Origin of the sequence: Plantibacter auratus (assembly GCF_050587365.1) — a bacterium.
Classification (GTDB): domain Bacteria; phylum Actinomycetota; class Actinomycetes; order Actinomycetales; family Microbacteriaceae; genus Plantibacter; species Plantibacter auratus.
Window position 1 is genome coordinate 1 of sequence record NZ_JBOBFV010000001.1, and the last position, 915,528, is coordinate 915,528.

Below are 915,528 nucleotides of genomic sequence, written 5' to 3' on the forward strand. Positions count from 1 at the left end.
TTGCGCCGATGGTACTGCAGGGGGGACCCTGTGGGAGAGTAGGACACCGCCGGACTTCTTCGTTGAAATGGCCACCCAAGGTTCTTGGGTGGCCATTTTGCGTTAACACGCTTTGTGCGTGAAGTCGTCGTTTCACGGGTACCGTGGGACAAGAATTCAACAGTAGGTTGACGCCGGGTGACGGCGTCCGAGCACCGTGGAGATCATCGTGAGTGACCAGTCAGCAGACCAGCCCGACAAGGGTGAGCGACGTCCTCCGAGATCTTCCGGTGACAACCGTGGGAACGGTGGTGCTCCACGGCGCGATGATCGTGCTCGCGGCACCGACCGCCCGCAGCGATCCGATGCGCCCAGGAGCGATCGTCCACGCACGGATCGTCCGCAGCGATCCGACCGTCCATCACGCAGTGGTGACCGTCCGTCATCGGGGGATCGTCCGCAGCGTTCCGATCGTCCTGCCTGGCAGAAGGACCGCCCGGCGTCCGGCGACCGACCGCAGCGCTCGGACCGTCCCGCGCGCAGTGGTGACCGTCCGTCATCCGGAGATCGACCGCAGCGTTCGGACCGCCCGGCTTGGCAGAAGGATCGGCCAGCGTCCGGCGATCGTCCGCAACGCTCGGACCGTCCCGCCTGGCAGCAGGATCGTCCGTCGTCGGGGGATCGTCCGCAGCGGTCCGACCGTCCCGCACGCAGTGGTGACCGTCCGTCCTCCGGAGATCGTCAGGACCGTGGAAACCGGACCGACCGTGGTCACTCCTCTGAGCGTGGTGGCCGTCCCGACCGCGGGCGCGAGAGCGGTGGACGCGAGCTGTGGACGCGCGATGGCGCTCCGGCCCGCGGCGACCGCGACGCGTTCCGACGCGAGCGCGAGCTGACCGAGGAAGAGCGCATCGCGTTCGAGCTCAAGTCGATCCGTCCGCGTCACGACGACCCGGAGATCCCCGACGACGTCACGCCGCAGGACCTCGACAAGGGTGCGCGGAACGAGCTGAAGACCCTGAGTAAGGAGAACGCCGACGGCGTCGCCCAGCACCTCGCGATGGCGGCGCGACTGATCGACAGCGATCCTGCGCTGGCGCACCTCCACGCGATGTCCGCCGCCCGTCGGGCCGGCCGGATCGCGATGGTCCGCGAGACCCTCGCCATCACCGCGTACGAGACCGGAGACTACGCCCTCGCGCTTCGCGAGCTGCGGACCTATCGCCGTATCTCCGGCAAGGACGACCAGCTGCCACTCATGGTGGACAGCGAACGCGGCGTCGGCCGGCCGGAGCGTGCCTTGGAACTCGGACGGTCCGTCGACCGCTCGACGCTCGACGTACCGGTCCGCGTCGCCCTCGCGATCGCGATGTCGGGTGCCCGGCTCGACCTCGGGCAGACCGAGGACGCGCTGCTCGAGCTCCAGATCCCGCAGCTCGACCCGAAGCGTGCGTTCTCCTACAGCCCGGCGCTGTTCAACGCATACGCCGAGACCCTCGAGGTCCTCGGCCGTGAGGAGGAGGCGGCCGTCTGGCACGACCGGGCGATGATCGCTTCCGAAGCGCTCGAGCAGTCCGCTGCGGACGACGAGGGCGAGACGATGGTGGTCGTGGAGGAGTTCCTCGAGTTCGACGACGAACCCGAGTCGCCCACCGCTGTCGCCCCCGAGTCCGACGATCAGCCTGGGGAGGAGCCGTCCGGTGAGTCCGCTGCTGATGAGAAGGCCTAAGCCCGTGACCCCGCTCGACGGCGTCGACGTGGTCCTCGCGGATCTGGACGGCGTGGTCTACGCCGGCCCGAATCCGATCCCGCACGCAGTTGAGTCGCTGAACCTGGCGGCGGAACACGTTCGCGTCGGATACATCACGAACAACGCCTCCCGGACGGACGCCTCCGTCGCGCAGCACCTCACCGACCTCGGCCTCAGCGTCGCGCCGGCAGAGGTCGTCACGAGCCCTCAGGCCGCGGTCCGGCTCCTGGCCGGCCTGGTGCCCGCCGGGTCCACGATCCTGGTGGTCGGTGGCGCCGGGCTCGTCGACGAGGTCGAGAAGGGTGGTTTCGTCGTCACCCGCTCCGCTGAGGACTCGCCGGCTGCGGTGATCCAGGGCTTCGCTCCCGAGGTCGGCTGGTCGCAGCTGGCCGAAGCGGCGTTCGCGCTGCAGACGCCGACCGCCGACGGTTCCGAGCTGCCGTGGGTCGCGACGAACACGGACTGGACCATCCCGCAGGCTCGTGGGATCGCACCGGGAAACGGCACGCTGGTGTCGGCCGTCCACACGGCGGTCGGCCGTCTGGCGACCGTCGCCGGGAAGCCGGAGGTACCGATCTTCGACGAGGCGAAGGTGCGTTTCGGCGCATCGAAGCCGCTCTTCATCGGCGACCGACTCGACACCGACATCCTCGGCGCGAACCGCGCCGGGATCGCGTCAGCCCTCGTCCTGACCGGCATCGATCGAGCCAAGCATGTCCTCGCAGCCGACCAGCACTCCCGGCCGACCTTCATCCTCGAGGACCTGCGGCAGCTGCACGAGCCGTATCCGGCCACCACCATGTCGCGCGACGGCAAGGCGGCGACGGTCGGTGCGGCCACGGTGCGGATCCGTGGGAACGACGTCGTGGTGGAGTCCGACGGCCCGTCCCGGATCGACCTGTTGCGTGCCGCGTGCGCCGCGATCTGGGCGTCCGGCCGTGCCATCTACGGGCTCAACGTCCCGGAGCGCCTGTACGCGGAGTGATGCCCCCCTCGGGAGGCGCGGTTCACCACGGGTGTTCGCCCACAGCGGTTCCCGGGGGCGGCGACGGCGGCGGCCGGTAGGGTTGCCCTGTGACGAACGAACCGGAGCACCCGACCGACGGCCTCGTGTCCCGCGTCCACCTCATCGACGAGCAGCCGCTCGAGGAGCGGGCCGCCGCATACAGCCAGCTCGTCGACGAACTGCGGGCGACGCTCGAGGGGAGCGACTCGCCGAAGACCTCGGCGTAGCGCATGGAGAACACACCCGAACCGTCGGCCACAGCCGATTCGCCGAACGGCGCCGCGCAGCCCGCCCGCCTCGACGCCGCCCTCGCCGCGCGAGGACTCGCCCGCTCCAGGACCCATGCGGCCCAGCTCATCGCCGACGGCCTCGTGAGTGTCGACGACCGCACGATCGTCAAAGCCTCCCACCGGGTCCACCCGGATGCTCGGGTCGTCGTCGCCGGCGCCGACCACTACGTGAGTCGCGCCGCCCACAAGTTGCTCGCCGCCCTGGACGCCTTCCCGGTCGTCGTCAACGACGCACTCGTCCTCGACGCAGGCGCCTCCACCGGCGGATTCACCCAGGTCCTGCTCGAGCGTGGAGCGCGTCGGGTGATCGCCCTCGACGTCGGGCACGACCAGCTCGTGCCGCAGCTCCGAGCAGACGAGCGGGTGCAGGTCGTGGAGGGGTGCAACGTCCGCTTCCTGACGCCGGAGCAGCTCAGCGAGCTCACCGGCCTGGACGAGCGTCCGTCGCTCGTGGTCGGCGATCTCTCGTTCATCTCCCTCACGCAGGTGCTCCCGGCACTCGTGTCGGTCGTCGCGTCACCGGCGGAACTCGTCCTGCTCGTCAAACCGCAGTTCGAGGTCGGTCGTGGTGGCGTCCGTGAGGGCGTCGTCACCGATCCCGCGCTCCGTGCCGACGCCGTCGCAGGCGTCCTCTGGGCGGCCTGGGACCTCGGGCTCGGGACGGCCGGGCTCATCCCATCGCCGATCGTCGGCACTCACGGCAACCGCGAGTATGTCGTGTGGATATCGGCGGAGCACGGAACCAATCCGACAGAATGGATGCAGCAGATCACCTCGATGGCTGGAGCGTAACCCGATGGCACATTCCACCGATCCTGCGGTCGCGGCGCGGAACATCCTGGTCGTCGCGCACACCGGTCGCGACGACTCACGCGATGCCGCCGTGCTCGTGTCCAGGCTGCTCCTGGAGGCGGGCGTCCGCCCGGTCCTCAGCGCGCTGGAGCGGGCCGACCTCATCGCCGTCGACCCGGATCTCGACGTCGTCTCCATCCTCGACGAGGAGGTCTCCCTCGGCGACATCGAACTGGCGATCGTCCTCGGCGGCGACGGCACGATCCTGCGAGCGGCCGAGGTCACGCGAGGATCGGCGGCGCCGCTGCTCGGGGTGAACCTCGGTCACATCGGCTTCCTCGCCGAGAGCGAGCGCGACGACCTCGCCGAGACGGTCGAACGCGTCGTACGTCGCGACTACTTCGTCGAGGAGCGCATGACGCTCTCCGTCCGGGTCAAGGTCGGCGCGGAGGTCGTCTACGAGACGTGGGCGCTCAACGAGGCCACGGTCGAGAAGGCGAGCCGGGAGCGCATGCTCGAGGTCGTGATCGAGGTCGATCAGCGTCCGCTCTCCTCGTTCGGGTGCGACGGGGTGGTCATCTCGACGCCGACCGGTTCCACCGCCTACAACTTCTCCGCGGGCGGGCCGGTCGTGTGGCCGTCGGTGGAGGCCATCACCCTCGTCCCGCTCAGCGCGCACGCCCTGTTCGCGAAGCCGCTCGTGGTCGGTCCGGAGTCGTCCCTCGCCGTCGAGGTGCTGGAACGCACGGACGGCCTCGGCGTGCTCTGGTGTGACGGCCGCCGGGCCAAGGACCTCCAGCCGGGCGCACGGGTGGTCGTCAGACGCTCCTCGGTGCCGGTCCGCCTCGCACGCCTCCACGAGAGCACCTTCACCGATCGTCTCGTCAACAAGTTCCGGCTGCCGGTCACCGGTTGGCGCGGCCCCGTCGGACGTGAGGAGCCGATGACCGGCACGATCCACCTCCCGGCCTCCACGGCCACCCGACACCACAGCGATCAGGAGGCCACCGCATGATCGAGGAGATCGAGATCCGCGACCTCGGCGTCATCGCGTCGGGGACGCTCCCGCTCGGTCCCGGCTTCACCGCCGTGACGGGTGAGACCGGCGCGGGCAAGACGATGGTGGTCACCGCCCTCGGGCTGCTCCTCGGTCAGCGGTCGGACAGCGGCGTCGTGCGAGCGGGCCAGAAGCAGACGAGTGTCCAGGGACGCTGGTTGGTGCCGGGCGACGGCTCGGTCGCCGAGCGCGTCCGCGAGGCCGGGGGAGACCTCGACCCCGCGGGTGATGCGGCAGAGCTGCTGCTCGGCCGGATCGTGACCGCCGAGGGCCGCGGCCGCGCGATCGTCGGTGGCCGGACGGCGCCCATCGGTATCCTCTCCGAACTCGGCGAGCAGCTCGTCGTCGTGCACGGGCAGTCCGATCAGATCCGTCTGCGGGCCGCGCCGGCCCAGCGGGACGCCCTCGACCGCTTCGCCGGTGAACCGCTCCAACTGGCCCTCGGTGACTACCAGCGGCGCTACACGGAGCTCCTGGAGCTGCGGACGGAACTCGAGACCCTGACGAACGAGCGCGACACGCGACTCCTCGAGGCCGAGCAGCTGCGCGTCGCGCTCGCCGAGATCGAGCAGGCCGACCCACAGCCCGGCGAGGACGCCGAGCTCGCCGAGCGCGCCGATCGACTGACCAACCTCGAGGAGCTCCGCCTCTCGGCGGCCGGCGCCCGAGAGCTCGTCTCGGCCGAGGCCGGCGAGGAGAGCGACGTCGTCGGACTGCTCGAAGGCGCGCGGCGGCAGCTCGACCGGGCCTCGGTGCACGATCCCGCCCTCGGCGCGATCGCCGCGAGTGTCGCCAACGCGAGCTACCTGGCTGCTGAGATCGCCGCCGAGCTCTCGAGCTACCTCGCCGGACTCGACGAGGACGGCGCTCGCGAACTCGAGGTCGTCCAGGAGCGCCGCGCGACCCTCGCGACGCTCGCCAGGAAGTACGGTCCGTCGCCCGAGGACGTCCTGCACCTGCTCGAGACGGGCAGCACCCGCCTGATGGAACTCGACGGCGACTCCGACCGCATCACCCAGCTCGAGGGCGACGTCGAACGACTCTCCGGGGAGGTCGACGCCGCCGCCGCGACGTTGAGCGCCGTCCGGGCCGAAGCCGCCGATCGACTCGGCGCAGCCGCGAGCGCCGAACTGCGCTCGCTCGCGATGGCCGAGGCGGAGCTGGTCGTCGAGGTGTCCGATCGCGACGACCTCACGCTGCACGGTAAGGACGTGATCGCCTTCCTCCTCCGGCCACACGCCGGTGCCGAGCCCCGACCACTCGGCAAGGGCGCCTCGGGCGGAGAGCTGTCCCGCGTGATGCTCGCCCTCGAGGTCGTCATCGCCGGTGCGGACCCCGTGCCCACCTTCGTGTTCGACGAGGTCGACGCCGGTGTCGGCGGAGCCGCGGCGATCGAGATCGGGCGTCGCCTCGCGGCCCTCGCCGAGCGCTCGCAGGTGATCGTCGTCACCCACCTCGCGCAGGTCGCGGCCTTCGCCAACAACCACCTGAGCGTGGTCAAGGGCGGCGACGGTTCGGTGACGGCCTCGAGCGTGCGCCAGCTCGTCGGCGCCGAGCGGGAGGCGGAGATGGCGCGGCTGCTCTCCGGGCTCGCGGAGTCCGACAGCGGCCTCGCCCACGCCCGCGAACTGCTCGCCCTCGCGGCCTCCTGACGACGCGACCGCGAAGGAAGCGACACATGAACCCGAACTGGATGGTAGGATAAAAGCCCGTGGTGAATACTTCTGAAGCGGGCAACCTGAACTCTCCGACCGACGGCATCGTCTCGGGCTCCAACGGCACGACCAAGCACATCTTCGTGACTGGTGGTGTCGTTTCTTCGTTGGGCAAGGGGCTCACCGCAGCCAGCCTCGGCAACCTGCTGACGGCGCGCGGGCTCCGAGTGGTCATGCAGAAGCTCGACCCCTACCTCAACGTCGACCCGGGCACGATGAACCCGTTCCAGCACGGCGAGGTCTTCGTGACCGACGACGGCGCCGAGACCGACCTCGACATCGGCCACTACGAGCGGTTCCTCGACATCGAGCTGAGCCAGGCCGCGAACGTGACGACCGGTCAGATCTACTCGACCGTCATCGCCAAGGAGCGTCGCGGCGAGTACCTCGGCGACACCGTGCAGGTGATCCCGCACATCACGGACGAGATCAAGCGCCGCATGCGCCTCCAGGCGTCCGAGACGCCCCAGCCCGACGTGATCATCACCGAGATCGGTGGCACGGTCGGCGACATCGAGTCGCAGCCGTTCATCGAGTCGGCTCGCCAGATCCGCCACGAGCTCGGCCGGAACAACGTGTTCTTCGTCCATGTGTCCCTCGTGCCGTACATGGGCGCCTCCGGTGAGCAGAAGACGAAGCCGACGCAGCACTCGGTCGCGGCCCTCCGGTCCATCGGCATCCAGCCCGACGCACTCGTGCTCCGCAGCGACCGCCCGGTGACCGAGAGCAACAAGCGCAAGATCGCGCTCATGTGCGACGTCGACGAGGACGCGGTCGTCAACGCGGTCGACGTCCCGAGCATCTACGACATCCCCACCATGCTGAACGACCAGGGCCTCGACGCGTACATCGCCGACCGCCTGGGTCTCGTCACCAACGAGGTCGACTGGAGCGGCTGGGCCGACCTCCTCGAGGCCGTCCACCACCCGAAGCACGCCGTCACCATCGGCCTCGTCGGCAAGTACATCGACCTGCCCGACGCCTACCTGTCGGTGACCGAGGCGCTCAAGGCCGGCGGCTTCGCCCACGACACCAAGGTCAGCATCCGGTGGATCCCGTCCGACGACTGCGAGACCGTCGAGGGAGCGATCAAGGCACTCGCCGATGTCGACGGCATCTGCGTCCCCGGTGGCTTCGGCATCCGCGGCATCGAGGGCAAGCTCGGCGCCCTGAAGTTCGCCCGCGAGAACGGCATCCCGGTGCTCGGCCTGTGCCTCGGACTGCAGTGCATGGTCATCGAGTACGCCAGGAACGTCGTCGGGCTCGAGGGCGCCAGCTCCTCCGAGTTCGACCCCGACACGCAGTTCCCCGTCATCGCGACGATGGCCGAGCAGGTCGAGATCATCGCGGGCGGCGACCTCGGCGGCACGATGCGCCTCGGTCTGTACGCGGCGAAGCTCGACGAGGGCTCGATCGTCGCCGAGCTGTACGGTGCGGACGAGGTGTCCGAGCGTCACCGTCACCGCTACGAGGTGAACAACGGCTACCGCCAGCAGATCGCGGACGCCGGCCTCCAGTTCTCCGGTCTGTCGCCCGACGGCACGCTGGTCGAGTACGTCGAGCTGCCGCGCGAGGTGCACCCGTTCTACGTCGCGACGCAGGCGCACCCCGAGCTGCGGTCGCGCCCGAACCACGCGCACCCGCTGTTCGCCGGCCTCGTCGGTGCTTCGCTCGAGCGCCAGCAGGCGAGCCGCCTGTTCGACGTCGCCAATGGTTGAGTCGATCGCCGACGCCGCGTCGTTGCGCGACGAGTCGCACCCCGTCGAGGTGGTGTCCTCCGAGCGCGCGTTCGCGGGCAAGGTGTGGGACATCCGTCGGGAGACGTTCCGCTACGGCGACGGCGAGGTCGTGCGCGAGTTCGTCGACCACACCGGTGCGGTCGCGGTGTTGGCGCTCGACGCCGACGAGCGCGTCCTGCTCATCCAGCAGTATCGCCACCCGATCGGCGAGCGCGACTGGGAGCTGCCGGCCGGCCTGCTCGACATCGCGGGGGAGGACCCGGCTGTTGCCGCGGGTCGCGAGCTGGAGGAGGAGGCCGACCTCGTCGCTGGTTCGCTCCAGCTGCTGACGGAGTTCTACACGACGCCCGGCGGCAGCAACGAGTCGATCCGCATCTACCTCGCGCGAGACCTCACGGCGACCGCCGAGGCCTTCGCCCGTGCTGAGGAGGAGGCGGACATCCTCGTGGAGTGGGTGCCCCTCGACGATGCCGTGGCCGCGGTGCTCGACGGTCGGCTCCACAACTCGATCCTGATGCTCGGCGTCCTCACGGCCGCCGCGGCTCGCGATCGCGGGTGGTCGACGCTGCGCGACAGCGGCGACTCCACGATCGGGCCGGGCGGAGCCTGAGGCGTGGCGCTCGATCGCGCGGTCGCCGACTACCTGCGACACATCGCGATCGAGCGCGGCCTGTCGGCCAACACCCAGGCCGCCTACCGACGGGATCTCGAAGGGTACCTCGCCTGGCTCGGCGCGCACGGCGTCGTCGAGGCGCCGGCCGTCACCGCCGCGCACGTGTCGGAGTACACGGCGTCGCTCCGGACACCCGAGGGGCAGCCGGTACGCGCGTCCTCGCTCGCCAGGGTGCTGTCGTCCATCCGCGGTCTCCACCGGTTCCTGCTCGACGAACAGCTCGTCGAGGTCGACGTCGCGCGCGAGGTCCGCCCGCCGAAGCTCCCGGGGCGACTCCCGAAGGCGATCACGATCGACCAGGTCCGCGCTCTGCTCGAGACGACCGACGGCGACGACCTGTTGGCCGTCCGCGACAAGGCGCTCCTCGAACTGCTCTACGCGACGGGGGCCCGCGTCTCCGAGGCCGTCGGCCTGAACGTCGACGACGTCATCGACACCGACATCGTCCGGCTCCTCGGCAAGGGCGGCAAGCAGCGGATCGTGCCGCTCGGCAGCTTCGCCCGTGACGCCGTCGACCGTTACCTCGTGCGCGTCCGGCCGGTCTTCTCCGGCCTCGGCCGGTCCACGCCGGCGCTCTTCCTCGGGCAGCGCGGTGCGCGGCTGTCCCGCCAGAGCGCGTGGCTCGTCCTCCAACGCGCCGCCGAGCGTGCAGGACTCGAGTCGCACGTCTCGCCGCACACCCTCCGACACTCCTTCGCGACGCACCTGCTGCAGGGCGGAGCCGACGTCCGCGTCGTGCAGGAACTCCTCGGTCACTCCTCGGTGGCGACGACCCAGCTGTACACGCTGGTGACGGTCGACAACCTCCGCGACGTGTACACGCAGTCCCATCCCCGGGCCAGATGGACCGCGGGCGGAGCGGTACCGCAGGCCTGACCCGTGGCCCGGTAGACTCGTCACTCGAACGACAGCAAGCGGGAGCGAGGCAACACCGGTGGCCGGTACGAAGCACACGAGCGCAGTGCAGGATTCTGCGCGCAAGACCGCCGCCGAACTGAACCCGAACGGCCCGACCGGCCGCCCGCGTCGTGAGTTCGCGGTGCCGCCCACGCTGGCGCAGCACGGTCCGGCACGCATCATCTCGCTCTGCAACCAGAAGGGTGGCGTCGGCAAGACGACGACCACCATCAGTCTGTCCGCCGCGCTGGCCGAATACGGCCGCCGGGTGCTCGTCGTCGACTTCGACCCTCAGGGTGCGCTGTCCGCCGGTCTCGGCATCTCCACCCACGACTCCAACACCGTGTACGACCTGCTGCTCGGCACCGTGAAGGACCCGGCCGAGGTCATCCAGCACACCGCCATCGAGGGTCTCGACGTGCTCCCGGCCAACATCGACCTCTCGGCCGCCGAGGTCCACCTCGTCAACGAGGTCGCGCGCGAGACGATCCTGGCCCGAGTGCTCCGCAAGGTGTCCGACGACTACGACGTCATCCTGATCGACTGCCAGCCCTCGCTCGGCCTGCTCACGGTCAACGCCCTCACCGCCAGCCACGGGGTCCTCATCCCGCTCGAGTGCGAGTTCTTCGCGCTCCGCGGTGTCGCGCTGCTCATCGAGACGATCGACAAGGTGCGCGACCGCCTCAACCCTGCGATCGAGCTCGACGGCATCCTCGCCACCATGTACGACTCCCGGACCCTGCACTCGCGTGAGGTCCTCGAGCGCGTCGTCGACGCGTTCGGCGAGAAGGTCCTCGAGACGGTCATCGGCCGGACCGTGAAGTTCCCCGACGCGAGCGTCGCCGGAACCCCGATCACCGAGTTCGCACCGGAGCACGCCGCCGCGAAGGCCTACCGTCAGCTCGCGAGAGAGCTCATCTCCCGTGGCGCGATCGCCTGATCCCGCGCGGACGCCCGTGGCCGTCCTCCCTCCGGCCGGCGACACCGGCTCGCGCTCCGCTGAGGCGACGCCCGTCGACCCCGCACCGGCACCGTCGTTCCGGGTGTCGTTCGAGGGTTTCGAAGGGCCCTTCGACCTCCTGCTGACCCTCATCGGCAAGCACGAACTCGACATCACCGAGGTCTCGCTCAGCCGCGTGACCGACGAGTTCATCGCCTACCTGCGCACGCTCGAGGCCGATGACGAACTCGACCAGGCGAGCGAGTTCCTCGTCGTCGCGGCCACCCTGCTCGACCTCAAGATCGCGGGGCTGCTGCCGCAGGGTGAGCTCGTCGACGCGGAGGACGTCGCCCTGCTGGAGGCGCGTGACCTGCTGTTCGCGCGCCTGCTGCAGTACCGCGCGTTCAAGCAGGCGTCGGCGTGGTTCGCGGAGCGCCTCGACCTGGAGGCGGCGCGCCACTTCCGGGCGGTCCGGCTGGAGGAGCAGTACCGTCAGCAGACCCCGGAACTCGTCTGGACGCTGACCGCGCAGGACTTCGGCGCACTCGCGACCCTCGCCTTCACGCCGCGCGAGGTGCCGACCGTGGGCCTCGACCACCTGCACGCACCGCTCGTGAGCATCCGGGAACAGGCGGCGCACGTCGTCGCCATCCTGCGCCGCGGCGGGTCCCACACCTTCCGCGAGCTCGTGGCCGGTGCGGAGCTGAAGGGCGTGGTCATCGCGCGCTTCATCGCCGTGCTCGAACTGTACCGACACGCCGCACTGTCCTTCGAGCAGATCGAACCGCTCGGCGAGCTCACGCTCCGCTGGACCGCCGAGACCTGGAACGACGACAGCCTCGCCAACCTGGGAGCCGATTACGATGCCTGACGCGACACCCGAGTCGATCGAGCGGCCGACGGACGCCGCCCAGGGCCTGCCGGCCGAGCCCGTGCCGGTGCCCGCACCGGACGTCCCGAGGGCGCTCGAGGCGATCCTCATGGTCGCCGACGAACCGCAGAGCCTCGTGAACCTGGCCGCCGCCGTGCACGTCCCGGTCGGCGCCGTCCGACGGGCCATCGCCGAACTCGTCGCCGACTACGACGGCGAACGCGGTGGCGTCCGACGCGGGTTCGAACTCCGCGAGGTCGGCGGCGGCTGGCGGATCTACGTCCGAGCCGACTACGACGCGCTCGTCACCGACTACGTCGTGACGCAGAACCCGACGAAGCTGTCGCAGGCGGCGCTCGAGACCCTGGCTGTGATCGCCTACAAGCAGCCGATCAGCCGCGGCGCGATCGCCTCGATCCGCGCCGTCAACGTCGACTCCGTCGTCCGCACCCTCCTCGGGCGCGGACTCATCACGGAGATGTTCACCGACAGCGAGACGGGTGCCATCAACTACGGCACCACCGATCTCCTGCTCACCCAACTTGGTATCAACGCCATCGAGGAGCTGCCGCGGATCTCGCCGTTGCTCGACGATGGCCGGGAAGGATTCGACAGTGACCAGCACTGAATCAGAGGGCATCCGCTTGCAGAAGGTGCTGGCGAACGCCGGCGTCGCCTCCAGGCGTGTGTCGGAGCAGCTCATCGAGGACGGCCGTGTGGAGGTGAACGGCGTCGTCGTCACCGAGCTCGGCTCGCGGATCGATCCGGAGCACGACCTCGTGTCCGTCGACGGCAGCGCCATCCAGCTCGACGCCTCGAAGCGCTACCTCATGCTCAACAAGCCGGTGGGCATCTACAGCTCGCTGAAGGACGACCGCGGTCGCCCCGACCTGCGCCGCTTCACCGAGCAGTACGAGGAACGGCTCTTCAACGTGGGCCGCCTCGACGCCGAGACGAGCGGCCTGCTCATCCTCACCAACGACGGCGACCTCGCGCACGTGCTCGCGCACCCGTCGTTCGGTGTGCAGAAGACGTACATCGCGAAGGTCACCGGCAAGGTCACCGCGCAGGTCCTCGCGAAGCTGACCGCGGGCATCGAGCTCGAGGACGGACCGATCTCCGCCGACAAGGCCCGCCTGCTCGGCACCGAGGACGGCTTCAGCCTCGTGGAGCTCACGCTGCACTCCGGGCGGAACCGCATCGTCCGTCGCATGCTCGACGCGGTCGGCCACCCGGTCGTCGACCTCGTGCGCCGTCAGTTCGGCCCCCTGCACCTTGGGACCCTCGGATCCGGCCAGCTGCGCGAGCTGAGCAAGGACGAACTCGGCGCCATCCTGACCATCGCCCGCGCACACGGTCCTGAAGCCCGCGCGGCCGACGGCACGGCAGCGGAGGCGTCGGAGCCGACGGCATGAGCGACCTGAGTTCCGCGCCCGCGCGCGTGCAGGGGTCGGTCCGCATCGTCGGAGCCGGCCTCCTCGGCGCGAGCATCGGACTCGCGCTGCGCGCCAAGGGCGTCGACATCATCCTCGACGACGCGTCGCCCAGCCAGTTGCGCCTCGCCATCGACTACGGCGCGGGTCGAGCTGCGGAACCCACCGACGACCCGTCCGTCGTCGTCATCTGCGTTCCACCGGACGTCACCGCTCGCGTCATCGAGGCCGAACTCGCCGCGTTCCCGCGCGCCGTCGTGACCGACGTCGCGAGCGTGAAGCTCGAACCGTACCGGGCACTGGTCGAGCGCGGCGTCGACCTCACCCGGTACATCGGTTCCCACCCGCTCGCCGGCCGTGAGCGCGGGGGAGCGATCTCCGCCAGGGCCGACCTCTTCCTCGGTCGCCCCTGGGTGATCTGCCGCGACGCCGAGACGCCCGCCTGGGCGCTGTCGCAGGTGGAGGGCCTCGCGCTCGACCTCGGCACCATCCCGATGGAGATGACGCCCGACGAGCACGACCGCTTCGTCGCGCTCGTCTCGCACACGCCGCAACTCGTCGCGAGCCTCCTGGCCGCCCAGCTGCAGGACGCCGAGGAGGGTGCGATCCAGCTCGCCGGACAGGGCCTGCGCGACACCGTCCGCATCGCCTCGAGCGCTCCGGAGCTCTGGGTCCAGATCCTCAGCGCCAACCACGCCGAGGTCCTCCCGGTGCTGGAGCAGCTGTCCACCGACCTCGCGTCGGTCATCTCGGCACTCCGGGACCCGGAGGTGCCGGGCGCTCGCCGCACGATCGCGGACACGATCGCCGCCGGCAACACCGGCGTCGCACGGCTCCCCGGCAAGCACGGCCAGAACCGCCGGTTCGCGAGCATCGTCGTCCTCCTCGACGACCGCCCCGGCCAGCTGGGCGCCCTGTTCACCGAGCTGGGTGAGATCGGCGTCAACATCGAAGACCTGCGTCTGGAGCACTCGCCCGGCGCGAACATCGGTCTCGCGGAGGTCCAGGTCCTCCCCGAGGTGAAGCAGCGCACCGTCGACGACCTCGAGTCGCGCGGCTGGCGCATCGCGGAAGTATAGGAAGAGACATGACCGAACAGCACCCCACCAGCACCGACTCATCGACGACGCCGGACGCACCCGTCGTGGTCGCGATCGACGGACCGGCCGGCAGCGGCAAGTCCAGCGTGAGCAAGGCCGTCGCCCGCCGGCTCGGCTACCGCTACCTGGACACGGGCGCCTGGTACCGCGCGCTCGCGCTCCACACGCTCGATGCGGACGTTGACCCCGAGGACTCGGCGGCGGTGATCGGCTCGCTCGACGCGTTCGGTGGCGCCTTCACCGTCTCCCTCGACCCGGACGTGACCGCGTTCACGCTCGGGGATCGCGACGTCACGGACGAGATCCGCGGCCCTCGTGTGACGGCTGTCGTGTCCGCCGTCGCCCGTGTCCCGGAGGTGCGTGCGTGGATCAACGAGACCTTCCGATCGCTCATCGCCGACGTCGACCGACCGGGCATCGTCGTCGAGGGACGCGACATCACCACGGTGGTCGCACCGGATGCTCAGGCTCGGATCCTGCTCACGGCATCCGAAGCGGCTAGAATGGCCAGGCGTTCAGCGGAATTCGAGAGCCACCCTGCCGGCGACGTCGCGGAACAACTGCAGCGGCGTGATCGGGCGGACTCCAGGGTCGTCGACTTCATGAACGCGGCGGACGGAGTGACCACGGTCGACTCCACGCACATCGACTTCGACGAGACGGTCGACGCGGTCGTCCGCGTCACCGAATCCCTCACAGCAAGGAACTCCCATGGCTCACGATGACGAGCAGTTCGACGGAGGCCCCGACGACCTCGCGGACCGCCTCCAGGACATGGACGAGGAGCTCGCGACCCAGCGGGCCGCGTCCCTCCGCTCCGGCCTGGCCGACTACGACCTCGAGGGCGACGACCTCGACATCCTCGACGGCGCGACGGAGGACCCGGACGAGATCCGCTTCCTGCCGGCGCTGCCCGTCGTGGCGATCGTCGGTCGCCCGAACGTGGGCAAGTCCGCACTGGTGAACCGCATCCTCGGCCGTCGTGAGGCCGTCGTGGAGGACACCCCCGGTGTCACCCGCGACCGCGTCAACTACAAGGCCGAGTGGAACGACCGTCGCTTCACGGTCGTCGACACCGGTGGGTGGGAGCCCGACGCCAAGGGGATCGACGCGTCCGTCGCGGCCCAGGCCGAGATCGCCATCGACCTCTCCGACGTCGTGATCTTCGTGGTCGACGCCATGGTCGGCGCCACGGCGACCGACGAGCAGGTCGTCAAGCTGCTCCGCAAGACCGGACGCCCCGTCTTCCTCGTCGCCAACAAGGTCGACGACGCCCGTCAGGAGCCGGAGGCCGCAGCGCTCTGGAACCTCGGCCTCGGCGAGCCCCACCCGGTCTCCGCGATCCACGGCCGTGGCGTCGCCGACCTCCTCGACAAGATCCTCAAGGTCCTCCCGCAGGTCTCGGCCGTCGCGAAGGACGAGTTCGGCGGCCCCCGCCGCGTCGCGATCCTCGGACGCCCGAACGTCGGCAAGTCCAGCCTGCTCAACAAGACCGCAGGCGAGGAGCGCGTCGTCGTCAACGACCTCGCCGGGACCACCCGCGACCCGGTCGACGAGCAGATCGAGCTCGGCGGCAAGATCTGGCGCTTCGTCGACACCGCGGGTATCCGTCGTCGCGTGCACCTGTCACAGGGTGCCGACTTCTACGCGTCGCTCCGCACGAGCACGGCGCTCGAGAAGGCCGAGGTGGCCGTCGTCCTCATCGACGTCACCGAGGTGATCAGCGAGCAGGACGTGCGCATCATCGACCTCGTCCTCGAGAGCGGTCGCGCCCTCGTGCTCGCCTTCAACAAGTGGGACCAGCTCGACGACGAACGCCGGAAGTACCTGGAGCGCGAGATCGAACAGGACCTCTCGCACGTGTCGTGGGCACCGCGCGTCAACATCTCCGCGCGGACGGGACGCCACCTCGAGCGTCTCGTCCCGGCCCTCGAGGTCGCACTCGAGTCGTGGGACATGCGTATCCCCACGGGCAAGTTCAACGCCTTCCTCGCCGAGCTCACGGCGGCTCACCCGCACCCGCTGCGCGGTGGCAAGCAGCCCCGCATCCTGTTCGGCACGCAGGCCGCGAGCCGCCCGCCGACCTTCGTGCTCTTCACGACCGGCTTCCTCGACCCCGGTTACCGTCGCTACGTGATCCGTCGCCTGCGCGAGATCTGGGGCTTCGAGGGCACGCCGATCAACGTCAACATGCGCGTCCGCGAGAAGCGCCAGCGCTGATCCACCGCGCCCGTCCCTCGGACGGCGACGACGAAGGCCCGGGACCACTCCATGGAGTGGTCCCGGGCCTTCGTCGTACTGGTCGAGGCGTGTTCAGGAGCGCGCGAGGGCGGATTCGTCCGCGGGCGCCAGGGCGGGACCGTGTTCGGTCTCGAACGGCCACCAGCTCGGGAGCAGTTCGCCGATGACCTCGAGGAACGACTCGACGTCGCGTGGTGCTGGGGTGTCGAGCCAGACCCGGAAGGTCGCGACGGAGCCCGCGGCGACGAAGTGCGCCGCTGATCGCATGAACAGCTCGCCCTGCTCCTCGCTCAGGCATTCGGCGTGGGGGAGGGTGATCGCCCCGCGCTCGAAGATGTCGAGCACCGTCGAGGTGAAGACCCGGTTGAGCATGGGCTGCAGACTCGCGCCGATGAGGTCGTCGCCGAGACCGACGCGGTAGATGTCGGCGCGCTCGTCGATGTGGCGGAGCGCGGCGACCGTGGCCCGGGTGATCGCCGCCGGGGCGTCGTCCGCGGAGACGGTCGCCAGGTGCGTCATGCTCAGCTCGGTGAGCTCCTCGGCGAGGACCGATTCGAGCAGCTCGCACGGCGCCGCCGCGTGCTGGTAGAAGGTCGATCGGTTGATGCCGGCGCGTGCGGCGATCTCCGAGACGGAGATCTCGGAGCTGGGGCGTTCTGCGGCGAGTTGCAGGATCGTGCGCGCGAGCCGTGCCCGCGTCCGGCGTTGACGTGCATCCATGAGGGTCCTTCACGTGGGTTCGGTGCGGCGGGCGCGAGCGCGGCCGATGCAATACTGGAGTTCAATATATAACATATTCCGCACGTGCGGTGGAGATGACCCTGACCAAGGGGGTGGCGCACAGCGTTTCGTGCCAGGCTGGTCCAATGACTGATGCGCATCCTCCCGGCGGCCCCGTCCGGGACGCCGGGGATGCCTGGGTCGAATCCGGAGACGGCCGGAAGTACTGGGGGCGGTTCGGTGCAGCCGGACTCCTGGTGCACGATCGGGCCCGCGGTGTGCTGTTGCAGCACCGGGCCGGCTGGAGCCACTTCGGCGGCACCTGGGGCATCCCGGGCGGTGCGCGTCATCAGTTCGAAAGCGCTGTCGACGGCGCGGTCCGTGAGTCGCACGAGGAGGCGGGTGTCCCCGCCGAGTCGATCGAGTTGCGGTTCGACTCCGTGCTCGATCTCGGATTCTGGTCGTACACGACGGTGATCGTCGAGGCGGTCGAGCCGTTCGAACCCGTGGTCTCCGACCCGGAGAGCATCGCGCTCGCCTGGGTGCCGCTCGCCGAGGTCGAGACGTTGCCCCTGCACCCCGGCTTCGCCGATTCGTGGCCCGGCCTGCGGTCGCAGCTCGAGCGCCGCGTCACGGTCGTCGTCGACGTCGCGAACGTCATCGGGTCGCGACCGGACGGGTGGTGGAAGGACCGTGCGGGTGCCGCACAGCGGTTCGTCGCGCGACTCGGCCGCCTCGCGCACGAGGGACTCGACGCCCAGGCGCTCGACCTCGACTTCAACCGCTGGTGGCCGGCCTACGTCGCCGTCGTCGAAGGACAGGCCCGCGGCGTCCACACCGATGACGACGTGCAGGAGCCCGGGCATGAGCTGCGGGCGGGCGTCTCGGTCGTCGATGCGGCCGGGAGTGGCGACGACGCCATCGTGGACGTCGTCCGGGAGCTCGACGGGGCGGTCGTCGTGATCACCTCGGACCGCGAGCTGCGGGAACGCGTCGAGGGTCTGGGCGCGACGACGCGGGGTGCCGGCTGGCTGACGGACCTGCTCGACGCAACGGTCTGAGGAGAGCGACAGCCGCTCCACAGGAGCCCGCAGATCGGCGGTGCCGTCGCGGGAGACCGCTTTCCTGCACGCCGCCTGGGCGTTCAGTAGGGTTGGAGCCATGACCCTGTTCATCATCGTCGGCGCCGTCGGTCTCGTGATCGTCCTCATCTCCCTGGTCTTCGGTGAGATCTTCGACTTCCTGGACGGGGCGGTCTCGGCCACCGCGCTCGGGAGCGCGTTCACCGTCTTCGGTGCGGTCGGCGCGATCGTGCTCGCGAACGGGCTGCCCGTCTGGTCCGCGTATGTAATCTCCGCCGTCATCGGTGTCCTCGTGCTCGTGGGCGTCCAGCTGATGATCCGGAGCTTCAAGCGCTCGGAGGACGGCACGCCGAGTTCACCGCTCGGTCTCTACGGCGTCGCCCGGTCGACCATCTCGGCTTCCTTCGGCGAGGTCAGCCTCGACGGTCCGCACGAGATCGAGACGCGCCTCGCCTTCTCCGACACCCGGATCGAGACAGGCAGTCGGATCCGCGTGGTCGAGCTCCAGGGTTCCCGCGTGAAGGTCGAACCCGCGTCGAGCGGAGCAGCTGCCGGCACGCAGCCCTGATTCCATCCATCCACCAGCACGCCCTCGAGGGGAAGGCACCTGCCCTATGGACTTCATCACCACCAACATCACGGTGATCGCCGTGATCGCACTCGTCGTGGTGGCGCTCGCGATCGTCGCGTTCGTCGCCGGACGGATCAAGCGCGTACCGCCGAACCAGGCGCTCGTCATCGTCGGTCGGGGGGCCGGCGCCAAGACGGGTGAGCCAGATGGCGGTCAGCGCGTCGTCATCGGTGGGCGGGTGTTCATCTGGCCGATCCTGCAGCAGGGCTTCCCGATCTCGCTCGAGCAGCGCCAGATCGGCATCGTCGTGGAGGGCGTCGACACCAACTTCATCAAGGTCGCCATCCAGGCGAGCGTGAACTTCAAGGTCTCCGGCACGCCGGAGGGTGTGCGCCGTGCCGCGCAGCGCTTCCTCTCGCAGCAGGGGTCGCTGACGCAGATCATCCAGCAGTCCCTCGAAGGCTCGCTGCGTTCCATCATCGGGAACATGCCGATCAAGGAGATCATCTCCAACCGCAACGCCCTGTCCGAAGCGGTGGTCGAGGCGACCAAGACGGATCTCGCCGAGCAGGGCCTCCAGGTCGACCTGCTGAACATCTCCGACATCTCGACGCCGGGCACCAACTACCTCGCCGACCTCGGTCGAGCGGAGAACGCGCTCGCCCGGCAGAACGCGGAGATCAAGGAGGCCGAGACCGCTCGTGCGTCCGAGTTCGCGCGGATCGAAGCGGCGGAGCAGGTCGCGGAGCGGCAGAAGGCCCTGAGCCTCAAGCAGGCGACGATCAAGGCGGAGACCGACCGCGCGAACGCCGAGGCCGAGGCCTCCGGTCAGCTCGCCACGGCGCAGCAGGACCGCCTGGTCGCGGAGCAGGAGCGCGAAGCCCTCGCCGAGAAGGCGAAGGTGGAGCAGGAGCGGCTCGACATCGAGGTGCGCAAGCCGGCCGAGGCCGACGCGTACGCGACGGTCCAGCGCGCGCAGGCGGCCCGAGATGCGGCCAATGCCGCAACGGAAGCCGACGCGTTCAAACGCAAGACCATCGCCGAGGCGAACAAGGTCGCGGCGGTGCAGGACGCCCAGGCGGCTGCGGAGTCCGTGCGTCTCGCCGGAACCGCTGAGCGCGACAAGCAGATCGCGCTGGCCGAGGGTATCCGCGCCCAGGGTGACGCGAAGGCGTCGGCCGTGGCCGCGGAGGGTCTGGCGGAGGCAGAGGCGATCGACGCGAAGGCCGAGGCGCTGAAGAAGTACGGTGAGGCCGGACTCGCGTCCGAGATCATCGCCCGTCTGCCCGAGATCACTCGTGCCGTGTCCGAGCCGCTCGGCAACATCTCGAATCTCACGGTCATCTCGACCGAGGGTGCGTCGGCCGTCACGAAGACGGTCGGCCAGGTGGTCAGCGAGGTTCCGAAGGTCGTCAAGGACATCACCGGGCTCGACCTGTCCGCCCTCCTGGGCGGGGTCGCCGGTGGCGCGCTGGGGGAGAACCTCCAGCAGGCGATGTCCGACAACGCGGCTGCGGCCGCGAAGCGCCAGCCGAAGGCGCCCGCGTCACCCGACGCCGTCTGAGTCGCTGGACCATCGGGAGCCGGTCGCCTTCGGGTGGCCGGCTTCTGGCGTTGTTCCACGACTCCTCGGGCGATTCGCCGGTGTCGCTTTGGAGCTTGTCAAGCGGTCCCGTCGCATCCCCGGTCGGGCATACGCGCCCGCCTAGTGTGGAGGCATGCGTGCGGTGCGCACGGGTGTCATCTGGAGGATCGTCGTGGACCATCGAGGAAACACAGCCGAGCAGCGTGAGGGCGGGCAGTCGTCGGAGCCGACCGAGGCCGGCGAGGCCCAGCGTCAGCGTCTGGCCGAGCGGCCGTGGCTGTCGTCCTACGCCAGTGGCGTGCCCGCCGACATCGACGAGGTCACCGAGACGCTCGTCGACCTGCTCGACACCTCGGTGAAGCGCTTCGGCGATCGCATCGCCCTGGAGTTCTTCGGTGCCGAGACGAGCTACAGCGAGCTCGGCGAACAGGTCGCGCGAGCGGCTGAAGGGCTCCGCAAGCTCGGCGTGAAGCCGGGCGACCGCGTGGCGCTCGTGCTGCCGAACTGCCCGCAGCACGTCGTCGCGTTCTACGCGGCGCTCCGGCTCGGTGCGACGGTCATCGAGCACAACCCGCTCTACACGGCTCGTGAGCTGCGGCATCAGTTCGAGGACCACGGCGCGCACGTCGCGATCGTGTGGGACAAGGTCTACGACCTCGTCGCCGACCTCCCGGCCGACGTGATGCGCGGCCGGATCGTGTCCGTCGACATCACCCAGGCTCTGCCGTTGTCGAAGCGTCTGGCGCTCCGGCTGCCGGTGAAGCGTGCGCGCGAGTCGCGTGCGGCGATGACCGCGACCCCGTCGGCGAAGCACGTGCTTCCGTGGGAACGTCTGATCGGCGGACGGAAGCTGTCGAAGCGGGTCGTGCGTCCGACGCTCGACGACACCGCGCTCCTGCAGTACACGAGCGGGACGACCGGGGCGCCGAAGGGTGCCATCCTGACGCACCGCAACCTGCGGGCGAACGCCGAGCAAGGACGCGCCTGGGTACCGGGACTGAGCGAAGGTGGCGAGGTCTTCTACGGAGTCCTGCCGCTGTTCCACGCGTACGGCATGACGCTGTGCCTCACGTTCGCCATGAGCATCGGGGCGAGGCTCGTGCTGTTCCCGAAGTTCGACCTGGAGCTGGTGCTCACAGCCGCGAAGAAGTCCCCGCCGACGTTCCTCCCGGCGGTGCCGCCCATCTACGACGCGCTGTCGCGTGCGTCGAGCCGCAAGGGCGTCGACCTGACGAGTGTCCGCTTCGCGATCTCCGGGGCGATGAGCCTCCCGGTGTCGACGGTCACGCGGTGGGAGGAGGCGACCGGCGGTCTGCTCGTCGAGGGCTACGGGATGACGGAATCGTCGCCGGTGGCACTCGGCAACCCGATCGGTCCGTCGCGTCGGCCGGGCACCGTGGGGGTGCCGTTCCCGAGCACCGAGATCCGCGTCGTCGATCCCGAGAACCCGACGGTGGATCGTGCGGCGGGGGAGTCGGGCGAGCTGCTGCTTCGTGGCCCGCAGGTCTTCCAGGGGTACTGGGGTCGTCCGGACGAGTCGCGCGAGGCGTTGCTCGAGGGTGGCTGGTTGCGGACCGGCGACATCGTGACGGTGTCGGCGGACGGCTTCGTGACGGTCATCGACCGGGTGAAGGAGCTCATCATCACCGGCGGGTTCAACGTGAGCCCGTCCGAGGTGGAGGAGACGCTCCTGTCGCACCCGGACGTCGAGTCGGCCGCCGTGGTCGGCCTGCCGCGCGATTCCGGTGGCGAGGATGTGACGGCCGCGGTGGTCATGCGTGCCGGAACGGTGTTCGACGCCGGCTCGTTGCGCGACTACTGCCGGACCCGCCTCACGGCGTACAAGGTGCCGAAGCGGGTCGTGCAGCTCGACGAGCTGCCGACGTCGCTCATCGGCAAGGTGCTGCGACGCAAGGTGCGCGACCAGCTCGTCGCGGATCGCAAGGCTGAGTAGCGCCTGTCCGGGCACCTGCCCGGACCTCTCGGCACATCGTGGGACGCGTCCTGGAGGCGTCTGATTGTTTCGCGGTGGTCAGCCGCGGGACTCGGGGTGCAGCCAGTGGCGCACCACGGGGATGAGCAGTGACAGCGCGACGAAGGTGATGGCGCCGCCGATGATGGCATCGTCGATCGGCGTGTTCCGGCTGACCTGCACGATGCCGGAGACGATCGCGACCGGCAGGGCGGTGAGTGCCGCGACGCGGACCTCTTTCCAGTAACGGCTGTAGCGCATGGTGGTCCTTCGTCGGGTGACCGGATCGGTCGGTTCGTCCTGTCGCGCGGGTGCGGACGAGTCACGGTAGCGTGCCCCGTGCGGGGGCGGGCAGGGGAGACCTCCCACCCGACGAGTGCGGCTTGTCTGGGCAGGGCTGCGGCCGTCGGAGCCGTGTCACGGAGCGCTCTCGGAATCCGCTAGACTGTTCGAGTTGTCTTCTCCGCCCGCGGAGATGGCATCGGGCTGTGGCGCAGCTTGGTAGCGCACTTGACTGGGGGTCAAGGGGTCGCAGGTTCAAATCCTGTCAGCCCGACAGAAAAGCCCTGGTGTGGATGGACTTCCCACCAGGGCTTCGTCGTTTCTGGATGTCGTTACATGGTGACCCACTTGCTCGACCTGCTCGAGCCTTCCGCTTACTGCGTGGACCGATCCTTCTCGAGCTCGTCTTGTCGCCGAACCCTTGAAAAGGACTGTTCGTGTTCCGTCTCATTTGGGTTCTCAGCGTCCGCGCGCGGCATTACCTGCGCCGTCACAAGCCCACCAATATCCTGGTCGACGCCATCCGCACCAGGCGCGGCCTCAAATGGGGCACATCCGCGATGCTCCTCGCCCTCCCCTACCTCCTCACCGCCGCCGTCTTCAGGGACCTGATCAAAGCAGGTGGACCGGGCTGGTTGAATCTATTGATCCTGGTGCGCATCTGGAACGCCATGGAAATGATCATCATGGGACTGGTCAGCGTGATCCTCCAGGTCCGAGCCAAGACGCGCGAGCACGTTTAGCGGCGTCGCAACCGGCGTGAGCAGGGGTCGGCTCTCATCGAGGAGGGGCAGCGGGATCTGCCGTCAGGACAAGATGCGCCGTCGCCGTCGCCGTCGCCGTCGCCGTCGCCGTCGCCACGACGATCGCGGCATCGATGAGGGGATGACTTCTCAGCCGGTCGCGGCAACCGAGCAGCGCGCCGCAGCGGCGATGGCCACACCTTGCCGTAACTTGTGAGCATGCCGAGACATGACGTGGTCCGTTTCGTAAACGGACTAAGCGAGAAGTTAGCTTCTCGATCCCGGCATGTCTGCCTGTTCATCGGGGCCGGTGCGTCGCGAGCCGCCGGACTCCCAGACGTGACGGGTCTCGCCGAGCACGTTAGCAAGAACCTCTCAGGAGACCAGAAGGCCGCGTTCGATCAACTATCCAAGAATCGGAACCTGGAGCAGGTATTAAGTCGAACGAGGCGTATAGCCGCCCTCCTTGAAGGTACGAATGATCGAGTTGACGGGCTCGCATCAACGGAGGCCCAGGAACTCGATCTGGAAATCTGTCGCCTGATTATCGACCAACTGCAAGTCGACAAGGCCGATCTTAATCCGGTGCTGCACCTCGCCGCCTGGGCAGCACGATCCGACTACCACCAGGCGCTGGAGATTTTTACAGTCAACTACGACCTGCTCATTGAAACCGGCCTTGAGTCCTTGGGCGTTGGGTATTTCGACGGATTCGTCGGCACACTACGAGCACGCTTCCGTGGCGACCTCGTTGAAGCATCGAATGACCGCGACCCGCTTCCTGCCTCGTTCGTTCGACTGTGGAAGCTGCACGGCTCCGTCCACTGGACATGGGACACAGATAGACCGCGCGAGGTGGTTCGCCTCGGATCGGCGACACCAGTCGGACTCCCGGCAGCCATCTATCCCTCCGACGCCAAGTACGATGAGTCACGACGAGTACCTTTCGTTGTTCTCCAAGACCGCTTTAGGCACGCACTCCACCGCCCTGAAAGCCTCGTCATGATCGCTGGATACTCATTCGGAGACCAACACCTGAACGAGGTCCTGTTCGAGGCCGCACGGCGGCGTCCTCGTTCTGAGTTCGTCGCCTATTGCTTTGACGCGATCCCGGATGAACTCGCCGAGCTCGCACTCACCGCGCCCAACTTCCAAGTTGTTTCACCAAGAGAAGCAATCCTCGGAGGCTTGCGGTACGACTGGAATACGCCACAGGATGCACCAGATGACACCTGGGACGATGGCGCCTTCCAACTCGGTAACTTTGCGCAGCTGGCACGGTTCCTCGCACGCAGCTCGCCTCCACATGACGAGCTTGAGACACGTCTCGGCGAGTTGCTGACCGCCGCTGCCAAGTCCAATGTCTGAACGCGAACCAACTTGCATCGGCAGGGTCCGGCACGTACTCGGAGCGCAAGTGACGGTGGCCCTTGATTCGGATTTGGCTGGTGCCGCCCCGATATACCGTGGTCAGCTCCAACGGATCGGACAGATCGGGTCCATAGTTAGGATCCCTCAGGGGATGGTCGACCTCATAGGGCAGGTCAGTCTCCTTGGCATCGCGGAACTCAGCGGAGTGTCCCGGCCAACCGAGACAGTTCAAGTCGGTGAGCGATGGCTCCAAGTAGAACTGCTCGGAGAGATAAACAGAGCTACGAGCGCTTTCCAACGAGGGGTGGGAAGCTACCCAGGTCTCGATGATCCGGTACATTTCGCGACGCCAGGTGATCTTCGGGCACTTTTCCCCGCTGAGACCGAAGCGACGGTCAGGGTCGGAAGGCTGGCAGCCGCCGACGAGATCCCAGTATGCGTCGACGCCAGCAGCTTCGTCACTCGACACGTCGCCGTAGTGGGGTCGACTGGATCAGGCAAGACCAGTTGCGTCGCATCGCTACTCCAAGGCTTCGCTCGCGGCGGCTGGGACGCAGCAAATATCGTCGTCATTGATCCCCACGGTGAGTACGCAGAAGCCCTGGGCGATCTGGCCTCGGTGAGGTCAGTCCTGTCCAGCGGAGACAACGGAATCCGTGTCCCGTTCTGGGCGCTGCCCGCAAGCGACATCTTGGCCGCGTTCGCGGGTTCTCAAGGAGGCGTCACCACCCAAAGCAGATTTGCTGAACTGGTCACGAAAGCCCGGCGTGAATTCTCAAGCGCTGCAAAGTGGCTCGAAATCGACGAGTCTGCGGTCACCGCTGACACTCCAGTTCCATTTGATCTGCGCGCCGTTTGGTATCAACTTGACGCCGAAAATAATGAGACGCACCGTGTGCTGAAAGACCCGAGCACAGCAGCTATTGAAACTGACGGCGATGCGAAACGGCTGGAGCCTCGAAGGTTCGAACCCTACGGGGCAGGCAACATTGCCCCCTTCAAAGGCCCCTATCACGGCATGCACGGAGCCCTGCCGGAACTCCTCCGGCTTGGTCTGCTCGACCCGAGGCTCTCCTTCCTTCAACAACCAGGAGGAGACGAAGAAGGAAGCGACCCACTCACCGATGAAGTCGCGAACTGGCTAGGCCGCGAGAAGCCCGTTTCAATCCTCGACTTCAGCGGTGTGCCAGAGGCAGCTAGTGAAATGGCCATCGGAGTGATCCTGACGCTGATCTTTGAGGCCGCGATACGAAGCCCAAGTATCGGAGACGGTATCGGCAGGAGCCGGCCTGTCCTCGTTGTCCTAGAGGAAGCGCACAGATATCTAGGCGACAGCGCCGTCGCGATGGCACGTAAAGCAGCGAATCGCATAGCCCGCGAAGGCCGAAAGTACGGAGTCGGTCTGATGCTCGTTACTCAGCGCCCGTCCGAACTCCCCGATACGGCTCTCGCGCAATCCGGCACCCTGGTTGCGTTGAGACTGAGCAACTCTGCCGACCAAGCAAAGATTCGGGCAGCTCTTCCGGATAGTGTTTCTGGCCTCGCCGCGGTGCTCCCCTCGCTACGGACAGGGGAAGCATTGATTGCCGGAGAGTCGGTGTCGCTTCCGGTGCGGACTCTAATCGATGCCCCAACGCCGTTCCCGAACGCCCATGATCCCTCGCTCGACTCTTGGCGATCGCAGAGCAGCGTCCCTAATGTCGCTGCTGCCATTGCATCTTGGCGAGGCACCTACAGCCCGGAGGAATAATGATCGAATGGCAACCCGTCGAAGGTTCATCACGCATCGTCGCCGAGGCGTTCGTACCAGAGCTTGAAACCATTCTCGTTCGGTTCCCCAGCGGCAAGGAATGGGCCTACTCCGCATGCAGCGAAGCCGTCTGGGGTGAGTTCACAGCACCAGGACAGTCGCGCGGCGAGTACATCGCACAAGTTCTGAACGGAAAGCCTCACGGCCCGTGGGCTGGCTAGCTTCGTCGCCAACGTGCGTCATCCCTTTCGCGCAGCCGCCTGCGACCTGCTGTATGGCGATGTGAGAGAAAGCGGACCAACCAGCAGCCTGCAAACGCTGCAAGACCTGACACGCAGGGCATGCTCCTGAAACACAAAACCCTGATCGTGCAGGCATCGGTTGCGGCGCCCGAGGAGAACGCAAGCCATCGGACCATTGGCGCGTGTCGCCCGAGAGGGACGGAGAGGATGCGAGAGAATTGGTGCGTGTCGGACGAGCAGTAGGTGACCTGGTCACCGGTAGGGGGTTTCCACCAGGTGATGTCATCAGATCTTGTCGTGACTCGTCGTCACAACGGCAGAGGTTGGCGCTGCCGGTTCGGTGCGGCGCGCTGAGGTATGGCTAGGGCGAAGAGCGCTTCCACTCGAAGCGGTTCCACTGGGACAGAACGAGTACGCGCGTCACGTGACGGTGACCGATTCCACTACACCTGGGCTGCAGCCCGCCTGCTAAAGCTCCTGAGCCCCGCGACCGATCTCCAGCGGGTATCAATCGAGGGACTCGGCTCTGCTCCTTCGGAAGCCGAGCCAGACGGTGCTGAGGTCATAGACCTTGTTGAGTTCTATGGACCTCCAGACGAGGACTTCACTTCCTTGGAAGTGCGTCAGTTCAAACACTCGACCCTGCACCCAAACGAGAATGTCACCCTTGGCGAGGTTCGCAAGATCCTCCGCAAGTTTGCTCAGCTCGACAACACTTTGCGAATGCAGTACCCGCAGGCCACGATTCGCTTCTCAATAGTCACGAACAAGCCGATTTCCTCTGACGCTGTCGATGCTGTGCGCGATTTGGCGAGTGGTCAGCCGGCTGCGGTGGGGTCGTCAGCCGCCAAGCTGACGGACGCCGCGAATCTCAGGGCCGATGATGCGGCGTCTCTATGCTCACGGCTCGACCTCCGAGGGCGTGAGCCCGGGGTTACCGTTCTCCGACGCGGGCTTGACCGAGAAGTCGGCGGACTCACCGCTGACACCGACCTCCGCGTGTCCGCGTCTCTTGTTGACCTTGTCGCCTCAAGAGCGAGCACTGAGTCCAGTGGCCCAATCCGGAAGGCAGATGTCCTCACTGCTTTCGGTTGTCGGGAGGACGAGCTTGCCCCGGCGCCGTGCCAGCTTGAGACTGTACCGTTCTTTGTGCGAGACGCATATGTTGAACTCGCGGATCGGATTCTTGGATCTTCCGGTTCGATAGTCGTAACGGCGGAGGGCGGAGCGGGGAAGAGCACGTTCGCTCGGGCGCTACCGGATCTTTTGCGAGGTCGAGCCGACGTCATCATCTACGATTGCTTCGGCAATGGGTCCTACCGCAGACCAGACCGTCCGCGGCATCGTCACCGCGACGGACTAGTTCAGCTTGCTACTGAAATCGCGGGAATAGGGCTTGGTCTCCCGATAGTTCACACCGGCAACCTTGCCCCCGAGGAGTACATCAAGGCTTTCGTTCGTCGCCTCGACGCTGCGAGCGAGAGTCTCGTTCAGAGTGGAACTCGCCAACTAGTGATAGTGGTAGACGCCGCCGATAACGCCGTGATGGCCGCGGAGGACAACGCGGAATCTAGAGCATTCGTGCGGGACTTGCTGAGGCTAGACGACGCTATTCCAACGAACGTTCACATCGTGTTGACTTGTCGACCAGAGCGTGCTCATCTTCTTGAAGCTCCTGCGGGTACGGTGACGTTCGAACTACCGGCCTTCGCACTAGAAGAGACTGCGAAGGCCGTTTCAACTTCACATCCATCGGCGACGAATCTGGACAATGCAGAGATTCACGATCGAACCGCGGGTAATCCGCGAGTCGTGTCAACGGTGCTCTCTGAAACCGAAACGATTCAAGAGGCTCTCGGCCGACTCGCGGGGTTTACGGACAGCACTTCTCCGCTTGACGCTCTCATGCAAGAGCAAGTCACCAAGGCCTTCAACAACGCTGGTAGATCGCGATCAGAACTCGAACGTGCTGCCCAGCTCCTCACGTTATTGCGTCCGAGTGTTCCGTTGGGCGTGCTTGCGCAACTTGCCGGTACGCAGGTTGCTAACGTCCGCAGTTTCATATCCGACCTAGGTCGAGGCTTGATCCTGAACGGGCAAAGCGTCCAGTTTCTCGACGAACCGACGGAAACGTACTTCCGCACCCGGCACCGTGCCACACCTGAGGTCGCGGCCCAAGTCGCGTCTCAGCTGCGCACGCTGAGCGGCTCCTCTGCTTACGCCGCGTCTTCTCTGCCGGAGGTTCTCTGGAGCGCAAATCTCCACGACGAACTGCTCGCCCTCGTTGCCACGGATGATGCCCTGCCCTCAACGAGCGACGTCGAGCGTACCCAGGTCGAGCACTTACGCGTGGAGTTCGGCCTTCGTGCAGCTGTCCAGTTACGACGTCCGGATTCGATTGTGCAGTTGGCCATGCGCGCTGGAGCGGGTCGCGCAGGGAAGGGGCGGCAGTTCACGATCATTAGAGACAACCCTGACCTGGCGGGTTCGCGGATGGACGCCCGGGTGCTTGGTGAGCTGATCGCGTCGCGAGAGCTCCCACAAAGTTGGCCGGGCTCTACGCTCGGTGCCGAGGCGGCGATGCTTGCTCATTCCACCGGAGGTACGAGCACAGCAAGGAGCAGGTCTCGGCAAGCAGCTTCCGCCACCGCTGCCTGGGTACGCTCGCCGAGAGAGCGGTACTCGCGCGACGAGAATGTCACCCCAGAACAAGTGGCACACATCGCACTTGCGATCCTTCGAACGGATGGACCTCCTGCGGCTGTCCGATACTTGTCGGGTTGGCGCCCAGCTCGATTTGTCCTCGAATCGAGCGCAGCGCTTACGCGGATGCTCATCTCGTGTGCCCCAGATGAGGACGTTTCTGGCCTGATCGTGAGTTCCACCCATCCTGCATTACTTCTTGGCGTCTTCGGCGAGATGCAGCGCGTTGGAATGACCGTAGACGCCAGTGTCGTCGGCGGCGCGTGGACGGCACTGAAACGATTCCGTGCTCGTCTCACTGCCGAAGAATACGATCACCGGAATGCTGAAGATGCCGCGCTCAGGGGCGCTTCATGGCTTTGCGCACTTGCGGTGCGTCACTCGATTGCCGACGCAACAGTAGCCGCAGAACGACTTCGCGAATGCCTGCCGCCATCGCTACCTATTGGACTTGGCGACAGACACGGCTCAGGCCGATCGGGTCTTCTCCTGGCGGTCGCGTTGCGTGCCGAACTAATGGGTGAGGTACTCGATGTCGGGCACTACCGGCCCCTTCAAGTTCCAGCGAAGCGTGGAAAGTACGATCCCGCGAAGTCCAATGAGGACGATCTCAATCGCTATCTGCGCCCCGCCATCAGCTGGCTCAGCTCTTGGGCAAAATACGCTCGCGGTGACCTCGATCCGCAAGCCGCGGGAGCAGTGATCGCGAATTACCCCAAACGCCAGTCACAAGATGACATCTGGTCAATGGCCCTCCGAATCGCCCGGCAGATCTTGCCCTTGCTCGGCTCTTCCTTCGAGGAAAGAGAGGTGACAGTCGCTTGCATTCAAGCGATTCAGACGATCTCTGCCAATGCTCCGATTGCCGGGGCGCTCGACCTGATCTCAGGGCTGCGAGGCGACGCCCGTTTCGCGTCGGCGGTCCTCGAACTCTCCAACGCGGCACGGCATGCCCTGACGAGTGCCGCTGAAACGGCCGACAGCAAGGCCGAAACGCTAGTGCGCATAGCTCGGGGAATGCACCGCTTTAGTGAGGCCGAAGCTGGAAGCTACTTCGACCACGCTGTGAAAGCTGCTAGCGGAGTGGGTGATGATGCGATTTATCGATGGGATGCAGTAGTTGCCCTCACGCGGGCAGCTGCTGGCATCGATCCCCTCGACGCATTCACCCTCGCTGAGCGCGTCGCTCGCCTCGGCGAGGCCGTGGAACCGATCGTGTATGACGGATTCAACCAACACCAGCTCGTCGCTGCACTCGCGTGGGTCTCGGGCACCAACGTTCTCCGAATTCTCGGGCAGTGGAGGGATCGCCGGTTCGGGGCGCTCGACTGGCAATTCAGGGGACTAGTTGAAGGGGATGGTGCCCTGCTTGCGAGACGGCCAGATCTCAGAATAGTTTTGGCGCCCTTCTCGACCAACTTTGACCTGGACGCCGCGCTTCGTGAACTTGACGTATCCGGCGCCCTTAACGCAAAGGCCCTGGCTGCCGCAGATAATCTCGCAAACCGACTTGGACGCTCCCTCGATCCCGAGTTCACGCAATCCCCACTTCCTGACCCCCTTCGTACCAAGGACCCTGACGAGTTCCGGAGCACCACCTTTGATCTCACGCCAGACGAACAAACAGAACGATCCGCTCAGATAGACGAATGCAAAGCGCAGATCGCGGCACTTGACCTCACTCGGACAAGCGAGGTGAACGCGGCGGTTCGACTTCAGCAAGAGGCTCGTACGTACAATGACAGTCTCTTCATTTCAGAAACTTTTTCGCGTCCAGAGCTTCAGTGGGGCCCGATCCTGGACGCCGCATTGTATTCTGATGCCCTCAGCGACTACGAGCTAGCCAAGCTCTTGAACGCGGCCCTAGTGCGTCCTCGAACGGCTCAATCGTTCGTCGATTCGCTGAAGAATGCGGTCGGCACCTACGTTGATCGACACGGTGCCCGGTTGCTTCACCACAACTGGATGAGTTTTGACCTGCCTGCGGCGGCCGACCTCTTGGAGGTGCGCACGACCGATCTCCTCCAACGTGCCCTCGACCACCTGAATCTTGAGGAAGCGTTGACCGATGCCGACCATTGCTACATGCTCGCAGCGGGAGCTTCAGCAGTCCTCGACCCTTCCACGGCTGCGCGCGTGCTCGACGAAGCACTCTCCGCCTTCGAGGAAGAAGTCGGAATTAGTCCCAGGACAGCTTCCGGGCAGACGCCAGCAGACCCAATCGATACCGCAATAGCAAACTTCCTCTGGGCTGCACTTGGTGACCCGCGCTCAGCAGTTCGTTGGCAGGCTGCACACGCAGTGCGTACAGCCATCGAACTCGGCGTCAGCGACGTGATCATTGCGCTCGGCTCGGCAGTCACGCGGGGCGATGCAGCTGGGTACGCCGATGAACGATTCCTCTACTACCAGATGAGCGCAGCAGAGTGGTTCCTGGTCGCTGTCGAGCGAGTAGCACGCGACGACCCCTCTGCCGTCGACGCACTCATGTCCACAGTGATCGAACTAGGCGACCGCTATCCGGACCACGCCGCGATTCAACGGCACTGCTCATCAGTTGCACTACTGACCACCACACCCATTGGCCGTTCTGTTGGGACAGACTGGAAGGCCAAGCTTGCAGAGCCGGTGACTCTCGAAAGCTGGCACCGCCCCACCCAGCCCGGTCCAATGATGAAAGGCGCACCACACGCTGAGCACCGATTCCATTCAGACTTCGACGAGTATGTCCTCGGAAAACTAACGAAGGCACTCGCCATCACACACCAAGAAGTGCTCGATGCGGCTAGCACGCTCATCCTCGACGAATGGGGATGGCGAGGCAAGGGCAAACGTCTAGAGGACCCGAGGCGGACCGCAGGTGTTTACGAGGACGGTGAAACCTACGGATACAAATGGGAGATTCCTAAAGCTGAGGATCTCGACTACTACCTGGAACGCCACGCGGCACTTATCACCGCCGGAAGGCTCATGAGGACCGTTGCTCCGTACCGTGACCCCGATGCAGAACAGCCCGACGTCCTAGAATGGCTCGCCGACTTCGACATCGCACGCCACGACGGGCGATGGATTACAGATCAGCGAAGCTCGATCCCTGGTTCATTGGCTACTGCCGGACCGCGAGGAAGTAGCCGGGTTCACGAATCCGAGTTTCTGACCGCCCTCCAACCTGCTGACGGATGGGTGACAGTCTGGCAATCGGCCGCTGCCACTGAGCACGACCGATCCCTGAGCATCGACATCGCATCGGCTCTGGTCACTCGCGAAGCCGCGGGCGCGCTTGTGCGTGCGCTGCAAACTGCTGACGGTTACTGGAGCTTCCGAATCCCATCAGCTGACCTCGATGACGAAGACTTCCAGTTCTCCTCGCCTCCGTTCCAGCTTCAAGGTTGGGTGTCAACGCCGAATTCTGAAGGCGGCATCGACCGGCTGGACCCCCTCGCCACCGAACTCACGCCCGAGCCCCCACGCCCTTCCGAGAACATTGCGAAAATACTCAGCATCACCTCCCGAGACGGCGGCCTCCGCTGGCAGAGCGAGGAGGCGGACGTCGTCATGGCGTCTGAGACCTGGGCAGAGATTAGCGCCGGCCGTGAACCACACGGCCCATCAGGCCACCGGCTGCGGATCACGACCGAAGCGCTCGACCAGTTGCTGGGACGCCTCGATGCCGCGCTCATTGTGGAGGTACGCGTGAGGCGAGAAGATCGTAGCGCTCGCTATGCCGACGTCTCAGACAACGACAATGAAGGAGGTGACGCCGATCATGGCAACGACTTCCGAGTCTTCTCCTACCAGCCAGGAACAGGATGGAACGACTTCAACGGCTGTGTTGGAACTAGGTAAGCTGCTGGCGGCTGAGCTGGAACAGACCGACACTCTCGGACGCTGGATAGCTCACTATCTTGCGGAGCGCCTGACCAGCCTTGAACAGAAGGCTGGACCTGAGAGATCTACCGCCGAGGCTGAGGTTGCCGACCTCATCCTCCGACTCTGGTCGCTTCGCCGTCGGCTTCCCGGCAGTCGGTTGCCCCTCGCTGAAGTGGACGAGGTGGAGGCGGCAATCGCGAGGCTGACACCCGGACGAAGACCGTGGGCATATTTCGGCGCATTTGCCGCTGATGCCGAGCCAAGCACAGAGGAGACCGAGACAAGCACCACTCTGAAAGCCGCACTGCTCATCGATCGACTCGCCGGCGATCTCGTCCATGGACTGGTTGGCCACGCGGCCGCACTTGCCGAGGAAGACGGCGCGGCTTGGACGAAGCAAGCGGAGAAGATCGGAGACGGGGCGCTGCGGACACTCCGTCGCATTCGCTTCGCCGACAACGGCAGCGAAGACGATGTCGAGAGTCCGGACTGGAACAGAGAGGTCACGAGGAGAGCAACAGCGCTGTCATCGGTGGTGTCGACCCTGGTCACCGCATTCGAAGCTGAGGGTTCGGAGCTTCCGGGTGAGAGCGGTGGCTGACCTTTCCGGCACCGGTACTGCCAGCATCTGGTGGTTGCACACTGGAGGTCGGTTCTCGTCGACGAAGTGGACCAAGCAAGTGACCAACAGCCTGCAAACCCTGCAATATGGGACGCGCGGAGCGCATCGCTGAATCAGGAATAGCCAGGTCAAAAAGGCTAAAAACCTGATCCTGGCACCTGGGGGTCAAGGGGTCGCAGGTTCAAATCCTGTCAGCCCGACCACGAAGTCCCGGAAACCATCTGGTTTCCGGGACTTTTTTCGTTGGCCCGCAGCGCGGGCAGCTCATCAGGACCGCTCGTCGTATGCCGTTCGGCTCGCTTCGATCACTGGGACGTGCTCGCCGGCCCACTCGGCGAGCGCCACCGCGTGGGGGATGAGCGACTGCGCGAGGTCTGTCAGCTCGTACTCGACCCGTGGTGGCACTTCGGCGAAGGTGGTGCGGGTGACGAGCCCGTCGCGCTCCAGGTTCCTGAGGGTGAGGGTGAGCATGCGTCGGGAGATGCCCGGGATGCGCTGCTCGAGCTCGGTGAACCGGAACGGGCCGTCATGGAGCGTCGCGATGAGGAGGAGCGCCCACTTGTCGGCGATGCGGTCGAGCAGTGAGCGGATGGCCTTGCCCTGGTCGCCCCGGACGGAACACAGCCTCTGGTAGCGGAACATGGCACCCCTCGCGGCTCGGTCACACGCGTGTGCCTTTTGTACGCCGGTCCGATCCGGTCCACACTTGCGTTGGTTACCCATCGTAACCATCAACGCACACACGCACTCGGAGGTTGCACATGGTCATCGCCTATTGGATCGTCGCAGGGCTGCTCGCGGTCCTGTACCTGTACTCGGGCGGCGTGAAGCTCGTCCGCTCTGCAGAGCAGCTCCGCCCGATGATGGCGTGGGTCGACGGCATGCCGCTCTCAGTGGTTCGAGTGATCGGGCTGCTCGAGGTGCTGGGCGTGATCGGCCTGATCCTGCCACCACTCGTGGACGTCCTCACCTGGCTGACCGTCGCGGCCGCGGTCGGCCTCGTCCTCGTGCAGATCGGTGGTATCACCCTGCACGTGCGTCGCGGCGAGATCCGGGTCCTCGGGTTGAACGTCGCCCTGCTGGTGCTCGCCGCCGTCGAGGTCTGGCTGGCGACGATCTGGCTGTAGCGGTGGCGGATCGGTGCCTGCCTCGTCTGCCGACTCAGGGGACGAGCACGATGCGCCCGAACACGTCCCCGGCGTCCATGAGACGGTGCGCCTCGGCTGCGTCGCTCAGCGGCAGGGTGTCGTGGACCACAGGCGACAGCGCTCCTCGGACGGCGTCATCGAACACTTCGGCTCGCACCCGCGCGAGTTCCTCGCGCGGCACGGTGTCGAGGCTCAGGGTTCCGAAGGTGATCGATCGGCGGAAGCCGGCCAGCAGCGCCTGGCCGAAGTCGGCGGGCGGGAACCCGCCCACCACGCCCACGGCGATCAGGCGGCCGTTCGGCGAGAGCCGCTCGATGAACCGGGGGAGATCGGGACCGCCGACGATGTCGAGGATGACGTCGAACTCCGCCGGGGCGTCCGTATCGCCTGTGCCGGAGCGGTCGAGCACGTGGGTTGCACCGAACGCCCGCAGACGTTCCCCGCGTTCGGAGGACGAGGTGGTGACGGCGATGACGCCGGCGCCGGCACGAGCGGCCAGCTCGACGCCGGCCAGGCCGATACTCCCGGCGGCCCCGCGCACGAGGACGGATTCGCCCTCGGCCAGGCGAGCGCGTTCGAGCGCGAAGTGCGCGACCGGGAACGCGCTGCCCAGCGTCACCGCCTGGACGGAAGTCAGGTCGGAGGGTAGCTCGACGATCTCTTCTGCTCGCGCGGTCACGTACTCGGCGTACGCACCCGAGGTCCCCGTGAACGCCCAGACCCGTCGACCGACCCACGCGGGATCGACGTCCGGCCCGGTCGCGGTGATGACGCCAGCGGCTTCACTCCCCGGGATCATCCCCGAGTCGCGAGCGGCTTGGGCGATCCCTCCCCGGCGGATCACGACGTCGACCCCGCCGACGCCGGCGGCCTCTGTTCGAACGAGGACCTCACCGACCCCGGGCGTGGGGACGGGAAGGTCCGTCACCTCCATTCCACTCGGGTCGCCGAAGGTCCGGATGATCACTGCGCGCATGGGTGCACTCCGTTTCGCGGCGGGGGATCTGACCCGCCTCCCGAAACGTAACGGACGCACCCGTCCACTTGAGTAATGTGAGACACATGTCCGTGACACTGCCTCAGAACCTGCGTTCCGACGCGCAGGAGAACCGCGACCGCGTCCTCGCGGCAGCCCGCGAACTGTTCGGGACGGACGGCCTCCACGTGACGATGCGAGAGATCGCTCGCCGAGCCGGTGTCGGGCCGGCCACCCTCTACCGACGGTTCCCGACCAAAGCCGATCTCGTCAGAGCCGCCTTCGTGGACGAGCTCGGCGCCTGCCGCTCGATCGTGGTCGACGCCCTCGCGGACGTCGACCCCTGGCGTGCCTTCCGCAGCATCATCGAGGAGGTCCTGGTCCTCAACGCCCGCAACCAGGGGTTCACGGACGCGTTCCTCGCCGCCTACCCCGACGCCGTCGACTTCCGGACCCAGCGCGAACAGGCCGTGCGCGCGATCACCGCCGTCGCTCGTCGTGCCATCGACGCCGGCGCGCTGCGCGCGGACTTCGTCCTCGACGACTTCCTCGTGGTCCTGCTCGCTGCTCGCGGACTCTCGAGTACGACGGAGACGGAGCGCGTCCGAGCCGCGCGACGCTACGCCGCACTCGTGATCGACGGACTGCGGGCGTCCGACCGGCACGGACCGCTGCCTCCAGCGCCGCGACTCATCCCGAGCGTCATCCCGGCGTAGGCCGTGTCCCCGTGTCCGCGGTGACCCGGATGACGACTTCCCGGCACCGAGTCGTGGGCGTGTCCGGCGGTAGGTCAGCGCTGCTGCGACGCGACCAGAGCCTCCAGGGCGGCCAACCGGTCTGACGGATCGCCGGTGATCTCGGCGACCGTGACGTGGTCGCCGATGAAATCGGGGTCGTCGACGAGATCGAGCAGGACGGCGTTCATGGCCGTCCGCAGCTCCAGATCTTCGTCCGCGCCGACGTGGATCCCGTCGTTCGGCGTCAACGGCAGGACCACCAGCACATCCACCGTCTGGAGCGCCGCGGCGGTGCGCGTGTTCGCCTGCTCGAGGAAGGCGACGTCGAGGTCGGCGTCGGCGAGTTCCGCTCTCGCGACGAGATAGGCGAGGAAGTCGAGTGGCCCGCGTTCCGCGATGACGTGTCCGTCATCCGACTCGTCCAGCAGTCGGTCCGCCGAGAGGCGTAGCTGGGCGGCGAACAAGGCGCTGCTCGGGACGTCCCCGGCGTCCTCCACGAGGTCGAACAGCTCCCCGAGGACCGTGAACTCCGGGTGGCGGAGCGCGAAGCCCGCGATGAGCGTGCTCTTCCCGCTGGCGTGGGTGCCCGACACGACGATCTTCACGGGACCGAGGATAGACCGTGTTCCGCTCGCCGGCTCCGGCCGCGTCAGCTGATGAGCTGCTCGGACTCCTCCCACAGCCGGCGAGCGTGTCATCCCGGCGTAGGCCGTGGGCGCACGTCACGAGTCGGCGCGTTCACCCTGCGTCAACGGTGATCGGGGTGAAGACGTTGACGAGGTTGCCGTCGGGGTCGCGGAACAGCAGCGACCGGTTGCCCCACGGCATGTCCGTCGGCTCGTTCACGAACGTCTTCACGACGCCCTGCAGCGTCGTGTAGACCGCGTCGACGTCTTCGACGAGCAGATCGAGGATGACGGATCGGTTGGCACGCGGTGCGGCGGCGTCCTCGCCCAACAGTGGGATGGTCGCTGAACTGGCGATGGCGAGCGTGCCGGTGTCGGTGCGCACCTCGGCGAACAGTGGGTGCAATCGTGTCGCGGTCGCACCGGTGACCCGCTCGTAGAACTCGACCAGGGTGTCGACGTCGTCAGTGATGATCCGGGTGGCTGCGAGTTGCATGCGTGTCTCCTTGGCTGGTGGTGTTTCCCGCGGGTGCGGTGGCGGTGACGACGATAGAGCCAATGCCGGACAGATTTCGCCCGGTATTCTCAGGAGATGGGAAACGCCGGCTCGCCGACTGCTCGAGCGCTGCAGCTGCTCGAGTTGCTGCAGTCGGCGGAGATCCGCAGCGTGCCAGAGCTCGCCGAACGGTTGGGCGTGGATGAACGGACCGTGCGCCGCTCCGTGCAGCGTCTCGTGGACATGGATGTCCCGATCGAATCGGTGCGCGGCCGCTACGGCGGGTACCGCCTCGCCGTCGGCCGACGGGTGTCGCCGATCATGCTCACTGACGAGGAAGCGGTCGCCGTCTTCCTCGGCTTGAGTGAAGCTCAATCGTCCTCGGATTCCCCGGACCTCGCAGCGCAGATCGCCCTCGCGAAGATCCGACGCTCCCTCCCGGCCGCATCCGTGGAACGCCTCGAGGCGGTCCTGCAGGCCACAGCACGGAGACCGTCGCGTCACGACGTGCCCGACGCGGGAGTCCTGCTCACCGTGTCGGATGCGCTCCGAGCGAGACGCCCCGTGGAGCTGCGCTACCGCGACGCGGAGGACACGCCATCGCGTCGCACGGTGCATCCGTTCGACCTGCTCGTCCATGCCGGTCGTTGGTACCTGGACGCGTTCGACGTCGAGCGAGCGGAGGAGCGCACCTTCCGGGTCGACCGCATCCGATCGGCGCGGACACTGCCCGGCGTCTTCCCAGACCCGGTTGCTCGAGCCGAGCGCCCTCGACTCGTCGATCGCTTCGCAGGGGCGGACTACCGATGGCGCGTCCGGTTGCGCATCCAGGCGAGCGTCCCGCAGATCCGGGCCCGCTTCCCGGAGAGCGTGGCCGTCGTGGAGTCGATCGAGGACGCACCTGGCTGGCATCGGGTGTCGATCCGAGCCAAACGCCTCGACTGGCTTCCAGCGGCGATCGCCGGGCTGGGGGATCACGCGGTGATCGTCGACGAGCCTGAAGACCTCAGAGCACTCCTCCACGCGACAGCGACGCGGATGCTCCGCATCGCGCGCGGCGCGGACGGGGCGCCGTCCATCCCTGAGTAGGGCGCGAGCCTCCGGATCACCTCGGTGCCGGCCGCCGGTGGGCGGTGGTGGCGGCCATCGTCACGAGTTCCGGCAGGCATCCTCGGACCATCGACCGGTCGACGGTCGTGCGCGTCACCGTCCGATGAGCCGCTCGGATTCGTCCCAGAGCCGACGGGCGTCGTCCAGGTTCCGCATCGGCGGCCACAGGGTCGGGAGGAGCGCGGGTCGGCCACCGATGGTCCTGACCGGGCCGTAGAACTCGTCGCCTCGCGCGGTCGAAGCCGTTGCGGCCATGAGCGCGGGCTGAGCGGCGCTCGACACCGTGCCTGCGACGCCGAGGCGTGAGAGCAAGCGGACCACGCGACGGGCTCCGGTGTCCCGCTGCCGACCCATGCCCGGTTGGGCGGCCAACAGGTTGGTGGGGGAGACGCCGGGGTGCGAAAGGTTGCTGGAGACACCCCAGCCGCCGGCTCGGCTCCGAGCATCGAGTTCGCGGGCGAACAATGCCACGGCGATCTTGGACTGCTGATAGGCCCGCATCCCGTCGTAGCTGCTCTTCCAGTCGAGGTCGTCCCAGTTGATCGAGCCGCTCCGGGCGGCGATGCTCGTCTGGTGCGTGACGCGCGCGCCACCGGCCTTGAGCAGCGGCAGCAGACCGAGGGTCAGCGCGAAGTGGCCGAGGTGGTTGACGCCGAACTGCAGCTCGAAGCCGTCCCGCGTCTCCTGCCGCTCCGGTGGCGTCATGACGCCCGCGTTGTTGACGAGCAGGTCGATCGGGCGACCCTCCGCCGAGAGCTGGTCGACGAGTGCGGCGACAGACTCCAAGGAGGCGAGGTTCAGACTGCGGACCGACACCCTCGCGCCCGGAACCGCGGCACGGATGCCGTCGGCGACGTGCCCGCCCTTCGTGGTCGAGCGCACGGGCAGGACGACCTCGGCACCCGCCCGGGCGAGGTCGGTTGCGATGACCCGACCGATGCCGTCGCTCGCGCCGGTGACGACGGCGAACGACCCGGTCAGGTCGGGGATGGTGAACGTGGGTGTCCGAGGCATGGGTGGTCCTTCGTCGTGGGTGTCGCCGTGGTCCGGCGTGTGGGAACCACTCTCGACGGCCGGCCTCGGCCGGTCCAGGACCGGCTCATCCACTGATCGGCGATCCGTGGCTGGCGCCGCTCCCGCACGATAGAAAGGAGGTCCACGGACCGCCGCACGGCGAGGAGAGACGACATGATCGATCGACCGGGTCTGGCGACCTTCCTCAGTCATCGTCGCCACCTCCTCCAGCCTGAGGACGTCGGGCTGCCGCGCGGTCCGCGGCGACGGACGGACGGCCTCCGGCGGGAGGAGGTCGCGGCGCTCTGCAACATGTCGACCGACTACTACGCCCGTCTGGAGCGCGGGGTGGGGCCGCAACCGTCCGAACAGATGATCGCCGCGATCGCGCAGGGCCTGCACCTCTCCCTGGACGAACGGGACCACGTCTTCCGACTGGCCGGCCGCACTCCTCCCGCGCGGGGAGCGCACGGCGACCATGTCGGCCCCGGTCTGTTGCGGATCCTCGACCGCTTGCAGGACACCCCCGCCGAGATCATCAACGAACTCGGCGAGACGCTTCGCCAGACCCCGATGGCCGTCGCACTCAACGGCGACGCTTCCCGATTCACCGGCGACGACCGGAGCCTGGGCTACCGGTGGTTCACCGACCCGACCGCGAGCGCGGCCTATCCGCCCGCCGATCGCCTGTTGCTCTCGCGCGTGTACGCCGCCGGGCTGCGGGAGGTCGTCACGATGCGCGGTCCCGGATCGCGAGCGGAACGACTCGCGAACGCACTGCTTGAACGGAGCGAGGAGTTCCGCGAGTTGTGGGCCGCGCAGGAGGTCGGTCTCCGGCCGACGGAGGTCAAGCGGTTCCTCCACCCCGAGGTCGGCGAACTGGAGCTGCACTGCCAGACGCTGCTGGACCCCGATCAGTCCCACCGCCTGCTCGTCTACACCGCTGAGCCCGGGAGCGAGAGCTCCGAGAAACTGCGACTCCTCGCCGTCATCGGTGCCCAGCCCCTGCCAGGGCGGCCGGCGGGCTCCTGAACCACAGGCGGACAGGGAGTGATGCTGCTCGGTCCGAGCACGCCTTCCGGACTGAAGGCAACCCCTGTCCCGTCGAGGACATCGGCGGCCGTGCCGGGCTACAGTGCGAGCCAGGCACCACTACGTCCCGTGGCTCGCGGGATGGGCACGCACATCGAAGGAGAACACCCCATGTCAGACCTCCGAATCGCCATCATCCTCGGCAGCACCCGCCCCGGCCGCAACGGCAAGGCCGTCGCCGACTGGGTCGTCGAGCAGGCCGCCGGTCGGAGCGCGAGCTACGAGCTCATCGACCTGCTCGACCACCCGCTGCCGCTCCTCGACGAGCCGACGCCGCCGTCGTTCGGGGCTTACGAGAACGAGCACACGAAGGCCTGGGCGGCGACGATCGCGCCCTACGACGGGTTCGTCTTCGTCACGCCCGAGTACAACCACTCCACGTCCGCTGTCTTGAAGAACGCCATCGACTACCTCTACGCCGAGTGGAACAACAAGGCCGCCGGATTCGTGGCATGGGGCAGCCTCGGCGGTGCCCGCGCGATCGAACACCTTCGCGGTATCAGCGCCGAACTGCAGATCGCGGATGTGCGGCAGCAGCTGAGTTTCTCGCTCTTCACCGACTTCGAGGACTTCAGCACCTTCACGCCCGGACCGCAGCACACCGAAGCCGCCGGGGTGCTGTTCGACCAACTCGAAGCGTGGGCAGGCGCACTGAAGCCGCTCCGCGCCTGATCGAAGGACCGAACGCTCGGCGCTTCCGCCTCCCTCATCGGCCCGAGGTCGATGGGTCAGCGCTGGCGGGCTCCTGAGACTGGTGGTCGGTGCGCGGGTATCCGCTCAGCCCATCGGCTTTCTACGCGCTCGGGAACGGGCGCAGCTCCAGGCGACCGTTGCGGGCCATCGGGTGGCGGGCCGCGATGTCGATCGCCTCGTCGAGGTCGGCGCACTCGAGGATGTCGAAGCCCCAGAGCGTGTCGGTCGCGCCCGGGATCGGGCCGTTGGTGACGAGGCGCTCGCCGGCGCGGACGCGGACGCCGCGCGCCTCGCTCGGATCGAGCACGTCACCGAGGAGTCGCCGCCCGGTCGTGTCCAGCTCCTGGACCCAGTGGTCGACGTCGGAGTCGTCTGTGGGCTCGTCGGGCACGGGGTCCGTGAGGACGAACATCATGAATCGCATACGTTTCCTCTCCTTCGACGCTCGCGAGAGCGCACTCGTGGTCGTTATCGGACCGGGTTGACGACCGGTACTGCGCTCTCGTCGCGCCAGAGGGTCTCGATCGGGATCGACTGACCGAGGACGCGCTCCGCCGCGCGATGGCCGGAGTGGAATGCCGCCGTCACCGTCGCGGGGTCGTCGGTCCAGGTGGCCTCGCCTGCGAGGTGCACGACGCCGCCGACCGGGGTCGCGAGGGCGTCGTGGTCGCCCGTTGTCGAGCCGACGGTCATGTAGGCGTAGGACCCGCGGGAGAACGGGTCGTCCTGCCAGCGCGTGACGTGCACCTCCGTCGGCTCCTCGACGCGGTCGCCGTACAGGCGACGCAGTTGCTCCAGGTTCGACTCGACGACGCGCGACTCGTCCCAGTCCCGGATCTCCACGGCCGTCGGGCCGGCGGCGAACGTGAGCAGCGTCGGTGATCCGTGCGCCGTCGTGAGGTCGTACCAGGAGTGCCATCGTCGACTCTCCGGTCCCTGCTGCCGGATGGCGTAGACGTCGTCGTCCCAGAATCGCCGCTCGAACCGGAGGAAGACCTTCTCGAACGCGTTCATCCGCAACCGCGAGAGCGCGCCGGCGACCGGCTCCGGCAGCGGGGGATCGATCGTGAACTCCTCCGACTGCAGCACCCCGACCGGCACCGTCACCACCACCGAGCCCGCGTGCAGCACCACTTCGCCCATCGGTCCCTGCGCGGTGACCTCGACGCCGTCCGCTGACCACCGCACATTCGTCACCACGTGCTCCAGGCGCACATCGAGCCCCTCGGCCAATCGCCGGGGGAGCACGTCGTACCCGTCGGGGAACACGACCTCGTCACCGTCGATCGCATCGTCGTCGAGCCCGTGGGCCGCGAGATCCTCGATCCACGCGCCGTACTGCTCCTCCGAACGATGCTCCAGGTACTCGCGGACCCGCTGCACCCGCTCGGCGTCCCAGCCCTGCAGCGCGAGCGCCGCTTCGGTCACGTCGCGGTAGGACGCGTCCGGCGCGGACTCGGCGACGACACTGAGCAGCGTCGCGTCGAGGGCATGGACTTCCTCGGCGAAGCCGCGAGCCTCGGCGTCCGACAGGCGCTCGCCGTCGGGACCGTAGTACGCGATCGGCCGGCTGTCCGGCTGGTAGCCGCCGACGGTGAACTCGACCGTCCGCATCCCGAACGCGTCGGCCGCCGCGGCGACCGCACTGTCGTTCACCCCGTGCACCCACGATGCGCCGAGATCGGTCACCTGACCGTCGCGACGCTCGGTCGACACCCGCCCGCCGACCCGGTCACGGGCCTCGACGACGACCACTGTTCGTCCGGCGGCCGCGAGGAGTCGTGCGGCGACGAGCCCGGCGACGCCGGCACCGACGACGACCGTGTCGAGGCGGGTGTCGGCTTCGGGCGTCTGCGCCGACGCCTCGTCCGACGCGCTCATCGCGGGTCGCCCATGTCGCCGGTGGCCGGTGTGCCGTCGACCCGTTCGTAGCGAAGGTGGACGGTCCCTGCGGGGGAGGTGGTCGCCGGGCCGAGCAGGCGCAGCGAGGACGGCACGGTGCCGGTGGCGAAGACGCGCTTCCCGGTGCCGAGCGTGATCGGGTACACCCAGAGGTTCAGCTGATCGAAGAGTGCGTCGGCGAGCAGGGTCTGCACGAGGTCGAGGCTGCCGATGACGTGGATCTGCGAGTGACGCTCGCGCAGTGATCGAACGGCCTCCGGGAGGTCCGATCCGAGTTGCGTCGAGTTCGCCCACCCCAGCTCCCTCGGCTCGCGTGACGCGACGTACTTCGGCAGTCGGTTGAAGAGCCTGGCGATGCCGTCGTCCTGGCCACCCTCCTGGTGCGGCCAGTATCCGGCGAAGATGTCGTAGGTCCGGCGCCCGAGCAGGAGGGCGTCCATGCCCACCATGCCGGCATCGATCTGCTCACCGTCGACCTCGTCGATGAGCGGCGCCTGCCAGCCACCGAACGCGAACCCGTCACTGGGGTCCTCCTCCGGCCCACCGGGCGCCTGAGCGACGCCGTCGAGGGTCATGAAGAGGTCGATGTGGATGCGTCCCATGTCCTGCTCCGATCTGCTGCACTCACGATCCACCGGCGGGCAGGCGGTGTCAACGGCTGTCGGCTGGGAACGCCCTGCCGAAAGGGCGCCGGCCGTGTCCAGGGCGAGTAGCGTTCGGAGTGGATCCGCTTGCGCACAACGGTGCTCGAGCAGGACGTCGTTCGACAGATGAGAGGCATCACACCATGACCGATCTGGACACCATCCCCGTCACCACCCTCGACGGCCGGGACACCACCCTCGCGGAGTGGGACGGGAAGGCCAAACTCGTGGTCAACGTCGCGAGCCGCTGCGGCCTCGCGCCGCAGTACGAGAAGCTCGAGGCGCTCCAGAAGGAGTACGCCGACCGCGGCTTCACGGTGATCGGGTTCCCGAGCAACCAGTTCCTGCAGGAGCTCGGCGACAACGAGAAGATCGCCGAGTACTGCTCAGCCACCTGGGGCGTCACGTTCCCGATGATGGACAAGGTGAAGGTCAACGGCCGCAACCGGCACCCGCTCTACCAGGAGCTCGTGAAGACCGCCGACGCGAACGGCAAGGCCGGCAACGTCAAGTGGAACTTCGAGAAGTTCCTCATCGCGCCCGACGGCACCGTGCACCGCTTCCGTCCGACGACCGAGCCGGACGCCCCCGAGGTCATCGCCGCGATCGAGGAGAGCCTTCCCGCGTGACGCCGGGACGGTCGAGCGCGCTCACCGGTAGGTGACTCCGGTGAGCGCTTCGGCCGTCGTCCAGAGCTCGGCGGCGACGTGCTCGTCGCGGGCCGCCGAGGTTCGGCCGACGGGCTTCGGGCCGCCGCGCATCTCGCCGAAGCCGCTCGGACCGTAGTAGCCGCCGGGCTCGACATCGGGCGACGTCGCCGCGTAGAGCGTCGGAAGCGCACCCATCTCCGCGCTCTGGCCGAGAAGCCGGGTTCCCCAGGCGAGGAGCGGACCCTGCGCGGACTCGGTGTGGGACTGGAGTTCGGTCGACGCGAAGCCGGGGTGTGCGGCCACGGACAGCACCGAGGAACCCTCCGCCGTGAGGCGTCGCTGCAGTTCGGCCGAGAACATGAGGTCGGCGAGCTTCGACTGGCCGTAGGCGGACCAGCGCCGATACGTGCGGTTGCGCCAGTTGAGATCGACCAGGTCGATCTTGCCGGCGCGGTGCGCAGCACTCGACAGCGTCACGACCCGCGTGGTGATGCGGTCGATCAGGAGGCCGGTGAGGGCGAAGGGCCCGAGGAAGTTCGTGCCGATCTGCATCTCGAAGCCGTCGGCCGTCCGTCGTTCGGGAACCGCCATGACGCCGGCGTTGTTCACCAGCACGTCGACCCGCTCGACGCCGTCGGCGAATCGACGGACGGACGCCAGGTCGGCGAGATCCAGCTGCCGCACCTCGACGTCGCCGGTCATCGCCGCCGCAGCCCGCGCGCCCTTCTCCGTGTCGCGGCAGGCGAGGATCACGGCGGCACCGTGGGCGGCGAGCTCGCGGGCCGTGACCGCGCCGATCCCGCTGTTCGCGCCGGTCACGATCGCGACGCGGCCGTGCTGATCGGGGATGTCTGCTGCGGTCCAGGGGCTCATGAGGGCGACGTTACGCCATCACGATCCTCCGATTACACATATCGTTCACAGCTTCACCGATATATCGTTGAGCATCGTTCACGGACTACGAAGGAGAGCAATCATGGGTGGATTCCCAAGCGGTGGCGCAGGATTCGGTGGCGCAGGGTTCGGTAACGGCGGAGGCTTCGGCAACGGAGCCGGCTTCGGGACCGACGGCATGTGGCAGATGATGGAGCAGCTGCGTTCGAAGTTCGAGAAGAGCGCCGGCTCGCGCGTCGGCCGCGGCGACGTCCGCTCAGCCGTGCTGGCCCTCCTGGCCGAGCAGCCGATGCACGGCTACCAGATCATCCGCGAGATCGAAGAGCGCAGCGGCGGCTCCTGGAAGCCCAGCGCAGGCTCGGTCTACCCGACGCTGCAGCTCCTGTCCGACGAGGGCATCATCACGGCCGAGGAGTCGGGCGGACGCAAGACCTACGCACTGACCGAGGCCGGTCGCGACGAGGTCGCCGAGTCCGGCGCATCTGCTCCGTGGCAGAACGCCGAGTCGTCCGAGCACCCCGGCTTCACCGCCCTGCCGAAGGCCGGCGTCGAGCTGGCCCAGGCCGCAGCCCAGGTCGGCCGCACCGGAACGCCCGAGCAGGTCCAGCAGGCCGTCACCATCCTCGACGACGCTCGCAAGCGCCTCTACGCGATCCTCGCCCAGGACTGACCGAGTGTCGTCGACCGGCGGGACGCCCAGCGACTCGGCGTCCCGTTTCGGCGAGCTCCCCATGAGCGGGCGGGCCGGCGTTCCTGCCGGTCCGCCCGCTCACGGGCGTGCCCGGTACCGTCGCATCCTCCGCTTCGCGAGCTGGCACCTGGCCGCCGCCTGGTGGTTCGAGATCGTCCTGCCGCGATTCGGGCTCATCAAGCTGACGGAGCGGACCCGCACGCGCCGCATGCAGAAGTTCGCACGACGGTTCCACGTGCTCGCCGTCGACCTCGGCGGCCTCATGATCAAGGTCGGCCAGTTCATGTCGTCGCGCCTCGACGTGCTCCCGCCGGAGATCACGAAGGAGCTCGAAGGCCTGCAGGACGAAGTCCCGCCCGTCGCCTTCCCTCGCATCCGCGCGCTCGCCGAGTCGGAACTCCGTGTCCCGCTCTCGCAGGTCTTCGCCGGCATCGACGAACGCCCCGTCGCAGCGGCCTCCCTGGGCCAGGCGCACCGCGCCCTGCTCGCTCCGGCGCTCGCCGCCGACACCGGGCTCGACGCCGTCGTGCTCAAGGTCCAGCGGCCGGGTATCGACGAGATCGTCACCGTCGACCTCGCCGCCCTGCGCAAGGTGGGCGGCTGGTTGCGCCGCGTCCGGCTCGTCTCCGACCGCGTCGACATGCCCGCACTCGTCGAGGAGTTCGCCGCGACGAGCCTCGAGGAGATCGACTACCTCCATGAGGCCGCGAGTTCCGAGCGGTTCGCCGCCGACTTCGCCGGCGACGACCGCGTCTCCGTGCCCGCGGTGGTCTGGGAGCGCACGACCCAGCGCGTCCTGACACTCGAAGACGTCACCGCCATCAAGATCACCGACGCGGACGCCCTGAGCGCCGCAGGCATCGATCCCGTCGACGTGGCACCCGTGTTCGCGGCCGTCATGTTCGACCAGCTCTTCACCAACGGGTTCTTCCACGCCGACCCGCACCCCGGCAACATCTTCGTGACTCCCGTCGAGGCTGCCCCGGGCGAGCGGCCCTGGAAACTGACCTTCATCGACTTCGGGATGATGGGTGAGGTCCCGCCGACCACGAGGCGCGGCCTCCGGAAGCTGCTCATCGCCGCCGCATCGCGCGACGGCAAGGGCCTCGTCGACGCGATCCGCGACCTCGGCGTCCTCCTGCCCTCGGCCGACACGACCGAGCTCGAGCGGGCCATGACCGCGCTGTTCGGACGCTTCGGCGGCATGGGGTTCGCGGAACTGCGCGACGTCGACCCGAAGGAGTTCCGCGACTTCGGCAACCAGTTCAGCGAGGTCATCCGCACGCTGCCGTTCCAGCTCCCCGAGAACTTCCTGCTCATCATCCGCGCGATCTCGCTCACCTCCGGTGTCTGCAGCGCCCTCGACCCCGAGTTCAACCTCTGGGACTCCGTCGAGCCCTACGCCGCGCAGCTGCTCCGTGACGAACGCGGCAACGTCGTCCAGGACCTCGGTCGCGAGGCACTCGACATCGCCACAGTCGCCGTCCGCCTGCCGAAGCGTCTCGACGCGGTCATCACGCGGGTGGAAGCCGGCACCGTCGCGACCACCAACCCGAGACTGGAACAGCGGATCGCGCGGCTCGACCGCACGACGGGCCGGGTCGTCTCGGCCGTGCTGTTCGCCGCGCTGCTCGTCGCGGGTGCCGTCCTCCGTGCCGACGACGCGGTGCTCGGCACCGTCTTCATGGTGGTCTCCGTCGTGCCACTCCTCCATGCACTGTTCTCGGGGCGCCGCGGGCGCTGACCCCGGCGAGGGGCCGTCGCCACGGCACACTCCTGACGCGAAAACCTGGATCAACGGTCCATAGGCCGGTCCCCGGCGCTCCAGCACACTTGCCTGAATCGATCGGGCAAGCACGAGGGAGCACCACCGGATGGAATCGTTCGACGTCGCGGTTGTCGGCATGGGGGCCCTCGGCAGTGCCGCCGCCTACCACCTCGCCCGTCGGGGCGCGAAGGTCGTCGCCTTCGAGCAGTTCGAACTCGGGCACGTCCGTGGTGCCTCACACGACACGTCGCGGATCGTCCGGACGTCGTACGGCGCACCGCAGTACGTGCGTCTCGCGCAGTCGGCGTACCGCGACTGGGCTGACCTCGAGCAGGAGTCGGGCGAACGGTTGCTCACCATCACCGGCGGTGTCATCTTCCTGCCGGTCGACGGACCCTACTCGGCCACCGACTTCACCGCAGCGCTCGAGGAGTGCGGCGTGCCGCACGAACTGCTGACGCCGGCCGAGGTGCAGGCGCGGTGGCCGCTGTTCCGGATCCCCGAGAACGTCGAGACCGTCTACACCGCCGACACCGGCATCGCCCACGCGGCGCGCACCGTCGCGACGCTGCAGCTCCGTGCTCGAGCACTCGGGGCGGACATCCGCGACCGCACCCGGGTCGACGCGCTGACCCCCGACGGCGCCGGCGTCGTGGTGCAGACCTCCAGCGGCCCGGTGCGTGCCGGCAAGGTCGTCCTGGCCGCCGATGCCTGGGCCAACGAGCTGCTCGAACCCCTCGGCGCGGCGATCCCACTCGACGTCATGCAGGAGCAGGTCACCTACTTCCGCCCGGCCGACGCCGAGCAGCTCGATCGCGAGCGGTTCCCGGTGTGGATCTGGGAGGACGAGGAGTGCTACTACGGCTTCCCGACCTTCGGGGAACCGACGGTGAAGGCCGCACGCGACGTCTCGGAGAACCGCATGTCGCCGGCGGAGCGCACCTTCGTCCCGTCGCCGGACCTCACCGGGCAGCTGGCCGGCTTCATGGCGGACCTCGTGCCGGCGTCGGGCCCGGAGCTCCGCACGGTGACCTGTCAGTACGCGCTCACCCCGGACCGGAGCTTCGTCCTCGGCCCGCTCGAGGAGCACCCGGACGTCATCGTCGCCCTCGCCGCCGGTCACGGCTTCAAGTTCACGCCGGCCTTCGGACGCATCCTCGCGGAACTCGCGCTCGACGGGGAGACGAGCGACGACATCGCGAGCTTCGCCCCGTCCCACGCCCGCAGCGCCGACCGCGTTTCACCGATGCCGACCTCCGCGAGCTGATCCGGAGCTCGGCGTGGAGCGGGCCGGTCCGAGTGCTGCAGGTTACCGTCCGGCCTGCAACTGCTCGCGGAGCTCGTCGAGGCGGACGGCGATGCCGAGCCGGAACATGCGCTCGTCCTCGCGCCAGGAGGCTCCGAGGACCTGGTCGAGCCGGTCGAGCCGCTGCAGGATCGTGTTCGTGTGGAAGTTCAGGGCGCGCGCCGTGCGGGTGGGGCTCGCGTTGTTCCGCACGAACGCGCGCAGCGTCCCGAGCAGGTCGGCGTTCCGCTCGGCGTCGTAGCGCCGGACGAGTCCGATGGTGTCGCGCAGGAAGTCGGCGAGCGCCCGCGCATCGGTGTCGAAGATCGCGGAATAGGGCAGGAAGTCGTCGGTCGATGCGGTGAGGTCCGAGAGTTCCAGTGCGGCGATGAGTCTGGCGGTGCGCATCGCGCTGGTGAACGCGGAGGTGAGGGCGTCGGCTGCGGTGCGGGGCACGACGGCGACGACGGGTTGCTGGATGCTGCCGGCGACGTGTCGGCGGACGGCGTCGGCGTCGAGCGGCTGACGGCCGGAGGCGTGTGCGGCGACGACGTACCCGCGGTACTCGCCGACGAGCGCATGGTCGTCGAGTCGGCGGCTGAGCGCTCGGGCGGCGGTGGTCTGCTGGTCTCCGGGGACGGCGAGGAGGAGTAGGGAGTCGAGTTCGTGCAGGTCGATGCCGAGGCGCCTGGCGCGTCGTTCGACGTCGGATCGGCGTTCGGGCACGTCGTCGAGGAGGTCGGCGATGAGTTCGCTGCGGACTCGGTGGTCGGCGCCCGAGGCCGCCTCCTGCTGCAGTTCGAGGAGTGCCGCGACCTGCGCCGCGCGTTCGACGGTGCGGAGGTCCACGGCGCCGAGCTCGAAGTCGCCGTCACCGAGGATGAGGGCACCGAAGTGCTGGCTGCCGGCGGACAGGGCGGCGACCGCTCCGACACCGCCGCTCGCGACCAGGACGCAGTGGCCCGAGCGACGGCTGTCGGTGATGGCCGCGCGTGTGACGTCGTCGAGGTCGAGCATGCCGGGGGAGAGCGGGAGCCCGGCTGCCGCGATCACCCGGTCCTGCGCGTCGGTCACGGCGACCGCACGGCCGAGTGCCGTCGCGAGCGTGTCCGCGACGGGTGCGAATCCGCCCCCGGCGAGGACCGCCTGGACGAGTTCCTGGTGGACGGTGCTCGCCCGATCGCGTTCGACGAGGTGGGCGGTGAGGTCCGCGAGGTTCCGTCGGCTGGCGTCCTCGGAGTCCTGCAGGTCGCGGAGGGTCTGCGTGGTCTGGAGGATCACCGAGGCGTGGTCCGCGAGCGCCGCCAGGAGCGCGACCTCGTCGGGGGAGAAGTCCTTCCGGTCGCGGTTGCCGACGAAGAGGACGCCGAGGACGTCGTCGCTCGTGAGCATCGGCACGCCGAGCAGGGAGACGAGCCCCTCCGCTGCGACCGCGTCGTCGATGCCGCGCTCGTGTCGATCGGTCGAGTAGTCGGAGTAGTCCGCGACCCACTGGGCCGTGCGCGATTCGACGACGACGCTCGCGAGCCCGCGCCCGGGAGGGACGCGGAGCGTCTGGAACGACGGACTGACCGAGCCACTCGTCTCGCGGACCCGCAACTCGTGGGTGACCGGGTCGAACTCGGACAGGTAAGCCAGATCGACGCCCATCATCTGGTGGGCGCGCTGGACGAGTCTGGCGAGCACGGCGTCGCTGTCGCGGAGCTCGGCCAGTTCGCGGGCGCTCGAGAACAGGGCTGAGAGCTCGTGCTCGCGGCGTCGCAGCCGGATCAGCTCCCGCTCGGTGTCGTGGACGGGTTCGGCGTCGACGAGGTCGGTGGCCGTTCGCACGTCGGCAGGCTCTCGCATCGGGTCTCCTGACTGGTCCCTCAGGAGTCTAAAGCGACGGCCGGTCCAGCGGGGTGTGGGATCCACCCACACGATCGCCGATCCGCTGAGTCATCCACCCATCGTCGTCGACGATCACCGCTCCTAGGGTCGTCTTGACCGCAGCACCGAGGATCCGGTGTCTGCCTGTACCGAAGGGCGACCCATGCCGAGAAACAGCCGAATCCAGGGGCTGCGCGACCACACGCCGGACGAGCGGCTCGACCTCGTCGCCGAGGGGGCCGGGATCGCGGCGGAGGCGCTCGACGCACTGCGACCCGACACCGGCCTGTCGATCGCCCAGGCGGACCACCTCGTGGAGAACGTCGTCGGCGTCATCGCCGTCCCGGTGGGCGTCGCGACGAACTTCACCATCGACGGCGAGGACCGACTCGTCCCCATGGCGACCGAGGAGCCGAGCGTCGTCGCCGCGGCTTCCAACGCCGCCCGCATCGCGCGCGTGCACGGCGGGTTCCGGACGTCTTCGTCGGGCGACGTCATGATCGCGCAGATCCAGATCCTCGACGCCGTCGACCCGCACGCCGCGCGGCTCCGCGTCCTCGAGGCCCGCGACGAACTGCTCGCCCTCGCGAACGAGCTCGACCCGATCCTCGTCTCCTTCGGCGGCGGCGCCCGCGACATCGACGTGCGGATCCTGCCGACGCGGGTGGGGACACAGGTCATCGTCCACCTCCACGTCGACGTCCGCGACGCCATGGGCGCGAACGCCGTGAACACGATGGCCGAGGCGATCGCACCCCGCATCGCCGAGATCGCCGGATCGCGGACCCTCCTGCGGATCCTCACGAACAAAGCCGACCAGCGCATCACCCGTGCCAGGGCGGTGTTCGACGCCGACCTCCTCGGCGGTGCGCAGGTCGTCGCCGACATCGTCGCCGCGAGCGCGTTCGCCGAGGCCGACCCGTACCGGGCGGCCACGCACAACAAGGGCATCATGAACGGCATCACGGCCGTCGTCCTCGCCACGGGCAACGACACCCGGGCGGTCGAGGCCGGCTGCCACTCCCACGCGGCGCGGTCTGGTCGCTATGCGGCGCTGTCGCAGTTCGAGCAGGACGCCGACGGGAACCTCGTCGGCACGATCGAGGTCCCACTGGCCGTCGGACTCGTCGGTGGAGCGACGAAGGCGCATCCGACGGCGCAGGCGGGCGTGACCCTCCTCGGCGTCGAGACGGCTCGGGAACTTGCGGCGGTCATCGCCTCCGTGGGCCTCGCCCAGAACCTGGCCGCGTGTCGGGCGCTCGCCGCCGAGGGCATCCAGCGCGGCCACATGACTCTGCACGCCCGGACGATCGCGGCGAGCGCCGGTGCGACCGTGGACGAGATCGGGGCGGTCGCGGCGAGGATCGTCGCTGACCGTCGGATCCGGGTCGAGTACGCACGCGAGGTGCTCGACGAGCTCCGGGCGACCTCGGCATGAGCGGCCTGCCGCAGCCCCGGATGGAACCGGTCGACGGTCTCCCGACGCGGGTGCGCGTCTACGAGGTGGCGCCGCGCGACGGGCTGCAGGCCGAGACGGACATCCTGCCCACGGCGGTGAAGGCGGAGCTCTGTCGGCGTCTGTACGAGGCGGGGTCGCGGGACCTCGAGGTGACGAGTTTCGTGCCGGCCACCTGGATCCCGCAGTTCGCGGATGCGGAACGGCTCGTCGCGGGCCTCGACGTGCCGACGGGTGCGCGGGCGGTCGGCCTCGTGCCGAACCTGCGCGGCCTGCATCGGGCGATCGACGCGGGTGTCCGGGAGGTCTCCGTCGTCGTGAGCGCATCGGAGTCGTTCGCCAGGGCCAATCTCAACACCTCGCGCGAGGGTGCCGTCGAACGGGCCGAGGAGGTCGCCGCCGCCGCGACCGCGGAGGGCGTGCCGGTGCGCGGCTACGTGTCGATGGCGTTCGGGGACCCCTGGGAGGGGGCGGTCGATCCGGCGACGGTCGTCGAGGCCGCCGTGCGGCTGTACCGCGCCGGGTGTTCGACCGTCGCCGTCAGCGACACGATCGGGGTCGGGACGCCCGGGCTCACGACCCGGGTCGTCCGGGACGTGCTCGCCGCCGGGATCCCGGTCGAGGCGGTCGCGCTGCATCTGCACGACACCTACGGGCAGGGACTCGCCAACGTGTACGCGGCGCTCTCGCTGGGCGTCGCCGAGTTCGACTCCTCCGTGGGTGGCCTGGGTCGCTGCCCGTACGCGAAGGGCGCCACCGGTAACCTCGCAACCGAGGACCTCGTGTGGATGCTCCACGGGCTCGGGATCGAGACCGGGCTCGACCTCGGGGCCCTCGCCGCGACGACCGCCTGGTTGGCGCGCGTCCGGGGCGTCGCAGCCCCCTCGAACGTGGCGACGGCCCTGGCGGCCGCAGCGTCCGCGGTCGACACCCCGAGCACCGCAGGAGGCGGCAGATGAGGCACACCACCGAGTACGTCCAGGGCGACGTCGAAGCGGTCCGCGCGCTGGTGCGCGAACACCCCTGGGCGACGGTCGTCAGTCACGTCCCAGGTCGTGGGCTCGTCTCGTCTCACTATCCGGTCCTGCTCGAGGAGGACGAGGACGGGATCGTGCTCCTCAGCCACGTCGGGCGGCCCGATGAGCGACTGCACGAGCTCGGTCAGCACGAGGCCATGGTGATCGTCTACGGCCCCCAGGGGTACGTGTCGCCGAGTTGGTACGACACGTCGCCGGCCGTCCCCACCTGGAACTTCGCGGTCGCGCACCTGTACGGGGTGCCCGAACTGCTCTCGGACGAGGAGAACCTGCAGGTGCTCGACCGCCTCGTCGCCCACTTCGAGCGCGTGCTGCCCGAGCCGTACCTCATGAACGGGACGATCGCGAACAGCGAGTACGCGGCACGCATCGTCCATGGGACGGTCGGATTCCGCCTGCGCGTGACCCGGTTCGAGGCCAAGGAGAAGATGAGCCAGGACAAACCGGCCGAGGTCGTCGAACGGGTCGTCACGGCGCTCGGGGAGCCGGGTCCGTACCAGAACGTGACCCTCGCCGCCCGCATGGCGGCCCTCCACGGGCTCGACGCAGGGACAGCTGCGCCGACCACCCACGACGGGACACCGGCACGGTGACCGCGACCGACCTCACGCTCCGGAACGCACGGCCCTCCGGCGGCGAGCCCGTCGACATCCTCGTCCGCGACGGTCGGATCGCCGGGATCGGACCGGCCGGGACGGCCCCGGCGTCCGGCGAGGTCGTGGACGTCGCCGGACGCACGATCGGACCGGGGCTCTGGGACGCGCACGTCCACATGACCCAGTGGGTGATCCAGCGGCGACGGATCGATCTGACCGACACCGCCAGCGCGGCCGACGTCCTCGTGGCCGTCCGTCGCGCGGTCGACACCGGTGCACCCCTCACCGACGGGTTCCTCATGGGGTACGGGTTCCGCGACGGACTGTGGACGCAGCCGGCGACGCTCGCCGCGCTGGAGGCCACCGAATCGGACGTACCCGTCGTCCTCGTTAGCGGCGACCTGCACTGCGCCTGGATGAACACGCGCGCCGCCCAACGACTCGGCCTGGACCTCGACGCGAGCGGTGTCGTCGCCGAAGCGCCGTGGATCGAGGCGCTGCAGCGGATCGACCAGCACTCGGGGCTCGCCGCACACGCCTACCGGGACGCCGCCGACGCGGCAGCCCGACGCGGTGTCGTCGGGGTCGTCGAGTTCGAGAACACCGACAACCTCGGCGAGTGGTCCGAGCGCATCGCGAGCGGCGCGACGAGCCTGCGGATCGAAGCCGCGGCGTGGCCCGACCGACTGGAGTCCGTCATCGCGGCGGGACTCCGCACCGGCGACGCGATCGACCCGGCCGGACTCCTCACCATGGGGCGACTCAAGGTCGTCGTCGACGGTTCCCTCAACACGAGGACCGCCTGGTGCTGGGACCCGTATCCGGGCGTCGACCCGTCGAGTGCGCACGCCTGCGGGGTCGAGAGCGTCTCGGTCGACGAGCTCCGCCGACTGCTGGAACGTGCGAGGGGCGCCGGGATCGAGGCTGCCGTCCACGCGATCGGCGACCGAGCCAACACCGAGGTCCTCGACACCTTCGAAGCGCTCGGGATGCGCGGCGTCATCGAGCACGCCCAGCTCGTGCGCGAGCAGGACTTCGCCCGGTTCGCCAGCCTCGGGCTCATCGCGAGCGTGCAGCCAGAACACGCGATGGACGACCGGGACGTCGCCGACCGCCACTGGAGAGGCCGCACGGGTCGCGCCTTCGCGTTCGGATCCCTGCACCGCGCAGGCGTCGGCCTCCGGCTCGGCTCGGACGCTCCGGTCTCGCCCCTCGACCCGTGGCAGGCGATCGCCTCCGCGACGAGCCGGAGTCGCGACGGACGCGACGCCTGGCACCCCGAGCAACGGCTCCCGCTGGACGTGGCGATGGAAGCGAGCGTCCGGACGTCGATCACGGTCGGGCAACCCGCCGACCTCGTCATCACGGACCTCGACCCGTTCGACGCCGACACCGAACGGCTGCGGTCGATGCCGGTCGCCGCGACCCTGCTCGGCGGACGCTTCACCTGGCGCGCGATCTGATGGCAGCTGATACCGAGACGGATACCCCCACCATGACGCAGACCGACACCGCGACGCCGACCCACTCGCAGCTCTTCACGAACGCCCGGGTGTTCACCGGGACCGACGAGACGGACGTCGCCTCCGCGTTCCGCATCGTCGACGGCCGCTTCGACTGGGTGGGGGAGGCGTCCGCGGTCGCGGGGGAACCCGCGGTCGACCTCGGCGGACGCACCGTGCTCCCCGGCCTCATCGACAGCCACACCCACCCGGCGCTCATGGCCGCCACCGCCGTGGCCGCCGAGTGCTTCCCGCCGTCAGTGGTCTCCATCGACGGACTCGTGGAGCGGCTACGAGAGCACCAGGCGACGCTGACCGCGCCGAGCGCCTGGGTGCTCGGACGCGGGTTCGACGACACGAAGTTCCCCGAGGGGCGGATGCCGACCACGGCCGACCTCGACGCGGTGTCCGCAGAACGCCCCGTCCTCGTCTGGCGCTGCGACGCCCACTCCGCCGTCTGCAACACCGCGGCGCTCCGCCTCGCGGGCATCACGGCCGCCACACCCGACCCGGCCGGTGCGCGTTTCGAACGCGGACCGGACGGCGAGCCGAACGGCATCCTCACCGAGATCGCCGCGGTCGACGCGGTCGCCAGGTTCATCCCGGTGCCCGAACGCGACGAGCAGGTCGCCTCGCTCGTCGCGATCGGCGAGGAACTGGCCTCGCGAGGGATCGTCGCCGTGTGCGACCTGCTGTCCAACCGACTGCACGACCCCCTCGACGCCTTCCGCGCCGCTGCCGCCAAGGGGCTCCGCACCCGCGTCGCCCTCTACCCGGGCTGGGACCCCTCCGCGCCACTCGCCGAGCTGACCCCGGACGATCGCGAAGGGCGGATCCGTATCGGCGGGGTGAAGGTCGTCCTCGACGGGGCCTACTCGAACCGCACCGCCTGGGTGGCCGAACCGTATCCCGAATCCTGCGACCACGGACTCCGACTCGTCGAGGACGACGACGTCCTCGCAGCCGGCGCCTGGGCTCGCCGCAACGGCGTCCAGCTCGCGGTGCACGCCATGGGTGACCGCGCGCTCGACCGCGTCGCGAGCCTCTTCGAAGACCAGGAGCCCTGGCTCGACGGCATCCCCTCCGTCCGCATCGAGCACGCGACCATCATCAGCGAGGAGTACGCCGAACGGCTCCGCTCCGCGCGCATGACGTTCGGGATCGCCACCCACACCGTGTTCTTCTTCGCCGAATACGACGGCTACGAGCTCGCCCTCCGCGCCGAACAGGTCCCCGACGCCTACCCGATCGCCCGTTTGTTCCGCACCATCGGGCCGCTCGCGCTCTCCTCCGACCGCCCGGCCACCGCCTGGAGCGGCGCCGACGACGTCATGCTCTCCGTCGAGGCCGCCGTCCGACGCCAGGCCTACAACGGCGCCGACTTCGTCCCCGAGGAAGCCATCAGCGTCGCCCAGGCGCTCCTGCTGTACACGGGACGAGCCGGCCTGCTCTCGCCGCTCGAGAGCGTCGGTCGGATCGCCACGGGATACGACGGCAGTTTCGCCGTCCTCGACCGCGACGTCTTCTCCGTCCCCGCGGACGAGATCGCCACCGTCCGGGTCGCCGAGACCTGGATCCGCGGCGAGCAGGTGTACCGGCGCTCGCCGCAGGACGACGGGGTGCGCTCGTGACCGGCTTCCAGGAGGACGCGACCGCGTTGCGCGACGAACTGATCGCCGTCCGACGCGAACTGCACCAGGCTGTCGAGGTCGGCCTCGACCTGCCCGGAACCCAGCGGATCATCCTGCGCGAACTCGAGGGCCTCGGCCTGGAGGTCACGACGGGCATCGGACTCTCCTCGGTCGTCGCCGTCCTCCGGGGCGGCGCGCCGGGCCCCACCGTGCTGCTCCGTGCCGACATGGACGGTCTGCCGGTCACCGAGGCGACCGGGCTGCCGTTCGCATCGACCTCCGGGGCCATGCACGCCTGCGGCCACGACCTCCACATGGCGGGTCTCCTCGGTGCCGTCCGGCTGCTCGTCGCCCGTCGCGACGACCTCGCCGGCACGGTCGTGTTCATGTTCCAGCCCGGGGAGGAGGGCCAGGCCGGCGCGCGGATCATGCTCGAGGAAGATCTGCTCGACATCGCCGGAGAGCGACCCATCGCGGCGTACGCGCTGCACGTCGACTGCAGCACCCCACGCGGGCAGCTCGTCACGCGGGAGGGCGCGATGATGGCGAGTGCCAACGCGTTGCAGCTCACCGTCCGCGGGACGGGCGGTCACGCGGCGTTCCCGCACCTCGCCGTCGATCCGGTGCCGGTCGCCGCACACCTCATCCTCGCCGTGCAGACCTTCGCGGCCCGTCGGCTTCCGGCCACCGACCAGGCCGTCATCTCCATCACCCGGCTGAGCAGCGACTCCGAGGCCAGCAACGTGCTCGCCTCGGCCGTCAGCCTGGAGGCGAACATCCGCACGCTGTCGAAGGCGACGCTCGAGACGGTGCGCGAGCAGCTGCCTGAGTTGCTGACCGCGATCGCCGAGGCGCACGGCTGCACCGTCGAGTCGACGTTCATCGCGTCCTACCCCGTCACCGTCAACGACCCGGAGGAGACGCGGTTCGTCCTCAGCACGCTCGACTCACTCGTCGGGCCCGAGCGGGTCATCCGCCAGGAGGTGCCGTCGATGGCGTCGGAGGACTTCGCCTACATCCTCGACGAGGTCCCCGGCACGCTCGTCTTCGTCGGCGCCGCCCCCGACGAGGGATCCGCCGCCCTGCACTCCGAGCGCGCGGTGTTCGATGACGGCGTAATGGACCTGCAGGCCGCGGTGCTCGCCGAACTCGCCTGGAGGCGCCTCCAGCTCGCGTGAGCGGCGGTCGACCGTCCGGGTGGCGAGTGGCACATCTCGGACGTATCCGACAGCCGGGGCAGTGCACGTGCCCTGGATGGGTAGCATGGACACGTTCCGGATTCCGACGACGAAAGGGCGCGCGTGATCACCGCAGAGGACATCACGAGGCGCTCCGCGATCGCCGAATACCAGGTCGTCGGTCGTCCGCCCGAGACGGACCTCGAGAGCCTCGTCCACCTCGCCGCGACCATGTGCGACGTGCCGACCGCCGTGATCAACATCATCGACGACCGGTTCCAGCACCAGATCGCTGCGGTCGGGTTGGAACCGGCGAGCTGCTCGCGCGAGGACTCGATGTGCGCGGTCGTGTTCCAACAGCAGGTGCGGACGATCGTTCCAGACGCTCGTGAGGACCCGCGCTTCGCGGCGAACCCCTTCGTCACCGGTGAGCTCGCCAGCGTCCGCTTCTACGCGTCGAGCCCGCTCATCACCCCCGACGGCGTCCCGATCGGCACCCTGTGTATCTTCGACGACCGTGTGCGTGAGCTGTCCCCGGAACAGGGCAAAGCCCTGGACCTCCTCGCGAGGCAGGTCGTCGACGTCCTCGAGCTGCTCCGCCTGACGCACGAGCTCGGCCAGTCCAACGAACAGCTCGCCCAGTTCGCCGGCCAGGTGAGCCACGACCTGCGCAACCCGCTCATGGCGGTCTCCGGGTTCCTCGAGCTCGCGACCGACAGCCCGGAGATGGCGAACGCGCCGCACGCGGCGAAGGCGCTCGCGCGAGCCGAGTCCGCCGCCGACCGGATGGCGGCGATGATCACCGACCTGCTCGACTTCGCCCGGATCGGTGGCGCCCGTCCGCGACGCGCCCCGATCGACCTCGGGCCGCTCGTGTCCTCGGTGGTCGAGGACCTCGATGCGACCATCACCTCGACCGGCGCGACCGTCGACGTCGACACGCCTTTCCAGGTGCACGGCGACGAGACGTTGCTGGGCGCGCTGCTGCAGAACCTGATCGCGAACGCGGTGAAGTTCAGTGCGGCCGCCGGAGTCGTCCCGCACGTGCTGGTGCAGGCCGAGCGGGTCTCCGCCGGGGTGCTGGTCGCGGTCGAGGACAACGGTCCTGGTGTCGCTCCGGAGCAGCGTGAGCGCGTCTTCGACCTCATGGAACGCGCGGCGGGGAACGAGGTCGCCGGCCTCGGCATCGGCCTCTCGACCTGTCGACGCATCGTCGAGGCGCACGGTGGCCGGATCGAGATCGACGAGTCGGGGCTCGGGGGAGCGAGCGTCTGGTTCCTGTTGCCCGACGCCCGATCAGCGGCCTGAGCCGCCCGCACGTGCGCGGTGCCTCCGGACGCCCGACCGGTTGGCGCACCGCACCGAGCAGTAGCGCTGACGGCCGTTGCGGGTGACGTCGACGACGACCCGCCGGCAGGTGTCGCCGGGTTCGGTCCCCGCCGCACACCGACCGAGACGCTGCATCCCCCTCGTCGTCAGGTGGAGGGCGGTCCCGACGCTGATCACCGCGCCGAGGACCTCGGGGAGCGCCTGGTGCTCGTCGCGGTAGTGCAGGTGCCACCCCTCGCCGTCGTGGTCCGTCAGCCGCGGGAACGCGGCCGCAGCGGCCATCTGGCGGTTGAGCGCGGCCGCCCTGGCCTGATCGTCGGCCGCGTCGACGACGGTCAGCCACTCATCGACGACCCGGCGGACGCGGGCGTGGTCACGGGCCACCTCGGTGAAGGGCATCGTCATCCCGTGCTCCCGGGTGCGGGCGACGATGGCGTCCCGGTCGTCGGGCCAGTCGTTCGCCAGCGAAGCGGCCAGGAGGACGGCGTACGAGCCGTAAGGGTTGAGATGCATAACGCCATTACATCATGGTGGAGTCATGACCCTCCTCGACGCACCCCCGCAGTCCTCCGAACCCTCGCCGAACGCCCTCGACGCCTGCCCCCACACCTGGGCGACGGAGTCGGCGCACGCCACCTCGGAGGGGTCGCTGCGCTACCTCCGGTGCGCCGCCTGCGGCAGTCGTCGGGTGGAACTGCGACCCCACGACGACGCACCAGCGGTCCCGGTCACGCGCCAGGACATCCCGCCGCGGTGACGCATCACGGAGACCGACCACGGCCACGTCCTCCCGCCGCGCGCGTTAGCGTTGGAGGAGTGGTCTGCGGGACCGCACCCGCCCAGTGACGAGAGGAACCCCATGAGCGCCGACGTCTGGCTCGACAAGGAATCACCCGAGGTCTATCAGGCGCTCGTCGAGACCGGTCGTGCCGCGGGTCGCGCGGCACTCGACGCAGGCATCGACAAGCGGCTCATCGAGCTGATCCGCATCCGGGCCTCGCAGATCAACGGTTGCGCGTACTGCCTGCGTCTCCATGTCGCCGACGCAATCGCGCTCGGCGAGACCACGGAACGTCTCGCCATCCTGTCCGCCTGGCGCGACAGCGAGTACTTCAGCCCGGTGGAGCAGGCCGCACTCGCGATCACCGAGGACGTCACCCTCATCGCGGACGTCCAACACCGGCGGCGCCTGCCGGACGACGACCTGTCGACGCTCACGAACGGTCAGATCGCCGCGGTCCGGTGGCTGGCGATCGTGATCAACGCCTTCAACCGCGTCTCGATCACGAGCCACTACCCGGTGCACCCGGAGCAGGCGGACTGACGGCGGTCAGTCCTTCCGGCGCTTCGCGCCACGGAACCACGCTGCGACGCGGGTGCGCAGTCCGTCGGAGTACTCGTTCGAGAGGTCGAGGGTCTCCTTGCCGAGATCGCCGCCGTTCCTGATGGACTCGAGCGCACGCAGCGCCCGGGCCTCCTGCTCGGCGGCTCGCTTCCTGCGGTCCTCATCACCCATGCGCCCAGCCTAGACGCGGTCGACGGTGACGCCCCCGTTCAGACCGTCACGTGGTGACGGCCGATCGGCAGCATGAGCGGCTTGCCCGAGGTCGGGTCGGTGATGACCTGGTTCTGCAGTCCGAACACCGCGCGCACCGTCGACTCCGTCAGCACCTCGTGGGGTGTCCCCGCCGCATGGAGGCGCCCACCGGCAAGGGCGACGAGGTGGTCGGCGTAACGTGCGGCGAGGTTCAGGTCGTGCAGCACCATGACGATGGTCGTCCCGCGGGAACGGTTGAGGTCGGTGAGGAGGTCGAGCACCTCCACCTGATGGCTCACGTCGAGGAAGGTGGTCGGTTCGTCGAGGAGGAGCAGGTCGGTCTGCTGCGCGAGCGCCATCGCGATCCACACGCGCTGACGTTGTCCGCCGGACAGCTCGTCGACGTGCCGGTCCGCGAGCTCGCTCGTCTCGGTGGCGTCGAGCGCCGCAGCGACCGCGACGTCGTCCTCGGTGCTCCAACGAGAGAGGAAGCCCTGGTGCGGGTGTCTGCCTCGCCCGACGAGGTCGGCGACCGTGATCCCCTCCGGTGCGATGGGCGACTGGGGGAGCAGGCCGAGCGTGCGTGCCAGCTGCTTCGCCGGCAAACGGTGCACGTCCTTACCGTCGAGGACGACGCGGCCGCTCCGAGGCGTCAGTAGGCGGGACATCGAACGCAGCAGCGTCGACTTGCCACAGGCGTTCGCGCCGACGATCGCCGTCACCCGGCCGGGCGGAACGAGGAGGTCGAGTCCGTCGATGACGGTCCGGTCGCCGTAGCCGAGTGCGAGTCGCTCGACGAGGAGCTGGTGTTCCGTGGTCACAGGGTGCCTCCGGGATGGTGGGGTGGCGTGCCGGTCACAGCGAGCCACCGGCGCGGTTGGTGCGGATGATGAGCCAGATCAGGAACGGTGCCCCGAGCACCCCGGTCACGACGCCGACGGGGTAGCGCGCGCCGAGGAGGTACTGCCCGGTGAGATCGGCAACGAGGACGAGGAGGGCGCCCACGAGCGCGGCGGGCATGAGCATCGACCCGCCGCGTCCGACGATCCGCGAGGCGATGGGGCCGGAGAGGAACGCGACGAACGCGATGGGGCCCGACGCCGCTGTCGCGAACGCGATGAGGCCGACTGCCGCGACGATCACGATCAGGCGGGTCCGGTCGACGCGGACGCCGAGTGCGGCGGCGGTGTCGTCGCCGAGTCGGGTCGCGGCGAGGTTCCTGGACTGGGCGAGGAGGACGGGGCCGAGCACGAGCAGCGCGACGACGACCGGACCGACCTGCGACCAGCTCGTCCCGTTGAGACTGCCGGTCAGCCACCGGGTCGCCTCCTGCAGGTCCCACTGGGCTGCCCGCGACAGGATGTACGTCGTCACACTGTCGAGCATGGCGGCGACACCGATGCCGATCAGGATGAGTCGGGTTCCGGCGACGCCGCCGCGGTAGGCGAGGACGTACACGAGGACCGCGACGGCGAGGCCGACGACGATGGCGAAGACCGACACCTCGGTCGCGCCGAGGGAGAGGGTGACGATCGCGAATGCGGCGGCCGCGCTCGACCCGGCGCTGATGCCGATGATGTCCGGACTCGCGAGGGGGTTCCGCAGCATCGTCTGGAAGGTGACGCCGGCCAGACCGAACGAAGCCCCGGCGATGACCGCGAGGACCGCCCGGGGGAGCCGCAACCGTCCGACGGTGAAGGAGGCGCCCGGCACGTCCTGACCGAGGACGACACGCACGACGTCGCTCGGCGGATAGAAGGTGTTGCCCACCATCAGGGAGATCAGGAAGACCGCGACGATGAGTGCGGCGAGGGTGGTCATGACGGCGACCCGGCGACGGCGGCGCCCCCGGCGTCCACCGACAACGCGGTCGAGGGTCGAGGGCGTCCGTCCACCGAGGCCGGGCGCCGCGACGGGTTGGCGCTCGGTCACAAGGCGCTCACCTTCTGCCGACGGACGATCGCGATGAAGATCGGAGCGCCGATCAACGCGGTGATGATGCCCACGTCGATCTCCGCGGGGCGGGCGACGATGCGGCCGAGGACGTCGGCGACGGTGAGGAGGATCGCCCCGACGACGGCTGAGAAGGGGAGGAGCCACCGGTGGTCGATGCCGACGATGAGCCGACAGGCATGCGGCACGACGAGCCCGACGAAGCCGATGGGACCGGTGACCGCGGTCGCCGCCCCGCAGAGCACCACCGAACCGAGGGCCGCCGCACCGCGTGCGATGGCGACGCGTTCACCGAGGCCGGCGGCGAGCTCGTCGCCGAGCGCGAGGGAGTTGAGACCGCGTGCGGACAGCAGGCAGACGAGGAACCCGACGACCAGGAACGGCAGCACCTGCTCGAGTTGGACGACGGTGGCACCACCGACGCCACCGATCTGCCAGGACCGCACACTGCTCGCGATGTCGCCGCGGGGCAGCACGACGGCAGTGATGACGGAGGCGAGCGCGGCGGACGTCGCGGCGCCCGCGAGGGCGAGCTTGAGCGGTGTCGCGCCACCTCGGCCGAGCGAGCCGACCGTGTACACGAAGACCGCCGTGGCTCCGGCCCCGATGATGGCGACCCAGATGGTGGTGCTCGCTGCGGCGAGTCCGAAGTAGGCGAGCCCGGTCACGACGGCGAGGGAAGCGCCGAGGTTGATGCCGAGGATGCCGGGGTCGGCCAACGGGTTCCGGGTGACGCCCTGCATGACGGCTCCCGAGACGCCGAGGGCGGCACCGGCGAGGACGGCGAGGAGCGTCCTCGGGATGCGCTTGGCCACCGCGGCCTGATCGAACCCGTCCACGCCGCCCGAGAAGGCGCCGAGCACGGCGGACCACTCCACGTCACGCGATCCGACGGTGACGGAGAGGACCATCGCGGCGAGGAGGACGAGGGCCGCGACGAGGAGCCAGAGCCCACGAACCCGCCTCGGGCGTCGCACGACGGCGACACCCGAGGCGGGTGGGGTGGCGGTACCGGTGATCACGCCGCCTGGTCAGCCGCCTGCGCGAGCAGCTTCAGGTAGTCGTCGAGGATCCAGGAGATCGAGAGCGGCGTCGGGTTGGCGGCGGTTCCGAGGGGGCTGGTGCCGGGGAGGGCGACGATGGCGCCGTTCGCGACGGCGGGCATCTGCGACAGCAGCGGGTCGGCCTCGAGCGCCGCGATGAGCTCGTCGCCGCCGTACGTCACGATGATGTCGACATCGCTGAACGCGTCGGCCTGTTCGGCGCTCTGCGTCAGGGAGAACAACTCGGTCTCGGCGGAGGCCGTCGCGACGCTCTCGGGGAACGCGAGGCCCAGGTCCTCGAAGAACGCGGTGCGGGTGTCGTGGGTCGTGTAGTAGCTGACCTCGCTGAGATCACTGGTGTCGACGTGGGTGAGGAACATCGCGGTCTTGCCCTCGAGCTGCGGGTACGCCGCCGCCGCGTCGCTGATCTCGTCCTCGAGCTGCGTCACGAGTGCTTCGCCCTCGTCGGCCATGCCCATCGCCTCGCTGTTGAAGAGGATGGTGTCGCGCCAGGACGTGCCCCAGGCGGTCTCCGGGTAGGCCACGACGGGGGCGATCTCGGTGAGGGTGTCGTAGTCCTCCTGCGTGAGCCCCGAGTAGGCGGCGAGGATGACGTCGGGGTTCGTGTCGGCGACGGCCTCGAAGTCGATCCCGTCGGTCTCGTCGAAGAGCACCGGGGTCTCGGCGTCGAGCGCTTCGAGTTTCTCCTCGACCCAGGGGAGCATGCCATCGCCGTCGTCGTCACCGAAGTTCGCAGCGGCCATTCCGACGGGCACGATGCCGAGGGCCAGTGGAACCTCGTGGTTCGCCCAGTTCACGGTGGCGACGCGCTCCGGCTTGGCGTCGATCGTCGTGGTGCCGAGGGCGTGCTCGATCGTGATCGGCGTGAAGCCGTCGCCACTGCCGGTGCCTCCTTCGGCCGATGACGACGAGCAGGCCGCGAGGCCGATGGTGAGGAACGCCGCCGCGGAGAGGGCGACGAGACGTGATGCGCGCTGCATGGGGTCCTTTCGGGTGCTGCTGGCTGACACCTGCGTGCGGGCACGACGAACGACGGCGTCGGAGGACGTCGTCGAGGGGTCGGGCATGGCGGCCGTGAACGGCCGGCGTCACACGCGAGGAGGGGATGATGAAGGATTGCCTAACCAAAGTTAGCTGGCATCCCACCCTGACGCAATCGAGCGGATCCGACGTGTTCCTTCGCGAATCGGACAACCGATCGCGGGTGCATCGATCCGTCCTCAGCGGTTCCGGAATCGCCCGGGGCTCATGCCGGTGACGCGGCGGAACGCGGTCCCGAACGCCGTCGACGAGCGGTACCCGACGGCGGTCGAGACCTCGTCGATGCTGTCACCCGCCGTCAGTCGGGTGATCGCGTGCTGAGCTCGCGCGGCGGCGACCCACCGGGTGAACCCCAACCCGGTCTCGGATTCGAAGGCGCGCGTCACCGTCCGCGTGCTCACGCCCAGCCGGGTGGCCCATTCGGCGAGCGAGGTCGTGTCGGACGGGTTCGTGCGCATCCGCTCGGCGATGGGTGTCAGGAGCGCCGACCGGGGGAGTCGGAGGAGCAGTTCGTGCTCGGCCGGCTCCAGCACGTCCACGATGGCCGCCTCGGTGGTGGCACGCGCGCGGTCCTCGAGCTCGGCGTCGCCGAGCCGGTCGAGCAGGAGGCGCAGCAAGGGCGTCACTTCCACCGCGGTCGGCTGCTCGGAGATCGTGGGGACGCGGTCGACGCTGAACATCGCGGCCCGCTGCCAAGTGCCGGCCGGGGTCCATCCGGTGTGGCGGACACCGGCCGGGATCCAGAGACCGTGGTGCGGGGTTACGGTCCAGACGCGCTCGCCGACGGTCGCGGTGGATGCGCCGCGATCGTTCCACAGGAGCTCGTGCGTGGGGTGGGAGTGCTCGTCCCAGTGTGTGTCCCGCGCGATCCGCTCGGTGTTGCCGCGGATGACGAACGGCACGGGGATCGCGCCGGCCTCGTAGAGGGGGAGTCTGCGACGCGCCGGTGCCGTGTCCGTCGCGTCGAGGGACTGCTCCCACGGGTCGGCGGCGGCGGGGACTGGCACCGCTCCAGCGTACGGGGGTCCACGCCGGACCGTCCCGCTTCAGCGCTGCTTCAGCTTGTCCGCGCCAGACTGGGACGCGCCGCTCGACCGTCGACCGGCACGGAGCCTGGAGGTCGCACCGGATGCGGATACTCGTCGTGGACGATGAGGTGCGACTCGCCGACGGCGTTCGGAGGGGACTCGAGGCGGAGGGCTTCGCCGTGGACGTCGCGGCGAACGGCGTCGACGGACTCTGGATGGCCGGAGAACACCGCTACGACGCGATCATCCTCGACATCATGATGCCGGGCCTCAGCGGCTACCGCGTCTGTCAGCAGCTCCGCGACGCGGGCGACTGGACCCCGATCCTCATGCTCACGGCGAAGGACGGCGACTGGGACCAGGTCGAAGCCCTCGACACCGGTGCCGACGACTTCCTGAGCAAACCCTTCTCCTTCGCGGTGCTCGTCGCGCGGATCCGCTCACTCGTCCGACGTGGATCGCGGGAGCGGCCGGCGGTGCTCGAGGTCGGCGAACTGCGGCTCGACCCGGCGTCGAAGCAGGTCCACCGGGGCGACGTCCCGATCGACTTGACCTCGCGCGAGTTCGCGGTCCTCGAGTTCCTCATGCGACGCGGCGGCGAGGTGGTGTCGAAGCGCGAGGTGCTGCAGAACGTGTGGGACGACGACTTCGAGGGCGATCCCAACATCGTCGAGGTCTACGTCGGGCATCTCCGCAACAAGGTGGACCGCCCCTTCGAGCGGGCTTCGATCGAGACGGTGCGTGGGTTCGGATACCGGTTGGCGGGCGGACGTGGCTGACGGCGGGCCGCACGGAACGGTCGCGCCCCGACAGCGGCTGTGGCGTTCGGTCCGAGCCCGCGCGGCACTGGGATCGGTGCTCGCGGTCGGACTGTTCCTCGGGGTCGGCTCCGTGGCGTTCGTCAGCCTCTTCTCCGCGGCGCTCCGTTCCGGCGTCGAACAGAGCGCCTCGGCCGAGGCGGAGAGCGTCTCGGCGCAGCTGGTCGCGGCGGACGCGACGACGCTGCCCGAGGACGACGGTCGACTCCTGGTCCTGGTCGAGGACGGCCGTGTCGTGGACCGGACGGACGACGAGATCGAGCTCCCGACGCCGATCCCGGACAGTGACGTGTTCGTCTCGGTCGTCGACGACGAGCCGGTCTTGTTCGCCAGCGAGGACGTCGACGTCGACGGCCGTGACCTGGTCGTCCTCGCGGGCCGCTCCCTCGAGGAGACCGACGACGCCGTCGGACTCGTGTCGATGCTCCTGCTGATCGCTGTCCCCGTGCTCGTCGCCCTCGTCGGCGGCCTGACCTGGCTGCTCGTCGGGCGTGCGCTGGCGCCGGTGGAGCGGATCCGCCGCGAGGTCTCGGAACTGGGGGCCGGTGAACTGGATCGACGGATCGCGGTCCCCGCCACGGGCGACGAGATCGGTCGCCTGGCCGGGACGATGAACGGCATGCTCGAGCGGCTCGAGGACGCCCAGACGGCGCAGCGGCGGTTCGTGTCGGACGCCTCGCACGAGCTCCGCTCACCGCTCGCGGTGATCAGGCAGTACGCCGAGGTGGCGGCGCTCCACCCGGACCGGGTCGACCCGGCCGAGCTGTCCTCGACGGTCCTCGAGGAGGGCGCCAGGATGCAGGGGCTCGTCGAGTCGCTCCTGCTGCTCGCGAAGCTCGACGAAGGGGCGACGGGCAACGCGCGGCGCACGGTCGACGTCGACGACCTCCTGTTGACGGAGGCTGCACGTCTCCGATCCGCCGGTGGACTGCGCGTCGAGTCCGCGGCCGTCGCGGCGGCGAGGGTCGACGGCGACGAGGTGCTCCTCGCCCGCGTGGCGCGGAACCTCGTCGACAACGCCGTCCGGCACGCACGCTCCGTGGTCCGAGTGGGATCCGCCACCGACGGTCGGATCGTCAGGATCTCCGTGGAGGACGACGGCCCCGGTGTGCCGGTCGAGTCCCGCGCACACGTGTTCGAACGGTTCGTCCGCCTCGACGAGAGTCGTTCGCGCGACGCCGGGGGTTCGGGCCTGGGCCTGGCGATCGTGGCCGACGTCCTGCGGCTGCATGGTGGGTCGATCGAACTCGTCGACAGCCCGCTCGGCGGGGCGGCGTTCATCGTCACGCTCCCGGCGTCGTCCGCTTCCTGAACGCGGCTTCAGCTCGCTTCAGGTCCGCTTCAGCGCTCCTCGGACAGTCTGGAGCACATGAACGAGAACACCGCCTCCCAGCCCATTGATCCCACACAGCCCACCGCAGCCACCGAGCGCATCGAACCCGTCGAGCGCGTCGAGGCGACCGACCACACCGCCGTCCCTGCGACCCCGGCGACCACCGGCAAGCCGGCCTTCTGGCGCCGGAAGCCCGTGTGGATCACCGCGATCGTCGTCGGGGCCCTCGCCCTCGGCGGAGCCGGCGCCGCCTACGCGGTGGACGAGTTCGGAGACACCGACGACGACCGCGCCACTGCGGCGTCGAACACCGACCGCGACGGCGGCACCGCCATCGATGACGGTGACACCACGGCTGCCACCGATGACCGTGATGTCCGTGACGCCGACGACGTGCCGCTCACCGACACCGAGTTCGACGCGGCCTCGAAGGCAGCGCTCGCCGAAGCGAAGGGCGGCACCGTGACCGATGTGGACCGCAGCGACGACCCGGGCGAGGCGTTCGAGGTCGACGTCCTCCTCGAGAACGGCGACGAGCTCGAGGTCGCGCTCGACGCGGACTACGCCGTGGTCACGAGTGTGCTCGACCCGCGCGACTGACGGACGCACCCCGCCGGGTGCGGAACGACGAGGGCCGGACGGAATCCTGGGATTCCGTCCGGCCCTCGTCGTGTGCGTGCGAGCTAGGAACGCGGCTTGCGGTCGTACGAGCCGCCACTCGTGCCACCCTCGTCGTCGCGTCGGCGGGCGGGGCCGCCACGGTCGGGACGGAGCTCGATGAGCTTGCCGCTGATGCGGGTGTTCTCGAGACGGTCGAAGACGTCGTTGCCGAGGCTCGCGGGGAGTTCGACGATCGAGAAGTCTGGCTTGATCTGGATCGCGCCGAAGTCCTCGCGCTTCAGACCGCCCTCGTTCGCGAGCGCGCCCACGATCTGACGCGGGTCGACCTTCTGGCGACGGCCCACCGCGATGCGGTACGGAGCCATCGGTCCGCTGGACGGACGGCTGCGACGCTCGGGACGGTCGCCCTGATCGCCGCGGTCGCCGCGGTCGAAGCGTGAGCCGCGGTCGCCGGAGTCACGACGGTCGCGACCGGCGCGGTCGTTGCCACGGTTGGTGTTGTCGAACTCCTCGCGGCGGCGGCGCTCGTCCTCGGCCGAGAGGAGCAGCGGCGTCTCGCCCTGGGAGACGACGGCCAGGGCCGCGGCGACGTCGGCCTCCGGGACGTCGTGGTGGGAGACGTAGTGGCCGATGATCTCGCGGAAGCGCTCGATGCGGTCGGTCTGGCCGAGTGCTTCGGTGATCGCGTCGTCGAAGCGGGTGAGGCGCGTGGCGTTGACGTCGTCGACGCTCGGCAGCTGCATCTGCGTGAGCGGCTGGCGGGTGGCCCGCTCGATGGCCTTCAGGAGGTGGCGCTCGCGCGGCGTGACGAAGCTGATCGCGTCACCAGTGCGTCCGGCGCGGCCAGTGCGGCCGATGCGGTGCACGTAGGACTCGGTGTCGACGGGGATGTCGTAGTTGACGACGTGGCTGATGCGCTCGACGTCGAGACCGCGCGCGGCGACATCGGTCGCGACGAGGATGTCGAGCTTGCCGGCCTTCAGCTGGTTGACGGTCCGCTCGCGCTGCACCTGGGCGACGTCGCCGTTGATGGCGGCCGCCGAGTAGCCGCGCGCCCGGAGCTTCTCCGCGAGCGTCTCGGTCTCGTTCTTCGTGCGCGTGAAGATGATCATCGCGCTGAAGTTCTCGGTCTCGAGGATGCGGGTCAGCGCGTCCACCTTCTGCGGGTAGGAGACCGTCAGGTAGCGCTGCGTGATGCTGGCCGAGGTCGTGGTCTTCGTCTTGACCGTGATCTCTTCCGGGTTGTTCAGGTACTTCGCGGAGATGCGACGGATGGACGACGGCATCGTCGCGGAGAACAGCGCGACCTGCTTGTCCTTCGGGGTGTCGGCCAGGATCGTCTCGACGTCCTCGGCGAAGCCCATCTTCAGCATCTCGTCGGCCTCGTCGAGCACGAGGTACTTGAGCTCCGTGAGGTCGAGGGTGCCCTTCTCGAGGTGGTCCATGATGCGACCCGGCGTGCCGACGACGATGTGGACGCCGCGACGGAGGGCCGACAGCTGGACGCCGTAGCCCTGGCCGCCGTAGACGGGCAGGACGTGGACGCCGCGCAGGTGCGTGGCGTACTTCTCGAACGCCTCGCAGACCTGGAGGGCGAGCTCACGGGTTGGTGCGAGGACGAGCGCCTGCGGCGTCTTCTGCGTGATGTCGAGGCGGGACAGGATCGGCAGGGCGAACGCCGCGGTCTTGCCGGTGCCCGTCTGTGCGAGGCCGACGACGTCGCGTCCCTCGAGCAGCAGCGGGATGGTGGCCGCCTGGATGGCGGACGGGGTCTCGTAGCCGACGTCCTTGAGCACCTTGAGCACCGCGTCGTCGAGGCCGAGGTCGGAGAAGGTCTGCGTAGCGCCGGCGGGTTCCGCCTCGGGCTGCGTCGTGGAATCAGAAGACGTCATACTCCTAACGGTAGTCGCAACGCAAGCGTTTGCAGGACATGGTCTGGAGCCGACCCGTCCGCGTCGTCGCCCGAGGCGCCCACCTCACCGTCCTAGAGGCTGCCCCAGCGCGCCCGGGCACCGCAGAAGAGTCCGTAGGCGATGAGCCCGACGCCGACCACGAGCAGGATGACGACGCCGAACGGGAGCGCGGCCAATGCCGAGATGGCGCCGTCCATGCCGGAGGCCTTCTCGGGGTCCTGGGTCGCAGCGGCGACGATGAACAGGATCCCGACCGTGACGAGCGCGACGCCCTTCGCGATCCACCCGACGACGCCGAGGACGACGACGGCGCGCTTCGTCGTGCCGGTGGGCGGGTGGACGTCCTCGAGGAACTTGCGGGTCGCGCCCTTGAAGACGAAGAAGCCGCCGATGCCGATGACCACGAGGCCGACGACGATGACGACGAACACCCCACCGGGGGAGGATAGGAGGGTCGCCGTGAGGCCTTGGCTGGACTGCGAGGAGTCCTGGCTGCCGCCGAGGGCGAAGGTCAGCGCGGTCGATCCGACGGCGAGGTAGGCGATCGCGCGTCCGGCGGTCGAGATCCGCTTGCTCCACCGCTTGCGGGTGTCGGATTCGCGCACGAGGAAGGCGGAGATCGCCGTCCAGAGACCGAGGGCGAACAATCCGACGGCGACGACCCAGATGATCACGATCCCGCCGGGCGTGCCTGCAAGCGTCTTGAGCGCACCCGATTGGTCCGCGTCACCGCCGCCGCCGGATCCACCGCCCGCGCCGGACAGGGCGATGGAGATCGCGATCCCGCCGATGAGGACGTGGAGCAATCCGTTGACGGCGTGGCCGGTGCGGGCGAGGGTGCGGAGGGTCGTGCTGTTCTGTGCGGTTCCAGCGGCTTGGTCTGCGGCGGCGCGTGCGTTCTCAGGCATCAGACCACGGTAGCGGCCGGGTTCCGGACCGGAAGGGGGGTTGCGCGCCGCACCGGGGGACCGGCGTCGTCGATCGAGCACCGATCCGAGCGGTACCTCGTTTCCGAATGACACGCATGCCCGTGAACTCCTCGCGTCCTGCCCCGCCGGACGACCCCTCTGTGATCACCGCCGACGCGACCGCGCTCGGCCTGCGACGCGTCACGGTGGACACCGACATCGGACCGGTCACCGTCCGGGCGGGTCGCGAAGCGGGCGGACCGGCCACGATCCTGCTGCACGGCGCCGCCGGTTCCTGGACCACCTGGTCACCACTCCTCCGAGCCGACGACGAGCGGGGCGCGGTCGTCGACGACGTCATCGCCGTGGACCTCCCGGGGTGGGGTGATTCGGCTCTTCCCACCGCCGACGCGGTGACGGTCGGAGACCTCTCCGCAGCCGTCGCGACCGTCGCCCGCTCGCTCGGCTACCGGTCCTGGCGCGTCGTCGGGCACTCGCTCGGCGGGTTCGTCGCGCTCGACCTCGCCGTCCGCGAGCCCGAGGCGACGATCCGGGTCGACCTCGTCTCGCCGACGGGGATCGGAGTCGTCGAGGCGATCCGCCAGCCGGTCGGTGGCGGCGCCCGGCTCCCGTGGTTCGCGGGCATGCTCCTCGCGATGCGCATGCTGCAGGCGCTCGGCGAACACGGACCCGGGCTCGTCCGCGCGCTGAACCGGATCGGCCTGCTCGCACCGCTCATGTCGCCCCTGTTCGGACGACGCCGGGACCTCGACCGGTCGGTCGTCGATGCGCTCGCAGCCGACGTCCGGCCGGCGTCGTTCCTCCTGGCGGCCCGAGCGGCCGCCGCCTACGACCTGCACGTCTGGCGCGGCGTGCGGTGTCCTGTCCGCGGCATGATGGGCGACCGCGACGTCTTCATCGGGCCCGACGACACAGCCGTCCTCACCGCCCTCGTCCCGGACCTCCGGCTGCGCACACTGCCGGCGACCGGGCACTTCGCGGCGGTGGAACACCCGGAGGCCGTCCTGGAGCTCATCACCTCGGAGTGATCCGCGTGGCCTCACGGGTGCAGCGACGTCGGCATCCGCTATCCTGGTCCTCTGCCCGACTTCGTGGTTGGGGTGGTTGATCGTCCGCACCGTGCTGCACTCGCGCCGTGTGCCGAGCATCGATCTGGGGCTGGAAACCCCCAGCACCCCCACCCCTCGCACGGAGGTCCTCCTTGTCTGCATCCGCAGCCACCGCATCGCATCCCACCGAAGCAAAGTCCGGTTCCCCGGCCCGCCGCTGGTGGGTCCTCGTCGTCCTCGCGATGACGCAGCTCATCGTCGTCCTCGACGGCACGATCGTGAACATCGCCCTTCCAGCAGCCCAGCAGGAGCTCGAGCTGTCCGACACGCAGCGTCAGTGGGTCGTCACGGCCTACGCGCTCGCGTTCGGCGCCCTGCTGCTGCTCGGTGGCCGCATCGCCGACTACTGGGGTCGGAAGCGCACCTACCTGGTCGGCATGGTCGGCTTCGGCGCCGCGTCGGCCTTCGGCGGGTTCGCCCAGAGCGGGACCGAGCTCATCGTCGCTCGCGGTCTGCAGGGCGTCTTCGCAGCGCTCATGGCACCTGCCGCACTCGCGCTCCTCACCGTCACCTTCTCCCACGGACGCGACCGCAACACGGCCTTCGCCGTCTTCGGCACCGTCGCCGGTGCGGGAGCGGCCGTCGGCCTCATCCTCGGCGGCGTGCTCACCGAGTTCGTCGACTGGCGCTGGTGCCTCCTCGTCAACGTGCCGTTCGTGATCGTCGGGCTCATCGCCGGCCTCATCCTCGTGACCGAGAGCAAGGCCGAGGGCGACAACCGCTACGACTGGCTCGGCGCGATCACCGTCATCCTGGGCCTCGGTTCCCTCGTCTACGGCTTCACGCTGGCCGAGGGCGGCTGGGGGAGCGCCGACACCATCGGCTTCCTCGCGCTCGGTGCGGGACTCCTCTCCCTCTTCGTCTTCATCGAGATGCGTGTCGCGCAGCCCCTGCTCCCGCTGCGCATCGTGGCGGACCGGGTCCGCGGCGGTGCCTTCCTCATGCAGATGATCGTTGGCAGCGTCATGATCGGGGCCCTGCTCTACCTGACGTTCCACCTGCAGATCGTGCTCGGCTTCCCGCCGCTCGAGGCCGGCGTCGCGACCCTCCCGATGACCGTCGCGATCATGATCGTCGCCCCGATCGCCACGAAGCTCCTGCCGGCCATCGGCCCGCGCCCGCTGCTCATCATCGGTCCGCTCATCGCGGCGGCCGCTCTCGTGTACCTCAGCCGCATCACGGCCGACGGCGACTACTTCGTCCAGGTGCTGCCGGCGCTCCTCGTGCTGGGGATCGGCATGGCGATGATCTTCGTCCCGATGCAGAACCTCGCGCTGACGGGCGTCGCACCGCACGACGCCGGTGCGGCCTCCGCCACGGCGAACGCCTCCATGCAGATCGGTGGGTCGATCGGCCTGTCGGTCTTCACCACGGTCTACGCGAGTGTCACCGACCAGGCGACGGTCACCGATCAGGCGTCACAGCTCGTGGCGTTCACCCAGGGCTACTCGGCGGCGTTCATCGCGGCTGCGGTCGGCCTCGTGATCGCGAGCGTCATCGCCATCGTCTGCATCCGCGGTCGCAAGGAGGACCTCCTGCCCTCGGGCGACCAGCAGGCCGTCCACCTGGGCTGAGTCGGCCGTGCGGCGACCCGCCTAGGCGCGGGGAGCGTACGTCGAGAGCACGTTGCCGGAGCTCGTCCGCACCGAGTGGACGAGCTCCAGGCGTGTCACCGGGTCGCTCGGTTCGAACAGATGACGCCCGGCACCGGCGACGACGGGGTGGATCATGAGGGTGAGCCGGTCGAGCAGACCGGCGAAGAGGAGCTGCCGCACGACGGAGATGCTCGCCTGCACCGCGATGCGCCCGCCGTCCTGCCGCTTGAGCTCCTCGACGAAGGACTCGAGCGTGCCGGGGATGAGCGTCGCGTTCTCCCAGGACAACGGGCCCGCCAGGGTGCGTGATGCGACGTGCTTCCGCACGGGGTTGATGAAGGAGCCGAACGGGTCGTCGTCGCCGACCGTCGGCCAGAACCCGCTCCACTGCTCGTAGCTCACGCGTCCGAGCAGGACGTCGTCGATCGGCGCGATCGCCTCGGTCATCATGGCGCCCATGTCGGCGTCGAAGTGGTCGAACTGCCACTGATCGGGCGACTCGACGACGCCGTCGACGGATTGGAAGAGGGAGGCGTGGACCTCGCGCATGGTGGCTCCTCGGCAGGGTGGTGACGGCGAGTTCGATGGACAGCTCCCGTTCTACTCCGCTGCGGCGACGAGCACCACCCTCGTGACCACGCCGGGCGGGGCGCGTACGGTGTCCGACATGGCCAGCACCGCGATCGTCCTCACCGTCCCCGGACCGCACGGCGACCGCGAGGTGCGTCTCTCCAGTCCCGACCGCGTGCTCTGGGAGGAGTCCGGTGTCACGAAGCGGGAGCTCGCGGAATACCTCATCGAGGTCGCGCCGGCCTTCCTCGCCGCCAACGGCGACCGCCCGGTGTCCCTCCAGCGGTTCCCGGGCGGTGTGGACGGTGAATGGTTCTTCTCGAAGAACCCGCCGAAAGGAGCACCCGAGTACGTTCGGGCGGTCGACGTCGTGTATCCGAGTGGCCGGCGGCATCCGCAACTCGTCCTCGACGAGGCCGCTGCGGTCGTCTGGGCCGCGCAGATGAACACGGTCGTGTTCCATCCGTGGCCGTCACGGGCATCGGACACCGACCATCCCGACGAACTGCGGATCGACCTCGACCCGCAGCCGGGGACCGACTTCGCCGACGCCGTGCGCGTTGCGGGCTCGCTGCGGGAGCTGCTGACGGAGGTCGGACTGACCGGGTTCGTGAAGACCTCCGGCAACCGAGGTGTCCACGTGTTCGCGCCCATCGTGCCGGAGCACGAGTTCCTCGACGTCAGGCACGCCGTGATCGCGGCGGCTCGGGAACTGGAGCGACGGGATCCCGACCGCGTCACGACCTCGTGGTGGAAGGAGGAGCGCGGTGAACGCATCTTCGTCGACTACAACCAGGCGAACCGCGACCGGACGATGGCCGGCGCCTACAGCCCCCGTGCGCTGGCCTCGGCGACCGTCTCATGTCCGGTGACCTGGGACGAACTCCCCGAGATCGACCCGGGCGCCTTCACCGTGCGGACCGTCCCGGAGCGACTCCGGACGACCGGAGACCCGTGGGCCGGCATGCACGACACCGCCGGGCGCATCGACGTCCTCCTGCAGTGGTGGGAGCGGGACCTCGAGCAAGGACTGGGGGAGCTCCCGTTCCCTCCCGACTTCCCGAAGATGCCGGGCGAGCCGCCGCGGGTACAGCCGAGTCGCGCCAGACACTCCGAGGACTGAGCCCACCCGGACACACGAACGCCCGGTGATCGTGGATCACCGGGCGTTCTGCTGAATCAGGGCGCTATTCGGCCTTGCCGAGGGCGAAGCGGACGCCGCCCTGCTCGTCGATCTGCGCGTCGAGGACCGCGTCGCTCAGGGCGACGGCTGCGGACTCCTCGAGGAAGACGGTCGCTCCGGCGCTCTCGATGACCTGGTCGGCCTCGTGCGGTGTCGCCGTCATGGTGACTTCGAAGTTGTTGTCCTCGGAGCTGCTGCTGATGCGCAGTCCGGCGCCGTGCGTGAGCGACGACGCGTCGTCCGGGACGACCAGTCCCGGGGTGAGTGGTGCGTTCTCGGCGAGGGTCTTGACGACTCGGCCGGCGTTCTCGGTCAGGGTAAGCATGTGTGTTCTCCGTTCCGTTCGCGAATACGAGTTCCCCACCTTGCTCGGGTTCGCGGCAGGATGCCACCCTGAGGCCGATCCTCTGCGGGAACTGCCAAGCAACTCTGCAGGGATTCACACCTCCGCGCCGCTCGTAGCACAGCTCGGGTGATCGTCCCTTGGGGGTTCGTCCGGTGGAGTGGGCTGCTAGCGTCGAACGTGCTGTCCGGCGCGTGCATCCCGCCCCACGGCACCCCCAACACCCCCAGCCCGAGGAGTCCTATGACCACCGTCGCCGCCATCATCAAGCCCACCGCCGACGCGCCTTTCGAGGTCGGCACCATCGAGCGCCGTGCGCCGCGCGCCAACGACGTCGTCATCGACGTCCACTACGCCGGCATCTGCCACAGCGACATCCACCAGGCCCGCGAGGAATGGGGCAAGGCCATCTTCCCGATGGTCCCCGGCCATGAGATCGCCGGCATCGTCACCGAGGTCGGCGACGCGGTCACCAAGCACCAGGTCGGCGACCGCGTCGGCATCGGCTGCTTCGTCGACTCCTGCCGCGAGTGCGAGAACTGCCTCGCCGGCGAGGAGCAGTTCTGCCTGAAGGGCAACGTCGCCACCTACAACGGCCGTGAGTACGACGGCGAGCCCACGTACGGCGGCTACAGCAAGCAGATCGTCGCCGACGAGAACTATGTGCTGAGCATCCCCGAGGGCATCGAGCTCGACGTCGCGGCACCCCTGCTGTGCGCCGGCATCACCACCTACTCGCCGTTGAAGCACTGGGGCGCCGGTCCCGGCAAGCAGGTCGCCATCGTCGGGATGGGTGGCCTCGGTCACATGGGCGTCAAGATCGCCCACGCCCTCGGCGCAGAGGTGACCGTGCTCAGCCAGACGACCTCGAAGGAGGAGGACGGCAAGCGCTTCGGGGCCGACCACTACTACGCGACCGGTGAAGAGGGCACCCTGAAGTCGCTCCGCGGACGCTTCGACCTCATCATCAACACGGTCTCCGCCGACCTCGACATCGACGCCTACCTGTCGACGCTCAAGCTCAACGGCTCGATGGTCTTCGTCGGACTGCCCGAGAACACGCAGCAGTTCCGGGTGTTCTCGCTCGTCGGTGGCCGCCGCTCGCTCGCCGGCTCGAACATCGGCGGCATCCGCGAGACGCAGGAGATGCTCGACTTCTGCGCCGAGCACGGCATCGGCTCGCAGATCGAGCTCATCGGTGCCGACGAGGTCGAGGGTGCCTACGACCGCGTGGTCCGCAGCGACGTCCGCTACCGCTTCGTCATCGACACGGCGACGATCGGCTGATCGCACCGATACCCTGAGAGCATGATCCGGCTCCCGTTCCGTCGTCCAGGCGGAGCGGGAGCCGTTCCTCGTGAGCCCCTCGGCCGCGAGGTCCTCGTCCTCGGCGGTGTCGCGTTCTTCGTGATGCTCGGGTTCGGTGTCGTGATCCCGGTCCTGCCCGTGTACGTGCGGAGTTTCGGCGTCGGCTACCTCGAGGTCGGGGCGGTCGTTTCGGTCTTCGCGCTCATGCGGCTCATCGCGAACCCGTTCGTGGGTGCGCTCGTCGATCGGATCGGCGAGCGGGTGGTGCTGGCCACCGGCATCGGGATCGTCGCGGTGTCGAGCGCGCTCGTCGGGCTCGCGGCGGACTATCCGCAGCTACTCCTGCTCCGCGGGGTCGGAGGTATCGGGTCGGCGATGTTCTCCGTCGCCGCGATGACACTGCTGCTGCGCACCACCCCACCGCACCGTCGTGGACGGGCGGTCGGGTTCTACCAGGGCGGGTTCCTCGTCGGCGGCATGGCCGGACCGGCCGTCGGTGGCCTGCTCGCGACCATCTCGCTCACGGCACCCTTCTTCTTCTACGCCGGGACCCTCGCGGTCGCCGGCGTCCTCGGACTCGTGATGCTGCGCGGCAGTCGGATCGCCGCGCCGGTCGAGACCGCCACGCAGGCCGAGCCGTTCCGCACCGTCCTCGCCGATCGCCGGTACCAGGCGGCGCTCCTCGCGAACTTCGCGAACGGATGGGCGTCGATGGGCGTCCGTGGCGCACTCGTGCCGGTCCTCGTGGTGGAGGCGCTCCACGAGGAGGCCGCCTGGACCGGGATCGCCTTCGCGATCGCCGCTGTCGCCCAGACGCTCGCGCTCGGTCCCGCCGGCCGCTTCGTCGACACCGTCGGGCGACGACCCGCGATGCTCGTCGCATTCCCGGTCGCGGCAGGGGCGCTGCTCGCCATGCCGTTCGTCGGTGAGCTCTGGCTGCTCGTCGTCGCCCTGTGCGTCTACGGCGTCGCGGCGGCCTTCCTCGGGACTGCTCCGGCGGCTGCCGTCGGAGACGCCGCGGGTGGTCGGGGAGGCCGGGCCGTCGCGGTCTTCCAGGCGACGTCCGATCTCGGCGCCATCGTCGGCCCGCTGGTCGCCGGCGCACTGCTCGACGCCTTCTCGTTCCCCGCGGCCTTCGGTTCCGCGGTCGTGCTCATGCTGCTCGTCCCCGTGCTCGCGGCCCGCATGCCGCGGGAGCACCGGAACCAGCCGGCGACCACCTAGCGGGACCGGAGTCGCAGACCCACCGAGGTGGTGATGCCCTCGCGCTGACCGCCGGAGTGCACGAGCTGCTCGCCGTCGACCGTCAGCTGGCTGGCGTGTTCCGCGAGTGCCGCGGCGACGATCGGGAGGCGGTGATCGAGTGGGAACCACACGGCGTCGTCGCCCAACGGTTCCAGGTCGGTGCGGTGGTGCACGAGTTCCGCGAACGGCACCCCGCTCCTCCGCGCCGCGACGATCGCGGCCTCGTGCATGCGGAGGTGGTCCGGGTGCCCGTACCCGCCACCGTGGTCGTAGCTGATCACCAGGTCCGGCGAGACGTGTCCGATGAGCGCGACGAGGTCGTCGGCGACGAAGTCGAGCGGAGCGAGTGAGAACGCGCCGGGGGAGACGTCGTCAGCGGGGCCGGCGAGTCCCTCGCGCACCCACCGCATGCCAGAGTCCACGTACCGCGTCGACGTCCCCGGCCGGGCCGCCGGACCCGTCCCCAACCAGAACTGCTCGGCCACGCCGAGCGTCCGGCAGGCGGCGGCGAGCTCCGACTCGCGGTGGGACGCGAGTGCAGCGGAGCCGGCGAGGGACCGGAGCGGGCCGTCGACGACCTCGCCGCGCTCGCCTCGCGTGGCCGTCACGAGGGCGACGCGAGCCCCCTTGTCGACGAGCTCGGCGATGAGCGCACCCGAGGCGAGCGTCTCGTCATCGGGGTGCGCGTGTGCGAACAGGACGGTGCGCCCGCTGTCGACGAGCGGGAGGAGTCCGCGGTTCACGAGACGGAGGTCGCCGGAGCGGAGGCGGCGGCCGGAGTGGTGTCGAGCAGGGTCCGGTAGACGTCGACGAGGGCGTCGCCCGAGCGCTGCCAGTCGAACCGTTCTGCCCGACGTCGCGCTGCCGAACCGAGCTGCGCGAGGCGCTCCGGGTCGCCGAGGATGGACGAGACGGCCGCACCCCAGACCTGCGGGTCACGGGAGTCGATGACGATGCCCGTCTCACCGTCGACGACGGCCTCCCGCAAGCCGCCCGAGGCCGCCACGACGGTGGGCACGCCGCTCGCCGCGGCTTCCAGTGCGACGAGACCGTACGTCTCCGAATGGGAGGGGACGAGCACGAGCGAGCTCTCGCGGAACAGCGTGGCGAGCCCGACGCGCGACTGCGGCCCGACGAATCGGACGTCGTCGGCGACGCCGAGGTCGCGGGCGAGGGCGGCGAGTTCCTCGGCGTAGCGGTCGTAGTCGACCGAGACGTCCCCGGCGATGACGAGTTCGGGGCGGAGCTCGGGCGCGACCGCGGCGATGGTCTCGATGGCGAGGTCGAAGCCCTTCAGCGGGTGCAGGCGACCGGCGACCACCGCGGTCGGACGACCTGCACGAGGACCGTCGAGCGGGTGGAACAGCGTCCCGTCGACACCGGGTGGCACGATCGACACCCGATCGGGGCGGGCTCCGAGCCGGGTGATCGCGGTGTCGGCCTCGGCCGCGCTGATCGCGACGACTGCGTCCGACTCCGCGGCGAGCCGTGCCTCGCCGGCCAGGCGCCCGGGGGACTCGGCGCGCTCGCCGTGCGAGAGCGGCGTGGTGGACTCGGCGGCGATGCTGTGGAAGCTCTGCACGTGCGGGATCCCCAGTTCCCGCGCGAGGGGGAGTGCGGCCATGCCGGAGAACCAGTGGTGGGCGTGTAGGACGTCGTATCGCGGCAGTCGGGCGAGTTCCGAGCGGAAGTCCTCGACGAACTCCTCGTGCCGACCCTTCGCGACCGGCTCGACGGGACCGGCGTCGAGGAAGCGCAGGGTCACGCCGGGGGCGAGGGAGGCGGCGGACGGCTGGTCGGCCGAAGACCGCCGGGTGATGACGTCGACCTCGTGGCCCGCTGCGCCCATCGCGACGGCCTGATGACGGACCACGACGTTCATCCCGCCGGCATCACCGGAACCCGGCTCGTCACCGGGACTGGTGTGGAGCGAGATCATCGCGATGCGGAGGGGCTGGGGTTGCGAGGGCACCAGACGAGCCTAGTAGCCGTGGGCGTCCCGGCCCCTCGTGACGGAGACACCGGAACGTGCTCGCGCATCCGACGCCGGAGCGTGAGAATGATCGCGAGACGAGCGCGACGATGCGCCCGCCCAGGCGAAAGGGACGATCATGACGACGCTCAACCCGTACCTCGGCTTCCGCGGGACAGCCCGCGAGGCGATGGAGTTCTATCAGGGGGTCTTCGGCGGCGAGCTGCTGCTCTCGACCTTCCGTGACTTCGGTGCCGAGGTCGAACCGGACGAGCTGGATCTGGTCATGCACGCCCAGCTCACGGGTGATGCTGGTGTGGTCTTCATGGCGTCGGACACCCCGAAGCACATGGACTATCGCGAGGGCAGCAACTTCTCGATGTCGCTGAGCGGGCCGGACACCGACGAGGCCCGACTCCGCGAGTACTTCGAGCGGCTCTCGGATGGCGGCACCGTCCAGCAGCCGCTGAGCGTGGCCCCCTGGGGCGACTCCTTCGGCATGGTGCAGGACCGCTTCGGGGTCGCTTGGATGGTGAACATCGCCGCGCCGGCAGCCGCGTAGCCGGGGAACCCTTCCACCTGGACAAGCCCGGCGAGGGGGAGCGGTCTGCCCGAAAGGCGCTCGGTCCCTGAGCTTGTCGAAGGGCCCACGTAGGCACTTCGACAGGCTCAGTGACCGGGAGAGGTGCACTCGCATTCACTCCGTTCGCCGAGCAACCCTCTCCGGTCCCTGAGCCTGTCGAAGGGCGCGCCAGAGACCCCGCGAAGCCGGTATCTCTCTTCCGGTCCCTGACCCTGTCGAAGGGCTCACGAGCAACCTCCTGCTCCGGTGATCCTCTCCCGGTCCCTGAGTAACCTCTTCCGGTCCCTGAGTAACCTCTTCCGGTCCCTGAGCCTGTCGAAGGGCACACGAGCAACCTCCTGCTCCGGTGATCCTCTCCCGGTCCCTGAGTAACCTCTTCCGGTCCCTGAGCCTGTCGAAGGGCACACGAGGGACTTCCACAACCGGGACCACTTACCATCTGGAATGTCAGTGGTCCATGGTGGACTTGTTCCATGACCGAGACCACGCCAGCCGCGATCCGCGCTGGCGACGAGTACGCCGCGCAGCTGGCTGAATTCTCGGACGAGTGGGCGGAGCTCCACCGGCAGCAGGCCGTCCTGGACGCGCGGAAGGCGCGCCTCCTCGCCCGCTCCGCCGCCTACGCCGACGCGTTCGCGGACGCCACGGTCCCGGCGATCTTCCCGCCGGCTGAACGTCAGGCGCTCTCACGCCGGTCAACGTGTGCGGCCCTCGCGATGGCGACCCGGATGCCGGAGCGGACGGTCCAGCTTGCGACGAACGACGCCGAACGTCTGGTGAATGACGCACCGGCTGTGCTGGCGTCCCTGGAGGCCGGCCGGATCTCGGCGCGGCATGCGCAGGTGATCACCGACCAGCTCTGTGACGTCCCGACCGCCGGACGGGCAGCGTTTCTCGACCAGGTCCTGCCAGAGGCGGAGCGCATGACCGCCGCAGGCCTCAAGAACCGAGCCCGCGTCCTGCGGGAGCGTCTCCTCCCCGAATCCATCACCGCCCGCGCCGTCCGCTCCGAGGCTGACCGCCGGGTCGAGTTCGAACCCGCAGCCGACGGCATGGCATGGGTGCACCTCTTCACCACCGCACCCATCGCGCAAGGCATCATCGAGCGGATCGAGGCGGCTGCCGCGGAATCGCGCAAGGCCGGTGACACCCGCACGTGCGCTCAGCTGCAGGCAGATGCCCTCGCGGCGCTCGCGCTCACCGGAGTGACCCCGGACGACGTCATGTCGAGCCCAGTGCTCCCGCACCCGATCGAAGTGCAGGAACACATCAAGCCCACGGTGCAGATCGCCGTCCCGGCGCTGAGCATGGCCGGTGTCAGCGACGCCCCGGCCACCCTCGACGGCTACGGCCCGATCGACCCGGAGACCGCAGCACGTATCGCGGTCAACGCGCCCAGCTTCACCCGGATCCTCATCCAACCCGAAACCGGCGCGATCCTCTCCGTCAGCCGCAACCAGTACCGGGTTCCGGCCGACCTGCAACGCGCGGTGCGCCTCCGGGACGGCACCTGTCGCGCACCCGGCGGCGGCAGGCGAGCCAGGGCCTGCGATCTCGACCATTCGGTCGCCTGGCAGGACGGCGGCGCAACAGATGTCGGCAATCTCGCCTGCCTGTGTCGACATCACCACCGGATGAAGCATCTCCCCGGATGGGACCTCGAGCATCGGCCGGGCGGGGTCCTCGACTGGACGACACCCGACGGGAAGCGGTATCGGACCGAACCGGATCCCGCACCGTTCTGACCGTTTCCGGCCCCTGGGCTGCGCCGCACTGAGCTTGTCGAAGTGTCGAAGGGTTCCTCGTGGGCACTTCGAGAAGCTCAGTGACCGGAAGAAGTTCACCGTGAACGTTTCGGTCCCTGAGCCTGTCGAAGGGTTCTTCGTGGGCACTTCGACAAGCTCAGTGACCGGGAAACGTCTGTCCGCACTGCTTCGGTCCCCGAGCCGACACCTGTCTCGGACAGCTGTCCGAGAAGTCGTGGTACACTGGTGGGAATGCCTCGCACATCAGGAGTTCCCGCCCTCGGTGTCGAGCAGTCCACCACTGAACGTCCCGCTCCGCCGTCGCGCGTCGAGCGCTTCGCTCCCGTCCTCCGGGTGACGGGCGACCCACGTGCCGAGCGCACCAGGCAGACGATCTTCGACGCCGTCGCCACCATCCTCGCCGGTCGGCCGGAACGCGTGTCCGTCGGCGACATCGTCCGGGTCGCCGGCATCAGCCGCAGCTCGTTCTACGCACACTTCTCCAGCCTCGACGACCTCACCGCGGCCTACCTGCGGGTGCAGTTCGCCGGCCTTGCCGCGTCCGGTGTCTCGGTGCGTCCCGCCGGGGAGTCGCTGGGCAGCGCTGAGCGCGCCCGCGAAGCCTACCGACGCCTCGTCGCCCAGCTCCTCGAAGACGCACCGCTCTACTCGAGCGTGCTCGAGCTCCCCGTCGCCCGCAGTGCGTTCGACGACCTCGTCGGCGAGCACGCCGACCACCTCATCGGCTCGCTGCTCGAGCGCACCGAGGTCCCGGTCGGCATCCCGGTGGGCCTGGTCTCAGCCTATGTCGCCGGTGGCACGCTCTCCCTCGTCGACGGCTGGCGCCGCGGACGCATCGACGTCTCGGACGACGAACTGGTCGAAGCCCTGGTCGCCCTGCTGCCCGCCTGGCTGCTCGACGAACGTCCCGTCGGCGCGTCACCGCCACCACCGACCCCCGAACCATCCGGCCGCTGAACCGCCGGAGCACGACGACGCCGGTGCGCGAGTACCGGTGACGACCTGAGAAGAGAAGAGGAACCATGCAGTTCATCGTTGGAGAGACCCTGGTCTACCCGCACCACGGAGCGGTCACCATCACCGAGTTGTCGAAGGTGACGATCAAGGGTGTCGAGCAGGACGTCATGACGCTTCGCGTGCACACGTCCGAGCTCACCATCAAGCTGCCGATCGCGAACGCCGACCTCGTCGGTGTGCGCGACGTCATCGACCACGACGGCGTCCAGGCCGTCTACGGCGTGCTCCGCGAGCCGTTCGTCGAGGAGCCCGGCAACTGGTCGCGTCGGTACAAGGCCAACCAGGAGAAGATGGCCAGTGGTAACGTCCACCGCGTCGGCGAGGTCGTCCGCGACCTGTGGCGTCGCGACCAGGACAGCGGCGTGTCGGCCGGCGAGAAGCGCATGCTCCAGAAGGCGCGCCAGGTGCTCGTCTCCGAACTCGCGCTCGCGCAGTCGATGACGGACGAAGAGGCGTCCGCGGGCCTCGACGAGGTGCTCGCCTCGTCGATCGCGACCCCCGAGGCCGTCGCCGCCAAGTAGGACCCATGTACACGAGGAGCGCCCCGCCGGTTCGGCGGGGCGCTCCTCGTCGTCGTGGAGGGCGCCTCAGTTCCCGGTGTTGCCACTCACGATCGCCAGCACGCCGACGACCGCGATGGCGATGATCGGACCGAACGACAGGGCGGCCTTGGTGACCGTCCAGGCACGGCTCTCGCGTTCCGGTGCCGGCAGTTCTGCGGGCGACACGTAGACCGGCGCCTGCCCACCGTCACCGGAAGCGCCGCCGCTGAGCTGCAACACCCGCGTGTCCGTCCACGCTCGTCCGTCGAAGTGGACCTGGCGTTCCTCGTCGGTCGGGTGCGGGTACCAGCCGGCGGCTTCGGCCTGCGACGGCTTGTCCCGCTGGAACCGCAGCACCCTCGAGTCGCCCCAGGTCTCGCCGTCGAAGTGGAGTTCCTTCGTCGGGTCGTCGGGGTGCGGATACCAGCCTGCGGTCGTAGCCATCCCTCAAGTATGACAGCGGGATCGGGGATGCCGAGACCGTCCGATGGGCGGCAGAATGGAGACAATCATGACGACGACACCGCGACCTCGAGCCCCACGTCCACAGATCATCCTCGAGGTGGTCCGCAGTTCCTGGGTCACACCGCACCTCGTGCGCCTCACCCTCGGCGGTCCCGGCTTCGCCGACTTCCAGCCCAAGGACGCCACCGACAGCTACGTGAAGATCTCCTTCGCCAAGCCCGAACTCGGCCTTGAGCCGCCGTACGACCTCGCGGCGCTCCGTGAGACGCTGGCGCCCGCCGACCTCCCGGTCACCCGCACCTACACGGTGCGACGCGTGGACCAGGCGGCGGGCACCATGGACATCGACTTCGTGGTGCACGGCGATGAGGGGATCGCCGGCCCGTGGGCCGCTGCCGCTCAGCCGGGAGACCGCGTCGTGCTCGCCGGCCCCGGCGGTGCCTACCGGCCCGACCCGACCGCCGACTGGCACCTCTTCGCGGGCGACGAGTCGGCGATCCCCGCGATCGCCGCCGCCCTCGAGGCACTCCCGGCGGATGCGACGGGGCTCGCGTTCCTCGAGATCGGTGGGCGGGACGACCTCGTCGACCTCGACCACCCGGCCGGGGTGCAGCTCATCTGGGTCGGCCGTGCGGCCCGCGACGAATCGACGGCTGCGCTCCTCGCGACCGCCATCAGCGGACACCCGTGGCCCGACGGACGCGTGCAGGTCTTCGCCCACGGCGAGCGGGAGTCGATGAAGGCGTTGCGCGAGGTGTTCCTCACCCAACGAGGGCTCGACCGCTCCCAGCTGTCACTGTCCGGGTACTGGGCCTACGGACGCACGGAGGACCGCTTCCAGGCGGAGAAGCGCGAACCGATCGGGGTCGTCCTGCCGACGTCGTGACGCCCGCCCCGCCCCGGCGCCGCGCTGCGGGCGGGCGCGGGACTCAGTGCGAGGGGTCGGCCGGCTTGCTCCGCGTCCGGCGGACCCGCGACGGACGCTCGACGCGCGCGCGGATGTCCGGTGGAACGAGGTCGAGCAGCTGATCGCGCCGCAACGGGAGGTCGAGCAGGCTGAGTTTCATCCGGCCCTTGCGCGAGTGCCGGCTCGGGTCGAGACGGACGACGTTGGCTGCGTCGCGCACGAGCCGGACGGTCACGACCGCGCCACTTGCAACATCGGCGAGGACCTGGCCGTCGATCTCGACGGCGGCCTGCTTGGTCGCCGTCCCGATCGAGAACTGCAGGCGCTCCGCCGGCCCGAGGATGAAGGAGCGGTCGATGCCCGACATCGGGGCGACCGGCGTCACGACGGTGGCGGCGACGGCGGGGGAGAGCACCGGTCCGCCGGCCGCGTAGTTGTAGGCGGTCGATCCGGTCGGGGTGGCGATCACGATCGCATCGGCTTTGAAGTACCCGTAGGCGGTGCCGTCCACGGCGAGGTCGGCCATGACCACGCCGGTTCCCGGGCGCCGGGCGATGGAGACGTCGTTGAAGGCGAGGAGATGGGCGACCTGCTCGCCGGTGGTGATCGTCACCTCGAGGCCGTGGTGCGGTTCGAGGGAGAACTCGTTGTCGCTGACCCGTTGGAGCGCCTCCGCGAGTGCGGCCGGTTCGACCTCCACGAGGAAGCCGACGTTGCCGTAGTTGACGCCGAGCACCGGTGCGGACCGGCCGGCGAGCAGCCGCATCGCCCCGAGCATCGTGCCGTCGCCGCCCATCGCCACGGCGACGTCGACCGACGACGCGAAGGCGTCCTCGTCGAGCAGTTCGACGTCGTCGCCGAGCCGGTTGGCCTCGGCGCGGAGTCCGACGAGGCGCGCGCCGTGTTCGAGCTGCCATGAGCGGAGGATGCGGACGGAGTCGTCGATGTTCTTCGTCGGGTGCGTGATGAGGCCGATCGTCATCGACGGCCCGGTGGGGTGCTTCGTGCGAGTGGTGGTCACCCGTCGAGCATAGGCCGATCGCCTGACAGCGCGACCGGGACTCGAGCGCCCAGCGGGCAGCAGCGTGGCTCGCGACCGACGCGCGCCCGACCGGGTTTGGGATACTGGAGGGAGCCGGTCCGCCGTGATCCTCGCGGCGCGCCGAGCGTGGAGGAACGACATGAGCGATGTGACCGAGCACCCTGGCCGACCACGGCGGGCGGGGCGGCTGAAGCCGATCCTCATCGGAATCCTCTGTGCGGTGCTCGTCGTCGTCCTCGGGTTCGTCGTCTGGACCCAGATCGTCATGCAGGGCACCCGTCCCGCCGCACTCGCGGTGTGGGAGAACCCGGCGGTCTCCGTCACCGACGTCGGCGACGCGGTGGTCCTCGCCCCGACCGCGGACGCCGAGCGTCCGGCCTCCGGTACCGGTCTCGTCTTCATCCCCGGCGCGAAGGTCGACCCCTACGCCTACCTGTTCAAGCTGTCCGGCGTCGTCGAGGAGGCCGGCGTGACCGTGGTCATCACGAAGCCGACGCTGAACCTGGCGTTCTTCGACCAACGGCCGCTGGAGACGTTCACCGCCGCCGCCCCGGACGTCGACACCTGGTTCGTCGGTGGCCACTCACTCGGTGGGGTGCGCGCCTGCCAGCTCGCGGAGGATCCCGCGGTGACGGGTCTCGTCCTGTTCGGGAGTTACTGCGCGAACGATCTCTCCGGCTCGGCCCTCGAGGTGCTGAGCCTCGCGGGGAGCGACGACGGACTGAGTACCCCGGAGAAGGTCGCCGACGCGCGCGTCCGGTTGCCCGCTGACGCGACGATGATCGAGATCGAGGGGGCGAACCACGCGAGCTTCGGTGACTACGGGGTGCAGCCCGGCGACGGTACGGCGACGATCTCCACCGATGAGGCCCGCTCCGAGATCACGCGGGATCTGGTCGAGCTGCTCGGCTGAGCGTAGGGGTTGGCCCCGGCGGTCCGCAGGGACCCTGACGATCAGCCCTTCGGGACCGGCGGCCCGACGACGAGCAGGGCCGTGAAGACGGCGACGACCACGAGGCCGCCGACGACCACGAGCAGGATCGGGTGTCGGACGAGCCAGCGCGTCAGGCGGTCGAGCACGCGCTGGTCGCGCGGGTCGGCGCCCGCCTCGCGGCGCCACGCCCCGTCGAGTCGGCCGGTGCGGTCCGCCCAGAGGTCGAAGGGGATGGTCGCGTACGGGACGACGGCGCTCACGAGGCCCGCGAGGATCGTGCCGATGGGCCAGCGCTGGTTGATCCCGATGAGCAGGACCGTCGCGCCGTACACGAGGAACACGAAGCCGTGCAGCGCGCCACCGATGCTCACGCCGAGGTCGGTCGTCTTCGTGACGTACTTGAGGATCATCCCGATGATGAGCAGGGTCCAGGTGATCGCCTCGGCGATCGCGATCAGGCGGAAGAGGCGGCGCGGCGACACAGGGGCTCCAAGGCTCGGGGTGCAGGTCTTCCAGCTTGCCAGGGACGGCTGAGAAGGCGCTCCCAGCCGGCGTCCGGTTCTGCCACCCTGGGTGGATCGGGAATACCCGTCGCAGTGACGGGGTTCACCGATATGTATGCAAACACATACAATCGCCGTGACAGCTCGCGGCGAGCCACACGACGTTGGAGAACCCCATGACCACACCCCTCGAGTTCGGCATCGACACCTTCGGTGACGTCACGGTCGACGCCGACGGCGCGCCACTGTCCCAGGCGCAGGTCCTGCGCAACGTCGTGGAGCAGGGCGTCCACGCTGAGGCGGTCGGCCTCGACTTCATCGGCGTGGGGGAGCACCACCGCGAGGACTTCGCGGTCTCGTCACCCGAGGTCGTGCTGGCGGCGATCGCGGCCCGCACCGAGCGCATCCATCTCGGATCCGCTGTCACGGTGCTGAGCTCCGACGACCCGGTGCGCGTCTACCAGCGGTTCGCGACGCTCGACGGCATCTCCGGAGGGCGGGCCGAGGCCATCCTGGGCCGCGGATCCTTCACCGAGTCGTTCCCGCTCTTCGGGTACGAGCTGTCGCAGTACGAGGAGCTCTTCGAGGAGAAGCTCGAGCTGTTCGTCGCCCTCCTCGAGCAGGAACCGGTCACCTGGTCGGGCAAGACGCGCGCGCCGCTCCGGGAGCAGTCGGTCTACCCCCGGGTGGAGCACGGGAAGCTGAAGACGTGGGTCGGTGTCGGCGGAAGCCCCGAGTCGGTCGTGCGGACCGCTCGATACGGCCTGCCGATGATGCTGGCCGTGATCGGCGGTGGGCCGCTGCGGTTCGCCCCCTTCGTCGACCTCTACCACCGCGCACTCGCGCAGTTCCAGCTGCCGACCCAGCCCGTCGGCATGCACTCGCCTGCCCACATCGCCGAGACCGATGAGCTCGCGCAGGAGCAGCTCTGGCCGCACTACCGGGCGATGATGGACCGGATCGGCCGCGAGCGGGGCTGGAGCCCGATGACGCGCGGGCACTTCGAGCAGGAGGCCGGCCCGGAGGGTGCGCTGTTCGTCGGTTCGCCCGAGACGGTCGCACGGAAGGTCGCGACCGCGGTCGACGGCTTGGGGCTGTCCCGCGTGGATCTGAAGATCAGCAACGGTTCGCTGTCGCACGAGCACCTCATGGACAGCATCGGTCTGTACGGGTCCGCGGTCGTCCCTCGCGTCCGCGAACTGCTCGCCGAGACCTCGGCCGCCTGATCCGGCTCAGCGGATGGCCGGCGCGCGGTAGGGCATCGTCAGGGTCAGGACGGTGCCGCCGGTCTCGTCGTCGGTTGCCGGGCCGACCCTGAGGGAGCCGCCGAAGGCGCCGGCCCGTCGATCCAGCTGCAGCAGGCCGCCGGACGGTTCGGCGTCGTCGCGGAGACCGGAGCCGTTGTCGACGACGCGCAGCTCGACGGCGCCCGCCATCGTCCCTCGCCGCTCGGTGGCGGGCGACGAGACCCGGAGGTCCACGACGAGTCGGTCGGCCGCCCCGTGGGTCAGTGCGTTCGTCACGGCCTCCTCGAGCGTGCGGACGACGACCGCGCGCTCCGCGGTCGTGAAGACGTTGTCGATCGGGTCGTCGAGCAGCCGGAATTCCGGAGAGACGTCGAGACTGGTGGTGATCGACGGGGGGAGCCGTTGCAGGATCGCGCGGATGCTCGGTGCGATCCCGACCTCGAGCAGCGGCGGTGACAGGAGCCGGCTGAGTTCGCGCACGTCGCGCTCGCGCACGGTGCGGAGTTCCTCGCCGAGCGACCGCAGGGTCCTGGCCGCATCCGACCCGACGTCCGGGCCGCCCTGCTCGAGGGCCGTGGTGACGGATGCGAGCTGGGCGCTGATGAGGACGAGGTGCTGCTGCAGGGTGCCGTGCAGGCCTTCTGCGACCTCCCGCTTCACCCGCAGCTCCTCACCCTGCAGGGACTGGAGGGCGAGGTCGGCCCGGTGTCGCTGATCGGCGTGCGCGCGCTCCTCCTCGCGGGCGCGTCGCCGGGCGGCACTGAGGCTGAACCCGAACGTCGCGCAGACCGCCAGGGCGAGCGTCGTCGTTCCGGCTTCGACGAGGACCGTCTGCAGGCTCGGGTCGCGGTACACGCCCAGCAGGAGCTGGAGTCCGCTTCGCAGCAGCCCCGTCAGCATCGCCACAAGGAGGACGCCCGCGAGCACCTTGGGGCGCCACCATTCGTGGAGCGACGGGCCCCACCTCGACCACAGCAGGAGTGCGAGCACGAGGATCGCCGCGCTCAACGAGACGAGGTTCGCGGTGACCCGTTCGGCGAGCATGCCACGCGTCCCGCCCGGGGCGACCCAGGTGTAGATGTAGACGCTCTGGAACGACACGGCGAGTCCGAAGACCGCGGCCATGGCGCCGCTGGCCGTGATGAACGCCCGGCTGTCGCTCCAGCGCTCAGCGCGAGGGGTCCGGGCCTCCTGGGTCATGGCTCCATTCTGACCTGCCGTGCGCGCCACCGCCGACATCGACGTGCGGTCGGTCGGGAGCTTCCCCCTCGGTCGTTCCCCGGTCGATCCGGGATACTCGGAACATGCACCACCAGTCGCACTCCGACCCTTCGCCCGCCGAGCTGTCCACGGTCGGTGACGCGACGACGGACGCCGCGACCACCAGGCCGCTGCGTGTCGGGGTGATCGAGGATCAGCCGCTGCTCGGCGGCATGCTCGCCGAGCTGCTCGACGGGGCGCCAGGCGTGGAGTTCGTCGGGCGTGCCGGTACGGTCGCCGAGGCCCGCAGGCTGTTCCTCCCGGGAACGGTGGACGTGCTGACCATGGACATCGAGCTGCCCGACGGCAACGGGGTGAGCCTCGGCGTCTCCCTCCGCCGGGCGCAACCCGGCCTCGGTGTCGTCCTGCTGTCCGCCTACGACCTCATGGACATGCTGCTCGAGATGCCGGCGGACGTCCGCGACGGGTGGAGCTACCTGTCGAAGACCTCGTCGCTCACGCGCGAGATCCTCCTCGAGGCCATCCGGGTCTCCGCACGTGGCGAGACGATGCTCGATCCCGAACTCATCGACCGGACCCGGCCCAGGGCGGGATCGAGTCTCGAGTCGCTCACCGACCGGCAGTACGCCGTGCTGCAGCTGCTCGCGACCGGTCGTTCGAACACGGGGATCGCGACCAGGCTCGGGATCGCGGAGAAGTCCGTCCAGAACCACCTCACGGCGATCTACGCCGCACTCGGGATCGAGCACGACACCTCGAGCAACCCACGGGTCTCGGCCGTCCTCGCCCTCCTCGCCGAATCCGGCCGCTTGTCCTGACGGGACGTCCGCGGTCGATGCGCGGGCTCAGCGTCCGCGGTCCGGCGCTTCGAGGTCGTCCACCGTCCGATCGGGGCGCCACCCACGCCAGACCGGATGCCTGAACCGTCCGTCCGGTGTCCACTCGCTGAAGCGGACCTCCCCGATGAGGACGGGTTCCACCCAGTTGGCGTCGGCCGCATCGGCCGGCGGGACACCCACGAGGGCCGTCGATGCCCGGCCCAGCCGTTCGAAGCGGAGCGCGGTCGCCGCCAACTCCCGATCGCTGAAGCCGCTTCCGACCCGTCCCGCGTAGTGCAGCAACCCGTCCGAGCCCGGCACCCCGAGTAGGAGCGACCCGATCCCACCCGAGCGCCCGCCCCGACCGGGACGCCAGCCGGCCACGACGACCTCCTCCATGCGTTCGTGCTTGAACTTGACCCAGGTGCTGCTGCGCCGACCCGGGCGGTAGCGTCCGTCGAGCTCCTTCGCCATCACCCCCTCCAACCGCAACCCCCGACTCACCTCGAGCGCATCGTCGAGCGAGCCGTCGATCGTCGGTGGCACCTGGACGACGGTCCCGGATCCGATCGTCCGCTCGAGCAGTTCGCGACGCTCCCGGTAGGGCAGCTCCGTCCGATCCGTGTCGTCCAGCGCGAGCAGGTCGAACAGCAGCAGCCGGACCGGCGTCCGACGGCGCTCCCGTTCGACGTCCCGCTCCGCGGTGAGCTGCATCCGACGCTGCAGCAGCGAGAAGTCGGGACGGCCGTCAGGACCCGACGCCACGATCTCGCCGTCGAGGACGACCGCACGGCCGGCGAGCGACGCCGCGAGTTCCTCGACCACCTCCGGGTACGCCGTCGTGAGGTCCTTGCCGTTCCGGCTCGACAACCGCACCCGCCCCGTCGAGCCGTCGACGCTCGCGATCGCACGGATGCCGTCCCACTTCATCTCGAACGCCCAGGATCCGTCGTCGACCAGCTCGCCCGGTGCCGCGACACTCGCGAGCATGGGGGTGGGGATCCCCCGAGGCCGTGCGACCGGCGGAGCCGGCGGGTCACCCGGGGCGCGCATCCGGTGGATGAGCCACGACGGCGCCTCCCGTCCCGTCCCGCCCGCGGTCCGGATGAGCGCGAACCGCATCGGCCCGCCGAGCGCACCTCCCGCCCGGCCGTGCAGGGTCCCGATGACCTCGTCGTCGCGCCACTTCTCCAGCTCGTAGGTGCCCGCGTCCCAGATGGTCACCTCACCGGCCCCGTACTCGCCAGCGGGGATCGTGCCCTCGAAACTGCCGTACTCGATGGGGTGGTCCTCCGTGCGCACCGCCAGATGATTGCTCCTCGGATCCGTCGGCACCCCCTTCGGCAGGGCCCAGGACACCAGCACGCCGTCGTGCTCGAGTCGGAAGTCATGGTGGAGTTTCCTGGCCTCGTGCCGCTGGATCACGAACGAGGGCGGCGTCCCGGCAGCGGGAGGCGCCGGCGGTCCTTCCGGGACGGGCTCGGGCGTCCGCTCCGCGTCCCGCTTCCGCCGGTACTCCACGAGCCGGTCCTCGTGTTCCGACGGGCGGATCGTGATCGACGGACGCGGGTCGCCGAGCACCCGCAACGGGTCCTCACCGTCCGCCAGACGCTCGAGCACCGCAGGGAACTCCAGCTGCGCCAGCCCCGGATCGTCGAGCTCCTCCCACCGGCGGGGAGCCGCCACCGTCGGCCGCGACCGACCCCGCAGCGAGAACGGCGCGATCGTCGTCTTCGACCCGTTGTTCTGACTCCAGTCGACGAAGACCTTCCCCGTGCGTCGCTGTTTCGACATCTCGCTCACCACGAGGCCCGGCTCGTCCGCGGCCAGCGCCCGCGCGAGCTCATGCGCCACGAGCGACACCTCCGCGGAACTCTGCCGACCGTCCAACGCCGCGTACAGGTGGATCCCCTTGCTCCCACTCGTGAGCGGAACCGGATCCAACCCCATGTCCACCAACACCGCCCGCGCCAGGCCCGCGACCCCCGCGCACTCGGCGAGGGACACCCCCTCACCCGGATCGAGGTCGAGGACGAGACGGTCGGGCGGTCGGCGCTCGCCGGATCGGTCGAACCGCCACTGCGGCACGTGCAGCTCGAGCGCACCCAGCTGCGCCAGCCACGTGAGTGTCGCGAGATCGTCGACGATCGGGTACTCGTTCGTGTGATCGCTGTGCTCGATGGGGAGCCGTTGGACCCAGTCGGGAGCCGAGGCACCCAGGTCCTTCTGGAAGAACCCCGACTCCGGCGACGCAGCCGTCCCGACGCCGTGCACCCAGCGTTTCCGAGTCACCGGCCGATCGGCGAGGTGCGGGAGCAGGTGTTCGGCGACCGCGGCGTAGTAGGCGAGGACCTCGGCCTTCGTCGTGCCGGTCTCGGGGTACAGCACCTTGTCGAGATGGGTGAGTTGGATCCGGCGTCCGTCGACGTCGACCCACTGCGTCTGCCCGCCGCCACCGCTCGTCCTCGCCATGGCGATCAGCCTGCCGCCCACGGGCGTCAAGGGCTAGCCCTTGACGATGTTCCGGGTGTCTACTGGTCACCACGACAGCGCGGGCGGATCCGCCCGCGGACGGGAGCGGTCATGCGCGCGATCTGGAAGGGTGCGGTCACCTTCGGTCTGGTGAACGTCCCGGTGAAGGTGTACAGCGCCACGGAGGACCACGACCTGTCGTTGCACCAGGTCCACGACGCCGACGGCGGGCGCATCCGGTACCAGCGCAAGTGCGAGGTCTGCGGGAAGGTCGTCAGCTACGACCACATCGACAAGGCCTACCAGGACGGCGAGCAGACGGTGGTCCTCACCGCCGACGACCTGGCGTCGCTCCCCGAGGAACGCAGCCGCGAGATCGAGGTCGTCGAGTTCGTGCCGAGCGACGACCTCGACCCGATCATGTTCGACCGCAGCTACTTCCTCGAACCGGACTCGTCCTCGTCGAAGGCCTACGTCCTCCTCCGGCGGACGCTCGAGGAGACCGACCGCACGGCCATCGTGCGGTTCGCCCTCCGCCAGAAGACGCGTCTCGGTGCCCTCCGGGTGCGCGAGGACGTCATCCTCCTGCAGACGCTGCTCTGGGAGGACGAGGTCCGCGAGGTGCGGTTCCCGGCCCTCGAGGAACGCGTCCGCATCTCCGCCAAGGAACTCGAGATGTCGGAGGCGCTCGTCGAGTCCTTCTCCTCCCGCTTCCGCCCGGACGCGTTCGTCGACGAATACCAGGCACAGCTCCGGAAGCTCATCGACGCGAAACTCGAGCAGGGCGACGCACTCGACACCGCCGCCACCTTCGGCGAGCAGCCCGAACCCGACGACGACACGGGCGCCGAGCCGATCGACCTCATGGAGGTGCTGCAACGCAGCATCGAACGGCAACGTGGCACGACCAGCGCGAGGACGGCGAGTGGAGCCAAGCGATCCGGCGCCGCCAAGCCCGCCGCGACGAGCAGCTCGGCGAAGACCGGTACCGCGAAGACGGGTACCGCCAAGACGAGTGGCGCGAAGACCGCTACCGCCAAGACCGCGGCGTCGAAACCGTCGACCGCGACGAAACGCAAGAAGAGCGCCTGAGCGACGACGCCCGGGCTGAGAGGGAGCACGACATGATGGAGCACCGCGTCACCCCGTTCCTCTGGTACGACTCGCAAGCCGAGGAGGCGGCGACCTTCTACGTGTCACTGTTCCCCGACTCCCGGATCACCTCGGTGAGCCGCTACCCGGAGGGCGGACCCATGCCGGCCGGCCAGGCGATGGTCGTCGAGTTCGAGCTCGAGGGACTCCCCGTCAGCGCGATGAACGCCGGGCCCATCTTCTCGTTCACCGAGGCGTTCTCCTTCTCCGTCAGAGCCGACACCCAGGACGAGATCGACCGGCTCTGGGACGCCCTCATCGCCGACGGCGGCGCCCCGAGCCAATGCGGCTGGCTCAAGGACCGCTGGGGACTGTCCTGGCAGATCGTGCCAGGCATCCTCGCCGAACTGCAGAACGACCCCGACCGGGAACGCGCGGCACGGGCCATGCAATGCATGATGGGGCAGACCAAGTTCGTCATCGCCGAACTCGTCGCCGCAGCGGACGGTCGATAGCGGCTCCTCCACAACCGACCAACCGACGGACACCGCCCCTCCGAGACGCCGACGCAGTCCACCGTCAGCAGCTCCTGACAGACTTGCCGCATGTCCCACCCCAGCGCGCCCACCCCCGCCCACCCCGAACCGACCCCCACCGGATCGGTCGCCGAGGCGACGGCGGCGCTCGCCGCACTCACGGGCGTTCCGGGGGCCACGTTCCACGACGGTCAACTCGAAGCGATCCTCGCGCTCGTCGACGAACATCGTCGTGCGCTCGTCGTCCAGCGCACCGGTTGGGGCAAGTCCGCCGTCTACTTCATCGCGACCGCCCTCCTGCGCCGACGGGGCGGCGGGCCGACGCTGCTGGTCTCGCCGTTGCTCGCGCTCATGCGCGACCAGGTGGCGGCCGCCGAGCGCGCCGGCGTGCGCGCTGTGGCGATCAACTCGGCGAACGCACACGAATGGGACGACGTCCGGGCGCGCCTGGAGGCCGACGAGGTCGACGTCCTGCTCGTGTCACCCGAGCGGCTCAACAATCCACGCTTCCGCGATGAACAGCTCCCGACCCTCGTGGCCCGCACGGGCATGCTGGTGGTGGACGAGGCGCACTGCATCTCCGACTGGGGACACGACTTCCGACCCGATTACCGGCGGCTCGCCGAACTGATCGGACGCCTCCCGGCCGAGGTCCCGGTCCTGGCGACCACCGCGACGGCCAACGCGCGCGTCGTCCGCGACATCGCCGAGCAGCTCACCGCACCCGGCGCCGCAGGATCCCACGGAGCCGAGGTGCTCACCATCCGCGGCTCGCTCGCGAGGGCGTCCCTCCGGCTCGGCGTGCTCCGGCTGCCGGAGTCCCGGGACCGCCTCACCTGGCTGCTCAGCCACCTCGGCGGGCTCACCGGGTCCGGCATCATCTACACGCTCACGGTGTCCGCCGCGGAGGACACCGCGCGGCTGCTGCGCGAGGCCGGTCACGAGGTCCGGGCCTACACGGGCCGGACCGATCCCGATGAACGCGAGGAGTCGGAGCGGCTCCTCAAGGAGAACCGCTTGAAGGCGCTGGTCGCGACGAGCGCGCTCGGCATGGGGTTCGACAAACCGGACCTCGGGTTCGTCGTGCATCTCGGCGCTCCGTCCTCGCCGGTCGCGTACTACCAGCAGGTCGGTCGCGCCGGTCGCGCCACCGAGCATGCCGACGTCCTGCTCCTGCCCGGGGCGGAGGACGAGGAGATCTGGCAGTACTTCGCGACCGCGTCGATGCCGGACGAAGCGCGGGCCACCGCGGTGCTCGACGCACTCGACAGTCAGCCGCGGTCCACGCCCGCGCTCGAGGCGCTCGTCAACCTGCGTCGCACACCCCTCGAGCTCCTCCTCAAGGTGCTCGACGTCGACGGCGCGGTGCAGCGGGTGGCCGGGGGATGGGTGTCGACCGGGCAGCCGTGGGTCTACGACCGGGAGCGGTACCGGCGGATCGCCGAGGCCAGGGTGGCGGAGCAACAGGCGATGCTGGCTTACGAGCGGGGCGACGAGTGCAGGATGCTCGTGCTGCAACGTGAGCTCGACGACGCGAGCGCGGTGCCCTGTGGCCGGTGCGACCGCTGCGCCGGGCCGTGGTTCCCCACCGAACTCGACAGTGCGGCGGCCGCCTCCGCGTCGGAAGCGCTCGGTCGGGTCGGCGTGGAGCTCGAACCGCGGGCGCAGTGGCCCACGGGAGCCGACCGCCTCGGCGTCACCGCCGACGGCGCAGCGGTGAAGGGACGCATCGCGCTCGACGACCGCCTCGAGGCCGGGCGTGCGCTCGCTCGGCTCACCGACCTCGGCTGGGGTGGTGTGCTGCGTGAACTCTTCGCCGCGGGTGCACCCGACGCTCCCGCCTCCCGCGCGGTCATCGACGCGAGTGTCCGCGTCCTGGCGGATTGGCCGTGGACGCAACGGCCGGCCGCCGTGGTCAGTGTGCCGTCACGGTCGCGTCCGCAGCTCGTCGACTCGGTGGCGAGGGGCATCGCGTCGCTCGGGCGACTGCCGTACCTCGGGGAGCTCGACCTCGTCGGCGACGGCCCGCGCGGTGGTCCCGGCGGCAACAGCGCCTACCGTCTGGCGGGCGTCTGGGACGCCTTCACCGTCGGATCCGAACTCCGGGCGCAGCTCGCAGCGCTCGAGGGCGCGCCGGTGCTGCTCGTCGACGACCGGGCCGACAGTCGGTGGACCCTCACCGTCGCCGGTCGCGCGCTCCGCCGCGCCGGATCCGGCCCGGTCCTCCCGTTCGCGCTCGGGATCGTGGGCTGATCGCCCGTCAGCCCTCGTGGAGGCTGGAGCGGGTGTCCTTGGCCAGGTGCCGCGGCAGCAGGATCGTGCAGACGAGTCCGACGACGGCTGCTGCAGCGCAGATCGCGAAGCTCAGGCGGAAGGCGTCCGCACTGGGTGTCGTGACAACTCCGTCGGTGACGACCTGGGAGGCCAGGATGGCGCCGATCACCGCACTCGCGATCGTGGAACCGAGCGTCCGCATCACGGAGTTGAGTCCGTTGGACGCTGCCGTCTCGCTGGGCGGGACGGCACCCATGATGAGCGTCGGCATGGCGGCGTAGGCGAACCCCACCCCGAAGCCGACCGCGGTGGCTGTGAGCACGGTGTGCCAGACCTCGGTCATGAGTCCGATCGCGATCGCGTAGCCGACCGCGATGATCGTGATGCCGATCAGCAGGCTCAACCGGGCGCCCTTGGCCGCGGTCAGTCGAGCGGCGACGGGCGACATCGCCCACATGATGAGACCGCTGGGCATGAGGCAGAGGCTCGCGATGAGCATGTTCTGCCCGAGACCGACCCCGGTGCCGACCGGCGCCTCGAGGATGCCCGGGAGGACGACCGTGCTGCCGAAGAAGGCGAAGCCGACCGTGATGGATGCGAGGTTCGTGAAGAGCACCGTCCGCCTGGCGGCGATGCGCAGGTCGACGAGCGGGCTGGAGGACCGCACCTCGAACCACCCCCAGAGCAGGAGCACGACGACGCCGCCGATCAAGCAGCTGAGGGTCCCGACGCTCGTCCAACCCCACTCGTTGCCTTTCGAGACGGCGAGGAGGATCGGGACGAGGCCGGCGGCGAGACCGATCGCGCCGATCCAGTCGAAACCGCCTTCGCTCCGGAGGGTGCTCACCGGGACGAAGCGCGCGACGAGGACGAAGCCGATGAGCCCGAGTGCACCCGCGACCCAGAACAGCACATGCCAGTCCAGGTACTGCGAGATCACGGCGGAGATCGGGAGACCGACGGCACCACCGATGCCGAGGGTGGCACTCACGAGCGCGACCGCGGGGCCGAGCCGCTTCGCGTGGAGCACGTCGCGCAGGATGCTGATGCCGAGCGGGATCACGCCCATCGCCATCCCCTGGAGGGCACGGGCGACGATGAGCGGGACGATCGTGGACGAGAAGGCGGCGAGCACCGATCCGGCCATCATGATCCCGAGCAGGATGAGCACCATCCGTCGTTTGCCGTAGAGGTCGCCGAGCCGACCGGCGATCGGGGTCGCGACCGCGGCCGACAGGAGCGTGGCCGTCACGACCCACATGCTGTCGGAGGCGTGCACGCCGAGGATCGTGGGAAGCGTCGGCACGAGTGGGGTGACGAGCGTCATCATGAACGCCGCGACGAGACCGGTGAACGCGAGGCTCGTGACGACCGCCCGCTCCGGAAGCGGCTTGCGGAGTGCCGCCCGCTCCTCGTCGCTGAGCCAGGGGCGCTCGGCCCCAGGCTGGTCCTCGTCGTGGTCGTCGGGTTGCGCTGAATCCTGCGTCACGGGTCCTGTTCCTGTGGAGAGTCGATGCGGCCGAGGCCACTCGGAGTCGAACACCGTCCGCCGGCGCCGTATTCCCGGCTCGGCCGGGCCGATGGCGTCGGCCTCGTCGTCGACTCAGCGCGGGAGGCGGGGGATCGCCGCGATGAGCTGCTTCGTGTAGGCCTCGGCGGGATCGTGGAGGACCTGCGCGGTGGCGCCGGCCTCGACGACCTGCCCGTGTCGGAGGACCATCGTGCGTTCACACAGCGCGGCCACCGTGCCGAGGTCGTGCGAGACCATCACGAGCGCCAGACCGTTCGAGGCCCGCAGCTCGGCGAGGAGCTCGATGATCTGGATCCGGGTGCTCATGTCGAGGGCACTGACGGGCTCGTCGGCGAGGAGGAGCCGGGGGTTCGGGACGATCGCGCGGGCGATGGCGATCCGCTGCCGCTGGCCGCCCGAGAACTCGTGCGGGAACCGCGACGCCGCGTCGGCGGGCAGTCCCACCGCCTCGAGTGCCTCGGTCGCGCGGACGGTCGCCTGCTCGGTGGTCGCCAGACGGAGGGATCGCAGCGGTTCGGCCACGATGCGCCCGATGCGCTGCCGAGGATCGAGCGAGGAGTACGGATCCTGGAAGACGGCCTGCACCGATGCGCGGAACCGACGGACCCGTGTCCGATCGCGGGGGTCCAGTGCGCCACCGTCGAACCGGACCGAGCCCGTGGTCGGCCGGTCGAGGCCGAGCAGCAGCCGGAGGAGGGTGCTCTTACCGGCGCCGGACTGACCGACGATCCCGACGGCCTCTCCTGCGCCGACGGCCAGCGACACGTCGGCCAGGGCCTCCTGACCGCCGCGGTACCGGAAACCGACCGCATCCAGCTCGAGGATCGGCGTCGTCGTGATCGGTGCATCGGTCATCGTGGGTCCTCCAGCGCGTCGTCGAGCGCGCGTGCGCTGGTGACCAGACGACGGGTGTCCTCGTGCTGCGGTGCCGTCAGCACCTGCGCCACCGCGCCGCGTTCCACGGCCCGACCCTCGCTCAGCACGACGACCTCGTCGACCATGGTCGACACGACGGCGAGGTCGTGACTGATGAACAGGAGCGCCATGCCGCGTTCCCGGACGAGCCGGTCGATGAGCGCGAGCACCTCCGCCTGGACGGTCACGTCGAGCGCCGTCGTCGGCTCGTCCGCGATGAGGAGCTGCGGGCGACCGGCGAGCGCGATGGCGATCGCGATGCGCTGCCGCTGCCCGCCGGACAGCTCGTGGGGGTACGAGGCGGCGATGCGCGCAGTGTCGGTGAGGGACACCTCGACGAGGGCTGCTTCGACGGCCTCCTTGAGCCGTTCGCCCCGGAGTCCCAGATGGCGACGCAGGGGCTCGGCGAGCTGGGCGCCGACCCGCATGAGCGGGTCGAGTGCGGTCAGCGGCTCCTGGAAGACGAGTCCGGCAACCCGACCGCGGAGTGGCCGCAGCGCGCGGTCCGGGGCACCGATCACCTGGGTGCCGGCCAGTTCGACGCTGCCGCTCGCGCTCAGCTGTTCGCCGAGCAGCCCGATCACCGCGAGGGAGGTCAAGGACTTCCCGGACCCGGAACCGCCGATGAGCCCGAGGCGACCCCCGGCGGCGATGGTCAGGTCCAGCCCGTCGAGGAGCGGCTGCTCAGCGCCGTCGGGAGCACCGCGCCGGACGCCTCGGGTGATGGTCAGTCCGGAGATGTCGAGGAGATCGCTCATGCGCCGCGCCTCCTCGTCGGATCGCCGAGGTCCCGCAGGCCGTCCGCGATGAAGTTCACGCCCACCACGAGCATCACCACGGCGACACCCGGAGCGATCGCGCCGACCGGTGCCGTCGTGACGGTGGCCTGGGCCTCCTGCAGCAGGCGTCCCCAGGAGGCGTTCGGCGGTGGCGCGCCGAGGCCGAGGTACGACAGGCTCGCTTCGGCGAGGACGGCGATGCCGAACTGCAGCGCGAGGTTGACGCTCAGGGTGGGCCAGATGTTCGGGAGCACATGCTGGCCGATGACACCGGCCCAGCTCGTCCCGGCAGTCCTGGCCGCGACCACGTACTGCTCGCTGAGGACCCGCTTCGTGAGGATCCGGGTCAGGCGGGCCACGATGGCCGACATGGCGAGTCCGATCGCGATGATGGCGGTGCCGAGTGACGCGCCCTGGGCTGCCACGATGAGCATGGCGAGCAGGAGCACCGGGAAGGCGATCACGACGTCGAGCGCGGCGGAGATCGTGTCGTCCAGCCAGGCCGACGCGAAGGCCGCAGCGAGTCCCACGGCGATACCGATGACCGCGCCGACCGCGACGGCCCCCGCCCCGGTCGCGAGCGCGATGCGCGCACCGATCATGAGCTGGGTCATCAAATCGCGACCGAGCTTGTCCGTACCGAGCCAGTGGGTGCCGCTCGGGCCTTCGAGACGACCGCCGGAGGTGTCCGTGGGGGCGAAGGGCAACCACACGAGCGAGACGGCCGCCAGGACGGCGATGACGCCGACGAGGACGAGTCCGACGGTCAGCGTCGCGGACCGGGCGCGGCGCCGCACCGGGCGTCGGTCGGCGAGCGCGGTCTGGGCGTCGACGGCGCTCATCGGAGCCCGTTCCCCGAGATCGAAGTGCGCAGACGCGGATCGATGACCCGCTGCGCGATGTCGGCGACGAAACCCGTCAGGAGGACGACGAGGGTCGAGACGAGGAGGATGCCCTGGATGTTCGGGTAGTCGTGCTGCTGGATCGCCGTCAGGAGCATCGACCCGAGGCCGGGCAGGCTGAAGACGCTCTCGACCACGACGGCGCCGAGGAAGGTGGTGGCGAGCTCGATGCCGAGGATCGCCACGACGGGCACCGCGGCGTTCCGGGCGCCGTGTCGGAGCAGGGCCTCACCGAAGCCGGCTCCCTGCGCCCGTGCCGAGCGCAGATAGTCGCTCCCGACCACGTCGAGCGTGGCGGAGCGGACGTATCGGGTGATCGACGCACTCATGACGATGGCGATGGTGATGACCGGGAGGGCGAGGCTCGTGAGTGCCGCGGCAGGATCTGCCCAGTCGTCGCGCGGGAAGCCGCCGGACGGGAACAGTCGGAGCGTCACCGCGAACACGCTGACGAGCAGGATGCCGACCCAGAACACCGGCACGGCGATCCCGAGCTGCGAGAGGCCGGACAACGCGATCCCGTACCAGCGGTCGGCCCGGAGTGCGGACACGACACCGGCCACGAGGGCGAGCACCACGGCGAGGAGGAACGCGAGGAGCGTCAGCGGCACGGTGACCTGGAGGCGCGACGCGATCTCGGGTCCGACCGGGAGTGAGCTCACGAACGAGGAACCGAGGTCGAAGGTGAGGACGCCGCCGAACCAGGCGGCGAACTGCTCGCCGAGCGGCCGGTCGGCTCCCACCTGCTCGCGCGCCGCGTCGATCTGCTCCTGCGTGGCGTTCACCGAGAGCAGGGCGTTCGACGGGTCGCCCGGCAGCAGCCGGAGCAGCACGAACAGCACGGTCATGGCGACGAGGAACGACACCACGAGGAACGCGGATCGGCGTAGCAGGTAAGCGAGCATGGTGGACCTCAGCGTAGCGAGGCCCGGGCCGAGCGGGTGGTGCCGGTCGGCCCGGGCGTCGACTACTTGCGGACGATGTCCGCCACGAAGAACTGCGAGTTCAGGCCGTTGACCCCGTACCCCGAGACGTCGCTCGCGGCGACGACGATCTGCGGGTAGAGGTAGAGCCACACGCTCGCCGCGTCCTCGGCGATCTGCTCGTTCACGAGCTTCAGCTTCGCCGTCTGTTCCTCGGTGGTCGTCGCCTGCTCGGCCTCCGACACCCACTGGGTCACCTCGGGGTTGTCGTAGCCCCAGTAGAAGTCCGGGTTGCCGTACCAGACGACGTCGCGGTCGTTCACGTGCTCCTGGAGGGTCGCCTGGAAGTCGCGTTCCTTGAACACCTTCGAGTACCACTCGTCCGCGCTGATCGTGTTGATCTCGACCGTGATGCCGACCTTCGCGAGTTCACTCTGGAGGAACTCGGCGACGGCCGGGTGCGGGTCGTAGCTCGGGGTGTCGAGGGTGAAGGTGAAGCCGTCGGCGAAGCCCGCTTCGGCGAGCTGCTGCTTGGCGAGCTCGGGGTCGTACGGGTTCACCTGCGTGAGGTCCTCGTACCAGGGGTCCGTCGGCGGGACCATCGACCCGATGAGCGTGCCGTAGTCGCCCCAGATCGACGAGAGCAGCTTCTTGGTGTCGATCGCGGAGTACACGGCCTTGCGGACGAGCGCCTGGTCGAACGGGGCGACCCGGTCGTTGAAGGCGAGCAGCTCCTTCGTCGTGGAGTCGCCGTCGGAGACGACGTAGTCCGCGTTGTCGGTGAACTGGCTCAGCTGGTCGGGGCTCTGCACGCTCGTGATGATGTCGATCTGCTTCGTGACGAGCGCATTGCTGAGCGCGGTCGCGTCGGTGAAGTAGGTGAAGACCACCTCTGCGTTCTTGGCGGGCTCACCCCAGTAGTCGTCCCAGCGCTCGAGGCTCAGGGTGCTGCCGCGCTTCCAGTCGCCGAGCGTGTACGGACCCGTGCCGTCCTCGGTGGTCTTGAGGTCCTTCGCCGCGTCGTTGACGATCCAGACGTAGCTCAGGTTGTAGATGAAGGAGATGGAGCGCTCGGAGAGGGTGATGACGACGGTCTTGTCGTCGGGGGTCGCGATGCCGGAGATCACCGCGAAGCTGCTCTTCCGTGCCGACTGCGAGTCCTCGGCGGTCACGGCTTCGATGCTCGACTTCACGTCCGCCGAGGTGAGCGGGTCGCCGGAGTGGAAGGTGACGCCGTCCTTGAGGGTGAAGGTGTACGTCAGGCCGTCGTCGCTCACCGTGCTGTCGGCGGCGAGCACCGGTTCGACCTCGCCGTCGTCCGTGAGGCGGTACAGGCCCTCGTACACGTTGCCGGTGAAGGCCTCCGTGACGCCCTGGCCGCCGCCGCCGGTGTTGCTGAGGTTCTGCGGCTCGTAGAGCGAGCCGACGGCGATGGTCGCGTCGTCGCCCGTCGCCGAGCTGCCACCACCACCGGCGCAGCCGGCGAGGGCGACGGCGGCGGCGACGGACAGGGCGACGAGCCCGATGGTTCTCTTCACGGATACTCCTGTGGTGTGGGGGTGATGATGCTGGTGCAGGCTGTGGGGTGCTGGGGGTCAGACGGCGTAGAGGTCGAAGCCTTCGCGGAACCGGACGATCCGTTCTCCGGCGAGGACGTCTCCGGCGAACCGGTTCTGCGGCGGCGGCATCGGACAGTTGTACTGCACGGAGAAGCCGCAGGGCGGCACGAACGCGCGGTTGAAGTCGAGGACGACCTCGCCCGCCGTGCCGAAGCCGCCGTCGTCGGTCCGCTGCACGAACAGGAACCGGCCGGCGCCGTAGGTGCCCGACTCGTCATCGCGCCCGTTCGTCGCGTCGCCGAACACGAGGAGGAGCGTGCCGCCGTCGTCGAAGGCGCTCATCGTGTACTCGACGCCGTCCCGCGTGAACACGATGTCGCCGGGGACGACGAGCTCCCGTGATCCGCCGTTGTCTCGGATGTGCTCGAACGGGACGGTCCGCGAGCCGTCGACGGGCGTGAACCGCGCCGTCTGGACCCAGGCGGGGTCGTACGGGAAGACCTCGATGCCGTCGAACGCGCGGATGGCGGGTGCGTTCGCGTCCCATCGGCGGATGCCGACCTCGTCCTGGCCCGTGTCGAGGTGGGTGCGGCGGAGCGTCGTCACCGTGACGCCGCTCGGCTGCTCGGCGGCGATGGCGGCTGCGGCTGCATCGACGGTGGCTGGCGTCTCCTCCGCGAGCCACCGCGTCTCGACGAGGGCGAGGTTGCCGAGCGGCGCGGTCACGGCGGCTCGACGCTCCTCGCGCCAGGCGTCGTGCTCGGCGATCGCGTTCGGCTGCGGGGCGGTGTGGATCGGCATGTCTCGATTCTCCGGATGACGGCGGGCGGGTCCCAATCGTGTGTCCTTCGGAGTCCAGCTCGTTTCGGGCGGGAACTATTCCCGAGCCCGGCGACGACCCTGCGCGGGACGGCGAGCGACCGGGTCGCGACGGTCTGGGAGGATGTCCTCATGAACGCCACGCTCGTCCGCATGCCCGCCGATCGACTGCGGGGGTGGATGCTCGCCGCGAACGCGCAGTACCGCCTCGAACGCATCGAGGCGGGGGAGACCGAGGCAGAGGCGACGGCGAAGGCTGCACAGTCCCTCGCCGAGACGTTCCCGGCCGGCCGACTCCAGGTCGGACACCTCGTCTTCGAGGTGGTCCTCGACGAAGCCGCGGTCGGCGTGCTCTGGATCGGACCGCGGAGCACGAGCCACCCGGACGAGTGGTGGGTCTGGGACGTGGAGATCGACGAGTCGTTCCGCGGGCGTGGGCTCGGCCGGCAGGCCATGCAGCTCGCCGAGACGGCGGCCAAGGAGCAGGGCGCGAAGACGCTCGGGCTGAACGTCTTCGGATTCAACCGGATCGCGCGCGGCCTGTACGAGTCGCTCGGCTACGAGACGATGGCCGTGCAGATGCGCAAGGCGCTCTAACGCGGGTCCAGCCCGTCGATCAGCTCGGTCATGACCCGGTCGGCGAGTGACGGAGGCTTCGGGTGCCCGTCGGCGGTGGTCCGCGAGGTCGTCGCCCGGTCGAGCGCGAGGACCTCACCGTGGAGGTGCTCCATCTTCGCGTCGAGCCTGGAGGCAGCCTCGGCGGCGTGCTTGAGCTCGGCGAGCAGGCTGTCCGGCACGGCCTTGTCGTACTTGTAGTAGATCTTGTGTTCGAGGCTCGCCCAGAAGTCCATGGCGATCGTCCGGAACTGGATCTCGACGGGCACCTGCACGACGCCGTCGGACATGAACACCGGAACCTCGACGATCACGTGGAGGCTCTGGTACCCGTTCGGCTTCGGGTTCGCGATGTAGTCCTTGACCTTCACCACGGTGATGTCCTGCTGGCTCGTCAGGAGTTCGAACACCTTGTACGTGTCGGAGATGAAGCTGCAGGTGACGCGGATGCCCGCGATGTCCGTGATGTGTTCGCGGATGTCGTCGATGTCCTGCCCGTACTGCTTGCGCTCGATCTTGCCGATGATGCTCTCCGGCGACTTCAACCGCGAGCTGATGTGCTCGATCGGGTTGTAGTCGTGGATCTGCGTGAACTCCTCCTTGAGGATGTTGAGCTTCGTGGTGATCTCGTCGATGCCGAACTTGTACAGCATCATGAACCGCGTGAACTCGTCCTTGAGGCGCTTCAGCTCCTCGAGGTTGTCCGACGACGTTGGTCCGGTCATGGGCGTGCGCTCCAGCTCTGTCTCCGACGGGCCGACGGCCCGCTCGCACTCTACTGAAGCGGCCTTGGAACGCCTCTCAGCCTCCTGTGAATCAGGACCGTCGCGAGCAGTTCAGTGCTGCAGGGCCGCGCGGCGACGTGACGAGGCCTGGAGCCGGCGGGCGCGCCCGGCGGTCAGCATCAGGCCGAGGACGACCCCGGCGACGGCCCCGGACGTGTTCGCGAGGAGGTCGCGGGGATCGCTCACGCGTCCGGGGATCGCGAGTTGCGCGGCCTCGATGCCGACCGTCAGCGCGGCTGCGACGAGGATGGCGAGCCACCAGCGCCGCCGTCCGAGCAGGAGCAGGAAGAAGACGCCGATCGGGACGAACATGGCGATGTTCGCTCCGAATTCGAGGCGCTCGTAAGTGACCCACGCCGTCGACTCCCACCGGGCGAGGAGGTCGACGAGTCGGTACACGAGGGACTCGGTCCGGCCGTCGAAGGGCCGTGGGCCGAGGGTGATGGCCGCCACGAGCGCGAGGTACACCACGGTGAGGGTGCTGAGCACGGGATGGCGGCGGAACATCGGCCCAGCATGCCCGAGCCACCTTGGCGGCGCTTGAGTGTTCCCTGGACGGGGACGATGCGTCGCCGATGAGGCCGGTCGGGTCGTCAGCAGCGCGTCAGCGCCCTCGCAACCGCTCGATGTCGCGTCGTTCACGCTTCGTCGGTCGACCGGCGCCCCGGTCTCGGACGGCCACGACCTGCCGTTCCGCCGGCGTCGGCAGCGGGGGAGAGCGGTCGATGAGACATTCCGCCGCGACGTCCGCCCCGACCCGTTTCGCGATGAGGCGTCGGACCTCCACGACCCGGTCGAAGCCCGCCACGCGGAGTCGGACCTCGTCGCCGATCCTGACGGCCTGTGCCGGCTTCGCCCGCTCGCCGTTGACCCGGACGTGGCCGGCTCGGCAGGCGGTCGCGCCGGCCGAGCGGGTCTTCGTCAGCCGCACCGCCCAGATCCATGCGTCGACGCGCACGCTCGACGGGCTGTCCATCCTCCGATGGTAGAGCAGCCCATCGGTAGACTCGACCCGTGACTGACGGGGTGGGGCGCGGGGTTCGACGGACCGGTGAAGACCGCGTCGTCACCCTCCCCAACGCGCTCAGCGTCTTCCGGATCCTCCTCGTCCCGGTCTTCCTGATCCTCCTCGTGCAGGGGCAGGACCTGTTGGCTCTCGCGACGCTCGCGTTCTCGGGCGTCACCGACCTCCTCGACGGGTGGATCGCGCGACGGTTCGACCAGATGACGAAGCTCGGTCGACAACTCGATCCGGCCGCCGATCGCCTCTACATCCTCGCAGCGTTGATCGGTCTCGCGGCCCGCGGACTCATCCCGTGGTGGTTGCTCATCGTTGTCTTCGCCCGCGACCTGCTGCTCGTCGGGCTCGCCGTCGTCCTGCACCGGTCCGGTACGGGCGTGCTCCCGGTCATCCGCGTGGGGAAGTGGGGCACGGCACTCCTGTTCATCGGGCTCCCGGTCCTCATGCTCGGTCAGGCGTTCCCAGCCGTCGCGATGATCGCGACGCCGCTCGGTTGGGTGTCGGTGATCGCCGGAGCGACGCTCTACTGGTGGGCCGGCATCCTCTACCTGCTGCAGACCGTGCGCATCTCGGGGGATGCCCGTTCGAAGCAGCGGGAACGGGCCCGATCCGACGGATCACCCTCGACCGGGCGGCTCGACAGTGACGCCACATCGGATACGCTTGACGGAGAGGAGGTCGACGGTGGCTGAGCACGATGAGAAGTATCCCGCGACCGGGGCGTACACGCCGGGAGCTGTCGATGACGGTGCCCCGACGAGCGGCTCGGGCGATCGGGAAGTCGACACGACACTCACCTTCGGTGAAGACCTCGGAGCGGCCCTCGCGGCGATCGACTCCGACGTCACCGCTGAGGAGCACGAGGCGATCGCGGCCCTGCCGTCCGGTTCAGCGCTGCTGATCGTCCGTCGTGGTCCGAACGCCGGTGCGCGGTTCCTCCTCGACGCCGACGTCACCACCGTCGGACGTCACCCCGAGGCCGACATCTTCCTCGACGACGTCACGGTGTCGCGTCGGCACACCGAGTTCCACCGTCACGGGACCGCGTTCGAGATCCGCGATCTCAACTCCCTGAACGGCACGTACTTCGACGGTGTCCGCATCGACAAGGCGATCCTGCGCGACGCCGCCGAGGTGCAGATCGGCAAGTTCCGCCTCACCTTCTACGCGTCGCGGATCGACCTCGCCTCCCAGCTGGGAAGCTAGTGGCGGCAGCCAGCGCGAACGCGCGAAGCGACGGTGCTCCGCTGCTGAGCATCGGGCAGGTCCTCGCACGCCTCACTCCGGAGTTCCCCGAGCTGAGCAATTCGAAGCTCCGGTTCCTCGAGGAGCAGGGGCTGGTGTCCCCGGCACGGACGAAGTCGGGGTACCGGAAGTTCTCGAGCGATGACCTCGAACGCCTGCGGCTGATCCTGTCGATGCAGCGAGACCACTACTTCCCCCTCAAGGTCATCCGCACCTACCTCGTCGAGGTCGACGCGGGACGGTCGCCGCTGTTCCCTGGCAGTGGGCAAGCCGTCGGCGCGCCGTCGATCCACCCCGGGGTCCGCAGATTCTCGCGGAACGAGCTGATCCGCGAAGCCGGCGCCACCCCGATGCTCTTCAACGACGCCGTGAGCGCGTCGCTGATCCTGCCTGCCGAGAACTACGGCGAGGACGTCGCGTGCCTCCTGCGGATCCTCGTGGAGCTGCAGCGCTCCGGCATCGAACCACGGCACCTCCGCGGGTTCCGCGCCTCGATCGAGCGCGAGGTCGGGCTCATCGAGAGCGCGTTGAGCGCCGTCGCCAAGCGGAACGACGCCGCCGGCCGGGCACGTACCGCCGACCGGGCACTGGAGATCGCCGCACAGCTCGAGGGTGTGCGGTCGAACCTCGTCCGCTCGGCACTCGAGCGACACCAATCCTCCTGATCGACCTCCCAGGGCGTAGACTGCCCTCATCCATCACGGCCAGGTCACAGTTCGATCACTCGTCACGACACGCCGTCCGTTTCGAACGGATGTCGCAGCGTTGACCGGGGCGGATCGGTAGCGTGGTGGGAGTGGTCAAGCCGGCTCGACGCCCCCGTCGAGACCGTACCGACCGTGCAGCGAACATCGAGGAGAAGCAGACATGAGTGAACTCAGTCGCGACGGGGCGTCACGGTACGGTGACCTCGGGCTGCTGTTCACCGACGGGCTTCCAGAACTCGAGGAGGGCCAGGGCTACCGCGGAGCGGTCGCCGCCCGTGCAGCCGGCATCAGCTACCGCCAGCTCGACTACTGGGCCCGGACGGGTCTGGTCGAGCCCACCGTCCGCGGTGCATCCGGATCCGGAACGCAGCGTCTCTACGGCTTCCGCGACATCCTCGTCCTCAAGCTCGTCAAGCGCCTGCTTGACACGGGCATCTCCCTGCAGCAGATCCGCACGGCAGTCGACCAGCTCCGCGAAGCGGGCATCGTCGACCTCGCCCAGACCACGCTCATGAGCGACGGCGCCAGTGTCTACCTCTGCACCTCGAACGACGAGGTCATCGACCTCGTCAGCCGCGGACAGGGCGTCTTCGGCATCGCCGTCGGCAAGGTGCTGCGCGAGGTGGAGTCCACGCTCATCGAGTTCGACGCACAGTCGGCCGACCCCATGGACGAGCTCGCAGCACGTCGCTCCGCTCGCAGCGCCTGACCCGAGCCGAAGGCGCCGGTCCCTGAGTCTGTCGAAGGGCTCACCGACGCGCGCCACACGTTCCCTGAGCGCGCATCCCGGGGTACTGGGTGCTCCTGCCGGTCCTGGAGCTCCGGCCGGTCCATGAGCGCGCCTGCCGGTCCCTGAGCCTGTCGAAGGGCGACCCGAGCGAGCGCCTGGTCCGTGAGCCGACCGAACGGTCTCGCCGCGACCTCAGCTGTCGGTGGAGGGTGCCTCGACGGCAGCGGGACTCGTGACGGCAGCCGGCTCCGGGGGAGCGCCGTCGGCGTACTCGCCGACGCGGCCCGTGCGCAACACGCGGTCGAGGAGCGAGTCGAAGTTCTTCGCCATCTCCTGCGCCGTGTCACCCGGCCACACGTGGACGGGCTTGGCGGCACCCTGAGCCTGCTGGAGTGACGTGCGCTCCAGCAGCTGCGGGTTGAGGATGAGGGGACCGAACATGTCGCGCAGTTCCTTGATGCGGAACTGGTGCTCCATCGACTGCGGACGCACCCGGTTGACGATGATGCCGAGCGGCTGCAGCCGGGGGCTCAGCCCACGACGGATCTCCTCGACGGCGCGGAGGGCGCGGTCGGCTGCGGAGACCGAGAACAGGCCCGGCTCCGTGACGACGGCGACGCGATCGCTCGCCGCCCAGGCGGTGCGGGTGAGCGCGTTGAGCGAGGGGGCGCTGTCGATGAGGACGAGGTCGTACTCCTCCTCGACGTGCGCGAGTGCCTCTTCCAGGCGCCAGATGTCGCGGATGCTGGGGTGCGGGCCGTCGAAGTTGATCGCAGACGGGCTGCCGATCATGACGTCCATCTTGCCCGGGTGGATCTTCGTCCAGCCGCTCGCCACGATCGCCTGCTCGACGATCTTCTTCTTCGGCGAGGTCAGCACATCCGTCACCGTGAGGTGCCCTGCGACGTCGACGGCCATGCCAGTCGAGACGTCGGATTGGGGGTCGAGATCCACGACCAGCGTGCGGATGTCCTTCGAGAACGCGGCGGAAGCCAGGCCAAGGGTGACGGTGGTCTTGCCGACGCCCCCCTTCAGGGAGCTAACGCTGAGTACATGCACAAGGCTCAACGTTACCGTGACTAGGCTAGGGAATCTCAACGTTTGCTGAGTTGGCTGTTGTGGGAAGGGTTCCATGTTCAGGAAGATTCTTGTCGCCAATCGCGGAGAGATCGCCATCCGGGCGTTCCGTGCCGCGTACGAGCTGGGGGCGAAGACGGTTGCGGTGTTCCCCTATGAGGACCGCAACTCGATGCATCGGCTGAAGGCCGATGAGGCTTACCAGATCGGCACGGAGGGTCATCCGGTGCGCGCCTACCTCGACGTCTCGGAGATCATCCGCGTCGCGAAGGAGTCGGGCGCCGACGCGATCTACCCCGGGTACGGCTTCCTCTCCGAGAATCCGGAACTGGCCGAGGCCGCTCGAGCCGCCGGCATCACCTTCATCGGTCCGCCGTCCTCCGTCCTGGAGATGGCCGGCAACAAGGTGACCGCGAAGGAGCACGCCATCGCGGCCGGGGTCCCGGTCCTGAAGTCCACGCCGGCCAGCCGCGACATCGAAGAGTTGCTCGCCGGTGCCGCCGACATCGGGTTCCCGATCTTCGCGAAGGCGGTCGCCGGTGGTGGTGGACGAGGCATGCGCCGCGTCGACAACGCCGAGGACCTCCGCGGCGCCCTCGAGGCCGCCATGCGTGAGGCGGACAGCGCCTTCGGCGACCCGACGATGTTCCTCGAGCAGGCCGTCGTCCGCCCCCGGCACATCGAGGTCCAGATCCTGGCGAGCGCCGACGGCGAGACCATCCACCTCTTCGAGCGCGACTGCTCGGTGCAGCGCCGGCACCAGAAGGTCGTCGAGATCGCGCCGGCCCCGAACCTCGACGAGGACACTCGTCAGGCCATGTACCGCGATGCCATCGCGTTCGCCAAGTCGATCGGCTACGTCAACGCCGGGACGGTCGAGTTCCTCCTCGACACCGCGGGGGAGCGGGCCGGACAGCACGTGTTCATCGAGATGAACCCGCGTATCCAGGTCGAGCACACCGTGACCGAGGAGGTCACCGACGTCGACCTCGTCCAGTCGCAGATGCGCATCGCCGCCGGCGAGTCGCTCGGCGACCTCGGCCTCACGCAGGAGTCCCTGCACCTCCGCGGCTTCGCGCTCCAGTGCCGCATCACCACCGAGGACCCCACGGCTGGCTTCCGTCCAGACACCGGGAAGATCACGACCTACCGCTCTCCGGGCGGCGGCGGCATCCGACTCGACGGCGGCACGGTCGCCTCCGGTGCACAGATCAGTCCCCACTTCGACTCGATGCTCGCGAAGCTCACCTGCCGTGGGCGCACCTTCGAGGCGGCCGTCACGCGAGCCAAGCGCGCCCTCGCCGAGTTCCGCATCCGCGGCGTCTCCACGAACATCCCCTTCCTGCAGGCGGTCCTCGAGGACGCCTCGTTCGTGGCCGGCGACCTCAGCACCTCCTTCATCGACGAGCGTCCGCAGCTCCTGCGCGGGCACGTCTCGAAGGACCGCGGGACGAAGATCGTCAACTGGCTCGCCGACGTCACGGTCAACCAGCCCAACGGGTCGCGTCCGTCCGGCGCGGACCCGGTCGACAAGCTGCCCGCGATCGACATCACCACCGACGCCCCGGCCGGCTCGCGTCAGCGACTGCTCGAGCTCGGCCCGAAGGGCTTCGCTGACGCCCTCCGCGCTCAGACCGCCCTCGCCGTGACCGAGACCACCTTCCGCGACGCCCACCAGTCGCTCTTGGCCACGCGCGTCCGGACGAAGGACCTCCTGGCGGTCGCACCGTTCGTCTCCCGGCTCACCCCCGAACTGCTGTCCGTCGAGGCCTGGGGTGGCGCGACGTACGACGTGGCCCTCCGCTTCCTCGGTGAGGAGCCGTGGGAGCGACTGGCCTCGCTGCGGCAGGCGATGCCGAACATCGCGATCCAGATGCTGCTGCGCGGCCGGAACACCGTCGGCTACACGCCGTATCCCACGGAGGTGACGAACGCCTTCGTGCGGGAGGCCGCCGACACCGGGATCGACATCTTCCGGATCTTCGACGCCCTCAACGACGTGTCGCAGATGCGCCCCGCCATCGATGCGGTCCTGGAGACGGGGACGACCGTCGCGGAGGTCGCCGTCTGCTACACCGGTGACCTGCTGAACCCGGCCGAGGACCTCTACACCCTCGACTACTACCTCCGTCTCGCCGAGAAGATCGTCGAGTCCGGTGCCCACGTGCTCGCCATCAAGGACATGGCGGGGCTCCTCCGTCCGTCCGCGGCGGCCAAGCTCGTCGCGGCGTTCCGCGAGCGGTTCGACCTGCCGGTCCACGTGCACACGCACGACACCCCCGGTGGACAGTTGGCGACCCTCCTCGCGGCGAGCAACGCGGGCGCCGACGCCGTCGATGTCGCGAGCGCGCCGATGGCCGGCACGACGAGTCAGCCGTCCGCGTCCTCGCTGGTCGCCGCGCTGGCCCACACGGAGCGCGACACCGGCATCTCCCTGCAGGGGATCGCCGACCTCGAGCCCTACTGGGAGGCCGTCCGCGCGATGTACCGGCCGTTCGAGTCAGGACTCGCGGGCCCGACCGGTCGCGTGTACACGCACGAGATCCCGGGCGGTCAGCTGTCGAACCTCCGCCAGCAGGCGATCGCCCTGGGACTCGCAGACCACTTCGAGCTCATCGAGGACATGTACGCGGCCTCCAACAAGATCCTCGGTCGGGTGCCCAAGGTGACCCCGTCGAGCAAGGTCGTCGGCGACCTCGCGCTCCACCTCGCCGCCGTCAAGGCGGACCCGGCCGACTTCGAGGCCAACCCCGACAAGTACGACGTCCCGGACTCCGTCGTGGGGTTCATGGCGGGCGAACTCGGGGAACTCCCGGGCGGATGGCCAGAGCCGTTCCGCTCGAAGGTCCTCGCCGGTCGTTCGGTCGACATCGGGATCACGCCGATCTCCGCTGAAGATCAGGCCTCGCTCGACGGCGAGTCCGCCGAGCGCCGCTCGACCCTCAACCGGTTGTTGTTCCCGGCGCCGACCAAGCAGTTCGAGCAGCAGCGCGACCTGTACGGCGACCTCTCCGTCGTCGACACCGCCGACTACCTGTACGGCCTCGAGCCGGGCATGGAGCACGTCGTCGAGATCGACAAGGGCGTCCGGCTGTTCGTCGGGCTCGAAGCGATCGGTGCGGCCGACGAGAAGGGCATGCGCACCGTCATGGCGACCCTCAACGGTCAGTTGCGACCGGTGTTCGTCCGCGACCGCAGCATCGAGGTCGACTCCCGCGCGGCCGAGAAGGCCGACACCTCCGTCCCCGGCCAGGTGGCCGCGCCGTTCTCCGGCGTCGTGACCGTCAAGGTCGCCGTCGGCGACCGCGTCGAGGCGGGCCAGCCGGTCGCCTCGATCGAGGCCATGAAGATGGAGGCGGCGATCACGACCGCCGTCGCCGGCATCGTCGAGCGCCTCGCCATCCCGGCGACCCAGCAGGTCGAGGCGGGCGACCTGCTCGTCGTCGTGAAGCCGAGCGCCTGACCCTCCCGAGACCGGCCGCGCCCCTCCTCGAGGCGACGCGGCCGGTCTCCGCGTCCACCACACCTGTCCCGCCCGGAAGGATCCGACCCGTGACGACACGACCCATCAGACACTTCGGTGACCCGGTCCTGAAGGCTCCGACGGCCGAGGTCGTCACGATCGACGACGACATCCGCAGCCTCGTCCGCGATCTCGTGGACAGCGTGGAGCTCCCCGGTCGTGCCGGCGTCGCCGCCACGCAGATCGGCGTCGGACTCCGCGTGTTCAGCTACAACGTCGACGGCGTCATCGGGTACCTCATCAACCCGAAGCTCGTCGAGGTGCGCGGTGAACTCGAGGAGATCGGCGAGGGCTGCCTGTCGGTGCCCGGGCTCTGGTTCCCGACGCCGCGCCATCCCTACGCGCGTGCCGTCGGCATCGACCTCGACGGGCAGGAGCTCGTCGTCGAGGGTGAAGGACTCCTCGCCCAGGCGCTGCAGCACGAGACCGACCACCTCGACGGCATGCTCTACCTCGACCGACTGTCGAAGGAGCACCGCCGCGAGGCGATGAAGCAGGTCCGCGAGAGCGACTGGTTCTAGACGCCGGTCGACGGGCCCGGCGGTCGTCGACCGACCGCGAAGCCCGTCGAGGCGCTACTTCAGGGACATCCCCTGGGTCTCGGGCGAACCCGCTCCGAGGTACATGCCCTCGATCGTCTCCGCGAAGTCCTTGAGGATCACGTTCCGCTTGATGCTGAGCTTCGGCGTGAGGTGACCGCTCGCCTCCGTGAGCTCGTCGTCGAGGATGACGAACTTGCGGATCGACTCCGCGCGGGACACCTTGGTGTTGGCCTCGTCGATGGCGCGCTGGACGGCGGCGAGCACTGCGGGGTTCCGAGCAGCCTCGGCGGCGCTCATCGACGCGTCCTGGCCGTTGTTGGCGAGCCATGACGGCAGCATCTCGGTGTCGAGCGTGATGAGGGCGCTGATGAACGGCTTCTGATCGCCGACGACGACGACCTGTCCGACGACCGGGGTCGCACGGATCGGGTCCTCGAGCGCCGCCGGGGCGACGTTCTTCCCGCCGGCGGTGACGATGATCTCCTTCTTCCGCCCGGTGATCGTGAGGAAGCCGTCGGCGTCGAAGGACCCGATGTCGCCGGTGCGGAACCAGCCGTCGTCGAAGGCCTCCGCCGTGGCCTCGGGGTTCTGCCAGTACTCCTTGAAGACGTTGATCCCGCGCACCTCGACCTCGCCGTCGTCGGCGATGCGGAGCGAAACGCCGGGGAGTGCCGGTCCGACCGTCCCGATCTTCGACTTCTGGGCGAGGTTGACCGTTGCAGGCGCGGTGGTCTCGGTGAGGCCGTAGCCCTCGAGGATCACGATGCCGAGCGCGTGGAAGAAGTGACCGAGTCGCGGACCGAGTGGGGCGCTCCCGGAGACCGCGTACCGCACCCGGCCGCCCATGGCCGTGCGGATCTTCGACAGCACGAGGCGGTCGAGGACCCGGAACTTCACCTTCAGGCCGAACGGGACGGAACCGCTCTCCAGGGCCTTCGAGTAGGCGATCCCGGTCTCGGCGGCCGCACGGAAGATCTTGCCCTTGCCGCCGGCCTCGGCCTTCTGTTCGGAGGAGTTGTAGACCTTCTCGAAGACCCGGGGGACCGCGAGGAGGAACGTCGGCTTGAAGGTGCCGAGCGAGGGGAGCAGCTGCTTCGTGTCCGGCTGGTGGCCTGTCTTCACGCCGGAGTGCACGCACAGCACGGCGATGAAGCGCGCGAAGATGTGCGCCGTCGTGATGAAGAGGAGGGTGGAGGCGCCGGGAGCGGACACGACGTCCTTGAGTGCGACGGCCGAGTTCCGCGACAATTCGACGAAGTTCGAGTGGGTGAGGACGCAGCCCTTCGGCCGGCCGGTCGAGCCGGAGGTGTAGATGAGGGTCGCCATGTCGGAACCCACCGCGAGGTTGCGGCGGCGTTCGATCTCCTCGTCGGGGACGTCGACGCCGCCGGCCGCGATCTTGTCGAGGTCTCCGAGGTCGATCTGCCAGACCCGTTCCACATCGGGGAGGTCGCCGTGCACCTCGTCGAAGCGGGCGAACTGGTCGGGCGTCTCGACCAGCACGCTCGTCGCTCCCGAGTCGCTGAGGATCCACTGCACCTGGCTCGGCGAGCTGGTCTCGTAGATCGGGACGAGGAGTGCTCCGGCGAACCACACGGCGAAGTCGATGAGGGTCCACTCGTACCGGGTCTTGCACATGAGCCCGATCTTGTCGCCGGGTTCGATCCCCGCGGCGACGAGCCCCTTCGCCAGGGCGACGACCTGGGCGTGGAACTCGGCGGTGGTCACGTCCACCCACTCCGACCCGCGGGGAACGGCGAACAGTGCGGCGTCGGGCGCAGCAGCCAGGCGCTTCACGAGCAGATCGGTCGCATTGGCGGATGGGTCTGCTGCGACGACTGCAGGGACGTCGAACTGTTCCACGGCAACTCCTTCGGTACCAGGTCGGCAAGATGTGGCTCCATCCTAGAGCACGGGTGTTTGCGCGGTTTCTGTGGCACGCAGACGCTCAGTAGACTCGACTGCGGCGCGCGGGCGACCGACTCGACTGACGGTCGGTCACACGCCGCTGCCGGTATCGGCGACATCAGGACAGGGAGACGGCACCGTTATGGCAAACGCGATCGGCATCGACATCGGCGGGACGAAGATCGCGGGCGGGGTCGTCGACGACGACGGCCGGATCCTCGCGGCCGGGCGCACGCCGACGCAGGCCTCCGATCCCGACGCCATCATCGACGACGTCGTCGCCATGGTCCGGTCCTTGGACGACGGCAGCATCTCGAGCGTCGGCGTCGCAGCCCCAGGGTTCTTCGACGCCACGCGCTCGACCGTCTACTACTCGCCGAACATCGCCTGGCGGAACGAGCCCCTGCAGGCCCGGCTGGCCGCGCGGTTGCCCGACAAGGTCGTGACGATCGAGAACGACGCGAACGCCGCGGGTTGGGCCGAGTTCCGGTTCGGCGCGGGGCGCGAGGAACGCAGCATGGTCATGGTGACGATCGGCACGGGTGTCGGCGGAGCGATCGTCCTCGACGACCGGCTCCTCACCGGTGGCTTCGGCAGCGGTGCGGAACTGGGACACATGCGCCTCATCCCGGACGGTCTGCCCTGCGGCTGCGGCGCGCGTGGCTGCGTCGAGCAGTACTGCTCGGGGAACGCGTTGCTCCGACTCGCGAACGAGGCAGCGGACGCCGGTGGCGACGGTGCCGCCCTCGCCCGAGCCCGGGTGGCGGCCGGCGGGCTGCTGAACGGACACCACGTCTCCGCCCTGCTCGAGTCCGGTGATCCCGGCGCCCTCCGGTGCCTCAACGAGCTCGCCGATCTGCTGGGGCAGGCCCTCGCGAGCATGTCGGCCATCCTCGACCCCAACATCTTCGTGATCGGCGGCGGCGTCGCCCAGGCCGGCGACCTCCTCCTGGACCCCGTTCGTGAGGCGTTCCTGACGCACCTCCCGGCGCGCGGGTTCCACCCGGAGCCGTCCTTCAGCATCGCGCAGCTCGTGAACGACGCCGGGGTCATCGGCGCCGGCGATCTCGCCAGGAGCGCCCTCGTCCTCGGCTGACGACGACGGCAAGACGGAGGAGCACGATGTTCTACTGGTTCATGAAGTACCTGGTCGCCGGCCCGATCCTGAAGTCGATCTTCCGGCCGTGGGTGATCGGCGCCGAGAACATCCCGGAGCACGGCGGCGCGATCATCGCCAGCAACCACCTGTCCTTCATCGACTCGGTGATCCTCCCGCTGTGCGTCGATCGGCGGATCTCCTTCCTGGCCAAGAGCGAGTACTTCCGCGGCAAGGGCTTCGGCGGCTGGGCCACGAAGACCTTCATGCTCGGCACGGGGCAACTCCCGATCGACCGGTCGGGAGGCAAGGCCTCCGAAGCCTCGCTCAACACCGGACTCGCGGTCCTCGGCGGCGGTCATCTGCTCGGGATCTACCCGGAAGGCACGCGCAGTCCCGACGGGACGATGTACCGAGGCCGCACGGGGTCGCGCGGATGGTGCTCGAGGCCGGGGTCCCCATCGTCCCCGTCGCGATGATCGACACCGAGAAGGTCATGCCCATCGGCACGAAGCTGCCCCGGATCCGTCGGATCGGGATCGTCATCGGCAAGCCGCTCGACTTCTCGCGGTTCGAGGGCATGGAGGGGGACCGCTTCATCCTCCGCAGCGTCACGGACGAGTTGATGGTCGAGCTCCGCAAGCTCTCGGGCCAGGACTATCGCGACGTCTACGCCACGAGCGTCAAGGAGCGCGCCGCGTCGGCGTGACGCTAAGCTGAAAAACCGGGCCGCGATCGCGGTCCGTTCCCCCTTCCGGGCGGGCTCCGGAGCGCGTCCGGTCGAAGAGAAACAGGAAATCCGTGTCCCACGCTACAGAACCAGTCGTCATGGCCGAACCCTCGGTGATCGCCGGACTGGACTATTGGCGTGAGCTGCCGATCAAGCAGCAGCCGTCATGGCCGGACCAGGCCGCGGTGGCGCGTGCCTCCGCCGAACTCGCGACGCTCCCTCCGCTCGTCTTCGCCGGCGAGGTCGACATCCTGCGCGACCGGTTGGCTCGGGCGGCGAGCGGCAATGCGTTCCTGCTCCAGGGCGGCGACTGCGCGGAGACCTTCGCCGGTGCGACGGCGGAGCAGATCCGCAACCGTGTGAAGACGGTCCTGCAGATGGCCGTCGTGCTCACGTACGGTGCGTCGATGCCGGTCGTCAAGATGGGCCGGATGGCCGGGCAGTTCGCCAAGCCGCGCTCCAACGACTCCGAGACGCGGGGCGACGTCACCCTGCCCGCCTACCGCGGCGACATCGTCAACGGCTACGACTTCACCCCGGAGTCGCGCACGGCCGACCCCGCTCGGCTCGTCAAGGGTTACCACACCTCCGCATCGACGCTGAACCTCATCCGGGCGTTCACCCAGGGCGGGTTCGCCGACCTCCGCGAGGTCCACAGCTGGAACAAGGGGTTCGCCGCCAACCCGGTGAACCACCGGTACGAGGGACTGGCGCGCGACATCGATCGTGCGATCAAGTTCATGGAGGCGGCCGGAGCCGACTTCGACCAGCTGCGCGGTGTGGAGTTCTACTCGAGCCACGAGGCGCTGCTCATGGACTACGAGCGACCGATGACGCGGATCGACTCGCGGACCGGGACGCCGTACAACACCTCGGCCCACTTCGTGTGGATCGGTGAGCGGACCCGTGAGCTCGACGGCGCGCACGTGGACTTCCTGTCGCGCGTGCGCAACCCGATCGGCGTGAAGCTCGGCCCCACCACCTCGGCCGACGACATGCTGCGTCTCATCGACAAGCTCGACCCCGAGCGCGAGCCCGGGCGCCTGACGTTCATCACCCGGATGGGTGCGGGCAAGATCAGGGACGCCCTGCCGCCGCTGCTCGAGGCGATCAAGGGCGCCGACGCGACGCCGCTCTGGGTCACCGATCCGATGCACGGCAACGGGCTCACGACGCCCACCGGCTACAAGACGCGTCGCTTCGACGACGTCGTGGACGAGGTCAAGGGGTTCTTCGAAGCCCACCGCGCCGTGGGGACGCACCCGGGCGGCATCCACGTCGAGCTCACCGGCGACGACGTCACCGAGTGCCTCGGTGGCTCCGAGCAGATCGACGAAGCGACCCTGGCGACGCGGTACGAGTCGCTGTGCGATCCGCGCCTCAACCACATGCAGTCGCTCGAGCTCGCCTTCCTCGTGGCGGAGGAGCTCGCCGCCGCGAAGTAGGTCTCACACGACGAAGCGCCCATGCCGGGTCCGGCATGGGCGCTTCGTCGTCTGGCGGCTGCGTGGGTGGATCGCGCTTCGCCGTGGCTACAGACCGAAGTCGGTGATGTTGACGGTTGAGCCCTTCTTGACGGACTTGCCCGCCGGGGGATCGGTCTTCTTCACCTTGAAGATGTCGCGGAAGGCCTCGGCTACGGCGATGTCACCCACGGTGAAACCCGCGTCCTGCAGCGTCGTGATGGCCTGGTTGATCGTCTGGCCGGTGGTGTCCGGGACGGCGACCAACTCGACGCCCTTCGACACGATCAGCGTGACGTCGTCGCCCGGGATGAACGCCGTCTCGTTCCCGTCGGCATCGGTCTTGGCCTGGATGCCGATGACCTGCCCCGCGGGGATCGTGTCGTCGAACGCCTCGTCCGAGGCACCCACGCCGAGCCCGACGGATTCGAGGGCGTCGCGCGCCTGGTCCGGCGTCATCCCCGAGACCGAGGGCACCTGTCCGGCCGAGACGAGCAACGTCACCGTGGAGCCCTGGAAGGACGGTCCGCCCTGGCTGTAGTCGGCGCCCGAGGTCGCGTCGGTCGCCGCGAGCACGATGTCCTTCGCAATGCTCGGGTCGAATTGCTGGTTCACGGTGCCGACGGCGACGCCGAGCGCGGCCAACTGCTGTTCGGCGTCGGATTGTGCGAGCCCGGCGAGGACCGGGATGTCCACCGGCTGCGGTCCCTGCGAGACGAGGACCGTGACGGAGCTTCCCTTGTCGATCTTCGAGCCGGACGGCGGATCGCTGCCGGCGACCGTGCCGGCCGGGACGGTGAGGCTGAACGTCGCGCCTTCGACGGGCACGAAGCCCAGCTCCACGAGTTTGGCGGACGCCTGGTCGAAACTCCCGTCGGCGACGTTCGGGACCTCGACGAGCGAGCCGGGGCCCTGGCCGAAGTACCATCCGGTTCCACCGGCGAGCGCGGCGAGCATGAGGACGATCGTGAACAGCGCGACGCCCACGCGGCTGCGCTTGCGGGCCTTCGTGGCGAGCTTGCCCGGACCGTCCGTCGCGTCGGCGCGCACCGGGACCTGCTGCGGTTTGGTGTTGCGGCCGATGACCTGGGTGACGTCGTCGGCGTGCTCGCTCGAGTAGGAGGCCGGCATGACGATCGTGGGCTGCGCCCCGGTGGCGACCGAGGTGAACCCGAGACTGGACTCGATGGAGCGCAGGCGCTCGAGCATCTCGCCGGCGTTCGACGGACGATCGTCCGGTTCGCGCTCAGTCGCCCAGAAGACGAGGTCGTCGAGTTCCTTCGGGACGGCGGGGTTCTTGGCGCTCGGCGCCGGGACCGACTCGTTGGCGTGCTGGTAGGCGATCTGCATCGGCTGCTCGCCCTTGTAGGGCTGTTCGCCGGTGAGCATCTCGTAGAGCATGATCCCGAGCGCGTAGATGTCGCTCCGCGCGTCGGCCTGTCCACGGGTGACGAGTTCGGGGGAGAGGTAGGCGATCGTCCCGAGGAGTGCCTGGCCGGTGGCCGTGTTCGCGCTCGCGGCTCTCGCGAGGCCGAAGTCGCCGATCTTGATGCGTCCGTCGTCGGCGAGGAGGACGTTCTCCGGCTTGACGTCGCGGTGGACGATGCCGGCGCGGTGCGCGGCGGCGAGGCCGGACAGCACGGCGTCGAGGATGTCGGCGGCCTGCCGCGGGGTCAGTGTGCCGTTGTCGCGGATGAGGTCGCGGAGGGTGATGCCCGGCAGGTGCTCCATGACGAGGTACGCCATGTCGGAGTCCTGGCCCTGGTCGAACACGCTGACGACATGCGGGTTCGCGAGCCGGGCGGCGGAGCGCGCCTCCTGGATGAATCGGTTCTTGAACGTCGTGTCGTCCGAGAGGTGGCCGTGCATGACCTTGATCGCGACGCGCCGTTCCAGCCGGAGGTCCGTGGCGAGGTAGACCGTCGCCATGCCGCCACGGGCGATGCGTGAGCGCACCTGATATCTCCCGTCGAGGAGACGGCCGATCATCGGATCGGTCTGCTGGTTGCTACTCACCAGTCGAGTGTATGGAACGTCGAGCGCGAAGAGCTGTCAACACCCCGGGAGGGCGGCGAGGTGCCTGGATCGTTACCCGAACGCGATCCGACGGCGCCGAGCGGAGCGCGGTCGTGGCAGACTGCTGTGCGTGACTGAGCAGAATTCCGAACTCGTGTGGTTCACCCTTCCCGATCTGGCGACCGAACTCGGGCTGCCGATCCGCCGCATCCGCCAGTACCTCGAGGAGCGCGACCTCCTCGCCGTCCGACGTGACGGCGTGCTGCAGGTGCCGTCGTCGTTCATCGCGGACGGCGGGCCGGTGCACAACCTGCGCGGCACGCTCACGCTGCTGTCCGACAACGGCTTCGACGATGAGGCCGCAATGGTCTGGATGCTCGAGGACGACGACGCGATCGGGACCTCGCCGATCCAAGCCCTCCGCGAGGGACGTCGTTCCGAGGTGCGCCGGGTGGCTCAGGCGCTCGCCTGATCCCGCGCCATCCGAGCCGGACGGCTCAGGTCTCGCGGCGTGCGACCGCGACCGCGAGGCCGCGCAGGTGGGCCCGGGCGTCGTCGTTGATCGGAGCCTCGCCCAATGCGGAGAGCGCCCGTGCGACGTGGTCCTGGATGAGCTTCTCCACCTGGTCGACGGCCCCGCTGTCGCGGATGGTCGCCTGGAGCAGGCCGATCTGGTCGTCGTCGAGTTCAGGATCCCCGAGCAGCTCGTCGAGGATGGCGCGCGCGCCCGGCTGGAGGGCCTCCCTCGTGAGCGCGATGAGGATGGTTCGCTTCCCTTCGCGGAGGTCGTCGCCACTCGGCTTACCGGTCACGGCGGGATCGCCGTAGACGCCGAGGAGGTCGTCGCGCAGCTGGAAGGCGATGCCGAGGGGGAGGCCGTACCCGCGGAGCGACGCGAGCTGCTGCTCGTTCCCGCCGCCGAGGAGCGCCCCGAGCGCGAGCGGGGACTCGATGCTGTACTTGGCCGATTTGAAGATCAGGACGCGCTCGGCCCGGCGGCGCTGTTCGTCGTCGGCGGCGTCGCGCCAGGCGCGCTCCTCGAGGATGTCGAGGTACTGGCCGGCCGTGACCTCGGTCCGCATCCGGTTGAACTCGGCCCGCGCTGCGCGAGCGGCGGTGCGGTCGTCCAGCTGGTCGAGTCCGTCGTCGAGGAGTTCGTCGCTCCAGCCGAGGAGCAGGTCGCCGAGGAGTGTGGCGGCTCCGGTGCCGAAGGTGTTCGGGTCGCCGTCCCATCGGCTGCGACGGTGCAACTCCGCGAAGGAGACGTGAGCCGACGGTGCACCCCGGCGGGTGTCGGAGTTGTCGATGATGTCGTCGTGGACGAGCGCCGCGGCGTGGAACAGCTCGAGTGCTCCACAAGTCGCGATGACGGTCTCGAGGCCGCCCTGGCCGCTGGCGTGCCTCCCGGTCGAGACGGCCTGCCAGCCCCGGAAGCAGAACTGTGCTCGGAACCGCTTCCCACCGCTGAGAAATTCCCGGGAGAAGTCGAGGAACGGGGAGAGCTCCGGGCCGATCTGCGCGACAATGGAGCTTCGCGAGGAGAGAAAGTCGGAGAGCCCGCGGCCCACCAGGGTGGCGAGTTCATTGCTTTCGATCACGCACCTAGCCTAGTCATGCTTCGGTGGCTAGACTCGATCAACAACGTCGCGTCGTGTGACCTTGAGGGGAATCAGATGCCACTTTCAGAGCAGGAGCAACGGCTCCTCGATGAGATGGAACGCCACCTCTACCGCAGCGATGCCGATTTCGTCTCCAAGGTCAGCGCTGGCGCGGGCAAACCGAGTTACCGCGGAATCGCGCTCGGCTCCCTCATCGCGGTGGTCGGGGCGATCGGCCTCGTGCTCGGAGTCGTGATCCAGCAGCCCATCGTCGGTCTGCTCGGGTTCGCGATCATGCTCACGGGCGTGCTCGTGGCGACGAAGCCGACCCGGGCTCCACTCGAACAGCCGCGACCTCGTCAGGCTGCGCCGGCAGGACAGAAGTCCTCGCGTCTGATGGACCGCTTCAACGACCGCTGGGACAAGCGCCAGTCGGGCGACGAGCGGTAGCGAGGCCCGGTCTCCTGGTCGCTCCTCGGTCGGCCACCTGACTCCACTTCCCTCCCTCGCGGCGCCGCCGCACCATGACTCCAAACGGGGCCGATCTTCGGATCGGCCCCGTTTCGTCGTTTCGGGCCCTCCCTGATCGTCCCGAGTATGGCAAAACCCCTCCATTTCCCTCCACCCCGCAGAGTCCCGACTTTGCGGGGTTTTTTCATGAGCATATGGTTCAATATGGGGGAATGTGCTGCACTGGTGGTGCAAAGTGGAGTAAAGTGGAGCCCAACCAAGATGTTGGCCAGAACGATTGGGGGCGGGGGCGTATGTTCCTCGGTAGTCACGCCCCCAAACTCGACGAAAAAGGCCGCATCATCCTGCCGGCGAAGTTCCGCGATGAGCTCTCCGGCGGGGTCGTCATGACTCGAGGCCAGGAGCACTGCATCTACGTCTTCAGCACGCGGGAGTTCGAGGCGCTCCACGAGAAGATCCGCCAGGCTCCGGTCACCAGCAAGCAGGCCCGCGACTACCTGCGCGTGTTCCTCTCCGGAGCGAGCGCCGAGACCCCCGACAAGCAGCACCGCGTGACCATTCCGTCCAACCTCCGCCAGTACGCCGGGCTCAGCCGCGATCTCGTGGTCATCGGCGCCGGCAGCCGCGCGGAGATCTGGGACGCCGAGGCATGGGAGTCCTACCTCGCCGAACAGGAGAGCGTCTTCTCCGAGACCGCCGAGGAGGTGATCCCCGGACTCTTCTAGTGCCCTGCCCCCTGACTCCCAGCCGTCCCGCCCTGACACACTTCCCCGGTGCCAGGTCGGAGCCCGCCCTGACACACTTCCCCGGTGCCAGGTCGGAACGGATGGGGATCAGGGGTCAGGGACCGTCCGGATTACGCATATGGCCATCAACGACATCCACACCCCGGTCCTCCTCGAGCGATGCATCGAGTTGCTCGCCCCTGCCGTGTCCCACGAGGGCGCGGTCCTCATCGACGCCACGCTCGGCATGGCGGGCCACGCCGAAGCGATGCTCGAGCGGTTCCCGCAGTTGACCCTCGTCGGGCTCGACCGCGACCTCGATGCACTCGACATCGCTCAGGAGCGGCTCGAGCGCTTCGGGTCGCGAGCCCGGTTCGTCAAAGCCGTCTACGACGACATCGACGAGGCGGCCGAGGAGCTCGGGTTCCCACAGGTGGACGGGATCCTGTTCGACCTCGGTGTCTCCTCACTGCAACTCGATCGGACCGAACGCGGCTTCTCGTACTCGCAGGACGCGCCACTCGACATGCGGATGGACGCCTCGAGCGAGCTGACGGCGGAGACGATCCTCGCCACCTACGACGAGGTCGCACTTCGGAAGATCTTCTGGGAGTACGGCGACGAGAAGTTGGCGCAGCGCTACGCGCGCCGCATCGTCGAGGAACGCCAGCAGCGACCCCTGACGAGTTCCGGTCAGCTCGTCGAGCTCATCGATCGGGCCACGCCGGCGGCCGCACGTCGCACCGGCCACCCGGCCAAGCGGGTCTTCCAGGCGCTGCGCATCGAGGTCAACGCGGAGCTGTCGGTCCTCGAGGCCGCCGTGCCCCGCGCCCTCGACCTGCTGCGGGTCGGAGGCCGGATCGTGTTCCTGTCCTACCAGTCGCTGGAGGACCGGATCGTCAAGCGCGAGCTCCAGGCGCGGGCGAAGTCGACCACGCCGGCGGGCCTGCCCGTCGAACTCCCGGAGCACAGTGCGGAGCTGAAACTCCTCGTCAAGGGCGCCGAACTCGCCACCGAGGCGGAGATCGATGAGAACCCCAGAGCGAAACCCGTGCGACTCCGCGCGGCTGAACGGCTGAGGAGGCCAGCATGAGCGGAGCGACCGCAGCACTCGATCTCGCACCCGAACGGCTCGGACGCGCTCGGCCGCAGCCGACCCGGACCGCCCCCGAACGGCAGCACATCCGTGCGGTCACGACCGGGGCGCGCTCGAAGCTCCGACCACGGCCCATGTACGCGGTCATCGTCGTCGGTGCGGTCGTCGCCATCGTCGTGGGCCAGTTGCTCCTCAGCGTCGGGCTGAGCCAGGGCGCCTACCAGATCCAGCAGCTCGAGGGGAAGCAGGTCGAACTCGGCCGCACCTCGGCCGCGCTGGCCGAGGACCTCGACCGCCTCGCCTCGCCGCAGTACCTCGCCGTCAACGCGCAGGCACTCGGCATGGTGGGCAACTCGCTCCCGACCTACCTCCGGCTCTCCGACGGCGCTGTGCTGGGGACGCCCACGCCGGCGTCGGCGAGCACGAGTCCGATCTTCAACGCCGCCCTCGTGCCGAACGCACAGGCAGCGACGCTCCCGCTCGTCGGCGGACAGAACGCCGCCGCCGCAGACGGCGCGTCGAGCCAGGAAGCTGTCACCCCGCCCGTACCGTTGCAGGACGGGCTGCCGTCGCCGACCACACGATGACCGGACGGATGACGGTGGAGGACGACGCCCTGCTCGGAGGTGCGACGTCAGGAGAGGACGCGGTGCGGGCATCATGGTGAGACACACGAAGACCACGCGCCGACGCCTCGCGTTCACCATCGTCGCGGTCTCCATCGTGATGACGCTGTTCGTCCTGCGTCTGGTCGACATCCAGGTGGTCCGCGCGAGTGCTTTGAGCGCCGAATCCCTCGAGAAGACCGAGACGGGCGACACGATCCTCGCCACCCGCGGCAGCATCCTCGCCTCCGACGGTTCGGTGCTTGCCGAAGCGGTGATGCGCTACAGCATGGCGGCGTCTCCGAAGGACGCCGGACCGTTCGAACGCGACGTCGACGGCACCGAGCAGACGATCACCCTCGAGCAGGCGACGAACGAGATCGGCGCGATCATCGGGAAGCCCGGCCCGGAGGTCCTCGCGCTCATCACGGACGCCCTCGCCGCGGACAAGGACTCGCTCTACGCCCTCCTCGCGAAGAAGCTCACCCTCGACCAGCTCCGCGCGCTCAAGGCGTTGGAGATCCCGTGGACGACCTTCAAGGAAGAGCCGTACCGGGTGTACCCGAACGGTGCCGTGGCCGGTAACATCGTCGGCTTCGTCGGCGAGGAGGGCGAGGCACAGGCCGGCGTCGAACTCATGGAGAACTCCTGCCTCGCGGGGGAGGACGGTCGCACGACCTATGAGAAGGGCAGCGGCGGTCTCCCGCTCCCCGGCACCACGGTGACGAAGCCGGCGAAGGACGGCGGCGACGTGGTACTCACGCTCGACAAGGACATCCAGTGGTTCTCGCAGCAGTCGCTCGCCGCGCAGGCCGAAGCGGTCGGTGCGAGCTGGGGCGTCGTCACGGTGATGGAGGTCAAGACCGGCAAGCTCCTCGCGGTCGCCGAGTACCCGGCCGTCGACCCCGGCAACGTCAGCGCGACGCCTGCCGAGGACCGAGGCTCACGTGCCTTCGCGGCACCGTTCGAACCGGGATCGACGTACAAGTCCCTCACCGCCGCCGCACTGATCGACCAGGGTGTCGCGAACCCGAACTCCCAGGTGGTCGCTCCGTTCCGGTACAAGCCGTCGAACGGTGCCGACATCAACGACAGCGAGTTCCACGAGGACATGAACCTCACGCTGGCGGGTGTCATGGTCGAGTCGTCCAACACGGGGATCTCACAGTTCGGCGAGAAGATGAGTGCCGACACCCGTTACGCGTATTTCCAGAAGTTCGGTCAGCTCCAGAAGACCGAGGTCGGCTTCCCGAGCGAGTCCGGAGGCCTGATGTCCGACCCGGCGGACTGGGACAACCAGACGGACTACGCGACCATGTTCGGTCAGGGCTTCTCGACGACCGCCATCCAGGGTGCCAGTCTCTACCAGACGATCGCGAACGGTGGCGTCAGGATGCCGGTGCAGCTCGTCGAGGGGTGTCGCAACGCGGACGGCACGGTGACGGACGTCCCCGACGCGACCGGAACGCAGGTCGTCTCGCCCGATGCCGCGAAGCAGGTCAGCGACATGCTCGAGATGGTCGACCAGGAGAGCTGGGTCGCTGCGAACGTCGACGTTCCCGGCTACCGCGTCGCGATGAAGACCGGAACGGCCCAGCAGCCGGACGGCGATGGCGGATACAGCTCGAGTTACCTCGTCTCGATGGCCGGCTTCGCACCCGCCGAGGCCCCGCAGTTCGTCGTTTCGGTGAACCTGGCGGACCCGGTTAAGATGAACACATCGGCTGCGGTCGCTCCCATCTTCCGGGATGTGACCACCCAGGTGCTGAAGAGCAGGGGAGTGCAGCCGTCCACGGAGCCGGCACCGAACCTGCCGCTCAGATTTTGAACGACCTCATGAAGGATGGGCTCAGCGTGAACAATCAGGGCCCGATCAGCCTCAGACCGGAACATCCGCAACGGCGGGCGCTCTCGCAGCTGGTGACCGAATTCGACCTCGACCTGCACGGATCAGCCGACGGCGTGGAGATCAGCGGTGTCAGTCTGAGCTCCGGTGCCGTCGAGCCTGGTGACCTCTACATCGGCATGCCGGGTGTCCGTGCCCACGGTGCCGCGTACGCGGAGCAGGCGAAGGAACGTGGCGCTGTCGCGGTGCTCACGGACGACGCCGGACGAGACCTGGCCGCAGCGGCCGGTCTGCCGATCATCGTCGTGCCGGAGCCGCGTGCCGCCCTCGGCCACCTCGCCGCCTGGGTGTACCGCACCGCTGAGGAGCCACCGACGTTGTTCGGCGTGACCGGTACCAACGGCAAGACGAGCGTGGTCTACCTCCTGAGCGGCATGCTCGCGCAACTCGGGATCGTCTCCGGTCTGAGCTCGACCGCGGAGCGGCGCATCGGCGACCTCGCGGTGACGAGCTCCCTCACCACGCCGGAGGCCAGCGAGCTGCACGCGTTGCTCGCGCGCATGCGCGAGTCCGAGGTGCGCGCGGTCGCCATCGAGGTCTCCGCCCAGGCGCTGACCAGGCACCGCGTCGACGGCATCGTCTTCGACGTCGTCGGCTTCACCAACCTCAGTCACGACCACTTCGACGACTACGGCGACTTCGACGAGTACTTCGCGGCCAAGCGGGAGCTGTTCGAACCCGACCGGGCCCGACGAGGCGTGGTCACGATCGATTCCGACTGGGGCGGCCGGCTCGTCGAGCAGAGCCGGATCCCGGTGACGACCCTGACGACCCGCCCGGAGGTCGACGCCGACTGGCGCATGACGATCCTCGAGGAGACCGCCGGTTCCACGACGTTCCGCCTCGACGGCCCCGGCGACCAGGTGCTCGTGACGAGCGTGCCGCTGCTCGGCTGGTTCATGGCGGCGAACGCCGCGCTCGCGATCGTGATGCTCGTCGAGTCCGGTGTTGAGTTCGACATGATCGCTCAGGCCCTCGAGCGGGACGGTGGCATCGACGCCTACATCCCCGGGCGTGCCGAGCGGATCAGCGGCGACCGCGGCCCGGTCGTGTACATCGACTACGGGCACAGCCCAGACGCGTTCCTCAACACCCTCGCGGCCATCCGGGCCGTCACGCCGGGCCGGGTCATCATGGTGTTCGGCGCCGACGGAGACCGCGACACGACGAAGCGTCGCGACATGGGCGCGATCGCGGCCCGGGGTGCCGACGTCGTGGTGGTCACCGACTTCCATCCACGGAGCGAGGACCCGGCGTCGATCCGACGCGTGCTCCTCGAAGCCGCCCGCGAAGCCGCACCGGACGGCGAGTTGCACGAGGTCGCCGACCCGGCGACCGCGTTCCGCACCGCCCTCGCGCTGGCCGGTCAGGGCGACACCATCCTCTACGCCGGACCTGGGCACGAGGACTACCACGAGGTGGCCGGTGTGAAGCTCCCGTACTCGGCGCGCGACGACTCGCGCGACGCGCTGCGTGAGGCAGGGTGGCTCTGATGATCGACCTGACCCTCACCGAGATCGCTGCGGCGACCGACGGCCGACTGATCCCCGGTTCGGCTGACCCCGGCCTCGTCGTGTCCGGCGTCGCCGACACCGACTCCCGACTCATCACGCCCGGCGACATCTTCGTCGCGAAGCCCGGCGAGGAGACCGACGGACATCTGTTCGCCGATGCGGCGGTCGCGAACGGCGCCGCCCTGCTCCTCGTCGAACGAGAACTGGCCGTCGCCGTGCCGCAGATCGTCGTCGAGAACTCCGTGACCGCGCTCGGTGCCCTCGCCACCGAGGTCATCACGAGGGTGCGCGCGCTCGGACGACTCCGGATCGTCGGTATCACCGGCTCCAACGGCAAGACCACGACCAAGAACCTCCTCGCCGCGGTCCTCGAGCGCGTCGGGGAGACGGTCAGCCCCAAGGCCTCCTTCAACAACGAGGTCGGAGCGCCGATCACCATGCTGCGCGTGACGAACGACACGCGGTTCCTCGTCGCGGAGATGGGTGCCAGCGGCATCGGCGAGATCGCCCGACTCATCCGCATGGCGAAGCCCGACATCGGCGTGGTCCTGAAGGTCGGACTCGCCCACGCGGGGGAGTTCGGCGGGATCGAAGCGACCGTCACGGCGAAGACCGAGATGGTGTCCGAGCTGCTCCCGGAGGATGTCGCCGTCCTCAACCTCGACGATCCACGGGTGGCCGGTATGGCCGATGCCACCCGGGCACGCTTGCTCTGGTTCGGCCTCGACGACCGCGCCGCCGTTCGAGCGACCGACATCGTCGCGACGGCGTCCGGGACCGCGTTCACGCTGCACCTGCCCGACGGTTCCTCCGCGCCCGTCCGGTTCAAGGTGCTCGGCGAGCACCACGTCATGAACGCCCTCGCCGCGGCCGCAGCCGCCCACGAACTCGGTGTGGAGATCGACCTCATCGTCGACGCCCTCGAGAGCGTGAGCCGGGCGGAGCGCTGGCGGATGGAGCCCCTCGGCGGACGCGACGACGTGTCCATCATCAACGACGCCTACAACGCGAGCCCCGACTCGATGTCGGCCGCCATCCGGACCCTCGCCCAGATCGGTGCTGAACGCGGCCGGACCATCGCGGTACTCGGTGCCATGAGCGAACTCGGCGACTGGGCGGGCGAGGAACACGACCGCATCGGACTCCAGGTCGTCCGGCTCGGCATCGGCCGCCTCGTCGTGGTCGGCCCCGAGGCCCGCCGCATGCACATCACCGCGATCAACGAAGGGTCGTGGGACGGCGAGTCGGTGTACTTCGCGACCGCGGACGAGGCGTTCGCGTACTTGAGCGCGGAGATCGCCCCGGGCGACACCGTGCTCGTGAAATCGTCGAACGCGGCCGGGCTCCGGTTGCTGGGCGATCGACTGGGGGAGTTGTACGCATGAGAGTCCTGTTGGCCGCGGGAGCGATCTCGCTGGCGTTCTCCCTCTTCCTGACCCCGCTCTTCATCAGAGCGTTCCGCAAACTCGCCTGGGGTCAGTTCATCCGCGACGACGGACCGCAGAGCCACCACACCAAGCGCGGAACCGCGACGATGGGCGGCGTCATCATCATCGTCGGTACCCTCGTCGGCTTCTTCGCGAGCTATCTGATCTTCCAAGAGCAGGTCGGCGTCTCGGCGCTCCTGGTCCTGTTGATGATGGTCGGACTCGGCATCGTCGGGTTCATCGACGACTTCCTGAAGGTCCGCAAGAAGCAGAGCCTCGGACTCGGTGGATGGGCGAAGGTCTCCGGGCAGCTCATCGTCGCGACGGTGTTCGCCGTCCTGGCGATCAACTTCCCGAACACCGAGGGGTTCACCCCGGCATCGACGAACATCTCGATCATCCGCGACATCCCGATCAACTTCATGGCGATCGGCATCCCGGTGATCGGCATCCTGCTGTACATCCTCTGGACCTCGGTGATCGTGGCGGCGACGTCGAACGGCGTGAACGTCACCGACGGGCTCGACGGGCTCGCCACCGGTGCCTCGATCCTCGCGATCGGCTCGTACATCATCATCGGGTTCTGGCAGTTCAACCAGTCGTGCTTCAGCTCCTCGCTCGCCTCCGACGTGGCCTACAAGTGCTACGACGTCCGGGATCCGCTCGACCTCGCCGTGGTCGCGGCGGCGATCGTGGGCGCGCTCATCGGGTTCCTCTGGTGGAACACCTCGCCGGCACAGATCTTCATGGGCGACAGCGGTTCGTTGGCGCTCGGTGGAGCACTCGCGGCGCTGGCGATCCTCAGCAAGACCGAGCTCCTCCTGGTGCTCGTCGGTGGGCTGTTCGTGATCGAGGCCGGCTCCGTGATCGTGCAACGCGCCTACTTCAAGGTGACCCACGGCAAGCGCATCTTCCTCATGAGCCCCATCCATCACCACTTCGAACTCAAGGGTTGGGCCGAGGTCACCGTCGTCGTCCGCTTCTGGATCATCGGTGGTCTGCTCGTCGCCGCGGGTGTGGGTTCCTTCTACCTCGAGTGGCTGAGCCGTTGAGCGCCGAGCGCCTCGACGGACTCCGGAGCTGGCACGCCGACTGGCGCGGACTCCGGGTCGCCGTCCTGGGGCTCGGCATGACCGGGTTCTCCGTCGCTGACACGCTCACCGAGCTCGGCTCGGAGGTACTCGTCCTGGCCGGCGAGGCCGCGGACGAACGTGCCGAACTCGTCGGCGTCATCGGTGCGCGTCTCATCCAGCGGGACCTGTCGACCGTGCCGTCCGAGCTCGTGGAGTTCGCTCCGGAACTCGTCGTCGTGTCACCCGGCTTCCACCCCGACCACCCCGTCGTCGCGTGGGCGCAGGCGGCCGGGGTCGCCGTGTGGGGCGACATCGAGCTCGCCTGGCGGGTCCGCGACAAGGTCGGCACCCCGGCTGAGTGGATCTGCGTCACCGGCACGAACGGCAAGACCACGACCGTTCAACTGACGGCGTCGATGCTCGTCGAGGCGGGCTTCCGGGCGGCGCCCTGCGGCAACATCGGCGTCCCGGTCCTGGACGCCGTCCGTGATCCGCAGGGCTTCGACTTCTTCGTCGTCGAGCTCTCGAGTTACCAGTTGCACACCCTCGGCCTGCAGGGCGGTCGGAGCATCGTCTCGCCGCTCGCCAGCGTCTGCCTGAACCTCGCCGACGACCACCTCGACTGGCACGGCTCCGCCGCGGCGTACCGGGCGGCGAAGGCCGTGGTGTACGAGAACACGAAAATCGCGTGCGTCTACAACCGCGCTGACGCGGCGACGATGTCGATGGTCGAGGAGGCCGAGGTCGTCGACGGCGCCCGAGCCGTCGGGTTCGGCCTCGACGTCCCCGGACCGAGCGACTTCGGTGTCGTGGACGGCATCCTGGTCGACCGCGCGTTCCTCGACGACCGTCGGACGAGCGCCCTCGAGATCACGACGGTCGAAGCGCTCGCCCAGCGCGGGCTCGCCGCCCCGCACATCGTCGCCAACATCCTGGCGGCAGCGGCACTCGCCCGGGCCGCCGGCATCACGGTCGAGGCCGTGCGCGACACCCTGCTGTCGTTCGGCCTGGACGCGCACCGGATCCAGCTCATCGCGCGGAGGCTCGAGGTGGACTGGATCGACGACTCGAAGGCCACCAATCCGCACGCCGCCGACGCCTCGCTCGCCGCCTACCGCTCGGTGGTGTGGATCGTCGGAGGCCTGTTGAAGGGCGTCTCGATCGATCATCTGGTGGAGCGGCACGCCGACCACCTGCGCGCGGCCGTCGTGATCGGCGCCGACCGCTCGGAGGTCCTCGCGGCATTCGCGCGACACGCGCCGACCCTGACCGTCATCGAGGTCGACGCAGCGGAGACTGAACACGTCATGCCGGAGGCCGTTCGCCGGGCCGCCGAGGTCGCGCAGGCAGGGGACACCGTGCTCCTCGCTCCTGCAGCCGCCTCGATGGACCAGTTCACGGACTACGGACACCGTGGTCGCCTGTTCCAGGCCGCCGTCGAAGCAGAGCTGGGAGGTGAGGCGGATGATCGATCCGCCTCGCGCTGACCCGCGCCGCGTGCGGTCGTCGTCGTCCCGGATGACGACGGTCGCCTCAGGCAGTGGGACACCCGACGCACCGACGTCGCCGAGAGGCATGTCGAGTGCGCGGATCTCGCTGGGCAAGGTGCTGCGTCCGGAGTCGAAGAACTACTTCCTCCTGCTGGGTGTCACCCTGTTCCTCGTCGGGCTCGGGCTCGTCATGGTGCTGTCCTCATCCTCCGTCGAGTCTTACGAGGCCGGCGACGGGTACTTCGGGCTGTTCTGGCGCCAGGCGACGTTCGCGATGATCGGTGTTCCGCTCATGCTCATCGTGAGCCGCTTCCCGGCACGGTTCTGGAAGAAGTGGGCGTGGGTGTTCCTCCTGGTCGCCATGGGCCTGCAACTGCTCGTCTTCACACCGCTCGGCTACGAGATCGGTGGCAACCGCAACTGGATCGAGATCGGCGGCTTCACCGCGCAGCCATCGGAAGCGGTCAAGCTCGCACTGGTCGTGTGGCTCGGGCTCGTGTTGACGATCAAGCAACCGCGTCTCCTCGAGTGGAAGCACGCCCTGATCCCGGTCATCCCCTTCGCCGGTCTCTCCATCGGCCTCGTCCTGCTCGGTGGCGACCTCGGTACCGTCGTGATCATGGCCCTCATCGTGTTCTCGGCGCTGTACTTCGCCGGAGTGCGACTGCGCTACATCGCGATCCCCGTGGTCGCGGGGGCCGTGCTGTTCCTCATCATGGCCGTCACGAGTGCCAACCGCATGCAGCGCATCATGGCGTTCTTCGGCGACGGCAAGGGCGACTACGAGAACGCCGACTGGCAGTCGACCCACGGCACGTGGGCGCTGGCGAACGGCGGCCTCTGGGGCGTCGGCCTCGGCAACTCGCGCGCGAAGTACGGGTGGTTACCGGCGATCTCGAACGACTTCATCTTCGCGGCGATCGGCGAGGAGCTGGGCCTCATCGGCGCCGTCCTCGTCCTCGGGCTGTTCGTCTTCCTCGCGGTCATGTTCATCCGGGTGATCCGCACCAGCGACGACTCCTTCGTGAGGATCACCACCGGCGCCGTCATGGCCTGGATCATCGGCCAGGCGCTCGTGAACATCGGCGTCGTCCTCGGAGTCCTGCCGGTGCTCGGTGTGCCGTTACCGCTGCTGTCCTCGGGCGGCACGGCGCTGCTCACCACCCTCGTCGCGATCGGGATCGTCCTGTCCTTCGCCCGGGAGCGGGGGCGCCCCGCGTCCCAGCAGTCCCGTCGGACACCCGCTCGACGTCCCCAATCCTCCGGAGCCACCCGATGACCACCTACCTCCTCGCTGGCGGCGGCACCGCCGGCCATGTCAATCCGCTGTTGGCGGTGGCCGACGGACTCCGCGCCAGAGACCCCGAAGCGACGATCCTCGTCGTCGGTACGGCGGAGGGCCTCGAGGCGCGACTCGTCCCGGAACGCGGCTACGAATTGCTCACGATCCCCAAACTGCCCTTCCCCCGCCGGCCGAACGTCGATGCGCTCCGCTTCCCCGGTCGCCTCCGTCGGACGGTCGCAGCCGTGGTCGCGATGATCCGGGAGCATCGGGTGGACGTCGTGATCGGTTTCGGCGGCTACGCGGCCGCACCGGCGTACACTGCTGCCAGGCGCGCCGGTGTCCCGCTGGTCATCCACGAGGCGAACGCTCGTCCGGGCCTCGCGAACCGGCTCGGCGCGAGGTACACGCCCTACGTCGGTGTCGCCTTCCACCACACGCCCATCCGCAACGCACGCTTCGTCGGCATGCCGCTGCGTCGCGAGATCGAGGAGTTGGACCGCGAGGCGCTCCGGCCGGCGGCCCTCGCCGAGTTCGGCCTCGCGTCGGACCGACCACTGCTGCTCGTCACCGGCGGTTCGCTCGGCGCGAGACGGATCAACGCGACGATGAGCCAGAGCGCCGAAGACATCGTCGCGGCAGGCTGGCAGGTGCTCCACATCACGGGTGCGAAGAGCGAGATCTCGGATCCCGGTGTCGCCCACTACCACCTCCTCGAGTACTGCTCCCGGATGGAGCTCGCCATCGCCGCAGCCGACTTCGCGGTGTCGCGTGCTGGCAGCGCCACCGTCAGTGAGCTGTGCGCGGTCGGGCTCCCCGCCGTCTACGTGCCCTACCCGGTCGGCAACGGTGAGCAGCGCTTCAACGCCGCCGACGTCGTGCGTGCCGGGGGAGCGGTTATGGTAGATGACGCGCAGTTCGTGCCGGCCTGGGTGCGTGAGCACCTCGTCCCGTTGCTGAGCGATCGGCACCGGGTCGACGACCTGGCCGCCCAATCCAAGAGCGTCGGTGTCTCCGACGGCACGGCTCGCGTCATCGCCCTCATCGATGAGGCGCTCCAACCATCGGTGCAGCGCGTGCGCGGCCGGTGATCCAGTCTTCCCAGAAAGCGTGACACCGTGATCAAGCCAGACCCCACCGTCGAGATCCCCGCCGACCTCGGCGTCGTGCACTTCGTCGGAATCGGCGGCAGCGGGATGAGCGGCATCGCACGGTTGTTCGTGAGCGCCGGATCGCGCGTGACCGGCTCGGACGTGCGCGAGTCGAAGAACATCGACGCCCTGCGCGAGCTCGGCGTCCCCGTCGCCATCGGCCACGATGCACAGAACGTCGGTGACGCGGACACCCTCGTCGTGACCGGAGCGCTGTGGGCGGACAATCCCGAGTACCTGCTGGCGAAGGAACGGGGTCTGACGATCCTGCACCGGTCGCAGGCTCTCGCGTGGCTGACCTCCGGGACACGGCTCGTCTCCGTCGCGGGGGCCCACGGGAAGACGACGTCGACCGGCATGATCATCACGGCGCTCCTGGAGCTCGGTGCCGATCCCAGCTTCGTCAACGGTGGCGTGATCGAGTCCCTCGGGCTGAGCTCGGCCCGCGGCGCCGGAGAACTGTTCGTCGTCGAGGCGGACGAGTCCGACGGTTCGTTCCTGCTCTACGACACGGCCGTCGCGCTCATCACGAACATCGACCCCGACCACTTGGACCACTACGGCTCGCTCGAAGCGTTCGAGCAGGCGTTCGTGACCTTCGCTCAGCAGGCTCGCGAACTCGTCGTCATCTCCTCGGACGACGCCGGCGCGGTCCGGATCACCCCGGCACTTCGCGATGCCGCCGACGGCAAGCGGGTGCTGACCTTCGGAGAGGCCCCCGACGCGGACGTCCGACTGCACGACGTCGGCTCCACCGGTCCGGTCTCGTTCCAGCTCAGCTATGAGGGCACCAGCTACGCGGCGACCCTCCGCGTGCCCGGGCGCCACAACGCCATCAACGCCGCCGGCGCCTTCGCCGTCCTCGTCGGTGTCGGGTTCGACCCGGCGGACGCGCTCCGAGGCATCAGCGCCTTCGGCGGGACGCAGCGTCGATTCGAGCTGCACGGGGTCGTCGACGGTGTCAGTGTCTACGACGACTACGCGCACCACCCCACCGAGGTCGCCGCCGCTCTCGCCGCCGCGCGCACGGTGGTCGGCGACGGACGCATCATCGCGGTCCACCAGCCGCACCTGTACAGCCGGACCCGCCTCTTCGCCCAGGAGTTCGCCGACGCCCTCGAACGGTACGCCGATCACACGGTCGTCCTCGAGGTCTACGGCGCGCGCGAGGACCCCGAGCCCGGTGTGACCGGTGCGACCGTGTCGACCCGGTTCTCCGACGCGGACCGTGTCGCGTACATCGACGACTGGCAGCGCGCCGCGGACTACACGGCGACGGTCGCGCGACCCGGCGACTTCGTCATCACGCTCGGATGCGGCGACGTCTACCGGATCGTGCCGCAGCTCCTCGAGGCCATCGCCGGTCGCGAGTCCGTCTGATGGGCGTCCGGTGAAGCGCCCGGACGGCTTCGACCCCGCGGCCGGTCCGCGTCCCGAGCGTCAGACGCGACCGTCGGCGTCCGCGCCGGTCGACCGTGCCGGCGTGCGCGCCGAGCCCGTCGCCGAGCAGGAGACGGACGTCATCGAGCTCGACGCCGCCCGGGTCCGGCCGAAGCGGCCGGGTGCCGGCGCACCGTCCCAGTCGTCGGGGCTGAAGCCGGCGTCGGCGGGCACCTCGCCGAAGGTGGCACCATCGTCGAAGCGCGGCGCGAAGCCGACGACGACGACCTCCCCCTCGGCGACGGCGACCCTGGAGCGTCCCGACGAGCCGGAGGACGAGGCCTTCCTCACCCCGCGTGAGGCCGCGAAACTGCGACGTCGCCACGAGCGCCAGGAGATCCGTCGGTTCACGGCCCGCAAGCGGGGTCGCCACCGTACCTGGGTGGTCGCGGCAGCGATCCTCGGGGTCCTGATCGTCGTCTCGCTCGCCGGAGCCTATTCGCCCCTGCTGGCCGTCCGGACCATCGAGGTCGTCGGCGCGAGCCGGGTCAACCAGGCCGAGATCACCGAGGCGCTCGGCGACCAGCTGGGTCGCCCGCTCGCGCTGGTCGACGCTGGCGCCGTGAAGGCGGTACTCGTCGGGTACCCGCTCATCGCGAGCTACTCCCTCGAAGCACAGCCCCCGAGCACGCTCGTCGTGCGGATCGTCGAACGCGAGCCGGTGGGCGTGCTGCAATCAGGGTCGGTGTACACCCTCGTCGACGCCGCCGGGGTCACGATCGAGCGCAGCGACCAGCCGATCACCGGGTATCCCACGCTCATGGTCACCGGCGGCCCGACCTCCAAGGGCTTCGTCGCAGCGGCCGCGGTGATCCGGGCGCTGCCGACGGATCTGCGCGCCCGCGTGGCGTCGGTCTCGGCGTCGACCGCGGACGACGTCACCCTCACACTCGTGGACTCGCCCGCCGAGGTCGTGTGGGGGAGTGCGGAGGACTCAGCCGAGAAGGCTCTGATCCTCGCCAAGACGATGGCGGCCACCGACCCGTCCCAGGTGAACCAGTACGACGTGTCATCGCCCTCCGCCGCGATCGTCCGCTGAGGAAGCGCACCGGGATATTCCCGTCGATGTGCCGACACGCCCGGAAGCGTCCCGGCACGGTCGGGGCTGGGCCCTAACGTCGTGCTCAGGACAGAAAATGCATACGCAGCATAACTTTAAACCTTAACTAGAGGTTGAGAGTTCTCACGGAGGCCTGAAGTGACTACAAACCAGAACTACCTCGCCGTCATCAAGGTCGTCGGTATCGGCGGCGGCGGCGTGAACGCGGTCAACCGCATGATCGAGCTCGGCCTCCGAGGCGTGGAATTCATCGCCATCAACACGGACGCGCAGGCGCTGCTGATGAGCGATGCCGACGTCAAGCTCGACGTCGGCCGCGAGATCACCCGTGGCCTCGGCGCCGGCGCCGACCCCGAGGTCGGACGCCGTGCGGCGGAGGATCACGCCGAGGAGATCGAAGAGGCCATCGCCGGCGCCGACATGGTGTTCGTCACCGCCGGTGAGGGTGGCGGTACCGGAACCGGTGGCGCACCCGTCGTGGCACGGATCGCGAAGTCGATCGGTGCGCTGACCATCGGTGTCGTCACGAAGCCCTTCGGCTTCGAGGGTCGTCGCCGTCAGGCCCAGGCCGAGCTCGGCGTCGCCCGCCTGAAGGAGGAGGTCGACACGCTCATCGTCGTGCCGAACGACCGCCTGCTGGAGATCAGCGACCGCGGCATCAGCATGCTCGAGGCCTTCGCGACCGCCGACCAGGTGCTCCTCGCCGGCGTCCAGGGCATCACCGACCTCATCACCACCCCCGGCCTCATCAACCTCGACTTCGCCGACGTCAAGTCGGTCATGCAGGGAGCCGGCTCCGCCCTGATGGGTATCGGCTCCTCGCGTGGCGCGGATCGTGCCATCAAGGCGGCCGAACTCGCCGTCGCCTCCCCGCTCCTCGAAGCGAGCATCGAGGGCGCCCACGGTGTCCTGCTGTCCATCCAGGGTGGCTCGAACCTCGGCATCTTCGAGATCAACGACGCCGCCAAGCTCGTCCAGGAGGCCGTGCACCCCGAGGCGAACATCATCTTCGGTGCGGTCGTCGACGACACCCTCGGCGACGAGGTGCGCGTGACGGTCATCGCCGCCGGATTCGACGGTGGTGAGCCCCTCACCAGGACGGCGGCCTCGCCGGCCGACGCGGTCATCTCGGGTGGCGTCATGAGCACCTCGGACGAGGCACCCAGTGCTCCCATCAGCACCTCGGCCAACACGGCCTCCGAGTCGTCCGAGCACCGCTCGGCGCCTGCTGCGGCGCCGGTCGCCTCCGGCGGCGACTGGGGCTCCAGGCAGAACGCGTCCTCGCCCTTCTCCGGTGCGACGCACCGCCAGCCTGAAGCGGTCGTCGAGACCGCCGTCGTCGACCCCTCGTTCGACGACGAGGGCGAGCTGGACATCCCCGACTTCCTGAAGTAGTGGGCGGCGACACGATCACCCCGGCCGGGTCGGGCTCTTCGGAGCCCGATTCGGCGTTGGTCGATCGCCTCGCCGCGATCCGCGGCCGCGTCGCAGACGCCGCCCGTGCGGCGGGTCGCACCCACGAGCCGACGCTCATCGTCGTGACGAAGTTCCACCCGGTCGCACTCGTGCAGCAGCTCGCGGCCGCGGGGGTCACCGACGTGGGGGAGAACCGACACCCGGAGGCCCGCGACAAGGCCGAGGCGGCCGCCGGACTCGGGTTGCGGTGGCACTTCATCGGCCAGTTGCAGACGAACAAGGCCAAGCAGGTGCGCCGATACGTCGACGCCGTGCACTCGGTGGACCGGCCCGAACTCCTGCGCGCGCTGTCATCACCAGACCGCCTCATCGAGGTGTTCCTCCAGGTGAACCTGACCGACGACCCGGGTCGAGGCGGTGTGGTCGGCGACGAGGCGCTGGAAGCGCTCGCCACGGAGACGCTCGAAGCCGAAGGCGTCCTCCTGCGAGGCGTGATGGCCGTCGCGCCGCTCGACGAGCCACCGGCCGTCGCGTTCGCGCGGGTCGTCGCGACGTCCGCGCGGGTGCGATCCCTCGCTCCGCAGGCCGACGGCCTGTCGATCGGGATGAGCCACGACTACGTCGAGGCGATCGAAGCGGGCGCGACACACCTACGCATCGGCACGGCAATCACCGGGAATCGTCCGGTGTGACGTTAATCTCGAAGGTGCAAGGACCGCAGATCACGGAGGAAACGATGTCGAACCCACTGAAGAAGACCATGGTGTACCTCGGGCTCGCCGACGATGATCTCGAGTACGAGCAGCAGCACGCTGCCCAGGCCGAGCCCACGCAGCAGTCCGAGCCTCGCCGGGCAGAACGTCCCGAGCGCGCAGAGCGTGTCGAGCGCGTCGAGAAGGCCGCTCCCGTGACCCCGCTGCGCAAGCCGGTCCCGGTCCGCCAGCCGGTCGCCCCGAGCTCCGACCTCAACGAGATCCTCACGGTGCACCCCAAGCAGTACCGCGACGCTCAGATCATCGCCGAGAGCTTCCGCGACGGTGTCCCGGTCATCATCAACCTCTCCCAGATGAGCGACGGCGACGCCCGACGCCTCATCGACTTCGCCAGTGGCCTCTCGCAGGGCCTCTACGGGAAGATCGAGCGAGTGACGAGCAAGGTCTTCCTGCTCTCGCCCGAGCACGTCGCCGTTTCCGGCGACAACGGGCAGGGCGCACCGGAAGCGACCGAGGCGACCTTCTTCGCTCAGTCATAATCGAGGGGTGGCTTCTCTCATCTCCGTGATCGGCACGATCCTCTATCTCGCGCTGCTCCTGTACTTCTTCGTCCTCTGGGCGCGGTTCATCCTCGACCTGGCTCGGGTACTCCGCCCGCAGTGGCGACCGTCGGGCGTCGGCCTGGTTCTCGCCGAGCTCAGTTTCACGGTCACCGACCCGCCGATCCGGTTCTTCCGCCGTGTCCTGCCGCGCGTCGCGGTCGGTCCCGTCGCGCTCGACTTCGGTTGGACGCTCACGATGCTGTGTTGCATCATCGCGATGACGCTCGTCCAGCTCCTGTAGCCGCCGACGCCGGTGCCCGCGCAGGGTTCACCCCGATTGTGAGGCTACGATAGAACGCCCGTCACCTGACGGGAAGCTCCGACGCTGACAACATGTCTCACCCACTGGGTCAGACTTTGCTAGCGTGGGGGCGTTGTACACAGATTTTCGATTCGACAGTGAAGGTGGTTCGCTATGGCGCTCACTCCCGAAGACGTGGTCCAGAAGCGGTTTCAGCAGACCAAGTTCCGCGAAGGCTACGACCAGGACGAGGTGGACGACTTCCTCGACGAGGTCGTCGTCGAACTGCGTCGCCTCATCCAGGAGAAGGACGAGGTCCAGCAGAAGCTGACCGCGGCCGAGGCCAAGGTCGCCGAGCTGCAGAAGGGCGGCTCCTCCGCTCCCGCCGCGCTCGCCAAGGCTGAGCCCGCTCCCGCACCGGCTCCGGTCGTCGCACCCGCAGCGGCTCCTGCCGCCGAGTCGACCGACAACACGGCTGAGAGCTCCAACAACCTCCTGCAGCTGGCCCGCCGCCTGCACGACGAGCACGTCGCAGAGGGCGCTCAGCGTCGCGACGCACTCATCGCCGAAGGTCACGCGACCGCGGCACGTGTCGTCGCCGAGGCCGAGGCCAAGCAGCGTGCGCAGATGCAGATCCTCGAGCAGGAGCGCTCCGTGCTGGAGCACAAGATCGACGAGCTGCGCAACTTCGAGCGTGAGTACCGCTCGCAGCTCCGCGGCTACATCGAGGGTCAGCTGAAGGACCTCGACGCCTCGTCGTCGAGCTCCGCACCCGATGCGAAGTCCGGCGTCACCGCCGACAGCGCAGCGGTCTAGCGCAGACACCCGGTTGTCTCCCGCATCACCGTCGAAGGCCAGCGCCAGGACTCTTGCAGTCCTGGCGCTGGTTGCCGTCGTGGCCTATTCGGCCGATCAGTTCACGAAGTTCCTCGTCACCACCAACCTGACGGTCGGTGAGTCCGTCCCCGTCTTCGGACAGGCACTGGTCCTGTACTTCGTCAAGAATTCGGGTGCCGCCTTCTCGCTGGGGGCCGGCTACACCTGGATCTTCTCGATCCTCGCCGCGGTGGTCGTCGTCGTCATCGTCTGGTTCGCGCGCCGCATCCGTTCGCGCGCCTGGGCGATCGTCTTCGGCCTGCTCCTCGGAGGCGTGCTCGGCAACCTGACCGACCGCCTCTTCCGCGAACCGTCCTTCGGACTCGGCCACGTGGTCGACTTCATCTCGACCCCTTGGATGCTCCCCGCGATCTACAACGTGGCCGACATCTGCATCGTGGTCAGCATGGCGCTGTTCATCCTCCTGACGCTCTTCGGTGTCAACCTCGACGGCACGCGCACGACGCGAGCGAGTGAACGGGCCGCCCAGGAAGCGGAGGACCGCGAGGCTGAAGCCGACGCGGCCGTCCTCGATCCTGCGGAGCCTGGCGACGCGAGCCCGGACGCAGGTCGTCCGTGAACGAGTCCCGCAGCCTGTACGTCCCCGACGGACTCGACGGCGAGCGCGTCGACGCCGGACTCGCCAAGCTCCTGGGCTTCTCGCGCAGCTACGCAGCCGAGGTGGCCTTGGCCGGCGGCGTCACCATGAACGGGAAGTCGGTCGACAAGTCCGATCGCCTGCTCGGCGGCGCTTGGCTCGAGATCGAATGGACGCCTCGACGGGAGGCCGTGATCGTCCCGATCGCCGTCCCCGACCTCGGCATCGTCCACGACGACGACGAGATCGTCGTCGTCGACAAGCCTGCGGGCGTCGCGGCGCATCCCTCGGTCGGTTGGGAGGGACCGACGGTGCTCGGCGCCCTCGCGGCGGCGGGCTTCCGCATCTCGACCTCGGGAGCCGCCGAGCGCGCGGGCATCGTCCATCGGCTGGACGCCGGGACGAGCGGCCTCATGGTCGTCGCGAAGACCGAACGGGCCTACACCTGGCTCAAGCGGGCCTTCCACGACCGCGAGGTCGAGAAGATCTACCGTGCGGTGGTGCAGGGGCATCCCGATCCTCTCGCCGGCACCATCGACGGCCCGATCGGACGCCACCCCCGGCACGACTGGCGGTTCGCCGTGACCGCCGACGGCAAGCCGTCGATCACGCACTACGAGACGCTCGAGGCGTTCCCCTACGCCTCGCTGCTCGAGGTGCACTTGGAGACCGGCCGCACGCATCAGATCCGCGTGCACATGGCGGCCCAGCGGCACCCGTGCGTCGGCGACACGATGTACGGGGCCGACGCGGCACTGTCAGCGCGGTTGGGACTCACCCGGCAGTGGCTCCACGCCACGAAGCTCGGGTTCGCCCACCCGGCCACGGGGGAGTTCGTGCGGTTCGAGGCGGCCTACCCGGCCGACCTCCAGCACGCGCTGTCCGTGCTCGAGCTCGACTGAGCCGACGCCCGCCCATCCCGTCGGTGTCCGCGACGGCATCGCTGGAGCCGACCGTCGGCGGTGACGGTTAGGCTGGATCACAGACCACCTCGGCGTCCGCGCCGAACCCCACAGCACGATCCCCGGAGGCGCCGTCCGTGCCCACGTCCACCGATTCGTTCGTCCATCTGCACGTCCACAGCGAGTACTCGATGCTCGACGGAGCAGCCCGCGTGAAGCCGCTCATCCAGGCTGCGGTCGAGCAGGGGATGCCAGCCGTCGCCGTGACCGACCACGGCAACATGTTCGGCGCCTTCGACTTCTGGCGCACGGCGACCGATGCCGGTATCAAGCCGATCATCGGCACCGAGGCGTACATCACCCCGGGGACCGCGCGCGGCGACCGGACGCGGATCAAGTGGGGCGACGGTGGGGGAGACGACGTCTCCGGCGCCGGCGCATACACCCACATGACCTTGCTCTCGGAGACCACCGAGGGGATGCACAACCTCTTCCGGCTCTCGTCGAAGGCGTCGATCGAGGGGTACTACTTCAAGCCGCGTATGGACCGCGAGATCCTGAGCCAGTACAGCGCCGGCCTCATCGCGACGACCGGCTGCCCGAGCGGCGAGGTGCAGACGCGACTCCGTCTCGGCCAGTACGACGAAGCGGTCAAGGCCGCGGCGGACTTCCGCGACATCTTCGGCGCGGAGAACTACTTCTGCGAGATCATGGACCACGGGCTCGGGATCGAGCGCCGGATCATGGCCGACCTCATCAGGCTGTCCAAAGACCTCGGTCTCCCGCTCCTCGCGACGAACGACCTCCACTACACGCACGCCGCGGACGCCAAAGCCCACGCCGCCCTCCTCTGCGTGCAGTCCGGCTCCACCCTCAACGACCCGAACCGGTTCAAGTTCGACGCCGACGAGTTCTACCTGAAGTCCGCGGACGAGATGCGCCGACTGTTCCGTGAGTATCCCGAGGCGTGCGACAACACCCTCGCGATCGCCGAGCGGTGCGACGTCGCCTTCGACACCTCGGCCAACTACATGCCGCGGTTCCCCGTGCCGGAGGGCGAGAACGAGGAGAGCTGGTTCATCAAGGAGGTCGAGACCGGGCTGAACCTGCGCTACCCGAACGGGATCCCCGCCGACGTCCGGGAACGGGCGAACTACGAGACGCGCGTCATCGTGCAGATGGGTTTCCCCGGGTACTTCCTCGTCGTCGCCGACTTCATCCAGTGGTCGAAGCGCAACGGCATCCGCGTCGGTCCCGGTCGTGGTTCCGGTGCGGGCTCCATGGCCGCGTACGCGATGCAGATCACCGACCTCGACCCGCTCCGCCACGGGCTCATCTTCGAGCGGTTCCTCAACCCCGACCGCGTGTCGATGCCCGACTTCGACGTCGACTTCGACGACCGCCGCCGCGGCGAGGTCATCAAGTACGTCACCGAGAAGTACGGCGACGAGCGCGTCGCGCAGATCGTCACGTACGGCACCATCAAGGCCAAGCAGGCGCTCAAGGACTCGTCGCGCGTCCTCGGCTTCCCGTTCGGCATGGGCGACAAGTTGACGAAGGCCATGCCGCCGGCGGTCATGGGCAAGGACATCCCGCTCGAGGGCATCCTCGACACCAAGCACCCGCGGTACAAGGAGGCGGTCGACCTCCGTGGCATCCTCGACACCGACCCGGAGGCGCGGACCGTCTTCGAGACCGCGCTCGGCATCGAGAACCTGAAGCGCCAGTGGGGCGTGCACGCGGCCGGCGTGATCATGTCGAGCGACCCGCTCATCGACATCATCCCGATCATGAAGCGCGAGCAGGACGGCCAGATCGTCACGCAGTTCGACTACCCGGCGTGCGAGTCCCTCGGATTGATCAAGATGGACTTCCTCGGGTTGCGCAACCTGACGATCATCAACGACGCCCTCGACAACATCAAGAGCAACCGCGACATCGAACTCGTCCTCGAAGACCTCGAACTCGACGACCGCGGTGCGTACGAACTCCTGTCCCGAGGCGACACCCTCGGGGTGTTCCAGCTCGACGGCGGACCGATGCGTGCGCTGCTGCGCCTCATGAAGCCCGACAACTTCGAGGACATCTCGGCGCTGATCGCCCTGTACCGGCCAGGGCCGATGGGCGCGAACTCGCACACGAACTACGCGCTGCGGAAGAACGGCCTGCAGGAGATCACCCCGATCCACCCGCAGCTCGAGGAACCGCTCTCCGAGATCCTGTCGACGAGCTACGGCCTCATCATCTACCAGGAGCAGGTGATGGCGATCGCGCAGAAGGTCGCCGGCTTCTCCCTCGGGCAGGCCGACATCCTCCGTCGCGCGATGGGCAAGAAGAAGAAGTCCGAACTGGACAAGCAGTTCGAGGGCTTCTCCGGCGGCATGGTCGCGAACGGTTTCTCGATGGAGGCCGTCAACAAGCTGTGGGAGATCCTCCTCCCGTTCTCGGACTACGCGTTCAACAAAGCGCACTCCGCCGCCTACGGGGTCATCTCCTACTGGACGGCGTACCTCAAGGCGCACTACCCGGCCGAGTACATGGCCGGTCTGCTGACGAGTGTCGGCGACTCCAAGGACAAGATGGCGCTCTACCTCAACGAGTGCCGCCGCATGGGGATCCAGGTCCTGCCGCCCGACGTCAACGAGTCCATCGGGTTCTTCGCCGCAGTCGGGGAGGACATCCGGTTCGGTCTGGGTGCCGTCCGCAACGTCGGTTCGAACGTCGTGGAACTCATCCGGCAGGCACGCGAGCGCGAGGGCAGGTTCACCTCCTTCCACGACTTCCTCCGCAAGGTGCCGCTGCCGGTGGCGAACAAGCGGACCATCGAGTCGCTCATCAAGGCCGGCGCGTTCGACTCCATGGGCGACAGCAGACGTGCGCTCTACGAGATCCACGAGGACGCCGTCGACTCGGTCGTGAAGGACAAGCGTGCCGAGGCGTCAGGGAGCATCGGCTTCGACTTCGACAGCCTGTTCGCCGAGGTCGGCGAGGTGCCGCTCGCGAGCGTCCCCGCGCGTCCTGACTGGAGCAAGCGCGACAAACTCAACTTCGAACGGGAGATGCTGGGGCTGTACGTCTCGGACCACCCGCTGGCCGGACTCGAGATCGAGTTGGCGAAGCACGCCACGACGACCATCACCGACCTCATGACCTCCGAGGGCATGGACGGCGAGACCGTCGTGATCTCGGGGCTCGTCACGAGTGTCCAGCACCGGATCGCCAAGGCCTCCGGCAACCAGTACGGCATGATCCAGGTCGAGGACTTCGGCGGCGAGATGACCGCCATGTTCATGGGCAAGGCGTACCAGGAGTTCGCATCCGAACTCGTCGGCGACTCGATCGTGGTGGTCCGCGGACGGGTCAGTGTCCGAGACGACGGGATGAACCTCCACGCGTACAGCATCTTCTCGCCCGAACTGCCCGAGGCCGGTGCCGACCGCATGCTCCAGCTGTCGATGGCGGACGCCCGGGCGACGACCGAGACGGTGACCACGCTCAGCGATGTGCTGACGCGGCACGCTGGGTCGACCGAGGTCCGATTGAAGCTCATCCGAGGCGAGATCGCGCGGGTGTTCGAGCTGCCCCATCGCGTCAGTCTCTCGTCCGGACTCTTCGGCGAGCTGAAGTCCCTGCTCGGCCCGAACTGTCTCGGCTGACCCCGCTCGGGCGCGGGCGGCAGCCGGGACGGACCGCTGCGGACGATAGGCTGTGACGGCCATGATCACCACCATTGACCTCAGGGGAGTGCGGCCGAGTCGCACCGAGCTCCTGGACATGCTGCCCCGTCCCGTCGTCGACATCACCGCGGCAGCGCACGCCGCTCAGGCGTTGATCGACGACGTCCGAGCGGACGGTTCCGAGGCGCTCTCGGCGCAGGCAGACCGGTTCGACGGGGGACGCCCTGAGCGGATCCGCGTCCCACAGGCCGAGATCGACGCCGCCGTCACGGCACTCGAGCCGGCGGTGCGCGCCGCGCTCGTGGAGGCCATCGACCGGGTCCGGACCGCCACGAGAGCGCAGGTCCCGCCGGAGCGCACGACCGAGCTCGCCGACGGCGCGACCGTCGTGCAGCGCTGGGCCCCGGTCGGTCGCGTCGGCCTCTACGTCCCGGGCGGGAAGGCCGTCTACCCCTCGAGTGTCGTCATGAACGTCGTGCCGGCCCAGGAGGCCGGCGTCGGCTCCGTGGCGCTCGCTTCGCCCCCGCAGCGCGAGTTCGGCGGCCGGGTCCACCCGACGATCCTCGGCGCCGCCGGGCTGCTCGGGGTGACCGAGGTCTACGCCATGGGCGGCGCCGGAGCGATCGGTGCGTTCGCCTACGGAGTACCAGACCTCGCCCTCGACCCGGTCGACGTCGTGACCGGCCCGGGCAACATCTTCGTGGCGGCCGCCAAGCGCCTCGTGAAGGGGCAGGTGGGGATCGACGCCGAGGCCGGGACCACCGAGATCCTGGTCATCGCGGACGCCGGGGCCGATGCCCGGCTCGTCGCAGCCGACCTCGTGAGCCAGGCGGAACACGACGAGGCGGCGGCATCGCTGCTCGTCACCGACAGTGCGGCGCTCGCCACCGCGGTGGAGGAGTGGCTGCAGCGGTACGCCGCAGGCACACGTCACGGAGCGCGCGTCGTCGAGGCCCTGGGCGGGCCGCAGTCGGCGATCGTGCTCGTCGACGACCTCGAGGCGGCCGTGGCGTTCAGCAACGCGTACGGGCCGGAGCACCTCGAGGTGCAGACCCGCGACCCGGAGTCGCTCCTCGGCGCCATCACCAACGCCGGCGCGATCTTCCTCGGCGACCACACCCCGGTGAGCCTCGGAGACTACCTGGCCGGGTCGAACCACGTCCTCCCGACGGGCGGTCAGGCACGGTTCTCCTCGGGCCTCGGAGCGTTCACCTTCCTCCGGCCGCAGCAGGTCGTCCGGTACGACGAACCGGCGCTCCGTCAGGTCTCGGCCCACATCGTCGCTCTCTCAGGCTCGGAGGACCTGCCGGCGCACGGCGAGGCGGTGTCGGCCCGCTTCGGGCTCGTCGATGCCGAGATTCGTGCGGCGGACGACACCACCGCCCCCACCGCCCCCGAGGGAGCCCGCTGATGTACTGCCCGTTCTGCCGCCACCCGGATTCCCGTGTGATCGACTCGCGCACCAGCGACGACGGACTCGCCATCCGCCGACGCCGGCAGTGCCCCGAGTGCGGGAGGCGCTTCAGCACCATGGAGACCTCGAGTCTCGGCGTGATCAAACGTTCCGGCGTGGTGGAGCCCTTCAGCCGGGAGAAGGTTGTGAGCGGTGTCCGCAAGGCCTGCCAGGGCCGCCCGGTGACGGACTCCGACCTCGCCGTCCTGGCTCAGCGGGTGGAGGAGTCCATCCGCGCCACCGGCGCGTCGCAGATCGACGCGAACGACATCGGTCTGGCGATCCTCGCGCCGTTGCGTGAGTTGGACGAGGTCGCGTACCTCCGCTTCGCCAGTGTCTACCAGGCCTTCGAATCGCTCGACGACTTCGAGTCCGCGATCGCGCTGCTCCGCGTCGAGCACGCTTCCGGTGCCGCCCCCGTGCCGTCCGAGGAGCTCTGAGCCGTGTACCGCTTCCTCTTCGCCCAGGTGCTGTCCAAGCTCGATCCCGAACGCGCACACCACCTGGCCTTCGACGTCATCCGTTCGCTTCCCGCCACCGGCCTCGGCCCCGTCATCAGACGCTGGACGGCCCCGCGACTCGACCAGTCGGTGGAGACGCTGGGGCTGCGGTTCGAGACCCCGTTCGGTGTCGCCGCCGGCTTCGACAAGGACGGCAAGGGCGTCCTCGGCCTCGGACTCCTCGGGTTCGGCCATGTCGAGGTGGGCACGATCACGGCGATTCCGCAGCCGGGCAATCCCAAGCCCCGATTGTTCCGACTCATCGCCGATCGGGCGGTCGTCAACCGCATGGGCTTCAACAACGGGGGAGCCGACCAGGCCAGGCGTCGGCTCGAACGGACCGCGCGGGTGAGCCACCGACCCGTCCTCGGCGTGAACATCGGCAAGAGCCGTGTCGTGGACGTCGCCGACGCCACGGCCGACTACGTCCGGAGCGCGACGCTCCTCGCGCCCGTGGCCGACTACCTCGTCGTCAACGTCAGCTCGCCGAACACCCCGGGGCTCCGCGGCCTCCAGGAGCTCGACCAGCTCGCGCCGCTGCTCGAAGCCGTCCGTGCGGCCGCCGGATCCACGCCGTTGCTCGTCAAGATCGCGCCCGACCTCAGCGATGCGGAGGTCGACCGCATCGCAGAGCTGGTCGTGGAACTCGGCCTGGACGGTGTCATCGCGACGAACACGACCATCTCTCGCGACGGCCTGGCCACCGATCCCGCCATCGTCGAGGCGGCCGGAGCCGGTGGGCTGTCCGGTGCGCCGCTTGCGGCTCGCTCGCTCGACGTCCTGCGGCGCATCCGGGCGATCGTGCCCCCGGAGCTGTGCGTCATCTCGGTCGGAGGCGTCGACACTGCCGAAGACGTGCAGGAACGCTTGGACGCAGGAGCCACGCTGGTGCAGGGCTACACGGCGTTCCTCTACCGTGGGCCGCTCTGGGCGCGGCACATCAACCGCGGGCTCGACCGATTGGCCCGAACGGGCCGCTGATCGGCACAACGTGCCATCGACGACGAACGCCCGCCGGTCTGGGACCGGCGGGCGTTCGTGGTCCGAGGACTACTTGTTGGGGAACTGGCCTCGTTTGACCTGCGGCTTCGGCAGACGGAGCGGGCGCAGCTGCAGCGCGCGCATGGCGGCATACCAGCGCACGCCACGCTCGTCCTGCCCGAACTTCGCCCGCAGCGCCTTCCGGACGCGGAAGCCGAGGAAGAAGCAGTCGGCGATCGCGATGATGAAGAACACCCAGAGGGTGAGCATGCCGTAGACCTGGATCTCGGGCACCGGCATGAAGGTGAGGATGATCACGAGGAACATCACCGGGATCATGAACTCACCGATGTTGAACCGGGCGTCGACGTAGTCGCGGACGAACTTCTTCTGCGGGCCGCGCTCGCGTGCCGGGAGGAACTTGTCGTCGCCGGCGGCCATGCCGGCCTGCGCCCGCCGCCGTGCCTCGGCCTGCTGCGCCTTCGCCGCCTTCGAGGCCTCCTTGCGGTCGGAGGGGACGAGTGGACGCTTGTTCTGCGCCTCGCGTTCCGCCCGGGACGGGGTCGGTCGACCCTTCGCCTCTTTGGCGCCGCGGGCGAGGCGCTCAGCCGTCTGCGCTGCGGTCTCGACGATCGGCTCTGATGCCGGGGTGCTCTGCTGTTTGGCCACGATGGAACGTCCTTGATTCGGGGATTCCCTTAAGATTACTCGCATGACGACAGGTACCACGACGGAATCGACCCAAGACCCACGCAACGACCAGGAAGTCCTCGATCGGCTGCGCGAATCCGTCGCCGGTGCGTTGCCGTCGTCGATCGCCGATCTGTCGGCACTCGTCCGCATCCCCTCGGTGTCGTGGTCGGCGTTCGACGCGGCCGAGGTGGCGCGGAGTGCCGAAGCGGTCGCGGAGCTCGCCCGCGGTCTCGGCGTCTTCGACGAGGTCTCGGTGCGCCGGTCCGCCATCGACGGCGGAGCTGAGCTCGGACAGCCCGCCGTGCTGGCCCGCCGCGAACCACGGAACGGCCGACCGACCGTGCTCCTCTACGCGCACCACGACGTCCAGCCCCCCGGAAGCGACGACAAGTGGGACTCGCCGCCGTTCGAACCGACCGTCCGAGACGGCCGCATCTACGGACGGGGCGCGGCTGACGACAAGGCCGGCGTCATGTCCCACATCGCCGCGATCCGGGCCGTCACCGAGGTCCTCGGCTCCGATCTCGACCTCGGGATCGTGCTGTTCATCGAGGGGGAGGAGGAGTTCGGCTCGCGGTCCTTCGGCTCCTTCCTGGAGGAGCACCGCGACACCCTCGCGGCGGACGTGATCGTCGTCGCCGACAGCGACAACTGGGACGAGCGGACGCCGGCGCTGACGATCGGTCTGCGCGGCAACGTCACCTTCCGGCTGCGTGTGAAGACCCTCGACCACGCCTCCCACTCCGGGATGCTCGGTGGAGCGGTGCCGGACGCGATGCTGGCCACGGTCACCCTGCTCGCCACCCTGTGGGACGCCGACGGTTCGGTGGCGGTCGACGGACTCACTTCGCACGACGCCGTCACCCCGGAGTTCGACGAGGCGCAGCTCCGCGCCGAGTCCGGACTGTCCGAGGGGGTCTCGCCCATCGGACGCGGCTCCATCCTCAGCCGGATCTGGTCGCAGCCCGCGATCACCGTCACGGGCATCGACGCACCGTCGGTGGCCAACGCCTCGAACACGCTCATCCCGGAGGTGTCGGTGCGCATCAGTGCGCGGATCGCCCCCGGGCAGGATCCGGCCGAGGCCTACCGTGCACTCGAGGCCCACCTCCTCGCCAACAGCCCGTTCGGCGCGCAGCTGACGATCGACGAGGTCGACCAGGGGAGCCCGTTCCTCGTGGACACGAGTGGTTGGGCCGTCGCCGAGGCGAAGCGCGCCATGGCCGACGCCTGGGAGGTCGAGCCGGTGGAGACGGGTGTCGGCGGATCGATCCCGTTCATCGCCGACCTCGTCCGGGTCTTCCCGGACGCCCAGATCCTCGTCACCGGTGTCGAAGACCCGCACTCGCGCGCCCACAGCCCGAACGAGTCGCTGCACCTCGGCGTCTTCCAGAAGGCGATCCTCACGGAGGCGGTGCTGCTCGCCCGCCTGGCGGCCGCACCCCGTCCGTCCTCCGACGCGTAGACACGACGGACGCACCGCCGGAACCACGGGCTGCGTCCGGCGCGTCAGGCGGTAGAATCTCACACAGGCGTCGACCCGGCGCCGCCAGACCTCGCGAGGAGCATCATGAGCGACACCATCCTGACCGAGACCAAGATCGACGCGGCTCACGGCGTCGGCCTGTCCGACACGGCGGCGCAGAAGGTCAAGAGCCTCCTCGAGCAGGAGGGTCGCGACGACCTCCGTCTCCGCGTGGCTGTCCAGCCGGGTGGATGCTCGGGCCTCATCTACCAGCTGTACTTCGACGAGCGCATGCTCGACGGCGACGCCACGGTCGACTTCGACGGCGTCGAGGTCATCGTCGACAAGATGAGCGTCCCCTACCTCGACGGTGCCAAGATCGACTTCGAGGACACCATCCAGAAGCAGGGGTTCACCATCGACAACCCCAACGCCGAGGGCAGCTGCGCCTGCGGCGACAGCTTCCACTGAGCCAGATTCTTCCTGAAGGGGAAATTACCCGGTCCCGGGTGGTTTCCCCTTCGTCATTCCGGTCACGATCCCGCACCGCGGACGCGAATGGTCCGGCGTTCACCGCCCATCCCCACTAGACTGGGGGGCGATCCACAGGTGTGTATTCGAAAGGTTTCAGAGGTGCGCTCGACTCGTCGTCTCAGATGGGCTGCCATTCCGGTCGCAGCCACACTCGCCATAGTCCTGGCGGGTTGTACGCAGGCGGAACTGCATGGTTACCTGCCGGGATTCGTCGAGGGCGAATCTCCCGTCACGAACCACACGGACCGCATCGCGGGCCTGTGGGTGACGGCATGGCTGGTGCTGCTCGCAGTCGGTGTCATCACGTGGGGGCTCATCATCTGGGCCGTCATCGTGTACCGACGCCGCAAGGGGCAAACCGGTCTCCCGGTCCAGCTGCGGTACAACATGCCGATCGAGATCTTCTACACGATCGTCCCGCTCATCCTGGTCCTCGGCTTCTTCGCCTTCACGGCACGCGACCAGAACGCGATCGAGACCCAGTACGAGGATCCCGACGTGGCCATCGAGGTCTTCGCCAAGCAGTGGGCGTGGGACTTCGTGTACGACGAGGCCGTCAACGGTCAGGATGTCTGGACCGCGGGGGTGCAGGCCGATGAGAAGCCCGGTGGCGTCATCGACCAGGACGCACTCCCCACGCTCTACCTGCCCGTCGGCAAGACGGTGAAGATCGCGCTGCAGTCGCGCGACGTCATCCACTCCTTCTGGGTCATCGACTTCCTCTACAAGAAGGACATGATCCCGGGCAAGACGAACTACATGTCCTTCACCCCTGAGCGCGAGGGCACGTACGCCGGCAAGTGCGCCGAGCTCTGTGGCGAGTACCACTCGCTCATGCTCTTCAACGTGAAGGTCGTCTCGCAGGCCGAGTACGACAAGCACCTCGAAGACCTGGCCGAGTCGGGCAACATCGGCGACTACGGCACGGAATACGATCGCAACAGCAACCTCCCCGGCACCAAGGCGCCGGCAGGTCTCGAAGAGCACGGAGACGGGGAATGACCTCCACCACGCTTCCCGCAGGCCAGGCGAGCGTCGTCGGACGCACCTCGGTCGAGCGCAAGGGCAACATCCTGGTCAAGTGGATCACCTCCACCGACCACAAGACCATCGGGTACATGTACCTGATCGCCTCGTTCATCTTCTTCTGCCTCGGCGGCGTGATGGCGCTCATCATCCGAGCCCAGCTCTTCGAGCCCGGCGGCACGATCGTGGAGACGAAGGAGCAGTACAACCAGCTCTTCACGATGCACGGCACGATCATGCTCCTCATGTTCGCGACGCCGCTCTTCGCCGGGTTCGCGAACGCGCTCATGCCGCTGCAGATCGGCGCACCGGACGTCGCCTTCCCGCGTCTGAACGCCTTCGCGTTCTGGCTCTACGCCTTCGGTAGCCTCATCGCCGTCGGTGGCTTCCTCACCCCGCAGGGCGCCGCCGCCTTCGGCTGGTTCGCCTATGCGCCACTGTCGAGCACGACGTTCTCGCCAGGGCTCGGAGGCAATCTCTGGGTCCTCGGCCTGGCGCTCAGTGGCTTCGGCACCATCCTCGGTGGCGTCAACTTCATCACCACGATCATCACGATGCGCGCCCCCGGCATGACGATGTTCCGCATGCCGATCTTCACGTGGAACGTCCTCGTGACGTCCATCCTCGTCCTGATGGCGTTCCCGGTGCTCGCGGCGGCCCTCTTCGGTCTCGCAGCTGACCGCGTGTTCGACGCCCACATCTACGACGCGGCCAACGGCGGTGTCATCCTCTGGCAGCACCTGTTCTGGTTCTTCGGGCACCCCGAGGTCTACATCATCGCGCTGCCGTTCTTCGGCATCGTGTCCGAGATCTTCCCGGTGTTCAGCCGCAAGCCGATCTTCGGGTACAAGACCCTGATCTACGCGACGATCGCGATCGCGGCCCTCTCCGTGACGGTGTGGGCACACCACATGTACGTCACCGGATCGGTGCTCCTGCCGTTCTTCGCCCTCATGACGATGCTCATCGCGGTTCCGACCGGCGTGAAGATCTTCAACTGGCTGGGCACGATGTGGCGCGGCTCGGTCACCTTCGAGACCCCGATGCTCTGGTCCATCGGCTTCCTGATCACCTTCGTCTTCGGTGGACTCACCGGTGTCATCCTCGCTTCGCCGCCGCTCGACTTCCACGTCTCCGACTCCTACTTCGTCGTGGCGCACTTCCACTACGTCGTGTTCGGCACGGTCGTGTTCGCCATGTTCGCCGGCTTCTACTTCTGGTGGCCGAAGTGGACGGGCAAGATGCTCAACGAGAAGCTCGGCTACTGGCACTTCTGGCTGCTTTTCATCGGCTTCCACACGACGTTCCTCATCCAGCACTGGTTGGGCGTCATCGGGTTCCCGCGCCGCTACGCGACGTACTCGCCCGAGGACGGCTTCACCTGGATGAACCAGCTGTCGACCGTGGGCTCGTTCATCCTCGCCATCTCGCTGCTGCCCTTCTTCCTGAACGTGTACATCACGATCCGGAAGGCTCCTCGCGTCACCGAGGACGACCCGTGGGGTTACGGGGGATCGCTCGAGTGGGCGACCAGCTCGCCCCCGCCGCGTCACAACTTCGTCTCCATCCCGCGCATCCGCTCGGAGCGACCGGCCTTCGACCTCCACCACCCCGAGGTCGGTATCCCGGTCGGCGTCGGTCCCGCGAAGGACGCACCTGACGCACCCACGCTCGACATCGACGCCGGAAAGGTGAAGTAGCCGCCATGCGCGCCAATATCATCCTCTTCACGATCCTGACGGTGTTCTGCGCCCTCCTCTGCGCGGTCTACACGGTGTGGTCGCTCGTCGATCCGCTGCACGGTCGGGTCGAGTGGGTCGGCACGGTCACCCTGGCTCTCGCCGCGATCCTGAGCGCCTTCCTCGGCTTCTACCTCAGCCGGGTGCACAAGAGCCAGGGCGCCGAGCTCCCCGAGGACACGCTGACGGCGAACATCGACGACGGTGACCCGGAGATCGGGCACTTCAGCCCGTGGAGCTGGTGGCCCATCATCCTCGCCGGTGCGTGCGGTCTGCTCGTGCTCGGTCTGGCGGTCGGGTTCTGGATCGCGATCATCGGCATCCCGCTGGTCGTCATCGCGGTCGTCGGTTGGAACTACGAGTACTACCGCGGATACTTCGCACGCTGATGGTCGCCTCGTTCAGCATCCGTCGTGGTCAGCCCGACGACCGTTCAGCCGTCTTCGCGCTGGCCGGCCAGCTGATCACGGGGTCCATCCCGCCTGCCGCGGACGACTTCATGGCCGCATACAACAACGTCATGCGCCCTCGTGAAGACGAGACCAACGTGCTGTACGTCGCGGTCGACGAAGCGAACCGCGTCGTCGGTTACACCCTGATGACGGTGTCCCGGCTACTGCACGCTGCCGGCCTCACCGCCCACCTGCAGGAGCTCGTCGTCGACGAGACGGCCCGCGGCGCCGGCATCGGTTCGGCCCTGGTCGAGGCGAACGAGCACTATGCCGTCGAACGCGGTGCGCGCCAGCTGACGATGTCAACCTCTCGAGCCGGCGACTTCTACCGTCGTCTCGGCTACAACGTGACGGCGGAGTTCTACAAGAAGATCCTCCCGCTGGGCTGATCCCCGAAGAGTCATCGAAGAGCCCCCGAGCCAAGCTCGGGGGCTCTTTCGTGTTCTGGTGCTCGCCTGGACGTGGAGAACGAGCAGCCGGCATTGGTGCGCGCACCCGCCCCGAAGGTCGTGATCGTCACCCATCCGTCCGGCGAGGCTGCTCCCGGTGGGCAGCCGTACTGGTGACGCCTCCTCATGCCTGATAGACCGGGGGAGCGCCCGCCGATCCCTGAGGCTGTCGAGGGGCAGACGCCGCCCGCAGAGGATTCAGGGTGCGTATCACAGAGACCTGGCGCAGAGGGGGAACCTGGCCCCGAGCCTGTCCGGGGCACACGCCCCTGCAAAGGACTCAGGGCGCGTACGAGGAGACCTGGCGCAGGCATTCCGGTCCCTGAGCCCGTCGGAGGGCAGCAGCGGGCCGGTGTCTCCTCGGTGCGGCCCGAACACCCTGGGTCGGGAAACGTCTGAGCCCGGGGCCGGCCGATCGGCTCGCATTGTCTGCTGTCGCAGGAATGCCGGTGAACCGCGGTGAGCGAACGTGGATCCCTGAGGGTGTCGAAGAAGGGCTCACCTCATCCGCAGCGGCCTTCGGCGCCAGGAGAACGGGGGAGCGGGACTGTACGGACGTCCCCGCTGTCGCACGCGTCTTGCCGCGGCGCAGATCGGCGAGCCATGTGCCCTCAACGTCGAAAGCCCCGCAGTCCGTGAGGACTGCGGGGCCTTCCAAGAGGATCCGCCTAGTGGTGGTCGCCGTGGGAACGTTCGATCTCCGTGTTCGTGACCGGAGCGATCCGATCCTCGAAGAACCAGCGGGACATCGCGGCGCGAGCCTTCTGGACACCGGTGATCTTGCCCTTGGCGTTCGGACGGATCATCAACGGCTTGTGGTCGTCGTAGCTCGCGAGGCGCCAGCGCTCGTACTCGTCGACGGGCTCGTGGACCTCGATGAACTCGCCACCGGGGAGGCGGACGATGCGCCCGGTCTCGTAGCCGTGGAGGAGGATCTCGCGGTCCTTCTTCTGCAGCGCCAGGCAGGTGCGCTTGGCGATGAAGTAGGCGATGAACGGTCCGAGGATGAGGATCGCCTGCAGCGTGTGGATCACGCCCTCCATCGTCACCTTGAAGTGGGTGGCGATGATGTCCGAACTCGCAGCAGCCCAGAGGGCGGCGTAGAAGGTGACACCGGCAGCACCGATGGCGGTGCGGGTCGGCGCGTTGCGCGGACGGTCGAGGATGTGGTGCTCGCGCTTGTCACCCGTGATCCACGCCTCGACGAACGGGTAGATGAACACCGTGACGATGAACAGACCCAGGACGAGGACGGGAAGGATGATGTTGAACGAGAACGTGTGATCCCAGAGGACGAACTCGAGGTGCGGCGGAACCAGTCGGAGCGCGCCGTCGGCGAACCCGATGTACCAGTCAGGCTGCGTACCCGCCGAGACCGGGGAGGGGTCGTACGGTCCGTAGTTCCAGATCGGGTTGATCGTGAACAGCGAGGCGATGAGCATCACGACACCGAAGACGATGAAGAAGAAGCCACCGGCCTTCGCCGCGTAGACGGGGAGGACGGGGAATCCGACCACGTTCTGCTCGGTGCGACCGGCGCCCGGGAACTGCGTGTGCTTGTGCACGACGACGAACACCAGGTGCAGGGCGATGAAGAGCAGCACCAGCGCCGGCAGGAGCAGGATGTGGAGCGTGTAGAGGCGGCCGACGATGTCGGTGCCCGGGAACTCCCCGCCGAAGAGCAGGAAGGTCGTCCACGTGCCGATGATGGGCAGACCCTTGACCATGCCGTCGATGATCCGCAGACCGTTACCGGAGAGCAGGTCGTCGGGCAGCGAGTACCCGGTGAAGCCCTCGGCCATGGCCAGGATGAACAGGACGAAACCGATCACCCAGTTCAGCTCACGCGGCTTGCGGAACGCACCGGTGAAGAAGATGCGCAGCATGTGGAGGCCGATGGACGCCACGAACAGGAGGGCCGCCCAGTGGTGCACCTGACGCATCAGGAGGCCGCCGCGGATGTCGAAGGAGATGTCGAGCGTCGACGCCATGGCGACGGACATCTCGATGTTCTTCAGCGGGACGAAGGACCCGTCGTAGTGGACCTCCGCCATCGATGCCTGGAAGAAGAAGGTGAGGAAGGAGCCCGACAGCAGGATGATGACGAAGCTGTAGAGCGCCACCTCGCCGAGGAGGAACGACCAGTGGTCGGGGAAGATCTTGCGGCCGAACTCCTTGACGGCGACCGAGATGGACGTCCGCTCTTCGAGGTAGTTCGCTGCGGCGCCGGTGAATCCACCGGAGCTCTTCGCCGGAGCGGCCTTGGCCTGCTCAGGGGCGCGTGTTGCGGTCGAGGTGCTCAATGACGCTCCCAGAAGCTCGGGCCGACAGGTTCGTGGAAGTCGCTCCGCGCGACGAGGTAGCCCTCGTCGTCGACGGTGATCGGCAGCTGCGGAAGCGGCCGGGCGGCCGGTCCGAAGATGACCGCGCAGTGGTTCGTGACATCGAACTGCGACTGGTGGCAGGGGCAGAGGAGGTGGTGCGTCTGCTGCTCGTAGAGCGCGACCGGGCAACCGACGTGCGTGCACACCTTGGAGTAGGCGACGATGCCGTCGTAGGACCAGTCCTTCTTGGACTCCTCCTCGACGAGGTCTTCGGGCTTCAGTCGCATGAGCAGCACGATCGCCTTCGCCTTCTCGTTGAGGACGTGATCGGCCTCGTGGAGGTTCTCGGGGATCACGTGGAACGCACTGCCGAGGGTCACGTCGGACGCCTTGATTGGCGTACCGGAAGGGTCACGGGCGAGGCGCGTGCCTTCCTTCCACATCGTGTGCTGCATGAGCTCGACGGGGTCTTCGTCGTACGGCGCGAGACCGCGGAACAGCGCGATGCCCGGGAGCGGGAAGACGATGAGGGAGCCGATGAGGCTGTTGCGGATGAGCGCGCGTCGTCCGATGCCGGACTCGACGTTCGCCTGGTGCATGATCTCCACCGCGCGATCGCGGCTGGCCTGGTTGCCGCCGACCTTGTGACGGTAGTCGATGCCCTCTTCGTCGTGCATGAGGGCCTTGCCCCAGTGCACGGCGCCGATACCGATCGCGAGCAGGGCCAACGCCATGCCGAGACCGATGAACAGGTTGTTCAGGCGGACCGAGGCGATGTCCTCGGGCTCGATCGGGAACGCCATGTAGGCGGCGACCGCCCAGACGCTGCCGGCGATCGACAGGTAGAAGAGGGTGTAGACGGCGCGCTCGGCCCGCTTGTCCTTCTTGGGGTCGAGGTCCGTGACGCGCTTCCGGTGCGGAGGCAGGCCGGGGTCGACGACGGCGTCGCGGGAGATGACCCCGGTACCGGTCGCGACCTGCAGCTCCTGCCCGTGGGCGGACGGATCGGCAGACGAGTCGGCGGCTGGGTGACCCGAGCCGCTCGAGTTGTCGTGAGCCATGGTGCTCCTTCTTACGTGTTGTCGATCCGCGTCGGTCAGTTCGACTTCGCGGTGATCCAGACGGTGAGGGCCACGATCGAGCCGAGGCCGAAGATCCAGAGGAACAGGCCCTCGGAGACGGGGCCGAGCGAGCCGAGGTCGTTGCCGCCCGGTGACGGGTTCTTCTCCATGAACTTGAGCGCGGTGATGATGTCGCGCTTGTCCTCGGGGGAGAGGTTCATGTCGTTGAAGACGGGCATGTTCTGCGGGCCGGTGATCATGGCCTCGTAGATGTGGGCGGCGCTGACGCCGACGAGCGAGGGAGCGTACTTGCCCTCGGTCAGGGCGCCACCGGCGGCTGCGACGTTGTGGCACATCGCGCAGTTGATGCGGAAGAGCTGTGCGCCGTTGGAGGCGTCGCCCTCACCGTCGAGGTACTGCTCCTCGGGGATCTCCGGGCCGGGTGCGACCGAGGCGACGTAGGCCGCGAGGGAGGAGATCTGCTCCTCGGTGAACTGCACGGGCTTCTCCGGGGCCTGCGGGCCCTGGTTCTGCAGCGGCATCCGGCCGGTGCCGACCTGGAAGTCGACGGCGGCGGCACCGACGCCGAGGAGGCTCGGTCCGGCGGTCGTGCCCTGCATGTCGAGGCCGTGGCAGGTGGCGCAGTTCGCGGAGAAGAGCTTCTCGCCCTCGTCGACGGAGGCCTGCGACTTGGCGGCGGCTACGGGCTCTGCGCTGGCCGTGCTGACGCTGACGGCTGCGTAGGCGCCACCGGTCACGAGGAGGCCGATCGCGAGCAGCGCCGCCGAGGCGAACGGGCTGCGGCGGCCGCTCTTGCGCGTGGCGCGGGCGGCCTTCTTGGACGCCTTGGTGGTCGTCGTCTGGGTGGGGTCAGTCTTCATGGAGTCAGTCATTCCGGGTCAGCGCAGGATGTAGATGACGAAGTAGAGGCCGATCCACACGACGTCGACGAAGTGCCAGTAGTACGAGACGACGATGGCGCTCGTCGCCTCCTTGTGGCCGAATCGTTTGACGGCATAGGCACGGCCGATCACGAGGAGGAAGGCGATGAGGCCGCCGGTCACGTGCAGGCCGTGGAAGCCGGTCGTGAGGTAGAACGCCGAGCCGTACGCGTTCGAGCTGAGGGAGATACCCTCGCTGACGAGCGTCGCGTACTCGAGGATCTGGCCGGAGACGAACACGGCGCCCAGGGCGTAGGTGAGGAAGAACCACTCGACCATGCCCCACTTGCGCGGGCTCCAGCCCGTCATGCGGGGCTGCATGCGCTCCGCTGCGAAGACGCCGAACTGGCACGTGAACGACGAGGACACGAGGATGATCGTGTTGATCGTCGAGTACGGGACGTTCAGGCGACCGGCCTCGGCCGCCCACAGCTCGGGAGCCATCGATCGCAGCGTGAAGTAGATCGCGAAGAGGCCGGCGAAGAACATGACCTCGCTGCCCAGCCAGACGATCGTTCCAACCGCGACCGTGTTCGGTCGGTTGATCCGGGGCGCGCTCGGCGCAAGGTTGATTGAGGTGCTCGTCACCCCTCCATTATGGCCGAAAGCCGGAGCGGTTTTTCGCATTTCGGGGGCGGCGAGCACGCTCGGTTCAGTAAGGCTAGCCTTATTTCCTGACCGGAATCTTCGGTTCTGCTGCGGGATTCATGTGATCTTCGGCTCCACAGGCCGCTCGAGGCGTCGGCGAGTCGCGCTTGTAAGATCGTCGACATGCCTCTCACGACCTGGCCGACGCTCATCGGCGACCTGCTCGCCGGAACCGATCTCAGTGTGTCGGAGTCGACGTGGGCCATGGAGCGGATCATGACCGGCCAGGTGACGGACGCCCAGCTCGCCGGCTTCCTCATCGCGTTGCGCCGTAAGGGGGAGACGGTCGACGAGATCGTCGGGTTCCGCGACGCGATCCTCGACCACGCGAAGCCGCTCGTCGCCCCGTCCCGGGCCCTCGACATCGTCGGCACCGGCGGCGACCGCTTCGGCACGGTCAACATCTCGACGACCGCCTCCATCGTCGCCGCGGCGACGGGCATCCCCGTCATCAAGCACGGCAACCGTGCGGCGAGTTCCGCCTCGGGATCGAGCGACGTGCTCTCGGCGCTGGGCGTCGACCTCGCCCTGCCGACGGACCTGGTGGGGGAGGTGCTGGCGTCGACGGGCATCACCTTCGCGTACGCGGCGGCGTTCCACCCCGGTTTCGGCCACGCTGGACCGGTCCGTGCGGAACTCGGCGTGCCGACGGTCTTCAACTTCCTGGGCCCGCTCGTCAACCCGGCCCGGCCGGAGGCTTCGGCGGTCGGCGTCGCGCACGCCGACCGCATCCCGCTGTTCGTGGGCGTCTTCCAGACGCGCGGAGCGACCGCCCTCGTCTTCCGGGGCGACGACGGACTCGACGAACTGACGACGACAGGGCACAGCCACCTCTGGGAGGTCACCCGCGGAGCCGTCACCGAGCACGACCTGGATCCCCGGGAGCTCGGCATCCGCCGTGCGTCGATCGACGATCTCATCGGCGGTGACGCCCAGCACAATGCCGGTGTCGTGCGCGCCACGCTCGCCGGCGAGGAGGGTCCGGTCCGCGACATCGTCCTGCTGAACGCCGCGGCCGGGATCGTGGCGTTCGAACTGTCGGAGGATCCGACGCAGGCCCAGCGGCCGATCCTCGAGCGGTTCGCCGCCGCACTCGTGTCCGCCGCGGCCGTCATCGACTCGGGTGCGGCGACCGCGACCCTCGACGCCTGGGTGGACGCCACCCGCACGCTCGGCTCGCGCTGATCCGCGCCGTGGCCGGGTCTTCCGGCCCTACCGGCGGTGGGCCGCAGCGCGTAGGTTGAGACCCGATGCCGGCATACCCGGTCGGCGGACCCGAACCGATCTTGCAGGAGGATTCAATGAAGAAGCTCATCAATGATCCCAAAGACGTCGTCGTCGAGGCGGTGGCCGGATTCGGCGCCGCGCACTCCGACCTCGTCACCGTGTCGCTCGACCCGGTGTTCATCGCCCGAGCCGATGCCCCGGTCGCCGGGAAGGTGGGGATCGTGAGCGGCGGCGGCAGCGGGCACGAGCCCCTCCACGGCGGGTTCGTCGGATTCGGGATGCTCGACGCCGCCGTACCCGGCCCGGTGTTCACCTCGCCCACTCCGGACCCCATCCTCGCCGCCACGAAGGCGGTGGACGGTGGTGCCGGCGTCCTGCACATCGTCAAGAACTACACGGGTGACGTCCTCAACTTCGAGACCGCGGCCGACCTCGCGCTGGCCGATGGCATCGAGGTGCGCTCGGTCATCGTCGACGACGACGTCGCGGTGAAGGACTCGCTCTACACGGCGGGGCGACGGGGTGTCGCCGGCACCGTCCTCGTGGAGAAGTTCGCCGGGGCACGTGCCGAGGCCGGGGGAGGACTCGACGAGGTCGCCGACCTCGCGACGAAGGTCAACGAGCGCACCCGAACGATGGGCGTGGCACTCACACCGTGCGTCGTCCCGCACGCGGGCGAGCCGAGTTTCACCCTGGCCGACGACGAGATCGAGATCGGCATCGGGATCCACGGTGAGCCCGGCCGTGAACGCATCCCGCTGGAGCCCGCCGACCGGATCGTCGACCGGCTGCTCGCCGCCATCCTCGAGGACCTTCCGTACGCGCCGGGCGAGCGGGCCCTCGTCCTCGTGAACGGGATGGGCGGGACGCCGCAGGTGGAGCTCTTCATCGTCTTCCGCCGCGTGGCCGAGGCGCTCGCGGAGCGCGGGATCGAGGTGGCACGGTCGCTCGTGGGGAACTACACGACCAGCCTCGAGATGCAGGGTGTGTCGATCACCCTCCTGAAACTCGACGACGAACTGATCGAATTGTGGGACGCCCCGGTGCAGACCGCGGCGCTCCGGTGGGGACGGTAGACGGATGGGATTGAACGGAGCCTGGGCGATCGCCTGGATGCGGGGGAGTGCGGCGGTCGTCGCAGAGCATCGGGTGGAGCTGATCACGCTCGACCGCGACATCGGGGACGGCGACCATGGCGAGAACCTCGACCGCGGGTTCTCCGCGATCCTGCCGAAGCTCGACGAGCAGCCTGCTGATGCGACGCCCGCCGACATCCTCAAGCTCGCCGCGACGACGCTCATCTCGACCGTCGGAGGCGCGAGCGGCCCGCTGTACGGCACTGCGCTGCTCAAGGCGTCGATCGCCGTGGCCGGCAAGGAGGACCTCGACGCCGATGCCGTCGTCGCCCTGCTGACGGCGGCACGCGACGGGATCGTGCTCCGTGGCAAGGCCGAGGTCGGCGACAAGACCATGATCGACGCGTGGACACCCGCCGTGGACGCTGCCTCAGCGGCGGCGGCAGCGGGGGATTCGCCCGCACGGGTGCTGGCCGCAGCCGCGGACGCCGCGTGGGGTGGCGCCGCCGCGACCGAACCGCTCGTCGCCCGCAAGGGGCGCGCCAGCTACCTCGGAGAACGGGCCATCGGGCACCGCGACCCTGGGGCGCAGTCCACCTCCTATCTCCTGCAAGCGGCGGCTGCCGCCGCTGGGGAGGGTGCTGCATGAGCAAGGGAGCCGTCGGCCTCGTCTTCGTCTCGCACAGCGCGCTGATCGCGGAGGGGCTCATCGCCTTGGCGCGGCAGATGGCGCCCGACGCGGCCCTCGCCGCAGCCGGCGGTACCGATGAGGGAGGGATCGGCACGAGCTTCGAGCTGGTGTCCGCCGGGATCGCCTCCGTGGACTCCGGGGCCGGGGTGGTGGTGCTGTGCGATCTGGGATCGGCGATCCTCACCGCTGAGACGGCACTCGACTTCCTCGACGACGACGTCCGGGGCCGGATACGCATCGTCGACGCCCCGCTCGTCGAAGGCGGGGTCGCCGCAGCCGTGGCCGCGCAGACCGGCGCGTCGCTCGACGAGGTCGTGGCCGCCGCGCGGTCCGCAGCCGGTGGTGGCCCTGCCCAGCACGGCGCCGACGAGGCGACTCAGGCGGGTGGGTCCGACGACCCGACAGCGCCCCACGCCGCAGCCTCCGTGACCCTGCGGAACAAGGACGGGCTCCACGCTCGACCCGCTGCGGAGTTCGTGAGGCTGGCGAGCACGTTCGCGGCCAAGGTGGTCGTGAACGGGAAGGACGCCAAGAGCCTGCTCGGGATCATGTCACTGGGCCTCGTCAAGGGGGCGGTCGTGGAGCTGCAGGCGGACGGTCCAGACGCGGAGGATGCCATCGGGGCACTGGCGTCGCTCATCGAATCCGGCTTCGGAGAGGTCTGACGGGTCGAGCTCGGGGCGGAAGCAGGTCGGCGCCCCGTGCGCAACGGGGTGGTCGACGCTGCCGGTCGGCGTAGCATGACCCGCATGAACGAGCAGACGAAGACGTCGGACACCGAAGACCGCCAGTGCACGGTCTGTGGCCATCCGCTCGCCGAGCACACCTTCGACCGTTCCTCCGGGCACGATCACTTCATGACCTGCCCGACGGGGGAGCGGCTTCCGGACCCGGCGCAGTCCGCCGTCCCGGTCAACGAGTTCGGGATGCCGCTCTGGGACCAGGACCCCGATCGACCTGCTCCGTCGGCCTGACGACCCCGGTGGCCTACGCCGTCATCCGAGGAGGAGCAACGACCGGACGGCGACGCTGACACCCGTCGTGCTCGATGCCGGCGTCTCGTGCAGTGCGCTGCCGTCGACGAGCCAGCGCACCCATCGGACGAGCTGCTCCGGCGTGGCGTCGGAGCGGGCAGCGCTGGTGCGAACCGCCTCGGTGATGTGGTCGAGGAGGAACCGGTCCACCATGTCCCGCTCGACCTCGAGGACGGCCGCTACGGCGTGGAGATGCGCCATCCCTTGGACCGCGCGAGCGAAACCGACCGTCTGGTCGGCGGCCCGTTGGCGGTCGAGTGCGCCGAGATAGGTGGTCAACGCAGGGCGCCCAGGCCCGGCTCGCGTGGCGAGGTGCAGTTGCTCCTCGGTCCAGGCGGCGCTCACCCGCAGCAGCGTGACCAGAATGTCGAGCTTGGTGGGGAAGTAGTGGAACAGGGTCCCCGAGGAGATGTCCGCCGCCCGGCAGATGTCCGCCGTCGAGGTGGTCTCATACCCCTCGGTGGCGAAGCAGCGGTAGGCCGCACCGAGGATCGCGGTCTGGCGCGCGGTGAACCGCTGTGGGTCGACGACTCTCGGCATGACTGCTCCCGCATTCCTAGAGCACTCACTCTAGAGCACGCACTCTGTCAATTCGGTGCAGGTCGGAGCTGACTTCCTCGCCGAGCGAGCATGTCGCGCAGCTCCAGCGCAAGGCGGTGCTCGCCTCGCGGTCGGACGCTCGACAGTGAGGTCGCCGCTGCGCCCGCCGATGATGATCAACCCCTGGTTGGCAGTCGCCGACGCACACGCGTCCGTACCGTCGATGGCACGAGGCAACCGCTACGAGCAGGAGGAAGACACCATGACGATCGACGTGGAGGGGCTGACCAAGACCTACCGAGGCACGTACGCGGTGCGCGATGTGAGTTTCAGTGTCCAATCGGGCAAGGTCACCGGGTTCCTGGGGCCGAACGGCGCCGGCAAGTCCACGACGATGCGTTCGATCGTCGGGCTCGACCGTCCCACCGCTGGTCGTGCACGTATCGATGGCTCTGAGTACCCGGCGTCGGCCGCGCCGCTGCGCGAGGTCGGTGCACTGCTGGACGCGAGGTCGGACGGTCGTGTCCGCGTTCGCACGCTCCACGCTCCTGCGCTCACTCGCTAGATCACCTCACCGGGGGCGACCGTCGCGTCGAGCGAGCCGGGCGTGCTGGAGGTGGAGGGCCTCTCCGCCTCGAACGGCCGCCTCGGGGTTCGGACGGCGCTCAGCGGAGTCGCAGGAGGGGGCAGCTAACCCGAACGAGACCGCATCGCCCGTCACCAGCCATTCTCATCACTGCAGGACTTCCGCGATGGCGTCTGGTAAGGAGTGAGCGCAGTTCGTCTACAACTACGCGAAGCATGAGGTCTCCGGTAGCGACGCTGACACCGACGATCGAGCATTACTACGGCGCGGCGACACCATCGGCATCACTTGAGGAATGGCGCTCACCGCGACGGAGCGTCTTCGATGATGCCCAGACTGCTGGCGTCAGCTGGCCGTAGTGAAGAAAATGGCCGCAGGGATCCATGCCACAGCGAGTGCCCACCCGGCAAGCTGCAATGTCGAAACATCCAGAGCTCTACCGATCGCACGAAGAAGTGCTGCGCTCCCAACGAGCACAGCGAACGCGAGAACTCCCGCGACGAGAGCTGATACCCAGATGAACTCGTCGTCTGTTGAGCTGTGCCACCATCCCCACTGGGAGCCGAGCCAGTCGAAGAACAGCCCGAAACCTAGCGCGACCGGTATCAGCGGTAAGCCAGCAGCGAGTCCAACGAGTACTCCGAACATGGCGACGGTGCGTCTCGGCTTCCGAAGATGATGGATGAATCTGCCAGATTCGCGGTCGTATTCAGTTCTCCCGTGCAGTCGCATTGGCGCCCTCCAGGATCGCGTAGAGGTTGAAGTTTCGCGTCCCGTACTCGACAGCGTCGTCGCCGAACCCGTTGTAGCGGGTGAGAATCGCCCGTACCTCACTGTCAGAGTAGGTCAGGAAGTCACCTGTCGTGATGCCTATGTCTGAGGCCCCCCACACCAGCACAAGGGCTGCCATCGTGATGTTGAACGCTTCGTCGGTTTTCAGGCGGTTCCACATGTACCAGCGATGTTTCCAGTTGGCTGCGTCGAGATGGGGTTCGTTCGTCCAGCCGCGGGGGCGTCCCCAAGCGACGGCATCGATGGCTGTTCTCGCGAAGATTTGGCTGATCCCGGTTGAGCAGTCGTCGACCATCTTCGGTGGCGCACTGGGCTCCGGCGTCTGGGATTGTTCGGATGGTGGTAGCGCCTCCCAGTTTTCTCGATCCTGGTAATACGTATAGGTGATGACGACTGCTACGTCGGCCGGCACGTCGACGAGGTTCTCGAGTGCGCTCTCCCACAGGGTTGCGGTCTGGATAAGCGCCTTTCTCATCCTGTACCCGACAGCCAGCGTGGTGAAGAGGTCGTCATGCTTGTACATGAGTTCAACGGCGGCTTGCCGGGACCGAATTGCCGCTCCTTGTTGGAACGGGTTCATTGCGGAAGTGAGCCACGTTATACCCGCAGCCATCAGTTCGGGCCGCAGAGTCGGGGGTAGCGGCACGTCGAGGCGTGCTGGAGGGTTGATGAGTTCGACCGAGTCTTGGCCGTGGTCGCGATCCGAGACGATGTCCTTGTCGACGGCGATGTAGCCATCGCCTGTGCCGACGTCGTATTCGAGAATCTGGTCGAATGCCCAGTTGGTCGGGAGCGGGTAGCCGAGGTTGCCGCTGTAGCCGGTAGACATGCCGCTCACGAAGCTCAGGGTGGCGAGGTTCGCGTTGGAGACGATCGAGCAGGTGTTGCGGGAGCCGTAGATCCCAATCTGATAGAGGCTGCCGCGCGATGCAACGCCGTCGCGAATGCCCTCAAAGTACGGGACAACGTCGCTGTGGACCTCGTCCTCGATGGCGTCATAGTCCACGGCATAGTAAATGACGGTGCCGCGTTTGAATCCGTAGTAGGTTGCCGCGTCGACGGCTGTTGCGCCGTTTTAGACCCCTTTCTCATAGGTGAAGTATTCGAGTTCATCGCCGCCCTGCTGGAAGATCGGGAACACCCGAAGGCCGTTGTTGAAGATTGTGGCGAGTTCGCCGGGTTTGAGTTTCTTGTCGAGTGGGTCCGGTCCCGGGAAGTTGGTCAGGTAGCGGCCGACGATTTCGTAGCCGTTGGCGGTGAGAGTTTGTGCTCGTGCTGTCGTGATGGTGGTCACGCAATCGACTGCACGGCCGGGGCGGTCGATGTCGCCGGTACTGACGAGTAGCGACGCCCAGGTGGCGAAGTCGGCAACACCTGTGACAGGCAGTGCGGCGAATGCTTGAAACTGAGCCACGCGAGCTCTCGTGTCAGCGGTGAACGTGCCGGTGAATGGTGTGTCGTACTGATTGCACGTCATCGCTGCCTGGAAAAGATGCACGAAGTATTTGGATCCGTCAGTCGATCCTTCGGAGACAGCGGCTGCGGGTGCGCGAAGGCCGGCTTGTGTGCCGGGGCCGAAGTTGCCGTTCGCGGTTCCGTCGGCCATCCCGATCTCGTACTGAATCGCGTAGAGGAGTCCTGACTGAACGTCTCTGGAGAAGTGTCCGTCGCAGGGCAGGACAGCGAAGTCGGCGCGGGAGAGGTATCGGGCGTTGAGCGATCGCTGGATCGAGCGAATGACGGGCGAACCGTTCTCGATGAGCACGTAGGCGTTCATCGTGAGCAGGCTCTTGAAAACCTTCGGAGCGATGGATGCACTGGCAGACAGGCCCAGATCAGTGCGGAGGGTTGCGACTGCCGTCGTTGTGGACGAGTCCCAGGTGCCGAAGGTGTCGCCGCCACTGTAGCCCTTGCACCAGAGCGCACACTGCACGATCGCCCGGACGTTCGCGTTCTTGGTTGTCGACGATACGTTGCCGAGTTGCTCGGCGAGTTTCGCCATGGTCGTCGGACCGAAGTTGTCGGAGAGCTCTTCGATGCCGAGTTCGGATTGCAATGCGCGGGTGAACGCGAACATGGTCTTCCAGCCGGTCCTCCCATCGGTTGGGGCGGGGATGAAGCCCGCCACGTTCTTGTAGGTGTCATTGACCCACTTCTGTGAGTTCTGTACCCAGATGTCCACGTTGTGCAGCTCCTAGCTTGTTCCCTGAGCAGTCCGGGCTACCAATGCGTTACCAGAGGCAGTGAGGTCCGTGGTGTCGTAGGCGCCTGTCTTGCGCTGCCAGCCCGATCCATCCGTTGGGCCCGTCAAATGTGCTGCGGCTTGGACCAGGGACGTTACTTCCAAGGATCCGGGTTGCTCCGTGATCGTGAGACCGATCTCGAGCGTGGTTCCCGCCGGCACTCCTTCGAGTAGCGTGATGACCGTAATGAGGGCGCCCTCGATCGTGGTGCTGTCATCGGTGTATTTGCCGTTCCAGTCGCCCGGGGCCACGTCTGAAACCGTGCAATTCGAGATGACTGCCTGATCGAGATCGATGACGAGCTGAGAACCTGCTGGGATATCAGATGGTCCGACACTGGTGCAGAGCAGGGCCTGTGGGTAGCGGTACCGTTTCGCCTTGGTTGAACCTCGATTGACGACGTTGGCGGATGCCCAGCGGGCCGTAAGTGATGCTCCCCAGATGTCGGTGCCGGAGGCCGCCACGGTAGGAGCCCAGACGACTTCAGTGAGCACCTCGCCCTGGTGGTCGAGGGCGAGGAGGCGCAGCGCAAGTGGGTCCGCGACGCCGTCGTTCGGATACAGCTCGCGCGCGCTCAGCGGAAGTGACATGAGCACTTCGGCGTCGGTAGCTCCGTCGAAGACATCAGGAACCTCAAACGCAAGTACAGACGGTGAAGGCGCCTCGGCAAGAGCCACTGCAACTGGTACTGCCTCGAACTGCCCGTCGCATGAGACGACTGTCATGTCCGACCCGCTAAAGAGCCTGCTGTCGAACTCGATGGATACACGAAATGGCGCCGGATCGCTTACTTGGAGCCCTTGAAAATATGGATACGGTATCGACATGACAGATGAGAAGTCGGCGGTGGGGAGCTCGAGCAGTCTGGTACCCGCGGCAACCGTAGCGATTGTCATGCCCGACCGTGCCTGGCCGGAAGGCATCCCTGGCAGCGTCGACGAGACCGCGTTCGCCCAAGGTGCAGATGTGAGGGCGGCCCCAACGATGAACTGTCTTCGGGTGACCATAGATTGGCTCCTTCATGGCGTGGAACGCATAAGTCCCTGGTGTGGCGATTACTGTGCGGAACGGGAGTAGATGGTGGCAATGGGACTGGGAGGACCAGTTGTCCAGCACAGCCTCGAACCAGGGGTGAAGCGTTGTACAACTTGCCGGAAGATGGTTCGTCACAGTGCGCAGCACCGGCGCCTCCCTGTCTGGAGAGGACACCGTGCAGGGAGGCTCGGAGGGTGACTCGAGGCCACTAGCGGCAGATGTCTCGCTCACTCATCGCGGAGAGTGAGGCAGGAGCAGCTTCAGTCCGGGGGAGCGAGGCTGCGCGAAGCGATGGCTCTGAATGATGACCCTTTCTGCTGCCCTAAGTGCGGATCGCCCAAGTTGGTCTCGCCGCGTCCATCGAAACCCAGCTACCAGCCGATTGGCTGTGGGCAGACCTTCTCGAGGTTGTCGAGCTCATCAGCTGAAACATCGAGATCCGCGAAAGGGGTCCAAGCGGCCTGATCTTCCTCATACTTCTGAAATGACGGGTCCGCGGGGATGTCGTATCCCTGGTCGCGAAGGCATTGTGCGTTCTCTGCGACCAACTGGTAATTGCCGCGCCGTTGAGCTCCGCTCAGATCATCCCAGGTTGGCAGCCCGGACGAGAGTTCGCATGTCTGAACGGAATCTGCGTACTTCTCGTACTGGCTGGATGGGAGTCCACCTTCTGCGAAGTTGAGGGAACCGTCATCAATTGCGACGACCTCCCATCCTTCCTTCTGCAGACAGGCCACCATGTGCGTCTGCCACGTCGCCGCCCGATCGTAATCCGCTGGTGGAACTTCAACGGGAGCGGACGACGCACACCCAGACAACGACAGCGCGGTAAGGAGTCCGACGGCGACCCCCACGAAGGGCCTATGCGCGAGTTCTCGGCGTGGCACCATCATTCGCAGAGCCACGTCTTCCTGTTGCCGAAGTAACCGGTCGAGAGGATCTTCGCTAGCTGAGATTGGGTGTACTGAACGCGAAAGTCCCGCAGAGGCGAGGCGGTTCCGTTGGACCACAAGGGGCTCGAATCCCACCAGCCCTGGCTGCCCCGCTGACTCTGGAAGTGCTGAACGTTCATCGTCGCGTGACTCGAAACGGTCGGGCGAAGACTTCCCCCGCAGTCCACGTACGAGCTCGAGGGCCACTGGTAGTTCTCGGCATGGGCGGCGCCGCCCCCCGCTACGACAACGGCGACTGTGATGGCGACGGTTGCGACGGATGCTGCAACACGGTTCTTGGCCTTCTGGCCGAAGCTGAGGTGCATCGAGATCTCCTGTTCGTTCTGGCGTAGGTCGCCACGTTGATGTCAGCGTATGATCACTTTCAGATGTTAAGCAACGTTTTGCCTAAAATTTCTCGTTGTCGTATATCATCGGGGACATGATCGGTGAAGAACCAGCGTTGCCCCGGCGAGCCCGCCGGCGGGTCGGAGCGACGGCAGTGGTGGCGCTGAGCCTGGCCGCTGGTCTCGGTTGGGGCGGAGCGACGATCCTGAGTCCGACCAGCCCGGTTCCATCGGCAGCCCCGTTCTCGACGGTGGACGTTCGAGTCGGAGTCGTGACCTCGGCGATCGAACTGAATGTGGAGTCTCAATGGGCCTCCACGAAGGTTGGAGTCAACCGTCGTTCGGGGATCGTGACGTCTGTTGACTTCGCGTCAGGTGATGTGGTGACGCAGGGTTCGAAGATCTACACGGTCGATCTCCAACCGGTTTTCGTCGCACAGGGTGATGTGCCGTCGTTTCGCGCCATCCAGAATGGCATCAAGGGTACTGACGTCCAACAGGTGCAGCAATTACTGCAGGATCTGGGGTTTTACCATGGCGATGTCGATGGAGCCGCGGGAACTGCGACTGCGCGGGCCATCGCCAGCTGGCAGAGCTCAAACGACCTCGAGCCGACCGGCGTCCTCAGTAGCGGGGATATCGTCTTTGTGCCGAAGCTGCCGGCGCGGTTGGCACTCGACCAGGAACTGATCCTGCGCGGCGCGGAGCTCTCGGGTGGTGAAGCGGCTCTACTCGCGTTCGGCGACGAACCGGTATTTACGTTGTCCGTGTCGCTTGCTCAAGCGGACCTGATTGTCGAAGGAACGGCGGTGGAAATATCTGCGCCGGACGGTTCAGTGTGGGCAGCGGTCGCCGACGAAGTGACGCCCGGAGAGCACGGCGCGAGCGTTCGGCTTCGAGCCTCAGCTGGAAGTTCGATCTGCTCCGCTGCTTGTGGACTGCTCGACGCCGAGGTCACATCGCTACTCTCGGCGAAGGTGGTCATTCTCGCCCCAATCGAAGGATTGATAGTGCCACTCGCAGCTCTTCGCACCCGTTCTGATGGAGCGACTACTGTCGTCATCGACAAAGCGGGAGAAGAGCACCCTGTCGAGGTCGTCGCTACAGCTCGCGGGCTCAGTGTCATCACGGGGATCCAAGAGGGTACCTCCGTTCGATTGCCGGCCCTGGAAAAATGACAAGGCCTACCCTTGAAGTCATTGATGTGACGGTCGGCTATGCGGGAAAGCAAGCATTACTGACCGACTGGAGCGCTCAGTTTTGGCCCGGCGAGGTTGTCGCCATTACCGGCCCCAGCGGACGAGGCAAGTCGACGTTGCTCTACGTGCTGGGACTCATGCTGAGAATGCGCTCCGGCTCTGTAAAGGTCGAGGGTCTCGACACATCGCCGTTGGGGGAGGGGGCGCGTGCCTCTCTCCGAGCTCACCGGTACGGTTTCGTATTTCAGGACGCCGTCCTGGACGCGTCCCGAACGATCATGGAAAATGTCCTCGAATCCAGCTTGTATCGAAATGGAGATCACGCAGCGGATCTGGTCAGATCCCGCGTGCTTCTGGAACGGTTCGGGGTGAATGTACCCGCTGAGTATCGGCCAGGTCAGGTCTCTGGCGGTCAAGCGCAACGCATTGCGCTCTGTCGTGCGCTGCTCGGAGATCCGCCCATCTTGCTTGCCGACGAGCCGACTGGAAACCTCGACCATCAGTCTGCGAGAACGGTATTAGACGCATTCCGCGAGCATGCCGCATCCGGTGCCACAGTGATTGTGGTCACCCACGATGAGGCGGTTGTTCGGACCGCATCGCGACGGATCGCATTATGAGGAGAGTTCGGTCCATCGTCCGGGAGTCGTGGCGCGTTGCCGTGGCGCACCGGGTCACGTCAATCGCGACCATTGTCCTTGTCGCGGGGATGACTACTGCAGTATTGGCGACCGCCGGGCGCACCGCCGGCGCCCAGCTCGAAGTTCTTTCCTCGATTGATTCAGTGGGTTCAAGGTCCATTACCGTCCAGGCAGATTCCTCGGCTGGGCTGGAATCCTCAGTCCTCGATGTTGTCGCCCACATCTCTGGCGTCGAAGTGGTCGCGGGTTTCGGTCCCGCACATGATGTGGAGAATGCATCGTTTCCCGGGCAGCGGGTCCCAATGCGCTTCGCCTATGGGGGAGCGTTGGCGGTTCTCGGTGCATCAGACGCTGCAGCGGATGGGGCCCACTCCTACATCACTCATGCGGCGCGTCATCGACTGGGCCTCTTAGGAGTGGCAGGCGGCCTCATCCGTCCTGATTCCGGAGAGAGCTTTTCGGTGGCGGGACAGATCCAGCTGCCTCCGTACATGCAGCAATATGAACCGCTCGTCGTTGCGGTCGACCCCGAAAGTGCTACGACCGCGCCCCTGGGGCTTATGGTCGTCGTTGCGGAGGCGCCCTCCGACGTTGCGGCGGTGGCAGAGGCGGTGCAGTCTGTCCTGGTTGTCGAAGATCCCTCGAAGGTTCGCGTGTCGACGAATGCGCGCGTTGCTGAACTCAGGTCAGAGATCGAAGGGCGGCTTGGTACATCCAACCGCGAGCTCGTGCTTGGTATCTACTTCCTAACTGCAATGTTGGTTTGCGCAGTGCTTTCGGGCGTGGTGATGCTGCGGCGGAAGGACTTCGGCCGTCGACGCGCGCTCGGAGCTTCGCAAGGCTTGATCGTCGCGCTGGTTCTCTTGCAGACTGCGTGGCCAAGTTTGATCGGAGTGTTGCTTGGCTCGGGGGGAACGACCTTGTTTCTCGTTCTGGTCAGCCTTCCCACTGCGCCACCGCTCTATACGGGCGCCGTTGCGATCACTTCTGTAGGAATCGCGGTCACGGCAGCTCTTCTGCCTGCATGGCTCGCAAGTCGGCGGGATCCACTCCTTGAACTCAGAATCCCCTAGTTGCTGATTGAACGCTTGCACTGTGCGGAGGACATTGCCCTATCCATCACTACTGACCGTGCCGGGGGCTACGCTCAGCGAGCATACCTGAAGCGAGTTGACATAATGTGCATTATCAGCTCTTTCCAGCCCGCCGCGAGCGGGGTCCGATCGGGTCACGTCCGCCTGCATCACCGACCTGAGGATCGCGGCGACGACCGGGGCGCGTCAGGAGCCGATGTACCGAGCGAGATGTTCTCCGGTCAGCGTCGAGCGATCGGCGACGAGCGCTGCGGGCGTCCCGGTGAAGACCAGACGTCCGCCGTCGTGACCTGCGCCGGGTCCGAGGTCGACGATCCAGTCCGCATGCGCCATGACCGCCTGATGATGCTCGATGACGATGACCGACTTGCCGGAGTCCACCAACCGGTCCAGGAGCCCGAGCAGGTTCTCCACGTCGGCGAGGTGCAGGCCCGTCGTCGGCTCGTCCAGGATGTAGACCTCGCCCGAATCGGCCATCTGCGTCGCCAGTTTGAGTCGTTGTCGTTCGCCTCCTGACAGGGTCGTCAACGGCTGTCCGAGGCTGACGTAGCCGAGCCCGACGTCGACGAGTCTCGCCAGGATGAGGTGCGCGGCGGGCGTCCGGGCCGGCCCGTCGGCGAAGAAGGCCTCGGCCTCCGTCACCGACATCGCGAGCACCTCGCTGATATCCCGCTCCCCCAACTGATATTCCAGAACGGAAGCATCGAACCGGCGACCCTCGCACACCTCGCAGACGGTCGAGACGCTCGCCATGACGCCGAGATCGGTGAAGACGACCCCGGCGCCGTTGCAGTTCGGGCAGGCTCCCGCCGAGTTCGAGCTGAACAGCGCAGGCTTGACCCCGTTGGCCTTTGCGAACGCCTTGCGGATGGGCTCGAGCAGACCCGTGTACGTCGCCGGGTTGCTGCGACGCGAGCCGCGGATCGGGCTCTGGTCGACCGTCACCACACCGGCACGCCCGGCGACCGAGCCGTGGATGAGGGAGCTCTTGCCCGAGCCGGCGACACCCGTGACGACCACGAGGACGCCGAGCGGCACGTCGACGTCGACGCCCTGCAGGTTGTGCCGGTCGGCGCCGCGGATCTCGATGACACCGGTCGGTCGACGCAACGCCGACTTGAGCGCGGCGCGGTCGTCGAAGTGGCGTCCGGTGAGGGTGTCGCTCGCCCGGAGGCCGTCCACACTCCCCTGGAACGTCACCTGTCCCCCGCCGGTCCCGGCTCCGGGGCCGAGGTCGACGACGTGGTCGGCGATCGTGATCGTCTCCGGCTTGTGCTCCACCACGAGGACGGTGTTCCCCTTGTCGCGGAGCCGGAGGAGCAGTTCGTTCATCCGCTGGATGTCATGCGGGTGCAGTCCGACGGTCGGCTCGTCGAACACGTAGGTCACGTCGGTGAGCGAGGACCCCAGATGGCGGATCATCTTCGTCCGCTGCGCCTCCCCACCAGAGAGGGTGCCCGTCGTGCGGTCGAGTGACAGGTATCCCAGCCCGATGGCGACGAAGGAGTCCAGCGTCTCCTGGAGGACCGTCAGGAGCGGGCGCACCGACGGCTCGTCGAGCGCCCGGGTCCACGCCGCGAGGTCGCTGATCTGCATCGCGCACAGTTCGGCGATGTTCCGACCGGCGATGCGCGAACTCCGTGCGCCCTCGCTCAGCCGGGTCCCGTCGCACGCCGGACACGTGGTGAAGGTGACGGCGCGGTCGACGAATGCGCGGATGTGCGGCTGCATCGCCTCACGGTCCTTCGAGAGAAACGACTTCTGCACCTTCGGGATCAGGCCCTCGTAGGTCATGTTGATGTCGCCGACCTTGACCTTCACCGGCTCCTTGTGGAGGAAGTCGTGGAGCTCCCGCTCCGTGTAGTCCTGGATGGGCTTGTCCGCGTCGAGGAATCCGGATCCGGTGAAGATCCGCACGCCCCAGCCGTCGGGTGTGTAGCCGGGGATCGTGAGTGCACCCTGGTTGAGCGACTTCGTGGCGTCGTAGAGCTGGGAACGGTCGATGTCGTTCACGGTCCCCATCCCCTCGCACCGAGGGCACATGCCGCCGGTGATCGAGAAGCTCCGCCGTTCCTTCGTACTCTGTCCCCCGCGCTCGATGGTCACCGCTCCGGCGCCGCTGATCGAGGCGACGTTGAAGGAGAAGGCCTGCGGAGACCCGATGGACGGGTCTCCGATCCGACTGAAGAGGATGCGCAGCATGGTGTTCGCGTCCGTCGCCGTGCCCACCGTCGAACGTGAGTTCGCGCCCATCCGCTCCTGGTCGACGATGATCGCCGTGGTGAGTCCCTCGAGCACGTCGACGTCGGGCCGCGCCTGCGACGGCATGAAGCCCTGGACGAACGCGCTGTAGGTCTCGTTGATCATCCGCTGCGACTCGGCGGCGATCGTCCCGAAGACGAGTGAGCTCTTCCCCGAGCCGGACACACCGGTGAACACGGTGAGGCGGCGCTTCGGGAGGTCGACGTCGACGTCGCGCAGATTGTGCTCGCGGGCACCCCTGACCCGGATGACGTCGTGGCTGTCGGCGGCCCTGGTGTGCATCGGCGTCTCGCTCATGGCGATCAGCGTATCCGTCGTCATCGTCGGCGTCTCGCCTCGATCGGCACTGGACCCGCGCGACATGAAAGGTCATGCTGTGAAACACCTGTGTGAATGCGTCACACTGGTGGAACGCACCCGGTCTGCTCGGGAGCGCCGCACTGTCCACCGTCAGGAGCCGACCATGTCCGAATCATCCACCACTACCTACACGCTGAACTCCGCCAAGCTGACCGCGAGCCAGATCTCCGGTGTCCGATGGGCCTTCGCCGTCGGTGGGATCCTCACGATCCTCTTGGGTGTCTTCCTGCTGGTCGCGCCGAAGGCCTCGCTGGTCGCCGTCGCGTGGATCTTCGCCGTCTACTTCCTGGTCGCCGGGATCGCCCGCATCACGCGTGGCGTCGTCGCTCGGGAGCACGGCGGACTCTGGCGGGTCCTCACGATCGTGTTCGGTGTGCTGCTGCTGGCCGCCGGCTTCTACATCTTCATCGATCCGCTGCTGGGCATCGGCGCACTCGTCTTCGTGATCGGTGTCTCCTGGATCGTCGAGGGCGTGGCCTCGCTGTTCGACTCGGCACCCGACGTGTCGCGGTGGATCACGATCCTCTACGGCGTCATCAGCGTCGTCGCCGGCGTGTTCGTCCTCGCGAACCCGCTGCTCGCCGCCGTGACCCTCCTGCTCGTCACCGCGTTCTTCCTCATCGCGGCCGGCGTCGTCGAGATCATCCAGGCGATCACCTTCGGCAAGCAGGTGAAGCGGGCCGGTCTCGCCGGCTGACATCTGGTGGCAGGACGACGAACGCCCGGTCCCTCGAAGGACCGGGCGTTCGTCGTCGTGTCAGGATCGTCGATTACTCGGCGATGAAGTCGCTCGTGTCCCCCACGTAGCGGGTGTGGTCCTCGGGGATCGGGTCCACGGCGGCCGAGGCGACCTCGGCCGCGAACTCACCCACGTTGTAGAGACGACCGGCCGACTCCTTGCGCGAGCTGATCGCACCGGGGTTGGCGCGTTCGAGGAGGGTCGCGGTGATGGTCCCCTCGATCATGTCGCCTGAGACGACCACGAACTCGACACCGGCCGCGTCGAACTGGTCCTGCTTGGCGCGGAGCGCGTCCTCGCCCGCACGCTTGGACGTCGCGACCGGGACGTACTCGGGCATCGTCGGCGTGGTCCGGATGAAGTGCGCCTGGTGGCTCGTGACGAACACGATCCGCGAGCCGGGGCGGAGCAGCGGGAGGGCGTGTTCGACGACGCTCACCTGTGCGTCCCGGTTGAGCTGCATGGCGTAGTCCTCGGCCATGCCGCTCTCCATCCCTCCGGAGGCGTTCAGCACCAGGACGTCGAGGTCGCCGAGTTCGGCCTTCGTCGTCGCGAACATGGCGGCGACCGAGGTGGGGTCGGTGAGGTCGGCTCCGACCACCAGGGCCTGCACACCGAGGGCTCGCACTTCGTCGGCGAGCTTGACGGCGCGAGCCTCCTTGTTCCGGTAGTTGATCACGACGTTGGCGCCGGCACCGGCGAAGTACCGGATGGTGTCGGCACCGATGCCGCGGGACGAGCCCGTCACGAGGACGTTCTTCCCGGAGAGTGATCCGGCGGCCAGGGGGTTCGTCACGTGAGGGCTCCTTCAGATCTGGGGCCGCTCATCGGCGGCTGGTTCCAGCCAACGACCTTACCAACAACCGGCAGACGGATCCGGTTCGGCGGTCCACCCAGCTGATAGCGTTGAACCCGACCGGCGCACCGTCTCGCGCTCCCCCGGACCGCGAGGCGGCAGACGCGAGAGCCGATCCGGGAGGAATCCGCACCATGGACGTCATCACCGAGTACGCCTGGATCGCCTGGTTGGTCCTGATCCTCGTGTTCGTCATCATCGAGATCCTGTCGCTCGAGTTCACCTTCCTCATGCTCGCGCTCGGCGGCACCGTCGGGCTGCTCTCCGGCCTCCTCGGCGCTCCGTGGTGGCTCCAGCTGCTCATCGCAGCCGCTGCCGCCCTCCTGCTCCTGTTGGCCGTCAGGCCGCCGCTGCTCCGAGCGCTGCAACGCGGCGCGGACCCGGCGAAGAGCAACGTCGACGCGCTCCTCGGCATGCCGGGGCTCGTGCTCTCGACGGTGACCCCGCACGGTGGCCAGGTGAAGCTCGGCAACGGCGAGGTCTGGACCGCCAGGACCCCGCACGACTCCCCCGCGTCGTCCCTCGAGCCCGGCACGCGCATCGTCCTGTCCGTCGTCGACGGTGCCACCGCCGTCGTCGTCCCCGTCCCAACCCACCCGGCACCGCTGGGCGAGCAGAAGGAGTAGTCGTGAACGACATCTCATCAGGAGCGATCATCGGCTGGGTGATCGCGGCCATCGTCGTCATCTTCGTGCTGGTGGTGCTGTTCCGATCCATCCGCATCATCCCGCAGGCGAGCGCCGGTGTGGTCGAGCGGCTCGGCAAGTACCACAAGACCCTCTTGCCGGGTCTGAACCTGCTCATCCCGTTCATCGACCGGTTGCGGCCGCTCATCGATCTGCGCGAGACCGTCGTCTCCTTCCCGCCGCAGCCGGTGATCACCGAGGACAACCTGGTCGTCTCGATCGACACGGTCGTCTACTTCCAGGTGACCGACGCGCGAGCCGCGACGTACGAGATCGCGAACTACCTGGGAGCCGTCGAGCAGCTGACCACGACGACGCTCCGAAACGTCGTCGGTGGGCTGAACCTCGAGGAGGCGCTGACGAGCCGCGACGAGATCAACAGCAAGCTCCGCATCGTGCTCGACGAGGCGACCGGTAAATGGGGCATCCGCGTCGGACGCGTCGAGCTCAAGGCGATCGACCCGCCGCTCTCCATCCAGGACTCCATGGAGAAGCAGATGCGGGCCGAGCGCGACCGTCGTGCCCTCATCCTCACCGCTGAGGGAACCAAGCAGTCGGCGATCCTGACGGCCGAGGGTGCGCGGCAGGCCGAGATCCTCCGCGCCGAGGGTGATGCCCAGGCAGCCGTGCTCCGCGCTCAGGGTGAGGCGTCCGCCATCCAGACGGTGTTCAAGGCCATCCACGACGGCGACCCCGACGAGAAGCTCCTGGGCTACCAGTACCTGCAGATGCTCCCGAAGCTCGCGGAAGGCCAGGCGAACAAGCTCTGGGTCATCCCGAGCGAACTGACCGAGGCGCTCAAGGGCATCGGCTCCGCCTTCGGGCCGGGCAACACCCGCGACCCTGCGGCCACGGCACGGGCGGCGGCCGCAGCTGCGCAGACGCCCTCCTTCACCACAGCGCCGGCCGCGCCACCCCAGACGCCGCCGGCGCCGACGACCCCCGTCCAGCCCGAGGGCTGAGTACGCGGTGACGACAGCGGTCCTCCCCTACTTCCGTCCCGCCCGCCCTCGGGTCCTCGCCCATCGAGGGCTGGCCGGGCCGGGAGTCCCCGAGAACACGCTGTCGTCCTTCCGCCATGCACTGGCGGCCGGCGCCGAGTACGTCGAGACCGACGCGCACTGCACGCGCGACGGACATGCCGTCCTCTTCCATGACCCGTCCCTGCGCCGCATCACCGGCGATCCGAGACCGATCGCCGACCTCGAACTCGCGGAACTCCAGCGGATCGACCTCGGCGGCGATCGCATCCCGACGTTGTCGGAGGCGCTGGCCGAGTTCCCCGGGGCACGCTTCAACCTCGACATCAAGGCGGCGGCCGCGGCTGCGCCGGCGGCTGCGGCGATCGTCGGCGCCGGTGCCGCCGATCGGGTGCTCGTCACCTCCTTCGACGAGGGCAGACGTTCCTCGATCGTGCGGGCCGTGGGGCTGGAGGCCGGTGCCGACTCCGTAGCCTCATCCGCGTCGGCCCGGATCCTGCTCCGCGTCCTCCCCGCAGCCGCCCTCGGTCTCCCCGGAGCACTCCGCCGGTCGCTCGCGGGTGTCCAGGCGCTCCAAGTGCCCGAGCGGTTCCGCGGCGTGCCCGTCGTGACGAAGCGTCTCCTCGCACAGATGCACGCCCTCGGCGTCGAGGTGCACGTGTGGACGGTCAACGACCCCGCAGACATGCGACGCCTGCTGGATCTCGGCGTCGACGGCCTCGTCACCGACCGTTGCGATCTCGCGCTCGAGCTGGTCCGCTCGCGCTGACGGGTCGGCTCGCCACACCTGGCATCTCCGCAGCTGGGCAGGAGCTGAGAGCCGGATGGGTGAACGGAACAGTTTACCCAGCTTGTGGGTTTATAACTGTGGATGCCGAGCGAGAGGAGACCACACAATGGCAGATCGCAGTTTGCGCGGAATGCGCCTGGGCGCCCAGAGTCTACAAACGGAAGAGGGCGTCATATTCTCGGCGCGGAGCAACCACATCTACCGGTGTCAGAGTTGCGAGCGCGAGACCACCATGACCTTCGCCGCCGATGCGGAAGTCCCCGAACTGTGGGAGTGCCGCCATTGCGGTGCGGAGGCCGTCCTCCTCGTCGACTCGAAGCCCGTCGTCGTCGACCGCGGTGACGTGAAGACGCCCCGCAGCCACTGGGACATGCTGCTCGAGCGTCGCTCGCGTGACGAGCTCGAGGAGCTGCTCGAAGAGCGCCTCTCGTATCTCCGGGCCCGTCGCGGCCAGCAGAAGAGCGCGTGACACCGAGCCCCAGACAGGCCTCCCCTCGATCGGCTGATCCGGTATCGGATCAGCCGATCGTCATGTCCGGGGACGGTTCGAGATGCGCCGAGGCCTGGCGGCGAACCCGGCGAGGATCAGCGAGGCGAGTCCCATGCCACCGATGAACATCTCGAGCTGGTGACCGAAGGCCATCGATGGCGTGACCGTGTCCGCGAGCGGCACCTTGGAGACCATCGATCCGGGGCGGAAGGCCGGGATGCTGTCGATCGTCGAGCCGTCTGGGCCGATGATCTGGCTGGTCCCCACCGTGGAGATGTTCACCACGGACCGAGCCGATTCGATCGCCCGGAGCCGTGCGATCGCCAGCTGTTGCTGGTTCTCGTCCGTCTGCCCGAAGTCCGCGTTGTTGGTCTGGGCGAACACGATCCGCGCGCCGCCCGACACAGCGTCGCGGGTGAGCTGGTCGTCTGCGATGTCGAAGCAGATGCTGATCCCTGCGAGCACGCCGTCGATGTCGAAGACGTTGTCCTTCGTACCCGGGGTGTACTCGCGCTGGATGAGGCCGATGAGGTCGGGTGCGAACGGCTCCCAGAACTTCCGGTCCGGGACGTATTCACCGAACGGGACCGGGTGCTTCTTGTCGTAGACGTCGCGGACGCCGTCCGAGGCGTCCCAGAGGAGTGACGAGTTGTAGTAGCGGTCGCCGCGTTGGGAGATCGCACCGACGACGAACGGTGCGTCCATGCGGCGGCTCAACGCGTCGAGGGCTGCCGCCGATTGGGGAACCCGCTGCGGGTCGAGGTCTGCGCTGCCCTCGGGCCAGACCACGACGTCGACGTCCGCGTCGAGCACCTGCAGCGTCTCGTCGATCTGCGTCTGCATGACGGTGCCGGGTGCTGCGGCATCGAAGTAGCCGGCGGGGCCGTTGCCCTGGATGGCAGCCACCCGCATGCTCCCGGTCGTCGCCGTCGGCCATGCCGGCACGACGAGCACCGCGATGACCGCGAGGACCGCGGTCCCGACCCTGCTGACAGTCGGGAGCTCGGCGGTCGCCGCGAGCTGCAGGGCGAGTGCCACGAGCAGCACCATGAGGAACGACAGCCCCGAGAACCCGACCCAGGCGACGAGCGGTGCGAACGGGCTCTCGGACTGGCTGAGCGCCATCCTCGCCCACGGGAATCCGCCGTAGGGCCAGGTGCTCACGAGCGTCTCGCGGGCGGTCCACAGGGCGGCGACGACCGCGGCGGTCAACCAGACGCGTCCCCCGATTCCGGGGAAGGCGCGCGGCACCCAGCGGTACGACAGGGTGATGAGCACGGCTCCGAGCGCGAAGAAGATGGCCTCGAGCGTCGACAGTGCCGCCCACGGGACGGGACCCAGGTAGGCGGTCGCCCACTCGATGTGGATCAGGTAGAACGACTCCCCCGCCAGGAAGCCGACGAGGAGCGCACCGCCGATGCTGCGCCCCATGAGGGTGAGAAGGACGAGGGCGATGCCGACGAACGTCAGGGGCCAGACCCCGCGGTCCGGGAAGCCGGCGTCGAGGACCGGGCCGGCGGCGATGGCCACGACGGCCGCGAGCCAGAGCGGGAGCGGCGGACGACGGTCGACCAGCGCGTCGATCGGTCGGAGCCGGTCGCTCCGACGATGCAGGGACCTCACAGCGAGCTGTACGCGACGATGCCGCGTCGGATCGAGTCCAGCGCCTCACGCGAATGACGACCCACCGGTCCGTCGACGACGCGGAGCTGATCGAGCAGGTCGATGGTCTGCTTGCACCACCGTACGAAGTCGCCGGCGGCGAGTTCCGCCTCGATGAGCACGGTGTCGAGGTTCGCACCCTTGGCCCACTGATGCATCGCGAGGGAGAGGCCGGTCGAGATCGGGTTGCTCCCCGGGAGGCGGTGCTCCCGTTCGCTGTCGTCGAGCCGGCTCCAGAGGTCCTGCGTCCGTTCGAGCGCGGAGCGGAACGGGCCGCGGGGCAGGAAACGCTCCGGGGTGTTCTGCTCCTCACGCCGTGGTTCGTACACGATCGCGGCGGCCATCGCCGCGAGGGATGCGGCATCGAGGTCGTTCCAGGCACCGGTTCGCAGGCATTCCGCCACGAGGAGGTCCCGTTCTCCGTAGATGCGCTTCAAGGTGCGTCCGGGAGCCGCGACGACGACCGCGCCGTGCTCGTCGCGTGCCAGGTACTCGTACTCGAGCAGGACGTCGACGACCCGGTCGAACACGCGCGCGACCGCGCCCGTCCGCGTCTGGATCTGCTGCCGCAGCTGGTCGGTCTGCTTCTTGAGCTTGAACCATCGTTCCGCCCAGCGAGCGTGGTCCTCGCGGTGCGGGCAGACGTGGCAGGCATGAGCCCGCATCCGCTTGCGGAGTTCGGCGAGCTTGCGTTGGCGACGGTCCTTCGACGCGCGCGAGCCGTTCGGTTCGCCCTTGCGTTCGAGGTCCGTGAGCTCACGGCGAATGCCCGCGTACTCGACGAAGTTCCCGAGGTGGCAGGTCATGGACTTCTCGTAGCCGGCGAGCGACGACTCCTGCTCGCGCACCTTCCGGGCGATCCCGACGACGGCTCGGTCCGCCTGGAACTGTGCGAAGGACGACTCGAGGATCTGACGGGTGCGTTGACGGCCGAACTGGTCGATCAGGTTGACCGCCATGTTGTAGGTCGGGCGGAAGCTGGAGTTGAGCGGGTAGGTGCGTCGGGAGGCCAGCGAGGCGACGGATTGCGGGTGCAGCCCCTCGGTCCACTGGATCACGGCGTGGCCCTCGACGTCGATGCCGCGGCGTCCGGCACGCCCGGTGATCTGGGTGTACTCCCCCGGGGTGATCGGGACGCGTGCCTCACCGTTGAACTTCTCGAGCTTCTCGAGGACGACCGTCCTGGCCGGCATGTTGATGCCGAGCGCGAGGGTCTCGGTCGCGAAGACGACCTTCACGAGCTTCCGCCGGAAGAGCTCCTCGACGACCTCCTTGAACGCCGGCAGGAGACCGGCGTGGTGGGCGGCGACGCCCCGCTCCAGACCGTCGAGCCACTCCCAGTAGCCGAGGACGGCGAGGTCCTCGTCGAGCAGGGTCCGGCAGTGCTCGTCGACGATCTGGCGGATCTCGTCGCGTTCGTGCGCCTCGGTCAGCCTGATGCCGGAACGGAGGACCTGCTTGACGGCCTGGTCGCACCCGACACGGCTGAAGACGAAGAAGATCGCAGGGAGCAGGTGGTGGTCGTCGAGCATCTGGACGAAATGCCCACGGTCGAGCTTCTCGGCCCGATGCGGGGCTCGGCGCTGGTTGTAGCGGCTGACGTCCTTGTATTGACGGCTGTTCGGCGCACGGCCACCGAACTGCGCCATGCGGACGAGCTCCGGGTTGACCTGATGGGTGTCGGCGAGGCTCGGCGCGGCGAACAGGTCGATGAGTTTGTTGCGCATCAGCACGTGCTGGGTGAGGGGCACCGGTCGCTCCTCGGACACGATCACGGCTGTGTCGCCGCGGACGGCCTGCAGCCAGTCACCGAACTCCTCGGCGTTCGACACGGTCGCGCTCAGCGACACCATCCGGACGGCCTGCGGGAGGTGGATGATGACCTCCTCCCACACGGCTCCGCGGAACCGGTCCGCCAGGTAGTGGACCTCGTCCATGATGACGAAGGCGAGATCGGTCAGCGCGTCGGAGTCCGCGTACAGCATGTTGCGGAGGACCTCGGTCGTCATGACGACGATGCGGGCGTTGCCGTTCACATTCGTGTCGCCCGTGAGCAGGCCGACGTGCTCGGACCCGTACTCGGCGGTGAGCTCCTGGAACTTCTGGTTGCTGAGCGCCTTCATCGGTGTGGTGTAGAAGACCTTGCCGCGGTCGCCGTGCATGGCGAGGGCGATCGCGAACTCGGCGACGATGGTCTTGCCGGCCCCCGTCGGTGCGGCGACGAGGACACTGCTGCCGTTCTCGATCCGCTCGCACGCCTCGAGTTGGAACGCGTCGAGGTCGAAACGCTGCCTCGCACGGAACTCCTGGAGCCTCGGAGTCGCGTTCCGGACCGCTGCTGCCCGATACCGCTCGGCAGGGGAAGCGGTGTCGCTCATGCGAGCCCCGCGCTACCGAGTTCGGCGTCGATGCGTCGCTGCCGCTTGGCCGCACTGCGGTCGTGGAGGACGGCGACGCCGTAGGCCGCGAAGTACAACAGGACCATCGGGATCGCCAGGACGAACATCGACACGATGTCGGCGGCGGGCGTGGCGATGGCCGTGAAGAGCACGATGACGAGGATCGCGACCCGCCACGCCTTGATGATCGCCGCTGCGGAGAGCACGCCGACGAAGTTCAACAGGACGAGGAACACGGGCAGGACGAAGGCGACACCGACCGCGAGCACCAGCTTCAGGACGAAGTCGTAATAGGTGGTGGCGTCGAGGAAGTTGGCCGCCGCCGTCGGGGTGAAGCCGAGCATGAGCTCGACGATGTGCGGCAACACGAACCAGCCCGCGTAGCAGCCCGCCAGGAACAACGGCACGGCGGTCGCGAAGAACCCGATCGCGTACTTCAGCTCCTTGCGCGTCAGGCCGGGCACGAGGAACGCCCAGATCTGGTAGAGCCACACCGGGCTGGACAGGACGACGCCGGCGGTGAGGGCGATCTTCATCCGCAGGTCGAACGCGCTCGTGACGTTGGTGAAGTTCAGGAACGCCTGCCCGCGATCGTCGGCGATGACGAGGATGGGGGCACTCATCGCCTCGATGATCCACTCGGAGGCGATGAAACCCGCGACCATGCCGACGATGATGCCGATGGCGGAGTAGAACAGCCGCTTCCGCAACTCGACGAGGTGCTCGCCGAGCGACATCCGCCCTTCGCGGTTCTGTTTCTTGGGACGCTTGTCGGTCAGGGCCACGGCGACATCGTCCGTTCCTGAGCAGCGTGTTCGAGGCGCACTCGTCGGGGGCCAGGTGCTGGCGTCATCGGGCTCGGGTGGTCCTCAGGGTTACGGCTTGACCGGCGGGTCGGTCGGCTTCTGCGGGGCCGTCGCGGCCGGAGTCGGGTCGGCGGGCGTCGTACTCGCGGGCGGAACCGTGCCCGTCGCGTCGGGCGAGGCGGGCTCGTCGTCGCGCATGCTCTTGACCTCGCTCTTGAAGATCCGCATCGACTGGCCGACGCTGCGGGCGAGACCCGGGAGCTTCGGTGCTCCGAACAGCAGCAGGACGATGAGGAGGATGATGACGAGGTGCCACCCGGTGAATGCGTTGCCGAACATAGTCTTCGTTCCTGATCTTCGAGGTCGAGGTCCACTCACTCTACCCTGCATCTCCCGCTCTGCTGCCGGGAGTCTCGGGAGTCAGCTCGCGGATGTCGTGCGGTACTGCGCGAGACCGGCGGCCGCCCAATCGGCGACCGCGTCGCGCGCGTCCGCCGGGCCGAGCACGGTGATGAGCCCGGGATGTGCGGCGACCAGTCGTTTGAGGCCGTGATGGTGCGCGAGGCGTAGGGTCGCGGTCACCTCGGCGTCGCTGTCCTCGCGGGCTGCGGAGCTGCCTGGCGCGCTGTCGACGGCGACCACGTAGTCGTCGATGAGCGGCAGGACCGAGCGTCGGACGAGCACGGTGACGTTGCGGTCGGAGTCGCTCGGCTCGAACAACGCGGTCGGGACGACGACGTCCGCTTCGCGGAACACGACCTCGGCGTCGGTCTCCCGCAGCTCGGTCATCCGATCGAGACGGAAGCGACGCGTCGCCTCGCGCAGGTGGCACCACCCGTAGAGATACCAGTCCTGATCCTGGGACTCGAGACGCAGCGGGTCCACCAGTCTCGCCTCGGTCGCCCCACTCGCGTCGACGTAGTCGAACGCGACGCTGTGGCCGGCGGCCAGAGCCGACCGGATGATACCGACCGCGTGTGCTGAGTAGGACTCGGTGACCGCGAGCTGGCCCGGTGCGGACGACGCCCCGCGGGCGAGCTTCGCCATCACGCCGCCGATGACGTCGCTGTCGACGAACTCGGGAAGGCGCTGGAGCGACTGCAGGCCGGCGATGAGGGCGGAGGCCTCGCGGGCTGAGAAGCGAGGACTGTCGTCGAGGGCGACCCGGTGGGTGAGGACGATCTCGTCGTCCTCCTCGAAGCTGCCCCAGTCGATGTCGAAGAGGTCGCCGGCGAGGTACTGCCGGGTGTCGCCCGGCACGCCGGACACCGTCAAGAGCTCGACCGCTTCTCGGATCTGGCGCGGGGACAGACCGAAGTGCCGCGCGGCCTCGTCGACCGTGACCCGCTCGCGGTCGATGAGGTACGGCACGAGCGAGAGGAGGAAGATCAGCTTGTCCTGGGCGCGGGGCGCCGCCGGTCGCTTAGCCACGGGCGGTCTCCTCGGGGTGGGGTGCGTCGTCGGTCGCGCGGTGGCGGGCGACGACCAGCTCGAGTCTGGACGCCACGGCCTCGACGAGCGCCGGAGGGTCGAGGACGACGACCTCCGGGCCGAACCCGGCGAGCTCGTCGGCGAGGATGTGGTGGTCGAGGTACGGGATGGTGAGTTCCGTGCGCTCCGTGTCGCTGACGCCGTAGCGGTTGCCGAGGCGGGCCGCGGCGTCGGTCCCGGGCCGGACACGGACGAGGGCGCGTTGCGACGAGGACACGCGGCGCAGGCCGTCGATCGCGTCGGCGGCGTGGTCGCGGTCGTCGGCGGGGAACGACTCCCCCGTCGGCTTGACCGGACCGACGATCCGCGACAGGAGGAACGTCCGGGGCTCGTCCACCGTTCGGTCGGTCGCGTAGAGGTGCCAGCGACCCTCGTGCTGGACGAGCGCCAACGGTGCGACGGTGCGGACGCGTGGCCGCGCCTCGCCGGGCTTCAGGTAGGGGAAGGCGACCACGGACCGACGTTCGAGCGCCGCGTCGAGCGGTTCGAACGAGGCCTCCCGGGTGCGGAGTCGCGGCGCGTATCCGATGATCGGTTCGTCGGGCTCGATGCCGAGCGACCGCAACTTGGTCATCGCGCGCTGCGATTGGCCGGAGAGCGACCCCTCACGCCACACGGTGGCTGCGAGCGACAGCAGTGACAGCTCCGCCGGGGTGAACCGGACGTCGGTGGGGAGCTCGTAGGCGCCCTTCGGGATCCGATAGCGCATCGACTGGTTGTTGCCGGGTTCACCCGGCTGCTCGATCGTCTCGAGCGGGACGCCGAGTTCGCGGATGTTGTCCTTGTCGCGCTCGAACTGTCGCTCGAGGCTGGCGTTGCCACCGCCACTCGAATACTGCTGGCGGTACCCCTGGACGGTCGACAGGATCTCGTTCTTCGTCAGGCCGGTCTGCGTGGCGAGGAGCGCGAGCACGAGGCTGAAGAGTCGCTCCTCCACCGGGACCGGCTTCGGGGACTCGCGGGCTGAGGACACCGGTCCAGTCTACCGACGGACGGCCCGTCCCCCACCCGCGACGCGGGCGTGGGACGGGCCGTATCCGAGGCGTGTCGGTTACTGCGCCGCGCGCTGGGTGCCGAGCACGTCGATGACGAACACGAGCGTGGCGCCGGCCGGGACGCTGCCCGAACCCTGCTCGCCGTAGCCGTCCTTCGGCGCCACCACGAGGATGATCTGCGAGCCGACCTGCTGGCCGACGACCGCGTCGTTGAAGGCCTTGATCATCTGACCGCCGTCGGCCTGGAAGACGAGGGGCTGGCCCTTCTCCCAGCTGCTGTCGAAGACGCTCTTCTGATCCCACAGCACGCCGGTGTAGTTGACGATGACCTGGTCGCCGGCCTTGACCGTGGCACCGTCGCCGACGCGGGACAGGGTGTGCTTCGTCTCGGTCGGTGCTGGGGCCGCCGGGATGGTGATGCCGGGCTGACCACTCGGAGCGGTCACGACGGAGGGGAACCCTGACGGGATCGGGCGCTCGGCACCGTCGGCCTTGGGCAGCGCCGCACCCTGGATGTCGGCGACGAGGATGATCGCGTCGTCCTTCTTGATGCCGTTCGCCTCGCTGCCACCGCTCGGGCCGAACGCGTCCTCGGGCGAGATCGCCGCGACGACACGGGATCCGACCGTCGTGCAGGCGAACGCCTTCGCGAAGCCGGGGAGGCTTCCGGACAGGGCGATGAGGGTGCTCGCGGGCCCGTTGAAGTCCGTCTGCTGCAGGACGTCGCCCGTGCGTCCGTTGAGGAGCATCAGGTTGAGGTTGACGGTGCCGTCGGCCGAGACCTGCTGACCGTCGCCCTGGATCACGACCTGACGCTCCGTCGTCTTCGTGTACAGCGGCTTCGGGAGCTCCACCTTCGGGGTGGCGCCGAAGTCACCCGACACGCTGATGAGCTTCGTCGCGTCGCCGGCGGACGCCGCGGTGTCGCACGAGGCCGAGCCCGGCGCGGTGCACCCGGTGAGGGAGACGAGCAGGAGGCCTGCTGCGGCGATGAGAGCTGGTGCAGTGCGCACGGATCCTCGTTTCGGTGGTACGGGTGGGACGGCAGGTCGCCGTCGCACAGTTTAGTCGACGTGAACCGGGGTCAACGATCGTCGCCGAGCGGCGGCTCAGCGGCGGACGGTTCGATCGACTCCTCGGGCCCCGCACTCTCGCCGTCGAGGCCCCGCGCCCGGGAGAGCTCGGCGCTCGCCCCGGCGCTCCTGGCGCGCTTCCGCAGGATCTTCGCGCTCGCGGAGCGTTCCCCGAGGGCGCCCGGCGTCCACAGCTCGACGTCCTCAGCGCTGAAGTCGCTCTTCGAGGCGCGTCGCTTGAGCTCGGGCAGGACCGTACCGGGCGCGAGCTTCCGTGCGGTGATGAGGAAGCCCGTGTGTCCGATCATCCGGTGGTCCGGTCGCACGGCGAGCCCCTCGACGTGCCACCCGCGCATCATCGTCTCGTTCGACTGCGGGTTCGTGAAGCCGCCCGTCCCTCGGATCGCCTCGGCGACCCGGGACAGCTGGGTGACGGTGGCGACGTAACAGAGGATCACGCCGCCGGGCTTCAGCGCCTCCCACGCGACGTCGAGGCACTCCCACGGTGCGAGCATGTCGAGCACCACGCGATCGACGGATTCGGCGGGCATGGTGTCGGGCAGGGTCTCCTGGAGGTCGCCGACCGTGACCGACCAGTTCTGCGGGTCGTAGCCGAAGAAGGTCGCGACGTTGCCGCGGGCGACGTCGGCGAACTCGTCCCGACGCTCGAAGGAGGCCAACCTGCCCGACGGTCCGATGGCCCGGAGGAGCCAGAGGGAGAGCGCGCCGGAACCGACACCGGCCTCGACGACCGTCGCGCCGGGGAAGATGTCCGCCTGGCCGATGATCTCGGCCGCGTCCTTCGGGTAGATGATGGCGGCACCGCGAGGCATCGACATCACGAAGTCGACCAGCAGCGGCCGGAGTGCGAGGTGCTCGATGCCCTCGGTGTTGGCGACGACGCTGCCGTCCGGCAGGCCGATGATCGTGGTGTGCTCGATCATCCCGCGGTGCGTGTGGAAGACCTTGCCGGCCTCGAGCGTGATGGTGTTCTTCCGCCCCTTCGGTCCGGTCAGCTGCACGCGGTCACCCTCGCGGAAGGGGCCGCTGTTCGCCGGCTGGTGGTTCGCGCTCATCGCTGTGCTGCCTCTGTCTCGGGGTGGTGGGTGGTGCCGCTCGCGGTCGAGCGCAGCTCGGCGAGGTCGGCGACGGAGCGCCCGGCGAGGGTGTCCCAGGTGGTGTGGTGGGGGCCCTCCGGGATCGGCACGATGTGCGGGACGGACACGGCGATGGTCCCCGCCGCGAGCGCGGACGCGAGACCGGTGGCGGAGTCCTCGATCGCGATGCACTCGCGCGGGTCGACGCCGAGTGCCTCGGCGGCCCTGAGGTAGGGGTCCGGATGGGGCTTGGGGTGCTCGACCTCGTCGCCGGCGACGATGAGGTCGAACGCGTCGAACGGGATGCCGCCCGCGATGTCCTCGGCCATGGACCGGATCGACATGGTGACGAGCGCGGTCGGCACGCCGGCCTCCCGGAGCTCGTGGAGCAGTTCCTGGGCGCCGGGACGGAACGGGACGCCGCGTTCCTGGATGAGGCGCCGCACATGGTCCGTGAGGTGGGCGACGATCGTGTCCGCGTCCAGCGCGACGCCGCGGCCCTGGAGCACGGCGGCGGAGTCCCAGAGCCCGTTCCCGACGAGCAGGAGGCCGTCCTCATGGGTCCAGGTGCCACCGTGGGCCGCGACCAGCTCGGTCTCGGCCTCCATCCAGTAGGGCTCGGTGTCGACGACGGTGCCGTCCATGTCCCAGAGGACTGCGGCAGGGAGGAGAGTGGTCACGGGGTGCCATGCTACCGGGTGGTGAAGCGCCTATCCTGGATGGATGGTCGCGGAAGGTCCCCGTGCACCGAGGAGTGAGACGTGACGGAAGACACCAAGGAGCCGCTGGGCGGTCGCCTGCTCGTCGTGGCGTTCGAGGGTTGGAACGATGCCGGCGAGGCGGCGAGCGGCGCGGTGCGCGTGCTTCGCGATTCGCTCGCCCTCCGCCCGCTGCTCGAGATCGACCCGGAGCCCTACTACGACTACCAGTTCAACCGGCCGACGGTCGGCGTCGACGAGGACGGCAAACGGTCCCTGACCTGGCCCGGTACCACGATCTCGGGGCCCGACCCGGAAGCGGCGAAGCCTGCGACCCCCCTGGCGGAGGACGCTGCGCTCCGGGTCAGCGAGGGCGGCGGCGACAACGTCTACGTGTTGCTCGGTGCCGAGCCCTCGCGCGGCTGGAAGGCGTTCGTCGACGAGATCCTCGCCGTGATCACCGAGCAGCGCATCACCGGCATGGTGATGCTCGGTGCGATGCTCGCCGACGTCCCGCATACGCGACCCATCTCGGTCTTCGCGTCGAGCGAGAACGCGGAGCTGCGGCAGGCCCTGCAGCTCGAGCGCAGCACGTACGAAGGGCCGGTCGGCATCCTCAGTGTGCTGGCCGACGCCGCCGAGCGGCAGGGCGTCCAGAGTCTGTCGGTCTGGGCCTCGGTCCCCCACTACGTGCACAGCGCGCCCTCCCCGAAAGCCGTCCTGGCGTTGATCGACAAGCTCGAGGAGCTCATCGACGTCGTCATCCCCCGCGGAGCCCTCGTCGAGGAGTCCGGCGAGTGGCAGAGCGGGATCGACACGCTCGCCGCCGAAGACGAGGACATGGCCGCCTACATCCAGCAGTTGGAGCAGGCGCGCGACACCGTCGAGTCGCCCGAGGCGAGCGGCGAGGCCATCGCAAAGGAGTTCGAGCGGTACCTCCGTCGGGACGAGGGCAAGGGCGACGAGCCCTGGCGGAAGGACCGCGAGTAACCCGGTCCCATCGCGGTGGCGCGACTCCGGTGAGCCGCCGTCCTGCTCAGCGCACGCCGAGGAGCGCGTCGACGGCCGACCGCGCGAGGTCGGCGTCGTCGACGCCGGTCGTCGCTGCGGCGTCGACGAGTGCGATGGCACCCGGGGTGTCGAGGTCGTCCGCCAGTCGGACCCGCATCGCCCGCAGCAGCTCGACGGCGGACGCTCCACTCGCGGCGTCCGTCGCGAAGGCCGAACGCCAGGTCCCGAGCCGACGATCGGCCAGGACGAGGTGCTCGTCGTGCCACTCCCAGTCGCTGCGGTAGTGGTTCGCGAGGATCGCGAGTCGGATGGCCGAGGGGTCTGCTCCGTCGGCGGCCAAGCGTGAGACGAGGACGAGGTTGCCGAGGGACTTCGACATCTTCGTGCCCTCGTAGGCGACCATGCCGGCGTGGCTGAACACCTTGGCGAGCGGGCGACCGGACAGCGCTGCGGCGTGCCCGGCGCTCAGGTCGTGGTGCGGGAAGACGAGGTCGGAGCCGCCACCCTGGACCGTGAAGTCGGATCCGAGGTGCTGGAGGGCGATGACCGAGCACTCGATGTGCCAACCGGGGCGTCCTTGGCCGACGGGTGACTCCCAGCTCGGCTCGCCGTCGCGCGCCGCCCGCCAGAGCAGTGGATCGAAGGCATCGCGTTTCCCGGCGCGGTCGGGGTCTCCCCCGCGCTCGGCGAAGAACGCGGCCATCGTCGCCTCGTCGAGCCCGCTCTCCGCGCCGAGGTGCCAGACGTCGTCGGCCGCGGCGCGCACGTCGAAGTAGACGTCGTCTCCGGCGGCACTGTCCGGGGTGTCGACCGTGTAGGCGACACCGCGCTCAATGAGCAGCGCGACGGCGTCGGCGATCGGTCCGATGACCTCGGTGACCGCGACGTAGTCCTCGGGTGGCAGGATGCTGAGGCGTTCCATGTCGCTCCGGAAGAGTTCGACCTGGCTCGCTGCGAGTTCGATCCAGTCGACGCCGGTCGCGTTGGCCCGCTCGAGCAGCGGGTCGTCCACGTCGGTGACGTTCTGGGCGTAGTGCACCTCATAGCCGGCGTCCAGCCAGACGCGCTGCAGGGTGTCGTAGGCGAGGTAGCTCGACGCGTGGCCGAGGTGGGTCGCGTCGTACGGGGTGATGCCGCAGACGTACAGCCGCGCCGTACGTTCGGCGGAGGCCTCGATGAGACCGGCGCTCGGGGTGTCCCAGAGACACGGGGCCGTGCCGGAGCCGGGCAGCTTCGGGACGACCGGGGCGGACCAGGCCCTCACGCGTTGATCACGCCCGTGCCGAGCAGCACCAGCAGGACGACGCCGAGCACGATGCGGTAGACGACGAAGGGCAGGAAGCTGCGCTTCGAGATGTAGCTCATGAAGAAGGCGATGACCGCGAGGCCGACGACGAACGCGATGATGGTGGCCACGAGCGTCTCGACCGGTCCGTACGGGCTCGGCTCGCCGATGCTCTTGAAGACTTGGTAGAAGCCACTGCCGAACACCGCGGGGATCGCGAGCAGGAACGCGTACCGCGCCGCAGCACGGCGCTCGTAGCCCATGAACAGCCCCGCCGTGATCGTGCCGCCGGAGCGGGAGACACCGGGGATGAGGGCGAGCGCCTGGGCGCCTCCGAAGATCGCGCCGTCGCGGTAGGTCAGGCTCTTCAGGCGTCGCTTCTTCGCTCCGACGGCGTCGGCGACACCGAGCAGGATGCCGAACACGATGAGCATGATCGCGACGATCCACAGTGAGCGGAAGGTCGTCTCGATCTCGTCCTGGAACAACAGGCCGAGCACGACGATGGGGACGCTGCCGATGATGATCAGCCACCCCATGCGGGCGTCGGCGTCATCCCTCGGGATCTTGCCGACAAGGGCCTTGCACCAGGAGGAGATGATGCGGACGATGTCGCGCCAGAAGAACACCACGACGGCGGCCTCGGTACCGATCTGGGTGATCGCGGTGAACGCCGCGCCAGGGTCCTTCGCCCCCGGGAGGAACTCGCCGAGGATGCGCAGGTGCGCACTCGAGGAGATCGGGAGGAACTCGGTGAGCCCCTGGACGAGTCCGAGGATGATGGCGTTGATGAGGTCCACAGGGCACCTTTCTGCAGCCGGATGGCTGGTGTTCGGCCGGATCCGGCAGTCGTCGGCGGGGCGGCTCCTGGAGCGTCTCGCGGCGCGGAGGGCGCGGAGACGGACCGTGGGAAGTCAGTAGTCGAGGAGGAGGTCCGTGAGGACCTGCTTGCCAAACCCTAGCGCGTCGAGCGGCACGCGCTCGTCGACTCCGTGGAACATCGCGGGGAAGTCCAGGTGTTCCGGCAGGCGCAGCGGAGCGAAGCCGTACCCGGTGATGCCGAGGAGCGAGAGCGCCTTGTTGTCGGTACCGCCGGAGAGCATGTACGGGAGCACCGGGGCGCCGGGGTCATGGCGCCCGAGGGTCTCGACGACCGCGTCGACGAGCGGACCCGAGAACGGTGTCTCGAGGCCGATGTCGCGGTGCATGACGACGATCTCGATGTCCTCACCGACGATCTCCGCGACGCGCGCGAGCACGGCGTCCTCCTCGCCGGGCAGGGTGCGGATGTCGACGAGCGCCTCGGCGCGATCGGGGATCACGTTGTGCTTGTATCCGGCCTGCAGCAGGGTCGGGTTGCTCGTCGTGCGGAGCGAGGCCTGGATGAAGCCGGAGGCCGTGCCCGTCGCGAGGGCGAGCTCGTCCGGGCCGAGCCGTTCGGGCGTGGTGCCGAGGATGGTGGCGATCTCCCGGAGCAGCTGCTCGGTGGTGTCGGTGAGTCGGACGGGCCACTCGGTGCGTCCGATGGCCGCCACCGCTTCCGCGAGGCGGGTGACGGCGTTGTCCTGCACGTAGCGGGATCCGTGGGCCGCTCGTCCGGTCGCGACCAGTTTGATCCAGACGAGGGCCTTCTCCGAGGTCTGGAGAAGGTAGGAGCGGCGTCCGCCGAACGTGATCGAGTACCCGCCGACCTCGCTGATCGCCTCGGTCGCGCCGGCGAAGAGCTCCGGTCGTTCCGTCACGAGGTGGTGCGAGCCGAACACGCCGCCGTTCTCCTCGTCCGAGAACATCGCGATCACGAGGTCCCGTTCCGGCCGACGGCCGCTGCCGAGGATCTCGCGGAGCGACGCGAGGATCATCGCGTCCATGTTCTTCATGTCGACGGCCCCGCGTCCCCACAGCAGGCCGTCCTTGATCTCGCCGCCGAAGGGGTCCACCGACCAGTTCGCAGGATCGGCGGGCACCACGTCGAGGTGCCCGTGCACGACGAGCGCCGGCTTCTCGGGGTTCGCACCGGCGACCCGTGCGACCACGCTGGTCCGGCCCGGAGCGGCGTCGATCAGCTCCGGCTCCAGACCGAGGTCGCGGAGGTACGCCTCGACGTACTCGGCGGCCTCCGTCTCGCCGTTGGAGCGGCCCTCACCGTAGTTCGTCGTGTCCATGCGGATGAGGTCCCGCGCGATCCGCGTGGTCTCGTCGAGCGTGAGGTCGGATGCGTCTGAGCCGGAGGTCATGGTTCCACGCTACCCGTCGGCCCTGACCGCTGCACCTCTCCCCCGTTCTGCGCGGTCGGCGCACGGCCGGAAGCCGTCGAGAAGATCCTCTGGCGGTACGAGGTGGTGAACGGCTGTCGAAATCCGTGCTAGAGTTTCTTCTCGTGCCCAGCGAAAGCCGGACACGATCACAACACGCGCGGGTGGCGGAAATGGCAGACGCGCTAGCTTGAGGTGCTAGTGCCCTTACGGGCGTGGGGGTTCAAGTCCCCCTTCGCGCACACCGTGTTGAGACGGCGAACGGCCGGAGCGAAAGCTCCGGCCGTTCTTGTTTTCCCGCCGGACTCCACGAGACGCGGACACCCGAGATCGTCTTCGGCCAGAGCGAAAACCGGCGCACCTCCCCCGGTCCCTGAGCCTGCACCGCCGGTCCCTGAGCCTGTCGAAGGGCAGCTCCGGCGGACCGACCGCGAAGCAGGGGAACGCGCGCGCGAGAAGAAGTGCTGTCCTCAGTGCCCGTGGCCGAGGCGCCGACGGAGCAGGTCGATGCGCGACTGCAGCTGCGTCACGCTCGCCTGTGCCACGGCGGGGCCGCCGCAGACGCGTCGCAGTTCGGCGTGCACGAGTCCGTGCGGCTCCTTCGTGTGCTTGGCGTAGAGGCCGACCAGGGTGTTGAGCACCTGGCGCTGCTCCTTGAGGGTGCGGTAGAGCGGAGCGGGGATGTCCGCCTGCGGACTCGGCGAGGCGGCGTTCTTGTCGACGAACGCCCCGCGCTTGGCCTGGCGGCTCTGGCGCTGCACGAGCAGCTCGTGCACCTGTTCAGGCTCGAGGAGCCCGGGGAACCCGATGAAGTCGAACTCCTCCTCGGTGCCCGGCTGGGCGAGCTCGCCGAACTCGTCGCCGTCGAACACCACCCGGTCGAAGTGCGCGTCCGAGGAGACGGCCTGCCAGGTGAACTCCTCGAGGAGTGAGTCGGAAGCCTTGTCCTCGCGCTCCGCGGCCGCCATCATCGCGTCCTCCGGGTTGAAGAGGTCGCCCTCCGCGTCCGGGTCGCTCGGGCGGTCGAGTGCGTGGTCGCGTTCGAGCTCGAGTTTCTCAGCGAGGGCCATCAGGTTCGGCACGTTCGGGAGGAAGATGCTCGCGATCTCGCCGCGTCGACGTGCCCGGACGAATCGCCCGATCGCCTGCGCGAAGAACAGCGGCGTGGCGGACGACGTCGCGTAGACGCCGACGGCGAGTCGTGGGACGTCCACGCCTTCCGACACCATGCGGACCGCGACCATCCAGCGCTTGGTGTTCCCCGAGAAGTCGGCGATCCGGTCGCTGGCCTCCTTCTCGTCGGAGAGGACGATCGTGGGCTGCTCCCCCGTCAGCTCGTGCAGGATGGCGGCGTAGGCTCGCGCGGTCGTCTGGTCGGTGGCGATCACCAGTCCGCCGGCGTCGGGGACCGCCTGACGGACCTCGGACAGTCGGAGGTCGGCGGACTTCAGGACCGCCGGGATCCAGTCACCCTGGGGGTCGAGGGCGGTGCGCCAGGCCGCGGAGGTGATGTCCTTCGTGTTGCCCTCGCCGAGGCGGGCCTCCATCTCGTCGCCGGCCTTGGTCCGCCAGCGCATGTGGCCGGCGTAGACCATGAAGAGCACCGGACGGACGACCCCGTCCTGGAGTGCTCGACCGTACCCGTAGTTGTAGTCGGTGACGGAGGTCCGGATGCCCTGGTGATCCGGCTGGTAGACCACGAACGGGATCGGTGCCGTGTCTGACCGGAACGGGGTCCCGGTCAGGGACAGGCGACGGGTCGCCCGCGAGAAGGCCTCGTGGATGCCGTCGCCCCAGCTCAGGGCGTCGCCGCCGTGGTGGACCTCGTCGAGGATGACGAGGGTGCGACCCGAATCGGTCGTGCGCTGATGCACGGGCGGGTTCGCCGCGACCTGGGCGTAGGTGACCGCGACACCGTGGTAGTGGCGGCCGAAGACCTGATCGCGGTTCGCGAAGTTCGGGTCGAGGCGGATGCCGACCCGGCTCGCGGCCTCGGCCCACTGGCGCTTCAGATGATCGGTCGGGGCGACGACCGTGATGCGGTCGATCGTTCCGCGATGGAGGAGTTCGGAGGCGAGCCGAAGCGCGAACGTCGTCTTGCCTGCGCCCGGTGTCGCCGCCGCGAGGAAGTCACGGGGTTCGGTCGTGAAGTACTGCTCGAGCGCCTCGGCCTGCCAGGCTCGAAGTTTGCTCGCCGTGCCCCACGCTGCGCGTTCCGGGAAGGCCGGTGAGAGGTGTTCGGCTGCGGACCCGCCCAGGTGCTGGGTCGAAGAGATTTCCGCGTTCACTGGAGACCACTGTACCCGGCCGCACCGACACCGCCGACCATCGTGTGCGTCCCCGACACCCATCCGGATGTCCGACTCGCGACTGATCCGCCAGCCGAGGGGCGGGCGTACGCTGGAGGTTCCGGATGCACAGCAGGAGGAACCACCCATGACCGAACAGCACCATCCCTGGTCGCGGTACGTCGCCATCGGCGACTCGTTCACGGAGGGGATCGGCGATCCCGAGCCGGGGGCGCCGGGCGGGCACCGCGGATGGGCCGATCGCGTCGCCGAGGTGCTGGCCGCGCAGAACTCGGACTTCGCCTACGCCAACCTCGCGGTGCGCGGCAAGCTCGCTCAGCAGATCCTCGACGACCAGGTGGAGCCGGCCCTGGAGCTGCACCCGGACCTCATCACGATCTCGGCGGGCGGCAACGACGTGATCCGGCCCGGCACAGACCCCGACGACATCGCCAGACGACTCGAGCAGGCGATCATCCGACTCCGGAGCGACGGAGCGACGGTCGTGCTGTTCACCGGCGTGGACGTCGGCTTCTCCCCCGTCTTCCGGAGCATCCGCGGCAAGGTCGCGATCTACAACGAGAACCTGCGGGCCATCGCCGCCCGACACGACTGCATCATCGCCGACCAGTGGGCCCTCCAGGCGATCCAGGATCCGCGGATGTGGGCACCGGACCGCCTGCACCTGAACGCGCTCGGCCACCACGAGGTCGCCCGCCTCGTCCTGCACGCGCTGAACGTCGAGAACGACCTCAAGCCGCTGCAGCCGGAGCCGCTCCCCGTCAGGCGTTGGCGTCAGGCCCGGACCGAGGACTTCGCCTGGGCGCGTGAGTACCTCGTGCCGTGGGTGCTCCGTCGGGTGCGGCACCAGTCGTCCGGCGACCACATCACCGCCAAGCGACCGCTCGCCGGCCCGTTCCTCACGGTCGCAGCGCAGGACCAGGAACTCGACGTCTGACCGTCCGGCCGATCACCCGGGCTCCGGCGTCTGCTGCGGTCACGGGTTGGTCAGGCGCCACCAGGGCGTGACCGGCGTGACGTCCGCGTCGAGGGCCAGCGGGACGTCGATCGTCGCCGCGCCGCCCTCCGCGCCCGCCCCCACGGTGTAGCTGAGCTTCCCGACCGTCGAACCGGCGGCACCCGCGTCGATGGCTCTGGCGCGGCTCTCGACCGTGATCGGGGTGTCCTGCCAGACGAGCACGGAGGCGTCGGAGGCCACGACGACCTTCGCGGCCTGGTCCCACGCGGTCGAGTAGGAGCCGACCGACTGCCCGGCGGTGGCGAGCTGGACCTGGTGGAATCCGGCCGGCACGCTCTGCAACAGGGAGACCACGGCCTCGTTGAGCACGGTGTGGTCGTCGGCACCGAGGATGACGCCGACGACGGTCACCGTCCGCCCCGCCACCTGGAGGTCGGCGGAGAACAGCAGGCAGGCGCCCGAGGCGTCGTCGGTCCCCGTCTTCATGCCGGTCACCCCGTACTGGCCGAGGAGGGCGTTCGTGTTCTCGACCTCGCCGATGGCGGGCAGCACCGCCGTGGGCTCCTTGACGATCGACGAGAGCACCGGGTCGGCGAGCACGAGCTTGCCGATGGTCACGAGGTCGCTCGGGGTGCTGACGTTCGTCTCGCCCAGGCCGCTCGTGTTCGTGACGGTCGTGCCCGTCAGCCCACGTGCATCGAGCCAGGCGCGCGCCGCGTCGAGGTACGCGTCGACCGAACCGAAGGCCCAGACGGCGAGGGAGATGCTGTAGTTGTTCGCCGACGGGAGGAGCAGTGCTTCGAGCATCTGCCGCTGGGTGAACACCGACCCGGCGACGACGGGTGCCGCTGAACCGTTCTCCGCGATGGTGTCGTAGTAGAACCCGACGTCGGCGTCGGTCAGCGTGATGGACGGGCCCTGATCCCCCGCGGCGAGCGGCTTGGCCTCCAGCACGACGAGGGAGGTGATCGTCTTCGTGATGCTCGCGATGGGGAACGGCGTCTGCTCGCCACTCGAACTCAGGACGCCGTCGAACCCGACGGCACCGATGGCCCCTCGCCCGAATCCGGGCCAGGCGACCGGTGTCGTCTGCTGGACGAGCGAGGTCGTGAGGGCGTCGCTGGAATCGAGCGTCGCAGCCGCGGCCGGCACCGGTCGGAGCAGCGCGCCTGCGCTGTACCCGAACACCCCGATGAGGAGGGCGAGGACACCGAAGACGGCGAGACGGCGGCGGCGGTAGATCTGTCGTCTCGTGAGTGGCACCCGGTCATGCTACCCGGCGCTCCTGCGCGTACCCTGTCGCGACGTGCCGCCGACCGGGTGGTCCTCGGGCAGCGTGGGACCGTGGTCAGCGGACCCGGAGCTCCCAGAGGGCGACGGCACTGGCCGACGCGACGTTCAGCGAGTCGACGCCGTGGAGCATCGGGATGGTCACGATCGTGTCGGCGGCGGCGAGGGCCGAGGCGCTCAGACCGTCACCCTCGGCGCCGAGCACGATGGCGAGTCGTTCCGGCGCGGTCCGAGCATAGGTGTCGAGGTCCACGGCATCGTCGGCCAAGGCCAAGGCGGCCGTCTCGAAGCCGGCATCCCGCAGGACGCCGGAAGCGACGTCCCATTCCGGCAGGCGGGTCCACGGCACCTGCAGGACCGTGCCCATGCTGACGCGGACGCTTCGACGGTACAGCGGGTCGGCGCAACGCGGGGTGATCAGGACCGCGTCGGCACCGAGGCCGGCGACGGAACGGAAGATGGCGCCGACGTTGGTGTGGTCGACGATGTCCTCGAGGATGACCACCCGGCGGGCGTCGGCGAGGAGTTCGGCGGGGTCGGCGAGCGGAGGGCGGTGCATCGCCGCGAGCGCTCCCCGGTGCAGGTGGAAGCCCGTCAGCTGCTCGAGGAGCGCGGGCTCGCCGACGAAGACCGGGACGTCGTGGTCCTCGAGGAGCGGCGAGACGTCCTCGAGCCACTTCTCCTGCAGCAGGACCGATCGTGGTCGGTGCCCGGCGCGGAGCGCACGTTCCATGACCTTCGTCGACTCGGCGATGTACAGGCCACCCGCGGGTTCGGACACCCGACGGAGGGCGACGTCCGTCAGTCGCGCGTAGTCGTCGAGTCGTCCGTCGTCGAGATCGGTGATCCGGATGACCTGCATGGGAGACGTCCTCTCGACGCGATGTTCGACCTCCACCTTGCCAGAGTGGGAACACGATCGAAAACGAGGCCGTTTAGACTCAGGGGAAGCGATGGCCCGGAGCACTCCGATCATCGCGGACGGATGGACGGAGCAGGCATGAGCACGCTGATCGCAGCAGGGGATCCCGCTGACGAGACGGCCGAGGCCGGGCTCGAACGGGCGATCGAGCTGCTCGCGGACCGACGTGTCGCGTTCCTCACCGGGGCCGGCGTGAGCACGGACTCCGGCATCCCCGACTACCGGGGCCAGGGCGCTCCGGTCCGGACCCCCATGACGGTCGACCAGTTCCTGTCCAACGACGACGCCGCGCGCAAGCGCTACTGGGCCGGCAGCCACCTCGGGTGGAAGCGGTTCGACGGCGCTCGCCCGAACGCCGGCCACCGGGCGATCGCGCTCCTCGAGGAGGCAGGCATCGCCGACGGCGTCATCACGCAGAACGTCGACGGCCTCCACGTCAGGGCCGGCTCGCGCCGCGTCGTCGACCTGCACGGGTCGATGGACCGCGTCAGCTGTCTCTCCTGCGGGCAGAGTTACGCCAGGTCGAGCATCGCGGAGCGCATGACGGACCTGAACCCGTGGCTCGACACCGAGACGGACGTGACGATCAACCCGGACGGCGATGCCGAGGTCGGGCGCGTGGACGAGATCGTCGTCCCCGTGTGCACGGTCTGCGGTGGCATGTTGAAGCCGGACGTGGTCTTCTTCGGCGAGTTCATCCCAACGGAGAAGTACGCCGAGGCGGCAGCACTCGTGCGCGGCGCCGACGCACTCGTGATCGCCGGCTCCTCCCTCGTGGTCAACTCGGGGATCCGGCTCCTCGAACTCGCCCGCCGGAAGCGGTTGCCGATCGTCGTCATCAACCGCGGCGTCACGAAGGCGGACGGCCGCGCGGACGTGAAGCTCGACGCTGGTGCCAGTGAGACGCTCACCGGGATCGCCGCTCGCCTGGTCCCGTCCGCCTTCACGAGCGTCGTCTCGCAGGAGGCGACCGACGCCTGACGCCTCAGGCGTCGGTGCGGTCGTCCGCGAGGAACGCGGTGAGGCGCTGCGCCGCGTCGTGCGGCTCCTCGTAGTGGATGAGGTGTCCGACGCCCGGGATGACGTGCAGCTGCGCGTCGGCGAACCGCTTCGCGAGCGCGTACTGCGCGGCCACGGGCGTGATGTCGTCACGCTCGGCGGCGATGAGCAGCGTGCGGCTCGGGATCCGGTCGGCGTACTCGCTGACGTCGTGGCTGACCGAGGCGGTGAACGACTCGAGGACGACCTCCCGGTCGGCGAAGGCGCTGAAGTACTGGTCGTGCTGGGCGTGGATCCACCGACGGAGCGTCGGGTCCTTCGTCTTCGACATCGCGACGCTCATGATGCGCACGACACCCTTGTTCCGGAGGAAGGCGAATCCCAGGCGTTTCGGGAGCTTCGCGGACGACCAGTAGTAGAAGACCGCGAGCCTCGTCAGGACACCTCGAGGGCCCTGGAGCGCCGGGGCGGCGATCGGGTTCACGAGGATGAGGTCATCCGGTCGGAGTCCCCCGGCGACGGCGGCGCTCGACACGATCGAGCCGAACGAGTGCCCGAGCAGGACGACACGGCCGGTCAGGTGCAGTTCCTCGATGAACCGTCCCAGCCAGGCGGCGTACCCCTCGACGGAGTGGGTGGCCTCGGGGAAGGGAGCCGAGCTGCCGAAGCCGGGGAGGTCCGGAGCGATGATCCGGAACCCGGAGAGCTGCGCGACGACCGGTTCGAGGCCGTGGTGGTCGCCCCGGAACCCGTGCACCATGACGATCGTCGTCGACGCCTCGTGGTCGCCGTAGTCCCAGAACCGGGTCTCGGCTCCGTCCACGATGAGCGAGCGCTCCCGGACGGGGATGCGGTCGAGCTGGTCGGCGTACGGTGATTCGACGGGCATCCACTCAGTCTAGGCAGTCCGGCTCCGCGTTCACCCGACGACGCGGACCGTGCCGCCCCGGCGTGGCACAGGACCCTGTCGGAGGTGCGTCATAGGGTGAAGGCGTGAACACGGTCGATGCGAATCCCCACTGGACGGACCGCCTGGCGGTCTTCGATCTCGAGACGACGGGCATCGAGGTGGAGACGAGTCGCATCGTGACCGCCTTCGTCGGTGTCATCACCGCGGACGGTTCGGTCGAACGTTCGTGGTCGTGGATGGCCGATCCCGGGGTCGAGATCCCCGCTCGCGCCGCCGAGATCCACGGCGTCACGACGGAGCGGGCCCGGGCAGAGGGGCGTCCGGCGCCGGCCGTCGTCGGAGAGATCGTCGCCGTCCTCACCGAGCTGTTCGCCGCGCGGACCCCGGTGGTCGCCTACAACGCTCCTTACGATTTCTCCCTCCTGCACTTCGAGGCGGAGCGACACGGGGTGACGTCGATCACCGACCCGTCCCCCGTCGTCGACCCGCTGATCCTCGACCGGCGGCTCGACACCTTCCGGCGCGGCAAGCGGACGCTCGAGGTCGTCGCCGCCCTACACGGCGTTCCGCTCGAGGGTGCGCATGACGCGGGGGTGGACGCCGTCGCCGCCGGACGCGTCGCTCAAGCCATCGGTCGGCTTCATGCCGACGCCCTGCCGACGAGCGTCGACGAGTTGCACGAGGCCCAGCGGACCTGGTCGCTCGAGCAGGCGGAGAGCTTCCAGTCCTACATGCGCCGCGTGCGCGATCCCGAGTTCGTCGCCGACGGTGCTTGGCCCATCCGCACCGGACGCCCTGCCGCCCGACCCGAGGCGCCGATCATCGTCCCAGCGGACCAGCTGCCCATCGGCATCTGAGCTGTACGGCTCGGCACGACGACGAACGCCCCGATCCGAGGATCGGGGCGTTCGTGTATTCCAGCTGAAGGACTACTTGCCGAAGCCCTTGAAGCGCTGGTTGAACTTCTCGACGCGACCGGCGGAGTCCATGATGCGCTGCTTGCCCGTGTAGAACGGGTGCGACTCGGACGAGATCTCCACGTCGATCACCGGGTAGGTGACGCCGTCGAGGTCGATCGTCTTGCCCGACGAGACCGTCGAGCGCGTGAGGAACGTCGCGCCGGAGGCGAGGTCGCGGAAGACGACGGCTTCGTACGTGGGGTGGATGTCAGATTTCATCAGCAGTCCTTGTTGAGTGGATGGTGTGGGTAGTACCCGCGCTCGGAACTCCAGGCACGAGGCAGAAAGCTCTTGGCTCCGCGAGCCAAAGGTCGACTTTACCAGACTCGGCGCGCGTCTGCTCGCCAGCCGAGGACGACTCGCCGAGCATGGCGGTCAGGAGGGAGCGACGGCCGAGCGTCCGGCGCGGGCCGAGCGGGCGTGGAACCGGCCGTCCTCCTCGGTCAGTTCGATCGGGAGGTCGAAGGTCTCGCTGAGGTGCTCGGCCGTGAGTGTCTCGGCGATCGGGCCGGCGGCGACGATGCCACCGTCGCGAACGAGCAGGACGTGGGTGAAGCCGACGGGGATCTCCTCGACGTGGTGGGTCACCATGATGATCGCCGGTGAGTCGTCGGCGCTCGCGTAGCCGCCCAGCAGCTCGACGAGCTCCTCGCGCGTGCCGAGGTCGAGGCTCGCGGCCGGCTCGTCGAGCAGGAGGAGTTCGGGGTCGGTCATGATGGCCCGCGCGATCTGCACGCGCTTCTGCTCGCCGTCGCTCAGTGTGCCGAAGCGGCGGTCGGCGAGGTGGTCGAGCTTCCATTCCGCGAGGACCCGCGACGCGCGCTTCACGTCGATGTCCTCGTACTGCTCGACCCAGCGCCCGGTGACCGAGTAGGCCGCCGTGAGCACGACGTCCAGGACGGTCTCCTCCGGCGGCACCCGCTTCGCGAGGGCGGAGGACGCGAAGCCGATGCGCGGGCGCAGTTCGAAGACGTCGACCCGGCCGAGCGTCTCGTCGAGTACGGAGACCGTGCCCTTCGAAGGGTGGATGAGCGTGGCCGCGAGCTGCAGGAGCGTCGTCTTGCCGGCGCCGTTCGGGCCGAGGACGATCCATCGCTGGTCGCCCGTCACCGTCCAGTCGACGCCATCGAGGATGGGGTTGAGATTGCGGACGACGGACACATCGGAGAACTGCAACACGCTCGGCATGGTCCTAGCCTATCCGCCAAGACTCGTCGCGCGTCGCCGTCCTCCGAGGTGTCCGCAGGTGGTTCAGACCAGGCTGCGGTAGAGCTCCGCCGTCTGGGTGGCGATGCGCGACCAGCTGAAGTCGGACTCCGCGCGTCGGCGACCAGCGGCCCCGTAGACCCTCGCCTGGGCGGGATCCTGGACGACCTCGGTGAGGGTCGCGGCGAGGTCGGCGACGAAACGCTCCGGGTCGAGCGGGGTGCCGGTGCCGTCGGACGCCTGCGCGAGCGGGACGATCCTGCCGGTCACACCGTCCTGCACGACTTCCGGGATACCACCGGTCCCCGTCCCGACCACGGCGGCACCGCAGGCCATCGCCTCGAGGTTGACGATGCCGAGCGGCTCGTAGATCGACGGGCACACGAAGGTCGTGGCGGCGGTGAGGACGGTGCACAGCTCGTGACGCGGGAGCAGTCGTTCGATCCACACGACCCCGGTGCGCTCGCGCTGCAGCTCCTCGACGAGCCCCTTGACCTCGGCGAGGATCTCGGGGGTGTCGGGAGCGCCGGCGCACAGGATGAGCTGCACGTCGGGTGGCAGCAGTCGGGCCGCGCGGAGCAGGTACGGCAGCCCCTTCTGACGGGTGATCCGACCGACGAAGACGACGGAGGGACGGGACGGGTCGATGCTGAGGGACCGCAGCAGCTCGTCGTCCACGCGTGGCTGCCAGTCGGTCAGGTCGATGCCGTTGTAGATGACCTGCACCTTGGCCGGGTCGAGGCTCGGGTACGACCGCAGTATGTCGCGACGCATGCCGTCGCTGACCGCCACGACGGCCGCGGCGCCTTCGTAGGCGGACTGCTCGATCCAGCTGGACACGCGGTACCCACCGCCGAGCTGCTCGGCCTTCCACGGGCGGAGCGGCTCCAGACTGTGCGCGGTCACGACGTGCGGGATGCCGTGCAGCAGCGACGCGAGGTGACCGGCGCCGTTCGCGTACCAGGTGTGCGAGTGCACGAGGTCGGCCCCGGCGACGTCCTGGGCGATCAGGAGGTCCGTCCCGAGTGTCGTGAGGGCGCCGTTCGCCCCCTCGAGCTCGGCCGGGACGCCGTACGCGACGGTGTCGGCCTCGTCGCGTGGAGCGCCGAAGCAGCGCACGGTCACATCGATGTCGCTCCGGAGGGATTTCACCAGCTCGGACACGTGGACGCCTGCGCCGCCGTAGATCTCCGGCGGGTACTCCTTTGTCACAAGATCAACTCGCATGTCTAGACGCTAGTACAGGTCTCGTCCGGCATCTATTGTGAAGCCATGGCCGCCTCAAAGAAGATCTTCGGAATCGTCCTCGCTGGTGGGGAAGGGAAGCGGTTGATGCCGCTGACCGCAGACCGCGCGAAACCGGCCGTACCGTTCGGCGGGCAGTACCGCCTGATCGATTTCGCGCTGTCGAACCTCATCAACTCCGGACTCACCCAGATCGTCGTCCTCACCCAGTACAAGTCCCACAGCCTCGACCGCCACGTCTCGCAGACCTGGCGGTTGTCCGGCCTGCTCGACTCCTATGTCGCGTCCGTGCCGGCGCAGCAGCGTCTCGGGAAGCGCTGGTTCAGCGGATCCGCCGACGCGATCCTGCAGAGCCTGAACCTGATCCGCGACGAGAAGCCCGACATCGTCGTGGTCGTCGGCGCCGACCACGTCTACCGCATGGACTTCGCGCAGATGATCGAGGCGCACATCGCCTCGGGCAAGAAGGCGACGGTCGCCGCGATCCGTCAGCCCATCTCCCTCGCCGACCAGTTCGGCGTCATCGACGTCGACGCGGACGACCCGACGACCATCGCCCGCTTCCTCGAGAAGCCGCTCGACGCGCCGGGCCTGCCCGACTCCCCCGGCGAGGTGCTCGCCTCGATGGGCAACTACGTCTTCGACGCCGACGCACTCATGCAGGCGGTCATCGACGACGGTGAGGTGACGAGCTCGAACCACGACATGGGTGGCGACATCGTCCCGTACTTCGTCGACCGCGGTGAGGCCGGCGTGTACGACCTCCAGCGGAACGACGTGCCCGGCTCGACGGATCGCGATCGCTACTACTGGCGCGACGTGGGGACGATCGAGTCGTTCTACGAGGCCCACCAGGACCTCATCTCGACGCTCCCGATCTTCAACCTGTACAACCGCGACTGGCCGATCTTCAGTTCGCAGCTGAACTCGCCGCCGGCGAAGTTCGTGCGGGACGCGAAGGGCAACCTCGGCCAGACCATCGACTCGATCGTCTCCCTCGGTTCGCTGCTGTCCGGTGCCCACATCGAGCGCAGTGTCCTCGGGCCATGGGCGCTCGTGGAATCCGGCGCCCACGTCTCCGACTCGGTCGTGTTCGACAAGGTCCACATCGAACCGGACGCCGTCGTCAAGCGGGCTATCCTGGACAAGGATGTGGTGGTCACCTCCGGCGCGAGCGTCGGTGTCGACCACGACCGTGACCGCGCTCGCGGTTTCACCGTCACCGAATCCGGTCTCACCGTGGTTGGCAAGGGAGTACGCGTCGTTCCATGAGTACCGAGCGTTCGGCAGTGGCGGATCCCGAGGCAGCACTCCCCCCACAGGCCGGACGAGGCGTCCGGTTCCTCGCGGTCCTCGACGCCGACTCGACGCTCATCCAGAACGAGGTGATCGAGCTGCTCGCCGAGGAGGTCGGCAGCCTTCCTGAGGTCGCCGCCATCACCGAGCGCGCCATGCGCGGTGACCTCGACTTCGCCGACAGCCTCCGGGCCCGGGTCGCGACGCTCGCGGGCCTGCCCGTCGACCGGATCCCGGTGATCGCCGAACGGATCCGGACGACGGTCGGCCTGGAGACGCTGATCGGTCGGCTGCATGCGCACGGGTCACGGATCGGTGTCGTGTCCGGCGGGTTCCATGAACTGCTCGACCCGCTCGCCGAGGTACTCGGCCTCGACCATGTGCGGGCGAACCGTCTCGAGACCGCCGACGGTCGGTTGACGGGAGGCCTCAGCGGTCCCATCATCGACGCGGCGGCGAAGGCGGCCGCACTGCAGGAGTGGGCCGACGAGGACGGCGTGCCGTTGGGACGGACGATCGCGATCGGCGACGGAGCCAACGACCTCGAGATGATGGCCGTCGCCGGCCTCTCGGTCGCGTTCAACGCGAAGCCGATCGTCCGCCGCCATGCCGACGTCGTCGCCGGCCGGGTCGACCTCGCCGGCGTCCTCCCGCTCCTCGGGATCTGATCCGCGCGTCGGGGTCAGCGCCCGATGTCGGGTTCTCCTCGGTGCGGTGCTGCCCGGGTCAGTGACCCATGCCGAGGCCGCCGTCGACCGGGATCACGGCGCCGGAGATGTAGCCCGCGTCGTCACCGGCGATCCACGTGACGACCTTCGCGACCTCGTTCGCACTCGCGAAACGCGCTGCCGGGATGCTTTTCTTGTACTCGGCCTGGGTCTCTGCGGGCAGTTCGGCGGTCATGTCGGTCTCGATGAACCCCGGGGCGATCACGTTCGCCGTGATCCCACGTGCACCGAGCTCGCGGGTGATGGACCGCGCCATGCCGATGAGGCCGCTCTTCGAGGCCGCGTAGTTGACCTGTCCGGCGGACCCGTAGAGGCCCACGACGCTGGAGATGAGCACGATGCGCCCGAAGCGTGCCTTGAGCATGCCTTTGGACGCACGCTTGACGACGCGGAAGGACCCGCCGAGGTTCGTGTCGACCACCTGGTCGAAGTCGTCTTCGCTCATCCGCATGAGCAGGGTGTCCTTCGTGATGCCCGCGTTCGCGACGAGCACCTCGACCGGCCCGAGCTCCGACTCGATCTCGGTGAACGCCGCGTCGACGGAGGCTGCGTCGGTGACGTCCGCGCGGACCGTCAACGTGCCCGCGGGGCCCTCGCCGGATCGTGCGGTGACGGCGACGCGGTGACCCTGCGCGACGAACTCCTCGGCGATGGCGAAGCCGATCCCCCGGTTGCCTCCGGTGACGAGTACGGTGCGTGGTGCGGTCATGGTCGATTCCTCTCCTGCGGCGATACCGGCCGACTCGTGCGGCGGCCGTCGGGGCGCGCGGCGTTCCGGCCGCGGACCCGTACCAGCATATGGGGGTACTCCCTTTCTCCCGGTGATTTGGGGGCTTCGCCCACCCGCCGAGCGCGTAGGCTGGTCATGGCATGAAGCAGCAGAGCATCACCTCCCTCCCACCGGCTCCCGAACAAGAGCGCCGGCAGCGGCTCATCAAGTACTCGATCACCATGGGTGTCCGGTTGCTTTGCCTCGCTGCGCTCCCGTTCGTCCAGGGCGGCTGGATGTTCGCGGTCGCAGCCGGTGCCATCTTCCTGCCGTACGTCGCCGTGATCATCGCGAACGCCGGGTCGCTGCCGTCGCAGGGGGCCATCGAGCGCCCCACCGGTGTCGTCGTGTCCCAGCGGCCGATCATCGTCGACGACCCGGTTCCGCCTCGTCCGGCCGACCAGGCATGATCGGGTTCGGTGCCGAGCCCGACGGCGTGATCTGCTCCCGGGCCGGCTGCCGCGCGGCGGCGAGTTGGCGGATCGAGTGGCGCAATCCGAAGATCCACGCGGAGGACCGCGTGAAGGTCTGGACCGCCTGCGACGAGCACGTCGACTTCTTGGAGGCCTTCCTCGAAGCCCGCTCCTTCCCGCTCGAGCGGCGTCCGCTGGCGTCGGAGGTCGGCTCATGAGCGCGGGTTGGCGGTTCGCCTTCAGCCGCCGTTGGCTCGGCTACCTCGGCGTCGCGATCGTGTTCGCGATCGTGTGCGTCCTCCTCTCCAACTGGCAGCTCGCCCGGGCGAGCGAGAAGGAGGAGGAGGTCCAGCGCATCGAGACCAACTGGGACGCGACTCCGATCCCGCTCGACGAAGCGTTACCGTCGCTCGACTCCTTCAGCGTGGCCGACGAATGGCATCCGGTGTCGATGAGCGGTACCTACCTGCCTGACGAACAGCTGCTGGTCCGGAACCGTCCCCGGAACAACCAAGCGGGCTTCAACGTCCTCACGCCGCTCCGACTTGCCAACGGAGACGTGTTCATCGTCGACCGTGGCTGGGTCGCTGCGAACGATTCACTCGAAGCACCCGAGTCGGTCCCGGCCCCTCCGAGCGGTGAGGTCTCGGTCGTCGTCCGCATCCGACCCGGCGAACCGACGCTCCCGGGCCGCGGGGCCGCCGACGGCCAGGTGGCCACGATCAACCTCCCGCAGATCGCCGAACTCCGCGGCGAGACGCTCTACTCCGGTGCGTACGGCATGCTCCTCTCGGAGAGCCCGGCGCCTGCCGAAGCGGCACCGCTCGGTCCGATCAAGCCCGAGCCGAACGAGGGGATGCACCTCTCGTACGCGCTGCAATGGGTGGTCTTCGCGCTGATGGGCTTCATCTTCCTCGCCTATGCCATCCGTCAGGAGTACCGCATCCTGAACTCCGACGACCCAAAGGAGCAACGGCGTGCGGCTGCGCGCGCCGAACGGCTCGCCGCGAAGGCACGGTCCGACGCCGATATCGAGGATGAGATCCTCGAAGCGAGTCGCTGACCCGACTGCCCCGAGCCGTCGACGGACGGGGCGTACCCGGCCCGTGATGCTCACGGGCCGGGCGCACTGGCCCGCTGGCGCTAGGCCAGGCTGACGAGGTCCTGGTAGTCCTTGTTCCAGTGGTCCTCGACGCCGTCGGGCAGGATGAGCACCCGCTCGGGGTTGAGCGCCTCGACGGCGCCCTCATCGTGACTCACCAGCACGACGGCACCCTCGTAGTGGGCGAGCGCGTCGAGGATCTCCAGCCGGCTGGCCGGGTCGAGGTTGTTGGTCGGTTCGTCCAGAAGAAGCATGTTCGCGCCCGAGACGACGATCATCGCGAGAGCGAGTCTCGTCTTCTCGCCACCGGACAGCACGCCCGCGAGCTTGTTGGAGTCGTCGCCGGTAAACAGGAACGAGCCGAGGACCTTGCGCGCTTCCATCTCGGTGATGTTCGGCGACGAGGAGACCATGTTCTCGAGCACGCTGCGCTTCACGTCGATCGTCTCGTGCTCCTGCGCGTAGTAGCCGATCCGCAGGCCGTGCCCGGGCTCGAGCTGCCCGGTGTCGGGCTGGTCCACTCCGGCGAGGATCCGCAGCAGGGTCGTCTTGCCCGCACCGTTGAATCCGAGGATGACGACCTTCGAGCCACGGTCGATCGCGAGGTCGACGGCCGTGAAGATCTCGAGCGAGCCGTAGCTCTTCGACAGGTTGCTCGCCATGAGGGGCGTCCGGCCACAGGGCGCCGGGGTCGGGAATCGCAGCTTGGCCACGCGGTCTTGCGCGCGGACCTCCTCGAGCCCGGACAGCATCCGCTCGGCGCGAGCCACCATCTGGTGGGCTGCCGCCGCCTTGCTGGCCTTCGCACCGAACTTGGCCGCCTGGAGCTGGAGCGCCGTCGCCTTCTTCTCGACGTTGGTGCGCTCCTTCTTCCGGCGCTCCTCGTCGGCCTCGCGCTGACGCTGGTAGTTCTTCCAGTTCATGTTGTAGATGTCGATGACGGTGCGGTTCGCATCGAGGTAGAAGACGCGGTTGACGGTCTCGCCGACGAGCTCGATGTCGTGCGAGATCACGATGAACCCGCCTTTGTACTGCTTGAGGAACTCACGCAGCCAGACGACGGAGTCGGCATCGAGGTGGTTGGTCGGCTCGTCGAGGATGAGCGTTTCGGCGTCGGAGAAGAGGATGCGCGCGAGTTCGATGCGGCGACGCTGTCCACCCGAGAGCGTCTTCAGCTGCTGATCGAGGATGCGGTCGGGCAGGTTCAGGTTCGATGCGATCGAGGCCGCCTCGGCCTCTGCGGCGTACCCGCCGAGCGCGTTGAACCGGTCGGTGAGGTTGCCGTACTTCTTCATGGCGGCTTCCGCCACCTTCGGGTCGTCGCTCGCCATGGCCATGCTCGACTCGTGCATGCCGAGCGCGAGCTGGCCGAGACCACGCGCATCGAGGATGCGGGTGCGGGCGAGGTCCTCCGGGTTGCCGGAGCGCGGGTCCTGCGGCAGGTACCCGATCTCGCCACCGCGATCGATCTTGCCGTTCGTCGGGAGGGTCTCGCCCGCCAGCGTCTTGGTCAGGGTCGTCTTCCCGGCACCGTTACGGCCGACGAGGCCGATCTTGTCGCCGGCGGACACGCGGAAGTTCACGTGCTCCATGAGCACGCGTGCCCCCACGCGGATCTCGAGGTCGTGCACACTCAGCACAGGCATAGTCCATTTCTTCGGGTGCGTTTCGACAACGCGGAGGGTGGGGGTCAGCCTCCCAGTATAAATCGTGAATCCGATGCTCAGCACCGCGGCCGTTCCGGCAGGGTTCCGGCGCGGCCGGACGGGCGTCAACGCAGGGCGGAGATCCGTCCGACCGCCTCGGTGAGGAGCTCGGGTGAGCAGGCCAGGTTGAGTCGTGCGTGGCCGACGCCTCCGGGCCCGAACGGGGCGCCCTCCTGCAGGGCCACGCGCGCCTCGCGCAGGATGCGCCGCGCCGGGGGTTCGGTCCAACCGAGCGCGGTGCAGTCCAGCCAGGCGAGGTACCCGGCGGCAGGCGGTCGGTAGCCGACCTCGGGCAGCTCGGCGCCCAGCAGCTCACCGAGCAGCCGCCGGTTGCCGTCGAGCAACCCGAGGAGCCCGTCCAACCAGGGCTCTCCCGCCTCGAAGGCGGCGACCGAAGCCAGCACACCGAACTGGCCCGTCCGCCAGAACACCTCGACCGGCATCCCAGCGACCACGCTCCGCGGCCCGGGGCCGGCGGTGACCATCACCGCGCACTTCAGGCCGGCGAGGTTCCAGGCCTTGCTCGCCGACAGGACGGCGTACCCGTGTTCGGCGGCCTCGTCGGACACGCTGAGATAGGGGACGAACCGCTCGCCCGGCTGGGTGAGTGGAGCGTGGATCTCATCGCTCACGACGGCGACTCCGTACCGCGCGGCCAGTGCGGCGACCGAGCGGAGTTCGTCGACCGTGTGCGGCCGACCGATCGGGTTGTGCGGGTTGCAGAGCAGGAACGCCTTCGCGCCGTTGCGGAAGGCGGCTTCGAGACCGTCCAGGTCGAGCCGCCAGCCTCCGGCGGGATCGTCGGCGCGGCTGGACCCGAGCAAGGGGACGTCCACTACGACTCCCCCGGCCTCGGTGACGAGGTCGAAGAACGGCGGGTAGACCGGCGAGGTGATCACGACGCCCTCGCCGGGCGAGATGACGCGCCGCAGGATCTCGACGATGCCCATGCTGACGTCGGCGGTCGTGAACACGGAGCCGGGATCCACGTCCCATCCCCATCGTCGCGCTGCGAAGCCGGCGAACGCCTGTGGGAGCCGTGTGCGGCTCGCGACATACCCGGCGTCACCGCGGTCGATCGCCGCGTGCAGGGCATCGCGGATCACGGGTGCCAGCGGGACGTCCATCTCGGCCACGAACATGGGCAGGACGTCGTCGGGGTACTCGGACCACTTCTCGCTCGTCCGGCTGCGCAGGACGTCGAGGGGGTCAGCGGACACGATCTCGGTCATGTCTCGACCTTATCCGGGATCAGCCGGGCGACGCTGCCGGGAACAGGACGACGGACGGCTGCAACGCAGCCGTCCGTCGTCGTGGAGGTTCGATCAGATCGAGAAGCCGAGGGCACGCATCATGTCGCGCCCGTCGTCCGTGATGCGCTCCGGGCCCCACGGCGGCATCCACACCCAGTTGATGCGGAAGGCGTCGACGATGCCGTCGAGTGCTTGACCCGTCTGCTCCTCGAGGACGTCCGTGAGCGGACATCCGGCGGAGGTCAGGGTCATGTGGATGATGAGCGCGTCGTTCTCGTCATCCCAACCCAGGTCGTAGATGAGACCGAGGTCGACCACGTTCACCCCGAGCTCGGGGTCCATGACGTCCTTGAGCGCCTCTTCGACCTCGTCGAATCGTTGCGGACTGAGCGTTGTTACCATGTCGTTATCTTAGACCGCTCACGCGGCTTCAGGCACCTTCCGGGGCGACGACGGCGTCGACGAGGAAACGGTCGTAGCCTTCGTTCTCGAGTCGGTCGGCGAGCTCGGGACCGCCCTGCTCAGCGATCTTGCCGGCGACGAAGACGTGCACGAAGTCCGGCTTGATGTAGCGCAGGATGCGCGTGTAGTGCGTGATCAGCAGGACGCCGAGGCCCGTGTTCTCCTTGGCGCGGTTGACGCCCTCGGACACGATCTTGAGGGCGTCGACGTCGAGGCCGGAGTCGGTCTCGTCGAGGACTGCGAACTGCGGCTTCAGCAGCTCGAGCTGGAGGATCTCGTGACGCTTCTTCTCGCCACCGGAGAAGCCCTCGTTGACGTTGCGCTCGGCGAAGGCAGGCTCCATGCGCAGGTTCTTCATCGACTCGCGGACGTCCTTGATCCAGCCGCGGATCGCGGGCGCCTCGCCGTCGACGGCGGTCTTCGCCGTGCGGAGGAAGTTCGTGACCGTGACGCCGGGGATCTCGACCGGGTACTGCATCGCGAGGAAGAGTCCGGCACGGGCGCGCTCGTCGACGCTCATCGCGAGGACGTCCTCGCCGTCCAGCGTGATGGATCCGCTGTCGACGGTGTACTTCGGGTGGCCGGCGATCGTGTACGCGAGCGTGGACTTGCCCGAACCGTTCGGACCCATGATCGCGTGCGTTTCGCCCGTGCGGATGGTGAGGTCGACGCCACGCAGGATCGGCTTGGTGCCCTGCTCGGTTTCGACGCTGACGTGCAGGTCGCGGATTTCGAGGACTGACATGGTGCTAGATCTCTTTCGTTGCGGTCGGGTCGATGTAGATGTCACCGTCGATGAGCTCGACGGTGTAGACGGGGACCGGCTCGTAGGCCGGAAGGGTGAGCGGCTTGCCCGTCGTGAGCGAGAACTGCGAGCCGTGTGCCCAGCATTCGAGGTTGCCGTCCTCGACGAAGCCTTCGGACAGCGAGATGTCGCCGTGGGTGCAGACGTCGCCGATCGCGAACAGTTCGTCCGACGCGTCGCGCACGAGGGCGATCGGCACGCCGTCCACCACGACCCGCTTGGCCTGGTTGACGGCGAGCTCGTCGAACGAGCACACCTTCGTCGCCATCAGTGCTGCGCTCCGCCGGCGCCCTGTCCGTCGGCGCCGAGCAGTTCGGCCTCGATGGCCGCCGAGAGGCGCTCCTGCAGCTCGGTGTCACCGATCTGCTGGATGATCTCCACGAGGAAGCCGCGGACGACGAGTCGTCGTGCCTCGTCCTCAGGGATGCCTCGAGCCTGCAGGTAGAAGAGCTGCTCGTCGTCGAAGCGTCCGGTCGCGCTCGCGTGACCGGCACCGGCGATGTCGCCGGTCTCGATCTCGAGGTTCGGCACCGAGTCGGCACGGGTGCCGTCGGAGAGGACCAGGTTGCGGTTCTGCTCGTAGCTGTCGGTGCCGACGGCACGGTTGCTGATGAGGACGTCGCCGATCCACACGGACCGCGCACCCTCGCCCTGCAGTGCGCCCTTGTAGGTCACGCGCCCGCGGGTGTTCGGTGCGTCGTGGTGCATGTAGACCTGCTGCTCGAGGTGCTGACCCGCGTCGGAGAAGTACACGCCGAGCGAGTCGAGGTCCGAGCCCTGACCGGCGAGGTGCAGGGTCGGGTTCACCCGGACGACCTTGCCGCCGAGCGACACCACGACGTGCTTGAGGTGGGCGTCGCGACCGATGGACGCGAAGTGGCTGGCGAGGTGCACGGCGGCGTCGTCCCACCACTGCACGGTCACGACGGTCACGTCGGCCTGTTCGCCGACGACGATCTCGACGTTCTCGGTGAGGCGGGCGTCGCCCGCGTTCTCGATGATGATGAGGCCACGGCTGAACGGCGCGGCGGTGATGACGGTGTGCGCAGCGCGGGCGCCGTCGCCGAGCCCACTCCGCTCCAGGCGCAGGGTCTTGGGCTCCTCGCCCGTGACCGAGATCGCCAGTGCCTGGTCGAAGCTCGACCAGGCGTTCGCGGAGGCGCGCTCCTCCGGCACGCCGGCGGAGCCGACGCGGGCGTCGTCGCGACTGATCCACTCGACGCTGAAACCGCCGACGTCGTCGTGCGTGATCGGGGTGGGTGAGCCGTCGAGCTCCCCCGCGGTGAGGTCGGTGAACTGCGCGACCGGGCTGAGCTTCCAGACCGCCTCGCGTCCCGTCACCGCTGGGAAGTCGGCGACATCATAGGAGCTGAAGCGCTCCGATCGGGTCTGCACCGGGATGACGCGTCCTGCGCCGTCGCTGTGTGCCGTGATGCCGTGCTGTCCTTCGGTCTGAGTCGGTGCTGCAGTCGTCATTAACCGACGGATCCTTCCATGCCCATCTCGATGAGCTTGTTGAGTTCGAGTGCGTACTCCATGGGCAGTTCGCGGGCGATCGGCTCGATGAAGCCGCGGACGATCATCGCCATGGCCTCGTCTTCCGGCATGCCGCGGCTCATGAGGTAGAAGAGCTGCTCCTCGCTGACCTTGGACACGGTCGCCTCGTGTCCGAGCTGGACGTCGTCCACACGGATGTCGATCGCCGGGTACGTGTCGCTGCGGGAGATGGTGTCGACCAGGAGCGCGTCGCAGCGCACGGTGTTGGCCGAGTGATGGGCGTTGGCGTCCACCCGGACCTCGCCGCGGTATCCCGCGCGTCCGCCGCCTCGGGCGATCGACTTGGAGACGATGGACGACTGCGTGTACGGAGCCATGTGGATCATCTTCGCGCCGGCGTCCTGGTGCTGGCCGGGACCGGCGAACGCGACGGACAGGGTCTCGCCCTTGGCGTGCTCGCCCATGAGGTAGATGGACGGGTACTTCATCGTGACCTTGGATCCGATGTTGCCGTCGATCCACTCCATGGTCGCGCCTTCGGCGGCCGTAGCGCGCTTCGTGACCAGGTTGTAGACGTTGTTCGACCAGTTCTGGATCGTCGTGTAGCGGACGCGGGCGTTCTTCTTGACGATGATCTCGACGACCGCGGAGTGCAGCGAGTCCGACTTGTAGATCGGCGCGGTGCAACCCTCGATGTAGTGCACGTAGCTGCCCTCGTCGGCGATGATCAGCGTGCGCTCGAACTGACCCATGTTCTCGGTGTTGATCCGGAAGTAGGCCTGCAGCGGGATCTCGACGTGCACGCCGGGCGGCACGTAGACGAAGGAGCCACCCGACCACACGGCGGTGTTCAGCGCGGCGAACTTGTTGTCGCCGGACGGGATGACCGTGCCGAAGTACTCCTCGAAGAACTCGGGGTGCTCGCGCAACGCCGTGTCGGTGTCCATGAAGATGACACCCTGCGCCTCGAGCTCCTCGTTGATCTGGTGGTAGACCACCTCGGACTCGTACTGCGCGGCGACGCCGGAGACGAGGCGCTGGCGCTCCGCCTCGGGGATGCCGAGCTTCTCGTAGGTGTTCTTGATGTCGTCCGGCAGGTCCTCCCAGGTCTGAGCCTGCTTCTCGGTGGACCGGACGAAGTACTTGATGTTCTCGAAGTCGATCTCGGAGAGGTCGGCACCCCATGTCGGCATGGGCTTGCGCTCGAACAGCTGCAGGGCCTTGAGGCGGCGCTGCAGCATCCAGTCCGGTTCGTTCTTCAGTGCGGAGATGTCGGCCACGACCTCGGTGGAGATGCCGCGGCGCGCTGAAGCGCCGGCGACGTCGCCGTCGTGCCATCCGAACTCGTATTGGCCGAGACCGGCGAGCTCCGGGCGATCGATCAGGATGTCTGACATGTGTCCCTCTTTCCTCCCTGGAGACAACCACCGGCTGGAGGTCGTCATTCCCTCCCATGGCACGCGCCTGATCGGAGCGGATTGGGGAGGGGATGTGCGGGCGGCTTCTTCGCGAACCTACAATGTTCATGAACCATGGCGCTTCTCGCGCGCACCGTGAACCTCATAATCCTACAGCTTCCTGTGGGTTGTGGGTGAGGACGGTGGATACGGCAGCCGTGGCCACCGCGAACCGAAGGATCGACCCCGTGTCACACCACTCCAAGACCGCCGGTCGACCGACGCCGGCACCGTCCCTTCCCGACCGGGTGCGGGCCACCCGGTTCTGGCAGTGGTTGCCGACGACGATCGACAAGCGCGTGCGGGTCGTCGCCTGGCTCTCGTTCGCCTTCCAGCTCGTCCTCATCGGGACCGGGGGCGCCGTGCGTCTGACGGCCTCCGGGCTCGGGTGCCCGACGTGGCCACGCTGCACGGACGACTCCTTCGTCAACACGCCGGAGATGGGCATCCACGGGTTCATCGAGTTCGGCAACCGACTCCTGACCTTCGTCCTCGCGGCCATCGTCATCGCCGCGTTCCTCGCGGTGATCCGCATGCGTCGGCAGCGCCCCGACCTCTTCCGACTGACCCTGCTCCAGGGCCTGTCGATCCCCGCGCAGGCGGTCCTCGGCGGCATCACCGTCCTCACCGGGCTGAACCCGTACGTGGTCGGGCTGCACTTCGTCATCTCGATCGTCCTCGTCGCCCTCGCGACGATGCTCGTCCATCGGGTCTACCGCGGCCCCCGCGGTGCGGTGAAAGTCATGCCCGGCTGGTACCTCGGCGTCGTCCACCTGACGAGCCTCTTCGTCGCCGTCACCGTCGTGTTCGGCATCCTGACGACGGGCTCGGGCCCGCACGCCGGCGACAACTCGAAGGAGGTGCCGGCGCCGCGCAACGGGTTCGACCCCGAGTTCCTCCAGCACCTCCACAGCTGGCCCGCCTACGCGACGCTCGCCGGCACCATCGTGCTGCTCGTCGGTGCGATCGCGCTCGGCGCCCGCCGCGGGTCGCGCGGGGTGCGCACCGCGGTCTCCACACTGCTCGCGGTCGAAGTGGTGCAGATCATCGTGGGGCTCACCCAGGCCCGCCTCGGACTCCCCGAGGTGCTCGTCGGGCTGCACATGGTGCTCGCCGGACTGCTCGTCGCCGCGATGACCTGGGTCGTGCTGCAGCAGCGGATCCCGGTCCGGACCGCGTCACGCGTCGACGAGTCGGCATTCCTCAGCGTCTCCCGCTGACGACTCAGACGCTCTCCCGCTGACGGTTCAGCGGGCCTGCTGACGGCTCAGCGCGCCTGCTGACGGCTCACTGCGCCTGCTGACGGCTCAGAGCATCCCGACCGCGGTCACCCGGACGACCGCGGTGCCGGTCTCGTCGGAGGCGTCGAGATCGATGACCGCGCTGATCCCCCAGTCATGGTCGCCGGCTGGATCGGCGAACACCTGACGCACCCGCCAGACACCGCCCGTGTCGCCGACCGGGCGCTCGTCCTCGTCGTCGACGACCAGCAGCGCCGGGCTCCGTGCTGCAGCACCCGTCGGGAGTTCACCGTGCTCCTCGAAGTACGGATCCATGGCGTCCGCCCAGGTGTCTGCGTCGAATCCAGCCGACGCGTCGAGCTCGCCGAGCGCGTCGTAGTGCTCCAGCGACGCGAGCTGGACCCGGCGGAAGAGTTCGTTCCGGACGAGGACGGTGAACGCCCGGCGGTTGGCGAGGACGCTCCGTGGCGTGGGTGGGAGTGACCGACTCGTCTCCGCATGGCGTTCGGGGTCCGGGTGGGACAGTTCCTCCCACTCGTCGAGCAGACTCGAGTCGACCTGTCGGACGAGTTCTCCGAGCCACTCGATGAGGTCCTGGAGCTCCTCGTCCTTGAACTCGTCCGGCACGCTCTGCCGGATCGCCCGGAAGGCGTCGGAGAGGTACCTCAGAACGAGTCCCTCGGACCTCGAGAGACTGTAGAACGAGACGAACTCGCTGAAGTTCAGTGCGCGCTCGATGAAGTCGCGGACGACCGCCTTCGGGCGCAGCTCGAGGTCGAGTGCCCACGGCTGCGCGGCGGTGTAGCTCGTGAACGCCGCCTCGAGGAGTTCCGCCAGCGGTCTCGGATGGGTGACCGCCTCGAGGAGCTCCATGCGCTGGTCGTATTCGATCCCCTCGGCCTTCATCGCCTGCACGGCCTCACCCCTGGCGAGGTGCTGCTGGGCCATGACGATCTGGCGCGGATCGTCGAGCGTCGACTCGACGACCGAGATGACGTCGAGGGCGAAGCCGGGCTCCGCTGGGTCCAAGAGCTCGAACGCGGCGAGGGCGAAGGGCGACAGCGGAGCGTTGAGTGCGAAGTTCGGCTGCAGCTCGACCGTGAGGCCGATGACGACCTCACCCGTCTCGGGGTCGATCGTCTGGGTGATGACGCCTGCCGTGCGAAGGGTGCGGTAGATCTCGAGCGCGCGCCTGGCCAGGGCGAAGCGTCTCGCCCGAGGCTCGTGGTTGTCGAAGACGAGGGAGCGGATGGTGCCGAAACTGTCACCGCCGCGTGCGATGACGCTGAGCATCATCGCGTGGGTGAGCTGCATGTGGCTGGTCAGTGTCTCAGGCTCGGCCGCGACGAGACGCTGGAAGCTCGGCTCCCCCCAGGACACGAACCCCTCCGGCGCCTTCTTCCGGATGATCTTCCGGCGCTTCTTCGGGTCGTCGCCGGCCTTCTCGATGAGCTTGAGGTTCTCGGTCTCGTGCTCGGGGGCCTGGACGACGACGGTGCCCGCAGTGTCGTAGCCGGCCCGACCCGCACGACCGGCGATCTGGTGGAACTCCCGGGCGTTCACCTGACGCATCTTCGTGCCGTCGTACTTCGTGAGCGCCGTGAACAGGACGGTGCGGATCGGGACGTTGATCCCGACGCCGAGGGTGTCCGTCCCGCAGATGACGCGGAGAAGACCACGTTGGGCCAGCTGCTCCACGAGGCGTCGGTACTTCGGCAGCATGCCGGCGTGGTGCACGCCGATCCCGCTGCGGACGAGTCGGGACAGCGTCGTGCCGAACGCGGTGCTGAACCGGAAGTCGCCGATGGCGTCGGCGATCTCGTCGCGTTGCTCGCGGGTGACGACCTTGAGGCTGGTCAACGCCTGTGCCCGCTCGAGCGCCGCCGCCTGCGCGAAGTGGACGATGTAGATCGGAGCCTGTCCCGTGTGGAGGAGGTCTTCCACGGTCTCGTGGATCGGTGTGGTCGCGTAGGAGAAATGGAGCGGGACCGGTCGTTCGACACCGGTCACGATGGCGGTCTCGCGGCCGGTCCGGCGCTCGAGGTCGCGCGCGAGATCGCCGACGTCGCCGAGGGTCGCGGACATGAGGATGAACTGCGTGTCCGGGAGGGTGAGGAGCGGCACCTGCCACGCCCACCCGCGGTCGGGGTCGGCGTAGAAGTGGAACTCGTCCATCACGACCTGGTCGATGCCGGCGTCCTCGCGGTGCCGGAGCGCCAGGTTGGCGACGATCTCCGCGGTGCAGCAGACGATCGGCGCGTCGGCGTTCACCGAGGAGTCCCCGGTGACCATCCCGACGTTCTCCGCGCCGAACATCTCGACGAGTGCGAAGAACTTCTCGCTGACGAGCGCCTTGATCGGGGCCGTGTAGTAGCTGCGGCGACCGGAGCTCAGCGCCGCGAAGTGTGCGCCGGCGGCGACGAGGCTCTTGCCGGTCCCCGTCGGGGTGGAGAGGATGACGTTGGCGCCGTCGACGATGCCGATGAGCGCCTCCTCCTGCGCCGGGTACAGGCTCAGTCCTCCGGCCTCGGCCCAGGAGACGAACCGGTCGAAGACGATGTCGGGGCTCTCCCCCGCCGCAGCGATCAGCCGGCCGCGTTCCGCTGCGTCAGCCACCGGGTCAGAACGGGAGCAGCGGGTCGATGCCGACGGCGAGGAACAGGAGGGTCAGGTAGGTGATCGAACCGTGGAAGACGCGCATCGGCGAGACGTGCTCGTGGCGGATCGCGAGGTTGTACAGGCGGTGGGTCTCGTAGACGAACCAGCCGCCGGACAGGAGGGCGACGGCGCTGTACAGCAGCCCCATGTCGGCCACCGGGATGAGCAGGAGCGAGCAGACGACCGTCGCCCACGCGTACAGGATGACCTGAAGGCCGACCTGCGCGCGACCGCGGACGACGGCGAGCATCGGCACGCCGACGGCCTGGTAATCACTGCGGTACTTCATGGACAGCGGCCAGTAGTGGGGCGGCGTCCAGAGGAACACGACCGCGAAGAGGATGATCGGTGCCCACGAGAGCGAACCGGTGACGGCGGCCCAGCCGATGACGACGGGGAAGCAGCCCGCGATGCCACCCCAGATGATGTTCTGCTGGGTGCGTCGCTTCAGCCACAGCGTGTACACGAAGACGTAGAAGAGGATCGCGCCGACGGACAGTGCGGCCGCGAGCCAGTTGGTGGTGGCGAGGAGCCAGACCGTCGAGACGACGCCGAGCGTCCACGCGAACACGAGTGCCTCACGCGGCGTGAGCTCGCCGGTCACGAGGGGGCGCTTCTTCGTGCGGTCCATGACCGCGTCGATGTCGCGGTCGATGTAGCAGTTGAACGCCGCCGCGGAGCCGGCGCTCAACGACCCGCCGATGACGGTCGCGATGACGAGCCACCAGTCGGGCAGGCCGCCCTTCGCGAGGATCATGACGGGGATCGTCGTCACGAGCAGCAGTTCCATGACCCGCGGCTTGGTGAGGGCGATGTACGCCTTCGCCTTGCGTCGGAAACCGAGCTTGGGGCTCGACACACGTTCTGCTACAGCGACGTCCATTGCTCCTCTAACGTTCGGTTCACCACGCACTGCTCGCCCGGTGCGCGGTCCGCAGACGATTCTACGACACGCGCGGACGGCTCCCTACTCACGGTGCGCAGACGCGCGGTCCCTCACCGGGTGACGCCCGTCCTGCAAGCTCTGCGACGATCCGTGACGTCGCGTGTTCGCGCTCGTCGAACATCGACCCTCGGCTGCAGGGGTTCGCTATGCTGGGAAGTGCTCGCCAGCCACTGTGCACGCGTGCGCCCCCCTTCACCCAGTTCGAAGAGCGGTGTCGTGTGCTCGGACGCCGAAGACGACGTGGGCCGCGAACGCACAGAAGAAGGCTCGACCGCTCGTCGGCCTCCTGTTCCGATGAGAAGGGTCAGTATTCAGTGGCAGATCTGCAGTGGGAAAGCATTGACAGCAAAGCAGTCGACACGGCGCGCATCCTCGCCGCCGACGCGGTGGAGAAGGTCGGCAACGGCCACCCGGGAACGGCGATGAGTCTCGCCCCCGCCGCCTACCTGCTGTTCCAGAAGGTCATGCGACGCGATCCGAAGGACCAGGACTGGCTCGGACGCGACCGCTTCGTCCTGTCGGTCGGGCACAGCTCGCTGACCCAGTACGTCCAGCTCTACCTGGGTGGTTACGGTCTGGAACTCTCCGACCTCGAGGCGCTCCGCACCTGGGGCTCGCTCACGCCGGGTCACCCGGAGTACGGCCACACCGACGGCGTCGAGATCACCACCGGTCCCCTCGGCCAGGGGCTCGCCTCCGCCGTGGGCTTCGCGTACGCGTCCCGCTTCGAGCGTGGCCTGTTCGACCCCGAGGCCGAGGCCGGCACGAGCCCGTTCGACCACTTCGTCTACGTCATCGCCGGTGACGGCGACCTGCAGGAAGGCGTCACGAGCGAGGCCTCCTCGCTCGCCGGTCACCAGCAGCTCGGCAACCTCATCGCGATCTACGACTCCAACCAGATCTCGATCGAGGACGACACCAACATCGCCTTCACCGAGGACGTCAAGGCCCGCTACGAGGCCTACCACTGGCACGTCCAGGTCGTCGACTGGAAGAAGACGGGCGAGTACGTCGAGGACGTCCACGCGCTCAACGACGCGATCGAGGCCGCGAAGGCAGAGACCGACAAGCCGTCGCTCATCATCCTCAAGACCATCATCGGTTGGCCGGCTCCCAAGAAGCAGAACTCCGGCAAGATCCACGGTTCGGCGCTGGGCGCCGAGGAGCTCGCGGCCGTCAAGGAGGTGCTCGGGTTCGATCCCGAGCAGAACTTCTTCGTCGCCGACGAGGTCATCGAGCACACCCGCAAGGCGATCGACCGCGGTGCCGAGGCACGCGCCGAATGGCAGCAGACGTTCGACGCCTGGGCCGCGGCCAACCCGGAGCGCGCTGCGCTGCTCGAGCGTCTCGAGGCCGGCGAACTCCCCGAGGGTGTCGAGTCGGCGCTGCCCGTGTTCGAGGCCGGCAAGGACGTCTCGACCCGCGCCGCATCCGGCAAGGTGCTCAACGCCCTCGGCCCGGTCATCCCGGAGCTCTGGGGCGGTTCGGCCGACCTCGCCGAGTCGAACAACACGACGATCGAGGGTGGTGCGTCGTTCATCCCGAGCGAGCACTCCACCCACGAGTGGACCGGTAACCCCTACGGTCGCGTCCTGCACTTCGGCATCCGCGAGCACGCCATGGCCGCGATCCTCAACGGCATCGTCCTGCACGGCCCGACCCGCGCGTTCGGTGGCACCTTCCTCATCTTCAGCGACTACATGCGTCCGGCCGTCCGTCTCGCCGCGCTCATGAACGTGCCGTCCATCTTCGTGTGGACCCACGACTCCGTCGCCCTCGGTGAGGACGGCCCCACGCACCAGCCGATCGAGCAGCTCGCCTCGCTCCGTGCCATCCCGAACCTCGCCGTCGTGCGACCGGGTGACGCGAACGAGGTGGCCTACGCCTGGCTCGAGATCCTCAAGCGTCGCGGCGGCCCGACCGGCATCGCGCTGACCCGTCAGAACATCCCGGTGTTCGAGCGCGGCACGGGCGACGCCACCGGCGAGACCTTCGCTGCAGCGTCGAACGTCGCCAAGGGTGCGTACATCCTCGCCGAGGCGCCCGGCGGCACGCCGGACGTCATCCTCATCGCGACGGGCTCCGAGCTCCAGCTCGCCATCGAGGCCCGCGAGGTCCTGCGCGGCGAGGGCGTCAACGCCCGCGTCGTCTCGGTGCCCGCACTCGAGTGGTTCGAGGAGCAGTCCGCCGAGTACCGCGAGTCCGTCCTCCCGAAGGCCGTCACCGCACGCGTCTCCGTCGAGGCGGGTCTCGGCCTGACCTGGAAGAGCATCGTCGGCGACGCCGGCCGGACCGTGTCGATCGAGCACTTCGGTGCGTCCGCCGACTACAAGACGCTGTTCCGTGAGTTCGGCATCACCACGGAGGCAGTCGTCTCCGCAGCACACGAGACGCTCGGCAAGTAGCCCGGGCGAAGGAGACAGAAGAACATGACTGAAACCCCAACCGCCCAGCTGTCCGCCGCCGGCGTCAGCATCTGGCTCGACGACCTCTCCCGCGGACGCATCCAGTCCGGTGGGCTGGAGCAGCTCATCGCCGACCGCAACGTCGTCGGTGTCACGACGAACCCGACGATCTTCGCGTCCGCGCTCAGCAACGGCGACGTCTACGCCGAGCAGGTCGCCCAGCTCGCCGCCGAAGGCAAGGACGTCACCGAGGCGGTCTTCGAGATCACCACCGACGACGTGGCCGCGGCATCGAAGATCTTCCGTGGGGTCTACGACTCCTCCAACGGGTACGACGGCCGCGTGTCGATCGAGGTCGAGCCGGGCTTCGCGCACGACGCCGCCTCGACGATCGACCAGGCCAAGCAGCTCTGGGCCAAGGTCAACCAGCCCAACGCGATGATCAAGATCCCCGCGACGGTCGAAGGCCTCGAGGCCATCACCGCGGTCATCGGCGCCGGCATCAGCGTCAACGTCACGTTGATCTTCAGCCTCACCCGCTACCGCGAGGTCATCAACGCGTTCCTCACCGGTCTCGAGCAGGCCAAGGCCGCGGGCCACGACCTCTCGACGATCCATTCGGTCGCCTCGTTCTTCGTGTCGCGGGTCGACACCGAGATCGACAAGCGTCTCGACGCGATCGGCAGCCCCGAGGCGACCGCGCTGAAGAGCAAGGCCGGCGTCGCGAACGCCCAGCTCGCCTACCAGGTCTTCGAGCAGGAGTTCGCGAGCGAGCGTGCCACCGCGCTCCTCGAGGCCGGCGCCAACAAGCAGCGTCCGCTCTGGGCCTCGACGGGCGTCAAGTCCGCCGACCTCCCCGACACGCTCTACGTGACCGAGCTCGTCGCCGACGGCGTGGTCAACACCATGCCGGAGAAGACCCTCGAGGCGACCTTCGACCACGGCGTCATCACCGGCGACACCGTCACCGGCTCCTACGCGGCTGCGAACGAGGTCCTCGACGCCATCGCCGCACTCGGCGTGTCCTACGACGAGGTGACGGCGCTGCTCGAGCGTGAGGGCGTCGAGAAGTTCATCGTGTCCTGGGACGAGCTGCTCGAGACCGTGAAGACGGCTCTGGAGGCCTCCAAGTGAGCTTCAAGATCCGCGTGAGCGGCGCGGCGGAAGCCGCTGTCGCATCGGTGGTCCCCACGCTTGTGAGCGACCTCGTCGCGTCGCGCATCACGGACCAGGACCCCACGCTGTGGGGTCCTGCGGCCGAGGCCGAGGCGTCCAAGCGCCTCGGCTGGGTCCAGGCGGTCTCCATCTCCCGCCCGCTGGTCGAGCCGATCCTCGCGCTCCGTGAGCAGTTCAACGACGAGGGCATCGACCACATCGTGCTCGCGGGCATGGGCGGTTCCTCGCTCGCACCCGAGGTCATCACGAACACGCTGGGCGGCAACCTCACCGTCCTCGACTCGACCGCTCCCGGCCAGGTCCTCGCGGCCCTGGCGGACCGCCTCGAGACCTCGGTGCTCGTCGTCTCCTCGAAGTCCGGCTCCACGGTCGAGACCGACAGCCAGCGCCGCGCCTACGAGGCTGCGTTCACGGCTGCGGGGATCGACCCCGCCGGTCGCATCGTCATCGTCACCGACCCGGGCTCCCCGCTCGAGGCGGCGGCGAACGAGGCCGGCTACCGGGTCTTCAACGCCGACCCCAACGTCGGCGGTCGCTACAGTGCGCTCACCGCCTTCGGTCTCGTGCCGTCCGGTCTCGCCGGTGTCGACATCGGCGCGTTGCTCGACGAGGCCGACGCGGTGCTCGGGGAACTCGCGATCGACGACGCGTCGAACCCGGGACTCATCCTGGGTGCGGCGATCGGCGGCACCGTTCCGCTGCGCGACAAGGTCGGTCTCATCACCGACGGGACGCACATCGTCGGATTCCCGGACTGGGCCGAACAGCTCATCGCCGAATCGACCGGTAAGTCCGGTCGCGGCCTGCTGCCCGTCGTGCTCAACCCGCTCGCTCCCGAGCTCGAGTCGAAGCCGGCCGACCTCCAGATCGTCCGCATCGTCGACGACGCCCACGAGTTCCACCTGCTGCGCCACGACCGCCACGAGGGCGAGATCCTCGTCAGCGGCAGCCTCGGCGCGATGATGCTGGTGTGGGAGTACGCGACCGTCGTCGCCGGGCGCCTCATCGGCATCGACCCGTTCGACCAGCCGGACGTCGAGTCCGCGAAGGTCGCCACCCGTGGTCTGCTCGACAACCGTCCGGAGCCTGAGGCACCCGCCTTCGTCGCCGACGGTGTCGAGGTCCGCGGCTCGGCCGGTCTGCTCGACGGCGTGACCACCCTGTCCGGTGCCGTCGAGGCACTGCTCGCGCAGCTCCCCTCCGACGGCTACGTCGCGATCCAGGGCTACGTCGACCGCCTTGCCTCCCCGCAGCTCGAGAGCATCCGCGACCTCGTCGCGGCGAAGGCGGCACGACCCACGACCTTCGGGTGGGGTCCGCGCTTCCTGCACTCGACGGGTCAGTACCACAAGGGCGGCCCCGCGAACGGCGTGTTCCTGCAGATCACCGAGACGGCCCCCGTCGACCTGGAGATCCCCGAGCGCCCGTTCACCTTCGGCCAGCTCATCGAGGCCCAGGCAGGCGGCGACGCCCGCGTCCTCGCCGAGCACGGTCGTCCGGTCCTCACGCTGACCCTCACGTCGCCGGACCAGAACATCGTCACCCTCTTCGACGCCGTCAACGACTAGCGCGTCACTGCACAAGGAGCTTCATGTCCCCGGTGGAAATCACCCCGGAGTCCAACCCGCTGCGGGTGGACACCGACCGACGCCTCAATCGGATCGCCGGTCCGAGCGGCCTCATCATCTTCGGCGTGACAGGTGACCTGTCCCGCAAGAAGCTGATGCCGGCCGTGTACGACCTGGCGAACCGGGGCCTCCTGCCCCCTGGCTTCTCACTCGTCGGGTTCGCCCGACGGGACTGGGAGGACCAGGACTTCATGGAGGTCGTCCACGAATCCGTCAAGCAGTACGCCCGGACCGAGTTCCGCGAGGACGTCTGGAACCAGCTCGCCCAGGGCATCCGGTTCGTCCCCGGTGAATTCGGTGACGACGCGGCGTTCGAGAAGCTGAAAGAGACCATCGAGGAGCTCGATGCGGATCGCGGGACGATGGGCAACCACGCGTTCTACCTCTCGATCCCACCGAAGGCGTTCCCGCAGGTCACCGAGCAGCTCCGTCGCTCGGGACTCGCGGAACCCGCTGACGGTCAGTGGCGCCGGGTGGTCATCGAGAAGCCGTTCGGCAGCGACCTCAAGACGGCTCGTGAGCTGAACGACATCGTGCAGTCGGTCTTCCCGTCGGACTCGATCTTCCGGATCGACCACTACCTCGGCAAGGAGACCGTCCAGAACATCCTGGCGCTCCGGTTCGCGAACCAGCTGTACGAGCCCATCTGGAACGCCAATTACGTCGACCACGTGCAGATCACCATGGCCGAGGACATCGGCGTCGGCGGTCGCGCCGGGTACTACGACGGCATCGGAGCAGCGCGCGACGTCATCCAGAACCACTTGCTGCAGCTCCTCGCCCTCACGGCGATGGAGGAGCCGATCTCCTTCAACGCCGCAGACCTGCGCGCGGAGAAGGAGAAGGTCCTCGCGGCCGTCCGCCTCCCCGACGACCTCGGGGCCGCGACGGCCCGTGGGCAGTACGCCGGTGGTTGGCAGGGCGGCGAGCACGTGCTGGGCTTCCTCGACGAGGACGGGATGAACCCGGAGTCGACGACCGAGACCTACGCGGCCATGCGGCTCGACATCAACACGCGTCGGTGGGCCGGCGTGCCGTTCTACCTGCGTGCCGGGAAGCGCCTCGGACGCCGCGTCACCGAGATCGCGGTCGTCTTCAAGCGTGCTCCGCAGTACCTGTTCGCGGAGAGCCAGACCTCGGCGCTCGGCCAGAACGCCTTGGTCATCCGGGTCCAGCCCGACGAGGGTGTCACCATCCGCTTCGGTTCGAAGGTCCCGGGTGCCGGCACCCAGGTCCGCGACGTCACGATGGACTTCGGCTACGGCCACGCCTTCACCGAGGCGAGCCCCGAGGCGTACGAACGTCTCATCCTCGACGTCCTGCTGGGCGACCCGCCCCTCTTCCCCCGTCACGAGGAGGTCGAGCTCTCCTGGAAGATCCTCGACCCGATCGAGGAGTACTGGGCCGCTCAGGACACGCCGCTCGAGCAGTACGCTCCCGGCACCTGGGGCCCGTCCTCGGCCGACGACCTCATGAACCGCGACGGACGCACCTGGAGACGACCATGATCGTAGACCTGCCAGACACGACCACGAGCAAGCTCTCGAAGGCGCTCGTGACCATCCGCGAGGACGGCGGCGCCGTCGCCCTGGGACGCGTGCTCACCCTGGTGATCTCGACGCGGCTCGGAGCCGAGGAGGAGGCCATCGAGGCCGCCAACGAGGCTTCCCGCGAGCACCCCATGCGGGTCATCGTCCTCTCCACCGAGCACGACGACCAGCACTCCTCCATCGGAGATCGGCTCGATGCCCAGATCCGCGTCGGCGGCGACGCCGGAGCGAGCGAGGTGGTCATCCTCCGCGCCTACGGTGCGGTCGCCGAGAACGAGGAGAGCCTCGTGACCGGGCTGCTCCTGCCCGACGCACCCGTGGTCGCCTGGTGGCCCGGTGAGGCACCCGAACGCGTCTCGACGTCTCCGATCGGCCGCATCGCCCAGCGTCGCATCACCGACGCGTCCGCGGCGGCGGACACCCACGCCGCCCTCCGCGGTCGCGCGGCGAACTACGCCCCCGGAGACACGGACTTCGCGTGGACCAGGCTCACGCTCTGGCGTGCACAGCTCGCGGCGGTGCTCGACCAGCCGCCGTACGAGCCCGTCACGGCGATCGAGGTGTCCGGAGCATCGGACTCCCCGTCGACCGAGCTGCTCGCCGCCTGGCTCCAGCTGCAGTTGCAGGTCGACGTGACCCACGAGCTCAGCATGGCGCACGGGTCGAGCGGCATCCACGGTGTCCGCCTCACGCGGGCGTCCGGCAACGTCGTCCTCGAGCGTCCCGTTCCCGACATCGCGACGCTGATCCAGCCCGGACAGCCGACGCACGACCTCTCGCTCCCCCGTCGCAGTCTGCGCGACTGCCTCGCCGAGGAGCTGCGCACGCTCGACCCGGACGTCCTGTACGGACAGGTCATCACCGTGGGCCTCCCCGGCCTCGGCGAGCCGGTCACGCTCCGCGCTCGGACCAGCTGATGCCGACCGAGCGACGCGTCCTCGTCTACCAGGACCGCGACCAACTGACGACCTCGGTCGCCAAACGGTTCCTCTCCCGAACCCGCGAACTGCTCGAGTCACAGGAGACGGTCCACGTCGTCCTGACCGGCGGTACCGTCGGCACGGGGACGCTCGCCGCCGTGGCCGCGTCGAAGGACCGCGACCGGGTGGACTGGTCCCGGGTGCACCTCTGGTGGGGAGACGAGCGCTGGGTCGCTCGGGACGACGCCGATCGGAACGAGTTGCAGGCACGCGAGGCCTTGCTGGAGACCCTGCTGGCGCTTCCGGAGCGTGGCCTCGTCGCCGAACACGTGCACGGATACCCGGCGCCGGAGGACGGCATCGACCTCGACGCCGCCGCGGTGCGGTACGCGGACGAGCTCCGACGGTTCGCACGGCCCGGCGAGGACCACCCGCGGTTCGACATCACGTTCCTGGGTGTCGGTCCCGACGGTCACGTCGCGTCGCTCTTCCCGGAGCGGGCCGAGGTCTCGGTCACCGACACCTCGGTGGTCCCGGTGCGGAACTCCCCCAAGCCGCCGTCGGAACGACTCAGCCTGACGCGGCCGGCCATCAACTCCTCCGTGCGGGTCTGGCTCGTCCTCGCCGGCACCGACAAGGCGTCGGCACTCGGCCTCGCCCTCGCGGGTGCCAGCTACAACGAGGTCCCCGCCGCGGGGGCCAAGGGACGTAAACGGACGGTGTTCTTCGTCGACCAGGATGCTGCCGCCGAGGTCCCGGACTCGTTGATCATCCCGGAGTACTAGCGGGAGGCCGGCCGCCGAGCCGGTGCCGCTATGCAGAAAGGCCGTTCCCCGAGGGGAACGGCCTTTCCGCATGTGTGGTGCTGTCCGGCTACTTCGCTGCCGTACCGCGTCGTGCACGGAGCTGCTGGAGTGCCTCTTCGAGCAGCTGCTCCGCCTCTTCCTCCGTGCGTCGTTCCTTCACGTAGGCGAGGTGGGTCTTGTACGGCTCGAGCTTCGCGACCTCCGGCGGGTTCGCCTTGTCGCGACCGGCCGGCAGACCGGACGTCGGGCAGTCGATCGTCTCCGGGATCTCCTCGTCGGGGACGTTCGCCGCGAAGTGGCGGACCGTCTCGTTGCCGAGGGCGTCCCAGTAGGAGATGGCGATGCGGTCCGCGTGGTAGCCGTGGTCCTGCTCGCCCATGGGGCCGGCGCCGACGCGTGATCCCCTGATAGCGCTTCCGCCTGATGCCATGGTGTTTCCTCTTTCTCGTACTGTCGAGAGTGGTTCGGGTGTGGTGCGTCGAGTTGCGTCCCCGGGATCGGGGCTTCGCGGCCGGTCTAGGCGGCGGCGAACTTCGTCAGGAGCCCGATCACGACGATGCAGGCGCCCCAGGTCAGGCCGAGGATGACGGTGAAGCGGTTGAGGTTGCGCTCGGCGACCCCTGACGAACCGAGGTTGCTGGAGGAGCCGCCGCCGAACATGTCGGACAGACCGCCGCCGCGGCCCTTGTGCAGCAGGATCAGGAAGGTGAGCAGGAGGCTGGTGATGCCGAGCAGCACCTGCAGGATGACCTGGAGAATCTCCACGTGAGACCTTTCGCATTCGCGTTCAGAGGGGCTGAACCGCCGTCCAGTATACCTCGACGGTTCAGCGGACACGGCTCGGCCCGCGGCTGGTGCCGCGGGCCGAGCCGTGTCCGTGCTGCTGGTGCAGCAGGTCGGTCAGAGTCCGACGTGCTGCGAGAAGCGCGCGATCCCGGCGAACTCGTCGGCGAGCAGGCTCGCACCGCCGACGAGGGCACCGTCGACGTCTGGTTCGCGCATGAAGCCGGCGATGTTCGAGGCCTTCACCGAACCGCCGTAGAGGATCCGCGTGCGCTGCGCCGCCTCGTCGCCGAGGACCTCGGCGAGCGTGCTGCGGAGAGCGGCCGCGACCTGCTGCGCCTGATCGGGCGTCGCCGCCTGACCGGAACCGATGGCCCACACCGGCTCGTAGGCCACGACGATGTCCGCGTCCGGTGCGAGTCCGTCGATGGCCGCCTTGAGCTGCGCCACGGGGACGGCCGACGGGCCGTGTTCCTCGAGGTCTTCGGCGGTCTCACCGATGCAGATGACGGGGACGAGGCCGTGTCGCACGGCTGCGGCCGTCTTCGCCTGGACGACCTCGTCGGTCTCGTTGTGCAGGGTGCGGCGCTCGGAGTGTCCGACGAGCACGTAGCGGCAGTCGAGCTTCGCGAGGAACGCCCCGGAGATCTCACCGGTGTAGGCGCCCGAGTCGTGCTGCGACAGGTCCTGCGCGCCGTAGGCCAGCTTGAGCTTGTCGGCGGCGACGATCGTCTGGACCGAGCGGAGGTCCGTGAACGGCGGGAAGATGGCCACCTCGGCGTCCGCATAGTCGTGCTTGCCGTCCTTGAGCGTCCAATCGAGCTTCTGGACGAGGGCGATCGCCTGGAGGTGGTCCAGGTTGAGCTTCCAGTTGCCGGCGATCAGGGGCACACGCGTGCGCCCGGGGGTTACTGCTGCCATCCGAGGACCTCCAGTCCAGGCAGACGCTTGCCCTCGAGGAACTCGAGGCTGGCGCCGCCACCAGTTGAGATGTGACCGAACTGGTCATCATCGAAGCCGAGCGCACGAACCGCTGCGGCCGAGTCACCGCCACCGACGACGCTCAGGCCGTCCGTGCGGGTGAGTGCTTCAGCGACCGCGCGCGTACCGGCGGCGAAGGGCGCGAGTTCGAACACACCCATCGGGCCGTTCCAGAACACCGTCTTGGACGCGGCGACGATCTCGGCGAACGCTGCAGCCGTGTCCGGTCCGATGTCGAGTCCGAGTCCGGAGGCACCGAACGGGGTGTCCTCGATGGCGTCGGCCGGGCGCACGACGTGCTCGGCGTCGGCACCGAACGCCGAGGCGACGACGACGTCGGTCGGCAGGACGATCGTCACGCCGAGCTCGTCGGCCTTCGCGAGGTAGCCGCGGACGGTCTCGATCTGGTCCGCTTCGAGCAGGCTCGAACCGACGGCGTGCCCCTGGGCGGCGAGGAAGGTGAACAGCATGCCACCGCCGATGAGCAGCGAGTCGACGCGCGGCAGCAGGTGGCCGATGACGCCCAGCTTGTCGGAGACCTTCGAGCCGCCGAGGACGACCGTGTAGGGGCGCTCCGGGGTCTCGGTGAGACGGTCGAGGACCTCGAGCTCGGCGGCGATGAGCAGCCCGGCAGCGCTCGGGAGCAGCTTGGCGAGCTCGTACACGCTCGCCTGCTTCCGGTGGACGACACCGAAGCCGTCCGAGACGACGACGTCGCCGAAGGCGGCGAGCTTGGCGGCGAACGCCTCACGTTCGCCGGCGTCCTTGCTGGTCTCGGCGGAGTTGAAGCGCAGGTTCTCGAGCAGGACGACGTCGCCGTCGGTCTGCGCGGCGACGGCGTCGGTCGCGGCACTGCCGACGGTGTCGGCGGCGAAGGTCACGGGCTTGCCGAGGAGTTCGGACAGTCGCTGCGCGACGGGCGCAAGGCTGTACTTCGCGTCGGGTGTGCCGTCGGGGCGGCCGAGGTGCGAGACGATGACGACACGCGCACCCTGGTTGATGAGCGCGTTGAGGGTGGGGAGTGCCGCGCGGATGCGGCCGTCGTCGGTGATGACGCCGTCCTTGAGCGGAACGTTGAGGTCGAGGCGGACGACAGCTCTGCGACCGCTGAGGTCGCCCAGCGAGTCGAGGGTGCGGAGGGTCATGAGGAGGGTCTTTCTCTGCGCTGAGCCACGACCACCGACGAAACCGAACGGGCGCCCTGAAGATGATTCAGGACGCCCGTTCGGACCATGCGGTGTCTGGCTGCTCGGGTGAGGAGTGCGGCAGACAGCCGGTTGGTTAGAGGCGGTCCGCGACGTACTCGGTGAGGTCGACGAGGCGGTTCGAGTAGCCCCACTCGTTGTCGTACCACGAGGCGACCTTGACCTGCGAGCCGATGACCTTGGTGAGGCCGGCGTCGAAGATCGAGGAGTGCGGGTCGGTCACGATGTCGCTCGAGACGATCGGGTCCTCGGTGTACTTCAGGATGCCCTTGAGGGGGCCCTCGGCGGCAGCCTTGTACGCGGCGTTGATCTCCTCGACCGTGGCCGGGTTGGTCAGCTCGACCGTGAGGTCGGTGATCGAACCGGTCGGGACCGGGACGCGCAGGGCGTAGCCGTCGAGCTTGCCGACGAGCTCCGGGATGACCAGGCCGAGTGCCTTGGCTGCACCGGTGGAGGTCGGGATGATGTTGACGGCGGCGGCGCGTGCACGACGGAGGTCGCTGTGCGGGCCGTCCTGCAGGTTCTGGTCGGCGGTGTAGGCGTGCACCGTGGTCATGAGGCCACGCTCGATGCCGAAGTTGTCGAGCAGGACCTTGGCGAGCGGCGCGAGGCAGTTCGTCGTGCAGGACGCGTTCGAGATGATGTCGTGCGTCGCTGCGTCGTAGGTGCCCTCGTTGACGCCGAGGACGATCGTGGCGACGTCGCTGCCCGTGGCGGGAGCCGAGACGAGGACCTTCTTGGCGCCGGCGGTGATGTGCTTGCGGGCGTCGTCGGACTTCGTGAAGCGACCGGTCGACTCGATGACGATGTCGACGCCGAGCTCGCCCCAGGGGAGGTCGGCGGGGTCGCGCTCCGCGAGCACGATGATGGGCTTGCCGTTGACGATGATCTTGTCGCCGTCGAGCTCGACCGTCGCGTCCAGACGACCCGTGATGGAGTCGTACTTCAGGAGGTGGGCGAGCGCCTTGTTGTCGGTGAGGTCGTTGACAGCGACGATCTCGAGGTCGCTGCCCTTGGCGAGGGCGGCGCGGAAGAAGTTGCGGCCGATGCGGCCGAAGCCGTTGATGCCGATCTTGACGGACACAGATGACTCCTGATACTGAGGCGCCAGACGGCGCGATTGTACGGTCTGCTCGGAGTGAGCGCCCTCCCCGAGTGAGGAGGAAGGTGGTCCGTCCCGGCCCGTGGGACCGGGACGGACCGGTCAACTACGACAGTACCAGCAGGCCGTTGGTCTGCTTGCGCGCGACCTCGAAGCGTGCCTGGACGTCGGCCCAGTTGACGATGTTCCAGAACGCCTTGACGTAGTCGGCGCGGACGTTCTTGTAGTCGAGGTAGTAGGCGTGCTCCCAGACGTCGAGCAGCAGCAGCGGGACCGTGCCGGCCGGGAAGTTGCCCTGCTGGTCGAAGAACTGCTGGATGTTGATGCGCTGACCGAGGGTGTCCCAGGTGAGCGCGGCCCATCCGGAACCCTGCACGCCGAGCGCCGCGGCGGTGAAGTGCGCCTGGAACTTGTCGAAGCTGCCGAAGTACTCGTCGACGGCCGACTCGAGCTCGCCGGTCGGCTTGTCGCCGCCGTCCGGGGAGAGGTTGTTCCACCAGATGGTGTGGTTGACGTGACCGCCGAGGTTGAACGCGAGGTCCTTCTCGAGCTTGTTGACGTTCGTGAAGTCGTTGGCGTCGCGGGCCTCAGCGAGCTTCTCGAGGGCCGTGTTCGCGCCGGCCACGTAGGTGGCGTGGTGCTTGTCGTGGTGGAGCTCGGTGATGGTCGCACTGATGTGCGGCTCGAGCGCACTGTAGTCGTACGGCAATTCGGGCAGTGAGTAAACAGCCATTCTTCGTGATCTCCTCGTGTTGTCCCGTGCGCTGTCTGCACACGGCTCTGAGCGTCACCACCCAGTCTAGTGAGCGGCAACCGTCGGGAGTCGGGGCTTGTTCCCAGCATGACGAACCGCGACGATGGCGGGTCGGCGAGGATTCACGAGCTGTTTCAGTCCTCGTAATCCGCCGGGAGGTTGGCGTCGGTGCCCGGGATGCCGAGATCGCTCGCGTGCTTGTCCGCCATGGCGAGCAGGCGCCGGATGCGGCCGGCGATGGCGTCCTTCGTCATCGGAGGGTCGGCGAAGTGGCCGAGTTCGTCGAGGCTGGCCTCACGGTGGTCGAGGCGCAGGGCACCGGCGTACTGCAGGTGGTCGGGGACCTCGTCGCCCAGGATCTCGAGGGCGCGCTCGACGCGCGCGCAGGCCGCCACGGCCGCCTGGGCGGAGCGGCGCAAATTGGCGTCGTCGAAGTTGACGAGGCGGTTCGCGGTCGCCCGGACCTCCTTGCGCTGCCGCATCTCCTCCCAGGAGGTGACGGTGCCGGTGGCACCCATGAGCGACAGCATGCCGCTGATCGCGTCGCCCTCGCGGATGACGACACGGTGGATGCCGCGGACCTCCCGCGCCTTCGCGGAGACACCGATGCGGCCCGCGGCACCGACGAGCGCCATCGCGGACTCGTTGCCGGGGCACACGACGTCGAGTGACGCGGATCGGCCGGGGTCGGTCAGGGACCCGGTCGCGAGGAACGCGCCCCGCCAGACGGCGGCGAGTTCGTCGCGCGACCCGGTGGTCAGCCGGTTCGGCAGCCCGCGGACCGCACGCCGTCGGGCGTCGAGGAGTCCGGTCTGCCGGGCGAGGGTCTCGCCGCCCTCGATGACGCGCACCACGAACAGGCTCGGTTTGCCCGAGCTGCCGGGGTTCTGCACGAGGATCTCGCTGCGGATCCCGTAGAGCTCGCCGATGTCACGACGCACCCGCTGCGCGAGGGTCGGACTGTCGAGTTCGGCTTCGATCGCCACGCGCCCGGAGATCGTGTGAAGTCCGCCGGAGAAGCGGAGCAGGGACGCGAGTTCGGCCGCTCGGACCGAGTTGCGGGTCTCGCGGACGAGCGCCAGTTCGTTCTTGACGTCGGCGGTGAGGGCCACGGTGGTTCCTATCTGTCGTGATCGCGCCGTCGGAGTGCGGCGTCGATCCTGCATGTTCGCGATCCGGAGGCGTGGTGCCTCGGACCGTTCGGGCTCCGCCGCGGCTGCGTCGGGCCCGTGGGCGTCATTCGCGCCCGAGGTCTCGGTGCCGGACGTGCACGGCGACGCCGGACTGGTTCCGCAGCCGGTCGGCGAGTTCGAGGGCGACCGCGACCGAGCGGTGCTTGCCCCCCGTGCAGCCGACGGCGATGGTGACGTGACGCTTGTTCTCGCGCTGGTACCCGGCGAGGACGGGTTCGAGGGCGTGGGCGTAGCTCTCGAGGAACTCGGCGGCTCCGGTCTGCGAGAGCACGTACTCACTGACCTCGGGGTCCTGACCGCTCAACGCACGCAGCTCCGGAACCCAGAACGGGTTCGGGAGGAACCGCATGTCGGCGACGAGGTCCGCATCAGGCGGCAGGCCGTACTTGAACCCGAAGCTCAGCACGGTGACCTGGACACCCGGTGTCTCCGCGCCGGCGAAGAGCTCACGCGTGGTCGTGGCGAGCTGGTGGATGTTGAGGTCGCTCGTGTCGATGATGACGTCGCTCGACTCACGGATCTCGCTCAGTCGGTGACGCTCCGCCACGATGCCGTCGAGGATCGTTCCCTCGCCCTGGAGCGGGTGCGGCCGGCGGACGGCTTCGAACCGGCGGACGAGCGCCGCGTCGGTCGCCTCCAGGAAGATCATGCGGAGGTGCGTCCCGCCCCGGAGGGCCGGCACGATCTCCTGCAGCTCGCTGAAGAAGTCGCGGCCTCGGACGTCGACCACCGCGGCGATCCGCGGCAGACGTGATCCGGCGCGCTCGGCGAGGTCGACGAGGGGACGGAGCATCTGCGGGGGCAGGTTGTCGACGACGTACCAGCCGAGATCCTCGAGCGCGTTCGCGACGGTGGAGCGTCCGGCGCCGGACATCCCCGTGACGATGAGGACTTCCTGCTGGTGCTGCGGCTGGCCCGGGGTCATCGACACGCTTTCCTCGAAGGTCTGAAGTCCCAGCCTACCCATTCCGCGAGGCCTGCGAGGGCTGTGCGGAGCCGGAGGTCAACGCCTCGTGCACCGTGGCCGCCAGTTTGTCGCCGATGCCCTTGACCTCGGTGATCTCGGCCGGCGTCGCGGTCTTCAGGCGCGCGACGGATCCGAAGTGCTTGAGCAGCTCGCGGACCTTCGCCGGACCGAGCCCCGGGATCTCGCCGAGGACGGTCGAGATGTCGCGCTTCCGCTTCTGTCGCTGGAAACTGATGGCGAACCGGTGCGCCTCGTCGCGGACCCGCTGGAGGAGGAACAGGGCTTCGCTCCCCCGCGGCAGGATCACCGGATACGGGTCGTCGGGCAACCAGATCTCCTCCAGTCGCTTCGCCAGTCCGCACAGGGTGATCCCGGTCAGGCCGGACTCCTCCAGCGCACGTGCGGCGGCGGCGACCTGTGGTTGCCCGCCGTCGACGATGAGGAGCTGCGGCGGATAGGTGAACTTCCGGCGCTTGCGCTCCCCCGTGGTCTCGTCGACCGTCTCGACGGGCTCGGACGACGTCAGGTGCGCGAGTCGCCGGGAGACGACCTGGTAGATCGAGTCGGTGTCGTCGGTGGACTCGGCGACGCCGAAGCGGCGGTACTCGTCCTTGCGGGACAGCCCGTCCTCGAAGACCACCATCGACGCCACGATGTTGGTACCGCTCAGGTGCGACACGTCGAAGCACTCGATCCGCAGGGGCGCCTCGGGCATCCCGAGCGCATCGCGGATGTCCTCGAGTGCCTGTGTCCGGGCGACGAAGTCGGAGCTGCGCCGGGTCTTGTAGAGCATGAGGGCCTGCTTGGCGTTGACGACCGCGGTCTCCATGAGCGTCGCCTTCTCACCGCGTTGGGCGACGCGGAGGGCGACCTTCGAGCCGCGGCGTTCGGCCAGCCAGTCCTCGAGGCTCTCGGCGTCGTCCGGCAGTTCCGGGACGAGCACCTCTCGCGGGACCTCGGTCCCGCTCGCGGCGGCGTACACCCGTTGGACGACGCTGTCGACGAGCTCGGCGGTCGACATGTCGAGCTCCTTGTCGACGGTCCACGACCGCACACCGCGGATGCGGCCGCCACGGACGATGAACTGCTGCACCGACGCGGCGAGCTCGTCGTGGTCGATGCCGAACAGGTCGGCGTCCACGGCGTCGCGCAGGACGACCGCGCTCTTCGCGAGCACCTGGTCGAGCGCCTGGAGCTGATCCCGGTAGACGGCCGCGGACTCGTAGTCCTGGCGGGCCGCGGCGGCCTTCATGTCAGCGGTGATGCGCGTCGTGAACCGGCGGTCGTTGCCGACCATGAACGAGACGAAGTCGTCGACGATCGCGCGGTGTTCCTCGATGGTGACCTTGCCGGAGCACGGGCCGCCGCACCGCCCGATCTGTCCGGGGAAACAGGGCTTCCCCGAGGCCATGGCCCGCTTGTACGCCGAGTCGGAGCAGGTGCGGATCGGGAAGACCTTGATCATGAGGTCGACCGTGTCGTGGACAGCCCAGATCTTCGGGTACGGGCCGAAGTACTTGGCCCCCGGGATCCGGGTGTTCCGGGTGACCATGACGCGCGGCGCCTCGTCACCGAGGGTGACCGCGAGGTACGGGTACGACTTGTCGTCGCGGAACTTGACGTTGAACGGCGGGTCGTACTCCTTGATCCACGTGTACTCGAGCTGCAGCGCCTCGACGTCGCTGCCGACCGTCGTCCAGGTGACCCCGGTCGCGGTCGTCACCATGCGGCGCGTTCGCTCGTGCAGCGTATGCAGGGGCGCGAAATAGTTGCTGAGCCTCGCCCGGAGGTTCATCGCCTTGCCGACGTAGAGCACCCGGCCCGAGTCGTCGCTGAAGCGGTACACGCCGGGCATGGTGGGGATCTCCCCCGCCTTCGGCCGGTACGCCAGACCACTTCCGCCGCGGACGGCCGCCACGTCAGCCCGCCTTGCGGCTGCCGCCGGCCTCTGCCTCGAACAGTTCGTTCAGGAAGAAGCCCGTGTGGCTGCCGGGGACCGTCGCGAGGTGCTCGGGTGTTCCCGTGGCGAGGACCGTCCCGCCACCGGCTCCACCCTCGGGGCCCATGTCGATGAGCCAGTCGGCGGACTTGATGACGTCGAGGTTGTGCTCGATCACGATGACCGTGTTGCCCTTGTCGACGAGCCCGCCGAGGACGAGCAGCAGCTTCCGGACGTCTTCGAAGTGCAGACCCGTGGTCGGCTCGTCGAGGACGTAGACACTGCGCCCGTTGCTCCGCCGCTGCAACTCCGTCGCGAGCTTGACGCGCTGGGCCTCGCCGCCGGACAGCGTCGTGGCGCTCTGGCCGAGACGGACGTAGCCCAGGCCGACCTCGACGAGCGTCTTCAGGAACCGGTGGATCGAGGAGATCGGCTCGAAGAAGTCGGCAGCCTCGGCGATCGGCATGTCGAGGACCTCGGCGATGTTCTTGCCCTTGTAGTGGATGGTCAGGGTGTCGCGGTTGTACCGCGCTCCCCCGCACACCTCGCAGGCGACGTAGACGTCGGGCAGGAAGTTCATCTCGATCTTGATCGTGCCGTCGCCCGAGCAGGCCTCACAGCGGCCGCCCTTGACGTTGAAGCTGAACCGTCCGGCGAGGTAGCCGCGGACCTTGGCCTCCTGCGTCTCCGCGAAGAGGTTGCGGATCTTGTCGAAGACGCCGGTGTACGTGGCGGGGTTCGAGCGAGGGGTGCGGCCGATGGGCGCCTGGTCGACGTGGACCACCTTGTCGAGGTGCTCCAGACCCGTGACCCTGGTGTGCTTGCCGGGCAGCTTGCGCGCGCCGTTCAGCTTGTTCGCCAGGACCCGGTACAGGACGTCGTTGACGAGCGAGGACTTCCCGGAACCGCTCACGCCGGTGACGGCGGTGAGGACTCCGAGCGGGAAGTCCGCGCTGACCTTCTTCAGGTTGTTGGCCTGCGCTCCGATCACCTGGATCTGACGCTTCGTGTCGATCGGACGACGCTTCGCCGGGATCTCGATGGCCTTGCGGCCGGAGAGGTAGTCGCCGGTGAGGGACTCGGCGTTGGCCTCGAGCGCCTCGTACGACCCGGAGTGCACGACGCGGCCGCCGTTGACGCCCGCGCCGGGACCGATGTCGACGATCCAGTCGGCGGTGCGGATGGTGTCCTCGTCGTGTTCGACCACGATCAGCGTGTTGCCGAGGTCGCGCAGGGCCACGAGGGTCTCGATGAGGCGGCGGTTGTCGCGCTGGTGCAGGCCGATGCTCGGTTCGTCGAGGACGTAGAGCACGCCGGTGAGTCCCGAGCCGATCTGCGTCGCGAGGCGGATGCGCTGCGCCTCGCCGCCCGAGAGGGAGCCGGCGGTCCGGGCCAGATCGAGGTAGTTGAGTCCGACCTGGATGAGGAAGTCGAGTCGGACCTTGATCTCGCGCAGCACCTGCGCGGCGATGTGGGCCTCGCGGTCGCTCAGCTCGAGGCGGTCCATGAACGCGCGGGCGTCGGAGAGGCTCAGCTCGGCGACCTCGGCGATGTTGTGGTCGTGGATCAGGACGGAGAGGACCTCCGGCTTCAGGCGACGACCGCCGCAGACCTGGCACGGGACTTCGCGCAGGTACTCGGACCAGCGCACGCGCTGGCTGTCGGTGTCGGCCTGGAGGTACTGACGCTCGATGTACGGGATGACGCCCTCGAAGCCCGAGGAGTAGCTCATCTCGCGGCCGAAGCGGTTCTTCCACTTGACCTTGACCTTGAAATTGTCGCCGCGGAGCACCGCCTCCTGGACCTTGGAAGGCAGGTCGCGCCAGGGGGTGTCGAGCGAGAAGTCGAGGTCGCGGGCAAGCCCGTCGAGCAGCTTCTCGTAGTACTGATAGAGCCCCTTGCCCTGGGTGGTCCACGGGACGATGACGCCCTCGTTGATGCTGAGTTCCTCGTCGCCGAGGAGCAGCTCCGCGTCGACCGACATGCGCGTGCCGAGGCCCGAGCACTCCGGGCAGGCACCAAACGGTGCGTTGAACGAGAACGTCCGCGGCTCGATCTCGGTCAGCTGCAACGGGTGGTTGTTCGGGCAGGAGAGCTTCTCGGAGAAGGTGCGCCAGGCGTCGTCGCCCTCTTCGTCGACGAAGTTGATCGTCACGAGGCCGTCGGTGAGCTGCAGTGCCGTCTCGAGGGAGTCGGTCAGGCGACCGAGGATCTCGGGCCCGGCGACGAGGCGGTCGACGACGACCGCGATGTCGTGCTTGACCTGCTTCTTGAGGGTCGGCGGTTCCGCGAGCTGGATCGCCTCGCCGTCGACGATGGCGCGCGCGAAGCCCTTGGCCGAGAGCTCCTTGAAGAGGTCGACGAACTCGCCCTTCTTCTGGCTCACGACGGGGGCGACGATCTGGTAGCGGCGTCGCTCCTCGAGCTCCATCAGCTGGTCGGCGATCTGCTGCACCGTCTGGCGCTGGATGACCTCGCCGCAGACCGGGCAGTGCGGGACGCCGATGCGCGCCCAGAGCAGCCGCATGTAGTCGTAGACCTCGGTGATCGTCCCGACGGTCGACCGGGGGTTGCGGTTCGTGGACTTCTGGTCGATCGAGACCGCGGGGCTCAGGCCCTCGATGAAGTCGACGTCGGGGCGGTCGACCTGACCGAGGAACTGGCGGGCGTACGCCGAGAGCGACTCGACGTAGCGTCGCTGGCCCTCGGCGAAGATCGTGTCGAAGGCGAGTGAGGACTTCCCCGATCCCGAGAGACCCGTGAAGACGACGAGCGAGTCGCGAGGGATCTCGAGGTCGACGTTCTGAAGATTGTGGACGCGGGCTCCGCGGACGCTGAGCGTGGAGTGGTGATCTACCTTGGCAATTGACACCCTTCGAGTCTACGCAGCACCACCGACACCGGACTCCCGAGCGGTGTCTGTGGTACTGCGCTCTCAGCGAAGCGGCGAACTAGATGTGCCCGGCCTTGGCCATCTGTCGAAGTTCCTGCTTGAGTTCGGAGACCTCGTCGCGGAGACGGCCGGCGAGTTCGAACTTGAGCTCCGCCGCGGCGGCCAGCATCTGCGCGTTGAGGTCCGCGATGATCGACTCGAGGTCGTTCGCGCCCTCGGCGGCGATGCCCTCCCGACGCAGGTTCGGCGTCGGGCTCTTCTTCTTGCCGTTGTCGCGTCCGGCGAGCAGCGCCGCGGTGTCTGCGCCCTCACGGGCGAGCGCCTCGGTGATGTCGGCGATCCGCTTGCGCAGCGGCTGCGGATCGATCCCGCGCTCCTCGTTGTAGGCGACCTGCTTCTCGCGGCGACGGTCCGTCTCCTCGATCGCGCGCTTCATCGAGTCGGTCAGGACGTCGGCGTACATGTGGACCTCGCCGGACACGTTGCGGGCGGCACGACCGATGGTCTGGATGAGCGAGGTCGACGAGCGGAGGAAGCCCTCCTTGTCGGCGTCGAGGATCGCCACGAGCGAGACCTCCGGGAGGTCGAGCCCCTCGCGCAGCAGGTTGATGCCGATGAGGACGTCGTAGACGCCCTGCCGGAGTTCGCTCAACAGCTCGACCCGCCGGAGGGTGTCGACGTCGGAGTGCAGGTAGCGGACGCGCACGCCGGCCTCGGTCAGGAAGTCGGTGAGCTCCTCCGCCATCTTCTTGGTGAGGGTGGTGACGAGGACGCGTTCGTCGCGCTCGGCGCGGACCCGGATCTCCTCGAGGAGGTCGTCGATCTGGCCGTTGGAGGGCTTGACGATGATCGCCGGGTCGACGAGGCCGGTCGGCCGGATGATCTGCTCGACGATGCCGTCCGCGATGCCCATCTCGTACTTGCCCGGCGTCGCCGAGAGGTACACCGTCTGGCCGACGCGGTTCTTGAACTCGTCCCACCGGAGCGGGCGGTTGTCCATCGCGCTCGGGAGTCGGAACCCGTGCTCGACGAGGGTGCGCTTGCGGGAGGCGTCGCCCTCGAACATTGCGCCGATCTGCGGGACGGTGACATGCGACTCGTCGATGACGGTGAGGAAGTCGTCGGGGAAGTAGTCGAGGAGGCAGTTCGGTGCCTCACCGGCCGAGCGACCGTCGATGTGGCGCGAGTAGTTCTCGATGCCGGAGCAGAAGCCGATCTGCTGCATCATCTCGAGGTCGAAAGTGGTCCGCATGCGGAGCCGCTGCGCCTCGAGGAGCTTGCCCTCGCGTTCGAGCGACTGGAGCCGCTCCGCCAGCTCCTCCTGGATGGTGCCGATGGCGCGCTGGATCGTCTGCGGGCTGGCGGCGTAGTGGGAGGCCGGGAACACCGACACCGCGTCGAGCTTCTTCACGACGTCGCCGGTGAGCGGGTGCAGGGCGTAGAGGGCCTCGATCTCGTCGCCGAAGAATTCGATGCGGATCGCGAGCTCCTCGTAGACCGGGATGATCTCGATGGTGTCGCCGCGCACACGGAAGTTGCCGCGCGAGAAGTCGACGTCGTTGCGGTTGTACTGCATGCCGACGAACTTGCGGATGAGGCGGTCGCGCCCGATGTTCTGCCCGACCTGCAGCGCCGCCATCGCCTCCAGGTACTCCTCCGCCGCACCGAGACCGTAGATGCACGACACGGTCGACACGACGATGACGTCGCGACGGCTCAGCAGCGAGTTGGTGGTCGAGTGCCGCAGTCGCTCCACCTCGGCGTTGATCGACGAGTCCTTCTCGATGAAGGTGTCGGTCTGTGGGACGTACGCCTCGGGCTGGTAGTAGTCGTAGTAGGAGACGAAGTACTCGACCGCGTTGTTCGGCATGAGCTCGCGGAACTCGTTCGCCAGCTGGGCCGCGAGCGTCTTGTTGTGTGCCAGGACGAGCGTCGGGCGCTGGACGGCTTCGATGAGCCAGGCGGTCGTCGCGGACTTACCGGTACCCGTGGCGCCCAACAGGACGACGTCGGTCTCGCCGGCGTTGATGCGCCCGGACAGCTGCTCGATGGCGGCGGGCTGGTCGCCGCTCGGCTCGTACTCGCTGATCACCTCGAAGGGGCGGACGGCGCGTGTTGGTTCCATGCTCCGAGTCTACGGAGGACCACCGACACCACTGCCCCGCTTCGCCCACAGCGGAGCGGGTGAAGCGCTCAGACGCCGTCCTGACGGTCGGGCGCCGGTTCAGCGGCCGCGGCGGCGCGGTGCCAGACCGCGTCGACCTGGCTGAGGGTGTGCTCGAGCGAGCCGGCGGTGTCGATCACCACGTCGGCGACGGCGGCGCGCTGCTCCTCGGTCGCCTGGGCCGCGATCCGTCGTTCCGCCTCGCCCCGGTCGAGCCCGCGGAGGTCGACGAGCCGACGGGCGCGCTCCCCCTCCGGAGCTGCGGCGACGACCACGAGGTCGAACTCGTCTGCGCGGCCGGTCTCGACGAGCAGCGGGACGTCGTAGACGACGACGGCACCGGGGTCGCTCGAGGCTTCGGCGATCCGGGCCTGTGAACGCCGCTTGACCTCCGGGTGCACGATGGCGTTGAGGTCGGCCCGCGCCTGGTCGTCGGCGAAGACGATGGAGCCGAGCGCAGCGCGGTCGAGTGCTCCGTCGGGCCCGATCACGTCGGCACCGAAGCGCTTCGCGATGGCGGCCAGTCCCGGGGTCCCCGGCTCGACGGCCTCTCGTGAGAGGACGTCCGCGTCGATGACGACGGCGCCGTGTTCAGCGAGCCGGGCCGCGATGGTCGATTTGCCGGAGGCGATCCCGCCGGTGAGGCCGATGAGGTACATGTCAGCCAGCGTACCCGCGGAGCGTGCAGCGCCTTCGACCAGCGCCCCTCGCACAACGCAGCAGGGGGCCGCCCGAAGGCGACCCCCTGCTGGACACCGACGCTGGTCGGTGCTGGTGGGACTAGTTGCTCGAGAGCTTCTCGCGGAGAGCCGCGAGGGACTCGTCGTCAGCGAGCGTGCCGCCGCCGGCGGAGTCGCTCGAGAACGAGGAACCGGCCGACGAGGACGCGGTCGACGAGGAAGCCTGGTTGGCCTCTTCGACGGCTGCGGCAGCGACCTGCTTCTTGTGCGCTTCCCAACGAGCCTGGGCGGCAGCGTAGTCCTGCTCCCACTTCTCGCGCTCGGCGTCGAAGCCTTCCTTCCACTCCTGCGTCTCGGCGTCGAAGCCCTCGGGGTACTTGTAGTTCCCGAGCTCGTCGTACTCCGTGAGCATGCCGTAGAGGGCCGGGTCGAACTCGGTGCCCTCGGGGTCGACACCCTCGTTGGCCTGCTTGAGGCTCAGCGAGATGCGGCGACGCTCGAGGTCGATGTCGATGACCTTGACGAAGACCTCTTCGCCGACCGAAACGACCTGCTCGGCGAGCTCGACGTGCTTGCCGGAGAGCTCCGAGATGTGCACGAGGCCCTCGATGCCGTCTGCGACGCGGACGAACGCACCGAACGGGACGAGCTTGGTGACCTTACCCGGTGCAACCTGGCCGATGGCGTGGGTGCGGGCGAAGACCTGCCACGGGTCCTCCTGGGTCGCCTTGAGCGACAGCGAGACGCGCTCGCGGTCCAGGTCGACCTCGAGGATCTCGACGGTGACTTCCTGACCGACCTCGACGACCTCGCTGGCGTGCTCGATGTGCTTCCAGCTGAGCTCGGAGACGTGGACGAGACCGTCGACGCCGCCGAGGTCGACGAACGCGCCGAAGTTGACGATCGAGGAGACGACGCCCTTGCGGACCTGTCCCTTCTGGAGGTTGTTGAGGAAGGTGGTGCGGCTCTCGGACTGCGTCTGCTCGAGGAGCGCACGGCGCGACAGGACCACGTTGTTGCGGTTCTTGTCGAGCTCGAGGATCTTCGCCTCGATCTCCTGGCCGAGGTACGGCGTGAGGTCGCGGACGCGGCGCAGCTCGATGAGCGAGGCCGGGAGGAAGCCACGGAGGCCGATGTCGACGATGAGGCCGCCCTTGACGACCTCGATGACCGAACCGGTGACGACGCCGTCGGATTCCTTGATCTTCTCCACGTCGCCCCAAGCACGCTCGTACTGTGCGCGCTTCTTCGACAGGATCAGACGGCCTTCCTTGTCCTCCTTCTGGAGAACGAGAGCCTCGATCGTGTCGCCGACGTTGACGACCTCGGAGGGGTCGACGTCGTGCTTGATGGAGAGTTCACGCGAGGGGATGACACCCTCGGTCTTGTAGCCGACGTCGAGGAGGACCTCGTCGCGGTCGATCTTCACGACGGTGCCCTCGATGAGGTCGCCGTCGTTGAAGAACTTCAGAGTCTTTTCGACCGCTGCGAGGAAGTCCTCAGCAGATCCGATGTCGTTGATTGCGACCTGCTTGGGGGCGGTCGTTGCGCTTGTCATGTAGTAATTGCTCCAGGTGGACAATGATTCAGGCCGGCCTCGCGCACGGCTCCGGACCCGTGGATGACCACGGACGTTGATCGAAGCGATGCTGTTGTGTGAACCGATCCGGGGATCGGTGTCGCTCTGCGAGACGGGCAGGCGGATAGGACGTCACAATTGTGACAGTCCAGTCTAGCGATTTTCCGGGTGTGCAGGCAAGCCGCGGTCGGAGAGGATGTCCCGCAGCGCTGGATCGAGCGTCGGGTGCTCGAACCGGTAGCCCGCCTGCAGCAACCGCTCCGGCATCGCCCAGCGACTCTTCAGGACCAGCTCGCTCTCGGTCCGCAGGATGGACATCCCGATCTCCAGCAACCAGCGGGGCGCGGGGAGGCCGACCGGCATCCCGAGCGCGTACCGCAGAGTCCGCATGAATCCGCGGTTGTCGGTGGGGTTCGGGGACGTCACATTGACGACGCCGTCGAGTTCGGGACGGCCACGGAGGAACCGGACGATGCCGACGACGTCGTCAAGATGGATCCAGCTGAACCGCTGCCGTCCGCCCGGCGTCCCGAACCGGTGATCCGTGCCGGCGGCACGACGCGATCGGGAACTGGGCCAGTGACCGTCCAGTTGGGGTCCGCCGAGGCCGAGACGCGCCAACCAACGGAGCGGGGTGAGCGCTCCGCCGTCGCCCAGGACGATCGCGATGCGGAGGGCGACCCGTCGTGTCCCGGGCAGCTCGTCCGCGAAGAACGCCTGCTCCCAGGCGGTCGCGACGTCGACGGAGAACCCGGAACCGATCTCGCCGTCGTCCTCCGTCATCGGGCGGTCGTCGGCATGCCGGTAGATCGTGGCGGTCGACGAGTTGATCCACAGCGGCGGAGGCGAGGCGGCTGCACGCACCGCCCGCGCCAGCTCCGTCGTCGTGTCCACGCGGGACCGGAGGATCTCGGCGCGGTTCGACGGGGTGTAGCGACAGTTCACGCTCTTCCCGGCGAGGTTGACCAGGAGGTCCGCGCCGTCGACCAGCCGGGCGATGCCCGTGTGGTCATCCCAGCGCGCGTCGGCGGCACCGCGCCCGATGACGGAGACGGTGGCACCGTCGGCCCGGAACGACTCGACCAGACGACGCCCGATGAACCCGGACGCGCCGGCGACGACGATCCGTTCGGCCGTCATCCGAGCATCGCCGTCCGCAGCGTGTCGAGCCCGACGCCCCCGAGGTCGAGGGCCCGACGGTGGAAGTCCTTGATGTCGAAGGCGTCCCCGGCGCGGCGGGCCGCGTCGTCACGGAGCTGTTCCCAGATGCGCTGGCCGATCTTGTACGACGGCGCCTGGCCGGGCCAACCGAGGTACCGGTTGACCTCGAACCGGACGAACTCCGGCGACATGTTGACGTTGCGACCCATGAAATCGAAGGCGTACTCGGCGGTCCAGGTCCCGCTGCCGTCCGGGAGCGGCTTGCCGAGGTGCACCCCGATGTCGAGGACGACGCGGGCCGCGCGCATCCGCTGACCGTCGAGCATGCCCAGACGGTCCGCCGGGTCGTCGAGGTATCCGAGCTGCTCCATCAGGCGCTCGGCGTAGAGGGCCCAGCCCTCGGCATGGCCGGAGGTGCCGGCTAGCTGTCGACGCCAGAGGTTGAGCGTCTTCCGGTTGACGACGGCCTGCCCGATCTGCAGGTGATGTCCTGGCACACCCTCGTGGTACACGGTCGTGAGCTCGCGCCACGTGTCGAACTCGGTGACGCCGGCGGGGACGGACCACCACATGCGGCCAGGGCGTGAGAAGTCGTCTGTCGGGCCGGTGTAGTAGATCCCGCCCTCCTGCGTCGGCGCGATCATGCACTCGAGCGCGCGGATCTCCTGCGGGATGTCGAAGTGCGTGCGCCCCAGCTCTTCGACCGCACGGTCACTCGTCTCCTGCATCCACCGCTGGAGCGCGTCGGTGCCGTGCAGCTTGCGCGCCGGATCCTGTTCGAGGAAGGCGACCGCCTCCTCGACGGACGCGCCGGGGAGGATCTCGTTCGCGATCGCCTCCTGCTCCGACACCATGCGCGCCAGTTCCTCGATGCCCCATTCGTAGCTCTCGTCGAGGTCGACCGTCGCGCCGAGGAAGCGGCGGGACTGCAGCGCGTAGAGTTCGCGGCCGATGGCGTCCTCCTGGGTTGCAGCAGGCAGCAGTTCGTGCGCGAGGAAGTCCGCCAGACGGTTGTAGGCGACGGCTGCGGCGCCGGCACCCGTCGAGAGTTCGGCGGCGAGGGACGCCGGGAGCTGGCCGTCCGCCGGACCGGCGTTGGCGGCGAAGCCGATGAAGAACCCGTCGTCGGCGCCGGTGCGCAGGACCTGCTCGTACACCTCGGCCACCTGACGGCGTGCCGGGGTGATCCCCCGGGCGATGCCCTCGCGCAGGGTCTCGATGTAGCCGTCGACCGCGTCCGGCAACGCGACGAGGCGGGTCCGGATGGTGCTCCAGTCCTCGACGGTGGCCGTCGGCATCAGGTCGAAGACGTCGCGCAGCTCCTGCGACGGCGACGCGATCACGTTGAGGTCGCGGTACTGGAGACCGGCCTCCGACGAGGCGAGGTCGAGCTCCAGCTCCGCCGAGAGGTCGGTCTGGGTGACGCGATCGACGGCGTCGACCGGTGCTGCGGACCGCAGCTCGCGAAGCGTGCGCGACGCGGCTTCGATGTACGCTTCGTGGCCGGCCGGCGAGTAGTCGCCATACCGTCCGCCGACGTCCGTGCGGCCGATGTAGGTACCGACCTCCGGCTTCAGCTGGACGAGGGTCTCCACCCAGCTCTCGGCGATGGCGTCGATCGGTGTGCTCTGACGAGGTTCTTCGTGGGACATGACGTCGAGCCTAGTCCGCACCCGCCCGACGCCCGGGTGCGGACCCGCAGGGCGCTCAGTGGGCTGCGGCGTCCCAATCGTGCCCGCGGCCGATCTGGACCTCCAGGGGTACCGACAGCTCGGCGGCACCGGCCATCTGCGCTCGGACGATGCGCTCCAGGGCGTCCCACTCCCCCTCGGCGACCTCGAAGATCAGTTCGTCGTGCACCTGCAGCATCATCTGCGAGCTGAGGGATTCAGAGCGCAGCTCGGACTCGATGCCGATCATGGCGCGTTTCATGATGTCGGCGGCCGAACCCTGGATCGGGGCGTTCAGCGCCTGGCGTTCGGCGTTCTCCCTGACCAGTCGGTTGGGGCTCGAGAGCTCGGGGAAGAGCCTGCGACGACCGAAGATCGTCTCGGTGTAGCCGTCGAGTTTCGCCTGCTCGACGACGTTGCGCAGGTAGTCACGGACCGCACCGAAGCGCTCGAAGTAGTCGACCATGAGCTGCTTCGCCTCAGCGCTCGAGATCCGCAGCTGCTTTGAGAGCCCGAACGCGCTCAGACCGTAGGCGAGTCCGTACGACATCGCCTTGACCTTGTTGCGCATCGCGGGGGTCACGTCCTCGGCGGCGACGCCGAAGATGCGTGCGCCGACGAAGCGGTGAAGGTCCTCGCCGGACTTGAACGCCTCGATGAGGCCGGCATCGCCGGAGAGGTGCGCCATGATCCGCATCTCGATCTGCGAGTAGTCGGCGGTCAGCAGGGTCTCGTACCCGGAGCCGGCTTGGAAGGCGGCGCGGATGCGGCGTCCTTCCTCGGTGCGCACGGGGATGTTCTGCAGGTTCGGGTCGGTCGAGGAGATCCGACCGGTGCTGGTCCCGATCTGCACGTACGTCGTGTGGATACGGCCGTCGGGCGTGATCGCCTTGTCGAGCGTCTCCACGATCTGGCGGAGCTTCGTCGCATCGCGGTGCTCGAGGAGGAGCCCGAGGAACGGGTGCGGGCTCTTCTCCTGGAGATCGGCCAGGGCGCCGGCGTCGGTCGAGAAGCCCGTCTTGTTGGCGCGTGTCTTCGGCATCGCGAGCTGGTCGAAGAGGACCTCCTGCAGCTGCTTCGGTGATCCGAGGTTGACCTCGCGGCCGATCTCCGCATACGCGTTGCTCGCGAGCTCTGCTGCCCGGTTCCCGAGCTGCTCGGACAGGCCGCTCAGGATGTCGTGGTCGACCGTCACGCCGGTCAGCTCCATGTGGGCCAGCACCTGGAGGACCGGCAGTTCCATGTCGAGCAGTACGCCGAGCGACCCGGCGTCGAGCGCCGTGCGGGTCGCCTCGGCGACCCGGAGGGCGTACCAGGCGGTGCCGCCGGCACCCACGGGGTCGGTCTCGGGGACGAGCTGGTTCGGGTCGGCGACGGGCATCGTCTCGTCGAGATAGCGCGTGATGAGGTCGGCGATGGTCTTGTCGCCGCCGCTCGGACGCAGGAGCCAGCCGGCGACCGCGGTGTCGTAGCCGAGTCCGCCGACCGTCAGGCCGGCGCGCGTGACCGCCTGGAGCTGTGGCTTGGCGTCGTGCATGATCTTCGGGGCGTCGCTCGCCAACCACGCTTCGAGCGGGGCGTAGTCGGCTTCGCCGGGACGCCAGGCGAGCGAGACGATCTCCGTGGGCGTCGCGAGGCCGGCTGCGACCGGCAGGCCTCCGTCGAGGTCGAGGTGGAGACCGATCCCGGCGGGATGTGCGGCGACGGCACGGGTGATCCACGCCTCGAGCTCTTCGTCGAGCAGCTCCTTCTGCGGCGGCATGACCACGCCGCCCGCCTGCGGTGCGGACACATCCGTGTTGGCCTCGAGTCCGTCGAGTTTGAGGACCCGATCGAGCAGCGTGCGGAACTCGAGCCGCCCGAAGACGGCCGCCACCGCGTCCGCGTCGATCGGTCGGCGTTCGAGGTCCTTCGGTCCGACAGGCAGTTCGACGTCGGTGAGGAGCCGGTTGAGGCGGCGGTTGCGGACCGCGTTCTCCTTGTGCTCGCGGAGGCTCTCCCCCACCTTGCCGGTGATCTCGTCGGCGCGCTCGAGGATCTGCTCGAGGGAGCCGAACTGGTTGAGCCACTTCACGGCGGTCTTCTCGCCGACCTTCGGGATGCCCGGGAGGTTGTCGCTCGTCTCACCGACGAGCGCCGCGATCTCCGGGTACTGCTCCGGCCGGATGCCGTAGCGCTCGAAGACCTTGGCTCCGTCGTACCGGGTGAGCGCGGAGACGCCCTGGCTCGACGGGTACAGCAGGGTGACGTCGTCGGTGACGAGCTGGATGGTGTCGCGGTCGCCGGAGACGACGAGCACGCGGAAGCCGTCCTCAGCGCCCTGCTTGGCGAGGGTGGCGAGGATGTCGTCGGCCTCGTAGTCCTCTTTGCTGATCGTCGTGATGTTCATCGCCTTGAGCGCTTCTTCGAGCAGCGGCACCTGCCCCTTGAACTCCGGCGGGGTCTCGCCGCGCGTGCCCTTGTACTCGGGGTACTCGCGGGTGCGGAAGGAACGGCGCGAGATGTCGAACGCCACGGCGATGTGGCTCGGGTTCTCGTTCTTGAGCAGGCTGATCAGCATGGAGATGAAGCCGTGGATGGCGTTCGTGTGCTGACCGTCGCGGGTTTGGAAGCTGTCGACCGGCAGGGCGTAGAACGCCCGGAATGCGAGCGAGTGGCCGTCGACGACGAGGAGGGTAGGCTTTTCTGATTCCGACACGCGCCCAGCCTACAAGCCGGTGCCGACACGGCTCAGGCCCGATCCGAAGGTGGACATGACGAACGAGACCGACGACGCACTCGAGTTCCTGCGGACGAGGGGCAGCGGCGCACTCGCCGCCAAGATGGGCATCGAGTTCACCGAGTTCACGGTGCAGCGATCCGTCGCCACCATGCCCGTCGAGGGCAACACCCAACCCGCGATGCTGCTGCACGGTGGGGCGTACGTCGTGCTCGGCGAGTCCCTCGGCTCGATGGCCGCCAACCTCTTCGCGGGCCCGGGCAAACTCGCGGTCGGCATCGACATCAACGCGACGCACACCAGGTCCGCCACCGAGGGCCTCGTGACGGGTGTCTGCACCCCGATCCACCTCGGTCGCTCGCTCACCGTGCACGAGATCGCCGTCACCGACGAGCAGGGACGACGGTGCTCCACGATCCGCATCACGAACCTCATCAAGGACGCACCGATCGGCTGACGAGCCCGGCACCGGACACAGCAGAGCGGCCCGCACCCGAGGGGACGGGCCGCTCTTGCGACGAGGGAGGAGCGCTACTTCTTGGCGCTGAGCTGCTCGATGATGGCCTGCGCGACATCGTGCATGGTGAGGCGACGGTCCATGGAGGCCTTCTGGATCCAGCGGAACGCCTCGGGCTCGGTGAGGCCCATCTTCTCGTTGAGGAGGCCCTTCGCCCGGTCGACGAGCTTGCGGGTCTCGAAGCGCTCGACCATGTCGGCGACCTCGGCCTCGAGGGTGATGATCTGCTGGTAGCGCGAGAGGGCGATCTCGATCGCGGGAAGGAGGTCGTTCGGCGTGAACGGCTTCACGACGTAAGCGAGGGCGCCTGCCTCGCTCGCCCGCTCGACGAGCTCCTTCTGGCTGAAGGCCGTGAGGAGGACCACCGGGGCGATGTGCGCCTTGCCGATGCGCTCGGCCGCGGAGATGCCGTCGAGCTGAGGCATCTTGACGTCCATGATCACGAGATCCGGACGGAGTTCCGTCGCGAGGGCGACAGCGGTCTCGCCGTCGCCGGCCTCGCCGACGACCTCGAAACCGTTGTCGCGGAGGATCTCGACGATGTCGAGGCGGATGAGGGATTCGTCCTCAGCGACGACGACGCGCCGTGGGGCTGCGGGAGGGGTCTCTTGCTCGGTCACCCTCAAATCCTACGGTACTCTGATGCAGGTTGCTGTTCGCCGTGCGGCGGACGCGCCGGTGTGGCGGAATGGCAGACGCGGAGCACTCAAAATGCTTTGTCGAAAGACGTGTGGGTTCGAGTCCCACCACCGGTACCGCGATGAGTGGGAAAGCCCTCCGGGCGCACTCAACATGCTTTGTCGAAAGACGTGAGGGTTCGAGTCCCACCACCGGTACCGCGATGAGTGGGAAAGCCCTCCGGGCGCACTCAACATGCTTTGTCGAAAGACGTGTGGGTTCGAGTCCCACCACCGGTACCGCGAACGAGTGGAATCCCAGCTGGGTGCACTCAACATGCTCTGCCGACACAGCTTGTGCAAGCCCCTGCGGGAGGTGTCGGCGACGCCGTAGCGTACCGTCGAGAGCACGGCGTACCTCACGTCGTCCGACACGATGGGACCCGACACCATGACCGCAGAGCACACCGACCCGCGCCAGGACGTCCACGACGCCAGCACCGACGACCGGCTCCAGGGCATCCTCGTGCAGGTCGCAGCAGACCGGTCCCTCACTCCCGACCTCGACGTCCGGGCAGCGCTGGCGGACCGTCTCAGCGACCAGGGCATCGACGTCGACGCCGCCGAGCTCGACCGTCTCGTCGGCTCACTCCCGGGTCAGCCCGGCGAAGAGCCCGGACCGTTCCTCGCGGACGGCGCGACCTCGGCCGACGACGCGAACTGATCAGAAGCCGCGCTCGACGGCGGCGGCCGGACCGTCGGCCTCCGTCGTCAGCTCCGGTCCGCCGACGGCGTCGCCCGTCCACGTGTCGACCCGCCAACCGGTGGTCGTGTCCCCGTCGACGATGATGACGCCCGTGTTCGTGATGGGGTGCGTGCCGATGAAGTGTCCGTCGACGTTCGCCCCGCGCAGCCCGAGCCAGGACCGGAGCATCGCTCCGTGGCTCACGACCACCACGCTCTCCAGTCCGGAACCCTCGAGCTCCTCGATCACGGCGTCGAAGCGCGCGAACACCTCGTGGCCGTTCTCGCCGCCCGGCATCCGGGTGTCGAGGTCGCCCATCGCCCACGCCACGATGGTGTCGATGTAGACCTGGACGGCCTCGGGCGACCCGAGCATCTCGTTGTCGCCGGCGCTGATCTCCCGGAGTCCGTCACGGACGATCACGGGAAGCCCGCTGACTTCGGCGACGGGTGCGGCGGTCTGCTGCGCCCGCACCGCGGTGGAGGCGTAGACCGCGTCGATCCGCTCCCCCACGAGCGCTTTGGGGAGGGCGGCCGCCTGCGTCTCGCCGAGGTCGGTGAGGACGGCGCCGGGGATCGCGGTGTCGAGCAGGCCGGCGACGTTGGACGAGGTCTGACCGTGTCTGATGAGGATGAGGCGCATACCTCCAGGGTAGGCGAGCGACCGGACGGCGGTCATCTCCCGGTGCGGAGTGTGCCGGGATCAGCTGCGCGGGGTCCACTGCGGTTCGGCGCTCCCCAGGACCGCCGCCGGGGACGCGTGGTCGTCGAAGGCGCTGAGCCCGGGGCGGGCCGTCGTCACCGCACCGTGGGTCACCAGGCACCGCGCTCCCGGGAGGTCCGACGGCGGGCGTTCCTCGGATCGTGGCAGTCGCTGGAGCGCCGCACCGACGCGGGCGAGCGACACCGACGACCGGCCGGCATCACCGCCGCCGACGACCGCCGCCACGTCGTCGACGATGGCCGCCGCCAGCAGGTATCCCGCGCTGTGGTCGAGCGCCTGAGCCGGCAGGGCACCCGGGGCGCCGTCCTTCCCTTCGACCAGCGCGATGCCCGTGGCGGCCTGGACCAGGCTGTCGAAACCGCGTCGATCACCCCAGGGCCCCGTCGTACCCCAGGCGTCGACGGAGCCGGTGACCAGACCGTCGCGACCTCGCAGACCGAGGCGCTCGAGGGCGTGTGGTCGGTACCCCGTCACCAGGATGTCGGCCTCGTCGCTCAGCGTCTGCAGTGTCGCGAGGCCGCGCGGTGTCGACGCGTCGAGCGCCGCTGTCCGCTTCCCCTGGCCGCTGTCGGTGTGCTGCCACGGGATCTCGGGGACCTGCGGTGGATCCACGCGCAGGACGTCCGCGCCGAGGAGCGCGAGGGTCCTCGTGGACACCGGACCGGCGATCACCCGCGTCAGGTCGAGGACGCGGAGGCCGCGCAAGGGTTGCCGCCTCGTCGGCCGCACCCGCGAGGCGATCGTCGAGCCGACGGAGCCGCCATGACGCCTGACGAGCGGTCCATCACCGACGGCGGCCTGTGGTGTGGACGACCACTCGGCAGCGCTCCGGACGGCGACGAGGAGGGCGCCGACTCCCGCGGCCTCCGATTCCAGGTCGAGAGCCGAGCGGGAGGCGATCGCCGAGGCGAGCTCTGCGCGGGTGGCCTCGTCGCCGATCCCGAGCATGGCGCTCAGGCGGCGACGATGGTGGGGGTAGTTCGCGTGCGTGCGCACCCAGCCGTCGGCCGCGGCGAAGAAGCCGGACAGTGGCGCGAACGCGTCCACGGCTGCTCCGTCGATCCGCAACAGGCGGTCGCTCTGGTAGGCCGCGGCGATCCGCTCGAGGTCGAGAGCCGTGTGCATCGGCTCGTATCCGAGGGCGATGCGGAGTCGGTCGGCGGCATCCTCCACGGCGCCGACGGCGACCGCGGCGAGCTCCAGGACGGCGAATCGGGAGGCCAGGAGTCCCGCCGACCCGGTCGCCTCACGGTCGATTCCTCCCTGGTCCAGGCCCACGGCGCTGCGGAGGGTGTCGTCGACGAGGACGGAACGGTTCATGGGCATCAGGCTAGACCCACGGCCTCCGGAATCGCGGTGCCACCGCATACCCGGCGGACGACGAAGGCCGTGGTCCCCGTACGGGAGGACCACGGCCTTCGCTGCTGTCGACGACTAGAGGACGTCGCCCACCTTGTGGACGCGGATGTCGTTCGTCGTCCCGGGGATGCCGGGAGGGGAACCGGAGATGATGATGACCGGCTCACCGACGGCGGCCTTGCCCGTGGCGACGAGGACCTCGTCCACCTGGGCGACCATCTGGTCGGTGTGCGTGACGCGCTCGACGACGAAGGACTCGACGCCCCAGTTCAGCGCCATCCGACGACGGATGGCCGGGTCGGGCGTGAACGCCAGGATCGGGATCCGGTTGCGGAGACGGGCCATTCGGCGGACCGACTCGCCCGACTCCGTGAAGACGCAGAGGAACTTCGCCTCGACGAAGTCCGCCACCTCGACGGCCGCCAACGTGATCGCTCCGGCCTGGGTGCGCGGCTTCGTGCCGAGCGGCGGAACGCGGTCGAGACCGTGGATCTCGGTCGACTCGACGATCCGGGCCATGGTCTGCACCGTGATCACCGGGTAGGCGCCGACACTCGTCTCGCCACTGAGCATGACCGCGTCAGCACCGTCCAGCACCGCGTTCGCGACGTCGGAGGTCTCCGCGCGGGTCGGGATGGGGCTGGAGATCATCGACTCGAGCATCTGCGTCGCGACGATGACCGGCTTCGCCATGCGGCGGGCGAGCTCCACCGCGCGCTTCTGCACGATCGGGACGGCCTCGAGCGGGAGCTCGACGCCGAGGTCGCCACGGGCGACCATGATCGCGTCGAACGCCTCGACGATGCTCTCGAGGTTCTCGACGGCCTGCGGCTTCTCGATCTTGGCGATCACGGGGACCTTGCGGCCCTCCTCCGCCATGATCTCGTGGACGCGGTCGATGTCGGCCGCGTCGCGCACGAAGGACAGGGCGATGAGGTCGGCGCCGAGACGCAGTCCCCATCGGAGGTCCGCTTCGTCCTTCTCGCTGAGCGCGGGGACGTTGACGGCGACACCGGGGAGGTTGATGCCCTTGTTGTTCGACACGGGGCCGGCGACGATGACGCGAGTGGTCACGACGGTGTCGTCCGCTTCAACGACCTCGACCTTGACCTTGCCGTCGTCGATCAGGAGGAAGTCGCCCGGCTTGACGTCCTGGGGCAGGCCCTTGAACGTCGTCGAGGAGATCTCCTTGGTACCGAGGATGTCCTCGATGGTGATCTTGAAGATGTCGCCGACGGCGAGGTCGTACGGGCCGCCCTCGAACTTGCCGAGGCGGATCTTCGGGCCCTGCAGGTCGACCAGGACGGCGACGGCACGGCCGGAGTCCTCGGTGGCCTTGCGCACGTTGGCGTAGATGGCCTCGTGCACGTCGTAGCTGCCGTGGCTCAGGTTCATCCGGGTGACATCGACCCCCGCATCGATGATGGCCCGGATGTTCTCATAGCTGGAGACTGCAGGCCCCAGCGTTGCGACGATCTTGGCTCGTCTCATGTGTGTGTGTTCTCCATGGTTTCTGCGCACGAGGCGCTTCGGTACTCACTGCTCGGCATGATGCGTCCGACGCTTGTCGTCCGCCTGAAAGCCTAGAGGGAGATGGGCTGGTCCGTGGGACGGACCGGGAAGGGAAGCTGGGTCTCACCCTCGAGGTACTGGTCGACGGCCGACGCCGCAGCGCGGCCCTCGGCGATCGCCCAGACGATGAGGGACTGGCCACGACCGGCGTCACCCGCGACGAACACGCCGGGCTGGTTGGTCTGGTAGTCGTGCTCCCGTGCCACGTTGCCGCGCCCGGTGAAGGGGAGCTGGAACTGCGACTCGAGTGTCTCGCCCTCCGGTCCCGTGAACCCGAGTGCGAGCAGGACGAGGTCGGCGGGGATCTCCCGCTCGGTGCCGCTCTTCGGCACGCGACGGCCGTCGACGAACTCCGTCTCGGCGACGCGGATCGCCCGCACCTCGCCGGCCTCGTTGGCGAGGAACTCGACGGTCGACACCAGGTACTCGCGGTTGCCGCCCTCTTCGTGCGCACTCGCGACCTCGAAGAGCGTCGGCATCATCGGCCACGGCTGGTGCTCGGGCCGCTCCCCCGCCGGCTGCGTGCCGATGGCGAGGTTCGTGACGGAGGCGGCACCCTGACGGTGCGCCGTGCCGATGCAGTCGGCACCGGTGTCGCCGCCGCCGAGGACCACCACGTGCTTGTCCTCCGCCGTGATCTGGTCGGAGACCGTGTCTCCGGCGCCGACGCGGTTCGCCTGCACAAGGTACTCCATCGCGAAGTGGACCCCGGAGAAGTCACGACCGGGGATCGGGAGGTCGCGCGGCACCATGGCACCGGTGGCGATGACGACGGCGTCGTAGCGGGCGCGGAGCTCGTCCCAGCTGATGTCGACCCCGATGTTCACGCCGGCGCGGAACCGGGTGCCCTCGTCCTGCATCTGCTTCAGCCGGATGTCGAGGTGCTTCTTCTCCATCTTGAAGTCGGGGATGCCGTAGCGCAGCAGACCGCCGATGCGGTCGTCGCGCTCGTAGACCGCGACCGTGTGGCCGGCACGTGTCAGCTGCTGGGCTGCGGCGAGGCCGGCCGGCCCGGAGCCGACGACGGCGACCGTCTTGCCGGTCAGCCGCTCCGGCGGGTGGGACTCGACCCACCCGTTGGCGAACGCCTGATCGATGATCGAGACCTCGACCTGCTTGATGGTCACGGCGGGCTGGTTGATGCCCAGCACGCACGAACTCTCGCACGGCGCCGGGCAGAGACGACCCGTGAACTCCGGGAAGTTGTTCGTGGCGTGCAAGCGCTCGATGGCCGAGCGGCCCTCGCCTCGCCACATCAGGTCGTTCCACTCCGGGATGAGGTTGCCCAGCGGGCAGCCCTGGTGGCAGAACGGGATGCCGCAGTCCATGCAGCGACCAGCCTGCTTGCGGACGGTCGCGGGGTCGCTCTGCTCGTAGACCTCTTTCCAGTCCATGATGCGGACCGGCACGGGCCGGCGCTTCGGGAGCTCGCGCTCCGGTACCTTCAGGAATCCCTTGGGATCAGCCACCGGTCACCTCCAGGATTCGGTTCCATACGATGTCGCCGTCGGGGTCGAGCCCCTCGTCGAGTGCGGTCTGTCGGGTCGCCAGGACTGCCGCGTAATCACGCGGGAGGACCTTGACGAACCGGGCGAGTGAGTCTTCGATGTCGGCGAGCAGCCGGCCGGCCAGCGGAGAACCGGTCTCCACGACGTGCCGTTCGAGGAGGTCGCGGACGATCTCGGCGTCGGCACTGTCGAGTTCGGACAGGGTGAGCTCCCCCGAGGCGAGGGAGTCGCGGTTGACCTGGTCGCGTTCGAGGTCGAACACGTAGGCCGTGCCGCCGGACATGCCCGCGCCGAGGTTCCGGCCGGTCTGACCCAGGATGACGGCGAGACCACCCGTCATGTACTCGAGCGCGTGGTCACCGACGCCTTCGACGACCGCCGTGGCGCCGGAGTTGCGCACCAGGAACCGCTCGCCGACGATCCCGCTCAGGAACATGGTGCCCTGGGTCGCGCCGTACCCGATGACGTTGCCGGCGATGACGTTCTCCTCGGGCGCGAAGGCTGCGCGCTCGGATGGCCGGACGACGATCTGCCCACCGGACAGGCCCTTGCCGACGTAGTCGTTCGAGTCGCCGATGAGCCGCAGGGCGATGCCGCCGGGGAGGAACGCACCGAAGGACTGCCCGGCCGAGCCGCGCAGGGTGATGTCGATACTCCCTGCCGGGAGCCCGTTCTCGCCGTGCCGCCGGGTGACCTCGTGGCCGAGCATGGTGCCGACCGCCCGCTCCGTGTTGCGGATGGGCAGGTCGACCGAGAAGTGGCCGCCGTGTTCGAGCACGTCCGAGGCGGCCGTGATGAGCTGCTGGTCGAAGTGCTTCTCGAGCTCGTGCTCCTGCGGCCGGCGGTTGATCCGCGGCTCGTCGTCGGCGAAGACGGGACCCACGAGGACCGGGGCCAGGTCGAGCCCGGACGCCTTCCAATGGTCGATCGCTCGGTCGGCGTCGATCAGTTCGTTGTGGCCGATCGCCTCCTCGAGCGTCCGGAACCCGAGCTCGGCGAGGTACTCGCGCACCTCCTGGGCGATGAACTCGAAGAAGTTCACGACGAACTCCGGCTTGCCGGTGAACCGCTCGCGCAGCACCGGGTTCTGCGTCGCGACGCCGACCGGGCAGGTGTCGAGGTGGCACACGCGCATCATGACGCACCCGGAGACGACGAGCGGTGCCGTCGCGAAGCCGAACTCCTCCGCGCCGAGCAGTGCGCCGATGACGACGTCGCGTCCGGTCTTCATCTGACCGTCGACCTGCACCACGACGCGGTCGCGCATGTTGTTGAGCATGAGCGTCTGCTGCGTCTCAGCGAGACCCAGCTCCCACGGCGTCCCGGCGTGCTTCAGGGAGTTCAACGGGCTCGCACCGGTTCCGCCGTCGTGACCCGAGACCAGGATCACGTCCGAGAGCGCCTTCGCGACGCCCGCGGCCACCGCACCGATGCCGGACTGGCTCACCAGCTTGGTGTGGATCCGGGCCTTCGGGTTCGCACGCTTCAGGTCGAAGATGAGCTGCTTGAGGTCTTCGATGGAGTAGATGTCGTGGTGCGGCGGCGGCGAGATGAGGCCGACGCCCGCCGTGGCGTGCCGCGTCCGTGCCACCCACGGGTACACCTTCGTCGGCGGCAACTGCCCGCCCTCGCCGGGCTTCGCACCCTGGGCGAGCTTGATCTGGATGTCGTCGGCGTGCGTCAGGTACATGCTCGTCACGCCGAACCGGCCGGAGGCGACCTGCTTGATCGCGCTGCGGCGCGTCGGGTCGAGGAGCCGGTCGACGTCCTCGCCGCCCTCACCCGTGTTCGACTTGGCACCGATGCTGTTCATCGCGATCGCCAGCGTCTCGTGCGCCTCGCGCGAGATGGAACCGTAGCTCATCGCCCCGGTCGAGAACCGCTTCACGATCGACGCGACCGACTCGACCTCGTCGAGCGGGACGGGCGGGCGGGCACCGGCGCGGAGCGTGAACATCCCGCGGAGCGTCATGAGCTGCGCCGCCTGGGAGTCGACCATGTGGGTGTACTCGCGGAAGATGTCGTACCGGCGCGTCTTGGTCGCGTGCTGCAGCTTGAAGACCGTCTCCGGGTTGAAGAGGTGCGGCGAACCGTCGCGACGCCACTGGTACTCCCCGCCCGACTGCAGGCGCTCGTGGGCCGTCGATGCGGCGTCCTCGGGGTAGGCGTACCGGTGACGCTTCGCGTTCTCCTCGGCGATCACCTCGATGCCGACACCGCCGAGCTTCGTCTCCGTACCGGTGAAGTAGCTGTCGACGAGCTGCTGGCTCAGGCCGACGGCCTCGAAGGCCTGTGCTCCGGCGTAGGAGGACACCGTGGAGATGCCCATCTTCGACATGATCTTGAGTACGCCCTTGCCGAGCGCCTTGATGACGTTCTTGACGGCCTGCTCGCGGGTGACGCCCTGGATGAGGCCGCTGCGGACGAGGTCCTCGCAGCTCTCCATGGCCAGGTACGGGTTGATCGCGGAGGCGCCGTAGCCGATGAGCAGCGCGACGTGGTGGACCTCGCGCACGTCGCCGGCCTCGACGACGAGCCCGACCTTCATCCGGTTCTCGGCGCGGATCAGGTGGTGGTGCACGGCGGCGAGCGAGAGCAGCGACGGGATCGGCGCGAGGTCGGAGTTCGAGTCACGATCGCTCAGGACGATGAACTCCGAGCCGGCGAGGATCGCCTGGTCGACCTCGTCGCACATCTCGCGCAGGCGCGTCTCGAGTCCGGCCGAGCCGTCCTCGACGCGGTACAGCGCCTTGACGGTCGTCGTCAGCGGGCTCGCCGGGTTCGGGTCGATGTGCTGGATCTTGGCGAGCTCGTCGTTGTCGATGACCGGGAAGTCAAGGACGACCTGCTTGGCGTGCTCGGGGCCCCACGAGAGGAGGTTGCGCTCCGGGCCGAGCCCGAGCTTCAGCGAGGTGACGACCTCCTCGCGGATCGAGTCGAGCGGCGGGTTGGTGACCTGGGCGAACTGCTGCACGAAGTAGTCGAACAGGAGCCGAGGGCGGTCGGAGAGCACCGCGATCGGGGAGTCCGACCCCATCGCGCCGAGCGGCTCCGCACCGTTCTGGCCCATGGGCTGCAGGAGGATGCGCACCTCCTCCTCGGTGTACCCGAAGGTCCGCTGACGGCGGGTGACGGATGCCGGCGTGTGCACGATGTGCTCGCGCTCCGGCAGGTCGCTCAGGTTGATGCGTCCGGCGTCGAGCCAGTCGCCCCAGGGCGCCGAAGCCGAGAGCTCGTCCTTGATCTCGTCGTCCTCGATGATCCGCCCGGCCTCGGTGTCGACGAGGAACATCTTTCCGGGGCGCAGGCGGCCCTTGCGCTTGACCCGGCTCGGGTCGACGTCGAGGACGCCGATCTCGCTACCCAGGACGACGAGACCGTCGGTCGTCTCCAGCCAGCGACCGGGACGCAGGCCGTTCCGGTCCAGGGTCGCGCCGACGAGTGAGCCGTCCGTGAAGGTGAGGGCGGCCGGACCGTCCCATGGCTCCATCTGCATGGAGTTGAACTCGTAGAAGTCGCGTCGCTCCTGCGACAGCCCGGTCTGCTTCTCCCAGGCCTCGGGCACCATCATCATCATGGCGTGCGGGAGGGACCGTCCGGTCAGCGTCAGCAGCTCCAGGACCTCGTCGAACGAGGCGGAGTCGCTCGCTCCGGGCGTGATGATGGGGAGCAGCGGGCGGATGTCGCCGATGAGCTCGGACTCGAGCTGCGACTGCCGCGCGCGCATCCAGTTGCGGTTGCCCTCGACGGTGTTGATCTCGCCGTTGTGTGCCATCATGCGCAGCGGCTGGGCGAGCGGCCAGGACGGGAACGTGTTGGTGGAGTACCGCGAGTGGACGATGGCGAGCTTGGTCGCGAACCGCTCGTCGGACAGGTCGGGGTAGAACGGTTCGAGCTGGAGTGTCGTGACCATGCCCTTGTAGACGAGCGTGCGGCTCGACAGGGAGATGAAGTACGCCCCGAGCTCGCGCTCCGCCCGCTTCCGGAGCCGGAAGGCGAGTCGGTCGAGGGCGATCCCGGTCGGCGTCGAGGTGCTGGACCCGGTGACGAACAGTTGCTCGAACGCCGGCATGGCCGCACGGGCGAGCTTCCCCAACTCGTCGGGGTCGACCGGCACCTCGCGCCAGCCGAGGACGGTGAGTTCCTCCTCGGCGGCGATCGCGGCGATGCGCGTCTGGAGCTGTGCGCGCTCGGAGGCGTCGGTGGGCAGGAAGGCGATGCCCACGGCGTACGCACCGAGCGGCGGCAGGTCGAATCCGGCGACGCCGCGCAGGAAGGCGTCGGGCATCTGGGTGAGGATGCCCGCGCCGTCGCCGGTCCCGGCGTCGGATCCGATCGCGCCGCGGTGCTCCAGGTTGCGGAGCGAACCGAGCGCCGCGTCGATGATGCTGTGCGAGGCCTCGCCCGTCAGGGTCGCGACCATCGCCAGGCCACAGGCGTCCTTCTCGTTCGCCGGGTCGTACATGCCCTGCTTGGGCGGAACCGAGCTGAACGAAGCGTACGGTGCATGCGCCATGGAATTACCGTCCTCACGAAAGGGGATCAGAAGGGGGACGTCGCTGGCCCTGGGACGAAACGGGTGATGGATCCCCTGCTGAGCCGGAATCCACCGGGCCGACGAGGGTGCGTTCAGCCTAGGAGCGAGAGCCGGTCTTGCTTGTGGCGACCGTGGCTTCGGACGACGGAGTGGATGACGCAGTGCGGTCTGATCCGTCGGCATCGTCGTCGGCGGAGGCACTGCGCAGCCCCAGGTTCTCCGCGTCGGTGTCGTAGTAGTCTACCGCAGCCTTCGGATCGGCCCAGGAACGGCCGGGGACGTACGGCGACGGCTCGGCACCCGTGTGGCGACGCGACTGGATGACGATGATCGCGAGTCCGACGACGATCGCGAGGATCGCGGCCCAGACGTTGGCGCGGATGCCGAACAGGTACTCGCTCGGGTCGATCCGGATGGTCTCCCAGACCGTGCGACCGGCGCCGTACCAGATGAGGTAGACACCGAACAAGCGGCCCCACTGCGGGTTGAAGCGGTGTCCGATCCAGAGGATGACGGCCACCCCCAGCAGGTTCCAGATGATCTCGTACAGGAACGTCGGGTGGAACAGCGTGCCGGCGGGCAGACCGATCGGGAACGCGGGGTTGCTGGCCTCGATCTCGAGGCCCCAGGGCAGGTCCGTGGGGAGCCCGTAGAGCTCGTGGTTGAAGTAGTTGCCGAGGCGACCGAACGCCTGGGCGAGCAGCAGGCCGGGCGCGAGGGCGTCGGCGAAGGTCCAGAACCGGATCCCCGTCATGCGGCAGCCGATGTAGGCACCGACCGCTCCGCCGATGAGCGAACCGAAGATCGCGATGCCGCCCTCCCAGATGTAGAGCGTCCGCAGGAGGTCGGCACCCGGGTAGAAGTAGTCGCCGGGGTGGGTCAGGACGTGGAAGATCCGCGCACCGATGATCCCGAGCGGGATGGCCCACAGGATGATGTCGAGCACGATGCCCGGCTCGGCACCGCGCTTCGTCAGCCGCCGGGAGGTGAGGATGGTGGCGGCGATGATCCCGGCGATGATGCAGAGCGCGTACATGTGCACCGTGAACGGGCCCACGCTGAAGGTCGCGATGTCCGGGTTCGGGCTCGGGATGCTGAGGGGTGCAATCACTGCAGTGGTCGCCTTTCGTTACGAACTCTGATCGAGTGTAGGGCTTTCAGCATCGCGGGCGTGGTGAGGATACCCTCAGCGGGCGGTGCCGGCCGCGAGCGAACGGGCGACCTCGGTGATCGCCGGGACACCGCCGTCGGCGAGAGCCTTGACGAAGACGGAGCCGACGATGGCTCCGTCGGCGTACTCGAGGACCGAGCGGACCTGCTCCGCGGTCGAGATGCCGATGCCGACGCACGCGTGCTGTGCACCCGCCGTGCGGAGCCGACCGACGAGGGTCTTCGCGGCCGCGTCGAGGTCCTGCCGGGCACCGGTGATGCCCATCGTGGAGACGGTGTACACGAAGCCGCGGGAGCGCTCGGTCACGAGCGACAGGCGCTCGTCGCTCGAGGTCGGTGCTGCCAGGAAGACCCGGTCGAGACCGTGGCGTTCACTGGCGTCGAGCCAGTCCGCCGCGGCGTCGGGGGTGATGTCGGGGGTGATGAGCCCGGCTCCGCCGGCCGCGGCGAGGTCGGAGGCGAAGCGCTCGACGCCGTACTGCAGCACCGGGTTCCAGTACGTCATGACGAGGATCGGGACGTCCACGGCGGCGCGGATGGCGCTGATCGCCGTGAAGACGTCGCGCAACCGGAACCCCTCCGCGAGGGCGGTCATGGTCGCAGCCTGGATGACCGCTCCGTCCATCACGGGGTCGGAGTAGGGCACGCCGAGCTCGAGGACGTCGACGCCGTTCTGCGCGAGCGCGATGGCGGCGTCGATACTCGTCTGGAGGTCGGGGAACCCGACGGGGAGGTACCCGATGAGGGCGCCGCGGCGGTCGACGGCGGCGGCGTCGATCGCCGAGGCGACCGGTGAGACCGTCGTGTGGTCGGTGGCCGGGGCGGTCATGCGTTCCGCCCGGCTTCGTCGAGGAGTCCGAAGTAGGTGGCAGCCGTCTCGACGTCCTTGTCTCCGCGCCCGGAGAGGTTGATCAGGATGGTCGCCTCGGGGCCCAGCTCCTTGCCGAGGACGATGGCCCCGGCAAGTGCGTGGGCGGACTCGATCGCCGGGATGATCCCCTCGGTGCGGCTCAGGAGCCGGAAGGCCTCCATCGCCTCGGCGTCCGTCGCGGGGACGTACGTCGCCCGCCCGGTGTCGGCGAGCCAGGCGTGCTCCGGTCCGACGCCCGGGTAGTCGAGGCCGGCGGAGATGGAATGGGACTCGACGGTCTGGCCGTCGTCGTCCTGCAGGACGAAGGTGCGGGCACCGTGCAGGACACCCGGACGACCGCGGCCGATGGACGCGGCGTGCCGAGGGGTGTCGACGCCGTCGCCGGCAGCCTCCACTCCGTAGAGCGCGACGTCCGCGTCGTCGAGGAAGGCGTGGAAGATACCGATGGCGTTGGAGCCGCCACCGACGCAGGCGACGACCGCGTCGGGAAGTGAACCGTTCAGCTCGAGGAGCTGTGCGCGGGCCTCTTCTCCGATGATCTTCTGGAAGTCGCGGACCATGACCGGGAACGGGTGTGGGCCCGCCGCGGTGCCGAAGATGTAGTTCGTGGTCTCGACCGACGCGACCCAGTCGCGGTACGCCTCGTTGATGGCGTCCTTCAGGGTCCGCGACCCCGTCGTGACGGGGATCACGGTCGCGCCGAGGAGTCGCATGCGGGCGACGTTGAGCGCCTGGCGCTCGGTGTCGACCTCGCCCATGTAGATCGTGCAGTCGAGGCCGAAGAGTGCGGCCGCGGTGGCCGTGGCCACACCGTGCTGACCGGCCCCCGTCTCGGCGATGACGCGGGTCTTGCCGATGCGCTTCGTGAGGAGCGCCTGGCCCAGGACGTTGTTGATCTTGTGCGAGCCGGTGTGGTTGAGGTCCTCGCGCTTGAGGAAGATGCGCGCACCACCGGCCGATGCGGCGAAGCGTGGCACCTCGGTGATGATCGACGGGCGGCCGGCGTAGTCGCGGAGCAGCGTCGTCAGCTCGGCCTGGAAGCTCTCGTCGGCCTTGGCGGCCTCGTAGGCCGTCGCGAGTTCGTCGACCGCGGCGATGAGCGCCTCCGGCATGTAGCGTCCGCCGAAGTCGCCGAAGAACGGACCGGCCTCGTCTCGGAGGTGCGTCGGTTCCGCGTGGGCGGGGGTGGCTGGTGACATGGTCATGCGGTGGCTCCCAGGAACTGTTCGAGGGTGGCGACGGGGTCGCCGGTGACGAGCGCCTCGCCGACCAGGACGACGTCGGCGCCGTCACGTCGGTAGGCGGCGACGTCGGCGGCGCGGAGCACAGCGGACTCGGCCACCTTGACGGCGTCGGCGGGGAAACGGTCGGTCAACGATCCGAAGAGGTGTTGGTCGAGTTCGAAGGTGCTGAGGTTCCGCGCGTTGACGCCGATGAGCCGGGCGCCGATGTCGCTCGCTCTGGCCAGCTCCTCGGCGGAGTGGGTCTCGACCAGCGGGGTCATGCCGAGCTGCACGACGAGCTCGTGCAGCGACGACAGCGTGGCCTGGTCGAGTCCGGCGACGATCAGGAGGACCAGGTCGGCGCCGGATGCCCGGGCTTCGAACACCTGGTACGGCAAGGAGATGAAGTCCTTGCGGAGGACCGGGATGCGGATCGCGGCACGGACGGCCTCGAGGTCCTGCAGCGAACCGCCGAACTTCCGGCCCTCGGTCAGCACGCTGACCGCGCTGGCACCACCCTGCTCGTAGAGCGAGGCGAGGAGCGCCGGGTCGGGGATGTCGGCCAGCGCGCCGCGGGACGGACTGGACCGCTTGACCTCGGCGATGATCTTGACCTGGTCGGCCGGGGCGAGCGCAGCGAGGGCGTCGATGGCCGGAGGGGCGTCGACAGCAGCGGCTTCGACGACTGCAGCCGGACGGCCCGCGAGGCGCCCGAGAGCGTCCTCCTTCGCGCCGGCCATCAGGTCGGCGAGCATGTTCAGTGCTCTTTCGCCACGGTCTTGGACCCGCCGACGCCGTAACCCGCCTTGGCGAGGACACCGCCCGTGATCCACCCGAGGAGGAGGACGCCGGCGGAGGCCCAAACGAGGACGGGCATGTCGAGCCAGAAGAAGACCGTACCGGCGGCGAACGCGACCAACATGATGATCACGGCCGTCCAGGCGGCGGGCGAGTGTCCGTGGCCGGGGTCCGAGGGGTCGGTGCTCATGGTTCTCCTTCTGTGCGAGTGCGGGTTCCAGTGTACCGGCAACCGGTGCGCGGTTCCGTGCGTGGGCCACGAGTTCCCAGGTGGCCCGGGGTGCCGTCGGGGGTCGGCGGAGCGGTCAGCGCGTCGGGTCGTCGCCGCGGCTGAGGTCGTCCCAGGCGCCCACCGGGTCGGCGCTCGGGGCCGTCTCGACCTGCGTGAACCGGACGGTCTGGTACTTCTTCGACGGACCGGGCCACCGGCGGTGGGTGAGCACGGTCGCGAGCCCGGCGAGTGCGAGCACGACGCCGAGCACCAGGGTGATCGCCGGCCAGGCGGTGAGCGTGGTCGCCGCGACGAGGTCGATGGTCGACTGGCTCCCGGCGACGCCCGTGGCCTCGGTCACGGCCGCCGCGCCCGCGGTCGCCGGCGAGGCGAGCACGGCGATCGACGAGATCATGACGCAGGCGCCGATCACGGCCTCCAGCAGGCCGAGGATGATGCGGAACACCGGCCCGGCGATCGCCAGCGCGGCGACGAGGGCGAGACCGGCGAGGGCGAGTGCGGACAGGGCGGGAGCGGCGACGGAGCCGACCACGTCGAGCGCGCCGGAGTGTGGGCCGACGCCAACGAGGCTGATCGAGAGCCAGGGCTGGGTCCACGCCGCGAGGATGAGCGCGTCGGCGAGGACGGCGGTGACGAGGAGCAGGGTCTTCATGCGGCGCTGACGACTGCGCAGAGCTCGTGACTCGAGCTCGTCAGCCTCGGACGGTTCGTCGCGCCTCGGCGGCTCCACCGGCCCGGACTGGGGTGCTGCAGTGCTCTCGGTCATGCTCCAACTCGATTCATGGTGTCGGCGATGGCGCTGCGACGACGTCGAGGCTCCGGCCGTCGAAACAGCTGCGCGTGCCCGTGTGGCAGGCAGCGCCGTGCTGATCGACCTCCACCAACAGGGTATCCCCGTCGCAGTCGTAGGCGAGCGCCCGGACGAACTGCACGTGTCCGGAGGTGTCCCCCTTGCGCCAGTACTCCTGTCGTGAGCGGGACCAGTAGGTGACCCGACCCTCGGTCATCGTCCGGCGGACGGCCTCGGCGTCCATCCAGCCAAGCATGAGCACCTCGCGGGAGTCCCACTGCTGCACGATCGCGGGGAGCAGGCCCTGCGAGTCGAAGGTGAGCTGCCCGATCGCGGTCTCCGGGTCAGCGCCCACCGGGATGGTGATGTCCGCGCTCATGCCCGCACCGTCCAACCGGCGTCGGCGAGTTCCTGTTTGACCTGGCCGATCGTCAACTCGCCGTTGTGGAAGACGCTCGCGGCGAGGACGGCGTCGGCACCCGCGGCGATCGCGGGTGGGAAGTCGGCGAGGCGGCCTGCTCCCCCGGACGCGATGACCGGAACCCGGCTGATCTCGCGCATGGCGCTGATGAGCTCGGTGTCGAACCCGGCCTTGGTGCCGTCGGCGTCGATCGAGTTCACCAGCAGCTCGCCCGCACCGCGTTCGATCGCCTCGGTCGCCCAGGCGAGCGCGTCGAGCTCGGTCTCTCGTCGGCCGCCGTGTGTTGTGACGATCCATCCGGACGCGCTGCCGGCGTGTCGCTTCACGTCCAGGGAGAGGACCAGGACCTGAGCGCCGAAGCGGTCGGCGATCTCCCCCAGCAACTCCGGCCGGGCGATCGCGGCGCTGTTCACGCCGACCTTGTCCGCCCCGCTGGCCAGCAGCCGCGAGACGTCCTGGGTCGAGCGGACCCCGCCGCCGACCGTGAGCGGGATGAAGACCTGCTCGGCGGTGCGGCTGACGAGGTCGTAGGTGGTGTCGCGTTCGGCCACGGTGGCCGTGACGTCGAGGAAGGTCAGTTCATCGGCGCCCTGCTCGGCGTAGCGCTTCGCGAGCTCGACCGGATCGCCGGCATCGCGGAGGTCGAGGAAGTTGACGCCCTTCACGACGCGCCCGTCGGCGACGTCGAGACAGGGGATGACTCGGGTGGCGAGTGACACGGAGGCCTCCGCAGAGCGACTGGGACGGGTGGTGAGGGAAGAGCGACTCAGAGTCGGGCGGCGTGGATGGCCGTGACGAGGATGGCGCGTGCGCCGAGCTCGTAGAGGCGGTCCATGACGTCGTTCGCGTCGCCGCGAGGGATCATGACCCGGACCGCCACCCACTCGGGGTCGCGGAGCGGCGAGATCGTCGGCGACTCGATGCCACCGGCGACGGCGGTCGCCTGCTCGAGCAGCCGGACCGGGAGGTCGTAGTCGACGAGCACGTACTGCCGTGCGACGAGGACGCCCTGCAGTCGGCGGATGAGCGTCGCGGTGGTGGGCTTCGTCTCCGGCGACGCGATGAGCACGGCGGTGGAGTCGAGGATCACCGGGCCGAAGATGCCCAGGCCGGCCTTCCGGAGGGTCGTGCCGGTGGACACGACGTCGGCCACCGCGTCCGCGACCCCGAGCTGGACGGCCGACTCGACCGCACCGTCGAGGTGGACGAGCGTCGCATCCACTCCGGCGTCGCGGAGGAAGTTGCCGACGAGGCCGGGGTAGCTGGTGGCGACCGTCTTCCCCGCGAGATCGGAGAGCTCGGAGAACTCGTCGGCCGGACCGGCGAAGCGGAACGTCGAGCCGCCGAAGCCCAGCTCGGCGAGTTCGGTCGCGGCGGAGTGCGAGTCCAGAAGCAGATCGCGCCCCGTGATGCCGATGTCGAGGGCGCCGGAACCGACGTAGGTCGCGATGTCGCGCGGGCGGAGGTAGAAGAACTCGACGTCGTTCCGTGCGTCGACGACGTGGAGCTCCTTGGTGTCGCGACGGGTCGCGTAGCCGGCCTCCTGCAGCATCTCGACGGCGGTCTCGGACAGCGAGCCCTTGTTGGGCACGGCGACTCTCAGCATGGGGTGACTTTCGTGTTGTGCGATGGTGTCTCGACAGGGTGATCAGGAGGCGCGGCGGATGCGCCGCGACGTGCTCCTACAGATGTCGGTAGACGTCGGCGGGGGTGAGCCCCTTCGCCACCATCATCACCTGCACGTGGTAGAGCAGCTGCGAGATCTCCTCGGCCGTCTCGGTGTCGCTCTGGTACTCGGCCGCCATCCAGACCTCGGCGGCCTCCTCGACGATCTTCTTCCCGATGCCGTGCACACCCGTGTCCAGTTCGCGGACGGTGCCGGAACCCTCCGGCCGGGTCTCGGCCTTCAGGCGCAGCTCGTCGAACAGCTCGTCGAAGGTTTTCACGTGCTCCAGGGTACCGGTTCCGGGCGGCGGCGCGCACCGCGGGGGCGCTCGACCGGCCAGCCGAGTCAGTGGGTGTGCGTCGACGCCTCGGCTGCGGCCCGGAGGAGCGCGATGTTCGAGGCAGGATCGGAACCGCTGTAGACGGCCGACCCCGCGACGAAGGTGTCGGCACCGGCGGCGGCCGCGATCCCGATCGTGTCCGCGGAGATCCCGCCGTCGACCTGGAGCCAGACGTCGAGACCGGTGCGCGCGACCTCGGCTGACAGCGCCTGCAGCTTCGGCATGGTCTCCGGCATGAACGACTGTCCGCCGAACCCCGGCTCGACCGTCATGACGAGCACCTGGTCGAACTCCGGCAGGAGTTCCAGGTACGGCTCGATGGGCGTGCCGGGCTTCACGGCGATCCCGGCACGTGCCCCGATGGAACGCAGGCGTCTGGCGAGGGCGACGGGGTCGCTGGTGGCCTCGGCGTGGAACGTCACCGAGTACGCCCCGAGCTCGGCGTAGCCGGGAGCCCATCGATCGACGTCCGAGATCATGAGGTGGACGTCGAGCGGGACCGGAGACACGTCCTGGATGCGACCGACCATCTGCGGACCGAACGTGAGGTTCGGGACGAAATGGTTGTCCATGACGTCGACGTGGACGAGGTCGGCGCTCGCGATCCGCTCCAGGTCGGCCTGGAGGTTCACGAAATCGGCGGACAGGATGCTCGGGTTGATGCGCGCGGACATGTGCTCGAGCCTATCGATCGACAGCGGGTCCGGCCGACTCCGCGGGCTTGCGGAGCAGCGCGATGTACATGGCGTCGGTGCCCTGGCGGTGCGGCCAGAGCTGGACCGCGCCACCGGGCGCCGCGGCATCGAGCGGTTCGGTCGTGACCTGGTCGAGCACCGCGGAGGTGTCGAGCCGCTCCATCCCGGGATGGGCTCGCAGGGCGCTCTCCACGATCAGTGCCGTCTCACCGACGTGTGGTGAACACGTCACGTACGCCACGATCCCGCCGGGAGCGAGCGCGGTGATGGCTGCATCGAGCAGTGAGCCCTGCAGTCGGGTCAGTTCGGAGACGTCCTTCGGCGTCTTCCGCCACCGCGCCTCCGGTCGTCGTCGCAGCGCGCCGAGCCCGGTGCACGGGGCGTCGAGGAGGATGCGGTCGTAGGTCCCGGGATGCGCCGCCGCAAGCGTCGTGCCGTCGGCGGTCGAGACCGACACGTCGAGCGGGACACCTGCGAGGGCGCGCTCCACGAGACGGGCCCTGGCGGGGACCAGTTCGTTCGCGTCGAGGCGCGCCTCCCCGGCGAGGGCCTCGGCGGCCAGCAGCGCCGCCTTGCCACCCGGCCCCGCACAGAGGTCGAGCCATCGCTCGCCGGACCGGACCGGTACCGCGCGGGTCAGCGCGAGCGCGGCGAGCTGCGAGCCCTCGTCCTGGACGCGGAGGCGCCCGCCGCCGGTCCCGACGAGTTGCACCGGGTCGCCGCCGGCGCTGCGGAAGCCGTACGGCGAGAACCGGTTCGGTTCGGCGTCCTCGGGCCGGTCGGCGAGCCCCGGGAGCGCGATGAGGTTCACCTGCGGGGCGAGGTTGTCCGCGGCCAGCGCCTCCTCGAGTTCGTCGCCGCGGTCCTGCAGGTCGAGCGCCTGCCTGATGGCCCGAACGACCCACGACGGGTGGGCGGTGCTCACCGCCAGGCGATCGGTGTCGTTCGTGACCTCACCCAGCAGGATCCGCTCCCACTCGGCTGGTTCGGTCCGCGAGATGGTGCGGAGGACACCGTTGGTGAAGCCGGCCGCCGACCGCGAACCGGCGGACCGGGCGAGTTCGACGGACTCGTTCACGGCGGCGTGGCCTGCGACGCGCATGGAGAGCAGCTGATGGGCACCGAGCCGCAGGACGTCGAGGATCGCGTCGTCGATCTCGGTCACGGGACGCTTCGCCGCGTGCGCGATGACGCGGTCGTAGTACCCGCGTCGGCGAAGGGTGCCGTACGTCAGCTCGGTCGCGAGGCCGGCGTCCGCCGGACTCAACTTCGCCTCGGCCAGCCGGTGTGGCAGGAGGAGGTTCGCGTAGGCGTCCGAGGTGCTGACGGCGTGGATGACGTCGAAGGCCACTCGGCGTGCCGGCTGCACGGTCGCCGAGTCACGCGGACGCGTGGGACGCTGGCGTCCGCGTCGGGGTTCCTCGTTGCGGGGCCGTCGGTCGCGGCGTCGCTGGCCCTCGGGCTGCTGGCCGTTCACGCGGTGACCAGCCGATCGGTTCCAGCGGATGCGCCGCGCCACCAGTCGGCGGCGGGCATCGCCGTGCGCCCGGCCGGCTGCACCTGCAGCAGTTGCAACGGTGTGTCCGCCGTGCCGACCAGGACGAGGCCGTCGACGGACGCGATCGTCCCGGGCGCGGGTGGGTCCGTCGGCATGGTCGTCGCGGGGACGGCGCGGTGCACCTTCAGCCGTGACTCGTCGAGGAGGGTGAACGCGCCCGGTTCGGGGGTCACCCCGCGGATCTGCGACCACACGTCGGCGACGGGGCGGTCCCAGACGATCCGACCGTCCTGGCCGTCGAGCTTCGGCGCGAGCGACACCTCGCCCTGCTGCGGGGCCGCGACCGCGGTGCCGGCGGCGATGGCGGCGACGACCTCCGCGGTGAGCGGTGCGCCGAGCTCGGCGAGGCGGTCGAGGAGCTCCCCCGAGGTCTCGCCCTCGCCGATCGGCGTCTCCACCGACGCGAAGACGTCTCCGGCGTCGAGAGCCGGCACGAGCTGGAAGACCGATGCACCGGTGACCGCGTCTCCGGCCATCACGGACCGCTGGACGGGAGCCGCGCCGCGCCAGGCCGGCAGCAATGAGAAGTGCAGATTGATCCAACCGTGTGCCGGCGCGGACAGGAGGGGTTCACGGACGAGTCCGCCGTACGCGACGATCACGCCGAGTTCCGCACGGAGCGCGACGATCCGCGCGGTCGCGTCGTCGTCGAGACGTGCAGCGCGGATGACCGGGAGCCCGAGCCGTTCCGCGGCCGCTGCCACCGGCGACGGGGTCAGGACCCGCTTGCGGCCGAGCGGGGCGTCGGGTCGGGTCACGACGGCCGCGATCTCGTGCCCGGCCGAGACGAGGGCGTCGAGCGTCGGGACAGCGACGGCGGGGGTGCCGGCGAAGACCAGCCTCATGCGGTTCGGACTTCGTGGACGGGGTGGATCATGACAGCATCTCCGGATCGTCGAATCGTACTCTGAGTGTAGGCGGGGCTTTCGGTGCCCGCCTGCCGGGCGTCGGCCGTCGACGCTTCGCCGCCTGCGCGACGACGGTCGCCCGCAACTGCTCGGCGACCGCCCTGGCGTGGCCGTAGTCGACCCGCAGGATCGCGACGCTGTCCCCCGCTTCGTCGACGGTCGGGCCGAGCACGCGGCTCCGGTACTCGGCAGGCAGTGCGGCGAGAGCGGCATCGACGGCGTCGCGGGTGCCGGTGAGGGTCGCGCTCCGGACCGCGGGAGGGAACCCGAGCTCTCTGCGCTCGGCGAGTTCCTCACTCGCAAACCGCGGTTGCTGCCAGAGGGCGAAGGCGTTCGCCACGGGGGCCTCGACGCCGATCAGCAGCACCGGTGCACGCGCAGCGGCCAGGGCTGCGGCGTTCGACCACCACCGCAGGCAGTCCTCGGAGACGCGGAGCGACTCCCGCGCCAGCATGCGGTCGGCGTCGACCAGGAGGACGGCGGCATAGCCGCCCGCGGCGACGGGCTCCGCGCCTCGGGTCGCGATCACCAGCGCCGGCTCCGGGCCGACCTCGAACTTGGGGGCGTCTCCGTCCGACACCACGACCCGGTACCGGGGGAACGCCCGGCCCAGTTCCTCGGCGGTCCGGCCGGTGCCGGCGGCCGTGACGCGGAACGCGGTGTCGTGACAGGTCTCGCACGACCACCCTGCCGCGAGGTGACCGCACCACCGGCAGGAGGGCTGCGAACGGGCTGTGGCGAGTTGGAGTGGACCGTGGCACACCGAGCAGTGGGCCCTCGTCCCGCACCGTCGACAGGCGAGGTGCGGCGCGTACCCCGGCCGCGCGACCTGGACCAGCACGGGTCCGTGATGCAATGCCTCGTCGACCGCGCGCCACGCGCTCGACGGGATCCTCGCCTGGCTCGTCATGGCGTCGTCGCCGCTCGCCCGGGACACGACGACTCTCGGTCGTACCGGCGGGGTCGGTGCGACCTCGCGCAGCCAGCCGAGTTCGACGAGTCGCTGCGTCTCGGTACTGCGCGAGTGCGCGGCGAAGACGAGGGCGGATCCGCTCATCTCCTGCCGGGTCAACGCGACGTCGCGGGCGTGCACATAGGGGGCGAGCTGCTCCTGATGGAGGGGGTCGCCGTCGTCCCAGAGGGCGATGAGTCCGAGGTCGTGCGCCGGTGCGTAAACGGCCGACCGGTTGCCGACGACGATCCGGGGTACCGGATGCAGTCCGTCCAGGTAGGCGCGGTAGCGAGCAGCCGGGGTCTGCTTCGCGTCGGCCCTCGCGACCGCGTCACCGACACCGAGGTCGTCGAGCGCCGCCAGGAGGTGTTCGACGTCCCGGTAGTCGGGGACGCACAGGATCGCACTCCTCCCCTCGGACAGCTGGTTCACGGCGAGAGCCGCCAGCGTGAAGGACCAGTCGGGGAGCCAGACGCCCGCGCTCGTCGCGGTCAGGGTGGGGATCGCGCTGATCGCGTACCGCTCCCCCGGCGCGAGACGGTCGAGGGTGCCAGGGGCGAAGCCCGGGACGGTGCGCCGCTCGACCGACGGAGGCTCCGGCGGGGTCGCGGCGGTCCAGGTCTTCTCCACCCGGACCTGTCGCGGCGGAATGGCGAGACGCAGGACGTCCATCGCGCTCCCGGCGCTGCGATCCGCGATACGGCGTGCGAGCGTCCACAGGGTCGGGGTCAGGACCGGTACCGACGACACGACCGAGCTCAGCGGGCTGAGCGCTCCGCCGAACTCGCTCGAGTCGGCAAGGTCCACGATGAACCCGTTCGCCGACCGTCCGGCCGAGCGCAACGGCACCGAGACGCGCGCGCCGAGCACGGCGTCATCGGCCAGGTCGTCGGGGATGGCGTAGTCGAACAGGTGGTCGAGCTGTGGCAACGGGGAGTCGAGTACCACCCTGGCGACCCTCGCGCCGACCACGGCTACAGCCCGGCTGCTGACCGCAACGCCTCCACCCGGTCGAGACGCTCCCACGTGAAGTCGGGGAGCTCGCGGCCGAAGTGCCCGTACGCCGCCGTTGCGGCGTAGATGGGGCGGATGAGGTCGAGGTCGGCGATGATCGCGGCCGGACGGAGGTCGAAGACGTCGCGGATCGCGCGCGTGATGTCCGCCTCCGGCACATGGGCCGTCCCGAAGGTCTCGACGTAGAGCCCGACCGGCGCGGCCTTGCCGATGGCGTAGGCGACCTGCACCTCGAGACGTTCGGCGAATCCGGCGGCGACCGCGTTCTTCGCCACCCAGCGCATGGCGTATGCGGCCGAGCGGTCCACCTTCGACGGGTCCTTCCCGCTGAAGGCCCCACCGCCGTGTCGAGCCGCTCCACCGTAGGTGTCGATGATGATCTTGCGTCCGGTGAGCCCCGCGTCGCCCATCGGGCCACCGACGACGAAGATGCCGGTCGGGTTGATCAGGTGGGTCACGTTCGAGCTGTCGAGTTCGACCGTCGCGAGGACCGGTTCGATGACGTGACGCTGGACGTCGCGACGCAGCTGCTCCGTGGAGACACCCGGATTGTGTTGCGTGGAGACCACGACCGTCTCCACGGTCTTCGGGAGGAAGCCGTCGTATCCGATGGTGACCTGGGTCTTGCCGTCCGGGCGCAGATAGTCGAGCTGGCCGGACTTGCGGACCTCGGCGAGTCGCTCCGCGAGACGGTGTGCGATCCAGCTGGGCAGCGGCATGTACTGCGGTGTCTCGGTGGTCGCGAACCCGAACATGATCCCCTGGTCGCCGGCGCCCTGGAGGTCGTAGGCGTCGACACTGGACTGTTCGCGGGACTCGAAGGCATGGTCGACTCCGGCGGCGATGTCGGCGGACTGCGAGCCGATCGACACGCTCACGCCGCAGGAGTCGCCGTCGAATCCGATGTCGGACGAGGTGTAGCCGATGGACCGGATGCGCTCGCGGACGATCGTCGGGATGTCGACGTAGCCGCTCGTGGAGACCTCACCGGCGACATGGACGAGCCCGGTGGTGACGAGCGTCTCGACGGCGACTCGACTGCGCGGATCCACCTCGAGGAGCGCGTCGAGGATGCTGTCCGAGATCTGGTCGCAGATCTTGTCGGGATGCCCCTCGGTCACGGATTCGGAGGTGAACAGGCGCAGCTCGGTCATGCGGTCTCCCGTCGGAAGTGGTGGTGCGATGGTGGAGGGATCGGCCGTCGCGGTGTTCCGGGGCCCGACCGTTCATCACTCTAGTCGAGGCCTCGGACACGTCGTCCGTCCGTGACGCGGGGCGTCGGCGGCGGCGGGAACGGGCCCGACACGACGAATCCGCCGGTCGTCTGGCGCCCGGCGGATTCGTCGTGGTGAAGCGGTTATTCGGCGATCGGCTTGATCTGGAGCTTGTCCTCGTTGATCTCGTGCATCGCGATCGAGAGCGGCTTGTCCTCGACGGACGAGTCGACCAGCGGCCCGACGTTGTCGAACAGGCTGCCCTCGTGGAGGTCGGCGTAGTAGTCGTTGATCTGGCGCGCGCGCTTGGACGCGAAGATCACGAGTGCGTACTTGGACTCGACCTTGGTGAGCAGGGAGTCGATGGGCGGATCGATGATGCCCTTGAGCTTGTCAGCCATGCAGGTTCACACTCCTCGTGTGGTTGTGTTCGGGGAAGATCGGATCGATGCGGGGTGCGCGTCGGACGTCAATCCCCGTGAATCTTCATCAAGTCTACGACCTCTTGGGCCGCGCGGGCCACGTCGTCGTTGATGACACGGTGGTCGAACTCGTCCGCGGCGGCCAGTTCGACCTTCGCGGTGCGCAGTCGGCGCTCCCGTTCCTCCTCGTCCTCGGTGCCCCGTCCGACCAGTCGACGGACGAGTTCGTCCCAGTTCGGCGGCAGCAGGAACACCAGGGTCGCCTCCGGCATCGCCTCCCGGACCTGCCTGGCACCCTGGATGTCGATCTCGAGCAACGCGCTGTCGCCGGCCGCGAGCGCTCGCTCGATCGGCTCGCGTGGCGTGCCGTAGCGGTATGCGTTGTGGACCGTGGCGTGCTCCAGCAGGCGGTCGCCCTCGATGAGGCCGTCGAACTCGTCGTCGGTCACGAAGTAGTAGTTCACCTCGTGCTGCTCCCCCGGCCGGGGCTTGCGTGTCGTGGCCGAGACGGAGAGGTGGACCTCCGGGTAGTGGTCGCGGATGTAGGCGGCCACCGTCCCCTTGCCGACGGCCGTCGGGCCGGCGAGCACGACGAGTCGGCTGCGCGCGGTGCCCGGGTAGCGTTCGGCGATGAAGGCGCGGAGGCGATCCCGCTGCAGTCGGCCGAGACCGCCGAGGCGCTTGACCGAGGAGATGCCGAGCGATTCGAGGATCCGCCCCAGTTTGGTGACGCCGACACTCGGGATGCTGAGGAGGTACTCGGTGATGCGGATGCCGCCCTCGATGCCGTCCGGATCGGCGGTCGCGGCGTCGATCACCTCCAACGGGGTGCGAGCGCCGGAGGCGATGGACGCCTTGACGGTCGCGCGGGCGCGGCGCTTGCGAACGGCCTCACGTGAGGCGGCGGCCCGGTCGACCTCCGGCATGTTCCTGCCGGGCTGGTCCTGCTCCTGGTCAACCACGGGCGCTCCTCACGGCTGCGACGGAACGTTCGACGGCGTCCGCGATCCCCGAGGGTCCGGCGGCGAGGATGCTCCGGGACTCGGAGACGATGACACCCGGTGCGAGGTCGCCGTAGATGGATCCGAGGTCGGCGACCGCAGCTCCCTGGTGGCCGAAGCCGGGTGCCAGGATCGGGAGCGTGGTCGTCGGCGGTACCTCCGTCAGGCCGAACTCCTCGAGACGGAGCGTGGCTCCGATGACCGCACCGATCGAACCGGTCGCCCCGGGGTGGTGCCGTGCGTTCCAGTGGTCGATCTCGTCGAGCATCGACGCCGCGACGGTGAGGCCGGCCCTGTCCTCGGCGAGCTGGACGTCGCGACCCTCCGGGTTCGAGGTCGCCGTCAGCACGAACACGCCCTTGCCGTGCTGCTCGGCGAGCTCGAGTGCCGGCTGCAGTGAGCCGAAGCCGAGATAGGGGTTCACGGTGAGGGCGTCGACCTCCAGCGGTGAACCGGGGGTCAGCCACGCTTCGGCATAGCCCTCCATGCTCGTCCCGATCTCGCCGCGCTTGGCGTCGCCGATCACGAGGAGCCCGGCGTCGCGTGCCGCGGCGAGGACCCCTTCGAGGGCGATGTACCCGGCCGACCCGAACCGTTCGAAGAACGCCACCTGCGGCTTGACGATCCCGGCGCGACCGGCTGCGGCTTCGACGACGGCGAGGCCGAAGGCCCCCGCGCCGGCGGCGGTGTCGGGCAGTCCCCACGCCTCGAGCAGGAAGCGGTGCGGATCGATGCCGACGCAGAGTCGGCCCGACCGGACGAAGACCTCGTCCAGTCGGGTTCCGAACGAAGCCGTCACGAGCGCGCAGCCCGATCGAGTGCGTACTCCTGGAGCGAGCGGACCTCGAAGCCCCCGCCGAGCGCCTCGAAGGAGCCGACCGCGGCGGTGAGCTGCGCGATCGTCGTGAAGAGCGGCTTGTCGGCCGCGACGGCGGCCGCGCGGATCTCGTAGCCGTCCGCGCGAGCCGACCGGCCACTCGGGGTGTTGATGACCATGTCGACCTCGTCGCGGTTGATCAGGTCGACGATCGAGTCGTCCTCGCCCGCGGCCGTGGTCTCGCTGTACTTGCGCACCGTCCGGGCACTGATGCCGTTCCGGTTCAGCACCTCGGCCGTGCCGTCGGTCGCGAGGATGTCGAACCCGAGCTGCTGGAGGCGCAGCACCGGCAGGATGATCGAGCGCTTGTCGCGGTCGGAGACCGAGACGAACACCGTTCCGCTCGACGGCAGGCCGCCGTAGGCCGCCTCCTGGCTCTTCGCGAACGCGCGCGGGAAGTCCTTGTCGATGCCCATCACCTCGCCGGTGGAGCGCATCTCCGGGCCGAGCACGCTGTCGACGATCTGGCCGTCCTTCGTGCGGAAGCGCTTGAAGGGCAGCACGGCCTCCTTGACCGACACCGGGGAGTCGATCGGGACCCGGGATCCGTCGACCGGGGGCAGGAGCCCGGAGTCCTTGAGCTCGGCGACCGTCGCGCCGGTCATGATGAGTGATGCGGCCTTCGCCAGCGGGATGCCGAGCGCCTTCGACACGAACGGCACCGTGCGGGACGCACGCGGGTTCGCCTCGATGACGTAGAGGATGCCGGCGCCGATCGCGAACTGGACGTTCAGCAGACCACGCACGCCGATCCCCTGGGCGATCGCGAGCGTCGCGTTCCGCACCCGGTCGATCTCGGCGCGACCGAGCGAGACGGGCGGCAGGGTGCAGCTCGAGTCGCCCGAGTGGATACCGGCCTCCTCGATGTGCTCCATGACGCCACCGATGTAGAGCTCCTCGCCGTCGAACAGGGCGTCGACGTCGATCTCGATCGCGTCGTCGAGGAAGTGGTCGACGAGCAACGGCTGGGCCGGGCCCACGATGCCCTGGTCCTCGATGCGCACGAAGTAGTCCGTGAGCGAGGCGCTGTCGTAGATGATCTCCATGCCGCGTCCGCCGAGCACGAAGCTCGGGCGGACGAGGACCGGGTAGCCGATCTCCTCGGCGACGCGCAGCGCACCCTCGATCTCCACCGCGGTGCCGTTCTTCGGTGCGACGAGGCCGGCGGCGTCCAGGATCTCCTGGAACTGGCCGCGCTCCTCGGCGAGGTCGATGGCGGTCGGCGTGGTGCCGAGGATCGGGACGCCTGCGGCCTCCAGACCCTTCGCGAGCCCGAGCGCCGTCTGGCCGCCGAGCTGGACGACGACACCGACGAGTTCGCCCGACTCGCTCTCGGCGTGGATGACCTCGAGGACGTCCTCGAGCGTGAGCGGCTCGAAGTAGAGGCGGTCGCTCGTGTCGTAGTCCGTCGAGACGGTCTCCGGGTTGCAGTTGATCATGATGGTCTCGAAGCCGGCGGCCTGCAGCGCGAAGGAGGCGTGCACGCAGGAGTAGTCGAACTCGATGCCCTGGCCGATGCGGTTCGGGCCGGACCCGAGGATGACCACCTTGCGGCGGTCGCTGGCGACCACCTCGGTCTCCGCGTCGTAGCTCGAGTAGTGGTACGGGGTGAGCGCCGGGAATTCGCCGGCGCACGTGTCGACGGTCTTGTAGACCGGGCGGACACCCAGGATGTGGCGGACCTCGCGCACCTCCTGCTCGCCGAACCCGCGCAGCTGACCGATCTGCGCGTCCGAGAAGCCGTGGTTCTTCGCGGTCCGGAGCACTTCCGTGTCCAGGCGTTCCGCCCCGGCGATCCAATCGGCGACGTCGTTGATGAGGACGATCTGGTCGATGAACCACGGGTCGATCTTGGTGGCCTCGAAGACCTGCTCGGCGGTCGCGCCCTTGCGGAGCGCCTGCTGCACGACGACGATGCGGCCGTCGGTCGGGGTCTTCATGACCTCGAGCAGCTCCTCGACGCTGCGGGACTCGTCGCTCCAGTGGAAGCTGGAGCCGCGCTTCTCGAGCGACCGCAGCGCCTTCTGCAGGGCGGTGGCGTAGTTGCGTCCGATGGCCATCGCCTCGCCCACCGACTTCATGGTGGTCGTGAGCGTCGGGTCGGCAGCGGGGAACTTCTCGAACGCGAAGCGCGGGACCTTGACGACGACGTAGTCGAGCGTGGGCTCGAAGCTCGCGGGCGTGACCTTGGTGATGTCGTTCGGGATCTCGTCGAGGCGGTACCCGATGGCCAGCTTCGCCGCGATCTTCGCGATCGGGAAGCCGGTCGCCTTCGAGGCGAGGGCGCTCGAACGCGAGACCCGCGGGTTCATCTCGATGACGATGATGCGGCCGTCGGCCGGGTCGACCGCGAACTGGATGTTGCAGCCGCCGGTGTCGACGCCGACCGCGCGGATGATGTCGATACCGATGTCGCGGAGCTTCTGGTACTCGCGGTCGGTCAGCGTCAGGGCGGGGGCCACCGTGATGGAGTCCCCGGTGTGCACGCCGACCGGGTCGACGTTCTCGATCGAGCAGACGACGACGGTGTTGTCGGCCGTGTCGCGCATGAGCTCGAGCTCGTACTCCTTCCAGCCGAGGATCGACTCCTCGAGGAGCACCTCGGTGGTCGGGCTCTGGTGGAGGCCGTCGCCGACGATCCGGCGGAGCTCCGTCTCGGTGTACGCGAAGCCCGAGCCGAGGCCGCCCATCGTGAACGAGGGGCGGACGACCAGCGGGTAGCCGAGGTCCTCGGCGTAGCCGACGGCCTCCTCGACCGTGTGGGCGATGTAGGAGCGGGCCACGTCCGCGCCCGCGTCGAGCACGAGCTGCTTGAAGATCTGGCGGTCCTCGCCCTTGTTGATCGCCTCGAAGTTCGCGCCGATGAGCTCGACGTCGTACTTCTCGAGGATGCCGTGCTCGTGCAGCTGGATCGCGGCGTTCAAGGCCGTCTGGCCGCCGAGGGTCGGGAGGATCGCGTCGGGCTTCTCCTTCGCGATGATCGTCTCGATGACCTGCCAGGTGATCGGCTCGACGTAGGTCGCGTCGGCGAAGTCGGGGTCGGTCATGATGGTCGCCGGGTTCGAGTTGACGAGGATGACGCGGACGCCCTCCTCGCGGAGCACGCGGCACGCCTGGGTGCCCGAGTAGTCGAACTCGGCGGCCTGCCCGATGACGATCGGCCCGGAGCCGATGACGAGGACGCTGTTGATGTCGTCGCGCTTGGGCACTAGTTGTTCTCCTTGGTGCTGGAAGTGGTGGCGTGGCCGGTCACGAGGTCGCGGAACCGGTCGAACAGGTAGACCGCGTCGTGCGGACCCGAGGCGGACTCGGGGTGGTACTGGACCGAGAACGCGGGGATGTCGATGCAGTTGATGCCCTCGACGACCTCGTCGTTCAGGCTGTAGTGGCTGACCTCGGCGAGGCCGAACCCGGCGGGCGTCTCGTGACGGCCCTCGATCGGCAGGTCGACCGCGAAGCCGTGGTTCTGCGAGGTGATCTCCACCCGGCCGGTCGCCTTGTCGAGGACCGGCTGGTTGATCCCGCGGTGACCGAACGGCAGCTTGTAGGTCTCGAAGCCGAGCGCGCGGCCGAGCAGCTGGTTGCCGAAGCAGATGCCGAAGTACGGCACGCCCGCGCGGAGCACGTCCTGCAGGAGGGCGACGTGCGCGTCGCTCGCAGCCGGGTCACCGGGGCCGTTGGAGAAGAACAGGGCGGACGGTTCGAGCGCGAGGACCTCGGCCGAGGTCACCGACTGCGGCAGCACCACGACGTCGAAGCCGCGAGCGGCGAGGTGGTTGAGCGTCGACGTCTTGACGCCGAGGTCGAGGACGGCGACGGAACCGACGCGCTCGCCCACCGCCGGCACGGTGTACTGCTCGGTCGTGGAGACCTGGCTCGACAGGTTGAGACCGGCCATCTGCGTGCCTGCCCGGACGAGGCTGAGCTGCTCGGCGCCGGACAGCTCGAAGTCCTCGCCGGAGAACACGCCGCCGCGCATGGAACCGGCGGAACGGATGTGCCGGGTCACCGCGCGGGTGTCGATGCCGCTGATGCCCACGACGCCGTCCTGGACGAGTTCGTCGTCGAGCGAGCGGTCCGCTCGGAAGTTCGAGACGACGCGCGACGCGTCGCGCACCACGTATCCGGCGACCCAGACGCGGGCGGACTCCATGTCCTCGCGATTGACGCCGGTGTTGCCGATGTGTGGCGCGGTCATCAGGACGATCTGTCCGGCGTAGGACGGGTCGGTCAGCGTCTCCTGGTAGCCGGTCATGCCGGTGGCGAAGACGACCTCGCCGAGCGTGCGGCCGGTCGCGCCGTAGGCGTGCCCGACGTAGCGGTTGCCGTCCTCGAGGACGAGTACCGCTGGACTGGGTGGGGTGAAGGAGGTCATGGTCAAGCCCTCTCGTGAGGCGGTGGGGTGGAGTCGTCGGCCGAGGTGATGTCGGCGACGGTGTCTGGGGTGCCGGTCGGCCGGAGTCCGGCGTCCGCGGCGGGGATGAGGCTCGTGACGGTGTCGATGATGCGGGCGCGGTCCGCCTGCTCGAGGACGCGGAAGGTGCTGTCCGCGATCACCGTCGGGACTGGGCGCCAGCTCAGGCGGATGAGCCCGCCCGGCTCGACGACCCGGTCGATCGTGAGGTTGGTCTGGTCGACGCCGACGATGCTCGTCGCCGGGATGAACGTCGGCCGCTCTCCCGGGACGTCGACGACGACTCCGGCGGCTCCGAGTTCGAGCGTGACCCGGGATCGGTAGCGCAGTCCCTGCAATGCCAGCCGTTCGAGCGGCTGGTCGTGCTTCGACGTCGCGACGTAGAGGACCTCGACCGTCAGTGACGGGACCGGCCGCGGGTCGGGGAGCTCCGCGAGGGGACCGACCTGGGCGTCGCGCGCGACGCGGCGTCGCCAGGCGAAGGCCATGAGGGCGAGGATGCCGAGGAGGACGAGGGCGACGAGGACGGCCGCGAGGATCCGCCCGTCCATCAGTGCTCGACCTCCGCGGATCGCGCGGCACGGCGTGCTGCGGCCGCGACCTGCTCCGTCGGGAGCACGGCGCCGTCCAGGACGGTCGCGTAGCCCCGGTGGAAGGTGGCGACGACGCGGCCGGGCAGCTCCAGGCCGAGGTAGGGCGAGTTCACGCCCTTGCCGGCCAGGTCTGCCGTGCCGAACGGACGGGTGGCGGCGGTGTCGTAGAGCACGACCTCCGCCGGAGCGCCGGCCTCGATCGAAGCCCCCTGCCCGGTGATCCGTCCGATACTCGCCGGCGTCGCCGAGAGCACCCGGGCGACGTCGTTCCAGTCCAGGAGCCCGGTCGCGACCATCGACGCGTGCACGACGGAGAGGGCGGACTCGAGGCCCACCATGCCGTTCGCGGCGGCGTCCCACTCGCAGTCCTTGGCCTCGACCGGGTGCGGTGCGTGGTCCGTCGCGACGATGTCGATCGTGCCGTCCGCGAGGGCCTCGCGCAGCGCCTGGACGTCCTCCGCCCGTCGCAGCGGAGGGTTCACCTTGTACCGGGCGTCGTAGCTCGCCACCAGCTCCTCCGTGAGCAGCAGGTGGTGCGGCGTGACCTCGGCCGTGACGGGGATGCCCCGGGCCTTCGCCCAGCGGATGACGTCGACGGAACCGGCCGTCGAGACGTGGCAGATGTGGAGGCGGGAACCCACGTGCTCGGCGAGGAGCACGTCGCGGGCGATGATCGACTCCTCAGCTACAGCCGGCCATCCGGTGAGACCGAGCTCGCCGGAGAGGGCGCCCTCGTTCATCTGCGCACCGACGGTGAGTCGGGGCTCCTGCGCGTGCTGGGCGATCACGCCGTCGAAGGCCTTCACGTACTCCAGCGCGCGACGCATGAGCAGCGGGTCCGACACGCAGAGGCCGTCGTCCGAGAAGACCCGGACCTTGGCGCGTGAGGAGGCCATGGCGCCGAGTTCGGCGAGTCGTTCCCCGGCGAGTCCGACCGTCACGGCACCGATCGGCTGCACCGTGGCGTAGCCGGCGCGCTCACCGAGCGACTGCTCCTGCTCGACGACCCCGGCCGTGTCGGCCACCGGCGAGGTGTTGGCCATCGCGAACACCGCGGTGAAGCCGCCGGCGGCTGCGGCACGCGTGCCGGTGAGCACCGTCTCGCTCTGCTCGAACCCGGGTTCCCGGAGATGCGTGTGGAGGTCGACGAGCCCGGGCAGCGCGAGGAGGCCGTCCGCGTCGATGACGGTCGCGCCGACGGCGCTCAGCCCGGAGCCGCGTTCCGCGATCCGTCCGTCGCGCAGGAGGAGGTCGGTGCGTGTCCCGTCGGCGAGCGTCGCTCCGGTGATCAGGGTGACGTCGTGGTTCGAAGTGGGCTCAGACACGGGTGGATTCCTCTCGATCGCCGGACAGCAGCAGGTACAACGCGGCCATCCGGACCGACACCCCGTTGGCGACCTGTTCGAGGACGGTCGACCGGGGTGAGTCGGCTGCCCCGGACGAGATCTCCAGACCGCGGTTCATCGGCCCGGGGTGCATGACAATGCTAGCCGGATCGAGGCGGGCGAGCCGCTCGTCATCGAGCCCCCAGCGCCTGGAATACTCCCGGCTGTTCGGGAAAAAGGCGGCATGCATGCGTTCGGACTGGATCCGGAGCATCATCAGCACGTCGGGACGCTGGGCGATCGCATCATCCAGGTCGTAGCGGACGGTTGCCGGCCAGGGGCCGAGGTCCACCGGGAGCAGCGTCGGCGGGGCGACGAGGGTGACCTCGGCGCCGAGCGTGTCGAGCAGCCAGACGTTCGAGCGGGCGACCCGGGAATGCAGGATGTCGCCGACGATCGTCACCGCCACCCCGTCGAGCGCGCGACCGCGGGAACGCTCGCCGTGGAGGCGCTTGCGCATGGTGAACGCGTCCAGGAGGGCCTGGGTCGGGTGCTCGTGCGTCCCGTCCCCCGCATTCAGGATGCCGGCGTCGATCCACCCGCTGTCGGCGAGGGTCTGCGGCGCTCCGGACGCGGAGTGTCGGATCACGACGGCGTCGGCATGCATCGCGGCGAGGGTCTGCGCGGTGTCCTTCAGGCTTTCACCCTTCGAGACGCTCGACCCCTTCGCGCTGAAGGTGATGACGTCTGCGGACAGCCGTTTTGCGGCAGCCTCGAACGAGATGCGCGTGCGGGTCGAGTCCTCGAAGAAGAGGTTGACGACCGTCTTCCCGCGGAGGGTCGGGAGCTTGCGGACCTCACGGAACTGCGTCTCGGCCATGTCCTCCGCGACGTCGAGGATCTCGATCGCCTCGTCGCGGGTGAGGGTCTTCGTCGACAGCAGGTGCCTCATTCGCCGCTCCCCTCGATCGTCACCGAGTCGTCGCCGTCGAACTCCGTGAGCCGGACGAAGATGCGCTCCGCCTGCGAGGAGGGCAGGTTCTTCCCCACGAAGTCGGGTCGGATGGGGAGCTCGCGGTGCCCGCGGTCGACGAGAGCAGCGAGCCGCACGACGCGCGGGCGGCCCAGGTCGGTCAGGGCGTCGAGGGCAGCACGGATCGTGCGTCCCGAGTACAGGACGTCGTCGACGAGGACGACCGTGCGCCCGTCGATCCCCTGCGGCGGCAGCGTCGTGGGTTGCGGTGCACGGGTAGGGTGCTTCGCCAGGTCGTCGCGGTACATCGTGACGTCGAGTGCACCCGAGACGATCGTCGCGCCCGAGATCGAGGAGATCGTGGCGGCGATCCGCTTCGCGAGGATGACCCCGCGCGTCGGGATGCCCAGGATCACGAGGTCGTCTGCTCCGCGGTTGGACTCGAGGATCTCGTGGGAGATCCGAGTCAACGCCCGCGCGATGTCAGCTTCGTGCAGCACGGTACGTGCGCTCATCGCCGACTCCCTTCTCCGCCTCTCTGGACGGTCTTAAAGGTTGTCTTGGTCAACACCCGAGCCTAGCAGTCGGATCAGGCCTCGTAGAGCTCCAACGGGAGGCCGTCGGGATCGAAGAAGAACAGCATCTTGCGCGAGGTGTGCGGGTCGATCCGGACGTCTTCGACGCGGACACCCAGCTCCACCAGACGGGCGTGGCCGGCGTCGACGTCGTCGACGGCGAAGGCGAGGTGCCGCAGTCCGAGTGCTTCGGGTCCGGATGCGCGTGCCGGCGGGTCCGGGAAGGAGAACAACTCGATGAGGTACTCACCGTTCAGGGCGAGGTCGCCCATCCAGGAGTCGCGCTCGGCTCGGTACACCTCGGTGATCAGCTCGCAGCCGAGCACCGAGGTGTAGAAGCGCTTGGAGGCTTCGTAGTCGCTGGCGATGATCGCGATGTGGTGCACGCGCTTCAGCGGCAGGGCCGGACCGGTCTCGTCGCTCATCGTCACCGCGGGTTGATCTGCGAGATCTTGCCGAGCAGGCCGTTGATGAAGCCGGCGGAGTCGTCGGTCGACAGCGTCTTGGCCGCCTCGACCGCTTCGTCGATGGCGACGCCGTGCGGCACCTCGTCGTTGAACAGGATCTCCCAGATCGCGATCCGGAGGATGGCCCGGTCGACCGTGGGCATCCGCGCGAGCGTCCAGCCCTGCGCGTACGTCTCGATCTGTTCGTCGATCTCCTCGGCGTGGTCACCGACGCCGTCGACGATCTCTCGCGCGTACAACCACGAAGCCTGGCGGTCGGGCTCGCTGACAGCGCGAGACGCTTCTGCGGACAGGACTTCAGCGAGGGTCTGCTGACGGACGTCGGCCTGGTACAGCAGATCGAGGGCGCGCTTGCGCGCCTTGGTACGAGCGCTCACTCGTTGACGCGACCGAGGTAGTCACCGGTGCGGGTGTCGACCTTGACCTTGGTGCCGGTCTCGAGGAAGAGCGGGACCTGGATCTCGTAGCCGGTCTCGACGGTCGCCGGCTTCGTGCCACCGGTCGAGCGGTCGCCCTGGAGCCCTGGTTCCGTGTAGGTGACCTCGAGGATGACCGACGCGGGGAGCTCGACGTACAGCGGGTTGCCGTTGTTGAGCGCGACCGTGACGTCCTGGTTCTCGAGGAGGAAGTTCTTGGTGTCGCCGACGACGACGGCGGGGATGGTGATCTGGTCGTAGTCGCTCTTGTCCATGAAGACGAAGGAGTCGCCGTCCGCGTACAGGTAGGTGAAGTCGCGGCGGTCGACGTTCTCGACGTCGATCTTCGTGCCGGCGTTGTACGTCTTGTCGACGACCTTGCCGGTCATGATGTTCTTCATCTTGGTGCGGACGAACGCGCCACCCTTGCCCGGCTTGACGTGCTGGAACTCGATCACCGTCCAGAGCTGCCCGTCGATGTTCAGGACGATGCCGTTCTTGATGTCAGCGGTAGAAGCCATGCGCGAGAATGTCCGTTCGTGGAAAGTGTGCGGCCGGATACGACCCAACGAACGAGTGTAACCGCTGCGAGGACCCGTGACCAACGCGCCCGTGGTGGATCAGGGCGCCGCGCATGTCACTCGGCGCTGCGGCGCACCACGAGGTCGAGGGCGAGGCGGTACGAGTCGAAGCCGAAACCGGCGATCACGCCGGTCGCGACACCGGAGATCACGCTCGTGTGACGGAAGGCCTCGCGGGCGTGCGGATTCGAGAGGTGCACCTCGACGAGCAGGAGGCCAGCCTTCGTGACCATGGCCGCCGCGTCACGGAGCCCGTAGCTGTAGTGGGTGAACGCCGCGGGGTTCAGGATCACGGACGTCCCGGAGTCGACGGCCTCGTGGAGCCAGCCGATCAGCTCGCCCTCGTCGTCCGTCTGACGCAGGTCGATCCGCGTTCCGTCGCCCGCGTCGGCCTCGAGTACGGTGCGCAGCGCTTCGAGGTCGGCCGAGCCGTAGACGTCGGGTTCACGGCTGCCGAGGCGTCCGAGGTTCGGTCCGTTGAGGACGAGCACGGTGGTCATGAGTCGAGGGTATCCGTTCGGGACGAGCGCTCGCGGAGCGCACCGGCGTCGGTCAGGAGCCGATCTCCTGGTAGGCGGCGAAGAGCAGCGAGGTCTCGGGCCCCTGGAGGACCGTCGGCTTGGCGAGGTCGTCGAGCACGATGAACCGCAACATCGAACCACGCGTCTTCTTGTCGCGCTGCATCGTCGCGAGCAGGGTGTTCCAGCGGCCCACTGGATAGGCGATCGGCAGGCTGAGGAGCTCCAGGACACGACGGTGGCGGTCGACGACCTCGTCCGACAGCCGGCCGGCGAGGCGGGACAGCTCGGCGACGTACATCATGCCGATCGCCACCGCGGCACCGTGTCGCCACTGGTACCGCTCGGCGTGCTCGATGGCGTGCCCCAGCGTGTGCCCGTAGTTGAGGATCTCGCGGAGGCCCTGCTCGGTGAAGTCCTCGCTGACGACGTCGGCCTTCATCCGGATCGCGAGCTCGATGCAGCGGCGGAAGGCGGGCGTGTCGGGGTCGGTCGCGGCGTCGACATCGGCCTCGATGAGGTCGAGGATCTCCGGGTAGCGGATGAACCCGGCCTTGGCCACCTCCGCGAACCCGGCGAGGATCTCGTTCTTCGGGAGGGTGTCGAGCGTGTCGAGATCGCAGACGACGGCGGCCGGGGCGTAGAAGGCGCCGACGAGGTTCTTGCCTTCCGCGGTGTTGATGCCCGTCTTACCGCCCACAGCCGCGTCGACCATGCCGAGGACCGTCGTGGGGACCTGCACGAGCCGGACGCCGCGCAGCCAGGTGGCGGCGACGAAGCCGGCGAGGTCGGTGACCGAGCCACCGCCGAACCCGATGACCGCGTCGGAGCGCGTGAAGTCGGCCTGCCCGAGGACTCCCCAGCAGAACGCGGCGACCTCGACCCGTTTCCCGGCCTCGGCGTCCGGCACCTCGGCGAGCAGTACCTGGTACCGGTCGCTCAGGGTCTCGCGCAGCTTGGCCGCCTTCTCGCCCAGCGTCGCCGGGTGGACGATGAGGACCCGCTGCACGCCGGTCCCGAGGGCGTCGACGAGCACGTCCTCCAGCCCTCTCCCGATCGTGATGGGGTACGGGGAGGATCCCGTCACCTCGATGACGGTCCGCTCGGTCGGGGTGGTCGGTTCGGTGCTCATGCAGGCTCCTTCACCCAGGCGACGAGCTCGTCGACGATGCCTGAGATGGGTCGGTGCGAGGTGTCGAAGGTGACATCCGCGAGTCGTTCGTACACGGGACGCCGGGCGGCGGCGATGCGCGACCACGCGCCGGGGTCGTCGCGGAGCAGTGGACGCTTGTCGAGGTTGGCCCGTGCCAGCACGGCCTCCTCGGTGACCGTCAGCAGCACGACGCGTGCGTCGGCGAGCTCACGCTGCGTGTCCTCGTCGAGGACCGCGCCCCCGCCGAGCGACACGATCGCCGGCTGCTCGAGCGCGGCGGCGACCGCCGCCCGCTCCAGGGCGCGGAAGTGCGCCTCGCCGTGTTGCTCGAAGATGCGCGCGATCGCGCCGTGCTCGCCGGACACGACGCTGTCGGTGTCGACGAACGGCAGGCCCAGGCGCTTCGCCAACTGCTTGCCGACCCGGCTCTTCCCCGACCCCATCGGTCCGATGAGGACGACGGGGAGTCGGAGGTCGGCGGCCTGCTCAGGCATCGGCGCTGGAGGCGTGGTCGCCTCGCGTGCGCAGGTTCGACGGGATCGCTGCCAGGTATCCGTCGAGGTTGCGCTTCGTCTCGGGGACGGAGTCGCCACCGAACTTCTCGAGCACCGCTTCGGCGAGGACCAGGGCCACCATCGCCTCGGCCACGACACCGGAGGCCGGGACCGCGCAGACGTCGGATCGCTGGTGGTGCGCGGTGGCTGCCTCGCTCGTCGCGACGTCGACGGTGCGGAGCGAGTGCGGGACGGTCGCGATCGGCTTCATGCCGGCGCGGACGCGGAGGACGGTACCGGTGGTCATGCCACCCTCGGTGCCGCCGGCGCGATCGCTCTGTCGGGCGATGCCGTCGCTCTCCTGGACGAGCTCGTCGTGGGCCGCGGAACCGCGACGCGTCGTCGTGAGGAAGCCGTCGCCGACCTCCACACCCTTGATGGCCTGGATGCCCATGAGCGCTGCTGCGAGCCGTGCATCGAGTCGGCGGTCCCAGTGGACGTAGGAGCCGAGCCCCGGCGGGAGTCCGTAGGCCAGGACCTCGACGATGCCGCCGAGGGTGTCGCCGTCCTTCTTCGCCGCGTCGACCTCGGCGACCATGCGCTCCGAGGTCGCCTTGTCGAAGCAGCGCAGCGGATCGGCGTCGAGCGCGTCGACGTCGGCCGGGACCGGCAGTGGGCTGTCTTCGGGAACGCGCACCGGGCCGATCGACAGCGTGTGGCTGACGAGGGTGATGCCCAGCTCGCCGAGGAAGGAGCGCGCGACGGCACCGAGGGCGACGCGCGCTGCGGTCTCGCGTGCGCTGGCGCGTTCGAGCACGGGACGCGCCTCGTCGAAGCCGTACTTCTGCATGCCCGTCAGGTCGGCGTGACCGGGACGCGGACGGGTGAGCGCAGCGCTGCGGCCACGCGACTTGTCGGAGATCTCGGTCGGCTCGGGGCTCATGACCTCGGCCCACTTCGGCCACTCGGTGTTACCGATGCGGATCGCGATCGGGCTGCCCATGGAGAAGCCGTGGCGGACGCCGCCGGACAGGTTGAGCTCGTCCTCCTCGAACTTCATGCGGGATCCTCGGCCGTAGCCGAGCTTCCGTCGGGCGAGGTCGGCGCGGACGCCGTCCATGGAGATGGGGACGCCGGACGGGAGTCCCTCGAGGACGGCGATGAGTTCCGGGCCGTGAGACTCTCCGGCAGTGAGCCAACGAAGCATGGTCCTATCCTTCCATAGAGCCGGGACGCGACCGTGCGCCTTCGGTCGACGGCCCGGCGGGTGTGCAAGTGGGCGACGGATGCGTCCGGAGCGGTCAGTGCGAGGCGACCGGTGCCCCGGTGTGATCGAGGTGGACCGTGTCGAGCATCGCCCTGAGCACCGTCGTCTCGTCCTCGAGCGGCAGGAGCGGATCGCCGAGGACGAAGATCCGGACCTGGAGCAACGCCTGGTGCACGAGCATCGACAGTCCGCTGAGGACCGACCCGCCGGCCTGCGACCACGCCTCCGCGAGCACGCTCGGCCACGGGTCGTACGCGACGTCGAGGAGGAGCGCGCCTGGAGCATGGGACAGGACCGGACCCGGTTCGGTGAGGGCGCCGCCGGGAAGGGTGCTGATCACGAGTGGTGCGTCAGGCGTCTCACCGTCGAGCGGCCCTGAGGCGAACCGCAGCCCCAGCCGGCCGGCGAGGTCCTCGAGTGGTCGCGCCTGGGCCGGTCGTCGGAGCGCCACGTGGACGTGCTCGGCACCGAGGTCCGCCGCGGCCATGATCGCCGAGGACGCCGTCGCTCCCCCGCCCAGGACGACAGCGGAGGCGATCGCGTCGACGCCGGCCGCCCCGATCGCGCGGACGATGCCGCCGACGTCGGTGTTGAACCCCTCGATCCGACGGGATCCGTCCTCGGCTCGGCGGAGACGCAGCGTGTTGACCGCCCCGGTCTCGGTTGCGGCGCGGTCGGCCACGTCGGCCAGCTCGAGCGCGCGATGCTTCAGGGGCATGGTCAGCGAGAGCCCCCGCCAGTCAGAACCGAGGTCGTCGAGGAAGGCCGAGAGGCCGGCCGCCTCGAGTTCGTGGCGACCGTAGTCCCAGTCGAGCCCGAGCACCCGGTAGGCGGCCTCGTGCAGTGCCGGGGACTTGGAGTGGGCGATGGGTGCGCCGAGCACGGCGAGCCGCGGCTGCCCGTCCTCGCCGTGACCCGCCCCTGTTCCACTCATGTGCGCCACGCTCCCGCTACTGGTACTCGGGGTGCTCGTCCATCCAGGACAGCCACTTGTCGACCGCGGCCTCGTGCTCCTCCTGGGTGGTGGAGAAGATCGTCTCGCCGGAGTCGAGGTTCCAGGTGACGAAGTAGAGCCAGGGTCCGTCGGCCGGGTGCAGCGCGGCGTCGATCGCGAGGTCGCCCGGGTTCGAGATCGGTCGCACGACCATGCCCGGGTGGACGTAGGTGTTGTACGGGTTCGAGGCGTCGGCGCGCTCGGCGTCCGTGGTCGACACCCGGTGGGTGTTGCCCGTCCCGTACGCGACCGTGGCGTCGGACTGCAGCAGACCGCTCTCCCACTGGGCCGGGTCCAGCCGGTTGAGGAAGACCCGCGACACCTTGTAGTAGTCGTCGCGGAGGCCGGCCTCCTTCTGGATGAGCGAGGCCAGGACGATGGTCTTCCAACGGTCCTCGGGCTTCACCCCGGCGTCGTCGAGCGCCTGGAACGACCGGTTCACGAGGGTCTGGAGGACCGCGTGCGCATCGCCGCCGTCGGGGAGGCTGTAGGTCGCCGGGAAGAGGAACCCCTCGAGCGAGGTCGCCTCGGCGGGGAGGCCGAAGGACGCGACGTCGGCGGCCGCCGCCTGGAGTTCCTCCAGCGGGATGCCGGTGCCCTCCGCGATCGACGGCAGGGCGTCCTGCTCAGCGGTGCCCTCGGGGATGACGAAGGTGTCCTCCATGCGGTTCGCCTCATCGGTCAGGGCGGCAAGGGCGGATTCGGCGCTCATCTTGAGCTTCAGCTTGTAGGCGCCCGGGAAGAACTCCGGCTGGGTGGGCTGGGCGAGGAGGAGGTCGTAGAAGGCGTCGAACGACTTCGTGACCCCCGCGTCGTGCAGGCTCGTCGCGATGTCCTCGCCGATGTCGCCCTCGTTGACCATGACGACGGCCTCGCCGCTGCCGGCACCCTCGTAGTCGTTCGGTTCCTCCCAGCCGAGGACCTTGCGGATCTGCGGCTCGTAACTCGTCCACACGACCGCGGCGCACGCGACGAGACCCCCGACGACGACGATCGACACGATGAGTGCGATGAGTCCGCGTCGGCCACGTCGGCGCTTCGGCGGTTCCCCGCCGGCCAGCGCACGACGGCGCCCCCGATGGATCGGCTGCGGCCCACTGTCGTTCGCCGTGTCGTCCTCGGCGAGCAGGTCCTCGAACGCTGGGATGGTCGTGGTCCTGGCCCGGGACGCTGAGGAATCGGTGTCGTCCGACTCGGGCGCACGTGAGGTCGGCCCGCTCAGGGGTGTGTCGCTCGCGGCAGGCTCGCTGACACTGGAGTCGCCAGACGACGCCGTCGTGAAGTCGGCCGACGACGCAGCGGTCGGGGCCGGTTCGGCCGTGTCGCTCGCGGCGTCTTCCTCGACGGGCTCGGACGGCGTCGAGGCGGCTTCCGCGGCCTCACGCTGCTGACGTGCCTCGCGTCGGGACAGTGGCACCGGCTGCTCCCCCGCGGCGTTCCGTTCGGACGTGAAGAGGTCGGCGAGCGGATCGTCTGCTGGGTTGTTCTGAGGTGTCAGATTCGACACAGGCACGTCCTGTTCACGGGTCGACGGGGCTTCCGGGGGGTCGCCCCGAACCGCGTTCGGCGTCGAGGGCGTACTGCAAGAGTATGACGGCCGCCACCTGATCGACAATCGAGCGGGTCTGCTTCTGTCGTTTCCCAGCGGAGCGCAAGGCGCTGTGGGCGGTCACCGTCGTCAGGCGCTCGTCGACGAGACGGGCCGGGACACCGGTGATCGATCTGAGCCGGGCCGCGAACTCCCGGGCGTCCTGCGTGGACGCCGTGTCCTTCCCCGACAGGGCGATCGGGAGACCGACGACGAGCTCCACCGCGCCGAGTTCTTCGGCGATGACCGCGATCGCCCGGATGTCGGCATCGCCCCCGAGGTCCCTTGGGACCGTCTCCACCGGCGTGGCCAACAGGCCGTCGGGATCGCTTCTCGCGACCCCGACCCTGGCCTTCCCGACATCGATCCCGAGTCGGACTCCGCGGCGGAACTCGTCCGTCACGTCAGGCGATCTCGCGTGCGATCGCCGCGAGGGCGTCGCCGAGCGCGGTGGCGTCGACGCCGCCACCCTGTGCGAGATCGTCCTTCCCGCCACCGTTGCCGCCGAGGACACCGGCAGCGACCCGGACGAGGACGCCTGCCTTGAGTCCGGCGTCGCGGGCACCCTGGTTCGTCGCGACGACGATCGCGGGCTTCCCGCCGACGACCGCGCCCAGGGCGACGACCGCCGGGCTCGCGCCGAGCTGCTCGCGGAGCTGCGTGACGAGCGTCCTGACGTCGTTCGGTGACCCGAGCTCGCCCAGGTGCTCGGCGACGAGCGACACCGGGCCGACGTGGTGAGCGGTCTGCGCCAGTGCTGGGAGGCGTTCGCTCAGCCCGCGAGCTTCGAACGCGGCGATCTTCTTCTCAGCGGCCTTGAGGTTCGCGACGAGTTCGGCGATGCGGTCGGGCAGCTGCTCCTTCGGCGTCTTGAGGCTGCCGGAGAGCTGTGAGACGAGCGCCCGCTCGGCGGCGAGGTCGCGGAATGCCTCGAGTCCGACGAGCGACTCCACCCGACGGTTCGTCGAGCCGACGGACGACTCGCTGACGAGGTTGATCAACCCGATCTCGGCGCTGGAGCTGACGTGGGTGCCCGCACACAGCTCACGCGACCACGGTCCGCCGATGTCGACGACGCGGACGGTCTCGCCGTACTTCTCGCCGAACAGCGCCATGGCGCCGAGCGCCTTCGCGTCGTCGAGCGCCATCTCGCGGGTGCTCACCTGTAGGTTGTCGCGGATGGCGTTGTTGGAGATCTCTTCGATCTCCGACTTCGTCGCCGGTGACAGCGGCTGATTCCAGGTGAAGTCGAGCCGGAGATAGCCGGCCTTGTTCGACGAACCGGACTGGTGGGCGCTGTCGCCCAGGACCTGTCGCAGGGCGGCGTGGATGATGTGCGTACCGGAGTGCGCCTGCTGTGCGCCGCGGCGGTAGCTCGCGTCGACGACGGTCGTCGCCGGTGCATCAACGCCCACCTCGCCCTGGCTCACCTGCACCTTGTGCGCGATGAGTCCCTTGACCGGCTTCTGGACGTCGAGCACCTCGAGCTCGTATCCGGGACCGACGATGACGCCCTGGTCGGCCTCCTGCCCGCCGGACTCGGCGTACAGCGAGGTCTCCGCCAGGATCACCTCGGCGATGTCACCGGCGACCGCGCGCTGCACCGGGTGACCACCCACGATGATGCCGAGGATGCGGCTCTCGGTCTCGAGCTCGGTGTAGCCGGTGAACACGGTCTCGCCCTTGGCGCGGATGTCGCTGTAGACCGAGAGGTCGGCGAGGACGCTCTTCTTCGCCTTCGCGTCGGCCTTCGCCCGCTGGCGCTGCGCGGTCATGAGCGAGTCGAACGCGTCGCGGTCGACGGAGAGGCCGGCTTCCTCCGCGATCTCGAGGGTCAGGTCGATCGGGAACCCGTAGGTGTCGTGCAGGAGGAACGCGGAGTCGCCGGCGAGGGCCGTACGGCCCGTGCCCTTCGTCTGCTCGAGCGCGAGGTCGAGGATGGTCGTGCCGCTGGCCAGTGTCCGGAGGAAGGTCTCCTCCTCGGCGTAGGCGCTCTGCGAGATCCTGCCGAAGTCGGTCTCGACCTCGGGGTAGGCGGCCTTCATGGCGTCGCGCGACGCGGAGAACAGCTCGGGGAACGTCGCGGTGTCGACACCGAGGAGGCGCATCGCACGGACGGTGCGTCGCATCAGGCGGCGGAGGATGTACCCGCGTCCCTCGTTCGACGGGGTGATGCCGTCGCTCATGAGCATGAGCGAGGAACGCACGTGGTCGGCGATGACGCGCATCCGCACGTCGTCGTCGTGGTCGGCACCGTAGCGACGGCCGCTCAACTCGGCGGCGCGATCGAGGACCGGGCGCACCTGGTCGATCTCGTACATGTTCTCGACGCCCTGCTTGAGGAAGGCGACCCGCTCGAGCCCCATGCCGGTGTCGATGTTCTTCTTCGGGAGTTCGCCGACGATGTCGAAGTCGACCTTGCCGCGGACGTTCTCGATCAGGTACTGCATGAAGACGAGGTTCCAGATCTCGACGTACCGGTCGTCGTCGGTCGCCGGGCCGCCGTCGGCTCCGTACGCGGGACCGCGGTCGAAGAAGATCTCCGAGCACGGGCCGGCCGGGCCGGGCTGACCCGTCGACCAGTAGTTCGTGTCCTTGTCGAGCCGCTGGATGCGGTGCTCGGGGAGCCCTGCGACGCGCTTCCAGAGGTCGATCGCCTCGTCGTCGTCCTTGTACACGGTGACCCAGAGGTCCTTCTCGTCGAAGGCGAGGCCGCCGCTCGACTCACTGCCGGTCAGGAGCTCCCACGCGTAGGTGATCGCCCCCTCCTTGAAGTAGTCGCCGAAGGAGAAGTTGCCGTTCATCTGGAAGAAGGTGCCGTGCCGGGGCGTCTTGCCCACCTCTTCGATGTCGTTGGTGCGGATGCACTTCTGGACGCTCGTGGCGCGATCGAACGGCGCAGGGACGACGCCGGTGAGGTACGGCACGAACGGCACCATGCCGGCGACCGTGAAGAGGAGCGAGGGGTCGTCGCTGACGAGGGAGGCGGAGGGGACGACGGTGTGCCCCCGATCGCCGAAGAAGGTGAGCCAGCGGGAGCGGATGTCAGCGGTGTCCATGGTGTCCGTACGTCAGGGGTGTGCGTGTCGATGTTCGTGCGCTGCGGCGATGCCCGTCCGGGCGTGCCGCTACGGCTTGGTGAGGTCTTCTGCGGCGTCCTCGACGCGCGCGACGACGGACTCCGCCGTGTCGCGCAGCTGCGCCTCGCGCTCCTTGTAGGCGTCGCCGACGGTGTCGGTGAACTCCCTGACGCGTGAGTCCAGCTCGGAGAAGAACCGCTTGCCGGACTGTGTCTTGTTGATCTCGTGGGCGACGACGAAGCCGGCGCCGATGCCGACGATCAGCCAGAACACGTTCTTCATGGGGAACTCCTCATCTGCGGTGCGACCACCCGGGCGTCGCCGGGCGTACCAAGCATCCATCGTAGTCGAGCGCGGTGGACCGATGGCGTCGTACAACGACGAAGAGGCACCGGCCGGAGCCGATGCCTCTTCGTGTGGTGCCCTGAGCCGGGCCGCAGTCCTAGCGGGCTGCGTAGTACTCGACGACGAGCTGCACTTCACAGGTCACGGGGACCTCGGCGCGCTTCGGGCGACGCTCGAGACGTGCCTGGAGCTTGTCGAGCTCGACCGAGAGGTACGCGGGCACCTTCGGCAGGACGTCGACGTGACCGCCGGCAGCGGCGACCTGGAAGGGCTCGGTGCCCTCGGAGCGCGGCTTGACGTGGATGAGCTGACCCGGCTTCACGCGGAAGGACGGGCGGTCGACGAGCTGGCCGTCGACCATGATGTGGCGGTGCACGACCATCTGGCGAGCCTGAGCCGTGGTGCGGGCGAAGCCGGCACGGAGGACGAGCGCGTCGAGACGGGTCTCGAGGATCTCGACGAGGTTCTCACCCGTCAGGCCCTGGGTACGACGTGCCTCCTGGAAGGCGATCTTGAGCTGAGCCTCGCGGATGCCGTACTGGGCGCGCAGACGCTGCTTCTCGCGCAGACGGACGGCGTAGTCGCTGTCGGCCTTGCGCTTGGTGCGGCCGTGCTCACCGGGAGCGTAGGGACGCTTCTCGAGGTACTTGGCGGCCTTCGGGGTGAGGGCGATGCCGAGTGCCCGCGAGAGGCGGGTCTTGCTGCGGGTACGTGACTTGGTAGACACGGTTTCCTTTCGATGAAGTCTCAAACGATGAATGACCGGCGCGAAGACGCGTCGGTGATCCGGAATCACACCGGACAAAGTCAGAGGGGTCCGCCGGGGCTGTTCGGCTACAGAACACGCCCGTCGAACACGGTGATCGAGCAGCCGCGCAGTCACACCGGTTCTAGGCGGATCAATACTAGCACGACGTGCCCCGGTCGCCGGGCCGCCGCGACCCGACGTTCACTCGCCCCGGACGATCTTCCGGAGTTTGTCCAACCGTGCCGAGATGTCGCGTTCGTGGCCGTGGTCGGTGGGCTGGTAGTACCGGACGTCGCGGAGCTCGTCGGGCAGGTACTGCTGGGCGACGACGCCGATCGGGTGGTCGTGCGGGTAGCGGTAGCCCTTGCCGTGTCCGAGGCGCTTGGCGCCCGCGTAGTGGGCGTCGCGCATCGGCTTCGGCACACGTCCGAAGGCTCCAGCCCTGACGTCGGCGATGGCCTGGTCGATGGCGACGTAGGCCGCGTTCGATTTGGCGGCGGTGGCCAGGTACACCACGGCCTCGGCCAGCGGGATACGACCCTCGGGCATGCCGATGAACTGGACGGCGTCGGCGGCCGCCACGGCGATGGGCAGCGCCTGCGGGTCGGCGATGCCGATGTCCTCGGCCGCGGAGATGATGATGCGGCGGGCGATGAAGCGCGGGTCCTCCCCCGCCTCGATCATCCGAGCGAGGTAGTGCAGCGCGGCGTCGACGTCGGATCCGCGGATGCTCTTGATGAACGCGCTGATGACGTCGTAGTGCTCGTCGCCGTTGCGGTCGTATCGGAGCAGGGCGCGGTCGACCGCCTGCGAGACGAGCTCATCGGTGATGACGGGACCGCGGGGCGCCCGCGTCGCGGGGTCTGAGTCGGCGTCCGCCCCGTCATCTTCGTCGTCATCATCCTCTTCGCCGACGTCGAGGAGTCCCGCATCGTCGAGATCGAGCTCGTCGGGGTCGACCGGAGCGCCGAGATCGGAGTCGGCTGCGATCGCGGCCGCCTCCAACGCCGTCAGGGCTCGTCGGGCATCGCCGGATGACAACTGGATGATCGCGGCGCGGGCCTCCGGCGTCACGGTGAAGCGACCGGCCAGGCCGCGCGGGTCGGTCACGGCGCGGTCGATGAGGATGCCGAGGTCGTCGTCGCTCAGCTGTTCGAGTGTGAGGAGCAGCGAACGCGACAGCAGCGGGGAGATGACGGAGAACGACGGGTTCTCGGTCGTCGCGGCGACCAGGATGACCCAGCCGTTCTCCACGCCGGGGAGCAGCGCGTCCTGTTGGGCCTTCGTGAACCGGTGGATCTCGTCGAGGAAGAGGACGGTCGAGCTGCCGTAGAGGTCGCGGCTCGACATCGCCTCCTCCATGACCTGCCGGACGTCCTTGACGCCCGCCGTCACGGCCGAGAGCTCGACGAACCGGCGGCCGGAGCTGTGCGCGATGGCCTGCGCCAGCGTCGTCTTCCCGGTGCCCGGTGGGCCCCAGAGGATGACGGACACGGCCGCCTGCGTCCCCTCGTTGTCGCTCGCCAGGCGGACGAGCGGCGAGCCGGGGCGGAGCAGGTGCTGCTGGCCGGCGACCTCCTCGAGGCTGCGGGGCCGCATGCGCACGGCGAGCGGTACCGGTGCGCCGGCGATGCCGGGTCCTCGACTGAACATTCCACCAGGCTAGCCGCAGCCTGCGACACGCGGACCCGCTGCAGAACGGGGTCGCCGCCGTCGTGCGCCGTTTGGTCCGCGCGGAGCGCTCCCCGTAAGGTTCTCCTGGGCAGTCCGCCGCGGGCGTGGTGCCAGATGACAGCGCGATGCCGCCGCTCGGCCGACGGCACCTGGAGGGAACGACGTGGCAACGAGCAAGGGTCCGGACAAAGAGGCACGCGCAGCACGCGCACGACTGCGCGCCTACAACGCCCGGCGCACCGTGCACGAGCACCGCTCCAAGCGCCGCGTCCGCGACAACGTGATCGCCGCTGCGGCGCTCGTCGTCATCCTGGCCGGTGCCACGGCTGCGCAGGTGTTCTTCTTCGCCGGTGGTCCGGGCGCCCCGGTCGCGACGCCCACGGCTTCCGCCGAGGCAGGGGCCTGCGGTGTCACCGGGGCCACGGACGGCGCGAACACCGGCGAGGTCCCCGCGAGCACGATCGCCGAGGACCGCGACTGGAGTGGTGAGATGACGATCAACGACGTCGTCATGAACCTCACCCTCGACGGCGCCTGCGCGCCGCAGGGTGTCTCCTCCTTCATCTCCCTCGCCCAGTCCGGCTTCTACGACGGCGTCACCTGCCACCGCCTCACGACGAGCGGCATCTACGTCCTGCAGTGCGGCGACCCCGACGGCACCGGCACCGGCGGCCCCGGGTACAGCTACGGCCCGGTCGAGAACGCACCGACGGACGACGTCTACCCGGCCGGCACCATCGCCATGGCGCGCCAGGGCGGGAACGGCTACAGCAACGGTTCGCAGTTCTTCCTCGTGTACCAGGACTCGACCATCCCGTCCGACGCCGCCGGCGGCTACACCGTGCTCGGCCAGATCACGAGTGGTCTCGACCAGCTCGTCTCGGGCGTCGTGTCCGGCGGCGTCGCGGACGGCAGCGGTGACGGTGCTCCAACGGTCCCGGCCACCATCACCTCGGTGACGGTCCAGTAGCGCGTGCAGTAACCTGCACCAGACGGAACCGACCGGCGCAAGCGGTCGCCCCGAGCAGGACTCGGGGTAATAGGCTTGTGGATCGATCACGATCGCCACGAACGGCGGTCAACACACAGCAAGGGTGATGCGCGTGACCAGTCCAGAGATCGAACCGTGGGGTCGTGTCGACGACGACGGCACCGTCTACGTCCGTGAGGCCGACGGTGAACGAGCGGTCGGACAGTACCCCGACGGTTCCAAGGAGGAGGCGCTCGCGTACTTCGAGCGCAAGTTCACGGACCTCGCCGGACAGGTGACGCTCCTCGAGCAGCGCGCGAAGCGCGGTGCACCGGCGACGGACGTCGCGAAGGCTGTGAAGTCGATCACCAAGCAGGTCGAGTCCGCCAACGCGGTCGGCAACCTCCAGGCGCTCCTGACCCGCCTCGCGGCGCTCGACGGCACCGTGAGCGAGCTGACCGAGGCGCAGAGCCAGGAGACCAAGGCAGCCCTCGAGGAAGCGGCACGTGCACGTCTCGCGATCGTCGAGGAAGCCGAGCAGCTCGCGCAGCAGGATCCGGCACGGGTGCAGTGGAAGCAGACCTCGGCGCGACTCGACGAACTCTTCGCCGAGTGGCAGCGCCAGCAGCACGACGGTCCGCGTCTCGCGAAGAACGACGCCAACGACCTCTGGAAGCGGTTCCGGACGGCGCGCGCGACGATCGAGCAGCACCGCCGTGCGTTCTACACGGAGCTGGACTCGGTCCACAAGGAAGCACGCGCGATCAAGCAGAAGCTCGTCGAGCGCGCCGAGGCCCTCATCGCCAAGGGCGCCGAGGGCATCCCCGCCTACCGCAGCCTGCTCGACGAGTGGAAGGCCTCCCCGCGTGCCGGGAAGCGCCAGGATGACGCGCTCTGGGCGAAGTTCAAGGCCGCGGGCGACGCGATCTATGGCGCGAAGGCCGAGATCGACGCGCGCGACAACGAGGAGTTCCAGGGCAACCTAGATTTGAAGCTCGCGGTGTTGGCGGATGCCGAGCCGATCCTGGCCGACACGAACCGGGACTCGGCGCGCAAGGCGCTCACCGACATCCAGCGTCGGTGGGACGAGATCGGCAAGGTCCCGCGCGAGCAGGTCCGCGTCGTCGAAGACCGTCTGCGCAAGATCGAGACCCACGTCAAGCAGCTCGAGGACGAGCACTGGAAGCGCAACAACCCCGAGACGAAGGCGCGCACCGAGGGGCTCGCGAGTCAGCTCGCCGACGCCATCGCCAAGCTCGAGGACGAGGTCGAGGCGGCACGAGCATCCGGTGACGCCGACCGGCTCACCGCGGCCATCGAGGCGCTGGATGCACGCAAGGCGTGGCTCGGGGCGATCCGCTAGGCGGATCCGCTCCACCAACCGCGTGACGGTCGCGGTTCTCCACAGATCCGTCGACGATCCTCCTGCTGCCGGACGGCTGCAGGAGGATCGTCGTATGTCCACGGCACTCCAGACGTCCTCCCCCATCGAGCCAGGCTGCGCGACGGATCCCTCGGCCTCCACGACCCGCCTCCCCGCCTACCTCCAGCCACCTGAGCTCTCCGTCGCCGAGCTCGCCGCCGCGCGGCTCGACGGCGAGCTCTTCGCCTTCGAAGACGGCTACTGCAGTGTCGACGAACCCGACACCGTCAGGCTGCGCGCGGCGGTCCTCGAACAGCTGCCCGGGCTGGCCGGCGCGGTCATCGCTGAGACGAGTGCCGCGTGGCTGCACGGCGCGGCACTCGTCGCACCGAGGATCCACACGGGGTTCGTGTCGATGGAACGGCGCAGCGCGCGTTCGTCCCGGTTGCGTCTGCGTCAGGTGTCACTCCGCGCGGACGACAGCGAGCGGTGCGGCGCACTGCGGGTCACGACCCCCACGCGCACGGTCGCGGATCTGGCACGGCGCACCGGCGCCGAAGCTGAGGAGGCCATGACGACGATCCGCAACTACTTCCTGCTCGGGCTCACCAGCCCTGAGGAGGTCGTCGCCTGGGTCCGTTCCGTCCCGCGGGTCCTCGGCGGCACACGGATCGTCCGTGTCGTGTCGAGTGCCACCGAGGTGATGCTCCCCGGCCTCGAGCCGACTCGGAGCGAACTGGCGTCCTGGTCGCTCCCGCTCAGCCGCCGTTGACCCGGTAGACGTCGTACACGGTGTCGATCCGCCGGACCGCGTTCAGCACCCGGTCGAGGTGGGTGGTGTCGCCCATCTCGAACACGAAGCGGCTGATGGCCAGGCGGTCGCTCGAGGTGTTCACCGTCGCCGACAGGATGTTGACGTGGTACTCGGACAGCACCCGCGTCACATCCGACAACAGTCCAGCTCGATCGAGTGCCTCGACCTGGATCTGGACGAGGAACACGCTCTTCGACGACGGCGCCCACTCCACATCGATCATGCGCTCGGGTTCCTGCAGGAGTCCCTGGACGTTGTGGCAGTCCGAACGGTGGACGGAGACGCCGGAGCCCCGCGTGACGAACCCGACGATCTCATCACCCGGCACCGGGGTGCAGCACTTCGCGAGCTTGACCAGGATGTCGGGAGCACCGAGCACGAGGACCCCGGAGTCGCTGTTCTGCAGCCGCTCACGGCGGCTCCCGCGCACCGGGACGGTGTACTCGGCGTGCTCGCTGTCGGCGTCCTTCTGCAGGAGCGCGACCACCTTCTCGAGCACGGACTGCGTCGAGACGTGGCCCTCGCCGACGGCCGCGTAGAGCGCCGTGACGTCCTCGTAGCGCAGCTGCGCCGCGACCTCGGCGAACGAGTCCTGGTTCATGAGCTTCTGGAGCGGCAGGTTCTGCTTGCGCATCGCCCGCGCGATCGCGTCACGGCCCTGCTCGATGGCCTCGTCGCGTCGCTCCTTCGTGAACCACTGGCGGATCTTGTTCCGCGCCCGAGGGCTCTTAACGAAGTTCAACCAGTCCTGGCTCGGACCGGAGTCGGGGTTCTTCGAGGTGAAGACCTCCACCACGTCGCCGGTGTTGAGCGAGCTCTCCAGCGGCACGAGCCGCCCGTTCACCCGGGCGCCCATCGTCCGGTGGCCGACCTCCGTGTGGACGGCGTAGGCGAAGTCCACCGGCGTCGCGCCGGCGGGCAGGCCGACGACACGCCCCTTCGGGGTGAAGACGTAGACCTCCTTCGCACCGATCTCGAACCGCAACGAGTCGAGGAACTCCCCCGGGTCCGCCGTCTCCGCCTGCCAGTCGGAGATGTGGGCGAGCCAGGCCATCGAGCTGTCGGGCTCGGCGGAGGACGCGGTCTTCCCGCTGTTCATCCGCTCCTTGTACTTCCAGTGCGCGGCGACACCGAACTCGGCCCGCTGGTGCATCTCGTTCGTACGGATCTGGATCTCGACGGGCTTCCCGCCCGGTCCGACGACGGTGGTGTGCAGAGACTGGTACAGGTTGAACTTCGGCGTGGCGATGTAGTCCTTGAAGCGCCCTGGGACGGGGGTCCACCGCGCGTGGATCGACCCGAGGACCGCGTAGCAGTCGCGGAGCGAGTTGACGAGGACACGGATGCCGACAAGGTCGTAGATGTCGTCGAACTCGCGGCCGCGGACGACCATCTTCTGGTAGATCGAGTAGTACTGCTTCGGACGACCGGCGACCTTGCCGCGGATCTTCTGCGCCTTGAGATCCTCGTTCACCGCGTCGATGACGTGCTGCACGTACTCCTCGCGCTGCGGCGTCCGCTGTTTGACGAGCGATTCGATCTCGGCGTAGAGCTTCGGGTACAACACGGCGAAGGACAGGTCTTCGAGCTCCCACTTGATCGCCTGGATCCCGAGGCGGTGCGCGAGCGGTGCGTAGATCTCGAGGGTCTCCGTGGCCTTCTTCGCCGCCTTCTCGGCCGGGACGAATCCCCAGGTCCGGGCGTTGTGCAGCCGGTCGGCGAGTTTGATGATGAGGACGCGGATGTCCTTCGACATCGCGACGATCATCTTCCGGACCGTCTCGGCCTGGGCGCTGTCGCCGTACTTGACCTTGTCGAGCTTCGTGACGCCGTCGACGAGCATGGCGACCTCGTCGCCGAAGTCCGCGTGGAGTTGGTCGAGCGAGTAGTCGGTGTCCTCGACGGTGTCGTGGAGGAGGGCGGCGACGATCGTCTTCGGTCCGATGCCGAGGTCGGCCAGGATCTGGGAGACGGCGACCGGGTGCGTGATGTACGGCTCGCCGCTCTGGCGCTTCTGCCCGGAGTGGGCCCGCTCGGCGACCGTGTACGCACGTTCGATGAGCGCCAGGTCGGCCTTTGGATGGTGCTGCCGCACCGTCCGCATCAGGGTGTCGACGGCGCCGGCCGGCTGTGCCTTCGAGAAGATCCGTGGGACGAGACGGCGCAGGGAGGCCGTCGAGGATGTCGTGGTGTCCGCCATCTCAGGCCTCCCTGCGCTCGTGCACGCGGTTGTCGGTCGCTGTCAGGGTCAACGCGCCAGCGGCGCGTCTGCTTCCGTGCGTTCGCCCTCGGCGTCATCCGAGGTCTGAGCGCGCTCGCGCGCCTGCAGCACGCGCTTGTCGTGCTTGGCGATGCGGGGCTCGTTGTGCCGGAAGTTCGCGTAGAGCGGTGCGGCGACGAAGATCGTCGAGTACGTGCCGACGAGGATACCGACGAGCAGAGCGAGCGAGATGTCGCGCAGCGTGTCGGCACCGAGGACGAAGGCACCGAAGAACAGGATCGCCGCGACCGGGAGCGCCGCCACCACGCCGGTGTTGATCGAGCGCACCAGGGTCTGGTTGACCGCGAGGTTGACCGACTCCCCGAACGTCCGGGCCGCGCCGTCGGCGTCGAGCGTCGTGTTCTCGCGGATCTTGTCGAACACCACGACGGTGTCGTACAGCGAGAACCCGAGGATGGTGAGGAAACCGATCATGGCGGCCGGCGTGATCTCCCAGCCGGTCGCGGCGTAGACACCGGCCGTGATGATGAGGTCGTGCATGAGGGAGAGCAGCGCGGCCGCGGACATCTTCCAGGTGCGGAAGTACAGGGCCATGAGGATCGCCGCGAGCACGAGGAACACGATGAGGCCGACGATCGCCTGCTTGGAGACGTCCTGACCCCATGACGGGCCGATGAACGAACTCGTGATGTCGGACTGTTCGACGCCGTAGGCCTCGGCCAAGGCTGCCGACACCTGCTGGGTGACCTTGTCGTTCTTCAGCTGGTCGGTCTGCACGCGGACCGAGTTGCCGCCCACGACGGTCACGTGGGTGGTCGCGCCGCTGACGACGGACGCGACCGCGTCTTCGGCCAGCGTCTGATCGGTGCTCTTGACGTCGGCGATCTGGAACTGCGAACCACCGCGGAACTCGATGCCGAAGTTGAATCCGCCCTTGACGACCGGGATCAACACCGAGAGGACGACCGCGACGATGGCGATCGTGTACCAGATCTTGCGCTTGCCGACGAAGTCGTAGGAGCGCTTCCCGGTGTAGAGCTCGTTTCCGAACCGTGCGAACGCACCCATCAGGAGTCCTTCCCATCGGTCGGCAGATCGTCTGCTCTGGTGTCGGAGCCGCCTCCGACGAGGGCGGCCTGCTTGCGCTCGGCGATCGTCTGGCGCTTGGCCGCCTCACGGCTGCTGGACGCGGCCTTGGCGCCGGGCACCGAGACGGGCTTCCGGAACTCTGCACGACCGCGGTAGATGGCGCCGAGCGCCGACGGGTCGAGACCGGTGAACGGCTTGCCGCTGTTGAAGAGCTTCGTCTGGCCGAGGAGCTGCATCATCGGGTGGGTGAACAGCAGCACGACGATGACGTCGATGATCGTGGTCACGCCGAGGGTGAGGGCGAAGCCGCGGACGTTGCCGATCGCGAGGACGTACAGCACAACGGCGGACAGGAGGTTGACACCCTTCGCCGCGTAGATGGTGCGCTTCGCGCGCTTCCAGCCGGCTTCGACGGCGGACTCCAGACCGCGGCCGTCGCGGAGTTCGTCCTTGATGCGTTCGAAGTACACGATGAACGAGTCCGCGGTGAAACCGATCGCGACGATGAGACCTGCTATCCCGGCAAGGGAGAGCCGGAAGCCCTGACGCCAGGACATCAGCAGGATCACCACATACGTGAGCACCGCTGCCGCGACGAGCGAGGCGATGGTCACGGTGCCGAGGAGCCGGTACTGGAACAGCGTGTAGATGACGACCAGGATGAGCCCGATCAGACCGGCGATGAGGCCGCTCTCCAACTGCGTCGAACCGAGGGTCGCCGAGATGGTGTCCTGGCTCTGCACGACGAAGCTGATCGGCAGGGCGCCGAACTTGAGCTGGTCGGCGAGGGTCTTGGCGGACTCCTCGGTGAAGGAGCCGCTGATCTCCGGCTTGCCGTCCGAGATGACGGCGAGCGACTGCGGTGCGGAGATGACATTGCCGTCGAGCACGATCGCGAACTGGTTCTGCGGGCTCTGCAGCGAGGTCAGGCGGCCGGTGACGTCGGCGAAGAGCGCGGTGCCCTTCTCGTTGAAGACCGGGTACACCGCCCACTCGCCCGTGCTGGCACCTGACGACGTCGTCTTGATGCCGGCGCTCGCGTCGGACAGGTCTTCTCCGGACACCTCGACCGGGCCGAGGACGTACTTGAAGGTGCCGTCGACGTCGCACGTGATGAGCGGCTCGGCAGCGGGCGCTGCGGTGGCGTCGAGCGAGTCCGCGTTCGCGGCGCAGTCGTAGGCCTGGAAGGCGGCGTACAGCGCGGGCGTCACCTGCGACAGGTCGCTCGCGTTCGTCGGCGACGCGGTCGGCGTGCTCTCGAGGCCCGGATCCGGCGTCGGATACGGGGTCGAGGCGCCGTCCTCACCGATGAAGGTGTTGGACGGCTGACCGGGAGTCAGCTGCTGCGAGGTGAGGACCGGACGGAACTCGAGCTTCGCGGAGCTCTCGATGCGGTTCAGCGTCGCTTCGTCGGGGGTTCCCGGGATCGAGACGACGACGTTCTGACCCTGCGTCGTGATCTCCGCCTCCGACACGCCGGACGCGTCGACGCGCTGGCGGATGATCGCCACGGCCTGGTTCAGCTGCTCGTTGGAGACCGTCTGGCCGGACTCCAGCTTCGGCGCGAGGATGATCTGGGTGCCGCCCTCGAGGTCGAGGGCCAGCTTGGGCGCCCATGAGCTGTTCCCCCAGAGGACCCCGGCCGCGTTGATCGCGAACAAACCGATGAGGATTACGCCAAGCCAGGTGAGCGAACGCCACGCTTTCTTGACCGGAGTCGACTTTGCCAAACTCGGAACTCAGCTTTCTCTGCCGGCGGTGGCACGACGGCCACCACCCGGGAAGGGGTTGGGACTAGTCGTCGCTCTTCTGCGGCTTCGAGGTGTCCTCGACGCGCTGGCCGAATTCGGGCTTGGAGAGGTCGAGTGAGGAGGCGTCGTCGGGGATCGACTCGACGACGGGGGCCTCCTCGGCGGTCTCGGCGACCGTCGGTGCGACGACCGCACCCGCGTAGCGCGGGTCGATGGTGACGATGACGCCGGGGGCGATCTCGACATCGGCCTTGCGGGAGTCGCGGTCCATCGAGATGAGGGTGCCGTAGACACCGAAGCCGGTGAGCACCTCGGCGCCGGGGACGAGCTTCTGCTCGGTCTCCGCGGCTTGCTTCTTCCGCTTGTTGTTGCTCACCATCATGAACACGATCATGACGCCGGCGAGGCCGAACAGGACGAGGGTCATTGCATCCACGATGGGAACCTTCCAGAGGAGATTGAGGGCGGGAGACGTTGGGAACGCACCGCCAAAGGGAAATTATAGGCCATCGAGGGTCGAGCCATGCTGAGAAGGTGTTCTGCCGAAGTGCCGCCAGGCGGCCGGGGTCGCCACGCGGCCCCGTGGCGTGCGCGTGATGAGGCCGATCCGGACGAGGAACGGCTCGACGACGGACTCGATCGTCTCCGCTTCCTCGCCGACCGAGACCGCGAGCGTGCTGAGCCCGACCGGGCCTCCGGCGAAGCGGTCGAGCATGCCCTCCATGACCGACCGGTCGAGTCGGTCGAGACCGAGGGCGTCGACGTCGTAGAGCTCGAGCGCGGCCTGGACGGTCTCCAGGTCGGCGCGGCCACCGTGCACGAGTGCATAGTCCCTGACCCGGCGGAGGAGTCGGTTGGCGATGCGCGGCGTACCCCGACAGCGTCCGGCGATCTCGGCGACGGCCCGACCGTCGATGTCGAGCCCGAGCATGTCGGCGGTGCGGTGCAGCACCTGCTGCAGTTCCGGCTCGTCGTAGAACTCGAGGTGGGCGGTGAACCCGAAGCGGTCGCGGAGCGGGTTCGGCAGCAGACCGGACCGGGTGGTCGCCCCGACCAGGGTGAACGGCGCCAGCTCGAGGGGGATACTCGTCGCGCCGGCACCCTTGCCCACCATGATGTCGATGCGGAAGTCCTCCATGGCGAGGTACAACATCTCCTCGGCAGGGCGGGCCATGCGGTGGATCTCGTCGATGAAGAGGACCTCACCCGGGGTCAGCGACGACAAGACCGCGGCGAGGTCGCCGGCGTGCTGGATGGCCGGGCCGCTCGTGAGCCGGAGCGGTTTCCCCGTCTCGTGCGCGACGATGATCGCGAGGGTCGTCTTGCCGAGTCCAGGAGGGCCGGCCAGCAGGATGTGGTCGGGGGTGCGGTTCTGCATCCCGGCCGCCGTGATCAGGAGTTGCAACTGACCGCGCGCCTTGGACTGACCGACGAACTCGGAGAGCGACCGCGGACGGAGCGCCCCCTCGAACGCCAGTTCCGCATCGGACTCGGCGGCTGGATTGGTGAGGTCTTCTGGAGCGTCCGTCACGAGGTACGGCCTCCGGCGTGCGCCGGGCCGAGTCTGCCGAGGGCCAGGCGGATGAGCGACGGCACGGTCGAGAGGTCGTCCGCACTCGCGGAGGCGGAGGCCTCGACGACCGCCTGCGTCGCCGTCTTCTCCGGCCAACCGAGCCCGATGAGCGCCGTCACGACCTGATCGGCGATCGCTGCCGCGTTCACGGTGGTCGCCGGAGCTTCTGGCGTCGTCCTGGTGACGCGGAGCTTTCCGGCGAGCGAGACGGTGATGAGCTTCGCCGTCTTCGGCCCGATCCCGGAGACCTTCCGGAACGGGGCGTCGTCGTCCGCGGAGATGGCGGCGGCGACCTGCTCCGGCGTCAGCGCCTCCAGGACGCCGAGTGCCGACTTCGGGCCGACCCCGGTGACGCTCACCAGGAGTTCGAACACGGACAGCTCCTCGGCAGATCGGAACCCGAACAGGGAGAGCGAGTCCTCCCGCACGATCAGTGTCGTCGAGAGGAGTGCTTCGGTGCCGACCCGGAGTGAGAGGGCATGGGCCGGCGTGACCTGGACGGCGAATCCGACGCCGCCCACCTCGATCACGACGAGGTTGCCGACCGCGCTCAGGACGGTGCCGCGGAGGGAGGAGATCATGCTTCCAGCCTAGGGCTCCGCGCTGCCCGGGCCCGGACGGCCGCCTCGCGCGGAGCGCCGCCGCGTTCCGCAGCCGCCCACGCACGCTGGGCCGGGGTGAGTGCTCCACTCCCCTGCGGAGGTGCGCCGACGGGTGTCGCCGCAGTCGACACGACTGGTCGCCAGGCGTGGCAGATCGCGAGCGCGAGCGCATCTGCGGCGTCAGCGGGCTTCGGGAGTTCGTCGAGACCGAGGATCCGCGCGACCATGGTCTGCACCTGGAGCTTGTCCGCCCGGCCGTAGCCGGTCACCGCGGCCTTGACCTCGCTCGGGGTGTGCAGGCCGACGGGGATCCCGTTCGCGGCCGCAGCGTGCAGGGCGAGCCCACTCGCCTGAGCGGTGCCCATGACCGTCCGGACGTTGTGTTGCGCGAACACCCGCTCGACGGCCATCGCGGTCGGCGAGGTGCGCTCGATCGCCTCGGCGATGCCCTGCGCGATCATGAGGAGTCGCTGCTCGAGTGGGGCGTGCGCATCCGTCCGGATGACGCCGTACTCGACCATCGTGGCCTGCCGTCCCGGCAGGACGTCGACGACCCCCACCCCGCATCGGGTCAGGCCGGGATCGATGCCGAGGACGCGCAGAGTCATGCTCCGACCCTAAGCGCGGGCGACGCGCCGAGCACTCCGCGAGGACGGAGTGTCGTACATCCGTTCGAACGAGCTCCGCTCGGCACGGACGCCGGACTACTCGTCGTCGGCCTCCAACTCGGCCTGCACCTCGGGGGTGAGGTCGAAGTTGCTGTAGATGTTCTGGACGTCGTCGTTGTCCTCGAGGGCGTCGATGAGCTTGAAGACCTTGCGCGCCGTGTCGGCGTCGATCTCGACCTTGAGGTTCGGGACGAAGGCGACGTCGGCGGAGTCGTAGTCGATACCGGCCTCTTGCAGGGCGGTCCGGGTCGCGACCATGTCGCTCGGCTCGGTGACGACCTCGAAGGTCTCGCCCTCGGTGTTCACCTCTTCTGCGCCGGCATCGAGGACGGCGCCGAGGACGTCGTCCTCGGTGGTGCCCTCGGCCTGGACGACGATGAGGCCCTTGCGCTGGAAGTTGTAAGCGACGGAGCCAGGGTCGGCCATGGTGCCGCCGTTGCGGGACATCAGCGTCCGGACATCGGCTGCTGCACGGTTCTTGTTGTCGGTGAGGCACTCGACGAGCAGGGCGACGCCGTTCGGCCCGTAGCCCTCGTACATGATCGTGGTGTAGTCGACGACCTCACCGGTGAGGCCGGCACCGCGCTTGACGGCGCGGTCGATGTTGTCGTTCGGGACCGAGGTCTTCTTCGCCTTCTGGATGGCGTCCTGCAGCGTCGGGTTGCCCGCGAGGTCTGCGCCGCCCATCTTGGCCGCGACCTCGATGTTCTTGATGAGCTTGGCGAACGACTTCGCGCGACGGCCGTCGATGACCGCCTTCTTGTGCTTGGTCGTCGCCCACTTGGAGTGTCCGGACATGTGCTCCCTAACTGCGTGAAAAGAACCTGACCAGTCTAGGCCAGCGGCCCGGAACTCGCGATCACGCCGGGACGGGCCGCGGGATCGGGCGCCAGCGCTTCAGCGGGATCGCTCGACCTTGTCGAGGAAGTAGGCGTGGAAACGGGTGTCGCCGGTGACCTCGGGGTGGAAGGACGTGCCGAGCAGGTTCCCCTGCTCGACGGCGACCATCCGACCGTCGGGCAGCGAGGCGAGGGGTGTCACCGCCGGACCGGCGGCTTCGACCACCGGTGCGCGGATGAACACGGCGTGCACGGGCGGGTCGCCGAGGACCGGGATCGACAGGTCCGTCTCGAAGGAGTCGAGCTGCGACCCGAAGGCGTTGCGCCGGACCGAGACGTCGAGTCCGCCGAGACTCTGCTGGCCGGCGATCCCGCCGAGGATCCGGTCCGCCAAGAGGATGAGCCCGGCGCAGGTGCCGTACACGGGCAACCCGGCGGTGATCGCTTCGCGCAACGGTCCGGCGAGGTCGAAGGAGCGAGCGAGCTTGTCCATCACGCTCGACTCCCCGCCGGGCAGGACGAGTCCGTCGATGCCGGTCAGTTCCGAGGGGCGCCTGATGAGGCTGACGTCCGCCCCGAGGCCGGTGAGGACGGCCGCGTGCTCTCGGAAGTCCCCTTGCAGGGCGAGGACGCCGACGCGTGCCGCCCCGGTCACGACGTCACCTGGTTCAGGCCGGACGCGGGGCTACCAGCCACGCTCGGCGAGGCGGTGCGGTGCCGCGAGGTCGGCGACGTTGATGCCGACCATCGCCTCACCGAGACCGCGGGAGACCTCGGCGATGACCTGAGGGTCGTCGAAGAAGGTCGTCGCCTTGACGACGGCCGCCGCCCGCTGAGCCGGGTTGCCGGACTTGAAGATGCCGGATCCGACGAACACACCGTCGGCACCCAGCTGCATCATCATCGCGGCGTCCGCCGGCGTCGCCACACCCCCGGCGGTGAACAACACGACCGGGAGCTTGCCGGTCTCGGCGATCTCCACGACGAGGTCGTACGGGGCCTGGAGCTCCTTCGCCGCGACGTACAGCTCGTCCTTCGACATCGACGACAGGTGCGCGATCTCGGAGCGGATCTTGCGGATGTGCTTCGTCGCCTCGGACACGTCGCCGGTGCCGGCCTCACCCTTCGAGCGGATCATCGCGGCACCCTCGTTGATACGCCGCAGCGCCTCTCCCAGGTTGGTGGCGCCGCACACGAACGGCACGTCGAAGCCCCACTTGTCGATGTGGTTCACGTAGTCGGCCGGGCTCAGGACCTCGGACTCGTCGATGTAGTCGACGTCGAGTGCCTGGAGGACCTGGGCTTCGACGAAGTGTCCGATGCGAGCCTTCGCCATGACGGGGATGGACACCTCGGCGATGATCGATTCGATGAGGTCCGGATCGCTCATGCGAGCCACGCCGCCCTGGGACCGGATGTCCGCCGGGACGCGCTCGAGGGCCATCACGGCGACGGCCCCGGCGTCCTCCGCGATACGGGCCTGCTCGGCGGTGACGACGTCCATGATGACGCCGCCCTTGAGCATCTCCGCGAGTCCGCGCTTCACGCGGTTCGAGCCGTGCTGTCCAGTGGTCGTGCTGCTCTCGGTCATGATGGCGAGCGTACCGCCGGGTGGCCTGACGGTGCTCCGTCCACAGGCCGGAAATTGGACTTGGGTGGACCGGTCCAGATGGACCGGCCGACGACGGATCAGGCCGAGGTCGGCCAGGCGTCCGCGATCGCCTGTCGGACATCGCCGAGCAGCTGCGGGAGCGCCTTGGTCTGGGCGATGATCGGGAAGAAGTTGGCGTCCGTCGCCCAGCGCGGCACGATGTGCTGGTGCAGGTGCGCCGCGATCCCGGCGCCGGCCACGGCACCCTGGTTCATGCCGAGGTTGAAGCCGTCGTTCCTCGAGACGGACCGGACGACCCGCATCGCCGTCTGCGTCAGGGCACCGATCTCGGCGACCTCCTCCGTCGTCGCGTCGTCGTACATCGCGACGTGGCGGTACGGGCAGACGAGCAGGTGCCCGGAGTTGTACGGGAAGAGGTTCAGCAGCACGAAGGCGTGCTCGCCCCGATGCACGATGAGCGCTGACTCGTCGTCGAGCGTCGGCGCGATACAGAACGGACAACCGTCGTCGGATGGCTGGCCCTGCTTGATGTAGACCATCCGGTGGGGCGTCCAGAGACGCTGGAACGCGTCCGGGACGCCCACCAGGTGGGAGGTGTCGATCGACTCGAACGACTCCGGTTCGGTGCCCGGGGTCATGCCGGCAGATCCGCTGCGGTGTTCACCTGCAGTTTCGCGGCGATGGCGGCGCGGATTCGGCGCACAGCGTCGGCGACGGGGACACCGTTCTCCTGAGAGCCGTCGCGGAATCGGAAGCTCACCGCGCCGTTGGCCTGGTCCTCCTCGCCCACGATCAGCTGCAGCGGCGTCTTCGCCTTGGTGTGGTTGCGGATCTTCTTCTGCATCCGATCGTCGGAGGCGTCGAGTTCTGCACGGACCCCGGACGAGCGCAGCTCAGCGACGACTCCGCCGAGGAACTCCTCGTACTGCTCGGAGACGGGGATGCCGACGACCTGCACAGGGGCGAGCCACACCGGGAAGGCACCCGCGTAGTGCTCGAGCAGGATCGCGAAGAAGCGCTCGATCGAGCCGAGGAGGGCGCGGTGGATCATCGCCGGACGCTTGCGCGTGCCGTCCGCGGCCGTGTACTCCAGCTCGAACAACTCGGGCAGGTTGAAGTCGAGCTGCACGGTGGACAGCTGCCACGTCCGACCGATCGCGTCGCGCGCCTGCACCGAGATCTTCGGACCGTAGAAGGCTGCGCCAGCGGGGTCGAGGACGAGCTCGAGACCGGACTCGACCGCCACCTGCCGGAGGGTCTCGGTCGCTTCGTCCCAGACCTCGTCAGTGCCGACGTACTTGTCGGGGTCCTTCGTCGAGAGCTCCAGGTAGAAGTCGTCGAGACCGTAGCCGCGGAGGGTCTCCAGGACGAACTGCAGTTGGCGGCCGACCTCGTCCTTGACCTGGTCGTCGGTCACGTAGATGTGGGCGTCGTCCTGCGTGAGGCCACGGACGCGCGTGAGCCCGGAGAGGGTGCCGCTCTTCTCATACCGGTAGACCGTGCCGAACTCGGCGAGCCGCAGCGGCAGTTCGCGGTAGCTGCGCCCCCGAGCCCGGTAGATCAGGTTGTGCATCGGGCAGTTCATGGGCTTCAGGTAGTAGTCCTGCCCCTGGCGGGTGACGTGACCGTCGGCGTCGACCTCCTGATCGAGGTGCATCGCCGGGAACATGCCGTCCTTGTACCAGGCCAGGTGCTGGCTGACCTCGAACAGGTGCCCCTTCGTGATGTGCGGGGTGTTCACCAGCTCGTAGCCGGAAGCGAGCAGGCGCTCGCGCATGTAGTTCTCGATCTCGTTGCGGATGATGCCGCCCTTGGGGTGGAACACCGCGAGACCCGAGCCGATCTCCTCGGGGAAACTGAAGAGGTCGAGCTCGGCACCGAGCTTGCGGTGGTCACGCTTGGCCGCCTCCTCGATCCGCGTCTGGTAGGCGCGCAGCTCATCCTTGGTCGCCCAAGCGGTGCCGTAGATCCGCTGCAGCTGCGGGTTCTTCTCGCTCCCCCGCCAGTACGCCGCGGCGAGACGCGTCAGGGCCCAGCCGTTGCCGATCATGCGCGTGTTCGGCAGGTGTGGACCGCGGCAGAGGTCCTTCCAGACCGTCTCCCCCGTCTTCGGGTCGACGTTGTCGTAGATGGTCAGCTCCGCGCCGCCCACCTCGACGTTCTCGTCGTCGGCTGCCGATCCGCCCTTGAGGCCGATCAGCTCGAGCTTGTAGGGCTCCCCCGCGAGCTCCTCGCGAGCCTCGTCTTCGGTGACGACGCGTCGCACGAAGCGCTGGCCCTGGCGGATGATGCGGTCCATCGTCTTCTGCAGCACCTTGAGCGCCTCAGGCGTGAACGGTGCGGCGACGTCGAAGTCGTAGTAGAAGCCGTCGGTGACCGGCGGGCCGATGCCGAGGTTCGCGTGCGGGTCGACCTGCTGCACGGCCTGCGCGAGCACGTGGGCTGCGGAGTGGCGGAGGATATTGAGACCGTCGGGCGAGTCGAGGTGCACCGGCTCGACGGCGTCCGTCTCCGTCACCGTGGCGGCGAGGTCCTTCAGTTCGCCGTTGACGCGCATGGCGACCACGGATCGGTCGGTGAACAGTGCGAACCCGTCACTCACGGATGATCTCTCTTTCTCAGGTGAAACCTTGGCCGTGCAAGCCTATCGTCGTCCACGACGAGGAGACGCTGCCGTCGGTCGGCGGCCGTGGTTCGTGCTCGGCCGCATCGCTAGAGTGAAGGCCTACGACGTGACGGGGGTGGCGCTGATGACGGCTGTGCAGAGGAGCAGGGCTGCGACGGCGCTGTTCGCCGCGCTGCCCGTGGTCGCGCTCGTGCACATCATCGCCCTCGCCTCCGGTCAGGAGTGGCTGTCGCTCCTCACCAAGCCGTTCATCATGCTGGTCCTCGCGCTGGCGCTCGTGTGGTCGGTTCGACGACTGTCGGCCGCTGCGGTCACGGCGCTCGTCGCGATCCTCTGCAGCTGGCTGGGCGACGTCGCCCTCATGGTTCCGGGTGAACTCGCGTTCGGCGTGGGGATCCTGTTCTTCATGCTCGCTCAGGCCGGCTATGTCGTGCTCTTCGTGCGGCATCTGCGCATCAGGAACCGTCCGCCGGTCTGGGCGCTCGTGTACCTGGTGTGGCTCGTCGCCGGCATCGCGCTCCTCAGTCAGCAGGACATGGGGGCGCTGTATCCGGCGGTCGTCGTCTATGCCGTCGTGATCGGGGCCATGGCAGCGTCTTCCACGATGACGACGCCGACGATCGCCGTGGGCGGTGCGCTGTTCCTCGTCTCCGACTCATTGATCGGGCTCGACCGCTTCGTGCCTGCAGTGACGATCTGGGCGGCAGACGAGATCATCATGGCGACGTACGCCGCGGGCCAAGGCCTCATCGTGTGGGGCGTCGCGGAGGTCCTGCGTCGCCGAGAGCGGGCGGTCCTCGCCGTCTGAACGGACGTTCGGGCGTGCGACGGGTGATTTGCGCAAGAGGTGGTCTGTGCAACGACGAAGGGCCCGAGCTGTACGCTCGGGCCCTTCGTGTTCCTGTGGGCGATACTGGGATCGAACCAGTGACCTCTTCCGTGTCAGGGAAGCGCGCTACCGCTGCGCCAATCGCCCAGGTGAGTGGTGTTGCCAGCGAGGTGGCGACGGGATTCGAACCCGTGTGGACGGCTTTGCAGGCCGCTGCCTAGCCTCTCGGCCACGCCACCACGTGTGATGAAACACACTGTCGAGCGGAACGCTTGCACGTTCTCACTGACACTCGAGCGGATGACGAGATTCGAACTCGCGACCCTCACCTTGGCAAGGTGATGCGCTACCACTGCGCCACATCCGCATTGCATCCCGTTTCCGGGTGCTTGGAAACTCTAGCCGATGTTGAGGGCGCTCGTTGACACCTCGGCGCGGGCGAGTCGGCCCAACCCTTGATGTTCCGCGGAAAATCGGGCCGAAATTCCGTCTTCCTCGGCGCGTCGGCCAGGCGGGGGACGGTACCGTGGCTGGGCAGTGGGTGGAGCCACTCACCGGCGCGCCTGCTGGCTCCAGTCGTCGTTCGCATCGGCGAGGTGCGGGTAGATCTGGAGCATCCGAATCGGCTCCACCTCCCAGACATCGTCGTCCCAGGTGCGCCGGCCGTCGCCGTCAGGGTGGTACTCCGGGTGATCGCGGAGCCGTTCCTCGGCGTTCGATGCCGCGATGGCCCGCCGCGTGTGTTCCGAGAGTGGGCTGATCGCCCCGGCGTCCGCGAGCCACTGGACAACGGAGTCCATCACCGCCGGCATCGCCCCCATGCCCCTCGAGTCGTCCATCAGGGAGGAGTGCGTCCGACCGGGCATGACGAGCCAACCGTTGGTGTCGGGCGTGTCACCGCGGCTGGCGACCTGTCGTCCCCACGCTCTGGCCTCGACGATCTCACGGAGGAGGTACTGCTCGCACTGGGCGAAAGCCACCCGGCCCGACCGGCTGAGCGCCGGGTACGGGACGGCGGCGTGGCCCGGGTCCGTGGGATGCCGTCGCGGTTTCGCGTTGCTTGACCGCCACCAATCGCCGATGCGGCTCATGCCACACGTCCGTCGCGCCATGGCGACGAGCGCCGTTGCGGCCCGGTGGTCTCCGCCATGACTCGCTGAAGCATGGTCCCCCTGCGTTGCCTGCACGTGCTCGAACGACGAAAGCCCCCGGGGGTCCGGGGGCTTTCTGTGGTGGGCGATACTGGGATCGAACCAGTGACCTCTTCCGTGTCAGGGAAGCGCGCTACCGCTGCGCCAATCGCCCGGGTGGCGTGTGTGAACACGACGCCGGGATGTTGCTGGTGGAACTGTGTTGCTGAGGTGAGGTGGCGACGGGATTCGAACCCGTGTGGACGGCTTTGCAGGCCGCTGCCTAGCCTCTCGGCCACGCCACCATGTGTGACCGAACACACTGCCGAGTAGGATTCCTGCCGGAACAACACCACTGACACTCGAGCGGATGACGAGATTCGAACTCGCGACCCTCACCTTGGCAAGGTGATGCGCTACCACTGCGCCACATCCGCATTGCCCGCATCACTGCGTGCTCGAACGACTCTAGCCGAAACCGGGACCGATGTTCAAACCGGCGCGCATACTGGGTCGACAGCGGTGCGGATGTGCGTTCGTCCCCCGGCATCGGCTAGTATCGTGACTCGCGGCTGTTCGGCACCTCTCCGGTGCGGACGACCTGCGGGCGATTGGCGCAGTTGGTAGCGCGCTTCCTTCACACGGAAGAGGTCATCGGTTCGAGTCCGGTATCGCCCACATCATTCACCATCGCCCGGGTTGTTCCACCTCCACGGCTGCGACTCACTCCGCGAGATCAGGACGTTCCGCCCTGGCAGAACCGGTCCGGCGGGCATCACTCGGGAAGAAGTGTCGTTCGACGGGTGCACCGTCGGCGTGGGCCAGCGCTGCAGCGCGGATGTCGCGGTCGCGGCCGGTCAGACGCTGCGTCTCCTGTCGTCGGAACTCGCCCCACGACGGCACCATGAAGGTCTCCAACTGCACGTCGGACTCCTCGCCGCTCCGGTACAGGGCCCATCTCGAGGCACCGGTCCGGCGACGAGAGGACTCGACATGGCCCATGGCCTTCTGGAACGCGGCGAGCGAGTCGGGACGGACCGTGTAGGAGATCTGCACGAGGACCGGCCCGTCGGTCGGCTGTGGCTCGAACACGAGCGTGGGTGTGGGCCAGGACATCGAGATGCTGCGGTCGACGGCCCCTGTTCCGGGGAGCAGGGGCAGCACCCGCACACTGGCCGCCACCAGCAGGAGCAGGACGGCCGAAGCGCTGTAGGCGAGCGACGTCCCGAGCCACTGCGCCACGATGCCCCAGCCGGTCGAGCCGATGGCCATCGCCCCCATGAAGACGAGGATGTAGATCGACGCGCCACGCGATCGCACCCACTGCGGCAGGGTGAGCTGCAGGGCGGCGTTCAGCACGGTCAGCGTGCCGATCCAGGCCAGCCCCGCGAGGACCAGGAGCACCAGCGTCGGGACGACGGGCAGGACAGCCGCTGCGAGCGACCCCATCGCGAAGAGGACCGCGCTCACCGCGATGACGAGGTTGTCTGAGAACCGACGGCGAGCGAGCGGCAGGGCGAAGATGCCCAGCACCGCGCCGACGCCGAGCGCGCCGAGCAGGACGCCGTAGCCGCTCGAGTCGAGTTGGAGTCGCTTCGCGGTGAGGGGCAGCAGCGCCCAGAGCGCGCTGGCCGGCAGGGCGAAGAGCGCGGAACGCAGCAGGATCCGGCGGACGAGGTGCGCGGACACGACGTACCGGACCCCCGCTCGCAACGCCGCCCCGAACGGCTCGCGGTCGTCGAGACCGGTCTGCGCCGGCCGCTTCCACCAGATGAGGGCGATCACGGCCCCGACGAAGCTCAGCGCGTTGACACCGAACACGACGGGGGCTCCGAAGGCCGACAGGACGACGCCGGCCAGGGCGGGACCGACCGCGCGGGCTCCGTTCACGGTGACACCACCGAGCGCCGACGAAGCTGCGATCAGGTTGCGCGGCACGAGCTCCGGCTGGATCGCCTGCCATGCGGGTGAGGTCAGGGTGGAGGTGATGCCGAGCAGGAAGGTGAAGGCCAGGATCGTCCACGGCGACAGCGCGCCGATCCACGCCACGACGGTGAGTCCGGCCGCGAGGACCGCACTCGCCGACGACCCCCAGATGAGCAGCCGTCGCCGGTCGAGCGAGTCGGCGAGGACCCCTGCCGGCAGGGCGACCAGGATGGCGGGCGCGAGGCTCGCGGTCTGCACGAGCGCGATGACCGCTGCGCCGGCTGCGGCCTCGACCAGGACCCACTGGGCCCCCACGGTCTGCATCCAGGTGCCGATGTTGCTCCCGAGCTGGGCGAACCACAGCACCCTGAAGGCGGTGATCGCCATGGGAGCCCATGCTGACGGTTGCGACGATGGAACTGCGGAGGGTGACGACATGGTCGAACGATAGGACGCCGTCGCGACCGGGGCATCGTCGGTTTGTCGCAATCATCGAACTGTGCATCACCGTCGCGTGGACGGCCGCCGGCGTCGCTCCATGGAGGATCATCGTCGAATCGTCAAGGTCTGCGGCCGCCGAATCGTGCTGGCTACCGTGGATCCATGGCCATCACGGAACTGATCCTCGTCCGCCACGGTGAGAGCGCCGGGAACGTCGCCGCACTCGAAGCCGATCGCTCGGAATCCCACCGCATCGCCGTTCCGAGCCGTGACGCCGACGTCCCGCTCTCGGCACTCGGGCTCGAGCAGGCGGCTGCGGTGGGGAGACGTCTCGCGGCCCTCACACCCGCCGACCGGCCGGACATCGTGTTCAGCTCGCCCTATCGGCGAGCGCACGAGACGGCCGTGGTCGCCCTTCGGGCCGCAGCGCTCGACGCCGATGAGCTTCGTCCTGTCGTCGACGAGCGGCTGCGTGATCGTGAACTCGGTATCCTCGACACCTTCACCTCGATCGGCGTCGACGCCGAGTTCCCTGAAGAGGCCGCTCGACGACGGTTCCTCGGCAAGTTCTACTATCGACCGCCAGGAGGTGAGGCCTGGACGGACGTGGCCCTCCGCCTCCGCTCGTTCATCGGCGACCTGGACCGGCACACCGACTGCACGCGGGCCCTGGTGGTCTGTCACGACGCCGTCATCTCGCTCTTCCGCTACATCTGCGAGGGGTGGGACGAGCGTCGCGTCCTGGAGGAGGCCGCTCTCCGTCCGACGCCGAACGCGTCCTTCACCCACCTCGTCCACGACGGACGCGCGTGGAAGGCGCGGGCGGCGAATGCGACTGCGCACCTCCAGCAGGCGCAGGTTCCGGTCACCGAGCACTCGGGGGCGAACGATGTCCGAAGCTGACCCCACCACGCTCACGCCCGAGGTCCTCGCCGACTGGCCACTTCCCGATCCCGGATCGTCGAAGGACGATCGTGGGTCGGTGCTCGTCGTCGGCGGCGCGCGGATGACGCCCGGGGCGGTCGCCTTGGCGGGCCTCGCCGTTCTCAGGGTCGGCGCGGGTCGGATCACGCTCGCGGTCGGTGCGTCGGCAGCGTCCCCACTCGCGATCGCCTTCCCGGAGGCAGGCGTGATCGGGTTGGCGGAGACCAGCGGCGGAGCCGTCCGGGGTGACGAGGTCGGCCGCCTCGAGGACGTCTTGGACGTCGACTGTCTGCTGCTCGGTCCTGGCCTCGACGACGCGGACGAAGCCGTGGCACTCCTCGACGGTGTGCGCCCGCTCCTTGGCGCCGACACCGTCGTGGTCCTCGACGCCTTCGCGCTCGGTGCCCTGTCACACGCCCCCGACTTCTCGAAGGGGCTGGAGGGCCGCCTTGCATTCACTCCGAACGTGGCCGAGGCCGCGATCCTCCTCGACGTGGACGAGGCCGACCCGGACACGGCGGCGCTCGAGCTGGCGCGACGGTTCGGAGCCGTCGTCAGCTGTCAGGGCAGGGTCTCCGACGGTGAGCGGGACTTCATCGCGCCCGGCGGGAGTCCGGCCCTCGGGACGGCGGGGAGCGGTGACGTCCTGGCCGGTGCGATCGCCGGGCTCGCGGCACGCGGACTCTCCCCGCTCGCGGCGAGCTGCTGGGGTACCGTGCTGCACGCCGCGTCCGGTGATCGGCTCGCCGATCGGATCGGCCCACTCGGAGCCCTCGCCCGTGAAATCCCAGACGAGTTCCCGACGCTGCTCCGCGAGCTCGAAGACGCCGCCGGCGAGGCTCGCTGACCGCCCTCCGGCCGCTCGGCAACCCCTCATCTGTCTGTCGCGGTGCCACGCGGGCCCGAACCGCACGGCGACCGTCAGTGTCCGGACCACCAGTCGAGATAGGCACGCGCAGTGTCCGGCAGCGCCGGGCGGAGGCTACGACCGGCGGGCAGGCGCGTCCGGGAGGGATCCAGCCAGGCCGCGGCCAACTCGGCGTGAAGCGTCGACGGGTCGTAGCGGACCATCGTCTGCGGGCGCAGCTGCTCCATCTCCGCTGCATAGCGCGAGTCGACGACGAGCGGTCGGCGGCCTGCCTCGACCCAGTCGAGCATCGAGCGTGACGCGGAGACATGGCCGTGCGCGGCGAGCGGGATGCCAGGGCGGGAGATCTGCGCGGCGAACGCCGCATCGTCGAGATACCCGGTCACCTCGAACGAGACACCGACGGCGCGCGCTTCCGTTTCGAGGGCGAGCACGTCCGCTTCATGCCCGGCCGAGGGGCCGCCGATGGCACGGACGACGACGTCGGCGACCTGGTGACCGGTGGCACGGAGATCCTCCGCCGCTCTCGATGCCGCCTGGATCGCCGCTGCGTGGCCCTTCCCCGGGTAGATGAACCCGGCGATGAGGACGGTGAGCGGACGGACCGCTCCGGGCTGCGACGCATCGTCCACGGTGGCCGGAGCGGATGCGATCCGGGAGCCGAGCGGGATGGCGTACGGAACGACCGAGGCACTGACCCCGAGGAACTCCTCGGCGAGCGCCTGCTCGTGCCGGCTGTTGACGGCCGTCGCGTGGGCGGCGGCGATGAACCGGGCGTAGGCGGCGATGCGGCGGTCCAGCATCCTGCCGTCCGAGGTCTGCGGGATGTCGTGGAGGGTGACGGTCAATTCGGTGACGTCCGCGAGGCGCTCGACGGCGTCCGCCGCCTCCTCGGGTGATCGACCGAACAGGCGGTCGGTGACGTGGACGTGTGCTCGGTCCACGCCGTCGAGCAGGTGCACGGCGTCGGACGGGGTCGGGGCGTCCAAGCGTTCCGCGCGAGGGTCCGTGGCGACCACGGCGTCGGCGACGTCGATCGCGTACTGGACGACGCCGTGGTGCTGTGGGCCGACCATGAGGAGACGGGGTGGGGCTGCGATCACCTGCGTCATGGTGGTGCAGTGGGGGGCCTGCGTCAAGGGTCGCGGGCACTCTCGTCATCGGACCTATGTTCGGAGGACGGCGCGCGCATCGCGCCGACCCGTCCGCGCGTCTCGCGCCCGCATCCGTACAGGGGATCCCGCCATGCAGTCGACCGCGACGCCGCACGCCACCGCTCGAGCCGCCGACCCGACGTCTCGCCCGATCCGTGTCGTCTCGATCCCGGCCGCGCACCCCTACGTCGGCCGGGTCTCCGCCTCACCCGAGATCGACGTCCTGGACGATCCGCCGGTCGAGGGAGCGCCATCGGGCGTCTGGTGGCCCCCCGTGGCCCTCGATCCGAGCTGGATCCGCGACCACGCCGCCGATGCCGATCTCCTGCACATCCACTTCGGCACGGAGTCGTTCCCACCCGGACACGTGACCGCGTGCCTCGAGGCCGCGCACGAGGTCGGCTGGTCGGTCGTCTACACGGTGCACGACCTCGAGCACCCGCAGCTGGAGTACCAGGGGGCATACGAGGCGCAGCTCGACGAGCTCGTCCGTGGAGCGGACGCCCTGATCACCCTGACTCCTGGCGCCGCCGCCGGCATCCGGGAACATTGGGGCCGCGACGCCGTCGTGATCCCGCACCCGTCGCTCCTGTCGGATGACGTCACGGTTCCGCTCGTGTTGCCGTCGGCGGAGACGCGGGTCGGCGTCCACCTGAAGGACCTGCGCCCCAATGTCGATGCGGTCGGTGCCGTCACCACCCTCATCGACGCGGTCGAACGCCTGCGCCGCCGTGGAGCGGACGTCGTCGCAGAGGTCCGGATGCACCATGCGGTCCGGGATCCGGAGGCACGCGAGGCCGTCCGACGGCTTGTCGGCAGATCGGAAGCCGCGCTGCTCATCGAGCACGAGCGTCTCGACGACCTCGGACTCGCCATCACACTCAGCCGCCTGGACGTCTGTCTCCTTCCGTACCGGCACGGCACGCACTCGGGTTGGCTCGAACTCTGCTGGGATCTCGGCGTGTCCGTCGCCGTCCCGTCCGGGATCGGAGCGTACCTCGAGCAGCATCCCGACGACACGGTCTCCGCGTACGACCTCGGGGACGGAGCGTCGCTCGAGCGTGCCGTCGGCGAGCTCCTCGAAGCGGATGGCGCGTCCCGAGCCGGTTCGGCCGGTCGGGGCGCGGCCGTCGCCGAGCGCCGCGCCCGGCGCGACGTCGACGACGCCGTCCGCGCAGCAGCACACGCCGAGCTGTACCGCCGCGTCATCGCCGAGCGCGCCTCGTGACGGCCGGTCCACGACTGCGCGTCGTCGTCATCGCCCCGCTGCGCTTCCCCATCCGTCGCCCGCACGCCGGCGGGCTCGAGTCCGCCGTGTGGTCGGAGGTCACCGCACTGCGCGCACGAGGTCACGAGGTGACGTTCATCGGCGTCCGCGGGTCCGACTTCGTCGAGCGCGGCAGCGTCTTCGAACTGCCGGAGTTGCGGTGGCCGCGCTGGTCCTCCCCCGACGACGAGCGGTATCCCCCAGGTCACCTGACCCGATCCGTCCCGGCGTTGCGCCGCGCGCTCGAGGCGATCGCCGCTCGGCCAGGGCGATACGACGTCGTGTCCAACCACTGCCTGGACGCGCTCCCGGTGGAACTGGCACCTGAGTTGGGCGTCCCCATGATCACCACCCTGCACACGCCGGTCGACGAGGCCGTCGCCGCTGCCGCGAACCGGGCCGGTTCCGACGGCAGCCGGTTCCTGGCGGTGAGCGAGTTCACGAAGCGCACCTGGGCGACGGCCGGTGTCGAGTCCGACGTGCTCCTGAACGGCATCGATCCCGATGCCTGGCGAGCCGGCCGAGGCGGTGACGACCTCGTGTGGTTCGGACGGGTCGTCGCGGAGAAGGCTCCGCACCTCGCGGTCGACGTCGCCCGTCGACTGGGGCGACGGCTCGTCATCGCCGGTCGCGTGGGCGATCCGGTGTACGCCGAGCGCGTGCTGTCGCCGCTGCTGGGACGTGACGTCCGACATGTCGGGCCGCTCGACCCGACGCGACTCGCCACGCTCGTGGGGCGGAGCGCGGCAGCGGTCTCGACGCCGGCATGGGCCGAGCCGTTCGGTCTGGTCGCACCGGAGGCGCTGATGACCGGGACCCCGGTGGTCAGCTTCGCCGTCGGCGGCGTGCCCGAGATCGCCCAGGCGAGCGTCGGTATGCAGGTCGTCGCACCAGGAGACCTGGCGGCCATGGCGGACCGCGTGGACGGGTTGATCCGGCAGTCGGAGCTCGACCGAGGGTTCCGCGCCTCGATCCGGGCATCCGCCCTCGCGCGGTTCTCGCTCGACGCCAGGGTGGGCCGGCTCGAGGAGCACTTCGCCGCGCTCCTCGGCGACTCGCCCGAGCTCGGTTCCGGTCGCGTCGACGAGTTCAGCTCGTGAGGCCCCGCATCGGTTGGTACGTGCATCACCACGGACGGGGGCACGTGACACGTCTGCTCGCCGTCGCACCCCACCTCGACGCCGACATCGTCTGCTTCAGCTCGTTCCCGGCGCCGATGGGACTCCCCTCGAACTGTTCCTGGGTGGTGCTCGACCGGGACGACGACGTGCCGGACGGTGCGTCTCCCCCGGACGACTGCGATCCGACCGCGGAGGGGCTGCTGCACTGGGCGCCGCTCGGTCACGCCGGTCACCGTGCTCGTCTTGCGACCATCGCCGCCGCCCTCGCGCAGCAGCAGATGGACGCGATGGTGGTGGACGTCTCCGTCGAGGTGGTGCTCCTCGCACGCCTGCTCGGCGTCCCCACCGTCGTCATGGCACAGCCGGGCCACCGCGACGACGAACCGCACGCGCTCGCCTTCCGCGCGGCGTCGACGATCATCGCCCCATGGCCTCACGGTGTGCTGCAGCTGGAGCACCTCCATCCCGTACGGGACAAGGTGGTGTACACCGGCGGCATCAGTCGCTTCGAGGGTCGCGAGCGGACTGCCGCGGAAGCCGGGCGCAGCGGGGTCCTCCTCCTCGCCGGGGCCGGCGGCTCCTCGGTGTCGCAGGAAGCCGTGGAGGAGGCTTCCCACGCCAGCGGTCGCGTCTGGACCTCGCTCGGCACCGGTGCCGGGTCCGTCTGGACCGACGACCCGTGGGACGCGCTCTGCCGGGCGGAGGTGGTGGTGTCGTGGGCCGGTCAGAACGCGATCGCCGATCTCGCCGTGGCCGGCGTCACGGCGGTCGTGGTCCCACAGGAGCGCCCGTTCGACGAGCAGGTGTCCACCGCCCGCGCACTCGAAGCCGCCGAGCTGGCGGTCGTGCGGTCGACCTGGCCCGACGCCCCAGACTGGAAGGGCACCCTCGACCGCGCCTCGAAGCTCCAGCCCGACTGGTCTCGTTGGCAGGTTGCGGGTGCCGCCCGACGAGCAGCGGAGGCGATCGAGGCGGTCGCGGTCGGCGATCCCGCAGGGGGTGGACGATGAGGACGTCTGTCGTGACCCTGTGCTCTCGCCCCCGACTCGGACACCTCGAACGGCAGCTCGAGGCCGTCGGGGCGTCCATACCGACCTCGGGCGACGCGGTGGAGCGACTCGTCGTGTGGATCGGCGACGACGCACCCCCGACCCTCGACGCGGAGCTGACGGTCCACCTTCCACCGGGGTCCGACGGACTCCGTCTCGCGGCAGGCCGGAACGCCGGTGCAGCGCTCGCCATCGACCGTGGTGCAGACCTCATCGTGTTCCTCGACGCGGACTGCGTCCCCGGGCCGGCCCTGCTCGACCGATACCGTGAGGCGTCCGATCGCCACCCGGGCGCCGTCCTCTGCGGCCCGGTGACCTACCTGCAGCCAGGCGTGGACGTCACCGACCGCCGCGCATTGGCGGCGGCGACGGCACCGCATGCGGCGAGACCGAACCCGGACGACGGCGCGGAGCGCGTCGCCTCCGAGGACGAGTACCCGCTGTTCTGGTCGTTGTCCTTCGCGACGAGTGCGTCGACCTGGTCCCGGAGCGGAGGCTTCGACGAGGGGTACGAAGGGTACGGCGGAGAGGACACCGACTTCGCGTTCACCCTGAGCGCGTCGCGGACACCCCTCGTGTGGGTCGGAGGCGCGCACGCCTACCACCAGCACCACGAGACGCAGCGCCCGCCCTGGCAGCACTTCGACGACATCCTCCGGAACGGCGCGCGGTTCGCCGACCGGTGGGGAACCTGGCCGATGACCGGTTGGCTGGAGGCGTTCGCTCAGGCTGGTGCAGTCCGACGGATCGGCGACGACTGGGTCCGGGTTCAGCCGACCGGCCCGAGCAGTCCGTCGACTGCGGCCACCAGCGCCGCGGCGACAGGCTCCGGCGCGTAACGATCGACGGACGCACGTGCGGTCGCGGCCCGCGTCAGGGCGTCCGACGGCGCGTCCAGCACCCTTCGAAGCGCTCGCGCAAGGGCTCCGTGGTCTCCTGGTGGCACCATGAGACAGTCGACGCCGTCCGTACAGAAGTCGTCGTACCCGCTCCCGGTGGTCACGACCAGCGGGGTCCCGATCGCCTTCGCCTCGAGTGCGACGTTGCCGAACCCCTCCCAGCGCGAGGGGCACATGACCACCGTCGCAGCTCCGACGGCCCGATAGAGCTCCGCTCCCGCCACATGCCCGAGCCACACGACCCGGTCCCGTACCGACTCGGGCAGGATGGACAGCAGCGCCGTCAGGTCCGGTTCGAACCGCCGGTCACCGCTGGAACCGGCGAGGACGAGTCGGGCATCGGGCTTCTGCCGGACGAGCAACGCGAACGCCTGAAACGCCTCCACGACACCCTTCCGCCGCTCGAGCCGGCCGAGGAAGAGCACGACCGGTTCCGCCCCGGTCGGCCACTGAGCCGGCAGCCCGGCGGTCGACGCGGCAACGCGGACGGCGTCGACGTCGATGCAGTTGCGCACGACGGCGGCCGGCGGCAGGGCGCCGAGCAGGTCCTTCGTGCGCGCGAGCATCGCGGTCGAGATCGCGACGAGCGCAGCAGACCGTCGGATCTGTCGGGTCTCGAGCGCGTCCTGGACGATCACCGCGATGCGCCCTGCGACCGGCATGTCACTGAGGCGGAGTCCCGAGACGAGGTTGGAGAGACGAATGCTCGTGGCGAGGTTCGTCACGAGGGGCGCTGAACGCGGCAGCGCCGATCCGAGGGCGCTCCACTCGGGCAGGAAGATCCGATCGTACGAACCGCGTCGGAACACCCGGCGGACGGTTCGGGCGCCGAGGAGCATCCTGAGGACGCGTGGTGATCGACTGCCGTGCCGTACGGCGTCGATGAGACGGACGCCGTCGATGTCCGCGCCGACGGGCAGCTCGTCGTCCGAGCACACGACGAGGTCGATCTCGACTCCCGAGCGGACGAGGGCGGGAAGGAGCGCGGCGTAGTGCCGTCCGATCCCGCCCGTGTAGCTCGTGAGCCCCGCATACTCGGTCGCGGCCACGAGCCAGCGCTGCCGTCGTGGACCACGCGGGACGTCACTCACCGGTATCGCCTCGGCACCGTCCACCAGGAACCGAACTCCGTGTTGTACCGCTCCGGGTCGAACGGACTCTCGCCACCGGCGGGGTAGCTCGTCAGCTCACCGAACACGATGCGGTCGCCGAGGTCGTACAGGTCCACGCGGACGAAGTCGGTGTCGGCGGCCAGGCGCTCGGCCAGGTCGATCATCTCGTCGAGCCGTTCGGGCGCCGACGGTTCCGGGTCGGCCCACGCGGGTCCACCACTGAGTGGCAGGTGCCGCCAATCCGGCAGGAAGAAGTCCTGGGTCCGGCGTCCGAACCTGCCGGAGTCGAGCTGGATGTACCGGCAGCGCCCGTGGAAGACGAAGAACTTGAGGTCGTCGGGGATCCCGGCATCCGGTCCCTCCAGCAGCTCCTCGACGATGATCCTGCGCGGCACCCGTCCGTACACCCACTCGCGGTTCGGTCCCTGACCGTACAACTGGGACACCCAGCCGTTCGCGAGTTCGACGATTCGATCGCGATCCACCTTCTCCGGTCGGACGTGCCGGTACTCCCAGCTCCCCGCCTCGGTCGGCAGACGGGCATCGGGTCGGGCGGACGACGAGACGACGATGGCCGCCCCGCTGCCGTGCGTTGGCTTGACGACGTAGGACTCCGGGAGCTCCAGGTCCCGCAGCTCATGCGGGTCGTCGAGGATCCCGTACACGCGCGGGAGCAGGTGCGGACCGATCCGCGAAGCCACGAGATCCCGCACGGCGGCCTTGTCCGCGAAGGTGACGATGAGCGGACGACGGTCGCGGAGCATCTTGTACCGGACCTTCTCCCGGAAGGTGACCGGCCGGCGCGTCCGCCAGAGCCGGACGGCGCGCACCAGCCGGCTCCGCTCCCGCCACGGCACCGTCCGCGGCGCGCTCGTCGCATCGGGGAGGGCGGCGCGCAGGCGGCAGCTGCGATGGAACCACCGGACGGCGGGCAGGTCCTCCGGCCAGTGCACACGCAGGGTGGTCCAGCCCCGACGCATCCGGAGAGCGAGCGAACCGGCATCGGTGAACGGGCGCATCGAGATCCCCATCCCGAGCGACCGGTCGTAGCGCACGCGTCGGTGGAGACCCAGATGGGCCGAGACGTCCAGATCGTCGTGCAGTTCCGCATCCTCGCGGTGCACCGCCTCGGCGATCTGGCCCCACGTCGCGCGCCGGATCGCACAGTTGGACCCGAAGATCGGGACCTGGGCGAGGGCGGCCCCGACGAAGAGCCGGTACGCCCCGAGGTAGAGGCCGGCGAGCGGTGCACGGAGCAGGCGCGGACCGTCGATGAAGACGGCGGGGCCCGTGAGCGCTTCCAACTCCGGATCCATCGCGAACGCGTCGGTGATCCGGGTCACCCAGTCCGGTGGCGGCACGCAGTCCGCGTCGAGTCTCGCCACGACCGTCGCGGTCGCATGGTCGAAGCCGGCTGCGTTCGCCGCGGGGATGCCGGGCATCGGCTCATCGATGAGGACCGCGTCGTACCGCTCGGCGATGGCCGCGACCTCGGCGCGATCGCGGCTGCCGTTGTCGACGACGATGATCGATGCGGGTCCGGTGTGCTGCGCGCGCAGCGAGCGCAGGCAGCGTCGGAGGAGTGCGGCGTCGTCCTTGACCGGAACGACCACGTCCACGGTCACGAGCGGGTGGGCCGCGGTCTCGAGCGTCTCGACCGTCATGCGTCTCGCCCATCCGCCAGCAGCTGTGCCTCCGCGAACACCCGCGGGTGGGCGAGGATGCGGAAGTGGCCGCCGGTGTCGAGTTCCACGTTCTTGGCGCCGTCGAGTCGGCTGCCGCCCGGGATGTGCGGATCGAAGCGCCCGTAGACGGAGACGATCCTCGGATTGACGGTCGCCTCTCGGGAGAGCGCGAGGATCGTCGGGTCGTCGGGGGTGAAGATGCGCAGGCTCGGGAGGAGCATGAGCCTCGCGTACCGCGATCCGGCGAACGGCGCCGCGACGGCGAGCATCCCGGCGATCCGGGCTCCACCGCCGCCGAGCGACATGACGTACTTGCCGACGAGCCCGCCCTTGCTGTGCGCGAGGAGGACGACGTCGCCGAGCCCGTTCGCCTCGAGGTAGTCGGCGACGAGTCGTGCCGCCACGGGGACCGTGCGGTCGTTGCGTCCGAGCGGGTCGATCACGTGTATCGGGTGCCCGTCGTCGTGGAGTCGGCGGATGAGCGGCTCGAGGAACCGCCAGGTCTCGTAGACGCCCGGAAGGACGACGATCGGTGACCGGTCGCCGGACAGGAAGTCGTGCGGGTCTGTGCGGCTGACGAAGGCCCGGACCTGCCAGACGAGTGCGTAGGTGTAGTCGCGCGCCCACCACCCGAGGGTCCGCAGCGCCGAACGGATCACCGACGATCCCCGTTCGCGCGGCTCAACCGTCTCCTCGCAGGACCTCGGGGCATCGCTCTGTTCCCATGTCCTCACCGTAACCGGACCACCCGGCGTGACCCTGGACCTTGACAGCGGCCGGACCGGGCCCGGGCGGATCGGGACCGTCGATGCCCGGCGTGGCTCACCACGGGTCCGGTGCGCTGATAATCTGGCAGCTGCGGTGGCCTCGGGGTGTTCGTGTGCCCGGACGATCGAGGAGTGCAGTGGGAGAGATCGACGGAGAGTTCGGCCGCGTCCGGGACGCGCTGGAGCGTCCTGCGATCCGGCTGCTGAGCCGGCCGACGGCACCCGCTGTCGTGGCGATCTTCCGCACCACGTTCGGCCGCGACGTCCAGTTCGTCGCAGCGGACCGCTTCCATCTGCAGGTCGAGGAGTACCTCGGCGAACTCGCGGCTCGCGGTGCGCGGATCCCGGCGGGCGGCGACGAACGCGGTGGCGGACGGACCCTTTGCCGGGAGTGGGTGCACGACCAGTGGCTCGTCCGGACGAGCACCGACGACGGCGAGGAGCAGTACTCGCTCACCTCGCACGCGCTCGAAGCGGTCTCGCTCGTCGACGGCCTCGCACACGACCGCGCCCTCATCAGTGAGTCGCGCCTGACCATGATCCTCGACTCCGTGCGCCGATGGGCGCTGCAGGCCGACCCGGACCGTGACGAGCATCTGCGTCGCATCGACGCGCAGCTCGCCGAGCTCCAGGCGGAACGCGAACGGGTGGCGGCCGGCGGCACCGTCGTCGCGGCGAGCGACGACCGGATGCAGGACGGCTACGCGAACATCGCCGACCTCATCCGTCAGCTCCCGAGTGACTTCCGCCGGGTCGAGGAGTCGGTCATCGCGATGCACCGGCGGATCGTCGAGGACTTCCGGAACGACACCCGTCCGATCGGCGAGATCCTCGACGACTACCTCAGGCGCACCGACGAGCTGATGACGGCGACGGCCGAGGGTCGGGCCTTCGAGGGCGCTTTCGAGCTCCTCCGCAACGACGATCTGCTGCAGGACCTCAAGCGCGACCTCTCCACGATCCTCGACCACCCCTTCTCGTCCAGGCTCGGGCCCGCGGAGCTCCGTGGCTTCCGGGGTGCCGTCGGGATCATCCGACAGGGGATCGACGACGTGCTCGCGCAGCGTCGGCGGCTCACCGCGACGCTCCGCGACCACATCGTGCATCACGACGTCGTGCAGGACCGCGAACTCGACACGACCCTGCGTGCACTGAACCAGCGCCTCGGCATCTGGATGCGGACCGCGGGACCACGCGCCACCGTCGACCTGCCGCTCCTCCCGGAGACCATCGACATCGAGCACCTGCGCGAGCGGTTCTACGATCCGGACGTCGAGGTCGCTCCGCCGCCGATCGCGACGTCCGTCGAACGGACCGACGGCGCGGCGATGTCGCTCGACACCCTCCGGTCGCAGGGCGGTCCGCTCCTCGACGAGCTCCGGGCCGGACTCCTCGACGCGGTGACCTCCGGTGCCGAGGATGCCCATGCGGCGTTCTCCGGGCTCGATCCGGAACTCCGACGACCGGTGGAGCTGTTCGGCCTCGTCCACCTCATGACCCAGCTGGGCACGTACGACGAGCAGGCACCACGCCGCCGCTACGAGACGGTCCGTCCGGACGGGACGACCACCGCGTTCGAACTTCCGGCCTTCCCGCTCGGTGAGGCCGGTGTCGCAGCGCTGACGCGAGCGACGACGACCACGACCACTGCTCCGGCCGACCAGGCCCGGCGCGGAACGGAATGACATGACCTCCGAGACGGATCCCACCGCGACGGCGACGACCGACCCGACGTCGGACGACCTGACGACGGACGGACTCGACGCCGTCGCACCCGCCGAGGCGCCGGTCGCCGGCCCGGATGACGACTCCTTCGCCCTCTTCGAAGGGGACGAGGGACGTCTCGACGCCGCTCAACGTCGTGCGCTGGTCGCTCTGCTGAAGCATCGCTACGTCAGCCCCGCGCTCCAGCCCGCCGAGTGGCGGACGGTCCTCGAGTCCGAGTCGCTGCTGCGGTCCCGCCTCAACGAGCTGTTCCTGGAGCTCGAGGTGGACCGCTCGGCCGAGGTCGCCTTCAAGCGTCAGGCGGGCTCGGAGAGCGGGCGGCGTCCCTTCCCGACCCTGCTGCACGACACCAGCTACAGCCGCGAGGAGACGATCCTGCTCGTCTACCTGCGGACGCGTCTTCGGACCGAACTGGCCAATGGCGCACGAGCCGCGATCGTCGAACACGACGAGCTGCTCGGCTTCGTCGCGAGCTTCCGGCCCGAGCACGCCACCGACCGCGCCCGTGACGACGGACGCGTCGAACGCGCGATCGACAAGCTGCTGACCGCGCGGGTCCTGCTGCGGACCAAGGACGCCCGCCGCCACCGGATCGCGTCGGTGGTGGAGACGCTCCTCCCCCTCGAGCGCCTCCAGGAGCTCCTGGAGTGGCTCGAAACGCAGACTGCAGCAGTCGATCCGGCCTCGGAGCAGCCGCGACCCGATGCCCACGCGGACTCGGACTCGGACGACGAGCCCGACGGCACCGCAGCCGAGTCGCAGGACGCCCCCGACGACCAGATCCAGCCACCAGCAGCAGAGGACGACCGATGAGCCGCTCCACGGACACCGACACCCTGCTGGACCTCGTCGAGCAGTGGCGTATCGAACGGATGCAGGTCATCAACTGGGGTGGGTTCGACGGGTACCGATCGGTCGACTTCGCCTCCCGCGCGACGCTCATCTCCGGCGCCTCCGGAACCGGGAAGAGCTCGCTCATGGACGCGTACCTCGCGGTCATGATGCCGTCGGACGTGCCGTTCAACGGAGCCTCCAACGACGCGGCGGTCGGACGGGCGCGGAATCCAGACCAGCGCAACCTGCTCACGTATCTCCGCGGCAAGGTCGACTCGGCACGGGACCCGCAGACCGGGGCGATGCGCGACATCAACCTGCGCGGCACGGATCAGCTCACCTGGGGTGCCGTGGCGGTGACGTTCCTCAACGACGACGAGCGTCGCTTCACCGTCGTGCGCGCCTACCTCGTACCCCGACGTGCGCTGCGCACCGGTGACCTGTCGATGACGATGGCGACCGTCGACGGGCCGTTCGAGCTCACGGACCTCGAGGCATTCGTGCCGAAGCGGTTCGACGCCGGTGAGCTCCAGGGTCGCATCCCCGGATTCGTCGTCCGTGACACCTACGCGGAGCTGTCCTACACCCTGCACACCCGTCTCGGCATCGGTGCCGGAGGCGACGGTGGTCGGGCGATGCGTCTGCTGGCCCGGATCCAGGCGGGACAGCACCTGCCGACGGTCGACGGCCTGTACAAGTCGATGGTGCTGGAGCGTCCGAGCACGTACGACGCGGCCGACCGGGCGCTGTCGCACTTCGAGGCGCTCGACGAGGCGTACCTCGCGATGGAGACCGAGAGCCGCAAGGCTCGGGTGCTCGAGCGGCTCGGCGAACTGCGTCGTGACTACGAGGACGGGCACCGGGCGGCTGCCGACCTCGAGCGCCTCGGCTTCACCGAGGACGGCACGACACCGTTCACCGTCTGGCGCAGTCGCGCACACGAGGCACTGCTCGATGAAGCGGTCTCCCGGAACCGGCGGGAGAAGCTCGAGGCCGGAGCCACGTTGGAGGCGGCGCGGGCACGAGCCGCTGCGGCGGGTGTCCGTGTCCGTGAACTCGAGCGTCAGGTGTCGGAGCAGGGCGGGAGCGCGCTGCGGCGTGCCGAGGAACGCCGTGAGGCCGCGGAGGCGACGCACGCCGAGGTGGCGCGAGCCAGGTCGCTGTTCGACGAGCGCACCGAGGTCCTCGACGATCCGATCGAGGATGAAGTCTCGTTCCGGCGTGCGCTCGGCCGCAGCGAGGACTTCCTCGCCGACGACGACACCGCGCTCGACGCCATCGAGACCGATCGCGCCCAGCTGCATCGCGAAGCGTTCCCCCTCGAGGAGCGCAACACCGAACTCCGGCGTGAACTGCAATCGCTTCGCGGCCGTGACGGCGCGGTCCCCGATCGACTCCACCGGGCGAGACTCGCCCTCGCTGAGGCTGCCGGACTCGACCCGGAACAGCTGCCGTTCGTGGCCGAGCTCATCGACGTCGCTCCCGCCTATGCCGCCTGGCGTCCCGCGATCGAGGTCACCCTGCACGGTCTCGCGAGGACGGTCCTCGTCGACGAGGAACACCTCGATGCGTTCGGCCGCGCGATCGACGCGGTCCGGATCCCGGTCCGCCTGCAGTTCGAGGGTGTCCCGCTGCATGAGGCGTCCTCCCCAGACGCGGGTGACCCCGCGTTCATCTCCGGCCGTGTCACGTACCGCACCTCGCCGTTCAGCAGGTGGATCGAGCAGCGCGTGACCTCGGACCGGATCGACGCGCGGTGCGTCGAGTCTCCGTCGGAGCTCTCGGGCGGCGGTCGCCGCGTGACCATGAACGGCCAGCTGCGTGACGGCCGCCGCGGCTCCCACGGCGACACGGGCGGTGCACCGATCCTCGGCTTCACCAATGAGGCGCGGATCGCGTCGATTGAGGCGGAGACGGCCGAGATCCGTGGGCGCCTCGAAGTCATCGCCGGTCGACAGGCCGGCATCCAGCAGCGGTTGTCGCGTCGTGAGGCCGAGCGGGCCGCCCACCGGTATCGTCTCGACACCGAGTGGGCCAGGATCGACGTCGCCGGTGCTGCTGCGCATCGCGACGCAGCCGCGGCCGAGCTGGAGCGTCTGCTCGACGCCAATGACGTCCTGCAGGAGCTCCAGGGCTCGGTGGCGGCCGCCCAACGTGAACTCGACGCCGCCAACGCCGAGCGGTTCCCGGCCGAGGACCGTGTCAGACGCCTCGACGAGGAGCACGGGGTCCTCGTCGATCAGCAGGACGCGGCGACGACCGTCATCGACCGTTTCGAGCGCTCCGAGGTCGAGGAGGTCTCCCCCGCCGACATCGATCGGATCGAAGCCGCCCTCGCGGCGGTGGGCGGTGTGCCGTCACTCGGCGGGTTCGGCGATGCGATGAAGCGGCTCCGCACACGGCTCGGTGACGAGTTGTCCTCGGCCGTCCGCCAAGCGGAGCAGGCCGCGCTCGCACAGGTGCACGTGTTCGAGCAGTACCAGTCGATCTGGCACGACCCCAACCTCGGCACGACGCTCGAGTCCTACGGCGACTACCGGGCGATCCTCGACGGCATCCTCGGCACCGGTCTCCCCGAGCGCCGCCAGGAGTGGCGCCGTCGGTTGTCCCAGTGGAGCGGCGAGGACCTGGTCCCGCTCAGCAGCGCGTTCGACAGCGCCGTCGAGGAGATCGAGGACCGCCTGGTCCCGGTCAACGACATCCTGCGCGACCTGCCGTTCGGACCGGCGCACGATCGTCTGAAGATCGTCCTCCGCCGGGTGCATCGCGAGGAGGCCTCAGCCTTCCGACGTGAGCTGCGCGCCCTGTCGAGCGAGGTCACCGCGAACCTCGGCGACGACGAGTTGGAGGCCCGGTTCCAGCGGCTCCGCCGGTTCATGGAGTCGATGCGCGACACGGGTGCCGGGTCCCAGCCGACCCGCGACCAGGTGCTCGACGTGCGCCGTCACGTCGAGATCACCGCCGTGCGGTACGACACGTCTGGTCAGGACGTCAGCGTCTACTCCTCGCTCGGCGACAAGAGCGGTGGCGAGACCCAGGAGCTCGTCGCGTTCATCGTCGGCGCTGCCCTGCGCTACCAGCTCGGTGACGAGGACCGCCCGCGTCCGAGGTTCGCGCCGGTGCTGCTCGACGAGGGCTTCATCAAGGCGGACTCGGAGTTCGCCGGCCGCGCGGTGGTCGCCTGGTTGCGGCTCGGCTTCCAGCTCGTGATCGGGGCGCCGCTCGACAAGGTGACGGCACTCGAGCCCTACATGGACCGGCTCCTGTCGATCCGGAAGGATCCGGAGACCCGACACGCCTGGGTTGCCGAGATCGAACGGTCGGCTCCGGTCGAGCCGCTCGAACGCGTCGGATAGCGCCTGATCCGTCGATCACACCCGGCCACGGTGTGACTTGACACAACACTCGTTCGAACATATGTTCGAATCATGTCCGACCGGCCCGCTGCCCCGCCGATCCGCATCGGTGAGGCCGAGTGGATCGTGATGCGGGAGGTGCCCGACCGGCCGGCCGGTCTGGTGAAGTACTTCGCGCCGAGCGGCGCACCGGCCTACTTCCGCTGCGTCACCTGGGCACCGCGGTCGGAGGACCGTCGGTTGATCGGTCGGTTCGCGACGCTCGCCGAGGCGGAGCGTGCCGTGCCGGGTGGACGACGGTCCGCCGCACCGGCCACTCCCCGGTCCGCGGACGCCTGGGAGCGCGGGCAGGCGCCGTGGGACGCAGCGCCGCGACGGAGCGACCGGTACGCCTGAGCGACCGGTCGCAGGTCGGTCAGCGCCACCCGTACCGCGAACGGAGCCCGGCGGCGACGCGGTCGAAGCGATCACGCGGGACCTGAGTCGCCTCCCGTCGCATCCCGTCGGGGTGCACGCGGAAGACGCGGTCGAGGTTCGCCCAACTCGAACGGCCGGCACTGTCCCATCCTCCGGTGCCGAGCGGCACGAACTCACCGTCCTGCGAATGATCCTTGCTCGTCAGCTGCACCGCCAGAACCCAGCCTCCGGTCGAGCGCGCCACGACGAGCACCGGACGGTCCTTGCCACGTCCGTCGCGCTCCTCGTACGGCACCCAGGTCCAGACGATCTCGCCGGGGTCGGGGTCGCCGTCGACGGCCGGGGCGTAGTCGATGGACACGGCGCCGACCGCCCGCGGATCGACCTCGACCGTCGCCGTCCGGCCTGAGCGTCCGGGTGAAGCGGCGGTGGTGGTCGGTGGCGTCGCGAGGCCCGCGGTGCGCACCGCACTGGAGGCGGCGCGGGTGGAGGGGCCCAGGAGTGCGTTCGCGACGCGGCGGATGATCGAGGTGAAGGTTGACACGCCGTCACCCTACCGTCCGCGGCTGCCACCCCAGGAAACGACGGACGGGCGCCGCCCTGGTGGACGACGCCCGTTCGGCGAAGCGGAGGCGGTCGAGGTCAGTCGACGAGGGCGTACCCCTCTTCGCCGTGCACAGAGGTGTCGACGCCGGCGATCTCGTCCTCGTTCTTGACACGGAAGCCGATCGTCTTCTCGATCGCGAAGCCGATGACGAAGGCCACGATGAAGGAGTAGACGAGGACGGCGAAGGCGGCGATGGCCTGGACCGCAAGCTGCTCGATGCCGCCCCCGACGAAGAGGCCGGTCTCGGTCGCGAAGAAGCCGAGGTACAGGGTGCCGATGAGGCCACCGACGAGGTGGATGCCCACGACGTCGAGCGAGTCGTCGAAGCCGAGCTTGAACTTCAGCTCGACGGCGATGGCGCAGACGGCGCCGGCCACGATGCCGAGGAGCAGTGCCCAACCCGGAGTCAGGTTCGCGCACGCCGGGGTGATGGCGACGAGACCAGCGACGGCACCGGAGGCGGCGCCCACCGAGGTCGCCTTGCCGTCCTTGAACTTCTCGACGACGATCCAGCCGATGATGGCGGCAGCGGTGGCCCCGACGGTGTTGACGACGATGAGTCCGACGTTCGCGAGCTCGTTCAGCCACTCGGCGCCGGCGTTGAAGCCGAACCAGCCGAACCACAGGATGGCGGCTCCGAGGAGGGTGAGCGGCACGTTGTGCGGCTTCGTGATGCCCTTCTGGAAGCCGATGCGCTTGCCGAGCACCAGGGCGAGGGCGAGCGCGGCGGCTCCGGCGTTGATGTGCACCGCGGTTCCACCCGCGTAGTCGATGACGCCGATGCCTGCATCCTCACCGAACAGCGTGGTGCCGAGGTTCATGATCCAGCCGCCGCCCCAGACCCACGCGGCGATCGGGAAGTACGCGATGGTCGCGAAGAGGCCGGCGAAGATCATCCAGGAGCCGAACTTCGCGCGGTCGGCGATGGCGCCGGAGATCAGCGCGATCGTGATGATCGCGAAGGTGGCGCCATAGGTCGCCCCCACCAGGTCGGTGTTCGCGGTTTCGCCGCTCGCGAGGGCGGTCATCCCGAAGTCGGAGAACGGGTTGCCTGCGAACTCCAGCGGGCTGCCGACGGCCGACATGTTGAAGCCGTAGAGGATCCACAGCACGCTGATCAGGCCCAGTGCGCCGAAGCTCATCATCATCATGCTGACGACGCTCTTCGCCTTCACGAGGCCGCCGTAGAAGAATGCGACGCCGGGGGTCATGAACAGCACCAGAGCGGTTGCCGTGACTCCCCAAGCGATACTGCCTGTATCCATTGGATCTTCCTCACACATCGTGGTCTTGCAACGGGTGCCCGAGATGGTGAGGACTGGCTGAGCTCGGTCTCGCCGTCCGACTCGGTGCAGCGACCAGTCTGCGGAACGGAGGTTTCCGCACGACTGTCAGCGTGTTTCCGATGTGTTACGCGAGTGCCGCCCAGGTAAACAGCGTGTTTCGTGACCCGGTGCGACGGGTCAGTCCATCGAGGTGAGGGCGATCATGCGCGACATCGCGCGCAGGTACTTCTTGCGGTATCCACCGTTGAGCATGTCTCCGCCGAACACCTCGTCGAGGGCCGTGCCGGTCGTGACCACGGGGATCTGTGCGTCGTACACCCGGTCGATGAACGCGACGAGCCGGAGCGCCTGGCCCTGGTCGGTCAACTCGTGGACGTCGCGGAGCGCGATCAGGTCGACGCCGTCGAGGAGTCCGATGAACCGTGAAGGGTGGACGGCGGCGAGGTGGGTGATGAGACCGTCGAAGGTGTCGACCGTGACGTCACGGTCGGCGGCCGCCGCCTCCGCGGTGCGGGCGTCGAACCGCTCCTCGGAGCTCACCACGGCGTGTCCCTCGATGCTGCGGCGGCGGTAGTCGGTGCCGTCGATGCGGAGGGTCTCGAAGTTGGCGCTCATGGCCTGGATCTCGCGGAGGAAGTCGGCTGCGGCGAAGCGGCCCTCCCCCAGGGCGTTCGGCGGCGTGTTGGAGGTCGCGGCGATCCTCGTCCCGGTCGCGACGAGTTCCCCGAGCAGTCGGGTCATGACCATCGTGTCCCCCGGGTCGTCGAGCTCGAACTCGTCGATGCAGATGAGCGTCGCGCCCGTCAGCTGCGCGACCGCCGCCGCGTAGCCGAGCGCACCGACGAGGGCCGTGTACTCGATGAAGGTGCCGAAGTACTTCTTCCGACCGGGTGCATCGTGCCAGAGCGCCGCGAGGAGGTGCGTCTTGCCGACGCCGAAGCCACCGTCCAGGTAGATGCCCGGCTTGGCCGCCGGTGCCTTGGGCTTCCGCCGTCCGAAGAAGCCGCCACCGCCACCGGCCTGGGGCGCGAAGAAGCCGCGGAGCTTCTCGACCGCGGCCGCCTGGCCCGGGAAGTCGGGATCCGGACGGTACGAGTCGAAGCTCGCCTGCTCGAACTGCCGGGGTGGCGTCAGGCTCGCGACGATCTCGGCACCACTGACCGTGGGGACACGGTCGGTGAGGCTGCGGAATCCGGTCGGGACGGAAGGCGTGGTCACGGCAAACCTCTGGCTCTGCATGGGTGCTGGGGTTACGGCGTCTGACGCATCGGTGCGGTTCGGTGGTGCGGACGGCGTACTGTCGAAGGGACAGGCTTCCAGCCTAGATGCACGACACCCGAGCCCCACCGCAGCCAGCTGCACGACCGGAGGTACCCATGACCGTCGACGCCGATTCGACCTCGACCAAGTTCACCGCCTACGCCCACCCCGAGCGCCTCGTCACGGCGGAGTGGCTCGAAGCGCACCTGGGTGAACCCGGTCTCGTCGTCGTCGAGTCCGATGAGGACGTCCTCCTCTACGAGACCGGCCACATCCCCGGCTCGGTGAAAGTCGACTGGCACACCGACCTCAACGACCCGGTCGAGCGCGACTACATCGACGGAGCCGCCTTCGCCGCACTGCTCGGATCCAAGGGGATCTCGCGAGAGGACACCGTCGTCATCTACGGCGACAAGAACAACTGGTGGGCCGCCTACGCCCTGTGGGTCTTCAGCCTCTTCGGACACGAGGACGTCCGGCTACTCGACGGTGGACGCGACAAGTGGATCGCGGACGGCCGGGCGATCACCCGCGATGCCACAGAGCGCGAAGCCGTCGAGTACCCCGTGGTGGAGCGCGACGACTCGGCCCTCCGCGCCTACAAGGACGACGTGCTCGCCCACCTCGGCAAGCCGCTCATCGACGTCCGCTCCCCCGAGGAGTACAGCGGTGAACGCACCACGGCGCCCGCCTACCCCGAAGAGGGTGCGCTCCGCGCCGGTCACATCCCGAGTGCGCAGAGCGTCCCGTGGGGCAAGGCGGTTGCCGACGACGGCACCTTCCGGCCGGCCGAGGAGCTGGACGCGATCTACCGCGACGGCGCAGGCCTCGCCGAGGGCGACGAGGTGATCGCCTACTGCCGCATCGGCGAGCGGTCGAGCCACACGTGGTTCGTCCTGCAGCACCTGCTCGGGTTCGACAACGTCCGCAACTACGACGGGTCCTGGACGGAATGGGGTAGCGCCGTGCGCGTGCCGATCGTCCAGGGTGCCGAGCCGGGCGACGCACCGACGCGCTGAACTCGTCCACCCACCGCCCTTCCGCACGGCTGCACTGTGCGGGAGGGCGGTCCGCTGTTCCCGGCTGCGATACTGGAGTGACCATGACCGATTCCCTCCTCGCCCCGAACCTCGCCGAGATCCGAGATGAGTTCCTCGCCGTCGAGGAACGCTCACGGCTGCAGCTGCTCCTCGAATTCAGCGACGAGCTGCCGGACCTCCCGGAGCGCTACCGCGACCACCCCGATCTGATGGAGCGGGTGCTCGAGTGCCAGGCGCCCGTGTTCTTCTTCGTCGAGGTCGACGAGGACGGCATCGTGCACCTGTTCGCGACGGCCCCCGAGGAAGCGCCGACCACTCGTGGGTTCGCGAGCATCCTCGTCCAGGGGCTCGCCGGACTCACCGTCGACGAGGTGCTCGCCGTCCCCGACGACTTCCCGCAGATGATCGGACTCTCCCGAGCGGTGTCGCCACTGCGACTGCGTGGGATGTCGGCGCTGCTCGGCCGGACGAAGCGCCGCCTCCGCGAACTCGCCTGAGTCGTCGGCCCGTCGGTCAGTGCCCGGGCGGTAGCGGCACGAGCTCGTCGAGCCAGTCCGAGACCGCGGCGGTCCAACGCTCCGGGTCGTAGTTCCAGAGCTTCGTGTGACGGGCGACGGTGAACGGCACGAACGTCACGATGTCCGGTCGTGCGAGGGCGAGCGCCCGCGACGGCCCTGCCGGGACGTAACCGTCGTCGTCACTGTGCATCAGCAGGATCGGCAAGGCGAGGTCGGCGGCGTTGGCGACGTAGTCGAGCCGACCGAGATCGATGCTCGTCGCCTGCCCGGTCAGGAGGCGTCCCCACCGGCGGCTGATGGCGAGCAGGGCGACCCGACCCACGACGCTCGGGATCCGGTTCTCGCGGGCCTGGTGCTGCAGGACGTCCACCCAGTCGATGACCGGCGAATCGAGCGCGACGGCGCGGAGGAGTTCGGGGTGCGTCGTCCGCCGTGAGGCCTGGAGCACGATCGCTCCGCCCATGGACCAGCCCATGAGCACGACGTCGGCGGCGCCCTGTTCACGCACCCAGCCGATCGCGGCGTCCACGTCGCGCCACTCCTCGTCGCCGAGCGCGTAGCGGAAGTCCAGCGCGGGCGGAGCGTCGCCGTCGTTGCGGTAGGAGACGAGCAGGCACGAGTACCCGGCGTTGCGGAAGCTCGGCACCGCTCGGAGCGCTTCGGATCGCGTGGTCCCCCGGCCGTGCACCAGGACGGCCCAGCGGGTGGACGGTCCGTCCTCCGGGTGGATCGCCCACGCCGGCGCCGGGCCGAGCGGGGTCGGGACGAGCACGTCCTCGTGGGCGAGGCCCAGTTCCTCCGGGCGGCGGAAGAACCAGCCGCTGAACTCGGCCTCCTGGCCGACGCGGAGTGCGTCGACGTCGCCGCCGAGGAGGGTCCGGACCACGGTGTGCTGCCGTACCTCGAGGATGTCGCCCAGCTGCACGTACGCGGCACGTCTCGTCACCCAGCTGCCGTAGCGGCCGGGGACGATCGTGTCCGGGGACGCGACGAGTTCGACCGTCCCGCCGGCACGGTCCAACCCGACGATGCGAGCCTCACTCGGGCGGTCCCGAGCCGGGACCACCACCTTGCGGGCGATGGTCGCGACGACGGCGAGCCCGAGGGCGCCCACGGCGGCAGCGGCTCCACCGGCGATGACGATCGCATCCGTCGCCGAACCCCGCCGTCGGATGCCGGTGCTCGCCGCTCCTCGACCGCCTGCCTGCGACCCGGGTCCGCGTCTCCGCCCGGCGTGCCTCTGCCCATTCATCGGGATGTAACTCTAGTCTTCACTCGTGGTAGAGAGTCCGACGACGGCAAAGGTTCCCGAAGAGTTCGCCCGAGCGGTGGACGCTGTTCGCGCTGCAGCCGTCCGGCCCGATCTGAGAGTCACGGAGATCCCCGCGCCGAGCAATCTCGCGCCGTTCGCCATCGCCCTCGCGGCCGACGTCTCACCGAGTCGCCACGATGCCGACTCGGACCTCGGTACGGGGCGGTTCGTCCTCCTCTACGACCCGGACGGCTCTGACGCCTGGGGTGGACGCTTCCGCGTCGTCTGCTTCGCCCAGGCCCCCCTGGAGACCGAGATCGGACTCGACCCGTTCCTTGCCGAGGTCGCCTGGTCCTGGCTCGTGGACGCCCTCGACACCCGCGGCGCCTCCTACCAGGCGGCGTCCGGCACCGCGACGAAGATCATCTCGAGTGGTTTCGGGGAGCTCGCCCGGCAGGGCGACGGCGCACAGATCGAGCTTCGAGCGTCGTGGACACCGCTGGAGAGCGACGTCGCGGCGCACGTGGAAGGATGGGGAGAGCTGCTGTGCATGCTCGCCGGCTTGCCTCCGACCACCGAAGGGGTCTCCCTGTTGTCCGTCAAACGAGCTCACCGTGAGTGACGCGGCGCCCGAATCAGCACCGCTCCTCCCCCCGCCCGCGCCCACCGCACCACGGGTCGTCACCGACACCCGCGAGGCCTACCTCGCCTCACTCGAGGTGCTCGCCGCGGGTCACGGACCGTTCGCGCTCGACGCCGAACGCGCGTCGGGTTACCGGTACTCCCAGCGCGCCTACCTCATCCAGGTCTACCGTCGCGGTGCCGGGGTCTTCCTCTACGACCCGCCCGCCATCGGCTCCATGGCCGAACTCGGCGCCCTGATCCAGGGTGAACGCTCGATCCTGCACGCGGCCAGCCAGGACCTCGCCTGTCTGCGCGAAGTGGGCATCGACCCGAGCGAGCTCTTCGACACCGAGCTGGGGGCCCGTCTGCTCGGGCTGCCGCGTGTCGGGCTCGGCGCAGTGGTCGAGGAACTGTTGGGCATCCATCTGGCGAAAGAGCACTCCGCCGCCGACTGGTCGACCCGCCCGCTCCCCGCCTCCTGGCTCGAATACGCGGCGCTCGACGTCGAGTTGCTCGTCGACGCCGCGGAGGAACTGGCCGCCCGCATCGAGGACGCCGGGAAGAGCGACATCGCGCGCCAGGAGTTCCAGGCGACGCTCGCCCGGGAGGCGAAGGCACCCCGCGCCGAGCCCTGGCGCCGCCTCTCCGGACTCCACGCCGTGCGCGGACAACGCAACCTCGCCGTCGCTCGCGAACTCTGGGTCGCGCGTGACGAACTCGCGCAGCGCCGCGACACCGCCCCCGGGCGGCTCATCCCCGACGCCTCGATCACCGCGGCCGCGAAGGCCAACCCCGGCTCGAAGCGCGACCTCGCAGCGCTCTCGGACTTCCGTGGGCGCGCGAGCCGCACCGAACTCGACCTCTGGTGGAACGCGATCCACACCGGCCAGACCACCGAGGACCTCCCCGGTGCCCGACCGGCGAGCGACACGCTGCCGCCCCCGCGCAGCTGGTCCGACAAGAACCCGGACGCGCACGCCAGGTACACCGCGGCACGGACGAAGATCCTCGCGACGGCGGAGTTCTTGACGATGCCGGTCGAGAACCTGCTCACGCCGGAGACGCTGCGCCGACTGGCCTGGACGCCGCCCGAACCGCTCACCGTCGAGACGGTCGCCGCGGCACTCGCCGAGCACGAGGCACGCCCCTGGCAGATCGACGCGACCGCCCGGGCGATCACCGACGCCTTTGTCGAGTCGGCCCAATCCCCGGTGGAGCCTGACCCGGACGCTTCGTAGGAAGCGCTGCACCCGGGTGTCCACCCGTGTCTGCCGCCTAGGATCGGGGCGTACCCCGAGAATGAGGAGGCAACGTGGCCGAACAAGCCGACGTCGTATTCGTTGATGGAGTCCGGACACCGTTCGGACGAGCCGGCGAAAAGGGCATGTACTGGAACACCCGGGCTGACGACCTGATCGTCAAGGCGATCATCGGACTGCTCGAACGTCATCCCGGGCTGCCGCTCGACCGCATCGACGAGGTCGCCATCGCGGCGACGACCCAGCAGGGCGACCAGGGGCTCACGCTCGGCCGCACCGCCGCGCTACTCGCCGGCCTCCCGAAGTCCGTCCCCGGATTCGCGATCGACCGCATGTGCGCCGGAGCGATGACCTCGGTCACGACGCTCGGCAGCGGCATCGCATTCGGTGCCTACGACCTCGTCCTCGCCGGTGGCGTCGAGCACATGGGGCGTCACCCCATGGGGCTGGACGCCGACCCGAACCCACGGTTCCTCGCCGAGCGCCTCGTCAGTGAGGACGCGCTGAACATGGGCAAGACGGCCGAGCGCATCCACGACCGGTTCCCGCAGCTCACGAAGGAACGCTCCGACCGCTTCGGCATGCGCAGCCAGCAGAAGGTCGCGGCCGCCTACGAGGCGGGACGGATCCAGCCCGACCTCGTCCCGGTCGCGCTCCGGAGCGACAGCGGATGGGGACTCGCCACCGGCGACGAAGGGCTCCGGCCCGAGACCACGATGGAGGGGCTCGCCGGACTGAAGACGCCGTTCCGGCCCCACGGCCGTGTCACCGCAGGCAACGCCTCGCCGCTGACCGACGGCGCCACGGTGAGTCTGCTCGCCAGCGCCTCGACGGCGAAGGAGCTCGGTCTCACGCCGAAGATGCGCCTCGTCAGCTTCGCGTTCGCGGGCGTCGAGCCCGAGATCATGGGCATCGGTCCCGTCCCCTCCACGGAGAAGGCGCTGCGGAAGGCCGGTCTGTCGATCGAGGACATCGGTCTGTTCGAACTGAACGAGGCCTTCGCCGTGCAGGTGCTCTCCTTCCTCGACCACTTCGGCATCGACGACGAGGACCCGCGGGTGAACCCGTGGGGTGGCGCGATCGCGGTCGGGCACCCGCTCGCAGCCTCCGGCGTCCGACTCATGATCCAGCTCGCGGCGCAGTTCGCCGAGCACCCCGAGGTGCGCTACGGCCTCACGGCGATGTGCGTCGGCCTCGGCCAGGGCGGCACCGTGATCTGGGAGAACCCGTACTTCACCGGCAAGAAGGGACGCAAGTAGATGACCGACTACACGACCATCGACTTCTCGGAGCTCGTCGCGATCAGCGGCGACGACGAGGTCGTGACGCGCTCCTTCGTCAATGACGTCACCACGGCGAGCGGGCGCACGATCGCGCTCATCACCCTCGACAACGGACGCGACCACACGAGGCCGAACACCCTCGGCCCGGTCACGCTGCTCGAGCTCGACGGCGTCCTCGAGGCGCAACGGACCCGTGCCGCGTCCGGCGAGATCGACGGTGTCGCCATCACGGGCAAGCCGTTCATCCTGGCGGCCGGCGCCGACCTGAGCAAGGTCGGCGACATCCCCTCCCGTGAGGTCGCGACCAAGCTCGCGCAGCTCGGCCACCATGTCTTCGGCAAGCTCGAGGACCTCGGCGTTCCGACCTTCGTCTTCATCAACGGACTCGCGCTCGGTGGCGGACTCGAGATCGGTCTCAACGCGAACTACCGGACCGTCGACGCCTCGGCGCCCGCGATCGCGCTCCCCGAGGTGTTCCTCGGACTCATCCCGGGCTGGGGCGGCGCCTACCTGCTCCCGAACCTGATCGGCATCGAGAACGCGCTCAACGTCGTCATCTCCAACCCGCTCAAGAACAACCGGATGCTCAAGGCGCAGGACGCGCTCGCCTACGGCATCGCGGACGTCATGTTCCCGTCCGCCAACTTCCTCGAGGACTCCTTGCGTTGGGCCGACGGGGTGCTCGGTGGCACGGTGACCGTGCAGCGCAAGAACGTGCCGGGCAAGGTGGAGCGGACGATCAAATGGCCGCTCGCCATCAGCACCGCCCGCAAGATGCTCGAGAGCAAGATCGGCACGGTCGCCAAGTCGCCCTACGCAGCCCTCGACCTGCTCGAGGCCGCCCGCAGCGGCACGAAGGCACAGGGGTTCGAGCGAGAGGACCGGGCGCTGTCCGAGCTCATCGTCGGCGACCAGTTCCAGGCGAGCATGTACGCGTTCGACCTCGTGCAGAAGCGCGCCAAACGCCCTGCAGGAGCGCCCGACAAGCAGCTCGCCCGACGGGTCACGAAGGTCGGCATCATCGGTGCCGGGCTCATGGCGAGCCAGTTCGCGCTGCTCTTCCTCCGGAGACTCCAGGTGCCGGTGGTCATCACCGACCTCGACCAGGGCCACGTCGACGCCGGCGTCGCCCGGATCCACGGCGAGATCGACACCCTCCGCGGGAAGGGCCGCATCTCCCCCGACGAGTCGAACCGCCTGAAGGCGCTCCTGTCCGGCACCACGGACAAGGCCGATTTCGCGGACTGCGACTGGGTCATCGAGGCCGTCTTCGAAGAGGTCGGCGTCAAGCAGAGCGTCTTCGCCGAGGTGGAGCAGTACGTCTCGGAGCAGGCGGTCCTCGCGACGAACACCTCCTCGCTCTCCGTCGAGGAGATCGGCGCGAAGCTCGCGCACCCCGAGCGGCTCGTCGGCTTCCACTTCTTCAACCCGGTCGCCGTCATGCCGTTGCTCGAGGTCGTCCGTACACCCCAGACGGACGACGAGACGCTCGCGACGGCCTTCGCCACCGCGGCGAAGCTGAAGAAGAGCGCCATCCTCACCGCCGACGCTCCCGGCTTCATCGTCAACCGGCTCCTGGCGAAGGTCATGGGTGAGGCGGCGCACGCCCTGGATGCCGGCACGCCGCTGCTGACGGTCGAACGTGCCTTCGCGCCCATCGGCCTGCCGATGACGCCCTTCCAGCTCATCGACCTCGTCGGTTGGAAGGTCGCCGCGCACGTGCAGGACACGATGGTCGGGAAGTTCCCCGACCGGTTCTTCGCGTCGGAGAACCTCCACCGGCTCGCCGGCCTGGACTCGGTGGTCGAAAAGGACAAGGGCGGCAAGGTGACCGGCTTCACGAAGCAGGCCCAGAAGGTGCTCGTCACGGGCGACAGCCCGCTCACCGAAGACGAGATCCTGCGACGGGTCGAGGACGGCCTCGCCTCGGAGATCAAGCTCATGTTGGACGAGGGCGTCGTCTCAGCCGCCCAGGACATCGACCTCGGGCTCATCCTCGGTGCGGGTTGGCCGTTCCAGGACGGCGGAGCGACGCCGTACCTGGACCGCGTCGGTGCGAGCGAGCGTGCGTTCGGCGACACCTTCCACCACCCGCCCATCCGGGGCGTCCAGGCGTAGTCCGCGCGGTGTCGCGAGAGCGGGGTGTCCTCCACCATCGGTGGACGGCACCCCGCTCTCGTGGTTGAGCCTCGAGCGACGCCGGCCCTCAGCGCATGCCGGAGCTCAGCGGTTGACGGTGCTCATGTCCGGATACCGGTCACCGGCAGGGAGACGGAGTGCGTCGAGTCGAGCGAGCGCGTCGGTCGACAGGGAGAGCTCATCGGCGCCGAGGTTCTCCTCGAGGTACGGGATCCGCTTCGTGCCGGGGATCGGTGCGATGTCGTCACCCTGGGCCAGCAACCAGGCGAGCGCCACCTGAGCCGGTGTCGCATCGAGCGACGCGGCGATCCGGTCGACCTCCTCGACGATCGCGATGTTCGCAGCGAGGTTGTCCCCCGTGAAGCGCGGGTTGGCGCGACGGAAGTCGGTCTCGTCGAGCTCGTCGAGCGATCGGATCGTGCCGGTGAGGAACCCACGACCGAGCGGCGAGTACGGGACGAAACCGATGCCCAACTCACGGACGGTCGGCAGGATCTCCGCCTCGGGGTCGCGGCTCCAGAGCGAGTACTCCGTCTGCAGAGCCGTGATCGGGTGCACGGCGTGCGCACGCCGGATCGTGTCCGGAGCCGCCTCCGACAGACCGATGTACCGGATCTTGCCCTCGGTGACGAGCTCCGAGAGGGCACCCACCGTCTCCTCGATGGGCACGCCCGGATCCACGCGGTGGAGGTAGTAGAGGTCCACGACGTCGGTCCCGAGCCGGCGCAGCGATCCCTCGATCGACAGGCGCACGTTCGCGGCGCTGCCATCGGCGCCGAACTGTCCGTCACTGGAATTGCGGATCGTCCCGAACTTGGTCGCGAGGGTCACCTCGTCCCGGCGTGACCCGAGTGCAGCTCCGAGCAGTTCCTCGTTGAGGTAGGGTCCGTACATCTCCGCGGTGTCGAAGAAGGTGACGCCGAGGTCCAGGGCACGGTGGATCGTCGCGGTCGACGCCGCATCGTCGAGGGCGGCACCGGTGTAGAACGCCGACATCCCCATGCAGCCGAGGCCGATCCGGGCGATGTCTGGTCCGGCTGTGCCGAGTGTGATGTGCTTCATCGTGTTGCCACCTGTTCTGTGTAGAGTTCGATCTTGCGATCGATGACCTCCAGCGACTGCTGCATCTCCTCGAGGCGGGCCAGGAACGAGATCCGATGCCGCAGCAGCAGCTCGAGCCTCGCCTCGGCGGTGTCGTCACCGCGCTGAGCCAACACCGTGTACTCGCGGAGCGTCGCGATCGGCATGCCCGTCGATCGGAGCCTCGTCAGGAACACGACCCAGGACACGTCGCCCTCGCTGTAGCGGCGGTGCGTCGATGAGCTGCGGCCGATCGGACGTGGCATGAGCCCTGCGCGCTCGTAGTACCGGAGCGTGTGGACGCTCAGTCCGGTCTGTTCGGCGACGTCGGAGATGGCGTAGCCCTCGTGGAGAGTGGTCATGTCCACACGATACGACTTCGAGTGCACTCGAAGTCAAGCGCGCCACAGCCCGCGGTCAGGCGCCGTGCGGCCTCGTCGTGCTCCGCTCCGAAGACGTGTCCTGCTCGACGCGGTCGTCAGGCAGTGGGCGGGCCACGGGGATCCGGCTGCCGAGGACCTGTGCCACGACGTCGCGGGCGATCTGCTGCGCCGTGAGGCCCGCATCCTCGAGGATCTGCTCGCGGGACGCGTGGTCGATGAACTCGTCCGGCACGCCGAGCTCGTCGACGGCCGTGTCGACGCCGGCCTCGCGGAGGGTCTGCCTGATGCGGGTGCCGATACCTCCGACGCGGATGCCGTCCTCGATGGTGATCACGAGCCGATGCGCCGCGGCGAGCTCGACAAGCGATTCGGCGACGGGGACCACCCAGCGGGGGTCGACGACGGTCGCGCCGATGCCCTGCTGGGCGAGTCGGTCCGCCACGTCGATCGCGATGGGCGCCATCGGGCCGACGGCGACGATGAGGACGTCCGGCTGCTCGGTCGTCCGGAGGACGTCGACACCGTCGTGGAGACGCTCGACGGCCGGGAGCTCGGCGGGGGCGCTGCCCTTCGGGAACCGGATGACGGTCGGGGCGTCGTCGATCGACACGGCTTCGCGCAGTTCCTCGCGCAGCCGCTCGCCATCACGCGGTGCCGCAATCCGGATACCCGGGACGACCTGCAGGATCGCGAGGTCCCAGATGCCGTGGTGGCTCGGTCCGTCGGGGCCGGTCACCCCGGCGCGGTCGAGGACGACCGTGACCCCCGCACGGTGCAGCGCGACGTCCATGAGCAGTTGGTCGAAGGCACGGTTCACGAACGTCGCGTACACGGCCACCACCGGGTGCAGTCCACCGAAGGCGAGCCCGGCCGCCGAGGTGAAGGCGTGCTGCTCGGCGATACCGACGTCGTGCACGCGCTCGGGGAAGCGTTCGGCGAAGGCGTGGAGCCCGACCGGTCGCAGCATGGCGGCCGTGATGGCCACGACGCGGTCGTCGGCCTCGGCCACCGCGAGCATCTCCTCGCTGAACACGGCCGTCCAGGACGGGCGGGCGGCAGCCCCGACGGGCTCCCCGGTCTCGGGGTCGATCACCCCGACGGCATGGAACTGATCGGCGTCGTCGTCCCGTGCGGGCTGGAACCCACGGCCCTTCTCGGTGATCGCGTGGACGATCACCGGTGCGCCGTAGTGCTTCGCCTGGGTCAGGGCCTCCTCCATCGCGTGGATGTCGTGTCCGTCGACCGGCCCGATGTACTTGATGTCGAGGTTGGAGTAGAGCGCCTCGTTGTTCGTGAGGCGGGACAGGAACCCGTGGGCACCTCCGCGGACGCCCCGATAGAGCGCGCGTCCCGGACCGCCGAGGAGGTTGAAGGCCCGCTGGCTGCGCTCGCGCAGGTCGCGATAGCTCCGGCGGGTCCGCACACCGCTCAGGAACCGCGCCATACCGCCGATGGTCGGCGCGTAGGACCGGCCGTTGTCGTTGACGATGATGACGAGCCGGCGGGTGTTGTCATCGCTGATGTTGTTGAGCGCCTCCCACGTCATGCCGCCCGTCAGCGCGCCGTCGCCGACGACCGCCACCACATGGCGCTCGTCCTGCCCGGTCATCTGGAAGGCGCGGGAGATACCGTCCGCCCAGCTGAGCGAGCTCGACGCGTGCGAGCTCTCGACGATGTCGTGCTCGGATTCGGAACGCTGCGGGTAGCCGGCGAGGCCGCCCCGGGTCCGGAGCCCGGAGAACTCCTGACGGCCGGTCAGGAGTTTGTGGACGTAAGACTGGTGACCGGTGTCGAACACCATCGGGTCCGTCGGGGAGTCGAACACCCGGTGCATCGCGATCGTGAGCTCGACGACGCCGAGGTTCGGACCGAGGTGTCCGCCGGTCTTGGAGACGTTCGCGATGAGGAAGGCGCGGATGTCGCCGGCGAGTTCGACGAGTTCCGCCTCGGAGAGGCCGTCGAGGTCCCGGGGTCCGTTCACCTGATCGAGCACTGTCACGCTGTCGTCCCTCCACCGTGGGCCGACCGATCGCTCGGAGCCCGTCTTTCGAGTGTACGCGTCGTGGCCGGGGTGGGCGGCGAACGCCGCAGGCCGGCCCCGACGGTTGCTGTCGGGACCGGCCTGGTGGTAGAGCCTCGTCGTCAGACGAGGCTGCGGAGCACGTACTGCAGGATGCCTCCGTTGCGGTAGTAGTCGGCTTCGCCTGGCGTGTCGATGCGGACGACCGCGTCGAACTCGACCGGCTCCTTGCCGGGGGCCGAGTGCTCGCTCGGGACGGCGCTCACGCGGACCGTCTTCGGCGTGGTGCCGTTGTTGAGCTCCTCGAGACCGGCGATCGACACGATCTCCGTGCCGTCGAGTCCGAGGGAGGCCCAGCTCTCGCCTTCCGGGAACTGCAGCGGGACGACGCCCATGCCGATGAGGTTCGAGCGGTGGATGCGCTCGAAGCTCTCGGTGATGACCGCCTTGACACCGAGGAGGCTCGTGCCCTTGGCCGCCCAGTCGCGGGAGGAACCGGAGCCGTACTCTTTGCCACCGAAGATGACGAGGGGCGTGCCCTCGGCCTGGTAGTTCTGCGACGCGTCGTAGATGAAGGACTGCGGTGCATCGGGCTGCGTGAAGTCGCGGGTGTAGCCGCCCTCCACGCCGTCGAGCAGCTGGTTCTTCAGGCGGATGTTCGCGAACGTGCCGCGGATCATGACCTCGTGGTTGCCGCGGCGCGAGCCGTAGGAGTTGTAGTCCTTCCGACCGACGCCGTGCTCGTCGAGGTACCGGCCTGCGGGCGAGTCGGCCTTGATGTTGCCGGCCGGGCTGATGTGGTCGGTCGTGACCGAGTCGCCGAGCTTCGCGAGGACGCGGGCACCGACGATGTCGGAGACGGGGGTCGTCTCCATGGTCATGCCGTCGAAGTACGGGGGCTTCCGCACGTACGTCGACTCCTCGTCCCACTCGAAGGTCGAGCCCTCGGGGGTCTGGAGCGAACGCCAGCGCTCGTCGCCGTCGAAGACGCCGCTGTACTCGTGGTCGAACATCTCCTTGTTGATGGAGGTGTCGATCGTGTCCTGGACCTCTGCCGCGTCGGGCCAGATGTCCTTCAGGAAGATGTCGTTGCCGTCGGCGTCGACACCCAGGGCGTCGACCTCGAAGTCGAAGTTCATCGACCCCGCGAGGGCGTAGGCGATGACGAGCGGCGGGCTCGCCAGGTAGTTCATCTTGACGTCCGGGTTGATCCGGCCCTCGAAGTTGCGGTTGCCCGAGAGGACGGCGGTGACGGCGAGGTCGTTGTCCTGGACGGCGGTCGAGATCTCGTCGAGCAGCGGACCGGAGTTGCCGATGCAGGTCGTGCAGCCGTAGCCGACCGTGTAGAAGCCGAGGTCCTCGAGGTACTCGGTGAGACCGGCCTTCGCGTAGTAGTCGGTGACGACCTTGGAACCCGGAGCGAGCGTGGTCTTGACCCACGGCTTCGCCTTCAGGCCCTTCTTGCTGGCGTTCCGGGCGAGGAGGCCTGCGGCCAGCATGACCGACGGGTTCGAGGTGTTGGTGCACGAGGTGATCGCGGCGATCGCGACGGCGCCGTGGTCGAGGGTGAAGTCGACCCCGTTCTCCTCGAGGGTGACCTGGGTCGGCTTCGAGAGGGACGCCGGAGCGTGGCTGCGGTGCGTGTGGTGGTGGTGGTTGTTCTCGTCCTCGTCCTGCGGCGTGGTGCCGGCCGGGTCGGAGGCGGGGAAGGAACCGGCGCCGACGAGGTCGACGATGTCGTGCTCGACCGTCGCGTAGTCGACGAGGTCGCGCTCGAACTGGGCCTTCGCGTCCGTCAGCTCGATGCGGTCCTGCGGACGCTTCGGGCCGGCGATCGACGGGACGACGGTGGCGAGGTCGAGCTCGAGGTACTCGCTGAAGACCGGCTCCTGGTCGGCGTCGTGCCACAGCTTCTGTGTCTTGGCGTAGGCCTCGACCAGTGCGATCTGCTCGTCGCTGCGACCGGTGAGGCGCAGGTAGTCGAGCGTGACGTCGTCGATCGGGAACATCGCGGCCGTCGAGCCGAACTCGGGGCTCATGTTGCCGATGGTGGCGCGGTTCGCGAGCGGCACCTCGGCGACGCCTGCTCCGTAGAATTCGACGAACTTGCCGACGACGCCGTGCTTGCGGAGCATCTGGGTGATGGTGAGGACGACGTCCGTCGCGGTGACGCCCGTCGGGATGGAGCCGTTCAGCTTGAAGCCGACGACCTTCGGGATGAGCATCGACACGGGCTGGCCGAGCATGGCGGCCTCGGCCTCGATACCGCCGACGCCCCAGCCGAGCACACCCAGGCCGTTGACCATGGTCGTGTGCGAGTCGGTGCCGACACAGGTGTCGGGGTAGGCGCGCAGGACGCCGCCGACCTCGCGCGTCATGGTGACGCGGGCGAGGTACTCGATGTTGACCTGGTGCACGATGCCGGTTCCCGGCGGGACGACCTTGAAGTCGTCGAACGCCGTCTGGCCCCAGCGGAGGAACTGGTACCGCTCGCCGTTGCGCTCGTACTCGAGCTCGACGTTGCGCTCGAGCGCGTTCTCGCTGCCGAAGAGGTCGGCGATGACCGAGTGGTCGATGACCATCTCGGCCGGGGCGAGCGGGTTGATCTTGTCGGCGGAGCCGCCGAGTGCCTCGACCGCTTCGCGCATGGTGGCGAGGTCGACGATGCACGGCACGCCGGTGAAGTCCTGCATGACGACACGAGCCGGGGTGAACTGGATCTCGGTGTCGGGGTCCGCGGTCGGAACCCAGTCGCCGATCGCGCGGATGTGCGCCTCGGTGATGTTGGCACCGTCCTCGGTGCGCAGCAGGTTCTCGAGGAGCACCTTGAGGCTGAACGGCAGCTTCTCGTGACCCTCCACCGTGTCGATGCGATAGATCTCGTAGTCGGTCGTCCCGACAGTCAGGGTGTCTTTCGCCCCGAAGCTGTTCACGGTGGACATATCGTCTTCTCCTTCGTTGGCGGCGGCGAGTGCTCACTCACGTGCGTTCCGACCAATCTTGCTGCTGGCGGGTGCTCCGCGGCTAGCAAGGCTTGCCTAACTACAGGCTGGGGCGCGTCGTGTCATCTCGGCATCGCTCATCTATCTTGATGTCGAGACAATTCTAGCATCGAGGATCGGGTCCTCCCGACATGACGAGAGCCCGGCCCGAGACACGCTGACGCGTCGGGCCGGGCTCTCGGCGGATCACTCGGTGGATGCCTGCGGCGCCTTCGGGAACACGGCGCGGACGACGAGCCAGCTGAGGACGAGCAGTGGTGCGTAGAGCGGGATGCCCATGAGGAGCCGCAGCGTCCCGAGGAGTTCGACGTTCCCACTGAAATAGAGGGGCAGCTGCACGAGGAGTCGTGCGGCGAACATGGCCACCCACACCAGCGTGAGCCACCGCATGGCGCGTCGTTGTCCGGGGTGGGAGCGCCAGCTCGTGCCGCTGCCCATGAGGTAGCCGGCCACGAGTCCGACGACGGGCCACCCGACGAGCACCGAGACGAGGAGGGCCACGGCGTAGGCGCCGTTGGTCCAGAACCCGACGACGTAGAAGTCCTCAGCGCGCCCGGACAGCAGGGCAAGGGCTGCTGAGAGTGCGATGCCGAGGAGGCCGCCGACGGCCTGTGTCACCGGCTGCCGCTGCACGAGGCGTGCAATGGAGAAGAGGACCCCGAGTGCGACCGGAGCGATGATCGACGGGAGCAGGTCGAGGGTCAGCGTGTAGACGACGAGGAACAGGAGTCCGGGCAGGATCGCCTCGACGATGCCGCGCACGCCGCCCATGGCGAGCAGCAACGCCTTGCCGGTGGGGGCGTCGCCCTCGGCCATCGCGCCCAGACCGGACTTGCGTGCGGCGGCACCGAACGCCGCGGACATCGATTCACCGAGCCTCTGTCGATCCGCATCTCCCGTGGCATCAGGGGAACCCGACGCGTCACGGTGCTCGACCGGGTCGACTCCGCGGGGCTCCGGTTCTCGTGCGTCCGTCATCGACTACGCGCTCGTGGCCGTCGGCATGCGCAGCGGGATGAGGTCGCGCGGCGGCATGGGCGAGTTGCCCCGGACGACGACGAGGCTGCGGAAGAGGTCGTCAACGAGTGCGGCGGCGTCCGGCTTCGAGGCGCCCTCCCCCGCGACGACGCCGCGGAGGAACCAGCGCGGTCCGTCGACGCCGATGAAGCGTGCCAGGTGGGTCGCGTCGGTGCCTGCTGCACCACCGGTCGGCACCTCGGCGACGAGCTCAGGACCGAACTCGCCCTCGCGCTCGGTCACGGTGCCGCCCTGCTGGGCGATCTGCTCGGCGATCTGCGAGCGGGTCTCGTTCCACAGACCGGTCGACCGCGGGGCGGCGAACGGCTGGACCTGCAGGGTGGAACCGGCGTAGTCGAGGCCGACCGCGACGACGCGCTTCGTCGCCTCCTCCACCTCGAGGCGGAGGTTCAGTCCTTCCCGAGGCAGCACCTTGACGCCACCGAGGTCGATGTAGGGGCGGACGGGGTTCGCCTCGCTCTCGTCGAACGGGCCGGCTGTCTCGCGGTCCTCGGGTGCGGACTTCGCGTCGTCGGGCAGCTCCGCGTCGAGGTCGAGGTCTGGGAGGTCTTCGAGTTCGCTCATGCGAGGGTTCCTGTCTGCGCGGCACCGTCGGTGCTGATGGTTGGGTCGGTGGCGGCCGGTGTCGTGGCGAGCGAGCCGACGCCGGTCGAACCGAAGCCTCCGGCTCCTCGTGCACTGCCTGGCAATCGCTCCACCGGGATGAAGTTGGCGCGGGACACCGGCATCACGATGAGCTGGGCGATGCGGTCGCCCGGCTCGACGGTGAAGGAGGCGTGACGGTCGGTGTTGAGGAGCGTGACCTTGATCTCGCCGCGATACCCGGCGTCGACCGTACCCGGCGAGTTGACGACGGTGATGCCGTGTTTCGCTGCGAGACCGCTTCGTGGGACGACGAACGCGGCATGGCCGTCGGGCAGGGCGATCGAGACGCCGGTGCCGACGAGGGCGCGCTCACCCGGTTCGAGCACGACGTGCTCGGCGGACACGAGATCCGCACCCGCATCGCCGGGGTGTGCATAGCCGGGCAGATCCGGCGCGATAATGAGTACGTCAACGCTTTCGGTCACGAATCGAGGGTAGTGCAGTTCTCTGAGACAAGGCAGACATGCAGCCGTACCGTGAAACCCTCTGGCCCAGCCCCTGGGTCATCATCGCCCTCGCCCTCGTGGTGCCGGCGACCATGCTCGTCCTCGCGCCCGTTTCGCTCGCGGCCGGGATCGTCGGGGCGGTGGTGCTGTACGGCGGGTGCCTTGCGCTGGCGTTCGGGACGGCGCCGAGGATCCAGGTCTCCGAGTCGAGCCTGTCGGTCGGGAAGGCGTCGATCCCGCTCGGGTTCATCGGTGAGGTCGTGGTGTACACCGGGACCGACGCGACCGCTCAGCTCCGCACCAAGCTCGATGCACGCGCCTGGCTCATGATCCGCGGGTGGGTGCACAGCCTCGTGAAGGTGGAGATCGTCGACCCCGCCGACCCGACGCCGTACTGGCTGCTGTCGTCCCGTCGGCCGCAGGCCCTGGCGGATGCGATCGCCGCGGCACGCACGCACGCCTGAGGCGGCCACCGCTCGAAGCCACAACGACGGAACCCCTCCGGATCGTGATCCGGAGGGGTTCCGTGTGCCGCTCGCGCGGCGGTGCTGTCAGGCTGCGCACTCCGCGCAGATCGGGCCGAACTTGCCCTCGTGGTCGAGCTGCGAGCGGTGCTTCACGAGGAAGCACTCCATGCAGGTGAACTCGTCCGCCTGGGGCGGGAGCACGACGACGTCGAGGTCGAGGTCGGAGAGGTCGGATCCACCCAGGTTGTAGTCACCCGGGTTGTCAGCGTCTTCGGAGTCGACGACTCCGGACAGCTTGTCTGGAACGCGCTCCTTCAGGGCCTCGATCGACTCGGAATCGTCGTCGGTCTTGCGGGGAGCGTCGTAATCAGTTGCCATGCCTATCCACTTCTCGATGCCGTCGGAACAAAATCGGCGGGCACAGTTTGCATCAGTTCCGCATGAATTGCAAACCGTGTTCGGGAGGGTGTGCGGAACCTTCCCGTGCAACTGACGGCACGCCCGGCGTATTCCCCGAATACGCCCGTGATCCGTGAGAACGTGGGTCAATCACGTGGCACGCTGAGAGGCATTCATCATGCAGGAATTGAAGGTAGTCGGAGCGGAGCTCGGCGCTCTGATCGTTGCAGATCGGAACGAGGAGGAATACCGCCTCATCGTCGACGATTCGTTCCACGTCCACCTGCGGCGGGCGAAGCCGGCCGGTGCGCCGATCGGTGGGAACACCAAGATCTCTCCGAGGGAAGTGCAGGCGCACATCCGCAGCGGGCTCTCCGCCGAGGACGTCGCAGCGGTCACCGGTGCCTCACTGGAGTACGTGCAGCGGTTCGAGGGTCCGGTGATGGCGGAGCGCGAGCACATCGTCGGCACGGCCCTGGGCGTCGCCGTCCTGCCGACGACCGACACCTCGGCCGACGACATCGAAGCCACCTTCGGGAACGTCATCCGGGCTCGACTCGAGAAGCTCGGCGCAACCGACGAACGGTGGACGAGCTGGAAGGAGCCTGAGGGTGGCTGGATCGTCAAGCTGTCCTTCACGGCCGACCAGGTCGACCACGACGCCCGCTGGGCGTTCGAGCCGAAGAAGCTCGCCCTCACGCCCATCGGCAGTGAGGCCACGACCCTCTCGCGTCAGGGCGACCTGCCGGCCGCGCTGATCCCCCGCTTGCGTGCTGTCGACACCGACGACTCCCCCGACACCTCACGCTTCGACAGCGGCGCGTTCTCCCTGGACCGCGTGTCGACGCCGCAGCAGAGCGAGACCGACCGTCCCGCCGAGACGCGTCCGATCGAGCCGTTGCCGTTCGCGGCCGACACGGGCTTCGGCCGTGCACCGTCCTCGAAGGCTGCGACGCAGGCAGCGATCAACCGTGAGGCCTCGAGCCCCGAGCAGCACAACCAGACCGCCGACTTGCTCGAGGCGCTCCGCAAGCGCCGTGGCGAGCGGGAGTCCGCCCCCAGCGAACCCGAACCTGCCGAGCGCCCCAGTGCGCCGCACGCCGTCCCGGATCAGCAGACCCCGCTGGCGGTGTTCGACACCGGTGAGTTCGAGGCCGCGCAGCAGCGACGCGCGGGCGATGCCGAGTCCTCCGATGGCGGCACGCCGTCCGGAGCCAAGGCGCGCCGCGGCCGGGCGTCGATGCCGTCCTGGGACGAGATCGTGTTCGGTGCGAAGTCCGACGACGACCCGGTCTGATCGGTCAGGGCCTCAGGGCTCGTAACGACCGAGGCCGAGGAGTGGTATCCGGCGTTCGTCGTCGGTGAGCGATCCGTGCTGTCCGATCATGCCCCTCGCGCTCTGATCGGCGGGACGTGAGTCGTAGTAGGCGATGCGCTTCCGCGCTGCCACGATGACGTCGCCGATCCGTGGCAGCACCTCGGGGTCGACCTCGCCGTACCAGCCGTGGTCGATCGCCTGCTTGCGTGTCGCGATCCAGGCGCGCCCGCCTTCCTCGGCTCGCCAGGCCTCAGCCAGGCGCTCCCGATCCGCTGGGCCTGCATCGGCGTCGAGATAGAGGTGGAGGCATCGCGGCTCCCCGCCGATATGGCGGACACCGGCGACCAGCTCGGGCACCTGGTCGAAGAGTACATGTTGATGGGGTGCGACGTCGATCACCCCGTGGTCGGCGGTGATGAGCGCGCCGGTCGACGCGGGCAGGCGGGACGACCACCGCTTGAGATCGCCGTCGAGCTCCTCGAGGAGCGCCGTCCAGCGTCCCGACTCCCATCCGTACTCATGCGCCGCCTGATCGAGCTCGGGGACGTACACGTAGCTGAGTGTGGGTCCGGCGGTCGTGGACACGATCTCTCGGGCCGCGTCGAGGCGGTCCGCCATCGAGCGTCCGGCCCGGTAGTCCGCCCCTCGGAGCACGGCTCGGGTGAAGCCCGAATTGCGGTACCGCTCCTGACCGATCACCGTCGTGGTGACGCCCTCGCCTCTCGCTCGCTCGAACACGGTCGGGAGGCGCTGCCAGGTCTCGGGCACCATGCCGGCGTCCCAGCCGCTGAGTTGGTTCACGACCCGGTCCCCCGCCACGTCCCGTGCTCGGTAGCTGACGAGGCCGTGCCGGCCCGGCAAGGCCCCGGTGGTCAGCGTCGCGATCCCGGCCGCGGTCGTCGACGGGAACGCCGACGTCGTGGTGGAGCGCGGGCCGAGGCGCGGCGCGAGGAACCGAGCGTGGGCGGCGGCTCCGCGGAGGTTCGCGGCGCCGAGGCCGTCGACGAGGACGACGACGGCATGGTCGGCCGCGGGCAGCGATCCACCGCCCACCGTCAGGGATGCGAGGCAATCCGGGAGGACACCGGCAAGGCTGCGTGACTCCGGATCGACCGTCGGTAGCATGGTGGTCATCGGGCTCAGTCTCGCACACCGCGCTGACGACCACGCCCCGCCATCCTCGCCGAGCACCGGCTCGACTCCCCTCAGCAGAGACACGGAATGACCCGCCAACAGCAGACCCCGCCGACGGAGACCAGTGGCGAGCGCATCGAGGACATCGATGTCTCGTCGGAGATGCAGACCTCCTTCCTGGAGTACGCCTATTCGGTCATCTACGCCCGTGCCCTCCCCGACGCGCGCGACGGCCTGAAGCCGGTGCAGCGCCGCATCCTGTACCAGATGACCGAGATGGGCCTGCGCCCGGATCGTGGCCACGTGAAGTCGGCCCGCGTCGTCGGTGAAGTGATGGGGAAGCTGCACCCGCACGGCGACACCGCGATCTACGACGCACTCGTCCGCCTCGCGCAGCCCTTCACGCTCCGCGTCCCGCTCATCGACGGGCACGGGAACTTCGGCTCGCTCGACGACGGACCCGCCGCGCCGCGGTACACGGAGGCCCGGCTCGACGCCGCCGCACTCGCCCTCACGGCCGACCTCGACGAGGACGTCGTCGACTTCGTCCCGAACTACGACAACCAGTTCATGCAGCCCGAGGTCCTTCCGGCCGCGTTCCCGAACCTCCTCGTGAACGGCGCCAGTGGCATCGCGGTCGGTATGGCCACCAACATGGCGCCGCACAACCTCGTCGAGGTGATCGGTGCCGCACGGCACCTCATCGCGCATCCTCAGGCCACGCTCGAAGACCTGATGGAGTTCGTACCGGGTCCCGACCTCCCCTCGGGCGGCACGATCGTCGGTCTGGACGGCATCAAGGACGCTTACGCCACCGGGCGTGGCTCATTCAAGACCCGCGCGAAGGTCTCCGTCGAGCCGGTCACCGCGCGCAAGACCGGCCTGGTCATCACCGAACTGCCCTACCTGGTGGGTCCGGAGAAGATCATTGAGAAGATCAAGGACGGTGTCAGCTCCAAGAAGCTCAACGGCATCTCCGACGTCACCGACCTGACGGACCGCATCCACGGGCTCCGCCTCGTGATCGGGATCAAGACCGGCTTCTCCCCAGAGGCCGTCCTGGAGCAGCTCTACCGCTACACGCCCCTCGAGGACTCCTTCAGCATCAACAACGTCGCGCTCGTCGACGGCGGCCCGCAGACGCTCGGCCTCCGGGAACTGCTGCAGGTGTACGTCGACCACCGCATCAGCGTGGTCACCCGCCGGAGCCGGTTCCGGTTGGCGAGACGCAAGGAACGCCTCCACCTCGTGGAGGGGCTCCTCATCGCCATCCTCGACATCGACGAGGTCATCCAGGTCATCCGCGCGAGCGACGACTCCGAACAGGCCCGCGCGAGGCTCATCGAGGTCTTCGACCTCTCGCAGCTGCAGGCCGAGTATATCCTCGAACTCCGTCTCCGACGACTCACCAAGTTCTCGCGGATCGAGCTCGAGGCCGAGCGCGACAAGCTGCTGGCCGAGATCGCCGAACTCGAGCGGTTGCTCGGGAGCCAACGACTCATCCGGGCCGCGGTCTCCGCAGAGCTCGCCGCTGCGGCCGAGCAGTTCGGCACGCCGCGCCGGACCATGCTGACGAATGCCAAGCCGAGCGTCGCGACGACCGGCCGAGGGAAGAGCGCCCCGGTGCTCGAGCTCGCCGACACCCCGTGCCGCGTCTACCTCAGCGCGACCGGACGGGCGCTCCGCGTCGACCTCGAGCAGGACGCACCCGCACCACGACCCGGTCGGCGGAGCAAGCACGATGCGATCCTGAGTGTCGTCGAGACCACGAGCCGCACCGAACTCGGCGCGGTCACGAGCCTCGGTCGTGTCATCCGGTTCACCCCGCTCGACCTTCCCGCGGTGCCGGCGGCCTCCATCCAGCTCGCGGCCGGCGTCCGGATGGGCGAATACCTGTCGCTCCCGAACCGTGACGAGCGCGTGCTGGCGATCGTCTCGCTGACCTCGGAGCAGCCGATCGTGCTGGGAACCGAGACCGGCGTCGTCAAGCGGGTCATCCCCGGCGACCTGCCGAACAAGCCGGACTTCGAGGTCATCACGCTCAAGCCGCGCGACCACGTCGTCGGGGCCACCCAGGTCGGCGACGACGCGGAACTCGTCTTCGTCGCCTCCGATGCACAACTGCTCCGTTTCGCCGCGACGTCCGTCCGTCCGCAGGGGCGGGCAGCGGGTGGCATGGCCGGCATCAACCTGGCGGCCGGTGCGAAGGTCATCTCGTTCACTGCTGTCCTGCCCACCGACGACGTCGTCGTCGTGACCGTCGCGACCAATTCGCTGACGCTCGCCGGAACGGACACCGGGAGCGCGAAGGTCTCGGAGTTCTCCGAGTTCCCCGCCAAGGGTCGTGCGACCGGCGGTGTCCGGTCGCAGCGCTTCCTGAAGGGCGAGGACCAGCTGGCCGTCGCGTGGGTCGGCGCCGCTCCGGCGCACGCCGTCGGGACGGACGGGACACCGCGGACACTCCCGGAGGTCGGTGCGAAGCGCGATGCCTCAGGGGTGCCGCTCGACGCCCCCGTCGGGTTCATCGGTGGCGCGATCACCGCACCGGCAGCACCGGCAGCACCGGCGACGGACGAGGCGGCTGCGAACGACGAATCGTCCTGATCGGAGCTGCACACTGACGAAGGCCCGGATCGAGCGCACTGCTCGATCCGGGCCTTCGTCGTCGGTCCTGCTCCTCGGTGGACGACCGACGATCAGACGTCGATGCTCTCCCGCGACAGCCGGTCGGAGCTGTCGACGATGAACTCCTTGCGCGGGGCGACGTCGTTGCCCATGAGGAGTTCGAAGATCCGTCCGGCCGACTCCGCATCCTCGACCCGGACACGGCGCAGCGTCCGGTGACGGCGGTCCATGGTGGTCGTGGCCAGCTGGTCGGCGTCCATCTCGCCCAGGCCCTTGTAGCGCTGGATCGGTTCCTGGTGCTTCTTGCCGGTGCGCTTGAGGTCGCTCAGCACCGCGTGCAGTTCGGCTTCCGAGTAGGTGTAGATCGTCTCGTTCGGTTTGGAGCCGGGGTTGATGACGATGACGCGGTGGAGCGGCGGTACCGCGGCGAACACGCGACCCGCTTCGATCAGCGGCCGCATGTACCTGAAGAAGAGGGTGAGCAGGAGCGTCCGGATGTGGGCGCCGTCGACGTCGGCGTCGCTCATGAGGATGATCTTGCCGTAGCGGGCGGCGTCGAGATCGAACGATCGTCCGGAGCCCGCGCCGATGACCTGGATGATGGACGCGCACTCCGCGTTCGACAGCATGTCGGAGACGGAGGCCTTCTGCACGTTGAGGATCTTGCCTCGGATCGGGAGCAGCGCCTGGTAGGAGCTGTCTCGGGCGAGCTTCGCCGTGCCCAGTGCCGAGTCGCCCTCGACGATGAAGAGTTCGCTGGACTCGAGGTTGCCCGAGCGGCAGTCGACCAGCTTGGCCGGGAGCGACGAGTTCTCGAGCGCGTTCTTGCGGCGTTGCGTCTCCTTGTGGGTCCGCGCGGAGATCCGGGACTTCATCTCCGACACGATCTTCTCGAGCACGAGCGCGGTCTGTGCCTTGTCGTCGCGCTTGGTCGAGGCGAACCGCTCCTTGAGCTCCTTCGTGACGACGTTGGCGACGATGGCGCGGACGGCCGGCGTGCCGAGGATCTCCTTCGTCTGGCCCTCGAACTGCGGCTCCGCGAGACGCACCGTCAGCACCGCGGTAAGGCCGGCGAGGACGTCGTCCTTCTCGAGCTTGTCCGTGCCGACCTTGAGTCGACGGGCGTTCTGCTCGACCTGGGCGCGGAGGAACTTCAGGAGGCCCTGATCGAATCCGAGTTGGTGCGTGCCGCCCTTCGGCGTGGCGATGATGTTGACGAAGCTGCGCATGACCGTCTCGTACCCGGTACCCCAACGCAGCGCGATGTCGACCTCTGCCTCGCGCTCCACCTCGGTGGCGACCATGGTGCCCGACGGCGACAGCACCGGGACGGTCTCGGTGAACGTGCCGCTGCCGGTGAGGCGCCAGGTGTCGGTGAGTGCGGTGTCGCCCGCGAGGTAGTCGACGAACTCGGAGATGCCGCCCTCGTAGCGGAACATCGCCTCGGTCGGCTCCTCGACGGTCTCGTCGCGGATGTGGATGCCGAGACCCTTGATCAGGAAGGCGGTCTGGCGCGCGCGGCCGAGGAGCTCCTCGGCCTGGAACTGGGCGCCCTTCGTGAAGATCTGGCGGTCGGCCCAGTAGCGAATCCGGGTGCCGGTCACGCCGCGCTTCGTCTTGCCGATGACGCGGAGCTCGCTCTGCTTCTCGAACGGCGTGAACGGTGCGTCCGGGGTCGGCTCCCCCGTGTCGGCGAAGATCCCCGGCTCACCGCGGTGGAACGACATGGCGTAGGTCTTGCCGCCGCGATCCACCTCGACGTCGAGTCGCTCGGACAGGGCGTTGACGACGGATGCGCCGACGCCGTGCAGGCCGCCGGACGCGGCGTACGAACCGCCGCCGAACTTCCCGCCGGCGTGGAGCTTGGTGAAGACGACCTCGACACCGGAGAGGCCGGTCTTCGGCTCGATGTCCACCGGGATGCCACGCGCGTGGTCGCGCACCTCGACGCTCTGATCGGAGTGGAGGACGATCTCGATCTGATCGCCGTACCCGCCGAGGGCCTCGTCGACGGAGTTGTCGATGATCTCCCAGAGGCAGTGCATGAGGCCGCGCGAGTCGGTGGAACCGATGTACATGCCCGGTCGCTTGCGCACCGCCTCGAGGCCTTCGAGGACGGAGAGATGCCTGGCGGAGTAGTCGCTGCTCACGCTTCCCAGCGTAGTCGTCGCCGCCGACACGCCGAGGGAGACACTCGGCGCGCGATCGTCCGGAGCCGCTCGACGGCGCGTTGTCGCGGGCCGCCGACCCATCCGGCTGCACGGTTGATCCGAATCATCTACGCGCACAGCGAAAAGAACACGGAATGGGACCCCGTTGTGACAATCGCGTGCTTTCATGAGTACTACGAGTTTCGTAGCCGCCCGAGTCAGGAGGAGCACATGTCACAGACTGCTACCGAGAGCACGCCGAGTGACCTCGACGCCCAGCAACTGACTGCCGCCGATCGTTGCGATCTGTGCGGAGCACAGGCCTACATCCGCGTGCAGATGAACAGCGGTGAGCTGCTGTTCTGCGCGCACCACGGCAAGAAGTACCAGGAGAAGCTGACGCAGGTCGCGACCGACTGGCACGACGAGTCCGCGCGACTCTTCAACGAGCAGCGCGCCTAGTCCACCGGCATCACGACGAAGGGCCCCGGATCCGAGATCCGGGGCCCTTCGTCATGTCATCGAGGAAGCGCGGAGTCGAGAACGCGCGGACTCAGGCGAGCGCCGAGACGATCTGCGCTCTGGCGTTGGCGGCGATCTCGTCGAGGGCGTGGAGTTCCGGTGATTCGTCGAGCATCGAGGTGCCCCCGGCGACCGTGATCGCCAGACGGAGCAGCCGATCGGCCAGTTCCGGGTTCTTGGCGAGGACCGGACCGTGCAGGTGGGTTCCGACGAACGGTCCGACCAGCGCACCCTCCGTGCCGTCGCCGTTGCCTCGTCCGTGCTGCACGGTGCCGATCGACTCGACGCCCGTCCCAGCTCGGAAGTCCCGCCCGTGGTTCTCGTACCCGACGAGTACCGGGGCGTCGAGCTCGAGGCCGCCGCTCGGCACGACGACGAGGTCGTCACTCGCCCGCGTGCGCCGCAACGGGGCGTCGCCCTCGATGATGGCGAGGCCCTCGACCCAGCTCCCCGGTACCAGCTCGAGCCGGCGAGTGAGGAGCTTCCATCCGTTGGCGACCGCGAGGACGGGCACGCCGGCCTCCACCCAGGCGATGAACGCGTCGCGGAACGGCCGGAGCGCCTCGAGCACCTGTGGCGCCGACGGGTCGTCGCACGACCCGAGGACGACCGCGTGGACCGTGCTCGGGAGCTCGGCGACCGATTCGACCGGGACGAGCTCGACGGCGAGGCCACGCGCGCGGGCCCGGCGAGCGAGGACCGCGCCGTTCTCGGCGTCGCCGTTCACATTGCAGCTCGAGGGCAGGAGGACGGCGATGGTGATCGTCGGCTCGGTCGTCATGCGTCATCCTGATCGTTCGAGGCGAGGCCGAGGTGCGCGCGGGTGCGGCGCATCGAGTCGGCGGTGAAGATCACGGTCTTCCGACCGTGCGCGGGCGCAGGGAGGGCGAGGAACGCGTCCAACGCCGTGCCGAGGTCCGGTTCGATCCGGTCGATCTCGACGCCGTCGTAGCCCAGCTGCAGCGCGGCCTCCCAGGCCTTGGACCCCGACACGATCGCCACACGACCGAGCCTGGACGTGTCGACCGGCCAGAGGTACGAGGGATCGCGGACGTCGCTCCCGACGGCGACCAGGATCTGCTCGGTGTCGGCCGCGAGGCTGTCGACGTTGAGCTGATAGCTCGCGGGGTTCTGGACGAGGACGAACTCGACCTCGACACCGCGGACGGTCGTCACCTCACCGCGGCCGAACACCGGCGTGAGCGCGCGGAACGACTCCGCCGCGATGGTGAGCTGGAACTCGGGGCCGAGGATCGCGGCGGCGCCGGAGAGGGCTGCGGCCGCATCCACGGCGTAGTGCACGCCGCGAGCCGGCAGACGGAACCGGACGGTCTCGCCGCGGTGGTTGATGGACACCAGGTCGCCGTCGAGGGCCTCGACGACGGTTCCGGAACCGGGATCGACCCGATCGGACGAGGTCGTGCTGTACCCGAGGCCGCGTGCGCTGGCGCCGAGCACGGCCGTCGAGACGCCGTACCGCCACCGCGTCGCGTCGCTGCCTGGCGCGACGGCGTCGACGAGCGCGTCATCGCCGTTCAGGACGAGCGACGTGCCCGATCGGGCAGCGATCGCGTCGAGCATGCGCGCCACCATGGCAGCGTCGTGGAAGCGGTCGATCTGGTCGACGGACACGTTGGTCAGGATGACGTGGGCGGGCGCGAGTCGCGGCGCGATGAGTGCGCCGTGTCCTTCATCCATCTCGAGCACCCCGAGCTCGGCGTCGATCCGGCCGCGGAGGTCGGCTCGTTCGAGGAGAGCCGAGGTGAGGCCCTGGGAGATGTTCGCCGTGGACGGGTTCGTGAAGACCGACACGCCGTGGGCACGCAGGATGCCGACGAGCATCTTGGTCGTCGTGGATTTCCCGCTCGAGCCGCTCACGATCACGAGACCACGCGGGAAGGCGTTCAACGTGTCGGGGAGGAACCCGGGCGCGATGCGGTTGACCACGAGGCCGGGAACGGCCGATCCCCCGCCCGGCTTGCGCAGCCTGGCGAGGAATCGGACGGCACGACCGGCGAGGATGGCCGGGGCGTAGCGCATGCTCCTACTCGAGGTAGTCGCGGAGCGACTGGGATCGGCTCGGGTGACGCAGCTTCGCCATGGTCTTCGACTCGATCTGCCGGATGCGCTCACGGGTGACCCCGAAGGTGTCGCCGATCTGGTCGAGCGTCTTGGGCATGCCGTCGCCGAGACCGAAGCGCATCCGGATGACACCCGCTTCCCGCTCGGAGAGCGAGTCGAGGAGCGACTCCAACTGCTTCTGCAGCATGGTGAAGCTGACGGCGTCGGCCGGCACGACCGCCTCGGTGTCCTCGATGAGGTCGCCGAACTCGCTGTCGCCGTCCTCGCCGAGGGGCGTGTGCAGCGAGATGGGCTCGCGGCCGTACTTCTGGACCTCGATGACCTTCTCAGGCGTCATGTCGAGTTCGCGGCTGAGCTCCTCGGGCGTGGGCTCGCGGCCCAGGTCCTGCAGCATCTGCCGCTGGACGCGGGCGAGCTTGTTGATGACCTCGACCATGTGCACCGGGATGCGGATGGTGCGCGCCTGGTCGGCCATGGCGCGCGTGATGGCCTGACGGATCCACCAGGTCGCGTAGGTGGAGAACTTGAAGCCCTTGGTGTAGTCGAACTTCTCGACCGCACGGATGAGGCCCAGGTTGCCCTCCTGGATGAGGTCGAGGAACTGCATGCCGCGGCCCGTGTACCGCTTGGCGAGGCTCACGACGAGTCGGAGGTTCGCCCCGAGGAGGTGGCTCTTGGCGCGGGCGCCGTCCTTCGCGACCCACTGGAGCTCACGACCGACGCGCGAGCGCTTCTCGAGGTCGGAGAGCTGGGCGAGCTTGTCCTCGGCGAAGAGGCCCGCCTCGATGCGCATCGCGACTTCGACCTCTTCGGCCGCGTTGAGGAGCGCGACCTTACCGATCTGCTTCAGGTAGTCCTTGACCGGGTCGGCGGTGGCGCCGGTGATCGCGGCCGAGTACACCGGGATTTCGTCGTCGTCGCTGTTGGAGAGCACGAGTGCGTCGGTGGGGAGGGTGATCTCCGGCACGGACTTGTCGTCCTCCTCCTCGACCGCTTCGGTGGCGTCGCTTGCGGGCGCGTCGATCACGGCGTCGTCGGCGACGACCTCGACGACGACGTCCTCGTCGTCCGTGCCCTCATCGGGCTCCGTGCTCGACTTCGTACCCGCCTTGGCGCGGGTGGCCTTCTTGGGAGCAGCCTTCGCTCGGGTCGTGGTGGCCTTGGTGGTCCGAGCCTTCGCTGCGGGAGCCTCCGTGGCCTCGTCTGCTGGCGCTGCTTCGTCTGCGCGAGCCGTCTTGGTGGCCATAGCTGCACCTTCCTGTTCGGACCCGGCATGGACAGTCATCGCCGGATCGTCCGTGATTTCGGACATTACGAGGACCCATGTCAAGTCTTGGTGCAGTGCAACCCGAAAAGGGCCGCCGACATTCCGAGAGGTGAACGGGTCCGTGTTCCATTATAGCGCGCGCTGGAAGACCCCAGAGCCACAGGCCGTTTGTCAAGGGTGGGATCAGGGGACGAAGCGAACGCTCAGCGACGGCGCCCGAGCCTGGCACGGACCGCGATCCACAGCGGTCCGACGGCGATGCCCTCGTCCTCGGCGAAGCGCCTCCGCGTGCGGGACCGGGCGACGAGCAGCATCGCGACCCCGAACCCGACCACCAAGTACTGCACAGAGAAGGCGATCCGGAAGCTGTCCATGGAGTAGTCGGCACGGGAGCCCCCGCTGACCGCGTCGATGATGAGACCGATGAGGAACATCATGACGAAGCTCGCGAGGAACCCACCGACGTTCACGATGCCGTTCGCCCCGCCGAGCGCGCGGATGGGGTTGAAGGTGCGGGCGAAGTCGAACCCGATGAGTGAACCGGGGCCACCGACCCCGACCACGATGAACAGGACGATCACGAGCCACATCGGTGGGACGCCCGGCCAGAGGAGGAGTGCGGCCCAGGCGACGCCCATGACCGTGACGATCCCGAGCACGAGGTTGCTCCGCCGGTAGGGGAACCGGGCGGTGAGCACTCCGAGGATGGGTCCGGCGATCATGCCGGAGACCACGATCACGATGAGCAACGATGCGGCGAGGGGCTGCGGGTAGCCGAGGGCGTAGACCATGAACGGGAAGCCCCAGAGGAGCGTGAGGACCGTACCGGAGGACTGGGTGACGAAGTGCGACCAGAACCCGAGACGCGTCCCTGGCCGACGCAGACTGATGACGACCTCGCGGACGACGTGGCCCCAGGTCTCGGGGCGCGGCGCCTCGTCGGAACCGGACGGCCGATCGCGGACGACGATCAGCACCCCGACGAGCGCCAGGAGGACGAGTCCGGCCGCACTGAGGAACGCCGGCGACCAGCCGAAGGTGTGCAGGACGAAGGAGAACGGCACCGCCGAGAGGATCTGTCCGATCTGTCCGATGTTGCCGACCCATTGCGAGACGATCGGCACCCGACGGGTGGGGAACCAGGAGTTCACGAGCCGCAGCACGGAGGTGAACACCGCGGCGTCGCCGAGGCCGACCAGCATCCGGCCCACGATCGCGCCGCCGAGTTCGGTCGTGAGCCCCAGCCAGACCTGGCCCGCCATGACGACCGTCAGCCCCGCGATGATCAGGACGCGAGGTCCGAGGCGGTCGATGAGCACCCCGACCGGCACCTGCATCGCGGCGTACACGATGAGCTGTGCGACGGCGAGGGTCGACAGCGCGGCGGCGTCGATCTGGAACCGCTCAGTGGCGTCCACCGCTGCCACGCCGAGCGTCGACCGCTGCATGACGGTGATGAGGTAGGCGAACACCCCGACGCCGAACACCCACCAGACGCGTCGAGATCCCACCGATCCAGCTTAGGTGGTCGAGCGGTCCTCGTCGCCGTGGCGCCGGCTCGCGAGGAACTTTTCGAGCTCCGCGGCGATCTCGTCGGCCGTCGGGAGCGCCCCGTCGATGTCGGTGAGCGGCGATTTCGGCGAGTTGTCGGCCATGTAGGCGTCGTACCGCTCCTCGAGCGTCGTGACTAGCTGGCCGAGCTCGTGGTTGGTCCCGACCTGCTCGTCGATCTTGACGAGGAAGTCGCGGCTGTCCTCGCGGAGGCGGTCCGTGGGGAAGATGAGCCCGGTCGCCGCGCTGAGGCTCTCGATCGCCGTGATCGCCGCGGCCGGGAACTCCGTGTCGGCGAGGTAATGCGGCACCAGGAGCACGAACGCCGCGATGCTGTCGCCGCGCTCGTAGAGGCGGTACTCGAGGAGGTGGAGCACGTTTGACGGCACCTGGGTGCGGGGGCGCCAGACCGAGAGCGACTCGATGAGGTCGAACCGGTTGCCGCTGACGGTGACGCCGATCGGCCTGGTGTGCGGGACCGGCATCGGGATGGCGTGCACCCACGTCGTGTCGCTGACCCGGAAGCGGTCGACGAGCTCGAGCACGGCCGCGACGAAGCGGTCCCAGAGGAAGTCGGGCTCGAAACCGGTGAGCAGCAGGAACGGCGACCCGAGCTCGTCGTGGGCGAGCGACAGGGTCAGCCGGGGTGGGCGGTACTCCGTCAGGTGGTCCTGGTCGAACGAGATGATCGGCCGGCGGGCCCGGTAGTCGAGCAGGACGTCGGCGTCGAACTCGGCGATGACCGTCGTGTCGAGGACGTCGTCGAGGTAGGCGTTCAACTGCCCGACCGCGCCGCCGGCGTCGGAGAACCCGGTGAGCCCCGCGACGAGGTGGAGGCCGGCGGGGATGTCGATCTCCGGGTGCACCTCGTAGAGGTCGTCAGGCGTAGGCATGGTTCAACTCTAAACGGGGGTGTCGCAGCGCCCTTCCCCTCCGAGCGTCGGCGGTACCGCCGAGAGCGAACACCGGCGGCCCCGCCTCGGACCGGAACGGCACGTGCCTACGATGGAGGCATGACGATCCCTGTGCTCTCCGTGTTGTCCGCCGCCGTCGAGGGAGTCGAGGCCGAACTGCTCGTCCTCGCGGTGAGGAAGGGCGACGACGGACCGGAGCTCCTGGCGCCCGACGTCTACGCGCCGCTCGCGGACGAGCTGCGCGCCTCCGGGGTCACGGGGTCCGAAGACCAGGTGCGACGCCTCCCGGACCGGTTCGGCGCGGCCTCCGGTCTCGTGCTGGTCGGCCTCGGTCCGGATGCGGACGACGCGGCCTTCCGACGAGCCGCGGGTGCAGTGACCCGGACGATCGACGGCCAGGCCTCGATCGCGTTCGCGTTGACGGAGGAGACGGCCGCCGCCGCCGAAGCCGTCCTCGAGGGGGCGGCCATCGGCGCCTACCGCTACACCGCGTCGCGCGGTGTCGGATCCGCGCAGCCACCGACACCGCTCGAGCAGATCACCGTCGTCGTCCCGTCGACCGTGGACGCACCGGATGCCGGGCTCGCGGAGCACGCCACCGCGGTCGCCGAGGCCATCGCGCTCGTGAAGGACCTGGTCAACACGCCGCCGAACGAGCTCTACCCGGCGACTTTCGCCGACGCGGCCCGAGCAGCGGTCGACGGCCTCGACGTCGAGGTCGAGGAATGGGACGAGACCCGCTTGGCCGAGGACGGCTTCGGCGGCATCCTCGGCGTCGGGCAAGGCTCCTCGCGGCCTCCGCGACTCGTGAAGCTGAGCTACCACCCGGAGGCCGCCAGGAGCCATCTGGCCCTCGTCGGGAAGGGCATCACCTTCGACAGCGGCGGTCTCTCCCTGAAGCCGCCGGTCTCGATGGTCGGCATGAAGTACGACATGACCGGCGCGGCGACCGTGCTCGCGGTCCTTGCCGCGGCCGCGCGTCTCGGGGTGCCCACCAGGCTGACCGCTTGGCTCTGCCTCGCCGAGAACCTCCCGTCGGGCACGGCGATCCGGCCGAACGACGTCCTCACCATCCGGGGTGGACGCACCGTCGAGGTCACCAACACCGACGCCGAGGGCCGGCTGGTCCTCGCCGACGGACTCGTCGCTGCAGGCGAGGAGGGCCCGGACGCCATCATCGACGTGGCGACCCTCACGGGAGCGGCCGTGGTCGCGCTCGGCAACCGCTACACGGGCGTCATGGGCGACGCTTCGTTCGTCACCGACCTCATCGCGACCGGTTCCGGTGCGGACGAACTGTTCTGGCCGATGCCGTTCCCCGCGGAGCTGCGCAAGGTCCTCGACTCCGACGTCGCCGACCTCGCCAACGCGAAGCCCGGGACCACCGCGGGCGGCATGCTCGTCGCAGGCACGTTCCTGCAGGAGTTCATCGCCGACCGCACCGACGAGGAGGGCGTCACCACCCGCATCCCGTGGGCCCACCTGGACATCGCCGGGAGCGCGATGAACGGCGACGCCCCCTACGGCTTCACCGCCAAAGGCCCGACCGGCGTCGCGGTCCGCACCCTCCTCGCAATGGCCGAGGAGATTAGCCACCCGTAGTAAGGTCGGTGGGGGCGGTTCGACCCGCCTCGACGCCGCCGAACACACCACGACGGTTTCCGATCGACCACGAAGCACACACAAGGAGCAACGGAGTGTCCGAGCAGAATTTTGACCTGGTAGTCCTGGGAGGCGGAAGCGGCGGATACGCTGCGGCGTTGCGCGCTTCGCAGCTCGGCCTCACCGTCGGCATGATCGAGAAGGACAAGGTCGGCGGCACCTGCCTCCACCGCGGTTGCATCCCGACGAAGGCGCTGCTGCACTCCGCCGAGGTCGCGGACGCATCGCGCGAGTCGGAGAAGTACGGCGTCAAGTCCACCTTCGAAGGCATCGACATCGAGGGCGTCACGAAGTACCGCGAGGGCATCGTCGCGAAGAAGTACAAGGGACTCCAGGGCCTCGTCAAGGCCCGCGGCATCACCACCATCGAGGGTGAGGGCCGTCTGGTCTCCCCGACGAGCGTGCAGGTCGGCGACGACCTCATCACCGGCAAGAACGTGATCCTCGCGACGGGCTCGTACAGCCGCTCGCTCCCCGGTCTCGAGATCGGTGGCCGTGTCATCACGAGCGAGCAGGCGCTGCAGCTCGACTTCGTGCCGAAGAAGGTCGCCGTCCTCGGCGGCGGCGTGATCGGCGTCGAGTTCGCGAGCGTCTGGAAGTCGTTCGGGACCGAGGTCACGATCATCGAGGCACTCCCCCACCTCGTCCCCAACGAGGACGAGGCGATCAGCAAGGCGCTCGAGCGCGCGTTCCGCAAGCGCGGCATCGAGTACTCGCTCGGCGTGCGGTTCCAGGGCGTCACCCAGGACGACTCGGGCGTGCACATCACGCTCGAGGACGGCAAGACGATCGACGCCGAGCTGCTGCTCGTCGCCGTCGGCCGTGGCCCGTCGACCGCCGGACTCGGCTTCGAGGAGGTCGGTGTCACCATCGACCGCGGCTTCGTCATCACCAACGACCGTCTCGAGACGAACATCCCCGGCCTCTACGCCGTGGGCGACATCGTCCCCGGCCTGCAGCTCGCGCACCGCGGCTTCCAGCAGGGCATCTTCGTGGCCGAGGAGATCGCCGGTCTCAAGCCGGTCATCATCGAGGACGTCAACATCCCGAAGGTCACCTACAGCGACCCCGAGATCGCGTCCGTCGGTCTCAGCGAGGCCAAGGCGGCCGAGCAGTACGGTGCCGACAACATCACGAGCTACGACTTCAACCTGGCCGGCAACGGCAAGAGCGAGATCATCGGCACGAGCGGCAACGTCAAGGTCATCCGCGTCAACGACGGCCCCGTCATCGGTGTGCACATGATCGGCGCCCGCGTCGGTGAGCTCATCGCCGAAGGTCAGCTCGCCGTCAACTGGGAGGCCTACCCCGAGGACATCGCGCCGCTGATCCACGCGCACCCCACGCAGAACGAGGCGCTCGGCGAAGCATTCCTCGCGCTCGCAGGCAAGCCCCTGCACGCGCTGTGACGCATTCCGAACACCCCAATAAGCTAGTGAACACACAACAGGTTTCAAAGGAGACAAGGTCATGAGCGAATCCGTCAGCCTCCCGGCACTCGGCGAGAGTGTCACCGAGGGTACGGTCACCCGCTGGCTGAAGAATGTCGGCGACACCGTGGAGGTCGACGAGCCGCTGCTCGAAGTGTCGACCGACAAGGTCGACACCGAGATCCCTTCGCCCGTCGCGGGTGTCATCGAAGCGATCCTCGTCCAGGAGGACGAGACCGTCGAGGTCGGCACCGCTCTCGTGACCATCGGTGATGGTTCGGGTGCGGCTGCTGCCGAGGAGCCCGCGCCCGCCGCGGAACCGGCTGCTGCCGAGCCCGCTCCGGCTGAGCCCGCTCCCGCGGCCGAGCCCGAGCCGGCACCTGCTGCCGCGCCGGCTCCCGCTGCTGCTCCGGCACCTGCTGCTGCTCCGGCTCCCGCTGCTGCTCCGGCACCTGCTGCTGCTCCGGCACCGGCTGCTGCTCCGGCACCCGCTGCTGCGCCTGCTGCTCCGGCTCCCGCTGCTGCTCCGGCACCTGCTGCTGCTCCGGCACCGGCTGCTGCTCCGGCACCCGCTGCTGCGCCTGCTGCTCCGGCTCCCGCTGCTGCGGCTCCGGCCGCTGCTTCGACGCCTGCCGCAGGCGGGGTCGTCAACTCCGGTTACGTCACCCCGCTGGTGCGTCGTCTCGCCAACCAGCACGGCGTCGACCTCAGCACGGTCACCGGCACCGGTGTCGGCGGACGTATCCGCAAGGAAGACGTCCTGCAGGCTCAGAGCGCCGGTGGCGCCACGGAGTCGCCCGCTGCTCCGACGGTCCAGGTATCCGAGCTGCGTGGCACGAGCAAGGCCATGTCGCGTCTGCGCAAGGTCGTCGCCGAGCGCGCCGTCGCTTCGATGCAGGGCACCGCCCAGCTGACGAGCGTCGTCGAGGTCGATGTCACGAAGGTCGCGGCACTCCGCACGGCCGTCAAGGACGAGTTCCTCGCCAAGACCGGCAACAAGCTGTCGTTCCTGCCGTTCTTCGCCCTTGCTGCCAGCGAGGCGCTCCAGACCTACCCGATCATCAACGCCACCGTCGACGGCGACCAGATCGTGTACCCGGAGACGGAGAACCTCGCGATCGCCGTGGACACCGAGCGTGGCCTGCTGACGCCGGTCATCCGCAACTCGGGCTCCAAGTCGATCGCCGAGCTCGGCGCCGAGATCGCCGATCTCGCGCAGCGGACTCGCGACAACAAGCTGCAGCCGGACGAGCTGTCGGGCGGCACGTTCACGCTGACCAACACCGGTTCACGCGGCGCCCTGTTCGACACCCCGATCGTGTTCCTGCCACAGTCGGCGATCCTCGGTACGGGTATCGTCACGAAGAAGCCGGTCGTCGTCACGGTCGACGGTGCAGACGCCATCGCGATCCGTTCGACGGTCTACCTCGCGCTGAGCTACGACCACCGCATCATCGACGGCGCGGACGCTGCACGCTTCCTCGTCCAGGTGAAGAACCGCCTCGAAGCAGGCGACTTCCGCGGCTCGCTCGGGATCTGATCCCGAACCGGCCGCGCCGTGTCCACCGCCTCATCCGGCGGTGAACACCTCCCGCAGACGCCAGCCCGTCTCGCCCCTCACCACGAGGAGCGTGACGGGCTGTCGTCGTCCTGCGGCGGCTTCGTCCGTCTCGGACGGCTCGGCCGTGCCGCGGAGGACCGCCGCGTCGCCCTGACGGTCGACGAGGTCCAGACTCGCCGCATCGATCGATCCGATCCCGACACCGAGGTGCTCGTCGTCGTCGAACGGGGACCCGCGTTCGACGGAGTCCCACACGCACCCCTCCTCCCCCGTCGTGCGGCACTGATCCCGTCGGCGGACGAGCTCGCGGGCCGCGGCCGCCGGATCGTCGCCGGTGACCACGTCGACGGCGTCAGCTTCGTCCGCCGGTGACGTCGGCGTCTCCACCGGCGGCGCAGTACCCGTGACCGGTTCGGGCGCCGGGCCGACCGAACCGGCCGGCGTCGGCGCGATCGCGGTGCTCGGGTCTTCGGACGGCAGGAACACCATCGCAGCCGACACCAGTGCCGCTGCCGCGCCCGCCGCTCCGATCACGAGTCGACGACGTCTCGGGCTGGATTCGACGGACGGCGTCGAGCGGGCCGCGGCCGTGACCCGTGTGCCTCGACCGGGTCGCCAGGCCAGACGACGACGCAGCGACGACGCGGGATGTCGTGACCGACGCCTCGATTCGACTGCGGCTCGTCGGGTCGGCGGGAGCGGAGCGGTCCGCTGGGCGCGATCGGCGGAAGCACGGATGGCATCGGCAGGTGATGCGGACGGCGGGTCGACGCGGTCGAGCAGGACCGGGAGCGGTCGTGCCAGGGCGTGGATCCGCTGTTGCAGTCGGTTGGCGATCTCGTGGTCGGCGAGTTCAGGCACGACGTCGGCCCAGGCCACGGTCGAGGGGGCCTCGTCGGGGTCGGTCGCCTGCAGGACACCGTCCATGAGCCCCGCGAACGCCGTCCAATCGGCAGCGAACGCCGGAGCGGTGCGGCCGAGCCCACCATCGATCGTCTGGTGGTCGACGGGAGCTGCGCCCGACCAGCCGGAGAGGACCGGTCGGCCGTCGTCGGCGAAGCGCACGGCTGAAGCGCTGATCGACCCGTGGCTGATCCCGGAGAGGTGCGCCGCGCGGATGGCGTCGACCAGTGGCGCCAGGATCGTGACGGCCTCACCGGGAGCGATCGACTCCCGGCGGCGCAGCAGTTCTCCCAACGTGCCGCCGGCGAGCCGCTCGACCAGTAGACACGGGAGCCCGGTGGCATCCTCGGCGACGTCGACGAGTCTCACGATGTGCGGGTGGTCGAGTCGGGACAGGATGGCCGCGCGACGCCAGAGGTTGCGTTCGGCGGCGTCCGCCCTCGCTCGGAGCAGCACAGCGTCGCCCGCCGGGGCGGCCTGGTCGGTACGTCCTCCACGCGCGGATCCGGCGTGGGCGAGCACCGTCGAGTAGGCAGTCCACTCCCGGCCCTCACCCAAGCGCCGGACGAGACGACGGCCGGCAACCCGGGTTGTGGTGGCGGACGGGTCTGGCAGTGTTTCCATAGCTCGATCCTCCGACACGGAGCGCCGTCCGACGGCGTCGGCGCACGCGGCTGTGGACAAGGTCCCGCGGCGGCGGCCTGTGGAGCAGAACGCAGCATCAGGAGCCTCCGTCACCGGCTATCCTGGGAGCATGGCTCAGAAGGACGCGCCCCCGGCGGCGCAGAAGGAACCAGGGCGGATCAAGCAGCTCTGGCAGGTGTTCCAGCTCACCCGTCGCCACGACAAGGCGGCGCAGTGGTTGATGCTCGGCGGCTTCATCCTGCCGGTGCTCATCGGTGTCGCGGTCGCGCTGCTGTTCTCGGCGGGCAACATCTTCGCGCTCGTCATGTGGATCATCGCGGGTGTGCTCGCCGGTATCCTCGCGGCCCTGTTCATCCTCACCCGGCGCGCGGACAAGGTCGTCTACACGCAGATCGAGGGTCGGCCGGGCGCGGTGGGCCAGGTGCTCCGTGCTGCTCCGCGCTCGTGGCAGACCAGCGAGATGCCCGTCGCCGTGAACCCGAAGACCCAGGACGCGATCTACCGGGCCGTGGGCCGTGGTGGCGTCGCACTGATCGCCGAAGGACCCCGATCGCGGACCTCGCGTCTGCTCGAGGACGAGAAGCGCAAGGTCACCCGCATCCTCCCGAACGTGCCGATCACGGTCTTCCACGTCGGCCCCGACGCCGACTCGGTGCAGCTCCGTCAGCTCTCCGGCGCCCTCCGGAAGGTCAAGAAGTCCTTGACCAACCCCGAGGTGCTCGCTGTCAGCAACCGTCTGTCCTCGTTCGGTACGCAGCTCCCCATCCCGAAGGGCGTCGACCCGATGCGGGTCCGCCCGCAGCGCGCGCGCTGACCCACCCACACCGCTCGGAACACCTCGCGGTACGGAAAGAACGGCCGCCCTCCTGATGGAGGGCGGCCGTTCGCGTTTCCGGCTGCGTTCAGCGCACCCGCAGGAGCACCGTGCCGGCGACCTTGTCGTGGAAGCCGCGCTGGTCCGAATCCCAGACGAGCGCCGGGACGAGCACGCAGAGGAGCACGGTACGCACGGCCGGCCGCCAGAGTCCGACCCAACCGCCGGTCAGCGGCATGAGGCGCATGCCGCACAGGCGATGACCGAGACTGCCGCCGATGGTCGGGATGAACACGAACTGCATGATGGCGAAGATCACGAGCGTCGCGGTTGCGTCGTAGGCGAAGAACGCGACGGAGAGGACGACGGCCAGGGCCCAGTCGATGACGAGCGCGGTGATCCGCCGACCGACCCGCGCGACCGATCGGACGCCGCTCTCCGGGAGTCCGAGGCGTTCACCGGGGAAGGCGCTGGGAGGAAGCTCTCCGAAGGTCCGTGGATTCTGCGGGGTGTGGGGCACTGTGCCATTCTATTCGGGCGGGGATTCTCGTAACATCCACGAAACATGGGTGTCATGGCGGGGTAACCCCCTCCCCGTAGTCTCACAGATGGCTGCGCTGTGCAGCCTCCCTGTACCAACCCCATTTGGAGCCATTCACATGTTCAGTGATTCTTCCGAAGTGCTCAAGTTCATCAAGGACACCGATGTCAAGTTCCTCGACATCCGCTTCACGGACCTTCCCGGCGTGCAGCAGCACTTCAACATCCCGGCCAGCACCGTCGACGAGGAGTTCTTCACCGTCGGCCAGCTCTTCGATGGTTCGTCCATCCGTGGCTTCGCCAACATCCACGAGTCGGACATGCAGCTCATCCCGGATGTCTCCACCGCTTACATCGACGCCTTCCGTGCCGAGCGCACGCTCATCATGGTGTTCGACATCTACAACCCCCGCAACGGCGAGATCTACTCCAAGGACCCGCGTCAGGTCGCCAAGAAGGCTGAGAAGTACCTCGCCTCGACCGGCATCGCCGACACCGCGTTCTTCGCCCCCGAGGCCGAGTTCTACATCTTCGACGACGTCCGGTACGAGGTGAACCAGCACTCGAGCTTCTACTCGGTGGACTCCGAAGAGGGAGCCTGGAACACCGGCCGCGCCGAAGAGGGCGGCAACCTCGGCAACAAGACGCCGTACAAGGGTGGCTACTTCCCCGTCAGCCCCGTCGACAAGCAGGCCGACCTCCGCGACGACATCAGCCTCAAGCTGATCGACGCCGGCCTCATCCTCGAGCGCGCGCACCACGAGGTGGGCACCGGCGGCCAGGCCGAGATCAACTACCGCTTCGACACCATGGTCGCCGCGGCGGACGACATCCTCAAGTTCAAGTACATCGTGAAGAACACGGCCGAGCTGTGGGGCAAGACCGCGACCTTCATGCCGAAGCCGCTCTTCGGCGACAACGGCTCGGGCATGCACACGCACCAGTCGCTGTGGAGCGACGGCAAGCCGCTCTTCTACGACGAGAACGGCTACGGCGGCCTGTCCGACCTCGCCCGCTGGTACATCGGTGGCCTGCTGAAGCACGCCCCCGCCGTCCTGGCGTTCACGAACCCGACGGTGAACTCGTACCACCGCCTGGTCCCCGGCTTCGAGGCTCCCGTCAACCTGGTCTACTCGGCCGGTAACCGCTCGGCGTCGATCCGTATCCCGATCACGGGCACGAACCCGAAGGCCAAGCGCATCGAGTTCCGCGCGCCCGACGCGTCCGGCAACCCGTACCTCGCGTTCGCCGCTCAGCTGATGGCCGGCCTCGACGGCATCAAGAACCGCATCGAGCCGCACGAGCCCGTCGACAAGGACCTCTACGAGCTTCCCCCCGAGGAGGCCAAGAACATCCCGCAGGTGCCCGCATCGCTCGGCGCTGCCCTCGAGGCACTCGAGGCGGACCACGAGTTCCTCCTCGCCGGCAACGTCTTCACGCCGGAGCTGATCGAGACCTGGATCCAGTACAAGCGCGAGAACGAGATCAAGCCGCTGGCCCAGCGCCCGCACCCGTTCGAGTTCGAGCTGTACTACGGCGTCTGACGACACCTGCTGCACCGCGAACCGCCCGTCATCCTCTCGGATGGCGGGCGGTTCCGTGTGGTCGAGGCGATCGGCTCAGATGCCGTAGAAGCCGTGCTCGAAGACCGTCCGGGCGCGCCGGGTGGCCGCGAGGTAGTCCTGTTCCAGGAGACTCGCCGATCCGGTCGGGTACTCCAGGAGTCGCGCCACGCCTTCGAGCTGTTGTCGGTCGCTCGGCAGCACGTCCTGCGTCTTGTTCAACCACAGCGTCATGGCCGAGCGGATCCGCGACGCCAGGATCCAGGCCTCACGGAGTCGTTCGGCGGACTCCCGGTCGACGAGATCCGCCTCCACCGCCGCGTCGAGCGCTCGGAGCGTCGAGGTGGTTCGCAACGACGTCACCGCCGCGCCGTGCTCGAGTTGGAGGAGCTGCACGAACCACTCGACGTCGCTGAGCGAGCCGCGCCCGAGCTTCAGGTGTCTCGTCGGGTCGGCGCCCTGCGGCAGCCGCTCGTTCTCGACACGTGCCTTGATCCGCTTGACCTCGCGGACGGACTGCTCACTGATCGCGGCTGGATAGCGGACCGTGTCCGCCACCTCGGTGAACGCTTCGATGAGCTCGGTGTCGCCCACGACTCCGGCGGCGCGGAGCAGCGCCTGCGCCTCCCAGGTGAGGGACCAGCGCGCGTAGTAGTTCCGGTAGGAGTCGAGGGAGCGCACGAGCGGACCGTTCTTCCCCTCGGGACGGAGGTCGAGGTCGAGGTCGAGCGGGAGCCGGGCGTCCTCGCTCAGACGCTTGAGTTCTGCGGCGATCGCTCCGGCCTGCCGCTGTGCGTCCTGGGTGTCGACCCCGTCCTTCGGCCGGAACACGTAGAGGACGTCGAGGTCCGAGCCGAGGCCGAGCTCTGCGCCGCCGTAGCGGCCCATGGCGATGATGGCGAACTCGATGTCCGCGCCGAGGCCGCCGATGCGTCTGACGGCGCCGAGGAGCCCTGCGAGCGTGGCCGTCGACACGTCCGTCAGTCCGGCTGCGAGGCCCTGCACGTCCAGCATCCCGACGGTCGACGACATCGCCAGCCGGAGGACTTCGCGTCGCCGCACCGCGCGGATGGCGGCGGCTGCGGTGTCCGGTGAGTCGTGTCGTCTGAGGATGGCGGCGATCTCCTCGCCGAGCGCGGACGACGATCGTGGGAGGAGGTCCTCGTCCCCCGCGAGCCAAGCGGCCGACTCGGGGATGCGGTCCATGAGCTCGCCGATGAACCGGGACCCCGAGAGGACCCGCGTGAGCCGCTCGGCCGCGCCTGAGGAGTCGCGGAGCATCCGCAGGAACCAGTGTGACTCGCCGAGGGACTCGCTGAGCCGCCGGAACGCGAGCAATCCGTAGTCGGGGTCGGCGCCGTCCGCGAACCAGCCGAGCATCACGGGGAGCAGATGCCGCTGGATGTTGGCGCGTCGAGACACACCGGCGGTGAGCGCCCCGATGTGGGCGAGCGCGCCGCGGGGGTCGACGAAGCCGATCGCCGCGAGTCGCGCCTCCGCCTGACCGCTCGTCAGACTCAGACCGCTCTCGGGCAGGGCCGCGACCGCCGAGAGCAGCGGACGGTAGAACAACCGCTCGTGCAGCTGCCGGACACCGTGCTTCGTGGCCTCCCAGCGCGTGACGAGGGCCTGTGCGGTCGTCGCGAGCGTGCTCGACCGGGCCAGGGAGCGGAGCGACGGCTCGTCGCGCGGCATCATGTGCGTGCGCTGCAGGCGCGTCAGCTGCAGGCGGTGTTCGAGCACACGGAGCAGGCGGTAGTCGTGCGCGAACTCCTGCGCCTCGGCTCGACCGATGTATCCGGCGGTCGCGAGGCCGTCGAGGGCGGCGAGGGTTCCGCGTTGATGCACGGAGTCGTCGAGCTGTCCGTGGACGAGCTGCAGCAGTTGGACCGTGAACTCGATGTCGCGGAGCCCGCCCGGGCCGAGTTTCAGTTGGTAGTGGACGTCCTCCGCCGGAATGTGTTCGGTGACCCGTTCGCGCATGCGCTGCACGGATTCGACGAAGCCCTCGCGGGACGCACTCCCCCACACCTTCGGCTGCACCGCCTCGATGTAGCGGGCACCGAGCTCGGGATCGCCGGCGAGGGCCCGTGCCTTGAGGAGGGCCTGGAACTCCCAGCTCTTCGCCCAGCGGTCGTAGTAGACGAGATGCGACTCGAGCGTGCGGACGAGGGCGCCGGCCTTCCCCTCCGGACGGAGGTTCGGATCGACCTCCCACAGGCTCGGCTCGAGACCAGCCTGTCCGAGACCGCGCATGGTGAGGACCGCGAGCCGGGTGGCGATCTCGACGGCACGCCCGTTGTCGAGCCCGTCCTCGTCGTCGCCCGAACCCTCACCGACGAAGATGACGTCGACGTCGGAGACGTAGTTCAGTTCTCGTGCGCCCGCCTTGCCCATGCCGATGATGGCGAAGCGGGTGGCCGCGACCTCCTCGCGCGGGTACACGCCGGGCCCCCTCGGGCCGCTCGTCTGCGTGCGTGCGACGGCGATGGAGGCCTCCAACGCACCCGCTGCGAGGTCGGAGAGGGCACTGGCGACCCGGTCGAGCACGACGATCGGGTCCGGGGCGCAGAGGTCGAAGAGGGCGACCTCTGCGAGCAGTCGGCGGTAGACCACGCGGATCGCGTCCCAGGCAGGCTCCTCGACGATCGCGGCGAAGCCGTCCTCGGCACCGACGCTCGCGAGCAGTTCGTCGCGCGCCTCCTGCAGCGTCGGGACGCGGGTGACCGGCAACTCGAACACCGACAGCTGGTCGGGGTGGCGGAGGAAGAAGTCGATGAACCCCTGCGAGGCGCCGAACAGTCGGAACAGTCGCTCGGCCGAGGCCTGGTCCGCCAGGAGCGCCGACAGCTCGTCGGGTGACTTCCGACCGACCATCAGCACACCGACCAGCGCGGCGTCGGGGTCGGCCGCGACGGCGAAGGAGGGCGACAGCGACGCCGGGTCGAGCTGGACGAGCTCGGCGAGCTCGTCCAGCCGGTCCCGGGCCTCACCCAGACCGGTGAACCCGAGTCGGGCGAGCGTGCTCAGAGAGATGTTCTCGCGGACCATGCGACCGACCGGTCCCCTCGTCTAGAGCATCTCCAGGTTGCTGGCCAACTCGAAGGGGGTCACCTGGGCCCGGTACTCGTGCCATTCCTGTCGCTTGTTCAGCAGGACGTAGTTGAACACCTGCTCGCCGAGCGTCTCCGCCACGAGTTCGGAACCCTCCATCAGGCTGACCGCGCGATCGAGGCTGGCGGGCAGGGCGTTGTATCCCAGTGCCCGACGCTCGGTGTCGGAGAGGGTCCAGACGTTGTCCTCAGCCTCCGGCGGGAGCTCGTAGCCCTCCTCGATGCCCTTCAGCCCAGCGGCGAGCATGAGCGAGAAGGCGAGGTACGGGTTGGCGGCGGAGTCGATGGCGCGGTACTCGACCCGAGCGCTCTGGCCCTTGTTGGGCTTGTACAGCGGCACGCGCACGAGTGCGGAGCGGTTGTTGTGGCCCCAGCAGACGAAGCTCGGGGCCTCGGACAGCTTGTTCGGACCGACGCCACCCCAGAGTCGCTTGTAGGAGTTCACGAACTGGTTCGTCACCGCGGTGATCTCCGGAGCGTGCGTCAGGAGTCCGGCGATGAACTGCCGGCCCGTCTTCGAGAGCTGGTACTGCGCACCCGCCTCGTAGAAGGCGTTCGAGTCGCCCTCGAACAACGACATGTGCGTGTGCATGCCGCTGCCGGGCTGGTGGACGAGCGGCTTCGGCATGAACGTCGCGTAGACGCCCTGCTCGATCGCCACCTCCTTCACGACGGTGCGGAAGGTCATGATGTTGTCGGCCGTCGTCAGGGCGTCGGCGTATCGCAGGTCGATCTCGTTCTGGCCGGGGCCCGCCTCATGGTGGCTGAACTCGACGGAGATCCCGAGGTCCTCGAGCATCCGGACGGAACGTCGACGGAAGTCGTGCGCGGTGCCACCGGGCACGTTGTCGAAGTAGCCCGCGGAGTCGACCGGCTCCGGTCCGTCGACGCCGTACTGCGAGGACTTCAGCAGGTAGAACTCGATCTCGGGGTGCGTGTAGAACGTGAACCCCATATCGGCGGCCTTCGCCAGGGTGCGCTTCAAGACGTTCCGCGGGTCGGCGACGGCGGGCTGGCCGTCAGGCGTCGTGATGTCGCAGAACATGCGCGCCGTCGGGTCGATCTCGCCGCGCCACGGCAGGATCTGGAAGGTCGTCGGATCGGGGTGGGCCAGGAGGTCCGACTCGTAGGAGCGGCTGAGCCCCTCGATCGCCGATCCGTCGAAGCCGAGGCCCTCGGAGAACGCGCCTTCCACTTCGGCCGGGGCGATCGCGACGGACTTGAGCGTCCCGACGACATCGGTGAACCACAGCCGGACGAACTTGACGCCCCGCTCCTCGATCGTGCGGAGAACGAAGTCGCGCTGCTTATCCATCTGCCCCTCTTCCTTCGGCCGGCGGCCCGTGTCTAGGCTACTGGCTCCGTCCCCGTTCCCGCTCATCAGCGCGCGCCGGGCGTGGGCGATCCACGGCTCACCACCAGGCCAGGACGAAGAGTGCGGTCCAGCCGGCCGTCGCCGCCCACAGTAATGAGAGGGCGGCGATCCGCAGCCGCGATCCACGGTGGGCCCCTTGCCAGACGGGCACCAGCCCGAGGCAACTCACGAGGAGGGCGATGGAGAGCCACGGCAAGGCGGCGGGCACCCCGACGAGAGCGATCGCCGGACTCGACGCAGCCGCGCGGACGAGCACGACGGCTCCTCCGATCGCCCACGTCGCTCCGAACACCGGAGCGATCCCCAGCAGGAGCCCGTCCTGGACCGGCTGGCGCCGAAGCGCCTGGGTGATCAACCGGTAGCCCCACGCCACGGACCATCCGATGGCCACGAGCCCGAACAGGATGGGCAGCACCAGTAGCAGCCACCCGCCACCGGTGTCCGACGAGGTCTGCTCGGCCCATCGCGGGCTCGCCGCGACATCGGCTCGATCGACGACGGCGACGGCCGCGTCGTCGGCGTCGCAGAGCGCCGCCCGATAGCTCGCCGGATCGCTGAGCCACGCGCGCACCGCGACCCGCGCGCACGCACTGCTGACCGATGGGACGGCTCCCGACCCGGGGAAGACCGCCACGAGGGCGTCCGCCGTGCTGTCGGCGACGGGGACGACGAGGGCGGCGGCCTGTTCCGGTGCGCTGAGCACGAGGACCGACGCCCCGATCGCTCCCGGCGGCGGCGTCGCACCCACGGCGAACGAGGAGCAGGCGGCGGCCGCGACGTCCTCCAGCAACGTCGGCGTGGTGACCTCCGCGTCCGGGCGTTCGATCGCCCCAGGCCAGCCGGTCGTCGAACACCCGAGCACGCGGTCGAGGATGCCTTCGGGGTCGGTCAGCTGGGCGATCGCATCGTTCGCCACAGGATCCAGCACCGTGCTGTCGCCGTCCGCGACCGAGCTCAGGAGCACCGGGAGTGCCGCCTGGGCGGTGGGATCGGACAAGGCGTGTGAGGCGATCGCCAGGAGCGCGTCGCCACCGAGGGTGATCGGCCGCGGTCCGGAGGTGCGGTGCGGTTCGGCGACGAGCGCGTCGGTGGCGGCGGTGAGGATCCCCACCGAACGTGAGACCTCGGTCGGCGCGGTGTCCGGGGTCGCGGACTCCGCTTCCTCGGCGGCGGCGGCCTGTGGTGCCGCCGGCGGGGACGGAACGGGACCCTGCGGCTCGACGCCGCGCGCACGGACGACGGCCAGGGCGGCCGCCACACCGCCCGCGGAGACGATCCCGGGTGCACCCAGGTCGGGGCCGTCGAGGACGACGCCGTCGACGCCACCCGGATCGACGTCGGGGGCTGCGAGGGCCACGCCGGCCGACGAGCCCACGGCCAGGATGGTCCATCGCGCGTAGCCCAGCTGCTGCCGGAGGTCGCGGAGGTCCGCCGCCGCAGGCGCGACGCCGAAGTCGCTCGGCACGATGCCGTCCTCCTGCCAGGCCGCGGCGCAGGAGGCGAAGGCCGTGCCGATCGCGGTGACGCGCGCTGCGCGGTCCCCGTCAGCGCCGAGCGACGCGCGGATGGCGGCGGTCGCCGACGCACAGTCGAGCGACGGCGTGGCGTCGCGACCGCCCCGGCGTTCGACGAACACCACGTCGCGGTCGGCGGCAAGCCCGCCCTCGACCGCGAGCTGCTGGATGTCGAGCGTCGAGAGCGCCGACCCGCCGGCGAGGTAGACGAGCGGCGATCGCCCGGTCTCGAGGGCGGCCGGTACGAGCACGTACGGCAGGGTCGCCTCCGCCGAGTCCGGCACCGCGCGCGACAGGGGCACCGTCAACACGCCGCAGCGGGAACCACCGGGCACCGCGGTGACGCACTCGGCGGTAGTGACCTCGGCGGCGACCGTCGGCGCTGCACCGGCTGGCGACGTCGGCATGAGGAGGAGTCCGAGGGTGAGGGCCGCGACGGCACCTCGTCCGACGGCGATCGGTCGCCTCCGCGGACGGTCGATCCTGTGCATGTTCCCCCCGCTCGAGCTTCATCGCTCGGCCCATCCTGGCGGATCACACCACGCCTGCGGAAGAGGGCTGACCCGCAATCCGCTCGCGTTGCGACCCGGGTGGCTCAGTCCTCGGCAGCCTCGTCGGCGTCCCACTTCGCGCTGTTGGCACGCAGTCGCTCGAGTGCGTGCGAGGCCTCCGCAGCCGTCTCGAAGGGACCGACGCGGTCGACGACACTCGACTCGAAGCCGAACTCGACCTGACCGGTCTTCGTGTTGTACCAGTACTGCTCGGATGGTTCCTTCGCCACGGCGCGTCTCCCCTGCTCGGTTAGGCTTGATCCTATGCCTTTCGACACCGCAGGTCACCTGATCCCCGGTCGCGTCGGCCGCCCCCGATCGGTGCCGGAGACGATCGTCCGCCCCGAGTACGTCGGCCGCGCCGCACCGGCCACCGACACCCGGGGCGACCTGTATTCGGCTGAGGAGATCGAACGCATCCGGATCGCCGGGACCATCGCCGCCGATGCGATCCAGGCCGTCGGCGCGGCGGTCCGCCCCGGGGTGACCACCGATGAACTGGACGCCGTCGGACACGCGTTCGTCATCGGTGAGGGCGCCTATCCGTCGACGCTCGGGTACCGCGGCTACCCCAAGTCGATCTGCAGTTCGGTCAACGAGGTCGTCTGCCACGGCATCCCCGACGACACCGCCTTGCGCGAGGGTGACCTCGTGAACATCGACATCACCGCCTACCTCGACGGCGTGCACGGCGACAGCAACGTGACCTTCCTCGTCGGCGACGTCGCCGACGACACCCGTCTCCTCGTCGAGCGCACCCGGGAAGCCCTCAACCGAGGTATCAAGGCCGTCGCCCCCGGCCGGCAGATCAACGTCATCGGTCGTGCGATCGAGTCCTACGCGAAGCGGTTCGGGTACGGGGTCGTCCGCGACTTCACGGGCCACGGTGTCGGCCGGTCCTTCCACTCGGGGCTGATCGTCCCCCACTACGACGCCGCGCCGCTGTACGACACGGTGATGGAGCCGGGCATGGTGTTCACGATCGAGCCGATGCTCACGATCGGCTCCCAGGACTGGGAGCAGTGGGACGACGACTGGACGGTCACGACCCGCGACCGGTCGTTGACCGCGCAGTTCGAGCACACGCTCGTCGTCACCGAACGCGGGGCCGAGGTCTTGACCCTTCCGAGCACGATCGACACCGCCGCAGCGCCCGCGGCGCTCTAGGCTGGACGCATGACGAACGCAGCTCCCCGGTCCGCCGTCGGCATCGATATCGGAGGGACCGGCATCAAAGGTGCGGTCGTCGATCTCACGACGGGTGCCCTCCTCACCGATCGGGTGAAGATCCCCACGCCGAAGGGTGGCGAGCCGAAGGACATCGTCGTGACGGTGCGGGAGGTGCTCGAGCAGCTGTCTCCGGCCTCCGACGGACTCCCGCTCGGCGTCTGCTTCCCCGCGATCGTCCGCAACGGCCGGACGATGTCCGCGGCGAACGTCTCCGACGCCTGGATCGGCCTCGAGGCCGAGCAGCTGTTCGAGCAGGGCCTCGGGCGTGAGATCACCTTCGTGAACGACGCCGACGCGGCCGGTTACGCCGAGACCGAGTTCGGCGCGGCCAAGGGCGCCAGCGGTCTCACGATCCTGACGACCCTCGGTACCGGCATCGGCACTGCGCTCATCTACAACCGCACGTTGATCCCGAACGCTGAACTCGGGCACCTGGAGATCGACGGCAAGGACGCCGAGACGCGGGCGTCCTACGCGGTCAAGGAGCGCGAGGACCTGAGCTGGGAGAAGTGGGCCAAGCGCCTCCAGAAGTACTACGAGCGCCTCGAGTTCCTCTTCTCGCCCGATCAGTTCGTGGTGGGCGGCGGCGTGTCCAAGCACGCGGACCACTTCCTGCCGCTCCTGAAGCTCGACACCCCGATCATCCCCGCCGTGCACCGTAACAACGCGGGCATCCTCGGCGCAGCCGCGCTCGCCGCCGGCCCCGCCGAACGCATCGCCTGAGCACTGCGGGGCGCGCTGCGGCGGTGCCGTGCTGAGGTGTGAACGGGTCGACCGGTACGCCGGGTTCTGTCCCACGCTCTCGCGTTTGGACGGCCATCTCTCTCGGGACGACGTTGCCGCCGCCCTCTAGCGGTCTACCCGGGAACTTGGCGAGCAGCCTCAGCGTTCCCTGTTGACCTTGCTCCGGACGAGGTTTACCGAGCCGATCGGGTCACCCCGGTCGCTGGTGGGCTCTTACCCCACCGTTTCACCCTGACCGTGGTCGCCCACGGCGGTCTGTTCTCTGTGGCACTGTCTCGCGGGTCACCCCGGGTGGGTGTTACCCACCGCCCTGCTCTGTGGAGCCCGGACGTTCCTCGGCACCGACACCCGGAGGTCTCGGTGACGCGACCGTCTAGCCGGCCCGTTCACGGAGACGAGTCTACCGGCCCGTGACAGCGGCCGCGGACCGCCGGTGTCGTGCAGCCGGCGTCCGGCTCAGATGAGGCCGGACTCGTCCGTCCGGACGACGATCGCGGCGCACTCCGGGCACTGCACGACCTCTTCGGACGGTGCGGCGCGGACGGCCTGGAGGTCGTTGCCGGTGAGCGACATCTTGCATGCTCCGCAGGTGCCGGCGCGGAACAGTGCTGCACCGATACCGCCGCGGGCGCGGCGCTGGTCGTAGAGGGCCAGGAGGTCGGCGGGGATGCCGGGTGCGAGTGACTCGCGGTCGGCGGTGAGTCGTGCCCGTTCGGCCTCGAGTTCGACGAGTGCGGCGTCGCGCTTGGCGACGACCTCGTCGAGGAGTTCCTGGAGTCCGGCGCGCTCGGCGTCGACCTGGGCGACGGCGTCCTCCGCGGCCTCCACCCGCTCCATGACGTTCAGCTGGATCTCCTCGAGGTTGTTCTGCCGGTTCTGCAACGAGGCGATCTCGCTCTGCAGCGCTTCGACGTCCTTGACGGAGGTCGACGACTGCAGACGGTCGGCGTCGCGCTTCATGCGGGCCGCGACGACGGCGACGTCCGACTCGATGCGCCCGAGCTCGGTCTGTGCGTCGTCGCGGACGCCGACCCGCTCCAGGCGACGGAGGCGGACGGTCTCGATCTCGGCCTGGAGCTGCGCGATGCGCGCGGCCTCGGGGAGGTTCGCCGCGCGGTGGGCGGTGCGCTGCACGCCGGTGTCGATGCTCTGCAGGGTGAGCAACGTCTTCTGGTCTGCTGGGCTGGCTTTCACGTCTGTTCCAAACTCTCGACTCATCACCCTACCGGCCGCGCCGACTACTGGGTGACGACGAAGTCCCACGGGTCGGTACGCAGCTCGCTGACCCGGACGTCGAGTCCAGGGAGCTCTCGTCGGAGCGCGTCGGCGGCCCCCTCCAGCCACAGCCACTCGCTCGCCCAGTGGGAGAGGTCGACGAGGGCCGGCCCGCCGCCGAGGAGTGCCTGTTCCCGGGCCTCGGACGCCGGGTGATGGCGGAGGTCGGCCGTGATGTACACGTCGGCCGCGCGGACCGCGGGGTGGGACAGGAGCGAGTCACCCGCTCCCCCGCAGAGCGCGATCCTCCGGACGGCCTGGTCGTAGTCGCCGGAGGCACGGACCCCGGTGGCGGTCGCCGGCAGGATCTCGGCGAGGGCACGCGCGATCGCGCCGAGCGTCGTCTCCTCCGGGAGGTCGCCGACCCGACCCAGCCCGGTCAGGCCGTCGGCGGCAGGGACGATCGGAGCCGGGTCGTGCAGGCCGAGCCGCTGCGCGAGGACGTCCGAGGTCCCGTCGACGACGACGTCGGCGTTGGTGTGTGCGGCGATGAGTCCGGCGCCGCCACGGATCAGGCGCGTGATGAGCGACCCCTTGTACCGGTCACCCGCCACGGTCGTGACACCACGCATCAGCAGCGGGTGGTGGACCAGCAGCAGACCGTCGGGGCGCTCGAGCACCTCGTCGACGGTCACGCCGACCGCGTCGACCGCCAGGAGCACATGCCCGACCGGCTGGTCCGGGTCGCCGACGAGGAGCCCCGGGGCGTCCCAGTCCTCGGCTCCGGACAGTGGCCAGAGGCGCTCGACGACCGTGTTGACCTGACGCAGGGTTCTCATCACCCGGCAATCCTAACCAGGCACCCGCGAGCACGCTCAGGGGCGCAGGACGAGCATGATCGCGAGGGCGATCATGACGACCGCGATCGCGACGTCGAGGATGCGCCAGGCCACGGGCTTCGCGAAGACGCCGCGGAGCAACCGAGCGCCGTACCCCAGAGCGGTGAACCACAGGATGCTCCCGAGCACAGCGCCTGCGGCGAACCACCAGCGTCCGGCCTCGCCGTGCGTGTTCGCGATCGAGCCGAGGAGGAGCACGGTGTCGAGGTACACGTGGGGGTTCAGCCAGGTGAGGCCGATGACGGTGAGCACCGCCGCCCTGAGTGAGAGGCCGTTGCCACCGCGGTCGGCGGCGAGACCGGACGGGGCGAGCGCACGGCGTGCGGCCAGCAGACCGTAGCCGAGCAGGAAGGCCGCGCCGGCCCAACGGAGGACGACGAGGACCACGGGGAACCGCTCCACGACGAAGCCGATGCCGCTGACCCCGGCGATGATGAGCACCGCGTCCGAAAGTGCGCACACGAGGACGACCGGCAGGACGTTCTCGCGCCGGATGCCCTGCCGGAGGACGAAGGCGTTCTGGGCGCCGATGGCCACGATGAGTGAGAGGCCGAGGCCGAGGCCCGCGATCGCGGCCTGCAGTGCGGAGGTCATCCTCCGACCGTAGGAGGCGCAGCATGATGAATCCAGTTCAATATTCTGATGAATCGTAAGATCCTCTTATGATGGATTTCCACTTCGAGCAACTGCGGGCCTTCGTCGCCGCCGTCGATCACGGCACCTTCGAGTCGGCCGCCCGGGAGCTGATGGTCACGCCGTCGGCGATCAGTCAACGCATCAAGGCCCTCGAGCAGAGCGTCGGACGGGTCCTCCTGCTCCGGACCAAACCGATCACCATCACGGCGTCAGGTGAGATCGTGCTCCGCCTCGGCCGCGCGGTGCACCTGCTCGGTCACGACGCGGCGCTCGAGTTGCACGCCGACGACCCGCTCACGCCGGCCACCCCGGCGGTGATCCCGATCGTCGTGAACGCCGACTCCCTCGCCACCTGGCTGCTGCCCGTGCTGGCGGACGTCGCCGCACGGGAGTCGATCGTCTTCGACCTCGCTCGCGAGGACCAGGACCATTCGACCGACCTCCTCCGTGCGGGCAGCGTCATGGCCGCGGTCACGTCGAACGCCGAGCCGGTCCAGGGCTGTACGGTGCGGCCTCTCGGCCGGATGCGTTACCGACCGATGGCGGCACCCGCGTTCGCGACGCGCTGGTTCGAGGACGGGGCGACCGCTCAGGCGCTCACCGCAGCGCCCGTCGTCGTGTTCGACCGGAAGGACGATCTCCAGGACGCCTACCTCCGACGACGTGGTGTCGACCCCGCCGACCCGCCGCGACACCATGTTCCGGCCTCGGCGGACTTCGCGACCGCCGTCGGCCTCGGTCTCGGCTGGGGCATGCTCCCGGACGCGCAGTCCGACGCGCCGCTGCGCCGGGGCGAGCTCGTCGTGCTCGACGACACGGGCGGCGTCGACGTCCCGCTGTTCTGGCAGCAGTGGCGACTCCACTCCCGGCTGCTCGAGCTCGTCACGACGGCGGTGGTCGACGCGGCCCGATCCACGCTGCACTGAACGACTGCCGAGAGGTCCCGGAGAAGGTGCACCGGGCACGCACGACGGTGCAAGGATGGAGCAATGGATATCGCGTACACAGCAGTTGCCCATGCCACCGGAGGCGGACGAGACGGACACGTCCGCAGTGAGGACGACCTCCTCGACTTCGACACCCGTCCCCCGAAGGAACTCGGCGGCAGCGGCGAGGGCACCAACCCCGAGCAGTTGTTCGCCGCCGGCTTCGCCGCGTGCTTCCTCAGCGCCCTCCACGCCGTCGGGCGCACCGCGAAGCTCGACACGAAGGACGCCGAGGTGTCGGCGAGCGTCGGCATCGGATCGAACGGTGAGGGCGGTTTCGGCCTGGCCGTCGAGCTCGACGTCTACGTGCCGAACGTGACGCACGATGAAGCCCAGCAGCTGGCCGACCAGGCGCACCAGGTGTGCCCCTACTCGAACGCCACACGCGGCAACATCGACGTGACGGTGTCGATCGTCGACTGACGAAGCTCCCGCCCGCAAGGGCTGTCGATCGTCGTGTCCGCCGGTTACGCTGGCGGGCACGACGATCGAGAGGAAGCATCATGTCTGATTTCGGGGCGGTCGAAGGCATCCGTGACGAGGGCGCGGCAGCCATGCTGCCGGGGCTCCCGGACGCCGTGGTCGAGGACGAGGAGCTGGATGACGACGCGCCAGCCGAGGACGCAGCAGACGAATCCGGTACGGGTCTCGCCGGCTCAGGGACCTGACGCGGAGATCGCGCTCAGCGCAACATCGACGCGGCGATGACGCCGACGATGCCGAGTTGCAGCGCGAGCACGATGCCGATCGTGATGAAGAGCGTGCTCCAGAGGACGATGTTCCCCAGGAGGACGCCCACGAAAGCCCCGAACCGTCCGCGGGGTCGAGCCGTCGACCGCGCCACCTGAAGCCGCTCGGTCTGCGCGACTCGGGGCGTGGACAGGGTGAAGAGATTCGGGCTGGTGTCCAGGTGCGTGGTCATGCCACCAGTGTCCGTCGACACCCGGGGGCGGCACATCGGACGCCGGGGCGATCATCGCCCCCGTGGCGTCATCCTCTGAGCTGATCCTCCTCCGCCCGTGGGACGGTCGACCGTCCGCCGAACGGCGTGCCGGTCACACCTGCGTGAGTCGGATCCCCCAGGACAGCGACCACCGCTCGTCGGGCTCCAACCACCGGAGTCCGGTCCCGCTGTTCAGCGCATCGGCGGGGGCCGTCATGGGCTCGATAGCGATGGCCTGCGTCGGTCCGTCTGCCGCTGGGAAGTTCTTCGGCGTGTAGACCTGGACGAATCGGAAGTCGTCGTCCGCCCAGAGTTCGACGGTGTCGCCGTCCGGTGCGGTGAGCCGGTGTCGGACGCCACCGTCGACCTGCTGGACCGAACCCAGGCCGACGTCGATCGAGAGGTCGCCCACGCGAGCACCCGTGCGCAGGTCGTACGGGGTCCCGTCGACGGGACGGGAGACGACCGGGATGCGCTGCTCGTCCGTCTCGAACCAGGTGTCGGCGGCCACCGTCACGGTGAGGTCGGCGGTCGGCACGTCGCCGAGCGCCAGGTAGGGGTGAGCGCCGACGGCGACCGGCGCGGGGCGACTCGACCGGTTCACGATGGTGTGGGTCACCCGCAGGCCGTCATCGTCCAACGTGTAGGCGACCGAGGTGTCGAGGCGGAACGGGTAGCCGTGCTGCGGGAACACCGAGGCGAGCAGGGTCACCGCGTGATCGGTGTGATCCTCCGCCCGGTACCCCGTGTTGCGCAGGAGACCATGGGAGGCGTTCCCGGTCGCCGCCTCGGTGACGTCGAGCTGCTGCGGTTCACCGTCGAGCGTCCACCGGGCATCCCGGACGCGGTTGGGCCACGGCACGAGCACCATCCCGCACCCCATCGGGGCGACGACGTCTTCACCGAAGGACTGCACGAGGGTGCGTCCGCCGACCGTCAGTTCGCGCAGTCCGGCGGCGAGTTCGGTGACCGTCGCTCGGACCTCGCCCTGCGGACCGGCGTGGTGGAGACGGTACTGGGTTCCAGAGGCAGCGGGCATGCCGCCAAGCCTACGACGGACGTCCGCCAGGCGGGGTGGAGCCGTGTGACGCCGTCCACCGGTGGACGGCCTCGGCGATCCGGATCAGCCCGAGTTCGAGCTCGGCGAAGCCGGAGCTCAAGGGTGCGACCCCGATGCGGAGACCGTCCGGGTGCCGGAAGTCGGGGATCACGCCCGCATTCCAGAGCAGCGGGGTGATCTCGCGGAACGACGGGTGACCGAGCGTCACATGACCACCGCGACGCGCCGCGTCACGAGGGGTCATCACCCTGACGCCGGAGCCCGCGAGGTGCTCATCGGCCCAGGAGATCGCGAACGTGGTGAGCGCCACGGACTTCGCCCGGATGGCGGCGACACCGGCGGACTCGATGAGCGTCAGCGAGTCCTCGAGCGGCAGCATGCCGACGATCGGTGGTGTCCCGCTGAGGAACCGGCGCATCCCGACGGCCGGCTGATAGGCGTCGGCCATGGCGAAGACGTCGGCGGCGCCCATCCACCCCTGGATGGGCTGGAGGAGCCGGTCCTGATGGCGCGCCGCGACGTAGGCGAACGCCGGAGCACCGGGCCCGCCGCCCAGGTACTTGTAGGAGCACCCCACCGCGAGGTCCACGCCCCACTCGTCGAGCTCGATCGGGACCGCACCGGCGGAGTGGCATAGGTCCCAGAGGACGAGTGCTCCCGCCTGATGCGCGATCGCGGTCAGCTCCTCCACGTCGAGCAGCGCTCCGGACCGGTAGTCGACCTGGCTGAGCACGACGAGCGCGGTCTGCTCGTGGACCACCTCGCGCAGCTGGTGGGCGGCGACACCGTGGACCGGGTCTGCGTCGATCCATCGGACGCGCAGACCGCGTTCAGCGGCGATCCCCTCGATCACGAAGCGGTCCGTCGGGAAGTTCCCCGCATCGATCACGAGCTCGTCGCGCCCAGCGGCTCCTCCGGCGGACGACGTCGCGTCGACCGCCGCGCGGATCAGCTTGTAGAGCAGCACGGTCGTCGAATCGGCGACGACCGTCTGGCCTGGTGCGGCACCGAGCACGACCGATCCCAGGCGGTCGCCGAGCGTCAGCGGGAGCTCGAACCAGCGGTCGTCCCACGACCGGATGAGCCTCGTCCCCCATTCGTCCGCGATGAACGATTGCAGCCGCTCCGCCGTGGCCCGCAACGGCCGCCCCAGGGAGTTCCCGTCGAGGTAGGCGACGACGCCCTCGGCCGGGACGAACGCCGAGCGGTGTTCCGCGAGCGGGTCGGCCTCGTCGAGGACGCGTGCGTCCTGGCGGGCGGACGTGGTGGGGGCTGGGGCGTCGACCATCCTGCGACGGTAACCGCCACCGGTGCGCGCCGCAAGGAAGCGGACGGGACCCGGCTTGCTAGCGTTGCCGCATGCCCACCCTCCTGCACCTCGACTCCTCCGCCGATCTCGACACCTCCCGGTCCCGCCGGCTCTCGCAGGCCGTCGCGGACGCCTGGTCGACCGCCGACCCCACGGGCGTCGTCGTCCGTCGCGACCTGCACCTGGATCCGGTCCCCCACCTCGCCGACGCGAGTCTCCACTGGGCGCCGGCCGACCGCCGCCCGGGCGCGAACCCGCCCGCCGAGGCCGAGACGCTCCAGCGCGTCCTGCTCGACGAGCTGCTCGGCGCCGACATCGTCGTGATCGGCGCGCCGCTGTACAACTTCTCGATCCCGTCGTCGCTCAAAGCATGGATCGACCACATCCACGTGCCTGGTGTCACGTCCGCGGACACGGGAGCGCTCACCGGCCGGCCGGTCGTCATCGCCACCAGCCGCGGGATCGCCTACGACGCGGGCAGCCCCACCGAGGGCTGGGATCACGAGGTGCCGGCGCTGCGGACGCTGTTCGGCGGAGCGCTCGGCATGGACGTCCACGTCATCACGACGAGTCTGACCCTCGCCGACCGTGATCCGGCGCTCGCAGCGCAGCTCGAACGGAGCGAGCAGGAGTTCGCCGAGGCCCTCCGGCTGGCGTCCGAGACGGGACTGCGGCTGGCCGTCTCGACGGCCTGAACGCCGAGACGACGGGCGGACGACGGATCCGACCCGTCTGATCCGGGCAGTGCTCCGAACTCCTGTCGAGCCACGATCAGGGAGAAGCACATGCCATCGAAGCACCAGACCGGCACCACACGGAGCGGACGACGCCTCGTCTGGTTCGCGGCAGCACTGTCCGGCATCGTCGCAGCAGCGGTGTTCCTCGCGATCGCCGAGCTGGCGGCGCTGTTGTTCGCCCGAGGCAGCAGTCCCCTCCTCACCGTCGGATCGTTCGTCATCGACATCGTCCCGCGGTGGGCGAAGGAGTTCGCGATCGAGACCTTCGGTGGCAACGACAAGATCTTCCTCCTCGTGAGCCTCGGGGTCGCCGTCGTGATCGCCGCGGCGATCGCCGGGGTCCTGCAGCAGATCCGTCCACCGCTCGGTGTCGTGGTCCTCATCGCGGCCGGCGTCTTCGCCGGCGCGACGACCGTCACCCGTGCCGGTGCCACCCCGCTCGCCGTCGTCCCCGTGATCCTCGGTCTGGCGGCCGGTGTCGTGATCCTCATCCTCCTGAGTCGTCGCCTGCCGAAGCGGGCCGCGAACGGCTCGGACGACGAGCGCGCGGCGTTCGACCGCCGAGGCTTCTTCCGCGTGGCCGGCATCGCGGCGGCCGGTGCCGTCGTCGTCGGCGTGGGCGCACGCCTCGTGAACGTCACCACTTCGTCGATCACGGCCGTCCGCGACGCCCTCAAGCTCCCGGCACCGAAGTCGACCGTCACGATCCCCGACGGAGCCGAGGCGGACGTCGACGGCCTCAGCCCGCTCTTCACGCCGAACGACAAGTTCTACCGCGTCGACACCGCGCTGACCGTGCCGACGGTCGACCCGGCGACGTGGACGCTCACGATCGACGGCATGGTCGGCGAGCAGGTGCAGATCACCTTCGAGGAGCTCCTCGCCATGGGTCTCGACGAATACGTCATCACGATGACCTGCGTCTCGAACGAGGTGGGCGGCAACCTCCTGGGCAACGCAAAGTGGCTCGGTATCCCCGTGCGTGACGTCCTCAAGCGGGCGATGCCCGACTCGAAGGCCGACATGGTCCTGTCCACGAGCGTCGACGGCTTCACGGCGAGCACGCCGATCGAGTCGCTCACCGACCCGAACCTCGACGCGATCCTCGCCGTGGCGATGAACGGCGAGCCGCTGCCGCTCGAGCACGGTTTCCCCGTTCGCATGGTCGTCCCTGGCCTCTACGGCTACGTGTCGGCGACGAAGTGGCTGACGAAGCTGACGGTCACGACCTTCGAGAAGGACGAGGCCTACTGGACCCCGCGCGGCTACGACGCGAAGGCGCCCATCAAACTCTCCTCGCGGATCGACACGCCCCGGATCGACAAGCAGGTGCCGGCGGGTCCTGCCAAGATCGCGGGCGTCGCCTGGGCGCAGACCGTCGGGATCGCCAAGGTCGAGGTCAGCATCGACAACGGCGACTGGCAGAGCGTCAACCTCACGACCGCCATCAACGACGACACCTGGGTGCAGTGGTGGGTGGACTGGGAGGCGACCGCCGGCACGCACTACGTCGCCGTCCGCGCGACCGACAAGGCCGGGAACCTCCAGATCGAGAAGCAGGCGCCGATCGCTCCCAACGGATCCTCCGGCTGGCAGCGGACGCTCGTCCGCGTCGGCTGACCGACCCGCGGCTGACCGGTGCCGGTCAGCCCTGGGTGTCGACCGGCTGCAGCTGGGCGATCTTCGGTTCGCGGCCGTCACCGGAGGAACGTCCGGTCAGGCGGCGCCCGATCCAGGGCAGCACGTGCTCGCGGTAGTAGGCCGCGGTGCGACGTTGACGCGGACCGGGCGGCGCCGCAGCGACGTCGTCGATCCCCCACTCCTCCGGGACCGGCACGTCGAGCGCCGTCAGCACGTTGCTCGCCACCCGGGCATGGCCGAGGGCGTTGAGGTGCAGGCGGTCCACCGACCAGTACCGGAGGTCGGCGAGCGTCCGATCGGCCCAGTTGTCGACGAAGGTCACCCCGTCACGCGGATACCGCACCCGCACGGCCTGGGCCAGCTGCTCGCCGCGGCGGGCGAGGAGCGATCCCATCGGGATGTGAGCGGAAGGGTTCGCCCCGCTCAACAGCAGCACGTGGGCTCCCCCGGCACGTAGACGATCGACCGCACCGTCCAAGCGGTCGGCGACGCCGTCGATCGACACCCGCGGGCGCATGATGTCGTTGCCGCCGCCGTTGAAGCTGACGAGGTCCGGACCCATCGCGATCGCTCGGTCGAGTTGTTCGTCGAGGATCGGCAGGAGCTTCCGCCCGCGGATGGCGAGGTTCGCGTAGCTGACGGTCTCCGTGGACGCCCGGGCGAGGCCGAGGGCCACGAAGTCGGCCCACCCGCGAAGGGTGCCGTCCTCCCGGAGATCCCCGTAGCCCTCACTGAAGCTGTCGCCGATGGCCACGTACCGTCTGAACCCGTGTTGCGTCATACCTGCACTGTACGCGCGACCGGAAGCCGTCTCCGACCGGTCCGCTCAGGCCGGACGGGACTCCCCGTCCGCGGCCGGTCGCCAACCGAGGGCGGGCCCGAGCGCGCCGGCGATGTCGGTGAGCAGTTGCGTGTAGTCGTCCGGTTCGAGCGTGAACGGGAGGGCGAAGGCGACCTCGTCGACCTCCTGGAATCCGGCGTGCTCGTGCAGCCGCTCCGCGATCTCCGCACTGCTGCCGACGAGGTCCTCCGCGAAGAGCATCCGCCGCGGCCCATGGGCGACGCCGACGCGGTGCCGTCTCGAGTCGACGTACTCGTGGTACCGGGCGCGTTGGGTCGCGGTCGCGGAGTCCGTCGGGATGACCACGAGCCCCTGTGACACGCGGGCCCGTTCACCCGCCGGGTGGAGTTCTCGGAACCGACGCACCTGGGCGGCCTGGTTCGCGGCGAAGTCCGTCGTGCCCCGTCCTCGGCGGCGATGACGCTGCTCGTGAGCAGGTTGAAGGACTGCTCACCGGCCCAACCCGCCGACCGCAGGCTGCCGGCTCCGTACCAGAGCCGCTCCGCCAGACCGTCGGCATGCGGCTCGACCCGTGAGGAGTAGTCCTCCTGGCCCTCACGACCGGCGCTGTCGCTGACGACGTCACCGCGGATGAAGGAGCGGAGGCGCAGGACGCGGTCGTAGCCGAGGTCCTCCTGGTCGAGCGTCGACGGATAGATCGCGTGCTTGAACGCGTCGAAGCGCATCGGCTCCCCGGTGCTGAAGCCGGGAAGCAGCCTGCCGCCCGAGAGGACGTCGACCGTGCCCAGGTCCTCCGCGAGCCGGAAGGGGTTCTCCGCGCCGAGCGGTGTGACCGCGGTACCGAGCGCGATGCGCTTCGTGCGCTGCGTCGCCGCCGCGAGGACGGCGACCGGCGAGGAGATGCCGAACTGCAGGTGCCGGTGCCGCAGCCAGGCGCTGTCGAACCCCAGGCGTTCACCGAGCTCGATGAGCTGCAGGGTCGCCTCGTGCCCGGCCGCCGGCTCCTCGGGGTCGAACAGGCCCATCGTGAGGAACCCGAGTCTGCGGAGCGGTGCTGAGGATCTGGCCATGCATCGACTCTACGACGCCGTTCCGACGCGACGACGCCGCAGGAGCTGGACGTGCCCGCGCCGCGGGTGTCAGCTCGGCGAGCCGGCCAGCACGGTGAACATGGCGCCGATGCTTCCGAGGATGAAGAGCATCGTTCCGAGTTGCATGGTCAGCGACTTGTTCCGGGACGCCGTCGGGACGTCCACCTCCAGGATCGGACAGCCGGACCAACCCAGCAGACCGATGCTCAAACCCACGATGACCGAGCAGCACCACCAGACCACGCGGAGTCCCTCGGCGAGGACCGCCGGTCGCCAACCTGAGCTGAGGAGGAGCCCGAGGACGATCGCGGTGCTCCCGACCGCGACGCCGAACCAGACGGTTCCGGTGCGCATGATGCGCTGGACGTTGTTCTCGGGTGACATGAGGTCCTGTGACACGTGGTGCGGCTTTCTCGAGGTTCCGATTCCTGACGCGGGCCGCATCCGGCCGTCATGGTCGCTCGCAGCCCCGAACAGGAGCATAGACCCGGTCGCGAGGCGCGACTCCCGTTCGACGGGGGCTTGCGCCGACGAGGGTCGCGACACAGACGAAGCCGGTCGAGGATCCGTGACGGATCACGCGGACGGTGCCCGGGCCGCCCACCGTGCCAGCGTCGTGAGCAGGGCACGGTGCTCCGCCGAGGCGTAGGACCGCTCGTCGTGTCCGAGGGCGTCGACGGCGACGCGGGAGGTCCCCACCTCGCGCACCCAGACCGCAGGGAACCGCTCGCCGTCGACGTCGTGCTCGGCGACGGTGGTGCTCCGCCCGACCGGTTGCAGCCGCAGGTACTGTTCGTCGTCCACCGGGATGTCGCCGAGCGGTCCGCCTGCTGGGGACGCCAGGCCGCGGACGACGGTCGGGCCCATCGGCGGATGCCAGGACACACCGGGCAGCCAGAGCGCCCCAACCGTCGGCGCCCAGTCCGGGTAGTCGCGGAGCGAGGCGAGCGCGGCGTGCATCGCGAGCACACCGACACCTCGACCGAGTGCCTCCGCGAAGCCGTCGATCGCGGCCGCGGGCGCTCGGCCCTGGTCCTCGGACCGCCACGGGTCGCCGGCGTTGACCACCACGAGCTCCACGCCCTCGAGTCGCGTCATCGCACGGTCGACGTCCTCGTCGATCTCGACCGCGAAGCCGGCCGTCTCCAGGACCTCCGCGATGAGCGGGCTCGTCTGCGCGTACGGGTGCCACGGATCCGCGTACCGACCGCTCCCCGATGCGATGAGTGCTTTCACGGTTCCCCCTCGTCCGATCCGTCGGCGCCGGTCGATTGTGTCCGCGGCCGACGCATCTCCAGGGTACGGGGCCTCCCCCGACGGCGGGGTCGCCGGTCGATTGTGTCCGCGCATGTCGTCGTCACCTGCGCCCGCCCCGGTCCCGACCGTAGAGTGCCTGTCACCGACGCCGGGGCGTCGACGACGGCCGAGCTGACGGAGAGGACGAGGCGATGCACGAGCGGAACCGAGGGGGCTTCAGCACCCGACAGCTGCACGCCGGTGGTGCACCCGACGCGCCGCTCCAACCCCGGGCGCTGCCGATCTACGCGAGTGCCGGGTTCGTGTTCACGGACTTCGACGAGGCGGAGCGGCGGTTCGGACCGGACCCTGGTGGATACAGCTACAGCCGAGTCGGCAATCCGACGATCGACGCCGTCGAGCGCCGTCTCGCCGCACTGGAGGGTGGTGTGGACGCGCTGCTCCTCGGCTCCGGACAGGCGGCCGTCGGCGTCGCCCTGCTCTCCCTGCTCGAGGCCGGCGACCACCTGCTCACCGCGCCGAGCCTGTACGAGGGCTCGCGCAGCCTCTTCACGGAGAACTTCGGCCGGCTGGGGATCACCACGAGCGAGGTCGCCGATCCGCTCGACGCCGACGCCTGGGCGCGTGCCATCCGACCCGAGACACGCGCGATCTTCGTCGAGTCCATTCCGAACCCCCGCAACGACCTCACGGATCTCCGTCTCGTCGCCGACGTGGCCCATGCGCACGGGGTCCCGCTCGTCGTCGACAACACCTTCGCCACGCCCTACCTCCTGCGTCCCATCGAGCACGGCGCCGACATCGTCGTCCATTCGGCCAGCAAGTTCCTGGCGGGCCACGGCACCGTGCTGGGCGGGGTCGTCGTCGACGGCGGCACGTTCGACTGGGCCGCTCGCGCAGACCGCTACCGACACCTCACCTCGCCGCTCGCCGCGCTCGGCGGGCTCAGCCACGTCGAGGCGGACGGGCGTGCCGCTCTCGCCGCCTACGCACGGGCATCGGTCGCGCTGCGTCTCGGCCCGACGCCGTCGCCGTTCAACGCGTTCCTCATCGCGCAGGGCATCGAGACGCTGTCACTCCGCGTCCAACGGCAGAGCGAGAACGCCCTCGCCCTCGCGACGTGGCTGGCGGGACGGACGGAAGTGGCCTCGGTCGACTATTCAGGGCTCAGCGACAGTCCGTTCCGGGGCCTGGCGGACCGGTATCTGCCGGATGGACAGGGATCGGTGTTCTCGTTCACCCTGGACGGCGGACGGGACGCAGCGCGGACGGTCATCGACCACGTCGGCCTGTTCACGCGGATGACGAACCTCGGCGACGTCCGGTCGCTGATCCTCCACCCGGCCTCGACCACGCACGCCCAGCGTTCGGCCGAGCAGCTCGCGGCGAGCGGCATCGGCCAAGGACTCGTGCGGATCTCCGTCGGCATCGAAGACGTCGCCGACCTCATCGCGGATCTCGCCTCGGCGTTCGACGCGCTCCCGGTCCGGGAACCGTTGACGAGCACCGGCGCGAGCGTCACGTCGGACGAGGCGGTCGCCGCGTGAGCGCCCGGCAACGCTTCGGCTGGTTCCTGTCACGTGGGTTCGGTCCGCACGGTTGGGGGCATCCGTACCTCGACTGGGACTACCGCTGGCAGGAGCCCGCGCTCTACCAGCAGGCCGTGCGCGAGCTCGAGCAGGCGGGTCTGGACCTCCTGATCATCGAGGACGCCCTCTCGCTGGGGAATCCCGAGACGCTCGACCTCCGCATCCGCGGCGCCTACGGCGGACCGAAGCACGACCCACTGAGCCTCGCCCCGTTCCTCTTCGCGGTGACGGAGCGCATCGGCATCATCCCGACCGTGAACCCGTTGCAACTGCCGCCGTACCAGGCGGCACGGCAGTTCGCGACCCTGCAGCACCTCAGCCGCGGACGGTTCGGGGTGAACGTGGTGACCGACGTCGGCAGCAGCCGTCACTTCGGCGAGCCGGTCGTGCCGCACGACGTCGCCTACGAGCGGGCGGAGGAGTGGCTGGACGGCGTGCGCGCGCTCTGGCGGAGCTGGCGACCCGGCGCGTACGTGGGCGACACCGCCTCCGGACGCTTCGCCGACGGCCGCTACCTCGACAGCGTCGAGCATCGCGGCGCACACTACGACTTCGACGGGCCGCTCAACGCCCTCCCCTTCGACGAGGACTCCGGTGGGGAGCCCGTCATCGCGTCGCCGGGCTCCTCGCCGCGAGGGCTCGCCTTCACCGGACGACAGTCGGACGTCCAGCTCGCCCTCGCACCGCTCGACATCGCGAGCCTCCGTGCGTACCGGAGGCGGGTCCTCGACGCGTCGGCTGCCGTCGGTCGGGACACCCCTCCCGCGATCCTGTTCGTGTTCAAGCCCGTCATCGTGTCGAGCAGCGCCGAGGCCGATCGACTCGTCGCGGCCTCGGAACAGCCGGACGATGAGACGCTGCGCTCTGTCGCACTCGCGTGGTCGAGCGACTTGGAGACGGACCTCACCGCGCTCGACCTCGACCGACCGGTGGACCCGGCCGTCTTCGGCGACCACGTGTCGCGCGGCAGCCTCGACGCGTTGCGCGGCCAGCACGAGTCCTTCGCGGCGGCGACGCTCCGGGAGCTGCTCGTGCCCAAGGCACGTCTCGGGCGGATCACCGACGGCAGCGGTGTCGTCGGCACGGCGGCTGAGGTGGCCGACCACATCGAACGCGCCGGCAGTGAGGCGGACAACGACGGGTTCATCTTCTCCGGCGACCTCCACCCGGTGACGGTGCACCGCATGCTCGACGAACTCGTGCCGATCCTCCGACGCCGCGGGATCCTTCAGCGTCCGAAGGTCGACGCACCGCACGGACTCCGGAGCTCGTTGCAGGCCCCCTGAAGGATCGCGTCGTCAGCGGCTCGTGTTCAGGGCTGCTCGTGGTTCGGGCAGGTCCAACTCCCCGCGGGCGACGAGCGAACGGACGGACTCGAGGACCGCCTCCGTCGAGGTGTAGGCGGGCTCGTATCCGAGCAGCGACCGTGCCTTGTCGATCGACGCGCAGTGGCTCCGCACCAGGTGCTCCCAGGTGGTGTCGGCGTGCTCCGTCGGTGTCTCGGCTCGGAACTGCTCCCAGGTCACCGACTCGAGCTCGGCCGAGCGTCCGAACCAGCCGGCGACGACGTCGGCGTAGCCACGGACGGTCACCGCGGCGGCTGACGTCACGTTGAGGTCCTCGCCGGCGACACGATCCCGGTTCGCGACGGCGAGCTCGAACCCCTGCGCGACGTCGTCGGCGTGCACGTGGTGCAGCAGCTCGGCACCGAGCCCGGGGATGCGCAGCGGTGAACCGAGTGCGAGGGTCCGCCAGACCCCGAGGTCGAGGTTGCCCAGCGGGTTGATGGGCGCCCACCCCGGTCCGACGATGTGTCCGGGATGCAGGGAGGTCGTCACCAGTCCTCCGTCGGCGGTCTCCTGCTGGAGCAGCCGGGCGATCTGGTCCTTCTGGACGCCGTAGTCGCCGAACGGCGCCGTCCCGGAGCCCTCGACGATGGGGACGGACGCGCTGGGACCGTAGCGCCAGATCGATCCGCAGTGGAGCAGCTGACCCGTGTTGCCGCGCAGTCCCTCGACGAGCGCCGTCGCCGAGGCGACCGTGAAGCAGACCAGATCGATGACGACGTCCGGGCCGAGGTCCGCGATGCGTCGCGCGAAGACACCGTCCCGGTCCTCGGCTTCCCGATCGGCTCGGATCCGCTCGACCCGGTCCCACTCGGGCGCGTCCGTGTACGGCGAACGATCGCCGCGGCTCACACTCACGACCTCGTGGCCGGCCCGGACGAGTCGCGGGACGAGGAAGGTGCCGATGTGGCCGGTCCCGCCGATGACGACGATGCGCATGGTGCTCCTCCGTTCGCGCACGACGACGGCGTCGACGGGTGCGCTCCCCGGGAACGCTAATGGACCGGACCGTCCGACGCACGCCCTTGCGGGAGGCGACGGTGTGACCCGCTAGTCGTCGGAGGGACGTCGCCGTTGCTGTTTGGTGGCGCTCCGCTGCTGTTTCGCTGCGAGGTGGCGTCGCGCCGATCCGCGGGTCGGACGCGTGGGTCGGCGCGTCGGCGCCGGTGGCGCGAGTGCCGACCTGATGCGTGTCGCGAGCGCTTCGAGTGCGAGTTCGCGGTTCCGGAGCTGCGATCGCTCGCGGGAGACGGTCACGGTGATGGCGCCGCCGACCAGTCGAGCGCCGAGCCGCTCGAGCAGTCGATCGCGCTGCTCGTCGGTGAGGACGGCCGACTCGGCCACACTCCACGTCAATTGGACACGGCTGTCGGAGGTGTTGACGTGCTGTCCGCCCGGGCCGGACGACCGGGAGAAACGCCACTGCAGCTCGGCTGCTGGGATCGTCAGTCCGGGCGACACCTCGAGGTCCATGGGGCAAGCGTCTCACGAACCCGCGGCACGGCTCGCGTCCACCGCTGGTTCCGAGCCGGTGCCTCCTATCCTTGACGCTGTGAACGATGCACCAGCCGAACGCGGACGTCGACGCGCAGCCGTCGTCGTCAATCCCTCCAAGGTCGACATCAAGGTCCTCCGCTCGGTCGTCGCAGCCGCTGAATCGACGCACGGACTGGCACCGTCCACCTGGCACGAGACGAGCGCCAAGGACGACGGCCGGGGTGCGTCCGCGGCCGCGATCGCCTCGGCACCCTCGGTCATCCTGGTCGCGGGAGGCGACGGGACGCTGCGGGTCGCCGCCGAGGCGATCGCCTCCACCGGCATCCCCCTCGGGCTGGTCCCGGCCGGAACGGGGAACCTCTTCGCCCGGGCGCTCGGCCTGCCGTTGGGCGACTTCAAACGGTCGGTCGACATCGCCTGCTCAGGGCGTGACCAGGTGGTCGACGTCGGTCAGGTCAGTCTCGGGCGCAGCGACGGCACGAACCGGGACGAGGTCTTCCTCGTCATGGCCGGCATCGGCCTCGATGCGCACATGGCCGGCCACACCAACGAACGACTGAAACGACGGATCGGCTGGCTCGCCTACTCCGATCCGATCGCGCGGAGCATCATCGGCAACCGGCAGTTCGACCTGCACTATCGACTCGACGACCGCCCGGAGGCGGCCGCCCGAGCGCACACGATCATCGTCGGCAACTCCGGCACGCTCACCGGTGGTGTCCTGCTGCTCCCCGAGGCCGTCGTGGACGACGGCCTGCTCGATGCCGTCATGCTGCGCCCTGGCAAGGGTCCGGGTTGGGGGAACATCGGCTACCGCCTGACGTTCAACCGGATGCTGCACCGCACGCGGTTCGGCCGGCTGGTCGGTCGATTCTCGCCGAAGGCACGCGCGATCAGCTACGCACAGGCGCGGACGATGCACCTCCGACTCGAGGAGCCGCAGGAGATCCAACTGGACGGCGACTCGCACGGTTCGGTGATCTCGGTCTCGCTGAGGAACCTGCACCACGCCCTGATCGTCCGGGTTCCGAGCGGCCCGGCTGCGCGCCCCGGCGGGCGCTGACCACCGGCTACGGCGCCGCGTCGGTGGGAGCGGCCTCGTGGTCGATCGACGCCGCGAGCCGGTCGATCCGCTCGAGAGCTCGGTCGAACACGGGGACCAGTTCCCACAGGCGCGGCTCATCGGCGCGGACCTCCTCGAGGGAGCCGTGTGCGCTGCGGACGGAACCGAGATCGAAGCTGACGTTGGTCCGAGCTCCCGTGATCGCGGCGCGGAGTGCGCCAATCGCCACCGCCACGTCGGCGATCAACGCCGGGTTGCCGTGCTCGGTGAGCCAGGCGAGATCGTCGATCGCGTCGACGGCATGCTCGCCCAGGCGTGCCGAGGCCGCGGCCGCTTCGATGGACGCAGCACGGATCGCCTCGTCGCGTCCGACGCCGGCCGGTAGACGGAAGGCACTGCCGAACGCTCGCGAGGCGTGGGCGTCCTCGTCGGCCAGACGCAGCGCCAGCTCGGAGCGTGCCTCAGCGCGAGCGCGGAGTGCGGCGATCGTCGCCTCGGCCGAGTCCCGCCCGCTCGCGTCCTCGGTGGCATGCGTGGCTCGGGTGTAGCCGGCGACCATCGCGGTGAGGCCGGCGGCGATCGCCAGCATGAGTCCGGATGCGGCCCCGCCGCCGGGGTTCCCGGTCGCCGTGCCGAGCGCCTGCATCCACGTCGACACGCTCGAGTGCTCCGTCGACACCTCGTCGGTGTCCGCTGATCCCGTCATGGCGACCATTCTCCCGCGTCCGCGTCCGCGTCAGCTCGAGGCGCGGACGATGAGTTCGGTCGGGAACTCCGCGCGGTCCCCCGGGTCCGTCCCGGGCTCCGCCTCGAGGACGAGCTGGACCGCACGCGCGGCCATCGCGCGCATCGGCTGTCGCACGGTCGTCATCGGCGGCGGCATCAACCTGGACTGCGGGAGATCGTCGAAGCCGACGACCCGGATGTCGTCGGGGATGCGGAGCTGGAGCTCTTCAGCGGCGCGGTAGACGCCGTAGGCCATCTCGTCGTTGCAGCTGAAGACGCCGATCGGGAGCCCGCCCTGCCTGAGCAGCTTGCGCACGGAGACGAACGCACTCTCCGAGGACCAGGGCGACGAGATCTCCTCGACCGTCGCCCCGTCGGCGTGCCGTTCGACCGCCGCTCGGAAACCGGCCTCCCTCGCACGGCCGAACCGGTACTTCGGTCGGCCGGTGATGATGAGGAACCGACGCGTCCCCCGCCGGGCGAGATGCCGACCCGCGTCGAAGCCGCCCTGCCAGTCGGTGGACCCGACGCTCGGCAGACTCCGCGCCGGCTCCGCACGCGGATCGAGGAGCGCGACGGGGATGTTGGCCGAGGCGAGGATGTCGAGCTGGGAGACGTTGGGACGGATGAGGCACACGACGACACCGGCAGATCCCCGCGCACGTGCCCGACTGGGCCAGTCGTCGACCATCGACTCGCTCTCCGGCGTGAGCACCAGGTCGTAGTTCGCCGCAGCGGCCGCACGCCGCACGCTCGTCACGACCGTGTTCGCCCAGGGGTCGTCCCACTGACTCATCGCCAGATCGAGCAGGCGTGGGACCGAGCGAGGTCGACCGCGACGTTGCGCGGCCCGGTCGTAGCCGAGGTCGTGCGCTGCAGCGAGGATGCGGTCCCGGGTGTCCGGGGACGCATGGCGCTTCCCGGCGAGCACCCGGGAGACGAGCGAGACCGAGCACCCCGACTTCGCGGCGACGTCCGCGAGCGTCACGCTGAGATCGTCCCGCTCCGGCGTCGTCGTCATGACTCCATCGTCCCGCATCCCGGGGTGCTGCGCGTGCCCGCCCCGGTGGTCAGGCGCCCTCAGCGGTCAGCACTCGGAGCTCGGTGCATCGCGGGGTCTCGCGATCCGGCTGCGCGACGAGCGCGAACCGCCGGACACCCCACCCGGCGCTGGTGGGCGTCAGCGGGTACTCCGCCCACTCCAGGTCGTCGTCTCGTCCGCCCTCCTGCGGAGCGACCGGCGTGCCGTCGATCTCCAGGGTGAAACCATGGCCCGCCGGGTCGTGCAGCCAGGTCACTCTGACGACCCGGCCGAGGAGATGCGGGTCGACGAGCGTCACGGACAGACGCACGGCCGTGCTCCGCCAGCGGACACCATCCACCGCGCCGCTGGCGCTGGCCACCCCCTCGAACCCGTGATCCGCCTCCGGCTGCTGCTCACCCAGAGCGACCCGGTCGACCGTCCGTCCATCGATGCTCGCGGCGCGTCGGTCCCGTTCGGCCAAGGCGGTGCGGCGCCGAGCGACGGCGTCCTCGCCCGCCGTCGACGCCACGGGGAACGTGACGGTGTACCGCGCGTCGTGCAGACCTGCGAACGGTTCCAACGGGATCGGTCCTCGGTCGGAGTCGATCCGGAGTCGCCCGTCGGCGTCCCGGTAGGGCACAGCCGACCGCGGGACGATCGGTGCCGAGGCGAGCGGGGTGAGCGGGCCGACGGCGGTATGCGGGGCGTGGGCGCGGCCGGCCAGCACCACGTCGGTCGGCAGCGACTCGCCACGGGCGGCCAGGACGGACGGACCCCAGAGGAGCGAGGTCCAGTCCGAGCCGTCCGGGTATGGTTCCGCACGACCGCCCATGGGGAGCTCGAACGACACGGTGTCGCCGTCGCTCCACTCGCGATCCACGACGAGGTGGCCGCGTTCGACTTCGGCGGTCACCGGAGCGCCGTTGACGAACACCTCGGGTGTCGGAACACTCCACCCGGGGACTCGGACGCGGAGCCGGAACCGCCGCGGGCCGGTGAGCCCGAGGGTGAGTCCGACCACGCCGTCGGCGGGGAAGGCCGTGCGTTGCTCCAGCTCGAGACCGAGTTCCGGGATCCGCACGACGGAGGGCGCGAAGAGCTCGACCGAGAGCGTGTCGTCGTCGAACCGGTACAGCGACTCACCGTGTTTCGCGTGGCTCTCCAGGCCGGTCCCGACGCAGCACCAGAAGCTGTGCTCCGGCGAGGAGTAGACGCGGTAGTGGTCGGGTCGCATCGAGGTGAAGTAGACGAGGCCGCCGTGCTCGGGGTGCTGCGATGACAGGAGGTGGTTGAAGAGGATCCGTTCGAGCGCGTCGGCGATCGCCGGATCGGACCCGTCGGCGCTGAGCCGTCGGCCGAGTTTGATCAGGTTGTAGCTGTTGCAGGTCTCCGGCCCCTCCCGGTCCTCGGTCATCGGGGTGAAGTCGTCGACGGCGTGGAAGTGCTCCCGGACACTGTTGCCTCCGATCGCGACCGTGCGCCGCGTCAGGATCGTCTCCCAGGCGAACCGCGCCGCACCGGAGAGGGCTGCATCACCATTCCGCGCGGCGAGCGCGGCGAAGCCGACGAACTGCGGGATGCGGGTGTTGGCGTGCAGGCCGGTCAGTTCATCTGACCGGCGCGACAGCGGTTCGCTGAGGGCGGTCGACGTGAAGCGGGCGGCCATCGCGAGATGGCGGGGGTCGCCCGTGAGGTCGAAGAGGTCGACGTACGCCTCGTTCATTCCGCCGATCTCGGTCTCGAGCATGAGCTGGAAGTGCTCGTCGTCGATCCCTGCGGCGAGCTCCTCCCACCACGTGGCGAGGCGCAGGACGACATCGCGCGCCACCTGACTCCCGGTCAGGCGGGCAGCATCGATGAGACCGGCGTACAGCTTGTGCAGGTTGTACCAGGGCACCCAGCGGCCGGCGCGGAAGGTCGACTCGGTGATCCCCGCTGCGACCTCGGCCCAGAGTTCGGCACTCCGAGGGACACCACCGACGTATCCGGTCCCCAGATGATCCTGTGCGCGGGCCAGTTCGGCGACCGTGTACTCCAGTCGGGAGCGCAGGACGTCGTCTCCCGTGGAGGCGACCATCAGGGAGCAGGCCGAGAGGTAGTGCCCGGCGGTGTGGCCGTCGAGTCCGCGCACCTCCCAGTCGTCGTAGGACGCCGCCCGGGGTTCCAGGCCCGCCTCACGGAGGAACGGGGCGAGCAGGCGATCGGGCTCGAGGGCTCGCAGGTAGGCGCGGTCGGCCTCCTGGGCCTGGAACAGGGGCCCACCGGTGAGCGCGACCTGGGAGATCGGGACGAACGGCATGGTCAGGCCTTCCTCGCGACCGCGTCGACACGCCGCCAGTCCACGCGGAGCTCGCGCGGCCCGACCAGCTCCCGCCTGCTACCGGTCACCTCGATCGTGTGGGTGAGCGGACGCTCGAGTGCCGACGGACCGGCGGACAGGACGTACGTCCCCGGTTCGACCACCCGACGGCCGTCGACTCCGGTGAAGGACAAGCGGTCGGCCGACACCGAGAACCGCACCGTGGCCGACGTCCCGGCAGCGACCGTGAGGCGTGCGAATGCGAGCAGTTCGACCGAGGGACGCACGACGGAGGCGACCGGATCCGTACCGTAGAGCTGGATCACCTCGACGGCGTCCTCGACGCCCATGTTCTCGACGGTGACGTCGACGAGGACCTCACCGTCGACGGCGAGCTCCGCTGTACTCGTGAGCGATCGGTAGCGGACGTCCCCGGCGGTGAGGCCGTGACCGAACGGGAAGAGCGGCGTGGGGTCGAGCACGCTGATCCCGCGGGACGCCAGACCGAGCGGCGGCTGCAGGTAGGTGCCCGGCATGGCCGGTGAACGAGGGATCTGCACCGGGAGCCGTCCGCTCGGCTGCACGCGGCCGGACAGCAGCCCCGCGACGGCCGCCGCGCCCTCCTGCCCGGGGAAGAACGCCTGGACCAGTGCGTCGGCCCGGTCGTAGTCCCCCAGCGCATAGGGTCGCCCGGACAGCACGGTCAGGACGACGGGCGTCCCGGTCGCGAGGACGGCGAGCACGAGGTCGTGCTGGCCCCCGGGGAGGCGCAGGTCCTCGGCGTCACAGCCTTCTCCCGAAGTACCATCGCCGAACAGGCCCGCGATGTCGCCCACGGCCAGCACGACGACGTCGGCTGAACGGGCGGCCTCGACGGCGGCCGGAACGTCCTCCCGACCGGTCTCGGTGATGCTGCATCCCGGTTCGACGACGATGTCCGCCGCCGGGAACTCGGTACGCACCGCGTCCAGGATCGTCGGGATGGTGATGCCGAGATCGTGCCCGGGGTGCTTCGACAGCACGTGGTTGGGGAACGCGTAGCAGCCCACGAGACTGCGGAACTGGTCGGCCGCCGGCCCGATCACGGCGACGCGCGCGGTGGTCTGGAGCGGGAGGACGGCGCGGTTCCGGAGGAGGACGACCGACTCCTCGGCCAGACGCGTCGCGATGGCGCGGTTTCGGGGGCCGTCGAGATCGGTCGATGAGGCGTGCTCCGGCACGAGCGGACCCCCGTCGAGCAGGCCGAGCTCGATCTTCTGCCGCAGGTGCCGGAGCACGGCCCGGTCGACGAGCCGCTCGTCGAGCGCCCCGTCCTGGACCAGCCCGACGAGACCGGCGCCGTAGCCGGCGGTCTCCGGGAGCTCGACGTCGATCCCGGCGGTGAGGGCGAGCGCGCCGGCTTCCGTCGCCTCGCTCGCGACGTGGTGCATCGTCGCGAGGAACGGGATCGCCCAGTAGTCGGCGACGACGGTGCCGTCGAAACCCCAGTCGTCGCGCAGGATACCGGTGAGCAACTCGACACTGGCGCCCGCGGGGACGCCGTCGAGATCGGTGTAGGCGTTCATCACGCTTCGCGCTCCCCCGAGCCGGATCGCCGTCTCGAACGGCGGAAGCACGATATCGGCGAGCTCGCGGCGCCCCATGCTCACCGGGGCGTGGTTCTTCGCGCCTCGGGACGCGGCATAGCCGGCGAAGTGCTTGAGCGTCGCCACCACCCCGGACCGCTCGAGACCACGCACGTACGCGGCGCCGAGCTGACCCACGAGGTAGGGGTCCTCCCCCAGCGTCTCCTCGACCCGACCCCAGCGGTAGTCGCGCACGACGTCGAGGACCGGCGCGAGTCCCTGATGGACCCCGACCGAGCGGAGGTCGTCTCCGATCGCCTCCGCCATCCGCTCCACGAGCTCCTCGTCGAACGAGGCGGCCCAGGCGAGCGGCGTCGGGAAGGCGGTCGCACCGTACGCGGCGAACCCCGTCAGACACTCCTCGTGCGCGATCGCGGGGATACCGAACCGGTTGCCGGCCACGACCTGTCGTTGCCGTTCCCGCAGGCGATCGACGCCCTCGGCCACCGTCACCGGTTCGGTCCCGAAGATGCGCGTCAACTGCCCGAGGCCACCGGTGAAGTCGCCGGTGGACGCCGATGCCGGCGCAGCCGGGTCGTCGGAGCCGTCCACGCTCGGCGCGAAGTCGCCCGCCGCGTCGGTGAACCAGACCGAACCGAGCTGCCCGACCTTCTCCTCGAGAGTCATCTCACCGAGGAGTGCTCGCGCCCGCTCGTCGGGTGACGCCCGTCGGTCGTTCCAGACGCCGCAGACGCTGCCCGACGTGGTCGGCGTGACGCCGTCGTGTTGCAGGGTCATCCCTTGAACGCTCCGTCCATGATCCCGGTCACCATGCGCTTGCCGACGAAGATGAACGCGATGAGCAGCGGGATGGTGGCCAGGAAGGACCCGGCCATCGCCAGGCCGAGGTCGATCGACCGCTGCGACTGCAGGGCCTTGATCGCGATCTGGACCGTGTACATCTCGGGCGACTTCAGGACGATGAACGGCCAGAGGAAGTCGTTCCAGGATCCGACGAAGCCGAGCAGTCCCAGGACGAACGCCGCCGGTCGGATGACCGGGAAGACGATCCGCCAGAAGATCTGCCAGGTGTTGGCACCGTCGAGCCTCGCCGCCTGGAGCAGCTCGTCGCTCACGGAACTCGAGATGTGCTGACGCATCCAGAAGATGCCGAACGCGCTCGCGAGGCCGGGGACGATGAGTGCCTGCAAAGTGTCCACCCAGTCGAGCGCGGAGATGATCAAGTACTGCGGGATCACGCTCAGCTGCGTCGGCACGGTCATGGTGAGGACCACGAGGATGAACAGCGCGTTGCGGCCGCGGAACTCCAGTTTCGCGAAGGCGAATCCGGCCAGGGCGCAGAGCAGGGCCGATCCGACGCCGATCGACAGCGCGACGATGAGGCTGTTGATCATCGATTGGATGAACGGCACGGTCTCGAGCACGAGCCCCACGAGGTGGAACAGGTTGTCGCCCGGGTACAGCCGCGGTGGCAGGGTGGTCGCCGTCGCCGAGTCCGTGGTCGCGACGACGAACATGAAGTACAGCGGGAACATGCTCACGATGACGGCGCACACGAGGAGGACGTAGGTGTACCAGGGGATGCGGCCGATCCGGCCGCCGTTCCGTTTCCGGCCGGCGGAGGTCGCGCTCGCCATCAGCTGGGTGGAGTTGAGCGTCTCGGACATCAGCGTCCTCCTCGGGTGCGGGTGGACAGGAAGAAGTTCAGCAGGGCGACGAGGACGACGATCACGAACAGCGCGACGCCGATCGCCGAGCCGTATCCGAACTCGAACTGGCCGAAGCCCTGCTCGTAGAGGAACAGCGTGAGCGTCTGGCACTGTCGTGCCGCACCGCAGGTGAGGCCGGTGGCCGGGTTCACCAGCAGTGGTTCGGTGAACACCTGGAGCCCACCGATCGTCGAGGTGACGATGGTGAACACGATGATGGGACGCAACGACGGGATGGTGATGTAGACGAACTGCTTCCAGCCGCCGGCGCCGTCGACGGCGGCCGCCTCGTACACGTCGCGAGGGATCGCCTGCAATGCCGCCAGGTAGAGCAGCGTCGTGTAGCCCGTCCACCGCCAGACGACCATGAGCGCGACGAGGAACCACGAGCCGACCTTGTCGTTGAGGAAGTCGACGTGGTCACCGCCGAAGAAGCTGATGAGGTAGTTGAAGAGCCCGTAGTCACGGTCGAACAGCTGGGCGAACACGATCGTGGTCGCGGCGACCGAGGTGATGTACGGCACGAGCATCGCCATCCGGAACCCGGTGGCGAAGCGCAGGCGGACGTGGTTCAGCAGATGGGCGAGGCCCAGGGCGATGACCAGCTGCGGCACCGTGGAGATGATGAAGATCGCGAAGGTGTTGAGCATCGCGTTCCAGAACCGTGGGTCGGCCGCGAGCCTGGTGAAGTTGTCGAAGCCGATGAAGGTCTGCTGACCGATCGGGTTCCAGTCGAAGAGGGACACCACGAAGGTGAACAGGAGCGGGATCAGGCCGAAGACGGCGAAGATCAGGAAGAACGGGGCGATGTAGACGTAGGGGGCGAAGCGTTCCGGCAGGGTGTTGCGGATCCGCGTCCCGATACCGGGTGGCGACTGTTTCGGCAGCAGCCGAGGTGGGGCGATGTGCGTGGTCACGATGATCCTTCAGGGGCGTTCCGGCGTGCTGCTCGGCCGGAACGCCCCGGGTCGGAGCGGACGGGTGGACGGGGTCGTCGGGTCAGCCGCCGAGGGCGTCCTTCACGGCCTTCATCGCGACGTCCCAGGCCTTGTCCGGTGGGGTGTTGCCGGCTTCGACGTCCGTCACGGTGTTGATCATCGCCGAACCGATCGTCGCCGTCTCCGGACCGTTGAAGAACGGCTTGAACTCCTGCAGGGACTTGCCGAGCACGGCACCGATCTTCGAGTCGCCGAAGAACGGGTCGGTGTAGTCGGCGATCGCCGTGGACTCGTACGCGGAGACCGTGCTGGGCAGGGCGCCGGTGTCGGTGAAGTTCTGCAGCTGCGACTCGGGCGACTGCATCTCCTTGATGTAGGCCCACGCCGCCTCCGGGTTCGCCGCGCGCTTCGGGATGGCGAGGTAGCTGCCACCCCAGTTGCCGGCGACCTTGGGGACCGTCGTCACGCGCCACTGGCCCGAGGTGTCGGGAGCGTCCGTCTTGATGCTCTTCAGCATCCAGGAGGGAGCTGCCATCGCGGCGAAGGCGCCGTTGGTCTTGCCCGTGCTCCAGCCGGTGGAGAAGGCGGGGACGTTCGCGGTGATACCGGCCTCGATCGCCTTGATCGAGATGTCGAACGCCTCCTTCACCTGCGGATTCGTGTCGTACACGAGCTCACCCTCGGGCGTGTAGTACTTCTCGTCGACCTGGTTCACGGTCTGGAAGAAGACCGAGGTGCCGGCGTTGTCGAGGAACGGCTTCCCGGTGGCGGCGACGTACTGCTGGCCGACGGAGATGAAGTCGTCCCAGGTGGGCCAGAGCGCGGCGACCGCGTCCGGTTCCGACGGCAGGCCGGCGGCCTCGAAGAGGTCGGCGCGGTACGCCATCGACATCCCGCCCACGTCGGTCGGCACCCCGATGACGGCGTCGTTCTGAGCCACCGCCTGGTCCCAGACCCACGGCAGGTAGTCCCCGGAGATGTCGTCGGCGCCCATCGTGCTCAGGTCGACGAAGTTGTCGGGGTTCGCGACGAAGTTGGGCATGTCGTCCCCCTGGATGAGCACCAGGTCGGGGACCTTACCGCCGGCCAGCGCTGCGGTGAGCGCCTGGGCGGTCTCCTGCGTGCTGCCGACCTCGGTGAGCTTGACGGTGATGTCGGGGTGCGCTTCCTTGTACTTCTCGACATCGGCCTTCTGGTTGATGCCCGTGAAGGACCAGAACTGGAAGGTCTTGTCATCGCCGCCACCGGACCCGGAACAACCGGTGACCAGGGCGCCGACCATGACGGCGACGGTTGCTGCTGCTGCAAGACGGAATTTCACTGGAAATCCCCCTCCTATGCGGGATCGTGTTCCGCGGTGTCGCGCTACGTTGCGGTCACCGGCCGGAGATCGCTCTCCGGCTCGCGCCGATGTCGACTGGATCGGGGAGCATCCGGACCGTTCGGGCGTGGTGATCACCATAGGCAGCGGGGTTCCGGGGCACCAGGGCAATATTGCGCAACTCGGAGACCGCTCTCTCGGATTCTGCGATGCTCGTTGCCAGACCACCGGCAGGTGGACGATCGCAAAGGAGCGAGGATGCGCAAACCGACCCTGGTCGACGTCGCCCGAGAGGCCGGCGTCTCCCGAGCGACCGCGTCGCGGGTCCTCGCCGGTGCCTCGACGGTCGACGCCTCGATGGTCGTCGCGGTGCGCGAAGCGGCCGTGAGACTGGCCTACCGCACGAATGTCGCAGCCCGGTCGCTCGCCGGAGGCAGGACGGGCGCGGTCGCGATCGTCATCGCGGCGGGCGAGCTCGAACCGTTCTCCGGATCGTTCGTCGCGGCACCGCTCAAGGGCGCCACCGCCGCGCTCCTGTCGGCAGCCCAGCAGCCCGCGCTCTTCCTCGCCGACCCGCGCCAACTCGACGCGCTCGTCGCCTACCTGGCGGCGCACTACGTGGACGGGGCGGTGGTGATCCTGCAGCACGAGATCAGCACCATCACCCAGGCGCTCGCCTCGGTGGACCTCCCGATCGTCTTCGTCGGCCGCCCGATGGGTGAGCACACGGAGGACGTCACCTTCGTCGACTCCGACAACTACGCCGGCGGTCGTCTCGCGGCGGAACACCTGATCGCGCTCGGCCGCACGCGGATCGGCGTCATCTCGGGCCCCGCCGACATGGCCGCGTCCAGCGACCGTGTCCGAGGCTGGCGGGACGTCCTCACCGAACGCGGCCTCGACACCCGTGCGGTCGCCCGAGGCGACTTCACCATGCCGAGCGGGTCGTCGGCCATGGCACGGTTGCTCTCCCGGTACCCGGACCTCGACGCCGTCTTCGCGGGCTCCGACCTCATGGCGGTCGGCGCGATGCGCGTCCTCGAGGCCAGTGGCCGGACGGTCCCGGACGACATCGCGCTCGTCGGATTCGACGACACGGTCGTCGCGGCAACCGCGGAGCCACCGCTGACCTCGGTCCGTCAGCCGTTGGAACAGATGGGCAGGGTCGCCGCGGAACTCGTCATGGAGCTCATCGCCGGCCGGACGACCGCTCCGCGCTGGCTCGACACCACGCTCGTCGTCCGGGACTCAGCCTGACCTTCGGCCCACCGGCCGTCATACCCGCCTCACCGACCGCTTCGGAGGAATCATGTCCGACCTCTCAGCGACGCTCGAACACCGCGTCGTCCATCTGCAGTGCGACGGCGTCTCCGTCGTCCTCGTCCAGCACGGGACCCGCCTCCCGACGATCGCGCACTGGGGTGCCGCCGTCGATGCCGACGACCTCGAGTGGCTTGCCGCGGCCACAGCCACCGTGCGCGGCGACCTCGTCGACGGATCGGACGCGCCGTACGAGCCGAGCCTGTTGCCCGAGCAGGCGTCGGGCTGGTCGGGTCTCCCCGGCCTCCGGGCGCATCGCGCCGGGACGGCCTGGTCCTCGCGCTTCGACGTGGCCTCGGTCGAGGTCGACAGAGCGGCCCTCCCGGCCGGCGAGGTGCGGCAGTGCGGCGCCGCGCTGGTCGAGGTGACCGCGGTCGACGACCAGACCGGCATCGCTCTCCTCGTGGCGATCGAACTGACACCGAGTGGCCTGCTGCGCACGCGCGTGACGGTCACGAACCGGGGCGACGACCTCCTGGAGATCGAGGGTGTCGTGCCGGCCCTCCCGATCCCGACCTCGGCTCGGGAGATCCTCGACTTCGCCGGTCGGTGGGGCAACGAGAAGCTGCCGCAGCGGCTTCCGGTCACGACCGGGACACACCTCCGCGAGTCGCGGCACGGTCGCCCCGGTCTCGACGCCACCGGGGTCACCGCGATCGGAACACCGGGGTTCGACAGCCGGACCGGTGACGTCTGGCTGTGCCACGTCGGTTGGAGCGGCAACCACACGATCGGCGTCGAACGCACCGACGGACACCTCGCGTTCCGTGGCGGCGAGCTGCTCCTGCCCGGCGAGGTCCGACTCGGCCCTGGCGAGGACCACCGGACTCCATGGGTGTACGGGGCCTACGGCGTCGGCCTCGATGTCGCCTCGTCGCGGTACCACCGTTGGCTGCGCTCGACCTCGCGGGCGGCTCGGCGTCCGCGCCCCGTCACCCTGAACGTCTGGGAGGCGGTCCTGTTCGATCACGACCTCGACGTCCTCTCCGAGTTGGCGACCCGGGCCGCGGCCATCGGCGTCGAGCGCTACGTGCTCGACGACGGATGGTTCCGCGGACGTCACGACGACACCCGCGGCCTCGGCGACTGGACACCGGACCCCGAGCGTTGGCCGGACGGTCTCGCGCCGCTCGCCGACCGGGTGCGATCGCTCGGCATGGAGTTCGGGCTGTGGTTCGAACCCGAGATGATCAACGAGGACTCCGACCTCGCACGCGAGCACCCGGACTGGATCCTGCGGGCGAGGGACGAGCTCCCGTCGCCCGTCCGGCACCAGCAGGTGCTCGATCTCGGCAATCCGGCGGCCTTCGACCACATCCTGCAGGCCATCGACACACTGGTCGGCGAGCTCGGGATCGCGTACCTGAAATGGGACCACAACCGCGACCTCGTCGATGCCGGGCATCCGTCGACCGGGCGGGCAGCCGTGCACGACCAGACCGAAGCCCTCTACCGGCTGCTCGACGAGCTCCGATCGCGGCACCCGCACCTCGAGATCGAGAGCTGCGCGTCTGGCGGAGGCCGCGTCGACCTCGGTGTCCTCGAGCGGTCCGATCGCGTCCACACCTCCGACAACCACGACCCGATCGAGCGGGCCCGGATGCTCCGGTGGACGGGGCTCCTCGTCCCGCCCGAGATGCTCGGGTCGCACGTGGCCTCGGCCAGATCGGCCACGACCGGACGCACGCACACGCTCCACACCCGGTGCGCGGTCGCCCTCCTCGGGCATTTCGGCGTGGAGTGGGATCTGCGCGAGCTCGACGATGCGGGTCGGACGACCCTCGCCAGATGGATCACCGTGTTCACGCGTCATCGCGGACTCATCGCCACCGGCCGCGTCGTCGGCGACGGCGAGTGGGACGACGACGCTCCGACCCTGCGCGGGGTCGTCGCGGAGGACGGTACCACCGCGCTGTACACCCTGGTGACTCCGCCGCGGTCGGCCGACTCCCGTCGTCGGGTCCGCTTTCCCGGACTCCGCCCGGACGGTCACTACCGCCTCGCCGTCGCGCAGGACGACTCCCTCGGCCCGCGCTGGGTGATCCCCCAGGGGCTCCGGGATGCGGCGCCACTCGACGCCGACCCGGCCACGCTCGCGGCGGCGCCCGTGCTGAGCGGTGGCCAGCTGGCCGTGATCGGCCTCGACCTCCCCACCTTCCAGCCCGACCGCGCGATCACGATCCTCGTGACCGCCGTCTGACCCACGACCCGCTGCACAGAACAGGACCACATCACCCATGGACTCCACTGCGACCGTCACCGTCGACCTCGACCGGCCAGGACCCACGATCAGCCGACACGTCTACGGCCACTTCGCGGAACACCTCGGGCGCGGGATCTACGACGGCTTCTGGGTGGGCGAGGACTCGCCCGTGCCGAACGTCGGCGGCATCCGGCTCGACGTCGTGGAGGCGCTCCGCGAACTGCGCATCCCGAACCTCCGCTGGCCGGGCGGCTGCTTCGCGGACCGCTATCACTGGACGAGCGGCATCGGACCTCGTGAGGACCGCCCGAAGCTCGTCAACACGCAATGGGGCGGGACGAGCGAGACCAACGCGTTCGGCACCCACGAGTTCATGGAACTGTGCGAGCTCCTCGGTGCCGACGCCTACGTCTCGGGCAACCTCGGTTCGGGCACGGTGCAGGAGATGGCCGACTGGATCGAGTACCTGACCGGTGCCGGGGAGACCCCGATGGCCGAGTTGCGTCGGGCGAACGGCAGGGAGGAGCCCTGGGACGTCCCGTTCTGGGGCTTGGGAAACGAGCCCTGGGGGTGCGGTGGCAACCTGCGCGCCGGCGCGTACGCGGACCTGGCACGCCAGTTCGGTACCTTCTGCGAGAGCGGCGGGAAGGTCCCGCTCTACCGGGTCGCCGCCGGCGCCGACGGGTTCGACGTGGCCTGGACCAAGACGCTGATGGAGGTCGTCGCCGACGTGGCCACCCACCCGTTCTCGGCGACCCCCTGGGAAGCCGTCTCGGTGCACTACTACACGATCGGCGGCAGCTGGAAGGCGAAGGGCAGCGCGACCGGGTTCGACGCCGCGGAGTACTGGAGCACGATCACCGCAGCACAGGGCGTCGAGCAGCTGCTGTCGTCGCACGCCGCCGTCATGGACGTGTACGACCCGGAGGAACGGTTCGGCATGGTGCTCGACGAGTGGGGCACCTGGTGGGACGTCGAGCCGGGCACGCACCCCGGGCATCTGTTCCAGCAGAACACCATCCGCGACGCCATGGTGGCCGCCTGGCACTTCGACGTGTTCCACCGCTTCGCGGGCCGGCTGCGCATGGCCAACATCGCGCAGACGGTCAACGTCCTGCAGGCGATGCTCCTGACCGATCCCGACGGCGGCGAGATGGTCCGGACGCCCACCTTCCACGTCTTCGAGATGAACAGCCCGCACCAGGACGCCACGTCCCTCCCGACGCACGTGGTCGGGCCGGTCCGCGACGCCGACGCCGCACACTCGGGTGGCATCCCGACCGTCTCCGCCTCGGCGAGCGTCAAGGACGGCGTCCTCCATTGCTCGCTGACGAACGTCGACCTCGACGCGCCACTCGTCATCGAGGTCGACGTCCGTGGCGGGTCCGTGGTCGAGCCGCACGGCCGGCTGCTCACCGCTGCGCGGCCCGACGCCCACAACCGTCCCGGTGAGACCGACGCCGTGTCACCGCGACCGCTCACGGGTCTCGACGTCACACCGACGGGTCTTCGCGTCACGCTCCCACCGCACTCGTTCGCAACGATCACGGCTCAGGTCGGCGCGCCATGAGCGAGGTGGAGATCGCGGTCACCGAGGTGCGTGCAGCACGTCGGGCGCGGGCGGACCGCCCGCCGATGGGCTGGAACAGCTGGGACTGCTTCGGAGGGTCCGTCACGGAGGCCGAGGTACTTGCCAACGCCGCGTTCCTGGCCGAGCACCTGCTGCCCGTCGGCTGGGACACGGTGGTCGTCGACATCCAGTGGTACGAACCGGCGCCCGGCGTCGGCGACTACGAGCGCGTCTCCCAGCCGACGCTCGACGACTGGGGCCGACCGCAACCCGCGCCGAACCGGTTCCCGTCTGCGGCGTCGGGCGGCTTCCACGCGCTCGCCGACCGCGTGCACGCGCTCGGGCTCCGCTTCGGGGTGCACCTCATGCGCGGCGTGCCGCGTCTGGCCGTCGATCTCGAGCTGCCGATCCTCGGTTCGACCGCCCGCTGTGGGGAGATCGCCGATCCGTCCAACGTCTGCCCGTGGAACCCCGACAACGTCGGCGTCGACCTGACCGCCCCGGGCGCCCAGGCCTACTACGACTCGGTCATGGCACAGCTCGCGGACTGGGGTGTCGACTTCATCAAGCTCGACGACGTGCTCTACCCACCGATCCAGACCGCCGAGATCGAGGCCATCTCGCGGGCGATCGACGCGACCGGTCGACCGATGGTGCTCAGCCTGTCCCCGGGGAAGCAACTCTCGACCGAGCACCTCGACACCCTTCGATCGACGGCGCAGCTGTGGCGGATCTCCGACGACCTCTGGGACGACTGGTCGGCGGTGCTCGAACAGTTCCAGCGCCTGGCCCGCTGGGCGCCCCTCCAGCGTCCGGGGGCGTGGGCCGATGCCGACATGCTCCCGCTCGGGCGGATCGGCATCCGGGCCCACGTCGGTTCGGACCGGCTGAGTCGCCTCACCCTGGACGAACAACGGACGCTCATGACCCTCTGGTGCATCGGCCGGTCGCCGCTCTTCTTCGGCGGCCACCTCCCGGACACCCCGGCGCACACGCTCGCGCTCCTGACCAACCCGGACGTGCTCGCACTGCTCGGCAGCGACGGGAGCCGGGAGATCATCCGCGACGGCGACCTCGTCGTCTGGGCGGCTGAGCTCGGCGAGATCCGGTGGCGCGCGGTGTTCTGGCTCGGTGATGCGGACACCGGGCTGCGGGTGCACCTGGCCGATCTCGGTTGCGCCGATCGATCGTCCGTCACCGAGCTGTGGAGTGGTCGGCCGTTGCCGGTCGTCGACGGCGCCGTCGACACGTCCCTGCCCGCGCACGGTGCCGTGCTGCTCCGGCTCGACCGCTGATGGATGACCGACAGCAGCGCGTCGAGCGTCATCGAATCGAGCTCGACGGACCGGCCACCCGGTTCGTCGATCGGTTCCTCATCGGCAACGGGACGTTGGGCGCGGCGCTCGACGGCGTGCCCGGACGGGAGGGCATGGACCTCTCCCTGGACACGTTGTGGTCGGGAGGTCCGCGACGCCCCGGCGGTGGGCTGGCACTCCGCCCGCGTCCCGGCACGTTGGCGTCCGTTCGCCGGGCGATCGCCGACGGCGATTCCGTGGCGGCCGATTCCCGCGCGGCTGCACTCCGCGGGAGCACGTTCACCGAGTCCTTCCAGCCGCTCGGCCGCCTCACGATCGACTACGCGTCGCCCGACATCGGTTCGCGATCGACACGGACCTCCGATCTCGCGCGCGGCGTCGTCGAGACGACGTCCACGAGCGGTGGCGAGGCGGTCGCACTCCACGCGTTCGTGTCGGCGGTGGACGACGTGCTGGTCGTCGAGCTGCTGGGTGACGGTGTCCGTGAACCGAGGGTCGGGTTCGCGACGCCGCACCCGTCGACGACGGAGGAGCACACGGTCGGCGACACCCGGTGGTGGTCGGCGACCGGCCGTGCGCCGGCGAGCGTGCGACCCTCGTATCTCGGCGGTGACGATGACGAGGCCATCCGGTACCCGACCGACGTCCCGGATGCCGACGGTCTCGTCGACGCAGGCATGGCCTGGGCGCTGACGATCGCGGTGCAGGCGATCGCGGGCGGGTTCCGCGTCGTCGCCGGTGCACGATCCGGACACCGCGGGTGGCTAGATCGGCCGCTGGGTGACCCGTCGACGCTGCTGGAGCACGCCCAGGCGACGGTCTCGCGTGCGTTGCAGCGATCCGGCGAAGCGTTGCTCCATCGGCACGTCGCCGACCATCGGTCGCTCTTCGACCGCGTCGATCTGGACCTCTCGGCATCGGCGTCCGCGTCGGCCGACCTCGCGGAGCGGTACTTCGACCTCGGACGGGCGCTCCTCATCGGCAGCTCCCGACCGGGGACCGAACCGGCGAACCTCCAGGGGGTCTGGAACGATCAGGTCAGGCCACCCTGGAGCGCGAACTTCACCACCAACATCAACCTCCAGATGAACTACTGGCCGGCGGAGAGCACCGGCCTGGGTGACCTGGTCGAGCCACTCATACGGTTCACCGGCGAACTGGTGGACGCCGGGCAGCGCACCGCCGTCGAGTCCTACGGCCTCGACGGGGCGGCTGCCCACCACAACAGCGACCTCTGGAGGCACACGGACGCTGTACCGCTCGACGCGCACTGGGCGAACTGGCCGAGCGCGCTCCCCTGGCTCGTCGCGCACCTCCACCGCCGTCTGGACGACGGTGGCGCTGATCACGCCGAGCACGTCGCCGTCCTGCAGACCGTCGAGCCGGTGGTCTCGTTCGTCCTGCGAATGGTCGTCACGGATGCCGCCGGATCGCTGGTCGTGAGTCCGTCGACCTCACCGGAGAACCGGTTCGTGGTCGACGCGGAGCACACGGCGGCGGTGACGGCCGGCGCGGCGATGGACCAGGAGCTGGCGCACGAGTGCCTCCGCGAGTACCTCGCCCTCGCGGAGCTGGTCGGCGACGGCATCGCGGACGTCGGGCTCCTGGCTCGAGCACGCGACACCGTGGCCACCCTCCGACTGCCGCAGGTCGGCCGCGACGGAACACTCCTGGAGTGGGCCGAGGAGCGGGAGCCGACCGAGCCCGGCCACCGGCACCTCTCCCACCTGTACGGCCTGTATCCGGGGACGCGGATCACCGAATCGGGCACGCCCGAGCAATTCGAAGCAGCCCGACGCGCACTGCGACGGAGACTCGCGAACGGCGGTGGCGGAACCGGGTGGAGCATGGCCTGGGTCCTCTGCCTGGCCGCACGACTCCGTGATCCGGGGCTCGCGTCCGAGGCGCTCGACACGCTGCTCGGTCCGCTGTCATCGGCCTCGCTGCTCGACCTGCACCCGATGGGCGACCTCGACGACGTGTTCCAGGTCGACGGCAACCTGGGTGGGACGGCCGGTGTCGTCGAGCTGCTCGTCCAGGGGCACGGCGGTGTCCTGTCGCTGCTGCCGACCCTCCCGGCCGAGTGGTCGGCCGGCAGCTTCCGGGGGTTCCGGGTCCGGGGTGGACACATCGTGGATGTCGAGTGGAGCCGTCATCGCCCCGTCGCGGCGACCCTGCGTCTCACGGCCGGCGGCCTGCTCGTCGAGCTGCCGGATGACGGCTCGATGATCGCCATCGCGGGCCCTGGCGGCGCACTGCCGACCCGGTTGGAGGACGGCGCGCCAGCCGGGCGGCGGCGGATCAGGCTCGACGACCCCGGTGTCCACCGGCTTGAGTTCGCGCGTCCGCCCGGCGATCCGGAGGACTGACCGCCTCCTCCGGACGTCGGCTACTCGGCCTGTGCCTCGGCCTTCGCCGCTGCGATGGCGGCGTGCACCTCGGACATGTCGAGACCGCGCACCTGCGAGATGAGGTCCTCGAGTGCCGGCGCGGGGAGGGCGCCGGCCTGCGAGAAGACGAGCACGCCGTCGCGGAACGCCATGAGCGTGGGGATCGACGTGATCTGCATCCCGCTCGCGAGTTCCTGGTTCGCCTCAGTGTCGACCTTGGTGAACACGACGTCCTGGTGCTGCTCGCTCGACTGCTCGAAGACGGGGCCGAAAGCCTTGCACGGGCCGCACCACTCGGCCCAGAAGTCGACCAGGACGATGCCTTCGGCCGACACGGTGTCCTCGAAGTTCGAGATGGTCAGTTCCTGCGTGGTCATCGTGTGCCCTTCGGATCGGTGGTCGGACGCTTCGCATCCGACTGACGAGCCTACCCGCGGACGACGGGCCGTCCTCCCCTTGTGCCGCGCCGCGGTCAGTGCCCGGGCGGCTGCTCCGGGAGGAGCAGGAGCCGGCGCTGTATCCGCGACATGATCAGGAGCACCCCGCCGAGGACCGCGAACAGGACGCCGCCACCGACGACGATGCCGCCGATGACCCCTCCGAGGAAGCCGTAGCCGTCGCCGCTGCTGTTGACGAGGATGACCACGCCGACGGCCAAGGCGAGCACACCGATCCCGAGGACGACCCAGGACATGACGAGATAGGTGCGGAACGCGCGCGCTCCATGGAACGTCGGCCGGATGCCGTACTGGGTTCCGACGTACTGGGCCCAGCGTGAGCCGGTCCACCACCTCGTCGCCCGCGGCGACACGGAGTACCAACCGGCACCGGGACCGTCCTGCTCACCCGGCAATGGACGGACCACGTCGACGACCACCGGGGCGCCGACCGGCTGCGGGATCCGCCGCACGGCCGTCGTCTGGGCGGCGATACCGAACCAGAGCAGCGTCAGGAGCAGCATCGGGAATCCGTTGAACGACAGGTGGCTGGACAGCGCGCCGAGGCTGAACTGCGCGATCGCCAACACGAGGAAGACCGAGCCGAACACCCAGGCCAAGCTCGGCTGCTCGGTGGTCGCCCAATCGGTCCCGGGCTTCCCGTTCTTGACCCTGAGCCCCGTCCAGTGCGAGCCGTCCCACCATCGGAGCTGATCCGACCCCGTCGGATACCAGCCCAGCTGCGGTCCGGACGGCAGCTGCGACGGCGACACCATGGGAGTCGGCGCCTGCTGCTTCACCCGTGGCGCGGCGTCGGCCTCCTGAGCAGTCCACTGCGTTCCATCCCACCAGCGCAGCTTGCCCGGCGTCCCCGCCTCGTACCATCCCGGTGCAGCGGTCATCGCTGCTCCTTCCCCCGAAGATCACGCTCATGACGCCCATGCAGCGCCCCCAGTGTCCCGTCTGCGAGTCATCGCGGCAAGCCGCCGTTGTCGAACATCGTGCGAGCCAGGTAGGTTGACGGCGACGCGACGAAGGGACCACCGTGGCCAGACGCAAGACGCCGGAGCAGATCGCCGACGAGGAACGTCGCTACGAGCTTGCGCGATCGGCGAGCACGTTCGAGGAGTTCTCCGTCCTCGCGAACGACCCCAATCAGGCGATCCGCGCCGCTGCGGCGCACAACCCGGCAGCCGACCCAGCGGCGTTGGAGCTCTTCCTCAAGGACCGCTTCTGGGGTGCACGCATCGAGATCGCGCTGCACCCGAACGCGACCGACGAGCTCCTGCTCCGTCTCCTCGAAGCCGATCCGCGCAAGCGCGGCGTCGTCCACCACGAGGCGGAACGCCGGCTGGCCGCGAAAGGCGTCCGCTTCGACGACGACGGCCTCCCGCTGATCGGCGACGCGGGCACGAGCGCTCGTTGAGCCCGTACAGCCAGGTCGACTGGGACGCGAGCCCCGAGCATCCGTCGTCCGTCGCCGAACCGTATCTGATGGGCACCGGCGTCGTCACCGACGAGGACACCGGGAGTCGACCGCTCTCGCCACCGCACCGTCATCCGGACGCCATGCTCGCCTGGTGCTACCGCGGCACCGTGTGGGTGCATCTCCCGAACGCGATGTGGCGCCTCGCACCGGGTCAGGGCGTCTGGATCCCAGCACACACGCCGCACACCGCGCACCACGAGCGCGACTCCACCGGGTGCTACACCTACCTCCCCGCCAGCTCGCTGATCGCGCCCGTCGAGACCGTCACCCAGGTCCTGGTCCCGCGTGCGGTGCAGGAGATGTTGCTCCACCTCGGGATCAACGACATGCCGACCGACCTCCGGGTCCGTGCGCAGGCGGTCCTCATCGAGATGCTGCAGCAGCCCGCGCCGGAGACGGCGGACGGCTGGGGCGAGATCCCGATGCCGTCCGACGATCGTGTCCGTCCGCTCGTCCGTGCGATCCTCGCCGACCCGGGTGACCTCCGGGGCGCGCGCGAGCTGTTCGACGTGCATGGCCTCCACGAGCGCACCGTGCTACGGATCTTCCAGCACGACACCGGGATGAGCTTCGCCCGGTGGCGGACGGGTGTCCGGATGACGCTCGCGGCGCGGCTGATCATCGACGGCATGCCGATCGGGGCGGCGGCGCACCGGTGCGGGTACGCGTCCTCGAGTGCCTTCTCCGCGAGCTTCCGAGCGCGGTTCGGTATGACCCCGCGGGAGTACGTGGAACGGGTGCAGGCGGACCCCGCCCATCAGCTCTACTGGCGCTGATCCACCCAGGCACGCATCGTCGTGTCGGATCGGCGACAGAACTCGTCGGATACTCGACACTGTCGCGCGCGGAAGCGCCCTACGATCGTTCTGTTAGGGCATGCTTACCTAACTTCTGGATCGCCAGCGGTGATCCCACTCCCCCCTCTTCAAAGGAGCCCCATGCCGCACGCTTTCGCGCGCCCGAACGCCCGCCGAGGATCCACCCTCCTCGCCGCCGTCATCGCCACCGCTCTCGCCCTCGCCGGATGTTCCGCCGCCACCGGCGACACCGGATCGACGACGGCATCGACCGACGGCGTCGTCATCGAACACGCCCACGGTGAGACCGTCATCCCGGAGAAGCCGGAACGGATCGTGGCTCTCGGGTGGATGACGCCCGACATCGTCGCCGCCCTCGGCACCAACCCCGTCGGCATCGAAGAGGTCTGGGGAGCCGGTGAGAGCGGCTACCAGCCCTGGTTCGAGGACTACGTCTCCGAGGCGTACGGCGAGATGCCCGAGATCATCCCCTTCACGGACGACGGCCCGAACTACGAGGCGATCAAGTCGTTGAAGCCCGACCTGATCCTCAGCCTCTACTCCGGTGTCACCGACATCGAATACGAGCGGCTCACCGAGATCGCCCCGACCGTCCCGTACATCGAGGGACCCTGGAACCCGGGCACCTGGGAGGGCATGACCCGCACCGTCGGGAAGGCGATGTCGGAGGAGGCCAAGGCCGAGGAGCTCATCGGCGAGACCGAGGACCTCATCAGCTCCCTCGCCGACGCACACCCCGAGTTCGACGACAAGAGCTTCGTCTGGGGCCTCACCCTGAACGAGGGCGGGACGGACCTCGGCGTCTACCTCGAGTACGACCCGCGGGTCCGCATCACCGAAGCGCTCGGCTTCACCTCGACGTCGGCGATGGACAGCTTCCTCGCGAGCGCCGAGGGCGACAACTGGTACACCGGAGTCAGCCTCGAGCAGCTCTACGACGTGGACGCCGACCTGTTCGCCGCGTGGGGTGGAAGTGCCGCGGAAGGGACGTACACGGTCGAGAACGCCGTGGTGTCGCGCTGGTCGCCGATCGCCGCCGGGTCCTACGTGATCTACGCCGACGCCGCCAAGGCCTCGGCGATCAGCGCGCCGACCGTCCTGTCCCTGCAGTACGTCCTGCCCGGCTACGTCGACGACCTCGCAGCGGCGCTGCAGGGCGAGCCGACCATCGACGGCAAGTGACGTCGGAGATCTCCCGGACCGCCGCCCCGTCAGCAGCGCCTGCTGCGGGCGGGGCGGCGGACGTCCCGATGCCCGGTGGGGCCGGACGCGCAGACGTCTCGCCCCACCGCACCGGGACCCTCGCCGTCGGGCTCCTCGTCGCCACGGTGGTGCTGATCGCCGCAGCCGTCGCCTCACTCGCCATCGGCAATCGGGCCATCGATCCCCTGACCGTCGTCCGTGCGCTCGCCGCCTACGACGACGCGAACCCCCTGCACCTCATGGTCATGGAGCTGCGCGTCCCACGGACGCTGCTCGGCATCCTGGTCGGTGCGGCGCTCGCCGTCTGCGGCGGGCTCATCCAGGCCTTCACCCGCAACCCGCTCGCCGACCCGGCCATCCTCGGGGTGAACGCCGGCGCGTCGTTCGCCGTGACCTTCGCGGTCGGTGTCCTGGGGCTGACGACTCCCGGCACCTACGTCCCGTTCGCCCTGGCGGGTGCGTTCATCCTCACGGTGATCGTCTACACGCTCGGATCCGTCGGGGCCTCGGGCGCGACCCCGATGAAACTGACCCTCGCGGGGGTCGCCCTCGGTGCCGCCTGCACCGGTTTCACCACTGCAATCGTGCTGCGGGACGAAGGCACCCTCCAGGTCATGCGCTTCTGGAGCGTGGGATCCATCGGAGGCCGCACCCTCGACCAGCTCACGTGGGCTGCTCCGCTGATCGTCGCGGGCCTCGTGATCGGTCTGCTCTGCGCCCGGTCGCTGAATGCCCTGACCCTGGGAGACGAGCTGGCCCAGGCGCTCGGTGCGCGAGTGCGCAGCACCCGGGTGTGGGTCGTCGTCGCCGTCACCCTCCTGGCCGGCACGGGCGTCGCAGCCGCCGGTCCCATCGCCTTCGTGGGACTCATGATCCCCCATGTCGTGCGGTGGTTCACGGGCCCCGACCAGCGCTGGGTGCTGACGTACTCGATGGTGATCGGCCCCGCGTTCCTGCTGCTCGCAGACGTCCTCGGCCGGATCGTGTTGCCGTCCGGAGAGCTCCGGGTGGGGATCGTCACGGCGCTCCTCGGCGCTCCCATCCTGATCATGCTGGTGCGTCGGAAGCGGGTGAGCGGACTGTGAGCGTCATCGACCATGGACGACGGCTGATCCGCGTGGAGACCGCGCACATCGCGACGCTCGTACCCGTGCGGTCCGTCCTCGTGTGCCTCGGACTCGTCGTGGTGATCATCGGAGCAGGGCTGTTCGCGATGACGATCGGTGCGTACGAGATCGGCTTCGACGCGGTCATCCGGGCGATCGTCGACCCCGCGTCCGACCCGGACGTCCGCCAGGTCGTGACCGAGTGGCGACTGCCGCGGGTGCTGTTCGCGGTGCTCTGCGGAGCGGCGCTCGCGCTCGCCGGGGGCATCTTCCAGTCGCTCACCCGCAACCCGCTCGGCTCACCGGACATCATCGGGTTCGGTGTCGGCGCGCAGTTCGGTGTCACGCTGACGATGCTCGTCCTCGGGCTCAACACCTACCTGTTCAAAGCCGCCGGGGCACTCGTCGGCGGTCTGCTGACCGCCCTGCTCGTCGCCGTCCTCGCGAACCGCCACACCATGTCGTCCTTCCGGCTGATCATCGTCGGCATCGGCGTCTCGGCCGGCTTCGGTTCACTCACCTCCTGGATCCTCATCTCCGTCAGCGTCGAGCAGGCGATGATGGCGGCCACCTGGGGTGCCGGATCCCTCGCCTCGCTCGGCTTCGACCAGCTGCTCCCCGCCGCCACGGCCTTCGTCGTGTTCGCCCTGCTGGCACGGCCACTCCGACGATCGCTCCCCGTGCTCGAAATGGGCGACGACGCCGCCATGGCCCTCGGGGTGCGTCCTGGGCGAACCCGGCTGATCGCCATGGTGGTCGGCGTGGCCCTCGTGGCGCTCGTCACCGCCGCCGCCGGCCCGATCTCGTTCATCGCCTTGGCCGCCCCGCAGATCGCTCAACGGCTCACCCGCTCGAACACCCCGATGGGCCTCGCGCCGGTGATGCTCACCGGAGCCGCCCTGGTCGTCGTCTCCGACGCCGTCGCGCAGCTGCTCGCGGTCCCGGTCGGTGTGGTGACGCTCTCGGTCGGTGGCATCTACCTGACCTGCCTGCTGGCCGCCCAGTTCGTGCGCCGCACGTGAAAGGAACTCCCATGACCACGTCGCTCCTCGCCCGCGACCTCACCTTGGGCTACGGCGATGCTCCGATCGTCTCCGAGCTGTCGCTCGAGGTACCGGACGACTCGTTCACCATCATCATCGGACCGAACGCCTGCGGCAAGTCGACCCTGCTCCGCGGACTCGCACGGCTGCTGCGCCCGACCGCCGGTGCCGTCCTCCTCGACGGGGCGGACATCCGCGCGTCGAAGCCGAAGGACACCGCTCGCCGACTCGGACTCCTTCCCCAATCCGCCATCGCCCCCGACGGGATCACCGTCGCCGACCTCGTCGGGCGTGGGAGGTTCCCGCACCAGAGCGCGATGCGGACGTGGAGCAGCGCCGACGAAGCGGCTGTCTCGGAGGCGATGGCCGCGACCGGGGTCACGGAGCTGTCCCGCCGGCTGGTCGACGAGCTCTCGGGCGGTCAACGGCAACGCGTCTGGGTCGCGATGGCACTCGCCCAGCAGACGAAGCACCTGCTGCTCGACGAGCCGACGACCTTCCTCGACATCGCGCACCAGATCGAGCTGATGGAGCTGTTCACGGATCTGCACCGCAGCGGCACGACCCTCGTCGCGGTCCTCCACGACCTCAACCACGCCGCCCGCTACGCGACCCATCTCGTCGCGATGCGCGACGGCGCGATCGTCGCCCAGGGCGATCCGCAGGAGATCATCACCGCCGACCTCGTGGAGGCCGTGTACGACCTGCCGTGCCAGGTCATCACCGACCCCGTCTCCGGTACCCCGCTGGTGCTCCCGCTCGGACGGCGGAGCCGGTGAGCGGGACGACGACGAGCACGCCGCGGCGCCTCTTCGGCATCGCGCTGGGAGCGGACGGTCGCGGCGCCATGCTCGTCGCCGCGACCGGCCTCCTCATCGTGCACGCCCTCTCGGAGGCGGCGATCCCCGTGATCATCGGGGAGACCATCGACCGCGCGGTGGTGCCGTCCGATCCGGTCGCCCTCGGGGTCTGGATCGGGCTCCTGGTCGGGACCTTCCTCGTCCTGACGGTGAGCTATCAGTCGGCGTCGCGCCTCATGGTGTCGATCTACGGGCACGGCGAACAGGCGCTCCGGCACCTCACACTCTCCCGGATGCTTCGGCCGCAGCTCTCACGACAGAACCTTTCGGCGGGTGAGGCTCTGACGGTCGTCACGTCCGACACCTACCGGGTGGCCGGCGTCGCCTGGTCGGTCGCGCAGCAGTCGGCGACCATCGCGGCCATCATCGGAGCCGCGCTGGCGATGTCGGTGATCTCGCCGGTGGCGACGATCGTGGTGTTCGTGTCGACCATCGGGATGATGCTCGTCATGCGCGTCGTGTCACGCCCGTTGGAACGCCGCGGCCTCGCCGAGCAACGGGCGGCGACCGAGGCCGGAGCGGTGGCCGCCGACTTCATGAGCGGGTTCCGAGTGCTCGTGGGCATCGGTGGGCGTGCGGAAGCCGTCCGGCGATATGACGCCGCCAGTGACGTCTCACGACGCGCAGCGACGGCCGCCGGGCGGTCCCTCGCCCTCTTCGACGCCGTGAGCGGCACGCTGGCGGCATTCGTCATGGCCGCACTCGTCGGCCTGTCCGCCTGGTTCGCCGCGGAGGGGCGGATCAGCATCGGCGAGCTCGTGACGGTGCTCGGCCTCGCGCAGTTCATCAGCGGATACCTCGCACAGGCGGGATCATTCCCGTCCAACTGGATCCACAAGCTCGCCTCCGCCAAGCGCTTGGCCGCGGTCGTCGACGCCGACGACCTGCTCCAAGTGGGCGGTCGGCCGGACGAGCTGTCCGACTCCGGCCCTGCGACCGACGTCGTGCTGTCCTTCCGCCCCGAACACCAGGACCGACCGGTGGACGTCCGTGCTGGTGAACTGCTCGGCGTTCGGCCGCCCGACAGCGACACGGCGCGCGCCCTCTCCCGTCTGCTCGGCATGCGGACCCCCGCCGAGCGCGGCAGCGTCTCGCTCGCCGTCGACGGCAGACTCGTCGACCAGCTGGACCTCGACCCGGTGGCGTACCGCCGTCGTGTGGTCGCGCCACCGCACGGCCAGCGCATCATGAGCGGCACCCTGGCGGAGGCGGTCCGCGGTCATGACGTGACCGGCGACCCGGATGCGGTGTTCGTCGGCATGGCGGCGCTCGACGACGCGGTCGTGCAGCTCGGCGGCTGGTCGTCACCGGTCGGTGAGGCGGGCAGACGGCTCTCCGGCGGGCAGCGCCAGCGCGTCGGCATCGCCAGGGCGCTCCATGCCGGTGCGGACGTGCTCGTCCTCGACGAACCGACGTCGGCCGTCGACGTCCTCACGGAGACCCGCATCGCGCGAGCACTCGCGGCGCACGACGGCACCGTCGTCGTCATCACCACCTCGCCGGTCCTGTTGAACGCTTGCGACAAGGTCGTCGAGCTCACTCCCGGTTCGGAGACCCGCCATGACTGATCCCGCCACGGAGCCCACCACCGCCGAGATGCTCCCCGTCGCCGACGGCTCCCGCGTCCGAACCGTCGTCGGTGCCCTCCTCCGACGACACCGCGGACGGACCGCCGCCGTGGTGGTCCTCTTCCTCGCAGCCGCCGCACTGGGTGTCGTGATGCCCGCGTGTCTCGGGCGGATCGTGGACGCCGTCGCTTCCGATGCCGGGCTGAGCGTCGTCTCAGGCTGGGTGGCCGCAGCCGCCGTCGGCGCTGTCGGGGCCGTCGCGTTGACGCTGTGGGCGACTCGCGTGCTCACGGGGCTGGTGCAGGACCTGCTCGCCGAACTGCGCGAGGACGTGTTCGCCTCGGCCATGCGGCTCCCGGTGAGCACCGTCGACGACGGCGAGCGTGCCGATCTCCTGTCCCGGGTCACCGGCGACGTCGACGCGGTCGCGGAGGCCGGCGGGAACGTCGCCCCGACACTGCTCTCCGCCGGGTTCGCGATCGGGGTGTCGGCCGTCGCCCTGGCAGCCGTCGACCCGTGGCTCGCGCTCGCCGGTCTCGCCTCGGCGCCGTGCTACGTCCTCGGGACCCGTGCGTTCCTCCGGCGATCCCGCGTGGTGTTCCGCACGGTCCGGATCCGCGAGGCATCACGCAGTCAGGCCGTGCTGGACGCGGTCGACGGCGCGGAGACGCTCGCCGCGTTCACCGGGACGGACCACGCGCTTGAACGCGTCCGGGAACGCGCGGCCGCCTCCATCGACGCGCAGATCAAGGGTGTGCGCGTCGCGAACCGTTTGTTCCGATGGATCAACTCGGGTGAGCTCGTCGGGCTGTCGGCGATCCTGGCGACCGGCTTCCTCCTCAACCTGCAGGGCACGATCACCGTCGGGTTCGTGACCACCGCCGCGCTCCTGTTCCACCGGCTGTTCGATCCGGTCGGCCGGCTCATCTTCGGGCTCGACGACATCCAGCGGGCCACGGTCGGGCTGGCTCGGCTCGTCGGGGTCATCGACCTCGCGGCGGCTTCGTCGTCCACAATGACGGATTCACGCTCGCCCGTCGACGATGCCGCAGACGGTGTCGCCGCACCGCCGGCGATCCGAGTGCACGATCTGACCTTCCGCTATCCGACCACGGACCGCGGGATCACCGAGGTCACCATCGACGTACCGCCCGGAACGACCACGGCGCTCGTCGGCACGTCCGGCTCGGGCAAGAGCACCCTGGCGCGGGTCGTCGCCGGGCACCATCCCCCGACGTCGGGGCGGGTGCTCGTCGGCCACACCCCGTTCTACCTGTCGCAGGAGCTCCACCACTTCCGTGGCTCGATCGCCGACAACCTCAGGCTCGGCGCGCCGGACGCCAGCCGGGACGAGATGGTCTCGGCGCTCCGTGCCGTCGGGGCCGAGTGGGCAGTCACCGCGTTGCAGGACGACCCGGCGGCGGACCCGACCGGGTCGAGGCCGTCGCCCGTGCCGCTCGACGAGGGGCGGATCCAGCAACTCGCGGTCGCTCGGGCGTTCCTCGCGGACCCGGCGATCGTGATCCTCGACGAGGCGACAGCCGACGTCGGGCTGCACCATCGCGACGCCGTCGAAGCGGCGATCGCCGTCCTCCGGACGGACCGCACCGCGCTGCTCATCGCGCACCGGTTGGAGCAGGCCGCCACCGCCGACCGGATCGCGGTCTTCGCGGACGGTCGGATCGTCCAGCACGGCACGCACGCGGACCTCTTCGCCTCCGCCGGCCCCTACCGCGAGTCCTGGCTCGCGCACAGCCCGCATCCGACCCAGCACACCGAACCGACCCGAGAGGCCGAGACGCCATGAAGATCCACCGCGGCATCGTGACCGCAGCGACACCCCTGAGTCCGAACCTGATCCGCATCACCCTCGGCGGTCCGGGCGTCGAGGACTTCGTCAGCACCGGCACCGGTGATGAGTACGTCCGCGTCTTCTTCCCCCACGGTGCCGACCCGACGTACGTCTCGCTCCCGGTACCGTCAGGTGACTGGTGGGAGACGCCGGAGGGCTCACCACAGGCACCGATGCGGACCTACACGATCAGCGCCGTGCGGCAGGACCCCGTCGAGATCGACATCGACTTCGTCGTGCACGAGGCCGGGGTCGCGGGGCCGTGGGCGGCCCGCGCCGAGCCCGGGCACGTGCTCGGCCTGAACTCGCCCACCGGCCTGTACGCGCCGCCCGCCGACCTCGGTTGGCAGGTCCTCGTCGCTGACCTCACCGGTCTTCCCGCAGTCACGCGCATCGTCGCACAGAGTCCGCCCGGACTGCGGACCCGCGTGGTGCTCGAGGTGCCGAGCGAGCAGGATCGGATCGCGGTCGAAACGAACGACGACGTGACGGTCACCTGGGTGGTGGGCGGCAACGGACACGGCCCGAGTGCGCTGGGCCGACTCGTCCGGAGTGTCGTGGACGAGCGCCTCCCGCTCGATCAGGGCTACATCTGGGTGGCGGGTGAGACGGTGGCCCTCCGCGACGTGCGCAAGTATCTGCGCAAGGAGCTCGGGCTACCCGCAACCCGCTTCAAGGTCGTCGGGTACTGGACGCCGATCACCGCGTGGGACGAGAAGTTCGCCGCCCTCCCGGCGTCCGTCCAACAGGAGCTCGACGCGATCTGGACGACCGAGGAGGACGCTGAGCCGGAGGATGTGCAGATCCGGTTCGAGGAGCAGCTCGACCGCCTCGGCCTCTGACCGCGGTGGGGTGAGTGCCCACGCGCGCCATCACCCCAGGAGGCCGACCGGTGCGATCCACACGGTGGACTCCCCCGGAACCGCGCCGGCTTGAAGGGCGCCCAGGACGACGGCATCGTGCTCCGCCTCGAGCGGGAACGGCTCAGTGCCGAAGTTGGTCAGGACCTGCCAACCGTTCGGCCGCACGAATCGGATGACGTCCGTCCGCCCCGTCTCGACCCACTCGAGGTGCTCCGCCGTCTGGAGCAGCCTCCGCAGTCGGAGCGCCTCGCGGTAGAGCGAGAGCGTCGAGGTCGGATCCGAAGCCTCCACGTCGACCGCGTACTCGGCGAACCAGGCCGGTTGCGGCAGGTGCGCGACCGCACCTCCGAAGCCGAAGGCCGGTTGGTCCGCAGACCACGGCAGCGGCACGCGGCAGCCGTCGCGACCCAGCCCGTCGTACTCGCCGCCCCGGAAGAACGCGGGGTCCTGGCGCTGCTCCGCCGTGATCGCGGCGACCTCCTGCAGGCCGAGCTCCTCGCCCTGGTAGAGGTAGGTGCTGCCGGGAAGCCCGAGGAGCAGGAGCGTCGCCGCTCTGGCGCGTCTGAGCCCCTGGTCGCGATCGATGTCGGCCTCGGGACCACCCGCCGCGACCCACTCGGTGCCCTGCTTCACCGGTCGCCCGGCCAGAGGTGGGAGTCCGTACCGCGTGGCGTGACGGGTCACATCGTGGTTGGACAGCACCCACGTCGTCGACGACCCCGTCTCCGCCGCCTGTGCCAGGTTGTCGGTGATGACCGTGCGGAACTCGGCGGCGTCGAAGTCCGCCTCGAGTAGGTCGAAGTTGAAGGCCTGGCCGAGCCCCTCCGCCGATGCGTACTTCGCCCGACGCTCGGGCGAACTCACCCACGCTTCGGCGACGGCGGTGCGCGGCGGGTCGTACTCCTCGAACACCCGCCTCCACTCGGCGTACACCTCGTGCACGTCGTCGCGGTCGAGCAGCGGGTGGGTGCCGTCCTGCGGCATCTGCTCCAGTTCAGCACGACTCGGCAGCGGCTCGGTGAGGTCCTTCGTGAGCATGTGCGCGACGTCGATCCGGAAGCCGTCCACGCCCCGATCCGACCAGAACCGCAGGGTCTTCAGGAAGTCGGCGCGGACCTCTGGGTGGTCCCAGTTGAGGTCCGGCTGTTCGGTGGCGAAGTTGTGGAAATACCACTGGCCGTCCGCGACCCGCTCCCAGGCGGGGCCACCGAAGACCGACTCCCAGTCGGTGGGCGGTTCCTCCCCCGATGCCCCCTTCCCCTCGCGGAAGACGTACCGGTCGCGAGCCGTCGACCCTCGGCCGGCGGCGAGCGCCTCCTTGAACCACTCGTGCAGATCCGAGGTGTGGTTCGGCACGATGTCGACGATGACCCGGATACCGCGCTCGTGCAGTGCGGCGATCAGCTCGTCGAAGTCCTCCAGCGTGCCGAGCCGCGGGTCGACGTCGCGGTAGTCCGCGACGTCGTACCCGCCGTCGGCCAGCGCCGAGGGATAGAACGGACTGAGCCAGATCGCGTCGATCCCGAGGCCGGCGAGATAGTCGACCCGGGAGCGGATGCCCGGCAGGTCGCCGAGACCGTCCCCGTCCGCGTCGGCGAAGCTCCGCGGGTAGATCTGGTACACGGCGGCCTGACGCCACCAGGTGGCGGCGGCCGTCCGCCGGGCGTCGGCGGACTCGGTGTCGGTGTCGGTGTCGGTGTCGACGAGTAGTGCGTCGGTCATGACGGCGTGGTCCTCGGTCTCTCTGGTGGTGGATGGATCCGGTGTCGGTCGGTCGGACGGGTCACCCCTTGACGGCACCCTGGGTGACGCCCGACATCACCCAACGCTGCGCGAAGAGGTAGGCGATGATCGCGGGGGCCATCGCCATCAGGTACGAGGCGAAGGCGACGTTGTAGTTGCTGCTGAACTGGGTCTGGAAGAGGTTCTGCCGCACCGGGAGGGTCTGGAGTCCCGCGTCCGAGATGATCAGCGACGGCATCATGAAGTCGTTCCAGGCGTAGAGGAACGCGAAGATGCCGACCGTGGCGCTCATGGGAGCCAGGAGCGGGAAGATCAATCTCCAGAACGTCTGCCAGGTGCTCGCACCGTCGATGCGCGCACTCTCCTCGAGTTCGATCGGGATCGATCGCAGGAACGCCGTGAACAGCAGCACGCTGAAGCTCAGCTGGAACATCGTGGCGAGGATGATCACGCCGAACGGGTTGTCGAGTCCGACACGACCGGTCAGCTGGATCTGCGGCAGGGCGACGACCGGGAACGGGATGAACATCGCGGCGAGCAGGTAGAAGAACGAGAAGCGGAACAGTCGGCGATCCCAGTTGCGCACGATGGCGTACGCAGCGAAGGAGGCGAGGATGATGGTCGCGACCACGGTCCCTGCGGTGACGAGGAGCGACATCGCGAAGCCGACCGGGAACTTCGTGAGCGTCCAGGCCTGGACGAAGCCGTCGATACTGAACGGCGCCGGGAGCGAGAAGGCGTTGCCGTCGACCGACTGGGTGTCGGTCTTGAACGCCATCGAGATCGTCACGTAGAGCGGCAGCAGGACGGTCACGGCGCAGAGCAGCAGGATGATCGTCGTCGACCAGCTCACCCGCTCTCCTCTGGTCCGCTGCTTCGGGGTGGCGTTCGCCGTGGTGATGGACTGGGTGCTGAGCACGGTTGGCGTGGCCATCAGAGTGCGTTCCTTCCGCGCGTCGCCGAGAGTTGCACGAGGGCGATGATGATCGTGATGATGAAGAACAGGGTGGCCGTGGCCATCTGGTAGGCGTAGTCACCCGTCTGGAACCCGCGGATGATCGTCATCGAGATGCTCCGCGTGGAGGTGCCCGGGCCACCGTTGGTCAGGCCGACGATGATGTCGTAGGCGTTCAGGTAGTTCTTGAAGCCGAGGATCACGTTGATCACGACGTATCCCATGACCAGCGGCAGGGTGATCCGCAGCAGCTGCTGGCGCTTGTTCGCGCCGTCGAGCGACGCCGCCTCGTAGACGTCACCGGGGACCGCGAGGAGGCCTGCGATGTAGATGAGCAGCGTGCCCGGGATCGACTGCCAGGCCGTCACGATCACGATGCCGAGCCAGGCGAGGTCCGGGTTGGAGAGGATGCTCGTCTCGAGGAACGGGATCCCGAGCGCCGAGCCGGCGGCCGGCACCGAGTTCATGAAGAGGAACTGGAACACGTAGGCGATGATGATGCCCGAGATGACCATCGGGATGACGAAGATCCCGCGAAGTCCCATCTTGAAGCGGATCTTCGCGGTCAGGCCGACCGCGAGCAGGAACGCGATGACGTTCACCGCGATGACCGTCACGAGCGAGAACCCGAAGGTGAAGAGGAAGCTCGTGAGGATGGCCGGGTCGCTGAACGCGGCGATGTAGTTCGTGAAGCCGATGAACTCCCAGTCGCCGATCCCGATGGAGTCGGTGAAGCTGAAGAAGATGCCGACGACGCCGGGGAGCGTGATCGCGAGTGTGAACAGGATGACGGCTGGGAACAGGAAGAAGTAGTAGATCGGTTCGACCCGTTTGGTGCTGCGTCGGACCTTCGGGTTGCCCCCGGTCACGATCGATGTGGTGGCGCTCATTCGGAACCCTCCTTGCTCGTGACGGGCGGCTGTCGGAACGCGAGTCGTGCCCAGTCCGCGTCCATGGTGCGGAGCATCGACGCCGCGTTGGTGCCGAGGACCAGCGACTGCGCGTAGTTCTCGGTCGGGATGGCGCGGGGGTTGAGCACGCCCGGCCCCTGGTAGAACGCGCCGGCGTCGTAGTACGGGATCATGCCCGCGACGCGCGGGTCGTCGGGAGCCTTGCCGTCGTCCGTCGGGACGAATCCGAGCTGGGACTCGTTGTAGGCCTGGATGACCTCCGGCTGGAAGAGGTACTCGAGGAAGTCGCGGGCACCCTCGGGGTTCTTCGCCTCCTCGGGGATGATGGTGACGAGGTCGAGGTTCACCCGGACCTTGAGGTCCTTCGGGTCTTCGGTCATCGGCAGCGGGAAGGTCCCGAGGTCGAGGTCCGGTGCGGTGAGTGCGATCTGGCTGAACGCCCACGGGCCCTGCAGGTACATGGCGCCCTTGCCCTCGGCGAAGGCGACGTTGCCGGCGTCGTAGGTGCGACTCGGCGCATCAGCCTGCGTGTACTCCTTGGCGAGCAGCTGCATCTTCTCGATGGGCTCCAGGAAGTCCTTCTCGAAGGAGACCGGAGCATCCGGTCCCACCTCGGTGCCTTCCTCCGCGAGCCGGTCGTAGAAGTCCGGGATGTCGACGGCGCCACCGACCGAGTAGTCGAACCAGCCCTGGTTGGCGGTCCAGGCATCGGCGAAGGTCGCGTAGAACGGCGCCACGCCGGCCGCTTTCAGCGTGTCGGAGACGGCGATGAGTTCACTCCAGGTCGTCGGCACCTCGAGGCCGTACTCGGCGAAGATCGTCTTGTTGTAGATGACGGACGCGGCCATCACCGAGTAGGGCAGCGCGCTCGTGCGTCCCTCGCAGACGCCGTACTGGTCGAGCAGCGGCTGGAGGTCGTCGCGGATGGACGCCGCCGCTGTCGTGTCGGACAGGTCGGAGAGCGCGCACCGTTCGACGAAGCGCGACACCTCATGGTTGTAGTTCGAGAGCATGAGGTCCGGCGGGTTGCCTCGGACGAAGCTGGCCGCGAGCGGGTCGGGCCCCGAGGTGTCCATGACGACCTCGTACTGCTGCTGCGAGGCGTTGTAGTCCGCGACGGCCTGGTTCATGAAGGTGAACGCTTCACGCTTGCTGAACGTGAAGTGGATGGTCTCGCGGCCATCACTCGAGCAACCGACGAGGACGCTGGCCAGGAGCGCCACCCCCGCCACTCCGGCCGTGGCGCGTATCGCGCGTTTCAGTGGGTTCGACATCATTGTCCTTCCGCGGCTCCATCGATGGATCCGCTGACTAAATACAGAGAGTAAATCAACTGATGACGGAAACTCTGCCATCCGTTCGACGTCTGGTCAAGCACCGGTTCCATCACGACATCCATGGGTCGGACACCGTGATCGTTCACGGTTCAGCGCGCGGTGCAGTGCCTCCCCGGCTCGGCATCCGCGCGCGGCCTGCGGATCGTGGATATCGTTGTCGGTTATGGAAGCGACGACGACGGAGCGGGCACCGGAGCCGCGCTCCTCCAGCATCACCGCCGTCCTCGATCACGCCTGGGCGACGTCCGCGTTCACCGCGGCCGACGTCATCACCGCCACCGGGTTGTCACGATCGACGGCGATCACGCTCTCCGACGAACTCATCGGACTGGGTTGGCTGACGGAGCTCGACGACGCACGTCAGGCCGGTGCCGCCTATCGGAAAGGTCGCCCCGCCCGTCGCTACGAGCTGCGCATCGACGCCGGGATCGTCGTCGGTGTCGACGCCGGAGCCCACTCCATCACCGCCATCGCTGCAGACCTGCGCGGTCGGGAACTCGCGAGGTCGCACCGCACCGTCGATCCGGCGGCCACCGCTGAGGCACGGGTCGAAGCCGTCGACGCGGCGATCGACGAGGTTGTGCGGCAGTGCGGACCGAGGCCGCCGCTCTGCATCGTGCTCGGCGTCCCGGCCCCCATCGACGCACTCGGACGGTCACCCGAGGGCAACGTCTTCTGGGACCGCATGAACCCTCGGCTCGGTGAGCGCATCCGCGACCACGGCTGCGCGGTCGTCACCGACAACGACGCCAACCTCGCCGCCGTCGCCGAGGGAGCGATCGGCGCCGGTGTCGGTGTGGACTCCTACATCACGGTCGTCACCGGTGAGCGGCTGGGCGCCGGATACGTCGTCGACGGTCGTCTCGTCCGCGGTCGCGGCCGGGCGGGCGAGCTGCACCTCCTCGACCTCGTCGACGGCGTCGGTTCGTCGCGAGGCATCGCCGCGCTCCTGCGCGACTGGGGTCGCGAGTACCGCGAGAGCGGCGGGCTCCCGGAGAGCAGCCCGCTCAGCCGCATACCGGTCGCGCAGGTGGATGCGCAGTCGGTCCTCGCTGCGGCGGACCAGGGCGACACGGTCGCGCTCGACCTGGTGCGCCGGATGGGTGATCGCATCGCGCGGATGAGCGCCATCCTGGGCGGGTTGCTCGACGTCGAGCGCATCGTGTTCGCCGGCGGGATCGCTCCGTCGATGTCGCAGCTGCTCGAGGTCGCGTCGGAGCGCATCCCCGGCTACATGAGCGCGGAACCTCCCTTGCTCGTCGCGTCGGAACTCGGTGCCGACATGGTGGCGCAGGGCGCGGTCGCGACCGCGATCGACGACGTGCGTCGCAACGCACTGCGGATCGACCTCGCCCGACCAGTACGCTGACGTCGTAGCCAGCCGGAAGGAGCACCATGGCCGATGCGATCGTCCTCGTGTCAGGGGGTGCCGCCGTGACCCCGTTCACGGGTCCGGACCATGCCGCAGGCTCCGGTCTGGCCGCCGGAAACACCCTCACCGCACTGAGAGCGCACCTGCTCGGGCGGGATATCCCGGTCTTCACCGCACCGGCACGCATCGGTGCCGGGGATGTGCACGAGGACACGGGTTGGCAGGGGTTCGCCGACGTCCCGATCGTGCTGCCCGCCGAGGTGACCGTCAACGCCGTCGGTGGGATCGACGCAGGCGGGACGAGCCTGGCCGCGTTCCTGCGGTGGTTGTCCGACGAACACGGCTTCGCGAGCGTCGACCTCGTCGCACACTCCATGGGCGGTCTCTTCTCTCGTGCCGCGATCCGCGAACTGCGCGGCTCCGGCCCATCGATCGGCCGGCTCGTCACCCTCGGCACCCCATGGGAGGGATCGCTCCTCGGCGACGTGCTCACCGGCGAGGTCTCGGTCCACGACGCCCACGGCGATGAGGGGACCGCGACGATCCTCGAGCGGTCGAGCGGCTATGCCGCCGAGAACTCTCAGGGCGCTGCCGACGAGGTCTCACGCCGGTTCCTGCGCGAGTGGAACACGACACAGGCCGGCTTCCTCGATCGCGTCGCCGTCACCGCAGTCGGGGCGGGTCACTTCCACACGGCAGCCGAGCCGCGACAGCTGTGGCCACACGACGGCCTGGTGGCCCTGCGAAGCGCCCGAGCCGCTGACGTCCCGGTCGACGTGCTCCCCCGCGTGGTCCGCCGTTCCTTCGAGGACGACGTCCACAGCATCTTCTTCGCCGACGCCTTCGACCTCCCGTGGGAGCGCGCGCTCACCTGGGATCCCGAGGTCTTCGCCGTGGTCGACGAGGCGCTCACGTCCTGAGTCGGCGTCGATGCCCGTGTGAGCGGACCAGCACTCCGGAATATACCCCCGAGGGGTATCGTTCGACCTCTTGGACGAACCGGAGGAGTGCTCATGAGCGACCAGACCCACCACCACCACCACCACGGCCCAGCAGCCGACAATGCGACCTCCTGGCGGATGGCCGCCACCGCCACCCTCCACTGCCTCACCGGATGTGCCATCGGCGAAGTGCTGGGCATGGTGATCGGCACCGGCCTCGGACTGCACAATCTCGGGACCGTGGTGCTCTCGATCGCACTGGCCTTCGTCTTCGGCTACGCGCTCACGATGCGCGGCGTGCTCCGCGCGGGCCTGTCCTGGCGCGCCGCCATCGGTGTCGCGCTGGCCGCGGACACCGTGTCGATCGCGGTCATGGAGATCATCGACAACACCGCGATGCTCGCCATCCCCGGAGCGATGGAAGCCGGCCTCACCAGCGGCCTCTTCTGGGGCTCCCTCGTCGCCGCTCTCGCCCTGGCCTTCATCGTCACCACACCGGTCAACCGTTGGCTGATCGGCCGCGGCAAGGGGCACGCCGTCGTCCACGGACTCCACCGCTGAACCAGTCCGGGAAGCCGGACAGCCGGGCCGAGTCGTCGTGATCGGAGGGCGCAGTACGATCGTTGCCATGCGAGTCGTCTTCATCTCGTGGCTGGTCGTGATCGTGGCTGGCCTGCTGTACATGTTCCTGATCCCGCTCATGGGGAGGTGACGTGATGTCAGCCGTCCGCCGTCACAGTCTGAGCCTGTTCTTCGGGCTGATCTTCATCCTCGCCCTGTTCGGGCAGTCGATCGCCGGTCTCGTCGCGTACAACGAAGACCAGCTCGCGCACGGTCAGGCGACCGTGGACTACCTGCACTTCATCACCTCGTCGGCGTTCGTCGTCGACGTGGCCGAGAACTGGCAGTCGGAGTTCCTCCAGTTCTTCCTCTTCATCCTCGCGACGGTCTGGTTCGTGCAACAGGGGTCTCCGGAGTCCAAGAAGCTCGGCGACGAGGGTCTCGGGAGCGACGAGGACCAACTCGTCGGAGAACATGCGCGCCCCGATTCACCTCGCTGGGCGAGAGCGCGCGGCGTGCGTCTGTGGCTGTACTCGAACTCACTCCTCCTCGTGATGGGTGTCATCTTCGTGTTGTCCTGGTCAGCGCAGGCCGTCGCCGGCACCGTCGTCTACAACGCCGAACAGGCTGAGCACGGTCAGCCGGCAGTGGCCGTCATCGGATACGTGTTGTCGGCCGATTTCTGGAACCGGACGCTGCAGAACTGGCAGTCGGAGTTCCTCGCGGTGGGCTGCATGGTCGCCTTCTCGATCTACCTGCGCCAGCGAGGATCGTCCGAGTCGAAACCCGTCGGGACACCACATCACACCGCCTCCGTCGAGAACGAGTAAGCGCGTGCCCGATCAGCCGGTGATCGTCAGCCGCGCTGTCCGCAGCGGCGGCCCGCCTGCATCATCGTCGGCGGAGGTCGCGCGGTGTCTCCGGCGAGGGGGTGAGACTGCCGACGACCTGACCGAGGCTGCTGATGACCGGGTGACGTCTATGCGAGGGCGCGTCCTGGTGACCACCGTCGAATCGCAGGAACCGCACGTGGAGTGCTTCGGCGATCTCCTCGTCGTGATTGGTGTCGCCGACCATCAACACGCGCCGGGGATCATGGCCCGAGTCCTCCAGCCACGCGGTCACGACATGCTCCTTCGACGCCGCATAGACATCGGTGATGCCGTGGACCTGAGCGAAATGACCATGCAGCGAGTGGGGAGCCAGCTGACGCTCGAGGGTGGCCTCCGGGGTCGCCGAGATGAGGACCTGCTCGATGCCGAGCACGTCGATCGCCGCAAGGGTCGCGCGGGCCTGCGGTTGGAGCGACGCCGATCCCACACCGGCCGCGAACAGCGCGAGGTATTCGTCGGCCGCCTCCGGGAAGTCGGCTGCATCGACACCGAGCCGGGCGTAGAAGGCCCGGATGGGGAAGCCGAACACCGCCCGATACGCCTCCTGGTCGGACATCTCGGCAAGACCGCGCTGCCGGAGGACAGTGTTCATCGCGGCGAGCGCCACTTCGACGTCGTCGAGGAGCGTGCCATTCCAGTCCCAGCACACCGCGTCGATGCTCGTGGATCCGTTCTCGCGCACGAGGTCGAGTCTCACACGATCGGCCGACAGCGGTCGGATCCGACGAGGCCGGTGGCTCCTGCTCAGGTGGTCCCGACGCCGACCGCCAGTCCCTGCAGAACATCCGCGAGTGCCACGGCACCGGCCTCCGCATCGGCGTCCTCGGCGTACTCCTCCGGTGAATGGGAGACGCCGGTCGGGTTCCGGACGAAGAGCATCGCGGTCGGCACGTGCGACGCGAGCACTCCGGCATCGTGCCCCGCGCCGGTACCGAGCACGGGCGCGTCCGGCATCATCGTTTCGAGGCGCCCGCGGAGGAACGGGTCGAAGTCGGTCGTGGCGCTGAACGACTCCTCGGTGATCGCGGCCTCGCATCCCTCCTCCGCTGCGACGAGCGACAAGCGTTCGGTGATCCCCGCCACGATCGCGGCGGTCACGACGTCGTCAGGATGACGGACGTCGATCCAGAAGTCCACGCTCGACGCGATCACGTTCGTGCCTCCCGGCAACGGAAGCACCCGGCCGACGGTCGCCCGAGCGTCCGGCGTGGCCCGTCCGATCGTGCGGATCTCGGTGATCATCCGCGCAGCCGCGACGAGCGGGTCCCGTCGATCCTGCATGAGGGTCGTCCCCGCATGGTTCCCCTCACCGCGGATCGACACCCGCCACCGTCCATGCCCGAGGATGCTCGAGCCGATCGCGACCGGGCGATCGAGGTCGACCAGTGCCCGACCCTGCTCGACGTGGAGCTCGACGAACGCGCCGATCGCTCCGAGCCCCGCCGGATCGGGCCCCACACCCCGCGGATCGACACCATTGCGTGCGAGGACCTCGGCGAACGTGTCGCCCTCCACGTCGCGCAGGGCCAGCGCCCGCTCCGGACTGATCGCACCGGTGAGGAGCCGCGAGCCGAGGCATGCGACGCCGAAGCGCGAGCCTTCCTCCTCGGGGAAGACGGCGACGACGATCGGCTTGGTCGGCTCGACGCCACGCGAGCGCAGGTGATCGATAGCGACCAGCGCCGATGCGATCCCGAGAGGTCCGTCGTAGGCGCCACCGCCCGGCACCGAGTCGAGATGGCTCCCGGTGACCACCGCACCCGCCGTCGAACGTGATGGCGCATGCCACCAGGCACGGATGACCCCGTTCCCGTCGATGTCCACGTCAAGGCCACGGCGCTCGGCCTGACCGACGAACCACTCCCGCAGCTCGAGTTCAGCCGCGGAATAGACAGGCCTCGAGTAGCCTCCCCGACGCTGATCCCGACCGATCCCCGCGATCTCGTCTAGGAGCGAGACCACGGTGTCGCGGGTCACCGGACCGCTGCCAGGCTCGGCCGGAACATCGCTGGCACAACGTCTCGGCCCTCGATCAGCGCGAGGGCGTATTCGCCGATGAGCGGGGCGAACTTGGCACCGTGGCCGGAGCAGGGCGCCAGGACCGTGATCCCGTCGACCCGGTCGATGACGAAGTCCTCCGTCGGGGTGTTCGTGAACAGGCAGGTCGTCTCGGCGTACGGTTCCGGGACGAGGCTCGGGAGGAACTCGCGGACGTAGGCGACGACCCGTCGGCGGTTCGCGTCGTCGACGACGCCGTCATGACCGGCGGCCGAGGGGATGCGCCTGCCACCGTTGTACTCGGCGACCTTCTGACCACGCCACTCGGCGTCGCGCCCACCGGGGAGCCCGTAGACCTGCATCCGCTCGGACTTGTGGATGAAGGTGGGCCACACGGATCCAGGTCGCGCCGGGTCTTCCGCAGCGACGCCGAGTCGGTCCCGATACGGGAAGTGGTATGCCTGCTCCTGTCGGACCTCAAGGGCCGGGAACGCGTCGAGGAACCCGCCCGGCAGCGCGAGGTCGCCGAGCAGGTCCGGAAGCCAGCCCCCGGCTGCGACCACCACCTGCTCCGCATCGAACGCGCTCCCCCCATACCCGAGCACCCGGTACCCGGTGGCAGTCCATTCGACCCGCTCGACCGGCTGATCGTTCAGGACCGTGGCCCCGGCGCGGACGGCGGATTCGAGCATCGCCATCACCGCCTGTTCCGCGTCGATCACGCCGGCTCCCGGATGCCACAGGGTGGGCGTGTCGAAGCCGATGTCCCAACGGGCTCTGGCTTCGTCTCGCGACAGCAGCTCGTGATCGATGCCGTGCTCGGCCAGCATTGACGCGAGGTGCTCCGGCCGACGGGTCGTCCCGAAGTCGAGCGCCCCCGTCTGCGTGATCAGTGGACGCCCGTGTTCCAGGCCGAGCTCGTCCCACCCTGATGCCGCCGCGAGGACGAGACGTGTGTAGGACGCCTCCGGGTAGGCGTAGCGGAAGATCCGGGCCGATCCGTGGGACGATCCCCACTCGTTGGCCGGGCGACTCCGCTCGAGGACGGTGACGTCGTGCCCGGCCTGGGCGAGGCGCCAGGCCGCCGCAGCACCTGCGAGCCCGGCTCCGATGACGATGACACTCGTCATGCGTGTGCTTCCAGGTCTTCGTCCTCATAGGCGCGCTCGGCGTGGGCGTGCTCGTCGATCCCGGCGACCTCGTGCTCCTCGGGGATCCGCAGACCGATGGTCATCTGGATCACCTTCGCGATCACCCAGGTGACGATGAACGAGTAGGCGAGGACCGCGACGGTCGCGATCGTCTGCACGCCGAGCAGTTCGAATCCGCCGCCGTAGAGCAGGCCGGAGCGCCCGTTCGGTGCCGCATCCGTCGCGAACACCCCGATGAGGAGCGTCCCGATGATGCCGCCGACGAGGTGGACCCCGACGACGTCGAGGGAGTCGTCGAACCCGAGCCGGAACTTCCACTCGATGGCGAGGCAGCAGACGACGCCCGCGATGGCCCCGATGATGATGGCACCGATGGGCGAGACGGCACCGCAGGCGGGGGTGATCGCCACGAGGGCGGCGATGATCCCTGATGCGCTGCCGAGGCTCGTGACCGCTCCGTGGCGGAGCCGGTCGACGATGGACCAGCCGATGAGCCCGGCACAGGCGGCGACGGTGGTGTTGAGGAACACGACGCTCGCCGCAGTACCGGCTGCGAGCGCCGAGCCGGCGTTGAAGCCGTACCAACCGATCCAGAGCAACCCGGCGCCGACGAGGACGAGCGGGCGGTTGTGCGGACGGAGCTTGCCACCCCAGTCCTTGCTCTTACCGAGCACCAGGGCCAGTGCGAGCGCCGCGACGCCGGCGTTCATGTGCACGGCCGTCCCGCCGGCGAAGTCGACGGCACCGAGGGTGTTCGCGATCCATCCACCGGTCGCCGTGTCGTTGGAGAAGGCGAACACCCAGTGCGCGACCGGGAAGTACACGAGCGTCGCCCAGAGCCCGGCGAACAACAACCACGCGCCGTACTTCATGCGACCGGCGGCGGCACCGGCGACGAGCGCCGTCGTCACCCCGGCGAACAGCAGTTGGAACGCCGCGAAGAGTGCGAGCGGGATGCCGGCATCGGGGTGGTCGACGAGTGCCTGGTCGAGCCCCGCGAACTCGAACGGGTTCCCGATGAGTCCGAGCCCGCCGACGGAGTCACCGAAGACGAGCGAGTACCCGAAGGCCACCCAGAGCAACGCGACGAGGCTGGCCCCGCCGAAGCACATGATCATCATGTTGAGGATGCGGCGGGACGAGACCATCCCGCCGTAGAACAGAGCCAGGGCCGGGATCATGAGGGCGACGAGCGCCGAGCTCGTCAGGATCCAGGCGACGTTTCCAGCGTCCACAAATCACTCCATCGTTCGAGGTGCACAGCGGCCGGGCGGCCACGGCGTCGGGTTCGGGTGGAACAGGTGTCGGTGCTCGGTACCGGTCGGCGCTCAGGCCAGGTCTGGGGCTTCCCAGAGGTTGAGCTTCGTGCCGATCCCCTGCTCGACGGCGTTCTCGTAGATCGTCTTCGCCCACGCGACGTCCTCGACGCCCATCCCTCCGACGCTGAAGAGCACCGGCTGCTCGGGGAACTCGCGCCCGACGGCGTTCCCGTCGAAGACGTCTCCGATGTTGACCACGCGGGACTCGTCGAGCTCGCCGGTCCCGATGAGGTCCTGCCAGTAGAGGCCGATCATCCCGAACGCGGTCTCGTGCGACGGCGCAGGGTACTCCTCGGCCCACGCCTCGTAGATCTTCTTCGCGTCCGCGATGAGGCGCGCCTTCCCGGAGAGGGTGTACTCCTTGTCCATGCGCAGGTTCGCGGGCAGGCTCAGGAAGGCGCCCGGCTTGATCCAGTCACCGTCGATGAACGGGTAGTTCTCCGAGCCGACCAGCCCGGTGACGGCCTCGGAGACGATGTCCGAGTCACGCACGGCGGCCTCGACCGTCTCGGCGATGTCGATCGTCGTGAACTGCGGGTAGTGCTCGCGGACGTAGTCGGCGAACGCCTCGGACGTCGACCGTCGGCGCCCGTGGATGCGGATGGTGTCGAGCGAGGGGCGGGCGGTGGTCATGGCGTGCAGGGCGCTCTTGTTCATGGCGCCGGGCCCGATGATGCCGAGCGACTTCGCGTCCACCGGTGCCAGGAGCTTCGCGGCGGCTCCCGGCACGGCAGCGGTGCGGTAGGCGCTCTCGAGGTTGCCGGACATGATCGCGTAGGGCGCGCCGGTGTCCTTGTCGTTGAGCACGATGAGGTGGATGGAGCGCGGGAGGCCTCGCTCGCGGTTGTCGACGTTCGACCCGTACCACTTGACACCGGCGGTGTCGAAGCGCCCGCCGAGGTAGGCGGGCATCGCCATGAACCGACGGTCGGCGGCGTCCAGCGGCATGCCGGGGAACGGTGAGGTGGCGGGGAACCCGATCGGTGCTCCGTGCGAGTTGGCGGTCGGGCCGGCCATCCGGTAGTCACCCTTCGCGACGAGCACCAACACCTCCTCCATGACCTCCATGCAGTGGGCCATGTCCTTCATGCCGGCGGCGATGACTTCCGGTTCGCTCAGGTAGAGCATGTCGATCCGGGTGTTCGGGGAAGCGTCTGCGGTCACGGGTGGTCCTCCAGGTCGGGGTGTGTGGTCCTCAGCGAACACGGTCGCGATCCTCCTGGTCAAATACCGATTCGAACCTCGATTGAGAGCGTTCCGCTCGCAATCTGGACGAAACAGCGCGGTAATACGAGAGTCGTATCGTCGATGGGATGGAGCTCCGCCAGCTGCGCTACTTCCTCGCCGTCGCCGAGGAGCTCCATTTCGGTCGCGCCGCCCGACGGCTGCACATGTCGCAGCCACCGCTGAGCGTCCAGGTCGCACGACTCGAGCAGGAGGTCGGCACCGCGTTGTTCGACCGTTCGACGAGGCGGGTGGCGCTGACCCCCGCTGGACGACATCTCCAGGCGCGGGCGCGACACATCGTCGAGGAGCTCGACACGGTTCGGGGTGAGATGCGCGACTTCGTCGACGGTCTCGCCGGGGAGCTCACCGCGGGGTTCGTGAGTTCGGCCAACTACACGGTCCTCCCCGGCGTCGTGCAGCTGTTCCGGGCGAGCCGCCCCGGGGTGACGCTGCGCCTGGTGCCGTTGACCTCAGGAGAGCAGTTCGACCGGCTCCGCGACGGCACGCTCGACGTCGGGATCGTCCGTGACGAGGTCCCGCAGAAGCCATCCGACAGCTCCCCCGCGCTCACGACCGAGGTCGTCTTCGAGGAGCGTCTCGTGGCGTGCCTCCCGGTCGGTCACCCGTTGGCAGGGCGACCAGAGGTCACCGCGGAGGAACTCATGGACGTCCCGATGATCTCCTACCCGCGGGCGCTCATGCCGGGGTTCGTGGACCGCGTCGCGGAGGTCCTCGGCACGTCGAGTCGGGAGCAGGTGGTCGAGGAGGTCGTCCATCAGGAGACCGCCCTCGGGTTCGTCGCGGCCGGCGTCGGTACGACGATCCTGCCCGAGTCGGTGCGGCAGCTAGTGCCGCCGTCGATCGTCGTCGTGCCGCTCGCCGGGTCGCCGACGACACGCCTGCTGGCCGCTCGTCAGGAACGGACGGACGAAAGCCCGGTCCACGACGCGTTCATCGCGTGTCTCCGTGATGCGGCCGCGCAGCTCGGGTGAACGCCCACTCGAACACCGCGCGTCCGCCTCCCGTCTCGGCGGCGTAGCCCAGGTGTTCCTGCCCGGCCTGGACAAACGAGTCGCGCCTGTCCAAGCTGGAACCGATGACCGACACCCGCGACGACTTCACCATCCGCCGAGCCACCCCGGACGACGTCCTCCTCCTCCAGGAGTGGAGCTGCGACGAACCGGTCGCCTGGGTCGATCCGGAGCGGCTGACCGCCGAACTCGCACGTGGGAACTATCGGCCGGAGTGGTCGTGGATCGCCGAGCAGGACGGTCGCCCGGTGGCTCGAGCACTCTGGTGGGGCAAGGCGGATGCCAACCGGCCCGCCACGCTCGACTGCCTCACCAGCACGGTCGAAGTCGCGGAGCCCGAACGTGTCGGTGCCGCGCTCATCCGTGCCGGGCTGGACACGTTCGGTGCGGGACCCGCACTGGAGTTCAACGTCGACGTCTCCCCTGCCTGGGCAGATGACGCTGCGAGTGTGGACGCGGTGCGGTGGCGCCATGAGGCTGCACGCGCGGGCGGGTTCTCGCGCACGACCGAGCGGGTCAGTTTCGCGAGGTCCAGCTCCGATCCCGTGCCGGGACGATCGCAGCGCCTCCGTTTCGTCGCCGCCCCGGACGACACGTTCCACGAGCTGTTCGCACTGGTCGCGACCGGCACGCTCGATGCGCACACGCAGGACATGGTCGCGCGCGAAGGACTCGAGGCGCTCGCGGACGACGACCTGGCGTTCTACCGCTCGCTCCCCGGCGAGCGGGACGCGTGGCGGGTCGCTGAGCTCCTCGACGGGACGACCGCCGGGTTCATCATCCCGACGAGGACGGCGTACGACGCGAGCATCAGTTACCTGGGCGTGCTCCCCGAGCATCGCGGACACGGTTACGTGCACGACCTCTTGGCGGAGATGGTCCACGTGCACCACGGGTCGGGACAGGACCGGATCGTCGGCACCACGGATGCCGCGAACACGCCGATGCGTGGCGCGTTCGAACGAGCCGGCTTCTCGGTCACGCGCGTTCGGATCGTGCACGAGCAGTAGGTTCGCCCCGGGCTCGGTTCCGACCGTGTCAGCCGAGCACTGCGACACGGTCGACCGCCGCGCGTGTCAGACCCGCGACGACCGCAGCACGCGGACGACCCCGAAGCAGACCGCGAGCCAGATGATCAGCTGCAAGACCGCAGCGACGACGAGTGGCAGCACGAACGATCCGCCTTCGGCGGAGGACAGCCAGAAGGCTTCACCGACCGTGCAGGCGATCCCGACCGCCGAGACCGTCAGGAAGAGGGCGCGCAACGCCACCGCTTCCCGACGGTCGACGGTGTCCGTCGCTCCGGTCCGACCCTTCAGCGGGTCGGTGGCCAGCGGTGTCACGTCGGTCCACACGGAGATGGCGCGGATGATGCGGTTCTCGGAGACCTGCAGCCGGAGCAGGATGACGACGGTCGTCAACGCGACCGCGAGCCCGATGAGGACCACGAAGCCGAAGAGCGCCCCGCTCTCCCCCACCCAGAACGGACCGAGGACGGTCACGGTCGCGACGGAGAGGGTGGCGGCCACGACGAGTGCCACGGACGAGACGAGCCCGAGCGCCAGGCGGGCCGGGCGACGGTACTCCAGGAGCAGGACCTCCAGAGCGACGTCGCCGACCTCAGGCTGTCGCTGTCCAAGCTCGGTGGCACTGATCCACGCTCTCGCCTCAGGTCGGAGCAGGAAGGCGTTCCAGGCTGCCGCCGTGGATGACGCGGCCGGCGGCCTCGATGGTGCTCGCCGCAGGGCCGGCTGGCGGGTTCGCTCGGGGTGCATGTGCCGACCTTACGCCGACCGCGTGCCGGGGGAAGGCGACAGGGCCACCCAGAACCGTCCGAACGGCGCGGCCGAGTTCGCCGAAGTCGGGTCCATCGAAGCTGAGCCGGTGATCACGGTCGAGGCTTCAGCCCGTCGAGCATCACCTGCAGGAGGAGGGGCAGGTCTTCGGGAGTACCGAGCCGCACCGCGTGCTCGATTCCGCACACGAGGTGCGACAGGCGATCGACCGTGAGATCGGCGCGGACGGCACCCGCGGCGCGTGCCGCCTCGAGGACGGTCGTGAAGGATTCGAAGATCTCGCGTTTGACGTTCCGCACGGAGTCGGCCTCGTCCTCCGGCGAGAGGAGCACCGTCTGCAGACCGCCGTCCTCGAGCTGCAGCCTGAGTGCCGAACCGAGGTAGAGCGCCAGCCCATCGCCCGGATCCGGCTCGGCTGCGGCACGCCGAGAGGTCTCGAGCATCGCGTCGAGCGCGTCGGCTGACAGCGCTTCGATGAGTGCGTGGACCGTCGGGAAGTGCCGGTAGACGGTTCCGACCCCGACCCCGGCCTCGCGGGCGACGTCGTTGAGTCGAAGCGTCGCGCGGTCGTGGGTCCGGGCGACATCGAGGATGTTCGCCCGGCTACGTGCTGCGTCGGAACGGAGAGTGGCCATAGGACCACTGTACGCCAAACGGATGGCCTATCCGCTTGTGCTATGGTCCAAACGGATAGATCATCCGCTTAAGAAGTGAGGAAAATATGACCTGGGACCCCACCCGCTTGCCCGACCAGACCGGACGAACCATCGTCGTGACCGGTTCCACCGCCGGAATTGGGTACTTCGCCGCAGAGCAGCTCGCTGCCGCTGGCGCGGACGTCGTGCTCGCCTCCCGATCGCATGACAAGCTGCGGCGGGCCGCCACCTCCATTCGAAGCCGAGTCCCGCAGGCCCGGGTCCGCCACGTGGCACTCGAGCTCGGCTCGCTCACCGCCGTCGACGAGGCAGCTGCCGAACTCGCCCTGCTTCCCCGTCTCGACGCCGTCCTGCTCAACGGCGGTGCGATGAGCATGAACCGACGCGAGCTGACTGCGGATGGATTGCCCCTCCTGCTCGGCACCCATGTGGCCGCCAATGCCCGACTGCTGGCCAGGTTGCTCCCGACATTGGTCGCCACGGCCGTGGGTCATGGCACGGTGGCGCGAGTCGTCCACACCTCGACCGGGTTCGTCCAACTGCTGCGTGTCGGCGTTGACGACCTCCGCCAGGTGCCCGCGATCGGGGTCGTGGCCTACACCAAGGCCAAGACCGCGACGGAGGTGTTCGCCTTCGAGCTTGACCGCAGGCTCCGAGCGGCCGGACTGCCCGCCGCATCCATCGTTACCCGGCCCGGTGTCGGCGTCGACGCGAAGACTCCGGAGCGACCTGGCGTCCGCGACGACACGACTCCATATCAGCGGAATCCCTACACGCCTTGGGCACAAGGGAAGGACACCGCCGCTTGGTCCGCGGTCAGGGCGCTCACGGATCCCGAAGTCCGGGGCGGCGAGTACTTCTCGCCGGTCGGCCGACTTCGGGGCGCTCCCGTCGCCATCGTTCCGCCGGCCAGGACTGCCACGCCGGCGGGCGACGCGGCGTCGTCCCTCTGGCGGCAGGTCGAAGAGCTCGCTGGCGTACCCATCGACGTCGGAGCCTGACGCGAGGCGAGCCCGGTGCCCGCCTCGTCGAGCCGGCACGTTCGGAGAGATGAGCCCGACCTGATGCGGTGCGTGTCATCTCATTGGGCATCGATGAAGGTACGGAGCGCCTCGACCCACTGCTCATGCGCATCGAGATGCGCATCGTGCGATGCGCCGCTGAGATCGACGCGCCGGACGCGCCTGCCTCGGCCTACGAATGCCGACTTCTGTTCCTCGGTGAACATTCCTCCGTCTGCGTAGACCATGAGGGTGGGCACCTCGATGCTCTCCCACTCGCGCCAGCGAGGCTCCCGGACCGCCTCGATCGTCGTCTGCATGACGTCCGCGTCGAAACGTGGGACCAAACCGTCGACTGTCTCCTCCAGATCCTCGACCCAGGCACGTTCGAGCGGCCCGTCACCGAGCTCCGCCGCCGCTTCCGATCGGTTTGCGAACGGGACGTCCCACGACCGGAAGAAGTCGCCGATGGCTCGGTGTTCCTCCACCGTGCCGCTCCCCTGGTCCCCTTCGAGCATGACCAGCGCGCGAACGAGGTCTGGCCTGTCGGCAGCCAGGAGCATCGCGGTGTGCGCGCCCATCGACTGCCCGATGACGATCACCGGTTCTGATGTCTCGGCTTCGATCACCCGTGCGACATCCGAGACGTACGTCGCCCGAGAGGTGTCCGTCGGCCGCCTCGTACTCTCCCCGTGGCCGCGCTGGTCGATGAGGACGACCGATCGTCCGGCGAGCGCTCGAGCCGTTGGAAGGAATTCCCGACTGCTTCCGGCGAGTCCGTGGAGGATGACCGCCGCCGGCTCGGAACCCTCGAACACGGTGTACGAGATCGTGACCCCGTCGTCGACGATCAGCTGCTTCCGTGTCGAGACCATCAGTCCAGCCTAGGAGGCGTTCGTGCGCAGCCAGGCCGGGAGCGGCCACCGCTAGCCTTACGTCATGCAACGGAGGGGTGTGGGCGCATGACGATCGACGATCTTCTCGCGGAATCAGACGACGGATGGTCTCGTAAACCACGGACCGTGCGTCAGGTGCTGGGAACGCTCGGGGTAGCCATCGGCTGTATGGCCGGCTTCGTCGTCCTCGTCGTCGCGCTACTGGGGTCGTTTCAAGGCAGCTACAGCTCGTTCCTCGAAGGTGACGTGTCCGTCTGCGGCTACGCAGGCGTGGATTCGGTCTGCCAGCAGGAGCTGCGGGAGCAGGTGCGCACCACGATGCACATTCCGCTCGCCGAGGACGTCCGCGTCGAGAAGCTGCGTCGCTACGGGTTCCCCGATCCGATCTATCAGGCCCGGTTGTCGTTCCCGAGCGCCGCCGATGCGAGGGCTGCCGGTTACACCGTGCTGGAGGTGAGACCGAGCGGCTCAGCCATCGTCGTCGTGAAGGCGAACGGCTGACTCCTGACCCATCCTTGCTCGACGGCCGGCGGCGCCGCCGTCACCAGGCCGCGAGCATCCGATCGGCCGTGCGCAGCGACAGCGCCATCTGCGCCAGGCCCGGGTTCGCGGAGAGCGCGCTCGGGAAGGAGGAGTTGTCGCAGATCCACAGGTTGTCGATGTCATGCGATCGACCATCCCCGTCGACCACGCCGTCACTCGGATCGTCGCTCATCCGGCACGTGCCGAGCGTGTGTGCCGTGCGCGCCAGCACCCTGGTACTCCGCGCACCGGCCGCCGTGAGGATGTCCGTCATCGTGCGGATAGCGTGGCGGTCGATGGCCCGCTCGTTGTCGCCGGGCGAGAACGAGATGGTCGCACGCGGCAGACCCCACTCGTCCTCCTCCGACGAGAGCTCGAGCCGATTGCCGTCGGCGGGCAGACACTCGGCGTTCATCCCGATGCCGGCGTTGTACCGTGACGCGTCGAGCTCGTCGACGAGCTCAGTGCCCCAGAGACCGCCGCCGCGCACGAGGGTGGTCGCATAGTTGAACGGCATCACGCCGAGGCTCTGGAGCAGATACCCTCCGGCGAAGTCAGCACCGTCAGGGCGGACGAAGTCCTCGGTGATGAGCGCCGACGGGTAGCCGCGGTAGCCGCGGATCTGCTCGTCGAACCGTCCCCACACCTGCACCGCACCATGGGCGAGGAAGTTCCGGCCGACCTGACCGCTGGCGTTCGCGAGGTCGTTGTGCAGCAGGAGCCGAGGGGTCTCCACTCCGCCGCCGGCCAACACGAGCACCTCGCAGCGCTGCCGCTTGTCAACGCCGTCCTGGCGATAGACGACGCCCGTCACCCGACCGCGGGCATCCCGCTCGATGGTGTGCACGACGGCGTCCGGACGGATCTCCGCTCCCGCCGCGACCGCCGCCGGCAGGTAGGTGATGGCGGTCGTCGCCTTCGCACCGTGGCGCTCGCCCTGGTGGATCGAGCCGACGTTCGTCGTGGCGCGTCGCAGGCCGTGGTGCGGCTGATCGCGGTCGCGGGTGATGATCGCGGCGGGTGCGTCGGTCGCCCGGATGCCGAGCGACTCAGCGCCCTTCGCCATGAGGTCCGCCGGGGCGTTGCGCTTCGGCGGCGCGTACAGGTACGTGCGCGCCGGGTCCCACGGATACGGCGTCGGCCCGGAGACACCGATGGTCGCCTCGACCTCTTCGACGTAGCGGGTGAACTCCGCATGATCGACGGGCCAGTCACGGCCGAGGCCGGTCTCGCTGCGCAGACGCAGGTCACGGGCGTCCGGACGGGGCGTGAACGCGCCCCAGTGGACGGTGCCACCGCCGACGCCGAACCCGCTGTTGTTCGGACCGAACGCCGTCGGAGCGTCCCCGCCGCTGAACCGGCTGGACATCCAGTTGATCGTCGTCGCGTCGACCTCGTCCGGCGTGGACTCCGCGGGGTCGTGATTCGGCCCGGCCTCGAGCGCGACGACGCGCAGCCCCGCCTCAGCGAGTCGCGCGAGCAGTGGTGCGCCACCCGCGCCGGTACCGACCACCACGACGTCGACGCTGTCATCGTGGTCATAGGTCTTCATCGCGTCCAGGTTCACGCTGCGTCCTCCTGCTGCTGTTCGGGCGTGTGGGCGGGTGCGGCACCGAGGTCGGAGGGCTCCCAATCGTCTCTGGTGTCGGCACCCAACTCGCGGTAGCCGGCGAAGTCGACGTCCTCAGCGCCGGTCGCGAACCCGTCGTAGCCGACGCGGGCCAACGACGCGGGGTGGATGAGCCACTCCCGCGTGACGTCGACACGCAGGTCCTCGAACCAGCGCCGGAGATCGTCTCCGTCGATGGTGCCCCCTGGAACGCCCTGGCCGTCGATCACGGCGCGGATCAAGGCATCCTGGTCCTCGATCGAGTCCGGCCAAGCGATTCTGAGGTCATCCAACCCGGCGCGGTAGGCCTCGTCGTCGGTGAGTCCTCCGACCGGCCGCCATCCGTCGCCACCGCCGGCTGCGAGGTCGGCGTCGACCCGCGCGGCGAGATCGATCCGTCCGTCCGGCGGCTGCGGAACCAGGCGAGCGGCGACGGCGCGGAGCAGGTCAAGCTGTTCCATGCTCAGCGCGCGGGGCCGATACCGGGGGTCGTCCGGCAAGGCGCGTCGTGCCAGCGCACTCCGCACCCGCGGCGTGGTCCGCGGGGACGCGATGATGAGCCCCCACTCCGCGGGGACGATCGCACTGTGTGCGACGATCTCGTCCCACAGCTCGGCGATCGCGCGCGCCACCTCGACCGGACGTTCGGAGGAGAGCAGATGTCCGGCTCCGGCGAGCGACACGAATCGAGCGCGGGGATAGACGTCCGAGAGCAGCTCCGGTTGCACCGCGGCTCCGAGTGCATCGTCCTGGTCTCCGGCGAGCACGGTGCACGGGAGGTCGAGGGTTCCGACGGAGGACGCGATGTTCTGCACGCTCCCCTGCTCCAGCCAGCGGCGCCACGCGACGGGCGACATGGCCTGGACGGACGCCACGGCGGCGGCCTGCAGCTCGGCCGGCAGGGGCGCACCCACGTTGTCGTCGACGAAGGTCTGTGCGTCCGCCTCGGCGATGGGCCCGTCCTCGACCCAGGTGACCATCTGGTGGCGCTTGGCGTCCGGCATCGGCTCGGGCGTGGGCGGTGACGGCGCGAGGAGCACGACACCGAGGAGGCCGAAGACGGGGACGTCGCCGTCGCGGACCCGGGCGGCGATCCCGGCGGCGACCTTGCCGCCCATGCTGTGGGCGCACAGCATCCAGGGTCCGCCGTCGGCCTGCTCCGCGATCACGGCGAGGGCAGCGTCGACCTGCGACTCGACCGAGCCGTCCGGCGCGTCGGCCGTGTCGCCCTGGCCGGGCAGCTCGACGGCGATCACCCGGAACCGAGCGTCTAGCTCGCGAGCCACCGGCGCGACCGCGGCGGCGTCGAGGCCCAGCCCGGGGAGGAAGAAGACCGTGCACACAGCCGCGGTCACGGGGTGACCATGCCGCCGTTGACGTTCAACGTGGCCCCGGAGACGTAGCCGGACTCCGCCGAGGCGAGGTAGACGTACGCCGGCGCGAGCTCAGCCGGCTGTCCGGCACGTTGGTACGTGTTCTCGTCGTCGAAGGACTGCATCTGCTCGTCGGAGACGCCGTCGGAGACCTGCAATGCGGTCCACACGGGGCCGGGAGCGACCACGTTCACGCGGATCCCGCGCGAGGCGAGCTGCAGCGCGAGCCCCTTCGAGAGGTTGTTGATCGCGGCCTTCGTCGCCGCGTAGTCGAGCCGGTCGGGTGACGGCTTGTACGCCTCGAGCGACGCCGTGTTCACGATGCTCGCGCCCTCGCCCAGGTGCGCGAGCGCCGCCTTGGTGATCCAGAAGTTCGCGAACACGTTCGTCCGGAAAGTCTCCTCGAACTGCTCATCGCTGAGATCTTCCACCCGGTCGACCGCGATCTGCTTGCCCGCGTTGTTGACGAGGACGTCCAGGCCTCCGAGGAAGTCCGCGGCCTCCGCGACGAGCCGACGGCACTGGTCGGCGTGCGAGATGTCGGCGACGATCGCCTTGCCTCGGCGCCCTGCGTCGGCGATGAGCGACAGCACGTGCTCGGCGTCCTCCTCCTCACCCGGGAGGTGAGCGATGACGACGTCCGCGCCTTCGCGAGCGAACGCGATCGCTGTTGCCGCACCGATCCCGGAGTCGCCACCCGTGATGAGCGCCTTCCGACCGTTCAGGCGTCCGCTGCCCCGGTAGCTCGCTTCGCCGAGGTCGGGAACGGGGGTCATCCTGGCCTGCACGCCGGGCTCCGGCTGATGCTGCAGCGGGGGCTCGACCCGGTCGTACTGGGTCACGGGGTTGGTCAGGTCGTACTGGTCGCGCGGAGACATGACGACCACGCTAAACGAGACGCAGGCCGCAACCGGTGGGGTTGCACTCAGCGCGTCCGGTGGTGCAGACGTCCGACGGAGGCCGGCGTTCGGGCCGCGTGATCCATGCGTGGAGCGCGTCGTCGCCGATCGGGTCAACAGAACGATGAGGGTCCGCCCCAGCCGCCGACCCAGGCCGCCACCCGGGGATCAGGCCGGAGCTGGTGGACGCCGTCGGCGACGAGCTGCTGCGTCTCGAAGGCATCGGGACTGCCCCAGCGTTCCTCACGCCGCGCGGCCCGCCGGGATCGCACGCGGCCGAGCGACGCGCCGTCCGGGTCGACGAGCTCGACGGTGCCCACGTCTCCGGTACCGAGGCGGTCGACCAGATCGACGATCCACGTCGGGTCGAGGATGACGATCGGACGGTCGAGCTCCCACGTCACTCGGGCGTCGACTCCGGCTGCTTCGTCGAGGACGCGCGGGTCTCCCCCGAGCTCCTCAGCTCCCCCGCCGTCGAGGACGAACCGAGCCTGCGGGAAGGCGGTGAACAGCGAGTCCGCCGCGACGAACCGAGCGGCCGCCGTATGGGCGCCCCGCAGCCGCACGACGAGATCGACCGCGTCCGACCACAGCGCCCGCGGCGCGGACCCCGACACGGGGATCGACGAGAGGAGCCGCATGGTCTGGGCGTTCGCGCGGTCCAGGCCTGAGCCGTCGCGCTCAGCCCATTCGGGGCCGTCGTGCCAGGCCACCGCGTTCGGGACATGGGCGAAGACCGCTCCCGCCTGCCACATGCGGTGCGCCCACTCCCAGTCCTCACCGCCGTAGGAGGTGAAGGACTCGTCGAATCCGCCGACCTCGTCGAACAGGCTCCGGGAGCATGCGATGACCGCGCCGATCATGAATCGATAGGAACGGTCGTCCGCGTCGCGCAGATCCCGACTGCGCGCGTACTCCTCGGCGAGCCACGCCGGTTCGGCGAGCTCACGGCCGGCGGCCGCCTCGACGACCGGTGTCTCCGGGGCGATCCCGCTGAAGTCGGCGTGGCGACGCCGCCCCACCGTGACCGCCTCGGGCAGCAGGGCGGGCAGCCGCGTGAGCGCGCGCACGTACCCCGGCTCGGGGGCCGTGTCGGCATCGAGGAAGCACAACACCTCGCCACTGCTCGCCCGCACACCCAGGTTGCGGACGGCGGCAAGCCGGAACCCCTGGTCCTCCTGCCGGACGAGGATCACGTCGTCCGGTACCGACACGTCACCCGGGGATCCGTCGTCGGCGACGATCACCTCCAGGAGGTGACGCGGGTAGTCCTGCGCGGCGAGGGCGTGCAGGGTCCGGAGCAGCTCACCGGGCTGGTCGTAGTGCGCGACGATCACCGAGACGCGTGGCAGCGGATCAGGATGGACGTCGTCGAGCGTGTCCCACCGGTTGCCGACGACCCACGGCTGCGCACCCCCGGTCACGCGTTGCGCCACACGGAGAGCAGGGCCGCGAGTCGGTCGACGGCAGCGGCGACGAACTCGGGGTGGGACGCATACCAATCGGTGTGGGCGGCGCGCACCTCGGCGTCGTCGACCTCGACGCCCTCCAGGATCCAGTGGTCGCGGGGCTCGTCCGTCAGAGACCAGGCGTCGACGACCTCGGGTGCGATGGGCGCGCGCACCGCGTTGAGCAAAGGGCGTCCGGGGTCGGTGACGCCGCCAGGGGCCCCCAGGACGTCGAGGACGCGGGCGCCGAGCGGCAACCAGATCGCATTCCCCGGGTGGTTGACGGTGCGCGCGTGGTCGGCGGTGACCGAGTCGAAGAGGTCGGACACCGGCACGTCGGTCGCGGCCTCGCGTCTCCGCAGTTCCTCGACGGAGGCTCGGCCGATCGCGCGCACGGCGTCCGGCTGGAGCGCAGACACGACGGGGATGGCTGCGGCGGCCGCGAGCGTCCGGACGTCGTGGTACGCCACGATCGGCGGGTTCTCGTCGACGCCGGGGACCCGGACGGCGGCCTGGAACGGATGCAAGCCCCCGAAGCGCACCGGCGTCACCGTGAGCACGCGGCCGCGCGTGGAGGCTGCCACCTGACGCGTGCCGAGCGGCAGATCGTGGTAATCGTCCCGAACGGGTTGCGACACCACGGTGTGCGCGACGCGCACCACTTCGTGCAGCCGCTCCGCGTCCTCGGGGGTCATCTCGTGCACGGCAGGCACGCGCACGAACCGGCGGTCCGGTGCATCCATGACGGTGCGCAGGGATTCAGCCTGGCAGTTGCCGAGCACCACCCCGAACTCCGTCGGCAACGGCGCGAGGCCGTAGAACTCCGCGTAGTGCCTGCGGCGTGCCTCCACCGGCGACCCGGCGGGCGCAGCGGTCGTGCCCGGTTCCAGGGTGTGGCTCATGCCTCGACGGTATACCGTCGCCGAACCTGGCATGGTCCTGCCGCATCGGGGTTGCGCCGGGAAGCGGCGGTCTGCCATCAGCGCCGGGCATGCGCGTCATCACCGCGCTCCATCGGGGCGGCGCTGCTCGCCTGGCGGCACGGCGCGGCCTCATGACGGTGATGACGGTCTGCAAGAATGGGCACATGTCGTCCGCCCGCTCGACCCGCGCCCTTCGTGGTGTGGTCGCAGCGGCGTTCTCGATCTTCGTCGCGCTCCTGTCGCACGTCGCCGGCGGCGGGTCCATGCCCGGCGCCCTCGGCCTCGTCGTGCCACTCGTGTTCTCGACCCTCGTCTGCGTCCTGCTCGCGGGCAGGCGGCTGTCGATCGTCCGTCTGTCCGTCTCCGTCGCGGTGAGTCAGGTCCTGTTCCACACGCTCTTCGTCCTCGGCACCGCCCAGGGCACCACCTCGACGGCGACGCCGATCGGACACCTCTCCCACGGATCACCGGTGATCCTCGACACGTCGTCGATGCCGATGACGCACGACGGCCACGCCGGTGCCGCCATGTGGTTCGCCCACTTCGTCGCCGGCCTCGTGACCATCGCCGCGCTCCACCGAGCCGAGACGCTGCTGTCGACGGCCGGAGCCATCACGGAGTTCATCCTCGCACGACTGGTGCCCGCGGTCCTCGCAGCCCTGGCCTCGCCGGTGCTGCCCGCCCGGGTGCTGCCGCAGCGTGACGTGCCGATCCTGCGCCCACTCGGCGTGTATCCGGAGACGACCGCCTTGCGCGGGCCTCCGGCGCTGTCCTTCCTCTGAGATCACGGCACGACCTCGCCGAGCTGCACGCTCGGTCGACGGTCACCGCTGCGTGCGCGTAGGACGCTTCCTCGACGACGACGCTCCAACCCTGGTCGTCCCGATGCGCCGCGCACCGGCGGAGTGCCACCATTTCCGCCGCTCGGTCCTGCCCCGGCGCCCGTTCGGGTGCGGTCGCGGGCTCACCGGGTGAGCTGTGCCGCTGGGTTCGTCCACTCGAGCCCGCGGGGAAGGAGCCACCTCCTGTGGCAGAAACAACCATTCCGTCGAATGCGCCCGAAGCCGATCCGAGCGGTCAGCGAGGCCCGTCGCCCGTCCTCGTGCCGATCCGTGCACCTGAAGCCGTCATGCTGGCTGCGTTGCCGGTGGCGGTCGTCGTGGCGCTCTCCGCGCTGCAGTTCACCGGTGCGTTCACGACCGGCACGCTGCTGTCGGATCCGGGGGTGATCGTCACTCGCGGTCTGCCGGTCGCGAGGGTCGTCCACGATGCCGCCGCGTCGGTCACGATCGGCCTGCTCATCGCTGCGACCTTCCTGCTGCCGGGGCAGCGGATCCTCCCGGGTGTCGTCTCGTTCTCGCAGTCGAAGGCGATCCGCTGGGCGGCCTGGGCAGGCTCCGTCTGGCTCGCGGCGGGAATCGCGGTGCTGGTGTTCACCGCGGCGAACTCCATCGGCGTGCCGGTGTCCTCACCGACGTTCGCGAAGACCTTCCTGTTCTACGCGACGGAGTTGGAGCTCGGGCAGACCCTGGTGTTCTCGCTCGCGTGCGTGCTGGTGGTGTTCTGCATCGTGCTCCTCGCCCGACGTCTGGCGTGGATCGCGGCCGCGAACGCGATCGCCGTCTTCGCGCTGCTTCCGCTGTCCCTGTCGGGTCATGCGGCAGGCTCCGACGAGCACGGCAACGCGGTCAACTCGCTCGCGATCCACCTCATCGGTGTCACCGCCTGGGTCGGCGGTCTCGTGGCCGTGATCCTGCTCCGTCGGAAGGTCGGCGATCAGATCGGCGCGGTCGTCGCACGCTACTCGGTGCTCGCCGGTTGGGCGTTCGGTGCGGTGGCGTTCTCGGGCGTCGTGAACGCCTCGCTGCGACTCGCGGGCCCGATGGACCTCCTCACCCCGTATGGGCTGCTCCTGGTCGCGAAGACCGTCGCGCTCGTGCTGCTCGGACTCGCCGGCGTGTGGCATCGGCTCCGGCTCATCCCCCGGCTGCAGGCCGAACCCGGGAAGCGGTCGACGTTCATCCGGCTCGCCGTCGTCGAGGTCGTCGTCATGGCGGTCACGATGGGCGTCTCGGTCGCGTTGTCGCGCAGCCAACCGCCGGTGTCGCAGGAGCCGGTCGCCGACGACGTCCGCCGTCGGCTCCTCGGGTTCGCCTACCCGCCGGAGGTGACGCCACTGCGGATGTTCACCGAGTGGCACGTCGACTGGATGTGGGCGGGCCTCGCCGTGGTCGGTGCGGCCTGGTACCTGTGGGCGTTCCGCACGCTCCGGCGCCGCGGCGACGCCTGGCCCGTGGTTCGCCTGATCGCCTGGCTGGGCGGCTGCGCGGCGCTGTTGTACGCGACCAGCGGTGGCCTCGCCGTGTACGGGCAGATCCACTTCAGCACGCACATGCTGCAGCACATGGCGCTCATGATGATCGTGCCGCCGCTGCTCGTCCTGGGCGGCCCGATCCTCCTCGCCCTGCGAACCCTGCCCAGTCGCACCGACGGAGGCCGAGGCCTCCGGGAGTGGATCCTCGCCGTCGTGCACTCGCGGTACCTGCGCCTGCTGTCGAAACCGGCCGTCGCAGGAGTGCTCTTCGCCGGGAGTCTGGTGGTGTTCTACTACACCGGTTGGTTCGAATGGGCGATGCTCGCCCACCAGGGTCACATCCTGATGACGGTGCACTTCCTCGCCACCGGGTACCTGTTCTTCTGGGTCCTCATCGGCATCGACCCGGGCCCGAACCGCCCGGCCTACCCGTTCCGGATCATCCTGCTGCTCGCGACCCTCGCCTTCCACGCCTTCTTCGGACTCGCGATCATGTCCAGCGCCACCGTGCTCGCGGAAGGGTGGTGGACCGCGCTCGGCTACACGGACACCGCAGCGCTCCTCGCCGATCAAGCGGTCGGTGGCGGTATCGCGTGGAGCGTCGGCGAGATCCCCGCCGTCCTCGTCGCCCTCATCGTCGTCTCCCAGTGGGTGCGGAGTGACGAACGTGCCGCGAAACGCTACGACCGCCGAGCAGAACGCGACGGGGACGCAGAACTCACCGACTACAACGCCCGCCTCGCACGCATCAACGACCACGACCATGCCTCTCGAAAGGACCACCCGTGACCACACACGCACCGACCCAACGCGACGCCGACGGCCCACCCCCGGAGCCGGTTGATCGCTGAGACGCCGTCGAGAGGGGTCGCGCTGGGCGGATTCAGGCGGTGACGACCGCGATGACGAGCAGCACGACGGTCGCCGCAAGCACTCCCAGGGTCACGGCCCGCGTACGGCTCCGGTGCTCCGGCGGCACAGCCAGCGGCAGCGAGACCGCCATGACCAGCCCGGCGAAGAGTGCCATCGGGGTTCCGAAGAGCAGGCGGTAGCCGTGGACGTCGCGATCGTCCCAGCCGAACCGGCTCGACACCACCATCCAGATCGCCAGCAGGAACACGGTGGCGGCCGAGGCCGCGACGACTCCAGCGATCACCCGGAGGACGAGACGTGTCCGGGTGGTCGCCCGCCGTGCGTGCGGGTGGGCCATACGGCCACCCTAGAGCGGAAGCCGAGGCGTCGGCCAGACCGACGGGAGCGGTCGGTCTGCTCAGAGCGCCTGAAGCCGCACCCGGCTTCGGATCAGACGACCTCCGCCGACCGGCTCCTCGCGGCGTAGACGGCGGGGGTCACGGAGAACCGGGTCCGGAACGCCCCGATGAAGCTGCTCACCGACTCGTAGCCGACCGCGGGTGCGACGTCCTGTACGGCGGCACCCCGCCCGAGCATGCCCGCGGCAGCGTGCAGGCGCACGCGCACCCGCCACTCGCGGAAGGTGCACCCTGTGCCGTCCACGAACGCCCGGCCGATCGTCTTCGAGCTGACGCCCGCCGCCGAGGCCCAATCGTCGAGCCCACGCGGGTCGGCGGGGTCGGCCATCAGAGCCGACGCGATGGCACGCGCACGCGGCTCACGGGGCATGGCCAACGCCTCATCGTCGCGGGCCGCAGCCGAGAGCAGGTCGATCAGCAGCGACCAGCACCGCCATCGCCGGCGCCCGGTCGGGTCCGCGTCGAGCAGGTGCACCAGCAGGGCTCCCGACAGCTCGTCGACCCGGACGGTCCGTGCGCCGTTCCATCGTCCACCCTGGGGGCGCAGCATCGGGTCGGCATAGACGCTGATGAGCTCTCCTGGCTCGCTGAAGCTCATCTCGTGCACCATCCCCGCGGGGATCCAGGCGAGATGCTCTCGCCGCAGTCGCCGGCGATCGCCGAGGACCGACACCTCCATTGCGCCGGAGCTCATCCACGCGATTTGGTCTTCGCGGTGCGAGTGCTCGTCGAACCGTGTCGTCGCGTCGACCCGCGAGCGGGAAACCCGGAACTCCCCCGATGTCCCTTCGGCGTCATCCAGCGGGCCGAGGAGCTTGATTCCCCCGTCCGAGTGATCGCGACCAGACATCCAGCTGTCTCCATTCGACAATTCCTGTCCACTCAGCGCGATAGCGCGAAGCGATTAGGCAAGGCTAACCTGACTGTCGTCATCCCGCCAGCCGAACCGATGAAGGACCCCATGATCGTTCCGAAGCTCCACCGCGCCCCGAGCGCGCGGGCCGCTCGCCTCCTTGCCGCGATGAGCGCGCTCGCCCTCGTCGGAGTCGCACTCTCCGCCTGCTCGAGCGCCGCCTCGACGACCACCGAGAACCCGAACTACACGACCGAGCCGAGTGACTCGTTCCCGGTGACGATCGAGCACGAGTACGGCGAGACGATCATCCCGTCGGAACCGCAGCGGATCGTCGTGGTCGGCCTGACCGAGCAGGACATCCTCCTCGAACTGGGTGTCACACCGATCGCGACGACGGAATGGTACGGCGAGCAGCCGTATGCGGTGTGGCCGTGGGCGACGGACCTCCTGGGCGATGCCGAGCCGACCGTCCTCACCACGACCGACGGGTTCGAGTACGAGAAGATCGCGTCACTGCGGCCGGACCTGATCATCGGGACAAACGCCGGCATGACCGAGGAGAACTACGGGAAGCTCGCGGAGATCGCCCCGACCGTGACCAATGAGGAGGGCGCGGGGCTCTACTTCGCAGACTGGCGGGACCAGACCAGGATGGTCGCCCAGGCCGTGGGTCGGTCGGCGGAAGGCGAGGCGCTCATCACCGGCGTCGACGAGGCCTACGCGGCGGCCGCAGCAGCGCACCCGGAGTTCGCGGGCCTCACGGCGACCTTCTCGCAGGGTGGGCCGTGGGACGGCAACCTGTGGGTCTACCCCGACGGCCTCAACACCGACTTCCTGACGGATCTCGGGTTCACGATCACGCCCGGGTTGCAGCAGTACGTCCCGAGCGAGGGCGGACAGGCGCAGATCGCCGCGGAGAACATCGGCGTCATCGACGCGGACGTGATCGTCTTCGCCACGGAGTCCGCGGATGCCGTCCAGGAGGTGCTGGGCTTCGGCACCACCTCCAGCCTCGACGCCGTGACCGGCGGGCGAGCGGTCTTCACCGACGGCGAGCTCGCCGGTGCGATCTACTTCCTCACCCCACTCAGCCAGAAGTACGTCCTCGAGCAGCTGGTGCCGCGCCTGGTGGACGCCGTCGCCGGCACAGCTCCGCAGAGCGTCGACGGCTGACCCGTCGGTGACCTCGCGCACCCCTCGCGGGCGCCGTTCGCTGGGGCTCGGGATCGCGGTCGCGGCACTCGCGACCGCGATCCTGCTCAGCGTCCTCGTGGGATCTCACCCCGTGGGCCCGACGGACGTCTGGCAGGCACTCACGAGGCCCGATGACTCCGTCACCGATCTGGTCGTCCTCGATCTGCGGATCCCCCGCACCGTGGCCGGACTCGTCGTCGGTGTGGGGCTCGGCGTCTCGGGCGCTCTCATCCAGGGCCTCACCCGCAATCCCCTCGGCGATCCGGGCATCCTCGGCGTCGACGCGGGCGCGGCGCTCTTCGTCGCGATCGGTGTCCTGCTCGGCGCTCGCGCACCTGTGCAGTACCTCCCGTTCGCGTTCCTGGGAGCCCTGATCGTGACCGCCCTGGTCTACCTGATCGGCTCGGCGGGACGTGGTGGCGCGGATCCTGTCCGGCTGACCCTCGCCGGCGTCGCCCTTGCCGCTGTGCTCAGCGGCGTCACCACCGCGATGATGCTCCTCGATCCGGTCACGTTCAGGCAGCTCCGCGGCTGGAACGCCGGGTCCTTCGTTGAACGCGGCTTCGACGTCATCCTGCCCGCACTCCCCTTCGTCCTCGCGGGCGTCGTCATCGCGCTGCTCAGTGCGAGGTCGCTGAACGCCCTGGCGCTGGGCGAGGTTCTCGCCTCCTCACTCGGCACGCGCCTCGTGCGCACGCGCGTGCTCGCCGTCGTGGCGATCACCCTGCTGGCGGGTGCGGCGACCGCGATCGCCGGACCGGTCGGCTTCGTGGGCCTCATGGTGCCCCACATCGCGCGCTGGATCGTCGGCCCCGACCAGCGGTGGATCGTGGCGTACTCGATACTGATCGCGCCGGCCGTGCTGCTCACCTCCGACGTGATCGGTCGCGTGATCCTCTGGCCGAGTGACGTCCCGGTCGGGATCGTCACCGCGTTCATCGGTGCGCCCGTGCTGATCCACCTCGTGCGGCGCGCGAAGGCGAGCGCACTGTGACCGGGGTCGAGACGGGACCGCGCGCGGTCGTGTGGCGGCGGCGCTCGCTCTCCCTCCGTGTCCGGCTGCGCACGATCGTCGTGTGCGGGGTGTTCTGCGTGGTCCTCTTGGCCCTGGCGTTGCTCGCGCTGTGTCTCGGCGATCTGCCGCTGTCGGTCGACGAGGTGGCGTCGGCGTTCCTCGGCGGACCGAGCACCCTGGTGCAGACGGTGGTGCTCGAGTGGCGCCTCCCACGGGTCCTCGCCGCGCTGCTCTTCGGCGGGGCCCTCGGGCTCTCCGGTGCGATCTTCCAGTCCCTCACCCGGAACCCGCTCGCGAGCCCCGACATCATCGGGTTGACCGCTGGGTCGTACGCGGGCGGTCTCATCGTGATCATCGTGATCGGCGCGGGCGCCGGGTCGGCAGCCGTCGCGGGCGGCGCCATCGGTGGCGGGCTGATCGCCACAGCGCTGGTCTACCTCCTCAGCTACCGTCGAGGCGTCCAGGGCTTCCGTCTCATCGTCGTGGGCATCGGTGTCTCGGCCATGCTCGAAGCGCTCAGCTCCTACCTCGTACTGCGGGCGAAGCTCGAAGTCGCGATGCTCGCCACCGTGTGGGGTGCTGGCTCGCTGAACAGCGTCGGTTGGGCGCAGCTCGTCCCCGCCGCTGTCGTGATCATCGCCATCGCCATCGCCCTCGGTCCGCTCGGCGGATCACTCCGACAGCTCGAGCTCGGCGACGACGCGGCGAAGGCCCTCGGATCGCGGGTCGAACGTTCGCGGCTCGGTCTCGTGGCGTGCGCCGTCGCGCTCACGGCTGTCGTCACGGGCGCGGCCGGACCCATCGCGTTCGTCGCCCTCGCGGCCCCGCAGATCGCGCAGCGGATCACCCGCACCGCCGGCATCGCACTGGTGCCGTCGGCTCTGCTCGGGGCGCTCGTGCTGCTGGCATCCGACATCGTCGCGCAGCACCTGCTGCCGACGTCACTGCCGGTGGGGGTCGTCACTGTGATCGTGGGAGGCGGCTACCTCGTCTGGCTCCTCGTCCACGAGATCCGCAGGCGCTCGTGACCGTTCTGTCGTGAGGACCGGGGATACCCCCTCACCGCATCGATCGGCGGCCCTCTAGCCTGATGCCGAAGAGCCGACGCAGCCCACGCGACGGCGGAAACGAGGCACGATGTCGCTCCCTCCCGCCCCCGATCCCACTCGAACCACGAAGCGCTTCATCCTCGCCGCCTTCAGCTTCGTCGCGCTGATGGCGTCCGGCGTCGGTGTGGTCGCCTGCTCGATCGGCCTCGCCGACACCGGCCATCCCGCCATGATCGTCGGGCTCGCCGGAAGCGTGCTCGGCATCGCCGCCGCCTTCGTCGTGATGTGGACGGCCCTGCGCGCCGAACGCTGACGACGCCAGGGCGTTCAGGTCGGGAACGGGGAGGCTGATACGCTCTCGCAGGTCTGCGTTCGCGTCGCCACCCGGATCGTGACCGGGCTCCCGAGGCGTCGTCACGCGCGCAGCGGGGCGTGAGGAATCGCAATGAGCATGGAAAGCGCGGCTTGGAGCTCGCTGTACAAGATCTCGAGCGCCAAGGACGGCAAGCACGGGATCTCCCGCGCGTCCGTGCGTCGGATCATGACGTTCGCGGTGCCCTACCGGTCCAAGTTGCTGGTCTTCATCGCCCTCTCCGTCGCGGGAGCGTTCCTCGCAGTCGCGACGCCGGTGCTCGCCGGCCAGGTGGTCGACGTCATCGTCGCCCGGGGCGAGGTGGCCACGATCGTCCGGCTCGCCGTCGTCATCGCCCTCGTGGCCGTGGCGGACGCCGCCGTGTCGCTCGTGACGCGATGGTATTCGGCGCGAATCGGCGAAGGCGTGATCCTGGACCTCCGCACGGCCGTCTTCAACCATGTGCAGCAGATGCCGATCGCGTTCTTCACCCGCACCAGGACGGGCGCGCTCGTGAGCCGCCTCAACAACGACGTGATCGGCGCGCAGCAGGCCTTCAGCGGCACGCTGTCCGGCGTGATCACGAACCTCGTGGCCCTGATCCTCACACTGATCGTCATGCTCAGCACGTCCTGGCTCGTGACGGTCCTCGCCGTGGTGATGCTCCCCATCTTCCTGGTACCCGCGCGCCGCATGGGTAGCCGTCTCGCCGCGCTGCGTCGCGAAGCCGCCGACCACAACTCGGCCATGAGCACGCAGATGACCGAACGGTTCTCAGCGCCCGGTGCCACGCTCGTCAAGCTGTTCGGTCGACCGGATCAGGAGGCTGAGGAGTTCCGCGTCCGTGCCGCCCGCGTCCGCGACATCGGCGTCCGGACGGCGATGCTGCAGTTCGTCTTCTTCACCGCGCTGATGCTCGTCTCCGCCCTCGCGCTCGCCCTCGTCTACGGCCTCGGCGGCTTCCTCGCACTCGCCGGGCAACTGGACACCGGTGAGGTGGTCACCCTGGCGCTCCTGCTCACCCGCCTCTACGCGCCGCTGACCGGCCTCGCGAACGCCCGGGTGGAGATCATGAGCGCGGTGGTCAGCTTCGAGCGCGTGTTCGAGGTGCTCGACCTCGAACCGCTCATCCGGGAGAAGCCCGACGCCGTCACCATCCCCGAGGGTCCGGTGTCCGTCGAGTTCGACGACGTCCACTTCGCCTACCCGTCGGCGGACAAGGTGTCCCTCGCCTCGCTGGAAGAGGTCTCGACGCTGGACACCCGAGGCGGCGAGGAGGTGCTGCACGGCGTCTCCTTCCGGATCGAACCGGGGCAGACCGTCGCCCTCGTCGGCTCGTCAGGAGCGGGTAAGTCCACGATCGCGCAGCTGCTGTCGCGGCTGTATGACGTCGACGAGGGCGCCGTGCGTCTCGCGGGGACGGACGTCCGCGATGTCGCCTTCGCCTCCATGCGGCACACCCTGGGCATGGTGACGCAGGACGGTCACCTGTTCCATGAGACCATCCGCTCCAATCTGCGTCTCGCACGTCCGGAGGCGTCCGAGGACGAGGTGTGGGACGCCGTCCGCCGCGCGCGGCTCGAACCGCTCATCCGGTCCCTGCCGGACCAGCTGGACACCATGGTGGGCGAGCGTGGCTACCGACTCTCCGGTGGTGAGCGCCAACGGATGACCATCGCGCGGCTGCTCCTCGCCCAGCCGCGCGTCGTCATCCTCGATGAGGCGACAGCGGCACTGGACTCGACCTCGGAGGCGGCGGTGCAGGCGGCGCTCAGCGAGGCCCTCGAAGGCCGGACGGCGATGGTCATCGCGCACCGGCTCTCAACCATCCGCAGCGCGGATCTGATCCTCGTGGTCGAGGACGGCTCGATCGTGGAGCGGGGCACGCACGACGAGCTGCTGGCTTCCGGCGGGCGGTACGAAGAGTTGCACCGGACGCAGTTCGCCGTCCAGAAGAACCTGGCAGCGGATGAGGAGACACCGAGCGGGACCTGACCGCGGTCGCCCCCTCGCAGCCTCCGGGCCGATGGGTTACCGGAGACGCCTGCGCAAGAGCAGGGCGGCTCCGCCCGCGAGCAGGCCGGCGGCGACGACGCCGGCCCCGCCGAGCTGCCAGCCCGTCAGCGCCAGGTCTCCGTCAGCGGAGGGTCGTGCTGCGGCCGACGGGCTCGGCGACGCGATCGCCTCTGCTCCAGGACCTCCCGAGGGCGGGCCAGCGGTCGGAGTGGCCGTCGGAGGGACCGGCTCGACTTGAGCGCCGGGAACGGACCAGGTTCCCGCGGCGAACGTGACGGGCAGGGTCGCCGCCGTGACCACCGATGACGGGATGCCTGACTCGAGAACGAGGCACTCGAGCGCGAGGGTCGCATCTCCCTGTTCGACGCCGCCGTCCACGACCTCCTGGAACGAGATGGCCATCGGCACCTCGACCGGCTGCCCGGCGGCCACCGTGACGGTCGGAGACGTGACGACGGTGACCCCTCCCGCCGTCACGGAGAGTCGGGCGGCGTCGTCCGCATCGGCTGGGCAGCCCGCGGCGAGCACCGCGGAGCCGAACGACGGGACGGCGCGCGCGTCACCTGACGTGACCGCGGCGCCGGCGGTGTCGCGCAGCGTGAGCGGTGCCGGCGCCGAGGCGGCGCCGGCAGCACCAGCGCCGGCGAGGCAGAGCACCGCGCTGGCGCTGAGCGCTGCCGTGACGAGCAGGGTGCGCCCTGCGGCACGGAGCGGAGAACGGTGGATGACGCGAACGGTGGAAGACATCGGGACCTTTGGTGGGTGCGGTGGGCCTCCGGGACGGGGATACCCGGTGACGCCAGGACTATCGCCCACGCAGGTGAATGGGTCGTAAACGCGGGGCGTCACTCAGGGCACCGGCCGTTGGGCCGAGGTTCACCTCCGCTGCCTACGATCGGCGCGTCCGTCCGATGAAAGTGATGCCATGCCCTTCGATCCCCGCCCCGAGCAGCCCGCGCCAACCGGTGGCTCATCCTCCGTGCCCGAGGAGGAGCGGGGCGCATCGGCCCGGCCCGGCCTCTCCCGCCGGTCCTTCCTGGGGGCTTCCGTCGCTGCGACGGTCGCAGTGGGAGCGACCGCCCAGGGGCTCGGGAGCTCGGCTTCTGCCCAGGCCGCGCCGCTGCCGTCCGCGTCGGCAGGCGTCGACCCGGACGCGCTCTCCTGGCTGGTGTTCGACCACCACGTGCACTCGGTCTACTCGCACGACGCCAAGTACCCGATGACGACGATCCTCGACCAGGCGCAGCGCTTCGCGGTCGACGCGATCGCCTTCACCGAGCACAGCAACAAGGGACATGCCAACGTCGGCGGGGTGTTCAACGCGGCACGCGAGATCGACACCGCGCGGGCGGCTCGCCCCGACATGCTCGTGCTCCAGGGGCTCGAGTGGTACATCCCGGGAGCCGAGCACGCGACCGTGCTGATCGCGCCCGGGCCCCAGACAACCCTCGTGTTGCGCCGCTTCGAGCTCGACCACGACGGCAAGCTCAACGGATGGGAGAAACCGCGCCCCGGCACCGAAGACGCCGCCGAGTGGCTCGTGCACGCTACCGACGGGATCGCCTGGCTCGGCGCCCAGAAGCGTGCAGGCGTCATCGACGACGTGATCATCCTGGCGAACCACCCGAGCCGTCTCGGCATCGACTCGCCCGGCGAGCTCCGTGCCTGGCAGGACGCCGACCCCGAGGTGTTCGTCGGCATGGAAGGCGCTCCCGGCGCCCAGGCCGGAGCGATCGCAGCGAACGCGACCGAACGTTCACGGCGTGGCGAGTACGAGAACACCCCCAGCGAGTTCTCCTTCCCCGGCTACCCCGCGGAGGCTTATCTGACGCACGGCGGCTTCGACTGGACCACGGCCGTCGTCGGCGGCGTATGGGACTCGCTCCTGAGCGAGGGAAGGCGCTGGTGGGTCACCACGAACAGCGATCTGCACCTCAAGGAGTCCGACGCGACACGCGTGGGCGACTTCCCGACGGGGCCGGGCTGGGAGTCCGGGGCGACGCTCGCGAACTTCAACCGCGCCGGCCGTCGGCCGGACCCGATCGCCACGGCCACGCCCCAGAACGGCGCCGACTTCTGGCCGGGCGAGTTCAGTCGGACGCACGTCGGGGCCGTCGACCGGTCGTCCGTCTCCCTGCTCGACGCGATCCGCGCCGGCCGTGTCTGGGTCGACCACGGGCACCTCGTCGCCGGGCTCTCCGTCGTGCTCCGTGCCACCGACCACCCGGAGACCGGCGTCACCTTGGGTGGGACCCTCACCGTCGAAAGCGGCACAGCCCTCGAGCTCGTGGTCGATGTCACGCCCACGACGACGCCGACCTCGCGGGGCACGACGCCGAGACTCGCGCACCTCGACCTGATCCGCGGGCGCGTCACCGGGCTCGTCGCCGACCGTGACGAACAGCGCGCACCAGGCACCCGAGTCGTCGAGATGCTCGACGTCGCCGATCGCAGCGACTCCCCGTTCCGTGTCGTGGTGCCGCTCGCGCCGGCCACTGAGGACGGCTACGTCCGCCTTCGCGGCAGCGATGGCCAGGTGCACGGGGTCGGTCCGCTCGGAGCCGAGGTCGACCCGCGGGCACCTCAGCCGTACCCGGTCTCCCCTGCGGACCCATGGGCCGACACCTGGCTGTACACGAATCCGATCTTCATCAGCGTGGCCTGAGCCCGGCCGGGCCCGGTCAGTGCCAGCGACCCGGAACCGTCCACACGTCTCGTCAGGTTGCCCTTGCATCAGCACGTCTGGAGTTCGCTTGGGTGGCCGCCCAGCTGGCGAGCAGTGCGAGCGCCTGCTCCGAGGATGAGTCCGGTTCGGTGCCGTCGGCGATGAGGGAGAGCCCGTCGTCGGCGGTGAGGTCCATGGCTTCGAAGGTGAGCTCGATGTCACCGAGCCCGTTCCTGATGACGGCGGGGGCTGTCATGCCGCGATCGCTCGTGGGAGGTACCGTCCTTAACTCCCACCCCGCCGGGCCGTGCTCGTAGCGTCGACGTATGGACACTGAACAACGGCGTCGTCATCCCCGCTCTCGGGCTCGGTGTCTTCCAGATCGACCTGCTCATCCTCCACCAGGCTCTCCCGAGCGAGTTCGAGCAGACCATCGGTGCGCACCGGGCCCTCGAACAGCTCCTCGCCGACGGCAAGGTCCGGGCGATCGGCGTGAGCAACTTCATGGTCGATCACCTGACCCGACTCCTCGACGCGACGAGCGTCGTGCCCGCGGTCAACCAGATCGAGGTCCACCCGTACTTCCAGCAGCGCGAGGTCCAGGCGTTCGGTACTGAGTGGGCCAGGGCGGCAGCCGTCATGTCGATCAACCGTGCCCTGTCCCCCGGGCGCAGTCGTTGACCCACTCGATCAGACACCCTCCCGCAAGACGACGACGGAGCCTGGCGCGAGGACGACGCGACCGGTGTGCGTGATACCGCTCAGCAGATCGAAGCCGGACGTATTCGCCCACCCCTCCTCATCGCGGTGATTGATGAGGAAGAGGTAGGACCCGTCGGGCGATGACCGGCGCACCGCCTCGACACCGCTTGACACCTCGGCGACGGGAGCGATCGGAGTCTCCTCCAGGAGCTGGTCGATCAGTGCCCCCAGGCTCGGCACATCGAGGTCGGCGGAAAGGTACCATGCCGTTCCGCGCCCCACCCGTCGACGTGTAATAGCAGGAAGTCCAGCGACCGCGCCGTCGGAGTAGCTGGCGACGACCTCGACCCCCGCCTCGGCGGCCGGGGTCTGCAGCACCTCCGTCCACCGGTTCGCCGTCCACCCGTTGTCGAGCGCGACGGTCTGCCCTTCCGCGAGCGGAGCGAACTCCTCCACCACCACACCGAGCAGGGACCGGAACGCGCCGGTGAACCCTCCCGGGCGCACGGTGTTCACCTCATCCACGACCCCGGAGAACCAGGTGACGAGGACGGTCCCTCCGTCCTCGACGAAGGCCTCGACGGCGCGCGCGTTGTCATCGGAGACGAGGAACAGCCCGGGGACGACCACGACCCGGTAGGAGGAGAGGTCCGTCCAAGGGGCGACCACATCCGTGGTGATGGCCCGTTCGAAGAAGGCGTTGTGCATGGCACGAGCGGTCTCGGAAGCACCCATCCGATTGATGGGCTTGAGTCCGCTCCGCACCGCCCAGCCGGCTTCGTTGTCGTGCAGGATCGCGACGTCTGCCCGGGTGACGACGGTTCCGCGCACCTCGGCGAGCGCCGCGACGTCCTGGCCGAGCGAGACCACCCGTCTGAACGCCCGGCTGTCGGGGCCGGCATGGGGCAGCATGGCGGAGTGGAATTGTTCCGTCCCCGATTTGGAGGCGCGCCACTGGAAGAACATGACGCTGTCCGAGCCACGCGCCACGTGAGCCAGGGCGTGGCGCGCGAGTTCTCCTGGTTCCTTGGGCTGGTTGATCGAGTGCCAACTCGACCCTCCGGTCGCGTGCTCCATGAGCATCCACGGTCCGCCGCCGGACATGCCCCGCATCCGGTCGCCGCTGAACGCGAGGTCCTGGTGCCGGAGCGGGTCGGGGCCGTAGGTGTAATGGTCGTTCGCGATGACGTCCATCTCCACCGCCCAGCGCGTGTAGTCGACGACGTCCGGACCCAGCCCGACCATGAAGTTCGTGGTGACGGGTAGCTCGGGGGTGTGTCGGAGCAGGACCACCCGCTCGGCGCGATACTGCTCCAGGAGCTCGTCCGAGGAGAACCGCTCGTAGTCGAGCAGCTGGCCCGGATTGTGCGCCGTGGCCCCGCTCGGGGTCGTGACTTCTTCGAACGAAGAGTAGCTGTTCCCCCAGAACGCCATGCCCCAGGCGTCGTTGAGCGCTTCGACGGTCGTGTACTTCGTCTCCACCCACTCGCGGAAACGGTTGTTCGACACCGGGCAATGACAACGCGCGTTCCCACCGCCGAGCTCGTTGCTGACGTGCCACATCCGGACCGCCGGGTGACCGGCGACGTGCGCGGCGAGTCGCTCGACGACACGCAGGGCGAACCGCCGGAAGACCTGTGACGACGGGCAGAAGCCGAGGCGGCCGCCGGGCGCGAGCGGGTGCCCGTGTTCGTCCTGCGGCAGGATCTCCGGGTGGAGGCGGTGCAGCCACATCGGCACCGCGGCGGTCGGCGTCGCGAGGTCCACCGCGATTCCGTTCTCGTGCAGCAGGTCGAGCATCCGATCGATCCAGGTGAAGTCGAACACACCCTCCCGCGGCTCGTGGACGACCCAGGAGAACACCCCGAGCGTCACGAGGTTGACGCCGGCCTCCCGCATCAACTCCATGTCCTCCAGGACGGTCTCCCACGGCCATTGCTCGGGACTGTAGTCGCCACCGAACGAGAGCGTCTCGGTGGGCCAGGCCGCGGTCATCGGTCGGCTGGGCTCGGTCGTCTCGGTGCTGCTGGTCATGCCGGGACATCCTTCGTGGTGGTCGGTGATTCGGGTTCAGGGGTGAGGGTGAGGACTCGGGCGGTGGGCGCCGCCGCCGAGACGGAGACGGTCAGCTCGCCGGACGGTGCATCCCAGCGCCAGGCCCAGCCGTCGGTCTCATCGGGGAAGAACGGTGCCGCGACGACCTCGCGTCCGCGGTAATGCGGCACGGGGATCACCACGGTCTCGGGGGCGCCGGGGCGACGCCAGAGGCTGAGGCGTGCGCGCTCGTCGTTCAGAAGGCCCAGCGACACCCACGGGTCCTCCCAGCCGGGCAGCCCGAGCGGCCAGAACGGCGTCGATTGCTCGATGTCGACGAGTACCTCTTTGTGAGCTTCGACGGCCTCGCGCACGAGCGCGACCTCCGCCGGCCCCATCCGGTTGAGGTATCCGGAGAGGTACATGCGGCCGAGGATCCCGTTGACCAGGGCGAACACCATCGCCTCCCGGCCGGAGCCGGTGAGTGGATAGGCCCAGTTCCCCGCTTGCTCGGGGAGCATCGACGCGGGCGCGGCAGCTGCGATCGTCGCGTACATGACGGGATCCTGCTGATCGGAGGTCGACTGGAGGTGCAGCCGGGAGAGCATCGCCGAGTCCATCCGCATCGCACCGGAGGCACAGCTCTCGATGAGCAGGGACGGGTGACGCTCCTGCACGTCGTCGAGCAGACCGAGCAGCGCCCGGTTGTGCTCCAGGAGCCCTGCGCCGGGAGCCAGTCCTCCAGCGTCGGTGCCGGGACCGGTCATGGTGTTGGAGTCCATCTTGATGAAGCCGATGCCGTAGTCGGCGACGAGGCGGTCGATGACACCGTCCACGTGCGCGCGGGCGGCCGGGTCACGCAGGTCGAGCAGGTGTCGGCCGTGCTCGGCGATGCGGATGCCCCCACGGGAGAAGAAGGCCGACTCCGGGAGTGCGCGTCCCGAGGGCGCGAGCGCGAGCGGCGAGCGGACGCCGATCACCTCGGGCTCCAACCAGAGTCCTGCGACCATGCCGCATGAGCGGATGTGATCGATGACTTCCTCGATGCCGCCGGGGAACCGGCTCGGGGCCGGCAGCCACTCCCCGACCGTGTCCCACCAGTGACCCTCGGCGTACCAGCCGGCGTCGATGCAGAACAGGTCTGCTCCGGCATCCGCCGCTGCGTCGATGAGGGGCAGGAGCTTGTCGGTGGTCGGATCGCCCATGAGCGTGTTCATGTAGTCGTTGAAGACGATGGGGAGTGCGTGGTCCGCTTCACGCAGGTGGCGCGTCGCGCGTCGTTGCCAGGTCAGCGCGCCGAGCACCTCGTCGACGCCTCCGTCGGCGAAGGCGACCGAGGCCGGCACGGAGGTGAACTGCTCCCCCGACGCGAGTCGGACACTCCACTGGTTGTCCTGATCCGTCGGGCCGGTCAACAGCAGATAGGCACCGTGACGTGTCTCGCCGATCTCGTATCCCCACGGCCCGTTGTGCTCGACCTGCCAGGCGAGTGCATACTCGCCGGCAGCCGCGAGAAGCACCGCGGTCGGCGCCTGCTCGCCAGTCGACCACGACCCGCGGTTCGCGACGTGGACGCGGCTGCGGGGCGGCTGGTGCTGCACATCACGCTCGATGCGGGCGAGTCCCATGTCCCGCAAGGGCTTCGTCGTCCAGCGGCTCTCAGCGACCCAGTCGTTCGCCGCGGAGGCGAGGACGAAACCGTCGACCTCGGGGGCCGCGGTGAGGAAGGCCCCGGTGACGAACGTGGAGACGAAATCGAGGACGACCGGCTCTCCGGCGGTGACCTCCGTCCACGTGCGGAAGGCGCTGACTCCCGGCGACAGCTCGAAGACACTCGTGACGCTGAGTCCCGTGTCCACGTCCCGCTGCTCGATCCGCAGTGTGTGGTCGTCCTCGAGCCGGTGCGACCGATATCGCAGGCCTGCCCCGATGACGGTGTCGACGTGTCGGAAACTGCCGGGGAACCGCCCGTGGCCGAAACCGGACACCTCCACGAGCGGCTGCCGAAGCGCGTTCGCGAGGATCGGGACGGCACGGTCGGCGGCGCCGCGCGACCCGATGCCGACGAGAGCGACCGGCTCGTCAGGACCCGACGCGAACGCCAGTTCCAGCGCTTCGTTCCCCCACCGGAGCAGGTGCTCCTCATCCGCGTCGTGCCGCTCAGACACGCGCCGGCGTCCGGTCCGCGGACTCCCAGGAAGCGGTGTGGTGGTTGTAGCAGACGGAGTTGTCGAGCAACGCCCGGTCCGGTGCCGCCTCGCTCGACACGACCTTGCCGACCTTCTCCGGGTCGGGCGCTGCGAGCGCGAGCAGCTTCGTGTAGTCGTGCTGGGGGTTGAGGATGACGTCGTCCGCAGGACCGCGCTCGACGACCCGTCCGTGGTACAGCACCAGGATCTCGTCCGAGAAGTGCCGTGCGGTCGCGAGGTCGTGCGTGATGTAGAGGACCGCGAGGTCGTCCTCGCGCTGGAGTCGACCCATCAGGTTCAGCACCCCGAGGCGGATCGACACGTCGAGCATCGAGACCGGCTCGTCGGCGATGAGCACCTGTGCGCCTGGAGCGAGCGCACGGGCGATGGCCACGCGCTGCCGCTGTCCACCCGAGAGCTCGTGCGGGCGGCGTGCCGCCATGTCCTCGGCCGGAGTCAGGTTCACCCGTTCCAGCATCGTCAGCACCTGCTCATGCACCGCTCCCGCCCCGGAGGCCCGGCGATGGATCCGGATGGGCCGTGCGATGTGGTGCTCGATCGTGTGGAAGGGGTTGAGCGAGGCGAACGGGTCCTGGAACACCATCTGCACGTGACGTCGGTAGAGCGAACGGGGCACCGTCGCGCCGTCGTCGAGCGTCACCTCGATCTTCCCCGATGTCGGGCGTTCCAGACGCGCGAGCATGCGAGCGATGGTCGACTTCCCCGAACCCGACTCCCCCACCAGGGCGACGGTCCGACCGGGCACGAGGTCGAATGACACCCGGTCGACCGCTCGGAACGCCGTTCGCTTCAGCCCCTTCTTGATGGTGAAGTCCTTCGTGAGGTCCGAGACGTGGATCGTCGTCATGACGCGTCCTCCTGTTCTTCGTCGACACCGGTCCGGATGAAGGCGCCGCGCGAGCCACTGAGGCTCGGGAAGGATTGCAACAGCCGCTGGGTGTACGGGTGATCCGGTTCGCGATAGATCTGATCCGCGGTGCCCAGCTCGACGATCTCGCCCTCGAGCATGATCGCGATACGGTCGCTGATCTCGAGGAGCAGCGGAAGGTCGTGCGTGATGAAGATGACCGCGAAGTCGAGTTCGTCGCGCAACCGCACGATCTCACGCAGGATGTCGCGCTGCACGACCACGTCGAGCGCGGTCGTCGGCTCGTCCATGATCATGACCTGCGGTTCGAGGAGCATCGCCATGGCGATCATGACGCGCTGGCGCATACCGCCCGAGAGCTCGTGCGGGTACGAACTCAGTCGAGCCCGGTCGACGCCGACCCGCTCGAGGACGTCGCCCGCCCGTTGGACGCGCTCCTTCCGAGACAACTCGGGCCGGTGCGTGATCAACACATCGCACAGTTGCGCACGCACGTTCGTGACGGGGTTGAGGGCGTTCATCGCCCCCTGGAAAACCATCGACAGCTTCGTCCAGCGGAAACTCCGCAGCTCCTCGTCCTCGAGGGCGAGGAGGTCGACATCACTGCCGTCGCGGTCGTGGAAGGTGATGCTGCCGGAGGAGATCCGAGCCGGCGGCTTATGCAGGCGGTTGATGGCATAGGCGAGCGTGGTCTTCCCGCAGCCGGACTCACCCGCGAGTCCGAGGATCTCACCGGGGGCGAGGGACAGGGTCGCGTGCTTGACCGCCGTCACCGGGCGTTCGACCTCGTACACGACCGAGAGGTCGTCGATGGTCACGACAGCCGGTCTGGTCGACCGCTTGGATGGGGCGTCGAGGAGCGTCATGCGCGTGCCTTCCTGTCGGATCCCGAGTCGGCGGCGTCGTGCCTCGCCGTCGCGCGCTCCAGCCGCGCGGCCACCTTGGCGCGCTTCCGGTGCAACCGGACGTTCTTGAGCTTGGGGTTGATGATCTCGTCGATGGAGAAGTTGATGAGCGAGAGTCCCATGCCGAACAGGGCGATGATGAGACCGGGCGGACCGAACCACCACCATGCACCGAGCGGGAGGGCGAACCCGTTCTGCGCGTAGAACAGCATCGTGCCGAGGGTGGAGGAGTTCGACGCGCCGAGGCCGAGGAACGACAGCCCGGCCTCTCCGAGGATCGCGGCGATGACAGCGAACACGAACTGGGACGCGAGCACCGGCAGCAGGTTCGGCAAGATCTCGACCGCGATGACGCGACCGGCACGTTCTCCGGCGACTCGGGAGGCCGCGACGTAGTCGCGACTCCGGATGGAGAGGGTCTGCGCCCGCAGCACGCGACTGGACGCTGCCCAGCCGGTGATCGCGAGGACCACTGCGATGGTCCAGAGGCCACGCTGCTCCGGTGGGACGAAGCCGGAGATCACGATGACGAGCGGCAGACCCGGGATCACGAGGAACACGTTCGAGAAGAGCGAGAACGCCTCATCGGTGAAGCCGCCGATGTAGGCGCCGAGGATACCGAAGAAGGCCGAGAGGATCGTCGCGAGCACGCCGACGATGAGTCCGATCTGCAGCGAGCCGGCTGTCGCATACGCCAGCTGCGCGAACACGTCCTGGCCGGTCTGGGTCGTGCCCAGGAGGTGTTCGGCGCTCGGCGGCTGCAGCCCGTCGTCGCGGATGGTCGTCGGGTCACCGACCAGGAGGGGCCCGATGAGCCCGAAGAGTGCGATGCCTCCGACGAGCACGAGTCCGACGGCGAGCCACGGCGTCATGGTCGGAAGCATCATCCGCCAGGCCGACCGGGGTCTCCTTCCCCGCTCGGCGGCTGCGGTCGCGAGCGCCCTCGTCGCGTCGGGCACGTTGGGTTCGGTCCGAGGAGCGAGATTCGTCATCGGCTGAGTCCTTCCAGAACGATCGGCTTCGCCGACGGTGAGACGCGGATCGTGCGCCCGGGCATCAGACGCTCACCCGGGTGCGTGGATCGATGAGGCCGTAGAAGAGGTCGACGATGAGATTCGCCCCGAGGACCGCGAGGGTGATGTAGAGGAAGATGCCCTGCATGAGCGCGTAGTCGTTGTTCGTGACCGCCGAGAGGAGCTTCGACCCGATACCCGGATACGAGAACACCTGCTCGGTCACGATCGACCCCGACACGACGAACCCGAGTGAGATCGCGAAACCGGCGACCGACGGCAGGACCGCGTTGCGCGCCGCGTAGTTGCGGAGGATCCGACCCTGGCTGAGCCCCTTCGCCTGAGCGGTGAGGATGTAGTCCTCGGAGAGCGTCGAGACCATCATGTTGCGCATCCCGAGCAGCCAGCCCCCGAGTGATGCGATGACGATGGTCAGCGCCGGAAGGAATCCGTACTGGACGGCCGAGGCGATGAACTCCCACGAGAAGCCGGGATCGAGGACCACGTCGTAGCCCCCCTGGGAAGGGAAGAGTTTGAGCGTCGTCGCGAACACGTAGACGAGGATGAGCGCCAGCCAGAAGTACGGCACCGCTGCCAGCAGCGTGGTCGCCGGTACGAGCGAGTCGAGCCAGGTACCCGGCTTCCAACCCACGATCGCGCCGAGGGAGACGCCGATGATCGTCGCGAGCACGGTCGAGATGCCGACCAGCACGATGGTCCACGGGAGCGAGGTGCTGATCACCTCGGTGACCGGCGTCGGGAAGTAACTGACCGAGACACCGAGGTCGCCTCGGAAGACGTTGACGAGGTAGTTCCAGTACTGGAGGGGCAGCGGGTCGGAGGAATCGCCGCCGAGAAGGAGCTCGTATGCCTTGCGTGTGTCGGGGGTGACGATGCCGCCCCGTTGCTGCAGCTTGGCGAGCAGGATGTCGACCGGGTTGCCGGGCAACAGCCTCGGGATCAGGAAGTTGAGGGTCAGTGCCGCCCAGAGGGCGACGAGGTAGAACCCCAGTTTGCGGACGAAGTAGTTCACGACGTCCCTCCCGTATGCGCCGTTGCGCGCTCCTTCTCAGCGGCGATCATCGTCACTTCCCCGTCGGCTTCAGCGACTTGAAGATCTCCGCATTGTCCGGAGAGGCCCAGATCGCGGGGAACGCGTAGAGGTTGTCGAGCGTGGGCCAGCCGGTGAACTTCTCACTGTGGAACTCGCTGGTCGTGCCACCGGTCATGATCGGGATGTACGGCATGTCCGCGACGATCTTCGCCTGGAGGATGTCGAACTGCGCCTGACGCGCCGCGGTGTCGGTCGGGTTGGTCGCTTTCAGGACGGCCAGCGCGGCGTCGACCTCGGGGTCGCTGAACCGGGCGATGTTCTGCGGCGCGATCTCACCGACCGGTGCCGTGAACGCGGAGTTGAAGTACTTGTCGTACAGGTAGTACGGGTCGGAAGCGGCGCCCTGGCCGAGGGAGTCGATCGCGAGCTGGTAGTTGCCCTTCCCCTTCTTGTCCGTCCACTCGTTCCACGAGGACTGCGCCACCTTGAGCTCGATGCCGGCCGCCTTGAGCTGCTGCGACATGGTGTCGATGGCGGTGATGTAGTCGGTCCAGCCGGTGACGACCTCGACGGTCAGCGACAGCTTCGCGCCGTCCTTGGCGTAGATCCCGTCGGAACCCTTCGCCCAGCCGGCGCCCTCCAGGAGACTGGCGGACTTCGCCGTGTCCGGGGTGTTCGGAGCGACGGGCTCTGCGATCGCCGGGGAGATCAGGTCCTGCTGCGTGGTGGTCAGCGCGAAGGTCGGCGAGATGTCGCTCGCGGTGTTCTGGAAGGCGAGCGAGTTCATCTGGTCGCGGTTCAGCGCCGCGTAGATCGCCTGCCTGACAGCCGGATCGGTCTGCGGACCGACGCAGCCGAGCGCGGTGCTCGAGCAGGTGAGCAGTGCCATCTGGTTCTGCGGGATCGTGATCGCCTCGTACCCGGGGTACGTGGTCGACACGTTCTCGATGTCCGGCACCGGGCCGGTCTGCCAGTCGATGGACCCTGCCGCGAGCGCGTCGGCTCCCGCAGTGTTGCCCGACAGCGACAGGTAGCGGACCGCCTTCACTGCCGGCTCACCGTCCCAGTACTTCGGGTTCGCGACGAGGGTGAACGCCTGAGCTTTGAAGTTCCCGAGGGTGTAAGGACCGGTTCCGACCGGCTTCTCCATGACGTCGGTCGTCGGATCGGTGTCCTTCCAGATGTGCTCCGGAACGATCGGGGTGCGCCCGAGGAGCGTCGGGCCGCTGACGAAGGCCGGGTGGTCCCAGGTGAACACGACGTGCGTGTCATCGGTCGCCTCGACGGTCCCGTCGAAGCCACCGGTGTTGATCGACGGGGTCTTCAGCAGGAGCTCGAAGGTGAAGGCGACGTCCTTGGCGGTGAACGGCTTGCCGTCGGACCAGGTCACACCGTCGCGCACGGTGACCGAGAGCTGTGTGCCGTCGTCGTTCCAGGTGTACTCGGTGCCGAGGAGCGGCTTGTAGGGATCGGTGTTGACGTTGGTCACGAAGAAGAGCGACTCGTAGATGGTTCCGATGCCGCCGATCTGCGACGGGGAATACGGGTTGAAGTTGATCTGGTAGTCGCCCGACTGGCCGGTGTAGGCGACGAGCGTGTCGGACGCGGAGGCCGAACCGCTTGATCCGCTCGACGGCGAGCAACCGGAGAGGAGGAGCGCGGCCGCGGCGGCCGCGACGGCACCCACGACCCAGGTGCGGCGACGGGGCCGGGAGCCCGTGGTACTGAGGAACATCGTTGATCCTTTCCCAGGGCGTTGACCGCGGGATGCAGTCGACGCCGACTTCGTGATCGGGGTGGATATTTCCACCCGACGCGTCCATTGTTACTTAGGTAAATTATGTGCGTCAAGCACTTCGGGCGAACTCGTCCCGATCCGACGCCGTACCGAAAGGGCCTCATGACAGACCTCCTGGACACGCAGCTTCACGGCGATGACGCCGAAGCTCGACCAAGCTCCACGCACCTCGTCGTCCTCCGGCGGGATGGCGTCTCCCTCGTCATCGACACCGGCGACAGGGATGCAGGCGCGCTCGGCCGCGCGACCTTGCCGACCGTCCTGCACTGGGGAGGGGACCTCGGCGATCTCTCCCCCACCGCGGTGCACGACCTCTCCGCAGCCCTCAGCCGACGATCGAGCGCAGGCACGGTGGATGCCGCGTCACAGGCTTCGATCCTGCCGGCGGAAGGCGATGGCTGGGCCGGGCGGCCAGGCGCGCAGATCAGGCGTGACGGCGTGCCGCTCTATCCCCGCTGGTCGACGGTCGAACCCGTCACCTCCGCCGATGGAACCACGCTCACGACGGTCGCGCACGACCGGTCGAACGCGCTGCGGTTGACCTCCACCATCACCATCGAGGCAGGAGGCGTGGTCTCCCTCACCCACTCCGTCGAACGGGCGCCGACAGACACCCGAGCGTCCAGCACCCTGACCGTGGACTGGCTGGAGGCCACCCTGCCGGTCCCGAAGTCCGTCGACCATCTGACCACCTTCGCGGGGCGTTGGACCAGGGAGAAGGTGCCGAGCACCAGCCGGATGCCCCGTGGCTCCGCCGTGCGGCAGACACGACGTGGTCGTGGCGGCCACGACGCACCGACCCTCTCCATCGTCTCGGTCGACGCTCCCCGAGACCGCCTCGGCGAGCTGTGGGCGGTCCACCTCGGTTGGAGCGCCGACTGCACCTACCGCAACGACCGCCTGGCCGAAGCAGTCGACCTCATCGGCGCGGGTGAGTTGCTCCGTGCCGGTGAGATCGAACTCGCCCCAGGCGCGAGCTACACGACGCCGACCGCCTACTTCGCCTGGTCCGATGCCGGACTGGACGGGCTCTCGCAGCGCTTCCATCGGTTCGAGCGGGCACGTCCGGGGCACCCGCGCTCTCCCCGGCCGCTCGTCCTGAACACCTGGGAGGCGGTCTACTTCCACCACGATCCGACCTTCCTCCTCGAGCTCGCGGAAATCGCGGCGGAGGTGGGCGTGGAACGCTTCGTCCTCGACGACGGCTGGTTCCTCGGCCGCCGGGACGACACCCGCGGCCTCGGCGACTGGATCGTCGACCGCGACGTCTGGCCGGACGGTCTCGGCCCGCTCGCCGCTCGGGTGCACGAGCTCGGGATGGAGTTCGGGCTGTGGTTCGAACCCGAGATGATCAATCTCGACTCCGAGCTGGCGCGAGCCCACCCGGAGTGGCTGCTCCACGCGTCGGATCACTTCCCGACCCCCGAAGGCATCTCGTGGCGAAGCCAGTTCGTCCTCGACATCGCCCGCGAGGACGCCTACGCGTACATCCTCGACCGCCTGCACAGACTCGTGGGTGAGCTGGGCGTCGACTTCATCAAGTGGGACCACAACCGCGATCTCGTCGAGGCCATGCACGACGGACGCCCGGGTACGCATCTGCAGACACGGGCCCTCTACCGCCTGATGGCCGAGCTGAAAGCGCTGCACCCCGGTCTCGAGATCGAGTCCTGCTCCTCCGGGGGCGCGCGCAGCGACCTCGGAATCCTGGAGGTCGCGGACCGCGTCTGGGCCAGCGATTCGAACGATCCGGTCGAACGGCAGGACATCCAGCGGTGGACGCAGCTGCTCCTGGCACCGGAACTCGTCGGAGGCCACGTCGGTCCCACCACGGCGCACTCGTCCGGAAGGACCACGGCCCTGTCGTTCAGGCTCGCGACCAGTCTGATGGGGTCGGCGGGGTTCGAGTGGAACATCGCCGCGTGCACCCCCGAAGAACGGGCCGTGATCACCCGCTGGGCTGCGCTGTACAAGGAACTGCGGCACGTGATCCACACCGGCACCGCCGTCCATGCGGATGTGCGCGATCCGGCACTCCGCGTCGTCGGTACCGTGTCCGAGGATCGCTCCGAAGCCGTCTACACCATCGCCAGTGTCGCCACCCTGGAGGATTCCCTGCCTGAACGGATCAGGCTCCACGGACTGGACGCGACGGCCGACTACCGGATCCGCGTCCGCGATGAGATCGGACGGACCAGTCACGGATTCGCCACCCCCGAGTGGATCACCTCCGGAGAGGTGACCCTGCCCGGCTCGGTCCTCGACGGGATCGGCCTGCAGATCCCACCCCTGTGGCCGGCGCAGGCGCTCGTCCTGCACGTCACTCGCGCCTGAACCCGACGTCGGGACCCGTTCGTCTGGCAGGACGGGTCCCGACGTGGCGCCCGAGGTGGGCTCAGCGCCCGGCGTGCAGGCCGTTCGCGTGGCGGAGGACCCCCTCGGCGACGAACGCCGACGGCTCAAGACCCGCCTTCGCCGTCACCCCGAAGATCACCTGCTGACCGGGGAACAGCGTCACGAGTCCCTGGTCGACCCGGGCCGAAGCATCGACGCGGTCGACCAGCAGCGCGATGTCCCTCACGTAGCTCGTCGCCGTCACCGTGACGAGATAGCGAGCCGGATCGTCGACGTCCGCCCTCGCCTCGGTCGACACCGGGTGGGGGTCGAGTGTCTGATCGGCGACCTCCGAAGGATTGTGGATCGCGGTCGCGAATCCCGTGAGGGACGCGGTGATGACCTCAGTGTTCCTGTCGACGACCGCCTCCACGCCGGCCGGGACGACCACCCGCGCCGACCCACGCGCAGGGACCGACGTCTGCACGGCCGCGGTGGCCAGGACGGCACCGTCGAAGGTCCTCCGATGCAGGAGCACTTCCCCCGTCCACCCGTCGGCGGTGTCGTTCAGCACCACCAGTTCCAGACCTCCCTCGGCGGGCTGGAACGTGGCAAGACGCGGCTCGTAGACCGCCCTGAGGGCGAACCAGAGCGGCTTGCGATGTTCGGCGAAGTCGACGGCGGCCCAGGAGACGACCGGCCAGTTGTCGTTCAGCTGCCAGACGATGACGCCGGTGTTCAGTGGTGCGAGCGAACGGAAGTGCTCGATTCCGAATCGGATCGCCGCCGCCTGGTTGAGCTGGGTGGCCCAGTGCCACTCCTCGATCGTGCGCGGCTCAGGCAGGTGTCCCCGCAGGCCGCGCTCGAGTTTCAGGTTGCCGTCCTCTGCTTTCTGGTGCACCAGCATCTGAGGCCCATACGGGTCGAGCGGTTCGTCGTGGACGACATCGACCAGCGTCGACCACGCGGGTGGCCCTTGGAACCCAAACTCCGATGCGAACCGGGGGTGGTGCTGACGGAACTCCGAGTAGTCGAGTCGGTTCCACACGTCCCAGATGTGCATGGTGCCGTTCGCGGCGTCGTTCGGGTGCAGGTACTCGTCGAAGGAGTACGGGCTCGCAGGCGAATAGGGACGAGTCGGGTCGAGTTCGGCGATGAGGGCGGGGAGGAGTTCGCGATAGTAGCCGTTCCCCCAGGTCCGCCCCTTGAGTTCCTGGCGCCAGCCCCACTCGACGTATCCCCAGATGTTCTCGTTGTTGCCGTTCCAGACCACGAGGGATGGGTGGGGGCTGAGCCTGGTGATCGCTTCGCGCGCCTCCGCCTCGACCTCGACCGCCAGCCACTCCTCTTCCGCATAGGCGGCGCAGGCGAACAGGAAGTCCTGCCAGACGAGGATGCCCGCCTCGTCGCAGGCGTCGTAGAAGTCATCGGACTCGTAGATCCCGCCGCCCCACACGCGCAGCAGGTTCATGTTCGCCTCCGCTGCGTCAGTGACACGTCGGCGGTACCGGTCCCGGTCGATCTCCGTGACGAAGGCGTGGTCCGGTATCCAGTTGGCACCGCGGATCTGGATGAGCTCGCCGTTGACCACGATGTCGAACGGCGCACCGTGGTCGTCGGGCATCGTGTCGATCCTCACCGTTCGGAAGCCGATGCGTGAGTGCCAGTGCGCCGTCGATGCGTCCGTCCACTCATCACCGAGAACGTCGACCCGGACGTCGTAGAGCGGCTGTCCACCGTGCCCCCTCGGCCACCAGACGTCCACCTTCGGGATGGTGAGGGTGACCCGGACCTCCTCGACGCCCGGCGTGACGGAGACGGTGTCCTCGACCCCGCCGACGGCGACCCGGAGTCGCACACGCTCTTCACTCGTGTCGTGGGATGGCGCCGTCCAGTCCAACCTGATGCGAGCGTCGAGCAACCCGACCACGCCGTCCTCATGGTCCGCGAGGTCGACGAGCGGACGGACGGAGTCGATCCGGACGCCCGACCAGCTCTCGATGCCGATCGGTCGCCAGATACCGCTGGTCGCGACATCGATCCCCCAGTCCCAACCGAAGTTCGACGCCGCCTTCCGCAGCGCGTTGTACGGATGGTGGTTCACGTGCGGTCGGGCTCCATGCGCTGCAGATCTGGCTTCCGCTTCCTCGACAGGAGCCGCGAAGGTGATCGTCAGGCGATTCTCGCCCGCTCGGAGGTACGGACCGACGTCGAAGCGGTAGCTCCGGTGCTGGTTCTCGGTCTCACCGACCTGTGCGCCGTTCAGCTCGATCGACGCGACCGTGTCGAGGCCCAGCGCAACCAGCTCGTGCCGGTCGGCCTCGTCGGCATGCCAGTGGAAGACCGTCTCGTACCGCCAGGCAGTACTCCCGATCCACTGCTGCGCCGTCTCATTGTCCCCGTCGAACGGATCGGCGATGAGTCCTCGGGCGTGGAGATCGAGGTGCACGCAACCGGGGACCGACGCGGCGACGGTCAGGTCACGGACCGGTTTCGGCACCGGGCCTGCGAGAGCGGTGAGCGTCCAGTCGGAATGGAGCGGGAGGTAAGCCATGTGCGTCCTTGCATGTCGGGCCTGCTGCGGGTGTCGTCTGCTACTTTATTACCTAACGTGACAAAGTCGGTCGAGGGCCCGTGAGCGATAAGCTCCCGATGCCGATGTCGGCACGACCCGGTCCACCACGAAAGGAGCCTGCGCGTGACGGACACCCGTCAATCCACGAACGCTCCACACCGGTGGCCGCACCTCGCCGACGCCGAACGCGGCGCGCTTCGCGAACTCCTGATCCATGGCCCGCTCCCCCGCGCCGAGATCGCCAGACGCCTCGATGTGTCCCGCGCGAGCCTGACCCGCGCTACGCGGGTGCTCATGGAGCAGGCGATGATCACGGAAGGCGAGACGGCACTCCGCGGTGCGATGGGTCGGCCAAGCGAGATGCTCGTCGTCCGCGGCGACGCTCACCATTTCCTGGGTGTGAAGCTCACGGGAGACGCGGTGTTCGCCGTCGTGACGGATCTCGGTGCTCGGATCGTCGCAAGCGCGGGGGAACCGCTCGTGTCCACGTCGGTCTCCGACACCGTGGAACAGATCGGTCGACTGTACGACCGGTTCGCAGTGGAGTTCGACGACATCCGAGCCGCCGGAATCTCCCTCGCCGGAGACCTCGCCCGGATCGACGGCCGTCAGATCGTCCTCGCCTCGTACTTCCTCAAGTGGCGCGAGGTGCCGCTCGCCGAGCTGCTCGGCGAGCGGTTGGGCATTCCGGTGACCGCTGACAACGACGTCCATGCGCTGACCGCCTCCCAGCACTGGTTCGGTGCGGGAGCAGGATCGGACTCGCTCGCCCTCATCACGATCGGTGCTGGAATCGGCTTCGGACTGATCGTCGACGGCCGCGTGGTCGCCGGCCACCGCGGACGCGCCGGACGCTTCGATCACCTGATCGTGGATTCCACCGGCCCGACCTGCGGGCTCGGCCACCACGGTTGCGCCAGCGTCTACCTCACGAGCGAATCGATCGTGAGGGCTATCGGCCGCGACGGCGTGGATTACGCAGGGGCCGTCGCCCTCGCCCGCGCGGGTGACGCGATCGCGCTTCAGGCGTTCGAATCGGCCGGCCGAGCCCTGGGCGTCATCATCGGCACCGTCATGAACGGACTCGACCCGGAACGGGTCGTCCTCACCGGCGATGGTCTCGCCGTCCTGGAGATCGCGGGCGGCGAGGTGCGGCGATCACTCGAAGCTGTGCGCCTTCCGTACGACGATTCGGCCCGGTTCGACGTCCTCCCGTTCGAGTTCACCGAGTGGGCGCGCGCGGGCGCGGTGGCGGCGATCCGCACCATCCTCCGATTCTGACACTGCGCCGCAGGACGGAGCTCGCAGGTCAGGCGGACTCGCGCGGCACGAACTCGGTGCGGAGGACGACGTGGGCCGGCTGCTGCCCCTCGATCTGCTCCAGGAGCAGACGGGTCATCTCCCGGGCGATCCGTGGGAAGGGCTGGCGCATCGTTGTGATCGTCGGGCTGGAAGCGACCGCCGCAGCACTGTCGTCGAACCCGCCGACCGCGACATCATCTGGCACGCGGCGTCCGTGGGCCATGAGCACCTGGATGGCACCCGAAGCCATCAGGTCGTTGGCAGCGAAGACCGCATCGATCGTCGGGTCGTCGGCGAGGAGGCGCTCCATCGCGTCCGCACCGCTCTGACGGGACCAGTCACCGTGGACGACCGTTCCGTCTGATCCGAGCGCGTCCCGATAGCCGTCCACGCGCAGCAGTCCGCCGACACCGAGCGGAGGCCCGGCGATCATCACGACCCGGCTCCTGCCGAGCCCGAGCAGGTGCTCAGTCATCGTCCTGGCCCCGTCCCGGTCGTCGGCGGCGACGTAACTGGTCGTCGACCGCTGATCCACCGGCGTGCCGCAGTAGATGGTCGGCACCCCCTGCGAGGTGAGCTGGTCGAGGACGCCGAGCTCGCGGTTCCAGGAGACGAACATGACACCGTCGATCTGCCCGGTGCCGATGAAGTCGAGAGCTCGTCGCTGCTCCTCGAGTGAACTCGCCAGCAGCAGCACCATGGCGATGTTCCGCTCCGCCAGAGCCGTTGACACCTCTTTCATCAACACGGCGAAGTTCGGATCGCTGAACAGGTGGTCGACGTCCTCGCCGAGCAGGAACGCGACGGAGCCTGAACGGCGGAGCTTCAATCCTCGGGCATGGGCGTTCGCTCGATACCCCGTGGAGCGGACCGCCGCCTCGACCGCTCGCCGCGCTTCCTCACTGACCCAGCGGTGCCCGTTCATGGCCCGCGAGACGGTCCCGCGCGACACACCGGCAGCGGCGGCCACATCGTCGATCGTCGGGCGTCGGGCGGGGCCGGTCGTCGGGGTGCTCATGGTGGTCATAGCTTAGGGACTTCCGGTCGTGTCCGACGGTGATGCCGGTGTCCGCAATGGCGGACACCGGCATCACCGTCTCGTCAGCTGATCACTTCGCCTGAGCGGCGAAGGCGTCGTCCATCGACTTCAGCACCTGATCGATCGTCGACTGACCGGTGAAGATCGCCTGCACCCCGTCGAAGAGCGCGGGCTGGATCGTCGTGCTCGGCCACAGCTGATCCGGCCAAGTGGAGATGCGGTTCTCGGAGATGAAGCCGGAGGCAAGCTTCGCCACCTGCGAGTCCTGTTGCAGATCGCCCGGCATCGCCGCGGTGTCACCATAGGCGGTGGCGTAGGCGATCTGCGTCTCCGGTGTGGCGAGGTAGGCCAGGAACTTCTTCGCGAGGTCCTGCTTCGAGCTCTTCGCATTGACCGCGAAGGATGGACCCACGGTCGCGGAGAGGAAGGTCTCCGAGGCGTCGTCCGTCGCTGGGAACGCCTGGTAGTCGAGCTTGAGGCCGTCGGACCCGAGGGAGGCGATCGCCGAGGTCTCTGCGGCGACGGAGACGGTCGCGAGGGTCGTGCCCTTCGTGATGGCCTCCTGCACCTGGGAGTACGCGGTTCCGTTGGGCGATGGGTTGAAGCACCCGGCGGTGTCCATCTCCTGGTATTGCTCGAGCGCCTGCTTCCAGGCGGAGTCCGCGAAGGATGCGTCCCCGGACTCCTGCTGCTCCACGAAGTCAGGATCGTTGGCGTAGACGAGCGTCGCCGTGAGCGCGTACGGGATGAGCTGGGTGGTCCATGCGTCGGAGAGCCCAAGCCCGAAGGCGACCTTGCCTGCTGCCGACGCATCGGAACAGAACTGCAACACCTCGCTCCAGGTGGTGGGTTCGACGAGCCCCACCTCGTCGAGAGCGGCTGTGTTGTAGATGGCCCCGATGGACGAGAACGTCATCGGGACACCGACGATCGCACCGTCGGAGGTCGACAGGAGGTTGACGGCGGCCTTGGGGAGGTCCTTCGTCCAGGCCTCGTCCGAGACGTCCGCGAAGAAGCCCTTGTCGCCGGCGATCTTGACGCTGACGTTGTTGCCCGTCCCCGGGAACACCTGGACGACGTCCGGGGCGGTCCCGCCGGTGAGCTGCGTGGCGGTGACCTGCTGGTAGCTGTCCGGTGAGTCCTGGAGCTTCACGGTCACGCCCGGGTTGTCGGCTTCGAACTGCTTGATGACGGTCTTCATCGCCGCACCGCCGTTGACGCCGACCGTGAGCGTGTCCGCGTCGGCGGACCCTCCGGCGCTCGTCGAACAGCCGGCGAGCGCGAGGCCCACGATGGCGATGGAGGCGGTCGCCGCGAGGCGTCGCCGGGATGTCGTCGCTGACATGTGATTCCTTTCAGGATCCCTGGTGGACAGGGGTTCGAGTGGTGCTGGGGGTGGTACGGGGTGCCCGGTCGCGGGAGTCACCCCTTCAGGCCGGATGCGAAACCCTTCATGATGAAGCGCTGCATGAGGAAGTACGCGACGAGGATCGGAAGCACGGAGATCAGCAGCGCACAGAAGACCAGTGGCCAGTTCGCGCTGTAGAGGCTGACGAAGCTGTACACGGAGAGTGGGGCGGTGGAATTGCCGCTACCCGAGAGATAGAGGAGCGGGGTGAAGAAGTCGTTCCAGATCGACAGGCCACACAGGATGGCGATCGTGCCGGTCACCGGCCGGAGCAGTGGGAACACGATGGAGAGGAACGCACGACTCGGCCGAGCGCCGTCGATCGTCGCCGCCTCCTCGTAGTCCCGGGGCAGGTCCCTGAGGAACGCCGCGTACAGGAAGATCGAGAACGGGAGGAAGCCGCCGATGTTGATGAGGATGACGGCGACCGGCGAACCGACGAGGCCGATGCTCGCGAACCAGAGGTACAACGGGAGCATCGCCAGCTGGCCCGGGAACAGGAAGCCCAACAGGAACAGGTAGAACGCGCCGCGCGACCAGCGTCTGGTCGAACGCGTGACGGTGTAGGCGGCCATCGAGGAGATCACGATGATGACGGCGACCGAGACCACGGTGATGACGGCGCTGTTCACGAGGCTCGCACCCATCGCCGACTCCGTCCAGGCGGTGGCGAAGTTGCCGAAGTTCAGCGGCCAGGTGAACCCGAGGAAGCCGGGTGTTCCGTTGGGGTCGCGGAGTGCGACGGACAGCATCACGATGAACGGGATGAAGAACACGATCGCCGTCAGGATCAGGACGACCTCGAGGACGGCGGTCTTGGCGGTGTACCGGTTCACGACAGGTCCCCCTTCCGCTGGGTGATGCGGAACTGTGCGAAGGCGATCACGCCGACGACGATCGTGAGGATCACTCCCTGGGCGAGCGCGGTCGGGTACTGCAGATAGGTGAACGCGGTCTTGTAGACGATGGTGGCCATGGTCTCGGTGGAGCCCGCCGGTCCGCCCTTCGTCATCGCGAAGACGGTGTCGAACTGTTTGAGCGTCGAAATGAGCGTCAGCAGGACGTTGACGACGATCGCCCCGTTGATGAGCGGGATGACGATACTCGTGGTTCGACGGAAGGATCCTGCGCCGTCGATGGCGGCTGCTTCGAGGGTCTCCTCGGGGACGCCCTGCAGACCGGCGAGGTAGATGACCATCGAGTAGCCCGCACCCTGCCAGATGATGGCCGCGCAGATCGAGAAGATGGCGATCGACGGGTCCCCGAGCCAGTCCTGTTTGAGGGCGCCGAGTCCGATCGCGTCGAGTGCGCCGTTGACCGTGCCAGTGGGGCTCAACAGGTACTTCCAGAGGAAGCCGGCGACGATGGGAGTGAGGACGACGGGCAGGAAGAAGACGAGGCGGAGCACGTAGCGGCTCTTGACCTGGGTGTTGAGTCCGAGGGCGAGGAGCAGGCCGACCACGTTCTGCAGCACGGTCACGATCACCGTGATCAGGAAGGTGTTGCCGATGGCTCGGAGCGTGCCAGGATCCTGCAGCGCGCCGATGAAGTTCTGGACACCCTGGAAGCTCCAGGTCGAACCGAGTCCGTCCCAGTCTGTGAACGAGTAGAAGAACCCTTGCAGGTTCGGCCAGAGCACGATGACGGCGTACATCGCGAGCGCCGGCACCACGAACCAGGCCGGGGTCCGGGCGCCCACCGCACGCTTCCTCCCACGGCGACGACCAGGGCCGAGTGGCTCCACGTCCGCGGAAATGATCGGGACACTCGGGGCGGCGGTCACGAGCCGAGCTCCGTGACGCGGGCCGCGTCGAGTGGTGGCGTATACGTCATCGGGGTCCATCTTCGTTGAGGGTTACTGGAAACGTTCACAGTATTGCACGGCGATTCTTTCCGGGCAACCGCCGGTTGAATCCTTTCATATACGGCTCTCACGCAGATGTTCCGTCTGTGGAGACTGGGAGCGATTACAGCTATGCTGACACCGTTCACGCGTGCAACCGCGTCGACGCCCGCGTCTGATTCGAAGGAGCATCACCGATGGAAGCAGTGCCCACCGCCACCGCGACAGCCCTGACCGTGCGGCACGAGCCCTGGGCGGAATCGGACAGCGATCCCGCGATGAGCAACGCTCAGGACCGACACGCGCGCGTCCGCCTGACGAGCAGATCGCTCCTCGTGGACGGCAAGCGCGTCATCCCGGTCTCAGGCGAGTTCCACCACACGCGGGTTCCGAGGGAACGCTGGGAGGAACGCTTGCGCGTCATGCGCGCCGGCGGGATCACGGTCGTCGCCTTCTACATCATCTGGATCCACCACGAGGAGGAGCGCGGACGGTACCGGTTCGACGGCGACCGGGATGTCGCAGCCTTCGTCGACCTGTGCGCTGAGATCGGACTCGACGTCGTCCTCCGCATCGGGCCCTGGGTGCACGGCGAGGTGCGGAACGGCGGGTTCCCCGACTGGGTGCAGCAGGCTGATGTCGACCACCGGACGGATGATCCGCGATACCTCGCGCTCGTCGAGACGTGGTTCGCGAGGCTGGGACGCGAACTGGCCGGTCGCTGCGGCCCGTCGTCCCACGTCATCGCCATCCAGATCGAGAACGAACTCTACGACCAGCCCGGGCACATCCGCACGCTCAAGCAACTCGCACGCGATGCGGGGCTGGCCGCGCCGATCTGGACCTCCACCGGCTGGGGCGGCGCCGAGCTTCCCGAGGAAGAGGTGCTCCCCTTGTTCGGCGGGTACGGCGACGGGTTCTGGGTGGCCTACGACGCACCATGGGACCACACGTTCCGGGAGCACTTCTACTTCAGCCATGTGTGGGACGACCCTGGCATCGGCGCCGACCTGCGCACCACGAAAGACCTCCGGGAGCCTCGGACGCCCTCACCCGGCTATCCGGCCGCGACCTGTGAGCTCGGCGGCGGGATGGCGACCGCCTATCAGCGCCGTCCCCTGCTCGGCGGGCTCGACGTCGCGGCCGTCGCGCACAACAAGATCGGCAACGGTTCCGCTTGGCAGGGGTACTACATGTTCGTCGGAGGTCGGAACCCGGTCGGGACGCGCTCGGGCCTGCAGGAATCGCACGATACGGGCTACCCCAACGATCTGCCCGTGTTCGACTACGACTTCCATGCCCCGATCGGAGCGACGGGACGGACGACCCCGGCGTTCGCCGCATTGCGTCGCCAGCACGCCTTCCTCGCGGCGTTCGGCGACCGCCTCGCAGCGATGCCCTCGACCCTGCCGGACCGGCTCCCCGACGGTGTCGGTGACCGCGACACGCTGCGCTGGGCCCTGCGGAGTGACGGTCGGAGCGGGTTCGTCTTCATCACCTGGCATCAGGCGGTCGAGGCACTCGACGACCACGACCCGGTGGCGTTCGACATCGCGCTCGACGACGGCGTCCTCCGCTTCCCCGAACAGCCCGTCTCCATCCCGACCGGGACGATCGCGTCCTGGCCCATCGGTCTCGATCTCGACGGTGTCTCTCTGGACTGGGCCACGGCCACACCACTCACCGTGCTCGACGGTCGACGGCGCACGCTCGTGCTGGTCGCGGAGACCGGCATCCCGGCGACGCTCCGGTTCGCGGAGCACACCGCGCTCGAGAGTCGGACCGGGTCCGTCATCGACGGACGCTCGATCACGATCGAGGCAGACACACCCGTCGTCGTCACGGCCCGGTCGGAAGCCGGCGAACTCGACGTCCTCGTGGTCCCCCCGCGGATGGCTGACCGAGTCTGGGCGCTCGACGCGCCGCTCGGAGTGCGGCTCCTACTCTCCGACGACCCGGTGTGGTCGGGGGCCGACGGGTCGATCATGGGCGACCTGCGCGAACGCGACGTACGACCTCAGGAATACCGACCGGAGGCTGCAGCCTTCGTGCCGATTGGAATTGATTGGGTCGGCGGTACACCAGCGAGTCCGAACGACGAGACCGCGAACGTCCAACTCACCCTGATGCGCGGTGCCGGTGCGCCACCCCCCTCCTACGGCGAGTTCGAATCGCGGGCGTCCGCGCCTCGGAACGGCGCTTTCGCTCGCTCAGCGTCGAGGACTCGACTGCAGCTACCCCCGCTGGACGGTCGCGGCGCCCGTCGCAGGGAACTCGAAATCGTCTGGGCGGGCGACGTCGCTCGGCTCGTGGTCGATGGGATCGTCCGAGCTGACCGGTTCTGGGACGGGTCGCCGTGGATCGTCGACCTCGACGACATCGGGCTCAGGTCCGGGTCCGAACTGGTCCTCGAAGTGCTGGCACTGCACCCCGAAGCACTCGTCGGCCTTCCCGCTGATGCAGCTGCCAAGCGGGCTGCGGTCGACGGACCGCTGCACGACGTCGGGCGCGTCGACTTGGTCGAGTGGTACCGGTGGACTGAGGCCGGCGCATGACGGGCAGGACCGTGCCCGAGGCGTATGCCCTCCGTGCGGCCGGGCTGGCCGACCCACTCGGCGTGCCGACACCCAGACCAGGGCTGTCCTGGCGACTCCGCGGCGAGATCGCGCCGCTCGGCGCAGTGGTCGAAGGTGCATCCGATCGGGACGCGCTCCTCGCGGGCCGGGCGGACCGGTTCCGTGTGGAAGTGGCGTCGTCGAACCGCCTGTCCTGGCCGGCGGCGGATCTCCTCAGTCGCGAGCGGGTCTGGTGGCGTGTCGGCGTGAGCAGCACCGGCGGCATGGCTTGGAGCGACCCGGCACGGATCGAGGCCGCGCTCTGGGCTGACGCCGACTGGGACGCAGACGCCATCACCCACCCGGATTGGCTCCGCGTATCGGACGCCGCGAGACCGGAGGCGTTCCCCGAACTCCGACGGGAGTTCACCGTCGAGGGCCCGATCGTCGAAGCCCGCCTGTATCTGAGCGGCGCAGGCGTCGTCGTCCCGTCGCTGAACGGACGCGCGGCGATCCGGGGTCAGCTCGAACCCGGCTACTCGACGCTCTCCATCGGCGTCCCGGCGTCCGCCTGGGACGTCACGGACCTCCTCAGAACCGGCGCGAACGTGCTCGATGTCCGCCTCGGCGGCGGCATCGCCGACGTCCCGGGCCTCACCGATCGCTACACGAAGTTCAGCGATCCATCCGGCACCCCCTGGGTGCGGCTGCGCTTGGAGGTCTTCGACCGGTCTGGGGCAGCGACCGTCCTCGCGACGGGCACCGACTGGCTGACCCGACTCGGTTCGACCACCGTCGCCCACTGGTACGGCGGCGAGGACGAAGTCCTGTCGGCCGTCGGTGAATGGGAACCGGCCGCGGTCGTCCCGGACGCGGTCCCGTCGTGGTGGCGCGCCACGCCTCCCGTGGTGGTGCAGGACGTCCTCGAGGTCTGGAGCTGGAGGGAAGACGCCGGCGTCCGGACGCTGGACTTCGGCCTGAACACCGCCGGGCGCCCGCTGGTTCGAACGGATCGACTGCCCGCGGGTGCGCGGCTCAGGCTCGCTCCCGCCGAACTGGTCGGCCCTGGCGGGAGGATCGACCAGGCGTCGACCGGCTCCCCCATCTTCGACACCGTGCACCTCGGCCGGCGTGAGGAGCATCTCTTCTCCCCGGATTGGGTTCCGTCCTTCGTTTACCATGGCGGCCGTTTCCTCGAGGTCGAGGGACTTCCGGCCGATGCGCCCGCCGACACGATCGCGTTCCAGACAATGCGCGCGGACAATGAGGCCGTCGGGTCGTTCTCGTCGAGTGACGTCTTCCTCGATGATCTCCACCGCATCATCGACCGCGCGGTGCAGAGCAACATGTACAGCGTGCTCACGGACTGCCCACACCGGGAGAAGCTCGGATGGCTCGAACAACTGCACCTGTGCTTTGACACGTTGACCCGCGGCTACGACGTCGAGGCACAACTCACCGATGCCGTCAAACACATGATGGACGCCCAGACGGAGACCGGGCTCATCCCGAGCACGGTTCCCGAGTTGGTCGTGTTCGACACCTTCCCGTGGAAGGACGACCGCGACGCATTCCGGGACGATCCGAACTGGGGTCGCTCGATCGTCGAGGTCCCCTGGCGGCTGTACACGCACACCGGAGGTGCCGACCTCATCCGCACCGCGTTCCCGGCGATGCAACGGTACCTCGCTCATCTCGAATCGAGAGCCGATGGAGACCTCCTCGACTTCGGTCTCGGCGACTGGATCGAGATCGACGACACCACCCCACGAGCGATGGTCGCCACCCACGCGTGGGCTTCGACACTCGACCACGCGGCCGCTGCGGCGCGGGTCGTCGGCGAGGAATCCACCGCCGGTCTCTGGGCTGCCCGAGCGGCAGATGTCTGGTTGGCGTTCACCGCGCAGTTCAGAGACCCCGTGAGCGGTGTCTGGGGTTCGGGCAGTCAGGGAAGCTGGGCGATCGCCTGGTCCACCCCCGGACTCGACGATCCAGAACGCGCCCGCATCATCGATCGCCTCGTCGCCCGTATCCACGCCGATGATGATGCGCTCACGGTCGGCGAGATCGCTCTCAGCTGGTTCATCCGCGCTCTCACGGACTCGGGCCACTCCGAGCTCCTGCACCGGATGCTCCGACGAACCGACGCGCCGGGCTACGGACATCAGCTCGCCACGGGGGCGACCGCCCTGACTGAGTCATGGGAGGGGCCCTCCGCCCGCACCGGTGTCGCGTCGCAGAACCACTTCATGCTGAGCGCCATCGACGACTGGATCGTCGGCGACGTCGCCGGGCTCCGGCAGACTCCGGGTGCGGTGGGCTGGCGCTCCATCACGGTGCGCCCGCGGACGCTCGACGGCGTCGACGATGCGCGAACGGTCTTTGACTCACCGGCCGGTCGATTCGAGGTCGCGTGGTGTCGGGACCAGGATGGAGGCCGAGCCACCCTGGACATCGTGGCCCCACCCGGCGTGGAGGTCCTGGTGCCCGAGCACGAACGATTCCGGGTAACACGACGACGCGCGTAGCCGCCTCATCGACGACGAGAGAGGAGACGCACCGTGTACTACGGCGGCGACTACAACCCGGAGCAGTGGCCGGAGGACATCTGGCCGGAGGACGTCCGTCTGATGCAAGAGGCGCACGTGAACCTCGTGAGCATCGGCATCTTCGCCTGGTCACGGATCCAGCCGGCGGAGGGCGAGTTCGACTGGACGTGGCTCGACCGGATCCTCGCACTCCTCCACGCCGGCGGCATCCAGGTGGACCTCGCGACCGCCACTGCCTCTCCCCCGCACTGGGTCGTGCAGCGCTACCCCGAGATCCTGCCCCGCACCGCGGACGGCACGGTGCTCGGCCCGGGAAGCCGTCAGCATTACGCGCCTTCGTCACCGGTGTACCGGCGGCTCGCCGCGGAACTGGTCGCCGCGCTCGCCGAGCGGTATCACGACCACCCGGCCGTGGTCATGTGGCACGTGAACAACGAACTGGGCTGCCATCTGCACGCGGACTATTCGGACAACGCCACCGCAGCCTTCCGTGTCTGGGTCGAACGCAAGTACGGCGATCTCGCCACCCTGAACGCAGCCTGGGGTACGGCGTTCTGGTCGCAGATCTACACGGACTTCGACCAGGTCCTTCCACCTCGGCTGGCCCCATACAGCATCAACCCCGGTCTTGCGCTCGATTTCAAGCGCTTCACCTCGGATAGCATGCTCGAACTGTTCATCCTCGAGCGCGACATCATCCGCGCCGCGGGCGCGACACAGCCCATCACCACGAACTTCATGGGTGCCTTCGCGCCTGCCGACTACTGGCGCTGGGCGCAAGAGGTCGACGTCATCTCGGATGACAACTATCCGGATCCGAACGATCCGGAATCGTTCCGGCGCTCGGCATTCGCGCGTGACCTCATGCGCTCCTTGAAGCCCGGAACGCCCTGGTTACTCATGGAGCAATCCACCGGGGCACTCAACTGGCGTCCGACGAACGCGCCGAAACATCCGGGGCAGATGGCGGCGACATCGATCCAGGCGATCGGACACGGCGCGGATGCCGTCATGTTCTTCCAGTGGCGTCAGTCACGTCGCGGCAGCGAGAAGTTCCATTCGGCGATGGTCCCGCAGAGCGGCACGGAGTCCCGTGTCTGGCGAGAGGTCCGTGCTCTCGGAGCGACCGTCGGTGGACTCCCCCCGATGGCCCCGGAGAGCGGGGCGCGCGTCGCCATCGTCTTCGACTGGGAGAACTGGTGGGCGCTGTCGCACACCGACCATCCCGTGGTCGTGGACTACGCCGAGATCGTCCAACGCTGGTACGCGGCCCTCCACAGCCTGCACGTCTCGATCGACATCGTGCACCCCACGAGCGAGCTGTCGTCGTACGCGCTCCTCGTCGTGCCACAGCTGTACCTGCTCAACGATGAGGGTGCGCGCAACGTCACGCGCTACGGTTCGAACGGCGGCACCGTGTTCGTCTCGGCGTTCACCGACGTCGTCGATGAGGACGATGCGTTTCGCCCGGGCGGTTTCCTGGTGGGACTCCGCGAGCTGCTCGGTGTCACGGTCGAGGAGTTCGGGGCCCTCGTGCCGCCGGGAGCGGACGACCCCGGCCAAGCGCACAGCACCGTGGGCGCGCCGTTCGGACGGGTCCGCGGTGAGTTTTTCGCCGAGGAGCTGCGCATCTTGGACGCCGAGGTCGTCGGCATTTTCGACGACGGACGGCTCGACGGCCGGCCCGCGCTGACCCGCAAGGACCACGGTGCGGGGGCTGCCTATTACCTCGCGACCGTCCCCGACGACGACGGGATGCGCGTGGTCCTCGCGTGGCTCCTCGAGTCCTCCGGTGTCGAGCCCGAACTGCACGAGCTGCCGCCCGTCGTCGAAGTCGCCCGCCGTGGCGAGGTCCTCACCATCATCAACCATGGCTCCGAGCCGCAACCGGTCGAGATCGACCGTGTCGACCTCCTCACCGGCAAGCGGATCGGCACTGCCGTCCTGGAGCCCTACGGCTGGCGCATGGTGCGTCGCTGAGCACGCCGTCCCATCACTCCCGATACCTCGCCGTCCGGAGGATCGCCGGTTCGACGGGCGCTCGAACCCCTACCACTCGACCGGTGAATCCGCCGGCCACCTCGGTGGACAGGTATCGCCCGTCGACACGAGCCAGCTCGACGTCACCGTCCGCACCACCGACGAGGAGGAGACGAACCTCGTCCGGTCCATCGCCGAGCGGCGCGGCCGCCTCGATCGCGAGGGTCACGATCCTCCCCGGCGCCGGTTCCGGCGCCGACACGGGCGCTTCGAGCGGACCGATACGCATGAACGCTCGCGCCATGCCACTCTCGAGACGGACCTCGCACCAGTGTCGGTCGTCGAGGCGGAGCCGGACGGCGGCTCCGGCCTGCGACGAGTGCACCTCCGCTTCGAACCTCCAGCGCGGCGCCAGCGTGCGGACGCCCATCATCGCATCGGTGCCGCCGGCCGACCGTGCTGGCTGGAGCAGTACACCGCCACCAGCGCGTCTCGTCGCGACCGCGTCGACGGCGACGCTTGGAGACACCCATCGGGGATGCAAACGGGGTGCGGCGAAGTCGTCCTCGAAGGAGCGGTCGACGACGGGTGCAGAGAACCGCGACTCGTCGATGACGGGCCAGCCGTCAACCCAATCGACACCCGCGAGGAACGTCTCGCGTCCGTTCACATGGAACATCGGTGTCATTCCTGCCGGGCGGACGCCGAGGTAGACGGCCGCCCAGCCTCCGTCTGCGCACTGGACGAGGTCGGCGTGGCCGGTGTTCTGCACCGGGTGCGTGGTACTCCGGTGTGACAGGAGCGGATTGCTCGGAGCCGACTCGAAGGGCCCTTCTGGCGACACGGAGCGTGCGACGGACACGCTGTGCCCTCGCTCCGTTCCGCCTTCGGCGATCACGAGGTACCACCATCCGTCGTGCTGGTAGAGGTGCGGAGCTTCCGGAAACGCGAGACCGGTCCCCTGCCACAGCGACCGCGGCGGCTCCATCGCCCGGCCACTGTCGAGGTCGACCCTCGCCTGGGCGATCCCGCGAAGCTCCGGCGCGGTCGCGCAGTATGTGACGTAGCACTCCCCGTCCGGCGTCCAGGCGAGGTCGGGATCGATGCCGATGAGCGTGGGGATCCGCGTCGCCGATGACCACGGTCCGGCAGGGTCTTCGGCTGAGACCACCAGTTGCCCGCCGCCGCCGGAGACATCTGTCGTGATCAGCCAGAACCGCCCGTCGTGGTGTCTGAGCGTCGGAGCGAACACCCCCTTGCTCGCACCTGCGGACCCGGCACTGAACTGATCTGGCCGCTCGAGGACGTTGCCGACGAGTTCCCAACGGAGCAGGTCGGTGCTGTGCCACAAAGGCACGCCCGGTGAGTACTCGAACGACGAGTTGGCGAGATAGTAGTCCGAACCGACTCGGCAGATCGTCGGGTCGGGGTGGAAACCGGGGACGATCGGCTGCACGCTGGTCGACTCGGCGGTGTCCGCCGGTGCCTGTTCGAGGGTGTTCGTCACTTGATTCCTGTCACGGCGATGCCTTGGGTGAAGTAGCGCTGCAGGGCGATGAAGAGCAGCAACACCGGCGTGATCACGAGGACGGATCCGGCGAGCAGCACGCCGTAGTTCGTCGAGTTCTGTCCGACCGAGTAGAGCGACAGCGCCACGGGAAGGGTGTACATGTCCTCGGACTGCGCGACGACGAGCGGCCAGAGGAAGTTGTTCCACGACCCGAGGAAGGTCAGGATCGCGAGGGTGGCGAGCGCAGGACCGCACAGCGGTAGGACGATCCGGAGGAAGATACGCACCTCGCTCGCGCCGTCGATGCGTGCGGCCTCGATCAGGGCGTCGGGGATCTCCTGGATGAACTGGCGCATGAGGAATACGCCGAGCGGTCCGGCGAGGAACGGCAGGATCAACGCGGCATAGGTGCTGACGAGACCCAGCTTGCTGACGACGACGAACAACGGCACGAAGGTGACGACACCCGGGACCATGAGCGTGAGGAGCACGAGCACGAAGAGGACCTTCTTGCCGGCGAAGTCGAGCTTGGCGAGGGCATAGCCGACCATCGAGCAGAACAGCAGGGTGCCGAGCACGGTGAAGAGCGCGACGACGACGCTGTTCGTGAAGAACGTGCCGATCTGCAGGCGTCCGAACCAGGCTCCGAAGTTCTCCCAGGTGAACGTCTCCGGCCACCAGGTCGGTGGGCGCTGCAGGAGCTCCTGCTGGGTCTTCACAGAGCCGAGGTACATCCAGACGAAGGGCACGAGGGTCGTGGCGACGGCGACGATCAGCACGAGGTAGACCAGCGCACGTCCGAGGGAGGATCGTCTCCGACGGACCCGAGGTCTCCGAGCGGGCGTGGTGGTCGCGGTCTTACCGACGGCGAGGGCGACCGGGTCGGTCAGGGTGGTCATGCGCTCAGTCCTTCTCTCGGAATGCTCGGAACTGCACCAGGCTGAGCAACGCGATCGCGACGAACAGCACGTAGCTCGCTGCCGAGGCGGTGCCGTAGTTGCCGAAGCCGAACTGGTTGAACGTGAAATAACTGATCGACAGCGTCGAATCCAGCGGGCCGCCCTTGGTCATGACGAAGGGCTCCTCGAAGAACTGCAGGAAGCCGACGGACAGCAGGACGGCCCCCAGCAGGAGGGTGGGGCGCAGCAGCGGCAGCGTCACGCGGAAGAAGCGCTGCCAGGCACCGGCACCGTCGACTTGGGCGGCTTCGAGCACGTCGCCCGGGATGCCCTGAAGACCGGCGAGGAAGATGATCATCAGCGTCCCCATGTTGCGCCACACGGCGAGCATGATCATCGCGGGCATGGACCAGTTCGGGTCGTTCAACCAGTCTGGCCCCTGGATCCCCACGCCACTGAGGACGACGTTGAGGAGACCCTCGGGCTGCAGGATGAACCGCCAGACAACCGCGACGGCGACGATGCTCGTCACGACCGGTGCGTAGAACCCGACCCGGAACGCGGTACGGAAGCGGGTGATGCCGTTGTTGAGCGCGAGCGCCAGGGCGAGCGCACACATCATCGTCAGCGGAATGCCGACGACGACGAAGTACACGGTGTTGAGCAACGAACGGACGAACTGTTCGTTCTGGAACAACTGGACGTACTGCTCCAAGCCGACGAAACCGACGGCCAGTGGATTCGGGATGTCCGTCGAACGGAAGTCCGTGAACGACATGACGAACGAGCTGAACAGAGGGAAGACCATGAAGAGGGCGAAGCTGAGGAGGAACGGCAGTGCGAACGCGTACGCGACGATCGTGGTCCGCCGTCGCCGCCCGGCGGGCCCGCCACTGCCGGAGCGACGTCGCGCTCCGACAGTGGCGGGTCGGAGGAGCGTGGTCACTTGCCGGTCCCGAGGGCTTCGGCCTGCTGCTGGAGGTCCTTGAGCGCTTCGGCCGGGTCTTTGCCTCCGCGCAGGATCTGTTCCAGCGTGGTGTCCGCCGCTGCCGACACCTGAGCCCAGGTCGAGAGCGTCGGAGCGATCTTGACGCTTCTCAGCTGGTCGCCGAACACCGCGACCTTCGGGTCTTCGGTCAGCTTCGAGTCCTTCCAGGCCGACTGCTGGGCAGGGAGGTCGTTGACCGTTGAGAACCAGTCGACCTGGACCTTGGGGTCGCTCAGCCACTTGATGAGCTTCCAGGCTGCGTCGGGGTTCTTCGCCGCCTTGAACACCGTCAGGTTGGCTCCCGCCGCGAACGACGTCGACGTGCCATCTGTCGAAGCGGGGATCTGCGCGACAGCGAACTTGTCCTCGAAGCCAGGACCGCCCGCGGTTTTCAGACCTGGGATGTCCCAGGGGCCGCTGATGAACATGGGCACGGAACCGTCCACGAAGTTCGACGCGGTGGAGCCGGCTTCACCGTCCGGGTTCGGGTTTGCGATCCCCTCAGTGAAGAAGGTGTCCAAGTAGTCGACCGCACCGGTCACCTGCGGGGTGTCGATCGTCCACTCGGTTTGGTCGGCGTTCGTGATCTCCGCACCATTCGACCAGGCGAAGGGCAGGCTGCCCAGGAAGCCGTTCCAGCCTCCGGAAGGCAGGACGACGCCGTACTTGGCACCGGTCTGCGTCTGGTAGGCCTTGGCCAGGGATTTGAAGCCGTCCCAGTCCGTGGGAAAGGTTCCGAAGCCCGCTTGCTCGGCAAGGTCGGTTCGGTAGAAGAGCACCCGCGTCTCGACGTACCACGGCACGCCGTACTGGGTGTCGTCGAACGTCGTCGACTGCGTCGCGAAGTCGAACATGTCGGAGGTGTCGATCGCGTCGGGCTTCGGTGAAAGCGCGTTCTGGAAGCCGGGCATCCAGTCGCTGCCGAGCATGCCGATGTCGGGTGTCGTGCCGCCGGCGACGGCTGTCTGGTACTTGTTCTGTGCGGAATCCCACGGCACGGCTGTGACCTTCACCGTGACATCCGGGTTCGCCTTCTCGAAGGGTTTGATGAAGTCCTTGAGGGCCTCCCCTTCCGAGCCCTGCGCCCAGATCGTCACCGTGCCCTTGGCGGGCGAGTCGTCGAGTTCCAGTGCCGCACCGTCGCTCGCGCCGGTGTCCGCGCTGCGGCCGCAGCCGGTGAGCGCGAGGGCAGCGGCGGCGGAGATCGCGGCTACGGCGATCATGCTTCTGTTTCGGATCATCATCGTTCCTATCTGTGGCCCTGCTGGACGAGCGCGGGCTGGTGCGGGTGGGGCGGTCTCGCAACTCTGCGCAGCACCGCGTGGCAATAATCTAAGCGCATAGATTGCGAAGCGCAAGTAGCAGTCTCAGATCTGTCCGAACGCGTTGGAGCGTCAGTGACACCCGCAACTCGCGCCGAGCACGAACGTCGATTCCAGGAACTCATGCTGGTCCGCATCACTGTCGCCGGCGAGCGTGTCAGCGAGGATCCGCACGGCCGAGCGTCCGATTTGTTCCATGGGCTGCCGCACCGTCGTCAACACCGGCGTCGCCACCCTCCCCGCGAGAATGCCGTCGAAGCCGGTGACCGCGATGTCACCGGGCACGGATCGTCCGGCAGCGCGAAGCGCGTCGATCGCCGCCAGCGCGGTCTGATCGGTGTCGCAGACGAGCACGTCGGGTAGCTCGGATCGCTCGAGCAGCCGACGTACCGTGGCAATGGTGGACGCGTCGTCGCCGGCATGTCCGGGCAACACCTCGGGAACCGGTAGTCCTGCACCGGTCATCGCCGCAGAGAACCCGTCGTAGCGCTGACGGAACTCGGGTGTGCCCAGCTCGCCGAGGTAGGCAATACGCCTGTAGCGGTGAACGTCCAGCAGATGCTCCGTCAAGCGAACCATCCCGTTCCGGTTGTCCACGAGGATCGTGTGCACGCCCTCGTGGCGCACAGCCCCTCCGAGCTCGATGAAGGGGATTCGCGCCGCCACCTGCTTCAACGTCCTCTCAGGCATCGCACCGGCGAACGCGATGAGCCCGTCCACCCGGCCCGCGACATCGATGACGTTCGGGAGATGGGCGGCGGTTCGGTTACCGCCGAGCATCAGGGCGAACCCGCGACGTCGACACTCGAGCTGCACGCCCCGTTGGACCTCGTCAGCGTAGAGCGGGAAGAGTCGACCATCACTCTCCGATCCGGGGACCACGTCGAGGTCGTCGGCGTCGAGCAAGTAGTCGAAAGCGTACAAGCCGATCGCGCCCGTCTGACCACGAGCGAGCCCTCGGGCGCTCGCGCTGGGAACGTACCCGAGTTCGTCGGCCGCCGCGAGGACCTGCTCCATCGTCTGCGGCTTCACCCGGTCCGGCTTCGTGAATGCGAACGACACCGTCGCGATCGAGACGCCTGCGAGCTGGGCGACGTCGTACACGGTCGGCTTACGAGCCTCCATCGGCTCCACCCTCATGCTGTTCCACGTCGCCAGCATAACCACGCCTGTCGTCGACCCCGGGATCTCAGTCGGCGCCCGACGCACCCCGGACGTCGCCTGCGTCTGTCGATCCACCCCGGTTTTCTCCTGATTGCGGGAGTCGGTCGCGGTCATAGGTGATGTCGTCGAAACCGTGCGGGAGGGGCACCCCATCCTCGTCGAGGCTGACGAACACGATCCTCTCGATCGTGAGGATACTGCGGCGACTCACCATGTTGCGCACCTCCGCCCGCATCGTGAGCGAGGTCCGTCCGAACGCCGTCGCGCGCAACCCCATCTCGATCAGATCCCCCTGGAGCGCGGACGAGACGAAATCGATCTCCGAGATGTACTTGGTCACCGCGCGGGGGTTGCCGAGCTGGAGGATTGCGTAGATCGCGGCTTCCTCGTCGATCCAGCGCAAGAGGCTGCCGCCGAAGAGGCTCCCGTGGGCATTGAGATCCTCAGGTCGCACCCATCGGCGCGAGCGGAAGGTGATCCCCTGCTCACCACGGTCCGGACCCGAGTCCGACCCACCGATCGCTCTGCTCACGATTCGACCTCAGATGACCGGCAGGATGATGTCCCGCACCAGCGCGTCGAGCTTGGCATCGGCCTCGAGGAATTGTCGCAGTGTCCGCCTCGTCGCGCCGAAATCGTCGAACTCGGCGACCGCCATCCCGTCGACGAGATACGCCTTGCGGAATTCCGGGACGCGTTCGAGGAGCGTGTCGATGATGTGCTGGGCGACCGGCACGTCGATGCGGTGCGGGTCCACGGGGATCCGGTTCTCGTTGATGCGCAGCTGCCAGTCGAACGGCGGGGAGACGACGAGGTCGCCGCCGACCAGCTCGGACCACTGCAGGTGGTTGCGGAATGCGGCGGAGAGTATCCTCGATCGGAACCCGCGTCGGGTGAAGATGCGGTGCGCCTCCTTCAACGCTGCCACACCCGCCCACTCGAGGTAGCCGGGATCGATGAGGATACGGTCTTTGGCAACGGACGCCTTCAACCAGTCGTCCAGGCGCCCGCCCATGATGGTGACGACAGAGCCGAACTCCCAGTCCGGGAGCCCCTCGGCGGCCCGTCGCTCGAGACCGCGCTCGATCGCCTCGCCGACCGCGACGGCCTGGGCCACCGTGAATGACACGGTCGCATTGATGCTGACCCCGCGATAGGTCGCCTCCTCGATCGCGCGGATACCGACAGCGGTTGCAGGGATCTTCACGATGATGTTCTCTGCCAGTGCCGAGAACCGAACGGCCTGCTCGACGAGCGCCTCAGCGTCCCGGTGCAGGCGTGGATCGGTCTGGATCGACAGACGACCGTTCCGGCCGTTGCTCTCCCGGAACGCCGGCTCGAGGAGCACGGCCGCCTGGATCGACAGCTCCTCGACCACCTTCCAGCCAAGCTCGGCCTCCCCCGCTGTCGAGAACTCGGCAGCGAGTTCGGTGATCCGCGGCGCCCAGACGTCGAGGTTCTGGGAGATGACCGCGAGGGCGATGACCGGGTTGCAGGTCGCGCCGACCGCACCGAACGCGATCGACCTGGCGAGTTCGTCGGGGTCGGCGGAATCGTTCCACAGGCTCGTGGGCGTCGAGGCCGCCGCGGCTGCGAGCGGAAGCGTGTCGGCTGGGGTGAGGGTGACGGTCATCGAATTGCCTCCGGGAGTCGAGTTGGCGATCGCCGGAGCTGCGGCGACGCAGTCCGATCACCATACCTGAACTTTGACAGCATGTCCTAACAATATGCGCGCAACTCGGCGTGACCTGACATACTCCCATTTTGGAAAGCCCTGATATTGTCAGGACAAGTTCTCTCTCCCAATCGAAGGAGCCGCATGGCACAGCCCGAGCAAACGCTCCCCGTCGAACTCTTCCTCGACCTCGATCGATCCGGACCGGTGCCGCTGTACTACCAGATCGCAACCAGGCTCGAGCAGGCCATCCATGATGAGACACTCCCAGCGGGATCACGTCTGGAGAACGAGGTAGCGCTGGGCACCCGCCTCGGACTCTCCCGCCCCACGATCCGTCGGGCCATCCAGGAACTCGTGGACAAGGGCCTTCTCGTCCGTCGCCGAGGTATCGGCACCCAGGTCGTCCACGGCAAGGTGACGCGCAACGTCGAGCTCACCAGCCTGTTCGAGGACCTGGAGCGTACGGGGCAGAAGCCGGAGACGGACATCCTCTCCGCCGAGGTCACAACGGCGGACGAGAAGGTCGCGGACGCCCTCGGCGTGGCGACCGGGAGCCCGATCGTCCACATCAGGCGGCTGCGCCGGGCGGACGGTGTCCCACTCGCGATCCTCGAGAACTTCCTCCCCGAAGACCTCACGGACCTCGACCTCGGAGCCCTCGAGCACCACGGCCTCTACCAACTCCTCCGGGCACGCGGCGTCACGATGCGTGTCGCCAAGCAACGCATCGGCGCACGGGAGGCGTCAGGCCCTGAGAGCGAGATGCTCGACGTCCGGAAGGGCAGCGCACTCCTGACCATGTCGCGAACCGCCTTCGACAACTCCGGTCGGGCGGTGGAGTTCGGCCAGCACGTCTACCGGCCCGACCTGTACTCCTTCGAAGTCACCCTCGTCGACCGGTAGCGAGCCGATCGCGCGACCTCAACGCGCCGGAACGGCGAGCTCCCCGGTGAGGTACTGCGCGCGACCGAAGCCGAAGGACCAGTCCTGCGGACCGTTCTCGACATAACCGATGAAGACGTCCGAACCGTCGACGCCGGCCTCGGAGAGACGGTCGGCCACTGCCGCATAGAGCGCCTGCTTCGTCTCATCGCTTCGACCGCGCTGCGTGAAGATCTGGATCATGACGACGCCTTCGGAGCGAGCGAAACCGAGCCCCGCATCCTCGGCGATGATCTGGCCAGACGAGTGTTCGGTGACGATCTGGAAGCGGTCACGAGGCGGAATCCCGTAGACGGAGACGATCGCCTCATGGATGGCGTCTGCGATCTGCTGGATGCCTGCGGCGTCGCGGCCTGTGGCGAGGTCGATCCTGACGAGCGGCATGAAAGTCTCCTGATCGGTTCAAGTTTGTTAGGACATAAGAACGTTACCTCCCTCAACCCCATTTGTCACCAATAAGTAAATATGTCCTGACTTACTATTGCCCTCTTGTCTGTTCTTCACTAGCTTGAGCCCTGCAATGATGCACGGGCCGCCCGAGGCCCGACCCTCGAAAGGACACAACGAAGTGAAAACCTCAGCACGACGCTCGCTCCTCGGCACGATCGCCCTCGTCGGCGCCGCCGCACTCGCCCTCAGCGGCTGCACCGCCACCGCGGGCGCGAGCAGCACCTCGGACGCCGGTCTCGCGTCCGGCTTCGGATCGCGCGCGGACAACCGCGACGCCTACTTCTTCACCTATTACAACCCGGCGAGCGACCCGTTCTGGGCGCAGATCCTGAAGGGTGGCGAGGACGCTGCCGAGCTCGGCCACCTGAATCTGACGCACCAGACGGCCGAGGGCGACCCGGACAAGATGGTCGACCTCGTCGGCACCGCGATCGCGACGAAGCCGTCCCTGATCTTCATGCCGTTCAACGAGGGCGAGAAGTGGTCGAAGGTCGCCTGCGACGCCCACGACGCCGGCATCACGGTCATCGCGTACAACGTCCCCGCTCCGGACAGCGCCAAGGACTGCGTCTCGGGCTTCGTCGGCCAGGACTTCACCGAGGTCGGCAAGCTCGTCGGTGAGCGCCTGTTGAAGGAAGTCGACCTCAAGGAGGGCGACAAGGTCATGTTCCCGGCCGAGGAACCCGAGCAGGACTACGCGATCAAGCGCGGCGGCGGCGTTCAGGACGCCCTGGATTCGGTCGGTGCGAAGGGCGAGTATCTCCGTACCTCCGGTGCTGACGAGGAGGCGCTCAACTCCATGACCTCATGGCTGACGGCGAACCCCGACGTCAAGGCGATCGTCCCGCTCGGCGGAACCCCGCACCGCAACGTCGTCGCGGCCATGGAAGCCGCCGGGGTCTCGGTCCCGGTCGTCGGGTTCGACACCTCCCCGCAGGTGATCCAGGGGATCAAGGACGGCAAGATCCTCGCCACTGCGGACCAGCAGGGGTACGTGCAGGGGTACCAGTCGGTGATGCAGGGCATCCTGTCGATCGACTTCGGCCTCTCCCCGGCCAACATCAACTCCGGCGGCCTCGGACTGATCGACAAGTCCAACGTCTCCTTCCTCGAGGAGAAGGACCTGCAGGGCATCCGCTACTGACACTCGACCGTCGTGTGCCGGGGATCGCTCCATGAGCCTCGGCACACGGCACCCCTCCCCGAACCGACCGCGATCCGTCGCGCACCGAAGGACCCCCATGTCTCAACCACCTCCGCGCGAACCCGCGCCCATCCTGACCGCTCCGCTCTCCACGGAGAGCATCTCGCAGCCTCGCAGACTGTCGGACAACCAGCCGCAGGGCTTCGCCGACCGCCTCCGTGACACGATCACCTACACCCGTGGACGCGGCGCGCTGGAGATCGGCATCATCTTCGCGATCGTGCTCCTCGGCTTCGTCATCGCCGGCATCGTCGCCCCCGACGCGTTCCCGTTCCTCTCACCGAGCAACCTCTCCGGAGTGATCTCCCAGTCCATACCAGTGCTCGCGATCCTCGGTATCGGTGCCGGGATCCTCATGATCGCGGGCGAGTTCGACCTGTCCCTCGGCGCGAACATCGGCTTCTCCGCGATCATCTTCATCCGCGTCTCAGAGGCGGTGGGCTGGGGATGGGGTGCTCTCGCCGCGATCGCCTGCGGCACGGGCATCGCGCTCATCAACGGCCTCATCGTGGTCGTCACCAAGATCCCGTCCTTCATCGCAACGCTCGGCATGGGCTTCTTCTGGACCGGGGCGAGTCTCTTCGTGAACGGGACGTCACCGGCGATCCTGTCCAGCGCGAAGGACGACACCCTGGTGACGCTCTTCGCCGGCGACTTCGGGCTCTTCCGCTCACAGTTGGTCTGGCTGCTCGTCATCGGCGTGATCGCCTGGCTCTTCCTGCACCGGCACAAGCGCGGCAACCACGTCTACGCCGTCGGCGGCAACGCTGCAGCGGCGAAGGCGATCTCGATCAACCCTTCGGCGGTCCGACTCATGGCCTTCGGCATCTTCGGCGGACTCGTCGGCTTCGCCGCGATCCTGATCGCCGTCCGCACGTCGTCGATGCAGCCGGGTAGCACCGACGACTACACGCTGATGGCCATCGCAGCCGCCGTCGTCGGCGGAACCTCCCTGCTCGGTGGCCGAGGAAGCATCGTCGGCATGATCATCGGCGCCGCGCTGATCCGGATCATCGAGAACGGCCTCATCCTGGCCAAGGCCCCCGGCTTCTACATCCAACTCTTCGTCGGGCTCATCATCGTCATCGCCGCCATCTTCAACAAGCTCATGGAAGGAAAGGCATCGTGACCGTCGACGCCACCATCGATACCGCGACGCCGCTCCTACGGATCGAGGGCGTCACCAAGCGCTATGGGGCGAACACCGTCCTCAACGACGTGTCCTTCGACATCGGCCACAGCGAGGTGGTCGGACTGCTTGGCGACAACGGAGCGGGCAAGTCCACCCTCGTCAAGATCCTGTCCGGAGTCGTCCAGATGACATCCGGTTCCTACACCTGGGAGGGACAGCACCACGACACGGTCAACCGAGCGCTCACCGAGCAGCTCGGCGTCGAGACGATCTTCCAGGACTCGGCTCTCGTCCCGCAGATGTCGATCACCCGGAACCTGTTCATGGGTCGCGAGATCACAAACCGCCTCGGACTCATGAAGATGAAGCAGATGGACGCGATCACCTCCGAGATCCTGGACACCGTCGTGACGATCGAGGGCATCAAGTCCTCGAAGCAGCTCGTCGCATCCCTGTCGGGCGGCCAGGCACAAGCGGTCGCCATCGCGCGCGCCGTCCACTTCAAGCGCAGCCTCCTCATTCTCGACGAACCCACCTCGGCCCTCGCCGTGCGGGCGACCGAGGCACTGCTGAACTACCTCCGGCAGCTGAAGTCGGAGGGCGTCAGCTCGGTGCTCGTCACCCACAATCTGCACCACGCCTACCAGGTGTGCGACCGGCACATCGTGATGAACCACGGACGGAAGATCCTCGACGTCCGTCGCGAGGACACGAGCGTGGAAGAGCTCACCGCCGCGGTCGTCGAGGGCGCCGTCGGTGTTGAACGCTTCCGGGCGGGGCGCTTCTGACCACCCGCTCCTTCTCAGGCCCTGCCGTCGACCACATGTCGACGGTAGGGCCTGCTGTTTTGATCCAGTCATGCGATTCGCTGGCGCTTCGTGGCAGAATGTCCTAACATTAGGACACATTCTCACCCGGTTCAGCGTCGACAACCGGCCCATCGGGGTCGGAGGCGGGAACACGCAAAGGAGCGAACAACGTGTCTCATGGTGGAACGATCACCAATGCCGTGAAGGTGGCCTTGCCGCCCCTCGGCAATGGCCCCTACAACAAGCGTCTCGGCCTCGTCGCCGTCATCGCGACATTCGGTGGGCTCCTCTTCGGCTACGACACCGGGGTGCTCAACGGCGCCCTGTCGTTCATGATGGAGTACTTCGGGCTCAACTCCTTCCAGGAGGGCCTCATCACCTTCACCCTGCTGATCGGTGCTGCTGTCGGCGCCTTCTTCGGCGGGCGGCTGTCGGACCGACTCGGTCGGAAGCGCAACATCCTCATCATCGCCGTCCTGTTCTTCATCGGCGCCGGCGGCTGCGTCATCGCTCCGAGCTACGAGATCCTCCTCGTCTTCCGCTTCATCCTCGGTCTCGCCGTGGGTGGTGCCTCGGTCACGGTCCCGGTCTACCTTGCGGAGGTCGCCCCATTCGAGAAGCGCGGAAGCCTCGTCTCGCGCAATGAACTGATGATCGTCGGCGGGCAGTTCCTCGCCTTCGCCATCAACGCCATCATCGGCAATGTCTGGGGCTCCAACGACCACGTCTGGCGCTATATGCTCGCCATCGCCGTGATCCCGGCGTTCGTCCTGTTCTTCGGCATGCTCCGGATGCCCGAGAGCCCGCGCTGGCTCCTCGCTCGCGGTCGCGACGACGAGGCCCTCGCGGTGCTCCGCCAGGTGCGCTCCGAGGAGCGGGCCGTCGCCGAAATGGAAGAGGTCCGGCAGCTCTCCGTGATCGAGAAGGACGAGCAGTCCGGCACCTTCATGGACATCGTACGGACCCCGTGGATCCGACGCCTCCTCTTCATCGGCATCGGCATCGCCGCCTACCAGCAGCTCACCGGCATCAACTCGATGATGTACTACGGCACCCAGGTGCTCGAGGCCGCCGGCTTCACACGGAACGCCGCACTGAGCTTCAACGTACTGAACGGTGTGATGTCCGTCACGGCGATGCTCGTGGCGCTCTCCATCATCAACCGCTTCAACCGTCGCTCGCTGATGCTGTTCGGCTTCATCGGGACCACGACGATGCACCTGCTCGTCGGCGCCATCGGCCTGGGGCTCCCAGAGGACAACCCCGTCCGCCCGTGGCTGCTCCTCATCGCGATCCTGCTCTTCATCGGGATCATGCAGGGCACCATCGGCCCCCTCGCGTGGCTCATGATCGCCGAGATCTTCCCACTGAAGATGCGCGGCGTCATGATCGGCATCACCGTCCTGGTGCTCTGGTCCACGAACGCGATCATCTCGCTGGCGTTCCCCTCGCTCGTCGAGTCCCTCGGATTCGGAACGTTCCTGCTCTTCGCAGCGGTCGGTCTCCTCGCCATCCTTTTCGTCGCGACGAGCGTCCCGGAGACGAAGGGCAAGAGCCTCGAGTCGCTCGAGGACCACTTCAAAGAGCAGTACAAGACCTTCTGATCCTGGTCCGCACCACAGCGCAGAGCGGCCCGCCCTCATCGAGAGGACGGGCCGTTCTGCTGTGCCGGGAACACGCACCGAGGAATGTCAGACGGACGAGACGTGCACCCAGGTTCCGAGCTCAGCGCTCCGGCGAGCAGCCTCGAGGATCGCGAATGTGGCGAGGGAGCCCTCGACGGCGACGGGGAGGACGCCTGACCCGGTGTCGATCGCCTCACGCACTCCGGCGTAGAAATCCTGCCAGCGACCGTCCGCGCGCGGATATGGTCGCTGCTCACCGGCCGTCGTCGTCAGCGTGCCCCATCGTTCGTGCGGCTCGACACCCCAGCCATGACCGGCCGGTCTCAGACCGGCGAGCATCTGATCCGTCTGGATGTCGAGCCCGCGTACGGTGACGGTACCGGTGCTTCCGGTCACCCGCAGGCGTGGGCGCCCGTCGGGTTGCAGGACGTCGGAAGCGACGATCGACCGGATACCATCCTGGTGCTCGAGGAGCAGGTCGAAGGCGTACTCGTACTCGTCACCCGGCCGGCGGTCGATCGTGGCGAACACCCGCTGGACAGGCCCGAGCGCGTCACGAACCTGGTCCACGGTGTGACTGCCCAGATCCAAGAGTTGACCGCCGCCGGATCCGTCTCCGGTCGCGCGAGGTTCCCACCGGTCGAGGACGTTCTCGACGAGGCGGATGTCACCGACGGCGCCCGAGCGCACGATCGCCTGCAGCGTTCGGGCCTCGGAATCCCAACGCCGGTTCTGGAAGACGCTGAGCAGGACGCCTCGATCAGCCGCGTAGGCGACGAGTTCACGCGCCTCGGCAAGGCTGCTCGCCATCGGCTTGTCGACGATGACAGGGACTCCGGCGTCGATCACGCGCTTGGCGATGTCGAGCCGACCCGATGGCGGCGTCGAGATCGTCACGATGTCCACACCCGCTGCGAGCAGATCGTCGACGGTGTCGTACACGGGCACCCCGGGATGGTCGGCGGCGAGCTCCACCCGGCGGGCAGCAGAACGGGTCACGACCCCGGCGAGGACCCCCTCGCCGAGAGCGGCGACGAACGGGGCGTGGAAGGTGCGTCCGCCGAATCCGTAGCCGACGAGGCCGAGTCTCACGCTCCGGCGCCCACTCCCCCGTCGTTGGTGTTCGTACGCGCCGCGTCCACGAGCTCATGGAGTCGGGTGAGCTGTGACCGGGAGACCTCGTCGGCCCGCTCATCCTCGGCGAAGACGTTGGACACGATGATCGCATCGTCGCGGTCCAGGAAACCCGTCCGCGCCAGCACGTCGAACAATCGCGTCCAATCGACGTCGCCGTCGCCGATCGCGAGGTGCTGGTGCACCCGAGCAGCGTTCCCCGGCGGGTTGCTGATGTACCGGAGTCCGTGGGAGCGGTGGTGGTCGAACGAATCGGCGGCGTACACCGCGCCGAGCCGGTCGCCGATCTCGGGCAGCAGGGTCGTCGCGCGGTCGCCGTAGTGGAAGGTGTGGGACGCGACGTACACGAAGCCGACCGATGCCGAGTTGAGACCGCGGATGATGCGCCATGCCTCAAGACCGTCCTCGACGAAGTCGTCGGGGTGCGGGTCGAAGTTGATCCGGACACCCTCCCGCTCGGCCAGCGGCAACAACGTCTCCATCGAGCGGTAGAACGCCGCTTCAGAGTCCTCACTGCGCTCCGGGCGCCCGCTGAACTCGGTGTTGAGGGTGTCGACGCCGAGTTCCACGGCGAGGTGGATGGTACGCGAGAAGTTCCGCACGGCCGCCTCCCGCTGCTGCTCCTCCGGTGAGGAGATGCGTTGCACCGGCAGGAGCGCCGGAATCGTGATCCCGGCGTCGGCGACGCGCTTGCACAGGGCGGCGACGAGGGCGTCATCGGCCTTGGGGTACCGGAAGAACGGCCCGAAGTCGGCGTGCGGCGTCAGCTGCAGATGGTCGTATCCGAGCCGCGCGGCGATGTCCGGGAAGTCGAGCAGTGCATGGTCGTGGTGATACGGGGTCGGATCGAGGGCGATGCGGACCATCGGGGAACTCCTTCGTCAGTGCGTCCGGCCGGCATCGCGAGGCTTGCCGGCCGGACGCGGATCAAGCGTAGAACGCGGGGCGCTCGGGAACGGCGACCGGCACCGGGCCGTCGGTGGTGAGGGCCGCGACTCCCGCCTCACACGCGAGTGCCACCTTGTAGCCGTCCCAGGCGTTCGGCCCGTCGACGAGGGTGCCCCCGCGGACCGCGTTCACCCAGCGCTGGACCTGCTCGTCGTACGCCGCGGCGAACCGCGTCACGAAGCTCGTGTGGTCGGCGACGCTGAAGCGGCCGTCCTTCCACTGCTGGAGGCCGGACGGCTGACCGATCCGCGCGATGCTCTCGGCGAAGACCGCCTCGGTCGCGACCTGATAGCCGAACTGGACGCTCACGTTCATCTCGACGTCGACGAGGACACCGTTCGCGAGCTCGATGATGACGAGGATCGGCTCGCGCAGGTGGTCAGGGCTCAGCCGGTTGCGACGCGGGTACTTCACCTCGACGCTCGCGACGGTCGAGCCGGCCACCCACGGCAGCACGTCGAACTCGTGCACGACCGAGTCGGTGATGAGCATCGTCTGCGTGTAGGTGTCGGGGACGACCGCGTTGCGGTGGACCCCGCGGAGCATGAGGAGCTCGCCGGCGTCGCCCGACTCGACGAGGGCGCGCAGCTGCTGGTACTCCGCGTCGAAGCGGCGCATGAACCCGACCTGGATGTGCGGACGGTCGAGCTGCTGTTCTGCCTCGAGCACCCCCCACGACGACGTGGAGTCGGGCGTCAGCGGCTTCTCGCACAGGATCGGGAGTCCGGCGGCGAGTGCCGGCAGGAGCACCGGCTCGTGGAACTGACCGGGGGTCGCGATGAGGACCGCGTCCACGGCGCCGGCCGCGATCGCGTCCTCGATCCGCGTGAACGCCTGGGCGCCGGGGGCGTTGGCCGCCGCTGCCGCGGCACGGCCCGCGTCGGGCTCGATGATCGCAGCGACGACCGCACCACTCACCCGCTCGGTGATCCGTTTGACGTGGTCGGCTCCCATCAGGCCGGCTCCGACGATGCCGACCCGGAGGTCGCCCGTCCGGGCGTCGGTCCCGGTGGGACGGTCGGTGGTCTGGGTGGTGGTGCTCATGGCGTCGGTGCCTTCCGTGGATTCTGACTGGTCGAAGTAGGTTCAGCTGACGCGTGCAGCGGCGGTCTCGCCGAAGATGTGCTCGCGTGTGCGCTTGGCGATGGGGAACGGGCGGTCGATCGAGCAGCCGTACATGTCCTGCTCGACGATCCCGAAGATCTGCGGGTCGAGTGCCGCGACGCGCTCGATGATCGGGCCGAGCTCCGGTACGCCGAACGGCGGCTCGACCATGATGTCCTGGGTGACGGCCTCGGCGAACGGCACGTCGTTCTTCAGGACGTCGAACAGCAGGCTGGTATCGACCTGCTTCAGATGCAGGTAGCCGATCCGCGACGGGTGGTCGTCGATGAGCTTGAGGTTGTCGCCGCCGTAGTAGGAGAAGTGGCCGGTGTCGAGGCAGAGGTTCGTGTACCGCTCGTCGGTCTCGGCGAGGAAGCGCTCGACCTCCCTGGTCGTCCCGACGTGGCTGTCGGCGTGCGAGTGGAACTGCTGCTTGATCCCGAACTCCTCGAGGAGGGCCTTGCCGAGGCGATCGTGACCAGCGGCGAGCTTCGCCCACTGCTCGTCGTCCAGTGTGCGCGCCTCGAGGACCTCACTCGTCGCGTCGCTCCGCCACAGGTCCGGGATCACGACGAGGTGCTCGGCCCCGAGCTTCGAGACGAGGCCGGCGATGTCGAGCGCCTGGTCCCAGGCGCGCTTCCACTGGTCGTCGCCCTTGTGGAACCCCGTGAAGACCGTTCCGGCCGACAGCTTGAGACCACGGGAGCCGAGTTCATCGGCGAGCTGGTTCGGGTCCGTGGGGAGGTAGCCGTACGGACCGAGTTCGATCCACTCGTAGCCGGAAGCGACGACCTCGTCGAGGAAGCGCTCCCACGGGACCTGCTTCGGGTCGTCGGGGAACCAGACACCCCAGGAGTCGGGCGCGGTGCCGATACGGATCGACGGGGTGGTGGTGGATGCTGACATCGGGTTCCTTCGGTACTCGTTCGTGGGGTTCTGGTCGGTCACTCAGCCGAGCAGCGGCTTCTGGGTGGCCTTGATCTCGGCGTACTCCTCGTAGGCGCGCTGCGTGCTCGGCAGCTCGGAGACCGCGGGGACGGGGACGTCCCACCAGCCTTCGCCGTCGGGCGCGTACAGCAGCGGGTCGCTGTTGATGTGGATGAGCGTCGTCCGGTCCGAGGCCTTCGCCGTTGCCATGGCCGCCCTGAGGTCGTCGATCGACGACGCGCCGGGCTGGACCTCGATCACGTCGACGCCGTAGCTGCGCGCATTGGCGGCGAGGTCGACGGGCAGGATCCGCTCGCCCTGGAAGTTGCGGGCTTCGGGGTCGAGGCTGCGGTACCAGGTGCCGAAGCGTTCGGAACCGACCGTCTCCGACAGGTGTCCGATCGAGGCGTACCCGTGGTTCTGGATGAGGACGACGATGAGCTTGATGCCCTCGGCGACCGCGGTCACGAGCTCCGTGTGCAGCATGAGGTACGACCCGTCGCCCACCATGACGACCACGTCGCGGTCGGATCCGCTCGCCTCGGCACCACGCTTCACGCCGAGACCGCCGGCGATCTCGTAGCCCATGCAGGAGAAGGCGTATTCGACGTGGTAGCCGAGGGCGTCCCGCACGCGCCACAACTTGTGGAGGTCGCCGGGGAGTGATCCCGCCGCCTGGACGATGACGTCCTCAGGCTCGGTCGACGATTGGACGGCACCGATGATCTCCGCCTGGCCGGGGAGCGCGAGTCCGGACGGCACGAAGGCCTCATCGACGACCGCATCCCATGCCGCTTTCTCGCGGCGGACGGTCTCGGCATGGTCGGCGTCGACGCGGAACCCGGCGAGCTCGGTCTGCAACGCTTCGAGCGTCTCGCGGGCGTCCGCGACGACGGCGATCTGCGTGCCGTGCTTGTACGCGTCGAAGCTCGCGACGTTGACGTTGACGAAGGTCACGCCCTCGGCCTGGAACGCTGTGCGGCTCGCCGTGGTGAAGTCGCTGTAGCGCGTCCCGACGCCGATCACGACGTCGGCTTCCGCCGCGAGACGGTTGGCCGCCGTGGTCCCGGTGGCGCCGATCGCGCCGACGTTCTGGGGGTGGTCCCACACGAGCGAACCGCCACCGGCCTGGGAGGTGCCGACGGGGATGCCGGTCGCCTCGACGAGCAGCCGCAGTGCCTCCTCCGCGTTCGAGTAGATCACTCCCCCGCCGGCGACGATGATGGGACGCTTCGCCCCGCGGATGGCCGTGACGGCGCGAGCCAGTGCCGCACGTTCCGGCAGTGGACGGCGGAGGTGCCACTCGCGGTCCTGGAGGAACTCGATCGGCACCTCGACGGTCTCCGCCTGCACGTCCTCCGGCAGGGCGATCGTGACCGCGCCGGTCTCGGCCGGGTCGGTGAGGACGCGCATGGCGGCGAGGGCGATCGAGAACAGCTGCTCGGGCCGCTGCACCCGGTCGAAGAAGCGGGACAGCGGACGGAACGCGTCGTTGACGGTGATGCCGATGTCGTGCGGCAGTTCGAGTTGCTGGAGGACCGGGTCGGCGACGCGTGTCGCGAAGGTGTCGCTGGGCAGCAGGAGCGCGGGGAGCCGGTTGGTGGTGGCCAGGGCGGCACCGGTGAGCATGTTCGCGGCACCCGGGCCGACCGAGGCCGCACTCGCGAAGGTGCCGAGGCGTCGGTGCATGCGGGCGTAGCCGACGGATTGGTGCACCATCGCCTGCTCGTTGCGCGCCTGGAAGTAGGGCATGAGGTCGGGCTCGAGCGCGTTCGCCTGTTTGAGCGCCTGCCCGAGACCTGCGACGTTGCCGTGCCCGAAGATGCCGAACATGCCGGGGATGGTCCGCTCCCGGTGGTCGCCGTCCACGGTCCACTGGTGACCGAGGAATTCGACGAGCGCCTGGCTCACCGTCATCCGCTTCGTCCTGGGGTTCGTCGCCATCACTGCTGTCCTTCGTCGTCGGTGCTGTCGTTCGAGTGGTGCGGTGCCGCATCGGCCGTGTACGGCAGGCGCGGGTCGACCTCCTGGCCGGCCCAGCTCTGGCGGATCCACGCGTGGGCGGGGTCGTCGCTGATGTGCCAGACCCGTTCGTCGTCGGGACCCGCCATCACGTTCAGGTAGTAGAGGTCGTACCCCGGCGCGGCGACGGCAGGACCGTGGTATCCGAAGGGGACGAGCGCGATGTCACCGGTGCGGACGATCGCGTTGATGTCGATCTCCCCGGCGGGCGAGGAGTAGGTCGCGAACATCCCGAAGGGGTCCGCGGCCGTCGATGCTTCCAGACCCTTCGAGACGGCGGACTCGAAGTAGTAGATCTCCTCGAGGCGCGATTCCGCCCCAGGCAGGTGCTCATCGTGCTTGTGGGCGGGGTAGGACGACCAGTTCTCTGCGGGCGTCACGACCTCGCACACGATGAGCTTCGCGGCGTCGAGCGCGTCCGGCGTGCCGAAGTTGTGGACCTGACGACTCGACCGGCCCGCGCCGCGCAGCTCGACGGGGATCTCCTCCGCAGCGACATGACGCGTCGGGTGGACCGCCGTCGTCGGGGCCTCGGCCACAGCGACTCGACCGGCTCCGCTCAGTACGCACGCTGTCCCCGCGCCCATGTAGAGGACGTCGGTCGGTCCGTCGAAGACGGATCGACGGCCGGAGAGCGCCGTCGTGCCGTCCCGCTGCTCGGCGTCCGTCCAGCTGATGCTGAAGGAACCGGCGAGCGGGACGACGATCCGTTCCACATCGCCCGCCGGGAGGTCGATGGCATCACCGTCGGCGAGGACCGCGACGCGGAGACCCGTGTGCGCCCAGCGGTCGATCGAGCCGTCGACGACGCTCTCCCAGCCGTCTCGGGCGAGGTCACCCCGCTCGTACATCCACTGCATGTTGTTCACTCCGTCGTGTGTGATTCGATCATGCCCTTCGACAGGACTGCGGAACGATGTCGGCTCGGGCACCGCGCCGTTCCATGGGCCTGCCGAAGGGCCGTCCGGGAGCCTCAGTTCTGGGGGAAGCCGAGGTTGATGCCGCCGTGGGAGGGGTCGAGCCAGCGGGAGGTGATGGCCTTCTGCTGGGTGAAGAACCGAACGCCCTCTGCGCCGTGGGCTTTGGTGTCGCCGAACAGGGAGTCCTTCCACCCGCCGAAGGAGAACGTCGCGACCGGCACGGGGATGGGCACGTTGATGCCGATCATGCCGACCTGGATCTCGTTCTGGAACCGCCGTGCTGCACCGCCGTCGTTGGTGAAGATCGCGGTCCCGTTCCCGAACGCACCACCGTTGATGAGCGCGACACCCTCTTCGTAGGAGGCGACGCGGACGACGGCGAGGACGGGTCCGAAGATCTCCTCCGTGTACACCTTCGACGTCGTCGGGACGTTGTCGATCAGGGTCGGGCCGAGCCAGAACCCGTTCGGGTCGCCGTCGATGGGCGTGTTGCGGCCGTCGACGACGATCGTGGCGCCGTCGGCTTCGGCGATGTCGAGGTAGGACGCGACCTTGTCGCGGTGCACCTTCGTCACCAGCGGCCCCATGTCGCAGTTCCGGCGTCCGTCACCGATCCGCAGGGTCGCCGCACGTTCGGCGATCTTGGCGATGAGCTCGTCCGCGACGGGCTCCACAGCGACGACGACCGAGATCGCCATGCACCGCTCCCCGGCGGAACCGAAACCGGCGTTGATGGCGGAGTCGGCGACGAGGTCGAGGTCGGCGTCGGGCAGTACGAGCATGTGGTTCTTCGCCCCGCCGAGCGCCTGGACGCGCTTGCCGTGTGCGGTGCCGGTCTCGTACACGTACTTCGCGATCGGGGTGGAACCCACGAAGGAGATCGCGCGGACGTCGGGGTGGGTGAGGAGCCCGTCGACGGCCTCCTTGTCACCGTTCAGCACCGTGAACACGCCGTCGGGGAGCCCGGCTTCCTTCCACAGCTTCGCGAGCCAGATCGCCGCGGACGGGTCCTTCTCGCTCGGCTTCAGCACGACCGTGTTCCCGGCCGCGATCGCGATCGGGAAGAACCACATCGGCACCATCGCGGGGAAGTTGAACGGCGAGATGATGCCCACGACCCCGAGGGGCTGCTTCGTGGAGTACACGTCGACGCCGGTGGAGACCTGCTCGGAGAACTCGCCCTTGAGGTGGTGGGCGAGGCCGGTCGCGAACTCCACGACCTCCTGCCCGCGGGTGATCTCGCCCAGCGCGTCGGAGACGACCTTGCCGTGCTCTTCGGTGATGATCTCCGCCAGCTCGCCCTTCTTCGCCTCCAGGAGTTCCCGGAACTTGAAGACGATCTGCTGACGCTTCGCGAGCGACAAGTCACGCCAGGCAGGGAACGCCTTCGCAGCCGATGCGACAGCTGCTGCGATCTCGTCCTGGTTCGCGAGCGCGACGTGCTTCGTCGGGACACCGAGTGCGGGGTCGTAGACCGGGGCGGTCCGACCGGAGGTGGAGGGGGCTTCAGCGCCGTCGATCCAGTGCGGGACGACGGGGAGGGAGTCAGTGCTCATGATGCGGGTGGTTCCAATCTGTGGAGGATCAGCGATCGCGGCGGATCGGGAGGCTCAGGAGGGGAGGTCGGCGTGGACGAGCCCCGCCGCGGTGTCGACTGCAGCGGAGACGTCGCCGTCGGCGGGGTAGATCAAGGTGCGTCCGACGACCAGCCCGCGGACACCGGGCAATTCGAGGGCTCGTTCCCAGGACGAGTAGACGTCGTCCTGATGGCCGTTCGGCTCGCCACCGAGCAGGAGTGTCGGCATCGAGGTGGCAGCCATGACGCGTTCCATGTCCTCGACGACCGGCAGTTTCATCCAGGTGTACGCCGAACTCGATCCGAGACCGGACGCGATGGCGATCGAGGTGATGACCGCCTCGACTGAGAGGTCGTTGACGATCCGTCCCTCGCGCCACTCGCTCATGAACGGTTCGAGCATGATCGGCACGCGAGCTTCGACCGCCTGATCGACGGCACGGGCGTTCGCTTCAATGGTCGCGACCGATCCGGCATCGCCGAGGTTCACTCGGAGGAGTGTCTTGGCGAAGTCGAGACCGTCTCGGACGATCCCGGGAATGTCGTAGCCGGTGAACCGGTCGTCCATCTCGAACGCGGCGCCGCGCAGCCCACCCCGGTTCATCGATCCGACCACGACCTTGTCGTCGAGCAGACCGAGGAGGGCGAGGTCGTCGCTGATGTCCGGGGTGCCCAGCACGCCGTCGACACCAGGACGCGAGAGCGCGAGCGCAAGGCGGTCCAGGAGCTCGTACCGGTCGGCCATGGCCATCGACTCGTCGCGCACACCGAGGGCTCCGCGAGCCGGGTGGTCGGCAGCGACGATGAAGAGTCGGCCGTCACCGCGGATGAGCTCGCGCCGACGTCGGCCGGCATGGGCGCGGGCGATGGCGGCCGGGTCGGATGCGCGGACCTCGCGCAGGCGCTCGAATTCATTTTCGCGGAGGAACCGCGATGTCCTGGCGTTGTTCACGATGGTCATCGGGCACCTCCGAGGTCTGCTGCACCGACGGCGCTGATGGTGTCGAGGATCTCGAGCACCTCGGCGGAGTTCGGCATGGCCGTCGAGCACTCACGCCGCGACGCGACGATCGCTCCGGCGATATTGGCGAACCGCAGGATCTTCTCGAGACCCCACCCTTCGATGAGTCCGTGGCAGAGGGCGCCACCGAAGCTGTCCCCCGCGCCGAGTCCGTTCACGACGTCCACGAAGTACGGCGGGACCTCGACGGTCGCGTCGCGCGTCTTGGCGAGGACCCCCTTCGGACCCTGTTTGACGATGGCGAGTTCGACGCCGCGTTCCAGCAATGCGTCTGCAGCGCGGTGGGGCTCCGTCTCGCCGACAGCCACCTCGCATTCCTCGCGGTTGCCGACCGCGACCGTGACGTGTTCGAGCGCTCGCCCGACCTGGGTGGAAGCCTGCTCGGCCGAGTTCCAGAACATCGGACGGTAGTCGAGGTCGAGGATCGTCAGCGGCCGGCGGGCGCGGGCTTCCCACGCGGTGAAGTGGGCCGAGCGGCTCGGTTCCTCGCTGAGCCCCGTCACCGTCGCCCAGAACACCTTGGCGCGGTAGATCGCGTCGAGGTCGAGGGACTTCGACGTGATCGTCAGATCAGGCGCCTTCGGCTTCCGGTAGAAGTACAACGGGAAGTCGTCCGGCGGGAAGATCTCACAGAAGGTGACCGGTGTCTGCAAGTCCGTCTCCCAACCGACGAACTCGTCAGCGACGCCGAGGCGTCCGAGTTCGCGGTGGACGTATCGACCGAAGGGGTCGTCACCCGTCCTGCTGATGAGCGCCGTCGGGTGCCCGTGCTGGGCGGCGGCGACAGCGACGTTGGCGGCGCTCCCCCCGAGGTACTTGCCGAAGGTGTCGACGTCCTCGAGGCCGATGCCGTCCTGCAACGGGTAGATGTCGACGCCGACGCGTCCCATGGTGACGACGTCGTACGTGATGGCTGATGGAGCGGTCATACGTCTCTGTACAACTTTCTGTGAGCTGTTCGATGCGGCCAGAACCAGCATACACAGAATGTCTTAACAAATGAACATGACCCAAAGATCTTGATCACACGCCCGTCAAACCGCGGGGACGCCATGGAAACCGGCCGACAGGGGGAGCCAAGCCCTGCCGGCGGGCCGTGGATACGAAGAAGCCCCAAGATCCGCATGATCTCGGGGCTTCTTGTCCGGTGGGCCCTGCCGGGATCGAACCGACGACATCCACGGTGTAAACGTGGCGCTCTACCAGCTGAGCTAAAGGCCCGCGATCGGATGGAACCATCCGATGCGACTCGTCGAGTCTAGCCGGAGTCGCCGTCAGAGCCGGAACGCTCCACAACCCTGGTCCGCGAGCATCCATCGCGACACCGGACGATCGGTCGGGCGCGGTGACGGTCGCTGGCCGTACGATCGAGGGGATGGATACGACGATCACCACCCCGTACGAAGACCTCCTGCGCGACACGCTCGAGCACGGCGCCACCAAAGGCGACCGCACCGGAACCGGCACGCGCAGTGTGTTCGGCCGCCAGCTCCGCTTCGACCTCTCCCAGGGCTTCCCGCTCATCACCACCAAGCGGGTGCACTGGAAGTCCATCGCCTACGAACTCCTCTGGTTCCTCCGCGGCGACGGCAACGTCCGGTGGCTCCAGGAGCACGGCGTCTCCATCTGGGACGAATGGGCCGACGACCACGGCGAACTCGGTCCTGTGTACGGTGTGCAGTGGCGGTCCTGGCCGACCCCCGACGGCTCGCACATCGACCAGATCTCGCAGGTCATCGACCAGCTGCGCACCGATCCGAACTCGCGCCGCATCATCGTCTCCGCCTGGAACGTCGCCGACATCCCCAACATGGCGCTCGCCCCGTGCCACGCCTTCTTCCAGTTCTACGTCGCCGACGGCAAGCTCTCCTGCCAGCTCTACCAACGCAGCGCAGACCTCTTCCTCGGCGTCCCCTTCAACATCGCCAGCTACGCGCTCCTCACCCACCTCGTCGCCGAGCAGGTCGGCCTCGAGGTCGGCGACTTCGTGTGGACGGGCGGCGACTGCCACATCTACGACAACCACGTCGAGCAGGTGACGGAGCAGCTCACGCGCGCACCGTTCCCCTACCCGAAGCTGCGCATCAATACGAAGCGCGACAGCATCTTCGACGTGGAGTACGACGACCTCGAGATCGTCGACTACCAGCACCACCCCGCCATCCGCGCGGCCGTCGCCGTATGAGCCTGGCACTCATCTGGGCCCAGGCCCACGACGGCGTCATCGGCGCCGACGGCGACATGCCCTGGCACGTCCCCGAAGACCTCGCGCACTTCAAAGCGCTCACCGGATCCGACGCGGTGATCATGGGGCGCCGTACCTGGGATTCACTCCCCCCACGGTTCCGTCCGCTCCCAGGACGCCCGAACATCGTCGTGACCCGCGATCACGCGTGGTCCGCCGACGGCGCGATCGTCGCGCACTCCCTGGAGGACGCATTCGAAGCGGCGCAGCTCGCCGGCAACGGTCAGGCCTGGGTCACCGGCGGCGCGGGTCTCTTCACCGAAGCGCTCGCGCTCGCCGACCGGCTCGAGGTGACCGAACTCGACCTCGACGTCGCGGGCGACACCTTCGCGCCGACCATCAGCGAGGAGTGGGTGCCGGTCACGATCGACCCGGCACACGGCTGGTCGGAGTCACGCACGGGCGTCCCGTACCGGTTCATCCGCTACGAGCGCGCACCCGAGGTCACGATCACCGGCTGAGACACCGGGCGATCCGGATCAGGCGGCGTGAGACACGGCTCAGGCCGGCTGACGCAGCTCTTCGAGCGCGGCGCGGTAGGCCGCGAGCGAGCGAGCTTCGCCCGGTGCCGTGATGAAACTCTCCCGGATGATGCCCTGCTGGTCGATGAGGAAGGTCGCACGGTTCGCGAACCCCTTCTCCTGCAGGAACACCCCGTACTCCTTGGCGACCTGGCCGTGCGGCCAGAAGTCGGCGAGCAGCTGGAAGCCGTACTGCTCCTGCTCCGCCCACGCGCGCAGCGTGTGCTTGGAGTCGACGGAGATGCCGACGAGCGTGACCTGGTCGTCCGTGAACAGGCTGAGGTTGTCGCGCAGCTCGCACAGCTCCCCCGTGCAGGTGCCGGAGAACGCGAGCGGGAAGAAGACGAGGGCGACAGCCGAACTGCCGCGGAACTGACTCAACCTGACGAGTTCACCGAACTGGTTCGCCAGTTCGAAGTCGGGTGCCAGGGTGTCGTTCTCGAGTGCCATGAGGGTCCTTTCAGGCGGGTTCGCCTGCTCCGGATCGCCCGAGCGGTGGACGGGTCCGATCCGGTCACACATCCTAACCCCGCACCGCAGCTGCACAAACCCGGAGGGGTGCGCCGCTCGGTCACCGTTCCCTGGGGTGACCGGATAGGGTGAAAGGTGGCGCCCGCGTCCATACCCATCAGGACGCATGGAGTTCACCATCACAACCCAGGCACGATCTGCCACGAGAGAAAGGTCGACGGTGACTGTTCACGACCAGGATCCATACTCGTCCAACCACGTAGACGCCGATCCTGAGGAGACGTCCGAGTGGAATGAGTCCCTCGACGCCCTCGTCGACGAACGTGGCCGCGGTCGCGGCCGCGACATCATGCTGAGCCTCCTCAAGCGCTCGAAGGAGCTGCACCTCGGCGTGCCGATGGTGCCGACCACCGACTACATCAACACCATCGCCTCGGAGAACGAGCCCGACTTCCCGGGCGACGAGGACATCGAACGCCGCTACCGCGCCTGGATCCGCTGGAACGCGGCCATGACCGTGCACCGCGCGCAGCGCCCCGGCATCGGTGTCGGCGGACACATCTCCACCTACGCGTCGTCGGCCGCGCTCTACGAGGTCGGCTTCAACCACTTCTTCCGCGGCCAGGACGCGCCGGGCGGTGGCGACCAGATCTACATCCAGGGCCACGCCTCCCCCGGCACCTACGCCCGCGCCTTCCTCGAGGGCCGCCTCAGCACCGACCAGCTCGACGGCTTCCGCCAGGAGAAGTCGCACGCGCCGCACGGGCTCTCCTCGTACCCCCACCCGCGCCTCATGCCGGACTTCTGGCAGTTCCCGACGGTGTCGATGGGTCTCGGCCCGATCAACGCGATCTACCAGGCGCACCTCGCCAAGTACGTCACGAACCGTGGCATCAAGGACGCCAGCGACCAGCAGGTCTGGGCGTTCCTCGGCGACGGCGAGATGGACGAGGTCGAGAGCCGCGGTCAGCTCCAGGTCGCCGCGAACGAGGGCCTCGACAACCTCAACTTCGTGATCAACTGCAACCTGCAGCGCCTCGACGGCCCCGTCCGCGGCAACGGCAAGATCATCCAGGAGCTCGAGAGCTTCTTCCGCGGCGCCGGCTGGAACGTCATCAAGGTCATCTGGGGCCGCGAGTGGGACGACCTCCTCAACCGCGACACCGACGGCGCGCTCCTCAACCTCATGAACGTCACGCCCGACGGCGACTTCCAGACGTACAAGACGGAAGACGGCGCCTACGTCCGCGAGAACTTCTTCGGCCGCGACGAGCGTGCCCTGAAGCTCGTCGAGGGCTACACCGACGACGAGGTCTGGAACCTCAAGCGCGGCGGCCACGACTACCGCAAGGTCTACGCGGCGTTCAAGGCGGCCAGCGAGCACAAGGGCCAGCCGACGGTCATCCTCGCGCACACCATCAAGGGCTACGGCCTCGGCCCGAGCTTCGAGGGCCGCAACGCGACCCACCAGATGAAGAAGATGACGCTCGACAACCTGAAGACCTTCAGGGACACGATGCGCATCCCGATCACCGACTCGCAGCTCGAAGAGAACCCCTACCTCCCGCCGTACTACCACCCGGGCGAGGACGACGAGGCGATCCAGTACCTGCACGAACGTCGCCGCGCACTCGGCGGCTACGTCCCCGAGCGTCGCAGCAAGTACACGCAGCTGAACCTGCCCGACGACTCCGCGTACGCGGCAGCGAAGAAGGGCTCCGGCACGCAGGAGATCGCCACCACCATGGCGTTCGTCCGGCTGCTGAAGGACCTCCTCCGCGCCAAGGACTTCGGCAACCGGATCGTCCCGATCATCCCCGACGAGGCCCGCACCTTCGGTATGGACGCGTTCTTCCCGAGCGCGAAGATCTACAACCCGAACGGTCAGCACTACACCTCGGTGGACCGCGAACTGCTGCTCGCCTACAAGGAGAGCCCGCAGGGTCAGATCGTGCACGTGGGCATCAACGAGGCGGGCGCCGTCGCGGCCTTCTCCGCGATCGGAACCTCGTACTCGGTGCAGGGCGAGCCGCTCATCCCGGTCTACGTCTTCTACTCGATGTTCGGCTTCCAGCGCACCGCCGACGCCATCTGGGCTGCCGGCGACCAGATGACCCGTGGCTTCATGATCGGCGCGACCGCCGGTCGCACGACGCTCACGGGTGAGGGCCTCCAGCACGCCGACGGCCACTCGCTGCTGCTCTCGTCGTCGAACCCCGCGGTCGTCAGCTACGACCCGGCCTACGGCTACGAGATCGCGCACATCGTGCGCAGCGGTATCCAGCGCATGTACGGCGGCGAGCACGAGGACCCGAACGTCATGTACTACCTCACGGTGTACAACGAGCCGATGGTCATGCCCGTCGAGCCCGAGGGCGTGGACGTCGACGGCATCGTGCGCGGTATCCACCGCATCAGCACGAGCGACAAGCAGGGCCCGAAGGCTCAGCTCATGGCCTCCGGTGTTGCGGTCCCGTGGGCGATCGAGGCGCAGCAGCTGCTCGCCGACGACTGGGGCGTCTCCGCAGACGTCTGGAGCGTCACGAGCTGGACCGAGCTCCGTCGCGACGGGCTCGCCGCCGACCAGCACAACTTCCTGCACCCGCAGGAGGAGCGTCGTGTGCCCTACGTCACGGAGAAGCTGAGCGGTGCCGCAGGCCCGTTCGTCGCCGTGACCGACCACATGCACGCCGTGCCGGACCAGATCCGGCAGTTCGTGCCTGGCGACTTCGCGACGCTGGGGGCCGACGACTTCGGCTTCTCCGACACACGCGCCGCTGCCCGTCGCTTCTTCAAGATCGACGGCCCGTCGCTCGTCGTCCGCACCCTCCAGCAGCTCGCTGCTCGGGGTGAGGTCGATGCGAGCCTCCCGCAGCAGGCGATCGACCGCTACCGCCTCCACGACGTGAACGCCGGCAACACCGGTAACGCGGGTGGCGAGAGCTGATTCCATCGCTACCACGGTGACGAAGACGAAGACGAAGGCCGAGACACTCGACTGGCTCCGCCGGATCTCGGGTGAGCTCGCGACCGCGACGCTCAAACGCCTCGAGGACACCCTTCCCTGGTACGCCGAGATGCCACCAGGCCGCCGCTCAGCGGTCGGCCTGGTGGCCCAGGCGGGCATCAGTTCGTTCATCTCGTGGTTCGACGATCCCCGGTCGACGCCGTGGATCGCCGCCGACGTGTTCGGGGCGGCTCCTCGCGAGCTGCTCCGTTCCGTCAGCCTGCAGCAGACGCTGCAACTCATCAAGGTCACCGTCGAGGTCGTCGAGGAACGCGTCGCGTCCGGGAGCGTCGACCTCCGCGAGGCGATCCTCCTCTACTCACGCGACATCGCGTTCGCCTCGGCCGACGTGTACGCCCGTGCGGCCGAAGCCCGCGGACTCTGGGACGCCCGCCTCGAGGCCCTCGTCGTCGACTCGATCCTCAGTGGCGAGGCCGACGACGAGCTGCCCAGCCGGATCGCCGCCCTCGGGTGGCACGGGCACGGTGAGGCCTGCGTCCTGGTCGGGACGACCCCACGGGTGCTCGATGTCGACATGCTCCGCCGGACCGCCCGACACCTCGACGCCGACGTGCTCATCGGCGTCCAGGGCAACCGGCTCGTGCTCGTCCTGGGGCGCGCCGAGCTACCCAGCACCGAGCCCGGAGACGGCGAGCCCGTCGACGAGGCCGAACAGGCCGCCGCAGACGCCCGCGCCAGCTCACAACTCACCTTCCTCGACATCGCCGCCAAGCTCGAGCACGGCTTCGGGCCGGGGCACCTGGTGCTCGGTCACGCCGTGCCCTCCCTCATCGAGGCGTCGCGCAGCGCGAAGGCAGCCCTTGCCGGCTTCGCCGTGGCGAAGTCCTGGCGCCACGCGCCACGTCCGGTCGCCGCGGACGACCTCCTTCCGGAGCGCGCCCTCGCCGGCGACAACCTCGCGAAGACCACGCTCATCGAGCGGGTCTACCGCCCGCTCAAGGACTACTCCGGCGAGCTCGTGACGACGCTCTGGTGCTACCTCGACAACGGCCGCTCGCTCGAAGCGACGGCGCGCGAGCTGTTCGTGCACCCCAACACGGTCCGGTACCGCCTCAAGCGGGTCTCCGAGGTCATCGGCTGGGACGCGACCGGTGCCCGCGAGTCGCTCATCCTGCAGGCGGCCCTCATCCTCGGTGCCATCGCTGAGCCCGAGCCGTCCCGACGTCGGCTGACCTCCTGACGCTCGCAGGGCCGTCCGACCGGTCGGTTTTGTGGACTCCACACAACACATTTTCCAAAGGTTCGTGGTGTTGCTCCACTACTGGGCGTCCTCCGGTTGGCAGACTAGAGCGGTGATCGTCATCGCCTGCCCTGGACAGGGCTCCCAAACCCCCGGCTTCCTCGACCCCTGGTTGCAGGACGCCTCCGCGAAGGACGCGCTCGCGCGCTTCTCCGACGAAGCCGGACTCGACCTCGTCAAGCACGGCACCGTCTCCGACGCCGACACCATCCGCGACACGGCGGTGGCCCAGCCGCTCATCGTCGCGGCCGGCCTCGTCGCCTTGGACGCCCTGCGGAAGGCCCTCCCCGCCGACGCCGCGCCGTTCGGCGGCATCGCCGGACACTCTGTCGGCGAGATCACCGCGGCCTACGGCGCCGGCATCCTCTCGGACAGCGACGCGATGAGCTTCGTGAGCGAACGCGCCGTGGCAATGGCCGAAGCCGCAGCCACCACCCCGACGGGTATGAGTGCCGTCCTCGGAGGCGACCAGGAGGCCGTCGTCGCGCACGTCCGTTCCTTCGGGCTGGAGCCCGCCAACTACAACGGCGGCGGCCAGATCGTCGTCGCCGGCGCGCATGACGCCCTCGCCCGCCTCGCCGACGAGCCGCTCAAGGGCACGCGGGTGATCCCGCTGCAGGTCGCAGGCGCCTTCCACACGAGCTACATGCAGTCGGCCCGCGACTGGCTGGCCGGGGCGAGCCGCACGGTCGAGCCCCTGGACCCGACGCTCCGCATCTGGACGAACCACGACGGCACCGAGGTCACCTCGGGTACGGCGTTCTTCGACCTCCTCATCGGTCAGGTCGCCTCCCCGGTACGCTGGGACCTGTGCATGGACGCGTTCAGCGCCGCAGGGATCACCGGACTCATCGAGCTCGCCCCCGCCGGGGCGCTCACCGGACTCGCACGTCGCGGTCTGAAGGGCGTGCCGACGGTCGCCATCAAGACCCCCGACGACCTGCCGGCAGCCCTCGACCTCATCGCCCAGCAGTAGCGCAGACGGAGAACCAGTCAATGACCACCCCCACCCTCAAGCAGTCGCGCGGTCCCGAGTTCACCCGCATCCTCGGCCTCGGCGCAGCTCGCGGAGACCTCAGCGTCCCGAACGACGACCTCGTCGGTCCGATCAACTCGTCCGACGAGTGGATCCAGCAGCGCACCGGAATCGTCACCCGCACGCGGGCGTCGGCCGACGTCAGCGCCGTCGACCTCGCAGCCGAAGCCGGCGCCGAGGCCATCGCGGCCGCGGGCATCTCGCCCGAACAGGTCGACCTCGTCCTCATCGCGACGATCAGCAACGTCCAGCAGTCCCCGTCGATGGCGGCCGTCGTGGCCGACCGCGTCGGAGCGAACCCCGCTGCCGCCTACGACCTCAACGCCGCATGTGCCGGATACGCCTACGCGATCGCCCAGGCCGATGCCCTCATCCGATCGGGCGCGGCCCACTACGCACTCGTCATCGGCGCCGAGAAGCTGTCCGACATCGTCGACCCGACCGACCGGTCGATCTCATTCCTCCTCGGCGACGGTGCAGGCGCGGCCGTCGTCGGTCCGAGCGACTTCCCCGGCATCTCCCCCACCGTGTGGGGATCCGACGGCTCGAAGGCCGACGCCGTCGGCATGAGCGGCACGCTCACCGAGTTCCGCGACGGCACCGCCGCCTGGCCGACCCTGCGCCAGGAGGGCCAGACGGTCTTCCGGTGGGCGGTCTGGGAGATGGCCAAGGTCGCCAAGCAGGCCCTGGAGGAAGCGGGCGTCGAAGCTTCCGACCTCGCGGCCTTCATCCCCCACCAGGCGAACATGCGCATCGTCGACGAGTTCGCCAAGCAGCTCAAGCTGCCGGAGACCGTCGTCATCGCGCGCGACATCGAGACCACCGGCAACACCTCGGCGGCATCCATCCCGCTCGCAACCCACCGGCTCCTCCAGGGGCACCCCGAGCTCAGCGGCGGCCTCGCCCTGCAGATCGGGTTCGGTGCCGGACTGGTCTTCGGCGCTCAGGTCGTCGTCCTGCCGTAGCAGGACGCCCGACGCGACTACACTCGACTACGGTCAAACCTCACCCAAGGAGTAGAACAATGGCACTGTCCACCGAAGAAGTCCTCGCCGGCCTGGCCGAGCTGATCAACGACGAGACCGGCATCGCGACCGACACCGTCGAGCTGGACAAGTCGTTCACCGACGACCTCGACATCGACTCGATCTCCATGATGACCATCGTCGTCAACGCGGAGGAGAAGTTCGACGTGAAGATCCCGGACGAAGAAGTCAAGAACCTGAAGACCGTCGGCGACGCCGTCGACTTCATCGTCAAGGCTCAGGGCTAGTCCCAGCGCAGTGCTGAAGGGTCGGCCGGCAGTTGGCCGACCGGCCCTTCAGCGTTCGAGGCGGCTCGTCCGTCCGGACACGGGCTCGACCGCCGCAGGGCTCGGACCCCCTCGTCGTCTCCACAGAAGGTTTGACTGAATGACCACCAAACGCATCGTCATCACCGGCATCGGTGCCACCACTCCCCTCGGCGGCAACGCCACCGACTCCTGGGACAACCTCCTCGCCGGCAAGAGCGGTGCGAGCCGTCTCGAGCAGCCATGGGCCGAAGAGCTCGAGCTGCCCGTACGCTTCGCCGCGCAGGCCGCCGTCCCCACCGCGGACATCCTCGACCGTCGTGAGGTCAAGCGCCTCGACCCGTCGAGCCAGTTCGCCCTGATCGCCGCGCGCGAGGCCTGGCAGGACGCCGGCGCCCCCGAGGTCGACCCGGAGCGACTCCTCGTCGACTGGGCCACCGGCATCGGCGGCGTGTGGACGCTCCTCGACGCCTGGGACACCCTGCGCGAGAAGGGCCCCCGCCGCGTCCTCCCCATGACCGTCCCGATGCTCATGCCGAACGGCCCGGCAGCGGCGATCGGCATGGACCTCGGTGCCCGAGGCGGAGAGCGCACCGTCGTCTCCGCTTGTGCGTCAAGCACCGAGTCGCTCGCCAACGCCTACGACCACCTCCAGGCCGGCCTCGCCGACATCGTCGTGGCCGGTGGCTCCGAAGCCGCCATCCACCCGCTCCCGCTCGCGTCCTTCGCGGCGATGCAGGCGTTGTCCAAGCGCAACGACGACCCCGCCATCGCCTCGCGTCCCTACGACGTCGACCGCGACGGATTCGTCCTCGGTGAAGGCGCGGCAGCGCTCATCGTCGAGACCGAGGAGCACGCCAAGGCCCGTGGCGCCCGCATCTACGCCGAGCTCCTCGGTGGTGCGGTGACGAGCGACGCGTACCACATCACCGCTCCCGACCCCGAGGGTTCGGCTGCGGCCCGCGCCATGCGTGCAGCCGTCGAGAACGGTGGCGCGTCACTCGACGACGTCGTTCACGTCAACGCACACGCCACGAGCACGCCCGTCGGCGACATCGCGGAGTACAACGCGCTGCGCCGGGTCTTCGGTGCCCACCTCGACGACATCGCCGTGACGGCCACGAAGGCGTCGACCGGTCACCTCCTCGGCGGCGCGGGTGCCATCGAAGCGGCCTACACAGCGCTCGCCCTGCACCACCGGGTCATCCCGCCGACCATCAACCTCGACAACCAGGACCCGGAGATCCCGCTCGACGTCGTCACGACGCCGCGTGAGCTCGGGTCCGGCGACCTGCTCGCCATCAGCAACTCGTTCGGGTTCGGCGGCCACAACGCGGTCGTCGCGTTCCGGAGCTACTGAGCCGTCCGCGACGGAGACGACGACGGGTCGTGGTGCATGCACCACGACCCGTCGTCGTTCTCCTGACCAGGGTGCCGCCGTTTCGTCACCTCGTGTCTGCCGGGAGTGTCACCGACCTCGCACGGTCCACGCCACGTGGGCACCCTGTCGTCTGTGAAGTTGTCTCGCGTGCGCGGTGCCGCCGCGCCGGCGGGGCCGGATCAGCCCACGTTGTGCAGCCAGATGACGGAGGACCCGTCGCCGGCGTGACGGAACGGCTCGAGTTCGTCGTCCCACGGCTGTCCGAGCGCGACGCGGAGTTCTCGCTGGAGTTCGGCGGCGTTCCCGGCGCCGACCTCCATGGCGTACCGGATGCGATCCTCCGGGACGACCACGTTGCCGATGCTGTCGGTCTGTGCGTAGAAGATCCCGAGGTCGGGCGTGTGCATCCATCGGGCACCGTCGACGCCCTGGGCCGGGTCTTCACTCACCTCGTAGCGGAGGTGCTCCCAGCCGCGCAGGGCTGAGGCGAGTGCGGCTCCGGTGCCGTGCGGGCCTTCCCAGAAGACCTCGGCGCGCTGCGCACCGCGGAGGATCGGCTGATCTTCCCAGTCGAAACTGATGGCACGACCAAGAGCGCGACCTGCCGCCCATTCGAGGTGCGGGCAGAGCGCGCGAGGCGACGAGTGCACGAACAGCACACCCTTCGTCATCGGTGTCGACATGATTCCTCCACTGCGTCCGGGTGCGTCTTCCCCAACGACCCATGCAGTGTGATCCGTGTCGGTGTCCGGCTGACCGGACCTCCGTGTATGCAGTTGTTCGACTCGCGCCGATACGAGCATTATGCCCCATGACCTGGAGGAATGACAACCGTGTCGTTCCCAGTACGCTGGATCGGGAGCCGGCCCGGACTGACGGCCCTCCAGGATGGAGCGGTGATGCACGAGGCCCTCGCGATCGACATCGGCGGCACGAAGGTCGAAACGGCCATCGTCGACGCCGAGGGGCGGATCCGGCCTGGCACCCGGTTCCGCGGTCCGACGGGCGCCGCGGCCACCCGCGAGGAGCTCGTGGCGTCGATCCTCCAGACCGCCGAACAGAGCGTCGCGGCCCATGGCGGGCCGGTGTCCGGTGTCGGAATCGGTTCGGCGGGCCCCATCGGCAGTGCCGACGGCACCGTCTCGCCGATCAACCTCCCCCGACTCGCCGACTTCCCCGTCGTGGCTGAGCTCCGGCGCTTCACGTCCGGTCCGGTGGAACTCCGTCTCGACGGCACCTGCATCGCCCTGGCCGAGCACTGGCAGGGCGCGCTCCGCGGAACCGAGAACAGCATGGGCATCGTCGTCTCGACCGGGATCGGTGGCGGGATCATTCTCGGATCCCGACTCGTCCCGGGTACCTCGGGCAACGCCGGCCACCTCGGACAGATGCAACTCCGCCGACGCGAACCGGATGCTGTCGGCACACCCTGGACCTTGGAGGGCATCGCGTCAGGCACCGCGACGGTCGCCTGGGCGCGCGCCCAGGGATGGACCGGCACGACGGGCGAACAACTCGGGGCCGACTACGCAGCCGGAACGGAGATCGCGATCCGCGCCGTCCGACGTTCCGCCGAGGCGGTCGGCGAGGCCCTGTGCACCATCACGACCCTGCTCGACCTGGAACGCGTCGCGATCGGAGGCGGCTTCTCGCGGGTCTCCCCCGACTACCTCGACCTCGTCCAGGAGGCTGCGACTGCGGCTGCGCTGCACGCCTACGCCCGTGAGCTGCGCGTGGTCCCCGCCGGGCTCGACGCCGACGGGCCGCTCATCGGCGCTGCTGCCCTCGTCCTCGCGGACTGACAGGCCCCTGAGCAACCCCGCACCGGTCCCTGAGCCGCCCCATCCCGGTTCCTGAGCTTGTCGAAGGGCGCCCTTCGACAAGCTCAGGACCGGAACCAAGGCTCAGGGCCGGATATCGGTAGGGCGGGTGGGACTTGAACCCACGCATCGTTCGGTTATGAGCCGAATGCCTTCACCAGCTTGGCTACCGCCCCGTGCGGAACCCAGTGTACCGAGTGGCCCGCCGGGCGGGAGTCAGTCGCGGGATTCCTGGCGGTCTGCGGTCGCCGTGTGACGCTCGGTCGTCGGGTCGACGACCTGCTCGCCGCGGTAGAGCGCTTCGAAGGTGTCGAGCGTGCGCTCGATGTCATGTGCGGAGACGAGCTCCAACGAGGCGTCCTGCATCCGGCGGTACTCCTCGGGCGAGGCGCTGAGTACCGTCGCGAGCCGCTCGGCCAGGGCGTCGACGTTGCCCGGCTCGAACAGATACCCGTTGACCTGATCGTGCACGAGGTGGGGCAGAGCCATGGCGTCGGCCGCGACCACCGGGAGACCGGAGGCCATGGCCTCCATCGTCGCGATGCTCTGCAGCTCGGCGATGGACGGCATCGCGAAGACGGTGGCGTTCGTGTAAGCCTGCTTCACCTCGTCATCGGACACCTTGCCGAGGAACCGGACGCGGTCACCGATGCCGAGCTGCTGGGTCAGCTGCTCGAGGTTCTTCGCCTGGTCGCCGCCACCGATGACGTCGACGTGTGCGTCGAGTTCCTTCGGGAGTTTCGTGAGCGCGCGCAGGAGCACGTCGATCTGCTTCTCGCTCGTGATGCGACCCACGAAGAGGATGGTGTTGCGCTTCCGCGGTTCGAACGACGGCGTGTACTGTCCGGCCTCGATCCCGCAGGAGATCGCGTGCACACCGGTCAGGCCCGTGAACTGCTCCAGGAAGTCGGCGGCCTTGCGCGTCGGGGTCGTCACGGCGAAGGCACGATCGAAGACGCGACGGGCGGCAGCCCACTGCGTCCGGACGAGCCACTCCTGGGTGCGCTTGGGGATGACGGTGAAGTCGAGGATGTTGTCGGGCATGATGTGGTTCGTCGCCACCATGCGGATACCGCGTCGCTCGGCCTCGATCGAGAGACCACGGCCCACCACGATGTGCGACTGCAGGTGCACGACGTCGGGCTTCACGCGGTCGAGGATCTTCCGGGCGTTCCGTCGCATCGACCACGGCATCGCGAAGCGCAGCCAGTCGTGCGGGTACCACCGGAGGCTGAAGAGGCGGTGCGCCGTCATCGTCTGACCCTCGTGGGTCTCCTTCCACGTGCCGAACTTGCGCGAGCCCGCGGGCGCCACGATGTGGACGTCGTGGCCTCGGCGGACGAGTCCGGCTGCGAGGCGTTCGGCGAAGCGTGCGGCGCCGTTCACGTCGGGCGAGAAGGTGTCGGCACCGATCACCACCCGCAGCGGCTTGTGGGTGTCGGCGCTCGGCGTCGTGCTGGACGCCTTCGCGAGGTGCTGGTCGTCGGGAGAAGTCAAGGTATCGGTGATTCCTCTGTGCTTGGCCAGTGATGTGAGGGGGTGCGGGCGGTCGCTCACGACCCTGATGCGGCGCGGAACGCCATGCTCAAGCATACCTGCAGCCCGTTCGGGCTCCAGGGCTCAGGCGGGCGCGTCGCCGGTCGCGAGGGCCTTCGCGGCTGCTGCGGCCGCCGGCGTCTGGCTCACCTGCGGGTGGTGGCGGGCGAGCTGGAAGACTCCCCACACGGCGATCGCGCCGGCCACGACGAAGCCGAAGCCAGCCCAGAACGGTGCGTTGCTCGCCTCCCCCAGCACGATGATGCCGATGCCGACCGCGATCATCGGATCGATGACGGTGAGGCCCGCGATGACCAGGTCGGGAGGCCCAGAGGAGTAGGCGGTCTGCACGAAGTAGCCGCCGAGCGCACTCGCGGCGACGAGGCCGAGCCCGCAGAGGACCGTGAGCCAGTCGAACTCGCCCTGCTGCAGCCGTCCGATGATGACCTTGGCGAGCGTCGCGACGAAGCCGTAGAGCACCCCGGTCCCGACGATGTAGAAGATGGCCGTAAAGCGTGACCGGAACACCATGAAGCCGAGCCCGAACACGACGAGCACGACACCGAGCATCACCAGGATCGTGACGAGTTCGGCCTCGGTGATCCGGTGCTCGCCCGTGAAGACCGCGGCGATCGTCACGAACAGGCCGACGCCGCCGACGCAGGCGACGATCGCGACGACCGATCGACGGTTCAACCGGACGCCGCTGATCCTGCTGTTCACCACCGCCGTGATGACGAGCGCGACCGCGCCCAGCGGCTGGACGAGGGTGATCGGTGCGAGGGACAGGCTGCCGAGCTGGAGCACGATCGCGAGCCCGAGCATGACGGTTCCGGTCACCCAGGAGGGCCGACTGAGCAAGGCCAGCAGCTGGGCGACGTTGAGCCCCGAGGTCGCGTCGGTGCCGCTCGACGACTCGACCTTCGCCACACCCCGGTGCTGCAGCTGCGCGCCGAGCGAGAGGAAGACGGCGCCGAGGAGTGCGAACGGGATGCCGAGGAGCTGCGAGGGGTTGCGGGTGAAGTCGTCCGCGAGGTCGGCGATGTCGATGGCGGAGGGGATCACCCGTCGAGGGTACCCCGCGGCCCCGCCGATCCCGGCACGCCAGGCCGAGCCCAGCGGATAGGCTCGAGCAATGGCAATTCTCGAGATCCACGTGACCGGTGACCCGGTGCTCCACTCCGTCGCCCGGCCGGTCGCCACCGTGGACGACGACCTCCGACGACTCGTCGCCGACATGTACGAGACCATGGATCTGGCTCCCGGCGTCGGGCTCGCGGCTCCGCAGGTCGGCGTGCCGCTCCGCCTCTTCGTCTACAGCTACGAGGACGACGACGGCCAGCCATGGCGCGGCGTCGCGATCAACCCGGTGCTGTGGATCAGTCCCCCGCCGGTGGGCGAGCTCGACGAGGAGGATGAGTCGGAGGGCTGCCTCTCCGTCCCCGGCGAGCGGCACCCGCTCCGTCGAGCGGAAGCGGCCATGCTCATCGGGACCGACCTCGAGGGCGCCCCGGTCGAGCTGCGGGTCGTCGGCTGGCGCGCACGCATCCTGCAGCACGAGTTCGACCACCTCAACGGCGTGCTCTACGTGGACCGCCTCGAACTGCCGCACTCGCGCCGAGCGGCGAAGGCGATCCGCAAGGCGGGCTGGGGCGTGCCCGGGATCTCCTGGCTCCCGGGTCGCGACGACCTCGAGGGCTGAACCACCTCGACGGACGCAGGGTGTCCGGACATGCAACGAGGCCCGAAGAGTGGAGTCTTCGGGCCTCGTTACCTAGTCTACGGCGTCCCTGGCGGTTTCGTGAAACCGGCCGCCAACGACGAATCCCCCGGTCCTGATGGACCGAGGGATTCTATATAGCTCCTCGAGTTGGACTCGAACCAACAACCTATCGATTAACAGTCGATTGCTCTGCCAATTGAGCTATCGAGGAATACGTGCTTCGACCGGCCGGACGAATCCGGCCTCTGCGTTGCAGCGCGTATCTACTGTAGCAAAGGATTCGCAGACTCCAAATCGACACGCGATCAATCGATGCCGACGGCCTCGGGCGTCTCGTACTGGGTCTCGGTGCCGCCCGACTGGGCGAGTGCCGCGAGGAACTCGTGCGGCGGATCGGCGAGCATCGCGTCGATCGGGCCATAGCCCACGACCCGTGACTGGTGGAGCGCCAGGACGTCGTCGGTCACCTCGCGGAGCATCGCGAGGTCGTGTGTCACGACGATGACCGTGCCGCCGTCGCGTCGGAACCCGTCGAGCAACTCGGTCACCGTGTGCCGGACGGTGATGTCGATGCCGGCCGTCGGTTCGTCGGCGATGAACACCTTCGGGCCGAGGACGAGGGCCCGTGCGATGGCGATCCGCTGCCGCTGACCACCACTCAGCTCGTAGGGGTACTTGTCGAGGCTGGAAAGCGGCATCTGCACGGCGTCCAGCAGTGTGGCGACCCGGACGCCGAGCGCCTGCTCGCTGAACTTCTTGTCGCGAGCGAGGACCGGTTCCGAGATGAGCTCCGTGACGGTGAGCTCGGGCTTCAGGTGCGCACCGGCCTCCTGCTCGAGCAGGGACACCTCGAACGTGAGCTTCGTGAGCTCCCTACGGCCGACCTTGCGCATGGAGCGACCGAGCGTGCTCGCGTCGCCGCCGGACACGAACGGACGGGAGTCCGCTCCGGTCAGGTGGCGTCCGGACAGCACCCGCAGGAGCGTGCTCTTCCCCGAGCCCGAGCTGCCAATGACCCCGAGGGAGCCGCCGACGGGCAGCTCGAAGCTGATGCCGTCCAGGGCTCGGTTGCTCGGACTGACGCCGTGCGCGGCGTAATCGACGCTCAGATCACTCGCCCGGACCGCCGGTCCGTCCTGCTCTGGGTGCTTCATGAGACCTCTCCTTCCGGTGCACGGGGAGCCACCGGATCGCCATCGAGTGTATCCGGCGATCCCGGCGGGGCCACGTGCCACGCTCGGCGGAGGCGGACCGCGTCAGGCCTCGGCGCGGAGCGCCCGCCGTTCCGCCTCGACGTCGGCGAGCTGCCGGGTGATCTCCCGGTGGGACTCGTCGCGGGGGTCGGTGCGACGCAACGACCCGAGCAGCGCCGCCTTCCGACCGAGGAGGTCGCGGTCGATCAGCGCCCGCGCGATGTCCCGGACGTAGCTCGGCAGCTTCTCCTCGTTCGTCTCGGGGAGTGGTGACACCCCGAGCTCGCGGACCAGTCCGTCGAAGCCGGGTGGGACCTGCGCGATGACGGTCTCCAGCCAGGCGTTCGTCCCGAGGTGGTCCAGGCTCACACTCATGGCGTCGCGTACCACGGCGAGGGAACTGTTGGCGACCGAGCTCTGGACCGCGCGCTCCAGCATGGGGCGTTCGAGGTGCTGGGGCAGCTGCAGGATCGCACGGAGGGCGTCTTGCTCGAGGCGCGTCGACGGATCCTGGGGCAGGTCGTTGAGCGAGGCCTGGCGCTCGCGCGGCGGCTCGGCAGCTGGTGCGCCGGGGCCCTGCTGGCGGGCGTCTCGGGCGGAGTTCTGCGAGCCTCCTGCGGCGGCACCGCCAGCGGCCCGCACGGCGCGGGCCACCTCGTCGAGTTCCATGCCGAGCTGCTTCGCGAGCACCCGGGTGTACCCGGGACGGAGCGAGGGGTCGCGGATCTCGGCGACGACCGGCGCGGCCGCGCGGAGTGCGCCGACGCGGCCCTCGACCGTCTCGAGGTCGAAGCCCGCCAGCGTCCGCCGGATGATGAACTCGAACATCGGCTCGCGGCCGTCGACGAGCTTCCGGATGGCGCCGTCGCCACGGTTGAGGCGGAGGTCGCAGGGGTCGAGGCCGTCGGAGGACACGGCGACGTACGTCTGGGCCGAGAAGCGCTTCTCCTCGCCGAACGCACGCGTCGCGGCTTTCTGCCCGGCCTCATCAGGGTCGAACGTGAAGATGACCTCGCCGGTGGCGGAGTCGTCGCCCATGACGCGGCGGATCATCTTGATGTGGTCGACCCCGAACGAGGTCCCGCAGGTCGCCACCGCGGTGGTCTCCCCCGCCAAGTGGCAGGCCATCACGTCGGTGTACCCCTCGACGACGACGACGCGCTTGCCGCGCGAGATGTCGCGTTTGGCGAGGTCGAGGCCGTAGAGGACCTGCGCCTTGTGGTAGATCGCCGTCTCGGGGGTGTTGAGGTACTTCGGCCCCTTGTCGTCTTCGCGGAGGCGCCGGGCGCCGAAACCGAGCACCTGCCCGGTCGTGTCGCGGATGGGCCAGATGAGGCGTCCGCGGAACCGGTCGTAGACCCCGCGGTCGCCGCTCGACACGAGCCCGGCCGCGAGCATCTCCTCGTCGGAGAATCCGCGAGACCGCAGCGCCTTCATGAGGTGGTCCCAGCCGGCAGGCGCGAACCCGATCCCGAAGTGGTCGGCAGCGGCGGCGTCGAAGCCGCGTTCGCCGAGGAACCGCCGCCCGAGGTCGGCGTCGCCGTCGTGGAGCTGCTGCTGGAAGTACTCGGCGGCAGCCTGGTTGGCGGCGAAGAGGCGGGCCCGGTTGCCGTGGTCGACCTTGCCGCCGCCCTCCTCGTAGCTGAGCGGGTACCCGATGCGCTGCGCGAGACGTTCCACCGACTCCGCGAACGTCACGTGGTCCATCTTCTGCAGGAAGCTGTAGACGTCGCCGCTCTCGCCACAGCCGAAGCAGTGGTACAGCCCGACCGTGGGGCGCACGTGGAAGCTCGGGCTGCGTTCGTCGTGGAAGGGGCACAAGCCCTTCAGCGAGCCGACGCCGGCGGACTTCAGCGAGACGTAGTCGCCGACGACGTCGCCGATGTTGGTGCGTGCCTTGACCTCTTCAACATCGCTCTGTCGAATCCGTCCGGCCATGCTTCGATCCTAGTCTCGTGCGTCCATCGTCCATCCCTGAGGGCCTCCGCGCAGCGGAGTCGGAGGCCCGCTCCCGTGTGGAGGAGCGTCAGGCGCCGACGTGCCGTTCGTGCCAGGAGAGGGCGCTCTGATCGGTCAGGCTCGCGATCTGGTCGACGACGACGCGACGGCGTTCCGCATCGGACCCGGCTGCCCGCCAGTCCGCCGCGAAGCCGACGTCGAGGGCCGACTCCCCGAGCGCGAACACCGCGTCCGACAGTTCGATGAGGATCTCCCGCTGCCGGACGTACAGCGGCTGGCGGGAGTCGCTGTACATCACGAACGCGGCGACGATCCCCTTGAGGAGGGCGATCTCGGCCTGGATGCCGTGGGGCACCACGACGTCAGCCCCGAACCGCACGAGGCTGGCCTGCGGGAAGGCCTCCCGGGTCGCCGCGGTCGCCGCACCGGCGAACCGACCGATCATCTGGCTCGTGAAGTTCTTGAGCCGACCGAGGTCGCGCCGGGAGCCGTCCCAGGCGGTGATCCAGGTGTGCGAGGACTGCAGCCGGTCGAAGGCGGCGGCGAGGTCGTCGTGGGTGAAGTCGTCGCCGGCCCAGGACAGCGCGGTGTCGATGAGGCGGTCGTGTCCTGCGCGCGCGTTCAGGAACGCCGGGTCGATGTACTCCCCGACGACGGCGTCCTCGAAGTCGTGCACGGAGTACGCGATGTCGTCCGCGAGGTCCATGACCTGCGCCTCGACGCAGCGGACGCGCTCGGGAGCGCCGGCTCGCAACCAGCGGAAGGCCGCGGAGTCCTCGTCGAAGAACCCGAACTTGGCGCGACCACCGGGATCCGGCACCGACTGGGCGGCCGGCCACGGGTACTTGCAGCTGGCGTCGAGGCTCGCGCGGGTGAGGTTCAGACCGTACGGCTCGCCGTCGGGGCCGAAGACCTTGGATTCGAGGCGCGTCAGGATCCGCAGGGTCTGGGCGTTGCCCTCGAACCCGCCGATCGCGGCGGACCAGTCGTTAAGTGCTCGTTCGCCGTTGTGCCCGAACGGCGGGTGACCAAGGTCGTGTGCCAGGCACGCCGTGTCGACGACGTCCGGAGCGAGGTCCAGGCTGGCAGCCAGCTCGCGACCGACCTGCGCCACCTCGAGGGAGTGGGTCAGCCGGTTCCGGGCGAAGTCGACACCGCTCGTCGGGCTGAGCACCTGGGTCTTGGCGGCGAGTCGCCGGAGGGCACTGGAGTGCAACAGCCGTGCACGATCGCGCGCGAAGTCGGAGCGTCGCGTCGAATGGTGCTCGGGCATCCAGCGTTCTTCGTCGTGCAGGGTGTAGCCGTCCCGGTCCATGGAGACGCTCCCCTGCTCGATGATGCTATCCGCCACTGTGGTCCAGTTCCGCTCCCGCGATCTCGGTCTGCTCGTCGGCACCCAGCGACTGCGAGTCGAGCCAGCCGTACGGAAGTGCCGGTCGTTTCGGCGTGCCGGCGCGTCCGCGCTGCCCTTCCGCTGCGGCGCCCGGGTAGGGGGCCGTCCAGTCGAGGGTCGCGAGCAGGTCATCGAGCTGGTCGAGCGACTCCACCGTCGCGAGACTCGCGCGGAGGTCACCGCCGACGGGGTAGCCCTTGAAGTACCAGGCGACGTGCTTCCGGATGTCGCGGCAGCCGCGCTCCTCGCTCTCGAAGAACTCGGCCAGGAGCTCGGCGTGACGCCGGAACGCGGCCGCGACGTCGCCGAGAGACGGCTCCGCCTTGCCACCCTCGCCGGCGAACGCCGAGCTGAGGTCGCCGAAGAGCCAGGGGCGACCGAGGCAACCGCGGCCCACGACGACGCCGTCGCAGCCCGTCTCGTCGACCATCCTCAGGGCGTCCTCGCCCGACCAGATGTCGCCGTTCCCGAGGACCGGCACCGAGGTGACCGTCTCCTTGAGCTTGGTGATTGCCGACCAGTCCGCGTGGCCGGAGTAGAACTCGGCGGCGGTCCTGGCGTGCAGCGCGATCGACGCCACACCGGCGCCCTCGGCGATACGACCGGCCTCGAGGTAGGTGAGGTGATCGGAGTCGATGCCCTTGCGCATCTTGATCGTGAGCGGGACGTCGCCGGCTGCACGGACCGCGCCCTCGACGATGTCGCGGAAGAGCCCGGTCTTCCAGGGCAGCGCCGCTCCCCCGCCCTTGCGGGTGACCTTGGGCACCGGGCAGCCGAAGTTGAGGTCGATGTGGTCGGCGCGATCCTCGGCGACGAGCATGGTGACGGCCTCGGCGACCGTCTTCGGGTCGACGCCGTAGAGCTGGATGGAGCGGAGCGTCTCGCTCTCGTGGTGCTGGATGAGCCGCATGGTCTCCGGCGTGCGTTCGACGAGCGCGCGGGAGGTGATCATCTCGCTGACGTACAGTCCGGCACCGTATTCGCGGCACAGTCGACGGAACGCCGTGTTGGTGATCCCGGCCATAGGGGCGAGCACGACCGGCGAGTCGAGCACGATGGGCCCGATCGAGAGGCTCGGGCGCTGCGAGAGCGTGGTAGGAAGAGACATCACCCTCGATTCTCCCAGATGATCGGCGCTCCCGCGCCCAGTGAGGACCACATGTCAGACGCCGTCCCGCCCGTCGACCTCCAGCCGCCCGGCCGCGAGCGCGTCCGAGCAGCGGCCGCCGCACTCGGTCTCGACGTGGAGCTGGTCGAGCGACCGCCCGCGCGCAGTCTCCACGAGGCGGCGGAGCTGCTCGGCATCGAGCCCGCGGACATCGTCAAGACGATCGTCGTGAAGCGTCGCAGCGGCGACTACCTCTTCGCCCTCGTGCCGGGCGGCCGCAAGATCTCCTGGCCGCCGTTCCGCACGCTGCTCGGGGTGAACAAGCTCGCGATGCCGGACGCGGCGACCGCGTTCCAGGCGACCGGCTACGAGCGCGGCACCATCACCGTCCTCGGTGCGAGCGCTCCACTCCCCGTCTACGCGGACGAGCGCATCCTCGAGCGCGGAGGGCGCATCTCGATCGGCGCCGGCGAGCACGGGTGGAGCGCCTTCGTCGACGCGGCGGAGTACCTCACGGCCATCGGCGCCGTCACCGCGGACCTCACCGAGCCGGAGGACCCTCAGTCCTGAGCCGTTTCCGGCGGGAGCACGAGGCAACTGTCGCCCTCGCAGACGACGGCGTCGCCCCCGAGGAGTCGGAGCGCCGGCCGGACCGTCGCGGGCTGCTGATCATCGACGCTGCGCTCAGGGGACGTCGTCTCCGTGCTCACGCCTGCACCGGCTCGGTGCTCGCGCGTTCCGTCCAGACCTGCTCGAGGACCTGCGTGAACGCGGCCGCCTCCTGCGCCCCGGACACCCCGTAGGCGCCGTCGATGACGAAGAACGGGACGCCCTGGATGCCGTACCCCTGTGCCGTCGCCTGGTCCTCGCGGACCGCCTGCGTGTACTGGCCGGATTCCAGCGCCGAGACCACGGCGGACCGGTCGAGCCCCACCTCGACGGCGAGGTCGGCGAGGTCCTCGATGCGACCGACATGGCGGCCCTCGGTGAAGTAGGCCCGCAGGAGGCGCTCGGTCATCTCGAGCTGCTTCCCCTCCGCCTTGGCGAAGTGCAGCAGTTCGTGCGCCTTCACCGTGTTCGTGTGCTGGAGGATGCCGAAGTCGTACTCGAGACCGGCGTCCGAGGCGATCCCCGTCACCCGATCGAGCATCTGCTGCACCTGGTCGGCCGGCATGCCCTTGTGCTTCACGAGGAAGTCGATCTCGGTGCCGTCGAAGTCGACCGGGGTGTCGGGTGCCAGCTCGAAGGAGTGGTACTCGACCTCGACCTCGCGTCCGTCGCCGAGCTGCGCGAACTCCGCCGCACCCCGCTCGAACTTGCGCTTGCCGATGTAGCACCACGGGCAGGCGATGTCGGACCAGATGTCGATCTTGATGGGTTCACTCATGTCAGGGCCAACCACCGACACCCGTCGGTCATTCCCCCGAGGGCGCCGGGGCGTCTGGCACGTCGCGCGCCCCGCCGAAACGACGGTCGCGTCCGGCGTACCGTTCGACGGCCTCCCAGAGCTGACGCCGCCCGAAGTCGGGCCAGAGGGTGTCGAGGAAGACCATCTCCGCGTAGGCCGACTGCCACAGCTGGAAGTTGCTGGTGCGCTGCTCTCCGGAGCTCCGGACGAAGAGGTCGACGTCCGGGAGGTCGGGCAGGTAGAGCCGGCTCTGGACGAGACGCTCCGAGACGGCCGACGGCTTGATGCGGCCGGCGGCGACGTCGTCGGCGATGCTGCGCACCGCGTCGACGATCTCGTTGCGACCGCCGTAGTTGACGCACATGGTGAGCGTCAGGCGGTCGTTGTCGCGCGTCAGCTCCTCCGCCGTCTGGAGCTCCTTGATGACCGAGGTCCACAACCGCGGCCGACGCCCCGACCAGCGCACGCGCACGCCCCACTCGTTCAGTTGGTCGCGCCGTCGATGGAGCACCTCGCGGTTGAACCCCATGAGGAAGCGGACCTCGTCGGGTGAGCGCTTCCAGTTCTCCGTCGAGAACGCGTACACCGACAGGTGCTTGATCCCGAGTTGCAGGGCACCGGCCACGACGTCGAGGAGTGCGGCCTCGCCCGCCTTGTGCCCTTCGACACGCGTGAGTCCGCGCCGGTTCGCCCACCTGCCGTTGCCGTCCATGACGATCGCGACGTGCGACGGCACCTCACCCTTCGCGAACTCGGGCGGGACCTCCCCTGTCCAGTCGATCGGTTTGAACGGCACCGCGTCGCGGTGGGTGTAGGGCTTCGGGGTCACCCGCGGCTCCGATCCTGTTCGAGGTGCGCGAGCGACCGCAGGCCGCGCTCCAGATGCCATTGCGCATAGGCGGCGGTGAATCCGCTCGCCCGTGAGGCCGTCTGCTCGGCGGCGGCCTCCGCGTACTCCCAGTCGCCGGAGAGCAGTGCTCCGAGGAGCGAGAGGGTGTCGGCGTCGAGCCGAGGGCTCCCGGAGGGCGCGCAGTCGTCGCACACGACCCCGCCGAGCTGCACGACCACGTGCGAGTACTCACCCTCCGTGCCGCACCTCGAGCAGGCGCCGAAGCTCGGTGCCCAACCGGCGAGCGAGAACGCCCGGAGCAGGTAGGAGTCGAGGGTGAGCCGCGGACCGTGCTCATGCTTCGAGAGCGACCGCAGGGCGCCGACGAGCAGCAGGTACTGCTGCAGGGAGCCCTCGGACTCCGTCAGGCGATCGGCCGTCTCGACCATCGCGCTGGCGGCCGTGTAGCTCCCGTAGTCGGCGCTGATCTCGGCGCCGTACGAACCGAGCGACTCGGCCTGGGTGATGGTGTCGAGGCTGCGGCCCTCGTAGAACTGGACATCGGCGACCATGAACGGCTCGAGCCGGGACCCGAACTTCGAGCCGGTGCGACGGACACCCTTGGCGACCGCCCGGATCTTGCCCCTGCTGCGTGAGAGCATGGTGACGATGCGATCGGCCTCGCCGAGCTTGTGGGTCCGCAACACCACCACTTCGTCTCGATATACCGGCACGCATCGATTATCCCGCCTCGCACCGACAACGTGACCCGGGAACCGCCGTCGGGGATCGAAGGAGCGCCTGGAGAGATGAAGCCGTGAACGAGGTCCTCTTCGTCGTTCCGCTGTGGGTCGACCTCTCGGCGGTCGCCATCGGCGCCGTCCAGGGCGCGATGTTCGCGGCCAGATTCCAGGATCGTCAGCTCGACTGGCTCGGCGTCGCCATCATCGGCGTCGTCGTCGGACTCGGTGGCGGTCTCATCCGCGACATCCTCCTCGGACAGGTGCCGGCGTCCCTCCAGAACAACTGGTACCTCCCCGTCGCCTCGGGAGCCGCCCTGCTCGGGATGTTCCTCCTGCGCACCATCACGAGGCTCGGGCCGGTCATCATCGGTCTCGACGCCCTGACGATCGGCATGTTCGGAGCGATCGGCTCCACCAAAGCCCTGGCAGCCGGCCTGCCGGTCATCCCGGCGATCTTCGTCGGAACCGTCTCAGCCGTCGGCGGATCGGTGCTCCGCGACGTCATGCTCGGCGTCCCCGTCGCCCTCATGCACGTCGGGTCGCTCTACGCCGTGGCGGCCGCGGTCGGGACCGCCCTCCTCGTCCTCGCCGTGACCTTCGGTGCGCCGCTCGGGATCGCGGCCATCGTCGGTGTCTCCTCGACCGCGGTGATCCGCCTCCTGGCGGTCCGGTTCGGGTGGACGTTGCCCGAGCAGCGCCAGATCGGCGGATGGCGGATCTGGCGCCGCTCGACGCGCGGCTGAGTCGTCTCAGTCGACTGCGAGTGCCGCGACGGGCGCGATCCGGGTCGCCCGACGGGACGGGGCGACCGAGGCCACAGCCGTGAGGAGTGCGGCGAGCACGACGATCACGGCGACGATGGCCCACGGGATGACCGGGAAGATCAGCCCGGGCGAACCGTTGATCGCGCCGAGCATCGACTGGGCACCGGCCCAGCCGTAGAACGTCCCGAGGACCAGGCCGACGACGACGGCCGCGATGGTCAGCTGCGCCGCCTCGATCACGATCATGCGACGGATCTGCGCCGCCGAGAATCCGAGTGCGCGGAGCAGTCCGAGTTCTCGGGTGCGCTGCAGGACGCTGAGTGAGAGGTTGTTGACCATCCCGACCGCGGCGATGAGCGCGCTCAGCCCGATGAGGGCGGAGAAGACGCCGACGGTCGTCGCGACCACGGCCTGCGTGCCCTCGTAGACCTCCGGACTCGCAGCCTGTGCGTTCATCACGAACTCCTGGAAGTTGGCCGCTGCGACCGCGAACATCGTCACGAGGGTCACGCCGATCACCAGTCCGATCGTCGTGCGTGAACTGCGCTCCGGGTAGCGGACGGCGTTCTCGGCGGCGAGTCGAGCCGTCGCGGAGGTGCCGAACAGCCGACCGACCAGCCGCAGTGCCGGCGGCATCACGAGGTGCGCACCGAGCACGAGGCCGGAGAAGGAGACGATCCCGCCGACGATGCCGATGAGCACGCCGAGCGGCGACACGAGCCCGACGCCGACACCGGCGAGCAGGAGCAGGACACCGACCACGAAGAGACCGATCGCGACCGCGTTCCGGGCGGGCCGCGCGGTGGCCTCCTCTCGGCTCAACTCCTGCGATCCTCCGATCGCCTGCATCGGGGTGACCGTCAGGACGCGACGCGCGCCGATCCAGGACGCGAGCCAGGTGGTCAGGACGACTGCGACGACCGGCAGGAGGACGGCCGGTTCGGCGATCGCATACGGCAGCTCGGGCAGCACACCGGTCGCGACCCCGATCCGCACGAGCGCGAAGGTCGCGAGGAGTCCGACGAGCAGCCCTGCTCCCCCGCCGAGCAGGCCGACGACGACGCCCTCCTTCGCGACGGCGCGACGCTGCGATCGCGCCGTCGAACCGATCAGGCGGAGCAGCGCGATCGTCCTCGTCCGCCCGGCGACGATCGTCGCGAAGGTGTTCGCTGTGACGATCGCGCCGACGTACACCGCCAGCGAGACGAACACGGCGGCCGCGAGGATGAGCATGATCACGACGGAGCCGCTGGACCCCGTGACGTCGTCGGCCAGGATGAAGGTGGAGAGCACACTCGTGACCATGAGCAACAGGACACCGAACGAGGCGCTGAGCGTCGCGACGAGGAGGCTCGCGCGATGCTCGCGGGCCCGGGGCCCGAGATCGGCCCGGCTCATGCTGCACGCTCCATGCCGAGCATGAGCGCGGAGATCTGCTCGGCGGTCGATCGGGGTCGGTCCTCGACGACCCGGCCGTCCGCGAGGAACACGATCCGGTCCGCGTAGCTCGCGGCGATCGGGTCGTGCGTCACCATCGCGATGCTCTGCCCGTATTCGGTGCTGGCAGCCGCCAGCAGGGCCAGGACGCTCCGCCCGGTGCGGGAGTCGAGGTTGCCGGTCGGTTCGTCCGCGAAGAGGAGCTCGGGTCGCGTCGCGAGGGCACGCGCGATCGCGACGCGCTGCTGCTGTCCGCCCGAGAGTTCGTGCGGGCGGTGCCCGAGTCGGGAGGCGAGTCCGAGCGTGCTCACGAGCACGTCGATCCAGCTCTGCTCCTCACCGGTCGGACGGCGGGCGTCGAGTTCGAAGGGCAGCCGGATGTTGGCCGCGACGTCGAGCGTCGGGACCAGGTTGAAGGCCTGGAACACGAAGCCGACACGACGCCGACGGAGGATCGTGAGCTGCCCGTCGTCGAGGTCCGTGATGTCCTGGTCACCGAGGCGCACCCGCCCTGCGGTGGCCTGGTCGAGGCCGGCCATGATGTGCATGAGCGTCGACTTGCCCGAGCCGCTCGGGCCCATGATGGCGGTGAACCGGCCCCGCTCGATCTCGAGGTCGACGCCGTCGAGGGCGACGACCTGGTTGTCGGCGGGTCCGTAGCTCTTCCGGAGTCCGTGGACGCTGGCGACGACGGACGGCTGTGCTGAAGTGGTCATACTCCGAAGCTACGGAGTGCGGTGCCGGGTGCGCGTCGGGCGCACGAGCGACCCGGGTACATCCTGGGGATGATCCTCGATCACTCCGCGGGTGCGTGCTGGACCGCGGTCAGACCAAGCCGTGCTCGAAGGCGAACACGACGAGCTGGACCCGGTCGCGCACCTCGAGCTTGGCGAAGATCCGGCTGATGTGCGTCTTCACGGTCGCCTCGCTGAGGAACTCGGCGGCGGCGATCTCGGAGTTGCTCAGCCCGCGCGCCGCGAGGAGGAAGATCTCGCGCTCTCGCGCCGTGAGCTCGGCATAGCGCTGCGGTGCGGCCGGAGCTGCCGGAGCCTGCTGGAAGTGCTCGAACAGCTCGCGGGTGGCCGACGCGGCGATGACCGCGTTCCCTGCATGGACCGTGCGGATCGCTGCGAGCAGGAACTCGGGCTCCGCGTCCTTGAGCAGGAACCCGCTCGCCCCGGCTCGGATGGCCGTCGCGGCCGCCTCGTCGAGGTCGAAGGTGGTCAGCACGACGATCCGAGGCCGCTCGCCCCCGCGCGCGTCCGCCTCCGCCAGGATCGTCTTCGTCGCCTCGATCCCGTCCATGACCGGCATCCGGACGTCCATGAGGATGACCTGCGGACGTGTCCGTGCGGCCAGCTCGACCGCTTGACGCCCGTCGGAGGCCTCGCCGACGACGCGGAGGTCCGGCTGCGAACCGATGAGCATGCGGATCCCGCCTCGGAACAGCGCCTGGTCGTCGACCAGCGCGATCGTGATCGCCCCCGCTGCCGTCGCGTCACTCGGATCGGTCATCTCGTCACTCCCACCGTCGCGTACGGGATCGATGCGTAGACGGTGAAGAGACCGTCCACCAGGGTCGTCCCGAACCTGCCGCCTGCCAGCGTAGCGCGCTCGTTCATCCCGGCGAGTCCGTGCCCCGTGCCGGCCTTCGGCAGTTCGACCTTCGCCCGGTTGACGACCCAGAGCTGCAGCTCGGGTCCGGTCCAGTCGAGATGGACGTCGATCGGCCCACGATGGTCGCCGTGTCGGAGCGCGTTCGTGAGCGCCTCCTGGATGATCCGGTAGACGGCGAGCTGCGAACCGGTCGCCACCGGTCGTTCCTGACCGTGGCTCTGGACCACCACGTCCAGTCCGGCTCCTCGCAACTGCTCGTAGAGCCGGTCGAGGTCGGCCATGACCGGCTGCGGGCCCTCGGTCTGTTGGAATCGCAATTGCGCGAGCAACACCCGGACGTCGGCGAGGGCCTCGCGGGAGATGCTCGAGATCGTCCGCAACGCCTGGTCGGCCGAATCCGGGTCCGCGGCCAGCGCATATCGGGCACCGTCGGCCTGGGCGATGACGACGGCGAGGGAGTGCGCGACCACGTCGTGCATGTCGCGCGCGATCCGGTTGCGCTCCTGCTCCACGGCGACGTCGCGCTCGGCCAGGAGCTGCGCCTGGCGGCTCTCGCGGGCGAGCCGCCAGGTCCGCATGAGGACACCTGCGGTCCAAGCGAGGCCGAAGAAGGCGGCGAACGCGAGGAACATGAACAGCCCGACCGTCACCTGCGCGACCGGTGTCATGTCGTTCGCGAGGCCGAAGGTACTGATCTCCGCGCCGATGGCCGTGGTCCAACTCGGGACGACGATCACGTAGAACGCGATGAGCGCGGCACCGACGAACGCGGAAGCGAAGGAGACCCATCGCACCACCCGGCCGCCGTAACTCGCCGCAGCGTAGAGCACGACCGGGATCGCGAAGTTCGCAGGATCCGGCGCGAGCAGGAGGATGAGCTGCAGCAGCGCCGCGGCCCAGGCCACGGACAGCGCGATCGCCGGAGCGAGCCGGCGGAGCGCCAGTGCACCGCACATGCCGAGCAGGACGATGGTGTATCCGGCTGGGCGCGTCGTGTACGCAGCTGCGGTGAGGATGAACAGCACCGACGGTAGCGCGATGTCGAGGGCCAGCTGGCCGGGCCGGAGCGTGCGGAACATCCTCCAACCGTACGACCTGGCGGCCGGTCACCCCGTCCTCGCGCGGGAAGATCATCCTCCGGGTGTACGCCGGAGGACAGCGCTGCGCCGGGCCGACCCGAGGGCCGGCCCGGCGCAGCGGGATCGTCAGATGGAGGCCAGTTCCCGCGCCTCGACCTGCGTGCGTACGGCCCGGTTGACCGCCGAGACGACGGCCTTGAGCGAGGCCGTCGCGATGTCGCCGTCGATGCCGACGCCCCAGAGGCGCTGGTCGTTGACCTGGAGCTCGACGTAGGCGGCCGCCTCGGCGTCGCCCCCGGCGCTCAGCGTGTGCTCGACGTAGTCGTACAGCGTGACCTCGATGCCGCGCCCGGAGAGCAGGTTGAGGAAGGCCGCGATCGGTCCGTTGCCGGTCGAGGTGCGCTCCTCGACCTGCTCGCCGTCGCGAAGTGCGACCTCGAGGACCACGGTGCCGGTGAGGTCGCTCGACGTCTTCGTGGACTGCAGTTCGAACCGACCCCACTTCGCGTCCGCGACCGTTGCCGGAAGGTACTCGTCCTGGAAGATCGACCAGATCTGGCCGCTCGTCACCTCGCCACCCTCGGCGTCGGTCTTCGCCTGTACGACGCCGGAGAACTCGATCTGCAGGCGACGCGGCAGGTCGATCGCGTGATCGGTCTTGAGCAGGTAGGCGACGCCGCCCTTGCCCGACTGCGAGTTCACGCGGATGACCGCCTCGTAGCTGCGCCCGAGGTCCTGCGGATCGACCGGCAGGTACGGCACGGCCCACTCGAGGTCGGCGACGTCCTTGCCCTGCGAGACGGCGTCGACGGACATCGCCTCGAAGCCCTTCTTGATCGCGTCCTGGTGCGAACCGCTGAACGCCGTGAAGACGAGGTCGCCCGCCCACGGGCTCCGCTCGTGCACCGGCAGCTGGTTGCAGTGTTCGGCCGTCCGCTTGACCTCGTCGATGTCGCTGAAGTCGATCTGCGGGTCGACACCCTGCGTGAACATGTTGATGCCCAGCGCGACGAGGTCGACGTTGCCGGTGCGCTCACCGTTCCCGAAGAGGCACCCCTCGATCCGGTCGGCGCCGGCCAGGTAGCCGAGCTCGGCCGCCGCGATCGCGGTCCCGCGGTCGTTGTGCGGGTGCAGCGAGATGATGATGTTCTCGCGGTTGGCCAGGTTGCGGCTCATCCACTCGATCGAGTCCGCGTAGACGTTCGGCGAGGCCATCTCGACCGTCGACGGCAGGTTGATGATGACCTTGCGGTCGGGCGTCGCCTCGAGGACCTCGACCACCTGGTTGCAGATGTCGACGGCGAACTCGAGCTCGGTACCGGTGTAGCTCTCCGGCGAGTACTCGTAGTAGATCTGCGTCCCGGGGACCGTCGACTCCATCTCGCGACACTTCCGGGCGCCGTGGAGGGCGAGGTCGATGATGCCCTGCTTGTCGCTGCGGAACACGACGTCGCGCTGCAGGATGCTCGTCGAGTTGTACAGGTGCACGATCGCCTGCTTCGCGCCGTGCAGCGACTCGTAGGTGCGTTCGATGAGGTGGTCGCGTGCCTGGGTCAGCACCTGGATGGTGACGTCCTCGGGGATCGCACCCTCGTCGATGAGGCTGCGGACGAAGTCGAAGTCGGTCTGGCTCGCGCTCGGGAACCCGACCTCGATCTCCTTGTAGCCCATCTTCACGAGCAGGTCGAACATGATGCGCTTGCGCTCCGGGCTCATCGGGTCGATGAGGGCCTGGTTGCCGTCGCGGAGGTCGACCGCGCACCAGCGCGGGGCCTCGGTGATCCGACGGTCAGGCCACGTGCGATCGGGCAGCGAGACGTCGAACTGGTCCTGGTAGGCGCGGTAGCGATGGACCGGCATGCCTGATGGGGTCTGGGTGTTCTTCATGATCCTGGGATCTCCTCGTGGGATTGGGGGTGAGCCAATGACGAACTCCGCGACGAGGGAGGCCTGGAACTAGGACTCGTCGCGGCAGCTAAGGAGGAGCAGACCGGAGAACACGTCGTCAGCATAGCACTCCCCCGCGCGGCCGATCAGGTGACCAACGAGGCGAGGTCTCGCACGGACACGTCCGGGAGGTACGCGCGCCCGACCGCGATGCCGATCGCCGGCAGGGTCAGCGGGTCCGCGTAGCCGAGGACGAGCGGACGCTCCTCCGGCTGGAACTTCCCCTTGAAGGCGAGGAGCGAGCGGAACCCGTACACGGGTTCGAGCACGTTCCCGAGGTAGGTCAGGACGCGGTCGATCCCGTCCGTCTCCGGCTGCTCGGTGCTCCTCGAGCGGGCGAGTGGGGCCCCGGAGAGGCTCATCTCCTCGATGCCGTCCTCCTTGAACCGAGCGGCGGCCTCGGCGATGAGGAACTCCATGACGCCGTTCATGCCGTCCGTCCGACGCCGCATGAAGTCGAGGGTCCAACCGACCAGCTCACCATCGCGCCGCACCGGGAGCCAGCTTGTGACGCCGTGCAGCCGTCCTTGCTCGTCGACCGCGAGCAGGAGCCGGACCTCCTCGTCGACGAGCTCATCGATCCCGCCGAGGGTGAACCCCATCTCGGGCAGCTTCCGCTCGGCGACCCACTCCTCGGAGATCTCGGCGATCTGCGCCGCGAGCCCGACGCCGAGCGCCCCGTAGGTGGACCAGACGGCGGTGATCCCCGCACGGTCGGCTCTGTTGACGGAGGACCTGATGTCCTGCCAGCGTTTGCCGACCATGCTCCATCCCTGCGGGTGCAGGACCGTCTCCTCGGCGACCTGGACGGTGCGCCAACCGATCCGGTGGAGGGCTCCTGCGGTCTGCTCGTCCACGCTGTACAACGCCACCGTCAGGCCCGAGTCCTCGCAGTGCTCGATGAACCGCTCGAGGACCCCCTGCTCGTGGCGGTCCCTCCCGAAGAAGCCGCCCGTCGTGACTGCGACCCCCGCAACGATCCGGTAGGCGACACCGGCGCTGCGCTGTGGGTCGAACCAGGTGAGGTTGCCCGGCCAGGTGGCCATGTGCCCGATGGAGTCGCTGCCCTCGGCCAGGAGCTCGCGCAGGCGGCGCTCGTCGGCCGGCGCGATGGCGTTCGCGACCCGGCTCAGCGGCCAGACCGCGCCGAGCAGGATGATGCTCCACCAGACGGGTCCGACGGCGTGGAACACCACACCGGTGAGCGGCGCGACCGGCACGAAGCCCGGAAGGACGTTCCGCAGGTACGCGGCGGGGACGAAACGCTCCGGCGCCGCACGGAGGACCTCCCACACGTCGGGCCTCGGCGAGAATCCTCCGGGTTGCAGCAGGGCGACGACCACGAAGAGCGCGGCGAGCACGACCCACGACGCGCCGACCAGGGCGAGGTACCCCCAGGCACTGCGCCGGGTGGCCCGCACGGGGAACCCACGACGGAGCACGACCAGGAGCGCCGCCACGACGAGCGGGAGCAGGATCGCCGCCCACAGCGCGATCGCGATCTCGACGGACCGCTGCTGCGCGCCGTGTCCCGTCCCGAGCAACGACGAGGGGTGTCCCGTCGGGTGGAGTCGCACGCCCGCCCCGAGCGACAGCGCACTCAGGACGGCGAAGGACACCATGATCGACGTGGCGAACCAGACCGCGAAGCGTCTGCCGCGGAGCAAGCCCCAGGCTGCGAAGAGCAGGGCGATCATGGGGACCACCGACAGGAGCACCGCTCCGAAGCCGTCGACGCGCACCAGCGTGAGGTCGCGCAGGCACTGTGCTGACACGCCGACCGTGCGGCATTGGCCGATGACCCGTCCGGCGTCCGGGATGTTCTGTTCGAGCAGGAGCACGAGCGGCGCGAGCGGACCGAGGTGCCGGCCGGACAGGAAGGTGATGAGCGGTCCGACGCCCATCATCGCGACGACGGACGCCAGGAGCACCCGGGTCTCGTGGTGCGAGCTCCGCACGCGTCGCACCGACGGGGTGGCCCCGGCGAGCACGATCCCGAGCAGGACGCCGACCAGCGCTGCGAACAGTCGTGCGAGATCCTGCGGGAGCCCCGAGTACAGCAGCACGATCAGGGCACCGACGACGACGAACGCGCGGATCCGTCGACGCCAGAGCGGCCCGTGGAACGCACTCGACGCGGCGAGGGCGCCGAGCGCGCCGGCCACCGGGTCGAACGCCACGATGCGGGCGACCTCGCCGCTCCAGAACTCGCCGCCGAGGGTGCCGAGGAGTTGGAGCCCGATGGCGAGCGCGTTCCCGGCGACCGCGGTCACCAGCACCGCCAGGAGCGTCTTGGCGGCGCCGAACCGTCGCTCGGCGAGCACCAGTGCGGGGACGCCGATCAGCAGGAAGGCGAGGAGCCCGAGCACCCCGTCGGTTCCCAGGGCACCGGTCAGGAGCGCCCACCAGTGTCCGTCGACCACGACCTGCTCGTACCCCACGCCGGCCGCCTCACGGATCGCCGACCGCCAGGCCGGCGTCGCCACCGGCGGCGTCCGCCACACGAACGCACTGACCACGAACACCAGCGCCGTGATCCCGATGCTCATCGGCACCGACCGGAGCACGCCGGTCACGAGTCGACCGAACGGCGTCGCCCTCCCCGCGCGCATCAGGCGAGCCCGAATCGTGCGGCGATCACGGGGAGCGCTCGGTCGAACACCGTGTGGACGGTGTGCCAGTCGTGCGCCGTGCCGTCGGAGACGAAGGTCGTCGTCCGCATGCCGGCAGCCGAGGCCATCGCGGCGACCCGCCGGACGCCGGGACCGTAGCGGCTGTCGTCACTGCCGTAGCCGAAGACGCCGACGGTGTCCGCGTACGGGGTGTGTGCGGCGAGGATCGCGGAGGGGGCCGCGGCCTCGTACGCCGTCGCCGACCCGCCGAAGCCCTGTGCGATCGTCGTCGGTCCGATGGACGGGACGACCTCCCCCGAGATGTCGAGGATGCCGCCGTAGCGTTCGGGGTGCGCGGCGCCGAGCTGGATGGAACAGGTCCCGCCCTGCGAGAACCCGGCGATGAACCAGTCCGTCCGCGATGCGGACACCGGGAGGTGCGCCGAGATCCACGCGGGGACGTCGACCGTGAGGTACGTCGCCGAGTTGCCGAGCGGCCCGTCGACGCACATCGGGTTGTGGTCCGGAGCGCCGAGCTGATCAGGCACGACCACGATCGGAGCGAGACCCGCATGCGAGGCGGCGAAGCGGTCGAGGATCCCGGCGATCCCAGCCGACGCGAACAGGTCTGCAGGCTCTCCCGGCTGACCGCTGAACGCTTCGATGACCGGCAGTGCCGGCGGGTGTGCGGTCAGGGCGGCCGGTGGCAGGTAGACGAGCGCGTCCCGGTGGGCGAACCCGGAGGTCGTCGCCGGGATGTCCACGTGTTCGACCCGCCCGCCGCTCGGCAGGTCGGCGGGTCGCTGCCACGACGTGGTCGTCCCCCGCGCGGCAGGCAGGGCCGAGAACGACTGGTACGGGCTGATCCCCAACGCCGCCCGTACCGTCGCGAACTCACCGAAGTCCTGGTTCACGCCGATCGCCCCGATGAGCAGGAACGCGGGGATGGCGAGGCTCGCCACGACGACCCGCCACGCCCGGGTCCGCACGATCGCCGCGATCGCGAGGGCGGCACCGGCGAACCCGACCGCCGCCCACGCACGGGTGACCGGCGTCAGTTCGATCCCGAAGACGTCGAGCACGTCACCGAGCAACCAGGCCGTGGCATAGGCGAGGAGCGCCCCACCGCTCGCCACGAGCAGCATCGTCAGCCAGCCGCGAACCGTTCGGCGCCCGGTCAACAGGATGATCGCCAGGAGGACGGCGGCACCGCCGACCCAGACGAGGAGCTCCGGACGATCCAGCCTGATGGCCAGTAACCAGTCGAACACTCGGACTCCTTCTCGCGACCCCGAGGACCAGTATGTCCGCGCGCTCGCGAGCCTGTCGGCCAGATGACGGGTTCCACAGCGGGCCCAAAGCAGACATGCAAGTCACGTTCAGGTAACGGAGACCACCCGCGCGGATCCGCACGGGCCCACAGCGCCGACGGTCGACCGCATCCGGGTCAGAATCCCAGGCGACCGAGCAGTTTCGGGTCGCGCTGCCAATCCTTCGCGACCTTGACGCGGATGGAGAGGAAGACCCTCGATCCGACGAGTGGCTCGATCCCGGCGCGGGCCCGGGCCCCGACGTCGCGGAGCCTGGAGCCGCCCTTCCCGATGATGATCGCCTTCTGGCTGTCGCGCTCCACGAACACGTTCGCGTAGATGTCGAGCAGGTCGGTCCCCTCGCGCGGGATCATGTCATCGATGGTCACGGCGAGCGAGTGGGGCAGCTCGTCCTGCACGCCCTCGAGTGCGGCTTCACGGATGAGCTCCGACACGCGGTCGACGACCGTCTCGTCCGTGGTGGCCTCGGCCGGGTAGAGGCGTTCCGAGAGCGGCATGAGCTTCGTCACCTCGGTGACGAGGATGTCGAGCTGGTCGTCGGTCACCGCGGACAGCGGGATGACGGCGTCCCAGTCCCGGAGCTCCGAGATCGCGAGCAGCTGCTCGGCGATCGTCGTCCGGCTGGCGGTGTCGGTCTTCGTGACGATCGCCACCTTCTTGGCGCGCGGGAAGCCGTCGAGCGACTCGTTGATGAAGCGGTCGCCGGGCCCGAGCTTCTCGTTGGCGGGGATGCAGAACCCGATGACGTCGACGTCGGAGAGGGTTGACTGCACGAGATCGTTCAGCCGCTGGCCGAGCAGGGTGCGCGGCCGGTGGATGCCGGGGGTGTCGACGACGATGAGTTGGCCGTGGTCGCGATGCACGACTCCGCGGATCGCGCGACGCGTGGTCTGCGGCTTCGAGCTCGTGATCGCGACCTTCTCACCGACGAGGGCGTTGGTCAGCGTGGACTTGCCGACGTTCGGACGCCCGACGAAGGACACGAACCCCGCTCGGAAGTCGGACGGAGGGGTGGTGTCGTTCATGGGTGCTCCCGGTGGTCGTTGGACGCCTGCTGGGCGTCCTGCAGCTGGTCGTCGCGCTGGGCGATGACGGTGAGGATGCGTCCCCGCCGCCCCTCGACGCGCTCGGCGGTGAGTTCGAGGCCGTTGGTCGACACCGTCGATCCGACGACGGGCAGCCGACCGAGGGCCTTCGCCAGGAGGCCGCCGACGGAGTCGACGTCGTCGTCGTCGAGTTCGAGGCCGAACAACTCCCCCAGCTCGTCGACCGGCAGGCGGGCGTCGACCCGGAACCGTCCGTCGTGCAGGTCGGTGATCTCGGGGGTGTCGGTGTCGTACTCGTCGGAGATGTCGCCGACGAGTTCCTCGATGAGGTCCTCGAGGGTGACGAGACCCGAGATGCCGCCGTATTCGTCGACGACCATCGCGATGTGGTTGGACTCCTTCTGCATCTGCTGCAGGAGCGAATCGGCCTTCTTGGACTCGGGGACGAAGCTCGCCGGCCGCAGGAGCGGCTCGATCGAGCCCACCTCGGTGACGCCGTCACCACCGAACATCGCTCGCACCAGGTCCTTCAGGTACAGGATGCCGACCAGGTCGTCGATGTCGCCGTCGCTGACGGGCGCCCGCGAGATCCCCGTCTCCAGGAACACCTCGAGCGCCTCGCGGACGCTGAGATCGCGCTGCAGACTCACGAGGTCGGTGCGCGGGATCATCACCTCGCGGACGAGCGTCTCGTTGAACTCGAAGATCGAGTGGATGAGCTCGCGGTCGTCCTCTTCGAGGACCGAGTGCGCGGCCGCCTCGTCGACCATGCTCAGCAGTTGCTCCTCCGAGGTGAAGGAGACCGAACGGGGCAGCCCCGGGGTCACCCGGTTGCCCAGGGAGACGAGGACGTTCGCGACCGGGCCGAGGACCACGCGTGCGGCACGGATGGCGGGGGCACTGAAGCGCAGCACTCCACTCGCGTGGGTCCGTCCGACGCCTCGCGGGCTCGCACCGACGAGCACGAACGAGGTGCCGGTCATGATGACGACCGCGAGGACGAGGACGAGCCACAACTCGTCGATCGACGAGGCCAGCGCGAGGGTGACGAGGACGGCGGCCGTGGTCTCGGCCAGGATCCGGATGAAGTTGATCGCGTTGACGTGCGCACCCGGATCGGCTGCGATGGCGCGGAGCGCGGATCCCGAGCGGGCGCCCTCTGCGAGGTCGAGGATGTCCGCACCCGACTGGACGCCGATCGCGGCGTCGGCTGCGGCCATCAGACCCGCGAACGCGACGAGCAGGAACGCGACGATGACGAAGACGGCGACGAGGGACATCAGCTGCTGCGTCGTCTCTCCTGGAGCGCGAAGGCGAGGAGGATGTCCCGCTGGATGCCGAACATCTCCTTCTCCTCATCGGGCTCCGCGTGGTCGTACCCGAGCAGGTGGAGCACACCGTGGCAGGTGAGGAGCTGGAGTTCGTCCATCGTCGAGTGCTTCGCGGCGGCCGCCTGCGTCTCGGCGACCTGCGGGCAGAGCACGATGTCGCCGAGCAGCCCGGGCGGCGTCGGGTTCTCCTCGGTGCCGGGACGGAGCTCGTCCATGGGGAAGCTCAGGACGTCCGTCGGTCCGGGCTCGTCCATCCACTGGACGTGCAACTGCTCCATGGCGCCCTCGTCGACCAGGACGATGGCGAGCTCGGCATCAGGGCTCACGTGCATCGCGTCGAGCGCGAACGACGCCAGGGCGAGGATGCGCGATTCGTCGACGGCGACGCCTGACTCGTTGTTGATCTCGATGGTCATGAGCGTCCTCGCTTCGGCTGGTGGTCTCTGGCTGCGCCGCGACGCTCGGCACGGTTGGCGAACTCGGCGGCCTGCTCGCGCTCGAACCGCTGCGCCTGTCGGACGGCGTCGTACTCGCCGTAGGCGTCGACGATCCGACCGACGAGGGTGTGGCGGACGACGTCCTCGCTCGTGAGGTGGGCGAAGTGGATGTCGTCGACGTCCTTGAGCACGCGGGTGACGAGTCGCAGACCGGACGCACCGGTCGGCAGGTCGATCTGCGTGACGTCGCCGGTCACGACGATCTTGGACCCGAACCCGAGCCGAGTGAGGAACATCTTCATCTGCTCGGGCGTGGTGTTCTGCGCCTCGTCGAGGACGATGAACGAGTCGTTGAGGGTCCGGCCACGCATGTAGGCGAGCGGTGCGACCTCGATCGTGCCGGCCGCGAGCAGCTTCGGGACGATCTCCGGGTCCATCATCTCGTTGAGCGCGTCGTAGAGCGGACGCAGGTACGGGTCGATCTTGTCCGTCAGCGTGCCCGGGAGGTACCCGAGTCGCTCACCGGCCTCGACGGCCGGGCGCGTCAGGATGATCCGGTTGACCTCCTTGCGCTGCAAGGCCTGCACGGCCTTCGCCATCGCGAGGTAGGTCTTGCCGGTACCGGCCGGGCCGATGCCGAACACGATCGTGTTCTCGTCGATCGCGTCGACGTACGCCCGCTGCCCGACGGTCTTCGCCTTGATCGTCTTCCCACGCGAGGTGAGGATGACCTGCCCGAGCACCTCCGACGGGGAGGCCGAGCCGTCCTGCCCGAGCATGCGGGCGGAGGTGCTGACCTCCGCCGGCCCCGGGTCGTGTCCTTCTCGGACCATGGTGATGAGTTCCTCTACGAGTCGTCTGGCGGCGTCGGCCTGCGGCGCCGGGCCGGTGATGGTGATCTCATTGCCGCGCACGTGCACCGAGACACCGGGGTGTTCGCGCTCGACGGTCGTCAGGAGGCGGTCCTGTGGGCCGAGGAGACGGACCATGGCGAGCCCGTCCACCAGGAGGACGTGCTCGACCTCCTCCGTCCGCGCAGCGGCGGGTCGGTCTGGGTTCGAGGACTCAGGCTCCGCCAAGGGTGCCCTCCTGCAGGGAACCGCCGAGGACATGCGCGTGCACGTGGAAGACCGTCTGCCCGGCGGACTCGCCGGTGTTGAAGACGAGTCGGAACTCGCCACCCGTGTGCTCCTTCGCAAGCGACGACGCCACCTCGACCATCTCAGCGAGCAAGGAGGGGTCGCCAGCGGCCAACTCCACGACGTCGCGGTACTCGGCGGTCTTCGGGACGACGAGGAGGTGCACGGGCGCCTGCGGTGCGATGTCGGCGAACGCGATCACCCGATCGGTCTCGGCGAGGAGGGTCGTCGGGATCTCCCCCGACACGATGCGGCTGAATACCGACGGTGCTTCACTCATGTCCACCAGTCTAAGGTTCGTGGCGGCCTCATGCGCGGGCTGGTGGATCGTCACCACCGACCGAGCAGCACGTTGAGCGCGGCGATCGCCGCCGGTCCTGCCGTCGAGGTGCGCAGGACGCCCGAGCCGATCCGGACCTCGACGGCGCCGGCCGCTTCGAGCCGTTCGCGCTCCGCCGGCGAGATGCCGCCCTCCGGACCGACGACGAGCACGAGTTCCTCGGCGAGCAGGGCCGACGGGTCGAGCTCCGAGAGAGCGAGTGCCGCGCTGGGTTCGAGCACGATGACGGTCCGGCCGGCGACGATCGACGCGAGTCCGCGGGTGTCGACGACCTCGGCCACCTCGGGGACCCGTGCGCGGATCGACTGCTTCGACGCCTCCCGCACGATGAGCTGCCAGCGCGCACGGCCCTTGACCGCTTTGTCGCCCTGCCATCTCGAGATGCTGCGCTCGGCGCCCCACGGGACGATCCGGTCGACACCCAGCTCGGTCGCCGCCTGGATGGCGAGTTCGTCGCGATCACCCTTGGCCAGCGCCTGCACGAGGACGAGCCCGGGACGGTTCTCCGGATGCACCACGACCGATTCGACGCGGATCTCCAACTCCCCCTGCTCGCTGCGCACGACCGGTCCGGTCGCGATCAGGCCCCGGCCGTTGCCGATCGACGTCGTCTCGCCGACCCGCAGCCGACTCACGGCGACGGCGTGCTTCGCCTCGGGCCCGCGGAGGGTCACCGAGTCGCCGACACCGGTCGATTCGAGATCCTCACGGAGGTACAGCGAACTCATCTCAACCGACGCCGTGGAAGCGGTCGCGGATCTTCGCGAACAGGCCCTGCTGGAACTGCGCGAGCGCCGGAGCACCCTGGCGTCGTCCTGAGGCGAAGCTCTTGATCAGCTCGCGTTCGCGGTGGTCGAGCTTCGTCGGCGTGACGACCTGGACGCCGATCTTGAGGTCGCCCCGGCTGTTCCCGCGGAGACGGGTGACACCGCGGTCCTTGACCGTGATGACCTCAGAGCTCTGCACGCCCGGCCGCAGCTCGACCTCGACGTCGCCGTCGAGCGCGTGGACGGTGACCTGGCGGCCGAGGATGGCGTCGGTCATCGGGACTTCGAGCGTGCACAACAGGTCGTCGCCGTCGCGGCTGAAGACGTCGTGGTGCTTGACCTTCATCTCGAGGTAGAGGTCGCCGTTCGGGCCGCCGGCCGGGCCGACCTCGCCGCTCCCCGGCATCTGCAGACGCAGACCGGTGTCGACGCCGGCCGGGATGTCGACCGAGACGGTGCGGCGGGCACGGAGCCGACCCTGACCCTGGCAGGTGACGCACGGGGTCGCGATGATCGTGCCGTAGCCGCGGCAGGTGCCGCAGGGCGCCGACGTCATGACGTTGCCGAGCAGCGAGCGGACGGCCCGCTGGATGGAGCCGGTGCCGTGACAGATGTCGCAGGTCACCGGTGAGGTGCCGGGCTGGCAGCAGGAGCCGTTGCAGGTGCTGCAGAGCACGGCGGTGTCGACCTCGAGGTCGCGGTGGGTGCCGAAGATGACCTCGTCGAGGTCGAGCTCGACGCGCAACAGGGCGTCCTCCCCGCGTGCGCGACGGGACTTGGGTCCGCGCTGCTGGCCGCCACCGCCGAAGAAGGTGTCGAAGATGTCGCCGAAGCCGCCGAACCCGGCGTCGCCGCCACCGAACCCACCAGCCTGCGGACCGAGGTCGTACTGCTGGCGCTGCTTGGGGTCGCTCAGCACGTCGTAGGCGTGCGTGACCTCCTTGAACCGTTCCGAGGCGTCGGAACCCGGGTTCACGTCGGGGTGCAGTTCGCGTGCGAGGCGGCGGTACGCCTTCTTGATCTCTTCGGGCGTCGCCTCCTTGGCGACACCGAGTGCTGCGTAGTGGTCGGGGTAGTCAGCCACTGAGGGCCTTTCGTTCGAGGTGCGGAAGGTGTTGGGGGACGCGACGAGGATGCGTCACTCGGCGTCGAGGATGCGCGAGAGGTACCTGGCGACGGCGCGGACCGCAGCCATGTTGCTCGCGTAGTCCATTCTCGTGGGGCCGAGGACGCCGAGCCGGGCGATTTCGCCACCAGAGGAACGGTAGTTCCCGGCGAGGACACTCGTGGTCTCGAGGCCGAACGACGCGTTCTCCCGCCCGATGCTGGCGACCACGCCGTCGCGCTCGGACTCCATCTCGCCGAAGAGCCGGAGCAGCACGACCTGCTGCTCGATGGCGTCCAGGACCGGATAGATGCTGCCGGGGAAGTCGTCCTCGGTGCGGGCGAGGTTGGCGGCGCCGGCCATGACGAGGCGGTCCTGGCGCTGCGCCGAGAGTTGCTCGCGCACCGCGTCGACGATGCGGACGGCCGCCGCGCGATCGAGGTCGGCGATGTCGGCTGGGACGTCGCCGATCGCGTCGTGGGCGTCGAGGAGTGGACGGCCCGCGACCGCCTCGTTGCACAGCGAGCGGAGCCGCGAGATGAGGTCGTCGTCGACCGGGCTCTCCGTCTCGATGAGCCGCTGCTCGACGCGGCCGTTGTCGAGGATGATGACCGCGAGCACTCGGTTCGGGGTGACGCTCACCAACTCGAGATGCCGGACGCGTGCCCGGGAGAACATCGGGTACTGGACGAGCGCGACCTGGTTCGTCAGCTGCGACAGCAGCCGCACCGTGCGGTGCAGGACCTCGTCGAGGTCGCCGGACGCGCCGAGGAAGGTCTCGATCGCCGTCCGTTGGGCGTTGTTCAGCGGACGGCGGTCGGCCAGGTGGTCGACGAACATCCGGTAACCCTTGTCGGTGGGCACCCGGCCGGATGAGGTGTGGGGAGCGGCGATGAGCTCTTCGTCCTCGAGCTGCGCCATGTCGTTGCGGATGGTGGCTGCGGAGACCCCGAAGGAGTGGCGGTCGACGATCGTCTTGGAACCGACGGGCTCGCGCGAGGCGACGTAGTCCTGCACGATGACGCGGAGCACTTCGAGACCGCGATCCGACACCATCTCGATCTCCTCCCGTCATCCACCTCGGAGCGCCGACCATCAGCACTCGAAGACCCTGACTGCCAATCATATCGTGGCCTCCGCGCGGCCGTCCCTTGCGCGGCCCCGTGCCGCGGGAATACCGTTGGCCGCAGGCGTGGGTCCCTGATGAGCAACACCTGGTGCGATACGCTCAGCTGGACCAATTGAATATCACTCTCCGTGAAAGGTGCGAAGATGTCCGATCCGAACGCTCAGCCGCCCGTCGACCCAGCGAAGGGCGGGTCGGTTCCGCCTGCAGGAGACGGCGCAACGCCCCCTCCCGCAGCTCCGCAGCAGCCGCCCGCAGGCGCCTACCCGCCCCCGCCCGCCGGTGGCTACGCGCCGCCGCCGCCCGCTGCAGGCTCCTACCCGCCGCCGCCCGCAGGCGCCCCGCAGTACCAGCAGCCGTACGCCGCCGCTCAGCCCATGAGCCCGTCGGACGAGAAGCTCTGGTCGACGCTCATCCACATCGGTGGGATCTTCTTCGGATTCATCCCCCCGCTGATCGGCTACCTGGTCCTCAAGGACCGCGGCCCGTTCATCAAGGCGCACACGCTCACCGCGCTGAACTTCCAGCTGACGATGCTGATCGCGCTCGTGGTCGGCTCGATCCTGACGATCGTCGTCGTGGGTCTGTTCATCATCATCGCCGTCTACGTCGTGGTGATCGTGTTCAGCATCATCGCCGCGATCAAGGCGAACAAGGGCGAGCTGTACAGCTACCCGCTCACGATCCAGTTCATCAAGGCCTGATCCGTCGAGTCGCACGAGAACAGCCCCGTCCGGTCCGCCGGGCGGGGCTGTTCTGCGCCTCGGGCAGGGTCAGTCGCCGACCAGACGGCGGACGACCGCGTCGGCGAGGAGCCGTCCGCGGCGCGTGAGCTCCAGCCGTCCGAGCAGGGCCTGCCGTGCGTCGACCAGCTCCTCGGCGATGAGCCCGGCGACGGCCGTGCGAGCCTCGGGGGCGAGCGTCCGGATCGGGATGCCGTCCCGCGTGCGGGTGAGCAGCAGGATGCGTTCGAGTTCCCGCGTCTCGTCGTCCAGGGTCTCCCGGCCGGCGGCCGGCGACTCCCCCGCCGCGATCCGCTGGGCGTACGCCGCCGGGTGCTTGACGTTCCACCAGCGCACCCCGCCGACGTGACTGTGCGAGCCCGGGCCGACACCCCACCAGTCCTCGCCGGTCCAGTAGGAGAGGTTGTGCCGGGAGCGGTGCGTGTCGTCCGTCGCCCAGTTGCTGACCTCGTACCAGCCGTAGCCGGCCTCGGTGAGGAGATCGTCGGCGAGCTCGTACATATCGGCCTGCAGGTCTTCGTCGGGGGTCCCCACCACGCCCGAGCGGATCTGGCGCGCCAGTTTCGTCCCTGGTTCGACGATGAGCGAATAAGCCGACACGTGGTCCGGAGCGCAGGCGATCGCCGTCTCGAGTGAGACGCGCCAGTCTGCCAGGGTCTCCCCCGGCGTCCCGTAGATGAGGTCCAGGCTGACGCCGAGGCCGGCCTCGCGAGCCCACTGCACGACGAGCGGCACCCGAGCCGGATCGTGCGTGCGCTCGAGGGTGGCGAGCACGCTCGGCACGGCGGACTGCATCCCGAAGGACACCCGGGTGAATCCGGCTTCGGCGAGCGTGCGGAGGTAGGTGGCGTCGACGGAGTCGGGGTTGGCCTCGGTCGTCACTTCAGCGCCGGGAGCGAGGTCGAAGTTGTCCGTCACGCCTCGGAGCATGCGGACCAGGTCGTCAGCGGGGAGGAGGGTCGGCGTCCCGCCACCGAAGAACACGGTCGAGACCGGACGGTCGGGGACGGTCGATGACGCCAGGACGGACTTGCCGAAGCGGAGTTCCGCGACCGCCTCGTCGGCGTAGTCAGACTGCTTCGCGCCGCGGAGCTCGGTCGCCGTGTAGGTGTTGAAGTCGCAGTAGCCGCATCGGACCCGGCAGAACGGGACGTGCAGGTAGACCCCGAAGTTGCGTTCGTGGGCACCGACGGCCGCCGTCTCCGGGAGGAGTCCGTCGGACGGGGCCGGATCGGCGAGTGGGAGGGCGCTCGGCACGGTCCGTCGCTCAGACGCCGCGCGACGGCAGGAGTGCGCGGAGGTAGGCGTCGTTCATGGTCTTGCGGCGGCGCTTGGAGCCGACGAGCTTCGCGGCACCCTTCGTCGGGCGGAAGAACGAGCGCACGACGATCCAGACGGAGTCGTCCTCGCGCTGCTCGATCGTGAAGGACTGCTCGCCGCTCTCCGGATCGCCCTCCATCGTGCCGATGGCCAGGCTCACGTGACCCGGCTCCTCGGTGACGGAGATGACGCGATGCGGCCCGACGAGCGGTTCCCCGCCGACGGTGCCGGCGAAGACGACCGTCGTGCCCGGCGTGATGAACGGCGTGCCGTCCTCGGCGAAGCGTTGCTCCTCGTGCGTCTCGATGGGTTCCAGCGGCGTACCGTCCTCGGCGAAGGCGATGCCGCCGTACTGCACGCCCGTGCCGGGGTGCACCTCGGAGATCTCCACGCCACTCGAGCGGTGCAGCCCCCAGGTGAGGAGGGCGCTGCTCGCGAGGGCGAACCGCTCCTCGCCGCTCCCGAGGCGGAACTCGTCCTCCGACGGCACGTAACCCTCCGGCGGGTACTGCAGGAGGTCGGTCCGCTGGGTGGCACCGACGGCCGCGTAGTCGACCGCCTCGTCCTCGAACGAACTGCGTCGTGCGTTCACTTCTTGTCCTTCGTCTCCACGTCCCCTGAAAGCGCTGCGATGAACGCTTCCTGAGGCACCTCGACCTTGCCGACCATCTTCATCCGCTTCTTGCCCTCCTTCTGCTTCTCGAGGAGCTTGCGCTTGCGGGTGATGTCACCGCCGTAGCACTTGGCCAGGACGTCCTTGCGCATGGCACGGACCGACTCGCGGGCGATAATCCGCGCACCGATGGCGGCCTGGATCGGCACCTCGAACTGCTGGCGCGGAATGAGCTTCTTCAGGCGCTCGGTCATGAGCACGCCGTAGGCGTACGCCTTGTCGCGGTGGACGATGGCGCTGAACGCGTCGACCTGGTCGCCCTGCAGCAGGATGTCGACCTTCACGAGATCGGCGGCCTGCTGACCGGAGGGCTCGTAGTCGAGCGACGCGTACCCCTGCGTGCGGCTCTTCAGGTGGTCGAAGAAGTCGAAGACGATCTCGCCGAGCGGCATCGTGTACCGCAGCTCGACGCGGTCCTCGCCGAGGTACTCCATGCCGAGCAGCGCACCTCGACGGCTCTGGCAGAGCTCCATGATGGTGCCCACGTAGTCCTTGGGGGCGAGGATGCCCACCTTGACCATCGGCTCCGACACCTCGAGGATCTTGCCGGAGGGGAACTCGCTGGGGTTCGTGACGGTGACGACCTGCTTGTCCTCCGTCTTCACCTCGTAGGTGACCGACGGCGCGGTGGCGATGAGGTCGAGGTCGAACTCGCGCTGCAACCGCTCGGTCACGATCTCGAGGTGGAGCAGGCCGAGGAAGCCGACGCGGAAGCCGAATCCGAGGGCGACGGAGGTCTCCGGCTCGTAGTTGAGCGAGGCGTCGGAGAGCTTCAGCTTGTCGAGCGCGTCGCGGAGGATCGGGTAGTCGCTGCCGTCGATCGGGTACAGACCGGAGAAGACCATCGGCTTCGGGTCGGTGTAGCCCGGGAGGGCGTCGGTCGCCGGCTTCACCGCGGTCGTGACGGTGTCGCCGACCTTCGACTGCCGGACGTCCTTCACGCCCGTGATGAGGTAGCCGACCTCACCGACACCGAGGCCCTTCGTGGGCGTCGGCTCCGGCGAGCTGACGCCGATCTCGAGGAGGTCGTGCACCGCGCGCGTCGACATCATCTGGATGCGCTCGCGCGGACTCAGCTGGCCGTCGATCATGCGGACGTAGGTGACGACGCCACGGTAGGTGTCGTAGACGGAGTCGAAGATCATGGCGCGCGTGGGTGCGTCCGGGTCGCCCACGGGGTTCGGGATGCGGCCCACGACGCGGTCGAGGAGTTCCTCGACACCCATACCGGTCTTGCCGGACACCCGCAGGACGTCTTCGGGCTTGCCGCCGATGAGGCTCGCGAGCTCCTTCGCGTACTTGTCGGGGTCGGCCGCCGGGAGGTCGATCTTGTTGAGCACCGGGATGATCTCGAGGTCGTTCTCGAGGGCGAGGTAGAGGTTCGCGAGTGTCTGCGCCTCGATGCCCTGTGCGGCGTCGACGAGGAGGATCGCGCCCTCGCAGGCGGCGAGCGACCGCGAGACCTCGTAGGTGAAGTCGACGTGCCCGGGGGTGTCGATCATGTTGAGCGCGAAGGTCTCACCGTTGAGCGACCACGGCATGCGCACGGCCTGGCTCTTGATGGTGATGCCGCGCTCGCGCTCGATGTCCATGCGGTCGAGGTACTGCGCCCGCATGTCGCGGTCCGAGACGACGCCGGTGATCTGCAACATGCGGTCCGCCAGGGTCGACTTGCCGTGGTCGATGTGGGCGATGATGCAGAAGTTCCGGATGAACGCCGGGTCGGTCGATGCCGGCTCGAGGGCCTTCACTGCTTGGGGGCTCACGCGTTCCTCGGGGTCAGGGGTGGAATCGGGCAACCCTCATTGTCCCACGGCGGGGAGCACCCGTGCTGCGGTACCCTGGATTGCCAGAACTCAGCCCGACTGGTAATGTTGCCTGTTGGCTTGCGTGTGAGTTGAGACCACACGAGAACTCGCTTGAAGACGCCCTCTTCCGTCCGACGGCACCGAACATCATTTCCTCGAACCGAAAGTTGACCCAACGTGGCAAACATCAAGTCGCAGATCAAGCGCATCGGCACCAACAAGAAGGCCAACGAGCGCAACAAGGCCGTCAAGAGCCAGCTGAAGACCGCCATCCGCGCAACCCGTGAGGCCGTCGTCGCCGGCGACAAGGCTCAGGCTGAGTCCGCACTCAAGCTCGCCTCGAAGAAGCTCGACAAGGCCGTGAGCAAGGGCGTCATCCACGAGAACCAGGCAGCGAACCGCAAGTCGGCCATCGCCAAGCAGGTCAACGCGCTCTAAACGACACCAGCTGCAAGGCCCCGGCGTTCCTCGGAACGTGCGGGGCCTTTCGCGTTCCCGGGGCATTCCGTTCCCTGAGTACACAGCGGTCCCTGAGCGCAAACGGGGTCCCTGAGCGCAAACAGGTCCCTGAGCGCACACGGGTCCCTGAGCGCACACGGGTCCCTGAGCGCAAACGGGTCCCTGAGCTTGTCGAAGGGCATCCCGCCCGCCACCACGGCCTAGTCGGCGGGCTACCGCTCCGACAGATCGACCCCGCGTGCCGCGATGACGCCGACGAGCCGCTCGAGCGCGAACACCGGGTCGCGGCTCGCGCCCTTCACGCCGGCGTCGGTCTCGGCGAGCATCTGCACCACGCGGCCGATGCCGGCGTCCGTCCAGCCGGACAGGTCCCGACGGGCGCGGTCGACCTGCCACGGCGCGAGGCCGAACTGCTGCGCGATCTGCCCGGACCCGCCGCGTGCCGACGACACCTTGGCCATCGTGCGGATCTTCATCGCGAACGCGGCGACGATCGGCACGGGGTCGGCACCCGAGTCGAGCGCCTGCCGCAGGGCGAGCAGCGCTTCCCCGTGTCGTCCGGCGATCGCGGCGTCGGCGACGTCGAACGCGCTCGTCTCGAGACGACCGCCGTAGTACTTGTTGACCGTCTGCTCGGTGATCTCCTCGGACGCGTCGGCCATGAGCTGACTGCACGCGGCTGCGAGCTCGGCGAGGTCGTCGGAGAAGGCGCCGACAAGTGCACGGAGCGCCTGGGGCGTGATGCGACGACCCGCCGTCTTGAACTCCGCCGCGGCGAAGTCGGCCTTGTCGCTGTCCCGCTTGAGTTCGGTGCAGACGATCTCGACACCGCCACCGGTGCCTGAGCGGATGGCGTCGAGCAGCTTCTTGCCGCGCACGCCTCCGTTGTGCCGCAGCACGAGGTAGGCGCCCTCCGGCGGTGCTTCGAGATACCGGATGGCTTCGGTGAGGAACTGGTCGGAACACTTCTCGACCTGGCTGACGCGGACGAGCCGGGGCTCGCCGAAGAGCGACGGGCTCGCGACCGTGAGCAGCTCGCCCGGGGCGTAGCTATCGGCGGCGACGTCGTTGACCTCGAGCGAGGGGTCTTCGGAGACGAGGAAGTCGCGCAGCCGACGGATCGCCCGGTCGGCGAGGAAGGACTCCGTGCCGGACACCAACACGATCGGCGCCGGGCGGATCTCGGACCAGCCGAGCTGCGGGATCGCCGCCGAGGCCTTGGCCGCCGTCTTGGCCTTGCCGCGACCGGCGGAACGTGGTGCAGCCACAGCGGCTCCTCTCGACCGTCCGAGTCTACCGGCGACCGCCGACGCCAGCCGGGTCGGGGACGGCAGCTCACCCGCCACGTTCCGACCACACGCGGAACCCGCCGCCGTCGCCTGGGCCGAGGACGACGGTCCCCGACTCGTCCGTGCGGAGGACCTCGGCCCCGGTGGCCTCGTACAGCTCGAGCGCCGAGCGCGTCGGATGCCCGTAGCCGTTGTCGGCCCCGACGGAGACGAGCGCAACGGTCGCACCGACCCGGCGCGCCAGGCGGTCACTCTGATCGGCGGAACCGTGATGCGACACCTTGACGATGTCGACCGCGTCCCCGAGCGCGTGCCGTCCGAGCAGCCGGTCCTGCGCTTCCTCACCGAGGTCGCCGAGCAGCAGCACCGATGCGGCGAGGAGGTCGAACCGGACCACCACGCTCGCGTCGTTCCCCGGTTCGACGCCACCTGCCGCGGGGTCCGGCCACAGGACGCGCCACGGTGCCGCGCTCTCCGGGACCCCCAGCACCCCCTGGTCCCCGGCGCCGGCCTGTCGCACCTCCGCACCGGCCGCTCGGAGCACTCGTGCGATGCGCTCGTCCTCCGGGTCGTCGACCGGCCCGAGCAGCACCTCGTCGACCCTGCCGACGACCGCGTCGAGGCCTCCGACGTGGTCGAGGTCGTAATGGGTGAGGACGAGCAGTTCGATGCGAGACACCCCGAGTTCGTCCAAGCACGCGCGGAGCGGTTCGGGGTCAGGCCCGACGTCGACCAGGGCGGTGGCGCCGCCCTGTCGCAGGAGGACCGCGTCTCCCTGACCGACGTCGCAGGCGGCCACGATCCAGTCGCCCGGCCGGTGCAGGGCCGGCCCGAGTCCGTCCCCGACCGCCCGACCGCACAGTGCCACGAGCGCCACGACAACCGCCACCCCGATCGTCCTCGACCACCTCGAGGGCAGGTCCCGACGGAACAGCAGGAGCGTGGCGATCAAGACGGTCGGCACGGTGACGAGCACGACGCCCAGCGGCCCCTCCGGCCACGGCACCCGCGCAGCAGGGACGCCCTCGAACCACCGGGCCACCGCTGCGATCCAGGTCGCCGGCACCCACCCGAGCCACGCGACGAGCCATGCGAGTGGTGGTGCGAACGGGACCAGCAGGCAGGCGAGCAGCCCGAGCATGGTCGCGGGCGCTGCGGCCGGGCCCGCGAGCAGGTTCGCGGGGACACCGCCGAGCTGGATCGCGGGGTCGAGGAGGACGAGCATCGGCTGGCAGGCGAGCTGGGCGGCTGCCGGGATCGCGATGAGGGCCGCGATCCCTCGCGGCAGCCACCTGCCCAGCAGGTCCGTGAGGGGTCCGCTCAGGAGCAGCAGACCACTGGTGGCGAGCACCGAGAGCCCGAACCCGTACTGCCCGGCCAGCCAAGGGTCGGCGACGAGGAGGACGACCACCGCCAACGACAGCGCGGCGAGGCCCCTGATCGGCCGCCCGAAGCCGCCCATCACCAGGACGAAGGCAGCCATGAGAGCCGCCCGCTGCACGCTCGGTTGGGGCGTCACGAGGACCACGAAGGCGACGAGGCACAGCAGGGCACACGAGATCCTGAGCTTCCGCCCGCCGCCGAGTGCCGCGACCGCGGTGCTGACGAGCCACACGATGACCGCACAGTTCGCTCCGGACACGGCCGTCAGATGCGAGAGTGAACTGCGCTGCATCGACTCCGTGACCGCGTCACTCACCTGACTCACATCGCCGATCGCGAGGCCGGGCAGCAGTTCCCCACCCGGGCCGGGCAAGGTGGACGCGAGCCCGACGAGGCCGGAACGGAGCGACGCCGACCAGTCGAGGATCGCCGGCGGCTCCCCCAGCAGCTCGGGTTCCTCCCGTGCGAAGAGCAGCGCTGCCCGCGCATCACCCGGCGCGTTCCATCGGAGCGAGCCGTCGACGCGCCAGCGCTCGCCGATCCTCGGCGCCCGATCCGCCGGCACCGGCGCGAACACGAGGACCGGGACCGAGAGGTGCTCCAGGATGCTGTGGTCTCCACTGGCCGTCACGAGGTCGGCAGCGAAGCGGATGCCGGACCCCGTCGTGACCGAACCGGTGGGCACAGCGTCGCCGGTCACCACGACCTCGGCATCCACTGGAGCGTTTCCGAGCGCTTGCAGCGCCTCCGGCTGCCGGTCAGGCGCGCGTGCGGCGATCGAGGCCGCGACCATGCCGAACAGCGCCGCGGCGCACGCGCACAGCAGGAGTGTCGTGATGACGACAGACCCTGTCCGACGCTCCCCCGGGCGATACTCCGCACGGCGACGCCGGACGACCGTGCTGCACCCGAGGCAGGCGGAGGCGACGAGGAAAGCGACCAGTACCCCACCCCAGGCCAGCGTTGGAGCCGCGCTGCAGACGGCCGCACCGACCCAGGAGACCGCCGCCGGGATGAGCAGGCGCGGGAACCGCATCGCGCTCTCACCTCGCCGGGATGTCGGTCCGGTGGCCGCGTCTGCGGTCACACCGTCGCCGCCGCGCGAAGCCCCTCGAGGGTCTTCGCGCCGATGCCTTCGACCGCGCTCAGGTCGTCGAGGGTGGCGAACGGTCCGTTCGCCTCCCGCCAGGCGACGATGCGTGCGGCCAGGGCCTCTCCGATCCGCGGGAGTGCGGTGAGTTCTGCCGCGGATGCCGTGTTCACGTTGACGAGATGCGAGCCGGAGGGACTCCCGGCAGCCGACCCGTTCGCGCCTCCGCCAGGTGGCACCTCGCCGACCACTGGGACGTACAGTTGCTCGCCGTCGTTCACGAACCGTGCGAGGTTCACGGCACTGGTGTCCGCTTCCGGTAGGAGGCCGCCGGCGGACGCTACCGCGTCGAACGCACGTGATCCGTCCGGCAGCCGGTAGACACCAGGGGCCGCGACCGCTCCGAGGACATGGATGAACAGCTCCCCCGTCGCCGAGCCGGCGGGCGCGGTCGCTCCGGGAGTCGCGCCGGGAACGGGGCTCGCATCCGCCGACAGCTCCGCCCCACCGATCGTCCTGACCGCCCCGCCTGAGGTGAACAACGAGACGAGGATGGCGACGACGAGGGCCACGATCACCAGCACGACGACCGCCCCGGCACGGAACTCTGGGCGCGGTAGCTCACGCAGCAGGCGGCGTGTGGCCGAACGACTGGACGGCACCGGGTGGGACATGGGTTCCGGTTCGATGGTCATCCTCGAACGCTACGAGCCCGGACGCCCCGAACCACACGCTCACCGCCACCACGGGCACCGAACGCACCGCGACCGCCCCTGTGGAGCGCGTTTGAGACGCGCATCGAGGCCTGACGTCCAGCCCCGGCCCCCACCTCGCGGCGCAGAGCCCTGCTACCGTCGAGTCTCCGGCGGGGGCCGGTGAAACGGGGGCAGCATGCAGGCGAAGTCACGTCGACAGGCTTGGCTGACGGCGATCCTCATCGCCGCGGCGCTGGTGCTGGACGTCTCCATGCACCTGTATCCGCTTCGGCTCATGATCCTGGACTTCGAACGAATCGATGGCGCCGGAGTCCCGTCTGCAGAGGCAATGCGGTTCCCGGAAGGCACCGCGCTGCTGAGCGCGCGCAGCGAATGCGCGAACAGCGGGTGCTGGTCACTCTTCACCGTGCGACCCCCAGCGGGCGCCGACCGAGTGGCCTTCGAGGAGATCTATCTCGTCGATCGTGGCCGGATGGACGGCACCCTGTGGGATCCGAGGCCGATCACCGTGTCGGCGGAGGAGTTCGGCAACGATGTCGGGGTCGTGCGCGGAGACTACTGGAGCGATTCATCGTGGCGGCCGAGCAGCTGAACGTCAACGCGCGCAGTTCGTGCCGCACGCGTTAAGACTCGAGGGGTGCCGGACATGTCATCAGTGACGGTGTTCACTCGAGGGGGTTTCCATGGATGATCTTGACGCACAGATACAACGATCCGCGCCGCGCGCTTTCGGAGAGGATGCGGAAGCCGCCGAGTGCGCTCGTCTCGTGGCCCACGAGGCTGCGTTCCGAGCACGACCTTCCGGTGTGAGATCCCGATACAAGCGCTACCTCAGCATCCTGGGTTTGACTGCCGGACTCATCACGGTCGGCGTGAGTGCTGCGGCGGCGGCCCCCGCGGTCTTCGACTGGGTTGGATGGGCGCCTGAAGCCACGGTGCAACGATCGTTCGACATCGGCGAGGACGGCGCGGTGTGTCAGCTCGTTGCGCGAGTGGTCCCCGAATACCGGAGCATCAGCACGGCTGAGGCCGATCGCCGCACGCAAGAAGCCCGCGTCTTCCTGACCGAATACGACTGGGACAGGGTCGTCGCTTCGATCACCACAGCCGACATCGACGCAGCGCTCGCCATCGAACAGGCTCGACGCGCGGAACTGACAACGAGCGCCGAGGCAAATGGAACCACACCGCCACCAGCTGCAACCCCGGAATCCGTAGCCGGAAACCTGATGGCGACGAAGATCTTCGATGCATTCGAGAAGGCTGGCTTCCTGCGAACCGGGACCTCGATCGACGTCGCCGGCGACTGTGGCGAGACCGCGGAGGATGCGCAGTGACCGACGCGAAACGTCGCGCCCGCCAGGAACGACTGGAGACACTTCACCAGGACAACGCGGCCGATGTGCTGTCGTTCCTCGGCCGACGGGTCGCGACCCCGGCAGACGCCGCCGATGCGCTGAGCGAGACCTTCATCGCGGCATGGAGACACATCGACCGCATGCCAGCGGACCCCGTACAGGCGCGGATGTGGCTCTTCGGAGTCGCACGCCGGGTGGCGTCGAATGCCCGCCGCAGCTCTAATCGCAGCGACGCGCTCACCGCTCGTCTGGGCGAACACCTCGAAACGCTCCAGCCGACGCAGACGGATGACACCACCGAATCCGTGCTGGCGGCGATCTCCGAGCTCCCTCGGAACCAAGCAGAACTGATCAAACTCGTGCTGTGGGACGGGTTCACGGTCATCGAGGCAGCAAGCATCGTCGGTGTGCGTGAGTCGACTGCCCGTGGCCGATACCAGCGCGCGCGTCTGCGTCTCCGCCAGCTGTTGCGGGATCCGGGAGAGCAGGACGTGCGCGTTCGCGTCCCGCTCGAGAAATCAGCCGCGCCTGTCGACCATTGATCGAGGACGTCTGCCTGTCGATTCCCTCGACCTCCGACTGCAGCGGATCCATCCGTTGAGGGCGATCAAGCCGCTCTGGCTGGCTCGGCCCGCTCTCGTGTCGAAGATCGCCCGAACCAGATCCACAAGGGGCGAGCCGTGGCGAGGATGAGCACCGCGAACAGGCTCTGATTGATGACGCCGAACCACGAGAGTCCGCCGAGCAGAACGAAGACGGTCCAGTTCACGGCGATGTCGGCGACGATCACCGTGATTCCGAGCACGATGCCGGCGCGCCGTCGAAGGATCATCAGCACAGCGGTGATGGGGTCCAAGACCGTGAGCGTCACCCAGAACAGCCGGACGCCGGCCGGGAAGCCGCCGTAGACGTCCAACCCGCCGAGGATCAGATCCGCGGTGTGCGTGGTCGTTCCGATCAGGAAGCCGATCACCCACAGGATCTGGAAGACGCGGAGCGTTCGTACTGATGGGGCGAGAGCGGGCACCCGGTCATGCTACCGAGGAAGCACAAGCAACCGGGCGGGACGCGATCCGAGAACACCCTGCCGTCGGATGGGACACGGAGTCCGACTCGGATGATCGTGCCCGAGCGCTACGCGCGTGTTCGGGACGGGCCGCAGGGCCCGCCCCGAACCGCATCAGCCCTTCGTGGCGATGCTCACCACGCGCGGGGCACGCACCACGACGTTGACGATCTCGCGGTCGCCCACGGAACGCTGCACCGCCGCACTCGCGCGTGCGAGCTGCTCGAGTTCCTCGCCGGAGATCTTCGGCGACACCTCGAGCCGGTCGCGGACCTTGCCGTCGACCTGCACCACCGCGGTCACCTGGTCCTCGACCAACAGCGACCGGTCGGCCTTCCGCCACGGCACCAGCGAGATCGACGGCTGGTAGCCGAGCTTGGCCCACATGTCCTCGGCGGTGAACGGTGCGAAGAGGTCGAGCGCCATGGCCGTCACCTCGGCGGACTCGCGCACGGCGGGGTCGCCCGCGCCAGGCCCGGCGTCGATCGCCTTCCGCGTCGCGTTGACGAGCTCCATGAGCCGTGCCACGACGACGTTGAACTTGCCCGCCTCGATGAGCCCGGGAGCTTCCGCGAGGAAGTGATGCGTGACCTTCCGCAGCTTCTCGTCGCCGTCCTTCCAGGCGACGTCGGGCGAGCTGGTGACGTCGTGCGCGACCCGCCAGGCGCGTGCCAGGAACTTGGCCGACCCGGCAGGCGAGACGTCCGCCCAGTCGATGTCGTCCTCCGGAGGACCGGCGAACGCCATCGTGACGCGCAGGGCGTCGGCGCCGTACGACCGCAGCTCCTGGGCGAACTCCACCAGGTTGCCCTTGCTCTTGCTCATCTTCGAACCGTCGAGGATGACCATGCCCTGGTTGAGGAGCGCGCTGAAGGGCTCGGTGAAGCCGACCTTGCCGAGGTCGAACAGGACCTTCGTGATGAACCGCGAGTAGAGCAGGTGCAGGATCGCGTGCTCGACACCGCCGACGTACTGGTCGACCGGCGCCCACTTGTCGGCCTCCTTCGGGTCGAACGCGATCTCGTCGGAGGTCGGGTTCAGGAACCGGAGGAAGTACCACGAGCTGTCGACGAAGGTGTCCATCGTGTCGGAGTCGCGCTTCGCAGGCTTCCCGCACGACGGGCAGTCCACGTTGATCCAGTCCTCTGCCGCAGCGAGCGGGCTCATGCCCTTCGGACGCAGGTCGAGACCCGCGGCGTCCGGCAGTCGCACGGGGAGCTGGTCCTCGGGGACCGGCACCTCACCACAGGCGTCGCAGTGGATGATCGGGATCGGCGTGCCCCAGTAGCGCTGTCGCGAGATGAGCCAGTCGCGGAGGCGGTAGTTCTTCGTCTTCGCGCCGAGGCCGCTCGATGCGAGCGCAGCCGTGACCTTCGGGATCGCGTTCGCCTTGCTCAGGCCGTCGAAGGGGCCGGAGTTCGTCAGGCGACCGTCGCCCGTCAGCGCGACACCCGTCTTGGCGGGATCGATCGACGGGAGGTCCTCCGGCAGCTCACCGTCGACGATGATCGGGATGGCACCGGTGACGGGCTGGGTGGTGTCCACCACGACACGCACGGGCAGGTCGAACGCCCGCGCGAAGTCGAGGTCGCGCTGGTCGTGCGCGGGGACCGCCATGATCGCCCCGTGACCGTAGTCGGCCAGGACGTAGTCGGCCGCCCAGATCGGCAGGCGCTCGCCACTCAGCGGGTTGATCGCGTAGCGCTCGAGGAAGACGCCGGTCTTCTGGCGGTCGGTCGCGAGCCGCGCGATCTCGCTCTCACCCTTGACGCTGTCGAGGTAGGCCTGGAAGCGCCCCTTGACGTCGTCGGAGGTGTCGGCGACGAGCTCGGCTGCGAGCTCCGAGTCGGGCGCCACGACCATGAACGTCACGCCGTACAGCGTGTCGGGGCGGGTCGTGTACACGGAGACCGGCTCGGCACGACCCTCGATGGAGAACGAGACGTCCGCGCCGTTGGATCGACCGATCCAGTTCCGCTGCATGCTGAGGACCTTGGCCGGCCAGGTGCCCTCGAGCTGGTTGAGGTCGTCGATCAGGCGGTCGGCGTAGTCGGTGATGCGGAAGTACCACTGGGTGAGCTTCTTCTTCGTCACCTCGGCGCCGCAGCGCTCGCAGTGTCCGTCGACGACCTGCTCGTTCGCGAGCACGGTCTGGTCGTTCGGGCACCAGTTGACGGGGCTCGCCTTACGGTACGCGAGGCCCTTCTCGAACAGCTGGAGGAACAGCCACTGGTTCCACCGGTAGTACTCGGGGTCGCTCGTGTGGAGCTCGCGGTCCCAGTCGAACGAGGGACCGTACTGGCGGAAGCTGGCCTTCTGCTGCGCGATGTTCGCGTAGGTCCACTCGCGCGGGTCGACGCCGCGCTGGATGGCGGCGTTCTCGGCGGGGAGACCGAACGAGTCCCAGCCGATCGGGTGCAGGACGTTGAAACCCTGGTGACGCCAGTACCGCGCGACGATGTCGCCGAAGCCGAACGCCTCGGCGTGACCCATGTGCAGGTCGCCCGAGGGGTACGGGAACATGTCGAGCACGTACTTGCGCGGACGTTTGTCGGCAGGGTCGCCTGCTGCGAAGGGCTTCAGCTCGTCCCAGACGGGAAGCCACTTCTCCTGGATCGCCTGGAAGTCGTACCGCTCGCCGTCTCGGCGGTCGTCGGTGTTGCGCTCGTCTGACACGTCACTCTCAATCACTGCAGGTGCTGGGGGTGGAAGCCCGTGGGCTGCTCGCACGGCGCTCGGCCGCAGGATGGACGGGCTGGAGCGCACGACGGCGCTCCGTCCAACGGTCAAGCCTACCGGGATTCGGCAGGCGGACGTCCGACGCCGAGTGCCGCCAGCGGGGCCGCCGCCTTGGTCCACGTCTCCTCGAGCTCCTCCCGGGCGTCGGACAGTGCCGTGATGCCACCACCCGTGCCGATCGACGCACCCTGCGGATCGATCACGATCGAGCGGATGACCATGGCGAGGTCCATCGATCCGTCCGCGGACAGCAGGCCGAAGGCGCCGGCGTACACCCCGCGCGGTCCCGCTTCGAGGTCGTACAGCAGCTCCATCGCCCGGCGTTTCGGGGCCCCGGTCATCGATCCGGCCGGGAACGCCACCTCGACGACGTCGAGTGCGTCCAGTCCTGTGCGCAACCGTCCTTCGACGGTGCTGACGAGTTGGTGTACCTGCGGGTAACTCTCGACGTGGTGGAGCGCCGTCACCGCCACGGAACCCAGCTCGCAGACTCTGGAGAGGTCGTTCCGCATCAGATCGACGATCATGAGGTTCTCCGCGCGCTCCTTGGGACTCGCGAGCAGATCGGCGCGCTGACGGGCGTCCTCCTCGGGATCGGCACCTCTCGGCCGGGTCCCCTTGATCGGCTTCGTCCGGACGCGGCCGTCGGCCCAGACCTCGAGGAACTGCTCCGGTGACGCGCTCGCGACACTGATCGAACCGAACCGGAGGAAGCCGCCGTGGTGCGTGGGGCTCGTCCTGCGCAGCCGCAGATAGGTCGTGAACGGGTCGTGGACCCCGTCGACGCGCAGGTGGTTCGTCAGGCACAGCTGGTAGGCGTCCCCACGGGTGATGTGTTCCTGGCACCGCTCGACGAGCCGCACGTATGCGGCATCGCTGTGACGGGGCGCGCAGAACCCGCCGGCCGCCTCGGCCACGGGAGGAGGCTCGGTCGCCCTACTCAATCGCTCGACGGTCGTCGCGATCCAGTCGGGATCGTCCGACGAGATCGTCACCGTCCGCGCCGCATGGTCGAACCGCACCTGGTCGTCGAGGCGCAGGAAGAGCGCGTCCGGGGAGGCCGCCGCATGCGACGGAACCCCGACGAGCCCTGCCCCCGACTCGTAGCCGAACCACCCGACCCAATCGCCCGGGTCGCCCTCCGCACGCACGGTACGGAGGGCGTCGAGGATTGTCGTCCGGTCGACCGTGGCGGACACCGGGGTGATGCGCTCCACCGTGCCGAGCCGGACGTCCGCGACGAGGCGTTCGGTCCCGCGTCCGATGAGACTGACGCCGGTCCGGGAGCCCTGGCCCGAATCCAACCAGGCCGCCCAGGGTTCGTCAGCGAACACGCGTCGGTAGACGTCCTCGGGCTCGGACCAGGCAGGGAGGACGACCTGCCGGCGTGCTCCGGTGGATCGCATCAGCCGACGGCCGCGATCGGCGGCGCGACGATCCGGAGGCGACCGGTCACGAGGCTGTCGGGGACCGGCGTGTGGGAGATCACGATGACCGCACGACCCTCGGATCCCGCGACACCGAGCAGGTCCTCGAGCAGGGCGGTCGCGCGCTCGGGATCGACGTTGGCGGTCGGCTCGTCGAGCACGAGCACGGGGAACTCGCGGAGGAGCGCACGGGCGAGGGCGATGCGTTGCGCCTGCCCTCCGGAGACGAGCGCGCCGTGCTCCCCCACCGGGCGGTCGAGTCCGCCGCGCTCAGCGAGCCAGGACGAGAGCCCGACCCGCTCCAGCACGGCCTCGAGTTCAGCGTCGTCGGCCGTGTCCCTGGCGAAGAGGAGGTTCTGGCGGATGTCGGCGTCGAAGAGGAACGGACGCTGCTCGACGAGCCCGACCGACTCGCGCAGCGTGTCCGGGCGGAGGTCGCGTGCCTCGACGCCGCCGACGCGGTACCCACCCTCGTACTCGAGGAAGCGGACGAGGGCGTGCGCCAGGGTGGTCTTCCCGGCTCCGCTGTCGCCTTCGACGAGCAGCCGGTCGCCGGCCGACAGCCGGAAGCTGATCGGTGCGAGCGCCGCCGTCGTACTCCCGGGCCACCGCGCGCTGAGGTGCTCCGCCTCGAGCATGACGCCGTCGAAGGTCGGCGTGAGGATGCTGCCGGTGTCCTCGTCCGGGATCTCGTCGGGTCGATCGCTCGGGACCGCGTCCGCCACGCGCTCGGCGCTCGCGACCGCCTCCCGCCAAGCCCCGAAGGCGAGGGGCACCATCGCGCAGACCTCGAACACGGCGAGCGGGACGAGGACGATCACGGTGAGCGCGGGGCCGCCGATCGTTCCCAGCGCCGGCATGCCTGCCCACAGCGCCGCGACGACGGACGCCCCGGAAGCCAGGGACAGGACGGCGCCGGCAACCCCGGCGCCCGCGGCCCGCCGTACCATCGCGCGCGTGAGTGCCGCGTCGGCATGTTCGATCCGTGCCCGCGCGGCGTCGACCGCGCCGTAAGCGGTCAGCACGTCGAGCCCGGTCACGAGTTCGAGCAGGGCTTCCGACAGCGCACCGCGCAGCGGCGCGAGTTCGCGTTCGGCGCGCGCCGCCACCCGACTCACGAGCAACCACGAGACGAGGAACGCCGCGACGAGGCAGACCGCGAGCGCGATCCCGGCGGCCGGGAGCAGCACGGTCGTGAGGATGACGGAGGCTCCGGCGACGACACCCGAGACCACCAGTGGTTGGACGACCCGCAACGGCACGTTCTGCAGCTCGTCCACATCGGTCACCAGGCGGGTGAGGAGGTCGCCCCGGCCGGTCAGCTGCAGTCCGTCGGGAGCCACCGGGATGACGCGTTCGATCATGCCGGCGCGCAGCTGCGCCAATTGACGGAATGCAGCATCGTGGCTCAGCAGGCGTTCGAGGTATCGGAAGGACGCCCGGGCCAGAGCGAACGCGCGCACCCCGACGACGGCGACACCCAGCTCGACGATCGAGGGCTGCTCGGCGGCCTTCGTGATGAGGAACGCGCTCGAAGCGAGGAGGGCGACGGCGGCGCCCGCGGAGAGGATGCCGGCCAGGAGGCCAGGGACGAAGCGGCGAGCCGGCGGCTGCGCCAGTCGGATGATCTGTCGGACGCGCTCATCCATGGAGCATCACCTCGTCGTCCTGGACGCGTTCCGACCGCTGGCGGATCTCGAGCACGGCATCCGCGTGTTCGACGATCGACGGTCGATGGGTGATGACGATGACGGCCGCCCCGGCCCGAGCGGCGTCGCGCGCGGCGTCGATGACAAGAGCCTCGGACGCGGCGTCGAGCGCCGAGCTCGGTTCGTCGAGCAGCAGCACCGGCGTTCCGGCATCCGCCGGGGTGCGCCGCAGCCGGTACAGGGCTCTCGCGATCGCGATCCGTTGCGCCTGTCCACCGCTCACGCCGTCGCCGACCGCGCCGATGGGGTGTCCGAGCGGTAGCGCGGACAGCCCGAGTGCTGACAACGCCTCGACGATGAGCACCTCGTCGGGTGCGTCATCGCCCAGCGCGACGTTGCTGCCGACCGTCCCCGCGATGAGGACCGGACGCTGCGGCGCCCACGACAGCCAGCGTCGTCCACCAGGCGTGGGCGACATGCGTCCTCCGTCGTGCAGGATCGATCCGGTGGCGTCCACGAATCCGAGGATCGCCGACGCCATGCTCGTCTTCCCGGCTCCGCTGGCGCCGACGACAGCCGTCACCACGCCGGCTGGGAACGTCGCGTCGAGGTCGTCCAACACCCGCAGCTCGTCGTACTGCACCCCGAGACCGTCGAGTACCAGACCAGACGTCGGGCGCGCGGAGTCGCCGACCGTTGCAAAATCGCCGACCTGATCAGGAGCCGACGGCGATTCGCGGACGGCCTTCGCCTCATCGAGGATCTCGAAGACCTCGTCGGCGGCGGTGACCCCCTCCGCGGCAGCGTGGTAGTTCGCGCCGACGTTCCGCAGCGGCAGGAAGGCCTCCGGGGCCAGGATCAGGACGAAGAGCCCCGTTCCGAGGAGGAGCGAGCCGTCGAGGAGCCGGAGGCCGATGCCGACCGCGACCACGGCGACGGCGAGACTCGACAGCAGTTCGAGGGCGAAGCCGCTCACGAACGAGAACCGCAGGACCTTCATGGTCTCGACGCGGTACTCCTCGGTGACGGTTCGGACCCGCTGCACCTGCCGGTGCTGCCGACCGAACAGCTTGAGGGTCGCCATGCCCGCGACGAGCTCGAGGAACCCGCGCGACAGATGGGCCAGGGTCTCCCACTGGCGCCGCTGCACCGCCTGGGTCGCGAATCCGATGAGGATCATGAAGACGGGGATCAGCGGGAGTGTCACGATGACCGTGATGCCGCTGAGCGGGTCCTGGATGAAGATCACCGCAGCGATGATCGGCATGGCGATCGCCGTGAGGATGAGCTGCGGGACATAGCGACCGAAGTACGCGTCCAGGGCGTCGAGCCCGCGGCCCGCCACGGTCGTCAGTGCCGCGGAGCTCCGACGCGAGACCCAACCCGGCCCGAGCGTCTCGAACGCGCCCGCGAGGGCCCGCCGCAACTGACTGCGGACGATCGCGGAGCCACGGGCGTTCACCGAGTCGGATGCCAGGACGGTCCCGGCACGCAGCACCACGATGCCGATCAGCAGCCAGAGCGACGGCAGGAGCTCCTCGACCGGATCCCCCGCGATCGACCGGGACACGAGCTGGGCCACGAACCAGGCGAACCCGAGCGTGCAGGCGGTCTGGACGAGCGCGATGACCGCGCCGAGTCCGAGGACCGACCGGGCTCCGCGGGCATAGCGGAGCAGTCGCGGATCGAGGGGGCGCACGATGACAGGTTAGTGCGCGGCGGCTTCGATGTGCTTCCGCGTGATGCGCTTGCGGAACACCCAGTACGTCCATCCCTGGTAGGCGAGGATCAGCGGCAGGAAGATCAGGGCGGTCCACGACATCACCGTGAGGGTGTACTCCGTCGAGGAGGCGTTCGCGATCGTCAGGCTGTTCGCCGGGTCGTTGCTCGCCGGCATCACCGCTGGGAAGAGCGCGGTGAACAGGGTGAGCACGGCCGCCGCGACGGTCACGGCCATGAGCGCGAACGCACGACCTTCCAGCCCACGGCTGTTCGCGAACCAGGCGCTGATGAGCGAGACCGCTGCGATGGCCGCGAGGATCAACACCGGGAGCGAGAAGTGCGCCAGGACGGTCCAGCCGAGGAACGACGCGGCGAGCAGGATGGCGACGAGCCCGGCGCGGCTCGCGAGGCGGCGGGCGCGCTCGCGGATGTCGCCCTCGGTCTTCAGCGAGGCGAACACGGCTCCGTGGGCGAAGAAGAGCACCAGCGTCGTGAGACCGCCGAGGATGCCGTACGGGTTGAGCAGGGTGAAGAGCGTGCCGGTGAAGTTGTGGTCGGCATCGAGCGGGACGCCCTGGACGATGTTCGCGAAGGCGACGCCCCAGAGGAAGGCCGGCAGGGCCGAGCCCACGATGATCATGAGGTCGAAGCGCCGTTTCCAGGAGGCTTCCGGCCGCTGGTGCCGGTACTCGAACGACACCCCTCTGATAATGAGCGCGAGGAGGATGAACAACAGCGGGAGGTAGAAGCCGCTGAACAGGGTCGCGTACCACTCGGGGAAGGCGGCGAAGAGGCTCGCACCGGCGACGATCAGCCAGGTCTCGTTGAGGTCCCAGACCGGCCCGATGGTGTTGATGAGCATCCGGCGGTCGGTCTCATCCTTCCCGAGGAAGGGGATCGTCATGCCGACGCCGAAGTCGAAGCCGTCGAGGACGAAGTAGCCGACGAACAGTGCGGCGATGATCCAGAACCAGAGAATCGTGAGGTCCATGATGTGCTCCTAGTAGACCGTGGTCGCGGGGGCGGCGGGCTTCTGCACGCCGTCCTCGTCGGGTTCGGACAGCTCGATCGGGTCGGGCCCGGCCTTGATCGTCTTCTTCAGGAGACCGAACTCGACGACGAGCAGCGATCCGTAGACGACGGTGAAGGCGATCAACGAGATCAGGACATCGAGGCCGGTGGTGTTCGGCGAGACCGCGTCCTCCGTCTTCAACAGGCTGAAGACGATCCACGGCTGGCGGCCCATCTCGGTGAAGACCCAGCCCATGGTCATGGCGAGGAACGGCATCGGGACGGCCCAGACCGCGACGCGCCACATCCAGCGCTTCGGCTCGCGGCCCTTGCGGGTGAACCAGAGACCGGCTGCCGCGACGAGCATCGAGGCGAGGCCGAGGCCGATCATCCAGCGGAACGCCCAGTAGGTGACCCAGATGACGGGCGAGTAGTCGCCCGGACCGTAGAGCTGGGTGTACTGCGCCTGCAGGTCGTTGATGCCCTCCACCGTGCCGTCGAAGGTGTGGGTCGAGAGGAACGACAGGAGGTACGGGATGCGGATCGAGAAGAGCTCGTGGACACCGTCGGGTGTGCCGAGGGTGAAGATCGAGAACGAGGCGTCGGCACCGCTCGCCGTGTTGTACATCGCCTCCGCAGCCGCCATCTTCATCGGCTGGGTCTCGACCATGGCGAGGCTGAGCTGGTCGCCGGCGAGCATCGTGGCACCGCCCGCGAGGAGCATGCTCCACGCACCGACCTTGAGCGCCGGGCGCATCGCCTCGACGTGCTGGCCCCGGGCGAGGTGCCAGGCCGCAGCGGTGATGATGACGGCTGCGGAGACCATGAAGCACGCGAAGATCGTGTGCGGGAAGGCGGCCAGGGCGACCTTGTTGGTCAGCAGCTCCCAGATGTTCGTGAGCTCGGCGCGGCCTCGCTCCTCGTTGATCCGGAAGGCGACCGGGTTCTGCATGAAGGCGTTCGCCGCGATGATGAAGTAGGCCGACAGCACGGTGCCGAGTGCCACGATCCAGATGGTGGCGAGGTGGAGCTTCGGTGACAGCTTGTCCCAGCCGAAGATCCAGAGTCCGATGAACGTCGCCTCGAGGAAGAACGCGAGCAGGCCCTCGAGTGCGAGCGGTGCGCCGAAGACGTCGCCGACGAACCTGGAGTAGGTGGACCAGTTCATGCCGAACTGGAACTCCTGGACGATGCCCGTCACGACGCCCATGGCGAAGTTGATGAGGAAGATCTTCCCGAAGAACCGCGTGAGCTGCAGGTAGTGCAGCTTGCCGGTCCGGACCCAGGCGGTCTGGAACCCGGCGACCGTCACGGCCATGCCGATGGTCAGCGGCACGAAGATGAAGTGGTAGACGGTGGTGAGGCCGAACTGCCAGCGGGACAGCAGTAGCGGGTCGAGTAGGTCGTTCACGATGAACACTCCATTTTTCGCGGCATCCAGGGAAGGCGGCGCAGGTGCGGCCCGATCGGGGTGGTCATCCCCGTGGCTTCGATCCATGTCGTCGACACCAATCGTACCCGAATTCGCGCCTGTGGTCAGACCACACATCCAAGGGTGTCCTAACAGGGGTTTCGGAGCCCGTCCCACACCTGCCGCACTAGGCTTCGATCCGTGAACGACGTGCTCGGCTGGCTCCTCGACCTGGTGCAGAGCGTCGACCCCGTGACGCGCACGATCCTCGCCGGCGTCGGCATCATGCTCGAGACCTCGGTCCTCGTCGGCCTCGTCGTCCCGGGCGACACGGTCGTCATCGTCGCCAGCACCGCCGTCGTCGGACCCGTCCAGTGGATCTCGATGATCCTCGTCGTCATCACCGGAGCACTCATCGGCGAGTCCGTCGGGTTCGCGCTCGGCCGCTGGTTCGGCCCGCGCATCCGTGCCAGCAGACTCGGCCGCCGCATCGGCGAGCGGCACTGGGCCCGTGCTGAGCGCTATCTCGACCGGCGGGGCGGCATCGCCGTCTTCATCTCGCGATTCCTCCCGGTCCTGCACTCACTGATCCCCCTCACGGTCGGGATGAGCACGATGAGCTACCGACGCTTCATCTCCTGGACGCTGCCCGCCTGCGTCATCTGGTCCTCGGCCTACGTCTCCGTCGGCGCACTGGCCGCGGGCAGCTATCGCGAGCTGTCGGACCGCCTCCACTGGGCGGGCTACGTCTTCGTCGGCATCATCGTCGTCTTCGCCGTCGTGGTCCTCGTCGTGAAGCGACTCCTCCAGCGGAGCGAGGAGCGACACATGCTGGCCCAGGAGGACGCGACACCACCCGACGACAGCTCGACGCCCCAGTAGCAGACGACCGTCATCGCCGCGAGACGGCGGGCCGGACGCACCGGCATGACAGACTGAACGCGTGAAGGCATCCGACGATCGTCCAACGGCCTCCTCCGACGCCGCCGAGCAGATCCGGCACTTCGCCGCACGGATGGAGGACGCCGTCCAGTTGCGCCGCCAGCGTCGTGCGAGGCGGCACGGACGCGAGGCGGCGGTCATCCCCTTCACCGGCTACGGATCGACGTCCTGGATCCGTGTCCTGGCCAGGGTCGTCCTGGCTGAACCGGGCAAGACCACCGTCCAACCGCAGCAGAAGGTTCGCGGCTGGAAGAGCTTCTTCGCGCTGAGCATCGCCGACCCGACGGTCGAGGTGGAGGTCGACGGACAGCGTCACACGGTCACGGGCGACCGAGGCGGAGTGGTCGACGCGGTGGTCCAGGTGTCACTCACCCCCGGCTGGCACACCCTCCGCCTGAGTTCGGAGGGCAGCGACCCGGTCGAAGCGCCGGTCTTCATCGTCGCCGACGACATCGAGTTCGGCATCGTGTCCGACATCGACGACACGGTGATGGTGACGGCGCTCCCCCGCCCACTCGTCGCGGCCTGGAACACCTTCGTCCTCGACGAGCACGCCAGGACACCGGTGCCCGGCATGGCGGTCTTCCTCGAGCGCACGGCCCGCGAACACCCGGGCTCCCCGATCATCTACCTCTCCACCGGCGCCTGGAACGTCGCCCCGACGCTGACCCGGTTCCTCTCGCGCAACCTCTACCCCGCCGGCGCCCTCCTCCTCACCGACTGGGGTCCGACGCACGACCGCTTCTTCCGCAGCGGTCGCGAGCACAAGCGCAACAACCTCGACCGGTTCGCCGAGGACTTCCCGCGTCTGCGGTGGCTGCTCGTCGGCGACGACGGACAGCACGACGAAGCCCTCTACCGGAGCTTCGAGGAACGCCACCCCGACCGCGTCGCCGCCGTGGCGATCCGTCAGCTCTCCCCCGGTGAGGCGGTCCTCGCCGGTGGGCGCTCGAAGGTCGGTGCCCAGCACGAGGGCGCCCCCTGGGTCTACGCGGGGAACGGCGCAGAACTGCTCGACCAGCTCCACGACAAGCTCTGACGGCACCGATGTCCGTCGTCCCCGTCCTGCGCATCAGATCGCGGCTGCCCCTGCTCCAGGTGCTGAAGACGGCGCTGGCCGCCGTCGCGTCCTGGATCGTCGCGATCACGATCATCCCGGGCCAGCTCCCGGTCTTCGCCGCCATCGCGGCGATCCTCGTGGTGCAGCCGAGCGTCAACCAGTCGTTCGGGAAGGCGCTCGAGCGCAGCCTCGGGGTCATCACGGGCGTCATCCTCGCGACGGCCATCGGGATCGTCTTCGGACACTCCGCCTGGATCGTGCTCCTGGCCATCGTCATCTCCATCCTGCTCGGATGGGTCCTCCGCCTCGGGCCCGGATCCGCCAACCAGATCCCGATCAGCGCGATGCTGGTGCTGTCGATCGGCGCTGCGACCCCGGACTACGCGGTCGCGCGGATCGTCGAGACCGTGCTCGGCGCAGGCATCGGACTCCTCGTCAACGTCGTCCTCGTCGCACCGGTCCTCCTCGCTCCCGCGAAGGAGGCGGTGACCACCCTCGCGCTCGCGTGCGCCGACACCCTGGACCATCTCGCCACCTCACTCACGCGTGCGAACTCGGACGCGGAGCTCGTGGCGCTGCTCCAGGAGGCCCGGGCATTGAAGCCCCTGCGAGACCGGGCGATCGCCGCGGTGAAGGAAGGTGATGACAGCCTGCTGCTCAACCCTCGTCGATCGAGGCACCGTGACGAGCTCGACCGTCAGCGCCTGCTGCTGCGTCGACTGGAGCCGGTCGTCACGAGGACGCTGGGCATGGCGCGCTCGGTGCACGATCACGACGACCCGACCCTGCATGAGGAGCCGACGGTGGCGGACATTGCCGTCGAGCTGACGCGGGCGGCCCACGATCTCAGGCTGCTGGTGAACGGTCGTGCCGCGTCCGACGAGCCGCCGACCGAGACCGCGGAGATCCCGGCGCTGACCGCTCCCCTCGTGATCGCCCGCCCGCACCCCCAGCACTGGATCCTCATCGGATCACTCATGGAGGACCTCCGTCGCGTGCGCGACGAGATCGTCGGCGAGCCGACCTGAGTCGGCCGGATACACGAAGGGCCGGTGGAGCGATGCTCCACCGGCCCTTCGACGTCCTGGGGCTACGCCTGGTGCGCGGCCTGCAGTTCGATGGTGATCGTGACGTCGTTGCCGAGCAGCACGCCGCCGGTCTCGAGCGCCGCGTTGTAGGTGAGGCCGAAGTCCTCGCGGTTGATCTTGGTGGTCGCCGTGGCGCCGAACTTGTAGTTGCCGTAGGGGTCGGTCGCGAAGCCGCCGAACTCGACAGTGAAGGTGACGGGCTTGGTCACGCCCTTGATCGTGAGGTCGCCGTCCACCAGGAAGTCGTCGCCCTTGGCGCGGGCGCCGGTCGAGACGAAGTCGATGGTCGGGTAGGTCTCGGCGTCGAAGAAGTCGCCGGTGCGGAGGTGACCGTCGCGGTCGGCCTGGTTCGTGTTGATCGATGCGACCTCGGCGGACGCGGTGATCTTCGTCTCGAGGGGGTTCTCCGGCGTGACGAACGTCGCGTTGAAGCGCTCGAACTTGCCCTTGACCTTCGAGACCATGATGTGGCGGATGCTGAAGCCGACCTCGCTGTGCGTGGCGTCGACCTCCCAGGTGCCAACCTTGTAGCCGGGAATCGTCAGGGTGTCGGTCATGCGGTACTCCTTGCGTCGATGTGCGGCGCGCTCGCGCCACGTTCTATTCAAACGCACGGACCTGGGAGCTATTCCCGCATCCCCGAGAAATTCTCCTCACCGACATCAGCGCGACATCGGCCGGAGCGACGGCAGGCCGAGCCGGACGCGCAGCAGTCGGTGCGCCGCATCGGCGACCGTCGACTCCGGAATCCTCCCGGACCTGACCGCGGCGGCGATGTCGGCGACGAGCACGGCCGGATCGACACCGGTCGACGACGGCTCCGCCCCGAGGACGTAGAGCAGCATCGTGTTGCCGGCGGCCACGGCGCGGATCGCGTTCTCCGAGGGGTTCTGGTACTCCGGCAGACCCGTGTGCTGCAGCATGAGCATGTCGTCGGTGATCGTGACACCGGTGAAGCCGAGGTCGTTCCGGAGGCGCTCGTGCCAGGCCGCCGACAGCGTCGCCGGTACGGCGTCGACCGCCGAGTAGACCAGATGGCCGAACATCACGACCTCGGCCCCGGCGTCGATACCGGCGACGAACGGCAGGGCATCGGTCGCAGCCCAGTCCGCGGCACCGATGGCGGTCGTCGGGACCGTCGAGTGCGAGTCTCCCGGCGCCTGGCCATGGCCGGGGAAGTGCTTCAGCGTGCTGAGCACCGCACCCCGCTCACCACGGACGGCCGCGGCAACCCGCTCCGCCGAGGCGTCCGGCGTCGTCCCGAGGGCACGGTCGTAGATGAAGGAGCTCGGATCGGCGGTCTCGTCCGCGACGATGCCGAAGTTCACGGTGCAGCCGGCACCGGCGAGCATCACAGCGCGTTGGCGGAACGCCTCCTCGCTCGCAGCGGCCGGTTGCGACTTCAGGGTGTCGGCAGCGGCGAAGACGTCCTCGTCGATGCGCCGGACATCGCCGCCCTCCTGGTCGATGCCGATGAGCAGCGGCATGGTCGGGTCGGGGCTGAGGGCGCTCGTCACCGCGGGCAGCCCCGCGAGACCCGGCACGTTGTCGCCCATGATGATGAACCCGCCCGGCTGATACCGCTCGACGAACGCCCGGAGCGTGCCCGGGTCGGTGCCCGGGGCATGGAGCATCAACATGGATGCGATCCGCTGCTCGAGGGTCATCGCGGCGAGTTCGGCGGCCGCACGCTGGTCGGCGACAGCCGGAGTCGTGCTGGTGGGGCGGCTCGACGGCTTCGGGGATCCGGGCCCCGTGCACCCGGACAGGCCGAGGACGGCACCCGCCGCCATCGAGGCGCCGATTGCGAGAAACCCTCGTCGTCCCAGCTGCACCGGCCCACTCTAGGCTCGGATCTTCCACGCAGGCTGGGCGTCGCTCCCGGTGTGGCAGGAGTGACGAATGTGACATCGGCGGCTACACTTGCGTGGGTGACCGCCAGGATGGACGCATGCGCAAGCCGCTGACAGCCCTCTCGCCCCGCTCAAGGGGTGTCTCGCGAGCCGCCGCCCTCGGCGCCGCGCTCGTCATCGCGGTGTCGGTCGCAAGCCCGGCGGCCGCCGTGACCCCCACCTCGTTCCGGACCGCCGACTACCCGAGCTGGGACGACGTCCAGGCGGCCAAGGCGAACGAATCGACCGCGCAGGCCGAAGCCGACCGGATCGTGTCCCTCCTCGACGGACTGCGCGACGAATCCGCCCGGCTCGGCGACGAAGCCGTCCGCCAGGGGGCGGCGGCAGGTGAGGCCAAGGCGGCGTTCGACGCGCAGGCCGCCGTCGCCGACACGATCAGTGCGCAGGCGACCGCAGCAGCTTCGGCAGCGGCATCGAGCAAGCGTCAGGCCGGAGCGGTCATCGCCCAGATGACCCGCACCGGCGGTGTCGACCCGACGCTCTCCCTCGTCCTCTCCGGCGCGGCCGACGACGACCTCCTCTCCAAGCTCAGCGCGATCAGCAAGCTGAGCGAGACCTCGGCTCAAGACCTCGCGTCCGCGACCGCCGCGAGCAACACGGCGACCGCGCTCGCCGAGCAGGCGACTGCGGCCGAGACCGAACGTCAGCGACTCTCGGAGGCGGCGGACGCCAGCTACGAGACGGCGCAGTCCGCGAGCGACGCCGCCGATGCGGCGGTCGCCGAGCAGCAGGCCAACCGCGACCGGTTGTACCAGCAGCTCGCCGTCCTCAAGAACACCACCGCGGCGGTCGAACAGGCCTACGCGCAGAGCCAGGAGGCGATCGCCGCGGAAGAGCAGCGACGCAACGAGGCGTCCGGTGGCGAGGGATCCACGAGCGCCCCGCCGCCGGACCTCGCAGCCGACCCGGCTGGCGCGAAGGCGTACGCGCAGTCCGCGATCGGCGCCTACGGCTGGGGCAGCGGAGAATTCCAGTGCCTGCTGCAGCTCTGGACCCGGGAGTCGAGCTGGCGCGTCAACGCCTACAACGAGTCCAGCGGCGCCTACGGCATCCCACAGTCCCTGCCCGGGAGCAAGATGGCCAGCTCCGGCGACGACTGGCGCACCAATGCGGCGACGCAGATCAACTGGGGCCTGAACTACATCGACAGCCGGTACGGCTCCCCCTGCGGCGCGTGGGCGCACTCGGAAGCGACCAACTGGTACTGACGCCCCGTCTCAACCGGCCTCGGCCGCACCGAGATTCGTCCCGGCCACCGCCAGCACCACGGTGACGAGCAGGGCGGCCCCGATGATGAGCCGGAACAGCAGACGGTCCGGCGCTCGGGTTCCGACGAGCACGAGCCCCCATACGACGAGCGCGAGGACACCGACGGCGCCCAGCACCCCGACGATTGGCGGTGCGGTCGGCCTGCCGACGAAGATCCCGCTCTGTCCGAGGACGGCGACCACGCCTGAGACGCCGAGGGCGACGAAGGCCGTCCGACCGGCGGTCCGCGCGCCGAGCCGGTGCGGCAGACCACGGACGCCGGTCCGCAGGTCGTCCTCGAGATCGGGCAGGGCGTTCGTGAAGTGGATCGCCACACCGAACAGACCACCGACGGCGAGCGTCCACGCGGCCGGCACGATCGGCGGGACGGCAGCGAAGGTGACCACGGCGGGCAGTGCGCCGAACCCCACGATGAACGGGACGACCGACCAGGCCGTCGCCTTGAGACCCAGGTTGTAGGCCCATCCGCAGACGAGGAACAGCAGGTGCGAGGCCGCCGACGCCCAGCCGAGTGATGCCGAGAGCGGAATGCTCGCCGCACCGGCCAGCAGCGCCGCCGCCCGGACTGCCGAGACGCTGAGGTCGCCGCGCGCGACCGGCTTGTCCTGTCGTCCCGAGCGACGATCCCGCCTGGCATCGAGCCAGTCGTTGGACCAGCCGATCGAGAGTTGCCCGACGAACACCACCACGCCGAGCAGGGCCGTGCGGAGGGGTGGCAGGCCGACGGCCGATCCGAGCACGACCGCGAGAACGGTCACCGCGACGGTCGGCCCGGGATGCGAGGACGCGAACAGACGACGGACCATGGAGAACACCGCCTCAGCTTAGGGTGACGCCCGGGCCACGGCGGTACACTGGAGCATGACCGTCTCCGTGAGGGCGATCGGCGTGGCCGTTCCTCAGACCATCCTCCATCAAGACGAGATCAGGGATGTGTTCCGCGACCAACCCGGGCGGACCCGGCTCGCCCAGCGTCTCATCGGCGCCGCCTTCGACGCGTCCGCGATCGACACCAGGCACACCGTCATCGACGCCTTCGACCATGAGGTCGAGACGACCACGGCCGCCTTCTACGACGCGGCGCAGCGGCAGGTGCTCTCCCCGCCCACCGGCGTGCGGAACGACGCCTACATCGAGCACGCTCCCCCGCTGCTCCTCGAGGCCGCACGGCGGGCATTGGACGCCGCCCCCGGCCTGTCGGCGGCGGACGTCACCCACGTCGTGACCGCGTCCTGCACCGGGTTCTTCGCGCCCGGCCCGGAATACCTCCTCGTGCGCGACCTCGGGCTGGACCCGGGCACGGAGCGCTACCACCTGGGGTTCCAGGGGTGTTTCGCCGCGTTCCCCGCCCTTCGCGCCGCAGAGGCGTTCTGTACAGCCGACCCCGACGCCGTCGTCCTCGTGGTCTGCATCGAGCTCTGCTCCATCCACCTCCGTTCCTCCGACGACCCCGACGTGATCCTCGGTTCCTCGGTGTTCGCCGACGGTGCTGCGGCCGCCGTCGTGACCGGTCGGGACACCGGATCCTCCGCGCCCGCGCTCGAGTTCGACGGCTGGTCCACCGCGCTCGTGCCGGACGGCGAGACGGAGATGGCCTGGACGATCGGCGATCACGGGTTCGAGATGGTCCTGAGCGGCGCGGTGCCCAAGCTGATCGGCGAGCACCTCGAGATCGCCCTCCGCCCACTCCTCGCCGCAGCCGACGACGCCCCGGTCTCATCGATCGACCGGTGGGCGATCCATCCCGGTGGCCGGAGCATCCTCGACCGGGTCCAGCGCGGATTCGGGCTCGACGACGAACTGCTGGCTCCGTCGCGCACGGTGCTCCGCGAGTACGGCAACATGTCGAGCGCGACCGTGCTCTTCATCCTCCAGCGCCTGCTCGACGGCGCGCCGACCGATGCCGATGAACGAGTGTGCGCCCTCGCCTTCGGTCCGGGACTGACGATCGAGAGCGCGCTGCTCCGGCTCCGGGCCGGCCGAGCCTGATGCTGCCCGACCTCGGCCGCCGTGCGACGGATCTCCTCGAACTGATGGACGATCCCGACTGCGATCCCGCGCTGCTGGACGCCACCTACGCCAGGTTCGCGACGGTGAACCGGCTCGTCTCGGGCTGGCGTGGTCTGTACCGGTCGCGCATCCGTCCACTCCTCCACCCGTCCCGGACCACGACGATCCTCGACATCGGCTTCGGTGGTGGCGATGTCGCCGTGGCCATCGCCGACTGGGCGCACGCCGACCACCTCCCCGTGCAGGTGGTCGGGATCGATCCCGACGAGCGGTCCGTGGCCTTCGCCCGTCGCCGGTACCCGGATGGCCCCGTCGCCTTCCGTCCGGCGCACAGCAGTGACCTCGTCGCCGCTGGCGAGGAGGCCGACATCGTCCTGTCCAACCACGTGCTCCACCACCTCGATCCCGCGGGCCTGTCGAGCCTGCTCGCCGACAGTTCACGGATCGCCAGACGACTCGTCCTGCACAGCGACCTCGAGCGCAACCGACTCGCGTACGCGGTCTACGGGCTCGCCACCCGTGCAGGACGAAGGCGTTCCTTCCTGCACGTCGACGGGCTCCGCTCGATCCGTCGCAGCTATCGCCAGGAGGAGCTGCAGCGCGTCGTGCCCGACGACTGGACCGTCGAGCGCAGCTTCCCCATGCGACTCCTGCTCTCGCAGACCGTCTCGTCGGCAGCGGACGGCCCACGATGACCGAGGTGCTCGTCATCGGTGGCGGACCGGTCGGCCTCGTGTCGGCGATCCTGCTCGCTCAGGCCGGCGTCGACGTGACCGTCTGGGAGCGACGGCCGGGCTCGCCCTCCGGCACCCGGGCGATCGGTATCCACCCGCCGTCGCTTGACCTGTTCGAGCATCTCGGTGTCCTCGACGAGATCCGCCGCGACGCGGTCCGGATCGACCAGGGCGAAGCCTGGAACGCCGGACGACGCCTCGGGGCGGTCGTGTTCCGTGATCGGCCCGTCCCGCACCCCTACGTCGCCGCGCTCGAGCAATGGCGGACCGAACGGATCCTCCGTGCTCGACTCGAAGCCGTCGCGCCGGGATCGCTCCGGACGGGGACGAGCTGTACGCGGTTGACGCCGGCCGAGGACGGCGTCCTCGTGTCCGGCAGTGACGCCGATGGAACGGTGAGCACCCGCGCAGCCGTCGTGGTCGTCGCAGCAGGAGGACGCGCCACCGTCGACGGGATGCAGGCTCCAGGCCCCCTGCATCGATACCGGGACCGGTACCTCATGGGCGACGTCGCGGATCGGAGTGGGGCAGGTTCCATCGCCAGGGTGCACCTGCACCACCGAGGGGTCGTGGAGTCCTTCCCGCTCCCCCATGGCATGCGACGATACGTCGTGCACACCGGGTACTCGGACGATCAGGACGCCGCCCGCCCGGAACCCACCGCGTCCGACCTCGCGGCCCTCGTCGCCGACCGGACCGGCGACGACGTCGATCCGGCGACGAACACCATGCTCAGCGCGTTCGGCGTGCTTCGTCGACGACGGAAGCGCGTCGTCGACGGTCGGGTCGTCTATCTGGGCGACGCCGCCCACGAGATCAGCCCGATCGGCGGCCAGGGCATGAACCTCGGCTGGTCCGACGCACGGGTCTTCGCGCCACTGATCGCCCGCATGACCACCGGGCATCTCTCGACACAGCGCGACGTGGCCGCGGCCGTCTCCCGCCAACAGCGCGCGATCCGTCGGGCCTCATGGCAGGCGGAGCTCAACATGCGCTTGGGGCGTCCGTTGCCGGGCCCGCTCGTCGGGATCCGGGACCTCGCGCTGCGAACCGCGCTCAACGGTCCCGCGATGCCGATCCTCGCCGACGCCTACACGATGCGCTGGCTGCGCTGACGCCGTCCGAGGCCGTGCGTCTCAGTGACCGACGTGCACGCCCGCCGCAGCCTGGTCCGTCCGCCGGATGAGGAACGACGCACCGATCGCGAGCAGCGAGAGCACGGCGCCGCACATGAACGCAGCCTGCACGCCGGCTGCCGTCGCGTCGACCGCGGAACTCCCGACCGCCGCACGAGCCGCCGCGGTGGTCGACATCATGGTGATGAACAACGCCGTCCCCGCTGCACCGGCCAGTTGCTGGACGGTGCCGACGATGGCGCTGCCGTGCGGGTAGAGCTCGGGCCGCAGTGAACCGAGCGCCGAGGTGAGGAGCGGTGTGAACATGAACGCGAGACCGGCGCTCAGCAGCACGTGCACGGCGATGATCATGATGATGGCGCTGTCGACGCCGAGCATCGTCAGCAGCCAGAGCGCAGCACTCACGGCGAAGGCCCCGGGGATCACCAGCGGACGCGGACCGAACCGGTCGAACAGCGACCCGACCAGCGGCGCCAGAGCGGCCATCGTCAGGCCGCCCGGCAGCAGCATGAGGCCCGTGGTCAGGGTGTCGACCTGGAGGACGGTCTGCAGGTAGATCGGCAGGATGATCAGCGAGCCGAACAACGCCATCATCACGATGGCCACGAGGATGATCGAGACGGTGAACGAACGGTTCGCGAACGTGCGCAGGTCCATGAACGCTCGATCGTCGCGCGCCAGCCCGCGCTGCCGGAGGACGAACCCCAGGAGGGCCAGGACGCCCACCGCGAGCGGGATCCAGACGGGCATGAGCGCGTGTCCCTCGGCGGACTCGCCGATACTGCTGAGACCGAAGATGAGGCCACCGAACGCGAAGGCGGAGAGGACGAGCGACAGCACGTCGAAGCGGACCCGACGCGGCTCGGTCACGTTCCGCACGAGGACAGCGCCGAGCACCAGCGAGGCGACGGCGATGGGAAGGACGATCCAGAACATCCAGCGCCAGTCGAGCACGCTGAGGATGAGGCCGGAGACGGTCGGCCCGACCGCCGGCGCGACCGAGATGACGATCGAGATCGCACCCATCGTCCGGCCGCGTGCCGAGACCGGCACGACGTTGAGCACGGTCGTCATGAGCAGCGGCATCATGATGGCGGTACCGCTGGCCTGGACGACGCGACCGAGCAGGAGGGTGCCGAATCCCGGGGACAGCGCGGCGATGAGCGTACCGAGGCTGAACAGCACCATCGCGGTGATGAACATCGTCCGGAGGGAGAACCGCTCCAGGAGGAACCCGGTCGCGGGGATCACGACGGCCATGGTGAGCATGAAGCCGGTGGTCAGCCACTGGGCGGAACTCGCCGTGATGTCGAGGTCCTCCATGAGTCGCGGCAGGGCGACGCTCATGATCGTCTCGTTGAGGATGACGACGAAGGCCGACACGAGGAGCAGCCCGATCAGGAGCTTGGACCCGGGTGGAAGGCGGTCGTCCGAGGGCTTCCCGGTCGTCGGGACGGAACCGGTCGGATTCGGCACGGTTTCAGTCGTCATAGCGGTGTCATCCTTCTCAGGCCTCGGCCGTCGTACGGACAGACGCCTGCCCTCTCGAAAGACAAGCGCCGTGTCGCCGCGGGTATTCCCATGCGTGTCGACCGGTTACGCGCAGGGCGAAGACCCGTTCCGGACGGACGGTTCCGGTGCCAGCATGAGGACATGACAGTTCCCACCATCACCCTGAACGACGGCCACACCATCCCTCAGCTCGGCTTCGGCGTCTTCCTCGTCGACCCGCAGGAGGCTGAGCGCATCGTCTCGGACGCGCTCGAGGTCGGCTACCGCCACATCGACACCGCTGCCATCTACAAGAACGAGGAGGGCGTCGGCGCCGCCATCGCGAAGTCGGGCATCCCCCGCGACGAACTCTTCATCACCACGAAGCTCTGGAACGACCGCCACCAGAAGGCGTCCGCGCACACCGCCATCGACGAGAGCCTCGACAAGCTCGGGCTCGACCACGTCGACCTGTACTTGACCCACTGGCCGACCCCGGCCAAGGACGACTACCTCGAAGCGTGGCTCGCCCTCGAGGAGATCAAGGCGGCCGGCAAAGCGCGTTCGATCGGCGTGTCGAACCACCAGGTCGAGCACCTCGAGAAGCTGATCGCGGGTTCCGAGACGGTCCCTGCGGTCAACCAGATCGAACTCCACCCGGCGTTCGCCCAGCGCGAGCTGCGCGCCTTCGGTGCCGAGCACGGCATCCACATCGAGTCCTGGGGCCCGCTCGGTCAGGGCAAGTACGACCTCTTCGGCGAGCAGGCCGTCTCCGCTGCAGCCGAGGCGCACGGCGTCACTCCGGCGCAGGTCGTCATCCGGTGGCACCTGCAGAACGGGCTCATCGTCTTCCCGAAGTCGAACTCGCGCGAGCGCATCGCCCAGAACTTCGACGTCTTCGGCTTCGAGCTGTCCGCCGACGAGATCGCGTCCATCGACGCCCTCGACTCGGGCAAGCGCGTCGGCAGCCACCCCGACGAGGTGAACTAACCTCACGGCCTCGCCCAACCTAGAGTCTCAACAACGCAGAAGTCCCCGTCAGCTGTTCGGCTGACGGGGACTTCTCGGTGTTCGGGTGGATCTGAGGGGACTCGAACCCCTGACCCCCTGCATGCCATGCAGGTGCGCTACCAGCTGCGCCACAGACCCGTATTCAACTTGCTTGCCCCTGCTGTTTCAGCGGAAGCAACTTGAATAGGTTACTACATCTTGAGAGCGGTTGTGACCACTTTCGGTGCTCGGCACCGACGGGATGGTTAGTTCGCGGGCTGCGGTGCGGACGAGACCAGCGGAATCACCGGGCAGTCCTTCCACAGACGCTCCAGCGAGTAGTACATCCGCTCCTCCTCGTGGAAGACGTGGACGACGACCTCGCCGAAGTCGAGCAGGATCCACCGCCCCTCGGACTTGCCTTCGCGTCGCAGCGTCTTCACGCCGCTCGCGTTCAGGCGGTCTTCGACCTCGCCGGCGATGGCGACGACGTTGCGCTCACTCCGACCGGTGACGAGGAGGAAGGCGTCGACGAACGGCAACGGACCGGAGACATCGAGCGCGACGAGATCCTCGCCGCCTTTGGACTCGGCTGCGGTCGCTGCGAGCTGGACGGCGTCCAGTGTGGTGTCGGACAGGGTCATGTGGTGTACTCCTCTGGCGATCGCATGGTGCGCGATCGGATGAATGTCGGCAGGGCTAGAACGCTCCGCCGAAGAAACCGATGATGAGCACCGCGATCACGCCGGCGGCGAGCACGGCGGCGGCGATCGCGAGCGTCATCAGCAGCTTGTTGCTCTGGTTGGTGGTGGCCGGGACGACGTCGCGGGTGGAACCGTGGCTACTGACCGCGCGGCTTGCCGCGACCGGGGACGCTGCAGTGACCGACGCCGGCAGCTCGTCGCCCTCGATGAGTCGGTCGATCCCTGCACCGTCGAAATGGTTCGGGTCTTGACCGGCGGAACCCAGTCCGCGGGGCAGATCGATGGTTCCGGTGATGAGGATCTCGCCCGTGGAGTTGGATGTGGCGCCCGCCTCAGCCTGCGAGGGAGCGACGGGGATGATGAGCGAGCTCGTGGTGATCTGCCCCGTGCTCGTCATGCCGCTTCCGAGGAGGTCTTCGAACGCGACCTCGTTGTCGGCCTGCGAAGCCTTCTCGGCTTCGAGCGCCGCCACGAGCATGGAGTCGCGCCCGAACCCCTTCGACAGGGTCGACGCGGGGTCCTCGGAGATGTCGTCGCGGTCCGAGACGTCGAAGAGTGAACCGGGGGCCACGGACGCCGCAGCGGCGGGGGTGACGGAAGGCGTCGGCGCCTCAGCGGACCGGGCCTTGGCTGTGCGCTCGTCGGCGGCGGCCCGCTCAGCGGCCTTGCGTTCAGCCGCCTTGCGTTCGGCTGCCTCGCGTTCTGCGGCCTGCTGTTCCTCGGCCTTGCGCTCGGCGGCCTTGCGCTCGGCGGCCTTGCGCTCGGCGGCCTGGCGCTGCTCGGCCTGCTTGGTGGCCTCGGCTTCGCGACGTTCCTGCTCAGCTGCAGCGGCAGCCTTGGCGTCCGCTTCCTGCTGAGCGAGCTTCGCGGCCTGCTGACGGGCCGCCTTGTTCTGCTTCTGGGGCGGAGCGACCACCTGATCGGGCGTCCGCGGCGGCAGGGCGACCGAGGGGACCGGCTGCTCGACCGGAGGAGCGACCGGCGCTGCCGGGGAGCCCACCTGCTCGATCGAGCCGGTGCGCTCGAGTTCTCGCAACTGACGGCGCGTGAGTCCACCGGTCGGGGCCGGAGCAGGTGCACCGGAGGACGGAGCGCTCGTCGACGGCGCGGGTGACGTGGACGCAGGCGCTGGAGCGCTCTCGTCGCGCGACGTGGTCTGCTCGGGGATCGCTCCCCCGGCGACGGGTTCGGATGTCGACGCGCGTCGTGTCCGTGGTGCAGCGGCGTCCGGCGTCGCTTCGTCAGCGGACGTCGACGGCTGCTGGCTCGCTCGAGCCTGTCGCCTGGTCAGGGGCGCATCCTCTGGCAACGCGGTCATGTGGCTTCACTCCGATACAGGTGGTGCTTGGTGATGTACTGCACGACACCGTCGGGAACCAGATACCAGACCGGAAAGCCTTTGCTCACCCGGCTCCGGCAATCCGTCGACGATATCGCTAGGGCCGGAACTTCCAACAAGCTTACGTCGTGCTGTGGTAATCCGGAAACGTTCAAATCGTGTCCCGGTCTACTCACAGCGACGAAGTGAGCGAGGTCCCACACCTCTCTGACGTCTTTCCAACTGAGGATCTGGGCGATCGCGTCGGCACCCGTGATGAAGAACAGCTCGGCATCGGGACGCTTCCGCCGCAGATCGCGGAGCGTGTCGATCGTGTACGTCGGTCCGGCTCGATCGATGTCGACCCGGCTGACGGTGAAGCGGGGGTTCGCTGCGGTGGCGATCACGGTCATGAGGTAGCGGTGCTCGCTGTCGCTCACGCCCGACTTCCGGTACGGCATGCCGGTCGGGACGAAGACGACCTCATCGAGATCGAAGTGCTGCGCGACCTCCGAGGCGGCGACGAGGTGCCCGTGGTGGATCGGGTCGAACGTCCCGCCCATGACCCCGATCCGAGGACGACGGGTCTTCGTCTCGGTGACGGGCGCGCTCACGCCGGACAGCTTAGTGGCCGTGCTCGCCGTGAGCGGAGGCCGACTCGCCCTTGTCGGCATGACGGTTGGCGACGTCGCGGTAGCTGAAGGTCACGGCGCCGAGGATGGCGAACAGCACGAGGGCGACCGCGCCGAACACCCAGGTCGGTGCGGCGAGTTCGACGGCGTGCTCCGATTCAGCCAGTACGGCGGTGGCCAAGACGGACGCGGCAATCGACATGATCTCTCCTTCTGTGCGACGCCTGGTGACGCCCGTACCAGTCTAGCGACTACCGACGGGTGTGGCCCGAACCACGCACGAGCCACTTCGTACTCGTGAGTTCCGGCAGCCCCATCGGTCCGCGGGCATGGAGCTTCTGCGTCGAGATCCCGACCTCGGCGCCGAATCCGAACTCGGCGCCGTCGGTGAAGCGGGTCGAGGCGTTGACCATGACGACGGCCGAATCGACCTCGGCGAGGAACCGGTCGGCGTTCACCACGTCGTTCGTGATGATCGCGTCGGTGTGTCCGGTGGAGTATCGATCGATGTGCTCGAGCGCGGCGTCGAGATCGTCGACCACGCGCACCGAGAGCTCGAGCGACATGTGCTCGGTGGACCAGTCCTCCTCCACGGCGGGCACGACGTCGGCGAAGACCTCGCCGGCACGTTCGTCCGCGTGGATGAGCACCCCGTGCTCGCGCAGGTCGCCGAGCACGGCGGGCAGCAGGCGCGCGGCCGCAGCGCGGTGGACGAGGATCGTCTCGAGCGCGTTGCAGACCGATGGCCGCTGCACCTTGGCGTTGCGCACGATGTCGACGGCCCAGTCGAGTTCGGCACTCTCGTCGAGGAACACGTGGACGACGCCGGCGCCGGTCTCGATCACGGGGACCGTCGACTCTCTGACGACCGTCTCGATGAGTGACGCGCTCCCCCGCGGGATGAGGACGTCGATCAGGCCTCTGGCGTTCATGAGCTGCTTCGCACCGTCGCGACCGAACTCGTCGATGGTCTGTACCGCGTCCCCGGGAAGACCGACGGACTCGAGCGCCGATCGCAGCAGTCCCACGAGGACCGCGTTCGAGTGTTCCGCCGCTGACCCGCCGCGGAGCACCACGGCGTTGCCGCTCTTGATCGCGAGGGCGGCGATGTCGACCGTGACGTTCGGGCGCGCCTCGTAGATCGCGCCGACCACGCCGAACGGGACGCGTACCTGCTCGAGCTTCACCCCGTCCGGAGTGTTGCTTCCGCGGACCACCTGGCCGACCGGGTCGACGATCGCGATGACGTCGCGGACCGCCACCGCGAGCCCGTCGATGCGGCCCCGGTCGAGGCGAAGACGGTCTTGCAGGCCGACACTGATGCCCTGCTCGCGTCCCGCGACGAGGTCGCGCTCGTTGGCGGCGATGACCGCATCCGCGCCATCGTCGATCGCGACGGCGATGGCCTCGAGGGCCCGGTTCTTCTGCGCGGTGGTCGCCTGGGCGAGGACCCGGGAGGCACGCTTCGCAGCGGTGAGACGATCCGCGAGTGGCAGCACGGTGGTGGTTGGCGACGACATGCGTCGATTCTACTCAGCGGCGTCTGGTGGACGCTCTCCGCGTCACGCCGGTTGGAACCAGGTGCCGAGGTGCTCACCGCGGAGGGCGGACGCGACGTTCGTGGTCGACGTCACGAGGACGGACGTCCCCGCCTCGGCGGCCAACCGGGCGGCCGACACCTTCGTGCCCGCTCCCCCGGTGCCGACGCCCGCGGAGCCGATGTCGCCGAAGGTGACGCCCGAGAGGGTGTCTCCGAACGGGACCTCCTCGATGCGCTCGGCACCCGCTTCGTGCGGAGGGCGGGTGTACAGCGCGTCGACGTCACTCAGCAGGACGAGGACGTCGGCCGCAACGAGGACCGACACGAGGGCGGCAAGGCGGTCGTTGTCGCCGAACCGGATCTCGTGTGTCGCGACGGTGTCGTTCTCGTTGACGATCGGCAGGATGCGCAACCCGAGGAGGCGTTCCATCGCCCGCTGGGCATTGCTCCGGTGACTGGGGTTCTCGAGGTCGCCGGCGGTGAGCAGCACCTGGCCCGCGACGATGCCGAACCGGTCGAGGCTGTCCTGGTACCGGTAGATCAGCACGTTCTGCCCGACGGCGGCAGCCGCCTGCTGCGTCGCCAGGTCGCTCGGACGGGCGTCGAGGCGGAGGTAGGGCATCCCGGTCGCGATGGCGCCCGAGGACACGAGGATGACCTCGGTGCCTCGGGCGTGCGCCTCGGCCAGAGCCTCGACCAGCGCAGTGATCTGCCCGGCGTTGTCGCCACTGATCGAGGAGGACCCGACCTTCACGACGATGCGTCGCGCCGAGGGGATGCCACTGCGCTGGTGGATGGTCACCGGTCGTCGTCCTCCGTCGTGACACCCTCGTCCTGCTGCGCGTCGGCCGGCACGGAGCCGACCTCGAAGCCCTCGTCGTCGTTCCAGAGACCGGCCGCACGTTCGCGGAGCAGCTCGGCACGGGCCTCGGCCTTGGCGTCCATGCGCTCGAAGTACTCGTCGCGACGCTGGTTGCGCGTCGGGCGGTGGCTCGCGTCGAGACGCGGGTCCGTTCCACGCGGCTGCGTCAGCAGTTCCGCGGTGCTCGTGAGTGTGGGCTCCCAGTCGAAGACCACACCGCCACCCGCACCGATCATCACGGTCGCGCCGGCGACGGCACCGGCCTTGAAGAGCGCCTCTTCGACGCCGAGCTTCGCCAGGCGGTCCGCGAGGAACCCGACGGCCTCTTCGTTGTTGAAGTCCGTCTGCTGCACCCAGCGTTCCGGCTTCGCGCCGAGGATGCGGTAGAGGTTGCCGTAGGTGCCACCCTCGACCGTGACGGTGAACTTGGAGTCGTCGACGGGCTTCGGGCGCAGCACGATCCGGGGCTTCGCGGCCTCGAGGGCTGCGCGGGCGCGGCTCTCCTCGACGAGCTCGCTCAACGCGAACGAGAGCTGTCGGAGGCCTTCGCGCGAGACCGTCGAGATCTCGAAGACCTTGTAGCCGCGCGCCTCGAGGTCGGGACGCAGGAACTCCGCGAGCTCCCTCGCCTCCGGGACGTCGATCTTGTTGAGCGCGATGAGCTGCGGACGCTCGACCAGCGGCGTCTGTCCCTCCGGCACCGGGTAGGCGGCGAGCTCGGCCAGGATGATGTCGAGGTCGCTGATGGGGTCGCGTCCCGGTTCGAGCGTCGCGCAGTCCAGCACGTGCAGGAGCGCGGAGCAGCGCTCGACGTGACGCAGGAACTCGAGACCGAGGCCCTTGCCCTCACTGGCGCCCTCGATGAGTCCGGGGACGTCCGCCATGGTGTAGCGGACCTCGCCGGCCTCGACGACGCCGAGGTTCGGGTGCAGGGTGGTGAACGGGTAGTCCGCGATCTTGGGTTTCGCCGCGGACATCGCCGCGATGAGGCTGGACTTGCCGGCGGAGGGGTACCCGACGAGCGCGACGTCGGCGACGGTCTTCAGCTCGAGGAGGACGTCGCCTTCCCAGCCGGGCGTGCCGAGCAGCGCGAAGCCTGGGGCCTTGCGCTTGGTCGAGGAGAGTGCCGCGTTCCCGAGGCCGCCCTGGCCGCCGGGGGCGACGACGAACTCCATGCCGGGCTCGACGAAGTCGACGAGTTCGACGCCGTCGACGTCCTTGACGACCGTCCCGACCGGGACCGGCAGGATGAGCGTCTCGCCCTGGAACCCGTTGCGGTGGTCGCCCATGCCGAAGCCGCCGGTGTCGGAGCTCCGGTGCGGTGACCGGTGGTACCCGAGCAGCGTCGTGATCTGAGGATCGGACACGAGCACGATGTCACCACCGTGTCCGCCGTTGCCGCCGTCGGGGCCGGCCAGCGGCTTGAACTTCTCGCGCTTCACGGAGACGCAGCCGTTGCCGCCGCCGCCCGCTCGCAGGTGCAGTGTGACCCGGTCGACGAATGTGACCATGGACGCTCAGCCCCTCTCTGGATCATGGAACTCGGTTGTACGACAGCAGGGGGCGGGCCGAAGCCCGCCCCCTGCTGGAAAGACGTTGTTGCTACTCTGCAGCAGCGACGATGTTGACGACCTTGCGGCCGCCCTTGTTGCCGAACTGCACGGAGCCGGCCTCGAGGGCGAACAGCGTGTCGTCGCCGCCACGACCGACGTTGGCGCCGGGGTGGAAGTGCGTGCCGCGCTGACGGACGAGGATCTCGCCCGCGAGGACGACCTGGCCGCCGAAGCGCTTCACACCGAGACGCTGTGCGTTGGAGTCACGACCGTTGCGAGTGGAACTCGCACCCTTCTTGTGTGCCATCTCTTCTTCTCCTCGATGCCTTACTTGATGCCGGTGATCTTGACGCGCGTGAGCTCCTGACGGTGCCCCTGACGCTTCTTGTAACCGGTCTTGTTCTTGAACTTCTGGATGATGATCTTCGGACCGCGGAGGTTCTCGAGCACCTCGGCCGTCACCGTGATCTTCGCGAGCGACTTCGCGTCGGAGATGATCTTCTCACCGTCGACGTGGAGCACCGCGGGAAGCTCGATGTTGCCATCCTTGTCGGCCTTGACCCGGTCCATCGTGACGATGGTTCCGATCTCGACCTTCTCCTGCCGTCCTCCGGCGCGCACAACTGCGTAAACCACTACGTACCCGTTCTTTGGGGAGCGAAACGCTCCGACTGACTGTTGCTGGAAGTTACTGCTCGGAAAGGCTCGAACACGTGGGACACCTTGATGGCAGAAAACCGTTGGGCGTGGCATTGAAAACTCAATGCACACCAACGGTCGAGTTTACTTCATCGTGCAGTCCAGGTCAAACCAGTGGGCACAGAACCTCGTGACCGAGGCTGTTCCTCACGGCTCCGACACCGGACGCACTCGACCAGTGTACCCCGGGGGCTCCTGAACGCCGGCCGGGTGCCCGGCGCGTCCGACCACGGACGGGAATCGCGCGAGAGGCTCGATGGTTGGATGGAGGCATGACGGTGCTCATCGATCCCCCGCTGTGGCCGGCGCACGGCACGCTCTGGTCCCACGTGGTGAGCGATAGCTCCCTGGAGGAGTTGCACGCCTTCGCCGGACGCACCGGGCTTCCGCCGCGATCGTTCGACCTCGACCATTACGACGTCCCCGCCGAGCGCCATGCGTCGCTCGTGGCGGCCGGCGCCGTCGCGGTGACCGGCGGCGAACTCGTCCGTCGACTCATCGCCAGCGGCTTGCGCATCACCGCACGCGAACGGCGCGCCTCCCGAGGAGACGCGCCGTCCTGATGCGACCGGACTATTCGGCCTGACGCTGCGCGCCGTCCGAACCGACGGCCTGTCCGCCCGCGAGTGAAGCTGTCGACACCCGGCGGCTGCGGCCGCGACCCTGACCCGGCTGCTTCGGCTCGGGGAGCGCGTCGAGGACGGACTCGAGCAGGTGCTCGGGGTCCGCGACGGCTGCGCGACGTGGCTTGTCGGCGACCGGTGCGATCGGCAGGTCGAGCAAGGCCAGCGCCGGGGAGGCGGATTCGCTCGGCGCCTCGGAGGGGCGTTCCTCCGAAACACCCCGGCGGGACCCGTCACCGCCGCGACGGCGCGGTTCGCGCTTCTCGCGCCGGCTCCGACGACCGTCGTGCGACCCGGACTGATCCTCCGGTGACGTCGTGGACTCGTCCGAGACCGACTCCTCGGGACCCTGCACCTCGGTGTGCTGCGACTGCGTGTGCTGCGCCTCGGCCACGACGGCGTCGGCCACGGCCTCGGCGGCGGCGAGCTCCTCGTGGTGCAGCGTGCGCGCCGCGATCAGGGCGAGCGCGTTCTTCGCATCGTCGGTGATCCCGTGCGTCTGTCCGGCCGGCTTCTGCTGGGCGCTCTGGCCGTTCGAGGACGGCTGGCCGCCCTGGGACCCGCCCTTGCCGCGCCGACGCTGCTGCTCCGGCTGCGGCGTCTGGCGGTGCTTCACGACGGGGTCGTGGTGCACGACCACGCCGCGTCCGGCGCAGACTTCGCAGGGCTCGCTGAACGTCTCGAGCAGGCCGAGGCCGAGCTTCTTGCGCGTCATCTGCACGAGACCGAGCGAGGTGACCTCGGCGACCTGGTGCTTCGTGCGGTCGCGGCTGAGGCACTCCACGAGGCGGCGCAGCACGAGGTCGCGGTTCGACTCGAGCACCATGTCGATGAAGTCGACGACGATGATCCCGCCGATGTCGCGCAGCCGCAGCTGACGCACGACCTCCTCAGCGGCCTCGAGGTTGTTCTTGGTGACCGTCTCCTCGAGGTTGCCGCCGGAACCGACGAACTTCCCCGTGTTGACGTCGACGACCGTCATGGCCTCGGTGCGGTCGATCACGAGGGATCCGCCGGACGGCAGCCAGACCTTGCGGTCGAGCGCCTTCTCGATCTGCTCGGCGATGCGGTAGTCGACGAAGGAGTCGCCCGTGCCGTCATACGGCTCGACGCGCTCGAGCAGGTCGGGGGCGACACCGCGCAGGTAGCTCTGGATGTCCTGCAGCGCGTCCGAGCCCTGGATGACGAGCTTGTGGAAGTCCTCGTTGAAGACGTCGCGGATGATCTTGATGAGCAGGTCGGGCTCACTGTGCAGCAGTGCCGGCGACTGGACCGTCTCGATCTGACGGGAGATCTCCGACCACTGCGACTTCAGCCGCGTGACGTCGAGCGTGAGCTGCTCCTCGGTCGCGCCCTCGGCGGCCGTGCGGACGATGACGCCGACGTTCTCCGGGAGCACCTCCTTGAGGATCTTCTTCAGGCGGGCGCGCTCCGTGTCGGGCAGCTTGCGCGAGATGCCGTTCATCGAGCCGTTCGGCACGTAGACGAGGTACCGACCGGGGAGCGAGACCTGACTCGTCAGGCGCGCGCCCTTGTGTCCGACCGGGTCCTTCGTGACCTGGACGAGGACCTTGTCGCCGCCCTTGAGCGCGAGCTCGATCCGGCGAGGCTGGTTGCCCGTCTCCACGGAGTCCCAGTCGACCTCGCCGGAGTAGAGCACCGCGTTGCGTCCGCGACCGATGTCGACGAACGCCGCCTCCATGCTGGGCAGGACGTTCTGCACACGGCCGAGGTAGACGTTGCCGATGAGCGACGCCTCCTGGCTCCTGGCGACGTAGTGCTCCACGAGCACGCCGTCCTCCAGCACGCCGATCTGCGTCTTGCCGTTCTTGGAGCGGACGACCATGACACGGTCGACCGATTCGCGGCGGGCGAGGAACTCGGCCTCGGTGACGACCGGACGACGACGACCGGCGTCGCGTCCGTCACGGCGACGCTGCTTCTTGGCCTCGAGCCTCGTCGAGCCGCGCACCTTCTGCGGTTCGGTGATGAGTTCCGGCTCGCGCGGCGTGCGGACCTTGACCACGTTGCGGGTGTCGGGGCGTGATTCGCCACCCCGCTCGCCCTGCTCCGGTCCGTCCTCGCCGGCACGACGACGCGTGCGACGCCTCGACGAGCTGAGCTCCGCCTCGAGCGGTTCGTCGTCGCGGTGGACGATCGGCGGCAGGTCCGGCGCCTGGAACAGCAGCATGGTGGTCGGTGGACGCACCGGTGCGGCAGGTGCCGACTGCTCGTCGGGCCCGGCCGCCTGGGCGTCCGTCTCGGTGCTGGTCGACTCGTCCGCCGTCTCGGGCGTCGTGAGGTGCTGGTCGGTCGGTTCGTGCTCGGTCCCCGGCGTGGCCGGATCCTCGGTGTGCTCTTTCACCATTCCTGGTGTACTCCCCTATGCCGGGTCGGTGGCCGCGCCACCCTCCGGTTCTTCGTCTCGTGCGTGCGGCCGCGGGTGCAGCCGTTCGCAAATCCTGTGTGATCGCTGGCTCTCGGAGCTCTCACGATCGTGCCGGCACGTGCCGGCGGGTCCTGGGCTCTCATTGCCCAACAAGCCTGTTGTGTCGTGCGGTCGAGCGCGGCTCGGGCACCACCCCACGATTATCGCACGAACAGGGCCGACGGTCCTGAGTACGGACCACCCGGGCATGTCCCGCCGCCGTTCAGGCGGGCGTGCGAGAATCAGGGCGTGTCAACTCCGGTCATCGACGCGCGCCCCAGGGGCCTCGCCATCTTCCTCATCGTCGCAGGTGTCATCGGGTGGATCGCGGCGTTCGCGCTCACCCTCGACAAGTTCCAGCTCCTGCAGGATCCGAACGCCCAGCTCGGCTGCAATCTGAGCATCCTCGTGCAGTGCGGGGTCAACCTGAACTCCTGGCAGGGTGCCATCCTCGGATTCCCGAACCCGATCATCGGCCTCGCCGCCTGGATCGCCCCGATCGCCGTCGGCGTCGCGGTCCTCGCCGGAGCGCAGTTCGCGCGGTGGTTCTGGATCGCCTTCAACATCGGGTTCCTCGGCGCCCTGGGATTCGTCATCTGGCTGATCTCGCAGAGCATCTTCGTCCTCGGCACGCTGTGCCCATGGTGCATGGTCACCTGGTCGGTGACGATCCCCTCGTTCATCGCGGTGACCGCGTTCACCCTGCGGAACGGCATCATCCCGGCGTCCCCCGCCGTCCGCCGCGTCGCCGGGGTCGTGTCCTCGTGGATCGTGGTGGTGACGCTCGGGTGCTACCTCGTGGTGGCGGTCATCGCCCAGCTCCGCCTCGACGTCCTGTCCTACCTGTAGCCGGTGGCGGCCCGAACGGCCGCGGACGCGTACGACGAAGCCCGCCCCCGGAATCGGAGGCGGGCTTCGTCGTGCGGAGTCGGGGCGTCAGGCGAACCAGAGCGTGAGCTCGCGGGAGGCGGACTCGGGGCTGTCCGAACCGTGGACGAGGTTCTGCTGGACCTTGAGACCCCAGTCGCGGCCGAAGTCGCCGCGGATGGTCCCGGGCGCAGCGGTGGTCGGGTCGGTCGTACCGGCGAGCGAGCGGAAGCCCTCGATGACGCGGTTGCCGGCGACGCGGATCGCTACGACGGGACCGCTCAGCATGAACTCGACGAGGGGCTCGTAGAACGGCTTGCCCTCGTGCTCGGCGTAGTGGGCGGCCAGGAGCTCGCGGTCCGGCTCGACCATGCGCAGGTCCACGAGCGAATAGCCCTTCGCCTCGATCCGACGGAGGATCTCGCCGGTCAGGTTGCGTGCGACGCCGTCAGGCTTCACGAGTACCAGGGTTTCTTCAACAGCCACGGTCAATCCTTCGCTTCTCGGTAGAGCGCCTGCTGACGCTCGATCTTGTCGCCTTGGACCATCGCATAGGTCCAGACGGCTGCGGCCATCCCGCCGACGAGGAACATCATCGGCACGAGCAGGCCGGTAGCCACGATAGCGGCTTGCACCGCCCAGCCCAGCCAATACCCCCAGCGGAATCGCAGGAGCGGGATCGTCGCGACGATGATCAGACACAGCACCGCTCCGCCGATCAACGCGACCGGGGCCGGGAGGGCCTTCAGCCCGAAGATGACGAGCGCGCCGAGGAACATGACGATCATCTCGAAGCCGAGGATGATCGATCCGAGGGTCTGCTTGATGCTCCGTGGAGCCCGACTCCGTGCCATGCCGCTCATGCGGTCGCCTTCCATTCCCGGTCGTCGGCGATCTCGATCGCCTCGCCCACGAGGGTGATCGAGCCGGTGATCACCACGAGCCGGCGCGGCGCCTCCTCGGCCCAGCGCCGTGCGTCCTCAGCGGCCTCGTCGAGCGTGTCGGCGAAAGTCGACGCCGGCAGGTCGAGCGATGCGGCGAGGCGCGAGAGCTCCTCGGCGGGGATCGCCCGCTCCGACTCCGACTGGGTGAAGAAGAAGCCGGATGCGGCGGGCGCCAGGGTCGTCAGGATGCCGGCGGCGTCCTTGTCCTGGAGGATGCCGACCACGAAGGCGATCTCGTCGACGTCGAAGTAGCTGCCGAGTGCGGCGACCAAGGACGCGGCACCGTGCGGGTTGTGCGCAGCGTCGACGAGCACGGTCGGTTCGGTGCCGATGAGCTGCAGCCGTCCCGGGGAGGCGACCTCGGTGAGGCCCTCCGCGAGGACGTCCTCCGCGATCGGCTGGGTCGCTCCGCCGAGGAACGCCTCCACCGCGGCGATCGCGAGCGTCGCGTTCCGTCCCTGGTGGTCCCCGTAGAGCGGGAGGTACAGCTCCGGATAGGTGCCGGCGCGTCCTCGGACGGTGATGAGCTGTCCGCCCACCGCCACGGCGTCCTGCACGAGGGCGAACTCCTCACCTTCGAACACGGCCGGGTCGTCGACCGCCGCGGCGGCGTCGACGATCGCCTGACGCGCGTCGGGGTGCTGCGCGGCCGAGACCACCTGCGCACCGGTCTTGATGATCCCGGCCTTGGTGCGCGCGATCTCGGCGATCGTCTTGCCGAGCCGCTGCAAGTGGTCGAGATCGATCGGCGTGAAGACGGCGACCTCCGCATCGGCGGCGTTCGTCGAGTCCCAGGCACCGCCCATACCCACCTCGACGACGGCGACGTCGACGGGGGCGTCGCCGAAGCAGGCGAATCCCAGGACGGTGAGCGCCTCGAAGAAGGTCAACGCGGGCTCACCGGCCGCCGAGAGCTCGGCGTCGACCATCGCCAGATACGGCTTGATGTCGTCCCAGTTCCTGGCGACGGCCTCGTCCGAGATCCGCTCGCCGTCGATACCGATGCGCTCGGTGAACCGAACGAGGTGCGGACTCGTGAAGAGACCGGTGCGGAGCCCGTGGGCGCGGAGGATGCTCTCGATCATGCGCGCCGTGCTCGTCTTGCCGTTCGTTCCGGCGATCTGGATGATCGCGAAGGACGACTCCGGGTTGCCGAGGAGCTCCAGCGCCCGCTTGGTGGCACCGAGACGCGGCTGCGGCTGGGCCTCCCCCAGCCGTTCCAAGAGCTCGCGGTACACGGCGTCGGCGGCATCGGCCGCGGACGACTCGTCTCCGGGGATCAGGTCATCGGACATCGGCGGTCTCCTCTGCACGCGCGACGGTCACGGTGAAGGCTCCGGCGTTGCCGAACTTCCCGGCCGCGAACGACTGGGCGAAGCCCGACGCTCCAGCCTGGCCCTCGTCGTCGGACCAGGTCAGGGACGTCGCCAGGGTGTCGCCGGCGAGGTCGACCACGTCGAGGGCGCTGCGCACCGCGCGTTCGTCGGCGTCGTCCTCGAATCGGAGCTGCAGCCGGATCCGGTCGCTCACCTGCAGGTCCGCCGCCTTCCGGGTGTCCTGGACGGCACGGATGACGTCGCGGGCGAGTCCCTCCGCCTCGAGCTCGGGCGTCAGCGTGGTCTCGAGCAGGGCGAAGCCACCCGAGGGCAGGAGCGCGAGCGCAACGCCACCGGCGGCGCCCGACGAGGCCTCCATGACGAGCTCGTACTCGCCGTCGACGAGCTCGATGCCGCCGGCCGTGACCGTGCCGTCGACCTCGGACCAGTCGCCGCTCCGAGCGCCCTTGATCGCCTGCTGCACCGTCTTGCCGAGGCGCGGGCCCGCCGCGCGGGCGTTGATCGAGAGGCGCGAGGTGACGCCGAACTCGGTGCCGCTGGTGTCGGTCAACTCGGCGAAGGAGACGGCCTTGAGGTTGAGCTCCTCGCGGAGGATCGCCTCGAACGGGGCGAGCGACGCGGGGTCGGGCGTGACCACGGTGAGCGATGCGAGCGGCAACCGGACACGGAGACCGGCCTGCTTGCGGAGGGCGAGGGTGACACCCGAGACCTCGCGGACCCGGTCCATCGCCTCGACGAGTGCCGCGTCCTCCGGGAACGCCTCGGGCTCCGGCCAGTCGGTGAGGTGCACGCTGCGCTCGCCCGTCAGGCCGGTCCAGATCTGCTCCGTGATGAGCGGCAGGAGCGGAGCGGCGACCCGGCAGTACGTCTCGAGGACGGTGTAGATCGTGTCGAAGGCGTCGCGGTCGAAGACGCCACCGTCCGTCGACCAGAAGCGGTCGCGGGAGCGACGCACGTACCAGTTGGTCAAGACGTCCGCGAAGTCCCGCAGCGAGGCCGCTGCGAGGGTCGCGTCGAACGCCTCGAGGTGGTCGGTCACGGTGACGACCAGTTCACGCGTCTTGGCGAGGATGTAGCGGTCGAGGACGTCGGTGGAGTCCGTGCGCCACTCGGCGTCGTAGCCACCAGGCACCGCCGTGTTCGCGTACAGCGAGAAGAAGTACCAGGTGTTCCACAACGGCAGCATCACCTGGCGGACGCCCTCACGGATGCCCTCCTCCGTCACGACGAGGTTGCCGCCGCGCAGCACCGAGCTCGACATGAGGAACCAGCGCATGGCGTCGGAACCGTCGCGGTCGAAGACCTCGTTGACGTCCGGGTAGTTGCGCAGCGACTTCGACATCTTCTGGCCGTCGCTGCCGAGGACGATGCCGTGGCTCACGACGCTCGTGAACGCCGGGCGGTCGAACAGCGCGGTCGACAGCACGTGCAGGAGGTAGAACCACCCACGCGTCTGGCCGATGTACTCGACGATGAAGTCCGCGGGGCTGTGCGAGTCGAACCACTCGCGGTTCTCGAACGGGTAGTGCACCTGGGCGAACGGCATCGATCCGGAGTCGAACCAGACGTCGAGGACGTCGGTGATGCGGCGCATCGTCGACCGGCCGGTCGGGTCGTCGGGGTTCGGCCGCGTGAGCTCGTCGATGTACGGGCGGTGCAGATCGGTCGGGCGCACGCCGAAGTCGGCCTCGAGCTCGTCCAGCGAGCCGTACACGTCGATGCGCGGGTAGGCCGGGTCGTCGCTCTTCCACACCGGGATCGGTGAACCCCAGTACCGGTTCCGGCTGATCGACCAGTCGCGCGCACCCGCGAGCCACTTGCCGAACTGTCCGTCCTTGACGTTCTCCGGCACCCAGGTGATCTCCTGGTTGAGTTCCTCCATGCGGTCGCGGAACTCGGGCACGCGGACGAACCAGCTCGACACCGCCTTGTAGATGAGCGGCTGCTTGCAGCGCCAGCAGTGCGGGTAGGAGTGCTCGTAGCTCGCCTGACGCAGGAGGCGGCCCTGAGCCTTCAAGAGCTGGGTGAGCGGCTTGTTGGCGTCGAAGACCTGGAGACCGGCGACGTCGGACACCTCCGGGAGGAACTTCCCGCCGTCGTCGACGGAGACGATCACCGGGATACCGGCGGCCTCGCACACCTTCTGGTCCTCTTCACCGTAGGCGGGGGCCTGGTGCACGATGCCGGTGCCGTCCTCGGTCGACACGTAGTCGGCGACGAGGATGCGCCAGGCCTGCTCCATGCCCCACTCGGCGTCGGCGTAGTAGTCCCAGAGGCGGTCGTAGGAGACGCCCTCGAGCTCGCGCCCGACGATCGTCCGGGAGACGGCGGCCTGCGCCTCGGCCGCGGAGTCGTAGCCGAGGTCCTTCGCGTAGTTGCCGAGTAGCGCCGAGGCGATGAGGTACTCGCCGCCGAGCACCTCGGTGTCGGCGTGGGAGGAGCGCTCCTCGCGGAGCACCGTGGCGTCGGGGGTGCCGTTCGGACCGGCCGGGACGACCGCGTACTCGATGTCGGGCCCGACGGCGAGCGCGGCGTTCGTCGGCAGGGTCCAGGGCGTGGTCGTCCAGGCGAGCGCGCGGACGGCGGTCAGTCCGAGGCTCTCGGCCTTCGGACCGACCAGCGGGAAGGTGACCGTGACGGTCTGGTCCTGACGGGATCGGTAGACGTCGTCGTCCATCCGCAGCTCGTGGTTGGAGAGCGGCGTCTGGTCGCGCCAGCAGTAGGGCAGCACCCGGTAGCCCTCGTAGGCGAGGCCCTTGTCGTGGAGCTGCTTGAAGGCCCAGATGACCGACTCCATGTAGGTCACGTCGAGGGTCTTGTAGTCGTGCTCGAAGTCGACCCAGCGCGCCTGGCGCGTCACGTAGTCCTGCCATTCCTCCGTGTAGCGGAGGACGGAGTCGCGTGCGACCTGGTTGAAGGCGGCGAGCCCCATCTCGTCGATCTGTCGCTTGTCGGTGATGCCGAGCTGGCGCTCCGCCTCGAGCTCGGCGGGGAGGCCGTGGGTGTCCCAGCCGAACCGGCGGTGCACCTGCTTGCCGCGCATCGTCTGGAACCGGGGGAAGAGGTCCTTGGCGTAGCCAGTGAGGAGGTGTCCGTAGTGCGGGAGGCCGTTCGCGAAGGGTGGGCCGTCGTAGAACACCCATTCCGGAGCGCCCTCGCGCTGGTCGATGGAGGCCTGGAAGGTGCCGTCGGCGGCCCATCGGGCGAGCACCCCCTCCTCGATCGAGGGGAAGCTGGGCGACGGCGTCACGCCGAACGCAGCGCCGTTCGACGCCGACTCGGTTGGGGTCGGTTCCTGGGACTTCGGGTAGCTCATCGTTCTCCTGGCAGGTCTCGTGGGTCCTGCGAGGACGCCGGCGTTGCCGACGCGGTACCACCCCGCTTGCCGCTCCGCTGGAACGGCCGCTCTGCATCGGCTGTGACGGGCCTGACCCGCTCGGTTCTACTGGGCTCCCGCTGAGCGGTCGCTGTTCTGCCGAGGACTCCCCGGTGATGGCCGGATCGATGTCGATGGTCCCATCGTACAGCCTGCGGAGCGGCTCCGAGGAGGGTCGGCTACGAGGAACTCGGCCCGTCGATCCGGGCGAGCGCGCGGCCGTACCCGTCCACCACCGGAGCGATCGCGCGGCGGAGGTAGTCGCCGAGCTCGCCCCGGCCGACACCTGCGGCCGCCCAGGCCCCGGCGCCGGCGACGATCGCGCCGGCGAGCGCCGCTGCGGCGGACCGGATGGTCAGCTCGTCGGCGCGGACGGCGAGGCGCGCGAGCGAGACCCGGAGCACGGCTTGGAGACGCAGCAGACGTTCGAGGCCGGACGCTTGCAGCTCCCACGCGGTGTCCATCAGTTCGATCTGCGTGAGCGCCCAGGGCACTGCGCCGTTCGAGCGCTCCTCGGCGATGCCCAGGAGCGCGGCTTGCAGTGACGGCATGGCGTCGGCGACATCCGTCGCAGGGGCGTCCCCGGCTGCGGCGAGCGCCCGTTCGAGTCCGGCGAGCGCGGCGTCGACGTCGACCCAGAGGACGTCGCTCTTGGAGCCGAAGTAGTTGAAGAAGGTGTTGCGACTGACGCCGGCGCGGCTCGCGATCTGGTCGACGGTGGTGCCGGGGTATCCCTGTTCGAGGAAGAGTTCGGCGGCCGCCTCCTCGAGGACGCGTCGGGAGGATCGTCGGGGTCTGCCGACGGCGTTCCGTGCCGGTGGTCGTGCCATGTGGGCTCCTTCCGCCGCCTGTGAGCCTAGCCGTCGTGCGAGGGGTCGGGGCGTGGTGTCGAGGCTCTATGCTGGTTCCGAGACGGCGTCCAATAATTCGTCCGACGCCGCCACCGGGCCCTCAGCACCCGGTCGATCGCCTTCTGGAGTCCCTGTGCCCGCATCCCCCTCCCCTGCCCGTCGACGCCCTGCGTCCTCGCGTCGTCCGTTGCGCATCGCCGCGGCGCTCGTTCCGCTCGCGGTCCTGCTGGCAGCGTGTGCACCGGGGACGCCGGCCGCGTCGAGCACGCCGAAGGCCGGTGGGACCCTCGTCTACGCCAGCGGGGACGCCGAGCCCACGTGTCTCGATCCGCACGTCGGCGGCAACTACCCGCAGGCCCTGTTGAGTGCACAGTTCCTCGAGCCGCTCGTCTCCCGAGACGCGAAGGGTGAGATCATCCCGTGGCTCGCCGAGTCCTGGACGACGTCGGAGGACGGTCTGACCTGGGAGTTCACGCTGCGGTCGGACGTGACGTTCACCGACGGCACCCCGTTCGACGCGGCAGCGGTCAAGGCGAACATCGAGCACCTGCAGGACCCGGCGACGAAGTCGTCCACGGGCTACCTCGCGGTGGGTAAGGTCGCGTCGGTCGAGGCGGTCGACGCCACGACGGCCCGGTTCATCCTCTCCGCTCCCGACAGCGCGCTCCTGGAGTCGTTGTCGCAGCCGTGGACGGCGATGGAGTCTCCGACGGGGATCGCCCGCGGTGAAGCCGCGAACTGCGATGCGCCGGTCGGTACCGGACCGTTCGTCGTCGACGAGTGGGTGAAGCAGGACCACGTCTCGCTCGTCCGGAACGACGCCTACGACTCGGCACCGGGCGACGCCGCGAACGACGGGCCGGCGTACCTCGACGGCATCACGTGGCGCTTCATCCCCGACTCCGCGTCGCGCTTCGCGGCACTCCAGAGCGGCGACGTCGACATCATCGACAACGCGCAGCCCGACACGATCGCGCAGGCGAAGGACTCGAAGACGATCGTCGACCTGGACGCACCCCGCCCCGGTGCCTCGAACCGCATCGAGCTGAACGCGGGACAGGCGCCGTTCGACGACCAGCGCGTGCGTGAGGCCTTCGTGCGGTCGACGGACGTGAACGCCGGCATCGAGTCCCTGTTCTTCGGCACGGCGAAGCGTTCCTACTCACCACTGTCGAGTGCGGAGGCCACCGCCTACTCCGACGAGAGCCTGTTCGGCTACGACCTCGATGCGGCGAACAAGCTCCTGGACGAGGCAGGCTGGACTGAGAAGGACGAGGACGGCGTGCGGACGAAGGACGGCGTCCGGCTGACCGTACGGTTCCCCGTCAGCACGAACCAGTCGATCCCGGCCGAGCAGTCGCTCTTCGAACAGATCCAGGCCGGAGCCGGCGACGCCGGCTTCGACGTGGAGCTCGAGCTGCTCGACCTATCGAGCTGGTACGAGGCACTCGGATCCAACGCCTACGAGGCCGTCAGCGCTCCGTACACGAAGGTGGGACCGGACGTGCTCCGCGTGCTCTACGACTCCTCGGGCATCGTCCCGGCGCCGAGCGGCTACTTCGCGAACCACGCCCAGCTGGACGACCCCGCACTCGACGAGATCCTGAAGCAGGCGAGCGACACCCTCGATCCCGAGGAGCGGGCGTTCCTCTACGAGCAGGCGCAGCAGATCATCCTCGACGGCTACTACATCCTGCCGCTCTACGACCAGCAGAACCACTTCCTGCTGAGCACCTCGCTGCAGGGCGTCCGCGCGCTGCCGACGGTGTCGACGCCGGTCTTCGGGGACGCCTGGCTCGTGGAGTGACCTCCGTCGGCCGCTCTGGACGCGACCTCCGCCGCCTGGCCGGGCGGATCGGGGCGCGTCTGGCCGGTGCGGTGTTCGTGCTCTGGGCGGTCGCGACGGTCACCTTCTTCGCCGTCCGGCTGATCCCCGGCGATCCGGCACAGGCCTATCTCGGTGGCCCCGGCTCCCAGGCGTCGGCTGAAGCGCTCGAGCGGGTGCGCGAGCAGTACGGCCTGGACGAGCCGCTCCTCGTCCAGTACCTGGCGCAACTGGTCCGACTGGTCCAGGGGGATCTCGGCGAGTCGGCGTCCCTCCGCACGCCGGTGGCCCAGGTGCTCGGCGAACAGCTCGGCGGGACGCTGGTACTGGCGACGGCGTCGCTCGCCGTCGCCTGGCTCCTCGCGCTCGGCCTCGCGGTCTGGTCGACCCGTGGTGGGCGGGTGTCCGCGGCCCTCGGATCGGCCGTCGAGCTCGTGGCGGCGTCGCTCCCCCAGTTCTGGCTCGCGACCGTCCTCATCACGCTCTTCAGCACCTGGCTCGCATGGCTCCCTCCGGTGAGTACGGGTGATGCGGCCGGTCTCATCCTCCCGGTGCTGACCCTTGCCATCCCGGTCGCCGGGTTCCTGGCCCAGGTGATGCGGGAACCGTTGCTCGACGCGGGGAGCGCACCGTTCGCCGTCTCCGCGGCCGCCCGTGGCGAATCGACCACCGGCCTGCTGCTCAGACACGGCCTACGCCACGCCGCCGTGCCCGCGGTGAACCTGTCGGGATGGGCCTTCGGGTACCTCATCAGCGGCGCGGTGGTGGTGGAGACCATCTTCGCCCGGCCCGGTCTCGGACGGACGCTGCTCCAGGCGGTGACCGTGCGCGACGTCCCGGTGGTCACCGGCGTGGTGTTGAGCTCGGCGGTGGCCTACGTCGTCGTCATGTTCCTCGCGGACCTCGCGGCGGAACTGCTCGACCCACGCGACCGGATCCGGCGGTCCGGTTCATGAGCGGGCTCGCGATCACGCCGGCGTCCGGAACCCCCGACGCCCGGATCCGCCGCGGATGGCGCCGGTCGTCGGGATTCGGCGCTCCCGAGATCATCGCGGCCGTGGTGGTGCTGTTCCTGCTCGGCTGTGCGCTCGCCCCCCAGCTGTTCGCGACAGCATCACCGACGGCGGTCGACCCGCGGACCGCGTTCTCGCCGCCCTCCCTCGCCCATTGGTTCGGCACGGACGAGTCAGGCCGCGACGTCTGGAGCCGGGTGGTGCACGGAGCCGGGACCTCGCTCCTCATCGGCGTCGCCGCGACGGCCATCGGACTGCTCCTCGGAGCAGTCCTCGCGACGATCGCCGCGGTCGGCGGCCGGATCGCGGACTTCGCCGTGGGACGCGTGCTCGAGGTGCTCTTCGCGTTCCCCGGCCTGCTGCTCGCGCTCCTCGTGATCGTCATCGCGGGGCCCGGTCCCGTCACGGCGACGATCGCAGTCGGCCTGTCGACGGCGCCGGGCTACGCGCGCCTCATCCGCGGTCAACTGCTCCAGGTCCGCTCCTCCGACTTCGTCGAGGCCGCGCGAGTGCTCGGACACGGGCCGGCCCGGATCCTGTTCCGACACATCCTCCCGAACGCCGTCGCCCCGCTGTTCGTCCTCGCCACCCTGGGCATCGGACAGGCGGTCGTCTGGGCGTCCGCCCTGAGCTACCTCGGGCTCGGGGCGCAACCACCCGCGCCGGAGTGGGGTGCCATGCTCGCCGCAGCACGCACCTATCTCGCGACGGCGTGGTGGCTCACGGCGTTCCCGGGTCTGATGATCGTCGCGACCGCCCTGTCCACCACGGTCCTCGGCCGGGGTCTCCAGCGTCGATCTCGGGAGGATGGCCGATGAGCGACTCCACTCCACTGCTCCAGGTGGAAGCACTGACGGTCGGATTCGGCGGCGGGGACGCTGTCGTCTCCGACGTCTCCTTCCAGGTCGAGCGCGGCACCTGCGTCGCGATCGTCGGCGAGTCGGGCTCCGGCAAGAGCGTGACCGCCAGATCGCTCCTGGGCCTCGCCGGCGCATCGGCACGGGTGACGGCCACTCGACTCGACTTCGACGGCACCGACCTCCGCGGACTCGGAGCATCGGCCTGGCGACGCCTGCGCGGGCGTCGCATCGGACTCGTCCTCCAGGACGCCCTCGTGTCGCTCGACCCCCTGCGACCGATCGGGCGCGAGATCGACGACGCACTCCGACTCGGCACCGACCTGGACCGGACCGCCCGCACCCGGCGGGTGCTCGAACTCCTCGACTCCGTCGGCATGCCCGACCCGGCTTCCCGCATCGGCCAGCGTTCCGGTGAACTCTCCGGCGGGCTCCGCCAGCGCGCGCTCATCGCGTCGGCGATCGCACTGGACCCCGACCTCCTCATCGCCGACGAACCGACGACCGCGCTCGACGTCACCGTCCAAGCTCGCATCATCGGCCTCCTCGACGACGTCAAGCGGCGCGGCGCGGGCCTCCTCCTGATCAGCCACGACCTCGCCGTCGTCTCGTCGATCGCCGACCACCTCGTCGTGATGCAGCACGGTGTCGTCGTCGAGCAGGGGCCGGCCGAGCAGGTGCTGACCAGGCCGACACACCCGTACACCCGAGCCCTCATCGCCGCGGTCCCCACCGACCGCGCTCGAGGGACGCGCCTCAGCGCGGACCCGGCGGTCGACTCAGCCCCGATGGCCGAACAGCCGGCGACGGGCACCCGCCCGACGACGCAGACCGGATCGGACGCACCCGCGCTGGAGTTCCGATCCGTCACCCGGAGCTTCGAACGCGGCCGCGGCGCCTCGGCGATCCTCGCGGTCGACGACGTCTCGCTCCGCCTGGACACGGGGACGACCCTGGGCGTGGTCGGCGAGTCCGGTTCGGGCAAGACCACCCTCGCCCGCATCGCACTCGGCCTCACGGCGCCGCAGTCGGGAGCCGTGCTCTTCGAGGGCGAACCGTGGTCGGAGCTCCCCGAGCGAGCGCGTCGTCCACGACGGAACCGTCTGGGCTGGGTCTCGCAGGATCCGCTGAGCTCGTTCGACCCACGCTGGCGCGTCGACGCCATCCTCGCCGACGCCGTTCGTGGACGCGAAGCCGCACCTCGCGACATCACCCGTCTCCTCGCGGACGTCGGCCTCGATCCCTCGCTGGCTCGCGCGCGCCCGCGGACGCTCTCCGGCGGGCAGCGGCAACGCGTGGCGATCGCCCGGGCACTCGCGAGTCGACCGTCGACGCTCATCCTCGACGAACCCGTCTCCGCGCTCGACGTCACCGTCCAGGCCAGGATCCTGGACCTCCTCGACGAGCTGCAGCGACGCCACGGCCTGAGCTACCTGCTGATCTCCCACGACCTCGGCGTCATCCGGCACATGAGCGACCGGGTCGCCGTGATGCAGCACGGACGGGTGGTCGAGCATGGCGACGCCGAGCAGGTGTTCACCGCCCCGGCCCACCCCTACACCGCCCGACTCGCAGCCGACGCTCCGCGCCTCATCGCGCCCGGTGCGGCGTCAGGGCGCGACGCCGTCTGACTCCGGCGTCGGGATCCGATCCAGCACCGCCTGGACGACGGGCGCGAGGGTCTCGGCGTACACCCAGCTCAGGTGGTGGTGGTCGCGGTACGCGAGGACACCGCCGATCACCGGCGAGCACCGATCGGACGCGCACAGGGCGTCCGAGAGGTCGACGGGTCGGACCCGTGGGTCGGTGCTCGCGAGGGCGGCCTCGTACTGCGGATCCTCCGTGAGCGCGTCGCTCCGGTTCCGGGCGCACCCGTCCTCCGGGTCAGCGTCGTCGCGGACGCACTCCAGCACGTCGTCCGACATCGTCGGGGTGTCGCGCAGCACGACGATCTGCTCGATCGTCGCGGGCACGAGCGCCCAGCGCTCCGCATAGGCTTCCGCGGCCACCTCCCGCCAGTCGCGGTCCCCCTCGGCGACGACCGGGTTCCGAGCGCGCGCCGAGACGACGAGCGTGTCGATCTCCGGTTCGTCCTGCAGCAGCTCGAGGGCGTCGCGGTTCCAGCTCAGGCACCCGGCGCGCATCTCGGCGAGCACCGCCGCGCTGGTCCCGGGCTCGGTGCGCTCGGCGTCGCTGAACGGGCAGGAACTCTTCGCCGCGACCAAGAGCCGCCACCCGTTCGCCTCGGCGGCCGTCGCGAACGCCGGCAACCACTGCTCGGCGTGCGAGTCGCCCATGAGCGCCACCGTCCTCGTCGCCTGCTCCGCGCTGGCACCGTAGGCGCAGACCTCGAACGCTGCAGCCCGGATGTCGGTGATGCAGCGGTCCGGCGGGAGGTCGGCGAGCGACGCGTCGGGAATGACGACCCCGCGGGTCTCGTCCCCGGGCGACGCCGAGGAACCGTCGCGCGAGGTCTCGCCACCAGAACCGTCCGTACCGTCCGATGGCGCTCCGCCGCTTCGCGGGCACGTCGCAGCATCGACGAGCTCCGCGGCACCGAGGCAGTTCGACGGGGTCGCGACCAGGGTCTCGATGCGCTGCTGTTCGGCCGCGATGCGCGCCTCGGCACCGGGGAGCACCCCGATCGAGGCGGCCAACAGGACGCTCATCGCGAGGGCGGTCGCGCCGATGACCCGTCGGGGCCGCCAACCGGCGATGCGCCCGAACCGGATCGGACGCTCCACGAACCGCGTCGTCACCTCCGCCAGGACGCCGGTGATGACGAGGAGGACGAGCTGCTCGGGGACGGTGGCCGACCGAGCGAGCACGATCCCGCCGAACACGATGAGGGGCCAGTGCCAGAGGTAGACCGCGTAGGAGCGGTCGCCGAGCCACTGGATCGGCGCCCGGGCGAGCAGCGCGGTCGGCGACCACCGGACGTCCGGGGCCCAGGCCGCCATCACGGCGATCGTCCCGCCCACCGGCAGCGCCGCGGTCAACGCCGGGAAGGGCGTCTCCCCCGAATACCAGACGGCAGCCGCCCCGATCGCGGCGAACCCGAGCCAGGCGACGACCGTGCGCGCACCCGCCCGCAGCGCCCACCCGCGCCGCGCTCCCTCGGCCACCAGGATCGCTGTCAGTCCCCCGGCGGCGAACTCCCAGGCCCTCGTCGTCGTCGCGAAGTAGGCCGGAGACGGGTCCTGCGCGGTGAAGACGACCGACCAGGCGGCCGACGCGATGCAGACGAGTCCGATCGCGATCGCGACGCCCCGACGCCGTACCGTCGGCGCAGCCGAGCGTCGGGCGAACCGCACGGCGAGCCAGCCGGCGACGAGGACCAGGATCGGCCAGACGAGGTAGAACTGCTCCTCGGCCGACAGTGACCAGAAGTGCTGCACGGGCGACGGAGCGTCCTCCGCCGCGAGGTAGTCGACCGCGGATCCGGCGAGCGCCCAGTTCTCGATGTACAGGCCCGACCACGCGATCTCGCGCAGGAACCGGGGCAGGTCCCCGAGTGGCGCGAGGTACCAGCTCGCGACGAGGGTCGCGGTGAGGACGGTGAGCGCTGCGGGGAGCAGCCGTCGTGCGCGCCGCGCCCAGAACCGCCCGAGTCGGACCGAACCGGATCGCTCGACCTCGGCGAGGAGGTGCGCCGTGATGAGGAAGCCGGAGATCGCGAAGAACACGTCGACGCCGACGAACCCGCCCGGCACGAGCCCCGGCCAGAGATGGAACACCACGACGAGCGAGACCGCCACGGCGCGAAGGCCTTGGAGGTCGGCTCTCACGGGGCCGGAGGCGGCTCTGGTCGACACGATCCGATGCTATCGGCGGAGGATGACGGTCTGCGGTCCGGCGTCCTCCCGGTCCCCTGCGATAGCATGGGATGTTCCCACACACTCAGGCACGCAGACACGGTGCCGCACATATCAGCAGGAGATCGCCTCATGACCGCTGCCAGCATCCCGGACAAGCCGGCCCTCGAAGGTCTCGAGCAGAAGTGGGGCTCCTCCTGGGAGTCCGCGGGGACCTACCGGTTCGAGCGCGACGGCGCGACGCGTGAGTGCATCTACTCGATCGACACCCCGCCGCCGACCGCATCCGGCTCCCTGCACATCGGTCACGTCTTCAGCTACACGCACACCGACGTGATCGCCCGCTACCAGCGGATGACCGGCAAGCGTGTCTTCTACCCCATGGGCTGGGACGACAACGGCCTCCCGACCGAACGCCGCGTCCAGAACTACTACGGCGTCCGGTGCGACCCGACGCTCCCCTACGACGCGGACTTCACCCCGCCGTTCGAGGGTGGCGACAACAAGAGCACCAAGGCGGCCGACCAGATCCCGATCTCGCGTCGCAACTTCATCGAGCTGTGCGAGCGCCTCACCGTCGAGGACGAGCAGCAGTTCGAGGCCGTCTGGCGTGCGCTCGGCCTCTCCGTGGACTGGACGCAGAGCTACCGCACCATCGGCGACGAGTCGATCACGGCGAGCCAGCTCGCGTTCCTGCGCAACCTGGACCGTGGCGAGGCCTACCAGGCCATGGCGCCGACCCTCTGGGACATCACCTTCCGCACGGCGGTCGCCCAGGCGGAGCTCGAGGACAAGGAGCAGCCGGGCACCTACCGTCGACTCTCCTTCCACCGCCCAGACGGCGGCACCATCGAGATCGAGACCACACGGCCGGAGCTCCTCCCCGCCTGCGTCGCCCTCGTCGCCCACCCCGACGACGAGCGCTTCAAGCCGCTGTTCGGCACGACCGTGACCACGCCGGTGTTCGGCGTCGAGGTGCCCGTACTCGCCCACCACCTCGCTCAGCCCGACAAGGGTGCCGGCATCGCGATGGTGTGCACCTTCGGCGACATCACCGACATCGTGTGGTGGCGCGAACTCGACCTCCCCAACCGCGCGATCCTCGGCTTCGACGGCCGCGTCATCTCCGAGGCTCCGGAGGCGATCACCTCCGAGGCCGGCCTCGAGGCGTACGCGCAGCTCGCCGGGAAGACCGTCTTCAGCGCCAAACAGACCGTCGTCGACCTCCTCGCCGCCTCGGGCGACCTGATCGGCGAGCCGAAGCAGATCACCCACCCGGTGAAGTTCTTCGAGAAGGGCGACAAGCCGCTCGAGATCGTCTCGACCCGCCAGTGGTACATCCGCAACGGCGCCCGCGACGAACAGCTCCGCGGCCGCCTCCTCGAACTCGGCTCGGAGCTCGAGTGGCACCCCGACTTCATGCGCGTGCGCTACGAGAACTGGGTCGGTGGCCTGTCCGGCGACTGGCTGATCTCCCGCCAGCGCTTCTTCGGAGTGCCGATCCCCCTCTGGTACCCGCTCGACGCCGACGGCAACCCGGTCTACGACCAGCCGATCGCGCCAGACCACGCCGCTCTGCCCGTCGACCCGTCCAGCGATGCCGCACCCGGTTACGACGAGTCGCAGCGCGGTGTCCCCGGCGGGTTCATGGGCGAGGTCGACGTCATGGACACCTGGGCCACGTCGAGCCTCACCCCGCAGCTCGCCGGCGGCTGGGAGCGCGACCCCGAGCTCTGGGACCTGGTGTTCCCGTACTCGCTGCGCCCGCAGGGTCAGGACATCATCCGCACCTGGCTGTTCTCCACCATGCTCCGCAGCGTCCTCGAGTACGACCAGAAGCCGTGGGAGCACGCCTCCGTGTCCGGCTTCATCGTCGACCCCGACCGCAAGAAGATGTCGAAGTCGAAGGGCAACGTCGTCACGCCGGCGGCCATGCTCGAACAGCACGGTTCGGACGCCGTCCGGTACTGGGCGGCCTCGAGCCGTCTCGGCACCGACGCCGCCTTCGACCCGCAGAACCCGACGCAGATCAAGATCGGCCGGCGCCTGGCGATCAAGGTGCTCAACGCCTCGAAGTTCATCCTCGGGTTCACCGGTCGTGAAGACGCCCCGGTGACTGAGGCCGTCGACCTCGCCATGCTGAGCGTCCTCCGCAAGACCGTCGCCGACGCCAGCAGTGCGCTGGCCGGTTACGACCACGCACGCGCGCTCGAGCTCACCGAGGCGTTCTTCTGGACGTTCTGCGACGACTACCTCGAGCTCGTCAAGGAGCGGGCCTACGGCGAGGAGAGCCCCGAGCAGGCTTCGGCGGTGGCCGCGCTGCGGATCGCGCTCTCGACCCTGCTCCGCCTGTTCGCCCCGTTCATCCCGTTCGCGGCCGAGGAAGCCTGGTCCTGGACGCACGATGGCTCCGTGCACCGTGCCAGCTGGCCGACCGACGAGGAGTTCGCAGGACTCGCAGCGGGCGAACCGCAGGTGCTGCAGCTCGCGAGCGAGGCGCTCACAGGCATCCGGCGCGCGAAGACCGACGCCAAGGCTTCCCAGAAGACCCCGGTGGACTCCGCGGTCATCGCCGGACCCGCCGCATCGATCGAGCTGCTCGCGCTCGTCGCAGACGACCTCCGCGCCGTCGGACGCATCGAGTCTCTCGAGTTCCGCACCGCCGATGTCCTGTCGGTCGGCGACATCGTCTTCACGCCGGCGGCCGACGCCGAGGAGGCACGCGCATGAGCGTCACCATCCGTCCCGCCGTCGAGAGCGACCTGTTCGCCTGGCACGCGCTGTACTCCGGCTACGGGGAGTTCTACGGCAACCCCCTGACCGACGAGAAGGCCGTCCTCGTGTGGGGCTGGCTCAGCGACCCGGCCCACCCGTTGACCGCGCTCGTCGCGGAGGACGCACAGGGCGCCCTCGTCGGGCTCGCCCACTATCGCGTGTTCCCCCGTGCCCTCGCCGGCGGGACCGGGCTCTACCTCGACGACCTCTTCGTCGCCGAGGACGCCCGCACCGGCGGGGTCGGGACCGCGCTGATCGAGCACGTCCGCGACCTCGCGAAGGCGGACGGCCACAGCGTCGTCCGGTGGATCACCGCCGCCGACAACGAGCGCGCCCAGGCCGTGTACGACAAGCTGGCGACCCGCACGAGCTGGGTCACCTACGACCTGGAGCCGTGATGCAACTCGGAACCCGCTGGGCCGTCGGCGCCAAGCCACCGGAGAACGTGCCGACGCCGGTGCAGACGGCCATCGCTGCTGAGGAGCAGGAGTTGCTCGCGCAGGGTGTCGACACGTCCTCGTGGCGATGGACCCTCACCTGGCTCGAGCGCCGGCCCGTGGTCGAGCTCGACGACGGTACGACCATCCGTCAGCACGCGGACGGATCCGTCAGCCTCACCCGGCCGGACGACGACCGCGACGACGACGAGGACTGAGCCTCCTCCCCGGCACGCTGGATAGGGTGAGGTATGGAATCACACACGAATCCGTTCCTCCAGCCGAGCACACTCCCCTATCAGCTGCCGCCGTTCGGCGAGATCCGCGAGGAGCACTTCCGCCCCGCCTTCACCGCCGGGTTCGCGCAGCAACTCGACGAGATCGCGGCGATCACCGCGCAGGACGACGCGCCGACCTTCGAGAACACGCTGATCCCACTCGAACGGAGCGGCGCGATCCTCCGGCGGGTCGCAGCGGTCTTCTTCAATCAGAGTTCGGCGGACAGCTCCGCGTTCACCAATGAACTCGAGGAGGAGCTCGCTCCGCAGCTGGCCGCCCACGAGGACGCGATCAGGCTCGACCCCGCGCTGTACGCGCGGATCGCGGCGGTCCACGCGAGTCTCGACGACCTCCAGCTGACCGCCGAGGCGGTCTACCTGGTCCGACGCGTGTACAGCGAACACACGCTCGCGGGCGCAGGTCTCGACGCCGAGGAGAAGCAGCGGCTCTCCGACCTCAATCTCCGCCTCTCGACACTGACCACCCGGTTCGAGAAGCAGCTCCTGGCCGACACCAACGAGCTCGCCGTCCACCTCACCGATGCCGCAGAGCTCGACGGCCTGAGTGCGGGCGAGATCTCCGCAGCGGCCCAGGCGGCCGCCGAGCGAGGCCTCGACGGTTGGCTCGTCACCCTCGTCCTCCCGACCGGCCATCCGGCGCTGTCGTCGTTGACGCACCGTGGCGTCCGCGAGCGGATCATGTCGGCCTCCCGTGCTCGCGGCACGCACGGCGGACCGAACGACAACCGCGACCTCGTCCTCGAGATCACCCGCCTCCGAGCCGAGCGCGCCGCGCTCCTGGGTTTCCCGTCGCACGCGGCAGTGGTCACCGCGGACCAGACCGCGGGGACCCCGGAGGCCGTCGCAGCGCTCCTCTCCCGTCTGGCGATCCCCGCCGCCCGCAACGCGGATCGGGAACAGCGCGAGCTCGAGCGGGTCACCGGTCTCGAGACCGTCGAGGCCTGGGATTGGCCGTTCGCGACCGAACAGGTCAGGATCGACCGGTTCGATGTCGACACCAGCGTGATGCGCCCGTACTTCGAAGCGGAGCGGGTCCTGTTCGACGGGGTGTTCGCCGCAGCGACCAAGCTCTACGGCATCACCTTCGCCGAACGGAGCGATCTCCAGGGCTACCACCCCGACGTCCGTGTCTTCGAGGTCTGGAACGAGGACGGCTCCGGCCTCGGCCTGTACCTCCTGGACCTGTACACCCGCGACAGCAAGCGCGGCGGCGCCTGGATGAACGCGCTCATCTCCCAGAACCGCCTGCTCGACCAGCCCACCGTCGTGGTCAACAACCTGAACGTCCCGAAGCCTACCGACGGCGAACCGACCCTGCTGAGCCTCGACGAGGTCACGACCTTCTTCCACGAGTTCGGCCACGCGCTGCACGGTCTCTTCGCGGAGGTCGAGTACCCGCGGTTCTCCGGTACGAACGTCTTCCGGGACTTCGTCGAGTTCCCGAGCCAGGTGAACGAGATGTGGATGCTGTGGCCCGAGGTGCTCGCCGGCTACGCCAGGCACGTCGAGACCGGTGAGCCGATGCCGCAGGAACTGGTGGCGAAGCTCCAGGCGTCCGAGGGGTTCAACGAGGGCTTCTCAACGAGCGAGTACCTCGCTGCGGCGATGCTCGACCAGGCGTGGCACAGCATCGGTGCAGATGACCGGGTCGACGATGTGGAGGCGTTCGAGGCGGCGGCACTCCGGTCCGCCGGGCTCGACAATCCGGCCGTCCCGCCCCGCTACGCGAGCACGTACTTCGCCCACACCTTCTCGGGTGGATACGACGCCGGCTACTACTCCTACATCTGGAGCGAGGTGCTCGACGCCGACACCGTCGACTGGTTCACGGAGAACGGCGGACTGACGAGGGAGAACGGCGACCGCTTCCGCACCAAGCTCCTCGGGGTCGGCGGTTCGAAGGATCCTCTGGAGGCCTACCGCGACTTCCGTGGGCGCGACGCGGTCATCGAGCCGCTCCTCCGACGCCGCGGACTCGAGGACTGAACGACGAAGCCCGCCGCAGCGACTCCGGAGGATCCGGGGCTGCGGCGGGCTTGTTCACCGCTGGGTGTCGTCTAGGCCGACTTCTCCTGACGGCGAGCCGCACGCGGGACGATCGTCGGGGCCGCGTTCTCGACGACGGACTCCCGGGTGATGACCACGCGAGCGACCTCGTCGGTGGAGGGCACCTCGAACATGATCGGCCCGAGCACCTCTTCCATGATGGCTCGGAGCCCTCGGGCACCGGTCTTGCGGAGGACGGCGAGGTCGGCGATCGCTTCGAGTGCCGCCTGGTCGAACTCCAGCTCGACGCCGTCGATCTCGAACATGCGCTGGTACTGACGCACGAGCGCGTTCTTCGGGACCGTGAGGATCTCCATGAGCGCGTGCTGGTCGAGCGGCGTGACCGTCGTGACGACCGGCAGCCGGCCGATGAACTCAGGGATGAGGCCGAACTTGTGGAGGTCTTCCGGCAGGACCTCACCGAAGAGGTTCACGTCGTCGCCCTTGCTGTGCAGGGGTGCGCCGAAACCGATGCCCTTCTTGCCCGCTCGGGAGGAGATGATCTCCTCCAGCCCGGCGAAGGCCCCAGCGACGATGAACAGGACGTTCGTCGTGTCGATCTGGATGAACTCCTGGTGCGGGTGCTTCCGGCCGCCCTGCGGGGGTACCGAGGCGACGGTTCCCTCGAGGATCTTGAGGAGCGCCTGCTGGACACCCTCACCGGAGACGTCGCGCGTGATGGAGGGGTTCTCCGCCTTGCGGGCGATCTTGTCGACCTCGTCGATGTAGATGATGCCGGTCTCCGCGCGCTTGACGTCGTAGTCGGCGGCCTGGATGAGCTTGAGGAGGATGTTCTCGACGTCCTCGCCGACGTAACCGGCCTCGGTCAGTGCGGTCGCATCGGCGACGGCGAAGGGGACGTTCAGTCGCTTCGCGAGGGTCTGCGCGAGATACGTCTTGCCGCATCCGGTCGGCCCGATGAGGAGGATGTTGCTCTTCGCGATCTCGATATCGTCGTGCACCGTCTCGGCGGGAGCGAGCGTGGCGCGTGAGCGGACGCGCTTGTAATGGTTGTACACCGCGACCGAGAGCGCCTTCTTCGCGGCCTCCTGGCCGATGACGTACTCCTCGAGGAAGGCGAAGATCTCCTTCGGCTTCGGGAGGTCGAACTCGCTCACCGTCTCCTCGCTCGCTTCAGCGAGCCGCTCGGCGATGATCTCGTTGCACAACTCGACGCACTCGTCGCAGATGTACACGCCGGGACCAGCGATCAGCTGCTGGACCTGCTTCTGGCTCTTGCCGCAGAACGAGCACTTGAGCAGATCGGCGCTTTCGCCTATCCGTGCCATGTCTTTCCCTCTCCCTGGAGATTCGGTGCTCCGAGCCTAACCTGTCCCTGCGACAACTCGGCGCGCCACCCCGCTGGGATGACGCGCCGAGTCGTGAGCACGGGAGCCGGGTCAGGCCGTGATGGCCGCGACCGGGTTCTTCCGCGAGGTGAGCACCTGGTCGATGAGACCGTACTCGAGCGCCTCGGCGGCCGAGAGGATCTTGTCGCGGTCGATGTCCTTGTTTACCTGCTCCACCGAACGGTTGGAGTGGTGTGCCAGGGTCGACTCGAGCCAGCCGCGCATGCGGAGGATCTCGGCCGCCTGGATCTCAATGTCCGAAGCCTGACCGTGGCCGGCCTCACCGACGGCGGGCTGGTGGATCAGGATGCGGGCGTTCGGGAGCGCCAGGCGCTTGCCCGGCGTACCGGCGGCGGTGAGCACGGCAGCGGCGGAGGCCGCCTGTCCGAGGACCACCGTCATGACGTGCGGACGGATGTACTGCATCGTGTCGTAGATCGCCGTCATCGCGGTGAACGAGCCACCGGGTGAGTTGATGTACATGACGATGTCGCGGTCGGGGTCCATGCTCTCGAGCACGAGCAGCTGGGCCATGATGTCGTCGGCCGATGCATCGTCGACCTGCACGCCGAGGAAGATGATGCGGTCCTCGAAGAGCTTCGCGTACGGGTCCTGGCGCTTGTAGCCGTAGGCCGTGCGCTCCTCGAAGCTCGGGAGGATGTAGCGAGCACCCGGCATCTGCAGCGAGCGTCCCGCCGCACTGAACGTTGGAGTCTCCATGTGTTGCATTCCTGTCTGGTCGAAGCCGGGTTACTTGTCGCTGTCGACGGTTCCGCCGCCGCCGGCCACGTCGAGCGCGGACTCACGGAGGTGGTCGACGAAACCGTATTCGAGCGCCTCTTCGGCGTTGAACCAGCGGTCGCGGTCGCCATCGGCGTTGATCTGCTCGACGCTCTTGCCGGTCTGCGCCGCGGTGATCTCGGCGAGACGGCGCTTCATGTCGAGGATGAGCTGCGCCTGGGTCTGGATGTCGCTCGACGTCCCGCCGAATCCGCCGTGCGGCTGGTGGAGGAGCACGCGGGCGTTCGGGGTGATGTAGCGCTTGCCCTTGGTGCCGGCCGTGAGGAGGAGCTGACCCATCGACGCGGCCATGCCGATACCGACCGTGACGATGTCGTTCGGCACGAACTGCATGGTGTCGTAGATGGCCATGCCGGCCGTGATGGAGCCACCGGGCGAGTTGATGTAGAGGTAGATGTCGCGCTTCGGGTCGTCCGCGGCGAGGAGCAGCAGCTTGGCCGCGATCTCGTTCGCGTTCTCGTCGCGGACCTCGGCGCCCAGCCAGATGATCCGGTCCTTCAGCAGGCGGTCAAAGACACTGGGCGAGAACTGTGGTTCGGCCATTATCGCTCCGTTTCGGTTGTGCAGTGGTTCGAATCTATCGGAGGCGACGCACCACCAACGCCCTGTTCGCCCTCGGCAGACTCCCGGGCGACGGGGTTCGCCGGCAGCGGACGGCGAGCGGACGGAAGGCGCGACCGTCGGGGCTCAGCGGAGCGGATCCGTCTCGAGTTCGTCGGCGTAGGCGCGGACGGACCGGTGGTATCGCGGCAGGTGCGGCACGAGGGCGCGGAGGGCGACGGCGGTCGCTCGACGCGGGTCCCCCGAGCTGGCGAGCGCCAGGGCCAGGAAGGCCGCGGTCGCGTCCGCGTACGGACCGGTCGGATCGTCCGCGAGCTGCTGTTCGAGCAGGACGACGCTCTCAGCGGTCCGGCCGAGGTTGCGGAGGGTGCTGGCCAGTTGGATGATCGCCTGCGGACGGTGCTCCTCGTCGAGCCCGGCCTCGAGCGCGGCGCGATAGCAGACCTCGGCCTCGACCTCGTGGCCGGCGGAGTCGCGTGCACCGGCAGCCTCGAACGCGGCGCGGGCGTCACCCGGCGGACGCTCGGCGGCCAGGGCGTCGATGGCCGCGATGCGCTGCTCGTCGTCGATGGTCTCGTCGGCCCAGACGGCTGCGACGCGGTCGTCCCAGCCGGTTGCGTCGGTCGTCGTCATGATGGCTCCCATTCGGCTGACGTGTCCGGAGACGACGACAGGGGCGGAATCGCTTCCGCCCCTGTCGTCACTGCTGGTGCTGTCCTACTCGGCAGCGGCCTCGTCGGCAGCGGCCTTCTTGGCCGGTGCCTTCTTGGCGGGCGCCTTCTTCGCAGGTGCCTTCTTGGCGGCGGCCTTCTTCGGCTCTGCCGCGGCCGGAGCCTCGTCGGCGGCGTCCTCGGCCGGAGCCTCGGTCGTCTCGTCGGCTGCAGTCTCGGTGGCGGCGTCCTCGTCCTCGACCACGGCAACGAAGTCGCTCAGGTCGACAGGCTTGCCGTTGGAGTCGACGACCTCGGCCTTGCCGAGCGCGATGGCGATGGCCTTGTTGCGGGCGACCTCGCCGACCATGGCGGGGATCTGACCCTGCTGGCCGAGTGCCTCGATGAACTCACCGGGCTCCATGCCGTACTGCGACGCGCTCTGGATGAGGTACTCGGTGAGCTCGTTCTGGTTCACCTGGACGTTGAGCGACTCCGCGAGTGCGTCGAGGAGGAGCTGCGTGCGCAGCGCCTTCTCGCTGGACTCGGTGACCTCGGCGCGGTGCTCGTCGTCCTCGAGGCGGTTCTCGCCCTCGAGGTGACGGTGCACCTCGTCCTCGATGACGCTCTCGGGTACGGGGATCTGCGCGGCCTCGAGCATGGCGTCGACGAGCGCGGTGCGTGCGTCGCGGCCCTGGGTGATGACCTGCTGGCGCTCGACGACCTCGCGCAGCTGCGCCTTGAACTCGTCGATGGTGTCGAACTCGCTCGCGATCTGAGCGAAGTCGTCGTCGGCCTCGGGAAGCTCGCGCTCCTTGACGGCGGTCAGCGTGACGGTGACCTCGGCGTCCTCGCCCTCGTGCTCGCCACCGAGCAGCGGCGAGGTGAAGGTGGTGGTCTCACCGGCGGTGAGGGAGTCGAGTGCCTCGTCGATGCCGGTGAGCAGCTCGCCCGAACCGATCTCGTAGGAGACGCCGCTCGCGCGGTCGACCTCGGAGTCGTTGATCTTGGCGACCAGGTCGAGCTGGGCGAAGTCGCCCGTCTTGGCCGGGCGGTCGACGGTCACGAGCGTGCCGAAGCGTGCACGGATGCGGTCGAGCTCGTCCTGGACGTCGGCTTCGCCGGCTTCCTGGGCGTCGACGGTGAGCTTGAGGCCCTCGTAGGCGGGAAGCGTGATCTCGGGACGGACGTCGACCTCGATGTTCACGAGCAGGTCGCCGGAGAAGTCCTTCTCGTTCGGCCACTCGACGATGTCGGCCTGCGGGCGGCCGAGCGGACGGAGTTCGTTCTCCTCGAGTGCCTTGCGGAAGAAGCCGTCGAGGCCCTCGTTGACGGCGTGCTCGATCACGGCGCCCTTGCCGACGCGCTGGTCGATGATCGCCGGTGGCACCTTGCCCTTACGGAAGCCTGGGACGTTGATGTCCTCGGCGATGTGTCCGTAGGCGTGGGTGATGCTCGGCTTGAGCTCCTCGGGCGTCACCGCGATGGCGAGCTTGACGCGAGTGGGGCTCAGCTTCTCGACCGTGGTCTTCACGTGATTACTTCTCCTGTGTCGGGGATTCTGCCTCAGTTGAGGACGCAAAACGGAGTCGGGGCGACAGGATTCGAACCTGCGACCTCCCGGTCCCAAACCGGGCGCTCTACCAAGCTGAGCTACGCCCCGGATCGGCGACAATCCGGCCAGCCGGCCCGACCGACGAGCGGTGGGCGAAATGGCCTCGGTCAGTCTAGCCCAGAATCTGTGCGGCCCCTGTGCGGTTTCCGGGGCGGAACCGGCCTCGGGACACGGAGCTGCACGGATGGGCGCTCGGGATGCAGTAGCATTACCGGGTGAGTTCGTCGCACTGCGACGCCTCGGGGATGTAGCTCAATGGTAGAGCCTCAGTCTTCCAAACTGATTACGCGGGTTCGATTCCCGTCATCCCCTCTCCATTCCTCAGAACCAGGCAGCGCCGCGAAGGCAGGCGCGACGGTTCGGCTACCGCGCAGGTACTTCCTGGCGCCGCGCCCTTCGACAGGCTCAGGGACCGGAAGAGGATCGCCGGAGCGCGAGGCCCGCCGCTGAGCGCTTCGACAGATCCGGGCGGGGGCGGAGCACAGGATGGGCGACGCCCTAGGCTGAGCGCATGCGACTCGACGCGATCTGGCCCCACATCTGGACGGTGGCCGGTGCGCTCGTCTTCTTCGTCGGGGTGTACGCACTCGCGACCGGGCGACTCGGCGTCGGACTCATCTGCATGATCGGCTGCGTCGTCTGCCTGTCCGGCTCGCTCGCCGCGCAGCGTCGCCTCAGGAAGCGCGACGCACGCCGCCGCTAGTCTTCGTCGACGGCTGCGGCGTGGACCGCTCTGAGCGCGACGTAGTGTGCGGCGTTCTGCCGGATCGCCTCCCGCTCGTCGGCCGTCAGCTCCCGCCGCACCTTGGCGGGGACCCCGGCGACGAGCGAACCGGGCGGCACGATCATGCCCTCGAGGACCACCGCTCCCCCGGCGACGAGCGACCCGGCACCGATCACGGCGCCACTCAGGACCACGGAACCCATCCCGATGAGGCAGTCGTCCTCGACCGTGCAGCCGTGGACGACCGCGTTGTGCCCGACGGAGACGTTGCGTCCGATGACCGTCGGGTGGCCACTGTCCGTATGCACGGCGACCCCGTCCTGGATGTTGGACCCTGCGCCGAGCCTGATCGAGTCGGAGTCCGCGCGGAGGACGGCGTTGTACCAGACGCTCGAATCCGCGGCGAGCGTCACGGCGCCCACCAGCACGGAGCCCGGCGCCGTGTAGGCACTCGGGTCGATCTGGGGCGAGCGTCCGTCTGAGAGTTTCCTGACCGTACCGTGCAGCGTCATACCGGCCACGCTATCGCAGGCGGCCCCAGCCGTCGGGAACCCGCGTCGTTCCGGGGTGAATCGCCGGTACGGTCAGGCTTTCCTTGCTGAGTGCACCCTTCGTAAGCCGAGCCTCGACTTCCTTGCGGAATGTCTGCGGCTGAGTACCGTTGCATTCAAGCAGACCGACGAATCCGCCCGACCAGGGCCACACTCGTCAACGAAGGGGAAACACCATGACCGACATCACCACCTCCATTCCGCAGGCCGTCGCCAACCCGGACGTCGCAGCAGGCACCGCGCAGTTCCTCAGCCCCGTCGTCGTCGACCTCACCGCCATCGTCGTCAACGGCAAGCAGGCCCACTGGCACGTGCGTGGCGCGAACTTCATCGGCGTCCACGAGCTGCTCGACGACATCGTCGACCACGCGCAGGAGTGGGCCGACCTCGCCGCAGAGCGCATCGTCGCCCTCGGACTCCCGGTCGACGCACGCCTCAGCACCGTCGCCGCGAAGACCAGCACGCCCGAGCTGAGCGAGGGCTTCCAGCAGTCCGACCGCACCATCGCCGAGGTCATCGCCCTCATCGACGCGGCCTCCGCCTCGGTCAACACCGCGGTCGACGAGCTCGACGAGCTCGACCAGACCAGCCAGGACATCGCGATCGAGATCGCCCGCGGCCTCGACAAGGACCGCTGGTTCCTCTTCGCCCACCTCAGCCGGTAGCACCCCGGCGGGGCGACCCGCCAGCATCACCCACGAAGGGGCAGTCATCCGTGACTGCCCCTTCGTCGCGCGTGTCACCCGTCAACCGTTGCGCTGGAGCAGGGCCAAGACCGCGAGGACGCGTCGGTGGTCGCTCCCGGAGTCCTCGAGACCGAGCTTCTGGAAGATGGCCGAGATGTGCTTCTCGACCGCACCGACACCGACCCGCAGGCGTTCGGCGATCGCCGTGTTCGTGCGCCCCTCCGCCATGGCGGAGAGCACCTCCGTCTCACGCGGGGTCAGGCCGGCCAACGGGTCGCGCTGTGCTGCGAACAGGGTGCGGACCACGTCGGGGTCGAGGACGGTCCCTCCCTCGACCAACCGGTGGATGGCGTCCTGCACCTCCTTCAACGAGGCGACCCGGTCCTTGAGCAGATAGCCGATCCCACGCCCGCCGTCCGCGAGCAGCTCCCGGGCGTAGACGGTCTCGACATACTGGCTGAGCAGCAGGACGGGGAGGTCGGGATGCTCGGCACGCAGCGCTATCGCTGCTCGGACCCCTTCGTCCCGGAACGTGGGCGGCATGCGGACGTCCATGACGATGAGGTCCGGTCGATCCGCCGCGAGTCCGTGCTGGAGCGCCTCCGCATCGCCGTACGCGGCGACCGTGACGAAGCCCGCCTCGTCGAACAGTCGGATCAAGCCCTCGCGGAGGAGCGTCGAGTCCTCCGCGATCGCTATGCGGAGCGGTCCACCAGCGGCACGGTCAGGGCTGATCACCCGTTCAGCCTACGGGGAGCGAGATCGCGACGGCGCTGCCGCGTACGACGCCGTCCCACACCGGGGCCGACTCGATCACCAGTCTCCCGCCGAGGCCCTGCGCCCGTTCGGTCAGGCCTTCGAGACCGTGGCCCGGTTCCAGGTGCGCGCCGCCCCGACCGTCATCCGTCACGCGGAGCGTGAGCCGCGAACCCAGCTGCTGGTCAACCGTCGCGTGGGCCTCGACGCCGGCGCGCCGCGCATCCGCATGCTTCGACACGTTGGTCAGGAGTTCGGCGACGATGAAGTAGATCCCGCGTTCCGTCTCGCGAGGCAGCGTCACCGATGAGACGACCGCCAGCTCCGTCCTCGTCGGCACCGGACACCGCGCGGCGAGGTCGTCGAGTGCGGCGACGAGGCCGCGGTCCTGCAGCAGTGGCGGCATCAGGCCCTTCGAGAGCGCACGGAGTTCGTCGAGCGTCTCGGCGGCCTGGGCGCGCGCCTCACCCAGGAGCGAGCGTGCCGAGGCGGGGTCCGTGTCGAGGCGTCGTTCGGCGGCCGCGAGATCCATCTGCAACCGGACGAGTCGCTGCTGCGGACCATCGTGGATGTCCCGTTCGAGCCGCCGCACCGCGCCAGCCTCAGCCGAGACAGCGGCACCGCGTGCACGCCGCTCCGCCAGGAGCTCGGCTCGCAGCTCCTCCTGTGGCCGCGCACCGAACAGCCCGGAGGCGATGGCGTGGTGCAGCAGCACCAGCACCCGGAGGACCAGCGGGAGCGTCACGAGGAACACGACGCCGAGCGCGAGGTTCCAGAGCTTGTCGGCGAGCAACGCGTCCGACGGGTCCAGCGTGGGAGCCAGGAGCTCCGCGAAGCCCGAGGACGAACCAGCCGAGAGCCGGTCCGCCCAGATCCAGTACGTCGTGCCGGCGACGGCACCTACGGTCCAGGTGATGGTCAGTCCCCAGGTGACGCCCCCGACGATCGGGTTCACGAGGACCGTGTGCAGGGCCGCGAGCCACCAACGCGGTCCGGCGAGTGGAGCGAGCACGGCACCCAGTGTCGTCTCGGTCCCGATGGACGACCGCCAGGCTCCTCCTCGGATCGGCGGGAGACCCGTCGTGCGGAGACGCGCGACCTCGAGCTCCACGAACGCCCGCGAGACCCAGAGGCCGCCGACGATGATCAGGAGACCGACCCCCAGGATCGCGAGCCCGAAGCCGAGGGAGAGGATCACCACGGCCACGATGCTTCCGGCGATGACGATCGGCAGGTTGGGCAGCAGGAACAGGAGCGATCCGGGGACGTCCCGCCAGAGCCGACCGTATCGCCACGCGCCCCGGGTGGAGGGATCGGGCTTCGCCGACGCGTCGAGCTGTCGGCCGATGGCGGTGGTCATGAAGGAGGTCCTTTCGACGGAGCGGTCCCGGCTCTCGCACCGGGCTCGCCTCAGTCTGTTCGGCTCCGCCGACGAACGGCATCCGGTGGACGCCCCGTTCCGATCGGGGGTTATCCCCCGGCCGGGCGGACGGATGGAGCGGCCGTCAGGCGCCCACCCAGCATCGTCGCACGGACCGGCATGGTGCGCAGCGCCTCCGGCGCGCAGGAGAACGGGTCGAACCCCACGACGACGAGGTCGGCGGGGCGGCCGACGGCCACCACGTCGTCGTCTCCTCTGGTCGACGCCGCCAGTGCCTCCTCGACCGTGATGGCCTGCTCGCCGTGCCAGGCCTCGCGTCCATCGCGGCTGCGCGTCACGGCGGCGGCGATGGAGACCCACGGGTCGAGCGGAGCAACCGGGGCGTCGGAACCGAGTCGGAGTGTGGCGCCGGCGTCGAGGAGGCTGCGGAGCACGAAAGCACGGTCTGTGCGCCCGGCCCAGTGGACCTCGGCGATGTCCCGATCGTCCATCGCGTGTTCCGGCTGGACACTCGCAGCCGTTCCGGTGCGGGCGAACCGCTCCAGGTCGGACGCACGGAGCAGCTGCGCGTGCTCGATCGTGCCCCTCGCACCCGTCGTCTCGATGGCGTCGAGGGCGAGGGTGTTGGCGCGGTCGCCGATGGCGTGCACCGCGCAGTGGAGGCCGTTGGCGGTCGCCAGGGTGAGCAATGCGGTGAGTCGCTCCGGCGGGACGTTGAGCATGCCGTGCGCGTCGGTTCCGGGCGCCGAACCCGGATAGGGCGCTTCGCAGCAGGCCGTCCGGGTGTTGAGGGATCCGTCGGTGATGACCTTGAACGGGCCGACCTGCACCAGGCCGTCCGTTCCGGCGAGCACTCCCCCGGTCACGAGCCCGGCGTCGATCGCGCGCTCGAGGTGCTCGGCGTACACACCGAAGGAGATGCGGAGCGCGCGAGTCCCGTTCCCGACCCGACGGATCCAGTCCGCGGCGTTCCAGCGCATCTCCAGGTCGACGACACCGACGACGCCGCGGGATGCCGCCTGATCGGCGGCGGCCTCGACCCAGCGGTCGGAGAGCTCGTCGGCGACCTGGTCGAGCTGTTTGAGGACAGCGAACGACTCCTCCTCCCGCAACAGGCCGGTGGGATGGTCGGCGAAGCCCGTGGCCCGGAGCGCCGCGCTGTTCAGCCAGCAGCAGTGGAGGTCGGCGCTGACCAGCACGACCTCGCGGTCCGGGGCGATCGCGTCGAGCAGCGCGAACGTCGGCGTGTCCGGCCAGAGGGCGTCGCGGAACCTCGCGCCCTCGACCCAGCCGTCACCGTCGGCGTCCTGGGCGATCCGCTCAGCGACCAACTCGACTGCCTCGGCGGCGGATGCGGCCGAGGACAGGTCGACGCGCCTGGCCGTACGCGCCCACTGGGTGAAGTGCACGTGGTGGTCCCAGAGCCCGGGCAGGAGGAAGCCACCACCGCCGTCCAACACACCGGGGGCGCTGCTACGGAGGACCTCGGGGTCGGCGGGTCGGATCGCCACGATCGAGCCGTCCTCGAGCAGGACGTCGACCCGTTCGGCGTCGGACGAGCCTCCGCGGCGCGGTCCGGACAGGTGGACGTCGGCGATCGTCGTGACGAGGTCGCCGTCGGGTCCAGGGCGGTGCTCGGTCATCACATCGGTCCTCGTCGGTTGGGCAGGCGGGTTCGGTTCAGCGCTGACAGTTCGGGCACCAGTACAGTTTGCGGGCGCCCATCTCCTCGAGGAGGATGTTCGTCCCGCAGACCCGGCACGGCAGTCCCTCCCGCTTGTAGACCCAGTGGCGATCGGCGCGGTTGGCCATCGCGAGGCGGTAGTCGGCCGCCGACAGGTCGTCCATCGTCATCATCTGTCCGGTCTCGACCCCGATCGCGAGCAACCGCGTCCAGTCGAGCCAGATCTCGCGAAGCGTCTCGACGGGGACCGTCTTCCCGGTGCGGTGCGGATCGAGACGGGCGCGGAACAGCAGTTCGGCGCGGTAGACGTTGCCGATCCCGCTGACGATCTGCTGATCCATGAGGAGCAGACCGATCGGGGAACCCTTCCGGTGCGCACGCGACACGAACCGCTCCCCTGCCTCCGCACTCGGGTCGAGCAGTGGATCCGGTCCGAGCCGATCGATGACGGCCTGCACCCCGGCGGCATCGATCACCTCGCAGGCGGTCGGCCCGCGGAGGTCCGCCACGGTCGTCTCGGTCAACAGCCGCACGCGCACCTGACCCACCGGTTCGGGTGGGAACCGCTCGTCGATCTCGGCGAGTGGACTCGACTGCTCGGACATCCGGACCCTGGCCCGGCGCGGTGCACCGATGCTGTGCAGGGAGTTCTCCCCGTCCGCATCGTGGATCGGCGCATCGTCGTCGTCGAGCACCGTGCCGCGCTGGTTCGTCTGCCCCATGCGGCCGTTCGAGGCGGCGATGGTCGGGTCCGACCGGATCTCACCGGCGAAGTCCCACGCGCCGTACAGACCGAGGTGCACCCGCAACCACAGTCCGTCGTCGAACTCGAGGAACATCTGCTTGCCCACGGCCTTGGCGTCGGTGACCGTCCGGCCGTCCAGCACGGCGGCGCCCTCGGCGAAGCGCCCCTGGGGAGACGACACGGCGACCCGGTGTCCGACGAAGTTCTGAGCGAACTGTCGGGCGATGCGATGGACGGAGTGCCCCTCGGGCATGGTGACTCCTCACTCGGTGGGGGCGCGATCCGGCGCGCCGCGCGGTGGCGGTGGAGGACGCGTCAGGCGTCGACGTGCTTGCCGGCGATGGTGCCGGTCGCCTCGAATTCGGCGAGCTGGGCGATCCGACGGGCGTGACGTTCCTCGAGGCTGAACGGCTCGGCGATGAACGCGTCGATGAAGGACACCGCCTCGTCGATGCTGTGCTGACGCGCACCGATCGAGATGACGTTGGCGTCGTTGTGCTGCCGAGCCAGCTGCGCCGTGCTGAGGTTCCAGACGAGCGCCGCGCGGACACCGACGACCTTGTTCGCGGCGATCTGCTCGCCGTTACCCGAGCCGCCGAACACCACGCCGAGGGCGTCCACACCGGCCTGCTGGTCGCGCACGACGGCCTTCGCCGCGTTGATGCAGAACGCCGGGTAGTCGTCCAACGCGTCGTACTCGGCCGGGCCGTGGTCGACGACGTCGTGACCGGCTGCGCGCAGGTGGTCCTGCAGGAACTGACTGAGCTCGAGACCGGCGTGATCGGTGGCGATGTGGATGCGCATGTGGAAAGTCTAGGGTTCCGGGCGCCGGCGTCGCGTCAGTCGAAGATCGGGTCCGCCGTACGGCTGCGCTTCAGCTCGAAGAAGCCCGGGTAGGCGGCAGCGGCGACGACACCGTCCCACAGTGCGAGCGCCTGCTCGCCCTTCGGCGCCGGCGAGATGACGGGTCCGAAGAACGCGACGTCGTCGATCGCGATGACGGGGGTGCCGACGTCCTGACCGACCCGTCCGATGCCGTCGAAGTGGCTCTCGCGCATGGGCCCGTCGTAGGCGTCCGTCGTCGACGCTTCGGCGAGCGCCGCCGGGAGCCCGGTCTCGGCGAGGGCTTCGGCGATCACGGCGTCGACGTCCTCCGCGCGTCCGCCGGGGTGGATCCGCGTCCCGAGCGCGTCGTAGAGCGGCTTGACGACCGCGTGTCCGTGTTCGGCTGCCGCAGCGGCGACGAGCCGCGTGTATCGGAGCGCCCGGGGGAAGAAGGCCCGGTAGTCGTCGCTAACGTCCTGGTCCTCGTTGAGGACGGCGAGGCTCATGATGTGCCAGTGGACGTCGAGGTTCCGGGCTTCGGTGACCTCGTCGACCCAACGCGAGGTCATCCAGGCCCACGGGCAGGAGGGGTCGAACCAGAAGTCGACGCGGGTGTTGTCTGCAGCGGAAGTCGTCATGCCGTCACCATACGCGCCGATCCCCGTCGACTCCCCTGAAACCGATGGACGGCGGGTCTAGGCTGGTTGATCGTGCCGCGGTCGTCACGAGCGACCACGTGCAGTTCACACGTCACGTGTCCATCAACACCAGGGAGCAGTTGTGCCAGGAGAGAACCTCACCCGAGTCGAAGCCCAGGAGCGCAGGGCGCTCGTCGACACGTCGAGCTACGAGGTCGTGCTCGACCTCACGACCGGTCCCGAGGTGTTCCGCAGCACCACGACGGTGCGCTTCACCGGTGAACCAGGCGCCTCGACCTTCATCGACGCCATGACGCGCACCGTCCACTCCGTCACGCTGAACGGCGTCGAGCTCGACCCGTCGACCGTCTCCGACGGCGTGCGCATCCAGCTCGACGGCCTCGCTGCGGAGAACGTGCTCGTCGTCGACGCGGACGCCGAGTACACGAACACCGGTGAGGGCCTCCACCGCTTCGTCGACCCCGTCGACGGCGAGGTGTACCTGTACAGCCAGTTCGAGGTGCCGGATTCCCGTCGGGTGTTCGCGGTCTTCGAGCAGCCCGATCTGAAGGCGACGTTCTCCTTCACGATCACGGCGCCGGCAGCCTGGCAGGTCGTCAGCAACTCCCCGACGCCTGAGCCGGTGCCGGCGCACGACGGCGCGGCGACCTGGAGCTTCGCACCCACGCAGCGCATCTCCTCCTACATCACCGCGATCGTGGCCGGCCCATACGACGTGGTGCGCAGCGAGCTCACCTCGAGCGACGGCCGGACCATCCCGCTGGGCGTCTTCGCTCGCAAGAGCCTGGCGGAGTACCTCGACGCCGACTACATCTTCGAGAAGACGCGTCAGGGCTTCGCGTACTACGAGGAGAAGTTCGCGTACCCGTACCCGTTCGAGAAGTACGACCAGCTCTTCGTCCCCGAGTTCAACGCGGGCGCGATGGAGAACGCCGGCGCGGTGACCTTCACCGAGACCTACGTGTTCCGCTCGAAGGTGACCGACGCGATCAAGGAGCGCCGGGTCGTCACGATCCTGCACGAGCTCGCCCACATGTGGTTCGGCGACCTCGTCACCATGAAGTGGTGGAACGACCTGTGGTTGAACGAGTCGTTCGCCGAATGGGCTTCGACGATCGCCACCGCTGAGGCCACCGAGTGGACCGAGGCGTGGACGACGTTCAACGCGATGGAGAAGACCTGGGCGTACCGCCAGGACCAGCTGCCGTCGACGCACCCCATCGTCGCGACCATCAACGACCTCGAGGACGTCCAGGTCAACTTCGACGGCATCACCTACGCCAAGGGCGGCTCCGTCCTGAAGCAACTCGCCGCCTGGGTGGGCATCGAGGCGTTCTTCGCCGGCGTCGGCAACTACTTCCGCAAGCACGAGTTCGGCAACACCGTGCTCGACGACCTGCTCGTCGAGCTCGAGGCGACGAGCGGCCGCGACCTCCGCGAGTGGTCGAAGCTGTGGCTCGAGACCGCCGGGGTCGGGACGTTGAGCCCGGAGTTCACGGTCGACGCCGACGGCGCGTTCACCGCGTTCGCCGTCCGTCAGACGGTCCCCGCGGACTACGACACGCTGCGTCCGCACCGCCTCGCCATCGGCCTGTACCGGCTGCAGGACGGCAAGCTCGTCCGCACCCAACGCGTCGAACTCGACGTCGACGGGGCGCTCACCGAGGTGCCGGAGCTCGTCGGTGAGACGCAGCCCGACCTGGTGCTGCTGAACGACGACGACCTCGCCTATGCGAAGATCCGCCTCGATGAGCGGTCGCTCGCGACGGCGATCGGCCACCTCGCCTCGATCGAGGACCCGCTCGCACGCTCGCTGGTCTGGGGCGCTGCCTGGGACGCGACCCGCGACGCCGAGTCGAGCGCCTCCGACTACGTGGAGCTCGTCCTCGGGAACATCGCCACGGAGACCGAGTCGACGACCCTGCGCACCACGCTCGGCCAGCTCGGTCTGGCCGCGCGTAACTACGTCGCTCCGGAACGCCGCCTGGCGACCATCTCCCGGGTCGGCGACGCCCTCTGGACGCTCGCCCAGGAGGCGGAGGCCGGCTCCGATGCGCAGTTCCAGTTCGTGAAGTTCTTCGCCGCCCTCGCCTCGACCCCCGAGCACGGCGAGCACCTGCGTGCACTGCGCGACGGCTCCGCGGCACTCCCGGGCCTGGAGATCGACACCGACCTCCGCTGGGAGCTCCTCGAGGGACTGGTCCTCCTCGGTCTCGCGGACGGTTCGGACATCGATGCGGCGCTCGCCGAGGACAACACGGCCAACGGTGCGCAGGCGGCCGCTCGTGCACGGGCGACGATCCCCACCGTCGAGGGCAAGCGCGCAGCGTTCGACTCGGTCGTCGAGCACGACGACCAGCCGAATGCGATCGTCCGGAACGTCGGTCTCGGGTTCGGGCATGTCATCGACCCGGCCGTCCTGCAGCCGCTCGTCGAGCCGTACTTCGCCGCGCTCACCTCGGTCTGGGAGTCGCGCAGCTACAAGATCGCCGAGTACATCGTCGAGGGGCTCTACCCGGCGGCGCTCGCCTCCACCGAGCTCCGCGACCGCACCCGCGCGTGGTTGGAAGCCAACGCCGATGTCCCGGCACTCCGACGCATGCTCGTCGAAGCCCTCGCCGGGGTCGAGCGGGCACTCGCGGCACAGGCACGGGACGCCGCGTGATCCACTCGGCCGGATAGCACTCCGGTACCAGGATCCTCTGGCGAGAACCCCTCCACGGCACGACCCGCTGTGGAGGGGTTCTCCGTATCCTGGAGGGATGCGCCGACCAGTGAACGACGACCGACCCTCAGGGTCGTCCTCGTCGTGACCGCTCGGAAGCCCTCCTCCGACCGGGACCGGGCCGCGACGGAGGCCGCACTGATGCTCCCGCGCCCACCCGGGGTCGTCCGACGCTGGTGGTCGAGGCATCCGTGGACCGCCGACTCGCTCATCGCCGCCGGGTACCTCCTCGTCGCGCTCTCGGTCAGCACCGTCGAGTGGTTCGACGTCGACCTGGCGGCCCAGCCCGGCCGCATCGCGCTCGCCGTCGCGATCGTGGGCATCACGACACTCGCCGTCCTACTCAGGCGACGGCGCCCGCTCGCGATGACCGTGCTCGTCATCGCGGTCGGGCTCGTCTCGGTCGCACAGACGGTGGGCGTCGACGCGTTCGCGGTGCCGATCCTGCTCTACTCGGTGGCCGTGTACCGGACCGTCGCACTCGGCTGGCAGGCCTTCGCCGCCGCAGCGGTCGTCGCCGTCCTCGCCCCGTTCCTGCCCTGGGCCGCACCACATGAGCCGGGAGAGCCGCAGCAGACCATCATCTCGGTCGTCCTCTTCGCGCTCTTCGGGCTGCTGATCGGGATCAACGTCGGCAATCGCAAGCGGTACGTCGAAGCCCTCGTCGATCGGGCGGCGCAGCTGGCCCGCGAGCGCGACCAGCAGGCCCAGCTCGCCGCCGTCGCCGAGCGGACCCGCATCGCCCGCGAGATGCACGACATCGTCTCCCACAGTCTCACCGTCATCGTCGCGCTCAGCGAGGGGGCCCTGGCGACGAAGGACCCGACGGCGTCCCGGTCCGCCATGACCGCCGTCACCGACGCCGCCCGCGGCTCCCTCGTCGACATGCGACGCATGCTGGGGGTCCTCCGTGAGACGGGCAGCGCGCCCCTCGCTCCGCAACCCGACGCCGCGTCGATCCCCGCGCTCGTCGAGACCTTCCGCGGACTCGGTCTGCCGGTCGCCCTCACCGCCTCCGGGCCGTCGACGGACGACCCGTCGATCCTGCTCGCCGTGCACCGCATCACGCAGGAGGCCCTCACGAACGCGCTGCGGTACTCGGAGCGGCCGAAGCGCGTCGACGTCGTCATCACCACCGACGACGAGCACCTCGAGCTCATCGTCGAGAACGACGGGTCCATTCCGGACGCGCCGTCGCTCGGCGCCGGCCAGGGCTTGCTGGGCCTCCGCGAACGCGTCGCGTTCCAAGGGGGTCAGGTCACCGCCGGAGCCGTCGGCGATCGACTGTGGCGCGTCCATGCCGTCCTGCCACTGGAACCACGTCCGACGAGAACGTCTCCGCCGACCACCGAACCACGAGGAACCACACCATGACCGATCCCGTCCGCATCCTGCTCGTCGACGACCAACAGCTCATCCGGCTCGGATTCGGTCTCGTGCTCGGCGCGGAGGACGATCTGGACGTGGTCGGTGAGGCTTCGAACGGCGCCGAGGCGATCCTCCTCGCCGCCACCCTGCGGCCGGACGTGATACTCATGGACGTCCGGATGCCGGGACTCGACGGGATCGAGGCGACCAGGAGGATCGTCGCCGCGAACCCCGACAGTCGCATCATCATCCTGACGACCTTCGACCTCGACGAGTACGCCTTCGGAGCGCTGCGGGCCGGCGCGAGCGGCTTCCTGCTGAAGGACGCCCTGCCGAACGAGCTGACGTCCGCGATCCGTGCTGTCCACGCCGGCGACGCCGCCGTCTCGACCCGCATCACGAAGCGGATGCTCGAACTCTTCGCGACGGCCCTCCCCGGCACGCCCGCGGCCGCCGAGGACGGCTCGGCCGCAGAACTCGCCGAGCTGACACCGCGGGAGCACGACATCCTCGTCGCCATGGCGGAGGGGCTGAGCAACGCGGAGATCGCCGCCCACTTCGTCCTCTCCGAGTCGACGGTGAAGACGCACGTCGGTCGCGTGCTCATGAAGCTGCGGCTGCGCGACCGCGTGCAGGCCGTCATCTTCGCCTACAAGCACGGACTCGTGCGTCCATGACCCTTCACGCAGGCACCGTCCGGCTCGCACTCGGGCGGCTCACACGGTTCACTCCGGGTCGCTCGATACACTGGGGCCCATATGAACTGGGATGAGATCTGGCCTGACGTGACCGCCTTCCTCTGGACGGCGGGGTGGAAGATCATCGGCGTGGTGATCGTGATCGGCCTGGCGTTCGCCGCCGCATGGGTGCTCCGATTCGTCATCCGACGCGTCGTGGGCCGCATCGTGAGTGGCGTCAAGAAGAGCGCCGACGTCACCGACACGCAATCGCTGCTCGCCTCGCCGCTCGCCGCCGTCCGACTCGTCCAACGCACGCGGACCCTCGGCACCGTGCTCAGCAACATCGTCAACGTCACCATCGTCATCGTCGCGGCCATCCTCGTCGTCAACGTCATCGACTCGAGCATCATCGGCTCGTTCGCCCTGCTGACGGCCGCGGTCGGTGCCGGTCTCGGTTTCGGTGCCCAGAACATCGTCAAGGACATCCTGAACGGCCTGTTCATGGTGGTCGAGGACCAACTGGGCGTGGGTGACGTGGTCGATCTCGGGCCCGCCACCGGCGTCGTCGAGACCGTCGGCATCCGGATCACCCAGGTACGCGACGTCAACGGCACGCTCTGGTTCGTCCGCAACGGCGAGATCCTGCGGGTCGGCAACATGTCGCAGGGGTGGTCGCGGGTCATCATCGACCTGGCGATCCCGTACGACACCGACGTCGAGGCCGTCCAGGAGCGCATGCTCGACACGGCGAACGAACTCGCCCACGACCCCAAGTGGCGCTCCCGCATCCTCGAGAAGCCCGAACTCTGGGGTCTCGAGTCGATCTCGGGCGACGCACTCGTCATCCGCCTCGTCATCAAGACGCGCACGAGTGCCAAGGACGACGTGGCTCGCGAACTGCGGATGCGGTTGAAGCGGGCCGTCGACGAGATGGACGTCAAACTGCCGTCGCTCAACAGCATCGTCCTCTCGGGCTTCGAAGGTGCCGCAAGCGTGACCGGTTCACGTCCACCGCGCACCCACCCGACCACGGTGGTCCCGCCACGGGCGCCGAAGACCAAGCGACCCCCGAGAGGGCAGCAGTGACCGACTCCCAGGCACCAGGCATGTCCTTCTACGAGCAGGTCGGCGGACACGCCACCTTCAAGGCCCTCGTGGACGAGTTCTACCGCGGCGTGGCCGGCGACCCCGTCCTGAAACCGATGTACCCCGAGGAGGACCTCGGTCCGGCGGCCGACCGGCTGATGCTCTTCCTCGAGCAGTACTGGGGTGGGCCGGGCACCTACAGCGCCGAACGCGGCCACCCGCGTCTCCGGCTCCGACACCAGCCCTTCCACGTGAACCCCGACGCTCGCGACCGCTGGCTGCTGCACATGCGCGCCGCCGTCGACAGCCTCGACCTCGCGCCGGTGCACGAGGCGACGCTCTGGGACTACCTCGAGCGGGCAGCCCACGCCATGGTCAACACCTTCGACGAGGATCCAGGGGCACCGCGCCGCAGTCTCCTCTGATTCCGGCCGCACGGTCGTAGGATCGGACGCACGTCCGTGCCGAAGGAGTCAGCAGATGCCAGCAGCCGTCCCTCCCAACCCGTCCGCCGATCGAACCGAGGCCGACGCGATCGTGATCGGCAGCGGGCTGGCCGGGCTCGTCGCCGCCGCAGAGCTCATCGACGCCGGCAAGCGGGTCATCCTGCTCGAACAGGAGCCGGAGTCGAACCTCGGTGGCCAGGCGCACTGGTCGTTCGGCGGCCTGTTCCTGGTCGACTCCCCCGAGCAGCGCCACCTCGGCGTCCGTGATTCGCTCGAGCTCGCGACCCAGGACTGGTTCGGCGCAGCAGCGTTCGACCGTCCCGAGGACCACTGGCCGAGGCGCTGGGCAGAGGCGTACCTCGATTTCGCCGCGGGCGAGAAGCGCGCCTGGCTCCACGAGCAAGGCATGCGGTTCTTCCCGGTCGTCGGCTGGGCGGAACGGGGCGGTTACGGCGCCATCGGCCATGGCAACTCCGTTCCCCGCTTCCACATCACCTGGGGCACCGGGCCCGGTGTCGTCGCGCCCTTCGTCCGACGGGTGAACGCCGGCGTCGAGGACGGCACGGTGTCGGCTCATTTCCGGCACCGCGTGGACGAGCTGCTCACCGAGGACGGCGCGGTCGTGGGCGTCCGCGGCTCCGTGCTCGCCCCATCGCATGCCGAGCGCGGTGCTCCGAGCTCGCGCGAGGTCGTCGGCGAGTTCTCGTGCAGGGCGCCCGCGGTGCTCGTCGCGAGCGGCGGCATCGGAGGGAACCACGACCTCGTCCGCGAGCAGTGGCCGGCTCGGCTGGGGACGCCGCCGGCGACCATGCTCTCCGGGGTCCCCGCGCACGTCGACGGACGCATGCTGGCGATCAGTGAGCGTGCGGGCGGGCATCTCATCAACGGCGACCGGATGTGGCACTACGTCGAAGGCATCACCAACTGGAATCCGATCTGGCCGCAGCACGGCATCAGGATCCTGCCGGGGCCGTCCTCGCTCTGGTTCGACGCAACCGGGAAGCGGCTCCCGGTGCCGCTCTTCCCGGGCTTCGACACGCTCGGTACCCTCGCGCACCTGCGTGCCACCGGCCACGACCACAGCTGGTTCGTGCTGACCCAGCGGATCATCGAGAAGGAGTTCGCACTGTCGGGGAGCGAGCAGAACCCCGACCTCACCGGGAAGGACCTCGGGCTGCTCGCGAAGCGCATCGGCCCGGGAGCGCCCGGGCCGGTCGAGGCGTTCAAGGAGCACGGCGCGGACTTCGTCGTCGCAGACACGCTCACCGAGCTGGTCGCAGGGATGCAGGAGCTCAGCCCGGAGACGCCCATCGACGCGGGGAACGTCATCGCCGAGGTGGAGGCTCGCGATCGCGAGATCGACAACCCGTTCACGAAGGACCTGCAGATCACCGCGCTCCGCGGTGCCCGCTCCTACCGGGGCGACAAACTCATCCGCGTCGCCGCGCCGCACCGGCTCCTCGATCCGAAGGCCGGACCGCTCATCGCGGTGAAGCTGCATGTGCTGACCCGCAAGAGCCTCGGCGGGCTCGAGACCGACCTCGCGAGTCGGGTCCTCGGCCCGGATGGGAACCCGGTGCCCGGCCTCTACGCCGCCGGTGAGGCGGCCGGCTTCGGCGGTGGAGGGATCCACGGCTACCGCGCGCTCGAGGGGACCTTCCTCGGCGGGTGTCTGTTCAGCGGTCGGACCGCCGGCCGCGCGATGGCAGGCGCCTGAGGATCAGGATACGGCGCCCGCGAGCACATGCCCGCGTCGGGTGCTCAAGCGGACCCATCCGCCTGAGCGGAAGACGGCCGCGCGCTCCGGCTCGGCGATGAAGCCGAGGCCCACCGCGGCGAACGCGGCACCGGTCGGGAGTCCGTGGCCGTCGCCGAGGGGCCGTGACCACACCTGCGACCGCACCTTCTGGACGATCTGATCGCCCACCGCTGTGGGGAGCGTCTCGGCGATCTCCGAGGCCCCCGTCCTGGCGACGAGTTCGAGCTCGATGGTGTCCACGTCGCCCGCACGTTCCCAGCCACCACGGGGCGGTGCCTGTCCGACCCACGGGGCCGTCCTCGTGGACGGCGGCAGCTCGAGCGGCACGGTCTCGCGGGCATCCGCGACCAGGTCCTCGGCAGCGACGCCGCCGAGCGTGCGGACGATGCGGTCGATGAGTTCACGCGGGGTCGCGAGCACGTCCGCCGTGGCGGGTTCGGCGAGTGCGAAGGTGCGCATCCCGATGATCGTCGGACTCCGGTCGAGCAGACCCTGCGGGTGCAGCACCGGAGCGGAGACCGCCAGGACGTCCCCGATAGCCAGGAGCCGCACACCGGAGTCGTCGATCCGGGCGGCGCGTGCGAGGAAGGTGCGGAGGTCGGCGAGCGAGGTGGCGTCGAGGAGCTGCAAGGTGGTGGACATCTCCTCTCAATCTACGCCACCGCCGCGTGCGCTCCGGCACCGCGTCGCCAGGGCCTGGATAGACTCGGCGGGTCGGGTCGGGCATCGACGACCGAGCCTCGACCCCCGGATGAAAGGCGTGTTCGCGTGAAGGAACCGATCCACTCCCTGCTCACCGCACTCGACCTCAGTGCTCCCGGTGTCCGGACCGACGAGGACATCTTCACCGGTCCGTCCCAATGGATGCCGCAGGGGCGGGTCTTCGGTGGTCAGGTGCTCGCCCAGTCCGTCGTCGCCGCGACCCGGACCGTCGACGCCGAGCGCATCATCCACTCGATGCACGGGTACTTCCTCCGACCAGGCGACGTCGACCTGCCGATCACCTTCGCGGTCGACCGCATCCACGACGGACGCTCGTTCGCCACCCGGCGCACCCAGGCATACCAGAACGGGGTGCCGATCCTCTCGATGATCGCGTCCTTCCAGACCCAGGACGAGGGCCCGGAGCATCAGATCGAGCTGCCCGACGGGATCCCGGACCCGGAGACGCTCCCGTCAGCCGCCGAGCTCCTCAGCGGGATCGACCACCCGGCGGCCGAGGCGTGGGCGACGGGACGCCCCTTCGACCTCCGCCACGTCGGCTCCCCCGTCTACCTCCGGGTGGAGGGCGAGCGGACCACCCGGCAAGCGGTGTGGTTCAAGACGATCGAGGACCTGCCCGACGACCCGGCGCTGCACCGTGCCGCGCTCGCCTACGCGAGTGACTACACGATCCTGGAGCCGGTGCTCCGTCGTCACGGCGTCCCGTGGGCCACCCCGGGCATCAAGATCGCCAGTCTCGACCACGCCATGTGGTGGCACCGACCCGCCCGCGTCGACGAGTGGCTGCTCTACCTGCAGGATTCCCCGAGCGCCACCGGCGGACGAGGTCTGTCCCTCGGGCGCATCTACGATCGGGCGGGTCGCCTCGTCGCGAGCGTCGCCCAGGAGGGCATGGTGCGGTTCCCGACACCTCGGTGACCGGCGTCGCTCAGCGCCGCGAGAACTCGATCGGATCCTCGAGGAACGGCTCCCATGCGGCACGTTCGACGTCCGAGATCCGGCGAGGCTTGAGCGTCTTGGCGTCCACCATGACGACCGTCGTGGAGGCTCGGGCGTACAGCGTCTGCGATGCCCCGCCCAGCGGCGAGTAGACCTCGTACGCGACCTGCAGGCTGGCTCCGCCGATCTTGCCCATCCAGAGCTGGACGTCGAGCGGATCGCGCTGGTACGGGATCGGGGCCAGGTACTCGATCTCCTGGTGCGCCACGAGCGTCAGCGTCTCGGCCTCGAGGCTCGCGTCGATGACGGCGGTCGGCGGGACGTCCTCCGACGCCAGCGTCGGGATCCAGAAGACGCGAACTCGGGCCTCCTCCAGCAGCTTGAGCATGGAGGCGTTGTTGACGTGGTTGAAGGCGTCGAGGTCGCCCCACCGCAGTGGGATCGGCACGTGGAGTCTGGTCATTGCTGGGCCCTCCGTGGGTCGGGGACGTATGGGTCGTGAACGGACGACGGCCCACCGGCAGAAGCCGATGGGCCGTTCGCGCGAGTCCTAGTCGCGCGTGAGCTTGCGGTACGCGGAGCGGTGCGGCTTCGCCGCATCCGGTCCGAGGCGCTTGATCTTGTCCTCTTCGTAGGACTCGAAGTTTCCCTCGAACCAGTGCCAGTTCGACGGGTTCTCCTCGGTGCCCTCGTACGACAGGATGTGCGTCGCGATGCGGTCGAGGAACCACCGGTCGTGGGTGATGACCACGGCGCAACCCGGGAACTCGAGGAGCGCGTTCTCGAGGCTCGAGAGCGTCTCGACGTCGAGGTCGTTGGTCGGTTCGTCGAGCAGCAGGAGGTTACCGCCCTGCTTGAGCGTCAGCGCGAGGTTCAGTCGGTTGCGCTCACCACCGGAGAGGACGCCGGCCTTCTTCTGCTGGTCCGGGCCCTTGAACCCGAAGGTCGACACGTAGGCGCGGGACGGGATCTCCTGGTTGCCGACCTGGATGTAGTCGAGCCCCTCGGACACGACCTCCCAGAGCGTCTTGTTCGGGTCGATGCCCCCGCGGGACTGGTCGACGTAGGAGAGCTTCACGGTCTCGCCGACCTTGAGCTCACCGCCATCGAGCGGCTCGATGCCGACGATGGTCTTGAACAGCGTGGTCTTACCGACACCGTTCGGGCCGATGATGCCGACGATGCCGTTGCGCGGGAGGCTGAAGGAGAGGTCGTCGATGAGGACGCGTCCGTCGAAGCCCTTCTCGAGCTTCTTCGCCTCGAGGACCGTCGAGCCGAGTCGCGGACCGGCGGGGATCTGGATCTCCTCGAAGTCGAGCTTCCTGGTGCGCTCGGCCTCCGTCGCCATCTCCTCGTAGCGAGCGAGACGAGCCTTCGACTTCGCCTGGCGGCCCTTCGCGTTGCTGCGGACCCACTCGAGTTCGCTCGCGAGTCGCTTGGCGAGCTTCGCGTCCTTCTTGCCCTGGACGTTGAGACGCTCGCCCTTCTTCTCGAGGTAGGTCGAGTAGTTGCCTTCGTACGGGTACAGGCGACCGCGGTCGACCTCACAGATCCACTCTGCGACGTGGTCGAGGAAGTACCGGTCGTGGGTGACGGCGAGCACGGCGCCCGCGTACTGAGCGAGGTGCTGCTCGAGCCAGAGCACGCTCTCGGCGTCGAGGTGGTTGGTGGGCTCGTCGAGGAGCAGGAGGTCGGGCTTCTGCAGGAGGAGCTTGCAGAGCGCGACGCGACGCTTCTCGCCACCGGAGAGGTGGGCGACCGTGGCGTCGGAGGGCGGGCAGCGCAGGGCGTCCATCGCCTGCTCCAGCTGCGAGTCGAGGTCCCAAGCGTCGGCGGCGTCGATCGCCTCCTGCAGCACGCCCATCTCGGCGAGCAGGGCATCGAAGTCGGCGTCGGGCTCGGCCATCGCGAGCGAGATCTCGTTGAAGCGGTCGATCTTGCCCTTGATCTCGCCGACGCCCTCTTGGACGTTCTCGAGCACCGTCTTGTCCTCGTCGAGTTCCGGCTCCTGCATGAGGATGCCGACGCTGAAGCCCGGCGTGAGCTTCGCCTCGCCGTTCGAGGGGGTGTCGATCCCCGCCATGATCTTCAGGATCGTGGACTTACCGGCACCGTTCGGGCCGACGACGCCGATCTTCGCTCCGGGCAGGAACGCCATCGTCACGTCGTCGAGGATGAGCTTGTCGCCGACCGCCTTGCGGGCGCGGACCATCGAGTAAATGTATTCAGCCATGTCGCCGTCCAGTCTACGGGCGGACCCTCCGTTTGCGCTGCACGACGACGCCCGCGATGACGGCCGCCGCCGCGATCGCGCAACTCGTCGTCACCTCGAGGAGCCGGGCGGGTCCGCCGAAGAACATCGACACCAGGAGCGCGACGAGCGCGACGACGACCACGACTGTGAGCCACGGGTGTCCCCACATGCGGATCCCGCCGATGCGGTCGCCACTCTCCGGCGCCGAGACCTGGTCGAACCGTCGGCTGCGCAATTGAGCGACGGCGATCACGATCCACACGAAGATCGCGATCGCGCCGGTGGAGTTGACGAGGAAGGTGAAGACCTCGTCCGGTGCGAGGTAGTTCAACAGGACGCACACGAGCCCGACGACGGCCGAGCACAGGATCGCCACCGCCGGCGTGCCGCGTCGCGTCGTCGCGCGCACCGCTCGCGGGGCCTCCCCGCGGCCGCCGAGGGAGAACAGCATGCGCGACGCCGTGTACAGCGAGGCGTTGAGCGTCGACAGCAGGGCTGTGAAGACGATGATGTCCATCGCCACTCCGGCACCGGGGATCCCGGCGGCGTGCAGCATGGTGACGAAGGGACTGATCCCCGGTGTGATCTCCGTCCACGGCACCACGATGAGGACGACCAGGATCGAGCCGATGTAGAACAGCAGGATCCGCCAGACGACCGAGTTCACCGCTCGCCGGACGGCACCCTTCGGGTCCACCGATTCTCCTGCCGCGATCGTGGCGACCTCGGCACCGAACATCGAGAAGATGATGGGCAGCAGCGCCGCCAGGACGCCGCCGATGCCGAACGGCAGGAAGCCCCCGTCGGTCGGGGCGAGGTTGGCGACGGTCGCCGTCTCGGTCGGGATGACGCCGACGATGATGAGCGATCCGAGCGCGATGAACAGGATCACGGCCGTGATCTTGATCGACGAGAACCAGAACTCGAACTCACCGAACGACTTCACCGAGACGAGGTTGGCGGCGAGGAATGCGACGGTGATCACGAGCGCCGGGATCCACTGCGGGAGACCGGGCACCCACTGGCTGACGATCTGCGCTGCTGCCGTCGCCTCGATGCCGACGACCACGACCCAGAACCACCAGTAGAGCCACCCGATCGCCAGACCGGCCCAGGGACCGATGAATCGCGAGGCGTAGGCGGAGAACGACCCGGTCTCGGGCGACGCGGAGGCCATCTCTCCCAGCATGCGCATGACGAGCACCACGACCACGCCGGCGAGGGCGTACGCGAGGATCACGCCGGGCCCCGCTGCGAGGATCGCCGTGCTCGACGCCACGAGGAGCCCGGCGCCGATCATGCCACCGAGGGCGATCAGCGCCAGATGACGAGGCTTGAGCGTGTGCGCCAATGCCGTCGGCGCGACAGCCAGACGTTCGTCGGCCAGGAAGACGGCCTCGGTGGCAGGATCCCCGCCAGATGATGGGTCGGCGGTCATGCATGCCCTCGATTCCGGATCGAGCCCCCCCCCCCCCCGAGAGGTGGCGATATCTGAAATGTCAGGTTATGGCATGCCCGAGGCTTGCACCAGCCCGGGAGTGGTCGGCGGCTTTACCAGTCGATCGCGCGGGTGACCCCGATGAGGCATCGCCCGGTGTCGAGCTGCGACACCACCGACGAGTGGTACCCCGTCGCCGGCCCGTTCTGCCCGAGGATGCACTGTCCTTGCCACCGGATGGCGAACTGGATCGAGTCGGCCGGTTCACCGATGCTCGTCGTGTCCGAGGAGACCTCCATCTCCGCCTTCGGGAAGCCGGCGGCGACGAGACCATCGATGATCGCCTGGCCGCCAGCGGCGGGATTCGCGGCGAGCGTGGCGGCGTTCACGGCGTCGAAGAACGGCAGGTTGTCGGTGGCGGTGCCCTCGGGGAGCAGCACCGGCGCCGCCGGAGCCGTCTCAGTGGCGGTCGGCGTCTGGCTCGGTGTGGCCGTCGGCTCGGGAGCGGGCTGGGTGCAACCCGTCACGAGGATGCCGAGCAGGCCGAGCACCACGCCGGCCCGGACGCCGGCGATCGACGAGCGACGACGGATCGAGGTGACGGCTGAGACGGGGCGATCGCGGAGGCTCTTCTGCACGTCGAGCAGTCTACGCGGCGCGTCAGAACGGCGTGTCCTGCGGCGGCCCCGGCGCCCACTCCCCGGTTCCGGTTCCGGATCCGATCGACTCGGATGCGGCGGACGTCGGGGACACCCCCGTTCCGACCGGCGACTCACCGGACCCCTTCGGTTGCCAGCCGATGTCGGGCCCGATGTGGTCAGCTTCGATGTCGACAGACGTCCCTCGTCGCTCACCCTGCTCCCAGTCACGGATCCGCAACCGACCGAGCACGATGACACGCTGTCCTTTGACGAGCGATGTGGCGGAGGCGGTCGCCAATCCACGGAAGGCGCTCACCGTGTACCAGTTCGTCTCCTGCGCGACCCAGGAACCCTGTTTCTGGTCGTACCGACGTTGCTGCGACGCCAGGCGGAAACTGGTGATGTCCAACCCGGACGTCGTGCGATGGTGCTTGGGGTCTGTCGCGACGTGTCCGCAGACGGTGATCTGGTCGTTCATGGGTTCCTCTCCTGTCGATCCGACGATCCTGGCGGTGGATCGCGGAAGCGTCCGGGGCGGGTCCGTGCCGATCGCCACCCCGGACGCGCTGCCAGCCTCACCGATCCCGCAGGCCCCATGTCGAGCCGGGCGGCCATCGTCGATGTCCACAACCGCGCACCTCGCTGTGGAGGACCCTCGCTCCGCTCTGACCACGGCCGATGTCGGTGGCCGCGCATACGCTGACGAGTACCAGCCGGCAGTCCCAGTCCGGCATCGCCCCACCAGCGCACGAGGAGTCCCATGCCCAACGCCCTGAGCATCCGTCCCGGCTACTGGCGCGTGACGACCCCCGACGGCCGCGTGCTCGGCAACATCGAGGCCGTCGGAGCGGACGGCGTTCCTGAGTACCGGGCCAACCGGTTCCGACCAGCGGTCCTCGAGTACGCCCCGCTGGGCAGCTTCAGCGATCTCGCGGTCGCCATCGACGCCTTCCGCAACTGAGCGGCTACCCTCCCGCCGTTCCCGTCGAACCCGGTGCGTCGCCCGTGTTCACGCCCGAACGAGGGGTAGTCTGCGGCCCATGCAGTGGTGGAATGACTTCGTAGAGTGGGTGACCTCAGCTGAGGTCCGCCCCATGCTGTTCGCTGCGGCCCTCTTCATCGTGGCCGTCGTGGTGTCCTCTCTCGTCGCCGCCGGCGCAAGCCGTCGTGCGCTGCGAGCCATCGTGGACCAGCGCGATCGAGAGCAGAAGAACGTCGCGATCCTGGCGCTCGTCGACGCCGCCACCGAGGCCAGCGTCTGGAACTCGCTCACCCCGCAGGAGCAGGTGCTCAGCGATCGGGCCGTCGCCCAGGCGGACACCCTCGTGCGGCTCAGCCCGATCAAGGGTGCGGCCGTCGCCGCGGACTGGGCGAACCACCAGCTCCACGAGATGAAGCGCAACTCCGCGACGTTCGGGTACGAGTTGGACCCGGTGGTCGAGGACTTCCGCGACCGCCTCGTCGAGTGGTCGAAGAAGCCGGCACGGGCCCGAAAGGACTTCGACGGAGACCTCCGTCGCTGGCGCGCCGAGTCCACAGGATCGGAACAGGCGCTCGTCGCGGAGCAGGAGTCGTGGGTCGCCAAGCAGCACCACGAGCAGTACGCCGGTGTGAAGCCCGCGTCCACCGCCCCGGCTGCACGGCCCGGCGACATCACCCGCTCGACGGGCGGCACGATCAACACCAGCACGACGCAGCGCATCATCGACGACGTCGCGGTCCTGGAAGCCGAACGCAAGCAGTCCAGCGTCAGCTGACCACCGAGACTGACAGACGGCGGCCCGATCATCCGATCGGGCCGCCGTCTTCGTGTCAGGGGTGCGTGGTCAGCGCCACCAGGTGTCGAACTTGCTGACCGGGACCTGTCGCTTGTGCTCCGTCGCCGCGTACCGGGCCTCGATCGCTTCGGCGGCCACCGGATCGATCTCGCTCCCCTCGAGGAAGTCGTCGATCTGCTGGTAGCTGAGTCCGAGGTTCTCCTCGTCGGTCTGGCCGGGGGTGCCGTCGAGGAGATCGGCGGTCGGGGCCTTCAGGTAGAGGCGTTCCGGAGCGTCGAGCGACTCCAGGAGCGCACGCCCCTGACGCTTCGTCAGGCCACTGAGCGGGAGCACGTCGGCCCCGCCGTCGCCGAACTTCGTGAAGAAGCCGGTGACCGCCTCGGCCGCGTGGTCCGTCCCGACCACCAGGAGCCCCTGCTGACCGGCGATCGCGTACTGCGCGACCATCCGTGCGCGCGCCTTCGCGTTGCCCTTGACGAAGTCACTGAGGGGTTCGCCGGTCGCATCCGCGTACTCGGCTTCGAACCCGTCGACCGCACGTTGGATGTTGAACACGACGGAGTCGTCCGGGCGGATGAACGACAGCGCCAACTGGGCGTCGTCCTCGTCGTGCTGCACGGCGTACGGCAGACGGACGGCGATGAACCGGGCCTCTCCGCCCTCGGCTCGGACCTCTTCCGCCGCGAGCTGGCACAGGCGCCCGGCGAGCGACGAGTCCTGTCCACCGCTGATCCCGAGCACGAACCCCTTCGAGTGCGTCGCCCGCAGGTACGACTTCAGGAAGTCGATCCGGGAACGGACCTCGGCCGCCGGGTCGATCGTGGGGCTGACATGGAGTTCCGCAATGATGCGGGCCTGGATCTCGCGCATGTCCCCAGGCTACTCGCTCGCCGGAGGCGCACCCGGAACTCCGAGGCACTTGCAACACACCGGAAACACGGCTCAGTGGGCGAGGCGGGTCTCAGGCCCAGCCGAGCTCGTGCAGCCGCTCGTCGTCGATGCCGTAGAAGTGCGCGATCTCGTGGACCAGGGTGGTGTGGATCTCGTCGGCGAGCTCGTCGAGTGTCTCGCAAGCCGCCAGATGCGGCTCGCGGTAGACGATGATCCGGTCGGGCATCTCGCCGAAACCGTAGCGGTCGCGCTCCGTCAGGGCGACGCCGTCGTACAGCCCGAGTGTGTCGAGCGTGCCGTTCTCAGGCCGGTCCTCGACGACGAAGACGAGGTTGTCGAGACCGTCGACCATCTCGTCGGGCAAGCGGTCGAGTTCGTCCACCACGAGGGCTTCGAACGCCTCGGTGTCCAGCTCCAACATGCCCGCTCCCCGGATACGACAGAAGCCGGAGGGATCCTCCGGCTTCTGTACGACATGGGGTGAGTAACGGGGCTTGAACCCGCGACCTCCTGGACCACAACCAGGCGCTCTGCCAACTGAGCTATACCCACCATGCGACCTGCTCCGCGGAGACCGCGTCACAAGCGACTGGACGAGTCTATTACATGTTTGGGGCGTACCGTGACACGACCGCTTCCGAAACCTGCTTCGCGTCGTCGGAGGACGGGCCGGGGAGGTCGACGAACAACGCTCCGCGGTAGTAGGCGAGCTCACGGATCGACTCGAGGATGTCCGCCAGCGCGCGGTGTCCGCCGTGCTTCGACGGGGCGTTGAAGTACACCCGCGGGTACCACCGACGGGCGAGCTCCTTGATGGAGGAGACGTCGACGTTGCGGTAGTGCAGGTGGGCGTCGAGTCGCGGCATGTACCGCGCGAGGAATCCTCGGTCGGTCCCGATGGTGTTCCCGGCCAGCGGAGCCTTCGACTCATCGGGGACGAAGCGCTGGATGTACTCGATGACCTGGAACTCGGCGTCCGCGACGCTCACGCCGTTCGGGATCTCCTCGAGCAGCCCCGAGGTGCGGTGCATGTTCGTCACGAACTCACCCATGTTGTCGAGTGCCGACTGATCGGGCTTGATCACGACGGAGTAACCCGGGTCGAGGATGTTCAGTTCGAAGTCGGTGATCACGACGGCGATCTCGACGAGTTCGTCGACCTCCAGCTCGAGTCCGGTCATCTCGCAGTCGATCCAGACCAGACGGTCCCCAGCTGTGCTCATGGGTCGAGTCTACTCAGCACGACCGACGCCGCCGGTTCCGTAGACTCGAGCGGTGATCATCGCCATCTCCGTCCTGCTGCTCGTCAACGGTGTCTACAACGTCGTCGTCTGGCCCCGCTTCCTCAAGCGGATCGTCGCCGACCCGCGTGCCCGCGACGATCAGGGACGTGCGACGACGTTCCTGCGCGTGCACGTCATCCTCATCAGCATCGCCCTCGTCCTCGCAGCCCTGTCGCTCGTCTTCGGTGTCCTCGGCCTCCTCGGCGTCGGCGCCTGAGACACCGCTGCGGTATCCTGGACGACGCCCGCCTCCGTAGCTCAGGGGATAGAGCAGGAGCCTTCTAATCTCTTGGTCGCAGGTTCGAATCCTGCCGGGGGCACCTCACACGACATCGCGGACCCTTCTCATCTCTTGGTCGCAGGTTCGAATCCTGCCGGGGGCACACCAGAAGCTCTCGCGGACCCTTCTCATCTCTTGGTCGCAGGTTCGAATCCTGCCGGGGGCACACCACCCTTCGACAAGCTCAGGGACCGATGACCGGAACCTGACCCTCAGACCGGCTCAAGGACCGAGAATCCGGACCGTGGGTCTCAGGAACGGAGCCAGGGGCTCCAGCGTTTCGCTTCGTCGCGCGCAAGGACATCAAGGACGAGGGATGAGACCTGGTCCGCGGCACCCGTCGCCTCGATGCGGAGATCCGCATCGAGGTCGGGCCGCTCCCGCTCGATGAAGGCGTCCTCCTGGAGGGTCCACTCGGCGAGCCAGTCGACGCCGTCACCGCGCCCGATGAGGCGGTCGGTGCGCTGGACCACCGGCGCGTCGAGCCACAGCACCGTGTCGGCGAGTATTCGCGACGCCCGCGACGACGACCCGCAACCCTCGACGATGAGTGGACGGTCACTCGGCACGAGGTGCGCCTCCGCACGGGCGGACCGTTCCCAGTCCCAGCGCCGCCACTCCCCCGCGCGCCGCTCGGAGAACGGTGTGAGGATCCACTCGACGAGGAGTCGAGCACCCTCGTCGAGCCCCTCCCACCCCGGATACAGGTCGTCCATGTGGACGACCGTGCTGGCCGTCAATGCGGACGCCACCGAGGAGGCGAGCGTCGTCTTCCCCGTGCCCGACCGTCCGTCGATGAGCAGGACCGGCGGAACCGCGCTCACTGGCCCACGACCCGGAACGTGCCGGCGAGGACCGCCGTGGACAGCGCGAAAGCCATGATCACGATCGTCACCAGGACGGCGACGAGGTCAGCCCGGCCCAGGCGGGACGGTCTGGCCCAGGTGCGTTCGTTCGGTGCCCCGAACCCCCGCGCCTCCATCGCCGTCGCGAGTTTGCTCCCGCGGCGGATGGCGAACACCAGCAGCACGAACGCCATGGACGCGAACCGCCGGACCACTCCCCGGTCCCCCAGCCCACGGGCACGACGGGCGAGCGCGAGACTGCGCCAGTCGTCGATGAAGAGTCCGAGCATCCGCGCCCCAGCGAGGATCCCGAGCACGAACCGCGACGGCAGCTTCGTGATCTGGGACAAGCCGTCGGCCAGATCGGTCGGATCCACCCGCGCGAAGAGCAGGATCGTCGGGAGACCGAGCGCCAACACGCGGATCGTCACGGCGACCGCCAGCTCGATCGAGTTGTCCGTCACCCTGACGAACCCGAGCGACAGGTACTCCGTCCCTCCCGGCTTCGCGTACAACAGCATGCTGATCCCGCCGATGGGCGCGAAGACGAGCACCGGCAGTGCCCGCTTCAGCAGCGCGGTGAACCGCAGGCCGGAGAGCGGGAACAGCATCACTTCGAGCAGCACCGCCGTGCTCGCACTCACCCAGTCGATCGTCAGCAGCAACGGGACGGACAGGATGAGAACGGCCAGCACCTTCGTCACCGGATTCACGCGGTCGAGTGGCGGTCGATGGTGCAACACCGTCGAGCGGTCCGCTGCCGTGAGGCTTGTCATGCGGCCCGCCTCCCGAGTTCCAGCGGTTCGAGGAGGATGCGATGGTCTCCCAGATGTTCGACGACCCCCGCGTCATGCGTGACGGAGAGGATCGTCGCGCCGCGCTCGAGCTCCTGCTGCAGCAGGCGGACGAGTGACAACCACGTGCGTCGATCCTGCCCGAACGTCGGTTCGTCGAGGACCATGACCGCCGGCCGGGCAGCGAGGACGGTGGCCACCGACAACCGGCGCTTCTGACCGCCCGAGAGGCTGAACGGGTTCGCCTCGGCAAGACGACCGAGACCGAGCGCCTCGAGGATCTCGGAGACCCGCTCGTCGATGGCGGTCCGGGACCAGCGGAGGGCCTGCAGGCCGACACCGAGCTCGTTCCGCACGGTCGATGAGACGAACTGGTGCTCGGGATCCTGGAAGACCGTCCCGATGCGTGTGAGCAACTCGGTGGACTTCCAGCGGATCGGCCGGGATCCCAGCCTGCCGGCGAGCTGCGGAGCGGCGGTCACCGTCCCCGTGATCTCCGGCAGCAGTCCCGCCAGCGTGAGCGCGAGCGTGGACTTCCCCGCGCCGTTGGGGCCGACGATGACGGTCGCCGCACCCTCGGGCACCGCGAGCCCCAGGTGCTCCTGCACCGGCTGCTTCCGCGTTCGACCGATCGCCAGGTCGTCGGTCGTGATGACCGCGGCTGATGGGCCGGACACCGGACGAGGGGCCAACCCCAGCGGGATGCCCGGCACCCAGACGCCCGCATCGGCCAGGCGCTGCCCGACGTCGTCGAGGACGAGGTCGGGTGGCCCGTCGGCGAGGACACCGCCGTCGGCGTCGAGCACGACGACCCTGGTCATCAGCTCGCGCCAGACGTCGACGCGGTGTTCGATGACGACCAGGGTGGACGAACCGTCATCGACCAGCCGAGCGACGGCGTCCCGCACCTCGGCCACCCCGGCCGGGTCGAGGTTCGCGGTCGGTTCGTCGAGCAGGAGGAGCGAGGGGTGCATGGCGAGTACGCCGGCGAGGGCCAGCCGCTGTTTCTGACCGCCGGACAGCGCCGAGGTCGAGTGGTCCAGCGGCAGGTCCAGTCCGACGGCCTCCAGCGAGGCGTCCACGCGGCGCCAGATCTCCTCGCGCTCGACGCCGAGGTTCTCGCAGCCGAAGGCGACGTCGTCGCCGACCTTGGACAGGATCACCTGCGAGTCGGGATCCTGCAGCACGAGCCCGATGCGACCCCTCGCTCGTTCAGGCGGAACGCCGTCCACGAGGAGCGAGCCGTGGGACTCCCCCTCGTCCGCGCCGCCGAGGACGCCGGCCAGGGCGTGGATCAGCGTCGACTTGCCGGCACCGGACGCCCCCAGGAGGAGGACCCGTTCGCCCGGTTCTATCACGAGGTCGAGGTCGCGCACCGCCCAGGCCTTCCGACCGGCATGACGCCACCCCCAGTCCCGCGCGACGACGCGCGCCGGACCGGTAGCTCCCGGCACGATCAAACCTCGCGCCGAGCGTCCCGCCCCGACGCGAACCGACTGAGCGCTCCGGTCGACGCGAGTGCCCTGACGAGGGCCCAGCCGACGACACCGGCGAGGATCGCGCCCGAGACGAGCAGCGAACCGAGGTAGATCGCGTTGAACTCGACACCCTTCTCGAGGTTGCCCGACATCACGAGCTCGAGGAGCCACGCGCCGGCCCCGGCGCCGGCACCGGCGAGGATCGCCGGAACGAGGCCGAAGCGCTTGTACGCGAGCGCCGCGAACACCAGCTCAGCACCGAGGCCCTGAGCGAGGCCGGAGTACACCGTCGTGACGCCCCATGCGTTGCCGATGAGGGCGGAGACGATCGCACCGATGGTCTCCACGAGGAGTGCTGCGCCGGGCTTCCGGATGATGAGGCCGCCGAGCACCCCGCCGAGGAGCCAGATCCCGACGGCGATCCCGCCGAAACCGGGCGTGACGGCGCTGGCACCCGCGTACCAGAGTGATCCGAGCGTGTTCCACGCCCAGAAGATGAGGCCCGTCGCGACGCCGAGCACGGCGACCACGACGATGTCGACGACCCTCCAGCGCAAGGTCCGCGACGCAGCGCGTTCAGAGGGTGAGATCTTGGTCGATGCTGACACGATTCGTGCCCTTCCTGTAGACGGAAAAGAGCACGGGATAGCGAGAAATGGTCTCCCTGCGCTGGCATGATCCAGATCAGGTTCGACGGTCGAAGGCGAATACCTTCCTCTCAGCCCGGTTCACCGGACTCCCGTGGTGGCACGAGTCTAACCCCTGCCGTGCGCAGTCGCACGACAGGGGTTCGACGGGGAGCGCTACTTCTTGAGGGCCTTGATGAGGCCGGCCAGAGCCTTGCCGCTCACCCAGATGAACGGGATCGCGACGGCGATGAGCGAGATGAGGTTCGGGTCGAAACGGAGACCCTCGTCGGTCTTGATGTAGGCACCGACCGGGATCGAGACGCCACCGCCGCCACCGCCGCTCGGGGCGTCGTCGCCGTCGCCCTCGGAGCCGCCGCCGAAGCCGTAGTACGTCAGCGCGACGGGCACGAGCTTCGTGCCGTCGACGTCCTGCTGCTCCCCGTAGGCTGCGGACACGCCGAGCCCCTTCGCCTGTTCTGCCAGCTTCTCCACGAGATTCGTCATACCGCGAGGCTACCGCTCGGTATCCACCGGTCCAAGGGGTTGATCCGTGCTCCCAGCACCCTGCGAGTCTCCGCGACTGCCGAGTCCGCGACGCCTCGGCTTGCCGAGGAGGGAGGCGGGAGCGATCGCGAGATCGCCGAACCGGCTCGCGACCCGGTCGATCGTCTGCTCGGCTTCACGCCACTCCTCGTCCGGGTCCCAGAGCCCGGCACCGGCCTCATCGGCGGGGACGAGCTGGTCGACCTTCACCCCGACGAGGCGCACGAGACGCCCACCGCGATCGAGGTCGTCGAACAACGACGCCGCCTCGTCGTAGACCCGACGCCCGACGTTCGTGGCCTCGCCGATGGTGCGCGACCGGGTGATGACGCTGAAGTCCGCATAGCGGACACGGATGCTGATCGTCCGGCCGGCGTAGCCGCCCTTCCGGAGCCGGATCGCGACGAGACCGGCGAGGTTCAGCAGCTCGCGCTTGAGGATGGTCGGGTCGGAGACGTCCGTCGGGAAGGTCACCTCGTGGCTGACGCTCTTCTCGCGTCGTGCCAGCTCGATGCCGCGCGGATCGATCCCGTTCGCGAGCTCGAGGAGTCGGCGACCGGAGGCCTCACCGACCGCGCGCTGGAGCATCGACAGCGGGGTGGAGGCGAGCTGACCGATGGTCCGGATGCCCCGGTTCGTCAGCTGCTCCTCCGTCCGGCCACCGACGCCCCACAGCGCAGCGACCGGCAACGGGTGGAGGAACGCCAGGGTCTCGTCGGCGGGCACGACCAGCAGGCCGTCGGGCTTCGACAGGCCGGAGGCGAGCTTCGCGACGTACTTCGTCGATGCCAGGCCGACCGAGCACGGCAGACCGGTCGCGTCGAGGACCCGTTGCTTCACGAGCGCGGCGATCGTCCGTGGGCTCCCGAGCAACCGGACCGCGCCGGACACGTCGAGGAAGGCCTCGTCGATGCTCAGCGGCTCGACGAGCGGCGTGACCGACTCGAAGACCTCCATCACCCGATCGGAGTACTCGCGGTACCTGCCGTGGTGGGGTGGCAACACGACGGCGCTCGGACAGAGGCGCATCGCCTGGGACACCGGCATCGCCGCGCGCACGCCGTACCGGCGAGCCTCGTAACTGGCGGAGGTGACGACCGACCGCCCCTCCTTGTTTCCCACGATGATCGGGAGACCGCGCAGCTCGGGCCGTTCCAAGAGCTCGACCGAGACGAAGAACGCGTCCATGTCGACGTGGAGGATGGGGGTACCGCTGTCGTCGGCATCGTGCGCCGAGACGCGACGAGACGCTCCATCCTGCCGACTCATGCCTCCATTGTCGCAGTCGCCTCCGACACGCTCTCCACAAGGGCCGAGGCGGGAGGGCCCGGCGACGCTAGGCTGTCCGGCGATGAGCACGCGAACGCGGACCGGGTCGGCCCCGGCGGTCCCAGACCTCTCCGGGCGGGACCTCGCCCTCGACCTCGTGCGCGTCGCGTGCGTCGTGACGGTCGTCATCGTCCACCTCCTGATGGTCGCGGTGGCGGTCGAGCCGGACGGCACGATCGGCATCTCCCGAGCGTTGGAGCAGCAGCCGTGGTTCGACACAGGTACCTGGTTCGGCCAGATCATGCCGCTGTTCTTCATCGTGGGCGGCTTCGCGACGATCACCGGCTGGCGCAGCACCGTCCGACGCGGTGGCGGGACCAGCGACTTCCTCCGGTCCCGGGTGTTCCGACTCGCCCTGCCGACGATCCCGGTCCTGCTCTTCCTCGCCGCGGGGCTGTGGCTCGCCGGGGCCCTCGGCGTCGCCCCCGCCATCATCGAGGCCGTCGCCGCAGGCGTCGGGTCCCCGCTCTGGTTCCTGGCCGCCTACCTGCTCTGCCAGGCTGTCGCCCCGTTCCTCGCCACCTGCCACGACCGCCACCCCGTCCTGACCTGTGCGACACTGCTGGCCGGCGTGATCCTCGTCGACGTCGTCCGTTACTCGACCGGCCTCCTCGGCATCGGTCTCGTCAACCTGCTGTTCGTCTGGCCGCTGCTGCAGCAGTTCGGGTTCTTCCTGGCCGACGGACGTCTCCGCTCCGTTCCGCGCCTCGTCCTCGTCGCCGGGGTGCTCCTCTCCTACGGTGCGCTCGTGCCGATCACGACCTGGCTGCCGTACTCGACCAGCATGCTCGGCAACCTCAACCCACCGACGCTCCCCCTCGTCGTCCTCGGCGTCGGGCAGCTCGCCCTGCTCGCCCTGGTGCACCCACTGCTCACCGCCGTCATGCAGACCCGCGCCGCGCGAGCGGTCGTCTTCCTCATCGGGTCCCGGCTGATGACGGTGTACCTCTGGCATCTCCCCCTGATCATCGCGGTCGCCGGTCTCCAGCTCGCCCTCGGCATCCCCTTCGCGGAACCGCTGAGCGCCGCGTGGTGGTGGACCCGGCCGGTCGTGCTGCTGGTCGTCGCGGTCCTGCTCGCGGGCGTCGGCACACTCCTCGGCCGTGTCGAGCACCCTCGCAAGCTGCGCCTCGACCCGGAGCGCAAGCCTGCACACGTCGCCGTGTGGATCGCGCTCGCGAGCGCCTTCATCATGCCCTTCGCGGAGATCTCCCACCCGCTCACCGCCGCGATGGCGGCTGCCGGCGCTGTCGGCTCGATCATCGCGGTCGTGCTCCTGAACCCGACCCGTCGGCCGGTCGAGCGCGTCGCGAGCGGATCAGACCAGGCCGTGGACCAGCGGCCGTAGCCATTCACGGAAGGCCTCCTGGTCGTCCCGGAGCGACTCACTGACCACGATCGTGTCGGGCGCGACCACCCAGGCCCCCGGTCGGCAGATCGGGAGCACCTCGAGGTCCAACCGGAACGAGCTGGATTGCCGGCGCAACTCGAACTGACGCTCGCGGATGAGTTCGTAGACGTCGGTGAGGCGACTCGGCGATCGGCCTGCGAGCGCGCGCTCGTACTCCCGGATGCGAGCCGACGCCCAGCGGTGCGCGTCGTCGTACGCCCGGTAGGCGAGCTCCTGCAGGTCGAGGGCTCGATCGAACACCTCGAAGTGTGGTGGACGGACCTCGGCCATGAACAGGCGCGTGTCGCGACGGGCGATCCCGGTCCACCAACCGTCGAACTGGACGGCGAGCGCGTCGAGGTCGAGGCCGGTGACGTCGAGCCGCTCCAGCCCCGGTGTGACCGCGGGAAGCTGCGCGACGCATCGCTCGCCGATCCCTGCCATGTCGCGGAACGCGAGCGCCAGCATGAGGGCCATCGGAGCGTCTTCCGTGACCTGCCACCGCATGGTGCCTTCGACCAGCATGGCGGAAGTGTATGCCGGGCCAGCAGTCGGCACCAGGGCTTCCCCTGGCCGACGACATCGGGCCCGAGCCGCCGTCATCGACGGTGGCGCGGGCCCGATGGTGCAGCGGTGACCGCTACTGCGAGGCGCGCTCCAGGACGAGTTCGCGCACACGCGCCGCATCGGCCTGTCCGCGCATCGCCTTCATCACGGCGCCGATCACGGCGCCGGCGGCCTGGACCTTGCCGTCGCGGATCTTGGCGAGGACGTCCGGCTGAGCGGCCAGTGCCTCGTCGATGGCGGCGATCAGCGGACCGTCGTCGGACACGAGTGCGAGACCGCGAGCGTCGATGACCTCCTGGGGAGTGCCCTCCCCGTCGATGACGCCCTCGAGCACCTGGCGTGCGAGCTTGTCGTTGAGCGTTCCGGCCTCGACGAGCGCCGCGAGTGCCGCGACGTGCTCGGGTGACACGAGGCTCGTCGCCTCGACATCGCGCTGGTTCGCGATCCGCGAGATCTCGCCCGTCCACCACTTCCGTGCGGCGGCCGGAGCGGCGCCGGCCTCGACGGTGGCCGTGATCTCGTTCAGCAGACCACCGTTCACGACGTCCTGGAACTCCAGGTCGGTGAAGCCCCATTCGCTCTTCAGCCGACGACGACGGACGGCCGGCTGCTCGGGCAGGGCCGCTCTGAGTTCCTCGATGAGTTCGGGCGACGGCACGACCGGGAGCAGATCGGGCTCCGGGAAGTACCGGTAGTCGTCGGCGTCGCTCTTCGGCCGGCCGGCGGACGTCGCACCGGTGTCCTCGTGCCAGTGCCGCGTCTCCTGGACGATGGATCCGCCGTCCTTGAGGATCGCCGCCTGCCGCTGGATCTCGTAGCGGACGGCGCGCTCGACGGAACGCAGGGAGTTGACGTTCTTCGTCTCGGTTCGCGTGCCGAGCTTCTCCTGACCGCGCGGACGCAGCGAGATGTTGGCGTCGCAGCGGAGGTTCCCGCGCTCCATCTTCGCGTCGGAGATGCCGAGCGCCACGACGATGTCGCGGATCGCGGAGACGTAGGCCTTCGCGATCTCGGGTGCCCGGTGCTCGGTGCCGTAGATCGGCTTGGTGACGATCTCGACGAGCGGCACACCCGCGCGGTTGTAGTCGACGAGCGAGTACTCGGCACCCTGGATACGGCCGGTGGAACCGCCGATGTGCGTGAGCTTGCCGGCGTCCTCCTCCATGTGCGCGCGCTCGATCGGCACCGTCACGATGGTGCCGTCCGCCAGCTCGACGTCGACCGAGCCCTCGAAGGCGATCGGCTCGTCGAACTGCGAGATCTGGTAGTTCTTCGCGAGGTCGGGGTAGAAGTAGTTCTTCCGCGCGAAACGGCTCGAGGGTGCGATCGAGCAGCCGAGGGCGAGCCCGAGGCTGATCGAGTACCGCACCGCCTGCTCGTTCACGACCGGGAGCGACCCGGGCAGACCGAGGCAGACCGGCGAGATGTTCGTGTTCGGAGCGTCGCCGAAGCCGTTCGGCGCCGAGGAGAACATCTTCGTCTTGGTGTTCAGCTCGACGTGCACCTCGAAGCCGAGCACCGGCTCGTACAGTTCGAGGGCTTCTTCGTAGGAGAGGAGCTTGTCCTTGGCCATGGGTTACCGACCTCCGAGAGCGGGTGCCTGCGAGATGAGGGTGTGCCCCCACGTCGATTCGAGAAGCGCCTCGAGAGCGGCGCCGACCCGGTAGAGCCTGGCGTCCTCCCGTGCTGGCGCCATGAACTGGATGCCGACGGGCAGACCGTCTTCCGGGGCGAGCCCGATCGGCACGCTGATGCCGGGCACGCCGGCGAGGTTCGCCGGGATGGTGGTGACGTCGTTCAGGTACATCGCCAGTGGGTCGTCGATACGCTCGCCCAGCTTGAACGCCGTCGTCGGGGCGCTCGGGCTCACGAGGACGTCGACCTGGTCGAACGCCGCCGCGAAGTCGCGCTGGATGAGTGTCCGGACCTTCTGGGCGCTGCCGTAGTAGGCGTCGTAGTAGCCCGCGCTGAGCGCGTACGTGCCGAGGATGATCCGTCGCTTCACCTCGGGACCGAAACCGGCCTCGCGCGTTGCGGACATGACCTGCTCGACCGTGCCGCCACCCTCGGGCGTGACCCGCATGCCGAAGCGCACCGAGTCGAACTTCGCGAGGTTGCTCGACGCTTCGGCGGGGAGGATGAGGTAGTAGGCGGCGACGGCGTACTCGAAGTTCGGAGCGGAGACCTCGACGATCTCGGCACCGTTCGCCTCGAGTACCGCGAGCGCCTCCTGGAAGCGGCTCTTCACGCCGGCTTGGAAGCCCTCACCGTTGAGCTCGGTGACGACGCCGACCCGCAGGCCGCGCAGCACGTCGCCGCGCGCGCCCTCGCGGGCCGCAGCGGCCATCGACGGCCAGGCGTCACGGAGCGAGGTGGAGTCGAGGGCGTCGTGCCCGGCGATGACGTCGTGGAGGAGGCCCGAGTCGAGGACCGTGCGGCTGACCGGCCCGACCTGGTCGAGCGAGGAGGCGAGTGCGATCGCCCCGTAGCGGCTGACCGCGCCGTAGGTCGGCTTCACGCCGACCGTGCCGGTCACGTGCGCCGGCTGGCGGATGGACCCGCCGGTGTCGCTGCCGAGGGCGATGGGCGCCTCGAATGCGGCGACCGCGGCAGCGGAGCCACCGCCGGAACCGCCGGGGATGCGGTCGAGGTCCCACGGGTTGTGGGTCGGGCCGTACGCGGAGTGCTCCGTGCTCGAGCCCATGGCGAACTCGTCCATGTTCGTCTTGCCGAGCGGCACGAGACCGGCGGCACGCGACCGGGCGACGACGGTCGCGTCGAACGGTGACAGGTACCCCTCGAGGATCTTGCTCCCTGAGGTGGACGGCATGTCCGTCGTGACCAGCACGTCCTTGATGGCGAGCGGGACGCCCGCCAGCTCGCCGAGGTCCTCGCCCGCGGCACGGCGTGCGTCGATGTCGGCGGCGACGTCGAGTGCGTGGTCCGACACATGGAGGAAGGCGTGGACGTCGCCGTCGACCTGCGCGATGCGGTCGAGGTGCGCCTGGGTGGCTTCGACGCTGGAGACCTCGCCAGCGCGGAGCTTGCTCGACAGCTCGGCTGCCGTGAGACCGATCAACCCGCTCACTGCTCCTCCCCCAGGATCGCCGAGACCTTGAAGCGACCGTCGGCCGATTCCGGCGCGTTCTGCAGCGCCTGCTCCCGCGTGAGCGTGTTGCCGACGACGTCGTCGCGGTACACGTTCTCGAGCGGGATCGGGTGGCTCGTCGCCGGGACGTCAGGCGTGGCCACCTGCTGCACCTTCTGGATGTTGTCCACGATGGAGTCGAGCTCCGTCGTGAGGTGGGCGATCTCGTCCTGGCTCAGGGCGATTCGAGCGAGGTTCGCGAGATGCGCGACCTGCTCGGTAGTGATTTCCGACATGCGTCTCCCGTACGTGTAGCGGTGGCGGTCGCTCCAGTCTATTCGCCAGGGACGTGGTCGTCCGTCGGGCTCCGCCCCTACAGTGGGACGGTGACCCAGAACGACTCGAGCAGCCGTCCCCATCCCCCGCACGAGCGTCCCTGGCTCGCGAGCTACGCCGCCGACGTGCCGGACGACATCCCCGAGCAGACCGGCAGCCTCGGCGATCTCGTCGAAGCCTCCGCCGCGAGCTACCCGGACGCCGTCGCGCTGGAGTTCTTCGGGTCGACCACCACCTACACGGAGCTCGAGGCGCTCATCGCCCGTGCCGCCGCCGGCCTGCGCGCACTCGGTGTCCGGGCGGGAGACCCCGTCGCCCTCATGCTCCCGAACTGCCCGCAGCACATCGTCGCGTTCTACGCGGTCCTCAGGCTGGGCGCCGTCGTCATCGAGCACAACCCGCTCTACACCCCCCAAGAACTCCGCCACCAGTTCGAGGACCACCGCGCGACGTTCGCGATCGTCTGGGACAAGGTCGCCGAGCACCTGCAGGACTTCCCGGCCGACCTGGCGGTGCACTCGCTCGTGACGATCGACGTGACCCGGGCGATGCCGCTCCACATGCGCGCCGCTCTCCGTCTGCCCATCCCGAAGGCGAGAGCCTCACGGGCTCAGCTCACCGCGCCGGTCTCGGGCACCGTGCGGTGGGAGCAGCTCCTGACCTCGGGGCCGCTGCCGGCGAGCCACCCGAAGCCCGCGACCGACGCCCTCGCACTCATCCAGTACACGAGCGGAACGACGGGCTCGCCCAAGGGTGCTGCACTCACCCACGGCAACCTGCTCGCGAACGCGGCGCAGTCCCGTGCCTGGGTGCCCACGGTGAAGCGCGGGGAGGCCGTCGTCTACGCGGTGCTCCCGATGTTCCACGCCTACGGCCTGACGCTCTGCCTGACCTTCGCCATGAGCATGGGCTCGCGCCTCGTCCTCTTCCCGAAGTTCGACCCGGCACTCGTCCTCAAGGTCATGAAGAAGCGACCGCCGACCTTCCTGCCCGCCGTCCCGCCCATCGCCGACCGACTCCTGACCGCGGCGACCGAGCAGGGCGTGTCGCTGCAGGGCACCGAGATCGCCATCTCGGGCGCGATGCCGCTGCCGCACGACCTCGTCGTCCCGTTCGAAGCCGCGTCCGGCGGCTTCCTCGTCGAGGGCTACGGGCTCTCCGAGTGCTCACCGGTCATCTCCGCGAACCCGGTCTCGACCGCACGGAAGCCCGGGACCATCGGCCTCCCGCTGCCGAGCACCGAGGTGCGCGTCGTGGATCCCGACGACCCGGAGACCGATCGTCCGGCCGGCGAGGCGGGCGAGTTGCTCGTCCGCGGCCCGCAGGTCTTCCACGGCTACTACAACAAGCCCGAGGAGACCGCCGCCGTCCTGCTCCCAGGAGGCTGGTTCCGCACCGGCGACATCGTGTCCATCGACGAGGAGGGGTTCATGACCGTCGTCGACCGGATCAAGGAGCTCATCATCACCGGCGGGTTCAACGTGTCGCCGAGCGAAGTCGAGCAGGTGCTCCGCGGGCACGCGTCGGTCGCTGACGCCGCCGTCGTCGGGCTCCCCGATCCCCACTCCGGCGAGCAGGTCGTCGCGGCCGTCGTCGCGGCTCCCGGTGCCACCGTGGATCCGGATGCCCTCCGAGCCTGGGCGCGGGAGATCCTCACCCCGTACAAGGTGCCGAAGCGGGTCGTCGTCGTCGACGAACTCCCCAAGTCGCTCATCGGCAAGGTGCTGCGGCGCCAGGTCCGCGACGAGCTGCTGCAGGCCGACCAGGACTGAGGTCAGTCCGTCGGCACCTCGTCGGCGGACGCCGCACCCTCGGCCTCATCCGCGGCCGGGGCCTCCGGCTCGCCGAGCGCCGCCGGACCCTCGGAGACGAGCAGGGCGAACTGCTCGGCGTCGATGATCCGCAGACCGAGTGCCTCGGCCTTCGCGAGCTTCGACCCGGCACCCGGGCCGGCGGCGACGAAGTCGGTCTTCTTCGAGACGCTCGACGCAGCCTTCCCGCCCGCCTGCACGATCGCTTCCAGCGCGCCCTCCCGGGTGAAGCCGTCGAGCGAACCGGTGGCGACGACGGTGACACCGGACAGCACACCACCGGCCGCGACCGCCGCGCCCGGCCCCGGGTGTCCGGGTGTCGCCCACTGCACGCCCGCCGCAGTCCACTCCTCGACGATCTCGCGATGCCAGTCGACCTCGAACCAGGCGATGAGGGCGTCGGCGATGATCCCGCCGACGCCGTCGACCTCCGCGAGCTCGTCGCGGGTGGCCGCATGGATGGCGTCGAGCGAGCCGAAGTACTCCGCGAGTGACCGGGCGGCCACCGGGCCGACGTGGCGGATGTTCAGTGCCACGAGCAACCGCGCGAGCGGGCGGGTCTTCGCGCCGTCGAGGTTGGCGAGGAGTTCGATCGCGTTCTTGGACGGCACCGAGGACTCGTCGCCGTCGAACTCGTCCGCGGCCGGGTCGTGCACGCCGTCCTTCTTGGCGCGTCGGCGGCGGAAGGGCGTGACGCGCTTCTCGGATCCGTCCTCATTGAGCTTGGGCAGCCCGGTCTCGTTGTCGCGGACGATCACGGTGACCGGGAAGATGTCGGCAATCGTGAGCGAGAAGAGTCCGGCCTCGGTCGTCAGCGGTGGTTCCGCGGGCTCCACCGGCTGGGTGAGCGCCGCTGCCGCCACCTCGCCGAGCGCCTCGACGTCGAGCGCGCCACGGGAGCCGATGTGCTCGACGCGTCCGCGCACCTGCGCCGGGCAGCTCCGCGCGTTCGGGCAGCGCAGGTCGATGTCGCCCTCCTTCGCGGGGGCGAGGGTGGTACCGCACTCGGGGCAGTGCTCGGGCATGACGAACTCGCGCTCCGAACCGTCGCGGAGCTCGACGACCGGGCCGAGGACCTCGGGGATGACGTCGCCGGCCTTCCGGAGGACGACGGTGTCGCCGATGAGCACGCCCTTCGCCTTCACGACGTCCTGGTTGTGCAGGGTCGCCTGACGCACCTCGCTGCCGGCGACGAGCACCTTCTCCATGACGGCGAACGGGGTAGCGCGGCCGGTGCGCCCGACGCTCACGACGATGTCGAGGAGCTTCGTGTTCACCTGCTCGGGCGGGTACTTGTAGGCGATGGCCCATCGCGGAGCACGACTCGTCGCGCCGAGCTCGCCGTGGAGCGCGAGATCGTCGACCTTGACGACGACGCCGTCGATCTCGTGCTCGACGCTGTCGCGGTGGGCGCCGAAGTACTCGATGAAGTCCGCCGCGCCGGTCGCCTCGTCGTGGACCCGGTAGTGCGAGGAGGTCGGGAGCCCCCAGCTGTGCAGCAACTCGTAGACCTGCGACTGCCGGGCGACGGGCGGCTGTTCCCACGCGCCGATGCCGTGGACGAGCATCTGCAGTCGGCCGAGCCGGTCGTGCATGAGTGCGAGCTGGGCCGGGTTCTTGCTCTCCGCCTTCTGGCGCAGGGAACCGCTCGCCGCGTTGCGCGGGTTGGCGAAGACCCGTTCACCGGCGGCCGCCTGGTTGGCGTTCAGTTCGCGGAAGGCCTCGACCGGGAAGAAGATCTCGCCCCGGACCTCGACGACCTCAGGGAACTCGACCTCGGGGTCGGACGACGTCAGGCGCTCGGGGATGGAACGGATGTACCGCACGTTCTCCGTGACGTCCTCGCCGACGACGCCGTCGCCACGCGTGGCCGCGCTCACGAGGCGGCCGCGCTCGTACCGGAGGTTGATGGCGAGGCCGTCGATCTTCAGTTCGCAGAGGTACTGGACGGACCCTCCGGCGTCGCGCTCGACCTTGGCGGCCCAGGCGAGGAACTCCTCGATCGAGAAGACGTTGTCGAGGCTGAGCATGCGCTCGAGGTGCGTGACCGGGGCGAACAGCGTGGTCTCGGCACGTCCGCCGACGGTCTGGGTGGGGCTGTCCTGGCTCTGCAGCTCGGGGAACAGACGCTCGAGTTCCTCGAGACGCCGGAGCATCGCGTCATACTCCTCGTCGGAGGCGAGCGACTCGTCGCGCTCGTAGTACGCGTCGCGGAGCTCGAGGATGCGCGAGGTGAGTTCCTCGGCCTCGGTCGATGCCTGCTGGAGGGTCTGTCCGGTGCTGTTCGCCACGGCGTCCAGTCTACGAGCGGCGTCCGACACCGGCGGGCGCTTGACACCCGGCACGTCCTCCCAGATGTGCGCAACCGGGTCGGGGCGGGTCTCATCGAGGAGTAGGGTGTCGCAGTGCCGCAGGAACCATGCGCGCGGAATCGGAGGAACCATGTCCCAGTCCAGCAGTCCGGGAACGGGGGCGGCTCCTACCAGCAAGCAGCTGACCGCGCGCGTCATCGGCATCTCCGTCTCGGCCGCGGTCGGTGGCTTCCTCTTCGGGTTCGACTCCTCCGTGGTGAACGGCGCGGTCGACGCGATGCAGGACCACTTCGCGCTCAGTGAGGCGCTCATCGGCTTCGCGGTCGCGTCAGCGCTGCTCGGTTGCGCGCTCGGCGCCTACCTCGCGGGCCGGATTGCCGACAGCCGCGGCCGCATCTTCACGATGCTGCTCGGTGCAGGCCTGTTCTTCATCTCCTCCTTCGGAGCCGGCTTCGCCTTCTCCCCCTGGGACCTCGTCATCTGGCGCATCGTCGGCGGGCTCGGTATCGGCATCGCCTCGGTCGTGGCTCCGGCGTACATCGCCGAGATCGCGCCGAGCGCCATCCGCGGCCGTCTCGCCTCGCTGCAGCAGCTCGCCATCACGCTCGGCATCTTCGCCGCGCTCCTGTCCGACTCCGTCCTGGCGGGCGCCGCCGGCGGCGCCTCGAACCCGCTGTGGTTCGGCGTCGAGGCCTGGCGCTGGATGTTCATCGCCTGCGCGCTCCCGGCCGTGGTCTACGGCGTGCTCGCGATGCGGCTCCCCGAGTCGCCCCGGTTCCTCGTCCGCAAGGGCAAGTCGGACGAGGCCCGTCGGATCTTCGCGACCGTCTGGCCGCAGGAGGAGGTGGATCGCGCCGTCAAGCTCGCCGAGCAGGCGGTGAAGGACGATGAGCAGCAGAAGAAGGCGACCCTCTGGGGCGGACGCTTCGGGCTCCTGCCGATCGTCTGGATCGGCATCATCCTGTCGATCTTCCAGCAGTTCGTCGGCATCAACGTGATCTTCTACTACTCGACGACGCTGTGGAAGGCCGTCGGGTTCCAGGAGTCCGACTCGCTCCTCATCTCGGTCATCACCTCGGTGACGAACGTCGCGGTCACCGTCGTCGCCATCCTGCTCGTGGACCGCATCGGTCGACGGCCGATCCTCCTCGCGGGTTCCATCGGTATGACGGTCTCGCTCGGCGCGATGGCGATCGCGTTCACGCAGTCGGTCACCGACAGCGCCGGCGAGGTCTCGCTGCCCCAGCCCTGGGGCACGATCGCCCTCGTGGCCGCCAACGTGTTCGTCGTCGCGTTCGGCGCGTCGTGGGGACCGCTCGTCTGGGTGCTCCTCGGCGAGATCTTCCCGAACCGCCTGCGCGCGAAGGCGCTCGGTGTCGCGGCGATGGGGCAGTGGATCGCGAACTTCCTCATCACGGTCAGCTTCCCGGCCCTCGCCGCGTTCTCCCTGCCGGTGACCTACGGCATGTACGCGCTGTTCGCGCTCCTCTCGTTCGTCTTCGTCCTCGCGAAGATCCCCGAGACGAACGGCCTGACGCTCGAGGAGGCGGAGACCCTCTTCGTCAAGAAGCCCAAGAAGTCCAAGGCGGGCGCACAGACCCGATCCTGACGACCGACGCAGAACGCCCGACGAGCCTGGCTCGTCGGGCGTTCCGTCGTTCCTGGGGTCCTCAGGCGGAGGCGGCGGCTCCGACGGGCACCGCACTGACGGTGCGGTCGATCGTGAACTGCCCGAGGACGCGCGTCCCGCTGTACAGCACGGCGGTCTGTCCGGGAGCGACGCCGTCGAGTGGCGTCTCCGGGTGGACGACGAGCTCGTCGGCCACGAGCGTCAGCGCGGCGGGGACCGGGTCGGCGTGCGCGCGGATCTGGACGTCGCACGGGATCGGTGCGACGCCGACCTCCGGAGCCCTCCCCGCCCAGGTGAAGCGCGAACCGGCGATCTCGCCGATGGCGAGCGCCTCCTTCGGCCCGACGACGACCGTGTTGTCCTTCGGACGCACCTCGAGGACGAAGCGCGGACGTCCATCCGGCGCGGGCACGCCGAGGTGCAGGCCCTTGCGCTGGCCGACGGTGAAGGCGTGGGCACCCTCGTGCGAACCGACGACGGCTCCGTCTCGGTCGAGGACCTGGCCGGTCTCGGTGCCGACCCGCTCCCCCAGCCAGCCCTTCGTATCGCCGTCGGGGATGAAGCAGATGTCGTGGCTGTCGGGCTTGTTCGCCACCGTGAAGCCGCGCTCCGCGGCCTCGGCTCGGACCTCGGCTTTCGACGGTGTCGCGCCGAGCGGGAACATCGAGTGCGCGAGCTGTTCGGCGGTGAGCACGCCCAGGACGTACGACTGGTCCTTGGCCCAGGCACTCGCGCGGTGCAGCTCACGATCACCCTCGGGGCTCGTGACGATCGTGGCGTAGTGACCGGTCACGACCGCGTCGAACCCGAGGTCGAGCGCCTTCTCGAGCAACGCCGCGAACTTGATCTTCTCGTTGCAACGCATGCACGGGTTCGGGGTCCGGCCGGCGCGGTACTCGGCGATGAAGTCGTCCACCACGTCGAGCTTGAAGCGCTCCGAGAAGTCCCACACGTAGTACGGGATGCCGATCAGGTTCGCCGCACGCTGGGCGTCCATCGAGTCCTCGATGGTGCAGCACCCGCGACTGCCGGTCCGGAGCGTGCCCGGCATCCGGCTGAGCGCCAGGTGGACGCCGACCACCTCATGGCCTGCGTCGACGGCGCGTGCCGCTGCCACGGCGGAGTCGACTCCGCCACTCATCGCTGCCAGAACTTTCACCGGGCAAGTCTACGCGCCAGCCGCTGGACGGCCACCCGCAAGCGGTGACGAGACGGCTGCTCAGGGACGAGCGCCCAGCGCCGTGTCGCGGTCGGCGGAACCGGCCCGACTCGCCTGTGCGTACGCGCGCGGCAGGGCCTGGAGGAAGTCGTCCACGTCCGTCTCGGTCGTCGTCCGACCCAGCGTGATCCGGAGGACCGATCGGGCCTCCGTCTCCGGGCGTCCCATCGCGAGCAGGACATGCGACGGTTCCGGGACGCCGGCCTGGCAGGCGGAACCCGTCGAGACCGCCACCCCTGCGAGGTCGAGGAGGAAGAGCATCGAGTCTCCCTGTGCGCCGGGGAACACGAAGTTCGCGTTCGACGCGAGTCGCTCGCTGGGATCGCCCGTCAGCTCGGCTTCCGGAACGGTCGCCCGCACGCCGGCCACGAGTCGGTCGCGCAAGGCGCTGAGACGCTCCTGCTCCGCGGTCCGCTCGAGCGCCATGAGCTCCGCGGCGACGGCGAACCCGACGGCTGCTGCGACGTCCTGCGTGCCGGAGCGGAGTCCGCGCTGCTGTCCGCCACCGTGCTGCAACGGCTCCACCACGGCTGCGCGGCTCACGACCAGGGCTCCGATCCCCACGGGACCACCGATCTTGTGCGCGGAGACGCTGAGCGCGACGAGACCACTGGCACCGACCGATCCGGATGCGGCGCGAAGGTCGGCGAGGTCGATGGGGAGGTGTCCGTAGGCCGAGACCGCGTCCAGGTGGAACGGCACCTCGGCCGCTGCGGCGAGCGCCGCCAGCCGGACGACGGGCTGGATGGTGCCGACCTCGTTGTTCGCCCAGAGCGCCGTCGCCACGGCGATGTCCGGGCCGTGGTCGGCGAACTGCTCCGCCGCCGTGTCGAGTGAGACCCGGCCGAGGTCGTCGAGCGGGATCCAGAGCGGGGACGCACCCTCGTGGCGCTCGAGCCATTCGACGGTGTCCAGCGTGGCGTGGTGCTCCCCCGCGGGTGCGAGCACGGCGGCGCGGCGTCGATCCTGCTGGCGGTGCCAGTAGAGACCCTTCAGGGCGAGGTTGATGGACTCCGTGCCGCCGGAGGTGAAGACGAGCTCGATGGGGTCGCACCCGAGGGTCGCCGCGACCCGCTCACGTGCCTCTTCGAGGAGGCGGCGGGCCTGTTGCCCGGGGCCGTGGATGGAGGCCGGGTTGCCGACGGTCGCCATGGCGGACGCGTAGGCCTCGATCACCTCGGATCGCACCGGGGTCGTCGCGGCGTGGTCCAGGTACACCACCATGCCGCTCCTCCCCTCGCCGCGGTGTCCGCGGATCTTCGCGCACTCCCGCACTCACTACTGTAGAACCCATGAACGCTGGTGACCCCTTCCATGATCTCGGCGTCCGCCTCGGCCCGTCCGGTGGTGAGCTCCGTGTGTGGTCCGAGCATGCGGATGCCCTCGAACTCGTGATCTTCGACGACAAGGATCTGAACTGGATCACCCACTCGGTCGAGATGACCCGCGACGACGACGGGGTCTGGAGTGGGAGTTCCGAGGAGCTGGTGCTCGGCCGACGCTATGCGGTCCGCGCCTCAGGGCCGTCCTCGCCGAACAACGCCTTCGACCCGAGCCTCCTGCTGCTCGACCCCTACGCCCGCGGGCTCGCCCGCGTGTCGGCCGAGCAGTGGCGTTCCGTCGTCGTCGACGACGCGTTCGACTGGGGCGGTGTGCAGAAACCCCGTGTCCCGCTCGACCGGACCGTCGTGTACGAGGCGCACGTCAAGGGACTGAGTAAGCTGCACCCCGACGTGCCGGAGGAGCTGCGGGGCACGTACGCGGGCCTCGCCCACCCCGCGATGATCGCGCATCTGCACGATCTCGGGGTGACGAGCGTCGAACTGCTTCCGGTGCACGCGTTCACCTCCGAGCAGCGTCTCATCAAGCAGGGCCTCGTCAACTACTGGGGCTACAACACCCTGAACTTCTTCAGTCCACACGCCTCCTATGCGACGAAGACGGCTCAGGCGGGTGGGGCGGACGAGGTCCTCCGCGAGTTCAAGGGCATGGTGAAGCTGCTGCACGAGGCCGGCCTCGAGGTCATCCTCGACGTCGTCTACAACCACACCGCCGAAGAGGGGCCCGGCGGCCCCCGCACGAGCTTCCGCGGCATCGACAACGCGACCTACTACCGTCAGGACGCCACCGGCGCCTACATCGACGTGACGGGCTGCGGCAACACCGTGGACTTCGGCCATCCGGTCCCCCAGCAGCTCGTACTCGACTCGTTGCGGTACTGGGCGGACGAGGTGCAGATCGACGGCTTCCGGTTCGACCTCGCTGCGACGCTCGGTCGGAACGAGGCGGTCGAGTTCACGCCCGACCACCCCCTGCTCGAGGCGATCGTCCACGACCCGTCGCTCGTCGACGCGAAGATGATCGCCGAGCCCTGGGACGTCGGGATGGGCGGCTGGCAGACGGGGAACTTCCCTGCCGGTTGGCACGAGTGGAACGACCGGTACCGGGATCGTGTCCGCAACTTCTGGCTCTCCGACATCGACTACGCGAGACGGGCGGACGCCCCGGTCGGGATCGGTGGGTTCGCGACCCGTCTGGCCGGATCGAGCAACACCTTCTCCGCTGAGCGCGGTCCGCTGGCCTCCGTCAACTTCATCACGGCCCACGACGGGTTCACCCTGGCCGACCTCGTCTCGTACGACGTCAAGCACAACGTCGGGAACGGCGAGTCCAACCGCGACGGGACGGACAACAACCGCTCCTTCAACCACGGTGCCGAGGGCCCGACGGACGACCCCGCGATCCTCGCCGCTCGTCGCAAGGCGATGCGGAACTTGCTCGGCACGCTCCTGCTGTCGGCGGGTGTCCCGATGCTCACGGCAGGCGACGAGTTCGGGCGGAGTCAGCGCGGCAACAACAACGCGTACTGTCACGACTCCGAGCTGACGTGGGTCGGATGGACGAGGGAGCCCTGGCAGGACCAGTTGCTCGCGCACAGCCGTCGGCTCCTCGAACTCCGGCGCGAACACCCCGCCCTCCGACCGGAGCACTTCGCCGCCGCCGGGACGACGGTGCCCGGCGCGAGCGTCATGGACTGGTTCGACGCTTCGGGCGCGACCATGAGCACCGACGACTGGACGAGTCCGCGGAACCGGACACTGCAGTTCTTCTCGACGAGCACGCCGGAGTCCGAGGAGCTCGACCGCGTGCTGCTCATCGTGCACGGCGTCGAGCAGCCGGTCGAGGTCACCTTGCCCGAGCACGAGGGCGTGACCGCGTTCGTGCGCATCTGGAACTCCGCGGACGACACACCGATGTCCGAGGAGGAGCAGTTCGTCCCCGGCCAGACGGTCCCGGTCTCCGCCACGTCGATGCAACTCTTCCGAGCCGTCTGACGATGGCGAAGCGCAGGGCCGAGGGTGGTGGCACGCCGGCGACGGTGACGTTGACCTCGCTGGGCATCCCCTTCACCCCGCGCGCCTACCGACACGACCCGTCGGTGACGGCCTTCGGTCTCGAAGCCGCCACGGCGCTCGGCGTCGACCCGCCCAGGGTGTTCAAGACCCTGCTGGCGGAGGTGGACGGGTCGCTCGTCGTCGCGATCGTCCCGGTCGCCGACCAACTCGACCTCAAGGCGCTCGCGGCGGCCCTCGACGGGAAGCGGGCGACGATGGCGGATCCTGCCGTCGCCGAGCGGAAGACGGGCTACGTGGTCGGCGGCATCAGCCCGATCGGGCAGCGCACCACGCTCCCGACGGTGCTCGACGAGAGCGCCTTCGAGCACGAGACGGTGTTGGTCTCGGGTGGTCGGCGCGGGTTCGACCTCGAACTCGCCCCGTCCGACCTCGGAACGGCCGTCGCCGCCGTCGTCACGCGGATCGCCAGATAGTCGGATCCCTCGACGCACCGGTGCGAAGGTCGCACCGGTGCGTCGGAGGAGATCGCCCTACTGGTCCGCCACGGCGACGAGCCCGAGTTCCGCGGGGGTGAGGAGCAGCTCGTGTCTCGGCACGATGCGCACCGTGTACCCGAACCCGCCGGCCCGATCGAGGGGAAGCGTCCCGGCGTACTCGAGTGTGTGCTCCGGCCGACTCGTCGACGGGGACTGCTGCTGCTCGAGCGGCTGCGTCCGGATGTCGAGCAGTTCACCTCCGGCACCGGGTACCCCGCAGACCACCTCGACGGTCACGTCCTCGGGTGACAGCGACCCCAGCTGGACGTAGGCGCGCAGCCGCAGCACGTCACCGACCTGCGGGACCGCGTCGACACCGCCGCTCTCGACATGGGCGACCGTCAGCTGCGGCCAGGCCTCGCGCACCCGCTGCTTGTAGGCTGCCAGCTCGCGCGCCCGCTGCTGATCGGACGCGTTCAGCTCGCGCTCCATCGCCGCCGCCGGGAGGTACATGCGCTCCGTGTACTCGCGGACCATGCGGTCGGCGCTGAGCGGTTCGGACAGCGTCGAGATCGTGTGTCGCACCATCTGCATCCAGCGCTGCGGCAGCCCGTCGTCCTCGCGCTCGTAGAACCGAGGTACCAGCTGGTGCTCGAGGATCTCGTACAGCGCCGTGGCCTCGAGGGCGTCGCGTTCCTCGTCGTCCGCCGCCCCGTCCGCCGACGGGATGACCCAACCGTTCTCGCCGTCCGCGTACTCGTTCCACCATCCGTCGAGGATCGACAGGTTCAGTGCTCCGTTGAGTGCGGCCTTCATGCCGGACGTCCCGCAGGCCTCGAGCGGACGCAACGGGTTGTTCAACCACACGTCACAGCCGGGGTAGAGCGTCTTGGCCATCCCGATGCCGTAGTCCGGCAGGAAGACGATGCGCGATCGGAGCTCGGGATCCTGGGCGAACTGCACGAGGCGCTGGATGAGCCGCTTGCCGTCGTCGTCCGCCGGGTGTGCCTTGCCGGCGACGACGATCTGGACGGGCCGTTCGGGGTGGAGCAGGATCGCGCGCAGTCGGTCGGGATCGCGCAGCATGAGGGTGAGCCGCTTGTAGCTCGGCACACGCCGGGCGAACCCGATCGTCAACACCTCGGGGTCGAGCAGTTCGTCGATCCAGGACGGGAGCACCGCTTGCGGGTTCTGGGTCCGATACCCGTCGGCGATCCGGCGCCGCACGTCGGCGACGAGGCGCTCCCGCATCCCGTGCTTCCGCGACCAGAGCTCGGCGTCCGAGAGCGAGGGATCGGACCAGTCCGCCCGACTCGTGTCGGTCGTCCCCCACCGGTCCACGGCGAGGTCGACGAGCGACGGATCCGTCCAGCTCGGGGCGTGGACACCGTTCGTGATCGACGTGATCGGCACGTCCGAGACGTCGAAGCCGGGCCAGAGCCCTCGGAACATCGCCCGGCTCACCTCGCCGTGCAACCGACTGACGCCGTTCGCGCGCTGCGCCAGACGCAGGCCCATGATCGCCAGGTTGAACACGTCGGCCGAGCCGCCGTTCGCCGTCTCGTCGCCGAGTGCGAGGACGTCCGGTGCGGCGACGCCCGGGAGCAGGTCACCGCTGAAGTAGCGCGTGATCACCTCGCGGTCGAACCGGTCGATCCCGGCCGGAACGGGGGTGTGTGTCGTGAACACGGTCCCGCCCCGCACGAGCTGCAGCGCCTCGTCGAAGGAGAGTCCGTTCCCGACGAGGTCGCTGATCCGCTCGAGCCCAAGGAAACCGGCGTGGCCTTCGTTGGAGTGGTAGACCTGCGGCAGCGCATGGTCCGTGAGCTCGCTCCACTGCTTGATCGCGCGGACACCGCCGATGCCGAGGAGGAGTTCCTGCAGGAGGCGATGCTCGCCGCCGCCGCCGTACAACCGGTCCGTCACGCCGCGCAGGTCGGCGACGTTCTCCGGGATGTCCGTGTCGAGCAGCAGCAGTGGCACCCGACCGACCTCGGCGATCCAGACCCGTGCCGACAGGCTCCGGTCGTCGGGGAGCGCCAGGGTGACGGTGACCGGTGTCCCGTCCGGTTCCCGGAGCACCGTGACCGGGAGTCCGTCGGGGTCCTGCACGGGATAGGACTCCTGCTGCCAGCCGTCGTTCGTGATCGACTGCGCGAAGTACCCGGAGCGGTAGAGGAGGCCCACGCCGACGAGCGGCACCCCCAGGTCGGACGCGCTCTTCAGGTGGTCGCCGGCGAGGATGCCGAGGCCGCCCGAGTACTGCGGCAGGGCCGCGGCGATTCCGAATTCGGGCGAGAAGTAGGCGATCGTCTGCGGTTTCGGGTCCGGGAGGCCCTGGTACCACCGCGGCTCCTCCAGGTACCGGCGGAGGTCGGCGTGCAAGGCGTCGGCCCGGCCGACGAAGTCCGCATCGGCGGCGAGTTCCGCCAGTCGCTCCGGTGTCACGAGACCGAGGCCGCTGATCGGATCGTGGTCGGACTCGCGCCAGACGTCCGGTGCGATCTCGTCGAACAGGCGCTGCGTCGGCTCGTGCCACGACCACCGCAGGTTCGCAGCGAGGGCGGTGAGCGAGGTCAGGGACTCGGGGATGAGCGCGCGGACGGTAAACCTGCGGATAGCCTTCACGCGCTCACTCTATGGCAACCGCGGAACGCACTCGTACGCTCATCGGACGCCCACCCGGGACAGGGCCGCGCCCGAGGCCCTAGCATGACGCGCGACACCCCGCGCGCCCCTTCATCGGTGGTCGTTTCGCGGTACGGTCGGACCAGTGGCACCGAAGGAGATGGAACGCACTATGCCGAAGTCAGTACCGCAGTCCTCCACCGTCGACGACGCCGTACCGGTGTCGCTCACGCTGTCCCCGAGCATCGGGCGCATCCCGATCCTGGATCCGACCCCCTCGGTCGAAGGTGGCCGCTGGCCGGCCAAGGCGTTCGCGGGCGAGGTGGTGCCGTTCGGCGCGACCGCGTTCCGCGAAGGACACGACCTCATCGGGGTCGAGCTCCTGCTCACCGATCCGCGCGGGAAGACGGTCGCGCATCGGATGGCTCCGGGCGCCCCGGGCACGGACCGCTTCGAGGTCGAGGTCCAACTCGCGACGGAGGGCACCTGGCGATACCAGGTCCGCGCCTTCGCCGACGAGTTCTCGACCTGGGAGCACAACGCCCGGGTCAAGATCGAGGCCGGCGTCGACGTCGAGCTCATGTACCTCATCGGCGCGGAACTCCTCGAGCGCGCCGCGACGGACAAGCTCCGCCCGGCGAAGGACCGCCGCTTCCTCACCGCCGCCGCCAAGCTCCTCCGAGACACCGACGCCGAGCCGGAAGCCCGGTTCGCGGTGCTCGACGACCTCGAACTCCTGGCCATCGCCGACCGCCGGCCGTTCGCCGGTCTCGCGAGCACGAGCGACGAGCGCGTGGTCCGCGTCGAGCGCACCCGGGCCGGCGTCGGTTCCTGGTACGAGTTCTTCCCGCGGTCGGAGGGTGCCGAGCGGAACCCGGACGGCTCCTGGACGTCGGGCACCTTCCGCAGCGCAGCCGGGCGGTTGCCGGCCGTCGCCGCGATGGGCTTCGACGTCCTCTACCTGCCGCCCATCCACCCCATCGGCGTGACGTTCCGCAAGGGACCGAACAACACCCTCACACCCGGCGAGCACGACCCGGGCTCCCCCTGGGCGATCGGTGGTGCCGCGGGCGGTCATGACGCGATCCATCCCGACCTCGGCACGGAGAAGGACTTCGTCGCGTTCGTCCGCCAGGCGAAGAAGGTCGGCCTGGAGGTCGCCCTCGATCTCGCCCTCCAGGCGTCGCCGGACCACCCCTGGGTGACCGAGCACCCCGAGTGGTTCACGACCCTCCCCGACGGCACGATCGCGTACGCCGAGAACCCGCCGAAGAAGTACCAGGACATCTACCCGGTCAACTTCGACAACGACCCCGAGGGCATCCGGGCCGAGGTGCTGCGCATCGTCCGGCACTGGATCTCGCTCGGCGTGCGCATCTTCCGCGTCGACAACCCGCACACCAAGCCGCTCGACTTCTGGGAGTGGTTGCTCGCGACCGTCAACCGGACGGACCCCGACGTCCTGTTCCTCGCGGAGGCCTTCACCCGTCCGGCCCTGCTGCAGGGTCTGGCGAAGGTCGGGTTCCAGCAGAGCTACACCTACTTCACGTGGCGCAACACGAAGGAGGAGCTCGAGGAGTTCCTCGGCGCGGCAGCGACCGAGACCGCGGACTTCCTCCGGCCCAACCTGTTCGTGAACACCCCCGACATCCTCACCGAGTACCTCCAGTTCGGTGGCCGGGCGGCGTACAAGGTGCGTGCGGCGATCGCTGCGACCGCCGCGCCGACGTGGGGGGTCTACGCCGGGTACGAGCTCATCGAGAACGTCGCCCGTCCCGGTGCCGAGGAGAACATCGACAGCGAGAAGTTCGAGTATCGTCCGCGGGACTGGGCCGCTGCGGAAGCCGCCGGCACCTCGCTGTCGCCGTACCTCACCCTGCTCAACCAGATCCGGCGTGCGCATCCCGCCCTCCGGCAGTTGCGCAACATCAGCTTCCACTGGAGCGACGACGACCAGATCCTCGTCTTCAGCAAGCATCTCGACCAGCGGTTCACCGGCACCGGTGAGCACGACACCCTGCTCGTCGTCGCCAACCTCGATCCGCACTCGGTCCGACAGACCATGGTGCACCTCGACCAGACCGTGTTCGGCGGCGTCCCGGGCGGCAGCTTCGACGTCACGGACCTCGTCACGGGAGCCGAGTGGATCTGGTCCGACAGCAACTTCGTGCGCCTCGACGCCTTCACCGAGCCCGTGCACATCCTGAGCGTGAGGATCCGACCATGACGACCAGCCCTGTGACCCCAGACGGAGCCGCTGCACCGAAGCGCTCCGGCCGTCGAGCCGCACCGATGTCTGTCGACGCCGCACCGGCGCCCCGGGAGCTCCCGCTCCCCTCCGTCGAGGACTGGATCCTCGACGCCGTCGCGGAGGGCCGCTACCACGATCCGCATGAGATCCTCGGCCAGCACCTGGTCGACCTCGGCGGAGTGAGCGACCCCCTCGTGGTCGTCCGCGCCAGACGCCCGCTGGCCGAGCAGGTGACGGCGGTGCTCGCCAACGGTGCGCGCGTGGAGCTCGCGCACGTCCGCGCCGGCATCTGGCAGGGCTTCCACGTCGACGGCATCATCGACTACACGCTCGACGCCCGCTACAGCGACGGATCGATCTGGAACGCCGACGACCCGTACCGGTTCGCGCCGTCGATCGGCGAACTCGACCTGCACCTCATCGGCGAGGGTCGCCACGAACGGCTCTGGGACGCCCTGGGCGCACACGTCACCGAGCTCCGTGGGGTCACCGAGTCGGTCGCCGGCACCGCGTTCGCCGTCTGGGCACCTCACGCACGTGCGGTCCGGGTCATCGGCGATCTCAACTCCTGGGACGGCACGGCGCACGCCATGCGCAACATGGGTGCGACGGGTGTCTGGGAGCTGTTCATCCCCACCATCGGCGCCGGCGAGCTGTACCGCTTCGAGATCCTGACCCAGCACGGCGACTGGGTCCGTCGGTCCGACCCGATGGCCCGGTTCACCGAACGCTCCCCCGCCACCGCATCCGTGACCGGTGTCAGCGACTACCGCTGGACGGACGAGGCGTGGCTCGATCGGCGGGCCGCGAGCGATCCCCACAACGGACCCATGAGCGTCTACGAGCTGCACGTCGGCTCCTGGCGTCCCGGGCTCGGCTACCGGGACCTCGCGGACCAGCTCATCGAGTACATCGCTGAGCTCGGCTACACGCACGTGGAGTTCATGCCGCTCGCCGAGCACCCCTTCGGCGGGTCCTGGGGCTACCAGGTCACCGGCTACTACGCGCCGACCAGCCGCTTCGGTTCGAGCGACGACCTCAAGTACCTGATCGACCGTCTCCACGGCGCGGGGATCGGCGTCCTCATGGACTGGGTGCCCGGCCACTTCCCCAAGGACGAGTGGGCCCTCGCGAACTTCGACGGTCAGCCCCTCTACGAGCACCCCGACCCGCGACGTGGCGAACAGCCGGACTGGGGCACCCTCGTCTTCGACTTCGGCCAGCCCCAGGTCAAGAACTTCCTGGTGGCCAACGCCCTCTACTGGCTCGAGGAGTTCCACGTCGACGGCCTGCGGGTCGACGCCGTCGCCTCGATGCTGTACCTCGACTACTCGCGGAAGGACGGCGAGTGGCTGCCGAACGTCCACGGCGGGCGCGAGAACCTCGAAGCGATCAGTCTCCTCCAGGAGGCGAACGCGACGGCCTATCGACGGAACCCCGGCATCGTGATGATCGCCGAGGAGTCGACGAGTTGGCCCGGCGTCACCGCGCCGACGAGCGAGGGCGGACTCGGGTTCGGCCTGAAGTGGAACATGGGCTGGATGCACGATTCGCTCCAGTACATCGAGCACGACCCGCTCTACCGGTCGCACCACCACGGCGAGATCACCTTCTCGATGGTCTACGCCTTCAGCGAGAGCTTCCTCCTGCCGATCAGCCACGACGAGGTCGTCCACGGCAAGGGGTCCCTCCTCGCGAAGATGCCCGGTGACCACTGGCAGCAACTCGCGAACATGCGGGCCTACCTCGCCTTCATGTGGGCCCACCCCGGCAAGCAGTTGCTCTTCATGGGCCAGGAGTTCGGTCAGCCCTCCGAATGGTCGGAGGAACGCGGTCTGGACTGGTGGATCCTGGACCAGCCGAGCCACCGGGCACTGCTCGGCCTCGTGTCCCGGCTCAACGCCGTGTACACGGAGCACCCGGCTCTCTGGGCCCTCGACCACGACGCCGCCGGCTTCGAATGGCTCGACGCCGGGGACGCGCAGAACAGCGTGCTCTCCTTCCTGCGCTGGGACGACGACGGCAACGTGATCGCCGCGCTCGTCAACTTCTCCGGCGCCCCCGTCGGCCCGTACCGGGTCGGTCTGCCTCGCGCGGGTCGGTGGGAGGAACTGCTCAACACCGACGCCGTGGAGTACGGCGGATCCGGCGTGGGCAACTACGGATCGATCGAGGCGTCGGCGTCACCGTGGGCGGGACGCCCGGCTTCCGCCGAGCTCACGCTCCCTCCGCTCGGCATGATCTGGCTCAAGCACGTCGGCTGACCAGGCTTCCGCGGCACCCGGATGCACGACGAAGGCCCGCCTCCTGAGGGAGGCGGGCCTTCGTCGTGCAGCGGTCGGTCAGTAGAGCAGGCCGGTCAACCGGGCCCTGGCCTTCATGACGCGCGGATCGGTGACGCCGGCGACCTGGAACAGCTCGAGCAGGCGCGTCCGGACAGTGTCCTTGCCCGACTGGTCGAGGTCGGGGAACAGCGTCAGCAGACGGTCGAAGGCGTCCTCGAGGTGTCCTCCGGAGAGGTCGAGGTCGGCGACGGTCAGCTGGGCGTCGAGATCGTCGGGAGCGGCGGCCGCTCGTCCGCGGATCTCATCGAGGGTCTTCCCCGTGAGGCGGTGCAGCAGACGGACCTGGGCGAGGCCGGCCACAGCCATGTCGTCCTTCGGGTTCTGCGCGATGGCCTTCTCATACGCGGCGATGGCCGTCGGGTAGTCGGCGCGCTCGATGGCCTCGTACGCCTCGGCGTGGAGGGGCGGCAGCGGTTCTTCCACGGGCTCGGCAGGGGCTGCAGCGTCGCCATCGGCGACGACGGCCCGACCGGAGACCCCGTTCTGCTCGGCCAGCTGCAGCAACTGCTCGATCACGTCGCGCACCTGCGACTCCGGGATCGCGCCGTTGAACATCGGCACCGGGCGTCCGCCCACGACGGCGACGACCATCGGGATCGACTGCGCTTGGAAGGCTTGGGAGAGCTGCGGGTTCGCGTCGACGTCCACCTTGGCGAGGACGAAGCGGCCGGCGTATTCCGCGGCGAGGCGCTCGAGTACCGGCGAGAGCTGCTTGCACGGCCCGCACCATTCGGCCCAGAGGTCGATGACGACGGGGACCACGGAGGACAGCTCGACGACCTGTCCGAACCCGTCGTCCGTCGCGTCGAAGACGAGGGACGGGACCTGGACGGTCTGGTCGGTCGTCGCGCCGGGCGCTTCTGCAGGCGCGCCTGGCTGGGTCGGCGCACCGGCGGGCGGCGCCTGGTGGCGACGCGCGAGGCCGGAGAGGTCGACGGCGCCGCGCAGGTGTGCCGCGCTCGGCTCCGCGGCACTCACGGGAGCTCCGATGCGGCGATGAGGGTCTGGGTGAATCCGAGCAAGGTGATCTTCTCTCCGGAGTTGACGGCTGGCACGTAGAACAGGAGCTGGTCGCCGTAGGTGGCCTGTGTCCCCTTCGCGCTCTCGGTGATCCCGGAGAGCGCGGCGACCGCACCCGAAGGTTTCACGGTAGCACCGGCTGTGACGACGGAGACCACCTCGCCCTCCTGCACGTTGACGGCGACGATCGCGCCGGAGTCGTTGGTCGCCAGCGCGACGTTCGGGCCGGTACCGGCGGCCGCCGAGAACGCGATGCTCGCCGTCGTCGGCAGGTTCGCGGCCTTCGTCGCGCGGTCCGCGGCGACCTGCGTGCGGAAGACGTCGCCATCGGCGTTGAACAGGCCGGCGAAGGTGCTCGCATCGCCGTTCGTGATGATGTCGGCGTAGGCCGCGGCGATCTCCTCCGGCGGCATGACGAGCAGCTTCGAGTCCGGCGGGACGCTCGCGGCACCGATGGTCGCGGGCGCGACGTTCTCGAGTCGGGCGCCCTCGAGGAGCTTCTCCGCGTAGACGACCTGGTAGTTCGACCGCGGGTCCTGCTGGGTCATCACGAGGACCGTCGGCGACACCGTCTCGTCGGCCTTGTCCTGGATCGCGGTCATGACCGTCCGTGGCCAGGCGTCCGTCGCCTGAGGCAGGGTGAGCGTGACGGGCGAGGCGGGGATGGGGGTCGCTCCGGCGGCGTCGGCCACCTTCGAGCGGAGGGCGTAGTTCGCGGTGCGCTCCTCGAGCGCCGGCCCGGAGAACCGGACGGCCGCAGCGGTGCCGTCGAGCGCAGCATCGGCCTCGGACGCCGCCGTGGAGATCCGCGACACGATCCGTTCGACCTGTGGCACGGTGACGACGGGCGCCGCGAAGTCCTGGTCCTGGCTGTCGGCCGGCAGGTCCGTCGCGGTGACGGTGGGCGTCGGTGACGGCGCTCCGATGGTCGGCCAGTAGTCCTGGGAGCAGCCGCTCAGACCGAGCGTGCCGATGAGGACGAGCGGGACGCCCACGACGAGGGAACGGCGGAGCGGGGAGCGCTTCGTCTTGCCGGCCCCGAGTTCACGGGGGCGGCGCGGCTTCGGTTGTCTCGACATCTTCGTGATGCCCTTCTGTCCTTGTCCCGGACCCTTGCGACGCGGGCCTCGCGAGCGACGCATGCGCTGGATCCCCGAGAGGTAGAGCACGATGCCGGCGAGGAGCACGAGGATGCCACCGGCGATCAGCGGGCCGGCCCACGGAGTGGCGTTGTCGAGTGGCCAGGAGAGGCGGAGGGAATCCGGAGCGGCGGCCGTACCGTCGGTTGCGATGAGCACGTCGATGTCCTTCGGCAGGTTCATCGTCGCGATGACTGCGCCCGCCTCGTCGTACTCGCCGAGCCAGAGGTCGGATCCCCGCGGGTTCGGACCCTGCTCGGAGGTGGTGGTGTCGTCGGTGGCCTCGGGGGCCGGCGTCGCCGACGGCTCCGGGCTCGGGGTCGCCCCGTCGTCGGTCGCGTCCGCCTCGGCGGTGACGGTGGTGGTCGTCAGGGCGGTGCCGGCACTGTTGACGCCGACGCGGCTGTAGGGCTCGTCGCCGAGCCAGGCCGTGATGTCGTCGGAGCGCCCGTAGCTCATGAACACCTGGGTGTCGCCGCCCGCGCCCGCCACGATGGACTGCGCTCCCGGCTGCGACTGCAGCACGCTCCCGGGGATGACGATGAACCGATCACCGCTGTCGACCGTCGTGGACAGGCTGAAGGTGCCGGGCGAGAGGAACACGGTCCGTTGCGCGATTCCCGTCACGATCATGACGGCTGCCACGACGAACGCGGCGATGGCGAGAACGAAACGCACGGATTACTCTCCTCTGGCGTCGGAGCGACGCGGGTGATCCTGCGTCCGACGGGATCCGGCGGGTCGGGCCGGCAGGAGACGCAGGTGGTTCAGGCTATCGGAAATGACTGGGAGGCGGCTAGACGGCCGCTGAGAGGCCGGGGGCCGGCCAGTGGGTCGGGAGCGGCAGCGCCTCGGGACGCACTGCAGCGACGATCTCGGTGAGCACGCGTCGGGTCTGGCTCTCCCCCACCCACAGGTGCTTGGCACCGTCCACCGGGACGAGGGTGGCCCCGGAGAGGACGCCGAACCGTTCCGCCGCTTCCGCTGGTCGGAGATAGTCGTCGAACTCGGGTACGAGGACGACCATCGGCCGGTCGTCGCCGGCCCAGGCCCGGAGCTCCTCCTCCGTCGTGCGGTGCAGCGGCGGAGAGAGGAGGATCACGCCGTCGACGGCCGGGTCGCGCCCGTATTTCAAGGCCAGCTCGGTCCCGAACGACCATCCGACGATCCACGGATGCGGAAGCCCGCGCTCGGCTACGAACGCCAGCGCGGCCTCGACATCGGCCCGCTCGCCGACGCCGCCGTCGAACGCGCCGTCGCTCGTCCCTCGAGGAGACGAGGTGCCGCGGGTGTTGAAGCGGAGCACGGCGATCCCCGCGAGCGCAGGCAAGCGCGCCGCGGCCTTCCGGAGCACATGGGAGTCCATGAACCCGCCGGCGGTCGGCAGCGGGTGGAGCGTCACCAGGGTCGCGACGATCTCGCCGTCGGCCGGCACCGCGAGCTCGCCGACCAGGGTCAGGCCGTCGGCCGTGTGCAGCTCGATCTCCTCGCGGACGGCGGGGAGCTCGGCGCCACCACGGATCTCGATGGTGTCGGTCATGAGTCAGTCCTCCGGGGCAATGTGGTCGGGTCGTTTCGCGGCGTGCGTGCGTTCACCGGATCCGCCAGCAGTGCGAGTGCCAGTGCCGCCGGGCAGCGATGTCGGCCTGGTCGCCCAGGACCCCGTCAGCGCGCCACGTCACCACATGGGCGGTGCCGGGCGGGATGGACTGTCCGCATCCAGGACACACATAGGTCTTCTGCGCACTGGAACCGCTGACGGGCTGGACGAACCAGGATCCGTCTCGATGGTCCTCGGTGCGTTTCCACCCCGCCATCAGCCGTTCGAGACCGTTACCCTCGTCGTCGCCGGGCCGCGGCCGGTGGCGGTGGTGTCGGGGCATGGGTCAAGTCTAGGCTCAGCCTCCACGACCGTGTCGGGAGGCGGTTCCGGTCAGTACCAGCCGTTGGACTCCGAGTGGGCCCACGCGCCGCACGGCGTGCTGTACCGACTCGTGATGTATCCGAGACCCCAGGTGATCTGCGTCGCGGGGTTGGTCGCCCAGTCGGCTCCGGCCGAGGCCATCTTGGAGCCGGGAAGCGCCTGCGGGATGCCCGTGGCGCCGGAGCTGGCGTTGTAGGCGTACACGTTCCAACCCGACTCGCGGTTCCACAGGGAGACGAGACAGCTGTACTCGCCCTCGCCCCAGCCGTTGGCCATGACCATGTCGTAGGCGATGGCCTGAGCCGTACCCGGGTCGGGCGTGCCTGCCGCGGGAGCGCTGCCCGTAGACGAGGAACCGCCGCCGGTCGCGGCGGGCGTCGCCACGGGAGGCGGCGGGGGCGGAGCGACGACCTCGTAGCTGTCGCGGGCGAAGGTGTACTGGTAGTTCGAGCTTGCGACGACCGACTGCGCGGCGTTGCCACCGAACTGCGCCTGCTTCTCCGCATAGGAGGACGCCACGACGCTTGAGGTCGGGTCGACCATCGTCACGGCGACGAAGCCGAACGCAGCCGTCGCCGCGAAGATCCCGAGGACCTTCTTGCCGCGAGAGCGCGGCCGACGGTAGGGCTGAACCGCCTTACCGGTGTTCGGCTGGGCTGATGGTTTCCACGGGGTCACGTCAGTTGAGTCTTGAGGCACGATGCATCGATGGTAGCCGAGAATGCCTGATCAGGCCACCTGGTCGGCCGACGCTCAGCGAACCGCCAGCATGACGTCCACGACGCTGTCGAGCAGTGCGTCGACCTGGGACTCGCGGTAACCGGCCCATTCGTTGCGGAACACGGCCGTGCGGACGCGGTCGACGTTGAGCGGTGTGCCGTCGTGGAAGTAGGCGACGAGGCGATCCGCGAGGGCGTCCACGTCCTTCCGGCTGTAGCCGCGGGCGAGCAGGCTCACCCGCTGGAACCGCTGGCCCTCCGGCCTCGTCAGCCGGTTGAGGATGACCTGCGCGGTGCCGCGGGCGTCGCGCAGCCACTCCTTGGCGCCGCGCTCCTCGACCGACCGCTCCCGCTCGCGGAGCGAGAAGGCGTCCTCGAGTCGCTCGAGCGCCGCGTCGACGTGCTCGGTGCTGTAGCCACCCCGGACGAGCCGGAACGCCACGTGCCGGATGTCCTCCGCGCTCAGGACCGCATCGGCGTCGGCGTCGGTGTCCTGTGCGTAGGCGGCGCGAGCGCGGTCGAGGAACTCGTCGACCTCGGCCGGATCGTAGCCACGCTTCGAACGTTTTGCGGTGGGGAAGATCGTGCTCACCGGACCATTCTCCCCCATGAGGGGCTGATCGGGCGAAATCGGACCGAGCCGGGACTCAGCCCGCGAGTCCGCCGAACAGGAGGTAGACCACGTAGGCGACGACCGCCGACGGCAGGATCGAGTCCAGGCGGTCGAGGAATCCCCCGTGCCCGGGAAGCCACGAGCTCATGTCCTTCACGCCGATGTCGCGCTTGATGAGCGACTCCGCGAGGTCGCCGACCGTGGCACTGCCGAGGAGCAGCAGACCGAGCAGGACACCGACCCACCACGGGACACCGAGCATGAGGATGGCGAGCAGCACGCCGGCCACGACCGAGACGACCCCCGCTCCGGCGAAGCCCTCCCAGGTCTTGTTCGGGCTGATCACCGGCGCCATCTTGTGCTTGCCGAACGACAGGCCGCTCACATAAGCACCGACGTCGACGCAGATGACGAGGATCAGGAACGCCAGCGTCCACCATTCGCCCTCGGGCTGGGCGACGAGGAACACGGCGAAGGAGGCGAGGAAGGGGACGTAGACCTGGATGAACGTCCCGGACGCGAGGTCGCGGACGAGCGTGGGAAGGTCGGTCCGCTTCGAAGCGATGGCCTGCTCGGCCACGCGCCAGACGATGACGAGCAGGATGCCGAGCAGGACGACGGACCAACGCCAGACGTCGTGGAGGAAGAACGCCGCCGGCTGCATCGCGACGGCCGAGATGACGGTCGGGATCGCCGGCACCCGGCGCCCGGTCTGCTCGAGGGCCTTCCGCAGCTCCAGCGTGGCGAAGGCCACCACGGCCGAGGCCAGGACGACGAAGATCACCTTGAAGATGATCAGGCTCACGAGCATGATGCCGCCTGCGGCCACCCCGATGAGGATGGCGTTCACGAGGTTGCGGCCGACCCGCGCCTCGATGCGTTCGTTCGTCGCGTCGAACTGCGCCTTCGTCGCCTGGACCTGCCGTTCGATGTCGGCACGTTTGGCGTCGACCTGCCGCTCGAACTTCGCGCGGCGGTCCTTCAGCTGGGACCGCAATTCCTGCGAACCCGACTTGCCGGACCGGCCGGGTTCGGGTTGCGACGGATCGCTCGATCGCCCGGGAGCGACATCGTCTTCCACAGGTACCTCCAGCGGGCGTGCCGTCGGTCGAGGGACCGGTCGGCGAACGGAATCAGCGGTGGGACAGCGGCTCAGATGGAGAGCAGCTCGGTCTCCTTGGCCTTCAGCGCGGCGTCGACGGCGTCGATGTGCGACTTCGTGACGGCCTCGAGCTCCTTCTCGCCGCGTGCGACGTCGTCGTCGCCGACCTCGCTCTTGAGCGCCTCGAGGTCGTCCTTGCCCTTGCGACGGATGTTGCGGATGGACACCTTCGCGTCTTCACCCTTGCCGCGGACGATCTTGACGTATTCCTTGCGACGCTCAGCGGTCAGTTCGGGCATGGTGACCCGGATGACGGTGCCGTCGTTCGTCGGGTTGGCGCCGAGGTTCGGGATGTCGCGGATCGCCTGTTCGATGTCGCGCAGTGCGGACTTGTCGTAGGGCGTCACGACGATCGTGCGAGCTTCCTGGTTCTGCAGGGAGGCGAGCTGCGCCAGCGGCGTCGGCGTGCCGTAGTAGCTCACCAGGACCTTCTGGAACAGCTGGGGGTTGGCGCGACCCGTACGCACCGTGGCGAAGTCATCCTTCGCGGCCTCGACGGCCTTCGACATCCGGGTACCAACATCCGACAGGACATCCGCGATCACGAGCACTCCTTTGATTGCATTACTGGGTTCAGTCTAGTCGGGCGGCTGGCCTCGGCCTCGCCGCCCTGCCGCTTACGCGGAGGTGACGAGAGTGCCGATCGCGGCACCGCGGATGGCCGCCGTGACGTTGCCGGCCGGCTCCATGCCGAAGACGCGCATCGGCATGCCGTTGTCCATGCAGAGGCTGAAGGCCGTCGAGTCGACGACCTTGAGGCCGCGCTGGAGCGCCTCCTGATAGGAGATGGTGTCGATCTTCGTCGCCGTCGGGTCGACGCGGGGGTCGGCGGTGTAGACGCCGTCGACGCCGTTCTTGGCGACGAGGACCTCGACGGCTCCGATCTCGAGCGCGCGCTGTGCCGAGACGGTGTCGGTCGAGAAGTACGGGAGTCCGGCGCCCGCTCCGAAGATGACGACGCGACCCTTCTCGAGGTGTCGCTCGGCACGGAGCGGGATGTACGGCTCGGCGACCTGCGTCATGGCGATGGCCGACTGCACGCGCGTGGCGGCGCCGGCCTGTTCCAGGAAGTCCTGGAGCGCCAGGGCGTTCATGACCGTTCCGAGCATGCCCATGTAGTCGGCTCGGCCGCGGTCCATGCCGCGCTGGCTGAGCTCGGCTCCGCGGAAGAAGTTGCCGCCTCCGACGACCACTGCGACCTCGACCTCGGCGGTCGCTTCAGCGATCTCGCGGGCGATCGACCCGACCACGTCGGGGTTGACGCCCAACTGGCCGCCTCCGAACGCCTCACCTGACAGCTTGAGCAGTACCCTGCGCTTCTTCTCCGGCATCCGCCTGTCCTTCCTCGTCCCTCACACAACTTAGCGTCAGGAGCCGCCCGCTGTCCGCGACAGTGGTCGACTCGCTGACCGGATCGTCACCGATCCCACGTGCGCGGGTATGCCCGCGCACGCAAAGGGGTCCGGATCGCCACTGGCGATCCGGACCCCGTCACAACTGCTACGCGCCGACCTTGAAGCGGGCGAACCCGGTCACGGTGAGGCCCGCGTCAGCGAGCACCTTCTGCACGGACAGCTTGTTGTCCTTGGCGTAGTCCTGCTCGAGGAGCGCGACCTGCTTGAAGTACGAGGTCACGCGGCCCTCGACGATCTTCGGCAGTGCAGCCTCGGGCTTGCCCTCGTTCTTCGAGATCTCGGTGACGATCTCGCGCTCCTTCTCGACCTCGTCGGCCGGGACGTCGTCGCGGCTGAGGTAGGACGGGTTGGCGAACGAGATGTGCTGCGCGATGCTGCGAGCCGTCTCCGCGTCGTCGCCCGTGTAGCCGACGACCACGCCGACCTGCGCGGGCAGGTCCTTGTTGGTCTTGTGGAGGTAGACGGCGAAGTGCTCACCGTGCACCACCGCGAGGCGGCGGAGCTCGAACTTCTCACCGATGATCGCAGCGGAGTCCGCGATGACCTCGGCGACGGTCTTGCCGTCGGCCGGAGCCGCGTTCCCCTCTTCGACGGTGGTCGCGCCGGCGGCGACGACTGCGTCGAGGACGAGGTCGGCCAGGGCGAGGAACTTCTCACCCTTCGCGACGAAGTCGGTCTCGCAGGCGAGCTCGATGAGCGTGGCGGTGTCGCCGTTCTCCTTCGCGGCGACGAGGCCCTCGCTCGTGGAGCGGTCGGCACGCTTCGCGTTGCCCTTCGCACCCTTGAGCCGCAGGATCTCGGTCGCCTTCTCGACGTCGCCATCGGCTTCGACGAGTGCGTTCTTGGTGTCGACCATGCCGGTGCCGAGCTGCTCGCGCAGCACCTTCAGGTCAGCGAGAGAAAAGTTGGCCATTGCTGGTGTCCTCCTTGATTACTTCTCGTCGGCGACGACGGCGGCAGCTGCGCCCTCGGCGTCGGCGGCGGACTCGGTTGCAGCGACCTCGACGTCTTCGACAGCCGGAGCTGCCTCGACGGCGTCGGTTGCGGCGATCGCCTCATCGGCGACCTTCTCGGTCTCGGCCGAACCCTGCTCGCCGCCCTGGAGCAGCTCCTGCTCCCACTCGGCGAGCGGCTCGGCCGGGGCGTCGCCCTCGGTCGGCTTCTGGTGGCGCTGGATGAGACCCTCGGCGGCGGCGTCGGCGATGATGCGCGTCAGCAGGCCGACGGAACGGATCGCGTCGTCGTTACCCGGGATCGGGTAGGTGACCTCGTCCGGGTCGCAGTTGGTGTCGAGGATGCCGATGACCGGGATGCCGAGCTTGCGCGCCTCGTCGATCGCGAGGTGCTCCTTCTTGGTGTCGACGACCCAGAGCGCCGACGGCGTCTTCGAGAGGTTGCGGATACCACCGAGCGACTTGTGGAGCTTGTCCAGCTCGCGCTTCTTGATGAGGAGTTCCTTCTTGGTGAAGCCGCTCTTGGAGGCGTCTTCGAAGTCGAGCTCCTCGAGCTCCTTCATGCGGGCGAGTCGCTTCGACACCGTCTGGAAGTTGGTGAGGAGGCCACCGAGCCAACGCTGGTTGACGTAGGGCTGGCCGACGCGCGTCGCCTGCTCGGCGATGACTTCCTGCGCCTGCTTCTTCGTGCCGACGAAGAGGATGGTGCCGCCGTGGGCGACCGTCTCCTTGACGAAGTCGAAGGCCTGGTCGATGTAGCCGAGTGACTGCTGCAGGTCGATGATGTAGATGCCGGAACGCTCGGTGAAGATGAAGCGCTTCATCTTCGGGTTCCAACGGCGGGTCTGGTGCCCGAAGTGCACGCCGCTGTCGAGCAGCTGGCGGATGGTTACGACGGCCATGAGCCGTTCTCCTGTTCTGCGCTCGCCACCGCACCGCTGACGCGGACGGGTGGGAGTGCCTCGGTTGTCTGACGGACCGGATGGCCTCGTCCCTGGTGCCCGGCGCACGTCCGCCACGCTCCGGAGAGCGAGGACCGATTGGAAGTGGTGGCCGAAATGGCACGCGTAGTCACCCCGACGAGCGAGGTGCTCCGTTCAGCATAGCATCAGGCCACCGTGATGACGGCGCTCCACAGGCCGTCCGACCAGGTCCGTCTCCCCGCTCCGAGGCGCCCACCCGCCCTCGCTCTCCCGAGCCCGTCAGGCTCGGATCATGATGACCTCGATCGCCAGTTGGTTCCTCATCTCCTGCCTGGTGCTCCTCGCACCCGTGAGCACGTCTGGGGCGGCGCCGGCCTGGAGCTGGCCGATCGCTCCCCCGCACGTCGTCACCGAGCCGTTCGTCGCGCCGCCCGACCCGTACAGCGCCGGCCACCGGGGTATCGACATCGCGGCATCGCCCGGTCAGCCGGTGGCCGCAGCAGCCGCCGGCGTCGTGACGTTCAGCGGGACGGTGGTCGACCGCCCACTCGTCGTGATCCGGCACGACGACGGACACCTCTCGAGCATCGAGCCGGTGGTGGGTTCGGTCGACGTCGGTAGCCGCGTGACCCGCGGGGCACCGATCGGGACGGTCGGCGTCGGCGGACACTGCGCCGACGGCTGCGTGCACTTCGGGGTGCGGCTCGACGGCGTCTACGTCAATCCGATGCTGCTGCTCGGCGAGGTGCCACCGGCCGTCCTGCTCCCACTGACCACGACGGCGGGGGCTCAGGCCCGCGGGTGGGCGTTGCGGTAGCTCTCCTTGATGCGTTCGACGGAGACGTGCGTGTAGATCTGCGTCGTCGCGAGACTCGCGTGGCCGAGGAGTTCCTGGACCGCGCGGAGGTCCGCTCCCCCGTCGAGCAGGTGCGTCGCGGCGGTGTGCCGCAGGGCGTGAGGCCCTGCCGGACCACCACCGGGCACGGCGTCGAGGAGCCGGGCGACGAGCGTGTAGACGGAGCGTGGGCCGAGCCGTCCTCCGCGTGCGCCGAGGAAGAGGGCTGCGCCGGGCGTCGGTCCGCGGTCGTTCGCGGCTGCACGGGCGACCAGCTGCGGGCGGGCGCTCGTGAGGTAGTCGACGATCGCCGACTGAGCGGGGACGCCGAACGGCACGACCCGCTCCTTGTCGCCTTTGCCCGTGACACGGACGGTGAGCCGGTCGAGGTCGAGGTCGTCCCGGTCGAGTCCGCACAGCTCGGACACGCGAAGGGCTGACGCGTAGAGCAGTTCGACGACGGCGAGGTCGCGGAGGGCGTTCGGCTCCCCCGATGCGGCGCGGTCCTCGAGCCCCGCGAGGAGGTCGTCGAATGGGCCCCGGCCGACGACGCGCGGCAGGGTCCGACCCGTCTTCGGACTCCGGAGACGTGCCGCGACGTCCGAATCGACCCTGCCGGTGCGCAGGAGCCAGGCGCTCCAGGCCTTGGCCGTGGCGGTGCGTCGCGCGAGCGTCGCCTTGGACGAGCCGGCCTCGGAAGCGGCCCAGAGCCAGTCGCGGAGGAGGTCCAGCGTCACGCCGTCGACGAGCTCGACATCGCGTCCGGTGGCGAAGTCGGCGAGCTGCCGGAGATCGGAGGCGTAGGCGCGAACGGTCTGCGGCGACAGCCGACGCTCGGAAGCGAGGTGCTCCGAGAACCCGTCGATGCTGCTCCAGATGTCCACGTGGACAGCATGCCCCACGCGTCCGACGCCGTGGCCTTCCCCCGCCGACCGATCACCTCACGCCCGTCCCCCGACGAGCACCCACCCTCGTTCGCGTTCCTCGACGGCCCCGGCGAGATCGAGCGCACCGAGCACGCCGCTGACCTCGCGAGGACTCAGCCCACTCGCTTTCGCAAGCGCCTCGACGGTGCGCGGCGAGCGGGCACTCATCACATCACGGACCCGGCGTTCCTCTGGCGAGGCGAACGCCTGCGCGTCCGCGTCGACCGCGGTCCATCCGGCGAGTTCCGCCATCTGCTCGGCGTTCGTCACGCAGGTGGCGGCGTACTCACGGATCAGGCGGTGACAGCCCGCCGACGACGGACTCGTGACCGGGCCGGGCACGGCTCCGAGCGGACGCCCGAGGGACGCAGCGTGACCCGCCGTGTTGATCGACCCGGAGCGGTCGCCGGCCTCCATGACCACTGTCGCAGCCGAGGCTGCGGCGATGAGTCGGTTCCGCTGCAGAAATCGCCATTTGGACGGTGTGGACCCGCACGGTGATTCGCTGATGACGGCTCCACCGGCTTCGCGGATCCGCCGGATGAGCGCATCGTGACCGGCCGGGTACGGCCGATCGACCCCGCCTGCGAGGTAGGCCACGGTGACGCCCCCGCTCCCGAGGGCGGCTCGGTGCGCCGCGCCGTCGATGCCGTACGCGGCACCCGACACGATCGCGAAGCCCCGATCGACGAGCCCGGCCGCCGCCTCGAGGGTGACGTGCTCGCCGTAACCGGACGCGGCCCGGGCCCCGACCAACGCGATGGCGCGTTCTCCCGCAGGGACGTCGGGAGAACCACGCAGCCAGAGGGCGTGCGGCGCGTGCACACCGAGGTGGTCGAACCCCGCATGCCAGCCCGGAGCGCCTGGCAGGAGTAGTCGGACGCCGACCTCGATGGCCACCTCGCACGCGGCGACGAGGTCAGCCGAGACGAGACGGGGGCGCCAGCGTTCCAGCGCACTTCCGAGCACGCGGGAGGCGGGCATCGCGGCGGGATCCTCGGACTCGGCATCGGCATCGGCCGACGTCGAGCCTGAGCCTCTCGACCACTCGCTGCCGAGGATACGGCGCTGCAGTTCGGTCGGCCCCACCCGTTCCAGAACCGCTGACAGTGCGCCAGCAGGGCCGAGCGCACCGACCACGAGCCCGGCCACGCCATCGCCCGGTTCGGCGATCATCGTCCAGGCCGCCCGAGCGAAGGCCGCCCGTATCCCGGCGGTGCCGACGTTGTCGTCGGCGTCCGAGACGCGCTCGGCACCTCCATCTGCGCGAGGACGGCCCGCGGCCTCGACCGACTCCAGGCCGCCGAGGCCTCGGACGAGGCGCTCGACCAACTCGCGGTCCAAGCCGAACCACGCACTCATGAGATGCCCTTCCGCAGGAAGAGGGCGCGCCCCAAGTGCTCCGCTGTGGGGCTGCCGGCCCCGTCGAGGTCGGCGAGCGTCCAGCTCAGTCGGAGGATGCGGTCGTAGCCACGCATGGTGATGCCTCCCCGCTCGAGGGAGCGGTCCAACGCGCTGGTGACGGATCTGGGCAGCCGCATCCGAGGGCTCCTGAGCCAGGTGCCGCTCGCCTGCGCGTTCGTGGTCCAGCCGGTGCCAGCCAACCGCTCGGCACTCGCGGCCCGCACCGCTTCGACGCGGGAACGAGCCTCAGCGGTGGAGACCCCACCCTCCCGCGAGAGACTCGTCAGTGCCGAGGTGATCCGGTGCACCCGCACGCGGATGTCGATCCGGTCGAGGAGCGGCCCCGAGATCCGCCCGAGATAGCGTCGACGGGCCTGCGGTGGACAGGTGCAGACGCCGTCTGCCGTGCCGTACTGACCGCAGGGGCAGGGGTTCGCGGCGAGGACGAGTTGGAAGGCGGCCGGGAACGTCGCGCTGCCGTGCGCACGATGCACGGTGACCACGCCGGCTTCGAGTGGCTGACGCAGCGAGTCGAGGACGTCGGCGCGGAACTCCGGTGCTTCGTCGAGGAAGAGCACGCCGTGCGCCGCGCGCGCGGCTGCTCCGGGCCGGATCTGGCGCGAACCGCCACCGATGATCGCCGCTGCCGAGGACGAGTGGTGCGGGCTCTCCCACGGTGGTCGTCGTGCGAGCGCGCCGTCCGGCGGCAGACCGATGAGCGAGCGGAGGCAGCTGACCTCGACCGCGGCCTCGGGCTCGAGGTCGGGAAGGATCTCAGGGAGCCGGGCGGCCAGCATGGTCTTGCCGGCACCGGGAGGTCCGACCATCATGACGTGGTGCCCGCCGGCCGCCGCAGCGACCATCGCGTCGACCGCCTCCGGTTGTCCGACCACGTCCGCGAGATCGAGTGGGTCGGGCGTGGGCAACCGATCGACCCGCTGTCGGACGGGTTCGAGGTCGATCACGGACAGTTCTGCACCGTGCCAGATCGCCGCATCGCGCAGCGAGGTCGCCCCGATCACCGTGACGCCGGGCACGAGCTGCGCCTCCTCCACGTTGGCGGTCGGCACCATCACCGCGTCGTAGCCGGCGCGGGCGACGGCGAGGACGGCCGGCAGCACGCCGACGAGCGGACGGAGCCGACCGTCGAGCCCGAGCTCACCGAGATGCACGACCCGCTCGGCGGACTCCCGGCGGACGAGGCCGCCCACGGCGAGGCAGGCGATCGCCATGGAGAGGTCGAATGCGCTCCCCTGCTTGGGCAGCGACGCGGGAGACAGGTTGATCGTGAGCTTGCCACCGGGCAGCTCGCAGCCGGAGTTCGCCGTCGCACTCTTGATGCGGTGCGCGGCCTCACCGAGCGACTTGTCGGGAAGCCCGACGATCGCCATGCCCGGTACGGTCGCGGCGGCTGACGCCTCGACCTCCACGATCGCGCCCGTGAGGCCGGCGAGCGCGACCGACCAGGTGCGTGCGACGGCCATCAGGAGACTCCCCGCAGGTGCTGGAGTCGCATGTCCCCTTCGGACGGCAGCACGATGCCGACGACGTCGACGCGCATCCGCCTCGAGCGCGGTCGGTGCTCAGCGCACCAGGCTCCGGCGAGACGACCGATCCGGGCCAGCTTGCTCGGCGTGACCGCCTCCGCGGGATCGCCGAAGCCGACGCCGGAACGGGTCTTCACCTCGACGAAGACCAGCGTGCCGTCGTCGTCCGCGACGAGGTCGAGTTCGCCCTGTGGGCATCGCCAATTACGGTCGAGGATGCGGTATCCGCACGCCTCGAGATGATCCGCCGCCACCTGCTCGCCGCGTCGGCCGAGCTCGTCCTTCCGTGCCATGTGCACCTCCTGGCATCCAGCCAAGCGTGCAGACGAGGCTCGTTACCCAGAGGTGGGTCTGTCGTCGACGAGCGCGCGGCGAGGCGTGCCTGTGGAGCGCTGTCGGTCGCGGGAACCGAGCCCTACTCGTCGAGCGTGAGTTCCTTCGGGAGTTCGAAGTCGCGCGAGGACAGCTGCTCGACGTTGACGTCCTTGAACGTGAGCACTCGGACGCTCTTGACGAAGCGGTCGGACCGGTAGACGTCCCACACCCAGACGTCGGTCATGGAGAGCTCGAAGTAGAAGTCGTTCGCCGTGTCGCGTCGCACGAGGTCGACCTCGTTGGCGAGGTAGAACCGGCGCTCGGTCTCGATCACGTACTTGAACTGCCCCACGACATCGCGATACTCGCGGTAGAGGGCCAGTTCGACCTCGCGGTCGTAGTCTTCGAACTCGTCTTCGTCCATGGTCTCTCCAGTCTACGTGTAGGCGGGCAGCCAGCTGCTCCGGTGGTGGAGGGTCAGGCCGTGCTCGCTCAGGGCCGACAGATGCTGCGCCGAGCCGTATCCCTTGTTGCCCTCCCACCCGTACTCCGGCAGTGCCTCGTGCAACTCGATCATCAGTTGGTCGCGGTGCACCTTGGCGAGCACGGACGCCGCGGCGACCGACGCGCAGTCCCGATCCGCTTTGACCCTCGTGGTGATGGTGAGCGGTCGCTGGAGCGCCCGGCTCAGCCAGTCGCTGTTGCCGTCGAGCAGGACGGTCGATCCCGTGACGTCCGCGCCGACGGCGTGCAGTTCGAGCAGCGCCCGACGGCCGGCGAGTCCGAGGCACGCGGTGATGCCGAGCTCGTCGACCTCCGCCGGACTCGCGAGCCCGACGGCCCCGTACAACACCCACTCGCGGGCCAGCGGTTCCAGGCGGGTCCTCGCTCGCTCGCTCAACAGCTTCGAGTCGCGGAGGCCCTCAGGGAACGGCCCGCACGCCGGGGCGACGACCGCGGCGCCGACGGCCACCGGGCCGGCGATGGCTCCGCGACCCACCTCGTCCATGCCGATGACCGACGGGACACCCGCAGCGAACAGTTCGTGCTCGACCTCGAGGGTCGGTTCGCTGACGGCCATCACTCCTCTTCTGGGGCGGGGATGCCCTGGAAGACGGACGGGTAGTTGTCGAGCCAGGCCCAGTTGCTGGACGGCCAGGTGATGACGAACGCGCGCCCCACGACGTTGTCGATCGGGACGAAGCCACCACCGGGTGTGTCGCCGTTGTACCGGGAGTCCTTCGAGTTGTACCGGTTGTCGCCCATGACCCAGAGCGAGCCCTCCGGGACGACGATGTCGAACGGGTCTCCGGACACCTTCTCGGTGCCGGCCGGGAGCTTCACGTACGGTTCGTTCAGCGGAACCCCGTTGACCGTCATCTGCCCGAGCGGGTTGCAGCATGACACGTGGTCGCCCGGCAGGCCGATGACGCGTTTGATGAGGTGGTCGTCGCTGTCGGGAGCGACGAGGCCGAAGATCGACAGCACCCATTCGACGGCTGCGGTGACGGGAGGCTGCGGAGCCTCGACCGTCTGCGGGAGCCAGCCGCCCGGATCCTGGAAGACGACCACGTCGCCTCGATTCAGCGAGACCACGTCGGGGACGAGCTCGTTCACCAGGATGCGGTCCTGGATCTGCAGCGTGTTCTCCATCGACCCGGACGGGATGTAGAACGACCGCACGAGGAAGGTCTTGATGAGGAAGGAGACCAGCAGCGCGACCACGAAGATGATGAGGAGGTCGCGAAGGAAGAGCAGCGCTCCGCGTTTGCCGCGGGGGCGCTGCTGGTGGTCGGGCGACGCGTCTGCCGCCAGGGAATTGTCTGTCATTTAACCGCCTGAGCTCCCCACCAGCTTATCCGGTGGGGAGCTCAGGAATGATCGCGGAGGGCGACCGGGAGGACGACTAGTTGTCGCGCTTCTCCTTGATCTTCGCCTTCTTGCCACGGAGTTCGCGGAGGTAGTACAGCTTCGCGCGACGGACGTCACCGCGGGTGACGACCTCGATGTGGTCGATGTTCGGGGAGTGGACCGGGAAGGTACGCTCGACGCCGACCTGGTAGCTCACCTTGCGGACCGTGAAGGTCTCGCGGACACCCTCGTTGGAGCGGCCGATGACGACACCCTGGAAGACCTGGATACGGGACTTGTTGCCCTCGATGATGTTCACGTGCACCTTGACGTTGTCGCCGGCGCGGAAGTCGGGGATGTCCGACTTGAGGGATGCTGCATCGACTGAGTCGAGAATGTGCATGATGATTCCATCTCTGCGACCGCCACAGGTCGACCGCTGAATACGTTCGGAAGGAAGGGTGTGCCCGATGCCGGCGTTCCCCTGTGGCAGAACTGCGGAGGCACAAACAGCAATTGTGTCATGAAAGGGCCTCGGATGGGAAACCGGGCCCCGATACGGCGCAGGCGACAGCGGCGGATACGGCCGCTCAGCGACGCTCGTCGGGCTTGGACTCCTCGATCACGATGAACTCCCCGCCGTCGATCGGACCGGGATCGAACCGTGGCTGCGGCGGGATCGCCGATCCGGGGACCGTGCCTGGCCCGGCCGCAGCGGCCATGCGCTCGAATTCGGCCATCGTCTCCCGGGCGCGGCGTGCCGTCTCGGAGATGAGTTGCGCGATGACCCCCCAGAAGGCGGCGAGGCCTGCGACGACGCCGAGGACCGCCCAGAGGGCGACGCCCGAGCTGAAGGAGCCGAAGCAGATGATCGTGACGTGCCAGAGCGTGAGCAGGCCGACGTCCGTCCACGACACGAGCTTCGTCGTCCGGACGCTGGCCCTGGCGGAGATGAGGAACGCGATCGCGGCGAGCGCGATGGCGAGGATCGGCATGGCGATGAAGAGCCCGAACAGGCTCCAGCCGCTCTCACCGAAGAGTCCCCATCCGACGAACGGCCAGGCGGGCAGCACGAAGATCGCGGCGAATCGCCAGTAGTAGAACGCCCGACGGATGATCATGCCTTCAGGCTACCGCCGGGCTCCTGAGCGCGCACTGGTCGTTCGCTGTCGGCCGATGTCGGTCCGGGCCCGAGTGGTCAGAGGAGCTTGCGCTGCAGCGCCCAGGCGGCGAGTTCGTGGCGCGAGGACAGCTGCAGCTTGCGCAGCACGCTCGACACATGGGTCTCCACGGTCTTCACGGAGATGAACAGCTCTGTCGCGACCTCCTTGTAGGCGTAGCCGCGGGCGATGAGGCGCATGACCTCCTGCTCACGGGCCGACAGCCGGTCGAGCTCGTCGACGGACTCCGCCGTCTCCCCCGTCACGGCACCGAAGGCGTCCAGGACGAAGCCCGCGAGCCGGGGCGAGAAGACCGCGTCGCCGTCGTCGACCCGCCGTGCGGCCTCCGCGACCTCGGCCCCCGAGGAGCTCTTCGTGATGTAGCCACGTGCGCCGGCCCTGATCACCCGGACCACGTCCTCGGCGGCGTCCGAGACGCTCAGCGCGAGGAACCGGGTGGCGGGCGCGATCGACACCGAGCCGGCGATCACGTCCGCGCCACCGCCGCCGGCGCCACCCGGCAGGTGGACGTCGAGCAGCACGACCTGCGGGCGCGTCTCCCCGATCACCCGGATCGCCTCCTCAACGTCACCGGCCTCCCCCAGCACCTCGATGCCGGGATCGAGTTCGCTGCGCAGTCCGGAACGGAAGATCGAGTGGTCGTCGACGATCACGACGGTCAGTGGTCGGTCGCTCATGGTCGGCTCCTCGGAACGGTCGGGACGGTGTCGGGCTGCGGCGCAGTCGGCGCGGCGTCGTGCACGGGCAGGACGAGACGGACCTCGGTACCTCGTCCGCCGGGCCCCGGACGGATGGTCGCCTCGCCACCGATGCGCTGCATCCGGCCGATGATCGACTCCCTGACCCCGAGGCGGTCCCGCGGGACCTGTTCCAGGTCGAAGCCGGGGCCGCGGTCGGAGATCGACACCTCGATCCGCTGCGGCGCCGTCTCCAGATAGACGGAGACGTCGCCGCCGGCGTGACGTGCCGCGTTGAGCACGGCCTCCCGCGCGGCGGCGAGGAGCGGCTCCGGAGCGTCGTCGATCGCACGCCCGACCGCGACGACGTCGACGCGCACCGCGTGGTCGGCCTCCACCGCGGCCGCGATGGTCCGCAGCTCGGTCGCGAGGTCGCCCGTCGGAGCGGTCCCGCCGGAGAAGAGCCAGTTCCGCAGCTCGCGCTCCTGCGCCCGTGCGAGACGGGACGCCTCGCTCCCCGGACCGGCCTGCTGCTGGATGAGTGCGAGCGTCTGGAGCACGGAGTCGTGCAGATGCGCGGCGATCTCGGCGCGGTCGGCCTCGCGCATCCGCGCGGCGCGCTCGTCGGCGAGGTCGCGGTTGAGCTGGAGCGCCCAGGGGGCGATGACCACGGCGACCCCGAGGAGCACGGCGATCGCTGCGACGATGACCGTCCACATGTTCGGGCGGTCACCGGTGACGAAGAACAGGAGGATGCCGAGGACGACGAGGACGAGCGCTCCGAGTACGCGGATCAAGAGGGCACGTGAACCTTCACCGCGACCACGCTCGCCGAACTGCCGCCAGGCGAGCGCAGCTCCCGCGAGGACGACGATGACGGGGATGACGGCCTCGAGTGGGATGTCCAGCCCGGTCCGGGTCGCGATCAGCGCGGTCCCGGCCGCGAGCAGGGCGATCCCGAGCAGCACCTCCGTGATCGGCGCGCGACGGGGGCCGTCGAGGTCGGCTCCCTCATCGGTCGAGGCAGGCCGGAGCAGGTGCTCCCGAGGATCGAGCGGTGCGTCCGCGCCCTGCGTCGGCGTCATGACCCACAGCCACACGTAGAGGAGCAGGCCCGCTCCGCCGCAGCACGCGAGGATGACCGTCGCCGTCCGCACCGCGGCGACGGGGAGACCGGTGTGCTCGGCGAAGCCGGCGCACACACCGCCGAGCAGGCGGCGCCTCGGCCGGATCATCACCTCGGTTCCCATGGAGCCATCCAAGCAGCTCGGCGTGCGGTCGGCACCCTGGGACAGCAGGATCAGGGTGCACTCAGGGTCATGCCGGATGGGCCCGACCCGCACGCTTCGCCAGAATCGGACCATGACGAACCACACCACGCCGCCCACCGGAGCGGAACCGGGGGCACCCGCCCCGCAGGATCCGACGACCCGCTTCTTCGACTGGTGGCGGTCCACCGGTCTCCGTCGCTCGAGCGACTCGTGGCTCGGCGGTGTCGCCGGGGGTGTCGCGGCCCGGCTCGGCCTCGATCCGATGATCGTGCGCGGAGCCCTCATCGTCATCGCGATCCTGGGCGGGCCGGTCCTCTTCGTCTACGCCGCGGGCTGGGCGCTCATCCCCGACCAGCAGGGTCGGATCCACCTCGAGCGTGCGATCCGGGGCGTCTTCGACCCGGCGATCGTCGCGATCGGTATCCTCGCGGTGCTCACCGTCGTGCCGTTCATGCGTGGCCTCTGGTGGGACGGCGTGCCGCATGCGTGGAACCTGCCGGGGTGGCTGGAGTCGACCATGACCGCCGGTTGGGTGATCGCCCTGGTCGCCGCGGCGGTCTGGCTGATCGTGATGTTCTCCCGCCGCGACCCCGGGCGGGCGACTCCGCCTGAGACACCGCCGCAGCGCGACCCGTGGACCAGCGACGCCTCGATCCCGAAGCCGACGGCACCATCGCCCACAGCCTCCCCCTCGGGCGCTGCCGGCTCGGCCCCGGCCTCCCCCGATGCCGCGAACCCGGTGTCGCTCGCGAAGGCCGATGGTTGGCCTGATGATGCGGGCACAACCGTCCCGCTCCCTGGAACCACCACCGCCACCGCCACCGCGTGGGACGGGGCTCCGAGCCAGCAGCGCGGCTGGACGAGTCAGGAGTTCCGGGACGAGATGAGCCGCCAGCGAGCCGAGCAGCAGGCCGAGCGTGAGACGAAGGCTCGTGAGCGTCGTGCCCAGCACCCCGGAGCGGCCTTCGTGGCGATCACCCTCGGACTGGCGCTGCTCGCCGGTGCCGGCGCGGCCGTCATCGCGGCGAGCGCCGGGTTCTCGATCCCGGTCGTCGTGGTCATCGGGCTCGCCGCAGCGCTCGGTGCGCTCGCTGTCGCGACGATCGTCGCGGGCATCAGCGGACGGGAGAGCGGCTGGCTCGGACTGTTCACCTGGGCCGCCGTGATCTCCTTGCTCGCCACCGGGGTGTTCCCCCTCGGCTCCTCCTTCCTGCCGGTCGGACGCACGACCTGGACCGTGACGTCGACGGATGCGGACGACCGACGCGGCTACGTGATGATCGCCGGCCAACCCACGCTCGACCTCGGGGAGCTCGCCCACGACGACGCCTTGCGCGGTGGCACGATCGACGTGTGGATCCTCGCAGGAGAGGTCGACGTGCTCATCCCCGAGGACGTGCCGGTGATCGTCGAGTTCTCAGCGATCGCGGGCACCCTGGAGACGGGACGCGATGGTCGGGACCGGACGGACCGCCGCGGCGGAGCCCTGTTCCAGGATGAGGCACGGTACGGACGTACGGCGTCGGGAGACACGACGCGGGTACGGGTGTGGACGGTCGCCGGCAGCGCCGTCGTGACCGAGGAAGCGGAGGCGGGACGATGAGCGAACAGGACGACCGGACCGGAGCGACGAGCATGTCGTTCCCAGTCGACGCGGCGACGGAATCGGCTCCGTCGGCGACCGATCAGACGGCCGCCGTGGAGTCGGACGCCACGCGACCGACCACTGCACAGCCGGCCACAGCGCCGACGGCCGGTGAGCCGAGGGCCGATGTCGGCACGACGGATCGGGGTGGTCGGGCGCCGCGCTTCGGCACGATCCTCTGGGGTGTGCTCCTGCTCGTCTTCGCCGGGGCCATGCTCGTCACCAATCTCACCGAGGTGCGCATCGACCCCCTGGGGTGGATCACCGGGGCGATCATCGCGACCGGGGCCGTCCTCGTCGTCGCCGGCATCGCCGCCGCCGTGCGACGTCGGCCCTGACAACCGTCACGCACAGGACCCCGGCGCGCTCAGGCGTCCGGCTCGTCAGCGGGCAGCAGATCCGGGCGGACCTCGCGGGTCCGCTCGATCTGCTGCTGACGACGCCAGGTGGCGATCGCACCATGGTTGCCGCTCAGCAGCACCGGCGGTACCGGGAGTCCTCGCCACTCGGCGGGCTTCGTGTAGCTCGGGTACTCGAGGAGCCCGTCTTCGTGCGACTCCTCGACCAGACTCTCGGGGTTGCCGACGACCCCCGGGACGAGCCGACCGATCGCCTCGATCATCGCCATCACGGCGACCTCTCCCCCGTTGAGGACGTAGTCGCCGAGGCTCACCAGGCGGACCCGCGCTCGGCTGGCGGTGTGGTCGAAGACGCGGTGGTCGATGCCCTCGTACCGGCCGCAGCCGAAGACGAGGTGCGGCTCGGCCGCGAGCTCGCGGGCCATGGCCTGAGTGAACACCTCACCCGCAGGAGACGGGAAGATGACCAGCGGCTCCTCCTCGGTGTCGTCACCCAGGATGCCGTCGAGCGCCTCACCCCAGGGCTCCGGCTTCATGACCATGCCGGCTCCCCCGCCGTACGGGGTGTCGTCGACGGTGCGGTGACGGTCGTGCGTCGAATCCCGCAGGTCGTGGACGTCCAATTCGATGAGCCCGCTCTGCTTCGCCTTGCCGAGCAGTGAGAGGTCCAGGGCATCGAAGAAGGTCGGGAAGATCGTGACGATGTCGATGCGCATGAGGAGCAGTCTATTCGCGCGACGGTCGTCGTCCCGGTCGCGCCGGTCAGCCCGACAGTCCGGCCGAAGCCTCCTCGTAGCGGTCGACCACGAGGTCGACGATGCCGGGATCGGGAACCTCGCCGAGGTGGAGGAGCGGCGGCGTCACGAGGTCCGCTCCCGCCTCCTCGAGCAGCCGCGCGAAGTAGCCGGGCGCCAGCAGGTAGGTGGCGATGATGACCCGCCCTCGCGGTCGGCTCGTTCGCGCCGCAGCCACCGCGTCGGGCACCGACGGCTGAGCCGCGGAGACGAACGCCGTCTCGACCGGCACCCGCAGTCGCGACTCCAGTCGACGTCCCATGTCGACGCAGTCGGCGACGGCCCTGGCGTCGGTGGACCCGGCCGCTCCGAGCACGATCCGATCATCCGGCGTCACGTGCAGCGCCTCCAGTCGCCTGGCGAGGACCGTCACGAGGCGGTCGTCCGGTCCCATCGCCCGCCCGAGTGCCGTCGGCCGATCCGTCGCCTCGAGGTCCTCGACGAGGTCGACGTGGACGTGGAACCCCGCGGACAGGAGCAAGGGCACGACCACCGCGGGCCGCTCGGGCTCGATCGAACCGAGAGTGGCCGGGACGTCGGGCTGCTGGACGTCGACGAAGCCGCCGGCGACGTGAAGGTCGGCACGCGCCCGTCTGACGGCGTCGACGAGCGCGGCGACGGAGGCCTGTCCGATCGGGCAACTCGTCCCGTGGGACACGGCCAGGAGCGCCGGACCCGTCCGCGGACGCGTCTGCGGGCGGCGAACCGCGGCCTCGAGCAGGGTCATGCGTCCTCCCCCAGCTCGATCTCCACGAACCCGCCCACGATGCGGGTGCGGAAGGTCTGGAGGAAGAGGTTCGGGTCGGTGAAGCACTCACCCGTGCCGAGGTCGTACACCTGCTTGTGCAACGGTGACGCGATCGTCGGTCGCTCCCCTCGAGAACCGACGATGCCGCGAGCCATCACCGGCGCGGCTGTGTGCGGGTCCCGATGGTCGACGGCGTAGACCTCATCTGCGCCGATGCGGAACACCGCGATCTGCCGGGCGCGGAGCAACGCCACCTCGCCCCAGGAGAGTTCGAGGTCGTCGATGGCGCAGACGCGTCGCCACTCGGCGAGCGCCGTCCGCCCGGTGTGCTCCTGCATCGCGATGCTCATCGTCGGCCTCCTGGTCGTGCGTCGGAGCACCGACGCTACGGGCGGGGTGTTTCGTCGGATCACCCGTGACGTTTCGGTGAGGTGAAACCGACCTCACATCCGGCCGGGCGTCGTGTGCGGTCCTGGACGCGTTCGGGACACATGCGGGCAACGGACCGGAAACGCCGTGTCAGTACGCTCGCTGGAACACGAGCCGAGGGGGCCCATGATGATCGATCCCACCGCAGGAGATCTGCCGCGTCGCGTCGTCGTGGTCGGCGGCGGCCCGGCCGCGCACCGTCTGGTCGATGCCCTGCACAGTCGCGACGCCGGGCGCACCATGCACATCACGGTCGTCTGCGAGGAGCTCCACCGTCCCTACGATCGTGTGGCACTGAGCAAGCGTCTCGACGATGCGGCGATCGACCTCACGCTCGCGCCGACGGGTGTCTGGGACGAGCAGCACGTGTCGCTCCTGCTGGGCGAACGCGCCGAACGGATCGACCGCGAGGCCCGGACGGTGCACACCTCCCTGGGGAGGGTCGTCACATACGACGAGCTGGTCCTGGCGACCGGCTCCTCGGCCCCGGTGCCCGAGATCGACGGTTCGGAACACGCCCTCGTCTACCGGACGATCGACGACGTGGACCTGCTGGTGTCGGAGATCGAGCGCATCGGCTCCCTGCGAGGTCGTCCCGCCCGGGTGATCGTCGCCGGCGGCGGGTTGCTCGGGCTCGAGGCTGCCGGTGGTGCGGCACGGCTCGGTGCTGAGGCGAGCGTCGTGCACTCCGGGTCGTGGCTCATGTCCGCCCAGCTGGACGAGGGAGCCGGTCGAGCCCTCGGGCGCATCATCGGCGGCCAGGGCATCGGTCTGCACCTGGGGACGAGGCCCCGGTCGATCCTCGTGGACGAGCAGGGCGGTGTCTCGGGCGTGAAGTTCTCGAGCGGCCAGCAGGTCGACGTCGACATCGTGGTGTTCGCGATCGGGATCCGCGCCAGGGACGAGCTGGCCCGCGATGCCGGGATCGAGCTCGGTGACCGCGGCGGTGTCGTGATCGGGACGGACTGCAGGACGTCTGCGCCGGGTGTCTGGGCCATCGGCGAGGTCGCCTGCTTCGACGGTCGATGCACCGGTCTCGTCGCACCGGCGAACGCGATGGCCGAGGTCGTCGCGGATCGGCTGCTCGGTGGCGAGGCGGAGTTCACGACCGTCGACGACGCCACGAAACTCAAGCTGTCCGGTGTCGACGTCGCGAGTTTCGGCGACGCGCTCGCGCGCACCGAGCACAGTCTCGAGATCGTGTACGCGGACCCGGCACGCGGGCTGTACCAGAAGCTCGTCATGACGGACGACGCCAAGACCCTCCTGGGCGGGGTCTTCGTCGGCGACGCCTCGCCCTACGCCTCGCTGCGCCCGCTCCTCGGCGCCGAGCTGTCGAGTGAGCCGGCCGCCTACCTGTCGGCGTCAGGGATCGAGGCACCGGCCGGGGACGAGCTCCCCGACGCAGCGCTCGTCTGCGCATGCAACGCCGTCACCGCGGGGACCGTCCGCGACGCGATCGCGGGCGTGCACGGCGAGGCGTGCACCGAGTTGGGGGCGCTCAAGACCTGCTCCCGCGCCGGGACCCAGTGCGGCTCCTGCGTCCCGCTCGTGAAGAAGATCCTCGAGACGGAGCTGACCAAGTCCGGCATCGCCGTCTCGCGCGCACTCTGCGAGCACTTCGAGCTGTCCCGGCAGGAGCTCTTCGAGACCATCCGGGTGCTCGGCCTCACCTCCTTCGACGAGATCCTCGCGCGCTACGGCACCGGCCGCGGCTGCGACGTGTGCAAGCCGGTGATCGGTTCCATCCTGGCCAGCCAGCAGGGTGGGTACATCCTCGACGGCGGCCGGGGGACGCTGCAGGACACGAACGACCGGGCGCTCGCGAACATGCAGAAGGACGGCACGTACTCCGTGGTCCCCCGGATCCCCGGTGGCGAGATCACACCGCAGAAGCTCGCGGTGATCGCGCAGGTCGCCACCGACTACGGGCTGTACACGAAGATCACGGGCGGTCAACGCATCGACCTGTTCGGCGCGCGCCTCGAACAGCTGCCCGACATCTGGCGCATCCTCGTCGACGCCGGCTTCGAGTCCGGACAGGCGTACGGGAAGTCGCTCCGCAACGTGAAGAGCTGTGTCGGGTCCAGCTGGTGCCGCTTCGGTGTGCAGGACTCCGTGGGCATGGCGGTCCACCTCGAACTCCGGTACCGCGGCCTCCGGGCACCGCACAAGTTCAAGTTCGGGGTCTCGGGGTGCGCGCGCGAGTGCGCCGAAGCACGTGGCAAGGATGTGGGGATCATCGCCACCGAGCAGGGCTGGAACCTGTACGTCGGCGGCAACGGAGGGTTCCAGCCGACCCACGCGCAGCTCCTCGCCGGAGACCTCGACGACGAGACGCTCATCCGGTACATCGACCGCTACCTCATGTACTACATCCGGACGGCGGATCGACTGCAGCGCACCGCCAGGTGGATGGAGGATCTCGACGGCGGACTCGACCACGTGCGGGAGGTCGTCGTCGAGGACTCGCTCGGACTCGCCGCCGAACTCGAACAGGCCATGGCCGCCCATGTGGACGGGTACGAGGACGAGTGGGCGGCGACCCTCGCCGACCCGGAGCGCCTCCGCCGGTTCCGGTCCTTCGTCAACGAGCCGGGCGACGCCGAACCGCGACTCGCGCGGGTCGCGGAGCGAGGCCAGTACCGGCCCGCGACGACGGAGGAGATCGAGCGCGGCGAGGCCGTCTATCTCGCAGGGCCTACCATTCCAGTGAGGGAAGGGGCGTAGATGTCGGGTCCAGGCAGGGTCACGCTCGTCGGCGGCGGACCGGGCGATCCCGCGCTGCTGACCGTCGCCGCCGTCGAGGCCCTCCGCGACGCGGACGTGGTCCTCTACGACCGGCTCGCACCCCACGACGCCCTCCCCGAGCTCGCCCCGAACGCGCTCCTCGTCGACGTCGGCAAGCGCCCCGGTCATCACCCGATCGGCCAGGACCGCATCGAGACGGTCATGGTGCGACACGCGCTCGACGGCGCGGCGGTCGTCCGGCTCAAGGGAGGCGACCCGTACGTCTTCGGGCGCGGCAGCGAGGAAGTCCTGGCCTGCCACCGCGCGGGCGTCCCCGTCCGCGTGATCCCGGGCGTCTCGAGTTCCGTCGCCGTGCCCGCGGCGGCAGGCATCCCCCTCACCCACCGGAATCTGAGTCACCTCTTCACCGTGGTCAGCGGTCACGCGCCGCTCTCCGACGAGGAACACCGTCACCTCGCCGGACTGGGCGGGACGATCGTCGTCCTCATGGGCGTCGGCACGCTGCCCTCAATCTCCCACGGGCTCCTCACCTCGGGGCTCGCCGCCGACACCCCTGTCGCGATCATCGAGCGCGGCTACAGCGAGACCCAGCGCACCACCGTGGCAGACCTCGGGACGATCCTCCACGTCGCGGCGGCCGCCGGTGTGCGGTCACCGGCGGTCATCGTGATCGGCCACGTCGTCGCCTTCGCCTTCGACGGTGACGCCGAGGCCTCGGAACTGCTGGCGCGGGCCGAACGTCTGGGGGCATCGGCGTGACCGACACCACCCCGCCGGCCGCTGACGCCGGCCCGGACGTCACGACCCCGGTTCCGGGATTCCGCGCGGACCAGCTCGAGGGCTTCCGGATCGGGGTGACGAGCGACCGTCGATCGCAGGACCTCATCGACGCCTTCGAGCGGCGCGGCGCCACCGTCGTGCACGCACCGACGCTGCGGATCGCACACGCACAGCACGACGAACCGCTCATCGACGACACGCGCGACATCATCGCCGCACGCCCCGACGTCCTGCTCGCCACGACCTCGTACGGCATCCGACGGTGGTTCGAGGTCGCCGACGCCGCTGGACTCGGCGACGAACTCCTCGAGGCGCTGGCCGAGACGGCCATCCTCGTCCGTGGTCCCAAGGCACGCGGTGCCATCCGAGCAGCCGGTCTGAACGACGTGGGCATGAGCGACCGCGAGACCACCGCCTCCCTCGTCGACAAGGTCGTCGCCGACTACCCGGCCGGTCTCCGCGTCGCCGTCCAGCTCCACGGGTACACCGACGAGCGCCAGCTCGAACGGCTCCGTGCCGTCCACCAGGAGGTGCACACGGTCGCCCCCTACCGGTGGACGGACCCCGATGCGACCGACGAGCGCGTGCGGCGACTCGTCGAGGCGATCGTCAGTGGCTCGCTCGACGCGGTCACCTTCACGAGCGCCCCGTCGGTCGTCGCCCTCTTCACGGCCGCGGAGGCACTCGGTCAGGAGGACGCCGTCGTCGACGCCTTCCGTCGCGACGTGCTGTGCGCGGCCGTCGGCCCGGTCACGGCGGCGCCACTGCTCGCCCAGGACATCGAGCCCATCGTCCCCGAGCGGTTCCGCATGGGGGCACTCATCCGGCTGCTGTGCGAGCATCTCGAACAGCACGCGATCCTCCGAGCCGAGACGCTGCACGGCCCGATCGCCATCCGTGGCGCCATCGTGGAGCTGCCCGGCTCGCGGGTCCGGCTCCCCCCGAACTCCCTCGCGCTCCTCCGCGCCCTCGTCCGTGCGAACGGAGCCGTCCTCTCGCGCTCCGCGCTGGCCGACGCGCTGCCCGCAGCCGCGGACCACCACGCGCTCGAAGTACAGATGAGCCGCCTCCGCCAGACGCTCGGCGTCCCCGGACTCATCAACACGATCGTCAAGCGCGGCTACCGCCTCGACGTCTGACGGCGGCCGGTCCGGCTCCTGGACCGCGGGCGGTCATCCGCCTCACCGGGGTGATGAGTGCCTGTGAGCAGGCGGTGATCCAGGTGTTACCTCGCGGGTGGGGCCCCGAAACACGGCGTCGGTAGCTTCGGAGACAGCACACGTCCCGTCCCGCTTCACCGAACGCTCGGAGCAGCCATGACCACGAACCTCGAAGCAGTCGACGCCCCACCGACCACGGCGACACCGACCGTCACCCCGGTCGCCCTGACCCACCGCCCCGGTCGTTGGATCGACGGGTGGAACCCCGAGGACAGCGCGTTCTGGGACCGGGAGGGCCGCGGCATCGCCGGGCGGAACCTCCGGTGGTCGATCTTCGCGGAGTTCCTCGGCTTCGTGGTCTGGCAGCTCTGGAGCATCGTCGTCGTCATGCTCCCGACGGCCGGGTTCTCGTTCTCCACGGCCGAGACCTTCTGGCTCATCTCGATGCCGAGCCTCGTCGGTGCGACCCTCAGGTTCCCGTACTCGTTCATGGTCCCGCGCTTCGGCGGGCGGAACTGGACGATCATCTCGGCGGGGCTGCTCCTCATCCCGTCCATCGCGCTCGCGCTGTGTGTGGGCAATCCGGACACCCCGTTCGGCGTCATGCTCGTCGTCGCCGGACTCGCCGGGTTCGGCGGTGGCAACTTCGCCAGCTCCATGTCGAACATCACCTACTTCTACCCGCAGCGGGAGAAGGGCTGGGCGCTCGGGCTGAACGCGGCGGGCGGCAACCTCGGAGCAGCGGTCGCACAGTTCGTCGTCCCCATCGCGGTCACCGTCGGAGCCGCCGCCACCCTCAACCTGAGTCTCGCCGGATGGATCTGGGTCCCCTTCATCCTCCTCGCGATGTTCGGTGCCTACCGCTACATGGACAACCTGTCGTCAGCGAAGGCGGACCTCCGCGGATCCGCCGCCGCGCTGCGGGAACCGCACCTCTGGCTCCTCGCACTCCTGTACATCGGCACCTTCGGCTCGTTCATCGGCTTCGCGAGTGTGTTCCCCAAGCTCATCGCGGACCAGTTCCCCGACTTCTCCTCCTTCGCCGTCGGTTCCGCGTCGATCTCGCTCGCGTTCCTCGGAGCCCTGATCGGTTCGCTGGCACGCCCCTTCGGTGGGCGTCTCGCCGACCGCTTCGGTGGGGCCGTCGTCACGATGAGTGCGTTCGCCGTCATGGCCCTGGGAGCGCTCGCGGTGCTGTGGACCCTGCCGCTGGCGAACTTCTGGCTGTTCCTCGGCTGCTTCCTACTCCTGTTCGTCGCCGCCGGTGTCGGGAACGGCTCGACGTACCGCATGATCCCGAGCGTCTTCGCGGCGCGATCCGGCCTGCGCGACGCCCACCACCGCAGCGGCGACGTCGGGACGCAGCGCAAGGCCGCCGCCGCGCTCGGGCTCATCTCCGCGATCGGTGCCTACGGTGGCTTCGTCATCCCACAGATCCTCGGGCTCTCGCACGGCGCGACCGGTAGCTACTCGGCCGCGTTCATCGGCTTCATCGGCGCGTATGTCGTCCTGTTCGCGGTCACCTTCCTCGTCTACTTCCGCAAGAACGCGTCACTCGCCGGCCAACGACTGTGAGCCGTCGCTCCACCCGCTCCTGACCGAAGGACCACGCATGCCTCGTCCCACCGCCCCGGTGACCGACACCCACTGCCCGTACTGCGCGTTGCAGTGCGCGATGTCCCTCACCCGAACGACGGCGGTGGACGGGGTCGCTGCGAGGCTCCCGGTCGACGTCGCCGGGCGGGACTTCCCGACGAACCGGGGCGGCCTCTGCAAGAAGGGGTGGACGTCGGCCGAGCTCCTCGCGCGGGGCGATCGCCTCACGACCCCCTTGGTGCGCGACGCCACCGGTGAGCTGGTCGAGACGAGCTGGGATGCGGCCCTCGACCTCGTCACATCGACCATCCTCCGCATCCGTGGTGAGCGCGGGGCGGACGCGATCGGAGTCTTCGGAGGCGGTGGCCTCACGAACGAGAAGGCCTACCAGCTGGGCAAGTTCGCCAGGATCGCGATCGGGACGAGCCGGATCGACTACAACGGCCGGTTCTGCATGTCCTCCGCCGCGGCAGCGGGCAACCGTGCGTTCGGGATCGACCGGGGGCTGCCGTTCCCACTGGAGGACCTCGACGGTGCGTCGACCGTCCTCCTCCTCGGATCCAACGTCGCGGAGACGATGCCCCCGTTCATCGGTCATCTCGTCGGTGCTCAGGCCTCCGGTGGCCTCATCGTGGTCGATCCGCGCCGCTCGGCCACCGCGCGACTCACCGAGACCGGTCGTGGACTCCACGTGCAGCCCGCGCCCGGGACGGATCTGGTCCTGCTCCTGGGGCTCACGCACATCGTCCTCGCCGAAGGGCTCGCAGACGAGGCCTACCTGGCCGAGCGCACGACCGGGCTGGACGGCCTGCGCCGCAGCGTGAGCGCGTGGTGGCCGGAACGCGTCCAATCCGTGACCGGCGTGCCGGCGCCGGTCCTCCGAGACGTGGCTCGTCGGCTCGCCGCCTCGGACGGCACCTACATCCTCACCGGTCGCGGCGTCGAGCAGCATGTCGACGGCACCGACACGGCCACCGCCGCCATCAACCTCGCACTCGTGCTCGGACTACCGGGCCGGCCGGGATCGGGCTACGGCACGCTCACCGGCCAGGGCAACGGCCAGGGCGGTCGCGAACACGGTCAGAAGTGCGACCAACTGCCCGGGTACCGCAAGATCACCGATCCGGAAGCCCGCCGTCACGTCGCCGAGGTATGGGGTGTACCGGTCGAGTCGATCCCGGGTCCCGGGCTGCCGGCCGTCGCCCTCCTCAACCGACTCGGTGAACCGGACGGTGTGCACGCCCTCCTGGTCCACGGCTCGAACGTCGTCGTATCCGCTCCGAACGTGCAGACGGTCCGGGACGGACTCGGCCGCCTCGAGCTGCTCGTCGTCTGCGACTTCTTCCTGTCTGAGACCGCCGCGCTCGCAGACGTCGTCCTCCCGACGACGCAGTGGGCGGAGGAGGAGGGCACCATGACCTCGCTGGAGGGGCGCGTGATCCGCCGCCGGCGGGCGCTCGATGCTCCGGTCGGCGTCCGCAGCGAGCTCTGGATCATGCACGAACTCGCCCGTCGTCTCGATGCTCCGGGCCGATTCGAGCTGGACCCGTCGATCGTGTTCGACGAGTTGGCGGCCGCATCCGCCGGAGGCCTCGCCGACTACTCGGGACTGAGCCACGCCCTCCTCGACACCGGGCTCGCCGCGTACTGGCCGTTCCCCGTCGGCAGCGGCGGCACGCCCCGGCTGTTCACGGAACGGTTCGCACACGACGACGGTCTCGCCCGGATCATCCCGGTCCGCCCCGCGACGGTCTCGGAGTCACCGGAGACCGGGGAGGAACTCACCCTGACGACCGGACGCCTCCTCGAGCACTACCAGTCGGGCACCCAGACCCGCCGCGTCCCCGAGCTCGACGACGCCCGTCCCGAAGTCTTCGTCCAGGTCCACCCCGCGACGGCGGCACGACTCGGGATCGTCGAAGGCGGACTGGTCGAGGTCTCGAACCGTCGGGGCACGCTGACGGCTCGAGCCAGTGTCGACGGCGACATCCGTCACGACACCGTCTTCCTGCCGTTCCACTACCCGGGCGACGCGTCGGCGAACCTCCTGACGCAGGACGCGGTCGATCCGATCTCGGGGATGCCGGACTTCAAGCGCGCGGCGGTGCGGCTGCGCCCGGCCGCTGGCGCACCGCTGCCGGAAGCCACAGCGACCGGAGCCCTCCGATGAGTCCGCGACCAGGTCGCGAACTCCGCATCGTCGTGGTCGGATTCGGCCCGGTCGGTGCGCGATTCGCCGAGGAGGTCGCCCCTGGCGTGCGGAACGGCTCGATCCACGTGACCGTGGTCGGGCAGGAACCGGTCGACGCGTACAACCGGGTGCTGGTCGCCGATCACGCGGTCGGCTCGACCGGACTCGCCGACATGACGCTCGTCAGTGCCGAGGACCTCGCCTTGGACGGTATCCGTGTCCTGCGCGGCACGACCGCGATGCAGATCGATCGCGAGACGCGGACCGTCGAACTCGACACCGGGGAGACGCTCCCCTACGACCGCCTCGTCTTGGCGACGGGTGCGCGCGCGAACGTTCCGACACTCGACGGCGTCGATCGACGGAAGCGGGACCTCCCGGCGCTCGAGAAGTACGGACGGTCGTTGCTGCTGTCCGACCACGACCTCCCCCGCGGCGTCTGCACCCTGCGTGACCTCGCGGACGCCGACGCCGTCGCCGAGGTCGTCCGATCGGGCGGCCGGATCGTCGTCCTGGGTGCCGGTGTCCTGGGACTGGAGCTCGCGCTCTCCGCCGCGCGCGCCGGCGCCGACGTGGTCGTCGTCCACCACGGCCCCACCCCGATGCCGCGGAACCTCGACCGCGGCGGCGGCTCCGTGCTCGCCGCGGCGCTCCGGGCAGCGGGAGTGGAGGTCATCGCACACAGCCGCGCCGAGGCGGTCGGTCATCGGGACGGCCCCGCGGGCGGGAGGCACTTCGACGCGCTGATCACCGCTGACGGGAAACGGATCACCGGCGATCTGCTCGTCCTGTCGTGCGGGGTGAGCGCACGCTCCGATCTGGCGATCCTCGCCGGGGTCCGTGTCGGCTCCGGCGTGCTCGTCGGCGAAGACCTCAGCAGCTGGTCGGACGAACGGATCTTCGCCATCGGCGACTGCGCGCACGTGCTGGCGCCGACACCGGAGCTGCGCAGCGAGCGCATCGTCCCCGGCGGCCCGTCGGGGCTCATCGGCCCAGGATGGCGGCAGGCCGAGTGGCTCGCCGCTCGATTCCTGATCGAGGCCGCGGCCGGCGGACCACCGCTCGAGCTGGGTCCACCACCGGTCGAGCGGGCGAGCACCGTCGCACTCAAGGCCGAGCGGGTCGACGTCGTCGCGGTCGGCGACGTCCAGGCCGAGCCCTGGGACGTCGAGTCGACGACCGCTGACGGGTGCAGCGTGCATCCGGCCGCTCCGCGCAGCGTCTCGGTGTGGGCGGACCCCGACCACGGCCGCTACGTCAAGATGATCACCCGCGCCGGGGTCCTGACCGCCTTCGTCTGCGTCGGTATGCCGCGAACTGCGGCCGAGCTGACGCTCCTGTACGACGGGGGCGGCGAACTGCCGGCGGATCGCTCGGTCCTCCTCCGGCTCGACGGGCCGGACGCGATCGGTGGTGCCTCCGTCGATGCGTTCGCCCCCTCGACGACCGTCTGTACGTGCAACGGCGTGACGGTCGGCAGGATCATGGATGCCGCGCAATCGGGCAGTACCACGGTCGCCTGCATCGGTAAGGCGACCCGCGCCGGTACCGGCTGCGGTGGGTGCACCGGCCGGATCGCCGCGGTCCTCGAGCGGGTCGCGGACGGTGATCGTCAAAGCGAGCCGGTACCGGCGTGATCTGCCGGAGACGACGACGGAGGCGCCGGTTGCACGCAACCGACGCCTCCGTCGTGGGTGTTCCGAGCCGGGAGAACCGACTCGGAACGCGATCTACTGCTCCGGCTGCGACGCTCCGGTGTCGTCCTGAGCCTCGTCGGAGGCCTCGGATTCGGCTGGGCCGGCCGTCGTCGTCTCGGGGGCGTCGTCGGCCTCCGGGAGTTCCTCGAACAAACCGGTGGGCGGCGTGACCGTGACGATCCCGGCAGCGATGTCGACCGTGGGGACGATCGCCTTCACGAACGGGACCATGACCTCGCCGTCGCCGGTCTTCACGATCAGGAGGTCCTGAGCCGGGAAGTGGTCGACGCGAGCGACGGTACCGACGGCGACGCCGTCGCGGTGCACGGCCAACCCGACGAGCTGGTGGTCGTACCACGCGTCGTCGTCGACCGGTAGCTCGGTGGGGTCCTGCTCGACCCAGAGGATCGCTTTCACGAGGGTCTCCGCCTCACTGCGATCGGAGATGCCGACGAAGAAGGCGACCGGCTGGCTGTTGTACCAGCGCAGTTCGATGAGCTCGAGCGTCTTGCCGCGCCACTTCGATCCTGCGGGGACCTGGAGCGTGAACGTCGCGCCCGGGGTGAACCGGTGCTCCGGCTCATCCGTGTAGAGCTCGACCTTCAGGGCGCCCTTCAGGCCATGGGCTTTCGTGAGCCGACCGACCCGCAACTGGGTCTTCGGCTCCGTCTCGTCCGCCACCTACGCGCTGGCGCCGGAGGCGTCCGTGTCGACCACGTCGACCCGGACCCGCCGACCGTCTGCCAGCGCTGCCACGAGGGTGCGCAGGGCTTTGGCCGTCCGGCCGGCACGACCGATGACCCGGCCGAGGTCCTCGGGGTTCACACGAACCTCGAGGACCTCGCCACGGGCGGAGTTCTGTGCCGTGACGCGAACGTCATCCGGGTGATCGACGATCCCCTTGACGAGATGTTCGAGCGCGGGAGCGAGCAAGACTACGCCTGCTCTGCTTCAGCGGCGTCGGCAGCGGGCGCCTCGGCCTCGGCCGGAGCAGCCTTGGCCGCGGGGGCCTCAGCCTTCGGCTTGAGGACGGGCTTCTTCTTCTCGTCGGCGACGAAGGCGGCCTTCGGCTCCTTGACGCGGACCGTGCTCACGGCGTCCTTGTCGCCCTTGAACTTGCCCCAGTCACCGGTGAGCTTGAGGAGTGCTGCGACCTGCTCGGTCGGCTGGGCGCCGACGCTGAGCCAGTACTGCGCACGCTCGGAGTCGACCTCGATGAACGAGGGCTCCTCGGTGGGGTGGTACTTGCCGATCTCCTCGATGACACGACCGTCGCGCTTCGTGCGCGAGTCTGCGACGACGATGCGGTAGTACGGCGCACGGATCTTGCCGAGACGCTTGAGACGGATTTTGACAGCCACGATTCTCCTGAATGATGTGATGTTTGATGTGCTCGCTGACGAAAGGTGGGGCCACACGCTCGACGCGAAAACTGTGGTTGCTGCGGGCGTCGGATAGAGGGTCGAACTCCGCGCAGACTCAACTCTCTATTCTGCCAGACATCGGGCGATCTGGGTAATCCGGCGACACCGATACCGGATGACCCCTCCACCCCGTGTGAAGATGGGCTGGCGCGTGGCATCCGGCCGCGCCCTGCGGGAGGTCGACGCCAATGCCCATCGAGTTCGCCAGATCCGAGCGTTCGACCGTCGGCCTCGAATGGGAGGTCGCCCTCGTCGACCGCGACACCGGCGATCTCGTCGGCGCAGCGGACACCGTCCTGTCGGAACTTCGCACGAGCGACGGTTCCGATCATCCGCAGATCACCAACGAGCTGCTGCTCAACACCGTCGAACTCGTCTCGGGTGTGCACCACACGGTCCCCGAGGCGATCGCGGACCTCGAGGGCCAGCTGGCCGAGGTGCGGGCGATCACGGATCCGATGGGCGTCGAACTCATCTGCAGCGGTTCGCACCCGTTCGGCCAGTGGTACGACCAGCAGGTCACCGACAAGCCCCGCTACCACAAGCTCATCGACCGCACCCAGTGGTGGGGCCGCAACATGATGATCTGGGGCGTGCACGCGCACGTCGGCGTCGAGACGGTCGACAAGGTCCTCCCGATCATGAACGGACTGCTGACCTATCTGCCCCACCTCCAAGCGCTGTCGGCGTCCAGCCCCTACTGGGGCGGGGTCGACACCGGGTACGCGTCGAACCGCGCGCTCATGTTCCAGCAGCTCCCGACGGCGGGCCTCCCCTACCAGCTCTCGGACTGGGAGCAGTTCGAGGCCTACGTCGACGACATGACGGTGACCGGCATCATCGAGGACCACACCGAGGTCCGCTGGGACGTTCGACCGTCGCCGCAGTGGGGCACGGTGGAGATGCGCGCGTGCGACGGAGCGTCGACCGTCGCGGAGTTCGGCGCCCTCGCCTCGCTCATCCACTGCCTCACCGAACACCTGTCCGACCGCCTCGACGCCGGAGAGCGCCTGCAGACCCTGCAGCCGTGGTACGTCCGCGAGAACAAGTGGCGTGCGGCGCGGTACGGCCTGGACGCCGAGATCATCCTCGACTCCTCGGGCCACGAGCGCCTCGTGACCGACGACCTGCACGACCTGCTCGACACCCTCGCGCCGGTCGCTCGCCGGCTCGGCTGTGCGGACGAACTGGCGAGCATCGCCACGATCATCGAGCACGGCGCGAGCTACCAGCGACAGCTCGCCGTCGCCCACGCGAACGGCGGCAGCCTGCAGGCGGTCGTGAGCTCGCTCGCGAAGGAGCTGCGACACGGGGTCCAGCCCTCCGCCTGACGAGGCGGCATCACTCAGCGCGGTCGAGCGTCCCGATCCGCGTGCCGGCGTCGTCGGTCACGGTCAGGCGCCCGCCGTCATCCGAGAGCGTCGCCTGTGCGATCCCCCGTAGCCAGGAGTCGACGCCCGGACACGCCATCAGGGTGCCCGCGACGTCGGAGACGACGAGCGCGTCGTCCTCGGCGCGCCAGGAGCCGGAGAGGCTGTTGCAGCCGTCCGAACCACTCACGCGACCGTCGTCGGTGAACACCAGGTGCGGGTCGGCAGCGCCGGTCCCTTCACCCCAGGTGCCCAGGACGCGTTCGCCCGGAGACGGCGCGGAGCACCCGGCGAGCAGTCCCGCGGCCAGGACGACTCCGACGACCGAAGCCGCTGCCCTCAGCGCGCGCATACCGCCTCCGCTCGACTCAGCGACCCAGGAACTTCTGCAGCTCGGCGAGCTCCGCCTCGGTCGGGGCTGCCGATCCCGACGACGAACCGCCGCCGAGGCCGAATCCAGCACCCGTAGCGGCGGCCTGTGTCTCGACGGCGCCGGCGTTCTCCGCCGCGCGCTTGGCCGGGTTGCCTGAGCGGGAACCCTTCTTCTTGGCCTGCGGCTTCGGTCGGTTCGTCCGTGCACCGGGGACCGGACCCATCCCGGGGATGTTCGGCACGCCACCCTTGGCGACGGTCTTCATCATCTTGGCCGCCTGCTCGAAGCGGTTGACGAGGGCGTTGACCTCGGTGACGGTCATGCCGGAACCCTTGGCGATGCGCAGGCGCCGGGATCCGTTGAGGATCTTCGGGTTCGTGCGCTCGGCCGTGGTCATCGACTGGATGATGGCCTCGGTGCGGACGATCTCGCGCTCGTCGAAGTTCTGGAGCTGCTCCTTCATCTGCCCCATGCCGGGGAGCATGCCCATCATCTTCTTGATGGAACCCATGCCGCGCAGCTGCTGCATCTGCTTGAGGAAGTCGTCGAGCGTGAAGGAGTCGGTCGCGAACTTCTCCGCGACCTTGCGCGCCTCCTCCTCGTCGAAGTTCTGCTGCGCCTGCTCGATGAGGGTGAGGATGTCACCGAGATCGAGGATCCGGCTCGCCATGCGGTCGGGGTGGAACGGCTCGAAGTCGTCGAGACCCTCACCGGTCGACGCGAACATGATGGGGCGTCCGGTGACCGAGGCGATCGAGAGTGCCGCACCACCACGGGCGTCGCCGTCGAGCTTCGAGAGCACCACACCGGTGAAGTCGACGCCGTCGAGGAAGGCCTTGGCCGTCGCGACCGCGTCCTGACCGATCATCGCGTCGATGACGAAGAGGACCTCGTCGGGATCGACCGCCTTGCGGATGTTCGATGCCTGCTTCATGAGCTCGGCGTCGACGCCGAGTCGTCCGGCGGTGTCGACGATGACGGTGTCGTAGAGCTTCTGCTCGGCGAACCGGACGCCGTCGCGGGCGACCTTGACCGGGTCGCCGACCCCGTTGCCGGGCTCGGGAGCGTAGACGGGGACGCCCGCCTGCTCCCCGACGACCTGGAGCTGGTTGACGGCGTTGGGGCGCTGGAGGTCGGACGCGACGAGGAGCGGCGTGTGGCCGTCCTTCTTGAGCCACTTGGCGAGCTTGCCCGCGAGTGTCGTCTTTCCGGCGCCCTGGAGCCCGGCGAGCATGATGACGGTCGGCGGCTTCTTCGCGAACTCGAGACGGCGCTGCTGTCCGCCGAGGATCGTGACGAGCTCGTCGTTGACGATCTGGACGACCTGCTGCGCCGGGTTGAGGGCCTTGCTCACCTCGTCGCCGAGGGCGCGCTCGCGCACGCGACCCGTGAAGTCCTTGACGACGTCGAGTGCGACGTCCGCGTCGAGGAGGGCGCGACGGATCTCGCGGACGGTGCCGTCGACATCGGCCGCGGAGAGCTTGCCCTTGGTGCGGAGGTTCTTGAACGTATCCGCGAGGCGGTCAGAGAGTGTGCCGAACGTTGCCATGATCCCTCCAGTTTAGGGCAGACCGCGGCGCGACCCGGTCGATCGCCGCCACGGTCAGAAGATGAGTATTTGGACGGCGTCCAACAATGCTATCGTGGCCGCCATGACACAGCTCCTCATCGCCGGGCTCGCGCCCGCATTCGTCCCGTACCGCGAGGGTTGGGCGCTGCAGCGTCGGGTCCATGAGGCGGTCGTCAGCGGAGCAGGGCCGGAGCACCTCATCCTGTGCGAACACGAGCCCGTGTACACGGCGGGCAAGCTGACCCGTCCCCACGAACGTCCCGACGACGGCACACCGGTCGTCGAGGTCGACCGCGGCGGCCGCATCACCTGGCACGGACCCGGACAGCTCACCGGCTATCCGATCGTCCGCCTCCCGGAGCCGGTCGACGTCGTCGCGCACGTCCGCCTGCTCGAGGAGGTCATGCTGCAGACGATCACCGGGCTCGGCGTCACCGGCCGCCGCATCGACGGACGGTCGGGTGTCTGGGTCGACCCCGTCGCCGGTGGACCGGCCGCGAAGATCGGCGCCGTCGGTGTCCGGGTGCAGGCGGGGGTCACGCTGCACGGGTTCGCGCTCAACTGCGACAACGCCCTCGAGCCCTTCGGCCACATCGTCGCGTGCGGCATCGCCGATGCCGGGGTCACCACGATCAGCGCCGAACTCGGTCGACGGATCACGCCGAGCGACGTCGCCGAGCGCGTCTCCGAGATCTTCGAAGCGCTCCGGCCCGGTTGGACGGCCGCGTCCGTGACCACGATCGGAGCGGCCGCGTGAGCGGCTGCGGCGCACCGGCACCCGTTCCCACGGCGGACACCGGCGGACGGAAGCTCCTGCGACTCGAGGTCCGGAACGCCCAGACCCCCATCGAGCGGAAGCCCGACTGGATCAAGACCCGCGCGACGATGGGACCCGAGTACCGGCAGCTCCAGGCGCTCGTGCAGGAGGAGGGCCTCCACACGGTCTGCCAGGAAGCCGGCTGCCCGAACATCTTCGAGTGCTGGGAGGACCGCGAGGCGACCTTCCTCATCGGAGGGTCGCAGTGCACGAGGCGCTGCGACTTCTGCCAGATCGACACCGGCAAGCCGGCCGACTACGACCGTGACGAGCCACGGCGGGTGGCCGACTCGGTGCAGCGGATGCGGCTGCGTTACGCGACCGTCACCGGTGTGGCGCGCGACGACCTCCCCGACGAGGGGGCGTGGCTGCACGCCGAGACCGTCCGGCACATCCATGAGACGAACCCGGGGACGGGGGTCGAGATCCTCGCGACCGACTTCTCCGGCAACCCCGACCTCCTCGGCGAGGTGTTCGCCTCCCGACCCGAGGTGTTCGCACACAACGTCGAGACGGTCCCACGCATCTTCAAGCGGATCAGGCCCGCCTTCCGCTACGAGCGCTCCCTCGACGTCCTGACCCAGGCGCGCGCCGCCGGCCTCATCACGAAGTCCAACCTCATCCTCGGGATGGGCGAGGACCGGAGCGAGATCAGTCAGGCGCTCGAGGATCTGCACGAGGCCGGCACCGACATCATCACCGTCACCCAGTACCTCCGGCCGACGCCTCGACACCTCCCCGTGGACCGCTGGGTCAAGCCGCAGGAGTTCCTCGAGATCAAGGAGGAGGCCGAGGAGATCGGGTTCCTCGGTGTGCTCGCGGGACCGCTCGTCAGATCGTCCTATCGCGCGGGACGCCTCTGGGCGCAGTCGATGACAGCCAAGGGCCGCGAGGTCCCCGAGGGACTGCAGCACCTCGCAGACGCCTCACTCGGCTTCGCCCAGGCGGTCTGAGGCCGACGCCTCGACCTGCCGGGCTCAGTCCTCGCTCGTGACCCCGGTGACCTCGCCATCGGAGGTGTACGCGACCATGAGCACGCCGTCGAGCTGGTCCGCGTCGAGCGAGTACTCGAAGATCGCGAACGCCTCGTCGCCGTTGTGCTGATGCGGCGCGAACCCGACGCTCAGCAGCGTCATCGACCGGATGACGTCGACGTCGCGGTCTCCGGACTCGTCGACCAGGACGTCCGGCAGGGACTCCCCCAGCTCCTCGACGGCCTGGATGATGTACTCGGTCACCTCGGAGGTACGGTCGTCGACCTCGCTCAGCATCGCCTCACGCGAGCGCAGGTCGAAGCCCTCGAGGGCGAGGATCATCGCGGCCGCGAGGTCGAGTGCGTCGGCAGGGATGTCGTCCTCGTCGGGGGCGCTCAACGAGATGGAGACGGACTGCTCGCCGACGTCGATGTTGTCAGACCAGTAGACGCCACCACCAGGCTCGGTCGCGATGATGCCGAAGTAGTCGTGTTCGATCGCCATCAGCTGCCCACCAGGTTCTGTGCGAAGACGTGCGGCGTGAAGCCGGTGAGGTCGCCGATGCCCTCACCCTGGCCGACGAGCTTGATCGGGATGCCGGTCTTCTCCTGCACGGCGAGGACGAACCCGCCCTTCGCGGAGCCGTCGAGCTTCGTCAGGACGAGCCCGGTCACCCCGGCGTGCTCGATGAACGCCTGCGCCTGCGACAGACCGTTCTGACCGGTCGTCGCGTCGAGGACGAGGAGGACCTCGGCGATGGGCGCCTGCTTCTCGACGACGCGACGGATCTTGGACAGCTCGTCCATGAGCCCGCCCTTCGTCTGCAACCGACCGGCGGTGTCGATGATGACGATCTCGGTGCCGGTCTGCTTGGCGTACTCGATGGTCTGGAAGGCGACGGACGCCGGGTCCTGTCCCTGCTGCTGGGGGCGGACGATCTGTGCGCCCGCGCGCTCCGCCCACGTCGCCAACTGCTCCACGGCAGCGGCACGGAAGGTGTCCGCGGCGCCCACGACGACGGTGCGGTCGTAGTTGCGCAGGAACTTCGCGAACTTGCCGATGGTGGTCGTCTTGCCGACCCCGTTGACGCCGACGACGAGGACGACCGCCGGACGCTCGCTGAGCTTCAGCGTCGTGTCGAACTTCGACAGCCGCTCCTCGACCTCTTCGCGCAGCATGCGCTGGAGGTCGCGCGGGTCGGTGGTGCGGTAGCGGTCGACGGAGGCGTGCAGGCCCGTGACGATCGACTCGGTGACGTCAGGACCGAAGTCGGCGCCGATGAGCGCGTCCTCGAGGTCCTCCCAGGTGGTCTCGTCGATCGTCGGACGTTGGAACATGCCTTTGAGGGCACCGGAGAGTGACCAGGGTGTGCGTGCAGCCATGGTCTCAGCGTAGCCGTCGGCGACGCGGTCCCGTCGCGTGGGGACGAGACCGGATCAGCTCGCGCGTTCTGCTGCCACGCGCTGACCGACGACGGCCGACACCCCGTCCTGGCGCATCGAGACGCCGTAGAGGGCGTCGGCGATCTCCATGGTGCGCTTCTGGTGCGTGATGACGATGAGCTGGCTCGTCTGACGGAGGTCCTCGAAGATGGTGAGGAGCCGCCCGAGGTTCGCGTCGTCGAGGGCCGCCTCCACCTCGTCCATGATGTAGAACGGGCTCGGTCGGGCTTTGAAGATGGCGATGAGCAGGGCGACCGCGGCGAGCGAGCGCTCCCCGCCCGACAGGAGCGACAGGCGCTCGATCTTCTTGCCGGCGGGTTTGACCGACACCTCGATGCCCGTGGTGAGCATGTGTTCGGGGTCGGTGAGCGAGATGCTGCCGGTGCCGCCCGGGAACAGGATCGGGAACACCTCGGTGAAGGCGGCTTCGGTGTCGGCGAACGCCGAGGCGAAGATGACCTCCATCTTCCCGTCGATGTCCTCGATGATCGACAGCAGGTCGGCGCGGGTGCTGGTGAGGTCGGCGAGCTGTTCGGTGAGGAAGCGGTGGCGCTGTTCGAGTGCCGCGAACTCCTCGAGCGCGAGCGGGTTGACCCGGCCGAGTTGAGCGTAGGTGCGCTCCGCCGCGGCGAGGCGCTTCTGCTGCTCGGCGCGGACGTAGGGCGTCGTCGGCACGTCGTCCGACTCCTCGGCAGGTTCCTCTACCGGCTCGACGTCCGGCGTCACGGAACCGTCGGCAGGTGCCTCGGGTGCCTCGTCCGAGTCGGGCGTCGTCGTCTCGGGCGAGCCCTCCGGACCGGTGTCGTCCGCCGGTCGCAAGGCCGAGCGGGCGGTCGCGCGGGGTGTCGGAGGGTCGACGGGAACCGGAACATCGGGCCCGTACTCCGCGACGAGCACGTCCTCGACGAGCCCCAGCTCCGACCCGGCGCGCTCGAGCAGCCCGGACAAGTGGAGCTTCTTCTCGTAGATCTGGAGTTCGAGGCCGTGGACGCTCTCGGTGACGACCTGCAGCCGCTGCCGGAGCGTGTGCTCCTCGCCGCGCAGTCGCACGAGCTCGGCGTTCCGGCTGGACCGCGTCGCCTCGGCTGCCGCGAGCGCGACGCGGGCCTCGGTGACCGACCGGTCGACCGAGTCGAGGACGGGCGGGAGTGCCTCCGTCACGGCGGTGGCGGCCGCGGCCTGGCGCGCACGGATGACGGCACGCCGAGCCGCTTCCTCAGCTGCCGCCTGGTCGGCCTGCCGCTGCCGCTCGAGGTTCGCGACCGCGAGCTCCTCCGCCCGCACGCGTTCGCGCGCGGTCTCGAGGAGGAGGCGGTGCTGCACTTCGGCCTCGCGCGCCGCGTCAAGTTCGGCGGAGAGCCCGTCGCGTGCCGACACGTCGAGGAGCGGTCGTGGACGCGCGCGAGCGGTGTCGTGGTCCAGATTGGCCCGCTCCACGGCGGCAGCGGCGTCGGCGACGGCCGCCTCCGCCGTCCCGGCAGCGGCGAGCAGGCGGTCGTGTTCGGCCTCCGCGGATTCGTATCGGACCGTGACCCGGTTCACGCGCTCGGCCTGTGAGGCACGGGTGGCGTCGAACTCGCGGAGGGCGCTGAGCGCAGCCTGCGCAGTCTGCTTCGCCTCCTGCAGGATCGTGCGCTGCTCGGCCAGTGCGAAGCGCGCCCGTTCGATGAGCGACTCGACCTCGCCGTGTCGATCGGCTGCCGCATCGCGTTCGGCCAGCAGTTCGATGCGGCTCTGCGCTCCGCCGCTCCCCCCGCGGACGATGCTGTCCGTGACGACCGCGCCGTCACGGGTCACGAGGGTGAACGCGCTGAGTGACGAGCCGAGTCGGTCGTACGCCGCGATCGCGTCGTCGAGCGAGTCGACGACGAGGACCGAGGCGAGGATCCCCAGCACGCCAGGAGGGGCCTCCACCAGCTCGGCAGCCGAGGTGAACCCGGCGGGCGCGTCCGGGACGTCTCGCGCACCGTCGGCGATGACGATCTCGACCCGGCCGAGATCCTGATCGGCCGCGTGATCGAGCGCCCGCCGGGCAGCGTGCCGGTCGACGGCGACGGCGGCCTCCGCGAGCGTGCCGAGCGCTGCGGCCACAGCCGACTCGTGGCCGGGTCGGACCTGCACCCGGTCCGCGACGATCCCGTCGATCCCGTCGAGACCGCTCGATGCGAGTTCGGCCGAGCCGGTCTTGAGGTCGAGGGCGCGCGAGAGTGCACTGGTCTTGGCACCGAGCGAATCGCGTTCACGTTCGAGGGTGTGGAGCTGCTCGCGCAGGCCCTCGATCTCCCCTTCGGCCTCCGCCGCGCCGCGTTGGGCCGCCTCGTAGGCGTCGTCGAGTCCGGAGTCGGCGGCGTCCGCCAGGGTCGGGTCGTCCTCGAGCGCCTCGTACTCCAGCCGTGCCGCGTCCAGACGGAGGGCAGCGGCGTCGATCGCGTTCTGCTGGCGCAACGCCTCGCCACGGACCGCGGCGAGTTTGGACCCGGCGGCGTCGACGGCTCCAGCGAGCTTGGAAAGCTCCAGGTCGTGTCGTGACACGAGCGCGCTCTGCGCTGCGATCTCGACGTCCACCGCGTCGAGTGCGGCACGCTTCGCGCGGGTGTCCGCCTGCGCCTCCTGCAACGCGCGCTCCGCGTCGGCGACCGCCACCCGCAGTCCGTCGATCTCCGCGGTCGCGTCGGCGACCATCTGCTTCGTGATCCGCGGTTCGGCGGCCGTCGTGTCCGTCGAAGAACCGAGGAGCGCCAGCCGCTGGTTGGCGAGCGTGTACAGGTTCCGGAGGCGCTCCTGCACGCTCTCGAGCTCGAAGGTGATCCGGCGGGCGTCGTCGACCGCGTCGCCGAGTTGTGCCTGCTCGATCCGGTTGATCCGCAGTTCCGCCTGTTCCAGCTGCTCCTGGAGGACGAGGCGCTCGCTGTGGCGCTCGCTCTCCGACCGGTTGTGCTCGTCGAGGGAACGCCGGAGGCTCACGACGTCGTCCGCGAGGATCCGAGCGCGGGCGTCGCGGACGACCGCGGCGATCGTCTGCGCCTCCCGGGCGATCTCCGCCTGACGACCGAGCGGCTTCAGCTGCCGGCGGATCTCCCCGGCGAGGTCGCTCAACCGCGTGAGGTTGGTCTGCATCGCCTCGAGCTTCCGGAGCGTCTTCTCCTTGCGTCGGCGGTGCTTCAGGATGCCAGCCGCCTCCTCGATGAAGCCGCGGCGCTCCTCGGGCGTCGCCCGCAGCACCGCGTCGAGCTGTCCTTGCCCGACGATGACGTGCATCTCGCGGCCCAGCCCGGAGTCGCTCAGGAGCTCCTGGACGTCGAGCAACCGGCACGTGTCGCCGTTGATGGCGTACTCGCTCCCGCCGTTGCGGAACAGGGTGCGGCTGATCGTCACCTCGGTGTACTCGATGGGCAGTGCGCCGTCGCTGTTGTCGATGGTGAGCGTGACCTCGGCTCGACCGAGCGGGCCCCTGGTCGACGTGCCGGCGAAGATGACGTCCTCCATCTTGCCGCCGCGGAGGGTCTTCGCCCCCTGCTCGCCCATCACCCAGGCGAGCGCGTCGACGACGTTCGACTTGCCGGAACCGTTGGGACCCACGACGCAGGTGACGCCCTGCTCGAACGCGAAGGTGGTGGGGTGCGCGAAGGACTTGAACCCTTTGAGCGTCAGGCTCTTCAGGTACACGCGCACCTCCTCTCCCGCGTCGCGGATGCTGTGCACTACGGTAGCGAATCCGCGGACGGACGAGGGACACCACGCTGTGCCGGCCCGCCGGGGCGGTCGTAGCATGGACCGCATCACCCAGGACGGCCTGGCGTGGGAGGGAGTCGACGATGCGCGTCACGATCGACGAGGTCGAGATCCCGGCGTCCGGGAGCTCAGCCGTGTTCGAAGCGGTCCAGGAGGTCGCGAACACGCTCGAAGCGGAGATCTGGTCCACCGACGACTTCGCCCTGACCTCCGCAATGACCCTGCCCGAGTACCGCGACCAGCGGTTCCAGCGACGCGTCCTGCTCGCCGCCGTCCTCGACGGCCGTGTGGTCGGTCGTGGCTGGCTCGGGTACGGCACCGAAGCCGACGCGGCGACGGCCTCCCTGGACGTCGGCGTCCTCCCCGACGCGCGTCGTCAAGGGATCGGCACAGCGCTCCTGTCGGAGCTGGAGCGACGGGCCCTCGCGGCCGGTCGCCCGACGGTGACCGCCTTCACCCAGCACGCCGTCGACGACATCCCGGCCGGCGAACCGCTCCTCGGTGCGAGCGTCGGCGATCGGGCGATCCCCGCGAACGCCGCGGCCAGCCGGTTCATGCTCGATCGTGGATACGCCCTCGCGCAGGTCGAGCGGACCAACCGCTGCGACCTCGCCACGACGCTCGGGGAGCTGCCGGACATCGTCGCGACGTCGACCGCCCGAGCCGGACACGAGTACCGCCTCGTGCACTGGGTGGACCGCACCCCCGACGAGCTGCTCGGATCACTCGCCACGGCCCGCGAACACATGGCGACGGACATCCCGGCCGCCGATCTGGAACTCGACCCCGAGGTCTGGACGCCCGAGCGGGTCCGCGCCCGCGAGGCACAGCTGGCGGCGTCCGGCGACCACGCGATCGTCGTCGCCGCCGTCCACCGCGACAGCGGCGCGGTCGCCGGGTACAGCGAGCTCGTCCTCGGCGAGGGCAAGGAACACGCGGAGCAGTGGGACACGCTCGTGCTCGCCGACCACCGCGGACACGGCCTCGGACTCTGGATGAAGGCGGCGAACCTCCTCGCACTCGCCGATCAGGCACCCGAGCGGTCCCGGATCTACACGTGGAACGCCGACGAGAACGAGCACATGCTCGCGATCAACGACCGACTCGGTTTCCGCATCGTCGGCTACTCCGGAGAGTGGCAGCGCCGACTCCCCCGCAGCGACTGATCGTCAGGTGCGGCGCTGGCACACGGGACAGCGGTGCGAGCCCCGGTTCATGAACTGCTCGCGGACGATGAGCGTGCCGCAGCGCGCGCACAGTTTGCCCTGCCTGCCGTAGGCGTTCAGGCTGTGGGCGAAGTACCCCGCCTGACCGTTGACGTTCACGTACTGGGCGTCGAAGCTCGTCCCGCCCTCGGCCAGGGCCTTGGCGAGCACGGCACGGACCTCCTCGAGCAGCCGGCCGGCGCGCCCGAGCCCGAGACGGGCGGTCTCCTGCTCGGGGTGGATGCGCGCCGCCCAGAGCGACTCGTCCGCGTAGATGTTGCCGATCCCGCTGACCAGGGTCTGATCGAGGAGCGCCCGCTTCACGCCGGTGCGCTTCTCGCGCAGTCGTCGGAGGAAGACGGCGTCGTCGAAGGCCGGGTCCATCGGGTCGCGGGCGATGTGCGCGACCTGGTCGGGCACCATCGCGACCTCGTCTCCGAGTCCGCCTGCGGCTCCGTCCGTCGTCGGGACGAGCGCGGTCACCGCCATGGAGCCGAAGATCCGCTGGTCCACGAAATGCAGCCAGAGCTCGCCGTGCTCGGGATGCTCCAACTGCAAGCGGATGCGCAGAAGTCGGTCGGCGTCATCGCCAGGTGACCGGAGCAGCATCTGCCCGCTCATGCCCAGGTGACCGACGATCGCCTCATCGTCGTCGAGGGGGAACCAGAGGAACTTCCCGCGTCGGACGGCAGATCGGATGGTCCGTCCCGTCAGCCGTGCGGTGAAGTCCGCGACACCACTCGCGTGGCGGCGCAGGGAGCGTTCGTCGAAGACCTCGACGCCGGCGATCGTCGCGCCGCTGACGGCGGGCTCCAAGCCGGCGCGGACGACCTCGACCTCAGGGAGTTCCGGCACTGATCCTCGACCAGGCTTCCAGGGCCGCCGCCATCTCGGCGTGCTTCTTGCTCGTGCCGGAGCCCGTCGCCGTGACCGCGGTGCCCACGGTGACCGTCGCGACGAACCGTCGGTTGTGATCGGGGCCGGAGCTGGCGATCTCGTAGACGGGCGCCGGCGCACCGATGGCCGCGGCGGCCTCCTGGAGGCTCGTCTTCGGGTCCATCGCCGCGCCGAAGCGCTCAGGGTTCTCGAGGAGGGGGTTCACCAGGCGCAGGACGAGTGCCGTCGCGGCGTCGGGTCCGGCCGACAGGTACGTCGCGCCGATGACGGCCTCCATCGTGTCGGCCAGGATGGACGCCTTGTCGCGGCCTCCGGTCTGGTCCTCGCCCTTGCCGAGCTTGATCCGCTCGCCCAGACCGATCGAACGCGCGACCTCGGCGAGCGCGATCGTCGAGACGAGGCTCGCCCGACGCTTCGCCAGCTGCCCTTCGTCGAGGTGCGGGAAGTCGCGGTAGAGCATGACGGTGACGGCCTGCCCGAGGATCGAGTCGCCGAGGAACTCGAGGCGCTCGTTGTGCGGGAGTCCACCGTGCTCGTACGCGTACGAGCGGTGCGTCAGCGCCAGGTCGAGCAGCTCGTACGAGACGTCGACACCCAGTTGCCGTGCGAAAACGACCACACCGGGATCGGTCTCCGATACGGAGCCGATTCCGGTGTGGTCGGAATGATTCGTGTTCACGCTGTTCGAACGCGGACGTTCAACGCGCGGATCAGACGTCTGCGACCTTGCGGCCCTTGTACTCGAGGTACAGGGCGGTGCCCTGCGAGTCCTCGACGACCTTGGCGCGGTGCGGCAGGCTGTACGTGACGCGGCCGTTCTCCACCGTCTTCACGAGCGTCGGCACGGCGGCCTTCCACTGCGAGCGACGCGAGCGGGTGTTCGAGCGCGAGACCTTCCGCTTCGGGGGGTTTCCAGCCATGATCTATCTCTCTTCTGTGTCTGCAGCGGCGCGCTGGGCGCTACTGGCGTCTGTGTCAAGTACGGAGTCTGAGGACAAGCCCGCGAGCGCAGACCAGCGAGGATCTGCGACGTCGTGAGGGTGTCGTTCCGGACGTTCGGCCAGCCGCTCACCGGTCTCGGGGTCGAGTCCGGGGCAATCCGGCTGGCACACCGGCTGAAACGGTAATGCGAGAACTACCGCATCTCTGACCAGAGGTTCAAGATCCACGTGGTCGTCGTGAACCTCGAAGTCAGACGCTTCCGAATTAGGATACGCGAAAAGTTCCTGAATCTCGACTTCGACAGGCAGTTCGATGTCGCGGAGGCAGCGTCCGCACTCGCCGGTCGCCAGTGCGTCGACGTCGACGGTCACGAGGATCCCCTCGTGCACGGACTCGAGACGCACCTGCTCGGAGAGCGTCGTGCCCTCCTGGACGGCGACCAGACCCTCGCCCCAGCGCTCGGCGAGCACCACCTCGAGGTCGTGCTCGCGCATCTCCCCGGGACGGTTCACCAGATCGCGCACATTGACGCTGAACGGCGAATTGTTCGTTCTCTTCCTAGTCACGATCGACGATTCTACGCCGAACCCGACCGGGAGGACGCCCTAGCCCTCTTGGAGGAAGGTCGCCACCACCTGCGGGACGTACGGGCTGACATCGCCACCGAGCGCGGCCACCTGCCGGACGAGTGAACTGGAGACGTGCGCGTGCGCGGGATCAGGCAGGAGGAAGACCGTCTCCACGCCGGCGAGGCTGCGGTTCATGATGGCCATGGGCGTCTCGTACGCGACGTCGACCTGCGAGCGGATGCCCTTCACGAGCACGCTCGCGCCGACGTCCGTGCAGTAGTCGACGAGCAGGCCGACGTTCCACTGCGCGACGACGATGTTGTCGGGCAATCCGCCGTCGGCGATGGAGCGCTCGAGCAAGGACACCCGCTGCGGCATCGGCAGCAGCGCGGACTTGTCGGGGTTGTGCACGACCAGCACGTGCAGTTCGTCGAAGATGCGCGCCGCCCGCTCGATGACATCCAGGTGACCGAGGGTGACTGGGTCGAACGATCCGGGGACGACGGCGATCCGCTTCATGTCGCCAGCCTATCGGTGCTCAGTTCTTGGCGAGCGCGGCGCGGTCGGATTCGTCGAGGCGTCGGCGGAGCGCTTCGGCCAGCACCGGGTGGTCGGCGAGGTCGGGATCGGTGTCGAGGAGCTCGGCGGCATCCGCCCGCGCCTCGATGATGACCTCGCTGTCGTGCACGACCCGGAGCAGCTTGAGCGAGGACCGCCCGCCCGACTGCATGCTGCCGAGGACGTCGCCCTCGCGCCGCAGCTCGAGGTCGACCTGCGCGAGGTCGAAGCCGTCGAGCGTCGCGGCCACCGCGTCGACGCGCTCGCGTGCGGTGCTCTCCGCCTCCGCCGCGGTGACGAGCAGACACAGCCCCGGGACGCCGCCTCGACCGACGCGTCCGCGGAGCTGATGGAGCTGCGACACCCCGAAGCGCTCCGCGTCGAGCACGACCATCGTCGAGGCGTTGGGGACGTCGACGCCCACCTCGATGACCGTCGTCGCCACGAGCACGTCGATCTCACCGGCGGCGAAGGCCCGCATCGTCCGGTCCTTCTCCTCCGCGCTCATCCGGCCGTGGAGGACGTCGATGCGTCGCGACGCGAGCAGCGGGTGGGTACGCAGCTGCTCCACCGTGGTGAGCACGGATGCGATCGGGCGCGCCGGGTCGGCGTCCTCCTCGAGTTCCTCACCGGGCTCGACCTCCTTGGCGTCGATCGCCGGGCACACCACGAACCCCTGCCGCCCCTGCGCGAGTTCCTCGGCGAGGCGCTCCCAGACGCGGGAGATCCACCGCGGGTGATCGGCCAGGGCGACCACGAAGCTCTCGATCCCCTGCCGCCCGCGTGGCAGCTCCTTGATGATGCTGACGTCGAGGTCGCCGAAGACGGTCATGGCCACGGTCCGTGGGATCGGCGTCGCGGTCAGCACGAGGACGTGCGGCGGTGTGCGTCCCTTCTGGCGGAGCTGGTCGCGCTGCTCCACGCCGAAGCGGTGCTGTTCGTCGACGACGACCATCCCCAGATCGGCGAAGGTCACGGCGTCACCCAGCAAAGCGTGCGTCCCGATCACGATCCGGGCCTGGCCGGCGACGATCCGCAGCAGCGCCCGTTTGCGATCGGACGTCGGCAGCTGGCCGGTGAGCAGCGTCGGCATGAGTTCGGCCGAGAGGTCGGGGCCGAGCGAACGGACGATCGACCGCAGGTGCTGCGCCGCGAGGACCTCGGTGGGCGCCAGCAGCACCGACTGTCCCCCGCTGTCGGCGACGGCCGCCATGGCCCGGAGGGCGACGAGCGTCTTGCCCGAGCCGACCTCGCCCTGGACGAGCCGGTTCATCGGATTGGGCTGCGCGAGATCGGCCGCGATCTCCGTGCCGACCGTTTGCTGGTCGCCGGTCAGCTCGAACGGGAGCGCGGCATCGAGGCGCTCGAGGTAGCCGCCGGCTTTCGGCACGCGGGGTTCGGCCGCCAGCGCACGGGTGGCGGCGCGCTGCTGGAGCAGGGCCGTCTGGAGGAGGTACGCCTCCTGGTACCGCAGGCTGCGGCGACCGCGCTGCCAGTCACGATCGACCGTCGGGCGGTGGACGGCACGGATGGCGGCGTCGAAGGAGAGCTCACCCCTCGCCGCCCGGACCGACCGCGGGACGGGGTCCTCCTGCGGCGGCAGGGCGTCCAGAACCAGCTCGACGGATTGTCTGAGGTTCCAGCTCGTGATCGTGCTCGTCGCCGGGTAGATCGGGATGGGGGCCTCCGACCACGCCTTCGCCTGGGCGTCGGCGAGCGCCGGGGCTTCAGCGTCGTCGGGGAAGATCTGGTACTGCGGGTGGGCGAGCTGATAACTGCCGCGGTAGTCGCCGACCTTGCCTGCGAAGATGCCGCGGAGTCCCGGCCGGAGTTCGTTCGCGCGCCAGGGCTGGTTGAAGAAGGTCAGGTTGAGCCGACCCTGACCGTCGGAGATGACGACCTCGAGGATGGAACCCTTGCGTTGCTTCATCTGGCGGTCGCGGACCTCGAGGACGTCGGCGACGATCGTCACGTCCTCGCCGAGCGGCAGCAGGCCGATGACCGTCAGCTCGCCGCGCTTCGCGTAGCGACGCGGGTAGTGCTCGAGGAGGTCGCCGACGGTCTCGACGCCGAACGCCTTCTGGAGTGCCGTCGCGGTTCGGCCGCCGAGGACACCGCCGAGCTTCGTGCCCAGCTCGATCCCCGTCATGCCGTCGATTCTATTCCGGACCTCGGACACCGCGGTTCGCCCGGCTTCGCGCAGCCTGCGAGGATGGGACCATGGCCGGCATCAGGATCATCTCGGGTTTCGCCGGATCACGCACGATCCGGGTCCCGGGCAGCGGGACACGACCGACGAGCGATCGCGTCCGCGAGGCGCTCTTCTCCGCGCTGGAGGCCCGCGACGTGCTCGCCGGAGCCGAAGTGCTCGACCTGTACGCAGGGTCGGGGTCGCTGGGGCTCGAATGCGCCAGCCGGGGTGCCGCCGTGGTCACCCTCGTCGACCGCGGGTCTGAGGCCGCGAAGCTGTGTCGGGACAACGCGAGGATCGTGACCTCGGCAGCACCTCGCGCTGCGGCACCACGCATCACGGTGCATGCCAAGTCGGTCGGCGCCTATCTGTCCGGGGCGACGGTCCCGTCCGACCTCGTCTTCATCGATCCCCCGTACGACCTCCCCGAGGCGGAGCTCACGGCCAACCTCGCCGCGCTCGTCGGTCTGGTCACCGACGACGGGCTCGTGCTCGTCGAGCGGAGCTCCCGCTCGCCCGAACCGACCCTTCCCCCAGCGCTCGAGGTCTTGCGGAAGAGCACCTACGGCGAGACCGTCGTCTGGTGGATCACGCCGGTCTGAGCCACCGCGTCACCGTCACCGCGTCTCCGCGGGTCTTCGCGCCACGGCGGCCGGCCACACCGCTCAACCGGACGCGTCGTCCCAGTCGCGGTAGGGGTCCCAGCCGGCGCGACCGTCGTAGGCCACACCGTCGACGAGGACCCCGGCACCGGTCCGGGCCGCGCCGATGGCCCGGAAGCCTGCGGGGATCGTGGTGGCGGACGGGAACGTCGCCAGGAGGGAGTGGTCCTCGCCGCCGGCGAGGGCGAGCGCCACGTCGGCACCCAGGTCCTCAGCCCGAAGGTCGATCGCGACCCCACTCGCCCGCGCGAGGCGACCGGCGTCGAGCGCGAGCCCGTCCGACAGGTCGAGCATCGCCGTGGCACCGGCGACGGCGGCGACGACACCGGCGGCGATCGGTGGCCGTGGTGCGAGTTGTGCCTCCACCTCGACCCGGTGATCGCGTCGCAGGCCGGCCGCTGCGTCGACCGACGGCACGCCGTCGGCGTCGACCCCACGTGAGAAGAGGAGTCGCAGGCCTGCCGCAGCCGAACCCAACTCCCCCGCGACCGCGACCACGTCGCCGGGTCGCGCTCCGTCACGTCGAACGGGGGCACGACCCTCCAGGTCGCCGAACGCCGTCACCGCGATCATGAAGACGTCGGACACGGCCAGATCGCCGCCGACGACACCGCAGCCGGGCGCGAGCTCGGCACAGGCGTCGCGCAGTCCGTCTGCGAACCCGTCGAGCACGGCGACCGGCAGGTGCTTGGGCATGGCGAGTGCGACGACGAGTGCCGTCGGACGCGCCCCCATCGCCGCGACATCTGCCAGGTTGCTGGCCGCAGCCTTCCACCCCAGGTCGTGGGCGCTCGACCACGCCAGCCGGAAGTCCGGCCCATGGATCATCGTGTCCGTCGTGACGACGAACCGACCGTCCGGCGCCAGGACGACCGCGGCATCGTCACCCGGCCCGAGGAGTTCGGCGTCGGCGTGCGGCAGGCGAGGGAAGATGCGCTCGAGCAGCTCCCCCTCGGCGAGGTCCCCGACACAGGGCCCGACCGTTCCGTGATCGTCGGAGGCGCTCCCAGACTCGTTCATGGGATCAACGGTAGCCTGGTGGGCGATGTCCCCGATTCGTGTGCTCCTCGCCACCGCCCTCGCCGCAGCCGCAACCCTGGCCCTCGCCGGCTGCGCGCCCGCCGTCGCGCTCGAACCCGCCGCCGATGCGAACAACCCGCAGTGCGCCGAGGTCACGGTGCGTCTGCCCGACGTCGTCGCCGAACTGCCCGAGCGAGGGACCGACGCCCAGGCCACCGGCGCCTGGGGCGATCCCGCGACGGTCCTCCTGCACTGCGGGGTCGCGATCCCCGGCCCGACCACGCAGCAGTGCCAGTCGGTGAACGGCGTCGACTGGATCATCGACGACGCCGACGCGCCGAACTACCGGTTCACCACCTTCGGGCGCACGCCCGCGGTCGAGATCGTGCTCGACGGCGACGCCGTCGCCAGCAGCACCGTCCTGGCTGATCTGGCGCCTGCCGTGTCCGTGCTCCCCGTCACCGGGAAGTGCACCGCCCTCGGCGACGCCGAGCTCCCGATCCCCACCGACGGCTGAGGGTTCCCGACGCCACACCGTTCAGGAGCGGGCGCGCGCGACCTCGATCAGCTCGGTGATGAGCTCGGGGTAGCTGAGCCCCGAGGCCAACCAGCAGCTCGGGAACATCGAGATCGGGGTGAACCCAGGCATGGTGTTGACCTCGTTGACGACGAAGCCGTCCGCGGTCAGGAAGAAGTCGACCCGGGCGAGCCCTGCGCAGCCCAACGCCTCGAACGCCCGACGCGAGAGGTCCTGCATCTCCGACAACTGCTCGGGACGAAGGTCGGCGGGGCAGACGAGCTCGATACCGGGTGCGTCGAGGTACTTCGCCTCGAAATCGTAGAAGTCGCGTCCGGTCACGACGACCTCGCCGGCCACCGAGACCCGAGGTGCCTCGCCGGGGAGGGACTCGAGGACCGCACATTCGACCTCGCGGCCCACCAGACCGGTCTCGACGAGCACGGTCGAGTCCTCGGCGAGGGCCAGTTCGATCGCTGCACGGAACGCGTCCGGCGTCGACACCTTCGACACGCCGACGCTCGAACCGGCTCGCGCCGGCTTCACGAACGCCGGTGACCCGAGCGATCCGAGCGATGCGAGCACCTCCTCGGGTGCCGTGGCCCACTCGTGGGCGGTGAACCGCACCCAGGGCGCGACGGCGATCCCGGCGGCCTGGAGCACCGTCTTCGTGAAGTGCTTGTCCATGCCGAGGGAGGACGCGAGGACGCTGGAGCCGACGTACGGGAGGTCGACGAGCTCGAGCATGCCCTGCACGGTGCCGTCCTCGCCGAACCGGCCGTGGAGGATCGGGAAGACGATGTCGATGGGGCCGAGGGTGAACGGGACGCCGTCCTCCCCGACCACGGTCAGCTCACGGCTGCCGACGCGCTCAGGCCAGCGCACGGCCGGCCGCGAGGGGTCGACCTCCGGCAAGTGCGCGGGGTCGAGCGCGTACCGGCTCGGGTCGTCGACCTCGAGGACGTACGAGCCGTCGTGGGCGATCCCGACCGGGTAGACGTCGTACCGTTCGCGGTCAATCGCGGCGAGGACGCCGCCCGCCGTTGCGCAGCTGATCGAGTGCTCGCTTGAACGGCCTCCAAAGAGCACCACCACTCCGGTCTTGTGCGTCATCGTTGCTTCTCTCCCCCTGGGGTTCGTCGTCGTCGGTCGTGAGGTGCGGTGCGATGTCCTTCGGGTCGAGCGTGCCGTCGAGCACCTGCTTGACCTGTTCGACGATGGGCATCGCGACCCCCTTCGCCTTGGCCAGCTCGAGCACCGGTGCAACGGACGCGAGCCCCTCCGCGGTCTGCTGCATCTGTTTGACGACGTCGTCGAACTGATACCCCTGGCCGAGCAGACGCCCCGCCGTGTTGTTCCGGGACAGCGGCGACTGGCACGTCGCGATGAGGTCGCCGAGCCCGGCCAGGCCTGAGAGGGTCTCCGGCTGCGCGCCGTGGGCCACCGCGAAGTCGGTCATCTCGACCAGCCCGCGGGTGATGATGGAGGCCTTCGTGTTCTCGCCGTAGCCGACACCGTCGACGATGCCGATCGCGACGGCGATGAGGTTCTTGAGCACACCACCGAACTCGGTACCGATGACGTCGGTGTTCACGAAGCTGCGGAAGTACCGGTTGCGCGCGAGGAGCGCGACCGTCTGCGCCGTCTCGAGGCTCTCCGAGGAGATCACGGCGGCCGTCGGCTGCTCGCGGGCGATCTCGAGCGCGAGGTTGGGGCCGGAGGCGACGGCGATGCGTGACGGGTCGATGTCGAGGGTCTCGCGGATGACCTCGCTCATCCGGGATCCGCTGCGACGCTCGACGCCCTTCATGAGCGAGACGACGATGGTGCCGTCCTCGAGGTGCGGGCGGAGCGCGATGAGGTTGTCGCGCAGGGACTGGCTCGGGACGGACAGGAACACGACCGAGGCACCGCGCACGGCGTCGACCATGCTCGCGGTCGCCGTCATCCGCATCGGCAGGTTGATCCCGGGCAGGTAGTCACTGTTGCGCTTGGCTTCGGTGATCTCGCGAGCGAGCTCGGGCCGTCTGGCCCACATGACCACGTCGGAGCCACCGTCCGCGAGGATCTTGCCGAACGTCGTGCCCCAGCTGCCCGCTCCGAGCACGGCGACCCTCGTGGCGGCCGGTGGTTGCGGAACGTTCCTAGGACTCAAAGCGGCCTGTCTCCTTCTGCTGGTGTTTCGAGGGATCCCAACGCTCCGTGGGAGCTTGAGCACCGCGGAGTTCCTCGCAGAGGGCGGTGATGGCCTGCATGACGACCTCGGTCGCCTCGTTCAGCGTCTTCGAGTCTAGCTGCCGCCCGGCGAAGGCCGAGAGGTCCACCGGCTCGCCGATGGCGACCTCGACGCGCTTCCGCAACGGGAACACCCGCAGTTTGCCGTACCGCGGCATGACCTCCTGCGTGCCCCAGTGCGCGGCGGGGATGATCGGCAGGCCGTGCGTGAGCGCGATCCGGACCGCGCCGGTTCGCCCGCGCATCGGCCACAGGCCCGGGTCGCGGGTGAGTGAACCCTCGGGGTATACGACGACGCCCTGACCGCGTTCGGTCAGGTGTGCTGCAGCGCTGACCGGGTCCATCCCGCGGGCTGAACCCTCGCGCTCGACGGGGATCTGTCCGGACTTCCGCAACAACCACCCGACCACCGGGACCGTGAACAGACTGCCCTTCGCCATGAAGCGGGGCTGTCGCCCGAGCCGCCAGACGGCCACGCCCATGATCAGCGGGTCGAACTCGCTGTCGTGGTTGGGCGACAGGATGAACGGCCCCTCCTGCGGCAGGCGTTCGCCGTGCCGGACGCGGAGCTTGACGAGAGCACTGAACGGCGGGATCGCGATCGACGACAGCAACCAGTAGATCGACGGCCTCGACCGTTCCACCCCCACGGCGGACTACTTCGTTTCGAGGACGAAGTCAGCACCGAGCTGCTGGAGCTTCACGATGAAGTTCTCGTACCCACGACTGATGATGCCGACGTTGCTGACCGTCGACTTGCCCTCGGCGGTGAGCGCCGCGATGAGGTGGCTGAAGCCACCGCGGAGGTCGGGGACCTCGATGTCGGCACCGTGCAACGGCGTCGGGCCGTTGATCACGGCGGCCTGCTCGAGGTTGCGCCGCGGCACGCGACGAGGCGTACCCGACAGCCCATTGGGGTGCACGACGATGTTCGCGCCCATGGTGTTGAGCGCGTCCGTGAAGCCGAACCGGTTCTCGTAGACGGTCTCGTGGACGATCGACTCGCCCGTCGCCTGCGTCAGCGCGACGATGAGGGGCTGCTGCCAGTCCGTCATGAAGCCGGGGTGCACGTCGGTCTCGATGACCACGGGCTTCAGCTCCTCCTTGCGGTAGAACCGGATGCCGTCGTCGGTGATGTCGAACCCGCCACCGGCCTTGCGGAAGATGTTGAGGAACGTCATCATGTCCTGCTGCTTCGCGCCGTCGACGAAGACGTCGCCGTCGGTCGCGAGCGCGGCCGACGCCCAGCTCGCTGCCTCGTTGCGGTCGCCGATGGCCGTGTGGTCGTACCCCTCGAGCTTGTCCACGCCCTCGATGAGGATCACGCGGTTGGGCTCGTAGGAGATGATCGCGCCCATCTTCTGGAGGACGGCGATGAGATCCATGATCTCCGGCTCGATCGCCGCACCCTTGAGCTCCGTGGTGCCCTTGGCCCGGACCGCCGTGAGCAGGACCTGCTCCGTGGCGCCGACGCTCGGGTACGGAAGGTGCACCGTCGTCCCGTGCAGACCGTTCGGGGCCGAGAGACGGATGCCCTGCGGGAGCTTCTCCACCACCGCGCCGAACTTGCGGAGCGCGTCGAGGTGGAAGTCGATGGGGCGGTCGCCGATGCGGCAGCCTCCGAGGTCGGGGATGAACGCCGCCCCGAGGCGGTGGAGCAGCGGCCCGCAGAACAGGATCGGGATCCGGGAGAAGCCGGCGTGTGCGTCGATCTCCTCCATGTGCGCGGACTCGACGTTGGTCGGGTCGAGGCGGAGCTCGTTCGGGTTCTCGCCCTCCGTCACGTCCACGCCGTGGATCTCGAGCAGGGAACGGACGACCCGGACGTCGCTGATGTTCGGCACGTTGCGCAGGACGCTGACGTTCTCGCCGAGCAGCGACGCGACCATCGCCTTGGTCACGAGGTTCTTGGCACCCTTGACCTCGATGCGGCCTCTGAGCGGGATACCGCCGTTGATCGTGATGCGGTCGACATCGAGTCCGACCGACGAGCCTGCCGCCTGTGACGCCTGGACGAGTGAATTCAAACCGGTACCTACTGCCTTGCTACTTGACGGGAATGGTGCGGGGCAGCCAGTTCGGCCGCCGGGCCTCGAACGCGGTGATCTGCTCTTCGCTACGGAGCGTCAGCCCGATGTCATCGAGTCCTTCGATGAGCCGCCACCGAGTGTAATCGTCGACCTGGAACGAAACCGTGAGATCGCCGACCGTGATGGTGCGGGCGATGAGGTCGACGACGGAATCGGACCCGGGAGCGGCCTCGATCGCAGCCCAGAGCTGCTCGAGCTCCTCCTCGCTGACCTGGGCGGCGAGGAGACCCTGCTTCCCGGAGTTCCCGCGGAAGATGTCGCCGAAGCGGGACGACACGACGACCTTGAACCCGAAGTCGCGCAAGGCCCACACGGCGTGCTCACGCGACGAGCCGGTGCCGAAGTCGTGCCCCGCGACGAGGATGCTGGCACCCTGGTAGACGGGCTGGTTCAGGACGAAATCGGGGTCCTGACGCCACCCCGCGAAGAGCGCGTCCTCGAAGCCGGTCTTCGTGACCCGCTTCAGGTAGACGGCGGGGATGATCTGGTCGGTGTCGACGTTGGAACGCCGCATCGGAGCGGCGACGCCGGTGACGGTCGTGAACTTGTCCATCAGGCGTGCACGCCTTCCTGCTCGGTGGCGGCGTGTCTGCCGGGCTCGACCTCGAGATCGGCCGGGCTGGAGAGTGTTCCGCGGATGGCGGTCGCCGCGGCGACGAGCGGCGAGACGAGGTGCGTGCGGCCGCCCTTGCCCTGGCGACCCTCGAAGTTGCGGTTCGACGTCGAGGCGCAGCGCTCCCCCGGAGCGAGCTGATCGGGGTTCATCCCGAGGCACATGGAGCATCCGGCGAACCGCCACTCCGCACCGAAGTCAGTGATGATCTTGTCGAGCCCCTCGGCCTCAGCCTCGATCCGAACCCGGGCGGAACCCGGGACGACCATGACCCGCACACCCTCGGCCTTCGTGCGGCCCTCGATGACGGATGCGAACGCCCGCAGGTCTTCGATGCGGCTGTTCGTGCAGGAGCCCATGAAGACCGCGTCCACCGGGATCTCCTTCATCGGGGTGCCGGCTTCGAGCGCCATGTACTCCAGGGCGCGCTCGGCGGCGGACCGCTCGTTCGGGTCGGCGATGGCCGCGGGGTCGGGCACGTTCTCGCTGAGCGAGACGCCCTGGCCCGGGTTGGTGCCCCAGGTGACGAAGGGTTCCAGCGTGTCGGCGTCGAGGAAGACCTCGGCGTCGAAGGCGGCGCCTTCATCGGTCGCCAGGGTGTCCCAGTAGGCGACGGCCTCATCCCAGTCGGCTCCGGTCGGAGCGTGCGGGCGGCCCTGCAGGTAGTCGTAGGTGATCTGGTCCGGGGCGACCATGCCGGCCCGGGCCCCGGCCTCGATCGACATGTTGCAGATCGTCATGCGGCCCTCCATGGAGAGCGCACGGATCGCCGAGCCGCGGTATTCGAGGACGTAGCCCTGCCCGCCGCCGGTGCCGATCTTCGCGATGACGGCGAGGATGATGTCCTTGGCGGTCACGCCCGGCCGCAGCGTGCCTTCGACGGTGATCGCCATGGTCTTGAACGGCTTCAACGGCAGCGTCTGCGTGGCCATGACGTGCTCGACCTCGCTGGTGCCGATGCCGAAGGCCATGGCCCCGAAGGCGCCGTGGGTCGAGGTGTGCGAGTCGCCGCAGACGACCGTGATCCCGGGCATCGTGAGGCCGAGCTGCGGCCCGACGACGTGGACGATCCCCTGGTCGAGGTCGCCGAGGGAGTGGATCCGCACCCCGAACTCCGCGGCGTTGCGACGGAGGGTCTCGATCTGTGTGCGGCTCGTGAGGTCGGCGATCGGCTTGTCGATCGCGAGCGTCGGGGTGTTGTGGTCCTCGGTCGCGATCGTGAGGTCGACGCGACGCAGCGGCCGGTCGGCCAGGCGCAGACCGTCGAAGGCCTGCGGGCTCGTCACCTCGTGGACGAGGTGCAGGTCGATGTAGATGAGGTCGGGCGTGCCGTCCTCACCCTTGACGACGAGGTGGTCGTCCCAGACCTTCTCGGCGAGCGTGCGCGGGTGCTCGGGAATGCTCGGGACGGACGGATCGGCGTTCAGCTGCGACATGTCGTGGAATTCCTTCAAACGATGAGTGGTCAGGCGTCAGCGACCTCCGCGACGAGGGAGCCTGGAACTAGGCCTCGTCGCGGCTGGGAAGGAGGAGCAGCCCGGACAACATTCGCCCAGCGTACCACCCGGTCCGTGGCGAAGCCGTCGGCACCGTCGTCGCTCGAGGGGACGCCGGTGCCGACACCGTGCTACTTCGGCGCGTCGATCCCGACCCGATACTGCCCCTGGTCGTTGATGACCTCGACGGCCACCGGGTAGCTCTTCGCGTTGTACGAGAACGTGCACTCGAACTGTGTCCCGGTCGTGGCCGGCTGATCACTCGGGCACTCGACCTTCTCGACGTCTGCGAGCCCGAAGTCCTGCTTGAGCACCTCGGCCACACCGGTCTGCACCGAGCCGCGGTCGAGCATCGGCGTGAACAGGCGACCGACCGAGAGGAGGGTGAGCGGGACGGCGATGAGTGATGCGGCGACCGCACCGATGAGCACGCCGATCCAGAGCTTGCGCCCGAGCGGCTTCCGGGCGGGTTTGCGGCTCGCAGCAGGCTGCTGGCCCGCGACGCCGTACTCGGGGCCGGGACGGAACGGACCGGTCTGCTGTGGACCGGACTGCGATCCCTGCTGCTGTGGACCTGGCTGGAACGGGCCGTTCGGGTGCTGCGCCTGTCCCGGACCGAAGGGCTGGGGCCCGGTGGGGCGTGCCTGACCGTAGGGCGGCTGACCCTGCGGCCCCTGAGGCTGGCTTTGAGGCTGACCCTGCGGCGCGCCGAGTGGACGTCCCTGTGGAGCCTGGCTGGGGGCCCGACCCTGCTGAGGACCCCCGGACGCGTGACCGGGCTGACCGTTCGATGTCGGGGGCCGGAACCCGTCCGGACCGCCTGGCCGCCCCTGCTGCTGCGGCTGCTGGTTCGGACCAGCGTTCGAGGGCCGCTGCTGCTGCGCCCACGGCTGCCCAACAGGTGCGCCGGCGAACGGCGCTCCGGGCTGGGCGGACGGTTGCGGCGCAGGACCGTTGGGCTGCTGCCCTGGGGCGCCTCCCTGCGGACGGGGCCCTCCACCGGTCTGACCAGGCGCGGACGGCTGCGACGGGACGCCCTGCGGCGGTCCGTTCTGACCCTGCGGCGCGCCGTTCTGGGGTGCACCGTTCTGCGGCGGCGTCTGACGCTGCGGGCTTCCCGGTCCGAACTCCAGGCGGGGTGCGTTCGGGTCGGGCAATCCCGGCGGCTGCTGGTCGGGGCGCAGGGGGCCGCCGACCGGGGGCTTTCCGAGGTCCTCGGGTTTCTGGTCGTCGGTCATTTCCTCAACTCCTCGATCCGATCCCAGAACGCGGCCTGATCGGCCGCCGGGATCGCAGTCACGTCGAATCCTGATGGTTCCGTCGGCAGGTCTTCGAGCGTCGACGTGCCCGACACCTCGAAGCCGGCCTGCAGTTGCAGCTTGGTCTCGCTCTCGACCGTCCCGCTCAACTCCATCTTCACGAGGCCGCCCTCGGCGTTCTGGAAGATCGTCACCGGCAGGAGGGTCGCGAGGTCGTCCTCACTGAACGACGAGACGAGGTCGTCCGGGAGGTCGAAGAGCGTCCCGACGGCCAACACGCTCTCGAGGCTGGCGCTCGTCGAGATCTGCGAGGAGCCGTCGTTCCGCATCGAGACGACGACACTGCTGAGGACGCCTTCCTTCGAGCTCCGCGTGGCTTCGACCGCGGTGTAGATGTCGCAGGCGATGGAGATGCCCGGGTAGACGCAGGCGGGTCCGAGTGAGCCCTCCGCATCCTCCTCGGCGACGTACTGGGTCTGTACGGCCACCCACTCCGTCGGTGCGAGCTCCTTGAGTTCCCCGCCGAGCAGGAGGAGGTCGTATGCGGCACCCGGCAGATGGTAGATGTCGACGGTGTCGCCGTCAGCCGAGCCCTTGTCCTGGCTGAACGACGAGGTCGGGTCGCCGAAGAGGACCACCGAGTCGTTCTCGTGCGACTCGAGGTCGCCCGAGACGGCGTGGACGTATGCCGACCCGATCACGTCCGGCGCCTGGCCGATCTGGGCCGACAGCAGCTCGAACCTCGCCTCGGCGAGATCCTGCATGTAGCCCTGCTGGGCGGCGGCGTCGGGGAACGCCGATCCGGGCGTCGTGCAGGCGCTCAAGGCGAGCGCGGCACTCCCGGCCAGAGCCAGGACACCGATCCGCCGACGGCGTCGCGTCATGCTCGTGCTGGCGGTCATGACCCCTCCGCCAGAGCGTCGTTGTACAGGGTGAGCGCCCGCTGTCCGAGGACGGGGCCCTCGAGCCAGGAACCGTCGCCGCGCGAGGTGACCGAGGTGACGTACCCGGCGCCGGTGGCGGGATCCAGCCGGGTGAGCCAGCCACCGCCCGAGCAACCCGGGGTCATGAGGCAGTCGACCCGGTAGCCGGCATAGCCCTTGGTGGCGGCCTGGCTCGCGCAGTAGCGCTGCGACTGTCCGTCGAACGGGGCGGCCGACGGGTAACCGATCACGGTGATTCCCTCAGGTGGTGTACCGAAGGAGATGCCCTGACCGCCGGTCACCTCCTGGATCTTCTGGCCTGCAGCGTTCGGGGCGAGTCGGATGAAGGCGAAGTCGTAGGCCCAACCGTTGCCGCTCGTCGCACCGCTGGCGTCCGAGGTCGCCTCACTCGTGAACTCGTCGGGGACGTAGGTGCTGACCCCGGCCCACTGCCCGTAGGGCTGGGTCTGGCCGTTGGCCGCGTCGGCCGGGATGAAGATGATGTTCTCGGCGAGCTGTTTGCCGTACGTGTCCCAGACGCAGTGGCCCGCCGTCAGGACGAGGTCCATGGTCGGTGCGTTCACGACGCTCGCGGAACAGACGTAGGTGGCGCCGCCGATGGAGAAGTAGAGACGTCCCTGCGTGGCCGCCGCCAGTCCGGTCGCCGGGTACGGGTCGCCGGCCGCTGTCGGGGCGATGGCCTTGACATCGACGTCGGGACCGACACCGGTACTCGGGTGCACGACCACGCCGGTGGCCTGGTCGCCCGTGAGCGTGTCCTGCCCCGGCTTCAGGTCCGGTGCCGTCGCTCCCCCGAACTTGTCGTCGGTCCAGTAGTCGTTGACCTCCTGGGGACTCGCGTCGAAGTCCTTGCGCAGCGTGTCGTCGGTGCCACCGGCGACGTCGACGACGGGGCCCGCGCCCCCGGCCACGGGCTCCCCGGTCACCGGGATGGAGCACCCCGTCAGCAAGGCGGCGAGGATCAGGACTGCGGCTGTCGCCGGAGCGCGGCGCTTCTGCTTCACGGTCACCCGGCCAAGCTAGCACGCAGCGGCACTCGGCGAGATCGGTGCGGGCCCTGCCTTCCGCGCATCCCGCAGGGCCTGCGTGGACATCCCGGGGCATGCTCGAGCCGCCAAATGAACGAAGCCCCGCTTCCTGATGACTCAGGAAAGCGAGGCTTCGTTCGGTGTTGTGACCCCAACGGGATTTGAACCCGTGCTGCCGCCGTGAGAGGGCGGTGTCCTAGGCCGCTAAACGATGGGGCCGTAAGCAACGGATATGAGTATGCCATACGATTTCGAGCCGTACAAATCGAGGCCACCAGCGGCATCCGACGGGCGTGTCGCGCGGTGGTCACGATCGGCCGGACAGGCTCAGGCGAGCACGCGGAGGGCACCGGGGACCACATCGATCGTGACCGGCAGCGGACCGATGCGCTCCCCGTCGGCATAGGCCGTGATGCCGTCCGCGGCGATCGAGACCGAACGGACCCGCGACAGTCGCACGATGTCGAGATCCGTGTGGGCACCCGAGAAGACCTTGGGGAACAGCCGGAGGAACCGGAACCGGGACACGGGAGCGACGACGAACAGGTCGAATCGGCCGTCGGCGAGGTCCGCCTGCGGCGCGATGAGCATGCCACCACCGATCGAGGTGTTGTTTGCGACGGCCAGGAGGACGGCGTCGACCGTCTCCGGCGCCCCGTCCACGGTCAGCTCGTACCGGCGGGGTCGCAGGGCCAGGAGCTCACGGAGGATCGCGATCGTATACCGACTGCGCCCGCGCGGCCGTCGCATGCGGTTCGCCCGTTCGTTGACGAGGGCGTCGAAGCCTGCGGACACCGCACCGACGAACCAGGTCATCCGCTCGCCGTCGGTCACCGTGCCGGCGTCGATCACCCGCGGCTCACCCTCGAGCGCACGGAGCAGGGACGCGATCGCGGCTGCAGGATCACCCAACGGGATCCCGAGGCCCCTGGCGATGTCGTTGCCCGTACCGGACGGGACCACGCCGAACGGCAGGCCCGAGTCACGTACCGCCTCGACGGCCAGACTCACCATGCCGTCGCCACCGACGACGACGAGCGCGTCCAACCCAGCCTCGATCGCAGTCTGCACCGCACTCCGGAGCTGTCCGACGGTCCGCTCCTGCAGGCGGACGGCGCGATGCCCGGCTTGCTCGAGGGCGTCGAGCACCATCGGGCCCACGGCTCGGGTCGAGCCGAACGACGCGGTCGGGTTGATGGCGACGCCGATGCGTCGGGGCTGCGTGGTCACCTGCCGATTCTGACAGGCCCACGGCGGGTGGATACCCGGACGACCGGGTTGCCCCCGGCGCTCCCACGGTATTCACTCGTCGTATGAGACTCACGAAGTTCGAACATGCAGCATTCCTCCTCGAGACGGACGGCGCCAAGCTGATCGTCGACCCGGGCGCGTTCACGTCCCCGATCGCCGATGTGGAGCACACCGCGGCGGTCCTGATCACGCACCTGCACCCCGACCACTGGACCGCGGAGCACCTCGACCGCATCCTCGCCGCGAGCCCGGAGGCCGTCCTCTACGGACCGGCCGGTGTGGCCGCCGCCGCGGACGGGTACGACATCACCGTCGTCGCCCCGGGAGACGTGGTCGAAGCGGGGCCCTTCACGCTCCGCTTCTTCGGCGGGACCCACGCGGTCATCCATTCGTCGATCCCGGTGATCGACAACGTGGGCGTCCTCATCAACGACCTCGTGTACTACCCCGGCGATTCCTTCGCCGTCCCCGAGGGCGTCGAGGTCGACGTCCTGGCCGCCCCGGCGGGTGCACCGTGGATGAAGATCTCCGAGGGCATGGACTTCGTCACCGCCGTCGCGCCGAAGCGCGCGTTCGGGACGCACGAGATGGTGCTCTCGGGGCCGGGACAGAGCATGTCGCACGACCGCCTGCAGTGGGCGACCGAACAGGGCGGTGGGACCTACTACCCGCTCGCCCCGCTCGACACGCTCGAGGTCTGAGACCGGTCGACTACCGGCGGCGGAAGTTCGCCGCCGCCGGGCAGTCGAACGGGTCGCGGGCCGAGAGGCCGACCCGGTTGAGGTACTCGATGACGATGGCGTAGGACTGCAGCAGGGTCGTCTCGGTGTACGGCACCTGCTGGGTCTCACAGTGCTCCCGCACGATGACGCGAGCACGAGCCAGAGCCGGGCGAGGCATGCTCGGGAACAGGTGGTGCTCGATCTGGTAGTTCAGGCCGCCCATGAAGGTGGCCATGCCGAAGCCGCGGACGTTGCGCGAGGTCAGCACCTGCTTGCGGAGGAAGTCGAGCTTCATGTCGGCCGGGATGATCGGCATGCCCTTGTGGTTCGGCGCGAAGGACGCACCCATGTAGACGCCGAAGACCGCGAGCTGGACGCCGAGGAACGCGAACGCCATGCCGACGGGCAGGAAGAGGAAGATCGCGGCCAGGTACAGACCGACGCGGGCGACGATCATGCTGATCTCGGCGGCGCGGCCGTCGACCTTGCCCGGACCGAAGAGGGTCTTGAAGGACAGCGCGTGGAGGTTGATGCCCTCCAACATGAGGAGGGGGAAGAAGAGGTAGCCCTGCTTGCGGGTGATGAGGGCCTGCAGGCCCTTGGCCTTGGCAGCGTCCTCCTCGATGAAGGAGATCGTGTCGATCTCGATGTCGGGGTCCTTGGTGACCTGGTTCGGGTTCGCGTGGTGGCGCGTGTGCTTCGTCATCCACCACGAGTAGCTGATGCCGACGATGCCCGCCGCGAGGAACCGGCCGGCGCGGTCGTTCGCGCGGCCCGACTCGAAGACCTGGCGGTGCGAGGCCTCGTGGGCGAGGAAGGCGAACTGGGTGAGGATGATGCCGAGCGCGCCGGCGATGAGCAGCTGGAACCAGGACTCGCGGAGCAGGACGAACCCGGTGACGCAGCCGAGGAGCGCGATCACGAGGAACGAGAACGTGAGGATGTAGAACGTGCGGTGGCGGCGGAGGAGTCCCGCTTCGCGAACCGTCTTCAACAGCGACGAGTAGGAGCTGGTGACGTTCGCAGCGCCGGGCTTGCGGGGGCTCGTGGCACGAACCGGGCCGAGGATGGCTTCAGTTGACATGGGCACTCCGGAGGAATCGTGTCGACTTCCCAGCCGGGGCGATGAGCGGATGCTCGGACGAGCGCGAGCTCTGCAGATGGCCACAGCCTACGGTCGGTGTCTGAAGAATCACCCCACATCACGACATCCGACCCCAGATCAGGCCACTCACCCGCCAGTTGTCGAGAAAAGACGCAGAATTGGCCAATCCGTTACGTGTTCGGCTGCCGTTTCGAGCCGAGATGGGCTAACGTGGATCGAAGTTGTTGTGTTGCGCAGGTATTTCAAGCCGCGTTTCCACCGATGGATACGCTGCTTTTCTGAGGAGCGAGCAAAGAACACCGCGACGAACGGGCCCGAAAGTCGGGAACGGTCACTCATGAAAGAGGAAATACATGTCAACTGGAACTGTGAAGTGGTTCAACGCCGAAAAGGGCTTCGGATTCATCACTCCTGACGACGGCAGCGCCGACGTCTTCGCACACTTCTCCGCCATCGCGACGAGCGGCTACCGCTCGCTCGAGGAGAACCAGAAGGTCGAGTTCGAGACCAACCAGGGCCCCAAGGGCCTGCAGGCCGAGAACATCCGCCCCCTCTGATTCTCTGATCAGTCGGAGCTGACGATCCGAGCGGCCGGTCATTCCAGCCCTCGCGTCTGAGACACCGAGAACCGCCCCTGACGTTCGCGTCAGGGGCGGTTCTGTGTGTCCGGGGCGGGTTTCGTGTTTCCTGGGCGGTTCCGCGCCTCCGGGCGACTCTCCTGCGGCTACTCCTGGACGGGGAGGATGAGCTCAGGACCATCGCCCTGCAACGGCGCCACCCGGTGGAAGACGAGCTGCTCCGCGACGTCGGTCGCTGCGGACACCATCTCGTCGACCTCGTCCTGGTCGGCCTCGTGGTGCGGATCGAGCCAGGCGTCCCAGCATTCCGGAGGCAGCGTCACGGGCGTCCGTGGGTGAAGCTCCTGCAAGGGACCGACCGCCGGCCGCGTGAGGATGGTCGCACTCAGCACCCAACGCCGTGGGTCGTCGTCCGGTAGCGAGCGATCGCGCCACCACGAGTAGAGGGCCGCGAAGACGATCGGTTCACCACCAGCGGTCTGCACGTAGTACGGGGTCTTCGTCGCACCCTCGGTGTGCCACTCGTAGTACCCGGCGGCAGGGACCAACGCGCGCTTCTGCTTGACCGATGGCGCGAACGTGGGCTTGGTGGTGACCTCCTCCGCGCGAGCGTTGAAGGTCGGGTACTGACTCTTCAACTCGGTGGCGAACGACGGCACGAGTGACCACCGCGCCGATTCGAGCCGACGGACCACCGGCCCCGTCTTCACCGAGTCGAGGATGATCGGGATCTGCTCGGTCGGGCGCACGTTGTACGAGGGCCCGGGCAGCTCGGCAGCCGCGTGGTCGATGTCGAAGAGCTCGATGAGTTCCTCGGTGGATTCGGTCACGACGAAACGTCCGCACATGGGCCCAGCGTACCGGGCGCTGCTGACACCGCGGACCGCGTGTCGGTGGGATGCAGGACCATGGTCGAGTCATCCGTCGGTCGTCGTCGAGACCGGATCGAGCCGGTTGACTTGTTCGAAGATATGTTCGAATATTGAGCCATGGCCCTCCGCGCACTCGTCGACTCCCCCGTCAGGGCGGACACCGCGACCGAGCTGCACGAACTCCAGGGGCGCATCAAGCGGATGCAGGGGACGCGCCTCGACACCCGATCCCTGCCGACCGCTCCTGAGCTCTCCCGGCTCCTGCCCGGTGGCGCCCTCCAGGCCGGAGGCAGCTACTCCGTGCTCGGCTCCACGGCACTCGCCATGTCGCTCATGGCCGGACCGTCCGCAGCCGGGACCTGGTGCGCCGTCATCGGTCTCCCGTCGTTCGGCGTGGAGGCGGCGGCCTCCATGGGCATCGACCTCGAACGACTCGTCCTCGTCCCCCAGCCCGGTCCGGACTGGCTCACGGTCACCGCGGCCATGGCCGACGTCGCCGGCGTGCTCATCACAGCGCCTCCCGGACGGATCGCCCCGAGCGACGCCGCCAGACTCGCGGCTCGCCTCCGGCAGCGCGAGGCCGCACTGATCGTCCTCGGTTCCTGGCCGCAGAGCGATGCGACGTTGCGCGTGACCGAGAGCTCCTGGAGCGGCCTCGGGGCGGGGCACGGACATCTCCGGCATCGGCGGCTCACCGTCAGCTCGATGCTCGGCCAGGGGGCTGCGGGCCGGCCCAGGACCGCACACCTGACGCTGCCCCTGGGATCGACCGAGGGTCGCACCGCGCCGCTCGCCGGCTCCGGTCTCCTCGACGACGACACGGTCGTCCGGCTCCCGATGGTCGTGAACCGATGACGACCGAACCGCCTGCGGGACCGGTCGAGCGCACCATGGTCCTCTGGTGCCCCGACTGGCCGATCGTGGCGGCACGACTCTCCGGGACACTGTCCGAGGACACGACCGACGCTCCGCTGGCCCTGGTCGAGCATGGTGAGGTCCTGGCCTGCGACGCCACCGCACGTGCAGCGGGAGTGCGGCGAGGACTCCGTGTCCGCGAGGCTGAGGCCCGCTGTCCGGACCTGGCGATCGCCGACTACGACCCGGTCGTCGACACCCGCGCCTTCGAGCCGATCCTCCTCGGCATCGAGGAGCTCATGCCGGGCGTCCAGCCCTTCCGGGCCGGGCTCTGCGCCATCCGATCCCGAGGACCGAGCAGATACTACGGCGGCGAGTCGGCTGCGGCGGAGGTCCTCCTGGCCCGCCTCGACGAGCTCGGTGTCCCCGATGCACGGATCGGCATCGCCGACGGCCCCTTCGCCGCGGAGCAGGCCGCGAGGTCCACCGCGTTCCAGCAGGACGGTTCCCGGATCATCGTCATCCCCTCCGGAGCCTCTCCCGCCTTCCTGGCCCCACTCCCCCTGTCCACACTCGGGCGCCCCGAACTCAGCTCACTGCTGCACCGGCTCGGGATCAGCACCCTGGGGGCGTTCGGCGCACTGCCCGCGACCGAGGTCCGCGACCGCTTCGGCCCCGACGGCGCCCGAGCGCACCGCCTCGCAGCCGGCACGGACGCCCGAAGCGTCGTCCCTCGCGTGCCGCCGACGGAGCTGGCCGTGTCGATCGCCTTCGAGCCCCCGCTCGACCGCATCGATCAGCTGACCTTCGGGTTCCGGCAGTCCGCGGAACGGTTCATCACCGGCCTGGCCGAGGCCGGCCTCGTGACCACCGCGATCACGATCAGCATGCGGAGCGAGCGCGGGGAGCGCTCCACCCGCACCTGGCTCCACCCACGCTGGTTCACCGCCGGCGACGTCCTCGATCGCGTGCGCTGGCAGTTGCAGGGCGCGTCCAACATCGATCACGGACTCGCCTCCCCCGTCGAACTCGTCGAGGTCGTCCCGGAGACCCTCGACGACGCCGCGGAACACGAGGAAGGGCTCTGGGGCAGCGGACCGGATGAACGCATCCACAGCGGACTCGCCCGCGTCCAGAGCATGCTCGGTCACGACGGCGTCGTGACCGCGGTGCCGTCCGGCGGACGCCTCCTCCTCGACCGCCGCATCCTGGTCCCCTGGGGCAGTGTTCCACCGGGTGGTGAGGCGGCCGTGGCCGAACGCAGGAACCGGCCCTGGCCCGGGACCATCCCGGGAGCGGCTCCGTCGACCGTCTTCGACACCGCCGTGCCGGTCGAGGTCGTCGACGCGACGGGACTGGCCGTGGCGGTCGACGAGCGCAGCACCGTGAGTGCAGCGCCCGCACGGTTCTTCGCCCTCTCGGACTGGCACGTCATCGACGGCTGGGCCGGCCCCTGGAGCATCGACGAACGCTGGTGGGACGACGACGGCCACCATCGCGTCCACCGTCTCCAGGTCCTCGACGACTCGGGTGAGGCCTGGCTCCTCCTGCTGGAGGAGCAGCACTGGAGGGCCGAGGCCCGCTACGACTGAACCGCATCACGTCCGCACCGCACCGCATGACGAAGGAGCCCAGCATGGGATGGAACAACCCCCCGGTCTCATGGTCGGAGTTCGAGCGCCGTCTGTCCGACGCGAGCCGACCGGCCACCCTGCCGCTGGGAGCCGACGGCGGGGACAGCCCGGCCTGGTCGCGGAAGCGTCAACCGTACGTCCCCGAACCACCGGAGCAGCGCCCGACGACGACGCGGGTCCCCTATGCGGAACTCCACGCGCACTCGAGCTTCAGCTTCCTCGACGGCGCGAGCCCGCCGGAGCGGCTCGTCGAAGAGGCTGCGGCACTCGGCCTGCACGCGCTCGCGCTCACCGACCACGACGGTTTCTACGGCGTCGTACGGATGGCCGAGGCGGCGGAACGGTTCCCCGACCTCCGGACGGTCTACGGTGCCGAACTGTCCATCGGCTTGGACCGGCCGCAGAACGGCGTCCCCGACCCCGTCGGGCATCATCTACTCCTGCTCGCCCGTCGAGCAGAGGGGTATCACCGCCTGGCCGGCGCGATCACGGACGCACAACTCGCCGACGGAGCCGAGAAGGGCCACCCGATCTACGACCTCGAGCGGCTCGCCGCTTCCGTCGCCGGCCACGTGACCGTGCTCACCGGGTGCCGCAAGGGGTTCGTCCGCACCGCGCTCCGTGAGCACGGTCTGGAGGCCGCCGCCGCCGCGGTCGACCGACTCGTCGCCCTGTTCGGTCCGGAGCACGTCGTCGTCGAGTTGAGCGACCACGGCCACCCGGAGGACTCGGCGGAGAACGATGCACTCGCCGAGATCGCGGCGTTGCTCGACCTCACCGTCGTCGCCACGGGCAACGTCCATTACGCCACGCCCGAGCAGCATCGACTCCAGACCGCGCTGGCGGCCGTCCGAGCACGACGCAGCCTCGACGAGCTCGACGGATGGCTTCCCGCGGCCGGAACCGCGCACCTGCGGAGCGGAGCCGAGATGGCGGACCGGTTCGCCAGATATCCCGGAGCGGTGGCACGGAGCGTCGAGCTGGCCGACGAACTCGCCTTCAGCCTGCGGGCGGTCCGCCCGAAGCTCCCGCGACAGCGCGTCCCGGAGGGCCATACGCCCATGAGCTGGCTTCGGCACCTCGTGCTCGAAGCCGTCCCCGTCAAGTACCCCGACGCCACTCCCGAACACCTCCGACGCATCGAACGGGAGCTCGAGGTCATCGAGCAGAAGGACTTCCCCGGGTACTTCCTGATCGTGCACGACATCGTCAGTTTCGCCCGCGGCCGGGGCATCCTCTGCCAGGGACGCGGTTCCGCCGCGAACTCGGCCGTCTGCTACCTGCTCGGGATCACCGCCGTCGACTCGATCTTCTACGAGCTGCCGTTCGAACGGTTCCTCTCCAGCATGCGGGAGGAGGAGCCCGACATCGACGTCGACTTCGACTCCGACCGGCGCGAGGAGGCCATCCAGTACGTCTACGAGACCTACGGGCGCCGCAACGCCGCTCAGGTCGCGAACATCATCAGCTATCGGCCGAAGTTCGCCGTCCGCGACACCGCCAAGGCGCTCGGGTACAGCCCCGGTCAGCAGGACGCCTGGTCGAAACAGGTCGAGCGTTGGGGCGGGGTCATGTCGAGCGCCGACCACGACATCCCCGAGCGCGTCGTCGGTCTTGCGCAGCAGATGCTCACCCTGCCTCGGCACCTGGGCATCCACTCGGGTGGCATGGTGCTGACCGATCGGCCGGTCGGCGAGGTCTGCCCGATCGAGCACGGGCGCATGGACGGTCGCACGGTCCTCCAGTGGGACAAGGACGACTGCGCCTGGATGGGTCTCGTCAAGTTCGACCTCCTGGGTCTCGGCATGCTCTCGGCCATCCAGTACTGCTTCGACCTCGTGGCCGAGCACACCGGGGAACGCTGGACCCTGGAGACCATCCCGAAGGACGAAGCAGGGGTCTACGACCAGCTCTGCCGGGCCGACACCATCGGGGTCTTCCAGGTGGAGAGCCGCGCGCAGATGGGCATGCTGCCGCGCTTGCTCCCCCGCCGGTTCTACGATCTCGTCATCGAGGTCGCCATGATCAGGCCGGGGCCCATCCAGGGCGGCGCGGTGCACCCCTACCTGCGCCGGAAGACCGGCCAGGAGCCCATCACCTACCTCCACCCGAGCCTCGAACCGGTCCTCGAACGCACGCTCGGCGTGCCGTTGTTCCAGGAGCAGCTCATGCAGATGGCGATGGCCGTCGGTGGGTGCTCGGCCGAGGATGCTGACCTCCTGCGCCGGGCGATGGGATCGAAGCGCGGCGAGGAGAAGATCGAGAGCCTCAAGGACACGCTGTACGTCGGCATGGCCGGTAACGGCATCGTCGGTGCGGACGCCGATGCCGTGTACGCCAAGATCCAGGCCTTCGCCAACTTCGGCTTCGCCGAGAGCCACTCCCTGAGCTTCGCCCTCCTCGTCTACGTGAGCGCCTGGCTGCGCCTGCACTACCCGGGGGCGTTCCTCGCGGCCCTGCTCCGCGCGCAGCCCATGGGGTTCTACTCGCCGATGACCCTCGTCGCCGACGCCCGCCGACACGGCGTCTCCGTCCTGCGTCCCGATCTGCATCGCTCCGGCGCACAGGCCGGCCTCGAAGCGCTCGACCCGGAGGCCACCCCCGGCGCCCCGGTCGCTCCCGGCGGGCGCACGCGCTGCCTCGAACACGAACAGGGGCCGACCGGTCTCTTCGATCCGCTCCTTCCCGACGATTCGGCAGGACACCGGCGCGACGGCGCACTCGCCGTCCGGCTGGGACTCTCCTCCGTCCAGGGGATCGGTGAGGAGCTCGCGAAGCGGATCGTCGCCGAACGGGAGTCCGGAGGGCTGTTCACCAGCCAGGCCGACCTGGCCAGGCGGATCGGCCTGAGCTCCTCGCAGTTGGAGTCGCTGTCGGCGGCAGGCGCCTTCGACGGATTCGGCCTCACCCGTCGTGAGGCGATGTGGGGCGCAGCGCAGGCCAGTCGGCATCGTCCCGACCAGCTCGAGGGGACGTTCACGACCGTGCAGCCGCCGTTGCTCCCGGTTCCGACGGCCGCCGAACAACTCATCTCCGATATCTGGTCGACCGGGATGTCGACCGACGACCACCCCATCCGCCACGTCCGAGCCGAGCTCATGCGACGAGGGGCGCTGCGGTCCGACGAACTCCTGACGGCGCAGACGGACCGTCGCGTGGAGGTCGGGGGTGTCGTGACGCATCGGCAACGGCCGGCGACGGCGAGCGGCATCACCTTCATGAACCTCGAGGACGAAGCGGGACTCGTCAACGTGATCTGCAGCGTCGGTGTCTGGAACCGGTATCGCCGCGTGGCCAGGGAAGCCCCGGCGATGGTGGTCTGCGGCATGCTGGAGCGATCACCGGAAGGCATCGTCAATCTGGTGGCGGATCGGTTGGAAGCGCTCCGGATCGGGGCGAACACCCGTTCGCGCGACTTCCAATGACCCGTCACGACCAAACCGCGGCGGGCTCCTCCTCCGAACACCCTCTACAGCACAGCACGAGACTCATGGGATTCCCAGGCAGGCCCCGGGAAGGAATGACCGGGAGCCACCCGGCGTTGTCCCCAGTGTTGAGTAGACCAGAAGGGGGTCACCCATGGCGAGAGTGTACGAAGAGATCGAAGGCCGGACCGGCGAGGTGGAGCGGTACCGTCACCACCCGAACGGCAAGGGCATGGTCGCAGCTCGTGCACTGATCGATCCGTCGGCGTTCATCGAACGCACTACGTTCGTGGAGGCTGACGCGGACATCCGTGCCAACGCCTGGATCGGTGCCGGAACCTGGATCGACCGATCTGCGGTGATCGGCGAAGGCGCCTTCATCGGCGCGAACGTCCACATCGGGGAGCGCTGTGTCATCGGACGCGGAGCGCGGGTCGGAAGCGACGCCCGTCTGGGTGCCGACGTCCAGGTCGCCCACGGCGCGAGCGTCGATCGGGATGCCAGGGTCGCAGACCGCACCGTGGTCGGCAGTGAACGCCCGGTCATGACCGAACCGACGGTCCGTCAGACGAACCGCGCCCCGCGCCGACCTCGTGCGAACGGCACCGACCGGTTCGGGAAGGCCGCCTGACCGGCAGACCACCCACCACCGTCATGCAGGGCCCGGACTCGAGAGTCCGGGCCCTGCGTCGTCTCCGCCGGACGCGACGCGCATGTCAGACGACTAACATATCAGAATGGACCTGAAGGACTACCTGCGCATCCTCCGCCATCGCTGGCTGCTCATCGTCGCGATCACCGCGGCAGCAGCGGCACTCGCCCACGGATACACCCTCATCACCCAGCCCGTGTACCAGTCGACTGGCCAACTGTTCGTCGCCGTCACCGGCGGCGACTCCGTCGGCGACCTCAATCAGGGCAACGCCTTCGCCCAGAGCCGCGTCGCCTCGTACGTGATCCTCGCCACCGGTTCGACCGTCCGGTCCACGGTGGCCGACCGCCTCGACCTCGACCCCGCGTCGCTCATCGGGACGATCTCAGCGTCCAATCCCGCGCAGTCGGTCCTGATCGACATCTCCGCCGTCGACAGCGATCCGGTGGCGGCAGCCCGCATCGCGAACACCGCAGCCCAGGTGCTCGTCGACCTCGTCGACGACGTCGAGAGCGCCAACGAGGTGGACACCGCCGGTGCGGTGGGTGATCCGACCCCCGTCGGGCTGACGATCGTGGAACAGGCGTCTCCACCCCGGTCCCCCGTCGCGCCGAACATGCTGCAGAACCTCGCGGTGGGCATCCTCGCCGGCCTCGCCCTGGGCGTCGGGATCACGCTGCTGATCGAGGTCCTCGACACCCGACTCCGCGGTCGCTCGGCGATCGAGCAGCTCACGGACACGAGCATCCTCGGCGCCTTCCACACGGAACCCACCGACGCGGCCCAACTCATCCTCGGATCGACGGAGAGCTACAGCCGACGCGCCGAGAGCTTCCGGCAGCTTCGGACACACCTCCAGTTCGCCTCCATCGACGGCGGACTCCGCAGTGTGATGGTCACGTCCTCGGTCCCGGGCGAGGGGAAGAGCACCACCGCGGCGAACCTCGCGCTCGTCCTCGCAGAGGCGGGGAACTCCGTCCTCCTCGTCGATGCGGACCTGCGCCGACCCCGCCAGCACGAGATGTTCGGTCTCGAGGGTGCGGTCGGGCTCACGACCGTGCTCACCGGCAGGATCAGCCTCGGCGATGCCTCGCAAGCGGTCGACGGGGCGGGGCGTCTCGCCGTCCTCACCTCCGGCGAGCTGCCCCCGAATCCGAGCGAACTCCTCGGATCAGCAGCGATGGAGCGTGCGCTCTCCGAGATGGAACACGCGTACGACGTGGTGGTCATCGACACACCCCCGCTCATCAACGTCTCGGACCCGACAGCACTGTCGACCCTTGCGAGCGGCGTCCTGCTCGTGGCGTCGGCCGACGGCCGACTGCACCGCGACCAGCTCCGGCAGTCCCTCGAGAACCTCAGCTTCGTCCAGGCGAAGCTCCTCGGGGTCGTCCTCAACCGCATCGAAGTGGCTCGAGGAGAGCAGTCGTCGTCCTACGCGTACTATCACCGGACCGCCCCGACGCGTCGACCACGGCGGACCACGGCATGAACACCCCGCTCGATCCGCCTCCGACCCGGATCCTGATCGTCTGCACCGGCAACATCTGTCGATCCCCGTATGCCGAGTTCCTCCTCGGCGGTGGGCTGTCGGAGGTCGACGCGTCCGGCTTCGAGGTGCGGAGCGCCGGGACGGGCGCGCTGCGCGGACACCCGATCGACCCCTCGAGCGCGGCGTTGCTCGGTCCGCTCGCCGCGACGGCGGCCGGCTTCACCGCGATGCAGCTCACCGCCGACCTCGTGGCTCGACAGGACGTCGTCCTCACCATGACGCGGGAGCATCGCAGCGCTGTCCTCCGGCTGTGCCCGGAGGCGCTGCGTCGGACCTTCTCCCTGCGTGAGTTCGCCCGGCTCCTCGACACCGTCGACTCGGGACGACTTCCCCGCCCTCGAGCAGGGCGCTGGATGCGTCTTGCCCCCGAGCTGGCGGCCAACCGGACGAGCGCACGACTCCCGGATCCGGCCCAGGACGACGTCGTCGACCCGTTCGGTCAGGGCCCGGAGGTCTTCCGTCGGATGGCGTCGCAGATCGCCCCGGCGGTCGAGCGCATCATCGTGTTCGAGCGCACTGCCGTCGCGGAGGATTCGGGGCCGCGCTGAGGGCGTCGGTGTGCCACTGCCTCCTCCGTCCCGCCGACGGGCCGAGCACGCCACAAACGACGAAAGCCCGCGAGGTGATCGCGGGCCTTCGTCGTGATGTTGCTGTCTGGCTGGGGTACCTGGACTCGAACCAAGAACAACTGAACCAGAATCAGTCGTGTTGCCAATTACACCATACCCCACTGTCGGAACCGAAGCCCCGACCGAAGAACAACACTAGCCTACGGAGGCGGCCGTCTCAAATCGAAGCGTCCCGGGCGCGTCGCGGAGCGCTCAGCCGGGGACGCCCGCGAGGTCCCGGTTGAGTGCCCTGGACACGCGAGCGCCGTTCCCGGCCGCCACGATGAGCTGCTGCGGACCGGGAGGCGTGATGTCCCCGGCGGCGTACACGCCCGGCACGGACGTGCGACCCCAGGCGTCGACCACGACGTACCCGTCGGTGTCGCGATCGAGTGAGAGCTGTTCCAGATATCCGAGGGGCGCGGCCCACTGCGGCCGCACGAAGCCCCCGGAGCGCGGGATGAGCGTACCGTCGGCGAGGCGGACACCGGTGAAGCCGTCGCGACCGCCGTCGAGCTCCGCGATCGCTCCGCGCTCGACCCGGATGCCCGCGGAAGCGAGTGCGGCTTCCTCGGGGCCGGTGACGGTGTCGGTACCGTTCGTGAAGACGATGAGGTCCGACGACCACTGTGCGATGAGGATCGCCCATTCCGCCAGGTCCGTCGTCTCGCCGATGAGCGCGAGCGGTGCGTCGGCCTTCTCGTACCCGTCGCACTCGACGCAGCTGTGCAGATCCGTTCCGTAGAAGGCCCGCAGGTTCGTGACCTTCGGCAGCGTCTCCGTGAGACCGCTCGCGACGACGACCGTCCGGGTCACGACGTCGCGATCCGGCTCGCCGCGGACCCCCTGGGCGACGACGTGGAAGCCGTCAGCAGTCGCCTCGATCGACTGCACGGACGCGAACTGGACCTCTGCGTTCGCGTACGCCGCGACCTCCTCGCGCCCCATTCGCCGGAGATCCAGCGGAGCGATGCCGTCGCGGGTGAGGAACCCATGCGAGCGCAGCGTCGCAGCATGCCGTGGGCGATTGCCGTCGAGCACGAGGATGCGCCGACGCGCGCGCGCCAGGTTCAGCGCGGCCGAGAGTCCCGCGGGTCCCGCGCCGACCACGACGACGTCGTACGAGTCGCTCATGACGCGAGGTGCGCGGAGAGCCGATCGAGTCGCGTGATCGATTCCGTCTTCCCGAGGATCTCGAGCGACTCGAAGAGCGGCGGGGAGATCCGACGCCCGGAAGCGGCGACGCGGAGCGGGCCGTAGGCGATACGGGGCTTCAGACCGAGGCCTTCGATGAGCGCGCCGGCGAGCGCGTCCTGGATCGAACCAGCCGTCCACTCCGACTCGGGGACGAGCTCGAGCGCGCCGATGGAGGCGGCGAGCACCTCGCCGGCGTTCGCCGGAAGCCCCTTGAGCGCGTCCTCCTGGTACTCGAGCTCCGCTGCACCGCGGAACAGGAAGCCGAGGAGTGCGGGGACCTCGCCGAGCAGCGCGATGCGCTCCTGGACGAGCGGGGCGGCCTGCTCGAGCACGGCCTGCTGCGCCTCGGTGACGGGCTCGCTCACCACGCCGGCCTCGACGAGGTACGGCGTGATGCGGCCGAGGAAGTCGGCCGGCTCCAGCAGTCGGATGTGGTCGCCGTTGATGGACTCCGCCTTCTTGAGGTCGAAGCGCGCCGGGTTCGGGTTGACGTCGACGACGTCGAACGCGGCGATCATCTCGTCGATCGAGAAGACGTCGCGGTCGCCACTCAGCGACCATCCGAGCAACGCGAGGTAGTTGATGAGCCCCTCCGGCACGAAGCCGCGGTCGCGGTGGTGGAAGAGGTTCGCCTCCGGGTCGCGCTTGGAGAGCTTCTTGTTGCCTTCGCCCATGACGTACGGCAGGTGACCGAACCGTGGGACGAAGGTCGTGAGGCCGATGTCGATGAGCGCGTGGTACAGCGCGATCTGCCGCGGTGTCGACGGCAGCAGGTCCTCGCCGCGGAGGACGTGGGTGATCTGCATGATGGCGTCGTCGACGGGGTTCACGAGCGTGTAGAGCGGCTTGCCGTTCGGGCGCACGAGGACGAAGTCCGTGAACGACCCGGCCGGGAAGGTGATCTCACCGCGCACGAGGTCGTCGAAGCTGAGGTCGTCGTCCGGGACCCGCAGACGGAGTGCCGGCTCGCGGCCCTCGGCTCGGAACGCGGCGCGCTGCTCGTCGGTGAGGTCGCGGTCGAAGTTGTCGTACCCGAACTGCTTCGGCCGGCCGGCCGCCTCGTTGCGGGCGTCGATCTCGTCGGCGTTCGAGAAGCTCTCGTAGAGGTGCCCGGCAGCCGTCAGCCGTGCGATCACGTCGGCGTAGATGTCGCTCCGCTCGGACTGCCGGTACGGCGTGTGGGGTCCGCCGACGCCGACGCCCTCGTCCCAGTCGAGCCGCAGCCACGTGAGCGCGTCGACGAGCTGCTCGTAGCTCTCCTCGCTGTCGCGAGCGGCATCGGTGTCCTCGATTCGGAAGACGAGCTTGCCCCCCGTGTGCCGGGCGTACGCCCAGTTGAACAGCGCCGTGCGGACGAGACCGACGTGGGGCGTGCCGGTCGGCGACGGGCAGAACCGGACGCGGACGTCGGTGCCAGAAGCCGTGGAGAAGGGGTGCGTAATCGTGTCAGACATCGCCTGTCATCTTAGTCGCGCCACCCACGGACGCGGCGATCCGCAGGAGTGCAGCGACGGCGGGGATACGGTCCGCGTGCTCGGCGCGGACGAGGTGGAGCGCCCGGTCGTCGTCGTTGCGCGTCGGCAGCACGACCACCTCGGTCGGCAGCTGTGCGGCCGCGAGCGCGAGGGTGGGTAGCAGGGCGACGCCGAGCCCGGCCGCCACCAGGGCGGTGACCGCGATCGCATTGTCGGTCTCGTGCGCGATGACGGGCTCGAAGCCGCTCGACCTGCAGAGACCGAGGAGATGACCTCGGCAACGCGGACAACCCGCGATCCAACGCTCACCGGCGAGGGCCGCGAGGTCGACCTGCCGATCACCGGCTCGAGCGTGGCCGACCGGGAGCACGAGACGCATCGGGTCGGTGCCGAACCGGCGCACGCGGAGTCCGGCCGCGCTCTCCCGATGCGGGTCGTCCGGATCGCCCGGGTAGCTGAAGGTGATCGCGACGTCGGCTTCACCGGCACGGACCGCGGCGACGGCCTCCGGCGGTTCGGCCTCGACGAAGGAGACCCCGATCCCCGGATGCTCGTCGGCCAGACGAGCGAGGAGCTGCGGCACGAGCATCGACGACGCCGAAGGGAAGGCGACGAGGCGCACCCGCCCACTCCGCAACCCCGAGAGTGCCGCGACCTCCTCGGACGCCGCGCGCACCGCTCGGTCCACCGCCACCGCATGTCCGGCGAGGATCGCACCGGCCTCGGTGAGGCGGACGCCCCGCCCGACGCGCTCGACGACCGGCATGCCGAGCCGCCGTTCGAGCCTGCGGAGATGCTGGCTCACCGCCGGTTGACTCGAGCCGAGCGCGTGCGCGGCGGCCGTGATCGACCCGGTCGAGGCGATGGCGCCGACGACGAGGAGGGAACCGGCGTCGAGGGCCGATGACGAGGGCTGCGGTGAAAGGGTGGACACCCTCGAAGCATAATCTCTCGTTATGGTTCTCATCGAGAGTCGGTCCTTGTCGTATGAATACCCGGCGAAGAGACTGGATGCATGAGCACCCTCAGCCTCCAGGAAGCCAGCGGATCCTTCCCATCCGCACCCGGCTACCTGGCCGCTTGCACGCTGGGACTGCCGACGATCGGCACGACGGACGCCATCATGGCCGACCTCTCCGCCTGGCAGGCGGCTCGAACCGATGCAGCCGCCTACGGCGCCGTCGTCGAGCGGGTGCGCGGCTCCTTCGCCGAGCTGGTCCACGTACCGGTCCGCTCGGTGGCTATCGGATCCCAGACCTCCGCCATGGTCGCCATGGTCGCGGCGTCCGTGCCGGACGGCGCCGAGGTCCTGTGCGTCGAGGGCGACTTCAGCTCGCTCGTCGCCCCGTTCCTCATGCAGGCGCACCGTGGTGTCCATGTCCGCCACGCGCCGCTCACCGAACTCGCCGCCCATATCGACGCCTCGACCTGGCTCGTCGCCTACTCCGCAGTGCAGTCCGCGACCGGCGCGGTCGCCGACGTGGTCGCGATCCGGGAGGCGGCGGCCGTCCACGGCGCGCTGACGCTCAACGACCTCACCCAGGCGGCCGGGTGGCTCCCCGTCGACGCCTCGGCCGACGACATCACCGTGTGCCACGCCTACAAGTGGCTCTGCGCGCCACGAGGTGTGGCGTTCATGACGGTGCGCGACGAGGTGATGGACCGCCTCCGGCCGAGCCAGGCCGGTTGGTACTCGGGCGCCGACGTCTGGTCGTCGTGTTACGGCCCGTCGTTGCATCTCGCCGAGAGCGCACGACGGTTCGACGTCTCCCCCGCCTGGCAGGCCTGGGTCGGCGCCGAGCCCGCCATCGCCCTCTTCGCGGCGGTCGACGCCGTCGCCGTGTACGAGCACGACACCCGGCTCGCAGCAGCGCTCCGGGCGGGCATCGGCGAGAGCCGGTCGCTCCTCACCGGGACGGCCTCGGCCATCGTCACGTGGACGGATCCCGATGGACACGACCTCCGGGCGCTGCAGTCGGCCGGGATCACGGCATCGGGTCGCGCCGGCCGGGCAAGGGTCGCGTTCCACCTCTGGAACACCGACGACGACGTCGCAGCTGCGCTGACCGCTCTCGGTCAGCGCAGCTGACGCGGGTCAGGGTCGGCGGCCGGTGTTCCGGAGGATGCCGATGCCCGAGACCTCGACCTCGACGACCTGGCCGTCGGTGAAGGGTCCGACGCCGGCCGGCGTCCCGGTCAGGATGACGTCGCCCGGGAGGAGCGTCCAGACGGCGGACGCGTACCCGACGATCGCGCCGATGGAGTGCACCATGTCGGAGAGTGGGGCGTGCTGGCGGACCTCACCGTCGACCCGGGTCTCGATCGTCGCGCCGTCGAAGGAGAACTCCGTCTCGATGTAGGGGCCGAGCGGGCAGAACGTGTCGAAGCCCTTCGCGCGGGCCCACTGGCCGTCGGACTCCTGGAGGTCGCGAGCCGTGACGTCGTTGGCGATCGTGTAGCCGAAGATGACCTCGTCGGCACGCTCCGCGCTGACGTTCTTGGCGACGCCACCGATCACGATGGCGAGTTCGCCCTCGAAGTCGATGCGCTCGGACTGCTTCGGGAAGACGACGGCGTCCCCCGGCCCGACCACGGAGGTGTTGGGCTTCAGGAAGAGCAGCGGCTCGGTGGGAGCCTCCCCACCCATCTCGGCGGCGTGGTCGTGGTAGTTCTTGCCGACGGCGACGACCTTGGAGCGAGGGATGACCGGTGCGAGCAGGACCGCATCCGCGAGCGGGACGCGCTCCCCCGTCGGTTCGAAGCCCGAGTAGAGCGGATCGCCGTCGAGGACGACGAGATCCGCATCGTCGATGATGCCGTAGCGGATGGCCTGATCGTGACTGAAGCGAGCGATTTTCACCATGCCAGCCTATCCCGAGGTTCCCCGGCGACACGGAAGCCCCGCACGAGGTGCGGGGCTTCCCAGGCTGCTCGGAGGCTACTCGGCGTCGAGACGCGTCATCCACCCGTGGCGGTCGGGCAGGCGACCGTACTGGATGTCGGTCAGTTCCTGACGCAGCGACATCGTGAGTTCGCCCGCCGGAGCGTCGGCGTCGCCCACGGTGAAGTCCTTGGCCTTCAGCTGCGCGATCGGCGTGACGACCGCAGCCGTCCCGCAGGCGAACACCTCGACGATGTCGCCGCTCTCGACGCCTTCGCGCCACTCGTCGATCGTGACCCGGCGGCGCTCCACCCGGTGTCCGCGGTCCTCCGCGAGCTGCAGGATGCTGTCGCGGGTGATGCCTTCGAGGATCGAGTCCGACTCCGGCGTGACGAGCGTGCCGTCGCGCTTGACGAGGACGACGTTCATCCCGCCGAGCTCCTCGATGTAGGTCGCCTCCTGTGCATCCAGGAAGAGCACCTGGGCGCACCCGTGCTCGTACGCCTCGGCCTGCGGGAGCAGGGAGGACGCGTAGTTGCCGCCGGTCTTCGCCGCCCCGGTGCCGCCCTTGCCCGCACGGCTGTAGTCGGTGGACAGCCAGATGGACACGGGGGTGACGCCGCCGGTGAAGTACGCGCCGGCCGGGCTGGCGATGACGTAGTAGTTGACCTTCCTCGCCGGGCGGACGCCGAGGAAGGCCTCCTTGGCGAACATGAAGGGCCGCAGGTACAGGCTGGTCTCCGGCGCGGACGGCACCCAGGAGCCGTCGACGGCGATGAGCTGCTTGATCGACTCGACGAAGTACTCGACCGGGAGCTCCGGCAGCGCGAGCCGCTTGGCCGAGCGCTGCAGGCGGCGGCCGTTGGCGTCGGGGCGGAACGACCAGATGGAGCCGTCGGCGTGACGGTACGCCTTCAGGCCCTCGAAGATCTCCTGGGCGTAGTGGAGGACGGCGGCAGCCGGGTCGAGCGAGATCGGACCGTAGGCCTGGACCCGTGGGCGGTGCCATCCACCGCGCTCGGACCAGCAGATGTCGACCATGTGGTCGGTGAAGTGCTGCCCGAAGCCCGGATCGGCGAGGATCGCGTCGCGCTCTGCGGCGGGGACGGGCTGCTCGTTGGGGGTCACGGTGAAGGCGAGTTCGCGCTGCGCCATGGGGAGGTTGATCGTCATGATGGTGTCTTCCGTCGTGATCTGCGTGTCTGGTGGGCGTCTACCGGTTCGCCGCGAGGGCCGCGATCGCATCGCCGACCTCGGTCGTCGTGCGTGCTGCGCCGGTGCGGGCGGCGATGTCGGCGGTGACGGCAGTGGCGACTCGCGCCGCCTCCGTCTCGAGGCCGAGATGCGACAGCATCAGGGAGACGGAGAGGATGGCGGCGGTCGGGTCGGCCAGCTGCTTCCCGGCGATGTCGGGCGCCGATCCGTGGACGGGCTCGAACATGCTCGGGTACGTGCCGTCCGGGTTGATGTTTCCCGAGGCCGCGAGTCCGATGCCGCCGCTGATCGCGCCGGCCAGATCGGTGAGGATGTCGCCGAAGAGGTTGTCCGTGACGATGACGTCAAATCTAGCAGGATCCGTGACGAGGAAGATGGTGGCCGCGTCGACGTGCAGGTAGTCGACCGCGACGTCGGGGAACTCCGCGGACACCGCGTCGACGACGCGCTTCCAAAGCGAACCGGCGAAGACGAGGACGTTGGTCTTGTGGACGAGGGTGAGCTTCCCCCGACGCGCGGCCGCAGCGGTGAACGCGTAGCGCACCACCCGCTCCACCCCGTAGGCGGTGTTGACCGAGACCTCGTTCGCGATCTCGTGCGGCGTGCCCTGGCGGATCGCTCCGCCGTTGCCGACGTACGGCCCCTCCGTGCCCTCACGGACCACGACGAAGTCCACGTCGCCGGGCTCGCTCAGCGGGCTCGGGACACCCGGGTACACCACGGTCGGGCGCAGATTGACGTAGTGGTCGAGGCTGAACCGGAGCTTGAGGAGCAGTCCACGCTCGATGTTCGCGTTCGCGAGCCGGGGGTCGCCGGGCACGCCGCCGACCGCTCCGAGGAGGATGGCGTCGTGCGAGGCGATCGCAGCGAGGTCCGCGTCGGTCAGCACGTCACCGGTCTCGAGGAACCGCGCGGCGCCGAGCGAGAAAGGCGTCTGCTCGAACCGGACGTCGCCACCCTGCACCGCCGCATCGAGGACCTTGAGCGCCTCGCCGACGACCTCGGGACCGATCCCGTCGCCGGGGATGACTGCGAGCTTGACGGTGCGGGACATGCGACTCCTGAGGATGCGACGACGGTGTGCGCCCAGCTTAACGCCTCCGACCTCGGGCGGATCGTGCCACCCGTCTCCGGGTGGCACGATCGACGGAGCCCTACCGGACCCGGCGAAGACCGATCGCCGCGACGAGCATGGCGGCCACGATGAGGCCGACGCCGATCCACGCTGCGACACCGACACCGCTGTCGAAGGCGTGCCGCGCGGAGTCCATGAGTGCACCCGCGAGGTCACCGGGCAGCTGCTCGGCGACGTTCGCCGCACCACCCAGGGTCTCCCCCGCCGCCTGCTGCTGAGCAGCGGTCAGTCCGTCCGGCAGGACGACCGCGGAACGGTAGGAAGCGGTGAGCACCGTACCGAGCGTCGCCGTGCCGAGCACCGCGCCCAGCTCGTAGGCGGTCTCGGAGACACCGGACGCCGCACCGGCCTTCTCCGGCGGCGCACTCGCGATCACGAGCTCGTTCGACACCGTCTCGGCGGAGCCGATGCCGAGCCCGAGCGCGACGAACGCGAGGCCGATCCCGAGGGCCGACACGTCTCCCCCGGTGATCGCGATGGAGGCGTAGCCGACGGCGGACACGACGAGCGCGATCGGGACCACGATGCCCGGACGGACCCGCTTGGAGATGGGCACGATCACGAGGCCGGCGATGATCATCACGATGAGGCCGGGAAGCAGGACGAGCCCGGCGTCGAGCGGCTGCAGGCCCAGCACCAGCTGCAGGTGCTGCGACACGAAGAACAGCCCACCGACGAGCGCCGTCACGCTCAACAGGTTGATGACCACGGCACCGCTGAACGAGGCCCGCCGGAACAGGCTCAGGTCGAGCAGCGGATGCTCGAGGCGGAGCTGACGGCGAATGAACAGGACACCACTGACCACGCCGACGACCATCGAGACCACCGTGAGCAGGTCGAAGCCGGCTTCCGCCAGGTGCTTGATGCTGAACACGAGTGGCGTCATCGTCAGGAGGATGAGCAGGATGCTCGGCACGTCGATGCGTCCAGGGTTCGGGTCCTTCGACTCCGGGATGAGGAAGGGCGCGAGGACGACGAGCGGCAGGAGCACCGGGACGGCGAGCAGGAACACCGCGCCCCAGGCGAAGTGCTCGAGGATGATCCCACCGACGATCGGCCCGAGCGCGCTGCCGGCGGCGAACCCGCTGGCCCAGACGGCGATGGCGAACCGTCGCTGGTCGCGGTCGAGGAAGATGTTCCGCAGCAGCGAGAGCGTCGACGGCATGAGCATCGCACCGAAGAACCCGAGCGCCGCCCGAGCCGCGATCAGGAGCTCGGCGCTGGGCGCGAACGCCGCGGCGACGGAGACGACACCGAATCCGATGGAGCCGATGAGCAGGAGACGACGACGACCGATGCGGTCGCCGAGGCTGCCCATCGACACGAGCAGGCCGGCGAGGACCAGCGGGTAGATGTCGACGATCCAGAGCAGCTGCGTCCCGGTCGGGGTGAGCGCGCTCGAGATCGCGGGCAACGCGAAGTTGAGGACCGTGTTGTCGACCGACACCAGCAGGACGGGGAGCATGAGAACGGCGAGCGCGAACCAGGCTCGCCGACCGGCACGGGGAGCGGCGACGGCGGTGGGTTCGGTGGCGGTGGACACGGTGACCTCTTTCAAAGCGTGGAGAACGGCGCCGGTCGGGCGCCGCCCGCTCGACTATACCGTCCAGCCGGTATAGTATCAATCCGAATCCGACGAGCCGAATACGATGGAGCCATGGCGAAGCAGACCGCAGCCCGAGAACGCGTCCTCGACGCCTTCGCCGAACTCCTCATCGAGCAGGGCGAACGCGCCGCCACCCTCGACGCCGTCGCCGCGGCGGCCGGCGTCTCCAAGGGCGGACTGCTCTACCACTTCGGCAGCAAGGAGGCCCTCGTCGACGGCCTCATCGAACGGCTCTCGGACATGAGCGAGGCCGACACGGCGCGGATGCTCGCGGCCCCGGAGGGCGTCGTCGAGTACTTCGTGCGCACCTCGGTCGACTGCGGCACCCCGTTCGACCGGACGATCATCGCCGTCGCGCGGCTGGCGCAGGGACAGCACGCCCAGGCGAGCGACGCGATGGCGGACATCCGCCGGAGCTGGTTGCGCACGGTGGAGGACGCCGTCGGCGACCCCGACACCGCTCGCGCCATCGTGTTGATGTCCGACGGCCTCTACGCCAACACGGCGCAGCTCGGCATGGGTGTCAGCGGCCCCGATGAGGGCAGCGACGAGTCGATCGAGCGGCTCCTGGCCGTGATCGCGCGACTGCTCCCCGCCGGCGGGCGCTGAGCCGCGACGCCCGCCGGGCGCACCGGAACGGCGTCGGCGCCTCGGCCTGCGGACGACGATGCCCCGCACCGGACGGCGCGGGGCATCGGGTCGGAGCAGCAGTCGGGCTACTGCTCGGTGATGTCGATCTCGCGGAGCAGCGTCGCGTCGATCGTCTCGCGGATGACCTCGAGGACGTCGTCGGCGACCGGTGAGTCGACCGTCAGGACGCTGAGCGCCGGGCCACCGGCCTCGTGACGGGCGATCTGCATGCCCGCGATGTTGATGCCCGCCTCGCCGAACCGCTGGCCGTAGACGGCAACGATGCCGGGTCGGTCGGTGTAGACCATCACGATGTGGTGCTTCGCGAACGGCACCTCGACGTCGTAGCCGTTGATCTCGACGATCTTCTCGGTCTGCTTCGTGCCCGTCAGCGTGCCCGACACCGAGATCTGCGATCCGTCGCTGAGGGCTCCACGCAGCGTGACGACGTTGCGGTACTCCTCGCTCACCTCGTCGGTGAGCAGGCGCGTGACGACACCGCGCTGTTCGGCGAGCAGCGGGGCGTTCACGTACGAGACCGTCTCGCTGACGATGTTCGTGAAGATCCCCTTGAGCGCGGCCAGCTTCAAGACGCTGACGTCGTACCCGCTCAGCTCACCGTGGACCTCGACGTCGACGCTCGTGAGCGACGAGGTCGACAGCGCGGCGAACACCTGCCCGAGCTTCTCGACGAGCGGGATGCCGGGACGGACGTAAGGGTCGATCACGCCGCCGGCGACGTTGACCGCGTCCGGGACGAGTTCGCCGCCGAGCGCGAGGCGCACGGACTTGGCGACCGAGACGCCGGCCTTCTCCTGTGCCTCATCCGTGGACGCACCGAGGTGCGGCGTCACGATGACGTTCTCGAGTCCGAGCAGCTTCGTGTCGGTGGGCGGCTCGCTGACGAAGACGTCGAGACCGGCACCGGCGATGACGTGGTTCGACAGCGCCTCGTACAGCGCGTCCTCGTCGATCAGGCCGCCGCGGGCGACGTTGACGACGTAGGCCGTCGGCTTCATGAGCGCGAACTGCGGGCCGGCGATCATGCCCGTCGTCTCCGGCGTCTTCGGCATGTGGATGGTGATGAAGTCGGACTGCGCCAGCAGCTCGTCGAGCGTGACCAGCTGCACCCCGAGCTGCTGCGCACGAGCGGACGTGATGTAGGGGTCGTACGCGATGACGTTCGTGCCGAACGCCTGCAGACGGGCCGTGATGAGGGCACCGATACGGCCGAGGCCGATGATGCCGATGGTCTTCTCGTACAGCTCGGTACCGGTGTATTTGGACCGCTTCCACTGTCCCTGGGCGAGCGCGGCGTGCGCGGCCGGGATGTGGCGGGCGAGGCTCAGGATGTGCCCGACGGTGAGCTCGGCCGCGGAGATGATGTTCGACGTGGGTGCGTTGACGACCATGACCCCGGCCGTCGTGGCGGCCTTGATGTCGACGTTGTCGAGACCGACACCCGCGCGCGCGACGACCTTCAACCGGGTGGCCGCCTGGATGGCCTCCTCGTCGACCTTGGTCGCGGATCGGACCAGGATGGCGTCGGCGTCGGCGATCGCCGCGAGCAGAGCCGGGCGGTCCGTCCCGTCGACGGAGCGCACGTCGAAGTCGGGCCCGAGGGCGTCGACGGTTGCTGGTGAGAGTTCTTCGGCGATCAGTACGACCGGTTTCGACACGGAACGGTTCCTTCGCAGTAGCAGTGGGGTGGGCAGCGCGTCGGTGTCCGGCGGCCATCGCAAGCCTATCGGAGGCGCACCGGGCGGTTCGTCGTGTGACGATGCGGCGGCCGGGTCAGACGGAGAGGTCGATCAGCTGCTGCGCGCCGAACATCGCGAGGACCGATAGCGAGATCGCCGCGACGACGCACAGGGCGACGAGGTAGCGCACGGCCTGCTCGCCGAGCGACCGCTCGCGACCGGTCCAGAAGGCGATCGCGAAGGCCACGACCGGCAGGAGCAGGCCGCCGATGAGGACGACCCAGCCGAGCGGCAGGACCGGCACGGCGAGGCCGTTCGCCGTCCCGACGATGCCGACGAGGTTGCCGACGGCTTCGAAGACGTCATACGCGAAGAACAGGCCGAACAGGACGGCGATGGACCAGCTGAGCCAGCCGGGTCGCTCGGCGACGGGCTTCGACACGGGTCCCGCGGTGGTGGAAGGCATCAGGGTCATACTCCTCGGAGGAACGGCCAGGGCAGGATGAGCACGACACCGAGCAGGAGCATCGCGATCCTGACAACGGGTCTGCCGCCACGGGTCAGCCAGAGCGTCGCGGCCATCCACACGGGTCCCGCGGCGACCGCGAGTCCCTGTCCGAGATCGAACATGAACCGGCCGACCGCGTCGCTCGGGACGGCCGCGTCAGGACGGAACGCCGAGATCAGCCAACCGACGCTGTACAACAGGAAGACCCCACCGAAGATGCCGAGGGTGACCAGCATGACCGAGCTCATCTGCTCGCGCTCCCCGGCAGCAGCCTCGTCCGTGACCCGGTCGGTCGGCTTCGCGACGTCGACCTCGACAGGAGGAGTCATCGGTTCCGCGATCGGACCGGCCGACTCCGCGGCCGGCTGGACGGCCTCGGTCGCCCGAACCCGCGTGATCGGCTCCTGCGATGCGGGCTCGAGCGTGGTCCGGTCGCCGGAAGCCGAGGCGTCGAGCGTCGGATCGTCGTCGCCCGCCCAGCTCAGCGCGTCTTCGTCCCGCGGCTCAGTCATACCGCCAGCCTATCGCCGCCGGGCCGACCACCGAGTGCGGCGATCCGGACGCGACGGAGCAGAATTGCCTGGTGAACCCGTTCCCGCTCCTGCAGTCCGCCCTGACCGTCGTCCTCGCGATCATGTTCATCGGCATGGGAGTCCTCCACTTCCTCCCGGGACCGGCGAGGACCATGGCCGCGATGATCCCAGGACCCCTGCGGGGCAGCACCATCACACCGCGGATGCTCGTCGCCATCACCGGTGTGTGCGAGATCGCGGGCGGCGTCGGCCTGCTCGTCCCACCCACCAGGCTCGCCGCAGTGGTCTGCCTGATCGTGTTCCTCGTCGCGGTGTTCCCGGCGAACGCCGCGGCCGCACGGCAGCCCGAGCGGTTCGGCCGCCTCGCCGTGCCGTTCGTCCCACGGCTCATCGGTCAGCTCGTGCTGATCCTCGCCCTCGTCATCGTGGCGATCTGATCGCTCGACGGGACCTGTCGACGATCCCGTCAGTGCCGACGGATCTCAGACGGCGACGGTAGCGCGCCTGGCCGCGGCCACCGCGCGAGCGACGGTCGTCGCGTCCGTGATGTCGTAGCTCGGCGACCCTCCGCCGGGGCCGGTCTCCGTGACCCGGCCGGCACGACGACGGGCGGAGAGGTGCACCGCGTCGACACCCGCCCGCGCGAGGGCGGGGATCGCATCGATCGTGACGCCCCCACCGGCCATGATCTGCATCGAGCTGTCGCCCCTCGAGGCCATCTGCGCGAGCTTCTCCGCGCCGTCGATGCTCGCCCGCGCGCCGCCGGACGTCAGCAGACGGTCCACACCGGCGTCGCGCAGCTGGTCGGCGGACCGGACGGGGTCGGTCGTCGCGTCGACGGCCCGGTGGAACGTCACCGCGAGCGAGCCCGCAGCCTGACGCAGCTGCGCCAGCGCCTCCAGATCGATCGTGCGATCGGACCGGAGGGCGCCGACGACGATGCCCGCAGCACCCGCGGCCTCGAGCGCGAGGATGTCGCCGGACATGACGTCGATCTCCGCGGGCGAGTAGACGAAACCGCCCTCTCGCGGACGCACGAGGACGTGCACGAAGTCGTTGAGCCCGGCTTCGTCCGCAGCGCGGACCGCCGCCATGACCAGTCCGATGGAGGGGGTGAGCCCACCGGTGCCGAGGGCCTGGCACAGCTCGACCCGCTGGGCTCCCTCGCGGATGGCGATGCGGACCCCCTCCACGTCCTGGACGGCGATCTCGACGGCGATTGGCGACTGGAGGCTCATTGGACCCATTGTTCCAGTGATCCGCTCGAGCCGAGGACGCGCACGCCGCTGCGCTACTTGTCCGTGCCCTGCGACACCGAACCCTGCAGCTGGCGCTGGAAGATCAGGTACACGATGAGCACGGGGACCACGGTGATCACGGACGCCGCGAAGAGCGCACCGAAGTCCACCGAGTACCCGGCCTGGGCGGCGAAGGACGCCATCCCCTGCGTCAGGACGTAGTTCTGCGGGTTCGAGTTGAGCGCCACCGGCAGGAGGAACTGGTTCCACAGCCCCACGAAGTTGAGGATCGCGACGGTCGCGAGCCCCGGCCTCGCCATGGGCAGCATCACCTGGAAGAAGGTCCGCCACTCCCCCGCACCGTCGATCGCGGCCGCCTCCGCGATGGAGACCGGCAGCGACTTGAAGAACGAGAACAGGAAGAACACCGTGAACGGGAAGGCGAACGCCGCGTACGTGAGGATGAGTCCCGGGAGCGAGTTGAGCAACCCGAGACTCTGCAGCACGAAGAACAGCGGCACGATCGCGAGGAACACGGGGAACGTGAGACCGGCGAGCATCAGGTAGTAGATGGCCCGGCTCCCGAAGAAGCGGAACCGCGCCAGGACGTACGCACACATCGAGCCGAACAGCATGGTCACGATCAGGGCGCCGAACACCACCACGATCGAGTTCAGGAAGAAGCTGCCGATACCGGCCGTCGTCCACGCATTCACGTAGTTGTCGAAGTTCCACTTCGACGGCAGCGAGAACGGCGAGGCGAAGATCTCGGAGCTCGTCTTGAACGACGACATGACCGTCCAGAGCAGCGGGACGACGACCACGATCGACCAGATGATGAGCACCGTGTGCGATGCCGTCCCGACGACGCGGTCGCCCGTGGTCGGCTTGCGGCTGGCCGGTGTGCGCGTGCCGGTTCCGACGACCGCCGGGTTCGCGGTCGTCGCCGTGGTCTGGACGGTCATTCCGCCACCCCTTCATCGTTGCCGCCGGTGAGTCGGCTGACCAGGAAGACGACGCCCGCGAACATCAGGGTGACGAGCGCGAGCACGACCCCCATCGCGCAGGCGTAGCCGAACTGGCCCTTGGTGAACGCCGTCGTGAACAGTTGCTGCGACATCACGAGCGTCGTGTTGGACGGGCCGCCGCCGGGATTCAACGCGGCCATGTACACGAACGCGTCGAGGGCGAGGATGCCCATGTAGATGTACGCCGTCTGGATGTTGTCGCGGATCAGCGGGATCGTGATCGTGAGCGCGGTCCGCAGGCGACCCGCGCCGTCGATCCGTGCCGCCTCGTACACCTCGGCCGGCACGCCCTTGATCGCCGCGATGAAGAGCACCGTGTAGAACCCGATGAGTCCCCAGACGATGACGAACATGGTCGCGATCATCGCCGTGTCCGGCGAACCGAGCCAGGCGAAGGAGGTGAACTGGTCGAGCCCGATGCCGGTCAGGAAGCCGTTCAGCAGCCCGGACGACGGGTCGTAGATCTGCTTCCAGATGAGGCCGATGACGATGGCCGGCACGACGTACGGGAAGAAGGTGATCACCCGGTACACGCTCGAGTTGCGGAGGCCGCGGATCGGACCGTTGCTCGGCCCGCCGATCGTGATGAGGGAGGCGAAGAGGAACGCGATCCCGAGGGTCACGAGCGGCAGGACGATCGCGAGCGCGACGCTGTTGCCCATGGACTGGAGGAAGGTCTGGTCCTGGAAGAGCTTCGTGTAGTTCGAGAACCCGACGAAGTCCATGCCCGGGGAGAACCCGGACCAGTTCGTCAACGAGTAGTACGCCGCCTGCGCGAACGGCGAGACCACGAAGACGACGTACCCCACCACCGGCACGATCAGGAAGACCAGGAAGAACGAGACCCGGTCGAACGTGAAGTCCCGGCGGCGCAACCGCCGGGCGGCGGGAGGGGTAGCCCCTCCCACCTTCCCGATCGGCGTGCCGACCGCCGTCATTTGACGGTGACCTTGTCCACGGAGTCGTCGTTGCGGACCTTGTCGGAGATGTCCTGCATGCCCTTGGTGAGCGTGGCGACGTCGGAACCACCCTGCAGGAACGTGTTCCAGAGGACGAGGAGGTCCGTGTTGAGTCCGTACAGGTCGATGAAGCTCCACGAGAACACATCCGTGCCCGCGTCGTTCAACATCTTCACCTGGGACACGAGCGCCGTCGAGCCGAAGCCGTCCTCGGGGATCGTGTCCTTGACGATCGTCGACGAGAAGGTCGTCTTGGCGAAGTTCACCGCGGCGTCGTTCGACAGCATGGCCCGCAGGAACTCCTTGCCACCGCCGACGTTCTTGCCCTGCGACGGGACGATGAACCCTTCACCGGCGGTGCTGTGCAGCGCCGAGTACGGCAGGGCTGAGTCGGCGGAGACCGTCGGCTCGGGCGCGCCGGTCATCTTGAATCCGTCCTTCGTCTGGGTCTTCATCTCGTTCTCGATCCAGCCACCGGAGGGGTAGAGGATGAAGTCCTCCGAGTTGCTCCACTGCGCCTGCGCAGCGGTGAACTGCGTTCCGGCGCCACCGGGCTTGACGTAGCCGGCGTCGATGATCGCCTTGAGACCCTTGAGCACGTCCTGGACGGCCGGCTTCGACCAGCAGTCCGCCTCGAGGTTCTCGAGCGCCAGACGGACCTCGTCGCCGCCCTCCTTGATCGCGGACGCGATCGCCATCGTCAGGTAGTAGGTGGCCGCCTCGGTGCCCCAACCGAACAGGTACTTGCCCTGCGCCTTGGCCTTCGCACCGAGATCGAGTGCCTCGGCCCAGGTCTTCGGGGGCGTCCAGCCGTTCGCCTCGAAGAGCGCTGCCGAGTACCAGACCGCGTAGACCGTCAGCACGTAGTTCAGCTGCACGAACTTCCCGTCGAAGGTGCCCGGCTCGACGACACCCGGGTAGAGAGTGTCCTTGATGACCTTGCCCTCGTAGTTCTTCGCCTCGATGACGTCCGTCAGGTCGGCGAGCTGCTCGCGGATCGTGTTGATGCCGATGAGGCCGGCGCCGCTGTTGTCGATGACGTCCGGCGGGTTGCCGGCGACGAACCGCGGCTGGAGGGTCTGCGCGATGTTCGTCGCGGCCGTGACCTTGACGGTCGAGCCTGCCTGCTGCTTCTCGACGAGCTTCCCGGCGAACTCGGTGTACTCGATGCCGTACCCGCCCTTGAAGATGACGGCGTCGACCGTCGAGTTGGCGGCCATGCCGAACGGGTTGTCGGCCGAGACCGGTCCGCCGGTGGTGGTCGCCCCGCCTCCGCCGCCGACACAGGACGCGAGCGTCCCGCCCAGCGGGAGGAGGATCGCGGTCGCGAGTGCTCCTCGCAGGAAATCGCGGCGTTGGAGCGTTGCTGGCTGCTTGTCCATCGGTCTACCTTCCAGTGATTCGAGTGTTGCCCGGGTGTGGTGCTGTCGGGGTGGTGTTGTCGGGTGTGTGGTGCGGGTGTTGCGACGCCTCGGGTTCAGGCGTCACGTCTGATCCGGCCCCGGTAGCGGTCCTCGAGCACACTGTTGTGCTCGTCGCCGCCCGGGATGTTCGCCGAGATGTAGAGCGGTGGGGTCTCGCCGGTCGCCGCGATCCTCGCCGCGACGCCGATGGTGAGGAGCTGCGCGAGGTAGGCCGCCGTGATCGAGGACACCGCGCCGACCGGGACGCCGTCCTTGACCTCGATGGTCGCGTCGCCGAACGGAGCACGGTTGTCGAGCACCACGTCGGCCACCTCGGAGAGCCGCAGCCCGCTCGGGTGCTTCGGCTCGACGCGCGAGGTGTGCTCCAGCGAGGTCACGGCGATGACGGGGTGGCCGTGCTCCTTGGCGATCAGGGCGAGTCCCACGATCGACCCGTTGACGCCGGAGTTCGACGCTATGATGAACACGTCGCCCTCCCCCACCGGTGAGATCGCGAAGAGCTCCGCCGCGACGTCGCCGCTGCGCTCCAGCGCGGCACCACCGAGGTCGTCGACGGACCGGTCGCCGCGGAGGACGACGTCCCGCAGGGCGATCTTGTTCGTCGGGATCAGTCCACCGGCGCGGCCGGCGATCTCCATCGCGAACGCCTCCGAGTGGCCGGTGCCGAACGCCTGGATGACCGCTCCGCGTTCGAGGGCCGCGACCAGCAGGTCGATCGCGGGGTCGAGTTCGCCGGACCGTGCCGCCTGGGTGATGTCCGCGAGGCGCGAGGTGACCTCGTCGGTGTAGCGATCGACGTGATCGGTCCAGGTGGTGGTGGATGTGGCGCTCATTCGGTTCCTCTCAGACGCCCACGGGCGAGGCGGTCTCGGACAGGGCTCCGGCCTTGGTGGGTCGGCGGTGCGGGGCGACCGCGAGGGCGGAGGCCGCGAGGCGCTTGGTCGTGCGCTCGAAGTTCTGCTGCGCGACGAACAGGTACAACAGATCCAGGACGAACAGCTGACCGTGCTTGGCGGAGAGGTCGTCGGGTTGCAGGAACCGCTCATGGGCCGAGGTGATGATGGCCAGCGTCGACGCGGCGACGAGCGGGGAGTCCGGGTTGTTGCTGATCGCCACGGTGAGCGCGCCCGCACGACCCGCCTGGCGGAGCATCTGGATGGTCTCCTCGGTGCGCCCGGTGTTGCTGATGCCCAAGGCGACCGAGTCCGGGCCCTGGATCGCCGCGCTCGTGAGGCCCGCGTGGACCTCCGACCAGGCGTGCGTGCTGATGCCAATCCGGTACAGCCTGGCCTGCATCTCGTCGGCGAGCATCGCGCTGCCGCCGACACCGTAGATGTCGACGTTCCGGGCGCGCGCGATGGCTGCGGCGATCTCGAGCATGACCTCGAGGTCGATCACGTCGGCGGTCTCCCGCAGCGTCCGGGTGTGCGCGTTGAGCAGCGTGCTCAGGACGTCCGGAGCCGAGTCGTCGGGGCCGAACGCCCGGCCGATGTCGGTCTGCCAGGAGTCGCGTGCGGTGCTGCGACCGAAGTCCTTGGCGAGGTCGACCCGGAACGGCGCGTAGCCGGTGTACCCGATGATCCGGCAGAAGCGGGTGATGGTCGCCGCTGAGACGCCCGAATCGGCTGCGAGCTCACCGATCGTGAGGGTGAGGGGCGCGTCTGGGTTCTCCAACAGGTAGTCGGCGATACGCAGCATGACCCCGGACATCTCCGGCATCCGCGACCGAATCCGGTTGGTCACGCCGGTGGCGTGCTCGACCGGTGGGTCGGTGCGGATGGAAACAGTCATGGAAATTCCTTTTCTCCTTCGTTGGAGTGACGCGAAACTGATTCTTACAGTACGTTGTGGCCCACGGCAACATGTTTCGAGATGATGACGATGATGAAAACAACTCTGGCGGTCGACGCCGGCGGCACCTCGTCCCGCGCGGTGCTCGTGGACGCCTCAGGACGTCGCCTCGGTTCCGGGCGCGCGGGCGGCGGGAATCCGACGTCCTCCGGTGTGGACAGCGCTGCCACGCAGATCGCGCTCGCGGCTCGTGCCGCACTCGACCAGGCCAGGACGACGTCGTCCATACCGCCCCTCCCGTCCGGGTCGCTCGTGGTGATCACGCAGGCGGGGCAGGTGTCCGACGCCTACCGCCGCGCCTTGGACGCACACCTCGTACCGCTCGGACTCGGACCGGTCGTCATCGAACCGGATCTGCTCGGCATGTACGGCTCCGGCTCGGCGTCGCCGGACGGCGTCGTGCTCGTCGCGGGGACCGGGAGCGTCGCGGGACGGATCAGGGACCGTCTCGTCGTCCGGGAGGTCGGTGGTGCCGGCTGGCTCCTCGGCGATGGAGGCTCCGGATTCTGGATCGCCCGGCGCGTGATCCGCGCGGTCGCCGCCGACCTCGACGGCATCGGCCCCCGCACGGGCCTCACCCCGCTGCTCTCCCGGGCGGTCGGGTTCACTCCGGACCCGTCCTCATCCGGTGACGCGGACCACCGCCGGTCCCCGGTACTCGACACACTCATCCGGTCGGTGAACGACGGTCCCCCCATCGCCATCGCCCGCCTGGCGCCGCTCGCCTTCCAAGCCGCGGACGACGACGTCGCGCGGTCCATCCTCGACGCTGCCGTCGACCGCCTGGCGGTCCTCGTGGAACGGGTGCTGGCTCCGGATTCGGACCACAGGGAGAGCACGCTCGTCGTCGGCGGCAGCGTGCTCGTCGACGGACTCCTCCCGTCCGTCCCCTCCGCCGCGGAGCGCCTGTCATCGGCTGCCGCCGGGGCCCGACTCGTCCCAGTCGCCGACGGCCTGGTCGGAGCCGCCGCCCTGGGCATCAGGATGCTGGGCGGGGACGTCGACGACGCGACCCTCAGCCGCCTGCGCGAGGACCTGGCTGCTGGAGAGAAGCGGTGACGCGGTGATGGCGGACCGGATCGCCGTCATCGGCACCGGTGCCATGGGACTGGCGCACGTCCGCGCGCTCGCCGGACTCGGTGCAGCCGACCGGGTCACTTACCTGTGCTCGGCTCGGTCGCCGAGAGCCATGCCGGAGGCACCGGCCGCACGACTCACCACCTCGGTCGACGAGGTGCTCCTGGATGCCTCCGTGGGGATCGTCGTCATCTGCACGCCGACCGACACCCATCGGGATCTCGCCGTCAGGGCGCTCCGTGCCGGCAAGCACGTCCTGCTGGAGAAACCGATCGCCCTGACGCTCGCCGACGCCAACGCGATCCTGCAGGCCGCCGACGAGTCCGGCCGGACGTTCATGGTCGCGCACGTCGTCAGGTTCTTCGGCGGGTACGAGGCGATCGACGACGCGGTGCGGGCCGGGGCTGTCGGCACACCCCTCGCCGTCACGGCCGAACGGCTGAGCTCCCCTGCCGCCCCGTCACCGTGGTGGCAGGACGAGCGACGCTCCGGCGGCCCCCTCGTCGACTTCGCGATCCACGACTTCGACCAGCTGAACCAGCTCCTCGGTCAGCCGCGATCCGTGTCAGCACGACGCACCGGCACCGGTCGCCCGATCGAGACGACGGTCGACTACGCCGACGGCGGGATCGGGCGCGTCCTCACCTCCATGGAGCTCCCGCCGGCCTTCGGATTCAGCTCGGCCATCGAGGTGCTCGGCAGCACCGGGCTCATCGCCCACCGATTCGTCGGTGCGTCCCCGACCCACGCACCGCCGCTCTCGGTCGACGCGCTGGGATCGGCCGCCGCGCGCGGCCCCTACGACCTCGACGAGACCGATCCCTACCGACGACAGATGGCCTCCTTCCTCGACTGCGTGAAGCGAGACGTCCAACCGTTCCGAGTGACCGGCCGGAGTGCCCTCGCGGCCCTGACGGTCGCGTTGGCGGCGAAGGCATCGCTGGACACCGGCGTGCCCGTGCAGGTCTTCGAACCCCACGACGCCTGAACCGTCGACGCGCAGGAGGTCCGACGTCCTGACCACGCCGGCCCACCGGACAGCAGACATCCGACCTTTCGTGTTAGCCTGCCCCCGCACCGCCGTGAACCCACTCGACGATCGAAGGGCCGCCGTGACCGAGACCACCATCCCCCGACCCGACACCGCCTGGTTCGACGAGGCGAGATTCGGATTGTTCCTGCACTGGGGCCTCTACGCCCTCCCCGCACGCCATGAGTGGGTGCAGACGCGGGAACACCTCTCGGCCGAACACTACGAGCGCTATCGCGAGCACTTCGACCCCGACCGGTTCGACCCCCGCGCCTGGGCCAGGCAGGCCAAGGCGGCCGGCTTCCGGTACGCGGTGCTCACGACGAAGCACCACGACGGCTTCTGCCTGTGGGATTCGGCACTCACCGACTTCACGTCCATGCACACGCCCGCCGGCCGTGACCTCGTGGCGGAGTTCGTGGAGGCCTTCCGCGCCGAGGGGCTCCGGATCGGCTTCTACCACTCGCTCATCGACTGGCATCACCCCGACTTCACGGTCGACGGCATCCACCCGCGACGCGACGACCCCGAGGCGCTCGCAGCGAACGCCGACCGTGACTGGTCCCGCTACCGGGACTACCTGCACGGCCAGGTGCGCGAGCTGCTCACCGGCTACGGCCCGATCGACTACCTCTTCTTCGACTTCAGCTACTCGCAGGGCATCGAAGGTCTGCCGGGGAAGGGCGCCGCCGACTGGGGCTCCGAGGAACTCGTCGAGATGATCCGCGGGCTGCAGCCGGAGATCCTCATCAACGACCGCCTCGAACTGCCGGGCGACGTCACCACCCCCGAGCAGTACCAGCCCGTGGTGACACCGGTCGGTCCCGACGGCGACCCCCTCCGGTGGGAGGCCTGCCAGACCCTGAACGGCAGCTGGGGGTACGACCGCGACAACCTCGACTACAAGTCGCCGGAGCTGCTCCTGCGGATGCTCATCGATTCGGTCTCGAAGAACGGCAACATGCTGCTGAACATCGGACCGACCGCGCGCGGAACGATCGATCCTCGCGCGATCGAACGACTCGACGTCCTCGCCGGCTGGTTCGCGCTCCACGAGCGGGCGATCCGAGGATGCGGCCCGTCGGAGTTCAGCAGTCCGACCGACGTCCGATACACGCAACGCGGCGACCGGCTGTACGTACACGTCTTCGCCTGGCCGTTCGTGCACCTGCACCTGCCCGGTCTCGGCGGCCGGGTGCGCTACGCGCAGCTGTTGTCGGACGGCTCCGAGGTGCCGTTCCAGGTGCATCGCCCGGAGCACGATCTGCCGAACCAGCACACCCAACCGAAGGGACTCGGTCCCGACACGGTGACCCTGCACCTGCCGATCGGTGAACCCGACACCCCGATCCCGGTCATCGAGATCTTCCTCGAGCCGGGCACGACCGGAGCAGCGACGGCCTGAGGCTCCCGCAGACGACGGAACGCCCGCCCCGACGGATCGGGGCGGGCGTTCTGGCTCGGTGCCGCTGAGCGGCTGGACGAGCGGAGACTAGCGGGCGACGCTGCCGTCGACGTAGTCGTCGTCGTTCGAGGCGTTCCACGCGAAGAGCTTGCGCAGCTCGCGACCGGTGGCCTCGATCGGGTGGTCCTCGCCCTTCTTGCGCAGCTCGAGGAACTCGGGCGCGCCGGCGTCCTGGTCGTCGATGAAGCGCTTGGCGAAGGTGCCGTCCTGGATGTCCTTGAGGACCGCCTGCATGTTGGTCTTGACGCTCGGGTCGATGACGCGCGGGCCGGAGACGTAGTCGCCGTACTCAGCCGTGTCGGAGACGCTCCAACGCTGCTTGGCGATGCCACCCTCCCAGATGAGGTCGACGATGAGCTTCAGCTCGTGGAGCACCTCGAAGTAGGCGATCTGCGGCTGGTACCCGGCCTCGGTCAGGGTCTCGAAGCCGTACTGGATCAGCTGCGAGACGCCACCGCACAGGACGGCCTGCTCGCCGAAGAGGTCAGTCTCGGTCTCCTCGGTGAAGGTGGTCTTGATGCCACCGGCACGGAGGCCACCGATCGCCTTGGCGTAGGACCAGGCGAGCGCCCAGGCGCCACCGGTCTCGTCCTTCTCGACGGCGACGATGACGGGGACGCCGCGGCCGGCCTCGTACTCGCGACGAACGGTGTGGCCCGGGCCCTTCGGGGCGACCATGAAGATGTCGACGCCCTCAGGAGCCTCGATGTAGCCGAAGCGGATGTTGAAGCCGTGGCCGAAGACGAGCGCCTTGCCCGGAGCGAGCTGGTCCTTGATGGACTCGGCGAAGATCGTGCGCTGGTGCTGGTCCGGAGCGAGGATGACGATGACGTCGGCCCATGCGGAGGCGTCGGCGACGTTCTTGACGGTGAAGCCCTGCTCCTCGGCCTTGGCGATCGACTTCGAGCCGTCCTTCAGGCCGACGACGACCTCGACACCGGAGTCGCGGAGGTTGAGCGCGTGTGCGTGGCCCTGCGAGCCGTAGCCGATAACGGCAACCTTCTTGCCCTGGATGAGCGACAGGTCTGCGTCCTGGTCGTAGAAAATCTCAGTCACTGGTGGTTCTCTCCTTGGTTGTGGTTTCGCAATATGCCGCAGATGCGACTAGTTCTTGAAGACGCGTTCGGTGATGGACTTCGAGCCGCGCCCGATGGCGAGGAGACCCGATTGGGCGATCTCCTTGATGCCGTAGGGCTCGAGCACCTTGAGGAGCGCGGTCGTCTTCCCGGAGTCGCCCGTGACCTCGATCACGAGGGCGTCCGTCGCCACGTCGACGACGCGGGCCCGGAACAGGTTGACGGCTTCCAGCACCTGGGAACGGGTGGAGTTGTCGACGCGGACCTTGATGAGCAGGTGCTCACGCTGGACGGACTGCGCCGGATCCAGCTCGACGATCTTGATGACGTTGATGAGCTTGTTCAGCTGCTTCGTCACCTGCTCGAGCGGAAGCTCCTCGACGTCGACGACGACCGTGATCCGGGACAGACCCTCGATCTCGCTGTGGCCGACCGCGAGACTCTCGATGTTGAAGCCCCGGCGGGCGAACAACCCGGCGACGCGGGTCAGCAGACCGGGCTTGTCCTCGACGAGGAGGCTCAGGACGTGGCTGCTCATGCTCAGGCCTCCTCATCGAACGACGGACTGTGGTCCTTGGCGTACTGGACGTAGCTGTTGCTGACGCCCTGCGGCACCATCGGCCACACCATCGCGTCGGCACTCACGACGAAGTCGATGACGACCGGACGGTCGTTCGTCTCCAGGGCGAGCTTGATGGCGGCGTCGACCTCCTCCTCCTTCGTCACGCGGATCGCGAGGCAACCGTAGGCCTCGGCCAGCTTGACGAAGTCGGGGATCCGGATGGTGTCGTGCCCGGTGTTCAGGTCGGTGTTCGAGTAGCGACCGTCGTAGAAGAGCGTCTGCCACTGGCGGACCATGCCCAGTGAGGAGTTGTTGATGATCGCGACCTTGATCGGGATGTTGTTGATCGTGCAGGTCGCGAGTTCCTGGTTGGTCATCTGGAAGCAGCCGTCGCCGTCGATCGCCCACACGTGGCGATCGGGCTGGGCCACCTTGGCGCCCATGGCCGCGGGGACCGAGTAGCCCATGGTCCCGGCACCGCCGGAGTTCAGCCAGGAGTTCGGACGCTCGTACTTGATGAACTGCGCCGCCCACATCTGGTGCTGGCCGACGCCCGACGCGAACACGCCCTCCGGACCGGTGATCTCGCCGATTCGGGAGATCACGTGCTGTGGCGAGAGCAGACCGTCGGTCGGCTCGGCGTAGCCCAGCGGGAACTCCTCGCGGAGACCGTCGAGGTAGGACCACCACTCGGCGATGTCGGGGGTGACCTCGCGGGCGGCTGCCTCGAACGCCGACTGGAGGTCGACGATGACGTCCTTCGCGTCGCCCACGATGGGCACGTCCGCGATGCGGATCTTCGAGATCTCGGCCGGGTCGACGTCCACGTGGACGACCTTCGCGTTCGGCGCGAAGAGCGAGGCCTTGCCGGTCACGCGGTCGTCGAATCGGGCACCGAGCGACACGAGCAGGTCGGCTTCCTGCAGCGCGAGCACTGCCGGGACGGTGCCGTGCATGCCGGGCATGCCGAGGTGCTGCGTGTGCGAGTCGGGGAACGCCCCGCGAGCCATGAGCGTCGTCACGACCGGAGCCCCGGTCGCCTCGGCGAGCGCGAGCAGTTCCTCGGAGGCCTTGGAGCGGATCACGCCGCCGCCGACGTACAGCACCGGCTTCTTGGCGTTGACGAGCAGCTGCGCAGCGGCCTGGATCTGCTTGCCGTGCGCCTTCGTCACCGGGCGGTAGCCGGGCAGGTCGACCTTCGGCGGCCAGATGAACGGCGCTTCAGCCTGCTGGGCGTCCTTCGTGATGTCGACCAGCACCGGTCCGGGACGGCCGGTACCCGCGATCTCGTAGGCCGCGGCGATGGCCGCCGGGACCTCCTCCGGGGTCTTGACGAGGAAGGAGTGCTTCGTGATCGGCATGGTGATGCCGACGATGTCCGCCTCCTGGAACGCGTCCGTGCCCATGAGGGTCGAGAACACCTGACCGGTGATCGCGACCATCGGCACCGAGTCCATGTAGGCGTCGGCGATGGCGGTGACGAGGTTCGTCGCGCCGGGGCCGGACGTCGCGATGCACACGCCGATCCCGCCACCGGCGGCGGCGTATCCTTCGGCCGCGTGGCCGGCGCCCTGCTCGTGTCGGACCAGGATGTGACGGAGCTTCGTCGAGTCCATCAGCGGGTCGTAGGTCGGCAGGATCGCTCCGCCGGGCAGACCGAAGATGTCGGTGACCCCGAGGAGCTCGAGCGATCGGACGATCGCCTGGGCTCCCGTCAGGATCTCCGGTGCGGCCGGGGCCGCAGGTGTTCTGGGATGAGGCACGGGTTGGGATTCCGTGGGCATGATGATTCCTTCAGCGATGAGATGCACGAACGAGATGCTCGGTTATCCCGTGATCGCGCCCTCCGCTGCGGAGTGCACGAGACGAGAGTACTTTGCGAGAACGCCACGGGTATAGCGCGGGGGAAGAGGCGCCCAGCCGTCGCGGCGGGCTTCCAGCTCTGCTTCGTCGACGAGTAGGTCGAGCGAGCGGCCAGCGATATCGACCCGTATCAGATCACCATCGCGCACGAAGGCGATTGGACCTGCGTCCACCGCTTCGGGTGCTATGTGGCCGATGCACAGTCCGGTTGTGCCGCCTGAGAATCGACCGTCCGTCAACAGTAGTACATCCTTGCCGAGTCCGGCGCCCTTGATGGCGGCCGTGATCGCGAGCATCTCGCGCATCCCCGGCCCACCCTTCGGGCCCTCGTAGCGGATGATGACGACGTCGCCCTTGTTGATCTTGCCCTCGGTGAGCGCGTCCATGGCTCCGCGTTCACGTTCGAAGACCCGCGCGGGTCCTTCGAAGACCTCGGCGTCGAATCCGGCCGTCTTCACGACGGCGCCCTCGGGCGCGAACGACCCCTTGAGGATCGTGATGCCGCCGGTCGCGTGGATCGGGTTGTCGAGCGTGCGGATGACCGTGCCGTCGATCGGGTCGGGGTTGATGTCGGCGAGGTTCTCGGCGACCGTCTTGCCGGTGACCGTGAGGCAGTCGCCGTGCAGCAGACCGGCGTCGAGCAGCGCCTTCATGACGACGGGGACGCCGCCGTGACGGTCGACGTCGTTCATGACGTACTGGCCGAACGGTTTCAGGTCGCCGATGTGCGGCACCTTGTCGCCGATGCGGTTGAAGTCGTCGAGCGTGAGGTCGACCTCGGCCTCGCGGGCGATCGCGAGCAGGTGCAGGACCACGTTCGTCGATCCGCCGAATGCCATCGCGACGGCGATGGCGTTCTCGAACGCCTCCTTCGTCAGGATGTCGCGCGCGGTGATGCCGAGTCGGAGCATGTTGACCACGGCCTCGCCCGAGCGGTGCGCGAAGTAGTCGCGACGGCGGTCGGCCGAGGGGGGCGATGCCGAACCCGGGAGGCTCATGCCGAGCGCCTCGGCGACCGACGCCATCGTGTTGGCCGTGTACATCCCGCCGCAGGCGCCCTCGCCCGGGGCGATGGCGCACTCGATGCGCTTCAGGTCCTCTTCACTCATGTTGCCGGCCTTGCAGGCCCCGACCGCCTCGAAGGAGTCGATGATCGTGACCTCCTTCTCGGTGCCGTCGGAGAGCTTGACCCAACCCGGCGCGATCGATCCGGCGTAGAGGAAGACCGAGGAGAGGTCGAGCCGCGCGGCGGCCATGAGCATGCCCGGCAGCGACTTGTCGCAGCCGGCGAGCAGGACCGTGCCGTCGAGGCGCTCGGCCATGACCACGGTCTCGACGCTGTCGGCGATGACCTCGCGCGAGACGAGCGAGAAGTGCATTCCCTCGTGGCCCATCGAGATGCCGTCGGAGACGGAGATGGTGCCGAACTGCAGCGGGTATCCCCCACCCGAGTGCACGCCCTCCTTGGCCCCCTGCGCGAGGCGGTCGAGCGAGAGGTTGCAGGGCGTGATCTCGTTCCACGAGCTCGCGATGCCGATCTGGGGCTTGTCCCAGTCCTCATCGCCCATGCCGACGGCGCGGAGCATGCCGCGCGAAGTGGTCGCCTCGATCCCGTCGGTGACGGCACGACTGCGTGGTTTGATGTCGATCTCTGGCATTTTAAGAGTCTACGGCTTCCTTGTTGCTTCGATATTCCGCGAGCATGCCGAGGACGCGCGCGATCTCGGAGGGTCCTTCGACCCTGAAGTCGGCGGCGGTCACGCCGGTGCCGCTCTTCACCCCGAGGTCGCCGGGGCCGAGTGCGCCGAACGCGTCCTCGTCCGTGACGTCGTCGCCCGCGTAGAACACGGCATCTGCTTTGGTGTACCGCCGGAGGTGTTCGACGGCTTCGCCCTTGGTCGCGCTCCTGAGCGAGAACTCGAGGACGTTCTTGCCCTCTCGAACCGTCAGGGCGCCGAACTCGTCCTTGGTGTGGGCGAGTGCTTCGAGGTGGGCGATCCTGGAGTCTTCTTCACTGGCGAGCCTCGTGTGCAGGGCGAACCCTGCCGGCTTCCGCTCGATCCAGACATTATCGTAACCCTCCGCGACGTCCTGGAGGATCCGTTGGAGGGTCTCCCGCTGTTCGCGTTCCTCGTCGTCGAGGGCGAGGGCGTCGTCGGGGTTGTCGAGACGGATCTCGACGCCGTGCGAGCCGGCGAACAGGGCGTGGTCGGGCAGCTCGGCCACCGCCACGAGACTGTCGATCGCGCGCCCGGACACGAGTGCGACGCGCGTCCCGGGCAGATCCATCAGCGCCAACACGGCCTTGCGGGCCGCGGGCAGCGCCCGCGCCTGGTCTGGGTCGTCGACCTCGGGGGCAAGCGTGCCGTCGAAGTCCAGGGCCACCAGGAGCTTCGGGACGTCGGCCAGGCGGCGGAGTTCCGCACGCAGTCCGAGGGGAAGCCCCCCGAGGGTGTCGGTGGGCTCGTCGGTGGTGCTCATGACTGGGTGGTGCTCCCCTGCTCGATGGTCGGTGACTGGTCACGCACACGCTGCAACTCGTCGAGGAAGGACGCCGACCACCGCGCGACGTCATACTCCATGACGCGCTTGCGCAGCGCCCGCATGCGACGACCACGCTCGGCCTTCGTCATGTGCACGGCCTGGAGGATCGCCGACTTCATCCCCTCGATGTCGTGCGGGTTGATCTTGAGGGCCTGCTTCAGCTCGTCGGACGCGCCGGCGAACTCGCTCAGCACGAGGACGCCGTCGTTGTCGTAGCGAGCGGCGACGTACTCCTTCGCGACGAGGTTCATGCCGTCGCGCAGGGCTGTGACGAGCATGACGTCGGCGGCGAGGTAGAGGGCAGCCATCTCCTCGCGGGGGTACCCGTGGTGCAGGTACTGGATCGCGGTGTGGCCGATGGTGCCGAAGTCGCCGTTGATCCGGCCGACCGTCTGCTCGATGTCGTCGCGGAGCTGACGGTACGTCTCGACGCGTTCGCGGCTGGGGCTGGCTACCTGGACGAGCGTGACGTCCTCGACCGCGAGCTTGCCCTGTGCGAGGAGCTCTCCGAAGGCCTTGAGTCGGTGCCCGATGCCCTTCGTGTAGTCGAGGCGGTCGACGCCGAGCATGATCGTCTCCGGGTTGCCGAGCTCCTCGCGGATCTGCTTGGCACGGGCGATGATGTCGGGGCGTTGCGCGAGGGCCTGGTACCCCTTGCTGTCGATCGAGATCGGGAAGTGCCGGGCGATCACCGTGCGGTACGGGGCGCCACGCTTCGAGGCGACCGGTGCCGCGTCCGTCGTGACCGACACGAGTGCCGCATCGAGCGGGACCTGGATCGCGGCCCCCTTCGTCTCGTACCCGAACAGGCGGCGGACCGCCCGGGAGAAGTTGCCCGCGTCCGCAACGCGCTGGAAGCCGATGACGTCGGCGCCGAGCAGTCCCTCGATGATCTGGCGTCGCCATGGGAGCTGCGAGTAGATGCCGTAGGCCGGGAACGGGATGTGGTTGAAGAAGCCGATCGTGAGATCGGGTCGCAGCTCACGCAGCATCTTCGGCACGAGCTGCAGCTGGTAGTCCTGCACCCAGACGGTCCCGCCGTCGGACGCGGCCGCTGCGGCCGCCTCCGCGAACCGTCGGTTCACGGCGACGTAGGAGTCCCACCACTCGCGGTGGTAGCTCGGCGGAGCGATGACGTCGTGGTAGAGCGGCCAGATGGTGTCGTTCGAGAAGCCCTCGTAGTAGCGGGCGATCTCGTCCTCGGACAGCGGGACCGGGATGATCCACATGTCGTCGTTGTCGAACGGCTCGATCTCGAGGTCGGCAGAGCCGGCCCATCCGATCCAGGCGCCGTCGGCACCGCGCATGACGGGTTCGAGGGCGGTCACGAGTCCACCGGGTGAGGTCCGCCAGCTCTCGGCGCCGTCTGCATCGACGACGCGATCGACCGGCAGCCGGTTGGATACCACGATGAAGTCGAAGGTCGACGCTGATCCGCCGTCAGGCGCGGAATATCTGGTGATGATGGCCCTCCCGGGGTACTCGGGTTCGCTGTTCAGGCTAGCAGCGTTCCGCATGGCGAAACCGCGTGTTCAGACGGCGAGCATATGCTTGCGCTGATGATCCGCCATGGCATGAGCACCTCCTGCGTCTACCCGCTGGGAACCCGGCGCGCGTTCGAGTTGGCCGCCGAAGCCGGCTACGACGGCGTCGAGGTCATGGTGACCCAGGACCGCGTCACGCAGGACGCCGACGCCCTCCGCGCCCTCGCCGCCGAGACCGGGCTCGACATCCTCTCGATCCACGCGCCGGTCCTGACCCGGACCGCGTTCGTCTGGGGCCGCGACCATCGGGAGAAGCTCCGCCGCTCGGCCGAGCTCGCCGCCGCCGTCGGCGCGTCGACCGTCGTCGTCCACCCGCCGTTCCGCTGGCAGCGGCGCTACGCGCACGCCTTCGTCGACCTCGTCGCCGAGCTGAGCGAGACGCACGGACTCGAGCTGGCCGTCGAGAACATGGCGTGCTTCCAGAGCCGCGGGCTCCGGGTGCAGCCGTTCGCCTTCGGCTACGACCCGGCCCCGCTCGCCTGCGCCGCTCTGACGCTCGACTTCTCCCATGCGGCCCTCGCGGGTGAGGACTCGCTCGAGATCGCGACCCGCTACGGCGGCCGCCTCCGCCACGTGCACCTGTGCGACGGAACCGCACCGTCGCCGCGGGGTGCCTTCCTCGACGAGCACCTCCTCCCAGGCGATGGCGAGCAGCCGGTCGCCGAGGTCCTCGAGCTGCTGCGCGCGGCGGACTGGTCGGGAAGCATCGTCGCGGAGGTGCACCTGCCCGCGACCGGCGGCGACGCGCTCCGCCTCAGCCAGCTGCGCGCCTCACTGGCCTTCGCGAAGCGTGCATTCGCTAGCACAGGCGAGAACCCGAAGGAAAGCCCGGATGCGGGGGGCCTCCCCTACCGGCTAGCGTGAAGTCATGCGCAAATTCCTCTTCAACGGCAGCATGATCTCCACGGTCTTCGGCGGGATCTCCGCCCTCCAGGCGACCCGACAGGGACCGCGGGACTGGAAGCTCGCCCTCCTCTGGGTGAGCTGGGGCATCTCGCTCGCCCTCGCGATCAGCTCGGTGCTCGACGACAGCAAGCAGGCTGAGATCGGCCGCTGAGGTCGCGCCGACCGCGCTACCACGAGCGCCCGGAAAACCCGAGAATTGGGGCGCTCACCCGCGTGTCTCCGCGTCGTTCCGCGCCTCGTGATCGACAATGAAGGCAGTCCAGCCTCACGGATGATCCGCTTTCGATGAAGGGCCCGCCATGTTCGGTCGCCGACGCCACGCAGCACCAGTCTCCGCATCGAAGCTGACCGAGAAGCAGCTGTTCGACCTCGTCCACGCTCGACTGGCGAGCGAGCTCGGTGCCAACGGCGCCTGGGTGCTGTCGCGCCGCACCCCGAGCTCCGGCGACGAGATCTTCCACGAGGTCTACGCCCAGCAGCTCGCCCACGACATCGCGACGGACATCGACCTCGAGCAGGCTGCGGTGACGGTCCGTGCCGAGGCCGCTCCGCCGCGTGGATGGCGCCTCTGGTCGCGCGGCCAGGAGGAATCCGCGGTCGACGCCGCCGACGAGGTCGAGGCCGTCGAAGCCATCGAGCCGACCGTCGCCGAGGAACCTGCGGCCCTCACCGAGACGATCGACGCGCCGTCCGAGGCGGCGGCTGACGACACTGAGCCGACGCTCGTCGAGCGAACCCTCCTCGAGCCGCAGCACTACCCCATCACCGTCTGGGCCGAACCCGAGTTCATCGACGCGAGCCTCGTCAACCCGGTGCCCGCGCGCCGCAGCTCGGTCGCCTGACCGGCATCGTACGTCGAGAACGGCCGTCCACTCCGGTGGACGGCCGTTTCGTCGTACCGGGCGGTTGAGCGGGCATGACGCCTCATCGAACCCGAATCGATGAGGCGTCACGGCGCTGGTGGGCACGAATGCCCGACCGTCGCTCTGCTCCGCACGGTGGGGTGACCACGCGGAGGCTTTCGTCGGCAAGGGCAGGACCCGATCCCGCCATGCTGCCGACCGTTCCAGGGTCTCATGCCTGCGCTCTACTCGGTTCCGATGACGCGAATCGGACGGGAGCTGTCGCGAAACGTCACCGGAGCGTTTCGTCGGGCCGCAAGCTCGAACGCGAGTCGAGCCGAAACGCAGAACGGCCCCGTCCGAGGACGAGGCCGTTGCTGGTGTGGTGCACCCCCCCGGACTTGAACCGGGAACCCACTGATTAAGAGTCAGTTGCTCTGCCAATTGAGCTAGAGGTGCGTGGTTTCGGAGTGTTCCGAACCGAGATATGACACTAGCACCCAACTGGCCCGGGTGCGAAATCGAGCCGGTCGGCGTGTCGCGGAGGCACGTCTTCAGCCCCTCGAGCGTCGTTCGATCAGCCCCGCGCGACCCTATCCTGGAGAGGTGACCGAACCCGTGACCGTCTCCCCCGCCGACCTCGATCTCGCGCTCCGGCTCGCCGACGCGGCCGACCGCATCGCGATGGACCGCTTCGAGGCTCGCGACCTCGAAGTCTCCACCAAGCCGGACCGCTCGCACGTCACGGACGCCGACCTCGCCGTCGAACGCGCCATCCGCGGCATCCTCGAGACCGAGCGCCCGGACGACGGCGTGTTCGGTGAGGAGTACGGCGCGCAGGGCCCGACGGATCGACAGTGGATCATCGACCCGATCGACGGAACGGCGAACTTCCTCCGCGGTGTCTCGAACTGGGCGACGCTCATCTCCCTCGCCGTCGACGGCGTGCCTGTCGTCGGCGTTGTGAGCGCACCCGCCATGCACGCCCGCTGGTGGGGTGCCATCGGGCACGGTGCGTGGGGCATCCGGTTCGGCGAGACCACCCCGCGCCGGCTGTCCGTCTCGGGGGTCTCCGACCTCGCCGATGCGTCCTTCAGCTTCCAGAGCATCGCGCAGTGGGCCTCGGTCGGGCGGATCCCCCAGCTGCTGGCCCTGTGCGGCTCCCTGTGGCGCGATCGGGCCATCGGTGACATGTGGCCCTACATGCTCCTCGCAGAGGGCTCGATCGACGCCGTGGCCGAATTCGGCGTGCAGGAGTACGACCTGGGCGCCCACGTGCCGATCGTCCTCGAGGCCGGCGGTCGCTTCACGGACATCGACGGTATCGAGACCATCTCCACGCGGAGCTCCCTCGCGACGAACGGGCGCCTGCACGACGCCTTCCTCGCCGAGCTGCCACCCGTCGGCTGACACGAGCGCACGGCACCGCGCAAGCCCGCCGAGCGGGATCCGGCCGCGTCGTACGCTGGGCGGATGGTACGACTGAGGCGCAGCGACGTGAACGGACAGGGCATCCGACGGGTTCGATCCGGGCGCGGTTTCAGCTACCGGTTGCCGGACGGTTCGCTCCTCGACGATCAGGAGATCCGAGCCCGGATCGACGGCCTGGTGGTCCCTCCCGCGTGGAACGAGGTCTGGATCACCCCCTACGCGAACGGGCACATCCAGGCGACCGGGATCGATGCGGCCGGGCGACGGCAGTACCTCTATCACCCGTCGTGGCGCGAGCGTCAGGACCGCAGCAAGTTCGACCGAGCCCTGGCCCTCGCCGAGGCGCTCCCTGCCGCGCGAGGTCGGGTCACCCGGGACCTCCGGCTCGAGGGATACCCGCTGGCACGGGTGTCGGCCGGCGCGTTCCGCATGCTCGACACCGGCTCCCTGCGCGTGGGCGGTGAGCAGTACGCGGAGGCCAACGGCAGTCACGGTCTGTCGACCCTCGAGGGTGCGCACGCGCGCGTGAGCGGCGACACCGTCGCGCTGAAGTTCCCGGCGAAGAGCGGACAGCCCTGGGAGTCCGACATCGTCGACGCCGACCTGGCCTCGCTCATCCGCTCCTTGAAGCGCCGTGGACCGCACGCCCGCCTCCTGGCGTGGAAGGACGGGAACCGGTGGCGCCACCTCCAGGCGAGCCAGATCAACGACTACGTCCGGGCGCAGACGAACGGCGAGTTCACCGCGAAGGACTTCCGGACGCTGCACGGCACCGTCGCGGCCGCGGAGAGCCTGGCGAAGGCCGGACCCGTGCAGAGCAAGACGGCACGCTCGAAGGTCCTCGCACAGGCCATGCGCGACGCAGCAGCGGTCCTCGGCAACACCCCGGCGATCGCGAAGTCCAGCTACGTCGACCCTCGGGTCGTCGATCGCTACACGCACGGCGAGACGATCCCACCGGACGGTCGCGGCTCACCGGAGACGGCGCTCCGCGTCCTGCTCGTGGGGACGGACGACCCGTCCTAGCCGTGATCCTGGTCGTGGGACTCGGTGCCCACGTCGCGCGACGCCCCGTTCCCCGCGAGGTGCCCCTCGACCTCGGACTCCGGGATGAGCTGCAGCCCTCGCGGGGTGTGCGATGAATCCGAGAGGACCTCGAGCCACGCGCGGTTGAGTTCCGGCGGGCGGCTCCCGAAGAAGCGGAACTGCAGCGGGATGCTCGGGGACAACCAGAGCGACCGTCGTCCCGAACCGTGTTCGGGATCGTTCGCCCAACTGAGGAAGAAACTCTCCTGTCGGCGCAGCTTCGCCCCGATGACGGCCTTCAAGTGCGCGAGCGCACGGTCTTCGATCTCGTACTCGTCGCCGGACCCGTAGATGAGCATTCCCATGGGGACATTGTGCCGCTATTCGGGCGTGTGGCCGGGATGTCGTTCCTCGCCGAGTTCTTCGCGTCCCGCAAGCTCGTCGCGGACGAGGATGGCCTCGTCGAAGTTGCCGCTCCGGTAGGCCGCCCGGGCGACCATGTGCGCGGAGATCGGCGCGGTGAGGCTCTGGAACACGATGATCGCGATCGCGATCGTGATGGTCCCGACCGTCGGGCTCGAGACGGCGACGTCCGCCATGATCGCGATGAGCCCGAGGATCTGCGGCTTGGTCGCCGCGTGCAGGCGGGACAACACGTCGGGGAAGCGCAGGAGGCCGACGCCGGCGGCGAAGCACATGATCGCCCCGACGAGCACGAGGGCCCCGGTGACGATGTCGCGGATCAGCTCGCCGGTCATGCGTCGTCCTGCTTCGACATGAAGCGGGCGACGCTGACCGAGCCGACGATCGCGAACATCGCGAGTGCCAGGAGGACCGGCAGGCCGTCCGTGTGACGGTTGATCGCCATCTCGGCCCCGATCGCGCACATGACGGTGGCGACGAGCACGTCGGAGGCGATCACGCGGTCGAGGAGGCTCGGCCCGCGGATGATCCGGTAGACCGCCGCGAGGGCCGCGGCACCGAACAGCACGGAGACGATGATGATCACGACGAGCATCACTGCCCCCTTCCGATCGAGACGTGGTCGTGGTCATGGCGGAGTGCGTCCGCCTCGGCGCGGGAACCGATCGCGAGGATGAGCCGTCGCTCCGTTCCGAGGACTTCGGCGATGACCTCGTCGATGTCGGCGTCGTCATGCACGTTCAACGCGTGCAGGTAGAGCGTCGAGGCCGTGCGGTCGAGGTCGACCACGATCGAGCCGGGGACGATCGAGACCGCCTCGGCCGTCCAACTCATGATGAGGTCGGAGGTCGTGCGCAGACGGACCGCGATCACCGCGTTACTGGAGCGGAACCTCGGCTTGAGGACGAGCCACGCGATCTCCGCACTCGCCCGCACGATGTCGACGAGGAGCTTGCCCAGGAAGATCGCGGTCCGCCAGAGGTTGATGCGGCCGCTCAGTTCGACGGCCGGCAGGTAGAACAGGAACGACACCAGCAACGCGACCCCGAGGCCGGTCACGAGGGTGAGCAGGTCGAACATCCCCCACAGGAGACACCAGAGCAGGATGAGTCCGGCCAGGAGGAGGGCCTGGCTGAACAGGGCGCGACGACGTGACGGTTGCATTACTTCAGGTGCTCCGTTCCGTCGGGGAAGACCGCGGTGATGTAGTTGTCCGGGTCCTCGATGTTCTCCGCCGCGCGCGTGGCCAGTCCGAAGAGCGGCCCCGCGAAGACCGTCAGGGCGAGGGTCAACGCGACCATGCCGGTCGTGGCGCCGATCATCGGGCGCGAGATGGTCTTGGTGTCGACCGAGCCAGAGTCCTCGGGGCTCTCCGCGAGCTGGTCGAGCAACGGCGAGGAGTATCCGGCGACCTCGTCCTTCCCACGCCAGAAGCCCATGTTCCACACGCGCGCCAGGGCGTACAGGGTCAGGAGCGAGGTCGCGGCTCCGGCGGCGATGAGGATGTACGACAGCGGGTCGCCCAGGGCGACACCCGCCTGGAACAGCCCGATCTTGCCGAGGAAGCCCGAGAACGGCGGGATGCCGCCGAGGTCCATCGCTCCGATGAAGAACAGCACGCCGACGATCGGCGAGGCCTTCAGGATACCGCCGAGGCGGGAGATGGAGGTCGTCCCACCGATCCGCTCGACGAGACCGGTGGTGAGGAACAGCGTGGTCTGGACGACGATGTGGTGGACGATGTAGTAGATCGTCGCGGCGGTCCCGGCGACCCCGCCGACGGCGATGCCGAAGATCATGTAGCCGATGTGGCTCACGAGGGTGAACGACAACAGTCGTTTGATGTCGGCCTGGGCGACCGCGCCGAAGATGCCGATGAGCAGGGTCAGGAAGGCGATGACCATCAACGGTGTCGCCAGCGGCACGTCCTTGAAGATGAGCGTGTCGGTCCGGATGATCGCGTACACACCCACCTTCGTCAGCAGGCCCGCGAACACCGCCGTGACCGGCGCCGGCGCGGTCGGGTAGGAGTCGGGCAACCAGAACGAGAGCGGGAACACCGCCGCCTTCACCGCGAACCCGAGGAGCAGCGCAGCGCAGAGGATCGCCTGCACCTCCATCGGCAGGTCGCGCACCCGGTCTGCCACGAGGGCGATCGTCACCGTGCCCGTCGCGCCGTAGATGAGGGCGATCGCGGCGACGAAGAGCAGCGACGACATGAGGCTGATGACGATGTAGGTGACGCCGGCGCGGATCCGCGCTCCGGTGCCGCCCAGGGTGAGGAGGACGTAGCTGGAGGCGAGGAGCATCTCGAAGCCGACGTACATGTTGAAGAGGTCGCCCGCGACGAAGGCGTCGAACAGCCCGGCCGCCAGGACCAGGTACGTCGGGTGGAAGATCGACACCGGCGTCTCGCGGTCGCCGTCGACGATGCCCTGACCGATGGCGAAGATGAGGACGCCCAGCAGCATCAGGGCTGCGACGAGCAGCATGATCGCGGACAGCCGGTCGACGACGAGCACGATCCCCCACGGCGGGGACCAGCCGCCCAGCTCGACGACGATCGTGCCGCTCTGGTCGACGGCCGCGAGCAGGATCGCACTGATCACGGTCACCGCGGTGAGCGCGACGACGCTGATCGCCACCTGCGTCTTGCGGCGGTTGCGGAACATGAGCGCGATCGCCGAACCGATCAGCGGGATCATGACCACGAGCGGGACGAGTGCGTTCATTCGCCTGCCCCCTTCCTGGTCGTGTGGCTGTCGTCACCGTGCTCGTTGCTCTCGTCGAGGACCCGTTGGATGGCCTCGTCGTCCAGGTCGACCTGGTTGAAGACCGCCTCCGTCGCCGCCTCGGTGTCGTCGGCGTGCTCGTCGCTGAGGGTGTCGCCCTCGTCGCCGAGCTGTGCCAACCACCAGGTCCGGTAGATGAGGGCCAGGATGAAGGCGGTCACACCGAAGTTGATGACGATGGCCGTGAGCATGAGCACCTGCGGCACCGGATCGACCATGCGGTCGTCGGAGGCGGTGCCCGTGACGAGCGGTGCGGTACCGCTCGGGCCGCTCATGATCAGGATGAGGAGGTTCGTCGCGTTGCCGACGAGCACGAACCCGATGAGGAACCGGGTGAGGCTCCGCTCGAGCATGACGTACACCCCGGTGCCGTACATGACGGCCATCAGGACGACGAGGGTCAGTGAGGCGCTCATTGCTCGGCCTCACTCGCCGAGAACTCGTCCGTACTCTGCTCGTCGATGTCGGCTTCCTCCTGTTGACGGTCGACCTCGGCCCCGAGACTGCGCAGGATGTCGAGCGCCAGTCCGACGACAACGAGGTAGACGCCGATGTCGAAGATGCTGGACGTGCCGAACGAGAGGTGTCCGAGGATCGGGACGTCGGCCGAGAAGTACGCGGACTGGAGCGCCTCACCGCCGAAGAACAGTGAACCGACGGCCGTCCCCACCGCGAGCAGCAGTCCGACGCCGAGCACCTTGCCCGCATCGATCGGCACGGCTTCGCCGAGCTCGTAGCGTCCGCCGGCGAGATACCGCATCACGAGCGCGAGGCCGGCGAGCAGACCGCCGGCGAAGCCGCCGCCGGGCTCGTTGTGGCCGACGAAGAGCAGGAAGACGGAGACGACGATCGCCGGGTGGAAGAGGAGCCGCACGAGGACCTCGAGGAGGATCGAACGGTTCGCCTCGGCGATCGCCCGGCCACCGATGAGCCACGAGTGCCGACCCACCGCGTCGCGAGGTGCCTCCATCTCGCTGTCCGCGAGGTGGGGGTCCGACACGACCTGGGATCGGAGGCCCGGGATCCGTCGACGCCGCGCACCGCTGAGGCGCGGGACCTCGGCGCCACGCTGTGAGACGAAGAGCAGGCTCGCGATACCGGTGGCCACCACGACGAGCACGGAGATCTCGCCCATGGTGTCCCAGGCCCGGATGTCGACGAGCATGACGTTGACGATGTTCTTGCCGTGGCCCTCCTCGACGGCGAGCCTGGGTAGCTCGGTCGCGATGCTCTCGGCCTGTCGGGCGCCCAGGGCGATGATCCCGATGAGCCCCATGACCAGGCCGGTCAATGTCCCGATGACGACGCGACGGACGCGGTGGACTGGGGCGTTGCGCTGGGCGATCTTGGCCGGGAGTCGGCGGAGCACGAGGACGAACACCACGATCGTGATCGTCTCGACGAGGGCCTGGGTCAGCGCGAGGTCGGGAGCGCCGTGCAGGGCGAACAGTGCGACGAGCCCGAAGCCGGTGACGCCGACGAGCAGCACGGCGGCCATGCGCTGCTTCGCCCGGGCGGCCGCGATCGCCGCGGTCGCCATGATGAAGGCGATGGCCACCTGGGCGGGGTAGTCCCACAGCCGGATCTCACTCGGCCAGGCGCGCCCGAGGAGGGCGATCGTGCCGAGGGTCAGGACGAAGACCACGAGGATGGTGGACAGGTACTGGACGAGCCCGCCGCGCTGGGCGAACAGGGTGACCTTCGCGGAGAGCCGGTCGATGCCCTGGGTCGCCGCCCAGTACCCCTTCGAGGAGTCGATGAGGGGTGGCAGGCGGTCCTGCAGACGCGCGACCGGGAGCCTCCAGCGGAAGAGCAGCAGACCGAGCAGCACGACGACGGCCGAGATGCCGAGCGCCGGCTCGAGGCCGTGCCAGAGCGCGAGGTGGTAGTCGCCCTCCCCCACGGAGTCCGCGTAGGGCGCGAGCACCGTATCGATGGGCTTGGTCGCGAAGCCGAGAGCGATGGTCGCGACGGCGAGGATGCCCGGCGCGATCATGATCGTTCCGGATTCGGCATGCAGTTCGGTCGGCGCGGCGCCGCGCCGGTCTCCGAAGGCGCCCCAGAGGAACCGGGCGCTGTACGCGACGGTCAACACGGACCCGACGGCGGTCCCGACGATCGCGATCCAACCCCACACGTCGCCCTCGAGCGCGCCCTCCAGCAGCGAGGTGAAGACGGCCTCCTTCGCGACGAACCCGAAGAGCGGTGGGATGCCGGCCATCGACGCGACCGCGATCGCCGCGATGACGGCGAGCACCGGCGTCTGACGCCCGAGACCGGAGAGATGCCTCCAGTCACGCGTCCCAGCGCGGTGGTCGATGATGCCGACGACGAGGAAGAGCGCCGCCTTGTAGATGGCGTGGGCGAGCAGGAGCGCGACGGCGGCCAGGGCCGAATCGCGGGTGCCGTACCCCGAGATGACCATGAGGAATCCGAGTTGGCTCACCGTCCCGTAGGCCAGGACCAGCTTGAGGTCGTACTGACGCAGCGACCGCCAGGCACCGGCGACCATGGTGAGGACGCCCAGGCCGACGAGCATCGCGTCCCAACCCGGGGTGTCGGCGTAACCGGGAGCGAGTCTCGCGACGAGGTATATCCCGGCCTTCACCATCGCCGCAGCGTGCAGGTATGCGCTCACGGGCGTCGGTGCGGCCATCGCGGCCGGCAGCCAGAAGTGGAACGGCACGAGCGCCGACTTCGAGATCGCGCCGACGAGGATGAGGAGGATGGCGACGGTGGTCGCGGGGCCGGTCAGACCCTGCTCGACGATCGAGGCGAGCGAGGTGCTCTGCGCCTGCACGGAGATCATGATGACGCCCACGAGCATGACGAGCCCGCCGAAGGTCGTCACCAGGAGCGCCTGGAGCGCGGCACCGCGACTCTCCTTGCGATCGGTGTAGTGCCCGATGAGCAGGTAGGAGAGCACACTCGTGATCTCCCAGAACATGAACATGACGATGATGTCGTCGGCGGTCACGAGGCCGAACATCGTGCCGGCGAAGGCGAAGAGGAGCGCGGCGAAGCGACCGAGGCCAGGCTCGGTCGAGGAGAAGTAGCGGCCGCAGTAGAGCAGCACGAGGGCACCGACGCCGGTGACGACGAGAGACAGCAGCCAGGCGAGCGTGTCCATCCGGAACGAGAGCGCGATGCTCAGTTGCGGGATCCACTCGATCGTCTCGACGACCGTGCCGCCGGCCGTGACCGTGCCGGTTTGGAAGAGCGTCCAGACGAATGCCGCCGCCGGCATACACGCGATGACGTAGAAGACCTTCGTCGACAGCACTCGAGTGAGTGTGGGCGTGGCGACGGCGATCGCAGCAAAAACAAGCAGGATTGTCGCCATGCAGGTCTCCCGGGTGGTGGCGGCCTCTGGACTCCCAGGTTAGCAGCCCGTCGGTACCCCTCCGACCCCAGGAACGACGACAGGCCCCCGCCAGGGCGAGGGCCTGTCGTCGACTCGGCAGCGTGTGACAACGTCCGGAGTGGAGATGGGGGGAATTGAACCCCCGTCCACTGCTGTGATTCTGCGCCTTCTACGGGCGTATCCCTTAACACGTTCTACTCGGCCCCGACCATTGACAAGGGCATCTTGGTCGACGGGCCCAGCCGAAGAAAAGTCCCGGATGACGTCGCGGCTCCGTCATCCAGCAAGTCCCCTAGATGACGCCAGGATCCGAGACGGGGACACGCTCGGTCTGACGGACTATCGGGCTCGCTTAAGCAGCGAGGGCGAAGTCAGTGCGCTTAGAGTTGGCACTTGTTGTTTTGCAGAGATCGTTAACGAGATAACCCTGCATCCTCGACCCGCTTCTCGCAGTTTCGCAGGCAATGTCGAAACCGATCATCCCCATGGACTCAGCGCCTCGGAGTACGAGGCGAAGAGGGTCGTTGTCACACGCTGTCGAGTTGTCAATCCACCGCGAGCGGTGGACGAGCACCTTGCGGTGCAGCTTTCAAGTGTACCGCGCCGAGGTGGCGCCTGTCACCTATTCGCCGAGACGGTTCCTGGTGGCCATCGCACGCGCGGCCTCACGGGTGTCCTGCTTCTCGCGCAAGGCATGCCGCTTGTCGTATTCCTTCTTGCCCTTCGCCACGGCGATCTCCACCTTGGCCTTGCCGTCCTTGAAGTAGATCTTCAACGGCACGAGGGTGAAACCACCGGGGGCGATCTTGTGAGCGATCTTGTCGATCTGCTCGCGGTGCAGCAGCAGCTTGCGCTTGCGCCGCGGCGGGTGGTTCGTCCACGTGCCCTGGCCGTACTCGGGGATGTGTACCGCGTCGAGCCACGCCTCACGGCGGTCGATGAAGGCGTACCCGTCGACGAGCGACGCCCGCCCGGCTCGCAGCGACTTCACCTCGGTACCCGTCAAGACCATGCCGGCCTCGTAGGTGTCCTCGATCGTGTAGTCGTGGCGGGCCTTGCGGTTCGTGGCCACGACGTTCTCGCCCCGTTCCCTCGGCACGGTGTACTCCTGACGTTCTGGTTCGGATCCATCGGAACGGACCGGCCGCGATCGCGGCAGCCTGTCAGTCTAACGCAGAGCGAGCGGTGCGGTGGCCGCACTGCCTCCCCGCTAGACCTTGAGGTATCGCGAGATCGCGAAGTTGGCCGAGATCGCCGCCAACAGCACGCCGACGAGCAGCAGGATCGGGAGGACCACGAAGGCGTCACCGAGATCGACGAAGTTGACGTACCGCATGCGGTCCGCCAGGTATCCCTGGACGAACACCTGGACGATGGTGATCACCGCCCCGGCCGCGAGGATGGAGCCGATGAGCGCGGCGAACACACCCTCGAGGATGAACGGTGTCTGGATGAACCGGTTCGATGCACCGACCAATCGCATGATGCCGAGCTCTCGGCGTCTCGAGTACGCCGACAATCGGATGGTCGTCGCGATCAGCAGGGCTGCGGCGACCAGCATGAGTGCTGCGATCCCGATCGCCGTGTAACTGGCGATGTTCAGGACCGAGAAGATCTGGTCGAGGTACTGGCGTTGATCCGTCACCTGCTCCACGCCCGCGACGCCGGAGAACGCCTCGACGAGCACGTCGGACTGCGAGGCGTCCTTCATGTTCACCCAGAAGGTCTCGGGCAGCTGGTCCGCCGTGACGAACTGTGCGATGTCGTTGCCCTTGAACTGCTCTTGGAAGTTCGTGAACGCCTGCGCCTGGTCCTCGAAGTAGAACTTGTCCACGAAGGGCGCGAGGGTCGACGACTCCAGGGCGCTCTGGACGGCGGCGCGCTGCTCCTCGGTCGCGGCGCCGGCGGCGCAGGTGTCGCCCGCGCTGTCGGCGGTGCAGAGGTAGATCGCGACCTGTGCGCGGTCGTACCAGTAGTTCTTCATCTGGCCGATCTGCATCTGCAGCAGGACGGCCGTACCGACGAAGGTGAGCGAGATGAACGTCACGAGCACGACGGAGACGACCATCGAGACGTTGCGACGCAGGCCGTTCCAGACCTCGGACCAGATCAGTGCGAGTCTCACTTGGTCGGCCCCACGTTCTGCTCTCCGTCTTCAGTGCCGCGCGCCGCGGCACGCAGGCCGAGTCGCTCGGCGAGCGACAGGTGTTCGACCTCGATGGGGTCGATCTCGTTGCGTGCCGGGAGCCCGATGGGGCCCGTGGCGTTGCTCAGGCGTTGTGGAGGCGCGACCTCCGGGACCGCGGCCGCCGGTGGCACGGCGGGCTCCGCTTCCGGCGTCGTCGGCTCGGCCTCGGGCGCTTCCGGTGTCGATTCCTCGGCTCGGGTCGCCGGCGTCTCAGGCTCTGCGACGGGTGCTGCGGCCGGTTCCTGGATCGGCGTCGAGCCGGACACCCGGGTGACGACCTCGTCGGTGTCGGCCTGCGGCGTGGTCTCGCGCGAGACCGCGGCGGGCGCGGTCGGTGCGGCTGCAGCTGTCGGCGTGGCCGCGGTTGCGGCGACCGCGGCTGCGGCCACGGCACTCGTCGTGGGCTCGGAGCTGGCAGCGACGGACGAGGTCGTGGTCTTCACCGGAACCGACGAGGTCTCGACGGCGGGTGCGACCGGGGTCGAGGCCGTAGCGGGAGCGGTCTGTGCCGACGGGGCGGCAGCCTTGGAGGATCCTCTGACGAGCCCCGGGATGGCCGCGGTCGTGCCGTATCCACCGTGGCGTTCGTCACGGACGATCTGGCCGTCCTGCAGCTCGATCACCCGACGCTGCATCTGGTCGACGAAGCCGGCCTCGTGCGTGGCCATGACGACCGTCGTCCCACCGGCGTTGATGCGTTCCAGCAACTGCATGATGCCGGCGCTGGTGGCGGGGTCGAGGTTACCGGTCGGTTCGTCGGCGAGCAGGATCTGCGGCTTGTTGACGATCGCGCGGGCGATGGCGACGCGCTGCTGCTCACCACCGGACAGCTCGTGCGGCAGGCGCTGCGCCTTGCCGTCGAGTCCGACCATCTTGAGGACGTCGGGGACGGCCTCCTGGACGAAGCCGCGCGACTTGCCGATCACCTGGAGGGTGAAGGCGACGTTCTGGTAGACCGTCTTGCTCGGCAGCAGTCGGAAGTCCTGGAACACGACCCCGAGGCTGCGCCGGAAGTACGGCACCTTGCGGTTCGAGATGGAACCGAGGTCGTGGCCGAGCACATGGATCTTGCCCTTGCTCGGCTTGTCCTCCTTGAGCATCAGGCGGAGGCAGCTCGACTTCCCCGACCCCGAGGCACCGACGAGGAAGATGAACTCTCCCCGGAGGATCTCGAAATCGACGTCGTTGAGCGCGGGACGCGAGGTTCCCGGATACTTCTTGGAGATGTGATCAAACCGAATCATGGCTCCTTGAGCTTAAGGAGCGACCTGCCGATTACGGGCAGGACACGCCCGCGATCCGTACCCTGTACGAGGGCTGGGCGAACACTATGCCGCGCTGCGCTACTCCGGCTTCGACATCGACCGCCAGCGGATGCCCGCGGCGATGAACCCGTCGAGATCGCCGTCGAACACCGCTGCGGGGTTCCCCTGCTCGTGCTCCGTGCGCAGGTCCTTGACCATCTGGTACGGCGCGAGCACGTAGGAACGCATCTGGTCGCCCCAGCTCGCCGTGATGGTGCCGGCCAGCTCCTTCTTCGTCGCGGCCTCCTGCTCCTTCTGGATGAGGAGGAGTCGCGACTGGAGCACGCGCATCGCCGCGGCGCGGTTCTGGATCTGGCTCTTCTCGTTCTGCATCGAGACGACCGTGCCGGTCGGCAGGTGGGTGATGCGAACGGCGGAGTCGGTGGTGTTGACCGACTGTCCCCCAGGGCCGCTGGACCGGAAGACGTCGACACGGATGTCCGACTCGGGGATCTCGACGATCTCCGTCTCCTCCATGAGCGGGATGACCTCGACGGCGGCGAAGCTCGTCTGTCGCTTTCCGGCGGCACCGAAGGGGCTCATGCGCACCAGGCGGTGCGTGCCCGCCTCGACGCTCAACGTGCCGAAGGCGTACGGTGCGTCGACCTCGAAGGTGGCCGACTTGATGCCGGCCTCCTCCGCGTAGCTCGTATCCATGACGGTGACCGGGTACTTGTGCTGCTCGGCCCACCGCAGGTACATGCGGAACAGCATGTCGGCGAAGTCGGCGGCGTCCACACCGCCGGCACCGGCGCGGATGGTGACGACTGCGGGGCGCGGGTCGTACTCGCCGCTCAGCAGCGTCTGCACCTCGAGGTCGCCGAGCACCTTCTGCAGGCTGATGAGCTCCTGGCGGGCCTCTTCGGCCGACTCCTCGTCCTGGGCGTCGGTCGCGAGTTCGATGAGCACCTCGAGGTCGTCGAGCCGGTTCGCGATGCTGGTGATGCGGGCGAGCTCGGACTGCCGGTGGCTGAGGGCGCTCGTCACCTTCTGCGCGTTCGTCGTGTCGTCCCAGAGATCCTGGGCACCCGCCTGCTCGCTCAGCGTCGCGATCTCGGCTTCGAGACGGTCGACATCGACGACGGTGCGGATGTCGTCGAAGGTCGAGCGGAGGGTACTGATCTGTGTGGAGAGGTCCAAGTCAAACATTTGGCTTCAGCCTACCGCGCAGGGCCGCGGGCGTACGATCGAGGGGATGACTTCCGACGAACGCCCGTTCCAGCTGCGCTCCGTGGCCGTCTCGGTCTTCCTCCCCACACTGTTGTTCTCGATCGGTGAAGGCGCCATCATCCCGATCATCCCGGCCGTCGCCGGGAACCTGGGGGCGACGCTCGCCGTCGCCGGAGTCATCTCCTCGCTCATCATGCTCGGCGAACTCGTCGGCGACGTCCCGTCCGGGTGGATCGTCAGTCGGATCGGCGAACGCTTCGCGATGATGTGGGCGGCGCTGCTCGCGGTCGTCGGTGTCGCGACGGCGGCCATCTCGCCGAATCCGTTCGTCCTCGCCGTCGGCATCTTCTGCATCGGGCTCGCGACCGCCGTGTTCGGGCTGGCCCGGCACGCGTTCATGACGACGTACGTGCCGATGCGGTACCGGGCGAGGGCACTCTCCTCACTCGGCGGTGTCTTCCGCGCCGGCACGTTCATCGGCCCGTTCCTCGCGGCGGGCGTCATCCACCTCACCGGAACGTCGCAGGCGGCGTTCTGGGTGATGGTGATCTGCTGTGCCGGGTCGGCGGTCACCCTGCTCGTCCTCCCCGACCCGGCGGAGATGTTCGGGCGACCGCCGTCGACGCGCACCGCCGACGGCGAGGAGCGGACCGAGGGAGAAGAGCTCGCGTCCGAGGAGTCGAGCGGCCTCATCGCTTCGATCCGCGCGCACGGCGCCGTCCTCACCAGGATGGGGACGACCGCCGCACTCGTCGGCGCCCTGCGCTCCTGCCGCGCAGTCCTGCTTCCCCTGTGGGCCGTGAGCATCGGCGTCTCGGAGACGGACACGGCGCTCATCATCGGCGTCGTCGGCGCGGTGGAGTTCGCCCTCTTCTACGCCAGCGGTCAGGTGATGGACCGCTGGGGGCGGATCTGGACCGCCGTCCCGTCGATGATCGGGCTGGGCTCCGGGTTCATCGTCCTGGCCTTCACGCACGACCTCGACGAGGCGCGGGTCTGGTTCATCGCCGTCGCGCTCGTGCTGGCACTGTCCAACGGGCTCGGTAGCGGCATCCTCATGACCCTCGGCTCCGACCTCGCGCCACCGGACCGTCCCGCGCCGTTCCTCGGCGCCTATCGCTTCCTGGGCGACGCGGGCACCGCCGCAGCTCCCCTGGCGATGTCCGGGATCACCGCGGCTGCGTCGATCTCCCTCGCCGCCGGCACCATCGGCGGTGTCGGGCTCATCGGCGCGTTCCTCCTCTTCCGGTTCATCCCCCGCTTCATCGATCGCGGCACGCGCCCGTTCCCCTGATCGTCGGCAACTCCGTCCGCCCTCACCAGAAGACACTGCGCGCATTCGCGGTCGCCTCGATCCGGAGGCCCTGCGGGACGAACAGCGTCAGCATCGGTGGCCGCCAATCCGACGCCAGCGAGACCTCCGCGCTCCGGCCGTCCGGGGTCCGCGCCGCGACGATCTCGACACCGGTAAGCGCACCCGCACCGCCGGTGATGAGGTCGTCGCGTGCACTCGACCGGACCGAGTCGTCATCGAGGACGGGTCGGACGGTCCCGTCGGGCTGCATCGTGACGTCGTCGATGGAGAAGGACTCCGCGGCGGTCGCTGCCAGTCGGTCGGCGAGGTCGAGGAGCCGCTTGTGCTCCACGTACAAGGATGTGGCGGCGCTCCCGACGAGGACCACGGCGAGCGCCACGACGGCGAATCCGATCGTCAGGAGCATGGTGGACCCGTCCTCCTCGCCGAGGTCCGGACGTCGGCGTCCGCCCGGCACCCTCATTCCGCCTCACTGAACCGGTCGTCGAACCGGGAGATCGGCGCCGTCGCCGCGCCGGTCACGGGGACCGCCGCCTGGACGCCGACGATGTCGGGCATCAGCGGTAGGACGACGAGGATGTCGACGGTGACCGTGACGGCGCCGCCGCGCTGCCCGCACGGGAGACCGGCTGGTGCACAGTCGAGGGTGACGGACGACTGGGACCGGTCGAGCCCGAAGTCGTCCAGTGCGAGTGCGAGCGAGTCCTCGACGCGGTCGCGACCCGTGGCGTCGTCGTCGGCCCGCGCGTAGAGTTTCGCCGCCTGCGCCGCGGCCCCGCCGGCCGCGAGCACCGCCGCCTGCACCTCGGCGAGCGCGACGATGAGATAGACGATCGGCACGAGGAGGACCAGACCGACGGTGATGAACTCGAGGGAGGCCGATCCGTCGTCGTCCAGTGCGGTCGGTCGGTGACGCAGCTCATCACTCGAGTGTCTCGAGGACCGCATGACCCTCCACCTCCATGACGCCGGGCAGTCCGATCAACCCCACGACCGGAAGCGGTGCGCGGACGGTCACGGTGACGACGCTTGCTCCGCGATGATCGGCCAACGTGGCGCCGACGTCACCCGTGTAGCCCTCCCCCACGGCGACGGCGATGAGCTGGCGTGCTCGGTCGGCGCCGTCGAGCAGTTCGGTGTCGGCCAGCGCTCCGAACCGGGCACCCTCCGCCGCCGCGTCGATGAGCGTGTTCCGGACGTGGAGGGCGAGCGCGAGCTGGACCACGGACATCATCAAGACGGTGAGGATCGCTCCGACGAACACGAACTCGGCGACGGCTGATCCGTCCTCGCCGCGCACGAGCCGCGTCCGCCATCCGCCGATCGCGGGCTCAGATGCCGGAGACACGGTCGATGGCCTGTTCGAACACCTGCGTGAGCGCCGGACCGGCGACACCCCAGATGAGGAGGACGAGCCCGGCCGTCATGAGTGTGATGAGGACCCAGCCGGGGACGTCGCCGCGCTCCTCGGCGAGGAGGGAACGACTCCGGTTGAGCGTGCGGTCGAGGAAGGAGGGGGAGGACATGTGGAACCTTTCGTCAGAAGCCGGTCCGGAGCACGAATACCCCGGGGAACACGGCGATGATGATGGACAGTGGCAGGATCAGGAAGACGAGGGGCACGAGCATCGCGACCTCCTTCTTCCCGGCGGATTCGAGGAGACGGCGCTTGGCGGTGTCGCGTCCGTCGTGTGCGTGGTCGAGGAGCACGGCTGCGACCGGTGTGCCGCGTTCGAGCGCACCGAGGATCTGGTCGACGCATCGCGACAGCATCGGCATCGCGAGTCGTGCCTCGAACTGCCGGAGTGCGGCGGCGAACGGGATACCGGTGGAGACGTCCGCCATCACCCGGCGGAACTCCCTGCCGAGCTCCCCGCTGGACCCGATGCGCGCCACGCGGTCCATCGCGTCCGTGATCGCTTCACCGGCCGCGAGACTCAGACTGAGGAACTCGAGCACCGTCGGCAGCTCCTCCTCGATCCGCGCGAGGCGCCGACCGGCGGCGAGCGCCAGCAGCTGGTCGCGGAGGACGATTCCGGCCACCGCCCCGAGCGCGGGAAGCGGTGCTGCGAACGGGAGCGGCAGCCGTCCGTTGCTGAAGGAGAACACGGCGAGCGCCGCGGCGACCGCGAAGCCGCCGAGCCCCCAGAGGAGTTGCAGCAGTCGGTACCGCTCGAGCGTCGGTCCCCCGGCTTGACCCAATCGACGGATGACGAGTTCCTGATCGGCGCCGACCAGGCCGAGCGACCATCGAACGGCGCGGAGGACCGGGACCAGCAGGGTCCCGAGGACCGGTAGCGGGTCGGTCGAGCGGCGCGCGGCTTGCGAGCGGGCGTCGCTGGAGAGGTCGGCGATATAGGGGGCGATGCGGTCCGCGAGCCGCGGTCGTCCGAGTGCCGGCAGGAGCATCGCGAGCGCCCATAGGCCGACCCCGAGGATCGCTCCGAGGCTGACGGCCCACGCTCCGTCTGCACTCACCGGAACCACCGTCGTTCGGGCTGGAGGCGTCCGACACGGAGCATCGCCTGGTAGGCGAGAGCGGAGACCACGACGCCGGCGATGATCAGGACCGCTCCCTCCCGGGAGTTGTAGGCGGCCGAGGCCTCCGGCCGGGACGACAGGAGCAGGAGGATCGCCCAGGGTGCCGCGACGCCCAGCCTGGCGGCGTTCACCACCCAGGACTGTCGCGCCTCGGCCTCGGCTCGGATGGCCGACTCCTCACGGAGCCCCGCGGACAGCGCTCGGAGCACCGCCGGCAGTTCCGTGCCTCCCACGTCGCGGGCCATGCGCACCGTCTCGAGGATGCGGTCGGCGACCGGGTCTGCGAGCGCGGTCTTCAGGTCGTCGATGCCGTCGGCGAAGCGGCCGGCAGCACGGTAGTCGGCGCTGAACGCGGCGAACGCCGGGCGGAGCGGTGCGGGTCCGACGGTGTCGAGCGCGGCCACCGCATCCGGGAGCGAGAGACCTGACCGGATCGCGGACAACAGGTGGTCCACGACATCCGGCCACAGTCCCCGCTGCAGGCGACGTCGAGAGGTGGCGCGGGCTCGGAGCACGATCACCGGGGCGACGAGTCCGGCGACAGCGACGACGGCGCTCAACGGCAGGACGCGGCAGAGCGCCTGGACCACCGCGCCGGAGACGAGACCGGCGAGGACGGAGACCACGATGGCGGCCGCCCAGTACCGACCGGGCAGACCGGCCAGGATCAGGAGTTCGCGGAGCGCAGCGACCGGCCTCCACCGCTCCAGGGTGTCGCGCAGCGGCTCCGGGTCCGGCCACCACCAGGGTGCGACGGTGAGGAGGAGGCCTGCGGCGAGGACCGCTCCGACGACGAGACTCATCGCTCGCCGACGGCGAGGATCGAGGCGAGCGAGATCCCGGCCGCACGGTACTTGGCGTCGTTCAGGGGGAAGCGACCGGTCGCGCGGAGCTCTCCGTCTCGCTGCTCGAAGAGGGTGGAGGCCTCGATCGTGTGGGACTCCCCGCTCCCGCCGACCGCGATGATCTCCGCCACCCGTCGGCGTCCGGACCGGTCGAGCTCGCAGTGCACGACGAGGTCGACACACGAGGCGACGGCCGGGCGCACGAACCCCGAGTCGATGTTCCGGCCCGCCAGCAGTGGCAGCGTGCAGAGCTTGCCGATCGCGTCGCGCGCGGAGTTCGCGTGGATACTGCAGAGCCCGGGCAACCCGCTGTTGAGGGCGATCAGGAGGTCGAGGCTCTCCGCCTCCCGGACCTCGCCGACGACGATGCGGTCCGGCCTCATCCGGAGCGCCTCCTTGATGAGCCGACGCAGCGTGATCTCTCCCGTGCCCTCCAGGCTGGCCTGCCGGCACTGCATCGCGACGACGTCGCGGTTGCCTGGCGCGAGCTCGAAGGTCTCCTCGACTGTGACGATGCGGAGGGCCGGGTCCAATGAGGCGATGAGGGCGCCGAGCATCGTGGTCTTGCCGGCCTGCGTCGCGCCCGACACGAGCAGGTTCGCCCCCGCGGTCATGCTCGCGCGCAGGAACTCGGCGGCCTGGTAGCTGATCGACCCTGCGGCCACGAGCTGACCGAGGTCGCGGATTCGCGCGGAGAACTTGCGGATGTTGATGGACATGTGCCGACGCGTGACGTCGGGGATGACGACGTGCAGCCGCGAGCCGTCCGGAAGCGACGCGTCGACGAACGGGTTCGCGAGATCCACCCGTCGACCGGTGGCGCGCAGCATCCGCTCCACGAGATCGCGGACATCACCTTCGCCGAGGACCACGTCCGTCAGCTCCGACACCCCACCGCGGGCGACGAACACCTTGGTCGGCTCGTTGATCCAGATCTCCTCGACACCCGGATCGTCGAGCAACGGCTGGATCGCCCCGAACCCCGTCACCGCCGCGAGCACCTCGCTCGTCATCCCGTGCTCATCGTCGATGAGCGGCGTCGTGTCGTTCAACGCCCGCTCGTTGTATCGACGCACCTCCTCGCGGGCGATCCGCCCCGCTCCCCCACGCCGACCCGGCTCCCCGAACTCCTCACGCACCCGGTCACGCACGCGCGCCGTGATGATCTCAGCCGCTGTCCCCATGCCGCCATCCTGACGAACACCGACCACACCCCGCAGAAGTTATCCACAGCACCACCCGCTCGACCCGTCCCTGACCGGTCACTAGGCTCGGGGAGCGTGCCGACCACCTTCCGCATCGACGGCTCCCGCATCCACGACATCGCCTCGTTTTACGAGGTGATGAACGAGCTGGTGACGCAGGACGAGGACTGGGATCTCGGCCCGAGCCTCGACGCCCTCGACGACGTCCTCTACGGCGGAATCGGCTCGCTCCGCGATCTCGACGACGCGCACTTCGTCTGGACGGACCACGACGCGAGTCGCGCCGCACTCGGCGTCACGGCCACCCGCGCCTGGTTGCAGGAGAAGCTCGAGCGGGGCGCACCGTTCGACACGGCCCGGATCACCGCGCAGCTCGACGACCTCGACGCCGGCCGCGGCAAGACCTACTTCGATCTCCTCCTCGAGGTCTTCGCCGGCCACCCGGACATCCGACTCGAACTCGCCTGACCAGGTGTGGAACCGGCGGTCGCGCTCAGACCGTCGCGAACCGCTTCGCCGAACGCTCCTTCGCCTTCTGCGCCTCGACCTCGCGGTCCTTCGGCGGGGCGGTCGTCACGAGGTCTTCGAGCAGATGGCGGGTGATGTGGGCGATCTCCGCGACCGCTCGATCGAACGCCTCAGCGTTCGCCTGGGACGGCTTCGTCGACCCGCTGATCTTCCGCACGTACTGGAGCGCCGCGGCCCGGACCTCGTCGTCGGTCGCCGCCGGTTCGAAATTGTGAAGGGTGTGGATGTTCCGGCACATGCAGGCATGGTAGCCCCGGCGCACGCCAGGATCCAGAGGTGATTCCGGTGCTGGTCCCGCGCCGCAACCGCTTGCGGCGGTCGACCCGAGCCGGAAGAGTGGGCGCCATGATCAACGGCTACACCGCAGACCAGGTCCGAGCCGCAGAGGCACCACTCTTGGACGCAGGGGAACCACTCATGGCGCGAGCCGCCCACGGCCTCGCCGAAGAACTGCGGACGGTCCTCGCCGATCGCGCGGAGGGCCTCGAGGGCGAGGCACCCGACGTCTGGAAGATCCTGCTGCTCGTCGGCTCAGGCGACAACGGTGGCGACGCCCTCTTCGCGGCGGCGGAGCTCGCCGGCACGACCGGTCCGGACGACGTCCCGCTCGACCTCGTCGTGGCCAGGACCGGTGACCACGCCCACGAGGCGGGCTACGCCGCGGCGGTCGAGGCCGGTGTCCGCTTCCTCATGAACTCGCCCGCGGAGCCGGACGACACCGCCGACGAGGCCAAGGGCGCCGCGATCGTCGTCGATGCCGTCTTCGGGATCGGGGCAAGCCGGAACCCCACCCTGCGCGGTGCGCCGAAGGCGATCGTCGAGGCGGTCCTGCCGGTCGTGCAGAACGCCGGCGGACCGACCGTCGTCGCCGTGGACGTCCCGAGCGGCATCGACCCCGACGAGGGAAGCGTCCCCGAGGGTGCTGTCCTGCCAGCGGAGGTCACGGTCACCTTCGGCGCGGTGAAGGCCGGGCTCCTCATCCCACCCGGCTCGGCCTACGCCGGCGACGTCCGCCTCATCGACATCGGTCTCGGGCCGCAGCTGGCCGACGTCACGCCGTTCACGACGCTCGACCAGGCGGACGCCTGACCGACTGCTCAGCCCGGCCCGTCGCCTGGGCGATCGGCAACACCGACCACCAAGGCAGTGCCTGACGCTCAGGAACCGACGGCGGCAGCCGATCGCCCGGACGCGACACCCGCGAGCGCGTGGCCCGCGAGCGAGCCGAGGGTCCGGAGCCCGTCGCGCGATAGCACCGACTCGAGGTGCCCCTGGACCGACGCGAACCCACGACCACGCATCGCGAACACGTCGCCGGACGCCGCATCGGCGGCGATCTCGACCCCACCGACCGGAGCCTCACCCGCCTGCCGTGCGGTGAAGGTGTTGTAGAACCCGATCAGCGACTGCTCACCGAAGAGGTCGAGGTCGAGCTGCAGCCCCTGTCGTGGCGCGTCGAGGCGTTCGATCGGCAGCCCGAGCTGGATCGCCAGCACCTGATGGCTCAGGCAGACGGCGAGCAGTGGCGCTCCGGCGGCGAGGCGCGCTGACACGATCTCGTGCATCCGGCGGACGCGCGGGTCGGCGAGGTCGAGCGGGTCGCCTGGGCCCGGGCCGGCGACGAGGAGGTCGACGTCCACGAGTGCGTCAGTCACCGCCGACCAGTGCTCAACGCTGACGGTCATCCCGAAGTGGCGCAGCTGGTGGGCGAGCATCGCGGTGAACTCGTCCTCGGCGTCGACGATGACCGCGGTACGGCCCGACAGTGAACCGACGGGCGCCGGGTGCTGCGGCTGCAACCAGAAGGACGCCAACCGCTCGTTCCGCGCTCGGAGCGCGTCCTGCACTCCGGGTTCCGCCGCGAGGTCGACGGTCGGGCCGAGTTCGGCGGGCGCCATGACGCCGAGCGCGGTCAACACGCCGGCCGCCTTCGCCGCCGTCTCGGCGACCTCCGACTCGGGATCCGAGTGACGGACGAGCGTCGCACCGGCGGGAACGCGGACGAGGCCTGCGTCGTCGACATAGGCGGTGCGGATGAGGATCGGTGCGTCGAGTTCGTAGTCACCGTCGCCCACCGGGGTGAACAGCGCGAGCACGCCGGAGTAGTAGCCTCTCGCGTTCCGCTCATGGCGGGCGATCACCGAGCACGCGTTCTGCATGGGCGAGCCGGTGACCGTCGGTGCGAACATCGTCAACCGCAGGACCTCGCGGACGTCGAGTTCGCTCGTCCCGGCGAGCAGGTACTCGGTGTGGGTGAGGCGCGACATCTGCTTCACGTAGGGGCCGAGGATGCGTCCACCGGAGGCACACACCCGGCTCATCATCTTCATCTCCTCGTCGACGACCATGAAGAGCTCTTCCGTCTCCTTGACGTCGCCGAGGAACGCGCGGAAGTCGTCGCCGGTCGCGCCGGAGCGCGGGTGGCGGAAGGTGCCGCTGATGGGGTTCATGGTGACGGTGCGTTCACCGGTCGACGCGTCGCGGGCGACCGCGACGTGGCGCTCGGGCGTCGCACCGGCCATCGAGACGCCCGGCGTGTGCACGGCGAAGGTCCAGTAGGCGCCGGTCTCCCCCGACAGGAGCGCCCGCAACCAGGCGAGGACGGCGCGCTCGGCCGGTACCTCGGTCGTCGCGGTGAACTCACGGCGGATGACGAAGTTGGCGCCCTCGCCGCGTCCGATCTCATCCTCGATGACGCGGCGCACGATCGACGCGTAGTCCTCGTCGGAGACGTCGAACCCGCCGTCGACCAGCGGGACCGCGTCGGCGGGGAGTCGCTCGAGCAGCTCGTCGAGCGTCACCGTCTCACGCTCGCTCACCACGAGGCAGCGCAGCGGAGCGCCGTCGTCCATCGCCGCGAAGCCGCGCTCGCGCACCTGGCGATAGGGCACGAGGGTGAGGACCTCGGGCTGGTGGTCGTCACCGGCGGATCCGAGCGGGATGTCGGCGAGCGACTCGACGTCGACGACGTCGCCCGTGTAGAGGTCGACGGTGTCGCTGCCGTGTCGGCGGAGCACCGCGAACGGGAAGTCGGGGCCGGCGTGCAGCACGCGGTGGAGCAGGGTGGTCATGGTGGTGTCCTCAGGCTGGGACCGATCCGACAGGGCCTCCGAACGAGAACGACCGCCCTGTCAGGCGGTCGAGTCGTCGTGTGTGCACGTGCGCGGTCCGCCTAGGAGGCGGGCCACCAGCTCGTTGCACACGTCGTTCGCATGGAGCCGAGCATACACGGGCCGACCCGGGCTGCGCTGGCCGCGGCTCCTCCCCCGAAGCTCAGGACGTTCCCGACCTCGCTCCCGTAGACTGAGCGGGCCGCGGGAGTGGTGGAATTGGCAGACACGCAGGATTTAGGTTCCTGTGCTTTCGAGCGTGAGGGTTCAAGTCCCTTCTCCCGCACGCGACATCGTCGTACGCCGTTCCATCCCTCCCCCTACAGCAGGAGCTCCGCATGGTCCACACCGCCCTCATCCCCTGGCTCGACCCGGAGGGCATCATCACGGCCGTCGGTCCCTGGGCCCTCGTCGTGGTCTGCGCGATCGTCTTCGCCGAGACCGGCCTCCTCGTCGGATTCCTGCTCCCCGGCGACACCCTGCTCGTCATCACCGGCCTCCTCGCGTTCGGCTCCGCCCGCGTCATCGAGATCGACATCTGGTGGGTCTGCCTCGCGATCGGGTTCGCCGCGTTCCTCGGCGGCGAGGTCGGATACCTCATCGGGCACAAGCTCGGGCCGAAGGTGTTCGAACGCAAGGAGTCCGGCCTCTTCAGCATCAAGAACGTCGAGCGGACGAACGCCTTCTTCGAGCGCTTCGGCGCCCTCGCGGTCATCCTGGCGCGCTTCGTCCCGATCGTCCGGACCTTCGCCCCGGTCGCGGCAGGCATCGGCCACATGAACTACAAGAAGTACTCGCTCTACAACCTCATCGGCGCGCTCATCTGGGGCGCAGGGCTCACCTTCTTCGGCTACCTGCTCGGATACATCCCCCCGGTCGCCACCTTCGTGCAGAACTACATCGACGTCATCCTCATCGGGGCCGTCGTCCTCACCCTCATCCCGACCACCTGGCACTACATCCAGTCCAGCCGGAAGGCGAAGGCGCTGCAGGGCACCATCACCGAGGAGGAGCGTCGGGCCGCGGCTTCGAAGCTCGCCGACCAGGACGTCTTCAAGCGCGACCGCGGGAACGACACGGTCTGATCACCGGTGGCGACGCTCGCACGAGCGATCGCGACAACCGGACCGCCCACGCGTCAGCGGTGGTGCGACTCCTCGTGCGAGGCGTGTTCCTCGGGTTCCAGCTGGAACGTCGAGTGCTCGACGTCGAAGTGGTCGTGGAGGCACGAACCGAGACGGTCGAGCAGCTCCCCCGTGCCACCATCGGCGAACACCTCCTGATCGACGACGACGTGTGCTGAGAAGACCGGCTGTCCGGACGTGATCTGCCAGACGTGGACGTCGTGGACGGCGACGACACCGTCGGTGCCGAGCAGGTGGTCCCTGATCTCCTGCACGTCCGTGTCGGACGGTGCGGACTCGCTGAGGACGTGGACGACGTCGCGGAGCAACGACCACGCCCGCGGCACGATCATCGCGGCGATCGCGAGCGACGCGATGGCATCGGCCTGAGCGAAACCCGTCACCATGATGACCACCGCGGCGATGATCACGGCGATCGAACCGAGGAGGTCGCCGAGGACCTCGAGGTACGCACCGCGCATGTTGATCGACGTGTCACGGCCGCCGCGCAGCACCTGGAGGGCGGCGAGGTTCGCCACGAGACCGATGACGGCGACGATCAACATCGGAAGGCTCTTGACCTCCGCGTCCGCCGGCTCGAGGAGGCGGGACACCCCCTCGATGAGGACCGACACCGCGACGGCGATCAGGATGAGCGCGTTGATGAGCGCTCCGAACACCTCCGCGCGCTGATACCCGAAGGTTTGCCGGTCGGTGGCCGGTCGGGCGGCGACGATCGTGGCGACGAGCGCGATGATCAGCCCGGTGAGGTCGGACAGCATGTGCCCGGCGTCGGCGAGGAGGGACAGCGAACCGCTCACCCAGGCGCCGACGAGTTCGACCACGAGGACGGTCGCGATGATGGCGATCGCCACCGCGAGTCTCCTGCGGTTGGCGGTGCCGGCGTGTGCGTGATCGTGACCCATGATGCATCAACCGTAGGAGCTTCCCAGCGCCCGCGGAAGGGTTCATGCCGAGATAGGAATGGTCCTGAGTATCATGCTCAGCTGGTGGTCGAGGCGGGCCCCTCGGGCACGAGCCGCTGCAGCACCGGGACGAGTGCTCGGAAGGCGAGCGCGCGGTGGCTCAGCTCGTTCTTCTCCGCCGGTGACAGCTCCGCCGCCGTCCGCTGCTCACCGTCCGGGATGAACGCCGGGTCGTAGCCGAAGCCGTTCGTCCCGCTCGGCTCCGTCGCGAGGGTTCCGCGCCAGGCGCCGACGGCGACGTGCTCGAACGGCTCCGTCCCATCGATCCCCGGTGGCACCACGAGGGCGAGGTGGCAGGCGAACCAGGCGGCACGATGCTCCTCGTGCACGTCCCGCAGCTGATCGAGGAGCAGGGCGAGGTTCGCGGTCGAGTCGTGCTGCGAGCCGGCCCAACGCGCCGAGAAGATACCCGGCGATCCACCCAGGATCTCGACGCCGATGCCGGAGTCGTCGGCGAGCGCGATGGAGCCGGTGTGGGCCGCGGCGACCCGCGCCTTGATCAACGCGTTCTCGCTGAAGGTCGTGCCGTCCTCGACGGGCTCCGGGCCGTCGTAGGCGAGGACCGTGATCCCGGGGACGTCGCGGCTGACGAGCCGCTGGAACTCCTCGACCTTGTGCTGGTTGTGCGTCGCGAGGACGATCTCGACGCCCATCAGCGTCCGAGGGCCTCGAACTGGATGGCCTTGAGCGACGCAGCGCCACCGACGGCGAGGTCGAGCAGGGAGTCGAGTTCGCGGCGGTCGAACGGGGCGCCCTCGGCCGTCCCCTGCACTTCGACGAACGATCCGCCGCCGGTGACGACGACGTTCATGTCGGTCTCGGCGCGCACGTCCTCGACGTAGGCGAGGTCGAGCATGGGCACGCCGTCGATGATGCCGACCGAGACGGCCGAGACGCTGTCGGTGAGGGGCGACGCCTTCTGCGAGATGAACTTCTTACCGCGCGCCCACTCGATCGCATCGGCGAGGGCGACGTAGGCGCCGGTGATCGCCGCCGTGCGGGTGCCTCCATCCGCCTGCAGGACGTCGCAGTCGATGACGATCGTGTTCTCGCCGAGGGCCTTGGTGTCGATCACGGCGCGGAGGCTGCGACCGATGAGTCGCGAGATCTCGTGGGTACGACCGCCGATCTTGCCCTTGACCGCTTCACGGTCCATCCGCTCGTTGGTGGAACGGGGCAGCATCGCGTACTCCGCGGTGACCCAGCCGCGACCCTTGCCGTTCAGCCAGCGCGGCACGCCGTTGGTGAACGAGGCCGTGCAGAGCACCTTCGTCCGGCCGAAGCTGATGAGTGCCGAACCCTCGGCCTGCTCGCTCCAACCGCGCTCGATCGTGATGGGACGCAGCTGGTCGTTGGTGCGGCCGTCGGCGCGCGCGATGTCACTCATGGATGTGCTCCTCGAACTGGTGGGATGGAAGGTCGATGACGCCGGTCTGGACGAGCGAGACGGTGGAGATCTCCCGGCCCATCAGACGGTTGGCGAGGGCGATGAAGTCGTCGGCACTGCTCCCGGTCGCCTCGTACCGGTGGGTGGCAGGTTCGCTGCTGTCGCGCAGCAGGTCACGGGTGACGAGCACGCGGTAGACGTCGTTCGCGGTCTCGGTGTCGCTCGAGACGAGCGACACCTGCGGACCCATCACGTAGCTGATCGCGCCCTTGAGGAAGGGGTAGTGGGTGCATCCGAGGACGACGGTGTCGACGCCGGCGTGCCGGAGCGGGGCCAGGTACTCCTCCGCGGCCTCGAGGAGGTCGGGGCCGGTCGTGACGCCGGCCTCCACGAACTCCACGAACCGGGGGCAGGCCTGGCCGAACACCGTCAGCTCGGGATTGACCTCGAAGAGGTCCTGATACGCCCGCGAGTTGATCGTGCCCTCGGTCCCGATGACGCCGATGCGCCCGTTCCTCGTGCTCCGGACCGCGGTCCGCACAGCGGGCTGGATCACCTCGACCACGGGGACCGAGTAGCGTTCGCGTGCGTCGCGGAGCATCGCCGCCGATGCGGTGTTGCAAGCGATCACCAGCATCTTCACGCCCTGGTCGACGAGCGAGTCGAGGACCTCGAGCGAGTAGCGCCGCACGTCGGCGATGGGCTTCGGGCCGTAGGGCGAGTGGGCCGTGTCGCCGATGTAGATCACGGACTCGGCGGGGAGCTGGTCGCTGACCGCTCTCGCCACCGTGAGTCCGCCGACGCCGGAGTCGAAGATGCCGATGGGTGCGTCGTTCACGATGACCCAGCCTACCGCCCCTGCCGATGGACGTCGCGGACCGACCGATCACCACGTTCCCAGCACGCTCGCGGCTAGGCTGAACGGGTGCACGAGTCCTCAGCTCTCCTCACCGACCGATACGAACTCACGATGCTGGACGCCGCCCTCCACCGCGGCACCGCGGATCGGGAGTGCCTGTTCGAGCTGTTCGCCAGACGCCTCTCCGGCGGCCGCCGCTACGGCGTCGTGGCCGGCACGGGCCGATTCCTCGAACTGCTCAAACACTTCCGCTTCGGTGAATCGGAACTCGAATGGCTGCGCGATGAGGGCGTCGTCAGCACGACGGCGCTCGACTGGCTCGCCGACTACCGCTTCTCGGGATCGATCTGGGGCTACCGCGAGGGCGAGGTCTTCTTCCCCGGTTCGCCGATCCTGGTCGTGGAGGGCACGTTCGCCGAAGCCGTCATCCTCGAGACCCTGGCGCTCAGCGTGTTCAACTACGACAGCGCCGTCGCCACGGCCGCCGCGCGCATGACCTCAGCGGCGGGCAGCCGTCCCCTGGCCGAGATGGGCTCCCGTCGGACGGGCGAGCGGTCGGCCATCGCCGCGGCCCGGGCGGCGTACATCGCCGGCTTCAGCGCCACCTCGAACCTCGAGGCCGGACGCAGCTGGGGCATCCCGACGATGGGTACGGCCGCGCACTCCTTCACCCTCCTGCACGACTCCGAGGAGGACGCCTTCCGAGCCCAGATCGACACGATGGGCGCCGGGACCACGCTGCTCGTCGACACCTACGACATCGAGGAGGCCGTGCGACTCGGCGTACGCCTCGCCGGCCCGGAGCTGGGAGCCGTACGCATCGACTCCGGTGATCTGCCGATCGTCGTCGACCAGGTCCGCCGCCTCCTCGACGAGCTCGGCGCCACGTCGACCCGCATCACCGTCACCAACGACCTCGACGAGCACGCCGTCGCGGCCCTGGCCGCCTCTCCGGTCGACTCCTACGGCGTCGGCACCTCCGTGGTCACCGGCTCAGGCTCCCCCGCCATGGGCATGGTCTACAAGCTCGTCGCGCACCGCGACGACCAGGGTGACTGGATCAGCGTCGCGAAGAAGTCGGCTGAGAAGGCGACCGTCGGCGGCCGCAAGACCGCTGCCCGCGCCTACGACCGGCACGGGGTCGCCCGCGAGGAGCGCATCTACCTCGGCGACGGTCCTGCGGGCGAACACGAGGGAGCAGCCGACGCCGCCTCGGAACGCCCCCTGATGGTCCAGCTCGTCGAAGGCGGACTCGTGGACGAGCAGTACCTCGGCGCCGCGGGGACGCGCCAGGCGAGGGAACACCGGGCGCAGGCCGTGGCGGAACTGCCACCCCGGGCCGTCAGCCTCACCCGCGGCGACCCCGTGCTCCCGACCGTCTACCTCGAAGGCTGACCGCGACGACGCGTCTCAGCGTCGGCCGCGGTGCGCTCCAAGCTCAGTCGCGGAGGAGCTTCTCGTAGATCTCCTTGCAGGCCGGGCAGATCGGGAACTTCTCGGGGTCGCGACCCGGCGTCCACTTCTTGCCGCAGAGAGCCTTCACCGGCTTGCCGCTCAACGCCGACTCGAGGATCTTCTCCTTCTTGACGTAGTGCGAGAACCGCTCGTGATCGCCGGGCTCGATGTTCTCGCTCTCGATCAGCTCCTCGAGCTCACGATCCATGATCGCCGTGCTCCCACCGTCGGGCGTGCCACCGGGATCGATCGTGCTCATCTGCTGCTTCGTGCTGTCATGCTGCGCCATGGCTCCATGGTACCGCCGGACGGCACCCGGGTCTCCTGCGGGCCGATCCGGTCGCCGACGTCGGGTCAGTGCGAGCTGGCGAAGCCGACGATCTCGGGGCTGCGACGGTCGAAGACGCGACCGCCGGCGAAGATCCCGATCGCGAGCACCAGGATGCCCGTACCGGCACCGACCGCGAGTGCCCCGAAGTTCCAGTTCGGCTCACCGGTGAGCCCGAGCACGGCCAGCCAGCCGGCGGGAATCGTGAGGAGCACCGTACCGAGCAGGCTCAGGAACTGTGCGGACATACCGCTGCTGCCCGGGACCTGCGGCTGCTGGAACGGGCTGTCGCCGGGAAGCGACGTCGGGTACGGGAACCGCGCGGACACGAAGCTCGCGATACCGGCACCACTGAACAACAGGCACGTGCTCACGCCGATCATGGACGGCAGGGCGTCCCAGTCGCCGTAGAACAGGATGCTCAGCGTCGACCCGACCGCGATGAGCGGGATGCCGATGAGGAGCACCGGGAAGAGCCGGCCGATCCGATCCGATCGTCCGCGGACCCCCGAGGCGACGTGCAACCAGACCGCGGTCGAATCGAAGGCGAGGTCGTTGTGCAGGAGCCAGCCGAGGAACCAGCACACGACCGGGAGTGGGACGAGTGCGAGGACGTTCATCGGGATGCCGGCGACGAGCATGGGCACGAAGAAGATGAAGGGCGCGATCGGGATGATCACGAGGGAGACGAGGTACCGAGGGTCGCGCAGCCAGTAGGTCATGCTCCGAGCGGCGATGGCTCCGGACGGGGAACCGGGGAGCAGATCGAACCAGCCCAGACCGGTGCTGTCGCGGCCCGTCCCGAGGCGTTCCGGCGCCACGAGCAGTCGGGCGACGAACGCCTGCCAGGCGAACCAGAGCAGGGCGATGGTCGCCGCGGTGAGGAGCAGCTTGACGATCGCCGGCGCGATGCCACCGAGTGCGGCATCACCGGGGAACGACCAGACGGCGCCGAGCGGGGTCCAACTGAGGATGTCAGCGACCCGGCCGAGGACGGCGAACCCGTCGCGCTGCCAGTCCACGGTGGTGAGGGCGATGATCGCCGGGGCCACGGCGATGATGAGCACCAGCCCGAGGACACCCATGACCTCCTTGGCGCGACGCGTCGAGAGGAGGCTCGCGGAGATCGAGGTGGCGATCCGGGCCAGGAGCGCGCAGAGCAGCACGCCGAGGACCGCGGAGACCACGGCGAGGACGGCGGGCAGCGGCGACCGCGACCAGGTGACCACCGACGAGGCCGCGAGGACGGCGAGGACGAGCGACGGCACCGACACGAGCGCTGTCACGAGCAAGCCTGCGGACAGGGTGCGGTTGGGCAGCCCGAAGAGCGAGAACGCCCGAGGATCCAGCTGATCGTCGACGCCGAAGACGAGCGGAAGGATGATGAACCCCAGGACGACGGCCGATCCGGCCAGCACGAGCAGGTTGCGGGTGACCTCCGGATCGCCGCCGCGCAGCGCGACGAGACCGGTGCTCGCGAGCACGACGATCCACACGCCGACCGCGATCGCGAGGACGAGCCCGACCAGTCGCCAGGGGCTGCGGCGGAACGCGTTGAGCGTCAGCTGCAGTTTCAGTCGGAGAAGCTGTGCAACCATTCCATTCCCTCTGCCGACTTGCGGCCCCCGGCGAGCTCGACGAACCGCTCCTCGAGCGTGCCCGTTCCGCGCACCTCGTCGACGGACCCGGCGGCCAGCACCTTGCCCTGCACGATGATGGCCACGTGATCGCACACGCGCTGAATGAAGTCCATGCCGTGGCTCGAGAGCACGACGGTTCCGCCGTTGGCGACGTACCGCTGGAGGATCTCGATGACGTTCGCCGCGGAGACCGGGTCGACCGATTCGAACGGCTCGTCGAGGATGAGGAGCCGCGGCGAATGGATGAGTGCGGCTGCCAGCGCGATCTTCTTCGTCATGCCCGCCGAGTAGTCGGAGACGAGACGACCGAGCGCGTCGTCCAGACCGAAGGCACGGGCCAGATCGGCGGTCCGCGACTTGACGGTCGCGGGGTCGAGCCCCCGCAGGACGCCGGAGTAGTACAGGAGCTGGCTGCCGGTCAGGCGGTCGAAGAGCCGAAGCCGGTCGGGCAGCACACCGATCGCCCGCTTGGCCCCGGCGGGATCCTGCCAGACGTCGACGCCCTGGACGGTGATCGACCCTGCGTCGGGACGAAGGAGACCCGTGACCATGGACAGCGTGGTGGTCTTGCCGGCGCCGTTGGGCCCGACGATGCCGTAGAAGGAGCCCCGGCGGACCTCGAGGTCGACGCCGTCGACCGCGACCGTGTCGCCGAACTGCTTGACGAGTCCCGAGATCGACAGGACGACGGGATGTGCGCCGTCGTCGGCAGCCTCGGTGCGCTGCGCCGTCGTCGCCGCAGGCGACGAGGTGGCGGCGGACGGCGGGGTCGCCGCGGGACGACCGACAGGACGCTTGGGGGCTGCCGCCGGAGCGACGACCTCCTCCTGCGGAGGCGCCACCGACACGGACTCCGACGGTGCCGGCGTCGTCTGCGGAGCCGTGTCGTCCGCAGCCTGCTCGGCGGTGGATGAAGCGTTCGTCGGGGTCTCGGTCCGCGCGTCGTCGAGCCGAGGCTCGTCGACGGCGATCCGGTCGGCGGCTTCACGGGAAGACGGCTCGGGCGCGGTCGACGTCGTCGCCCGGTCGACCGATCCCGGTGCGCTGACCTCGTCGAGGACACCGGCGACCGCGGCGGCGGTCTGTTCGGTCTGCTTCGCGGCGCTGGTGCGCGCCGGTGTGCGCTTGGCCGGCGTCCGGGCCGTCGTGGACTTCGTCGTCGAGGTCCGGGCGGTGGTCGTCTTGGCGCCTGCGGCCTTGGTCGCCGGCTTCGCGGCTGCGGGGCGCGCCGTCGTCGACCTGGGCGCCTTCGGGGCGGTGGTCGTCTCGGCCGACTCAGTGCCCTCCGCACCACCGGCTGCAGCAGCCGACTTCGCGGGCGTGCGCTTCGCGGCGGTGGTGCGCGCCGTCGTCGACTTGGTGCCCGTGGTCTTCGCCGTCGAGGTCCGAGCGGTCGTCGAGCGTGCCGTGGTCGCCTTCGGTGCTGGTGTGGTCGCGTCCCCGGACTCGCCCGAGGTCTCGCTCGCCGACGTGGTGCGGGTGCGGGGCGTGCTCGGCCGCTTCGCCGGGGCCTTCGCCGTTCCGGAAGCCCGAGGCGTGGTCGAGCGGGGTGCGCGCTTCGGTACCGTCGGCGTCGCAGCGCCCTGATCGTCGGAAGCGTTCGTCGGCGCAGGTGCACCAGCGGCGTCGGCGGGGTTCGGCGTGCCCGGACTCGTCGACGTGCCGTCGGCAGGCGCGGGCTGCTGAGCGGGATCTGGCGGAGTCGTGGAAGTCACCAAGCAAACCTACCAACAGCGGCGGCCGCAGCGGACAGCGGAGTCTCAGGATGAACGGTTGACACATCTCCCCCAAGCTGTGTAAACGCCGGGTGGTCGATCACAAAACGACAACGGACCCTGGGAACCCCTGACAGACGGAGTTCACCGCGGCTAGCCTGTATTTTGGCATAACGGAGTGTCTTTCAATGCACGTCTTGGTTAATCCTCGGTGAATCGTCCACAGCATCGTGGCACCGCGTGATTCCATACCCACACTGAGGAGAACAACGTGACCACCCAGGTAGTGATCCTTGCCGCAGGGATGGGCAGCCGTCTCGGCCGCTCGCTTCCCAAGCCCCTGACCGAGCTCAGCGACGGCCGCACCATCATGCAGCAGCAGTTCGACAACATCCACCACGCGTTCGGAGCGAGCGCCAAGGTGACGATCGTCGTCGGCTACAAGCTCGAGCACATCATCGAGGCCTTCCCCGACGCCTCCTTCGTCTACAACGAGCAGTACGACCAGACCAACACCTCGAAGAGCCTCATGCGCGCCCTCGCGGCGTCTCAGGCCGGCGGCGTGCTCTGGATGAACGGCGACGTCGTCTTCGACCCGGCCGTCCTCGACCGCGCTGCCGCGATGATCGCCAAGGACCGTTCGTTCGTGACCGTCAACACCTCCAAGGTGTCCGACGAAGAGGTCAAGTACACGACGAGCGCCGAGGGCTACATCAAGGAGCTCTCGAAGACCGTCGTCGGCGGGCTCGGAGAGGCCGTGGGCATCAACTACATCTCGTCGCAGGACAAGACGATGCTGCACCGCTACCTGACCAAGGTCGGCGACCAGGACTACTTCGAGCGCGGCATCGAGCTCGCCATCGAGCGCGAAGGCATGCTCGTCGAGCCGGTCGACATCTCCGACCTCTACGCGGTCGAGGTCGACTTCGCCGAGGACCTCGAGCGCGCGAACCTCTTCGTCTGAGGGCCCCGTCCACATCGCACACGAACGCCGTCCCGACGCTGAGCGTCGCGGGCGGCGTTCCTGCGTCGCCTCGATAAGGTTGGTCCCGTGAGTTCTTCTGCTGAAACGCGGCCAAGGATGTCGCGTTCGGCGAGGTATCGCCACGCGCTCTGGATCCTGACCGTCCGAGACCTGCGTGTGCGCTACTCGACGAGCGCGCTCGGCTACGTGTGGTCCATCCTCGACCCCCTCGTCATGAGCGGGATCTACTGGTTCGTCTTCACGCAGGTGTTCCGGCGCGATGTCGGCGAGGAACCGTACATCGTGTTCCTCCTCGCCGCCCTGCTGCCATGGATGTGGTTCACCGGATCGGTGTCCGACAGCACGCGCGCCTTCCTGCGCGAGGCGAAGCTCGTGCGTTCGACGACGATCCCCCGGACCATCTGGGTGAACCGGATCGTGCTGTCGAAGGGCATCGAGTTCCTCGCGGCGCTCCCGGTCCTCGCAGCCTTCGCGATCTTCAGCGGCGCGCAGGTGAACCTCGACATCGTGCTGTTCCCGCTCGCCATCGTCATCCAAGCCGTCCTGACCATCGGGCTCTGCCTGATCGTCGCTCCGCTCGTCGTGTTCTTCCGCGATCTCGAGCGCGCCGTCAAGCTCATCCTGCGGTTCATGTTCTACGCGACGCCGATCATCTACAGCACGACGGCGCTGCCCGACAAGATCGAGCCCTTCGCGGCGTTCAACCCGCTCAGCGGCATCTTCGCGCTGTACCGTTCCGCGTTCTTCCCACAAGAGCTCAACTGGCACCTCGTGGGCGTGTCCGCCGCCATGTCGGCGGTCATCCTCGCGGTCGGTCTCCTCGTCTTCAAGCGCTGCGAGCGCTCCGTGCTGAAGGAGATCTGATGCCCACAGGTAACGCAACCGCCGGTCGACCGGCGATCTCGGTCGCCGACGCAGGCATCCGGTTCCGGCGCAACCGTGGCGGTCGGCGGAGTTTCAAGGACCTCTTCGCCGGTCGCGACCGTCGCTCGAAGCCGGGCGAGTTCTGGCCCCTGCGCCACGTCTCCTTCGATGTCGCCCCCGGCGAGGCGATCGGCGTCGTCGGTCGGAACGGTCAAGGCAAGTCGACGCTGCTCAAGCTCGTCGCGGGCGTCGTGCTGCCCGACGAGGGCACCGTCGGTGTGCGCGAGGGCGTCGCGCCGCTCATCGAGATCACCGGCGGCTTCGTCAACGACCTGACGGTCCGCGACAACGTGTACCTGACGGCCGGCCTCCACGGCATGTCGCGCCGCGAGATCGACGGACGGTTCGACGACATCATCGCGTTCGCCGAGATCGCGGACTTCATCGACACCCCATACAAGCACCTCTCGAGCGGGATGAAGGTCCGCATCGCCTTCGCGGTGATCGCGCAGCTCGAAGAGCCGATCATCCTCGTCGACGAGGTCCTCGCCGTCGGCGACCGGGCGTTCCGTGAGAAGTGCTATCGGCGTATCGAGGAACTCCTCGAGGGCGGGCGGACCCTGTTCTTCGTCTCGCACAACGAGAAGGACCTCAGGCGGTTCTGCACGAGGGGGCTCTACCTCGACAAGGGGGCGCTCGTACTCGACGCCCCGATCGACGACGTGCTCGACCGCTACAACGCCGACTACAACAGCTGAAGCCCGCCAGCAAGCGTCAGTCGACCCGCAGCGGGTCGACGTAGACTGGCCGCCCCGCCCACGAGGAGGTCGTCATGACCGGACCGCAGCAGGGACCCGTTCCGGGTCCCGCCCAGTTCCCCACCGCCGCCGCACAGCAGCCCATGCTGCCCGAGCCGGGATGGGTGCGGGCGCTGGACCGACTGCTCTGGGTCCAGCGACCGGTGGTCGTGGCGCACATCCGCTCGATCCGGCGGATGTACCCGAACGCGACGGCCGACCAGCTCATCCGCGTCCTGGAGCGCCGGTACCTCACGACGGTGACGACGACGGGAGCCGCCGTCGGCGCGACCGCTGTGGTCCCGGCGATCGGGACGGCGACGACCCTTGCGCTCTCGGGTGTCGAGACGGCGGGGTTCCTCGAGGCGACCGCCCTGTTCGCCCAGTCGGTCACCGAGGTGCACGGCATCGCCCTGGCGGATCCGATGCGATCCCGCGCGCTCGTCATGACCATGATGCTCGGCAAGGCCGGAACCGACCTCCTGCGCAACTTCGGATCCCAGGCGGCCGGCAAGGGAGTCCCGCGGCAGGCGTTCTGGGGCCAGACGATCACCCAGGGTCTGCCGTCGATGATCGTGGGTCCCGTCGCCGACCAGCTGCGGGTGCGCTTCGTGAAGCACTTCGCGGCGAGCGGCAGCGCCGGTGTCATCGGCAAGGCGCTCCCCTTCGGCGTCGGGGCAGCCGTCGGCGGTATCGGCAACCACATGCTCGGCCGACAGGTCGTCCGTGCCGCGCGCCAGGCGTTCGGACCGGCGCCGTTCGTCGTCCCACTCGACCTCGAGCCGCGGATGCGGGCCGTCTCCGGCCGGTCGGGCCTCGGGAAGATCCGCGACCAGGTGTTCCGACGCCGGAAGCCCCTGGCCATCGAGTCAGGTGGCGATGCGGCCGTCGGCGACGGGTCCGAGCAGCGCCCCTGACCACCCGAGGCGAGCTCCGGATCACTCCCGACCGGGCCGCCCGGGATGCGGCATCCCTCCAGGTCCATCGCGTACCGTCAGAGGGTGAGACTTCCCTTCCTGCGCCGCCCCCAGAAGCCGTTCCCGGAAGGTCGCCACTTCGCGGTGACCTGGGGCCTGTCGGACGACTTCGGCGGCATGACCGAGGCGATGCTCCAGCGCTCCCGCGCGTTCATCAGACTGGCCGACACCCCGGTCGACGTCCTCACCTTCGACCACCGACCGGACTACCCCGAGTTGGCGTCACGGCTGCGCACGCGCGGAGACCTGATCGACGGACTCCGGGTCGTCAACCTCTGGGACTGGCTGCGTGACAACCCTCTGCCGGGTGGGTCCCTCGACCTGGCGCGCCACGGGTTCACCCCGCTCCCCCTGGACGACGTCGGCACGGAACGACGCCGCGGTGACGCCGTCCTCAGCCGCGAGCGACATGACGACGCGGGTCAGATCCTGCAGGTGGACGTCTACCGACCGGACGGCACCCTGCTCCTGTCCGACCGCCGCGACACGCGTGAACAGGGTGTGAAGGGCGGCCGCTCGGTCGTCCTCTGCGACGAGCTGGGTCGTCCCGTCCGCTCCTGGGGACGCATCTGGTCCCTGTACCGCGCCTGGTTCGACGCGCTCACCGCGGGCGGGCCGGCCTGGATGATCGTCGACAGCAAGACCATCGCCCCGTTCGTCCTGAGCTACCGGAAGCGCAATGTCGTCACCGCGCACGTCGTGCACGCCTCGCACCTCCAGGGCACGGAACGGCCACACGGTCGGCTGCGGGAGTCGCGGCGAGCGGTGTTCGAGGCGCTCGACGACTTCGACCTCGTCGCGCTCCTCAGTGATCGGCAGCTCGCGGACGTGACGACCATGCTCGGCGAGCACGCCTCGCTCAGTGTCATCCCGAACTCGCGCGAACTCGTCGCCCCGGAGGTCGCACGCGCTCCTCGGCCTCGCAGCCGCGGGATGTTCCTCGGCTCGCTCACGGCCCGGAAGCGGCCGGCGCACGCGATCCGCGCCGTCCTCGCCGCCACGTCCACGGACGGGCCTCCCCCGACGCTCGACGTGTACGGCGGCGGCGAGCTGCTCGACGAACTGCAGTCGCTCCTCATCGCCGAAGACCCGGAGCACCGCGTCGTCCTCCACGGCTACGACCGCTCCGCCCGGCAGCAGCTCGGCTCGGGTTCGTTCCTCGTCATGACCTCGACCTCGGAGGGCTTCCCGCTCGTGCTCATCGAGGCGATGGCAGCCGGGTGTCTTCCCATCGTGGTCGACGTCCCCTACGGACCGGCCGACATCGTCCGCGACGGTTGGAACGGGTTCCTCGTGCCGTCCGCGGAACCGACCGTCGTGTCGGCCGCCATCGAGCGCCTGCTCGCCCTTCCTGAAACCGAGGTCGACGCGATGCGTCGCAACGCCAGAACGACCGCGGAGCAGTACGACGACGAAGCCGTCACCCGTCGGTGGGCTCAGGAGTTGCACGCGGCCGCTCGTCGGAAGAAGCGGAACGCGCTCGTCCCTCGCGTCGGCTGAGCATCCGGGAGCGCACCGCCGCGACCCCCGTCTGCACCCCTCGGCCGACGCGGCGCGCCAGGCCGTGGGACGGACGCTCGACGAGCTGGAAGAACCCGGCGGCGATCAGCAGGCTGAGTGGCACGCCCACGATGCCGACCAGCCACCAGCGCTCATCGCCGAACATGAAGGCGAGCGTGGCCAGGATCGGGGCGTGCACGAGGTACAGGCTGAACGACACCTTGCCGAGCCAGAGGACGGGCGGGGTCTCGAGGAGCCGCCGGGCGAACGGGCTTCCGATGGCGACGACGATGAGACCGGCCGCTCCCACGCCCGACAGACCCCAGAGCGCCTGACCCAGCGTGGAGGAGGACTCGACGAACGGTCGGGAGAGCCAGCTCGCGACGAGCAGGAGTGCGGAGCCGCCCGTGAGCATCGCCCACTGCAGGGGGCTGGACCGATCCGCCGCCCAGGCGCGGAGGTCGTCGAGCCGGACGGCGATCAGCGTACCGATGAAGAACGCCGGCAGGTACACGGCGGCGTCCAGTCCCGCGACCCGTCCGAGCACCATGATCACGGACATCAACGCAGCGACCGGCCACGCCCAGCGGCGCAGCAACCGAGCGAGCAGGACGGCGATCGGAAGGAGGAGCGTGAAGATCAGCTCCCAGCGCAGCGACCACAGGGTGTTCACCAGGGTGTAGCTCGCCGGTGTCAGGGTGGCCTCCGTCAGGAGGTGCAGCGGGTCGACGCTCGTCGCGTTCGCGTTCGCGATCCACTCACCGGTGGTCACCGAGGCGGGATCCCTCGGGATGAGCAGGATGAGTGCGGCGGCGAACAGCAGCGATCCCCACACGGGGAGGTAGAGCCGCACGAACCGCGCGGCGAAGAACCCCGGCCAGCTCGCGCCGCCTCGCAACAGCGGGAGCGCGACGACGAGACCACTCAGGACGAAGAACACCTGCACCGCCTCGGTGCCGGCGAAGAGCAGCTTCAATGGTGTCTCGGTCGCGATGTCCCAGGCCGGCTCCGAGATCCGGCCCGTCGCGAAGGGTCGTGCGAGCAACGACACGTGGTAGAGCACCACGACGACGCTGGCGACACCACGGACTCCGTCGAGGGAGGCCAGTCGCCCGGAGGACGGATTCACCTGCCCGACCCTACGCGGTTCTCCTGGGCGCGGACTCAACGGCCCAGGGCGCCTCAGGCGCGTCCTTCGTCGTCATCATCCTCGTCTTCGTCCTCATCGTCCTCATGCTCGTCGAGCTCCGGCCGGCCATCGGCGTGCGCGAGGGCGAACCGTTCCCACTCCGACATCAGATGCTCGATGGCGCTGTGGAACCTCGCCGTCGTCACCCCGGGCGTCGTGTCGCCGAAGTAGTACTCGACCCAGTGCTGCAGTCGCGCGACCGTCTCGGGATCACCGAGGAGTCGGTCGACTCCGTCGACGATGTCCGCTGCGTCCGAGGCATCGAGCCATTCACACGACGAGAGATACCCTCCGGTGTCGATCTCCGCCTCCGGGTTCACGGGACGGGTGATCATGAGCGGCTTCCCGCTCGCGAGGCGGTCGTAGACCATCGCGGAGATGTCGACGATCGCCGCGTCAGCTGCCGCCAGCTGCCAACCGAGGTCGGCACCCGTGTCGACGACGTGCTGGGCTGAGGCGTCCGCTCGGTTCGCCTCCTGGAGCGCGGCCATGATCTCGCGGTTCGCGCTCGCGTACGCCGGATCGACGACACCGCTCCTCGGGTGCGGGCGGTACACGACGCGGTGCCGCCCGGTCGCGATGAGGGCTCGGACGAGGGCCACGCCGTGGCTCGCGATCGAGCCGTATGCCGCGGCCGCGCGGTCGCCCTCCCAGGTGGGCGCGTACAGGACCACGGTCCGCTCGTCGGGCGTGTACGGCAGTTCGCCCGAGTAGTGGTCCGCCTGCGGGCGGCCGATCATGATCGCGCGCTTGTCGAAGTCGTAGTCCCAGAGCACCCGCTCCAGCCGGTTCCTCGCCGCTTGGCCGGCGATGAGGCTGTAGTCGTAGGCCTTGAACTGGTTCGTGGTCATGTACATCTTGTCGCTCTCGCCATGGTTGACGAAGACGTGCCAGCGGGAGCCGTACCGGAACATCTGGAAGTTCTTGGCGTTCTGGTTGACGTACAGCACGACGCGGATGTCCTGTTCGGCCAGCGTGCGCTCGAGGGCGACGACCGTCCGGACGTAGGCCGTCGGGATCGGCGACTCCTCGAACAGCTTCGCCGCAGCCGTCGCACCGCGACTGAGGATGAGGACGGGCCACTGCTTCGACAGTTCGGCGAGCGGCCGGTACCACTGTCGGATCTGGTACATGTTGACGGCACCGTCCGCGAAGTACACGGCCACCTTGTAGCGCCCCGGCTCGATCACGGGAGCCGCCTGCATCTGCGCCGCGAGGACGGCTCTGGCCCGGCGGTTGGCGAGCAGGTCCTTGGCGAGCGTGATGGCACGACGACCGTCTCTGATCAGTCCCATGTCAGCTCCAGCATCCGTCAAGCGTAACGACGCCAGGTCACGGTGGGATCACGACGGGCACCCGCCACTCAGATGACCGGAGGTCGCCCTGCGCGCGTCATCCGCCAGACCGTCCGCCAGCGCAGTGGACGACGTTCGCCGGGGTCCGTCCGCCAGCCCTCGCGCCAGCCACCGAACCAGGGACGGAGGGCGTCCGGCTTCCGCCACCACCGGATCACCTGGATCGCGGTCCAGGAGCCCACGTACAGCGGGATGAGCGGCACCGGGAGGTTCCGCCGCGCGAGCCAGACCCGGTTCCGCGCGTTGAGCCGGTAGTAGGCGGTATGCCTCGTCGGTTCGGTCACCGGGTGGTTCGCTTCGAGGGACGCCTCGTACCAGGCTCGCCTCCCCTGGTCCCAGACCCGCCAGGCGAGCTCGATGCCCTCATGCGCGTAGAAGAACGGATCTGCCCATCCACCGACGGCGTCGAACACCGACCGCGGCAACAGGACGGCCGCTTCGAGGCAGGAGAACACGGCGCTCGAATGCCCGGGGTCCTTGTCGCGGGTGCGCGGCACCCAGCGGGACGGCGTCGCTGCACCGTCCGCGTCGGCGAGCCGGGGCTGGATGAGGCCGATGGAGCGGTCCGCGTCGAGCATCGCGATGGCGTCGCGGAGGAACGTGGTGGACGGGATGGTCGCGTCGTCGTCGAGGAAGAAGACGAACTCCCCCTGCACGGCGTCGGCACCACGGTTGCGGCCGGCCGGGATCCCGAGGTTCTCCGACAGGGCCAGGCCTCGAGCGCCGTGCGGAAGTCCGGTCGGCTGCCAGCCGTTGCCGACCACGACCACGTCGAGCTCCACCGCTTGCTGGGCGAGCACGCTCTCCACGGCTGCGGTGAGTTCGACCGGGCGGGTCCCCTGCGTCAAGACCACGACGCCGACGGAGCGCGTGACCGGGATCGGGCCGGACATCACGCGTGGAGCCGCTTCGACGAGACGATCGCGATGAAATGCCCGACGAGCGTCAGGAACGCGAGCGGAACGAGGATCGCGAGCACCCAGCGCATCGCCTCGACGTCGCCGACGAACAGGCCGACCACGGAAGCGGCGAAGATCACCATGGTGAGCTCGACCGAGTGGAACAGCCGGTGGAACGGGAGGAACCGCGCCACCGTCCGCGCCGTAGCGAGCAGTCCCCCGCGCGGCGCCGACTCCTCGGTCGAGTAGGTGAGTTTCGGCGCCCCGAACCCGGCGCGGGCGACCCGCACCATGTCGTTCAGCGCCTTGTTGAGGACGACGAACAGCGCGAGTGCGAATCCGAGGGTGATCCAGACGAGGTCTTCGGGCGCATCGACCGGCCACGCGGCGGCACGGATGCCGAGGGCGATCGCGATGAGCGACTCGGTGGAGTAGTGGCCGACGGAGTCCAGGAACGCACCGGCCGGACTCGACGTCCGCCGCCAGCGCGCGACCTCACCGTCGCAGCAGTCGACGAGCATCTGCGTCTGGCCGAGCACGAGCGCGAGGGCCGCGCCCCCGAATCCGGGGATGAGGAGCGCGGCGGCCGTGGCCCACCCGGTCAGGATCATCAGACCCGTCACGCCGTTCGCGCTGATGCTCGTGCGCAGCAGCAACCACGTGACGTACGGCGACAGGTCTCGCAGGTAGAGGTCGGCCGTCCAGTGCTCGGCGTTCTTCCGCGCGCGGACCTCCGGCGGTTGCGCCACGGCACGGAGCTCGGCGATCGTCCGCGGGGGCGTGAGCCTCGGACCGGTTCCGGCCGTGCTGGGATCCGACATCTAGACCGCCTTCGGTGGATTGCGCAGCGCGGAGATACCCTTCGCGAGCGAGCCGTAGCCGAGCACGAACCCCGTGCCCCAGCAGAAGTGGATGCACGGCAGGACGGCGAGCATCCAGAGGCTCGTGCGTACCCCGTCCCGCCCGGTGACGACGATGCTCGCGAGCAGCACGATGGCCGCATAGGCGATGGGGGCCGCGAACCCGAGGAGCAGCCACGGCGTCGCCCCCGCACCCAGCTGGACCAGGCCTCCGAGCCCGAGCAGCGTGCCGAGCACGATACCGAGCACCAGGACCGGCGGCGCGAAGTAACGGAGCGTGCCGCGGGTGGGGAAGCTCCGGCTGAGCTCGCCGCGCCAGAGTCCGGTGGAGAAGAACTGCCGCGCCAGGGCGCGCATGCTCGCACGCGGGCGGTAGACGACGCGCAACGCGGGCGTGAACCAGACGAGGCCGCCGGCCTGCTTGATCCGGCGGTTGAGCTCCCAGTCCTGTCCGCGTTTGATGCGCTCGTCGAACATGCCCACCCGCATGAGCATCTCGCGGTCGAAGACCCCGAGGTAGACGGTGTCGGCAGGCCCCTCTCGACCGCCGACGTGGTGGGGTGTGCCGCCGAGCCCGACGCGCGAGCCGTACGCCCGCGCCACCGCCGTCTCGAAGCTCGTACGCCCTTGGGCGTCCATGATCCCGCCGACGTTCTGCGCCCCCGTGCGGAGCATGGTCTCGACCGCGAGTCGCGCGTAGTCGTCGGGCAGCTCCGAGTGGGCGTCGACCCGGATGACGATCGGATGCGTCGACGCGGCGATCGCCAGGTTGAGTCCGGCCGGGGTCGACCCGACGCGGTTCTCCAGCACGTGGATGCGCGGGTCGGCCGCCTGGAGCTCTCGGACGAGCTCGGTCGTGCCGTCGATGCTCGGCCCGACGGCGATCGTGATCTCCACGTCGCCGGCGTAGTCCTGCGCCAGGAGGCTGTCGACGGCTGCCCGGACGTGGCGGACGTCGTTCAACACCGGCATCACGTAGGAGACTCCGGGCGACGACGGTGCGTCGGCCTGGCCTGTGTCGTTCGACATGGGGGTTCACTCCGTGTTTCGTTCGATCGAGCCTAGCAGCCGGTCGTCGGGGTGGCCCGGACGCGGAGGACGCCCGCACGGAGGCCGTGCGGGCGTCCTCCGGGGCCTGACGCCCCGGGTGTCAGAGCGCGAGCTCGCCGAGCGTGACCTCGGCGGTCTGCGAGTCGTTGCCGCGGGTGAAGGTGAGCTTCGCCGTCGCCCCCGCCGCGAGCGCCCGCACCTGAGCGGTCAGGTCGTTCGCACCCGTGACCGGGACGCCGTTGAACTCGGTGACGATGTCCCCGGACTTCAGACCCGCGGCCTGCGCGGCGCCGTTGTCGGTGACCTTGTCGATGAGCGCGCCGGCGACCGTGCTCTTGGCGTCGCTCGAGGCGTCCTTCACGGTCGCGCCGAGCAGGCCGTGGGTCGCCTTGCCCGTCTTGATGATCTCGTCCGAGACGCGCTTGGCGATGTTCGCCGGGATGGCGAAGCCGACGCCGATGCTGCCGCTCTGCGACGACGAGTCGGTGCTTCCGGCGCTCGCGATCGCGACGTTGACCCCGATGAGCTTGCCGGTGCCGTCGACGAGCGCGCCACCCGAGTTGCCGGGGTTGATCGCCGCGTCGGTCTGGATGACCGCGATCGAGATCGAGGAGGTCGGCGCGGTCGGAGTGGTCTGCCCCGGCACGTCGAAGTTCCACGGGCTCTGGTTGTCGCCGTTGGAATCGCCGGACCCGCCGTCGTCGCTCGATCCGGAGTCCGGAACAGCGGAGGAGGCGACGGTGATGCTCCGGTTGAGCGCGCTGACGATGCCGTCGGTGACGGTCCCCGCGAGTCCGAGCGGCGCACCGATCGCGACGGCCGTCTCGCCGACGTTGAGCTTGTCGGAGTTCGCGAACTCCATCGGGCTGAGACCCGAGGCGTCCTCGAGCTTGATGACCGCGAGGTCGTAGATCGGGTCCGTGCCGACGATCTTGGCGTTGTACAGCTTGCCGTTCGCATCGGTGACCCGGATGGTCGGGTCGGCGACCTGGCCGTCCAGGGTGACCACGTGCGTGTTCGTCAGGACGTAACCGTCCTTGCTGAGGATGATCCCCGAACCGGTACCGGCGCTCTGCCCGCCCTGGACCGAGAGGGTCACGACGCTCGGCCCTGCCGTCGCGGCGATGGCCGTGGTCAGGCTCACGTCGGCGTCGTCGTTGATGGTGAACGCCTTCGAGCCAGCCTCGTTGCTCGAGACACTCGACTTCGTCGCGTTCGTGACCCAGAGCGTCGCCCCGGCGCCGGACGCTCCTCCGATGAGGGCGCCGACGGCGAGCATCGCGACCATGCCCGCCAGCGGGCGGTTGGTCTTCTTCGTCCGAGCTGCCGGTGGTGTCGGGACGCCAGGGTGCTGCCCGGTCGGCTGCTGGGCGTACGGGGACGCACCGTAGGGACCGTGCTGCTGACCAGGCTGGGCCGTGGGCTGCTGGCCGGTGGGCTGCTGGTACGCGGCGTACGGGTTCGGCTGCTGCTGACGGGAGAAGGCTGCGGCCGGGTGCTGCGGCGCCTGCTGGTACGGCGAGCCTTGCTGGGCCGCGCCGTAGGGCTGCTGCGTCGGCTGACCAGTTGGCGGTGCGACCGGAGGCATCGCGGTCGGGGGCGGGAAGTACGCTCCTGAGGTCGACGGCCGTGCCTCGCCCGCGGGAGGCACTGTGCCGCCCGCCTGCTCAGCGGGTGCGGACTGCGGCGCGGTCTCACCGGTCGGGGTGGACTGGGGGTGTTCGGCGGGCTGCTGTCCGTCTGCGGTGTCGGTCATGGCGATTCTGCTCCTTCCAAGCGCAGTCAGCTTCCCGTGCTGAGCTGAGTGTTTCATTCGCGCCCGCTGTGCGCCGGCTAGGGCTTCGCCGCAAGGACCTGCGCACGGTGTCCTAGATTGGGAGCGGCCCGCGCCCGCGGCCACGGAGGGAGATCGACATGGTGGTTGACGGACCCTGGCGGCGCACCGCCGAAGGCGCCGGCCTCGTCGACGAGGACGGACACGTCTCGTCGACGATCTTCGCGGAGATGAGCGCGCTCGCGATGCAGACCGGCGCCGTCAACCTCGGCCAGGGGTTCCCCGACGAGGACGGACCCGAAGCGGTCCTGGCCGAAGCGGTCGCGGCCATCGAGCGCGGCGAGAACCAGTACCCACCCGGCCCGGGCACCCTCGACCTCCGCACCGCGATCAGCGAGCACCAGCGACGGTTCTACGGTCTCCAGCCCGACCCGCAGGGAGAGGTGCTCGTCACCGCCGGAGCGACCGAGGCGCTCGCCGCGACCCTGCTCGCCCTCGTCGAGCACGGCGACGAGGTCGTGACCTTCGAGCCGTTCTACGACGCGTACGGCGGACTCATCGCCCTCGCCGGCGGCCGGCACCGGACGGTCAAGCTGCGCGCACCCGACTTCCAGCCGGACCCGGACGAGCTCCGCGCCGTCGTCACCGACCGGACCAGGATCATCCTCGTCAACACGCCGCACAACCCGACCGGCACCGTCCTCGACCGCGCGACGCTCGACCTGATCGCCGAGTTGGCGGAGCGCCACGATGCGATCATCGTGACGGACGAGGTCTACGAGCACCTGACCTTCGACGTCCGACACGTCCCCGTCGCGACCCTGCCGGGTGCCGCCGGACGCACACTCACGATCTCGTCCGGTGGCAAGACCTTCAGCACGACCGGGTGGAAGATCGGCTGGTTGAGCGGACCCCGCGAACTCGTCACGGCCGTCTCGACGGTCAAGCAGTACCTCAGCTACGTCAACGGCGCACCGTTCCAGCCGGCGATGGCGACCGGACTCCGACTGCCCGACGCCGCGTTCACGGCCATCGCCGACGGCCTGCGCGGCAAACGGGACCTCCTGAGCGCGGGCCTCTCCGCCGCCGGTTTCGACACCTTCCGACCGGACGGCACCTACTTCATCGTGGCCGACGCGACCCCGTTGGGCTTCGACGACGCTGCGGCGTTCTGCCGGGCACTGCCCGAGCTGGCCGGCGTCGTTGCGGTGCCGCTGTCGGCGTTCTGCCTCGACCGGCACGACCCGGACTACGCGTCACTGGTCCGGTTCGCGTTCTGCAAACGCGTCGAGGTGCTGGAGCGGGCCGTCGACGGCCTCGCCCGACTCCGCAGCTGACGCTCCGATGCACAAGACGACGGGCACCGGATCGCTCCGGTGCCCGTCGTCTCGTCGATCCGCTACTTGGTGAGCGAGTCGACGTACTCCTGGTTGTCGCTGATCCACTGCTTGACGACCGGCGCGTAGTCCTTCGAGTCACCCTCGTTGAACATCGCGTTCTCGAGCGAGAACAGTCGCTCCGAGTCGAAGTCGAAGTCCTTCAGCCACCCGGCGAGCGTCGGGTACTCGTCCGCGAAGTCGGCCTTGCCGAAGCTGTGGATGCCTTCGGCATCTCCGAGGGCGCCCTTCGGGTCCTCGAGGTCCTTGATCGGGAACGCGTCGTAGGCCCAGTGCGGACGCCACAGCGTGACGGCGATGTTCTCGCCGGCGTCGGTCGCGGCCTTCAGCTCCGAGAGCATGGCAGGAGTGCCCGAGGTCAGGAACTCCCAGTCGTCGAGGCCGTACTCGGGGATGACCTGGTCCTGGGTGGCCTCGGTCAGTCCGGCACCGGGGTCGATGCCGACGAGGCGGCTGTCGAAGAGGTCCGCGTTGGCCGCGAGGTCCTCGAGCGAGTCGACAGGGGCGTCCTCGTTGACGGCGATCGTGAGCTTGGCGTCGGTGTTCCAAGCGCCGAGGTCGACGACGTCGTCACCGAACTTCTCGATGTAGCTCGCGTGCGTGGTCGGCAGCCAGACGTCGAGCGTCAGGTCGTAGTCACCGGTGCTGAGGCCGGAGAACACCGGGGCGGGCTCAGCCTCCTCGAGGGTGACGTCGTAGCCCTGCTCCTCGAGCACGGCCTTCCACAGCTCGGAGGCCGCGATGCCCTCGTCCCAGCCGCTGAACACGGCGATGGTCACCGCCTGCTTGTCGCCGTTCTCGAGCGTCTCATCCGAGGCGCCCGCGGAGCAGCCGGAGATGGCGAGCGTCGCCGCCGCCCCCGCTGCGATGGTGGTTGCGATCTTGGTGCGGTACTGCATGTTCGATGATTCCTTTCGTCCCGCGTGACGCGGGGATCGGTGTCGTCGGATGGAAAGCTGTGTGCCGGTGGGTCACCGCGCGGCGGTCGGCGACTCGGCGGGAGTGCGCTGCTCCTCGCCTGAGGCGGTGCTGTCGGTCGTCGTGGTGCTCGCGGCCGGTGCCGGGCGGATCCCGCCGGGCGAGGACGGGGCAGCCTTCGTGCGCTTCCCGCGCTGTTTACGACCGCCGCCGAGGGAAGCCGTGAGGCGGTCCAGGAAGATCGCCAGGATGACGACCGACAGGCCCGCTTCAGAGCCGAGCTGGATGTCGATCCGGGAGAGGCTCTTGACGACGTCGCCACCCAGACCGCCGGCGCCGACCATTCCGGCGATGACGACCATGGAGAGCGAGAGCATGATGACCTGGTTGACTCCGGCCATGATGTTCGGCATCGCGAGCGGCAGCTGGATCTGACGGAGGATCCGCCACGAGGAAGCACCGAACGCGTTGCCGGCCTCGACGACCTCGCGGTCGACGTTGCGGATCCCGAGTTCCGTGAGACGGACGGCCGGGGCCAGCGCGAAGACGATCGTCGCGACGATGCCCGGGACGACGCCGATGCGGAACAGGATGAGCGCGGGGATGAGGTAGACAAACGCCGGAGTCGTCTGCATGAAGTCGAGCAACGGCCGGATGATCGACGACGCGACCTTCGAGCGGGCCGCCAGGATGCCGAGCGGGATCCCGATCACGATGGCGATGAGTCCGGCCACGAGCACGAGCGAGAGCGAGTCCATCGCGTTGTCCCACTGCTCGACGCCGACGATGATCAACAGCCCGACCGCGGAGCCGACGGCGAACACCGGGCCTCGTGCGACGAAGGCCAGCAGGGCGGCGACGATGATGATCACCCAGAACGGCGGACCGCTGAGCACGAGGTCGACGCCGTCGTACAGCCCCTGGAAGACGCTCCGGATGACGTCGAAGACGGGCTGGAAGACGTCGGTGATGAAGTCGACGAAGGCTTCGACCCACGCACCGATCTCGGGGCGGGTGATGGCGTCCAGGAACCCGGACGACTGGAGACGGATGCCGTTCATCGGACACTCCCTTCCGGCAGGATCGCTGCCGGTTCGGCGGCGCTGGTCTCGATCGACGAGGTCACGTCGTCGGGGTGCTGCGGGTCCTCCGCGGTCGACCGCAGGGTCGCCGTGATGAGCTCGACGGGCACCGTCGCCGGCGGCCCGACGAGGCTGATCTCGTCCGTGTTGGTCGGGACGTTGCCGACGGCGGCGAGCAGGGTCACCCGCGGGACGACGCCGAGCAGGCGCGTCCGCTCGTCCACGACCGCGACGGGCAGGGCACTCTCGACGGCGGACTCGAAGAGGTCGACGAGCGCCGCCTCCGGCGAGACCGTGGCGAGGTCGGCGGTGATGACGCTGCCGAGCTCGTGGTCGCCCGCACGGACGAGACGCAGCACGTCCTTGTCGCGGACGACGCCGAGGAGCTGCCGACCCGGACCGACCACGAAGGCGGTCGAGGTCTGCAGGTCGCGCATGATGCGCAGGGCAGCCCTGGGTCCGGCGGACGCGGAGACGACGGAGCGCGCGGGTTCCATCACGCCACCGGCGGTCAGGACGCGGGCGCGGTCGACGTCCTGAACGAACTGGGCGACGTAGTCGTTCGCCGGGTCGGTCAGGATGTCGTTCGGGGTGCCCACCTGGACGATCCGGCCGTCGCGCATGACGGCGATCCGGTCGCCGAGGAACATCGCCTCGTTGAGGTCGTGGGTGATGAACACGATGGTCTTGCCGAGCTCGGCCTGCAGCTCGACGAGCTGCTCCTGCATCTCGCGGCGGATGAGGGGATCGAGCGCGGAGAACGCCTCGTCCATGAGGAGGATGTCGGTGTCCGAGGCGAGTGCGCGGGCGAGGCCGACGCGCTGCTGCATCCCACCCGAGAGCTGGCCCGGGAGCTTGTCCTCCCAGCCTGCGAGCCCGACGCGCTCGACGACGGCCTGGGCCCGCTCGCGTCGTTCAGCGGCCGGAACACCCTTCACCTCGAGTCCGTAGGCGGCGTTCTCGAGCACCGTGCGGTGCGGCAGCAGGGCGAAGTGCTGGAAGACCATCGAGATGTTGTCCTGTCGGACCGCACGCAGCTGCTTCGAGGACACCCCCGAGATCGGCTTCCCGGCGATGGTCACGGTGCCCGCCGTCGGCTCGAGCAGGCCGTTGAGCATCCGGATCAGCGTCGACTTGCCCGAGCCGGAGAGGCCCATCACGACGAAGATCTCGCCCTGCTTCACCTCGAACGAGGCGTCGATGACGGCTGCGGTGGTCCCGCCGGAGGCGAGTTCGTCACGCGAGGCACCGGCCTGCAGGCGTTTCACGGCTTCCTTCGGCTTCCTGCCGAAGACCTTGTACAGTCCCGTCGCGGAGACGGCAATCGTTTCGGTCATGTGTTCTCCTGGAAGCGCACGCGGAACCGCGGTGCGCTCTTCCTGTCGATCGTCAGGCCGGGTCGAACGGCTCTCGATCCGCCCCATCGGCGCACTGATGGACAGCGCGCGGGCTCGGATCACGTGGGGCGACAACGGCTACCGCGTGGCGTTCGACCGTACGTCCAGCACGCCGTCACGGGGCGACAGGGGGCGGGACGCGGTTACGTAGGTCAGCCCTTGCGGGCCGTCGACAACGCTAACGAAACTCACAGCTGCTGGCTAATCGACGATCCCCCAAAAGGCGGACATCGCGCACGGCCTCCGTGTCAAAACCGAACATGGTCAGGGTTTTCCGCCCGAGTCCTTCGTTATGCGTTCGTGACCTTCGCCCGGCCGGTACAGCCGCGGATCGCCCTCACTCCCCCACCGCGACGCCGATGAACGAGTGATCGAACACCAGGCTCGTGCGGGTCGAGGCGACCGTCGGATCGGCCGACAGGTGCTCGACGACGAAGTCGCGGATGTGGGCGCTGTCCCGCGCCGCGAGATGGATGACGAAGTCCTCGGAGCCGCCGAGGAAGAACACCTGCACGACCTCCGGGAGCTGTCGGATGCCGGCGCTGAACTCGGCGATACGGGCGCGAGCCCCCGCCCTGATGTTGACGCTGATGAGCGCCTCAAGACCGAGCCCGACCGCGACCGGATCGATACGCGCCGAGAACCCCGTGATCACGCCGCGGTCGACGAGCGACCGCACTCGGGCGACACACGTCGAGGGGGCGATGCCGACGAGCTCCGCCATGCGGGCGTTCGTCATGCGTGCGTTCTCCTGCAGGAGCCGCAGGAGTGCGTGGTCGACGTCGTCGAGGTCCGCGCGTCCGTGCAGATTGTTCGTCATCCTGCGCCCACTCTCCTTTTCAGCCGAATCATCATCGAGTTCAGACACGAATTCCGCAAAAACTGCGGTGTTCATTTGGCTGAAACGCAGCAACCCCAGAATAGTCCCACACCGTCCACCGACGAGCGGGAGAGCCGAGCCTTGGCCCAGCCTGCGAGAGGAACCAGCCATGCGAATCGGCATCCCCACGGAGATCAAGAACAACGAGAACCGGGTCGCGGCGACGCCCGGCGGCGTCCACGAACTCGTCCGACACGGCCATGAGGTCGTCGTCCAGGCGGGCGCCGGCCTCGGGTCCGGCAATCTCGATGAGGCGTATCGTGCCGCCGGCGCGACCATCGCCACCGACGCGGCCTCCGTCTGGGCGGCGGGCGACCTCCTACTCAAGGTGAAGGAGCCCGTCGCCGCCGAGTACGACTTCCTGCGGGCCGACCAGACGCTCTTCACCTACCTCCACCTCGCGGCGGACCGTCCGCTCACCGACGCCCTGATCGCCTCTGGGACCACCGCGATCGCCTATGAGACCGTGCAGCTACCCAACCGCTCCCTCCCGCTCCTGCAGCCCATGAGCGAGGTCGCAGGACGACTGTCCACGCAAGTCGGCGCCTACCACCTCATGCGCGCCACCGGTGGACGAGGGATCCTGCTGGGCGGCGTGCCCGGAACCCCCAAGGCGAAGGTCGTCGTCATCGGCGGCGGGGTCGCCGGCGAGCACGCCGCGGCCAACGCGCTCGGCATGCAGGCGGACGTCACGATCATCGACATCTCCATCCCTCGCCTGCGGGAGCTGGAGAACCGCTTCAGCGGGCAGATCCAGACCAGGCCGTCATCGGCTTACGAGATCGCGGAGCAGCTCCGCGACGCCGACCTCGTCATCGGCTCGGTGCTCATCCCCGGGGCCCAGGCCCCGAAGCTCGTCACCGACGCCATGGTGGCGGACATGAAGCCCGGCTCGGTGCTCGTCGACATCGCCATCGACCAGGGCGGCTGCTTCGAGGGCTCACGGCCGACGACGCACGACGACCCCACGTTCCGGGTCCACGACAGCCTCTACTACTGCGTGGCCAACATGCCCGGTGCCGTCCCGGAGACCTCGACGCGAGCGCTGACCAACGCCACCCTCCGGTACGCCCTCGCCATCGCCGACCAGGGCACGAACGACGCCGTGGCGGCCGACGCAGCACTCCGCGCGGGCGTCAACATCCACGCGGGTGCGGTCACCAACGCCGGCGTGGCCGCGGCGTTCGGCCTCCCCGTCGTGACGATGGGCTGATCCACAGCCCGCCGACGGCGGGCGATCATCCCCGGAAACGACGAAATCCCGGTCTCGAGGAGACCGGGATTTCATCTTTTCTGTTGCAGGGGCAGGATTTGAACCTACGACCTCTGGGTTATGAGCCCAGCGAGCTACCGAACTGCTCCACCCTGCGGCACAAGAGATAAACCTAGCATGCATTCTGAGGGCGTGCAAATCGCGTGCCGCTGAGCACTCCGATTCCGGCCGAATCCCTCCTCCTGGAACGCCGAACGGCGCCGCCCGTCAGGGCGACGCCGTTCGGATTGCAGGCTCGGAATCAGCCGTTCAGCAGAGCCAGCGCCTGCGCCAGTGCGTCGGAGATCTTCTTGTCCGCCACCCCGTAGGCAGCCCAGTCACCGCTCGCCATGGCCGCGTCCTTCTCGACCATCGCGGCCTTCGCCTGGTCGAGCAGCGTCTTGATCTGCGCGTCCACCGTCGGGTCACCCGTGCTCGGGGTCGAGCCCGTGTCGGTTCCGCCGCCGGTGTCCGTGCCGTCCGTCGGGGGCGTCGTGCTGTCGCCCGGGACGTTCGTGTCACCCGCATCCGCACCCGAGTCGCCGCCGAACAGGACGTCGAGCGCCTCGTCCAGCGTGTCCTCGAAGGCGATCTGGTCGCCGAAGGCGACGAGCACCTTCTGCAGGAGCGGGAAGCTCGTGTCGCCGGTGGACTTCACGTAGACCGGCTGCACGTAGAGCAGACCGCCACCGACCGGCACGGTCAGCAGGTTGCCGTTCAGCACCTCGGTCTGACCCTGCTTCAGGATGTTGATCTGGCTCGACACGCTCGGATCGGAGTCGAAGGTGTTCTGCACCTGGCCGGGGCCCGGTACGGTGTCGTCCTTCGGCAGGGTCAACAGCCTGATCTTGCCGTAGTCGGAGCTCCGCTTGCCGTCCTCGGCGCCGGCGTTCGCATCGACCGCGAGGTAGCCCGTCAGCACGTTCCGCGACTGCTCACCGCCCTGACGCGGGATGAACGTGGAGTACAGGGAGAAGGACGGCGCGTCCTGCTCGGGCAGCTGCATCGTCAGGTAGTACGGCGGCTGGTACTTCTTCTCGGTGTCGGTCGACTGCGGGTCGTTGGGGGTGACCCACGCGTCCTCGCTCGAGTAGAACGATCCGGCGTTGGTGACGTGGTACTGGCCGAGCACCGAACGCTGGACCTTGAAGAGGTCGGCCGGGTACCGCACGTGGCTCATGAGATCGCCGGACATGTCCGACATCGGCTTGACCGTCGACGGGAACACCTTCTGCCAGGTCTTGAGGATCGGATCCTGGTCGTCCCAGCTGTAGAGCGTCACCTTGCCGTCGTACGCGTTGACGGTCGCCTTCACCGAGTTCCGGATGTAGTTGACGTCGTCGAGCGCGTAGTTCTGCGCCGGCGTGACCGAGTCGGAGATCGTGTCGGACAGGCTCACGGTCTTCGAGTAGGGGTAGCTGGCGCTCGTCGTGTAGCCGTCGACGATCCAGACGATCTGACCGTCCACCACGGACGGGTAGGGGTCGGAGTCGAGCGTCAGGTAGGGAGCGACCTTCTGGACTCGGGTGAGCGGGTCGCGGTCGTAGAGGATCTGCGACTGGCTGTTCACGGAGTCGGAGAGGAAGATCTGCTCGGACTGGAACTTGAGTGCGTAGACGAGCTTCTTGAAGACGTTGTCGAGCTTGGGCCCGCCATCGCCGTCGAAGGTCGTGTAGGTCTGCGACTCACCTTGCGTGCCCGACGGGTAGTCGAGCTCCACCGGGTCCGCGCCCTTGGGAGCGCCGACGATGGAGTAGTCGGGCGACTGCTCACCGAAGTACACGCGCGGTTCGAAGTCGCCGAGCGCGCCGGTGGTGGGGATGCCCGACTCGAGGAAGACCGGCTCACCGGAGGCCGAGCGCTGGTTGCCGTAGGCCGCGACCAGACCGTACCCATGGGTGTACACGACCGTGTTGTTGATCCACGACTGCGAGTTGTCGAGGCCGGCGACGTTCAGCTCGCGGACCGCGACGACGGCGTCCTGCGTCTTGCCGTCGATGTTGTAGCGGTCGACGTCGAGCTGCTTGTCGAAGGAGTAGAACTGCTTGAACTGCTCGAGCTGCGCGACCGAGGCGCTCACGAGCGACGGGTCGATGATCCGGATGTTCGCCGTGGTCTCGGCGTCCTGACGGAGCGCTCCGGGGGTCGCGTCGGTGGTGGCCGCGTACTCCTCCTCCTCGACGTCGGCGATCCCGTAGGCGTCGCGGGTCATGTCGATGTTCCGCTTGATGTACGGCGTCTCGAGGCTCTTTGCGTTCGGCTCCACCTGGAAACGCTGGACGATCCACGGGTAGAGGCTGCCGACGATGAGGGACGCGACGATGAGCAGCGCGGTACCGACGAGCGGCAGACGCCAGCGGCCGGTGAACGCGGTGACGACGAACAGGACGGCGACCATGAGCGCGATCCCGGCGAGGATGACCCGACCGGGGATGGTCGCGGCGACGTCCGTGTACGAGGCACCGGTGATGAGCGTGCCGGTGTCGTTCAGCGTCGTGTACTGGTCGAGCCAGAGGCTGACGGCCTGCAGGATCAGGTACAGCGCGGCGAGCACCGAGATCTGCACGCGGGCCGCCATGGAGATCCAGACCTCACGGCTCACCACCCGGATGCCTCCGTAGAGGTAGGTGACGACGGCGGTTGCGATGAGGGCGATCAGGACGACCGCCGAGGAGAAGGCGACCACGGCTTGGAAGAACGGCAGGTCGAAGAGGTAGAACGACACGTCGAGGTTGAACTGCGGGTCCTTGGTACCGGACGGGGTGCCGTTCATCCACAGCAGCACCAGCTGCCAGCGCGAGGCCGCGGCGACACCGCCGAAGAGCCCGAAGAGCGCCGGGATGCCGTAGGTCGCGAGTCGGCGGAGCGGCTCGACCACCTGCTGGTAGCGGTCGACCTGCGAGCTGAGCTTCGCATAGACCGGACGGGTCCGGTAGGCGATCTCGATGGCCAGCCAGACGGGGAGGGCCATCCCCACGAACCCGACGAGGAACATGGCGATCGCCGCGATCCACTGCGTGGTCAGGACCTCGGTGAAGCCGAGCTGTTGGAACCACAGCAGGTCGGCGTAGAACCCCGAGAACACGAAGAACCCGATGAGGAGCGCGGCGATGATCGCCACCGTGATCGCGATCGGGGCGCGTCGGCGCTGAGTGGACAGGGGCTTCTCTGCTGCTGCGGATGTCACGTGTGGCCTCTTCAGATAGGGGTCGTCCCACCCATCCTAAAGCGGCCGGGCTGGGAGAGCGCCCGAAGTGGTCAACCGGCCGAGCAGGTGGGCAGCTTGCTCGTGTCGGCTCCGTCCGCGATGGCCTTGAGCGCTGTGAGCGAATCGTCGAGGGTCTTCACGGCGAAGACCGTCAAGCCGTCGGGGACGTGTCCGGCGACCTCGTCGCAGTTGCTCTCCGGTGCCAGGAACCACTCGGCCCCGGCGTCCTTCGCGCCGAACAGCTTCTGCCGGATGCCGCCGATCGCGCCGACGTTCCCGTCGGCGTCGATCGTCCCGGTACCGGCGACGTCCTTCCCGCCGTTGAGCTCACCCGGGGTGAGCAGGTCGATCATGCCGAGCGCGAACATCATGCCGGCGCTCGGGCCGCCGACGTTGTCGAGCTGGATGGTGATGTCGACGGGGAGGTCGTAGGTGGTCTTGGTACCGATGCCGATCACGGTCGAGGTCGTCCCGTCGGACGCGGTCGCGGTCGTCGGCGTGATCTCGACGGTGCTCGCCACTCCCCCACGCACGATGTCGAGCGTGACCGGCTTGTCCGTACCGTTGGCGTTGATCGCGTCCCGCAGGCCGGCCAGGCCGGTCACGGGCGTGCCGTCGACCGCGACGATCTCGTCGTCGAGCCGCAGCACCCCCTGCGCGGGCGCACCCTCAGCGATCTGTGCCACCACGATGTGCTCGGGAACCTCGTACCCGAGCTCGCGCAACGCCGCCGCGACCGAGTCCTGCTGCGAGTCGACCATGAGGGTCGCGTTCTGCTCGTCGCGCTGCTCGGTCGTGACGCCGGGCGGGAAGTAGAGGTCCATCGGCACGACGGCGCGGCTCGGGTCGAACCAGGCCGAGACGATGTCGAGCCAGCCCGGGCTCCGTTGCGGATTCCCGACCAGCTGGACCGTCAACATGTCGAGCGTGCCGCCGGTGTCGTAGGTCTGCTCGTCGTGGACCTCGATGAGCGGGACGTCGCCGTCGTCACCCTCGGTCGTACCCAGCACGTTGAACACGGGACCCGGCTGTTCGATGACGTACGGTGCGGGAACCGCCGACAGCACGCCGAGGAGGACGAGCGAGAGGCTGAGCACGATCCAACCGAACCGAGCGCGACGATTGCGCCCCTGACCGGTCGGTGCCGAAGCGGTGGGAGCCTCATCGGCGAAGAGCGACATGCAAGCCTTCCGGAGTGTTCGCGGTGGGCGGAAACCCGACCAACCATACCCCGGCGATTCTTCAGCGAGGTGCGACTAGCGTAGAAGGCCCAGCAGCGAGCTATCTGAGAGGCGGCTGACGTGCCAGAGGATTCCGACAAGAGTCCGGAGGACGAGTTCCGCGACATGCTCCGCGAGCTCCTCTCCGGCAACGGTTCGTTCGACCCGAGCCAGCTCGCCGGCGCCGCCGGCCTTCCCAGCGATCCGGCCAGTCTCGCTGCGCTCATGTCGCAGCTCCAGGGCGCACTCCGCTCCGGTGGCGACGGCATCAACTGGGACACCTCGCTCCAGCAGGCGAAGACCATCGCCGGGGACGGCTCCCAGGACACGACGCCCGAGCAGCGTGCGGCGTTCGAGCAGGCGTTCCACATCGCCTCCCTGTGGCTCGCCGACGTCACCGACGTGGCCGAGCTGTCGAGCGAACCGGCCCTGTACACGAGGACGCGCTGGGCCACGAAGACGATGCCGTTCTGGACGCAGCTCGCCGAGCCGGTGGCCAGGAACATCGCGAACGCCCTGACCGGCGTGCTCACGGAACGCGCGCCCGAGGAGCTGTCGAGCATGATCGCGAACGCCGGACAGCTCGTCCGCGGCATCGGCGGCACGCTCTTCGCGATGCAGCTCGGACAGGTCGTCGGTCAGCTCTCCAAGGAGGTCGTCTCCGGCGGCGACATCGGCATCCCACTGCTCGACGACAACGAGGCCGCCCTGGTGCCCCAGAACGTCGCCGACTTCGGCGAGGGTCTCGACATCCCGGCGGATCAGGTCCAGATCTACCTCGCGGTCCGTGAACTCGCGCACGCACGACTCTTCCGCCACGCCCGCTGGCTCCGCCTGCACCTCATCTCCTCGATCACCGACTTCGCACGCGGCATCCGGATCGACACCGAGCGACTCGAGGAGCTCGCCGAGAGCTTCGACCCGTCGAACCCCGAGGAACTTCGAGAGGCCATGACGAGCGGTGCGCTCATCCCCGCCCGAACCGAGGCGCAGGACGCGAGCCTCGCGCGACTCGAGACGACGCTCGCCCTCATCGAGGGCTGGGTCGACGTGGTCACCGCGGCAGCCACCGAGCGTCTCCCCCGCTCCGCGGCCATCGCGGAGACCGTCCGCCGACGCCGCGCCGCCGGTGGGCCGGCCGAGCAGGCCTTGGGCGCGCTCGTGGGACTCGAGCTGCGACCCCGCCGGCTGCGCGAGGCTGCGCAGATGTGGCAGCAGGTCACCGACGCCGTCGGTACCGCGCAGCGCGACGCCCTGTGGTCGCACCCCGACCTCGTGCCGACCGCAGCCGACATCGACGCCCCGGAGGCGCTCATCGCGCGCCTCGAAGCTGAGGCCAGGGGTGAGCGTCCCGAGCAGGACGAGATGGATCTCGCGCTCGAAGACCTCCTCCGCGGCGAGGAACGCGGCGACCAGCACGACGACGAGCCCGGTTCGGAGCCCTCCGGCCCGAACGGTGCCGGCGGCCCCCCGGTCTGATCCACGGCGACGCTCCACAGCTCGTCCTTCCGGGCGGGCTGTGGAGAGCGCCGACGCGACCGGTCGTCGACCCGCCATCATCGATGGATGACGACGCGCCTCGATCCCAGGAGACCGCTGCTCTGGCGAACCCCGCACAGCCTGCAGGTGGGAGTCGATGAAGCAGTCGTGCTCGACAGCGTCCGGACCGAGACCGAGCAGGTCGTCGCGGCACTGCGTGCCGGCTTCCCGGGTCTGGTCGAACGACGACTCGCGGACGCCTTCGACATCCCAGCCCACGAGATCGATCGCGTCCTCTCGACGCTCGACCCGGTGATCGAGCACGGCGGCCCCACCTCCGGCCCCGCCGTGACGCACCGGGTCGTCGTGGACGGCGCGAGCCTGGCGGCCGAGCTCCTCCGACGCCTCCTCTCCGAGCAGGAGGCGGTCGCACTCCTGCCACCGGAGTCCGGGTCGACCGGAGCCGGGTCGCACCCTGGCCGGGTCGACGTCGCCGTCCTCGTCGCCGACTTCGTCATCCCGCCGAGTCGGTACACGCGGTGGCTGCGCGACGACGTCCCGCACCTGCCGGTCGTGTTCAGCGATCGTGTCGTTCGGATCGGGCCGTTCGTGACACCCGGCTCAGGGCCGTGCCTGCACTGCGTCGAGCTGCACCGCACCGACGACGATCCGGCCTGGCCGGCCGTCGCCTCCCAGCTTCTCGGGCACCGCTCGCCACTCGACACCCAGCTCCTCGGTGCGGAGGTCGCGACGCGCGTGACCCGTCTGGTGCTCCGACACCTCGACGCGTCCCGGCCCATCCTCGCGAGCACCCAGCTGGTGGTCGACGCCGCGACCGGTGGGGTCAGGCGCCGCGTCGTCCGGGAGCACTCGAGGTGCGCATGCCGAGCTCTGCCAGGAATCGCGACGGCTCGCGACGACCACCGCGTTGCTGCGTCTCGGACCAGGACAGGTTGAGCAGCCGCTTGGCGCGCGTGATGCCGACGTAGAGGAGCCTCCGTTCCTCGTCCGCCTGCTCGAACTGTTTCGCGTAGGAGATCGGCAGATAGCCCTCGGAGAGCCCGATGAGGTGCACGGCCTCCCACTCGAGGCCCTTCGCCGAGTGCAGGGTCGCCAGCGTGACCGCCTCGACCGTCGGCTCGTGCTGCGCGGCCTGCCGCAGTTGCAGCTCATCCGTGAAGGCGCGGAACGAGGTCCCCTCCGGCGCCTGGTCGACGAGCCCCATGATCGCGTTGAGCGACTCCCAGCGGTCGCGCACCGCGCCGCCGCCGTCGGGCGGGTCCTGGCTCCAGCCGAGCGACCGGAGCACGTCGCTCACGGACTTGAACAGGGGCTCACCACTGATCGAGACGGAGGCAGCGCGGAGCTGGAGCAGGGCCTGCCGTACCTCGGGCAGCTCGAAGAAGCGCTTGGAGCCGTGCATGACGTAGGGGATGCCGGCTTCGCCGAGGGCCGTCTCCAACGCCGCCGCCTGGACGTTGATCCGGTAGAGCACGGCGATCTCCGAGGCCGGGACGCCCGCCTGCAGCTGCACGAGGATCTCCGAGGCGACGCCTCTCGCCTCGGACAGCTCGTTCGGGTACTGCCGCAGGCCGACCGCCGGCGTCTCAGGGCGTGCGGTCTGGGTGCCCTCGTCGTCGCGTGCGGTGGCCGCTGAGAGGTGCAACGCCCCCGGGCGCCCCCGCATGAGCGTGTTCGCCGCGGCCACGACCGGCGGGGCGGAGCGGTAGTTGCGCTCGAGCCGGACGACCGTGGCGTCGTGGTACCTGGTCGGGAAGTCGAGCAGGTAGTCGGAACGGGCACCGGCGAAGGAGTAGATGGTCTGGCTCGCGTCGCCGACGACGCACACGTCCCGTCGACCGCCCAGCCAGAGTTCGAGGAGTCGGTGCTGCAGCGGCGAGACGTCCTGGTACTCGTCCACGACGAAGAAGCGGTACTGCTCGTGCACCTGCATGGCGACGGCGGGCTCGGTCTCGATCATGCCGGCGCAGGCGAGCAGGACGTCCTCGAAGTCGATGCGTCGGCGCTCGTCCTTCAACTGCTCGTAGGTCTCCTGGAGCGAGACGACCTGCTCGAGGGACAGCTTGGCCGGCAGCGGCCGGTTCGACGCCGCATACTGCTCGAGGGTCAGGCCGGACACCTTGCGCCATTCGATCTCACCCGCCACGTCGCGCAGGGTCGCGGTGTCGACCCGCAACCGGAGCCGTTCGGCCGCGTGCCCGAGCACCCGGCCCTTGCTCTCGACGAGCGCGGGCACCTGACCGCCGACGACCTGGGGCCAGAAGAAGTTCAGCTGCGAGAGCGCGGAGGCGTGGAAGGTCCTGGCCGAGACGCCCTCGGCTCCGAGCGCCCGGAGCCGACCACGCAGTTCAGCAGCGGCGCGGCTGGTGAAGGTGAGCGCCATGACGCGCGACGCCGTGTAGGTCCCGGTCGCGACCCCGTAGGCGATGCGATGGGTGATCGCGCGGGTCTTGCCGGTGCCTGCGCCGGCGAGCATGCACACGGGTCCGCGGAGCGCCTCCGCTGCGACGGCCTGGTCGGGGTCGAGTCCGGCCAGCAGTTCGGCCGGACTGCTCATCGGGGCCCCTCGGTGGTGCCGCGCCTCATCGAGACCAGGATCCGCGAAGCCACTCGTCGATCACGGCTCGTGCGATCGACGACGGTCCGGGGAGGATGACGTCGGTGGCCGGGTCCTCGAGTTCCTCCCGCGTGAACCACCGGAGGTCGAGGATCTCCTGGCCGTCCGGGACGAGCGCCTCCGGATCTTGATCCTCCGCGAGCGGGGCGACGAAGCCGAGCATGAGCGAGCGCGGGAACGGCCACGGCTGCGAACCGAGGTAGACGGGAGTGCCGAGACGCATCCCCGACTCCTCGAAGATCTCGCGGGCGACGGCTTGCTCGAGAGACTCGCCGGCATCGACGTAGCCGGCCAGCAGTGAGTACCGGTTGTGCTCCCACATCGCGTTCGACCCGAGCAGGATCCGTCCCTGAGGATCGACGACCGCGACGATGACCGCGGGATCCATGCGCGGGAAGAGTTCGTTGCCGTCGACCGGACAGTGCCGCGCCCAGCCGGCGTTGCGGACCGTGGTCGGCGAGCCGCAGTGCGCACAGAACGGCTCGGCGCGGTGCCAGCCGGCGATCGCCAGCGACGTCGCCAGGATCCCGACGTCGCGGTCGGACAGCCGGTGTCCGCTTCGACGGAGGTCGAACCAGCGGTCCTCATCCTCCGTGATCGCGTCGGCGTCAGCGTCGGCGAGGACCCACAGCAGGATGTCCGTGCCCGGTGGTGTCCCCGGGGTGTCCTCGACGGTGCTTCCGAGGTAGACCATGAGCTCCGGCTCGGGCAGCTCCGAAGGATTCAGGAGGTCGAGCGCATCGCCGGTCACGAGTGCGCGCCGACCACGGAGGACGACGGCTCGGGCGTTCGGATCGACCCGCAGTCCGTCGAGCACGTCCGGTCGTGAACGGAGCTCGCCGTGACGGTCGAGTCCGCCTCTCGCGAGCGGTAGACCGGCGAGTGCGCGAACCTGAATCGTCATGGACAACCTCTCTGAGGGCGTGGCGAGCGCGGCTCACCGGGACGGCCCCGTACCCTGGATGTCATGGCCAGATCCCATCTCACTCTAGCCGCGTTGGCCACCTCGGCCGTCGCCGACCTCCAGGTCCGCGGGTCCGGCGCGCACACCGCCGGCGGCGAGGGGAACTACGACGCGGCCCGTCTCGTGACGGCCGACGGGCGCGAGCTCATCGTGCGCATCCCGACCTCACAGCAGGCCGAGACGGAGCAGTCCGCCGACCTCATCGCCCTGCGCGCGCTCACGCCCGGTATCCGCAGCAGGTTGCCCTTCGACGCCCCGACCGTCGTGGGACAACTGCCCGTCGACGGCACTCGCGCCGTGGTGCTCGACTTCGTGGCCGGCAGCCACCTCGATCCGACCGCGCTCGGCCGCGACGAGGTCCTCTCGGACTCGCTCGGTGCCGCGGTCGCCGCGATCCACTCCCTCCCGACGGCCTTCATCGCGGAAGCGGGCCTCCCGCTGCTGTCCACCGAGCTCATCCGGGCGGACGCACACCGCATCGTGTCCCGCGCCGCCGAGACGAGGCTTCTCCCGACCGCCGTCCGGGAGCGCTGGCAGGCGGCCGTCGAGGACCACTCACTCTGGCAGTTCCAGCCCACCGTCATCCACGGATCCCTCGCCGCCGACCGGGTGCTCGTCATCCGTCAGGACGGCCACGGCCTGGTCAACGGCGTCATCGAGTGGGGCTCGCTGCGGGTCGGCGACCCGGCCCTCGACCTCCACTGGATCGCGACGCTCGGCGCGACCGGCGAGCAGGCCTTGTCCGCCTACGCGGCTTCGTGCTCTCGCGGACCCGACCGGTTCGTCACGCTCCGCGCCCGCCTCTACGCGGAACTCGAGATCGCCCGCTGGCTCCTGCATGGTCGCGACAGCCATGACGAGACCATTGTCGAGGACGCGGTCGCGATGCTCGACGGACTCGTCGACCGCGTGCTCGGCGACGTGACGGACCCCCTCGGCACCACGACCGGACCCGTCCTCGACGTCGACGAGGTCGAGGACCTGCTCGACCGCACGCCGATCGGCTCGTCCTCCCCCGGCATCGCCATGCAGACCGACACCTATGACCGGTCAGAGCTCGAGCGCGCCCTCGGCCGCGATCCCGGCGGCTCGGACGACGACGACACCGACGACGGTGAGGCTGACGACGTTCGCGACCGCGCCGGAACCGACGCGGACGCGAACGCCACGGATCAGATCGACACCTCGTCGTTCGAACTCTGGGACTCGGCGGCCTCCCCGAAGGACCGCTCCCACTCCGACAGGAGCTCCTCCTCCGAGTAGAGGCGTTCCGGCCGGAGCTGCACGTCGTGGCTCACGTAGTAAAGCACGGCGTCGATGCGCTCGGCGTCGACCTCCCGGTGGTGCGCGTACGCCAGACGGTAGAGCGCGAGCTGGAACGAGGCGTTCCGCACGTCCTCCGGCGTCGTGGGTACCGCGCCGGTCTTCCAGTCGACGATCTCGAACCGGTCCCCGCGCTCGAACACCGCGTCGAGCTTGCAGACCACCACTCGTCCGGTGTCGCCGAGCGGCACGTGGATCTCGGTCTCGACCTCGATCGGTCGGACGTCCGCCCATTCCGAGGCGAGGAACCGCTCGGTGAGCTCGTCGAACCCGATCCCCTCCGACGCGTCCGGCCCCGGGCGTTCGACGTCGAGCTCCTCGGGGAGCGCGTCGACCAGCTCCTGCAATCCGAAGCGTCCGTAGTGCGCCTCGACCCACGAATGGAACCGGGTCCCGAGGCGGGTCTGCCGGTAGGGCCGCTGCGGGACGGGGCGACGCAGACGTTCGAGTGCGGCCTCCGGTTCCGTGACGAACTCCTTGAACTTGGACGCGGGGATGCGCACGGGGAGCTCACCGCGCGCCGTCGTCGTCGCGGCACGGCGTCGTTCCTCGAGGAGCAGCGTCAGCTCGTTCTCGAGGGGGCCGAGGGTCGCCAGCAGCTCGGCCTCGGGCCGTCCGCGCCGCTGGTCGACCTCGGCCGCCGCCCGCTCGACGACGCTCCGACGCGCGCCGAGCGGATCGAGTGGCCAGTCGAGGACCGCAGCACCGGAGTCGACCGGGTTCTCCTCGAAGGCGGAGGCTGCGGGGAGCGGTGCGATGACGCCCGCCGCGGCCAGCTCCAGGAGGTAGGTGCTCGCAGCACGGGGCCGCTTGCGATCGCCCGACCAGAACGAGCCGGTGAGCAGGAGGTCGTGCTTGGCGCGGGTCACCGCCACATACGCGAGCCGGCGTTCCTCGTCGAGCGCGCGTTCGCCGAGCGCCTCCGAGAAGGCGAGCTGAGCGTCGACGACCTCCTTCCGCGTCTCGGCCGTCCGCCAGGCGAACTCCGGCAGCTCCGCCGCGTCGCCTCGGAAGTCGTACGGCAGTGTCCCGAGACGCACCCAGCCTTTGCCGTCCTTCGGCTTGGCTGGCAGTTCGTCGACCACGAGCCGCGGGATCGCGACATGATCCCACTCGAGGCCCTTCGAACCGTGGATGGTGAGCAATTGGACCGCACCCTGGTCGGGTGCGTCGCTCGCCGGTCCGAGGTCGTCTCGGGCGAGCGATCGGTCGATCCACGCCAGCAGGCTGCCGAGCGTCACCTGCTCCTCCGCCTGGATGAACGAGATGACCTCGTCGTGGAAGGCCTGCAGTCTGGCCGGAGCGCGCGCCGCGGAGCCGGTCGACTCGTTCGCGACGACCTCGATGTCGAGCCGCAACTCGCGCTCGACCGCTCTGACGAGATCGGGGAGGCCGCTGCCCGCACGACGCCGCAGGGAGGCGAACACCAGTCCGGCCTCCCGGAGACGCGAACGCGCCTCGTCGGTGAACCCTGCGGCGAGGCCCGCCGGCACGCGGTCCGCGGCGATGAAGTCGAGCGCGTCGATGATCGACCGCCCGTCGTCGTCGGCGACCGACTCACGGAGCCGGGCGGCCAGTTCGGCGTCGTACCGCTTCGTCTTCCAATCGATGGCCTGCAGGTACCGGGCCACCTCCACGAGGTGTCCGAGGTCGTGGACGCCGATCCGCCAGCGAGGCCCGCTCAAGAGTCTGATGAGCGAGGACCCGGCACCGGGATCGTGGATGACCCGCAGTGCCGCCGTCACGTCGACGATCTCCGGCGAGGAGAGCAGACCGCCGAGGCCGAGGATGTGGTGGGGGACGCCGAGCGCCGCGAGGCCGTCGGCGAACTCCTGCATCGGTCGACGCGCCCGGAACAGGATCGCGGCCGAACCGGCCGGATCTCCCCCGCGTTCGGCGAGCAAGCGGTCCGCGCACCACTCGGCGACCACCCGGATCTCCTCGGCACCGGTCTCGGGGAACTCGACGGCGAGGGAGCCGGCCCCGGCGCCGGGCTTCGGCTCGAGGTCGAGGACTCGCAGCTTCCCCGCCGTCTGCGCCTGCTGCTGCAACGGGCGGACGAGGACGTTCGCGGCTTCGAGGACCGTGCAGTCGTTCCGCCAACTCGTGGACAGGTTGAATTGGGTGGCGGCGACCTCCCGACCGAAGTCGCGTGAGAACCGTGCGAGGTTCGCCGCGCTCGCGCCGCGCCAGCCGTAGATGGACTGGTGCGGGTCGCCGACCGCCATGACGGGGTGGTCGGCGAACAGGGTCGACAGCAGTCTGGTCTGCACGACCGAGGTGTCCTGGTACTCGTCGAGCAGGACGACGCCCGCGCGATCGCGTGCGACGGCGGCGACCTTCGGCGAACGTTCGCAGGCGGCGAGCGCGAGGGCGACCTGGTCGGAGAACTCGACGAGTCCCTGCCGGCGCTTCTCGTCGGCGTACCGGTGCGCGAGGTCGAGCAGGACCGGCAGGGCACCCACGACCTCGACGGCCTGGTCGATCTGCGCGTACGCCCCGCGACCGCCGTCGGGGAGCTCGCCGATGCCGACGAACCGTTCCACGAAGCCGAGCAGCTCCTCGGGGGTGCCGTCGATCTCGGCGAGCTCGTGACTCAGCGAGAGGACGAGCTCGGCCACCTGGTCGACGGACTTGCCGAGGGTGGCGAGCCGTTCGTCTCCGTGTCGGACCACGACGCGCCTCGCGAGTCGCCAGGCGGACGCCTCGGACAGCAGGACCGACTCGGGCTCACGGCCCACCAGGAGGGCGTTGTCGCGGAACAGGGCGTTCGCATAGGCGTTGTAGGTGGACACCTCGGGACGGTCGAAGAGCGCGTCGGCCGCGGGATCCAGGATCCCGATGTCCTGCAGGGCGGCGATCCGCTTGCCGATCCGTGCCGCCAGCTCACCCGCGGCCTTCCTGGTGAAGGTGAGCCCCAGGATCCCGTCGACGTTCACGTGCCGGTTGGCGAGCAGCCACACGACGCGTGAAGCCATGGTCTCGGTCTTCCCGCTCCCGGCACCGGCGACGACGAGTACGGGCGCCATGGGGGCCTCGATGACCTCGACCTGCTGCGCCGTCGGTTGCGGGAGGCCGAGCAGGCCGGCGAGCATCTCGGCCGAGTAGGTCTCCTCCGTGCTCACGAGCTCACCGCCGGGACGACGTGGATGGCGCACTCGCCGAACGCGAACGGGTCGTGGCAGTGGGTCCCGACGCGGGCCTCGAACACCGCCCCGGCCATGCCGACCGCGTCCGCCAGAACACGCTCGCGGAAGAGCTCGAGGGCTTCGTCGTCGAAGGCGGGCTGGGCCGGGTCGTAGTACTCCTTGCGCTTCGTGCCGGCCGACACGACGATGAGCTTCGCGCCACCGCTCAGCAGCCCCTCCGTACCGGTGATCGCACCGGACGCCAGCGCGAGCTGGTAGGCACCGAGCTGCGCCATGTCGGCGACCTCCCGGTCCTGTCTGGGCGCCGAGCCGCCGGTCTTGAGGTCGGCGATCACCACGCGCCGCGTCCCGTCGGCGTCGGGCACGAGTTCGACGCGGTCGATCGAGCCGCCGAGCACGGCCGCGCCGCCCAACTCTCCGATGGGGATGCGGAGGCTGAACCGGCTCTCGTTGCCGATCGAGGTCACTCCTGCGCGCTCCGCGTCGTGGAGGTACGCGGACAGCCGGTGGACGAGTTCCGCCGCACGCCGTTTCGTCGCCGCGCCCTCCCAGTCCGCTTCGAAGTGGAGTTCGTCCCAGCGGTCCTCCACCGCCGCCCAGAGCGCGGCCTCGTCGGAGGACTCCGCGTGTTCGAGCGCGGCGTGCACGATCGTGCCGAGCCCGGAGGCGAACCCGGAGGCACCGCCGCCCAGTCGGGCGATCGCCCAGTGCAGCGGGCACTCCTCGAAAGCCTCCATGCGGGACGGGGAGACCGGCAGCTCCTCGACGGCGGGGTCGTGGAGCGGTGCCGTCGAGCTCGGTGCGGCCACGCCGTACCACTCCTCGGTCGGAGCGCCGGGGACTCCCGCTGTCGCGAGGATGGCCAGGGCCGAGGCGGACGCGGCACGCTCGGCCGGGTCCGCGGGGCGGATCCGGCGGGTGAGCGAGCGACGCAGGGTGCCGACGAGCCCCCGGAGCGACAGGGGCGACAGGGACGCCCGGTGCGGATCGGGTTCGGGGAGCAGCGTGAGGAACGGGCTCGCCTGGTGGTCGTCGTCGACGACCGCGACCACCGTGAGCGACCGGTGCGCACGGGAGGTCGCCTGGGCGAAGAGTCGGAGCTCGTCGTGGAGGACCGCGCGCCGTGCGTCCGCCGTCGCCGTGGCCGTGCCCTCCAGCAGTTCCACGAGCTCCGACGCGCCGAGCAGAGAGTCGCGGACCCGCAGGTTGGGCCACACGCCGTCCTGCATGCCGGCGACGACGACCGTGTCGAACGCGGTCCCGACCAGGGCGGCGGGCGTCGCGATCGTGACCGCCTCCCGGAGGCCCGTCGGCGCGAGGGAGTCGTCGCCGACCGTCTGTTCGAGCAGGCGGTCGAGGAAGACGGAGGCCGGGGTGTCGGGCTCCGCCTCGACGAAGGTACGTGCCGCATCGGCCAGCTGGGTGATCGCGTCGAGGTCGCGGTTCGCCTCCTCGGCGGCCTGACCGCTGCCCTTCGACAGCGAGACCCAGGAACGCTCGAGTCTGCTCCGCGACCAGAGGCCGTAGACGAGCTCCTCGGCCGAAGCGCCCGCCGCCGCCTGCGCGCTCGCCTCGGCGAGGCTGTCGGCAAGTGAGCGGGCGCGGGCGGCGGAGGGCGTCTCGAGTCCGATGAGTGCACCGGGGACGGCGAACGCCTCTTCCAGCAGGCGGTCCGCGCTGCGGTCGAGGCCCTCAGCGAGATCGGCGTGCCGGAGCGCGGCCCGCAGTCGCCTGACCCCGATCGAGTCCAGTCCACCGAGCGCGCTGTGGAGGAGTTCGGTCACGACCTCGGCGTCGAGCGGCGTCCGCCCGAGTGCCACCGACATGGCGAGGAGGACCGATCTGACGAACGGGTGGTCGCGCAGCGGTGCTCCGCCGGTGCTCGCCCGGGTGGGCACCTCGAGGGAGGACAGGCCCCGTTCGATCGCCGGGATCAGCCCGCCGCTGCGGACGACCACCGCCATGTCGGCCCACGCGACGCCGTCGAGGACGTGGCGCTCGCGGAGGAAGCGTGCGACGACCGCGATCTGCTCGGCCGGGGAACCGGCCGCCACGGTGACGACGGAGTGCTCGGGGGCCTCCGCGTCGTCGACCGGTGGCGCGGCCGTGCGATGGAGGCCGGCGCCGGCCGTGCCGATGCGCTCGGCGACACCGCGGACGGTCGCCCGGATGTCCGGTGTCCCGCGGTGGACCTGCCCGAGGACGAGCGTGTCCACCGGGCGACCGAGCACCTCGGCGAACCGCCCGAGGGCGTCGGCTCGGGCACCGTGGAAGGCACCCGTCGTGAGGTCGGGGTCGCCGAACGCGACGATCGTGACCCCGTGTCGGGCGAGCGCGGCGAACAGCTGCAGGACGCCGTGGGTCGCCTCCTGGGCGTCGTCCACGAAGACCACCCGCAGTCTGCCGAGCACGCCCGTTCCCGGTTCCTGGTCGTCGAGGAGCCGGACGGCGCGGGCGAGGGCCGCCGCGGGCGTGAGATGTCCGCGCCAGTCGTCGGCGAGGAACCCCTCGATGAAGCCCGCGGACGCGACCCACTCTGGACGCCCGTGCTCCGTACCGAGCCGACGCAGCTCGGCAGGCGCGACGTCGTGTTCGACGCTGCGTTCCATGAGGTTCCGGAGCTCGGTGCGGAACCCCTGCAGGCGCCTGACCTCGGGACCGAGCTCGGCGGGCCACAGCGGACCGGTCGCGTCCTGTTCGTCGCCGAGGAGTCGCTCTGCGATGGTCTGGTCCTGCTCGCCGCCCGTCAGCAACCGCGGTCGTCCTGAACCGGCGAACGCCCCGGAGCCCGCGATGACCTCGAGCGCGAGGGAGATGGCGGTGCGCGCCAGGGATCCAGGTGTGGCGCGCGCGACCCGTGCCTCGAGGCGGTCGCGGAGGACCTGCGCCGACGACCGGGAGGAGGCGATGACGAGCACCTCGTCGGTACGCAGACCGCGCGAGTGCACGCGTTCCGCGACCGCTTCGATGAGCGTCGTGGTCTTGCCCGTGCCGGGAGCCCCGAGCACGACGGCGGACCGGTCGTCCGCGAGCCGCAGCACGGCCTCCTGCGAGTCGTCGACCCGGACGAACGTGCCGACAGCCGGGCCGCCGACGGGCGCGCGGTCCGCGTCACGGACCGCACCCGTCGGATCGTCGGAGGCGTCGGGAACCGTCATGGTCCGCACGTTACCGGAGCCTCCCGACATCGCCGCGACGGCCGACCGGCGTTCCGCTGTTCGCTGACAGCAGCCGACCCGCGCCGGTCGGAGGACCACGACTCCCGTAGTCTTGCCCTACGCAACCGAAAGGCACTCAAGGTGGAAATTCGCATCGGAATCCTCAACAGCCCTCGCGAGATCGGCTTCGAGACCTCGCAGCCGGCGTCGGAGATCGAGCAGGCGGTCAAGACCGCGCTCGAGACGGACGCCAAGCTGCTCGCGCTCAAGGACGACAAGGGCACCAGCTACCTCATCCCGACCGCGGGCATCGGCTACGTCGAGCTCGGAACCGAGGAGTCCCGCCGCATCGGATTCGTCGGCTGACCATGGAACTCCTCTTCGTCGTGCTCGGCGGTGCCATCCTCGGTCTCGCCGTCCGATACCTCCTGCCCGGCCGCGACCAGCACGGGGCCGCGCTCATCCCGGCGGTCGCGACGCTCGTCGCCGCCGTCGTCTGGGTCGCGGCGACGTGGGCCGGCATGGCGTGGGACGGCGGCTGGATCTGGGTGCTCGCCTTCGGCGCGTCCGTCGTCGTGAGTGTGGTGGTCGACCTCGTACTCGTCCGCGTCCGCACTTCGTCGGACGAGGCGATGCTGACCCGCTTGCAGCAGGGCGTCGCCGCCTGACCCGAGGCGCTCGATCGATCGACGCCGTCGCTCCACCCGGAGCGGCGGCGTCGTCGTGTCGGAGGAGACGACCGGTCAGGCCGTGAGCCCGAGCGCGTCCATCCGTCTGGTGTGGTTCGCGATGAGCTCCGTGTAGACCGGTTCGACCCGGGCGTCGTCCGGCAGCGCCTTGCTCTCGGTCACGAGGGCGGACCTGGCGACGAGCATGGTGTCGCCGAGCAACCGACGGCCCCACATCGCGAGCGTCGAAGCGCGCTCGGGATGCGTTGCGATCACCCGGTGCAGGATCCCGACGAGCGGGTCCTCCTCCGGACCGGGGGCGACGATCGCAGCCAGGTCGCGGGCGTCCGCCCCGTCCAGGCCGCGCGCGAGCTGCGCGAAGAACTCGTCTAGGAAGCCCCGCGCCACGAGGACGCCCAGCAGGAGTTCGTCCCAGGTGCCGGTGCGCAGGATCGCCTGGAACTCGTCTCGCGTGCGTGCGTAGGGTTCGAGCACGGCGCCCGGGTCGTCGCTCGTCCGGCGGAGCCAGGCGAGTAGCGCCTGGTGTTTGCGCAGCGCCGTGGCGGCGGCCTCGGCGACCGTCTCCCGATCGGCGTCGTTCGGAGCGTGCTCGACCGCGAACGACAGCGTCATGAAGAACCCGAGCTGCAGTTGCGCCACCTGACCGAGGTAGTCGGTGGTGCTGGGCGCGAGCTCGTGGAGGTCGACGCGGGTCGCCTGGACGGCGTCCTCCCGCGAGCGCAGACGAGGCGTCTGGGTGCCGGGACGCCGACGTCGTGCAAACCAACGAGCCATGCGACCACCCTATCCGCAGCGCGCCGATCGGCGTGTTCCGCGCGCCCAGCGGCCTCTCGGGACGTCCCGGGTAGAATAGCCGTGCCCCGGCGTCGGATCGGGGCCCTACACCTGTGTGCAATCGAAGGTGTAGACCATGACTGCACTGACAGGTATCTCCGTGACTTTCTCTGATCTCGGTGTCGACCAGGACATCGTCGACGCCCTCACGACCAAGGGCATCATCGAACCATTCCCCATCCAGGAGCAGACGATCCCCCTCGGGCTCGCCGGCCAGGACATCATCGGCCAGGCCAAGACGGGCACGGGCAAGACCTTCGGGTTCGGCATCCCGATCGTCCAGCGCCTCGGCCTCGACCCGGCTCCCGGCGTCAAGACCCTCGTGGTCGTCCCGACCCGTGAGCTCGCCGTCCAGGTGTCCGAGGACATCGAGATCCTCATCTCCAACCGGTCGACGACGCTCGTCTCCATCTACGGCGGCAAGGCCTACGAGGGTCAGATCGAGCAGCTGAAGGCCGGCGCCCAGATCGTCGTCGGCACGCCCGGCCGTCTCATCGACCTCAACAACCAGCGCCTCCTCGACCTCTCGGGCATCACCGAGATGGTGCTCGACGAGGCCGACAAGATGCTCGACCTCGGCTTCCTCGCCGACATCGAGAAGCTCTTCTCGAAGACCCCCGCCGCGCGTCACACGATGCTGTTCTCAGCGACCATGCCCGGTCCGATCGTGGCCCTGGCCCGCCGCTTCATGAGCAAGCCGATCCACATCCGGGCGAGCGACCCCGACGAGGGGCTCACGCAGGCCAACATCAAGCACCTCATCTACCGCGCGCACTCGCTCGACAAGGACGAGGTGATCTCGCGCATCCTGCAGGCCGAGGGTCGCGGCAAGACCGTGATCTTCACGCGGACCAAGCGTGCCGCCGCGAAGCTCGTCGAGGAACTGACCGACCGCGGGTTCAACGCCGCGGCGGTGCACGGCGACCTGAACCAGGAGCAGCGCGAGCGGGCGATGGCGTCGTTCAAGGCCGGCAAGCGCGACGTCCTGATCGCCACCGATGTCGCCGCTCGTGGCATCGACGTCGACGACGTCACCCACGTCATCAACCACACGATCCCCGAGGACGAGAAGACGTACCTCCACCGCGTCGGTCGTACCGGTCGCGCCGGGAAGACGGGTATCGCCGTCACGTTCGTCGACTGGGACGACCTCCACAAGTGGGCGCTCATCAACCGCGCCCTCGAGTTCGGTCAGCCGGAACCGACGGAGACTTACTCCTCGAGCCCGCACCTGTTCACCGACCTCGGGATCGCGGAGGGCACGAAGGGCCGGCTGAAGCCCGCCAAGGCCGTCGAGCCCGCCCCGCGGCGCGAGGGTTCGCGGAGCGCAGGCGGACGCGACGGTTCGCGGACCGGCGGCGGACGCGACGGTTCACGGACCAGCGGCGGTCGCGGTGGTGAGCGCGGCGGACGCGGAGGCGACCGCACGCAGCCGACCAGCACCCGGCTCGAGTCCCAGCCGAGCACCCGCGCCCACTCGCGGACGCACGACGCCGCCTCGACCGACACCGTCGACCGCAGCGCGCCCGCAGCAGGCACCCACGACGGCCACGGTCCGGAGCACCGCGACGGCAACAGCGCTCCCCGCCGTCGGAGCCGGACGCGCCGCACCGCTCCCCCGGCTCCCACGGCGTAGGTCCGCCACGCAGAACGCCCGCACCCTTCCGGATGCGGGCGTTCTGCATGTCGCGAGCGCTGCGCTCGACACGGTTGGTGACCGAAGGATGCCGGTCCCTGAGCCTGTCGAAGGGTGCTCCGACCGGCGGCCCCTCACATCCGCTGCGCCCCCGTGGGCACTTCGACAAGCTCAGTGACCGGGAGAAGTACACCCGGTCCCTGAGCGCGTCGAAGGGCACTCCGGACGCGCCGAATCAGTCAGGCAGGACGGGTGCCGAGCCGGTGGCCTCGGCCACGATGCGCCGGACCACGTCGATGTCCGTGGTGTTCTCGCCGAGGCGGTTCGGCTTACCGGTCCCGTGATAGTCGCTCGAACCGGTCGCGACGAGGCCCAGCTCGGAGGCGATACGCCGCACGACGACCTTCCCCTCCTCGGTGTTCTCGCGGTGCTCGATCTCGAGCCCGAACAGGCCCGCGTCAGCGAGTTCGCGGAAGTACGGCTCGGGCAGCATCCGGTCGCGGCCGGCCGGGACCGGGTGGGCGATCACGGGGACGCCACCGGCGGCGCGGACGAGCTTGACCGCGGTGAGCGGGTCGGGCGCGTAGTGCGGCGCGTAATACCCGGTGCGCGGATGCAGGATGCCGTCGAAGGCTTCGCCACGGTCGGCCACGATCCCGAGGGCGATGAGGGCGTCGGCGATGTGAGGCCGTCCGACGGTCGCACCTTCGCGGGTCTGCGCGAGGACGTCCGCCCAGGACAGCGGGTAGTCGCCACCGATGCGTGCCACGATGCCTTCGGCCCGCCGGAGCCGGGACTCCCGGATCTTCGCGGTCTCCTGGAGCAGGTCGCCGTTCAACGGATCGATGAGGTACGCGAGCAGGTGCACGCTCCGCCATTCGTAGCGGGTGCTCAGTTCCATTCCGGGGAGCAGGGTGATGCCCTGGCGGCGCGACTCGACGGCCGCCTCGGCCCAACCGGCGGTGGAGTCGTGGTCGGTGAGGGCGATCGTGCCGAGCCCCGCGGCACCGGCAGCGCGCATCAGCTGCGTCGGCGTCTCCGTGCCGTCCGAGACGCTCGAGTGCGTGTGCAGATCGGCGGGGCCGTGCATGTCTCGAGCGCTCACCACGCTTCCACCCTAGTCGCAGGTCCTGCCCCGAGGACTCCCAGACCGCTCGCCTACGCTGACGCGGGTGCTGAAGACCGTCGGTGGCGTCATCGCGGCCGTGCTCGCGATCGCGATCACGGCCCTGCTCGTCGTCGCCGTCCTCCCCGGGCTGTTCGGTCTCGAGCAGGCCCAGGTCGTCGTCCAACTGAGCGCGTTCCGCCTCCTCGTGGCGATCGCCGCCGCGGGCGGCGCACTGCTCTGCCTCGTGACGGCGATCCTCGTCCGGGGGTCCCGCCGCGTGCTCCCCGCCATCCTGGCGGTCGTCCTCGCCGCGGTCTCGGTCACCGGCGCCGTCGTCACGGCCAACCGCGGAATCGACGACCAGATGGTCGCCGGAGAGGCGACCGACCTCGCGGATCAGGTCACGGTCCTCGCCTGGAACACCCTCGGCGATGCCGTCGACCCCGGAACGATCGCGGCGATCGCGGTGCGTGAGGGCGCCGACGTCGTCTCCCTGCCGGAGACCTCGTCCGACACCGCGGCGGTCGTCGCCGCCGCGATGACCGCCGCCGGACGGCCGATGGTTGCGCATTCGACCGACGCCGACGCAGGAGGGACGAGCCTCCTCATCAGCACCGGACTCGGCGAGTACGCGGTCCGTGCACCGACGGTGACCGGCCCGACCGCCATCGAGCGCTCGGAGACCCTCATCGCCGATCCGGTCCTCGGCCGCGGACCGACCCTCGTCGCGGTCCACACCACGGCCCCACTGCCGAGTCGGCTCGACGACTGGCGTGCGGAGCTCGCCGATCTCGCCGGCCGTTGCACCGACGACGCGGACGTGATCATGGCCGGTGACTTCAACGCGACGCTCGACCACCTCGCCGGGTTGCGCGGCGTCGGCGACCTCGGCGCGTGCCACGACGCCGCGGCGGCCGACGCGGCAGCCGGGCTCGGTACCTGGCCGACCGGGCTCCCGGCTGTCCTCGGCGCACCGATCGACCACGTCATGGCGACACCGGGATGGGTCACGGTGTCTGCTCACGTCCTGACCGACGTCGACGGCACGGGCAGTGATCACCGGCCCGTGGTCGCGACGCTGCTCCCCCGCACGGGGAGCTGAGGGTCGGGCGCCTGTCGCGACCGCAGTGCGACAATGGAGGTATGGCGACTTCCGCAGACACATCCAGTTCGAACACCGTCCAGACCGAGGCGACCTCCAACCGGGCGGCCGCCTGGTCCGAGGGCTTCCGCGCCTTCATCGGCACCGGGTGGGCAGACCGCCCCGAGGTCCTGCCGGAGCCGCGGGAGACCGCCGGCCTCGCAGCGGCTCGTCGTGAACGCCTGTCGGCACAGTTCCCCGGTCACCGTCTCGTCCTCCCCGCGGGCGGGATGAAGCAGCGGTCGAACGACACCGACTACCTGTACCGGGCGCACTCCGCCTTCTCCTACTACACCGGCTGGGCGGCCGACACCGAGCCCGACAGCGTCCTCGTGCTCGATCCCGAGGAGTCCGGCCACACCGCGACCCTGTACTTCCGCGAGCGAGCGGGCCGCGACACCGACGAGTTCTACACGAACGCCGCGATCGGCGAGTTCTGGATCGGTGCGCGTCCGTCGCTCGCCCAGGTGGCCGCCGACCTCGCGATCGCGACCGCCGACCTCTCGGCGTTCACCGCCGACGCCGCCGATCTCACGGTCGACGTCGACGACACCCTGACGCGCGCCGTGTCCGAGATGCGCCTCGTGAAGGACGCCTACGAGATCGCGCAGATGCGTTTCGCCGTCGACGCGACCGCGCGCGGCTTCGACGACGTCGTCGCCGAACTCCCGAAGGTCCTCGCGCACGAGCGCGGCGAGCGCATCGTCGAGGGCGTCTTCGCCGGGCGGGCTCGCGCCGACGGGAACGGCGTCGGGTACGAGACCATCGCCGCCGCTGGACCGCACGCCTGCATCCTCCACTGGACGCGCAACGACGGACGGGTCGTCCCGGGTGACCTCATCCTCATCGACGCCGGCGTCGAGCTCGACAGCTACTACACCGCCGACATCACCCGCACGATCCCGGTGTCCGGCACGTTCACCGAGGTCCAGCGACGGGTCTACGAGGCCGTCCGTGAGGCGGCCGACGAGGCCTTCGCCATCGTCCGCCCCGGTATCCGGTTCCGCGAGGTGCACGCGGCCGCGATGGCGGTCATCGCACGCAAGACCGCCGAATGGGGCCTGCTCCCCGTCACCGCCGAGGAAGCGCTCCTGAAGGAGAACGAGCAGCACCGGCGGTACATGGTGCACGGGACCAGCCACCACCTCGGCACCGACGTGCACGACTGCGCCCAGGCCCGCCGCGAGATGTACGCCGACGCCGTGATCGAGCCCGGCATGGTCTTCACGATCGAACCCGGCCTCTACTTCCAGGTCGACGACCTCACGGTCCCCGAGGAGTACCGCGGCATCGGCGTCCGGATCGAGGACGACATCCTCGTCACCGAGGACGGCGCGGAGAACCTGTCGGCCGGCATCCCGCGCACCGCGGACGAGGTCGAGGCCTGGCTCGCGCGCTGAGCCCGTCCGCCGGGCGACGGCTCGGAGCCTGACGCGGCTGGATCAGCCCGCGTCGGTCTCCGGGCCGCGCTCCAGGAGGTTGCGTGCGCGGTTCGCGAGCTCACCGCCGACGATGAGGTCGTAGCGCGTCGCCACGACGAGCGTGGCCGAGGTGTACTCCTGCCGCTTGCGGGTCACCGAGTACGACACGATGCCGAACAGCATGCCGAACGCGGCACCCATGAGCACCGCGGCTCCGAGCAGCATGAGGTTCGTCTCGGGATTGAAGATGACGAGGACGAGCCCGAGGAACAGTCCCAGCCAGGCACCGCTGACCGCACCGGCTCCCGCAGCACGGCCGTAGCTGAGGCGACCGGTGACGCGTTCGACGCTCTTGAGATCACTGCCGACGATCGAGATCTCCTTGACCGGGAAATCGGTGTGGGCGAGCGACGAGATCGCGGCCTGCGCGGACTCGTAACTCTCGTAGCTGGCCACCGTCTCGCCTCGCGGGATGACGCCGAGCGCCGGGGCGCCCTTCCGGCCGAACTGTCGCGGATCACTCATGCCTCCATCCTCTCACCCCGCCCCGAGCGGGCACTCCAGGCCGACCACCGGCGGGTAGGTTAGTAGTTGTGAGTGCAACCAGAGTGTTCGTCGCCAGGCTCGCCGGGTGCACCGTCTTCGACCCCGCGGGCGATCGTGTCGGCAAGGTCAGGGACGTGCTCGTCGTCTACCGCACCGGCAAACCCCCGCGGGTCGTCGGCCTCATCGTCGAGATCCCCGGGAAACGCCGTGTGTTCGTGTCGATCGGCCGCGTGACGAGCATCGGCGCCGGGCAGATCATCACCACGGGACTCATCAACGTCCGCCGGTTCGAGCAGCGCGGTGGCGAAGTGCGCGTGATCGCCGAACTCTTCGGCCGACGCGTCGTCTTCCGCGCCACCGGTGAGGAGGCGACGATCGAGGACGTCGCCATCGAGGAGCAGGGCCCCGGCGAGTGGCAGGTGTCGCAGCTGTTCGTCCGCCGCCCGAAGACCACCGCCTCCCCCTTCGTGAAGGGCCCGACGACCTTCGCCACCTGGAACGAGCTGCGCGAGGAGCAGGAGCTCGGCGAGGCCCAGTCCGCCGAGCAGCTCATCGCGACCTACGCCGACCTGAAACCGGCCGACCTCGCGAACACGCTCCTCGACCTCCCGCGCGACCGGATGATCGAGGTCGCGGAGGAGCTGTCTGACGACCGCCTCGCGGACGTGCTCGAGGAGATGCCCGAGACGGACCAGGTCCAGATCCTCGCCCAGCTCGACGACGACCGCGCAGCCGACGTCCTCGATCAGATGCAGCCGGACGACGCGGCCGACCTCATCGCCCAGCTCCCCGAGGACCGCGGTGAGCACCTCCTCGAGCTCATGGAGCCGGAGGAGGCGGAGGACGTCCGCATGCTCCTCCGGTTCGACCCGGAGACCGCGGGTGGCCTCATGACGACCGAGCCGATCATCCTCTCCGCCGACGCCACCGTCGCGGAGGCCCTCGCGTCGATCCGACGCTCCGAGCTGGCACCGGCGCTGGCGGCCGGCGTCTGCATCACCCTGCCGCCGTACGAGTCACCGACGGGACGCTTCCTCGGGATGGTGCACTTCCAGCGCATGCTCCGCTACCCGCCGCACGAGCGCCTCGGGACCCTGCTCGATCAGAGCCTCGATCCGGTGGGCGTGCGGACCTCCGCCGCCGAGGTCTCGCGGATCCTCGCGAGCTACAACCTCGTCCAGGTGCCCGTCGTCGATGAACAGCACCGGCTCCTGGGGGTCGTGACGATCGACGACGTCCTCGACTACCTGCTCCCGGACGACTGGCGCAGCATCGACGAGAACGATGAACTCCCGGCGTCGGAACAGCGGCTCGGATCGAACGGAAGGAGGGCAGGTCGTGGCACGAGCACCCCGCAATGAGGTCCGGCTCGACGCTCCGAAGGGGCTTCGGAGTTCCGTACGTTCCATCCGCCGCGCCCCGGCCTCGCGCGACCGCTTCGGCCGGTTCACCGAGTGGATCGCCCGGGCGATGGGCACGCCGTGGTTCCTCCTCGGCCTCACCCTCTTCGTCATCCTGTGGATCGCCTGGAACACCTACGGTCCACTCGCCCTCCGGTTCGACTCCGTCGACATCGGCTTCGTGGCCCTGACCCTCGTGCTGTCGCTCCAGGCCTCGTACGCCGCTCCGCTCATCCTGCTCGCCCAGAACCGCCAGGACGACCGCGACCGCGTGCAGATCGAGCAGGACCGGCAGCGGTCCGAACGCAACCTCGCCGACACCGAGTACCTCGCCCGTGAGGTCGTCGCGCTGCGACTGGCCCTCAAGGACATGGCCTCGAAGGACTTCATCCGCGCCGAACTGCGCTCCCTCCTCGAGGAACTCGATCGGGATCGCACGGACCAGCCCGAACACGACGGGCCCGAGCGCCGGCGTGGCTGACGCCGGCGCGGCTGACACCGGCGCGGCTGACACCGGCGCGGCTGACACCGGCCTCGCCGAGCGGATCAGGACCGCGCTCGCCCGAGTCATCGACCCGGAGATCCGCAAACCGATCACCGAACTCGACATGGTCGGCCCGATCACGGTGGACGACACCGGTGCCGCCGACGTCACCATCAAGCTCACGATCGTCGGCTGCCCGGCAGCGGCGAGCATCGAGCGCGACGTGCGTGAGGCCACCGCGGCGACCCCCGGGGTGACGAGCGTCGCGGTCGACGTCCAGGTGATGACGACGGCGGAGCGTCAGGCATTCACGGAGCGCCTGCGTGGCGGCCGCAGCGCCCGCGGCATCCCGTTCGGCCCGGACTCACTGACCCGCGTGTACGCCGTCACAAGCGGCAAGGGCGGTGTCGGGAAGTCGACGGTGACCGCGAACCTGGCCGTCGCACTCGCCGCCAGCGGCCTGCGGGTCGGCCTGGTCGACGCGGACGTCCACGGGTTCTCCATCCCGGGGCTCCTCGGACTGGTCGAGAACGGCTTGGCCGTCAAACCGACGCAGGTCGGCGACATGATCCTGCCGCCCGTCGCCCACGGTGTGAAGGTCGTCTCGATCGGCATGTTCATCGACGCACCGACGGACGGCACCACCGCCGTCGCCGTCGCCTGGCGCGGACCGATGCTCCACCGCACCATCCAGCAGTTCCTGACCGACGTGTTCTTCGGCGACCTCGACGTGCTGCTCCTCGACCTCCCGCCCGGCACCGGGGACGTCGCCATCTCCATCGGCCAGCTGCTCCCCCACGCCGAGGTGCTCGTCGTCACGACACCGCAGCCGGCCGCCGCCGAGGTGGCCGAGCGCAGCGGCGTGGTGGCGCGCCAGACCGGGCAGCGCGTCCACGGCGTCATCGAGAACATGGCGGGTCTCCCCCAGCCCGACGGCAGCGTCCTGCAGCTGTTCGGCTCAGGGGGTGGCGAGGCGCTCGCGGCGCGGCTGTCGATCGGCCAGGACGCCCCGGTACCGCTCCTCGCCTCGGTCCCGCTCAGCGTTCCGCTTCGGGAGGGCGGGGACGCCGGGCTGCCGATCGTCCTCTCGGATCCGACGGATCCCGCGGCTGCCGAGATCCTCCGGCTGGCCGGTCAGCTCGCTGCGAGACCTCGTGGCCTCGCCGGTCGTCGTCTCGGCGTCAGCACGAGCTGAGCCGTCCGGGTCGGACGTGTGCGACCGAAGCGGACTCAGGTGGCTTCGAGGTCGAACGGGGGCGCGGCGGTCTCTCCGGCGGCGAGTCGGCGCAGGCGCTCGTCGGTCGCCGCCTGGATCGACTTCGGCTTCTCGAGCGATGGGACGGCTGCAGCGGCGGCCGCGGCAGCGGGAGCCGCGTCGAGCGGAGCGGTCGTCGCGACCGTCGGCGTCACCGGAGGCTCGTCGTCGAGGAGCGCCTCGCGGATGATGCGTCTCGGATCGTACTGACGCGGGTCGAGCTTCTTCCAGTCGACCTCGTCGAACTCCGGTCCCATCTCCTCGCGCATCCGGTCCTTGGCGCCGGAGGCGAGGTCGCGGAGGGTGCGGACGAGTCGCGCCAGTTGCGAGGCGTAGTACGGCAGCCGTTCCGGACCCAGCAGGAACACGGCGATGACCCCGATGATGAGGAGTTTGTCGAAGGTCAGACCGAACACGACATCAGACTACCGCGCGAGCCTCAGCTGTCGGAGCAGTTGCAGGCCATACGCTGGGATCCGGAGGCAAGGTGTCAGAACACAATCTCAATTGGAAGTACGCGGGCGACGTCGTCGTCGAGAGCGCGGCGATGCTCACGGCGCGCGCTCACGCGCACGAACTGGGCGTCGAACCGATCTCCCCGGCGATCGGCGCGCAGATCGCGGTGGTGGCCGCGGCCACCCGCGCGGAGTCCATCGTCGAGGTGGGCACCGGCACCGGCGTCTCCGGGCTCTGGCTGCTCCGCGGCGCCACGAGCGCGGTGCTGACGTCCATCGACACCGAGATCGTGCACCAGCAGCAGGCACGCGCGGCGTTCACGGAGGCCGGCATCACGACCAACCGCATCCGCCTCATCACCGGCAGCGCGCTCGACGTCCTGCCGCGGATGAACGAGAACTCCTACGACCTCGTCCTCGTCGACGGCGACCCGGGATCGGTCATCGAGTACGTCGAGCACGGACTCCGTCTGGTGCGTCCCGGTGGCACCGTGCTCGTCCCGCACGCGCTTTGGCGGGGCCGCGTGGCCGATCCGGCTCAGCGGGACGAGACCACAGGCCTCTTCCGCTCGCTCGTCCAGGAGATCTCCGCGTCGGACGCGGTCGTCAGCGCCCTGTCCCCGGCCGGCGACGGCCTCCTGCAGATCACCAAACCGAACCTCTGAGCCCTCCCCGTACGACGACGAACCGGCCGCCATCCTGACTCTGCGAGCAGTGATGACGGCCGGTTCTCGGCTCATGCGGCGTCGGTGACGGGGATCAGCCCGCGCTCACCACACCCGCGAGTGCATCATGCAGTTCTTGAGCCTCTGCGTCGTTGACCGACACGACGAGACGCCCTCCCCCTTCAAGAGGCACTCGCACGATGATGAGCCGACCCTCCTTCACGGCCTCCATTGGCCCGTCTCCGGTGCGTGGCTTCATTGCGGCCATGCGAGTCCCCTCTCGTTATTCGACTGACCCCCATTATCTCGTATCACGGGGGCTCGTGATAATCCTGAGCGCGGCGAGGCGCAGGATGACGCCGGATCCGCACTCAGGGAATGGTCCAATACGCGTTCGCGAGGCCGTACATGACGAAGATCCAACACCATTGCAACGCCAGCGAGACGATGACGACGCCGCCGCGATACCAGCGGTTCCGTGGGACGGCGACCGCACCGAGGAGCGGGAAGACCGGTACGAGCAGCCGGAAGACACTCGTCTGCGGGAAGAACACCGCGAAGAGGTACAGGAGGTAGGACCCCACCCACAACCGGAGGTCGGCACCGAGCCGGCGCACCGGTGGGAGGAACAGGAGCACGACGGAGCCGACGAAGATCGCGGCGACGACGGCGATGCCCGGACCATCACCGAACCAGAACTGGCCGCCCTGGATCCAGGCCGAGAACGGGACGAGGGGCTGCTCCCCGATGAAGGCGGCCCGCCACGCCAGCTCCGTCTTGAGGTACGCCTCCGGCGTCCCGGTGACGAGACCGGCGATGATCATCCACGCGAATCCGGCGAGGGCAGCGAGGGCCCCGCCCGCGAGGATGAGGACGACCTCCCGGCGCGCGAGCGGGTCGCGGTGTCGCGTGACGATACGCACGATGAGATGGAGGCCCAGCAGGAGCGAGAAGGCCAGGACTCCGGGGCGGGTGAACGCCATGACCGGGATGACGGCGAGGAGCCAGCCGTACCGGCGCGTCACGAGCAGGAGCAGTGCGAGCGTCAGCAGCAGCAGGAACATCGATTCCGCATAGGCGACCTGGAACAGGGCGCTGAGCGGGGCGATGCAGAACAGCACGACGGCGAACATCGCCCGTTCATCGCCGAGGCGGATGCGCAGGAGCCGGTGGAACAGCAGGGCCGCCCCCAAGCCGCAGCACAGCGAGACGATGACGGCCATGACCGGCCACGGCAGGAAGGTGACGACCGAGAGCGCCTTCACGACCCCCGGATAGACCGGCATGAACGCCCACGCGTTCTCCGCGACCCGGCCGGCGTCGTCGAGCGGCAGCTGGGTCGGGTAGCCGTACGTCGCGATCCACCAGTACCACTGTCCGTCCCAGCCGGCGGCGAGCGTGCCGAGCGAGGGGAACGCGCCGAACCGGGAGTCCGGCGCCTGCAGCAGACTCGCGACCGCGAACATCGCGGTCGTCACCAGGCGGGACAGCACGTACACGATGGTGATCCGCCCCCACCAGGGCAGGCGGGCCCAGCGCCGGAGCATCGACGGCCGCTCCTCGACCTCGGTCGAGTGGGCCGCGTCAGCGACCATCGGGCCCGGTCAGCCAGGCGCGGAGCCCGCGCTCACAGTCCTCGATGTGCGCGAGCGGGACGCGCTCGTCGTCGGCATGGGCGAGGAGCGGGTCACCCGGTCCGTAGTTGACGGCGGGGACGCCGAGCGCGGAGAAGCGTGCGACGTCCGTCCAGCCGTACTTCGGGGCCGGTGTGCCGCCGACCGCGGCCAGGAAGTCCTGGGCGATCGGCGCGTCTAGCCCGGGACGAGCACCCTCCGCGACGTCCGTCTGCACGACCTCGAAGCCGGAGAAGAGCTCCTCGAGGTGGGCGAGCGCCTCGGCACCCGTCCGGCTCGGAGCGAAGCGGTAGTTCACCTCGACGGTGACGAGGTCGGGGATCACGTTCCCGGCGACGCCGCCGGTGATCCCGACCGCGTTGACGCCCTCCCGGTAGACGAGCCCGTCGACCTCGACCTCCCGTGGCGTGTACGAGGCGAGCGTCGCGAGGACCGGTGAGATCGCGTGGATCGCGTTGACGCCGACCCAGCTCCTGGCCGCGTGCGAGCGCTTGCCGTGCGCGCTCACGTGGACGCGCAGCGTTCCGTTGCAGCCCCCCTCGACGCCGGCGTTGCTCGGCTCGCCGAGGATCGCGAAGTCACCGATGAAGAGGTCGGGACGGTTCCGCGCGAGACGCCCGAGGCCGTTGAGGTCGGATGCGACCTCCTCGTTGTCGTACCACATCCAGGTGATGTCGACGATGGGATCGGTGAGCTCGGCCGCGAGCTTCAGCTGGACCGCGACGCCGCCCTTCATGTCGACCGTCCCCCGACCCCAGAGCACCGCCTCGCCGTCGCGCTCCTCGAACCGGGTCGGGACGTTTCCGTTGATCGGGACGGTGTCGATGTGGCCGGCGATGATGACCCGCTGTGCACGTCCGAGCGAGGTGGAAGCGACCACCGTGTCGCCGTCGCGCACGATCGTCAGGTGCTCGAGACCCTCGAGCGACGCCTCGATCGCGTCGGCGATGCGGGCTTCATCCCCCGAGACGGAGGCGATGTCGCACAGCTGCTGGGTGAGTTCCACCGAGGAGACGGACAGGTCGAGTACGGGGACTTCGGCTGGCATGGCACCAGTGTATTGGCCGTCGACCTGAGTGTTGGCCGGTACCCTGGAGCCATGACCGCTGTGCCTGCCGAGACCCCTGTTCCGACTCACGCCTGGGGCTCCGGCCTCGCGACCATCGCCGCCGACGGCACCGTGCTCGACACCTGGTTCCCCGAGCCCTCGCTCGGACGGATCCCCGAGGGCCGCGACCGCTGGATCGCCCCCGCAGACCTCGAGGCCCTCGCGACCGACGACGAGCGCCGGGCCGTCCGCATCGACATCGTCACGGTCGAGATCGAGCTGCAGGCCGCTCCGCAGAGCACCCCGGACGCCTACCTGCGGCTGCACCTGCTCAGCCACCTGCTCGTCCAGCCGAACACGATCTCGCTCGACGGTGTCTTCGCGCACCTCCCCATCGTCGTCTGGACCAACGCCGGCCCCGTCCACCCCGCGGACTTCGACCGCCTCCGACCGTCGCTCCTCCGCGCCGGCATCCACGCGACCGGCATCGACAAGTTCCCGAGACTCCTCGACTACGTGACGCCCGACAAGGTCCGGATCGCCGACGCCTCGCGCGTCCGGCTCGGCGCCCACCTGGCACCGGGCACCACCGTCATGCACGAGGGCTTCGTCAACTTCAACGCCGGGACCCTCGGCGCGTCGATGGTCGAAGGACGCATCTCGCAGGGCGTCGTCGTCGGTGACGGCAGCGACATCGGGGGTGGTGCGTCGATCATGGGGACGCTTTCCGGCGGCGGGACGCAGCGGGTGGCGATCGGTCAGCGCGCCCTCCTCGGCGCCAACTCCGGCATCGGCATCTCGATCGGCGACGACTCGGTGGTCGAGGCGGGTCTCTACGTGACCGCGGGCACCAAGGTCGTCCTCGCGGGTGCTGCGGCCACGGCCGAAGGCGCGCCGCGTACGGTCAAGGCGGTCGAGCTGTCGGGTGTCCCGAACCTCCTGTTCCGTCGGAACTCACTCACCGGTGCCGTCGAGGTGCTCCCCCGCTCGGGCTCGGGCGTCGAGCTGAACGCGGCACTGCACGCCTGACCCGGCCTCCCGGGACGCAGAACGGCCCCGCATCCGAGGTGGATGCGGGGCCGTTCTTCGACAGGCTCAGGAACCGCCCTTCGACAGGCTCAAGAACCGACGGGACTAGCGCGTCGGGAAGGGACGCTCGGGCGAACCCGTGTACAGCTGCTGCGGGCGCCCGATCTTGGTCTGCGGGTCGAGGTTCATCTCACGCCAGTGGGCGATCCACCCGGGCAGGCGTCCGATGGCGAAGAGCACCGTGAACATCCGCGTCGGGAAGCCCATCGCCTTGTAGATGACGCCGGTGTAGAAGTCGACGTTCGGGTAGAGCTTGCGCTCCTTGAAGTAGTCGTCCTCCAGGGCGATCTGCTCGAGCTCCTGAGCCAGGTCGAGCAGCGGGTCGTTGATGCCGAGCGCCCGGAGCACCTCGCCGGCGCTCTCCTTGACGAGCTTGGCGCGCGGGTCGTAGTTCTTGTAGACGCGGTGCCCGAAGCCCATGAGCTTCACGCCGTCTTCTTTGTTCTTCACGCGGTCGACGAAGCGCTGCACGCCCTCGCCGGACTCCTGGATCCGGCCGAGCATCTGCAGGACAGCTTCGTTCGCGCCACCGTGCAGCGGACCCGAAAGGGCGTTGATACCGGCGGACACGGAGGCGTAGAGGTTCGCTCCGGTGGAGCCGACGAGGCGGACCGTGGAGGTCGAGGCGTTCTGCTCGTGGTCCTCGTGCAGGATGAGCAGAAGGTCGAGCGCCTTCGACAGGACGGGATCGATCTCGTACGGTTCGGCGAGGTTGCCGAAGTTCAGCTTGAGGAAGTTGTCGACGAAGCTCAGCGAGTTGTCGGGGTAGAGGAACGCCTGCCCGACCGACTTCTTGTGCGCGTAGGCGGCGATCACCGGGAGCTTTGCGAGCATGCGGACCGTCGTGAGCTCGACGTGGTCGGGATCGTGCGGATTGGCGTCCGACTCGTAGTAGGTCGACATGGCCTGCAGGGCGCTCGACAGGACGGCCATCGGGTGCGCCGTGTGCGGGAGCGCCGAGAAGAACCGCTTGAGGTCCTCGTGGAGGAGCGTGTGGCGCCGGATCTTCTCGTCGAATCCGCCGAGTTCGTCGGCCGTCGGGAGTTCCCCGTGGATGAGCAGCCAGGCGACCTCGAGGAAGGTCGACTGCTTGGCGAGCTGCTCGATCGGGTAGCCGCGGTAGCGCAGGATGCCCTGGTCGCCGTCGATGTACGTGATCGCCGACTTGGTCGCAGCGGTGTTGACGAACCCGTAGTCGAGCGTGGTCAGGCCGGTCTGCCGCGTGAGCGAGGAGATGTCGATACTCGACGCGCCCTGGGCTGACTGGTGGATCGGGAATTCGGCCGTTCCGCCGGGGTAGTTCAGGGTGACCTGATGCGTCTCGGTGGAAGCCTGTTTCTCGACGTCGCCCACGGCGCCTCCTCATATCTTTGTGCGATAGGGACTCGACATCGCCCTCCGATACGACGGCGTGTCACATACAGCCTAATCGGCTTCGGACCCTACTGCTGTTTCCCACAGTGATCCGGCGGCTTCCTTGGAGTTCACCCCGAAATCGGGCGGAGTCCCCGAAGTCTGGCCGCGGCGGCCGCGATGCGCTCGTCTGAGGCGGTCAGGGAGAGCCGCACATGTTGCGGTCCGGCCTCGCCGTAGAACACCCCTGGACCCGCCAGGACACCGATCGATGCCAGGCGGTCGATGCTCACCCAGGCGTCCTGGCCCTCGGTGATCCACAGGTACAGTCCCGCCTCGCTGCGGTCGACCCGGAACCCGGCCTCACGGACGGCCGGGAGCAGCACCTCGCGTCGGGCGCGGTAGCGGGCCTTCTGCTCCGCCACGTGGGCGTCGTCGCCGAGCGCCGCGACCATGGCGGCCTGCAGCGGGGCCGGCAGCATGAGACCCGCGTGCTTCCGGACGGTGACCAGCCGACGCACCAGGCGCTCGTCGCCCGCGAGGAACGCGGCACGGTATCCGGCCAGGTTGGACTGCTTGCTCAGGGAGTAGATCGCGAGGACACCCTCGGTGTCGCCGTCGGTCACGCGTGGATCGAGCACGGACGGGGTCGGGGTGTCGGACCACTCCCCCTCCCAGCCGAGTTCCGCGTAGCATTCATCGCCCACGAGGACGGCGCCGAGTTCGCGGGCTCTGGCTCGGGCTGCGCGCAGCTCGTCGACCGACAGGACACGACCGTCGGGGTTGCCGGGGGAATTCAGCCAGACCAGCCGGGTGCTCTCCGGCCATTCGGACGGATCGTCGGAGGCGAACGCCTCGGCTCCCGCGATCGCCGCGCCGACCGCGTACGTCGGATAGGCGGCCACCGGGTGGACCACGGTGTCGCCGGCGCCCAGGCCGAGGAGGAAGGCGAGCAGCGCGACGAGTTCCTTCGAGCCGATCGTCGGGAGGACGGCGTCGAGGCTGAGCCCCTCGACACCACGACGGCGCGCGAACCAGTCGACGATCGCCTGCCGGAGTTCGGGCGTCCCGACCGTGGTCGGGTACGCATGTGCGTCCGTGGACGCCCGGAGCGCATCCCGGATGAGGCCGGGAGTCGGATCGACCGGCGAACCGATCGAGAGGTCGACGATGCCGTCGGGGTGGCGACGGGCCTGCTCCGCATACGGGACCATGAGGTCCCAGGGGTAGTCGGGCAGCGGCTGCAGTGCCACGCGACTACTCGTGGGCTTGTGGCGGCAGCGCGGCGATGAGCGGGTGGTCCGAGGGGATCACGCCGACCTTCGCGGCCCCACCCGGGGAACCGATCTCGTCGAAGAACTCGACATTGGCCTTGTAGTAGTCCGCCCACTCCTCGGGAAGGTCGTCCTCGTAGTAGATGGCCTCCACCGGGCAGACCGGCTCGCACGCACCGCAGTCGACGCATTCGTCGGGGTGGATGTAGAGCGACCGTTCACCCTCGTAGATGCAGTCGACGGGGCATTCGTCGATGCAGGCGCGGTCCTTCACATCGACGCACGGCAGGGCGATCACGTAGGTCACGGGCGGGTGGCTCCCTTCACGAGCACTGAGTTGTCCAGTCTACGCCTGCGGCGAGACGGGGAACGGTTCGGGCGCCGGTCCCGCGGGACGGTCGTCGCGCGTGCGGGCGCGCTCCGGGAGCTTCGGCCACGCGACAACGAGGACGGCGATGAGACCGGGCGCGATGGTCCAGACGAGGCCCGAGACGCTCTGCGGGATGAGGACGGAGCCGCCGGTGCTCTCGAGCAGCAGGATCCCGATCATGAGGATGACCCCGAGGGCCGCTGCCGACGCTGCGAGCCGGTCCCCCAGGACGATGCGGAGTCCGACCAGGAGCATGGCCACGCCGAGGATCCCGAGCACCAGTCCGACCGGGAGGGCGACACCAAGTACGGAGGGCGCCCAGGCGTGCGCGACCGTGCCGATGGCGCCGTACGCCAGACCGACGAGGAACGCGAGGACGATCCCGATCACCCGCGACGCCGTGGACTGCTCGTGCGGTGCGTCCTGCTGCGGCGGTGTCGGCGGGAACCAGCGGTCGTCGCCGACCGTGCGGCCGTCTGGGAGGCTGGGGTCGGGGGCCGGATCGGTCATCCGCCGATTGTATCTGGACAGCCTCAGCATCAGGCGCTATGGTCGACGTCGGATAAGGTTAGCCTTACCCAACCGCGTTCCGAAGTCGCAGCGCCCCGCCCGGCGCGCCCTCGGATGCATCCCCACCCCGCAGACGACGGCCTCCCCTGGGCGACCGCCTGCTCGACGCCCGAAAGTCCGGTCACGTGCTCGCGAACTACCTCATCGGCCTCCGCGAAGGCCTCGAAGCAGGCCTCATCGTCGGCATCCTCGTCGCCTACCTGAACAAGCTCGGCCGCCGCGACGTCCTCCCCCGGTTGTGGCTCGGCGTCGCCGTCGCGATCGTCGTCTCGCTCGGTGTCGGTGCCATCCTCACCTGGGGACCGTACGGGCTGAGCTTCCAGGCGCAGGAGATCCTCGGCGGCGGACTCTCCATCCTGGCCGTCGGGCTCGTCACCTGGATGATCTTCTGGATGGGGCGCAACGCCCGAGAGCTCAAGCACGACCTCGAGTCACGACTCGACGCCGCCGTCGCCGGATCGGCGATCGGCATCGTCGTCCTCGGCTTCATCAGCGTCGGCCGCGAGGGCATCGAGACCGCCCTCTTCATCTGGGCGAGCGTCAACTCCGGTGAGAGCGCCGTCGTCGGCTCGATCGGCGCGCTCCTCGGCATCCTCACCTCCGTCGTCATCGCGTATCTCATCTACCGCGGATTCGTCCGGATCAACCTCGGCACCTTCTTCACGTGGACGGGGCTCTTCCTCGTCGTCGTGGCTGCCGGCGTCCTCGCCTACGGCGTCGGCGACCTCCAGGAAGCGGGCGCCATCCCCGGCTGGGGGCAGGCCGCGTTCAACCTGAGCGCGATCATCCCTCCAACGAGCTGGTACGGCACCGTCCTCGGCGGACTCTTCAACTTCACCCCTGCCCCGACCTGGGCGCAGTTCGGTGCGTGGCTGCTGTACCTGATCGTCACGCTCGTCTGCTTCATCCGGGTCTCGGGTCTCGGCCGTCGGCGCCCGACCTCGGTCACGAAACCGGTCACGACGAACGCCTGACCGGTCCCCGCCCCACCACGAACCAAGCACCAGCACCTTCCGACAGGAGTCTCCATGCAGCACCGCATCATCGCCGGCCTCGCCGGCGCGGGCGTCCTCGCCCTCGCCCTCACGGGATGCGTCCCGAACAAGACGGGAAGCGACGCACTCACCGTCGCCATCACCGACGACTCGTGCTCGGTGTCCGTCGCGAAGGCGACGGCCGGTGCCGTGACGTTCTCGATCACCAACAACGGCACCGACGTCAACGAGTTCGAGATCCTCGCCTCGGACAAGCTGCGCATCGTCGGCGAGAAGGAGAACGTGACGCCGGGCCAGACGGTGTCCTACGTCGCTCAGCTGAACCCCGGCACGTACTACACGGCCTGCAAGTTCCAGCTCGTCGGGGCTCCCGTCGGCCTCGCCGAGTTCACCGTCACCGGTGAGAACGCGGCCGTCTCGAAGGACGAGCAGGCGCTCACCGACCAGGCCGTGACGAACTACGTCGCGTACATCAAGTCGCAGGTGGCCGAACTCGTGCCGCAGGTGAAGGCCTTCACCGACGCGTACGCCGCCGGCGACGATGAGACCGCCCGTCAGCTCTTCGCGACGACGCGCGTCTCGTACGAACGCATCGAGCCGACGGCCGAGGCGTTCGGCGACCTCGACCCGAAGATCGACTACCGCGAGGTCGACGCCGTGGCTGAAGGACTCGACTGGACCGGCTTCCACCGGATCGAGAAGGACCTCTGGCCGCCGGCAGCCGACGCGCTGAACTCCGACGGCACGAGCGCGCTGACGGACTGGACGCCGTCGACGCCGGAACAGCGTCAGCAGTTCGCCACCGGACTCGTCGACGACGTGCAGCAGCTGTTCGACCTCGTCTCCGAGAAGGACTTCACCGTGAGCCTCGGCGACATCTCGAACGGTGCCATCGGTCTCCTGGACGAGGTCGCCGTCGGCAAGATCTCCGGCGAGGAGGACTGGTGGTCCCACACCGACCTCTACGACTTCGCGGCCAACGTGCAGGGAGCCGAGGTCGCGTTCGGCAACGTCAAGGACATCGCCGCGAGCAAGGGTGACGCGGGCACGAAGCTCGTCGGCCAGATCGAGACCGAGTTCACGGCGCTGCAGGACCTGCTCGCGAAGTACGGCAGCCTCGACAGCGGCTTCGTGAGCTACGACACCGTCACCGAGGAGCAGCGCAAGGAGCTCTCCGACCAGGTGAACGCCCTCGCCGAGCCGCTGTCGCAGCTCACCCACACGGTGCTCGGCGTCGCCGAGTAGCACCGAACGGATCCACCGCCGCCTCCGCGGCGCGCCGGGCCGGAACCGCTCAGAGCGTTCTGGGGGTTCCGGCCCTGCGGCCTTCCAGCCATCCCTGAATAGCATGAGGTCCGATGACCGAGCACACTCCCCCCACGACTCCTGCAACCGAGGCAGGGTCCACGCCCACCGCGTCTGGACCCGAGGCAGGATCGACGCCCACCGCGCCTGAACCCGGCGCCGCGTCCGCACCACCGAACGACGCCCCGCGGCGCGGGCTGTCGCGCCGGGCGCTGTTCGGCCTCGCCGGAGCGGGCGCCGCAGGGCTGGCGGCCGGAGCCGGGGCGACCGCGGCCATCACCGCCGCCGTCAGCGCCTCGGCGAGTGCCGCGGGCGTCACGACGGTCTACCCGTTCAACGGGGCCCACCAGAGCGGGATCACGACGCCGGCGCAGGACCGCCTGCACTTCGCCGCGTACGACGTGTCGGCTGGGACCACCCGGGAGGAGCTCATCGAGTTGCTCCAGGACTGGAGCGTCGCCGCGGCGCGCATGACGCAGGGGAAGGAGGTCGCCGACGGCGGTGCCGTCGACGGCTCCCCGCTCGCTCCCCCGGTCGACACCGGAGAAGCGCTCGGACTGCCCGCCAGCGGGCTCACGATCACCTTCGGGTTCGGACCCACGCTCTTCACCGCCGAGGACGGCACGGACCGGTTCGGCATCGCCGACCGGCGCCCGGGCGAGTTGGAGAAGCTCCCCCGCTTCACGGGCGACAACCTCCAGGCGGGCCTCACCGGCGGCGACCTCTGCATCCAGGCGTGCGCCGACGACCCGCAGGTCGCCGTGCACGCGATCCGCAATCTGAGCCGCATCGCGTTCGGACGCGCCTCCGTCCGCTGGTCGCAGCTCGGCTTCGGTCGTACCTCCTCGACCTCCACCAGCCAGGTCACCCCGCGCAACCTGTTCGGCTTCAAAGACGGCACCGCGAACGTCAAGTCCGAGGAGACCAAGACGGTCGAGGAGCAGGTCTGGGTTCAGGACGGAGACAGCGCCGCCTGGCTGAGCGGTGGTTCCTACCTCGTGGTCCGGAAGATCCGCATGATCATCGAGACCTGGGACCGCGCGCAGCTCCAGGAGCAGGAGCGCGTCATCGGTCGGAGCAAGGGCGAGGGCGCACCGCTGTCGGGCGGTAAGGAGTTCACTGAGCCCGACTTCGACGCGGTCGGCGCAACGGATCAGCCGCTCATCGACAAGCACTCGCACGTGCGCCTGGCGCACCCGACCCAGCTCAAGGGCACGAAGCTCCTGCGACGCGGATACAACTTCGTCGACGGCAACGACGACCTCGGGCGGTTGAACGCCGGACTGTTCTTCATGTCGTACCAGCGATCGCCGAAGCAGTTCATCGACGTGCAGCGCGCGCTGGCCACCGATGCGCTCAACGAGTACATCAAGCACGTCGGGTCGGCGATCTTCGCGGTGCCGCCGGGCGCGAGCAAGGACGGCTGGGTCGGCGAGACGCTCTTCGCGTAGGACCTGCCCGGTCGCTGAGCCCCGGTCACTGAGCCCTCCCTGACCGGTCACCGAGCCTGTCGAAGTGCTACTTGACCGTCACCGTGTAGAGGATGCTGTCCGCCGAGGCGACGAGCTTCACGTCGTAGGCCGTCGTCGACAGCGTCACGATCGAACCGTCGCCGTTCGCGATCTCCCCGTCGATCGTGAAGCCCGCCGCGACGAGCGCGTCCTTGGCTGCGGTGGCGGCGTCGGTCGCCTGCACCGTCACGACGAAGGTGTCCTTGCCGTCGACCGTCCCACGTCCGCCGTTGACCGTGCCGTCGACCACCGGGACCGCGTCGACGGGGTATCCGTCCGGCAGCCCCTCGTCGAGGTTCACGTCGAAGTCGCCACCGGTGGCGTCGCGGATGCCCTGCTCGACGGAGTCCTTGACGGTGGACTCGATGACGCTGCACCCGGCGAGCGTCGGAGCGAGGACGAGGGCGGCCAGCAGGGCGAGGGAGGCGGGTCGGCGCATGCGATCAGCTTAACGACCCGATGCCCGGTCTTCCTGAGAGGACCGGGCATCGGGTTGGAGCGGTTACCGCCTACTCGGACTGCTTCTTGAGACGCGAGTAGCTGCGCTGGCGGGCCTGAGCGTCGAGCTCGACCTTGCGGATGCGCACGTGCTCGGGCGTGACCTCGACGCACTCGTCCTCGCGGGCGAACTCGAGGCTCTCCTCGAGCGTGAGGACGCGCGGCGGCGTCATCGACTCGAAGTTGTCGGCCGAAGACTGACGCATGTTGGTCAGCTTCTTCTCCTTGGTGATGTTGACGTCCATGTCGTCGTTGCGCGAGTTCTCGCCGATGACCATGCCCTCGTAGACCTCTTCGGTCGGCTGCACGAAGAACGACATGCGTTCCTGCAGCGCGATGATCGCGAAGGGCGTGACCACACCGGAGCGGTCGGCGACGATCGAACCGTTGTTGCGCGTCGTGATCGCGCCGGCCCACTCGCCGTATCCGTGTGCCAACGCGTTGGCGATACCCGTACCGCGCGTGGCGGTGAGGAACTCGGACCGGAAGCCGATGAGACCGCGCGACGGGACGATGAACTCCATGCGGACCCAGCCGGTGCCGTGGTTCGCCATGTTCTCCATGCGGCCCTTGCGAGCGGCGAGGAGCTGCGTGATCGCGCCGAGGTGCTCCTCGGGAGCGTCGATGGTGAGGTGCTCGTACGGCTCGTGGACCTTGCCGTCGATACGCTTCGTGACCACCTGCGGCTTGCCGACGGTGAGCTCGTAGCCTTCGCGACGCATCTGCTCGACGAGGATGGCGAGCGCGAGCTCTCCACGGCCCTGGACCTCCCACGCGTCGGGTCGACCGATGTCGAGGACCTTGAGCGAGACGTTACCGATGAGCTCGCGGTCGAGGCGGTCCTTGACCATGCGCGCGGTGAGCTTGTGGCCCTTGACCTTGCCCATGAGCGGCGAGGTGTTGGTACCGATGGTCATCGAGATGGCCGGGTCGTCGACCGTGATGGCCGGCAGCGCGCGGACGTCCTCGGGGTCGGCCAGGGTGTCGCCGATCATGATGTCGGCGAAACCGGCGACGGCGACGATGTCGCCGGGGCCGGCGCTCTCGGCCGGGTAGCGGTCGAGGGCCTTCGTGATCATGAGCTCGGTGACGCGGACGTTGTGGACGTCGCCGTCGTGGCGGACCCACGCGACCGTCTGGCCCTTCTTCAGCGTGCCGTTGAAGATGCGCAGGAGCGCGAGACGACCGAGGAACGGCGAGGCGTCGAGGTTCGTGACGTGCGCCTGGAGCGGGTGCTCGTCGTCGTACTGCGGAGCCGGGATGTGCTCGAGGATGGCTGCGAACAGCGGCTCGAGGTCTTCACTGTCGGGCAGTTCGCCGTTGGCGGGCTTGTTGGACGACGCGCGGCCGGCCTTACCGGAGGCGTAGACGACCGGGACGTCGAGGACGGCGTCGAGGTCGAGGTCGGGGACGTCGTCGACCATGTCGCTGGCGAGACCGATGAGGAGGTCCTGGCTCTCGACGACGACCTCGTCGATGCGTGCGTCGGGGCGGTCGGTCTTGTTGACCAGGAGGATGACCGGCAGCTTGGCCTCGAGCGCCTTGCGGAGCACGAAGCGGGTCTGCGGCAGGGGGCCCTCGGACGCGTCGACGAGGAGGACGACGCCGTCGACCATGGACAGGCCGCGCTCGACCTCTCCACCGAAGTCGGCGTGGCCCGGGGTGTCGATGACGTTGATCGTGATCGGGCCGTCGGTGGCGTGTTCGCCCTTGTACGAGATCGCCGTGTTCTTGGCGAGGATGGTGATGCCCTTTTCGCGCTCGAGCTCATTCGAGTCCATGGCGCGTTCTTCGAGGTGGGCGTGTTCGGCGAAAGAGTTGGTCTGTCGCAGCATGGCGTCGACGAGGGTCGTCTTGCCGTGGTCAACGTGGGCCACGATCGCGACATTGCGCAGATCGGAACGAGTGGCGAGCGCCATAAAAGGGTGGCTTCCTTCAAGTGGATGGGATTCGGGCACGATGGTGCCGACGGACCATCATACCGCAGGAGTCCTGGCCGGGGGCTGAACGGCGACGGGCACCGGCGGTTTCCCGCCGATGCCCGTCGTCCTCAGGGTTCAGGAGGAACCCGTCGTGTGGCTTACTTCTTCCAGCCCACGTTCTTCCAATCGATGGTCTCGAACTGGGTCGGCCCGTAGTTCACGAGGCCGGTCTTGACGCCGTAGGTGTACGGCACCGGGAACAGCGGGAGCGTGGTCGCGAGGGCGACGATCTTCTTGTCGATCTCCTTCGCGATCTCGAGGCGCTTGTCGGGGTCGAGTTCCGCGTTGGCGCTCGCCCAGAGGTCACCGAGCGAGTCGTCGGTGACGCCGGGGAAGTTCTGCCCGGAATCGGCCGGGTAGAAGATCGACTCGGTGCTGGAGATCGGGAAGGCGGTGCCCTGCCACGCGAAGCTCACGGCGTCGAAGTCGCGGGTCTCGGTGGTGACGTACTTCGTGAAGAAGTCATCCGAGGGGACGGTGTCGATCTGGAGGTCGAAGCCCGACTCCTTCACCATGGCCTGCACCTGCTGCGACGTCTCGGCGGAGACCGGGTTGTCGGAGTCGATGACGTAGCGGACGGTCAGCTTCTGGCCGTCCTTCTCGCGGATGCCGTCGCTGCCCTCCTTCCAACCGGCGTCTTCGAGCTGCTTCTTGGCCGCGTCGATGTCGTAGCCGAGCACCTTGGAGGCGTCGTCCTCGTAGCCGTCCTGGCCCGGGAGGAAGATGAGGTTGTTCAGCAGGTCGGTCGGCGCGTCGATCGCGGCGAGGCGGGCCTCGGCGATGGTCTGACGGTTGATCGACTTGGCGAACGCCTGGCGGACCTCGGGGTCGCTCAGGACCTCGGACGTGCCGTTCAGCGTGATGTGGTTGTAGGTGGTACCGCGCGAACGCTGGATCTCGGCGTCGCTGCGCTTCTGAGCCGTCTGGTAGTTGTCGGCGTTGGAACCCACGCTGAAGACGTCGATCTCACTGTTGGAGAATGCCTGGGCGAGCCCGGCGCGGGAGATCTGCTTGAAGATGATGTTGTCGAGCTTCGGCTTGTCGCCCCACCACTTCGGGTTGGGCGCGAAGGTGACGACGGCACCGGTCTGGTCGATCTTGCTGACGATGTACGGGCCACCCGACACGTAGGTCGTGCCGTCGGCCGCGTACGGTCCGGTCGCCCAGAGGGTGTTGAACGACTCGGGCGTCGCGCCGAGCCACTTCGGCCAGATGTTGCCGAGGATGGACGGCCAGTCCGCGTTCTTGTTCTTGAACGTGATGAGGACGTCCTGCGGGCTGTCGCCGGCGGTGACGGACTCGATGTCCTTCCACACGTTCGTGGACGTGGGTGCGTACGCCTCGTTCGCGCCGTTCAGGGACTGCCACGTCGCAGCGACGTCGTCAACGCTGATCGCGGTGCCGTCGGACCACACGGCGTCGGGGTTGATCTTGATCTCGACGACCTGCGGGTCCTCGCTCTTCAGCTCGACCGAGGTCGCGTAGTCGGGGTTCGCCTCCCAGGAGCCGTCTTCCTTGATCTTGACGAACGACGGCGTGTACAAGTTCGTGAGGAACTGGTCGTCGACCGTACCGGCGTCGAGGTTGTTGAGGTTCCAGTTGGCCGGGATCGTGTCGACCGCGAGGTTCAGTGTGCCGCCCTGGGCGATCTGGTCGGCGTCGGCGCGCTCCCAGCCGGTGCCGGACAGCTCGGCGGGCTTCGACGTCGAGCCGCCACCGCCTGAACCGCCTCCGGTGCAAGCCGTCAATGCGAGGGCGACGATCGAGACGCCGGCGAGGATCATCCCGCCGCGCCGCTTCGATCCCTGTGTTCTGGAACTCATCGAGATCCACCTTTCGTGACGTGTAACTGCGCAACGCCGCACCGATGCGGAGCGGAAGGCGCGCAGGCCAATGTGGACCATCTTGCACCCGCTCCGGGGATCCCCCACAAGTGGGCACGAATTGTTACCGTTTCGATTTCTCGACGGTACGAGCCGGAAACATACGTTTCGTTTCCTGGGAACACGCGTCGTTTTCTGATTCCCGATGGTTCGGGGTTACAGTGTCTCCACCCCACGAGGGGAGCACAGCTGACGGGACGACGCGGTCCCGCACAACGACTTCGCAAGGCTGGTACATGATCGGGTTCATTGCACGGCGGTTGGTCAACTACCTGTTCCTCTCCGCCATCGCCACCATGCTGGGCTACGTGCTCGTGAGCATGACGCTCCAGCCCTCGGCCCGGTTCCTCGGGAAGAACCCGCCCATCCCGCAGTCCTCGATCGACGCGGCGCTCGACAAGATGGGCGTCAACCCGAAGGTGCCGCTGCTCGAACGCCTCTGGGACTGGGTCACCCAGCTCGTGACCACCGGGTCCCTCGGCGTCAGCACCCGCGGCACCCAGGTCACGGCCGACATCTTCGAGCGCTCGGGCACGAGCCTCCGACTCCTCGTCATCGGCACCATCCTGGGCGCGGTCATCGGCGTCGCCCTCGGCGTCTGGGGCGCCGTCCGGCAGTACCGGGCCAGCGACCAGATCATCACCTACGCCTCGTTCACGATCCTCGCGATGCCCGTCTTCGTCATCGGCGTCGTGCTCATGATCCTCGCGACGTCGCTCAACCAGGCGGTCGGCACGAACGTCATCAACTTCACCGGCGAGTACACCGCCGGCCTACAGGGCGGGTTCTGGACACAGTTCGGCGACCGGGCGATGCATCTGCTGCTGCCCACCATCACCCTCACCGTCGGCGCCGTCGCCTCGTACTCGCGGTACCAGCGCAGCGCCATGCTCGACGTGATGAGCGCCGACTACATCCGGACCGCCCGCTCGAAGGGCCGGACCCGCGGCTCCGCGATCATCCGACACGGCGTCCGCGTCGCGCTCATCCCGATGTCGACGTTCTTCGCCTACTCCTTCGGGCTCATCCTCACCGGCGCGAGTGTGACGGAGAACGTCTTCAGCTGGCACGGCATGGGCGAGTACCTCCTCACGAGCGTCTCGAACTCGGACATCAACGCCGCCGCCGGAACGATCCTCTTCACCTCCATCCTCGTCCTGATCGCCGGAACCCTCTCCGACGTGATCTATGCGGCGCTCGACCCGAGAGTGCGGGTGTAACGACATGGCACTGACCGACCCATCGACCCTCACCGTCGGCGAACCCGAGACGATGCGGGATGCACCAAAGCGGCCGCAGTCCCGCGGACGCACGATCCTCCGGAAGGTGCTCGCCACGAAGCGCGCCCGCATCGGTGGAGGCGTCCTCCTCTTCATCATCCTCTGGGCCTTCATCGGCCCGCTGCTCTCCCCCTGGTCCTTCACCGACCAGGACGGCCTCGCCTTCAGCCAGCCGCCCTCGCTGTCGCACTGGTTCGGCACGAACAACATCGGCCAGGACGTGTACGCGCAGACCCTCGTCGGTCTGCAGAAGTCCATCGTCATCGGCCTGATCGTCGGCCCGGGGGCGGCGATCATCGCCGGACTCGTCGGGGCCATCGCCGGTTACGTCGGCGGTGTCTGGGACAAGGCGATCGTCTGGCTCATCGACCTGCTCCTCGTCATCCCCGGCTTCTTCCTCCTCGTGCTCCTCAGCCCGGCGTTCAAGTCGCTCTCCTGGCTCGCCCTCGTCGTCTTCCTCGTCCTGTTCGGCTGGATGGTGCTCGCCCGCGTCATCCGCGGGCAGACGATGTCGCTCCGCGAACGCGAGTACGTCAAGGCCGCGCGCTTCATGGGCGTCCCCGGGTTCACGATCATCCGTCGGCACATCATCCCGAACGTCGCGAGCCTCCTCATCATCGACGCGACGCTCGGCATCGGCGCGGCGATCCTGTCGGAGACGACGCTGAGCTTCTTCGGCTTCGGCGTCCAGGCGCCCGACGTCTCGCTCGGTACTCTCCTCGCCGCCGGTGCGAGTGCGGCCGTGACGCGGCCCTGGCTGTTCGTCTTCCCGGCAGCGATCCTCGTCATCACCGTGCTCGCCTCGAGCCTCCTCGGCGACGCCCTCCGCGACGCCATCGACCCGACCTCAGGAGCCAACCGTGACTGACCCCCAGGCGACCGCGCCGCTCCTCAAGGTCGACGACCTCAGCGTCACCTTCCCCAACGCCGGCACGCCGGTGCACGCCGTCCGCGGTGTCTCCTACGAGGTGCGGCGAGGCGAGTTCCTCGGCATCGTCGGCGAGTCGGGCTCCGGTAAGAGCGTCTCCTCGATGGCCGTCATGGGGCTGCTCCCGACCAATGCGCAGGTGAGCGGCAGCATCCGCTACGACGGCGTCGAGCTGCTCGGCCAGTCTGACAAGGAACTGTCGAAGATCCGCGGGCGCGACATCGCCATGATCTTCCAGGATCCGCTCTCGGCCCTCACGCCCGTCTACACGATCGGTCAGCAGATCGCCGAGGGCCTCCGTCTCCACGACTCCGCGCTCTCGCAGCGCGCCGCCGAGACCCGGGCCGTCGAACTCCTGAAGATCGTCGGCATCCCGAACGCGGAGCGGCGTGCCAGGTCGTTCCCGCACGAATTCTCCGGTGGCATGCGTCAGCGGGCCATGATCGCGATCGCCATCGCCAACGACCCGCAGCTGATCATCGCCGACGAGCCGACCACCGCGCTCGACGTCACCATCCAGGCGCAGATCCTCGAGGTGCTCCAGAAGGCGAAGGACATCACCGGCGCCGCCGTGGTGCTCATCACGCACGACCTCGGTGTCGTCGCCGGCAACGCCGACCGGGTGGCCGTGATGTACGCGGGTCGGATCGTCGAGACGGCACCCGTCGTCCCATTGTTCCGCGAACCCCTCATGCCGTACACGATCGGTCTGCTGCGCTCCATGCCGAACATGGCCGCGAACCAGCAGGAGCGACTCGTCCCGCTCGAGGGACGCCCACCGCTGTTGACGACCGTGCCGACCGGCTGCCCCTTCGCCCCGCGCTGCCCGATCGCCGTGGCCGCCTGCCTCGAGGGTGAACCGGCGCTGCTCCCCGTCCTCGACGGTCCCGTCGAGGACCCGACGACCTCGGTCGACCACACCGCGGCGTGCATCCGCGCCGGCGAGATCGCCGACGGGTCGCTGCGCCGCCCGGAGATCTTCCCTCGGCCGGACGAGGTACCGGAGGAGCTCGTCGCCGAGGTCGCTCCGGAGACCGTCCTCGACGTCCGCGACCTGACCCGCGCCTTCCCGCTCACGAAGGGCGTCGTGTTCCGTCGCAACATCGGCACCGTCCGCGCGGTCGACGGGGTCTCGTTCAGCGTCCAGCGCGGACGCACCCTCGGCCTCGTCGGGGAGTCCGGCTGCGGGAAGACGACGACGATCATGGAGATCCTCGAACTCGCCAGGACGCAGGGCGGCAGCATCCACGTGAACGGGGTCGACACCGCGACGCTGTCGAAGCCCGACCGCCGGAAGCTGCGCAGCGACATCCAGGTGGTGTTCCAGGACCCGATGGCCTCGCTCGATCCGCGCATGACGATCGAGGACATCATCGGCGAACCGTTGACCGTCCACGGGGTCTCCCCCACCGAGATCCGCTCCCGCGTCGGTGCCATGCTCGAACTCGTCGGCCTGGAACCGTCCTTCGCCGGCCGGTACCCGCACGAGTTCTCGGGTGGCCAGCGACAGCGCATCGGCATCGCCCGGGCGCTCGTCGTCGAACCGAAGATCCTCGTGCTCGACGAGCCGGTCTCCGCGCTCGACGTCTCCGTCCAGGCCGGCGTCATCAACCTGCTCGAAGACCTCAAGCAGCGGCTCGGACTCTCGTACCTGTTCGTCGCCCACGACCTCGCCGTCGTCCGGCACATCGCCGACGACGTGGCGGTCATGTACCTCGGGCGCATCGTCGAGTACGGACCCAGCGCCACGATCTTCGACGACCCGAAGCACCCGTACACGCAGGCGCTCCTCTCCGCGGTGCCGGTCCCGGACCCCGAGATCGAACGCAGCCGGCAGCGCATCCTGCTGAACGGCGACCTCCCCTCCCCCAGCGACGACCGGGTCGGCTGCAGTTTCCGGAGCCGCTGCCCGCTGTTCCAGCTGCTGCCGGCGGAGAAGCAGGCGGTCTGCGAACGCGACGATCCGCGAGAGCGCCCCGTCGACGGACGGCTCGTGGCGTGTCACCATGCGGAGAGCGACCGGCTCGTCACCGCCTGATCGAGCCGTGCGGCCCCGCGGGTCGGCGGCCTGGAAGGATGGTGGACGTGAACGAAGCGACGAACGCCGGCAATCGGACCACTCTGCGGAGCACGAGCGGCTTCTGGATCCTCGGGGTCACCGCCCTGCTCATGGTCTTCTTCATCATCGACGCCGTCGGCCGCGGGGCCTGGGACTTCGCGGTCCAGGCGCTCCCGTGGGAGCTCCTCGTCGTGTGGCTGGTCTACCTCGTCCTCGTCCGCCCCTGCATCGTCATCGAGCCGTCGCAGCTGACCATCGTGAACGTGGGGCGTCTCCACGACATCCCGTGGTCGCGCATGGAGGAGGCGACCAGCCGCTACCAGCTCACGGTGCTCCTCCGCGACGGTCGGAAGATCACGAGCTGGGGCGCGCCGAGCGCCGGTCTCGACCGCCCGTCGATGATCGGCGGACGCGCCGGACGACGCGGGGTCGACCACCAGGACCGCGCGGCGGGTGTCCGCCGACCCGGCCGCGCCGGCAACGAGGGTCCGACGGCCGTCGACCTCATCGACCGTGCGCACGAACGCTGGGGTCGGATCGACCCGAAGGACGACCGCCTCGCCACCTCGCGCTGGGACGTCGTCGCCCTCGGCGTCACGGCCGCACTCGTCCTCTGGGGCGTCGCCTCGGCGCTCCTCGGCTAGCGACCGGCGGACGCCTCCCGCAACGCCGAAGGGCGGTGCCACGGATCACTCCGCGGCACCGCCCTTCGACGTGGTGCGCCGGTTACAGCGCGAGCTCGATCCCGGCGCCGGGGATGGCGTCGAGGAGTTCGCGCGTGTACTGCTGCTTCGGGTTCTCGAAGACGTCGTCCGTGGTCGACGCCTCCACGATCTTCCCCTTCTGCATGACCGCGACGTTGTCGGCGATCACGCGCACGACCGCGAGGTCGTGGGTGATGAAGAGGTACGTCAGCTGCAGCTCCGACTGGAGGTCGGCGAGCAACTGCAGGATCTGCGCCTGGACGAGGACGTCGAGCGCGGACACCGCCTCGTCGAGGACGACGATCTCAGGCTTCAACGCGAGTGCGCGAGCGATCGCGATGCGCTGACGCTGTCCACCGGAGAGTTCGTTCGGGTACCGGGTCGCGACCGCCTGCGGCAGCGAGACCTGGTCGAGGAGCTCCAGCACGCGAGCACGGCGGGAGGCCTTGTCGCCCACCTTGTGCGTGACGAGCGGTTCAGCGATCGTGTTGCCGATGTTCCGCAGCGGGTCGAGAGAACCGTAGGGGTCCTGGAAGACCGGCTGCATCTTCCGGCGCAGCGCGAGGAGGCCCTTGCGATCGAGCCCCTCCATCGCCTTGCCACCGATGCGGATCTGGCCGGACGTCGGCGTCTCCAGCTGCAGGAGCAGCTTCGCCACGGTCGACTTGCCGGATCCGGACTCGCCGACGAGCGCCATGGTGGTGCCCCTCGGGATCTCGAACGAGACGCCGTCGACGGCCTTGAGCTCCCGCTCAGCCGCCTTCTGGCCACGGATGTTGTAGACCTTCTCGAGGTCCTTGACCACGATCGCGGCTTCCGCGTCCGGCTGGGCAGCCTGCGCCGCAGCGCGGTGCTCGGCGGCGACGATGAGGTCGATGCCCTCGGAGCCGGCGGGAGCCTCGTGGTCGAGGGTCTCGAGCGATCCGGTCGCCGACTGGATGCGACGCGACGCCAGGCTCGGCGCCGCTGCGACGAGCCGCTTCGTGTACGGGTGCACCGGGTTCTGCAGGATCTCGACCGACGGACCGGCCTCGACGATCTGCCCCTTGTACATGACGATGAGCTTCTCAGCGCGCTCGGCGGCGAGGCCGAGGTCGTGCGTGATGAAGAGCAGCGCCGTGCCGCTGTCGCGGGTCAGGCTCTCGAGGTGGTCGAGGATCTTCCGCTGGACCGTGACGTCGAGCGCCGACGTCGGCTCGTCCGCGATGAGCAGCTTCGGGCTCGACGACAGACCGATACCGATGAGCACGCGCTGACGCATGCCGCCGGAGAACTGGTGCGGGAACTGCTTCAGGCGACGGTCGGCGTCGGAGAGGCCTGCCTGCTGGAGCACCTCGATCGCCTTGGCACGGACGGCCTTCTTGCCGTGGGCGATGCCGTTGGCACGGATGGCCTCCTCGACCTGGAAGCCGATGTTCCACACCGGGTTCAGGTTGGACATCGGGTCCTGCGGCACGAAACCGATCAGGCGTCCGCGGACGTCCTCGATCTCGTTGCGGGAGAGCTTCGAGAGGTCGCGCCCCTCGAAGAGGATCTCGCCCCCGCTGATCTTGCCGGTACCGGGCAGGAGGTTGATGATCGCGTGCGCGGTCGTCGACTTCCCGGATCCGGACTCACCGACGATCGCGACGGTCTCCCCGGGCATCATGGTGAATCCGGTCTTGCGGATGGCCTGGACCGTCCCGCTCTGGGTACGGAAGGTGACCTCGAGGTCCTTGACCTCGAGCAGCGGCTGCTGGGTGTTCATCTGGCTCGCGTTCAACGCAGGGCCCTCGCCTTCGGGTCGAGCGCGTCTCGCAGGACTTCGCCCATCATGATGAAGCTGAGCACGGTGAGCGACAGCGCGATCGACGGGTAGATCAGCACCTGCGGCGCCGTGCGGAGGTCACGCTGCGCCTGGCTGATGTCGTTGCCCCAGGACATGGTCTCGCTTCCGAGCCCCACGCCGAGGAAGGACAGCGTCGCCTCGGCGACGATCGCGGACGCCAGCGAGATCGTGATGACGACGATCACCGGTGGGATCGCGTTCGGCAGCACGTGGCGCAGGAGGATCTTGAAGCGGGAGACACCCAGCGCGATGGACGCTTGGACGTAG

General features: G+C 69.1%; 818 protein-coding genes, 24 tRNA genes, 2 other RNA genes, 6 pseudogenes and 1 riboswitch (1 of these 851 only partly in view). Of the genes and pseudogenes, 345 read left to right on the forward strand and 505 right to left on the reverse strand.

Annotation, left to right across the window (positions count from 1 at the left end; translation table 11 throughout):
* Positions 1-535 precede the first annotated feature (535 nt).
* The gene (locus ACQ3HE_RS00005; protein WP_430890775.1) at positions 536-925 is read right to left on the reverse strand and encodes a hypothetical protein; all 390 of its coding nucleotides are present in this window, start codon (positions 923-925) and stop codon (positions 536-538) included.
* A 114-nt stretch (positions 926-1,039) separates the two neighbouring features.
* Here ACQ3HE_RS00005 and ACQ3HE_RS00010 point away from each other — a divergent pair, with 114 nt between their 5' ends.
* The 16 genes from ACQ3HE_RS00010 (at position 1,040) to der (ending at position 16,462) form a co-directional block, all read left to right on the forward strand.
* Entirely contained in the window at positions 1,040-1,708 is a 669-nt protein-coding gene (locus tag ACQ3HE_RS00010; RefSeq protein WP_426737961.1) for a hypothetical protein, read from the forward strand.
* Entirely contained in the window at positions 1,695-2,714 is a 1,020-nt protein-coding gene (locus tag ACQ3HE_RS00015; RefSeq protein WP_430890777.1) for an HAD-IIA family hydrolase, read from the forward strand. The genes ACQ3HE_RS00010 and ACQ3HE_RS00015 overlap by 14 nt, the downstream gene beginning before the upstream one ends.
* Before the next feature lie 89 nt (positions 2,715-2,803).
* Positions 2,804-2,962: a hypothetical protein gene (locus ACQ3HE_RS00020; RefSeq protein ID WP_162852287.1), complete on the forward strand. Its 159-nt coding sequence runs from the start codon at positions 2,804-2,806 to the stop codon at positions 2,960-2,962.
* A 3-nt stretch (positions 2,963-2,965) separates the two neighbouring features.
* Positions 2,966-3,817 (forward strand): TlyA family RNA methyltransferase, encoded by an 852-nt coding sequence (locus ACQ3HE_RS00025; protein ID WP_430890779.1) that lies wholly within the window; start codon positions 2,966-2,968, stop codon positions 3,815-3,817.
* A 4-nt stretch (positions 3,818-3,821) separates the two neighbouring features.
* A complete protein-coding gene (locus tag ACQ3HE_RS00030; protein ID WP_430890781.1) occupies positions 3,822-4,832 on the forward strand; it encodes an NAD kinase in 1,011 nt (336 codons plus the stop codon).
* Complete coding sequence (gene recN / locus ACQ3HE_RS00035) at positions 4,829-6,526, forward strand: DNA repair protein RecN (protein ID WP_430890782.1); 1,698 nt, start codon at positions 4,829-4,831, stop codon at positions 6,524-6,526. The genes ACQ3HE_RS00030 and recN overlap by 4 nt, the downstream gene beginning before the upstream one ends.
* 86 nt (positions 6,527-6,612) lie before the next feature.
* Complete coding sequence (gene pyrG, locus ACQ3HE_RS00040; protein WP_199862395.1) at positions 6,613-8,307, forward strand: CTP synthase; 1,695 nt, start codon at positions 6,613-6,615, stop codon at positions 8,305-8,307.
* Positions 8,300-8,938, forward strand: coding sequence for an NUDIX domain-containing protein (locus tag ACQ3HE_RS00045; RefSeq protein WP_159879008.1), 639 nt, complete (start codon positions 8,300-8,302; stop codon positions 8,936-8,938). Before pyrG ends, ACQ3HE_RS00045 begins: the two co-directional genes overlap by 8 nt.
* Positions 8,939-8,941: 3 nt before the next feature.
* A complete protein-coding gene (gene xerD / locus ACQ3HE_RS00050; protein ID WP_430890784.1) occupies positions 8,942-9,877 on the forward strand; it encodes a site-specific tyrosine recombinase XerD in 936 nt (311 codons plus the stop codon).
* Between the two features lie 85 nt (positions 9,878-9,962).
* On the forward strand, positions 9,963-10,838 hold the full coding sequence (locus tag ACQ3HE_RS00055) for a ParA family protein (RefSeq protein ID WP_071260744.1): 876 nt from the start codon (positions 9,963-9,965) through the stop codon (positions 10,836-10,838).
* Between the two features lie 16 nt (positions 10,839-10,854).
* The gene (locus ACQ3HE_RS00060; protein ID WP_430890786.1) at positions 10,855-11,709 is read left to right on the forward strand and encodes a segregation and condensation protein A; all 855 of its coding nucleotides are present in this window, start codon (positions 10,855-10,857) and stop codon (positions 11,707-11,709) included.
* Positions 11,702-12,337, forward strand: a complete 636-nt coding sequence (gene scpB, locus ACQ3HE_RS00065; RefSeq protein ID WP_430890788.1) for an SMC-Scp complex subunit ScpB — start codon at positions 11,702-11,704, stop codon at positions 12,335-12,337. The genes ACQ3HE_RS00060 and scpB overlap by 8 nt, the downstream gene beginning before the upstream one ends.
* Complete coding sequence (locus tag ACQ3HE_RS00070) at positions 12,303-13,124, forward strand: pseudouridine synthase (protein WP_086475416.1); 822 nt, start codon at positions 12,303-12,305, stop codon at positions 13,122-13,124. Before scpB ends, ACQ3HE_RS00070 begins: the two co-directional genes overlap by 35 nt.
* Positions 13,121-14,221, forward strand: coding sequence for a prephenate dehydrogenase (locus ACQ3HE_RS00075; RefSeq protein ID WP_430890789.1), 1,101 nt, complete (start codon positions 13,121-13,123; stop codon positions 14,219-14,221). Before ACQ3HE_RS00070 ends, ACQ3HE_RS00075 begins: the two co-directional genes overlap by 4 nt.
* Before the next feature lie 8 nt (positions 14,222-14,229).
* Positions 14,230-14,967, forward strand: coding sequence for a (d)CMP kinase (gene cmk / locus ACQ3HE_RS00080; RefSeq protein ID WP_430890790.1), 738 nt, complete (start codon positions 14,230-14,232; stop codon positions 14,965-14,967).
* Positions 14,954-16,462 (forward strand): ribosome biogenesis GTPase Der, encoded by a 1,509-nt coding sequence (gene der / locus ACQ3HE_RS00085; RefSeq protein ID WP_085514417.1) that lies wholly within the window; start codon positions 14,954-14,956, stop codon positions 16,460-16,462. The genes cmk and der overlap by 14 nt, the downstream gene beginning before the upstream one ends.
* A 93-nt stretch (positions 16,463-16,555) precedes the next feature.
* On the opposite strand, the gene ACQ3HE_RS00090 is transcribed toward der, so the two are convergent.
* Positions 16,556-17,203, reverse strand: coding sequence for a TetR/AcrR family transcriptional regulator (locus ACQ3HE_RS00090; protein WP_430890791.1), 648 nt, complete (start codon positions 17,201-17,203; stop codon positions 16,556-16,558).
* 146 nt (positions 17,204-17,349) lie between these two features.
* Between ACQ3HE_RS00090 and ACQ3HE_RS00095 the strand changes: the two genes are divergently transcribed.
* From ACQ3HE_RS00095 to ACQ3HE_RS00110, 4 genes are all read left to right on the forward strand, one after another.
* Complete coding sequence (locus tag ACQ3HE_RS00095; protein WP_430890792.1) at positions 17,350-18,264, forward strand: NUDIX domain-containing protein; 915 nt, start codon at positions 17,350-17,352, stop codon at positions 18,262-18,264.
* A gap of 100 nt (positions 18,265-18,364) precedes the next feature.
* On the forward strand, positions 18,365-18,853 hold the full coding sequence (locus ACQ3HE_RS00100) for an NfeD family protein (protein WP_430890793.1): 489 nt from the start codon (positions 18,365-18,367) through the stop codon (positions 18,851-18,853).
* 46 nt (positions 18,854-18,899) lie between these two features.
* A complete protein-coding gene (locus ACQ3HE_RS00105; RefSeq protein WP_192020005.1) occupies positions 18,900-20,420 on the forward strand; it encodes a flotillin family protein in 1,521 nt (506 codons plus the stop codon).
* A 154-nt stretch (positions 20,421-20,574) separates the two neighbouring features.
* Complete coding sequence (locus tag ACQ3HE_RS00110) at positions 20,575-22,395, forward strand: long-chain-fatty-acid--CoA ligase (protein WP_137241552.1); 1,821 nt, start codon at positions 20,575-20,577, stop codon at positions 22,393-22,395.
* 78 nt (positions 22,396-22,473) lie between these two features.
* Here the strand turns inward: ACQ3HE_RS00110 and ACQ3HE_RS00115 are convergent, their stop codons facing one another.
* Positions 22,474-22,674, reverse strand: a complete 201-nt coding sequence (locus ACQ3HE_RS00115) for a hypothetical protein (protein ID WP_194644715.1) — start codon at positions 22,672-22,674, stop codon at positions 22,474-22,476.
* A gap of 221 nt (positions 22,675-22,895) precedes the next feature.
* Between ACQ3HE_RS00115 and ACQ3HE_RS00120 the strand changes: the two genes are divergently transcribed.
* The 7 genes from ACQ3HE_RS00120 (at position 22,896) to ACQ3HE_RS00150 (ending at position 33,975) form a co-directional block, all read left to right on the forward strand.
* Positions 22,896-22,969: transfer RNA gene (locus tag ACQ3HE_RS00120), tRNA-Pro, on the forward strand.
* Positions 22,970-23,132: 163 nt separating this feature from the next.
* On the forward strand, positions 23,133-23,438 hold the full coding sequence (locus ACQ3HE_RS00125) for a sulfate permease (RefSeq protein WP_430890794.1): 306 nt from the start codon (positions 23,133-23,135) through the stop codon (positions 23,436-23,438).
* Between the two features lie 339 nt (positions 23,439-23,777).
* The gene (locus ACQ3HE_RS00130; protein WP_430890795.1) at positions 23,778-24,806 is read left to right on the forward strand and encodes an SIR2 family protein; all 1,029 of its coding nucleotides are present in this window, start codon (positions 23,778-23,780) and stop codon (positions 24,804-24,806) included.
* Between the two features lie 154 nt (positions 24,807-24,960).
* Positions 24,961-26,559, forward strand: a complete 1,599-nt coding sequence (locus ACQ3HE_RS00135) for an ATP-binding protein (protein WP_430890796.1) — start codon at positions 24,961-24,963, stop codon at positions 26,557-26,559.
* Positions 26,559-26,780, forward strand: coding sequence for a hypothetical protein (locus ACQ3HE_RS00140; protein WP_054826157.1), 222 nt, complete (start codon positions 26,559-26,561; stop codon positions 26,778-26,780). Before ACQ3HE_RS00135 ends, ACQ3HE_RS00140 begins: the two co-directional genes overlap by 1 nt.
* A gap of 1,833 nt (positions 26,781-28,613) precedes the next feature.
* Positions 28,614-33,350 (forward strand): hypothetical protein, encoded by a 4,737-nt coding sequence (locus ACQ3HE_RS00145; RefSeq protein ID WP_430890797.1) that lies wholly within the window; start codon positions 28,614-28,616, stop codon positions 33,348-33,350.
* On the forward strand, positions 33,271-33,975 hold the full coding sequence (locus tag ACQ3HE_RS00150; protein WP_430890798.1) for a hypothetical protein: 705 nt from the start codon (positions 33,271-33,273) through the stop codon (positions 33,973-33,975). The genes ACQ3HE_RS00145 and ACQ3HE_RS00150 overlap by 80 nt, the downstream gene beginning before the upstream one ends.
* A 288-nt stretch (positions 33,976-34,263) precedes the next feature.
* Here ACQ3HE_RS00150 and ACQ3HE_RS00155 read toward each other — a convergent pair whose 3' ends face one another.
* Complete coding sequence (locus ACQ3HE_RS00155) at positions 34,264-34,638, reverse strand: winged helix-turn-helix transcriptional regulator (protein ID WP_430890799.1); 375 nt, start codon at positions 34,636-34,638, stop codon at positions 34,264-34,266.
* Between the two features lie 119 nt (positions 34,639-34,757).
* Here ACQ3HE_RS00155 and ACQ3HE_RS00160 point away from each other — a divergent pair, with 119 nt between their 5' ends.
* Complete coding sequence (locus tag ACQ3HE_RS00160; protein WP_430890800.1) at positions 34,758-35,123, forward strand: DoxX family protein; 366 nt, start codon at positions 34,758-34,760, stop codon at positions 35,121-35,123.
* Positions 35,124-35,157: 34 nt separating this feature from the next.
* Here ACQ3HE_RS00160 and ACQ3HE_RS00165 read toward each other — a convergent pair whose 3' ends face one another.
* Positions 35,158-36,120, reverse strand: coding sequence for a zinc-dependent alcohol dehydrogenase family protein (locus tag ACQ3HE_RS00165; protein ID WP_430890801.1), 963 nt, complete (start codon positions 36,118-36,120; stop codon positions 35,158-35,160).
* A gap of 92 nt (positions 36,121-36,212) precedes the next feature.
* On the opposite strand from ACQ3HE_RS00165, the gene ACQ3HE_RS00170 reads away from it, so the two are divergent.
* Positions 36,213-36,836, forward strand: a complete 624-nt coding sequence (locus ACQ3HE_RS00170) for a TetR/AcrR family transcriptional regulator (RefSeq protein WP_430890802.1) — start codon at positions 36,213-36,215, stop codon at positions 36,834-36,836.
* A gap of 74 nt (positions 36,837-36,910) precedes the next feature.
* On the opposite strand, the gene ACQ3HE_RS00175 is transcribed toward ACQ3HE_RS00170, so the two are convergent.
* Together ACQ3HE_RS00175 and ACQ3HE_RS00180 are read right to left on the reverse strand one after the other, a co-directional pair.
* A complete protein-coding gene (locus tag ACQ3HE_RS00175) occupies positions 36,911-37,462 on the reverse strand; it encodes an AAA family ATPase (protein WP_430890803.1) in 552 nt (183 codons plus the stop codon).
* Between the two features lie 133 nt (positions 37,463-37,595).
* Positions 37,596-37,979, reverse strand: a complete 384-nt coding sequence (locus ACQ3HE_RS00180; protein ID WP_430890804.1) for a VOC family protein — start codon at positions 37,977-37,979, stop codon at positions 37,596-37,598.
* Between the two features lie 96 nt (positions 37,980-38,075).
* Here ACQ3HE_RS00180 and ACQ3HE_RS00185 point away from each other — a divergent pair, with 96 nt between their 5' ends.
* Positions 38,076-39,068 (forward strand): helix-turn-helix transcriptional regulator, encoded by a 993-nt coding sequence (locus ACQ3HE_RS00185; RefSeq protein ID WP_430890805.1) that lies wholly within the window; start codon positions 38,076-38,078, stop codon positions 39,066-39,068.
* Positions 39,069-39,182: 114 nt separating this feature from the next.
* Here the strand turns inward: ACQ3HE_RS00185 and ACQ3HE_RS00190 are convergent, their stop codons facing one another.
* Positions 39,183-40,103 carry an SDR family oxidoreductase gene (locus tag ACQ3HE_RS00190; RefSeq protein ID WP_430890806.1) on the reverse strand — a complete coding sequence of 307 codons (921 nt, stop codon included), beginning with the start codon at positions 40,101-40,103 and terminating at the stop codon, positions 39,183-39,185.
* A 174-nt stretch (positions 40,104-40,277) separates the two neighbouring features.
* Here ACQ3HE_RS00190 and ACQ3HE_RS00195 point away from each other — a divergent pair, with 174 nt between their 5' ends.
* Positions 40,278-41,135, forward strand: a complete 858-nt coding sequence (locus tag ACQ3HE_RS00195; protein WP_430890807.1) for a helix-turn-helix transcriptional regulator — start codon at positions 40,278-40,280, stop codon at positions 41,133-41,135.
* Positions 41,136-41,306: 171 nt separating this feature from the next.
* Complete coding sequence (locus ACQ3HE_RS00200) at positions 41,307-41,867, forward strand: NADPH-dependent FMN reductase (RefSeq protein ID WP_430890808.1); 561 nt, start codon at positions 41,307-41,309, stop codon at positions 41,865-41,867.
* A 121-nt stretch (positions 41,868-41,988) separates the two neighbouring features.
* Here ACQ3HE_RS00200 and ACQ3HE_RS00205 read toward each other — a convergent pair whose 3' ends face one another.
* From ACQ3HE_RS00205 to ACQ3HE_RS00215, 3 genes are read right to left on the reverse strand one after another with little or no spacing between them, the layout of a single operon-like run.
* On the reverse strand, positions 41,989-42,312 hold the full coding sequence (locus ACQ3HE_RS00205) for a YciI family protein (RefSeq protein WP_430890809.1): 324 nt from the start codon (positions 42,310-42,312) through the stop codon (positions 41,989-41,991).
* A 44-nt stretch (positions 42,313-42,356) separates the two neighbouring features.
* On the reverse strand, positions 42,357-43,769 hold the full coding sequence (locus tag ACQ3HE_RS00210; protein ID WP_430890810.1) for a flavin monoamine oxidase family protein: 1,413 nt from the start codon (positions 43,767-43,769) through the stop codon (positions 42,357-42,359).
* Positions 43,766-44,392, reverse strand: a complete 627-nt coding sequence (locus tag ACQ3HE_RS00215) for a dihydrofolate reductase family protein (RefSeq protein ID WP_430890811.1) — start codon at positions 44,390-44,392, stop codon at positions 43,766-43,768. The genes ACQ3HE_RS00210 and ACQ3HE_RS00215 overlap by 4 nt, the downstream gene beginning before the upstream one ends.
* 185 nt (positions 44,393-44,577) lie before the next feature.
* On the opposite strand from ACQ3HE_RS00215, the gene ACQ3HE_RS00220 reads away from it, so the two are divergent.
* Positions 44,578-45,063, forward strand: coding sequence for a glutathione peroxidase (locus tag ACQ3HE_RS00220; protein WP_056005205.1), 486 nt, complete (start codon positions 44,578-44,580; stop codon positions 45,061-45,063).
* A gap of 21 nt (positions 45,064-45,084) precedes the next feature.
* Here ACQ3HE_RS00220 and ACQ3HE_RS00225 read toward each other — a convergent pair whose 3' ends face one another.
* Positions 45,085-45,957, reverse strand: coding sequence for an oxidoreductase (locus ACQ3HE_RS00225; protein WP_430890812.1), 873 nt, complete (start codon positions 45,955-45,957; stop codon positions 45,085-45,087).
* A gap of 199 nt (positions 45,958-46,156) precedes the next feature.
* On the opposite strand from ACQ3HE_RS00225, the gene ACQ3HE_RS00230 reads away from it, so the two are divergent.
* The 3 genes from ACQ3HE_RS00230 (at position 46,157) to solA (ending at position 49,704) form a co-directional block, all read left to right on the forward strand.
* A complete protein-coding gene (locus ACQ3HE_RS00230; protein WP_085514431.1) occupies positions 46,157-46,648 on the forward strand; it encodes a PadR family transcriptional regulator in 492 nt (163 codons plus the stop codon).
* Positions 46,649-46,709: 61 nt separating this feature from the next.
* Positions 46,710-48,413 (forward strand): ABC1 kinase family protein, encoded by a 1,704-nt coding sequence (locus tag ACQ3HE_RS00235; protein ID WP_430890814.1) that lies wholly within the window; start codon positions 46,710-46,712, stop codon positions 48,411-48,413.
* 130 nt (positions 48,414-48,543) lie between these two features.
* Entirely contained in the window at positions 48,544-49,704 is a 1,161-nt protein-coding gene (solA, locus tag ACQ3HE_RS00240) for an N-methyl-L-tryptophan oxidase (protein ID WP_430890816.1), read from the forward strand.
* 42 nt (positions 49,705-49,746) lie between these two features.
* On the opposite strand, the gene ACQ3HE_RS00245 is transcribed toward solA, so the two are convergent.
* On the reverse strand, positions 49,747-51,552 hold the full coding sequence (locus ACQ3HE_RS00245) for a helix-turn-helix domain-containing protein (protein ID WP_430890817.1): 1,806 nt from the start codon (positions 51,550-51,552) through the stop codon (positions 49,747-49,749).
* A gap of 202 nt (positions 51,553-51,754) precedes the next feature.
* Between ACQ3HE_RS00245 and ACQ3HE_RS00250 the strand changes: the two genes are divergently transcribed.
* The 7 genes from ACQ3HE_RS00250 (at position 51,755) to ACQ3HE_RS00280 (ending at position 60,299) form a co-directional block, all read left to right on the forward strand.
* Entirely contained in the window at positions 51,755-53,029 is a 1,275-nt protein-coding gene (locus ACQ3HE_RS00250) for a hydroxymethylglutaryl-CoA reductase, degradative (RefSeq protein ID WP_430890819.1), read from the forward strand.
* The gene (locus tag ACQ3HE_RS00255; RefSeq protein ID WP_079706073.1) at positions 53,026-54,006 is read left to right on the forward strand and encodes a hydroxymethylglutaryl-CoA lyase; all 981 of its coding nucleotides are present in this window, start codon (positions 53,026-53,028) and stop codon (positions 54,004-54,006) included. Before ACQ3HE_RS00250 ends, ACQ3HE_RS00255 begins: the two co-directional genes overlap by 4 nt.
* A complete protein-coding gene (locus ACQ3HE_RS00260) occupies positions 54,003-54,677 on the forward strand; it encodes an FMN-binding negative transcriptional regulator (protein WP_430890821.1) in 675 nt (224 codons plus the stop codon). Before ACQ3HE_RS00255 ends, ACQ3HE_RS00260 begins: the two co-directional genes overlap by 4 nt.
* Positions 54,674-56,143, forward strand: a complete 1,470-nt coding sequence (locus tag ACQ3HE_RS00265; RefSeq protein ID WP_430890823.1) for an amidohydrolase — start codon at positions 54,674-54,676, stop codon at positions 56,141-56,143. Before ACQ3HE_RS00260 ends, ACQ3HE_RS00265 begins: the two co-directional genes overlap by 4 nt.
* Before the next feature lie 32 nt (positions 56,144-56,175).
* Positions 56,176-57,813: an amidohydrolase gene (locus ACQ3HE_RS00270; RefSeq protein ID WP_430890825.1), complete on the forward strand. Its 1,638-nt coding sequence runs from the start codon at positions 56,176-56,178 to the stop codon at positions 57,811-57,813.
* Complete coding sequence (locus ACQ3HE_RS00275; RefSeq protein WP_430890827.1) at positions 57,810-58,991, forward strand: M20 metallopeptidase family protein; 1,182 nt, start codon at positions 57,810-57,812, stop codon at positions 58,989-58,991. Before ACQ3HE_RS00270 ends, ACQ3HE_RS00275 begins: the two co-directional genes overlap by 4 nt.
* Before the next feature lie 123 nt (positions 58,992-59,114).
* Entirely contained in the window at positions 59,115-60,299 is a 1,185-nt protein-coding gene (locus tag ACQ3HE_RS00280) for a sensor histidine kinase (protein WP_430890829.1), read from the forward strand.
* On the opposite strand, the gene ACQ3HE_RS00285 is transcribed toward ACQ3HE_RS00280, so the two are convergent.
* Complete coding sequence (locus tag ACQ3HE_RS00285) at positions 60,288-60,833, reverse strand: CGNR zinc finger domain-containing protein (protein WP_430890831.1); 546 nt, start codon at positions 60,831-60,833, stop codon at positions 60,288-60,290. The genes ACQ3HE_RS00280 and ACQ3HE_RS00285 overlap by 12 nt on opposite strands.
* A 25-nt stretch (positions 60,834-60,858) precedes the next feature.
* Here ACQ3HE_RS00285 and ACQ3HE_RS00290 point away from each other — a divergent pair, with 25 nt between their 5' ends.
* Together ACQ3HE_RS00290 and ACQ3HE_RS00295 are read left to right on the forward strand one after the other, a co-directional pair.
* Positions 60,859-61,077 (forward strand): hypothetical protein, encoded by a 219-nt coding sequence (locus ACQ3HE_RS00290; protein ID WP_430890833.1) that lies wholly within the window; start codon positions 60,859-60,861, stop codon positions 61,075-61,077.
* Between the two features lie 102 nt (positions 61,078-61,179).
* Positions 61,180-61,644 carry a carboxymuconolactone decarboxylase family protein gene (locus ACQ3HE_RS00295; RefSeq protein ID WP_079706065.1) on the forward strand — a complete coding sequence of 155 codons (465 nt, stop codon included), beginning with the start codon at positions 61,180-61,182 and terminating at the stop codon, positions 61,642-61,644.
* Between the two features lie 6 nt (positions 61,645-61,650).
* Here the strand turns inward: ACQ3HE_RS00295 and ACQ3HE_RS00300 are convergent, their stop codons facing one another.
* From ACQ3HE_RS00300 to ACQ3HE_RS00325, 6 genes are all read right to left on the reverse strand, one after another.
* Positions 61,651-61,836, reverse strand: coding sequence for a hypothetical protein (locus ACQ3HE_RS00300; protein ID WP_192017873.1), 186 nt, complete (start codon positions 61,834-61,836; stop codon positions 61,651-61,653).
* A gap of 38 nt (positions 61,837-61,874) precedes the next feature.
* Positions 61,875-62,678, reverse strand: a complete 804-nt coding sequence (locus ACQ3HE_RS00305) for an ABC transporter ATP-binding protein (protein ID WP_124769441.1) — start codon at positions 62,676-62,678, stop codon at positions 61,875-61,877.
* Positions 62,679-62,712: 34 nt separating this feature from the next.
* Positions 62,713-63,789 (reverse strand): FecCD family ABC transporter permease, encoded by a 1,077-nt coding sequence (locus ACQ3HE_RS00310; RefSeq protein ID WP_236555478.1) that lies wholly within the window; start codon positions 63,787-63,789, stop codon positions 62,713-62,715.
* Positions 63,786-64,829 carry a FecCD family ABC transporter permease gene (locus ACQ3HE_RS00315; RefSeq protein ID WP_430891906.1) on the reverse strand — a complete coding sequence of 348 codons (1,044 nt, stop codon included), beginning with the start codon at positions 64,827-64,829 and terminating at the stop codon, positions 63,786-63,788. Before ACQ3HE_RS00315 ends, ACQ3HE_RS00310 begins: the two co-directional genes overlap by 4 nt.
* Complete coding sequence (locus tag ACQ3HE_RS00320; protein WP_430890835.1) at positions 64,829-65,854, reverse strand: iron-siderophore ABC transporter substrate-binding protein; 1,026 nt, start codon at positions 65,852-65,854, stop codon at positions 64,829-64,831. Before ACQ3HE_RS00320 ends, ACQ3HE_RS00315 begins: the two co-directional genes overlap by 1 nt.
* 240 nt (positions 65,855-66,094) lie before the next feature.
* The gene (locus tag ACQ3HE_RS00325; protein ID WP_079706061.1) at positions 66,095-66,922 is read right to left on the reverse strand and encodes a helix-turn-helix domain-containing protein; all 828 of its coding nucleotides are present in this window, start codon (positions 66,920-66,922) and stop codon (positions 66,095-66,097) included.
* A 122-nt stretch (positions 66,923-67,044) separates the two neighbouring features.
* On the opposite strand from ACQ3HE_RS00325, the gene ACQ3HE_RS00330 reads away from it, so the two are divergent.
* From ACQ3HE_RS00330 to ACQ3HE_RS00340, 3 genes are read left to right on the forward strand one after another with little or no spacing between them, the layout of a single operon-like run.
* A complete protein-coding gene (locus ACQ3HE_RS00330; RefSeq protein ID WP_079706060.1) occupies positions 67,045-67,722 on the forward strand; it encodes a response regulator transcription factor in 678 nt (225 codons plus the stop codon).
* On the forward strand, positions 67,685-69,073 hold the full coding sequence (locus ACQ3HE_RS00335; protein WP_430890837.1) for a sensor histidine kinase: 1,389 nt from the start codon (positions 67,685-67,687) through the stop codon (positions 69,071-69,073). Before ACQ3HE_RS00330 ends, ACQ3HE_RS00335 begins: the two co-directional genes overlap by 38 nt.
* A 57-nt stretch (positions 69,074-69,130) precedes the next feature.
* The gene (locus tag ACQ3HE_RS00340; protein ID WP_430890839.1) at positions 69,131-69,694 is read left to right on the forward strand and encodes a hypothetical protein; all 564 of its coding nucleotides are present in this window, start codon (positions 69,131-69,133) and stop codon (positions 69,692-69,694) included.
* 83 nt (positions 69,695-69,777) lie between these two features.
* Here the strand turns inward: ACQ3HE_RS00340 and ACQ3HE_RS00345 are convergent, their stop codons facing one another.
* Both ACQ3HE_RS00345 and ACQ3HE_RS00350 read right to left on the reverse strand, forming a co-directional pair.
* Positions 69,778-71,607: a DEAD/DEAH box helicase gene (locus ACQ3HE_RS00345; protein ID WP_159878916.1), complete on the reverse strand. Its 1,830-nt coding sequence runs from the start codon at positions 71,605-71,607 to the stop codon at positions 69,778-69,780.
* A gap of 92 nt (positions 71,608-71,699) precedes the next feature.
* Complete coding sequence (locus ACQ3HE_RS00350) at positions 71,700-72,536, reverse strand: DUF1206 domain-containing protein (RefSeq protein ID WP_159878914.1); 837 nt, start codon at positions 72,534-72,536, stop codon at positions 71,700-71,702.
* A gap of 116 nt (positions 72,537-72,652) precedes the next feature.
* On the opposite strand from ACQ3HE_RS00350, the gene ACQ3HE_RS00355 reads away from it, so the two are divergent.
* Together ACQ3HE_RS00355 and ACQ3HE_RS00360 are read left to right on the forward strand one after the other, a co-directional pair.
* Entirely contained in the window at positions 72,653-73,585 is a 933-nt protein-coding gene (locus ACQ3HE_RS00355) for an alpha/beta fold hydrolase (protein ID WP_430890840.1), read from the forward strand.
* A gap of 173 nt (positions 73,586-73,758) precedes the next feature.
* Positions 73,759-75,240: an MFS transporter gene (locus ACQ3HE_RS00360; protein WP_430890842.1), complete on the forward strand. Its 1,482-nt coding sequence runs from the start codon at positions 73,759-73,761 to the stop codon at positions 75,238-75,240.
* 21 nt (positions 75,241-75,261) lie between these two features.
* On the opposite strand, the gene ACQ3HE_RS00365 is transcribed toward ACQ3HE_RS00360, so the two are convergent.
* Positions 75,262-75,810 carry a dihydrofolate reductase family protein gene (locus ACQ3HE_RS00365; protein WP_159878910.1) on the reverse strand — a complete coding sequence of 183 codons (549 nt, stop codon included), beginning with the start codon at positions 75,808-75,810 and terminating at the stop codon, positions 75,262-75,264.
* A 118-nt stretch (positions 75,811-75,928) separates the two neighbouring features.
* On the opposite strand from ACQ3HE_RS00365, the gene ligD reads away from it, so the two are divergent.
* Positions 75,929-76,954: a non-homologous end-joining DNA ligase gene (gene ligD / locus ACQ3HE_RS00370; RefSeq protein WP_124769431.1), complete on the forward strand. Its 1,026-nt coding sequence runs from the start codon at positions 75,929-75,931 to the stop codon at positions 76,952-76,954.
* 64 nt (positions 76,955-77,018) lie between these two features.
* Here the strand turns inward: ligD and ACQ3HE_RS00375 are convergent, their stop codons facing one another.
* Positions 77,019-77,339 carry a Fe-S cluster assembly protein HesB gene (locus tag ACQ3HE_RS00375; RefSeq protein WP_430890843.1) on the reverse strand — a complete coding sequence of 107 codons (321 nt, stop codon included), beginning with the start codon at positions 77,337-77,339 and terminating at the stop codon, positions 77,019-77,021.
* 261 nt (positions 77,340-77,600) lie between these two features.
* On the opposite strand from ACQ3HE_RS00375, the gene ACQ3HE_RS00380 reads away from it, so the two are divergent.
* Both ACQ3HE_RS00380 and ACQ3HE_RS00385 read left to right on the forward strand, forming a co-directional pair.
* On the forward strand, positions 77,601-78,644 hold the full coding sequence (locus tag ACQ3HE_RS00380) for an NAD(P)-dependent alcohol dehydrogenase (protein ID WP_064296121.1): 1,044 nt from the start codon (positions 77,601-77,603) through the stop codon (positions 78,642-78,644).
* A 21-nt stretch (positions 78,645-78,665) separates the two neighbouring features.
* Complete coding sequence (locus ACQ3HE_RS00385) at positions 78,666-79,889, forward strand: MFS transporter (RefSeq protein ID WP_079706054.1); 1,224 nt, start codon at positions 78,666-78,668, stop codon at positions 79,887-79,889.
* On the opposite strand, the gene ACQ3HE_RS00390 is transcribed toward ACQ3HE_RS00385, so the two are convergent.
* Both ACQ3HE_RS00390 and ACQ3HE_RS00395 read right to left on the reverse strand, forming a co-directional pair.
* Positions 79,886-80,653 carry a PIG-L family deacetylase gene (locus ACQ3HE_RS00390; RefSeq protein ID WP_430890845.1) on the reverse strand — a complete coding sequence of 256 codons (768 nt, stop codon included), beginning with the start codon at positions 80,651-80,653 and terminating at the stop codon, positions 79,886-79,888. The two genes, ACQ3HE_RS00385 and ACQ3HE_RS00390, sit on opposite strands and share 4 nt — an antisense overlap.
* Positions 80,650-81,882 carry a glycosyltransferase gene (locus ACQ3HE_RS00395; RefSeq protein WP_430890847.1) on the reverse strand — a complete coding sequence of 411 codons (1,233 nt, stop codon included), beginning with the start codon at positions 81,880-81,882 and terminating at the stop codon, positions 80,650-80,652. The genes ACQ3HE_RS00390 and ACQ3HE_RS00395 overlap by 4 nt, the downstream gene beginning before the upstream one ends.
* A 139-nt stretch (positions 81,883-82,021) precedes the next feature.
* Between ACQ3HE_RS00395 and ACQ3HE_RS00400 the strand changes: the two genes are divergently transcribed.
* The 4 genes from ACQ3HE_RS00400 to ACQ3HE_RS00415 all read left to right on the forward strand — a co-directional run bounded on the left by ACQ3HE_RS00400 (position 82,022) and on the right by ACQ3HE_RS00415 (position 85,769).
* Positions 82,022-82,444, forward strand: coding sequence for a VOC family protein (locus tag ACQ3HE_RS00400; RefSeq protein ID WP_194718772.1), 423 nt, complete (start codon positions 82,022-82,024; stop codon positions 82,442-82,444).
* Between the two features lie 494 nt (positions 82,445-82,938).
* Complete coding sequence (locus ACQ3HE_RS00405; RefSeq protein WP_430890849.1) at positions 82,939-84,210, forward strand: HNH endonuclease signature motif containing protein; 1,272 nt, start codon at positions 82,939-82,941, stop codon at positions 84,208-84,210.
* Between the two features lie 252 nt (positions 84,211-84,462).
* The gene (locus tag ACQ3HE_RS00410; RefSeq protein ID WP_430890851.1) at positions 84,463-85,188 is read left to right on the forward strand and encodes a TetR/AcrR family transcriptional regulator; all 726 of its coding nucleotides are present in this window, start codon (positions 84,463-84,465) and stop codon (positions 85,186-85,188) included.
* Positions 85,189-85,253: 65 nt separating this feature from the next.
* Positions 85,254-85,769: a CarD family transcriptional regulator gene (locus ACQ3HE_RS00415; RefSeq protein WP_064296128.1), complete on the forward strand. Its 516-nt coding sequence runs from the start codon at positions 85,254-85,256 to the stop codon at positions 85,767-85,769.
* Between the two features lie 66 nt (positions 85,770-85,835).
* Here ACQ3HE_RS00415 and ACQ3HE_RS00420 read toward each other — a convergent pair whose 3' ends face one another.
* On the reverse strand, positions 85,836-86,234 hold the full coding sequence (locus ACQ3HE_RS00420) for a hypothetical protein (protein WP_159878900.1): 399 nt from the start codon (positions 86,232-86,234) through the stop codon (positions 85,836-85,838).
* Between the two features lie 67 nt (positions 86,235-86,301).
* On the opposite strand from ACQ3HE_RS00420, the gene ACQ3HE_RS00425 reads away from it, so the two are divergent.
* A complete protein-coding gene (locus ACQ3HE_RS00425; protein ID WP_159878898.1) occupies positions 86,302-87,141 on the forward strand; it encodes a siderophore-interacting protein in 840 nt (279 codons plus the stop codon).
* A gap of 43 nt (positions 87,142-87,184) precedes the next feature.
* On the opposite strand, the gene ACQ3HE_RS00430 is transcribed toward ACQ3HE_RS00425, so the two are convergent.
* Positions 87,185-88,183, reverse strand: coding sequence for an NAD(+)/NADH kinase (locus ACQ3HE_RS00430; RefSeq protein ID WP_236555474.1), 999 nt, complete (start codon positions 88,181-88,183; stop codon positions 87,185-87,187).
* A 160-nt stretch (positions 88,184-88,343) separates the two neighbouring features.
* Here ACQ3HE_RS00430 and ACQ3HE_RS00435 point away from each other — a divergent pair, with 160 nt between their 5' ends.
* Positions 88,344-89,117, forward strand: a complete 774-nt coding sequence (locus ACQ3HE_RS00435; RefSeq protein WP_430890853.1) for an alpha/beta hydrolase — start codon at positions 88,344-88,346, stop codon at positions 89,115-89,117.
* Between the two features lie 41 nt (positions 89,118-89,158).
* Here the strand turns inward: ACQ3HE_RS00435 and ACQ3HE_RS00440 are convergent, their stop codons facing one another.
* Positions 89,159-89,620: a DUF3817 domain-containing protein gene (locus ACQ3HE_RS00440; RefSeq protein ID WP_191941149.1), complete on the reverse strand. Its 462-nt coding sequence runs from the start codon at positions 89,618-89,620 to the stop codon at positions 89,159-89,161.
* 197 nt (positions 89,621-89,817) lie between these two features.
* Between ACQ3HE_RS00440 and ACQ3HE_RS00445 the strand changes: the two genes are divergently transcribed.
* Entirely contained in the window at positions 89,818-90,867 is a 1,050-nt protein-coding gene (locus tag ACQ3HE_RS00445) for an LLM class flavin-dependent oxidoreductase (RefSeq protein ID WP_159878892.1), read from the forward strand.
* Between the two features lie 6 nt (positions 90,868-90,873).
* Here the strand turns inward: ACQ3HE_RS00445 and ACQ3HE_RS00450 are convergent, their stop codons facing one another.
* Complete coding sequence (locus ACQ3HE_RS00450) at positions 90,874-92,088, reverse strand: sensor histidine kinase (protein WP_159878890.1); 1,215 nt, start codon at positions 92,086-92,088, stop codon at positions 90,874-90,876.
* Positions 92,089-92,192: 104 nt separating this feature from the next.
* Here ACQ3HE_RS00450 and ACQ3HE_RS00455 point away from each other — a divergent pair, with 104 nt between their 5' ends.
* On the forward strand, positions 92,193-92,927 hold the full coding sequence (locus ACQ3HE_RS00455) for a response regulator transcription factor (protein WP_430890855.1): 735 nt from the start codon (positions 92,193-92,195) through the stop codon (positions 92,925-92,927).
* Positions 92,928-92,954: 27 nt separating this feature from the next.
* On the opposite strand, the gene ACQ3HE_RS00460 is transcribed toward ACQ3HE_RS00455, so the two are convergent.
* The gene (locus tag ACQ3HE_RS00460; RefSeq protein WP_430890857.1) at positions 92,955-95,399 is read right to left on the reverse strand and encodes an ATP-dependent DNA ligase; all 2,445 of its coding nucleotides are present in this window, start codon (positions 95,397-95,399) and stop codon (positions 92,955-92,957) included.
* Between the two features lie 111 nt (positions 95,400-95,510).
* Between ACQ3HE_RS00460 and ku the strand changes: the two genes are divergently transcribed.
* The 3 genes from ku (at position 95,511) to ACQ3HE_RS00475 (ending at position 99,280) form a co-directional block, all read left to right on the forward strand.
* Positions 95,511-96,491, forward strand: a complete 981-nt coding sequence (gene ku / locus ACQ3HE_RS00465) for a non-homologous end joining protein Ku (protein ID WP_430890858.1) — start codon at positions 95,511-95,513, stop codon at positions 96,489-96,491.
* 32 nt (positions 96,492-96,523) lie between these two features.
* The gene (locus ACQ3HE_RS00470) at positions 96,524-97,006 is read left to right on the forward strand and encodes a VOC family protein (RefSeq protein ID WP_371416572.1); all 483 of its coding nucleotides are present in this window, start codon (positions 96,524-96,526) and stop codon (positions 97,004-97,006) included.
* A 90-nt stretch (positions 97,007-97,096) separates the two neighbouring features.
* Entirely contained in the window at positions 97,097-99,280 is a 2,184-nt protein-coding gene (locus ACQ3HE_RS00475) for a RecQ family ATP-dependent DNA helicase (protein WP_159878886.1), read from the forward strand.
* A gap of 7 nt (positions 99,281-99,287) precedes the next feature.
* On the opposite strand, the gene ACQ3HE_RS00480 is transcribed toward ACQ3HE_RS00475, so the two are convergent.
* The 7 genes from ACQ3HE_RS00480 to ACQ3HE_RS00510 form a co-directional block, all read right to left on the reverse strand.
* Positions 99,288-100,790 (reverse strand): MFS transporter, encoded by a 1,503-nt coding sequence (locus tag ACQ3HE_RS00480; protein WP_256377216.1) that lies wholly within the window; start codon positions 100,788-100,790, stop codon positions 99,288-99,290.
* A 114-nt stretch (positions 100,791-100,904) separates the two neighbouring features.
* Positions 100,905-101,687, reverse strand: coding sequence for an ABC transporter ATP-binding protein (locus tag ACQ3HE_RS00485; RefSeq protein ID WP_079706035.1), 783 nt, complete (start codon positions 101,685-101,687; stop codon positions 100,905-100,907).
* On the reverse strand, positions 101,684-102,505 hold the full coding sequence (locus tag ACQ3HE_RS00490) for an ATP-binding cassette domain-containing protein (protein WP_430890860.1): 822 nt from the start codon (positions 102,503-102,505) through the stop codon (positions 101,684-101,686). The genes ACQ3HE_RS00485 and ACQ3HE_RS00490 overlap by 4 nt, the downstream gene beginning before the upstream one ends.
* Positions 102,502-103,368, reverse strand: a complete 867-nt coding sequence (locus tag ACQ3HE_RS00495) for an ABC transporter permease (protein WP_430890862.1) — start codon at positions 103,366-103,368, stop codon at positions 102,502-102,504. The genes ACQ3HE_RS00490 and ACQ3HE_RS00495 overlap by 4 nt, the downstream gene beginning before the upstream one ends.
* Positions 103,365-104,333, reverse strand: a complete 969-nt coding sequence (locus ACQ3HE_RS00500; RefSeq protein ID WP_430890864.1) for an ABC transporter permease — start codon at positions 104,331-104,333, stop codon at positions 103,365-103,367. Before ACQ3HE_RS00500 ends, ACQ3HE_RS00495 begins: the two co-directional genes overlap by 4 nt.
* A gap of 62 nt (positions 104,334-104,395) precedes the next feature.
* The gene (locus ACQ3HE_RS00505) at positions 104,396-105,889 is read right to left on the reverse strand and encodes an ABC transporter substrate-binding protein (RefSeq protein ID WP_191941141.1); all 1,494 of its coding nucleotides are present in this window, start codon (positions 105,887-105,889) and stop codon (positions 104,396-104,398) included.
* A gap of 57 nt (positions 105,890-105,946) precedes the next feature.
* Positions 105,947-106,711, reverse strand: a complete 765-nt coding sequence (locus ACQ3HE_RS00510) for a DUF1684 domain-containing protein (RefSeq protein WP_079706031.1) — start codon at positions 106,709-106,711, stop codon at positions 105,947-105,949.
* Positions 106,712-106,861: 150 nt separating this feature from the next.
* Between ACQ3HE_RS00510 and ACQ3HE_RS00515 the strand changes: the two genes are divergently transcribed.
* Positions 106,862-107,326: a GNAT family N-acetyltransferase gene (locus tag ACQ3HE_RS00515; RefSeq protein ID WP_086473201.1), complete on the forward strand. Its 465-nt coding sequence runs from the start codon at positions 106,862-106,864 to the stop codon at positions 107,324-107,326.
* Here the strand turns inward: ACQ3HE_RS00515 and ACQ3HE_RS00520 are convergent.
* From ACQ3HE_RS00520 to ACQ3HE_RS00530, 3 genes are all read right to left on the reverse strand, one after another.
* A complete protein-coding gene (locus ACQ3HE_RS00520; RefSeq protein ID WP_082916274.1) occupies positions 107,323-108,069 on the reverse strand; it encodes a GTP pyrophosphokinase in 747 nt (248 codons plus the stop codon). The genes ACQ3HE_RS00515 and ACQ3HE_RS00520 overlap by 4 nt on opposite strands.
* Before the next feature lie 111 nt (positions 108,070-108,180).
* Positions 108,181-108,636, reverse strand: a complete 456-nt coding sequence (locus tag ACQ3HE_RS00525; protein ID WP_159878882.1) for a VanZ family protein — start codon at positions 108,634-108,636, stop codon at positions 108,181-108,183.
* 97 nt (positions 108,637-108,733) lie between these two features.
* The gene (locus ACQ3HE_RS00530; protein WP_079706027.1) at positions 108,734-109,105 is read right to left on the reverse strand and encodes an RNA-binding S4 domain-containing protein; all 372 of its coding nucleotides are present in this window, start codon (positions 109,103-109,105) and stop codon (positions 108,734-108,736) included.
* Positions 109,106-109,143: 38 nt separating this feature from the next.
* On the opposite strand from ACQ3HE_RS00530, the gene ACQ3HE_RS00535 reads away from it, so the two are divergent.
* The 4 genes from ACQ3HE_RS00535 to ACQ3HE_RS00550 all read left to right on the forward strand — a co-directional run bounded on the left by ACQ3HE_RS00535 (position 109,144) and on the right by ACQ3HE_RS00550 (position 111,811).
* A complete protein-coding gene (locus ACQ3HE_RS00535) occupies positions 109,144-109,842 on the forward strand; it encodes a CDP-alcohol phosphatidyltransferase family protein (protein ID WP_430890866.1) in 699 nt (232 codons plus the stop codon).
* Positions 109,835-110,356, forward strand: coding sequence for an FHA domain-containing protein (locus ACQ3HE_RS00540; protein WP_086473205.1), 522 nt, complete (start codon positions 109,835-109,837; stop codon positions 110,354-110,356). Before ACQ3HE_RS00535 ends, ACQ3HE_RS00540 begins: the two co-directional genes overlap by 8 nt.
* Positions 110,356-111,060 carry a transcriptional regulator FtsR gene (gene ftsR, locus ACQ3HE_RS00545; protein WP_430890868.1) on the forward strand — a complete coding sequence of 235 codons (705 nt, stop codon included), beginning with the start codon at positions 110,356-110,358 and terminating at the stop codon, positions 111,058-111,060. Before ACQ3HE_RS00540 ends, ftsR begins: the two co-directional genes overlap by 1 nt.
* Before the next feature lie 202 nt (positions 111,061-111,262).
* A complete protein-coding gene (locus ACQ3HE_RS00550) occupies positions 111,263-111,811 on the forward strand; it encodes a MerR family transcriptional regulator (RefSeq protein WP_064297014.1) in 549 nt (182 codons plus the stop codon).
* A gap of 213 nt (positions 111,812-112,024) precedes the next feature.
* On the opposite strand, the gene ACQ3HE_RS00555 is transcribed toward ACQ3HE_RS00550, so the two are convergent.
* Positions 112,025-112,891 carry a ParA family protein gene (locus ACQ3HE_RS00555; protein ID WP_079002579.1) on the reverse strand — a complete coding sequence of 289 codons (867 nt, stop codon included), beginning with the start codon at positions 112,889-112,891 and terminating at the stop codon, positions 112,025-112,027.
* A gap of 73 nt (positions 112,892-112,964) precedes the next feature.
* Between ACQ3HE_RS00555 and ACQ3HE_RS00560 the strand changes: the two genes are divergently transcribed.
* Both ACQ3HE_RS00560 and ACQ3HE_RS00565 read left to right on the forward strand, forming a co-directional pair.
* A complete protein-coding gene (locus tag ACQ3HE_RS00560) occupies positions 112,965-116,372 on the forward strand; it encodes a pyruvate carboxylase (protein WP_079706023.1) in 3,408 nt (1,135 codons plus the stop codon).
* Positions 116,373-116,461: 89 nt separating this feature from the next.
* Entirely contained in the window at positions 116,462-116,953 is a 492-nt protein-coding gene (locus tag ACQ3HE_RS00565; RefSeq protein ID WP_064297012.1) for a peptide deformylase, read from the forward strand.
* A gap of 54 nt (positions 116,954-117,007) precedes the next feature.
* Here ACQ3HE_RS00565 and ACQ3HE_RS00570 read toward each other — a convergent pair whose 3' ends face one another.
* A complete protein-coding gene (locus tag ACQ3HE_RS00570; RefSeq protein WP_430890870.1) occupies positions 117,008-118,837 on the reverse strand; it encodes an AMP-dependent synthetase/ligase in 1,830 nt (609 codons plus the stop codon).
* 187 nt (positions 118,838-119,024) lie between these two features.
* Between ACQ3HE_RS00570 and ACQ3HE_RS00575 the strand changes: the two genes are divergently transcribed.
* From ACQ3HE_RS00575 to ACQ3HE_RS00585, 3 genes and pseudogenes are all read left to right on the forward strand, one after another.
* Positions 119,025-119,978: an ROK family glucokinase gene (locus ACQ3HE_RS00575; RefSeq protein ID WP_079706022.1), complete on the forward strand. Its 954-nt coding sequence runs from the start codon at positions 119,025-119,027 to the stop codon at positions 119,976-119,978.
* A 26-nt stretch (positions 119,979-120,004) separates the two neighbouring features.
* A pseudogene (locus tag ACQ3HE_RS00580) lies at positions 120,005-120,687 on the forward strand (lysophospholipid acyltransferase family protein).
* A gap of 119 nt (positions 120,688-120,806) precedes the next feature.
* Positions 120,807-122,153, forward strand: a complete 1,347-nt coding sequence (locus ACQ3HE_RS00585; protein ID WP_430890872.1) for a class II 3-deoxy-7-phosphoheptulonate synthase — start codon at positions 120,807-120,809, stop codon at positions 122,151-122,153.
* 87 nt (positions 122,154-122,240) lie between these two features.
* Here ACQ3HE_RS00585 and pknB read toward each other — a convergent pair whose 3' ends face one another.
* Positions 122,241-124,187, reverse strand: a complete 1,947-nt coding sequence (gene pknB, locus ACQ3HE_RS00590) for a Stk1 family PASTA domain-containing Ser/Thr kinase (RefSeq protein WP_430890874.1) — start codon at positions 124,185-124,187, stop codon at positions 122,241-122,243.
* Between the two features lie 130 nt (positions 124,188-124,317).
* On the opposite strand from pknB, the gene ACQ3HE_RS00595 reads away from it, so the two are divergent.
* Complete coding sequence (locus tag ACQ3HE_RS00595) at positions 124,318-124,659, forward strand: Rv2175c family DNA-binding protein (RefSeq protein ID WP_064297006.1); 342 nt, start codon at positions 124,318-124,320, stop codon at positions 124,657-124,659.
* A gap of 25 nt (positions 124,660-124,684) precedes the next feature.
* Here ACQ3HE_RS00595 and ACQ3HE_RS00600 read toward each other — a convergent pair whose 3' ends face one another.
* Entirely contained in the window at positions 124,685-125,785 is a 1,101-nt protein-coding gene (locus ACQ3HE_RS00600; RefSeq protein WP_430890876.1) for a polyprenyl synthetase family protein, read from the reverse strand.
* A gap of 75 nt (positions 125,786-125,860) precedes the next feature.
* Here ACQ3HE_RS00600 and ACQ3HE_RS00605 point away from each other — a divergent pair, with 75 nt between their 5' ends.
* The 24 genes from ACQ3HE_RS00605 (at position 125,861) to ACQ3HE_RS00720 (ending at position 152,984) form a co-directional block, all read left to right on the forward strand.
* A complete protein-coding gene (locus ACQ3HE_RS00605) occupies positions 125,861-126,235 on the forward strand; it encodes a DUF3040 domain-containing protein (protein WP_064297004.1) in 375 nt (124 codons plus the stop codon).
* Between the two features lie 314 nt (positions 126,236-126,549).
* Positions 126,550-126,981, forward strand: a complete 432-nt coding sequence (mraZ, locus tag ACQ3HE_RS00610; protein WP_064297003.1) for a division/cell wall cluster transcriptional repressor MraZ — start codon at positions 126,550-126,552, stop codon at positions 126,979-126,981.
* A 139-nt stretch (positions 126,982-127,120) separates the two neighbouring features.
* Positions 127,121-128,074, forward strand: coding sequence for a 16S rRNA (cytosine(1402)-N(4))-methyltransferase RsmH (gene rsmH, locus ACQ3HE_RS00615; RefSeq protein WP_430890878.1), 954 nt, complete (start codon positions 127,121-127,123; stop codon positions 128,072-128,074).
* A complete protein-coding gene (gene ftsL / locus ACQ3HE_RS00620; RefSeq protein WP_064297001.1) occupies positions 128,071-128,664 on the forward strand; it encodes a cell division protein FtsL in 594 nt (197 codons plus the stop codon). The genes rsmH and ftsL overlap by 4 nt, the downstream gene beginning before the upstream one ends.
* A gap of 73 nt (positions 128,665-128,737) precedes the next feature.
* Positions 128,738-130,510 carry a peptidoglycan D,D-transpeptidase FtsI family protein gene (locus ACQ3HE_RS00625; protein WP_079706019.1) on the forward strand — a complete coding sequence of 591 codons (1,773 nt, stop codon included), beginning with the start codon at positions 128,738-128,740 and terminating at the stop codon, positions 130,508-130,510.
* A 26-nt stretch (positions 130,511-130,536) separates the two neighbouring features.
* Positions 130,537-132,081, forward strand: a complete 1,545-nt coding sequence (locus ACQ3HE_RS00630; protein ID WP_430890880.1) for a Mur ligase family protein — start codon at positions 130,537-130,539, stop codon at positions 132,079-132,081.
* Positions 132,081-133,487, forward strand: coding sequence for a UDP-N-acetylmuramoyl-tripeptide--D-alanyl-D-alanine ligase (locus ACQ3HE_RS00635; RefSeq protein ID WP_430890882.1), 1,407 nt, complete (start codon positions 132,081-132,083; stop codon positions 133,485-133,487). The genes ACQ3HE_RS00630 and ACQ3HE_RS00635 overlap by 1 nt, the downstream gene beginning before the upstream one ends.
* Positions 133,484-134,581 carry a phospho-N-acetylmuramoyl-pentapeptide-transferase gene (gene mraY / locus ACQ3HE_RS00640; RefSeq protein ID WP_079706018.1) on the forward strand — a complete coding sequence of 366 codons (1,098 nt, stop codon included), beginning with the start codon at positions 133,484-133,486 and terminating at the stop codon, positions 134,579-134,581. Before ACQ3HE_RS00635 ends, mraY begins: the two co-directional genes overlap by 4 nt.
* Complete coding sequence (murD, locus tag ACQ3HE_RS00645; RefSeq protein ID WP_124769402.1) at positions 134,578-136,089, forward strand: UDP-N-acetylmuramoyl-L-alanine--D-glutamate ligase; 1,512 nt, start codon at positions 134,578-134,580, stop codon at positions 136,087-136,089. The genes mraY and murD overlap by 4 nt, the downstream gene beginning before the upstream one ends.
* A complete protein-coding gene (ftsW, locus tag ACQ3HE_RS00650) occupies positions 136,067-137,371 on the forward strand; it encodes a putative lipid II flippase FtsW (protein WP_124769401.1) in 1,305 nt (434 codons plus the stop codon). Before murD ends, ftsW begins: the two co-directional genes overlap by 23 nt.
* Positions 137,368-138,465, forward strand: coding sequence for a UDP-N-acetylglucosamine--N-acetylmuramyl-(pentapeptide) pyrophosphoryl-undecaprenol N-acetylglucosamine transferase (locus ACQ3HE_RS00655; protein WP_430890884.1), 1,098 nt, complete (start codon positions 137,368-137,370; stop codon positions 138,463-138,465). Before ftsW ends, ACQ3HE_RS00655 begins: the two co-directional genes overlap by 4 nt.
* A 27-nt stretch (positions 138,466-138,492) precedes the next feature.
* Positions 138,493-139,905 carry a UDP-N-acetylmuramate--L-alanine ligase gene (gene murC / locus ACQ3HE_RS00660; RefSeq protein ID WP_430890886.1) on the forward strand — a complete coding sequence of 471 codons (1,413 nt, stop codon included), beginning with the start codon at positions 138,493-138,495 and terminating at the stop codon, positions 139,903-139,905.
* A 10-nt stretch (positions 139,906-139,915) separates the two neighbouring features.
* Complete coding sequence (locus ACQ3HE_RS00665; protein ID WP_430890887.1) at positions 139,916-141,004, forward strand: cell division protein FtsQ/DivIB; 1,089 nt, start codon at positions 139,916-139,918, stop codon at positions 141,002-141,004.
* A gap of 159 nt (positions 141,005-141,163) precedes the next feature.
* A complete protein-coding gene (gene ftsZ, locus ACQ3HE_RS00670) occupies positions 141,164-142,420 on the forward strand; it encodes a cell division protein FtsZ (RefSeq protein ID WP_079706013.1) in 1,257 nt (418 codons plus the stop codon).
* Between the two features lie 56 nt (positions 142,421-142,476).
* A complete protein-coding gene (locus ACQ3HE_RS00675; RefSeq protein WP_430890889.1) occupies positions 142,477-143,133 on the forward strand; it encodes a YggS family pyridoxal phosphate-dependent enzyme in 657 nt (218 codons plus the stop codon).
* A 44-nt stretch (positions 143,134-143,177) separates the two neighbouring features.
* Positions 143,178-143,693, forward strand: a complete 516-nt coding sequence (locus tag ACQ3HE_RS00680; protein WP_079706012.1) for a cell division protein SepF — start codon at positions 143,178-143,180, stop codon at positions 143,691-143,693.
* A 7-nt stretch (positions 143,694-143,700) separates the two neighbouring features.
* Positions 143,701-143,997: a YggT family protein gene (locus tag ACQ3HE_RS00685; protein WP_064296991.1), complete on the forward strand. Its 297-nt coding sequence runs from the start codon at positions 143,701-143,703 to the stop codon at positions 143,995-143,997.
* Positions 143,998-144,171: 174 nt separating this feature from the next.
* On the forward strand, positions 144,172-144,813 hold the full coding sequence (locus ACQ3HE_RS00690; protein ID WP_079706011.1) for a DivIVA domain-containing protein: 642 nt from the start codon (positions 144,172-144,174) through the stop codon (positions 144,811-144,813).
* On the forward strand, positions 144,773-145,453 hold the full coding sequence (gene lspA / locus ACQ3HE_RS00695) for a signal peptidase II (RefSeq protein WP_079706010.1): 681 nt from the start codon (positions 144,773-144,775) through the stop codon (positions 145,451-145,453). The genes ACQ3HE_RS00690 and lspA overlap by 41 nt, the downstream gene beginning before the upstream one ends.
* Positions 145,450-146,373, forward strand: a complete 924-nt coding sequence (locus ACQ3HE_RS00700) for an RluA family pseudouridine synthase (RefSeq protein ID WP_159878867.1) — start codon at positions 145,450-145,452, stop codon at positions 146,371-146,373. Before lspA ends, ACQ3HE_RS00700 begins: the two co-directional genes overlap by 4 nt.
* A 191-nt stretch (positions 146,374-146,564) precedes the next feature.
* A complete protein-coding gene (gene dnaE / locus ACQ3HE_RS00705) occupies positions 146,565-150,029 on the forward strand; it encodes a DNA polymerase III subunit alpha (RefSeq protein WP_194718966.1) in 3,465 nt (1,154 codons plus the stop codon).
* A gap of 61 nt (positions 150,030-150,090) precedes the next feature.
* Positions 150,091-151,461 carry a histidinol dehydrogenase gene (gene hisD / locus ACQ3HE_RS00710; RefSeq protein ID WP_430890891.1) on the forward strand — a complete coding sequence of 457 codons (1,371 nt, stop codon included), beginning with the start codon at positions 150,091-150,093 and terminating at the stop codon, positions 151,459-151,461.
* Positions 151,461-151,943 carry a transcriptional regulator NrdR gene (nrdR, locus tag ACQ3HE_RS00715; protein ID WP_064296987.1) on the forward strand — a complete coding sequence of 161 codons (483 nt, stop codon included), beginning with the start codon at positions 151,461-151,463 and terminating at the stop codon, positions 151,941-151,943. The genes hisD and nrdR overlap by 1 nt, the downstream gene beginning before the upstream one ends.
* A gap of 3 nt (positions 151,944-151,946) precedes the next feature.
* The gene (locus ACQ3HE_RS00720; RefSeq protein ID WP_430890893.1) at positions 151,947-152,984 is read left to right on the forward strand and encodes a quinone-dependent dihydroorotate dehydrogenase; all 1,038 of its coding nucleotides are present in this window, start codon (positions 151,947-151,949) and stop codon (positions 152,982-152,984) included.
* 69 nt (positions 152,985-153,053) lie between these two features.
* Here ACQ3HE_RS00720 and ACQ3HE_RS00725 read toward each other — a convergent pair whose 3' ends face one another.
* Positions 153,054-153,653: a DUF3043 domain-containing protein gene (locus ACQ3HE_RS00725; RefSeq protein WP_064296985.1), complete on the reverse strand. Its 600-nt coding sequence runs from the start codon at positions 153,651-153,653 to the stop codon at positions 153,054-153,056.
* Positions 153,654-153,696: 43 nt separating this feature from the next.
* Here ACQ3HE_RS00725 and ACQ3HE_RS00730 point away from each other — a divergent pair, with 43 nt between their 5' ends.
* From ACQ3HE_RS00730 to ACQ3HE_RS00755, 6 genes are all read left to right on the forward strand, one after another.
* Positions 153,697-155,142 carry a dipeptidase gene (locus tag ACQ3HE_RS00730; protein ID WP_079706004.1) on the forward strand — a complete coding sequence of 482 codons (1,446 nt, stop codon included), beginning with the start codon at positions 153,697-153,699 and terminating at the stop codon, positions 155,140-155,142.
* Positions 155,143-155,247: 105 nt separating this feature from the next.
* Positions 155,248-155,613, forward strand: coding sequence for an iron-sulfur cluster insertion protein ErpA (gene erpA, locus ACQ3HE_RS00735; protein WP_064296983.1), 366 nt, complete (start codon positions 155,248-155,250; stop codon positions 155,611-155,613).
* Between the two features lie 162 nt (positions 155,614-155,775).
* The gene (ctaC, locus tag ACQ3HE_RS00740) at positions 155,776-156,678 is read left to right on the forward strand and encodes an aa3-type cytochrome oxidase subunit II (protein WP_079706003.1); all 903 of its coding nucleotides are present in this window, start codon (positions 155,776-155,778) and stop codon (positions 156,676-156,678) included.
* On the forward strand, positions 156,675-158,402 hold the full coding sequence (ctaD, locus tag ACQ3HE_RS00745; protein ID WP_064296981.1) for an aa3-type cytochrome oxidase subunit I: 1,728 nt from the start codon (positions 156,675-156,677) through the stop codon (positions 158,400-158,402). Before ctaC ends, ctaD begins: the two co-directional genes overlap by 4 nt.
* A 5-nt stretch (positions 158,403-158,407) precedes the next feature.
* A complete protein-coding gene (locus ACQ3HE_RS00750) occupies positions 158,408-158,830 on the forward strand; it encodes a cytochrome c oxidase subunit 4 (RefSeq protein ID WP_064296980.1) in 423 nt (140 codons plus the stop codon).
* Positions 158,830-159,282 (forward strand): GNAT family N-acetyltransferase, encoded by a 453-nt coding sequence (locus ACQ3HE_RS00755; RefSeq protein ID WP_064296979.1) that lies wholly within the window; start codon positions 158,830-158,832, stop codon positions 159,280-159,282. Before ACQ3HE_RS00750 ends, ACQ3HE_RS00755 begins: the two co-directional genes overlap by 1 nt.
* Positions 159,283-160,010: 728 nt before the next feature.
* Here ACQ3HE_RS00755 and qcrB read toward each other — a convergent pair.
* Genes qcrB through ctaE form a run of 4 tightly spaced genes read right to left on the reverse strand, consistent with a single transcriptional unit; the run spans position 160,011 to position 164,256 of the window.
* Positions 160,011-161,645: a cytochrome bc1 complex cytochrome b subunit gene (gene qcrB, locus ACQ3HE_RS00760; protein ID WP_064296978.1), complete on the reverse strand. Its 1,635-nt coding sequence runs from the start codon at positions 161,643-161,645 to the stop codon at positions 160,011-160,013.
* Complete coding sequence (gene qcrA, locus ACQ3HE_RS00765; protein WP_085510950.1) at positions 161,642-162,727, reverse strand: cytochrome bc1 complex Rieske iron-sulfur subunit; 1,086 nt, start codon at positions 162,725-162,727, stop codon at positions 161,642-161,644. Before qcrA ends, qcrB begins: the two co-directional genes overlap by 4 nt.
* 35 nt (positions 162,728-162,762) lie before the next feature.
* Entirely contained in the window at positions 162,763-163,608 is an 846-nt protein-coding gene (gene qcrC / locus ACQ3HE_RS00770) for a cytochrome bc1 complex diheme cytochrome c subunit (RefSeq protein WP_064296976.1), read from the reverse strand.
* 18 nt (positions 163,609-163,626) lie between these two features.
* Positions 163,627-164,256 (reverse strand): aa3-type cytochrome oxidase subunit III, encoded by a 630-nt coding sequence (ctaE, locus tag ACQ3HE_RS00775; protein ID WP_428844491.1) that lies wholly within the window; start codon positions 164,254-164,256, stop codon positions 163,627-163,629.
* Between the two features lie 183 nt (positions 164,257-164,439).
* On the opposite strand from ctaE, the gene trpD reads away from it, so the two are divergent.
* The 5 genes from trpD to ACQ3HE_RS00800 all read left to right on the forward strand — a co-directional run bounded on the left by trpD (position 164,440) and on the right by ACQ3HE_RS00800 (position 168,284).
* Positions 164,440-165,501 (forward strand): anthranilate phosphoribosyltransferase, encoded by a 1,062-nt coding sequence (trpD, locus tag ACQ3HE_RS00780; protein ID WP_124769392.1) that lies wholly within the window; start codon positions 164,440-164,442, stop codon positions 165,499-165,501.
* A gap of 116 nt (positions 165,502-165,617) precedes the next feature.
* Complete coding sequence (dhaK, locus tag ACQ3HE_RS00785; RefSeq protein WP_430890895.1) at positions 165,618-166,619, forward strand: dihydroxyacetone kinase subunit DhaK; 1,002 nt, start codon at positions 165,618-165,620, stop codon at positions 166,617-166,619.
* 4 nt (positions 166,620-166,623) lie between these two features.
* A complete protein-coding gene (gene dhaL, locus ACQ3HE_RS00790; protein ID WP_430890897.1) occupies positions 166,624-167,268 on the forward strand; it encodes a dihydroxyacetone kinase subunit DhaL in 645 nt (214 codons plus the stop codon).
* On the forward strand, positions 167,265-167,975 hold the full coding sequence (gene dhaM, locus ACQ3HE_RS00795; RefSeq protein ID WP_430890899.1) for a dihydroxyacetone kinase phosphoryl donor subunit DhaM: 711 nt from the start codon (positions 167,265-167,267) through the stop codon (positions 167,973-167,975). The genes dhaL and dhaM overlap by 4 nt, the downstream gene beginning before the upstream one ends.
* An 84-nt stretch (positions 167,976-168,059) precedes the next feature.
* On the forward strand, positions 168,060-168,284 hold the full coding sequence (locus tag ACQ3HE_RS00800; protein WP_133059937.1) for a hypothetical protein: 225 nt from the start codon (positions 168,060-168,062) through the stop codon (positions 168,282-168,284).
* A gap of 21 nt (positions 168,285-168,305) precedes the next feature.
* Here ACQ3HE_RS00800 and ACQ3HE_RS00805 read toward each other — a convergent pair whose 3' ends face one another.
* Positions 168,306-168,884: a TetR/AcrR family transcriptional regulator gene (locus ACQ3HE_RS00805; protein ID WP_430890900.1), complete on the reverse strand. Its 579-nt coding sequence runs from the start codon at positions 168,882-168,884 to the stop codon at positions 168,306-168,308.
* Between the two features lie 262 nt (positions 168,885-169,146).
* On the opposite strand from ACQ3HE_RS00805, the gene ACQ3HE_RS00810 reads away from it, so the two are divergent.
* On the forward strand, positions 169,147-169,449 hold the full coding sequence (locus ACQ3HE_RS00810) for an ATP-binding cassette domain-containing protein (protein WP_430890902.1): 303 nt from the start codon (positions 169,147-169,149) through the stop codon (positions 169,447-169,449).
* Between the two features lie 730 nt (positions 169,450-170,179).
* On the opposite strand, the pseudogene ACQ3HE_RS00815 reads toward ACQ3HE_RS00810, so the two are convergent.
* The 4 genes and pseudogenes from ACQ3HE_RS00815 to ACQ3HE_RS00830 all read right to left on the reverse strand — a co-directional run bounded on the left by ACQ3HE_RS00815 (position 170,180) and on the right by ACQ3HE_RS00830 (position 174,798).
* A pseudogene (locus tag ACQ3HE_RS00815) lies at positions 170,180-172,444 on the reverse strand (glycoside hydrolase domain-containing protein).
* Positions 172,445-172,456: 12 nt separating this feature from the next.
* Entirely contained in the window at positions 172,457-173,512 is a 1,056-nt protein-coding gene (locus ACQ3HE_RS00820; protein ID WP_430890904.1) for a hypothetical protein, read from the reverse strand.
* A 399-nt stretch (positions 173,513-173,911) separates the two neighbouring features.
* Positions 173,912-174,394, reverse strand: coding sequence for a hypothetical protein (locus ACQ3HE_RS00825; protein ID WP_430890906.1), 483 nt, complete (start codon positions 174,392-174,394; stop codon positions 173,912-173,914).
* A gap of 35 nt (positions 174,395-174,429) precedes the next feature.
* Positions 174,430-174,798, reverse strand: coding sequence for a hypothetical protein (locus tag ACQ3HE_RS00830; protein WP_430890908.1), 369 nt, complete (start codon positions 174,796-174,798; stop codon positions 174,430-174,432).
* A gap of 116 nt (positions 174,799-174,914) precedes the next feature.
* Between ACQ3HE_RS00830 and ACQ3HE_RS00835 the strand changes: the two genes are divergently transcribed.
* From ACQ3HE_RS00835 to ACQ3HE_RS00845, 3 genes are all read left to right on the forward strand, one after another.
* A complete protein-coding gene (locus ACQ3HE_RS00835; protein ID WP_430890909.1) occupies positions 174,915-175,997 on the forward strand; it encodes a peptidoglycan-binding protein in 1,083 nt (360 codons plus the stop codon).
* Positions 175,994-176,638, forward strand: coding sequence for an ABC transporter ATP-binding protein (locus tag ACQ3HE_RS00840; protein ID WP_430890911.1), 645 nt, complete (start codon positions 175,994-175,996; stop codon positions 176,636-176,638). The genes ACQ3HE_RS00835 and ACQ3HE_RS00840 overlap by 4 nt, the downstream gene beginning before the upstream one ends.
* Positions 176,639-176,727: 89 nt before the next feature.
* Positions 176,728-177,732, forward strand: coding sequence for an FtsX-like permease family protein (locus ACQ3HE_RS00845; RefSeq protein ID WP_430890913.1), 1,005 nt, complete (start codon positions 176,728-176,730; stop codon positions 177,730-177,732).
* 207 nt (positions 177,733-177,939) lie between these two features.
* Here the strand turns inward: ACQ3HE_RS00845 and ACQ3HE_RS00850 are convergent, their stop codons facing one another.
* On the reverse strand, positions 177,940-180,312 hold the full coding sequence (locus ACQ3HE_RS00850) for an ATP-binding cassette domain-containing protein (protein ID WP_430890915.1): 2,373 nt from the start codon (positions 180,310-180,312) through the stop codon (positions 177,940-177,942).
* 166 nt (positions 180,313-180,478) lie between these two features.
* On the opposite strand from ACQ3HE_RS00850, the gene ACQ3HE_RS00855 reads away from it, so the two are divergent.
* Positions 180,479-181,072: an HdeD family acid-resistance protein gene (locus ACQ3HE_RS00855; RefSeq protein ID WP_159878856.1), complete on the forward strand. Its 594-nt coding sequence runs from the start codon at positions 180,479-180,481 to the stop codon at positions 181,070-181,072.
* 73 nt (positions 181,073-181,145) lie between these two features.
* Here the strand turns inward: ACQ3HE_RS00855 and ACQ3HE_RS00860 are convergent, their stop codons facing one another.
* The gene (locus ACQ3HE_RS00860; RefSeq protein WP_079705991.1) at positions 181,146-181,910 is read right to left on the reverse strand and encodes an SDR family oxidoreductase; all 765 of its coding nucleotides are present in this window, start codon (positions 181,908-181,910) and stop codon (positions 181,146-181,148) included.
* Positions 181,911-182,104: 194 nt separating this feature from the next.
* On the opposite strand from ACQ3HE_RS00860, the gene ACQ3HE_RS00865 reads away from it, so the two are divergent.
* The 4 genes from ACQ3HE_RS00865 to ACQ3HE_RS00880 all read left to right on the forward strand — a co-directional run bounded on the left by ACQ3HE_RS00865 (position 182,105) and on the right by ACQ3HE_RS00880 (position 184,895).
* The gene (locus ACQ3HE_RS00865) at positions 182,105-182,596 is read left to right on the forward strand and encodes an NfeD family protein (protein WP_064296968.1); all 492 of its coding nucleotides are present in this window, start codon (positions 182,105-182,107) and stop codon (positions 182,594-182,596) included.
* 2 nt (positions 182,597-182,598) lie between these two features.
* Complete coding sequence (locus ACQ3HE_RS00870; RefSeq protein ID WP_430890916.1) at positions 182,599-183,618, forward strand: SPFH domain-containing protein; 1,020 nt, start codon at positions 182,599-182,601, stop codon at positions 183,616-183,618.
* A 7-nt stretch (positions 183,619-183,625) separates the two neighbouring features.
* A complete protein-coding gene (locus tag ACQ3HE_RS00875) occupies positions 183,626-184,405 on the forward strand; it encodes a glycerophosphodiester phosphodiesterase family protein (protein ID WP_430890917.1) in 780 nt (259 codons plus the stop codon).
* A gap of 127 nt (positions 184,406-184,532) precedes the next feature.
* Positions 184,533-184,895 carry an RNA polymerase-binding protein RbpA gene (locus tag ACQ3HE_RS00880; protein WP_064296965.1) on the forward strand — a complete coding sequence of 121 codons (363 nt, stop codon included), beginning with the start codon at positions 184,533-184,535 and terminating at the stop codon, positions 184,893-184,895.
* A gap of 60 nt (positions 184,896-184,955) precedes the next feature.
* Here the strand turns inward: ACQ3HE_RS00880 and lnt are convergent, their stop codons facing one another.
* From lnt to ACQ3HE_RS00925, 9 genes are all read right to left on the reverse strand, one after another.
* Positions 184,956-186,539: an apolipoprotein N-acyltransferase gene (gene lnt / locus ACQ3HE_RS00885; RefSeq protein ID WP_430890918.1), complete on the reverse strand. Its 1,584-nt coding sequence runs from the start codon at positions 186,537-186,539 to the stop codon at positions 184,956-184,958.
* Positions 186,536-188,956: a DEAD/DEAH box helicase gene (locus ACQ3HE_RS00890; protein ID WP_430890919.1), complete on the reverse strand. Its 2,421-nt coding sequence runs from the start codon at positions 188,954-188,956 to the stop codon at positions 186,536-186,538. Before ACQ3HE_RS00890 ends, lnt begins: the two co-directional genes overlap by 4 nt.
* On the reverse strand, positions 188,953-189,714 hold the full coding sequence (tatC, locus tag ACQ3HE_RS00895) for a twin-arginine translocase subunit TatC (RefSeq protein WP_071260381.1): 762 nt from the start codon (positions 189,712-189,714) through the stop codon (positions 188,953-188,955). The genes ACQ3HE_RS00890 and tatC overlap by 4 nt, the downstream gene beginning before the upstream one ends.
* Before the next feature lie 138 nt (positions 189,715-189,852).
* A complete protein-coding gene (gene tatA, locus ACQ3HE_RS00900) occupies positions 189,853-190,122 on the reverse strand; it encodes a Sec-independent protein translocase subunit TatA (protein WP_079705987.1) in 270 nt (89 codons plus the stop codon).
* Positions 190,123-190,203: 81 nt separating this feature from the next.
* On the reverse strand, positions 190,204-191,214 hold the full coding sequence (locus tag ACQ3HE_RS00905; RefSeq protein WP_192004881.1) for a WYL domain-containing protein: 1,011 nt from the start codon (positions 191,212-191,214) through the stop codon (positions 190,204-190,206).
* On the reverse strand, positions 191,207-192,247 hold the full coding sequence (locus ACQ3HE_RS00910) for a helix-turn-helix transcriptional regulator (RefSeq protein WP_079705985.1): 1,041 nt from the start codon (positions 192,245-192,247) through the stop codon (positions 191,207-191,209). The genes ACQ3HE_RS00905 and ACQ3HE_RS00910 overlap by 8 nt, the downstream gene beginning before the upstream one ends.
* A gap of 78 nt (positions 192,248-192,325) precedes the next feature.
* On the reverse strand, positions 192,326-193,282 hold the full coding sequence (locus tag ACQ3HE_RS00915; protein ID WP_124769380.1) for an FKBP-type peptidyl-prolyl cis-trans isomerase: 957 nt from the start codon (positions 193,280-193,282) through the stop codon (positions 192,326-192,328).
* Positions 193,283-193,353: 71 nt separating this feature from the next.
* On the reverse strand, positions 193,354-194,418 hold the full coding sequence (locus ACQ3HE_RS00920) for a tRNA (adenine-N1)-methyltransferase (RefSeq protein ID WP_079705983.1): 1,065 nt from the start codon (positions 194,416-194,418) through the stop codon (positions 193,354-193,356).
* Positions 194,415-195,119, reverse strand: coding sequence for an HAD family hydrolase (locus ACQ3HE_RS00925; RefSeq protein ID WP_430890920.1), 705 nt, complete (start codon positions 195,117-195,119; stop codon positions 194,415-194,417). Before ACQ3HE_RS00925 ends, ACQ3HE_RS00920 begins: the two co-directional genes overlap by 4 nt.
* A gap of 81 nt (positions 195,120-195,200) precedes the next feature.
* On the opposite strand from ACQ3HE_RS00925, the gene ACQ3HE_RS00930 reads away from it, so the two are divergent.
* Positions 195,201-196,127: a PAC2 family protein gene (locus ACQ3HE_RS00930; RefSeq protein WP_064296958.1), complete on the forward strand. Its 927-nt coding sequence runs from the start codon at positions 195,201-195,203 to the stop codon at positions 196,125-196,127.
* 46 nt (positions 196,128-196,173) lie between these two features.
* Here the strand turns inward: ACQ3HE_RS00930 and mshC are convergent, their stop codons facing one another.
* The 3 genes from mshC to ACQ3HE_RS00945 form a co-directional block, all read right to left on the reverse strand.
* Entirely contained in the window at positions 196,174-197,412 is a 1,239-nt protein-coding gene (mshC, locus tag ACQ3HE_RS00935) for a cysteine--1-D-myo-inosityl 2-amino-2-deoxy-alpha-D-glucopyranoside ligase (protein WP_430890921.1), read from the reverse strand.
* Positions 197,409-198,233: an undecaprenyl-diphosphate phosphatase gene (locus tag ACQ3HE_RS00940; RefSeq protein WP_194600577.1), complete on the reverse strand. Its 825-nt coding sequence runs from the start codon at positions 198,231-198,233 to the stop codon at positions 197,409-197,411. Before ACQ3HE_RS00940 ends, mshC begins: the two co-directional genes overlap by 4 nt.
* A 114-nt stretch (positions 198,234-198,347) precedes the next feature.
* Positions 198,348-199,667 (reverse strand): M20/M25/M40 family metallo-hydrolase, encoded by a 1,320-nt coding sequence (locus ACQ3HE_RS00945; RefSeq protein WP_085510930.1) that lies wholly within the window; start codon positions 199,665-199,667, stop codon positions 198,348-198,350.
* Between the two features lie 176 nt (positions 199,668-199,843).
* Here ACQ3HE_RS00945 and ACQ3HE_RS00950 point away from each other — a divergent pair.
* A tRNA-Leu gene (locus tag ACQ3HE_RS00950) sits at positions 199,844-199,927 on the forward strand.
* A gap of 228 nt (positions 199,928-200,155) precedes the next feature.
* On the opposite strand, the gene ACQ3HE_RS00955 is transcribed toward ACQ3HE_RS00950, so the two are convergent.
* Entirely contained in the window at positions 200,156-201,973 is a 1,818-nt protein-coding gene (locus ACQ3HE_RS00955) for a DEAD/DEAH box helicase (RefSeq protein ID WP_240043850.1), read from the reverse strand.
* Between the two features lie 148 nt (positions 201,974-202,121).
* Between ACQ3HE_RS00955 and ACQ3HE_RS00960 the strand changes: the two genes are divergently transcribed.
* Entirely contained in the window at positions 202,122-202,931 is an 810-nt protein-coding gene (locus ACQ3HE_RS00960) for an SGNH/GDSL hydrolase family protein (protein ID WP_079705978.1), read from the forward strand.
* 39 nt (positions 202,932-202,970) lie between these two features.
* Here ACQ3HE_RS00960 and ACQ3HE_RS00965 read toward each other — a convergent pair whose 3' ends face one another.
* Positions 202,971-204,215, reverse strand: a complete 1,245-nt coding sequence (locus tag ACQ3HE_RS00965) for a D-alanyl-D-alanine carboxypeptidase family protein (RefSeq protein ID WP_137241648.1) — start codon at positions 204,213-204,215, stop codon at positions 202,971-202,973.
* Positions 204,216-204,300: 85 nt separating this feature from the next.
* Entirely contained in the window at positions 204,301-205,104 is an 804-nt protein-coding gene (locus tag ACQ3HE_RS00970) for a TrmH family RNA methyltransferase (protein WP_138947103.1), read from the reverse strand.
* Positions 205,105-205,242: 138 nt separating this feature from the next.
* On the opposite strand from ACQ3HE_RS00970, the gene ACQ3HE_RS00975 reads away from it, so the two are divergent.
* Entirely contained in the window at positions 205,243-206,145 is a 903-nt protein-coding gene (locus tag ACQ3HE_RS00975; RefSeq protein ID WP_079705976.1) for a Sir2 family NAD-dependent protein deacetylase, read from the forward strand.
* Positions 206,146-206,149: 4 nt separating this feature from the next.
* Here the strand turns inward: ACQ3HE_RS00975 and ACQ3HE_RS00980 are convergent, their stop codons facing one another.
* Positions 206,150-207,052 carry an alpha/beta fold hydrolase gene (locus ACQ3HE_RS00980; protein ID WP_137241650.1) on the reverse strand — a complete coding sequence of 301 codons (903 nt, stop codon included), beginning with the start codon at positions 207,050-207,052 and terminating at the stop codon, positions 206,150-206,152.
* 104 nt (positions 207,053-207,156) lie between these two features.
* On the opposite strand from ACQ3HE_RS00980, the gene ACQ3HE_RS00985 reads away from it, so the two are divergent.
* Positions 207,157-207,930, forward strand: coding sequence for a 3'-5' exonuclease (locus ACQ3HE_RS00985; RefSeq protein ID WP_137241651.1), 774 nt, complete (start codon positions 207,157-207,159; stop codon positions 207,928-207,930).
* A 72-nt stretch (positions 207,931-208,002) separates the two neighbouring features.
* On the opposite strand, the gene ACQ3HE_RS00990 is transcribed toward ACQ3HE_RS00985, so the two are convergent.
* The 3 genes from ACQ3HE_RS00990 to glgA form a co-directional block, all read right to left on the reverse strand.
* Positions 208,003-208,251, reverse strand: coding sequence for a type B 50S ribosomal protein L31 (locus ACQ3HE_RS00990; RefSeq protein ID WP_056005588.1), 249 nt, complete (start codon positions 208,249-208,251; stop codon positions 208,003-208,005).
* Between the two features lie 156 nt (positions 208,252-208,407).
* A complete protein-coding gene (locus ACQ3HE_RS00995) occupies positions 208,408-209,220 on the reverse strand; it encodes an ABC transporter ATP-binding protein (protein WP_159878845.1) in 813 nt (270 codons plus the stop codon).
* A 63-nt stretch (positions 209,221-209,283) separates the two neighbouring features.
* Positions 209,284-210,465, reverse strand: a complete 1,182-nt coding sequence (gene glgA / locus ACQ3HE_RS01000) for a glycogen synthase (RefSeq protein WP_430890922.1) — start codon at positions 210,463-210,465, stop codon at positions 209,284-209,286.
* Between the two features lie 45 nt (positions 210,466-210,510).
* Between glgA and ACQ3HE_RS01005 the strand changes: the two genes are divergently transcribed.
* Both ACQ3HE_RS01005 and serB read left to right on the forward strand, forming a co-directional pair.
* Positions 210,511-211,755 (forward strand): glucose-1-phosphate adenylyltransferase, encoded by a 1,245-nt coding sequence (locus ACQ3HE_RS01005; RefSeq protein ID WP_064296946.1) that lies wholly within the window; start codon positions 210,511-210,513, stop codon positions 211,753-211,755.
* On the forward strand, positions 211,752-212,447 hold the full coding sequence (gene serB, locus ACQ3HE_RS01010; RefSeq protein ID WP_426738032.1) for a phosphoserine phosphatase SerB: 696 nt from the start codon (positions 211,752-211,754) through the stop codon (positions 212,445-212,447). The genes ACQ3HE_RS01005 and serB overlap by 4 nt, the downstream gene beginning before the upstream one ends.
* Positions 212,448-212,505: 58 nt before the next feature.
* Here serB and fabG read toward each other — a convergent pair whose 3' ends face one another.
* The gene (fabG, locus tag ACQ3HE_RS01015) at positions 212,506-213,216 is read right to left on the reverse strand and encodes a 3-oxoacyl-ACP reductase FabG (RefSeq protein WP_079705970.1); all 711 of its coding nucleotides are present in this window, start codon (positions 213,214-213,216) and stop codon (positions 212,506-212,508) included.
* Positions 213,217-213,377: 161 nt separating this feature from the next.
* Between fabG and ACQ3HE_RS01020 the strand changes: the two genes are divergently transcribed.
* Genes ACQ3HE_RS01020 through ACQ3HE_RS01030 form a run of 3 tightly spaced genes read left to right on the forward strand, consistent with a single transcriptional unit; the run spans position 213,378 to position 214,752 of the window.
* Entirely contained in the window at positions 213,378-213,686 is a 309-nt protein-coding gene (locus ACQ3HE_RS01020; RefSeq protein WP_137241654.1) for a DUF3099 domain-containing protein, read from the forward strand.
* Complete coding sequence (locus tag ACQ3HE_RS01025; protein ID WP_430890923.1) at positions 213,683-213,907, forward strand: hypothetical protein; 225 nt, start codon at positions 213,683-213,685, stop codon at positions 213,905-213,907. Before ACQ3HE_RS01020 ends, ACQ3HE_RS01025 begins: the two co-directional genes overlap by 4 nt.
* On the forward strand, positions 213,904-214,752 hold the full coding sequence (locus ACQ3HE_RS01030; RefSeq protein WP_085510918.1) for an SURF1 family cytochrome oxidase biogenesis protein: 849 nt from the start codon (positions 213,904-213,906) through the stop codon (positions 214,750-214,752). Before ACQ3HE_RS01025 ends, ACQ3HE_RS01030 begins: the two co-directional genes overlap by 4 nt.
* 80 nt (positions 214,753-214,832) lie before the next feature.
* Here the strand turns inward: ACQ3HE_RS01030 and abc-f are convergent, their stop codons facing one another.
* From abc-f to sufB, 7 genes are all read right to left on the reverse strand, one after another.
* Positions 214,833-216,431 carry a ribosomal protection-like ABC-F family protein gene (gene abc-f, locus ACQ3HE_RS01035; RefSeq protein ID WP_056005615.1) on the reverse strand — a complete coding sequence of 533 codons (1,599 nt, stop codon included), beginning with the start codon at positions 216,429-216,431 and terminating at the stop codon, positions 214,833-214,835.
* 131 nt (positions 216,432-216,562) lie between these two features.
* A complete protein-coding gene (locus ACQ3HE_RS01040) occupies positions 216,563-217,729 on the reverse strand; it encodes a MalY/PatB family protein (RefSeq protein ID WP_430890924.1) in 1,167 nt (388 codons plus the stop codon).
* A 93-nt stretch (positions 217,730-217,822) separates the two neighbouring features.
* Positions 217,823-218,152 (reverse strand): metal-sulfur cluster assembly factor, encoded by a 330-nt coding sequence (locus ACQ3HE_RS01045; RefSeq protein ID WP_056005622.1) that lies wholly within the window; start codon positions 218,150-218,152, stop codon positions 217,823-217,825.
* A gap of 28 nt (positions 218,153-218,180) precedes the next feature.
* On the reverse strand, positions 218,181-218,957 hold the full coding sequence (gene sufC / locus ACQ3HE_RS01050) for a Fe-S cluster assembly ATPase SufC (protein WP_064296938.1): 777 nt from the start codon (positions 218,955-218,957) through the stop codon (positions 218,181-218,183).
* 4 nt (positions 218,958-218,961) lie between these two features.
* On the reverse strand, positions 218,962-219,285 hold the full coding sequence (locus ACQ3HE_RS01055; protein ID WP_064296937.1) for a non-heme iron oxygenase ferredoxin subunit: 324 nt from the start codon (positions 219,283-219,285) through the stop codon (positions 218,962-218,964).
* Entirely contained in the window at positions 219,285-220,493 is a 1,209-nt protein-coding gene (gene sufD / locus ACQ3HE_RS01060) for a Fe-S cluster assembly protein SufD (protein ID WP_430890925.1), read from the reverse strand. Before sufD ends, ACQ3HE_RS01055 begins: the two co-directional genes overlap by 1 nt.
* Positions 220,493-221,911 (reverse strand): Fe-S cluster assembly protein SufB, encoded by a 1,419-nt coding sequence (sufB, locus tag ACQ3HE_RS01065; RefSeq protein WP_079705963.1) that lies wholly within the window; start codon positions 221,909-221,911, stop codon positions 220,493-220,495. The genes sufD and sufB overlap by 1 nt, the downstream gene beginning before the upstream one ends.
* Before the next feature lie 308 nt (positions 221,912-222,219).
* Here sufB and ACQ3HE_RS01070 point away from each other — a divergent pair, with 308 nt between their 5' ends.
* The gene (locus tag ACQ3HE_RS01070) at positions 222,220-223,191 is read left to right on the forward strand and encodes a COX15/CtaA family protein (RefSeq protein ID WP_371413693.1); all 972 of its coding nucleotides are present in this window, start codon (positions 222,220-222,222) and stop codon (positions 223,189-223,191) included.
* 87 nt (positions 223,192-223,278) lie between these two features.
* Here the strand turns inward: ACQ3HE_RS01070 and ACQ3HE_RS01075 are convergent, their stop codons facing one another.
* Together ACQ3HE_RS01075 and ACQ3HE_RS01080 are read right to left on the reverse strand one after the other, a co-directional pair.
* Positions 223,279-225,828, reverse strand: a complete 2,550-nt coding sequence (locus ACQ3HE_RS01075; RefSeq protein WP_430890926.1) for a DEAD/DEAH box helicase — start codon at positions 225,826-225,828, stop codon at positions 223,279-223,281.
* 4 nt (positions 225,829-225,832) lie between these two features.
* Entirely contained in the window at positions 225,833-226,753 is a 921-nt protein-coding gene (locus ACQ3HE_RS01080; protein WP_064296933.1) for a heme o synthase, read from the reverse strand.
* 377 nt (positions 226,754-227,130) lie between these two features.
* Here ACQ3HE_RS01080 and tkt point away from each other — a divergent pair, with 377 nt between their 5' ends.
* From tkt to pgl, 6 genes are read left to right on the forward strand one after another with little or no spacing between them, the layout of a single operon-like run.
* Entirely contained in the window at positions 227,131-229,221 is a 2,091-nt protein-coding gene (gene tkt / locus ACQ3HE_RS01085) for a transketolase (protein WP_159878829.1), read from the forward strand.
* Between the two features lie 24 nt (positions 229,222-229,245).
* Positions 229,246-230,355, forward strand: a complete 1,110-nt coding sequence (tal, locus tag ACQ3HE_RS01090; RefSeq protein ID WP_159878827.1) for a transaldolase — start codon at positions 229,246-229,248, stop codon at positions 230,353-230,355.
* Positions 230,352-231,965: a glucose-6-phosphate isomerase gene (locus ACQ3HE_RS01095; protein ID WP_064296930.1), complete on the forward strand. Its 1,614-nt coding sequence runs from the start codon at positions 230,352-230,354 to the stop codon at positions 231,963-231,965. Before tal ends, ACQ3HE_RS01095 begins: the two co-directional genes overlap by 4 nt.
* A gap of 23 nt (positions 231,966-231,988) precedes the next feature.
* Positions 231,989-233,533 (forward strand): glucose-6-phosphate dehydrogenase, encoded by a 1,545-nt coding sequence (zwf, locus tag ACQ3HE_RS01100; RefSeq protein WP_064296929.1) that lies wholly within the window; start codon positions 231,989-231,991, stop codon positions 233,531-233,533.
* Positions 233,530-234,492, forward strand: coding sequence for a glucose-6-phosphate dehydrogenase assembly protein OpcA (locus tag ACQ3HE_RS01105; protein WP_079705959.1), 963 nt, complete (start codon positions 233,530-233,532; stop codon positions 234,490-234,492). Before zwf ends, ACQ3HE_RS01105 begins: the two co-directional genes overlap by 4 nt.
* A complete protein-coding gene (pgl, locus tag ACQ3HE_RS01110) occupies positions 234,492-235,280 on the forward strand; it encodes a 6-phosphogluconolactonase (RefSeq protein WP_430890927.1) in 789 nt (262 codons plus the stop codon). The genes ACQ3HE_RS01105 and pgl overlap by 1 nt, the downstream gene beginning before the upstream one ends.
* Before the next feature lie 88 nt (positions 235,281-235,368).
* Here pgl and ACQ3HE_RS01115 read toward each other — a convergent pair whose 3' ends face one another.
* From ACQ3HE_RS01115 to polA, 16 genes are all read right to left on the reverse strand, one after another.
* Positions 235,369-235,731 (reverse strand): RNA polymerase-binding protein RbpA, encoded by a 363-nt coding sequence (locus ACQ3HE_RS01115; protein ID WP_064296926.1) that lies wholly within the window; start codon positions 235,729-235,731, stop codon positions 235,369-235,371.
* Between the two features lie 86 nt (positions 235,732-235,817).
* Positions 235,818-236,066, reverse strand: a complete 249-nt coding sequence (gene secG / locus ACQ3HE_RS01120; RefSeq protein ID WP_056005661.1) for a preprotein translocase subunit SecG — start codon at positions 236,064-236,066, stop codon at positions 235,818-235,820.
* Positions 236,067-236,201: 135 nt separating this feature from the next.
* Positions 236,202-237,005, reverse strand: a complete 804-nt coding sequence (gene tpiA / locus ACQ3HE_RS01125) for a triose-phosphate isomerase (RefSeq protein WP_138947096.1) — start codon at positions 237,003-237,005, stop codon at positions 236,202-236,204.
* Positions 236,993-238,210 carry a phosphoglycerate kinase gene (locus ACQ3HE_RS01130; RefSeq protein WP_079705956.1) on the reverse strand — a complete coding sequence of 406 codons (1,218 nt, stop codon included), beginning with the start codon at positions 238,208-238,210 and terminating at the stop codon, positions 236,993-236,995. Before ACQ3HE_RS01130 ends, tpiA begins: the two co-directional genes overlap by 13 nt.
* A 136-nt stretch (positions 238,211-238,346) precedes the next feature.
* Positions 238,347-239,354: a type I glyceraldehyde-3-phosphate dehydrogenase gene (gap, locus tag ACQ3HE_RS01135; RefSeq protein WP_064296923.1), complete on the reverse strand. Its 1,008-nt coding sequence runs from the start codon at positions 239,352-239,354 to the stop codon at positions 238,347-238,349.
* Between the two features lie 124 nt (positions 239,355-239,478).
* Complete coding sequence (locus ACQ3HE_RS01140; protein ID WP_064296922.1) at positions 239,479-240,105, reverse strand: superoxide dismutase; 627 nt, start codon at positions 240,103-240,105, stop codon at positions 239,479-239,481.
* A gap of 155 nt (positions 240,106-240,260) precedes the next feature.
* Positions 240,261-241,238, reverse strand: coding sequence for a DNA-binding protein WhiA (gene whiA / locus ACQ3HE_RS01145; protein WP_064296921.1), 978 nt, complete (start codon positions 241,236-241,238; stop codon positions 240,261-240,263).
* Between the two features lie 124 nt (positions 241,239-241,362).
* Entirely contained in the window at positions 241,363-242,244 is an 882-nt protein-coding gene (gene rapZ / locus ACQ3HE_RS01150; RefSeq protein WP_064296920.1) for an RNase adapter RapZ, read from the reverse strand.
* Positions 242,245-242,278: 34 nt separating this feature from the next.
* Positions 242,279-244,204 (reverse strand): excinuclease ABC subunit UvrC, encoded by a 1,926-nt coding sequence (uvrC, locus tag ACQ3HE_RS01155; RefSeq protein WP_079705955.1) that lies wholly within the window; start codon positions 244,202-244,204, stop codon positions 242,279-242,281.
* Between the two features lies 1 nt (position 244,205).
* The gene (uvrA, locus tag ACQ3HE_RS01160) at positions 244,206-247,097 is read right to left on the reverse strand and encodes an excinuclease ABC subunit UvrA (protein WP_430890928.1); all 2,892 of its coding nucleotides are present in this window, start codon (positions 247,095-247,097) and stop codon (positions 244,206-244,208) included.
* A gap of 79 nt (positions 247,098-247,176) precedes the next feature.
* Positions 247,177-249,243: an excinuclease ABC subunit UvrB gene (gene uvrB / locus ACQ3HE_RS01165; RefSeq protein ID WP_056777426.1), complete on the reverse strand. Its 2,067-nt coding sequence runs from the start codon at positions 249,241-249,243 to the stop codon at positions 247,177-247,179.
* Between the two features lie 68 nt (positions 249,244-249,311).
* Positions 249,312-249,941 (reverse strand): dephospho-CoA kinase, encoded by a 630-nt coding sequence (gene coaE / locus ACQ3HE_RS01170; RefSeq protein WP_430890929.1) that lies wholly within the window; start codon positions 249,939-249,941, stop codon positions 249,312-249,314.
* A gap of 121 nt (positions 249,942-250,062) precedes the next feature.
* Positions 250,063-251,520: a 30S ribosomal protein S1 gene (gene rpsA / locus ACQ3HE_RS01175; protein WP_056005690.1), complete on the reverse strand. Its 1,458-nt coding sequence runs from the start codon at positions 251,518-251,520 to the stop codon at positions 250,063-250,065.
* Between the two features lie 174 nt (positions 251,521-251,694).
* A complete protein-coding gene (locus ACQ3HE_RS01180; protein ID WP_430890930.1) occupies positions 251,695-252,681 on the reverse strand; it encodes an epimerase in 987 nt (328 codons plus the stop codon).
* Positions 252,678-254,354, reverse strand: a complete 1,677-nt coding sequence (locus tag ACQ3HE_RS01185) for a DUF885 domain-containing protein (protein ID WP_430890931.1) — start codon at positions 254,352-254,354, stop codon at positions 252,678-252,680. The genes ACQ3HE_RS01180 and ACQ3HE_RS01185 overlap by 4 nt, the downstream gene beginning before the upstream one ends.
* A gap of 55 nt (positions 254,355-254,409) precedes the next feature.
* Positions 254,410-257,070: a DNA polymerase I gene (gene polA, locus ACQ3HE_RS01190; protein ID WP_430890932.1), complete on the reverse strand. Its 2,661-nt coding sequence runs from the start codon at positions 257,068-257,070 to the stop codon at positions 254,410-254,412.
* 55 nt (positions 257,071-257,125) lie between these two features.
* Here polA and ACQ3HE_RS01195 point away from each other — a divergent pair, with 55 nt between their 5' ends.
* Positions 257,126-257,548, forward strand: coding sequence for a hotdog fold thioesterase (locus ACQ3HE_RS01195; protein WP_430890933.1), 423 nt, complete (start codon positions 257,126-257,128; stop codon positions 257,546-257,548).
* Between the two features lie 74 nt (positions 257,549-257,622).
* Here the strand turns inward: ACQ3HE_RS01195 and ACQ3HE_RS01200 are convergent, their stop codons facing one another.
* A complete protein-coding gene (locus ACQ3HE_RS01200) occupies positions 257,623-258,228 on the reverse strand; it encodes an ANTAR domain-containing response regulator (RefSeq protein WP_064296913.1) in 606 nt (201 codons plus the stop codon).
* 54 nt (positions 258,229-258,282) lie between these two features.
* On the opposite strand from ACQ3HE_RS01200, the gene ACQ3HE_RS01205 reads away from it, so the two are divergent.
* The 3 genes from ACQ3HE_RS01205 to ACQ3HE_RS01215 all read left to right on the forward strand — a co-directional run bounded on the left by ACQ3HE_RS01205 (position 258,283) and on the right by ACQ3HE_RS01215 (position 258,949).
* A tRNA-Leu gene (locus tag ACQ3HE_RS01205) sits at positions 258,283-258,363 on the forward strand.
* A 74-nt stretch (positions 258,364-258,437) separates the two neighbouring features.
* Positions 258,438-258,525 (forward strand) — tRNA-Leu (locus tag ACQ3HE_RS01210).
* Between the two features lie 151 nt (positions 258,526-258,676).
* A complete protein-coding gene (locus ACQ3HE_RS01215) occupies positions 258,677-258,949 on the forward strand; it encodes a hypothetical protein (protein ID WP_430890934.1) in 273 nt (90 codons plus the stop codon).
* Here ACQ3HE_RS01215 and ACQ3HE_RS01220 read toward each other — a convergent pair whose 3' ends face one another.
* From ACQ3HE_RS01220 to ACQ3HE_RS01430, 43 genes and pseudogenes are all read right to left on the reverse strand, one after another.
* Entirely contained in the window at positions 258,950-259,612 is a 663-nt protein-coding gene (locus tag ACQ3HE_RS01220; RefSeq protein WP_079705948.1) for a histidine phosphatase family protein, read from the reverse strand. It abuts the gene before it with no gap.
* A gap of 60 nt (positions 259,613-259,672) precedes the next feature.
* Positions 259,673-261,013, reverse strand: a complete 1,341-nt coding sequence (locus ACQ3HE_RS01225; RefSeq protein ID WP_430890935.1) for a CoA transferase — start codon at positions 261,011-261,013, stop codon at positions 259,673-259,675.
* Between the two features lie 114 nt (positions 261,014-261,127).
* Positions 261,128-262,543 (reverse strand): pyruvate kinase, encoded by a 1,416-nt coding sequence (gene pyk / locus ACQ3HE_RS01230; protein WP_079705946.1) that lies wholly within the window; start codon positions 262,541-262,543, stop codon positions 261,128-261,130.
* Between the two features lie 92 nt (positions 262,544-262,635).
* Complete coding sequence (locus ACQ3HE_RS01235; RefSeq protein ID WP_192004899.1) at positions 262,636-264,093, reverse strand: glutamate synthase small subunit; 1,458 nt, start codon at positions 264,091-264,093, stop codon at positions 262,636-262,638.
* Complete coding sequence (gene gltB / locus ACQ3HE_RS01240) at positions 264,086-268,648, reverse strand: glutamate synthase large subunit (RefSeq protein ID WP_430890937.1); 4,563 nt, start codon at positions 268,646-268,648, stop codon at positions 264,086-264,088. The genes ACQ3HE_RS01235 and gltB overlap by 8 nt, the downstream gene beginning before the upstream one ends.
* 118 nt (positions 268,649-268,766) lie before the next feature.
* On the reverse strand, positions 268,767-269,780 hold the full coding sequence (gene lgt, locus ACQ3HE_RS01245) for a prolipoprotein diacylglyceryl transferase (RefSeq protein WP_079002517.1): 1,014 nt from the start codon (positions 269,778-269,780) through the stop codon (positions 268,767-268,769).
* 75 nt (positions 269,781-269,855) lie between these two features.
* Positions 269,856-270,668, reverse strand: a complete 813-nt coding sequence (trpA, locus tag ACQ3HE_RS01250) for a tryptophan synthase subunit alpha (RefSeq protein WP_274499946.1) — start codon at positions 270,666-270,668, stop codon at positions 269,856-269,858.
* Positions 270,665-271,915: a tryptophan synthase subunit beta gene (gene trpB, locus ACQ3HE_RS01255; protein WP_370281926.1), complete on the reverse strand. Its 1,251-nt coding sequence runs from the start codon at positions 271,913-271,915 to the stop codon at positions 270,665-270,667. The genes trpA and trpB overlap by 4 nt, the downstream gene beginning before the upstream one ends.
* A complete protein-coding gene (gene trpC / locus ACQ3HE_RS01260; protein WP_430890939.1) occupies positions 271,912-272,688 on the reverse strand; it encodes an indole-3-glycerol phosphate synthase TrpC in 777 nt (258 codons plus the stop codon). The genes trpB and trpC overlap by 4 nt, the downstream gene beginning before the upstream one ends.
* Before the next feature lie 2 nt (positions 272,689-272,690).
* The gene (locus ACQ3HE_RS01265) at positions 272,691-272,921 is read right to left on the reverse strand and encodes a DUF6704 family protein (protein WP_079705940.1); all 231 of its coding nucleotides are present in this window, start codon (positions 272,919-272,921) and stop codon (positions 272,691-272,693) included.
* Positions 272,922-273,036: 115 nt separating this feature from the next.
* Positions 273,037-273,729: a Trp biosynthesis-associated membrane protein gene (locus ACQ3HE_RS01270; RefSeq protein WP_430890941.1), complete on the reverse strand. Its 693-nt coding sequence runs from the start codon at positions 273,727-273,729 to the stop codon at positions 273,037-273,039.
* Between the two features lie 13 nt (positions 273,730-273,742).
* Complete coding sequence (gene hisI, locus ACQ3HE_RS01275; RefSeq protein WP_274499944.1) at positions 273,743-274,132, reverse strand: phosphoribosyl-AMP cyclohydrolase; 390 nt, start codon at positions 274,130-274,132, stop codon at positions 273,743-273,745.
* Positions 274,129-274,893, reverse strand: coding sequence for an imidazole glycerol phosphate synthase subunit HisF (gene hisF, locus ACQ3HE_RS01280; protein ID WP_079002513.1), 765 nt, complete (start codon positions 274,891-274,893; stop codon positions 274,129-274,131). The genes hisI and hisF overlap by 4 nt, the downstream gene beginning before the upstream one ends.
* Positions 274,894-274,940: 47 nt before the next feature.
* A complete protein-coding gene (gene hisG / locus ACQ3HE_RS01285) occupies positions 274,941-275,780 on the reverse strand; it encodes an ATP phosphoribosyltransferase (RefSeq protein WP_064293848.1) in 840 nt (279 codons plus the stop codon).
* A gap of 76 nt (positions 275,781-275,856) precedes the next feature.
* A complete protein-coding gene (locus ACQ3HE_RS01290; RefSeq protein ID WP_064293847.1) occupies positions 275,857-276,120 on the reverse strand; it encodes a phosphoribosyl-ATP diphosphatase in 264 nt (87 codons plus the stop codon).
* Positions 276,121-276,185: 65 nt separating this feature from the next.
* A complete protein-coding gene (rpe, locus tag ACQ3HE_RS01295) occupies positions 276,186-276,854 on the reverse strand; it encodes a ribulose-phosphate 3-epimerase (RefSeq protein WP_121290668.1) in 669 nt (222 codons plus the stop codon).
* Positions 276,855-276,864: 10 nt separating this feature from the next.
* Positions 276,865-278,352 (reverse strand): RsmB/NOP family class I SAM-dependent RNA methyltransferase, encoded by a 1,488-nt coding sequence (locus ACQ3HE_RS01300; RefSeq protein ID WP_430890943.1) that lies wholly within the window; start codon positions 278,350-278,352, stop codon positions 276,865-276,867.
* Positions 278,349-279,278 (reverse strand): methionyl-tRNA formyltransferase, encoded by a 930-nt coding sequence (gene fmt, locus ACQ3HE_RS01305; protein WP_430890945.1) that lies wholly within the window; start codon positions 279,276-279,278, stop codon positions 278,349-278,351. The genes ACQ3HE_RS01300 and fmt overlap by 4 nt, the downstream gene beginning before the upstream one ends.
* Positions 279,279-279,306: 28 nt before the next feature.
* Positions 279,307-281,241 (reverse strand): primosomal protein N' family DNA-binding protein, encoded by a 1,935-nt coding sequence (locus ACQ3HE_RS01310; protein ID WP_430890947.1) that lies wholly within the window; start codon positions 281,239-281,241, stop codon positions 279,307-279,309.
* Positions 281,242-281,267: 26 nt separating this feature from the next.
* Positions 281,268-282,461 (reverse strand): methionine adenosyltransferase, encoded by a 1,194-nt coding sequence (metK, locus tag ACQ3HE_RS01315; RefSeq protein ID WP_064293843.1) that lies wholly within the window; start codon positions 282,459-282,461, stop codon positions 281,268-281,270.
* 203 nt (positions 282,462-282,664) lie between these two features.
* Positions 282,665-282,922 (reverse strand): DNA-directed RNA polymerase subunit omega, encoded by a 258-nt coding sequence (gene rpoZ, locus ACQ3HE_RS01320; protein ID WP_056005756.1) that lies wholly within the window; start codon positions 282,920-282,922, stop codon positions 282,665-282,667.
* Positions 282,923-282,990: 68 nt separating this feature from the next.
* Complete coding sequence (gene gmk / locus ACQ3HE_RS01325) at positions 282,991-283,869, reverse strand: guanylate kinase (protein ID WP_430891907.1); 879 nt, start codon at positions 283,867-283,869, stop codon at positions 282,991-282,993.
* Between the two features lie 28 nt (positions 283,870-283,897).
* Positions 283,898-284,743, reverse strand: coding sequence for an orotidine-5'-phosphate decarboxylase (pyrF, locus tag ACQ3HE_RS01330; RefSeq protein ID WP_085510885.1), 846 nt, complete (start codon positions 284,741-284,743; stop codon positions 283,898-283,900).
* On the reverse strand, positions 284,740-288,030 hold the full coding sequence (gene carB, locus ACQ3HE_RS01335; RefSeq protein WP_430890949.1) for a carbamoyl-phosphate synthase large subunit: 3,291 nt from the start codon (positions 288,028-288,030) through the stop codon (positions 284,740-284,742). The genes pyrF and carB overlap by 4 nt, the downstream gene beginning before the upstream one ends.
* Entirely contained in the window at positions 288,030-289,196 is a 1,167-nt protein-coding gene (gene carA, locus ACQ3HE_RS01340; protein WP_229938882.1) for a glutamine-hydrolyzing carbamoyl-phosphate synthase small subunit, read from the reverse strand. The genes carB and carA overlap by 1 nt, the downstream gene beginning before the upstream one ends.
* Positions 289,197-289,198: 2 nt before the next feature.
* Positions 289,199-289,786 (reverse strand): PH-like domain-containing protein, encoded by a 588-nt coding sequence (locus tag ACQ3HE_RS01345; protein WP_124769343.1) that lies wholly within the window; start codon positions 289,784-289,786, stop codon positions 289,199-289,201.
* On the reverse strand, positions 289,786-291,153 hold the full coding sequence (locus ACQ3HE_RS01350) for a dihydroorotase (RefSeq protein ID WP_430890951.1): 1,368 nt from the start codon (positions 291,151-291,153) through the stop codon (positions 289,786-289,788). The genes ACQ3HE_RS01345 and ACQ3HE_RS01350 overlap by 1 nt, the downstream gene beginning before the upstream one ends.
* Positions 291,146-292,105, reverse strand: coding sequence for an aspartate carbamoyltransferase catalytic subunit (locus ACQ3HE_RS01355; protein WP_071260160.1), 960 nt, complete (start codon positions 292,103-292,105; stop codon positions 291,146-291,148). Before ACQ3HE_RS01355 ends, ACQ3HE_RS01350 begins: the two co-directional genes overlap by 8 nt.
* Positions 292,102-292,647: pseudogene (gene pyrR / locus ACQ3HE_RS01360) on the reverse strand (bifunctional pyr operon transcriptional regulator/uracil phosphoribosyltransferase PyrR); the annotation flags it as partial. The pseudogene pyrR and the gene ACQ3HE_RS01355, both read right to left, overlap by 4 nt.
* A 68-nt stretch (positions 292,648-292,715) precedes the next feature.
* The gene (locus tag ACQ3HE_RS01365; RefSeq protein ID WP_274500077.1) at positions 292,716-293,126 is read right to left on the reverse strand and encodes a VOC family protein; all 411 of its coding nucleotides are present in this window, start codon (positions 293,124-293,126) and stop codon (positions 292,716-292,718) included.
* A 2-nt stretch (positions 293,127-293,128) separates the two neighbouring features.
* Positions 293,129-293,545, reverse strand: coding sequence for a transcription antitermination factor NusB (nusB, locus tag ACQ3HE_RS01370; RefSeq protein ID WP_064293834.1), 417 nt, complete (start codon positions 293,543-293,545; stop codon positions 293,129-293,131).
* Entirely contained in the window at positions 293,542-294,105 is a 564-nt protein-coding gene (gene efp, locus ACQ3HE_RS01375; protein ID WP_056005785.1) for an elongation factor P, read from the reverse strand. The genes nusB and efp overlap by 4 nt, the downstream gene beginning before the upstream one ends.
* A gap of 116 nt (positions 294,106-294,221) precedes the next feature.
* Positions 294,222-294,665 (reverse strand): type II 3-dehydroquinate dehydratase, encoded by a 444-nt coding sequence (locus tag ACQ3HE_RS01380; protein ID WP_430890953.1) that lies wholly within the window; start codon positions 294,663-294,665, stop codon positions 294,222-294,224.
* 52 nt (positions 294,666-294,717) lie between these two features.
* Entirely contained in the window at positions 294,718-295,815 is a 1,098-nt protein-coding gene (gene aroB, locus ACQ3HE_RS01385) for a 3-dehydroquinate synthase (RefSeq protein ID WP_430890955.1), read from the reverse strand.
* Positions 295,812-296,330 carry a shikimate kinase gene (locus ACQ3HE_RS01390; protein ID WP_430890957.1) on the reverse strand — a complete coding sequence of 173 codons (519 nt, stop codon included), beginning with the start codon at positions 296,328-296,330 and terminating at the stop codon, positions 295,812-295,814. Before ACQ3HE_RS01390 ends, aroB begins: the two co-directional genes overlap by 4 nt.
* The gene (gene aroC, locus ACQ3HE_RS01395; RefSeq protein ID WP_064293830.1) at positions 296,323-297,537 is read right to left on the reverse strand and encodes a chorismate synthase; all 1,215 of its coding nucleotides are present in this window, start codon (positions 297,535-297,537) and stop codon (positions 296,323-296,325) included. Before aroC ends, ACQ3HE_RS01390 begins: the two co-directional genes overlap by 8 nt.
* 94 nt (positions 297,538-297,631) lie before the next feature.
* A complete protein-coding gene (locus ACQ3HE_RS01400) occupies positions 297,632-298,531 on the reverse strand; it encodes a shikimate dehydrogenase (RefSeq protein WP_430890959.1) in 900 nt (299 codons plus the stop codon).
* Positions 298,532-298,547: 16 nt separating this feature from the next.
* On the reverse strand, positions 298,548-300,098 hold the full coding sequence (gene mltG, locus ACQ3HE_RS01405; RefSeq protein ID WP_430890961.1) for an endolytic transglycosylase MltG: 1,551 nt from the start codon (positions 300,096-300,098) through the stop codon (positions 298,548-298,550).
* Between the two features lie 13 nt (positions 300,099-300,111).
* The gene (gene ruvX, locus ACQ3HE_RS01410) at positions 300,112-300,582 is read right to left on the reverse strand and encodes a Holliday junction resolvase RuvX (protein ID WP_079705923.1); all 471 of its coding nucleotides are present in this window, start codon (positions 300,580-300,582) and stop codon (positions 300,112-300,114) included.
* A gap of 1 nt (position 300,583) precedes the next feature.
* A complete protein-coding gene (gene alaS / locus ACQ3HE_RS01415) occupies positions 300,584-303,238 on the reverse strand; it encodes an alanine--tRNA ligase (RefSeq protein WP_430890963.1) in 2,655 nt (884 codons plus the stop codon).
* Between the two features lie 69 nt (positions 303,239-303,307).
* The gene (locus ACQ3HE_RS01420; protein WP_079002498.1) at positions 303,308-303,541 is read right to left on the reverse strand and encodes a hypothetical protein; all 234 of its coding nucleotides are present in this window, start codon (positions 303,539-303,541) and stop codon (positions 303,308-303,310) included.
* Positions 303,542-303,701: 160 nt separating this feature from the next.
* Positions 303,702-304,331: a 30S ribosomal protein S4 gene (rpsD, locus tag ACQ3HE_RS01425; protein ID WP_064293825.1), complete on the reverse strand. Its 630-nt coding sequence runs from the start codon at positions 304,329-304,331 to the stop codon at positions 303,702-303,704.
* Positions 304,332-304,553: 222 nt separating this feature from the next.
* Positions 304,554-306,005, reverse strand: coding sequence for a replication-associated recombination protein A (locus tag ACQ3HE_RS01430; protein ID WP_430890965.1), 1,452 nt, complete (start codon positions 306,003-306,005; stop codon positions 304,554-304,556).
* Between the two features lie 184 nt (positions 306,006-306,189).
* On the opposite strand from ACQ3HE_RS01430, the gene ACQ3HE_RS01435 reads away from it, so the two are divergent.
* From ACQ3HE_RS01435 to ACQ3HE_RS01445, 3 genes are all read left to right on the forward strand, one after another.
* Positions 306,190-306,996, forward strand: a complete 807-nt coding sequence (locus tag ACQ3HE_RS01435) for a peptidylprolyl isomerase (RefSeq protein ID WP_430890967.1) — start codon at positions 306,190-306,192, stop codon at positions 306,994-306,996.
* A gap of 133 nt (positions 306,997-307,129) precedes the next feature.
* The gene (locus ACQ3HE_RS01440; RefSeq protein WP_369808437.1) at positions 307,130-308,359 is read left to right on the forward strand and encodes a DUF349 domain-containing protein; all 1,230 of its coding nucleotides are present in this window, start codon (positions 307,130-307,132) and stop codon (positions 308,357-308,359) included.
* A gap of 94 nt (positions 308,360-308,453) precedes the next feature.
* Complete coding sequence (locus ACQ3HE_RS01445) at positions 308,454-309,131, forward strand: type IV toxin-antitoxin system AbiEi family antitoxin (RefSeq protein WP_430890969.1); 678 nt, start codon at positions 308,454-308,456, stop codon at positions 309,129-309,131.
* Here the strand turns inward: ACQ3HE_RS01445 and ACQ3HE_RS01450 are convergent.
* From ACQ3HE_RS01450 to thrS, 12 genes are all read right to left on the reverse strand, one after another.
* Complete coding sequence (locus tag ACQ3HE_RS01450; protein WP_079705918.1) at positions 309,118-311,373, reverse strand: RelA/SpoT family protein; 2,256 nt, start codon at positions 311,371-311,373, stop codon at positions 309,118-309,120. The two genes, ACQ3HE_RS01445 and ACQ3HE_RS01450, sit on opposite strands and share 14 nt — an antisense overlap.
* A 48-nt stretch (positions 311,374-311,421) precedes the next feature.
* Positions 311,422-312,462 carry a protein translocase subunit SecF gene (gene secF, locus ACQ3HE_RS01455; protein ID WP_079705917.1) on the reverse strand — a complete coding sequence of 347 codons (1,041 nt, stop codon included), beginning with the start codon at positions 312,460-312,462 and terminating at the stop codon, positions 311,422-311,424.
* Positions 312,462-314,213, reverse strand: a complete 1,752-nt coding sequence (gene secD, locus ACQ3HE_RS01460) for a protein translocase subunit SecD (protein WP_071260131.1) — start codon at positions 314,211-314,213, stop codon at positions 312,462-312,464. The genes secF and secD overlap by 1 nt, the downstream gene beginning before the upstream one ends.
* 64 nt (positions 314,214-314,277) lie before the next feature.
* Positions 314,278-314,661: a preprotein translocase subunit YajC gene (locus tag ACQ3HE_RS01465; protein ID WP_064293818.1), complete on the reverse strand. Its 384-nt coding sequence runs from the start codon at positions 314,659-314,661 to the stop codon at positions 314,278-314,280.
* A 72-nt stretch (positions 314,662-314,733) separates the two neighbouring features.
* The gene (gene ruvB, locus ACQ3HE_RS01470; protein ID WP_430890970.1) at positions 314,734-315,765 is read right to left on the reverse strand and encodes a Holliday junction branch migration DNA helicase RuvB; all 1,032 of its coding nucleotides are present in this window, start codon (positions 315,763-315,765) and stop codon (positions 314,734-314,736) included.
* The gene (gene ruvA / locus ACQ3HE_RS01475) at positions 315,762-316,388 is read right to left on the reverse strand and encodes a Holliday junction branch migration protein RuvA (RefSeq protein ID WP_430890972.1); all 627 of its coding nucleotides are present in this window, start codon (positions 316,386-316,388) and stop codon (positions 315,762-315,764) included. The genes ruvB and ruvA overlap by 4 nt, the downstream gene beginning before the upstream one ends.
* The gene (ruvC, locus tag ACQ3HE_RS01480; RefSeq protein ID WP_064293815.1) at positions 316,385-317,017 is read right to left on the reverse strand and encodes a crossover junction endodeoxyribonuclease RuvC; all 633 of its coding nucleotides are present in this window, start codon (positions 317,015-317,017) and stop codon (positions 316,385-316,387) included. The genes ruvA and ruvC overlap by 4 nt, the downstream gene beginning before the upstream one ends.
* 96 nt (positions 317,018-317,113) lie before the next feature.
* Positions 317,114-317,875, reverse strand: coding sequence for a YebC/PmpR family DNA-binding transcriptional regulator (locus tag ACQ3HE_RS01485; RefSeq protein WP_079705914.1), 762 nt, complete (start codon positions 317,873-317,875; stop codon positions 317,114-317,116).
* Between the two features lie 99 nt (positions 317,876-317,974).
* Positions 317,975-318,571, reverse strand: coding sequence for a pyridoxal 5'-phosphate synthase glutaminase subunit PdxT (gene pdxT, locus ACQ3HE_RS01490; RefSeq protein ID WP_430890974.1), 597 nt, complete (start codon positions 318,569-318,571; stop codon positions 317,975-317,977).
* A gap of 30 nt (positions 318,572-318,601) precedes the next feature.
* On the reverse strand, positions 318,602-319,507 hold the full coding sequence (pdxS, locus tag ACQ3HE_RS01495) for a pyridoxal 5'-phosphate synthase lyase subunit PdxS (RefSeq protein ID WP_079705912.1): 906 nt from the start codon (positions 319,505-319,507) through the stop codon (positions 318,602-318,604).
* Between the two features lie 98 nt (positions 319,508-319,605).
* Complete coding sequence (locus ACQ3HE_RS01500) at positions 319,606-320,166, reverse strand: HIT family protein (protein WP_079705911.1); 561 nt, start codon at positions 320,164-320,166, stop codon at positions 319,606-319,608.
* Positions 320,163-322,085: a threonine--tRNA ligase gene (gene thrS / locus ACQ3HE_RS01505; RefSeq protein WP_430891908.1), complete on the reverse strand. Its 1,923-nt coding sequence runs from the start codon at positions 322,083-322,085 to the stop codon at positions 320,163-320,165. The genes ACQ3HE_RS01500 and thrS overlap by 4 nt, the downstream gene beginning before the upstream one ends.
* Positions 322,086-322,278: 193 nt before the next feature.
* Between thrS and ACQ3HE_RS01510 the strand changes: the two genes are divergently transcribed.
* Positions 322,279-322,962: a lysoplasmalogenase gene (locus ACQ3HE_RS01510; RefSeq protein WP_159878777.1), complete on the forward strand. Its 684-nt coding sequence runs from the start codon at positions 322,279-322,281 to the stop codon at positions 322,960-322,962.
* 96 nt (positions 322,963-323,058) lie between these two features.
* Here the strand turns inward: ACQ3HE_RS01510 and ACQ3HE_RS01515 are convergent.
* The 7 genes from ACQ3HE_RS01515 to ACQ3HE_RS01545 form a co-directional block, all read right to left on the reverse strand.
* A tRNA-Val gene (locus ACQ3HE_RS01515) sits at positions 323,059-323,130 on the reverse strand.
* Between the two features lie 21 nt (positions 323,131-323,151).
* Positions 323,152-323,222 (reverse strand) — tRNA-Cys (locus tag ACQ3HE_RS01520).
* Between the two features lie 56 nt (positions 323,223-323,278).
* Positions 323,279-323,350 (reverse strand) — tRNA-Gly (locus ACQ3HE_RS01525).
* A gap of 184 nt (positions 323,351-323,534) precedes the next feature.
* Positions 323,535-324,074 carry a hypothetical protein gene (locus ACQ3HE_RS01530; RefSeq protein ID WP_430890976.1) on the reverse strand — a complete coding sequence of 180 codons (540 nt, stop codon included), beginning with the start codon at positions 324,072-324,074 and terminating at the stop codon, positions 323,535-323,537.
* 139 nt (positions 324,075-324,213) lie between these two features.
* Positions 324,214-324,288: transfer RNA gene (locus ACQ3HE_RS01535), tRNA-Val, on the reverse strand.
* 59 nt (positions 324,289-324,347) lie between these two features.
* Positions 324,348-324,418, reverse strand: a tRNA-Cys gene (locus ACQ3HE_RS01540).
* A 60-nt stretch (positions 324,419-324,478) separates the two neighbouring features.
* Positions 324,479-324,550 (reverse strand) — tRNA-Gly (locus ACQ3HE_RS01545).
* Between the two features lie 168 nt (positions 324,551-324,718).
* On the opposite strand from ACQ3HE_RS01545, the gene ACQ3HE_RS01550 reads away from it, so the two are divergent.
* Positions 324,719-324,791, forward strand: a tRNA-Val gene (locus ACQ3HE_RS01550).
* 45 nt (positions 324,792-324,836) lie between these two features.
* Here ACQ3HE_RS01550 and ACQ3HE_RS01555 read toward each other — a convergent pair.
* Positions 324,837-326,477 (reverse strand): MFS transporter, encoded by a 1,641-nt coding sequence (locus ACQ3HE_RS01555; protein WP_430890978.1) that lies wholly within the window; start codon positions 326,475-326,477, stop codon positions 324,837-324,839.
* A 165-nt stretch (positions 326,478-326,642) separates the two neighbouring features.
* On the opposite strand from ACQ3HE_RS01555, the gene ACQ3HE_RS01560 reads away from it, so the two are divergent.
* Both ACQ3HE_RS01560 and ACQ3HE_RS01565 read left to right on the forward strand, forming a co-directional pair.
* Positions 326,643-327,383, forward strand: coding sequence for a histidine phosphatase family protein (locus ACQ3HE_RS01560; protein ID WP_430890980.1), 741 nt, complete (start codon positions 326,643-326,645; stop codon positions 327,381-327,383).
* Complete coding sequence (locus ACQ3HE_RS01565; protein WP_430890982.1) at positions 327,370-328,251, forward strand: ADP-dependent NAD(P)H-hydrate dehydratase; 882 nt, start codon at positions 327,370-327,372, stop codon at positions 328,249-328,251. The genes ACQ3HE_RS01560 and ACQ3HE_RS01565 overlap by 14 nt, the downstream gene beginning before the upstream one ends.
* Before the next feature lie 74 nt (positions 328,252-328,325).
* Here ACQ3HE_RS01565 and ACQ3HE_RS01570 read toward each other — a convergent pair whose 3' ends face one another.
* Entirely contained in the window at positions 328,326-329,384 is a 1,059-nt protein-coding gene (locus ACQ3HE_RS01570) for a hypothetical protein (protein ID WP_430890983.1), read from the reverse strand.
* A 133-nt stretch (positions 329,385-329,517) separates the two neighbouring features.
* On the opposite strand from ACQ3HE_RS01570, the gene ACQ3HE_RS01575 reads away from it, so the two are divergent.
* Genes ACQ3HE_RS01575 through ACQ3HE_RS01590 form a run of 4 tightly spaced genes read left to right on the forward strand, consistent with a single transcriptional unit; the run spans position 329,518 to position 333,702 of the window.
* Positions 329,518-330,654, forward strand: a complete 1,137-nt coding sequence (locus ACQ3HE_RS01575) for a glycosyltransferase (RefSeq protein WP_430890985.1) — start codon at positions 329,518-329,520, stop codon at positions 330,652-330,654.
* Entirely contained in the window at positions 330,651-331,793 is a 1,143-nt protein-coding gene (locus ACQ3HE_RS01580) for a glycosyltransferase (RefSeq protein WP_430890986.1), read from the forward strand. The genes ACQ3HE_RS01575 and ACQ3HE_RS01580 overlap by 4 nt, the downstream gene beginning before the upstream one ends.
* A 44-nt stretch (positions 331,794-331,837) precedes the next feature.
* A complete protein-coding gene (locus ACQ3HE_RS01585; protein ID WP_430890987.1) occupies positions 331,838-332,824 on the forward strand; it encodes a glycosyltransferase in 987 nt (328 codons plus the stop codon).
* On the forward strand, positions 332,821-333,702 hold the full coding sequence (locus ACQ3HE_RS01590) for a glycosyltransferase family 2 protein (protein ID WP_206428238.1): 882 nt from the start codon (positions 332,821-332,823) through the stop codon (positions 333,700-333,702). Before ACQ3HE_RS01585 ends, ACQ3HE_RS01590 begins: the two co-directional genes overlap by 4 nt.
* On the opposite strand, the gene ACQ3HE_RS01595 is transcribed toward ACQ3HE_RS01590, so the two are convergent.
* The 3 genes from ACQ3HE_RS01595 to ACQ3HE_RS01605 are packed head-to-tail and all read right to left on the reverse strand — an operon-like array spanning position 333,633 to position 337,218.
* Positions 333,633-334,853, reverse strand: coding sequence for a glycosyltransferase family 4 protein (locus ACQ3HE_RS01595; protein ID WP_430890989.1), 1,221 nt, complete (start codon positions 334,851-334,853; stop codon positions 333,633-333,635). The two genes, ACQ3HE_RS01590 and ACQ3HE_RS01595, sit on opposite strands and share 70 nt — an antisense overlap.
* Entirely contained in the window at positions 334,850-336,538 is a 1,689-nt protein-coding gene (locus ACQ3HE_RS01600; protein WP_430890991.1) for an ATP-grasp fold amidoligase family protein, read from the reverse strand. The genes ACQ3HE_RS01595 and ACQ3HE_RS01600 overlap by 4 nt, the downstream gene beginning before the upstream one ends.
* Positions 336,535-337,218, reverse strand: a complete 684-nt coding sequence (locus ACQ3HE_RS01605; RefSeq protein ID WP_430890993.1) for an esterase/lipase family protein — start codon at positions 337,216-337,218, stop codon at positions 336,535-336,537. Before ACQ3HE_RS01605 ends, ACQ3HE_RS01600 begins: the two co-directional genes overlap by 4 nt.
* A gap of 245 nt (positions 337,219-337,463) precedes the next feature.
* On the opposite strand from ACQ3HE_RS01605, the gene ACQ3HE_RS01610 reads away from it, so the two are divergent.
* The 4 genes from ACQ3HE_RS01610 (at position 337,464) to ACQ3HE_RS01625 (ending at position 343,637) form a co-directional block, all read left to right on the forward strand.
* The gene (locus ACQ3HE_RS01610; protein ID WP_430890995.1) at positions 337,464-339,011 is read left to right on the forward strand and encodes a DUF3375 domain-containing protein; all 1,548 of its coding nucleotides are present in this window, start codon (positions 337,464-337,466) and stop codon (positions 339,009-339,011) included.
* Between the two features lies 1 nt (position 339,012).
* Positions 339,013-339,864 (forward strand): DUF4194 domain-containing protein, encoded by an 852-nt coding sequence (locus ACQ3HE_RS01615; protein ID WP_430890997.1) that lies wholly within the window; start codon positions 339,013-339,015, stop codon positions 339,862-339,864.
* A complete protein-coding gene (locus tag ACQ3HE_RS01620; protein WP_430890999.1) occupies positions 339,861-343,241 on the forward strand; it encodes an ATP-binding protein in 3,381 nt (1,126 codons plus the stop codon). The genes ACQ3HE_RS01615 and ACQ3HE_RS01620 overlap by 4 nt, the downstream gene beginning before the upstream one ends.
* 72 nt (positions 343,242-343,313) lie before the next feature.
* A complete protein-coding gene (locus ACQ3HE_RS01625; RefSeq protein ID WP_159878745.1) occupies positions 343,314-343,637 on the forward strand; it encodes a hypothetical protein in 324 nt (107 codons plus the stop codon).
* Between the two features lie 19 nt (positions 343,638-343,656).
* Here the strand turns inward: ACQ3HE_RS01625 and ACQ3HE_RS01630 are convergent, their stop codons facing one another.
* From ACQ3HE_RS01630 to zapE, 3 genes are all read right to left on the reverse strand, one after another.
* A complete protein-coding gene (locus ACQ3HE_RS01630; RefSeq protein WP_430891001.1) occupies positions 343,657-344,202 on the reverse strand; it encodes a type II toxin-antitoxin system PemK/MazF family toxin in 546 nt (181 codons plus the stop codon).
* 98 nt (positions 344,203-344,300) lie between these two features.
* Positions 344,301-345,530, reverse strand: coding sequence for an ammonium transporter (locus tag ACQ3HE_RS01635; RefSeq protein WP_064293796.1), 1,230 nt, complete (start codon positions 345,528-345,530; stop codon positions 344,301-344,303).
* 198 nt (positions 345,531-345,728) lie between these two features.
* Positions 345,729-346,790 (reverse strand): cell division protein ZapE, encoded by a 1,062-nt coding sequence (zapE, locus tag ACQ3HE_RS01640; protein WP_079705894.1) that lies wholly within the window; start codon positions 346,788-346,790, stop codon positions 345,729-345,731.
* Positions 346,791-346,927: 137 nt separating this feature from the next.
* Between zapE and ACQ3HE_RS01645 the strand changes: the two genes are divergently transcribed.
* Together ACQ3HE_RS01645 and ACQ3HE_RS01650 are read left to right on the forward strand one after the other, a co-directional pair.
* On the forward strand, positions 346,928-347,830 hold the full coding sequence (locus ACQ3HE_RS01645) for a sulfurtransferase (protein ID WP_124769315.1): 903 nt from the start codon (positions 346,928-346,930) through the stop codon (positions 347,828-347,830).
* Positions 347,831-347,913: 83 nt separating this feature from the next.
* Positions 347,914-348,348 carry a SufE family protein gene (locus ACQ3HE_RS01650; RefSeq protein WP_071260092.1) on the forward strand — a complete coding sequence of 145 codons (435 nt, stop codon included), beginning with the start codon at positions 347,914-347,916 and terminating at the stop codon, positions 348,346-348,348.
* 16 nt (positions 348,349-348,364) lie between these two features.
* On the opposite strand, the gene ACQ3HE_RS01655 is transcribed toward ACQ3HE_RS01650, so the two are convergent.
* A complete protein-coding gene (locus tag ACQ3HE_RS01655) occupies positions 348,365-349,621 on the reverse strand; it encodes an alpha/beta hydrolase family protein (protein WP_079705892.1) in 1,257 nt (418 codons plus the stop codon).
* Between the two features lie 25 nt (positions 349,622-349,646).
* Here ACQ3HE_RS01655 and ACQ3HE_RS01660 point away from each other — a divergent pair, with 25 nt between their 5' ends.
* From ACQ3HE_RS01660 to ACQ3HE_RS01675, 4 genes are all read left to right on the forward strand, one after another.
* The gene (locus ACQ3HE_RS01660; protein WP_079002473.1) at positions 349,647-350,243 is read left to right on the forward strand and encodes a DUF3000 domain-containing protein; all 597 of its coding nucleotides are present in this window, start codon (positions 349,647-349,649) and stop codon (positions 350,241-350,243) included.
* Positions 350,236-351,483 (forward strand): HRDC domain-containing protein, encoded by a 1,248-nt coding sequence (locus ACQ3HE_RS01665; protein WP_159878737.1) that lies wholly within the window; start codon positions 350,236-350,238, stop codon positions 351,481-351,483. The genes ACQ3HE_RS01660 and ACQ3HE_RS01665 overlap by 8 nt, the downstream gene beginning before the upstream one ends.
* 74 nt (positions 351,484-351,557) lie before the next feature.
* Positions 351,558-352,763: a thiolase family protein gene (locus ACQ3HE_RS01670; RefSeq protein WP_064293790.1), complete on the forward strand. Its 1,206-nt coding sequence runs from the start codon at positions 351,558-351,560 to the stop codon at positions 352,761-352,763.
* Positions 352,764-354,905 carry a 3-hydroxyacyl-CoA dehydrogenase NAD-binding domain-containing protein gene (locus tag ACQ3HE_RS01675; RefSeq protein WP_430891003.1) on the forward strand — a complete coding sequence of 714 codons (2,142 nt, stop codon included), beginning with the start codon at positions 352,764-352,766 and terminating at the stop codon, positions 354,903-354,905.
* A 105-nt stretch (positions 354,906-355,010) separates the two neighbouring features.
* Here ACQ3HE_RS01675 and ACQ3HE_RS01680 read toward each other — a convergent pair whose 3' ends face one another.
* The 7 genes from ACQ3HE_RS01680 to dut form a co-directional block, all read right to left on the reverse strand.
* The gene (locus ACQ3HE_RS01680) at positions 355,011-355,988 is read right to left on the reverse strand and encodes an aldo/keto reductase (RefSeq protein ID WP_430891005.1); all 978 of its coding nucleotides are present in this window, start codon (positions 355,986-355,988) and stop codon (positions 355,011-355,013) included.
* The gene (locus tag ACQ3HE_RS01685) at positions 355,985-356,368 is read right to left on the reverse strand and encodes a MerR family transcriptional regulator (protein ID WP_191941081.1); all 384 of its coding nucleotides are present in this window, start codon (positions 356,366-356,368) and stop codon (positions 355,985-355,987) included. The genes ACQ3HE_RS01680 and ACQ3HE_RS01685 overlap by 4 nt, the downstream gene beginning before the upstream one ends.
* Positions 356,369-356,423: 55 nt before the next feature.
* Complete coding sequence (gene dxs / locus ACQ3HE_RS01690; RefSeq protein WP_064293787.1) at positions 356,424-358,388, reverse strand: 1-deoxy-D-xylulose-5-phosphate synthase; 1,965 nt, start codon at positions 358,386-358,388, stop codon at positions 356,424-356,426.
* A gap of 143 nt (positions 358,389-358,531) precedes the next feature.
* Positions 358,532-361,351 carry an aconitate hydratase gene (locus ACQ3HE_RS01695; protein ID WP_430891007.1) on the reverse strand — a complete coding sequence of 940 codons (2,820 nt, stop codon included), beginning with the start codon at positions 361,349-361,351 and terminating at the stop codon, positions 358,532-358,534.
* Positions 361,352-361,597: 246 nt separating this feature from the next.
* Positions 361,598-362,275 (reverse strand): DUF3159 domain-containing protein, encoded by a 678-nt coding sequence (locus tag ACQ3HE_RS01700; RefSeq protein ID WP_192004936.1) that lies wholly within the window; start codon positions 362,273-362,275, stop codon positions 361,598-361,600.
* Positions 362,276-362,392: 117 nt separating this feature from the next.
* Positions 362,393-363,013 carry a DUF3710 domain-containing protein gene (locus ACQ3HE_RS01705; RefSeq protein WP_086473327.1) on the reverse strand — a complete coding sequence of 207 codons (621 nt, stop codon included), beginning with the start codon at positions 363,011-363,013 and terminating at the stop codon, positions 362,393-362,395.
* Positions 363,010-363,519, reverse strand: a complete 510-nt coding sequence (gene dut, locus ACQ3HE_RS01710; RefSeq protein WP_192017975.1) for a dUTP diphosphatase — start codon at positions 363,517-363,519, stop codon at positions 363,010-363,012. Before dut ends, ACQ3HE_RS01705 begins: the two co-directional genes overlap by 4 nt.
* A gap of 38 nt (positions 363,520-363,557) precedes the next feature.
* Here dut and ACQ3HE_RS01715 point away from each other — a divergent pair, with 38 nt between their 5' ends.
* On the forward strand, positions 363,558-364,004 hold the full coding sequence (locus tag ACQ3HE_RS01715) for a DUF3093 domain-containing protein (RefSeq protein ID WP_079705884.1): 447 nt from the start codon (positions 363,558-363,560) through the stop codon (positions 364,002-364,004).
* 87 nt (positions 364,005-364,091) lie between these two features.
* Here the strand turns inward: ACQ3HE_RS01715 and ACQ3HE_RS01720 are convergent, their stop codons facing one another.
* A complete protein-coding gene (locus tag ACQ3HE_RS01720; protein ID WP_056005937.1) occupies positions 364,092-364,385 on the reverse strand; it encodes a DUF4193 domain-containing protein in 294 nt (97 codons plus the stop codon).
* Between the two features lie 199 nt (positions 364,386-364,584).
* Here ACQ3HE_RS01720 and sepH point away from each other — a divergent pair, with 199 nt between their 5' ends.
* Positions 364,585-365,703 (forward strand): septation protein SepH, encoded by a 1,119-nt coding sequence (sepH, locus tag ACQ3HE_RS01725; RefSeq protein ID WP_138947033.1) that lies wholly within the window; start codon positions 364,585-364,587, stop codon positions 365,701-365,703.
* Between the two features lie 12 nt (positions 365,704-365,715).
* Here the strand turns inward: sepH and ACQ3HE_RS01730 are convergent, their stop codons facing one another.
* Positions 365,716-366,858, reverse strand: coding sequence for an alkaline phosphatase family protein (locus ACQ3HE_RS01730; protein WP_430891009.1), 1,143 nt, complete (start codon positions 366,856-366,858; stop codon positions 365,716-365,718).
* A gap of 87 nt (positions 366,859-366,945) precedes the next feature.
* On the opposite strand from ACQ3HE_RS01730, the gene ACQ3HE_RS01735 reads away from it, so the two are divergent.
* Positions 366,946-369,462 carry a DNA gyrase/topoisomerase IV subunit A gene (locus ACQ3HE_RS01735; RefSeq protein WP_430891011.1) on the forward strand — a complete coding sequence of 839 codons (2,517 nt, stop codon included), beginning with the start codon at positions 366,946-366,948 and terminating at the stop codon, positions 369,460-369,462.
* 92 nt (positions 369,463-369,554) lie between these two features.
* Here the strand turns inward: ACQ3HE_RS01735 and ACQ3HE_RS01740 are convergent, their stop codons facing one another.
* Complete coding sequence (locus ACQ3HE_RS01740) at positions 369,555-371,633, reverse strand: DNA gyrase/topoisomerase IV subunit B (protein ID WP_430891013.1); 2,079 nt, start codon at positions 371,631-371,633, stop codon at positions 369,555-369,557.
* Positions 371,634-371,864: 231 nt separating this feature from the next.
* On the opposite strand from ACQ3HE_RS01740, the gene ACQ3HE_RS01745 reads away from it, so the two are divergent.
* On the forward strand, positions 371,865-372,095 hold the full coding sequence (locus ACQ3HE_RS01745) for a DUF7455 domain-containing protein (RefSeq protein WP_079705880.1): 231 nt from the start codon (positions 371,865-371,867) through the stop codon (positions 372,093-372,095).
* Between the two features lie 91 nt (positions 372,096-372,186).
* On the opposite strand, the gene ACQ3HE_RS01750 is transcribed toward ACQ3HE_RS01745, so the two are convergent.
* From ACQ3HE_RS01750 to ACQ3HE_RS01770, 5 genes are all read right to left on the reverse strand, one after another.
* On the reverse strand, positions 372,187-372,936 hold the full coding sequence (locus ACQ3HE_RS01750; RefSeq protein WP_086473332.1) for a hypothetical protein: 750 nt from the start codon (positions 372,934-372,936) through the stop codon (positions 372,187-372,189).
* On the reverse strand, positions 372,933-374,195 hold the full coding sequence (locus tag ACQ3HE_RS01755; protein WP_430891015.1) for a MurT ligase domain-containing protein: 1,263 nt from the start codon (positions 374,193-374,195) through the stop codon (positions 372,933-372,935). The genes ACQ3HE_RS01750 and ACQ3HE_RS01755 overlap by 4 nt, the downstream gene beginning before the upstream one ends.
* A 4-nt stretch (positions 374,196-374,199) precedes the next feature.
* Positions 374,200-375,522: an RNA polymerase sigma factor gene (locus ACQ3HE_RS01760; protein ID WP_430891017.1), complete on the reverse strand. Its 1,323-nt coding sequence runs from the start codon at positions 375,520-375,522 to the stop codon at positions 374,200-374,202.
* Between the two features lie 185 nt (positions 375,523-375,707).
* Positions 375,708-377,015: an MFS transporter gene (locus tag ACQ3HE_RS01765; protein ID WP_430891019.1), complete on the reverse strand. Its 1,308-nt coding sequence runs from the start codon at positions 377,013-377,015 to the stop codon at positions 375,708-375,710.
* Positions 377,016-377,024: 9 nt separating this feature from the next.
* Positions 377,025-377,948, reverse strand: a complete 924-nt coding sequence (locus ACQ3HE_RS01770) for a proteasome assembly chaperone family protein (RefSeq protein WP_079705876.1) — start codon at positions 377,946-377,948, stop codon at positions 377,025-377,027.
* 120 nt (positions 377,949-378,068) lie between these two features.
* Here ACQ3HE_RS01770 and ACQ3HE_RS01775 point away from each other — a divergent pair, with 120 nt between their 5' ends.
* From ACQ3HE_RS01775 to ACQ3HE_RS01785, 3 genes are all read left to right on the forward strand, one after another.
* The gene (locus ACQ3HE_RS01775; protein WP_430891021.1) at positions 378,069-379,571 is read left to right on the forward strand and encodes a leucyl aminopeptidase; all 1,503 of its coding nucleotides are present in this window, start codon (positions 378,069-378,071) and stop codon (positions 379,569-379,571) included.
* Positions 379,572-379,666: 95 nt separating this feature from the next.
* Positions 379,667-381,040, forward strand: coding sequence for a dihydrolipoyl dehydrogenase (gene lpdA / locus ACQ3HE_RS01780; RefSeq protein WP_430891023.1), 1,374 nt, complete (start codon positions 379,667-379,669; stop codon positions 381,038-381,040).
* A 61-nt stretch (positions 381,041-381,101) separates the two neighbouring features.
* Positions 381,102-382,601: a 2-oxo acid dehydrogenase subunit E2 gene (locus ACQ3HE_RS01785; protein WP_430891024.1), complete on the forward strand. Its 1,500-nt coding sequence runs from the start codon at positions 381,102-381,104 to the stop codon at positions 382,599-382,601.
* A gap of 30 nt (positions 382,602-382,631) precedes the next feature.
* Here ACQ3HE_RS01785 and ACQ3HE_RS01790 read toward each other — a convergent pair whose 3' ends face one another.
* A complete protein-coding gene (locus ACQ3HE_RS01790) occupies positions 382,632-384,149 on the reverse strand; it encodes a protein kinase domain-containing protein (RefSeq protein ID WP_159878713.1) in 1,518 nt (505 codons plus the stop codon).
* Between the two features lie 130 nt (positions 384,150-384,279).
* On the opposite strand from ACQ3HE_RS01790, the gene ACQ3HE_RS01795 reads away from it, so the two are divergent.
* The gene (locus ACQ3HE_RS01795; protein ID WP_071260054.1) at positions 384,280-384,984 is read left to right on the forward strand and encodes a DUF4191 domain-containing protein; all 705 of its coding nucleotides are present in this window, start codon (positions 384,280-384,282) and stop codon (positions 384,982-384,984) included.
* 88 nt (positions 384,985-385,072) lie between these two features.
* Here the strand turns inward: ACQ3HE_RS01795 and ACQ3HE_RS01800 are convergent, their stop codons facing one another.
* Positions 385,073-385,504 carry an RDD family protein gene (locus ACQ3HE_RS01800; protein ID WP_079705872.1) on the reverse strand — a complete coding sequence of 144 codons (432 nt, stop codon included), beginning with the start codon at positions 385,502-385,504 and terminating at the stop codon, positions 385,073-385,075.
* A 139-nt stretch (positions 385,505-385,643) separates the two neighbouring features.
* On the opposite strand from ACQ3HE_RS01800, the gene glnA reads away from it, so the two are divergent.
* Positions 385,644-387,068, forward strand: coding sequence for a type I glutamate--ammonia ligase (gene glnA / locus ACQ3HE_RS01805; RefSeq protein ID WP_056005986.1), 1,425 nt, complete (start codon positions 385,644-385,646; stop codon positions 387,066-387,068).
* 75 nt (positions 387,069-387,143) lie between these two features.
* On the opposite strand, the gene ACQ3HE_RS01810 is transcribed toward glnA, so the two are convergent.
* From ACQ3HE_RS01810 to ACQ3HE_RS01825, 4 genes are all read right to left on the reverse strand, one after another.
* On the reverse strand, positions 387,144-390,137 hold the full coding sequence (locus ACQ3HE_RS01810) for a bifunctional [glutamine synthetase] adenylyltransferase/[glutamine synthetase]-adenylyl-L-tyrosine phosphorylase (RefSeq protein ID WP_430891026.1): 2,994 nt from the start codon (positions 390,135-390,137) through the stop codon (positions 387,144-387,146).
* Between the two features lie 21 nt (positions 390,138-390,158).
* Complete coding sequence (locus ACQ3HE_RS01815; RefSeq protein ID WP_079705870.1) at positions 390,159-391,514, reverse strand: glutamine synthetase family protein; 1,356 nt, start codon at positions 391,512-391,514, stop codon at positions 390,159-390,161.
* Positions 391,515-391,611: 97 nt separating this feature from the next.
* Positions 391,612-393,579 (reverse strand): hypothetical protein, encoded by a 1,968-nt coding sequence (locus ACQ3HE_RS01820; RefSeq protein WP_430891027.1) that lies wholly within the window; start codon positions 393,577-393,579, stop codon positions 391,612-391,614.
* Positions 393,580-393,683: 104 nt separating this feature from the next.
* A complete protein-coding gene (locus ACQ3HE_RS01825) occupies positions 393,684-393,869 on the reverse strand; it encodes a hypothetical protein (protein WP_064293764.1) in 186 nt (61 codons plus the stop codon).
* Positions 393,870-393,903: 34 nt separating this feature from the next.
* Here ACQ3HE_RS01825 and map point away from each other — a divergent pair, with 34 nt between their 5' ends.
* Positions 393,904-394,806: a type I methionyl aminopeptidase gene (gene map, locus ACQ3HE_RS01830; protein WP_430891029.1), complete on the forward strand. Its 903-nt coding sequence runs from the start codon at positions 393,904-393,906 to the stop codon at positions 394,804-394,806.
* 9 nt (positions 394,807-394,815) lie between these two features.
* Entirely contained in the window at positions 394,816-395,592 is a 777-nt protein-coding gene (gene ppgK / locus ACQ3HE_RS01835; protein WP_085510829.1) for a polyphosphate--glucose phosphotransferase, read from the forward strand.
* Positions 395,593-395,631: 39 nt separating this feature from the next.
* On the opposite strand, the gene rnpB is transcribed toward ppgK, so the two are convergent.
* From rnpB to ACQ3HE_RS01855, 4 genes are all read right to left on the reverse strand, one after another.
* Positions 395,632-395,998, reverse strand: an RNA gene (rnpB, locus tag ACQ3HE_RS01840) — RNase P RNA component class A.
* Between the two features lie 71 nt (positions 395,999-396,069).
* Entirely contained in the window at positions 396,070-396,807 is a 738-nt protein-coding gene (locus tag ACQ3HE_RS01845; RefSeq protein ID WP_430891031.1) for a zinc ribbon domain-containing protein, read from the reverse strand.
* 44 nt (positions 396,808-396,851) lie between these two features.
* A complete protein-coding gene (locus ACQ3HE_RS01850; protein WP_430891033.1) occupies positions 396,852-397,667 on the reverse strand; it encodes a Nif3-like dinuclear metal center hexameric protein in 816 nt (271 codons plus the stop codon).
* Between the two features lie 36 nt (positions 397,668-397,703).
* Positions 397,704-398,321: a LysE/ArgO family amino acid transporter gene (locus ACQ3HE_RS01855; protein WP_430891035.1), complete on the reverse strand. Its 618-nt coding sequence runs from the start codon at positions 398,319-398,321 to the stop codon at positions 397,704-397,706.
* Positions 398,322-398,392: 71 nt separating this feature from the next.
* Between ACQ3HE_RS01855 and ACQ3HE_RS01860 the strand changes: the two genes are divergently transcribed.
* The 3 genes from ACQ3HE_RS01860 (at position 398,393) to ACQ3HE_RS01870 (ending at position 400,017) form a co-directional block, all read left to right on the forward strand.
* Positions 398,393-399,289: a LysR family transcriptional regulator ArgP gene (locus ACQ3HE_RS01860; protein ID WP_430891037.1), complete on the forward strand. Its 897-nt coding sequence runs from the start codon at positions 398,393-398,395 to the stop codon at positions 399,287-399,289.
* Between the two features lie 63 nt (positions 399,290-399,352).
* Positions 399,353-399,772 (forward strand): organic hydroperoxide resistance protein, encoded by a 420-nt coding sequence (locus tag ACQ3HE_RS01865; RefSeq protein WP_064293757.1) that lies wholly within the window; start codon positions 399,353-399,355, stop codon positions 399,770-399,772.
* 80 nt (positions 399,773-399,852) lie between these two features.
* A complete protein-coding gene (locus ACQ3HE_RS01870) occupies positions 399,853-400,017 on the forward strand; it encodes a hypothetical protein (RefSeq protein ID WP_164486944.1) in 165 nt (54 codons plus the stop codon).
* A gap of 14 nt (positions 400,018-400,031) precedes the next feature.
* On the opposite strand, the gene ACQ3HE_RS01875 is transcribed toward ACQ3HE_RS01870, so the two are convergent.
* From ACQ3HE_RS01875 to ACQ3HE_RS01885, 3 genes are all read right to left on the reverse strand, one after another.
* Positions 400,032-400,271, reverse strand: a complete 240-nt coding sequence (locus ACQ3HE_RS01875; RefSeq protein ID WP_124769288.1) for a hypothetical protein — start codon at positions 400,269-400,271, stop codon at positions 400,032-400,034.
* Between the two features lie 133 nt (positions 400,272-400,404).
* Positions 400,405-401,331, reverse strand: a complete 927-nt coding sequence (locus ACQ3HE_RS01880; RefSeq protein WP_430891039.1) for an aldose 1-epimerase family protein — start codon at positions 401,329-401,331, stop codon at positions 400,405-400,407.
* A 10-nt stretch (positions 401,332-401,341) separates the two neighbouring features.
* Positions 401,342-402,640, reverse strand: coding sequence for a kynureninase (locus ACQ3HE_RS01885; protein ID WP_430891041.1), 1,299 nt, complete (start codon positions 402,638-402,640; stop codon positions 401,342-401,344).
* A 71-nt stretch (positions 402,641-402,711) separates the two neighbouring features.
* Between ACQ3HE_RS01885 and ACQ3HE_RS01890 the strand changes: the two genes are divergently transcribed.
* Positions 402,712-403,356, forward strand: coding sequence for an FMN-dependent NADH-azoreductase (locus tag ACQ3HE_RS01890; RefSeq protein ID WP_430891043.1), 645 nt, complete (start codon positions 402,712-402,714; stop codon positions 403,354-403,356).
* A gap of 90 nt (positions 403,357-403,446) precedes the next feature.
* The gene (locus tag ACQ3HE_RS01895; protein ID WP_430891045.1) at positions 403,447-405,018 is read left to right on the forward strand and encodes a molybdopterin-dependent oxidoreductase; all 1,572 of its coding nucleotides are present in this window, start codon (positions 403,447-403,449) and stop codon (positions 405,016-405,018) included.
* Positions 405,019-405,043: 25 nt separating this feature from the next.
* Here ACQ3HE_RS01895 and ACQ3HE_RS01900 read toward each other — a convergent pair whose 3' ends face one another.
* The 4 genes and pseudogenes from ACQ3HE_RS01900 to ACQ3HE_RS01915 all read right to left on the reverse strand — a co-directional run bounded on the left by ACQ3HE_RS01900 (position 405,044) and on the right by ACQ3HE_RS01915 (position 408,168).
* Positions 405,044-405,820 carry an SGNH/GDSL hydrolase family protein gene (locus ACQ3HE_RS01900; protein WP_426739119.1) on the reverse strand — a complete coding sequence of 259 codons (777 nt, stop codon included), beginning with the start codon at positions 405,818-405,820 and terminating at the stop codon, positions 405,044-405,046.
* 45 nt (positions 405,821-405,865) lie between these two features.
* Positions 405,866-406,911: pseudogene (locus tag ACQ3HE_RS01905) on the reverse strand (LLM class flavin-dependent oxidoreductase).
* Positions 406,912-406,980: 69 nt separating this feature from the next.
* The gene (locus tag ACQ3HE_RS01910) at positions 406,981-407,331 is read right to left on the reverse strand and encodes a hypothetical protein (protein ID WP_064293749.1); all 351 of its coding nucleotides are present in this window, start codon (positions 407,329-407,331) and stop codon (positions 406,981-406,983) included.
* A gap of 177 nt (positions 407,332-407,508) precedes the next feature.
* The gene (locus tag ACQ3HE_RS01915; RefSeq protein WP_430891047.1) at positions 407,509-408,168 is read right to left on the reverse strand and encodes a ThuA domain-containing protein; all 660 of its coding nucleotides are present in this window, start codon (positions 408,166-408,168) and stop codon (positions 407,509-407,511) included.
* Between the two features lie 212 nt (positions 408,169-408,380).
* Between ACQ3HE_RS01915 and ACQ3HE_RS01920 the strand changes: the two genes are divergently transcribed.
* Together ACQ3HE_RS01920 and ACQ3HE_RS01925 are read left to right on the forward strand one after the other, a co-directional pair.
* A complete protein-coding gene (locus ACQ3HE_RS01920) occupies positions 408,381-409,736 on the forward strand; it encodes an O-acetylhomoserine aminocarboxypropyltransferase/cysteine synthase family protein (protein WP_430891049.1) in 1,356 nt (451 codons plus the stop codon).
* On the forward strand, positions 409,733-411,064 hold the full coding sequence (locus ACQ3HE_RS01925; RefSeq protein WP_430891051.1) for an LLM class flavin-dependent oxidoreductase: 1,332 nt from the start codon (positions 409,733-409,735) through the stop codon (positions 411,062-411,064). Before ACQ3HE_RS01920 ends, ACQ3HE_RS01925 begins: the two co-directional genes overlap by 4 nt.
* A 12-nt stretch (positions 411,065-411,076) precedes the next feature.
* Here the strand turns inward: ACQ3HE_RS01925 and ACQ3HE_RS01930 are convergent, their stop codons facing one another.
* Together ACQ3HE_RS01930 and arfB are read right to left on the reverse strand one after the other, a co-directional pair.
* Entirely contained in the window at positions 411,077-412,063 is a 987-nt protein-coding gene (locus ACQ3HE_RS01930; protein WP_430891053.1) for an NAD-dependent epimerase/dehydratase family protein, read from the reverse strand.
* A gap of 111 nt (positions 412,064-412,174) precedes the next feature.
* The gene (gene arfB, locus ACQ3HE_RS01935) at positions 412,175-412,597 is read right to left on the reverse strand and encodes an alternative ribosome rescue aminoacyl-tRNA hydrolase ArfB (protein ID WP_086473357.1); all 423 of its coding nucleotides are present in this window, start codon (positions 412,595-412,597) and stop codon (positions 412,175-412,177) included.
* 79 nt (positions 412,598-412,676) lie between these two features.
* Between arfB and ACQ3HE_RS01940 the strand changes: the two genes are divergently transcribed.
* The gene (locus ACQ3HE_RS01940; protein WP_430891055.1) at positions 412,677-413,684 is read left to right on the forward strand and encodes a diacylglycerol/lipid kinase family protein; all 1,008 of its coding nucleotides are present in this window, start codon (positions 412,677-412,679) and stop codon (positions 413,682-413,684) included.
* A 7-nt stretch (positions 413,685-413,691) separates the two neighbouring features.
* On the opposite strand, the gene ACQ3HE_RS01945 is transcribed toward ACQ3HE_RS01940, so the two are convergent.
* From ACQ3HE_RS01945 to ACQ3HE_RS01975, 7 genes are all read right to left on the reverse strand, one after another.
* Positions 413,692-414,390, reverse strand: coding sequence for a cyclodeaminase/cyclohydrolase family protein (locus ACQ3HE_RS01945; protein ID WP_430891057.1), 699 nt, complete (start codon positions 414,388-414,390; stop codon positions 413,692-413,694).
* 30 nt (positions 414,391-414,420) lie between these two features.
* Positions 414,421-415,431 carry a LacI family DNA-binding transcriptional regulator gene (locus ACQ3HE_RS01950; protein ID WP_161578521.1) on the reverse strand — a complete coding sequence of 337 codons (1,011 nt, stop codon included), beginning with the start codon at positions 415,429-415,431 and terminating at the stop codon, positions 414,421-414,423.
* 49 nt (positions 415,432-415,480) lie between these two features.
* A complete protein-coding gene (locus tag ACQ3HE_RS01955; RefSeq protein ID WP_430891059.1) occupies positions 415,481-417,733 on the reverse strand; it encodes a beta-L-arabinofuranosidase domain-containing protein in 2,253 nt (750 codons plus the stop codon).
* A 2-nt stretch (positions 417,734-417,735) separates the two neighbouring features.
* The gene (locus tag ACQ3HE_RS01960) at positions 417,736-420,096 is read right to left on the reverse strand and encodes a beta-glucosidase family protein (RefSeq protein WP_430891061.1); all 2,361 of its coding nucleotides are present in this window, start codon (positions 420,094-420,096) and stop codon (positions 417,736-417,738) included.
* Complete coding sequence (locus ACQ3HE_RS01965; protein WP_162852288.1) at positions 420,093-420,986, reverse strand: carbohydrate ABC transporter permease; 894 nt, start codon at positions 420,984-420,986, stop codon at positions 420,093-420,095. The genes ACQ3HE_RS01960 and ACQ3HE_RS01965 overlap by 4 nt, the downstream gene beginning before the upstream one ends.
* Positions 420,986-421,945, reverse strand: coding sequence for a carbohydrate ABC transporter permease (locus tag ACQ3HE_RS01970; protein ID WP_079705845.1), 960 nt, complete (start codon positions 421,943-421,945; stop codon positions 420,986-420,988). The genes ACQ3HE_RS01965 and ACQ3HE_RS01970 overlap by 1 nt, the downstream gene beginning before the upstream one ends.
* An 82-nt stretch (positions 421,946-422,027) precedes the next feature.
* Positions 422,028-423,287, reverse strand: a complete 1,260-nt coding sequence (locus ACQ3HE_RS01975; protein ID WP_167374535.1) for an ABC transporter substrate-binding protein — start codon at positions 423,285-423,287, stop codon at positions 422,028-422,030.
* Positions 423,288-423,545: 258 nt separating this feature from the next.
* On the opposite strand from ACQ3HE_RS01975, the gene ACQ3HE_RS01980 reads away from it, so the two are divergent.
* Genes ACQ3HE_RS01980 through ACQ3HE_RS02000 form a run of 5 tightly spaced genes read left to right on the forward strand, consistent with a single transcriptional unit; the run spans position 423,546 to position 432,065 of the window.
* A complete protein-coding gene (locus tag ACQ3HE_RS01980) occupies positions 423,546-424,544 on the forward strand; it encodes a LacI family DNA-binding transcriptional regulator (RefSeq protein WP_430891063.1) in 999 nt (332 codons plus the stop codon).
* A gap of 52 nt (positions 424,545-424,596) precedes the next feature.
* On the forward strand, positions 424,597-426,807 hold the full coding sequence (locus ACQ3HE_RS01985) for an alpha-galactosidase (RefSeq protein ID WP_430891065.1): 2,211 nt from the start codon (positions 424,597-424,599) through the stop codon (positions 426,805-426,807).
* Between the two features lie 37 nt (positions 426,808-426,844).
* Entirely contained in the window at positions 426,845-428,380 is a 1,536-nt protein-coding gene (locus ACQ3HE_RS01990; RefSeq protein ID WP_430891067.1) for an alpha-N-arabinofuranosidase, read from the forward strand.
* A complete protein-coding gene (locus ACQ3HE_RS01995) occupies positions 428,377-429,675 on the forward strand; it encodes a glycoside hydrolase family 27 protein (RefSeq protein WP_430891069.1) in 1,299 nt (432 codons plus the stop codon). Before ACQ3HE_RS01990 ends, ACQ3HE_RS01995 begins: the two co-directional genes overlap by 4 nt.
* A complete protein-coding gene (locus ACQ3HE_RS02000; protein ID WP_430891071.1) occupies positions 429,675-432,065 on the forward strand; it encodes a glycosyl hydrolase family 95 catalytic domain-containing protein in 2,391 nt (796 codons plus the stop codon). The genes ACQ3HE_RS01995 and ACQ3HE_RS02000 overlap by 1 nt, the downstream gene beginning before the upstream one ends.
* Before the next feature lie 20 nt (positions 432,066-432,085).
* Here ACQ3HE_RS02000 and trxA read toward each other — a convergent pair whose 3' ends face one another.
* Complete coding sequence (trxA, locus tag ACQ3HE_RS02005; protein WP_056006082.1) at positions 432,086-432,463, reverse strand: thioredoxin; 378 nt, start codon at positions 432,461-432,463, stop codon at positions 432,086-432,088.
* Between the two features lie 95 nt (positions 432,464-432,558).
* Complete coding sequence (locus ACQ3HE_RS02010) at positions 432,559-433,425, reverse strand: DUF2510 domain-containing protein (protein WP_430891073.1); 867 nt, start codon at positions 433,423-433,425, stop codon at positions 432,559-432,561.
* Between the two features lie 143 nt (positions 433,426-433,568).
* On the opposite strand from ACQ3HE_RS02010, the gene ACQ3HE_RS02015 reads away from it, so the two are divergent.
* The 9 genes from ACQ3HE_RS02015 to ACQ3HE_RS02055 all read left to right on the forward strand — a co-directional run bounded on the left by ACQ3HE_RS02015 (position 433,569) and on the right by ACQ3HE_RS02055 (position 443,304).
* A complete protein-coding gene (locus ACQ3HE_RS02015; protein WP_137241744.1) occupies positions 433,569-433,949 on the forward strand; it encodes a hypothetical protein in 381 nt (126 codons plus the stop codon).
* Positions 433,946-434,788, forward strand: coding sequence for a helix-turn-helix transcriptional regulator (locus tag ACQ3HE_RS02020; RefSeq protein ID WP_137241745.1), 843 nt, complete (start codon positions 433,946-433,948; stop codon positions 434,786-434,788). Before ACQ3HE_RS02015 ends, ACQ3HE_RS02020 begins: the two co-directional genes overlap by 4 nt.
* Before the next feature lie 162 nt (positions 434,789-434,950).
* The gene (locus tag ACQ3HE_RS02025) at positions 434,951-436,012 is read left to right on the forward strand and encodes an ABC transporter substrate-binding protein (protein ID WP_430891075.1); all 1,062 of its coding nucleotides are present in this window, start codon (positions 434,951-434,953) and stop codon (positions 436,010-436,012) included.
* Positions 436,013-436,080: 68 nt separating this feature from the next.
* Entirely contained in the window at positions 436,081-437,118 is a 1,038-nt protein-coding gene (locus tag ACQ3HE_RS02030) for a FecCD family ABC transporter permease (RefSeq protein WP_430891909.1), read from the forward strand.
* Positions 437,115-438,161, forward strand: a complete 1,047-nt coding sequence (locus ACQ3HE_RS02035) for a FecCD family ABC transporter permease (protein ID WP_430891077.1) — start codon at positions 437,115-437,117, stop codon at positions 438,159-438,161. The genes ACQ3HE_RS02030 and ACQ3HE_RS02035 overlap by 4 nt, the downstream gene beginning before the upstream one ends.
* Positions 438,162-438,172: 11 nt before the next feature.
* The gene (locus ACQ3HE_RS02040; protein WP_085510797.1) at positions 438,173-438,961 is read left to right on the forward strand and encodes an ABC transporter ATP-binding protein; all 789 of its coding nucleotides are present in this window, start codon (positions 438,173-438,175) and stop codon (positions 438,959-438,961) included.
* A complete protein-coding gene (locus tag ACQ3HE_RS02045) occupies positions 438,958-440,610 on the forward strand; it encodes an ABC transporter transmembrane domain-containing protein (RefSeq protein WP_430891079.1) in 1,653 nt (550 codons plus the stop codon). The genes ACQ3HE_RS02040 and ACQ3HE_RS02045 overlap by 4 nt, the downstream gene beginning before the upstream one ends.
* Complete coding sequence (locus tag ACQ3HE_RS02050; RefSeq protein WP_430891081.1) at positions 440,603-442,417, forward strand: ABC transporter ATP-binding protein; 1,815 nt, start codon at positions 440,603-440,605, stop codon at positions 442,415-442,417. Before ACQ3HE_RS02045 ends, ACQ3HE_RS02050 begins: the two co-directional genes overlap by 8 nt.
* Entirely contained in the window at positions 442,414-443,304 is an 891-nt protein-coding gene (locus ACQ3HE_RS02055; RefSeq protein ID WP_430891083.1) for a siderophore-interacting protein, read from the forward strand. Before ACQ3HE_RS02050 ends, ACQ3HE_RS02055 begins: the two co-directional genes overlap by 4 nt.
* A gap of 30 nt (positions 443,305-443,334) precedes the next feature.
* Here ACQ3HE_RS02055 and ACQ3HE_RS02060 read toward each other — a convergent pair whose 3' ends face one another.
* The 4 genes from ACQ3HE_RS02060 to ACQ3HE_RS02075 all read right to left on the reverse strand — a co-directional run bounded on the left by ACQ3HE_RS02060 (position 443,335) and on the right by ACQ3HE_RS02075 (position 448,208).
* Complete coding sequence (locus tag ACQ3HE_RS02060) at positions 443,335-445,047, reverse strand: glycoside hydrolase family 13 protein (RefSeq protein WP_430891085.1); 1,713 nt, start codon at positions 445,045-445,047, stop codon at positions 443,335-443,337.
* A gap of 61 nt (positions 445,048-445,108) precedes the next feature.
* Entirely contained in the window at positions 445,109-446,002 is an 894-nt protein-coding gene (locus ACQ3HE_RS02065; protein WP_085510777.1) for a carbohydrate ABC transporter permease, read from the reverse strand.
* Complete coding sequence (locus ACQ3HE_RS02070; protein WP_079002413.1) at positions 446,002-446,913, reverse strand: carbohydrate ABC transporter permease; 912 nt, start codon at positions 446,911-446,913, stop codon at positions 446,002-446,004. Before ACQ3HE_RS02070 ends, ACQ3HE_RS02065 begins: the two co-directional genes overlap by 1 nt.
* On the reverse strand, positions 446,910-448,208 hold the full coding sequence (locus ACQ3HE_RS02075; RefSeq protein WP_191941039.1) for an ABC transporter substrate-binding protein: 1,299 nt from the start codon (positions 448,206-448,208) through the stop codon (positions 446,910-446,912). Before ACQ3HE_RS02075 ends, ACQ3HE_RS02070 begins: the two co-directional genes overlap by 4 nt.
* A gap of 226 nt (positions 448,209-448,434) precedes the next feature.
* On the opposite strand from ACQ3HE_RS02075, the gene ACQ3HE_RS02080 reads away from it, so the two are divergent.
* The 4 genes from ACQ3HE_RS02080 to ACQ3HE_RS02095 all read left to right on the forward strand — a co-directional run bounded on the left by ACQ3HE_RS02080 (position 448,435) and on the right by ACQ3HE_RS02095 (position 451,975).
* Positions 448,435-449,640, forward strand: coding sequence for an ROK family protein (locus ACQ3HE_RS02080; RefSeq protein ID WP_430891087.1), 1,206 nt, complete (start codon positions 448,435-448,437; stop codon positions 449,638-449,640).
* A gap of 26 nt (positions 449,641-449,666) precedes the next feature.
* Positions 449,667-450,563: an esterase/lipase family protein gene (locus ACQ3HE_RS02085; protein ID WP_430891089.1), complete on the forward strand. Its 897-nt coding sequence runs from the start codon at positions 449,667-449,669 to the stop codon at positions 450,561-450,563.
* 93 nt (positions 450,564-450,656) lie between these two features.
* Positions 450,657-451,145 (forward strand): DUF4396 domain-containing protein, encoded by a 489-nt coding sequence (locus ACQ3HE_RS02090; protein ID WP_430891091.1) that lies wholly within the window; start codon positions 450,657-450,659, stop codon positions 451,143-451,145.
* A gap of 155 nt (positions 451,146-451,300) precedes the next feature.
* A complete protein-coding gene (locus ACQ3HE_RS02095) occupies positions 451,301-451,975 on the forward strand; it encodes a DUF6766 family protein (protein ID WP_430891093.1) in 675 nt (224 codons plus the stop codon).
* A 61-nt stretch (positions 451,976-452,036) separates the two neighbouring features.
* On the opposite strand, the gene ACQ3HE_RS02100 is transcribed toward ACQ3HE_RS02095, so the two are convergent.
* The 5 genes from ACQ3HE_RS02100 to ACQ3HE_RS02120 form a co-directional block, all read right to left on the reverse strand.
* On the reverse strand, positions 452,037-452,720 hold the full coding sequence (locus ACQ3HE_RS02100; RefSeq protein ID WP_430891095.1) for an HAD family hydrolase: 684 nt from the start codon (positions 452,718-452,720) through the stop codon (positions 452,037-452,039).
* A gap of 62 nt (positions 452,721-452,782) precedes the next feature.
* Positions 452,783-454,015 (reverse strand): allantoate amidohydrolase, encoded by a 1,233-nt coding sequence (locus ACQ3HE_RS02105; RefSeq protein WP_430891097.1) that lies wholly within the window; start codon positions 454,013-454,015, stop codon positions 452,783-452,785.
* A complete protein-coding gene (locus tag ACQ3HE_RS02110; RefSeq protein WP_430891099.1) occupies positions 454,012-455,166 on the reverse strand; it encodes an FAD-dependent oxidoreductase in 1,155 nt (384 codons plus the stop codon). Before ACQ3HE_RS02110 ends, ACQ3HE_RS02105 begins: the two co-directional genes overlap by 4 nt.
* The gene (locus tag ACQ3HE_RS02115; protein ID WP_430891101.1) at positions 455,163-456,422 is read right to left on the reverse strand and encodes an ammonium transporter; all 1,260 of its coding nucleotides are present in this window, start codon (positions 456,420-456,422) and stop codon (positions 455,163-455,165) included. Before ACQ3HE_RS02115 ends, ACQ3HE_RS02110 begins: the two co-directional genes overlap by 4 nt.
* A gap of 93 nt (positions 456,423-456,515) precedes the next feature.
* A complete protein-coding gene (locus ACQ3HE_RS02120; protein ID WP_430891103.1) occupies positions 456,516-457,670 on the reverse strand; it encodes a tyramine oxidase subunit B in 1,155 nt (384 codons plus the stop codon).
* Between the two features lie 149 nt (positions 457,671-457,819).
* Between ACQ3HE_RS02120 and ACQ3HE_RS02125 the strand changes: the two genes are divergently transcribed.
* Both ACQ3HE_RS02125 and ACQ3HE_RS02130 read left to right on the forward strand, forming a co-directional pair.
* The gene (locus ACQ3HE_RS02125; RefSeq protein ID WP_430891105.1) at positions 457,820-458,725 is read left to right on the forward strand and encodes a LysR family transcriptional regulator; all 906 of its coding nucleotides are present in this window, start codon (positions 457,820-457,822) and stop codon (positions 458,723-458,725) included.
* A 104-nt stretch (positions 458,726-458,829) separates the two neighbouring features.
* Entirely contained in the window at positions 458,830-459,774 is a 945-nt protein-coding gene (locus ACQ3HE_RS02130; protein WP_430891107.1) for a GNAT family N-acetyltransferase, read from the forward strand.
* A gap of 66 nt (positions 459,775-459,840) precedes the next feature.
* Here ACQ3HE_RS02130 and ACQ3HE_RS02135 read toward each other — a convergent pair whose 3' ends face one another.
* Entirely contained in the window at positions 459,841-460,539 is a 699-nt protein-coding gene (locus ACQ3HE_RS02135; protein WP_430891109.1) for a hypothetical protein, read from the reverse strand.
* Between the two features lie 113 nt (positions 460,540-460,652).
* Positions 460,653-461,195: a TetR/AcrR family transcriptional regulator gene (locus ACQ3HE_RS02140; protein WP_430891111.1), complete on the reverse strand. Its 543-nt coding sequence runs from the start codon at positions 461,193-461,195 to the stop codon at positions 460,653-460,655.
* 86 nt (positions 461,196-461,281) lie between these two features.
* On the opposite strand from ACQ3HE_RS02140, the gene ACQ3HE_RS02145 reads away from it, so the two are divergent.
* Positions 461,282-462,217, forward strand: coding sequence for an SDR family NAD(P)-dependent oxidoreductase (locus tag ACQ3HE_RS02145; protein WP_430891113.1), 936 nt, complete (start codon positions 461,282-461,284; stop codon positions 462,215-462,217).
* An 80-nt stretch (positions 462,218-462,297) separates the two neighbouring features.
* Here ACQ3HE_RS02145 and ACQ3HE_RS02150 read toward each other — a convergent pair whose 3' ends face one another.
* The gene (locus tag ACQ3HE_RS02150) at positions 462,298-463,092 is read right to left on the reverse strand and encodes an alpha/beta fold hydrolase (RefSeq protein WP_430891115.1); all 795 of its coding nucleotides are present in this window, start codon (positions 463,090-463,092) and stop codon (positions 462,298-462,300) included.
* An 87-nt stretch (positions 463,093-463,179) separates the two neighbouring features.
* Between ACQ3HE_RS02150 and ACQ3HE_RS02155 the strand changes: the two genes are divergently transcribed.
* Positions 463,180-463,614, forward strand: coding sequence for a hypothetical protein (locus ACQ3HE_RS02155; protein WP_124769241.1), 435 nt, complete (start codon positions 463,180-463,182; stop codon positions 463,612-463,614).
* Between the two features lie 40 nt (positions 463,615-463,654).
* Here the strand turns inward: ACQ3HE_RS02155 and ACQ3HE_RS02160 are convergent, their stop codons facing one another.
* From ACQ3HE_RS02160 to ACQ3HE_RS02180, 5 genes are all read right to left on the reverse strand, one after another.
* The gene (locus ACQ3HE_RS02160; RefSeq protein WP_430891117.1) at positions 463,655-465,202 is read right to left on the reverse strand and encodes a GMC family oxidoreductase; all 1,548 of its coding nucleotides are present in this window, start codon (positions 465,200-465,202) and stop codon (positions 463,655-463,657) included.
* The gene (locus tag ACQ3HE_RS02165; RefSeq protein WP_430891119.1) at positions 465,199-466,599 is read right to left on the reverse strand and encodes an alpha/beta fold hydrolase; all 1,401 of its coding nucleotides are present in this window, start codon (positions 466,597-466,599) and stop codon (positions 465,199-465,201) included. Before ACQ3HE_RS02165 ends, ACQ3HE_RS02160 begins: the two co-directional genes overlap by 4 nt.
* Positions 466,596-467,495, reverse strand: a complete 900-nt coding sequence (locus ACQ3HE_RS02170; RefSeq protein ID WP_137241766.1) for an SDR family oxidoreductase — start codon at positions 467,493-467,495, stop codon at positions 466,596-466,598. The genes ACQ3HE_RS02165 and ACQ3HE_RS02170 overlap by 4 nt, the downstream gene beginning before the upstream one ends.
* Before the next feature lie 134 nt (positions 467,496-467,629).
* Positions 467,630-468,940 carry a glycosyltransferase family 2 protein gene (locus ACQ3HE_RS02175; RefSeq protein WP_430891121.1) on the reverse strand — a complete coding sequence of 437 codons (1,311 nt, stop codon included), beginning with the start codon at positions 468,938-468,940 and terminating at the stop codon, positions 467,630-467,632.
* Positions 468,937-469,866 carry a WcbI family polysaccharide biosynthesis putative acetyltransferase gene (locus ACQ3HE_RS02180; protein ID WP_430891123.1) on the reverse strand — a complete coding sequence of 310 codons (930 nt, stop codon included), beginning with the start codon at positions 469,864-469,866 and terminating at the stop codon, positions 468,937-468,939. Before ACQ3HE_RS02180 ends, ACQ3HE_RS02175 begins: the two co-directional genes overlap by 4 nt.
* A 185-nt stretch (positions 469,867-470,051) precedes the next feature.
* Between ACQ3HE_RS02180 and ACQ3HE_RS02185 the strand changes: the two genes are divergently transcribed.
* Positions 470,052-470,669 (forward strand): hypothetical protein, encoded by a 618-nt coding sequence (locus ACQ3HE_RS02185; RefSeq protein WP_430891125.1) that lies wholly within the window; start codon positions 470,052-470,054, stop codon positions 470,667-470,669.
* Positions 470,670-470,914: 245 nt separating this feature from the next.
* Positions 470,915-472,990: a bifunctional copper resistance protein CopD/cytochrome c oxidase assembly protein gene (locus tag ACQ3HE_RS02190; RefSeq protein ID WP_430891127.1), complete on the forward strand. Its 2,076-nt coding sequence runs from the start codon at positions 470,915-470,917 to the stop codon at positions 472,988-472,990.
* Between the two features lie 94 nt (positions 472,991-473,084).
* Here ACQ3HE_RS02190 and ACQ3HE_RS02195 read toward each other — a convergent pair whose 3' ends face one another.
* Both ACQ3HE_RS02195 and ACQ3HE_RS02200 read right to left on the reverse strand, forming a co-directional pair.
* Positions 473,085-473,411 (reverse strand): hypothetical protein, encoded by a 327-nt coding sequence (locus tag ACQ3HE_RS02195; protein WP_430891129.1) that lies wholly within the window; start codon positions 473,409-473,411, stop codon positions 473,085-473,087.
* Between the two features lie 92 nt (positions 473,412-473,503).
* The gene (locus ACQ3HE_RS02200; protein WP_430891131.1) at positions 473,504-474,322 is read right to left on the reverse strand and encodes a helix-turn-helix domain-containing protein; all 819 of its coding nucleotides are present in this window, start codon (positions 474,320-474,322) and stop codon (positions 473,504-473,506) included.
* A 111-nt stretch (positions 474,323-474,433) separates the two neighbouring features.
* Between ACQ3HE_RS02200 and ACQ3HE_RS02205 the strand changes: the two genes are divergently transcribed.
* The 5 genes from ACQ3HE_RS02205 (at position 474,434) to ACQ3HE_RS02225 (ending at position 479,933) form a co-directional block, all read left to right on the forward strand.
* Positions 474,434-475,501: an ABC transporter substrate-binding protein gene (locus ACQ3HE_RS02205; RefSeq protein WP_430891132.1), complete on the forward strand. Its 1,068-nt coding sequence runs from the start codon at positions 474,434-474,436 to the stop codon at positions 475,499-475,501.
* 7 nt (positions 475,502-475,508) lie between these two features.
* Positions 475,509-476,516, forward strand: coding sequence for an iron chelate uptake ABC transporter family permease subunit (locus tag ACQ3HE_RS02210; RefSeq protein ID WP_430891134.1), 1,008 nt, complete (start codon positions 475,509-475,511; stop codon positions 476,514-476,516).
* Positions 476,513-477,565, forward strand: a complete 1,053-nt coding sequence (locus tag ACQ3HE_RS02215; RefSeq protein ID WP_426736821.1) for a FecCD family ABC transporter permease — start codon at positions 476,513-476,515, stop codon at positions 477,563-477,565. Before ACQ3HE_RS02210 ends, ACQ3HE_RS02215 begins: the two co-directional genes overlap by 4 nt.
* 109 nt (positions 477,566-477,674) lie before the next feature.
* Positions 477,675-477,899: a hypothetical protein gene (locus tag ACQ3HE_RS02220; RefSeq protein ID WP_079705792.1), complete on the forward strand. Its 225-nt coding sequence runs from the start codon at positions 477,675-477,677 to the stop codon at positions 477,897-477,899.
* A gap of 132 nt (positions 477,900-478,031) precedes the next feature.
* Positions 478,032-479,933 carry an ABC transporter ATP-binding protein gene (locus ACQ3HE_RS02225; protein ID WP_430891136.1) on the forward strand — a complete coding sequence of 634 codons (1,902 nt, stop codon included), beginning with the start codon at positions 478,032-478,034 and terminating at the stop codon, positions 479,931-479,933.
* Positions 479,934-479,969: 36 nt separating this feature from the next.
* Here ACQ3HE_RS02225 and ACQ3HE_RS02230 read toward each other — a convergent pair whose 3' ends face one another.
* Positions 479,970-480,701: a hypothetical protein gene (locus tag ACQ3HE_RS02230; protein WP_430891138.1), complete on the reverse strand. Its 732-nt coding sequence runs from the start codon at positions 480,699-480,701 to the stop codon at positions 479,970-479,972.
* Between the two features lie 178 nt (positions 480,702-480,879).
* Here ACQ3HE_RS02230 and ACQ3HE_RS02235 point away from each other — a divergent pair, with 178 nt between their 5' ends.
* Entirely contained in the window at positions 480,880-482,619 is a 1,740-nt protein-coding gene (locus ACQ3HE_RS02235) for a PHP domain-containing protein (protein WP_430891140.1), read from the forward strand.
* Between the two features lie 52 nt (positions 482,620-482,671).
* Here the strand turns inward: ACQ3HE_RS02235 and ACQ3HE_RS02240 are convergent, their stop codons facing one another.
* Positions 482,672-482,875 (reverse strand): hypothetical protein, encoded by a 204-nt coding sequence (locus ACQ3HE_RS02240; protein WP_430891142.1) that lies wholly within the window; start codon positions 482,873-482,875, stop codon positions 482,672-482,674.
* Between the two features lie 110 nt (positions 482,876-482,985).
* Between ACQ3HE_RS02240 and ACQ3HE_RS02245 the strand changes: the two are divergent.
* Positions 482,986-483,237, forward strand: a pseudogene (locus ACQ3HE_RS02245) (aldo/keto reductase); the annotation flags it as partial.
* 72 nt (positions 483,238-483,309) lie between these two features.
* Here the strand turns inward: ACQ3HE_RS02245 and ACQ3HE_RS02250 are convergent.
* The 7 genes from ACQ3HE_RS02250 to ACQ3HE_RS02280 all read right to left on the reverse strand — a co-directional run bounded on the left by ACQ3HE_RS02250 (position 483,310) and on the right by ACQ3HE_RS02280 (position 493,140).
* Positions 483,310-485,355 (reverse strand): beta-galactosidase, encoded by a 2,046-nt coding sequence (locus ACQ3HE_RS02250; protein ID WP_430891144.1) that lies wholly within the window; start codon positions 485,353-485,355, stop codon positions 483,310-483,312.
* Entirely contained in the window at positions 485,352-487,523 is a 2,172-nt protein-coding gene (locus tag ACQ3HE_RS02255) for a glycoside hydrolase family 36 protein (protein WP_430891146.1), read from the reverse strand. Before ACQ3HE_RS02255 ends, ACQ3HE_RS02250 begins: the two co-directional genes overlap by 4 nt.
* Complete coding sequence (locus ACQ3HE_RS02260; protein WP_430891148.1) at positions 487,516-488,412, reverse strand: ABC transporter ATP-binding protein; 897 nt, start codon at positions 488,410-488,412, stop codon at positions 487,516-487,518. The genes ACQ3HE_RS02255 and ACQ3HE_RS02260 overlap by 8 nt, the downstream gene beginning before the upstream one ends.
* A complete protein-coding gene (locus ACQ3HE_RS02265) occupies positions 488,409-489,299 on the reverse strand; it encodes an ABC transporter ATP-binding protein (protein ID WP_430891150.1) in 891 nt (296 codons plus the stop codon). The genes ACQ3HE_RS02260 and ACQ3HE_RS02265 overlap by 4 nt, the downstream gene beginning before the upstream one ends.
* Positions 489,296-490,330, reverse strand: coding sequence for an ABC transporter permease (locus ACQ3HE_RS02270; RefSeq protein ID WP_430891152.1), 1,035 nt, complete (start codon positions 490,328-490,330; stop codon positions 489,296-489,298). The genes ACQ3HE_RS02265 and ACQ3HE_RS02270 overlap by 4 nt, the downstream gene beginning before the upstream one ends.
* Positions 490,331-490,394: 64 nt before the next feature.
* A complete protein-coding gene (locus ACQ3HE_RS02275) occupies positions 490,395-491,384 on the reverse strand; it encodes an ABC transporter permease (protein WP_056006338.1) in 990 nt (329 codons plus the stop codon).
* Between the two features lie 52 nt (positions 491,385-491,436).
* Positions 491,437-493,140 carry an ABC transporter substrate-binding protein gene (locus ACQ3HE_RS02280; RefSeq protein WP_430891154.1) on the reverse strand — a complete coding sequence of 568 codons (1,704 nt, stop codon included), beginning with the start codon at positions 493,138-493,140 and terminating at the stop codon, positions 491,437-491,439.
* A 165-nt stretch (positions 493,141-493,305) separates the two neighbouring features.
* Here ACQ3HE_RS02280 and ACQ3HE_RS02285 point away from each other — a divergent pair, with 165 nt between their 5' ends.
* Positions 493,306-495,537 (forward strand): alpha-galactosidase, encoded by a 2,232-nt coding sequence (locus tag ACQ3HE_RS02285; RefSeq protein ID WP_430891156.1) that lies wholly within the window; start codon positions 493,306-493,308, stop codon positions 495,535-495,537.
* Positions 495,538-495,598: 61 nt separating this feature from the next.
* Here ACQ3HE_RS02285 and ACQ3HE_RS02290 read toward each other — a convergent pair whose 3' ends face one another.
* Positions 495,599-498,091: a glycoside hydrolase family 2 protein gene (locus ACQ3HE_RS02290; RefSeq protein ID WP_430891158.1), complete on the reverse strand. Its 2,493-nt coding sequence runs from the start codon at positions 498,089-498,091 to the stop codon at positions 495,599-495,601.
* A gap of 144 nt (positions 498,092-498,235) precedes the next feature.
* Here ACQ3HE_RS02290 and ACQ3HE_RS02295 point away from each other — a divergent pair, with 144 nt between their 5' ends.
* Entirely contained in the window at positions 498,236-499,393 is a 1,158-nt protein-coding gene (locus ACQ3HE_RS02295) for an ROK family protein (protein ID WP_430891160.1), read from the forward strand.
* Between the two features lie 28 nt (positions 499,394-499,421).
* On the opposite strand, the gene ACQ3HE_RS02300 is transcribed toward ACQ3HE_RS02295, so the two are convergent.
* The 4 genes from ACQ3HE_RS02300 to ACQ3HE_RS02315 form a co-directional block, all read right to left on the reverse strand.
* Positions 499,422-500,432: a LacI family DNA-binding transcriptional regulator gene (locus tag ACQ3HE_RS02300; RefSeq protein WP_430891162.1), complete on the reverse strand. Its 1,011-nt coding sequence runs from the start codon at positions 500,430-500,432 to the stop codon at positions 499,422-499,424.
* A gap of 91 nt (positions 500,433-500,523) precedes the next feature.
* The gene (locus tag ACQ3HE_RS02305; protein WP_430891164.1) at positions 500,524-501,798 is read right to left on the reverse strand and encodes an ABC transporter substrate-binding protein; all 1,275 of its coding nucleotides are present in this window, start codon (positions 501,796-501,798) and stop codon (positions 500,524-500,526) included.
* A 77-nt stretch (positions 501,799-501,875) separates the two neighbouring features.
* Complete coding sequence (locus ACQ3HE_RS02310; protein WP_430891166.1) at positions 501,876-502,697, reverse strand: carbohydrate ABC transporter permease; 822 nt, start codon at positions 502,695-502,697, stop codon at positions 501,876-501,878.
* Positions 502,694-503,560, reverse strand: a complete 867-nt coding sequence (locus ACQ3HE_RS02315; RefSeq protein ID WP_430891168.1) for a carbohydrate ABC transporter permease — start codon at positions 503,558-503,560, stop codon at positions 502,694-502,696. Before ACQ3HE_RS02315 ends, ACQ3HE_RS02310 begins: the two co-directional genes overlap by 4 nt.
* Before the next feature lie 341 nt (positions 503,561-503,901).
* Here ACQ3HE_RS02315 and ACQ3HE_RS02320 point away from each other — a divergent pair, with 341 nt between their 5' ends.
* From ACQ3HE_RS02320 to ACQ3HE_RS02330, 3 genes are read left to right on the forward strand one after another with little or no spacing between them, the layout of a single operon-like run.
* Positions 503,902-506,259, forward strand: a complete 2,358-nt coding sequence (locus ACQ3HE_RS02320; RefSeq protein ID WP_430891170.1) for a beta-galactosidase — start codon at positions 503,902-503,904, stop codon at positions 506,257-506,259.
* Positions 506,256-508,787, forward strand: a complete 2,532-nt coding sequence (locus ACQ3HE_RS02325) for a family 78 glycoside hydrolase catalytic domain (protein ID WP_430891172.1) — start codon at positions 506,256-506,258, stop codon at positions 508,785-508,787. Before ACQ3HE_RS02320 ends, ACQ3HE_RS02325 begins: the two co-directional genes overlap by 4 nt.
* A gap of 33 nt (positions 508,788-508,820) precedes the next feature.
* Positions 508,821-510,788: a beta-galactosidase gene (locus ACQ3HE_RS02330; RefSeq protein WP_430891174.1), complete on the forward strand. Its 1,968-nt coding sequence runs from the start codon at positions 508,821-508,823 to the stop codon at positions 510,786-510,788.
* 13 nt (positions 510,789-510,801) lie between these two features.
* On the opposite strand, the gene ACQ3HE_RS02335 is transcribed toward ACQ3HE_RS02330, so the two are convergent.
* The 7 genes from ACQ3HE_RS02335 to ACQ3HE_RS02365 all read right to left on the reverse strand — a co-directional run bounded on the left by ACQ3HE_RS02335 (position 510,802) and on the right by ACQ3HE_RS02365 (position 518,304).
* Positions 510,802-512,295, reverse strand: a complete 1,494-nt coding sequence (locus tag ACQ3HE_RS02335; protein WP_430891176.1) for a glycoside hydrolase family 43 protein — start codon at positions 512,293-512,295, stop codon at positions 510,802-510,804.
* Positions 512,292-513,197 (reverse strand): carbohydrate ABC transporter permease, encoded by a 906-nt coding sequence (locus ACQ3HE_RS02340; protein ID WP_430891178.1) that lies wholly within the window; start codon positions 513,195-513,197, stop codon positions 512,292-512,294. Before ACQ3HE_RS02340 ends, ACQ3HE_RS02335 begins: the two co-directional genes overlap by 4 nt.
* A 4-nt stretch (positions 513,198-513,201) precedes the next feature.
* Complete coding sequence (locus tag ACQ3HE_RS02345) at positions 513,202-514,143, reverse strand: carbohydrate ABC transporter permease (protein WP_430891180.1); 942 nt, start codon at positions 514,141-514,143, stop codon at positions 513,202-513,204.
* Positions 514,140-515,408, reverse strand: a complete 1,269-nt coding sequence (locus tag ACQ3HE_RS02350) for an extracellular solute-binding protein (RefSeq protein ID WP_430891182.1) — start codon at positions 515,406-515,408, stop codon at positions 514,140-514,142. Before ACQ3HE_RS02350 ends, ACQ3HE_RS02345 begins: the two co-directional genes overlap by 4 nt.
* 171 nt (positions 515,409-515,579) lie before the next feature.
* Positions 515,580-516,785, reverse strand: coding sequence for a LacI family DNA-binding transcriptional regulator (locus tag ACQ3HE_RS02355; protein ID WP_430891184.1), 1,206 nt, complete (start codon positions 516,783-516,785; stop codon positions 515,580-515,582).
* Positions 516,697-517,203 carry an acyl-CoA thioesterase gene (locus ACQ3HE_RS02360; protein WP_430891186.1) on the reverse strand — a complete coding sequence of 169 codons (507 nt, stop codon included), beginning with the start codon at positions 517,201-517,203 and terminating at the stop codon, positions 516,697-516,699. Before ACQ3HE_RS02360 ends, ACQ3HE_RS02355 begins: the two co-directional genes overlap by 89 nt.
* Before the next feature lie 9 nt (positions 517,204-517,212).
* Complete coding sequence (locus ACQ3HE_RS02365) at positions 517,213-518,304, reverse strand: transaldolase family protein (RefSeq protein ID WP_430891188.1); 1,092 nt, start codon at positions 518,302-518,304, stop codon at positions 517,213-517,215.
* 186 nt (positions 518,305-518,490) lie between these two features.
* Between ACQ3HE_RS02365 and ACQ3HE_RS02370 the strand changes: the two genes are divergently transcribed.
* A complete protein-coding gene (locus tag ACQ3HE_RS02370; RefSeq protein WP_138946937.1) occupies positions 518,491-519,252 on the forward strand; it encodes a GntR family transcriptional regulator in 762 nt (253 codons plus the stop codon).
* Between the two features lie 18 nt (positions 519,253-519,270).
* On the opposite strand, the gene ACQ3HE_RS02375 is transcribed toward ACQ3HE_RS02370, so the two are convergent.
* A complete protein-coding gene (locus ACQ3HE_RS02375) occupies positions 519,271-519,675 on the reverse strand; it encodes a tautomerase family protein (protein WP_194644520.1) in 405 nt (134 codons plus the stop codon).
* Positions 519,676-519,859: 184 nt separating this feature from the next.
* On the opposite strand from ACQ3HE_RS02375, the gene ACQ3HE_RS02380 reads away from it, so the two are divergent.
* The 4 genes from ACQ3HE_RS02380 to ACQ3HE_RS02395 all read left to right on the forward strand — a co-directional run bounded on the left by ACQ3HE_RS02380 (position 519,860) and on the right by ACQ3HE_RS02395 (position 524,490).
* Entirely contained in the window at positions 519,860-520,885 is a 1,026-nt protein-coding gene (locus ACQ3HE_RS02380; RefSeq protein WP_194644519.1) for a substrate-binding domain-containing protein, read from the forward strand.
* A 97-nt stretch (positions 520,886-520,982) separates the two neighbouring features.
* A complete protein-coding gene (locus ACQ3HE_RS02385) occupies positions 520,983-522,074 on the forward strand; it encodes an ABC transporter permease (protein WP_194644518.1) in 1,092 nt (363 codons plus the stop codon).
* Complete coding sequence (locus tag ACQ3HE_RS02390; protein ID WP_430891190.1) at positions 522,071-522,865, forward strand: ATP-binding cassette domain-containing protein; 795 nt, start codon at positions 522,071-522,073, stop codon at positions 522,863-522,865. Before ACQ3HE_RS02385 ends, ACQ3HE_RS02390 begins: the two co-directional genes overlap by 4 nt.
* A 191-nt stretch (positions 522,866-523,056) precedes the next feature.
* Complete coding sequence (locus ACQ3HE_RS02395) at positions 523,057-524,490, forward strand: sugar porter family MFS transporter (RefSeq protein ID WP_194644510.1); 1,434 nt, start codon at positions 523,057-523,059, stop codon at positions 524,488-524,490.
* Between the two features lie 87 nt (positions 524,491-524,577).
* On the opposite strand, the gene ACQ3HE_RS02400 is transcribed toward ACQ3HE_RS02395, so the two are convergent.
* The 10 genes from ACQ3HE_RS02400 to ACQ3HE_RS02445 form a co-directional block, all read right to left on the reverse strand.
* The gene (locus ACQ3HE_RS02400; RefSeq protein ID WP_430891192.1) at positions 524,578-525,603 is read right to left on the reverse strand and encodes a Gfo/Idh/MocA family oxidoreductase; all 1,026 of its coding nucleotides are present in this window, start codon (positions 525,601-525,603) and stop codon (positions 524,578-524,580) included.
* Complete coding sequence (locus ACQ3HE_RS02405) at positions 525,600-526,511, reverse strand: sugar phosphate isomerase/epimerase family protein (RefSeq protein WP_430891194.1); 912 nt, start codon at positions 526,509-526,511, stop codon at positions 525,600-525,602. Before ACQ3HE_RS02405 ends, ACQ3HE_RS02400 begins: the two co-directional genes overlap by 4 nt.
* Before the next feature lie 61 nt (positions 526,512-526,572).
* Positions 526,573-527,637: a Gfo/Idh/MocA family protein gene (locus tag ACQ3HE_RS02410; RefSeq protein ID WP_430891196.1), complete on the reverse strand. Its 1,065-nt coding sequence runs from the start codon at positions 527,635-527,637 to the stop codon at positions 526,573-526,575.
* Between the two features lie 42 nt (positions 527,638-527,679).
* The gene (locus tag ACQ3HE_RS02415; RefSeq protein WP_430891198.1) at positions 527,680-528,603 is read right to left on the reverse strand and encodes a sugar phosphate isomerase/epimerase family protein; all 924 of its coding nucleotides are present in this window, start codon (positions 528,601-528,603) and stop codon (positions 527,680-527,682) included.
* 42 nt (positions 528,604-528,645) lie between these two features.
* On the reverse strand, positions 528,646-530,568 hold the full coding sequence (gene iolD, locus ACQ3HE_RS02420; RefSeq protein ID WP_430891200.1) for a 3D-(3,5/4)-trihydroxycyclohexane-1,2-dione acylhydrolase (decyclizing): 1,923 nt from the start codon (positions 530,566-530,568) through the stop codon (positions 528,646-528,648).
* Positions 530,568-531,506, reverse strand: coding sequence for a 5-deoxy-glucuronate isomerase (iolB, locus tag ACQ3HE_RS02425; protein WP_430891910.1), 939 nt, complete (start codon positions 531,504-531,506; stop codon positions 530,568-530,570). The genes iolD and iolB overlap by 1 nt, the downstream gene beginning before the upstream one ends.
* A gap of 113 nt (positions 531,507-531,619) precedes the next feature.
* On the reverse strand, positions 531,620-533,122 hold the full coding sequence (locus ACQ3HE_RS02430) for a CoA-acylating methylmalonate-semialdehyde dehydrogenase (RefSeq protein ID WP_430891201.1): 1,503 nt from the start codon (positions 533,120-533,122) through the stop codon (positions 531,620-531,622).
* A 54-nt stretch (positions 533,123-533,176) separates the two neighbouring features.
* Entirely contained in the window at positions 533,177-534,103 is a 927-nt protein-coding gene (locus tag ACQ3HE_RS02435; RefSeq protein ID WP_430891203.1) for a class I fructose-bisphosphate aldolase, read from the reverse strand.
* Complete coding sequence (gene iolC / locus ACQ3HE_RS02440; protein ID WP_430891205.1) at positions 534,100-535,092, reverse strand: 5-dehydro-2-deoxygluconokinase; 993 nt, start codon at positions 535,090-535,092, stop codon at positions 534,100-534,102. The genes ACQ3HE_RS02435 and iolC overlap by 4 nt, the downstream gene beginning before the upstream one ends.
* A 219-nt stretch (positions 535,093-535,311) precedes the next feature.
* Positions 535,312-535,384 (reverse strand) — tRNA-Val (locus tag ACQ3HE_RS02445).
* A gap of 154 nt (positions 535,385-535,538) precedes the next feature.
* Here ACQ3HE_RS02445 and ACQ3HE_RS02450 point away from each other — a divergent pair.
* Positions 535,539-536,348 (forward strand): thymidylate synthase, encoded by an 810-nt coding sequence (locus tag ACQ3HE_RS02450; protein ID WP_430891207.1) that lies wholly within the window; start codon positions 535,539-535,541, stop codon positions 536,346-536,348.
* Positions 536,345-536,869, forward strand: a complete 525-nt coding sequence (locus ACQ3HE_RS02455; protein WP_430891209.1) for a dihydrofolate reductase — start codon at positions 536,345-536,347, stop codon at positions 536,867-536,869. Before ACQ3HE_RS02450 ends, ACQ3HE_RS02455 begins: the two co-directional genes overlap by 4 nt.
* A 39-nt stretch (positions 536,870-536,908) precedes the next feature.
* On the opposite strand, the gene ACQ3HE_RS02460 is transcribed toward ACQ3HE_RS02455, so the two are convergent.
* Positions 536,909-537,379 (reverse strand): peroxiredoxin, encoded by a 471-nt coding sequence (locus tag ACQ3HE_RS02460; protein WP_064293656.1) that lies wholly within the window; start codon positions 537,377-537,379, stop codon positions 536,909-536,911.
* Positions 537,380-537,620: 241 nt separating this feature from the next.
* Here ACQ3HE_RS02460 and aceE point away from each other — a divergent pair, with 241 nt between their 5' ends.
* The 6 genes from aceE to ACQ3HE_RS02490 all read left to right on the forward strand — a co-directional run bounded on the left by aceE (position 537,621) and on the right by ACQ3HE_RS02490 (position 545,355).
* Positions 537,621-540,347: a pyruvate dehydrogenase (acetyl-transferring), homodimeric type gene (gene aceE, locus ACQ3HE_RS02465; RefSeq protein WP_085510736.1), complete on the forward strand. Its 2,727-nt coding sequence runs from the start codon at positions 537,621-537,623 to the stop codon at positions 540,345-540,347.
* 16 nt (positions 540,348-540,363) lie between these two features.
* Positions 540,364-541,608 (forward strand): PucR family transcriptional regulator, encoded by a 1,245-nt coding sequence (locus ACQ3HE_RS02470; protein ID WP_208612327.1) that lies wholly within the window; start codon positions 540,364-540,366, stop codon positions 541,606-541,608.
* A gap of 112 nt (positions 541,609-541,720) precedes the next feature.
* Positions 541,721-542,644: an ACP S-malonyltransferase gene (locus tag ACQ3HE_RS02475; protein ID WP_430891211.1), complete on the forward strand. Its 924-nt coding sequence runs from the start codon at positions 541,721-541,723 to the stop codon at positions 542,642-542,644.
* A 20-nt stretch (positions 542,645-542,664) separates the two neighbouring features.
* Positions 542,665-543,669: a beta-ketoacyl-ACP synthase III gene (locus ACQ3HE_RS02480; protein WP_079705772.1), complete on the forward strand. Its 1,005-nt coding sequence runs from the start codon at positions 542,665-542,667 to the stop codon at positions 543,667-543,669.
* Positions 543,670-543,728: 59 nt separating this feature from the next.
* Positions 543,729-543,977 carry an acyl carrier protein gene (locus ACQ3HE_RS02485; RefSeq protein ID WP_056006457.1) on the forward strand — a complete coding sequence of 83 codons (249 nt, stop codon included), beginning with the start codon at positions 543,729-543,731 and terminating at the stop codon, positions 543,975-543,977.
* Positions 543,978-544,116: 139 nt separating this feature from the next.
* Positions 544,117-545,355: a beta-ketoacyl-[acyl-carrier-protein] synthase family protein gene (locus ACQ3HE_RS02490; protein ID WP_071260783.1), complete on the forward strand. Its 1,239-nt coding sequence runs from the start codon at positions 544,117-544,119 to the stop codon at positions 545,353-545,355.
* 200 nt (positions 545,356-545,555) lie between these two features.
* Here the strand turns inward: ACQ3HE_RS02490 and ACQ3HE_RS02495 are convergent, their stop codons facing one another.
* Positions 545,556-546,059: a DUF3145 domain-containing protein gene (locus ACQ3HE_RS02495; protein ID WP_064293650.1), complete on the reverse strand. Its 504-nt coding sequence runs from the start codon at positions 546,057-546,059 to the stop codon at positions 545,556-545,558.
* 150 nt (positions 546,060-546,209) lie between these two features.
* Here ACQ3HE_RS02495 and ACQ3HE_RS02500 point away from each other — a divergent pair, with 150 nt between their 5' ends.
* On the forward strand, positions 546,210-547,178 hold the full coding sequence (locus tag ACQ3HE_RS02500) for an ROK family protein (RefSeq protein WP_430891212.1): 969 nt from the start codon (positions 546,210-546,212) through the stop codon (positions 547,176-547,178).
* Positions 547,179-547,297: 119 nt separating this feature from the next.
* Here the strand turns inward: ACQ3HE_RS02500 and ACQ3HE_RS02505 are convergent.
* The 3 genes from ACQ3HE_RS02505 to ACQ3HE_RS02515 all read right to left on the reverse strand — a co-directional run bounded on the left by ACQ3HE_RS02505 (position 547,298) and on the right by ACQ3HE_RS02515 (position 549,797).
* Positions 547,298-547,372: transfer RNA gene (locus tag ACQ3HE_RS02505), tRNA-Ile, on the reverse strand.
* A gap of 40 nt (positions 547,373-547,412) precedes the next feature.
* Positions 547,413-548,693, reverse strand: a complete 1,281-nt coding sequence (locus ACQ3HE_RS02510) for a glycosyltransferase (RefSeq protein WP_371413643.1) — start codon at positions 548,691-548,693, stop codon at positions 547,413-547,415.
* 123 nt (positions 548,694-548,816) lie between these two features.
* Positions 548,817-549,797 carry a DMT family transporter gene (locus ACQ3HE_RS02515; RefSeq protein WP_241160875.1) on the reverse strand — a complete coding sequence of 327 codons (981 nt, stop codon included), beginning with the start codon at positions 549,795-549,797 and terminating at the stop codon, positions 548,817-548,819.
* Between the two features lie 70 nt (positions 549,798-549,867).
* On the opposite strand from ACQ3HE_RS02515, the gene def reads away from it, so the two are divergent.
* Positions 549,868-550,434: a peptide deformylase gene (gene def, locus ACQ3HE_RS02520; RefSeq protein ID WP_079705767.1), complete on the forward strand. Its 567-nt coding sequence runs from the start codon at positions 549,868-549,870 to the stop codon at positions 550,432-550,434.
* Positions 550,435-550,593: 159 nt separating this feature from the next.
* On the opposite strand, the gene ACQ3HE_RS02525 is transcribed toward def, so the two are convergent.
* The 5 genes from ACQ3HE_RS02525 to dusB form a co-directional block, all read right to left on the reverse strand.
* Positions 550,594-550,666, reverse strand: a tRNA-Asn gene (locus ACQ3HE_RS02525).
* A 94-nt stretch (positions 550,667-550,760) separates the two neighbouring features.
* Positions 550,761-551,609, reverse strand: coding sequence for an ATP-binding cassette domain-containing protein (locus ACQ3HE_RS02530; RefSeq protein WP_071260793.1), 849 nt, complete (start codon positions 551,607-551,609; stop codon positions 550,761-550,763).
* A gap of 102 nt (positions 551,610-551,711) precedes the next feature.
* Positions 551,712-553,586, reverse strand: a complete 1,875-nt coding sequence (gene dnaG / locus ACQ3HE_RS02535; RefSeq protein WP_430891214.1) for a DNA primase — start codon at positions 553,584-553,586, stop codon at positions 551,712-551,714.
* Positions 553,587-553,674: 88 nt separating this feature from the next.
* On the reverse strand, positions 553,675-554,922 hold the full coding sequence (locus tag ACQ3HE_RS02540; protein ID WP_085511054.1) for a deoxyguanosinetriphosphate triphosphohydrolase: 1,248 nt from the start codon (positions 554,920-554,922) through the stop codon (positions 553,675-553,677).
* Positions 554,923-554,947: 25 nt separating this feature from the next.
* Entirely contained in the window at positions 554,948-556,108 is a 1,161-nt protein-coding gene (dusB, locus tag ACQ3HE_RS02545; RefSeq protein WP_191940959.1) for a tRNA dihydrouridine synthase DusB, read from the reverse strand.
* A gap of 51 nt (positions 556,109-556,159) precedes the next feature.
* Between dusB and ACQ3HE_RS02550 the strand changes: the two genes are divergently transcribed.
* Positions 556,160-556,678, forward strand: a complete 519-nt coding sequence (locus ACQ3HE_RS02550) for an aminoacyl-tRNA deacylase (RefSeq protein ID WP_086473805.1) — start codon at positions 556,160-556,162, stop codon at positions 556,676-556,678.
* A 136-nt stretch (positions 556,679-556,814) separates the two neighbouring features.
* Here ACQ3HE_RS02550 and ACQ3HE_RS02555 read toward each other — a convergent pair whose 3' ends face one another.
* Genes ACQ3HE_RS02555 through recO form a run of 3 tightly spaced genes read right to left on the reverse strand, consistent with a single transcriptional unit; the run spans position 556,815 to position 559,079 of the window.
* Positions 556,815-557,495 (reverse strand): DsbA family oxidoreductase, encoded by a 681-nt coding sequence (locus ACQ3HE_RS02555; RefSeq protein ID WP_079705763.1) that lies wholly within the window; start codon positions 557,493-557,495, stop codon positions 556,815-556,817.
* Between the two features lie 28 nt (positions 557,496-557,523).
* Positions 557,524-558,345 carry an isoprenyl transferase gene (locus ACQ3HE_RS02560; protein WP_124769218.1) on the reverse strand — a complete coding sequence of 274 codons (822 nt, stop codon included), beginning with the start codon at positions 558,343-558,345 and terminating at the stop codon, positions 557,524-557,526.
* Complete coding sequence (recO, locus tag ACQ3HE_RS02565) at positions 558,342-559,079, reverse strand: DNA repair protein RecO (protein WP_064293640.1); 738 nt, start codon at positions 559,077-559,079, stop codon at positions 558,342-558,344. Before recO ends, ACQ3HE_RS02560 begins: the two co-directional genes overlap by 4 nt.
* A gap of 83 nt (positions 559,080-559,162) precedes the next feature.
* Here recO and ACQ3HE_RS02570 point away from each other — a divergent pair, with 83 nt between their 5' ends.
* Positions 559,163-559,831: a trimeric intracellular cation channel family protein gene (locus ACQ3HE_RS02570; RefSeq protein ID WP_079705760.1), complete on the forward strand. Its 669-nt coding sequence runs from the start codon at positions 559,163-559,165 to the stop codon at positions 559,829-559,831.
* A 6-nt stretch (positions 559,832-559,837) separates the two neighbouring features.
* Here ACQ3HE_RS02570 and ACQ3HE_RS02575 read toward each other — a convergent pair whose 3' ends face one another.
* The 15 genes from ACQ3HE_RS02575 to hrcA form a co-directional block, all read right to left on the reverse strand.
* The gene (locus ACQ3HE_RS02575) at positions 559,838-561,250 is read right to left on the reverse strand and encodes an ABC transporter permease (protein ID WP_430891215.1); all 1,413 of its coding nucleotides are present in this window, start codon (positions 561,248-561,250) and stop codon (positions 559,838-559,840) included.
* Positions 561,247-562,005, reverse strand: coding sequence for an ABC transporter ATP-binding protein (locus ACQ3HE_RS02580; RefSeq protein WP_079705758.1), 759 nt, complete (start codon positions 562,003-562,005; stop codon positions 561,247-561,249). Before ACQ3HE_RS02580 ends, ACQ3HE_RS02575 begins: the two co-directional genes overlap by 4 nt.
* A gap of 109 nt (positions 562,006-562,114) precedes the next feature.
* The gene (locus ACQ3HE_RS02585) at positions 562,115-562,804 is read right to left on the reverse strand and encodes a response regulator (RefSeq protein WP_079705757.1); all 690 of its coding nucleotides are present in this window, start codon (positions 562,802-562,804) and stop codon (positions 562,115-562,117) included.
* Entirely contained in the window at positions 562,801-563,985 is a 1,185-nt protein-coding gene (locus tag ACQ3HE_RS02590) for a sensor histidine kinase (protein WP_430891217.1), read from the reverse strand. The genes ACQ3HE_RS02585 and ACQ3HE_RS02590 overlap by 4 nt, the downstream gene beginning before the upstream one ends.
* Before the next feature lie 126 nt (positions 563,986-564,111).
* Positions 564,112-565,872: a 2-isopropylmalate synthase gene (gene leuA / locus ACQ3HE_RS02595; RefSeq protein WP_430891218.1), complete on the reverse strand. Its 1,761-nt coding sequence runs from the start codon at positions 565,870-565,872 to the stop codon at positions 564,112-564,114.
* Between the two features lie 146 nt (positions 565,873-566,018).
* On the reverse strand, positions 566,019-568,544 hold the full coding sequence (locus ACQ3HE_RS02600; protein WP_430891220.1) for a bifunctional lysylphosphatidylglycerol flippase/synthetase MprF: 2,526 nt from the start codon (positions 568,542-568,544) through the stop codon (positions 566,019-566,021).
* On the reverse strand, positions 568,544-569,815 hold the full coding sequence (locus ACQ3HE_RS02605; protein ID WP_430891222.1) for an alpha/beta hydrolase: 1,272 nt from the start codon (positions 569,813-569,815) through the stop codon (positions 568,544-568,546). The genes ACQ3HE_RS02600 and ACQ3HE_RS02605 overlap by 1 nt, the downstream gene beginning before the upstream one ends.
* A 176-nt stretch (positions 569,816-569,991) precedes the next feature.
* Complete coding sequence (gene era / locus ACQ3HE_RS02610; protein WP_079705752.1) at positions 569,992-570,900, reverse strand: GTPase Era; 909 nt, start codon at positions 570,898-570,900, stop codon at positions 569,992-569,994.
* Complete coding sequence (locus ACQ3HE_RS02615; protein WP_079705751.1) at positions 570,897-572,201, reverse strand: hemolysin family protein; 1,305 nt, start codon at positions 572,199-572,201, stop codon at positions 570,897-570,899. The genes era and ACQ3HE_RS02615 overlap by 4 nt, the downstream gene beginning before the upstream one ends.
* Complete coding sequence (ybeY, locus tag ACQ3HE_RS02620; protein WP_064293631.1) at positions 572,201-572,668, reverse strand: rRNA maturation RNase YbeY; 468 nt, start codon at positions 572,666-572,668, stop codon at positions 572,201-572,203. Before ybeY ends, ACQ3HE_RS02615 begins: the two co-directional genes overlap by 1 nt.
* Positions 572,665-573,678 carry a PhoH family protein gene (locus ACQ3HE_RS02625; protein ID WP_228498304.1) on the reverse strand — a complete coding sequence of 338 codons (1,014 nt, stop codon included), beginning with the start codon at positions 573,676-573,678 and terminating at the stop codon, positions 572,665-572,667. The genes ybeY and ACQ3HE_RS02625 overlap by 4 nt, the downstream gene beginning before the upstream one ends.
* A 76-nt stretch (positions 573,679-573,754) precedes the next feature.
* A complete protein-coding gene (locus ACQ3HE_RS02630; protein ID WP_064293856.1) occupies positions 573,755-574,108 on the reverse strand; it encodes an HIT domain-containing protein in 354 nt (117 codons plus the stop codon).
* A gap of 50 nt (positions 574,109-574,158) precedes the next feature.
* The gene (locus ACQ3HE_RS02635) at positions 574,159-574,896 is read right to left on the reverse strand and encodes a 16S rRNA (uracil(1498)-N(3))-methyltransferase (protein WP_430891224.1); all 738 of its coding nucleotides are present in this window, start codon (positions 574,894-574,896) and stop codon (positions 574,159-574,161) included.
* Position 574,897: 1 nt separating this feature from the next.
* Entirely contained in the window at positions 574,898-576,019 is a 1,122-nt protein-coding gene (gene dnaJ / locus ACQ3HE_RS02640; protein WP_064293629.1) for a molecular chaperone DnaJ, read from the reverse strand.
* 54 nt (positions 576,020-576,073) lie between these two features.
* A complete protein-coding gene (gene hrcA, locus ACQ3HE_RS02645; RefSeq protein ID WP_064293628.1) occupies positions 576,074-577,096 on the reverse strand; it encodes a heat-inducible transcriptional repressor HrcA in 1,023 nt (340 codons plus the stop codon).
* Positions 577,097-577,312: 216 nt separating this feature from the next.
* On the opposite strand from hrcA, the gene ACQ3HE_RS02650 reads away from it, so the two are divergent.
* Positions 577,313-577,870 (forward strand): DUF4870 domain-containing protein, encoded by a 558-nt coding sequence (locus tag ACQ3HE_RS02650; RefSeq protein ID WP_234993956.1) that lies wholly within the window; start codon positions 577,313-577,315, stop codon positions 577,868-577,870.
* Positions 577,871-577,939: 69 nt separating this feature from the next.
* Here ACQ3HE_RS02650 and hemW read toward each other — a convergent pair whose 3' ends face one another.
* Genes hemW through lepA form a run of 3 tightly spaced genes read right to left on the reverse strand, consistent with a single transcriptional unit; the run spans position 577,940 to position 581,668 of the window.
* Positions 577,940-579,166 carry a radical SAM family heme chaperone HemW gene (hemW, locus tag ACQ3HE_RS02655; RefSeq protein WP_079705747.1) on the reverse strand — a complete coding sequence of 409 codons (1,227 nt, stop codon included), beginning with the start codon at positions 579,164-579,166 and terminating at the stop codon, positions 577,940-577,942.
* Between the two features lie 10 nt (positions 579,167-579,176).
* Entirely contained in the window at positions 579,177-579,821 is a 645-nt protein-coding gene (locus ACQ3HE_RS02660; RefSeq protein WP_192005056.1) for a DUF1990 family protein, read from the reverse strand.
* Entirely contained in the window at positions 579,818-581,668 is a 1,851-nt protein-coding gene (lepA, locus tag ACQ3HE_RS02665) for a translation elongation factor 4 (RefSeq protein WP_430891226.1), read from the reverse strand. The genes ACQ3HE_RS02660 and lepA overlap by 4 nt, the downstream gene beginning before the upstream one ends.
* A 219-nt stretch (positions 581,669-581,887) precedes the next feature.
* Here lepA and rpsT point away from each other — a divergent pair, with 219 nt between their 5' ends.
* The gene (gene rpsT, locus ACQ3HE_RS02670) at positions 581,888-582,148 is read left to right on the forward strand and encodes a 30S ribosomal protein S20 (RefSeq protein ID WP_064295571.1); all 261 of its coding nucleotides are present in this window, start codon (positions 581,888-581,890) and stop codon (positions 582,146-582,148) included.
* A gap of 233 nt (positions 582,149-582,381) precedes the next feature.
* Here the strand turns inward: rpsT and holA are convergent, their stop codons facing one another.
* The 3 genes from holA to ACQ3HE_RS02685 all read right to left on the reverse strand — a co-directional run bounded on the left by holA (position 582,382) and on the right by ACQ3HE_RS02685 (position 586,626).
* Positions 582,382-583,437 carry a DNA polymerase III subunit delta gene (gene holA, locus ACQ3HE_RS02675; protein ID WP_071260815.1) on the reverse strand — a complete coding sequence of 352 codons (1,056 nt, stop codon included), beginning with the start codon at positions 583,435-583,437 and terminating at the stop codon, positions 582,382-582,384.
* Positions 583,438-583,504: 67 nt separating this feature from the next.
* Positions 583,505-585,877 (reverse strand): ComEC/Rec2 family competence protein, encoded by a 2,373-nt coding sequence (locus ACQ3HE_RS02680; protein WP_430891228.1) that lies wholly within the window; start codon positions 585,875-585,877, stop codon positions 583,505-583,507.
* 47 nt (positions 585,878-585,924) lie between these two features.
* A complete protein-coding gene (locus tag ACQ3HE_RS02685; RefSeq protein WP_430891230.1) occupies positions 585,925-586,626 on the reverse strand; it encodes a ComEA family DNA-binding protein in 702 nt (233 codons plus the stop codon).
* Between the two features lie 196 nt (positions 586,627-586,822).
* Between ACQ3HE_RS02685 and ACQ3HE_RS02690 the strand changes: the two genes are divergently transcribed.
* The 3 genes from ACQ3HE_RS02690 to ACQ3HE_RS02700 all read left to right on the forward strand — a co-directional run bounded on the left by ACQ3HE_RS02690 (position 586,823) and on the right by ACQ3HE_RS02700 (position 588,547).
* Complete coding sequence (locus ACQ3HE_RS02690; protein WP_430891232.1) at positions 586,823-587,239, forward strand: hypothetical protein; 417 nt, start codon at positions 586,823-586,825, stop codon at positions 587,237-587,239.
* A 91-nt stretch (positions 587,240-587,330) separates the two neighbouring features.
* Entirely contained in the window at positions 587,331-587,984 is a 654-nt protein-coding gene (locus ACQ3HE_RS02695; protein ID WP_430891234.1) for a hypothetical protein, read from the forward strand.
* Entirely contained in the window at positions 587,981-588,547 is a 567-nt protein-coding gene (locus ACQ3HE_RS02700) for an RNA polymerase sigma factor (protein WP_430891236.1), read from the forward strand. Before ACQ3HE_RS02695 ends, ACQ3HE_RS02700 begins: the two co-directional genes overlap by 4 nt.
* Positions 588,548-588,612: 65 nt before the next feature.
* Here the strand turns inward: ACQ3HE_RS02700 and ACQ3HE_RS02705 are convergent, their stop codons facing one another.
* The 7 genes from ACQ3HE_RS02705 to ACQ3HE_RS02735 form a co-directional block, all read right to left on the reverse strand.
* Positions 588,613-589,032 carry a hypothetical protein gene (locus ACQ3HE_RS02705; protein WP_430891237.1) on the reverse strand — a complete coding sequence of 140 codons (420 nt, stop codon included), beginning with the start codon at positions 589,030-589,032 and terminating at the stop codon, positions 588,613-588,615.
* Between the two features lie 153 nt (positions 589,033-589,185).
* Positions 589,186-591,747, reverse strand: coding sequence for a leucine--tRNA ligase (gene leuS / locus ACQ3HE_RS02710; protein WP_274499818.1), 2,562 nt, complete (start codon positions 591,745-591,747; stop codon positions 589,186-589,188).
* Positions 591,748-591,863: 116 nt separating this feature from the next.
* Positions 591,864-593,216 carry an anthranilate synthase component I family protein gene (locus ACQ3HE_RS02715; protein WP_430891239.1) on the reverse strand — a complete coding sequence of 451 codons (1,353 nt, stop codon included), beginning with the start codon at positions 593,214-593,216 and terminating at the stop codon, positions 591,864-591,866.
* A complete protein-coding gene (cydC, locus tag ACQ3HE_RS02720; RefSeq protein ID WP_124769204.1) occupies positions 593,216-594,886 on the reverse strand; it encodes a thiol reductant ABC exporter subunit CydC in 1,671 nt (556 codons plus the stop codon). Before cydC ends, ACQ3HE_RS02715 begins: the two co-directional genes overlap by 1 nt.
* Complete coding sequence (gene cydD, locus ACQ3HE_RS02725; RefSeq protein ID WP_430891241.1) at positions 594,879-596,585, reverse strand: thiol reductant ABC exporter subunit CydD; 1,707 nt, start codon at positions 596,583-596,585, stop codon at positions 594,879-594,881. Before cydD ends, cydC begins: the two co-directional genes overlap by 8 nt.
* Before the next feature lie 9 nt (positions 596,586-596,594).
* Positions 596,595-597,599 carry a cytochrome d ubiquinol oxidase subunit II gene (cydB, locus tag ACQ3HE_RS02730; protein ID WP_064295578.1) on the reverse strand — a complete coding sequence of 335 codons (1,005 nt, stop codon included), beginning with the start codon at positions 597,597-597,599 and terminating at the stop codon, positions 596,595-596,597.
* A gap of 9 nt (positions 597,600-597,608) precedes the next feature.
* Positions 597,609-599,030, reverse strand: a complete 1,422-nt coding sequence (locus ACQ3HE_RS02735; protein WP_079003899.1) for a cytochrome ubiquinol oxidase subunit I — start codon at positions 599,028-599,030, stop codon at positions 597,609-597,611.
* Between the two features lie 201 nt (positions 599,031-599,231).
* Here ACQ3HE_RS02735 and ACQ3HE_RS02740 point away from each other — a divergent pair, with 201 nt between their 5' ends.
* The 3 genes from ACQ3HE_RS02740 to ACQ3HE_RS02750 all read left to right on the forward strand — a co-directional run bounded on the left by ACQ3HE_RS02740 (position 599,232) and on the right by ACQ3HE_RS02750 (position 602,060).
* Positions 599,232-599,912: a DedA family protein gene (locus ACQ3HE_RS02740; protein WP_430891243.1), complete on the forward strand. Its 681-nt coding sequence runs from the start codon at positions 599,232-599,234 to the stop codon at positions 599,910-599,912.
* Between the two features lie 133 nt (positions 599,913-600,045).
* Complete coding sequence (locus ACQ3HE_RS02745) at positions 600,046-601,011, forward strand: App1 family protein phosphatidate phosphatase (protein ID WP_079706285.1); 966 nt, start codon at positions 600,046-600,048, stop codon at positions 601,009-601,011.
* An 8-nt stretch (positions 601,012-601,019) separates the two neighbouring features.
* Positions 601,020-602,060 (forward strand): FUSC family protein, encoded by a 1,041-nt coding sequence (locus tag ACQ3HE_RS02750; RefSeq protein WP_079705739.1) that lies wholly within the window; start codon positions 601,020-601,022, stop codon positions 602,058-602,060.
* Positions 602,061-602,122: 62 nt separating this feature from the next.
* Here ACQ3HE_RS02750 and ACQ3HE_RS02755 read toward each other — a convergent pair whose 3' ends face one another.
* Positions 602,123-602,677 (reverse strand): YceI family protein, encoded by a 555-nt coding sequence (locus ACQ3HE_RS02755; protein ID WP_079705738.1) that lies wholly within the window; start codon positions 602,675-602,677, stop codon positions 602,123-602,125.
* 105 nt (positions 602,678-602,782) lie between these two features.
* Positions 602,783-603,955, reverse strand: coding sequence for a glycoside hydrolase family 3 N-terminal domain-containing protein (locus tag ACQ3HE_RS02760; protein ID WP_236555429.1), 1,173 nt, complete (start codon positions 603,953-603,955; stop codon positions 602,783-602,785).
* Positions 603,956-604,071: 116 nt separating this feature from the next.
* Between ACQ3HE_RS02760 and ACQ3HE_RS02765 the strand changes: the two genes are divergently transcribed.
* Positions 604,072-605,241 (forward strand): aggregation-promoting factor C-terminal-like domain-containing protein, encoded by a 1,170-nt coding sequence (locus ACQ3HE_RS02765; protein ID WP_159878504.1) that lies wholly within the window; start codon positions 604,072-604,074, stop codon positions 605,239-605,241.
* 9 nt (positions 605,242-605,250) lie between these two features.
* Here the strand turns inward: ACQ3HE_RS02765 and ACQ3HE_RS02770 are convergent, their stop codons facing one another.
* Complete coding sequence (locus tag ACQ3HE_RS02770; protein ID WP_124770165.1) at positions 605,251-606,108, reverse strand: UbiA family prenyltransferase; 858 nt, start codon at positions 606,106-606,108, stop codon at positions 605,251-605,253.
* A gap of 55 nt (positions 606,109-606,163) precedes the next feature.
* Between ACQ3HE_RS02770 and ACQ3HE_RS02775 the strand changes: the two genes are divergently transcribed.
* Genes ACQ3HE_RS02775 through ACQ3HE_RS02785 form a run of 3 tightly spaced genes read left to right on the forward strand, consistent with a single transcriptional unit; the run spans position 606,164 to position 609,161 of the window.
* Positions 606,164-607,291 (forward strand): type III polyketide synthase, encoded by a 1,128-nt coding sequence (locus ACQ3HE_RS02775; protein WP_124769198.1) that lies wholly within the window; start codon positions 606,164-606,166, stop codon positions 607,289-607,291.
* On the forward strand, positions 607,291-608,007 hold the full coding sequence (locus ACQ3HE_RS02780) for a class I SAM-dependent methyltransferase (protein ID WP_124769197.1): 717 nt from the start codon (positions 607,291-607,293) through the stop codon (positions 608,005-608,007). The genes ACQ3HE_RS02775 and ACQ3HE_RS02780 overlap by 1 nt, the downstream gene beginning before the upstream one ends.
* Complete coding sequence (locus tag ACQ3HE_RS02785) at positions 608,004-609,161, forward strand: FAD-dependent oxidoreductase (RefSeq protein WP_159878498.1); 1,158 nt, start codon at positions 608,004-608,006, stop codon at positions 609,159-609,161. The genes ACQ3HE_RS02780 and ACQ3HE_RS02785 overlap by 4 nt, the downstream gene beginning before the upstream one ends.
* 21 nt (positions 609,162-609,182) lie before the next feature.
* Here ACQ3HE_RS02785 and ACQ3HE_RS02790 read toward each other — a convergent pair whose 3' ends face one another.
* Positions 609,183-610,673 carry a DHA2 family efflux MFS transporter permease subunit gene (locus tag ACQ3HE_RS02790; RefSeq protein ID WP_159878496.1) on the reverse strand — a complete coding sequence of 497 codons (1,491 nt, stop codon included), beginning with the start codon at positions 610,671-610,673 and terminating at the stop codon, positions 609,183-609,185.
* A 162-nt stretch (positions 610,674-610,835) separates the two neighbouring features.
* Here ACQ3HE_RS02790 and ACQ3HE_RS02795 point away from each other — a divergent pair, with 162 nt between their 5' ends.
* Positions 610,836-611,663 carry an aldo/keto reductase gene (locus ACQ3HE_RS02795; protein ID WP_137241817.1) on the forward strand — a complete coding sequence of 276 codons (828 nt, stop codon included), beginning with the start codon at positions 610,836-610,838 and terminating at the stop codon, positions 611,661-611,663.
* 86 nt (positions 611,664-611,749) lie between these two features.
* Here the strand turns inward: ACQ3HE_RS02795 and ACQ3HE_RS02800 are convergent.
* From ACQ3HE_RS02800 to rplU, 10 genes are all read right to left on the reverse strand, one after another.
* Positions 611,750-611,822 (reverse strand) — tRNA-Ala (locus ACQ3HE_RS02800).
* Between the two features lie 107 nt (positions 611,823-611,929).
* A complete protein-coding gene (rsfS, locus tag ACQ3HE_RS02805) occupies positions 611,930-612,307 on the reverse strand; it encodes a ribosome silencing factor (RefSeq protein WP_079002329.1) in 378 nt (125 codons plus the stop codon).
* A 55-nt stretch (positions 612,308-612,362) separates the two neighbouring features.
* On the reverse strand, positions 612,363-613,685 hold the full coding sequence (locus ACQ3HE_RS02810; RefSeq protein WP_430891245.1) for a hypothetical protein: 1,323 nt from the start codon (positions 613,683-613,685) through the stop codon (positions 612,363-612,365).
* Complete coding sequence (gene nadD / locus ACQ3HE_RS02815; protein WP_137241820.1) at positions 613,682-614,359, reverse strand: nicotinate-nucleotide adenylyltransferase; 678 nt, start codon at positions 614,357-614,359, stop codon at positions 613,682-613,684. The genes ACQ3HE_RS02810 and nadD overlap by 4 nt, the downstream gene beginning before the upstream one ends.
* Positions 614,310-614,519, reverse strand: coding sequence for a hypothetical protein (locus ACQ3HE_RS02820; RefSeq protein ID WP_064295593.1), 210 nt, complete (start codon positions 614,517-614,519; stop codon positions 614,310-614,312). The genes nadD and ACQ3HE_RS02820 overlap by 50 nt, the downstream gene beginning before the upstream one ends.
* A gap of 49 nt (positions 614,520-614,568) precedes the next feature.
* Entirely contained in the window at positions 614,569-615,837 is a 1,269-nt protein-coding gene (locus ACQ3HE_RS02825; RefSeq protein ID WP_430891246.1) for a glutamate-5-semialdehyde dehydrogenase, read from the reverse strand.
* 42 nt (positions 615,838-615,879) lie between these two features.
* Positions 615,880-616,659 (reverse strand): glutamate 5-kinase, encoded by a 780-nt coding sequence (gene proB / locus ACQ3HE_RS02830; RefSeq protein ID WP_079002325.1) that lies wholly within the window; start codon positions 616,657-616,659, stop codon positions 615,880-615,882.
* Positions 616,656-618,230: a GTPase ObgE gene (gene obgE, locus ACQ3HE_RS02835; RefSeq protein WP_079705726.1), complete on the reverse strand. Its 1,575-nt coding sequence runs from the start codon at positions 618,228-618,230 to the stop codon at positions 616,656-616,658. The genes proB and obgE overlap by 4 nt, the downstream gene beginning before the upstream one ends.
* Positions 618,231-618,321: 91 nt before the next feature.
* A complete protein-coding gene (rpmA, locus tag ACQ3HE_RS02840; protein ID WP_056006626.1) occupies positions 618,322-618,579 on the reverse strand; it encodes a 50S ribosomal protein L27 in 258 nt (85 codons plus the stop codon).
* A 20-nt stretch (positions 618,580-618,599) separates the two neighbouring features.
* Positions 618,600-618,908 (reverse strand): 50S ribosomal protein L21, encoded by a 309-nt coding sequence (gene rplU / locus ACQ3HE_RS02845; RefSeq protein WP_079002324.1) that lies wholly within the window; start codon positions 618,906-618,908, stop codon positions 618,600-618,602.
* 335 nt (positions 618,909-619,243) lie between these two features.
* Here rplU and ACQ3HE_RS02850 point away from each other — a divergent pair, with 335 nt between their 5' ends.
* Positions 619,244-619,534 carry a DUF4031 domain-containing protein gene (locus ACQ3HE_RS02850; RefSeq protein WP_064295598.1) on the forward strand — a complete coding sequence of 97 codons (291 nt, stop codon included), beginning with the start codon at positions 619,244-619,246 and terminating at the stop codon, positions 619,532-619,534.
* Between the two features lie 10 nt (positions 619,535-619,544).
* Here the strand turns inward: ACQ3HE_RS02850 and ACQ3HE_RS02855 are convergent, their stop codons facing one another.
* A complete protein-coding gene (locus tag ACQ3HE_RS02855; RefSeq protein WP_430891248.1) occupies positions 619,545-621,959 on the reverse strand; it encodes an Rne/Rng family ribonuclease in 2,415 nt (804 codons plus the stop codon).
* A gap of 312 nt (positions 621,960-622,271) precedes the next feature.
* On the opposite strand from ACQ3HE_RS02855, the gene ACQ3HE_RS02860 reads away from it, so the two are divergent.
* The gene (locus ACQ3HE_RS02860; RefSeq protein ID WP_064295599.1) at positions 622,272-622,871 is read left to right on the forward strand and encodes a vitamin K epoxide reductase family protein; all 600 of its coding nucleotides are present in this window, start codon (positions 622,272-622,274) and stop codon (positions 622,869-622,871) included.
* A gap of 87 nt (positions 622,872-622,958) precedes the next feature.
* Here the strand turns inward: ACQ3HE_RS02860 and ndk are convergent, their stop codons facing one another.
* The 5 genes from ndk to ACQ3HE_RS02885 all read right to left on the reverse strand — a co-directional run bounded on the left by ndk (position 622,959) and on the right by ACQ3HE_RS02885 (position 629,376).
* The gene (ndk, locus tag ACQ3HE_RS02865; protein WP_430891250.1) at positions 622,959-623,375 is read right to left on the reverse strand and encodes a nucleoside-diphosphate kinase; all 417 of its coding nucleotides are present in this window, start codon (positions 623,373-623,375) and stop codon (positions 622,959-622,961) included.
* A gap of 2 nt (positions 623,376-623,377) precedes the next feature.
* Positions 623,378-623,752: a DUF4233 domain-containing protein gene (locus ACQ3HE_RS02870; RefSeq protein ID WP_064295611.1), complete on the reverse strand. Its 375-nt coding sequence runs from the start codon at positions 623,750-623,752 to the stop codon at positions 623,378-623,380.
* A complete protein-coding gene (locus ACQ3HE_RS02875) occupies positions 623,749-625,128 on the reverse strand; it encodes a bifunctional folylpolyglutamate synthase/dihydrofolate synthase (protein WP_430891252.1) in 1,380 nt (459 codons plus the stop codon). Before ACQ3HE_RS02875 ends, ACQ3HE_RS02870 begins: the two co-directional genes overlap by 4 nt.
* Positions 625,118-628,486, reverse strand: coding sequence for an isoleucine--tRNA ligase (gene ileS, locus ACQ3HE_RS02880; protein ID WP_430891254.1), 3,369 nt, complete (start codon positions 628,484-628,486; stop codon positions 625,118-625,120). Before ileS ends, ACQ3HE_RS02875 begins: the two co-directional genes overlap by 11 nt.
* Positions 628,487-628,725: 239 nt before the next feature.
* A complete protein-coding gene (locus tag ACQ3HE_RS02885; protein ID WP_079705719.1) occupies positions 628,726-629,376 on the reverse strand; it encodes a TetR/AcrR family transcriptional regulator in 651 nt (216 codons plus the stop codon).
* Positions 629,377-629,584: 208 nt separating this feature from the next.
* On the opposite strand from ACQ3HE_RS02885, the gene ACQ3HE_RS02890 reads away from it, so the two are divergent.
* From ACQ3HE_RS02890 to ACQ3HE_RS02905, 4 genes are read left to right on the forward strand one after another with little or no spacing between them, the layout of a single operon-like run.
* Positions 629,585-631,204 (forward strand): ABC transporter substrate-binding protein, encoded by a 1,620-nt coding sequence (locus tag ACQ3HE_RS02890; protein ID WP_430891256.1) that lies wholly within the window; start codon positions 629,585-629,587, stop codon positions 631,202-631,204.
* The gene (locus ACQ3HE_RS02895) at positions 631,201-632,178 is read left to right on the forward strand and encodes an ABC transporter permease (RefSeq protein ID WP_430891257.1); all 978 of its coding nucleotides are present in this window, start codon (positions 631,201-631,203) and stop codon (positions 632,176-632,178) included. The genes ACQ3HE_RS02890 and ACQ3HE_RS02895 overlap by 4 nt, the downstream gene beginning before the upstream one ends.
* Complete coding sequence (locus ACQ3HE_RS02900) at positions 632,175-633,053, forward strand: ABC transporter permease (RefSeq protein WP_430891259.1); 879 nt, start codon at positions 632,175-632,177, stop codon at positions 633,051-633,053. Before ACQ3HE_RS02895 ends, ACQ3HE_RS02900 begins: the two co-directional genes overlap by 4 nt.
* A complete protein-coding gene (locus ACQ3HE_RS02905; protein ID WP_430891261.1) occupies positions 633,050-634,723 on the forward strand; it encodes a dipeptide ABC transporter ATP-binding protein in 1,674 nt (557 codons plus the stop codon). Before ACQ3HE_RS02900 ends, ACQ3HE_RS02905 begins: the two co-directional genes overlap by 4 nt.
* On the opposite strand, the gene ACQ3HE_RS02910 is transcribed toward ACQ3HE_RS02905, so the two are convergent.
* Positions 634,703-636,907: an acyltransferase family protein gene (locus tag ACQ3HE_RS02910; RefSeq protein WP_430891263.1), complete on the reverse strand. Its 2,205-nt coding sequence runs from the start codon at positions 636,905-636,907 to the stop codon at positions 634,703-634,705. The two genes, ACQ3HE_RS02905 and ACQ3HE_RS02910, sit on opposite strands and share 21 nt — an antisense overlap.
* Before the next feature lie 132 nt (positions 636,908-637,039).
* Here ACQ3HE_RS02910 and valS point away from each other — a divergent pair, with 132 nt between their 5' ends.
* The 4 genes from valS to ACQ3HE_RS02930 are packed head-to-tail and all read left to right on the forward strand — an operon-like array spanning position 637,040 to position 642,404.
* Positions 637,040-639,637: a valine--tRNA ligase gene (valS, locus tag ACQ3HE_RS02915; protein ID WP_430891265.1), complete on the forward strand. Its 2,598-nt coding sequence runs from the start codon at positions 637,040-637,042 to the stop codon at positions 639,635-639,637.
* Positions 639,634-640,080: a GNAT family N-acetyltransferase gene (locus ACQ3HE_RS02920; protein WP_430891266.1), complete on the forward strand. Its 447-nt coding sequence runs from the start codon at positions 639,634-639,636 to the stop codon at positions 640,078-640,080. Before valS ends, ACQ3HE_RS02920 begins: the two co-directional genes overlap by 4 nt.
* The gene (locus tag ACQ3HE_RS02925) at positions 640,080-640,337 is read left to right on the forward strand and encodes a hypothetical protein (protein ID WP_194601164.1); all 258 of its coding nucleotides are present in this window, start codon (positions 640,080-640,082) and stop codon (positions 640,335-640,337) included. The genes ACQ3HE_RS02920 and ACQ3HE_RS02925 overlap by 1 nt, the downstream gene beginning before the upstream one ends.
* 33 nt (positions 640,338-640,370) lie before the next feature.
* Positions 640,371-642,404 (forward strand): M3 family metallopeptidase, encoded by a 2,034-nt coding sequence (locus ACQ3HE_RS02930; protein ID WP_430891267.1) that lies wholly within the window; start codon positions 640,371-640,373, stop codon positions 642,402-642,404.
* Between the two features lie 71 nt (positions 642,405-642,475).
* Here ACQ3HE_RS02930 and clpX read toward each other — a convergent pair whose 3' ends face one another.
* From clpX to ACQ3HE_RS02960, 6 genes are all read right to left on the reverse strand, one after another.
* The gene (clpX, locus tag ACQ3HE_RS02935; protein ID WP_064295154.1) at positions 642,476-643,753 is read right to left on the reverse strand and encodes an ATP-dependent Clp protease ATP-binding subunit ClpX; all 1,278 of its coding nucleotides are present in this window, start codon (positions 643,751-643,753) and stop codon (positions 642,476-642,478) included.
* Between the two features lie 111 nt (positions 643,754-643,864).
* Positions 643,865-644,533 (reverse strand): ATP-dependent Clp protease proteolytic subunit, encoded by a 669-nt coding sequence (locus ACQ3HE_RS02940; protein ID WP_056006676.1) that lies wholly within the window; start codon positions 644,531-644,533, stop codon positions 643,865-643,867.
* Positions 644,534-644,563: 30 nt separating this feature from the next.
* A complete protein-coding gene (locus tag ACQ3HE_RS02945) occupies positions 644,564-645,157 on the reverse strand; it encodes an ATP-dependent Clp protease proteolytic subunit (protein ID WP_056006680.1) in 594 nt (197 codons plus the stop codon).
* A 144-nt stretch (positions 645,158-645,301) separates the two neighbouring features.
* Positions 645,302-645,808, reverse strand: a complete 507-nt coding sequence (locus ACQ3HE_RS02950) for a tetratricopeptide repeat protein (RefSeq protein WP_124769176.1) — start codon at positions 645,806-645,808, stop codon at positions 645,302-645,304.
* A gap of 84 nt (positions 645,809-645,892) precedes the next feature.
* Positions 645,893-647,359, reverse strand: a complete 1,467-nt coding sequence (gene tig, locus ACQ3HE_RS02955; RefSeq protein WP_430891268.1) for a trigger factor — start codon at positions 647,357-647,359, stop codon at positions 645,893-645,895.
* Between the two features lie 55 nt (positions 647,360-647,414).
* Positions 647,415-647,488, reverse strand: a tRNA-Pro gene (locus ACQ3HE_RS02960).
* A 193-nt stretch (positions 647,489-647,681) separates the two neighbouring features.
* Between ACQ3HE_RS02960 and ACQ3HE_RS02965 the strand changes: the two genes are divergently transcribed.
* Both ACQ3HE_RS02965 and ACQ3HE_RS02970 read left to right on the forward strand, forming a co-directional pair.
* A tRNA-Gly gene (locus tag ACQ3HE_RS02965) sits at positions 647,682-647,752 on the forward strand.
* 199 nt (positions 647,753-647,951) lie between these two features.
* Entirely contained in the window at positions 647,952-648,143 is a 192-nt protein-coding gene (locus ACQ3HE_RS02970; protein WP_079705708.1) for a hypothetical protein, read from the forward strand.
* On the opposite strand, the gene ACQ3HE_RS02975 is transcribed toward ACQ3HE_RS02970, so the two are convergent.
* Positions 648,140-648,676, reverse strand: a complete 537-nt coding sequence (locus tag ACQ3HE_RS02975) for a gamma carbonic anhydrase family protein (RefSeq protein ID WP_159878454.1) — start codon at positions 648,674-648,676, stop codon at positions 648,140-648,142. The genes ACQ3HE_RS02970 and ACQ3HE_RS02975 overlap by 4 nt on opposite strands.
* 215 nt (positions 648,677-648,891) lie before the next feature.
* On the opposite strand from ACQ3HE_RS02975, the gene ACQ3HE_RS02980 reads away from it, so the two are divergent.
* A complete protein-coding gene (locus ACQ3HE_RS02980) occupies positions 648,892-649,380 on the forward strand; it encodes a Dps family protein (RefSeq protein WP_064295149.1) in 489 nt (162 codons plus the stop codon).
* An 81-nt stretch (positions 649,381-649,461) separates the two neighbouring features.
* Here the strand turns inward: ACQ3HE_RS02980 and ACQ3HE_RS02985 are convergent, their stop codons facing one another.
* The 6 genes from ACQ3HE_RS02985 to ACQ3HE_RS03010 all read right to left on the reverse strand — a co-directional run bounded on the left by ACQ3HE_RS02985 (position 649,462) and on the right by ACQ3HE_RS03010 (position 655,430).
* Entirely contained in the window at positions 649,462-650,139 is a 678-nt protein-coding gene (locus tag ACQ3HE_RS02985; protein WP_430891269.1) for a response regulator transcription factor, read from the reverse strand.
* A gap of 4 nt (positions 650,140-650,143) precedes the next feature.
* On the reverse strand, positions 650,144-651,517 hold the full coding sequence (locus ACQ3HE_RS02990) for a sensor histidine kinase (RefSeq protein WP_430891270.1): 1,374 nt from the start codon (positions 651,515-651,517) through the stop codon (positions 650,144-650,146).
* Positions 651,518-651,627: 110 nt separating this feature from the next.
* The gene (locus ACQ3HE_RS02995) at positions 651,628-653,181 is read right to left on the reverse strand and encodes an amidohydrolase (protein WP_430891271.1); all 1,554 of its coding nucleotides are present in this window, start codon (positions 653,179-653,181) and stop codon (positions 651,628-651,630) included.
* A 37-nt stretch (positions 653,182-653,218) separates the two neighbouring features.
* Positions 653,219-654,220 carry an Fpg/Nei family DNA glycosylase gene (locus ACQ3HE_RS03000; RefSeq protein WP_411558232.1) on the reverse strand — a complete coding sequence of 334 codons (1,002 nt, stop codon included), beginning with the start codon at positions 654,218-654,220 and terminating at the stop codon, positions 653,219-653,221.
* 62 nt (positions 654,221-654,282) lie between these two features.
* Positions 654,283-654,771 carry a ribose-5-phosphate isomerase gene (locus tag ACQ3HE_RS03005; protein ID WP_079705703.1) on the reverse strand — a complete coding sequence of 163 codons (489 nt, stop codon included), beginning with the start codon at positions 654,769-654,771 and terminating at the stop codon, positions 654,283-654,285.
* Between the two features lie 35 nt (positions 654,772-654,806).
* Positions 654,807-655,430 carry a mycothiol-dependent nitroreductase Rv2466c family protein gene (locus tag ACQ3HE_RS03010; protein ID WP_064295146.1) on the reverse strand — a complete coding sequence of 208 codons (624 nt, stop codon included), beginning with the start codon at positions 655,428-655,430 and terminating at the stop codon, positions 654,807-654,809.
* A 142-nt stretch (positions 655,431-655,572) separates the two neighbouring features.
* Here ACQ3HE_RS03010 and pepN point away from each other — a divergent pair, with 142 nt between their 5' ends.
* From pepN to ACQ3HE_RS03040, 6 genes are all read left to right on the forward strand, one after another.
* Positions 655,573-658,116 (forward strand): aminopeptidase N, encoded by a 2,544-nt coding sequence (gene pepN, locus ACQ3HE_RS03015; protein ID WP_085510671.1) that lies wholly within the window; start codon positions 655,573-655,575, stop codon positions 658,114-658,116.
* 144 nt (positions 658,117-658,260) lie between these two features.
* The gene (locus ACQ3HE_RS03020; RefSeq protein WP_430891272.1) at positions 658,261-659,550 is read left to right on the forward strand and encodes a sensor histidine kinase; all 1,290 of its coding nucleotides are present in this window, start codon (positions 658,261-658,263) and stop codon (positions 659,548-659,550) included.
* The gene (locus ACQ3HE_RS03025) at positions 659,547-660,221 is read left to right on the forward strand and encodes a response regulator (RefSeq protein ID WP_430891273.1); all 675 of its coding nucleotides are present in this window, start codon (positions 659,547-659,549) and stop codon (positions 660,219-660,221) included. Before ACQ3HE_RS03020 ends, ACQ3HE_RS03025 begins: the two co-directional genes overlap by 4 nt.
* Positions 660,222-660,302: 81 nt before the next feature.
* Positions 660,303-661,310 (forward strand): mechanosensitive ion channel family protein, encoded by a 1,008-nt coding sequence (locus tag ACQ3HE_RS03030; RefSeq protein WP_079002300.1) that lies wholly within the window; start codon positions 660,303-660,305, stop codon positions 661,308-661,310.
* 20 nt (positions 661,311-661,330) lie between these two features.
* The gene (locus tag ACQ3HE_RS03035) at positions 661,331-661,735 is read left to right on the forward strand and encodes a globin (protein WP_079705698.1); all 405 of its coding nucleotides are present in this window, start codon (positions 661,331-661,333) and stop codon (positions 661,733-661,735) included.
* Positions 661,736-661,790: 55 nt separating this feature from the next.
* Positions 661,791-663,473, forward strand: coding sequence for an FAD-binding dehydrogenase (locus tag ACQ3HE_RS03040; RefSeq protein ID WP_430891274.1), 1,683 nt, complete (start codon positions 661,791-661,793; stop codon positions 663,471-663,473).
* Positions 663,474-663,476: 3 nt separating this feature from the next.
* Here the strand turns inward: ACQ3HE_RS03040 and ACQ3HE_RS03045 are convergent, their stop codons facing one another.
* A complete protein-coding gene (locus ACQ3HE_RS03045) occupies positions 663,477-664,157 on the reverse strand; it encodes a DUF8185 domain-containing protein (RefSeq protein WP_194644454.1) in 681 nt (226 codons plus the stop codon).
* A gap of 126 nt (positions 664,158-664,283) precedes the next feature.
* Between ACQ3HE_RS03045 and ACQ3HE_RS03050 the strand changes: the two genes are divergently transcribed.
* Complete coding sequence (locus tag ACQ3HE_RS03050) at positions 664,284-665,156, forward strand: acyl-CoA thioesterase (protein WP_234993952.1); 873 nt, start codon at positions 664,284-664,286, stop codon at positions 665,154-665,156.
* Between the two features lie 10 nt (positions 665,157-665,166).
* Here ACQ3HE_RS03050 and ACQ3HE_RS03055 read toward each other — a convergent pair whose 3' ends face one another.
* The 5 genes from ACQ3HE_RS03055 to ACQ3HE_RS03075 all read right to left on the reverse strand — a co-directional run bounded on the left by ACQ3HE_RS03055 (position 665,167) and on the right by ACQ3HE_RS03075 (position 669,988).
* The gene (locus tag ACQ3HE_RS03055) at positions 665,167-665,640 is read right to left on the reverse strand and encodes an acyl-CoA thioesterase (protein WP_064295138.1); all 474 of its coding nucleotides are present in this window, start codon (positions 665,638-665,640) and stop codon (positions 665,167-665,169) included.
* An 87-nt stretch (positions 665,641-665,727) separates the two neighbouring features.
* Positions 665,728-667,410 carry an energy-dependent translational throttle protein EttA gene (gene ettA / locus ACQ3HE_RS03060; protein WP_079705695.1) on the reverse strand — a complete coding sequence of 561 codons (1,683 nt, stop codon included), beginning with the start codon at positions 667,408-667,410 and terminating at the stop codon, positions 665,728-665,730.
* 13 nt (positions 667,411-667,423) lie between these two features.
* On the reverse strand, positions 667,424-668,869 hold the full coding sequence (locus ACQ3HE_RS03065; RefSeq protein ID WP_430891275.1) for an amino acid permease: 1,446 nt from the start codon (positions 668,867-668,869) through the stop codon (positions 667,424-667,426).
* Positions 668,870-668,982: 113 nt separating this feature from the next.
* Complete coding sequence (locus tag ACQ3HE_RS03070) at positions 668,983-669,507, reverse strand: DUF6993 domain-containing protein (protein ID WP_430891276.1); 525 nt, start codon at positions 669,505-669,507, stop codon at positions 668,983-668,985.
* A gap of 22 nt (positions 669,508-669,529) precedes the next feature.
* On the reverse strand, positions 669,530-669,988 hold the full coding sequence (locus ACQ3HE_RS03075; protein WP_430891277.1) for a single-stranded DNA-binding protein: 459 nt from the start codon (positions 669,986-669,988) through the stop codon (positions 669,530-669,532).
* A gap of 282 nt (positions 669,989-670,270) precedes the next feature.
* Here ACQ3HE_RS03075 and ACQ3HE_RS03080 point away from each other — a divergent pair, with 282 nt between their 5' ends.
* Complete coding sequence (locus tag ACQ3HE_RS03080; protein ID WP_124769165.1) at positions 670,271-670,471, forward strand: hypothetical protein; 201 nt, start codon at positions 670,271-670,273, stop codon at positions 670,469-670,471.
* Positions 670,472-670,550: 79 nt separating this feature from the next.
* The gene (locus ACQ3HE_RS03085) at positions 670,551-671,267 is read left to right on the forward strand and encodes a hypothetical protein (protein ID WP_430891278.1); all 717 of its coding nucleotides are present in this window, start codon (positions 670,551-670,553) and stop codon (positions 671,265-671,267) included.
* 69 nt (positions 671,268-671,336) lie between these two features.
* Here the strand turns inward: ACQ3HE_RS03085 and nadE are convergent, their stop codons facing one another.
* The 4 genes from nadE to orn all read right to left on the reverse strand — a co-directional run bounded on the left by nadE (position 671,337) and on the right by orn (position 673,402).
* The gene (gene nadE, locus ACQ3HE_RS03090) at positions 671,337-672,158 is read right to left on the reverse strand and encodes an NAD(+) synthase (protein ID WP_430891279.1); all 822 of its coding nucleotides are present in this window, start codon (positions 672,156-672,158) and stop codon (positions 671,337-671,339) included.
* 91 nt (positions 672,159-672,249) lie between these two features.
* Positions 672,250-672,600, reverse strand: coding sequence for a metallopeptidase family protein (locus tag ACQ3HE_RS03095; RefSeq protein WP_079705689.1), 351 nt, complete (start codon positions 672,598-672,600; stop codon positions 672,250-672,252).
* Positions 672,601-672,655: 55 nt separating this feature from the next.
* Positions 672,656-672,731: transfer RNA gene (locus ACQ3HE_RS03100), tRNA-His, on the reverse strand.
* A gap of 50 nt (positions 672,732-672,781) precedes the next feature.
* Positions 672,782-673,402, reverse strand: coding sequence for an oligoribonuclease (orn, locus tag ACQ3HE_RS03105; protein WP_064295132.1), 621 nt, complete (start codon positions 673,400-673,402; stop codon positions 672,782-672,784).
* Positions 673,403-673,454: 52 nt separating this feature from the next.
* Here orn and ACQ3HE_RS03110 point away from each other — a divergent pair, with 52 nt between their 5' ends.
* From ACQ3HE_RS03110 to ACQ3HE_RS03120, 3 genes and pseudogenes are all read left to right on the forward strand, one after another.
* Complete coding sequence (locus ACQ3HE_RS03110) at positions 673,455-673,679, forward strand: SCO4848 family membrane protein (RefSeq protein ID WP_064295131.1); 225 nt, start codon at positions 673,455-673,457, stop codon at positions 673,677-673,679.
* Between the two features lie 30 nt (positions 673,680-673,709).
* A tRNA-Arg gene (locus ACQ3HE_RS03115) sits at positions 673,710-673,782 on the forward strand.
* Between the two features lie 53 nt (positions 673,783-673,835).
* Positions 673,836-673,908: pseudogene (locus ACQ3HE_RS03120) on the forward strand.
* A gap of 85 nt (positions 673,909-673,993) precedes the next feature.
* Here ACQ3HE_RS03120 and ACQ3HE_RS03125 read toward each other — a convergent pair.
* From ACQ3HE_RS03125 to dinB, 6 genes are all read right to left on the reverse strand, one after another.
* Positions 673,994-674,566 (reverse strand): nucleoside/nucleotide kinase family protein, encoded by a 573-nt coding sequence (locus ACQ3HE_RS03125; RefSeq protein ID WP_430891281.1) that lies wholly within the window; start codon positions 674,564-674,566, stop codon positions 673,994-673,996.
* A complete protein-coding gene (locus ACQ3HE_RS03130) occupies positions 674,563-675,363 on the reverse strand; it encodes an energy-coupling factor transporter transmembrane component T family protein (RefSeq protein ID WP_124769159.1) in 801 nt (266 codons plus the stop codon). Before ACQ3HE_RS03130 ends, ACQ3HE_RS03125 begins: the two co-directional genes overlap by 4 nt.
* On the reverse strand, positions 675,360-676,835 hold the full coding sequence (locus tag ACQ3HE_RS03135) for an ABC transporter ATP-binding protein (RefSeq protein WP_430891283.1): 1,476 nt from the start codon (positions 676,833-676,835) through the stop codon (positions 675,360-675,362). Before ACQ3HE_RS03135 ends, ACQ3HE_RS03130 begins: the two co-directional genes overlap by 4 nt.
* Before the next feature lie 2 nt (positions 676,836-676,837).
* Positions 676,838-677,467, reverse strand: coding sequence for an ECF transporter S component (locus ACQ3HE_RS03140; protein WP_086473536.1), 630 nt, complete (start codon positions 677,465-677,467; stop codon positions 676,838-676,840).
* Positions 677,468-677,503: 36 nt separating this feature from the next.
* Positions 677,504-677,612, reverse strand: a riboswitch (TPP riboswitch).
* Between the two features lie 50 nt (positions 677,613-677,662).
* Complete coding sequence (locus tag ACQ3HE_RS03145; RefSeq protein ID WP_079705686.1) at positions 677,663-677,992, reverse strand: hypothetical protein; 330 nt, start codon at positions 677,990-677,992, stop codon at positions 677,663-677,665.
* A gap of 9 nt (positions 677,993-678,001) precedes the next feature.
* Positions 678,002-679,300 (reverse strand): DNA polymerase IV, encoded by a 1,299-nt coding sequence (gene dinB, locus ACQ3HE_RS03150; protein ID WP_430891285.1) that lies wholly within the window; start codon positions 679,298-679,300, stop codon positions 678,002-678,004.
* Between the two features lie 82 nt (positions 679,301-679,382).
* On the opposite strand from dinB, the gene ACQ3HE_RS03155 reads away from it, so the two are divergent.
* Entirely contained in the window at positions 679,383-680,708 is a 1,326-nt protein-coding gene (locus ACQ3HE_RS03155) for an acyltransferase family protein (protein WP_430891287.1), read from the forward strand.
* On the opposite strand, the gene ACQ3HE_RS03160 is transcribed toward ACQ3HE_RS03155, so the two are convergent.
* The 4 genes from ACQ3HE_RS03160 to gatC form a co-directional block, all read right to left on the reverse strand.
* Positions 680,679-681,275 carry a hypothetical protein gene (locus ACQ3HE_RS03160; protein WP_430891289.1) on the reverse strand — a complete coding sequence of 199 codons (597 nt, stop codon included), beginning with the start codon at positions 681,273-681,275 and terminating at the stop codon, positions 680,679-680,681. The two genes, ACQ3HE_RS03155 and ACQ3HE_RS03160, sit on opposite strands and share 30 nt — an antisense overlap.
* A gap of 115 nt (positions 681,276-681,390) precedes the next feature.
* Positions 681,391-682,890 carry an Asp-tRNA(Asn)/Glu-tRNA(Gln) amidotransferase subunit GatB gene (gene gatB / locus ACQ3HE_RS03165; protein WP_079705682.1) on the reverse strand — a complete coding sequence of 500 codons (1,500 nt, stop codon included), beginning with the start codon at positions 682,888-682,890 and terminating at the stop codon, positions 681,391-681,393.
* Positions 682,891-682,893: 3 nt separating this feature from the next.
* Entirely contained in the window at positions 682,894-684,405 is a 1,512-nt protein-coding gene (gene gatA, locus ACQ3HE_RS03170; RefSeq protein WP_064295121.1) for an Asp-tRNA(Asn)/Glu-tRNA(Gln) amidotransferase subunit GatA, read from the reverse strand.
* A complete protein-coding gene (gatC, locus tag ACQ3HE_RS03175) occupies positions 684,402-684,701 on the reverse strand; it encodes an Asp-tRNA(Asn)/Glu-tRNA(Gln) amidotransferase subunit GatC (protein ID WP_064295120.1) in 300 nt (99 codons plus the stop codon). The genes gatA and gatC overlap by 4 nt, the downstream gene beginning before the upstream one ends.
* A 90-nt stretch (positions 684,702-684,791) precedes the next feature.
* Between gatC and ACQ3HE_RS03180 the strand changes: the two genes are divergently transcribed.
* Positions 684,792-686,513, forward strand: coding sequence for a long-chain-fatty-acid--CoA ligase (locus ACQ3HE_RS03180; RefSeq protein ID WP_430891291.1), 1,722 nt, complete (start codon positions 684,792-684,794; stop codon positions 686,511-686,513).
* A gap of 2 nt (positions 686,514-686,515) precedes the next feature.
* Here the strand turns inward: ACQ3HE_RS03180 and ligA are convergent, their stop codons facing one another.
* On the reverse strand, positions 686,516-688,843 hold the full coding sequence (gene ligA, locus ACQ3HE_RS03185) for an NAD-dependent DNA ligase LigA (protein ID WP_430891293.1): 2,328 nt from the start codon (positions 688,841-688,843) through the stop codon (positions 686,516-686,518).
* Positions 688,844-688,994: 151 nt separating this feature from the next.
* Between ligA and ACQ3HE_RS03190 the strand changes: the two genes are divergently transcribed.
* Positions 688,995-690,473 carry a sugar porter family MFS transporter gene (locus tag ACQ3HE_RS03190; protein WP_430891295.1) on the forward strand — a complete coding sequence of 493 codons (1,479 nt, stop codon included), beginning with the start codon at positions 688,995-688,997 and terminating at the stop codon, positions 690,471-690,473.
* Positions 690,474-690,534: 61 nt separating this feature from the next.
* On the opposite strand, the gene mnmA is transcribed toward ACQ3HE_RS03190, so the two are convergent.
* On the reverse strand, positions 690,535-691,653 hold the full coding sequence (gene mnmA, locus ACQ3HE_RS03195) for a tRNA 2-thiouridine(34) synthase MnmA (protein ID WP_430891297.1): 1,119 nt from the start codon (positions 691,651-691,653) through the stop codon (positions 690,535-690,537).
* 60 nt (positions 691,654-691,713) lie between these two features.
* Positions 691,714-692,937 carry a cysteine desulfurase family protein gene (locus tag ACQ3HE_RS03200; RefSeq protein ID WP_430891299.1) on the reverse strand — a complete coding sequence of 408 codons (1,224 nt, stop codon included), beginning with the start codon at positions 692,935-692,937 and terminating at the stop codon, positions 691,714-691,716.
* 68 nt (positions 692,938-693,005) lie between these two features.
* On the opposite strand from ACQ3HE_RS03200, the gene glgX reads away from it, so the two are divergent.
* Both glgX and ybaK read left to right on the forward strand, forming a co-directional pair.
* The gene (gene glgX, locus ACQ3HE_RS03205) at positions 693,006-695,048 is read left to right on the forward strand and encodes a glycogen debranching protein GlgX (protein WP_430891301.1); all 2,043 of its coding nucleotides are present in this window, start codon (positions 693,006-693,008) and stop codon (positions 695,046-695,048) included.
* Between the two features lie 2 nt (positions 695,049-695,050).
* Positions 695,051-695,542 (forward strand): Cys-tRNA(Pro) deacylase, encoded by a 492-nt coding sequence (ybaK, locus tag ACQ3HE_RS03210; protein WP_430891303.1) that lies wholly within the window; start codon positions 695,051-695,053, stop codon positions 695,540-695,542.
* Between the two features lie 57 nt (positions 695,543-695,599).
* On the opposite strand, the gene glgP is transcribed toward ybaK, so the two are convergent.
* A complete protein-coding gene (gene glgP / locus ACQ3HE_RS03215) occupies positions 695,600-698,173 on the reverse strand; it encodes an alpha-glucan family phosphorylase (protein ID WP_430891305.1) in 2,574 nt (857 codons plus the stop codon).
* A gap of 172 nt (positions 698,174-698,345) precedes the next feature.
* Here glgP and ACQ3HE_RS03220 point away from each other — a divergent pair, with 172 nt between their 5' ends.
* Positions 698,346-700,400, forward strand: a complete 2,055-nt coding sequence (locus tag ACQ3HE_RS03220; protein ID WP_430891306.1) for an alpha-1,4-glucan--maltose-1-phosphate maltosyltransferase — start codon at positions 698,346-698,348, stop codon at positions 700,398-700,400.
* A 65-nt stretch (positions 700,401-700,465) separates the two neighbouring features.
* On the forward strand, positions 700,466-702,688 hold the full coding sequence (glgB, locus tag ACQ3HE_RS03225; protein ID WP_430891911.1) for a 1,4-alpha-glucan branching protein GlgB: 2,223 nt from the start codon (positions 700,466-700,468) through the stop codon (positions 702,686-702,688).
* A 78-nt stretch (positions 702,689-702,766) separates the two neighbouring features.
* On the opposite strand, the gene ACQ3HE_RS03230 is transcribed toward glgB, so the two are convergent.
* The 11 genes from ACQ3HE_RS03230 to rpsB form a co-directional block, all read right to left on the reverse strand.
* Entirely contained in the window at positions 702,767-703,747 is a 981-nt protein-coding gene (locus ACQ3HE_RS03230) for a tetratricopeptide repeat protein (protein ID WP_430891308.1), read from the reverse strand.
* Positions 703,744-705,606: a DUF8094 domain-containing protein gene (locus ACQ3HE_RS03235; RefSeq protein WP_411558210.1), complete on the reverse strand. Its 1,863-nt coding sequence runs from the start codon at positions 705,604-705,606 to the stop codon at positions 703,744-703,746. The genes ACQ3HE_RS03230 and ACQ3HE_RS03235 overlap by 4 nt, the downstream gene beginning before the upstream one ends.
* Positions 705,607-705,724: 118 nt before the next feature.
* Positions 705,725-706,468 (reverse strand): alpha/beta hydrolase, encoded by a 744-nt coding sequence (locus ACQ3HE_RS03240; protein ID WP_430891310.1) that lies wholly within the window; start codon positions 706,466-706,468, stop codon positions 705,725-705,727.
* Positions 706,469-706,520: 52 nt separating this feature from the next.
* The gene (locus ACQ3HE_RS03245; protein WP_071260877.1) at positions 706,521-706,811 is read right to left on the reverse strand and encodes a hypothetical protein; all 291 of its coding nucleotides are present in this window, start codon (positions 706,809-706,811) and stop codon (positions 706,521-706,523) included.
* 50 nt (positions 706,812-706,861) lie between these two features.
* The gene (locus tag ACQ3HE_RS03250) at positions 706,862-707,530 is read right to left on the reverse strand and encodes an aggregation-promoting factor C-terminal-like domain-containing protein (protein WP_079705666.1); all 669 of its coding nucleotides are present in this window, start codon (positions 707,528-707,530) and stop codon (positions 706,862-706,864) included.
* Positions 707,531-707,605: 75 nt separating this feature from the next.
* Positions 707,606-708,163: a DivIVA domain-containing protein gene (locus ACQ3HE_RS03255; RefSeq protein WP_430891312.1), complete on the reverse strand. Its 558-nt coding sequence runs from the start codon at positions 708,161-708,163 to the stop codon at positions 707,606-707,608.
* A gap of 55 nt (positions 708,164-708,218) precedes the next feature.
* Entirely contained in the window at positions 708,219-709,265 is a 1,047-nt protein-coding gene (locus ACQ3HE_RS03260; RefSeq protein WP_430891314.1) for a phosphatidate cytidylyltransferase, read from the reverse strand.
* A gap of 71 nt (positions 709,266-709,336) precedes the next feature.
* On the reverse strand, positions 709,337-709,891 hold the full coding sequence (frr, locus tag ACQ3HE_RS03265; RefSeq protein ID WP_064295107.1) for a ribosome recycling factor: 555 nt from the start codon (positions 709,889-709,891) through the stop codon (positions 709,337-709,339).
* A gap of 72 nt (positions 709,892-709,963) precedes the next feature.
* Complete coding sequence (pyrH, locus tag ACQ3HE_RS03270; RefSeq protein WP_056006822.1) at positions 709,964-710,677, reverse strand: UMP kinase; 714 nt, start codon at positions 710,675-710,677, stop codon at positions 709,964-709,966.
* 169 nt (positions 710,678-710,846) lie between these two features.
* Positions 710,847-711,674, reverse strand: a complete 828-nt coding sequence (tsf, locus tag ACQ3HE_RS03275) for a translation elongation factor Ts (protein ID WP_064295106.1) — start codon at positions 711,672-711,674, stop codon at positions 710,847-710,849.
* Positions 711,675-711,692: 18 nt separating this feature from the next.
* Entirely contained in the window at positions 711,693-712,616 is a 924-nt protein-coding gene (gene rpsB, locus ACQ3HE_RS03280) for a 30S ribosomal protein S2 (RefSeq protein WP_064295105.1), read from the reverse strand.
* A 313-nt stretch (positions 712,617-712,929) separates the two neighbouring features.
* Between rpsB and ACQ3HE_RS03285 the strand changes: the two genes are divergently transcribed.
* The gene (locus tag ACQ3HE_RS03285) at positions 712,930-713,454 is read left to right on the forward strand and encodes a murein hydrolase activator EnvC family protein (RefSeq protein WP_191940888.1); all 525 of its coding nucleotides are present in this window, start codon (positions 712,930-712,932) and stop codon (positions 713,452-713,454) included.
* Here the strand turns inward: ACQ3HE_RS03285 and ACQ3HE_RS03290 are convergent.
* The 11 genes from ACQ3HE_RS03290 to ACQ3HE_RS03340 all read right to left on the reverse strand — a co-directional run bounded on the left by ACQ3HE_RS03290 (position 713,427) and on the right by ACQ3HE_RS03340 (position 722,623).
* Entirely contained in the window at positions 713,427-714,356 is a 930-nt protein-coding gene (locus tag ACQ3HE_RS03290; protein WP_071260881.1) for a tyrosine recombinase XerC, read from the reverse strand. The genes ACQ3HE_RS03285 and ACQ3HE_RS03290 overlap by 28 nt on opposite strands.
* Positions 714,357-714,413: 57 nt before the next feature.
* On the reverse strand, positions 714,414-715,760 hold the full coding sequence (gene dprA, locus ACQ3HE_RS03295) for a DNA-processing protein DprA (RefSeq protein ID WP_430891316.1): 1,347 nt from the start codon (positions 715,758-715,760) through the stop codon (positions 714,414-714,416).
* Positions 715,757-717,286 (reverse strand): YifB family Mg chelatase-like AAA ATPase, encoded by a 1,530-nt coding sequence (locus ACQ3HE_RS03300; protein ID WP_430891318.1) that lies wholly within the window; start codon positions 717,284-717,286, stop codon positions 715,757-715,759. Before ACQ3HE_RS03300 ends, dprA begins: the two co-directional genes overlap by 4 nt.
* Positions 717,286-717,642, reverse strand: a complete 357-nt coding sequence (locus tag ACQ3HE_RS03305; RefSeq protein ID WP_064296323.1) for a YraN family protein — start codon at positions 717,640-717,642, stop codon at positions 717,286-717,288. Before ACQ3HE_RS03305 ends, ACQ3HE_RS03300 begins: the two co-directional genes overlap by 1 nt.
* 122 nt (positions 717,643-717,764) lie before the next feature.
* Positions 717,765-718,088 (reverse strand): DUF2469 domain-containing protein, encoded by a 324-nt coding sequence (locus ACQ3HE_RS03310; RefSeq protein ID WP_071260887.1) that lies wholly within the window; start codon positions 718,086-718,088, stop codon positions 717,765-717,767.
* A 12-nt stretch (positions 718,089-718,100) separates the two neighbouring features.
* Positions 718,101-718,745, reverse strand: coding sequence for a ribonuclease HII (gene rnhB / locus ACQ3HE_RS03315; protein WP_430891319.1), 645 nt, complete (start codon positions 718,743-718,745; stop codon positions 718,101-718,103).
* Complete coding sequence (lepB, locus tag ACQ3HE_RS03320; RefSeq protein WP_064296320.1) at positions 718,745-719,494, reverse strand: signal peptidase I; 750 nt, start codon at positions 719,492-719,494, stop codon at positions 718,745-718,747. Before lepB ends, rnhB begins: the two co-directional genes overlap by 1 nt.
* Before the next feature lie 76 nt (positions 719,495-719,570).
* A complete protein-coding gene (rplS, locus tag ACQ3HE_RS03325) occupies positions 719,571-719,918 on the reverse strand; it encodes a 50S ribosomal protein L19 (protein ID WP_056006851.1) in 348 nt (115 codons plus the stop codon).
* A 187-nt stretch (positions 719,919-720,105) separates the two neighbouring features.
* The gene (locus tag ACQ3HE_RS03330) at positions 720,106-720,636 is read right to left on the reverse strand and encodes a hypothetical protein (RefSeq protein WP_137241868.1); all 531 of its coding nucleotides are present in this window, start codon (positions 720,634-720,636) and stop codon (positions 720,106-720,108) included.
* 77 nt (positions 720,637-720,713) lie between these two features.
* Positions 720,714-721,373: a LuxR C-terminal-related transcriptional regulator gene (locus ACQ3HE_RS03335; RefSeq protein ID WP_064296318.1), complete on the reverse strand. Its 660-nt coding sequence runs from the start codon at positions 721,371-721,373 to the stop codon at positions 720,714-720,716.
* Positions 721,370-722,623 carry an ATP-binding protein gene (locus ACQ3HE_RS03340; protein WP_430891321.1) on the reverse strand — a complete coding sequence of 418 codons (1,254 nt, stop codon included), beginning with the start codon at positions 722,621-722,623 and terminating at the stop codon, positions 721,370-721,372. The genes ACQ3HE_RS03335 and ACQ3HE_RS03340 overlap by 4 nt, the downstream gene beginning before the upstream one ends.
* Positions 722,624-722,735: 112 nt before the next feature.
* Between ACQ3HE_RS03340 and ACQ3HE_RS03345 the strand changes: the two genes are divergently transcribed.
* Together ACQ3HE_RS03345 and ACQ3HE_RS03350 are read left to right on the forward strand one after the other, a co-directional pair.
* On the forward strand, positions 722,736-724,247 hold the full coding sequence (locus ACQ3HE_RS03345; protein WP_430891323.1) for a PspC domain-containing protein: 1,512 nt from the start codon (positions 722,736-722,738) through the stop codon (positions 724,245-724,247).
* Complete coding sequence (locus tag ACQ3HE_RS03350; protein ID WP_430891325.1) at positions 724,244-724,627, forward strand: hypothetical protein; 384 nt, start codon at positions 724,244-724,246, stop codon at positions 724,625-724,627. The genes ACQ3HE_RS03345 and ACQ3HE_RS03350 overlap by 4 nt, the downstream gene beginning before the upstream one ends.
* A gap of 29 nt (positions 724,628-724,656) precedes the next feature.
* Here the strand turns inward: ACQ3HE_RS03350 and trmD are convergent, their stop codons facing one another.
* The 3 genes from trmD to nirD are packed head-to-tail and all read right to left on the reverse strand — an operon-like array spanning position 724,657 to position 726,540.
* Positions 724,657-725,364, reverse strand: coding sequence for a tRNA (guanosine(37)-N1)-methyltransferase TrmD (gene trmD, locus ACQ3HE_RS03355; RefSeq protein ID WP_085510627.1), 708 nt, complete (start codon positions 725,362-725,364; stop codon positions 724,657-724,659).
* A 46-nt stretch (positions 725,365-725,410) separates the two neighbouring features.
* Positions 725,411-726,169 carry a sirohydrochlorin chelatase gene (locus ACQ3HE_RS03360; protein ID WP_430891327.1) on the reverse strand — a complete coding sequence of 253 codons (759 nt, stop codon included), beginning with the start codon at positions 726,167-726,169 and terminating at the stop codon, positions 725,411-725,413.
* A complete protein-coding gene (gene nirD / locus ACQ3HE_RS03365) occupies positions 726,166-726,540 on the reverse strand; it encodes a nitrite reductase small subunit NirD (protein WP_430891328.1) in 375 nt (124 codons plus the stop codon). The genes ACQ3HE_RS03360 and nirD overlap by 4 nt, the downstream gene beginning before the upstream one ends.
* Before the next feature lie 205 nt (positions 726,541-726,745).
* Here nirD and nirB point away from each other — a divergent pair, with 205 nt between their 5' ends.
* From nirB to ACQ3HE_RS03395, 6 genes are all read left to right on the forward strand, one after another.
* Complete coding sequence (gene nirB / locus ACQ3HE_RS03370; RefSeq protein WP_430891329.1) at positions 726,746-729,349, forward strand: nitrite reductase large subunit NirB; 2,604 nt, start codon at positions 726,746-726,748, stop codon at positions 729,347-729,349.
* Complete coding sequence (gene cobA / locus ACQ3HE_RS03375; RefSeq protein WP_430891330.1) at positions 729,350-730,129, forward strand: uroporphyrinogen-III C-methyltransferase; 780 nt, start codon at positions 729,350-729,352, stop codon at positions 730,127-730,129. It begins immediately after the preceding gene.
* Complete coding sequence (locus tag ACQ3HE_RS03380) at positions 730,126-731,289, forward strand: uroporphyrinogen-III synthase (RefSeq protein ID WP_079705653.1); 1,164 nt, start codon at positions 730,126-730,128, stop codon at positions 731,287-731,289. Before cobA ends, ACQ3HE_RS03380 begins: the two co-directional genes overlap by 4 nt.
* 177 nt (positions 731,290-731,466) lie before the next feature.
* Complete coding sequence (locus ACQ3HE_RS03385; protein WP_124769098.1) at positions 731,467-732,885, forward strand: MFS transporter; 1,419 nt, start codon at positions 731,467-731,469, stop codon at positions 732,883-732,885.
* 37 nt (positions 732,886-732,922) lie between these two features.
* Positions 732,923-735,076: a molybdopterin oxidoreductase family protein gene (locus tag ACQ3HE_RS03390; protein WP_430891331.1), complete on the forward strand. Its 2,154-nt coding sequence runs from the start codon at positions 732,923-732,925 to the stop codon at positions 735,074-735,076.
* Entirely contained in the window at positions 735,073-736,734 is a 1,662-nt protein-coding gene (locus ACQ3HE_RS03395; protein WP_430891332.1) for an FAD-dependent oxidoreductase, read from the forward strand. The genes ACQ3HE_RS03390 and ACQ3HE_RS03395 overlap by 4 nt, the downstream gene beginning before the upstream one ends.
* Positions 736,735-736,827: 93 nt before the next feature.
* Here the strand turns inward: ACQ3HE_RS03395 and rimM are convergent, their stop codons facing one another.
* Genes rimM through rpsP form a run of 3 tightly spaced genes read right to left on the reverse strand, consistent with a single transcriptional unit; the run spans position 736,828 to position 738,155 of the window.
* Positions 736,828-737,475 carry a ribosome maturation factor RimM gene (gene rimM / locus ACQ3HE_RS03400; RefSeq protein WP_236555410.1) on the reverse strand — a complete coding sequence of 216 codons (648 nt, stop codon included), beginning with the start codon at positions 737,473-737,475 and terminating at the stop codon, positions 736,828-736,830.
* Positions 737,476-737,727: an RNA-binding protein gene (locus tag ACQ3HE_RS03405; protein WP_064296312.1), complete on the reverse strand. Its 252-nt coding sequence runs from the start codon at positions 737,725-737,727 to the stop codon at positions 737,476-737,478. It abuts the gene before it with no gap.
* A 2-nt stretch (positions 737,728-737,729) separates the two neighbouring features.
* Positions 737,730-738,155 (reverse strand): 30S ribosomal protein S16, encoded by a 426-nt coding sequence (gene rpsP / locus ACQ3HE_RS03410; RefSeq protein ID WP_064296311.1) that lies wholly within the window; start codon positions 738,153-738,155, stop codon positions 737,730-737,732.
* Between the two features lie 251 nt (positions 738,156-738,406).
* Here rpsP and ACQ3HE_RS03415 point away from each other — a divergent pair, with 251 nt between their 5' ends.
* Entirely contained in the window at positions 738,407-739,549 is a 1,143-nt protein-coding gene (locus tag ACQ3HE_RS03415; RefSeq protein WP_430891333.1) for a glutamate--cysteine ligase, read from the forward strand.
* A gap of 10 nt (positions 739,550-739,559) precedes the next feature.
* Here ACQ3HE_RS03415 and ACQ3HE_RS03420 read toward each other — a convergent pair whose 3' ends face one another.
* Positions 739,560-739,940 (reverse strand): META domain-containing protein, encoded by a 381-nt coding sequence (locus tag ACQ3HE_RS03420; RefSeq protein WP_430891334.1) that lies wholly within the window; start codon positions 739,938-739,940, stop codon positions 739,560-739,562.
* A 16-nt stretch (positions 739,941-739,956) separates the two neighbouring features.
* Entirely contained in the window at positions 739,957-741,510 is a 1,554-nt protein-coding gene (ffh, locus tag ACQ3HE_RS03425; RefSeq protein WP_064296308.1) for a signal recognition particle protein, read from the reverse strand.
* A gap of 103 nt (positions 741,511-741,613) precedes the next feature.
* On the opposite strand from ffh, the gene lipB reads away from it, so the two are divergent.
* Together lipB and lipA are read left to right on the forward strand one after the other, a co-directional pair.
* On the forward strand, positions 741,614-742,288 hold the full coding sequence (gene lipB, locus ACQ3HE_RS03430; protein WP_159878371.1) for a lipoyl(octanoyl) transferase LipB: 675 nt from the start codon (positions 741,614-741,616) through the stop codon (positions 742,286-742,288).
* Positions 742,285-743,301 (forward strand): lipoyl synthase, encoded by a 1,017-nt coding sequence (gene lipA / locus ACQ3HE_RS03435; protein ID WP_430891335.1) that lies wholly within the window; start codon positions 742,285-742,287, stop codon positions 743,299-743,301. Before lipB ends, lipA begins: the two co-directional genes overlap by 4 nt.
* A gap of 24 nt (positions 743,302-743,325) precedes the next feature.
* On the opposite strand, the gene ACQ3HE_RS03440 is transcribed toward lipA, so the two are convergent.
* From ACQ3HE_RS03440 to ACQ3HE_RS03450, 3 genes are read right to left on the reverse strand one after another with little or no spacing between them, the layout of a single operon-like run.
* Complete coding sequence (locus tag ACQ3HE_RS03440; RefSeq protein ID WP_079705645.1) at positions 743,326-743,826, reverse strand: DUF2004 domain-containing protein; 501 nt, start codon at positions 743,824-743,826, stop codon at positions 743,326-743,328.
* Positions 743,826-744,704 carry a signal recognition particle-docking protein FtsY gene (ftsY, locus tag ACQ3HE_RS03445; protein ID WP_064296361.1) on the reverse strand — a complete coding sequence of 293 codons (879 nt, stop codon included), beginning with the start codon at positions 744,702-744,704 and terminating at the stop codon, positions 743,826-743,828. The genes ACQ3HE_RS03440 and ftsY overlap by 1 nt, the downstream gene beginning before the upstream one ends.
* Before the next feature lie 54 nt (positions 744,705-744,758).
* Positions 744,759-748,430 (reverse strand): AAA family ATPase, encoded by a 3,672-nt coding sequence (locus ACQ3HE_RS03450; RefSeq protein WP_430891336.1) that lies wholly within the window; start codon positions 748,428-748,430, stop codon positions 744,759-744,761.
* A 149-nt stretch (positions 748,431-748,579) separates the two neighbouring features.
* Between ACQ3HE_RS03450 and ACQ3HE_RS03455 the strand changes: the two genes are divergently transcribed.
* Entirely contained in the window at positions 748,580-749,662 is a 1,083-nt protein-coding gene (locus ACQ3HE_RS03455; RefSeq protein WP_430891337.1) for a GNAT family N-acetyltransferase, read from the forward strand.
* A 3-nt stretch (positions 749,663-749,665) separates the two neighbouring features.
* Here the strand turns inward: ACQ3HE_RS03455 and mutM are convergent, their stop codons facing one another.
* The 6 genes from mutM to ACQ3HE_RS03485 form a co-directional block, all read right to left on the reverse strand.
* Positions 749,666-750,556 (reverse strand): bifunctional DNA-formamidopyrimidine glycosylase/DNA-(apurinic or apyrimidinic site) lyase, encoded by an 891-nt coding sequence (gene mutM, locus ACQ3HE_RS03460; RefSeq protein ID WP_430891338.1) that lies wholly within the window; start codon positions 750,554-750,556, stop codon positions 749,666-749,668.
* Positions 750,540-751,217, reverse strand: coding sequence for a ribonuclease III (gene rnc / locus ACQ3HE_RS03465; protein ID WP_086473824.1), 678 nt, complete (start codon positions 751,215-751,217; stop codon positions 750,540-750,542). The genes mutM and rnc overlap by 17 nt, the downstream gene beginning before the upstream one ends.
* Positions 751,218-751,308: 91 nt before the next feature.
* The gene (gene rpmF / locus ACQ3HE_RS03470; protein ID WP_056006932.1) at positions 751,309-751,518 is read right to left on the reverse strand and encodes a 50S ribosomal protein L32; all 210 of its coding nucleotides are present in this window, start codon (positions 751,516-751,518) and stop codon (positions 751,309-751,311) included.
* A 3-nt stretch (positions 751,519-751,521) separates the two neighbouring features.
* On the reverse strand, positions 751,522-752,034 hold the full coding sequence (locus tag ACQ3HE_RS03475; RefSeq protein ID WP_079706272.1) for a YceD family protein: 513 nt from the start codon (positions 752,032-752,034) through the stop codon (positions 751,522-751,524).
* A gap of 111 nt (positions 752,035-752,145) precedes the next feature.
* The gene (gene coaD, locus ACQ3HE_RS03480; protein ID WP_064296302.1) at positions 752,146-752,628 is read right to left on the reverse strand and encodes a pantetheine-phosphate adenylyltransferase; all 483 of its coding nucleotides are present in this window, start codon (positions 752,626-752,628) and stop codon (positions 752,146-752,148) included.
* Positions 752,629-752,647: 19 nt separating this feature from the next.
* Positions 752,648-754,816 (reverse strand): ATP-dependent DNA helicase RecG, encoded by a 2,169-nt coding sequence (locus ACQ3HE_RS03485; RefSeq protein ID WP_079705642.1) that lies wholly within the window; start codon positions 754,814-754,816, stop codon positions 752,648-752,650.
* Between the two features lie 71 nt (positions 754,817-754,887).
* On the opposite strand from ACQ3HE_RS03485, the gene ACQ3HE_RS03490 reads away from it, so the two are divergent.
* Positions 754,888-755,460 (forward strand): RsmD family RNA methyltransferase, encoded by a 573-nt coding sequence (locus ACQ3HE_RS03490; RefSeq protein ID WP_137241887.1) that lies wholly within the window; start codon positions 754,888-754,890, stop codon positions 755,458-755,460.
* A gap of 63 nt (positions 755,461-755,523) precedes the next feature.
* Here ACQ3HE_RS03490 and thiL read toward each other — a convergent pair whose 3' ends face one another.
* Positions 755,524-756,540 (reverse strand): thiamine-phosphate kinase, encoded by a 1,017-nt coding sequence (gene thiL / locus ACQ3HE_RS03495; protein WP_430891339.1) that lies wholly within the window; start codon positions 756,538-756,540, stop codon positions 755,524-755,526.
* Positions 756,541-756,565: 25 nt separating this feature from the next.
* Between thiL and ACQ3HE_RS03500 the strand changes: the two genes are divergently transcribed.
* Positions 756,566-757,057 (forward strand): DUF3515 family protein, encoded by a 492-nt coding sequence (locus ACQ3HE_RS03500; protein ID WP_086473578.1) that lies wholly within the window; start codon positions 756,566-756,568, stop codon positions 757,055-757,057.
* Positions 757,058-757,078: 21 nt separating this feature from the next.
* On the opposite strand, the gene ACQ3HE_RS03505 is transcribed toward ACQ3HE_RS03500, so the two are convergent.
* The 11 genes from ACQ3HE_RS03505 to ACQ3HE_RS03555 all read right to left on the reverse strand — a co-directional run bounded on the left by ACQ3HE_RS03505 (position 757,079) and on the right by ACQ3HE_RS03555 (position 767,952).
* A complete protein-coding gene (locus tag ACQ3HE_RS03505) occupies positions 757,079-758,170 on the reverse strand; it encodes a D-alanine--D-alanine ligase family protein (RefSeq protein WP_430891340.1) in 1,092 nt (363 codons plus the stop codon).
* Entirely contained in the window at positions 758,073-759,164 is a 1,092-nt protein-coding gene (locus ACQ3HE_RS03510; protein WP_229938610.1) for an NAD(P)H-dependent glycerol-3-phosphate dehydrogenase, read from the reverse strand. The genes ACQ3HE_RS03505 and ACQ3HE_RS03510 overlap by 98 nt, the downstream gene beginning before the upstream one ends.
* A gap of 37 nt (positions 759,165-759,201) precedes the next feature.
* Positions 759,202-759,942: a lysophospholipid acyltransferase family protein gene (locus ACQ3HE_RS03515; protein ID WP_086473580.1), complete on the reverse strand. Its 741-nt coding sequence runs from the start codon at positions 759,940-759,942 to the stop codon at positions 759,202-759,204.
* Between the two features lie 6 nt (positions 759,943-759,948).
* Entirely contained in the window at positions 759,949-761,319 is a 1,371-nt protein-coding gene (gene murA, locus ACQ3HE_RS03520; protein ID WP_430891341.1) for a UDP-N-acetylglucosamine 1-carboxyvinyltransferase, read from the reverse strand.
* Between the two features lie 19 nt (positions 761,320-761,338).
* Positions 761,339-761,935 carry a 3-isopropylmalate dehydratase small subunit gene (leuD, locus tag ACQ3HE_RS03525; protein ID WP_274499730.1) on the reverse strand — a complete coding sequence of 199 codons (597 nt, stop codon included), beginning with the start codon at positions 761,933-761,935 and terminating at the stop codon, positions 761,339-761,341.
* Positions 761,935-763,431, reverse strand: a complete 1,497-nt coding sequence (gene leuC, locus ACQ3HE_RS03530; protein WP_079705635.1) for a 3-isopropylmalate dehydratase large subunit — start codon at positions 763,429-763,431, stop codon at positions 761,935-761,937. The genes leuD and leuC overlap by 1 nt, the downstream gene beginning before the upstream one ends.
* A 191-nt stretch (positions 763,432-763,622) precedes the next feature.
* Positions 763,623-764,729, reverse strand: a complete 1,107-nt coding sequence (locus tag ACQ3HE_RS03535; RefSeq protein WP_430891342.1) for a DUF4333 domain-containing protein — start codon at positions 764,727-764,729, stop codon at positions 763,623-763,625.
* Complete coding sequence (locus tag ACQ3HE_RS03540; protein ID WP_079705632.1) at positions 764,726-765,652, reverse strand: hypothetical protein; 927 nt, start codon at positions 765,650-765,652, stop codon at positions 764,726-764,728. The genes ACQ3HE_RS03535 and ACQ3HE_RS03540 overlap by 4 nt, the downstream gene beginning before the upstream one ends.
* Positions 765,649-766,704, reverse strand: coding sequence for a trypsin-like serine peptidase (locus tag ACQ3HE_RS03545; protein ID WP_085510604.1), 1,056 nt, complete (start codon positions 766,702-766,704; stop codon positions 765,649-765,651). Before ACQ3HE_RS03545 ends, ACQ3HE_RS03540 begins: the two co-directional genes overlap by 4 nt.
* Positions 766,705-766,868: 164 nt before the next feature.
* A tRNA-Glu gene (locus ACQ3HE_RS03550) sits at positions 766,869-766,941 on the reverse strand.
* Between the two features lie 108 nt (positions 766,942-767,049).
* On the reverse strand, positions 767,050-767,952 hold the full coding sequence (locus ACQ3HE_RS03555; RefSeq protein WP_159878359.1) for a diacylglycerol/lipid kinase family protein: 903 nt from the start codon (positions 767,950-767,952) through the stop codon (positions 767,050-767,052).
* 83 nt (positions 767,953-768,035) lie between these two features.
* On the opposite strand from ACQ3HE_RS03555, the gene ACQ3HE_RS03560 reads away from it, so the two are divergent.
* Entirely contained in the window at positions 768,036-768,674 is a 639-nt protein-coding gene (locus ACQ3HE_RS03560) for an MBL fold metallo-hydrolase (protein WP_124769078.1), read from the forward strand.
* A 10-nt stretch (positions 768,675-768,684) separates the two neighbouring features.
* Here ACQ3HE_RS03560 and ACQ3HE_RS03565 read toward each other — a convergent pair whose 3' ends face one another.
* On the reverse strand, positions 768,685-769,779 hold the full coding sequence (locus ACQ3HE_RS03565; protein ID WP_085510601.1) for a fatty acid desaturase family protein: 1,095 nt from the start codon (positions 769,777-769,779) through the stop codon (positions 768,685-768,687).
* A 374-nt stretch (positions 769,780-770,153) separates the two neighbouring features.
* Here ACQ3HE_RS03565 and ACQ3HE_RS03570 point away from each other — a divergent pair, with 374 nt between their 5' ends.
* Entirely contained in the window at positions 770,154-770,357 is a 204-nt protein-coding gene (locus ACQ3HE_RS03570; RefSeq protein WP_056006986.1) for a cold-shock protein, read from the forward strand.
* 167 nt (positions 770,358-770,524) lie between these two features.
* Here ACQ3HE_RS03570 and ACQ3HE_RS03575 read toward each other — a convergent pair whose 3' ends face one another.
* A complete protein-coding gene (locus ACQ3HE_RS03575) occupies positions 770,525-771,226 on the reverse strand; it encodes an SOS response-associated peptidase (protein WP_079705628.1) in 702 nt (233 codons plus the stop codon).
* A 141-nt stretch (positions 771,227-771,367) separates the two neighbouring features.
* Between ACQ3HE_RS03575 and ACQ3HE_RS03580 the strand changes: the two genes are divergently transcribed.
* From ACQ3HE_RS03580 to ACQ3HE_RS03605, 6 genes are all read left to right on the forward strand, one after another.
* On the forward strand, positions 771,368-772,105 hold the full coding sequence (locus tag ACQ3HE_RS03580) for a hypothetical protein (protein WP_193555816.1): 738 nt from the start codon (positions 771,368-771,370) through the stop codon (positions 772,103-772,105).
* Positions 772,102-773,697: a DNA polymerase Y family protein gene (locus tag ACQ3HE_RS03585; RefSeq protein WP_430891344.1), complete on the forward strand. Its 1,596-nt coding sequence runs from the start codon at positions 772,102-772,104 to the stop codon at positions 773,695-773,697. The genes ACQ3HE_RS03580 and ACQ3HE_RS03585 overlap by 4 nt, the downstream gene beginning before the upstream one ends.
* A gap of 44 nt (positions 773,698-773,741) precedes the next feature.
* Positions 773,742-777,164 carry an error-prone DNA polymerase gene (locus tag ACQ3HE_RS03590; protein WP_430891346.1) on the forward strand — a complete coding sequence of 1,141 codons (3,423 nt, stop codon included), beginning with the start codon at positions 773,742-773,744 and terminating at the stop codon, positions 777,162-777,164.
* A gap of 154 nt (positions 777,165-777,318) precedes the next feature.
* The gene (locus ACQ3HE_RS03595) at positions 777,319-777,795 is read left to right on the forward strand and encodes a DapH/DapD/GlmU-related protein (protein WP_079002213.1); all 477 of its coding nucleotides are present in this window, start codon (positions 777,319-777,321) and stop codon (positions 777,793-777,795) included.
* A 106-nt stretch (positions 777,796-777,901) separates the two neighbouring features.
* Positions 777,902-779,308, forward strand: coding sequence for a tyrosine-protein kinase domain-containing protein (locus ACQ3HE_RS03600; RefSeq protein ID WP_430891348.1), 1,407 nt, complete (start codon positions 777,902-777,904; stop codon positions 779,306-779,308).
* A complete protein-coding gene (locus tag ACQ3HE_RS03605) occupies positions 779,305-779,916 on the forward strand; it encodes an arsenate reductase/protein-tyrosine-phosphatase family protein (RefSeq protein WP_430891350.1) in 612 nt (203 codons plus the stop codon). The genes ACQ3HE_RS03600 and ACQ3HE_RS03605 overlap by 4 nt, the downstream gene beginning before the upstream one ends.
* A gap of 107 nt (positions 779,917-780,023) precedes the next feature.
* Here the strand turns inward: ACQ3HE_RS03605 and ACQ3HE_RS03610 are convergent.
* The 4 genes from ACQ3HE_RS03610 to ACQ3HE_RS03625 all read right to left on the reverse strand — a co-directional run bounded on the left by ACQ3HE_RS03610 (position 780,024) and on the right by ACQ3HE_RS03625 (position 783,582).
* Positions 780,024-780,098, reverse strand: a tRNA-Gln gene (locus ACQ3HE_RS03610).
* 91 nt (positions 780,099-780,189) lie between these two features.
* Entirely contained in the window at positions 780,190-781,110 is a 921-nt protein-coding gene (locus ACQ3HE_RS03615) for an NAD(P)/FAD-dependent oxidoreductase (RefSeq protein WP_430891351.1), read from the reverse strand.
* Positions 781,107-782,627: a glutamate--tRNA ligase gene (gene gltX / locus ACQ3HE_RS03620; protein ID WP_430891353.1), complete on the reverse strand. Its 1,521-nt coding sequence runs from the start codon at positions 782,625-782,627 to the stop codon at positions 781,107-781,109. The genes ACQ3HE_RS03615 and gltX overlap by 4 nt, the downstream gene beginning before the upstream one ends.
* Positions 782,620-783,582 (reverse strand): LysR family transcriptional regulator, encoded by a 963-nt coding sequence (locus tag ACQ3HE_RS03625; RefSeq protein WP_430891355.1) that lies wholly within the window; start codon positions 783,580-783,582, stop codon positions 782,620-782,622. The genes gltX and ACQ3HE_RS03625 overlap by 8 nt, the downstream gene beginning before the upstream one ends.
* Positions 783,583-783,663: 81 nt before the next feature.
* Between ACQ3HE_RS03625 and ACQ3HE_RS03630 the strand changes: the two genes are divergently transcribed.
* Positions 783,664-784,737: an aminotransferase class V-fold PLP-dependent enzyme gene (locus ACQ3HE_RS03630; protein WP_430891356.1), complete on the forward strand. Its 1,074-nt coding sequence runs from the start codon at positions 783,664-783,666 to the stop codon at positions 784,735-784,737.
* Positions 784,738-784,743: 6 nt separating this feature from the next.
* Here ACQ3HE_RS03630 and ACQ3HE_RS03635 read toward each other — a convergent pair whose 3' ends face one another.
* From ACQ3HE_RS03635 to ACQ3HE_RS03650, 4 genes are all read right to left on the reverse strand, one after another.
* Positions 784,744-785,508: a fumarylacetoacetate hydrolase family protein gene (locus tag ACQ3HE_RS03635; RefSeq protein ID WP_430891358.1), complete on the reverse strand. Its 765-nt coding sequence runs from the start codon at positions 785,506-785,508 to the stop codon at positions 784,744-784,746.
* A gap of 78 nt (positions 785,509-785,586) precedes the next feature.
* The gene (locus ACQ3HE_RS03640; RefSeq protein ID WP_193555817.1) at positions 785,587-786,702 is read right to left on the reverse strand and encodes a branched-chain amino acid aminotransferase; all 1,116 of its coding nucleotides are present in this window, start codon (positions 786,700-786,702) and stop codon (positions 785,587-785,589) included.
* A gap of 40 nt (positions 786,703-786,742) precedes the next feature.
* Positions 786,743-787,798 (reverse strand): 3-isopropylmalate dehydrogenase, encoded by a 1,056-nt coding sequence (locus ACQ3HE_RS03645; RefSeq protein WP_430891360.1) that lies wholly within the window; start codon positions 787,796-787,798, stop codon positions 786,743-786,745.
* A gap of 100 nt (positions 787,799-787,898) precedes the next feature.
* Positions 787,899-789,422 carry an MFS transporter gene (locus ACQ3HE_RS03650; RefSeq protein ID WP_430891362.1) on the reverse strand — a complete coding sequence of 508 codons (1,524 nt, stop codon included), beginning with the start codon at positions 789,420-789,422 and terminating at the stop codon, positions 787,899-787,901.
* A gap of 114 nt (positions 789,423-789,536) precedes the next feature.
* Between ACQ3HE_RS03650 and ACQ3HE_RS03655 the strand changes: the two genes are divergently transcribed.
* Positions 789,537-790,094, forward strand: coding sequence for a TetR/AcrR family transcriptional regulator (locus ACQ3HE_RS03655; protein ID WP_430891364.1), 558 nt, complete (start codon positions 789,537-789,539; stop codon positions 790,092-790,094).
* Positions 790,095-790,201: 107 nt separating this feature from the next.
* On the opposite strand, the gene serA is transcribed toward ACQ3HE_RS03655, so the two are convergent.
* The 3 genes from serA to ACQ3HE_RS03670 all read right to left on the reverse strand — a co-directional run bounded on the left by serA (position 790,202) and on the right by ACQ3HE_RS03670 (position 792,835).
* Complete coding sequence (gene serA / locus ACQ3HE_RS03660; RefSeq protein ID WP_430891366.1) at positions 790,202-791,794, reverse strand: phosphoglycerate dehydrogenase; 1,593 nt, start codon at positions 791,792-791,794, stop codon at positions 790,202-790,204.
* Positions 791,795-791,909: 115 nt separating this feature from the next.
* Complete coding sequence (locus tag ACQ3HE_RS03665) at positions 791,910-792,281, reverse strand: bacitracin resistance protein (protein WP_430891368.1); 372 nt, start codon at positions 792,279-792,281, stop codon at positions 791,910-791,912.
* A gap of 5 nt (positions 792,282-792,286) precedes the next feature.
* Positions 792,287-792,835 carry a hypothetical protein gene (locus ACQ3HE_RS03670; RefSeq protein WP_430891370.1) on the reverse strand — a complete coding sequence of 183 codons (549 nt, stop codon included), beginning with the start codon at positions 792,833-792,835 and terminating at the stop codon, positions 792,287-792,289.
* Positions 792,836-792,906: 71 nt separating this feature from the next.
* On the opposite strand from ACQ3HE_RS03670, the gene ACQ3HE_RS03675 reads away from it, so the two are divergent.
* Positions 792,907-793,293 (forward strand): DoxX family protein, encoded by a 387-nt coding sequence (locus tag ACQ3HE_RS03675; RefSeq protein WP_236555406.1) that lies wholly within the window; start codon positions 792,907-792,909, stop codon positions 793,291-793,293.
* Between the two features lie 45 nt (positions 793,294-793,338).
* Here ACQ3HE_RS03675 and ACQ3HE_RS03680 read toward each other — a convergent pair whose 3' ends face one another.
* The 6 genes from ACQ3HE_RS03680 to ACQ3HE_RS03705 form a co-directional block, all read right to left on the reverse strand.
* Positions 793,339-794,094 (reverse strand): copper homeostasis protein CutC, encoded by a 756-nt coding sequence (locus ACQ3HE_RS03680; protein ID WP_430891371.1) that lies wholly within the window; start codon positions 794,092-794,094, stop codon positions 793,339-793,341.
* A 53-nt stretch (positions 794,095-794,147) separates the two neighbouring features.
* Positions 794,148-795,059, reverse strand: a complete 912-nt coding sequence (locus ACQ3HE_RS03685) for a carbohydrate ABC transporter permease (protein WP_079705611.1) — start codon at positions 795,057-795,059, stop codon at positions 794,148-794,150.
* Positions 795,056-796,060 carry a carbohydrate ABC transporter permease gene (locus ACQ3HE_RS03690; protein WP_079705610.1) on the reverse strand — a complete coding sequence of 335 codons (1,005 nt, stop codon included), beginning with the start codon at positions 796,058-796,060 and terminating at the stop codon, positions 795,056-795,058. The genes ACQ3HE_RS03685 and ACQ3HE_RS03690 overlap by 4 nt, the downstream gene beginning before the upstream one ends.
* The gene (gene ngcE / locus ACQ3HE_RS03695) at positions 796,057-797,463 is read right to left on the reverse strand and encodes an N-acetylglucosamine/diacetylchitobiose ABC transporter substrate-binding protein (RefSeq protein WP_079705609.1); all 1,407 of its coding nucleotides are present in this window, start codon (positions 797,461-797,463) and stop codon (positions 796,057-796,059) included. The genes ACQ3HE_RS03690 and ngcE overlap by 4 nt, the downstream gene beginning before the upstream one ends.
* 95 nt (positions 797,464-797,558) lie before the next feature.
* Positions 797,559-798,338, reverse strand: a complete 780-nt coding sequence (locus tag ACQ3HE_RS03700) for a sugar isomerase domain-containing protein (protein WP_430891372.1) — start codon at positions 798,336-798,338, stop codon at positions 797,559-797,561.
* A 10-nt stretch (positions 798,339-798,348) separates the two neighbouring features.
* Positions 798,349-799,296, reverse strand: coding sequence for a MurR/RpiR family transcriptional regulator (locus ACQ3HE_RS03705; RefSeq protein ID WP_191940839.1), 948 nt, complete (start codon positions 799,294-799,296; stop codon positions 798,349-798,351).
* A gap of 93 nt (positions 799,297-799,389) precedes the next feature.
* Here ACQ3HE_RS03705 and ACQ3HE_RS03710 point away from each other — a divergent pair, with 93 nt between their 5' ends.
* The 3 genes from ACQ3HE_RS03710 to ACQ3HE_RS03720 all read left to right on the forward strand — a co-directional run bounded on the left by ACQ3HE_RS03710 (position 799,390) and on the right by ACQ3HE_RS03720 (position 802,868).
* Positions 799,390-800,415 (forward strand): N-acetylglucosamine kinase, encoded by a 1,026-nt coding sequence (locus ACQ3HE_RS03710; protein ID WP_426736985.1) that lies wholly within the window; start codon positions 799,390-799,392, stop codon positions 800,413-800,415.
* 7 nt (positions 800,416-800,422) lie between these two features.
* Positions 800,423-801,421 carry a Gfo/Idh/MocA family protein gene (locus ACQ3HE_RS03715; RefSeq protein WP_430891373.1) on the forward strand — a complete coding sequence of 333 codons (999 nt, stop codon included), beginning with the start codon at positions 800,423-800,425 and terminating at the stop codon, positions 801,419-801,421.
* Between the two features lie 124 nt (positions 801,422-801,545).
* A complete protein-coding gene (locus ACQ3HE_RS03720) occupies positions 801,546-802,868 on the forward strand; it encodes an alpha-L-fucosidase (RefSeq protein WP_430891374.1) in 1,323 nt (440 codons plus the stop codon).
* A gap of 87 nt (positions 802,869-802,955) precedes the next feature.
* Here the strand turns inward: ACQ3HE_RS03720 and ilvC are convergent, their stop codons facing one another.
* Genes ilvC through otsA form a run of 6 tightly spaced genes read right to left on the reverse strand, consistent with a single transcriptional unit; the run spans position 802,956 to position 810,490 of the window.
* Positions 802,956-803,984 carry a ketol-acid reductoisomerase gene (gene ilvC / locus ACQ3HE_RS03725; protein WP_064296249.1) on the reverse strand — a complete coding sequence of 343 codons (1,029 nt, stop codon included), beginning with the start codon at positions 803,982-803,984 and terminating at the stop codon, positions 802,956-802,958.
* A 48-nt stretch (positions 803,985-804,032) separates the two neighbouring features.
* On the reverse strand, positions 804,033-804,542 hold the full coding sequence (gene ilvN / locus ACQ3HE_RS03730; protein ID WP_064296248.1) for an acetolactate synthase small subunit: 510 nt from the start codon (positions 804,540-804,542) through the stop codon (positions 804,033-804,035).
* 2 nt (positions 804,543-804,544) lie between these two features.
* On the reverse strand, positions 804,545-806,350 hold the full coding sequence (locus ACQ3HE_RS03735) for an acetolactate synthase large subunit (RefSeq protein ID WP_085510581.1): 1,806 nt from the start codon (positions 806,348-806,350) through the stop codon (positions 804,545-804,547).
* 42 nt (positions 806,351-806,392) lie between these two features.
* Entirely contained in the window at positions 806,393-808,087 is a 1,695-nt protein-coding gene (gene ilvD / locus ACQ3HE_RS03740; RefSeq protein WP_064296246.1) for a dihydroxy-acid dehydratase, read from the reverse strand.
* 1 nt (position 808,088) lies between these two features.
* Positions 808,089-808,910 (reverse strand): trehalose-phosphatase, encoded by an 822-nt coding sequence (otsB, locus tag ACQ3HE_RS03745; RefSeq protein ID WP_079705605.1) that lies wholly within the window; start codon positions 808,908-808,910, stop codon positions 808,089-808,091.
* Complete coding sequence (gene otsA, locus ACQ3HE_RS03750; protein ID WP_079705604.1) at positions 808,907-810,490, reverse strand: alpha,alpha-trehalose-phosphate synthase (UDP-forming); 1,584 nt, start codon at positions 810,488-810,490, stop codon at positions 808,907-808,909. Before otsA ends, otsB begins: the two co-directional genes overlap by 4 nt.
* 57 nt (positions 810,491-810,547) lie before the next feature.
* Here otsA and ACQ3HE_RS03755 point away from each other — a divergent pair, with 57 nt between their 5' ends.
* From ACQ3HE_RS03755 to ACQ3HE_RS03765, 3 genes are all read left to right on the forward strand, one after another.
* Positions 810,548-811,381 carry a sugar phosphate isomerase/epimerase family protein gene (locus tag ACQ3HE_RS03755; RefSeq protein WP_241160861.1) on the forward strand — a complete coding sequence of 278 codons (834 nt, stop codon included), beginning with the start codon at positions 810,548-810,550 and terminating at the stop codon, positions 811,379-811,381.
* Positions 811,382-811,385: 4 nt separating this feature from the next.
* Positions 811,386-811,574: a hypothetical protein gene (locus ACQ3HE_RS03760; RefSeq protein ID WP_079705603.1), complete on the forward strand. Its 189-nt coding sequence runs from the start codon at positions 811,386-811,388 to the stop codon at positions 811,572-811,574.
* Between the two features lie 148 nt (positions 811,575-811,722).
* Entirely contained in the window at positions 811,723-812,265 is a 543-nt protein-coding gene (locus ACQ3HE_RS03765; protein ID WP_430891376.1) for a hypothetical protein, read from the forward strand.
* Between the two features lie 383 nt (positions 812,266-812,648).
* On the opposite strand, the gene ACQ3HE_RS03770 is transcribed toward ACQ3HE_RS03765, so the two are convergent.
* Positions 812,649-812,724 (reverse strand) — tRNA-Lys (locus ACQ3HE_RS03770).
* A 147-nt stretch (positions 812,725-812,871) separates the two neighbouring features.
* Here ACQ3HE_RS03770 and ACQ3HE_RS03775 point away from each other — a divergent pair.
* Complete coding sequence (locus ACQ3HE_RS03775) at positions 812,872-813,675, forward strand: inositol monophosphatase family protein (RefSeq protein ID WP_229938626.1); 804 nt, start codon at positions 812,872-812,874, stop codon at positions 813,673-813,675.
* Positions 813,676-813,738: 63 nt separating this feature from the next.
* Positions 813,739-814,722: a DNA topoisomerase IB gene (locus tag ACQ3HE_RS03780; protein ID WP_192018166.1), complete on the forward strand. Its 984-nt coding sequence runs from the start codon at positions 813,739-813,741 to the stop codon at positions 814,720-814,722.
* Here the strand turns inward: ACQ3HE_RS03780 and ACQ3HE_RS03785 are convergent.
* From ACQ3HE_RS03785 to prfB, 12 genes are all read right to left on the reverse strand, one after another.
* Positions 814,719-815,087, reverse strand: a complete 369-nt coding sequence (locus tag ACQ3HE_RS03785; RefSeq protein ID WP_430891377.1) for a DUF7882 family protein — start codon at positions 815,085-815,087, stop codon at positions 814,719-814,721. The two genes, ACQ3HE_RS03780 and ACQ3HE_RS03785, sit on opposite strands and share 4 nt — an antisense overlap.
* 15 nt (positions 815,088-815,102) lie before the next feature.
* Positions 815,103-815,480 (reverse strand): monovalent cation/H(+) antiporter subunit G, encoded by a 378-nt coding sequence (gene mnhG / locus ACQ3HE_RS03790; protein WP_285027589.1) that lies wholly within the window; start codon positions 815,478-815,480, stop codon positions 815,103-815,105.
* Positions 815,477-815,740 (reverse strand): MrpF/PhaF family protein, encoded by a 264-nt coding sequence (locus tag ACQ3HE_RS03795; RefSeq protein ID WP_064296237.1) that lies wholly within the window; start codon positions 815,738-815,740, stop codon positions 815,477-815,479. Before ACQ3HE_RS03795 ends, mnhG begins: the two co-directional genes overlap by 4 nt.
* Positions 815,740-816,309 carry a Na+/H+ antiporter subunit E gene (locus tag ACQ3HE_RS03800; protein ID WP_192018169.1) on the reverse strand — a complete coding sequence of 190 codons (570 nt, stop codon included), beginning with the start codon at positions 816,307-816,309 and terminating at the stop codon, positions 815,740-815,742. The genes ACQ3HE_RS03795 and ACQ3HE_RS03800 overlap by 1 nt, the downstream gene beginning before the upstream one ends.
* A complete protein-coding gene (locus ACQ3HE_RS03805) occupies positions 816,309-817,877 on the reverse strand; it encodes a Na+/H+ antiporter subunit D (protein WP_430891379.1) in 1,569 nt (522 codons plus the stop codon). Before ACQ3HE_RS03805 ends, ACQ3HE_RS03800 begins: the two co-directional genes overlap by 1 nt.
* Positions 817,874-818,353: an NADH-quinone oxidoreductase subunit K gene (locus ACQ3HE_RS03810; RefSeq protein ID WP_079705596.1), complete on the reverse strand. Its 480-nt coding sequence runs from the start codon at positions 818,351-818,353 to the stop codon at positions 817,874-817,876. Before ACQ3HE_RS03810 ends, ACQ3HE_RS03805 begins: the two co-directional genes overlap by 4 nt.
* Positions 818,350-821,280: a Na+/H+ antiporter subunit A gene (locus ACQ3HE_RS03815; protein ID WP_430891381.1), complete on the reverse strand. Its 2,931-nt coding sequence runs from the start codon at positions 821,278-821,280 to the stop codon at positions 818,350-818,352. The genes ACQ3HE_RS03810 and ACQ3HE_RS03815 overlap by 4 nt, the downstream gene beginning before the upstream one ends.
* Positions 821,281-821,417: 137 nt before the next feature.
* Positions 821,418-821,786, reverse strand: a transfer-messenger RNA (tmRNA) gene (gene ssrA / locus ACQ3HE_RS03820).
* Positions 821,787-821,923: 137 nt separating this feature from the next.
* The gene (smpB, locus tag ACQ3HE_RS03825) at positions 821,924-822,400 is read right to left on the reverse strand and encodes an SsrA-binding protein SmpB (protein ID WP_056007115.1); all 477 of its coding nucleotides are present in this window, start codon (positions 822,398-822,400) and stop codon (positions 821,924-821,926) included.
* A gap of 111 nt (positions 822,401-822,511) precedes the next feature.
* Positions 822,512-823,426 carry a permease-like cell division protein FtsX gene (gene ftsX / locus ACQ3HE_RS03830; RefSeq protein WP_064296231.1) on the reverse strand — a complete coding sequence of 305 codons (915 nt, stop codon included), beginning with the start codon at positions 823,424-823,426 and terminating at the stop codon, positions 822,512-822,514.
* Positions 823,423-824,733, reverse strand: a complete 1,311-nt coding sequence (gene ftsE / locus ACQ3HE_RS03835; RefSeq protein WP_430891382.1) for a cell division ATP-binding protein FtsE — start codon at positions 824,731-824,733, stop codon at positions 823,423-823,425. Before ftsE ends, ftsX begins: the two co-directional genes overlap by 4 nt.
* Before the next feature lie 99 nt (positions 824,734-824,832).
* Positions 824,833-825,942 carry a peptide chain release factor 2 gene (prfB, locus tag ACQ3HE_RS03840; protein WP_079705593.1) on the reverse strand — a complete coding sequence of 370 codons (1,110 nt, stop codon included), beginning with the start codon at positions 825,940-825,942 and terminating at the stop codon, positions 824,833-824,835.
* Between the two features lie 46 nt (positions 825,943-825,988).
* On the opposite strand from prfB, the gene ACQ3HE_RS03845 reads away from it, so the two are divergent.
* Positions 825,989-827,257: an MFS transporter gene (locus tag ACQ3HE_RS03845; RefSeq protein ID WP_137241922.1), complete on the forward strand. Its 1,269-nt coding sequence runs from the start codon at positions 825,989-825,991 to the stop codon at positions 827,255-827,257.
* Positions 827,258-827,279: 22 nt separating this feature from the next.
* On the opposite strand, the gene ACQ3HE_RS03850 is transcribed toward ACQ3HE_RS03845, so the two are convergent.
* Genes ACQ3HE_RS03850 through ACQ3HE_RS03880 form a run of 7 tightly spaced genes read right to left on the reverse strand, consistent with a single transcriptional unit; the run spans position 827,280 to position 831,848 of the window.
* The gene (locus tag ACQ3HE_RS03850) at positions 827,280-827,684 is read right to left on the reverse strand and encodes a hypothetical protein (RefSeq protein WP_430891384.1); all 405 of its coding nucleotides are present in this window, start codon (positions 827,682-827,684) and stop codon (positions 827,280-827,282) included.
* Between the two features lie 53 nt (positions 827,685-827,737).
* A complete protein-coding gene (locus tag ACQ3HE_RS03855; protein WP_430891385.1) occupies positions 827,738-828,226 on the reverse strand; it encodes a TadE family protein in 489 nt (162 codons plus the stop codon).
* Positions 828,201-828,626, reverse strand: a complete 426-nt coding sequence (locus ACQ3HE_RS03860; protein WP_430891387.1) for a TadE family protein — start codon at positions 828,624-828,626, stop codon at positions 828,201-828,203. Before ACQ3HE_RS03860 ends, ACQ3HE_RS03855 begins: the two co-directional genes overlap by 26 nt.
* Positions 828,610-828,804 (reverse strand): hypothetical protein, encoded by a 195-nt coding sequence (locus ACQ3HE_RS03865; RefSeq protein WP_430891389.1) that lies wholly within the window; start codon positions 828,802-828,804, stop codon positions 828,610-828,612. The genes ACQ3HE_RS03860 and ACQ3HE_RS03865 overlap by 17 nt, the downstream gene beginning before the upstream one ends.
* A 13-nt stretch (positions 828,805-828,817) precedes the next feature.
* Positions 828,818-829,756, reverse strand: a complete 939-nt coding sequence (locus tag ACQ3HE_RS03870) for a type II secretion system F family protein (RefSeq protein ID WP_430891391.1) — start codon at positions 829,754-829,756, stop codon at positions 828,818-828,820.
* Entirely contained in the window at positions 829,753-830,622 is an 870-nt protein-coding gene (locus tag ACQ3HE_RS03875) for a type II secretion system F family protein (RefSeq protein WP_159878302.1), read from the reverse strand. Before ACQ3HE_RS03875 ends, ACQ3HE_RS03870 begins: the two co-directional genes overlap by 4 nt.
* On the reverse strand, positions 830,619-831,848 hold the full coding sequence (locus tag ACQ3HE_RS03880) for a TadA family conjugal transfer-associated ATPase (protein ID WP_086473620.1): 1,230 nt from the start codon (positions 831,846-831,848) through the stop codon (positions 830,619-830,621). The genes ACQ3HE_RS03875 and ACQ3HE_RS03880 overlap by 4 nt, the downstream gene beginning before the upstream one ends.
* A gap of 96 nt (positions 831,849-831,944) precedes the next feature.
* Here ACQ3HE_RS03880 and ACQ3HE_RS03885 point away from each other — a divergent pair, with 96 nt between their 5' ends.
* Complete coding sequence (locus ACQ3HE_RS03885) at positions 831,945-832,337, forward strand: barstar family protein (protein ID WP_430891393.1); 393 nt, start codon at positions 831,945-831,947, stop codon at positions 832,335-832,337.
* A gap of 25 nt (positions 832,338-832,362) precedes the next feature.
* Here ACQ3HE_RS03885 and ACQ3HE_RS03890 read toward each other — a convergent pair whose 3' ends face one another.
* Positions 832,363-832,635, reverse strand: coding sequence for a DUF2277 domain-containing protein (locus ACQ3HE_RS03890; RefSeq protein WP_430891394.1), 273 nt, complete (start codon positions 832,633-832,635; stop codon positions 832,363-832,365).
* 107 nt (positions 832,636-832,742) lie between these two features.
* Here ACQ3HE_RS03890 and ACQ3HE_RS03895 point away from each other — a divergent pair, with 107 nt between their 5' ends.
* The gene (locus ACQ3HE_RS03895) at positions 832,743-833,486 is read left to right on the forward strand and encodes an NAD(P)H-hydrate epimerase (RefSeq protein WP_430891396.1); all 744 of its coding nucleotides are present in this window, start codon (positions 832,743-832,745) and stop codon (positions 833,484-833,486) included.
* 68 nt (positions 833,487-833,554) lie between these two features.
* Here ACQ3HE_RS03895 and ACQ3HE_RS03900 read toward each other — a convergent pair whose 3' ends face one another.
* Complete coding sequence (locus ACQ3HE_RS03900) at positions 833,555-835,468, reverse strand: anthranilate synthase family protein (protein ID WP_430891398.1); 1,914 nt, start codon at positions 835,466-835,468, stop codon at positions 833,555-833,557.
* A gap of 243 nt (positions 835,469-835,711) precedes the next feature.
* Here ACQ3HE_RS03900 and ACQ3HE_RS03905 point away from each other — a divergent pair.
* Positions 835,712-835,793: transfer RNA gene (locus ACQ3HE_RS03905), tRNA-Leu, on the forward strand.
* 52 nt (positions 835,794-835,845) lie between these two features.
* Entirely contained in the window at positions 835,846-836,592 is a 747-nt protein-coding gene (locus ACQ3HE_RS03910; protein ID WP_085510558.1) for a DedA family protein, read from the forward strand.
* A 53-nt stretch (positions 836,593-836,645) separates the two neighbouring features.
* Here ACQ3HE_RS03910 and ACQ3HE_RS03915 read toward each other — a convergent pair whose 3' ends face one another.
* The 4 genes from ACQ3HE_RS03915 to murI form a co-directional block, all read right to left on the reverse strand.
* On the reverse strand, positions 836,646-837,557 hold the full coding sequence (locus ACQ3HE_RS03915; protein WP_430891400.1) for a cation diffusion facilitator family transporter: 912 nt from the start codon (positions 837,555-837,557) through the stop codon (positions 836,646-836,648).
* Positions 837,558-837,634: 77 nt separating this feature from the next.
* Positions 837,635-838,270, reverse strand: a complete 636-nt coding sequence (rdgB, locus tag ACQ3HE_RS03920) for an RdgB/HAM1 family non-canonical purine NTP pyrophosphatase (RefSeq protein WP_430891402.1) — start codon at positions 838,268-838,270, stop codon at positions 837,635-837,637.
* Entirely contained in the window at positions 838,270-839,004 is a 735-nt protein-coding gene (rph, locus tag ACQ3HE_RS03925) for a ribonuclease PH (RefSeq protein WP_064296204.1), read from the reverse strand. Before rph ends, rdgB begins: the two co-directional genes overlap by 1 nt.
* Positions 838,997-839,842, reverse strand: coding sequence for a glutamate racemase (murI, locus tag ACQ3HE_RS03930; RefSeq protein ID WP_071260977.1), 846 nt, complete (start codon positions 839,840-839,842; stop codon positions 838,997-838,999). Before murI ends, rph begins: the two co-directional genes overlap by 8 nt.
* A gap of 87 nt (positions 839,843-839,929) precedes the next feature.
* On the opposite strand from murI, the gene ACQ3HE_RS03935 reads away from it, so the two are divergent.
* On the forward strand, positions 839,930-841,258 hold the full coding sequence (locus ACQ3HE_RS03935) for a nicotinate phosphoribosyltransferase (protein ID WP_430891404.1): 1,329 nt from the start codon (positions 839,930-839,932) through the stop codon (positions 841,256-841,258).
* A 43-nt stretch (positions 841,259-841,301) separates the two neighbouring features.
* Here ACQ3HE_RS03935 and ACQ3HE_RS03940 read toward each other — a convergent pair whose 3' ends face one another.
* The 3 genes from ACQ3HE_RS03940 to ACQ3HE_RS03950 all read right to left on the reverse strand — a co-directional run bounded on the left by ACQ3HE_RS03940 (position 841,302) and on the right by ACQ3HE_RS03950 (position 845,001).
* On the reverse strand, positions 841,302-841,577 hold the full coding sequence (locus ACQ3HE_RS03940) for a DUF3039 domain-containing protein (RefSeq protein WP_064296346.1): 276 nt from the start codon (positions 841,575-841,577) through the stop codon (positions 841,302-841,304).
* A 95-nt stretch (positions 841,578-841,672) separates the two neighbouring features.
* Positions 841,673-843,244 (reverse strand): hypothetical protein, encoded by a 1,572-nt coding sequence (locus ACQ3HE_RS03945; RefSeq protein ID WP_159878286.1) that lies wholly within the window; start codon positions 843,242-843,244, stop codon positions 841,673-841,675.
* A complete protein-coding gene (locus tag ACQ3HE_RS03950) occupies positions 843,220-845,001 on the reverse strand; it encodes an ABC transporter ATP-binding protein (protein ID WP_430891406.1) in 1,782 nt (593 codons plus the stop codon). Before ACQ3HE_RS03950 ends, ACQ3HE_RS03945 begins: the two co-directional genes overlap by 25 nt.
* A 271-nt stretch (positions 845,002-845,272) precedes the next feature.
* On the opposite strand from ACQ3HE_RS03950, the gene ACQ3HE_RS03955 reads away from it, so the two are divergent.
* The 5 genes from ACQ3HE_RS03955 (at position 845,273) to ACQ3HE_RS03975 (ending at position 850,124) form a co-directional block, all read left to right on the forward strand.
* Positions 845,273-845,965, forward strand: coding sequence for a phosphocholine cytidylyltransferase family protein (locus ACQ3HE_RS03955; protein ID WP_064296200.1), 693 nt, complete (start codon positions 845,273-845,275; stop codon positions 845,963-845,965).
* 117 nt (positions 845,966-846,082) lie between these two features.
* Entirely contained in the window at positions 846,083-846,850 is a 768-nt protein-coding gene (locus tag ACQ3HE_RS03960; protein WP_079705574.1) for an ABC transporter permease, read from the forward strand.
* Entirely contained in the window at positions 846,850-847,608 is a 759-nt protein-coding gene (locus tag ACQ3HE_RS03965; protein ID WP_079705573.1) for an ABC transporter ATP-binding protein, read from the forward strand. The genes ACQ3HE_RS03960 and ACQ3HE_RS03965 overlap by 1 nt, the downstream gene beginning before the upstream one ends.
* Positions 847,609-847,682: 74 nt before the next feature.
* A complete protein-coding gene (locus tag ACQ3HE_RS03970; protein ID WP_430891408.1) occupies positions 847,683-848,564 on the forward strand; it encodes a hypothetical protein in 882 nt (293 codons plus the stop codon).
* An 84-nt stretch (positions 848,565-848,648) separates the two neighbouring features.
* Positions 848,649-850,124 carry a glycosyltransferase gene (locus tag ACQ3HE_RS03975; protein ID WP_430891410.1) on the forward strand — a complete coding sequence of 492 codons (1,476 nt, stop codon included), beginning with the start codon at positions 848,649-848,651 and terminating at the stop codon, positions 850,122-850,124.
* Here ACQ3HE_RS03975 and ACQ3HE_RS03980 read toward each other — a convergent pair.
* From ACQ3HE_RS03980 to ACQ3HE_RS04005, 6 genes are all read right to left on the reverse strand, one after another.
* Positions 850,045-851,253: an acyltransferase family protein gene (locus ACQ3HE_RS03980; RefSeq protein WP_124769032.1), complete on the reverse strand. Its 1,209-nt coding sequence runs from the start codon at positions 851,251-851,253 to the stop codon at positions 850,045-850,047. The genes ACQ3HE_RS03975 and ACQ3HE_RS03980 overlap by 80 nt on opposite strands.
* A gap of 53 nt (positions 851,254-851,306) precedes the next feature.
* Positions 851,307-852,608, reverse strand: a complete 1,302-nt coding sequence (locus ACQ3HE_RS03985; RefSeq protein WP_079705569.1) for a CDP-glycerol glycerophosphotransferase family protein — start codon at positions 852,606-852,608, stop codon at positions 851,307-851,309.
* Between the two features lie 68 nt (positions 852,609-852,676).
* Positions 852,677-853,561 (reverse strand): glycosyltransferase family 2 protein, encoded by an 885-nt coding sequence (locus ACQ3HE_RS03990; RefSeq protein ID WP_430891411.1) that lies wholly within the window; start codon positions 853,559-853,561, stop codon positions 852,677-852,679.
* A complete protein-coding gene (locus ACQ3HE_RS03995; RefSeq protein ID WP_079705567.1) occupies positions 853,561-854,388 on the reverse strand; it encodes a CDP-alcohol phosphatidyltransferase family protein in 828 nt (275 codons plus the stop codon). Before ACQ3HE_RS03995 ends, ACQ3HE_RS03990 begins: the two co-directional genes overlap by 1 nt.
* Positions 854,389-855,456 (reverse strand): glycosyltransferase family 2 protein, encoded by a 1,068-nt coding sequence (locus tag ACQ3HE_RS04000; RefSeq protein WP_079705566.1) that lies wholly within the window; start codon positions 855,454-855,456, stop codon positions 854,389-854,391.
* A gap of 121 nt (positions 855,457-855,577) precedes the next feature.
* Positions 855,578-857,233, reverse strand: a complete 1,656-nt coding sequence (locus ACQ3HE_RS04005; protein ID WP_430891412.1) for a S1C family serine protease — start codon at positions 857,231-857,233, stop codon at positions 855,578-855,580.
* A gap of 158 nt (positions 857,234-857,391) precedes the next feature.
* Between ACQ3HE_RS04005 and ACQ3HE_RS04010 the strand changes: the two genes are divergently transcribed.
* Complete coding sequence (locus tag ACQ3HE_RS04010; RefSeq protein ID WP_430891413.1) at positions 857,392-858,588, forward strand: aminotransferase class I/II-fold pyridoxal phosphate-dependent enzyme; 1,197 nt, start codon at positions 857,392-857,394, stop codon at positions 858,586-858,588.
* A gap of 62 nt (positions 858,589-858,650) precedes the next feature.
* Here the strand turns inward: ACQ3HE_RS04010 and ACQ3HE_RS04015 are convergent, their stop codons facing one another.
* The 4 genes from ACQ3HE_RS04015 to ACQ3HE_RS04030 all read right to left on the reverse strand — a co-directional run bounded on the left by ACQ3HE_RS04015 (position 858,651) and on the right by ACQ3HE_RS04030 (position 862,865).
* A complete protein-coding gene (locus ACQ3HE_RS04015; protein ID WP_430891414.1) occupies positions 858,651-859,547 on the reverse strand; it encodes a glycine betaine ABC transporter substrate-binding protein in 897 nt (298 codons plus the stop codon).
* A gap of 72 nt (positions 859,548-859,619) precedes the next feature.
* Positions 859,620-860,627: an ABC transporter permease gene (locus tag ACQ3HE_RS04020; protein ID WP_430891415.1), complete on the reverse strand. Its 1,008-nt coding sequence runs from the start codon at positions 860,625-860,627 to the stop codon at positions 859,620-859,622.
* Positions 860,624-861,985, reverse strand: a complete 1,362-nt coding sequence (locus tag ACQ3HE_RS04025; RefSeq protein ID WP_079705561.1) for a quaternary amine ABC transporter ATP-binding protein — start codon at positions 861,983-861,985, stop codon at positions 860,624-860,626. The genes ACQ3HE_RS04020 and ACQ3HE_RS04025 overlap by 4 nt, the downstream gene beginning before the upstream one ends.
* A gap of 397 nt (positions 861,986-862,382) precedes the next feature.
* Positions 862,383-862,865 carry an Lrp/AsnC family transcriptional regulator gene (locus tag ACQ3HE_RS04030; protein WP_079705560.1) on the reverse strand — a complete coding sequence of 161 codons (483 nt, stop codon included), beginning with the start codon at positions 862,863-862,865 and terminating at the stop codon, positions 862,383-862,385.
* Positions 862,866-863,034: 169 nt separating this feature from the next.
* Here ACQ3HE_RS04030 and ald point away from each other — a divergent pair, with 169 nt between their 5' ends.
* Positions 863,035-864,138, forward strand: coding sequence for an alanine dehydrogenase (gene ald, locus ACQ3HE_RS04035; RefSeq protein WP_159878270.1), 1,104 nt, complete (start codon positions 863,035-863,037; stop codon positions 864,136-864,138).
* A gap of 83 nt (positions 864,139-864,221) precedes the next feature.
* On the opposite strand, the gene ACQ3HE_RS04040 is transcribed toward ald, so the two are convergent.
* The 3 genes from ACQ3HE_RS04040 to ACQ3HE_RS04050 all read right to left on the reverse strand — a co-directional run bounded on the left by ACQ3HE_RS04040 (position 864,222) and on the right by ACQ3HE_RS04050 (position 868,566).
* Positions 864,222-864,295: transfer RNA gene (locus ACQ3HE_RS04040), tRNA-Met, on the reverse strand.
* Positions 864,296-864,439: 144 nt separating this feature from the next.
* Positions 864,440-867,364: a UPF0182 family membrane protein gene (locus ACQ3HE_RS04045; RefSeq protein WP_124769026.1), complete on the reverse strand. Its 2,925-nt coding sequence runs from the start codon at positions 867,362-867,364 to the stop codon at positions 864,440-864,442.
* 71 nt (positions 867,365-867,435) lie between these two features.
* A complete protein-coding gene (locus tag ACQ3HE_RS04050; RefSeq protein WP_159878268.1) occupies positions 867,436-868,566 on the reverse strand; it encodes a YlbL family protein in 1,131 nt (376 codons plus the stop codon).
* 165 nt (positions 868,567-868,731) lie between these two features.
* Between ACQ3HE_RS04050 and ACQ3HE_RS04055 the strand changes: the two genes are divergently transcribed.
* Entirely contained in the window at positions 868,732-870,084 is a 1,353-nt protein-coding gene (locus ACQ3HE_RS04055) for a zinc-dependent metalloprotease (RefSeq protein ID WP_430891912.1), read from the forward strand.
* An 87-nt stretch (positions 870,085-870,171) separates the two neighbouring features.
* Complete coding sequence (locus ACQ3HE_RS04060; protein ID WP_430891416.1) at positions 870,172-871,041, forward strand: TOMM precursor leader peptide-binding protein; 870 nt, start codon at positions 870,172-870,174, stop codon at positions 871,039-871,041.
* Here the strand turns inward: ACQ3HE_RS04060 and ACQ3HE_RS04065 are convergent.
* Together ACQ3HE_RS04065 and nudC are read right to left on the reverse strand one after the other, a co-directional pair.
* Positions 870,929-872,662, reverse strand: a complete 1,734-nt coding sequence (locus tag ACQ3HE_RS04065; RefSeq protein ID WP_192005220.1) for an ATP-dependent helicase — start codon at positions 872,660-872,662, stop codon at positions 870,929-870,931. The two genes, ACQ3HE_RS04060 and ACQ3HE_RS04065, sit on opposite strands and share 113 nt — an antisense overlap.
* 25 nt (positions 872,663-872,687) lie before the next feature.
* Positions 872,688-873,626, reverse strand: coding sequence for an NAD(+) diphosphatase (gene nudC, locus ACQ3HE_RS04070; RefSeq protein ID WP_430891417.1), 939 nt, complete (start codon positions 873,624-873,626; stop codon positions 872,688-872,690).
* A 63-nt stretch (positions 873,627-873,689) separates the two neighbouring features.
* Here nudC and ACQ3HE_RS04075 point away from each other — a divergent pair, with 63 nt between their 5' ends.
* A complete protein-coding gene (locus ACQ3HE_RS04075; RefSeq protein WP_430891418.1) occupies positions 873,690-874,949 on the forward strand; it encodes a phosphotransferase in 1,260 nt (419 codons plus the stop codon).
* On the opposite strand, the gene ACQ3HE_RS04080 is transcribed toward ACQ3HE_RS04075, so the two are convergent.
* Both ACQ3HE_RS04080 and ACQ3HE_RS04085 read right to left on the reverse strand, forming a co-directional pair.
* Positions 874,859-878,134, reverse strand: a complete 3,276-nt coding sequence (locus ACQ3HE_RS04080) for an ATP-dependent helicase (RefSeq protein ID WP_430891419.1) — start codon at positions 878,132-878,134, stop codon at positions 874,859-874,861. The genes ACQ3HE_RS04075 and ACQ3HE_RS04080 overlap by 91 nt on opposite strands.
* The gene (locus tag ACQ3HE_RS04085; protein ID WP_430891420.1) at positions 878,131-881,316 is read right to left on the reverse strand and encodes a PD-(D/E)XK nuclease family protein; all 3,186 of its coding nucleotides are present in this window, start codon (positions 881,314-881,316) and stop codon (positions 878,131-878,133) included. Before ACQ3HE_RS04085 ends, ACQ3HE_RS04080 begins: the two co-directional genes overlap by 4 nt.
* 141 nt (positions 881,317-881,457) lie before the next feature.
* On the opposite strand from ACQ3HE_RS04085, the gene ACQ3HE_RS04090 reads away from it, so the two are divergent.
* Complete coding sequence (locus ACQ3HE_RS04090; protein ID WP_064296179.1) at positions 881,458-881,682, forward strand: DUF3107 domain-containing protein; 225 nt, start codon at positions 881,458-881,460, stop codon at positions 881,680-881,682.
* A gap of 2 nt (positions 881,683-881,684) precedes the next feature.
* Positions 881,685-881,984: a hypothetical protein gene (locus ACQ3HE_RS04095; protein WP_079705552.1), complete on the forward strand. Its 300-nt coding sequence runs from the start codon at positions 881,685-881,687 to the stop codon at positions 881,982-881,984.
* A 75-nt stretch (positions 881,985-882,059) separates the two neighbouring features.
* Here the strand turns inward: ACQ3HE_RS04095 and ACQ3HE_RS04100 are convergent, their stop codons facing one another.
* Positions 882,060-882,779 carry a ferritin-like fold-containing protein gene (locus ACQ3HE_RS04100; RefSeq protein WP_430891421.1) on the reverse strand — a complete coding sequence of 240 codons (720 nt, stop codon included), beginning with the start codon at positions 882,777-882,779 and terminating at the stop codon, positions 882,060-882,062.
* A 136-nt stretch (positions 882,780-882,915) separates the two neighbouring features.
* On the opposite strand from ACQ3HE_RS04100, the gene ACQ3HE_RS04105 reads away from it, so the two are divergent.
* Complete coding sequence (locus tag ACQ3HE_RS04105) at positions 882,916-884,475, forward strand: DEAD/DEAH box helicase (protein ID WP_192005224.1); 1,560 nt, start codon at positions 882,916-882,918, stop codon at positions 884,473-884,475.
* Positions 884,476-884,710: 235 nt separating this feature from the next.
* Here ACQ3HE_RS04105 and ACQ3HE_RS04110 read toward each other — a convergent pair whose 3' ends face one another.
* Positions 884,711-885,565, reverse strand: coding sequence for a PHP domain-containing protein (locus ACQ3HE_RS04110; RefSeq protein WP_079705549.1), 855 nt, complete (start codon positions 885,563-885,565; stop codon positions 884,711-884,713).
* Positions 885,566-885,647: 82 nt separating this feature from the next.
* On the opposite strand from ACQ3HE_RS04110, the gene ACQ3HE_RS04115 reads away from it, so the two are divergent.
* Positions 885,648-886,685, forward strand: a complete 1,038-nt coding sequence (locus tag ACQ3HE_RS04115; protein WP_430891422.1) for an endonuclease/exonuclease/phosphatase family protein — start codon at positions 885,648-885,650, stop codon at positions 886,683-886,685.
* 41 nt (positions 886,686-886,726) lie between these two features.
* The gene (locus ACQ3HE_RS04120) at positions 886,727-888,124 is read left to right on the forward strand and encodes an aminopeptidase P family protein (protein ID WP_430891423.1); all 1,398 of its coding nucleotides are present in this window, start codon (positions 886,727-886,729) and stop codon (positions 888,122-888,124) included.
* A gap of 42 nt (positions 888,125-888,166) precedes the next feature.
* Here ACQ3HE_RS04120 and ACQ3HE_RS04125 read toward each other — a convergent pair whose 3' ends face one another.
* A complete protein-coding gene (locus tag ACQ3HE_RS04125; protein WP_079705546.1) occupies positions 888,167-888,670 on the reverse strand; it encodes a YflT domain-containing protein in 504 nt (167 codons plus the stop codon).
* 68 nt (positions 888,671-888,738) lie between these two features.
* On the opposite strand from ACQ3HE_RS04125, the gene ACQ3HE_RS04130 reads away from it, so the two are divergent.
* The 3 genes from ACQ3HE_RS04130 to ACQ3HE_RS04140 all read left to right on the forward strand — a co-directional run bounded on the left by ACQ3HE_RS04130 (position 888,739) and on the right by ACQ3HE_RS04140 (position 891,770).
* A complete protein-coding gene (locus ACQ3HE_RS04130) occupies positions 888,739-890,052 on the forward strand; it encodes a magnesium transporter MgtE N-terminal domain-containing protein (protein WP_124769020.1) in 1,314 nt (437 codons plus the stop codon).
* Positions 890,030-890,572, forward strand: coding sequence for a DUF1003 domain-containing protein (locus ACQ3HE_RS04135; RefSeq protein WP_071261025.1), 543 nt, complete (start codon positions 890,030-890,032; stop codon positions 890,570-890,572). The genes ACQ3HE_RS04130 and ACQ3HE_RS04135 overlap by 23 nt, the downstream gene beginning before the upstream one ends.
* Before the next feature lie 64 nt (positions 890,573-890,636).
* Positions 890,637-891,770: an Mrp/NBP35 family ATP-binding protein gene (locus tag ACQ3HE_RS04140; protein ID WP_430891913.1), complete on the forward strand. Its 1,134-nt coding sequence runs from the start codon at positions 890,637-890,639 to the stop codon at positions 891,768-891,770.
* Between the two features lie 35 nt (positions 891,771-891,805).
* Here the strand turns inward: ACQ3HE_RS04140 and ACQ3HE_RS04145 are convergent, their stop codons facing one another.
* The gene (locus ACQ3HE_RS04145; RefSeq protein WP_079705542.1) at positions 891,806-892,246 is read right to left on the reverse strand and encodes a twin-arginine translocase TatA/TatE family subunit; all 441 of its coding nucleotides are present in this window, start codon (positions 892,244-892,246) and stop codon (positions 891,806-891,808) included.
* A gap of 71 nt (positions 892,247-892,317) precedes the next feature.
* On the opposite strand from ACQ3HE_RS04145, the gene ACQ3HE_RS04150 reads away from it, so the two are divergent.
* Positions 892,318-892,950 carry an O-methyltransferase gene (locus ACQ3HE_RS04150; protein WP_064296167.1) on the forward strand — a complete coding sequence of 211 codons (633 nt, stop codon included), beginning with the start codon at positions 892,318-892,320 and terminating at the stop codon, positions 892,948-892,950.
* Between the two features lie 94 nt (positions 892,951-893,044).
* Here the strand turns inward: ACQ3HE_RS04150 and ACQ3HE_RS04155 are convergent, their stop codons facing one another.
* From ACQ3HE_RS04155 to dapE, 3 genes are all read right to left on the reverse strand, one after another.
* Positions 893,045-893,218 carry a DUF3117 domain-containing protein gene (locus ACQ3HE_RS04155; protein WP_079002123.1) on the reverse strand — a complete coding sequence of 58 codons (174 nt, stop codon included), beginning with the start codon at positions 893,216-893,218 and terminating at the stop codon, positions 893,045-893,047.
* A gap of 103 nt (positions 893,219-893,321) precedes the next feature.
* Positions 893,322-894,545: a hypothetical protein gene (locus ACQ3HE_RS04160; RefSeq protein WP_430891424.1), complete on the reverse strand. Its 1,224-nt coding sequence runs from the start codon at positions 894,543-894,545 to the stop codon at positions 893,322-893,324.
* Entirely contained in the window at positions 894,535-895,632 is a 1,098-nt protein-coding gene (gene dapE / locus ACQ3HE_RS04165) for a succinyl-diaminopimelate desuccinylase (RefSeq protein ID WP_071261029.1), read from the reverse strand. The genes ACQ3HE_RS04160 and dapE overlap by 11 nt, the downstream gene beginning before the upstream one ends.
* A gap of 51 nt (positions 895,633-895,683) precedes the next feature.
* Between dapE and dapD the strand changes: the two genes are divergently transcribed.
* Positions 895,684-896,661, forward strand: coding sequence for a 2,3,4,5-tetrahydropyridine-2,6-dicarboxylate N-succinyltransferase (dapD, locus tag ACQ3HE_RS04170; RefSeq protein ID WP_194601732.1), 978 nt, complete (start codon positions 895,684-895,686; stop codon positions 896,659-896,661).
* Positions 896,662-896,766: 105 nt separating this feature from the next.
* Here dapD and ACQ3HE_RS04175 read toward each other — a convergent pair whose 3' ends face one another.
* The 4 genes from ACQ3HE_RS04175 to ACQ3HE_RS04190 form a co-directional block, all read right to left on the reverse strand.
* Positions 896,767-898,026 (reverse strand): citrate synthase, encoded by a 1,260-nt coding sequence (locus ACQ3HE_RS04175; RefSeq protein WP_064296340.1) that lies wholly within the window; start codon positions 898,024-898,026, stop codon positions 896,767-896,769.
* A gap of 179 nt (positions 898,027-898,205) precedes the next feature.
* The gene (gene dapC / locus ACQ3HE_RS04180) at positions 898,206-899,327 is read right to left on the reverse strand and encodes a succinyldiaminopimelate transaminase (RefSeq protein ID WP_430891425.1); all 1,122 of its coding nucleotides are present in this window, start codon (positions 899,325-899,327) and stop codon (positions 898,206-898,208) included.
* A 4-nt stretch (positions 899,328-899,331) separates the two neighbouring features.
* Positions 899,332-899,655, reverse strand: coding sequence for a ferredoxin (gene fdxA, locus ACQ3HE_RS04185; RefSeq protein WP_079705538.1), 324 nt, complete (start codon positions 899,653-899,655; stop codon positions 899,332-899,334).
* Between the two features lie 39 nt (positions 899,656-899,694).
* Entirely contained in the window at positions 899,695-900,228 is a 534-nt protein-coding gene (locus tag ACQ3HE_RS04190) for a hypothetical protein (RefSeq protein ID WP_159878244.1), read from the reverse strand.
* 185 nt (positions 900,229-900,413) lie between these two features.
* Between ACQ3HE_RS04190 and efeU the strand changes: the two genes are divergently transcribed.
* From efeU to efeB, 3 genes are all read left to right on the forward strand, one after another.
* Entirely contained in the window at positions 900,414-901,262 is an 849-nt protein-coding gene (efeU, locus tag ACQ3HE_RS04195) for an iron uptake transporter permease EfeU (protein WP_430891426.1), read from the forward strand.
* A 54-nt stretch (positions 901,263-901,316) separates the two neighbouring features.
* On the forward strand, positions 901,317-902,528 hold the full coding sequence (efeO, locus tag ACQ3HE_RS04200; RefSeq protein ID WP_124769013.1) for an iron uptake system protein EfeO: 1,212 nt from the start codon (positions 901,317-901,319) through the stop codon (positions 902,526-902,528).
* A 113-nt stretch (positions 902,529-902,641) separates the two neighbouring features.
* The gene (gene efeB, locus ACQ3HE_RS04205) at positions 902,642-904,039 is read left to right on the forward strand and encodes an iron uptake transporter deferrochelatase/peroxidase subunit (protein WP_430891427.1); all 1,398 of its coding nucleotides are present in this window, start codon (positions 902,642-902,644) and stop codon (positions 904,037-904,039) included.
* Positions 904,040-904,106: 67 nt separating this feature from the next.
* Here the strand turns inward: efeB and ACQ3HE_RS04210 are convergent, their stop codons facing one another.
* The 3 genes from ACQ3HE_RS04210 to ACQ3HE_RS04220 form a co-directional block, all read right to left on the reverse strand.
* Positions 904,107-904,538 (reverse strand): hypothetical protein, encoded by a 432-nt coding sequence (locus tag ACQ3HE_RS04210; RefSeq protein WP_124769011.1) that lies wholly within the window; start codon positions 904,536-904,538, stop codon positions 904,107-904,109.
* Between the two features lie 70 nt (positions 904,539-904,608).
* Positions 904,609-906,516, reverse strand: a complete 1,908-nt coding sequence (gene typA, locus ACQ3HE_RS04215; RefSeq protein ID WP_056007297.1) for a translational GTPase TypA — start codon at positions 906,514-906,516, stop codon at positions 904,609-904,611.
* Between the two features lie 161 nt (positions 906,517-906,677).
* Positions 906,678-908,402 (reverse strand): ABC transporter family substrate-binding protein, encoded by a 1,725-nt coding sequence (locus ACQ3HE_RS04220; protein ID WP_159878240.1) that lies wholly within the window; start codon positions 908,400-908,402, stop codon positions 906,678-906,680.
* 296 nt (positions 908,403-908,698) lie between these two features.
* Here ACQ3HE_RS04220 and ACQ3HE_RS04225 point away from each other — a divergent pair, with 296 nt between their 5' ends.
* From ACQ3HE_RS04225 to ACQ3HE_RS04240, 4 genes are read left to right on the forward strand one after another with little or no spacing between them, the layout of a single operon-like run.
* Entirely contained in the window at positions 908,699-909,682 is a 984-nt protein-coding gene (locus tag ACQ3HE_RS04225; protein ID WP_079705532.1) for an ABC transporter permease, read from the forward strand.
* A 4-nt stretch (positions 909,683-909,686) separates the two neighbouring features.
* On the forward strand, positions 909,687-910,610 hold the full coding sequence (locus ACQ3HE_RS04230; protein WP_079705531.1) for an ABC transporter permease: 924 nt from the start codon (positions 909,687-909,689) through the stop codon (positions 910,608-910,610).
* A complete protein-coding gene (locus ACQ3HE_RS04235; RefSeq protein WP_430891428.1) occupies positions 910,603-912,708 on the forward strand; it encodes an ABC transporter ATP-binding protein in 2,106 nt (701 codons plus the stop codon). Before ACQ3HE_RS04230 ends, ACQ3HE_RS04235 begins: the two co-directional genes overlap by 8 nt.
* Positions 912,709-912,755: 47 nt before the next feature.
* Entirely contained in the window at positions 912,756-913,373 is a 618-nt protein-coding gene (locus tag ACQ3HE_RS04240; RefSeq protein WP_159878236.1) for a hypothetical protein, read from the forward strand.
* Positions 913,374-913,455: 82 nt separating this feature from the next.
* On the opposite strand, the gene ACQ3HE_RS04245 is transcribed toward ACQ3HE_RS04240, so the two are convergent.
* Together ACQ3HE_RS04245 and ACQ3HE_RS04250 are read right to left on the reverse strand one after the other, a co-directional pair.
* On the reverse strand, positions 913,456-915,180 hold the full coding sequence (locus ACQ3HE_RS04245) for a dipeptide ABC transporter ATP-binding protein (protein ID WP_079705528.1): 1,725 nt from the start codon (positions 915,178-915,180) through the stop codon (positions 913,456-913,458).
* 11 nt (positions 915,181-915,191) lie between these two features.
* Positions 915,192-915,528, reverse strand: partial view of an ABC transporter permease gene (locus ACQ3HE_RS04250; RefSeq protein ID WP_064296417.1) — the 3' portion only. The gene runs 632 nt beyond the window's last position; only the last 337 of its 969 coding nucleotides appear in the window; the start codon falls outside the window, past its right edge — the gene reads right to left on this strand; its stop codon occupies positions 915,192-915,194.

Coding starts and splice junctions, on each gene's coding strand:
- ACQ3HE_RS00010 (WP_426737961.1), top strand. CDS start 1,040: ATGGCGGCGCGACTGATCGACAGCGATCCTGCGCTGGCGCACCTCCAC.
- ACQ3HE_RS00015 (WP_430890777.1), top strand. CDS start 1,695: ATGAGAAGGCCTAAGCCCGTGACCCCGCTCGACGGCGTCGACGTGGTC.
- ACQ3HE_RS00025 (WP_430890779.1), top strand. CDS start 2,966: ATGGAGAACACACCCGAACCGTCGGCCACAGCCGATTCGCCGAACGGC.
- ACQ3HE_RS00030 (WP_430890781.1), top strand. CDS start 3,822: ATGGCACATTCCACCGATCCTGCGGTCGCGGCGCGGAACATCCTGGTC.
- recN (WP_430890782.1), top strand. CDS start 4,829: ATGATCGAGGAGATCGAGATCCGCGACCTCGGCGTCATCGCGTCGGGG.
- ACQ3HE_RS00045 (WP_159879008.1), top strand. CDS start 8,300: ATGGTTGAGTCGATCGCCGACGCCGCGTCGTTGCGCGACGAGTCGCAC.
- scpB (WP_430890788.1), top strand. CDS start 11,702: ATGCCTGACGCGACACCCGAGTCGATCGAGCGGCCGACGGACGCCGCC.
- ACQ3HE_RS00070 (WP_086475416.1), top strand. CDS start 12,303: ATGGCCGGGAAGGATTCGACAGTGACCAGCACTGAATCAGAGGGCATC.
- ACQ3HE_RS00075 (WP_430890789.1), top strand. CDS start 13,121: ATGAGCGACCTGAGTTCCGCGCCCGCGCGCGTGCAGGGGTCGGTCCGC.
- cmk (WP_430890790.1), top strand. CDS start 14,230: ATGACCGAACAGCACCCCACCAGCACCGACTCATCGACGACGCCGGAC.
- der (WP_085514417.1), top strand. CDS start 14,954: ATGGCTCACGATGACGAGCAGTTCGACGGAGGCCCCGACGACCTCGCG.
- ACQ3HE_RS00090 (WP_430890791.1), bottom strand. CDS start 17,203: ATGGATGCACGTCAACGCCGGACGCGGGCACGGCTCGCGCGCACGATC.
- ACQ3HE_RS00095 (WP_430890792.1), top strand. CDS start 17,350: ATGACTGATGCGCATCCTCCCGGCGGCCCCGTCCGGGACGCCGGGGAT.
- ACQ3HE_RS00100 (WP_430890793.1), top strand. CDS start 18,365: ATGACCCTGTTCATCATCGTCGGCGCCGTCGGTCTCGTGATCGTCCTC.
- ACQ3HE_RS00105 (WP_192020005.1), top strand. CDS start 18,900: ATGGACTTCATCACCACCAACATCACGGTGATCGCCGTGATCGCACTC.
- ACQ3HE_RS00110 (WP_137241552.1), top strand. CDS start 20,575: ATGCGTGCGGTGCGCACGGGTGTCATCTGGAGGATCGTCGTGGACCAT.
- ACQ3HE_RS00115 (WP_194644715.1), bottom strand. CDS start 22,674: ATGCGCTACAGCCGTTACTGGAAAGAGGTCCGCGTCGCGGCACTCACC.
- ACQ3HE_RS00135 (WP_430890796.1), top strand. CDS start 24,961: ATGGTCGACCTCATAGGGCAGGTCAGTCTCCTTGGCATCGCGGAACTC.
- ACQ3HE_RS00140 (WP_054826157.1), top strand. CDS start 26,559: ATGATCGAATGGCAACCCGTCGAAGGTTCATCACGCATCGTCGCCGAG.
- ACQ3HE_RS00150 (WP_430890798.1), top strand. CDS start 33,271: ATGGCAACGACTTCCGAGTCTTCTCCTACCAGCCAGGAACAGGATGGA.
- ACQ3HE_RS00155 (WP_430890799.1), bottom strand. CDS start 34,638: ATGTTCCGCTACCAGAGGCTGTGTTCCGTCCGGGGCGACCAGGGCAAG.
- ACQ3HE_RS00160 (WP_430890800.1), top strand. CDS start 34,758: ATGGTCATCGCCTATTGGATCGTCGCAGGGCTGCTCGCGGTCCTGTAC.
- ACQ3HE_RS00165 (WP_430890801.1), bottom strand. CDS start 36,120: ATGCGCGCAGTGATCATCCGGACCTTCGGCGACCCGAGTGGAATGGAG.
- ACQ3HE_RS00180 (WP_430890804.1), bottom strand. CDS start 37,979: ATGCAACTCGCAGCCACCCGGATCATCACTGACGACGTCGACACCCTG.
- ACQ3HE_RS00185 (WP_430890805.1), top strand. CDS start 38,076: ATGGGAAACGCCGGCTCGCCGACTGCTCGAGCGCTGCAGCTGCTCGAG.
- ACQ3HE_RS00190 (WP_430890806.1), bottom strand. CDS start 40,103: ATGCCTCGGACACCCACGTTCACCATCCCCGACCTGACCGGGTCGTTC.
- ACQ3HE_RS00195 (WP_430890807.1), top strand. CDS start 40,278: ATGATCGATCGACCGGGTCTGGCGACCTTCCTCAGTCATCGTCGCCAC.
- ACQ3HE_RS00200 (WP_430890808.1), top strand. CDS start 41,307: ATGTCAGACCTCCGAATCGCCATCATCCTCGGCAGCACCCGCCCCGGC.
- ACQ3HE_RS00205 (WP_430890809.1), bottom strand. CDS start 42,312: ATGCGATTCATGATGTTCGTCCTCACGGACCCCGTGCCCGACGAGCCC.
- ACQ3HE_RS00210 (WP_430890810.1), bottom strand. CDS start 43,769: ATGAGCGCGTCGGACGAGGCGTCGGCGCAGACGCCCGAAGCCGACACC.
- ACQ3HE_RS00215 (WP_430890811.1), bottom strand. CDS start 44,392: ATGGGACGCATCCACATCGACCTCTTCATGACCCTCGACGGCGTCGCT.
- ACQ3HE_RS00220 (WP_056005205.1), top strand. CDS start 44,578: ATGACCGATCTGGACACCATCCCCGTCACCACCCTCGACGGCCGGGAC.
- ACQ3HE_RS00225 (WP_430890812.1), bottom strand. CDS start 45,957: ATGAGCCCCTGGACCGCAGCAGACATCCCCGATCAGCACGGCCGCGTC.
- ACQ3HE_RS00230 (WP_085514431.1), top strand. CDS start 46,157: ATGTGGCAGATGATGGAGCAGCTGCGTTCGAAGTTCGAGAAGAGCGCC.
- ACQ3HE_RS00235 (WP_430890814.1), top strand. CDS start 46,710: ATGAGCGGGCGGGCCGGCGTTCCTGCCGGTCCGCCCGCTCACGGGCGT.
- solA (WP_430890816.1), top strand. CDS start 48,544: ATGGAATCGTTCGACGTCGCGGTTGTCGGCATGGGGGCCCTCGGCAGT.
- ACQ3HE_RS00250 (WP_430890819.1), top strand. CDS start 51,755: ATGCCGAGAAACAGCCGAATCCAGGGGCTGCGCGACCACACGCCGGAC.
- ACQ3HE_RS00255 (WP_079706073.1), top strand. CDS start 53,026: ATGAGCGGCCTGCCGCAGCCCCGGATGGAACCGGTCGACGGTCTCCCG.
- ACQ3HE_RS00260 (WP_430890821.1), top strand. CDS start 54,003: ATGAGGCACACCACCGAGTACGTCCAGGGCGACGTCGAAGCGGTCCGC.
- ACQ3HE_RS00270 (WP_430890825.1), top strand. CDS start 56,176: ATGACGCAGACCGACACCGCGACGCCGACCCACTCGCAGCTCTTCACG.
- ACQ3HE_RS00285 (WP_430890831.1), bottom strand. CDS start 60,833: ATGCATCTCAACCCTTACGGCTCGTACGCCGTCCTCCTGGCCGCTTCG.
- ACQ3HE_RS00290 (WP_430890833.1), top strand. CDS start 60,859: ATGACCCTCCTCGACGCACCCCCGCAGTCCTCCGAACCCTCGCCGAAC.
- ACQ3HE_RS00295 (WP_079706065.1), top strand. CDS start 61,180: ATGAGCGCCGACGTCTGGCTCGACAAGGAATCACCCGAGGTCTATCAG.
- ACQ3HE_RS00300 (WP_192017873.1), bottom strand. CDS start 61,836: ATGGGTGATGAGGACCGCAGGAAGCGAGCCGCCGAGCAGGAGGCCCGG.
- ACQ3HE_RS00320 (WP_430890835.1), bottom strand. CDS start 65,854: ATGCAGCGCGCATCACGTCTCGTCGCCCTCTCCGCGGCGGCGTTCCTC.
- ACQ3HE_RS00330 (WP_079706060.1), top strand. CDS start 67,045: ATGCGGATACTCGTCGTGGACGATGAGGTGCGACTCGCCGACGGCGTT.
- ACQ3HE_RS00340 (WP_430890839.1), top strand. CDS start 69,131: ATGAACGAGAACACCGCCTCCCAGCCCATTGATCCCACACAGCCCACC.
- ACQ3HE_RS00345 (WP_159878916.1), bottom strand. CDS start 71,607: ATGACGTCTTCTGATTCCACGACGCAGCCCGAGGCGGAACCCGCCGGC.
- ACQ3HE_RS00350 (WP_159878914.1), bottom strand. CDS start 72,536: ATGCCTGAGAACGCACGCGCCGCCGCAGACCAAGCCGCTGGAACCGCA.
- ACQ3HE_RS00355 (WP_430890840.1), top strand. CDS start 72,653: ATGCCCGTGAACTCCTCGCGTCCTGCCCCGCCGGACGACCCCTCTGTG.
- ACQ3HE_RS00365 (WP_159878910.1), bottom strand. CDS start 75,810: ATGCGCGAGGTCCACGCCTCCCTCTTCCAATCCGTCGACGGCGTCGTC.
- ligD (WP_124769431.1), top strand. CDS start 75,929: ATGGCCAGCACCGCGATCGTCCTCACCGTCCCCGGACCGCACGGCGAC.
- ACQ3HE_RS00375 (WP_430890843.1), bottom strand. CDS start 77,339: ATGCTTACCCTGACCGAGAACGCCGGCCGAGTCGTCAAGACCCTCGCC.
- ACQ3HE_RS00380 (WP_064296121.1), top strand. CDS start 77,601: ATGACCACCGTCGCCGCCATCATCAAGCCCACCGCCGACGCGCCTTTC.
- ACQ3HE_RS00385 (WP_079706054.1), top strand. CDS start 78,666: ATGATCCGGCTCCCGTTCCGTCGTCCAGGCGGAGCGGGAGCCGTTCCT.
- ACQ3HE_RS00400 (WP_194718772.1), top strand. CDS start 82,022: ATGACGACGCTCAACCCGTACCTCGGCTTCCGCGGGACAGCCCGCGAG.
- ACQ3HE_RS00405 (WP_430890849.1), top strand. CDS start 82,939: ATGACCGAGACCACGCCAGCCGCGATCCGCGCTGGCGACGAGTACGCC.
- ACQ3HE_RS00410 (WP_430890851.1), top strand. CDS start 84,463: ATGCCTCGCACATCAGGAGTTCCCGCCCTCGGTGTCGAGCAGTCCACC.
- ACQ3HE_RS00415 (WP_064296128.1), top strand. CDS start 85,254: ATGCAGTTCATCGTTGGAGAGACCCTGGTCTACCCGCACCACGGAGCG.
- ACQ3HE_RS00420 (WP_159878900.1), bottom strand. CDS start 86,234: ATGGCTACGACCGCAGGCTGGTATCCGCACCCCGACGACCCGACGAAG.
- ACQ3HE_RS00425 (WP_159878898.1), top strand. CDS start 86,302: ATGACGACGACACCGCGACCTCGAGCCCCACGTCCACAGATCATCCTC.
- ACQ3HE_RS00435 (WP_430890853.1), top strand. CDS start 88,344: ATGAGCGATGTGACCGAGCACCCTGGCCGACCACGGCGGGCGGGGCGG.
- ACQ3HE_RS00445 (WP_159878892.1), top strand. CDS start 89,818: ATGACCACACCCCTCGAGTTCGGCATCGACACCTTCGGTGACGTCACG.
- ACQ3HE_RS00450 (WP_159878890.1), bottom strand. CDS start 92,088: ATGACCCAGGAGGCCCGGACCCCTCGCGCTGAGCGCTGGAGCGACAGC.
- ACQ3HE_RS00455 (WP_430890855.1), top strand. CDS start 92,193: ATGCACCACCAGTCGCACTCCGACCCTTCGCCCGCCGAGCTGTCCACG.
- ACQ3HE_RS00460 (WP_430890857.1), bottom strand. CDS start 95,399: ATGGCGAGGACGAGCGGTGGCGGCGGGCAGACGCAGTGGGTCGACGTC.
- ku (WP_430890858.1), top strand. CDS start 95,511: ATGCGCGCGATCTGGAAGGGTGCGGTCACCTTCGGTCTGGTGAACGTC.
- ACQ3HE_RS00470 (WP_371416572.1), top strand. CDS start 96,524: ATGATGGAGCACCGCGTCACCCCGTTCCTCTGGTACGACTCGCAAGCC.
- ACQ3HE_RS00475 (WP_159878886.1), top strand. CDS start 97,097: ATGTCCCACCCCAGCGCGCCCACCCCCGCCCACCCCGAACCGACCCCC.
- ACQ3HE_RS00485 (WP_079706035.1), bottom strand. CDS start 101,687: ATGACCGATGCACCGATCACGACGACGCCGATCCTCGAGCTGGATGCG.
- ACQ3HE_RS00490 (WP_430890860.1), bottom strand. CDS start 102,505: ATGAGCGATCTCCTCGACATCTCCGGACTGACCATCACCCGAGGCGTC.
- ACQ3HE_RS00495 (WP_430890862.1), bottom strand. CDS start 103,368: ATGAGCGCCGTCGACGCCCAGACCGCGCTCGCCGACCGACGCCCGGTG.
- ACQ3HE_RS00500 (WP_430890864.1), bottom strand. CDS start 104,333: ATGCTCGCTTACCTGCTACGCCGATCCGCGTTCCTCGTGGTGTCGTTC.
- ACQ3HE_RS00510 (WP_079706031.1), bottom strand. CDS start 106,711: ATGCCGATCCACACCGCCCCGCAGCCGAACGCGATCGCCGAGCACGAC.
- ACQ3HE_RS00515 (WP_086473201.1), top strand. CDS start 106,862: ATGAACGCCACGCTCGTCCGCATGCCCGCCGATCGACTGCGGGGGTGG.
- ACQ3HE_RS00520 (WP_082916274.1), bottom strand. CDS start 108,069: ATGACCGGACCAACGTCGTCGGACAACCTCGAGGAGCTGAAGCGCCTC.
- ACQ3HE_RS00525 (WP_159878882.1), bottom strand. CDS start 108,636: ATGTTCCGCCGCCATCCCGTGCTCAGCACCCTCACCGTGGTGTACCTC.
- ACQ3HE_RS00530 (WP_079706027.1), bottom strand. CDS start 109,105: ATGGACAGCCCGTCGAGCGTGCGCGTCGACGCATGGATCTGGGCGGTG.
- ACQ3HE_RS00550 (WP_064297014.1), top strand. CDS start 111,263: ATGAGTGAACTCAGTCGCGACGGGGCGTCACGGTACGGTGACCTCGGG.
- ACQ3HE_RS00560 (WP_079706023.1), top strand. CDS start 112,965: ATGTTCAGGAAGATTCTTGTCGCCAATCGCGGAGAGATCGCCATCCGG.
- ACQ3HE_RS00575 (WP_079706022.1), top strand. CDS start 119,025: ATGGCAAACGCGATCGGCATCGACATCGGCGGGACGAAGATCGCGGGC.
- ACQ3HE_RS00585 (WP_430890872.1), top strand. CDS start 120,807: ATGGCCGAACCCTCGGTGATCGCCGGACTGGACTATTGGCGTGAGCTG.
- ACQ3HE_RS00605 (WP_064297004.1), top strand. CDS start 125,861: ATGCCACTTTCAGAGCAGGAGCAACGGCTCCTCGATGAGATGGAACGC.
- mraZ (WP_064297003.1), top strand. CDS start 126,550: ATGTTCCTCGGTAGTCACGCCCCCAAACTCGACGAAAAAGGCCGCATC.
- rsmH (WP_430890878.1), top strand. CDS start 127,121: ATGGCCATCAACGACATCCACACCCCGGTCCTCCTCGAGCGATGCATC.
- ftsL (WP_064297001.1), top strand. CDS start 128,071: ATGAGCGGAGCGACCGCAGCACTCGATCTCGCACCCGAACGGCTCGGA.
- ACQ3HE_RS00625 (WP_079706019.1), top strand. CDS start 128,738: ATGGTGAGACACACGAAGACCACGCGCCGACGCCTCGCGTTCACCATC.
- ACQ3HE_RS00635 (WP_430890882.1), top strand. CDS start 132,081: ATGATCGACCTGACCCTCACCGAGATCGCTGCGGCGACCGACGGCCGA.
- mraY (WP_079706018.1), top strand. CDS start 133,484: ATGAGAGTCCTGTTGGCCGCGGGAGCGATCTCGCTGGCGTTCTCCCTC.
- ftsW (WP_124769401.1), top strand. CDS start 136,067: ATGATCGATCCGCCTCGCGCTGACCCGCGCCGCGTGCGGTCGTCGTCG.
- ACQ3HE_RS00655 (WP_430890884.1), top strand. CDS start 137,368: ATGACCACCTACCTCCTCGCTGGCGGCGGCACCGCCGGCCATGTCAAT.
- ACQ3HE_RS00680 (WP_079706012.1), top strand. CDS start 143,178: ATGTCGAACCCACTGAAGAAGACCATGGTGTACCTCGGGCTCGCCGAC.
- ACQ3HE_RS00690 (WP_079706011.1), top strand. CDS start 144,172: ATGGCGCTCACTCCCGAAGACGTGGTCCAGAAGCGGTTTCAGCAGACC.
- lspA (WP_079706010.1), top strand. CDS start 144,773: ATGCGAAGTCCGGCGTCACCGCCGACAGCGCAGCGGTCTAGCGCAGAC.
- dnaE (WP_194718966.1), top strand. CDS start 146,565: ATGCTCGACGGAGCAGCCCGCGTGAAGCCGCTCATCCAGGCTGCGGTC.
- hisD (WP_430890891.1), top strand. CDS start 150,091: ATGATCACCACCATTGACCTCAGGGGAGTGCGGCCGAGTCGCACCGAG.
- nrdR (WP_064296987.1), top strand. CDS start 151,461: ATGTACTGCCCGTTCTGCCGCCACCCGGATTCCCGTGTGATCGACTCG.
- ACQ3HE_RS00730 (WP_079706004.1), top strand. CDS start 153,697: ATGACGACAGGTACCACGACGGAATCGACCCAAGACCCACGCAACGAC.
- erpA (WP_064296983.1), top strand. CDS start 155,248: ATGAGCGACACCATCCTGACCGAGACCAAGATCGACGCGGCTCACGGC.
- ctaD (WP_064296981.1), top strand. CDS start 156,675: ATGACCTCCACCACGCTTCCCGCAGGCCAGGCGAGCGTCGTCGGACGC.
- ACQ3HE_RS00750 (WP_064296980.1), top strand. CDS start 158,408: ATGCGCGCCAATATCATCCTCTTCACGATCCTGACGGTGTTCTGCGCC.
- ACQ3HE_RS00755 (WP_064296979.1), top strand. CDS start 158,830: ATGGTCGCCTCGTTCAGCATCCGTCGTGGTCAGCCCGACGACCGTTCA.
- qcrA (WP_085510950.1), bottom strand. CDS start 162,727: ATGGCTCACGACAACTCGAGCGGCTCGGGTCACCCAGCCGCCGACTCG.
- qcrC (WP_064296976.1), bottom strand. CDS start 163,608: ATGAAGACTGACCCCACCCAGACGACGACCACCAAGGCGTCCAAGAAG.
- trpD (WP_124769392.1), top strand. CDS start 164,440: ATGCCTCTCACGACCTGGCCGACGCTCATCGGCGACCTGCTCGCCGGA.
- dhaK (WP_430890895.1), top strand. CDS start 165,618: ATGAAGAAGCTCATCAATGATCCCAAAGACGTCGTCGTCGAGGCGGTG.
- dhaL (WP_430890897.1), top strand. CDS start 166,624: ATGGGATTGAACGGAGCCTGGGCGATCGCCTGGATGCGGGGGAGTGCG.
- dhaM (WP_430890899.1), top strand. CDS start 167,265: ATGAGCAAGGGAGCCGTCGGCCTCGTCTTCGTCTCGCACAGCGCGCTG.
- ACQ3HE_RS00800 (WP_133059937.1), top strand. CDS start 168,060: ATGAACGAGCAGACGAAGACGTCGGACACCGAAGACCGCCAGTGCACG.
- ACQ3HE_RS00805 (WP_430890900.1), bottom strand. CDS start 168,884: ATGCCGAGAGTCGTCGACCCACAGCGGTTCACCGCGCGCCAGACCGCG.
- ACQ3HE_RS00810 (WP_430890902.1), top strand. CDS start 169,147: ATGACGATCGACGTGGAGGGGCTGACCAAGACCTACCGAGGCACGTAC.
- ACQ3HE_RS00820 (WP_430890904.1), bottom strand. CDS start 173,512: ATGGTCACCCGAAGACAGTTCATCGTTGGGGCCGCCCTCACATCTGCA.
- ACQ3HE_RS00830 (WP_430890908.1), bottom strand. CDS start 174,798: ATGCACCTCAGCTTCGGCCAGAAGGCCAAGAACCGTGTTGCAGCATCC.
- ACQ3HE_RS00835 (WP_430890909.1), top strand. CDS start 174,915: ATGATCGGTGAAGAACCAGCGTTGCCCCGGCGAGCCCGCCGGCGGGTC.
- ACQ3HE_RS00840 (WP_430890911.1), top strand. CDS start 175,994: ATGACAAGGCCTACCCTTGAAGTCATTGATGTGACGGTCGGCTATGCG.
- ACQ3HE_RS00845 (WP_430890913.1), top strand. CDS start 176,728: ATGACTACTGCAGTATTGGCGACCGCCGGGCGCACCGCCGGCGCCCAG.
- ACQ3HE_RS00850 (WP_430890915.1), bottom strand. CDS start 180,312: ATGAGCGAGACGCCGATGCACACCAGGGCCGCCGACAGCCACGACGTC.
- ACQ3HE_RS00855 (WP_159878856.1), top strand. CDS start 180,479: ATGTCCGAATCATCCACCACTACCTACACGCTGAACTCCGCCAAGCTG.
- ACQ3HE_RS00865 (WP_064296968.1), top strand. CDS start 182,105: ATGGACGTCATCACCGAGTACGCCTGGATCGCCTGGTTGGTCCTGATC.
- ACQ3HE_RS00880 (WP_064296965.1), top strand. CDS start 184,533: ATGGCAGATCGCAGTTTGCGCGGAATGCGCCTGGGCGCCCAGAGTCTA.
- ACQ3HE_RS00890 (WP_430890919.1), bottom strand. CDS start 188,956: ATGAGCGACACCGCTTCCCCTGCCGAGCGGTATCGGGCAGCAGCGGTC.
- tatC (WP_071260381.1), bottom strand. CDS start 189,714: ATGTCGCTCGGCGAGCACCTCGTCGAGTTGCGGAAGCGGCTGTTCTAC.
- tatA (WP_079705987.1), bottom strand. CDS start 190,122: ATGTTCGGCAACGCATTCACCGGGTGGCACCTCGTCATCATCCTCCTC.
- ACQ3HE_RS00920 (WP_079705983.1), bottom strand. CDS start 194,418: ATGAGCGCGAACCACCAGCCGGCGAACAGCGGCCCCTTCCGCGAGGGT.
- ACQ3HE_RS00945 (WP_085510930.1), bottom strand. CDS start 199,667: ATGACCTCCGGCTCAGACGCATCCGACCTCACGCTCGACGAGACCACG.
- ACQ3HE_RS00960 (WP_079705978.1), top strand. CDS start 202,122: ATGACCGAACAGCACCATCCCTGGTCGCGGTACGTCGCCATCGGCGAC.
- ACQ3HE_RS00970 (WP_138947103.1), bottom strand. CDS start 205,104: ATGCAGGTCATCCGGATCACCGATCTCGACGACGGACGACTCGACGAC.
- ACQ3HE_RS00975 (WP_079705976.1), top strand. CDS start 205,243: ATGAGCACGCTGATCGCAGCAGGGGATCCCGCTGACGAGACGGCCGAG.
- ACQ3HE_RS00980 (WP_137241650.1), bottom strand. CDS start 207,052: ATGCCCGTCGAATCACCGTACGCCGACCAGCTCGACCGCATCCCCGTC.
- ACQ3HE_RS00990 (WP_056005588.1), bottom strand. CDS start 208,251: ATGAAATCTGACATCCACCCCACGTACGAAGCCGTCGTCTTCCGCGAC.
- ACQ3HE_RS00995 (WP_159878845.1), bottom strand. CDS start 209,220: ATGCCGAGCGTGTTGCAGTTCTCCGATGTGTCCGTCGTCCGCAATCTC.
- glgA (WP_430890922.1), bottom strand. CDS start 210,465: ATGCGAGTTGATCTTGTGACAAAGGAGTACCCGCCGGAGATCTACGGC.
- ACQ3HE_RS01005 (WP_064296946.1), top strand. CDS start 210,511: ATGGCCGCCTCAAAGAAGATCTTCGGAATCGTCCTCGCTGGTGGGGAA.
- serB (WP_426738032.1), top strand. CDS start 211,752: ATGAGTACCGAGCGTTCGGCAGTGGCGGATCCCGAGGCAGCACTCCCC.
- fabG (WP_079705970.1), bottom strand. CDS start 213,216: ATGACCGCACCACGCACCGTACTCGTCACCGGAGGCAACCGGGGGATC.
- ACQ3HE_RS01020 (WP_137241654.1), top strand. CDS start 213,378: ATGAAGCAGCAGAGCATCACCTCCCTCCCACCGGCTCCCGAACAAGAG.
- ACQ3HE_RS01025 (WP_430890923.1), top strand. CDS start 213,683: ATGATCGGGTTCGGTGCCGAGCCCGACGGCGTGATCTGCTCCCGGGCC.
- ACQ3HE_RS01030 (WP_085510918.1), top strand. CDS start 213,904: ATGAGCGCGGGTTGGCGGTTCGCCTTCAGCCGCCGTTGGCTCGGCTAC.
- ACQ3HE_RS01040 (WP_430890924.1), bottom strand. CDS start 217,729: ATGACCGAGATCGTGTCCGCTGACCCCCTCGACGTCCTGCGCAGCCGG.
- ACQ3HE_RS01045 (WP_056005622.1), bottom strand. CDS start 218,152: ATGGTAACAACGCTCAGTCCGCAACGATTCGACGAGGTCGAAGAGGCG.
- sufC (WP_064296938.1), bottom strand. CDS start 218,957: ATGTCAGTCCTCGAAATCCGCGACCTGCACGTCAGCGTCGAAACCGAG.
- ACQ3HE_RS01055 (WP_064296937.1), bottom strand. CDS start 219,285: ATGGCGACGAAGGTGTGCTCGTTCGACGAGCTCGCCGTCAACCAGGCC.
- sufD (WP_430890925.1), bottom strand. CDS start 220,493: ATGACGACTGCAGCACCGACTCAGACCGAAGGACAGCACGGCATCACG.
- sufB (WP_079705963.1), bottom strand. CDS start 221,911: ATGTCAGACATCCTGATCGATCGCCCGGAGCTCGCCGGTCTCGGCCAA.
- ACQ3HE_RS01080 (WP_064296933.1), bottom strand. CDS start 226,753: ATGGACGTCGCTGTAGCAGAACGTGTGTCGAGCCCCAAGCTCGGTTTC.
- tal (WP_159878827.1), top strand. CDS start 229,246: ATGACTGAAACCCCAACCGCCCAGCTGTCCGCCGCCGGCGTCAGCATC.
- zwf (WP_064296929.1), top strand. CDS start 231,989: ATGTCCCCGGTGGAAATCACCCCGGAGTCCAACCCGCTGCGGGTGGAC.
- ACQ3HE_RS01105 (WP_079705959.1), top strand. CDS start 233,530: ATGATCGTAGACCTGCCAGACACGACCACGAGCAAGCTCTCGAAGGCG.
- pgl (WP_430890927.1), top strand. CDS start 234,492: ATGCCGACCGAGCGACGCGTCCTCGTCTACCAGGACCGCGACCAACTG.
- ACQ3HE_RS01115 (WP_064296926.1), bottom strand. CDS start 235,731: ATGGCATCAGGCGGAAGCGCTATCAGGGGATCACGCGTCGGCGCCGGC.
- tpiA (WP_138947096.1), bottom strand. CDS start 237,005: ATGGCAGCAGTAACCCCCGGGCGCACGCGTGTGCCCCTGATCGCCGGC.
- ACQ3HE_RS01130 (WP_079705956.1), bottom strand. CDS start 238,210: ATGACCCTCCGCACCCTCGACTCGCTGGGCGACCTCAGCGGTCGCAGA.
- ACQ3HE_RS01140 (WP_064296922.1), bottom strand. CDS start 240,105: ATGGCTGTTTACTCACTGCCCGAATTGCCGTACGACTACAGTGCGCTC.
- rapZ (WP_064296920.1), bottom strand. CDS start 242,244: ATGACCCCGGGCCAGCCGCAGCACCAGCAGGAAGTCCTCATCGTCACG.
- uvrB (WP_056777426.1), bottom strand. CDS start 249,243: ATGGAACCAACACGCGCCGTCCGCCCCTTCGAGGTGATCAGCGAGTAC.
- coaE (WP_430890929.1), bottom strand. CDS start 249,941: ATGTACCTCATCGGCCTCACCGGCGGGATCGCCTCCGGCAAATCGACC.
- rpsA (WP_056005690.1), bottom strand. CDS start 251,520: ATGACAAGCGCAACGACCGCCCCCAAGCAGGTCGCAATCAACGACATC.
- ACQ3HE_RS01180 (WP_430890930.1), bottom strand. CDS start 252,681: ATGACGGCCGAACGGATCGTCGTCGCCGGCGCGTCCGGGTTCATCGGG.
- ACQ3HE_RS01185 (WP_430890931.1), bottom strand. CDS start 254,354: ATGTCCCACGAAGAACCTCGTCAGAGCACACCGATCGACGCCATCGCC.
- ACQ3HE_RS01195 (WP_430890933.1), top strand. CDS start 257,126: ATGACGAACGAGACCGACGACGCACTCGAGTTCCTGCGGACGAGGGGC.
- ACQ3HE_RS01215 (WP_430890934.1), top strand. CDS start 258,677: ATGACCGCAGAGCACACCGACCCGCGCCAGGACGTCCACGACGCCAGC.
- ACQ3HE_RS01220 (WP_079705948.1), bottom strand. CDS start 259,612: ATGCGCCTCATCCTCATCAGACACGGTCAGACCTCGTCCAACGTCGCC.
- ACQ3HE_RS01225 (WP_430890935.1), bottom strand. CDS start 261,013: ATGAACCGTTCCGTCCTCGTCGACGACACCCTCCGCAGCGCCGTGGGC.
- pyk (WP_079705946.1), bottom strand. CDS start 262,543: ATGAGACGAGCCAAGATCGTCGCAACGCTGGGGCCTGCAGTCTCCAGC.
- gltB (WP_430890937.1), bottom strand. CDS start 268,648: ATGGCGCATGCACCGTACGCTTCGTTCAGCTCGGTTCCGCCCAAGCAG.
- trpA (WP_274499946.1), bottom strand. CDS start 270,668: ATGACCGCCCCGGCCACCGACCACACGACGGTCTCACCGGTCGCCTCG.
- trpB (WP_370281926.1), bottom strand. CDS start 271,915: ATGACCATGTCACCAGCCACCCCCGCCCACGCGGAACCGACGCACCTC.
- trpC (WP_430890939.1), bottom strand. CDS start 272,688: ATGCTCGCCGACCTGATGGCCGGCGCGAAGGAGGACGCTCTCGGGCGC.
- ACQ3HE_RS01265 (WP_079705940.1), bottom strand. CDS start 272,921: ATGAGCACCGACCCCTCGGACCCCGGCCACGGACACTCGCCCGCCGCC.
- ACQ3HE_RS01270 (WP_430890941.1), bottom strand. CDS start 273,729: ATGACCGAGAGCACTGCAGCACCCCAGTCCGGGCCGGTGGAGCCGCCG.
- hisI (WP_274499944.1), bottom strand. CDS start 274,132: ATGAGCGCGGACATCACCATCCCGGTGGGCGCTGACCCGGAGACCGCG.
- hisG (WP_064293848.1), bottom strand. CDS start 275,780: ATGCTGAGAGTCGCCGTGCCCAACAAGGGCTCGCTGTCCGAGACCGCC.
- rpe (WP_121290668.1), bottom strand. CDS start 276,854: ATGTCCGCGCGCATCAACCCGAGCATCCTGTCCGCCGATTTCGTGAAC.
- fmt (WP_430890945.1), bottom strand. CDS start 279,278: ATGAGGCTGGTCTTCGCCGGCACCCCCGCCGTCGCTGTCCCGACGCTC.
- metK (WP_064293843.1), bottom strand. CDS start 282,461: ATGACCGAGCTGCGCCTGTTCACCTCCGAATCCGTGACCGAGGGGCAT.
- rpoZ (WP_056005756.1), bottom strand. CDS start 282,922: ATGGCTGACAAGCTCAAGGGCATCATCGATCCGCCCATCGACTCCCTG.
- gmk (WP_430891907.1), bottom strand. CDS start 283,869: ATGCCGGAGGTCGACCGGGCCGCCGCCTCACGTGAGGCCGTTCGCAAG.
- carA (WP_229938882.1), bottom strand. CDS start 289,196: ATGACCTCCTTCACCCCACCCAGTCCAGCGGTACTCGTCCTCGAGGAC.
- ACQ3HE_RS01345 (WP_124769343.1), bottom strand. CDS start 289,786: ATGGACGGGCGGATCCTCGCGGCCGTCCTCGTCGCCCTCGTCCTCCTC.
- ACQ3HE_RS01355 (WP_071260160.1), bottom strand. CDS start 292,105: ATGAGGCACCTGCTGTCGACGAAGACCCTCACCCGCGACGAGGCGATC.
- ACQ3HE_RS01365 (WP_274500077.1), bottom strand. CDS start 293,126: ATGAGCGACGAGACCGGTCCGGCCCTGCCGCTGAAGCGCGTGCACCAC.
- efp (WP_056005785.1), bottom strand. CDS start 294,105: ATGGCTTCTACCGCTGACATCAAGAACGGCATCGTCCTGAACATCGAC.
- ACQ3HE_RS01380 (WP_430890953.1), bottom strand. CDS start 294,665: ATGACCACCGTGCTCGTCCTCAACGGACCGAACCTCGGACGCCTCGGC.
- aroB (WP_430890955.1), bottom strand. CDS start 295,815: ATGAGCACCGAACCGACCACCCCGACCGAGCGGACCGTCATCGAGGTG.
- ACQ3HE_RS01390 (WP_430890957.1), bottom strand. CDS start 296,330: ATGCCTGAGCAGGCCGCCGACCTCCGACTCCCCGTCGTCCTCATCGGA.
- aroC (WP_064293830.1), bottom strand. CDS start 297,537: ATGCTTCGTTGGCTCACTGCCGGAGAGTCTCACGGCCCGGAACTCATC.
- ACQ3HE_RS01400 (WP_430890959.1), bottom strand. CDS start 298,531: ATGAGTGGAACAGGGGCGGGTCACGGCGAGGACGGGCAGCCGCGGCTC.
- alaS (WP_430890963.1), bottom strand. CDS start 303,238: ATGGACACCGCTGACATCCGCTCCCGCTGGCTCACCTTCTTCGGCGAT.
- ACQ3HE_RS01420 (WP_079002498.1), bottom strand. CDS start 303,541: ATGAAGAACGTGTTCTGGCTGATCGTCGGCATCGGCGCCGGCTTCGTC.
- ACQ3HE_RS01430 (WP_430890965.1), bottom strand. CDS start 306,005: ATGTTCAGTCGAGGACCCGGCATCGCCGGCGCACCGGTACCGCTCGCC.
- ACQ3HE_RS01445 (WP_430890969.1), top strand. CDS start 308,454: ATGTCCACGGCACTCCAGACGTCCTCCCCCATCGAGCCAGGCTGCGCG.
- ACQ3HE_RS01450 (WP_079705918.1), bottom strand. CDS start 311,373: ATGGCGGACACCACGACATCCTCGACGGCCTCCCTGCGCCGTCTCGTC.
- secF (WP_079705917.1), bottom strand. CDS start 312,462: ATGGGTGCGTTCGCACGGTTCGGAAACGAGCTCTACACCGGGAAGCGC.
- ACQ3HE_RS01465 (WP_064293818.1), bottom strand. CDS start 314,661: ATGACCCTCGTCCTGTTCGGCCTCGCCGGCGTCATGATCGTGTTCATG.
- ruvA (WP_430890972.1), bottom strand. CDS start 316,388: ATGATCTCCTCCCTCCGCGGCACCGTCCTGAGCGCGGTCGGCAACCTC.
- ruvC (WP_064293815.1), bottom strand. CDS start 317,017: ATGACTCTGCGCGTCCTCGGCATCGATCCCGGCCTGACCCGATGCGGG.
- ACQ3HE_RS01485 (WP_079705914.1), bottom strand. CDS start 317,875: ATGTCCGGACACTCCAAGTGGGCGACGACCAAGCACAAGAAGGCGGTC.
- pdxS (WP_079705912.1), bottom strand. CDS start 319,507: ATGACCGAGAGCAGCACGACCACTGGACAGCACGGCTCGAACCGCGTG.
- ACQ3HE_RS01500 (WP_079705911.1), bottom strand. CDS start 320,166: ATGACCCCGGGCACCGAACCGGAGTCGTTCGAGTCGATCGACACCTCC.
- thrS (WP_430891908.1), bottom strand. CDS start 322,085: ATGCGCGTCAACGGCGAACTGAAGGACCTCGCCGCCACGGTGACGGAG.
- ACQ3HE_RS01510 (WP_159878777.1), top strand. CDS start 322,279: ATGACGGCTGTGCAGAGGAGCAGGGCTGCGACGGCGCTGTTCGCCGCG.
- ACQ3HE_RS01530 (WP_430890976.1), bottom strand. CDS start 324,074: ATGAGCCGCATCGGCGATTGGTGGCGGTCAAGCAACGCGAAACCGCGA.
- ACQ3HE_RS01555 (WP_430890978.1), bottom strand. CDS start 326,477: ATGTCGTCACCCTCCGCAGTTCCATCGTCGCAACCGTCAGCATGGGCT.
- ACQ3HE_RS01560 (WP_430890980.1), top strand. CDS start 326,643: ATGGCCATCACGGAACTGATCCTCGTCCGCCACGGTGAGAGCGCCGGG.
- ACQ3HE_RS01565 (WP_430890982.1), top strand. CDS start 327,370: ATGTCCGAAGCTGACCCCACCACGCTCACGCCCGAGGTCCTCGCCGAC.
- ACQ3HE_RS01570 (WP_430890983.1), bottom strand. CDS start 329,384: ATGACGCAGGTGATCGCAGCCCCACCCCGTCTCCTCATGGTCGGCCCA.
- ACQ3HE_RS01575 (WP_430890985.1), top strand. CDS start 329,518: ATGCAGTCGACCGCGACGCCGCACGCCACCGCTCGAGCCGCCGACCCG.
- ACQ3HE_RS01590 (WP_206428238.1), top strand. CDS start 332,821: ATGAGGACGTCTGTCGTGACCCTGTGCTCTCGCCCCCGACTCGGACAC.
- ACQ3HE_RS01600 (WP_430890991.1), bottom strand. CDS start 336,538: ATGACGGTCGAGACGCTCGAGACCGCGGCCCACCCGCTCGTGACCGTG.
- ACQ3HE_RS01615 (WP_430890997.1), top strand. CDS start 339,013: ATGACCTCCGAGACGGATCCCACCGCGACGGCGACGACCGACCCGACG.
- ACQ3HE_RS01620 (WP_430890999.1), top strand. CDS start 339,861: ATGAGCCGCTCCACGGACACCGACACCCTGCTGGACCTCGTCGAGCAG.
- ACQ3HE_RS01625 (WP_159878745.1), top strand. CDS start 343,314: ATGTCCGACCGGCCCGCTGCCCCGCCGATCCGCATCGGTGAGGCCGAG.
- ACQ3HE_RS01635 (WP_064293796.1), bottom strand. CDS start 345,530: ATGGATACAGGCAGTATCGCTTGGGGAGTCACGGCAACCGCTCTGGTG.
- zapE (WP_079705894.1), bottom strand. CDS start 346,790: ATGCAGAGCCAGAGGTTTGCCGTGACCACGCCTTCCGTCCCGACCGGA.
- ACQ3HE_RS01645 (WP_124769315.1), top strand. CDS start 346,928: ATGACCGTCGACGCCGATTCGACCTCGACCAAGTTCACCGCCTACGCC.
- ACQ3HE_RS01650 (WP_071260092.1), top strand. CDS start 347,914: ATGACCGATTCCCTCCTCGCCCCGAACCTCGCCGAGATCCGAGATGAG.
- ACQ3HE_RS01655 (WP_079705892.1), bottom strand. CDS start 349,621: ATGAATGGGCAGAGGCACGCCGGGCGGAGACGCGGACCCGGGTCGCAG.
- ACQ3HE_RS01675 (WP_430891003.1), top strand. CDS start 352,764: ATGACCGACTACACGACCATCGACTTCTCGGAGCTCGTCGCGATCAGC.
- ACQ3HE_RS01680 (WP_430891005.1), bottom strand. CDS start 355,988: ATGAAGCACATCACACTCGGCACAGCCGGACCAGACATCGCCCGGATC.
- ACQ3HE_RS01685 (WP_191941081.1), bottom strand. CDS start 356,368: ATGACCACTCTCCACGAGGGCTACGCCATCTCCGACGTCGCCGAACAG.
- ACQ3HE_RS01695 (WP_430891007.1), bottom strand. CDS start 361,351: ATGTCCACCGTGAACAGCTTCGGGGCGAAAGACACCCTGACTGTCGGG.
- ACQ3HE_RS01700 (WP_192004936.1), bottom strand. CDS start 362,275: ATGTCCGCGGCGTTCGGTGCCGCCGCACGCAAGTCCGGTCTGGGCGCG.
- ACQ3HE_RS01705 (WP_086473327.1), bottom strand. CDS start 363,013: ATGAGCGAACTCGAAGACCTCCCAGACCTCGACCTCGACGCGGAGCTG.
- ACQ3HE_RS01715 (WP_079705884.1), top strand. CDS start 363,558: ATGCAGCCGTACCGTGAAACCCTCTGGCCCAGCCCCTGGGTCATCATC.
- ACQ3HE_RS01720 (WP_056005937.1), bottom strand. CDS start 364,385: ATGGCAACTGATTACGACGCTCCCCGCAAGACCGACGACGATTCCGAG.
- sepH (WP_138947033.1), top strand. CDS start 364,585: ATGCAGGAATTGAAGGTAGTCGGAGCGGAGCTCGGCGCTCTGATCGTT.
- ACQ3HE_RS01730 (WP_430891009.1), bottom strand. CDS start 366,858: ATGACCACCATGCTACCGACGGTCGATCCGGAGTCACGCAGCCTTGCC.
- ACQ3HE_RS01735 (WP_430891011.1), top strand. CDS start 366,946: ATGACCCGCCAACAGCAGACCCCGCCGACGGAGACCAGTGGCGAGCGC.
- ACQ3HE_RS01745 (WP_079705880.1), top strand. CDS start 371,865: ATGTCACAGACTGCTACCGAGAGCACGCCGAGTGACCTCGACGCCCAG.
- ACQ3HE_RS01750 (WP_086473332.1), bottom strand. CDS start 372,936: ATGACGACCGAGCCGACGATCACCATCGCCGTCCTCCTGCCCTCGAGC.
- ACQ3HE_RS01755 (WP_430891015.1), bottom strand. CDS start 374,195: ATGCGCTACGCCCCGGCCATCCTCGCCGGTCGTGCCGTCCGATTCCTC.
- ACQ3HE_RS01760 (WP_430891017.1), bottom strand. CDS start 375,522: ATGACTGTCCATGCCGGGTCCGAACAGGAAGGTGCAGCTATGGCCACC.
- ACQ3HE_RS01770 (WP_079705876.1), bottom strand. CDS start 377,948: ATGCCTACGCCTGACGACCTCTACGAGGTGCACCCGGAGATCGACATC.
- ACQ3HE_RS01775 (WP_430891021.1), top strand. CDS start 378,069: ATGACGATCCCTGTGCTCTCCGTGTTGTCCGCCGCCGTCGAGGGAGTC.
- ACQ3HE_RS01785 (WP_430891024.1), top strand. CDS start 381,102: ATGAGCGAATCCGTCAGCCTCCCGGCACTCGGCGAGAGTGTCACCGAG.
- ACQ3HE_RS01790 (WP_159878713.1), bottom strand. CDS start 384,149: ATGGAAACACTGCCAGACCCGTCCGCCACCACAACCCGGGTTGCCGGC.
- ACQ3HE_RS01795 (WP_071260054.1), top strand. CDS start 384,280: ATGGCTCAGAAGGACGCGCCCCCGGCGGCGCAGAAGGAACCAGGGCGG.
- glnA (WP_056005986.1), top strand. CDS start 385,644: ATGTTCAGTGATTCTTCCGAAGTGCTCAAGTTCATCAAGGACACCGAT.
- ACQ3HE_RS01810 (WP_430891026.1), bottom strand. CDS start 390,137: ATGGTCCGCGAGAACATCTCTCTGAGCACGCTCGCCCGACTCGGGTTC.
- ACQ3HE_RS01815 (WP_079705870.1), bottom strand. CDS start 391,514: ATGGATAAGCAGCGCGACTTCGTTCTCCGCACGATCGAGGAGCGGGGC.
- ACQ3HE_RS01820 (WP_430891027.1), bottom strand. CDS start 393,579: ATGCACAGGATCGACCGTCCGCGGAGGCGACCGATCGCCGTCGGACGA.
- map (WP_430891029.1), top strand. CDS start 393,904: ATGCCTTTCGACACCGCAGGTCACCTGATCCCCGGTCGCGTCGGCCGC.
- ppgK (WP_085510829.1), top strand. CDS start 394,816: ATGACGAACGCAGCTCCCCGGTCCGCCGTCGGCATCGATATCGGAGGG.
- ACQ3HE_RS01850 (WP_430891033.1), bottom strand. CDS start 397,667: ATGAGAACCCTGCGTCAGGTCAACACGGTCGTCGAGCGCCTCTGGCCA.
- ACQ3HE_RS01855 (WP_430891035.1), bottom strand. CDS start 398,321: ATGACCTCCGCACTGCAGGCCGCGATCGCGGGCCTCGGCCTCGGCCTC.
- ACQ3HE_RS01860 (WP_430891037.1), top strand. CDS start 398,393: ATGGATTTCCACTTCGAGCAACTGCGGGCCTTCGTCGCCGCCGTCGAT.
- ACQ3HE_RS01865 (WP_064293757.1), top strand. CDS start 399,353: ATGGATATCGCGTACACAGCAGTTGCCCATGCCACCGGAGGCGGACGA.
- ACQ3HE_RS01870 (WP_164486944.1), top strand. CDS start 399,853: ATGTCTGATTTCGGGGCGGTCGAAGGCATCCGTGACGAGGGCGCGGCA.
- ACQ3HE_RS01875 (WP_124769288.1), bottom strand. CDS start 400,271: ATGACCACGCACCTGGACACCAGCCCGAATCTCTTCACCCTGTCCACG.
- ACQ3HE_RS01880 (WP_430891039.1), bottom strand. CDS start 401,331: ATGCCCGCTGCCTCTGGAACCCAGTACCGTCTCCACCACGCCGGTCCG.
- ACQ3HE_RS01885 (WP_430891041.1), bottom strand. CDS start 402,640: ATGGTCGACGCCCCAGCCCCCACCACGTCCGCCCGCCAGGACGCACGC.
- ACQ3HE_RS01890 (WP_430891043.1), top strand. CDS start 402,712: ATGCCCACCCTCCTGCACCTCGACTCCTCCGCCGATCTCGACACCTCC.
- ACQ3HE_RS01895 (WP_430891045.1), top strand. CDS start 403,447: ATGCCATCGAAGCACCAGACCGGCACCACACGGAGCGGACGACGCCTC.
- ACQ3HE_RS01900 (WP_426739119.1), bottom strand. CDS start 405,820: ATGACGCAACACGGGTTCAGACGGTACGTGGCCATCGGCGACAGCTTC.
- ACQ3HE_RS01920 (WP_430891049.1), top strand. CDS start 408,381: ATGCACGAGCGGAACCGAGGGGGCTTCAGCACCCGACAGCTGCACGCC.
- ACQ3HE_RS01930 (WP_430891053.1), bottom strand. CDS start 412,063: ATGCGCATCGTCGTCATCGGCGGGACCGGCCACATCGGCACCTTCCTC.
- arfB (WP_086473357.1), bottom strand. CDS start 412,597: ATGGACCTCGAGGTGTCGCCCGGACTGACGATCCCAGCAGCCGAGCTG.
- ACQ3HE_RS01945 (WP_430891057.1), bottom strand. CDS start 414,390: ATGACGGGATCAGCGGACACCGACGAGGTGTCGACGGAGCACTCGAGC.
- ACQ3HE_RS01950 (WP_161578521.1), bottom strand. CDS start 415,431: ATGACGACGACGCCGGAGCGGGACGATCTCAGCGTGACGCTCGCGGAC.
- ACQ3HE_RS01955 (WP_430891059.1), bottom strand. CDS start 417,733: ATGCCGTTCGTCCCGATCTCCCAGGTCGCGCTCACCGGTGGGCCCCTG.
- ACQ3HE_RS01960 (WP_430891061.1), bottom strand. CDS start 420,096: ATGACCCTGCAACACGACGGCGTCACGCCGACCACGTCGGGCAGCGTC.
- ACQ3HE_RS01965 (WP_162852288.1), bottom strand. CDS start 420,986: ATGTCCGAGACGCTCAACTCCACCCAGCTGATGGCGAGCGCGACCTCC.
- ACQ3HE_RS01980 (WP_430891063.1), top strand. CDS start 423,546: ATGCGCAAACCGACCCTGGTCGACGTCGCCCGAGAGGCCGGCGTCTCC.
- ACQ3HE_RS01985 (WP_430891065.1), top strand. CDS start 424,597: ATGTCCGACCTCTCAGCGACGCTCGAACACCGCGTCGTCCATCTGCAG.
- ACQ3HE_RS01990 (WP_430891067.1), top strand. CDS start 426,845: ATGGACTCCACTGCGACCGTCACCGTCGACCTCGACCGGCCAGGACCC.
- ACQ3HE_RS01995 (WP_430891069.1), top strand. CDS start 428,377: ATGAGCGAGGTGGAGATCGCGGTCACCGAGGTGCGTGCAGCACGTCGG.
- ACQ3HE_RS02000 (WP_430891071.1), top strand. CDS start 429,675: ATGGATGACCGACAGCAGCGCGTCGAGCGTCATCGAATCGAGCTCGAC.
- trxA (WP_056006082.1), bottom strand. CDS start 432,463: ATGACCACGCAGGAACTGACCATCTCGAACTTCGAGGACACCGTGTCG.
- ACQ3HE_RS02010 (WP_430891073.1), bottom strand. CDS start 433,425: ATGACCGCTGCACCGGGATGGTACGAGGCGGGGACGCCGGGCAAGCTG.
- ACQ3HE_RS02025 (WP_430891075.1), top strand. CDS start 434,951: ATGCCGCACGCTTTCGCGCGCCCGAACGCCCGCCGAGGATCCACCCTC.
- ACQ3HE_RS02030 (WP_430891909.1), top strand. CDS start 436,081: ATGCCCGGTGGGGCCGGACGCGCAGACGTCTCGCCCCACCGCACCGGG.
- ACQ3HE_RS02040 (WP_085510797.1), top strand. CDS start 438,173: ATGACCACGTCGCTCCTCGCCCGCGACCTCACCTTGGGCTACGGCGAT.
- ACQ3HE_RS02050 (WP_430891081.1), top strand. CDS start 440,603: ATGACTGATCCCGCCACGGAGCCCACCACCGCCGAGATGCTCCCCGTC.
- ACQ3HE_RS02055 (WP_430891083.1), top strand. CDS start 442,414: ATGAAGATCCACCGCGGCATCGTGACCGCAGCGACACCCCTGAGTCCG.
- ACQ3HE_RS02060 (WP_430891085.1), bottom strand. CDS start 445,047: ATGACCGACGCACTACTCGTCGACACCGACACCGACACCGACACCGAG.
- ACQ3HE_RS02065 (WP_085510777.1), bottom strand. CDS start 446,002: ATGGCCACGCCAACCGTGCTCAGCACCCAGTCCATCACCACGGCGAAC.
- ACQ3HE_RS02070 (WP_079002413.1), bottom strand. CDS start 446,913: ATGAGCGCCACCACATCGATCGTGACCGGGGGCAACCCGAAGGTCCGA.
- ACQ3HE_RS02075 (WP_191941039.1), bottom strand. CDS start 448,208: ATGTCGAACCCACTGAAACGCGCGATACGCGCCACGGCCGGAGTGGCG.
- ACQ3HE_RS02080 (WP_430891087.1), top strand. CDS start 448,435: ATGGAAGCGACGACGACGGAGCGGGCACCGGAGCCGCGCTCCTCCAGC.
- ACQ3HE_RS02085 (WP_430891089.1), top strand. CDS start 449,667: ATGGCCGATGCGATCGTCCTCGTGTCAGGGGGTGCCGCCGTGACCCCG.
- ACQ3HE_RS02090 (WP_430891091.1), top strand. CDS start 450,657: ATGAGCGACCAGACCCACCACCACCACCACCACGGCCCAGCAGCCGAC.
- ACQ3HE_RS02095 (WP_430891093.1), top strand. CDS start 451,301: ATGTCAGCCGTCCGCCGTCACAGTCTGAGCCTGTTCTTCGGGCTGATC.
- ACQ3HE_RS02110 (WP_430891099.1), bottom strand. CDS start 455,166: ATGACGAGTGTCATCGTCATCGGAGCCGGGCTCGCAGGTGCTGCGGCG.
- ACQ3HE_RS02125 (WP_430891105.1), top strand. CDS start 457,820: ATGGAGCTCCGCCAGCTGCGCTACTTCCTCGCCGTCGCCGAGGAGCTC.
- ACQ3HE_RS02130 (WP_430891107.1), top strand. CDS start 458,830: ATGACCGACACCCGCGACGACTTCACCATCCGCCGAGCCACCCCGGAC.
- ACQ3HE_RS02135 (WP_430891109.1), bottom strand. CDS start 460,539: ATGCACCCCGAGCGAACCCGCCAGCCGGCCCTGCGGCGAGCACCATCG.
- ACQ3HE_RS02140 (WP_430891111.1), bottom strand. CDS start 461,195: ATGGCCACTCTCCGTTCCGACGCAGCACGTAGCCGGGCGAACATCCTC.
- ACQ3HE_RS02145 (WP_430891113.1), top strand. CDS start 461,282: ATGACCTGGGACCCCACCCGCTTGCCCGACCAGACCGGACGAACCATC.
- ACQ3HE_RS02150 (WP_430891115.1), bottom strand. CDS start 463,092: ATGGTCTCGACACGGAAGCAGCTGATCGTCGACGACGGGGTCACGATC.
- ACQ3HE_RS02155 (WP_124769241.1), top strand. CDS start 463,180: ATGACGATCGACGATCTTCTCGCGGAATCAGACGACGGATGGTCTCGT.
- ACQ3HE_RS02170 (WP_137241766.1), bottom strand. CDS start 467,495: ATGTCTCCGCGCGACCAGTACGACCTGACCAACCCCGTGACCCAGTAC.
- ACQ3HE_RS02180 (WP_430891123.1), bottom strand. CDS start 469,866: ATGAGCCACACCCTGGAACCGGGCACGACCGCTGCGCCCGCCGGGTCG.
- ACQ3HE_RS02185 (WP_430891125.1), top strand. CDS start 470,052: ATGTCGTCCGCCCGCTCGACCCGCGCCCTTCGTGGTGTGGTCGCAGCG.
- ACQ3HE_RS02195 (WP_430891129.1), bottom strand. CDS start 473,411: ATGGCCCACCCGCACGCACGGCGGGCGACCACCCGGACACGTCTCGTC.
- ACQ3HE_RS02200 (WP_430891131.1), bottom strand. CDS start 474,322: ATGTCTGGTCGCGATCACTCGGACGGGGGAATCAAGCTCCTCGGCCCG.
- ACQ3HE_RS02205 (WP_430891132.1), top strand. CDS start 474,434: ATGATCGTTCCGAAGCTCCACCGCGCCCCGAGCGCGCGGGCCGCTCGC.
- ACQ3HE_RS02220 (WP_079705792.1), top strand. CDS start 477,675: ATGTCGCTCCCTCCCGCCCCCGATCCCACTCGAACCACGAAGCGCTTC.
- ACQ3HE_RS02225 (WP_430891136.1), top strand. CDS start 478,032: ATGAGCATGGAAAGCGCGGCTTGGAGCTCGCTGTACAAGATCTCGAGC.
- ACQ3HE_RS02230 (WP_430891138.1), bottom strand. CDS start 480,701: ATGTCTTCCACCGTTCGCGTCATCCACCGTTCTCCGCTCCGTGCCGCA.
- ACQ3HE_RS02235 (WP_430891140.1), top strand. CDS start 480,880: ATGCCCTTCGATCCCCGCCCCGAGCAGCCCGCGCCAACCGGTGGCTCA.
- ACQ3HE_RS02240 (WP_430891142.1), bottom strand. CDS start 482,875: ATGACAGCCCCCGCCGTCATCAGGAACGGGCTCGGTGACATCGAGCTC.
- ACQ3HE_RS02250 (WP_430891144.1), bottom strand. CDS start 485,355: ATGACCAGCAGCACCGAGACGACCGAGCCCAGCCGACCGATGACCGCG.
- ACQ3HE_RS02260 (WP_430891148.1), bottom strand. CDS start 488,412: ATGACGACGATCCACGTCTCGGACCTCACGAAGGACTTCACCATCAAG.
- ACQ3HE_RS02265 (WP_430891150.1), bottom strand. CDS start 489,299: ATGACGCTCCTCGACGCCCCATCCAAGCGGTCGACCAGACCGGCTGTC.
- ACQ3HE_RS02270 (WP_430891152.1), bottom strand. CDS start 490,330: ATGACGAATCTCGCTCCTCGGACCGAACCCAACGTGCCCGACGCGACG.
- ACQ3HE_RS02280 (WP_430891154.1), bottom strand. CDS start 493,140: ATGTTCCTCAGTACCACGGGCTCCCGGCCCCGTCGCCGCACCTGGGTC.
- ACQ3HE_RS02285 (WP_430891156.1), top strand. CDS start 493,306: ATGACAGACCTCCTGGACACGCAGCTTCACGGCGATGACGCCGAAGCT.
- ACQ3HE_RS02290 (WP_430891158.1), bottom strand. CDS start 498,091: ATGGCTTACCTCCCGCTCCATTCCGACTGGACGCTCACCGCTCTCGCA.
- ACQ3HE_RS02300 (WP_430891162.1), bottom strand. CDS start 500,432: ATGAGCACCCCGACGACCGGCCCCGCCCGACGCCCGACGATCGACGAT.
- ACQ3HE_RS02305 (WP_430891164.1), bottom strand. CDS start 501,798: ATGTCAGCGACGACATCCCGGCGACGCCTCGCGGCGACCGCCTCCATC.
- ACQ3HE_RS02320 (WP_430891170.1), top strand. CDS start 503,902: ATGGAAGCAGTGCCCACCGCCACCGCGACAGCCCTGACCGTGCGGCAC.
- ACQ3HE_RS02325 (WP_430891172.1), top strand. CDS start 506,256: ATGACGGGCAGGACCGTGCCCGAGGCGTATGCCCTCCGTGCGGCCGGG.
- ACQ3HE_RS02340 (WP_430891178.1), bottom strand. CDS start 513,197: ATGACCACCCTGACCGACCCGGTCGCCCTCGCCGTCGGTAAGACCGCG.
- ACQ3HE_RS02350 (WP_430891182.1), bottom strand. CDS start 515,408: ATGATCGCCGTAGCCGCGATCTCCGCCGCCGCTGCCCTCGCGCTCACC.
- ACQ3HE_RS02355 (WP_430891184.1), bottom strand. CDS start 516,785: ATGACCGCGACCGACTCCCGCAATCAGGAGAAAACCGGGGTGGATCGA.
- ACQ3HE_RS02365 (WP_430891188.1), bottom strand. CDS start 518,304: ATGACCGTCACCCTCACCCCAGCCGACACGCTTCCGCTCGCAGCCGCG.
- ACQ3HE_RS02370 (WP_138946937.1), top strand. CDS start 518,491: ATGGCACAGCCCGAGCAAACGCTCCCCGTCGAACTCTTCCTCGACCTC.
- ACQ3HE_RS02375 (WP_194644520.1), bottom strand. CDS start 519,675: ATGCCGCTCGTCAGGATCGACCTCGCCACAGGCCGCGACGCCGCAGGC.
- ACQ3HE_RS02385 (WP_194644518.1), top strand. CDS start 520,983: ATGTCTCAACCACCTCCGCGCGAACCCGCGCCCATCCTGACCGCTCCG.
- ACQ3HE_RS02405 (WP_430891194.1), bottom strand. CDS start 526,511: ATGGTCCGCATCGCCCTCGATCCGACCCCGTATCACCACGACCATGCA.
- ACQ3HE_RS02410 (WP_430891196.1), bottom strand. CDS start 527,637: ATGAGCACCACCACCCAGACCACCGACCGTCCCACCGGGACCGACGCC.
- ACQ3HE_RS02415 (WP_430891198.1), bottom strand. CDS start 528,603: ATGTCAGCATCCACCACCACCCCGTCGATCCGTATCGGCACCGCGCCC.
- iolD (WP_430891200.1), bottom strand. CDS start 530,568: ATGGCGACGAACCCCAGGACGAAGCGGATGACGGTGAGCCAGGCGCTC.
- iolB (WP_430891910.1), bottom strand. CDS start 531,506: ATGCAGTGGATGTACGAGCGGGGTGACCTCGCCCGAGACGGCTGGGAG.
- ACQ3HE_RS02430 (WP_430891201.1), bottom strand. CDS start 533,122: ATGAGCACTGACTCCCTCCCCGTCGTCCCGCACTGGATCGACGGCGCT.
- ACQ3HE_RS02435 (WP_430891203.1), bottom strand. CDS start 534,103: ATGACCATCGTGAACAACGCCAGGACATCGCGGTTCCTCCGCGAAAAT.
- iolC (WP_430891205.1), bottom strand. CDS start 535,092: ATGACCGCTCCATCAGCCATCACGTACGACGTCGTCACCATGGGACGC.
- ACQ3HE_RS02450 (WP_430891207.1), top strand. CDS start 535,539: ATGGATACGACGATCACCACCCCGTACGAAGACCTCCTGCGCGACACG.
- ACQ3HE_RS02455 (WP_430891209.1), top strand. CDS start 536,345: ATGAGCCTGGCACTCATCTGGGCCCAGGCCCACGACGGCGTCATCGGC.
- ACQ3HE_RS02460 (WP_064293656.1), bottom strand. CDS start 537,379: ATGGCACTCGAGAACGACACCCTGGCACCCGACTTCGAACTGGCGAAC.
- ACQ3HE_RS02480 (WP_079705772.1), top strand. CDS start 542,665: ATGACCACCCCCACCCTCAAGCAGTCGCGCGGTCCCGAGTTCACCCGC.
- ACQ3HE_RS02485 (WP_056006457.1), top strand. CDS start 543,729: ATGGCACTGTCCACCGAAGAAGTCCTCGCCGGCCTGGCCGAGCTGATC.
- ACQ3HE_RS02490 (WP_071260783.1), top strand. CDS start 544,117: ATGACCACCAAACGCATCGTCATCACCGGCATCGGTGCCACCACTCCC.
- ACQ3HE_RS02495 (WP_064293650.1), bottom strand. CDS start 546,059: ATGTCGACACCGATGACGAAGGGTGTGCTGTTCGTGCACTCGTCGCCT.
- def (WP_079705767.1), top strand. CDS start 549,868: ATGGCAATTCTCGAGATCCACGTGACCGGTGACCCGGTGCTCCACTCC.
- ACQ3HE_RS02530 (WP_071260793.1), bottom strand. CDS start 551,609: ATGAAGCACCCAGAGCAGGACGGACCGGCGGTCCGGGCGAGTGATCTG.
- dnaG (WP_430891214.1), bottom strand. CDS start 553,586: ATGGCCGGACGGATTCGACAGAGCGATGTTGAAGAGGTCAAGGCACGC.
- ACQ3HE_RS02540 (WP_085511054.1), bottom strand. CDS start 554,922: ATGGACCGGGACGGCTACACCCTGCACGACGAAGAACGCTGGATGCCC.
- dusB (WP_191940959.1), bottom strand. CDS start 556,108: ATGTCTCTTCCTACCACGCTCTCGCAGCGCCCGAGCCTCTCGATCGGG.
- ACQ3HE_RS02550 (WP_086473805.1), top strand. CDS start 556,160: ATGTCAGACGCCGTCCCGCCCGTCGACCTCCAGCCGCCCGGCCGCGAG.
- ACQ3HE_RS02555 (WP_079705763.1), bottom strand. CDS start 557,495: ATGAGTGAACCCATCAAGATCGACATCTGGTCCGACATCGCCTGCCCG.
- ACQ3HE_RS02575 (WP_430891215.1), bottom strand. CDS start 561,250: ATGAGCCGGGCCGATCTCGGGCCCCGGGCCCGCGAGCATCGCGCGAGC.
- ACQ3HE_RS02580 (WP_079705758.1), bottom strand. CDS start 562,005: ATGACCACTTCAGCACAGCCGTCCGTCGTCGCCAGCGTCCACGGACTC.
- ACQ3HE_RS02585 (WP_079705757.1), bottom strand. CDS start 562,804: ATGACCGATCCGAGTGACGCGACGGCAGCGGGGGCGATCACGATCGCG.
- ACQ3HE_RS02590 (WP_430891217.1), bottom strand. CDS start 563,985: ATGTTCCGCACGCTCCGGCCCGGCCAGCTGGCCCTCGACATCGCGCTA.
- leuA (WP_430891218.1), bottom strand. CDS start 565,872: ATGAAGAACACCCAGACCCCATCAGGCATGCCGGTCCATCGCTACCGC.
- ACQ3HE_RS02600 (WP_430891220.1), bottom strand. CDS start 568,544: ATGCGCGCGGGGAGGGCGACGCCGTTCGGTCGACTCGTGACCGGCGTG.
- era (WP_079705752.1), bottom strand. CDS start 570,900: ATGAACGACACCACCCCTCCGTCCGACTTCCGAGCGGGGTTCGTGTCC.
- ACQ3HE_RS02615 (WP_079705751.1), bottom strand. CDS start 572,201: ATGTCCCTCGTCGCCGTCTTCGTCATCGTCGCGTTCCTGCTCGTCGCG.
- ybeY (WP_064293631.1), bottom strand. CDS start 572,668: ATGACCATCGAGATCAACAACGAGTCAGGCGTCGCCGTCGACGAATCG.
- ACQ3HE_RS02625 (WP_228498304.1), bottom strand. CDS start 573,678: ATGGTCCGTCTCCTCGGCCCACAGGACCGCCTCCTGACGACCGTCGAG.
- ACQ3HE_RS02630 (WP_064293856.1), bottom strand. CDS start 574,108: ATGAGTGAAGCACCGTCGGTATTCAGCCGCATCGTGTCGGGGGAGATC.
- ACQ3HE_RS02635 (WP_430891224.1), bottom strand. CDS start 574,896: ATGAGTTCGCTGTACCTCCGTGAGGATCTCGAATCGACCGGTGTCGGC.
- hrcA (WP_064293628.1), bottom strand. CDS start 577,096: ATGGTGTCGGATCGCGGTCTCGAAGTGCTCCGCGTCATCGTGCAGGAC.
- ACQ3HE_RS02650 (WP_234993956.1), top strand. CDS start 577,313: ATGTCCGATCCGAACGCTCAGCCGCCCGTCGACCCAGCGAAGGGCGGG.
- ACQ3HE_RS02680 (WP_430891228.1), bottom strand. CDS start 585,877: ATGCGGTTCCCGCGCCTGCTCATCCCGGCGGCGGTCTCCTGGGTCGGT.
- ACQ3HE_RS02685 (WP_430891230.1), bottom strand. CDS start 586,626: ATGACCATCGAACCGGAACCCATGTCCCACCCGGTGCCGTCCAGTCGT.
- ACQ3HE_RS02690 (WP_430891232.1), top strand. CDS start 586,823: ATGCAGGCGAAGTCACGTCGACAGGCTTGGCTGACGGCGATCCTCATC.
- ACQ3HE_RS02695 (WP_430891234.1), top strand. CDS start 587,331: ATGGATGATCTTGACGCACAGATACAACGATCCGCGCCGCGCGCTTTC.
- ACQ3HE_RS02715 (WP_430891239.1), bottom strand. CDS start 593,216: ATGCGATCCACCGGAGCACGCCGGCAGGTCGTCCTCCCTGCCTGGTCC.
- cydC (WP_124769204.1), bottom strand. CDS start 594,886: ATGGATGAGCGCGTCCGACAGATCATCCGACTGGCGCAGCCGCCGGCT.
- cydB (WP_064295578.1), bottom strand. CDS start 597,599: ATGGACCTCACGATTCTCTGGTTCTGGATCATCGCCGCACTGTTCGTC.
- ACQ3HE_RS02745 (WP_079706285.1), top strand. CDS start 600,046: ATGGAGGACGCCGTCCAGTTGCGCCGCCAGCGTCGTGCGAGGCGGCAC.
- ACQ3HE_RS02750 (WP_079705739.1), top strand. CDS start 601,020: ATGTCCGTCGTCCCCGTCCTGCGCATCAGATCGCGGCTGCCCCTGCTC.
- ACQ3HE_RS02755 (WP_079705738.1), bottom strand. CDS start 602,677: ATGACCGACACCCTGACGATTCCCGGCTACAAGGTTGGCACCTGGGAG.
- ACQ3HE_RS02765 (WP_159878504.1), top strand. CDS start 604,072: ATGCGCAAGCCGCTGACAGCCCTCTCGCCCCGCTCAAGGGGTGTCTCG.
- ACQ3HE_RS02770 (WP_124770165.1), bottom strand. CDS start 606,108: ATGGTCCGTCGTCTGTTCGCGTCCTCGCATCCCGGGCCGACCGTCGCG.
- ACQ3HE_RS02775 (WP_124769198.1), top strand. CDS start 606,164: ATGACCGTCTCCGTGAGGGCGATCGGCGTGGCCGTTCCTCAGACCATC.
- ACQ3HE_RS02780 (WP_124769197.1), top strand. CDS start 607,291: ATGCTGCCCGACCTCGGCCGCCGTGCGACGGATCTCCTCGAACTGATG.
- ACQ3HE_RS02785 (WP_159878498.1), top strand. CDS start 608,004: ATGACCGAGGTGCTCGTCATCGGTGGCGGACCGGTCGGCCTCGTGTCG.
- ACQ3HE_RS02790 (WP_159878496.1), bottom strand. CDS start 610,673: ATGACGACTGAAACCGTGCCGAATCCGACCGGTTCCGTCCCGACGACC.
- ACQ3HE_RS02795 (WP_137241817.1), top strand. CDS start 610,836: ATGACAGTTCCCACCATCACCCTGAACGACGGCCACACCATCCCTCAG.
- rsfS (WP_079002329.1), bottom strand. CDS start 612,307: ATGACCCTGTCCGACACCACACTGGACGCCGTCCAGCTCGCAGCGACC.
- ACQ3HE_RS02810 (WP_430891245.1), bottom strand. CDS start 613,685: ATGACCGCGTTGCCAGAGGATGCGCCCCTGACCAGGCGACAGGCTCGA.
- nadD (WP_137241820.1), bottom strand. CDS start 614,359: ATGCCGACAAGGGCGAGTCGGCCTCCGCTCACGGCGAGCACGGCCACT.
- ACQ3HE_RS02820 (WP_064295593.1), bottom strand. CDS start 614,519: ATGTCGATTGCCGCGTCCGTCTTGGCCACCGCCGTACTGGCTGAATCG.
- ACQ3HE_RS02825 (WP_430891246.1), bottom strand. CDS start 615,837: ATGTCGTCGCCAACCACCACCGTGCTGCCACTCGCGGATCGTCTCACC.
- obgE (WP_079705726.1), bottom strand. CDS start 618,230: ATGGTCACATTCGTCGACCGGGTCACACTGCACCTGCGAGCGGGCGGC.
- rpmA (WP_056006626.1), bottom strand. CDS start 618,579: ATGGCACACAAGAAGGGTGCGAGTTCCACTCGCAACGGTCGTGACTCC.
- ACQ3HE_RS02850 (WP_064295598.1), top strand. CDS start 619,244: ATGACGGTGCTCATCGATCCCCCGCTGTGGCCGGCGCACGGCACGCTC.
- ACQ3HE_RS02870 (WP_064295611.1), bottom strand. CDS start 623,752: ATGAGCGGCATGGCACGGAGTCGGGCTCCACGGAGCATCAAGCAGACC.
- ACQ3HE_RS02875 (WP_430891252.1), bottom strand. CDS start 625,128: ATGTCCGATGACCTGATCCCCGGAGACGAGTCGTCCGCGGCCGATGCC.
- ileS (WP_430891254.1), bottom strand. CDS start 628,486: ATGAGCTACCCGAAGTCCCAGGAACCGACCCCAACCGAGTCGGCGTCG.
- ACQ3HE_RS02885 (WP_079705719.1), bottom strand. CDS start 629,376: ATGGCACGACCACCGGCACGGAACGCCGTCGGCAGACCCCGACGATCC.
- ACQ3HE_RS02900 (WP_430891259.1), top strand. CDS start 632,175: ATGAGCGGGCTCGCGATCACGCCGGCGTCCGGAACCCCCGACGCCCGG.
- ACQ3HE_RS02905 (WP_430891261.1), top strand. CDS start 633,050: ATGAGCGACTCCACTCCACTGCTCCAGGTGGAAGCACTGACGGTCGGA.
- valS (WP_430891265.1), top strand. CDS start 637,040: ATGACCGCTGCCAGCATCCCGGACAAGCCGGCCCTCGAAGGTCTCGAG.
- ACQ3HE_RS02920 (WP_430891266.1), top strand. CDS start 639,634: ATGAGCGTCACCATCCGTCCCGCCGTCGAGAGCGACCTGTTCGCCTGG.
- ACQ3HE_RS02925 (WP_194601164.1), top strand. CDS start 640,080: ATGCAACTCGGAACCCGCTGGGCCGTCGGCGCCAAGCCACCGGAGAAC.
- ACQ3HE_RS02930 (WP_430891267.1), top strand. CDS start 640,371: ATGGAATCACACACGAATCCGTTCCTCCAGCCGAGCACACTCCCCTAT.
- clpX (WP_064295154.1), bottom strand. CDS start 643,753: ATGGCACGGATAGGCGAAAGCGCCGATCTGCTCAAGTGCTCGTTCTGC.
- ACQ3HE_RS02940 (WP_056006676.1), bottom strand. CDS start 644,533: ATGGAGACTCCAACGTTCAGTGCGGCGGGACGCTCGCTGCAGATGCCG.
- ACQ3HE_RS02945 (WP_056006680.1), bottom strand. CDS start 645,157: ATGGCCGAACCACAGTTCTCGCCCAGTGTCTTTGACCGCCTGCTGAAG.
- ACQ3HE_RS02950 (WP_124769176.1), bottom strand. CDS start 645,808: ATGACGACGACCGACGCAACCGGCTGGGACGACCGCGTCGCAGCCGTC.
- ACQ3HE_RS02970 (WP_079705708.1), top strand. CDS start 647,952: ATGCGACTCGACGCGATCTGGCCCCACATCTGGACGGTGGCCGGTGCG.
- ACQ3HE_RS02975 (WP_159878454.1), bottom strand. CDS start 648,676: ATGACGCTGCACGGTACGGTCAGGAAACTCTCAGACGGACGCTCGCCC.
- ACQ3HE_RS02980 (WP_064295149.1), top strand. CDS start 648,892: ATGACCGACATCACCACCTCCATTCCGCAGGCCGTCGCCAACCCGGAC.
- ACQ3HE_RS02990 (WP_430891270.1), bottom strand. CDS start 651,517: ATGACCACCGCCATCGGCCGACAGCTCGACGCGTCGGCGAAGCCCGAT.
- ACQ3HE_RS02995 (WP_430891271.1), bottom strand. CDS start 653,181: ATGACCGAGCACCGCCCTGGACCCGACGGCGACCTCGTCACGACGATC.
- ACQ3HE_RS03000 (WP_411558232.1), bottom strand. CDS start 654,220: ATGCCCGAGGGGCACTCCGTCCATCGCATCGCCCGACAGTTCGCTCAG.
- ACQ3HE_RS03005 (WP_079705703.1), bottom strand. CDS start 654,771: ATGCGCATCCACATCGCCACCGATCACGCCGGTCTCGAGCTCAGTCAG.
- ACQ3HE_RS03010 (WP_064295146.1), bottom strand. CDS start 655,430: ATGACGACTTCCGCTGCAGACAACACCCGCGTCGACTTCTGGTTCGAC.
- ACQ3HE_RS03025 (WP_430891273.1), top strand. CDS start 659,547: ATGACCGATCCCGTCCGCATCCTGCTCGTCGACGACCAACAGCTCATC.
- ACQ3HE_RS03030 (WP_079002300.1), top strand. CDS start 660,303: ATGAACTGGGATGAGATCTGGCCTGACGTGACCGCCTTCCTCTGGACG.
- ACQ3HE_RS03035 (WP_079705698.1), top strand. CDS start 661,331: ATGTCCTTCTACGAGCAGGTCGGCGGACACGCCACCTTCAAGGCCCTC.
- ACQ3HE_RS03040 (WP_430891274.1), top strand. CDS start 661,791: ATGCCAGCAGCCGTCCCTCCCAACCCGTCCGCCGATCGAACCGAGGCC.
- ACQ3HE_RS03045 (WP_194644454.1), bottom strand. CDS start 664,157: ATGTCCACCACCTTGCAGCTCCTCGACGCCACCTCGCTCGCCGACCTC.
- ACQ3HE_RS03055 (WP_064295138.1), bottom strand. CDS start 665,640: ATGACCAGACTCCACGTGCCGATCCCACTGCGGTGGGGCGACCTCGAC.
- ettA (WP_079705695.1), bottom strand. CDS start 667,410: ATGGCTGAATACATTTACTCGATGGTCCGCGCCCGCAAGGCGGTCGGC.
- ACQ3HE_RS03065 (WP_430891275.1), bottom strand. CDS start 668,869: ATGACCGCCGACCCATCATCTGGCGGGGATCCTGCCACCGAGGCCGTC.
- ACQ3HE_RS03075 (WP_430891277.1), bottom strand. CDS start 669,988: ATGAACGACCAGATCACCGTCTGCGGACACGTCGCGACAGACCCCAAG.
- ACQ3HE_RS03080 (WP_124769165.1), top strand. CDS start 670,271: ATGCCCAACGCCCTGAGCATCCGTCCCGGCTACTGGCGCGTGACGACC.
- ACQ3HE_RS03085 (WP_430891278.1), top strand. CDS start 670,551: ATGCAGTGGTGGAATGACTTCGTAGAGTGGGTGACCTCAGCTGAGGTC.
- nadE (WP_430891279.1), bottom strand. CDS start 672,158: ATGCGCGAGATCCAGGCCCGCATCATTGCGGAACTCCATGTCAGCCCC.
- ACQ3HE_RS03095 (WP_079705689.1), bottom strand. CDS start 672,600: ATGTTGGAGCTGGACACCGAGGCGTTCGAAGCCCTCGTGGTGGACGAA.
- orn (WP_064295132.1), bottom strand. CDS start 673,402: ATGAGCACAGCTGGGGACCGTCTGGTCTGGATCGACTGCGAGATGACC.
- ACQ3HE_RS03130 (WP_124769159.1), bottom strand. CDS start 675,363: ATGACAAGCCTCACGGCAGCGGACCGCTCGACGGTGTTGCACCATCGA.
- ACQ3HE_RS03145 (WP_079705686.1), bottom strand. CDS start 677,992: ATGACGAATCTCGTGGAGAAGCTGGCAGAACAGGCGAAGGGGCTCGGC.
- dinB (WP_430891285.1), bottom strand. CDS start 679,300: ATGAGTCGGCAGGATGGAGCGTCTCGTCGCGTCTCGGCGCACGATGCC.
- ACQ3HE_RS03155 (WP_430891287.1), top strand. CDS start 679,383: ATGAGCACGCGAACGCGGACCGGGTCGGCCCCGGCGGTCCCAGACCTC.
- ACQ3HE_RS03160 (WP_430891289.1), bottom strand. CDS start 681,275: ATGCTGGTCGAAGGCACCATGCGGTGGCAGGTCACGGAAGACGCTCCG.
- gatB (WP_079705682.1), bottom strand. CDS start 682,890: ATGGCCAAGGACAAGCTCCTCTCCTACGAAGAAGCCCTCGAACTGTAC.
- gatC (WP_064295120.1), bottom strand. CDS start 684,701: ATGTCGGAAATCACTACCGAGCAGGTCGCGCATCTCGCGAACCTCGCT.
- ACQ3HE_RS03190 (WP_430891295.1), top strand. CDS start 688,995: ATGTCCCAGTCCAGCAGTCCGGGAACGGGGGCGGCTCCTACCAGCAAG.
- ACQ3HE_RS03200 (WP_430891299.1), bottom strand. CDS start 692,937: ATGGTGGTGTACCTGGACCACGCCGCGACGACCCCGGTGCGATCCGAG.
- glgX (WP_430891301.1), top strand. CDS start 693,006: ATGAACGCTGGTGACCCCTTCCATGATCTCGGCGTCCGCCTCGGCCCG.
- ybaK (WP_430891303.1), top strand. CDS start 695,051: ATGGCGAAGCGCAGGGCCGAGGGTGGTGGCACGCCGGCGACGGTGACG.
- ACQ3HE_RS03220 (WP_430891306.1), top strand. CDS start 698,346: ATGCCGAAGTCAGTACCGCAGTCCTCCACCGTCGACGACGCCGTACCG.
- glgB (WP_430891911.1), top strand. CDS start 700,466: ATGTCTGTCGACGCCGCACCGGCGCCCCGGGAGCTCCCGCTCCCCTCC.
- ACQ3HE_RS03240 (WP_430891310.1), bottom strand. CDS start 706,468: ATGACCGACACCATCGAGATCCGTGGTGGCGCCGAGCTCCCCGCCGTC.
- ACQ3HE_RS03245 (WP_071260877.1), bottom strand. CDS start 706,811: ATGCCCCGACACCACCGCCACCGGCCGCGGCCCGGCGACGACGAGGGT.
- pyrH (WP_056006822.1), bottom strand. CDS start 710,677: ATGCCGGAGAAGAAGCGCAGGGTACTGCTCAAGCTGTCAGGTGAGGCG.
- tsf (WP_064295106.1), bottom strand. CDS start 711,674: ATGGCCAACTTTTCTCTCGCTGACCTGAAGGTGCTGCGCGAGCAGCTC.
- rpsB (WP_064295105.1), bottom strand. CDS start 712,616: ATGGCCGTCGTAACCATCCGCCAGCTGCTCGACAGCGGCGTGCACTTC.
- ACQ3HE_RS03285 (WP_191940888.1), top strand. CDS start 712,930: ATGATGACCTCGATCGCCAGTTGGTTCCTCATCTCCTGCCTGGTGCTC.
- dprA (WP_430891316.1), bottom strand. CDS start 715,760: ATGAGTGCGTGGTTCGGCTTGGACCGCGAGTTGGTCGAGCGCCTCGTC.
- ACQ3HE_RS03300 (WP_430891318.1), bottom strand. CDS start 717,286: ATGGCCGTCGCACGCACCTGGTCGGTCGCGCTCGCCGGCCTCACGGGC.
- ACQ3HE_RS03305 (WP_064296323.1), bottom strand. CDS start 717,642: ATGGCACGGAAGGACGAGCTCGGCCGACGCGGCGAGCAGGTGGCGGCG.
- ACQ3HE_RS03310 (WP_071260887.1), bottom strand. CDS start 718,088: ATGGACGAAGACGAGTTCGAAGACTACGACCGCGAGGTCGAACTGGCC.
- rnhB (WP_430891319.1), bottom strand. CDS start 718,745: ATGGCCGTCAGCGAACCGACCCTCGAGGTCGAGCACGAACTGTTCGCT.
- lepB (WP_064296320.1), bottom strand. CDS start 719,494: ATGACAGACAATTCCCTGGCGGCAGACGCGTCGCCCGACCACCAGCAG.
- rplS (WP_056006851.1), bottom strand. CDS start 719,918: ATGCACATTCTCGACTCAGTCGATGCAGCATCCCTCAAGTCGGACATC.
- ACQ3HE_RS03330 (WP_137241868.1), bottom strand. CDS start 720,636: ATGATCATCCGTCGGGCGTTCTACTACTGGCGATTCGCCGCGATCTTC.
- ACQ3HE_RS03335 (WP_064296318.1), bottom strand. CDS start 721,373: ATGAGCGACCGACCACTGACCGTCGTGATCGTCGACGACCACTCGATC.
- ACQ3HE_RS03340 (WP_430891321.1), bottom strand. CDS start 722,623: ATGGGAACCGAGGTGATGATCCGGCCGAGGCGCCGCCTGCTCGGCGGT.
- ACQ3HE_RS03345 (WP_430891323.1), top strand. CDS start 722,736: ATGACGAACCACACCACGCCGCCCACCGGAGCGGAACCGGGGGCACCC.
- ACQ3HE_RS03350 (WP_430891325.1), top strand. CDS start 724,244: ATGAGCGAACAGGACGACCGGACCGGAGCGACGAGCATGTCGTTCCCA.
- trmD (WP_085510627.1), bottom strand. CDS start 725,364: ATGCGCATCGACATCGTCACGATCTTCCCGACCTTCTTCGATGCCCTG.
- ACQ3HE_RS03360 (WP_430891327.1), bottom strand. CDS start 726,169: ATGACCCTGCTCGAGGCCGCGGTTCGCCGCCCGCAGACGCGTCCGCGG.
- nirD (WP_430891328.1), bottom strand. CDS start 726,540: ATGAGCATCGCGATGCAGGAGCACACCGGGCGGACGGCGCTCGCCGAG.
- nirB (WP_430891329.1), top strand. CDS start 726,746: ATGATGATCGATCCCACCGCAGGAGATCTGCCGCGTCGCGTCGTCGTG.
- cobA (WP_430891330.1), top strand. CDS start 729,350: ATGTCGGGTCCAGGCAGGGTCACGCTCGTCGGCGGCGGACCGGGCGAT.
- ACQ3HE_RS03385 (WP_124769098.1), top strand. CDS start 731,467: ATGACCACGAACCTCGAAGCAGTCGACGCCCCACCGACCACGGCGACA.
- ACQ3HE_RS03390 (WP_430891331.1), top strand. CDS start 732,923: ATGCCTCGTCCCACCGCCCCGGTGACCGACACCCACTGCCCGTACTGC.
- ACQ3HE_RS03395 (WP_430891332.1), top strand. CDS start 735,073: ATGAGTCCGCGACCAGGTCGCGAACTCCGCATCGTCGTGGTCGGATTC.
- ACQ3HE_RS03415 (WP_430891333.1), top strand. CDS start 738,407: ATGCCCATCGAGTTCGCCAGATCCGAGCGTTCGACCGTCGGCCTCGAA.
- ACQ3HE_RS03420 (WP_430891334.1), bottom strand. CDS start 739,940: ATGCGCGCGCTGAGGGCAGCGGCTTCGGTCGTCGGAGTCGTCCTGGCC.
- ffh (WP_064296308.1), bottom strand. CDS start 741,510: ATGGCAACGTTCGGCACACTCTCTGACCGCCTCGCGGATACGTTCAAG.
- lipB (WP_159878371.1), top strand. CDS start 741,614: ATGACACAGCTCCTCATCGCCGGGCTCGCGCCCGCATTCGTCCCGTAC.
- ACQ3HE_RS03440 (WP_079705645.1), bottom strand. CDS start 743,826: ATGGCGATCGAACACGACTACTTCGGCATCATCGCGACCGAGCCTGGT.
- ftsY (WP_064296361.1), bottom strand. CDS start 744,704: ATGGCTGCACGCACACCCTGGTCACTCTCCGGTGCCCTCAAAGGCATG.
- ACQ3HE_RS03455 (WP_430891337.1), top strand. CDS start 748,580: ATGCGCGTCACGATCGACGAGGTCGAGATCCCGGCGTCCGGGAGCTCA.
- rpmF (WP_056006932.1), bottom strand. CDS start 751,518: ATGGCTGGAAACCCCCCGAAGCGGAAGGTCTCGCGCTCGAACACCCGC.
- ACQ3HE_RS03475 (WP_079706272.1), bottom strand. CDS start 752,034: ATGCGCGAGCACGACCTCGAGGTGGTGCTCGCCGAGCGCTGGGGCGAG.
- coaD (WP_064296302.1), bottom strand. CDS start 752,628: ATGAAGCGGATCGCCGTCGTCCCCGGATCGTTCGACCCAGTCACCCTC.
- ACQ3HE_RS03485 (WP_079705642.1), bottom strand. CDS start 754,816: ATGACGGGGATCGAGCTGGGCACGAAGCTCGGCGGTGTCCTCGGCGGC.
- ACQ3HE_RS03490 (WP_137241887.1), top strand. CDS start 754,888: ATGGCCGGCATCAGGATCATCTCGGGTTTCGCCGGATCACGCACGATC.
- thiL (WP_430891339.1), bottom strand. CDS start 756,540: ATGAACGAGTCTGGGAGCGCCTCCGACGATCACGGAACGGTCGGGCCC.
- ACQ3HE_RS03500 (WP_086473578.1), top strand. CDS start 756,566: ATGTCCCCGATTCGTGTGCTCCTCGCCACCGCCCTCGCCGCAGCCGCA.
- ACQ3HE_RS03505 (WP_430891340.1), bottom strand. CDS start 758,170: ATGACGCACAAGACCGGAGTGGTGGTGCTCTTTGGAGGCCGTTCAAGC.
- leuD (WP_274499730.1), bottom strand. CDS start 761,935: ATGGACAAGTTCACGACCGTCACCGGCGTCGCCGCTCCGATGCGGCGT.
- leuC (WP_079705635.1), bottom strand. CDS start 763,431: ATGTCGCAGCTGAACGCCGATCCGTCCGTCCCGAGCATTCCCGAGCAC.
- ACQ3HE_RS03535 (WP_430891342.1), bottom strand. CDS start 764,729: ATGACCGACGACCAGAAACCCGAGGACCTCGGAAAGCCCCCGGTCGGC.
- ACQ3HE_RS03540 (WP_079705632.1), bottom strand. CDS start 765,652: ATGACCGCCAGCACGAGCATGACGCGACGCCGTCGGCGGATCGGTGTC.
- ACQ3HE_RS03560 (WP_124769078.1), top strand. CDS start 768,036: ATGAGACTCACGAAGTTCGAACATGCAGCATTCCTCCTCGAGACGGAC.
- ACQ3HE_RS03565 (WP_085510601.1), bottom strand. CDS start 769,779: ATGTCAACTGAAGCCATCCTCGGCCCGGTTCGTGCCACGAGCCCCCGC.
- ACQ3HE_RS03570 (WP_056006986.1), top strand. CDS start 770,154: ATGTCAACTGGAACTGTGAAGTGGTTCAACGCCGAAAAGGGCTTCGGA.
- ACQ3HE_RS03575 (WP_079705628.1), bottom strand. CDS start 771,226: ATGTGCGGACGTTTCGTCGTGACCGAATCCACCGAGGAACTCATCGAG.
- ACQ3HE_RS03580 (WP_193555816.1), top strand. CDS start 771,368: ATGGCCCTCCGCGCACTCGTCGACTCCCCCGTCAGGGCGGACACCGCG.
- ACQ3HE_RS03585 (WP_430891344.1), top strand. CDS start 772,102: ATGACGACCGAACCGCCTGCGGGACCGGTCGAGCGCACCATGGTCCTC.
- ACQ3HE_RS03590 (WP_430891346.1), top strand. CDS start 773,742: ATGGGATGGAACAACCCCCCGGTCTCATGGTCGGAGTTCGAGCGCCGT.
- ACQ3HE_RS03595 (WP_079002213.1), top strand. CDS start 777,319: ATGGCGAGAGTGTACGAAGAGATCGAAGGCCGGACCGGCGAGGTGGAG.
- ACQ3HE_RS03600 (WP_430891348.1), top strand. CDS start 777,902: ATGGACCTGAAGGACTACCTGCGCATCCTCCGCCATCGCTGGCTGCTC.
- ACQ3HE_RS03605 (WP_430891350.1), top strand. CDS start 779,305: ATGAACACCCCGCTCGATCCGCCTCCGACCCGGATCCTGATCGTCTGC.
- ACQ3HE_RS03615 (WP_430891351.1), bottom strand. CDS start 781,110: ATGAGCGACTCGTACGACGTCGTCGTGGTCGGCGCGGGACCCGCGGGA.
- gltX (WP_430891353.1), bottom strand. CDS start 782,627: ATGTCTGACACGATTACGCACCCCTTCTCCACGGCTTCTGGCACCGAC.
- ACQ3HE_RS03630 (WP_430891356.1), top strand. CDS start 783,664: ATGAGCACCCTCAGCCTCCAGGAAGCCAGCGGATCCTTCCCATCCGCA.
- ACQ3HE_RS03640 (WP_193555817.1), bottom strand. CDS start 786,702: ATGACGATCAACCTCCCCATGGCGCAGCGCGAACTCGCCTTCACCGTG.
- ACQ3HE_RS03645 (WP_430891360.1), bottom strand. CDS start 787,798: ATGTCCCGCACCGTCAAGCTCGCAGTCATCCCCGGCGACGGGATCGGT.
- ACQ3HE_RS03655 (WP_430891364.1), top strand. CDS start 789,537: ATGGCGAAGCAGACCGCAGCCCGAGAACGCGTCCTCGACGCCTTCGCC.
- ACQ3HE_RS03665 (WP_430891368.1), bottom strand. CDS start 792,281: ATGCCTTCCACCACCGCGGGACCCGTGTCGAAGCCCGTCGCCGAGCGA.
- ACQ3HE_RS03670 (WP_430891370.1), bottom strand. CDS start 792,835: ATGACTGAGCCGCGGGACGAAGACGCGCTGAGCTGGGCGGGCGACGAC.
- ACQ3HE_RS03680 (WP_430891371.1), bottom strand. CDS start 794,094: ATGAGCCTCCAGTCGCCAATCGCCGTCGAGATCGCCGTCCAGGACGTG.
- ACQ3HE_RS03685 (WP_079705611.1), bottom strand. CDS start 795,059: ATGACCGTCCAGACCACGGCGACGACCGCGAACCCGGCGGTCGTCGGA.
- ACQ3HE_RS03690 (WP_079705610.1), bottom strand. CDS start 796,060: ATGACGGCGGTCGGCACGCCGATCGGGAAGGTGGGAGGGGCTACCCCT.
- ngcE (WP_079705609.1), bottom strand. CDS start 797,463: ATGGACAAGCAGCCAGCAACGCTCCAACGCCGCGATTTCCTGCGAGGA.
- ACQ3HE_RS03700 (WP_430891372.1), bottom strand. CDS start 798,338: ATGAGCGCCACATCCACCACCACCTGGACCGATCACGTCGATCGCTAC.
- ACQ3HE_RS03705 (WP_191940839.1), bottom strand. CDS start 799,296: ATGACTGTTTCCATCCGCACCGACCCACCGGTCGAGCACGCCACCGGC.
- ACQ3HE_RS03710 (WP_426736985.1), top strand. CDS start 799,390: ATGAAAACAACTCTGGCGGTCGACGCCGGCGGCACCTCGTCCCGCGCG.
- ACQ3HE_RS03715 (WP_430891373.1), top strand. CDS start 800,423: ATGGCGGACCGGATCGCCGTCATCGGCACCGGTGCCATGGGACTGGCG.
- ilvN (WP_064296248.1), bottom strand. CDS start 804,542: ATGAGCAGCCACGTCCTGAGCCTCCTCGTCGAGGACAAGCCCGGTCTG.
- ACQ3HE_RS03735 (WP_085510581.1), bottom strand. CDS start 806,350: ATGCCCACGGAATCCCAACCCGTGCCTCATCCCAGAACACCTGCGGCC.
- ilvD (WP_064296246.1), bottom strand. CDS start 808,087: ATGCCAGAGATCGACATCAAACCACGCAGTCGTGCCGTCACCGACGGG.
- otsB (WP_079705605.1), bottom strand. CDS start 808,910: ATGAGCACCACCGACGAGCCCACCGACACCCTCGGGGGGCTTCCCCTC.
- otsA (WP_079705604.1), bottom strand. CDS start 810,490: ATGCGGAACGCTGCTAGCCTGAACAGCGAACCCGAGTACCCCGGGAGG.
- ACQ3HE_RS03755 (WP_241160861.1), top strand. CDS start 810,548: ATGAGCACCTCCTGCGTCTACCCGCTGGGAACCCGGCGCGCGTTCGAG.
- ACQ3HE_RS03760 (WP_079705603.1), top strand. CDS start 811,386: ATGCGCAAATTCCTCTTCAACGGCAGCATGATCTCCACGGTCTTCGGC.
- ACQ3HE_RS03765 (WP_430891376.1), top strand. CDS start 811,723: ATGTTCGGTCGCCGACGCCACGCAGCACCAGTCTCCGCATCGAAGCTG.
- ACQ3HE_RS03780 (WP_192018166.1), top strand. CDS start 813,739: ATGGTACGACTGAGGCGCAGCGACGTGAACGGACAGGGCATCCGACGG.
- ACQ3HE_RS03785 (WP_430891377.1), bottom strand. CDS start 815,087: ATGGGAATGCTCATCTACGGGTCCGGCGACGAGTACGAGATCGAAGAC.
- mnhG (WP_285027589.1), bottom strand. CDS start 815,480: ATGACCGGCGAGCTGATCCGCGACATCGTCACCGGGGCCCTCGTGCTC.
- ACQ3HE_RS03795 (WP_064296237.1), bottom strand. CDS start 815,740: ATGCTCGTCGTGATCATCATCGTCTCCGTGCTGTTCGGTGCCGCGGCC.
- ACQ3HE_RS03800 (WP_192018169.1), bottom strand. CDS start 816,309: ATGCAACCGTCACGTCGTCGCGCCCTGTTCAGCCAGGCCCTCCTCCTG.
- ACQ3HE_RS03805 (WP_430891379.1), bottom strand. CDS start 817,877: ATGAACGCACTCGTCCCGCTCGTGGTCATGATCCCGCTGATCGGTTCG.
- ACQ3HE_RS03810 (WP_079705596.1), bottom strand. CDS start 818,353: ATGAGCGCCTCACTGACCCTCGTCGTCCTGATGGCCGTCATGTACGGC.
- ACQ3HE_RS03815 (WP_430891381.1), bottom strand. CDS start 821,280: ATGGCGACAATCCTGCTTGTTTTTGCTGCGATCGCCGTCGCCACGCCC.
- ftsE (WP_430891382.1), bottom strand. CDS start 824,733: ATGATTCGGTTTGATCACATCTCCAAGAAGTATCCGGGAACCTCGCGT.
- prfB (WP_079705593.1), bottom strand. CDS start 825,942: ATGTTTGACTTGGACCTCTCCACACAGATCAGTACCCTCCGCTCGACC.
- ACQ3HE_RS03845 (WP_137241922.1), top strand. CDS start 825,989: ATGACTTCCGACGAACGCCCGTTCCAGCTGCGCTCCGTGGCCGTCTCG.
- ACQ3HE_RS03850 (WP_430891384.1), bottom strand. CDS start 827,684: ATGCTCCTGACGATCGGATTCGCCGTCGTGGCGCTCGCCGTGGTCCTC.
- ACQ3HE_RS03855 (WP_430891385.1), bottom strand. CDS start 828,226: ATGCGGTCCTCGAGACACTCGAGTGATGAGCTGCGTCACCGACCGACC.
- ACQ3HE_RS03865 (WP_430891389.1), bottom strand. CDS start 828,804: ATGTCCTCCCCCTCCTTCCTCGACCGCACGCTCAACCGGAGTCGTTCC.
- ACQ3HE_RS03875 (WP_159878302.1), bottom strand. CDS start 830,622: ATGAGTCTCGTCGTCGGAGCGGTCCTCGCCGCAGGCCTCCTCCTCACC.
- ACQ3HE_RS03880 (WP_086473620.1), bottom strand. CDS start 831,848: ATGGGGACAGCGGCTGAGATCATCACGGCGCGCGTGCGTGACCGGGTG.
- ACQ3HE_RS03890 (WP_430891394.1), bottom strand. CDS start 832,635: ATGTGCCGGAACATCCACACCCTTCACAATTTCGAACCGGCGGCGACC.
- ACQ3HE_RS03895 (WP_430891396.1), top strand. CDS start 832,743: ATGATCAACGGCTACACCGCAGACCAGGTCCGAGCCGCAGAGGCACCA.
- ACQ3HE_RS03900 (WP_430891398.1), bottom strand. CDS start 835,468: ATGACCACCCTGCTCCACCGCGTGCTGCACGCCGGCCCCGACTTCCCG.
- ACQ3HE_RS03910 (WP_085510558.1), top strand. CDS start 835,846: ATGGTCCACACCGCCCTCATCCCCTGGCTCGACCCGGAGGGCATCATC.
- ACQ3HE_RS03915 (WP_430891400.1), bottom strand. CDS start 837,557: ATGGGTCACGATCACGCACACGCCGGCACCGCCAACCGCAGGAGACTC.
- rdgB (WP_430891402.1), bottom strand. CDS start 838,270: ATGGGCGTCGAGATCGTCCTCGCGACGCACAACCAGCACAAGGTCGAG.
- rph (WP_064296204.1), bottom strand. CDS start 839,004: ATGAGTGACATCGCGCGCGCCGACGGCCGCACCAACGACCAGCTGCGT.
- ACQ3HE_RS03940 (WP_064296346.1), bottom strand. CDS start 841,577: ATGAGCACGATCGATCCCGGTGGCACGCCCGACGGTGGGAGCACGGCG.
- ACQ3HE_RS03945 (WP_159878286.1), bottom strand. CDS start 843,244: ATGGTTGCACAGCTTCTCCGACTGAAACTGCAGCTGACGCTCAACGCG.
- ACQ3HE_RS03960 (WP_079705574.1), top strand. CDS start 846,083: ATGTCGCGTTCGGCGAGGTATCGCCACGCGCTCTGGATCCTGACCGTC.
- ACQ3HE_RS03965 (WP_079705573.1), top strand. CDS start 846,850: ATGCCCACAGGTAACGCAACCGCCGGTCGACCGGCGATCTCGGTCGCC.
- ACQ3HE_RS03970 (WP_430891408.1), top strand. CDS start 847,683: ATGACCGGACCGCAGCAGGGACCCGTTCCGGGTCCCGCCCAGTTCCCC.
- ACQ3HE_RS03985 (WP_079705569.1), bottom strand. CDS start 852,608: ATGGGACTGATCAGAGACGGTCGTCGTGCCATCACGCTCGCCAAGGAC.
- ACQ3HE_RS03990 (WP_430891411.1), bottom strand. CDS start 853,561: ATGTCCGGCCCGATCCCGGTCACGCGCTCCGTCGGCGTCGTGGTCTTG.
- ACQ3HE_RS03995 (WP_079705567.1), bottom strand. CDS start 854,388: ATGTCGGATCCCAGCACGGCCGGAACCGGTCCGAGGCTCACGCCCCCG.
- ACQ3HE_RS04000 (WP_079705566.1), bottom strand. CDS start 855,456: ATGTCGAACGACACAGGCCAGGCCGACGCACCGTCGTCGCCCGGAGTC.
- ACQ3HE_RS04005 (WP_430891412.1), bottom strand. CDS start 857,233: ATGACCGACACCGCAGACGGACAGCAGCCCGCCGAACACCCCCAGTCC.
- ACQ3HE_RS04010 (WP_430891413.1), top strand. CDS start 857,392: ATGGTGGTTGACGGACCCTGGCGGCGCACCGCCGAAGGCGCCGGCCTC.
- ACQ3HE_RS04015 (WP_430891414.1), bottom strand. CDS start 859,547: ATGCAGTACCGCACCAAGATCGCAACCACCATCGCAGCGGGGGCGGCG.
- ACQ3HE_RS04020 (WP_430891415.1), bottom strand. CDS start 860,627: ATGAACGGCATCCGTCTCCAGTCGTCCGGGTTCCTGGACGCCATCACC.
- ACQ3HE_RS04025 (WP_079705561.1), bottom strand. CDS start 861,985: ATGACCGAAACGATTGCCGTCTCCGCGACGGGACTGTACAAGGTCTTC.
- ACQ3HE_RS04030 (WP_079705560.1), bottom strand. CDS start 862,865: ATGACGAACAATCTGCACGGACGCGCGGACCTCGACGACGTCGACCAC.
- ald (WP_159878270.1), top strand. CDS start 863,035: ATGCGAATCGGCATCCCCACGGAGATCAAGAACAACGAGAACCGGGTC.
- ACQ3HE_RS04050 (WP_159878268.1), bottom strand. CDS start 868,566: ATGTCGCTCTTCGCCGATGAGGCTCCCACCGCTTCGGCACCGACCGGT.
- ACQ3HE_RS04055 (WP_430891912.1), top strand. CDS start 868,732: ATGCTCCGCGAGCTCCTCTCCGGCAACGGTTCGTTCGACCCGAGCCAG.
- ACQ3HE_RS04060 (WP_430891416.1), top strand. CDS start 870,172: ATGACGACGCGCCTCGATCCCAGGAGACCGCTGCTCTGGCGAACCCCG.
- ACQ3HE_RS04065 (WP_192005220.1), bottom strand. CDS start 872,662: ATGAGCAGTCCGGCCGAACTGCTGGCCGGACTCGACCCCGACCAGGCC.
- nudC (WP_430891417.1), bottom strand. CDS start 873,626: ATGACGATTCAGGTTCGCGCACTCGCCGGTCTACCGCTCGCGAGAGGC.
- ACQ3HE_RS04075 (WP_430891418.1), top strand. CDS start 873,690: ATGGCCAGATCCCATCTCACTCTAGCCGCGTTGGCCACCTCGGCCGTC.
- ACQ3HE_RS04085 (WP_430891420.1), bottom strand. CDS start 881,316: ATGACGGTTCCCGACGCCTCCGACGATCCGACGGGTGCGGTCCGTGAC.
- ACQ3HE_RS04095 (WP_079705552.1), top strand. CDS start 881,685: ATGGAACTCCTCTTCGTCGTGCTCGGCGGTGCCATCCTCGGTCTCGCC.
- ACQ3HE_RS04100 (WP_430891421.1), bottom strand. CDS start 882,779: ATGGCTCGTTGGTTTGCACGACGTCGGCGTCCCGGCACCCAGACGCCT.
- ACQ3HE_RS04105 (WP_192005224.1), top strand. CDS start 882,916: ATGACTGCACTGACAGGTATCTCCGTGACTTTCTCTGATCTCGGTGTC.
- ACQ3HE_RS04110 (WP_079705549.1), bottom strand. CDS start 885,565: ATGCACGGCCCCGCCGATCTGCACACGCACTCGAGCGTCTCGGACGGC.
- ACQ3HE_RS04120 (WP_430891423.1), top strand. CDS start 886,727: ATGGCGACTTCCGCAGACACATCCAGTTCGAACACCGTCCAGACCGAG.
- ACQ3HE_RS04125 (WP_079705546.1), bottom strand. CDS start 888,670: ATGAGTGATCCGCGACAGTTCGGCCGGAAGGGCGCCCCGGCGCTCGGC.
- ACQ3HE_RS04155 (WP_079002123.1), bottom strand. CDS start 893,218: ATGGCCGCAATGAAGCCACGCACCGGAGACGGGCCAATGGAGGCCGTG.
- ACQ3HE_RS04160 (WP_430891424.1), bottom strand. CDS start 894,545: ATGGTCGCTGACGCGGCCCACTCGACCGAGGTCGAGGAGCGGCCGTCG.
- dapE (WP_071261029.1), bottom strand. CDS start 895,632: ATGCCAGCCGAAGTCCCCGTACTCGACCTGTCCGTCTCCTCGGTGGAA.
- dapD (WP_194601732.1), top strand. CDS start 895,684: ATGACCGCTGTGCCTGCCGAGACCCCTGTTCCGACTCACGCCTGGGGC.
- ACQ3HE_RS04190 (WP_159878244.1), bottom strand. CDS start 900,228: ATGACCGATCCGGCCCCCGACCCCAGCCTCCCAGACGGCCGCACGGTC.
- efeO (WP_124769013.1), top strand. CDS start 901,317: ATGCAGCACCGCATCATCGCCGGCCTCGCCGGCGCGGGCGTCCTCGCC.
- efeB (WP_430891427.1), top strand. CDS start 902,642: ATGACCGAGCACACTCCCCCCACGACTCCTGCAACCGAGGCAGGGTCC.
- ACQ3HE_RS04210 (WP_124769011.1), bottom strand. CDS start 904,538: ATGCGCCGACCCGCCTCCCTCGCCCTGCTGGCCGCCCTCGTCCTCGCT.
- typA (WP_056007297.1), bottom strand. CDS start 906,516: ATGGCGCTCGCCACTCGTTCCGATCTGCGCAATGTCGCGATCGTGGCC.
- ACQ3HE_RS04220 (WP_159878240.1), bottom strand. CDS start 908,402: ATGAGTTCCAGAACACAGGGATCGAAGCGGCGCGGCGGGATGATCCTC.
- ACQ3HE_RS04225 (WP_079705532.1), top strand. CDS start 908,699: ATGATCGGGTTCATTGCACGGCGGTTGGTCAACTACCTGTTCCTCTCC.
- ACQ3HE_RS04230 (WP_079705531.1), top strand. CDS start 909,687: ATGGCACTGACCGACCCATCGACCCTCACCGTCGGCGAACCCGAGACG.
- ACQ3HE_RS04245 (WP_079705528.1), bottom strand. CDS start 915,180: ATGAACACCCAGCAGCCGCTGCTCGAGGTCAAGGACCTCGAGGTCACC.